Source organism: Eubacterium sp. LMAG:50, assembly GCF_008680265.1.
Classification (GTDB): domain Bacteria; phylum Bacillota; class Clostridia; order Lachnospirales; family Lachnospiraceae; genus Eubacterium_U; species Eubacterium_U album.
In genome coordinates this window covers 672501-1454178 of record NZ_NALP01000007.1, presented here as the reverse complement: position 1 = coordinate 1454178, position 781678 = coordinate 672501, and the positions used below count along the sequence as shown (strand labels likewise).

Annotated in this window: 654 protein-coding genes, 11 tRNA genes, 1 rRNA gene, 13 pseudogenes and 5 riboswitches (1 of these 684 running past the window's edge); of the genes and pseudogenes, 86 read left to right on the top strand and 593 right to left on the bottom strand. The window is 32.8% G+C overall.

Annotation, left to right across the window (positions count from 1 at the left end; translation table 11 throughout):
• Positions 1-1210, top strand: a 1210-nt coding sequence (locus tag CCC31_RS11650; protein ID WP_290851705.1) for an N-acetylmuramoyl-L-alanine amidase, incomplete at its 5' end; no start/stop codon positions are given.
• Between the two features lie 342 nt (positions 1211-1552).
• Here CCC31_RS11650 and CCC31_RS11645 read toward each other — a convergent pair.
• Positions 1553-1624, bottom strand: a tRNA-Glu gene (locus CCC31_RS11645).
• Positions 1625-2089: 465 nt separating this feature from the next.
• Here CCC31_RS11645 and CCC31_RS11640 point away from each other — a divergent pair.
• The gene (locus CCC31_RS11640; RefSeq protein WP_022088479.1) at positions 2090-2509 is read left to right on the top strand and encodes a CBS domain-containing protein; all 420 of its coding nucleotides are present in this window, start codon (positions 2090-2092) and stop codon (positions 2507-2509) included.
• A gap of 177 nt (positions 2510-2686) precedes the next feature.
• On the opposite strand, the gene CCC31_RS11635 is transcribed toward CCC31_RS11640, so the two are convergent.
• The 37 genes from CCC31_RS11635 to CCC31_RS11455 all read right to left on the bottom strand — a co-directional run bounded on the left by CCC31_RS11635 (position 2687) and on the right by CCC31_RS11455 (position 45802).
• Complete coding sequence (locus CCC31_RS11635) at positions 2687-4042, bottom strand: ATP-binding protein (protein ID WP_118565554.1); 1356 nt, start codon at positions 4040-4042, stop codon at positions 2687-2689.
• 4 nt (positions 4043-4046) lie between these two features.
• Positions 4047-4718 carry a response regulator transcription factor gene (locus CCC31_RS11630; protein ID WP_022088477.1) on the bottom strand — a complete coding sequence of 224 codons (672 nt, stop codon included), beginning with the start codon at positions 4716-4718 and terminating at the stop codon, positions 4047-4049.
• A gap of 103 nt (positions 4719-4821) precedes the next feature.
• Entirely contained in the window at positions 4822-6585 is a 1764-nt protein-coding gene (locus CCC31_RS11625) for a Na/Pi cotransporter family protein (protein ID WP_118565555.1), read from the bottom strand.
• Positions 6586-6746: 161 nt separating this feature from the next.
• Complete coding sequence (locus CCC31_RS11620; RefSeq protein ID WP_147365045.1) at positions 6747-6980, bottom strand: hypothetical protein; 234 nt, start codon at positions 6978-6980, stop codon at positions 6747-6749.
• Positions 6981-7036: 56 nt separating this feature from the next.
• A complete protein-coding gene (phoU, locus tag CCC31_RS11615) occupies positions 7037-7675 on the bottom strand; it encodes a phosphate signaling complex protein PhoU (protein WP_290851701.1) in 639 nt (212 codons plus the stop codon).
• Between the two features lie 101 nt (positions 7676-7776).
• Positions 7777-8529, bottom strand: coding sequence for a phosphate ABC transporter ATP-binding protein PstB (gene pstB, locus CCC31_RS11610; protein WP_022088473.1), 753 nt, complete (start codon positions 8527-8529; stop codon positions 7777-7779).
• 58 nt (positions 8530-8587) lie between these two features.
• Positions 8588-9493 carry a phosphate ABC transporter permease PstA gene (gene pstA / locus CCC31_RS11605; RefSeq protein ID WP_022088472.1) on the bottom strand — a complete coding sequence of 302 codons (906 nt, stop codon included), beginning with the start codon at positions 9491-9493 and terminating at the stop codon, positions 8588-8590.
• A 16-nt stretch (positions 9494-9509) separates the two neighbouring features.
• Positions 9510-10403 (bottom strand): phosphate ABC transporter permease subunit PstC, encoded by an 894-nt coding sequence (gene pstC / locus CCC31_RS11600; RefSeq protein WP_290851698.1) that lies wholly within the window; start codon positions 10401-10403, stop codon positions 9510-9512.
• Between the two features lie 102 nt (positions 10404-10505).
• Positions 10506-11423, bottom strand: a complete 918-nt coding sequence (locus CCC31_RS11595; protein ID WP_022088470.1) for a substrate-binding domain-containing protein — start codon at positions 11421-11423, stop codon at positions 10506-10508.
• A 407-nt stretch (positions 11424-11830) separates the two neighbouring features.
• A complete protein-coding gene (gene fsa, locus CCC31_RS11590; protein WP_117909857.1) occupies positions 11831-12484 on the bottom strand; it encodes a fructose-6-phosphate aldolase in 654 nt (217 codons plus the stop codon).
• A gap of 104 nt (positions 12485-12588) precedes the next feature.
• Positions 12589-13731 (bottom strand): 1-deoxy-D-xylulose-5-phosphate reductoisomerase, encoded by a 1143-nt coding sequence (locus tag CCC31_RS11585; RefSeq protein WP_290851696.1) that lies wholly within the window; start codon positions 13729-13731, stop codon positions 12589-12591.
• 282 nt (positions 13732-14013) lie between these two features.
• Entirely contained in the window at positions 14014-14700 is a 687-nt protein-coding gene (locus CCC31_RS11580) for a triose-phosphate isomerase (protein ID WP_117909805.1), read from the bottom strand.
• A 12-nt stretch (positions 14701-14712) separates the two neighbouring features.
• Positions 14713-15234 carry a YjbQ family protein gene (locus CCC31_RS11575; RefSeq protein ID WP_117909804.1) on the bottom strand — a complete coding sequence of 174 codons (522 nt, stop codon included), beginning with the start codon at positions 15232-15234 and terminating at the stop codon, positions 14713-14715.
• Between the two features lie 37 nt (positions 15235-15271).
• Positions 15272-16147, bottom strand: a complete 876-nt coding sequence (locus CCC31_RS11570) for a class II fructose-bisphosphate aldolase (RefSeq protein ID WP_117909803.1) — start codon at positions 16145-16147, stop codon at positions 15272-15274.
• Positions 16148-16228: 81 nt separating this feature from the next.
• A complete protein-coding gene (locus CCC31_RS11565; protein WP_243003028.1) occupies positions 16229-16636 on the bottom strand; it encodes a hypothetical protein in 408 nt (135 codons plus the stop codon).
• 147 nt (positions 16637-16783) lie between these two features.
• Positions 16784-18139 carry a PTS transporter subunit IIC gene (locus CCC31_RS11560; protein WP_290851695.1) on the bottom strand — a complete coding sequence of 452 codons (1356 nt, stop codon included), beginning with the start codon at positions 18137-18139 and terminating at the stop codon, positions 16784-16786.
• A 65-nt stretch (positions 18140-18204) separates the two neighbouring features.
• The gene (locus tag CCC31_RS11555) at positions 18205-18489 is read right to left on the bottom strand and encodes a PTS sugar transporter subunit IIB (protein ID WP_117909800.1); all 285 of its coding nucleotides are present in this window, start codon (positions 18487-18489) and stop codon (positions 18205-18207) included.
• Positions 18490-18541: 52 nt separating this feature from the next.
• Positions 18542-19009 (bottom strand): PTS sugar transporter subunit IIA, encoded by a 468-nt coding sequence (locus CCC31_RS11550; protein ID WP_290851694.1) that lies wholly within the window; start codon positions 19007-19009, stop codon positions 18542-18544.
• A 14-nt stretch (positions 19010-19023) separates the two neighbouring features.
• Positions 19024-21054: a BglG family transcription antiterminator gene (locus tag CCC31_RS11545; protein WP_118565558.1), complete on the bottom strand. Its 2031-nt coding sequence runs from the start codon at positions 21052-21054 to the stop codon at positions 19024-19026.
• A gap of 282 nt (positions 21055-21336) precedes the next feature.
• Positions 21337-25764 (bottom strand): PolC-type DNA polymerase III, encoded by a 4428-nt coding sequence (locus tag CCC31_RS11540; protein WP_117909797.1) that lies wholly within the window; start codon positions 25762-25764, stop codon positions 21337-21339.
• Between the two features lie 3 nt (positions 25765-25767).
• A complete protein-coding gene (gene ispG, locus CCC31_RS11535) occupies positions 25768-26826 on the bottom strand; it encodes a flavodoxin-dependent (E)-4-hydroxy-3-methylbut-2-enyl-diphosphate synthase (protein WP_118565560.1) in 1059 nt (352 codons plus the stop codon).
• A gap of 81 nt (positions 26827-26907) precedes the next feature.
• Complete coding sequence (gene rseP / locus CCC31_RS11530; protein WP_118565561.1) at positions 26908-28206, bottom strand: RIP metalloprotease RseP; 1299 nt, start codon at positions 28204-28206, stop codon at positions 26908-26910.
• 125 nt (positions 28207-28331) lie between these two features.
• Positions 28332-29159, bottom strand: coding sequence for a phosphatidate cytidylyltransferase (locus CCC31_RS11525; RefSeq protein WP_290851688.1), 828 nt, complete (start codon positions 29157-29159; stop codon positions 28332-28334).
• Between the two features lie 2 nt (positions 29160-29161).
• A complete protein-coding gene (locus tag CCC31_RS11520) occupies positions 29162-29896 on the bottom strand; it encodes an isoprenyl transferase (protein WP_022088464.1) in 735 nt (244 codons plus the stop codon).
• 120 nt (positions 29897-30016) lie between these two features.
• The gene (gene frr / locus CCC31_RS11515; RefSeq protein WP_118565563.1) at positions 30017-30571 is read right to left on the bottom strand and encodes a ribosome recycling factor; all 555 of its coding nucleotides are present in this window, start codon (positions 30569-30571) and stop codon (positions 30017-30019) included.
• A 24-nt stretch (positions 30572-30595) separates the two neighbouring features.
• A complete protein-coding gene (gene pyrH / locus CCC31_RS11510) occupies positions 30596-31294 on the bottom strand; it encodes a UMP kinase (protein WP_118565564.1) in 699 nt (232 codons plus the stop codon).
• A 228-nt stretch (positions 31295-31522) separates the two neighbouring features.
• The gene (locus CCC31_RS11505; RefSeq protein ID WP_290851685.1) at positions 31523-32962 is read right to left on the bottom strand and encodes a sodium:alanine symporter family protein; all 1440 of its coding nucleotides are present in this window, start codon (positions 32960-32962) and stop codon (positions 31523-31525) included.
• Positions 32963-33087: riboswitch (glycine riboswitch) on the bottom strand.
• Positions 33088-33231: 144 nt separating this feature from the next.
• Positions 33232-33972 carry a LytTR family transcriptional regulator DNA-binding domain-containing protein gene (locus CCC31_RS11500; protein ID WP_118565565.1) on the bottom strand — a complete coding sequence of 247 codons (741 nt, stop codon included), beginning with the start codon at positions 33970-33972 and terminating at the stop codon, positions 33232-33234.
• Between the two features lie 189 nt (positions 33973-34161).
• The gene (locus tag CCC31_RS11495) at positions 34162-34521 is read right to left on the bottom strand and encodes a helix-turn-helix transcriptional regulator (protein ID WP_022088459.1); all 360 of its coding nucleotides are present in this window, start codon (positions 34519-34521) and stop codon (positions 34162-34164) included.
• A 416-nt stretch (positions 34522-34937) separates the two neighbouring features.
• A complete protein-coding gene (gene eno, locus CCC31_RS11490; protein WP_346432179.1) occupies positions 34938-36236 on the bottom strand; it encodes a phosphopyruvate hydratase in 1299 nt (432 codons plus the stop codon).
• Positions 36237-36591: 355 nt separating this feature from the next.
• A complete protein-coding gene (locus CCC31_RS11485) occupies positions 36592-37206 on the bottom strand; it encodes a YesL family protein (protein WP_118565568.1) in 615 nt (204 codons plus the stop codon).
• A gap of 12 nt (positions 37207-37218) precedes the next feature.
• Positions 37219-38247 (bottom strand): LacI family DNA-binding transcriptional regulator, encoded by a 1029-nt coding sequence (locus tag CCC31_RS11480; protein ID WP_118565569.1) that lies wholly within the window; start codon positions 38245-38247, stop codon positions 37219-37221.
• Positions 38248-38368: 121 nt separating this feature from the next.
• Positions 38369-39859: a 4-alpha-glucanotransferase gene (malQ, locus tag CCC31_RS11475; protein ID WP_118565570.1), complete on the bottom strand. Its 1491-nt coding sequence runs from the start codon at positions 39857-39859 to the stop codon at positions 38369-38371.
• Positions 39860-39879: 20 nt separating this feature from the next.
• Positions 39880-40806, bottom strand: coding sequence for a carbohydrate ABC transporter permease (locus tag CCC31_RS11470; protein WP_336305939.1), 927 nt, complete (start codon positions 40804-40806; stop codon positions 39880-39882).
• The gene (locus CCC31_RS11465; RefSeq protein ID WP_167553901.1) at positions 40806-41732 is read right to left on the bottom strand and encodes a sugar ABC transporter permease; all 927 of its coding nucleotides are present in this window, start codon (positions 41730-41732) and stop codon (positions 40806-40808) included. Before CCC31_RS11465 ends, CCC31_RS11470 begins: the two co-directional genes overlap by 1 nt.
• 137 nt (positions 41733-41869) lie before the next feature.
• Positions 41870-43159 (bottom strand): ABC transporter substrate-binding protein, encoded by a 1290-nt coding sequence (locus CCC31_RS11460; protein ID WP_022087934.1) that lies wholly within the window; start codon positions 43157-43159, stop codon positions 41870-41872.
• Between the two features lie 390 nt (positions 43160-43549).
• Complete coding sequence (locus CCC31_RS11455) at positions 43550-45802, bottom strand: glycogen/starch/alpha-glucan phosphorylase (protein ID WP_290851677.1); 2253 nt, start codon at positions 45800-45802, stop codon at positions 43550-43552.
• Between the two features lie 130 nt (positions 45803-45932).
• Here CCC31_RS11455 and CCC31_RS11450 point away from each other — a divergent pair, with 130 nt between their 5' ends.
• Positions 45933-46814, top strand: coding sequence for an AraC family transcriptional regulator (locus CCC31_RS11450; RefSeq protein WP_290851675.1), 882 nt, complete (start codon positions 45933-45935; stop codon positions 46812-46814).
• A 5-nt stretch (positions 46815-46819) separates the two neighbouring features.
• Here the strand turns inward: CCC31_RS11450 and CCC31_RS11445 are convergent, their stop codons facing one another.
• Positions 46820-47710 carry an AraC family transcriptional regulator gene (locus CCC31_RS11445; protein WP_022087931.1) on the bottom strand — a complete coding sequence of 297 codons (891 nt, stop codon included), beginning with the start codon at positions 47708-47710 and terminating at the stop codon, positions 46820-46822.
• Between the two features lie 196 nt (positions 47711-47906).
• Between CCC31_RS11445 and CCC31_RS11440 the strand changes: the two genes are divergently transcribed.
• Positions 47907-49580, top strand: coding sequence for an alpha-glucosidase (locus CCC31_RS11440; protein ID WP_290851673.1), 1674 nt, complete (start codon positions 47907-47909; stop codon positions 49578-49580).
• A gap of 157 nt (positions 49581-49737) precedes the next feature.
• Here the strand turns inward: CCC31_RS11440 and CCC31_RS11435 are convergent, their stop codons facing one another.
• From CCC31_RS11435 to CCC31_RS11415, 5 genes are all read right to left on the bottom strand, one after another.
• Positions 49738-51819, bottom strand: a complete 2082-nt coding sequence (locus CCC31_RS11435; protein WP_290851671.1) for a heavy metal translocating P-type ATPase — start codon at positions 51817-51819, stop codon at positions 49738-49740.
• 142 nt (positions 51820-51961) lie between these two features.
• Positions 51962-52273 carry a DUF6110 family protein gene (locus CCC31_RS11430; RefSeq protein WP_022087928.1) on the bottom strand — a complete coding sequence of 104 codons (312 nt, stop codon included), beginning with the start codon at positions 52271-52273 and terminating at the stop codon, positions 51962-51964.
• A gap of 319 nt (positions 52274-52592) precedes the next feature.
• Positions 52593-54458 (bottom strand): heavy metal translocating P-type ATPase, encoded by a 1866-nt coding sequence (locus CCC31_RS11425; protein ID WP_290851669.1) that lies wholly within the window; start codon positions 54456-54458, stop codon positions 52593-52595.
• Positions 54459-54592: 134 nt separating this feature from the next.
• Positions 54593-54811: a cation transporter gene (locus CCC31_RS11420; protein ID WP_290851667.1), complete on the bottom strand. Its 219-nt coding sequence runs from the start codon at positions 54809-54811 to the stop codon at positions 54593-54595.
• Positions 54812-54858: 47 nt separating this feature from the next.
• On the bottom strand, positions 54859-55221 hold the full coding sequence (locus CCC31_RS11415; RefSeq protein ID WP_022087925.1) for a metalloregulator ArsR/SmtB family transcription factor: 363 nt from the start codon (positions 55219-55221) through the stop codon (positions 54859-54861).
• A 399-nt stretch (positions 55222-55620) separates the two neighbouring features.
• On the opposite strand from CCC31_RS11415, the gene trkA reads away from it, so the two are divergent.
• Complete coding sequence (gene trkA, locus CCC31_RS11410) at positions 55621-56979, top strand: Trk system potassium transporter TrkA (protein WP_022087924.1); 1359 nt, start codon at positions 55621-55623, stop codon at positions 56977-56979.
• 9 nt (positions 56980-56988) lie between these two features.
• Positions 56989-58428, top strand: a complete 1440-nt coding sequence (locus CCC31_RS11405) for a TrkH family potassium uptake protein (RefSeq protein ID WP_022087923.1) — start codon at positions 56989-56991, stop codon at positions 58426-58428.
• Positions 58429-58607: 179 nt separating this feature from the next.
• On the opposite strand, the gene CCC31_RS11400 is transcribed toward CCC31_RS11405, so the two are convergent.
• A complete protein-coding gene (locus CCC31_RS11400) occupies positions 58608-58850 on the bottom strand; it encodes a DUF3006 domain-containing protein (RefSeq protein ID WP_147339812.1) in 243 nt (80 codons plus the stop codon).
• A 346-nt stretch (positions 58851-59196) separates the two neighbouring features.
• Here CCC31_RS11400 and CCC31_RS11395 point away from each other — a divergent pair, with 346 nt between their 5' ends.
• Complete coding sequence (locus CCC31_RS11395; protein WP_290851664.1) at positions 59197-60057, top strand: patatin-like phospholipase family protein; 861 nt, start codon at positions 59197-59199, stop codon at positions 60055-60057.
• 801 nt (positions 60058-60858) lie between these two features.
• Here the strand turns inward: CCC31_RS11395 and CCC31_RS11390 are convergent.
• The 8 genes from CCC31_RS11390 to CCC31_RS11355 all read right to left on the bottom strand — a co-directional run bounded on the left by CCC31_RS11390 (position 60859) and on the right by CCC31_RS11355 (position 69070).
• Complete coding sequence (locus CCC31_RS11390; RefSeq protein WP_290851662.1) at positions 60859-62142, bottom strand: GHKL domain-containing protein; 1284 nt, start codon at positions 62140-62142, stop codon at positions 60859-60861.
• Positions 62142-62822, bottom strand: a complete 681-nt coding sequence (locus CCC31_RS11385; RefSeq protein WP_022087919.1) for a LytTR family DNA-binding domain-containing protein — start codon at positions 62820-62822, stop codon at positions 62142-62144. Before CCC31_RS11385 ends, CCC31_RS11390 begins: the two co-directional genes overlap by 1 nt.
• Positions 62823-63132: 310 nt before the next feature.
• The gene (locus CCC31_RS11380) at positions 63133-63390 is read right to left on the bottom strand and encodes a heavy-metal-associated domain-containing protein (protein ID WP_022087918.1); all 258 of its coding nucleotides are present in this window, start codon (positions 63388-63390) and stop codon (positions 63133-63135) included.
• Between the two features lie 451 nt (positions 63391-63841).
• On the bottom strand, positions 63842-64642 hold the full coding sequence (locus CCC31_RS11375) for an ATP-binding cassette domain-containing protein (protein WP_290851658.1): 801 nt from the start codon (positions 64640-64642) through the stop codon (positions 63842-63844).
• Positions 64642-65577: an ABC transporter permease gene (locus tag CCC31_RS11370; protein WP_022087916.1), complete on the bottom strand. Its 936-nt coding sequence runs from the start codon at positions 65575-65577 to the stop codon at positions 64642-64644. The genes CCC31_RS11375 and CCC31_RS11370 overlap by 1 nt, the downstream gene beginning before the upstream one ends.
• Positions 65578-65589: 12 nt before the next feature.
• Positions 65590-66606, bottom strand: coding sequence for an ABC transporter substrate-binding protein (locus CCC31_RS11365; protein WP_118565577.1), 1017 nt, complete (start codon positions 66604-66606; stop codon positions 65590-65592).
• Positions 66607-67236: 630 nt separating this feature from the next.
• Complete coding sequence (locus tag CCC31_RS11360; protein ID WP_290851654.1) at positions 67237-67962, bottom strand: hypothetical protein; 726 nt, start codon at positions 67960-67962, stop codon at positions 67237-67239.
• A gap of 25 nt (positions 67963-67987) precedes the next feature.
• The gene (locus tag CCC31_RS11355; RefSeq protein WP_260978313.1) at positions 67988-69070 is read right to left on the bottom strand and encodes an iron-containing alcohol dehydrogenase family protein; all 1083 of its coding nucleotides are present in this window, start codon (positions 69068-69070) and stop codon (positions 67988-67990) included.
• 250 nt (positions 69071-69320) lie between these two features.
• On the opposite strand from CCC31_RS11355, the gene CCC31_RS11350 reads away from it, so the two are divergent.
• Positions 69321-70262, top strand: coding sequence for an AEC family transporter (locus CCC31_RS11350; protein WP_147586013.1), 942 nt, complete (start codon positions 69321-69323; stop codon positions 70260-70262).
• 217 nt (positions 70263-70479) lie between these two features.
• Here the strand turns inward: CCC31_RS11350 and CCC31_RS11345 are convergent, their stop codons facing one another.
• Together CCC31_RS11345 and CCC31_RS11340 are read right to left on the bottom strand one after the other, a co-directional pair.
• Complete coding sequence (locus CCC31_RS11345; RefSeq protein WP_022087911.1) at positions 70480-70893, bottom strand: EamA family transporter; 414 nt, start codon at positions 70891-70893, stop codon at positions 70480-70482.
• 12 nt (positions 70894-70905) lie between these two features.
• A complete protein-coding gene (locus tag CCC31_RS11340; protein ID WP_290851650.1) occupies positions 70906-71817 on the bottom strand; it encodes an SEC-C metal-binding domain-containing protein in 912 nt (303 codons plus the stop codon).
• Between the two features lie 490 nt (positions 71818-72307).
• On the opposite strand from CCC31_RS11340, the gene CCC31_RS11335 reads away from it, so the two are divergent.
• On the top strand, positions 72308-72886 hold the full coding sequence (locus tag CCC31_RS11335; protein ID WP_260978314.1) for an accessory gene regulator B family protein: 579 nt from the start codon (positions 72308-72310) through the stop codon (positions 72884-72886).
• Between the two features lie 299 nt (positions 72887-73185).
• Here CCC31_RS11335 and CCC31_RS11330 read toward each other — a convergent pair whose 3' ends face one another.
• The 10 genes from CCC31_RS11330 to CCC31_RS11285 form a co-directional block, all read right to left on the bottom strand.
• Positions 73186-74415, bottom strand: coding sequence for a GHKL domain-containing protein (locus CCC31_RS11330; protein WP_260978315.1), 1230 nt, complete (start codon positions 74413-74415; stop codon positions 73186-73188).
• 118 nt (positions 74416-74533) lie between these two features.
• A complete protein-coding gene (locus tag CCC31_RS11325; RefSeq protein ID WP_022087906.1) occupies positions 74534-75268 on the bottom strand; it encodes a LytTR family transcriptional regulator DNA-binding domain-containing protein in 735 nt (244 codons plus the stop codon).
• Positions 75269-75461: 193 nt separating this feature from the next.
• Entirely contained in the window at positions 75462-77345 is a 1884-nt protein-coding gene (locus CCC31_RS11320; protein ID WP_118565582.1) for an ABC transporter ATP-binding protein, read from the bottom strand.
• Entirely contained in the window at positions 77339-79228 is a 1890-nt protein-coding gene (locus tag CCC31_RS11315) for an ABC transporter ATP-binding protein (protein ID WP_118565583.1), read from the bottom strand. The genes CCC31_RS11320 and CCC31_RS11315 overlap by 7 nt, the downstream gene beginning before the upstream one ends.
• Positions 79229-79426: 198 nt before the next feature.
• Positions 79427-80686 carry a GHKL domain-containing protein gene (locus CCC31_RS11310; protein ID WP_118565584.1) on the bottom strand — a complete coding sequence of 420 codons (1260 nt, stop codon included), beginning with the start codon at positions 80684-80686 and terminating at the stop codon, positions 79427-79429.
• Entirely contained in the window at positions 80683-81390 is a 708-nt protein-coding gene (locus tag CCC31_RS11305) for a LytTR family DNA-binding domain-containing protein (RefSeq protein WP_022087902.1), read from the bottom strand. Before CCC31_RS11305 ends, CCC31_RS11310 begins: the two co-directional genes overlap by 4 nt.
• A gap of 551 nt (positions 81391-81941) precedes the next feature.
• Positions 81942-82067: a hypothetical protein gene (locus tag CCC31_RS11300; protein ID WP_260978319.1), complete on the bottom strand. Its 126-nt coding sequence runs from the start codon at positions 82065-82067 to the stop codon at positions 81942-81944.
• Positions 82057-82266, bottom strand: a complete 210-nt coding sequence (locus CCC31_RS11295) for a hypothetical protein (protein ID WP_117909737.1) — start codon at positions 82264-82266, stop codon at positions 82057-82059. The genes CCC31_RS11300 and CCC31_RS11295 overlap by 11 nt, the downstream gene beginning before the upstream one ends.
• A 35-nt stretch (positions 82267-82301) precedes the next feature.
• Positions 82302-82433 carry a hypothetical protein gene (locus tag CCC31_RS11290; RefSeq protein ID WP_278286568.1) on the bottom strand — a complete coding sequence of 44 codons (132 nt, stop codon included), beginning with the start codon at positions 82431-82433 and terminating at the stop codon, positions 82302-82304.
• Positions 82434-82587: 154 nt separating this feature from the next.
• Entirely contained in the window at positions 82588-82878 is a 291-nt protein-coding gene (locus CCC31_RS11285; protein ID WP_290851642.1) for a TetR-like C-terminal domain-containing protein, read from the bottom strand.
• Between the two features lie 290 nt (positions 82879-83168).
• On the opposite strand from CCC31_RS11285, the gene CCC31_RS11280 reads away from it, so the two are divergent.
• Complete coding sequence (locus tag CCC31_RS11280; protein ID WP_290851640.1) at positions 83169-84542, top strand: sodium-dependent transporter; 1374 nt, start codon at positions 83169-83171, stop codon at positions 84540-84542.
• 442 nt (positions 84543-84984) lie between these two features.
• On the opposite strand, the gene CCC31_RS11275 is transcribed toward CCC31_RS11280, so the two are convergent.
• The 5 genes from CCC31_RS11275 to CCC31_RS11255 all read right to left on the bottom strand — a co-directional run bounded on the left by CCC31_RS11275 (position 84985) and on the right by CCC31_RS11255 (position 88672).
• Entirely contained in the window at positions 84985-85242 is a 258-nt protein-coding gene (locus CCC31_RS11275; protein ID WP_117909733.1) for an HPr family phosphocarrier protein, read from the bottom strand.
• Between the two features lie 16 nt (positions 85243-85258).
• A complete protein-coding gene (locus CCC31_RS11270; protein WP_243003026.1) occupies positions 85259-85564 on the bottom strand; it encodes a PTS sugar transporter subunit IIB in 306 nt (101 codons plus the stop codon).
• An 82-nt stretch (positions 85565-85646) separates the two neighbouring features.
• Positions 85647-86963 carry a PTS transporter subunit EIIC gene (locus CCC31_RS11265; RefSeq protein WP_117909731.1) on the bottom strand — a complete coding sequence of 439 codons (1317 nt, stop codon included), beginning with the start codon at positions 86961-86963 and terminating at the stop codon, positions 85647-85649.
• Positions 86950-88359, bottom strand: a complete 1410-nt coding sequence (locus CCC31_RS11260) for a glycoside hydrolase family 1 protein (protein WP_117909729.1) — start codon at positions 88357-88359, stop codon at positions 86950-86952. The genes CCC31_RS11265 and CCC31_RS11260 overlap by 14 nt, the downstream gene beginning before the upstream one ends.
• A complete protein-coding gene (locus CCC31_RS11255; protein WP_117909728.1) occupies positions 88352-88672 on the bottom strand; it encodes a PTS lactose/cellobiose transporter subunit IIA in 321 nt (106 codons plus the stop codon). Before CCC31_RS11255 ends, CCC31_RS11260 begins: the two co-directional genes overlap by 8 nt.
• 165 nt (positions 88673-88837) lie before the next feature.
• Between CCC31_RS11255 and CCC31_RS11250 the strand changes: the two genes are divergently transcribed.
• The gene (locus CCC31_RS11250; protein WP_117909726.1) at positions 88838-90733 is read left to right on the top strand and encodes a PTS sugar transporter subunit IIA; all 1896 of its coding nucleotides are present in this window, start codon (positions 88838-88840) and stop codon (positions 90731-90733) included.
• Between the two features lie 825 nt (positions 90734-91558).
• Here the strand turns inward: CCC31_RS11250 and CCC31_RS11245 are convergent.
• The 4 genes and pseudogenes from CCC31_RS11245 to CCC31_RS12725 all read right to left on the bottom strand — a co-directional run.
• Positions 91559-94009, bottom strand: a complete 2451-nt coding sequence (locus tag CCC31_RS11245) for a metallophosphoesterase (RefSeq protein WP_118565586.1) — start codon at positions 94007-94009, stop codon at positions 91559-91561.
• Positions 94010-94251: 242 nt separating this feature from the next.
• Positions 94252-94920 carry a hypothetical protein gene (locus tag CCC31_RS12735; RefSeq protein WP_347497661.1) on the bottom strand — a complete coding sequence of 223 codons (669 nt, stop codon included), beginning with the start codon at positions 94918-94920 and terminating at the stop codon, positions 94252-94254.
• A gap of 6 nt (positions 94921-94926) precedes the next feature.
• Entirely contained in the window at positions 94927-95142 is a 216-nt protein-coding gene (locus tag CCC31_RS12730; RefSeq protein WP_363348463.1) for a hypothetical protein, read from the bottom strand.
• A gap of 30 nt (positions 95143-95172) precedes the next feature.
• Positions 95173-95352: pseudogene (locus CCC31_RS12725) on the bottom strand (5-methyltetrahydropteroyltriglutamate--homocysteine methyltransferase); the annotation flags it as partial.
• A gap of 253 nt (positions 95353-95605) precedes the next feature.
• Here CCC31_RS12725 and CCC31_RS11235 point away from each other — a divergent pair.
• A complete protein-coding gene (locus CCC31_RS11235; RefSeq protein WP_290851634.1) occupies positions 95606-96382 on the top strand; it encodes a sulfite exporter TauE/SafE family protein in 777 nt (258 codons plus the stop codon).
• A gap of 164 nt (positions 96383-96546) precedes the next feature.
• Here the strand turns inward: CCC31_RS11235 and CCC31_RS11230 are convergent, their stop codons facing one another.
• The 20 genes and pseudogenes from CCC31_RS11230 to CCC31_RS11135 all read right to left on the bottom strand — a co-directional run.
• Entirely contained in the window at positions 96547-97794 is a 1248-nt protein-coding gene (locus CCC31_RS11230) for a DUF438 domain-containing protein (RefSeq protein WP_117909717.1), read from the bottom strand.
• Positions 97795-97977: 183 nt separating this feature from the next.
• Complete coding sequence (locus tag CCC31_RS11225) at positions 97978-99315, bottom strand: M18 family aminopeptidase (RefSeq protein ID WP_118565588.1); 1338 nt, start codon at positions 99313-99315, stop codon at positions 97978-97980.
• A gap of 119 nt (positions 99316-99434) precedes the next feature.
• Positions 99435-99584, bottom strand: coding sequence for a hypothetical protein (locus tag CCC31_RS11220; RefSeq protein WP_158574521.1), 150 nt, complete (start codon positions 99582-99584; stop codon positions 99435-99437).
• 232 nt (positions 99585-99816) lie between these two features.
• Positions 99817-101214, bottom strand: coding sequence for a sodium-dependent transporter (locus CCC31_RS11215; protein ID WP_118565589.1), 1398 nt, complete (start codon positions 101212-101214; stop codon positions 99817-99819).
• Positions 101215-101323: 109 nt separating this feature from the next.
• A complete protein-coding gene (gene bioB / locus CCC31_RS11210) occupies positions 101324-102301 on the bottom strand; it encodes a biotin synthase BioB (protein ID WP_346432183.1) in 978 nt (325 codons plus the stop codon).
• A 251-nt stretch (positions 102302-102552) separates the two neighbouring features.
• Positions 102553-103080 carry a nitroreductase gene (locus CCC31_RS11205; RefSeq protein ID WP_290851631.1) on the bottom strand — a complete coding sequence of 176 codons (528 nt, stop codon included), beginning with the start codon at positions 103078-103080 and terminating at the stop codon, positions 102553-102555.
• 249 nt (positions 103081-103329) lie between these two features.
• Complete coding sequence (locus tag CCC31_RS11200) at positions 103330-108534, bottom strand: glycosyl hydrolase family 18 protein (RefSeq protein ID WP_290851630.1); 5205 nt, start codon at positions 108532-108534, stop codon at positions 103330-103332.
• A gap of 217 nt (positions 108535-108751) precedes the next feature.
• Positions 108752-109174 (bottom strand): GNAT family N-acetyltransferase, encoded by a 423-nt coding sequence (locus CCC31_RS11195; RefSeq protein ID WP_290851629.1) that lies wholly within the window; start codon positions 109172-109174, stop codon positions 108752-108754.
• A gap of 59 nt (positions 109175-109233) precedes the next feature.
• Positions 109234-109722, bottom strand: coding sequence for an NUDIX domain-containing protein (locus tag CCC31_RS11190; RefSeq protein WP_290851627.1), 489 nt, complete (start codon positions 109720-109722; stop codon positions 109234-109236).
• Between the two features lie 149 nt (positions 109723-109871).
• Positions 109872-110306 carry an NUDIX domain-containing protein gene (locus CCC31_RS11185; RefSeq protein ID WP_290851626.1) on the bottom strand — a complete coding sequence of 145 codons (435 nt, stop codon included), beginning with the start codon at positions 110304-110306 and terminating at the stop codon, positions 109872-109874.
• A complete protein-coding gene (locus CCC31_RS11180; RefSeq protein ID WP_290851624.1) occupies positions 110303-110947 on the bottom strand; it encodes a zinc dependent phospholipase C family protein in 645 nt (214 codons plus the stop codon). Before CCC31_RS11180 ends, CCC31_RS11185 begins: the two co-directional genes overlap by 4 nt.
• A 54-nt stretch (positions 110948-111001) precedes the next feature.
• Positions 111002-111439, bottom strand: coding sequence for a GNAT family N-acetyltransferase (locus CCC31_RS11175; RefSeq protein ID WP_290851622.1), 438 nt, complete (start codon positions 111437-111439; stop codon positions 111002-111004).
• Between the two features lie 85 nt (positions 111440-111524).
• Positions 111525-111809, bottom strand: coding sequence for an ElyC/SanA/YdcF family protein (locus CCC31_RS11170; RefSeq protein ID WP_147586068.1), 285 nt, complete (start codon positions 111807-111809; stop codon positions 111525-111527).
• 35 nt (positions 111810-111844) lie between these two features.
• Positions 111845-112267: an N-acetyltransferase gene (locus CCC31_RS11165; RefSeq protein WP_290851621.1), complete on the bottom strand. Its 423-nt coding sequence runs from the start codon at positions 112265-112267 to the stop codon at positions 111845-111847.
• Positions 112268-112356: 89 nt separating this feature from the next.
• Positions 112357-112470: pseudogene (locus tag CCC31_RS11160) on the bottom strand (DJ-1 family protein); the annotation flags it as partial.
• Positions 112471-112686: 216 nt separating this feature from the next.
• Positions 112687-114354: a hypothetical protein gene (locus CCC31_RS11155; protein WP_290851619.1), complete on the bottom strand. Its 1668-nt coding sequence runs from the start codon at positions 114352-114354 to the stop codon at positions 112687-112689.
• 277 nt (positions 114355-114631) lie between these two features.
• Positions 114632-115234: a Type 1 glutamine amidotransferase-like domain-containing protein gene (locus tag CCC31_RS11150; protein ID WP_290851617.1), complete on the bottom strand. Its 603-nt coding sequence runs from the start codon at positions 115232-115234 to the stop codon at positions 114632-114634.
• 223 nt (positions 115235-115457) lie between these two features.
• Positions 115458-115880: pseudogene (locus CCC31_RS11145) on the bottom strand (dihydrofolate reductase); the annotation flags it as partial.
• A 57-nt stretch (positions 115881-115937) separates the two neighbouring features.
• A complete protein-coding gene (locus CCC31_RS11140; RefSeq protein WP_290851615.1) occupies positions 115938-116435 on the bottom strand; it encodes an NUDIX hydrolase in 498 nt (165 codons plus the stop codon).
• A 68-nt stretch (positions 116436-116503) separates the two neighbouring features.
• A pseudogene (locus CCC31_RS11135) lies at positions 116504-116812 on the bottom strand (GNAT family N-acetyltransferase); the annotation flags it as partial.
• Between the two features lie 319 nt (positions 116813-117131).
• Between CCC31_RS11135 and CCC31_RS11130 the strand changes: the two are divergent.
• Together CCC31_RS11130 and CCC31_RS11125 are read left to right on the top strand one after the other, a co-directional pair.
• A complete protein-coding gene (locus CCC31_RS11130; protein WP_290851614.1) occupies positions 117132-117617 on the top strand; it encodes a sigma-70 family RNA polymerase sigma factor in 486 nt (161 codons plus the stop codon).
• The gene (locus tag CCC31_RS11125) at positions 117607-118680 is read left to right on the top strand and encodes a DUF4179 domain-containing protein (protein ID WP_290851611.1); all 1074 of its coding nucleotides are present in this window, start codon (positions 117607-117609) and stop codon (positions 118678-118680) included. The genes CCC31_RS11130 and CCC31_RS11125 overlap by 11 nt, the downstream gene beginning before the upstream one ends.
• A gap of 168 nt (positions 118681-118848) precedes the next feature.
• On the opposite strand, the gene CCC31_RS11120 is transcribed toward CCC31_RS11125, so the two are convergent.
• The 10 genes from CCC31_RS11120 to CCC31_RS11075 form a co-directional block, all read right to left on the bottom strand.
• The gene (locus CCC31_RS11120; RefSeq protein ID WP_022088047.1) at positions 118849-119472 is read right to left on the bottom strand and encodes a flavin reductase; all 624 of its coding nucleotides are present in this window, start codon (positions 119470-119472) and stop codon (positions 118849-118851) included.
• A 35-nt stretch (positions 119473-119507) separates the two neighbouring features.
• Positions 119508-119699 carry a hypothetical protein gene (locus CCC31_RS11115; protein ID WP_290851608.1) on the bottom strand — a complete coding sequence of 64 codons (192 nt, stop codon included), beginning with the start codon at positions 119697-119699 and terminating at the stop codon, positions 119508-119510.
• A complete protein-coding gene (locus tag CCC31_RS11110; protein ID WP_290851606.1) occupies positions 119678-120181 on the bottom strand; it encodes an Rpn family recombination-promoting nuclease/putative transposase in 504 nt (167 codons plus the stop codon). The genes CCC31_RS11115 and CCC31_RS11110 overlap by 22 nt, the downstream gene beginning before the upstream one ends.
• Before the next feature lie 359 nt (positions 120182-120540).
• Complete coding sequence (locus tag CCC31_RS11105; protein ID WP_290851604.1) at positions 120541-120720, bottom strand: hypothetical protein; 180 nt, start codon at positions 120718-120720, stop codon at positions 120541-120543.
• Between the two features lie 105 nt (positions 120721-120825).
• Positions 120826-121578 carry a S1 RNA-binding domain-containing protein gene (locus CCC31_RS11100; RefSeq protein WP_290851602.1) on the bottom strand — a complete coding sequence of 251 codons (753 nt, stop codon included), beginning with the start codon at positions 121576-121578 and terminating at the stop codon, positions 120826-120828.
• 596 nt (positions 121579-122174) lie between these two features.
• Entirely contained in the window at positions 122175-122885 is a 711-nt protein-coding gene (locus CCC31_RS11095; protein WP_290851600.1) for a DUF6796 family protein, read from the bottom strand.
• 353 nt (positions 122886-123238) lie between these two features.
• Positions 123239-124597: an AAA family ATPase gene (locus tag CCC31_RS11090; protein WP_290851598.1), complete on the bottom strand. Its 1359-nt coding sequence runs from the start codon at positions 124595-124597 to the stop codon at positions 123239-123241.
• 528 nt (positions 124598-125125) lie between these two features.
• On the bottom strand, positions 125126-125455 hold the full coding sequence (locus CCC31_RS11085) for a DUF4186 family protein (RefSeq protein WP_290851596.1): 330 nt from the start codon (positions 125453-125455) through the stop codon (positions 125126-125128).
• Positions 125452-125607, bottom strand: a complete 156-nt coding sequence (locus tag CCC31_RS11080) for a DUF6548 family protein (RefSeq protein WP_290851594.1) — start codon at positions 125605-125607, stop codon at positions 125452-125454. The genes CCC31_RS11085 and CCC31_RS11080 overlap by 4 nt, the downstream gene beginning before the upstream one ends.
• 39 nt (positions 125608-125646) lie before the next feature.
• Positions 125647-126285, bottom strand: a complete 639-nt coding sequence (locus CCC31_RS11075) for a GDSL-type esterase/lipase family protein (protein ID WP_290851593.1) — start codon at positions 126283-126285, stop codon at positions 125647-125649.
• A 476-nt stretch (positions 126286-126761) separates the two neighbouring features.
• Between CCC31_RS11075 and CCC31_RS11070 the strand changes: the two genes are divergently transcribed.
• Complete coding sequence (locus CCC31_RS11070; RefSeq protein ID WP_290851591.1) at positions 126762-127676, top strand: hypothetical protein; 915 nt, start codon at positions 126762-126764, stop codon at positions 127674-127676.
• A gap of 135 nt (positions 127677-127811) precedes the next feature.
• Here CCC31_RS11070 and CCC31_RS11065 read toward each other — a convergent pair.
• The 11 genes and pseudogenes from CCC31_RS11065 to CCC31_RS11015 form a co-directional block, all read right to left on the bottom strand.
• Positions 127812-131007, bottom strand: a pseudogene (locus tag CCC31_RS11065) (type I restriction endonuclease subunit R).
• 11 nt (positions 131008-131018) lie between these two features.
• Positions 131019-132254 (bottom strand): FRG domain-containing protein, encoded by a 1236-nt coding sequence (locus CCC31_RS11060; protein WP_290851589.1) that lies wholly within the window; start codon positions 132252-132254, stop codon positions 131019-131021.
• A 202-nt stretch (positions 132255-132456) separates the two neighbouring features.
• Positions 132457-133569 (bottom strand): restriction endonuclease subunit S, encoded by a 1113-nt coding sequence (locus CCC31_RS11055; RefSeq protein ID WP_290851587.1) that lies wholly within the window; start codon positions 133567-133569, stop codon positions 132457-132459.
• Positions 133570-133581: 12 nt separating this feature from the next.
• Positions 133582-134565, bottom strand: coding sequence for a site-specific tyrosine recombinase/integron integrase (xerA, locus tag CCC31_RS11050; RefSeq protein ID WP_290851585.1), 984 nt, complete (start codon positions 134563-134565; stop codon positions 133582-133584).
• A gap of 87 nt (positions 134566-134652) precedes the next feature.
• Positions 134653-135258, bottom strand: a complete 606-nt coding sequence (fic, locus tag CCC31_RS11045; RefSeq protein ID WP_290851583.1) for a protein adenylyltransferase Fic — start codon at positions 135256-135258, stop codon at positions 134653-134655.
• Positions 135259-136024: 766 nt separating this feature from the next.
• Positions 136025-136723 (bottom strand): restriction endonuclease subunit S, encoded by a 699-nt coding sequence (locus CCC31_RS11040; RefSeq protein ID WP_290851581.1) that lies wholly within the window; start codon positions 136721-136723, stop codon positions 136025-136027.
• Positions 136713-138242 (bottom strand): class I SAM-dependent DNA methyltransferase, encoded by a 1530-nt coding sequence (locus tag CCC31_RS11035; RefSeq protein WP_290851579.1) that lies wholly within the window; start codon positions 138240-138242, stop codon positions 136713-136715. The genes CCC31_RS11040 and CCC31_RS11035 overlap by 11 nt, the downstream gene beginning before the upstream one ends.
• A 19-nt stretch (positions 138243-138261) precedes the next feature.
• Positions 138262-138411 carry a helix-turn-helix domain-containing protein gene (locus CCC31_RS11030; protein ID WP_290851577.1) on the bottom strand — a complete coding sequence of 50 codons (150 nt, stop codon included), beginning with the start codon at positions 138409-138411 and terminating at the stop codon, positions 138262-138264.
• A 266-nt stretch (positions 138412-138677) separates the two neighbouring features.
• A complete protein-coding gene (locus tag CCC31_RS11025) occupies positions 138678-140162 on the bottom strand; it encodes an RNA-binding domain-containing protein (RefSeq protein ID WP_290851575.1) in 1485 nt (494 codons plus the stop codon).
• A 148-nt stretch (positions 140163-140310) separates the two neighbouring features.
• Positions 140311-140538 (bottom strand): helix-turn-helix transcriptional regulator, encoded by a 228-nt coding sequence (locus tag CCC31_RS11020; protein WP_118379303.1) that lies wholly within the window; start codon positions 140536-140538, stop codon positions 140311-140313.
• Positions 140539-140965: 427 nt separating this feature from the next.
• The gene (locus tag CCC31_RS11015; RefSeq protein WP_117910478.1) at positions 140966-141199 is read right to left on the bottom strand and encodes a hypothetical protein; all 234 of its coding nucleotides are present in this window, start codon (positions 141197-141199) and stop codon (positions 140966-140968) included.
• Between the two features lie 348 nt (positions 141200-141547).
• On the opposite strand from CCC31_RS11015, the gene CCC31_RS11010 reads away from it, so the two are divergent.
• Complete coding sequence (locus tag CCC31_RS11010; RefSeq protein ID WP_290851569.1) at positions 141548-143704, top strand: CAP domain-containing protein; 2157 nt, start codon at positions 141548-141550, stop codon at positions 143702-143704.
• Between the two features lie 234 nt (positions 143705-143938).
• On the opposite strand, the gene CCC31_RS11005 is transcribed toward CCC31_RS11010, so the two are convergent.
• From CCC31_RS11005 to CCC31_RS10960, 10 genes are all read right to left on the bottom strand, one after another.
• Positions 143939-144169 carry a hypothetical protein gene (locus tag CCC31_RS11005; RefSeq protein ID WP_290851566.1) on the bottom strand — a complete coding sequence of 77 codons (231 nt, stop codon included), beginning with the start codon at positions 144167-144169 and terminating at the stop codon, positions 143939-143941.
• A 145-nt stretch (positions 144170-144314) separates the two neighbouring features.
• Positions 144315-145130: a class I SAM-dependent methyltransferase gene (locus tag CCC31_RS11000; RefSeq protein WP_290851564.1), complete on the bottom strand. Its 816-nt coding sequence runs from the start codon at positions 145128-145130 to the stop codon at positions 144315-144317.
• Positions 145131-145189: 59 nt separating this feature from the next.
• Positions 145190-145516: a GNAT family N-acetyltransferase gene (locus CCC31_RS10995; RefSeq protein WP_290851562.1), complete on the bottom strand. Its 327-nt coding sequence runs from the start codon at positions 145514-145516 to the stop codon at positions 145190-145192.
• 64 nt (positions 145517-145580) lie between these two features.
• Entirely contained in the window at positions 145581-146195 is a 615-nt protein-coding gene (locus CCC31_RS10990) for an alpha/beta hydrolase (RefSeq protein WP_290851560.1), read from the bottom strand.
• Positions 146196-146272: 77 nt separating this feature from the next.
• The gene (locus CCC31_RS10985) at positions 146273-146857 is read right to left on the bottom strand and encodes an N-acetyltransferase (protein WP_290851558.1); all 585 of its coding nucleotides are present in this window, start codon (positions 146855-146857) and stop codon (positions 146273-146275) included.
• 49 nt (positions 146858-146906) lie between these two features.
• Entirely contained in the window at positions 146907-147395 is a 489-nt protein-coding gene (locus CCC31_RS10980) for a hypothetical protein (protein WP_117890483.1), read from the bottom strand.
• A 113-nt stretch (positions 147396-147508) separates the two neighbouring features.
• Positions 147509-148111, bottom strand: a complete 603-nt coding sequence (locus tag CCC31_RS10975) for a Type 1 glutamine amidotransferase-like domain-containing protein (protein WP_290851550.1) — start codon at positions 148109-148111, stop codon at positions 147509-147511.
• Positions 148112-148169: 58 nt separating this feature from the next.
• On the bottom strand, positions 148170-149129 hold the full coding sequence (locus tag CCC31_RS10970) for a sortase (RefSeq protein ID WP_290851548.1): 960 nt from the start codon (positions 149127-149129) through the stop codon (positions 148170-148172).
• Between the two features lie 9 nt (positions 149130-149138).
• The gene (locus CCC31_RS10965) at positions 149139-149546 is read right to left on the bottom strand and encodes a SpaA isopeptide-forming pilin-related protein (protein ID WP_117910484.1); all 408 of its coding nucleotides are present in this window, start codon (positions 149544-149546) and stop codon (positions 149139-149141) included.
• A gap of 235 nt (positions 149547-149781) precedes the next feature.
• A complete protein-coding gene (locus CCC31_RS10960) occupies positions 149782-150078 on the bottom strand; it encodes a helix-turn-helix transcriptional regulator (RefSeq protein ID WP_290851544.1) in 297 nt (98 codons plus the stop codon).
• Positions 150079-150362: 284 nt separating this feature from the next.
• On the opposite strand from CCC31_RS10960, the gene CCC31_RS10955 reads away from it, so the two are divergent.
• Positions 150363-151283: a tyrosine-type recombinase/integrase gene (locus CCC31_RS10955; RefSeq protein WP_290851542.1), complete on the top strand. Its 921-nt coding sequence runs from the start codon at positions 150363-150365 to the stop codon at positions 151281-151283.
• A gap of 82 nt (positions 151284-151365) precedes the next feature.
• On the opposite strand, the gene CCC31_RS10950 is transcribed toward CCC31_RS10955, so the two are convergent.
• Both CCC31_RS10950 and CCC31_RS10945 read right to left on the bottom strand, forming a co-directional pair.
• A complete protein-coding gene (locus tag CCC31_RS10950; protein ID WP_290851540.1) occupies positions 151366-151887 on the bottom strand; it encodes a hypothetical protein in 522 nt (173 codons plus the stop codon).
• A 36-nt stretch (positions 151888-151923) separates the two neighbouring features.
• Entirely contained in the window at positions 151924-152103 is a 180-nt protein-coding gene (locus CCC31_RS10945) for a hypothetical protein (protein WP_290851538.1), read from the bottom strand.
• Positions 152104-152342: 239 nt separating this feature from the next.
• Between CCC31_RS10945 and CCC31_RS10940 the strand changes: the two genes are divergently transcribed.
• From CCC31_RS10940 to CCC31_RS10925, 4 genes are read left to right on the top strand one after another with little or no spacing between them, the layout of a single operon-like run.
• Positions 152343-153422, top strand: a complete 1080-nt coding sequence (locus CCC31_RS10940) for a glycosyltransferase (protein WP_290851536.1) — start codon at positions 152343-152345, stop codon at positions 153420-153422.
• A complete protein-coding gene (locus CCC31_RS10935) occupies positions 153422-154066 on the top strand; it encodes a hypothetical protein (protein ID WP_290851534.1) in 645 nt (214 codons plus the stop codon). Before CCC31_RS10940 ends, CCC31_RS10935 begins: the two co-directional genes overlap by 1 nt.
• A 19-nt stretch (positions 154067-154085) precedes the next feature.
• Positions 154086-154316 carry a hypothetical protein gene (locus CCC31_RS10930; RefSeq protein ID WP_290851532.1) on the top strand — a complete coding sequence of 77 codons (231 nt, stop codon included), beginning with the start codon at positions 154086-154088 and terminating at the stop codon, positions 154314-154316.
• Complete coding sequence (locus CCC31_RS10925) at positions 154258-154590, top strand: hypothetical protein (protein WP_290851530.1); 333 nt, start codon at positions 154258-154260, stop codon at positions 154588-154590. Before CCC31_RS10930 ends, CCC31_RS10925 begins: the two co-directional genes overlap by 59 nt.
• 126 nt (positions 154591-154716) lie before the next feature.
• Here the strand turns inward: CCC31_RS10925 and CCC31_RS10920 are convergent, their stop codons facing one another.
• Positions 154717-157947, bottom strand: a complete 3231-nt coding sequence (locus CCC31_RS10920; RefSeq protein WP_290851528.1) for a hypothetical protein — start codon at positions 157945-157947, stop codon at positions 154717-154719.
• 290 nt (positions 157948-158237) lie between these two features.
• Between CCC31_RS10920 and CCC31_RS12720 the strand changes: the two genes are divergently transcribed.
• A complete protein-coding gene (locus CCC31_RS12720; RefSeq protein WP_363348423.1) occupies positions 158238-158822 on the top strand; it encodes an accessory gene regulator B family protein in 585 nt (194 codons plus the stop codon).
• A 539-nt stretch (positions 158823-159361) separates the two neighbouring features.
• Here the strand turns inward: CCC31_RS12720 and CCC31_RS10915 are convergent.
• The 7 genes and pseudogenes from CCC31_RS10915 to CCC31_RS10885 all read right to left on the bottom strand — a co-directional run bounded on the left by CCC31_RS10915 (position 159362) and on the right by CCC31_RS10885 (position 166607).
• A complete protein-coding gene (locus CCC31_RS10915) occupies positions 159362-160594 on the bottom strand; it encodes a site-specific integrase (protein ID WP_290851526.1) in 1233 nt (410 codons plus the stop codon).
• A 105-nt stretch (positions 160595-160699) separates the two neighbouring features.
• On the bottom strand, positions 160700-160897 hold the full coding sequence (locus CCC31_RS10910; protein ID WP_260978568.1) for a hypothetical protein: 198 nt from the start codon (positions 160895-160897) through the stop codon (positions 160700-160702).
• A complete protein-coding gene (locus CCC31_RS10905; RefSeq protein ID WP_260978567.1) occupies positions 160851-161231 on the bottom strand; it encodes a helix-turn-helix domain-containing protein in 381 nt (126 codons plus the stop codon). The genes CCC31_RS10910 and CCC31_RS10905 overlap by 47 nt, the downstream gene beginning before the upstream one ends.
• A gap of 579 nt (positions 161232-161810) precedes the next feature.
• On the bottom strand, positions 161811-162716 hold the full coding sequence (locus CCC31_RS10900) for an Abi family protein (protein WP_290851523.1): 906 nt from the start codon (positions 162714-162716) through the stop codon (positions 161811-161813).
• 1117 nt (positions 162717-163833) lie between these two features.
• Positions 163834-165468 (bottom strand): annotated as a pseudogene (locus tag CCC31_RS10895) (type I restriction enzyme endonuclease domain-containing protein); the annotation flags it as partial.
• 133 nt (positions 165469-165601) lie between these two features.
• The gene (locus CCC31_RS10890; RefSeq protein ID WP_290851521.1) at positions 165602-165976 is read right to left on the bottom strand and encodes a hypothetical protein; all 375 of its coding nucleotides are present in this window, start codon (positions 165974-165976) and stop codon (positions 165602-165604) included.
• Positions 165977-166154: 178 nt separating this feature from the next.
• Complete coding sequence (locus CCC31_RS10885) at positions 166155-166607, bottom strand: hypothetical protein (protein WP_260978564.1); 453 nt, start codon at positions 166605-166607, stop codon at positions 166155-166157.
• Positions 166608-168090: 1483 nt separating this feature from the next.
• On the opposite strand from CCC31_RS10885, the gene CCC31_RS10880 reads away from it, so the two are divergent.
• The gene (locus CCC31_RS10880) at positions 168091-169233 is read left to right on the top strand and encodes an IS110 family transposase (RefSeq protein WP_363348417.1); all 1143 of its coding nucleotides are present in this window, start codon (positions 168091-168093) and stop codon (positions 169231-169233) included.
• 204 nt (positions 169234-169437) lie between these two features.
• Here CCC31_RS10880 and CCC31_RS10875 read toward each other — a convergent pair whose 3' ends face one another.
• Entirely contained in the window at positions 169438-172962 is a 3525-nt protein-coding gene (locus CCC31_RS10875) for a M64 family metallopeptidase (protein ID WP_290851519.1), read from the bottom strand.
• Between the two features lie 277 nt (positions 172963-173239).
• On the opposite strand from CCC31_RS10875, the gene CCC31_RS10870 reads away from it, so the two are divergent.
• Positions 173240-174424 (top strand): ISL3 family transposase, encoded by a 1185-nt coding sequence (locus tag CCC31_RS10870; RefSeq protein WP_290851517.1) that lies wholly within the window; start codon positions 173240-173242, stop codon positions 174422-174424.
• Positions 174425-174570: 146 nt separating this feature from the next.
• Here CCC31_RS10870 and tsf read toward each other — a convergent pair whose 3' ends face one another.
• From tsf to mtaB, 16 genes are all read right to left on the bottom strand, one after another.
• Complete coding sequence (tsf, locus tag CCC31_RS10865) at positions 174571-175665, bottom strand: translation elongation factor Ts (protein WP_117909910.1); 1095 nt, start codon at positions 175663-175665, stop codon at positions 174571-174573.
• Between the two features lie 31 nt (positions 175666-175696).
• On the bottom strand, positions 175697-176422 hold the full coding sequence (gene rpsB / locus CCC31_RS10860; protein WP_117909909.1) for a 30S ribosomal protein S2: 726 nt from the start codon (positions 176420-176422) through the stop codon (positions 175697-175699).
• Positions 176423-176567: 145 nt separating this feature from the next.
• Entirely contained in the window at positions 176568-177260 is a 693-nt protein-coding gene (locus CCC31_RS10855; protein WP_260978561.1) for an MBL fold metallo-hydrolase, read from the bottom strand.
• A 10-nt stretch (positions 177261-177270) separates the two neighbouring features.
• Positions 177271-177639 carry a VOC family protein gene (locus tag CCC31_RS10850; protein ID WP_117909907.1) on the bottom strand — a complete coding sequence of 123 codons (369 nt, stop codon included), beginning with the start codon at positions 177637-177639 and terminating at the stop codon, positions 177271-177273.
• The gene (topA, locus tag CCC31_RS10845) at positions 177640-179724 is read right to left on the bottom strand and encodes a type I DNA topoisomerase (RefSeq protein ID WP_290851513.1); all 2085 of its coding nucleotides are present in this window, start codon (positions 179722-179724) and stop codon (positions 177640-177642) included. It abuts the gene before it with no gap.
• 27 nt (positions 179725-179751) lie between these two features.
• Positions 179752-180843 (bottom strand): DNA-processing protein DprA, encoded by a 1092-nt coding sequence (gene dprA / locus CCC31_RS10840; RefSeq protein ID WP_290851511.1) that lies wholly within the window; start codon positions 180841-180843, stop codon positions 179752-179754.
• A gap of 19 nt (positions 180844-180862) precedes the next feature.
• On the bottom strand, positions 180863-182389 hold the full coding sequence (locus tag CCC31_RS10835) for a YifB family Mg chelatase-like AAA ATPase (RefSeq protein ID WP_022089221.1): 1527 nt from the start codon (positions 182387-182389) through the stop codon (positions 180863-180865).
• A 41-nt stretch (positions 182390-182430) separates the two neighbouring features.
• Entirely contained in the window at positions 182431-183063 is a 633-nt protein-coding gene (gene sigK / locus CCC31_RS10830) for an RNA polymerase sporulation sigma factor SigK (RefSeq protein WP_022089222.1), read from the bottom strand.
• Between the two features lie 77 nt (positions 183064-183140).
• Positions 183141-184376, bottom strand: a complete 1236-nt coding sequence (locus CCC31_RS10825; RefSeq protein WP_022089223.1) for a U32 family peptidase — start codon at positions 184374-184376, stop codon at positions 183141-183143.
• Positions 184377-184378: 2 nt separating this feature from the next.
• Positions 184379-185026 (bottom strand): O-methyltransferase, encoded by a 648-nt coding sequence (locus CCC31_RS10820; protein ID WP_022089224.1) that lies wholly within the window; start codon positions 185024-185026, stop codon positions 184379-184381.
• Between the two features lie 11 nt (positions 185027-185037).
• Positions 185038-185430, bottom strand: a complete 393-nt coding sequence (locus tag CCC31_RS10815) for a hypothetical protein (protein ID WP_022089225.1) — start codon at positions 185428-185430, stop codon at positions 185038-185040.
• A gap of 14 nt (positions 185431-185444) precedes the next feature.
• A complete protein-coding gene (locus tag CCC31_RS10810) occupies positions 185445-187106 on the bottom strand; it encodes a ribonuclease J (protein ID WP_022089226.1) in 1662 nt (553 codons plus the stop codon).
• Between the two features lie 38 nt (positions 187107-187144).
• On the bottom strand, positions 187145-187396 hold the full coding sequence (locus CCC31_RS10805; RefSeq protein ID WP_022089227.1) for a DUF1292 domain-containing protein: 252 nt from the start codon (positions 187394-187396) through the stop codon (positions 187145-187147).
• Positions 187397-187735: 339 nt separating this feature from the next.
• Positions 187736-188155: a Holliday junction resolvase RuvX gene (ruvX, locus tag CCC31_RS10800; protein ID WP_022089228.1), complete on the bottom strand. Its 420-nt coding sequence runs from the start codon at positions 188153-188155 to the stop codon at positions 187736-187738.
• 131 nt (positions 188156-188286) lie between these two features.
• The gene (locus CCC31_RS10795) at positions 188287-188547 is read right to left on the bottom strand and encodes an IreB family regulatory phosphoprotein (protein ID WP_022089229.1); all 261 of its coding nucleotides are present in this window, start codon (positions 188545-188547) and stop codon (positions 188287-188289) included.
• 59 nt (positions 188548-188606) lie between these two features.
• Entirely contained in the window at positions 188607-189947 is a 1341-nt protein-coding gene (gene mtaB, locus CCC31_RS10790) for a tRNA (N(6)-L-threonylcarbamoyladenosine(37)-C(2))-methylthiotransferase MtaB (protein ID WP_290851503.1), read from the bottom strand.
• Positions 189948-190063: 116 nt separating this feature from the next.
• Here mtaB and CCC31_RS10785 point away from each other — a divergent pair, with 116 nt between their 5' ends.
• Complete coding sequence (locus CCC31_RS10785; RefSeq protein ID WP_022089231.1) at positions 190064-190294, top strand: HPr family phosphocarrier protein; 231 nt, start codon at positions 190064-190066, stop codon at positions 190292-190294.
• Between the two features lie 62 nt (positions 190295-190356).
• Here CCC31_RS10785 and thiI read toward each other — a convergent pair whose 3' ends face one another.
• The 14 genes from thiI to CCC31_RS10715 all read right to left on the bottom strand — a co-directional run bounded on the left by thiI (position 190357) and on the right by CCC31_RS10715 (position 207693).
• A complete protein-coding gene (gene thiI, locus CCC31_RS10780) occupies positions 190357-191541 on the bottom strand; it encodes a tRNA uracil 4-sulfurtransferase ThiI (protein WP_290851501.1) in 1185 nt (394 codons plus the stop codon).
• A gap of 12 nt (positions 191542-191553) precedes the next feature.
• On the bottom strand, positions 191554-192708 hold the full coding sequence (locus tag CCC31_RS10775) for a cysteine desulfurase family protein (RefSeq protein WP_290851499.1): 1155 nt from the start codon (positions 192706-192708) through the stop codon (positions 191554-191556).
• 9 nt (positions 192709-192717) lie between these two features.
• A complete protein-coding gene (locus tag CCC31_RS10770; protein ID WP_290851497.1) occupies positions 192718-193455 on the bottom strand; it encodes a 16S rRNA (uracil(1498)-N(3))-methyltransferase in 738 nt (245 codons plus the stop codon).
• Between the two features lie 14 nt (positions 193456-193469).
• A complete protein-coding gene (gene prmA, locus CCC31_RS10765; RefSeq protein ID WP_290851495.1) occupies positions 193470-194432 on the bottom strand; it encodes a 50S ribosomal protein L11 methyltransferase in 963 nt (320 codons plus the stop codon).
• A gap of 256 nt (positions 194433-194688) precedes the next feature.
• Positions 194689-195576 carry a fibronectin type III domain-containing protein gene (locus CCC31_RS10760; protein ID WP_022089236.1) on the bottom strand — a complete coding sequence of 296 codons (888 nt, stop codon included), beginning with the start codon at positions 195574-195576 and terminating at the stop codon, positions 194689-194691.
• Between the two features lie 356 nt (positions 195577-195932).
• Positions 195933-197084 (bottom strand): molecular chaperone DnaJ, encoded by a 1152-nt coding sequence (gene dnaJ / locus CCC31_RS10755; RefSeq protein WP_022089237.1) that lies wholly within the window; start codon positions 197082-197084, stop codon positions 195933-195935.
• Positions 197085-197266: 182 nt separating this feature from the next.
• Positions 197267-199150 carry a molecular chaperone DnaK gene (dnaK, locus tag CCC31_RS10750; protein WP_022089238.1) on the bottom strand — a complete coding sequence of 628 codons (1884 nt, stop codon included), beginning with the start codon at positions 199148-199150 and terminating at the stop codon, positions 197267-197269.
• Between the two features lie 86 nt (positions 199151-199236).
• Entirely contained in the window at positions 199237-199878 is a 642-nt protein-coding gene (gene grpE / locus CCC31_RS10745; protein ID WP_022089239.1) for a nucleotide exchange factor GrpE, read from the bottom strand.
• 13 nt (positions 199879-199891) lie between these two features.
• The gene (gene hrcA / locus CCC31_RS10740; RefSeq protein ID WP_022089240.1) at positions 199892-200932 is read right to left on the bottom strand and encodes a heat-inducible transcriptional repressor HrcA; all 1041 of its coding nucleotides are present in this window, start codon (positions 200930-200932) and stop codon (positions 199892-199894) included.
• A 468-nt stretch (positions 200933-201400) separates the two neighbouring features.
• Positions 201401-202759: a radical SAM family heme chaperone HemW gene (gene hemW / locus CCC31_RS10735; RefSeq protein WP_290851489.1), complete on the bottom strand. Its 1359-nt coding sequence runs from the start codon at positions 202757-202759 to the stop codon at positions 201401-201403.
• A 59-nt stretch (positions 202760-202818) separates the two neighbouring features.
• On the bottom strand, positions 202819-204633 hold the full coding sequence (gene lepA, locus CCC31_RS10730; RefSeq protein ID WP_290851487.1) for a translation elongation factor 4: 1815 nt from the start codon (positions 204631-204633) through the stop codon (positions 202819-202821).
• A 412-nt stretch (positions 204634-205045) separates the two neighbouring features.
• Positions 205046-206017 carry a Gfo/Idh/MocA family oxidoreductase gene (locus CCC31_RS10725; protein WP_117909893.1) on the bottom strand — a complete coding sequence of 324 codons (972 nt, stop codon included), beginning with the start codon at positions 206015-206017 and terminating at the stop codon, positions 205046-205048.
• A gap of 62 nt (positions 206018-206079) precedes the next feature.
• On the bottom strand, positions 206080-206736 hold the full coding sequence (rpiA, locus tag CCC31_RS10720) for a ribose 5-phosphate isomerase A (protein ID WP_290851484.1): 657 nt from the start codon (positions 206734-206736) through the stop codon (positions 206080-206082).
• A gap of 105 nt (positions 206737-206841) precedes the next feature.
• Entirely contained in the window at positions 206842-207693 is an 852-nt protein-coding gene (locus CCC31_RS10715; protein WP_290851482.1) for a MurR/RpiR family transcriptional regulator, read from the bottom strand.
• A 364-nt stretch (positions 207694-208057) separates the two neighbouring features.
• Between CCC31_RS10715 and CCC31_RS10710 the strand changes: the two genes are divergently transcribed.
• Positions 208058-208738: an HAD family phosphatase gene (locus tag CCC31_RS10710; protein ID WP_290851480.1), complete on the top strand. Its 681-nt coding sequence runs from the start codon at positions 208058-208060 to the stop codon at positions 208736-208738.
• 250 nt (positions 208739-208988) lie between these two features.
• Here the strand turns inward: CCC31_RS10710 and trpS are convergent, their stop codons facing one another.
• The 8 genes from trpS to CCC31_RS10670 form a co-directional block, all read right to left on the bottom strand.
• Complete coding sequence (gene trpS, locus CCC31_RS10705) at positions 208989-210071, bottom strand: tryptophan--tRNA ligase (protein WP_022089247.1); 1083 nt, start codon at positions 210069-210071, stop codon at positions 208989-208991.
• A 132-nt stretch (positions 210072-210203) separates the two neighbouring features.
• Entirely contained in the window at positions 210204-211112 is a 909-nt protein-coding gene (locus CCC31_RS10700; RefSeq protein ID WP_158562659.1) for a DMT family transporter, read from the bottom strand.
• A gap of 74 nt (positions 211113-211186) precedes the next feature.
• A complete protein-coding gene (locus tag CCC31_RS10695; protein ID WP_117909888.1) occupies positions 211187-212446 on the bottom strand; it encodes a hypothetical protein in 1260 nt (419 codons plus the stop codon).
• 20 nt (positions 212447-212466) lie between these two features.
• The gene (locus CCC31_RS10690) at positions 212467-212877 is read right to left on the bottom strand and encodes a PTS fructose transporter subunit IIA (protein ID WP_117909887.1); all 411 of its coding nucleotides are present in this window, start codon (positions 212875-212877) and stop codon (positions 212467-212469) included.
• Between the two features lie 100 nt (positions 212878-212977).
• Positions 212978-213784, bottom strand: coding sequence for a PTS system mannose/fructose/sorbose family transporter subunit IID (locus tag CCC31_RS10685; RefSeq protein ID WP_243003034.1), 807 nt, complete (start codon positions 213782-213784; stop codon positions 212978-212980).
• Entirely contained in the window at positions 213771-214544 is a 774-nt protein-coding gene (locus tag CCC31_RS10680) for a PTS sugar transporter subunit IIC (protein ID WP_117909886.1), read from the bottom strand. Before CCC31_RS10680 ends, CCC31_RS10685 begins: the two co-directional genes overlap by 14 nt.
• Before the next feature lie 21 nt (positions 214545-214565).
• Positions 214566-215045, bottom strand: a complete 480-nt coding sequence (locus tag CCC31_RS10675) for a PTS sugar transporter subunit IIB (RefSeq protein ID WP_117909885.1) — start codon at positions 215043-215045, stop codon at positions 214566-214568.
• Positions 215046-215095: 50 nt separating this feature from the next.
• Positions 215096-215920: a Cof-type HAD-IIB family hydrolase gene (locus tag CCC31_RS10670; RefSeq protein ID WP_117909884.1), complete on the bottom strand. Its 825-nt coding sequence runs from the start codon at positions 215918-215920 to the stop codon at positions 215096-215098.
• Between the two features lie 367 nt (positions 215921-216287).
• On the opposite strand from CCC31_RS10670, the gene CCC31_RS10665 reads away from it, so the two are divergent.
• The 5 genes from CCC31_RS10665 to dut all read left to right on the top strand — a co-directional run bounded on the left by CCC31_RS10665 (position 216288) and on the right by dut (position 221596).
• On the top strand, positions 216288-217298 hold the full coding sequence (locus CCC31_RS10665) for a PucR family transcriptional regulator (protein WP_117909883.1): 1011 nt from the start codon (positions 216288-216290) through the stop codon (positions 217296-217298).
• Between the two features lie 190 nt (positions 217299-217488).
• Positions 217489-217974: an acyl-CoA thioesterase gene (locus CCC31_RS10660; protein ID WP_022089248.1), complete on the top strand. Its 486-nt coding sequence runs from the start codon at positions 217489-217491 to the stop codon at positions 217972-217974.
• Positions 217975-218372: 398 nt separating this feature from the next.
• Positions 218373-220499, top strand: coding sequence for an anaerobic ribonucleoside-triphosphate reductase (nrdD, locus tag CCC31_RS10655; RefSeq protein WP_117909944.1), 2127 nt, complete (start codon positions 218373-218375; stop codon positions 220497-220499).
• An 86-nt stretch (positions 220500-220585) separates the two neighbouring features.
• Positions 220586-221128, top strand: coding sequence for an anaerobic ribonucleoside-triphosphate reductase activating protein (nrdG, locus tag CCC31_RS10650; protein WP_022089061.1), 543 nt, complete (start codon positions 220586-220588; stop codon positions 221126-221128).
• Positions 221129-221152: 24 nt separating this feature from the next.
• Positions 221153-221596, top strand: a complete 444-nt coding sequence (gene dut, locus CCC31_RS10645) for a dUTP diphosphatase (protein ID WP_022089060.1) — start codon at positions 221153-221155, stop codon at positions 221594-221596.
• A gap of 63 nt (positions 221597-221659) precedes the next feature.
• On the opposite strand, the gene spoIIP is transcribed toward dut, so the two are convergent.
• Both spoIIP and gpr read right to left on the bottom strand, forming a co-directional pair.
• Positions 221660-222937 (bottom strand): stage II sporulation protein P, encoded by a 1278-nt coding sequence (gene spoIIP / locus CCC31_RS10640; protein ID WP_178515917.1) that lies wholly within the window; start codon positions 222935-222937, stop codon positions 221660-221662.
• A gap of 80 nt (positions 222938-223017) precedes the next feature.
• Complete coding sequence (gene gpr / locus CCC31_RS10635) at positions 223018-223947, bottom strand: GPR endopeptidase (RefSeq protein ID WP_117909881.1); 930 nt, start codon at positions 223945-223947, stop codon at positions 223018-223020.
• A 213-nt stretch (positions 223948-224160) separates the two neighbouring features.
• On the opposite strand from gpr, the gene rpsT reads away from it, so the two are divergent.
• A complete protein-coding gene (rpsT, locus tag CCC31_RS10630) occupies positions 224161-224424 on the top strand; it encodes a 30S ribosomal protein S20 (protein ID WP_022089057.1) in 264 nt (87 codons plus the stop codon).
• Between the two features lie 166 nt (positions 224425-224590).
• Here rpsT and CCC31_RS10625 read toward each other — a convergent pair whose 3' ends face one another.
• The 10 genes from CCC31_RS10625 to CCC31_RS10580 form a co-directional block, all read right to left on the bottom strand.
• Positions 224591-229978 carry a discoidin domain-containing protein gene (locus CCC31_RS10625; RefSeq protein ID WP_290851472.1) on the bottom strand — a complete coding sequence of 1796 codons (5388 nt, stop codon included), beginning with the start codon at positions 229976-229978 and terminating at the stop codon, positions 224591-224593.
• 96 nt (positions 229979-230074) lie between these two features.
• Positions 230075-230800 carry a glucosamine-6-phosphate deaminase gene (gene nagB, locus CCC31_RS10620; RefSeq protein WP_117909879.1) on the bottom strand — a complete coding sequence of 242 codons (726 nt, stop codon included), beginning with the start codon at positions 230798-230800 and terminating at the stop codon, positions 230075-230077.
• Between the two features lie 7 nt (positions 230801-230807).
• The gene (locus tag CCC31_RS10615) at positions 230808-231677 is read right to left on the bottom strand and encodes an HAD family hydrolase (protein ID WP_118565239.1); all 870 of its coding nucleotides are present in this window, start codon (positions 231675-231677) and stop codon (positions 230808-230810) included.
• Positions 231661-233985, bottom strand: coding sequence for a glycosyl hydrolase family 65 protein (locus CCC31_RS10610; protein WP_118565238.1), 2325 nt, complete (start codon positions 233983-233985; stop codon positions 231661-231663). Before CCC31_RS10610 ends, CCC31_RS10615 begins: the two co-directional genes overlap by 17 nt.
• A gap of 18 nt (positions 233986-234003) precedes the next feature.
• A complete protein-coding gene (locus CCC31_RS10605) occupies positions 234004-234876 on the bottom strand; it encodes a carbohydrate ABC transporter permease (RefSeq protein WP_117909876.1) in 873 nt (290 codons plus the stop codon).
• A gap of 1 nt (position 234877) precedes the next feature.
• On the bottom strand, positions 234878-235762 hold the full coding sequence (locus CCC31_RS10600) for a sugar ABC transporter permease (RefSeq protein WP_117909875.1): 885 nt from the start codon (positions 235760-235762) through the stop codon (positions 234878-234880).
• Between the two features lie 70 nt (positions 235763-235832).
• Positions 235833-237158, bottom strand: a complete 1326-nt coding sequence (locus CCC31_RS10595; protein ID WP_117909874.1) for an extracellular solute-binding protein — start codon at positions 237156-237158, stop codon at positions 235833-235835.
• Between the two features lie 308 nt (positions 237159-237466).
• Positions 237467-238663: an MFS transporter gene (locus CCC31_RS10590; RefSeq protein ID WP_022088516.1), complete on the bottom strand. Its 1197-nt coding sequence runs from the start codon at positions 238661-238663 to the stop codon at positions 237467-237469.
• A gap of 432 nt (positions 238664-239095) precedes the next feature.
• Entirely contained in the window at positions 239096-239254 is a 159-nt protein-coding gene (locus tag CCC31_RS10585; RefSeq protein WP_022088517.1) for a hypothetical protein, read from the bottom strand.
• 10 nt (positions 239255-239264) lie between these two features.
• Positions 239265-241013 (bottom strand): discoidin domain-containing protein, encoded by a 1749-nt coding sequence (locus CCC31_RS10580; RefSeq protein ID WP_290851465.1) that lies wholly within the window; start codon positions 241011-241013, stop codon positions 239265-239267.
• 234 nt (positions 241014-241247) lie between these two features.
• Here CCC31_RS10580 and CCC31_RS10575 point away from each other — a divergent pair, with 234 nt between their 5' ends.
• From CCC31_RS10575 to fucO, 3 genes are all read left to right on the top strand, one after another.
• Positions 241248-243002, top strand: coding sequence for a histidine kinase (locus CCC31_RS10575; protein WP_290851464.1), 1755 nt, complete (start codon positions 241248-241250; stop codon positions 243000-243002).
• 15 nt (positions 243003-243017) lie between these two features.
• Positions 243018-244526 carry a response regulator gene (locus CCC31_RS10570; protein WP_117909870.1) on the top strand — a complete coding sequence of 503 codons (1509 nt, stop codon included), beginning with the start codon at positions 243018-243020 and terminating at the stop codon, positions 244524-244526.
• A gap of 176 nt (positions 244527-244702) precedes the next feature.
• Complete coding sequence (gene fucO, locus CCC31_RS10565; protein ID WP_290851462.1) at positions 244703-245848, top strand: lactaldehyde reductase; 1146 nt, start codon at positions 244703-244705, stop codon at positions 245846-245848.
• Positions 245849-246024: 176 nt separating this feature from the next.
• Here the strand turns inward: fucO and holA are convergent, their stop codons facing one another.
• The 13 genes from holA to argC form a co-directional block, all read right to left on the bottom strand.
• Positions 246025-247023 (bottom strand): DNA polymerase III subunit delta, encoded by a 999-nt coding sequence (gene holA / locus CCC31_RS10560; RefSeq protein WP_290851459.1) that lies wholly within the window; start codon positions 247021-247023, stop codon positions 246025-246027.
• A 116-nt stretch (positions 247024-247139) separates the two neighbouring features.
• The gene (locus CCC31_RS10555) at positions 247140-248054 is read right to left on the bottom strand and encodes a nucleotidyl transferase AbiEii/AbiGii toxin family protein (RefSeq protein ID WP_290851457.1); all 915 of its coding nucleotides are present in this window, start codon (positions 248052-248054) and stop codon (positions 247140-247142) included.
• Positions 248041-248664, bottom strand: coding sequence for a DUF6088 family protein (locus tag CCC31_RS10550; RefSeq protein ID WP_147586163.1), 624 nt, complete (start codon positions 248662-248664; stop codon positions 248041-248043). The genes CCC31_RS10555 and CCC31_RS10550 overlap by 14 nt, the downstream gene beginning before the upstream one ends.
• Before the next feature lie 82 nt (positions 248665-248746).
• Positions 248747-251119 carry a DNA internalization-related competence protein ComEC/Rec2 gene (locus tag CCC31_RS10545; protein ID WP_290851454.1) on the bottom strand — a complete coding sequence of 791 codons (2373 nt, stop codon included), beginning with the start codon at positions 251117-251119 and terminating at the stop codon, positions 248747-248749.
• 50 nt (positions 251120-251169) lie between these two features.
• A complete protein-coding gene (locus CCC31_RS10540; RefSeq protein WP_290851452.1) occupies positions 251170-252093 on the bottom strand; it encodes a GerMN domain-containing protein in 924 nt (307 codons plus the stop codon).
• Between the two features lie 25 nt (positions 252094-252118).
• Positions 252119-253576, bottom strand: coding sequence for a HAMP domain-containing sensor histidine kinase (locus CCC31_RS10535; RefSeq protein WP_290851450.1), 1458 nt, complete (start codon positions 253574-253576; stop codon positions 252119-252121).
• A gap of 4 nt (positions 253577-253580) precedes the next feature.
• Positions 253581-254267: a response regulator transcription factor gene (locus tag CCC31_RS10530; protein WP_117909865.1), complete on the bottom strand. Its 687-nt coding sequence runs from the start codon at positions 254265-254267 to the stop codon at positions 253581-253583.
• Positions 254268-254281: 14 nt separating this feature from the next.
• Positions 254282-254884 carry a helix-hairpin-helix domain-containing protein gene (locus CCC31_RS10525; protein ID WP_022089371.1) on the bottom strand — a complete coding sequence of 201 codons (603 nt, stop codon included), beginning with the start codon at positions 254882-254884 and terminating at the stop codon, positions 254282-254284.
• A 130-nt stretch (positions 254885-255014) separates the two neighbouring features.
• Complete coding sequence (locus CCC31_RS10520; protein WP_290851447.1) at positions 255015-255443, bottom strand: DMT family transporter; 429 nt, start codon at positions 255441-255443, stop codon at positions 255015-255017.
• A gap of 45 nt (positions 255444-255488) precedes the next feature.
• The gene (locus CCC31_RS10515) at positions 255489-256673 is read right to left on the bottom strand and encodes an aspartate aminotransferase family protein (RefSeq protein ID WP_178515927.1); all 1185 of its coding nucleotides are present in this window, start codon (positions 256671-256673) and stop codon (positions 255489-255491) included.
• A gap of 93 nt (positions 256674-256766) precedes the next feature.
• Positions 256767-257681 (bottom strand): acetylglutamate kinase, encoded by a 915-nt coding sequence (gene argB / locus CCC31_RS10510; protein WP_117909864.1) that lies wholly within the window; start codon positions 257679-257681, stop codon positions 256767-256769.
• A gap of 51 nt (positions 257682-257732) precedes the next feature.
• Complete coding sequence (gene argJ, locus CCC31_RS10505) at positions 257733-258953, bottom strand: bifunctional glutamate N-acetyltransferase/amino-acid acetyltransferase ArgJ (protein WP_290851442.1); 1221 nt, start codon at positions 258951-258953, stop codon at positions 257733-257735.
• 258 nt (positions 258954-259211) lie between these two features.
• Entirely contained in the window at positions 259212-260252 is a 1041-nt protein-coding gene (gene argC, locus CCC31_RS10500; protein ID WP_022089376.1) for an N-acetyl-gamma-glutamyl-phosphate reductase, read from the bottom strand.
• 316 nt (positions 260253-260568) lie between these two features.
• Between argC and CCC31_RS10495 the strand changes: the two genes are divergently transcribed.
• From CCC31_RS10495 to CCC31_RS10485, 3 genes are all read left to right on the top strand, one after another.
• Positions 260569-261795, top strand: a complete 1227-nt coding sequence (locus tag CCC31_RS10495) for an argininosuccinate synthase (protein WP_290851439.1) — start codon at positions 260569-260571, stop codon at positions 261793-261795.
• A gap of 187 nt (positions 261796-261982) precedes the next feature.
• Positions 261983-262447, top strand: coding sequence for a GtrA family protein (locus CCC31_RS10490; RefSeq protein ID WP_022089378.1), 465 nt, complete (start codon positions 261983-261985; stop codon positions 262445-262447).
• Positions 262448-262521: 74 nt separating this feature from the next.
• A complete protein-coding gene (locus CCC31_RS10485) occupies positions 262522-265320 on the top strand; it encodes a YfhO family protein (RefSeq protein ID WP_118565234.1) in 2799 nt (932 codons plus the stop codon).
• 276 nt (positions 265321-265596) lie between these two features.
• Here CCC31_RS10485 and CCC31_RS10480 read toward each other — a convergent pair whose 3' ends face one another.
• The 7 genes from CCC31_RS10480 to CCC31_RS10450 form a co-directional block, all read right to left on the bottom strand.
• Positions 265597-266622 (bottom strand): peptidylprolyl isomerase, encoded by a 1026-nt coding sequence (locus CCC31_RS10480; RefSeq protein ID WP_022089380.1) that lies wholly within the window; start codon positions 266620-266622, stop codon positions 265597-265599.
• A gap of 21 nt (positions 266623-266643) precedes the next feature.
• Positions 266644-267420 carry a Cof-type HAD-IIB family hydrolase gene (locus CCC31_RS10475; protein WP_022089381.1) on the bottom strand — a complete coding sequence of 259 codons (777 nt, stop codon included), beginning with the start codon at positions 267418-267420 and terminating at the stop codon, positions 266644-266646.
• 45 nt (positions 267421-267465) lie between these two features.
• Positions 267466-270090, bottom strand: coding sequence for an Ig-like domain-containing protein (locus tag CCC31_RS10470; RefSeq protein ID WP_290851435.1), 2625 nt, complete (start codon positions 270088-270090; stop codon positions 267466-267468).
• 30 nt (positions 270091-270120) lie between these two features.
• On the bottom strand, positions 270121-272523 hold the full coding sequence (locus CCC31_RS10465) for a DNA topoisomerase (ATP-hydrolyzing) (RefSeq protein WP_022089383.1): 2403 nt from the start codon (positions 272521-272523) through the stop codon (positions 270121-270123).
• 96 nt (positions 272524-272619) lie between these two features.
• Positions 272620-274530 carry a DNA gyrase subunit B gene (locus CCC31_RS10460; RefSeq protein ID WP_022089384.1) on the bottom strand — a complete coding sequence of 637 codons (1911 nt, stop codon included), beginning with the start codon at positions 274528-274530 and terminating at the stop codon, positions 272620-272622.
• 14 nt (positions 274531-274544) lie between these two features.
• Entirely contained in the window at positions 274545-275198 is a 654-nt protein-coding gene (locus CCC31_RS10455) for a histidine phosphatase family protein (protein ID WP_260978538.1), read from the bottom strand.
• Positions 275199-275406: 208 nt separating this feature from the next.
• On the bottom strand, positions 275407-275817 hold the full coding sequence (locus CCC31_RS10450; protein ID WP_022089386.1) for a GNAT family N-acetyltransferase: 411 nt from the start codon (positions 275815-275817) through the stop codon (positions 275407-275409).
• A 206-nt stretch (positions 275818-276023) separates the two neighbouring features.
• On the opposite strand from CCC31_RS10450, the gene CCC31_RS10445 reads away from it, so the two are divergent.
• Complete coding sequence (locus CCC31_RS10445; protein ID WP_022089387.1) at positions 276024-276740, top strand: Pr6Pr family membrane protein; 717 nt, start codon at positions 276024-276026, stop codon at positions 276738-276740.
• Positions 276741-276949: 209 nt separating this feature from the next.
• Here CCC31_RS10445 and CCC31_RS10440 read toward each other — a convergent pair whose 3' ends face one another.
• From CCC31_RS10440 to CCC31_RS10425, 4 genes are all read right to left on the bottom strand, one after another.
• Complete coding sequence (locus tag CCC31_RS10440; RefSeq protein WP_290851428.1) at positions 276950-277531, bottom strand: manganese efflux pump; 582 nt, start codon at positions 277529-277531, stop codon at positions 276950-276952.
• A 123-nt stretch (positions 277532-277654) separates the two neighbouring features.
• Positions 277655-280042 (bottom strand): hypothetical protein, encoded by a 2388-nt coding sequence (locus CCC31_RS10435; RefSeq protein ID WP_290851426.1) that lies wholly within the window; start codon positions 280040-280042, stop codon positions 277655-277657.
• Positions 280043-280052: 10 nt separating this feature from the next.
• Complete coding sequence (locus CCC31_RS10430) at positions 280053-282143, bottom strand: MMPL family transporter (protein ID WP_290851424.1); 2091 nt, start codon at positions 282141-282143, stop codon at positions 280053-280055.
• Between the two features lie 171 nt (positions 282144-282314).
• Positions 282315-282872: a TetR/AcrR family transcriptional regulator C-terminal domain-containing protein gene (locus tag CCC31_RS10425; RefSeq protein ID WP_290851422.1), complete on the bottom strand. Its 558-nt coding sequence runs from the start codon at positions 282870-282872 to the stop codon at positions 282315-282317.
• Between the two features lie 162 nt (positions 282873-283034).
• On the opposite strand from CCC31_RS10425, the gene CCC31_RS10420 reads away from it, so the two are divergent.
• Positions 283035-283511, top strand: coding sequence for an S-ribosylhomocysteine lyase (locus tag CCC31_RS10420; protein WP_022089392.1), 477 nt, complete (start codon positions 283035-283037; stop codon positions 283509-283511).
• A gap of 63 nt (positions 283512-283574) precedes the next feature.
• Here the strand turns inward: CCC31_RS10420 and CCC31_RS10415 are convergent, their stop codons facing one another.
• The 4 genes from CCC31_RS10415 to CCC31_RS10400 form a co-directional block, all read right to left on the bottom strand.
• Positions 283575-284123 carry a histidine phosphatase family protein gene (locus CCC31_RS10415; protein WP_022089393.1) on the bottom strand — a complete coding sequence of 183 codons (549 nt, stop codon included), beginning with the start codon at positions 284121-284123 and terminating at the stop codon, positions 283575-283577.
• A gap of 14 nt (positions 284124-284137) precedes the next feature.
• Positions 284138-285529, bottom strand: coding sequence for an MATE family efflux transporter (locus tag CCC31_RS10410; protein ID WP_117910013.1), 1392 nt, complete (start codon positions 285527-285529; stop codon positions 284138-284140).
• Positions 285530-285643: 114 nt separating this feature from the next.
• Complete coding sequence (locus tag CCC31_RS10405) at positions 285644-286378, bottom strand: TraX family protein (RefSeq protein WP_290851419.1); 735 nt, start codon at positions 286376-286378, stop codon at positions 285644-285646.
• A 90-nt stretch (positions 286379-286468) separates the two neighbouring features.
• Positions 286469-288289: an alpha-amylase family glycosyl hydrolase gene (locus CCC31_RS10400; protein WP_290851417.1), complete on the bottom strand. Its 1821-nt coding sequence runs from the start codon at positions 288287-288289 to the stop codon at positions 286469-286471.
• 320 nt (positions 288290-288609) lie between these two features.
• On the opposite strand from CCC31_RS10400, the gene CCC31_RS10395 reads away from it, so the two are divergent.
• The gene (locus tag CCC31_RS10395; protein WP_022089397.1) at positions 288610-290244 is read left to right on the top strand and encodes an ATP-binding cassette domain-containing protein; all 1635 of its coding nucleotides are present in this window, start codon (positions 288610-288612) and stop codon (positions 290242-290244) included.
• A 72-nt stretch (positions 290245-290316) separates the two neighbouring features.
• The gene (locus CCC31_RS10390; protein WP_117910010.1) at positions 290317-291231 is read left to right on the top strand and encodes an alpha/beta hydrolase; all 915 of its coding nucleotides are present in this window, start codon (positions 290317-290319) and stop codon (positions 291229-291231) included.
• Positions 291232-291312: 81 nt separating this feature from the next.
• On the opposite strand, the gene CCC31_RS10385 is transcribed toward CCC31_RS10390, so the two are convergent.
• The 12 genes from CCC31_RS10385 to CCC31_RS10330 all read right to left on the bottom strand — a co-directional run bounded on the left by CCC31_RS10385 (position 291313) and on the right by CCC31_RS10330 (position 303630).
• Complete coding sequence (locus CCC31_RS10385) at positions 291313-292125, bottom strand: alpha/beta hydrolase (RefSeq protein WP_290851414.1); 813 nt, start codon at positions 292123-292125, stop codon at positions 291313-291315.
• Positions 292126-292183: 58 nt separating this feature from the next.
• The gene (locus CCC31_RS10380) at positions 292184-293311 is read right to left on the bottom strand and encodes a bifunctional chorismate mutase/prephenate dehydratase (RefSeq protein WP_290851412.1); all 1128 of its coding nucleotides are present in this window, start codon (positions 293309-293311) and stop codon (positions 292184-292186) included.
• A gap of 23 nt (positions 293312-293334) precedes the next feature.
• A complete protein-coding gene (gene folK / locus CCC31_RS10375) occupies positions 293335-294207 on the bottom strand; it encodes a 2-amino-4-hydroxy-6-hydroxymethyldihydropteridine diphosphokinase (protein ID WP_117910009.1) in 873 nt (290 codons plus the stop codon).
• A gap of 130 nt (positions 294208-294337) precedes the next feature.
• Entirely contained in the window at positions 294338-295147 is an 810-nt protein-coding gene (gene folP / locus CCC31_RS10370) for a dihydropteroate synthase (protein ID WP_290851410.1), read from the bottom strand.
• Complete coding sequence (gene folE, locus CCC31_RS10365; protein ID WP_022089406.1) at positions 295138-295698, bottom strand: GTP cyclohydrolase I FolE; 561 nt, start codon at positions 295696-295698, stop codon at positions 295138-295140. The genes folP and folE overlap by 10 nt, the downstream gene beginning before the upstream one ends.
• Positions 295699-295718: 20 nt before the next feature.
• Positions 295719-297017: a folylpolyglutamate synthase/dihydrofolate synthase family protein gene (locus CCC31_RS10360; protein WP_290851407.1), complete on the bottom strand. Its 1299-nt coding sequence runs from the start codon at positions 297015-297017 to the stop codon at positions 295719-295721.
• A gap of 213 nt (positions 297018-297230) precedes the next feature.
• Positions 297231-297764: an SH3 domain-containing protein gene (locus CCC31_RS10355; protein ID WP_147586214.1), complete on the bottom strand. Its 534-nt coding sequence runs from the start codon at positions 297762-297764 to the stop codon at positions 297231-297233.
• A gap of 30 nt (positions 297765-297794) precedes the next feature.
• On the bottom strand, positions 297795-298097 hold the full coding sequence (locus CCC31_RS10350; protein ID WP_022089409.1) for a DUF1292 domain-containing protein: 303 nt from the start codon (positions 298095-298097) through the stop codon (positions 297795-297797).
• Positions 298098-298149: 52 nt separating this feature from the next.
• On the bottom strand, positions 298150-299988 hold the full coding sequence (locus tag CCC31_RS10345; RefSeq protein ID WP_290851404.1) for an ATP-dependent helicase: 1839 nt from the start codon (positions 299986-299988) through the stop codon (positions 298150-298152).
• Between the two features lie 260 nt (positions 299989-300248).
• Positions 300249-301709: a glutamate--tRNA ligase gene (gene gltX, locus CCC31_RS10340; RefSeq protein ID WP_022089411.1), complete on the bottom strand. Its 1461-nt coding sequence runs from the start codon at positions 301707-301709 to the stop codon at positions 300249-300251.
• 217 nt (positions 301710-301926) lie between these two features.
• Positions 301927-302496: an AAA family ATPase gene (locus tag CCC31_RS10335; protein ID WP_022089412.1), complete on the bottom strand. Its 570-nt coding sequence runs from the start codon at positions 302494-302496 to the stop codon at positions 301927-301929.
• Positions 302497-303213: 717 nt separating this feature from the next.
• Positions 303214-303630 carry a hypothetical protein gene (locus CCC31_RS10330; protein WP_022089413.1) on the bottom strand — a complete coding sequence of 139 codons (417 nt, stop codon included), beginning with the start codon at positions 303628-303630 and terminating at the stop codon, positions 303214-303216.
• A gap of 750 nt (positions 303631-304380) precedes the next feature.
• On the opposite strand from CCC31_RS10330, the gene CCC31_RS10325 reads away from it, so the two are divergent.
• On the top strand, positions 304381-305538 hold the full coding sequence (locus tag CCC31_RS10325) for a helix-turn-helix transcriptional regulator (protein ID WP_290851401.1): 1158 nt from the start codon (positions 304381-304383) through the stop codon (positions 305536-305538).
• Between the two features lie 246 nt (positions 305539-305784).
• Here CCC31_RS10325 and CCC31_RS10320 read toward each other — a convergent pair whose 3' ends face one another.
• The 53 genes from CCC31_RS10320 to CCC31_RS10060 form a co-directional block, all read right to left on the bottom strand.
• Positions 305785-306039 (bottom strand): tyrosine-type recombinase/integrase, encoded by a 255-nt coding sequence (locus CCC31_RS10320; RefSeq protein WP_158574495.1) that lies wholly within the window; start codon positions 306037-306039, stop codon positions 305785-305787.
• Between the two features lie 170 nt (positions 306040-306209).
• Positions 306210-307970: a hypothetical protein gene (locus tag CCC31_RS10315; RefSeq protein WP_290851398.1), complete on the bottom strand. Its 1761-nt coding sequence runs from the start codon at positions 307968-307970 to the stop codon at positions 306210-306212.
• A 331-nt stretch (positions 307971-308301) separates the two neighbouring features.
• Positions 308302-308373: transfer RNA gene (locus CCC31_RS10310), tRNA-Gly, on the bottom strand.
• Positions 308374-308517: 144 nt separating this feature from the next.
• Positions 308518-308835, bottom strand: coding sequence for a hypothetical protein (locus tag CCC31_RS10305; RefSeq protein WP_290851396.1), 318 nt, complete (start codon positions 308833-308835; stop codon positions 308518-308520).
• 140 nt (positions 308836-308975) lie between these two features.
• On the bottom strand, positions 308976-309098 hold the full coding sequence (locus tag CCC31_RS10300) for a hypothetical protein (protein ID WP_290851394.1): 123 nt from the start codon (positions 309096-309098) through the stop codon (positions 308976-308978).
• Positions 309099-309519: 421 nt separating this feature from the next.
• A tRNA-Gly gene (locus tag CCC31_RS10295) sits at positions 309520-309591 on the bottom strand.
• A gap of 275 nt (positions 309592-309866) precedes the next feature.
• Positions 309867-310916, bottom strand: a complete 1050-nt coding sequence (locus tag CCC31_RS10290) for an IS30 family transposase (RefSeq protein WP_290851392.1) — start codon at positions 310914-310916, stop codon at positions 309867-309869.
• Positions 310917-310971: 55 nt separating this feature from the next.
• Positions 310972-311343, bottom strand: a complete 372-nt coding sequence (locus CCC31_RS10285; RefSeq protein WP_178514794.1) for a hypothetical protein — start codon at positions 311341-311343, stop codon at positions 310972-310974.
• A 100-nt stretch (positions 311344-311443) separates the two neighbouring features.
• Positions 311444-312427: a ParB N-terminal domain-containing protein gene (locus tag CCC31_RS10280; protein WP_290851390.1), complete on the bottom strand. Its 984-nt coding sequence runs from the start codon at positions 312425-312427 to the stop codon at positions 311444-311446.
• Between the two features lie 51 nt (positions 312428-312478).
• Positions 312479-313294, bottom strand: a complete 816-nt coding sequence (locus tag CCC31_RS10275; protein ID WP_178514798.1) for an AAA family ATPase — start codon at positions 313292-313294, stop codon at positions 312479-312481.
• 113 nt (positions 313295-313407) lie between these two features.
• On the bottom strand, positions 313408-316380 hold the full coding sequence (gene mobP2 / locus CCC31_RS10270) for a MobP2 family relaxase (protein WP_290851386.1): 2973 nt from the start codon (positions 316378-316380) through the stop codon (positions 313408-313410).
• Between the two features lie 331 nt (positions 316381-316711).
• Complete coding sequence (gene srtB / locus CCC31_RS10265; protein ID WP_290851384.1) at positions 316712-317452, bottom strand: class B sortase; 741 nt, start codon at positions 317450-317452, stop codon at positions 316712-316714.
• 20 nt (positions 317453-317472) lie between these two features.
• Entirely contained in the window at positions 317473-317883 is a 411-nt protein-coding gene (locus CCC31_RS10260; RefSeq protein ID WP_178514804.1) for a hypothetical protein, read from the bottom strand.
• A 44-nt stretch (positions 317884-317927) separates the two neighbouring features.
• Positions 317928-318179: a hypothetical protein gene (locus tag CCC31_RS10255; protein WP_178514806.1), complete on the bottom strand. Its 252-nt coding sequence runs from the start codon at positions 318177-318179 to the stop codon at positions 317928-317930.
• Between the two features lie 364 nt (positions 318180-318543).
• A complete protein-coding gene (locus CCC31_RS10250) occupies positions 318544-318810 on the bottom strand; it encodes a type II toxin-antitoxin system RelE/ParE family toxin (RefSeq protein ID WP_290851381.1) in 267 nt (88 codons plus the stop codon).
• On the bottom strand, positions 318811-319068 hold the full coding sequence (locus CCC31_RS10245) for an AbrB/MazE/SpoVT family DNA-binding domain-containing protein (RefSeq protein WP_290851379.1): 258 nt from the start codon (positions 319066-319068) through the stop codon (positions 318811-318813).
• Positions 319069-319282: 214 nt separating this feature from the next.
• Positions 319283-319486, bottom strand: a complete 204-nt coding sequence (locus tag CCC31_RS10240) for a hypothetical protein (RefSeq protein WP_290851377.1) — start codon at positions 319484-319486, stop codon at positions 319283-319285.
• Between the two features lie 9 nt (positions 319487-319495).
• Positions 319496-319735: a hypothetical protein gene (locus CCC31_RS10235; protein WP_290851376.1), complete on the bottom strand. Its 240-nt coding sequence runs from the start codon at positions 319733-319735 to the stop codon at positions 319496-319498.
• Positions 319736-320280: 545 nt separating this feature from the next.
• The gene (locus tag CCC31_RS10230; protein WP_290851374.1) at positions 320281-320739 is read right to left on the bottom strand and encodes a JAB domain-containing protein; all 459 of its coding nucleotides are present in this window, start codon (positions 320737-320739) and stop codon (positions 320281-320283) included.
• On the bottom strand, positions 320732-320998 hold the full coding sequence (locus CCC31_RS10225) for a hypothetical protein (protein ID WP_290851372.1): 267 nt from the start codon (positions 320996-320998) through the stop codon (positions 320732-320734). Before CCC31_RS10225 ends, CCC31_RS10230 begins: the two co-directional genes overlap by 8 nt.
• 66 nt (positions 320999-321064) lie before the next feature.
• Positions 321065-321949: a DUF5688 family protein gene (locus tag CCC31_RS10220; protein ID WP_290851370.1), complete on the bottom strand. Its 885-nt coding sequence runs from the start codon at positions 321947-321949 to the stop codon at positions 321065-321067.
• Between the two features lie 60 nt (positions 321950-322009).
• Positions 322010-322294: a hypothetical protein gene (locus tag CCC31_RS10215; protein ID WP_290851368.1), complete on the bottom strand. Its 285-nt coding sequence runs from the start codon at positions 322292-322294 to the stop codon at positions 322010-322012.
• Positions 322295-322972: 678 nt separating this feature from the next.
• On the bottom strand, positions 322973-323623 hold the full coding sequence (locus CCC31_RS10210) for a recombinase family protein (protein WP_290851366.1): 651 nt from the start codon (positions 323621-323623) through the stop codon (positions 322973-322975).
• A 796-nt stretch (positions 323624-324419) separates the two neighbouring features.
• The gene (locus tag CCC31_RS10205; RefSeq protein ID WP_178515529.1) at positions 324420-325307 is read right to left on the bottom strand and encodes a hypothetical protein; all 888 of its coding nucleotides are present in this window, start codon (positions 325305-325307) and stop codon (positions 324420-324422) included.
• 418 nt (positions 325308-325725) lie between these two features.
• Positions 325726-326028, bottom strand: coding sequence for a hypothetical protein (locus CCC31_RS10200; RefSeq protein ID WP_178515528.1), 303 nt, complete (start codon positions 326026-326028; stop codon positions 325726-325728).
• Entirely contained in the window at positions 326015-326674 is a 660-nt protein-coding gene (locus tag CCC31_RS10195) for a hypothetical protein (protein WP_256278786.1), read from the bottom strand. The genes CCC31_RS10200 and CCC31_RS10195 overlap by 14 nt, the downstream gene beginning before the upstream one ends.
• A gap of 11 nt (positions 326675-326685) precedes the next feature.
• Positions 326686-329382 (bottom strand): zincin-like metallopeptidase domain-containing protein, encoded by a 2697-nt coding sequence (locus CCC31_RS10190; protein WP_290851363.1) that lies wholly within the window; start codon positions 329380-329382, stop codon positions 326686-326688.
• Positions 329372-329521 carry a hypothetical protein gene (locus CCC31_RS10185; protein ID WP_256278788.1) on the bottom strand — a complete coding sequence of 50 codons (150 nt, stop codon included), beginning with the start codon at positions 329519-329521 and terminating at the stop codon, positions 329372-329374. The genes CCC31_RS10190 and CCC31_RS10185 overlap by 11 nt, the downstream gene beginning before the upstream one ends.
• Before the next feature lie 11 nt (positions 329522-329532).
• Positions 329533-330618, bottom strand: a complete 1086-nt coding sequence (locus CCC31_RS10180) for a hypothetical protein (RefSeq protein WP_290851359.1) — start codon at positions 330616-330618, stop codon at positions 329533-329535.
• Positions 330619-330634: 16 nt separating this feature from the next.
• Positions 330635-331564: a DUF3991 and TOPRIM domain-containing protein gene (locus tag CCC31_RS10175; protein ID WP_290851357.1), complete on the bottom strand. Its 930-nt coding sequence runs from the start codon at positions 331562-331564 to the stop codon at positions 330635-330637.
• Complete coding sequence (locus CCC31_RS10170; protein ID WP_290851355.1) at positions 331561-332364, bottom strand: hypothetical protein; 804 nt, start codon at positions 332362-332364, stop codon at positions 331561-331563. The genes CCC31_RS10175 and CCC31_RS10170 overlap by 4 nt, the downstream gene beginning before the upstream one ends.
• Positions 332348-332662, bottom strand: coding sequence for a hypothetical protein (locus CCC31_RS10165; RefSeq protein ID WP_290851353.1), 315 nt, complete (start codon positions 332660-332662; stop codon positions 332348-332350). The genes CCC31_RS10170 and CCC31_RS10165 overlap by 17 nt, the downstream gene beginning before the upstream one ends.
• A gap of 11 nt (positions 332663-332673) precedes the next feature.
• The gene (locus tag CCC31_RS10160) at positions 332674-333192 is read right to left on the bottom strand and encodes a hypothetical protein (RefSeq protein ID WP_290851351.1); all 519 of its coding nucleotides are present in this window, start codon (positions 333190-333192) and stop codon (positions 332674-332676) included.
• Between the two features lie 17 nt (positions 333193-333209).
• Positions 333210-334457 (bottom strand): lysozyme family protein, encoded by a 1248-nt coding sequence (locus CCC31_RS10155; protein WP_290851349.1) that lies wholly within the window; start codon positions 334455-334457, stop codon positions 333210-333212.
• An 11-nt stretch (positions 334458-334468) separates the two neighbouring features.
• Entirely contained in the window at positions 334469-336388 is a 1920-nt protein-coding gene (locus CCC31_RS10150) for a hypothetical protein (protein ID WP_290851347.1), read from the bottom strand.
• An 11-nt stretch (positions 336389-336399) separates the two neighbouring features.
• Positions 336400-336969: a hypothetical protein gene (locus tag CCC31_RS10145; protein ID WP_290851346.1), complete on the bottom strand. Its 570-nt coding sequence runs from the start codon at positions 336967-336969 to the stop codon at positions 336400-336402.
• A complete protein-coding gene (locus CCC31_RS10140; protein WP_290851345.1) occupies positions 336956-337276 on the bottom strand; it encodes a DUF5592 family protein in 321 nt (106 codons plus the stop codon). Before CCC31_RS10140 ends, CCC31_RS10145 begins: the two co-directional genes overlap by 14 nt.
• A gap of 11 nt (positions 337277-337287) precedes the next feature.
• Positions 337288-339333: a pLS20_p028 family conjugation system transmembrane protein gene (locus tag CCC31_RS10135; RefSeq protein WP_290851343.1), complete on the bottom strand. Its 2046-nt coding sequence runs from the start codon at positions 339331-339333 to the stop codon at positions 337288-337290.
• Positions 339326-341677 (bottom strand): type IV secretory system conjugative DNA transfer family protein, encoded by a 2352-nt coding sequence (locus tag CCC31_RS10130; protein WP_290851341.1) that lies wholly within the window; start codon positions 341675-341677, stop codon positions 339326-339328. Before CCC31_RS10130 ends, CCC31_RS10135 begins: the two co-directional genes overlap by 8 nt.
• A gap of 68 nt (positions 341678-341745) precedes the next feature.
• Positions 341746-341973, bottom strand: a complete 228-nt coding sequence (locus CCC31_RS10125) for a hypothetical protein (protein WP_178515485.1) — start codon at positions 341971-341973, stop codon at positions 341746-341748.
• Between the two features lie 129 nt (positions 341974-342102).
• Complete coding sequence (locus CCC31_RS10120; RefSeq protein ID WP_290851338.1) at positions 342103-343047, bottom strand: hypothetical protein; 945 nt, start codon at positions 343045-343047, stop codon at positions 342103-342105.
• Between the two features lie 76 nt (positions 343048-343123).
• Positions 343124-347389 carry a SpaA isopeptide-forming pilin-related protein gene (locus tag CCC31_RS10115; protein ID WP_290851336.1) on the bottom strand — a complete coding sequence of 1422 codons (4266 nt, stop codon included), beginning with the start codon at positions 347387-347389 and terminating at the stop codon, positions 343124-343126.
• A gap of 126 nt (positions 347390-347515) precedes the next feature.
• Positions 347516-348691: a CAP domain-containing protein gene (locus tag CCC31_RS10110; RefSeq protein WP_290851334.1), complete on the bottom strand. Its 1176-nt coding sequence runs from the start codon at positions 348689-348691 to the stop codon at positions 347516-347518.
• A gap of 569 nt (positions 348692-349260) precedes the next feature.
• A complete protein-coding gene (locus CCC31_RS10105) occupies positions 349261-349449 on the bottom strand; it encodes a hypothetical protein (protein ID WP_178515475.1) in 189 nt (62 codons plus the stop codon).
• Between the two features lie 32 nt (positions 349450-349481).
• Positions 349482-349610: a hypothetical protein gene (locus CCC31_RS10100; RefSeq protein ID WP_290851331.1), complete on the bottom strand. Its 129-nt coding sequence runs from the start codon at positions 349608-349610 to the stop codon at positions 349482-349484.
• A 14-nt stretch (positions 349611-349624) separates the two neighbouring features.
• Positions 349625-349876 carry a hypothetical protein gene (locus tag CCC31_RS10095; protein WP_290851330.1) on the bottom strand — a complete coding sequence of 84 codons (252 nt, stop codon included), beginning with the start codon at positions 349874-349876 and terminating at the stop codon, positions 349625-349627.
• Positions 349877-349897: 21 nt separating this feature from the next.
• The gene (locus tag CCC31_RS10090; RefSeq protein ID WP_278407327.1) at positions 349898-350122 is read right to left on the bottom strand and encodes a hypothetical protein; all 225 of its coding nucleotides are present in this window, start codon (positions 350120-350122) and stop codon (positions 349898-349900) included.
• Positions 350123-350146: 24 nt separating this feature from the next.
• Complete coding sequence (locus CCC31_RS10085) at positions 350147-350566, bottom strand: hypothetical protein (RefSeq protein ID WP_290851326.1); 420 nt, start codon at positions 350564-350566, stop codon at positions 350147-350149.
• A 209-nt stretch (positions 350567-350775) separates the two neighbouring features.
• Positions 350776-351003: a hypothetical protein gene (locus CCC31_RS10080; protein ID WP_290851324.1), complete on the bottom strand. Its 228-nt coding sequence runs from the start codon at positions 351001-351003 to the stop codon at positions 350776-350778.
• A gap of 164 nt (positions 351004-351167) precedes the next feature.
• On the bottom strand, positions 351168-351827 hold the full coding sequence (locus tag CCC31_RS10075; protein ID WP_243003043.1) for an HAD family phosphatase: 660 nt from the start codon (positions 351825-351827) through the stop codon (positions 351168-351170).
• A gap of 7 nt (positions 351828-351834) precedes the next feature.
• Positions 351835-353619 carry an oligoendopeptidase F gene (gene pepF, locus CCC31_RS10070; protein ID WP_290851321.1) on the bottom strand — a complete coding sequence of 595 codons (1785 nt, stop codon included), beginning with the start codon at positions 353617-353619 and terminating at the stop codon, positions 351835-351837.
• Positions 353620-353717: 98 nt separating this feature from the next.
• On the bottom strand, positions 353718-354665 hold the full coding sequence (locus tag CCC31_RS10065; RefSeq protein ID WP_290851319.1) for an AEC family transporter: 948 nt from the start codon (positions 354663-354665) through the stop codon (positions 353718-353720).
• 123 nt (positions 354666-354788) lie between these two features.
• Entirely contained in the window at positions 354789-355646 is an 858-nt protein-coding gene (locus tag CCC31_RS10060) for a deoxyribonuclease IV (protein ID WP_290851317.1), read from the bottom strand.
• Positions 355647-355816: 170 nt separating this feature from the next.
• On the opposite strand from CCC31_RS10060, the gene CCC31_RS10055 reads away from it, so the two are divergent.
• On the top strand, positions 355817-356578 hold the full coding sequence (locus CCC31_RS10055) for a GNAT family N-acetyltransferase (RefSeq protein ID WP_022087992.1): 762 nt from the start codon (positions 355817-355819) through the stop codon (positions 356576-356578).
• A 143-nt stretch (positions 356579-356721) separates the two neighbouring features.
• Here CCC31_RS10055 and lepB read toward each other — a convergent pair whose 3' ends face one another.
• The 5 genes from lepB to mnmA (CCC31_RS10030) all read right to left on the bottom strand — a co-directional run bounded on the left by lepB (position 356722) and on the right by mnmA (CCC31_RS10030) (position 366883).
• Positions 356722-357456: a signal peptidase I gene (lepB, locus tag CCC31_RS10050; protein WP_290851315.1), complete on the bottom strand. Its 735-nt coding sequence runs from the start codon at positions 357454-357456 to the stop codon at positions 356722-356724.
• Positions 357457-357657: 201 nt separating this feature from the next.
• Positions 357658-359142, bottom strand: a complete 1485-nt coding sequence (locus CCC31_RS10045; protein WP_290851313.1) for a glutamate synthase subunit beta — start codon at positions 359140-359142, stop codon at positions 357658-357660.
• Positions 359143-359375: 233 nt separating this feature from the next.
• Positions 359376-363923 carry a glutamate synthase large subunit gene (gltB, locus tag CCC31_RS10040; protein ID WP_290851311.1) on the bottom strand — a complete coding sequence of 1516 codons (4548 nt, stop codon included), beginning with the start codon at positions 363921-363923 and terminating at the stop codon, positions 359376-359378.
• Between the two features lie 322 nt (positions 363924-364245).
• Complete coding sequence (gene rpoD, locus CCC31_RS10035; RefSeq protein WP_243003041.1) at positions 364246-365508, bottom strand: RNA polymerase sigma factor RpoD; 1263 nt, start codon at positions 365506-365508, stop codon at positions 364246-364248.
• A gap of 313 nt (positions 365509-365821) precedes the next feature.
• Positions 365822-366883, bottom strand: a complete 1062-nt coding sequence (gene mnmA, locus CCC31_RS10030) for a tRNA 2-thiouridine(34) synthase MnmA (RefSeq protein ID WP_290851308.1) — start codon at positions 366881-366883, stop codon at positions 365822-365824.
• 180 nt (positions 366884-367063) lie between these two features.
• Here mnmA (CCC31_RS10030) and CCC31_RS10025 point away from each other — a divergent pair, with 180 nt between their 5' ends.
• Complete coding sequence (locus CCC31_RS10025) at positions 367064-367603, top strand: TetR-like C-terminal domain-containing protein (RefSeq protein WP_290851306.1); 540 nt, start codon at positions 367064-367066, stop codon at positions 367601-367603.
• Between the two features lie 251 nt (positions 367604-367854).
• Here CCC31_RS10025 and CCC31_RS10020 read toward each other — a convergent pair whose 3' ends face one another.
• The 3 genes from CCC31_RS10020 to CCC31_RS10010 all read right to left on the bottom strand — a co-directional run bounded on the left by CCC31_RS10020 (position 367855) and on the right by CCC31_RS10010 (position 371092).
• The gene (locus CCC31_RS10020; RefSeq protein ID WP_022087984.1) at positions 367855-368211 is read right to left on the bottom strand and encodes a hypothetical protein; all 357 of its coding nucleotides are present in this window, start codon (positions 368209-368211) and stop codon (positions 367855-367857) included.
• A gap of 63 nt (positions 368212-368274) precedes the next feature.
• Complete coding sequence (locus CCC31_RS10015; RefSeq protein ID WP_022087983.1) at positions 368275-370068, bottom strand: Na/Pi cotransporter family protein; 1794 nt, start codon at positions 370066-370068, stop codon at positions 368275-368277.
• A gap of 226 nt (positions 370069-370294) precedes the next feature.
• A complete protein-coding gene (locus tag CCC31_RS10010) occupies positions 370295-371092 on the bottom strand; it encodes a Cof-type HAD-IIB family hydrolase (protein WP_158574493.1) in 798 nt (265 codons plus the stop codon).
• A 141-nt stretch (positions 371093-371233) separates the two neighbouring features.
• Here CCC31_RS10010 and CCC31_RS10005 point away from each other — a divergent pair, with 141 nt between their 5' ends.
• Positions 371234-371839 carry a Maf family protein gene (locus tag CCC31_RS10005; RefSeq protein ID WP_290851301.1) on the top strand — a complete coding sequence of 202 codons (606 nt, stop codon included), beginning with the start codon at positions 371234-371236 and terminating at the stop codon, positions 371837-371839.
• 90 nt (positions 371840-371929) lie between these two features.
• Here the strand turns inward: CCC31_RS10005 and nagA are convergent, their stop codons facing one another.
• The 9 genes from nagA to CCC31_RS09960 all read right to left on the bottom strand — a co-directional run bounded on the left by nagA (position 371930) and on the right by CCC31_RS09960 (position 384039).
• Positions 371930-373165 carry an N-acetylglucosamine-6-phosphate deacetylase gene (nagA, locus tag CCC31_RS10000; protein ID WP_290851299.1) on the bottom strand — a complete coding sequence of 412 codons (1236 nt, stop codon included), beginning with the start codon at positions 373163-373165 and terminating at the stop codon, positions 371930-371932.
• A 132-nt stretch (positions 373166-373297) separates the two neighbouring features.
• Positions 373298-374005 (bottom strand): glucosamine-6-phosphate deaminase, encoded by a 708-nt coding sequence (gene nagB, locus CCC31_RS09995; RefSeq protein WP_022087979.1) that lies wholly within the window; start codon positions 374003-374005, stop codon positions 373298-373300.
• Positions 374006-374854: a response regulator gene (locus tag CCC31_RS09990; RefSeq protein WP_022087978.1), complete on the bottom strand. Its 849-nt coding sequence runs from the start codon at positions 374852-374854 to the stop codon at positions 374006-374008.
• Between the two features lie 15 nt (positions 374855-374869).
• Positions 374870-375727 carry a carbohydrate ABC transporter permease gene (locus CCC31_RS09985; RefSeq protein WP_022087977.1) on the bottom strand — a complete coding sequence of 286 codons (858 nt, stop codon included), beginning with the start codon at positions 375725-375727 and terminating at the stop codon, positions 374870-374872.
• Between the two features lie 14 nt (positions 375728-375741).
• Complete coding sequence (locus CCC31_RS09980) at positions 375742-376638, bottom strand: sugar ABC transporter permease (protein ID WP_022087976.1); 897 nt, start codon at positions 376636-376638, stop codon at positions 375742-375744.
• A gap of 79 nt (positions 376639-376717) precedes the next feature.
• Positions 376718-378031 (bottom strand): extracellular solute-binding protein, encoded by a 1314-nt coding sequence (locus tag CCC31_RS09975; protein ID WP_022087975.1) that lies wholly within the window; start codon positions 378029-378031, stop codon positions 376718-376720.
• Between the two features lie 252 nt (positions 378032-378283).
• The gene (locus tag CCC31_RS09970; RefSeq protein ID WP_022087974.1) at positions 378284-380080 is read right to left on the bottom strand and encodes a histidine kinase; all 1797 of its coding nucleotides are present in this window, start codon (positions 380078-380080) and stop codon (positions 378284-378286) included.
• 124 nt (positions 380081-380204) lie between these two features.
• Positions 380205-381620 (bottom strand): phosphoglucomutase/phosphomannomutase family protein, encoded by a 1416-nt coding sequence (locus CCC31_RS09965; protein WP_022087973.1) that lies wholly within the window; start codon positions 381618-381620, stop codon positions 380205-380207.
• A gap of 25 nt (positions 381621-381645) precedes the next feature.
• On the bottom strand, positions 381646-384039 hold the full coding sequence (locus CCC31_RS09960; RefSeq protein ID WP_290851294.1) for an amylo-alpha-1,6-glucosidase: 2394 nt from the start codon (positions 384037-384039) through the stop codon (positions 381646-381648).
• A 358-nt stretch (positions 384040-384397) separates the two neighbouring features.
• On the opposite strand from CCC31_RS09960, the gene CCC31_RS09955 reads away from it, so the two are divergent.
• Entirely contained in the window at positions 384398-384772 is a 375-nt protein-coding gene (locus CCC31_RS09955) for a hypothetical protein (protein WP_022087971.1), read from the top strand.
• 218 nt (positions 384773-384990) lie between these two features.
• Here the strand turns inward: CCC31_RS09955 and CCC31_RS09950 are convergent, their stop codons facing one another.
• The 13 genes and pseudogenes from CCC31_RS09950 to CCC31_RS09890 form a co-directional block, all read right to left on the bottom strand.
• The gene (locus CCC31_RS09950; RefSeq protein WP_117909984.1) at positions 384991-386592 is read right to left on the bottom strand and encodes an MBL fold metallo-hydrolase; all 1602 of its coding nucleotides are present in this window, start codon (positions 386590-386592) and stop codon (positions 384991-384993) included.
• A gap of 110 nt (positions 386593-386702) precedes the next feature.
• Positions 386703-392132 carry a carboxypeptidase-like regulatory domain-containing protein gene (locus CCC31_RS09945; RefSeq protein ID WP_290851291.1) on the bottom strand — a complete coding sequence of 1810 codons (5430 nt, stop codon included), beginning with the start codon at positions 392130-392132 and terminating at the stop codon, positions 386703-386705.
• 627 nt (positions 392133-392759) lie between these two features.
• Complete coding sequence (locus CCC31_RS09940; protein ID WP_290851289.1) at positions 392760-397010, bottom strand: cadherin-like beta sandwich domain-containing protein; 4251 nt, start codon at positions 397008-397010, stop codon at positions 392760-392762.
• Between the two features lie 84 nt (positions 397011-397094).
• Positions 397095-399221, bottom strand: a complete 2127-nt coding sequence (locus CCC31_RS09935; RefSeq protein WP_290851287.1) for a transglutaminase-like domain-containing protein — start codon at positions 399219-399221, stop codon at positions 397095-397097.
• On the bottom strand, positions 399218-400321 hold the full coding sequence (locus CCC31_RS09930) for a DUF58 domain-containing protein (RefSeq protein WP_290851285.1): 1104 nt from the start codon (positions 400319-400321) through the stop codon (positions 399218-399220). The genes CCC31_RS09935 and CCC31_RS09930 overlap by 4 nt, the downstream gene beginning before the upstream one ends.
• Positions 400314-401237 (bottom strand): MoxR family ATPase, encoded by a 924-nt coding sequence (locus CCC31_RS09925; RefSeq protein ID WP_290851283.1) that lies wholly within the window; start codon positions 401235-401237, stop codon positions 400314-400316. The genes CCC31_RS09930 and CCC31_RS09925 overlap by 8 nt, the downstream gene beginning before the upstream one ends.
• Before the next feature lie 32 nt (positions 401238-401269).
• Positions 401270-403264 carry a DUF4430 domain-containing protein gene (locus tag CCC31_RS09920; RefSeq protein ID WP_290851281.1) on the bottom strand — a complete coding sequence of 665 codons (1995 nt, stop codon included), beginning with the start codon at positions 403262-403264 and terminating at the stop codon, positions 401270-401272.
• Between the two features lie 69 nt (positions 403265-403333).
• Positions 403334-403520, bottom strand: a riboswitch (cobalamin riboswitch).
• A gap of 619 nt (positions 403521-404139) precedes the next feature.
• Positions 404140-404616 carry a GNAT family N-acetyltransferase gene (locus CCC31_RS09915; protein WP_346432189.1) on the bottom strand — a complete coding sequence of 159 codons (477 nt, stop codon included), beginning with the start codon at positions 404614-404616 and terminating at the stop codon, positions 404140-404142.
• Positions 404617-404811: 195 nt separating this feature from the next.
• Positions 404812-405330 carry a GNAT family N-acetyltransferase gene (locus CCC31_RS09910; protein WP_118565203.1) on the bottom strand — a complete coding sequence of 173 codons (519 nt, stop codon included), beginning with the start codon at positions 405328-405330 and terminating at the stop codon, positions 404812-404814.
• Positions 405331-405532: 202 nt separating this feature from the next.
• Positions 405533-405757: pseudogene (locus tag CCC31_RS09905) on the bottom strand (PoNe immunity protein domain-containing protein).
• A 276-nt stretch (positions 405758-406033) separates the two neighbouring features.
• On the bottom strand, positions 406034-407317 hold the full coding sequence (locus CCC31_RS09900) for a sensor histidine kinase (protein WP_022088549.1): 1284 nt from the start codon (positions 407315-407317) through the stop codon (positions 406034-406036).
• Complete coding sequence (locus CCC31_RS09895; protein ID WP_290851278.1) at positions 407314-408039, bottom strand: LytTR family DNA-binding domain-containing protein; 726 nt, start codon at positions 408037-408039, stop codon at positions 407314-407316. The genes CCC31_RS09900 and CCC31_RS09895 overlap by 4 nt, the downstream gene beginning before the upstream one ends.
• Before the next feature lie 17 nt (positions 408040-408056).
• Positions 408057-408185, bottom strand: coding sequence for a hypothetical protein (locus CCC31_RS09890; RefSeq protein ID WP_279218234.1), 129 nt, complete (start codon positions 408183-408185; stop codon positions 408057-408059).
• Between the two features lie 83 nt (positions 408186-408268).
• Positions 408269-408352, top strand: a riboswitch (ZMP/ZTP riboswitch).
• Positions 408353-408480: 128 nt separating this feature from the next.
• Here CCC31_RS09890 and CCC31_RS09885 point away from each other — a divergent pair.
• Both CCC31_RS09885 and CCC31_RS09880 read left to right on the top strand, forming a co-directional pair.
• Positions 408481-409194: an IMP cyclohydrolase gene (locus tag CCC31_RS09885; RefSeq protein ID WP_290851274.1), complete on the top strand. Its 714-nt coding sequence runs from the start codon at positions 408481-408483 to the stop codon at positions 409192-409194.
• 21 nt (positions 409195-409215) lie between these two features.
• Positions 409216-410391: a phosphoribosylaminoimidazolecarboxamide formyltransferase gene (locus CCC31_RS09880; RefSeq protein ID WP_118565198.1), complete on the top strand. Its 1176-nt coding sequence runs from the start codon at positions 409216-409218 to the stop codon at positions 410389-410391.
• A 185-nt stretch (positions 410392-410576) separates the two neighbouring features.
• Here CCC31_RS09880 and CCC31_RS09875 read toward each other — a convergent pair whose 3' ends face one another.
• From CCC31_RS09875 to CCC31_RS09860, 4 genes are all read right to left on the bottom strand, one after another.
• On the bottom strand, positions 410577-410930 hold the full coding sequence (locus CCC31_RS09875) for a hypothetical protein (RefSeq protein WP_022088545.1): 354 nt from the start codon (positions 410928-410930) through the stop codon (positions 410577-410579).
• A 103-nt stretch (positions 410931-411033) separates the two neighbouring features.
• Positions 411034-411109: riboswitch (cyclic di-GMP riboswitch) on the bottom strand.
• A 110-nt stretch (positions 411110-411219) separates the two neighbouring features.
• Complete coding sequence (locus CCC31_RS09870; protein ID WP_022088544.1) at positions 411220-412278, bottom strand: iron-containing alcohol dehydrogenase family protein; 1059 nt, start codon at positions 412276-412278, stop codon at positions 411220-411222.
• A 113-nt stretch (positions 412279-412391) separates the two neighbouring features.
• The gene (locus tag CCC31_RS09865; protein WP_290851271.1) at positions 412392-413408 is read right to left on the bottom strand and encodes a GDSL-type esterase/lipase family protein; all 1017 of its coding nucleotides are present in this window, start codon (positions 413406-413408) and stop codon (positions 412392-412394) included.
• A gap of 35 nt (positions 413409-413443) precedes the next feature.
• Positions 413444-413740 (bottom strand): Dabb family protein, encoded by a 297-nt coding sequence (locus CCC31_RS09860; protein WP_022088542.1) that lies wholly within the window; start codon positions 413738-413740, stop codon positions 413444-413446.
• Between the two features lie 378 nt (positions 413741-414118).
• Between CCC31_RS09860 and CCC31_RS09855 the strand changes: the two genes are divergently transcribed.
• Positions 414119-414937 (top strand): MoxR family ATPase, encoded by an 819-nt coding sequence (locus tag CCC31_RS09855; protein ID WP_260978482.1) that lies wholly within the window; start codon positions 414119-414121, stop codon positions 414935-414937.
• A gap of 10 nt (positions 414938-414947) precedes the next feature.
• Complete coding sequence (locus CCC31_RS09850) at positions 414948-416156, top strand: VWA domain-containing protein (protein ID WP_022088540.1); 1209 nt, start codon at positions 414948-414950, stop codon at positions 416154-416156.
• A gap of 239 nt (positions 416157-416395) precedes the next feature.
• Here CCC31_RS09850 and bsh read toward each other — a convergent pair whose 3' ends face one another.
• The 5 genes and pseudogenes from bsh to CCC31_RS09825 all read right to left on the bottom strand — a co-directional run bounded on the left by bsh (position 416396) and on the right by CCC31_RS09825 (position 421028).
• On the bottom strand, positions 416396-417370 hold the full coding sequence (gene bsh, locus CCC31_RS09845) for a choloylglycine hydrolase (RefSeq protein WP_290851266.1): 975 nt from the start codon (positions 417368-417370) through the stop codon (positions 416396-416398).
• Between the two features lie 102 nt (positions 417371-417472).
• Positions 417473-417784: pseudogene (locus CCC31_RS09840) on the bottom strand (GNAT family N-acetyltransferase); the annotation flags it as partial.
• Between the two features lie 161 nt (positions 417785-417945).
• Positions 417946-418542, bottom strand: a complete 597-nt coding sequence (locus tag CCC31_RS09835; RefSeq protein WP_363348287.1) for a hypothetical protein — start codon at positions 418540-418542, stop codon at positions 417946-417948.
• Positions 418543-418750: 208 nt separating this feature from the next.
• Positions 418751-419890 carry a fibronectin type III domain-containing protein gene (locus tag CCC31_RS09830; protein WP_290851264.1) on the bottom strand — a complete coding sequence of 380 codons (1140 nt, stop codon included), beginning with the start codon at positions 419888-419890 and terminating at the stop codon, positions 418751-418753.
• Between the two features lie 145 nt (positions 419891-420035).
• Complete coding sequence (locus tag CCC31_RS09825) at positions 420036-421028, bottom strand: DUF3878 family protein (protein ID WP_290851262.1); 993 nt, start codon at positions 421026-421028, stop codon at positions 420036-420038.
• A 376-nt stretch (positions 421029-421404) separates the two neighbouring features.
• Here CCC31_RS09825 and CCC31_RS09820 point away from each other — a divergent pair, with 376 nt between their 5' ends.
• Positions 421405-421878 carry a pyridoxamine 5'-phosphate oxidase family protein gene (locus CCC31_RS09820; RefSeq protein WP_117909949.1) on the top strand — a complete coding sequence of 158 codons (474 nt, stop codon included), beginning with the start codon at positions 421405-421407 and terminating at the stop codon, positions 421876-421878.
• A gap of 316 nt (positions 421879-422194) precedes the next feature.
• On the opposite strand, the gene CCC31_RS09815 is transcribed toward CCC31_RS09820, so the two are convergent.
• From CCC31_RS09815 to CCC31_RS09685, 27 genes are all read right to left on the bottom strand, one after another.
• Entirely contained in the window at positions 422195-422674 is a 480-nt protein-coding gene (locus CCC31_RS09815) for a gamma carbonic anhydrase family protein (RefSeq protein ID WP_290851259.1), read from the bottom strand.
• Between the two features lie 202 nt (positions 422675-422876).
• Positions 422877-423719, bottom strand: coding sequence for a YitT family protein (locus CCC31_RS09810; RefSeq protein WP_290851257.1), 843 nt, complete (start codon positions 423717-423719; stop codon positions 422877-422879).
• Between the two features lie 69 nt (positions 423720-423788).
• A complete protein-coding gene (locus CCC31_RS09805; RefSeq protein ID WP_290851255.1) occupies positions 423789-424061 on the bottom strand; it encodes a hypothetical protein in 273 nt (90 codons plus the stop codon).
• A gap of 145 nt (positions 424062-424206) precedes the next feature.
• A complete protein-coding gene (locus CCC31_RS09800) occupies positions 424207-425283 on the bottom strand; it encodes a hypothetical protein (protein ID WP_290851253.1) in 1077 nt (358 codons plus the stop codon).
• Positions 425284-425367: 84 nt separating this feature from the next.
• Positions 425368-426570, bottom strand: a complete 1203-nt coding sequence (locus tag CCC31_RS09795) for a hypothetical protein (RefSeq protein WP_290851251.1) — start codon at positions 426568-426570, stop codon at positions 425368-425370.
• Positions 426571-426597: 27 nt separating this feature from the next.
• Entirely contained in the window at positions 426598-427461 is an 864-nt protein-coding gene (locus tag CCC31_RS09790; RefSeq protein WP_118565190.1) for an ABC transporter ATP-binding protein, read from the bottom strand.
• Entirely contained in the window at positions 427448-428188 is a 741-nt protein-coding gene (locus tag CCC31_RS09785; RefSeq protein WP_290851249.1) for a hypothetical protein, read from the bottom strand. The genes CCC31_RS09790 and CCC31_RS09785 overlap by 14 nt, the downstream gene beginning before the upstream one ends.
• Positions 428189-428190: 2 nt before the next feature.
• Positions 428191-428745 (bottom strand): RNA polymerase sigma factor, encoded by a 555-nt coding sequence (locus CCC31_RS09780; RefSeq protein ID WP_290851247.1) that lies wholly within the window; start codon positions 428743-428745, stop codon positions 428191-428193.
• A gap of 305 nt (positions 428746-429050) precedes the next feature.
• On the bottom strand, positions 429051-431183 hold the full coding sequence (locus tag CCC31_RS09775) for a leucine-rich repeat protein (RefSeq protein WP_290851245.1): 2133 nt from the start codon (positions 431181-431183) through the stop codon (positions 429051-429053).
• The gene (locus CCC31_RS09770) at positions 431170-431403 is read right to left on the bottom strand and encodes a helix-turn-helix transcriptional regulator (protein ID WP_363348532.1); all 234 of its coding nucleotides are present in this window, start codon (positions 431401-431403) and stop codon (positions 431170-431172) included. Before CCC31_RS09770 ends, CCC31_RS09775 begins: the two co-directional genes overlap by 14 nt.
• A 232-nt stretch (positions 431404-431635) precedes the next feature.
• Entirely contained in the window at positions 431636-432238 is a 603-nt protein-coding gene (locus tag CCC31_RS09765; protein ID WP_022088524.1) for a class I SAM-dependent methyltransferase, read from the bottom strand.
• 72 nt (positions 432239-432310) lie between these two features.
• On the bottom strand, positions 432311-433534 hold the full coding sequence (locus CCC31_RS09760) for an N-acetylmuramoyl-L-alanine amidase (RefSeq protein WP_290851242.1): 1224 nt from the start codon (positions 433532-433534) through the stop codon (positions 432311-432313).
• Between the two features lie 159 nt (positions 433535-433693).
• On the bottom strand, positions 433694-435085 hold the full coding sequence (locus CCC31_RS09755; protein ID WP_290851240.1) for a M14 family metallocarboxypeptidase: 1392 nt from the start codon (positions 435083-435085) through the stop codon (positions 433694-433696).
• 234 nt (positions 435086-435319) lie between these two features.
• Positions 435320-436408 (bottom strand): PDDEXK nuclease domain-containing protein, encoded by a 1089-nt coding sequence (locus CCC31_RS09750; protein ID WP_290851238.1) that lies wholly within the window; start codon positions 436406-436408, stop codon positions 435320-435322.
• 70 nt (positions 436409-436478) lie between these two features.
• On the bottom strand, positions 436479-437231 hold the full coding sequence (locus CCC31_RS09745; RefSeq protein WP_290851236.1) for a class I SAM-dependent methyltransferase: 753 nt from the start codon (positions 437229-437231) through the stop codon (positions 436479-436481).
• Positions 437232-437508: 277 nt separating this feature from the next.
• Positions 437509-437967, bottom strand: coding sequence for an NUDIX pyrophosphatase (locus tag CCC31_RS09740; protein ID WP_290851234.1), 459 nt, complete (start codon positions 437965-437967; stop codon positions 437509-437511).
• A gap of 28 nt (positions 437968-437995) precedes the next feature.
• Positions 437996-438439: a GNAT family N-acetyltransferase gene (locus CCC31_RS09735; RefSeq protein ID WP_290851232.1), complete on the bottom strand. Its 444-nt coding sequence runs from the start codon at positions 438437-438439 to the stop codon at positions 437996-437998.
• Between the two features lie 52 nt (positions 438440-438491).
• Positions 438492-438839 carry an inorganic pyrophosphatase gene (locus CCC31_RS09730; protein WP_118030781.1) on the bottom strand — a complete coding sequence of 116 codons (348 nt, stop codon included), beginning with the start codon at positions 438837-438839 and terminating at the stop codon, positions 438492-438494.
• A gap of 20 nt (positions 438840-438859) precedes the next feature.
• On the bottom strand, positions 438860-439165 hold the full coding sequence (locus CCC31_RS09725; RefSeq protein ID WP_290851229.1) for a hypothetical protein: 306 nt from the start codon (positions 439163-439165) through the stop codon (positions 438860-438862).
• Positions 439166-439290: 125 nt separating this feature from the next.
• Positions 439291-440220, bottom strand: coding sequence for a RhuM family protein (gene rhuM, locus CCC31_RS09720; protein WP_290851227.1), 930 nt, complete (start codon positions 440218-440220; stop codon positions 439291-439293).
• Between the two features lie 104 nt (positions 440221-440324).
• A complete protein-coding gene (locus tag CCC31_RS09715; RefSeq protein WP_290851225.1) occupies positions 440325-441359 on the bottom strand; it encodes an NUDIX domain-containing protein in 1035 nt (344 codons plus the stop codon).
• A 25-nt stretch (positions 441360-441384) separates the two neighbouring features.
• A complete protein-coding gene (locus CCC31_RS09710) occupies positions 441385-441897 on the bottom strand; it encodes an NUDIX domain-containing protein (RefSeq protein WP_290851223.1) in 513 nt (170 codons plus the stop codon).
• A gap of 74 nt (positions 441898-441971) precedes the next feature.
• Positions 441972-442724: a radical SAM protein gene (locus CCC31_RS09705; protein WP_118435980.1), complete on the bottom strand. Its 753-nt coding sequence runs from the start codon at positions 442722-442724 to the stop codon at positions 441972-441974.
• A gap of 126 nt (positions 442725-442850) precedes the next feature.
• Positions 442851-443204 (bottom strand): NUDIX domain-containing protein, encoded by a 354-nt coding sequence (locus tag CCC31_RS09700; protein WP_158573357.1) that lies wholly within the window; start codon positions 443202-443204, stop codon positions 442851-442853.
• Between the two features lie 742 nt (positions 443205-443946).
• The gene (ppdK, locus tag CCC31_RS09695; RefSeq protein WP_118565173.1) at positions 443947-446574 is read right to left on the bottom strand and encodes a pyruvate, phosphate dikinase; all 2628 of its coding nucleotides are present in this window, start codon (positions 446572-446574) and stop codon (positions 443947-443949) included.
• Positions 446575-446802: 228 nt separating this feature from the next.
• Positions 446803-447762, bottom strand: a complete 960-nt coding sequence (locus CCC31_RS09690; RefSeq protein ID WP_022088019.1) for a LacI family DNA-binding transcriptional regulator — start codon at positions 447760-447762, stop codon at positions 446803-446805.
• A gap of 97 nt (positions 447763-447859) precedes the next feature.
• Positions 447860-448261, bottom strand: a complete 402-nt coding sequence (locus tag CCC31_RS09685; protein ID WP_260978470.1) for a hypothetical protein — start codon at positions 448259-448261, stop codon at positions 447860-447862.
• A 243-nt stretch (positions 448262-448504) separates the two neighbouring features.
• Here CCC31_RS09685 and CCC31_RS09680 point away from each other — a divergent pair, with 243 nt between their 5' ends.
• Positions 448505-449110 (top strand): YdcF family protein, encoded by a 606-nt coding sequence (locus CCC31_RS09680; protein ID WP_022088017.1) that lies wholly within the window; start codon positions 448505-448507, stop codon positions 449108-449110.
• A 276-nt stretch (positions 449111-449386) separates the two neighbouring features.
• Here the strand turns inward: CCC31_RS09680 and CCC31_RS09675 are convergent, their stop codons facing one another.
• The 6 genes from CCC31_RS09675 to CCC31_RS09650 all read right to left on the bottom strand — a co-directional run bounded on the left by CCC31_RS09675 (position 449387) and on the right by CCC31_RS09650 (position 457967).
• On the bottom strand, positions 449387-450718 hold the full coding sequence (locus CCC31_RS09675) for a leucine-rich repeat domain-containing protein (protein ID WP_022088016.1): 1332 nt from the start codon (positions 450716-450718) through the stop codon (positions 449387-449389).
• A gap of 261 nt (positions 450719-450979) precedes the next feature.
• A complete protein-coding gene (locus CCC31_RS09670) occupies positions 450980-452377 on the bottom strand; it encodes a glycine--tRNA ligase (protein WP_022088015.1) in 1398 nt (465 codons plus the stop codon).
• 82 nt (positions 452378-452459) lie between these two features.
• Entirely contained in the window at positions 452460-453095 is a 636-nt protein-coding gene (locus CCC31_RS09665) for a hypothetical protein (RefSeq protein ID WP_022088014.1), read from the bottom strand.
• A 49-nt stretch (positions 453096-453144) separates the two neighbouring features.
• Positions 453145-453888 (bottom strand): DNA repair protein RecO, encoded by a 744-nt coding sequence (recO, locus tag CCC31_RS09660; RefSeq protein ID WP_290851213.1) that lies wholly within the window; start codon positions 453886-453888, stop codon positions 453145-453147.
• Positions 453889-454017: 129 nt separating this feature from the next.
• Positions 454018-454926, bottom strand: a complete 909-nt coding sequence (gene era, locus CCC31_RS09655; RefSeq protein ID WP_022088012.1) for a GTPase Era — start codon at positions 454924-454926, stop codon at positions 454018-454020.
• A gap of 92 nt (positions 454927-455018) precedes the next feature.
• Complete coding sequence (locus tag CCC31_RS09650) at positions 455019-457967, bottom strand: insulinase family protein (protein ID WP_290851210.1); 2949 nt, start codon at positions 457965-457967, stop codon at positions 455019-455021.
• A 314-nt stretch (positions 457968-458281) separates the two neighbouring features.
• On the opposite strand from CCC31_RS09650, the gene CCC31_RS09645 reads away from it, so the two are divergent.
• Positions 458282-459253, top strand: coding sequence for a biotin--[acetyl-CoA-carboxylase] ligase (locus CCC31_RS09645; protein ID WP_290851208.1), 972 nt, complete (start codon positions 458282-458284; stop codon positions 459251-459253).
• A 212-nt stretch (positions 459254-459465) separates the two neighbouring features.
• Here the strand turns inward: CCC31_RS09645 and CCC31_RS09640 are convergent, their stop codons facing one another.
• The 12 genes from CCC31_RS09640 to add form a co-directional block, all read right to left on the bottom strand.
• Complete coding sequence (locus CCC31_RS09640; protein ID WP_260978463.1) at positions 459466-460329, bottom strand: DegV family protein; 864 nt, start codon at positions 460327-460329, stop codon at positions 459466-459468.
• A gap of 127 nt (positions 460330-460456) precedes the next feature.
• The gene (locus CCC31_RS09635; RefSeq protein WP_260978462.1) at positions 460457-460822 is read right to left on the bottom strand and encodes a hypothetical protein; all 366 of its coding nucleotides are present in this window, start codon (positions 460820-460822) and stop codon (positions 460457-460459) included.
• Positions 460823-460891: 69 nt separating this feature from the next.
• Positions 460892-463573 (bottom strand): hypothetical protein, encoded by a 2682-nt coding sequence (locus CCC31_RS09630; protein WP_290851205.1) that lies wholly within the window; start codon positions 463571-463573, stop codon positions 460892-460894.
• On the bottom strand, positions 463570-463914 hold the full coding sequence (locus CCC31_RS09625) for a hypothetical protein (protein WP_260978460.1): 345 nt from the start codon (positions 463912-463914) through the stop codon (positions 463570-463572). Before CCC31_RS09625 ends, CCC31_RS09630 begins: the two co-directional genes overlap by 4 nt.
• A gap of 62 nt (positions 463915-463976) precedes the next feature.
• On the bottom strand, positions 463977-464381 hold the full coding sequence (locus CCC31_RS09620; RefSeq protein WP_117910555.1) for a hypothetical protein: 405 nt from the start codon (positions 464379-464381) through the stop codon (positions 463977-463979).
• A 3-nt stretch (positions 464382-464384) separates the two neighbouring features.
• Positions 464385-464525 (bottom strand): hypothetical protein, encoded by a 141-nt coding sequence (locus CCC31_RS09615; RefSeq protein ID WP_022088004.1) that lies wholly within the window; start codon positions 464523-464525, stop codon positions 464385-464387.
• A gap of 230 nt (positions 464526-464755) precedes the next feature.
• Entirely contained in the window at positions 464756-466060 is a 1305-nt protein-coding gene (locus CCC31_RS09610) for a hypothetical protein (protein WP_022088002.1), read from the bottom strand.
• A 7-nt stretch (positions 466061-466067) separates the two neighbouring features.
• Positions 466068-467084 carry an ATPase, T2SS/T4P/T4SS family gene (locus CCC31_RS09605; RefSeq protein WP_022088001.1) on the bottom strand — a complete coding sequence of 339 codons (1017 nt, stop codon included), beginning with the start codon at positions 467082-467084 and terminating at the stop codon, positions 466068-466070.
• 23 nt (positions 467085-467107) lie between these two features.
• Complete coding sequence (locus tag CCC31_RS09600; RefSeq protein WP_022088000.1) at positions 467108-467281, bottom strand: hypothetical protein; 174 nt, start codon at positions 467279-467281, stop codon at positions 467108-467110.
• Between the two features lie 484 nt (positions 467282-467765).
• Positions 467766-472664 (bottom strand): glycosyl hydrolase family 18 protein, encoded by a 4899-nt coding sequence (locus CCC31_RS09595; RefSeq protein ID WP_290851198.1) that lies wholly within the window; start codon positions 472662-472664, stop codon positions 467766-467768.
• A 463-nt stretch (positions 472665-473127) separates the two neighbouring features.
• Positions 473128-474027, bottom strand: coding sequence for a hypothetical protein (locus tag CCC31_RS09590; protein WP_022088080.1), 900 nt, complete (start codon positions 474025-474027; stop codon positions 473128-473130).
• Entirely contained in the window at positions 474027-475019 is a 993-nt protein-coding gene (gene add / locus CCC31_RS09585) for an adenosine deaminase (protein ID WP_290851196.1), read from the bottom strand. The genes CCC31_RS09590 and add overlap by 1 nt, the downstream gene beginning before the upstream one ends.
• Before the next feature lie 340 nt (positions 475020-475359).
• Here add and CCC31_RS09580 point away from each other — a divergent pair, with 340 nt between their 5' ends.
• The gene (locus CCC31_RS09580; protein WP_290851194.1) at positions 475360-478131 is read left to right on the top strand and encodes an ABC transporter ATP-binding protein/permease; all 2772 of its coding nucleotides are present in this window, start codon (positions 475360-475362) and stop codon (positions 478129-478131) included.
• 99 nt (positions 478132-478230) lie between these two features.
• Here the strand turns inward: CCC31_RS09580 and CCC31_RS09575 are convergent, their stop codons facing one another.
• The 38 genes and pseudogenes from CCC31_RS09575 to CCC31_RS09390 form a co-directional block, all read right to left on the bottom strand.
• Positions 478231-479364: a DHHW family protein gene (locus tag CCC31_RS09575; RefSeq protein ID WP_290851192.1), complete on the bottom strand. Its 1134-nt coding sequence runs from the start codon at positions 479362-479364 to the stop codon at positions 478231-478233.
• A gap of 104 nt (positions 479365-479468) precedes the next feature.
• Positions 479469-480881, bottom strand: coding sequence for an MBOAT family protein (locus tag CCC31_RS09570; protein ID WP_290851190.1), 1413 nt, complete (start codon positions 480879-480881; stop codon positions 479469-479471).
• A gap of 14 nt (positions 480882-480895) precedes the next feature.
• Positions 480896-481390, bottom strand: coding sequence for a DUF4358 domain-containing protein (locus tag CCC31_RS09565; protein WP_022088085.1), 495 nt, complete (start codon positions 481388-481390; stop codon positions 480896-480898).
• A 98-nt stretch (positions 481391-481488) separates the two neighbouring features.
• On the bottom strand, positions 481489-482679 hold the full coding sequence (locus tag CCC31_RS09560) for a transglutaminase-like domain-containing protein (protein WP_290851188.1): 1191 nt from the start codon (positions 482677-482679) through the stop codon (positions 481489-481491).
• Positions 482680-483239: 560 nt separating this feature from the next.
• Positions 483240-483461, bottom strand: coding sequence for a hypothetical protein (locus tag CCC31_RS09555; RefSeq protein ID WP_290851186.1), 222 nt, complete (start codon positions 483459-483461; stop codon positions 483240-483242).
• 40 nt (positions 483462-483501) lie between these two features.
• The gene (locus CCC31_RS09550) at positions 483502-483834 is read right to left on the bottom strand and encodes a cupin domain-containing protein (RefSeq protein WP_117910713.1); all 333 of its coding nucleotides are present in this window, start codon (positions 483832-483834) and stop codon (positions 483502-483504) included.
• Positions 483835-483896: 62 nt separating this feature from the next.
• Positions 483897-485303, bottom strand: coding sequence for a phosphoribosyltransferase family protein (locus CCC31_RS09545; RefSeq protein ID WP_022088088.1), 1407 nt, complete (start codon positions 485301-485303; stop codon positions 483897-483899).
• A gap of 255 nt (positions 485304-485558) precedes the next feature.
• Positions 485559-485645: pseudogene (locus tag CCC31_RS12715) on the bottom strand (hydrolase); the annotation flags it as partial.
• Between the two features lie 66 nt (positions 485646-485711).
• Positions 485712-486869: an ATP-binding protein gene (locus CCC31_RS09535; RefSeq protein WP_290851183.1), complete on the bottom strand. Its 1158-nt coding sequence runs from the start codon at positions 486867-486869 to the stop codon at positions 485712-485714.
• 15 nt (positions 486870-486884) lie between these two features.
• Entirely contained in the window at positions 486885-487646 is a 762-nt protein-coding gene (locus CCC31_RS09530) for a tRNA threonylcarbamoyladenosine dehydratase (protein WP_022088091.1), read from the bottom strand.
• A gap of 283 nt (positions 487647-487929) precedes the next feature.
• Positions 487930-489309, bottom strand: coding sequence for an aminopeptidase (locus tag CCC31_RS09525; RefSeq protein WP_022088092.1), 1380 nt, complete (start codon positions 489307-489309; stop codon positions 487930-487932).
• Positions 489310-489601: 292 nt separating this feature from the next.
• Positions 489602-491638 (bottom strand): ABC transporter permease, encoded by a 2037-nt coding sequence (locus tag CCC31_RS09520; RefSeq protein ID WP_147586314.1) that lies wholly within the window; start codon positions 491636-491638, stop codon positions 489602-489604.
• Positions 491628-492395, bottom strand: coding sequence for an ABC transporter ATP-binding protein (locus CCC31_RS09515; protein WP_022088094.1), 768 nt, complete (start codon positions 492393-492395; stop codon positions 491628-491630). The genes CCC31_RS09520 and CCC31_RS09515 overlap by 11 nt, the downstream gene beginning before the upstream one ends.
• A gap of 122 nt (positions 492396-492517) precedes the next feature.
• Entirely contained in the window at positions 492518-493531 is a 1014-nt protein-coding gene (locus tag CCC31_RS09510) for a sensor histidine kinase (RefSeq protein WP_290851178.1), read from the bottom strand.
• Positions 493528-494196, bottom strand: coding sequence for a response regulator transcription factor (locus tag CCC31_RS09505; RefSeq protein WP_290851176.1), 669 nt, complete (start codon positions 494194-494196; stop codon positions 493528-493530). Before CCC31_RS09505 ends, CCC31_RS09510 begins: the two co-directional genes overlap by 4 nt.
• Before the next feature lie 271 nt (positions 494197-494467).
• The gene (locus CCC31_RS09500) at positions 494468-496900 is read right to left on the bottom strand and encodes a cation-translocating P-type ATPase (RefSeq protein WP_022088098.1); all 2433 of its coding nucleotides are present in this window, start codon (positions 496898-496900) and stop codon (positions 494468-494470) included.
• Positions 496901-497193: 293 nt separating this feature from the next.
• Positions 497194-497421: a histidine kinase dimerization/phospho-acceptor domain-containing protein gene (locus CCC31_RS09495; RefSeq protein WP_118565658.1), complete on the bottom strand. Its 228-nt coding sequence runs from the start codon at positions 497419-497421 to the stop codon at positions 497194-497196.
• 300 nt (positions 497422-497721) lie between these two features.
• Positions 497722-498342: a methylated-DNA--[protein]-cysteine S-methyltransferase gene (locus tag CCC31_RS09490; protein ID WP_118565657.1), complete on the bottom strand. Its 621-nt coding sequence runs from the start codon at positions 498340-498342 to the stop codon at positions 497722-497724.
• Between the two features lie 107 nt (positions 498343-498449).
• Positions 498450-499031 carry a DUF6553 family protein gene (locus CCC31_RS09485; protein ID WP_290851173.1) on the bottom strand — a complete coding sequence of 194 codons (582 nt, stop codon included), beginning with the start codon at positions 499029-499031 and terminating at the stop codon, positions 498450-498452.
• 5 nt (positions 499032-499036) lie between these two features.
• On the bottom strand, positions 499037-500065 hold the full coding sequence (locus tag CCC31_RS09480) for a galactose ABC transporter substrate-binding protein (RefSeq protein WP_022088102.1): 1029 nt from the start codon (positions 500063-500065) through the stop codon (positions 499037-499039).
• The gene (locus CCC31_RS09475) at positions 500058-501026 is read right to left on the bottom strand and encodes a substrate-binding domain-containing protein (RefSeq protein WP_022088103.1); all 969 of its coding nucleotides are present in this window, start codon (positions 501024-501026) and stop codon (positions 500058-500060) included. Before CCC31_RS09475 ends, CCC31_RS09480 begins: the two co-directional genes overlap by 8 nt.
• Positions 501013-502902: a sensor histidine kinase gene (locus CCC31_RS09470; RefSeq protein WP_117910730.1), complete on the bottom strand. Its 1890-nt coding sequence runs from the start codon at positions 502900-502902 to the stop codon at positions 501013-501015. Before CCC31_RS09470 ends, CCC31_RS09475 begins: the two co-directional genes overlap by 14 nt.
• Positions 502903-502986: 84 nt before the next feature.
• On the bottom strand, positions 502987-504591 hold the full coding sequence (locus CCC31_RS09465) for a response regulator (protein WP_022088105.1): 1605 nt from the start codon (positions 504589-504591) through the stop codon (positions 502987-502989).
• A 315-nt stretch (positions 504592-504906) separates the two neighbouring features.
• On the bottom strand, positions 504907-506559 hold the full coding sequence (locus tag CCC31_RS09460) for a branched-chain amino acid ABC transporter permease (RefSeq protein ID WP_022088106.1): 1653 nt from the start codon (positions 506557-506559) through the stop codon (positions 504907-504909).
• A gap of 18 nt (positions 506560-506577) precedes the next feature.
• A complete protein-coding gene (locus CCC31_RS09455; RefSeq protein WP_022088107.1) occupies positions 506578-508086 on the bottom strand; it encodes a sugar ABC transporter ATP-binding protein in 1509 nt (502 codons plus the stop codon).
• Positions 508087-508166: 80 nt separating this feature from the next.
• Entirely contained in the window at positions 508167-509441 is a 1275-nt protein-coding gene (locus CCC31_RS09450; RefSeq protein WP_290851167.1) for a substrate-binding domain-containing protein, read from the bottom strand.
• Positions 509442-509745: 304 nt separating this feature from the next.
• On the bottom strand, positions 509746-509967 hold the full coding sequence (locus CCC31_RS09445; RefSeq protein WP_290851165.1) for a hypothetical protein: 222 nt from the start codon (positions 509965-509967) through the stop codon (positions 509746-509748).
• 104 nt (positions 509968-510071) lie between these two features.
• Positions 510072-511178, bottom strand: coding sequence for a HigA family addiction module antitoxin (locus CCC31_RS09440; protein ID WP_290851163.1), 1107 nt, complete (start codon positions 511176-511178; stop codon positions 510072-510074).
• A gap of 173 nt (positions 511179-511351) precedes the next feature.
• Positions 511352-511804 carry an 8-oxo-dGTP diphosphatase gene (locus tag CCC31_RS09435; RefSeq protein ID WP_117910090.1) on the bottom strand — a complete coding sequence of 151 codons (453 nt, stop codon included), beginning with the start codon at positions 511802-511804 and terminating at the stop codon, positions 511352-511354.
• A gap of 510 nt (positions 511805-512314) precedes the next feature.
• Entirely contained in the window at positions 512315-512932 is a 618-nt protein-coding gene (locus CCC31_RS09430) for an ATP-binding protein (RefSeq protein WP_290851161.1), read from the bottom strand.
• A gap of 183 nt (positions 512933-513115) precedes the next feature.
• Positions 513116-513307 (bottom strand): ATP-binding protein, encoded by a 192-nt coding sequence (locus CCC31_RS09425; protein ID WP_243003049.1) that lies wholly within the window; start codon positions 513305-513307, stop codon positions 513116-513118.
• Positions 513308-513405: 98 nt separating this feature from the next.
• Positions 513406-514458: a Fic family protein gene (locus CCC31_RS09420; RefSeq protein WP_117910089.1), complete on the bottom strand. Its 1053-nt coding sequence runs from the start codon at positions 514456-514458 to the stop codon at positions 513406-513408.
• A 148-nt stretch (positions 514459-514606) separates the two neighbouring features.
• Entirely contained in the window at positions 514607-514957 is a 351-nt protein-coding gene (locus CCC31_RS09415; protein WP_117910088.1) for an arsenate reductase family protein, read from the bottom strand.
• A 177-nt stretch (positions 514958-515134) separates the two neighbouring features.
• Positions 515135-515911: a protein-ADP-ribose hydrolase gene (locus CCC31_RS09410; RefSeq protein WP_260978869.1), complete on the bottom strand. Its 777-nt coding sequence runs from the start codon at positions 515909-515911 to the stop codon at positions 515135-515137.
• Positions 515908-516852 (bottom strand): Sir2 silent information regulator family NAD-dependent deacetylase, encoded by a 945-nt coding sequence (locus tag CCC31_RS09405; RefSeq protein ID WP_290851156.1) that lies wholly within the window; start codon positions 516850-516852, stop codon positions 515908-515910. The genes CCC31_RS09410 and CCC31_RS09405 overlap by 4 nt, the downstream gene beginning before the upstream one ends.
• 3 nt (positions 516853-516855) lie before the next feature.
• A complete protein-coding gene (locus tag CCC31_RS09400) occupies positions 516856-517464 on the bottom strand; it encodes a 4Fe-4S binding protein (RefSeq protein WP_290851154.1) in 609 nt (202 codons plus the stop codon).
• A gap of 42 nt (positions 517465-517506) precedes the next feature.
• Positions 517507-517902 (bottom strand): pyridoxamine 5'-phosphate oxidase family protein, encoded by a 396-nt coding sequence (locus tag CCC31_RS09395; RefSeq protein WP_118565649.1) that lies wholly within the window; start codon positions 517900-517902, stop codon positions 517507-517509.
• A gap of 180 nt (positions 517903-518082) precedes the next feature.
• On the bottom strand, positions 518083-518517 hold the full coding sequence (locus tag CCC31_RS09390) for an Rrf2 family transcriptional regulator (RefSeq protein WP_290851151.1): 435 nt from the start codon (positions 518515-518517) through the stop codon (positions 518083-518085).
• 324 nt (positions 518518-518841) lie between these two features.
• Between CCC31_RS09390 and CCC31_RS09385 the strand changes: the two genes are divergently transcribed.
• Both CCC31_RS09385 and CCC31_RS09380 read left to right on the top strand, forming a co-directional pair.
• A complete protein-coding gene (locus CCC31_RS09385) occupies positions 518842-519858 on the top strand; it encodes a CAP domain-containing protein (protein WP_290851149.1) in 1017 nt (338 codons plus the stop codon).
• Between the two features lie 738 nt (positions 519859-520596).
• Positions 520597-520998 (top strand): Ig-like domain-containing protein, encoded by a 402-nt coding sequence (locus CCC31_RS09380; protein ID WP_290851147.1) that lies wholly within the window; start codon positions 520597-520599, stop codon positions 520996-520998.
• 351 nt (positions 520999-521349) lie between these two features.
• Here the strand turns inward: CCC31_RS09380 and CCC31_RS09375 are convergent, their stop codons facing one another.
• The 37 genes and pseudogenes from CCC31_RS09375 to pcrA all read right to left on the bottom strand — a co-directional run bounded on the left by CCC31_RS09375 (position 521350) and on the right by pcrA (position 554947).
• Complete coding sequence (locus CCC31_RS09375; RefSeq protein WP_290851145.1) at positions 521350-522972, bottom strand: sigma-70 family RNA polymerase sigma factor; 1623 nt, start codon at positions 522970-522972, stop codon at positions 521350-521352.
• Positions 522973-523257: 285 nt separating this feature from the next.
• A complete protein-coding gene (argS, locus tag CCC31_RS09370; protein ID WP_290851143.1) occupies positions 523258-524958 on the bottom strand; it encodes an arginine--tRNA ligase in 1701 nt (566 codons plus the stop codon).
• Between the two features lie 516 nt (positions 524959-525474).
• Positions 525475-525842 (bottom strand): annotated as a pseudogene (gene rhuM / locus CCC31_RS09365) (RhuM family protein); the annotation flags it as partial.
• A 1131-nt stretch (positions 525843-526973) separates the two neighbouring features.
• A complete protein-coding gene (locus tag CCC31_RS09360; protein ID WP_363348228.1) occupies positions 526974-527138 on the bottom strand; it encodes a hypothetical protein in 165 nt (54 codons plus the stop codon).
• 82 nt (positions 527139-527220) lie between these two features.
• Positions 527221-527406: pseudogene (rhuM, locus tag CCC31_RS09355) on the bottom strand (RhuM family protein); the annotation flags it as partial.
• A 739-nt stretch (positions 527407-528145) separates the two neighbouring features.
• On the bottom strand, positions 528146-528556 hold the full coding sequence (locus tag CCC31_RS09345; protein ID WP_290851141.1) for a GNAT family N-acetyltransferase: 411 nt from the start codon (positions 528554-528556) through the stop codon (positions 528146-528148).
• A 198-nt stretch (positions 528557-528754) separates the two neighbouring features.
• Positions 528755-528994 carry a DUF6061 family protein gene (locus tag CCC31_RS09340; protein WP_178922531.1) on the bottom strand — a complete coding sequence of 80 codons (240 nt, stop codon included), beginning with the start codon at positions 528992-528994 and terminating at the stop codon, positions 528755-528757.
• A 324-nt stretch (positions 528995-529318) separates the two neighbouring features.
• A complete protein-coding gene (locus tag CCC31_RS09335) occupies positions 529319-531763 on the bottom strand; it encodes an FtsX-like permease family protein (protein WP_290851137.1) in 2445 nt (814 codons plus the stop codon).
• Positions 531760-532434 carry an ABC transporter ATP-binding protein gene (locus CCC31_RS09330; protein WP_006426335.1) on the bottom strand — a complete coding sequence of 225 codons (675 nt, stop codon included), beginning with the start codon at positions 532432-532434 and terminating at the stop codon, positions 531760-531762. The genes CCC31_RS09335 and CCC31_RS09330 overlap by 4 nt, the downstream gene beginning before the upstream one ends.
• Positions 532435-532606: 172 nt before the next feature.
• A pseudogene (locus CCC31_RS09325) lies at positions 532607-533871 on the bottom strand (HAMP domain-containing sensor histidine kinase).
• Entirely contained in the window at positions 533847-534536 is a 690-nt protein-coding gene (locus CCC31_RS09320; protein ID WP_118565645.1) for a response regulator transcription factor, read from the bottom strand. Before CCC31_RS09320 ends, CCC31_RS09325 begins: the two are co-directional and overlap by 25 nt.
• 33 nt (positions 534537-534569) lie before the next feature.
• On the bottom strand, positions 534570-534719 hold the full coding sequence (locus tag CCC31_RS09315; RefSeq protein ID WP_158574525.1) for a hypothetical protein: 150 nt from the start codon (positions 534717-534719) through the stop codon (positions 534570-534572).
• Between the two features lie 133 nt (positions 534720-534852).
• A complete protein-coding gene (locus CCC31_RS09310; protein WP_118565644.1) occupies positions 534853-535728 on the bottom strand; it encodes a DUF2971 domain-containing protein in 876 nt (291 codons plus the stop codon).
• 39 nt (positions 535729-535767) lie between these two features.
• Complete coding sequence (locus CCC31_RS09305) at positions 535768-537144, bottom strand: hypothetical protein (protein WP_118565643.1); 1377 nt, start codon at positions 537142-537144, stop codon at positions 535768-535770.
• 2 nt (positions 537145-537146) lie between these two features.
• Entirely contained in the window at positions 537147-537437 is a 291-nt protein-coding gene (locus CCC31_RS09300) for a hypothetical protein (protein WP_118565642.1), read from the bottom strand.
• Between the two features lie 10 nt (positions 537438-537447).
• Positions 537448-537993, bottom strand: a complete 546-nt coding sequence (locus CCC31_RS09295; protein WP_118391183.1) for a hypothetical protein — start codon at positions 537991-537993, stop codon at positions 537448-537450.
• Between the two features lie 4 nt (positions 537994-537997).
• A complete protein-coding gene (locus CCC31_RS09290) occupies positions 537998-538468 on the bottom strand; it encodes a helix-turn-helix transcriptional regulator (RefSeq protein WP_118565641.1) in 471 nt (156 codons plus the stop codon).
• A gap of 137 nt (positions 538469-538605) precedes the next feature.
• The gene (locus tag CCC31_RS09285; protein WP_199663688.1) at positions 538606-539133 is read right to left on the bottom strand and encodes a hypothetical protein; all 528 of its coding nucleotides are present in this window, start codon (positions 539131-539133) and stop codon (positions 538606-538608) included.
• 94 nt (positions 539134-539227) lie between these two features.
• Positions 539228-540241, bottom strand: coding sequence for a DUF4238 domain-containing protein (locus CCC31_RS09280; protein ID WP_290851065.1), 1014 nt, complete (start codon positions 540239-540241; stop codon positions 539228-539230).
• A gap of 53 nt (positions 540242-540294) precedes the next feature.
• Positions 540295-540627 carry a recombinase family protein gene (locus CCC31_RS09275; RefSeq protein ID WP_118565639.1) on the bottom strand — a complete coding sequence of 111 codons (333 nt, stop codon included), beginning with the start codon at positions 540625-540627 and terminating at the stop codon, positions 540295-540297.
• Between the two features lie 273 nt (positions 540628-540900).
• A complete protein-coding gene (locus CCC31_RS09270) occupies positions 540901-541926 on the bottom strand; it encodes an FRG domain-containing protein (protein WP_118565638.1) in 1026 nt (341 codons plus the stop codon).
• A 24-nt stretch (positions 541927-541950) separates the two neighbouring features.
• On the bottom strand, positions 541951-543750 hold the full coding sequence (locus tag CCC31_RS09265) for a recombinase family protein (RefSeq protein ID WP_363348210.1): 1800 nt from the start codon (positions 543748-543750) through the stop codon (positions 541951-541953).
• An 82-nt stretch (positions 543751-543832) separates the two neighbouring features.
• Positions 543833-544363, bottom strand: coding sequence for a hypothetical protein (locus tag CCC31_RS09260; protein ID WP_243053249.1), 531 nt, complete (start codon positions 544361-544363; stop codon positions 543833-543835).
• Positions 544350-544697, bottom strand: coding sequence for a helix-turn-helix transcriptional regulator (locus CCC31_RS09255; RefSeq protein WP_243053248.1), 348 nt, complete (start codon positions 544695-544697; stop codon positions 544350-544352). Before CCC31_RS09255 ends, CCC31_RS09260 begins: the two co-directional genes overlap by 14 nt.
• A 42-nt stretch (positions 544698-544739) precedes the next feature.
• Positions 544740-544946, bottom strand: a complete 207-nt coding sequence (locus CCC31_RS09250) for a hypothetical protein (RefSeq protein WP_118565637.1) — start codon at positions 544944-544946, stop codon at positions 544740-544742.
• Positions 544933-545406 carry an ATP-binding protein gene (locus tag CCC31_RS09245; protein WP_118565636.1) on the bottom strand — a complete coding sequence of 158 codons (474 nt, stop codon included), beginning with the start codon at positions 545404-545406 and terminating at the stop codon, positions 544933-544935. The genes CCC31_RS09250 and CCC31_RS09245 overlap by 14 nt, the downstream gene beginning before the upstream one ends.
• Before the next feature lie 6 nt (positions 545407-545412).
• The gene (locus CCC31_RS09240) at positions 545413-545769 is read right to left on the bottom strand and encodes a hypothetical protein (protein WP_118565635.1); all 357 of its coding nucleotides are present in this window, start codon (positions 545767-545769) and stop codon (positions 545413-545415) included.
• Positions 545770-545771: 2 nt separating this feature from the next.
• Positions 545772-546272: a replication initiator protein A gene (locus tag CCC31_RS09235; RefSeq protein WP_118565634.1), complete on the bottom strand. Its 501-nt coding sequence runs from the start codon at positions 546270-546272 to the stop codon at positions 545772-545774.
• 539 nt (positions 546273-546811) lie between these two features.
• Entirely contained in the window at positions 546812-547249 is a 438-nt protein-coding gene (locus CCC31_RS09230; protein ID WP_158574524.1) for a DUF4274 domain-containing protein, read from the bottom strand.
• 14 nt (positions 547250-547263) lie between these two features.
• Positions 547264-547764 (bottom strand): AHH domain-containing protein, encoded by a 501-nt coding sequence (locus tag CCC31_RS09225; protein WP_158574523.1) that lies wholly within the window; start codon positions 547762-547764, stop codon positions 547264-547266.
• On the bottom strand, positions 547757-548314 hold the full coding sequence (locus CCC31_RS09220) for a DUF4417 domain-containing protein (protein ID WP_118565631.1): 558 nt from the start codon (positions 548312-548314) through the stop codon (positions 547757-547759). Before CCC31_RS09220 ends, CCC31_RS09225 begins: the two co-directional genes overlap by 8 nt.
• Before the next feature lie 159 nt (positions 548315-548473).
• Positions 548474-548659: a hypothetical protein gene (locus CCC31_RS09215; protein ID WP_118565630.1), complete on the bottom strand. Its 186-nt coding sequence runs from the start codon at positions 548657-548659 to the stop codon at positions 548474-548476.
• A 219-nt stretch (positions 548660-548878) separates the two neighbouring features.
• Complete coding sequence (locus CCC31_RS09210) at positions 548879-549430, bottom strand: Bsp6I family type II restriction endonuclease (RefSeq protein WP_118565629.1); 552 nt, start codon at positions 549428-549430, stop codon at positions 548879-548881.
• Positions 549430-550341, bottom strand: a complete 912-nt coding sequence (locus CCC31_RS09205) for a hypothetical protein (protein ID WP_118565628.1) — start codon at positions 550339-550341, stop codon at positions 549430-549432. The genes CCC31_RS09210 and CCC31_RS09205 overlap by 1 nt, the downstream gene beginning before the upstream one ends.
• Positions 550342-550383: 42 nt before the next feature.
• On the bottom strand, positions 550384-552045 hold the full coding sequence (gene rlmD / locus CCC31_RS09200) for a 23S rRNA (uracil(1939)-C(5))-methyltransferase RlmD (protein ID WP_290851051.1): 1662 nt from the start codon (positions 552043-552045) through the stop codon (positions 550384-550386).
• A 334-nt stretch (positions 552046-552379) separates the two neighbouring features.
• Entirely contained in the window at positions 552380-552622 is a 243-nt protein-coding gene (locus CCC31_RS09195) for a hypothetical protein (RefSeq protein ID WP_022088953.1), read from the bottom strand.
• A gap of 66 nt (positions 552623-552688) precedes the next feature.
• Complete coding sequence (gene pcrA / locus CCC31_RS09190) at positions 552689-554947, bottom strand: DNA helicase PcrA (protein WP_290851048.1); 2259 nt, start codon at positions 554945-554947, stop codon at positions 552689-552691.
• 174 nt (positions 554948-555121) lie between these two features.
• On the opposite strand from pcrA, the gene CCC31_RS09185 reads away from it, so the two are divergent.
• Positions 555122-555748: a DUF1836 domain-containing protein gene (locus CCC31_RS09185; RefSeq protein ID WP_260978890.1), complete on the top strand. Its 627-nt coding sequence runs from the start codon at positions 555122-555124 to the stop codon at positions 555746-555748.
• Between the two features lie 171 nt (positions 555749-555919).
• Here the strand turns inward: CCC31_RS09185 and CCC31_RS09180 are convergent, their stop codons facing one another.
• The 5 genes from CCC31_RS09180 to CCC31_RS09160 form a co-directional block, all read right to left on the bottom strand.
• Positions 555920-556213, bottom strand: coding sequence for a YerC/YecD family TrpR-related protein (locus CCC31_RS09180; RefSeq protein WP_022088956.1), 294 nt, complete (start codon positions 556211-556213; stop codon positions 555920-555922).
• Positions 556214-556288: 75 nt separating this feature from the next.
• Positions 556289-558115 (bottom strand): family 16 glycosylhydrolase, encoded by a 1827-nt coding sequence (locus CCC31_RS09175; protein WP_260978891.1) that lies wholly within the window; start codon positions 558113-558115, stop codon positions 556289-556291.
• A gap of 195 nt (positions 558116-558310) precedes the next feature.
• Positions 558311-559180 carry an Hsp33 family molecular chaperone HslO gene (gene hslO / locus CCC31_RS09170; RefSeq protein ID WP_022088958.1) on the bottom strand — a complete coding sequence of 290 codons (870 nt, stop codon included), beginning with the start codon at positions 559178-559180 and terminating at the stop codon, positions 558311-558313.
• A 57-nt stretch (positions 559181-559237) separates the two neighbouring features.
• Entirely contained in the window at positions 559238-559981 is a 744-nt protein-coding gene (locus tag CCC31_RS09165) for a class I SAM-dependent methyltransferase (protein WP_290851045.1), read from the bottom strand.
• A 203-nt stretch (positions 559982-560184) separates the two neighbouring features.
• Positions 560185-560697: an SEC-C metal-binding domain-containing protein gene (locus tag CCC31_RS09160; RefSeq protein WP_022088960.1), complete on the bottom strand. Its 513-nt coding sequence runs from the start codon at positions 560695-560697 to the stop codon at positions 560185-560187.
• A gap of 263 nt (positions 560698-560960) precedes the next feature.
• Here CCC31_RS09160 and CCC31_RS09155 point away from each other — a divergent pair, with 263 nt between their 5' ends.
• Entirely contained in the window at positions 560961-561149 is a 189-nt protein-coding gene (locus CCC31_RS09155) for a hypothetical protein (protein ID WP_260978893.1), read from the top strand.
• Positions 561150-561436: 287 nt separating this feature from the next.
• Here the strand turns inward: CCC31_RS09155 and CCC31_RS09150 are convergent, their stop codons facing one another.
• Complete coding sequence (locus CCC31_RS09150) at positions 561437-562711, bottom strand: adenylosuccinate synthase (protein ID WP_022088962.1); 1275 nt, start codon at positions 562709-562711, stop codon at positions 561437-561439.
• Positions 562712-563022: 311 nt separating this feature from the next.
• Between CCC31_RS09150 and CCC31_RS09145 the strand changes: the two genes are divergently transcribed.
• Positions 563023-563706: a TIGR00266 family protein gene (locus tag CCC31_RS09145; protein WP_022088963.1), complete on the top strand. Its 684-nt coding sequence runs from the start codon at positions 563023-563025 to the stop codon at positions 563704-563706.
• A 224-nt stretch (positions 563707-563930) separates the two neighbouring features.
• On the opposite strand, the gene CCC31_RS09140 is transcribed toward CCC31_RS09145, so the two are convergent.
• The 5 genes from CCC31_RS09140 to thiS all read right to left on the bottom strand — a co-directional run bounded on the left by CCC31_RS09140 (position 563931) and on the right by thiS (position 567571).
• Positions 563931-564347 carry a PH domain-containing protein gene (locus tag CCC31_RS09140; RefSeq protein ID WP_022088964.1) on the bottom strand — a complete coding sequence of 139 codons (417 nt, stop codon included), beginning with the start codon at positions 564345-564347 and terminating at the stop codon, positions 563931-563933.
• A 124-nt stretch (positions 564348-564471) separates the two neighbouring features.
• Positions 564472-565095: a thiamine phosphate synthase gene (locus CCC31_RS09135; RefSeq protein ID WP_290851041.1), complete on the bottom strand. Its 624-nt coding sequence runs from the start codon at positions 565093-565095 to the stop codon at positions 564472-564474.
• 130 nt (positions 565096-565225) lie between these two features.
• Positions 565226-566362, bottom strand: a complete 1137-nt coding sequence (gene thiH, locus CCC31_RS09130) for a 2-iminoacetate synthase ThiH (RefSeq protein ID WP_347497671.1) — start codon at positions 566360-566362, stop codon at positions 565226-565228.
• A 106-nt stretch (positions 566363-566468) separates the two neighbouring features.
• Positions 566469-567239: a thiazole synthase gene (locus CCC31_RS09125; RefSeq protein ID WP_147586667.1), complete on the bottom strand. Its 771-nt coding sequence runs from the start codon at positions 567237-567239 to the stop codon at positions 566469-566471.
• Between the two features lie 137 nt (positions 567240-567376).
• Entirely contained in the window at positions 567377-567571 is a 195-nt protein-coding gene (thiS, locus tag CCC31_RS09120) for a sulfur carrier protein ThiS (protein ID WP_290851037.1), read from the bottom strand.
• A 522-nt stretch (positions 567572-568093) separates the two neighbouring features.
• Here thiS and CCC31_RS09115 point away from each other — a divergent pair.
• Both CCC31_RS09115 and gltA read left to right on the top strand, forming a co-directional pair.
• A complete protein-coding gene (locus CCC31_RS09115) occupies positions 568094-568939 on the top strand; it encodes a sulfide/dihydroorotate dehydrogenase-like FAD/NAD-binding protein (RefSeq protein WP_147586665.1) in 846 nt (281 codons plus the stop codon).
• Complete coding sequence (gene gltA, locus CCC31_RS09110; protein WP_022088970.1) at positions 568939-570327, top strand: NADPH-dependent glutamate synthase; 1389 nt, start codon at positions 568939-568941, stop codon at positions 570325-570327. The genes CCC31_RS09115 and gltA overlap by 1 nt, the downstream gene beginning before the upstream one ends.
• Positions 570328-570510: 183 nt before the next feature.
• Here gltA and CCC31_RS09105 read toward each other — a convergent pair whose 3' ends face one another.
• Together CCC31_RS09105 and glpK are read right to left on the bottom strand one after the other, a co-directional pair.
• Positions 570511-571443: a glycosyltransferase family 2 protein gene (locus CCC31_RS09105; protein WP_117910031.1), complete on the bottom strand. Its 933-nt coding sequence runs from the start codon at positions 571441-571443 to the stop codon at positions 570511-570513.
• Positions 571444-571564: 121 nt separating this feature from the next.
• Positions 571565-573058 carry a glycerol kinase GlpK gene (gene glpK, locus CCC31_RS09100; protein WP_290851033.1) on the bottom strand — a complete coding sequence of 498 codons (1494 nt, stop codon included), beginning with the start codon at positions 573056-573058 and terminating at the stop codon, positions 571565-571567.
• A gap of 487 nt (positions 573059-573545) precedes the next feature.
• Here glpK and CCC31_RS09095 point away from each other — a divergent pair, with 487 nt between their 5' ends.
• Together CCC31_RS09095 and CCC31_RS09090 are read left to right on the top strand one after the other, a co-directional pair.
• On the top strand, positions 573546-573926 hold the full coding sequence (locus CCC31_RS09095; RefSeq protein ID WP_290851031.1) for a transcriptional repressor: 381 nt from the start codon (positions 573546-573548) through the stop codon (positions 573924-573926).
• A 42-nt stretch (positions 573927-573968) separates the two neighbouring features.
• Entirely contained in the window at positions 573969-574514 is a 546-nt protein-coding gene (locus tag CCC31_RS09090) for an NADH peroxidase (protein ID WP_022088974.1), read from the top strand.
• A gap of 865 nt (positions 574515-575379) precedes the next feature.
• Here the strand turns inward: CCC31_RS09090 and CCC31_RS09085 are convergent.
• Positions 575380-576678, bottom strand: coding sequence for a leucine-rich repeat domain-containing protein (locus CCC31_RS09085; protein WP_290851029.1), 1299 nt, complete (start codon positions 576676-576678; stop codon positions 575380-575382).
• A 236-nt stretch (positions 576679-576914) separates the two neighbouring features.
• Between CCC31_RS09085 and CCC31_RS09080 the strand changes: the two genes are divergently transcribed.
• Positions 576915-580685 (top strand): glycosyl hydrolase family 28-related protein, encoded by a 3771-nt coding sequence (locus tag CCC31_RS09080; protein ID WP_290851027.1) that lies wholly within the window; start codon positions 576915-576917, stop codon positions 580683-580685.
• A gap of 272 nt (positions 580686-580957) precedes the next feature.
• Here CCC31_RS09080 and CCC31_RS09075 read toward each other — a convergent pair whose 3' ends face one another.
• From CCC31_RS09075 to CCC31_RS08920, 32 genes are all read right to left on the bottom strand, one after another.
• Positions 580958-581596, bottom strand: coding sequence for an SdpI family protein (locus CCC31_RS09075; protein ID WP_290851025.1), 639 nt, complete (start codon positions 581594-581596; stop codon positions 580958-580960).
• A 172-nt stretch (positions 581597-581768) separates the two neighbouring features.
• Positions 581769-582077, bottom strand: coding sequence for an autorepressor SdpR family transcription factor (locus tag CCC31_RS09070; RefSeq protein ID WP_118565615.1), 309 nt, complete (start codon positions 582075-582077; stop codon positions 581769-581771).
• Positions 582078-582448: 371 nt separating this feature from the next.
• A complete protein-coding gene (locus tag CCC31_RS09065; RefSeq protein ID WP_290851022.1) occupies positions 582449-583249 on the bottom strand; it encodes a M23 family metallopeptidase in 801 nt (266 codons plus the stop codon).
• A gap of 91 nt (positions 583250-583340) precedes the next feature.
• Entirely contained in the window at positions 583341-584363 is a 1023-nt protein-coding gene (locus CCC31_RS09060; RefSeq protein ID WP_290851020.1) for a SpoIID/LytB domain-containing protein, read from the bottom strand.
• Positions 584364-584549: 186 nt separating this feature from the next.
• Positions 584550-585383 carry an Rpn family recombination-promoting nuclease/putative transposase gene (locus CCC31_RS09055; RefSeq protein ID WP_290851018.1) on the bottom strand — a complete coding sequence of 278 codons (834 nt, stop codon included), beginning with the start codon at positions 585381-585383 and terminating at the stop codon, positions 584550-584552.
• A gap of 333 nt (positions 585384-585716) precedes the next feature.
• The gene (locus CCC31_RS09050; protein ID WP_290851016.1) at positions 585717-588188 is read right to left on the bottom strand and encodes a glycogen/starch/alpha-glucan phosphorylase; all 2472 of its coding nucleotides are present in this window, start codon (positions 588186-588188) and stop codon (positions 585717-585719) included.
• 118 nt (positions 588189-588306) lie between these two features.
• Positions 588307-591465: an isoleucine--tRNA ligase gene (gene ileS / locus CCC31_RS09045; protein WP_022088983.1), complete on the bottom strand. Its 3159-nt coding sequence runs from the start codon at positions 591463-591465 to the stop codon at positions 588307-588309.
• A 509-nt stretch (positions 591466-591974) separates the two neighbouring features.
• The gene (locus tag CCC31_RS09040) at positions 591975-594725 is read right to left on the bottom strand and encodes a CotH kinase family protein (RefSeq protein ID WP_290851013.1); all 2751 of its coding nucleotides are present in this window, start codon (positions 594723-594725) and stop codon (positions 591975-591977) included.
• A 234-nt stretch (positions 594726-594959) separates the two neighbouring features.
• On the bottom strand, positions 594960-598274 hold the full coding sequence (locus CCC31_RS09035; protein ID WP_290851011.1) for a family 16 glycosylhydrolase: 3315 nt from the start codon (positions 598272-598274) through the stop codon (positions 594960-594962).
• A 494-nt stretch (positions 598275-598768) separates the two neighbouring features.
• On the bottom strand, positions 598769-599344 hold the full coding sequence (locus tag CCC31_RS09030; RefSeq protein ID WP_022088252.1) for a hypothetical protein: 576 nt from the start codon (positions 599342-599344) through the stop codon (positions 598769-598771).
• 24 nt (positions 599345-599368) lie between these two features.
• Positions 599369-600232 (bottom strand): hypothetical protein, encoded by an 864-nt coding sequence (locus CCC31_RS09025; RefSeq protein WP_290851008.1) that lies wholly within the window; start codon positions 600230-600232, stop codon positions 599369-599371.
• Between the two features lie 344 nt (positions 600233-600576).
• Positions 600577-601422 carry a MetQ/NlpA family ABC transporter substrate-binding protein gene (locus tag CCC31_RS09020; protein WP_290851007.1) on the bottom strand — a complete coding sequence of 282 codons (846 nt, stop codon included), beginning with the start codon at positions 601420-601422 and terminating at the stop codon, positions 600577-600579.
• A gap of 103 nt (positions 601423-601525) precedes the next feature.
• On the bottom strand, positions 601526-602185 hold the full coding sequence (locus CCC31_RS09015) for a methionine ABC transporter permease (protein WP_178515413.1): 660 nt from the start codon (positions 602183-602185) through the stop codon (positions 601526-601528).
• The gene (locus CCC31_RS09010) at positions 602175-603206 is read right to left on the bottom strand and encodes an ATP-binding cassette domain-containing protein (RefSeq protein WP_022088256.1); all 1032 of its coding nucleotides are present in this window, start codon (positions 603204-603206) and stop codon (positions 602175-602177) included. The genes CCC31_RS09015 and CCC31_RS09010 overlap by 11 nt, the downstream gene beginning before the upstream one ends.
• 270 nt (positions 603207-603476) lie before the next feature.
• Positions 603477-604388: a LysR family transcriptional regulator gene (locus tag CCC31_RS09005; RefSeq protein ID WP_117910613.1), complete on the bottom strand. Its 912-nt coding sequence runs from the start codon at positions 604386-604388 to the stop codon at positions 603477-603479.
• A 252-nt stretch (positions 604389-604640) separates the two neighbouring features.
• On the bottom strand, positions 604641-607667 hold the full coding sequence (locus CCC31_RS09000; RefSeq protein WP_290851002.1) for a discoidin domain-containing protein: 3027 nt from the start codon (positions 607665-607667) through the stop codon (positions 604641-604643).
• A gap of 302 nt (positions 607668-607969) precedes the next feature.
• Positions 607970-609487 (bottom strand): hypothetical protein, encoded by a 1518-nt coding sequence (locus tag CCC31_RS08995; protein WP_290851000.1) that lies wholly within the window; start codon positions 609485-609487, stop codon positions 607970-607972.
• 357 nt (positions 609488-609844) lie between these two features.
• Positions 609845-610750 carry a glycosyl hydrolase family 17 protein gene (locus CCC31_RS08990; protein ID WP_290850998.1) on the bottom strand — a complete coding sequence of 302 codons (906 nt, stop codon included), beginning with the start codon at positions 610748-610750 and terminating at the stop codon, positions 609845-609847.
• A 193-nt stretch (positions 610751-610943) separates the two neighbouring features.
• Positions 610944-613640, bottom strand: a complete 2697-nt coding sequence (locus tag CCC31_RS08985; RefSeq protein ID WP_290850996.1) for a cellobiose phosphorylase — start codon at positions 613638-613640, stop codon at positions 610944-610946.
• A gap of 178 nt (positions 613641-613818) precedes the next feature.
• Positions 613819-616998 (bottom strand): cellobiose phosphorylase, encoded by a 3180-nt coding sequence (locus CCC31_RS08980; protein WP_290850994.1) that lies wholly within the window; start codon positions 616996-616998, stop codon positions 613819-613821.
• A gap of 61 nt (positions 616999-617059) precedes the next feature.
• The gene (locus tag CCC31_RS08975; RefSeq protein ID WP_022088818.1) at positions 617060-618064 is read right to left on the bottom strand and encodes a LacI family DNA-binding transcriptional regulator; all 1005 of its coding nucleotides are present in this window, start codon (positions 618062-618064) and stop codon (positions 617060-617062) included.
• A 67-nt stretch (positions 618065-618131) separates the two neighbouring features.
• Complete coding sequence (locus CCC31_RS08970; RefSeq protein WP_290850992.1) at positions 618132-619493, bottom strand: family 16 glycosylhydrolase; 1362 nt, start codon at positions 619491-619493, stop codon at positions 618132-618134.
• 9 nt (positions 619494-619502) lie between these two features.
• On the bottom strand, positions 619503-620519 hold the full coding sequence (locus CCC31_RS08965) for a glycoside hydrolase family 16 protein (RefSeq protein ID WP_022088816.1): 1017 nt from the start codon (positions 620517-620519) through the stop codon (positions 619503-619505).
• Between the two features lie 2 nt (positions 620520-620521).
• On the bottom strand, positions 620522-621475 hold the full coding sequence (locus CCC31_RS08960) for a carbohydrate ABC transporter permease (protein WP_022088815.1): 954 nt from the start codon (positions 621473-621475) through the stop codon (positions 620522-620524).
• Positions 621465-622949, bottom strand: coding sequence for a sugar ABC transporter permease (locus CCC31_RS08955; RefSeq protein ID WP_022088814.1), 1485 nt, complete (start codon positions 622947-622949; stop codon positions 621465-621467). The genes CCC31_RS08960 and CCC31_RS08955 overlap by 11 nt, the downstream gene beginning before the upstream one ends.
• A complete protein-coding gene (locus CCC31_RS08950; RefSeq protein WP_290850988.1) occupies positions 622949-625444 on the bottom strand; it encodes a DUF5696 domain-containing protein in 2496 nt (831 codons plus the stop codon). Before CCC31_RS08950 ends, CCC31_RS08955 begins: the two co-directional genes overlap by 1 nt.
• A complete protein-coding gene (locus CCC31_RS08945) occupies positions 625428-627500 on the bottom strand; it encodes a YIP1 family protein (RefSeq protein ID WP_022088812.1) in 2073 nt (690 codons plus the stop codon). The genes CCC31_RS08950 and CCC31_RS08945 overlap by 17 nt, the downstream gene beginning before the upstream one ends.
• 13 nt (positions 627501-627513) lie before the next feature.
• Positions 627514-628383, bottom strand: a complete 870-nt coding sequence (locus CCC31_RS08940; protein ID WP_022088811.1) for a carbohydrate ABC transporter permease — start codon at positions 628381-628383, stop codon at positions 627514-627516.
• Between the two features lie 17 nt (positions 628384-628400).
• Entirely contained in the window at positions 628401-629330 is a 930-nt protein-coding gene (locus tag CCC31_RS08935; protein ID WP_022088810.1) for a sugar ABC transporter permease, read from the bottom strand.
• A 3-nt stretch (positions 629331-629333) separates the two neighbouring features.
• A complete protein-coding gene (locus tag CCC31_RS08930) occupies positions 629334-632423 on the bottom strand; it encodes an extracellular solute-binding protein (protein ID WP_117910606.1) in 3090 nt (1029 codons plus the stop codon).
• A gap of 76 nt (positions 632424-632499) precedes the next feature.
• Positions 632500-634161: a hypothetical protein gene (locus CCC31_RS08925; RefSeq protein WP_117910605.1), complete on the bottom strand. Its 1662-nt coding sequence runs from the start codon at positions 634159-634161 to the stop codon at positions 632500-632502.
• A gap of 945 nt (positions 634162-635106) precedes the next feature.
• Positions 635107-635895 (bottom strand): hypothetical protein, encoded by a 789-nt coding sequence (locus CCC31_RS08920; RefSeq protein WP_147586640.1) that lies wholly within the window; start codon positions 635893-635895, stop codon positions 635107-635109.
• A gap of 509 nt (positions 635896-636404) precedes the next feature.
• Between CCC31_RS08920 and CCC31_RS08915 the strand changes: the two genes are divergently transcribed.
• Complete coding sequence (locus CCC31_RS08915; RefSeq protein WP_290850982.1) at positions 636405-637127, top strand: lysophospholipid acyltransferase family protein; 723 nt, start codon at positions 636405-636407, stop codon at positions 637125-637127.
• Between the two features lie 92 nt (positions 637128-637219).
• Positions 637220-637657: a hypothetical protein gene (locus CCC31_RS08910; RefSeq protein ID WP_022088805.1), complete on the top strand. Its 438-nt coding sequence runs from the start codon at positions 637220-637222 to the stop codon at positions 637655-637657.
• 195 nt (positions 637658-637852) lie between these two features.
• Here the strand turns inward: CCC31_RS08910 and CCC31_RS08905 are convergent, their stop codons facing one another.
• Complete coding sequence (locus CCC31_RS08905; RefSeq protein WP_022088804.1) at positions 637853-638278, bottom strand: DUF1934 domain-containing protein; 426 nt, start codon at positions 638276-638278, stop codon at positions 637853-637855.
• Between the two features lie 284 nt (positions 638279-638562).
• Between CCC31_RS08905 and spoIIR the strand changes: the two genes are divergently transcribed.
• Entirely contained in the window at positions 638563-639183 is a 621-nt protein-coding gene (spoIIR, locus tag CCC31_RS08900; RefSeq protein WP_290850979.1) for a stage II sporulation protein R, read from the top strand.
• A gap of 17 nt (positions 639184-639200) precedes the next feature.
• Here spoIIR and ispE read toward each other — a convergent pair whose 3' ends face one another.
• The 8 genes from ispE to CCC31_RS08860 form a co-directional block, all read right to left on the bottom strand.
• A complete protein-coding gene (gene ispE / locus CCC31_RS08895; RefSeq protein WP_290850977.1) occupies positions 639201-640070 on the bottom strand; it encodes a 4-(cytidine 5'-diphospho)-2-C-methyl-D-erythritol kinase in 870 nt (289 codons plus the stop codon).
• 150 nt (positions 640071-640220) lie between these two features.
• Positions 640221-641780, bottom strand: a complete 1560-nt coding sequence (locus CCC31_RS08890; protein ID WP_260978915.1) for an SPOCS domain-containing protein — start codon at positions 641778-641780, stop codon at positions 640221-640223.
• Positions 641781-641797: 17 nt separating this feature from the next.
• Positions 641798-642211: a protease complex subunit PrcB family protein gene (locus CCC31_RS08885; protein ID WP_147586635.1), complete on the bottom strand. Its 414-nt coding sequence runs from the start codon at positions 642209-642211 to the stop codon at positions 641798-641800.
• A gap of 102 nt (positions 642212-642313) precedes the next feature.
• Positions 642314-644047, bottom strand: a complete 1734-nt coding sequence (locus CCC31_RS08880; protein ID WP_022088799.1) for a phospho-sugar mutase — start codon at positions 644045-644047, stop codon at positions 642314-642316.
• A gap of 102 nt (positions 644048-644149) precedes the next feature.
• Positions 644150-645148 (bottom strand): hypothetical protein, encoded by a 999-nt coding sequence (locus tag CCC31_RS08875; protein ID WP_147586633.1) that lies wholly within the window; start codon positions 645146-645148, stop codon positions 644150-644152.
• A gap of 249 nt (positions 645149-645397) precedes the next feature.
• Entirely contained in the window at positions 645398-646756 is a 1359-nt protein-coding gene (locus tag CCC31_RS08870) for a CCA tRNA nucleotidyltransferase (RefSeq protein ID WP_022088797.1), read from the bottom strand.
• A gap of 10 nt (positions 646757-646766) precedes the next feature.
• Complete coding sequence (locus tag CCC31_RS08865) at positions 646767-647795, bottom strand: AI-2E family transporter (protein ID WP_290850973.1); 1029 nt, start codon at positions 647793-647795, stop codon at positions 646767-646769.
• Between the two features lie 59 nt (positions 647796-647854).
• Positions 647855-649306 (bottom strand): PLP-dependent aminotransferase family protein, encoded by a 1452-nt coding sequence (locus CCC31_RS08860; protein WP_118565931.1) that lies wholly within the window; start codon positions 649304-649306, stop codon positions 647855-647857.
• Positions 649307-649415: 109 nt separating this feature from the next.
• Between CCC31_RS08860 and CCC31_RS08855 the strand changes: the two genes are divergently transcribed.
• The gene (locus CCC31_RS08855) at positions 649416-650261 is read left to right on the top strand and encodes a pyridoxamine kinase (protein ID WP_117910599.1); all 846 of its coding nucleotides are present in this window, start codon (positions 649416-649418) and stop codon (positions 650259-650261) included.
• A gap of 116 nt (positions 650262-650377) precedes the next feature.
• On the opposite strand, the gene CCC31_RS08850 is transcribed toward CCC31_RS08855, so the two are convergent.
• The 10 genes from CCC31_RS08850 to CCC31_RS08805 form a co-directional block, all read right to left on the bottom strand.
• Positions 650378-650545: a FeoB-associated Cys-rich membrane protein gene (locus CCC31_RS08850; RefSeq protein WP_022088793.1), complete on the bottom strand. Its 168-nt coding sequence runs from the start codon at positions 650543-650545 to the stop codon at positions 650378-650380.
• 153 nt (positions 650546-650698) lie between these two features.
• The gene (locus CCC31_RS08845) at positions 650699-651286 is read right to left on the bottom strand and encodes a cytidylate kinase-like family protein (RefSeq protein ID WP_290850967.1); all 588 of its coding nucleotides are present in this window, start codon (positions 651284-651286) and stop codon (positions 650699-650701) included.
• Between the two features lie 549 nt (positions 651287-651835).
• Positions 651836-652861, bottom strand: a complete 1026-nt coding sequence (ilvC, locus tag CCC31_RS08840; protein WP_290850965.1) for a ketol-acid reductoisomerase — start codon at positions 652859-652861, stop codon at positions 651836-651838.
• A 225-nt stretch (positions 652862-653086) separates the two neighbouring features.
• Positions 653087-653788, bottom strand: coding sequence for a FadR/GntR family transcriptional regulator (locus CCC31_RS08835; RefSeq protein WP_022088421.1), 702 nt, complete (start codon positions 653786-653788; stop codon positions 653087-653089).
• 186 nt (positions 653789-653974) lie between these two features.
• Positions 653975-655162 (bottom strand): methionine adenosyltransferase, encoded by a 1188-nt coding sequence (gene metK, locus CCC31_RS08830; RefSeq protein ID WP_147586568.1) that lies wholly within the window; start codon positions 655160-655162, stop codon positions 653975-653977.
• Positions 655163-655276: 114 nt separating this feature from the next.
• A riboswitch (SAM riboswitch) is annotated at positions 655277-655373 on the bottom strand.
• 197 nt (positions 655374-655570) lie between these two features.
• Positions 655571-656035: a ribose 5-phosphate isomerase B gene (gene rpiB, locus CCC31_RS08825; protein ID WP_022088423.1), complete on the bottom strand. Its 465-nt coding sequence runs from the start codon at positions 656033-656035 to the stop codon at positions 655571-655573.
• 233 nt (positions 656036-656268) lie between these two features.
• Entirely contained in the window at positions 656269-657135 is an 867-nt protein-coding gene (locus tag CCC31_RS08820) for an ABC transporter ATP-binding protein (RefSeq protein WP_022088424.1), read from the bottom strand.
• Between the two features lie 14 nt (positions 657136-657149).
• Entirely contained in the window at positions 657150-659273 is a 2124-nt protein-coding gene (locus tag CCC31_RS08815; RefSeq protein ID WP_290850960.1) for a hypothetical protein, read from the bottom strand.
• Positions 659270-660583: a hypothetical protein gene (locus CCC31_RS08810; protein WP_290850958.1), complete on the bottom strand. Its 1314-nt coding sequence runs from the start codon at positions 660581-660583 to the stop codon at positions 659270-659272. The genes CCC31_RS08815 and CCC31_RS08810 overlap by 4 nt, the downstream gene beginning before the upstream one ends.
• Positions 660580-662277 carry a hypothetical protein gene (locus CCC31_RS08805; RefSeq protein ID WP_290850956.1) on the bottom strand — a complete coding sequence of 566 codons (1698 nt, stop codon included), beginning with the start codon at positions 662275-662277 and terminating at the stop codon, positions 660580-660582. Before CCC31_RS08805 ends, CCC31_RS08810 begins: the two co-directional genes overlap by 4 nt.
• 479 nt (positions 662278-662756) lie before the next feature.
• On the opposite strand from CCC31_RS08805, the gene CCC31_RS08800 reads away from it, so the two are divergent.
• Positions 662757-664064 carry a GHKL domain-containing protein gene (locus tag CCC31_RS08800; protein WP_022088429.1) on the top strand — a complete coding sequence of 436 codons (1308 nt, stop codon included), beginning with the start codon at positions 662757-662759 and terminating at the stop codon, positions 664062-664064.
• Between the two features lie 89 nt (positions 664065-664153).
• Positions 664154-664861, top strand: coding sequence for a LytTR family DNA-binding domain-containing protein (locus CCC31_RS08795; RefSeq protein WP_290850953.1), 708 nt, complete (start codon positions 664154-664156; stop codon positions 664859-664861).
• Between the two features lie 231 nt (positions 664862-665092).
• On the opposite strand, the gene CCC31_RS08790 is transcribed toward CCC31_RS08795, so the two are convergent.
• From CCC31_RS08790 to CCC31_RS08770, 5 genes are all read right to left on the bottom strand, one after another.
• The gene (locus CCC31_RS08790; protein WP_260979044.1) at positions 665093-665515 is read right to left on the bottom strand and encodes a flavodoxin; all 423 of its coding nucleotides are present in this window, start codon (positions 665513-665515) and stop codon (positions 665093-665095) included.
• Between the two features lie 134 nt (positions 665516-665649).
• Complete coding sequence (locus tag CCC31_RS08785; RefSeq protein ID WP_290850950.1) at positions 665650-666231, bottom strand: DUF3793 family protein; 582 nt, start codon at positions 666229-666231, stop codon at positions 665650-665652.
• A gap of 395 nt (positions 666232-666626) precedes the next feature.
• A complete protein-coding gene (pyk, locus tag CCC31_RS08780) occupies positions 666627-668039 on the bottom strand; it encodes a pyruvate kinase (RefSeq protein WP_290850948.1) in 1413 nt (470 codons plus the stop codon).
• 393 nt (positions 668040-668432) lie between these two features.
• Positions 668433-669038: a DUF4352 domain-containing protein gene (locus CCC31_RS08775; protein ID WP_290850946.1), complete on the bottom strand. Its 606-nt coding sequence runs from the start codon at positions 669036-669038 to the stop codon at positions 668433-668435.
• Between the two features lie 367 nt (positions 669039-669405).
• Positions 669406-670485: a serine/threonine-protein kinase gene (locus CCC31_RS08770; RefSeq protein ID WP_290850944.1), complete on the bottom strand. Its 1080-nt coding sequence runs from the start codon at positions 670483-670485 to the stop codon at positions 669406-669408.
• A gap of 87 nt (positions 670486-670572) precedes the next feature.
• Between CCC31_RS08770 and CCC31_RS08765 the strand changes: the two genes are divergently transcribed.
• A complete protein-coding gene (locus CCC31_RS08765; protein ID WP_022088436.1) occupies positions 670573-671025 on the top strand; it encodes a hypothetical protein in 453 nt (150 codons plus the stop codon).
• A 127-nt stretch (positions 671026-671152) separates the two neighbouring features.
• Here CCC31_RS08765 and cysK read toward each other — a convergent pair whose 3' ends face one another.
• From cysK to CCC31_RS08680, 17 genes are all read right to left on the bottom strand, one after another.
• Complete coding sequence (cysK, locus tag CCC31_RS08760) at positions 671153-672082, bottom strand: cysteine synthase A (RefSeq protein WP_290850941.1); 930 nt, start codon at positions 672080-672082, stop codon at positions 671153-671155.
• Between the two features lie 230 nt (positions 672083-672312).
• Positions 672313-673620, bottom strand: coding sequence for an O-acetylhomoserine aminocarboxypropyltransferase/cysteine synthase family protein (locus CCC31_RS08755; RefSeq protein ID WP_022088438.1), 1308 nt, complete (start codon positions 673618-673620; stop codon positions 672313-672315).
• Positions 673621-674023: 403 nt separating this feature from the next.
• A complete protein-coding gene (locus CCC31_RS08750) occupies positions 674024-674248 on the bottom strand; it encodes a hypothetical protein (RefSeq protein ID WP_022088439.1) in 225 nt (74 codons plus the stop codon).
• A gap of 30 nt (positions 674249-674278) precedes the next feature.
• On the bottom strand, positions 674279-675352 hold the full coding sequence (mnmA, locus tag CCC31_RS08745; protein ID WP_022088440.1) for a tRNA 2-thiouridine(34) synthase MnmA: 1074 nt from the start codon (positions 675350-675352) through the stop codon (positions 674279-674281).
• Positions 675353-675565: 213 nt separating this feature from the next.
• Positions 675566-676003 carry a Fe-S cluster assembly scaffold protein NifU gene (gene nifU, locus CCC31_RS08740; protein WP_022088441.1) on the bottom strand — a complete coding sequence of 146 codons (438 nt, stop codon included), beginning with the start codon at positions 676001-676003 and terminating at the stop codon, positions 675566-675568.
• A 31-nt stretch (positions 676004-676034) separates the two neighbouring features.
• A complete protein-coding gene (gene nifS / locus CCC31_RS08735) occupies positions 676035-677216 on the bottom strand; it encodes a cysteine desulfurase NifS (protein ID WP_290850937.1) in 1182 nt (393 codons plus the stop codon).
• Between the two features lie 416 nt (positions 677217-677632).
• Complete coding sequence (locus CCC31_RS08730; protein WP_260979036.1) at positions 677633-678166, bottom strand: hypothetical protein; 534 nt, start codon at positions 678164-678166, stop codon at positions 677633-677635.
• 204 nt (positions 678167-678370) lie between these two features.
• Positions 678371-679255, bottom strand: a complete 885-nt coding sequence (locus CCC31_RS08725; RefSeq protein ID WP_290850934.1) for an Rpn family recombination-promoting nuclease/putative transposase — start codon at positions 679253-679255, stop codon at positions 678371-678373.
• A gap of 218 nt (positions 679256-679473) precedes the next feature.
• On the bottom strand, positions 679474-679998 hold the full coding sequence (locus CCC31_RS08720) for a hypothetical protein (RefSeq protein ID WP_260979034.1): 525 nt from the start codon (positions 679996-679998) through the stop codon (positions 679474-679476).
• Entirely contained in the window at positions 679998-682040 is a 2043-nt protein-coding gene (locus tag CCC31_RS08715; protein WP_290850932.1) for an AAA family ATPase, read from the bottom strand. Before CCC31_RS08715 ends, CCC31_RS08720 begins: the two co-directional genes overlap by 1 nt.
• Positions 682037-682210: a hypothetical protein gene (locus CCC31_RS08710; protein WP_260979032.1), complete on the bottom strand. Its 174-nt coding sequence runs from the start codon at positions 682208-682210 to the stop codon at positions 682037-682039. The genes CCC31_RS08715 and CCC31_RS08710 overlap by 4 nt, the downstream gene beginning before the upstream one ends.
• Positions 682203-684371, bottom strand: coding sequence for a DEAD/DEAH box helicase family protein (locus tag CCC31_RS08705; protein WP_290850930.1), 2169 nt, complete (start codon positions 684369-684371; stop codon positions 682203-682205). Before CCC31_RS08705 ends, CCC31_RS08710 begins: the two co-directional genes overlap by 8 nt.
• Positions 684371-685525, bottom strand: coding sequence for an aminotransferase class V-fold PLP-dependent enzyme (locus CCC31_RS08700; RefSeq protein WP_290850928.1), 1155 nt, complete (start codon positions 685523-685525; stop codon positions 684371-684373). The genes CCC31_RS08705 and CCC31_RS08700 overlap by 1 nt, the downstream gene beginning before the upstream one ends.
• Positions 685522-689121, bottom strand: a complete 3600-nt coding sequence (locus CCC31_RS08695) for a hypothetical protein (RefSeq protein WP_290850926.1) — start codon at positions 689119-689121, stop codon at positions 685522-685524. The genes CCC31_RS08700 and CCC31_RS08695 overlap by 4 nt, the downstream gene beginning before the upstream one ends.
• Before the next feature lie 24 nt (positions 689122-689145).
• A complete protein-coding gene (locus tag CCC31_RS08690) occupies positions 689146-690006 on the bottom strand; it encodes a DUF4007 family protein (protein WP_290850924.1) in 861 nt (286 codons plus the stop codon).
• Positions 690007-690010: 4 nt separating this feature from the next.
• Positions 690011-691726, bottom strand: a complete 1716-nt coding sequence (locus tag CCC31_RS08685; protein ID WP_199522704.1) for a phosphoadenosine phosphosulfate reductase family protein — start codon at positions 691724-691726, stop codon at positions 690011-690013.
• A gap of 70 nt (positions 691727-691796) precedes the next feature.
• Positions 691797-692000: a transcriptional regulator gene (locus CCC31_RS08680; RefSeq protein ID WP_022088450.1), complete on the bottom strand. Its 204-nt coding sequence runs from the start codon at positions 691998-692000 to the stop codon at positions 691797-691799.
• Positions 692001-692155: 155 nt separating this feature from the next.
• Here CCC31_RS08680 and CCC31_RS08675 point away from each other — a divergent pair, with 155 nt between their 5' ends.
• On the top strand, positions 692156-692482 hold the full coding sequence (locus CCC31_RS08675; protein ID WP_117910773.1) for a helix-turn-helix domain-containing protein: 327 nt from the start codon (positions 692156-692158) through the stop codon (positions 692480-692482).
• Positions 692483-692657: 175 nt separating this feature from the next.
• Here the strand turns inward: CCC31_RS08675 and CCC31_RS08670 are convergent, their stop codons facing one another.
• The 29 genes from CCC31_RS08670 to CCC31_RS08530 all read right to left on the bottom strand — a co-directional run bounded on the left by CCC31_RS08670 (position 692658) and on the right by CCC31_RS08530 (position 723421).
• On the bottom strand, positions 692658-693101 hold the full coding sequence (locus tag CCC31_RS08670) for an Rrf2 family transcriptional regulator (RefSeq protein ID WP_117910260.1): 444 nt from the start codon (positions 693099-693101) through the stop codon (positions 692658-692660).
• A gap of 518 nt (positions 693102-693619) precedes the next feature.
• Positions 693620-694450 (bottom strand): carbohydrate ABC transporter permease, encoded by an 831-nt coding sequence (locus CCC31_RS08665; protein ID WP_290850920.1) that lies wholly within the window; start codon positions 694448-694450, stop codon positions 693620-693622.
• A 9-nt stretch (positions 694451-694459) separates the two neighbouring features.
• Entirely contained in the window at positions 694460-695344 is an 885-nt protein-coding gene (locus CCC31_RS08660) for a sugar ABC transporter permease (RefSeq protein ID WP_022088454.1), read from the bottom strand.
• A gap of 20 nt (positions 695345-695364) precedes the next feature.
• Positions 695365-696678 carry an extracellular solute-binding protein gene (locus CCC31_RS08655; protein ID WP_260979027.1) on the bottom strand — a complete coding sequence of 438 codons (1314 nt, stop codon included), beginning with the start codon at positions 696676-696678 and terminating at the stop codon, positions 695365-695367.
• A gap of 119 nt (positions 696679-696797) precedes the next feature.
• The gene (locus CCC31_RS08650) at positions 696798-698348 is read right to left on the bottom strand and encodes a response regulator (protein WP_290850917.1); all 1551 of its coding nucleotides are present in this window, start codon (positions 698346-698348) and stop codon (positions 696798-696800) included.
• A 92-nt stretch (positions 698349-698440) separates the two neighbouring features.
• The gene (locus CCC31_RS08645) at positions 698441-700195 is read right to left on the bottom strand and encodes a histidine kinase (protein ID WP_290850915.1); all 1755 of its coding nucleotides are present in this window, start codon (positions 700193-700195) and stop codon (positions 698441-698443) included.
• A 433-nt stretch (positions 700196-700628) separates the two neighbouring features.
• Positions 700629-700712, bottom strand: a tRNA-Leu gene (locus tag CCC31_RS08640).
• A gap of 19 nt (positions 700713-700731) precedes the next feature.
• Positions 700732-700813, bottom strand: a tRNA-Tyr gene (locus tag CCC31_RS08635).
• Positions 700814-701037: 224 nt separating this feature from the next.
• Positions 701038-703062, bottom strand: a complete 2025-nt coding sequence (locus tag CCC31_RS08630) for a glycoside hydrolase family 13 protein (RefSeq protein WP_117910266.1) — start codon at positions 703060-703062, stop codon at positions 701038-701040.
• 455 nt (positions 703063-703517) lie between these two features.
• Positions 703518-705326, bottom strand: a complete 1809-nt coding sequence (gene ftsH, locus CCC31_RS08625; RefSeq protein ID WP_022088890.1) for an ATP-dependent zinc metalloprotease FtsH — start codon at positions 705324-705326, stop codon at positions 703518-703520.
• Between the two features lie 94 nt (positions 705327-705420).
• Positions 705421-705942, bottom strand: coding sequence for a hypoxanthine phosphoribosyltransferase (gene hpt / locus CCC31_RS08620; protein ID WP_022088891.1), 522 nt, complete (start codon positions 705940-705942; stop codon positions 705421-705423).
• A 20-nt stretch (positions 705943-705962) separates the two neighbouring features.
• On the bottom strand, positions 705963-707408 hold the full coding sequence (tilS, locus tag CCC31_RS08615) for a tRNA lysidine(34) synthetase TilS (RefSeq protein WP_022088892.1): 1446 nt from the start codon (positions 707406-707408) through the stop codon (positions 705963-705965).
• A 62-nt stretch (positions 707409-707470) separates the two neighbouring features.
• Positions 707471-709174 (bottom strand): SpoIIE family protein phosphatase, encoded by a 1704-nt coding sequence (locus CCC31_RS08610; RefSeq protein WP_290850909.1) that lies wholly within the window; start codon positions 709172-709174, stop codon positions 707471-707473.
• Positions 709175-709664: 490 nt separating this feature from the next.
• Positions 709665-710033, bottom strand: a complete 369-nt coding sequence (locus tag CCC31_RS08605) for a septum formation initiator family protein (protein WP_022088894.1) — start codon at positions 710031-710033, stop codon at positions 709665-709667.
• Positions 710000-710467 carry a spore cortex biosynthesis protein YabQ gene (yabQ, locus tag CCC31_RS08600; protein ID WP_290850907.1) on the bottom strand — a complete coding sequence of 156 codons (468 nt, stop codon included), beginning with the start codon at positions 710465-710467 and terminating at the stop codon, positions 710000-710002. The genes CCC31_RS08605 and yabQ overlap by 34 nt, the downstream gene beginning before the upstream one ends.
• Entirely contained in the window at positions 710464-710748 is a 285-nt protein-coding gene (gene yabP, locus CCC31_RS08595; protein ID WP_243003062.1) for a sporulation protein YabP, read from the bottom strand. Before yabP ends, yabQ begins: the two co-directional genes overlap by 4 nt.
• Before the next feature lie 210 nt (positions 710749-710958).
• Positions 710959-711201, bottom strand: a complete 243-nt coding sequence (locus tag CCC31_RS08590) for an RNA-binding S4 domain-containing protein (RefSeq protein WP_022088897.1) — start codon at positions 711199-711201, stop codon at positions 710959-710961.
• A 234-nt stretch (positions 711202-711435) separates the two neighbouring features.
• Positions 711436-711708 carry an HU family DNA-binding protein gene (locus tag CCC31_RS08585; RefSeq protein WP_022088898.1) on the bottom strand — a complete coding sequence of 91 codons (273 nt, stop codon included), beginning with the start codon at positions 711706-711708 and terminating at the stop codon, positions 711436-711438.
• Between the two features lie 265 nt (positions 711709-711973).
• Positions 711974-712522, bottom strand: coding sequence for a stage V sporulation protein T (spoVT, locus tag CCC31_RS08580; RefSeq protein ID WP_022088899.1), 549 nt, complete (start codon positions 712520-712522; stop codon positions 711974-711976).
• A gap of 130 nt (positions 712523-712652) precedes the next feature.
• Positions 712653-712946 carry a hypothetical protein gene (locus tag CCC31_RS08575; protein ID WP_022088900.1) on the bottom strand — a complete coding sequence of 98 codons (294 nt, stop codon included), beginning with the start codon at positions 712944-712946 and terminating at the stop codon, positions 712653-712655.
• A gap of 171 nt (positions 712947-713117) precedes the next feature.
• Positions 713118-713615, bottom strand: coding sequence for an SseB family protein (locus tag CCC31_RS08570; RefSeq protein ID WP_118565701.1), 498 nt, complete (start codon positions 713613-713615; stop codon positions 713118-713120).
• Positions 713616-713699: 84 nt separating this feature from the next.
• Positions 713700-714482, bottom strand: a complete 783-nt coding sequence (locus CCC31_RS08565; RefSeq protein ID WP_022088902.1) for a glycosyltransferase — start codon at positions 714480-714482, stop codon at positions 713700-713702.
• 157 nt (positions 714483-714639) lie between these two features.
• Positions 714640-715611, bottom strand: a complete 972-nt coding sequence (locus CCC31_RS08560; RefSeq protein WP_118565702.1) for a glycosyltransferase family 2 protein — start codon at positions 715609-715611, stop codon at positions 714640-714642.
• A 56-nt stretch (positions 715612-715667) separates the two neighbouring features.
• Complete coding sequence (locus CCC31_RS08555) at positions 715668-717560, bottom strand: DUF2142 domain-containing protein (RefSeq protein ID WP_158574530.1); 1893 nt, start codon at positions 717558-717560, stop codon at positions 715668-715670.
• On the bottom strand, positions 717538-718272 hold the full coding sequence (locus tag CCC31_RS08550) for a hypothetical protein (protein ID WP_178516288.1): 735 nt from the start codon (positions 718270-718272) through the stop codon (positions 717538-717540). Before CCC31_RS08550 ends, CCC31_RS08555 begins: the two co-directional genes overlap by 23 nt.
• 2 nt (positions 718273-718274) lie before the next feature.
• A complete protein-coding gene (locus CCC31_RS08545; RefSeq protein WP_022088906.1) occupies positions 718275-719486 on the bottom strand; it encodes an mORN motif protein in 1212 nt (403 codons plus the stop codon).
• Positions 719487-719590: 104 nt separating this feature from the next.
• The gene (locus CCC31_RS08540) at positions 719591-721216 is read right to left on the bottom strand and encodes a glycosyltransferase (RefSeq protein WP_290850898.1); all 1626 of its coding nucleotides are present in this window, start codon (positions 721214-721216) and stop codon (positions 719591-719593) included.
• Between the two features lie 255 nt (positions 721217-721471).
• Entirely contained in the window at positions 721472-722401 is a 930-nt protein-coding gene (locus tag CCC31_RS08535) for a glycosyltransferase (RefSeq protein ID WP_290850897.1), read from the bottom strand.
• 12 nt (positions 722402-722413) lie between these two features.
• The gene (locus CCC31_RS08530) at positions 722414-723421 is read right to left on the bottom strand and encodes a LacI family DNA-binding transcriptional regulator (protein WP_022088909.1); all 1008 of its coding nucleotides are present in this window, start codon (positions 723419-723421) and stop codon (positions 722414-722416) included.
• Positions 723422-723799: 378 nt separating this feature from the next.
• Here CCC31_RS08530 and CCC31_RS08525 point away from each other — a divergent pair, with 378 nt between their 5' ends.
• The 3 genes from CCC31_RS08525 (at position 723800) to galT (ending at position 727652) form a co-directional block, all read left to right on the top strand.
• Positions 723800-725077, top strand: a complete 1278-nt coding sequence (locus CCC31_RS08525) for a galactokinase family protein (RefSeq protein WP_290850896.1) — start codon at positions 723800-723802, stop codon at positions 725075-725077.
• Positions 725074-726063 carry a UDP-glucose 4-epimerase GalE gene (galE, locus tag CCC31_RS08520; RefSeq protein ID WP_022088911.1) on the top strand — a complete coding sequence of 330 codons (990 nt, stop codon included), beginning with the start codon at positions 725074-725076 and terminating at the stop codon, positions 726061-726063. Before CCC31_RS08525 ends, galE begins: the two co-directional genes overlap by 4 nt.
• Before the next feature lie 98 nt (positions 726064-726161).
• On the top strand, positions 726162-727652 hold the full coding sequence (gene galT, locus CCC31_RS08515; RefSeq protein WP_290850895.1) for a UDP-glucose--hexose-1-phosphate uridylyltransferase: 1491 nt from the start codon (positions 726162-726164) through the stop codon (positions 727650-727652).
• A 64-nt stretch (positions 727653-727716) separates the two neighbouring features.
• On the opposite strand, the gene CCC31_RS08510 is transcribed toward galT, so the two are convergent.
• The 9 genes from CCC31_RS08510 to CCC31_RS08470 all read right to left on the bottom strand — a co-directional run bounded on the left by CCC31_RS08510 (position 727717) and on the right by CCC31_RS08470 (position 742247).
• Entirely contained in the window at positions 727717-728766 is a 1050-nt protein-coding gene (locus CCC31_RS08510; protein WP_290850894.1) for an aldose epimerase family protein, read from the bottom strand.
• 312 nt (positions 728767-729078) lie between these two features.
• Positions 729079-731373: an EAL domain-containing protein gene (locus tag CCC31_RS08505; protein ID WP_290850893.1), complete on the bottom strand. Its 2295-nt coding sequence runs from the start codon at positions 731371-731373 to the stop codon at positions 729079-729081.
• 86 nt (positions 731374-731459) lie between these two features.
• Positions 731460-732113 (bottom strand): DUF624 domain-containing protein, encoded by a 654-nt coding sequence (locus CCC31_RS08500; protein ID WP_117910281.1) that lies wholly within the window; start codon positions 732111-732113, stop codon positions 731460-731462.
• A gap of 95 nt (positions 732114-732208) precedes the next feature.
• The gene (locus CCC31_RS08495) at positions 732209-734995 is read right to left on the bottom strand and encodes an SMC family ATPase (RefSeq protein WP_290850891.1); all 2787 of its coding nucleotides are present in this window, start codon (positions 734993-734995) and stop codon (positions 732209-732211) included.
• A complete protein-coding gene (locus CCC31_RS08490) occupies positions 734982-736127 on the bottom strand; it encodes an exonuclease SbcCD subunit D (protein WP_290850889.1) in 1146 nt (381 codons plus the stop codon). Before CCC31_RS08490 ends, CCC31_RS08495 begins: the two co-directional genes overlap by 14 nt.
• Positions 736128-736311: 184 nt before the next feature.
• On the bottom strand, positions 736312-737307 hold the full coding sequence (argF, locus tag CCC31_RS08485; protein WP_290850887.1) for an ornithine carbamoyltransferase: 996 nt from the start codon (positions 737305-737307) through the stop codon (positions 736312-736314).
• A gap of 28 nt (positions 737308-737335) precedes the next feature.
• Complete coding sequence (locus CCC31_RS08480) at positions 737336-738403, bottom strand: hypothetical protein (RefSeq protein WP_290850885.1); 1068 nt, start codon at positions 738401-738403, stop codon at positions 737336-737338.
• A gap of 321 nt (positions 738404-738724) precedes the next feature.
• A complete protein-coding gene (locus CCC31_RS08475) occupies positions 738725-739855 on the bottom strand; it encodes a glycosyl hydrolase family 18 protein (protein WP_147586615.1) in 1131 nt (376 codons plus the stop codon).
• Between the two features lie 364 nt (positions 739856-740219).
• Positions 740220-742247 carry a sodium-translocating pyrophosphatase gene (locus CCC31_RS08470; RefSeq protein ID WP_117910287.1) on the bottom strand — a complete coding sequence of 676 codons (2028 nt, stop codon included), beginning with the start codon at positions 742245-742247 and terminating at the stop codon, positions 740220-740222.
• A 527-nt stretch (positions 742248-742774) separates the two neighbouring features.
• On the opposite strand from CCC31_RS08470, the gene CCC31_RS08465 reads away from it, so the two are divergent.
• Entirely contained in the window at positions 742775-743224 is a 450-nt protein-coding gene (locus CCC31_RS08465; protein WP_022088922.1) for an Lrp/AsnC family transcriptional regulator, read from the top strand.
• Between the two features lie 222 nt (positions 743225-743446).
• Here the strand turns inward: CCC31_RS08465 and CCC31_RS08460 are convergent, their stop codons facing one another.
• Entirely contained in the window at positions 743447-744733 is a 1287-nt protein-coding gene (locus CCC31_RS08460) for a glycosyltransferase (protein ID WP_022088923.1), read from the bottom strand.
• Between the two features lie 43 nt (positions 744734-744776).
• Positions 744777-745913 carry a hypothetical protein gene (locus CCC31_RS08455; RefSeq protein WP_117910289.1) on the bottom strand — a complete coding sequence of 379 codons (1137 nt, stop codon included), beginning with the start codon at positions 745911-745913 and terminating at the stop codon, positions 744777-744779.
• Between the two features lie 654 nt (positions 745914-746567).
• Here CCC31_RS08455 and CCC31_RS08450 point away from each other — a divergent pair.
• From CCC31_RS08450 to rfbC, 5 genes are all read left to right on the top strand, one after another.
• The gene (locus CCC31_RS08450; protein WP_022088925.1) at positions 746568-747749 is read left to right on the top strand and encodes a methyltransferase domain-containing protein; all 1182 of its coding nucleotides are present in this window, start codon (positions 746568-746570) and stop codon (positions 747747-747749) included.
• Positions 747750-748293: 544 nt separating this feature from the next.
• Positions 748294-749190, top strand: coding sequence for a glucose-1-phosphate thymidylyltransferase RfbA (gene rfbA / locus CCC31_RS08445; protein WP_118565716.1), 897 nt, complete (start codon positions 748294-748296; stop codon positions 749188-749190).
• A 110-nt stretch (positions 749191-749300) separates the two neighbouring features.
• Complete coding sequence (rfbB, locus tag CCC31_RS08440; protein WP_022088927.1) at positions 749301-750320, top strand: dTDP-glucose 4,6-dehydratase; 1020 nt, start codon at positions 749301-749303, stop codon at positions 750318-750320.
• A 199-nt stretch (positions 750321-750519) separates the two neighbouring features.
• Positions 750520-751416 carry a dTDP-4-dehydrorhamnose reductase gene (gene rfbD, locus CCC31_RS08435; RefSeq protein WP_022088928.1) on the top strand — a complete coding sequence of 299 codons (897 nt, stop codon included), beginning with the start codon at positions 750520-750522 and terminating at the stop codon, positions 751414-751416.
• Positions 751417-751452: 36 nt separating this feature from the next.
• Positions 751453-752061, top strand: coding sequence for a dTDP-4-dehydrorhamnose 3,5-epimerase (rfbC, locus tag CCC31_RS08430; RefSeq protein ID WP_022088929.1), 609 nt, complete (start codon positions 751453-751455; stop codon positions 752059-752061).
• Positions 752062-752157: 96 nt separating this feature from the next.
• Here the strand turns inward: rfbC and CCC31_RS08425 are convergent, their stop codons facing one another.
• The 6 genes from CCC31_RS08425 to CCC31_RS08400 all read right to left on the bottom strand — a co-directional run bounded on the left by CCC31_RS08425 (position 752158) and on the right by CCC31_RS08400 (position 757599).
• Positions 752158-752676, bottom strand: coding sequence for a hypothetical protein (locus CCC31_RS08425; protein ID WP_022088930.1), 519 nt, complete (start codon positions 752674-752676; stop codon positions 752158-752160).
• 15 nt (positions 752677-752691) lie between these two features.
• Complete coding sequence (locus tag CCC31_RS08420; protein ID WP_118565719.1) at positions 752692-753795, bottom strand: ATP-binding protein; 1104 nt, start codon at positions 753793-753795, stop codon at positions 752692-752694.
• A gap of 290 nt (positions 753796-754085) precedes the next feature.
• Positions 754086-755327: a nucleotidyltransferase family protein gene (locus CCC31_RS08415; protein WP_290850873.1), complete on the bottom strand. Its 1242-nt coding sequence runs from the start codon at positions 755325-755327 to the stop codon at positions 754086-754088.
• A 169-nt stretch (positions 755328-755496) separates the two neighbouring features.
• A complete protein-coding gene (locus CCC31_RS08410) occupies positions 755497-756186 on the bottom strand; it encodes a hypothetical protein (RefSeq protein ID WP_290850871.1) in 690 nt (229 codons plus the stop codon).
• An 18-nt stretch (positions 756187-756204) separates the two neighbouring features.
• Positions 756205-756429, bottom strand: a complete 225-nt coding sequence (locus CCC31_RS08405; protein WP_290850869.1) for a hypothetical protein — start codon at positions 756427-756429, stop codon at positions 756205-756207.
• A gap of 207 nt (positions 756430-756636) precedes the next feature.
• A complete protein-coding gene (locus CCC31_RS08400; RefSeq protein ID WP_290850867.1) occupies positions 756637-757599 on the bottom strand; it encodes a hypothetical protein in 963 nt (320 codons plus the stop codon).
• Between the two features lie 419 nt (positions 757600-758018).
• Between CCC31_RS08400 and CCC31_RS12710 the strand changes: the two genes are divergently transcribed.
• Positions 758019-758318: an HNH endonuclease gene (locus CCC31_RS12710; protein ID WP_363348103.1), complete on the top strand. Its 300-nt coding sequence runs from the start codon at positions 758019-758021 to the stop codon at positions 758316-758318.
• A 98-nt stretch (positions 758319-758416) separates the two neighbouring features.
• Here CCC31_RS12710 and CCC31_RS08395 read toward each other — a convergent pair whose 3' ends face one another.
• From CCC31_RS08395 to CCC31_RS08330, 14 genes are all read right to left on the bottom strand, one after another.
• On the bottom strand, positions 758417-759034 hold the full coding sequence (locus CCC31_RS08395; protein WP_290850865.1) for a VanZ family protein: 618 nt from the start codon (positions 759032-759034) through the stop codon (positions 758417-758419).
• Positions 759035-759095: 61 nt separating this feature from the next.
• A complete protein-coding gene (locus tag CCC31_RS08390; protein WP_290850863.1) occupies positions 759096-760097 on the bottom strand; it encodes an acyltransferase in 1002 nt (333 codons plus the stop codon).
• Entirely contained in the window at positions 760085-761218 is a 1134-nt protein-coding gene (gene glf, locus CCC31_RS08385) for a UDP-galactopyranose mutase (RefSeq protein ID WP_290850861.1), read from the bottom strand. Before glf ends, CCC31_RS08390 begins: the two co-directional genes overlap by 13 nt.
• Before the next feature lies 1 nt (position 761219).
• Entirely contained in the window at positions 761220-762629 is a 1410-nt protein-coding gene (locus CCC31_RS08380; protein ID WP_290850858.1) for a polysaccharide biosynthesis C-terminal domain-containing protein, read from the bottom strand.
• Between the two features lie 5 nt (positions 762630-762634).
• On the bottom strand, positions 762635-763864 hold the full coding sequence (locus CCC31_RS08375) for a Coenzyme F420 hydrogenase/dehydrogenase, beta subunit C-terminal domain (protein WP_290850856.1): 1230 nt from the start codon (positions 763862-763864) through the stop codon (positions 762635-762637).
• Positions 763857-764984 (bottom strand): polysaccharide pyruvyl transferase family protein, encoded by a 1128-nt coding sequence (locus tag CCC31_RS08370; protein WP_290850854.1) that lies wholly within the window; start codon positions 764982-764984, stop codon positions 763857-763859. Before CCC31_RS08370 ends, CCC31_RS08375 begins: the two co-directional genes overlap by 8 nt.
• Positions 764969-766153 (bottom strand): O-antigen ligase family protein, encoded by a 1185-nt coding sequence (locus tag CCC31_RS08365; RefSeq protein WP_290850852.1) that lies wholly within the window; start codon positions 766151-766153, stop codon positions 764969-764971. Before CCC31_RS08365 ends, CCC31_RS08370 begins: the two co-directional genes overlap by 16 nt.
• Positions 766143-766946, bottom strand: coding sequence for a DUF4422 domain-containing protein (locus CCC31_RS08360; RefSeq protein WP_290850850.1), 804 nt, complete (start codon positions 766944-766946; stop codon positions 766143-766145). The genes CCC31_RS08365 and CCC31_RS08360 overlap by 11 nt, the downstream gene beginning before the upstream one ends.
• Positions 766947-766965: 19 nt before the next feature.
• A complete protein-coding gene (locus CCC31_RS08355; RefSeq protein WP_290850848.1) occupies positions 766966-768117 on the bottom strand; it encodes a glycosyltransferase in 1152 nt (383 codons plus the stop codon).
• Between the two features lie 2 nt (positions 768118-768119).
• Positions 768120-769295 carry a radical SAM protein gene (locus CCC31_RS08350; RefSeq protein ID WP_290850846.1) on the bottom strand — a complete coding sequence of 392 codons (1176 nt, stop codon included), beginning with the start codon at positions 769293-769295 and terminating at the stop codon, positions 768120-768122.
• A 23-nt stretch (positions 769296-769318) separates the two neighbouring features.
• Positions 769319-770518, bottom strand: coding sequence for a glycosyltransferase family 4 protein (locus tag CCC31_RS08345; protein WP_290850844.1), 1200 nt, complete (start codon positions 770516-770518; stop codon positions 769319-769321).
• Positions 770519-770538: 20 nt separating this feature from the next.
• Positions 770539-771513 carry an acyltransferase gene (locus tag CCC31_RS08340; protein ID WP_290850842.1) on the bottom strand — a complete coding sequence of 325 codons (975 nt, stop codon included), beginning with the start codon at positions 771511-771513 and terminating at the stop codon, positions 770539-770541.
• Between the two features lie 3 nt (positions 771514-771516).
• Positions 771517-772647, bottom strand: a complete 1131-nt coding sequence (locus tag CCC31_RS08335; RefSeq protein WP_290850840.1) for a glycosyltransferase family 4 protein — start codon at positions 772645-772647, stop codon at positions 771517-771519.
• A gap of 181 nt (positions 772648-772828) precedes the next feature.
• Positions 772829-774286, bottom strand: coding sequence for a sugar transferase (locus CCC31_RS08330; RefSeq protein WP_290850838.1), 1458 nt, complete (start codon positions 774284-774286; stop codon positions 772829-772831).
• 719 nt (positions 774287-775005) lie between these two features.
• Here CCC31_RS08330 and CCC31_RS08325 point away from each other — a divergent pair.
• From CCC31_RS08325 to CCC31_RS08315, 3 genes are all read left to right on the top strand, one after another.
• Entirely contained in the window at positions 775006-775410 is a 405-nt protein-coding gene (locus CCC31_RS08325; RefSeq protein ID WP_117910315.1) for a hypothetical protein, read from the top strand.
• Between the two features lie 160 nt (positions 775411-775570).
• Positions 775571-776650 carry a DUF5685 family protein gene (locus CCC31_RS08320; RefSeq protein ID WP_290850835.1) on the top strand — a complete coding sequence of 360 codons (1080 nt, stop codon included), beginning with the start codon at positions 775571-775573 and terminating at the stop codon, positions 776648-776650.
• A 103-nt stretch (positions 776651-776753) separates the two neighbouring features.
• Positions 776754-777581, top strand: coding sequence for a J domain-containing protein (locus CCC31_RS08315; RefSeq protein ID WP_290850833.1), 828 nt, complete (start codon positions 776754-776756; stop codon positions 777579-777581).
• 228 nt (positions 777582-777809) lie between these two features.
• Here CCC31_RS08315 and CCC31_RS08310 read toward each other — a convergent pair.
• The 8 genes and pseudogenes from CCC31_RS08310 to CCC31_RS08275 form a co-directional block, all read right to left on the bottom strand.
• Positions 777810-778562: pseudogene (locus tag CCC31_RS08310) on the bottom strand (Rpn family recombination-promoting nuclease/putative transposase); the annotation flags it as partial.
• 179 nt (positions 778563-778741) lie between these two features.
• A tRNA-Phe gene (locus tag CCC31_RS08305) sits at positions 778742-778814 on the bottom strand.
• Between the two features lie 8 nt (positions 778815-778822).
• Positions 778823-778896 (bottom strand) — tRNA-Met (locus CCC31_RS08300).
• A 20-nt stretch (positions 778897-778916) separates the two neighbouring features.
• Positions 778917-778998 (bottom strand) — tRNA-Tyr (locus tag CCC31_RS08295).
• Positions 778999-779043: 45 nt separating this feature from the next.
• Positions 779044-779116, bottom strand: a tRNA-Thr gene (locus CCC31_RS08290).
• Positions 779117-779171: 55 nt separating this feature from the next.
• Positions 779172-779244: transfer RNA gene (locus tag CCC31_RS08285), tRNA-Val, on the bottom strand.
• A 76-nt stretch (positions 779245-779320) separates the two neighbouring features.
• Positions 779321-779394, bottom strand: a tRNA-Asp gene (locus tag CCC31_RS08280).
• Positions 779395-779473: 79 nt separating this feature from the next.
• Positions 779474-781678: ribosomal RNA gene (locus CCC31_RS08275) — 23S ribosomal RNA — on the bottom strand (it continues 683 nt past the right edge of the window).

Below are 781678 nucleotides of genomic sequence, written 5' to 3'. Positions count from 1 at the left end.
TCATTGGAAGGTACATATTATAATGAAAAGGATTTTAAAACACACACTAATTTTATCAATGCTTACATGCACTTTAACATTTTCTACAAATACAAAGGCTTCTGTTGCAGATACTTCTTTAAATGAAAGTACTACAAATGAAGTCACTACAACCTACAACTTATCAGAAACTTCTTTAAGTAACGATACTAAGACCGTTTCTTTACCTTCAGATAAATCTGATTATATTAAATCTGACTTATCGCCTTTAACTTCTAAGGTCATAGTTCTTGATCCCGGTCATTGCAAAAAGCATATCGGTGCCCGTGGATATGGACTTAAAGAAGAAGATATTGTACTTGATATTTCTAAAGCATGCAAAAACAAATTAGACAATTATGGTGACATTACAGTTTATACGACAAGAACAACCAATAATTGTCTCTCTACCCTCGGACTTGGAGACTGCCTTACAGCAAGAAACAGATATTCAAAAAGACTTAATGCTGATTTTTTAATAAGTCTTCATATCAATGCTAATGAAAATAAAAATAAAACCGGTGCTTTAATGCTTGCAGCATATGACTCCGGTTATAATAAAAGAATTCATTTACAAACTACCTCATTTGGTAAAATTGCCTTAAAGAACTTACATTCCTTAGGATTAAAAAAACGTGGTTTTTGGATGCGAAAATACAAAGGTTTGCATTACAAAAACGGGTCTAGAATGGATTATTATTCTATTGTCAGAAATGGTGTTTTATACAATATTCCAAGTGTTATTATTGAGCACGGATATATCACAAATAAATCTGACTGCAAAAAATATTTTAATACAGTAGCTAAAAGATACCTTCTTGGTAAAAAGGATGCCGATTCCATCATTTCATATTTTGGACTAAATAAAGAAATAATTTCCGGTAAATTTGTAAAAGACGGTAAGGATACATATTATTTAACAGGCGACAACAACATCGTAACCGGTTGGGTTAAATACTCCGGTAAATGGTATTATTTTGACACTGTTACCGGAAAAATGAAAACAGGTTTTTTAACTGTAGATAACAGGAAATTTTACTTAAGCCCTTCTACCGGAGAAATGTGTACAGGTTGGATTACCGTTAAAGGAGCAAAATATCTTGCAACAGGAAATGGGTCTTTAGTAACAAATACATATTTTAATGATGGGATAAAAACTTATAAATTTAACGCTTCCGGCAAGAAGATGTAAGTTTTTCATTTATTCTTTTTATATGCCTATAATGAATTTTATATATTTTTCATTTTTAGAATTATTGTTTTTTTATCGCCTATATTAAAATTATAAATAGTATGGCATATTATGACTTACAGATATTATTAATTATAGATAGTGGATTTTTTTATGGAGTTACTACAATTAAAATATTTTAAAGATGCCGCTGAACTTGAGAATTTTCCTTAATTGCTAAGAAAAATATGGTTCCTCACCCCTCTATAAGTTACGCAGTAAAGAACTTTGAATACTTCGTTCCATAAGTAAAATCTTATCTCATACAAAAAAATCACAGAAATAATTCTGTGATTCTACAAGCAGCCTGTACGGGAATTGAACCCGTGATTCCGCCTTGAGAGGGCGGCGTCTTAACCTCTTGACCAACAGGCCTAAAAAATATTACTGTACTATTATAACAAGAACCGTCAAATTTGCAAGCACTTTTATTATTTACACTTTTATTATTTACACTCTTCTTTTTCCTAACTTTATCTTTAATAATCTTTCATAAAATTATCAAACTTTCTTTTAATTTTGTACACATTCTTCAATTATCATAAAATCATAAAATCGAAACACTCTTAAACAAAATTTTGTTTGTGATACATGTCTGGTTTGACGAAAGTGCATTTGACGCCGTCGGTTCAAATATTTAGTGCATAGGCTGAATGAAACCGCAGGTTTCAAAGTCTGTCTGTGTGCTGAATATTTAGAACTGCTACGAGCGGCAAGCAGCGCGAGCGTTCTTTTGTCGAACCAGACATGTATCACAACAGAAATTTTATAATTGTTTCGCAATTTTAGTTTTTGAATAATTGAGAAAGGGTTGCAGAATATCTGCATAGTATAAATTATATGAACGTTTTAATGTTATTAAAAAATAAATCAGAGGTTTCCTACATATATGACACATTTACATTTGAACAGGGATTAGAAGCTATGAAGGAACATGGTTATACCGCTATTCCGGTTTTATCAAAGGATGAAAAATATGTAGGTTGTGTTAGCGTTAGTGACTTTTTATGGAGTCTTGTTGACTATATGAACAATAAGGTAAAAAGTGAAAAACCTTATTTGGTTAAAGATATAATAAAGAAAAATTATAATCCGGCAGTTCGCGTAGATGTGAAAATGGATGAGCTGTTAAATCGCTCAATGAGCCAGAATTTTATTCCTGTTACAGATGACAGAGATTATTTTATTGGCATCGTAACAAGACAGGACATAATCAGAAGTTTTGTTGGTTCAACACAACCTTCTGAAAGCAATGCATAAAATGACTATTATCTTAAATTTGTGAACACATTTTTCAACTTTTCTTTGTGTTCAAATTTTTTTCATACTTTTTTTTCTTATAAAAGGCTTATAATACAAAAGTATTCGATTCTTCTATATTATAAGCCTTTTCATTTACATTTCTTTATACTTTTATTCTAACCATCGTTCATCCGGCTACCGGATTTTATTATTGATTAAGCCTTTTTTTTGTGATGGTTGGAAGATTACTGTTATATGAGTTCCCTTTCCTTCGGTACTCTCGAGTTCAAGCTGTGCATTATGTTTTATCAAAATATGCTTAACTATTGCTAGTCCAAGTCCTGTTCCACCTGTTGATTTTGACCTGCTCTTATCAACTCTGTAAAATCTTTCAAATATTCGTTTCTGATTTTCCTTTGAAATTCCTATTCCGGTATCTAGTACCTCAAGATTTACTCTATCTAATATTTTATTAACACGTACAGTGGCACTTCCACCCTCTCTGTTATATCTGATAGCATTACTCAGAAGATTATACACTAATTCTTCCATCATCATCTTATTAGCAGTTATATTACATGGTGTTCCTTCAAATTTTAAATTGACTCCATGATCTTTAGCATTAAATTTAAGCATTTCCACACAATTTTTTGCAATGTCGTATATATTTACTGTTTCCATTGCAACTTTGCTTTCTGACGAATCAAGTTCAGACAATTCTATGATGTCATTTATAAGTGTTAGAAGTCTTTGAGAACTTTTGTGTATTTCTCCTGCAAATCTTATAGTATCTTCCTGTGTTGCCATTCCATTTTCAATTAATTCCGAATATCCTGAAATGGATGTAAGAGGAGTCTTTAATTCATGCGATACGTTCGCTGTAAATTCCTGCCGCACATGAGAATTTTTTACTATATCCTCATGTTGTTTCTTTATTGTATCGATAAAAGGCTGTATCTCTTTATATGTTTTTATATCTTTTATTTCATCAATATTATTAGCAAGTTCTTCTACCGGTTTTACAATACTTTTTGTAATATAATGAGTAATAATTCCAACAGAAAAAAGCATTAATATTATGATTCCTAAAATAAGCGGAAGCACTTTTATAAAAATATTCCACACACTACTAGCTTCTTTTGCAATTCTTAAAACCTGTCCATCATCCAAAAGTACTGCATAATAATATGTGCTCTTATTAAGAGTTGAAGATTTTCTAACATCTGAGCCCTCACCATTTTTGAGCGCCGATTCTATTTCAGGTCTGTCTTTATGATTATCCATTTCAATATCATTTGCTTCATTATCATAAACAACAGTTCCATCTGCATCTATTATTGTTATTCGCAAATCTTCGTTTTTGAGATTTAATTTTTCCTCATTAGACGCATTAAACACCCCTGCACTTCTAAGTACATGGGTGTATGCTTTCATGTCATTTCTCATTTCCTGTACAAACAATTCATAAAATGTTCCTACAGACAAACTCATAGTTAATATAATAGCAATAAATGAAACTATAATAAATTGCATATTTATTTTTTTCTTCATTACATTACTCCATCCTATATCCTACATTTCTTACCGTCTTAATTCTATTTCCTGCCTCTTTAAGTTTGTGTCTTAAAGTTTTTATATGCATGTCTAATGTTCTTGATTCACCTTCGTAATCTGTTCCCCATACGTCTGCCATTATTGTATCTCTATGTAATACAATTCCTGCATTAATCATAAGTAATTTTAATAGTTCAAATTCTTTGTATGTAAGTTCACAAGGCTCATCATTTACATAAACAGCTCTTTTTTCAGTATCCATAAACACATTACCTATAGATATCATTTTTTCTTCCTGCAGATTTCTGCTTCTTCTAAGAAGTGCCTTTACCCTTGATATAAGTTCCATTACTCCAAATGGTTTGGTTATATAATCATCTGCTCCCATATCAAGTCCTTTTACTTTATCTATTTCTGTTGTTTTAGCTGTAACCATGATGATTGGCACTCTCATGGTATCCGGTCTTTTTCTTAATTTTTTTACTATTTCAAGACCATCTTCATCCGGAAGCATCACATCTAACAACACAAGGTCCGGAAGTTTCTCGTACAGCCTTTTGTAAAAATCTCCGGCACATTCAAATCCCTCTACAGCGTAATCTATGTTTTTTAATGCAAACATTTCTATTTCCTGTATGTTTTTATCATCTTCAACAATATATATTAAAGCCATATCTTCCTCCTTGTGTTTATCATAAAACTATTTCTGTCTAATCTGCATACTAATATTATGCTCATTTTTTATTCACATAACATAACTAAAGCATATCATATTCTTAGTTTAAATAGTACTTTTCTTTATATTCCTGATATAATTTTTTAAACTGTGTATCATCATGTTTAACATTATCTAAATATTCATGTGTTCCATATTCATCTTCTCTTACCTGCAACATACATACTGCTACATTTGAGCAATGATCTGCAACTCTTTCGTAATTAGTAATTGTATCTTCGAGAATTAAACCAATATCTATTGTACATTCTCCATTTTGTAATCGTTTAACATGATTTTTCTTTATCTTAGAATTAAGTCTGTCTATTACTTCTTCAAGTGGCTCTACCCTTACAGCCTCATCCAAATTATCTGCCGTAAACACATCTACAGTCATATTCATAATCTCTTTAAGGGCATCTCCATACACCTGAAGTTCCTTTGAGGCAACATATGAGAATTTCAATCCTTTACTGTGCATATCTTCTGCCTTTTTACTTATATTAATCGCATAATCTGCGATTCTTTCAAAATCCCCAATTACATGAAGCATAATTGATACTGTCTGGCTATCATTTAAGGATAACTGCTTACTGCTTAATTTTACTAAATATGTTCCAAGCTGATCCTCATACTGGTCAATTTTATTTTCCAGTTTTACTACATCTTCAGCTGTTTTTTTATCATAATTTTCAAACAGACTCATTGCCTTAAATAAAGCATCTCTTGACAATGAAGCCATTTTCTTTGTAACGCTTACACTTTGTACTACAGCAAATGCAGGTTTTTCAAGAAAACGAGCATCAAGCATTTCTAATGTTTTATCTTCTGCAATATCTTCTGATTCTTTTTCATCTCTTACCGTAAGTGTTGCAAGCTTAACAAGAACCTTACCAAAAGGTAAAAGCAATATTGTTGCACCTACATTAAATAAACTATGAACTATTGCTATTCCTGCTGCATTTGTTGCATCACCTAAAAATGAGAAATGCATAAATCCATTTACAAGGTAAAATACAATCATAAATACTGTAGTTCCAATTACATTAAAATATAAATGTACAAAAGCTGCTCTCTTTGCGTTTTTCTTAGCACCTATACTTGAAATCAATGCTGTAACACATGTTCCTATATTCTGTCCCATTATAATCGGTATTGCAACTCCATATGATACAAATCCCGTAGCACATAATGCCTGTAAAATTCCTACTGATGCCGATGAACTCTGAATCACCGCTGTAAGAACTGCACCTGCCAACATACCAAGTATTGGATTAGAAAACATAGTAAGAATATTTGTAAATTCAGGAACATTCGCCAATGGTTTTACTGCTGCGCTCATTGTTTCCATTCCAAACATTAAAACGGCAAATCCAAGAAGAATTGTTCCAATATCATGTTTCTTTTCACTTTTTGTAAATAATAAAAATACAATACCTATAACAGCTAATATTGGTGAAAATGATGACGGTTTCAACATTTTAATCCAAAAATTATCACTTTGAATTCCTGACAAACTAAGAATCCATGATGTTACCGTTGTTCCTATATTTGCACCCATAATAATTCCAACCGCCTGCGTCAGTTTCATTATTCCCGAGTTAACAAAGCCTACCACCATAACAGTTGTAGCTGATGAACTTTGAATTACTCCTGTTACTGCAGCACCTAAAATAACGCCTTTTATAGGTGTTGATGTAAGTTTTTCCAATATTTTTTCTAATTTTCCACCTGCTGTCTTAGCAAGTCCATCCCCCATAACATTCATTCCATAAAGAAATAACGCTAATCCTCCAATAAGGGACAATACATTGAAAATATCCATAAATTTCCTCCTGTGCTTTTCCTAAAGCCTTACTGCCAATTATATATGTTAAACTACTTAGGCTTTATGTCTTATGTTTTTATTTACATTCTTTTTACATTTGCATTGTATTTTAGTGGTGTAAAGTCAGAGGGATATTTATGTAAAATCTATGTAAAATTTCAATCTTTACGATATAAATATATTGTTCCACCAAATAATCCGCAAAATGTTGTCGGATATCCTATAATAATTGTCATTATCTGCCAGGAAATCTTACCTGTTATAAAAAATGGAACTGTTATAACAGACATTCCAATTAACCATGTCACTACACTTAATACTAAAAACATCTTATATGTACTAATATTTTTTCCCTTTGTAATTTTATCGGCTATTAAATAAATGCTATTCATAATACACTCCATTCCGCCTATTTCATCCTTTGGCTTAAACTGTAATTTAATGTTTTTTATCTTTTTCCTGTAATTGAATAAATTACCCATTCGGATATATTTGTTGCATGGTCGCCTATTCTCTCTAAATATTTTGCTACCATTAATAAATCTGCCATTTGTTCTCCATCTTCATCATCATCTTTTATGGCAACAATCAGGGCTTTTTTTACTTCGTCAAATAATCCATCAATTATATCATCATGATTTATTACCGCTTTAGCTTTCTCAATATCCTTGTTAACATATGACTCTATACTTTGGACAAGCATTATCATTGTTTCTTTTGCCATTTTCTCAATCTTTTCTAATTTACATCTATATGGCTTATCTGCCATCATTATTGTTATTTCTGAAATATCTGCTGCATGGTCACCTATTCTTTCCATATCGGTAACCATTTTTAAAGCTGATGAAACCGTACGTAAATCACTTGCTACCGGTTGCTGGCTTAGTAAAATTTTCATGCACATGTTTTCTATATTCTTTTCCATTTCGTCAATTTCAGCATCATATTCAATCGCTTTCTTTGCTGTTTCAACATCCTGTCTTACTAATGCAGAAATCGCATTCTCTATAGATTTTTCAATCATTGCCCCCATTTCAATCATATTGTTGTTTAAGTTTTCCAACTGTTTCATATATTTATCTCTCATTTTCATCCAACCTCTCTTTCCATTGATAACATTCATATGCCTTGTAGAACATTTGCTCTTTTAATATATATTCGATATATAACGACCAACGTGTTATAAAATCAGCCAAATCTTCCTGTAATGTACTCTTCTGTCTTTTTATTTTTAGGCATTGAGAATAGTTTTTCTGTATTATCATATTCAATTACTTCTCCAAGTAAAAAGAAGGCTGTATTATCTGAAATTCTTGTTGCCTGTTGCATATTATGAGTTACCATAATAATTGTATATTTATCTTTAAGCTCTAATGCTAAATCTTCAATCTTTGATGTAGAAATAGGATCAAGTGCTGATGTAGGTTCATCCATTAAAATAACTTCCGGTTCAACTGCTAATGCCCTTGCAATACATAATCTTTGTTGCTGTCCACCAGATAATCCTAAAGCTGATTTTTTCAATCTGTCTTTTAATTCATCCCAAATTGCAGCCTGTCTCAATGACTTTTCTACTATTTCATCTAATTTACTTTTTGAATGGATTCCATGTGTTCTTGGTCCATAAGCTATATTGTCATACACACTCATTGGGAATGGATTTGGATTCTGAAATACCATTCCTACTCTTTTTCTCAAAAGATTTACATCCATATTTCCATATATATCTTCACCATCTAACTTTATATCACCTGTTATTTTGCATCCTTCAACTAAATCATTCATTCTGTTTAATGTCTTAAGGAAAGTTGATTTTCCGCATCCTGAAGGTCCGATGAATGCTGTAATCTGTTTTTCAGGTATTTCCATATTTACATTTTTTAGGGCATGATATTCGCCATAATATAAATTCAAATTTTTTACATCAAATTTACTACTCATTTCTTTCTCCTTTAAATTCATTCGGAATTCTTTTCATTTTTTTTATTATTATTTAGCTTTATTTTTCTCCGCCACTTGCCTTTTCAAATTTCTTTGCAATAAGTCCTGATGCTCCATTTATAAGAAGTACCATAATTAAAAGTACTACTGCTGTAGCATATGTCTGGTCTGTATGTAATCCTTCTCTTGAAAGGCTGTACATATGAACTGCTAAAGTTCTTCCTGATTCAAATAAACCTCCTGCTACCTTTGTAGCTGCACCTGCCGTATAAATTAAAGCTGCTGTTTCACCTACAATTCTACCTATTGCAAGAATAACTCCTGACAGAATTCCGGGAATGGCTGACGGTAAAACTACCTTAAATACTGTTCTTAACTTTCCTGCTCCAAGTCCGAAACTTCCTTCTCTATATGAATCCGGCACAGACATTAATGCTTCTTCTGTTGTTCTTAATATTACAGGAAGTACCATAATCGCTAATGTACATGCACCTGCCATTAATGAAAGTTTCCATTTAAGAGTTGAAACAAAGAATAATGCTCCAAATAAGCCATATACAATAGAAGGAATTCCTGTTAATGTTTCTGCTGTTATTCGCATAATTCCAACAAGTTTATTTCCTCTTTTTGCATATTCCACAAGATATATTGCTGAAAATATTCCAATTGGTGCTGAAAAAAGAAGTGACAACAATGTCATTGATATAGTATTTATAATCGCCGGCATCATTGATACATTTTCTGAATTATATTCCCATGCAAATAAATCAGGTGTAAGGTTTGGTATACCTTTAATTAATATATAGCAAACTATAAAACCTAAGCATAATGTTGTTGCTAGTGCTGCTAATCCAACTAATAATAACAATATAAAGGAGCCCGGTTTTCTTTTATAACTTTTTAATCTCTGTAAAAAGGAAACTTTATTTATTCCTTTTATTTGTGATAATTTGTCATTATTCATAATCTACTTTACTCCTTTAATATTGATGTTTTTCTTTATTTTTTATAATTGAAAACAGGAGATTGATTATAAGAATAAATACAAACAGAACAACACCTGTTGCTATAAGTGCCTCTCTATGTAATCCCGCAGCATATCCCATTTCCATTACTATATTTGTTGTTAACGTTCTAACACCTTTTAACATACCCTCCGGCATTCTTGGCTGATTTCCTGCAACCATAATTACTGCCATTGTTTCTCCTATTGCTCTTCCTACTCCTAATATAATCGCTGCCAAAATTCCTGATTTTGCTGCCGGAACAACAGTAAGGAAAACACTTCTTTCATGAGTTGCACCAAGTGCTAATGCTCCCTGATAATATTTATCCGGCACTGCTCTTATTGAAGATTCAGATACCGAAATAATTGTAGGTAAAATCATCATTCCAAGTAAAATGCTTGCTGTAAGCATGCTAAGTCCATCGCCACCAAAATTATCTCTTACCATTGGCACCAAAACCACCAGACCAAAGAATCCATAAATTACTGATGGAATTCCAGCCATGAGTTCAATTCCCGGTTTAAGTATTTTGTACAAAGGCTTTGGACAAAATCTTGCTAAAAATATAGCTGTTAAAAGTCCAATTGGTACACCTATAATCAATGCTCCGGCTGTAACGTATATACTTCCTACAATCATTGGTAAAATACCATATATGTTATTCGTCGGACGCCATTGTGTACCAAATATAAATTTAGTAAATCCAATTTCTTTTATTGCCGGTATTCCATTTGCAAATAAGAATATGCAAATCAAAGCTACCGCTGCAATTGACACACAGGCTGCAATTAAAAATATTATTTCCATAAATACTTCTTTAAATTTCTTCCAACCTTTATTTGCTCCTACATTATTATTTTCCTGCATTTCTTTTCCTCATATATTTCTAAAGCCCGACTTACCAGTTAATACGTTGTCAGCCAGGCTTTAATCTTTTTCTGATTTTTACCAGATTATATCTTTATGTTATTATTTAACATCTGCCCAAGTTGTAACTGCACCTGTAAAAATATCTTTAATCTGATCTACTGTTAAGTCATCAATTGTGTTGTTATTATTAACAATTACTGCAATACCGTCTTTTGCAATTGCTGTTGCCTTAACTCCTTTTTCTTCATCCTTTAAATCTCTTGATGCCATTCCGATATCACATGTTCCTTCAATTGCTGAATTAACACCTGTTGTAGAATCACTTTCCTGAATTTCAATTGATGCATTTGAGTTAACTTTGGCATAAGCTTCTTTTAATTTTTCCATTACAGGAGTTACTGATGAAGAACCGGCTACTACGATGCTTCCTTTTACTTTGGATGATGTAAAACTTCCTGTATTTTCTACTTCGATATAACCATTGTCTGAAATAATTTTCTGTCCATCTTCACTCATAATATAGTTAATGAAATCCTGTGCTACTTCACTTACGCTATCACCTGTTACGATGTTAAATGGTCTTGCAAGTGTATATGTACCTGCATTAATGTTATCTGCTGTAGCTTCAACTCCACCTACTTTAACTGCCTTAACTGTGTCATTTAATGAACCAAGTGAAGCATAACCGATTGCGTAATCATTTCCTGACACCGTTGTCATCATTACTTCTGTGCTGTTTGTAATGCTTGCATCTAATGTTGTGTTATCAACCTTATTTCCATCTGCATCTTTTTCTTCAACACCTGTTAATTCAATGAAAGCTCCTCTTGTACCAGAACCATCTTCTCTTGAAACAACTGAAATATCTTTAGATGTATCAAATCCTGTTTCTGAACTTGCGCTTTTATTTGTTCCTGCATTATCAGAATTCTTTGCGTCTGAATTTGTAGAACCACAACCTGTCATTGTTCCCATAACTAATGCTGCACTAAGTGCTAAAACTGCTAATTTTCTCATTTCTTAATTCCTCCATAATCTGACGATTTATTTCATCGCTCTAATTTACATTTTCTTTTATTTAGTTTAAAAATAATTAACTAAATATGCGCATTTGTTAATTCTTCTTAATCATAAATGCCCAATGTAAAATCCATAACCATCTCTAAGTAAAAAATACGTAAAGTTCGATTGTAACGAGCCACGCAAATAAAAAAAGACCAACGCCACGTTTCAAGCTTGCTTGAAAATTGGTGTTGGTCTTTCTTTATTTATGCGGCGACAGCCGTAACGAAAAAGATGCGTAGCATCTTTGAGTTGCGCTCGTTACAATCGAACTTAATCGAACTTTTCTTTTTTATCCGCGACAGCCGTAACGAAAAAGATGCGTAGCATCTTTGAGTTCGGCTCGTTACAATCGAACTTTCTTATTCTCCGAATACGGCTTTATAATCAGCCTGAAACTTTGCTATTCCCTGATCTGTTAAAGGATGTTTTGTCATTGTCTCAATTACCTTATAAGGAACTGTAGCAATATCAGCTCCTGCTAATGCACAATCCGTAACATGAATTGGATTTCGTACAGATGCAGCTATAATTTCAGTTTCATATCCGTAAATATCAAAAATTTCTGCTATTGTTCTTATTAAATCAATTCCCGGCTGATTAATATCATCAAGTCTTCCTAGGAATGGTGATACATATGATGCACCTGCCTCAGCTGCAAGTATTGCCTGATTTGCTGAAAAAATCAAAGTAACATTTGTTTTAATTCCTTCTTTTGAAAGTACCTTGACAGCCTTCAAGCCCTCGACAGTCATTGGAATCTTTACAACCATATTCGGATGAATTGAAGCTATTTCTCTTCCTTCTGCAATCATACCCTCTGCATCAGTTGTTGTTGCTTTAACTTCACCGCTTATAGGTCCATCTACAATAGTAGTAATTTCTTTAATAACTTCGTTAAAATTTCTTCCCTCTTTAGCAATCAATGATGGGTTTGTAGTTACACCACAAATAACTCCCATATCATTTGCCTTTCTGATATCATCTACGTTTGCTGTGTCAATAAAAAACTTCATAATGTTATTTGTATGAGACTTTTCATATATCTCATACTCTCCTTTCTTCATCCCATTATCCCAAATCTGTTTATTTTCAACCTACAATACGCAAATTAATTATGTTACCATCTTTTATCAACTATTTCATCCACCCATTGTTCAATATCCAATATCTGTTGTACCGTCGGATTATGAATAGTCTGATGATAACTCATACAATATTCAATAATTTCCGTAATTTCCAAAAAACTTATCTGTCGGTTTAAAAACATTGCAACTGCTTTTTCATTTGCTGCATTAAGAACCGTAGGCATAGAACCTCCTATCTTTCCTGCTCTATATGCAAGTGATAAACCTTTAAATTTTTCAAAGTCCGGGTCTTCAAATGTAATTTGGGCTATTTTTCCAAAATCTGCTCTTTCTCCGGCAAGATATCTTCTCTCCGGATAATAAATTGCATATTGAATTGGTAATTTCATATCAGGTAAACCTAATTGAGCCATAACAGCACCATCCCTAAACTGTACCATAGAATGAATAATACTCTGAGGTTGAATAACTATCTGAACATCATCGACATCTACATCAAATAACCATTTTGCCTCTAATACCTCTAATCCTTTATTTACCATAGTTGCTGAATCTATTGTAATCTTTGGACCCATTTTCCAATTTGGATGTTTCAAAGCATCTTCAACAGTAACATCTTTCAGTTTAGCTTTGTCTACCGTTCTAAACGGTCCACCTGAAGCTGTTAATATTATCTTATCAATCTCTTTATGATTTTCTCCATTAATTGACTGGAAAATTGCACTATGTTCACTATCAACCGGTAATATTTTCACATTATGTTTCTTTGCTAAATCCATTACCAAATGTCCTGCTGTAACAAGTGTTTCCTTATTAGCCAATGCAATATCTTTTCCGGCTTTTATACATTCTAATGTAGGTACTATTCCTATCATTCCCACAAAAGCCGTTACAACTAATTCAGCCTTATCATATGTTGCTGCCTCAATTAAGCCATCCATTCCTGTTACAATCTTTATATTTTTATCTGCAACAGCAATCTTTAATTGTTCAGCCGCCTTTTCTTCATAAACACATACAATTTCAGGATTAAATTCTCTAATTTGTTCTTCAAGTTTCTTTATATTTTTCTTAGCTGCAATTGCAACTACTTTTAAATCATTATTAGTTCTTACAATTTCCAGTGTCTGAGTTCCCACTGAACCAGTAGACCCCAATATTGAAATATTCTTCATGATACTCCATTCTGTCTCCTTCATTTAAGGAAACATCATTATATATTCTTTCTCTATTATTTCTTAATCTCTTATATTTATCTTTTATTTTATTATTTAAAAGTATAATTTTTGTAAAATTAAGCAAAATCTAAGACAAGAATATCACATTTTTTGTAAAAAATAAAGTAGTTGCCCCTCAAACCAGATGTTAAGTATATAATTTATGCAAAAAGGTAGGGAGTAATAAAAATTATTTAGTATTACTCCCCAAATTATGAAAGACTAGTTATGTCAATGTGGCTATTTCTCTTTTTTAGCTTTAACGATTGCCTCAGCCATTTCATGTACTCTCTGTGCCGGAGATGGTGCATTTAAAATACCTGATGTAGCACCTGTTCCATCTGCTCCAAGTTTTACTACATTATAGCAATCATCTGCTGTGCTTACTCCTGATGCAATCATTACTAATACATTAGGATTAACCTCGTGAAGACCCTTTACTGTTTCAATAGTATATGAGTCATCTGCTACCTTTCCTGTTCCAATCAAATCTGTTGGTTCTGCTAATACTATATCAGGATCCATACATGCAACTGCCTTTGCCTCAACTGTTGAATCTGCACAAACTATTGTAATCATTCCTAATTCTTTTGCTCTTTTAATTGTTGCATATAAATCTGAAACTGTTTTAGGATTTTCAGCATGATTTAAAAATACTGCCTCTGCTCCTGCTTCCTTTAATGATTCAGGAAGTACATGTCCCATTCCTCTTCCAGGAGTCAAAGGATCCATTGATTGAGCACACACAATAAGATTTTCTGTATTTTCCTTTATTAATCTTATGTCAGCATATGGGCATGTAAAATAAATCTGAAGTCCTGTTTCTTTTGCAGTTTTATCTGCTGCCTTTGCTAATTCCAAACTTTTTTCACCATATAAATATGACTTTGGATTAACAATCAAAAAAGGGGATTCTGCTTTTGCCATTTTACTCTCCTCCTATTCTCCTATAACAATAATTTTACATTTTCTTGTTCTTTCTCTTGTTCTGTCAAAATCTACAAAATAAACATATCCCGTAGGTCCTACACCCAATTTTCCATCATCAACTTCCAATGTGGCACTTGAACCAACAAGTGTAGATCTTAAATGGGCATCTCCATTAAATAAGGCTGTTCTATCACCATTTGGTAAATATGTAGCTGCATCAGGCCATGATTCAACAGCTTTATAATGTTCTTCACCAGGATAATTATACTGATCTGCATTTACATGATCAGGTATGATTTTCTTTAATACATCATTCAAATCTTCCTGTAAAAATTCATCTCCTGCTTCATTGTAATCATGTACAAATTCTTCAAAAAATACTGAGCATGTTGTATGTGGTGAAATTGCTACACAAATTCCATTCTTTATTCCACTTTTCTCTATTGCTTCTCTAACCTGTGGTGTAATATTTACATATGTTGGTGTACCACCGTGTGATTTTAACATAATTGTTTCTTTATATACTGCCATCTATACTCTCCTTTTCATAAAATTAAGTAGTAGTTAATTATTTTATTTTCTGAAATACCTTTATTGCACGCTTTACATCCTCTTTAATTGCTTCTGTTGCAACTAATGACATTGAGTCATAGAACAATGGCTTACTATCATCCTGCCAATATTCCTTTGATGCTTTTCCACCTGCTGTATTCATATATGTATAGTAATTAACTTTACAAATTCCATTTTCAATAGCTACAGCATAATCCTCATCTGATACTCCTGAACCACCATGCATAACCAATGGAATGTTTGTTGCTTCTCTAAGTCTTGCAACTCTAGGTAAATCCAATTTTGGTTCAGTCAGATATACTCCGTGTGTCGTACCAAATGCAACTGCAAGGCAATCTACATTTGTCATTTCAACAAACTTCTTTGCTACTTCAGGATCTGTATATATGTTATCTAAGTCTTCATAATCATCAGTGCTATCAGCTCCTGCTCCTTCACCCTGTACGACTTTTGATGTGAAAATATGTCCCAATTCAGCTTCAACACTTGCTCCAACTGCATGTGCAATTTTAACTATTTCTGCTGTTTCTGCTGCATTTTCTTCAAAACTTTTAGCTGATGCATCATACATAACGGATGTAAAGCCTAATTTTAAAGCCTGAACACATCTATCAAAACTTGAACCATGGTCTAAATGTAATGCAACAGGAACTTTCGCCCTTTCAGCATAATACTTCATAACCGGTCCTATCTCTTCTAAATCAATTAAATCATCATGGCTTTGTGCATGCTGTAATATAACAGGTGAATTAAGTTCTTCCGCCGCCTGAATAATTCCTCTGATTGCTTCTAGTGTTGTACCGTTAAAAGCTCCAACTGCCTTATGTTCTACTTTCGCTTCATCAAGTAATTCTTTTAATGTTACCAGCATTACTATCCCTCCTATCAATCCTATGGATTAAATAAAATAATCTATTTTAATTACATTGTTTTCAAATTTACTATATACTAATTAATTTTTAACTAATTTCTTACTGATTTTCTTCTGTTTTTCCAGTTCTTTTTTCTGAGCTAATCTTTCTCTACCTTCTTTTCTTGCTCTGGTAACAACAGAATCCGGATTAACTTTTTCATCTAAATCATAAAAATAATCTACTATTTCATCCTGTTCTTCAAATTCAGATACTCTAATCCAATATCTTCCTTTTAAAATCCCACCTTTATTTATATTCATATATATTGATGTATTTCCTGCAACCATTCTCATTGAGAAATTTGTCATTTCACTTATCTTATAAGTATGTTCCTGTTTGTATGCACGAAAAGTTACACTGTCTTTTCCCAATTCAAATTCATACGGATTACTTAAAGATATAAATTCATTCCACACATTATATACACAAATGATTAATATAAACATCAACAAACCACTAAATCCGGTCATCACCTGCCTGATTAGGCAATAAAGCCCAATCAGGAGTGTGAATAACCCCGGTAAAGTATGTTGAATGAAATAGTGTGATTTATTATACACATAACTTTTCATATATACATTTACCTTTCATTTTTATTTTTCTTCAGCATGAGCTGCTTTAATAATACGCTGTCTGTTTAAGAAAGCTAATGCAAGTGCTACAATTCCCACAACCACTAATGCTATAATGCTTAAGTTACCTGCTCTGTAAATAAGCCATGTAAGTGGGTTTGCACCATCACAAATTGATGAAATCTTTGTAACACCATCATATGTAGCTGCATCTACTGTATGAGCTACAGATGTAGTAACTGCTGCAAGGTCAGTTGAAATATATAAACCACCGATTAATGCAACAATACCTGTTATAATTGCACGGAATCCATTACCACCAACTAATGGTACAATTAATACGAACATATATGGTAATACTGATAAGTCAGTCATTGGAAGTACTGTGTTTCCAGGAAGAATAACTGCAAGGAATACAGCAATCGGTACAAGAATAAGTGATACTGTTAATGTAACAGGATGTCCTACACCTACTGCTGAGTCAAGTCCAATATAAATCTTTCCTCTGTTTGAGAATCTCTTTGAAATAAATCCCTGAGCTGCTTCTGAAATTGGCATAAGACCTTCCATAAGTAATGCAGCCATTTTTGGAATAAGTACTAATGCAGCACCTAAGTAAATACCACATGTTAAAATGTCTTTTAATGGATATCCTGCTAATACTCCGATAACAAGACCTAATACTGTACCAATAATAATTGGTTCACCAAATACACCGAATTTCTTCTGTAATTTTTCAATATTAATATCGATCTTGTTAACTCCCGGAATCTTATCGATAATCCAGTTAACTACGATTGCAAATGGAACAAAGGCTGCTGTAAATCCATGAGGAAGTGAAACGCCCGGCATTCCTAAAACTTCTTCTGCCTTTGGTGCTGTGTAGTCAGCAATTACAAATACTATAATAATATTAATAACAGCTGCTATAATACCATATGCAAGGTTATCTGTTACAATAGCAACTAATGAACCTGTAAATGCGAAATGCCAATAGTTCCAAATATCAACGTCGATTGTCTGAGTTGTATTTGTAAGTAACATAATAATGTTAACAATTAAACCAATTGGAATAATTATAAGACCAATTGTTGTACCCATAGCAATCGCTGCTGCTGCAGGCCAACCTACATCTACAGTTGTAAGTGATAAATGGAATCTGTCGGCCATTTCCTGAACTGCCGGTGCTAAATAAGTACCAATAAGTCCTACTGCAAGGTTAAGTCCAATGAAACCTACACCTACTGTTAATCCACCTCTAAGGGCTTTACCAAACTTTGCTCCTAAAATAACACCAAAAATTGTTAAAATAATTGGCATCATTACGCTTGCACCTAAACCATTAATGTAACTAAAAAAATCAATAATATATTGCATGCTTTTTCTCCCTTCTTAATCTCATTTGAAAATAATTTCAAATATTTTCTTACGTGTTACTTTTTCTACTTTTTCATCTGTTCTTCTACATCACTGAACAATTTGTCAACTCCGATACCTGTCAATAATGGAAGTCCAGGTATTACAGGACAAGGAATGTTTCCACCAACTACTGTTGTAGCAATGGCAAAGTCAGCATTTTTTGCTTTTTCTGCAAGTTCAGATACCTGACACTGTTCAATCTGGTATTTTCCTGCATATCCGTGCTCATTAAGATACTGAGATACCTTCTGGTTTGCAACTGTTGATGTTGCTACTCCTGATCCACATGCGATAACTATTCTTTTCATATCTGTTTCTCCTTTCATATAATTATTTGCCTTTTGGCAATTTATTAAGTTCCTACCCCTCTACAAGAGTGGTCATAACTTCATTAATTTTGTCCATGTCCTGTGCCATAATCTCTTTTAATGTATCTTGATTCTGGCATACGGTTATTAATTTCTGGAGCATATCCATTTGATCTTCTTTATGTTTAATTGAAAGCATAAACAATATTGAAACATCAGTTGTTTCTCCCTCCATTCCCATTACATTAAATGTTACGGGTTTGTCTAAAATTCCAAGACAAATTGCTGCATCATTTACATATTCAGGATCTGTATGTGGAATTGCCACACTTATTTCTCCAACCGGAAGACCTGTAGGATAAACTTCTTCTCTTTTTAGGATTGCCTCAGGAAAACTATCCTTTACATATCCTTCCTCCTGTAATGCTGAAGCCATCTGTGTTAAAACTTCTTTGTCATTTTCACCTGATAAAGTAACTGCTAAATAATGTTTTTCTTTATTGCTTGTTATCTTTTTCATCTTTCTCTCTCCTTTTACTTTTTTTCAAAACTCTTTATCATATCTAAAACTGATTGTTCATTAGGAAGTTCATCAAACTTCCTGATATTATTTTCGTCTCCAAAAATCATCATCATGTCATATATTGCCTGATTAATGCTTTCAGCATCCTTAATACTCATTCCTATTACATATCTTACCGGATCGTTAAATTCACTTCCGAATTCTATTCCTTTTTTTAGTCTTACAAATGAGGCTGCCTCTTTTATAACTCCCTTACTACTATCAGCATGTGGAAGTGCCATTCCCTTGCATACTACAATATATGCTCCATGTTTTTTTACATTGTTAACCATTTCATCAATATACTGACCTGTTACAGTTCCTGAATCACGGAGTAACTGTCCTGCACATTTTATTGCCTCTTCCCAATCTTTAGCCGGATAATCAAGAACAATTCTATCTGTTGAAAGTAATTGATAAAATGCTCCTTGTATGTCCTTGCCGGTATTCTCATTTATATCTTTTATATTAGGCAATTCCATTTCTTCTTTATTCTGTCCCTTAAGTTCAAATACTTTTTGTTGAATATTCAGTATATCCTTGTCATCTAGCATTGGACTTCTTATGACTACACTCGGTAAAACTGCATCCGGTAAAGGAATTGTTGAAATAATCATCTTAGCTCCCGATTGTTCTATTTCCTTCATATTATGATGTGACGATACACTGACAATTTCTATAATATCATCAAGTATTTTTAACTTTGCCAACATAAATTGAACTGTTCCTCTTCCTGTTGCACAAACAAGTGCTACCGGAATTTTTTTATTTTTATTGTTTTCAACTTTTTCTTTTTCAATTACTGATGCAAAATACAAAACAAGAAATAATACCTCATCTTCCGAAAATTTCTTTCCTATAAATCCTTCCAGTTTTTCTAATTCCTTATGTACAATCTTCAGTATTTCAGGATAATCGTTTATAATTGCTTCTTTGAACGGATTTACTAAAACTTCTCCATTCATAACTCTGTAGACAGCCGATTTCATATGAGCAACCATCAAATCATACAATCCAAAATCAAGATAAAAATCTATTCCTAATTTTCCTGATATCGAATGAATTGCTTCTGCAATCATTACCTTTATATCCAAAGAATTTGCACTGTTTCTTTCACCCTTAAGATATCTCTTTCTTCTCAGGCACTTAGTAAACATAAGTATTTCTTCTTCTGTTATTCTGATGTCATATTTTACTCCTATTTTATTGAGCACCGATTTACTAAATGGATACTTTGAACTAATTTCAATTTCTTCTCTTCCACTCTCTTCAAAAGAAGTAAGATATTTCTCCCGACTCATTCTGTTTACCATTATTACCAATTCAACAATAGCTTCATAAAATGAGTAATCTTCTAATATAACTCCTGTATCTTCCTCTTCCTCTAAAAGAATACTTTTCAAATAATCAAAACTCTGTGCATAATCAACTTGTTTCAAAAGTAGATTCCAATAAATATTAAGCATATATCCGTTTTGATAATATTCTTCACTGTTAATTTCCAATAACTTCAAAATATTCTCACGAATCTGTGATTCTGATGCTTCAATTGTATAACCCACATGAGCTTTGGCTTTTAAATTCATATCCCTGTCTTCAAACCATATTTTCAATTCCTGTAAATCACTTAAAATTGTATTTCTACTTACACCAATTTCTTTTTTTAATTTATCAACAGTTATGTATTCTCTTCCATTAAGAAGTATCAATGCCAAAACAGTGTGTCTTTCATTTTTAGTCATTGTATATGAATAAAAATCATAATTTGTAATAAATTTTTCAAATTCTTTTATATTGATTTGTCTCTTATTTTCTAGCTCTAATTCTCCCTCAGAATTTTCGGAAATAACCGGCAATCCTGCTTTTTGCAAGTCATCATTTATTCCCTTAATATCCAGTCGTATGGAGCGTTCCTGAACATTATATTTTTCTTTAAATTCTGATATGTTCAGTTTTTCATTCCAAATTAATTCGTTTAATATTTTATTGCCTCTTCGGTTCATATTCTCACCTTTTCCCCTTCGACTTAATTTAATTATAATTTGTTTATTTTTATTTTGAAGTCCAACTTTGCACAGATTTTTTTCATCAAATTGTACTATTTATTATTATTATCCAACATTTTTTTGTATTTTTCTACCAAATTCTTTTATTTATCGGTGTTGAAACGTTTCTATTTTTTTCATATTATTTCATTATTTATCAACCTGTAAATATTGATTTTTACACAAAAAAAAACATGCAGCTATACAAAAATATTTTTGTATAACTACATGCTTAATATTTTATAAATCAAATATAGATAACTGATTTCCTTCAGGCATTCCATCAAGCAAACCTAGGTCTGACATTGTTTCCACAACTGTCTTACTTACTTTTGCCCTTTCTCTCAAATCATCTTTTGAAAGGAATTTTCCATCTTTTGCTGCCGCTTCAAGCATTTCTGCAGCTTTATCTCCCATTCCTTCTATTGCACTAAATGACGGCATTACCTTTCCATCAATAACCTGAAACTCTTTTGCTTTTGCTCTGTAAAGGTCAATTGGTTCAAATTCATATCCTCTTGCATACATTTCCTGTACTACTTTTAAATCCCCAATTGTATCTTCATCTTTTTTACTTGTTTCATTATTCTCTTTCTTACGCATAAGATTGTCCAGATAATACTCGCAACGTTCCTTACCCTGACACATTAGTTCATAGTTAAATGCCTTTGCTCTTATGGCAAAATAAGCTGCATAATATGCCTGTGGGTAATAAACTTTATAATATGCAACTCGAAGAGCCATCATAACGTAAGCTGCTGCATGGGCTTTCGGGAACATGTATTTAATCTTTTTACATGACCATATATACCAATCAGGCACACCATTATCAATCATAATCTGCTCATTTTCAGGAGTAAGTCCCTTACCTTTTCTTACAGCTTCCATTATCTTAAAGCTAATACCCGGGTCAATTCCTTTGTCAATAAGATAAGTCATAATATCATCTCGAGTACAAATTGCTGTTGAAATAGTACATTTGCCCTGTGCAATTAACTCCTGAGCATTTCCAACCCATACGTCCGTACCATGTGACAATCCCGAACACCTAATCAAATCGGCTATTGTTTTTGGCTTTGCATCAACATACATTTGAATAACAAAATCTGTTCCCATTTCAGGAAGACCCAGCGTCCCGATAGGACATCCTCTTATCTGTTCAGATGTTACTCCTAATGCTTCCGGGCTTTCAAATAAAGACATAAGCTTCGGATCATCAAACGGAATCTCTACAGCATTCGTTCCTGTTAACTTTTCAAGTCTTCTAATCATTGTCGGATCATCGTGTCCGAGAATATCAAGCTTAAGAAGGTTAGCATCTATGGCATGATATTCAAAATGAGTTGTAAGCGTATCTGTCGTCATATCATTTGCAGGTTTTTGGATTGGTGTAAATTCATATATTTCCTTATCTCTTGGGACAATAACAATACCACCCGGATGCTGTCCTGTACTCTTTCTTATACCGGTACATCCTCTTGCTATTCTGTCGATTTCAACATAACGCTTATGTATATCATGCTCTTCAAAATAATTCTTTACATAACCAAACGCTGTTTTATCAGCCACACCTGTAATAGTACCTGCTCTAAAGGTATGTCCCTTTCCAAACATAACCTCAGTATATGCATGTGCATTTGCCTGATATTCACCTGAAAAGTTTAAGTCGATATCAGGCTCCTTATCACCATTAAATCCAAGGAAAGTTTCAAATGGCGTATCAATTCCATCCTTATGAAGAGGTGCTCCACATCTTGGACATTTTTTATCCGGCAAATCCCAGCCTACACCACCATTTAATGAACGTATTTCTTCAGAATCAAATTCCGAATACTGACAGTTAAGACAGTAATAATGTGGTTTAAGCGGATTTACTTCCGTAATTCCTGACATAGTTGCCGCAAATGATGAACCTACGGAACCTCTTGAACCTACCAGATATCCGTCTTCATTTGATTTTAAAACCAAACGTCTTGCCATTATATACATAACCGCATAGCCGTTACCAATAATAGAATCCAATTCTTTTTCAAGTCTGTCGTGAACTACTTTTGGCACAGGGTCACCATATATTTCTTTCGCTCTTGCATGACACGAATTTCTAAGTTCCTCTTCTGAATTATCAAGCACCGGTGGACATTTATCCGGATGGATTGGTGAAATATCCTCAATCATATCACTAATCTTTGCCGGATTTGTTATAACAATTTCTTCCGCTAAATCACTATCAAGATAACTAAATTCATTAAGCATTTCATCAGTTGTTCTTAAATAAAGCGGTGGCTGTTCATCTGCATCTTTAAATCCGTTACCATACTGAATAATTCTTCTGTACATTTCATCTTCAGGATCAAGGAAATGTACGTCACATGTAGCAACCGTAAGTTTTCCGAGTTTCTTTCCAAGTTCAATTATCTTTTTATTTATATTAATTAAATCTTCATTTGAATTGAGAAGTCTCTTATCATCCTTTTCAGGGTCACCTGTCTTAACCATAAACTGGTTATTTCCAAGAGGCTGCACTTCAAAATAATCATAGAAATCAGCTATTCGCATAATTTCCTGCTGACTATGTTCATGTAATATTGCCTGATATAATTCTCCTGCTTCACAGGCACTACCAATAATCAATCCTTCTTTATATTTCAAATAGTCACTTTTATGAATTCTTGGTTTACCATTTGCAAATGTATCTATATGAGAAATAGATATAAGCCTATACAAATTTACTCTTCCTATATTATTTTGCACTAATATGATTGCATGATGCGCTTTTGCCTTCTTCATTGCATTTTCAGACATTTTTCCGGCTTCGTTAGCCTTGTCTAAATCATGAATATCTTTTTCTTCAAGCAAATCACACATTTTTAAGAAAATGTGAGCCGTACATTCAGCATCATCAACAGCTCTATGATGATTTTCCAAGGAAACACCTAATGCCTTTGCAACATTATCAAGTTTATATCGACCTAGTCCTATTATAAGGAATCTTGCCATTAACAATGTATCCACAACTGTAAAATCACATGGTAATCCCTGCCGTTTTGCATTTGCCGAAATAAAGCTCATGTCAAAATCTGCATTGTGTGCAACCATAATTGCGCCTTCGCAAAATTCTAAGAACTTTGGAAGTACTTCTTCAATTTCAGGAGCATGGATTACCATATTATCATTTATACCTGTAAGTTTTTCTATTCTAAAAGGAATCGGTACTTTAGGATTTACAAAAGTACTAAACCTGTCCACAATCTGACCATTTTCAACTTTTACTGCGCCTATTTCAATTATTTTATCAAGAGATGGAATAAAACCGGTTGTTTCGATATCAAATACTACATATCTGTCTTTAAGGCTTTGTCCTCTTGGATTTGTTATCATATCCTTCAAATCATCTACAAGATATGCTTCAACACCATATATTACTTTAAAGTCAAATTCTTTTCCCTGCTTTTTACACATACTCTTGATATCGCAATATTCATGCCATGCATCAGGGAAGCCCTGAACAACACCGTGGTCAGTAATTGCAATTGCTTTGTGACCCCAGTCATAAGCCCTTCTGACAATTTTTCTTACATCACTTACACCGTCCATATCGCTCATTTTTGTATGGCAGTGTAATTCAATTCTCTTATCAACTGCTGTGTCATGTCTTATTTCAACAAAATTTGATATAAGCTTCATTCCAAAGATGTGTCCAACATTTACTTCCTTATCATATGGATCATAAGCTGCTCTACCTTTAATTCTTACAAATTTGCCTTTACCTACACGACTTTTAAAATCTGCCAAAACCTCTGTATTATCTAAGAACAATTTAACCATTACACTGTCTGTAAAATCAGTTACAGATAAAGAAACAATAATCTTTCCTTTTCTTGTTTCTCTTTCATCCATATTAAATATCTGTCCCTTAATAACTACTTCACCTGAGTCATCAAATAATTCTGCAATTTTAGTTTCTTCATCAAATTCGAAATCTCTACCATATACGACATCAGGGTTATCCGAGCGGGTTGATTTTACAATCTTAGGTCTTTCAGGTGTTTCCTGTGCCTTTTCTTCCTGTTTTTCAGGCTTATTGCTCTTATTTCTGCTCATTAAGATTTCAACTTCATTTCTAAGTTTCTTTTCTTTCTGTTCTTTAAATTTGTCCTTTTGTGCTTCAACTTTCTTAATTACAACTTTTAGCGGAATATTAAAACGAATATTGTAAATATTCTCAATTGTATTTTTTATGACATTCATACGTTCCTCTGTCATAAGATGCGTTTCAAGTTCCATCTCTAAAGCTGAATCGGACAGGAACTGAAATTGTGCCTTTTTATACATTGTCGCTATCAGCGCACTTTTTTGGGAAAGTTCTGTATAAATACTATCCTTATATATGTCAAATAAATTTTTTGGAGTATATTGTTGTGATAAACTGTAATGCTCCATTATCTGAACGGATATTTTCTTTCCCATCTTTAATTGTCTGCATAATTCATTTTCTACAGATAAAATAGCAGGCTTATTAATAAGCCTGCTGCTTTCTATATAAATACGCAATTTTGTTCTGTCTCTGTTAGCAGTAATTCTTGTAACTTCAACCTGTTCAAATATTTCTGTTAATTCACTATTAAGTTTTACATCTGGAAATACTTCAAAAAAAGTTTTTCTTTCCATATATTACTCACTCCAATTTTTCAATTCGTATTCTAATGCTTTAAGTAATTCTTCTTCAGGAACCTTTTTAATTATTTCACCTTTTTTCATAAGGATACCGACACCATTTCCGCCTGCTATTCCCAAATCTGCTTCTTTAGCTTCTCCCGGTCCGTTTACAACACATCCCATAACAGCTACTTTAATATCAAGATTCTGGTATTTTTCCACTAATTTTTCTACTTTTGTTGCAAGTCCTATTAAGTCAATCTGTGTTCTTCCACAAGTAGGGCATGAAACTACAGAAATTCCTCCCTGCTTTAATCCTAAAGTCTTTAAAATTAAATTAGCACTTCTTATCTCTTCAACAGGATCTCCTGTAAGAGAAACTCTTATAGTATCTCCTATTCCCTGACTCAAAATAAGTCCTAATCCAATTGCAGACTTAATGTTTCCTGATGTAACTGTTCCTGATTCAGTTATACCAACATGTAGTGGATATTTAGTTTTATCAGCAATCAGTTCATGAGCTTTTACACACATTAAAACATCTGATGATTTAATGCTTATAACAAGATTATCATAGCCTAAATCTTCTATTATTTTAACTTTATCAAGTGCACTCTCCACAATTCCTTCTGCTGTCACTCTTCCATATTTTTCTAATATATGTTTTTCTAATGAGCCGCTGTTAACACCGACACGGATAGGGATATTTCTTTCCTTAGCCACATCTACTACAGCTTTAACTCTATCTAAGCTGCCGATGTTTCCCGGATTAATTCTTATCTTATCTGCACCATTTTCCATTGCTGCTATTGCAAGTCTATAATCAAAATGAATATCTGCAACTAATGGAATGGATATTTGTTTTTTTATTTCCTTCAAAGCCTTAGCAGCTTCCATTGTTGGAACTGCACATCTTATAATATCGCATCCTGCAACAGTTAACTCTTTAATCTGCTTTACAGTTGCCTCTACATCTTCTGTTTTAGTATTCGTCATTGACTGAATAAGGATTGGATTTCCTCCTCCAATTACCTTATCACCTATTTTTATCACTTTTGTACAATCTCTATACATATTCAGACTCCTAATTTTTATTGCAAATCAGATGCATTTTACAAATTTATAAAAAATTTCATTCACATTACTTGCAGTTACTTACAATAGTTTTCTAACATCGTTAAAGATTAAGAATAGCATTAATACCATCAATAATGCAAATCCAATGAAATGTACCATTCCTTCCTTATCTCTTGATACAGGTTTTCCCTTAATAACTTCAATAATGCAAAATACAAGTCTTCCACCATCTAATGCCGGCAAAGGTAAAAGATTCATCACACCTAAGTTTGCACTCAACATTATAGCCATATTGATGAGACTTAAAAGTGCCATGTATGCACCTTCTGATTTACTTGCTTTATAAGTATCACCAATTGCACTTACAATTCCCACCGGTCCTGATACTTCATTTGCTGAAACCTTTCCGGTAACGAGCATCTTTAAACTCTTTAATACTGTATTAATCTGGTATTTTACTTCTACAAAACTATATTTTAAAGTTCTTCCAAATGACATTCTCTTTCTTGCAAGATTGTACTCAAAACCTTTTGAATAAACCGTCTGATACTGAGGTGTCATCTTAAGTTCCTTAGTCTTTCCATTTCTATTAACCGTTATCGTAACTGTATTATCACCAAATGGATTTTCTTCAATATATTTTTGTAACTCATCACCTGATTTAATTTCTGTTCCATCAACAGCAACCACTACATCTCCCGGCTGAGCTCCTGCTTCATCCATTGCACTGCCGGCTGTTACATTTCCTATAGTCGCCTCTGTATCACCGGCATTATATGACATACCAACCATATATTTCTTTACTTCTTCCGGCTTATAAGAAATTCTCTGTTTTTTTCCATCTCTTATGAATGTAAGTTTTACATTATCCGAACCTAAAGGATTAACAAAATCTTCTAAATACAATTCTCTACCGATACTTACTCCTGTACCATTATATTTAGTAATTATATCTCCTTTTCTAAGCCCTGCTTCATAAGCAGGTGATGACTTATCCACTGCCGTTACATAAGATTTATCTGTTCCAATTGCTGCTATAACAATGACTGATAAAACAAATGCAAGAATAAAGTTAAAGAAAGGTCCTGCAAAAACTACTGCCATTCTTGCCCACACCGACTTTGAATTAAATGAACCTTCTACAACTGTATCTTCATCTTCTCCTAACATGGCACATGAGCCACCAAATGGAAGACATTTAATTGAATACTTTGTTCCACCTTTTTCAAAACTACAAATTCTTGGTCCCATTCCAATGGAGAATTCATTTACTACTATTCCATTTTTCTTTGCTACAATGAAATGTCCAAATTCATGTATTAATACTAATACGCTGAAAATTATTAATGCTATTATAATACTGATAATATTTGACATACTGTCATTCCCACCTATTCTACAATTATTTTTATTTTACCTGCACCATAAAATTATCATAAATGATATTTTATCTAATGTATATGTTGTAATTGTTAACATTTAAGTTTTTTCATATTAAAATTTTAGAAGAAATTTATTAAGAGCCATACTATAGGTGCAACAAATATTACGCTGTCAAACCTATCCATTATGCCACCATGTCCCGGTATAAGTGTACCATAATCCTTAATATCATGATTTCTCTTTATTGCTGATGCAGCTAAATCTCCTGTCATTGCAATAAGACTTCCTGCTGCACATACGATTGGATATGCTATTCTAGGGTCTAAATATCTCATTTCTATATTATTCTGAAATACTGTTGCATATATAAATCCTAATACAGCTGCTCCAAGTATTCCACCTACAGCACCTTCTATAGATTTCTTTGGGCTTAACACCGGTGCCATTTTATGCTTTCCAAATGCTACACCAAATACATACGCACATGTATCACTTCCCCATGAGCATAAGAATATCAACCATACATTATATGCACCATTATTACCCATTCTTACCAAATAAACAAAAGATAACATAACTGCTACATATATTGTTCCAAAAATTGCTGCCATTACCTGTTCAGTCTTGCATTTTGGAAATTCAAAAACATAAATAGCCATGCATGCAATAAGTAATGCAACTATTAAAAATGGAACATATGTCATCATATCAAAACGAAGCATTGTATAATAAATAATTACTGCAATATATGATAATATTCCGGTAGCATATTTTTCAATACCAAACACTCTGTTCATTTCATATAAACCAATTAAGGAAACAATTCCAACTGTAACAAGTAAAATATCATTTCCTAAAATAATGGTTATAAGTGCAATTATTACCAAAATTATTCCGCTAAAAAGTCTTTCATAAAAAGATTTATTCATAAATTTACTGATTACCATCTTTAGTTCTCCTCAACTTTTCCAAATCTTCTGTCTCTTTCATTATACTTTGCTATAGCTTTTTTTAATTCCTCTTTATTAAAATCAGGCCATAAAACATCTGTAAAATAAAATTCTGTATATGCAAGCTGCCATAAAAGATAATTTGACAATCTTAACTCTCCACTTGTTCTGATTAATAAATCAGGGTCAGGAATATCGTGAGTATCTAAAAAACCGTTAAACATATCTTCTGTAATATCTTCCGGAGCAATTTTGCCTTCAGCACATTCTCTAGATATTTTTCTGATTCCTCTTACAATTTCATCTCTTGCTCCATAATTAAGTGCAATGATAAATGTAATACCTGTATTATTTTTTGAACACTCTTCTAATTCTTCTATTTTTTCAACAATCTCAGGTTCTAATCTGCTTCTTTCACCTATAACTCTTACTCTCATATTGTTGCTGTTTGCTCTTTTAATACAGTCTTTTAAATAATTTTTGAGAAGTTTCATTAAAGCTGCAACTTCATCATCAGGTCTGTTCCAGTTTTCTGTTGAAAATGCATATACAGTCAAATACTTAACGCCTAAATCATATGCGTCTTCTATTATTTTTTCTACTGTCTTTGCTCCTGCCACATGTCCTGCATTTCTAGGTAAAAATCTCTTTTTTGCCCATCTTCCATTGCCATCCATAATAATGGCAATATGATTAGGTATATTCATTCCTGTTAAATCTATACTCTCTGCCATACTTCCTCCGGTTTCTGTATACATTCTAAAATGGCTTTTGCACAGAATCAATTTTTATTCTTTGCAAAAGCCACTTATTAATACGAAATTGTTTTTGCTGAGGATTTATTAACATTTCTATTATACTGTTAATATTTCCTTTGATTTTTCTTCTACTGCTGCATCAATCTTTGCAACATATTTATCTGTAGATTTCTGAACATCATCCTGATATTCCTTAATTTCATCTTCTGAAATTCCATCTTCTTTTCCTTTTTTCTTAATTGCATCCATTGCATCTCTTCTAATATTTCTAACTGCAACTTTTGCATTTTCACCTTTTTTCTTAACATCCTTTACAAGTTCTTTTCTTCTTTCTTCTGTTAATTCAGGGAAAACAAGTCTAATCATCTTTCCATCATTAGTTGGTGTTAATCCTAAATCAGACATTAAAAGTGCTTTTTCAATATCTTTCAAAATAGATGCTTCCCAAGGCTGAATTACAATCATTCTTGCTTCAGGCACTGATATATTGCCAACCTGCTGAAGTGGTGTTGGTGAACCGTAATAATCAACTGTAATCTTATCTAAAATATGTGGATTAGCACGTCCAGCTCTAATAGATGTGTATTCACCATATAAATTGTCTAATGACTTTTCCATCTTATCTTCATATGTCATAATTAATTCTTCCATGTTAAAACTCCTTCATTCTATAAATTATTCTACTGTAATTTTTGTTCCTATTTTCTCGCCTGTTGCTGCCTTAATAATGCTATTTTCTTCATTCAATCCGAATAAAAGCATTGGCATTTTATTTTCCATTGCCAAAACACTTGCTGCAAGATCAATTACTCCAAGTCTGTCATCTACAATCTTACTTATTGGTAATTCATCATATTTCTTAGCATCCGGGTTAACAGCAGGATCACTATCATACACACCGTCAATTGCTTTAGCTCCTAAAATACAATCTGCTTCAATTTCAATGGCTCTTAAAACCATTGTCATATCTGTTGAAAAATATGGATGACCTGTTCCTCCGGCGAAGAAACAAACCTTACCTGCCTTTAATCCATTAACAGCTTCATCCTTTGAAAATAATTTAGTCCATGTTCCGCATGTAAATGGTGTAAATACATCTGTGTCCATTCCTTCTGTTCTGAATATTTCTGACACATACATACAGTTCATAATTGTGGCAAGCATACCGATTCCATCTGCCTTAGGTCTGTCAATCTTTTCGCTTGTACGACCTCTCCAGAAATTCCCTCCACCTATAACTATTCCAACTTCTATATTCTTATCTACAAGTTGCTTAACCTGCTTAGCAACTGCAACACAAGTTGCCTCATCAAATCCGGTTTTCTTATTGCCGGCTAAAGCTTCACCGCTAAGTTTAAGTAACACTCTCTTCATTGTTTATTCCTCTTTTTTTTATTATTATTTCGTATGTTTATCTGTATCATTCCACAAAATGGGCGCACTAATACAAAATCTGTAACTAGAATACCATAGTTAGTAAAAAAATTCAATTATACCTTTGTTGTAAAACGCCTAAAAGGCAGACTGAATCATCAAAATTCAGACTGCCTTTTATTTTTCATTTTATTATTTTATAATTTCTAAAATATTTATCCAATATTTCTATTTATTATTCTGTTTCTTTTTTTCATCAAAATAATCTTTTGTTTCTTTTGCAACTATACCACTTAATACAAACAATGCAATAATATTTGGAATGGCCATAAGTCCATTAAATATATCTGCAATTGTCCATACTGCCTTAACAGTCATATATGGTCCGATAAATACTGCTAAAATGTATAACCATCTATAAACCTTTACAGCAGTTTTACTTTTATTTGATAAATATTCCAAACATCTTTCACCATAGTAATCCCATCCAAGAATAGTTGTGAATGCAAAGAATACTAAACATACCATTAATATGAATGCTGAAACTTCTGCTGGGAGAAAACTTAATCCTTTCTGGAAAGCATATGTCGTAACCTGAACACCTTCAAGTCCAACAACTTTGTATGCACCCATCATTACAATTGAAAGACCTGTTAATGTACAAACAATAATTGTATCTATGAAAGTACCTGTCATTGTTACAAGTCCCTGACGAACAGGATCTTTTGTCTTTGCTGCAGCTGCTGCTATAGGTGCTGAACCAAGACCTGCTTCATTTGAGAAAATACCTCTTGCTATACCTTTTTGCATTGAAATTGCTATAGATGCAAATACACCACCTGCTACTGCCTTTACGCCAAATGCATATTCAACTATTATCGCTATTGCTCCAGGTAATTTTGTAATATTAGTTACAATTAAAACTAATACTGCAACAATATATAAAACAGCCATAAATGGTACAATTACCTGTGATACATTAGCAATTCTCTTAATACCACCAATTACAACCAATCCTACACAGATAGCTAAAATAAAAGCTGTGATTACAATAGCAATTGAATAATCATTTCCTAGAATACTAATTGTATTTTCTTTATTAGGGTCAAAGAATGACTGGACCGCTGATGCAATTCCGTTAACCTGTGTAAATGTTCCGATACCAAATAAACCTACACATGCTCCAAAGAATGCAAATATTTTCGCAAGCCATTTCCATTTATGTCCCATACCATTTTCTATGTAATAGAATGGTCCACCAAGTACATGACCTTCTTCATCAATCGTTCTATAGCGTACTGCTAAAAATCCTTCTGAATATTTTGTTGCCATTCCAAAGAAAGCAGCTACCCACATCCAAAATAACGCCCCCGGTCCACCTACTGCAGTACCAAGTGCTGTACATCCAATAGCTGTTGCTACACCTACAATGTTACCTGTACCAATTGTTGCTGATAATGCTGTACATAGTGCTCCAAAACTACTAACTTCCCCGTGTCCTTCTTCTTCGTTCTTAAACATATACTTAAGTGCCTTAGGCAAATGCACTATCTGTAATAGTCTTAACCGAAAAGTAAGGTAGATGCCTGCTGCAAGAATCAACACAATAAGTGGGATTCCCCAAACTAAATCATCTACCTTAACTAAAAAATCCGTAAAATTGCTCATAATATTCCTCCTGTCCTTTTGCCTGAGAGATTAGTGATGCTTCTAAAAGTTTAAATATCACCTTACACCTTCGGCGTCTGTATAACTGTTTACCTCAGCTATCAGAACTCTCCAGTTGTCACCCTTAATCTTATCTTTTGTGACACTATCATATTTATTTTAGTAAGGTAAAGCGATAAAATCAAGCACTTTTTTTATAACTTTTTATGTCATTTCGTTTTTTCTATGATTTTCCCGACCCATCTTTATTATTTTATATGTAATTTAACTTACCTGATAACTTTATATATATCTAAGTTAAATAAAATATTTAATTCATTGATATCCTGTATAAATTGCTTTTTAATACTACTTCCAATTTCTATCTTTTTATCAAATTCCTTGATTTCAATTATTCCTTCATCACTAATATTTACTATATGAGCTGCATTTACTATACCATTTCTGCTACACCGTACAAAATCTTTACAACCTAATCGCTCTATAATACTGTCACATGTTTTATACCCTATGTTTGTAACCGTATCATTACTATATATCTTAACCTGTCTGTTGCTGTTTTCTATATATTTTATTTCGGATTTATTAAAAAAATAAATAACACCATTGTGCTTAAATTTAACTTTGTCACTCTTTCTTTTTACAAATTTATAATTATTTAGTTTCTTCAATATTTCTTTTAGTCCTTCCATGTCATATGGTTTTTTCATAAAAGCATAGCATCTGACAATTTCATATGCTTGAAAAATAAGTTTCTCATTATCAGCCATAATAACAACCGGAATAAATCTATACGCCCTCTGTTTTCTTACATCTTTCGCAAATTCAAAACTATCGTTATTTGAATTTATTTCAATAATAAACAAATCAACATCATTATTAATTATAACTGAATTTGCCTCTTTTTGCGTTTTAACTGATAATATACAAATATCACTATTTACTTCATTTACCACCATACTTACTTTTTTCAGGCTTTCATCACTTACCCAAATTAAAATCTTTTTCATTCATTTCTCCTATACATAAAAACACAACATCATATTCATTCTACGAATAATGACATTGTGTTATATATATTTCTTCTTTCGTATTTTATAAATTATTCCCTATAATTTATAACTAAGCAAAACCTTCTCCACATAAACACATTTAAAATATTTTGCTAAATATATTAACTTTTTCGTACTATCCTTATTTTAATTATCACATATTTTATTCTTATATTTTTTTATTCTCTGTTCAAAACCTTCTTCAGCCTGATATTTCTTTATTCTCTGTTCAAAACCTTCCAATTCATTTCTAAGTAATACATCTACATCCAAACATTTATCCATATCACTTTGTACATTTCCACATATAATAAAACTTGCTGAAATATCAAATTTATTTTCTAATTCATATAGTATTTCAATCGGAATGTTTACCTTTCCAACCTCTATTCTTCTATAAGCTTCCGTATTCATATGTAATTCTTTTGCCAACTGTGCCTGTGACATTTGTAACCATTCTCTTACAATTCGCAATCTTTTCTTACTTTCAGTCTGTATATTCGTCACTCATACCTCCTATTTGTAATTAGGATTTTACATTTATTTCCAATTTTACTTTTTTATGACAATTTTCACTAGTGTATATTTTGTTTGGTACTATGCACTTTTGTTTGGTTACAAATCAAAGACCTAACTTTATATTCCTATTTTGTTGTGTAATTTGATAAGAACATTTATTTTGCCACTTTTTAATCAAATTTTTTTACATAATAGGATTTCTATGAAATTTTCTATATTAAAAAATCCCTTTCAGGCATCTTCCATGCCTAAAAAGGATTCCTATTATTCATTGTATAAAATATTCATATATTTTTAATACAATAAAGCTATACAATTATGCCTAAGGTAAAAGCCCTGACTTTAATGCTCATACAGGCTTAGACCTTTTACCTCTGACATCATACGATATGTTTAATTTTTAATTATTTTACGTTAAATGCTCTGTTTCCAGGATATACAGCACTTGTTCCAAGTTCTTCTTCGATTCTTAAAAGCTGATTATATTTAGCAACACGTTCACTTCTGCTAGGAGCACCTGTCTTAATCTGACATGTATTAAGTGCAACTGCAAGGTCAGCAATTGTAGTGTCTGCTGTTTCACCTGAACGATGTGATGAAATAGCTGTGTAGCCTGCTTTATGAGCCATCTTAATTGCTTCTAATGTTTCTGAAACCGAACCAATCTGATTTAATTTGATAAGGATTGCATTACCAGCTCCCATCTCAATACCTTTTGCAAGTCTTTCAGTATTAGTAACAAATAAGTCATCACCTACTAACTGAACTTTGTCACCAAGTCTGTCTGTAAGCTTCTTCCAACCTTCCCAGTCTTCTTCATCAAGACCGTCTTCAATTGAAATGATAGGATATTTTTCACATAACTTAGCCCAATGTTCAATAAGTTCTTCTGCAGTGTATTCTGTTCCTGCCTTTGGAAGTTTATAATATCCTTTTCCTTTTTCGCTCTTCCATTCTGATGATGCCGCATCCATTGCAATCTTGAAATCTTTACCAGGTTCATATCCTGCTTTCTTTACAGCTTCAAGGATAGTTTCAATAGCTTCTTCATCAGATTTAAGTGCAGGTGCAAATCCGCCTTCATCACCAACTGATGTTGCTAATCCTTTTTCTTTTAAAATTCCTGCTAAAGCGTGGAAAACTTCAGAACACCATCTTAAACATTCCTTAAATGATGGTGCTCCAACAGGCATAATCATAAATTCCTGTACATCTAATCCCGATGATAAAGCATGGCATCCACCATTTACAATATTCATCATAGGTACAGGTAATCTGTTTCCTGAAATTCCGCCTAAGAATCTATAAAGAGGAATATCTAAGGCAATTGAAGCTGCCCTTGCTGTTGCAATCGATACTGCAAGAATAGCATTTGCCCCTAATTTTGTTTTTCCTTTTGTACCGTCTGCATCAATCATAGCCTTATCTACAGCATAAATATTTGATGCATCCATTCCTGTAATTGTATCATTTATAATTGTATTAATATTTTCTACGGCTTTCTGTACACCTTTTCCTAAATATCTATTTTTATCACCATCTCTAAGTTCTAATGCTTCAAACTCACCTGTTGATGCTCCACTTGGTGCCGTTCCTCTTCCAATTGTACCATCTGCTAAATATACTTCTGCTTCTACTGTTGGATTTCCTCTTGAATCCAATATTTCTCTTCCAATTATTTTTTCAATCTGCAAATAATTCACTATCCGCATCTCCTTTCTGTTGACTAGGACTCTATACCGAAAGGTAGCTATCCTTTCGGTTAGTATTTCTAAAAGAGTCCAAATGATTTATTTGTTGAAGTTAGTTATTTCTAACTATAATCATACTATACTAACTCAATGATAATTTCAAGTAATTTTTGACTTTAACAAGAATTTATTTTTGCTTTCTATTCTTCTCTCCCAAATAATTGCAAAAAAAATCCGCCCCTGATGATATTTCTATCAGTGACAGATTTTTTTCTTTATCATATATAATGTTAACACCCAAACATTAACTTTACATTTTTTAGTCGAACATTTATAATCATCCTCGACTTAAGTATTAAATATTTGTTTACATATATTTTTTGAAAATAAAATTTAAAATATATGAGTTTAAATACGCCAACAAAGCAAATCCGGCAAATAGCATAATATAAATAATACTTACGGCATCTTTACCTAAAAATATAATTAAAATAACCGGAAGTAACGTTATACAAAGTATCAATAAAGTCCATGGAAAATGCCCGATACCCATAAGCAATGCATTTTTCAAAGTAATTTTAATTGTATTTTCAAAAGTACTTTGCAATGCCATTGCGTAAAGAAACACAAACAGTATTGCAAGCGCAAATCCAAGAAACAGTCCTTTCAATGCTGTAACTACTATCCCTTCCTTTAAACTATTCACTATGTATAAATCAAGTGTAGGAATTATTGACAACATCAATAAAATCAGCCACATTGCAGTTGACTGTTTAAAATTTTCTTTAAATAACTTAAAATAAGTTCTTACTATGTATCCTTCTCTATTATCTGCCATCTTCTTAGTAACACCAAAAAGTGCCGTCGTCGATGCTCCAATAGTAAATATTGGCAACGAACAAAGTACAAACAATAAATTCAAAATTACCAAATCAGCTATTGCTGAAACTATTTCATAAAATTTGCCATCAATTCCAAACACCTATAGTTCTCCTTAAATTTCTTTTACAGAATCTCTCTCAAGCAATTCTGCTTCAAAGATTAATTGTTTCTTTTCGTTATTTCCATTTATCTGTTCCATTAATAAATCTATTGATGATTTTACCATTTGTTCACAAGGCTGTTTCATTGTTGATAATGACGGTTGAAAATACTTTGACATTTCAATTCCATCAAACCCTAAAACAGAGTAATCATCAGGTATTGATTTACCCTCTTCAGATATTGCCTTGTATGCTCCAAAAGCTGTTAAATCTGATATTGCATATAATGCAGTAAATTCTTCTTTTGACTTTAACAATTCTTTTGTTACTTCATATCCATTTGCTACTGTATATTCAGGAATATCATCTTTCATGTATCTGATTAAGTTATCATTTATGTCTATGCCATTATCTTTTAATGCTCTCATATAGCCTCTTAATCTAAGTCCACCTACAGCCTGGTCATTATTTTTTCCTGAAATCATTGCTATTTTTTTGTGCCCTTTTTTGCACAAATAATCAACCGCCCTATAACTTTCTTTCTCATCGTCTATAGATACTGACGAGCAGTTTCTCTTTGGTGCCATCATATTTACTGCTACAGTGCATAATACATATGGAACACCTATTTCCTCTAATCTTGTATCCAAATAATCCATTTGACCTCCAAGAAAAATAAGTCCCTTTAATCTTTTTTCTTTTGCTAACTGAACTGCAACACTAACATCATCCTGATCTTCACCTACTGCATGTAACAGAAATGTATATTCTAATTTTTTCAATTCTTCTTCAAATATTTTTAACATTCCCTGAAAGAACTGGTTATCAATTCCCTTTATAAGTAATGCTATTGTATTTGAGTCTGTCATTTTTAAATTTCTCGCACTATTGTTAGGAACATAATTACATTCTTTTATAACTTTTAAAATTCTCTTCCTGGTTTCCTGATTAATACCTGGGTCATCATTAATTGCTCGAGAGACAGTGCTAATTCCAACTCCACATATTTTTGCTATGTCTTTAATAGTTAAATTTGCCATGTCTTTCCCCTTTCATTCTACATTTACTAAATTTTTCACGGTTTAGTATTTTATCACAAACATTCTGTTTATGCAAAAAGCTACGAAAAGAATATATCCATCGTAGCTTTTATATGCTATGTTAATCTCTGCCATAAAGAACTGTTAATTCTTTAATTGCATTTGTTAACTTTTTAGTAATCTGAGTAGATTTCATGCGCCACATCCAATTATTTCCTAACGTAGACGGAGTATTCATTCTTGCTTTGTTATCTAAATGCAGATAATCCTGCATAGGAATAATACATGTATTAGCAGTAGATGCCTGTGCCATTCTTATTATTTCATCCACAAGTTTTGTTTTGTTCTCTACCGTTCTTCCTATGTATTTCTGAATCATTTCTATCTCTTCTGATTCAATGCTGTCTAGCCATCCTTTTAAGGTTTCATTATCGTGAGTTCCTGTATAAACCACACAATTTTTATCATAATTATACGGTAAATAATCCTTAGGTCCTGATGAATCTCTGCTATCAAAAGCAAATTCTAAAACTTTCATATTTGGAAAACCTGAGTCTTTAACCAACTGTCTTACTGTATCAGTTATGTATCCTAAATCTTCTGCTATTATATTTACATCACCAAGACAATATTTAATTGCATTAAATAAGTCAATCCCAGGTCCCTTTTCCCAATGTCCGTTTGTTGCATCTTCATCCTCAGCTGGAATTGAATAATACTCATCAAACCCTCTAAAATGATCAATCCTTACAACATCGTATAGTTTGACACTTCTTTCTATACGCTTTATCCACCAATCATAATTTGTTTGCTTATGATAATCCCATCTGTATAATGGATTTCCCCATAATTGTCCTGTTGCTGAAAATCCATCAGGAGGACATCCTGCAACTGCAACCGGTTTTCCATTTTCATCCATTTGAAATAATTCAGGATGTGCCCATACATCAGCACTGTCATAAGCCACATATATTGGAATATCTCCAATAATCTTTATGCCATTTTCGTTAGCATACTTTTTTAATTTATACCATTGCCTGTAAAACTCATATTGAATGAATTTATAAAATTCAATTTCATCCTTTAATTCATTCTGATAATATTCCATTGAATATTCCCATCTGAGTTTTATATCTTCAGCCCATTTATCAAAGCTTTGACCATTAAATCTGTCTTTTATGGCCATAAACATTGCATAATCATTTAACCAATAACAATTCTCGCTTTTAAATTTGTCAAAATCTTCTTTTTCACTTATATTGCTCTTTTTATAAGCCTTCTTTAAAAGTTTAAATCTACCGTTATACAATTTTTCATAGTTAACTTTGTCTATTCTGTTACCAAAGTCCACCTTATCACATTCTTCCTCAGTTAACAGTCCTTCTTCAATCAATTCCTCTAAACTGATAAAATAAGGATTTCCTGCATAAGTAGAAAATGACTGATAAGGTGAATCTCCATAACTGGTTGGACCTATAGGCAATATTTGCCAATATTTCTGATGGGCATTTTTCAAAAAATCTACAAACCTATATGCTTCTTTTGAAAAACTTCCAATACCATATTTTCCCGGCAAACTGGAAATCGGTAATAAAATTCCACTAGCCCTCATAGTTCCTCCTTAAATATCATTTAACCTTTTACTGCTCCTGCAGCCACACCTTTTATAATATGCTTCTGACATGTCAGATAGAATATAATAACAGGTATAATACTTAATATAATAAGTGCCATTATAGCTCCTAAATCAACTGAACCATAACTTCCCTGTAAGTACTGGATATGAATAGGAATTGTTCTATATTTATCTAAGTCAAGAACTAAATATGGAAGTAAGTAATCATTCCAAATCCACATTATTTCAAGAATTCCAACTGATATAAGCGTTGGCTTTAACATTGGGATAATGACAATAAAAAATGTTCTTATTGGTCCACATCCATCAATTGCTGCTGCTTCTTCAATTTCAAGCGGTAAACCTTTTATAAATCCTGTAAACATAAATACTGCCATTCCTGCTCCAAATCCCAAATATATAATTGGAATTGACCAAGGTGTGTTAAGTCCCAATGAATCTGCTGTATTTGACAATGTGAACATTACCATCTGGAATGGTACTACCATTGAAAATACAAACAAGTAATATACTATCTTACAAACCATGCTGTCAACTCTTGCTATGTACCATGCTGCCATTGATGTACAAATCAAAATCAACGCTGTTGATAAAACTGTAATTACAAAACTATATAATACCGATTTAAAAAACGGATAATTTCCAAATGTAAAACCTTTGATATAGTTTGCCCAACCTACTAACGCCTCACCAGTAGGCCATGCAAATGTGTCTGTTTTTACAAAGGTGTTAGCTTTGAAAGAGTTCATTAACACAATAAATATAGGACTAACATAAACTAAAGTTACAATTGTCATTATTGCAGTCAACAGTTTTCCATGTTTTAATGGAATTTCACTTGTCTCTTTCATTTTTTTCTTTTTCGGTGTAGCTTTCACTGTAGAATCTTTAATTGTTGAATTCACTGTTTTCTCATTGTTCATTACTGCTGCACCTCCTTAGATCTTGTTGCCTTAAGCTGGATAATTGATATACCTGCAACTAAGATAAAGAATATAACGGCTTTCGCCTGGGCAACTCCCTTACCTGTAAGAGACTGTCCGTAAAATGTGTTGTAAATGTTAAGCGCCAACATTTCTGTTGTCTTTATAACTGAACCATCCTTTAACTGTTCAAACGGCTGTCCGTTTGTTAAAGCTAAGTTCTGATCAAAAAGTTTAAATCCATTTGTTATTGTTAAGAATAAACAAATTGTAATTGATGGCATAATATTTGGGATTGTAACTCTTGTCAATGTCTGCCATTTTGTTGCTCCATCAATTTTTGCTGCTTCAATTAATTCTCCCGGAACTGCCTGCAAACCTGCAATATATATAATCATCATATATCCTACCTGTTGCCAGCACATAAGAATAATTAATCCCCAAAAGCCATATCTTGTTTCCATAAGAATTGAAGTATTAATTTTTCCTAAAACGCCATTAAAAATCATACTCCAAATATAACCAAGAACAATACCACCTATAAGGTTAGGCATAAAAAATGCTGTTCTGAATAAGTTTGCTCCCTTAATCCCCAATGTTAATAAATATGCTATTAAGAAAGCTAACACATTTATTATAAATAGGGATACTATTGCATACAAAGCTGTATACCAAAATGCATGTATAAATGACGCATCATTAAATGCATCCATATAATTTCTAAAACCTACAAAAGAAGCATCACCTATTGTAACAAATTCACAAAATGATAAATAAATACCTCTCAAGAAAGGATATATAAATCCAATGCAAAATGCTAAAAATGTAGGTGCTAAAAATAGAAGAAAGCATCTTTGAATAGGTTTGCGAAGAAGTTTAGAATTTACAGATGTTCCACCATTATGTTTTTTCTTTTTTCCTTTCACTTCAATCTCCTCCTAATTCTTATTCAAAATAGAATTTTCAATATTTTTCTATTTTTTAATAAAGGGGCAGACACTGCCTGCCCCACAATGTGTTAATAATTTAATTATGATTTTATACTTATCAATCTAAAACCTTATTACTTATTAGCTGCTTTATACTGAGTAGCCCATCCCTGAACAAATGCTGTCTTAACATCATCCCATGATCCACCTGCATCATATTTGTTCATTGCTGCTACAAGGCTTGCTCTCCATTCATCTACGTTTGGTGTGTAGTTAAATGTCCAGTCTACGTTGTAATTTCCTGCTTCAAGTAAATCATTTGCATTCTTTAAGAATACGTTACCACTGTCTGCTGCTTTCTTGTAAGGAATAGCACCGAACTGTTCTGCCATAACTTTTGTTCCTTCATCAGATGTTACTAACCAGTTCATGAAATCAAGTGTTGCTTTCTGATCTTTTTCTGAAGCTTTTGCATTAACTGCCCAACAGTTTTCTGTTCCTGAGCAAAGACCAGCTTTTTCTTCTCCTTCAACTCCACAGTAAATTGGAATCATCTGCATATCATCATCTGAAATTGACTTTTTCAATTTATCATATTCCCATGTACCATTCTGGAAGAATACTGCTTCTCCATTCTTAAATTCTGCTTCAGCATCATATCCACCTGTTGCTAAAGAATTCTTGTCATATTTACTATTGTTAATATATAAATCCCATACATTTTTGTAATTATCTAAATATGTTCCTTTGATTTCTGAAGGAGCTTCTGTCCATCCTTCATCTCTTCCTTCATAGAATAAAGGCATATTTGCTAAATGTCCTGTAAATCTCCAAGATGATGAATCATCCATGCCTGATGATGTAAATGCATCAAATCCAAGTTTATCAGCTCTCTTATGAATATCTTCTGCAACTGATTTTAATGAAGCAAAATCTTTAATATCTGTTACTTCATAACCTGCTTCCTTAAGCAACTTCTTGTTTACGATAATTCCATAACTTTCATAACAGTAACCAATTGAGCAAACCTTTCCATCTGCATCTGTTAAGTTAAATGCATCTGTACTTAATTCTTTGTAAACATCTGTATCTTTAAGATCGATGCAATAATCATCCCATGTCTTTACTGCTGCCTGATTTCCAACTACGAATAATGTTGGGGCTGCTGATTTTCCCATTTCAGATGTCAATGTTGAATTGTAATTTCCTGAAGCAGCTGTAACTACTTTTACTTTAACTCCTTTTTCTTTTTCATAAGTCTTAGCTATATCCTGTAAAGCTTCATCTGCTTCAGGTTTGAAGTTTAACCAGTAAACTGATCCTTTAGCACTTGACTTATCACTGCTTGAACTGTTTCCACATCCTGCAAATAAACCTGCTACCATTGTTGCGCATAATGCTACACTAAATAATTTTCTACGCATATTTCTTTCTCCTTTTCAAATAAAAAATAACTAAAGGTCTCCGTTGTTTCCTTCTCAAAGTTTTTTATTTAACTTCACATTGGAAACGTTTCCCATAGCTTGATACTAGCACTTTTCGGAAACGTTTTCAATGGTATTCTGACCATTTTCGGTCTTTTCAGCCTTTTAGCTAATTTTTCACGTATTTTTTGTGCATTTTTCACATCCATTGCAACGTTTTTATATCTTTTTTATACATTTACCACAGTTTTTTTTTGTATTTTGCACTCTTGTTAAACACTTTCTTTTTGCCATTTTGCTGTCTATTTTTCTGACAAATACGCAATAAAAAAGTACCATAAAAAAGTTTTATAGCCAACCATTTTACGGTACTTTTATTTCTATATATTTTTATAATTTCCAAATATCTCTGTTATACTCTTCAATTGTTCTATCTGATGAAAAATATCCGGCTTTTGCAATATTAACAAGCATCTTTTTTGCCCATTCTTTTCTATTTTCATAATCAGCATAAGCCTGTTCTCTTGTCTTTACATAAGCATCAAAGTCAGGGAATGTCATAAACCAGTCTTTCCATATAAGTTCATGAGAAAGTCTTTCTAATCTTTCCTTGTCACCTATTGCCATTAATTCATTACCTGTTATAAAATCTACAGCTTCTTTTATTTGTGCATTATCATTATAATACTGTGCTGCGTTATAACTTCCGTTTGCATATCTTTCTACAACAGTTTCACTTAAATCGCCAAAAATATAGATGTTATCATCGCCTACAAGTTCATGTATTTCTACATTTGCACCATCTTCAGTTCCTAGTGTAACTGCTCCATTAAGCATAAACTTCATATTGCCTGTACCACTTGCTTCTTTTGATGCAAGTGAAATCTGTTCAGAAATATCACATGCCGGAATTAATTTTTCTGCCCATGTAACATTATAATTCTCAACCATAACTACATTAAGATATGGATTAACCTCAGGGTCATTGTTTATTAGTTCCTGCAAGCAAAGAATAAGGTGTATAATATCCTGTGCAATGATATATGCCGGAGCTGCTTTTGCTCCGAAAAATACTGTTATTGGAGTTGTTGGCTTTTTACCTGCTTTAATTTCCAAATACTTGTGAATCACATATAAAGCATTTAACTGTTGACGTTTATATTCGTGAAGTCTTTTAATCTGAATATCAAATATTGAATTTTCATTAATTGAAATATTCTGTCTATCACGTAATACATTTTTCAATTCCATTTTCTTAGTGTCTTTTATTTCAAGTATTTTATTTAACACTTCTTCATTATCTTTATATTCTAAAAGTTTCTCTAATTGTGTAGCATCCTTTTTATATCCGTCTCCTATAAGTGATATGATAAGTTCTGTAAGCTGCGGATTACTATGAAGTAGCCATCTTCTAAAAGTAATTCCGTTAGTTTTATTATTGAACTTTTCCGGATAAATCTTATAAAAGTTATTTAATTCAATATTTTTTAAAATCTCTGTATGAAGTGAAGCAACACCATTAACACTTGAAGAATAATGAATATCTATATGAGCCATATGAACTCTTTCTTCTCTGTCAATAATGTAAACTGAGCTGTCATCATATTTTCTTCTTACCTTATCATCCAATACTTCAATAATTGGCATAAGCTGAGGTACTGCCTTTTTCAAATAAGAAATAGGCCACTTTTCCAAAGCCTCTGCAAGAATTGTATGATTTGTATATGCACATGACTTAGTAACTGCTTCTATCGCGTCGTCCATTTCTAATCCACGTTCTACCAACAAACGAATAAGTTCAGGAATAACCATTGTTGGATGTGTATCGTTTATCTGGATTACAGCATAGTCTGATAAATCATAAAGTTTGCACCCTTTTTCAATACATTCATCTAAAATAAGTTGCGCCGCACTTGATACCATAAAATACTGCTGATAAATTCTTAAAATTCTACCTGCATCATCACTATCATCAGGATAAAGGAATAACGTAAGATTCTTTTCTATATCTTCTTTATTAAAATTAATTCCGTCTTCTACAATGTTTTCATCAACACTTTCAATATCAAATAAATGAAGCTTATTTGTTGTGCTGTTATATCCTGTAACATCAATATCATACATTCTTGAAGTAACAGTCATTCCTTTAAATTTAACCTTATATGTTACATCTGTCTTATTTAACCAGCTTTTCTTAGTAAGCCATGGATCGGGTACTGTAGTCTGGGCATTATTTTTAAATATCTGCTTAAACAAGCCAAAATGATAATTTAATCCTACTCCATCCCCGTTAAGGCCTAATGTTGCTATTGAATCTAAAAAGCATGCCGCAAGTCTTCCAAGCCCACCATTTCCAAGAGACGGCTCTTTTTCAAATTCTTCTATTTCACATAGATTTTTCCCATTATCTGCAAGTTCTTTTTTTACATCATCATAAATTCCAAGATTTATAAGATTATTTGATAACAATTTTCCTATAAGAAATTCCGCTGAAATATAATATAGTTTCTTCTTAGAATTTTTATGTTGTTTACTTTCAGCCATATTTTTGACTAAAGTAAGCAATGAATAATAAATCTCTTCGTTTGTACATTCTGAAATTGATTTATTATATTCTGTTTTAATAATTTCCGAAAGTTGCATTTTTGTACCTCCTAAAATATTATGGTTTTATTTTTGTGTTTATATTATAATATTGTCATCTTATAATTTATTGCATTATTCTTTCGATTATTTGCACAATACTATCCTTTTTTTATTTTGGAGGTTATTTATGAATAAAGATCAATACAAGATATATCACGAAACTAAAACTCATACACCGGACGATTTTCCATACAACACATATCTCTGTTCTATTCCTTTAGATTTCAAATCTGTTAATTTGCATTGGCATAATGAAGTTGAAATTATAGTAATAAAGAAAGGTTGCGGAATAGTTAATGTTAATTTAGTATCATACTCAGTTGAAGCCGGAAATATAATTTTTGTATTTCCAGGTCAATTGCATTCAATAAGTCAGAATGAAGATAATATTATGGAATATGAAAATATATTATTTAAATCAGGTCTTCTTAAATCTTCAGGATATGATTTATGTAATGATAAATTTGTTCAGTCCTTACTTTCAGGGAGTTTAAATATATATCCTGTTATTAATGATTGTTTTGAATATTATAAGCCTGTTATTACCCAAATTAATGAAATTGACAGATTATGTGATTTTCGTCCATATGCATATCAGTTATCAGTCAAATCTCATCTGTTCCAAATATTTTATATTTTAATTTCAAGCTGTGGCTTAAACGAAGTTAAACCCATCAGCAAAAAGTCTCTTGATAAGGTAAAGTCTATTCTGACTTATATTGCAGATAATTTTCAAAGTAATATTACTATAGAGGAAATTGCAGGTCATTGCTTTTACAGTAAATCCTATTTCATGAAATTTTTTAAGGAAACTATGGGTATGAGTTTTATACAATATCTTAATGATTATCGTTTAGAAGTTGCAGCTAAATTATTAACCACAACTTCTGATGATATTATTGATATCTCTGTTAATACCGGATTTGAGAATTTATCTTATTTTAACAGATGCTTTAAGAAAAAATACGGCACTACTCCGGGAAGATATAGAAAAACCATCAATTCTTAAATATTTTAACTATATTTTTTCAAATCATTTATAAAAGAAAGAGGTGTCATGCGATACTTTTTCTTAAATGCCCTATGAAAATATGAAAGATTGTGAAATCCTACAGATAATGAAACTTCCATTATTGATGAGTTTCCCTTTTCAAATAGTTCGACTGCTTTTTCAAGTCGCAAATTATTAATGTATTCAACACAAGTCATATTCATATGTTTTTTAAAAAATCGCATAAAATGATAATCACTAAAATAACAAAGTTTAGCTAATTGTGACACGGTAATTGTTTCAGAATAATGAAGTTCAATATAATCAAGTACATTTTTTATCTTGTCCGACACCTTTTCTGTCTCCGGCACCGCTACCTTTTTACTATATTGAAGCAATAAGAATATTGTTTGTAAAAATAATGATTTCAATGCAAGTTCATAACCAATTATTGATTCGTCATATGTTGTATTAATCTGATTAAATATTTTTCTAAGAGATACATATGCCGGATGATTTGGTTTTATAACGTATGGCATGGAAAACTCCTGATTCATAATAGGCGCAAGATACCTTGTCGAGCATATATCTGTAGAATTTCCTCCTAAAAATTTCAGGTGAAATACATATGTTTCAGAACTTACTTTTTTATTATTTCCTAATGTTATTGAATGTAAAAACAATGGAGGAACAAATAAAATATCTCCTTCTTCTACTTCATATTCAACTAAATCAATCTTATATATACATTTTCCACTTGTAATCAACGTAAGTTCCGCCTCTTCGTGCCAATGGTTAGTTACTCCCATGTATTCTGAAGAAAGATTTGTTATATATTTTTGTACAGGAAAAAAACTTTCTCCATGTTTAGCATCTTCTTTTTGATCTATCGCAAGTGTATGTACCTTTTTCAAATTTATTACCTCTTATCATTACTTCATATATTTTATTTTCAATAGCAGTATTGTGTTATATATTGTTAAAATACTGCAAGATAATTTCATTTTTTATTTTTATAATAGCAGTATAATACATATATTTCAATGTATTTACATTATATGAGTGAAAGAATTTACTAAGCATCAGTTTTAGTAAAAATGAGGTATTTATATGAATAAAAAATGGTGGCATGATAAGGTTGCTTATCAGATTTATCCTAAAAGTTTTCTTGATACTAATGGGGATGGAATTGGTGATTTAAAAGGTATAATATCTAAACTGGATTATTTAAAAGAATTAGGAATTGACATTATATGGCTTTCTCCTATTTACAAGTCACCTTTTATTGATCAGGGCTATGATATTTCTGACTATTATTCTATTGCCAAAGAATTCGGAACTATGGAAGATTTTGATGAATTACTTTCTGAAGCAAAAAAACGTAATATGTACATTATAATGGATTTAGTTATAAATCACTGTTCTGATCAACATGAATGGTTTAGGAAAGCTTTAGCTGACCCTGATGGCGAATACGCTGATTATTTCTATTTCAGAGAAGGCAAAAATGGTAATCCACCTAGCAATTATCGTTCATATTTTGGTGGTAGTTGTTGGGAACCTGTACCTGGAACTGATAAATATTATTTACATATGTTTGCAAAAGAACAGCCCGATTTAAATTGGGAAAATCCAATTCTAAGACAAAAACTTTTTGATATGGTAAACTGGTGGCTTGAAAAAGGTCTTGCCGGGTTTAGAATTGATGCAATTATGAATATCAAAAAAGACCTTGATTTTCCTGATTTTGGACCTGACGGTCCTGATGGCTTGTCAGGATGTTGGCGCATGATAGAGAGTGTTGATGGAATAGGCGAATTGTTAGACGACTTAAAGAAAAACACGTTTGAGAAATATGAAGCATTTACTGTTGCCGAAGCTTTTAATTTAAACAAATCTGAACTTAATAAGTTTATTGGCGAAAACGGATATTTCTCAACTATTTTTGATTTCAGTGCGCAGTGCCTTAGTGACGGTAAGCATGGTTGGTATGATTCACCTGACATCACTTTTAAGAAGTGGCGTGAAACCATCATTAACTCACAACTTGATGTCCAAAAGGTTGGATTTGAAGCAAATATTATAGAAAACCATGACGAACCTCGTGGAGTATCAAGATTTTTACCTGAATATGCCAGAAACGCTGATGGTACAAAAATGCTAGGGACAATAAGTGTTTTGCTTCGTGGAATTCCATTTATTTATCAGGGGCAGGAAATTGGAATGCAAAATGCCATTTGGAAAAGCATTGATGAATTTAACGACATAAACACAATAGACCAATATTACATTGCAAGAAAAGCCGGACTTAATAACAAAGACGCGTTAGCTGCTTGCTGTAAAATGAGCCGTGACAATGCAAGAACACCTATGCAGTGGAGTTCTTGTAATAATGCAGGCTTTACAAGTGGTACACCTTGGTTAAAAGTAAATTCAAATTATAAACTAATTAATGTTGAAAACCAGGAAAAAAATCCTGACTCTGTGCTTAACTACTACAAAAAATTAGTGTCAGTGCGCAAATCTCCTGAATATATAGAAACATTTACTTACGGCGAATTTATTCCTGCATATGAAAACACTGAAACAGTTATGGCTTATTATCGTGTATTTAATAACAAACGTATACTTGTTATTTCCAATTTTGGTAATACATCCGTAAATATACCTCTTGAATATAGCGTAAAACATATAATTCTTTCAAACAAAAACCGAAACGCTCTTCCGATTACCTCTATTAAACTTGAAAGTTGTGAGGTTCTTGTTTTAGAATGCGATAATTAAAAAGGATTGGCTTTATATAAATTTTCTTAAATGTCATAATTAGGGGCTCTAAACTTTACTTAGTTGTAAAATTTAGAGCCTTTAAATTTTTACATTTAATTAAATCTTATATACCAATCCTCTTTTTTATACATTTAATATTGTATATTTATTCTTTCTAATCATCCAATAAATTCTGCATACTACGCAAGCTTATTAATAAAGTTGATGTATTATGCAAAAGTGCTGCTAATGTAGGCTGAATAATTCCTGCCACTCCAAGAACAATTAATCCTGTGTTAAATATTGCTATATCTTTGTAGTTTTTATGAATTTTCTTCATTAGTCCATTACTAATTGCTTTTAATGTTACGATTTCATATAAACTGTCAGCACCTATTGTAACATCAGCAATTTCTCTTGCAATTTGAGCGCCATCACTTATTGCAATTCCTACATCTGCCGCTGATAACGCCGGTGAATCATTTACACCATCACCTATCATTATAACTTTTCGGCCAAGTGACTTTTCCTTTTCTACAAATTTAGCTTTGTCTTCCGGAAGTACTTCTGAATAATATTCATCAACACCAACACGTTTTGCTATAACTGAAGCTGTTCTTTCACTATCACCTGTCATCATAACGACCTTACTTAATCCTGCTTTTTTCAACGAATTAATTACTGCTTCTGCTTCATCCCTTAATGGGTCTTCTATGCAAATTACGCCTGCAAGTTCATTTTCAATTGCAAGGTACAGATGAGAACACTGTAATGGCAAATTATTAAACTTTTCTTCCATTCCTTTTGGAACCACACATTTTTCATCTTCAAACACAAAATGCGAACTTCCTATAATTGTTTTTCTTCCGTTATAAAACGTAGAAATACCATGAGCAACTATATATTCAACTTTTGTATGTTCTTCTTCATGTTCAAGGCCTTTCTTTGCTGCTGCATCTACAACAGCCTTAGCCATAGAATGTGGAAAATGTTCTTCTAAGCACGCTGCAATTTTTAACAATTCATCCTGAGACTGTCCGTTGAATGAAATAACATCTACAACTGTAGGTTGTGCCTTTGTAAGTGTGCCTGTTTTATCAAACACAATACTGTCTGCTTCTGCTATTGCTTCAAGATATTTACCACCCTTTACGGTTATGTTATAAATACTTGCCTCTCTAATTGCTGACAAAACAGATATCGGCATAGCAAGTTTTAATGCACATGAAAAGTCAACCATGAGCACTGACAAAGCTCTTGTAACATTTCTTGTTATAAGCCACGTTATACCTGTTCCAAGCAAAGTGTATGGAACAAGTCTGTCTGCCAAATGTTCTGCTTTTCCTTCTACCTGTGACTTGAGTTTTTCCGACTCTTCAATCATTGATACAATTTTATCAAATCTTCCTGAGCCACTTACCTCTTTAACACAAATTGTAAGTTCCCCTTCTTCAACAACTGTTCCTGCATATACTGAACTATCTTTTTCCTTTTGTACCGGAAGTGATTCTCCTGTCATAGATGCCTGATTTACCATGGCATCTCCATCTGTAACCGTGCCATCAAAAGGAATAACATTTCCCATATGTACTACAACTTTATCCCCTGCTTTTATCTGATTTGAATCAACAAGAACTTCTTTTCCATCACTGCCAACAAGCCATACTTTATCAATGTTAAGTGACATGCTTCTTGCTAAATCATCAACAGATTTCTTGTGAGTCCACTCTTCAAGAATTTCACCTATTCCAAGTAAAAACATTACTGAACCTGCTGTTTCCATATCTCCTCTAAGCATAGAAACTGTTATTGCCGTTGCATCTAATACCGGTACTTCAATTTTTCCTTTGAGAAGAGTCTGTATTCCATGTTTAATATATTTTGTTGATTTAACAACTGATATGGCTGCTCTTATTGGATATGGGATAAATAATTTTGAACTATATCTAAGAACTACTTTATTTATAAGTTTTTCTTTGTATTTTTCATTTAATTCTCTACCCGAATTTTCAAGAAATATCTTTGGGACTTCAACATTCTCATAAGAAAATGTTTTAATCATTTTAATAACTTCTTCTCTATCTCCCTGATAACATACAGTCACATCACCTGTTCTGTTTTGAACATTTACATGAGTAATATTCTTTCCCATAGAAAAATAATATTGCAATATATCCGCCTGTTCATATGACATTCTTTTTTGAGTGACATGAAAACGTATACGGCCTTTTATTTCATGCATAATTTTAACTTTCATTATTGTGCCTCCATACAACTATAAAAAGCAACTCAAGCAGTTATTCCCTGCCCTCGCTGCTTTCATAGTACCTATTTCGATATAAAGTTATTTTTATCTGCATTTATGTAATTTAATAAGTTATAAACTATTAACTTCAAATTTACTCTGCATCTTCTGTTGTATCTTCAACTACATCTTCAAATTCATCTTCAATATTTTCTGCTTCCTCTGCTGCAGCTCTTTCTTCATTAATCTGCTGAGCTTCTGCATAAATATCTTCTGCATTTTCCTGAATTGTTGTAGCTGTCTTCATAACACAATCTTTAGCTCTAAGAGCTGCTGCTGTACAGTTTGTATATACTTTTTTAGCATCCTTACTTCCTAAAACTTTTACACCTGCTGTTCCAAATAATACACCTGCTGCAAAAATTCCTGTTTTCTTAATATCAATTTTCTTTAATATGTCTAACATTTTTCTCCTCCTAATTCTACTGCTACCTTAAGACTTCAAAACTATTGTAAAACTTATTAAAATTTAGCAATCCATTTTATTGCCCTATTATGCAAAGCATTACTAAAATGTTTCAATCATCTATCTGTAGTTATTTGTTTCTAACTCATTTTATAGCACACTTGTTTTTTTGTGTCAATAAATGGCACTAAATTATTAATCACAAATTTGCACCATGTTATTCCTGTATAATTTTTGTATACTTATTTGTTTATATATTATCTTTAAACTCAAAAAACATGGTCAATTTTAAACTGGCCATGTTTTTCATTTTATTCATCTATTCTTCTTTCAATGTTCGCATTGAGTTAAGTATTGCTATTACTGATACTCCAACGTCTGCAAATACTGCTTCCCACATATTTGCAACGCCAAAAGCTCCTAATATAAGTACTAACGCTTTAACTCCTAATGCAAATACAATGTTTTGTTTTACAATCGAGAGTGTTTTTCTTGATATTTTTACAACTGAAGCAATTTTTGTAACATCATCATCCATTAATACAACGTCCGCTGCTTCAATTGCCGCATCACTTCCCATACTTCCCATTGCAATACCTATGTCAGCTCTTGTGAGTACAGGAGCATCGTTAATTCCATCACCAACAAATGCTACTTTATCCTTTTCGTTCTTTTGTTCAAGAAGTTTTTCTACACGGTCTACTTTGTCTGCCGGCAACAATTGTGCATGATATTCATCAATTCCAAGTTCATTTGCCACCTTCTCAACTATTTCCTTCTGGTCTCCGCTAAGCATTACTGTCTTTCTAACACCCACATGCTTCATATCAGCAATAGCTTCTTTAGCGCCCTCTTTTATTTCATCAGAAATTACTAGTGAGCCTGCAAATTTGCCATCAATCGCTACATAAATTATTGTCCCAATTGCATCACATTTTTCATAGGAAATGTTTTGTTTATTCATCAGTTTTTCATTGCCAACAAAAACATCTTTTCCTGCAAACTGTGCATGTATTCCATGCCCTGCAATTTCTTCAACATTCTGAAGTTTTGATGTATCTATTTTTTCTCCATATGCATTTTTAATAGACTCAGCAATAGGATGTGTCGAATACGATTCACTATATGCTGCTACTTCCAACAATTCCTTTTCACTACATCCGACTGCATTTATCCCTGATACTTTAAACTCACCTTTAGTTAGAGTTCCTGTCTTGTCAAATACTATTGTTGACATTTCTGCCAATGCTTCTAAATAATTGCTTCCCTTTACAAGTATTCCAATTCTAGAAGCAGCTCCAATTCCACCGAAAAATCCCAACGGAACTGATATAACTAAAGCACATGGACATGAGATTACAAGGAATATACAAGCCCTCTGAATCCAATCCCCCCACTGTCCACCACAAAACAAAGGCGGTATTATTGCCAAAGCAACTGCACCAATAGTAACTACAGGTGTATAATACTTTGCAAATCTTGTAATAAAGTTTTCAACTCGAGCTTTCTTACTACTTGCATTTTCTACTAACTCAAGAATCTTAGCTACTGTAGAATCATCAAATTCCTTTGTAGTTTTTACTTTTAAGGTAGTACTTCCGTTAACACATCCACTTATAATTTCATCGCCTACGCTAACCTTTCTTGGAACAGATTCCCCTGTTAAGGCTGCAGTGTCAACAAATGACTCTCCTTCAATAACAACTCCGTCAAGTGGTACTTTTTCTCCCGGTTTAATTACTATAATACTTCCTACCTCTACATCATCCGGGTCAACCTGTTCTAATCCGTTTTCAGTTTCAATATTTGCATATTCCGGGCAAATATCCATCATATCTGAAATTGACTTTCTTGATTTACCAACAGCATATGCCTGGAATAATTCGCCTACCTGGTAAAACAGCATAACTGCTACTGCTTCTGAATATTCACCAACTCCAAATGCACCAAATGTAGCAATCATCATCAAAAAGTTTTCATCAAACACCTGTCCATGACTTATATTTCTAAATGCCTTAAACACAATGTCATATCCAATAATAATGTATGGTACAAGATAAATAACAAATAATATCCATTTATTTATATCATCAAACTTTCCTGTTTTATCTAATACAAGAAGAACTACAAATAAAATTAATGTTGCTATTATTCGTCCTAACATCTTTTTTTGCTTTTCACTCATAACATGCTCCATTCTTCCGTATTTATTTTACGGATGTATAATCAAAAACTGTCTTTTCTAATTTCTATTTATAAAGCCGGTAACTTTCTTTGACTTATGCATTGAAAATCTGCCGGCTTTATAACTATGGACAATTATAATAAAATCTTGCAGTCAGGTTCTACCTTTGCACAAACCTTTACTACTTCTTTCATAATGTCATCAAATCTTGCATCGTCTGCATCAACCATCATCTTCTGTGTCATAAAGCTTACAGATGCATCATTTACTCCATCAATTTTCTTAATTGAATCTTCCATCTTTGCTGCACAATTTGCACAATCCAAATCCTGTAATTTAAATTTCTTCTTCATAATTAACATCCTTTCCACTAAAATGTTTTAGTATTAACTTTCTAAATTTATTTTTCTTCTATATGTTCAATTCCCTGAGAAATTATCGTTCTTACATGCCCATCTGCCAATGAATAGAAAATTGATTTACCTTCTCTTCTATTCTTAATTAGCTTAGCCTGCTTTAAAATTCTCAACTGATGAGATACCGCTGACTGAGTCATATTCAAAGTTTCTGCCAAATCACATACACATACTTCTGATTCAAATAATACAAAAAGTATACGAATTCTTGTAGAATCGCCAAATACTTTAAATAACTCTGCCAAATCATATAATTCATCCTCATCAGGCATATTATCATTAACGATTTTCAACAAGTCTTCATGAGTCTTACATTCATCGCAACATTCTACATTGTGATTTATCATTCTAATTCCACCTTCCTCCAAACATATGAATAATTGTTCATATGTTTATAGTATATTTTTTTTTCATTTCTGTCAACATATTTTTTTCTTTAATGCTATTAAATAATCTACTATATTAATATTGATTTTCTGCTCACTCCCGTTATTTTCACAATAGTTCTTTTCTTTCCTTTTCAGTCGATTTTTTTGTTTATCTAATATCCTATACTTTCCAATCTAACTATGTTATAATCTTTGACGCAAGGAACTTATAATTATTCAAACTAATTATAGGTTTCTTGTATTAAGTTTAAACATTTTTGTTGATAGTTTTAAACTAATATTAAGAAAGGATTTTAAATACAAGTCATTGTCTAATCTTTGATTTGTGTCTTGTTTTTACAAGGTTTGGTACGGAAAATGAATATAATCATAGTTGGCTGTGGTAAAGTTGGAAAAAATCTGGCTGCACAGTTGAGCAAAGAGGATAATAGTATCTGCGTTGTTGACATTGATGGAAATGTTGTTCACAAGTTAGCTGACACTTATGATGTTATGGGAATTATCGGTAACGGTGCAAGTTATAGCGTTTTACAGGAAGCCGGTCTTGAATATGCTGATTTATTAATCGCTGTAACTAAGTCTGACGAAGTAAATCTTTTATGCTGCATGATTGCAAAAAAAGGAAGCAACTGTAACACAATTGCCAGAGTCAGAAATCCTATATATAACAAAGAACGTCATTTTCTTCAGGAAGAATTAGGATTATCCATGATTATTAATCCTGAATTTATTTCAGCAACTGAAATTTCACGTATTTTGTGTTTTCCAAATGCAATTGATGTTGATCTATTTTCAAAAGGACGAGCTGAAATGATTCGTTTTAGAATTCCTAAGGATTCTGTTCTTGATAATGTACATATAAAAGATTTATCATCCCGTATATTTGCAGGTGTTCTTATATGTGCTATTGAAAGGGATAATGAAGTAACAATCCCAACAGGTGATTTTGTTTTAAAATCAGGAGATGTTGTATCAATGATGTCTTCTAGACAGACAACCATTGACTTCTTCCATTTTATTAATTTCCATACTCACGAAGTTAAAAATGCGATGATTGTTGGTGGTGGAAAAATTGCTGTATATTTAGCACAAATGCTTTTGAAGTTAAAGATTTCAGTAAAAATAATCGAACATGACCCTGCACGTTGCCAGGAATTGTGTGAAATGCTACCTAATGCTACTATCATTTGCGGTGACGGAACAGACAATACTCTTCTTATTGAAGAGCGAATTGATCAGACTGATGCATTAGTTACATTAACTAATTATGATGAAGAAAATATACTTCTTGCTTTATTTGCTCAAAAGAGAGTAAAAACTAAAGTTGTGTCAAAAATAAATCGTTCACAGTTAACTGAAGTGGTTCATAATTTAAATTTAGACAGTGTTATTTATCCTAAAAATCTTTGTACTGAACGAATTTTACAATATGTACGTGCAAAGCAAAATGCCATTGGAAGTAATATCGTTACTCTATATAGATTATGTGACGATAAGGTTGAAGCTTTGGAATTTAACATTGCCGAGAAATCAAAACTGACAGGTGTTCCTTTGAAAGACCTTAATATAAAAAAGGGTGTATTAATTTGTTGTATAACCCGTGATGATAAATTAATTATTCCGGGTGGAGATGATGTAATTGCTCCTGGTGACTCAATGATTATAGTTACAACTCTTTTAGGCTTAAAAGACGCTAGGGATATTTTGGAGGATTAACATAAAGTCATGAATTATTCAATTATACGATATATTTTAGGAATTGTATTAAAACTTGAAGGCATATTAATGTGTCTGCCTTTGATTGTGGGCATAATTTATTCTGAAAAATCAGCATACTCTTATGTAATTACCATTGCTATGTGTCTGATTATTGGTACTATTCTTAGTCACAAGAAACCAAAAGATACAGAATTTTATGCAACAGAAGGTTACATAACAGTTTCATTAAGCTGGGTAATTTTAAGTATATTTGGTTGTCTTCCATTTGTTATAAGTGGAGAGATACCTTCAATGGTAGACGCCTTATTTGAAACCATCTCCGGTTTCACAACTACAGGAGCAAGTATTTTATCTGATGTTGAATCTTTATCCTATTGTAATAATATGTGGAGATGCTTTACGCATTGGATTGGTGGTATGGGAGTTCTGGTTTTTATACTTGCGATTCTCCCAATGCGTGGTGGACAGCGAATGTATCTTATGAAAGCAGAGAGTCCCGGACCTTCTGTTGAAAAACTTGTACCAAAAGTTAGAAATACTGCAATGATTTTATATGGGATATATACTGTTATGACTTTTATTGAAGTACTACTTCTTCTTATATCAGGTATGCCGTTATTTGATGCTTTAACTACATCTTTTGGTACTGCCGGTACAGGTGGATTTGGAATAAAAAATGACAGTATAACCGGATATAACTCATCGATTCAGATTATAGTAACTGTTTTTATGATATTATTTGGTTTAAACTTTAATATATACTATCTTATTTTATGTAAAAAATTTAAACAGGCACTACATTCTGAAGAATTAAAAGCTTACCTTTTAGTAATTTTTGCAACTATAGGAATTATTACTTTTAATATTCGTAGTTTTTTCCCAACTATAGGTGAAGCATTAAAACATGCGGCATTCCAGGTTGGTTCAATTATTACTACAACAGGATTTTCGACCACAAATTTTGATTTATGGCCACAAGTATCCAAAACAATTCTTATTATGCTAATGTTTATGGGTGCCTGTGCCGGAAGTACAGGTGGTGGTATTAAGGTTTCACGACTTTTAATATTAATCAAAACATTAAAAAAAGAATTATTTACTATTGTTCATCCTCGCGGAGTCAAAAAAATAACTATGGACAAACGACCTATTGAACATGAAACAGTACGTTTAACAAATATTTTTATGGTTGCATACATATTTATTTTGGCATTTTCAATTTTACTTATCGGCATTGATAATTTAGACTTCACAACTAATTTCACAGCCGTAGCTGCCACATTAAATAATATTGGTCCCGGATTAGAACTTGTTGGACCTACCCGTAATTTTGGAATATTTTCTGATTTTTCAAAATTTATTTTAATGTTTGATATGTTAGCCGGACGACTTGAAATTTTCCCTATGTTAATGCTTTTTGCACCAATTTCGTGGAAAAGACAATAGTTCGAAATGTATGTTTTAAAATAAATTGAATTTGCAGTTAAACATTCATAGAACGTATAAGTATTACGTTTAATATCCTTATACAAAACAGGCACTACATACTGAACAGACCCCCAAAAAGTTAAAATTCCAGTTATAACTTTTTAGAGTCGGCTCACTTGCAGTGCCTGTTTTTATTATCAACTGTATATCGACGGTTCAACAATAACTTTTTCTTCTTTTTCATTCATTTTTTCCATACGATGTTTTCTAAGAAATTCTTCATCTGTGTCCATAGAATATTTTCCCGTTATTCCCTTCTTTATTACATTTCCTTCTGTTGCTTCTTCCGGAATCTTCTTTTTCTGAATAACGTACTCTTTTCCATTCGTGTCTTCACAAACTACCATTGCGTCCTCAAATCTCATTATTATCAGCTTCACTTTTTAGTCCGTCCCTTCCTGCATTTCAAAACACAATGATTAGAATTACCTTTGTGTTTTGCAACATCTATACTATAAATTTACCTATTAATTGTAAATATCTTATAGAATAAATTACTATTGCATAAATTAAATCTCGACATTTTACAATTAATTATAGTAAGTATACTATTTTTTATATTCATTTTCAAGAACGGCATAATCAGGAACAATATGTTTATTAGCATTTTTACTTTTAATAATATAAATTTTTTCTCTTTTCAAAAATTATAATAAACATTACATTTCAGTTCTTTTTTGCTTTTTTAAACATATATTTAATTTATACTTAGTATAAGGATTTAAAATGGATTACGGATTAGCTTTATCTGGTGGTGGTGCAAGAGGAAGTGCTCACATCGGAATTTTAATGGCTCTCGCTGAAGAAAATATGTTGCCCTCTTCAATCGCAGGAACGAGTGCCGGAAGTATTATCGCAGGCTTATATGCTGCAAATATTTCTATTGATACCATGCAAAAAATTGCCCAGATTTTAACTTCTCACCCAACTACTATATTAGACCCGGATATTATTGGAATGCTTTTATTTTTTCCTCAATTTTTAACTTGTCGCAAGCAGCATTTAACGGGGTTATTAAAAGGGCATAAACTTAATAACTTTCTTTGCTCTTATACTGATGGTAAAGATATTTCTGACTTAACTACTCCCCTTATAATTCCTACCGTGGATTTAATTTCCAGTAATACAATTGCATTTACTAATTCTGAAATAAAATATCCTACCGAAAACGTCATTTGGAAAAAGAGTGGAAAACTATGTGACATAATTACTGCAAGTTGCTCTGTTCCCGGAATATTTCGTCCTGTCAAAATGAGCAAGTACTACCTGGTTGATGGTGGTGTAACCCACAACCTTCCGGTAAATCTTTTAATGTCCACAGGCGTTGATAAAATTATTGCTGTTGACATTGGTGTAGATTATAAAACTCCTCACAACAATTCTATTACTGAAATTCTCTCTCACTCTTTTTCTATTATGTCTTACAATTTGAAAACATGTCTTTCTCAGGGAGAACGCCTTTTACTTGAACCTTCACTTGATAAAAATGCTGGTCTTTTAACTTTTAATATGATTAATGATTGTATAAAAGCCGGATATGTTTATGGTAAAAAGATGATTCCTAAAATTAAAGATGCCTTGAAATAACCTTGTTATACGCACGGCTTCGCCGTACATAACACTTCGAATCTGCTTCGCTTCTTCTTAGTGATTATGCATTCGCCAACTCTTACTCTTTATCTTTTTTTGTTATACCCATGGCTTCGCCATGTAATCACTTCGAATCCGCTTCGCTTCTTCTCAGTGATTATGCATTTGCCAAATACTTTCAGCTTTTTTTGCAAGCAAAAAGCTGAAAGTATTTGGCTCATTGCGTATAACAAAAAAGCCTTTCAAATAGATTACTCTACTTGAAAGGCTTCTTTAGTGAACAGGTCGTTCCACTTGTAATTCCCCAATTACATTATTATTTTGTATACACCTCATACGGAAAACCTGTCTCTTATTAGTCCCAATACATATATTTCCAAATGCTACACTCAACGTGTACCTTCTAATTGTTAATTATTTGTTGACGATTGAAATTAATGTTTTCAAATCGTATCTGTTAAACTCATTCTATTTGAAGAAAAATTTAATTATTCTCCAAATTGTATCCATTGCACATGTATCAATAAACATATCTTTTACCTCTTCCAAACTTACTTGTTTGTTTCTTTCTGAATTTAATTGTATCTAATATTTCTTTTAACTGCAATCCATATGTTCTTAACGCAGTTTTTTTGTTCTTAACGTAGTAAAATCTGTTACGAGCGTAAGTTTTCTGTTCTTAACTTAATCATTTTCTTTCCTAACACATCTACTTCTACATAACCTTCTTACTATCTTTAATTAATCATTAACTTACTTTATCCGCTAACCTTTATATTCACGACCCGTTCAATAAAATTAAATTAGCATTTCTAACAAAAATCTGCCATCAACATATTTGATTTGCATTGTGCCGTTATATTTATCCACTACCCTCCTTATGTTTGAAATACCATATCCATGGTTCTTTTTGTCCTTCTTTGATGTATTTATATTTTTCACATCCACCGGCTGTGATGTATTTTCTATTTTTAAAATTATTCTCTTTTTGTGGTTCTGAATTGTTATTCCTAATTCTTTCTTTCCTTCAAATCGACTAAAAGCCTCTTTAACATTATCCAATGAATTTGCCAGAATAATACATAAATCAGTTTGTTCTATTCCTACTGACTGTGGAAATTTTCCAAGAATCTGAATTTTAACATCATCACCATTTTCCTGTTTGATTGCCTGTACTTCGCCATTAATAATGTAATCCGCAACCACATTTCCTGTCTTATACGTAAAATGTACATCTTTTCTATTTATTAGTTCATTTACATAGTCTCTTGCCTGCTCAACATCATTTTCATTTAACAATGCTGATATTGCATTATAATGCTTATTAACATCATGCCTGAAAGCCCTTAATTCACTATCTTCCGTTATAAGTCTCTCATAATAATTTTTTTGGTATTTCATACACTCTTCATTCAAATCATTAATTTCCATTAAGATTTTTCTTGAGTTTACTACATACACAAACATAACACTCATTGCAATTATTATGACTAAAAATATAACTGCTACAATCATTGCCATTCTTTGAATGCTCAATGTCATTTCACCTAAATAAGCCCCCTGAATACATGCAACTACAATTCCTAAAGTTCCCATTACAGCGATAACAAAAATAAGTTCTTTAATCTTTATATTCCTTATTACCTCAGCAATATCTTTTCTTCGTTTATACAAAAATATTGCTGCCATAAAAATTACTATAACTCCTATGCAATTACCATAGATATAAATTTTTCGTTCATAATCAGCATAATCATTTCCAAGTGAAGTAATTCCAACCAATATCAGCCAAACCATTAAATCTATAAGCGATACTAAAACAAACTCTATAATGAATCCTCTTATAATAGTCTGTATTTTTTCATCAAACAGCACTAAAAGAATTACTATCTGAAATAAAATTTCTGCCGTTACGGTAGGCTTGTTTACATTAACCAAATAAACCGCCGTTAAGCCTAATACAGGTATTATTGCATATCTTAATTTACTCTTTCGCAAATTAAATCCCATAACGCCAAGTGGAAATACTATGTATTTAATGAAGCTTAAAAATGTGCTTAACACCTTTAATCCATAAATCATTAGCAAAACCTCGCATTCTCTATACAGAAGCTGGTGTATTTTTTCTCAACAGACGCTTTTAATCTGCTGCTGATTTGAAGAACTGTTCCTCCATGCATATACACTTTACCATTCTTCATTTCTTCCACCTGTTCCATGTTAACCAGACATCCTCTGAAAATCTTTATAAATCCTACAGTTTCCAATCTGTCCTCTAAGGCTTTCATACTTTCTCTCAGTAAAAATTCCTGTCCGTCTGTAAGATACAAATTGCAATAAATATGCTCTGATTTAATGTATTCAATATTTCTACTGTCTATGCCTTCTATAAGAACCGTTCCTCTTACTATCTTTAAAGCTCTCTCTAAAACTACCGGTAACTGATCTTCTATGTATTTCTTTGTAACAAATCCAATAACATTTACTCCAAATGCCTGTGCCATCATTTCTTCATGGCTGGTTGCAAAAATAATTACTGTATTACTCTTTGCATTCTCTAATTTTTCTTTTACTGCAATACCACCGACCATAGGCATTTCGATATCAAGTATCAAAATATCTATGTTCTGATCAGTAATTTCCTGTCCGTCTTTATATTTTTTTATAATTGTTTCTTCGTTGTATTTCTTCGTGACGTCTTTACATACTCTCTCTATTCTTTCCCTCATTATATTATCGTCGTCACATATTCCTATAAACATATTTCATTTCTCCTAAATAAAAATCGTCTATATTTCATCTGTTTGTATCATTTTTATTTTTCGTATCTATAATGCATACACAATGCCAATTGCATCTTGCGACCCATCATTATTTTATTAAAATACCCTACTATATATTTTAATATAAATACAAATATCTTCAACTGTTTTTTATCGACTTTTCCGATTACTTATTACTTTTTCCTACTTTTTTAATCTATCAAAATAAAATCTTTATATAAATATGTTGTTTCTATAAAAAATACCTAAAAAAACACTTTTTTGTGTAATTTCAGGTATCTCTGATTTATTATTTTCTTCCAAATAATGAAAACTTCTTTTTTTCATATGGTTGTGTTTCTATCGACAATACTTTATATCCCGTATCATCAATAGCTTTCTTTACAGCCTCTTCATCTATCTTGTCTTCTGAAATAATTTCCGTTATTCCCTTACCGTGAGAAGATGTTACTTTTTTTAATGGTACTGCTTTTCTTACAGCCTCATTAACATGACTTTCACACATTCCACACATCATTCCATCTACTTTTACAACTGTTTTATACATAATTATGCCTCTTTCTCATACCCTATAGGGGTATAGTTTTTTTTCATTCCATACTATATCGCTATGATTATATATTGTCAAGTAAATGTAGATAATCCTTATTATTGTCTACCTTCTTCTTTCAAATATGCCTTTTCAAAAGAAACAGCCGTCAGGGATTTCTCTCCGGCGGCCATTCTCAATTTTTATTTTTGTTATTTATTTGCATGATTTACTAATTACTGATAAAAAATCATCTATGCTCTTGCTTTCGTTTGATACACTCTGAATTTCACTTTCAATACTTGTCTTAAATGCAGATGGTCCGCGGTCATTTATTGGTGTTCCTGATACTAATGATGTTGAGAATCTAAATTTGTTACATTAACCACTATCAAAAAGAACTAAATCCCTACAAAGCCTATAAATACAGGCTTTGTAGGGATTCATTTTTTTATTCGAATTCTTATTGCTAACTTAACAATATCCTATCATTGTCAAATTCTTTTTGTTTCTTCATGGAATACATCTTAATCATATCTTCCATTGTCATATTTTTTCTTTCTTCTCCTGACAAATCAAGAAGTATTTCTCCTGAATCAAGCATAATTGTTCTTGTTCCTGTTGTTAATGACTGCTTCATATTATGCGTAATCATCATTGTCGTTATTTTATTTTCACTGACAATTGTCTTTGTGATATCCATAACTTTCTGCGCTGTTGCAGGATCAAGTGCTGCCGTATGTTCATCTAAAAGTAATAGTTTAGGAATCGATAAGGTACACATCATAAGTGTTACAACCTGCCTTTGTCCTCCTGAAAGCAAACCTATTTTTGTTTTCATTCTATCTTCAATTCCCATATTATAACGGGCAAGATTTTCCCTAAAAAATTCAACTTTCTTTTTTGTAATCGCTCTCGCAAATGGATTTGAGCCCTTAGATGCTCTTGAATATGCCAAAGCAAGATTTTCTTCTATTGTCATATTAGGAGCCGTTCCCTTCATCGGATCCTGAAATACTCTTCCAATAACCTTTGCTCTTGAATGTTCACTGTCATAAGTTATGTCTTTCCCATCAAGCAAAATATGACCTGAATCAACCATAAAACTACCACATATAGCATTGAACAATGTACTTTTACCGGCTCCGTTTGAGCCTACAATTGTTACAAATTCGCCATCTTCTAACTTAAGGCTCATATTGTTAATTGCTACATGCTCATTTACTGTCCCTTTTTCAAATGTCTTTGAAATATTCTGAATATCTAACATTATTTCGCCGCCTTTCTCTGTTTTGTCTCTGCAATTTTCTGTTTTATTGCAGGAACCGCCAGTGTAATTGCTACGATTAATGCACATGTAAATTTCATAAGATTACTGCTCAAATCTCCAAATAAATTTTCTCTAATTACAAATGCAACAATTATTTTGTAAACAATTGAACCTACAACTGCTGAAATCATTCCAATAGTTGCTCCTCTTTTTCCAAATACGGCTTCACCTATAATAACTGCAGCCAAGCCATATATAAGTGTTCCATTTGCTGTATTTATATCTGCATATCCAACACTTTGTGATGCCATTGCTCCTGCAAGTCCTATTAAGGCATTTGCAAGCATAAGTCCTATAATCTTTGTTCTGTCAACATTAATTGAAGATGCTCTGACCATATCAGGATTATCTCCTGTAGCTCGTATACAAAGTCCAATATGTGTCTTAAAGAACCATATTATTAATGATAAAACTACGATTACAATTATCAAACTAACTACTGATTTTACAACACTTGTTTCAAATTGTCCTCGAATTGCAAATATCTCTTTTACTTTTTCAAATATAGTAATCTTGTTATAACTTAAGTTCGTTGTTGCACCTTTTTCCGTAAGGGAATAACATACAAGATTTATCGAGTACAATCCACTCATTGTTATTATTCCCGCAAGTACAGGATGTACCTGCAACTTAGTCTGCAATAAACCTGTAATTGCTCCTGCTACTGCTCCTGCCACAATTCCTGCAAATAATGCAAGAATAGGGTGTCCGTTTAATGCAACTAATACTGAAATAACTGCTCCGAATCCAAAACTTCCTTCTGTTGTCAAATCAGGTATATCTAATATTCTAAGTGATATATATATTCCCATTGCCAACAATCCATAAATCAGGCAATCCGGAATGTTTGATATATAATACTGTAATTCAATCATCTTTGTTCCTCTTTAGTTCTCAATTAACTTAACTTCATAATCTGTTTTAATGTTATCTTCGCTAATTCCTAATACTTCCATTGTAGCTTTGTTAACTGTGCAATAATCAATTCCTACAACCTGTGCCGGAATATCTTCAACTTTCTTTCCATTTACATAGTCCATTGCAATATCAACTGTTTTCTTACCAATTCCCTTATCATCAATTGCTAATGTTGCAAAACAGCCTGAAACAACTGTTGTTGCTGATGAACAATATGTTGGAATTTTCTTTTCTTTGCAAATATCTGTTAATGTACTAATTCCGTCCTGAATAATTGAATCATTTGGAATAAATATCATATCTACACCTTCTGCTACTAATGCATTTGTTGCAGATTCTACATCATTTGATGTTGGTGCTGTTTTTTCAACATATTCAACGCTTGTTTTGTCTAAATATTCTTCACACTGCTTTGCTGTGTTTGTTGCATTATCCTCATTTCCGCTATAAATGATACCAACCTTCTTTGCCGGTGTTACTGACTGAGCAAAATCAATAATGTCTGATACAGGAATTGCATTAGATGTTCCTGTTGCATTCTTATCCGGTTTATCCATGTCTGTAATTACTCCTGCTGCTACAGGTGCTGATACAGCACAGAAAAATACAGGTGTATCTGTTTCTGTATTAACCATAGCCTGTGTAGGAGGTGTGGCAATAGTAAATACCATATCATATGTTCCATCTGTCATATTTGTCACAATTGTTGTAAGTGCTGTTGAATCGCCTGCTGCACATTTATATTCTATCTGTGAATCCTCATATCCCTGTGCTTTTAATTCATCAATAATACCATCTCTCATATCTGTAAAAGCTCCATTTTCAATCATTGAAACTACACCAACTTTTACTTTTCCATCTCCATTAGTGTCCTTTGAATCAGTCTTTCCTGAACTGTTGCTTCCGTTTCCTCCGCATCCTGTAAATGCTGTTGCTACCATTCCTACTGTTAATAAAACGCTCAAAACTTTCTTCATCTTTCTCATCTTTTTTCTCCTTTTCTTCACTTTGAGTTTTTTAACAATCTGGATAACCTCTAGAGTATTTATTGCATAAAAAAATCCTTAACAATAACACTTAACAAAATGTTATCATCAAGGACGAAAATACTAAAATAATATTCCGCGGTGCCACCTTGATTCGTAAGATAAATCTCTTACCCACTCAACGAGTACTATCATACTCTGTGCAACTAACGTATGCCTTCACGTCACAGAATACTAACAAATAGATTGCTTTGTTCTGTGCCCTCTGCGGTCCATTTATGTGAGCTGCGTTCTGCAAGGATTCCACCAGCCCTTGCTCTCTGTAAGTGCACGATTCACTTTTACCTCCGCATCAACGGTTTTAATGGTCATCTATATCGTTGTTTTGAATTATAACGCTATAAAAAATACAAGTCAATTATTTTTTTATATTTTTGCCGCCTAAAATTTTACACTAACTTATATTTTCTATACGTTTAAATTTTTGCCGTAAAGCAAAATTTATTTCTACTTAAAATTTGTGATAGTGGATTTTAGGCTTACATTATTTTCAAATAAAAATTAAGCATATACTAAAAGATGCCGAAACTATTGAGTGCTACGCACCACAATTCCGGCATCTTTTTTTAATTACTTAACGAATTTATTATCTATATCTTTTACAGATTTTACTTTTTTGTACTTCTGCTCTTTTGCTGCTTTTTCTTTAATTTTATCTAACTCTTTGTTCCACGCTTTTGTACCCGACTCATTGTTTACATCCGTACCTGACTTCTTAACATAAGCATTTTCCAATGATTCAACGTACTTTTGAATTGGCAACTGCTTCTGATATACTTCTTTTTCATAAGCCCAATACTCATCTTCTGAATCAAACTGTGCTATCACTTTTTTTACATCATCGGCATTCTCAGCTTCATCTGACATTTTCTTCAAATCAGCAATATAATTATCCACTTCTTCATCTGTAACATCAAAACCTGCTTTTATTGCCTTAACATACATTGCATTAAATTCTTCCATATATTTTACAGCTTCTTTTTCTGCCGTCTTCTCACTTTCTCCCTTAAGCATATAAAAAGCCTTTGAAACTTCTATTTCCCTTTTAGTTATTAAAATATCTTTCCCACACTCAAATATTTCATCTGATGCAGAATATGTTTGTGCTGCCGGTCCGTCAGTTGCAATTCTAAATTTACCTTTACTTCCTGATGTTTCATTTTTGCTGTCATCACTTAAAATTTTACCCCATTGTGACATTACATCATTACCACCAAGTGCAGTCTTTATTGGAAAATAAGCTATAACTCCTGCAACAGCTACACATAATGCAATAATACTGATTTTCTTTTTCATAAAACCACCTCCAAAGTTCTTCCTACTATTTCATTTTTTCTAATTTGCCCATTGAGCAGGCAACCATTTCTTTTGTAATTTTATAAGGATTATGCTCTATATCTTTCATGGCAACTGCATTTTCAGCCAATTCTTCTAACTTGTCCTTTCCAAATTCTAAATCTGCAAGGCATGTTGGAAGACCTACATCTTTACTAAACTTATACACTTTTTCAAAGTCTTCTTCATTCTTATCTACAAGCAGCAAATTTAATACACCATAACTTACTACTTCTCCGTGCAAATGATTCTTTTCTATGTGTGGATATGCCGTAAGAGAATAAAATATTGCATGGGCAAGTCCTGTGTTGTAATCAATTATATGCTCCGCTGTCAAAAATATAGATGCAATACCTGTTGAAACTATAATTGCTAATACAACCTGTTCATAGGCATATGAAACTTCCTGCGCATTATTTGATTCCATTGCTTCTTTTCCATATCGAAGAACAGGTTCATAACACATTTTACTTACATCTACACCCATCTGTGTATAGTGATTTAATTCTTCTCCTCTTGAAGACATTGTACTTTCAAAGTACTTTGCCATAGTATCACCCATTCCTGCCCACATATATCTTGAAGGGGAATGTACTAAAATATCCGTATCAATAAATGCATGTACCGGTGGTGCCTGAAAGAAAAACGGTTCTTTAAATCTTCCATCAGGATAGTACATAATGGAAACACTTGTGCAGGCAGAACAGTTTGACGCTATTGTTGGGAATGAAAATACAGGTTTACCACATTTTACCCCAAGACATTTTCCAGTATCTGTTGATTTTCCTCCACCAATTGAGAAAATCATATCTGCTTGTTTTACCAAATCATTTTCCATTAATTTTTCTACATTTTCGTAAGTTGCTTCTCCACCATACCAGATAAAATCTAATATTTCTAATTTTGATTCTTTGCAGGCTGCTATTATTTTATCCTTTGCGGCTGCAATTGCTTTATGCCCACCTATAGCAATAACCTTTGTACCATATGGCTCACAAATTTCAGGTATTTTATTATATACTTTATCTCCAATTGAATAACTTGGAAGATGCATACTGTAATTTTCCATTTATTTTTTATGTTTCCTTTGCTAAAGTAAAATTAATATTATAGGTAAAGGCAGATTATAAATAGCTCTGTGAATATTCCTAAGTCATTCACAAAATGAGCATCAATACTTTATGCTTTTGCCCTATCATATAAAGTATATCACAAATCCGAGAATTTTTTCACTTAATAAAAACATTGCTTATTTAACGTTTTAGCGATAATATTTTTAATGACTATCTACACATTTACAAATTCCGGAGGTTTTTCAAATGATAAATATATCCGTTCTTTTTAATCAGCTCATTATGCTTTTTTTAATTATATGTACCGGATATCTTGCATATAAATTACAATATTTTGACGAACTTACTAATAAGAAATTAAATAAACTGGTTGTAAATATAACCCTACCCATGACAACAATAGATTCTGTTTTGTCTATGGCACAACGTCCTAAAGGTTCAACTGTGTTATTCGTATTTATTGCTTCAATTGTTTTATACGCAGTATTACCTATTATCAGTTTTATAATAATTAAATTAATTAAAATGCCTTTCAATACACAAGGCATATATACTTTTATGCTAACTTTTTCAAATGTAGGATTTATGGGTTTTCCTGTTATTCAGGCTGCATTTGGCTCTGAGCAGGGAACTACCGCTGTATTTTATGCAGCCATTCTCAACATTATATTTACCTGTTGTACATTTACTTATGGAGTAGTTTTAATAGGATATGGGACTGCGAAAAAGATGGCCTTTACATTAAAAAACATATTATCACCAGGTATAATATGCTCTTTGCTTTCCATTGTAATTTATGCATTAGACATAAGTTTTCCTATTCCTATAACAAATGCAATATCAATACTTGGTAATCTGACCTCACCACTTGCAATGATGTTAATTGGTTCAACGTTAGCATCTATGAAAATAGGTGAAATATTTAAAGATAAAAGAGTTTACTTATTTACATTTGTCAAGCTAATTATTATTCCACTAATTTGTTATCCATTATTTCAACTATTCATTAAAGATACTTTAGTTAGAAATGTCTTTTTTATTGAATCACTAATGCCTGTAGCAAATACAGCACTTATATTTGCCACAGAATATGATTTAGACAAAAAATTAACTTCAAGAACTATTTTTTTAACAACACTTTTATCTCTATTTACAATCCCTGCATTTTTATATTTATTTGCAGTTTAATCTATTTTATAATATAGAATCTTCTAATTATTTTGTGTTTGGTGTCTTTACAAAAAAATCAGAAGCAATATTGCGTTTATTAAATTCACAATATTACTTCTGATTTTTTTACTAAAAGTGTATTTTATATTTATAAATTTTTATAAAACTGTTGTTCGTTATAGTTAATATAAACTTATTTGGTATATTAAACTGCTTATTCTATATCTTATATTCTCTAAATAACCATGAACAAAGTTCCTGACGTGATAAGTATGCATCCTATAATTGATTTTGATGTAAAATCTTCATGCAAAAATACAAAAGCCATAATCAAAGTTATCACTACACTTAATTTGTCTATTGGAACTACCTTTGACGCATCTCCCATCTGTAATGCTTTATAGTAGCACAACCATGAAGCTCCTGTGGCCAGCCCTGACAAAATCAAAAATATCCAACTTTTCTTTCCTATTTCCGTAATTCCCGATTGATTATTAGTCAGAAATACCATTGCCCATGCCATAATTAAAACTACCAGAGTTCTTATGGCTGTAGCCAGATTAGAATTAACTCCATCTATTCCAACTTTAGCAAGTATAGATGTTAAAGCTGCAAATACAGATGACAAAATTGCAAATACCAACCACATTGTCATTCACCTCTATCTTCCGCAACAATATTTATATTTCTTTCCACTTCCGCAAGGGCATTTATCATTAGGATAAACTTTCTTTGTCTTAACAACCGGCTGATTAACTAATCTTTTGCCCATATTGTCAAATGTCCAAGGAATTGAATCATCTATTCTGGTAGGATTAGAAATTACCTTTCTTGCTGCTTTATTTTCGCCGGTGTTTTCTTTAACTACAGAACTTACTAATTCAACATTAGAAGGGCCATTAGGAAGTTCTCCATAAACACCTATTGTATTTATTTCCTCAACAGTTGGAATATAATATTTACTTTCATCTTTTATAGAATTATCTTCTGAATCAGACAATCTCTTATGAGATACAACGTTATCATTAACTTCAAATTCATTATATACTTCCGGTATACTTTCAATTCTGTTAATTAACTCTTCTGTGCTTTCATTATAATTAATTCCATCTTTCATAATCTGCATAAGCAAATCTATCGAAATCTTTCCATATAATACACACATTGTTCTCAAACTGCTTAATAAGAAACTGGTCACTTTACGTTTCTCATTAAACTCTTTATTTTCTATTTTTTCAAGTACTGCCTGAACTTCTACCGGCACTACTATTTCACCATTATTCATTCCGCCTAAATAACCGGCTGCATATAATTTTTCATATAAAGCATTGTTAGACTTTCCACCTTCAGTTGAAGTAATTTCTTTTTTAACCGCTTCAATTTCTTCATTTGTAAGATATTGGAAATATTTTTCTACTTCTTCGTCATTCAACATATGTTCTACAATTTTATCAATCAATTGTTCTTTATTAAGTGTTGAATAACCTCTTATCTTTTTCTGCTTAGCAATGTCTTTTAATTCATTTTTGAGAAAATCATTAAAAATTTCTTTTAAAGCTGTACCTTTTTTCATTAATTTAAATCCTCTCTTCTAAACGTTTAATATTTCCCTAGTTCGCGTTGATAAGCTCTTATATTATCTGCTATTTTCAACTCTAAGAACGCTTGTTTGCCGATAAAAGTATAGCAAACTCAATTATTTTTTTCAATTGTTTTATTAAATTGAAGGTTATCATTCATATAAACCATTAGTTAATTTTTCAAATTTTATATTTCCTATTTCTAAATTTTATACTTATTTGATTTTTAATTCGTCAAATATTGAGTATGTATCACCAATATTTCTTTTAAATTATATGTTTTTTTACTAAAAAACGCACATTTTTTCATATTATCAGCAATTTTCTGTATTTTTTCATTTAAACAACATACCTTTTACTTTTTTTCTTTAATTCGACAAATATCTTTCTATACTCTACACATCTTTGGGTGTGGTTTTAGTGTGAATTTATTTCATTACTATTCCTGCCGTAAATCTTATGGCAGAAGAATGGAGAATTAATATGCAAAGTCTTATCGATGAATTAAAAGATGAATACGGCTACAGCAGTTATGATATAGCAATGGTAAAATATGTACTTACAAGCATCTTTTATGAATTTTCAAAACTTATTATTTTCGGTATATTTTTTGGATTTTTAGGTTATTTTAAATCATTCTTAGTTTCTTTGATTTTGCTTTTATTTTTAAGAATTAACATCGGTGGAATTCATTGTAAACATTATATTACATGTTTTTTATTAACATTTGTCGTTTTATTTTCTTCAATTATACTACTTCCCAAACTTTTATTTGTAGCACCTATATTAATAATTTCCATATGTACAATATGTATGATTATCAATTATAAAATAGGTCCAATAGCATCACCGTTCAGACCTTCGCCTGACAGTATTTTGATTAAGAAATGTCGAAATACCGGATTTGTTATAATTTTTATTTTTATTATTTTTGTTAGCTTTTTCCATGAATTCAGCTTATTTGCTACATACTTTCAAGTTGGATTCTGGACTATTGTGTTACATACAGCGCAATTATTTATTGCTAAAATCTCAAAAAAGGAGGAATGTGCTAATGCGTAAATTCAAACTTTCTACTTTAAACACACTTTGTACATTGTGTTTAGCATTATCATGGGGTTTTAAATTTTCAAAAGTTAGCTTTTGTTTCTTTGGGGAACCTAAACTTCCTCGCAAAGAAGACTTTGAATAATTAACCTTCATAATCTTTTACTCCAAAAAATCTGCCTTCATTGACACACCCGACAGTCTGTATGACCGTCATTACAATGAAAGGCAGATTTTTATTTGTTGATTATTACGATGTAGACACAAAATTATTATGTTGTGGCAAAAGGCCTCAACTTTGATGCCTATGGAATTTATTTTTCAATTATTACTGAAAACTTTATTGTATTTCCAATTTTAGTCATTATGTTTTCTACTAAAATATCAAACTTATATTTATCCTGATATTCTTTTATTTTGTTAAGACCAATTCCTCTATCTTCACCTTTTGTAGAATATCCTTTTTCAAACATCTTAATTATCTCATCCTCCGTACAATATGTATAAGGATTTGAGACCTCAACTATTACTTTCTTTTCAGTTTCAGCTATTTTAATTGTAATGTTTTCTTTTTTTTCACAGTCATTATTGCCCTTTACACTTCCTTCATTTCCACACTCATTATTATCTCTTATATTTTCCCAGTTATTTTGTGTAGTTTTATTTGAAAGAATTGCATCTCTTGCATTATCTATTAATATTCCAAGAATTTCTATGAAATCATAAACTGATATGTATTTAAATTCTCCAGTGCATAAATTTACATCATACGTTGTTTCTACACCCATATTTTCAGTTTCTTTTAATTTGCCAAATAAAAATCCTGCGATAATAGGTTCATTAATTCTATATAAAATACTATTATACTTATTTTCTTCAGAGATTCTGTTCTTATATTCATTCTTTCGCTGTTTTATCTTTTCATTGTTTTCTTCATTTTCCAGAGCTGATAAAGCAAGCAAATGATTATTAAAATCGTGCTGATTTTTACGTACAACATCTATCAGACTTTTAAAGGAATCATTATATATTCTAGTCATTTCTAACTGCTTTTGCTTTAATTTAACTTCGTAAGTTGACTGCTGCCATCTATAGATGGCAAATATTACTATAACAAACAATAATCCTCCTGTAAGATATGCATCTGTCATAATAAAATTGTCTTTTTTGAACTTATAAAGATAATATGCAAGAATTAATCCATTTACTAATATACACACCATCCCCCTCTTTTCTTTATCAACAATTATATTGTGTAATATCTTATATAATTTTGATTTCTGTGAAAAGAATACAAATATCAGAACAGCTATGTTTATAAACAATGCCATAAAATTTTCATTTTTAATGAACTTATAAATAAGAAGACTTGCAGGTATGTACATTATCATTTGCGTAACTGATACAATGAGCATTGTCAACATGCAGTTATAAACAGAATTTACAATACTGTCACCAAACTGAAGCATCGAATAAATAATGAAAAACAAATACATTATTAACATTGTCTCTTTAAAAAGCACTTCTTCATTAACTAAATACATATAAATTATCTCTAAACTTATAAAACTTAATGTATAAATGGAAATTATATTTTTTCGACCATATAAGTTATGTATGCATATTATTACAGATATTATTTCAAAAAAATAAATTAAAATCTCACTCATTTTTCAACCTGCTCATAAATTCTTTTTTTAATCTAGGGCCTATTTCAAGTTCTCCATAATTATTTATAAGTTTAATATATCTGTTAACTGAGTCTATACTTAAAATATAGTTCATATTTACAACAACATGTTTATTACATTGTGCAAAATTGTTATCTCCTAACTCCTGAATAATACTCTTACATGACGCATATGGTGCCTTATGTACTCCATCTGTGCAATGATATTCTATGTACCTGTTTCTGTTCTCTACATATACAATATCTTTTGTCTGAAGTGAGAACAAAATTCCGTCTCTTTTATAATATATTATCTTCGATTCTTCCTTCGGAGTTTCAAATTCTAATACTTCTTTAACTGTATCCATAAGTTCATTGATGTCATAAGATTTTTCAAAGTAGCGATAACAGTGCAAATAACTGTATGAATGTAACTTAGGGTCTTCTAAAGATGATGTGATTATAATTGGTGTAAATTTGTATTCAGGTATGGTTCGTATTCTTTCAACGAATTTAATTCCTGACACATCTCCTAAAGCATTTGTATCAAGAATTATATCCACTATAAATACGCTTATATTTTCTTCTAACGCATATTTATATGCCTGCGCACTATCTTTTGCCTTGTAAACATTTATGTCGGTAATATTTGATAATTTGCTACAAATCATATCCATGTATTGTTCACTATCTTCTATAACCAGAATATTTTTCTTCTGCACTGTCATTGATTATTTTCCTCTTCTTTTAGGTTTTTACTCATATTGGTTCTGTAAAATTCAGCTTATTTATCAATGATACTATGGATGTGTGCGTTTTTTCAAGTTACAATAATTTTTTATTTTTCTTTTTTAATAAAATACTTGCTCTTATTCCAATATGGCTATCTATAACTCCGATACTACTTAAATCCTGTAGCAATTAATTCTGGTAGTGTTTAGCCTGAGTATTGTACATATTAAAATAAAATCCGTTTGTATTTTCCATTAATTTGTCATGACTTCCGTCCTCAATTATTGTACCACCATCAAAAACTATTATTCTGTCGCAAAATCTACAGGATGAAAGTCTATGGGATATATAAACTGCGGTTTTTCCACCAACAAGCTTATCAAAGTTGTTATAGACTTCAAATTCAGCGATTGGATCTAAGGCTGCTGTAGGTTCGTCAAGTACTACTACCGGTGCATCCTTATACAATGCCCTGACAATTGCAAGCTTCTGAGCCTGACCACCTGATGGTTCAACTCCTGACTCATCAAACATTTTATAAAGGTTTGTATTTTGCTTATTTTCCAAAGAATTAATCCAACCGTCAATCTCTACTATTTTGCACAGTTCATTAATCTTATTTTCAACATTAGAATATTTATTCTGTCCCATATCGCCATTGGCATATTCTTTCTGTCCTATATCGCCATTGGCATATTTATTCTGTCCCATATCAATATTATCCTTTATGGAAAATGCCATAAGCCTGTAATCCTGAAAAACTACTGAAAGTAAATCTAAATATTTAGAGTATTCTATATCATTTATATTTACTCCATTTACAAGAATTTCTCCTTCTGTAACTTCATATAATCTGCAAAGAAGTTTTATGAAAGTTGTCTTTCCTGCACCATTTTTTCCTACTATTGAAAGATGTTCTCCCGGATGTATTGATGTATTTATGTTTTTTAAAATATAAACATCTGTATTAGGATATTTAAAACTTACATTTTTAAATTCTATAGATACACCATCATTAACATTTGGAACTTCTGCATTTTTACTTTTCTCATATTTTATATCAATTTCAGCTTTTTCAATATAATCAAGATAATATTTTAGAATTGATGCTGTATACTTTAATCCCATTAATCCTCTTGAAATATTATAAAGTGCTTCCGTAAACTTAATAACTGCCTGTGTAAGGCTGCTAAAATCTCCGATTGTAATCTTTCCTGTTAATGTATTTACACCAAGAATAATATAAACTGCTATATTACAAATCTCCGTTGATGTTATTGAAATTTTTTCATTATTCCATATTTTTTTCATGCTTCTTTTTGAAAGATTATATTGCTTAGTACTTTGTTCCTTCTGGTTATCAATAATCATATTATCTGCATTATAAATTCTAATATCCTTGGCATACTCACCTGTTGTAAGTTCATCCAGATAATAATCAACAACACGGTCTATTTCCATTGCTTCAGAGAAATAATTTTCCTTTAATTTTGTTGTTTTCATTGTCATATATGTATTAATAACGAAACTTAAAAATACAGGAATAAGTAACCATACTGAGCAATTAACAACTATATACATAACCCCTGCAAGCACTAATATATTACTTATAAGTCCTACGATTCCGTCTGTAAGTCCCTGTATAAGGTTAGTTTGTTCAAATGCGCGGCCCGCTTTATTTACACTGTCTAGCATTTCAGAATTTTCAGTATACTCAAACTTCATTTGCATAGTATTAAAACTTATTTCCATTTGAAGCATTCTGTCAAAACGGTCATTACAATAATTCTGCTTCTCATTTGCAAACTTTCCTACTACTGCATAAAGATAAGTTCCAATGCAGATAAAAGCTACCCAGAAAATTATCATACCAATGTTTCTGTTCTGCTCATATACGATTTCATTAATTAAATATTTTGAGCCGATAATAGAAACAAAAGGTCCTGCTGTGTTAACTATAACTGACAACAAAATATAAAAGTAATAGATTGGAAGCTTTTTCCATGCAAACTTTGCAAAATATCCGGTGCAAAAAGCTATGTCTTTAATTCCACTAAATAATTTTTTTAGCATGTTACTCCCTCCTTCTCACTTTTGTAATACTGTGCCTGAATCTGAAACATATCACTATATTTTCCGCCAGTTTTCATTAATTCATCATGTGTTCCCTCTTCAATAATTTTTCCATCCTCAAACATAACTATTTTGTCACAAAATCTTGTACTTGAAAGTCTGTGTGAAATGAAAATTGCAGTCTTTCCCTTTACCATTTCATTAAATTCCTGATACATCTTATCTTCTGCAAGTGCATCAAGTGCTGCCGTAGGTTCATCAAGTACAAGTACATCCCTGTCACTGTACAATGCTCTTGCCATAGCAAGTCTTTGTCTTTCTCCACCGGAAAGATCCACTCCGTCAGGATCAATAATTCTAAGAAGTTTTGTGTCGATTTTGTTTTCGTACCTGTTAATCTTCTCATCTAAATCACTTCTTTTTAATGTTTCCATAACCTTGTCTCTATCAGTTTCATTATCAGATTTCATTGAAATGTTCTGCCATACAGGGAAAGCAAATATTTCTATATTCTGAAATACCGGAGCAAAGATATTAAAATATGATTCTCTGTCAAACTGTTTTATATCAACTCCATTAAGTAAAATTCTTCCCTCTGTTGGTTCATATAGTCTCATAAGAAGCTTTGTGAGAGTAGTTTTTCCTGCACCGTTTATTCCTACTATTGCAAGCTTACTTTCTGCCTCTATTGTGAGGTTAAGATTTTTAAGAATAAATTTATCATGTCCCGGATATTTAAATGAGACATTTTCAAATTTAAATTCGTATTTTTCTAATTTGATATTCTTTATTGTTCCCTCACCCTTTTGATAGTCAGGTATATCCTCTGTCCAATCCATAAATGTTCTAAAATCATCTAACTGCATTCTGTTCATATTCATCCACACAAGATTGCAAAACAGATCAGTCATGGCTGTTGAAAATGCAGCCACTAATCCAATATATAAAACAAAATTAGAAATACTCATGCCCCTAAACATAATCATGTAAATAAGCACTGAATATAGCAATACATTTTGAATTAACCTAAGCATACTCATTTTTGCTTCACACATAATCCACTTACTGTGATGTTTTTTGCAGGCAGCATAATATATTGTGTTAATGTCATTCCACATATTCTGTATAAACTCCTGCATTTTAAACAGTCTTATGTCCTTAGCGTACTTAAAGTCTCTTGCTGTATTTGAAAAATAACTATTTTTTCTATAATTAGATGCCATAGCATCTCTAAATTCTGTCTTGCTCCACTCCATTGTTGAATCTAAAATTTTATAGATAAAAAACGAAAGTGTAATTATAACAAGTACAAGCACCGGATTAACTAAAGCTATGGCAAAGCCGGAAATAAATACCATGGTAAGATTGGCAATTATGTTCTGCCCTCTCATGCAATATCCATGAATTCCCTGATATGTATACAATGCCTGTTTTGATCTTTGAGTTAAATCAAGGAAATCCGGATTTTCCATATTTTTAAAATCCGTTGTAAATGATTTTCTAAGATATTTTGAAACTATACCTTTGTACACGTTTTCCCACTGATATTCGCAAATATAACTAGCCTTATAGGCAATAAGATTAAGTATAAGAGTTGCCACTCCCACTATTACCATCACCTTAATCATTACGTCTGTACTAACCTTTTGCTCTACCAATGCTAAAGCAATTTTTGGTATATAAATTCCAATAAGATTGTATAATGAGATTAATATTCCACCGGCAATAACCGCTATAATAAATATTCTGCTAAAACTCCACGTCAGCTTAACTGCAAACATGAAATTATTAAGCATTCCATGCTTAGTTGACTGAATTCCTTTTTGTTCCCTATCATGGGATGCAGAAAAGAAATTTTTAAACCTCTCCAATATTTTATTCATAACCTCTCCTTTTTTGTTTTCAGAATATAATTTTCCAGTAATTATTTTGCTTCAGATTTTTCTATCATACCTTAAATTTTTTCTTTTTTTGCCACAATGTAATCATTTGTGTTTTATATGTAATCATTTGTAAAATATTTTTCGCATTTACAAATATCAATATAATAATTGCCCGATTGCCATTTTTATTAACAATTCTTATATTCCATACAAACTTACAGCTACTTCAAATTCTTCTCCTTTATCAATAAATTCTACATACCCACCATATTTTTTTACAATATTCTCTATACTTGATACTCCAATTCCATGATTATGCCCATCATGTTTACTAGTTTGTTTTATATTCACTAACTCCTTTATCTTGCTGTTGCAGATTTTTATAAACATTGTATTCTTCTTATAAATTATGTCTATTTTAATCCATCTGTCTTCCATATTAATTTTTTTGCAAGATTCTATTGCATTATCTAATATATTTCCTAACAGGATTCCTGCATCTTTATAATCAAGATTAACGGATTTTGGTACTTTAATGTTTACATATGTCTTTATTTTCAAATTTTCTGCCAGGCACATCTTGTGATTTATTATCGTATTTATAACTATATTAGATGTATATAATTTTTTGTTACTCGCATCTAACTCATTAATGATTTTATATATTTCTTTTGAAATCTCATTATTCTTTTGTGCCTCTGAGCATATCGCTAATAGCATATTTTTCAAATCATGCTTAATTCTTCGTATCTCTTTATTACTTTTTTCCACTTCATTATAATATTGTTCTTTTGCCTGTGCCTCTTGTAACAACATTTCCTTTTCATAATTATCCGATAATGTTTCTGTTACTTTAACAAACATTTTAAACATTAAAACATTACTCGAAATTGTCATAACTATTATCATTAAACACATTATAATAACCGGATTATTCTTACTGTTTTGAATAATATTCATAGTTATACAACATATACAAACACATGTAAGTGGAATAATAACCAGATATTTACTTATATCAAAAGACAATTTAGGGAATTTTATTTTCCTAACTTTACAAATTGCATAAACTATTAAAAAGCGGATAATTTCGCAGATAAAAGAACTTCCATAGTAACGGATAAAATATGGAATTGCCTGTCCTAAAAAATTCAAAACAAAAAATCCTATCAGTTCCGCTACAATTCCAAATCCTATGTACAAAACCGGTAGAATTATATGATACGAAATACTATATGAAAATGAGCAACTATATAGATAAATCATCAATATACATAAAATCAGATTTGCATTTGGATTGTGAAACTGATTTACAACACTAATCCAAATTATGCATCCACAAAAAAGAATCGTACAATATTTCTTTTTCATAGTTCTTTTTTCACTAAAACTCTTAAAATATTTGAAAATAATCAAATAATCAATTATATTTATTATTAAATCATAAATTAAATTCATACCTGCCCCCTTAAATAATTCAAGTGTTTTTTCTTAATTTCTTTTCTATAATCTCTGCTTACATATAGCATCCTGTCATCTTGCAAAATTACATTTTCTCCTATAATCCCTTCGATTTTTGAAAGATTTACAATCAACGATTTATTTAACATTCCAAACATTTCATCATCTAATTGTGACCATATTTCTTTCAATGTCATATTACATTGATATTTTTTATCATCAATTGTATATATCCATACTTTTCTACCATCTTTTTCTAAATAACAAATATCTGAAAATGCAATGTTGTAATTATTTTTTTTGTAAGAAAATACAAAGCTCCTTCTCTTTATTTCTAAATAGTTCTTTGTTTTCTCTAATGTATTTTTTATTTTTTCGAAGGTTAACGGTTTTTGTATAAAGTCAAATGTTACGGTTTCAAACACATCAAACACATATTGCGAATGACTGGTCATAAAAATAATTAAAGAATCAACATTTTTCTCTCGAAGTTTTTTTGCAAAATCTATCCCTGACATTTCTTTCATTTCAATATCTAATATAAACACATCAAAATTAACATTATTTTCTGTTATGTATTTCTGTAATTCTTCCGCACAAAAAAACACCTCATATTCCAATGATTTATCGTGAATAATTTGAAGAAATTCTTCAATCTGTTCAATAATCACCCTATCATCATCACAAATTGCAATATTCATTTTCTGACCTTCTCTTTCTTAATTAGTAGGGATTTTGTAATTATATCATAATTCAATTTCAAAAGCATCTTTATTTGGGCTTAGGTAAACTCGTGCAACTTGCCCTATATTTAACTTATTTTTAAATTTGTAGGGCTTTTAAAATGCTTTGAGCTTAGTTCCACATATTTATGTACTTAGGAAATTTTATTTTAAACGTATAAACTATTTCCAATTATCCCCTATTGTTTAAATATTACGAAATTGTTACAATTCATCTTGTAATTGGCCAGTACAAATCTAAAATAAGGAGGACGAAACTATGTGTTTTAAATTCAATAGCTGTTCCGAGTTATTTAATGCTCTTTGCAATTTTTTTAAATTCGGTTGTTAGTTAGTAAAAGGTAATATTTATCATTTATAAATTACCTATACAATTGCAATATGGCTAAAATGAAAAAGCCCTTTTCATTTTAGCCATATTTTTTAACCATATAAATTCTATTCCTCTGTTTTTTCTACTGCAGCAATTGCTTGAGAAAATTGTCCTACTCCTACGCTGTTTATCTTTTCTAAAATTTAATCACAACATTAAATGCTTCGTCTGACTTTGATGCCTTTTCTATTGCTTCGTCAAGTTTTTCTAACGGATATTCATCCGTGATAATTGATTCAATATCCCATCGTTTACTTTTCATTATTTGCTATATTGCATGTTTCAAATCCAAGTTTTTTTGCAATATTCAATCTGAAATCTGATAAATCTGCTATTATAACTTGATCTAATCCAAAATATTTTAGCGTAATTGCAGCTGCAATTCCAATTGTTCCACATCCAAATACAATTGCTTTTTCTCCTTTTTGTGGTTGTGAACGTCTTGCAGCTCTGCATCCCACTGTAAAAGGCTCAATTAAACTTGCTTCCCTGTCACTTATTTCAGCCGGTATAAATGCTTTAACTTTGCCTCCGGTACTAAAATATACTCTGAAAAGCCGCCTATTGTTCCTGCTCTCTTTGTATCATTTTTTACAAATCTTGGATACAGATATACTCTCTTTTCCAAGATAAATTCCTGCTTTCATAAAATTCTTCTCCAAATATTCATTACTGCTTATTATAATAATTTAAATTTGACCATAATATTAAATTGTTTTGTAATTACTAAATTTAACTAATATTAATATTTTTAACACTGCAAGATTACATTAAATACTTTATTAATTAGATGTATTTACACATTTTAAAATTATGTCACATATATGTTCTTCTGACATTTTGCAATCATTTTGTAGCCATTCTTTTACAACAGCAATCATTCCATTTATGTAAAATGCTGTAATATATGTTTTTTCTTCATTTGAAATACTATACATATCCATTGCCGGACTAAAAATGTGTTTAAACATTTTTTTATAAATCGGGTAATTTACTCCCATGCATGCCAATCCTATTATGCCAATTATTATTCCCAAAATAAACATCAGGTTTCCATTGCCTATTACCTTCATTGACAGACACATCCCTATTCCTGTAATTAATGCTTATAAAATACCAAAAGTATAAGTAAATATCGTTGCCGGCATTTTTGCCTTTCTGTCAAGTTTTCTTAATGCCACCACTTTTGATGTATCCTTTGGTGCATATTCATTTGATTTCTAACTGTTTTTACTCTTTGTTTCATAGCGATTTATTTTACTCTTCTGTCAGACGATTTTATTCTACTCTTATTGTGTTTTTTTCTGCTCTATGTTACACTTTTTATACTTGCGATTAAAAAGTATATGAGAGGTAAAAAATTATGAAAAAACACAATAATAAAAGGAGTTCTTTTTCCGGAAAGCTGGGATTTGTATTATCTGCTGCCGGAGCTTCTGTAGGTCTTGGAAACATATGGCGATTTCCGTATTTAGCTGCTAAATATGGCGGCGGGATGTTCTTATTAGTATATATCATTCTTGCCCTGACATTTGGATATACAATGATTGTTGCTGAAACATCTATTGGACGTATGACTAAGAAAAGTCCTGTGGGTGCTTTTAAATTTTTTGGCAACTCTAAGTTTGCATCTTTAGGCGGATGGATTAACGCTATTATTCCTATTCTCATTGTTCCATATTATTCTGTAATTGGTGGATGGGTTATTAAATATTTAGTTGAATATATAATTGGCGGCAGCAAATTATTAGCGGGTGATGACTATTTTACTAATTTTATTACAGGTGGTTTTTCCGCTGAAATCTGCTTTATAATATTTACATTTATTACTTTAGCCATTATTTATGCCGGAGTTAGAAATGGTATTGAACGTGTATCAAAATTTATGATGCCTATTTTAATTGTTTTATCAATTATAATTACAATTTATTCTGTGACACGACCTGGTGCTTTAGCCGGAGTAAAATATTTCCTTATTCCTAATTTTGAGAATTTTTCATGGATGACTGTTGTTGCTGCAATGGGACAGATGTTTTATTCTTTATCAATTGCTATGGGAATTTTAATTACATTCGGCTCATACATGAAGAAGGATTTATCAATCGAAGATTCTACTAAAAATGTAGAAATATTTGATACCGCTATTGCGATTATGGCTGGCTTAATGATTATCCCTGCAGTATTTGCTTTCTCTGGTGGTGACCCTGATGCCTTAAATGCAGGTCCTTCATTAATGTTCATCACTATTCCTAAAATGTTTGAAAGCATGGGACTTAGCACGGTTGTTGGAATTTTATTCTTTACATTAGTTTTATTTGCAGCACTTACGAGTTCAATAGCCTTAACTGAAAGTGCTGTTTCAACTTTTCAAGATGAATTTGGATGGGGCAGAAAGAAAGCTACTTTCATTCTTGGTGGAATAATGCTTGTTCTAGGAAGTTTATCAGCTCTTGGTTATGGACCTTTAGCCTGTGTAAAAATCATTGGAATGCAATTTTTAGATTTCTTTGACTTTTTAACAAACTCTGTAATGATGCCAATTGCAGCATTTGCCATATGTATACTCGTTTCAAAGGTAATTGGTCTTAATAAGATTGAGGAAGAGGTTCTTAACGGCGAGGGAAAATTTCGCAGAAAGAAAATTTTTAATTTTATGATTAAATATCTTTGTCCTATATTTGCAACAATTATTCTTCTTAGTTCAATCGCAAATGCATTTGGATTGATTACAATATAAAAAAGGGATACTATATTATTGAAAAAGTAATTAGTTTATATGCTACTTTTTCATGTAAAAATTTTCAAAAAATAACTGCCATGCCTCAAAAGACTCTGACAGTTGATGTAAAATTAATGTATGAACTCAAACATTAACTTACAGAAAATTTATAATTTAAATCAGTGCAACTAAATATAACATAGAAGAAAACAGTAACAAAGAATCAGACTAAACGTCGTATAAATTTAATAAGCCGCTAATAACGGCTTATTAAATTACACCATAAAAAGTGACAGAAAAGATTAAAACTTCAATAGAAACCTCAAAAAATGCATAAATGAAACTGTCACTTCACGAATTTTCATTCGTTAAAGCGACAGCCCCTCTAAATAAGAAAGATAAAATAAATATATTTAAGGCCAAATTATCCTTCATATATTATCAAACCATATTATTTAATTTATAGTTTTTCTTCTATATATTTTTTTATAGTCTTTAATGATTTTTTTTCATTATCTCCATTAATTAATATTGATATTTTCTGACCATATTTAGCACATAAACCTACAACTTCAGTTATATTTTTTATATTTGCTATCTTTCCATCTTTGTTTATATACACTTCAATTGCATACTCGCTTGCAATGTTTGCTAATTCTGCGGCTGGTCGTGCATGTAATCCATCTATGCAACTTATTATATGGTCAATTTGAATCATATTTGCCTCCTTAACATTATATTTCCTTTAATGCCTCATCCAAAACTTTTTTTGCATTCATCATTCCAAAATCCTGAGCAGCAATTGCCATTACCGGAATTCCTTCTGCCTGTTTTTTTATGTCATCTAATGCAAATCTTATTTGTGGTCCAAGAAGTATAACACTTGTTCCTTCAAGATTATCACCTAACTCTACCATTGGGATAGCATCTACACTGGCATCTAACCCTCTTGTTTTTGCTTCCTGCTCAAGTTTCATTTTCATAATCCCGGTACTCATACCTGCATTACATACTAACAAAATCTTCATATTAATCTTCATTCCTTTCTCGTTGTTTGGGCACAAATAGTAATGAAAAATTTTATTTTTCAACCTATTATCCTACGATGTAAAATTATCTATTTTATGCCTGCGTGCTCTCTTCCATCACTTCTTCTTTTATTTTCTGTTTTTCATATATTTTGAAGAATGGGAAGTATATAATTATGTCAATTACAATTAAAGCACAAATTAAAATTAATGCTTTAATATCCATAGTATCAATAAGTCCACCTATTGGACAAAACATATTCCAACTTGCATATGCAAAAGTTTTTGCTACAATTCCCGTATTCATTGCTATATATGTAATTACACCATTTAACGGCATAACCAATATGAAAGGCAACATCATTGTTGAATTGTACATAAGTGGCAAACCAAAAATCAACGGTTCATTAATGTTAAATAATGAAGGAATAATAGCTATTTTTCCTATTGTCTTAAGTTGTTTTGATTTACTGAACAATGTTAAAATAGCAAGTCCAAGTGTTGCACCACTACCTCCAATAGCCATAAATGTCCACCAAAATGGCTCAGTAACAATATACGGAAGTGCTACTGCTGCTGTACCAGCTGCAAAGGCAGCCTGATTAGCTGTAAAATTATTCATTAAGAATGTATCCAACGGACCTGTTATTACTGTATCATGAATACCAAACCACCAGAAAATCATAACTATTAATGCTAATATAACAACTCCCCAAATACTGTCAACCATATTAACTATAGGTGTCATAATAAGTTGCATTATTGCCGGAATTCCTACTCCCGTAAAGTTTAATAATACTGCGTCAACTGTTGCAACTGCTACCAAAACAATCACTATTGGAACAAGGTTTCCTATCGATTCGGCAAGTGCAGGTGGAACTCCACCACCTTCCAAATTGATGTATCCAACCTTTCTGTCAGATAAAAATCTGTATAATTCAAAAGATACAATTGTTACTAATATTGCAACAAATAAACCTTTTCCATCCAGATAATCAAAAACTAACGTTCCCTCTTTGTTCATAGTTGCTGTTATCATAAATGACGCAACTGAAACTGCAACTGTAACCCATGATTTGTCCATCTTATAATGTTTGCCTAAATTAATTGCTAATCCAATTGATGTCCACAATGCAATCAGAGACATTGTTACCGAATAAACATACCCCAGTGCTGGACTTGTAAACGATGCAATATTTGCCCATCCGTGCATAATAGCCTTAAGCACACCTGAATCCATTGTTGTATAATCCATTGGCGGTGATATAATAATAAGAGCAAAACTTCCTATAGTGAATAGTGGAATTAAAGCTAGGAATGTGTTTTGCAAAGCTTGAAGATATTTCTGTCTTGCCAATTTATTTGCAAGTGGAGATATCTTCTTTTCAATCCAATTACTAAATTTTTCCATTGTAACTTCCTCCTTTTTCTTTTATAAATTCTTTATACCAATGATAACTGTCTTTCGGTATTCTCTTGCAGTTATCATCAAAGTCTATATAAACTAAACCATAACGTTTCTTATAACCGTTAATCCAACTGTAAACGTCCATTGTTGACCATACAAAATATCCTCTACAGTCACAACCTTCAACTATAGCTTTTTTAATCCAATCTACATATCCCTGTAGAAAATTAATTCTATACTGATCATGTATTTTTTCACCTTCAACTATGTCATACTCTCCCAAACCATTTTCCGTAATAATAATTGGTGTATCAGGATATAATTCCTTAAATTCCATCAACATATCATATACTGATTTAGGATATATTTCTGTTCCCCAAGGTGTTTTCTTCGTATTTGGATCATCATCCAGCGCACACCAGTCTTTTATTTCCATTTCCTCATTTTTTGATGAGTCTCCTGTATTATTCACCTCCATTACAGTTTCTCTTCCTGTACAAGGTTTAACCAAAAATCTGCAATATGCATTCACACCAAGATAATCTACTGTTCCTGCCTTAAATATTTCTTTGTCTTCTTCTTTCATATATGACAAATCATAACCTAACTCTGTTAAATGTTCTATATATTCATCAGGATAATATCCCTTTATGCATGTATCATTAACTGACGTGTTAAAAAATATATTTGCAAGCTTTTTCGCCTTCCTATATTCTTCATTATCCTTTAATATTTCAATTGGATAGCTATCACTTACAAGTCCTATCATTCCCTTATATCCCATATTTTTATATGCTTTAACAGCTCTTGCGCTAGCTAACATTAAATGATACATAGCTTTCCACCGTCTCTCAAGATTCTTTACATTAGGAGGATAATTTCCAAAACCATAACAGCAAAGTGTTTCGTAATTTGGTTCATTTATTGTTGCCCAATAATTTACTTTGTCTCCAAATTCCTTAAAGCAAACCTTTACATATTCTTCATACGCATCAACTGTTGCCCTGTTTTCCCATCCACCATTTTCAAATAAGGATTGTGGTAAGTCATAATGATATAATGTTACTAACGGTTCTACATTATATTTTTTACATGTGTCAATTAATCTATTATAAAAATCAATACCTTCTCTACTGATTTTTCCTACACCATCCGGTATTATTCTTGTCCACGCAATGGAGAATCTATATGCATTCTGATTTCCATCTGCTATCATTTTTATATCTTCTTCATATCTATGATAATGATCACATGCTACATCTCCTGTTACAGGATTTATATTGTTTTTTTCACTATGACAAAAAGTGTCCCAATTGGACATTCCTTTGCCACCTTCTTTCCATCCTCCCTCACATTGATAAGCTGCTGTAGCACTTCCCCACAAGAATTTTCTATCCATTAATTTTCTCCCTGTACAATGTTATAAATTCTTTTGCAACACGTTCATACATTATTGTCGTCATTAAATGATCCTGTGCATGAACTAACATTATGCTATATTCAATATCCTTTCCCTGAGCCTCCTTTGCCAGCAATTCTGTCTGAGCGTTATGAGCGTTAGTTAACTCACTTTCTCCTTTTTTTATTAGCTCATCAGCTTCATCAAACTCTCCATTTCTTGCTTTTTCCACTGCCTTAAAAAAAGATGAAAACGCATCTCCGGCATAGCTTATAAGTTGAAAAGCTACCATTTGTGCTTCTTCTCTATTCATATTTTTTTCTCCTTTCGTTTCTTTATGCTGCTATTATATTTCACTTGATTTGCGATTACAAATCGACTTTTGCGGTATACACCGCATTGAAGTATTTGCCTGTACTTTATCAATATTGTATAATTTAATTACTTTTATAACGTATTTTTTATTAAGGAGATTGTTATGAACAGATTCACTAAGCGGCAAAAAAAAATAATTAAAGAAATCAGTAGTTCTAATGATTATATAACAGGGAAATCACTAAGTTTGATTTTAAATGTTTCTTTAAGAACTATTCAATCTGAAGTTGCTGAAATAAATAAAGTCCTACCGTTAATTTTATCAACTAACAGAGGATATTCTCTTGATTACAATATGTATAAAGCATTAACTTTCCAGCTATCTGAAGATGAACAAAATTTGGAACATATAATTTTGAAAAAAGTATTTTTTCACACGCCTCATTATAATATTGATGACCTGGCGGATTCTCTATATATTAGCACTACTACCTTGGAAAAATACTTTAAAACAATAAATAAAACTTTAGAAAATTTTGATTTAAAAATATCAAGAAACAACAACACTGTTTTTGTTGTTGGCAACGAATTAAATAAGCGCAAATACTTAAACAAAATTATTTTTGATGAAATTAATCCGGCTTTTAACAGTATTGACAATCTGACCAATTATTTTGAAGGCATCGATGTTGATAAAATAAAGATAATTATTCTAAACTCAATAAATAAATATGACTACTATATTGATAATGCTTACTATAACAATTTAATTGTAAACATTACTATAGCATTATACAGAATGCGTACGGATCATTATGTTTCACAACCGATTAATAATATATCCGACCATTCTGATAATATAGAATCGAAAATTGCAAACGAAATTTGTACTCAGTATTCAGCACATTGCAATATTGCTCCTACAAAAGATGATATTTTTTATATTTCATCATTATTAGAGGGAATAATAAAACCTATAAACCAAAATCATCTGATAAGTTCTAAAGATATCTTGTCGGAAGATTTTATAGAAGATATCCGAGAGATTTTATTAAATGTATTTTCTTATTACATGTTAGAAATTAATTTTGATGAGTATCTTTATAGTTTTGCTCTACATATACATGGTTTAATTAAAAGAGCTAACAGTATTCAGTCATCAGGAAACGATTTTCTCTATAATATAAAGAAAAATTGTCCTTTTATATATGATGTATCTGTTAATATTGCTCAAAAACTAAATAAAAAATACAACATTCATATTGCTGATTCTGAAATCGGATACATAAGCATACATATTGGATATCTTATTGAATCATCTAACACTGATTCTGATAAAGTTTCTATTTTGCTTTTATGTCATGATTACCACCATATTGACTCTAATATTGAAAAAAAACTTTTAGATAATTATGACAATTTTATAACACTAAAATTATTTAACACTAATAACAGTTCTACTTTAATTGATGCATACTCTGATTTGATTATAACTACACAACCTTTAAATCTCATTGGAAAAGAAGTTATTGTGGTATCACCATTTTTTACTATGATGGATCAAATAAACATAGATAATGCCATTCATAAATGTTTAGAAAACAAGCAAAAAATTAAAAGAAACAATATGTTATCATCATTTTTTGATAAAAAGCTTTTCTTTAAATCAAACAATTTTAGCAATAAGGAAGATGTTATTAAGTTTTTGGGACAAAATGTTATAGATTATGGTTTGTGTAAAGATGGTTTTATTGAATCTGTTTTAGAACGTGAACAATTATCTTCAACATGTTTTTTTGACACCTTTGCAATTCCACATGCTTTAGACATGAACGCTACCCATACTATGATTTGTGTTCTTACTAGTGAAAATGGCATTAAATGGGACGAACATACTATTCATATTGTTTTAATGTTAGCCGTCCAACAAAATGACAGGAAAAAATTCATGGAATTATATAATGGTATAGTCCAGACATTAGAAAAGCCTGAAAAAGTTAACAAACTTGTATCAGCTGACAGTCTAATGTTCTTTCTTGAACAATTGTTAGAAAAATAAAATTATGAATGTCAAACATAACTTATGAGATTTAAATACATAAGATTGAGGCTGTTCATACCTCGGATATGCTTCCTTCTAAATAGACAAGTGAAAAATCACTTAATATTTAGAAGGGAGCATTTTCTATGTTAAAATCCACAATCAGTCCATAAGATAATCTTGATTCTATTCATATAATTAAATCTGTAAAGAAAGTATGACTCATATGGCCAATAGACTAGAAATTACACTAACTTCTATTTAGCAATGGATAACTATTTACAACAATTCTAGTGAAGATGAATTTTACGTATCTACATATAAACATTACCCAAAATAATTAAAAGAGCAAGCTGTATTGAATTATCTTTCAGACAATCAAGGAAGGAAATAGAATTTATGGATATTCCATTAATGCACTATGCAACCTTGGAAAAGTAAGTTGAGCTTCCTATTATAAATGACTTAATAGGAAAATCCCGGCTACTGAAACTAAAAACATATTAAGCCGTGAATTTTCTGCCTATACACCAAATAAAAATAGTTAACTGCTGTTACAGAATTTAAGTATTATATTTGAACTGAAAAATATAATGTGTACTTGAGTGCAATACTCGATTTATATGACAGAAAAATTGTTGCTTACGTAGTCAGAGACAGCAATAAAAGATTACAAAGAAATTTAGGAATATTAACACTTATTGAAAACACAAAAACTATTTAAAAGTAGAATAAAAACATCCAGCAGGAATATCCTGCTGGATAGAAAAATTTTTTATTGTTTTAATTGTCTACTTAACATGAAGCAATTCACCCATTAATAGCATCCTTTTTTTATTGAAATTATTTAACTATTTTGATTAATATCTTTGACCATTTTCCTGTTTTTTTGCCATTTATTGCTCTAACCCTAATGTAGTAATTCCTGATTTTAAGTTTCTTTAATACATATACTTTTTTACTTGTCATATATGTAGTTGTTTTTGATTTTTTGAACTTCTTATTTGCTGAAATACTTACCTCGTATTTTTTAACATTCTTACTCTTTGTCCAGCTTATTTTTATTGAACGTTTTTTTACTTGCTTTACTTTAAGATCTTTTACCTTTGCAGGTACTTTTTCTTTAATTATATCTGTTGTCTTTAAAGTTTCATTATTTGTTGTTTCGGCATTAGCTGTCGTATTGATACCTTCAATTTTTGTTGCAGGTTCTGTTGCTGACTCATTTTCTTTTGTTGCAGGTTCTGTCGTCGACTCATTTTCTTTTATTGAATGATTCTTAGGCAAAACCTCAAATTCAATTTTAGCATCAGGGTTTACGTAATTTATGCTTCCCGTATCCTGTAAATCTGAAATTGTGTCAGTTGATTCATCTACTGTTACTGTCTTAACCTTTATACTTTCATCTGTTACTGTAATAACATCATATACAGGCATTCCCGGTGTTCCAGTAATTTCTGCATATCCCGGAATTGTGCTGTTAGCTGAATCCTGTTTTGATGCACAGCCACCGCACTCAAGATAAACTGTTCCGTTTTTATCTTCTACTCCATTTTTTAAAGCTTTTGTTCTAATGTATGAGTGGTCATGACCGAATAATACTAATTCTACATTGTATTTGTCAAAAACAGGTGTAAATGCTTCTGAAACATCTCCTGCAATTCCTGCTCCGCCATATGGTCCTCTGTGTATTGCTGCGATAATATATTTCTGTTTTGTTTTTGACATATCATCTGCTGCCCACTTAGCCTGTGACTTTAAGCCTTCACCCTTACATTCTGAATTCAAAACTACGAAATGTACTTTTCCGTAATCGAAAGAATAAACTGTTCCCGGTGTCACACCTTCTTCTGTACATTCATTTGGAACTGAAAAATGTTCTCTAAAAGCCCATGCATCATATGAAGATGTCTGTTCATGATTGCCTACTACCGGAATATATGCTGTACTTCCAAACATTCCCTGAGACTTTCCTATAAACCATCTCCATTCATCTTCAAAATAATTTGTATCTACAAGATCTCCTGTTTCCATAATAAATACAGGGTTATATGTATTTGCTATTTTTGTAACTGCTTTCTGGAAAATATCATATCCCGACTCTGTTTTAGACTGACTGTCTGATGCTCTTACAAAAGTAAAATCATCAGATAAACTTCCTGTTGTAAATGAATAAACCTCTGATTTTACATCTCCACATACTGCCTGATAATAATATTTTGTATTCTTTGAAAGTTCTGTTGCCTCTGCTCTAAACACACTTGCACTTTCCTTGTGGTTTAAAGCTTTTGTAGCATTAAATTTCTTAGCATTTGTCATATTTTCATTTACAGATACATTTACATAGCCTTCTGAAAAACTAGCCGGCATTTGCCATGTAAACTTTCTGGTACTTTCAACATTGTTGCCAAAAGTATTTGTTAATACGTTAATTTCACTACTGCTTAATGATGTAGTTTCCTTAAATTCCGGCATTGGTGTTGCGTACCATGCACCATCTGCTGTTGTTCTTGGTCTTGCCCACTGAAGATAATCAGCATCTGTTGCATTATATTCAATTATTACAAAGTCACCATCATCTTCACCAATTGCATTACAGTCAGTATCCTGAAAATCAATTCTTCTAACAGCCTTCTTAGTTGACTGACTGTCTGTTGCATAACCTTCAAAAGCAAAAGCCTTTTCGCTTTCCATTGAATCATTGCCATGAACACCTACAAGGTCAACATATCCTTCTTTTAACGGTTTCTTCGATGTGTTATCAAAAATATTATTATCTGTTAAAAGCTGTTGATTGCTCATTAATGTAACTGCTACACCTTTGCCATTAATTATAATATCATCCCACTGCATGTCACCTGTAGGAACCTGAAAATTAGCCGGTGTAGTGTTATCCTTATACTTCTTAGTTCTTATTAAATAAGATGAATGTGCCGGAATACTTCCATTAAGATCAAGCTTATGCCATCCCGGATCATTCTTGTCATCGCCTGTAGCACCTTCATACTGAACAGACCATGTGGATAAGTCTACCTCTGAATCTGTAGGATTGTATAATTCAATAAAACCATGCGAACCTGCACCCTTATTATTTCCGCCACCATACACCTGGTTAATAATTACATGATTTACTGCTACATTATAATTTCCTGCCCCGTCATATGGAGTTCCTGCTTCAACAGTTGCCGCATTAATTTGATTTACACTATTATTTAATGGCATTCCATTTAATCCTGATGCCACAATACCGGCAATAAGAACTGCCCCTATTGCTTTACTTGTATTTTTTCTCATAATTTCCTCTCACTTTTCTAAACTTAATTTACGTGTACTCACATATAATAATTCGTAATATTAAAGCCTCTGTATACTTTATGTCAAAGTTACGTAAAAAATAAAAAAGTGAAATTAAAGTCATTAAAAATATCTGAATATTAAAAAAATGCAAAAAATATATAGAAAACAATACACTTATCCAAATAACAAAAAGAAACCAGAAGCTCCCCATAAAGGTTAGCTTATGGTTACATATTCAACTATCCCCAAACTTCTTTAGCTATTTCTTTAACAAGCTTAAGCTTTGCCCACTGCTCTTCTTCTGTAAGCTTGTTTCCGATCTCGCATGATGCGAATCCGCACTGAGGACTTAAGTAAAGTCTGTCTAATGGAATATATTTTTCTGCTTCGTGTATTCTCTTTATTACTTCTTCCTTGTTTTCTAACTTAGGTGACTTAGTTGTAATTAAGCCAAGGACTACCTTCTTGTCCCCTGAAACCTTGGCAAGTGGTTCAAAGCCGCCTGAACGTTCGTCATCAAATTCAAGATAATATGCATTGACATTTTCTTCGCCGAACAATATATCTGCTACCGGATCATATGCTCCGCTGTTAGCATATGTTGAATGGAAGTTTCCACGACATACATGTGTGTTAATTACTATGTCCTTAGGTGCATTTGCGATAACCTTATTATTTATATCCTTGTGTGCTTTCTGGATTTCAATTAATCCTGACTGTGTTGTTCCGTATGCAAGATGTCCTGACTTATCTGCCATCATTTCCCATGTACAATCATCTAACTTAATGTTTCTGCATCCTGCTTCATACAAGTCATTAATAACCATGCCGTATGCTTTTACAATATCGTCTGCTAATTCCTTATCTGTAGCATAATATTTTAATGTGTGTTCTCTGCTAAATGGCATTGTAAACTATGCTAAAAACTGTGCAGGTGATGGAATAGTTTGCTTTGCTATAGTATTTTCATCTTCAAACTGTTTCACGAATTTGAAATGTTCAACAAAAGGATGCTCTCCTTTTATGCCAACTTTTCCTACTAAATATGTGTCGTCGGCCATTGCGTCTTCACCGTGGAAAGGTAAGCCTGTCTTAGTTGGTGTGTTTCCCACTCCGTCGAATCCCCACATAAAATCAAGATGCCATGTTGCACGTCTGAATTCTCCATCTGTAATTACGTTATATCCTAAATTTTTAGTTTTTATAATTAACTCTGTTATGCTTTCATCCTCAACCTTTTTCAGTTCTTCGTACCCTATATTTCCATTGTCGAACTGTTTTCTTGCTTCCTTAAGCTTCTCCGGTCTTAAGAAACTTCCTACAAAGTTGGTTCTAGATATTCATTGACCCATTAAACAAAATTAAAGTTTTTCATCCCTCTATTTTACGTCTCTGTATAACGGTAACATTTTTTGTAGCATTTTTCCATATATTTTCACAGCTTACTGTAACATTTTTTATATCTATATATTTACATATATTTATGTAACTGTATTTACATATATTTCTGTAACCTGTTTGTTTTCACAATACGTATCTGTTATAATATTTTCCAGTTTCATTATACTTAATGCTTAAAGGAGGACTTTTACAATGTCTTTATTTATTACAATACTAGTTACTTTTTTTGCTGGAATGGGTGCCGGACTTGGTACAGGATTTGCCGGAATGAGCGCCGCCGCAGTTATCAGTCCTATGTTAATCACTTTTCTTGGTATGGACCCTTATATGGCGGTAGGTATAGCACTTTCATCAGATGTTCTTGCCAGTGCTATCTCTGCTTACACTTATGGGAAAAACAAGAATCTTGACATTAAAAATGGTATTATTATGATGGTCAGTGTTCTTGCATTTACAGTTGTCGGAAGCTATGTTTCCAGTCTTGTTCCTTCAACTACAATGGGTGGATTTTCAGTATTTATGACTTTTATTCTGGGTATTAAATTTATCGTAAAACCTGTTATGACAACTAAGGAAGCTATGGAAAATGTATCTGCAAAAAAACGTGCCATCCAGTCAGTTATATGTGGCGTTTTAATTGGATTTATATGTGGTTTCATCGGTGCAGGAGGTGGCATGATGATGTTACTTATACTAACATCTGTTCTTGGCTATGAATTAAAAACTGCAGTCGGAACAAGTGTATTTATTATGGCCTTCACTGCATTTACAGGTGCTGCATCTCATTTTGCCATAGGTGGCGTACCTGATGTGAAAGTTTGGATTTTATGTATTATTTTCACTTTACTGTGGGCAAGAATTGCCGCCGTTTTTGCAAATAAAGCAACACCTAAAACCTTAAATCGTGCAACAGGTATTATACTTGTAGTTCTTGGAATTGTTGTTATGGGATTTTCTATGTTTGCATAACCACAAAACTGGAAATATTATATTTAAAAATACAGATAAACTTTTGTTATTAAAATTTATCTGTATTTTTTATTTCATTATGACTAAAATTTTCTTAGCCTTAATCTTAAATAATTTTCTAAATTTTCAATATTATCATAACCATAAATTTTATTTAATTTTTGTTACAATTTGAAATGTTCCTTTACAAATTCCATATCCTGAACCAACTCTACTGTTCCTAAATAATCTTTTTTTTCATTTCTTACTGCCATATAGGTCACTAACATTGTTCTTCCATTCTTTTCCATCCATACCGGTACCTTGTCCATATTTCCACTTTTAAATTCTTCTATAATTCTTCTCACCTGTTTTTCTACTTTTGGAGGATGACATGAAAACACTTCCCTTCCAATAGCCATTTCCGGTCGCTTAAATACCTTAGGGCCTTCATTAAAATATCTGTTTATATTTTCTGTATCTACAAATGTTATTTCAAGTGGAATTGTATTAAGCATAGCTGCAAGCTGTTCTACTGTCATTGTTCCTCCAGCCATCACTATTTCATCTTCTTTTACTTTCCTGTCTTCTACTATTTTTTTCTTTTTAGTAATATATGCCTTTTCTGCTTCTTCCCAAATCACATTTTCTACATCCAGACATTTTTCATAATCCTTTGAGTCTATATATATGTCATACCACTCTGTTTCCGTAAAATTTAATGCACAATTAGGAAAAAGTATATTTGCCTCTTTATATATCATTTCTTTTATTCGAATTAAAACCGCTTTAAATCTCTCTTTCCATTCGTTATCCTGTTCATCTGCATTGTATAATTTTGTTATTTCATCCCTGATTTCATCATCTACCGTCCACATTACATCCGATGGTCCACTAATATCATACTTAACTTTTAAATGGGGATACAGCAAATCTCCCTTCTTTGCATAATGAATTGCTATCTGTCTTAGATTAGTTAATAATTCTTTCTCAATATTTCCATCATTTGCAACACCCATACATCTTTCAACTAGCTGTTCAATTTTTTCATTTTCACGGGTAAATGTATATAATGGATGTCCCGAAATACTAATTAGTTTTTTGGTTGCAGCCATCCTTTTTTCTTTAACAGACTGATTTGCAGCTTTTTCTGCATTTAAAATTCTTTCTTCTGTAGTTTTTCCATGGAATAATGCAGAATGTACATCACATAACTTTTGAACCTCTTCTAAAGGCGTTCCTTCTTTTAACAGCCTTTGTTCCGCTAACATAATTTCAGACGCGTCAACCTCTTTAAATTCTTTTACAAAATCAGCACGTACACTTTCGAGGTTGTCTTTATTTTTAAGTCTTTTTAAATACTCTTTAATTTTTTCTATTACATCTTCTCTAGTCAACTTATCACCACTTCTACTAATATTTAATTTATCCATTTCTTAATTCCTTCCCAATATATATTCTATATTAGTTTTTTTATTTTTAAATATAATATACATATATTGACCGATATTGCGAAAAATGTCCTTACATCAGTTTTTTTCTGATATAAAGACACCTTAATTTTACTATAATTATTTATACCATTCTTTTCGTCTGGTTGAAAGATATGGAACTTTCTATTTTAAACTAATCTCTCCATTTTCGCCTGTTATAATAGCTGTCTCATAAAATTTCTTCACAGCCTTTATCATTAATTCTGTATCTTTTATTCCTGCCGTCTCGTATGGCGAATGCATTGCAAGCTGTGCAAGTCCTATATCTACTGTATTAAGTGATATATGACTGTTTGAAATATTTCCAAGAGTTGAGCCACCCGGAATATCTGAACGATTTACATATGACTGAACAGGCACTTCCGCTTTTTTGCAAATTTCCTTAAATATTGCTGCCGATACTGCATCAGTTGTATATTTTTGATTTGCATTATATTTAATAACAATTCCTTTATTCATATATGGTCTGTTTGTTGGGTCAGCTTTTTCCTTATAATTAGGATGTACCGCATGAGCGTTATCTGCTGAAAGCATAAATGATGATGCACACGCTCTTACAAAATCTTCATTGTCTTTTCCCTTACACATTGAAATTCGTGAAAGTACATCTGCAAGAAATGATGAATCAGCTCCCTGTTTCGTAGTACTTCCAACTTCCTCGTTGTCAAAAACAGCACATACATTTACACTTTCTTTATTTGTCTCTTTGCTTTTAATCAATGCATTTATGCAACTATACGCACACATTACGTCATCTAGTCTTGGAGCTGATATAAATTCATTATCTGCTCCCCAAATTGTCCCCAATTCTCTATTGTACACAAATAAATCTGTACTTATAATAGTTTCTGCATCTGTACCCGCTTCTTTGGCAATTATTTCTTTAAATTTATCCTTTGAATAGATTTCACCAAATAAAGGTATCATATCTTTTTGTGGATTATATTTTATTCCGTTATTGGCATCTCTGTTCATATGAATTGCAAGATTTGGTATAACACACAAATCCCTATCTACATTTATAAGAACAGGCTTAAGGGTATTTCTATCCTTTATAATAACACGTCCTGCCACGGAAAGTGGTCTGTCAAGCCAAGGTGCCATCAACATTCCACCGTACTTTTCTACATTTAATGTTACATAATTACTGTCTTCTATCATCTCAGGATTTTCTTTAATTTTAAATGCCGGTGAATCACTATGTGCAGCTGATATCTGAAAATTATAAAAATCTTCATTCTCAGGCATACGAAATGCGATTATTGACGAATCATTTCTTGTTACATAGTATTTTCCATTCGTTTTTAACTTCCACTTATCTCTTTCATTTAATTTGGTAAATCCTGATTTTTCAAGCATCTGCGAAAAATTATTTACTACATGAAATGCTGTAGGGCTTTTCTTTATAAACGCCATTAATTCTTTTGATGTATTTCTATAATTACTTTTATTTTCTGCCATGTTGTCTCCTTTTTTTATTAACTCGTTGTATTTTTATTATTATATTTTTTTAATTTCACTATTCTCAAATAAATTGTTTGCGTTTTTATTAATGTCAACTCTTTCCTTAAAATTACATTCTAACCTCTACTCAAAATTTTTAATAAACTGTCCACAATATTATATAATGCCTGTATAAGCTGTGCAAACATAACAGGTGTAGCTAGTTTAAATAATATTTTACTAATCTTTTCCTGTCCAAGAAATTCTGTTGTATCTGTTGCATTCATAATTTTTTCTCGTTGTAATTGTTCCAAATCAGCTCCATTTTAGACTTCTGAAAAAGGGTTGTCAACAAACTTATTTGCTCCTAAAACAAACTTAAAATTAATTTTAAATAAAAATGGATTAATTAAAGCCTCGTTTTTTCTTCACAAAAAACTCGCCTTTATAAATATGGCCTTGCCCTATACAAAAAAACAGAAACTCTTAAACTATCAGAGTCTCTGTTCTTTAGAATCTTTATTTCGTAATCATATTTAGTAGTCCTGTTGACTGCAGGAATAAAATAATCATAATTAATGGCATTATATATTTTATCATAACATTATATAATTTTTTACGTGAGAACTTTTCTCCATTTAACTCCATTTCCTCTGCAATCCATGACGGCTTCATTATCCAACCGATAAGTATCGCTGATAATAATGAAATAAATGGCATAAGGAAACTATTACTAATATAATCCATAATATCTAAAAGCTGTCCTGTGCTTCCATTTGGTAACTTAACTTCTACATAGAAAATGCTATATCCTAAAGCGATAACTGCTGTTGCAATTAAATAAATAACAGATAGAATTCCTGTAGTTTTCTTTCTGTCTACATGGAAAATTTCCATACAATTTGCAACGATTGATTCTAACACGGAAATACATGAAGTTAATGCCGCAAATCCTGCTAATACAAAGAAAATAAGTCCTACAATTCTTCCTGCAAATCCCATTCTATAAAATACATTTGGAAGTGATACAAACATAAGTCCCGGCCCTGCTGACATTCCATCAAGACCTGAGAAAACAAATACTGCAGGAATAATCATCATACCGGCTAAGAAAGCTACCGCCGTATCCATAATTTCAATCTGAGATACTGCTTTATTTAAATTAACATCTTTCTTAACATATGAACCATATGTAATCATAATACCCATTGATACACTTAATGAGAAGAATAACTGACTCATTGCATCTAATGAAATCTGTAAAAATTTATGTACGGTAATACCTGACATATCAGGTTTCAAATAAACCTTTAATCCCTGAAGACCTGTTCTAACTGTTCCATCATCTAAAGTTGTTTTTAAAGTTAATGAGAAAATTGCTATTCCGATTACTAAAATTAAAAGTACCGGCATAATGAATTTAGAAACTCTCTCAATACCTTTTTCAACTCCATTATAAACAATAATAACTGTTAAAAGAATAAAAATAATTCCAAACCATACTGAAGAAGACGATGAAATAAAGTTCGTAAAATAATTGTCCGCTACTGCATCTTTTCCTGAACCGAAAATATAAATAGTCATATACTTAAGAATCCATCCTCCGATTACAGCATAATAAGTCATAATTAATACCGGAACCAAAAATGTAATAACCCCTAAAAACTTCCACTTCTTTCTCATTGACTGATATGCATATATCGCACTCTTTCCTGTCTTACGACCAATTGCAATATCAGTTGTTAATAATGTAAAACCTACTGTCAATACAAGCACCAAATATATGATAAGGAAAAGTCCCCCACCATCTTTTGCCGCTAAATATGGGAATCTCCAAAGATTTCCTACACCTACAGCACTTCCTGCCGCAGCGAGTACAAATCCTATCTGCCCACTAAACCCGTTTTTTTGTTTCATAATTGTTACCTCATAAATTTTATTTTTACTTAATTAAATTAAGTTGCTGTATTTAAAGGTAACATATTTTTAAACATTTAACAACATATAACGTCTTCGATTTAATATATTATTTATTTTTCCAATATTCCGGTGTAACATCACGCTTTAAACTTTTCAACATTTCCCTATCACTTCGGATTGTTGCGCATGCTACAGTTGTAAGCATATCGCCCGTGATACTTGCCGATGCCCCTGATTCAAATGCTATCTCCCCATCGTTTGTAAGCAATGCTCTTCCGGCCGCTAAACGAATATTTGCTTCCGGATTAATATAACGAAAAAATGCTATTGTTCTTAATATTTCATTTTCTGTAAGCATTGGAAGATTCTCAAGTGGTGTTCCCTTTATTGGCATAAGCGCATTTATTGGAATTGAATCAATTTCAAGTTCAGCAAGACTAATCGCCATATCTAACCTGTCTTCCCATGTTTCTCCCATTCCGATAATTCCACCCGAACATGCACACATTCCTTCTGCCTTTACCTTTTTCAACGTTTCTATCTTCTGTTCATAAGTATGTGTTGTGCAAATATTAGGAAAATTACGTTTTGATGTTTCTATATTATGATGATAGCTTGTGACACCTGCCATATGAAGTCTATGTAACTGCTCCTCATTTAAAAATCCCATCGATGCACACAAATCAATTTTGCACTGTGACTTCATCGTCTCATATGCATGAATCGCTTTGTCAAATTCTTCTCCTGTCAAAGCTCTGCCGGCTGTTACAATCGAAAAACGATCTACTCCTTCTCTCTCATTCAGCTTACATGCTTCTAATATTTTTTCTGTTGGAAGAAAATCATACATTTCACAACTTGTATGATAATGTGCAGACTGTGCACAGTATTTGCAATCCTCAGGACATCTTCCACTTCTTCCATTAATTATTGAGCACAAATCCACTTTATCCCCTATAAAATATTCACGTATTGTATCTGCTCCCTTACAAAGTTCCTCTAAATCGCAATTTAAAAAGACAGACAAATCATCTTCTCTTGATATTCGTCTGCCTTTTATAATCTCCTGTGCCAAATCTAACATATTCATCTTTTAATCTCCTCCTTTAATCTGTATAGCCCCATCCCTTCTGTCAGCGGCTATTAGTCGGAAACAGTTATAGAAAATGAACTTCGTTCATTTTGTTTCCTCCTTTATCATCAAAATTCGTTTAACTTATTACATATTACATTAAAAGAGTCTTTATTGTCAACTACGCTTTAATTGTTAGTTGACAATTATTTTATGCTATTTGACCTATTATTATATGTTGTGTATTAATTTAGTACTTTGCTTTATTTAATATAAAATACTCTATTTACTTTTCGCTTTGCCGCTTTCGGTGTTTCTCCATCTGCATAACCTAAAGCACAGTGTCCTATGCCTACGTATTCTCCTGAAATACCTAATGATTTAAGAAGTTCTTTTCCCCACTCAGTTTCAAATTCTTCTTTTGCACGATGAATCCAACAACTTCCAATACCTAAATCATGTGCTGCTAACATAAGATTACCCATTACAAGACTTCCATCATAAATTCCTGTTGGCCAGTCCTTTCTTGCTAAAACAATTAACATTGCAGGTGCTCCATAAAATGGATCAAATCCTTCTTCCCAGCCACCGATTTTTCTGTTCATTTCAGCTATTTCATCTCTTAATTCTTTTTTTGTCACCTGAATAATTATCGTGTTCTGAGTTCCCTTTCCACTAGCTGCATATAATCCTGCCTCGATAATCTGGTCAAGAATTTCCTGCGGAACCATGTCCGCCTTATACTTACGAATACTTCTTCTTTCCTTCATTTCTTTTAATACTTCGCTCATTTTTATTCCTCTTCTACTCTTTTCCATTTCATAATATTAACTTCTTTTTATGTATAAAATATGATTTCCACTTTTTATTTTAACACTTCTTTTAAGAAAAAAGCAAAGACTACGATATACTTTATTAATTCAGTATACATCACAGTCTTCATATATTTCTTTATTTTATACCATGTAACATATAATTATTAATAAACTTTTTAATTAAAAAGAGCCTGCACTCATAAGAATACAGACTCTTTGCTTTATTTATTTTTTCATTTTAATTTTTCGCTTAGACCATTTACCATAATAAGTTATTCCATTTACAACCTTATATGCTCTTACTCTAATATAGTACTTTTTGTTAGCTTTAAGTTTTTTAATTGTAAATTTAGCTTTCTTATATTTTTTAGTCTTTGCTTTCTTAAATTTCTTTGATTTTGATATCTTTATCTGATATCCATTTACACCTTTTGCAGCTCTAAGTTTGATTTTTGCTTTTTTAGCGCTTCTCTTCTTAATTGCTTTTTTAATTTTTACTTTAGGTACTTTTACATTACCTACTGAAGAGTTTGTTGTTACATTGCCATTATCTTTTTTCACCGCATTTGTAGTTGTTGTGCCTTCATTTTTTCCGTTTCCGGTTGTTGTAACCTGCTGTGGCTCTGTTGTTACAAAATTTGTTATTTCATCATTCTTAGTTGTAGCCTCAGATACCTTTGTTGTTGTCTCTGCCACCTTAGTTGTTGTTTCAGGTGTCTTTGTTGTTGTTTCAGGTGCCTTTGTTGTTGTTTCAGGTGCCTTTGTTGTTGTCTCTGCTACCTTAGTTGTTGTTTCAGGTGTCTTTGTTGTTTCTTCAGGTGCCTTTGTTGTTATCTCTGCCACCTTTGTTGTTTCAGGTGTCTTTGTTGTCTCTTCTCCTGAAAGACTATCAAGGAATCTACCATTGCTCTGTGCAAATGAGTTCTTATTCTGTGATGAATCCCAGTTAATTGACCATGTCATAATTCCTCTTAATCCAGGATGTGCATTGTTTAATTCTGTGAATGCACTCTGTAATGTTTCATTTGAAACCTGTCCGCTTCCTGCAGCACTTGCTGATGAAGGCACACCTATTACTACCTGATCAGGTCTAAGTGGTGCAAAATACTTTTCTGCTGTCTGTGACTTTGTATAATAGTTATTTACATAGAAACCGTTTAATAACATGTTGCACATTGCAACAATTCCTTCTTTTGTTCCCATGTTGTATGACTGATTATCTGTTGCAATCATTGGTGATGAATTGTAAAGCTGTACATGTACATATGTTGTTTCATTTCTAAGTGCATTTATCATTGGAAGATATACACCTGCTCTTGCATCACAGTACTGATTTATTCCACCATAGAACTGATATCCTAACTGTACGTAGAATGTTTCAGGTGCCCATGAGAGAATGAAGTCATCTCCATAACTGTTTACAATTGTTCTTATTGCATTAATCATGTTAACAATCTTTGGTGATGTTGGATTGTTAATGTCTGTATCTTTTCCACTTTCAAACTGAACTGATGACTGTTCAAGGTCAATGTCTATTCCATCAAATCCGTATTCATCTACAATTGATTTGATATCGCTTACAAACTGGTTAACTGCACTCTGTGATGTCAATGAGAAATATCCCTCATATCCACCTATTGAAAGTACAATCTTTTTACCTTGTGCCTGTAATGCTTTCACATCATTTTTGAAATCTGCCTTTGTGTAGTCTGCTGTAAGTCCTGAAATATTGAATTTCATTTTTCCGTCTGTACTTCCTGCACTTACAGGTTCTGCAAATGATATATTTATTACATCCCAGTTTTTATCTACATCTCTTAACTTAATGAAAGGATTTCCTGAATTATCCCATGTATGGTAATAGCCAATTAAAAGTCTTGATGCCAAATCACTTGTTGCTGTGCCCGGTTTAGTTGTTTCTGCAACTTTTGTTGTTTCAGATGTTTCTAATCCTTCTATTGTTACCTCTATTGTCTGTCCTTCTGTTTCATATCCATTTAAATTGGCTGTAACCTTTATAATATGTTTGCCATTTGTTGTAAATGTATATGATGTTGCTGTTGCTAAAGCAAATGTTTCAACATATTTTCCATCAGCATATACTCTATATGTCTGTCCACTTTCCATCTGCTCATTTGTCTGACCCCAAACAAATGATACTGTTCCGCCATCCTGACTCTGCTTTGCTAAGCCAATTACTTCTGTTGGCCTTGCCTCTGTCTGAGAAGATGAAGTTGTTTCTGCTTTTGTTGTAGCTTCTGTCTTTGTTGTTTCTTCTTTTTTTGTTGTAACTTCTGTTTTAGTTGTAGATGTTTCTTTTGTTGGCTGTTCATGTTTTTCCAATGAATCCATAAGTGAATCCATTGATTTAGCCCATGCATAATCATTTGTAGCATCCCAGTTAATTGACCAAGTCATTACACCTCTAAATGTTGGGTAAGCTTTCGGTGCTGTAAAACTTCCTGATGATGTTCCATTTACAAGTGATGTTACTGCTGTAGAAATAACATCTGTTGACACATATCCACTTGAAGCTGCTTTCGGTGTTGACGGCAATCCTAATGCTACCTGATCAGCTCTTAAACCATTTTCCAATAATAATGTTGCAAGTGATGTCAGAAAATCTGCATTTCCAACCTGTGCATTAAATCCGTTATAACCATTCATTCCACCTGTATTGTAGAACTGTGGATAACAAATTGTAAGAATATCCCTAATCTTGTATGCCAGTCTATAATATGCAGATGTTACTGCTGTTCCGTTTGGATTTGTATCCTGAAAATATAATGTTTCAGGTGCCATAGTGATAATAAAATCATCTCCAAAATGAGACTGCACTTTTCTAAGTGCCTCAGCTATGTAATCAGTTCCTGATACCGCACTTCCTTCAAAGTCAATATCTACACCTTCAAATCCATATTCTTCTATCATTGAAATAAGGCTTGTTGCAAACTGATTTGCTGATTCTTCATTTGTTATATAAGTTGTTCCTTCTGCTCCACCTACTGAAATAATTACATGCTGACCTTTAGCCTTAGCATCTTTTATGTCCTGAATAAACTGAGCCTTTGTATATCCTCCTAATGCAGTAGATAAATCTTTGTCAAGTTCAAATGTAACCTTTCCGGCTGTTGTTGATGAATTTGCAAAAGCCACACAAATCATATCGTAGTATGATGGAACATCTGAAAGTTTAAGTGCAGTTGATCCATTGAGAAAGTTATGCCAATATCCTGTTACCATATGCTCAGGCAATTTAGAATTAACTGTATAATTATTCTGAGTTGTTTCTTCTGTTCCTGATGCGTTTGTTGTTTCTTCTATTCCCGCAACTAAGTCAGTTCTTTCTTTCCATAAAGTTACTGCTACTGTAGGAGACCATCCGGAATTGGAATTGTGTTCATATGTACATTCATACACTTTATCCTGATATTGAACCAAATCACCTATTTTATAGTGAACGTTATCCGGTGACCACACAGGATATACACCTGTCGCTGTTTTCTTAGTTGTTGTCTCAGGTGCCTTTGTTGTTTCCGGTTTCTTAGTTGTTGTTTCCGAAGCTTTTGTTGTCTCCTGTTTCTTTGTTGTAGTTACATCCTGTTCTTTTGTTGTATTCTGAACTGTTGTTCCTTCTGAACCACCATTTCCATATACTAAATTAGTAGAAAGGATTTCTCCTCCTGAAACAGCTCTCTGCCTTAATACTATTCCTTTAATGTTTCCTGTACTTGCTGTTCCTTTTCCTGATTTTAATGTAAATGTTAATGATGCTCCCGGTTCTAATGTCTTTGAGCTCCATTCCGGTGGTGTCACTACTGTCTTTCCGTCTTCACTTGTAATTGTTCCGCCTGCACTCCAGTCTCCTGATAATGTCTCTCCATTTTGTGTCTCTATCGCTATTGACGGATAACTTAATGTCTTTCCAAAGTATTCTGCCCATGGCATTACTGATATGTCCTTTGCTCCTCCAGGCATTGTAATCTTTGGATTTGTATTTTTTACTGTTATTGTGTATGTATCTCCTGATGCTGTTACTGTTGTTTCAACACCGTCATTTCCAGGAATTATTATGTTCTGCTTTGGTAATGCTTCTGATCCATAAAGTGATTCCTTCATTGTCTTTGTGATTGAGTTTGTGCTGTCAAGTGATGCCATCCATGAAATGAGTCCGCCCAAATGTTTCTCTCTTACATATTTTCCTTTTTCTGCTACTGATTCTTCCGTGTCACATGTGAAGAACATTCCTGTTGATTCACTGTAGAAGTAGTTTGCCTTTGCCACATCATCCCAGTACTTTGTAAGGTTATACTTGCTTATTAATGAATCTATGTCTCCATATGCATATGTTACTCCGTTTTCTCCTGTTGCATCTGCATATAATCCCGGATTCTTTGGATCTCTTCCGGTGTCCTTCTTTACTTCCTTCCAGCCTCTTGTATATGGTGCAACACCAACTACAATCTTTGAATAATCAATGCCATCTCCATATTTATTTTCCAAATATTTAATACATGAATCTACAGAAAGTGCTGCATCCCCTCCGTCATATGCAGGGTTTGTATAAAGTGCTGTCTGATGAGCCGTGAATCCACCCCATGCACCGTTTAAGTCATATGTCATCATGTTTGCAAAATCAACTATTTTTAATACTTTGTCGTATTCGATTGCTGACATCATTGTTGGTGATGCTGACATTGCCACTGATAATTCATAGTGCTTTCCATCTGTCTTTCCGTAGCTGTCCAATGAATTTCTGATTTCCTGTAACAGTAATGTGAAATTCTTTGTGTCTGCTGCTGAGCCTTTGCATCCCTTGTCTATTGCCACTCCGTTTCCTTCAGGATCAGGATCTCTGTCTGCTGTTGGGTATTCCCAGTCGATGTCTACAAAGTCATATCCATAGCAGTGAACAAACTTTGCCACATTGTTTGCGAAATTCTTTCTTGTCTTGTCTGATGATGCAAGTTTTGGGAAATCTCCTGATCTTGTCCATCCTCCAACTGAAATACCTATTTTCATGTTTGGATATTTCTGTCTTAAGAGTACCATTGCTCCCAATACACCTGCGTACTTGTTATCGCTTCCAACTGAGTATCCAACGTTTGGATTCTGATAATCTGCCCATGTGTCTGTTGTGATTAAGTCTCCATTTGCATCTGCATCCATAAATGCAAAATTCAAATGTGTTATTAAACTTCCGTCAATCTTGTCAGGTGTAAAGTTTTTCTGTCCTGAATAAATTGACCAGTCACCGTAATACATTACGTTACGATACTTAGCAGTTGTTGCTGCCTTAACACTTGTACTTACTCTCTGTGGTAAAACTACACACCCCAAAGCCATTGAAAGTACTAAAACAAATGTTAACACGTAACTGCAAACTCTGCCAAATAACGAGTTTCTCTTTGTGAAATAGTAAAGACTCATTTTCTTACCTCCTCAATACATTTTTGTCTCCTATTTGTTACCCATTTACATAGTAAAATTCAACTTTCACATTTTCTTCACAAGTTTATCATTTTGTATTTTTAAAGAAGAGTGTGTTTTTTTTATACAGGTGTCTATTTTTTACAAAAAACAAATCCATACAATTTTTGCCAATTATATACAATAAAAAATCACCCAATTTTTTCTCTTTTAGAATTTATTTCTTATATATAATCTTTCTCAACGCCGGGCCACAATACTCATGTGGAACAAGTTTAAATCCTTGTTTTATATAAAATTGTTCCTTTCCAACTTCTGCCAACAATTGTACACTTACACGACTTCCCTCACACATATTTTTTTCAATATACTCTAAAATTGAGTTCATGATTGTTGTACCTATCTTTCTACCCTGATATTCAGTTCTGACAACAATATCCACAATAGTAAAATATATGCCGTCACCAACAACTCTGCCCATTCCTATTGCATTATCATTATAAAAAATTACAATTGAATAATATGAATTTTCTAAGGCTTTTTCCGCCTGTTCTTTACTCCAATTATTCCATCCTACAGATTCTCTAAGTGTATAATATGTTTCATAATTCAGTTGATTTTCTTTTATTATATATTCCATTACTACTCCGTTATCTTATATTCCTTTACTCTCGTATGTTCACTACATAATATAATCAATTACAAATCTAGTTTTTTAACAATCTCCAACGTTCTGCTTGAGGCTAGCTCATTCCCATCCAATTTAAACATTGTTTCCTTGTCTACCCATTTGTAACCAATTGTTTCTCCTTCATGTAAAACAATCGAGTCCTTTTCAAAATCCGCCTCACACAAATATACTACATAAAATGAATGGTGGTCATGACAAACAGCACGCCCAATCTCCTTCATTTCACCGCTTAAGCCGGTTTCTTCTTTTAATTCTCTAACTGCTGCTTCTAACTCATCCTCTCCTTGTAACGCGGAACCTCCTGCAGTCAATTCCCATTTTCCGCCGTGATGTTTTCTAAAATCACGTTGCATTAGTAAATATGAGCCATCTGTATGCTTTACTACTATTTCACTTACAAGATGATACGCTCCATCAGGAATGGATTCGCCTCGAATCAATGTCTTATTTTCTATTTTATTAAAATTCTTATTGTATGCATCCCATAGTTCTGCCATTGTAGAACCTCCTTAATTTTAATTGTTTACATTACCCACTACAATTCAATAGGATATATTTCAATAAAAAAATGTTCTGCCACTATCTGTGTTTCAGGATGTGATTTTGCAATATCCAAATTGGAGTCCTACATATATTTGCTCTGCTCTTATAGATAACCTCTTTTCTTTGCTTCGCTAATTAACTTAGGTTGAATCAAAGGATATGTCCACTGACGTATTAAGTCATCGCTTAAAACTATCTTCTCGATTTCACTATGTATCTCCTCAAAAGAAAAAATCTCTGCTGCATAAAGCATTCCAAAAGATTCTTTTGCTGCATTTTCATTTACACACGTTTTTCCTTTTACTGAATATACACAAACTGGTTTTATGTTAAAATCTACAGCTCCTGTTTCTTCTTTTAATTCTCTTACTGCAGTATCTTCAATTTTCTCACCGGTTTCTCTGTGTCCTCCCGGTACTTCAAATGTATCTCTTTCTTTATGCTTGCAAAATACCCATTTACCATTAGATTTTGAAATAATAACAGCAAACTCAAGTAAAGAATCATCTACATCATCATAAAAATTTACTTCAATCATCTCTTCCCTCTTTTCCATTTATAATCTTTTGCTACCAGAATAGATTTATCTCTTTTTACTGCTCTCAATTCTTCCAGCATCACAGGCACATATTCTTCTATAAATTGGTCTAGCATATTTTCCGTTATGAAAACTGTTTCACCCTGAGTTTTATCTGAAAAATCTCCTGCAAAATCTTTCAAGAATCCTTCTATTCTAAACTCTGCAATTTCCATAATTTTTTCTGAATCAAGGTTAATTTTTTCCTGCAAAATATTTTGACAATTGAATTTACTAACTATATAAGAATTTAAAATATGATAATCGTTGTGTAGCATTGAAATTTCTTTCTGACTTTTCGTTATTCTAAACTCATCCCTATGTATAAATTGTCTGTAAAAAACGTCTTCAACCAAATGCATATAATAGCCAAGATACAAGCTATCTTCATTAATCTGCCTGTCAAACTTCTCCCTAAATAAGTTAAAATCAAAATATGTTGTTTCTTCTGTTCTATTGGCAAAATGAGTTTTGTCTCTGTCTTTCAAATTCATATATGCATCAGGCATTATGCTTCCCAATAGAAATCTTTTCTTGTTTTTTAGTTCAATTTCTTCTGAAAAAATCTCCCCTAATAAATAATGTATTAATCTTTGTGCCATCTTTTTCTCCTTATACTGCACTTGATAACCACCTATCATCAAAATACTAATAGATTAAAGTTCTTTTCTCATAATACTATCTTCAATTTCAACATAACCATTCTTCGGATAAAACTTCCATGACTCAAACCATTGCTCTTTAGGTTTACCTAAGTGTACAAGCGTAGCAGTTTTTCCATTTTTCTTAGCGTATTCTTCTGCGGTAGTCAAAAGTTTAGTTCCTATGCCGTTGTGTTTTTGATTACATTTCACAAACAAACGATGAATATAACATTCATTGGAATTATCAATCATTCTCACACCCACACTTCCAATAACTCTGTCATTTTCATCTATGGCAATCCAAAACATTCCGCCCTTATCCTTATAACTTTTTTGGATATCTAACAAATCTTCATTCAGTCCCGGAACTCTTCCCAATGCATCTTTTGCTTCCAATATCATAAAAATAAGGTCATCTCTATACTTTTCTTCAAATGTAATTATTTTCATACTGTCTAACTAACCTGCACTTTCTTAATTGCTTCATTTGTCTTTCTTTTTTAATCTAACAACACTTTTATAAATACTCTATTTTTTATATAATTTCGAAATCGTCAATTTTGCCCTGTTTAACATAATCTATTATCTTCTCTACTTCCCCTATCGCTCTAACTCGTCCTTTTTCATTCGTAAACCAGGTTGTTCTTCTTGTAGAATTATCTTCACCAGGCAAAGAAACTATATTAACACCATCATCTCTAAAAACTCTTTCTGCTATCATAATACTTCGTCTCATATGAAAAGAAGATGTCACGATTGCAATTTTTATACAAGTTTTAAGCATATTATTTTTAATCATTAATTCTCGAGATAATTTCATAATATGAAAAGCAAGTATGTCCTTCCAACCTTCTACTATTTCTTCCAACTCATAAGAAGTTCCTTTTCATTTGTATCATTATCAATACTTTCCGCCTGAACCACAAAATTTTCTCTTTGATAAAATGAAATTGCTTTGTAGTTTTTTTGGTACACACTTAAATGCATTTCATCTTTTAATTTCTTAACATAATTCAATAACTGTTTTCCTATACCTTTTGACCGCATATTCTTTTCAACAAAAATTCCTTCTATATAATCTTTGTTTAATCCTATAAAGCCATTTATTTTTCCTAAATTTTCATATACATATATTTCCGCCTGAGGAAGTATATCCTTAACCATTTCAAAATTATCCATCCAATATTTTTCTGGAATAAAGCTATGTACTTCTACATTTGAATCAAACCATATTTGCATAATTGATGGTAAATCATTTTCTCTGAATTTTCTAATCATATAAAGCCCTCATGTTTATAAAAGTATGTTTTTTATTTATGTCCCATTGTCACTCTTACTTCATATGTTTTTTCTTTACCTATTAACATTTATAATAATGTAAACGCCACCTTAGGCGCTGTTTGAGGACAATACGACGTTATAATATTTTCATCAACTACAACTGGATTATTTTCAACAATCACTCCATATTCAGCCAATTCAATTATATCCCTTATCTAGCCATATAAAATCACCTTCAAACTATATTTTTTCAATTATAGCTTGAAGGTGATTATTTTTAAAGTTACTATTAAATTTAATAGTGACTGTGATATCGGATGGAAAGGTGACCACATTGAAATCTGCCATATCGACAACTATGAAACTCTTAATGGAAATAAATTTGTTATTTAATTTCATTTTGCGGTTAAATAGTATTATTTTTTTGTCTTTACCTTTATCGTCTTGGACCAAATTCCACCAATTTTCTTATATCCTTTTAGAGTGGATACGTCAGTTGTAATACTATATCTTATGTAGTAAGTTGTGTTAGGCTTTAGCTTTTTAATTGCCCTAAGTCCACCACCCTTTTTATCCCATACAGTTTTAGCATTCTTAAATGATTTATTTGTTGAATATTGAACAATATCAACAGGTATCAGCATTTTTTCAAAGGATATCTGTTTTTTCTTTATATTAAGACGCTTCTTTTTCATCTTTGGTGGTCTGTTGTCCAACGAAAGAACTATCTGTGTAGCTTCTGTTGCTCCTGTTTTATAATTTGCTGCAATATTCACCAGAATAGTATTTCTGTTATTTTTAAAATAAGATCTGTTTACAGTAATTGATGTTTTCTTATAATCGGTCTTTTTAAAGAAAGCTTTCGAGTTTTTCCCTATACCGGTATATGTAATGTTATAACCTGTACATCCAGAAGACTTCGACCATGACAATACATATTGATTATTTTTTACATTGCTTACTAAAAGATTTTTTACTTTAGTTTTATTTTCAACCAGCTCTACATCTGTCAGATATTGTGTTCTAACATAAGCTCTTTCACTGTTAAACCATACCGTGGTCCAATTTGAATCACTTTCATTTGGCAACGTTTCTATCTCTGCATCTGCCTGAAGAAGTCCTACAACATTGTCATCATTCGACTCATCCTTTGATTTTCTAACACCAATTTCCTTTAATGTTTTCAAGTTATAAACTTTTTTCATTACAGCGCCCTCTGGCACTTCTGTTCCATTTTTGTAAAGGTTTATGTACTTACTTTTTACATAATAGTAACCATATCCGTTCATTAGATAGTTGGTACTGTTGTCCCCCTGGAATATAACTTTGTAATACAAATCATCTGTATCTGATGTATTAGAATAAAGTCTTCTCGTAGTAACTATATATATTTTCTGATTTATTCCTACTCTATATACATCACCACTATCTGCTGTTCCTGGTATTGGACTAATACCAATAAACCCACATGTTACCTTTCCGTCAGCAACCTTTGTAATGTTTGTGCCTTCTGGTATACGGTTATATTCTTTGTCAAGATCAATCCAGACATTGTTTCTGGATGTTCTATAAAATCCAGGTGGATGTGAAGCTTGTAATAAATATTGGGCACACATAACCGGTGCTCCTGTAAAACTTTTATATCCATTACTCCAAAAAGTAACAGTATTCTTATCATATTCTACTACCTGTAAATTAGCTGTTTCACTTTCCAGATACGCACCGTTAATCCATGTGAAATTTCGATATCCTATAACACTTGAATACAGCACCTTTAAATTTTCAATATTGTCCTGTGGCAGATACTTAGGATCTACTGTTTTACCCTGAATCTTTGTTCCTGCAGGTACTACATCCATGGCAATATGATTTTTCCAATGTGCCACATTGTCAGGACCAACCAGATATGCCCTACCTATTACTTTTATATTTGGACATGCCTGATTAATAAATTCTGTATGATATCTTGACACATCTCCCAGTGCATAGACAGACTCTCTCATACATCTCATTCCAATAAGAAAAACTGCAAAAAACAGAAAGCCACCAATCATCATCTTAAAATGCCTTTTGATTTTGCTCATACACATCTCCTTTCTCTATTTTATTTTTGTGTTCCGTTCACTAATGTCTTACATCTCATAATGCATAAACATTGTCTCCTTGTCTAATAACTATTAGATCACTTTTATGCTACTTTTTCATTAATATTTTCTACATCAGGAATGCTATCTTTTGTGGTTTCAATAATTTTACAAAAATTGTCCATTAAATGTGACAGCCATTTATCTTCATATCGTGCTTCTGTAATATCATTTGTTTCTATATTAATAAATATCCTTATAAACTGGAATTTTCAAATTAGTCTTTGCAAATAACCTTTGAACCTTCACCATCAATTACAATTCCCTGCCGGTTGTTAATTGGGCATAGATTCAAATCCGAAAACTCAGTCATTATTTTCTCGGTAACTTTCTTAAATGGTGCTGTAAGATAATGCGGAAGAACATAGAAATCAATCAAATCAAGCCCTGCATCATCTTCTTGGGAGTAGTCCTCCGGCTTTTCATCCATTTGCTCGATATATTGGATGCTTGGAGCGCATATAATCGCACCTGCCGATTCACCAATCATCAGTTTTTCCTTTGCCAATTCTTTCTTCAACAGCTCATCCGTTCCCGTTTTACGGAGCTGGTCTATAAGGAAAAAAGAATTTCCGCCGGTAAAATATATCACATCCGCATCTTCAAAAACAGACTGTATCGTTGAATAAGCCTCCGTTGAAATATCAATTTCAGTTACGATTGCTCCCAACTTTTTGAATAATTTTCGAGCCGAACCGACATAACCGGTGTAGCCTTCACGCAGCGAAGCTGTTGGAATAAATGCGACTTTCTTATTTTCAATTTCTTCCTTTATCAGACTTCCTACACTTGAAAAATGCGAACATAAAAATAGTTTCATCAATATTCTCCTTTATAAACTCCGATTTATCCATTTCCCTATTTTATTTCTCTCACAATAATACATTGCAGTTTCTAAATTTCCATATTTAATATTTTCCATCTCTTCTAACATTTTAAAATTTACCCGTCTAATTCCTTATTATCGTTAATAAAACTGGAAATTACTATTGCTTATTCTTTCTTCTATAAATTTTTCTTACAAACAGTTCATTATTTTCAGATGTTTCTACAATAGATATATTAAAATTATTGTCATCAAATTCTGGGAAAAAGACATCCCCTTGCTCTACATTTATATTAATCTCAGTAATGTACATTACGTCCACTAGTGGTATGGCTTCTTTGTATACTCCATAGCCACCGGCTATATATACATCTTTTCCTTTTGCAAATTCTATAGCCTCTTTTACACTAGATGCTGTATGAAGATTTTCACCTATATATTTTTTAGTATTCGAAATAACTATCGTTTCTCTATTTGGAAGCGGGCGACCAATTTCATCGTATGAATTTCGTCCCATTATTACAACATTTCCTGTTGTAAGTTCCTTGAATTGTTTTTGTTCTCCCTTTATTTTCCACGGAATTTTTCCATTTTTTCCAATAACATTATTTTTTGAACGGGCTACTATTAAACCTATCATATAAATTTTCTCCTTATATAAAAGTTTTTACGAGACTAATTTCTCTGGTTTACCTTTTCAATATAATAATCCAGTTTTTGTTTCATCCGTAATTATATGCTCTATTCCTGAATGTTCCTTACTAAGATATCCCTTTAGAAAAGTTGGAAATGCTTTGTATTTATCCAAATCTTTTATTGGTATCCAATGCATTGTTTCTCTTACTCCCTGGCTATAACTATCACTATTAAGCTGTTTTGTTCCTCTAGGCTTCATCAAATAGTACATTGATATTTCATGGCAATCCATTCCTTTTAAAGTTCCCTGATTTTCATTGAAGAAATTTTCGTGAATAACTGCAAGGCGTTCAATTTCATATTCTACACCTGTTTCCTCAAGCACTTCTCTTTTTACTGCCTGCTCAGATGTTTCTCCAACATGAACTCCACCACCGATTGAGTAATAATAATCGTCTATTTCATTTCCTGCAAATAGCACACAACCTTCTTCAATTATTATTGCTGCTGCACGATATCTAAACCATTTATTTTCTCTTGTAAATCCACAATCCTGCATATTCTTTCTCCTCTAATCTTATAATTGTGTATAGTTTTTGATTTGACAAAATACTTATAAACATAACTTTATAGATTCAACAGATATAGTATGCTATCCCTGTCCGGATAGGAATATGGTACTGGTAGTTCTTCTGAATTAATTCTTTTAAAACCAGCTTTTTCATAAAACCTATGTGAGATATGAGCAACCGCAGGTGTATCCAAAATTATATGCTCAATACCTTTGCTGTTAGCATACTTCAAAAGTTCATTGTATAATGAAAGTCCTACTTTCTGTGAACGAAACGCCTTCTCTACAAAAAATTTTTTCAAAACAGTACAATTTTTCTCCTTCAACATGAGTCCGATTGTACCAATTACTCTGTCATCGGATAAAGCAACCCAAAATTATCCTTTACAAACCGACATTCTACTATTTATTCCAAATCATAAGATTTTCTTTTAATTTTCTAATCGTATAAAGCCATAATGTTTATATAAGTATGATTTTTATTTTACATAATATATTACCATCGCTCACTTTCAATAGCAATTTATTTCCCTAGTAATCTTCTTTTTCGCGTAAAATATATGTGTTATATTATTTAAGCTTAAGTTTTATTATTTAACTATTATTTAAATTTTCTATTATTTAAAAATTGACCATTACCGCTTCCCGACTGTATATAAGGTGAAAGGAGAAACAATTCAAATTATGAGTACTCAGCAATTCGAAGAGAAATACTACAAGTACAAGGATCTTCTTTTCAGAATAATCTTCACATATGTAAAAAATCCAAATGACGCTGAAGATATTTTGCAGGAAGTTTTTACAAAACTTTATTGTAGTAACAAAGCTTTTGAAACAGATGAACATGAAAAAAGATGGCTCATTAGAATTTCAATTAATCTCTCCAAAAATCACCTGAAATTATTTTGGAATAAGAAACGAGATATTTTTAATCACGAAAATATACCTGAACATTCTTTTTCTTTTGAACAAAATGATTTATTGCAAATGGTTCTGAATCTGCCTGATAAATGTAAAGCTCCAATGTATCTTCATTATTACGAGGGTTACTCATGCAGGCAAATTGGTGAAATACTTGGCTGTAAAGAATCAGCAATTAAAATGAGATTAAAAAAAGGACGTGAGCTCTTAAAAATGAATTTAGAGGAGGATAAACAGTATGGATGTTAATGAATATAAAAAAGTATATGATGAAATTAAAACATCTGATAAAATCGACAACAAAATATTAAATTCTGTTAAGGATACAAAAAAGAAACATTCTTATCCGCGATTACTTAAAGTTGCTTCTATTGCACTAGCCTGTATTTTATTATCAAATGGCAGTGTTTATGCAATTAACTATATTTTACATATGGATTCACACGTTAAAAATAAGGTTATTAAAACTACAGAGAAAGAAACACATGAACAATATCTTATTAAAAACGGATATGACACTATTTATACTGATTCAAATTTAAAAAACATTAAGTGTGAAGATAAAGGTATTTCCGTCGAACTTGTGGAAACTGTAGCTGACAATAATATTGCATACGTTTATTTTAAGGTTGATTATGGAAAATGGAAAAAAACTGTAGAAGATATGGGCTATGATTTGGTTGATGTCTTTATGGACGTTGATTTTTATTGTACAAAATCTAATGGTAAACAAGTTGGTTTGTCGTGGGCAACAGGATATGCTAATCATTATAAATCAGATGATACAAGTTACACTTATGGTTTTGATGTTGATAATGAACGTGATTTAGATTTTGAAAATATTACTATGGAAATAAAATCTTTTTACGCTACAGGTCATACAGTTTATTCTGAAGATGAAACTTTTGTAAATGGCAATTGGAAAATATCATGGGATTTAAAACATGGTACTGAAGAACTCAGAAAAACATTTAATAGGGAAATTGATTTAGGCGAAAAATATAATAACAAAAAGGTTTATATTAATGAAATAATTATCACACCTATTGAATACACAATCTACTATTCATACCATAAAGGTGAAAAAAACACTTTACCACTGATAGATGTAATAGATGAACTTAATACCGGTATTGCAACATTAAATATTAAAGGTAAAGAAATCTCGCCTAAGGTTATTTCTCAGATTGATTCTGTGGAAAATGGTGGCAAGCGTTCTAAATACACTGTATTCACCGGAGTTATTGGAAATCTCAATGATATTAATTCTGTAACACTTCCGGGTAATAATACCTTTGACATGACTGAATAAAATAAATACTGTTTAGTTTTTTATACACAAAAGCAAAAAGTAAAGTTTTATGCACAAGTTCTTACCCTATATAATAAAATAAGCATATTTTAACGTCAGTTAGAATATGCTTATTTTTATTCTTCTCGCAATTTTATATTATGCTACCACAAAATCAACATCTTTCTATCAAGCGTAAATTGGTTCAAAATCATCTGCGCCATGTCCACAAACCGGGCATACATAATCTTTAGGCAACTCACTTCCTTCATATACATAATTGCAGATTTTACATCTCCAGCCTACTATTTTTCTTCCGTTACTTTCATCATCCTTTTTAGGCTTTGGTTTTATTTCATTTTGATATTGTGCATAAGTCAATGGTTCTTTTTCACTTAAAACTTTTGCATCTGTAACTTCTGCAATAAACAAAGTGTGTGTTCCAAGGTCATGCTTTTCAACAACCTTACCACTTATAACTGCACATGACTGCCATCCAAGATAAGGAATTCCTTCATTATCAGTTGGTGGTGTAATATTTGAGAACTTGTTCACATCTCTTCCTGATTGGAAACCAAAATGCTTTATAGACTCAAACGTACAATCACTATCTAAAATGCTAACTGCTAAAATTCCGCTCTTTTTAATTAATTCACATGTATAATTACTGTTAAGCACCGACACGGCTATTCTAACCGGATTATTAGCCACCTGAATACATGTATTTGTAATACATCCATTAACCACATCCCCTGCCTTAGTGGATACCATAAATACACCATAAGTCAAGTTATAAATTGCCTTCTTATCCATATTAATTCCTCCAAATTTTATTTATGTTCACTGTTCTATTTAGTTATTCTGTATTTTCTCATTAGTGCCTTCTGGTATTCCTCATCATTTACTGCTTTTTCAAGTTCTTCATATTTATTTTCTGATATTAGCATTTTTATCAGCTTACTCATATCGTCTATTCCTTCTTTTCTTCCTTCTTCCTTTCCATTCTTATACTGCTGATTTAATTCCATCTGATATGACATATACTCTCGCCTCCATTGGTCATTTCTTTTGGCTTCAAACACTTTCTGATCAATTTCTTAGCAAGTTTGCTTTCCGGTTCTTTGCCATCGAAATAATCTAATAATAATTTCAACTCTTTGCTTATGCCGCTTCTATCTCCCTTGGTATTTAAGAAAATTTTATGTGTTCCGTCATTTAATTTTAATTCCGGCTTATTAATACATATATTTTCAAATTCATACATACTTTTATTGCTTTCAAAAAAATCAAAAGTGCAAATAAAAATTACATAACTTGTATTAAGTATATCATATGCTTCACCTTTTTCAATCAGGTTTAAATCAATAATATCCTGATAATATCGTGATCTTTTAGGTAGTTCTTCATATTTTGTCGTTTGCATTTCTAAGTTAAAAACCATATTTTCATCATCTTCAACATATATGTCCAGTCTTACTCCCTTTGACCCCAATGAAATTTGAATTGTATCCTCATAATCCAAATATTTTATCTCTCAAATTTTAATATTTAATATCTGTTCCAACATTGTCTTACATAAATCTTTATTAGACATTACTTTTGCAAACATAAATGAATCCGTAATATCCAATTCCTCATACTTTTTCATCAATTAATAACCCTCCATTAGCTCATTATATTTTTCACATACAATAAACGATGTTATACAAATTGTCAACTTTTTGTTTGTGCTACATCTCAATATGGTTATTTCTTTAATCCTACATTTTTTCTCCACATCATAATAAAAGGCGTTCTATGAAGCTATTACACCATAGAACGCCTTTTATTAACTTTTTAATCGTCTAATATATATATCAATTAACATTACTACCTATATCCCTATAATTGGTTAATCATAATATTCATATGATATTTTTTCCCTATAACTGTTAGTACACAAACCGCTACAATAAAAATAATTGAAATTAGTCCATGACTTCCCATATAATTGGTACCGGCTGAACTTGAGAACTCTCCAACATTTGCCTGTGCTTCCTTGCTGGACAAGAAATCATCCATCGATAAATAATAAGCTCTTTATTTGTGAGAATAAATAATTTGTGCGTTTTTGTTTCTAAATCCATTTTCAGACAAATATTACCGTATCAATTTCAAAATTGAAATTTAATCTAATTTCAATCCACTAAGTAAACTTCCTAAAGAAGTTCCAATACTTTCCACTTCCTGCATGTTGTTTTTTATTTTCTCTTCTTCCTGAATTCTTTTTTCTTCCAACAAATCTTTAATACTTAAACTTATCTTTCCGCCATCATTTTTAATGACTTTTGCCTTCACAATCTGTCCTACTTCCAGAGCTTCTTTTGGAGATTTAATATGATCCATGGAAATCTGTGAAATATGCACCAAACCTGTCACATCGTTTCCTAAGTCTACAAAAGCACCATATGGCTGAATAGATTCTACTTTTCCTTCAACAACAGAACCAACCTCTATCTTTGAAACAGCCATCTCTCGCTGCGCCTTTCTGGCAGCTGCACTTTCTTCACGAAGAATTTCTCTGGCTGATAAAACGAGTTTGTTTTTTTCCATATCCGCTTCAATAACACGAACTCTAATATCTCTGCCTAACCAATCATTTGTATCTTCCACATGATTAATATCTAATCTGCTAACCGGGATAAATCCTCGCACACCTTCCACTAAAGCAATCACACCTTTATTTACGATTCCAGAAATCGTAACCGACAGAATAGTTCCTGCCTCCTTATATTCATTAATCTTTTCCCATGCCAACAAAGTATCTGTATCATACTCTCCATTTCCCATATGTGCATAAGACTCTTCTAGTGCCTGTCCTAAATCTTCCATTCTTTCTATTTCATTTTCTGCTACATTGTCCATTGTTTTTTCTTCCATTGTGCCTCTCCTTATCACAAATTTTTATTTATCTGGAGTCATTGTATCATATTCTCATATAAGGTGCAAAAAGTGTGTACCACAGGAGTTTTTTTCTGTAAGCTAAAGCATTCTTTATCTCACCGGCATAGTAAAACGAAAACAGCTATCCCATTCCTTTTCAAGAGCCTGAAAAAGATATGTAATTTCTTTGCTCTCATTCTTTTCTACTATCTGTTTCACTGTTCTGTTCCTCACTTTCCTTTGATCTTTTGTAAAATAAAAATGCCCTCTTAAACTTCCGGCACAAAACCGAAATTTAATAAGGCATTTATTTTATTGTTGTTGGTTATTGATCAATTTCCTTGACACAATTATTTTATCAAAGGTGTGAAGGGATGTCGAATTCAAATATGGTCATTATTGTTAATCCATATTTTTCCATAAAATAATAATTTATCGGATTAGCATATCAATTGTGTCTTCTACAATATCAACAAAAAATCCTCAATAATTAATTTTTTATCAATGGCAATATAACAAAAACCAATTATATCAATGGCTTTATCCCGACTTTTCGTGTAAACCACCCAATCAGTCTCTGTGCAAATTTTAAATTAACTATTACAATAACATGTTTCTCCTCCCTTACACAGTATTATATATGTTGCTAAAAACATTAACATATGTCCCATACTCTCAAATGCAACTGAAATGTCATTGCACCATACAACCGGTATGCGTTTCATAATTTCACATAAAATCAATCCTCCCAACGGTTGAAAACATACCATCCATCTTGGCAATGCAAATCGTCTGGTAACAATTAAATAAATTATTACAATCGACATTCCAACATCCATAATTAAGTAATAAACCATAAATGGTATAATTATGTACATTCCAACCTGATTTGTTATTTCTGCAGCCTGTTCAAATGTATTTTTCTGTCCATAAACCACCTTGAAAATAATTGGCAATAAGCAACACATAACATGAATAAAAAATACAGCTATTAATCCTGCTGCCGAACTTATTTGAAACAAACGGTTCATTCCTAAAGCATACCCCTGTGGTTTTCTTTTACATGCATCTTCTACTATTTTTCTTAACTTCATAAGTCCAATCCAATATAAAGGCATTGCCACTGCGGCCAAAAGTATTGATACCTCAAATCTCCACATAGACATTTTAGGCCAATTTGAATTAACGAATGCACCAATTTCTTCATTGCCACTTCCTTTTACATCCAAAAGCCAATCACCAATCATAAATAATACCATTGAAACTATTCCTAATACTATTGCTCTCCTATTCTTTTTTCCCATTTTTTCTCCTCTTTCTGTAACCAATTTTAGAAGAAAATTGATTACCTGCCTGCAGCCGGTTATCTTTCCTGATGAAAGTCTCCAAATCCATCAGTAGTACAAATTACGACATGCTTTTAAATGACGTTTGCGTTAGGTTAGTCATATCTAACTTCTTTATATTAGTCGAAAACACATTGTTTGTCAAACAATTCTAATAACTTGCTCAGAAAGATAAAGATTTTCGCTATTAATAGTTTGATATATACATATATCCAAAGAAATGCTTTTTTATATTGTCTTTTATCCTTATTATACAACAAAAGACTCAAGGTCAACCTCAAGTCTTATTGTCAAGTGTGTATGTCTAATTTTTATATATTTATCGTCATATATGGAGGAATGCATATAATTCCATCTTTCACGATTAAATTTCTTGGATGAATAATATAACTTTCCCCTATGCGCTTCTTGTATTTTTCTCTGAAATTATTTAATGAAGTTGTTTTATATTGCTTTCCTGACTTCACTTCGATTGGAAACATCTTATATTTTAATCTGCTGTTATTTGAAATGATAAAATCTATTTCCATATCATTTCGATGCTTATTTTCATTATAGTGTGTATAAAAATATAACTTATGTCCATTTGCCACCAGCATCTGGGCTATTGCGTTTTCATAAAGCATCCCTTCATTTATCTGCAATTTACCCGCCAATATCTGTTTATACACTTCATCTTCAAGTAATTCATTCTCATCAAATGTATGGCTTACCAAAAGCCCGGTATCTCCCATATAACACTTTACATAGCTTCTTGTCTCGTTTAATGATAAACCCACATTAGGATTATTACACAAAAAACACTCATTAGATATCATAGAATCCGACAGCCAGAAAAATGTTTCTTCATACTGATCTGCATAACTACCATCTTGTAGTTTTTTGAATACCACTCTTTTTTCATGCTGTGAAAGGAATCCCGGAATCTGGTCATAAATTGCAAGTACCTTACTTCTATACTTTGCATCTATTTTCATAATATCTTCCCGATACAATTTGAGAATGTCTCTTTTTTCTTTATCCGCTTCTGTAAAATCTTTTTTACCTTCAATAAATGCTACTACTGGCATGGGCATCCCACCAACAAGTATATACTGTTGAAACAAAAGCATTGCCTTGTTATGCATACTTCTTTCCAAAGGTTCTCTTTTTTCAAAGCATTTTTTTATATATTCAACCAGCAACTCTTCCTCTAATGCTATTGCAAATTCTTCAAAATCCAATGGATACATATTAATATGTCTTTCTTCTGATGGTATCACGATATTTTTTACATTTTCCCTGATTGATATCAATGAGCCAGTCTCAATATAGTCATATCTTCCATCTGCCACTAAATATTTTATCGCAGCTCTTGCCTGTGGAAACATCTGTACCTCATCAAAAATAATAAGAGAGTTTCTCTCTGTCAATTTTGTTCCAAAATGCGTCTGTAACAACATAAAAAATGTATCCAAATCATTCAGATATCTCTTAAAATACATTTCGACTTCCTTATCTTTTTTAGCAAAGTCAATAAGAAGATAACTTTCGTATTCGCTTTTTCCAAATTCTTCGCAGATGGTAGACTTTCCAATACGTCTGGCGCCTTCTATCAGTAAAGCTTTTTTCCCCCGACATTCACTTTTCCATTCCAGTAGTTTTTTATATATTTTTCTTTTTAACATCATTGTTCCTCCAGATTATGCGCATATATGCAAGTTCTTAATTTTATGATTACACGCACATTGTACTCAATTTTATGATTATACGCAAGTATTATAGCCATATTTTTTATGATTATACGCACTTTCTATATAATTATCTCAATTATTATGAAAAAGGCTTTCTGCTTCAAATTTATTTTTCTTGCACTTATGGTAGCTATGTGCTATCTCTTGTATGTTTTGTAAATCCATATATATGCTCCTAATCCAATTTGTGCAGACGTTCTGCACAAATTACTTTTATTTATCTGAGTGATTACAAGTGTCCGATAGGTGATCCTTAATCGGATACTACTGGTCACTATTGGATATTTTTCGGATACACTGTATCCAGTAAGTATCCAATAAGCAGTTAACTGTATCCAGCAACTTATTTTTTAGTCTCACTTAACCTCATTCAATACATATTTAGTCCCTGGTCCACTTCTAATTCTCCTTAATATTGCATTTTGAATCATCTTATCCAATAACCTGCGTGCACCAGCTCGTGTTTTATATTCTCCTTAATTTATTTAGCAAATTTTCAGACCATTCGTCACATTCATCTAAGTTATTATCCATAAGCCACTTGTCTTCTACTGAGATGATTTTTTTTTCATTATTTTCATTTACAAGCGTAACTGTCACCTTTGGCTTTTCACTTTCAGAACGTTCTTCACATCCATAATCACCATCAAATATATGCTTAATTTTCCACATTTTTTTCTCCATTCCTTTTTCATTTATGTAATCAATATACTTTTGTTTTAAATGAAAACTACTGCGAAATTTTGAATTATTAAGTCTGCTAAATAGTTTTTTGTACCATTCTTCCTTTGTCATTTCTGAACTCCATTTATACAACTTCTTCTAATTATTAACTGCATATATTCATTTACATACTGCGTAATTCCTTGATTGCTTCCTAGTAAATCTTTGCATAAATTATCTAATTTTTTGTATTCTTCAAAAAATGTAATTTCAATATTATTCATATTTTATGCTCCTATATTTGATTAATATAAAATAAACGATTAATTCAAATAGGATTTTACTACTTCAAAAACATTCAAATATCCATTTGCATACATATGCACACCGTCAATTGCATACTCTGGTTTTTGCTCTCCCTTTTCATTAACGAGTCCTTCATTGCAGTCAATATAATGGCATTCATATTTATTTGCGATTTCTTTCAAATGCTCATTGCACATTCGAATATTTTCAGTAGTTCTAAGCTTCATCCATTGAATTGCCTCTTCTGTATGCCAAGGCAAATGTAAATTTGCAGGATAAAATGCCATTATATAAATTTCTGCATTAAGAATTCTATCTTTTGCAGTTTCAATAATTTTGCAAAAATTATCCATCAGATGTGACATCCATTTATCTCCATATCGAGATTCCGTAATATCATTTGTTCCTATATTGATAAATATCTTTGATGGTTCAAGGTCTAAAAGCAATGTATTAATGTTCTCCAAAAACTCATCTGTATTCAATCCACCAACGCCTCGATTATAAATTACCTCATCAAATCCTTTGCTTCTTGCAATTTCACAAATAGGAAACTGTTCCATCAGTGATGAACCTGTAAAAAGAATTTTTCCCTTTAATATGTTCTGATTTAAATAATCAAAATTTTTAATTTTTATCATCTGCTCATTATTCATTGTAATACCCTCTCTTTTTATATTGAATTTCCTTCTATCAACTAAGCCGGCAAATTATATTGTTATATTTGTCTGTATGAATTTAGATTTATTTTCACTAATGTCTATAATACTATCATATTTCTTTTCCAACAACTACACTTCTCTAGTCTTACCTTTAAATCTAAATGTAATTATTCTCAACTCTATTATACCATATCCGGTGAGGAGTTATTTGTTTTTAAGTAACAAAAAATGTCGTATTTATGCGGTGCGTGGCGTTTCGCAAACGCCTAATTATATCAAAGGTGTGAGGGGATGTCGAATTCCAGTGTGGTTGAAATCTAAGAAATTGGACCATATTGAAATTTTGAGCAATCCACCATATATTATTGATTTTTATTTTAGCAATCCATTATAATAGTAGTTAAATTTTAACAATATGTCCTATTTTCAATTTTTATAGTATTTATTGTATTTTAAGGAGGATTTTTATTATGTATAAGTATTACACTAATATCTCAATTGACGATTCAATAGAAAACACTCGCCCACTTTGCTTTCAAATAATTCTAAAAGATAATATTTATTTTGAAATAGGTGAATGCTATTTTACTATAAAAAAAAATCATGATCATAACTATATAATTTCCGATGAAATTTCTATATATTGTTTTTTAGCAAAAGATGATATCAAAAAAGCAACTGAAAAAATCTCTCGTGCTTTAGATTTTTTTATCTATTTGACCGGCCTACCATTTTATACCGAATTCACAATTTTTCAAACAAATTCTAATACAATTCCTATAGTTGATGTAAATAAAAGCCCCCAAAAAATAGCCAAATTGAAAATTTATAATAAGTCATTTAATAAAGTCAATAAAAAACGTCCTTTATTAGACAATATGTTACATTTATACTCTTCTGCAATTAAATTTCATTATCTTTTTGATATTAAAAATTGTGGAGATGCTTTTTTTATTTTCTTTAAAATATTAGAAAATATATCAATAGATGATTTTTCAATTAATTATAAAAGTAAAAATAAGAGAAATTTAATATCCATAAATAGTATAAACAAAATATTATATAAACATTACAAAATAAAAATACCCGCAATTAAAGCAACTGAGTTAAGTTCTTTTCTATCTAATCAGTTATTTGAGAAAGTTTCAAACGAAATTTTTTATAAAATTCTATTATTTTTTTCTCACTATAAGATAGATGTTGACACAGTACTTATTTCTCAAATCGTGACTATCAGAAATAAAATAGCACATGGTGATTCGATTCAATTTGAAGATTACCAAAAAGAATATAGCTACCGACAAAAATTATGTAATAAAGCAATATCCCTTAAATTTTTTTCAGGTCTTGATCCTAAATTAAATTCGCGTATAAAAGTTATATAATAATTTACACGCTTTATTCAATACCCAAACAAAGTGCCAGGATTTCTAAATTCTAAGCACTTTGTTTTTAATTATCCATATTTAATTTTTCAAATTAAATTATATTTATTATACACACTAACTCTATTTCTTTAATTAATACGAATATTCTGTCTCCTCAGCAACCTTTTTGAAACTTTCACTAACGTTTATATATTTTGATTTTTCCTGGGAATTAACAATATTAACATTAGACTCCATATCATTATTATCTGTCCACAACTCGCATTGAGTCATAACAGTCTGCACTGCATCATCCATTCCTTCTGGTGGATATTTATGCTTCTTAAGCAGTTTTTTAATCATCATTCTCATTCGAGCCCTGGCTGAATCCCTTTTCTGCCAGTCGATTGTGCGATTTTTTCTCAACGTATCTGCAAGTTCTTTTGTTATAGCAATCAATTCCTCATTTTCATAAAAATCTTTTATTGCCTGTGGTTTTGTAAGTGCATCATAGAATGCCAATTCATCCGCAGTTAATCCAAGCTTTTCTCCTTCTTTTTGTGCTGCTGCAATCTGCTTTGCAAGATTTAAAAGTTCTTCTATTACCTGCTCATTTGTAAGCATTCCATTTAGATACCTGTTCATAGCTTCCTGTATTAATTCGCTAAATTTCTCTGATTTAACCACATTAGTTCTCCTATATATACGAACCTGCTCCGCAATCAATTTTTTCAATAATTCTACTGCAAGATTTTTCTCCTTCATCTTTGAAACTTCCTCTAGAAATTTAGGATCAAATAGAGAAAAATTCTGTGAAACATCAGAAAACAGATTTATTACACCCTCACTTTTAATGCTCGCCTTTAATAATTCGTTAATTCTCGCATTCATTTCCGGCAACGAAATTTTCTTTCCATGTCCTTGATTCATAAGTCGCATTACTAAAACTCTAACTGATTCGAAAAAGGCAGCCTCAACACGTAATGATTCTTCAACCATTGAAGAGCAAAGAGATAATGCCTGTCTTAAAAGCAATGCTTCTTTCAAGAATTCTGTTCTATCTTCTTCTTTATGTATATCAACAATAAAGTTTACTCCTCCACTGATTGTTCTTGATCTTTCCAAATCAGTACCTGACATAAATTTAGAATAGTCATAACCATAAAAGATATCTTGACATATAGAAAGTTTTTCAAGGAATTTTGGATATGCAACTTTTGCAACGTCAGTATCACCATAATTTTTCTTATCTCTTGATGTATAATCATTCATAGCCTCTTTTAAAGCAGACGCAATGCCAACATAATCAACTACAAGTCCACCTTCTTTATCTTTAAAAACACGATTAACACGTGCTATTGCCTGCATAAGATTATATCCCTTCATCGGTTTATATACGTACATTGTTGCCAGAGAAGGGACATCAAATCCTGTAAGCCACATATCAACTACTATAGCTATCTTAAGTTGGCTACTATTATCCTTAAACTTCTTTGCCATTTCGTCCTTATGACGTTTATTTCCAATTATTTCTTTCCATTCTTCTGGATCTTTATTGCTGTCCGTCATGACAACACCAACTTTTTCAGTCCAATCAGGGCGTAATTCGAGAATCTTTTTATATATTTTCATAGCAATTGATCTTGAATATGCAACAATCATTGCTTTACCTGTAAGAAGATTTTCTCTATTATTCTCGTAATGATCCAAAATATCTTCTACAAGTGAATTAATTGTCTTATCATTTCCAAGAATAGCTCCATCTGTCCTAACTGCTTCTTACTTTTTTGAACTACTTCTGCATCTGCATTTTCTGCCATCAAATCATATTCTGCATCTATTAATTTAAGTGTATTTTCATCAAGTTTTAACTTTATAACTCTACTTTCATAATATACTGGTCTTGTTGCACCATCTTCTACAGCTTGTGTCATATCATAGATATCTATATAATCACCAAATACTTCTCTTGTACTACGGTCCTTCATAGATATGGGGTGTACCAGTAAATCCTACATATGTAGCATTTGGGAGACAATTTCTAATAATTCGTGCTGTTCCTGTAACTATCTTAGCCTCTTTATCTCCATCCTCATTCTCAATAATCTTGACTTTTTCTTTAAGTCCATACTGTCCTCTATGTGCCTCATCAGCCATGACAATAATATTTCTTCTTTCTGATAACGGTTCCTCAGACTCCTCAAATTTTTGCATAGTAGTAAAAATAATTCCATTAGCTTTTTCTTCCGTCAAGCCAGTCTTTTAATCCAATATCGTCTTTAGTAGAATTAGCTCCGAGTTTTCTACATGTAGCATGAACCGGCACCTGTCGTAAAAATGAGCTGCACTTTGCAAACTGTCCAAAAAGCTGGTCATCCAAATCATTTCTGTCTGTAATTACAAACTATTGTAGGGCTGTCTAATGCTTCCTGTAATAAATGTGCATAAAACACCATAGACAATGACTTACCAGACCCTTGGTGTATGCCAGAAAACACCGCCTTTACCATCTGTAATTGTTGCTTTTTTTGCCATTTCAACAGCTTTTTTTCACGGCAAAATACTGATGATATCCTGCAAGAATCTTGTACTTCTTTAGCCCCTCATCAGAAAAACAAATAAAGTTCTTAATAATATCAATGAGCCTTTCTCTATCAAACATTCCCTCAAAGAAAGTGTCAAATTGGGGCATACTGAGTATTTTTCATAATTACCGTCTTTGGTTTTCCACTCCATAAAACGATCTTCACCAGATGTAATTGTTCCAGCTTTAGAAGTTAGCTGATCACTTATTACACTAATGCAATTATAGATAAACATTGAAGGAATCTCATGAACATAATTTCGTATCTGTGCGTATCCTTCTGATGCATCAGTTTCTTCTCTTGAAGGTGATTTTAATTCAATAAGTACAACCGGTATTCCCATTAATAAATAAAATAATATCCGGTCTTTTATTACTGTTTTCAATAAATGTCCATTGATTTGCTACAATAAAAGAGTTATTGTCCACATTTTTATAATCTACTAAATATGCAAGTGATGAACACTGTTCGCCGTCTACAGTGTATCTTACCGGTACTCCGTGCTGAAGGTAATCCATAAACACTTCATTCTTCTGAACTACATCTCCATTTTCATAATTTTGTATCTTGTACATAGCATCAGAAATAGCCTCCTCTGGAAGAGAGGAATTTAACCTATGAATATATTCATTTAGCACATCACTATATAACGGACTATAAAAGTCTCGTTCTATATCCGGACCATATACGTGCTGATATCCCATGTTTTCAAACAATTCTATTATTGAATTTTCGTAATCTGCTTCTGTAAATGTTGTGGACATATGTATCACCTCTACTCTTTGTTATGTATAATTTTATCGATTATTCTTTTTGCTATTTTATCTGCTTCTGATTTTTTATAACCATTATTTTTTAATTTTTTGCATATTTGTATTTTTATTCTACTTATTACAGAGTCTCTTTTCATCCAATCTACTTCTTGATTATCTAAGAAAATCTGTTCAATTTCTTTTGATATTTCATTTTCTATATTTTCTTCATTCATCACTTTTTTCAATATGTCTGAATTATATTTGCTAACGTTCTCTTCTATATTTGCTGATTCTTTAGTAACATTTTGAAACTTTTCAAAATAAGAAACCGATCTTCTTAAATGTTCATTATGCCTTCGAATATACTTAAGTTGATATTCCAACTCTGGAAATAAATGTGCCTCATTTACATTGCAATTTTCTAGTTCTTGCCTTATTTGCTCTTTATTATAATCACTTATATAAAAGAATTTTTTTTCAAATTCATCCCTTAAGTTTGCCTCTGACTTAGTTATTATAGCATCTTTCAAACTATTACCTCTATTTGAAATAGTTAACTTACCTGGTAATAAAAATGCACCGCTCTGTCTAATTAATCTATCATTGTTCATAATTGGTAACACTGTACACACACTCTGGCAAATATGTATAAATTCACTCATCCCATTCTCTTCTAACCAGTTCTTCTTTTTATCAATACTTATTATCCCATCTTCATATAGTTTAATAATAATTTCTTCCAATGTGCAATCGTTATTCATATTATAGCTAGCCATTTTTGAAAGAATTCGTACATCTAGATCATTATACTTTAATGGCATATTATCCTCTTTAAAATAGACCATACCTTGTGGTGAAACCTTCTCGGGACTTTTGTTTTCCCTATCTCTATATTCCTCTTTCTCATAATGCTCACACGCAAAATATAATGCTACTAATGGATTTGTTGTTATGTCTAGTAATCTAGTACACATTCCATAATGCTGATACTTCTCCATAATTTCAAAACTTTCACTAAGATTGTAAAATTCGCTTGGGACCTGTCTCAGTGGTTCTGTCATCAAATTATGTTCTATGCTTAACATTTGGTCTCTAAATATGCTTGGCCTTATATCCCAATAATCTACAGCTTGTCCTCTAAAAAATAATTGAGCATTAGGATCTTTTTTATTTTGATTTAAAATACTTATCTCTTTCATAAATTCATCAACAGACGTAATTTCTATTCCATCTGTTGTATCCAACTGCATATGCATTTTTATTACCTCCAAAATGTAGCAAAAAACTTTTTATGAAAATAAACAATAATTTACCGCCTCATCCGTGCAACGCACGGATAGCTGCGAAGCAGCGTAGACAGATACCGAAGCCAGACGGATGCTTGCATACGGATGACAAGGTGTCTGACAGAGACGGTAACGAGGAAACTGCGAAGCAGTTTTCGAGTCTATTAGAGGCTTAGAGTTTGATGTCTGAGACATCAAGCTCGCCGGACATTAGCTTTGGTAAAAGAGTATCACGAAGTGAAGCTAATCTTGTATTTTCTTCTTTGTGATGTCCTATTTTTTCAAAAATTGGTGTAACAATTGATGTGTAACTATGTACTTCTTCAATATCTAAATTTGATACGGACATAGAAGCAATGTGTTGAGGGTAAATGTGCGGTTGAGCCGAACCCGTTTGAGCATCGAATATTTCTTTTTGACGTTTTTTTAGAAGCACATACCAAAAATAAACATCATCTGTCATTGAACTGTCAATATAAGATGAGTCGGACGACCAAATAGGGATATTCCATAAGCTTACATATCCTGCATTAGCACCTGATGCTGAAATTGCAAGTACAGGCGATTGAGTATTTGCAACATTGTGATAGGTAGAGGGTTCTAATCCTCCGGCAATTACAGGTACATCGCCAAAAATCGCATTTTTAGAAAGCAAACTTTTTCCACGCTTGGGCGTAATGTAGTCACCAATGGCACAAGAACCATTTGAAATATTAGGGAACATATTATCAAATATTGCCTGAGCTTGCTGTTCTAAATTATTGTTTATCGAAGTATTCTCATCAATCTTTTCTTCAATGCTTGATAATATACTTACAATTCTCTTTTGAACATCTTTATCCGGCAAAAGCACTTTCATTGGAGCAAGCTCAGATGAAAATGTTATTTGAGGAAATGTACCGGAACGAGTTTCAGCCAAGTGCTGTAATTCAGCAATCACATAATTAGATTTGAGCAAAGCAAAAAGGTATTCTGGCAACACTTTGTCGTTGTGTCGTAAAACCATAAGTTTGGTAGAAGCTATATAATTTGAAGTGTTTTCAAAATCAATATACGCAAATCTTTTGTTGGCTGGACGTATTTCTGAATACAGAATATCCTCTCTCTTAAATGTCTTTTTAAACTGACCTTTAAGATTTTTATTCACAACCGCTTCGTGATTTAGGACTTTTCCCTCCAAAACATCTGAGGTGTTGACAAGAACAACATATTCATCATTTCCTTTATAAGTATCTGAAATTGTACTGCACAAATCGCCTATTGAACATTCAATCCATTCAACCATATCCATTTTCTCCTATCCTATATATTTCCTATGAGCAATTTTTACATTGCTCTGCTTAACCATTGCGTACTGCAATGTCGTATCTATTTTCCTATGCCCCAAGAGCTGTTGTAACTGCTCAATCGGCATTCCTTTATCTATAGCCACAGTTGCAAGAGTACGCCTAAATTTATGTGGATGAACTTTATTCAATCCTAACTTTTTCCCAAATTCTCGAAGTCTTGCTTCTATTCCACCAATCTTTAACCTTTCATGGGGTAATTTGAGTGATACAAACAGCGCTGGATTATTATCATTTCTGCTTTCAAGATAATTCTGCAAATGTATCTTTGTTCTTGCGTCGAAATAAACAACTCTTTCCTTGCTCCCCTTACCAAACACGATACATTCTCTTTCATTAAAATCTATATCATTTCGATTAAGCAATACCATTTCACCAACACGCATACCCGTTGAAGCAAGCATATCAATTATTGCCAAGTCCCTTAATTCAGTGCAATTATCTCTCATTATTTCTAAAGTTTCATCCGAATATGTTTCTTTAATATTTGTTCCAGTCTTTACTTTGTGTATACGTCTAACCGGATTCTTTAATATATAATCTTCATCTTCCAGCCAAGAAAAGAAACTGGAAAGTATACGCCTAATATTGTCTATTGTAACTTTGCTTAAGCCTTTCTTTTGTTGATGTTCTGTAAGATATCCTCTTATATCATCTGTCATAATATATTTAACATTTTTATTTATTGTTTTTATCATCGTTGTTATTGTTGCTTCATAGTATTTAAGTGACTTTTCTGAACATCCTTCGATGCGCTTAGCAGCCAAAAAAAGTTCTACAAAATCTTGTTCAGCTTCTTTCGCTTCCACTGTACTCGATGTTATTTCATAATTTGTAAAAGTTGATTGTAATATCTCCTGTAATCGCTTGCTCTGTGCATTATTCAAATACGGAAGCATTCCCTGAATAATGTCTGTAATTAAATTTTGTTTCATAGTCAATTCTCCTTTGTAATTATTTTAAGAGAACGACTTGCAACGGCAGTTCTTTTTATTTCTCCTGCCGTTGATAGGAGTATATGCCTATAAATCTTCAGCTTTGTATACAATATAGCCTTCATAATAATAACTATGATCTATGCCCTTCATGTACACTTCTCTATCATCGATCTTATCCGTTAACGCCTGCTTCAATATATACTTAATTTCAATATCTTTAATCGGACTTCTTTCCATTGCCAAAAGGTAATCTTCCTTATCTACAACACTCCAATCAATAACATTGTTCAATTCTCTTTTCAGAATCAAATCAAGCCATATTCTGGTACTACGACCGTTGCCCTCTCGAAATGGATGGGCAATATTCATTTCCACATACTTTTCAATAATTTCGTCAAATGTAGACTGTGGCATTTTTTCTACATTTTCAATTGCTGTCTGCAAATACATAACAGGTGCAAATCGAAAATTTCCTTTTGACATATTTACTGTTCTAACTTTTCCAGAAAAATCATATATATCACCAAACAAATATCTATGAATTGCTGAAAGCATCTCAAATGTTCCTGCTTTATAATTATCTAAATATCCATTTTCAAATAATTCAACTGCTCTTTTCTTGCTTATCTTTTCTTCTATTCTCGCAAGTTCTGCGGAATCTTTGATATTCAGTTTATTTTCTAATGCCATGTTTTTTCCTTTCCAAATGCAACATTTATACTTCTTAATAGAGAACTTTATATTTGAAGTACTTTAGCCAACAATGCACTTTCTGTTATATTTTCACTTATAGTAAATAAAAAATCTAAACTTGTATTAATAATTTTTCTTAACTTACAACTCATAATATCATCTCCATTTTCTTTGTATTTATTTTTAATAAAAATAACTGCTAAAATGGCTACAAGTAACAAAATAACAATTAATACACTACGCTCCTGCACTGCAAGCTAAAGCACTTCAACAATTGTAAACAATAATTTTAGCGATTTAAAGGTCAATGTAAGAGACATCAAGTTCGCCGGACATTAACTTGGGCAACAAAGCATCTCGATATCAGTAAGTCGTGAATTTTCCGCTTCAAGCGCTTCCTGCTGTTGGAAGATGGGGGTACAAAAGGCATTGAACTCTTCGATAGTTTCGTTATCAGGAATTACAACAGGGACAGATTTCATCCCTGCACCAGATATTTCCTTAAAAGTTGAACCCGAAGCCATTCCCTCAATGGTCGGCAATAAAAATTTCAGAAGATAATACATAAATGCTGTACCAACATTTTCGTTTGGAACTACTGATTTGATCCTGATTAGTAGTCACCTCATTGGCTGCAATGCAATATACCAATAGGTGCTCTGGAACTAAACAGAACTGTTCCAATTGGCATTTTGGTTGCACTACTCTTGGAAAATCCTAATTCTGAAATATCAATTTCACCATGAGAGACAATTTTGACTTATTAAGAGATAAATCCTTTGGAGTGATCCATGCTATACCATGCTCGAGTAATATTCTTGCTTTGTTTTGGATGGAGTTCCACCTGCAACAACAGTTCCAAGTCAGAAAGTACACCATCATTCCATGTTGGATTAGCATTCTTAACAAATAAAGAATGGAAAAGTGCTTCTGCTTGCTGTTCTAAATTATTGTTTATTTTATTGTTAAGTTGTATTTTTTTGTCTAAATCACTTAATAGATAGCCTATTTTCTTTTGAGATTCAAAATCTGGTACATCTACCTCTATTTCATCAAATGTGCTACGTGTTATTGTATCAAATACAGAACCATGCGTGTTTTTCTTCAAAGGTCTTATGTTGTATTTTATTAAGTAGTACAAAAAATCTTCATCCACAATCCGTTTTTTTGCTCTTAAGCCATAGCATGACTGATTAAAAGCCATTGGGTAAGGAATAGTTGCTATTTCTCCTACTGTTCCTCTTGCTGAAATAATAATATCTCCTTTATCAAGCAATTTCGTAGACGAATTCATTAACCCAAGTTCAGTTATGTGTTTTTCAGTTTCATAAACATATCTATTATCATTACCAAAATCCTTGACAGATAGCCAAGGAATATCTCCATTCCAATAATCTGGATTAGATGTTTTAGGTGTTCCTCCTCCAATTAAATCCATGATTTCTGACAACTTATATTTCATACCCAATCGCCCCCAATTTCTTTCTTATCTCATCTTCCAATTCATGGGACTTTGCAAACATATCAGACAACTCTGACGTAAGTCTTCCCATCTTTTCTTCAAATGGTTCACCATCGTCTTCCTGCTCTTCAATACCTACATATCTACCTGGCGTAAGAATATAATCCTGCTTTGCAATATCTTCAGTTGTTGCTATAGCACAAAATCCTTTTTTTTCTTCCAATGTGCCGTTCTGAAATGCTTCAAATGTATCCGCAAGTATTTTTATGTCATTATCTTCAGGATCAACTGTTCCATCTGATAAATCTCTATGTTTTCTGTCAACCATATGTCCCATATTTCGAGCATCTATAAATAAAGTTTTACCTTTTTGTTTTTTATTATTAGAAATAAACCACAATGTAACTGGAATTGTCACACTATAAAAAAGTTGTGTAGGCATTGCAATAATTCCTTCAATTTTGTCATCTTCGATTATATTTTTACGTATTTCTCCTTCTCCACTTGTCTGTGTTGATAATGCACCATTAGCAAGAACAAGTCCTATCTTTCCGTTTGGTGCAAGATGGTGTATCATGTGCTGAATCCAAGCATAGTTGGCATTTCCAGCTGGTGGTAATCCATACTTCCAACGTGGATCTTCTATAAGTCTTTCCTGATTCCACGGATGATAGTTAAAAGGTGGATTAGCAAGTATAAAATCTGCTTTTAATGTTTTATGCCAATCATTTGTAAATGTATCTGCCTGATATGAACCTAGATTTGCATCTATTCCCCTGATTGCCATATTCATTTTTGCCATTTTCCATGTATCTGCATTGGCCTCCTGACCATATACAGATATCGCTCCTCTTTTTCCATTATGAGCCTTAATAAACTTTGCACTCTGAACAAACATGCCTCCTGAACCACAACATGGATCATATACTCGGCAATTTTCATATGGCTTTAATATTTCAACTAATGTTTTTACAATACTAGAAGGTGTATAAAATTCTCCACCGCTCGCGCCTTCTTTTTCTGCAAACTGTGCAATACAATATTCATAAGTTCTTCCTAATAAATCCTCATTAATCTCTGTATCTGACATATCAATACTATTAGTAAATATATCAACTACATCTCCCAATACTCTTTTATCTAAATCCGGGCTTGCATAATTCTTAGGAAGAACATCTTTTAGAGTCTTATTATCTGCCTCTATTGCCTTCATTGCATTATCAATAACTATTCCAATCTCTTCTTTGTGCGCTGCCTCTGCTATCGTTGACCACCTAGCTTCCTCTGGAACAAAAAATACATTTTCCATTGTATATGCATCTATATCATCTTCAAATCCATCACCTTCATCTACAAGTTCTCTATATCTTTTATCAAAAGCCGCTGATATATATCTTAAGAAAATTAAGCCAATAATTACCTTTCTGTATTCTGCTGCTGGAATATGTCCCCATAATACACATGCTGCATCCCATATTTGTTTTTCAAATCCTATATTTGCATTATTCTTATCTGCCACTTTTAATCCTCGCTTTCGTCTATTTCTCAATCTCCACAATATCATCGAAACCACAATTCAACTCTAAACATATTCTTGCTAATATATCTAACAATACTTGCTGATCATTGTTTAGCTTTGTAAATTTACTTGGTGCTATCTTTGTTTTAATTGTCCGATAGGTGGTCATTACTGGTCACTTATCGAGCACTAGTAACCATTTACTGGTCACTTACAAATAAGAATAACCAGTGAGTGACCACTATATCTAAGTTATCAACCACCAATTCATCTGTGTTTTGATACGCTACTATTGTCTATTTGCATGTTTAAACCAACTCCTATGTTTAAGTCTTTCTTGCGATAACATTCACAATATAACATAGGATTTTTTCATTGAAATCCTCACCATTTACACTTACACTATTCTCCCCAGCATAGCTGGGTATCAGACTTTCATTCAGAGATTGTATAAATAGTATTTGTATTCTCTCCTACTTTTTTAATCTTCCCAGAATTCATTAACTTCTCTAACAAATTTCTTGCTCCTGTTCTAGACTTATAATTACATAAATCCATAACTTTCTTCGTTGAAATACTTCCATTCTGTCTGATATAATCCAATATCTTTTCTTCTTTCGACATTGGCTTCGGTTCCGCTTGGTCTGTATTTTCATTTCTAATATCAGCAGCACCCGGAATATAAACAACCTGTCCTACTTCCAGTTTTAATGTCACTCTATCTGAGCGCTCTGAAAAATCAAACTCTGGCTTCTTCCAGTTCTGCTCTTTCCATGCAGTCATAATCTTATCAACACCACTTCCGGCACGCTCACCTACATTGACAAAGCCAAACATCTTAAGGATATTGGGATTTCGTGGATCACTATTGCCACCTGCGTAAAATTCCTCTTTTGTCACTCGGATTGTTCCTGGATTTGATATGGTAAGTTCTTTTCCTTTTTTAACAACAAGGATTCCGCGTCTGCCGTAATAATTGGCATGTGCCAGAGCATTTGCTAAAGCCTCCTCTAAGGCATCATGAACATCCACTCTGTCTACACGATATCCATCTCTGCGGTTGGCAAATGGAACTGCCACTTCATCATCCATTCGTGTACGTACCTTGCAGAAGAAATCATATATATTTCCACTCCAATCACCTTCATTAGAATGTGTACGGAACAACCAACGAATTACTTTATCATCACATTCTTCCCGATAATCCAAAAAGTAATTAGGAAAAATCTCTGTAATGTGATATGCTTCTCCAAAGAACAGAAGTCCTGCTATCGTTGGAGATAATGAACCTTTCTTATTCTTCGACACTGCTCTCAATTTCATCAGAAACTCATCATTCTCTAATGCATTCCAAGGATGTCCACTATGAAGCTGCTCAAATATAATACGATAACCTTTAATCGTATCCTGATTCAGCACATCTAATCCCATTTCATCAATCACTTCAATGTCTCCTGACACATCTCTCTGATCCGCAAACATTGCTCTTACTGCTTCCTCTGTGCATAGGAAATCGCCCTCATAATCTCTTTTATATGTGCCCTTCATCGGATTCGTTCCGATATATACCGGCTTATCATGTCTATCTGCCGCAGGAATATCAATTCTAAGAATCTTCTTATCTCCTACAGTAACCAGATTAACATGATGATTCAACAGGATATTCTTTGACACCTTGTTTCTATCATTCAGTGTACTCCAGAAATCCTTCTGATACTTGATGATTTGCTTTTCCGTCAAACCTTCCACAGTAAATGAATCTCTATGTTCTTTTATTCCAAGAAGAATAGTTCCACCATTGGTATTCGCAAAGGAAGAATATGTTTCCCATATACTTTCCGGAAGTCCACCGGTTGCCAGCTTGCATTCTCGATCATAATCTTCTTTAAGATTTAATTCTTCTAAAATATTATCTTTCAATCGTCAAACCTCCTGCTTATATCTTTATTAATTCAATTTCTTTCAAAACTTAAACTTGCAATTCTTTATCATTAACAACACTTCTATATGCTTTTTCATACCAGTATTTGTAGCCAAAGCAAGTTTGACGTTAATCCTGTGCTATATTTTATAATTCATCCTTTCCACCATCTTTATTCTTTTCATAGTGGATAAGATCTCCAAAATCACAATCTAATTCATCACAAATTTTTTCCAGAATATTCATAGATACCTTCTCACCCTTTGTCATTTTGGCAACTGTACTACTACTTATACCGAGATTATTTGTCAAATCAATCTTCTTCATATTTTTATCAATCAATAGTTTCCATAATCCATTATATGATACTGACATATGCGCTACCTCTTCATTAAATCCACTACTTTACCAGTGTTTTTTTATTCGAATTCTTTTTTGTCCAATTAGATATTTAACTATAGTTATTTTACCATATATACATCATTCTATCAATTTTAATTTGAAAGATTCACTTCGAGAAGTCAAACATTTTTTTTGTGTTTTTTGTTTTTCTATTTGATATTTTTATGATTTTTTTTATTCCCACTCTTGACAAAGAGCCAAAAAAATCCCTTAAACATACTAAATACAGTACATTTAAGGGATTTTCTCCTCTATATGTGGTTTTTAAACCCGTCATAAAATAAAATATTTTTTTGTAATATCAAGTTATGATAACTTACGATTTATTTCATCTGAAGTGATAACTTTTTTATTATTCTCCTTCAATGCAGTAAGAAATACTATATATAATTTTTTCTGCTCATCCACAGTTAAAAATCGCCTTTGTTTGGAATCTGTTTTTTCTGGAAGAATAATCCTTTACCTTTGTATTTTTATTAAACTCTTCTGTATTATTACCTATATTTTCCTGTGAATTATTCACTGTTGTCGCTTCTCCTACATCTGTAATATTATCGTTTGATTTTCCATTACTACTGCATCCACTAATAGTTATGGCTAGCAATACCACAATTATAACTGCCCACTTTGTCACTTATCGACACTCCTTAAACCAATATTCAATCTCTAATTAATAGTTTCTGCCGATTTTATTATAGAAAAATTATGGTCCTTTAAGAAGTCTCTCTTAATTATGCAGTTTTAACCTTTTAGTTATGAGGTTTCACATAAAAATCAGGGTGTCAAGACACAAAAATGTCATATACAATCGCAAAAAAATGTAATAAAATATAATTATATAAATTACCCGATAATTTATGAATTTTATATATCGGAAAAGTCTTTTTCCCTTAACAATATTTTATTTATGGAAAGGAACGATGAATATATGAAAAAAACATCTTTAAAATTACTGCTATTTTCCTTTGTTATGAGTTTACTTATGATAATTCCTACAAAGGTAAATGCAGAAGAAATCATTCCGGTCAATATATCTGTAAAGTATGGCCAGACAGAAGCCCGAAGAATCTTAGATATGATTAATGAACTGAGAACCAGTCCTACTGACGCATGGGCTTGGGATAAAACTGATACAAAACAAGAGGCATATTCCGGTTTAAAAGAACTTGTCTACGACTATGATTTAGAGCGACTTGCAATGAAGCGTGCAGCAGAAATTGCATTATCCTACGATCACACCCGCCCAAATGGTCAAGGTCCTTTTACTATTTATACTGAAGAAAGTATTACTACATGGTATGCAGGCGAGAACATTGCAGCAGGTAGTACTAACTTTTATTCTTCTGCAGAAGTAGTAAATAGAGGATGGCGTGAAGATACTGAACCTTATGCCGGTCAGGGGCACCGCAGAAATATGTTAAGTTATGATTTTAATTGCGTTGGTGTTGGTCATGTAACTTACAATGGCTATGACTACTGGGTAGAGGAATTTGCATACAGACCTTCTGTTAATACAACAGAAACACCGGCAAATGACAGCTGGCAAACTGTTACTGTTTCAGTAACTCAAAGCTGGCTTAAGAGTTTCAAGCCAATTTTTGACCAGGATTCATATATTCTTCAATTAGGAGAAACAGTAACTCCAAATATTACACCTGTAATTTATCTTGAAAATAGTTGGGGAGCTATTGGAACTGTGCTGGATACTCCAACCATTTCCATTGATGATCCTTCCATTGCCACCTATAGTGATGGAAAGATTATAGGTCTTAAAGAAGGTACCACCACGCTACGAGCAACACTATACGGATTGCCATCAACAACTTCAGCAACAATAATCGTACATGACTGTGATAATCATTGGAATCATGGAGTAATTACAAAGGTTCCAACCTGTATAAGGGAAGGCGAAAAGAAATTCACCTGCACTATTTGTAATAATACAAAAATTGAAAAAATTGACGTAGATGCAACAAATCATCTCCACTCTGAAATTCGAAATCAAAAGGAAGCTTCCTGCAAAGAGGAAGGATATTCCGGTGATAAATATTGCCCTGACTGTGGAACTAAACTTTCATCAGGCAATACTATTGCAAAAACAGAAACTCATAGCTGGAATAAGGGAGTAATCACTAAAAATCCTACATGTGCAGAGGAAGGCATAAAGACCTATACTTGTATCATTTGTAGTAAAACAAAAACAGAAAACATTGCAAAAACAACAGAACATCTTCATACCGAAATGCGTAATAAAAAGGCTGCTACCTGTGGCGAAACCGGTTATACCGGCGATACATATTGTACTGATTGTGGCACTAAAGTTTCATTCGGTAAGACCATTGCAAAATTAACTACTCATACTTGGGATGAAGGAAAGGTCACAACAGAACCTACTTGTACAGCGAAAGGTGTTCGAACATTTACTTGTATTATATGTGCAAAAACCAAAACTGCGAGCATTGCAGCAACAGGACATCAGCATACTGAAATCCGCAGGAAAAAAGACGCAACCTGCGGCGAAGATGGTTATACAGGAGATACATATTGTACTGATTGTGGAAAGAGACTGGCATATGGTCAAACCATAAAAAAAACCGGCAACCATACTTGGGATGACGGAAAAGTCACAAAAGAGCCTACATGTACAGCAAACGGCGTAACAACTTTTACCTGCATTGTATGTGAAAAAACAAAAACAAGAAGCATAAAAGCACCAGGACATAGTTACGGAGAATATGTAGTTGTAAAAGAACCTACAACCACAGAAAACGGATTAAAATCCAAGACTTGCAGTGCTTGTGGAAAAGTATATTCTGTAACACTTGCAAAAATTTCTTCTTCTAAGACAACTACAAAAACTCCAACGACTTCGTCTCAGGATGCACAGACAAGCAAAATTACTACTAAAAAGATTAAGTTAAACTGTAAGAAACTGACTTTGAAAAAAGGCAAAACTTTTAAATTTAAAGTTACTCTAACACCGATAAATAGTCGTGACAGAATCACTTACGTAACCTCAAACAAAAAAGTTGTCAAAGTCTACAGAAACGGTAGAATCAAAGCCTTGAAAAAAGGAAAGGCTAAGATTACAGTAATTTCAGGTACGAAAAAATTTGTCTGCAAAGTAACAGTAAAATAAAAGGCTTTATAATAAAAGCAAATTAAAAAGTCAATTATTTTTTGAGACTTTGATGATCTAATGATATATTTAATAAAATATAATTTTTCAATATATCATTACTAAAAAATCCTTTATGATATACAAGGCTTGCAAACCTGTATACATAAAGGATTTTTTGTACCATTACAATCAAATATCTTTTTACCCGAAATCTCTTAGTTACTATTTTGACATTGAATTATATGTTATTTTTTATAATTTTTCCATTACCATCTGATATTCTCTGCCATTTAACCGTATTATTTTTGTAATGTCTCTTTTGTTTGAGCTCATGTGTCCACCTTCTTTCTGCAAAATAATGTAGACTGGGTCTTTTGCAAGATACGCATTTGTATATACAAATGCATTCTTGTTAGGAAGAATCCTAAAACCTCTGTATCTCGCCTGCCGGCTCGGTCCGTGCTCCTGTTTACGCAGGGTCATCCACCGTATGGCAGCACCCCTAAACCATTTTATTTATCTGGTCTTTACTTCCTCTGCTATCCTTATGTCTTTATCTATCTTGAAATTTAAAAATTCCAGTTTTAACATCAGACGTGTGGTTTTACATTCACGTATAAAGACTCTTTCACATGCTTTGTTCGTCCTTTTCAAATATCAGAATCTTCTGCGTAACCTTTTTTGCAATCGGTAATAACGCCAAAAGTCTGTATGAAGATGAAAATAACTCCATGCCACGAAGAATATTATCATCTTTTATTTTATGATACCCTGTTGTCATATTCCCAAGGTCTTCAAAATGATCTGCACCGAAGACAAATTTTGAGCCTGTTTGCTGTATGGATTTTTCTATTCCTTCTTTCTTTACCCATGCCTTTGCCAGACATTCCATAAGAATACAGGCATTATCAAAGTTGTCCTTTATTATTTTTAATATCTTACCGTTTTCTTCTGCTGTCAGATACATTGATAATCCTTCAATGATAAAAAGCATTTTCCCCCGCACTTTTACTTCTTTTGACCATGCAGGGTCAAGTGCAGAAATTCCTATCGTAGAAACACGTCCTGATTCCTCGAAAATCTGATTGCGGATTGCTATCGTTTCTGGCAGGTCCAGATTGTACCAGGTGATTTTACCATTATCCATGCGATAAAATCTCGTATCCAGACCACAGGCAATATTAACCACCGTACAATCAGGATTTTTCTCTATAAAATTCTTTACTAATTCATCAAAAACTACCGTTCTAGCAATTACCCCTTTCCCCATCGTAGAATCCCTAGCCGCTGTAGAAAAATCATAATCAATTTTGTCGACTAATTCTACCGCCTTTGCATCATAGAATTTATTATGTTTACTTTTGGAATATTGGGCTCTGGCATAAAAGCTCTGGAGCATTGTCTCAGCACTGCCACTGATAGTAGGTTTTATTCTTTCACTCATACATTTACCTTTTTTGCAATATAATTAGTTAGTTTCAACTAACTTGATTATAACACATTTTATGAAAATAAACAATTCAAATTGACGTGTCTTGGAGACAAATTGACGTGTCTTGGAGATAGCCCCATAAACTTCTTAAACTGAAATCTGTCCAAGTAGCCGGATTCATCAATATCACCGAAACCAACGATTTCATTATTCTCAACTGTAACTACCATATGATGTTTCAGGAATGATTCATCCCATTCTTTTAAATCCACTGTTCCGGTTGCCCAGACATTTAATTGTTCTTTTGTATAATCTTTTGCATTTACACTATGAATAGTATGATAAAACAATTCAGCCAAATACCCACAGTCAGAAGTTGTGTACTTTCTAAGTTGCATTTTATCCTCACAAATACCGATTTCTCAATCTCAAAAATTGGAATTTGCGTTACAGAAATTCCTTTCAAAAATCATAAATTATGTGTGCAAGTTCCTTTGGATTATCAACATTAACCTCATGGGAAGAATCTTTAACTATTTTGAATTCACTTTTTCTTATACTCTGACTAATTTGTTTAGCACTTTTCATATTCGCTTTATCTTTACTTCCGCACAATATTAGGCTTTTGCAATTAATTTTATCCAAACCGTTTTTTATATTGTGATTGCTCATTGAGTTTACTAAAGTAATAAAATCTTTTTTTGAACAGCCCATATCATTAAATTGTAAGTCTGGCATGAAGTGAAATATCATACTTTGTATTTTGAAAAGAACTTTGGGTATATCATAAGGAGTTCCAATGATAATAATAGAGTTTACTTTTTCTGGATACTTTTTTACATAATCCAATGCCAATATTCCACCTAATGAAAGTCCACATAAATTAAGTTTTCCTTCCTGATTGTTACAGAAATCAGAGAAAGAAGAAAATATGTTTTGATAATCATTGCTATTGCCACTTGACATTTTAAAAAGTGCAGGACAAAGAACATCTATATTATCTATCTCTAAAAATTTGATGGTTTCATTCCAACTTTTATGATTTTGCCCTAGCCCATGAATTAAAATATTCTTCATAATGCTCCACCTTTACAACTTAGAATTATCATCTTAGTTCATCCAACATTTGAAACATTTCATTTCCACTATCCATATTAATTTTTATTATACGCCATCGTATACAGTGAAATGCCATTTTTCAATTTTTTCTCGCCACATAGTTCCATTCCACATCGAGTATATTGTTTTACTTTTAACGGCGTATCAGTATCCAGAATACAGGGAATATCCTTTGTGTCCGCCTCGGCAAAAGGTTGCTCCAAAATCTTGCGCATATATCCTTTCCCCTGAAATTCTCGCAGGACAACAACCATGGATACTGCAATATAGTCATGCTCTTTTTTGAAAATCTTCGCATACTGTTCGTCTCCGCTTTGTGCCATAGCTATCAGTGCCTTAAGCGGTAACTCGCATAAAAGTCGCTTGATCATATGTAAGGTCGGACCCATTGAAGGTTTTGCCCTCTTACTCCAATAAGCAAGATATCCCTCTCCTATTTCCGATGTGGTATACAGAGTTCCTGCTCTGTAAAACCATTCCGTCATAATCTCAAAGCCTTTTATTGTTTGCTCTCTTGTGAGCATCGTAACAGTTCCGGCTTTTTCATCAGCAAATGCCTCACCGATTCTTCTGCCAATGTCTGCAATTTCTTTCCTTGATTTATTTTCCACTTTTATCATGGATATTCCTCCACCAATTCCGATTTCTCAGTTTCAAAAATTGGAATTGTCATATTTTACTGATCAATACCACGATTCCGGCTACCACAAGTGCCACAAGCATGTATACCACTGTAGCCGCTCCTCGTTTTATCAGTACTGTCTTCCAGGACTTAACATAAGAAACATCTTCCATACCTTCTATATGCCAGATTTTGCTGTGCCCTACCCATAATCTGTCAATCACAATCCCATCAAACCAGTTCATAATTACAAGAAAAAGAAAGGATTGAAAATATGCTGTTTTAAAATCCGTAACATGATTCCAAATGGAAATAATCAGAATCAGAGCTACAAATATGATGACACAAAACGGAATCATAAACCACTTTGATTTTTTCATAACCGTTTCTTTATTGGCAATTCCGCGTTTTTCTGCTTCTTCTATATATTCTTTTGGATAAAAGTATAAGCAATTAAGCCCATCGTTCTTTACTGCACATTTTATCAGCATAACATACAATAAACAATACAATACGTTCTGTAACAACAATAACATGATTCATTCCTCCTACAACTTCCGATTTTTCAATCTCAAAAATTGGAAGTTGCGCGTTTCTACAAGCGATGCGGAATGTGAATGCATCGCATAGATAAACTGGAATTTTCAAATTAGTCTTTGCAAATAACCTTTGAACCTTCACCATCAATTACAATTCCCTGCCGGTTGTTAATTGGGCATAGATTCAAATCCGAAAACTCAGTCATTATTTTCTCGGTAACTTTCTTAAATGGTGCTGTAAGATAATGCGGAAGAACATAGAAATCAATCAAATCAAGCCCTGCATCATCTTCTTGGGAGCAGTCCTCCGGCTTTTCATCCATTTGCTCGATATATTGGATGCTTGGAGCGCATATAATCGCACCTGCCGATTCACCAATCATCAGTTTTTCCTTTGCCAATTCTTTCTTCAACAGCTCATCCGTTCCCGTTTTACGGAGCTGGTCTATAAGGAAAAAAGAATTTCCGCCGGTAAAATATATCACATCCGCATCTTCAAAAACAGACTGTATCGTTGAATAAGCCTCCGTTGAAATATCAATTTCAGTTACGATTGCTCCCAACTTTTTGAATAATTTTCGAGCCGAACCGACATAACCGGTGTAGCCTTCACGCAGCGAAGCTGTTGGAATAAATGCGACTTTCTTATTTTCAATTTCTTCCTTTATCAGACTTCCTACACTTGAAAAATGCGAACATAAAAATAGTTTCATCAATATTCTCCTTTATAAACTCCGATTTGTATTTTACTTAATATTACGATTTATTATATCATATTTCCTTCCCCACCACCACAATTCTCCAGTCATCCCCTTTTCCATTATCATAGGTAGACAACATCAGCATCTGCTCTCCATACTTAGGTTTTTCTCTTATGTTACAGAAACTATGCTTCAACACCTTCTCCACAAATTCACCATAACCCTTCTCATCCCTTGCCATTACAAACTTCCAATATTCAAACTCCCTTACGTTCACACTCATAACAGCAAACACTTCATATTCTCTTTTTTGATTTGTTGTAAAATATATTTTTTTATGTTTGTCAAAAAACTTCTTCTCCTTATACTGTTCCAGTGCTCCAAACATTTTTCCACCGTTTATGTTATGACCATAGATAATTATATTATCAGATTTCTTTAAGTCACAGTAAGCACTTAAGTATGGTGTTCCATAAAAGCTATAGTTCTTATTAAAGTCATGGCTTAAGTAATAATCCGGATTATCCCTTGTCTGCATTACAGGATAACTTATTGTTGTTTCAGGCACTTCCAAATATCCAATGCATTCCTTGTTTTCTCCCTTAAGTTTTCCCACGTTTATTGACTTATCCTTTGCTCTCACGCATGCAAAACATCCAAGTGCCATTAATAATGAGATAAGTGAAATCATCATTCCTGCAGTCTTTCCCTTGATGCCTGTCTGTGGTGTATCTGGTACTTCAGGTATTCTTTCATCAACCACTGTAAGCTTCTGAAGCTTTCCTGTGTCTTTTATCCTGATTTTCTTATCTTTTGCAACCTTGTAATGCTTTGGTGCGCTTACTTCCTTAAAGGTATATGTTTCTCCTGCCTTTAAAATTCCTTCAATGAGTTCAGCATTCTTGCCGGTTGTAAATTCATGAACCTTTCTGCCCTTGCTGTCATACACCTTGTACTTTGCACCGCAAAGCTGTTTCTTTGTGTCTGATGCAGTCTTGTTAAACTGAACCTTTATTGTGTCATCCATCATGCTTACCTTCTAGACCTTGCCATTATCTGCCACGGTAAACTCAACGCTTGCTGCAGTTGCATAACCGTCTCTTGGTTGTTTTTCTGTTAAAACATATGTCTTACCAACGGCATACTTTCCTTCAATCACATGGCTTTCTTCCGTTGAAACCCATTCATCCATTACAACTCCTGTATCCTTATCAGTTACCTGCATGTGACATCCTGAAAGTTCCCTTCCGTTTGTAATGTCCTTCTTTGAAAATTCAACCTTTGTTGTGTCATCATACATTACCACATTATTGTCTGGTAGCTCATTTGATATTCCCTTGTTCTTGATTATCACCCTCGTCTTTCCATTTGCACTGTCGCTTTCAATGATCTCAAATGTAATGTCATCTGCAGTTACAAAACCATCAGATGGTCTTGTTTCAGTCAATGTGTATTCCCTGTTCTTTAGAAGTCCATATATTCAAATCTTTTATTGACTTAATGAATATCACTCCATTAACGGCTTCTTTACGATTAAAAATTTTTAACATAAATATTTCCTTCTTTCATAAGTATTTCGACTAACAAATGTGCACGTTTCTTAATCACAATATAACTGTACTTGATTTTTTTTTACTTTTTATGTGGTTACTTACGTATTCACTACGTATCATATGCGTAGTCTAAATACCTTGAATTATGTTATATAAGAATTTTTTAATTATTTCTCGTTCTTCCTTTTTTACCTTAATCGATAAATTATTCTCCCTTTGTCCTAAAATCACATAGTCTAGCGAAACATTTAGTTTTTCAGCTATTTCTACAAAAGTATCTATACTCGTACTATGTGCCCCGGATTCAATACCACTATAAGTTCTTACCGAAATACCTATATCATCTGCAAGGCTTTCCTGCGTATATCCCTTCTGTTTTCTTAGTTCTTTAATCCTTCTGCTGCTTTCTTTTACATTGTAAATCATATGTTTTCTCTCTTTTCTGATTTATACCAGATAAATTTTTATTATTTGCTACAAAAATGTTCTTCATAAATTCTATATTAATATTCGTACATTTTCTTCCTAACCAAATTGGGAAAACAAAGTTTATTTTCTTAATTGCATATAGACTTTATTTTTTTTATTTAAATTTTATTTTTGAATACAACATGCTTTTTAATATTTAAACAACCAATAAATAGAAATCAATTTGTAAAAGATATAAGATGTATATTACTAAATTTAATTTACAAAGGAGACTTATTATTATGAACAATTTACAGACACACATTGAAGAATATTTAAAATATTGTGAAATTCAAAAAAGACTGGATGCAAAAACGCTAAAGGCTTATAAAATAGATTTAGCACAATTTATGAGAGAAATTAATACTGAAAATTTTATCGATATTACACCTTCTATGCTTGAGAATTTCATAGCTAATCTACACACACAATATAAACCTAAAACCGTCAAGCGCAAAATTGCATCTATCAAAGCCTTATTTCATTATTTCGAATATCGTGATTTAATCGAGAAAAATCCATTCAACAAACTTCAGATTAAATTTAGAGAAGCAATAACATTACCTAAAATAATTCCCTTGAACTATATCGAAGCAATTTTATCTACTATATATGATTACAAAGGTTCTGCAAAAACTAAATTTCAGCAAAGAAATGCCTTACGTGATGTGGCTGCCATTGAACTCCTATTTGCTACAGGTATGAGAATATCTGAACTTTGCTCTCTTGGTATTAATGACATTAACTTAGATAACGGAACAATTTTAATTTTGGGAAAAGGCTCTAAAGAACGAATGTTACAAATAGGAAATGTCGAAGTTATTAATATTTTAAAAGAATATCACGCAGATTTTTTGCATGAATGTAAAAAATGTGGGCATTTTTTTGCCAATCAATCAGGTAATCCACTCTCAGACCAAACTGTTCGAAGAATGATAAATAAGTATACTGAACTTGCATCAGTAAATCTACACATAACACCACATATGTTTCGTCATACATTTGCAACAAGTCTTTTAGAGGCAGATGTAGATATTAGATACATTCAAAAAATGCTTGGACATAGCTCTATTAATATAACGGAAATATATACACATGTTGCAACGGCAAGGCAGCGAGATATATTGAGTACAAAACATCCAAGAAATAAATTTTTCCTATAGCAGAAAAATGCAGCAAACCTCTCTAAGAGATATTGCTGCATTTTTTATCTATGTGACCCATTTTTAATGTACTCATTTTTCATTATTTGCCATACAGCTCTCTCCCATATTCATATGTTATAGTTTCACCATTTTCCAACACATAAGTTAAACATTCTACAAAAGTCCCAAACGAATCATATGTATTTAATATTAACTCAAATAATGATACCATATCAACACATGTATTAGGTACAATATTTTGTGATTTCTCATTTGAGTCCTTTTCCTTTTGCCATTGCTTATCATTGTTCATTGGTGCATTATAGAATTGATAGTCACTGCGACTAGTAAATGAATATCTTGCGAAATCAAAATTAGCATTTACGCGTTTCAATTCCGAAATAATATTATCAACATCTTTTAATGATTTATCTAATACAAAATTTAAATTTTCTTTTCTTAATTCCTTTTTTAATTTGTCATAATACTCACAAATATCATGTTTTTTATATTTACCTTTTTGTTCAAAAATAATATCTAAAGCTAGTAAACTACCTTTTAACCACAACTCCAATCCATGCCATATGGAAAACATAATCGGGAAAATCAAAATATCAGCCACACTATTTTGATTTTTATTTTCGAGAATAGTATATAATTAAACTAATGCATTTCCTAAATACCCTTTTCCTAACTGATAATTATCACAAACAACCTGACTTTTATTATTTTTATCGTTCGCTCCCATACCATTATCAAATCTCCAATTCATAAATGCATATTTTCCTTGATTAACATAGTCTATGCAATCTCTTTCCCCATAAAATATCCTCTTCATAACACTTACCTCATTCGTTTTATAAATTGTAATTTATACCTTTTGTAATACATTCTGCTACAACCTTATCTTATTTTGAAGTATACCATATATCTAAATATAAGTAAGTGAAAATATTTTTAAACTACTACTTACCAATAATTATTTGCAATTACTAAAACAAAGAAACAAATAGATGAAAGATAATAGCTGATTATCGACGAATTATTATGTAAAAACATAAAAGGAGGAATATTGAGATGAAATATAGCATTATAGTCGCAATAGATAATAATTTTGCACTTACCAGTAATTTTATTGAAATTTTACTTGCTTCTACAAAATTAGGACAAAATAATGAATTAGTAATCATATTAGATGGTTGCAATAATATTCAAACTATAAATTATTTAGATTCCTTATCGGAAAGAAATTTGCCTATTAAAGTTTTGCGTAATGATTCGAAAAAAGGATACGGTATTGCTAATAATATCGCAGTTGATAATAGTAAAGGCGATATTTTAGTTTTTATTAATAGTGATGTCTTTCCATTAAAGGGAAGTATAGATAAACTTGTAACTTTTTTATCAGAAAACCGTGAAACTGTAGGAGCAGCACAGGGACTTCTTATTTATCCACAAGATAATAAGGTTCAAAGTACAGGACATTTATTTCTTGAATTACAAAACAATCATATATATCAGGGAAGTTCTATCCATAATCCAGTTATTGAAAAACGTGCTAAAAGACAGGCTATAACAACAGCTTTTTGCGCTATAACAAGAGAAGTATTCCTAAAAAACGGAAAATTCAACGAATATTATTACAATGCTTATGAAGGATTTGAATTAACACTCAAAATAACCTTATCAGGTTTAAAATGTATGTACTATCCACAGGCAAAAGCTTATCATATTTGTGGTGGTACGCGTGATTCAATGGATATATCAGAAACACAACAAAGCAAATATTTCATACAAAATTGGGGAGACAAAATAGTTACTGATATAGATCAATATATTGCACCACAGCTAAATAACTTTCATCTAAAAAGGATGTATACAGTTATTATTCTTAGTCAACTGAAAGGTTGGGAAACAATTTTAAATAAATTACAATTAAATGTTAACGGGTATATAACTCTTCCCTGTTATGGTAACATTGATTTATATCAATTATTTCCATACTCTTTTTTAGATTTTGGTGGTAATTATTTGTTTATTGTTGATTCAATTAAAAACATCTCACGAAATTGTAATTGGATAGAAAATCGTAAGAGATATCATGACATTGTTATGGATTCACATGGAAATATGATAGATATGAGAGAATTAATTTAATGAAAGTACATTTGTTCAAAAATCAGAACCCCCTTTATTATAACCTTAATAAATGGAATAAATCAGAATGTCCACTTTTGCTTATAACTGGTCTCTCTGGTTCCGGAAAGACGTCATATGCAAAAAAAATAGCAAAGAAGAATAATGCCATATTTATGTCTTTTGATGTTTTAAAGTTCTATACTGAAGCACCAAAAGAAAGCCAGACAATTTTAAAATTATTTTTAAAAAAATATCCCAAAATAAAAAAGTTAGTAACTATACAATGGACTAAAACGGACGCAACATTTAGCAATGACATCCTATACAATTATTTTTGTAACACTTTTTTTGATTTTTTGATGGCATATGGTATAAAGCAAAATAAAACAATTGTATTAGAAGGAATACAATTGTTTATGCGTTTGCATCCCTCTAAAAGTGTTGGATTACCTCTTATAATTATGAGAAGTAGCAGTCTTCAGTCTTGTGTTAACAAAGCTAAACGTGACCATATATTGAGGAAAAAAAGAGCAAAGGGAATAAAGTATATTTGTCTTTTTGCTAAAGATTTATATATTTATCAAATTAAACAACTTTTTGTCTTAAACAAGTATATTTATTATCAAGAGACTTTATTTAAAAATTGTCACATAATACAATGAATTGTAGGGAGGTAACAATATGATTTGCAATGTTATTTCTAATATAATTGGAATAATCGGAGTTGTACTTACGATAGGGTCAATTATTTATAATATAAAAGAGGCGAAGAAACGTCGTTCAATAACCTGGACTGACATAAACGCTGCAGCAAATAATCTTGCAAAAGATTTAAAAAAGAAATATAAACCTGATGTTATATGTTATATATATACCCAATATAAAAAGTGGTATTTTAGTCCAATTTATTAAGGATTACTTTGACGAATATATACCAGTTATAGTAGAACAAGCCATTCAGAAAAGTTCTACTCCAGATAAAGCAGATAAAAAAAGAATTGAGGAATTGGAAAAGAACATCAAAGACATTGATAATTATTGGAAGGTAGATACAAATAAGTGGTCTGCATATGTACCTAAATCATTACTAAAATATAAAAATGATAAAATACTGATTTTAGATAATTTAGTATTGACGGGTGATTTTATTAAAACAATCACCCGTACTCTTAAAAGCAATGCATAGGAAATATAAATGCAGCGTGTATTGGTGTCACTAAAGCTGCTATTGAAGATAATACCGCTCCAGAATTTTATTAGAAAGAATTACAATATGACAATATTTATATGCCATAGAACAAATAATTATGACTTACCAAAATCTCGATTCTAATACATAAATATTTTTAGAATATTTTTTACCAAATTGAAACCATTCTATATATTGAATGGTTTCAATATTTTTCAAATTGTGCTTTAATGGTTTTTTATATGATTCACCGGCAGCACTAACATATTCTAAATTATCCGAAAGACATTTTTTCGCCAATTCTATTTCTTTTTGAGAAGCATAAATATATGCTATTAAATTGTTATATAAAAATTTTTCACGATTTTGCAAAACCATATAATTTTCCATTCTACATTCTTCAATCATTTCAATAATTTCTTGAGAAAATGATTGAGATAAAATGCACTTATCTTTGCTAATATCTAATGAGTTATTTACTCTGCTATAATCTATTATTTTACAAGCGCAATATTTCATAATTGCTTTAATATATTCGGCCACATAATTATTATCTTTCAGTTTGTCTACTATGGTTTTAAATGAAGTATAATCGGGAGTACTCCCTATTATATTAGCGTTAACAATTCTATCAATCTGACAGATTAGATATCTGCGTACATATATATCCTTATACTTTTTAAATGTTTTATTAGCAATATTAAAAATCCTATATGATAACTTAGGGTTTCGTGCCATATTGCCACGTGCATAATCCATTATTATCGTTGCTATTTCAGCATCATAATTTAAGCCATATAAATCAGAGAATTTTTTCAAACCAGCAAGACCATCTCTGTATGTTTTCTGTGCTAATTTAAATTCATCCTGTAACAACAAAGTAACCATACGTCGATTAAAACATGCTTCATATGCTTTTCTGAATCTTCCCAACATATCTTTTGTTAGATTATTCATAAACATATTTTCTAAATCAAACTGATACATTTTAGAATCTTCAATAATTCCTTTCAAATCCATGCCCCAAAATTTTTGATTTAACAGAGAAATCTGTGCCTCATATTTCTCAAAACTTCCCATTGATTCATTTTTAACAATTTTCTGCAAAATTTCCGCTACACGATATTTATTGTCACAATGTACAAGACAATCAGCATACAAATAAACGTAGTATTTGTCTTTCTTTGTTAACTTCTCTTTTTTTGAAATGTTATTATAGAATAATTCTGCAAAAACAATAGCTGTTCCATATTGTGAACTGTTAATATATTTTAACATTAGTTCTTGAATTGTTTTATTATAATAGTTAAAAAATCTTTTTCCACATTTACAAATAATAGAAAGTAAATAATTTGTGTCAAAATCCGGAGTATTTGACTCTAATAAATATTTAAAAAAATCTCCGGTTTTTCTATTAAACTCTTTTCCACTTCTTAATTTTTTATAGTTTTCTATCAGATAATCATGAAAAGGAACAATAATATTTTTTCCAATTACTTTTATACAGTTGTTTTCTTTAAGTTTTCTTAAATCATTTTTCAAATCATTATTATTGAAAAAAGGATATTTATATAAAATTCTTCTATTAATCCCTTTTCTAAAAAAATATATAATATCCAGAAGATAATATTGTTCTTTTAAATCTTTAAATTTTTCCTGAAATATTAATTCGTTATCGAATAATTTTATGTAATAATCTAGTAATTCTGTATTACTTATCTCAGATTTTGTTTCAAATAAATGTTTACAATTTGATAAAACTTCATTAAGAATTAATAAGTTCGAAGGCAACTCTCTCACAATAGTTTCGGATATATCCTTGTCTTTTAAGTTAAATGTTGTGGATAAAGTTCCCTTAATGTCCTTAGAACTTAGTTTATCTAGTTCAAATTTATTGCTTATATTGTTTGATATAAATTTTTCCAAACTAGTATCTTTAAATTCATTTTTTCGACTGGAAAATATAAATATATTATTATTTTCTGAATGCAATTGTTGTTTAACTAAAATTTTTAAGAATTTACTTTGACTTCCATCCAGAAATTGAACATCATCTAATAATAAAATTCTGAAATGCTTATTCTTTTTTGAATTAATAAATATAGAATTTCTCTTTTTTACCAATTCCATAATTGTAGCCTTTGCCAAATTTGCGTCAAAACAACCGTTTAATATATCATCTAATATCTTCGTATCAAAGCTATTTTGAACATTATATGTTAAGCAAAATTTTTTGAGATTAGCAAGGCTATAATTCCAAAATAAATTTCCATATTGGATAAAAATGACAATTCTACATAATAATAAGTAATTAATATTGCTGTTTGAATTTTTTTCGAATGTAACAAGCGTAATATCATTATCTAAACAATAATTATGAGATATCTTATTTAAAATATAACTTTTTCCCATTCCACTATTGCCATATATAGATATAAAATAATTACCTATACTATAGTCGAAATTATCAATTAGGCTTTTTATTTTCCACATTATATTTAATTGCTTATAAAAGACAATATCCAACTGATTATTTCTTTTAATTATAATTTTTTGTGTAACATAGAAATAGGAGTTGTTTTCAGTTTTTAATTCAATATTAACAGTATTTCTATACTCTCTTTTAGCTTTGACCATAAAAGACACGATATTAAGACCAGGTTTTATTTCGAATTTATTTGGATTATCATAATATTCATTTTCCAATATAGAAAGAGGAGAATCTTTTTCCAAACATAATTGTCCTTCACTCGTTTGGGTAGCAAAAATTAGGCAATTTAATATAAATGTGTCATCAACAATCATATTACTTTTTTTGTAATTTGGTTTAAAATCTAATGATATGGGTTCAAAAAAAGAAACTTTTCTTATCTCCAATATTTGTTCATTTGAAATAGTTGATACGTTTAGCTCTTCATCAAAATAGTGCTTATATCTTTCCGCATTAAGGGTTAACCAGTTTGACAGTTGTGCTTCCAATACAAAAGAAAGTTTTATTCCTTTCATTTTAGCCCCTAAGTACATTCGTTCAATTAATGGTTCAGGGATATTACCATTTGTAACAAAAATAATTAATTCAACTTTTCCATCTATTAAACCAGATAAAATTGTCGGATCTAAATCTTTCCGTGTCAAACTGGTATTTTTATCCTTTTTATATTTTGCTTCTCCCCAAATATTAAGTAATTCGTTTTCTAAAGTATGAAAATCTCGATTTCCATCTCTAGTTCTTGCAGTAGGTTTCCATTTATAATCTGAATAGTATTTGCTTACATATTCTAATGCCATATCTTCAAACTTTTCAGCAGCTTTATTTCTTTTAAATTTTTCATATAAAATTTCCCAATCAATCATTAAAATTTCTCCATATATAAATGATATTGTATAAGAACAAATAATAGATAATCAGCTATTATCCATCATTAATATAATACTACACATTTCAGCAATTTACACCCAATTTTTTTACAAATAACTTTTACATTTTTCATTTTATACTTTTTTCTTCTAAAAAGACATTTTTCTCTCTATTAATATACATTTTTCTTATTTTTTTACCAAAAAATCAACTTTCTGAAAAAAATCTAATATTCTCCCATACACCATATATGATATAGTCAATAACTTACAAAGGACTATTTACTATGGATAAAATCAGACAAGCCTTAAAAACAACATATAACTATTCAGATTATGAATTGGAATTAGTAAAGTATACATTACTTTCCATTGCATCTGAATTTAGCAAGATACTATTGCTATATATTTTTTACATTATTATTGGTAAAGTTTTAAGTTTTACCGTATTTATATTTTTATTATCATTAATTAGATTTAACAGTGGTGGCTTTCATTGTAAACATTATACAACCTGTTTGCTGTTAACTTTCGTGATATCTTATCTGGCAGTAGTTATCCTTCCACAATTGATAACTCCGGATATCTTATTTATTCAAATTATTACTATTGTCTGTATCATAATTAACTATTACATTGGTCCAATAGTTTCACCTCTTAGACCATCTCCAAATGGCGTATTGTTAAAACACTGTCAGAACAATAGTTTTCTTATTATATTTGCTTTTTTTATAATAGTTAGCATTTTCAATAGCCATAGCATAATATATCAATATTTAATTATTGGCTTTTGGACTATCATATTACACACATGTCAAATGATGTTTGCTAAAATTCTAATGTTCAAAGGAGGTCGTAAAAATGTTTCGTAAAAAATTAAGTTTATCTTGTATGAACAAAATCTGTTGTTCATGCCTTGTATTAATGTCATTTATTCATTTTTCAGGTGTAAGTTTTCTGCTTTTTGGCGAAAGAAATTTTCCCACACCAATAGAACACTAATGCCAGTTTTCCACTTTGTGTACTACCACTCCAGCCGCGCTTTACTTCGAATCCGCTCCCTACGGTCGCTTCTTCTCAGTAGAGGGCTGCGCCCTATAAATAAAAGAAAGAGACCATCCTCGCTTATGCAAGCATAACGATTATGGTCTCTTTCTTTTATTTGCACGGCTTTAGCCTAACTATTTCATCTGTTTTGCAACCTTAGTTGTAGGTTGTTTTTATAATCTGATAAGTTATGATATCTTTTAACAAATAATCTTGTTAAATAATCTATATTAACACACTTTATTTTGTCATATAGAACATATTAATTTTTTTCATAAACCAAAATTAATATTATTTTTTCAAATTTATTTTTTTATTGTACTTCTTAATTATAACATATTATTAATGTTTTTGGTTCGCTTTTTTAATTTTGGTTTACTAATTCTTTCGCATTTACATCTAATGTAAACTTTGCCAACTCCGATTCTTTCATCTCTCCCATAACTTCTGTATATATGTCAATGGTTGTTGAATACGTTGCATGCCCCATTACAGACTGTACAACTTTTGGATTAATTCCAGCTTCAAAGCATCTGGTGCAAAATGTTCGTCTCAATGCATGTGGACTTACCGGTTCCATATATTCCGGAGATTTGTTTTCCTTCACTGCCCTTGAACCTTCTTCAAGGTTATACGCCTTAACAGACTTATTGATAACCTTTTGAGCATTATGCCTTATCATTGGACTTCCCATTGAAGTGGTAAATACTAAATCTGTAAATTCTCCTTCACCGCTTCGATATCTGTCTCCCAAATTTTCCTTTGTCTGGTCCTGCTGTTTTTTCTGAACAAGCAACTGCTCCTCCACATCACCCATAAAAGGAATATCCCTTACTGAATTCTGTGTCTTTGTTGGTGACATTCTCATTAATTTCTCTCCATATTCATAATTGCAAGTCAATGCTCTTTGAACATGAATTACTTTATTTTTGAAATCAATGTCACCCCATCTTAATCCTCCTACCTCCGAAACTCGAAGTCCCGTCTGAAGCATAATTTTTATCATTGGATAAAAATAAGATTGATTTGTTCTTACTGACTCTAAAAAATCATTCTGCTCCTTAACAGTTAAAAATCTTCTTTTGCTTGTAGTTCGTTTCCAGGGTACTATAATGTCAAAGCAAGGATTTTCCTGTATGTATCTGTTATTCTTGGCCGATTCCAAACACTCCCTGACACGTCCAAGAGCTTCCCTAAGTGTAGATGGTGCTTTTCCTTCATCACTTAACTCTTTTAAGGTTTTCTGTATGTGAATGTTTCTAATATCCGCCAAATACATGTCACCAATCTTTTTTCCAAAAGTGGACTTATATTTGTTTCTCATTGGATAAATCGAATTCCTGCATATGCATGGTTCCTTATACGTGGTAAACCACTTGTCAAACCATTCATCCAGTGTAATCCTTGCACCTTCCAGATATGGATTATCCATACACTTTATCTTAAATTCAAACTCCAGCATTACTTCCGTCAGATTTTTTCCTGACACTCTTATTGTTCTTCCATGAATCATCTTTCTGGCTTCATATGTGCCACCAGCTAATCTTCTCACATACTTTGGAAGTTCTTCTGTAGTTTTCTTTACTGTCTTACTCATATCTTTTAATCCTCCTAAAAAGATGAGTCGATATTCGTAAAACAATTTCACAAGAAAATTATAGCAAACTTCGCATATCGACTCAATCAAAATATTATTTACTTTTTACCTTTTTGCCTCTTTAATAAGCCACTCATCTAAAAGCTTTTTTACAACATAACTTCGATTTCCAATATGTATCACAAAATCGTGTTCATGCTTCTTTAAAAAAGCTCTTGCATTTGTTTTTCCAATACGCAAATATGAGCAAACCTCATCAAGATTCATTACTGCAGACTGCTCTTCGTTTTGCATGTCTGTCATTGTTTCCACCTCCTGCAAATACATCTAAACTGTCTATTACAGAAATAAATGTTCTTATTAACTGTTCACTTGTTTCCACTGGCAATGATTTTAACTTGTCAATCATTACCACCATTCTCTGTGAGCTAATTCCAAGAATTGTATTTGGATCGGTATTATATAAATCTGCGAATTTACAAAGCATTTCCACTGTAAGGTTTCTGCTACCTCTTTCCAGCTGCATTATGTGTGATTCGCTTTTATCAACAATGTCACTGACCTCTCCTGCTGATAATTTATTTTCTATTCTTAGCTGTCTTAAATTAACTCCTGTTTCAATTTTGTCATATTTCATCTTGCTACCTTCTTTTTAATAATATTTATTATAAATGGTAACTTACATCTACATAGTCATCACGTCTGAATGTCTATGGGCTTTGTGATTATCACAACCGAGAAACGCCTTATCAAAACTCTTACCCGATAGTTGTTTCTTTTTATCTGACCGTCGCCAGTATAAATCTGCCTCGCTATAATACTACTCTAACCACAAAGCCTGCATTAATCACGGCGCAGTGCAGATTAAAAACCAAATATATGGTAGAAACTTTTTCTATGCATTTGTAAGTTAAGCCTTGGGTTGGTACCTCAATGACTATGCACTTATTTTAAGATTTTTGTGAGGGTAATTAAATCGAGGATAATACGAAAAGAGGTATGAAAATAGTACGAACAAACTAACTACTTCTGATTGTTTATTAAATAATGTATATACTTTAAATTTTTTAGTAGCAACACTTTAATAATATCTTTTTAACGAGTCCACCATAATTGATTATTTTTTGTGAATACCAAATCTGATATAAACTTTTCAAAAGGAATTATAATTTACATTAAAAAAGACAGATTTTTTAATCTGTCTTATAAATAAATATTATTTTACTAATTGTACATACCAATCTTGTGGAAAACCTATATGCTTTAACGATATATCATGCTCATATTCTTCCACAATTGAGTTTAATTCAACCAAAAATGAATTATTCCACTCATCTTTGTCTGGATACAGCAACTTTAAAACCAATATTTGTGAAAATAATTTTCTATTTCCAGATAATTCCATTTCCTTTGGTATTTTAGGCAATGCTGGAAAAGACCAATAATATAATCTTGAATAATGAGCACATCTGTTTCTTAACTCCGTAATACATCTTAACCAACTTTTTAAACATGACACAGAGGTTTCATATAACGCTTTTGCTATATGCTTCTGATCTACTGATAGCATATCAGCATAAAAGTACGATAACATTCCCATTGAAAAGAACTCAACTATAACCCATATAGGAAACTTTCCGTTATATTTTTCATTATGATGTTTAACAACCAATGTTCTCTTATTTTCTTCAATACATACCTGAATCAAATTCTTAAATTTTTCATCGTTATGCTTTTCATTATATATGTCTGCATTCATATAGCCTAAAGCACCATGGTTATGTCCACTGTAATAAGCTAACTGCGTTCTCAAATATAATTCAATTTTTTCTATACAATTAAATAATACGCCTCTTAATCTGCTATCAAATTCGTAAATTCTTTTAATTCTCTGAAAATTTATATCCGAAAAGTATTTTCCATCTCTTTTTCTAAATGGAAGAAAATAAGCCGCTACACGATAATAATTTGCCTGTTTTAGAAATTCAATACATGACTCTTCATCGTCTATTATAAAACCTTTTTCTTTAATAATTTTCATCTGTTCATCAAATGTTTTCGGTGACTTAATCAACTGATTATCATTTTCCACATTCTCTAATTTTTCTTCAATTGTATCCACAATTATTTATCCCTAAAATAAAATGTCTCCCCATGGGACACATCACTTACGTGAGAGGTGTGGGGAGTCCTGTTGATATTATAATATGCTATTTAAAGGAAAATATCAACCATTTTTTCAATTCTTTTACTAATACTTCAGTAATATAATACCTTCTGTTTCCACAAATCTGTATTTATAATATCTTTTAAATTAAAAATTTTAAAAAAGCCCTAATTAAAAATCTACTTTCCTTATCAACATTTTAATCAAGGTTAATATTAACAACACGCATACCAATGAGTCTATTTGTATCCATCTTCTAACCTCTTTCTTAAGAATAAAATCATAAGCTTATATATCATCTGAAAAATCAGAAGCTAGTTTCACTTTACTGTCAACATCATATCCTTTTTTACCTATAAAGAAATTCTTAAATATATTATAATTCCTCTACCAATTCTATCCATGTAGAATACCTTTTTATTACATTTTTTCGTTGTAGTACATCCAAAACATCGTTTATCTTGTTTTCGTTTAAAATACATTTTCCCTCATCAGCGTATTTACACAAATACTTATCTTCATTACATACACCTAGGTTTTTCTTAATTTCATCTATTAAATTATTAATCAAAATTATTTTACTCTTCTTATTCATTTCTTTTATGTATGCATATATACATACTTCTTCCGGTTCTAATTCAAATTTAAAAGTGTTCATAAATTTCAACACATCTGAAACTATTCCTAACGGTGTAAATTTATTTGCAAGTAAAAGAAGCAATTCTAATGTTTTCTTTTTTATGTTGATACAATAGTAACTAGTCTCTTTTATAGGAATCATATATCCAATATATTTGGTACTATTTCTTTCACTCCCGAAAGAAACTATTTTTTTAAAATATTTGTCATCAACACAATTATTGTATTGATTGAGTACTGAAAAAATTTTATTTGCGTCATTTTGTGAAAAGCCATGCTTCTGTATTTCATAAATTATTTCATCCTCACTTAATTTATCTGCATAACCGTCACTCTCATCTGCAACTAATAATTCTTCTGTAGCATTGTCCGTAGCATATTTTTTTACTTTCTTAGCCTTTTCATTTTTATCATTTTCTCTTTCCATATCATTATTATCGGCCCATAATTCACACTGAGTCATAACCGTCTGAACAGTATCATCCATACCTTCCGGTGGATATTTATGTTTCTTAAGCAGACGTTTAATCATCATTCTCATTTTTGCACTTGCTGAATCCCTTTTTTGCCAATCGATTGTTCTGTTTTTTCGTAATGTATCCGCTAATTCTTTTGTAATAGCAATCAACTCTTCATTTTCATAAAAATCTTTGATGGCTTGTGTTTTAGTCAACGCGTCATAAAATGCTAATTCATCTGCTGTTAAGCCTAACTTCTCCCGTTCTTTACTTGCTGATGTAATCTGTTTAGCAAGATTAAGAAGTTCTTCAATTACCTGCTCATTTGTAAGCATTCCGTTGAGATACCTATTCATAACATTCTGTATAATCTCGCTAAATTTTTCAAATTTAACTACATTTGTTCTTCTGTATACATACACCTGTTCTGCTATAAGTTTCTTCAACAATTCTACAGCAAGATTTTTTTCCTTCATTTTAGATATTTCTTCTAAGAATTTAGGATCAAAAAGTGAAAAGTTTTGAGATACATCTGAAAATAAATTAATAACTCCATCACTTTTAATGCTTGCTTTTAATAATTCATTTATTCTTGCATTCATTTCTGGAAGAGAAATCTTCTTTCCCTGTCCTTGATTCATTAATCTTGTCACAAGTACTCTAACTGATTCAAAAAACACTGCTTCAACACGTAACGACTGTTCTACCATAGATGAGCAAAGCGATAACGACTGTTTCAAGAGTAATGCTTCTTTTAAAAAGTCTGTTTTTTCTTCCTCTTTTCCTATATCGACTATAAAGTTTACACCACCACTTATTGCTTTTGACCTTTCTAAATCTGTTCCTGTAATAAATTTAGAATAATCATAGTTGTGAAAAAAATCCTGACATATGGATAGTTTTTCCAAAAACTTAGGATATGCCACTTTTGCAACATCAGTGTCCCCATAATTCTTCTTGTCTCTAGTAGTATAATCATTCATTGCTTCCTTAAGAGCTGATGCAATACCTACGTAATCAACTACAAGTCCACCTTCTTTATCTTCAAAAACACGGTTAACCCTTGCTATTTCCTGCATAAGGTTATATCCTTTCATTGGTTTATAAACATACATAGTTGCCAATGAAGGCACATCAAATCCTGTTAACCACATATCAACTACTATTGCGATTTTGAATGGGCTATCGTTATCTTTAAATTTTTTTGCCATTTCTTCTTTGTGACGTTTATTGCCAATGATTTCTTTCCATTCTTCCGGATCTTTATTACTGTCAGTCATAATTACTCCTACTTTTTCATTCCAAGTAGGGCGTAGCTCTAATATTCTCTTATATATTTTCATTGCAATAGAACGTGAATATGCAACAATAATTGCTTTTCCTGTAAGAATATTTGCTCTGTTATTTTCATAATGATCCAAAATATCACAAACAAGAGAGTCTATAGTCTTGTCATTTCCAAGAATTGCTTCCATCTGTCCCAATTGCTTTTTACTTTTTTGAACAACTTCCGGATCTGCGTTAATTGCCATAAGATCATATTCTTTGTCAATTAATTTAAGAGTTTTTTCGTCAAGTTTTAAATTAATAACTCTACTTTCATAATAAATTATCGGTAGTCCCCTTTCTATAATCATATTAATGTGTATCTATATCTTAATAATTTTTTATTATGACTGTCCCATCATAAATTTAACAACTTTTCCATTTTTAACTTTAAATATGCAACATGTAGCACTATCATCACCTGGTTGATAGTAAAATTTCAACAATCTCATTGCTTCTTTTTTTTGAGATTTTCTTTTTTCCACCTGGAATCCCCCAGCCATCCATATATTTACACTTCTTCGATAATACAAATGTTCTCTTTCGCGATTTTATTGTTTTTCCTGTTGGCTCGCTTTTTCCATATTCAAAAGTTCCATATGTTATTATCTTATTGCCCTTTATTTCAAATTTTTTAATATAAATATTATAACCCTTAGATTTTTTTCCTCGTAATACTGTATAATAATAACCGCTCTTCTTAACTGTCTTTGCATTTACATCTCTTTCTGAAACCATAAACACAGAAATTACTAGTACTATGCTCAATATAAAACTTAATGTTCTCTTCATATGATTGCCTCCTTACCTATCAAACCTTTAGTTATTTGTTCATTAAACACAATCTAATTTTAAATTGTTATTTATCATTCTTTTTACTGACACTCCTGTTTTATAACATAAGTAAATACTTCCGGAATTTCATTGTTTTCTATAATCTCGTTTCCAAAATTTTCCGCCATAGACCATTCTATAATACTTTTCCCATCGATTTGTTTTCCACCAAGCTTTTTAACAATTCGAATTGACGCTGCATTTTTAGGCATAGCGTGCCACAAAACAGCATCAATTTTTTCTGTGACAGTAAGTATTCACACAATAACTTTGCAACCTCGTATCCATATCCGTTATTTCTATATTTGGATTCTATTGCTATATCAATACTTGGCATATCTTTTTCAAATTCATAATTAATGTAACCACAGCTTCTTTTGTCATTACTATTTTTAATAGCAAATCTGACTATTCTGTCTGAATCTGTCCTAATCATTCCACTCATTGTTCTCCAAAGTTCTTCAGACGTGGAAAACAGTTCTGCAAAATTGAATGCAATTTTGAATACTTTTAAATACTCATCTCGATTTTCGCTGTTTAATGAACACAGTTCCACATTATCTCCTACTATGCAATTATCATTCTGCACAACATCCCTCCTTTTATTATTTTTTATTTTCTAAAATTTTTATTCCCGATTTCTATTGAATGTCATATATTCACTTCAATTTTGTTCTTCCACTCACATTTATTATATCATGATATAAACCTAAAAAAACAAGATTATTTTTCACTAACCTAGTGTTTTATTTATTTTTCTAGTATTCTCTATACTTTTCTATTTTAGCCAAATTCTTTTAAACCAATATGTACCACACAATTATATTTTCTTCTATATGGTACACATATCCAGCTTGCTATCACTCAACTTACCCACTTTTGTACCATATATGGTTATTTTCATATATATGGTACAGATTTCTTCTTATTTAAGCCAGACAAAATCTCTATCTGTACCATATAAGAAAATTTCATCTACTATGGTACAAATATCCTCTTCTTTAATTAATTTCTCGCACCAGTGGTGCGAGTCTTATATTTTTATCTTTTAAATAGTACAATATTTTTTATTTAGACATTAATTCGTACATCCTAATTTTTGAACTGCTATAAAATATTTTATTAATAGAACGTTGTTCTCTTATTCGCATACATTTTTATTTCATTATTTTAATATTTAATAAATATTTCATAGCAATCTAATTTAGTTATTAACAAAGAATTAAGCAAACTCTTCTTTTAAAGTTGGTCCATTTTATCTGGACTAACTTTGGACCAAATTCGGTCCAACTTTTGTGATTAGTTATGATATTATGCGATAAGTTGTGTATTCTCATTGGACAAGAAAATTTTTATTTAAGTACCTAATTAATAATCGCCAAGCCCATCTAATTGATTTTCTTCGCAAATCAATTAACACGCGACATTCGTAGAATGCCGCATAACAAAAAAAAGAGAGCATCCTCTCGCCCATGTAAACATGGCTCGTGGGTGTTCTTCAACTATATCGCCCCTCTAATTGATTTCTTTCACAAATCAATTAGCACGCGTCATTCGTAGAATGACGCATAACAAATAAAGGGAGAGGTTCTCATTTTGCTCTGTTTCACTCTTATGGTGGAACAACTAAAATGCTTTCACTTTTCATAAGACACCTCCATTTTTGCAATAAAAAATGCCCTATTGAAAAACAGTCAGTTCTTAAACTACTGTTCTCAATAAGGCATTTATTTATTTTTGATTTAAAGTTTTAAGGCCTGTTGCTCTCAAACTTTATGGTTATATTTTACTATTGCGGTGTGTCGATGTCGAATTCTATCGTGGATGGGATTTAGGATAATAAACCATATTGTGGTTTAAATTATTTGGTTGATGTGCAAAAAGGAAAGGTTGGGACACGGGGTCCCAACCTATTTCTACTACAACTGACTTCTTAACCTATGCTATTTTTGGATTTTTTATAATTCTGCTCAACCACTTTTCGTGTATGGAAAGAAGTTCTTTATTGATAATTTTTATCCATTTATTCGTAAATCTCTATTCATCTTCCTCCTCGAATATCCAATATAATTGTGTGGCAGTTCAGTCAACGGCTTCTCGACAACGACTGCCTTGATGTCTGTATGGAATCCACAGGAAAATACCGGATTCCTGTCTTTAATATTCTGGAAGATGAAATCAATGTTGTCATTGCCAATCCCAAATGGGTAAAGGCTGTAAAAGGCAACAAAGATGATACCAAAGATTCTAAATGGATTGGAGACTTGTTCCGTCTTGGGCTTGTCAAAGGCAGTTATATTCCTTGCAAGGCAGTCCGTATTCTGAGGGAATACACCCGCTATCGTTACAAGCTCGTTTCCTGTCGTTCAAGTGAAAAGAATAGATATCAGAATGCTCTTACTGTTTGTAATGTTGCATTAGATTCTGTTGTTTCCGATATCTTTGGGAAGTCATCCACGTCCATTATTGACTATCTGCTTGATCAATCGGGGACATCCATTAACCACGAAGAAATCGCATCTAAACTTCTTAGAAACCTCAAATCCAAAGAAGATGCTGTTATAGAATCCGTCGAAGGATATCAGATGACTGATACCCAAAAATACCGTATGCGTCTTGTTCGCGCACACATGGATTATATCACAGTCGAAATCAATGATGTTGATAAAATGATAGAAAATATGATTTCTTCTAATCCTGATTTTGAAAATGCTGTCCGGTTCCTCTGTACCATTCCGGGTGTCAAACGTGATAGTGCAATCACTATCATCTCCGAAATCGGTACGGATATGTCTCAGTTCTCGGGTTCCAAACGTTTATGTTGCTGGGCTGGTTTAACACCTGACAGCAATGAATCTGCTGGTAAGAAGAAATCTGTCTGGATTACGCGTGCTGGTGTCTACCTCAAGCCTGCATTAGTACAATGTGCTCATGCAGCCGTAAAATCTGACAAATCTCCTTACTACAAAAAGAAATATGAAGCTCTAGTTAAACGTCGTGGCAAGAAAAGAGCCATTATCGCTATTGCCCGTATGATTCTTACTGCCATCTACCAGATGCTGTCTACCGGTGAGGAGTGGAATCCGAGCAATCTTTATAAAATCGATATGCCTGTAGCTCTTGTTGAAAAACAAAAGGCAAAAGCTATCAGACAGTCAAAGAAGCTATTACAACGTGAAGGAACACTTCCACCTGATAAGCCATTAGCTTCTTAATCTATTTTTTTAACTCTATAACACTTCAAAAAAGTTGCCTGCCTTAGACAGCTTATTCAAGTGCGCCAATTTATGGCTTGTTTCTACTTTCTTTCACACTATCTCCCTCTTAATAAACTTATTAGAGGCTACCTTTTCGCAGAATACAAGACATACATGACATGTCCAACTCTTGAAAAGCTAGCCTCTTTAATTACTTTTTAATTATTTAATTTTAAGTTTCTTCTTAAACAACTTAATGGCTTTCTTATTTCCTTTAAGTTTAGTCTTCTTAGACTTAATATTTTTCTTTGCTTTCTTGCTAAATGCATTCTTCTTTACAGTCTTAAGTTTGTCACCTTTGAATGTAATCTTCTTAATCTTGTTATCTCCTATAAATGCCTTAGAACTTATTGTCTTAACTGCTTTTCCAATTACTACTGTTTCAAGTTTTGAGCAGTTCTTAAATGCATTTTTTCCGATAACAGTTACCTTGTTACCTATTGTAAGCTTCTCAAGGGCCTTGCAGCCGGCAAACGCATTGTTACCAATTGTTGTTACATTTAATCTATATCCCTTACAATCTGCTCTGTCCTGAATTGTAACTTTCTTTATTTTATTCTTTTTAGCAGCTACTACACCAATAACCTTTGATTGTCCCACTGTTGCAGTATCAATTGATGTAATCTGGTATATTAAATTTCCTGCCGTATATGTCATTCCAACGTATACGCCGTAGCTATTGGTATGGCTGCTGCCTGTTGCGGGGATCGTTGCGGTTTCAAGAACCTTCTTGCAGACGGTGCATTCCTTATGCTTAGCGCCTTCTGCGGTTTCGGTAGCTGCCGTGTCAATGATCCACTCGCTGGTGCTGTGAGCCGCTTCGTCATTTTTGTCGTGGCAACGAGAACATTCATGCCAGTGGTTAGTATCATCAGACTTCCATTCTGTGCCTGCGGTATGTCCGGGAGCCGGAATCTTCACACTGGTTTTATCGGTAATTTCTACCGATCCTGTTGCATCTGCGAACCACTTGTCACAGCCATCGCAGGTGTAGTATGCGGAATTGCCCGCAGTAGTGCAGGTGGCAGCTTTCGCAGCAACCAAAGTCAGATTGTGAGTGTGTTCTTCGTTTTTATTTTTGTAATAATATGTAACAACCGTTCCGTCCGAAACAATAGGCTTATTCAAGCCGTCAACCTTTATAAATTCATAATCATAAAGTGTTTTTGCCGGTGTTAAATCAAGCTTTGTGCCGTATGGCACGGTAAATGTTCCGCCGGCAGTGTTTGGAATTTCAGAGCCGTCCTCAAATTTATACTGAATTGAAACGGTTGTGTAGCGCTGTGTTTCCGTATTGTCGTCTGCAAGCACATTTCCGTTTTCATCGAGCACCTGAAATGCCACGGTATCGCCGCTCTTAAGCTGTGCATCAGACGGAATTTGATAAATAAGCGAGCAACTCTTTAAGCCTGAATTAAAGTCGCTTTTGATGTGATCCAAAGCACCGAGCGGCCAGAAATTTGCCTTATCATTCCAAACAGGAATGTCAAAGGTTTGTACTGTTTGAAGCGGATTCCCCGATGAATCGGTCGCAACGCTTCCGTCGGAGTGCTTAATCCACATTTTGAATTTTAATTGTCGTGCATTTTTATCTGAAATGTTTTGAATAACAGTTCTAAGCTCGATTTTTTTACCGTTCATATTAGTATTAAATCTGCTTTTGCTGTTGCCGCTCAAAAGTCGGTCATTGCGATTATATGTGTAATTATAATATGAACTTGTTTCAAGGTCGGTAAAATCAGACGGCTTTGAATAAGCGCCCGTATATTCCTTAACCTCGGGAGTTGCAACATAAAGGTCTACATCCTTAACAAGCTGAGACATTCGCTTGAAGCCCTGCAAACGGCAAACCTCACAGAATTGATAGTTTGTGTCTCTCATTATGCACTCATAACTTGAAACAAGCATTTTTGAGCCGTAAGCATTGCGGCAAGTATATGTGTTTCTAAAACCTAAAAGCTGTCGCCATTTTATCTTTTCCGGGTCTTCAACCGAGGAAAGATTGAGTGATTTAAGTTCCTTATCGTCAAGCAAATATCCGTTACTGTATTCATCACCGAGACCGAGCAAACCGTGTCCAAACTCGTGTGCAAAAGTTTTTGACGCACGATAACTGTCTGATGGCGAAATGAAATAATGGAAGCCGTATTCACGGTTATTATAAGCACCGCCGAAATCTGATTTTGTGTTTACAACCATAGCGAACTGAGCAATATAATCGTGAACATAATAATAAGGCTCATATTCCGAACCGGACGGAATTGTGTTTGGATCACACTTTTTTTTGATATGAGCATCGTGAATTTTCTCGATAAATTCAGGACCGATACATCTCTCAAAAATATGATTTTTCCACTGACTTCCGTGGAGATTATTAGAAATAACAGGCGAATTATATTTGTCGACTATAACATCAAAGAAGGTGCTTCCACCATTGTCAAAAGTCGATTCGGAAGCTGTGCAAAGAGCGTAAACATTGAATCTGTCGGCATAACTGCGATACGGTTCATATTTCATAGCGTCCTGCCAAAGTCGTTTGACATCATTGATGAATTTGCCCTGCTGACTTTTTGTGTATCCCTCGCCGCAAACGACAACAACCATATTTTCCGTGTCGCTGCGTGTTTTTTGGATGGTATAAACAGGGATGGTAGGATTAGAATATTTTCCGTCATTTGAATACCACGGGCCGAGGGTGAGCTGAATGCTTTGCTCGGTGCTGACATTCCAATCGGGATTTGCGTCCTCGGCAGGTTCCGAAATTGTATAATCATCCTCTTGCTTATTTGGAGCAGAGCCGATATAAGGACTGCTTTGTGAGCCGCTGCCGGAAGTTGTAACAAAATATTCGGAATCGAGATAAAATGCAGGTCTTACGCCCAAATCGGAATACCACGGAGCATAACGACCGACCTGACCCGATGAACTGATATAACGCATATCGTGATTGCAATCGGTAACAGGAGTGCGAAGCCAATAAGGCCAAGCCATACCGTCATTATTATACGCAACATAATAACCTTTGAGATTTTTCCACACGGCATTAGCCTGCTTTACATCAAGAAGAAAAACCTTTTCGGTTGTAGTTTCAAAATATGAACTGTCGTAGTTTGCCACCGCTTCCGAAATATCGGTGTAGTATAACAAATCCGAATTTGCGTCTCCATCAACTATGCCCTTGTTGTATTCGGGATGAGAAACGAGAGAACGCTGGGTAACGGTTTTCATTGCCGCAATTTCAGATTTTGAAAAAGCGTTGAGAAAACCCGCTTTTTCGTTGTACGCTCCCACACCGCTTACATATCCGTCTTTCGGAGGGTTGCCACAAAGCCAATCGACTTTGCCTTCAGCTGCGGTCGAATTTAACCAAGAACGCATATTGCTGTCTTTCCAATAGTTAGAACCGTAATCATCACGCTTATAGCTTCTGCTGTGTGATTTTGAATTGCTGTTGTCATTTGTTTTGGCATCATATGCAAGGGTGTCAACAATTTTGTCTGCAAGCATAAGCGGTCCGTTATTGTCAATGCTTACACATCGCCAAAGAATTGAGGCATTATTATACGCGCCCATTTTAACATAGTCGCCAACCTTAATATCGGGCTTTGATGCCGCCTGAATGGTCATCGGCAAAACGGAAATTGCCATGCACAATGCCAAGAATATTGCGGTTATTTTTTTCGTCATTAAGGAACCTCCTTTATAAGCTATATATTTGCTTTTATTATATTGTAAGGTGTTATATGGGTCAATGAAAATCCAATTAAATTTTTGTTAATTTTACAGCCGACACATTTAATATTACACGAAGAAGAAAATCTTATTAAATAGGTTCTATACTTTACTTGGGGGGTAAGGTATAGTTCCTTTTTTATCTTTTGTGATATTTCTACAAAAAAGTAGGCATAGATAAAATAATCTCTTATAATAGAATCACCACAAAACCACAAAGGAGATTATTACTATGCCTAACAATGATTATATTTCAAATATACTGGAAATAAAAGACCTTTTTATCACAAATATCGATTATACATCAAAAGAAAACCATATTTACTTCATATTAAAGCGTAAAGACTGTGTCTGTCCTCACTGTAAAGCCATAACCAACAAAGTTCATGACTACAGGACTTCCATTATTAAAGACAGCCCCATTATGGGAAAAAGTACTTTCCTTCATTATAGAAAACGGCGATACCACTGTGATTCATGTGACAGACATTTTACGGAACCTTTTTCGCTTCTTCCTAAGAACTGTCGCCTTACCACCCGTTTATGTTTTGAAGCAATACACTTGCTAAAGAGTTCTCTTAATGTTTCAAATGTCGCCTCTCAGCTGGGGATATCCGTTTCCTCTATTTTCAGGCGGCTCAAAGACATCAAACATCAGAAACCGAAAACGCTTCCTTTAGTACTTTCAATCGACGAGTTTAAGGGTAATTCGGGTGGAAATAAATATCATTCCATTCTGACAGCACCAAAAGAGCATAAAGTTTTTGACATTCTTCCTTCCAGAACCCAATACAGGCTTGAAGAATACTTAAGAGACTTTCCCAACCGTAAGGATGTTCGTTACTTTGTTATGGATATGTACAAGGTTTATAAGGATATTGCACAGAGGCTGTTGCCTAACGCAACCATTGTTATTGATAAATTTCATGTGGTTAAACAGGTAACCGGTGCTACCGAAAGAGTACGAATTAGAATTCAAAAACAGATGCATCCTTCAAAGAGAAAATATTTCAAACGAAGCCGTAAATTAATTCTCGCCCATAAGGATAAGTTAAATGAAGAAAATCTTGAGGCTCTTGAAGTAATGTTACAACAATCAAACGATCTAGCTCAGGCTTATTATTTAAAAGAACTTTTTTATGACTTTATGAACTCTAAAAGCAGTACTGAAGCCAAACTCAAACTTCGTAAATTTATTAATGCTGCCTCTGTCAGTGAACTGGATGAATTCAATTCAGTACTTATTACACTTGCCAATTGGGCGAAATACATACTCAACAGTTTTGATTGCCCATATACAAACGGATATACAGAAGGAATGAATAATAAGATTAAAGTAATTAAGCGAAATGCTTATGGATATAGGAATTTTGAAAATTTCAGAAACAAAATAATGTTATCATGTGATACTATATAAAAATCGTGTGTGATTACAAATCACACACGATATATAAGAGATTACCCCCATGCTTGACAAAGAGCCATAAAAAGAAGAACACCCTCTCGCCCATGTAAACATGGCTCGTGGATGTTCTTCTTTTTATTTGCACGGCTTTAGCCTGACTATTTCATCTGTTTTGCAACTTCAGCTGCGAAATCTTCTTCTTTCTTTTCGATACCTTCGCCTGTTTCAAATCTGATGAAGCTCTTAAGTGCAACTGGAGCACCAACTTCTTTTGAAACTTCTGCTAAGTATGCTTTTACTGTCTGCTTTCCGTCTGCAGCCATAACGTATGTCTGATCAAGAAGACATACTTCTTTTAACTGCTTAGAAATACGTCCTTCAACTAAACCGTTGAAGATCTTGTTAGCACAGATTTCTTCCTTCTTGCTCATTGAAATAGCTGCTAATGAAGCAATAGCTTCTTTTGAAAGGAAGTTGAATAAGTACTTGTCGTTCTGTTTTTCTTCTAAGATTGCTTTGTCTTCAGCGCTTAATGCATCTGTGCTTAATGCTTCAGCAAAGATATCTTTCTGAATTGGCTTTGGAAGTGATGCTACATCATTTAAAGCACTATCAATTGTGATTTCTCTCATCTTAGCAAGTTCATCATCTGAGATGTCTTCTCTGCTAATATACTGTGGACTCATAGCTGCGATCTGCATAGCGATAGTCTTCATTGATGCTTCAACAGTTTCGTTAGCCTGTGCATCAGCTTCTACTAATACACCAATCTTTCCACCAGCGTGGATGTATGATACAACAACACCGTCAGATACGATTTTCTTAAATCTTCTGATGTTCATGTTTTCACCAATAACAGCAATCTGTGATGTTAATTCGTCTTTTACAGTCTTTGATGTGTCAAGAGCCCATGGTTCAGCGTATAAAGCTTCAACGTCAGCTGCATCTGAGTTAACGATCTGCTTAACTACGTTAGCTACGAATGTCTGGAACTTTTCGTTTTTAGCTACGAAGTCAGTTTCTGAGTTTACTTCTACGATTGCTGCTTTTCCATCTTCAACTAATGTTGCAACAACACCTTCAGCTGCGATTCTACCTGATTTCTTTACTGCAGTAGCTTCGCCTTTCTTTCTTAATACTTCGATAGCTGCTTCCTGATTACCATCAGTTTCAACTAAAGCTTTCTTACAAGCCATAATTCCAGCGCCTGTTAATTCTCTTAACTCTTTTACCATTGCTGCTGTAATATCCATTACTATATCCTCCTATTTAGAAAAAATTTAATTATTCTGCTTCTGTTTCAGCTACTTCTTCAGCTACCATTTCTTCACCCTGGTTAGCTTCGATAACAGCATCTGCCATCTTAGCAACGATGAGTTTAACAGCTCTGATAGCATCGTCATTACCTGGAATAACGTAATCTAATTCTTCAGGATCGCAGTTTGTATCAGCGATACCGATTAATTTGATTCCAAGTGCATGAGCTTCCTGAATACAAATTCTTTCCTTCTTAGGATCTACTACGAAAATAGCGTCTGGGATTCTCTTCATATCCTTGATACCGCCAAGGTTCTTTTCAAGCTTATCCCATTCTTTCTTAATTTCGATAACTTCTTTCTTAGGAAGAACATCAAATGTTCCATCTTCTGCCATCTGTTCGATGTCTTTTAATCTCTTAATTCTTGACTGAATTGTCTTGAAGTTAGTAAGCATTCCGCCTAACCATCTTTCATTTACATAGTACATTCCACAACGTTCAGCTTCTGTCTTAACAGCTTCCTGAGCCTGTTTCTTTGTACCAACAAAAAGAATTGTACCACCATCAGCTGCGATATCAGCCATAGCCTTATAAGCTTCATCAACTTTACCTACTGACTTCTGTAAATCGATAATGTAGATACCATTTCTTTCTGTGTAAATGTATGGAGCCATCTTAGGGTTCCATCTTCTTGTCTGATGTCCGAAATGAACACCTGCTTCTAATAACTGTTTCATTGAAATAACGCTCATTTTTTTACCTCCATTTGGTTTTAATCTTCCGTCTGAATCCAATTCATCGGACAACCCCGAGCATGGGCACCGGTCCGATTTCATCAAACGTGTTTACTCTAACTTAGACATCTTATCATAAGTCATTTTATAATTCAAGCACTTTTTATTTACAAAAAACTGCCTTACTCACTATGTTTTCTCCACCATACTCATTTTTATATCTGTCTATTATTTCAGGTTCTCCCCAAAAATGCATAGGATAAATTTCATTTGCTCCAACATTTTTTATAAAATAGTCCATTCCCATATAATAGGCTTCTTCCTGTCTTGGATCAAGCGGTACGAAAGCAATATCTATCTTTCTTCCCTTCATGCTATCAATCTCTCTTTTAAAATTAACTTCCATATTTCGGTTCCAGGATTTTGGTTCTCCATCCCAGTGCCACCAGTTCAAATCACCTGCATGATATATTGTTCCATCTTTTTCACTTACTATAAAAGCCACGCCCTCATCTGTTGATTTCAATGTTTCAACAACTATATCATCTATCTTGTATTTTTCATGAGCCTGAACTCTTATTATATTAAGTTGCTCAACCATTTTTGACAGCACAGCATTTTTCTTTATTTTCTTAACAACATCGTAAGATAAAATATATGTTACATTATCATGCTTAGTTGCTATATCAAATATTATTTTACTAAAATGATCATCATGAATATGGCTTACCATTACGTAAATTTTCTTGTCCGATTTTATGGCTTTATCTATGTTTCCACCAATATAGTCAAACAAATATATATAATTTCTGCTTTCAACCATAAAACCACTATGTTTTAAATACGTAACCTTCATTCATTTACCTCTATTTTGCTGGAACAATTTCTAACCAATATCCATCAGGGTCTTCAATAAAATAAATTCCCATTTCTTTATTTTCAAAACAAATGCATTCCATTTCTTCATGAAGTTTATGAGCTGCTTCCATATCATCTGTTTCAAATGCAAGATGGAATTCACAATCTCCAAGATTATAATTTCCTTCCCACTCTTTTAACCATGTTAATTCCAATTCAAAATCTGCTTCTTCGTTTGACATATAGACAATTATATATGAGCCGTCTTTTGCTTCTTTTCTGCGTGATTCTTTTAATCCTAAAGCTTTTGAATAAAATTCCATTGATTTATCTAAGTCAACTACATTGTAGTTTTCATGAACCATTTTAAATTTCATCTATTTTACTTCCTCTTTTTTCTTCAAATCTGTAACATATCCACATGTCGCGTCTGCGCATACTAACTTGTTTCCTTTTTCAAGCATATATCCACCGCACTCAGGACATTTTTCTGTAGAAGGTTTCTGCCATGACATAAAATCACATTCAGGATTGTCGATACATCCATAGTATCTTCTTCCCTTCTGTGTTTTCTTAAGAATAATTTCCTTTCCACATTTAGGGCAAGGGATTCCTGTCTTTTCAAGATATGGTTTTGTATTTCTACACTCCGGAAATCCCGGACATGCAAGGAACTTACCGTGCGGTCCGTATTTGATAACCATTCTTCTTCCACATTCTTCGCATATTTCGTCTGATTCTTCATCAGCAATTGTAATCTTTTCTAATTTCTTTTCAGCACTCTTTACGGCAGCATCTAAATCAGGATAGAAGTTTCTTATAACTGTCTTCCATTCTACTTTTCCTTCTTCCACCATATCTAAAAGTGATTCAACATTTGCAGTAAAGTTCAAATCTACAATTGCGCTAAATGCTGTCTTCATTACATTGTTAACCGCTTCTCCAAGTTCTGTTACATAAAGATTCTTCTTTTCCTTTGTAACATATCTTCTTGCAATAATTGTTGTAATTGTTGGAGCATAAGTACTTGGACGTCCAATTCCCTGTTCTTCTAATGCCTTAACAAGTACAGCTTCTGTAAAATGAGCAGGCGGCTGTGTAAAATGTTGATTTTCATTAAATTCAACTAATGACAATTCTGATTCTTTTGTAAGTTTTGCAATTACATTATCCGTTGTTACTTTTTCGCTGTCACTATCTGTATAAACCTGCATAAATCCCTGGAAGTTAAGCTTTGAAGTTGAAGCATTAAAAATGTATTTGTCTGCTGCAACTTTTACTGATGTAGTCTCATATACGGCACTTGCCATTCTACTTGCTACAAATCTCTTCCATATTAACTGATACAATCTGAATAAGTCTCTGCTAAGCTGTTCTTTAACCTCAGCAGGTGTAATATTTACATCTGTAGGTCTTATTGCCTCGTGAGCATCCTGTATCTTTTTATTAGATTTACCTGTATTAACTTCTTTTGTTATATTTTCAGCACCATATGTCTTGTCTATAAATTCTCTAACCTGAGTTTCTGCTGTATCTGAAATTCTTGTAGAATCAGTACGAAGGTAAGTAATCAAACCTATTGTTCCTCTTCCCTTAATATCCACACCTTCATACAACTGCTGTGCAAGTCTCATGGTTTTTTGAGTTGAAAAATTCAAAGTCTTTGAAGCTTCCTGCTGCAATGTACTTGTTATGAACGGAACCGGGCTCTTTCTTGAACGGCTTCCCTTCTTTACATCCTTTACTGTAAATTCAGCATTCTGCAATTCTTTTACAATACCATCAAGCTGTTCTTTTCCGGTAATTTCCATCTTTCCATTTCCATCTCCGTAAAACTCAACTGTTAATGGTTTCCTTTCTCCTTTTACATTTAAAGTTGCATTCATATCCCAATATTCCTTAGGAATAAATGAATTTATTTCTTCTTCTCTGTCGCATAACATACGAAGTGCAACAGACTGTACTCTACCTGCACTTAATCCTCTTTTTATCTTAGCCCATAACAGCGGACTAATCATATATCCTACCATTCTGTCTAAAACTCTTCTTGCCTGCTGTGCGTCAACACGATTCATATCAATATCTCTAGGCTGTTTTAAAGATGCCTTTACTGCCGGCTTTGTAATTTCATTAAATGTTATTCTTGCTGTTTTTTTCATGTCAAGTTTCAATGCTGTTGCCAAATGCCATGAAATTGCCTCTCCTTCACGGTCAGGGTCAGTTGCAAGATATACTTTATCTGCTTTTTTAACCTGTCTTCTTAATTCTGCAAGTTTTCCACCTTTACCTCTGATGGTTATATATTTTGGTTCATAATCGTGTTCGATATCTATTCCGAGCGTACTTTTAGGTAAGTCTCTAATATGACCATTTGAAGCTACTACTTCATAATTAGCTCCTAAAAATTTTTTAATTGTTTTAACTTTCGCCGGTGATTCCACTATAACTAAATACTTCGCCATAATTACCCCTTTATATTTTTATTTATGTCACACTACAACCCTTGCATAATAATTTTCCATTGGTTGTTCTACCATTCCATCTAGTTGTAACTGTAACAATATTTCTGATAAACGTTCATATTCAATGCCGGTTTTCTCTATCAATTCTGAGATGTTAATCGGCTGTAAACCTAACTCAATATACACCAAGGAAAAATCTTTTTCAAGTAAATTTTCTTGAGACGTTATTTTTGAAGCCCTATTTTTTTCTTCTATATGCAATTCTTCAAGTATATCTTTTGCCGATGTTAATACCCCTGCACCAACCTTTAAAAGCCTATTACAACCGCCACTTAAAGCGTCTCCAACTCTCCCCGGAAGTGCGTAAATATCTTTGCCCTGTTCTAATGCCCATTCCACAGTTATTAGCGAACCGCTTTTTTCTTTTGCCTCGATTACTGCTACTATATCCGCCAATCCACTTATTATTCTGTTTCTCTGCGGAAAATGCCAATTAAGAGGTTTGCTTCCCGGTGGATATTCTGAAATTATCCCACCATATTCTATAATATTTTCATAAAGTTCAATATTTTCTATCGGATACACAATATCAACTCCACATCCAACAATTGCAAAAGTTTTTTCTCCTCCTTCAATTGCTCCTAATTGACTGTATGTATCAATTCCTCTTGCCATTCCACTAATTATCTGCACTCCATTTTCACTCAGTTCTTTAGCTATACTTTTCGCCATATTTCTTCCATAATTACTGCACGCTCTTGCCCCAACCATTGCAACTGTTTTTTTATCATTATCAGGTAGACTCCCTTTGTAAAAAAGGAAATATGGCTTATGGTCAAATATCCTTAATTTATCTGGAAATTCGTCGTCTTTAATTGTGACAAATTTTATATTATTCTTCTCTAATTCATCATAAAATCTGTTTTTGTCAAATTCAGTCTTTGCCTTAAGAATTGTCTCAACATCTTTCTTTGTAATATCTGTCATATTTAGTAATTTTTTCTCACTTGAATGATACAATTCTTCTATTCCATTTACACCTTTTAACAGTCTGTTTAACTTCGTATATTGTATATCTTTTACAGTTGAAATCCTTGCAAAATAATCTCTTTCTTCCATATATATAGTATCCCCCTTTTTACTTCATCCAAGCCGGAGTTCTAAATGTCAAAGCCTTTGATATATCGCCCTTTGAAACATTTTTTCTCTCGTCCAAATCTGCTATCGTTCTTGCTACTTTTAATACCTTTCCATACGCCCTCATGCTCAATTTAAATTTATTAAAAATCTGTTCCATAAGTTCTTCTTCAGGCTTATTTAATTTACAAAATTCTTTAATATTTCTGCCATCTAACTGTCCATTGTAAGACACTGTTTCATTCTTATATCTTTCCCTTTGAATTTGTGCTGCTGCAATAACCCTTTCTTTCATCTTTTCTGAAGTTTTTTCACTTTTTTTAATATCCTTATACTCTACTCTGTTTAAATACACACATAAATCAAATCTATCTAATATAGGTCCACTTATTTTTGACAAATACTTATTAACCTCCCTTTGTGTACAGCTACATCTGTTTCTATCAGGATAATATCCACACTTACACGGATTCATTGATGCTATAAGTATCACATCTGCAGGAAATTCATAGCTTCCACTATTTCTTGAAAGCACAATTTTTTTGTCCTCTAATGGTTGCCTTAATGCTTCAATAACATTTCTCGAAAATTCAGGAAATTCGTCTAAATATAATACTCCACCATGAGCAAGGGTAACCTGTCCTACTTTTGGTTTCATTCCGCCGCCCGTCATTCCCGTTACCGTTGTAGTATGATGCGGACTGCAAAATGGTCTTTTATCCACTAGTCTTCCATCTAATTTCCCTGCTATACTATGAATCTTTGATATTTGTATTCTCTCTTCAAATGTCATATCAGGAAGTATTGTAGGAATAGTCCTTGCTATTACAGTTTTTCCGGCGCCCGGTGGTCCAACCATAAGCATATTGTGTCTTCCTGCTGCTGCAATCATCGCTCCTATTTTTCCCTGCTCCTGTCCGCAAATGTCTGCAAAATCATAACTTTCCTCTATTTCTTCCTGAATCTTCTTTTCTTCAAAATTAGCTTTTTGCCTTAATATTTCCTCGCTCAACTCATCAGGATTCATATCTAACACATACACTAATTCTGCAAGATTTTTCACTCCTATTATCTCTATCCCTTCAATGGCTACACACTCTCCATAATTTTCTTCAGGAATGATGCATACTTTAATTTCCTTTGACACTGCCATTAAAACCATAGGTAATATTCCATTAACCTTTATCACATCTCCATTTAAACTTAATTCTCCCGCAATCATAAATTTACTGACATCCTGTTTTACTATATCAAGTGCTTTAAGAATCGACGCAGATATTGGCAAATCAAAATAAGTTCCTGATTTTCTTATATTCGCAGGAGCCAAATTTATCGTTATTCTTCTTGGCGGAATCATAAATCCCGAATTCTTTATTGCGGTTCTTACCCTCTCTCTTGACTCTTTTATTTCTGACGATAAAAGGCCTACCATATCAAATGATGGCAAGCCACTACATACATCTGTTTCAACACAAATCGGTAAAACTTCCGTTCCCGTAATTGCACAACAATTAACTTTACTAACCATATACCCTCCAAACATTCCGTTATTATTTAGGTTATAAGTTATCACATTTTATATGAATAGTCAATTGTCGATTTTATTTTTTCTAATGCTCTCTTTTCAATACGACTTACATAGCTCCTTGAAATGTTTAAATCCATACCAATTATTTTCTGCGTCTCGCTCTCCCTCCCGTTCATTCCATATCGTCGTTCTATTATTTCTCTTTCCCGTTTGGTCAGTTTATTTTCTACAATATCCCTAATCATTTCTACATTTTCCTGTCTTTCCATATTACTTATTACGTCCTCATTATCTGACTCAACAACATCTATAAGACATATTGTATTTCCTTCTTTATCTGTTCCTATTGGTTCATTTAGCGATACGTCCCTGCTTCTTTTTTTCTCATTTCTAAACATCATTAGCATTTCATTTTCAATGCATTTTGCCGCATAGGTTCCTAAACGGTTTCCCTTATTTATATCAAATGAATTTATTGCCTTTATAAGGCCTATTATTCCAATAGAAATTAAATCTTCATTATCTCTCTCACCCGAATATTTTTTTGCCACATGTGCAACAAGGCGTAAATTACTCTCTATTAATATATCCTTCGCCAGCTTATCTCCCTGTGCATATCTTTCCAGATATTTTTTCTCTTCCTTTGGTGTCAAAGGCTCTTTAAATGTCTTCAAAAAAAGGCACCTCGTCACATGCTTTATACATTTTATGCACAAATCACATAACGGGTGCCTGTCACTTCCTATTTATTTTACGCTGTTACAACATCTTTTTTTCTAAGAATATCTCCTAGTTCTAATTCAATTCCTAAATCAATAAATAACTTCTGTTGTGGATGTGGACAACTTTCCATTTCGTTTCCTTCTTCATCCTGAATTGAAATTACTTTAACTTCAATGTCTCTTCCGTCTTTTTTCATAACCTCAATTGTATCTCCAACGCAGAATTTATTTTTCTGTGTTATTGTGTATTTATGTTCCCCAACCTTTTCTCCGACAAGTCCAAGATAAACATAATTTCTTTCATACACATTTTTATCGTATATCTGTGTTGTTTCATCTGGTTTTCCAAAGAAAAATCCGGTTGTATACTGTCTGAATGTACACTGTGAAATCAACTCCCTGTACTTATCAAGGTTTGCATAATACTTGTCAGGGCTTTCTAAATAATCATCAATTGCCATTCTGTATGTTCTTGCAACCGTACCTACATAAAGGGCAGTTTTCATTCTTCCTTCTATTTTAAAACTATCGATTCCGGCATCTATAAGTTCAGGAATATGCTCTATCATGCACAAATCTTTCGAGTTAAAAATATATGTTCCACGTTCATTTTCATAAACAGGCATATACTGTCCTTCTCTTGATTCTTCCATAACGGCATATTTCCATCTGCATGGATGAGTGCATGCGCCTTTATTTGCATCACGCCCTGCCATAAAACTTGATAAAAGACATCTTCCTGAATAAGAAATACACATTGCGCCATGAACAAATGTTTCGATTTCCATGTCATCAGGAATATGTTCTCTTATTTCTTTTATTTCCTTCATTGATAATTCTCTTGCAGTTACAACTCTCTTAGCTCCAAGATTGTACCAGAAATTATATGTTCCATAATTTGTATTATTAGCCTGAGTGCTGATATGAATTTCAGTATCCGGAAGCATTTCTTTGGCAATTGTAAATATTGCAGGGTCAGCGATTATAAGTGCATCCATATTTACTGTTTTTAAATCTTCAAAATAAGCTCTTACAGGCTCTAAATCTGCATTGTGGGCAAGTATATTTGCAGTAACATATACTTTCACATTATGTTCATGTGCAAATTTTACACCTTCCCGCATTTCTTCTAATGAAAAGTTTTTCGCTTTTGCTCTAAGTCCAAATACTTCTCCACCAATATATACGGCATCTGCCCCATATTTTACTGCTGTTTTTAAAACTTCCAGACTGCTTGCCGGAATTAATAATTCTACATTTCTCATATTTATCTCTTCTTTACACTTATTGTTATTCCATCTCCAATTGGAACGATGGATGTTTCTAACTGTTCATTATTTTTTACTTCATACATATATTCCCGCATTCGTTTATGAATTGTTCTGTCTCTTCTTCTTACAACATATTTAGATTCTATCAAATCACCTTCCTGAAGAACATTGTCAGTAATCAGAACTCCTCCTGTTTTCATTAATCTTAAAACATGCGGAAGAAAATTAATATACTGAGCCTTTGCCGCATCCATAAATACAAAGTCAAAGCTATCATCTTTTAGTGTAGGCATAATTTCCAACGCATCTCCTTCTAAAAGAGTAATCACATTTTCTTTTCCTGCTTTTTTTATATTTTCTTTTGCGATAGGAATTCTTTTTTCATAATTTTCTATTGTAGTAATTTTTCCATCTTCATCTAAACATTCACTAATTAAAATGGCTGAGTACCCAACTGCAGTACCCAGCTCTAATATTCTTTTAGGTTTTTTTATTGCCAGAATAACTCTTAAGAAACTTTCCATTTCTTTTCTGATAATCGGCACATTGTCCTTATGAGCCTCTATTTCTATCTGCTCTAAAACCTGACTATTATTTTTTTCCAACGAATGCATATATGATACAATTCTTTCATTTACTATCATATCAACCTCTCTTATTCCGTTGTTGTCTCTTCTTCATCAGTTTTACCTTCACTTTTGATAACTTTTAATATTTCTTCGCCATTATCAGAAGTATTGAAAGTATATGTTCCCGGCTTTACAACCTTTACTTCATATATAAATGACTGAACCCATAATACTTTATCATCATTTATAATTCCGTATTCTTCTAATGTCTTTGCAAAATCTTTTATTGATGTGTTCTTAGTTACTTCAATTGTCATATCCATCCCAGGTGCAGGTGCTGCTCCCTTGTCTGTGAATAACTGTCTGCCAAATACAAAAGCTGCTGCTGCAAAATAGTAAATGACAACAAACATCACCAAATACTTTAATACTTTACTCATAACTCTTGCAAAGCCTTCTGATGTTTTTCGCCTAACCATAAGCTCCTCCCGGATTATTCAACTTCCATGATTATTGGAAGAATCATTGGATTTCTCTTCATCTTCTTCCATAAATATTCACCTAAACTATCTTTTACAACCATTTTAATTTTACCCCAGTCAACTGAGTTTTTACTTAAACAGTTGTCTAATGCTTCTGCCACAACTTCCTTTGCTTCGTCAATAAGATTTTCTGACTCTCTTACATATACGAAACCTCTTGTTACAATATCAGGTCCTGCAAGTAACTGATTTGTATATTTTTGCAAAGTAAGTACCACAATTATAATTCCGTTTTCAGCAAGATTCTGTCTGTCTCTAAGAACGATGTTACCTACATCACCTACTCCAAGACCATCAACTAATACGGAACCTGCAGGGACTTTTCCTGTAATCTTTGCATCATTTTCATCAATACTTAAAACATCCCCTGATTTCATAATAAATACATTTTCTTTAGGAATTCCTAATTTCTGAACTAACTGTCCATGAACCATTAAATGTCTGTATTCACCATGTACAGGTATTGCATATTTAGGTTTTAACAGAGAATATATTAATTTAATTTCTTCCTGACACGCATGCCCTGAAACATGTGTATCCTGGAAAATAACCTCTGCCCCCTTCATATATAATTCATTAATTACTTTACTTACGGCTTTTTCATTTCCAGGGATAGGTGTTGAACTAAACACAATAGTATCTCCCGGTTTAATACTTACTTTTCTATGAAGTGATGCTGCCATTCTTGAAAGGGCTGCCATTGATTCTCCCTGACTTCCTGTTGTAATAAGTACCAACTGGTCATCAGTATAATTTTTCATTTCTTCAATATTAATCAATGTATTATCAGGTATCTTTAAATATTCCAATTCTTTTGCAACTGAAATAATATTAACCATACTTCTTCCTTCTACTACAACTTTTCTGTTGTATTTGTCAGCTGAATTGATAATCTGCTGAACTCTGTCTACATTTGATGCAAATGTAGCAATAATAATTCTTGTCTTAGGATGTTCTGAAAAAATGTGGTCAAATGTTGCACCAACCGTACTTTCTGAAGGTGTAAATCCAGGTCTTAATACGTTTGTACTGTCACACATAACTGCCAATACGCCTTTTTTTCCTAATTCACTAAATCTTGCTAAATCAATTGCATCACCAAATACAGGTGTATAATCTACCTTAAAGTCACCTGTATGAACAATAACACCAACAGGTGTATGAATGGCAAATGCTGCCGCATCAGCTATACTATGGTTTGTCTTAATAAATTCAACTCTGAATTTACCTGCGTTTATGTTCTGACCATATTTAACTACTTTTCTTTTAACTATATCTTTGATCTGATGTTCTTCAAGCTTTCCTTCTATAATTCCCATTGTAAGTTTTGTTGCATACAATGGTGCACTGATTTCTTTTAAAACATATGGTAACGCACCAATATGATCTTCATGTCCATGTGTTATAAAAAATCCTTTTATCTTGTCCTTATTTTCTCTTAAATAAGTAATGTCCGGTATTACTAAATCTATTCCAAGCATATCATCATCCGGAAATGACAATCCGCAATCGACTACTATTATGCCATCTTCATATTCAAAAGCTGTCATATTCATTCCAATCTGCTCTAAACCGCCTAATGGAATTATTTTCAACTTTCCAGTCTCGCTCATTAATATTTCCCTCCTATATTTCTCCGTTCATATTCGTATTATACTAAATCTACATCTTCTAATAGTTCTGAAAAAATCTTTCCGATATATCCTACTTCATCTTCATCTAAAACTACTTCATAAACAGCTTCTTCACTACTATCATCTGATGTGTCCTTAAAAATATATGCTATCTCTTCATCTTCTTTTTCAACAAGAATATATTTTATATTATTTACTTTTGTTTCTAATAAAACTGTGAATTCTTCATTTTCACCCTGCTCATTTTTGAAAATTATCTTTCCATCCATTTGACTATATCTCCTCCTGAAAAATATGTAATGCCCCCGCCCTTCGGTCGGCGGCTATTCGTCGGAAACATTTATAGAAAATGAACTTCGTTCATTTTGTTTCCTCCTATTACTTTTCTATACTAACTTTGGTATCTGCAAAGTACTTAATTAGGCATTTATAATTATTATTTATAATTATAAACATTCCTATCCTTCACGAAATAATACCTTCATTTTTTAATTAATCTAACTATTTATCTGCGTACATTCCATCAAATTAATGATTTTTTCCTGACAGTTAATAAAAATATCTATACATAGTCTGTTATGAAAAGTCATATTCCTACCATATAACTTTTAACGATGCGAATTAAGATAATCCTCTAGAATAATTGTGGCAGCAATCTGGTCAACATATTTGTATCTGTCTTCCCTTTTTATTCCTGCTTCATTCATTATTTCATATGCTTCAACCGTTGTTAATCGTTCGTCCTGAAAAATAATCTCCACTCCGCTTCTACGTGTAAGCATATCTGCAAATTCTTTTGTCTTTTCAACTCTTTCACCTGAACTTCCATCCATATTTACAGGTAATCCTAATACTATTAATTCAACATCATTTTCTTTAATAATTGTCTCTATTCTTGAAAGAGTCTTTCTTAATTTATTAGGTGATTCTCTTCTCACTATTTCCATGCCCTGTGCAGTCATCCCTAACGGATCTGTAATTGCAACTCCTACTGTCTTTGAGCCAAAATCAAGTCCTAATATTCTCATTATAACATTTCTCCTTTAAGCATACAGAATAAGCCCTGCCAAACCGTGGGCTCGCAAGCGCAGTCGCATTTCCGGGCTTTTGCTACAAAAAAGAGTTTCTTCAATGAAACTCCCATTTGTATAGCCGTTGCTTATTTTAATTTGTTGTTGATATAATACTTAACTGTTTCTTCAATTAATTCATCGCGTTCTACTTTCATAATAAGGCTTCTGGCATTATTATGACTTGTAATGTATGTAGGATCTCCGGACATAATATAACCTACAATCTGGTTAACCGGATTGTATCCTTTTTCTGCTAACGCCTGATATACTCTTTCTAAAATTTCTTCAACGCCTAACTTCTGTTCCTGTGGAACTTTGAAGTATTGTGTGTTTCCTAAATTACTCATCTTATCCCGTCCTTTTGCCCTTTTGGCATTTTCCATGTACCTTTATACTAATATAAAACTTATATTGTGGCAAGCATTATTTCCTTGCCCACACCTTTTTTTTCAATATTTTCACAATTTAAACACTCATTTGCGAATCCAATTAATGAAACGTTTTTAACGTCTCCTGATATGTCTTTGTCACTCTTCATTATAACCTTAATATATTCTTTTGTGTGACCTACCCAATAATTTTCTCCTGCTACATTAATTATTTCTTCAAACAATACGCTTACCTTTTTTCCTATAAATTTTCTTCTATATTCCATTGTAAGCTTTTCGCCAACTTTAATCAAATCCTCGCTTCTTTCTGTCTTTACAGGCTCTGGAATCTGATTTTCCATTTTTGCAGCAACAGTACCATCTCGTTTTGAATATTTAAATACATGCAATTCTGAAAATCTTACTTTTTTTACAAATTCTCTTGAGATTTCATAATCTTCCTGCGTTTCACCTGGGAATCCAACGATTACATCCGTTGTAAATGCCGGATTGTCAAAATATTTTCTTAAAAGTTCGCATTTTTCAAAATATTCGTCAGATGTATAATGTCTATTCATTCTTTTTAATGTATTATCACATCCACTCTGCATTGACAAATGAAAATGCGGACATATTTTCTCAACTTTTGCTAATCGTTTTGCAAAATCCTCCGTCACGATATTTGGCTCAAGAGAACCTAATCTTATTCTTTCAACACCTTCAATTCCTGCAATCATTTCAACAACATCTATTAATTTATTTTCATTATTGCCATATGAACTTAAATGAATACCTGTAAGTACGATTTCTTTAAATCCTTTTTGTGCAAGTTCTGTAACTTCCTGTTTTATATTGTCAAATTCCCTACTTCTGATTCTTCCTCTTGCATAAGGAATTATACAATATGAACAGAACTGATTACATCCATCCTGAATTTTTATATAAGCTCTGGTGTGTTCTGTTACGGTTGCCAGCTCTAACTCTTCATATTCATTTGTAGCATTTATATCAATTACATTTTTATTATATTTGTTATCATCAAAATATTTTTGAAGTTCTTCAACTATATCTTTTTTCTTATTATTTCCAATAAGAATGTCAACAGACAAATCTTCTAACAATTTTTCTGTTGCTGTCTGAACATAACATCCTGCTGCAACTACTACTGCATCTTCATTCATTTTCTTAGCTTTATGAAGCATTTGTCTCGATTTTCTATCTGCCATATTTGTAACTGAACATGTATTTATAATATACACATCGGCCTTTTCATTAAATGGTACAATTTCGTAACCGGCATCTTCCAGCTTTTGTGCCATTGCCTCAGTCTCATATGCATTTACTTTACATCCTAAATTATGTAATGCTACTTTTAACATTTTTACAAACTCCAAACAATTTTTTTGATTAAATTTTGTATACTTTTATCATTGCCCTATTATCAGCCTCGTGTTAATATTGACGTATAAAAATATATTTAAGAGAGGTATTTATTATGAAAACAGTTACAATCAGCTTAAATTCAATTGATAAAGTAAAAGCTTTCGTAAATGACATAACAAAATTTGATTCTGATTTTGATTTAGTATCAGGTCGTTATGTAATTGATGCAAAGTCAATTATGGGAATTTTCAGTCTTGATCTTTCTAAACCAATTGACTTAAACATCCATAGCGAAGATGACGTTAACGCTATTTTAGATGTTTTAAAGCCATATCTTGTATAATTGATATTGCTAAAAAAGCAGGCAGGTTTGCCTGCTTTTTTATTACCCTCTTTTTTATTTAATTAGTCTCTTCTTATCTCGATTAATTCTGCAGTTTCAACTGCTTCCTTAAACATTCTGTCAATTTCTTCTTCCAAATGTGTTTCTGATCTTTTAATAATATTAATATTTGGTTTAGTAACCGGATGTTTAGCAACAAATGTTGTACAACAATCCTCATATGGAAGGATAGATGTTTCATATGTTCCAATCTTTAATGAAATATCTACTATTTCCTGCTTATCAAATGCAATTACAGGTCTGAATACCGGCATAGTACATACTTCATTTGTAGCTGCAAGGCTTTGCATTGTCTGACTTGCAACCTGTCCTATACTTTCTCCTGTTATAAGTCCTAATGAGCCTTCTTTATTTGCAAAATACTCTGCAATTCTCATCATGTATCTTCTCATAATGATAGTTAACTCATCATGTGGACATTTGTCATAAATATACATCTGTATATCTGTAAAATTAACTACATATAAATTCATTGGTCCTGTATACTTTGATATGATTTTTGCCAAATCGACAACTTTCTGTTTTGCTCTTTCAGATGTGTATGGTGGTGCATGGAAATATACTGCATCAATATGCACTCCACGTTTTGCAACCATATATCCTGCAACAGGGCTATCAATTCCTCCTGATAATAAAAGCATACCATTTCCGGCTGTTCCAACAGGCATTCCACCCGGTCCCGGAATTATCTTTGAATAAATATTAATTTTATTTCTTATCTCGATATTAATTACAATATCAGGATTATGAACATCCACCTTCATTTCAGGGAATGCATCTAAAATTACGCCTCCCATTTCCATGTTAATTTCCATGGAATCCATTGGATAATTCTTTCTGCTTCTTCTGGCTGCAACCTTAAATGTAAGATTTTTATCTTCATAGTTATGTTCGATATGTTTTATTACATGTTTAGCTAAATCTTCAAATCCATTGTCCTCTATCTGCATCATTGGGCAAATGCCTACAATACCAAACACATATTGTAATGCTTCAATTGCTTCATCCATATCGCAGTCAGATTCTGTAGTAACATAAATTCTTCCTGCTTCTTTTGTTACAATAAACTCTCCATCTACACGTTTCAATGCAATCTTTGCCTGTTTAACAAGGGCATTTTCAAACAAATATCTGTTTTTTCCCTTTATGCCAATCTCGGCATATTTAATCAAAAGTGATTGTGTCATTTTACTCTCCTTCTATCTTCTAACGTATTTTCTTAGCATAGGTAACAAGCTGTTTAACTGTTCCCCACAATATTCTATTTCTTTAATAGTATTTAATGTGCTAAAGCTAAATCTTACAGTTGATTCTAACAAATCTTTATCTATGTTCATAGCTTTTAAAGTAGCACTTACTGCCGGTCTGTTAGATGAGCATGCTGAGCCGGCTGATATATAAATTCCTCTTTCTTCTAACGCATGAAGAAGTACTTCACTTCTTACGCCTTTAAAACTTGCACTTACAATATGCGGTGCACCTTGTTTTCCTTTCTGACTGTTTACAGTAACATCTTCCATTTCATTTAAAATATCAATAAGTCTGTCTTTTAAGGAAATAAGTTTGTCCACCTTTTCATCAAAATTTTCATAAGCTGCTCTTGCCGCTTCACCAATTCCTGCAATACCAGGCACATTCTCTGTACCTGAACGCATTCCTTTTTGCTGTCCGCCACCAAATATAATTGGTGATATTTTTGTTTTGTCTTTTATATATATAAATCCTGAACCTTTTGGTCCATGAATTTTGTGTCCGCTTACAGTAAGAATATCTATATTTAGCTTTTTAGGTTTTATGTCTAACTTGCCAAATGCCTGAATAGCATCAACATGGAATACAACATCTTTTTTTACTGACTTAATATATTTTCCAATTTCTTCAATAGGTTCTATTGCACCTACTTCATTATTTACAAACATAACAGAAACAAGAATTGTATTTTCATTCATAGCATTTTTAAGGCTTTCCATAGCTACAATGCCTTTGTTATCTACAGGTAGATATACAATCTCAAATCCCTGTTCTTCTAAGTATTTCATCGTTGCCGCAACAGAAGAATGTTCAATTTTTGTAGTTATTATTCTATTTCCTGCTCTTTTATTTGCCTTAGTGCTTCCTATTATTGCAAGGTTATTCGACTCTGTGCCACCTGATGTAAAATATATTTCTTTCGGGTCTGTTTTTAATATTTTTGATATATTTTCCTTGGCCTGCTTAATATATTTTTCAGCATTTACACCTACCATATGCATAGATGATGGATTTCCATAATCCTGCGTCATAACTTTTACAACTATATCTTTTACATTTTCTGTCACTACTGTTGTGGCTGAATTATCAAAATACGCTTCCATTTTTGCTCCTTATTCTTCCATCATAAACATAATTACTGACATAATAGCCATGCCTGCCGTTTCAGTTCTTAAAATTCTTTTCCCCAAAGTTATTGGAGTTCCATTTTCCTCCATAACGGCATTTACTTCCTCTTTAGCAAATCCTCCCTCAGGTCCTATGAAAATTCCAACAGATGTGTCTTTTTTTAAGCCTCTAATGATATTTCTTGTCTTTTCCATATCATCTGCTTCTTCATACGGCATTATAATCATGTCTAATTCTTTAGCCATATCGATTGCCTGTTTAAATGTGCAGACATCATTTACTCTAGGAATTATTCCTCTTTTACTTTGTTTTGCTGCACTTTCTGAAATGGCATTCCATCTTTTCACTTTATTGGCTGCCTTTTTTGCATCTAACTTTACTATTGACCTTTTTGTACTTACCGGCACAATTCCATAAACTCCAAGTTCTACCATTTTCTGTATTACTGTTTCCATTTTATCGCCTTTAGGCAATCCCTGAAACAAATATACTTTTATAGGCAATTCTCTTCCCGGTCCGTTTATATCTAATATTTTTGCTTCAACTTTTTCATCATCCATATTTAAAATACTGCAGACATATTCCTTATCATTTCCATCGCTAATAAGGATTTCTTCTCCGATTTTCATACGAAGAACATTTTTTATATGATTAACATCACTACCTGTAACTAAAATAGTATCTTCTAATATATTTTCGGCATTAACAAAAAATCTATACATTCTATACCACTCTTTTAATCTGAAATCTTCTGTGCCATAATTGCACGCCAGTCACCTTGATTTACTGTTTCCATAAATTTTAATTTGTGATTTTTCTTTATGGCATCAACTACATCTTCTTCTTTCATGTAAATAATCCCTGATGAAATAAATATTCCACCTTTCTTTAAGAATTTATCTACGATTGCTGATATTGGAATAATTACATCTGCTAATATATTTGCAACAACTACATCATATTTATTAAATCCGACTTTTTTCTGTAATTCTTCATCATCTATAATATTTCCATCATACAAATCAATGTCATCCATCGCAATATGATTTACCTGGAAATTTTCTTTTGATGCAGTAATTGCAGCCGGATCAATGTCAGTCATTGCCATTTTACCTGCCTCTAATTTTTTTGCAACTATAGACAAGATACCGCTTCCACATCCTAAATCAAGTACTGTATCACCAGGTTTTACATATTTTATTAGCTGATTGATGCAAAGTTGAGTTGTTTCATGTTTTCCTGTTCCAAATGCAGTCCCGGGATCAATTTCAATCATCTTCATATCTTTATGAGCTTCATCAATTTCTTCCCATGTAGGTTTAATATAAAATTCTCCTACAGTAAAAGCTTTAAAAAACTGTTTCCAATTATTAACCCAGTCAATGTCTTCTGTTATATCTTTTTCTATTGTTCCCTCTCCAACATTTATAAATAATGATGCTTCTTTTAATTTTTCTCTAACTTTATGAAGTAATGCTTCATCGTCATTATCTTCCTCTGTATAAAAACTTATATATGCTGTTCCATCATCTTTAGGAAGTGTTGGAAGATAATCTATAAACATTGCCTTCTTGTCCTCTTCTGATAAAGGCACATTGTCTTCTATCTGTATTCCATCTATACCAAGTTCAATCATCAAACCACTTATATAATCTATAGCTTCTGTTGTTGTTTTTAACGTATATTTATTCCATTTCATAAATAAAATCCTCTCTTAAACCACAAAACATCATTTTATTATAAACGCTAAAACTTTTTAATGCAACCTTTCATAAATATCCCTTTCAGCCTTTTCACTTTTTATTTCTCCATAAACTGTATGTCACAAAGTGGAACATACATCGCCGGGCACGCCAATATAAAAGAAACCTTATAAAAAGGAATTCTTCCTAATTATAAGGTTTCTCTCGTTTATTTATTATTGCAATTCAAACAGTTTATATATGTAGCTTTAATTATTTAACCTTAACTACTTTCTTAGCACTCCATTCTTTGCTCTGCTTTCCATTCTTGTTTACAACAGCAACTCTAACGTAGTATTTCTTTCCACTTGTAAGATTCTTTAATGTTGCATTTGTCTTAGCCGTAACAACTTTCTTTGCACCAGCCATACTGCTCTTTGTTGAATACTGTACAACATATTTCTTTGCTACTGCACTCTTGTTAATAGTAACCTTAGCTACGCCTTTCTTAGCTCTTACTTTCTTAATTGTTGTAGCAACCTGTTTTACTGAAATGTTAGAACATTTTACAGATGATGAAAATGTAGGATCTCCATCCTTTGGTAATGTAACTAAACCATTGTAAAGACCTGCTAACTGTTCATCTTCTCTGTCACCCATTTCTCCGCCAACGCCAAAGTATAATGAAAGATGTCCACTATAATTCTTAGCCAAAGTAAAATCTAATGTTACTGTCTGTTCTTTATCCTGCTGTAACTGTACCCACTTAAATGCTAATGGAGCCTTATCAGGTTCGTATGCATTAGGATCATCTCCTTCAACCTTAACAAGAACCCATTTATCTAAATTAGTTGCTTTAAGTTTACAACTTACTGTATATGACTGGCCTTTCTGGTACTTAAGGTTTTCATTCTTAATCTGAGCTCCCCAGATTCCACCCCAGCCAATTGAATCCATATCGGCTGTCCAAGATGACTTAGAATTTTCTGTCAAAGCTCCTTCTGCTCCTTCAGCCCATCCTGATGAAGCACCAAAGTAACTGTCCCATTCATTCTTAATTAATTCTGTTTTAGCTGCCTGAGTTGGTACTGCAGGTACTACTGCGATAGCCATTGCTGCTGCCATTGCTAATGTGGCGATTTTCTTTAAATTCTTTCTCATTTCAATTTTCCTCCTGAACTTTATAACTATTATACAGTCAGTATAGTTAAAAACGTTTCAAAAGTCAACATATTTTATTATAAACCGCTTATTTTTTTGCTTGTTTTTGTACAATTTGACTATTAGTGATTACTCTCATTGGTTTTATTGTTCACAAAAACTTTTTTTTGCAATTTTTTCTTGTTTTATTGTTACTTAATTTAATATATACATTACTTATTTCTTCTTTATTTATTTAAATGATTGTTTTAATATTTTCTAACTTATAAAATTTTTTTCAAATTTTTAATATATAAAAATACGGATATAAAAGCAATTTTACTTTTATATCCGCAATATTTCTTTTTTCTAATCTCTTAATCTAGTTTAAATTTATCTTTAAAGCTCTTTTTCTTTGGCTTTTCATCTTCACTTTGGTTTAGTGTATTTCCTGATATTTTGTCTAACTGTTTAATTAACTCTTTTTGTTCATGAGTCAATTTTTCAGGTACTCTTACAATCAAAGTTGTATATTGATCACCACGAACCGCTTTATTTCTAATACTTGGAACACCTTTTCCTTTTAATCTGATTCTTGTTCCTGTCTGTGTTCCCGGTTTTATGTTAAACAATACATCTCCATCTACAGTGTTAACTCTTACATCTCCTCCTATTGCTGCCTGTGCAAATGAGATTGATGTATTTGTATATAAATCCATTCCATTTCTTTGGAAGTTTGGATTGCCTATAATTCTAACCTGTACTAATAAGTCTCCTCTTGGTCCGCCATTTCTTCCAGGTTCACCTTTTTCTCTGATTCTTACACTCTGTCCGTCATCAATACCTGCCGGAATTGTAACTGCAATCTTTTTAAGACTTGAAGTATATCCTGTACCGTGACATGTTGTACATTTATCCTTTATAACCTTACCTGTTCCGTTACATTCAGGACATGTTGTAATATTCTGCATTGTTCCAAAGAAGCTCTGCTGTGTTGTAACTACCTGACCTCTACCTCCGCATCGGCTACATGTTTCAGGTTGTGTTCCAGGCTTTGCACCTGTTCCATGACATGTTGTACATTCATCTTTAAGATTAAGACTTAATTCCTTTTCGCATCCAAATACAGCTTCTTCAAATGTTATTCTGACTGAAGCACGAATATCTGCTCCTCTCATAGGACCATTGCTGTTTCTTGAACTACGTCTGCCTCCGCCAAATATATCTCCGAATATGTCTCCAAATATATCTCCAAAGTCTGCAGAATTAAAATCAAATCCTCCGGCTCCTGCTCCTGCGCTTCCATCAAATGCTGCATGACCAAATTGATCATACTGACGTCTCTTATCAGCATCACTAAGTACAGCATATGCCTCTGATGCTTCTTTAAACTTCGCCGCAGCTTCTTCCCCAGGATTTACGTCCGGGTGATATTTCTTAGCCAATTTTCTATATGCACTTTTTATTGTGGCTTCATCAGCATTTTTATCAACGCCTAATACCTCATAATAATCTCTTTTTTCCGCCATTTTTATCACCTTTCATATTAGTATGAATAAATAATCTGCAAATAAAACACGGATGTCATACCCTAGTCCTATTTTCATTATTTTTATATTAGTATAAATAACTTGTAAAACCCGTCCGGGCTAAACCCGGACGGGATACATTCTATCATATTCTATAACCCAGTGCTATATGTGTATTCAGATTATACTTCCTTGTAGTCACCATCAACTACATCATCTGCTCCAGCTCCTGCATTAGGATCCTGGTAAGCTCCCTGTGCTCCCATATCAGGACCTGCTCCCTGTGCTCCAGCCTGTGCCTGAGCCTGTTCATACATCTTTGAGAATACTTTCTGTGAGCTTTCCATTAATTTTTCTTTTCCATTCTTTAAGCTTTCAATCTGAGCATCTGTGATGTTCTGGTCATCTGTAATTTCAGCAATTACAGCCTTTAATGCATCGATGTCAGCCTGAACTGCTGCCTTATCATTTGCATCAATCTTATCACCAACTTCATTCAAAGCATTTTCTGTCTGGAATACCATTGAATCAGCTTCATTCTTAGCATCAATGCCTTCCTTACGTTTCTTATCCTGTGCTTCAAATTCAGCAGCTTCTTTTACAGCCTTATCGATATCTTCATCAGACATATTTGAACCTGCTGTAATTGTAATGTGCTGTTCTTTTCCTGTTCCTAAATCCTTAGCTGAAACATTTACGATACCATTTGCATCAATATCAAATGTAACTTCAATCTGTGGAACACCTCTCTTTGCTGGTGGGATTCCATCAAGTCTGAACTGTCCAAGGCTCTTGTTATCTCTTGCGAACTGTCTTTCACCCTGTACTACGTTGATATCAACGGCTGTCTGGTTATCTGTTGCTGTTGAGAATGTCTGGCTCTTCTTTGTAGGAATTGTTGTATTTCTTTCAATTAATCTTGTTGCGATACCACCCATTGTTTCAATTGATAATGAAAGTGGAGTAACATCAAGAAGTAAGATTTCGCCTGCGCCTGCATCACCTGCAAGTTTACCACCCTGAATTGATGCACCGATTGCTACACATTCATCAGGATTCAAACTCTTAGATGGTTCATGACCTGTAAGCTGTTTAACCTTATCCTGTACTGCAGGGATTCTTGTTGAACCACCAACTAATAATACCTTTCCAAGTTCAGCTGCTGTAATTCCGGCATCTCTTAATGCATTCTGTACAGGAACTGCTGTTCTTTCAACTAATGCTCTTGTTAATTCATCAAATTTAGCTCTTGTAAGAGTTAAATCAAAATGCTGTGGTCCTTCAGCTGTTACTGTAATGTAAGGGATGTTAATGTTTGTCTGTGTTGCTGAAGAAAGTTCCTTCTTAGCTTTTTCTGCTGCTTCTTTAATTCTCTGAAGTGCCATCTTATCTGTTGTAAGGTCTACACCTGTCTTTGTCTTGAAGTCAGAAATCATATAATTTGTAATTGCTTCATCAAAGTCATCACCACCAAGTCTGTTATCACCTGAAGTTGATAATACTTCGATTACACCATCACCAATTTCGATAATAGATACATCAAATGTACCACCACCTAAATCGTATACCATAATCTTCTGTTCTTTTTCATTATCAAGACCATAAGCTAATGCTGCAGCTGTTGGCTCGTTGATAATTCTCTTTACATCAAGTCCTGCAATCTTACCTGCATCTTTTGTTGCCTGTCTCTGTGCATCATTGAAGTAAGCAGGTACTGTAATAACAGCTTCTGATACCTTTTCACCTAAGTAAGCTTCAGCATCACCTTTTAACTTCTGAAGAATCATTGCTGAAATTTCCTGTGGTGTATATTTCTTATCATCAATTGCTACTTTGTAATCTGTTCCCATATGTCTCTTAATTGAAGAGATTGTCTTGTCAGCGTTTGTAACTGCCTGACGTTTAGCTGTTTCACCAACTAATCTTTCACCTGATTTTGCAAATGCTACTACTGATGGAGTTGTTCTAACACCTTCTGCATTTGTAATAACTGTAGGTTTTCCACCTTCCATAACTGCTACACATGAATTTGTAGTTCCTAAGTCAATACCAATAATCTTTCCCATGATATATTTCCTCCTAAATTGATAATTTTCTTATTTCTCGGTTTTCCGAGTTCAAATATATGTTAAATAATTTCTTATTTGTAAAATTAATTAGCTACCTTAACCATGCTATGTCTTATAACACTGTCTCTATATTTATAGCCTTTCTGGAATTCCTCAACAACAACATTTTCTTCTAATTCGTCATTGTCTTCATGCATTACTGCATTGTGTAATTCCGGATCAAACTGTTGGCCTTTAGCTTCAATGACTGTAACTCCCATTTCTTCAAATGCTGTCATCAACTGCTTATATATTAAATTCATTCCCTGACCTGTTGGTGATTTTTGTTCTTCTTCTGATAATGCTGCGATACCTCTTTCAAAGTTATCCACAATCGGAAGAAGTTTTTCAATAATTGATCTTGCACCAACTTCAAACATTGCTGATTTTTCTTTTTCGCTACGGTTTCTATAGTTTTGGAATTCAGCCATAAGTCTTTGATGTTTATCAGTTAACTCTTCTATCTGCTGGTCTTTCTTATCTTTCTTTCCAAATATTTTTTTCTTTTCTTTTTTGTCTGAAGAATTTTTATCTTCTGCTTCTTTTTTGTCTTTATCTTCTTTAGTATCTTCTGTTGTTTCTTTTTCAGTTTCTACTGTTTCATTTGTATCTTCTACTGTTTCTTCTTCAGTTTCAGATTTTTCTACCTTTTCTTCTTCAGGCATATCGTTAATATTCTTTTCCATTGGACCTTCCTTTCTATTCGTCTTCCTTCTTGAAAGCATCGCTTAACTGGCCCTTAACTGTTCTTAATGTCTCTACAACTTTCTCATAATCCATTCGCTTCGGACCTATAACTCCGATGGTACCTTTAATGCCATCTTCTAATTCATAAGTTGCTGTTACAACACTACAATCCTTCATTCCTTCTACCGGAGTTTCTTCACCGATATAAACCTGAATTCCTGTTTCATTATCATTTACCAAATTGGTTAATGGCTTCTTTTCTTCAAATGTTGAAAGCAACAAACTTGCATTCTCGTTACTGCTTAATTCAGGATACTTCAAAATATTCGTTGCACCTGATGTATAAATCTTCATCTGTGCTTCTGATGCAATGGCTTCTGTAATTGCCTGTAACACATCTGTTACTAATTCTTTATGTTCACCTGCATTAGATGTAAGTGTTGAAATAACAGCTATGTTAATCTGCTCAACTGCTAATCCTGCAAGACTTGTATTGAGTGCCACATTAAGTCTCAAAACCATTTCTTCATTAATCTGATCTTTAACTTTTATAATCTTGTTTACTACTCTGTTTCTTCCCGAAACAACAATACATAAAATCTGATTGTCATCCATAAGTGACAGCTGAATGAATTTTATCTTATCTTCGTTATCCCTTGATGTTGAAATCATTGTTGCATAATTAGTATTGGTTGCAAGCATCTTCGCCATATTCTGAAGAAGGGTTTCAACCTTATCAACCTTTTCAAATAAAAGGTTTTCTCTTTCAGTTACTTTCTTTTCTCTGTTGTCTAATTCCTGAACTTTTTCTTTCATTAAATCGTCAACATAAAGTCTGTAACCTTTATCTGTAGGAATTCGTCCTGCTGATGTATGAGGCTGAACTATATATCCCATCTCTTCTAAGTCAGCCATCTCATTACGAATGGTTGCTGAACTTAAGTTAAGATCTGTATACTTAGAAATGGTTCTTGAACCAACGGGCTCGCCTGTTTCCAAATAGTTACGAATGACTGCCTGTAATATTTTTACTTTTCTCTCTGTCAGTTCCATATTCCATCTCCTTTCTACTTTATTAGCACTCGTTAGTTTTGAGTGCTAACATCTTTCATAAATTAAAATAGCACCCACCATATTATTTGTCAACATTTTTGCAAAAAAAATTATAGAAACTTTTGTAAATAATTTGTGAACATAGAAAAATAGCACAAACCTTAAGGATGTATATAATATCGAAAGAACGCTTTCGCTGCTTGCAATTAAAAATGTATATAATATCGAAAGAACGCTTTCGCTGCTTGCAATTAAAAATGTATATAATATCGAAAGAACGCTTTCGCTGCTTGCCACTCGTAGCAGTTCTAATGTTCCACCATATGGTCTGACATTAGAACCTTCGGTTCTAGTCATTCCATATGATGGAACATTGAACCGACGGCGGCAAATGCTCTTTCGGTATTATATACATCTATCTGGTTTGTGCTATGATTTTTATTAGTATTAAATAGAATATTTTCCATATTATAATAAAAACTCTGATAATACTACATTGCTTACATCAATTCCTCTTTCGGTAAGTTTTATATTGTCGTTTTCGGTTTTCAATAATTTCTCCTGTGTGAGTTTTTCTAAGACATTACCGTATACGTTTTCTATCTTCTTATTAAATAATGTTTCAAATTTAGTTTTGTTTACTCCTTCCATCATTCTAAGGCCTAAAAACATAAATTCTTCCATCTGATCATTTTTAGAGAGTCTTTCAATGTTTTTATGAATTGAACCTAATCTATTATAATCAGTATCAAAGTCTGTATCATTATCACTTTTCTTTCGATAAATTTTTTCTTCGAATACAGATTCATCTTCTCTTGATTGTTGATTATTATTTTCAAATTCATAATCATCTTCATCTTCAAATAAATAATCCATCATTTCTTCACTTCCATATTGAAAAGCTGTCATTTCATCCATATTATCTTCGCAATTGTATATTTCATTTATGAAAGCAATGTACTTATTTAAATCTGAAATATTATTATATCGTTCATTTTCTAATAAAGAAGCTGCTCCTGTTCCAAAGCCAATATAATTTTTTCTCTGCCAATATCCTACATTATGTCTGCATTCCATGCCTTCTTTACTATAATTTGATATTTCATATCTGTGATATCCATTTTCTTCTAAGATATTCTTTGTCATGTAATACATTTCACGCTCAGTATCTTCATCAGGAAGTATATCCTTTCCCTGCAATGCTGCTTCATTTACCCTGTCATACATTATCGTGCCTTCTTCTACTATAAGGCTATACGCCGATATGTGCTCTGGATTCAAGGCAACTACCTTTTCTAGAGTTTCTTTATATGATGAAATCGTTTGTCCCGGAAGTGCACTCATTAAGTCAATGTTAATATTGTCAAATCCACATTCCCTTGCTATTCGATAATTATCCAAAAACTCCTGCCATGTGTGTATTCTTCCAATGCTTTTTAATTCATCATCATTTGCTGACTGAAGTCCTATGCTTAATCTGTTCACTCCGGTTTTCTTGTAAACTTCTAATTTTTCTCTTGTCAAAGTGCCCGGATTACATTCTATCGTTATTTCTGTATTTTCATTTATATTTGCATATTTTTTTACTGCATTCATTATGCATTCAAATAAATGTGATTCCAATATAGAAGGGGTTCCTCCTCCAAAAAAGATTGAATCTACTTCATATCCATTCAAAATATTTTTTGACAATTCAATTTCTTTTATTAACGCATCCACATACTCCTCTTTAGTTTTGCAATCTGCCCTGTCGGAGAGAAAATCACAATAATCACATTTTTTTACGCAAAACGGAATATGGATATATATTTCTAAATGTTTGCTCATTTTTACCTCTCTTTTCAACTAATAAGGTCCCTCTGCCTGCTGCAAAGAGACCTTTTATATTAATCTTCGTCCAATTTGAGTACTGCCATAAATGCTTCCTGTGGTATTTCAACGTTACCAACCTGACGCATTCTCTTCTTTCCTTCTTTCTGTTTTTCAAGAAGTTTTTTCTTACGTGAAATATCGCCACCATAACATTTAGCTAAAACATCTTTTCGCATTGCCTTAACTGTTTCTCTCGCAATTACTTTACTTCCAACTGCTGCCTGAATTGGAATTTCAAATAACTGACGTGGTATTTCATTTTTAAGTTTCTCGCACATTTTTCTGCCTCGTTCATATGCTGTAACATCCGGAACTATAAATGAAAGTGCATCCACTTCTTCCTTATTAATAAGAATATCAAGTTTAACTAACTTAGCTGCTTCATATCCTTTCAATTCATAATCAAATGACGCATATCCTCTTGAGCGGGATTTAAGTGCATCAAAGAAATCATATATTATTTCATTTAACGGAATATCGTATTCGAGTAATGCTCTTGAACCTTCTACATATTCCATTCCTATATATGTTCCTCTTCTTTGCTGACATAATTCCATAATAGCACCGATAAATTCAGTTGTTACCATTATTTCCGCATGAACAATAGGTTCTTCCATATGCTCAATTTCACTTGGGTCAGGCAAATTAGAAGGATTTGTAAGTTCTATAACACTTCCATCATTTTTATATATTTTGTAAATAACACTAGGTGCAGTTGTAACTAAATCAAGATTGTACTCACGCTCAAGTCTTTCCTGTACAATTTCCAAATGAAGCAATCCTAAAAATCCGCATCTGAAGCCAAATCCTAATGCAAGTGATGTTTCAGGTTCATACTGCAAAGCTGCATCATTTAACTGTAATTTTTCAAGAGCATCTCTTAAATCAGGATATTTTGCTCCATCTGCCGGATAAAGTCCACAGTAAACCATAGGATTAACTTTTTTGTATCCGGGAAGTGGTTCTGCACAAGGATTATCTGCATTAGTAATAGTGTCACCTACTCGCGTATCTTTTACGTTTTTGATGCTGGCTGTAATATATCCAACCATGCCTGCACTAAGTTCATCACATGGAATAAACTGTCCTGCTCCAAAATATCCTACTTCAACTACATTTGCTGTTGCTCCCGTAGCCATCATTTTTATATTCATACCTGCTTTTACAACACCATGTTTTAAACGGCAAAAAACAATAACTCCCTTATACACATCATATAAGCTGTCAAATATTAATGCCTGAAGTGGTGCGTCAACATCTCCCTGTGGTGCCGGTATTTTTTCCACTATCTGTTCTAATACTTCTTCTATATTTAATCCTGTTTTTGCTGAAATAAGTGGTGCATCATGAGCTTCAAGTCCGATCACATCTTCTATTTCATTTATAACTCTTTCAGGATCTGCACTAGGCAAATCTATCTTGTTGATAACAGGGAATACTTCCAAGTCATGATCAAGTGCCATATAAACATTTGCCAAAGTCTGTGCTTCTACACCCTGTGCTGCATCGACAACAAGGATTGCACCATCACATGCTGCAAGGCTTCGTGATACTTCATAGTTAAAATCGACATGTCCCGGTGTATCGATAAGGTTAAAAATGTATTCTTCTCCATCTTTTGCCTTATATACCGTTCTTACTGCCTGTGACTTAATCGTTATTCCACGTTCTCTCTCTAGTTCCATATTATCAAGAACCTGTGCCTGCATTTCTCTGCTTGTTAACAATCCTGTTTTTTCAATAATTCTATCTGCCAAAGTTGACTTTCCATGGTCAATATGGGCAATAATGCAAAAGTTTCTTATTTTACTCTGATCAATGTGAGCCACTGTTGTTCCTCCATATTGTTTTATATTAGTTTCTTGTTTGATTATGTTCTATTTTAAATATAATGCATACTTTTCCATACTATCGCTCATTATAGCATATTATAAAACTATTTTCCATCGTGTTCTTTCAGATAAACTATGTAATGAGGTTGGTAATTTTGAGTCAAGATATATATACGAAACACATGACGAATATGTTGTTCTTCATTTAGTTTCCCAGAACAACGGGATTACTTTTATTCCTGATAAATTTTATATGTCGAGACCTTACAATAATTTAAAAGCCACCTCATGCAACAATAGTATTCTTTAACGTAGAAAAGGTAAATAATCAAATATCTACTAAAAAAATATACTATCATAAGCATATAGTGGCTTTTAATCTATAACTTGTGGCATTACATAATTTTACTTATTCAAAATCGTAAACCATTCCCCACTGATTTCTAACTGAAGTAAGAGTTTCCATTACATCTCTTACGATCTGAAGATTTTCCTGTCCTGAATTATTATTAATATATTCTTCCATATCCATAACTTCATATTGAAGTGCTTTTTTCGTATCACCTTCGTCTATAACCTCAGTATGTCCGTCAGCAGTATATGTAATTGTTGCTTTTTGAGCTCTTGGATATTCATCTATCTGTATATATCCCTTTTCTCCTGAAATAACACCTCTTTTTGGTTGTTTTGCTCTCATTGTAAGTGCAATAACAGACATTTGCCCATCATTATTTTTTAAAATAATTCCACTTGTTTCATCAACTCCTGTTTCAAAATAATTTGCAGTAGTAAGAACAACATTTGGCTTACTTTCCATAAAATATCTGGCAAATGATACTGCATATACTCCTATATCAAGCAATGCCCCACCTGCTAATGATTTTGAGAAAAATCTGTTATTCACATCATATTCCTTGCAACTTCCAAAATTAACCTGCACCATTTTTACCTTTCCAATTTCACCATCTTCTATCATTTTCTTTATCTTCTTATATAAAGGCATGTGAAGAAGTGTCACGCCATCACATATAACTAAATTATTTTTCTTTGCCACCTTGACGCATTCTTCTAACTGTCTGCTGTTTACCGTAATTGCCTTTTCACAAAATACATGCTTTCCTGCCTTTAATGATTTAAGCATCATTTCATAATGCATATTGTGTGGAGTCGCAATGTATACTATATGAATATTCTTATCTGATAGCATTTCATCTAAATCATTATATGCATGTTCTATTTTATATTCTTTGGCAAAATTTTCAGCCTTCTCAAGCGAGCTTCCACACACTCCATAAACAGTTCCATGTACTGCCCACAAAGCCTCTGCCATTTCACTGCCAATCCATCCTGTACCAACTATTCCCCAGTTTAAATTACTCATGATTATCCTCCTAACTTAATATCCACATTTTTCAAATTGCTTTTGTATAACACCACAATCTTTTAATCTATTACACGAATGCCACTTCCTCCTGCAATTAATGCTTTTGACACTATATTATAAAATAATGATGTTTCTACTATGCCTGTTATGTGCTTTAATTTTTCATCTAATACTTTTACATCCTGCCCTTTTTCAAAGTACGCATTCATAAGATAGTTTCCGTCATCACTTAATAAAGTTCCCATTTTCATTTCTGTTGAACGTTCTTCTACTTTTGCTCCCATTTCTTCTAATTTAGATTTAACATATTCTTTTGCACTTTTTATTACTTCCACTGCAACTGCATGTTCAAATGTTAACTCATCTGAATATTTTTCTTCATCCGCTAATATCACATAATCTTTTGCCATAACAGCTACTATTTTTTCTCTTGTAAAAATTCCGCCATCAGTCTTTAACGCATTAAGATTTTTGTCAATCTCATTGCATCCGTCAAACGCAATATCAATTTGCTTAACAAATTCTAATGGTAATACTTCTATTCCTGCTTTGACACATAAATTCATTGTATCTTCGCTAGGTGTAACTGCTTTAACTTTCTTATTTCCATTTTTTAGTTCTTCAATAAGAAAAGCTATTGTTCTTCCTCCACCAAGTCCTATAACCATTCCATCTTTAATCATTTCATAAGCTGCTTTTGCACATTTTTGTTTCATTTTATAATTCCTCCTGTTAATATGTATTGCCCCCTCCCTTCGGTCGGCGGCTATTCGTCGGAAACATTTATAGAAAATGAACTTCGTTCATTTTGTTTCCTCCTCTTATAATTTTTCATCTGCCATAAGATTTTCACATTTGCTTAATCTTTCATAACTTTTCTGCTGTCCTACTGTTAAAAACAAATATAGAATTTCTATAATTGTTGTTGCTGATACTCTTGAGAAATAAAACTCATTTAAGAATAATTTTTCTCTGGTAGCCGTCTGTATATGATAGTCTACCGTCTTTGCAATAGTCGAATCGGGATTATTTGTAATGCCAATGGTTGTTGCTCCATTTTCCTTTGCGGCCTCAACCATTTTCTGAACCTGCTTCGACTCTCCTGTGTTAGAAATTGCAATTAACACATCTTGTTCTTTTAAAGTCATAGAAAATGATAATTGAGTTTCCCATATGCTTCCTGCCATGGAGCGGATTCCAATTTCATTAAACTTATATGCGCCGTCTAAAGCTACAGGGATCGTATTTCCTACTGCAACAAACTGTACAATTCCCGCATTCTGTATACTTTCAAGAATCTTATCAAATTCTTTTGTATTTATTAACGAAATGGTCTGCTTCATTTCTTCTATTTTATTTGCCAAAATATTTTGTAATGACTGTCCGATATCTTCTCTTGTAATATCATTAGAAACCGGTATGTTGTCATCACCTTCAACAATTTCTCTAGCCAGTGCAATCTTTAAATGGTGAAATCCGTCCACGTCACACTTTTTACAAAATCGTGAAACACTTGCTACACTTGTTCCACTATTCTTAGCTAATTCTGAAATTGTCATATTTACAACTTCTTTATAATTGTTAAGTATGTAATTTCCTATCTTTTTTTCCTGTTCAAAAAACGAGTCATATAATCTGTTTATATTTTCAATTACCGAAATATTTTTTTTCATCTTATTTCCTTCCGCGAAAATCATTTTCATATCTTTATAATACATAATAATTATTTTCACGTCAATGTATTTTATAAAAATTATTTTCTTGATTTCTTTTCTTATGAAAGATTTATTTTCCTACCACGTTTATTAATTTTTGTAAGACTAAAATCCACTTTGCCCACTTTAAAATGGGAATAATTTTTTCACTTCACATTTATTAATTTTTTAATAAATATTTTGACCTAATTAAATTTTTATTTTATGATTTATTTTAGATGTGATGAAAGTATCATAATATGCCTCAGAACTTGTAACCTCTATGCCTTTATCACTATCATTTAAGTATTCAATTATTTTTATTATGAATTGGAGATTATATATGATTATTTGTAAAAATAGAGAACTAAAAGCCAAAACTAAACTTGTTATTTTTGATATGGACGGACTGATTTTTGATACGGAAAAGTTGTTTATGGAAACTCAGGCTCCTATATTAGAAAAATACGGTTATAAACAAAGAAAAGAAAATTATGTAAAAACATTAGGTATTGCCGGAGAGACTCTCAAACGTACTCTTTATGATATTTACGGTTCTGATTATCCTGATGAGATAATCTCTAACGAGACCCGAAAACAGGTGAATTATATAATTGAAAAAAACGGAGTTCAGATTAAGCCCGGAATAAAAGAGCTTTTGCAGGCTCTATTTGCCGCAAATATTCCATGTGTAGTTGCTTCATCCACTAAAACTGAAATTGTATTAAAATATTTAAAACGTGCAGAAATTGATAAATATTTTAGTTTCGTTATTGGTGGTGACAAAGTTAACGAATCTAAACCAAACCCTGAAATTTTTCTTAAAGCATGGAAATCAGTGGATGTTCCCTTAAAAGCTGCTCTTATATTGGAGGATTCTGAAAATGGTTTATTAGCTTCAAAGAATGCAAATATTCCTTCTATTTGCATACCTGACTTAAAATATCCTGAACCTGAGTACGAATCCATTCCTGCATATATTGTAGAAACGGGATTAGATGTTATTGATATTTTGGGAATTTAAATGAGTTTTATTTTTGTAAATTAATTAACTTTTTTTATTTTTGAGTTTTAAATAACTTTACTTGGAGAATTTGACCAACTTTATTGTTAAACTTTAAATAACTTTTATTTCGGAGAATTTAAACAACTTTATAACTCAGATATGAAATTTTTATTCACTTTAATTTAAAACAAAAACCACATCTTTACCTATTTTCTTTTAGTTAACTTTAAAAATAGTATATCTGATGTGGTTTTTATATTTCTAAATCTTATTTATATTTTTTAATCTGTTCACTTAAAAATTCAGGATCTTCAAAATAATCAATCTTCATTGCATGTTTAACTTCGCTTAAAGTCTGTGCTGCTCTTTCCTGTGCAACTTCTGTTCCTTTTTTAAGGATTTCGTATACACCTTCGATGTCTTTTTCGTATTCTTTTCTACGTGCTCTGATTGGAGAAAGCTCTTCCTGGATAACATTGTTAAGGAACTTCTTAACCTTAACATCCCCAAGTCCACCTCTCTGATAATGAGCTTTTAATTCATCAAGGTTTGCATATTCAGGAAGATATTCTGCAAAATGTCCTTCATTTGAAAATGCATCCAAATATGTGAATACTGTATTTCCTTCAATCTTACCCGGATCTTCGATACGGATATGATCAGGGTCTGTAAACATAGACATTACTTTCTTCTTAACTTCCTTCTCATCTTCTGAAAGATAGATACAATTTCCAAGAGACTTACTCATCTTAGCCTTTCCATCAATTCCCGGAAGTCTTAAGCATGCCTTATTGTCAGGAAGGAGAATCTGTGGTTCTACAAGTGTCTCCCCGTATACTGAGTTAAACTTGTGAACAATCTCTCTTGTCTGTTCAAGCATAGGCATCTGGTCCTCTCCTACAGGAACTGTTGTTGCCTTAAATGCTGTAATATCTGAAGCCTGACTGATTGGATATGTGAAAAATCCAGTAGGAATACTTGTTTCGAAATTACGCATCTGAATTTCTGATTTTACAGTAGGATTTCTCTGCAATCTAGATACTGTAACCAAATTCATATAATAAAATGTTAATTCTGTTAATTCTGTAACTGCTGACTGTACAAATATATTAGACTTAGCAGGATCAATTCCTACTGACAAATAATCAAGTGCAACTTCCATGATATTGTCTCTAATCTTTGCCGGATTATCTGCATTATCAGTTAATGCCTGTGCATCTGCAATCATAATAAAAATATCATCAAATTCACCTGAGTTCTGTAACTCTACTCGTCTTTTTAATGAACCTACATAATGTCCTACATGAAGTTTTCCTGTTGGACGGTCACCTGTTAAAATAATTTTTCCCATAACTACTATTTCCTATCTTCTATATCATTTTAATTTTATAAATTACTGTTTTTCCTCAAACACTAACATTTTCACATTATACCACAAATACTCTTTATGGGAAAGTTTCTAAAATATATTTCATACTGTGTTTCAAAAATACCTATTTTTTCTTTCAATATTTATTTTTTTCTTTTCTTTGACAGGCAAAACAACTAGGATTGTTGAAAAAAGAATTAAAAATATTCCCATTCCAAGTTTCCATGTCATTTCCTCTTTAAAAACAATCAATCCAATTATTACTCCTGTCAATGGTTCAAATGTACTCAGCAATGATGCAGTTAACGCACCACATAAAAAAGCACCTTTTTGAAATAATACCAATGCTATAACTGTTGCAAAAAATGCCAAACATATTTCTGCTAAAAATTCCTGCATGCTTCCTATAAATCTGAGTTTTCCAATAAATGCAGAAAATATTCCTGTCTCTATAGCAGCAAAAAAGCATAACCAAAAAGATATTAACATTACAGATTCACCCTTTAATTTAGATTTTTCCAATAATATAACATATAGTGAATATACTATTCCTGAAATTACAGCTAAAGCCATTCCTTTTACTCCAGCCTGCTTTTCCGGAGAATATAACATTATTATTCCCACTACGCACACTATAGCACACAAAACCTGTTTTTTTTCCATATTTGTTTTAAAAACTATAGCCATAATAATCATAACAGAAATAGGATAAGTAAAATGCAATGACGTTGCCAATCCTGAGTCTATGTAATTGTATGAAATATATAATAAAATTGGGGTAACTCCATATAAAATAGATAATCCCAATATTTTAATTAATTTGTCTTTACTTAACAGTATTTTTTTATTATAGAATCCTTTTATGATTATTGCCATAAATATACTCGCCCATAAAAATCTCCAAAATACAACCGAATAAGCATTACTACCACTTTTATACGCCATTTTTGTTAAAAAAGGCATTGTTCCAAAAAGAATTGCCGACGCAATTATATAGAGTTGTCCTTTCCAACTTTTTAACATTTTTTCCCTCTCTAACATAAAATATTAGACTCCGAAGTTTTCTATTTCTCCGGAGTCCATACACACAAAACTACTTACTTATATCTTTTCTTAATTAATTCAACCAAATCCTCCGTTATTTTTTCTGGTTCTCCCTGTCTAAATTTAGTGCTTCTTCCTTCATAGCATGTTTCGTATTCCTCTGACCTAACCATATATCCAACCATTCCATTTGTATATCCCCATATTATACAATATTTGGCTTTACTGGCTGCTTTTATTTGCAATCCGAAACATGAAAACAATTCAGCAGGTATCTGACATATCTCCAAATCTCCCAATCTTATTATCGATGCATCAAATTCATTTTTTACGTGTTTTTCATTATACTGTTGTTTTAAAAAAGTTAAACCACTTATTAATAGCTTTCTCTGATCAAAGTCTTTTTCAATTTTTAACTTTGCCACATCCTCACTTATTTCTTTTTTCAAATTTTCCATAGTGTCATTACTTTTGTCGAATTCGTCTAAATAATGATACTTATCTATTTTGATATCAGAAAATAATACCGGTTTATAGTCTCCTGCCATTCTCAATTGTGCAATTATTGCATCCCCTAATCTTTTAATCTCATCAAATCCAGCTTTTTTTCTATATTGTCTGTTTCCCATATCGCCACTTGCTCCTTGCATCATAAGTGGCGAAACACCCCATTCTTTCTCTATTGTCCTACTTAAATATCCAATAATGTCTGTTGTCAATTCAACACTCATTGGATCATTTACAGTTGCGTGACACGCTATGTTAAAACACCCTGCCACAATATTACCATTTTTATCAACAAACTTAATTTCTAATATATTTTTATCTTCAATACCTCCCTTGCCGTTTCGATTTCCATATAAACCATCGATAACTGTATTTCTAACGTAAGGTGTAACCTGTGTAAATCCTTTATTAAAGCACTCACTAACTGCTTCTTCAAACTTTTTGACTAAAAATTCCCTATATCCCGGAACAACTTTTACTTCATCCATTCCAAATGCATTTTCTTCTAATGTTTCAGGACCTGTATGGGTGTGAATTGTACCTATTATTATATTCTCATATGGTACATTGTACATCTTCTGTACAGATTTTCTCATAGTATCCGCTAATCTAAAATCTATTTCTATTATATCTATTTCTCCCCATACCATTAACTTGTTATTAATTTTGAATACTATTACAGTACACTCAAAACAATCATGAACTTTATTTGTTTTTTCGCTTCTCAAAGGATTTCCACTTACGAAGCATGGTAAGTAAGGTCCTGTGGGTGTGATTTTAACTGTACTTGTTGATACTAAAATCATAATAATTTCCTTTCTTAATTTTATTCATCTTCTTCATTCGCATCCGAACTTATTTCATTCACAAATTGTATTGTTTCTCTTGCTAATTTAACAGAGTTTGATAACTGCTCTTTGTTTATACATTCTTCAGGTAGTAACACAAGTTCCATTGCAAGAGGTGCATTTATACCTGTAATCAAAAATATATTTTCATTAACGTATGGGATAAATTTTTGATTTACACTTCCTGCTAAGACATCTGTCATTACAACGACCTTATCTTCTTTTGAAAATTTATCAAAGACTTTTTTAATTTCCTCTTCAATATTATAATTTTCCGTTACATAAGCCGAAATAGCATATACGTTTTCATTTACGGATGTTAAAAATTCTACTGTTTCCTTTAACCCATCTGCCATTCTATAATGTGATGCAAAAATATATCTAACCATAATTCCTCTCTCAACCTAAAAAATATTATCTTTTTCTAAAGGAAATTTCCCACAAAGAAATATACCTATTTCAATGTGTAGAAATTTCCCATTAGATATGTTATGCCAACAGTCCAGTTGCAGCACCTATACACCCAATAACTAATAAGCCTAAAATTATATATGTCAATTTAACGCCTTTTTTCAGCAATTTATAAACCACTACTGTTAAAGCCAACGGTAACATACAAGGTAATATTGCATCTAAAATATCTGTTTGTATATTCATAGACACATCTCCGTACTTAAACTTTAGCCCTGTTGTCATTGTTACTACACTTGGAATCATTGCTCCTACTACAAACAATCCTAAAATCGAAGCACATTCAGTAAAAGCATTTAACTTATTACCTATTGCTGAAATAAAGCTTGCTCCTAACTTATATCCATAATTCCACCACGATAGTCTCCAAATATAGAACACAACATATAATGTACACCATATAATTAATCCTATAGGGTTACCTTTAGTTCCCATATAACCGGCTATAGAACCAAATATTGTAGGTAATAATATCCATCCTAAAGAATCACCTACTCCAGCTAAAGGTCCCATTAGTCCTACTTTAAGTGACTGAACTGCATCCAAAGCCTCAAGTCCGTCTTTATCTTCCATTGCTAATCCAGCACCTAAAAGCAATCCATGAAAATATGGCATTGTATTATAATACTTAAACTGATTCATCATTGCCTTCTGATAATCATCATCATCAGGATAAATTTTTCTTAGTGCCTTTGCCTCTGCAAATGCTACTGCACCTCCAAGCTGTGTTTCATAATTAAACAGATTTACATTAATCCATGATCTTAATGCACAACGTCTTAAATCTTTTTTAGTCAATACTGGTGTTCTATCACTCATCTTCATCGAACCCTCCTTCCACAGAAACTGTTTCAGTTGTCGAAACAGCCTGTCTCTTGTAATACTCGTATGCTACTGCTGCACCTACAATAGCCACAGGCAATACACTCAAATTCATATATGCAACCAGCACAAAGCCAATTGCTACAAAGCCTATGTATTTCTTCGTAGGCATATATGTAAGTAACATTCCAATACCAATAACAGGTAACATTCCACATGCTATTGTTAATCCCCCTGTAAACCATTTTGGCATTGAATTAACTATAAAATCTGTTACATTTTCACCAAACGCTAAAATAATAAGTGTTGGTAAAGCTGCACTTAAGAAAAATAAAACAGGTCCTAAGTAAAGAATCCTCTCCATTTTTTTAAATTTATTTTCCATACAATATTTCTGTGCTTTTCTCACAACAAATCCATTAAGAATTTTTGCAATTACATCCATTTGCACTCCTAATGCTCCAGCTGCTATACCTACTGCAATTCCCACTGACATATCCTGCCCCGTGTGAATTGTAAGTGCAGTTGCAACTACCGCTGCCATTCCATAATTAGGAACACTTGAGCCACCAATTGCTGCCACACCAAGTGACATCAACTGTATACTTGCGCCAACTATCAAAGCAGTCTTCGGATCACCCATAACAGCACCTACCAGCACTGCATAAAACATATAATTGTCTGTTATAATCTGAGGACCATAGTTGTCTAAATACTGTAATCCTGCTATTACTGCCGCTGCGATTACAAATCCTATTGCCATTGTTTTTTCCTCCTACTTTCTTTATATTAATTTTTCCAACGGTTCAGGTTTATCATTTGGAACATACTGAACTAAAACTCTCGTGCCTTTTTCCATGATTTTTTTAAAGACAGATTCATCCTTTTTTTTCACATAAGCCCTTTTACTTACTTTTATACTTTCTGTATTTTCAGGCACTTCTGTTCCACCTAAAATTAGCGTTCCAATCTCATTTCCGTCCTCAATCAAATCTAAAATTATCTGCGGATCATTACATACAACAAAGACTTTCTGCCCATTGTATTTACCATTTTTAAAATTGGTATATGCAGTTTCTCTATTGATAATTGATAAAGAAACCCCCGACGGTTTTCCTATTCGCATTGCCTCCTTTAGCATTGGCGTATTAGCCGTTTTGTCATCAATTACCATAACTCTGTTTGCACCGGACTTTGGTGTCCACTGAGAAGCTACTATTCCATGTAACAATCTGTTGTCTAATCTTGCTAATGAAATTCCCATAATTTTCTCCTTTCCTGCTTTTAGTTTTTTTATTTTTAAATACATTCGTATCAACGAATTTCTCTATAAATATCCATAAGAAACTTTCCTACACCATCATTATTATTTTCTGTAATAACATACTTTGCACACTTTTTAACCTCATCTAAAGCATTTCCCATTGCCACTGGAATTCCTGCATAATTAAGCATTGATATGTCACTTTCGCTATCTCCAATTGCAACTACGCTTTTCCTATTAATTCCCAACTGTTCACATAACCACCCTAAAGCTATACCCTTACTAGTTTTTTTTGAACATGCTTCAACAGCCAATATGTTAGACTGCATAATTATTATTTTCTTATACTTATTCTTCAACCTCTTAATTTTTTTCACATCGCCAGGGCTGTTAAGTAATGTTCCTATTTTTTCAGGAATAATATTTTTCTCCATTATAATATCTATCAAACTTTCTTCATTCACACCTGATACTTCAAAAAATTCAGCAAACGTATTCAGTAAAAAATTTGTTATATTTTTTGTTGAATAATAAATTTTTTCGTTACTTACAAAATATGTAAATATTTGATATCTTTCCAATTCTTTTATTAAATCAATTGATTCAAATAAATCCATTGAAACTACTCTTAGATTTTTCTGTTTAACGCAATCTTTTATAATTCCACCATTCTCTCCAATAAAATATCTGATTCCAATTGGTTCAAGTTTCTTCTGAACAATATCATCATTTGACATCCTTCCGGATGTTGGCACAATGTATATACCTTTACTTATAATTTTCTCCATAACACGCATACTTTCAGGGGAAATCTTTTTGTTGTCATTTAATAGCGTGCCATCTAAATCTAATGCTATTAATTCTATTTTCTGCATGCAACCTCCTTATAATATGTTTTCACCTTCTTTTTAGTATATTCAAATATTAACACACAATTTCTGCATTTTATAGCATATAAAGCATAATATCATACTTTATTTTTGTGCTTACAGCACAATTTTATTGTGTTATAATGTATAATTATGAATACATTTTCGTGTATTAATCTGGCAAATCCGATTTTCTTCCCTAATGATTTAAAGGCAAAAAAGTCATAAAGTCTTTATCATAAAAAGAAATATATCTGATAATTAGGTTCTTTTATAACAATACCAAACTTAAAGACATATCATAAACTGCTATTTTATGCAGATTATGATATGTCACAAGCGCCTAATAAATACTTAAAAAGGAGATATTATCATGTCACTGACACTTGAATATTTTTATCAAAAAACAAGCACCAAATATAATTTAAAATTATTGACTACTTCTGTGAATCTTAATAAAGAAATAACTTGGGTATACCTTTTAGACGATATAAATAACAGTTCTTTTGTAAGAGGTGGAGAACTAATTATCACAACCGGTCTAACTACTAAATGCACTCAGAAACTAGACCATCTAATAAACGCGGCTTACATCAAAGGTTCCTGTGGTTTACTAATCAATACTGGTATGTATATTAAAGATGTTCCCTCTCGAATAATCGAATTTGGGGAAAAAAATAATTTTCCTATTTTTTCAATGCCATGGGACACTCATATAGCTGATATAATGCAGGAATATTGTAACGAAATTATTTCCGAGCAAAAAGTTGTTTTGCAAAAAAACAGTGTATTTCTAAGAAGTATTTTACGTTCTTCTTTAAAAGAAGATATACAGATTCTTAATCAATTCATAGGCTTTAGAGTTGTTGCCAGTAAAATACCTTTAACCATTCTACATTTTGCACAAATTGAACTTGATAATATTCATTATTATATTTGTTCCACTAATAGCATTATTTCTACCGATTGTAATATAGGCTTAAGTAATCATATTGAATCAATTGATTCAATGTACCAATACTATATGCAAGCCTATAAGGCTTTAAAAGTTTCATTTATAAAAGGACAAAATCTAATGCATTTTTCTGACATTGGACTTTACGACATATCTCTTTCTATTGATGACAAGTATGTTTGTGAATATGCCCATAAACTGCTTTCACCATTAAATGATAGTGAACTCTTAAATACTTTTCGTGTATATCTAGAATGTAATGGAAGCGTTAATTTAGTTGCTAATAAACTTTTTGTTCACAGAAATACAATTAATTATCGCATTCATCAGATAAAGGAGCAGTTATGCTTAGATTTAGACATACCTGAAAACAGATTAAAATATCTTCTTGCACTCTACATATGCGATTGTGATAATATTAACTTTTAATAATTATCTGCATAATTGAAATTTAACCTGAATTATTCGCAGAACAGACAGTATCTGAACTGACAATTGAACCATGAATATGAAAATTAATCCTTGCAGCCACTTTTACGGCATAGTCACGAATAATTCAGTATTAACAGTATTAACAATATTAATGATTAATTAACTATACAAAGGAGCGTGTTTATATATGAATAGAAAAAATATTAATGGAAAAACAGTTTCTTTTTCAAGGACTGAGCAGGTACATGTAATAAAGCCATGTGATTTAAATGGTGGCGGTCGTTTATTTGGTGGAGCATTACTTTCCATGCTTGATGAAATTGCCGGAATTGTTGCAAAGCGCCATTCCGGTTGCAATAATGTAACAACTGCTGCAATCGACCATTTAGACTTTAAAGATGGAGCCTATGTAAATGATTTGCTGGTAATTATCGGTTATGTAACATATACCGGAAACACTTCAATGGAAGTTCGCATAGATACTTATGTTGAAAATAATGAAGGAATGCGTCACCCTATTAACAGAGCTTTCTTTGTAATGGTTGCAATGGGCGCTAATAACAGACCAACAAAAGTTCCACCGCTTATCATTGAAAATGAATTTCAGCAGGCCGAGTGGGACTGTGCCCTTAAACGAAAAGAAAACCGAATCAAGATGAAGAATGATTTTTAATTTCATTCACATATGCAATATATTTTTCTCTTTAAATTTATAATTGCATTCAAATAAAATATATTTCACTTAATTAAATTAATTTATTTTTCACTTGACAATTTTTTATTTTCTGTTCCATCCCATTATTAAAGGCTCTCTTTTCTCAAACACTATATATTGTGTTTTTGTTTTTTAATTTTCGCAATATTTTGTAGACATTCGTTTAGCTTAGTGCTATAATCTAATGTATGCGAAAGAGTTAAACACCTTACTTGATTATCATAGTTTAACACATCGCTTTTTTATTGCCTAAAAACACAATGTATTTAATTGTGTTTAATATAGAACAGCATTATTATCGTATTTTTAATGCTGTATACATGATATATGAAAAGAAAGAAGGAACGAAAAAAATGATAAGTGTTATTAAACGTGACGGTCATAGAGCTACTTATGATCGTAACAAAATTGTATCAGCTATTCAGAAGGCGAACACAGAAGTCGACCAGGAAGAAAGAATTAGTGAGGAACAGATTTATAATATATTAGCTTCTATTGAAAACCGTGGTTTTGATGAGATGGCAGTTGAAGATATTCAGGATATTATTGAGCAGAAGCTTATGGCCGAGAAGAAATTTGTTCTTGCAAAAACATACATCATTTATCGTTATACAAGAGAACTTGTTAGAAAAGCCAATACTACTGATGATTCTATTCTTGCATTAATTGGTAATACTAATAAGGATGTTATGGAAGAGAATTCAAATAAGAATGCTGTAGTTGCATCAACTCAGCGTGACTTAATTGCCGGTGAAGTTTCAAGGGATTTAACAAGAAGAGTTTTACTTCCTGAAAAGATTTCTAAAGCTCACGATGAAGGAATTCTTCATTTCCATGATTCAGACTATTATTTGCAACCTATTTTTAACTGCTGCTTAATCAATATAGGAGATATGCTTGATAACGGAACTGTTATCAACGGAAAATTAATTGAAAGTCCTAAGAGTTTTCAGGTTGCATGTACTGTAATGACTCAGATTATTGCAAGCGTTGCAAGCAGTCAGTACGGTGGACAGTCTGTAGACATTAAGCATTTAGGAAAATATCTCCGTAAAAGCCGTGAAAAATATACAAGAAATTATCTTTCAAAATATGGAGATAAGGTTGACCCTGAGACATTAGAATCATTTGTAAATGACAGACTTTATGATGAATTAAAGTCAGGTGTTCAGACAATCCAGTATCAGATTAATACTTTAATGACAACTAACGGTCAGTCACCATTTGTTACTCTTTTCTTAAACATCGATGAAAATGATGAATATGTAGATGAAGTAGCAATGATTGTTGAAGAGATTTTAAGACAGCGTTATGAGGGAATTAAAAATGAACAGGGTGTTTACGTTACTCCTGCTTTCCCTAAACTTATATATGTTTTAGATGAACATAACTGCTTAAAGGGTGGCAAATACGACTACATTACTAAGATGGCTGTTAAATGTTCTTCTAAGAGAATGTATCCTGACTATATTTCAGCTAAGAAAATGCGTGAAAATTACGAAGGACAGGTATTCTCATGTATGGGTTGCCGTTCTTTCCTTTCTCCTTGGAAAGATGAAAATGGTAATTACAAATGGGAAGGTCGTTTCAATCAGGGTGTTGTAAGTATTAACCTTCCACAGATTGGTATTATTTCAGGACAGGATGAAGAAAAATTCTGGCCACTTCTTGAAGAGAGATTATCTCTTTGCTTTGAAGCACTTATGTGCAGACATCACGCATTAGAAGGTACACTTTCTAACGTCAGCCCAATTCATTGGCAGTATGGTGCTATTGCAAGACTTGGTAAAAATGAACCTATTGATAAATTATTACACGATGGTTATTCAACTATTTCTCTTGGTTACATTGGTTTATATGAAGTAACTAAATTAGTTAAAGGAGTTAGCCATACAGACCCTAAGGGACTTGATTTTGCATTGCGTGTTATGAAACGTTTAAGAGCTGCTTGTGATTCATGGAAAGAAAACACAGGTATTGCATTTGGTTTATACGGAACACCTGCTGAATCATTATGTTATAGATTTGCAAGAATTGATAAAGAAAAATTTGGCGATATCAAGGATGTTACAGATAAGGGTTATTATACTAATTCTTACCATGTTGATGTTCGTGAAAAGATTGATGCTTTCAGCAAATTTACTTTTGAAAGTCAGTTCCAGTCTATTTCTTCAGGTGGTGCTATTTCATATGTTGAAATACCTAACATGCGTAACAACCTTGAAGCTCTTGAAGAATTAGTTAAATTTATATACGATAACATACAGTACGCTGAATTTAACACTAAATCAGATTATTGTCATGTATGCGGATATGACGGAGAAATTATTATCAATGATGATGGCGAATGGGAATGCCCACAGTGTCACAACAAAGATCATTCTAAGATGAATGTAACAAGAAGAACTTGCGGTTATTTAGGTGAGAACTTCTGGAATGTTGGTAAGACAAAAGAAATTAAAGCACGAGTTTTACATTTATAGTAACATATATTTCCTACAGGGCCTTTGCAATTAATTTGGCGAAGGCCCATTTTAATGTATTATTTCAATAAATTTGGAGGTTGCTTATGAATTACGCAGATATTAAGCGTTATGATGTTGCTAACGGTCCCGGAGTAAGAGTTTCCGTGTTTGTTAGTGGCTGTACTCACAGATGTCCCGGTTGTTTTAACGAAGAAGCTTGGGACTTTAACTTTGGAAAACCTTTTACACAGGAAACAATTGATTATATAATAGATTTGCTTAAACCTGATTTCTACAAAGGTATTACGTTTCTTGGTGGTGAACCTTTAGAACACGTAAATCAGCAGGGGCTTCTTCCTCTTGCGAGAAAGATTCGTGAAGTATATCCTGAAAAATCAATTTGGTGTTTTACAGGATATGATTTTGAAAAAGATGTACTCGGTCGAATGATTAATGAATGGCCTGAAACTAAAGAACTTCTTTCTTACATAGATGTTTTAGTTGATGGTGAATTTATCGAAGCTCAAAAAGACTTATCTTTAGTATTTAAAGGTTCAGCTAATCAAAGACATATATTAGTTCAGGAATCAATGAAATCCGGCTCTCTTGTATTATGGGAAAAACCGGAATATATTACTAACTTTTAATATTCATTATGAAAGGATTTAACTATGACAGCAAATATTAATATTAAGAAACTTAAAGATTCAGCAGTCATTCCAACATACGGCTCTGAATGGGCTGCCGGAGCTGATTTGTATGCATGCCTTGATACACCGGCAACAATTCTTCCAGGAAATACTGTTTTCATTCCAACAGGTATCGCTCTTGAAATTCCTGTAGGTTATGCAGGACTTATTTATGCCCGCAGTGGTCTTTCCTGCAAACAAGGTTTGGCTCCTGCAAACAAAGTAGGTGTTATTGACGCTGACTATCGTGGTGAAATTATTGTTGCTCTTCATAATCATGGTGATTCTGCAAAAACTGTAGAACCCGGCGATAGAATTGCTCAAATGGTCATCACTCCATTTTTAACAGCTAACTTTATCGAAACAGATGAATTAAATGATACTGTTCGTGGTGAAGGTGGTTTTGGTTCCAGCGGAAAAAACTAAATAAAATAACGCTAAGTTATATGGCATCTTCAATTTTTATACAAAAATCGAAGATGCCATTCTTTATTCTCCCCGCATTACTTTATCTATCAGTACAGCAAGAGGTTCTGCTGCATTTACGGCCTCCTGATATGTATTTGTCTGAGCGCCAATTTCAATAAGCATACACTGTCTGCACACTCCAAGGTTATATTCATATGCATTAATGTAATTTCGTCGTGTAAAATCAGGATAATAAGCTTCCGCAGCTAATTTCATCTGGAGCGTAAGTGCTAGATTTTCAAATAAATAATCATTATGCAAATAGCTTATATCTCCACTTTCCTTAAATCTTGACATTCCATTTAAAAACATTATTTTAGCTGTTGGTTTTCCATTTATTTCTGTCACAAGATGGGTATTGTCATTTACGCCATCCCTATGTATATCCAACACCAAAGATATTGAAGGATTGTCTTTTAATATCTTTTTTACACCTTTTTCAGACTGGGTATAGGCTTCATTTCTATCAAGTACGCCATTTACAATATCATATGTTGTTTTATCGTGGATTACATTGTATCCAAATTGTTTTGATAATACTTTTTCCAATCTGTTTCCCACACCTATGATGGTTGTATTTTTATCCTCTGAATTACTATTTGAAAATGTCTCCATGGAATGTGTATGATAAATTAATATCTGAGGCTTTTTATTATTTCCTTTTATTTTAAATTTTTCGCTTAACGCCTTATCAAGTGGCATATCACTTTCTCTTATTGTAGTAGCTGCTGTAACAGTGTAAAATCTTTCAATGACTTTTTTAAACGAGCCTAAATTATCCTTTGTATATTTTGTGCCTGTCATTTTAGGTATTGGAACTAATTCTTTCTTCGCTTCTTCTACTTTTGTCTGTGGTTGTGTAGTTGTCTCTTCCACGGTTTCTAGTTGCGTCGTTTCCGGTCGTTCAGTTGCATTAACTTTATCATAAATTAACTGCACAACCTGTTTATATCCCGGGTCATTTGTATCATAAGAATATTCACTTCCATTTATATACTCTGTTACTACCGATTCTAAAATTTGTTTCTTCATTTCTTCTGACAAATCACCATGATTCTCCATATATATCATATACTGCGTTAATATGCTTGTATTTTCAATAATTTCTCCCACAAGAAAATTGGCTGTCTGCACGGCAGCCTCATTAATATTTCCTTTTGCTTTGTCTTTAACAATTGTATTAATGCATTTACTTGCTATATATATACTCAATACTATAATCAGTACTGACACAATTACCTGAAATGTCTTTTCTTTTACATTTAATCGCCATCCGTTTACATGTATTCCCTGCTGCACGCTATCACCTCAACATTTTGCATTGATTAGCAGTATAATGGTAAAAACCTTTATCCACACAATCATTATATGCAGCATGTTTATAATCTATTTATTGAATTTGCAATTATGGTACTTAGATTGTCTACAATTTCATCGACGTCTTTCGGCGTAACAAACATCTGTCCTATATCCTCTGTCATAATTTCTGCAAATAACTGATATTTTTCTTCAACAGTAAAATCCTCAAACACTTTTTGAAGACAGTTATTTTCCATATTCTGCGACAATAGATATATCAACTTATCCATCGTATCATTAACAATCGTAACACTATGCACAACCATAGGAACACCTATTGCTATTACTGTGCATCCAAGATTTTCCCTATTTAACCCCTCTCTATTATTTCCTATTCCTGAACCCGGTATAATTCCTGTGTCAGTAAGCTGAATTGTAGTTGTAACACGTGAAATATTTCGTGCCGCAAGTGAATCAATCGCTATTATCAAATCAGGCTTCATTTCATCTACTATACCCTTTACTATTGAGAATGTTTCCATTCCTGTCTGTGCAAGGACTCCCGGTGAAATACAATATATGTTTTTTCTTATTTGAACTAATGAGGCAGTTCTTGGTCCTATTGCATCAGGTGTAGCCTGAGCATTTCCTAATCCTACTATTAAAATAGCTTCAGGTCTTTTGTCTTTTCCGATATTTGCGTTAATTAAATGTCCTATATTTTTCAATAATTCGTCTGAAATTTTTTTCTGGTTATATTTATCATCTTCTTTGGCATACTTTGTTTCTATAGTAATATAATGCCCTTTTGGCTTTCCCATGACTTTAGCACCTTTTTCAGTTTTAATATTTACAAGAGTTGTTGTCATTTTAAGTTCATCATTATACTTTTTCTTTAACTCAACTCCATCTATCTCAACATTATCTTTAAATTTTTCACGTTCTTCTAAAGCTAAATCTGTATATATATCCACTCTATCTTCTCTATTTTTAAATCCTTTAAACTTCATATTATTCACCTTCACATTTTTTATTTATTTTGTGCAAATAATTGTAATTTATTATTCAAAAATATATTGACATTACATGCTCAATATCATAGAATACTAGTTGATGTCTGTGTCATACGTCCGCAAATCCAATGGCACAGATGGTGAAACTATTTAATTCCTAATCTCTCTCAAGGGAATTAAGAAACTTATTATTTCACGGAGGTGGACACGATGGCTAACATTAAGTCAGCAAAGAAAAGAATTCTTGTTAATCAGACAAGATATGAAAGAAACAAATCAGTTAAATCTGCAATCAAGACAGCTACTAAGAAAGTAGAAGCTGCTGTAGCTAACAAAGACAAAGAAACAGCTCAGGCAGAATTAATTAAGGCAATCAAGCTTATTGAAACAGCTGGTTCAAAGGGAGTATTCCACAAGAACAACGTTGCCAGAAAAGTTTCAAGATTAACAAAAGCAGTTAACTCAATTGCTTAATTATTAATAAAAAGAAGCTGTGGCTCTATTTATTAGAGTTACAGCTTCTTTTTTAATTCATACTTTTTTTACTTTCTTATACAACAAAGCTGCCTCTTTAATGAGACAGCTCTGTATTTATTAATATTTTTTAATTAACTATTATCAGGTTTTGTAATTATTAGTTCTATTTACTTCTAATTTTTCTAACCTTACTGTATTTTCCGTATACTTTCTTTCCGTTTACAATTACATATGCACGTACTTTTATATAGTATACTTTGTTACTCTTAATCTTTGTAAGAACTTTCTTAGTCTTGTTATTCTTCTTTACGTTAACTTTTGAAGCTTTCTTAAATTTCTTATTTGTTGCGTAACGAATTTCATAACCTTTTGCTTTCTTGTTCTTCTTCCATGTTACAGTAACTTTTGTCTTCTTAGCAGAAATTTTAACTTTCTTAACTTTTGCAGGTGATTTTACAGATGAACCATCAGTTAATGTTCCTGTTGTTACTTCCTGGTTTGATGAACCTGTTGTAGTAACATCCGGTTTCTTAGTAGTTGTTTCTTCTGTCTTTTTAGTTGTAGTTTCTTCTACCTTAGTTATTGTAGATTCTTCTACGTTACCTGTAGTTGTTTCTTCTACATCACCTGTAGTTGTTTCTTCTACATCACCTGTAGTTGTTTCTTCCGGTGTTGTTGTTTCTTCTTCTTTTGCCTTTGAGCCTAAAACTTCTATTTCTGCAAGACCAACTGCTGTTGTTGAATCTGAAACTTTATCTACAACAAATTTAATATTTTTAACAACTTTTTCTTCACCTAAATTGATAATCTTAACAGAACCATCATTTGGAAGTTCTCCAACTTCAATTCTTGTTCCATCATCTAATTCTAAATGTGATGCTGTTATCTGATCATCTGTGTTTGGTCTGTCATAAAGTTTAATTGTTGAAACTTTGTACTCTTCATTGAAAGCAAGATTTAACCAAGCTCCTGCTCCTTCGTTCTTTGTTACCCATTCAGCCCATGGGAATCTTGTATGAAGATTTGCAAGTCCTGTTGCATAACCATCTGCAATACCATCAACTGCCTTAACTGCACTCTGGTCATCCCATCTGCTGTCACTACTGTTTTCACTTGATGCAGTAATGTCTGCAAATAATCCAATACTATTTGTTTCATGTTTATAGAATACTTCGTTAACCTTTGAGAATGAAGCAATCCAGTTGTAGTATTCTGTTGTATACTCACGAAGTGCCTTATCCTTTAAGTTATACTTAAATGGTCCCTGACGCATGCTGTATGGAGTTAATACGTTTTCTCTTTCGCTCCAGTTAAGCATTGTCTTTTCTTCAAGACCATCAAGGTGCTGCCAAGCTCCTAAATATGTGTTAAGTTCTTTGCCCCAACCGTAGTTACCCTGATCTTTAGGATATACTTCATCAGTCATATGGCTATGGATAATAGCTTCGTGAACTGTTGGCTGGAATTTATCGTTTTCCTTCTGGATATTCTTAATAGCTTCATTACCGAATAATCCAAAGTATGCATGGTCATAATGCATATCGTATCTTGATGTCATATAAACATCTGTTGGGTTAACACTCTTCATTACACTTTCAAGGTCTGCTAAGAAGTTAGCACGTGTGTATGAAGCATGTTCTCCTGTCATAAGATAATGATAATCATTTCTTACACTTTCATCACCATATGTTTTTGTTACACCATTTCTTGAAGATATAACTTTATTATCATCTGCAATGAAAATATTATATACAAAACTGTCTGTAAATGCTGTTGTGTACTGTCCAACACCCATACCACCGTTATCTGCATAGCCTAAGAAGTACAAGTGATCTGTTGGTACACCGATTGTATTTAATGCATTTACTGTATCTCTGATTCTTAATTTACCATGGTCTACACCACTGTAATCTCCGTTTGTTGCATATACAACGTAAACTTCGTCGCCATTTGCAACAGCTCTGTTCATAACACCACCTGCCATTAACATTTCATCATCTTCGTGAGGTGCCATTACTAAGATTCTCTTATGATGTTTAACTTTTGCGTCAACACCGTCAAAGTGTACTTCTGAAACTTTTGCAGTCATACCCTTTTCGAACTGGAACTTAATTCCTGTAATTTCGTCTTTTGATGCTGATACAACTTTTCCTGAATCTTTTGAATCACATGAACCTGCTTCAACCCATCCTTCAGATGTGTTAACCAATACTTTGTATGGTGCAGCTTCGCCTTCAAAATCAACGCTGAAGTTTTCAATATTGTATTCTCTGTCTAAACCGATTGTTAATGATGGATTTTCATCATCAGCATCAGGTGTCCATGTTGTGTTTGCATCTCTATCTGTAACATTTTCTCCATCCTTAGATGATGAAACTGTTACCGGCTGGCTGTATGCCAAGTCAATATCAATGTTCTGTCCTTTTTCAGTAAGAACAATCTTGTTTTCTTCTTCAGGATTGATTACTTCTTCACCTAAAACTTTTACTTCACCAATTGCAGGCCAAACTGCTACTCTTGACTCTTTGTGAAGTGGTAACTGTGTTAATGTTACACGAACATATTGGTATTTGTTATTTGCATATTCTGCTGCAATCTTACCATACTGTTCCTTTGAGAAATCAGTGTTAGCTGTATTATCCCATAACATATCCCAGCTACTCTTATCATTTGAACCTTCTACCTTATACTGCCATGCCTGACCGTAAGCCGGTGTTGTTGCCGCCTGAGCATCTTCAAGTGTAGGAAGTACTTCATGTTCAAATACTAAGTCAAATGCCTGAATCTGCTGAGCCTTACCAAGGTCAACCATCCACCAAGCACCTTCTTTTTCTGAATCTCCGTCGCCTACCCAAAGTGTTCCGTCGTTTCCGTCAATTGCATTTGCAGGATCTCTACTTACTGTTGAAGCTGTTGCTTCTCCATCAAGTGCAAAGTTAGTAAGTTCTTTTGGTCTGTATACGTTAAACTCTGCTACTGCAGGCCATGCATCTTCAATAGTATCTCCAAATGTAAATCTAACATATGAGTATTTCTTTTCTGTTATAGATTCATCTAAAGTTACTTTCTGTGTAGATGCAACTTCTTCATTTGCTGTCTGATCCCAGATAACATCCCAGTTAGTCTTGTCTGTTGAAGCTTCTACTTTATATTTCCATGCTGATTTAGCTTTATCACCACCGAAAGTAACATCTAATTTTTCGATATTATAACTTCCGTCTAAATCTACAACAAAGTTTGCTCTGTCTTCTGTAACTGTATCACCCTGATTTGACCAACCATTTGAAATCCACATTGTTGTTTCATCACCATCCACAATGTTTGATCCTACGCATCCAGGATCCCAATCACTCTGAGATGATGTAGTTACAGTCTTATCAAGTGAAATATTAGTTTCTGTATCTGAAATTCTTTTCTTCTTTGATAAAACAATGTTATCAAACTTAACCTGATCTACACCATTATCTGACTTAATCACGATGTATGTTGCAGGAACCTGTTTCTTAAAGTTAGTTGTAAATGTCTGCTTCTTGCCTGTTACCGTAAATGTCTCGCTTTCTTCTCCTGCTTCAACCTTTACAGTAGCTGTTCCTTTAGCACAATATGCTTCAAAACTTGTTAAAGCATACTTGTCAGGAATAGCTATTTTGTTAGCCTGTTCTTCATTAGTATATGAAGTAGCCCATAATTTACCGTCTGTTACGTTCCAACCACGGTTACCGAAGTCACAGTTAGAATATACACCTGTTAATGCTCCGTTATTGCAATCATCAAAATCTAATAAAATCTTTCCTTCACCAAGGTCTTCTTTAATACCACTGTTGTAGCTGTTATCAGCACCAATGTTTGGCTTAACAAATGATTTTACTTCGTTTCCGTAGAAATCCTGTCCGCCATTGTCGATAACTGAAATACCCTGGTCAATAACTGTTGCTCCATCTTTAAGTTTGTATCCGTCAACAGTACCATAAGTAATCTTAAATTCGCCGTTAACGTCTTCAACTGTTGCGCTTGTTCCTTCTTCTAACTTAACATAGTCGCTCTTAACTGCTACCCTGGCATTTTCATCGTCAGCTCTTCTATTGTTAAGATTTGCTCCACCGTAAGCATTGTTATTTACAACACCCATATAACGTGAATCCCAAGCCTGTGCCTTATTTACTCCGTTGTCATCTATCTTTTGAGCTTCTGTTATAATGACATTATTTCTAATTTTAAATCTATCAGTAGAAGTTACTGCTGTTGTATCATCCCAGCTACGTGTAATAGATCCATCATGGTCTGCATCCATATAAATCAAGTTGTTATATGCATCCAAGCTTCCATTACCGCCCTGACATAATGTTAATACAGCACCACCGCCATAACGGTTTGTACCATATCCATCATTAACACTGATGTTATATCTGTAGTATGTCTGATATGATGTTCCTAATGCACATTCAAAGAATGAACCTGATGGATTGTCATGTGTATAGTTGTACTGAACATAATTTAAGTCTGCATAAACGTCAGCGTCAAATGCCTGTGAATCTTCCTTATCACCGGAAGCTCCTGAACCAAACACTTCGTTGTACTGGCAGATTGTTTTCTGACCATGTTCCCACCAAATAGGAACGTTTCCGTTAGGACCACTGTTACATCCATTTGCAACATTATATTCAATAAGTGCATTTTCATAATCTGATGGACAAATAGCTGCGTTACCTACGTTTTCGCAGTAATTGCTACGAATTACAAGATTTTTACTTCTATATGTTCCACCGCCACCTTCAGTAATTCCACTTTCATCAGGGAATGTTGAGCTTCCCCATGTTGAAATAAAGTTAATACCGTAATGGTTTACATTTTTTACATAGTTTCCTTCTACAGTAATGTCTTCCCAATTAGTAGCTTTCTTGTTACCACGGATAGCATATACAATACCACCACGACCGATACCTGCCTGCTGACCGATTGGAATAGAAATTACGTCATGAACGTATGTATTCTTTACATTAATTTCATGAAGTGTTCCTGCATCCTGTCCCATAATCAAGATACCATATTTCTTAATATGATCATCTTTAGTTTTTGTATGGTTTGTTACTTCAATAGATGTGATTTCCCAGTATTCCTGATTATAGAAATATACTGCTGTGTTAAATACACGATTCTCTAAATCATCACCTTTGTCTCCACACCAGCTATCACCATTGATAACAGGTCTGCCGTCTTTAACGTCACCATATGCGTCAATTGTAATAGGGTTTCCTTTTTCACCTGAACCCTTTGGACTTAAAAGACCGCTCCATGAGCAACCTCTTTTAAATCTAAGCTTATCACCCGGCTTGAAAGTAGTTGCATTAACTTTTTCAAGTGACTTCCAGGCTTTTGTTTCACTAGTACCGTCATTATCGTCATTTCCATTTTCGGAATCAACATAATAACTTACACCTGTTGCCTTTGCACTATTTTCTGTATCTGCTGCCGCAAATGTCACATTGCCCATAACTGTTGTAACAACTAAAGCAAGTGAAAGAAAAAGTGCCAACAAACGATTTCTCTTCATATCTTTTCTCCTTTGTTTATAACATTTTCCCACAACAAAAGTTGCAGGTGTTCCACGTTGTTAAATAAAAATCCGTTCACTATATGCGCGGACAAATTATAAATACTTTGCAGCATCCTTATCTACAATTACCGTAAGATTGTTATGTAACTGTAAAATAGATGCCGGAATTTTTGGAGTTACAGGTCCAAAGAATGCATCTTTTACAATCTGTGCTTTCTTTTCGCCATTTGCAATCAGTAAAATTCGTTTAGATTGCATTATTGATTTAATACCCATAGAAAAAGCTTTTTCAGGAACTTTTTCTCCTTCATGGAATAGTCTTGAGTTTGCATCGATTGTACTTTGTGTAAGTTCAACACAATGTGTTGTCTTTTCAAATGATTCGCCCGGTTCATTAAATCCGATATGACCATTTAATCCGATTCCCAATAACTGCATATCGATTCCGCCTACACTCTTTATGACATTCTCGTATCTTTCGCATTCAGCATCATCATCTATTGCCATTCCATTTGGTAAATGAGTATTTTCTTTTTTGATATTAATTCTGTCAAACAAATATTTGTTCATAAAATATCTGTAGCTCTGTTCATGTTCTGCAGGTAATCCTTTATATTCATCAAGATTAACTGTTCTTGCTTCTGAGAAATCAATATCTCCTTTTTCATACCAGTCAACTAACTGATTATATGTTCCAATAGGTGTCTCGCCTGTTGCCAGTCCAATTACAGCATTAGACTTCATTATTATCTGTGCAGATAAATAATTTGCAGCCTTTCTGCTCATGTCATTATAATCTTTAGCTATAATAATCTTCATTGTGAAATTACCTCTTTCCCTGTTCTATTAAAAAATTAACAAATGTGCTAACTCCACCACCAAGTACTTCTACATTTTCAGGTCTGCTTCCTTCAAGTGAAGATACATCGTAGAAATCACCATTTTTTGTTTTTTCTGTCTTCATAAAGCTATCACTTCCAAATAGTCCGTCTTCAATTCCCACATACTCATCACCCCAGTATGAACATTCCTCAGCTTTAATTCCTTCTGACTCAAATTTACTTAAAATAGTATTAACATTGTCGCTCTTACATGAAATTCCTACTTCTAAATATTTTGCATCACATGTTGCTGAAACCTTTGTTCCAAATCTTTCTCCAATTTCTTCTGAAATTGAAACCATCTGCTTTAAGCCACCATTTATTCCATGCTCACTTAAGATATTCTTTACTCTTGACATTTCATCTTCCTGCATAAACAATTGGTCTCCACGTTCGTCATTAACCATTAAATCTATTTTGCAGTAATTAGGTCTTGAGAAAACAATATCTGTTTCTAAGTTATATTTTTCTAATAACTCTCTGTGAACCTGATAACAAATATCATGAATAGTAAGTAAGCCATTTTTATCCGGGATGCAGTCGGCAAACACTACCGGTTTGCCGTCAACCATTTCATAGTTATATGCACCTCGTCCAAGTCCTAAGTAAAGATTTGAAGCTTCTTCTTTTGTAAAATGTTCATGAAGTTTTCCCTTTGCAATCTTGTCATAAGTTGTTCCACTTACAATAACAAGCTTTACTCCCTGCTGTAGCAACGGTTTCATCGCTGCTACAACTTCTTCTACAGGGGCCTGTCTTGACATAACTGCTGTTCCATCCCAGTCAAAAAATATTGCTTTATATTTCTTGGACATATTTATCTCCTTCCTTACTTAGAACTATCTTTTCTCCTAAACTTTCATATGAAAGTTCGCAATCATTAAGAAGTGTATATTCTACCTCTCTTTCAGCAACCTTTATATTAAGATTACTTCCTTTGTACTGAAGGCAGAATTCATATGACTTCCACTGACTTGGTAACTTAGGATTAATCTGAAGATATCCTGCATTTGATCTTACTCCTGCAAATCCAAATACAATTCCCTGCCATGTTCCTGCCATATTTGCTGCATGAATACCTGCATAAAAATTGTTGTGAATATCATCTAAATCCATACGCGCTGACTGTGAGAAATATTTATAAGCTTCATCATCATATCCAATCTGGCTTGCTAAGATTCCAAAAATACATGTTGATAAAGATGAATGATGAAGTGTTACTGTCTGATAAAAATCATAATTTCTCTTTAATTCTTCATTTGTAAAATAATTGCTATGAAGTAACATTCCTAAAATTGCATCAGCCTGTTTTGCCATCTTCTGTCTATAAACAAACAATGGATGATAATTTTCATAAAGCAAATGTCTCTTTTCTTCAGGAATCTTTGACTCATCCCAAGGTTTTCTCATTAAAAATCCATCATCCTGAGGATAAATCTGCATTTTTTCATCATATGGGAAATACATATTTTCAATGATTCTATCCCAGTAATCAATTTCTTCTTCCTTAAAATCTATCTTTTTAACTAATGCATCATAAGCATCTTTATCAATTTCTTTCATTTTTTCAAGTGCCCATTTAGCATCTCTTATATTTTCCCTTGCCATAAGGTTTGTATAGAAATTGTTATCAACTATAGCATTATATTCATCTGGTCCTGTTACTGCACAAATGCAATACTTGTTATCCTTACATTCTGCAAAGCATCCTACATCAGCCCAAACTCTTGCTGTTTCAACAAGAACTTCTGCTGCTTCATCTACTAAGAACTCATCATCTCCTGTAATATCAAGATAAAGTTTAAAAGCGTAAGCTATGTCTGCATTAACATGATACTGTGCCGTTCCAAGTGGGAAGTAAGTAGAAGCTTCTTCTCCATTTATTGTTCTCCATGGATATAACGCACCTTTTTCATGACCAAGTATTTTTGCGCGGTCTCTTGCCTGATTCAATGTGTCATATCTGTAATTGAGCAGCTGTTTTGCTAACTCTGATTCTGTATAAATGAACACCGGAAGCACATACATTTCTGTATCCCAGAAATAATGTCCCTCATAGCCTTCACCACTAAGTCCCTTTGCTCCCATGCCTGTTCTGCCATCACGACCTGCAGACTGCATTATGTGAAACAAATTGAATCTTATTCCCTGCTGAAGTGCCTCATCACCTTCAACCTTTATATCCGCTTTACTCCAAAATTCGTCCATATGTTTCTTCTGAAGTTTCTCCATTTCATCATATCCAAGATCCATTGCCTTCTTAAGCTCATCCTTAATGAAGTCAATCATCTTGTCTTCTGCGATATCAAAATCACAAGTATATCCAATCATTTTTTCAAATACATATGTTTTACCTTCCTCCACTGATAATTCATATGTAAGTGATGCGTCCTCTTCTAAAACTTCGCTGTTTTTTATTACACCTTCACATTTTGTAAGACTACCGCATGCCATTGACAATCCACTGTGAATTACTTTTCCTTTATGAAGTAAATAATTATCTTCTGCTTTTAACTCTTTAACTGCTAAATGCTTTCCATATGGACCATAGTCAATTAATGGATTTGTTTTTCTTGTATGGTTTTCTACTCCTGCTTCTAAATATGTAGTAAGTTCTATTTTTCCACTAAAATTAACAGGAGTTAATTTTATCTGAATCGCCATAATGTTCTTCTTTTCTAAAGAAACAAGTCTTCTAAATTCAGCTACAACTTTTTTACCATTAGGTGATTTCCATGTAACATTTCTTACTACAACTCCATCTTTCATTAAAAGCTTACGATTGTAATTAATTATTTCACCCTGATTTAAATCAAACACATCTCCATCAATAACAATCTTTGTTTTCTTAAGATTTGGCAAATTCAATAATGACTGACTTTTTTCAGGAAATCCGAAATTCCATTCGCCATACATAATATGTTCGCTCTCGTAAAATCCGTTAATGAAATTTCCTTCAAGACCTTCATCTACCGTAAATGGATATCCCTCATCAAAGGTTCCTCTTGTTCCTATATATCCATTAGAAAGAGCAAATGTAGTCTCATTTCTATAGTTCCACTCTTTTAAGAATTTTTCTTCTGTAATTACCCATTCTTCGATAGGATATGTATTTGCACCCATGCTGCAATCTCCTTTCTCTTATCCTTTTACTGCTCCTGCTGTCAAACTTTCCATTACCTGTTTCTGTAATATGATAAAGAATATAATTGTTGGTAATACCGTAATTACTACTGCCGCAAAAAGTGCAGAATAGTTATTTGCAAATGTTCCTAAATAATAGTTAAGTGCTATAGGTACTGTTCTTGCCGTATCACCACTTGTAAGCATTAATGCGAAGTAGAATTCATTCCATGTATTGATAAACTGTAACATTGCGATTGTTGCAAGTCCCGGTTTAGCTAATGGTAAAACTACCTTTGTAAATGTCTGAATAAATGTAGCTCCATCAATATACGCTGATTCTTCTAATGCTAAAGGTATTGTTTTGTAATAACTTGTCATAACGAAGAATGACATTGGAATACCCATAGCTGCATAAACAATAATTAATCCAAGCTTTGTATCATACAATCCGACTGTCTTAAAGATTGAGAACAATGGCTGTGAAATTGCCTGTGCAGGAAGCATTAATGATGCTGAAATCATAAGAACCAAAATTGTTTTTAATTTAAAATTATATCTTGCTGTTACATATGCACACATTGCAACTACGCATAATGTAACTAATACGCTGACACCTACTACAATTACACTGTTTAAGAAATATTTCTGAATAGGTGCATATTTAAATGCATCTGCATAGTTTTTAAAATTAAAGCTCTTTGGCAATGACAATGCTGATGCATTGATTTCTGCATAAGTTTTAAATGAACTTAATGCTGCCCAAATAATAGGTCCAATTGAAATAGCTACTATTATTAATAAGAAAATATATTTCGCAATGCCTGCGATTACTCTAATAGCAAGAGGCTGTTTTTTTAAAGTTCTTGGTACGTTAATTGTTTCTGACATTTTATACCTCCTCTATTTCTTTCTTCTGATTAAACAATCTCTGAATTAATATAACTAATACAAGTCCTAAGATAATCTGAATTACACCTACTGCATTAGCTTTACCATAGTTATTTTCAAGTGTTATGATTTTATATAAATACATTGGAAGATTAAGAGTTGAGTTTCCAGGGCCTCCTCGTGTTGTCATGTAAATGATATCGAACTGAGAAACCATTGCTACTGATGCTAAAATTACACATGTTCCAAATGCATTTTTCATCATTGGAATTGTAATGTATCTGTCAGCCTGTCCTGCTGTAGCTCCATCAACCTGAGCTGCTTCATATATTTCAGGGCTTATAGCTCCCATTTCACCTAAGAATATAAGCATATTAAATCCTGAGTAGAAAACCCATGTAGCTGTTACTGTCCAGAAAGCATATTTTGAATTTCCGAAAAGGTTAACAACCTGCATAGTATCAATACCTAATTTTTCATATAACATTTTTACTACACCGAATGTAGGGTTTAAAAGCAATGAGTACATAACTGCTGTTGCTGCTGTTGGAATAATGTTAGGAATTACATATGCAACTCTTGCAAATTTCCATCCCTTTGGCTTTCTTCTTAAAATAAGAGCCATTATAAATCCCATAAGTACATGTAATGTTGACTGAATTACTACCCATTTTAATGTATTTATGATAGATACTCTAAAATCCGGGTCTGCAAATATTGTCTTGAAATTATCTAATCCTAAAAATGTTGGCGACTGAGTCAATGTATAATTACAAAACGAAGTTGCCATAACCATTATGAATGGAATAGCATACACTATGCAAAATAGGATTACACAAGGCAATGCAAATAAAAATATCCATCCTCTCTTGTTTTTTGTAGACATATTTTATACTTCCTTTCAAAAAAATAGTGTTGCACTAACTTTTATTAGTGCAACACTTGATTGTTAAGAATTAATCATTTTTCTGCGCTGCATCTGTAAGCTTCTTACAAAATCCTTTTGCATCTAAGCTGCCACTTGCAAGTTCAGGTAACTGATTTGAAAATTCATCGATTACATTCTGATACCAGTAAGCCTGATTCTGACCATATGTATATGTTGCTTTTGACTGAATATCTAATACTTCTGCCATTAACGGATCAGATTCCTTTAAGCTTTCAGGTACTTCAATGTTACTTGATACAGGCTGTAATCCTGCCATTTCCAATGCCTTTAACTGATTTTCAGCTGTTGTCTCAAACTTAAGGAATGCTACTGCTGCTTTAATCTTTTCAGGGTCTTTTGCACCTACCATGTCACCAGGTGTTGGAACACTTTCCATTCCGTTTCCTGGAAGAAGCATGATACCAACTTTGTCATAGAATCCTTCAGGTGCTTTGTCTTCGCTCTTGAAATCAGGAATCATCCATGGTCCGTTAGGAAGCATTGCTACTTCACCGTTAAAGAAGTGAGTTGCCATTGTGTCATATTTTCCGCCTAAAGCATCTGCTGTTGTGTAGTTCTTTAACATCTTCTGAAGTTCTGCTGTTGCTTTTTCAACTACAGGTACATTGTAATCTGTTGGATACTGAGTATTCATAAATGTGTTTCCTTCATCTCCTGCAGTTCCGATTAAAGCACTGTACCAAAGATTTGATAACCAACCTAAGTCTGCACTATCCATACTTACAGGTGTGATACCTTTTGATTTTAATGTGTCACAAGCTTCATAGAATTCATCCCATGTGCTATAAGCTACATCAGGAGCTTCGATTCCTGCTTTTTTGAATAAATCTTTGTTATAGTAGATATATGAAATTTCCTTTGATACAGGAATTCCATATACCTTACCTTCATATGAGTTGAATTCAAGATCCTGTTCACTAAACATTGCTTTCCATTCCGGATCATCATCTAAATATGATGTTATATCCTGAACCTTTCCTGATTCAGCAGCTAAAGCCGTAATGTTGTTACCACCGTTTAATACGATGTCAGGAAGATCACCACTTGAGATTAATAATTTAATCTTCTGGTTGTAAGAATCTGTTGTAGGAATTTCTTCAAATTTAAATTCTACGTTCTTACCTTCTTCTGTCTTCTGGAATGCATCAAATAAATATTCATAATAATCTGCTGCATAATCAGTACCTACATGGTAGTTAATTACATTCAATACTACCTTTCCATCATCGCTCTTTGTGTCGTTCTTGCTTGACTTTCCGTCTGAGCCACAGCCTGTCATAAGACCAGCTACCATTGTCAAGCACATGAGTGCACATAACATTTTCTTTCTCATATCTTAACTTCCTCCTTAAAGTTGTTTTGTTTATGTTCACATTATATTGTTTTATTGCAAATATCTGAATAGAATATTTTTACATAAACTTGTGTTTTTTTTACATTATATATAGTAAAAAATCACATACTACCGTGTTGTTTATTTAATTTTTTATACATTTTAGACAATACCATTAATAAATTTACTTTTTATTTATTGTAAATATTAAATATAAGGAGAATAAGTGTAAAATTGTTAGATAATTTGGCAAATTATGTAAAAATTTACGGATGAAACCTGCTATTTTAGATTTCATCCGTAACTATTTAAATCTTACTCTTAAGTTTGTTCATCTTTTCCGACATTATAAACATAACTAAAGTAATTAACATAATATATATTGGAAATAGTGCGATTGTTATGTACTGGGATATTATTCCGAACAAAGCCGGCATAATAATAACTCCCATATATGCAAATGCCATCTGTATTCCTATAATTGCCTGCGAATTTTCTTTTCCAAAATTATCAGGCGTAGCATGTATTACTGATGGATATATTGGAGCACATCCAAATCCGACAAAGCCCAGACCTATTAGAGGAAATATTTCTTTTAACATTTTGTAACTTGAAAATAACTGATTTGCCGGAATTAGCAAAAATACAACTCCTATTAAAATTCCGCATATTCCAAGTCTGATCATTTTTTTATCGCCAAATTTGTCTGCTATAAAGCCACTCAAAAATCTGCCACCCGTAATTCCAATATAAAACAATCCAACAAAACTTGCTGCTGTATGGTTGCTTAACCCTCTGTTTATTACAAAATAACTTGATGCCCATAATCCTGTCGTCTGTTCTACCGCACAGTAGCAAAAAAACGCTATCAAAACAAAAGCTACACCTTTTATTTTAAATATTTCTTTTAATTTCTTTGGTTCTTTCTTTTCAGTTATGCTTTCTTCATTTTTTTCCTGATTTATTTTCCATAACGGTAATGCCGCAAATAAAACAATAGTTAGAACAAGCTGTATTACTGATATTGCCAAATATCCTCCACGCCATCCCTTTCCAAGTGACATTGCTACACCCATTACATACGGTCCAACAGCTGCTCCAATTCCCCAGAAACAGTGTAACCAGCTCATATGTCTTGACGCGAAATGAAGAGCAACATAATTGTTAAGCGCTGCATCTATTGCTCCTGCTCCCAATCCATAAGGAATCGCAAGGAAGCATAACATATAAAAGTTTCCGGAAACTGAAAATCCAAATAATGCAACAGCTGTTAAAAGTGTACTTACTGCCGAAATCATTCCCGTTCCAAACTTATATATTATCTTTTCAGAAAATAAACTTGAAATAACCGTTCCACAGGAAATTAACATTGAAATAATTCCCTCCATTGACAGCTGCGCCCCTAAATCCAAATGCATTTGCGGCCAAGCTGAACCTAAAAGTGAATCCGGCAATCCAAGACTAATAAATGCCAAATAAATAAGCGCTAATAATAATGTAACCATATTCTTTCCTCTCTTTTATATTCATTTAAATTAACATTTTATATAAATATTAGTATTCAAGAATTTAATTTCTTTAATTTACTTATAATAATTAATTATTTACTTTCTTTTATGCTAATACTAATTAATACTCTCATTTTCAATTTCCCATTGCTATAGTGTATCAGTTTTCCTCTATTTTATATATATTTTTTTACAAAAAAATACCTCCTTTCAGACTATGGTTTTACCCAAATTATCAAAAGGAGATATTCTTTGAATTTTCACGGTTGCCCGTTATCGTCTGTAATCTGATTTATTTTCATTATTAACAAACCTGATGACATGACATTTATTTAGTTGAAATTTGCATTTAGGTCTACAGCCATATGCCTATTTTGAAAATTATATAAAGCATATGACTTCAAGACCCGGGAAATGAGAAAGCGACTTTTAATATAAACCTGTCCAACCACTGTTTCCATTATTTATATCTATTACATGATCTAATCCATTCAAAAAATCATCATCACTAACACCGCTTGTTGTTATTACATCTTTTGTATCAAATTCTATTATTTCCATTTTAGGATATTCATATTTTCTCTTCATGTATTTCTCCTTACTGTGCCTGATTAGCATTGTACTTTGTTGCCCAACCTTCTATCATAGCTTTTATAGTCTCTCCAAGTCTATTAAGTTCAGCCTGTCCGCCCTCGCTTTGTGTCATGTTATACGCAACCTGTGCAACTGATCTTGTATCACTCATATTGTCAGAATAAACTGTTGTAGTTGTTCCATCTTTATAAGTAATTGTTACATATGCATTTGCAATAAAACCTCTTGCAAAATTTTCTTCTTTAATATTTACAACTGAGCCACAGTAAGTATTTGTTTTTGCACTTTCGTTTTCTCCATACCAACCATTATTTGCAATATCTAATTTTGTATAGTTACTTTCTTTTTCTAATACGTTACCATTTTTTTCATATAAATCTTTTGTAGTTATAAGCATTCCTTCCTTTATAGCTTTCTGCTCATTAACCGCTTTATAATTATCGCTTGTAACTGTTGTCTGGAATCTCATTCCATAAGGATCTGCCGTTCTGATTCCTGCACCATTTGCAATTGATAAGTTTAATGTATTTACAGCTTCCAAATTAATATTGTCTTTTACTGTTAATCCATCACCTTTTTTGTACATTTCTTCATTATAATAATAACCGTATGTAGCATCTCCATTAACTGTATATGTATCTCCATATGCCGCTTCTGTAGTTGAATCTCCTTCTGTTACAGTATAAACCGGTGAATAAATGTTAAATTCGTACATTGCTGCCCATACCTGTGCAGTACTAGATTGATGCAAAGGCATTCTATTTATTGTAAATCTCACATATTGATATTCATTATCTTTATCTTCACATTCACCGGACTGACTTCTACTCCAATTTTCATTGTCATCGTTCTCATTATTATTCCACAGCATAGTCCATGTGCTCTGATCATTAGAACCTTCTATAACATATTTCCATGTCTGACCATACTGACTTTCACTATCTGATGTATCAGCCTTGGCCTCTTCTAATGTTGGATACGCATCTTTTTGGAATAAAACATTGAATCCCTCTATTTTTCTAGTTTTTCCTAAATCAACTATTATGTACTGACCATTTCCATTTCCATTTCCGCCCCATCTTGATGAAGTGTTTCCATCGGTAACATTTGTAGCCGGAAATCCACCAGCCTCATTACCGCTTCCTCCGTCACTATAATATCCTTTCGCCGAGCATCCTTTTGCAACATTTGTCACTTTAGAATCACTAATTTTAACACCATAAGCACAAAATTCTCTCATTGCAGTCCAAACAAGCGTACCTGAAATATTAGTTATTTTTATTCTTAATTTATTATATACGTTTTCTCCGTATTCCGTGTTTTTTCCTGTTAAAGATTTACTGTTATCAGAATTGTTACTATTGTCCCATAACATATCCCAATTACTTTCATCATCCGTTCCTTCAACTGTATATCCCCACTCTCCGTCGTCTCTTGAGGCTTCAAATACAATCTTAAAATCTGATATTTTATAATATGCTCCTAAATCAATTGTTATTGTTCCTGTAATTCTGCCACCTGCTATCCATAAATTATTTTCATTTCCATCTACAATGTCAGATAAGCTTCCACTAGATACTCCCATATCCGAAGTAACTGTTTTTCCATAAGTCACACACTCATTTCCGGAAAATGTACTTACTTCGCATGTAGTTGTATCGTCTCCCTTAACAGCTGCATAATCACCCATACCAACTGTTGACACGGTCATTATTGCTGCAAGAGACATTGCCAATAATTTCAATTTTTTCATCTTTCCATCTCCATTCTTTATATGATAATGCAATTATATCGGAGTTATTTTTCAGTTTTAATGTAATATTTTTACAAATACTTTGAATTTTTTTACCATTTTTAGACATTTTTTACAATTTCTTTGTATACTTTAATATTTTTGATATAATGTTTATAGCATTCTAAAGTAATTCTTTAAAAATAATTACTTTAAGGTACGGAACTATAAAATAACATCATTCGAGGACAAGGCATGGCAAAAGGATTTTTACATAAAAAAAGGAAACTAAGAACACAGGTTACCATATTAATTACAGTTACTATTGCATTTGCTTTAGTTATTAGTGGTGCATTATTTTGCTATAAGACTATTAATGAACTTCAAAAAAGTTTTAAAGAACAGATTTTTCAGGAAAGCCGCTCTACAATTAGTGCCATATCAACTAATATAGATACTATCGATTCAATATATCGTATATTAATTTCAAACACCAGCGTATATGATTGGTTAGAGAACAATTATGCTGACTCAACTAATTCGGTTACTACTGCAAAACAGATAACTTCTTCCCTTATCATGAATAATTTGTGGGAAAAAAGTTATCTTGAATCAGTTTATATTTATAACAAACGCGGAAAGCAGGTTCATGTTTCAAAAAATGAAACAAATTCTTCATTAATTATGAATAGAAGGATTTACAATTCTCTTACATCTCCTTCTCCTTCACTTTCATTTAGAACCTTTAATGATTCAAACTGCATTTATTTTATAAAGACAATATACAGTTCAAATAATGGTCAGCAGATTGGCGATATTCTTATTTCAATTAACATTAATGAATGGATGTTCTCCCTTAGTCAATATGTTTCTAACGATTGGCGTATATTTATATACAATGATGATTTAGAAGTTATGTCGGGTTTTAAATATAATGCTGAATCAACTAAATTATCATCAATACATAAACAGATTAATGCAATTGATGCATTGAAAATATCCTCTGTTAAATTTGATTCTGACGATTACTTTGTTTTGTCAAATGAAATGGAGTCTATTAACATCAACGCTGCTGTACTTGCCCCTGTCAGTCAGATAGAACATCAGATTTACAATATTCTTTTGCCATATATTATTGCAATCATATCAATTATAATTATTGTTTTAATATTTGCATTTGGAATAAGCAGACTAATCACACAGCCTATTTCCTTAATGATTAATTATGTAAATCGAATTGCGCAGGGAGATTACTCAGGAAATATAAACGGGCTTGAAAAATACGAAGAATTTTATTCTCTCCAATTATCAGTTAACAATATGTTGGATGAGATTCATTCCTTCCACGAAGATATTACGGAACAAAAGTTATTGTTAAAGGATTCTGAAATACGTGCATTGCAATCTCAGATTAATCCTCACTTTCTCTTTAATGTACTTAATGCTATTGCATGGAAAGCTGAGATGTCTGATAACAATGAAATTTATGATATGACGATTGCTCTTGGAGAATTATTAAAAGCAACTGTAAAATCTAAAAATGACTTTGCAATACCTCTTTCAGAAGAATTAAAATATGTCAAATTTTACAGTTACTTACAAAGAATTAGATTTGAAGACCGAATAAGCATCAACTTTCATATTGATGCAGGTCTTGATTCATATAAAGTTCCTGTATTTTGTATACAGACACTTGTTGAAAATGCTTATGTTCATGGTCTTGAACCAAAAGAAAGTTCAGGTGAACTAAACATTTACTTATACGAAAAATATGAATATCTTCATATTTCAATTGAAGATAATGGTATTGGATTTAATGAAATCCCTGATTTTAATAACCAGGCACCTTCATCTGAAGAATCAGGTACATCTAAAGGGCATACCCACGTTGGTCTTCGTAACCTAAATCGGAGATTAATATTAATGTATGGTCCTGAATGTGCCTTACATATTGAAAGTACTCCTATGGTAAAGACAGCTATTTCATTTAAAATTCCATGTGAAAAATAAGAAAGGTGTGATAGTATGATTTTTCACTTATTAATAGTAGACGATGAATCTATATTTAGAAAAGGCCTCTCTGAATATATAAATTGGGAGACATATGATTGTGTTGTTTCGGCAACAGCAAAGAACGGAACAGAGGCTATTGAAATAATCGAAAGTACTCCTATTGACATTGTAATAACTGATGTAAGAATGCCTTCTCTTGATGGTATCGGACTTGCTAAATACATTTATGAAAATCACCCTGAAATATCTGTTATCATACTTTCAGGATATTCAGAATTTGAATATGCACGTTCTGCAATTCAGTATAATGTTGCAGAATACCTGTTAAAACCGGCTGCAAAAACAGATGTAATAAATGCAGTTCAAAATGTTGCGAAAAAACTAATTGAATCTAAATCTTCTATTAGTAAAAGTGAGCAGGCATTTCTTAAGGATCAATTTTTTCAGGAACTTACAGACCACGTTGTACCTGATGATTCCTTAAACAAGCTATCGGACTTTGATATTAATTTAAACAATTATTATGTAGCTGCATTTCAATTACCGGACGATATGTCAATGGTTGGAACGTTAAAAGATATAATAATCGACAACAAGCTTAACAGTTATTGCTTTAGATATAACAATCTTATTATAAATGTATATTTTGATTATGAAAATGAAGATACATCAGCAATAATTGATAACTGCAACACAATCGTTTCTTCATTTAAAAAGTTTACATCATTAAATGTAAATGCGGGTATAAGCGGTTATCATCACAGTGCACGTGATTTTTCAACAGCTGTTTCAGAGGCAATATTAGCGTTATCATTAAATTTTTATTCCTCTGCCCATGTTGTTGAATTCTCCAGTGATTACGTTGCAGGTAAAGAAACCTTTTCTGCGGATATTAATTTACTGCTACACGATTTTGAAAACTCAGTTATACAGTTAGATTTTAAATCTGCTTCAGATATTTTAGGCTCTATATTTAATAAACTTGAAAACAATTTTTCTGATGAAAATACTGTTAGAAGCATCTGCACTCAAATTTATCTTATTTGCTATAGAGTAATGCTTAAAAGTAATACTCTTCCTACAGAAGATGAATATATAAATAAAATAAATTCAGTTTCAGATTTCTTCCAGTTAAAAGAAACTGTCAGAAATCTTATAGATGATGTAAAAAAACAATTAACCCAGTCCTCTAAAAAATATAGTTCTTTCATAGAGGAAACAATTATATACATCAAAGAACATATTGCTGACGATTTGTCACTTGAGCTTATCGCACAAAATGTTCACACTAATGAATCCTATTTAAGCAGAACTTTCAAAAAAGAATGTGGTCATTCAATTGTAAGTTACATTACAATGCTTAGAATCAGTATGGCTAAGGATTTCTTAGCAAATACAAACCTTAAAACATTTGAAATATCTGATAAAATAGGAATTCATGACCCTGCATATTTTTCTGTTATTTTTAAGAAGAATACAGGTCTTAGCCCGAAGGACTATAGGAATCAATTCGTAAGATAATTATTAATACTTTAAGAACTAACATGTTATGTTATTAACATTAGTTATATATTAAGATGTCAGCGTCAAAAGGTTCAAGCCCACATGCGTTTGCTCATAAGTAGGTAAAAGACCTTAGAGCTCACCCTGACATCATATTAATTAACTTTTACAAAATATTGAAAGGAGATTTTAACATGGCAAACAGAATAATGTTAAACGAAACATCTTATCACGGTTCAGGTGCAATTAATGAAATTGCAACAGAAGCAAAGGTACACGGATTCAAAAAGGCTTTTGTATGTTCTGACCCTGACTTAATCAAATTCAACGTTACATCTAAGGTTACAGATATCTTAGATAAAAATGAGCTGGCTTATGAAATATATTCAGATATCAAAGCCAACCCAACAATCGAGAATGTCCAACATGGCGTTCAGGCTTTTAAAGATTCAGGTGCTGATTATATTATTGCAATTGGCGGTGGTTCTTCAATGGATACAGCAAAAGCAATCGGAATAATTATTGCAAATCCTGAATTTGAAGATGTAAGAAGTCTTGAAGGCGTAGCACCAACTAAGAAGCCTTGCGTTCCAATTATTGCAGTACCTACTACTGCCGGAACAGCTGCTGAAGTTACAATTAATTATGTTATTACTGACATTGAAAGAAAGCGTAAATTTGTATGCGTTGACCCACACGACATGCCAATTATTGCAATCGTTGACCCTGACATGATGTCTTCAATGCCAAAAGGTCTTACAGCTTCCACAGGTATGGACGCTCTTACTCATGCCATTGAAGGTTACACAACAAAGGCTGCCTGGGAAATGACAGATATGTTCCACTTAAAAGCTATTGAAATAATTAGCAAATCTCTTAGAGGTGCAGTTGAAAATACTAAAGAAGGTCGTGAAGGAATGGCCCTTGGTCAGTATATTGCCGGAATGGGTTTTTCAAATGTAGGTCTTGGAATTGCTCACTCAATGGCTCATACTTTAGGTGCTGTTTATGACACTCCTCATGGTGTTGCATGTGCCATGATGCTTCCTATCGTTATGGAATACAATCAAGAATGCACAGGTGAAAAATATCGTGAAATTGCCCGTGCAATGGGTGTTAAGGGTGTTGATGAAATGTCAGTTGATGAATATAGAAAAGCAGCAATTGATGCTGTTAAACAATTATCGGCTGATGTTGGAATTCCTTCAAAGCTTGATGCAATCAAAGAAGATGATTTACCTTTCCTTGCTGAATCTGCTGCTGCAGATGCTTGCGCACCTGGAAATCCTAAAGATGCAAGTGTTGATGACTTTATAGAATTATTCAGAAAAATTATGTAAGAATATTTGAGAGTGTGAAATACTCTCTGTAAATCCGTATTTCTATTTAGTTTTATAAAACAAAATAAAAGTCGAAGCTTATTTCAAAAAGTTTCGGCTTTTATTCATATTATATACTCAGTCACAAGAAAGAGCATTGTGTTTTGATTTTAATCACTAACTCAATGCTCTTTTTGTTAAATTCGTTTCTTTTTTTCTTCTTTTTTACTATATTTAATAAGCAGCATTTCTACGCCGATATTTTCATCCATAGCACCTCTTTTTATAAGTTGCTCTGTTTTTATACTTTCTGCTAAGCCATCCTTAAGTTCTCTCATCTGAAAATTTTTTGCCTGCTGTATACTTTTGCCGGCTATAAACGCCTGGACTCCCATTGCTTTTGCCACATCATTTTTACCCATACCCTGATTTGACAAATCCTTTGCCTGAAGCATAAGATTAAATTGTCTTGTAATCATATATAAAATACGCATTGGTGGTTCTTTGGCCGCTATGAGCTCATAGTATGAATCAAGAGTCTTTTTCTGATTTTTTGTAGAAATGGCATCAATCATGTCAAATATTTTAACAGACATCTGAGTTATGCACACTGCATCTATTGCCTCTTTATCAACTACATCTGATTTCATACAATAACAGATTAACTTTTCTATTTCAGTAGATAAGGTTTCCATATCCGTTCCTACTTTTTGAAGCAAATACATCATATTTGCTTTTGTTATGCGCTTTCCTGCATTTGCAAACAATCTGGCAGCCCACACACTCAAATCTCCCTCTGTCTGGCTTGTCATTTCACAAATATATCCATTTGCTTTTACTGCTTTATATAATTTACTTCTCTTATCTACATTGCTTTCTACAAATAACATAATCGTGCTTTCAGGTATGGACTTAACATATTCTGCTAATTCATCTCCACCTGACTTAAACATTTCAGTATCTTCAAGCACAACTAACCTATATTCTGCCATAAATGGCATTGTTTCAGCTACATCGATAATTTCTTTTACATTCAGGCCTTTTCCTTCATAAAAATTAGAATTCATAGTATCTCCACCATTTATCGCCTGAATAAGCTGCTTTTTATAATTTTTTACAAGATACTCTTCTTCGCCGCATAATAGATATGCTCTTTTGAAATTTCTTGTCTTTATGTCTTCTGATAATGTTTTCATTGTTCTTTTCTTATATCCTCATTACTTATTAAGTGTATAAATAATTTTAACACAGAAATTTGTTCCGTTCATCTGTTTTATTTTTAAAAGTTATTGTTTATGATATATAATCTTAATTATTTGAACTTTTCAATTATATCTGCAATTTTCTTCATTTGCTTAATAGTATTATTATAAGCCACATAATCATCCAAAAAATAACTAGTAATTGTTTGATAATCTGCTTTATAAAAATCATTGTCACAAAATTCTCTAATAGTTTTGGGTATATTAACTTCATCTTTGGCTGATACGCAGTTTTTTATTTCCTTCCTATGTTCTCTTATTTCATTATAAAGCTCCTCAAACTCTTTATCAAAATCAATATATTTTGTTAATTTATAAATATCATATAAATGTCTAGAATATCTCTTAGATTTCTTTTGTATATAATAATCACATAATGCAAAAATTTTATCTATATAAGTTCTCTCAATCGCCTGCAATTTCATATCAAATTTATCAACAAAAAATTTCTTTGCCAAATCTGCTCTATTATTTTTAACAAAATAATCACCTATATAATTTCCTATAGTTATTTTATTTGTTGGAAACGCATATGAACTCAATGCGGTTTCAACTTTTACATAAGACAACATAAAATCACCTTCTACCCCTAAGATTGATTTATAAGTAAAATAATATGCATTATAATCCCTATCACTTTGCAATTCATTCCAATTAGATATTGGCATATGTAACTTTTCACTTATTTCTCTCATTATACAATTTTTCAATTTTTTCCTTCTTGCTTCTCCAATATGTTCATCAAATGTAATGTCTATATCTTCTGAAAATCTGTTAATAATTTTATAACCTTTTGAAAGAGATGTTCCCCCTTTAAATACAATATTCGACATTTTTTCAGATAAAAATCTTAAAATCATAGTTACATAATAATCTTTTTCTATTACAATTGCTGCCTTACCAGTATAGTTTGCAACTTGCTCTATTGTTTCTTTAAATACTTGCTTATCCTCATGTAGATACATATTTCACCTCCGTATCATAAATAGCTTTATAAATTTTCAAAGGATAATATCTTAGCAGTCTATCAACCTGTTTTTTTGTTATTTTGTGTTCTTTCGCAAACTCAGTTAAAACTTCACCACAAACTTTAGGATCTTCTTCTACTGCTTGATCCATCTCTTTTAAACAATCTAATAATTGAAGCACGTATACATTATCTTCTGTTACTTCTATAGTTGGTCTTCTAATAATATATTTTCTATTTTTTATACTTATCTCCCTTACCTGAGCGGGTGCATAATTACTTGTTATTTCTTCTTTTAACGGGACTTGCATTGATAATCCTATACGATTCGCAAGTGTATATCCTGAATAAAACCCAACTCTTTTTCCTCTTCTATATATATATTTATGCAATGCTACTGTTTCTGATGAAAGAGTTGTCTTTTCTCCTAACAAATTAATCTTTGGCATATAATATGTTCCTGCTTCAAATCTGCATATTATTCCATCGTCTGTTAATTTTTTTAAATGATACCTAATATTCTCCTGTGTCATTCCATCAATACATAAATCTGTTAAAAAAATAGGTTCTCCTTTTTCATAATTTTTTATTAAATATTCTAACATCATATAGCCCTCACTTTCAATAAGTAAAAATACATTTTACTTATTGTTAGTATATTCTCAAAATACTCCTCTGTCAAATGAAATCTCACTCCATCCTAAAGTCAATCTCGCCAATTAAATCTGTTCGCAATATTTCTGTATTATGCATATTTAATCTATCTATGGTTTCTATATGAGGATGTCCATAGCTATTTCCTTCACCGCACGAAATAACGCTATATTTAGGTTCAATTTTACTTAGCATATTTTCTGATGAAGAAAATCTGGAACCATGATGCGGAACCTTTAATACTGTATAATTTTGTGCCAAATCATTTTCAATATTTTTTTCTACTTCATTACTAATATCGCCAGTCAAAAGCATAGAAAAAGTTTTATATTTCACATCAAGTACGATACTGTTATCGTTTCTATCATCCATTTGATTTTTAACGTCAGGATTAATGCATTTTACTTTTAACTCTCCTACTTTTATTAAATCACCTTTTTTCAAATATATAATTTTTGTACTCATCTTCTTAGCCATTTTTTCTAATTCTATATATTCATCATCCTTAATATAGAGATTTGGCAGCACCAGATTTTTAACTTTTATTCCTCCATTTTTTGACTGAGCCAACAATTCTTTTACACCACTTACATGGTCATTATCAAGATGGCTGATTATTGCATAATCAATCGCCCTTATTCCTTTGTATTTAATAAACGGAATTATTCTGTACTTCCCTACATTTTTAACATCACTGCTTCCTCCGTCAACAGTTATAAAAGCATCATGTGTCCGAATCGCAATTCCATCTCCCTGCCCTACATCAAGAAAATTAACTTCAATTCCTGTAAATATATGCACAAATAAACTTATCGTTATTATTATGAAACTTCCAAAAACAAATATAATTTTTTTAATGAAAATTTTTCTCTTTTTTGCTTTCTTACTCTTTTTGCTTTCGACAATTTGCCCTGTTTTTGGTATTATCTTTTTACTCTCCTTATCCTCACTTTTCTTTAGATATATTTTCATTCCTATGCACATGCCTGCAATCGTACAATAATAAATTATAACCACAAATATATTGGGTTTGCCACATATCATATTATAAAATGGAATATGCTCTACTATCGTGCATAACAAACCATACATCTTTATAATCAGACACGCCGGCAAAATAGTTATCTTTCCAATAATTACAAACAAATATGAAGAATATAGTCCCACAAATCCACTCGCTATAACGATTCCCATTAATGGAACAATAATTAAATTTAGTAGTACTGAATACATTGGTATCTGATAATAATTCCAGGCTATAATAGGGTTCATAACAATAGTGATGCACAAGCTAAATCCAAATGCACTCCACCTTTTTCCTTTTATATCCATAAATTTTTCTGTTATTTTCCATACAAAATTCGCTCCTATTATTGCCGCAAATGACATTTGAAATCCACTGTTTATTATTACCATCGGATTACTGCATACAATAAGTAAAAATGCTAACGCTATCGCATTTATCCTATCATTTTTTCGTCCCAAAACTTCGCCGGCAATATTCATTATAAACATAATTGTTGCCCTTACTGTCGCCACCCCGAATCCGGTCATCATTGAAAATAACAAGATAATTGAAATTGAAAAAAACGCTGCCGGTATAAATTTAAGTTTCTTTCTAATTAATGAATACACAAACAAGCCGATTAATGAAATGTGTAACCCGGAAATTGCCAAAATATGTGAAATTCCATTCATTTGATATAGTGACTTAATATCGTCATTAATATCATTCTTATTACCAAGCAAAATTCCCTGTATAATCCCTCCGTTTTCCAGGTTACATATCTTAAAAACACCTATGTTATTATCATTGCAAATCTTTTTAAGTTGCCTTGTATAACTTTTCTTCAAATCATATAATCTCTGTTTTATAAGGTTTGTCTCATTAGAAGTTATCTCTACACTGCAATTTGCTATTTCTCCATATATTCCAAGAGACTGATAGTATTTGTCTGAATCAAAATTTCCTTTGTTTCGTGCTTTGTCAAATCTATTAATTATGCCTCTGCATTTAACATTGTTGCCAATAGATACAGATAACTCTTCTTTCGTTTCAAAAATCAAATTTACATCCTTTATTTTTTTCAAATTTCTTTTATTATTTCCTGCTAAATTCTCTATCGTTGTTTTTATTTTGTATCTAAATCCATATTTTGTGTCTGTTATCTGTAAAATTTCTCCATTAACAACGATTGTTTGTCCATTTATCTCATCTATTGATTTCTTTTTAGAAAGTTCTCCCTCAGTAATCAAATATCCAACAACCATAAAGCATAAGCTTAATATCATTAACATTACCTTTTCAATCTTTTGCTCCCTATTTTTAAATAGTAGTAAAATAAATGAAAGCAAAACAAGCAGCACTGTTACAAATAACAATGCTGCCTGTGCATATATAGCTATCACCTCTCCAAGTACAAAAGCCAATGTTATTGTTAATATTGGTCTTTTAATAGCTATTCTCCTTCTTTTGTTTCATTTTCAATATAATCTAAATTTCTAATGAAAGCGTTGTCTAACTTCACTCCTTTAAAACTTACATTTGTATTTCCATTTACCATCATCTGAACTTTGTGAACATAGTTAAGTTCTGATAAAGAATTTACTATGGAATATATTGCAAGTTCAGGAGAACCAACTATCTGTTCTGTCAAAAAATTTGAATCGAAATTTACATAACAGATATTATCAGTAGTCATAACGCTGATTAACTTTATATCTTTTGAAAAAATTCTATTGTATCCCTTTTCATCCGGACCTTCTATTAGTCTCTTTACAATAAATTCTTCTTTAGATTCTTCTCCTGTATAATTTTCCATAACATCACATTCTTTTAAATTAGAACTATCTTCATTTCCGTAATAGAGAATAAATCTTGTTGAAAATACAATGTTATTATCACTACCATAATTATCCACAAAATCAGTGGCCTGCATATTTCCTATAATAGTTCCATCTCTTCTTGTCAACGCACTGTCATTAACGGTAAATGCAACATAATCTACAGACTCAATCTGAGTTAAAGTAAGAACTACTGCTGCTCTTATTAACACTTCTTCATCCTTGCTGATTTCAAGATATTCCTCACTAAAATCCAATGTTAAAATTCCATCCAAAAGATTGTAACTGTTTACAATTACTTTTTTAGGAATGGCTTTACCGGTTAACTTCTTTATCATTTCATCTACCTGTTCTAAGGTATCTGAACTCTTTGTTTTATATTGTTCATTTTCAAGTTTATCTTTGTCCCGGCTAACATAAAAAATATGATTCCCATCATATTTTTTTGTGCTGCTATTTTTTGCTTTTCCACATCCTACCGCTGTAACCATAAGTACACACACAAGAATGCTGCATATTATTTTCTTATATCTGTTCATTTTATTAAACACCACGTTTCAATCTTTATTGTTCAATATACTTTAATGGAATACGAACTGTAAATGTAGTTCCTTCTCCCTCTTTACTATGAACTTTAATTGTACCTTTATGAAGCAATATAATATTTTTAGTTATTGACAAACCAAGTCCTGTGCCACCTGTTTCTCTTGCTCTTGCCTTATCAACTCTGAAAAATCTTTCAAAAATATGCTCCTGCTGGTCATCTTCAATTCCAATTCCTGAGTCTGCAACTTTGAGATAGAAATACTGATGATCTGCATTTAGCGATACTCTTACCCATCCGTCAGTCACATTATATTTAATGGCATTTTCAACTAAATTAGTTACAACCATGTTAAATTTGACTTCATCTACATCTGCCATTACAGGTCTGAAACTTTCAAGCACAACTTCAATATTTTTTACTTCTGCTATAGGTCTTAATCTCTTTAAAGTACTTTCAACAAGTTCATTAATATTTACTGTTGAAATATTAATTTTATCATTTCCACTGTCCATTCTTACCAGATTAAGCAAATCTGTTATTATATCATTTTCACGGTCAATTTCTTTTGCTATATCCGTCAAAAATTCCTGATACAATTCTTCCGGCACATTTTCCTGACCTACTAAAGAATCCGCAAGAACCTTCATTGAAGTTATTGGTGTCTTTAATTCATGGGATACATTTGAAACAAATTGCTGTCTTGACTCATCCTGCTTAGCAATTATTTCAACCATCTGGTTAAATTCCCTGATTATGTTTTTAACTTCCGTCTCACCTTTTTCTTCAATATTCGCCTTCAAATTTCCGTTTGAAATACGTTCAATAGACTCTTCTATACTCTTAATAGGCTTAACTAATATTCTTGAACAAATCCATGACATTATCAATGCAAATACTCCCAAGAGTAAATCAATAACAACTATGTAGTTAAGTATTGTGTAATAAAATTCCTTAAATGCTGTTGTTGAATATCTTGTATACATTGCTCCAAGTATTTTAGTCTGACTGTTACCATTTACATCTGTAGCAGTAGATATTATGGGCAGTACATATTCAACATATTCCTGCTCCTCATAATAATTATATACTTCATCACCTGTCATTGCCTTTATAACACTTGAAGAAATATTTGTTTTTCCTTCGTCTGAATTATATGTGTCCTTTATTATAATATAGTCACTATTTATAACTTCAACTCTTCCTTCAAATCCTGTAGCAAGTTGCGACATTTCTGCCTCAGCAATTTCAGAATCCTGGTTGTCCATATAATTTTCGCTTAATATACAGTTTCTAAGTATATAATTTTGTGTTTTAAATTTTTCAAATCTTTGTTTTGAATAGTTATTGACCGCCATCTTTCCAATTAAAAAATTCGATACAATAACCGGTATTATAATCGCAATAAATGTTATTACAAATACTTTAAATCTCATACTTGTAATAACATTTATAAATTTATCTACTATCTTCTTCATTTATTTAACCCTGGAAAAAGTATCCCATTCCCCATTTTGTATGTACGTACTGTGGCTGGGCAGGATTTTTTTCTATTTTTTCTCTTAATCTTCTAACATGAACATCTACTGTTCTTGCATCTCCCGGGAAATGAGTTCCCCATACCAATCTTAACAATTCATCTCTGCTGTAAACTTTTCCAACATTTGTCGCTAAAAGTCCTAACAAATCAAATTCTTTTGACGTTACATTTATTTCTTTTCCTTCGATAAATAATCTCTTATCTTCTAAATCTAGCTTCATATCACCACTTACAATAACCTTTGGCTTTTCCACAGCCTTAGGTGCCTTCTTCGTATTTCTTCGGTTTATTGCTTTGATTCTGGCCTTAACTTCTAAAATATTAAAAGGTTTTGTGATATAATCATCTGCACCGTATTCAAGTCCTAATATTTTGTCCATATCATCGCCTTTAGCCGTAAGCATAATTATTGGAACATCTGAAAATTCACGCACCTGTTGGCACACTTCATACCCGTCAAATATCGGAAGCATTAAATCAAGTAAAACCATATCATATATATTCTCTCTGATTTTCTCTATAGCTTCTCCACCATCATATGCACAATCAACATCCATTCCGTCCTGTTCAAGACTAAATTTGATTCCTTTAACAATTAATTTCTCATCATCTACCACTAAAACCTTCATTTATACCTCTTCTTCTAATTTACAGTTATATCATTTTGTATATTTTCAAAAGTAGAATCTCCAATTCCTGACACATTCTTTATGTCTTCTATTGTCTGAAACTTTCCATTCTTCTCCCTGTATTCTATTATAGCCTTAGCCCTTGTTTCACCTACTCCTGAAAGACTCTGTAGTTCTTCAGGTGTCGCTGTATTAATATTTATCAAAGCATTATCACTATCTGTATTCTGCACAATATCAGTGTCCTGCTCCTGACTTTTCTTATATTCTTTCTTAGACAATATATGAATCTGTTGTCCATCATATACTGTCTCTGCAAGATTTAAATATTCTTTCTGGGCATTTTTTGTCATGCCCCCTGCTAACTCTATTGCCTGATATAATCTTGCTTCATTTTCTAATTTATAAACACCCGGGCTTTCAACTTCTCCACTTAAATATACATAAATATGATTTTTATTTTCTGTATATTCATAACTCTCTTCAATTGTTTCTTCGTTAATCATTATTTCCTTAGAATCATCACATCCCGTTAAAATAATACCTGCACATATCATCAACACTACAATGCTTACATTCTTTGTAAAATAACTTAATTTATTTAATATTCTGTACATTTTTCCTCCTTTTTACGGAGTTTCCCTTAAACGTACACAATAATAATACCTAATAAAATTTCAAATCGCAATATCCAAATACCTGATTTTATTGATTTTATTTAATATTAATCTACTTTATATGCTAACTTTATTTTTTAAATATAAATATACCCACAACGGCTAAAACAACTCCCACTAATTTACTCCACTCAAAAGGTACCTTTTCCACTCCAAATATTCCAAAAACTTCTATCAGATATGCAACAACAATCTGGGAAATAACAATTATCAGTACAGCCTGCGCCGGTCCAAGATTATCCATACTTTTAATTACTGTCCATGTAATTACTGCCCCTATAATTCCACCAAGAAGCATATATTTATGTTCTACATTAAATATTGCAGTCATACTTTCTCTGCCTGTTACAAACCATGCAATTATGCAGACAATTAAAGCTGTAAACTGTACCCAGCTGTTTGCGACCCACATACTTGAACTTTCCGTTACTTTCGTATTAAAAACTCCCTGAATACTCATTAGAGCTCCTGAAATTAATGCAATAATAAAACCCCACATAATACTTTCCTCCCTTTTGAAGTATTATGTGAGGTTTTGAAATTTTTATACTAATGACTTTCTTAATATTTCTATCATTTCATCAACATTTTCTTTTGTTATCGTAAGTGGTGGTACCATTCTTAATACATCGCTTCCGGCTGAAATTACTAATAAACCATTTTCAATAGCCTTATTAACTGTATCTCCTACAGGTGTTGTAAGGACAAGTCCCTGCATAAATCCTTTTCCTCTTCTTGCAGTTACATTGTCAAAATCTTTAACTATTTCATCCAATTTTTCTTCCAAATATGGAGCAACTTCATTTACATTTTCTACGATTTTTTCTTCTTTAAATAAATCAAATACCGTAGAAACTGCTGCAGTAGCTAATGGATTTCCACCATATGTAGTTCCGTGATCTCCCGGTACTAACGAGTTACATGTTTTTTCTCCTGCAACAAATGCTCCAACAGGAACACCACAACCTAATGCTTTTGCTACTGTAACGATGTCCGGTTTTATTCCATAATGTTCATAAGCAAACATTTTGCCTGTTCGTCCCATTCCACACTGAATTTCATCACAAATCATTATTATATCATTTTCATCACAAAGCTTTCTTATTCCTTTGATAAATTCTTCATCTGCAGGATATATTCCACCTTCGCCCTGAAGTGTTTCTAAAACAATCGCGCATGTTTTATCAGTTATTAATGACTCAACGCTTTCAAGATTGTTGTACTCAGCAAATTTTATTCCATCAATCATAGGTCCAAATGGTTCCTGATAATGTGCATTTCCTGTAACTGCCAACGCTCCTAATGTTCTTCCGTGAAAAGAATGGTTCATAGCTATAATTTCATGATTTGCATGACCGTCCCTGTCATACGCATATCTTTTAGCCATTTTTATAGCACCTTCAATTGCCTCTGTTCCACTATTTGTGAAAAACACTTTTTTAAGACCTGTTGCCTCAACAACTTTTTGTGCTGCTTCAATTGCCGGTACATTGTAATATAAATTAGAAGTGTGTATTACCTTGTCAATCTGCGCTTTCAATGCATCATTATATTTTTTATTATTATATCCTAATGCAAATACAGCAATTCCTGCTGCAAAGTCCAAATATTTCTTTCCATTTACATCATACAAATATACTCCGTCGCCTTTTTCTATTACAATTTTAAATCTGTTGTATGTATGTACTAAAAATTGCTCTGCTTTATCCATATATTCCTGAGCTGTCATTTCATTTCTCCTTGTATAAATATATTGCCACATCCTTTGATTGTTGGCTAATTATAGGAAATATTTATAGAAAAACTCTCTTCATTTTGTTTTCTATTCATTCCCAAATTTTTCCTGGTCATCTGCTAAAATAGCTGTTCCGATACCTTTATTTGTAAATATTTCAAGTAATAAGCAGTGTGGAATTCTTCCATCTAAAATATGTACTCGTGAAACGCCATTGTTAATAGCATTTATACAGTTATTAATCTTAGGAAGCATTCCTCCCTGAATAGTTCCATCCTCAATCAAATTTTTTGCTTCAGATACTGTCATTTCAGAAATAACTGTATTTGGATCATCCTTATCCATATAAACACCTTCTGTATCTGTAAGGAATGCCAATTTTTCTGCATTTACTGCTTCTGCGATTGCACTTGCAGCATCATCAGCATTAATATTATATCCGTGGAAATCTTCATCCAATCCTATCGGACATACAATAGGAAGGAAATCCTTTTCTATCAAATCTAAAAGGATATCCGGATTTACCTTTGTTACTTCTCCTACATATCCAATATCTTCACCCTGTGAATATTTCTTTTTAACATTAAGCATGCCACCGTCTTTACCACTTATTCCGATTGCTTTTACGCCAAGCTGTTCCACAATCTGAACAAGTTGTTTATTTACTTTATTAAGGACCATTTCCGCAACTTCTAATGTATCTTCATCTGTTACTCTTAATCCGTTTATGAATTTTGGCTCCATTCCAAGCTTATTAACAAAACCGCTTATTGCTTTACCTCCACCATGAACGATGATTGGCTTAAATCCTACTAATTTCAAAAGAGTAATATCCTGTATTACACTCTGCATAAAGTTTTCATCAAGCATAGCACTTCCGCCGTATTTAATAACAATAATTTTTCTGCTAAATCTCTGAATATAAGGTAACGCTTCAATTAATACATTTCCTTTTTCAATCCATTTTTCCATCTCAAGTTCTTTTGATCCCTTCATAATCATGGCCTGCCTATCCTTCTTTCTCTATTCCTTTTTTTATTATTAATTGCTTTTTTAACTTCTGTAATCTGCATTAATTGATACATATTCATGAGTCAAATCACATCCCCATGCTGTTGCTTCACAATCTCCCATTTTCACATCAGCAATTGTTGTAACTTCAGGCTCTGACAAAATCTTTGTAGCCATCTTTTCACTGTAATCTGTTGCTCTACCATTTTCAACTATTTTTAATTTTCCAACTTTGCTTTCAAAATAAATATCTACACTATCAGGATTAAATTTAGCTGTTGAATATCCCATTGCACATAAGATTCTTCCCCAGTTTGCATCATGTCCGTAAATTGCTGCTTTTACAAGACTTGATGTAACTACAGATTTCGCTAATGTAACTGCCTGTTCTTTTGATTCGCAGTTAATCATTTTTACTTCTAAAAGAGCTGTTGCCCCTTCACCGTCTCCTGCAATCTTCTTTGATAAAGTTACTGTTACTTCATGTAATGCTTCTACAAATTTATAATAGTCTTTGTTCCTTTCAGTAATCTTTTTATTTTCTGCTAATCCATTTGCAAGTAATAATACTGTATCATTTGTGGATGTATCTCCATCTACAGAAATCATGTTAAATGTATCTTTTATATCATTACTTAATGCTTCATATAATAAATCTTTTGAAATGTTAACATCGGTTGTAATAAATCCTAACATTGTACACATATTTGGATGAATCATTCCTGATCCTTTACACATACCACCAATTGTAACCTTCTTGCCACCTATCATTAATTCAACTGCTACTTCTTTTGGTACTGTATCTGTTGTCATTATTGCTTCCGCTGCCAAATGTCCACCTTCTAAACTTGCATCTAATGTAGGTACGAGCATTCCTATTCCGTTTACAATTTTATCCATAGGAAGCTGAGCTCCTATTACACCTGTAGATGCAACTAATACGCTTTCCTTGTTAATCCCAAGCATTGCTGCTGTTTCCTGTGCCATTTCTTCACAGTATTTCATGCCTTCTTCACCTGTGCATGCGTTAGCTACTCCGCTGTTACATACAACTGCCTGTGAAAATTCGTTTTCATATATCATTTTCTGATCCCATTTTACGGGAGCTGCTTTTACCTGATTTGTTGTAAATGTTCCTGCTGCTGTACAAGGTACAACACTGTATATCATTGCCATGTCTTTTTTATCTTTTTTTATTCCTGCGTTTAAGCCCATTGCTGAAAAGCCCTGTGGTGCTGTTACGCCGCCTTTTATTTTCTTCATTATATTGCCTCCAATTAACAAGCTGGCTTGCCCTTTTGATTATCCATATTCAGCTCGATTTCAGTTGCTTTGCAACTTTCATCTCGCTGTGTTTACATTTGTGATTCCCTGACTTTCGCCATTCTTTTCACATCGTCCCTTCGTTCCGATGTGCAACACGGCTTTCGCCGTGTCTTACTAAATATGCAAAACATTTTTTCTGCAAGCTAGCTTGCCCAAATTGTTTTGCATATTTAGTAGAATGGCGATGCGCTGTACCTATGGGAACATAGGTACTTGTTGTAAGCCTTCGTTTTCAGGTAATCCAAATATTATATTCATGTTTTGGACTGCCTGGCCTGCTGCTCCTTTTATGAGGTTGTCAAGGGCTCCCATCATTATGATTCGTCCTGTTCTTTCATCTATTTTGAAGCTTACATCTACATAATTGCTTCCTTCTACCCATCTTGTTTCAGGTGGTGTTTCGTTTTCTAATACTCTTATAAACTGTTCTTTTTTATAATATTTATCGTAAACTGCTTTTACTTCTTCATATGTAACTTCTTTTTTGAGATTTGCGTATGCAGTTACTAATATTCCTCTCTGCATTGGTACTAAGTGTGGTGTGAAGTTTATAAGCACTTCTTCGCCTGCAGCATATCCTAACTGCTCTTCTATTTCAGGTGTGTGTCTGTGTGTTCCTACACCATAAGCTTTTATGTTTTCATTTACTTCGCAAAATAAGTTTGGAACTTTTGCTCCTCTTCCTGCTCCTGACGTTCCTGATTTAGCATCTATAATAATTGATTTTGGATCAATTAATCCTTCTTTTACCATAGGATATATTGACAAAATGCTACATGTAGTGTAACATCCCGGATTTGCAATCAATCTTGCTCCCTTTGTCTTTTCCCTATTTATTTCACATAATCCATAAACAGCTTCATCTATAAATTCAGGACTTTTGTGTTCTATCTTGTACCATTTTTCATAAGTAGCAACATCCTTAATTCGGAAGTCTGCACTTAAATCTATAATCTTTACCTTATTTAATATTTCTTCATTAACTAATGATGAACATAATCCCTGTGGTGTTGCCGTAAATATTACATCTACTTTATCTGCCAACTCTTCTATATTGTCATCCAGACATTTTTCATCAACTATCTCAAACATATTCGCAAATACGTCTGCATATTTCTTATCTATATAGCTTCTTGAGCCATACCATACAACCTCTGCATCTTTATGCTGCTGAAGCAATCTTACTATTTCTACTCCCGCATATCCTGTAGCACCTATGATTCCTACTTTTATCATAACAGCCTCCTCTATTTATTCGGTAAAAAACTAACTAAATTCTATAATTACCTATTTAATTGCCGTAACTTTTATTTTAATCCTTTCCTTTATATATGTCAAAGATTGGTTACTGTAATCCTATCTTTTCTTATTAAAGATATAAATTTATTAATTTCTCTTTCTTTTGTCCGTGGTTCAGTATACATCTTTTATGTATATTATGCAATATATTCTTTAAATTTTGCATAAAACAGCTCATTTTTAATTTTATCTTGCATTTTATACATCATTGTTGTATAGTATCAGATAGTAAAAATATTAATGGAGGAATCACATGAAAGAGAAAGTTGTTTTAGCATACTCAGGTGGACTTGATACTACTGCTATCATCCCTTGGTTAAAAGAAAATTATAATTATGATGTAGTTTGCTGTTGTGTAGACTGTGGACAGGGTGAAGAATTAGATGGTCTTGAAGAAAGAGCCAAATATTCAGGTGCTACTAAATTATATATAGAAGACATTACAGATGAATTTTGCGATGACTATATTGTTCCTTGCGTTCAGGCTGACGCCGTATATGAAAACAAGTACTTATTAGGTACTTCAATGGCTCGTCCGGGCATTGCAAAGAGATTAGTTGAAATTGCAAGAAAAGAAGGTGCTGTTGCTATTTGCCACGGTGCTACAGGTAAAGGTAATGACCAGATTCGTTTCGAGCTTAGTATCAAAGCTTTAGCTCCTGACATTAAGATTATTGCTCCTTGGAGAGATGATAAGTGGAAAATGGATTCTCGTGAAGCTGAAATTGAATATTGTAAAGCTCATGGAATTGACCTTCCATTTGGTACAGATCAAAGTTACAGCCGTGACAGAAACTTATGGCACATCAGCCATGAAGGCTTAGAATTAGAAGATCCTGCAAATGAGCCAAACTATGAACATCTTTTAGTTTTAGGTGTTTCTCCTGAAAAGGCACCTGATGAACCTGAATATGTTACAATGACATTTGAAAAGGGTGTTCCTACTTCAGTTAACGGAAAGCATATGAAAGTTTCTGACATCATTCGTGAATTAAACCGTCTTGGTGGAAAGCACGGAATTGGAATTATCGATATCGTTGAAAATCGTGTAGTTGGTATGAAATCACGTGGTGTTTATGAAACTCCAGGTGGAACAATTCTTATGGAAGCTCACAGACAGCTTGAAGAATTAGTTCTTGACCGTGCTACAATGGAAACAAAGAAAGATATGGGCAACAAGTTAGCTCAGATTGTATACGAAGGAAAATGGTTTACTCCTCTTCGTGAAGCAGTTCAGGCATTTGTTGAATCAACTCAGGAATATGTTACAGGTGAAGTTAAATTCAAACTTTACAAAGGAAACATTATTAAAGCCGGAACAACTTCTCCATATTCATTATATAATGAAAGTCTTGCATCATTTACAACAGGTGATTTATATGACCATCATGACGCTGACGGATTTATTACTTTATTTGGCTTACCATTAAAAGTAAGAGCTATGAAAATGCAGGAATTAGAAAAAAATAACAATAAATAATTAATTAAAATTTAAAAGCCTGACAATAGATTGATTGTCAGGCTTTTTGTCTTTCCTTTTTTTACATTTTATAGTAAAATGGTCTTTGTGTTTAACTATTATTATTGTTAGTTATTACGGTGATTTTATTACTTTTTACCAATCACCCGATTTTACAGATAAAAGATAATAAAAAGGATAATAAATTATGAAAGTAAAAGATTCAATTATTGTTATCCGCAAGGCTATTTTGTGCCATATAAAAAATCCCGAAATAAGGCAGTTTCTATATGGTCTTTTAAGTTATGAAATGATATCATACGTCTTTTTTGGCGTATTTACAGCTATTATAGATTATTGTGTTTATGCATTTTTGTCTGTTCTTGGAATAAACGTTATGTTTTCAAATGCATTGTCATGGTTGTGTGCCGTGATATTTTCATTCTCGACTAACAGACGATGGGTTTTTAAAATGGGTTTTGATAATATTAAGGATGTTTTACATTCCTTTAATAAATTTGTGTGTGCAAGATTTGCCACCCTTATCATGACTGAAGTAATGTTATTAATAGCACAGTTTGCGGCTTTCAATATATATCGTACTAAGATATTTGCCATGGTTTTAACGGTAATTATCAATTACATAATAAGTAAATTATTTATTTTTAAGTAAAGCGGACTTATATTTATATCGGTTCGTGTTTACATTAATATATAATGAATTGAGGATGTTTAAGGAGAATAAAAATGAACAAGAAAAATTTTTCAATCTCAAAATGGTTCGATGAAAACAAGTTATATTTGCTTGCTTTTATTTTGCCTGTAATTTCAATGTTATTTGTTTACTACTTTAAGGATGTCTATCCTTTTGGAGACCAAATGTACCTTCGTAGTGACTGTTATCATCAGTATGCACCTTACTTAGATATTTTAAAAGAAAAATTATCTTCCGGTGGCAGCCTTCTTTATACCTGGGAAATTGGTGGTGGTATGAACTTTGTAGCTCTTGCGGCTTACTATCTTGCAAGTCCGTTCAATCTCTTAGTTTTATTTTTACCGGGAACAATTTCAGATGCAGTAAGTTTCTTTATTATTGCTAAAATGGGACTTGCCGGTTTTTCAGCTGCATACTATCTTTCAAAAAGATTTGGTAATAAAGACTTAAGCGTTGTGATATTTAGTATGCTTTATGCTTTATCAGCATATTTTGCAGCTTTTAGTTGGAACATTATGTGGCTTGACTGTATGTTCCTTCTTCCATTTATTATGCTTGGACTTGAAAGACTTGTTAATGAAGGAAAATGTAAAATGTACTGCATTTCTCTTGCTTTAACAATTTTTTCTAATTACTATATAGCAATTATGTTATGTATTTACAGTGTTTTATACTTCATTTACTTATCATTAGTTCGTAATTTTGATGAAGAAATAAATAAAGTTAAATCTCACCTTATTGCAATTAAAGATTTTGCTTTATATTCATTATTAGCAGGTGGACTTGCAGCATGCGTTGTTCTTCCTGAATATTTTAACCTTTTAACAACAAAATCTGCTGACTCAAGTTTTCCTGAAAAACTTGAAGAATATTTTTCAGTATTATATATGTTATTCAGATCGTTATTTGCAATTCCGGTTGCAGATTTAAAGTATCCACATGACCCTAATATCTACTGTTCTATCATAGTATTTATTTTGGTTCCATTATTTGTAATCTGCAAAAAAATTAATATCAAAGAGCGAATTGGCAAAACAGCTTTAGCTTTAATTTTCCTTTTAAGCTTTAGTTTTAATATTCCAAACTACATATGGCATGGATTCCATTTTCCAAACAGCCTTCCATGTAGAGAATCATTTATTTACATTTTTCTTATTGTAACTATGGCATATGAAGCATTTTTACATATAAGAGAAATAAATGGAAAACATTTAGCCGCTACTTTTGCAGGCTCTGCTTTATTAATTCTTGTATTAGAAGAATTGTTCAAGAATGCTGACTTTTTCAGTGATTTAGTAATAACAACAGACATTACAAAAATAATTTACACAAGTTTATTATTCCTTGTTATTTACGTTGTACTTATTGCATTGTATAAATATCATGAGAACAAATCATTTATAATTTCCTATTTAATTGGATCTATTATTTTCATAGAATTGATACTTAATTTTACTATTACAGGTATTCCAAGTACTTCTAACAGGGATGCTTATGTTGAAAGTAACGAAGCCTTCAAGCAGTTAAATGAAGCTGCAAAGAAAGACGCTGACGCTGATGGAGTTAAGTTCTATAGAAGTGAACAGTTATCACATAGAACACGTAATGATGGAGCATTGTTCAAATACAATAGTATTTCTACTTTCTCATCTGTATCATCCGCAGCTATTCAGGATTACTTTACTTCTATCGGATTACAGACATCATTTAACGCTTATTCATCATATGGAATTACTCCACTTACAGCAGCTTTATTCTCATTAAGATATGAATACTCTACCGGTGATACTTCTTTCCCTTCAGAAAGTTCACTTTTATCATCAGCAAGTTATATGGCTGATGGAAATAATCAGACAACACTTAATATTTATAAATATGAAAAGAGTCTTCCTCTTGGATTTGTAATTAATTCAAGTACAATGTCTGAATGGGATTTATCAGGTAGTGACCCATTTACAATTCAAAACAGTTTTGTAACTACAGCTATTAGCGGTGGCAGTACAATATTCCATAAAATTCAGTCAGATAGTACAGCTTCATTTACTGCAGAATTTGCTACAAGCGACGGAACAGATAACAATATTCCATCTGTTACTCCTTCAAGCCTGGATGTATATTTCTACTGTCCTACATCTGCTGAAACATTAAATGCAAATATTACTACACCTGATGGTGTTTCAACTTCACAATCTTTCTCATCAACACAGCAGAATTATATCTGCCACATTGGTACTGTTGAGAAAGGAAGTGCAATTACAATTACAGCCGGAGACGGTTCTGCAATTTCTGAATGTTATGGATATGCTTTTGACAGTGATGCATGGGCTGTTGATTACGAATTATTAAATTCTCAACCATACACTATTGAATCATTTAAAGATACAAAAATTGAAGGTTCTGTAACTGCTGCTTCAAGCGGATTGCTTTACACTTCTATTCCATATGACAAAGGTTGGTCAGTATACGTTGACGGGAACAAAGTAAAACCTATTGCTATATGTTCCGGCTCATTAATGGGTGCTTATGTATCGCAGGGAACACACTCCGTTACATTTAAATATACACCTAGTGGATTTGTTTACGGAATACTTATTTCACTTGTATCATTGTTAATTCTTTTAGCTCTTATATTTAAGAAAAAATTAATTGCATTAATAAAGAAAGAAGCTATAAACGGCAATGGCAGCAAGAGCAAAAAAGATAATGCCAAAAGTAATAATTCTAAAATTAAAAATGAAAGTATAAATACAAATAGTAATAAAAATAAACAGAAAGAAATAACTTCTGAAAACAATGCTACAGATAATAATCCTAAAGCTTCTGAGCATTAATCAAATAAAAGATTTATGAATTAGAATTAATAATAAGCATAGATATGAATATATACTAATACGAATATATATCAATGTATTATATTTCATTCATAACAATAAAAAAAAAGAACTGAAAATGATATTTTGTCTGCTTGACATTAACGTATCATTTTCAGTTCTTTTTTTTTATTATTAAATTAAATATATGTTGGGTCAAAAACCCCAGTTTGGATACTTACGGATTTTTTGTGTCATGTACACTCACAATCCCAATCTTAAATAATTCAAATTATATTATTCAGCTGCAATAGTATCAAACACATCCATTATATTTGTGCTAACCATATTTTCTCCATCAGGAAGTGCTATATCATCCCATGCAGATGTATTAAAATCACTCTTTACGTCGCTAATATAATTGTCATATACCTTACTAAATGCAGAATTCTTAGTACTTTCAATAATTGCACTCTTATTCTGTGCTGTCTCATCTTTTAAATAACTGTTTTCACAATATACCAGATATAATCCGTCATCCTGAGTAATTATTGAACTCATTTCTTCATTTGCTAAATCAAATGCGGCAATTTCATAATCCTGTGTTGCCTCATTTTTCTTTATTGTTTTTGTTACTAATTCATCATCACTATACTGCTTTGCTTCTTTTGCAAATGTCTGATATCCACCATTAACAAGACTTATTACTTCCTCTAACTGTTTAGTTGCTTTATTTGTTTTCGTCTTTGTAGTATCGATATGAATATACTGAACTTTAATTACTCTGGCTTCTTCATCGCTTATCTCTTCTCCTACATTAGCTGTCAATGTATTATAAGCTTTCTTTGCCTTGTAATAATTTGTAAATAATGTTTCAACTGTCTCTTCTGTTGCCGTTGTATAATCCTTTTCTTCATCTGTAAGACTATTATAATACTCTTTTGCTGCTGCAGCTATTGAAGTCTTTTCTGCATCATCTATTGTTACATTATTCTTATCAGCTAAAGCTGCCATTGTGTATGTGATTGATATATCATTCTTTACTTCGTCTTTTACAAAATCACCAAGTGTAGTCTTCTCAAGTTTCTGGCTCCAGTCAACAATTCCTCCAAAGTCATTTTTGTATTTATTTGCACTGTTAAGTATTATTAATTTTGCTTCCGACACCGAGCATATTAATTTGTCTACTACAAATGCCTCATCACTTTTAAGTCCAAACAAATCTCCAACTACAGGAGTATCGCTTTTTAAACCACATCCACTAAGAACTGTTGTTGCCATTACCATACTAATGCCTAAGGCAATAACTTTTTTCTTTATCATAACTGATACCCTACCTTTCAATTACATTCTCAAAATATCTTCTAATATAGAGTCAACATCAGGAGTTATATGCTTTGCACACTTTCTTATATCTGAAGGAGAATGTTGCATTGCATAACTATAATAAGAACGTTCAAACATTTCAACATCATTATAATTATCTCCAAATGTTACTGTATCTTCTGAAGTAACTTCGAATATATGCTGTACAACTGCAAGTGCATTTCCCTTATTCACATATTCATCAGTTAAATCTACCCAATTATTGCCTGATATGGCGATTTTTATTTTATCACCCCATCTGTCAACTATTGATTCATAAAATTCCTCTGTAAGTCCATATTTTGCATATATGGAGATTTTTGTAATAGGTTCTTTAACTTCCTTAAAGTCCTTTACATTTTCTGTGGAAAATCCATGCTCTGCAAGATATCTTGTAAAATCAGTATCATATGTGCTTACATAAGATCCTGTTTCTCCTGCTAAAAGAACTCTGCAGTCTCTTTTCTTCTGCATTTCATTCATTATTGTTACGCTAAGCATTTTATCTATAGGTGTCTTACATAAGACTTTCCCCTGATACATAACAACTCCACCATTATTAGTGATATAAATAATGTCATTTTTTATCTTTCCAAAAAGGGGTCTGATAGCATCATAGTCTCTCCCTGATGCTACCGCAAACAAAACTCCTTTTTCCTTTAATTCACCCAAAAGAGACAATGTTTTCTCACTTATTCTTGTCTCCCCTGGTTTTATTAATGTTCCATCTACATCGCTTACAACTAACTTTATCATTGTTTTCTCTTTCAATTCCTTTTAATTTATTACTACATATTACTGCTATTTGCTCAAAGATACAACCTTAGAATATTTTCCATATACTTTTTTCCCATAAACTACCTTGTAACTTCTTACTTTGTAATAATATGTATAGCCGGAAACTGCTTTACCATCAGTAAATTTTACAACAGTATTTTTCTTTGTTGTTCTTACTCTTCTATATTTTAACTGGATGTTTGACTTTTTGTATACCTGATATCCTGTAACCCATTTATCTCTCTTCCATCTTACTACAGCACTATTTCCCTGCAACGCCATTGCGGATACAAATTTTACCCTCTTTGGAACTACTTTTGCAGATGCTGCTGCTGAGAATGATGATTTATGTGTTTTTCCACCACTAACAGTATAAGTTCTTATTTTGTAGCTATATGTGTTTCCTGTAACAAGTTTTTTATCTTTATATGATGTTACGGAAGCCGACAATTTAGCAATCTTTTTATATTTGCCTGCACTGTTTCTTCTGTAAATAATATATCCACTTACATTTGTTGCCGCATTCCATGTCAGTTTAATTGTGTTCTGATTATATGAAGCAACAGACTTAAAGCCAATCTGACCTGAAATAACAGTTATCAATGCCGTTGCTGTCTTTTTACCATTGTTAGTAGTAACTGTAATTGTTGCTGTTCCCGGAGCTACTGCTGTTACCACTCCCTTTTTAACTTTAGCTACAGCCGTGTTATCTGATTTCCATTTTACATTTTTATTAGTAGCATCCTCAGGAATCACCGTTGCTTTTAAAGTATATGTTTTTCCCACTCTTAAAGTCTTCTTTGTTTTGTTAAGTTTTACTCCTGTTACCGGACGTATAACTTTAATTTCACAAGTACCTACAGCTCCACCTATAGCTGTTGCAGTCGCAGATATTGTGGCTTTTCCTACTCCAACACCTTTTACTTTTCCTGTTTTTGAAACTTTAGCTACTGACGTGTTACTTGAAGTCCATGTTACTGTCTTATCCGGTGCATCAGTAGGATATACTGTTGCATTTAATTTTACTTTCTTACCTACACCAATTGTTGCCTTTGTCTTATCTAATACACATCCTTTTGTGAATACTTGTATTGTATATGTTGCAAAATTACCACTTACTGCAAATGCTCTTATTGTAGTTGTTCCATCACCTAAAGCGGTAATATTTCCTGCATCATCAACTGTTGCTACAGCAGGATTGTCTGAACGGTAAATTACTTTTTCATTAGGATTTGATGTAGTTGCCTTAGCACTTACTGTTGTACCTGTAATCAAATTATTTTCAACTTCAGGTGTAACATATTCTGTTGAAACATATCCTGTATAAGAAACTCCGTTTTTTACTACATCAACTTTGGTCCAATATGGATTACTTAACCAGCTTACTGAATACTTTCTGTCTGTAAGCACGTTTTCTTTTATTGTAACGACATCATCTTTACTTAATTTAGTTAATGAACTATATCCGGTACTTGGGCCCTGTCTAAGATTTACATTTGATGTAATAACACCTGTCTTATCTCCTGATTTGCCCATTGTAACAGTTGTATTATCTCCAGGCATATTGTTGTATACAGGAATTATAAAATGACGCTGATTACTTTTAATTCCCAATGTATCATAAGCTTTTGCTGTAGTTCCTGTCTCTGATGCACAGCCAAATATATTTGTCATGTACTGATGTTTATATGTATTTTTAGCTGTTACATTAAACTTCTGCAAATATGTTGTATTCTGTCCTACATTGATATACTTTTCAGCTATATATTGTGCTCCACCTATTATTGAAGCTCCCGGAGTATTCCAAGGTGTACCATATCCATTCTTTGCGTTTGAAGCCCATTTTAAACCGTTTAAAATGGGCTGTGAACTTGTACTTGCACCTATATTATAGAAATTATAAATTCCTTTATATGATGTTGAATAATTTCCGGATACACTTCCACTTGCTCCCATTCCTGCATAAATTCCGTTTCTACCTGAACCTACTTCCTGTAATATTTTTGAAGCAATATAATATGCACTTGCACCTGAAGTCTGAGCCGCCTGCAATATCTTTGATGAATAGCTTTCTGCCGTTGGAATATATGTTCCATTTGCATCAAGGTAAGCTATATTTGTATTAGCCATAAATGAACCTGTAAGTATTGCCTCAACGCCTGCCTGTGTCTGATTAGCTGCATCATATGCTAAATTTTCAAACATAAAAACATATGTATCGTTAAGAAAATTTCTTGGATCCATAAAGTATGCTACTGCATTTTTAGAAGCTGTTACCCATGTACTTCCATCTTTTGCAATATATTTTCCTGTAGCTGTATTATAGTCACCTGAAGCATTGCTCTGTAAAAACTCTGAATAGTTTGTATGTGTAAGACTTCTGTCATTAGATGCTTCATTATCTACTGCTGTTCCAAAATCAATTCCTGTATTAAAAGGCTGAAATGTCCAGTTAGGATATGTTGCATGTAACTGTCTTAAATACGGCTTGTAACTTTCCGGAAATCCACTTATGCTCGCCTCAAATGTTGCGTCATCTGCTTTGACTTCCGTAACTCCACTAAACTGTATGCTACTTACGATAATTGCAATTGCTAAAATTGTAACCTGTATATTCTTTGCTATTTTTGTAAAAATTTTACTTTTCAAGTGTATCCCTCTTTTCTCCTAAGTCCTTATTTATATTCGGACTTTAACACCTTTCGTATCTCTTCTTCCTGTTTTAAGTTTTCTAAGTTCAACTTTCTTTCCCTTGTATTCAACAACATCATTGTCTCCTACATCTAACAGATAAACATTACTTACACAATCATCTGCATTTAATTTAATTCCTCTTACACCAACTGCAGTTTTCTTCTTTTCAGGAATCTCCTTAAGTGGAAATCTTAAAAATACCCCATTTTCCGTCTGAAGAACTAATATTTCCCTTGTATACTGAAGTTCTGTATTATTTCCTGCACTATCCATTTGCGAAGGTGTATCAAAATTCATTTCTAACTGAACATCATCCATAGGCATAAATTCGTCATCTGAACCTCCTGTTAATGCAATCGGCATTTCATACTCTTCATCCTCGACAGGCTTTGAAGTAATTCTTGTAATCTGAACTCCTACAAGACTGTCATCTTCCCCAAGCTTTGTAGCTGCAATTGTATTTCTTGTTGTCTCAAATTCACTGCCATCAACAAGCTTCATCATACCTTTTTTAGTAGTAAACAATAATTTCTTATCTTTAATCATTGAAGCACTAAATAATGCCACAATGCTTTCTCCTGCACTACTGTAATTTCCAAGATTATCTATTGGAACACCTTTATCCCTAAATTTTTTAATCGGCATTTTTATTATCTTTATCTGATGCATGTTTCCATTGTCTGTAAAAATGCACACCTTGTCTGTATTCATGCAATTAAAATAATATTTGTTTTCTTTAATTACCGCTTCTCTGTTTCTGTCAAATGTGGCCTGGTCAATTAATTTGGCATAACCAAATTTATCCATTACAAATACTACTTCCTGCTCAATTATCTTATTATCATCAAATACAGCTTCTTTTCCATCTTCAATAACAGTTCTTCTTGGCTGACCATATTCTTTCTTGATTGCAAGCAAATCTTTCTTAATTACTTTTGTCATGGAACGTCTGCTGTGAAGAATATCCTCGTATTTAGCAATTTTATTTACTAAATCTTCATATTCTTTCTGCAATGCAAGAACTTCTAAACCTATTAATTTAGCAAGTCTTAAATCAAGAATTGCCTGTGCCTGCTTTTCTGTAAAATTAAGATTAGCTGCTAACAGTTCTGATTCAGGATTCTTAAATTTAATGCCTTCAGTATTTCCATTTACAAGACACTCCTTTGCCTGTTTTAACTGCTGACTTCCTCTGATAATTTCAATAATCAAATCAATAATATTTGTTGCTCTTATAAGACCTTCTTTTATTTCTTTTTGTTCTAAAGCCTTATTAAGCATTGTTGTATATTTTCTAGTAGTTATTTCATACTGAAAATCCACATTATACTTAATTATTGATTTAAGCCCCATAACTTCCGGTCTTCCATCAGCTATGGCAAGCATATTTACACCAAATGTATCTTCAAGCCTTGTCTTTTTATATAGCATATTTGTAAGTTTTTCTACATCTGCTCCTTTTTTAAGTTCAAGTACTATTCTTATACCATTTTTATCTGATGCATTTGAAATATCAACAATATCATTTGTTTTTTTATTTTCCACAAGTGAAATAACGTCTGATATAAATTTACTAATATTAGCACCTATCATTGTGTAAGGAATTTCTGTTATTACAAGCTTGTCTTTCTCTTTTCCTTTACCTTTTTCAAATTCAAGCTTTCCACGTAATTTTAATTTACCGTTTCCTGTCTTATAAATGTCTGCCAACTCGGATTTGTTGGCTACAATTCCTCCTGTTGGGAAATCCGGTCCCGGCATTATTTCCAGTAATTCTTCTGTTGAAATGTCATTATTCTCCATATATGCGATAACTGCATCTATTACTTCACCTAAATTATGAGTAGGTATATTTGTTGCCATACCAACGGCAATACCTTCTGCTCCGTTAACTAAAATGTTAGGAACTTTTACCGGAAGAACTACAGGTTCTTTTTCCATTTCATCGAAGTTAGGCATGAAATCAACAACATCTTTATCTAAGTCTGCTAAATATACATCCTGTGTAAATTTCTTTAATTTTGCTTCCGTATAACGCATTGCGGCAGCTCCGTCTCCTTCAATTGAGCCGAAGTTTCCGTGCCCGTCTACTAAAGCCATTCCCTTTTTAAAATCCTGAGACATTACAACTAATGTTTCATAAATTGAGCTGTCACCATGTGGATGATATTTACCCATTGCTTCACCAACTATACGTGCTGATTTACGATGTGGTTTATCATAGTTAAGTCCTAACTGTTCCATGGCGTACAAAACTCTTCTCTGTACCGGCTTAAGTCCATCTCTTGCGTCAGGAAGTGCTCTGGCACAAATTACGCTCATAGCATAATCTATGTATGATTTTTGCATTACCTCAGAATATTCTGTTTTCACTATCTGTTCTGACATATGTTACTCCTATATAATATGTATTGTCCCTCTCTACGATGGGGTTGGTAATCGGAAACATCTATAGAAAATAAATTCATTTTGTTTCCTAAATGCTTATATATCTAATTCTGCATCTGTCGCATGTTCGTAAATGAAGTCCCTTCTAGGTCCTACGTTATTTCCCATAAGCATTTCTGTTACTTCTGATGCTAATCTTGCATCTTCTATTTCTACCTGCTTCAAAATTCTCGTTTCAGGATTAAGTGTAGTTTCCCACAACTGGTCTGCATCCATTTCTCCTAAGCCTTTATATCTTTGAAGCGTAAATCCTTTATGATCTTTTCTGTATTTTTCTAAAGCCTTGTCATCATATAAATACTGACCTTTTCCCTTTTTAGGTACAACCTTATATAATGGCGGTGTTGCTAAATAAACATGTCCATGCGTAATTAATTCAGGCATAAATCTATAGAAAAATGTTAATAACAATGTATCGATATGAGCTCCGTCAACATCGGCATCCGTCATTAAAATAATCTTGTTAAACTTTAATTTTTCTATATCAAAATCATTTCCATAACCTTCTGAAAATCCACATCCAAATGCATTAATCATTGTCTTAATTTCTGCATTTGCAAGAACTTTGTCGATAGAAGCTTTCTCAACATTTAAGATTTTTCCTCTTATAGGTAAAATTGCCTGTGTTCTACGCTTTCTTGCGCTTTTTGCTGAGCCACCGGCAGAATCTCCTTCGACAATAAATATCTCACATTCTTCTGCTTTTCTGCTTTCACAGTTAGCAAGTTTTCCATTACTGTCTATTGAAAACTTTGTCTTTGTAAGCATATTTGTTTTTGTTTTTTCTTCCTGCTTACGGATTTTTGCTGATTTTTCAGCACATGCAATAACATTTTTAAGCACTTCAACATTTCTGTCAAAATACAATACCAATTCTTCACCTGTAATTTCAGCAGCAACTTTTCCGGCATCAGGATTATCTAATTTTGTCTTTGTCTGTCCTTCAAATCTTGGTTCAGGGTGCTTAACTGCCACAACTGCCGTCATACCGTTTCTAACGTCTGCCCCTGTAAAATTAGCATCCTTTTCCTTTAATATTCCTAATTCCCTTGCATACTGATTTATTACCATTGTAAATTTTGATTTAAATCCTGTAAGATGTGTTCCACCTTCCTGTGTGTAAATATTGTTACAAAATCCTAAAATATTTTCAGAAAATTCATTTACAAACTGAAATGCTACTTCCATTTCAATCCCATCAACAGTCTTTTTGAAATAAATTACATCATGAACCTTTTCTTTTTCTTTATTTAATTCTGCAACATACGCACAAATTCCATCAGGCTCATGGTAAGTAATTACTTCTTCTTCTGCAACTCTTTTATTTTCAAATATAATTGTAAGATTTGGATTTAAATATGCTGTTTCATGTAATCTGCTTTTAATTGCATCTGCTTTAAAATAAGTTTTTTCAAATATTTCGCCATCCGGGTAAAACTGTACTGTTGAACCTGTGTCATTTTTTCTACATGTTCCTACTTCTTTCAAAGGATACATTATTTTCCCACGCTCATATCTTTGATTATAAACTTTTCCGTCTCTTTTAACATTTACCTCTAACCATACTGAAAGCGCATTTACAACTGATGCACCAACACCATGGAGACCACCGGAAATCTTATAACCTCCGTCTCCAAACTTTCCTCCGGCATGAAGTACTGTAAATACTACTTCAACTGCAGGACGCCCTGTCTTATCATTTATATCAACCGGAATGCCTCGACCATTATCACTAATAGTAGCACTACCGTCTTTTTCCAATGTTACTTTTATTTCATTACAATATCCTGCTAAATGTTCATCAACTGAGTTGTCAACAATTTCATAAATCAAATGATTAAGCCCTTTTGTTCCAACACTTCCTATGTACATTCCGGGTCTTCTTCTAACCGCTTCTAACCCTTCTAATACTGCAATACTATTACCGTCGTAATTACTTTTTGCCATTACTAACTCCTTGATTACTTATTTGGATTCAAAAATCCATTGCCAAAATGTTTTCTTAATAATCTGTCTTCATCTTCAAAATGAGCATAATCGTTAAGTCTCTCGATATGATATGTTCCCAAATCTTTATCATACATAATCTCAGATATACTACAATTTTCAAGTTGTCTGCCAAATGTAAGCCACTTAGCATAATCAGCCTTAACTATGCCTGTAAGTAATGCCCTTATAGCACCTCCATGAGTTACTACCACTACATTTTCATAATCTTTATGTGCTATCTCATCTATCGCTTCAAAAACTCTGTTAAATACCATTTCACAATTTTCACCACCAGGATATGCCATATCCTTTTCCATCTTTGAACGCTCTGCGAGAAAATCCTTATATCTTTCTTTAAGGACACTGTTTTCAAGTCCTGTTAAATCACCAAACTCTGCTTCCCTTAATCTTTCATCAACAAATCTTGGTTTCTTAACATATTCATTTATTATATCTGCTGTTTCCTTCGCTCTAATTAAATTGCTTGAATACACAACTTCAATTCCATATTTAGCTAAACGCTTTCCTACTGAGTGCGCCTGCTCTCTACCTTCATCGGACAATTCCACATCAACATTACATAATTTACTGTTCTGTCTTCCATGTCTAATTAAATAAATATTCATATCACACCTGCCTTATCTAAATCTTTCCTTTTTTCTACATATGTATGATACCTTCAGATTGCTTCGTGCTTCACACTCTCGCAATCTGACCAACATTCGCATATCGTGGGATTTCATTCCACTTTTATGCTCATGTTGGGACGGGTCATGAATTCCATAAACCACATTTGAGCAAGCTCATGTGGTTTATGGAATTATAACCTTGGTATCACAGGTATTGAATCATTCCAGGACCTAATTTGTCCGTTGGTCTTTCTATAAATCCACATTTTTTATAAAAATGTTCTCTTCCCTTTGCACACATTAAATCAAACATCATTTCCGTACCGGGAATCTTTAATTCTAAAACAAATTCTTTTATATTTTGTAATAGTCTGTATCCTATACCACTTCCCTGATATTCCGGTACTACAATCAGATCCTGTACATAACATATAACTGCTCCATCTCCCACGACTCTTCCCATTCCTACCGGTTTGCCATTTTCATATGCAACAACTGTATATAAACTGTTTTCCAATGCTTTTTCAGCCTGTTCTTTAGTCAATGGTTTCCATTTAACTTTTCCCCTTAACATCAAATATGTATCTACATCTAAAACATTTTCTTTAAGTACCATCTTGTTCCTCTATTCAATCACATATTCTGCCCACTTTAACTAATACATTATACTTTATCTGCCAATTCACTTCAAGAAATTTTATTTTTTGCTTTGTTTTTGCTTTATTTTCATGATTATTATTTTTCATTTTGCCCACACTATTTTTATGCAGATTATTTTGTAAACCCATTTTGTAGATTATTTTTGTGGAGGTAATTACAGATATGAAAAACAGATATGCTTTTATAAATTCTTTTAGTTTTTCCCTGATTTTCAAATTATTCGTTTTAGGAATAGCATCATTTTCTTTATATTTACATATTGATATTGATGATTTACCAAATACATTTAGATTTTTTGGATACTTTACCGTACTTTCTAATTTATTCTGTTTTATTATATTACTTTTAAATATTATCAAAATGATTTATAACCGTATTTCTTTTTCGGAAAAATATACTGCTTTAAAAGAATACTCACATTTTTTTGTTTTATTTAAAGGAATGAGCCTTATGTCAATAATCTTAACATTTTTCATATTTCACTATATGGTTGCTAATTACAAATATCCTCTGCTTATAAATAACATCTTAAATCTTCCTATAAAAGATTTATTCGCTCATTATCTGCTTCCGCTTTTTTATGTTATAGACTGGCTTCTTTTCGCCCCTAAGGGATTGCAGAAATTAAATGCTCCCTTCATCTGGGCTTTATATCCTTTTGTTTATCTTATTTTTACATTTGTAAGACTCTATCAGGTGCCTGCGTCTTCATATTTTCATTTAAATGAGGCTCCTTATTTTTTTCTTGATATAAATAAACTTGGATATGAGCGGGTAACAATTTTTTCAATAATTATACTTTTTATTATTTTGTCTATTGGATATTTGATTATCGGAATCGAAAAAATTATGTGTATACTTCAAAATCGAAAGTTATAATCCGGCTTTCACTTATTTTGCACGCAAACAAATACCAGGCTGTGAATGTAATTCGCAGACTTGTTATTAACTTGAGTTACCCCCCATTCTTGACAAAGAACAAAAAATAGTGCTTCACTTTTCCAGCAAAGCACTATTTTTATACTTTTTTTCTGAAAGTCGGTTTTCATACCACTTTCGGTTTTCTTATTAAGTTTATTTTTCAATTTCTAACCTAATACAAAGCATCTGATTGCCATGTCAATTCCAACGATAATCAACAATGCTCCACCTGCTATATAAGCCTTTGTTTTTTGTTCAAATCCTGCTCTGTATCCTGTATACATTCCTGCATATGAAGCAACCCATGTTACAACCACTACTAAAATTCCTAAATTCAAAGGATTCGTATTACAAAGTCCTGCTGCAATACCTGTAGTTATTGTATATCCTCCAATTACCACCAATGGAAGAATGTATTTTTTTAATTCCATTTTCTCTTCTAATTTTTCATTGATTATATCATTCTTTAGTGCCTTAATAATTAACCTTATTCCTAGCAATACAAATATAGCAATTGCCAAAATGTGTCCAATAACTACTTCGTCGGCTGTTGTTACTATGTTAATTAAAAGTCTTGAAATTATATATCCTACTCCAAGCATTACAAGCTGAAGCAACGAAAGAATTACTCCAATTATAGTAAGTCTGCTTTTTTTAATATTTGCCACCATGGAGCCATTACACTCCATGATTGCAAATACTTCAAAGGATATACCAAATATAATCATTACATTTTCAATCCAAGTCACACAACCCCTCCCTTTTATCTGCTTTAATTTGAGGTTGAATATCAATTGATTTTATATCAATTTATTTTCACAACTAACTAAACCTAATGTTATTCACATAACATATTATGTGCTTTATTTTTATTATTTATCAGCTGAAACTCCATCAGTCTTAATAATGAACTTAACGTTGCTGTTTACTCCATCTGCTGTCTTAGTAAATGTTGTATAATCCTGAGCTGCTCTTGAAGTTGCGTTTATTCTGTTAACTAACTTCTTAACATCTCCGTTGTATGATGAAATAAGTTTCTGAATTGCTTCATCATTGAATTCTTTCATTCCATCTTTAAGTTCATTTGCACCATCATCTAACTTACTTACGCCATCACTAACAGTTGTTGTTGCTTCATTTAACTGTTTTGCACCTTTGTTAAGAGTATCATTGTTTGCAACTAATTTGTCACTACCTGTTTTTAACTTCTTAACACCTGACTTTAATGTTGGCATGCTATCATTTAATGTTCCTACACCTGTGTAAAGTGGAGAAATAGCTTTTTCATATAAAGTTTCAATTCCTGAATCTAATGATTTTGCACCATCTTTTAAGTCTGAGCTTCCTGATACAACTGATGATAAACCTGATTTAATCTGGCTTGCACCTTCAGATACTGATTTTGCTCCGGCTGCTAACTGCTTTGTGCTGCTTGCTACGCTTGTCATTGTAGTATCCAATGTATTTACACCTGTTGCAGCTTTTCCGGCTCCTGTTGCCAATTCTTTAGCACCATCCTGTAATTCTTTTAAATCTTCTTTCTTAGCTGAAACATTGTCTGCTACTTCATCCATAACTTTCAATGAAGCTACAGCTTCTGATAAAGAATTAACATTTTCTGTTGTTTTTGTAAGAACCTTTGCTGCACTCTTTGCATCTGTAACACCATAAGCATCAAGTCCTGTATAAGTATCTGCTGCAATTGCTGTAAGAATTGCAGTCTGAAGTTTCTTAGCATCTTTTAATGCTTTGTCAGCCTCATCGTATGACTTAACTCCGGCTTTAGCTAATTTTGTATAAATTCCTTTTTCCTGCTCTGCGATTGTGTTTCCAAGTCCGTTAATTGTGTCAGCTACTTCATCAACACCTGCGCTTACTTTCAATGCTCCATTCTTCAAATCTGTCATTGAAGTATTTAATATTGAAACCTGACCTGCAATTGTTGTTACACCATTGCTTAATGTTTCCATGTTAGTGCTTACAGTATTACTTCCTGTAGCTAATGTATCTGCACCTGTTGATAACTTATTAACACCTTCATTTAATGTCTTACTTCCATCTGCAAGTGCTTTAGCACCACCACGGATTGTCTTTGAATTTTCTTTTGTTCCAAAGTTTGTATAAATAGCATCTACAGCTTTTTTAACTGACTTCATGCCTTTTACAAGTTTTCCTGAAGATTTATATAATGTATTAATTCCTGAACTTACCTGACTTACACCGCCTGTATATGTTGCAATACCATTTTTAAGTGTAACCATTCCTGACTTAAATTCAGGCATATTGTTATTTAATGTATCAAGTCCTTCAGCTAAATCACTTGAACCATCCTGCAATTTTCCAGCTGCATCATCGATTTCATCAACTTTTTCATCTAAATCTGATAAGTCAATATCGCTAATGTCAAATCCTTCATTACATAAAGCAACTGTCATTGTCATATCGAGACTGAAGTTTTCAACATCTGCTGTCATTTCTACATAATCAGGAATTTCAACTTCATCATCACTTAAATCAAGATTGTCTTTCATTCCAGGCATTGCCATACCAACTACAATCTGATTCTTACCATCAGAAATTACCTTACCATTCTTAACATCTACATTCTGGAAATCATCATTTAATATCATTCCTGAAACTGCGATAAACGGTACATAAATTTCTTCTTCTGCTCCATTTACGTCTGCTTTAACTTTTTCGTTATTTGTGTAATCAAATCTTACAGTAACTTTTCCACTCTTTCCGGCGATTTCATCTGCTGTCATTTCTTTTCCGTCTAAATAATATGTTATTTTAACATTAACAGGAGTTTCTTTTTCTGTAGTTCCCTGATAATAAATATCATTTCCTTTTGCTTCCCATTTGATGTTTTCGCCATCTTTTGTAAATGTTTCATCTCCATTTACATTCTTAATATCTTTCAAATCAGATTTATCTACAATAACATCTTCTCCTGCTGCATTTTTCAAATGATCACTTACGATTGTGCTTGTAGCTTTACCTGTGTTATCAGCAATTACATATACTGTTTCATCTTTGCCTATTTCTTTTTCTGAAACTGAGATAACATTATCAATTGCATCTTCTAACTCGCTCTTGTCATCACTATTTACATCTGTCTGAGTTTCTTCTGTAGAAACATCCTCCGGATTTGCAAATGTTGTATATCCATATGTTGATGCACCTGCAACAACAACTGTCATTGCACATGCGATTGTTCTTATTATAAACTTCTTACTAATTAAATTTGATTTTCTCATAGCGAACCTCCTACTTATTTGAAACTAACTCTTTGTTAATGAAACCTTTACTTGTTTTAATTATTAATTTATCAAATATCATAAATAATGATGGTAAAACAAATATAACTACTATCATACTTATGATTGCTCCTCTTGCCATTAAGTTACATAATGAACTAATCATATCGATATTAGAATACATACCTACACCGAATGTAGCTGCGAAGAAACTTAAAGCACTAACTATAATTGACTGCATGGATTCTGTAAGTGCCTTTGTAATGGCTTCCTTCTTACCTAATCCTGAGTATCTTCCATTCTTATACTTTGTTGTCATAAGAATTGCATAGTCAACTGTTGCACCTAACTGAATTGTACCAATTACGATTGATGCAATGAATGGCAATGTTGTTCCTGTGTAATACGAAATACCCATATTCATACAAATAGCTGCCTCAATAACTGCTACCAAAATGAATGGTAATGAAATTGATTTAAATACGAATAATATAATTACAAATACCATTGCAATTGAAAGCGCGTTAACTACTTTAAAATCGGTATCTGTTGTTTCAATTAAGTCTTTAGTACAAGGTGCTTCACCTATTAACATTCCATGCTTGTCATAACTCTTTATTATTTTTTCCAACTGAATACACTGTTCATTTACTTCATCTGAAGCCACCGCATATTCAGAACTAATTAATAAAAGTTCATATTTATCATTAATCAAATCTTCTGAGAGATTCTTCGGAATGATATCTCTTGGTATTGACGGACTTAATATTGAATCAATACCTAATACTGTTTTAACTCCATCTAAGTCTTTCATCTGATTAATCATCTTATTTGCATCTGCCTGTGAAAGACTGCTGTCTACCATTGCGATATGAGTTGCACCCATTGCATACTGTTCATCCATCTTAGTATTTGCTGTAATACTTGGAAGTGTCTTTGGTAATGAACCGACTAAATCGTAGTATACTTTGTTGTTCTTGTAACCAAATGCTGCAGGTACTAATAATATTAAGAAAATAATTATGCAAATAGTTCTTCTCTTAATAACTGTTTTACCAATTCTACCTACATCAGGGATAATTGGTTTATGTCTTGTCTTCTGAACAAATTTATCAAAGATTAAAAGCATTGATGGTAAAATTGTTACACATCCAATTACACCGAATACTACACCTTTTGCCATTACCACACCAAGGTCTAAACCTAATGTAAATGTCATAAAGCATAATGCAATAAATCCGGCAATTGTTGTTATTGAACTTCCTGTTACTGAAGCAAGTGTTTCACTAATTGCATTTGCCATAGCCGTATTATGATCATCCGGCGTTTTTTCACACTGTGCTTCATAACTGTGCCATAGGAAAATTGAGTAGTCCATTGTAACAGCCAACTGAAGTACTGCTGTTAACGCTTCTGTTAAATATGACATTTCACCTTGAATGAAATTTGTACCAAGGTTATAAACAATTGCCATACCAATTCCAAGTAAGAAGAATAATGGTGCTGCTGCTGAATCCATTGTTAACTGTAAAATTATAAGTGAAAGGATTGCTGCGATAATTACATAAATTGGAATTTCATGCATTACCAAATCTTTAATATCTGTAACTACAGACGACATACCACTTATATAACAATCTTTAGATGCAACTTTTCTTAATTCTTTTACTGCATCCATTGTTTCATCTGAAGACATTGATGAATCATATAAAACAATCATTAATGTGCTGTCAGCATCTTTATTATTGAAAAATTCCCGGATATCATTTGGAAGAACATCCATTGGAACTGTAAGGCCTGCAATTGAGTCATACCAGATAACTGATTTTACATGTTCAACTTTCTCCATGTCCTTTCTCATTGCTGATATATCTTTTTCATCCATTCCTTCAACTACACATAAAGAAAAGGCTCCTGTTCCAAATTCATCTAACAGAATATCCTGTCCTTTCATAGTTTCCATATCCTGTGGTAAATAGGATAAAATATCGTAATTAATTCTTGTTGTTATAAAACCAAATGCAGAAGGTATTAATAAAAGTAAACTGATAACAAATATCAATACTCTGTATTTAACAACTTTTTGTCCGAATTTTTTCATTCTTATCACTTCACCTTTCTTATTTTTCTGCACTCAGTATAAAAAAAAAGACCGAATACTTAAATATTCAATCTTTTTTCCATGTCTTTTTTAAATATACAAATCCATTAATTTGTATATTTGTTTTATTCAACTATAATGCCATTGTATTTTTCACATGACACTTTTTACTTAAAAGAAATCTGTCATCTGTTTAGTCATCATATATTCATAAGCTGCTGCAATTTCCCTTGGTGGAATATTCATTCCTGACTTTATCCATTCTATAACAATATAACACATTGACTGTGCGTAAAACTGTGCAACCCTCTCATACGTAATCCACGGATGAGCCTTATCCATCTTAGGTCCCTTTTTCTCCATAATTGCAAGTAGTATCTGTCTTACACAATCCTCTGCAATGCTCTGCAATGAATTCTGTCCTTCTAACTTTACTGCATTCATATAAAAAGGCTTGTCCTTTTCTAATGATGTAAACATTAAAACAACCGCTTCATTAAACATACCATTCTCAATTAACGGAGCTGCCGGCCTTATAATCTGCTCCATAACTATCCATTCTATCAGTTCATATTTATCTTGAAAATGATTATAAAATGTTGGTCTGATTACTCCTGCTTTATCCGTAATATCTTTTATGGTTATTTTTTCGATAGGATGTCTACTTGCAAGTTCCTTGAAACTTTCTGCCAACGCTAAATCAATTGCCTGCCTTCCCTGTCCTGTCATATTTTCCTCCTAGTGTTTCACACGCATTCTCTGTTCACTCTCTCCATAATATTCACAACTATGGCTTAGTATAACACGTTTCCACTTTTTTTCAACCTGTGTTATAATTATAAAGATAGTAAAATTATACGATTTAATCATATATTTACGGAGGATTTTAAAATGAATAAAATAACAAGTTTTACAATAAACCACCTGAAATTATTACCGGGTGTCTACGTTTCAAGAAAAGATAAAGTAGGCGATAATGTTCTTACAACATTTGACCTTAGAATTACCCGTCCAAATTATGAACCTGTTATGAATACTGCCGAAATTCATACAATAGAACATCTTGGTGCAACTTACCTTAGAAACAACTTTGAGTGGGGTGATAAAACTATATATTTTGGACCAATGGGATGTAGAACAGGTTTCTATATGATTCTTGCCGGAGACCTCACTTCTAATGATGTATTGCAGCTTGTAAAAGATATGTTCCTATTTATAAAGAACTATGAAGGCGATATTCCGGGTGCAAGTGCAAAAGACTGTGGAAATTATCTTGATTTAAATTTATATATGGCTAAATTTATTGCTGCAAAATATTATGACATTTTATCAAATATTACTCCTGAGCAATTAGTTTATCCTGAATAAAATATATTGTTATATATAACAAAGACCCTCTTACCTTATTTAATAAGAGGGTCTTTACTATTACTATTTTAATTTCATTAATTTACAATTTTCTATACCTGCATCCCAAAACTTGCTTAAAGGAAGGTTTCTAATCTGACACACAATACTTGAATTCATTGCTCCATGCCCTACAATAAGAACATCTTTTCCTTCATTTAAATCAGGCATAACAACTTCTTTAAGGAATTCTCCTGTTCGTTTAAACAACTCATAAAATGTTTCGCCTTCCTTAACTCCTTTGTATTTTTCAGGTTCTTTAAAAAATGTACGAATAGGACTATCTGTCGCTTTCGCCGGATTTTCCATTCCTTCATATATTCCAAAGCTCATCTCTCTTAATCTCTCATCATATATAATAGGAACATTTCTTCCTTCAAGAACTAATTTAGCTGTTTCTTTCGCTCTTACTAAAGGTGAACAATAACATACATCAAAATTAATATCTTTATATTTTTCCCCGGCAATTTTTGCCATCTGTCTTCCTTCTTCATTTAATGGTATATCTGTTCTTCCCTGAAGTTTATGTAATTCATTCCATTCAGTTTTTCCATGTCGCATTATGTAAAGCATTTTTGCCTCCTAAACTATGCTCTTCCTTCCGGTAATTTCTTTATGATTGTATTATAAATCCTTATTAAAAATGTAAGTGATACTGCCAACGAAATAATTTCTGCAATTGGGAATGACCACCATACTGCATGTAATCCGCCTACTTTTGCAAGAATATATGCTGCCGGTACTAAAACAAATAACTGACGCATAATAGAAACTATCATACTAAATACCGCTTTTCCTAAAGCCTGAAATACTGTTCCCGCAACGATACAGAACCATGCAATTAAGAAATGAATTCCTATTATTCTAAGTGCCGGTATACCAATTTCTAACAGCTGTTGTGAAGAATTAAACATTCCAAGAAGTACCTGTGGTATTGCTTCAAATGCTATAAATCCAACAAACGTCAGACAAAATGCTACTGCCATACTTAATTTAATGGTATGAATCATACGTTTTCTCTGCTTTGCTCCATAATTATAAGCAATAATAGGTGTAATTCCGTTGTTCAATCCAAATACAGGCATAAAGAAGAAACTCTGTAATTTGAAGTAAACACCAAAAACAGCCGTTGCCGTCGATGAAAATTCTATTAAAATGCGGTTCATGCAATATGTCATAATTGAACCTATTGACTGCATAATAATAGATGGAACACCTACTGCATATATTGTTCCAATAATTTTTAAGTCCGGTTTAAATCCTTTAAAGCTTAATTTAACATCATGATTATATTTATGATTACATGCGGCTGCCACAATTCCTGCAACACACTGTCCAATAACTGTCGCAATCGCCGCACCTGTAACACCCATTTTTGGTGCCCCAAATAAACCGAATATTAAAATAGGGTCTAAAATAATATTAGTTACTGCACCTGTAAGCTGTGATGTCATGCTGAAAATAGTTCTTCCTGTTGATGTTAATAAACGTTCAAAGAAAAACTGTGTAAATAACCCAAATGAGAAAATCATAACTGTACTCAAATATTCAATTCCCATTTCCATTATTTCAACATCTGCATTGCCAATCTGACTTAAATAAAAAGGTTTAACAACACTAAATCCTAAAATCAAGAATAAAATATAACTTAAAATATATAATACTGCTGCATTTGCCGCCGTGTCATTTGCCTTTTTAAAATTCTTTTCTCCCAATGACTTTGATAATAAAGCGTTCATACCAACTCCGGTACCTGCTCCCACTGCAATTAACAATGTCTGTAATGGAAACGCTAACGAAACTGCTGTCAACGCATTTTCTGACAATTTGGCAACAAATATACTATCCACAATATTGTACAATGCTTGAACAAGCATTGATACCATCATAGGCAATGACATATTAAAAATCAGTTTACCTACAGGCATTGTTCCCATTTTATTTTCTTCTTTTACTTCTGTTGCTATTTCCTGACTCATTTTTCCTCCAAGCTGCTATCTCATGATCATTAAAATATTAAGTATATAACAATCTATAATAATTCTAGTTTAATAATTTTTTAGTTCCAATCGAGTACTATAACACAAACCTTTTTAATAGACAACTATTTTAATTACAGCCAGTACAAACAAGTGAACCGGATAGAAAAGGTAGAAAAACCATTTCCATTTATATTTTCCTCTTTTTCCATTATAAAAGGCAATAGGAATAACACTTAAACTTCCAAGCCATTGAATACCCAAAGAATAAAATCCCATATTAAATACCATATTTCCAATTGCTTTTCCTATATGATATTCTCTAAATGTATAGAAAAAGAATATAAGTAAAATTCCTGTATAACTGTATGTAACCTTTAGTATATATGCAAGTCCCATGGCTCCAAATACGGCAATTAACTGGGTAATCCAGTTTAATGTACCAAAACTAAATACTTTTAATAAGATTTTTGGATATATTATTCTGAACATTGATATACTATATAAAATCCATATCATTACATAGCCTAATAATAATGTAACCATTACGCTCTGTCCTGACAGACTTATAAAATGTCCGTGTATCATATCATAAGGCACTTCCGAAATTATGGAGAATAATACTAACATATACAGATGCTTTTTCTTATTTTCTGTATGGTAAAATCCTTCAACCAGCAAAAAACAGTAAATAGGAAAACTCAGCCTTCCAATACTTCTCATTACCATATATAAACTACTACCTTGCGCTAAAAAAGCCATAGCAATATGGTCAATAAGCATAGTCACTACAGCTATAATTTTTAAGGTAAATGAGGATAGTCCATATTTGTCCAAATCAATATACATCCTCATTCCTTTTTTATTTAATTCTTGAAAATTCATAGATTATGTATAAGCCAATTACACTAAATTGTAATTGGCTTTTCCTTTCCAATATTATTTTGCAATTAAAATTGCCACGCTCCTTGGTTGGGCAGTAAATGTTCTGTCACCATCATAAACTGTATTTGAGTCAGTTGTGCATAATAATTGCCATTTTTTCTTTTTTCTTGCTGATGGGATTCCAAATTCCTGTGGTTCCCAATGCATATTATAGGCTAGATACACATCTGCCTCTTCGTTTCTTCCTGCCTCCATGGCATATGCTCCGCAATACATAGCAGAAAAATGTCTGTTAATATGTGCGAAATCCGGATACCACGCTTTACTTCCATGATATGACATATCAGGAAGTCCGTATGATTTATAATCCATTAGTCTTAATTCTTCAGGCATATGTAAAATCTTATGTTCTTTTCTAAACTTTATCAGTGCCTTTGTATATACAAATATTTCTTTTGCACACGCATTAGTATTCCAATTTGTCCAGGAAATTTCATTATCAAGGCAATACGGATTGTTATTTCCCTTCTGTGAATTACACATCTCATCACCTGCATAAATCATAGGCACTCCCTGACTAAGTAATACTAAGGCTAAAGCATTTTTCATCTGCTTCTTTCTAAGGTCCATAACTTTTTTCTTACGGGTCTCACCTTCAAATCCACAATTCCAACTGTAATTATAAACAGCTCCATCCTTATTATTTTCACCATTGTCTTCGTTATATTTTCTATCATACGAAACCATGTCAAATAACGTAAACGTATTATGATTTGCCACATAATTTACATATGCTGCTCCCGGTGGATTTGCTTTTATCTTATATGAAATGGTATTAAGCATATCTTCATCCCCTTTAAGGAATCTTCTTGCTGAAACCATAAAATCGTCATTAAAATTAGCAAGATTCTTTATTTCCGGTCTGTCATTGTAAAAATCTGTATCTGTAGCGAAACTATATGTAAATATCTTTGTATCTGATAACAAATTATCTGTCTGAATCATCTTCATAACCGCAGGCTCACAATTTGCATGAATTCCATCTATATGGTAACTCATAACCCAATAATGAAGGCAATCTAAAATTAGTGTTGGATTCGTTCCTTCCGGGAAGAAAAATTCCATTGAAACTTCTATTCCGTTCTTATGAAGTTCCTTTACCATATATTTAAATTCATCTACTTCACCGCCTGATTTATTAGCATAAGCGTAAGAAGCCTTTGGAGAAAAAATATATCCATCGGTATATCCCCAATAATTTAATTTTTCATTAGGAATACTAAAGCTGCCTTTCATTGACGTCGGCTGTTTTTCAACATATACTTCATTAAATTCATATGCCGGCATAAGTTCTATCATTGTAATTCCAAGTTCCTTTAAATACGGAATCTTATCTACAATTCCAAGATATGTTCCCGGATGCTTTGACTTTGCACTCTTATGCTTTGTAAACCCTCTTACATGCAAACGATATATTATTGTTTCATCGAACGGATAATGCAAAGGTCCGTCACCTTCCCAATCATAATCATCATCTATAATTGTTCCTCTTAAATTTTGTGGCTGTACTCCCCATTCTTTCTTTCCTGATAATGATTTCGCATACACATCTGTCACAATCTCACCATCTACAAGAAAATTATAATCATATTTTCTATAATCCAAACCTTCTACTGACATTGCATGAACATTGCCTATAACCTGAGAAGCCTCAAATGATAATTGTTCTTCTTTTCCTGTCTCTCTGTCATAAAGAATCACTTTACACTGACTTGTATTCTTTGCGGTAATTGCAAAATTAACTTTATTTCCAATTACGCTTGCCCCCATTATTAAAGGGTTTCCTCTTGTGATTTTTATATTAGTTATATCCATGCTGCCTCCTTGATTTGCTGACCATTTTTATCATAAAAATCTGTAAGTAAACTTAAGCTTTTGTTGTTTACGCAATACATTATTGCTTATTACAGACCCTAATACAAATGTAATTATATCATAGTAAAAATATAAGAGAAACCTTGAATTTAATTTTACATCCTTATAATTTTATTTTTCATTGTCACAATTGCTATTTTTCAAAATTTTATTTTCCTATTTATATGTATTTTTCACCGTTGCTTTAATACATAAAAACTGATATACTCTAATTTACGGAAAATTTTTGAGTATTATAAATTCATGAGAGGTAATATTAAATGATAAGTACAAGTAATGTTTCATTGAGATTTGGCAAGAAAGCCTTATTTGAAGACGTAAATATTAAATTTACACCGGGTAACTGTTACGGATTAATTGGTGCTAACGGTGCCGGTAAATCAACATTTTTAAAAATTCTCACAGGTGAACTTGAGCCAACAAGCGGTGAAGTTATTATAACTCCGGGTGAGCGTCTTTCATTCTTAAAGCAGGATCACTTCCAGTATGATGAATATACTGTTCTTGATACTGTTATTATGGGTAACCAGAGATTATACGAAATTATGAAAGAAAAAGATGCCATTTATGCAAAGCCTGATTTTAGTGATGAAGATGGAATCCGTGCTTCAGAATTAGAAGGTGAGTTTGCAGAAATGAACGGATGGGAAGCTGAAAGTGATGCCGCTACTCTTTTAAATGGTTTAGGTGTAGATACAGAATACCATTACAGCACAATGAAAGATTTAAACGGTAATTTAAAGGTTAAAGTATTACTTGCCCAGGCATTATTTGGTAACCCTGATATTCTTCTTCTTGACGAACCTACAAACCACTTAGACTTAGATGCTATCGGATGGTTAGAAGAATTCTTAATCAATTTTGACAACACAGTTATTGTTGTATCTCATGACAGATACTTTTTAAATAAAGTCTGCACTCAGATTGCAGACATTGATTATGCTAAGATTCAGCTTTATGCCGGAAACTATGATTTCTGGTATGAATCAAGTCAGTTAATCGTTAAGCAGATGAAAGAAGCTAACAGAAAGAAAGAAGAAAAAATCAAAGAATTGCAGGACTTCATTCAGCGATTCAGTGCTAATGCTTCTAAATCAAAACAGGCAACATCAAGAAAACGTGCTTTGGAAAAAATCGAACTTGACGACATTAAACCATCAAGCCGTAAATATCCATATATTGATTTCCGTCCTGCCCGTGAAATTGGAAATGAAGTATTAACTGTAGAACATTTATCAAAGACAATTGATGGTGTTAAAGTATTAGACGACATCTCATTTGTAGTTGGACATGAAGACAAAATCGCTTTTGTAGGTTCTAACGGACTTGCTAAAACAACATTATTCCAGATTTTAGCAGGCGAAATGGAACCTGATGAAGGTTCATATAAATGGGGAATTACGACTTCACAGTCATATTTCCCTAAGGACAACACAAAAGATTTCGATTGTGACGACATTATTGTTGACTGGTTAACACAGTATTCTGAGATTAAAGATCCTACATATGTAAGAGGATTCCTTGGAAGAATGTTATTTGCCGGCGAAGACGGTGTTAAGAAAGTTAGAGTTTTATCCGGTGGTGAAAAGGTTAGAGTTATGTTATCAAAGCTTATGATTTCAGGTGCTAATGTTTTAATTATTGACGAACCTACTGACCATTTAGACATGGAAAGTATTACAGCACTTAACAACGGATTAATCAAATTCCCTGGCGTATTATTATTCTCTTCAAGAGATCATCAGGTAGTTCAGACAACAGCTAACCGTATCATTGAAATTGTAAACGGTAAATTAATCGATAAAGTTACTACTTATGATGAATATCTTGAAAATGACGAAATGGCAAGAAAGCGTACTGTATATACAATGGACGGTCAGGATTCTGATAACTAATTTAGTATTACTACGATATATTGTTAAATATCATTTTCATTACAATTCATATTACTTTTATGATGTAATAGAATGGAGAATATTATGAGACCTGCAACTATAATGTTGCCTCCCGGAGATATGGAGGCAATAGGAATTATAGAATTTGTTCACGGTATGTGTGAACACCGTAATCGTTACAACCATGTACTTAAATATTTCAGTGATAAAGGATTTATCTGTGCAATTGCAGATATTAAAGGACACGGAGAAAATGTTCTTACTCCTGACGACTATGGATATTTTGGCGAAGATGGTTACAAGGGACTTATTCAGGATATTGACGACTATACTACATTTTTAAAAAGAGAATACCCTAATCTTCCATTAATTTTAATTGGTCACAGTATGGGTTCTCTTCTTGTAAGAGGTTACATTAAGAAACATTCAGAGAAAATTGATGCTTTAGTTGTATGTGGTTCACCATCTGAAAATTCATTTACAGAATTAGGTAAAATTCTGATTCGCGTTATGGAGGTTTTTGTTGGCAACAGATACAGAAGTCCTTTTATTTCAAGGATGTTAAACGGACCATTTGAAAAACCATTTAAAAAAGATGGAATTAAAAACGCCTGGTTATGCAGTGACCTTTATGAGGTTGACAAATATAACAAAGACGAAAGATGTGGATTTGATTTCACACTAAACGGCTACTACTCATTATTTTCTTTAATGCAGTATGTCTACAATAAAGATGGCTATAAAAATAAAAACCGTGATTTAGAAATAATGTTTATCTCCGGTGATGATGATCCTTGCAAAATTAACGATAAAAAATTTAAAGAATCCGTACTTCTTTTAAAGAAAAGAGGATTCCAGAATACTTTTTCAAATACCTATCCCGGTATGAGACATGAATTATTTAATGAACCGGGTAGAGAAGAAGTTTTTGATGATATTTTAAAATTTATAGAAATTAAACTTGGAATTGAAACTTCAAGAGAATAAATATAAAACCTCCTGTGATATTAAGATGTATCACAGGAGGTTTTATATTATTTTAATTACTTTTTTACCTCATTCAACTATTTATATATTCCTTATCCATGCATTTGCCAAATCCATCCAGCATTCACATTCCTTTACTACTCCATATCCGTCAGAACTCATTGTAAGTTCTCCTGCTGTTCCGATTCCATGCGCTCCGCCTGCAAACACATGTAATTCTGTAGGTATATTATGCTGTCTTAATGCTGTTGCAAACATTAATGAATTTTCTACTGGTACTGTCTCATCATCAAAGCAATGCCATATAAAAGTCTGTGGAGTATCATTGTTCACATATTTTTCCATGGACATTTTATAATTAAGTTCATCAAATCTGTCTCCTAAAAGGTTTTCTATTGATTCCTTATGTCCATATTTACCTGATGATATAACCGGATAACACAAAATCTGTGCATTAGGTCTGCATACTTCATTTCCATTTGCCCTGTTATTTGTAAACTGTGCTTTATTCCATGAATTTCCATAACTTGCAACCAAATGACCACCCGCTGAAAATCCACAGGTAATTATCTTATCTGCATCTATGTAATATTTGTCAGCATTTTCCCTAAAATACTTAACAGTTGCTGCTAACTGTAACAATGCTGTTGGATAAACTGCCGGTTTTACCGAATATCTTAATACTGCAGCATGATATCCCATAGCCATGAATTTTAAAGCAATTCCTTCAGCTTCTCTATCAGACGTCATCTCATAACCGCCACCCGGACATATAATAATCAATGGTCTTAATCTTCCATCATACAATTCTTCTGAATTGCCAATCATATATGTAGTTATCTCAGCTGTTGGATGATGCTCCCCTATCTTTACACTAATCTTTTTGTGTATCATATTCTTTCCTTTCCCTTTGAAAATTCAAAGTATTTTCATCCGTCATAAAATTATATTTCTAATAATTTCCTAAAATCTGCATATTTAACGCCTCCGCATTAATACCACTTAAAGCATTAACAACTCCCGGCTGGTCTGATTTTCCTTCAAATTCAACGTAAAATCTGTATTCCCATTTCTTTCCCGGAACCGGTCTTGATTCAATTCTTGTCATATTCAAATCATTATAAATAATATGTGAAAGCATTGTATACAATGAACCACTTTCATGCGGCATTTCAAAACTTATACATATATTATTTGCTTCACGTCTTGCAATCTTTCTACGGCTTACTATTATGAACTTTGTTGTATTTATACTGCTTTGATTTACATCTTCAGCTAAAACTTCTAATCCATATAGCTTAGCTGCATTTTTGCTTGCAATACATGCCCTTGTATTATCTTTTTCCTGAGATATAATCTGTGCCGCAATTGCAGTATTAGCACAATTTACTTTATTCCATCCGTATTCATCAATAAATTTGCTACTTTGCATTAACGCCTGTGGATGAGAATAAACTTCTTTAATTGTTTCTAAAGTTGTTCCTTTTACCGCACTTAAACAGTGGCTGATTTTTACATCAAATGAATCAACTATATAATTTTCAAATTCAACCAGTAAATCATATACATCTGTTACAATTCCTGCTGTTGAATTTTCAAATGGAAGTACAGCATAATCTGCAACTCCATCTCTTACTTCTTTCATTGCCTGTTTAAAAGTAAGTACATTGTGGTATGTAGCATTGTCACCAAAATAACTCATAGCTGCCTGCTGACTGTACGCTCCGTCAATTCCCTGATATACCACCTTAGCATTTTCCATCGGAAGTTTGCTTATTATATCAAATCCAATATCATTATTTATTCCTTCTTCTGTCAAAAGCTTATACTGAAGTTTTCTACTCATTGACATTATCTGTTCAAATAATTCTTCAATGCTATGAGCATAAAATTCATCTGAAGCCATTGATTTAAGAACTGCTATTTTTTCCAACTCTCTTTTTCTATCTAATACAGGCTTTCCTGTATAAAGTTTATACTCTGCAACTTCCTTGCAAAGTTCCATTCTCTCTTCAAATAATTCTATAATCTGTTTATCTACGCGATCAATCTCGCCTCTTGTTTCTTTAAGATCTAACATAATAGTACCTGCTTCTCTATGATTTATTTTCTCATTGCACAGCCCTGACATCCTGCACATCCCGAATTAACATTTTCTGACTGTCCTCTTAATTCATCTAAAAGCTGTTCTGCTGTCTTTTTACTTATTGGATTTATTGCATATGGCGCAATCTGTACTAATGGTTCTAACACAAATTCCCTTTTATGCATTTCTCTATGTGGAATAAACAAATTGCTGTCTGCAACTATTTCATCATCATATAAAACAATGTCCACATCTAATGTTCTTGGTCCCCAGTGAATTTCTCTTGTTCTATTAGCTGCTGCCTCGATAGCATTAACAGCCTTCAATAATTCCTGTGGAGAATATAATGTTTCAATTTCAACACATCCGTTTAAGAAATCATCCTGTTCTACCGGACCATAAGGCTTTGTCTGTATAAACTTGGAAATTGCTCCTACTTTGCAGTTTTCATCATCATATAGCATATCTACAGCCTGATTAAGATATCCCTCTTTATCACCTATATTTGAGCCTATGCTAAGATATGCCTTATGCCACTCTCTGCTCACACTTACAGCCACATTTCCAAATGGTAATTTAATAGGGGCATTTGGCTTATTTATAGTAAAATCTACTTTTCTTATTTTCGGAAATTCTTTTAATAATGCCCTTGTTGTCTGCTCAGCAACTGCCTCAATTAAATCAAATCTGTTTTCAGTTAAAAACTTATTTATAAATTTACATGCTTTTGCATAATTAACCGTATCCTCTAAATCATCGCTGAGTCCCGGTGTCATTACATCTGTATACAGATTAGCATCTACATAAAATTTCTGACCATCTCTCTTTTCTTCTTCATTACATCCATGATATGCGAATATCTCAAGTTGCTCTATTCTAATAATGTCCATAAATACTCCATTAATATATTTAAAATTAGATTAATCTTCTATAATAATAGTGACATAAATATAATGCCGGGATCAAAAACCTCAACTTTGATGTCACTTTATTTCTTATTCATTTACATTAAATATTATCTTATCTTTGATTGCAAATAGCCTGAGCCATCAAAAGTGCCTGATAATTATCTCTTACATCATGTACTCTGAATATTCTGCAACCTCTTTCATATCCGATAACAGTTGTAGCACATGTTCCAACACTTCTTTCAGGTGCAGGAATATCTAATGTAAGACCGATAACTGATTTTCTTGAAGTTCCAAGAAGCACAGGGAATCCAAGATTTACTACCTTGTCACATTCATTAATAATCTGAAGATTATGTTCGTATGTTTTACCAAAACCTACTCCCGGATCAAGCACTATCTGGCTGTCATTTACACCGTTTCTTCTTCCTATATCAACACTTTCTTTTAAGTCATTTAATAAATCTTCAACGTAATTATCATATTCTGCTTTAGGTCTGTTATGCATTACACATGCTGCAACATCTGTTCCTGCTATTGATTTTGCTACTTCCTCATCATATTTAAAGCCCCATATATCATTAATCATATCTATTCCGGCCTTTACACCTGCTTTAGCAACATTTCCTTTATAAGTATCAAGAGATACTGCTATATCAAAATTATTTTTTATTGCTTCAATAATAGGTACAGTTCTTTCTATTTCCTCTTCGTCACTTATCTTTGTGTATCCCGGTCTTGTAGATTCTCCACCTACATCTATTATCTTTGCACCATCTCTAATCATCTCTGCTGTATGCTTTAAAGCTTTGTCTATTGAATTAAATTTACCACCATCTGAAAATGAATCAGGTGTTACATTTAAAATTCCCATAATAACAGGTTCGTTGTCTAAATCAAAATAATATTTTCCTATTTGCATTGTAAAACTCCCATAATTTCTCTTTTCAATTCTTTATCTGCATTAAATTCACCTCTTGAAGCAATTGTAATGGTTTTGCTTCCCGGCTTTTTTATTCCTCTTGCTGACATACACATATGCTCAGCTTCAACTAAAACTAATACACCCTTTGCATCCAAATATTCCATAAGAGCATCTGCTATCTGATTAGTCATCTGTTCCTGAATCTGAAGTCGTCTTGCATACACTTCGACAGTTCTTGCAAGTTTGCTTATTCCTACCACTTTTCCATTTGGAATATACGCTATATGTGCCTTACCGTAAAACGGCATTAAATGGTGTTCGCAAGTTGAATAGAATGTAATGTCTTTTTCAATAACAACATCACTATTATCACACGAAAATGTTCTTGCTAAATGTTCCCCGGGATCCTGATTCATCCCTGAAAGCAGTTCCTCATACATACGTGCCACACGGTTTGGAGTATCCACTAACCCTTCTCTTGTTACATCTTCTCCAATACCCTCTAACAATAATGTAATCGCCTGCTCAATTTTTTTCTTGTCAAACATGTCAATCTCTCCTTCCGGCTTTAACTGTTTGCGTCATTAATAATATTTTTCAAATCACCTAAGTACGATAAGGAACCAAAAGCAAGTATCATATCTATTTCATTATTTCTGTACAATTTTTCTGCTTCCTTTACTGCTTCTTCTAATGTTGGTTCAAATATCACATTCTTATTAGAATCGGCAACCGCCAAAGCTAACGCTTTACCATTAAGTGCTCTTTTATTATCTGGCGTAATTGTAAAAATCTTTTTGGCTAAACCTGCTACAATTTTTATTTCCTTACTGTAGTCCTTATCCGCCAACACTCCCATTATAAAGGCTATTCTTTTATTTGTAAAATACATTTCTATAGATTCTTTAAGCTTAACTGCCGCTCCAGGATTATGAGCACCATCAATTACAATAAGCGGAGACTCATTTATTATCTCCATTCTTCCAGGCCATTTTGCATTCTTCATTCCTTCTATTATATTTTCATCCGAAATATTATACCCTTTATTTCTTAAGACTTCTAACGTTTCAATAGCTGTACAGGCATTAATTAACTGATATGCTCCCATCATTGATATTTTAATAGACAGTTTTGTATCATTTGCCGTTACATAGTCAAATGAAGTTATATACCCATCTATCTTTATGTTGTAAGGTTCATTTGCTACAACAACTTTGCTATTTTTAATTTCTGCCTTAGACTTTATAACATTTATTATGCTTTCATCCTGATTTGCCACTACTACATCACTGTTTTCTTTAATTATTCCAGATTTAACCCTGGCAATCTCTTCTATAGTTTCTCCTAAAAACTGCATATGATCCAGACTAATCGATGTTATAACACTGCATAATGCTTCCTTTTCCACATTGGTTGCGTCTGTCTCTCCACCCATACCTGTTTCTATCAAAACTATGTCACAAGGCTTGTTTGAAAAATATAAATAAGCCAACGCTGTTTCAACCTCAAACGATGTAGGGTGGTGCTTTCCTTTTCTTACCATTCTTTCACAAGCCATATTTACCGTTGTTATATATTTTGCAAATTCTTCTTCAGTTATATTTTTCCCATCAAACTGAATTATTTCTCTATACTCAAATACTGCCGGAGAAGCATATCTGCCAACATGATACCCTGCCTGTAAAAGCACATTCTGTACAAATGTAAAAACTGAACCTTTTCCGTTTGTTCCCGCAACATGAACTATTTTCACTTTATCCTGAGGATTTCCAAGTTCACCAAGCAGTGTTTTTATAGTATCTAATCCTAATATGCTTCCATATTTTGTAGTTTCTTCAACAAATTTTCTTGCTTCACTATAATTCATAATCTTCTCTCTTTTATATCTAATCTTATTCTATATTTTGCATTTTTCATAATAAAGGTTTCATAACAAAAATTACATTTTCTATACAATAAAAGTTGCAGCAAATATGCTGCAACCTTTATTATATCATATGATGTTGGGGTCAAAAGGTGTTCTGCCCCTATGATACACGGATTTCTTCGCACTTCGTGTTCCCGAAATCCTAAATACATTCTAAGGTGTAGAAGTTGTTTCTACTGCACTTGTAGTCTCTGCAACTGTGCCTGACTCTCCAGCCTGCTGTGTCGTCTGACTTTCATCAGCCTTAAGATACTCAGCTTTAAGATAGCCCTGCTTGTCACCATACTGTACCTGATACCATTCTCCTTCGTTATTTAAAACTGTAACAGCTTTTCCTGAAGGTACCTGTGTTATAATCTCAGCTTCTGTGCTGGCTGACTGTCTCAAATTTAATGTATCTGTAGTGTACATTGTAAGTACCGCCTGTGTTGTTTCTTCAACAGTAGTTGGTTCCTGAGTTGTTGTCTCTACCACAGGTGTTGTAGTAGGTACTTCATTCTTTTTCTTACTTCCTCCGGAAGCAATCTTTGAGATAATTATTATCAGAACAATTAAAACAACTAAAGCTATGCCACCAATCATAAAAATCTGATTTCTCTTTCTGATTTGTTCTTCTCTGGCCTGCTCAGCTCTTTTCTTTCTTTCTAAAATTCTCTGCTGTATCTCATCATCATAAGTTCTTGGCATATTAACTCTGCCTCCTTTTTAAGATGCAATTTATTCTTCTGCATCCTCTTCTTCTGCATAAATCTGTTCAAATACTTCTGCTACCATTTCATATTCTTCATCATCAGGTATAGATTCAATTGAAGGTGTTCCTTCTTCATCTTCATAATGACGATAAAATTCTACTGAAAAATCTGGCTTATCTTCTTCATAATCATCAGATACTGCTACATAATCCTGACCTTCAATCTCAAAAATGCCAATTACTTTGTAATCTACTTCTGAGCCATCATCAAATTCTATTGTTACATACATATCCATGTCATCTTCATCATCTTCAAACTGTTTTCCCATAGTTCACCTCTATTAATTATATTTTTAATACCACTACTTTATCAAAAACCGCCTAAAATTGCAATGCTTCTCCCACAAACTGCGACATTTGCATTGTATTTCCAAGATTTTGCCGCATTCCAAAAATGTGCAGTTTTTTCTTTGTTCTTGTCATTGCAACATAAAATAATCTTCTTTCTTCTTCAACTTCATCCTGTTTTATCGCCCTTGCTGAAGGAATAAGGCCCTGATTTGCATCAACTATAAAAACCACCTCAAACTCAAGCCCCTTAGCACTATGCATTGTAATTATATTTACTCCCTCACACTCTTTTGCCGTCTCATTATCAATTGCATGTTTCATCCATGCTTCAACTGTTTCATATTTCTGAGCATCATACTGAATTATATTTATTATATCAGATAATTTTGAAAATTTTATGCCTTTTTCTTTTGAATACTGTTGCAAATATTTTTCATAATTGCATCCGTTCTTTATATACAAAACGCAGGCTGCCGGATTCATTCTTCTTATCATTTTAAAATGAAACTCTAAGTTTCTTATGTTATTCATTATCTCGTCATTATGCCCATATATCTTTTTCAGATTATAAAAATTCATATTATTGTCATTCATAACCTGTCTGCTTATATACCTCACAGGCTTATTCATAATTCTTACTAAATCTTCATTTTCACAAATAGGTTTATTCAAATCTGAATAGGCACATCTTACATACGATAATATATCTTTTCCCACCGAATTATCGTATATGCTTTGTTTTTTCTTCTTTACGCTGGAATTAATCCTATAATCCGAAAACACATTTTTTATTGAAGGAATCTGGCTGTTATTTCTTACAAGTATTGCAATGTTTTTTAATTCAATTCCTGCCTTTTGATATTGATTTATTTTCTTTGCTATATATTCAAATTCTTCTTTTTGATTGTAAAATATCCTCACATCAGGTTTATTTATATCTTTAAATTTTTTATTTGCAATAATTTTTTTACTAAATCTTTCTTTATTATTTTCAATGAGACTTAACGACATCTGTAAAACTTCCTCCGGACATCTGTAATTGATGTTTAACAAAATTTCTTTACAATCAGGAAAATCCTTCTTAAAATCAAACATCAGCCTTGGTACAGAACCCCTGAATCCATAAATTGCCTGGTCATCATCCCCTACTATAAAAACATTATTTCTCGGAGTTATTAACATTTTTATATTTTCATACTGCATTTTATTAATATCCTGAAACTCATCTATTAATACATATCTATATTTATCCCGCCATTTTTGTAATGCTTTTTCATCATTTTTAAATATTTCATTACATATAATTACCATGTCATCAAAGTCTATATTATTATTTTCTCTCAATTCACAATTATACTCAGCATAAATCCTGTCAAATTCTTCCTTTTTGCACACTAATGATTCGTATTCATCTAAAGGTATTCCATTCCCCTTTACTTTGCTTATTTCTCCGATTATACATCTTGTAAACTCCATCAAATCATTAGTCTGTACTTTTAATCTGGCAACTATCTCCTTGATAATATCTGCCTTATTCTGCTCTGTTAATATCGAACACTTTCTTCCATTACTATCTTGTATAATCCTATAAAATATACTGTGAAATGTTCCAAACGAAACAGGATAAGTTATTATTTCGTTTCTATTACTATCAGATTCATTCATCAGATTCGTAAATCTTTCCTGCATTTCTACTGCTGCTGCCTTCGTAAATGTAACTACAAGAATATTATCAGGACTTACTCCTTCCTCTATAAGTTTCTTTGTTCTTCTGGTAATTACCGTTGTTTTTCCACTGCCAGGACCCGCTAACACTAATGCAGGCCCATCAATATGATTTATTGCCTCTAACTGACTTTCATTAAACATATGTCACCTTTCGCGGCATCTCTCTTTTTAGATGGTATCATATTGTATATATTCTTTCAACAGTAATTTTGCCTACTTATTTTTTGCCGAACTAAAATCCATATCCAAAAAAGCTACTATCACACCATGCGGTAATGATAATAACTTTTTATTAGTTTTCGACTTTTTTATATTTTAGTATATGCTTTATTATAATAGTCTCATTTGGCCATAAAATATGGGCACACCGCCTCAAAGCGATATACCCATATTTTTATATACTATGCTTTTAACATTTCAATTCCTTTTTTAATTCTTGCTAAGGATTCTTCCTTACCAATAACTTCCATTATTTCAAAAGCTCCGGCAGGTGTCATCTGCTTTCCTGACACTGCTGTTCTAAGTGGCCATAAAGCCTGACCATTCTTGCATTCCTTCTTAGCAATATATTCAAATACTACATCATGAAGATTCTGTACTGAATAATCGTCTGTAGCTTCTAATATTGGTAATAATTCCTCTAATACTTCTAATGAATTTTCAGAATTTGTTTTCATCTTCTTATGTGTGTACATAGCCACATCATATTCAGGTAATTCTTCAAAGAAATCAACCATTTCAGGAATTTCAGGGAACACTTCAATTCTTGTTTTTACCATATCAAGAATCTTCTTTAAATCGTAATCCTTTGTAATTACTTTCTTTATATATGGCATTGCAAGTTCATAATACTTGTCATTATCCATCGCCTTAATATATTCACCGTTCATCCATTTTAATTTAACAATGTCAAATACAGATGGTGATTTATTTACCTTATGATAATCGAATTCTTTAATCAATTCATCTAATGTAAAGATTTCCTTGTTATCTTCAGGGCTCCATCCAAGAAGTGCTATATAATTAACAATTGCCTCTGAAACAAATCCCTGCTCAAGTAAATCTTCATATGAAGAATGTCCGCTTCTCTTGCTTAACTTCTTGTGATTTTCATCTGTAATTAATGGCAAATGAACGTACTTTGGTGATTCCCATCCAAATGCATCATATATTCTCTGATACTTTGGTGATGATGAAATATATTCATTTCCTCTTACTACATGTGTAATCTCCTGAAGATGATCATCAATTACATTTGCAAAGTTATATGTTGGATATCCGTCAGACTTAATTAAAATTATGTCATCTAATTCCTTATTTTCAACTGTTATTTCACCATAAATTTCATCAACAAAAGTTGTTGTTCCTTCTGTTGGCATATTGAATCTGATAACATATGGCTTTCCTGCTGCAAGATTAGCCTCTACTTCTTCTTTTGATAATGAAAGGCAATGCTTGTCATAAACTGTAATTTCCTTATCAGCACCTTCTTCTACCTTTGTCTTTAAAGATTCAAGTCTTTCCTTGTCACAGAAACAATAATATGCATCTCCCTGCTCAATAAGCTGCTTAGCATACTTAAGATAAATTCCTGATGCCTGACGCTCACTCTGAATATAAGGACCATATCCCTTATCTTTATCAGGTCCTTCATCGTGTATAAGACCTGTAGATTCCAATGTTCTATAAATGATGTCTACAGCACCTTCAACATAACGTTCACGGTCTGTATCCTCAATTCTTAAAATAAAATCGCCACCTTCATGTTTTGCGATTAAAAATTCATACAATGCTGTTCTTAAATTTCCTACATGCATTCTGCCTGTTGGGCTTGGTGCAAATCTTGTTCTAACCTTTGACATTTTCTTTCTCCTCGATTTAAGTATCTCTTTTTACACACTAATTTTATTATAGTTTATTTTTTATAGGTTGTCTATTGATTCGTATGACAGGTTAAAGATTTTTCTATTCCTTTATTTATCATATTTTACGTCAAAAAAGATGTCATTACACTCTAAGCTAAAAGCTATCTATGTAATAACATCCTTTTTATCTTTTCTAATTCTTAATATTCTGCAATTATAAATTATTGAAATAATCTACTGCATTCTTTAATGATTCCTTAAATGAGTTATCAGATGAATTGTCAAATTCAAATAAATTCTTAATTCCCTGTGGGATTGAGAAATCAAGTTTCTTAACATATTCATCCCAATGCTCTAATTTCCATGTATCTCTGTCTGAATCTCTCTGAATCATTCTCTGACGACAAACTTCTACGTCACATTTAACCCAAACAACAACTAATTCAGCACCACGTTTTAATAACTGCTGTCTTAAGTTTTCCATATATTCAGGCTGTCTTACTTCTCTTGTAAATGGAGCATTGATAAATACTGTATCATTGTACTCTAATGCTTCATATGCAACTTCCATTATTGCATCATATTCATAATCTCTAATATTTTCTTCAAAGAAATCTGAACTTCTGTTATATTCTTGATTAGCAACTACAAATATCTGTTTTGATAATACAATTAATGTATCCTTATCAAGATATACACAATTAGGCATTGCCTTAGCTAATTTTCTTGTTACAAATGTCTTACCACATGCTGGTGGTGATGTTACCAGAATTAATTTCTTCATAATGATTACAACCTCTTTCTAACATATTATCTTTATTGTAAAATATAGAATTTTCTTTCCTAAAAAAAATCGTTACAAAAAACCCGATTTTCAAATTATTTTACCACTTCTATTCTTTATTAGTCAATAGGAATAGCATAAGAAAGTCGCTCTAATTATTTACTTTATTTTTGTTTAATTTTACTAAATACTATTATGGTGAACTTTTTTGATTCTATCAAGTACTATTATGGTGAGTTTTTTATTTTTACTAATAGCACTATGGGAATCTTTTTTATAGAATAAACACTTTTTTCAAATTGATTCTACATCAGAAACAGGAAATGGCATCTTAGATGCCTCTAAGATGCCATAAAATTGAAAGGGTTTAGATTATTATATTACCTAAAAATCTAATACTTCTTTAGTTTAATAATTAAAAACGTTTTTTGCAATATTCTTTAAAAATATTATTTTTTTTGTGAATTTTTTCTATGTTTCATCTATTTCTTTATACATAATGCACATTTTTTAGGTCGTTTTTGTGAATTTTCAAAGCTTTTTCTCCTATTTTTACTATTTAACCAATAAAAAAAGGATAAAAATGTTTTTATCCCTTTTTTATCATTATATTTAATTGCAATTGAAGAAAATCCTTTCTTATTTTTTTACTGTTATATTTAATTATAATTAAGAAATTTTTCTTCTCACTTTATTATTATATTGTTATATTTTACTTTAGCTATAGAACTTCTCTTCTTCTTTTTTGTTTCCTGATTCAACTTTGATGTTGTTTTCATCCATCTTAATCTTTGGAATTACAATAGGTGGCATACCTGCTGTTGTCAGTACTGACATTGTTAATGCTCTCATATGTGGATACATTTCATCGTATGCTTTCTTATGTACTTCTTTCTTTTCCATTTCTCCTTCAATATCAAAGCTTGCTCTTACGCTTATTTTGAAATTAAAATCATTTGGTGCATTCTTATTCATCATATCTACTACACAAGTTGCGATACAATGTTTCATATCCTGTGTATATTTAACATTGAAAGATGCTCTCTGTTCAATATCTAACTTTACCTGTCCCTGTAATTCATTTGACATGTCGATTTCATTTACCTGAATGCCTCTAAAAACTAATTCGCCCATTATTCTGTCTCCTTTGCGTCTTTTATTTTATGATATATAATGGTTAATTAACCAATACCTTCATATATCTAAATCGTTACATGACTAGTCGTTCTTACCGACGTCGCCGTTAGTTGCTATTATATCAGATTACATTTTTGATTTCCATAAAATCACACCAACTTTACACGACTTTGTATGACTATACAAAAATACTTAAATTAAATTATCACTTTATACAATAAAAGAGAGCAATTACTGCTCCCTTTTACCTCCCGTTACACTATATAATATTTAAACCCTCTCCTGATTTTCCTTGATGGAAAATCTATATCCGAACAGATAAATAATCTGCTCCCTTTCAATTTTATATTAATTATAATACTTTTTTTCACCGAATAATTAAAGTTCTCATTTTTTATTTTTAGTACACTATTTTATATGTTGAGTGTTTATTTAACTGGTTTTGCGCCATGGTGGTAGTATTTTGACTTATATATTACACTTTCATCGCTTGAAGCGTGTTTTTGCTATACACCGTCAATATAGTCACACCTTTTACTATCTTTCATTCAGTATTAATAATTTAACTATTCTAAAGATTTTGCTAAATTAATAACAAGCTATGTTATACTTTTTTAACAACACCCCTGCTCTTTTTAACTCAACGCAAAATTGAATTCATGTAATAGAGCATTGTTTGTGTAGTCAAATGTTCAATGATATATTTTAATCACGGTACCGATAATCAATTAGGAGGATGCCAGATTATTGGCTAAAAATTTTATGGAATCAATAGGAAATAATATAAAAAGAATACGTAAACAATTAGGTTTAACACAAGAAGAACTTGCTATGCATGTAGGAGTAACACCACAGGCGGTAAGCAGATGGGAAAACGGAACCGGAATGCCGGATATTTCTTTAGTTGTACCACTTGCAAAAACTCTTCGTGTTTCTACGAACTCACTTTTTGGCATTAATGAAGAAAAATATGACAGTCAAATCTATATTAATCTTAAGAGAAACATCGAAAAAATTGAAGCAGATGCAGAAAGCAACGAGGAAGCTGCATTGGCAAAATGCCAGTTCATGTTAAAGAAGATCTACGAAGATCCTGATAATTATATTTATTCAGTTTATTTCGTAGAGCAGGTTGCAAATTTAAGCCGTTTTGTTCACTATAATCATTTTGCGGAAGATAAATGGTCTGAATTTAGGGAACTTGCAATTAAATATGGTTCAAATGCAATAAGATTTACAGATGATAGAGAATGGAATGAAAGAGCTCATTTCGCACTCGCCTGGATTTATATTCATGATGGAAATTATGCATATGCCAGGGAGCATATCGAACAGCTTCCAACAATAAAATCGAATCGTCTGCAGGAAAGCATACTCGCTCAAATTACTTTATTTGAAAATGGATTTGAAGAAATGAGTAAAGTTTTAACTGTTAATCTTCAAAATTTTGTCAGAGCAATTAACAAAGAGAATTTATATGCAGTACAAAGTTTTGCTTGGGGAAATCCTAAGAAAGCTGTTGAGCATGGCAAATATTCTCTTTCATTAATGGAAACTTTTTGCCAGAAAAAAGAAATGAAATCATATTGTCGAGGCTTTATGAGAGATATTTATAAGTTTATTATTTTTGCAGAAATTCGATTAGACAATATCGATGAGGCAAAAAAATATTTAGATGAATTAAAAGAACAAATGAAAAGCATGTATGAATATCATCAGGAAGTTCTTGCATCAGAGACTGAACGTGCCAAATACAATGACCGTGCAATAGGTTATATGGAATCTTATACAAAAGAATTTATGGCACAACAATTGCAGGAAATCATTGACTTTGTAATCGGTTGCAATATGGATAATAATGGTGAAAAATTTGCTAATGTAATAAAAAGCAACAAAAATAACTAGACTTTACCTTTTATTAAGATAACCCGTGCGGGTTCGAGACACGCCATAAAAAAAAAGCGCGAGACGGGTTGCGGGTGTCCGGTGGACACCTCTGCGTAGCAGAAGCAACGACCGAGCCGGTAGGCGAGACATCGAACCCTAAAGTGAATTGTTCAGAGCCCCCATAAATAAAGGGGTTCTGGCAATTTATCCCGATAAATAAGGTTACTTTTAATTACTTTTAAGTTACCTTGTAGTTACTGTTAGCTAAATAGATAAGGCTTTAATGACTGCTTTATCGGTGTCTGACGCTTCATTAGTGTCAAATGTATAATTTCTTAAAGTTGTTTCTTCGTCGGAGTGTACCATGATTTCACGAACTGTGTTAATATTGATACCTGAATCAATCAGAGTAGAACATACAGTTTTTCTTATCTTATGAACAGACCGATATTTAATATTTCTGTCAATAATGTTAAATTCTTCATCAGAAGCCAAATCAAAAATTTCTCGTAATATCAATGCCATACTGCCAAAGGCTTTAGAGGTTAATTGATAGTCTATAATTTTTGAATAAGCCCAATCCTTGAGGTAACGTTTTGTCATATGGCTGTTTGTCTATTTCCAAGCATTAAAAAAAGAAGAGAAAACCGGATTTTGGCTTTCCCTTCTATTTTTAACTGTTTATAATTTTATTTTTTTATCTCAACCTGCTTTGGCTTTGACCATTTGCCCTGATAAGTTTTCTCTCCTTTGACAACAATGGCTTTTGCTCTTGCATACAATTTTTTAGCCTTTATAAACTTGCTATTTGATACACTATATGTCAATTTCTTAGTTGTTTTTGTCACTATTGTCTTTTTAAACTTCTTATCTTTTGCAATCTGTACTTTGTACTTGGTTGCGCCTTTAACTCTCTTCAATGTAAGACTTATTTTCTTAGCATTTTTCTTTTTAATTGCTTTTTTAACAACTGCCTTTCCAACATTTACAGATGATTTTTCTGTAGTCTGACTTGGTTGTTTTTTAGTCGTTGTTTGTGCATTTGTATTTGACTCCTGTGGCTTTGTAGTTTCTACTGCTGATGTTGTCTCTGTTTTCTCAGTTGTAGTTTCTATTTCAGGTGTTGTCTCAACTGATGGTGTTGTCTCTGTTTTCTCAGTTGTAGTTTCTATTTCAGGTGTTGTCTCAACTGATGGTGTTGTCTCAACTGATGGAGTTGTCTCAACTACTGGTGTTGTTTCATTTTCTGCAGTAGTTGTTGGATTTGTAGTTGGTTCCTTGTATTCTGAATATGCAGGATCTGCAAGTTCTGCAGGTGTTTTTCCTGAGAGTCCAGGGTCTGCCTTAATTGACACAGTTTTCTTTAATCCAAATGATTCTACATTGTTACTTGTATACTGTGATCTTACTTCTACTTCATATGTACCTGTCGCAAGTCTGTTTTCATAGTAACTTGCCACTTTTCCATTGATTCCTACCTTGATACAAACACCATCTACAAAAAGATTCAATCTCTGACCTGTTAAATCTGCCACATCAGACCATGCGATAGTAAATCCATAGTCTATACCTTCTGTTAAAATTGAAAGTCCAAGTGGTAAATTTGGCTGATTTGGTTTGTCAAATGACTGTGCATTATCTATAATCTTACCTTTAACAGTAACCTTTGATGGCTGACCAAATGATGTTGCCGCCAAAGCTGACTCTCTGCCTTCTGCATCCACTGCTGATAAATATGCCAGATATTCACCTGCCGATACACTTTCCAATATAGAATATGAACTGGTAATTCCATCTACATATACACGTCTGTAAGGTGTACCTGTCTTTGCATCAAATAAATATAAATTGTAACCTACAACTGATGAATCTGCTGATGGAATACTTGCTTCTGATGATGGTGCCCATGCAACACCTAATTTATTGTCTGCCTGCGCCGGATTGTCAGCAGGAACTTCCGGATTTCCTGTAATATAACTTAATCCCGCCGGTGTTTTTGGACCTATGCAATTAACAGGATATGTGTAATTAAGAGTTGCTCCTGTTACTGTAAAACTAACTGTTTCTGATAATTCTCCTTCTCCCATGCTGTTTACATTTGCGGCCTTTGCTGTATATGAACCTGCTGAAAGTCCACCTACTACACCGCCTTTTGTAGCATTGCCAATCTTTGTAACTTGCTTTCCATCCTTGTAAATATAAATAACTGTTGATGTAACTGTTGGATCATATCCAGCTACATTTGCTGGGTCATCGGCTCCTGCCCATGCAAACATAATTGCATTTTCAATTGTATCCGAACCACTTTTGCTATTAGCAACAAGTCCTATTACTTTCTTAGGTGGTAATGATGTTGCTGCACTTACATTGCTTGTTGGATAGTATGTAATCGAAGATACTATCATTGCAATGGCACAAATAATTGCACCAAATTTCTTTAACCCTTTCATTTCTTAACCTCTCTTTCATTTGATTAAATATTCATTGCAATTATACACTTTTAAAGAGTTATTTGTTAGTATCCTAATTTTATATATGGGATTATTTTTTTAGGAAAGTGTTTTAATTTTAAGATTTTCCATATATATGTACAAACACAAAAAACTCCTAAAAATGTTAAAAAAAGCGCGAGACGGGTTGCGGTCATCCGGTGGATGACTCTGCGAAGCAGAAGCAACGACCGAGCCGGCAGGCGAGACATCGAACCCGCGCGGGTTCGATACACGTCGTGGGAACAAAATAACAAAAGAGGTATCCATTGGATACCTCTTAAAAAATAAAAGCGCGAGACGGGGATCGAACCCGCGACCCCCTCCTTGGCAAGGAGGTGCTCCACCACTGAGCCACTCGCGCAAATCTTACGTGTGCGTCACACGCAAGAAATAATATACTATACTCTTTATATTTTGTAAAGTCCTTTTTTATTTTTTTCGATAGTGCCCCACTAATATCTTTTAAGATGTCATCAGTAATCATCACTCCTTAGAATTCTCTAATTTACTTCTTAAATTTATATTTTCCTTTTCCATAACCAGATACCGGTTCAATAATATCCGCCTGCACCAAATTGGAAATAAGTTTTGAAGCACCTGAACTTTTCATCTCAAGAAGTTCCATAACTGCACTTCTTCCAAAAACTTCATCAAAACCAAACCTATCAAAAAGTCTATGGATATGAACTGTCGTTTTTATCGAGAAATCGCTGCTTTTTTCGGAAAGTATATTTTCAATATTCACCTTTTCGTCTTGAATGTCCACTTTTTTATTTTCAATGTCCACTTTTGCATTTCCAATGTCCACTTTTTCTTCATTCAAAAGTCCACTTATATGAAGATTTCGATTATGAAGTTCTTTTTTCTCGTTCAAAAGCAAGTTTCTGGGAAACGCTTCCAAATATTCTGTTGTTTCGTGAATACCTTTTTGCAGGTTCGTATAGTTTGCACGAACGAGTGCATTTATTTAGATGTTTTGAGTCCGTCCAGCGCCTGAAGTCCGATTGCCGTACTCCAAGCATAACCTTTATAAGCTTTATCCGGTTCAGACTCCCTCAAATATTCCTTAAACGGGTCTTTTTCCATATCTACTACCTCGCTTCATAGCTTTTATAATTCAATCTTACCTATTTGTACCTTCTTTATCGGGTGTTTATTACTATTTTGCATTTCTCCTATACAACTTTTCTTAGGTCTGACAAATATATTTCATAACGATATTGCTTGTCAGTAAAATCATTTTTAATCTTCGTCACACTTATCCGTTTAATATTATAATTATATATTGAATTTTCAAACGTTTCAAGATTTCAACCACTAACTGTCAGTATAGTTATTTATCGTTACTCAAAAAGCGAGACGGGTTGTTGGTGTCCGGTGGACACCTCTGCGAAGCAGAAGCAACGACTGAGCCGGCAGGCGAGACATCGAACCCGCACGGGTTCGATACACGTCGCGGAACAAAATAACAAAAGAGGTATCCATTGGATACCTCTTAAAAAATAAAAGCGCGAGACGGGGATCGAACCCGCGACCCCCTCCTTGGCAAGGAGGTGCTCCACCACTGAGCCACTCGCGCGCATTAAATGCAAGAGTTACTATACTATAAGACTCAGCTGTTGTCAACTATTTTTTAATTTTCTCAACTTTTTTGCCAAAGTCAATAATAAATGCAAATATTTTTTTTAGAACTTTTTTGTATGCATTTTCTGCTTTTTCTAAATAAAAATTTCGTCATTATATAGCTATTGCTTTTTGAATATATAAAAAAAGACCAAACTCCACCCTTGGACTTTTTAATTGAATTTTACTTTTCTATAAAGGGTGACAAAATTGTCTCCTAACAGTTATTGACTACGGGCTTATGTTTATTTCCATATTATAAAGTTCATCAGGCGTAAGCCATCCTAAAATTTTTCTAGGATAGTCATTCATCCATTTCTGAACTTCTTTAATTGCATTCTTGGATACGTTATCAAAGTTTGTACCTTTTGGGAAAAAGCGTCTTATCATTCGATTTTGATTTTCATTGCTTCCACGTTCGCAACTTCTGTATGCATGACAGTAATATATCTTTGTTCTGGGAATCTTTTTGTTTCGCCTGCTTTTCTCCATTCCTTCCCAATCAGAAAATTCTGTTCCATTGTCTACAGTAATTGTCTTGAATGTTTCCCTGAACTTCCTTTCTCCCATGTCTCTTTCCAGTCTGTTCAATGTTTTTACAACTTCTTGCGATGTATGATTATCTACTCTTCTGATTATTTCCTTTCTCGTCTTTCTCTCCGTCAAAACAAGTAATGTTTTTGAGCCTTCGCCTTGCGGGCCAACCACTGAATCCATTTCCCAATGTCCTACTTCTTCCCGGTTGTCTATTTTCTCTGGCCTTTCCTCAATGCTTGTACCTTTGGGATATCGCTTTTGGATTTGTTGTTTTTTTCGTTTTACCTTTTTCTTTTTTCTATAAGGGCAATCAGCCAATACTATGTTTGGAAACATATTTGCTTTAATATAGTTATATATTGTAGTAGTACATACATTAGTATTAAAGTCCAATTTGTCTCGTATGATTTCCTGTCGTATTGCGGCAGGTGAATATTTGTAATCCAATATCATCATTTCAACGTACTCGATATATTCAATGTCATCTTGCAGAATCCTTTTTCTACCACATTTCTTCTTATTAACTTCATGTGCGATTTGCCCCAAATCGTAACTGTATATTTCCTTATCCTTCCAATCACTTCCTGATATTTTTGTTGTCTTACCTCTTTTTAATTCTCTGTATATTGTAGTAAAATGGCATCCTACATGCTCTGCTATTTCCTTTACGGACATCTTCAAGTTATGATAAGCCTCAATTTTAATTCGTTGTTCTCTTGTAAGTTGCTTAAAATTTTTTCGCATATGTATCCCCTCATAAACATTAAGGGCTACATTTCTGTAGCCCTGTCAAATCATATTATTTTTTCTTGTAAACAAAACCTGTATCATCTATCGTAATCATCATTGCGCTATACTCTAATAACGCCTGATATAATGCTGCAGAAAAATTAGAGCCTTGCGACCATGCTATGTCTTCCAATTCTTTCTTCTGGTCAATGTCAATGTAACTGGTTATAAGAGCACTTCTTGATATGTAATTTGGTTCTCCTCTTGGTATCATTACTCTTTTATCAATTACCCTGTCACCACTAAGAAAATATCTTACTGCTTTTCTAATAAATACAACCTTGGTTATTTCTTCTCTCTCTATTAAAAACTCCATTATGTTTTTTAAATCTTGCGTAATATAGCTTGAAAATGCTACAGCATTTTTTCTCATTCTTGCCATCGTATATCCTTTCCAAGCAGGGGGACAACTTTGTCACCCTATATTCTTAATTTTTTAGGGGACAAAATTGTCACCCACATTTTTTACTTTCTATATTTTATTATTTGTTAAGAATATTTGCAAGTTTTTTAATCAGCTTTGTGTATTCCCTTTCCTGCTTCTCTGTAAAATAGATTTTCTTATTCTTAATATTCTCCAATAATTCTTCAACATCTGAATTAACCTTGTCTGTGTATTCTTCCTTTGGTTCTTCCTTTTTAAAGGTATCAACATCTATTGGAGCTATCTTCTGTGACCTTGCAGCCTCTGCCAGACTGTCCTGCTCTCTAGGTGTTAGAATATCAACTGCTCTTTCTGCAACACCAATGCTTATTTCATCATCTAATACAGAATTAATCAAATTTGCAGTTGCATTGTTTTCAACCTTGTTGTATCTCTGTATTTGGCCTTGTGACATTCCGGTTGTTCTTGCCAATATGTCTCTTGTCTTTTCTCCCTTGATTTGAATATCCTTATCTTCCATGTTGATTGTGTCTACACCATTTGCTCTTAATTCATCAATGATTCTCTTCCATGCCTGAACCTCAATGTATCTGTCTGCATCAGTATATTTTCTAGCTTCCTTGTTAGTTGTAATTAAAGCATACTGTTCCTTGGCCTCATCCGACAAAGGTAATTTTATTTTATCCAAATCCTTTATGGTACATGGTATCAATGTATCTTCATTCCATTCCGGAACAGTTGGATCCTCTATCAGTTTGTCTATTGCTGTTATTCTTCTCTCTCCACCTAAAAGCATGTATTCATTATCATTTATTTTCTTTACATTAAGAGGTGAAGCAATTCCATAAATCCTTATTGATTCTGCCAGCGAATCTATGTCCTTGATACTGTAATTGTTTTTTGAATTTTTCCTTATTTTATTTCTATCGAGATTAACTATTCTCATTTTGATAACATCCTTTGATGCATCATTAAGAAGACCTTCTCCAAGTCTTAGCTTTTTTTCGCCCTCCACTGCATCAACCTTTAATCCTTTTCCGTCTTCATTTCCTCTTATGGAATTAACACTGAATTTTCCCATTTTGTCTCCTTTCCCTTTTAGGGGACAACTTTGTCCCCTTGTCTCATTAAGCTATTTTCTATTTAAAATGTATTCTGTAAGTTCTATGTAATCCTTTGTAGCCTTGCACTTGTTTTTTCCATTATCATAAGCCAGCAACGGAATCTGCATAAGGCTGCCTTCCTCAATGTTCTTGTTTGTTGCTATTGAAATAGGAATGATGTATTCGCCAAAAGAATCATTAAGCAATTCATACACTGCCTTTGACACATTCTTTCTTCCATTCCACTGTGTGAAAAACATTCCACCTACCTTTAATTCCGGATTACTTTCTCTAACAACATCAACTATGCTCATAATGATTGCCACTCCTAGAAGCGAACCTCCATCACATTTAAGCGGAATATAAATTTCATCAGCCGCTACCAATCCGTTAATGTTAATGATTGATAATGATGGGCTGGTGTCGATTATGCAATAATCATATTCGTCTTCAACTTTCTTTAAATGTCTTTTAAGTTTAAACTGTTGAGGTGAAATAACATCTCCCTTAATTCTTTCTTCTGCCTCCGACAACGTTAAACAACTTTGAATAATGTCTAAGTTTTCATAATCTGTATGTAAGATACAATCATGTATATCTACATTTCTATCCAGTAGCAATGTCTCTATGTTTTTTGCCGTATTCTCCATTCCACCTTTATATATCTTATTGAAAATGCTTACAAAGTCCACATTGCTGAACATCATTGTTGTATTCATCTGTGGGTCCGTATCCACCACCAATACTTTTTTATTATATCTTGTCGCAAGCATATGTGCAACTGATGTTACCGAAGCAGTCTTTCCTACGCCACCCTTGTTATTTATAAATGCAATTGTTTTCATTTTTTCGTCTTCCTTTCTATATATTGTCTTGACAATATAATTATATTTCTTTGACCATATATTGTCAAGTCTTTCTTATAAATTTAGGGGACAATTTTGTCCCCCTTGTATTTCTACATTCCTCTTTCAATGCTTTCCTCAACAAGTTTTTCGTGTTCCTTCTCATTCTGCCTCTTTTGCCATTCCTCTTTCAATGCTTTCTTTAGTGCTCTGGTAGCATTGGATAATATCATTGCTTTTCTGTGTCCTAATCTGAAACTTGCATTTTGCCCATCATTCATTTTTTTCAAAAAATCCGATGCATATTCATTTCCATTTTCTGCAGCTCTTTCAATCCATTGCCGTCCTAATGTTTTATCTTGTCTTACTGCTTCTCCTTTCAGATAAGTAATTCCAAGCATGAACGCAGCCGTGTCATTGCCTGCCCCGGCTGAGCGTTCCATGCATTCAATTCCCTTGTTTGGATTATAGAGCTGACCTTCCGTATCAAGATACATTCTACCCAAGTAATAATCTGAGTATGGTTTAATGCTTTCATTTTCGCATTTTAAAAATTGTTGCTCTGAATTTGGATAGTCCTTTTTGTCATAATAAATTTTTCCAAGTTGGTAAGCAGCATATTCATTATTCTGCTCCGATGCCCTGCCAAACCAATACATGGATTTTTCTTCATCCCTTTCAATGTACTTTCCATCATTGTATATTTTTCCAATCTGATACTGTGCAAATGAATTTCCCTCTTCTGCAGACTTCTCCATGTACATTATTCCCTTTTCAGGATTAAACATTTCCTCGTTTTCATTTAAATATATTTTCCCCAACTTGTACCATGCATACTTATTGTCTGCCATTGATAGATGCTCAACTGCTTCTCTGATGTTTCCACCATCAATTTTTAACTTTCCAAGCTTATAAGCTGCATATCCATTTCCTTCTTTTTCTGCCATCCTGTACCACTTTTCAGCTTCCAGTTTATCTTTCATTCCATACTCATTATCACTGTATACGTTTCCCAATACATACATTGCCATGTCACTTTTTCCGACTGTTGCAGCTTCCTTTAGATATTCCAACGCTTTAGGTAACATTTCAACGTTCTTTTCTTCAAGATAAATTTTTGCCAGTTTGTTCATTGCATACACATTTTTTGCTTCTGCAGATTTTTCTAAATATTCCTTTCCCTTTTCGTTATTCTGTTCTGTTCCCTGACCATTCAAGTACATCATTCCAATTCTGTACTCCAAGTTATCATCAGGATTTTTTCTCTCCATTTCTGAAAATTGAATGAATGCACTGTCATATAATTCTTCCTTTTTTTCGAGGGGGACAAAATTGTCCCCTAAATTTACCTCATCATTTTCTATCATGCTGGCTGCCTTATAGGCTGCATATCCGTTATTTTCAGAAACCGATTTAAAGTCACTAAACGCTCCCTGAAAATCCTTATCCATACCCTGACCATAATATTTCATTTTTCCAAGCATGTATCTTGAATAATCATTTTCAGATAATTCAAATCGCTGCTTTGCCAGTTCATAATTCTGTTCTGTTCCCTGACCATAATAATGCATTTTTCCCAATCTGTAATTTACGTAACTTGATTTTTTGTCTTCACTTGAACAATTTTTTAATTGAACTTCAAAGCCCCTGAATGCTCTTTGGTAATAATGCTCTGCTGTTTTTGCATTTATCTTTGTTCCAATTCCCTTTTTATAAACATCTCCTAACTCATATGTAGCAAGAATGTTTCCTTTACCATGTTCTTCCAACAGAAGCATTGTTGCTGTTTCATAATCAGGATTTTTTTGATGTATCAGTCTTCTTGCCTTTTTATATTTTTTGCTCCATTCATAATAGGAATCCTCCACATCTGCTTCCGGCTCTATGAAGTCATCCACATCAACATCATTCATTTCATTTTCATCACCATAAATTTCTGTTGAATAAACTTTATCAATTAACTCTTTTTCATCATCTGTATCTAAGGGGACAAAATTGTCCCCTAGTTTTTCCTCTGCGTTTTTTAGTTCATTATCATACTTTTTTATTTCCTTAAGAATTGCATTTCCCAGTCTTGTATACAAATCCTTCATCTTGTTTTTACCGTAATCTTTCTTACTGTCACCGTAAGCCTGCTTATATACTTCTTCCTGCGTGTTTATTCTTTCTCTCAATTCCTTAAATTCATCTGAATGATACTTTTCCAAATAATTTGTGCTTATGTTATCAATGTCTGCTTGCAACCTTGCCATTATCGGATTGTTATAGTTCCACAAGTTCCTGTTACAGTCAGGCATTTTTTGATACAGGTCCTCAAACAGTTTTACAAGTTCTTCATCCTGTACAAGCGGATGCTCACTCTTCTGTTTCACTATGCTGTCCCTGATTATTTGGTTAATCTTTATGTTATTCTCTTTGTCATTTACTAATTCATTAACAACATAACTCTTACATTTTTCTATGCTCTTCGGCTTAAACCTTCCTTTATATTCCATCTTGGTTAGTGGCTTTCCATTTTCATCCAAAATTGGTTTTCTGATTCTTTTTCCATTTTGATATGCATATTCGTACTGTGTGTATTCCTTCTTCTCCCTCATTGGAACAGGCTCGACAGTTGCAATGTGAATGTGGATGTTGTCAGTATTAAAATGAATTGCCCCCGACCAGACTGCATTATCCAACTTTTCCGCTTCAAGCATTCTGTTAACTCCGCCTCTTGCAACTTCCTTTAATTTTGCCTCATCTATTGCATCATCATTTTCACTTATTATTCCATTTTGTTTTAGCCAACGATTGTCAAAGGATATTACTGTTTGCCACATTACTGACTCATTTTTTTGTGCCTGTTCAAATATTTCCTTTAGCTGCATTTTTTCGCTTTCCGTCAGATTATCTTTTTCCGATGTAAACAATCCACTGGTCTTTTCTGGATTGCCCATGTAATCCTGATACAGATTATATTTTGCGGTGTTCTTATTTCTTACTGCCTCACTCCTATTAATGTAATCAATATATCCTTGGAACCGGTTGTCATTAGGTCTGCAAAATTCAGTCACCACCACAACTCCTGCCTTAATTTTTCCCATTTTTCCTCCTTAAATTTTTAGGGGACAAAATTGTCCCCTTGTATTCTTAATTTTTAGGGGACAAAATTGTCACCCTATATTCTTAATTTTTAGGGGACAAAATTGTCACCCTATATTCTTAATTTTTTAGGGGACAAAATTGTCACCCTATATTCTTAATTTTTTAGGGGACAAAATTGTCACCCTATATTCTTAATTTTTTAGGGGACAAAATTGTCACCCTATATTCTTAATTTTTTAGGGGACAAAATTGTCACCCTGTATTCTTAATTTTTTAGGGGACAAAATTGTCACCCTGTATTCTTAATTTTTTAGGAGACAAAATTGTCACCTAAATTAACTTACACACAATTACCATTCTGCTGTTTTTATTTGTGTTGTCACACGTTGATAATGTAAGCAGCTTGTCTTTCAACGAAATCTTTTCTCCTGTGTCATAAAGTTTTATTTTTTCAAGTTGCTTTATATATTTTTTCTTTTTATTCTTCCAGATGTTAACATTGTAATATTCAAATGAATTTTTCTTGTTTACATCTGAAACAAAAGCATAAACAACTATATACTTTCTATTGTCATTTAAAGTGTTGAAGCTAACATATTTATGAGTGTCATAAAAATTTTTGTCTTTGTATTTTATTAAGTCAGAAAACATCGTTTCATTATTCATATGATGTCCGTATATTACTGTATTAAATGCAGCAATATCTGTTGTACAATTTTCTCCGATAAAAGGTGTTCCATAAATGGAGTATTCCTTTTCAAAATTTCTCATTAGGTAATAATCAAATTGCTTTGTTGTTTTCATCACCGGATAATTAATTTTTGTATCCTTTATTTTTATCCATCCTACAAAATCACTGTTCTCTCTATATAATTTCAGATATTTATTTTGAACCGTCTTTCCTTTTACATCTGTCTTTCCATTTACTTTTTTGTTTATCTTGTTCTCCACGTTATCAAAAAGTTCTTTTTGTTTATAAGCTTCATAATAGTAATTTACAATTTTAACCCCACTAAAAAGAAATGTTGCAGATAATATAATGACTATGAATTTGTTTATAACTCTTTTCATTTTTCCTACCTTTTCTTAATTTATTTCCCCGAATTGTCACTTTGCTTTCTTTTTCTCTCATCACTCTTCTGTTTAAAGTATGCTATCTTATCTTTTATGTTTTTCTGTGACTGCTCCACAACAACATTAGGTGCAAGCTCCGCAGATATGAGTGCATCGGCCTTGAACATGTGAAGCAGCGTATTTATTGCATCCAATATGACTATACTATTTTGTTCAGCCGTCTTGGTTGCCCATTTAAGTCTTTCGCTCTTCATATAACTTTCCTCGAACTCCTTTACCACGGACTTTGCAATATCATCGGTTAAACTTTCCGACTGCAACAAGAAGCTTATTGCTGCACTATCACTTTTTAATCCATACTTTAATTTCATGTCCTGCAGTTTTTCGTATTCCTTTTCATCAAAATATATATTTTTCCTTATTGCCATTCTTTCTTCCTTTCACTTTATATTCTAGGGGACAAAATTGTCCCCTAATATTTATCCCTTATGTTTTCAAGTAGCATGCTGTTTTCTCTTATCACATCATTTGCCTGCTCCAATCTGTCTGCCACTGCATCAACAAGATTTGAATATCTGTTTTCAATTTCATTTAAATCCTTCATTACCGCAATCTGTGCAATCTGATTTTTAAGATATTCATTTCTGCTGATGCCTTTCTTTTTAGCCAGCTCATCTATTTTCTTAATTGCCACCGGGTCCACATCCCTTATTGATATGTTCATTCATTTCACCTCATTTTTCCTTTTTATATTGTCATTCAGATATAGATATATATTATATCTCACAAGATATTTTTGCAACACTTTTGGTGCAAAATTTGCTTAATACACACCTTTTAGGTTGTACAAAAGTGTGTATTAAGGGGCATAAGTAATATCACGGAAACGTTAGGCACTGCCTAACTATCAACGCAGTTGATATCAGTTTCCCCTTATGCTCTTTTTTCACTGGCTGTCCGCACTGCTTCGTGAAAACCTAGCTGAAAAATCGGCGGCTACGCCGTCCCCCCTTAAAAGAAAAAATTTAATAATTCGGGCAAAAAAAAGTACCACATTTCTGTGATACTTTCCTCCTGCTGGCACCATTTTAAAATTTTTTAAGAATGTCATGATGTCCTATGTCAACAATCATGACTATTTCATCATTTTCATAATACCATATTACTCTTATGTCCATGTTCACACTGAACTCAAACAAGTCTTCCGTTCCCTGAATGCGTTTTGTTCTAAGCGATGGGTGAAATGGATTTTCAACAAATATTTTTAACTTCTTTTTAAATTGTGCCCGTTCCTTATCTGATAATTTCTTAAAGTTTTTTTCAAACCTTGGTGTATATGTTATTCTAAAAGCCATTTATTCCTCCAACTTATCAAACAATGCATCCAGATTGTCAAATACAGGTTGCTCCCCTGCCTTTAATTTTTCCTTAACATCATCAATTTCATTTTTTAGCTCGTTCAGGTAATTTTTCGGATATACCGTAACTGGCATTATATAAATCATTCCGTCTTTTTCCATAATGTTCAGTTTATCTCCTTCAGCCAATCCCAGCTTTGTAACTATTTCCTTTGGAATTGTTATTTGTGATTTCTGTCTTAATTCTGTCAACATGTTAATACCTCCATTTCAAACAATAAGATTTTCTTACTTTCTTACTTTTATTATATTCACATGTTTCATTTTTATCAATGCTTATCGGATTTATTCCAAAAGCCTTATTGCAACTTGCATAATCATCCATATGTACATTGTAAATATTACTGTTAACTGAATGTTTCCCTTTAATTCCTTTTTTCTTTGTTCTCTTGTCATATCTGTTTTCTCCTTAAACTACTTGTTTTATGATGTCGCTAATCATTGCCGTTCCTGAATCACCTGCAACATTTGCTATTTTTATACCTCCACATTCAAATGTTGCCGTTACTGTTTCCGTTGATTTGTCGTAATACAATTTTTTTAATTTTCTTAAATTTCTTGTTTCCCTTAGTGTATCTGTAAGTAAGTCGCATACTTTTTGTAAATCTTCCATTCCTGCCACCTATATCCTTTCCAATCTATCTGTTATGTTGCTAAAATGGTATTCTCTACCAGTCATCACGTTTTCAAAGTGTACACTTGGAGCAAAGTGGCTAAATGGTTTAAATTCCTTGTTCCATGTTATTCCTAACTTTCCATTTTCCTCATGCACATTAAAAACTTTTCCATGTACCATTGTCTTAATCACCTTGTTATTGCTATCAAATATTTGAACCTTTACCTTGCTATTTTTTCTAATCATTTTCTTTACCTCCGGTTTTAAAATTTAAAATTTGTTTCTGGCATGTTTGGGATTGGGTGCTTCCCTTTGTTAGTTGATATTAAGTTTTCATGCTAAATCTCCTTCTTTCTTTAAATTAAATTTGTTTCTGTATATGTTGGTTTTTGGTTTGCTTGCACATTAAAAAAATCATTGTGAAAATTTCTCGCAAGGGCGTGCATCGCACGTGCAATTTACCCTTGCAGAACATTTTTTCAATGATTTAATGGTGCAAAAAAAGCAAACCTTCCAACATATCAGGAAACATAATTTAAAGAATGACCTGGGATGCATGAAAACGAAAATATCAACGTCCGTTTCCAATAACGTGGTGAGATAAGGAATAAACACAATGGCCGTCCCTACGGTTGGGGGTTCGGCAACTGATTTGTTTGTATAACAGATTCTGCACAAAACGCAACGTGTGAAGTGCGAATCTGGATGTAAACAAATCAGGCGGGGAGGGACGGCCCATAAAAAAGAAAAAGAGCATATCAAAATTTGATATCTCTGTTTCTTTTTTATTTTCATATTCTCTTTTCTTCTGCATACGAAAAATAACCATTGCCTATTATGATAAAATCAACAAGCTGAATTTTCATAAGCTTTCCTGCCTCACTTATCTTCGATGCAGCAACATCATCATCTTTTGATGGGGTAGTGTCATGTGAAGGATGATTGTGAGCAATTACTATGTTCACTGCTCCACATATCAATGCTCTTTGAAAAATCTCTCTGGGATTCAAAATACATGCGTTCACTGAACCATGACCTAATTCAAATACTCCCAGCGGATTACATTTTGCATCAAATGCAAGCATGTATACATATTCCTCTGCTTTTTTATCAAGCCTGAAACATTCATTAAGAAGCTTTACTATTTTCTCCGGGCTGTTCAGCCTTTCGTCCGGACATTCATAAGAGCTTTCTTCTACCATTAACGGATGTTTAAGTTCGTCCAATTCCATTTCATATTTTCTAAGCATACTTTTCCTCCCATTCTTCCAATGCACTTTCAATTGCATAATGTTCATTCTCATCATCAACATCTTCCTGAAGTATTTCATATGCTCTACCGGCCACAAATTCAATCTTTTCATCGGGCCAGTTGCAATTATTGTTTCCAACATATTCAAGCATGCATTGTCTTTCAAAAAAGTTGTGTATGGCAACAATCTGCTTATCACAAAGAATTAGTTCATTGCCACTAATTCTGCAGTTCTTTAAATTCAGCTTAAACTCCATGATTTTTCTCCTTTCCTGAAAGCAGGAGAGAAGCAAAGCTTTTCTCCCTCTTTCAGTTTAATTATTCTACATAATGCTTAACTCACCTTTTGAATACTTGTATACATTGTATGTAAGTCTGTCTTCTGGTGAAACTTGATTGTCATTAACCTCTCTAACCATTTCTCTAAGTTCTTCTGATTCCATCTTTCCATAAGGAACAGCAATACATTCGTGTATGCTTGATGGAAGAATGATAAAATCACCACCGATAAGATAAGATACCGCATTAAGTATTCTTGTACTTAAAATTGAAGCAGCTCCGAATATCTTATGTGAATTTGTTATTACATACATTTCAACGTCCCCTGACATGTCAGGTGCTTCTTCTACCGGGATATCCAGTATTTCACAAATTACTTTTTCCATACTAGATACAACGTAGTCGTTTTCTATGTTTCTTATGGCACTATTAAGAAGTTCTGTCTGTTCAATGCCTGCTCTTGCTAATTCTTCTTTTCTTAATGTTATGCTTGCAGTAGCATCTGCCGATGAAGCTTCTGAAACATCTATGTAAAATAAAATCAACATGTCAAGATAATGTTTATAAGCTATATTCATTTTCTTAATTTCACCTATATTTTCATCTGAAACAACTCTTAATCTTACATTTTCCAAGATATAATCTCGACTGCATAACGTTTTAACATCAAGCTTTTTGTCTTTGTTTTCTTCATATATCCTTTCCAAGAACTCAATTACTTTGTCATCGTCATACCAAATATCTTCCATACACTCCTTATAAACTGTTGGACACATTTTGTACTTATTATTATCGGACAAAATTGTAATTCCAAACTTGTTACCATTATTTTTAAAAGCTTCCTTAACTTCTAGGTGAAATTCCTTTTCCTCTAACTTTTCATTAAGTTCCTCTACTCTCTTAATCATTTCTTCTTTTAAAGTATTCATGTTATTATCCTTTCCGCCCTTTGGGCTTAAAATTTATTTTTATAAATTAAAAGAGCCTACTTAGGCGTAGACTCTATATTTACTCCAACTTACGTTTACAACCGTTCCAAGAATGGATGTAAGAACATCTCCCCATGTCGGGTTAGTCCCTTTAAGTTCTTTAACAGCTTTCTGTTTTAACAGCCAGCTCATGAGTGTTCTTGTTTGGTACTTCTTTGAAGTATCAAAGCTATACATTACTTCCTGAGGGTAATGTCTGTTTCTGTCGAAGATGTCTTCAACATTTGTACAATACAATGTTATGACTTTGTCATTAATGGAATAAGAATTAAACTCAACTAACATATTAAGCTCCTTCCGCCACTGTGTAGTTTTATTTTTAGTGGCTACTTATGATTGAAAATTTATAAGTTTCAAGGCTTGTTTCCCTTCTGATGATATTTAATTGTCAATGTGCCTTTATCGTCTTGCGATGGCATCAAAAAACTGCAGGTTCTGCGTACTGCAAGGACGTGCTTGCACGTACATTTTATCCTTGCAGTAATATGGCAGGTTCTGCAGTAATATGGCATCAAGCAAGACAGGCACATTGATAATTTCATCAGATGGAAACTGCCGGAACTTAAATTTTAATAAGTAGCCACTAAAATTGCCTATACAGTGGCGGGGTGCGACTTTCAACAAGCTAAAGCCCCCGGTGATTCGGGGGTTGGGGGGGTGAGAAAAATAAAAAAAGTCCGACACCTCGGACTTTTCTCTGCTTTCCATAAAAGATATTAAGCAAGGCTTAATATCCACATCTTTTCATAATGCCCTGGGAGACGGGCAGGGCTGTCAGCGTAGCTGACTGGGTAGGAATGGTACCTAAATAAAATCCTTCTTCTTCCAAACTTTTCTTGCGAAAATAAAATTTCAAAAAGTTGTCAAAAAAAATCTTGCTACCAGTTTGCTAAAAAACTCTAAAAATACTTACAAAACTTCAAAAGAAAAAAGGTGACAAAATTGTCACCCTGAAAATCATGCTTAATCCTTCTTGGCTTCATCAAGCTTTTTCTTTACATTTTCCTCTAAATTTTCAACATTATTACATAATTCAAAATATTTAATCAATCTTTTTTTCTTTGCTCTCTGCAATGTTGACTTGCTAATTCCTGTCATGTTGCTTACCTCCTTATAACTATGATTTTCCAATAATTTCAATGCTAATTCGATTTGTTCCTCTCCAAATTTCAAAGGTCTTCCATCCTTAAAATTGGGATTGTTCCTCTTGGCTGCATTTTTACCTTCCTGAGTTCGTTCAATGATCATGTCTCTTTCAAATTCTGCAAATGCTAACATCACGTTCGTAATCAAACGACCTGTCGGACTGTTATCCATACATCCCATGTTTAAAACATTGACAACCACGTCATCATTTTGAAGTTTTTTAATAAGTTCAGACCCTTCAATTACTGATCGAGCAATTCTATCAAGCTTGGTAACAATTAATTCATCTCCTGAAGATATTAAGGAAAGCAACTCTTCCAACTGTGGCCGCCTTGTGGTTTTCCCGGAATACTCATCCATGAATATCTTCTCAGCTCCTGCAGCATTCAATTTTTCAATCTGCGCCTCTAAAGAATTACCATCTGCAGCCTGCCAATGTGTGCTCACTCTCGCATAGCCATATTTCATAAAAATCACCTCAAATGTTACAAAACTGTTCATTTATTTATGAACATAACTTATGAATATACTTTAACACTTTGACAAATATATGTCAAATGTCAAATGTTACTTTTGTATTACAAAAAAATAAAGTATTCAAAACTCAACAGTTCTGAACACTTTATTAATCAATATAATTCTATTCCACCATTAAATAATGTAGGTTCTACCATATTGCGCCTCCACTTATTACATTCCTGCTTAAATTGTATAGGTGATACGATTTAAGTAAATTTCATTTTTTCTTTTAAGGGAAGTTCCCTTAAAAAAAGAAAAACGTAAAATGTACACCTTTAAATTATATTCTTCCATGACAAGTTTAGGATAGCGTTAGCTATCTTGCGTTGCTCCGTGGCCGAAGGACACATTTAAATGAGCAACGCTACCTTATTTGCTAAAAGGATATATAAATAGAAAAAATAAAAAAGAAAGAATATATATAGAAAACTTTCAGCCTCTCACAAATCCCCTTATTATAAGGGATTCCTACAAAGACATCCTGCAGTAATTTTGACTAGAAAAATAAGTAGTAATCATATTATTTTGACCATATAGTAAAAAACATACATAAATTTAGACTGACTTAATGTAAAAAAAACAAGAAAAAAGTCAGCTTTTTTAGATTTTTTCTGAATTTCATCTTATTTTTGAAAATATTGTGTATTCCTTCTTCTACCGAAATAATTTATGATTTTTTTAATGCATGACAAATAAACCTGACCTGCAGGCTTTAGATTATATTTACGAAATTAAGATATGCATTTTAAAAAAGTGCCAATTCACTTCTCACTATTTTATGTATGTACTTTGCATTAAGTACTCTGTTCTTTGGTTCTGTTTCCTTACGTGCACAAGACATGATTATCTTTGTGATCAGCAGCTTAATGTCACGTCCATGTAGTTCTGCTAATTTATCATACTGTGACATTAAATAAGCTGTATCCTTGATGTCTCTTGTGCTTGCCTTCTTTATTTTCATATGTCTTACAAGTCCCTGAATGTAATTTTCCTGAACATTATTACGTTGATTTGAACTGTAGTCCTTTTCAAACTTTTCATGCAAATATGTAATGTAGCATATTCCCTTTTGAACTCCGATTGCAAAAAAGTTTTTTAAAGTATGCATGTATGAACGAACTACACGCTTGCTCACGCCAAGCATTGCTGAATACTGTCCTAAAAACTCCTTGGCTTTTCTTTTATATGATTGAGTGTTTTCGTTTGTTAAATGTGCAAACCAAAACAACAGAAACTTTTCATTAGCTTTCAACGAAGCATATTCCTTGCTTCTGAATAATTTACGCTGCAGGGATACATAGCCTTCTCTTTCTGCTCCTTCATAGGAAAAATCGTTATCTGTGATGGTAACATTGTAATCAATGCTTCTGCCAAATATCTTATGTTTTGCTACCGGATTAACTGTATATTCAGGAACTCCCGCTTCATATGTTATTACTTTCTTTTCAGCCAACCCCCTTAGGGCATTATAAAAACTCTGCTTTGACATTTTTGTAGTCTGACAGACTGCTTTATTATGAACACCAAATACTTTTCCTGAATTGTCCTGTCGTCTGATCATGTATTCAAACAACTTCCATTCACATTCTGTTAAGTTTGTTAATTTTGTTAAAATTTTGTTTTTTATCTTCATTATATTTCTCCTCTTATAAGTTCTTCTAATTAATTAGTTGGAGCCAATTGACAATATATTTCTTTTAACATATAATGAAAATTGACTAGGTTAGACTAGGTTAGACTAGGTTAGACTAGGTTAGACTAGGTTAGACTAGGCTAGGTTAGGCTAGGTTAGGTTAGGTTAATTAATTAGTTAGTTAGTTATGCTAACCGTCATATCAATTCATTATGCATAAAATATAAATTTGTTTACTTATAAAGATTTTATATTTTCATTTGTTGGTTTATCCCTCTAGTAAGCTTTTTATATTTTCGTTTGTTCCATGAATTGTTTGATTTATCCCCACGTCAATTGTTTTTCCCAAAAACAATTGACAACATTTTTTTAACATTATATTTAGAAAAAGCATCTGCAGGGTGCTTTTTTTATTTTCTTAAAATCCAAGATAACCTTTTAATTCCTTAATTACAGCCATTCCCTGATGAATGAGTTCATTTCTTGTTTCAGGATATATAATTGCTGTTAATCCAATGACTGCAAGAATAAATATTATGATTCCAACAACAAGCTTAATAACGTTTCCGGTTGTTCTTACAAAAAACTTAACAGTATTGTCTTTTTCAACAATTAAAACATCTTCCGGAGTTTCATATTTTTCTCTTAATTTCTTCTGCTTTTCTTCTCTGTCGTATTCATCTCTTATGTCATTAACTAAACCTTTTTTAAACTTTGCCATTTTCCTTATTATCAGCTAACGTTTCCGTCTGCTTACTCATTCTTTCCCTTTCTCTTTGATTTCTTAACTGTCTCACTCTTTTCTTGTTGTCAAAATCAATTATTTTTTCGATGTCCTCCTCATGTTCCTCCCAAAATAACATCTTGTTTTCCGTATTAATGTAGGATATGAGGTACTTATATTTTTCCTTAATTTCATCAAGACGTCTCTTGACAAATTTTGCCAGGGAAATTTCATCGATGAATTTTCTTTCCCTTCCCTTATAAAACAGATTGAAGCACATTACTTCTTTTGTATCTATCATTGTTGTTACGGCCTGACCTGATACGTTTAGCAGATATGCCACTTGCTTTAAGCTTAGATAATCTACAGTGTTTAACTTTATCTGTATGTTTTTCTCAACATTATTCCAGTAATCAAGTCTTTCTTCCTCGGACAAATTAAGGTACTTATAAACTCTGTTATATCTTGATATCTGTTTATAAAAGATGTCTTCCACCGATGATGCATCAATTAGAAGTTTCTCTTTTCCTTTTGTTATTTTTGTAGCCCTAAGTCTTCCTTTTTCACACATATGTTGTATTTCCCGCATTGTTTTTTGTAAAAGAAAAGCTGCCTGCACTGAATATATATACTCTTCTTTCATTTAAATCCTCCTTACAATTCTATTTCCATTCTTCTGTTCATCCCCCTTGCTTTTGTATTAGTTTTAGTACCGGTATTCTTGAAAAAATCCATGACATTTTGTTCCGGTGCTTTCATTTCAGGTTGCTTCATGTTGCTAATTAACTCATGCTGTGTAAGTAACATGTCCTTATTGATTACTTCCATGTTATCCGTGGTTGTTCTGAACTCTTTTGGTATTCCTTTGCTGTTTTCAAATTCATAAACATCCTTTACCTTGTCTGTAAAGATTCTGAACTGTTCATCTTTCTTAAAGGCACTTGCAACTTCATCTGAAAATGCCTTTCCTGACATTTGTTTTATAATGCCGCCTTTTCCTTCTCCAAGTGTAATGCCATCCGAATATTCCTTCCCATTCAGGATAAGTTTAAACTTGTTAGTCTTTGGAGTAATGTATTTCTGCTCTTCCGGATTTTTTATGTTATCAATCTTCTCCTGCGTCTTATATCTGTCCCAAAGATATTTATTTCCCTGTGTGTATTCTCTGTCGATTTCTCTCGAAATAAAATCATATTCGCTTATCGTATAATACTTTCCAGTTTCAAATCCGGGTGTTTCAACCTGCTCACATTTGACAAGATTAACCTTGCTATTTTCACATGCATTTTTTAACACGTTTTCATTCACAAAAAACTTGGAACTCTTATAATTTTGAAATTCTCTCGGATTATCTACCTGATCCAATGCGAACATTCCAGATGCTATTGTAATCTGTTCATTTATGAGCTGTTCTGCCAATCCTTCCGATATTTCCACTAGTTCTCTTTCATTCCATAAGTTAGGCAGTTCCTTCAGGTTTCTATACTCCTCATTGGTTTTTGCATACAATCCTGAAAGAAGATTTTTTGTGTACGCTGGATTAAAAATGTTGCATGAATTATCTATGTCCTGTGTATGATTCATGATAACTTCACCAATGCTTAATCCTTCATTAAAATATTTCTCAGCCTCTTTTCCTATGGCCATGCTGTCATTTTTTATGTATTCAGGAATGCTTTCATCATTCATGAACATGTCAAGTGCACGTTCCTGCCCTTTCATGGCCATTCTAAATCTTGCAGCTTCCGCACCGGTTAACTGAATGTTTTCTGCGTCCCTAACCACCTCTTTTTCATTACTCTTTCCAGCGTTAATTTTTTCATAAAAATCTATTGCATCATTAACTATTTCATTAACATTTTCATGATTGTAGGTTTTGTATTTAATCTCATTCCTTTGAAGCATGTCCTTAATTTCATTGTCTTTTTCAATGCTTTCTGTAAGATTGTGAATACGTCCCTCTTCTTCAAAGTTTGAGACATCCCCCTCCATAAAAAAAGAATAATTAATGTATTCTTCCTGCAGTTCATTTACAAGCGATTCATATTCAGGTGTTAACTGCTTGTTGTAAATTGTGTTTAACATCACCGGAGAATCAGTCACTATAAAATCAACCTGATCATATAGCCTATCCATTCTTCTTGTCTGTTCCTTTAAAATTTCATATTGGTGTTCCGGAGATCCATCCAACATTTCCATGTCCTTTTCATAAACAAGTTCCTTAGCATATTCCTGAACATATTCAGCATTGTAGCCTTCCTTTTTCAGGGCGGCTGTAATTTCCATGCATGCTGTAGACTTGCCAGCTCCTGGCCCACCATAACCGTTTATTACTATCGGCTCTTTATTTTGTGATACCTCCTCAATGTATTCTCTGTGCAAAGCAACATATGTATCCATGCTTTTAATGAAAGACGCATCTTTTGACATTTCAGGTTTTTCTAATCCAAATTCGCCCTTTTCTATTAGATAGTCTGAAATTTTTTCTGCATCCTTAATGGCTGCAAATAATTCATTAGGACTGTTTTCTAAAACACTTATCCAATCCTGAACATATGCTTCATGATTTTCCATATATTGATTTTGTTGATAATCAATACCAACTACTTGCGCTGCAAATGCTGATGCTATTTCCGCCCTTAATTCTTCTCTTGCATATTCAGGGCTTCCAAACACCCCTGTCATATCTCTATTAAGTCTGCTTATATGACCTGTTGCATGTCCTGCTTCATGAAGCAGTGTTGCCATGTAATCATATTCAGTCTCAAATCTGTTCATTTCAGGTAATGTTATTCTGTCACGACTTGGGTTATAAAATGCCTTGTCCCCACCTTCCGAAAAATCAACATTCATGTTTTTTAGTAGGGTGTCTCTTTTCTGTAAAAGTTCTTCTGTGTTTAACTCGTATGTTTTTTCCTCATATTTTGGAATGCCATCTATCTGCTCGCCATTAAATACCGTATACACATTGGATATTGGTTTTACTCTATTCTTGAAATCTTCAAGTGTTAACTCATCAGATAACTGTTTTGCTTCCCTTTGAGTAAGTTTTCTTTTTTCCTCTGTGTCATATAAGGACCAAAATTCCACTCTTGTTCCTTTTGAACCGGGCTTTATTTTCCAGCCTTGTGTCTGTGCTTGCTTAAAGGTACACCATCTTGGATCATCAAATTCTCTGGCAAACTGATTATATGAAAGCCATAATGAATTAGCTCCGTGATAAGCCGTATTTGTTACCGCATTGTAAGGACGTTCCGTAGCACTCCAACTTCTGTGCCATGGAATGGTGTCTTTTTTAAGACAGTCAATAAAACTGTTAATCATTTCCTCACGCATTCTGTTAAGCTTCATCCGTACCACCACCTTCTAACTCATCCCACTCATGAATTACTTCTTCATCAGGCTTTTCGAACTCAAATTCATCCGGGATGTCAATGTCTGCCCCAAGTTGTTCCATTAATTTCATAAATTTTTCTGTTCTGCTATCCATTGTCTTCCTCCTTATTTTTTTCTTTTTCTGAAAAATCCTGATTTCTTTTCCTTTTTCTCTTCGCTCTTGTTTTCTATTGGAATCATTTTCTTATAAATTTCTGAATTTCCAAAAGTAAAAGGATCCTTTGATTCATCTGCGAAAAATGTCTTGTCTGCCTTGTCTTCCATTAATTCCTTAATGTCCTTTTTTTCAGTTTCCGCAGTAAAATTGAATACATAAAATACATCGTTATAAAAATTGCTCTTGATTAGTTCATATGTCTTTTCAAATTCATCAGGCTTGCTTCCAACAACGAATATCTGTATGTCCTTTTCAAGAAATGAGACTTTGTTAAAATCATGTTCGCTATAAACGCCATAATCATATACTATGTATTCATAATCCTTGTCCTGTACTTCCTTTAATCTTTCTGCCTTGTAATACATGTCAACATTCTGATACTCTGTAAGTCCTTCCATCTCATCATATTGTGAATCCTCGTAAAACTCCCTGACTGCCTTTACAAATCCGTGATTATTCATCTCAAAATAAGCTGCTTTATATCCGTTAAATTTAAGATACTTAACAATCTGTAATGCCTGCGTTGTTGTTCCCATTCTTCTTACTGCTCCGGCAACTCCTATCGTTTTTACCTTTTCTTTTTTTGTTATTTCTTCTGCATTATCTTCATCCTCACCCTCAAAATATATTCCCAGACTTTCATAACCCCACTGCTCATAAAAACCGTTTATGCAGTTGGTTAGGTCTTTCTTCTTGTCACTGAGCATTTCTGAAAATATGTAATTACGTATTCCTCTTGAATACAATCCTGATAGAAGTTCAGACTTTGGAGAAAATGCTACAGCGTATATGATTATCTTTGTATTTACAGCTTCCTTTACTTTCATTAATGAATCTATGATTACATCTGCATCATCTGCATACTGCTCCACATCAACTACAAGATATTCACAATTTTCCTTATAGTTCATTATCTCCGGTATTTGATTTACTATGTGAATGTCTGTGTCTATGTATTCAACCGCCTGGTCAAACTTAGCTGCAACATCTTCACAAAAATATCCTTTTTCCTTACTTCCCACAAAAATAATCATTGCCTTTTCCTCCGTTTCATTTATTTCTCATCTGCAGAACATCGTTCCAATCCTTGCCGTATTTTTTTGGCGGCAATTTCCATTTTCTCACCACGTCAGGATAATTTTCCTTAACGAATGAACACATAAGCTGTGCGCATGGGATTCCGCCCTGATTGTCATTTGTCTTGTCATTGTCAGTCGCAATTACGATTTTTTTAATGTTTCCCCTATCAAGATAAGTCTTAATTGCTTCCCATTTTCCAACGCCACCAAGGGCTAAATAATTATATTTTTCATTACTGTCAACAAGACTCATGATGCTCATTGCATCAATGACAGATTCTGTCACCACCAACACATTGCTCTCATTATCAACATAAAAGCATTTGGCATAATCGCATCCTGCAACATCACCATAGAACGGCTTAAATGTGTTCGTACCTCTTCTGCAGGCGAACACCGGAACCATTCCATTGTTGACATCATATCCAACAAAGACACAATTTCCATTTTTATCCTGATACAACATTTTGTTATCAACAAAAAACTGTACTACATCCGACTTTATGTTCCTTGTCTTAATGAGATAGGCATACACCTTTCTCATGTTTGCATCCTTTCCCGGAAGTTTCAGTGTTTTATCAGAAATTCTTTTTTCCTTTCTGACCTGACAATGACTGTCCCTTGGGATGTTTCCCTCAAACTGCTTAATAACTTCGTAAAAACTCATGTTACAGAATTTCATGGCAAAATCTATTATTGAACCCATCTCTCCTATGCATTTTCCATAACCTGAAATGGAATTTTGCCAATACACGTTTTTATGAGTATCTATGATTATTGAATCATGTTCCTTTAAACTGTAATACTTACCCTTTCTTACAGGCGTAAAACCTATTGAAGATGCATAATCCACAATACTTATGTTTTCTTTTATCCAATCAAATTTTTCCTTGCTTGTCATAGTCCCAAATCGCTTTTTTCCTTATTTTTCATGTCAATACGTTTATTTATTTCATCAATGTCAGCCATCAGCTCCTGTATGTCTTTCTGCTTTGATGTAATTGTCGAATTAGCTTCTGCAATCAATGAATCACTTTCAGTCTTTTCCTTATCTGTCTGATATATCTTTTCCTTGTTTATACGTTCAATTTCCTTCTGAACCTCTGCTATTTCATTGTTAAGCTTGTCAATCTGTTTATTATCTGCCTCAACTTCCTTTTGCATGTTTGATATTTCAATGTTAAATTTCTGTGCCATGTAGCCGTTTCTATCCATGCTCTTTAACTCTGCCACTTTTTCAACATCAACAACGTTCGTATAGAGCTTTAGTCTGTCTCCAGAGACATCAGGCATTTCCATTCTTAATGACACATCACTCCATCTTTTTGGAATGCCTGATATTCTTAAGATAATCCAATCATCTTCCTCAATCATCACATCGCATTTCAACTTGTTACCCTTTAAGTCCATGGCAGAAAACTTATATTTGTTTATGCCATCATATGACTTGTTTGCAACATCAAGGTCAATTTCCATTAATTGCTGTGTTTCGGAATACTGCCATCTGTTAATAGTCACCTCTCTGTCTTCCCACGAATTGGTAACTCCTATCTTTGTAAGATATGATGCATCTGCAGATGTTGGCATCCAATAGGTAGAACTAAAGAAAAACACGTATCCTCCCACAAAAAAGAAAATGATAATGAAAAATCTTATGGCATCCTTGTTTCTTTTCATGCTTATTCTATCTTTCAATTTCAATGCTTGCTCCTTTAATTCTTGAATTAAGTTTGTCCTTATACAGTGCTTCAACCAACTCTTCATCAACCAGTTCCTTGTTAAGATTCCATACACGTATTCCTTTTATCTGTGCTTCTTCCAATACTTTATTTAATTTGTCTTTATTGATGCTGTCCTTATCAATGACATAGACACCTGTTGCATCATCAATGGACTTAACTCTTGTTATGTACTCTCCTAATCTTTTATCCCAAAGTCCCTTGTAAAAACCTTCCATTTTATCGTTGCAGCATAAGTATGCTCTTCTGTTATTTTTCATTTGGTCTCCTTTCACGCAAGTCTTGTAGTCCATTGCTTTGTATTCTTGTCATAAGTTACATAAAAATATAGTGCCCTGCTTTTTTCAAACTTAAGATAATATGTCATTTCAACAATGCCGTCATTGGTATTAATCTGAACATCGCCTGCATAATCGGCATACTTGGCATTTCCATATCCGTATCCGTTAACAAATGCCTGTACTGCATTTTTCAGCCCGTCAACGTCATTTTCAACCAGTGCCATTACATCATCACTTGGAAGTTTTATTTCCATGTTCTGCATTTCAAGATGTTCTTCCCTGTACTCATCAACCGTTACATTCTCGGCTGTTGTTTCCTCGATTGTTGTTATTTCCTCATAACTTGTACTTTCAGGAATATCATGCGTTGTAATTTCCGCACTTTCGACCGTTGTGGTCACTTCCTTATCTGTATCTTTTTTATTAAACAATGGATGTAAAAAATAATAGCCTGCAATGAATATTGCTATACAAATCATTGCTATTCCAAGTACTTTTCTTTTATCCATGAATCTCCTTTCCATCATCACGGCTTTTCCGTGTATGAGAAATGCATCGTGTCTTTTTTACCTGACCAATCGCCTCCCCAATAGAAGCCATGTGATTTCCATATTTTGATTACCTTTTTCGTGACACTAAACTTATTTTCTCCAGGCTTGTAACCACCATATCCATTAGACACATCAACGTTGGTGTTATAAAAGCAAGGGTTATCATTCCAGTTAATGTCAATTGCAAGTCCATATGAATGTTGTGATATGGTACCTGTACCGCTTATGTTCTTCCAAACGTAAGCTGCAGTCTGTGAAGCCTTTATTCTAAACTTAATCTTGTACATGTCCTCAAATACTGCCTTAAACTCTTCTGCAAGCTTCTTGTGTACAGTTAATGTCATTGTCGTGCTCTTTCCCTTTTCGTCATGTATTTTGACTGTTATTGGTACGAGATATTTTGAAACTTCTGACTGATTTTTTGGAACTGCAGCACCTTCCCATATGAATTTTTGCTTGTCTTCATATTTGACCTTTGCAGCATCCCCGCCTTTTACTGAAACTCCATCACTGCCATCTGCAGAGTAGTATCTTAATACGTGTGATACGTAATAAGCGTCTCCGTAAGCATATGGACCAAGTATGTCTGCAGAGCTTCCAGTTCTTTTTTTTGCAACGCCTCCATTAAGCTGTGCACTCATTTTCTTCTGATATGCAAGGGCATTGCTTTGTGTCCACTTTCCTATGTTTTGAACCTGTTCCTTTGTTGTGTCCCTTCCAAATCCTGATGTGTCATTAATGTATGTAATGTAACCGGAGCCATAATTATAAGCCTGCAGTGCAATTTTTATGTGTTCCAAGTCCTGCGGTGATGATACTTTTATCTTTTCATGATTAAGAAGATTGCAAATGACCTTTACACCATGTTCAATGGATGTTTTTCTGTCTATTGAGTTTGGAGCTTTTCCAAGGCTTTCGGAACATTGAAAAATGTCTTCTCCGTTTCCTCCTGATTCCTGCTGTACAAGTGCCAGGACAAGGTAAACATATTTTTCCTTTCCATACTTCCTTAACTCCTTTTCAATCTCATCCTTAAGTGCAAGAACTGTTGGAGATAACGGCGAATTTTCATAAACAAATTCATTATCCGTATTGTTTTGTTCTTCTTCTCCTCCACCTGAAAGTACGGCTGCAAGACTTGATATCACACTTCCAAGAATTACTACAGTTACCAAAAAAAGCACACATAGGGTTGTTACAGTAGCAATTATTTTTTTCTTCATGTATACCTCTCTTAAAGTCCTCCTGAAAACAGCATGTCCTCATCTTTTGTCAGATGTACCTTAAATTCAATGTTCTTGTCACCACTGATTAACAAAATACATTGTCCTATTTCAAGCTTTGGTATTTTCTCAATCTGTGTTCCTGTTAACTCTCCATCAAAAATCTGATATAACAGTTTTTTTGCGTTTGAACTTTGTCTGAAAACAAATTTATACTGTGTAAGTTCAAATATATTTTTAAGTTTGTTTACTGCATCACTGTCAGAACCTTCAGGAACGTAGTCAGCTGCTCGCTGTGAGGCTAATCCAATTCCGCCAAAGTATTTTCTCGCTTCTCTCAAATAAACAGATACAAGATCAAGTGCATGCGTTTTCTTTGCATTTAGCCATCTGTGACTTTCATCTATGAGAATTAAGAATCTTGTGATGTCCCACAACTTGATTTTTCCTTCCCGTAACATGTTAAGCATTAACTTTCCATTAGTTACGCAGTTATCCCAGCACAATGATATTATGTTGATGATCATTGCATCAAAGACCTCATCCTTAAGCTCCTTAAGTGTTGAAATGTCAAAGGTTACTATCTGTTCATCAAGAATGTTATCAATTGATGTATGACCGTCAAAAAGAGTTCCATACGTATCAACTATGTTCTTAATTACCTTACGTATCTTATCCCTTAATAAAAGTGTCTTAGCGACAACCTGTTCTTCAAGGTGAGAATATTTTTCATTCTGCATTACTTCCATGCTTTCTGTAAGGAAGTTTAAGTAATCAGTAAATGTTGGATAGCTTGCTGCAGGTAATCCGGTACACTGAATGTTTCGTCTGTCATCTGACCATAATCCAAAGCTTGAATACAACTGTTTTAACACATCCTCAAACTCTGCTATTTCCTCTGCATCAACGCTTCCACCGACCAAAAACTTATAAAATGTACTAACCTTTGATATATGACGGGTGAATGATATGTTTTCATCATCACCGGCTTTCAGGATTTCTAATGGATTTAAGATACCCTCGCTTCCATCAAGCTTAATTACCTTTCCACCCAATGTTTTTGTCAATATTGTAAATTCTCCTGATATGTCAAAAGTTCTTACGTAATTTCCTTTTATGGCATTGCTCTTAAACTGTTTTTTTAATAGTGTTGACTTACCTGAACCCATTTCTCCGATTGCCAAAAAGTTATAATACAATCTTGTGGAAGTTTTTTGAAAAATATCAAGTAATACGTTTCCGCCACAAGGTGTTGTTCCCAAAAATTCCCCGGTTTCATCATCAAGACTTGAAAAATGAAATGGATCACCATGAGCAACACCAGTTGCAGTAAGTGATTGGCCCTTTGGGAAAAACATTTCTTCCTTTTGTTTTTTATAAGACCTTGTCATTGACTTGTACTCTGATTTGCTCTCATTCAAATATATGGTTGTTAAAAATCCTGAATCAGTTTCCAACTTATCCATTATGTTCTTAATCTTTTTTTCAAGTGATTCAAAACTTCTGTCGGCAAGAAAAATTCTTATGTGCACCAGCTTTATTACCTCGTTGTATGATTTTATTTCATCATACATTCTCTTCATTTCATCAAGTCTTTTGTCTGCATCATAGAGTTCAGCAAAATCCCTTGCTCCAATTCTTCTTCCTACCTGCTCCTTCATTGACTTGTTTAGATTTTTCTTAACTTCTGACATGTTATCTGTTGAAATGTCAACCAACGCAACTGTTCCGTTTATGTTACAAACCTTTGCCATCCAGTATGTATCAATATTCTCAGGAAACTTGTAAATGTGAATGCATCCTTCATATCCTGAACCGGTGGTAATGTATTTAACATCCTTAAATGTAATGCCTCCTGCAGGCTTAATTTCATTTAACAGGTTCATGTCTCTCTCTGGCTTTTTTGTTCTCTTTTCTTTTTTTGCTATCATGTTAATTTCTCCTAATTAAGTAAAAAGCATTTATTGTTCATACGTTCCAAAATCTGTATCTTCTTATTTTTGTCAATTTCACTTAACAGTTCATTTCTGCCTTTTCCCAAAACATTGAACATTAAGTCTCTGTTTTTCTTTATGTCAGCTTCCTTTTTCCCAAAGATCATGTAGTAATATTCCCTTACCATGTCGTTTTTCTCAATCCATACAAGTTCATCAAGACTTCTCTGTAAAAATTTCTTGTAGATTTCATTTGAGGTGTTTTGTATCTTGTGTCTGAAATATTCCTGCTGTTTACCTGTTCTGCAGGGAAAGTTCATTGCCACTATTTTTATGTCGTCTGCATACATCTTGTAAAGCTTTATGTAGCGCATGATGTCATATTCTATGTCATCATTGGATGCACTTACCAAATCCTTTGTGTTAATCTGAATAATGTCCATGTATGTCTTGTCCTTTTTTATGAAGCATTTCAGTTTGTCATCATAAAAATAAATGTCAATGATGTCCTTTACCGTGTCTGATACATGTATCTTATTTTCTTTATTATTTTTATTGGTAGTTTTAGTTTTCTTCATTGGCGTCCTTTCTGTCATCTTCCACAACAATATCCTTATAAACCCTATAGTCACGTCTTAAGAACAATACTATGCTTTGGTAATTTCTTCTCTGCTTGTTGCTATGGCTTTTCATCGTAAGCCACAATGCGCATATTATATTAAACGCATAGTAAGGTATTCTTAAAGCTGATGACACTATTGTTCCAAGCATTGCACTGACGGTAAAATATATTAAAATGAAAAACAAGTCATACAAGTAAATGTTGCCGGCAACCTTTGTTTCACTTTTGGTTTCATCCATTGCTATAAACTTAAAATTATCCATGTTCACCTCTCTTATTTGTTCTTAAGAACATCCTTCTTTAATTTTTGAGCTGCATTGCTTTCCGAAGCTTTTTTATTTGAACTTTTTGCTCCTCCGTTTGATGGCATTCCTGAATTGTGACTTATTCCGGCATTTCCCTTAGTGCCTGTTCCATGATTATTTGCTCCGGTTTTTCCAAAGTTATCTCCTGCCCTTGAAGTAAAGCCTGAATTTGCTCCTGCCTTTCCATACTTGCCTGCCAAATCAGATTTTGAGGAAAGAACTCCTCTTTCACCGTTTCCGTTAAAGGTTGATGTGGCATTTTCCATGTCAAGTTCCTTATCCATCCTGCTTGTCTTGTCAATCATTGAACCACCGTCACCTAATGGATTAACTCCGTTTAATGCATCTGCTTTTGCATTGTCAGGATTCATTCCGTTAATTCCCGCATCATCCATTGCTCTCTTGTTGCCTGCAACATCCGCATTTTCATCAAGTGAACCTTTACCGTCCTCACTTACATAAGAACCATTGCCAGCCTCACCATTTTCATTCTGTGTAACATCTTCGTTAGCCTCATTAAACTGTGTTCCTTCATCGTTTTTCTGTTCATTTCTGTTTTCATTCTGTTCATTATTATCATTAAATGCTTTCGCCGCACCTGCTCCGGCACCTGCGCCCATTGCTCCGTTTAATGCATCTACATTTGCATTCTTACTTCCATTTCTTACAGCTCCTCCAATTGTCTTACCAAACTTGCCTGCACCTTTTGCAACTCCTGATGCAATGTGTCCTGCGCCTCTTGCTGCTCCTGCCATCATTCCACCTGCATAATATGCACTCATTACCTTCTGCATGCCATCAGACAGTCCGGCATCCAATCCGGTTATTCTCTGTACAAGATTTGGTCCGTCAATTACGGCAAAGGCAATAAAAAGTAAAAACATTCCCTTAGTAAAGCCGTTCCAGTTTTTTCCTGATATGTATTCTATTGCAATCATGTATAACCTTACTGACACAAGGGATAATACTATGATGATGTAACTGTCCTTTATTCCATCCAAAATCTTAATGGTTTTTTGCCCGTTGGTTAAATTGGGAGAATAAAGCATTGCCAATATTTCTGAAAAAACAACCTCGTAAAGAGTTCTAACTACCTTGTATGAAAAGAACAAATATATGATTGCAATACTGATTATTTCAAGATATGATTCCAACCAATCTATTTCATATCTGTAGTAGTATGTATTAAGTAAATCAGTCCAAGCCACACCATCGTAGCATTCAGATATGGTGGACTTAACCTTGCCATCTGCTGTCGGAATGTCAGTCTTATAGTTTTCCACAATATCCTTACTTTCATCCTTAACATCATCAGGGTTTACGATTTCATTTATTTTTAACGCTTTCCATATTTTTTTATTCATAGGTGTTCCTGCATTTGCATATTTAACACCATCAGCATTCTTACTTCCAAGATTTTTAAGCCCTGCAACAGAATCAATGTATTTAAGATCATGTACATTATTCCCCAGTGTTTCATACACTGTGTTAGTGGTTGTTGTTCCCAATATTTCATTTCTTATACCCTTAGTTAAAAGAGTGTTCATCTGACTTACCATCCATGTCATGGACGTAACCACAAGTATGGCCACACATATGTTAGTGGCAATCTTTGGATTTTTATCCGAATTAAAAACAAGATTAATTCCAAGCCAGCCAATGGCCGCACATAACAGCGCAACCCATACAACCTGCCAGTCTGATATGAAATCCTGAACAGGCTGATACTTTGTAAAGTCAATCATTCCAAAGGATTTTTCAAAAAGCCCTGATGCGCCATCCGCAATGACCACAAGGAATGATAGTACTCCACATCCAAGTGATCTGAATGCATTAGAAACCAAATCGTTTTGCTTAAACAGGTCACTGTAATCGGTATATATCTTAATTAGCTCCTCGTCTGAATAACCTGCAGCCATTATTGTTTTTCCCGCAAAAAGAAAAAACATTAATGTAAAAAATCCTGCACATAATATAATTCTTTTTCTTTTTTTTCCTTTATGGGGTTTATTCATTATCTGCCTCACTTCCTATCTTAATTAGAGATAAAACTGCATCTCTTTCATCCTTTTTATCTACCTTCCTGTAAATTAGATCCGTCAGTTTTGACAGCTCCGTATTTTCGTTTATTTCTCTAAGTTCTTCTTCATTTAATACCCTTTCCAATGCGTTCATGACTGCCTTTGCATTAGAAAGATTCTTTATCATGGGATTTTCCTTATCATTTTCCATGATATTGTGTGTAAGCCATGCCATTGATATTTCATAGTCCCACACCCGCTCCTTAAGGTTAATGTGGCTTCTGTCTGCTGTGTTAATTTCATATAAGTCTATGTCTCCCGGATTTGGAAATGTTTCAGTTAAGTATTCATACCTGTACTTAAATCGCTTTCCTGATTCCTCGGAATTAAATATCGGTGTTGGTTCAACTCTGTTTCCATTTAAATCCTTTCTGCTCATTACACGCTTGACCACACATTCACCCTCATTAAGTCGCATCAACTGGTTCTTGTTAAGTAACGGCTTTTCCTGTGTGTTTTCCATGAAATGCTTGTGGGTTGAAAGCTTCTCACCTGTTCTTTGTAAGTCAACTATTGTTTCATTTCCCAAGTCTTCCGAAAAGGTCTGTGCAGTATCTCCATCACTTGTAAGAATGTATATCTGATTACCGCAGTTTCCCTTAATTGTCTTATATCCTTCTCCATATTTTTTTTCAAACTGTGAATAAGACTGTATGTAGAAATCATAACTAATGTTACGTCCAAGGTTCATTGTGATATTGGTTTCAAGTCCTTCTATTGCCGGCATATTACCTGCCTCATCAAGAATGAACTTAACAAGTCTCTTGCACTTTCCACTCTTTTCCCTGCTTGCTCTTTTAGATAAGACAAGTGAAAGCTGACGGACAAATACTGTTGATAAAAAATGTTTTGAATTATCGTAATCAGGAAGTCCAAGGAATACTGCCACCGGCTTATCTCCATAACCTATTTCTTCCAAATCAAAACTGCTCTCTGCAGTCATCTTTGCCATGCTCTCATAAGTAAATGTTGTAAGTCTTGAAAGCATAACCGAAAACACCGAACTCTTAGGCTTGTCTCCGGCAATTTCAATTGCAGCATACTTAAGTTTTGCCCTGTCAAGCTGTGGACGTCTTGAAAAGTACATGTCAAGCGCCGTTATGTCCGGATTTTCCGGATTACGAATCCTTGCAAGCTCTGTAAATGTGTTTATTATTGAATACATGTTTATTTTCTTTACGTTTTCATAAGTTTTTTCATATCCTGCATCTTCCGGTAAGTACATGACTGCAGGATTTAATATAATGTCTGATTTTTCCTTTTTATTTAGTTTTTCCTCATATAATTTATCTGCTTTTTTCTTTAAATCATCATCAAGTCCGTCATATGCTGCTCTTTTTTTAGTCCATATCTTATATCTTCTGTCGTTATCCATTTCATCCATTCTCAAACAATCTTCCAAATGGGCCAATATGAGAGCTGCAAGAAGTGATGAAGATGCATCATTCCAAAATCTGTCCGTGTTAGTTGGTTCGTCAGGATTAAATATTGAAAATGCAAATGCCTGGGCAAGTAATTCAGCACTTTCATAATCTCCCTTGACCGCCAACCTAACTATGACTGTCAACGGATTAAATCCCATAGAATGCATCGGATCGTCAAAATTTAAAAGATATACCTTATATCCTCTTTTTTCCAAAGTTTTTTTGGAACTTTTATATAATTCAAGCTTCATGTCATTTATGACCATTGATGCCTTTTTTTCTGCTCTTGAATATACATCTATTGAAGGGAATACATACATTTCCCCCTTACCTGAACGTGTAATACCAATGACAAGATTGTTAACAGGTGATGTATCTATGTATAACTTATCCTTAATTCTTGAAACTATCGTTCCACCATATCCCGGAAAGCTTTCGTTCTTTTCCGGTATTTCCAAAAATTGTGCCTTGATTTCTTCATCCGTGGTCCAGCGTTCATTACCTTTTTGACCAATGTTAAAATATTCTTCTGACCACGCCATTTTCATTTTGTACGCTGTATAAATATCCAAAAATACTAAAAAAACAATTAGAATGATTATCAGCGGGAAATATATTCCACCGTATTCCTTAAAATTTGTAATGTTTGGTAACACATTAAAAAGACCTATGTATTTTCCCGGATTATCCAAATCCTTAATCATGTCAGGAATGGCAATTAATGAATTAACCACGTAATTCAAAATCATGAAAAAGAATATGTCAATTCCAACAATTATTGCCACTATAAATCTTGTATCACTTAAATATCTTTCTATTTGCATTACTCTTTTGGGATTTTTTTTCTTTTTCATAATTCCTCCTGACCTTTTAATTTTCTTCTGCCACTTTCATGGCAGAAGAATGTATTTTTTCATCTAAATTAAAATGAAATCTTTCCAAATATCCAGTTACCAATGTATATGCATCCTGCAAATATTATTGTTCCAATGATTACTCCACCCCAGTGACTTTTAGCAAATTCCTTTGTCTTTTCACTTGGTATTGCCATTGCGATTCCGATTATTGCCAATCCAATAACCGGAAGAAGCCATGCATAAGGTGTACATGCACTCAATAAATTTTTTATGTTTTCTGCAAATTTATCCATTTATAAATTCCTCTTTCTCTTCTTTGTTTTAGTTAATGCCATTTAACAAAAGTTTTTTCGTGATATATATTAATTGACATATAAAAAATGTTATCAGTTGCCATGCATAAATGTTTTACATTTACGCTGTTACTTTTTCTTAATTATATTTTTTTGTTTTATTTCATTACCTTTCTTAAAAAAGACAATGAATAATATTCCCACAAAAGAAATTTCAAGAATCATTACTCCGATGCTAATGAGAACTTCCTTGACCGTTTTTTTAGATTCAGGAACTTTTTCATAGTAAGCTGTTTTTTTAATGTCATATGTAGTCCCGGTCTTAATCTGTACTGTTCCCTCATATGTAAGTTTGTAAGTTATTATGTCCTCTGTTTCATCATCTGAATAGCCTTCATAATTAACCCTGTAATGTGGCACTTTTTTCTTAACTTCCACCCGGAGTTTTCTTGTGTAAATGCCATTCTTTTTGTGTGCCGAACCCTTCCAATAAGTATCACCAATTTTATAGTTACTCTTATCCACGTTAATGCTTTTTAGAATTTCATCATCATATCCCTTTAATGGATTTTTGGATTTTCCATCAATTTCATGTCCATTCCATTCATAGTAATCCTTGTCTGATGATGTAAATGTAAAGTCTATCCAACTGCTTTGCCAGCTTGCAGCCTTTTCCTTTACCATGTTCTTTTTCTTGCATTTTGCCGTGGCTCCATTTGCGCTAAATACTCTTGTTGTCGGTGCACTCAAAGCCTCATTCTTGGAATCGAACGAAAGATAACCCGTCACCTTTCTACCATTTTTCTTTTTGACTGTTCTAACGCTGTTTTCCACATTTTTAAGCTTATAAGTAATGTCATTTTTCTTAATCTTCTTTTTAGGTGAATATGTCTTGCTTCTTGTTTCCTTGTTAATCGTTAAAGTCTTAATTTCGTTGTTAAAATTATCTTCCTGATTAACAATCTCGTATGTTTCATCTAGGAATTTGTACTTAATTCCATCCTTGCTAAACTGTTTTTCATTCTCTCTTTTTTCATTCTTATCATTGCTCTTATATGTTTCAATCTTAGTCACCGTCTCGGTCTCCGCAAAAACGGAAACCGAAAACGACAACATAAACAAAAGTGAAAAAAAAGATATAATCCTTAATTTAGTTTGCTTCTTCATTTTTTTTACGTATCTTGTATCTTGAAATTACAATTCCCACAAAAGAAAGAAGGAATAATGTAATCCAGAATAGCGGATTACTAAAATCACCAGTCTGTGGTGACTTTGCTCCTGAATCTCTCCAGTTTGGCGTATTAGGTGTTGCATCACCACTTCTTTCATCAGATACCTTTATTATCTGAACCTTGCCTGTATCTTTAACCTTAAATTTAAATGCGGGGTTTATCTTCCAGCCATCCGGTGCCTTTGTTTCTTCAACTTCATAAGTCTTGCCTGCAATCAGCTTGCCGTATAACTTGGCTATTCCTTCTTTATTAGTCTTAATTGTTGCTACTTTTTTACCGTCAAGCTTAAATGTGAACTCTGCATCTTTCAGCTTTTTATTCTTGTCTTTCTTGTCAGTTTTTAGAACTTCAACCTTAATAGTGTCATCCTTCATTCTGACTTTCTGAATCTCTCCTGTGTCACTTACGGTAAACTTAATGCTTTTCGCTGTTGCATAACCATCTTTTGGTCTTGTTTCAGTAAACTTATAAGTCTTTCCTGCAACAAGCTTTCCATCAATTACGTGCGGTTTCTTTGTTGATATCCATTTTTCAATGACATTGCCGTTTTCATCGATAATCTTTAAGTCACATCCCGGAAGCTCCCTGCTTCCTGTAATTGCAGTTTTTGAAAAGCTTACCTTTGTTGTGTCATCCTTCATGATTACCTTGTTTTCAGGCTGAACGCTTTCATTTCCGTCATTTCCAATCACTGTCACTACAGTTGTGGCTTCTCCGTTAACATTTCCCTCCGTAAGCTTAAACTTAATGCTTTCTGCTGAAACAAAACCGTCTGCCGGTCTTGTTTCAGTCATCTGATAAGTCTTGTTCTGAAGCAATCCGTTAACAACAAGATTTCCATTGAGCATTTCAGCTCTTAAGTTTCTATAACCAAGTTCATATGCCTTGTCAGTAATCTTTATTGAATCAGCATTTCCACTAATCCATGAAATTATTTCATTGCCTGCTTCATCCGTAATCTTAAGTGATGCTCCTGCAAGTTCTGTATTATCTGTAAGTTTTACCTTTGACAGGTTGACTTCTGTAGCCTTATTAAGTTTCTTTGCCTCTGCCTTGATTTTTACGGTTTTTGCATCCTTGTATTCCAAGTGAATGTCTACAGGTGTCTTGTCAATGTAGTAACTGTTTGAAATTTTGTCTTCTACAAAGTAATAATCACCGCTATTAAGACCTGTCTTGTCTTCTGCCTTGTTGTATCCCTCACTCATAATTGGAAGATCCGTATTGATGGCAGCCTTACCATTCTTGTCTGTTTTTACTGTTGTTACGAGTTCATCTGCCTTAAGAAGCAATTCACCATCAGCATTATAAATGTCATTCTTTGTGTAAAAATTAAATACTGTGTCTGCCACTCCAAGGTCTGCTGTCATGTCCTTCTTGTTAATTTCAACATCAGCCTTTGCTCTTTCATTCTTAATGTTAAGATTGCCTTCCTTGTCTGTGTCTTTTGTTGAATTGCTAACAACATCTGTCTTTGCATCATTCCACTTAAATTCAATGTCCCATGTATTCTTGTCAGGAATTACATAACCATAAAGTGTTTCTTCTTCCTTCACTGTATACTTACCAAGTGGAAGATATATAGTTACTGCTCCGGTTTCATCATCAACTGTTGAAGTTGTGATGTCGCTGCACTGCTTTGTAAATTCTGCTCCGTTTCCGGTTGTTACCGTTGCCACCTTTTCGCCCTTATCAAACCAGTTTGTTCCCTGATTATCCTGCGTTACTATGTCCTCTGCAGCATAAATTGTAAATTTCTGTCCTTTCAAATAATCTGTCTTAAATACAAACTTATTGTTTTCAGGATTTGAAACATCCTTGTTAAAGCTCTTTAATACTTCACCTGTTTTAGTAAGTGTTAGTTTTCCCTTTGCTTCCTTATTTACATAATGTACTGTCACAAGTGCGTGACTGTTGCCTTCTGAATCAGTCCATGATGTATAATTTGGATTGCCACTTCCAATTGTTACGTCAATAAATTCATCCTTAATGACAAGCCCTGATGCACTGTCAATTTCGTAAATCTTGTACTGTCCGCTTTTAAGAGCCTTGACTGTCATTATTTCTCCGGATTCATCTGTAACGAATGTGTCAATGTCTACAAGCTTGTTTCCATTTGAATACTGTTGTACAACCTTTGTCTCGCTTCCATCCTTGTTAACCTTGTAAATCTGATACTTTGTGTTTGCCTTAAGTACTGTCTTGTCTGTGTCTCCATCCTTTTTAACAACCTTTAAGTATGCCTCAAATGGTTTGTTGTTATAGAGATATGTATATGTTTTGTAATTAAGTCCCTCACTTGTGATGTCCTTACCAATTTCAATGATTTGGTCATCAATCTTTTCAGTGTCCTTTGCACCTGTCTTTGTCTGATGAAGCACGTACGTACCATAAGCCAAAGCTGATGCAGTCTTTGCACTTCCCTTTTTATCAATTGTAAGTGTTGAATGCTCGTCATCCTTGCACTTGTCATAGCTTCCATTTGATCTAAGATAAATTTGGAACTCTGCTCCCTCTTCAAAATCTGCAGGTCCTGTAGAACCGTCAGATGACATCTTGTACACTTCAAAGAATCCCTTTTTCTCACTTTCGTAAGAATCCTCAATAACTGCCTTTGCCTTGTATTCAACATCGAACTGTGAACCATCCACCTTAATCTGATGAACTGTCGGATCAAGGAAAAATCCAACAGGCGCCTGAATTTCCTTCAGGTAAACCGTGTCCTTTGTTCTTATGTAATCAGTTTCAAGTGTTCCATTCTTGATTGTGTAATCAGATGCTGCCTTTGCATTTCCGTTTGCATCATAAACTGTTGTAACCGGATTTGTGCATGCTGCATCAGTGTACATTCTGTAAACTGCTCCGTCAACAGACACATCTCCATGAGCTGTATTATCAGACGTGTTTTCAACTTTTTTATTTACAACAATAGTTGCCTTCTTGTACTTATTTACAATTCCAAGTTTTGTTGCCTTACCATAATCTGCATAAGTTTTATCTGCTGTTTCTGGCCATGAACCGTTAACCTTAGTCCAGCTTCCTGCAGATTCGATTGTGATTATCTTTCCATTTGCATACTCGGAATTGACAAGCATGTCATCACTTCCGGCACCAACTTCCTTGACTGCATATTGATTGCTGATTTTCTTCATCTGTGCATCAAGGTCATCCTTTACCAGCTTTTCAGCCCCCGCTTTTGTAAGGTCAGATGAATAATTTATGTTTTTGTCATCCATCTTATTCTTAATGTCTTTTTTATCATCAGCAGTCATTGATTCCAAATCAGAAGCCTTTACATATCCGTAATTCTTACTCTGTATCTGATAATTAAACTTATATGTTATTCTTCCGCTTGAATCCGTCTCAGCTACAGAGCTAAACACGCTTTCTCCATCTGCATCTCCGGTTTCGGCATCTCCCCAGCCGTTAACCTTGTAGTCATACAGTTCCTTGTAGTTCTGTGCCGTAACTTCAAACGGAACCTGTGATACCGGGTTACCGTCTTCATCTGTCTTATCAATGGTAATTCTCTGACGATAAACCAAGGTGTCATTGATTTTTTCGTATTTGTATTCAGGCTGATTTCCTGATTCAATTTCCATTAAAACCTGTCTGTACTCTCCGCTTCCGCCATATTTCCATATCTTAATCTTGCAGGAAACAGTAGCTGATATCTTAAAGATTTCATCGTATAAAGCCGCAGCACTCTTGCTGTCATAGTATCCGGTATTTTTTCTTACCTGACTTATTACATTAGTAAGATTTTTTTCAGAAGTCTGTCCTTCTTCACAAGCCCACATGAGTGCCTGTGCATAAACCCATGCCTTCGTAGCTTCTTTTTTTGTTACTGAATACCAGTGACCAATCTTTGCCTCCAAGGCCTTTTTTTCATTTTTACTGTTGCTTGAATATGTAGCATCACTGCTTTCATAGACATCGCCTGCATGGCATGCCTTTCCCAAATCCAAGCAGAACACCGGGGTTCCTTCGACTTCGGTCTGATACCATGTGCCGCTTTCTGACTTACTGCCAATCTTCACTGTTCCCAGTGTCCCCAGATTAGACAGTGTTGCGTTCTTTGTTTCTGCCTTGACTGTAACTGAACCCATTGGAATTAAACCTATGACCATTATTACTGCCAATAAAGCAGACAACAATCTGTTTAAGAGTTTCTTCTTTTTCACTTTTAATAACCTCCTGTGTTTTTATTTATGTCATATATCCAAAGATATTTAACATCTGTTTTAACTTAATGTATAAAAAAACAGTCCATACATTTACGTATGAACTGTCTTTATTAATTATTTTATTTACATTACTTCATTGAAAAGATAATCATAATCTGAATAATCTGAAAAATCTGAACACCATTTTGTCATATGATTTTTTTTAAAATCATATACTCTATACACTGCTATAGCTCCTGTATTATAATCTTCATTTACCATATTTTTATAATGCCTTTTACTATTTTTCCAACTTGCTACTACTGTTTTTGGTGTTTTAAATGCCCCTGCCACATTTTCTGCTAACATATCTAATTTCCAATACTTATCTTCTTTTAATTTATTATCTTTAACTTTATATTTAGTAAATATTGACTTTATATCTCTATCCAATCCCTTATGAGTTAACCCATCTTTTGTTGCCATCATGTATGCTCTAAGAGATGCTATTTCATATATTCTGTCGCTCCACTTTAATGGTTTTGCACCAACTTTAACTCGCATATCGTTTTGAATGACAAATGCATCTTCCGATGCCCATTTACTGAAAAATCCTTTTGTCTTTCCATTTTTGTATATCTTGGTATACATATTCTTTGTTGTAAAACTCAAAACATCTGAATACTTTCCATATTCATTTCCATTTTTTGTTTTCTTATATGCTCTTACTTTTATTTTAACCTTTTCACCTTCAAGCATATTTGTAAGAGTATAAGTTGGTTTTTTGACTGTCTTAATTTTGGTCCAGCAACCTTTAGCATTTTCGTATCTGTATACCTCATAGCCCTTTGCATTCTTTACCTTGCTCCATATAAGCTTGATTCCATACTGATACTTAATCTTGCCCCAATTTGGCTTACCATTCTTCTTGATTGACTTAACACCCTTATAATAAGAATACTTTGTTTTTTTCTTAAGCTTCTTTACTTTTTGCATCGTGATCTTATCTGCAACCTTAGTTTCAACCTGTTTTGTGGTTGTTTCCGGTTCTTTTATGTTGTTCAGGATGATTTTCCCGGTAGACTTATTTTCTACCTTTAACAAGTTTCCATCCTTATCGAAGTAAGCAATTGTTCCTGCTTCTGATGATATGATCTTGTAGCTTCCATCTTTCATCGAAGTCTGTTTGGTCCAAACTGAAACCTCAACCTTGTTTCCATTTAAGTCTATAGTTGTTTCTGCCTTTACCTGACAGCTTAGCATCAATCCTACTGCAAATGTAAAAGCAATTCCTGCCATTACGTGTTTTAACCTTTTCATGTAATCCCTCCTCTTCATTATCGGTTGAAAATTCAAATCGTTGTGTTATAATGAACTTAAACAGAGAACTGAAAGCTGGGTGAAAACCTAGCCGTCGGTTGATTGTTTGGTTACAAAAAGTAACGTCCCACATCATTGCCAGACAGGGGCGTTATTTTTTTGCATTAATGATAGCTAATACAAGTGTAATAACAGTGCAAAGCATAATTACAAAGTTGAATAAATCTCCATATGTAACCATTGGCATCAGCTCCCTTCATATGTATTCCGGCAGCCGATATATCGCCCCTTCAGTTCCCCGTCTAAGTTCACTATTGTTTCAATTTGAATTTTAATAATTTCTGTTATCCAATTATAATATATTTTGTAGTCAAATAATAGGTAAAGATTTCAGTAATTAAACAATTCATACGTATTCTGTTTTCAATGTGCGTTTCATATTATTTTTTTCTTTTTTTCTTTTTCTTCTTTTTGAGGACACTGTAATCTATCGTGTATTCAAGTTTACCTTCAATCATTGCCTCATATAGTTCCTTTGCTGTCATCTTCTCGTTTTCCATTTCAGCCTCCTATTTTAGTGACATCTGTGCCTTCATCGCACTGTATTTCTTATCTTCCGTAAAACCTAAAATAAGTTCTCTCTGATAGTCATAAGAACTTATTCCAATGGCTTCACATATGTCCTTAGCCTTATATCCGTTTTTTCTCATGTCCTCGATTATTACTCTCTGTTCGTATGATATTCTTGCTCTTGGCATATATGTCGCCTCCTTTAAATTTATTTATATAATCAGCACCTTAACAACATCATTCTTAATATGATAATGAATATCATTAATGTTGCAATTACCATCGTTAAAGTAACTACCATTACCGGCACACATTTTCTTTTTAGTTCCCTGAACTGTTCTTCGCTCATTCTTTATTCCCTTTTCAAACTTCCTTACTGTTACTTTCTTTATTCATAGTATCTATGTGAAAAATTAATTTTTTCGCCATTCTGTACAAAGCGTAAACAATCAAAAATGTAATGAAATATCCAAATGTGCTATGTATCAGCATTGCGGTCTCTTCGGAATCAGTATCATAAAAAAGAAATAATATGAATACCATTCCACACGTCCACATGAAAATATTCAATACAACTTTTAAAACTTTCATTGCTTTATTAATTTTGTTTTTCATATGTATTACCTCTATTCATTTCTACCACCATTCTCCTTTGTCGTTGTAGTGCCACCAGTTACCACTATCATACTCAATACAAAGATTTCCGTCTTTATCAATCCAGACCTTTTGTATCTCTCCCTCTTTCCAATCTTCAAAGACTTGCTTGTGATTCTGATAACATTCCGTTGCTCTCTGCTCCATGAGAGAACGGAGCTTCTTAAATTCTTCTACTGTCTTTGTACCCTTGATTACTGTATTCATCGAAAAACCTCTCTTTCTAATCTTTTAAATATTTTTAATAACTTCTTCCGGTATAGAAGCAAATTGGTATATATCATATAAAGGTGCTTTTAGATTTCGACCATAAGCTCTAAACTCATATTGACCAACTACATCAATGACTTTCTTCTTTTCCAGCTTCTTTACCTGATTATGAGTTATTCCAAACATATCCTGATAAGCTTTACTTGTTACACCAATTTTGTATCTATTTGCTAGCTCTTTATAGGTAACTCCATTACTAACTAACAACTCCACAAGCTGCTCCTTTGTTGATGTAGCTTTAGTTTGAATATTTCTTGCCTTACATTCATCAACCAAATCTTGTCTATACACCAAACTCCTAATTCCATCATTTCTAACTATTTGTATTTTTATATATTCCTCAATTGATAGGTCGCTGTCAAAATACTTAATTTTTCTCATTTCTGTCACCACTCAAATTAGGGGACAAAGTTGTCACCCTGTCTTTCCTCATCCTTTTTAACTTCTGTTGCTATCCTGAACTGTTTAGAATTTGTACAGTTTTTTTCGCTTAATTGCAAAAAAAATAAATGCAAACAGTACTATTTCTAGTACTATTTGCATTTAATTATAATCTTCACGTTTTCTCAACTTTTTCGACTTTTTTATTCTTATCTCGTCATTTCACTTATCTGTGCAAACAAATCCAAATCTTCCTGTTTTATCTTTACATTTGTAGTTAAATTCTGTCCGTCAGGGTAAGTAATTTTAACTTCAATTATAGTGTCAGGTGTTATTCCTTTTGCATTTGCTGCATTCAAAAACGGTACTAATCTTGGGTGATTATTTGAAAACTTCTGCCAAGCTCCTTTTATTTTAAACAATGCTGCCGGATTCATATTCTACCTCCTATATAATATGTATTGCCCCCGCCTTTCGGTCGACGGCTATTCGTCGAAAACATTTATAGAAAATGAACTTCGTTCATTTTGTTTCCTATTTTTACTATTACTATTGTTCTTAATCATTATTTTAACTATTTAAATTAGTTTCATATTCTATTTTACAAAAAATTTATAAAACTATCTATGTAATAATCACATTCTTTTAATATTTCTTTTTCATCTTCTTTTGAGCGTTCCTCATATACTGCTGCTGTCTTAAAGCCGCCTTTTTTTGCTCCAAGAATTCCTGCAAGTATATCTTCATACACAACCGTATCGCATGGATTTGTGCCAAGCCTTCTGGCCGCCTCCAAATACACATCAGGATGGGATTTGCCTTTGTTCACTTCCTTTACCATTACAACTGCATCTATGAATTTATTTAAGCCTGTACGTTCTAATGTCTTTTCAAATAAAACTTTATCTGATGAAGTGGCAATGGCTATCTTTACGCCTTGATTGTGCAATTTTTCAACGTACTCATACGCTCCCTGTTTGCAAATTACATCATAAGCATATTTATCTTTTGCCATTTCAAACCATTCATTTACAATGTCGTCTATATCTTCACTTAACCCAAATCGGTCTATTGTGTATCTTGCCGTGCGATGTGCATCCATATGTGCTATTGCTTTTGTATAATCGTCAGGCACTTCAAATCCCCTTTTACCTAAGAAATCTAAATCTACCTGATTCCATACCCACATTGAGTCAAATAAAGTTCCATCCAGGTCAAATATAGCGCCCTGCATGTCTAATCTGAATTTTTCTTTGTTCATAAATCTCCTAATTTGTTATTTTCTGAAGTTCCTCTAATAAATTTCCAAATAATTCAAGTGCTGTCTCTATCGGTTCTGAGCTTGTCATGTCAACGCCCGCTATCTTTAACAACTCAATCGGATCCTGTGAACTTCCGCCTGTAAGGAATTTCATGTAATCCTCAACTGCCGGCTTTCCTTCCTCTAATATACGCTTTGATAACGCAATTGCTGCTGATAACCCTGTCGCATACTGATATACATAAAATGGATTGTAAAAATGTGGAATCCTTGCCCATTCAAGTTCAATTTCCTTATCTATTACAATGTCATCTCCAAAATATTCTTTATTAAGATTGTAATATATTCCACAAAGTCTGTCTGCTGTTACACCCTCACCATTTTGTACCATGCTATGGGCAATTTTTTCAAATTCAGCAAACATTGTCTGTCTATATAATGTTCCCTTAAACTGTTCAAGAAAATGATTTATCAAATAAGTTTTTTCTTCTTCATCTTCAGTAATTTTAAGCAAATGCTGTATAAGAAGCGATTCGTTACATGTTGATGCAACTTCTGCCACGAAAATCTTATATCCGGCATTTACATACGGCTGATTTGCGTCTGAATAATAAGAATGTATAGCATGTCCCATTTCATGTGCCAAAGTAAATACATGATCTAATGTTCCATGATAATTCATAAGAACATATGGATGTGTTCCGTAAGCGCCCCATGAATAAGCTCCACTTCTTTTGCCTTCATTTTCATACACGTCAATCCATCTGTTGTCAAATCCTTCTTCTAATACTTTAATATATTCTTCTCCCATAGGAGCTAAGCCTTCTAACACGATATCCTTTGCTGCCTCAAATGAATATTTTGTATCCGGTGCCTTAGCAATCGGAGTATACAAATCATACATATGAAGTTCTGAAACATCCAAAATCTTTTTTCTAAGAGATACATACTTATGCATCTTATCCATATTTTTGTGAACTGTTTCTATTAAATTATCATACACACTTTCAGGAATATTGCTTCCATACAGATACATTTCTCTTGCTGATGAAAAGTTTCTAACCTGTGCATAAAAATTTGCCTGATCCAAATTTGCTGCAAATGTAGCAGCTAATGTATTTCTCATCTTACCATAAGTTTCATATACACCTTCAAATGCTGCTTTTCTCACTTCCCTGTCCACACTTTCCAACAATGGCACAAAATTTCCGTGGGTAATTTCTATCTCTTCCCCTTCCCCCGTTGTAATTGAAGGGAATTTAATATCAGCTCCGTTGTACATTGAAAAAATATTTTCCGCTGCATTTGCCATCTGTCTGCTTTTTGCAAGGATTGTCTCTGTCTTTTTATCAAGAGTATGATTTTTACCTCTTAAAATTTCACTAATGTATCTCTTATAAGTTTCAAGTTCAGGATTTTCATTAAAAAATACATTTATTTTTTCTGTTGTTATTTCTAATATTTCAGGTTCAGCAAATGCACTTGCGCCACTCATCTCCACCATTAATTTCTGTGCTCTGGCAGCAAATTCCTGATACATGCTGTTTGCCATATCCTGATGATATCTCATATTTGCATAAACATATAAACGCTCCATTAGCAAATTTGTTTCATCATTGAATTTAAGATATTCAAGAAGACTGTCTGCACTTTCTCCTAGTGTGCCTTCAAAATCTTCATACTGAAAAATCATTCTCTGGAGTCTTCCAAATTCCTCCTCCCAGAAATCATCACTTTCAAACATATCTTCAAGACACCATGTATCTTCTACTTTTTGCTCTATTCTCTTCATATTCTGTTCCTCCTAAAATATTTATTGCCTCTTCTTTAAGTCGGCAGCTAATCATCAGAAACCTTTATAAAAATAAACTTTGTTCATTGTGTTTTCTTCTACAAATATCCTAATGTACGCAATACAAAAACAATTAATGTTATTGTAAATGCTGACATCATAGTAGTTATTACTACCATACTGCTTGTAAGAGTTCCATCACACTTCATATTTTTTGCCATTATGTAACAACTTGGCGTTGTTGGTGAACCTAACATTATTACTAATGCCATTAACTTAGCATCTCTGTAACCAAGCCACACTGCAACAGGTAAAAATACAGCAGCCATAATTACAAGTTTTATGGCTGAACCTGTAACTGCCGGTCCCATTTTCTTTAATGCATTTGAAAATTCAAATGAGCCGCCAATCGCAAGCAAAGCTAAAGGTGTTGCCATTTTTGCTATATTCCCAATAGTATTATCTATCATAAGTGGGAAATCTACTCTGAAAATTGAAAGCAGCAATCCTACTACAATACCTATAATAATTGGATTTGTAGCAATACCTTTTATTGTATTTTTGACAGGTGAGCCTTCAATTTCTTCTCTTCTTGGGCTTTCTATTGTAAGCACTATTACAGAATATATGTTATAAAGAGGAACTGCCCCAATAATCATAAGCGGAACCATTCCTGTGTCACCATACATATTTAATACAAATGCCGTTCCAAGCACTGCCGCACTTCCCCTAAATGAACCCTGCACGAATTCCGGAACAAGACTTTTATCTTTTAGGAATGCTTTTGCAAGCGCCCATGTTGCGAAAAAACATAGTGATGTCACTATCATGCAATACAAAATATATTTGCCATCAAATTCCTGTCTAAAATCTGTATTCATTAAATCCTGTATCAAAAGGCATGGCAATGTAACTTTAAAGTTTATTTTATTTGCGACCTTTATAAATTCAGGTGTTATCCAGCCAATTTTTTTCAAAACATATCCTACTACAATTACCAAAAATACAGGAACTGTAGCGTTGAGGCTGTATATCAAATTACTCATTATTTTGTCTCCTTAGTAATCATTTAAGCATTTATGATGAATGGCTGTTATCGTAAGATGTATAGTTGCCTTTGATTTACCTATCATCATATTATCAATCTTATTTATGATAAAAATATGAAATCACTTGCGAAGCATCGCTATTTCTTCCTTGTATGGAGGATATGAGTTCTTACTGTCATTTTCATCTTTAATATATGGAGTTTCCAAAATTTTAGGAACACTCTCAAATTCAGGCAAATGAACTATTTTGTGCAATGTTTCAAAGCCAATACAACCTTTGCCGATATTTTCATGTCTGTCTTTACCTGCTCCAAGTTCATTTTTGCTGTCATTTATATGAAATACCGCAATCTGGTCTGTTCCGATTATCTTGTCAAATTTTTCTAAAGTCGCACTTAAATCATTTACCAAATCATATCCACTGTCATTTACATGGCATGTATCAAAGCACACTCTTAATTTATCATTGTATTTTACGCCATCATAAATTCTTGCAAGTTCTTCAAAATTTCTTCCGATTTCACTGCCCTTTCCTGCCATTGTTTCAAGTGCAATATTTATCTTAGTATCACTCGTAAGTACTTCATTTAAACCTTCGATAATTTTGTTAATTCCTGCGTCTACTCCTGCTCCAACGTGAGAACCCGGATGAAGCACCATGCTTTTTGCCCTCATCGCCTGTGCTCTTTCAATCTCTTTTGCGAGAAACTCTACAGCTAATTCATAAGTTTCAGGTTTAACTGTATTTGCCAGATTAATAATATACGGTGCGTGAATTACCACTTCATCTATTCCATGTTCATCCATATATTCCCAGGCTTTATCAATATTTAATTCACTTATTTCTTTTCTTCTTGTATTTTGCGGAGCACCTGTGTAAGCCATAAACACATTTGCACCATATGAAGCTGCTTCCTTTGCAGAACCAAGCATCATTTCTTTACCATTCATTCCAACATGGGATCCAATACGTATCATTTTACTTTCCTCTCATTTTTAATCAGTCCATTTGATATTTTACTACAAACATTCATACTTGACCACATCTGTAATATATTTAATCTCCATTACTTCCAATATTTTATCTCTAAAATTCTCCAAAATGTGATACAATAGTTTTATTGGAAACAGTTGTTGGGAGGATTTTTATGGGTTTAACAATTGAAAAAACTGTCCGTTCTGACCATATGGATGTACTAAAAAATATTGTATCCATTTGTTGTCAGAATGATTCGAAAAAATATTCCTTTTTTTACGAGGAGGATGACTCTTATTTATTTGGTCACCCGGGATTTTTTTATTTTAGTGATGACAGCAATAATATATTAGGATTTATTTGTCTTTCCGGAATCGACAGGCAAAACTTTGATGTATGTGGTTTTGTTCTGCCTGCCTATCGTAACAACGGAATTTTTTCTCAATTATTAACTGCTGTTAAAGAAGAATATAAAAATATCAATCTTTCATTTCCGCTTCCTGCTCATTGCAAAAATGCAGCTGAAGTTTTGAGAAAAAATAATTTCAGATACTCAGATACAGAATGTAAAATGTCTTTAAATTTGAAAAATTTAATCATTTATCCTTCTGAATTTGACATAGATATAACAGAATCAGGTAAAGGTGCGCAACAATGTGCATTTTTTAAAGACGACTTTTTTGTCGGTTCATGCTCAATAACTTTAATAAATGATTCCTATTGTATTTTAAGTGAAGTTGAAATTATAAAAAAATATCGTGGACTTGGACTTGGTGCACACTTAATTAACTGTCTGTTAGGTTATTTAGACGAAATAAATATTGACAAAATAATTCTTCACGTTACTAAAAGTAATATACCTGCATTCCGCCTTTATCAGTCGATGGGATTTGTTGTCGATTCAAGTCTTGATTACTATTGTCTTAATTTATAATAAAATAAGAAAGCAAGCTTAGTTTTCCCCATTTTTTGAGGAATAAAAAGAGCTTCGTATTTGTATCACTTTCAATTTTCAGATTTTACATCTGTTTTAAACTGATACATACGAAACTCTTTTTATTATTTTTCTGTATTTTTCTAATTATATTCCGCTGATTCTAAAGCATGCATATGATTAAATGGGAAATAAACGCACATTGCTTTTGCAATTATTTTCTCTTTCTTTACATAAGTGTTATTCCAGTATCTTGCATCATTTGAAATATTTCTATTATCCCCCATTAAGAAATAACTTCCCTCCGGCACATTGTATTCGTTCTTTCCATCAGGAAGATTACTTGCATCATTTCCTACTGTCCATTCCTCAGGCAAATAATCTTCTTCTAATGGTTCTTCTGAATCATTTATGTAAATTTTTCCTTCTTTAATTACAACCTTATCACCAGGCAAACCGATTACTCTCTTTACAAATAACTGACTTTCATCATCCGGGAATTTAAAAATTACAATATCTCCACGCTTTATGTCGCCTGTTTTATATGCCAGTCTGTTACCAAGCATTCTATCTTTAGTCATAATTGTTGTTTCCATTGAACCACTTGGTACATTTGCATTAATTATTACAAAATTATTTACTAAAAATGCAATTACAACTGCCGCAATAAATATTCTAATCCAACTGAAAACTTCTTTCTTCAAGTCAAATGGTTCTAATTCTTCTAGTTTTCTTTTTATCTTTTTCTTTTCTTTCTTAGTCAAATTCGGGTCATTTAACTGTTCCTGATACTTTGCCCTCTCCAATTCTTTTTTCTTCAGTTCTTCTGCCTTCTTAGCCTCTTTCTCAGTCATATTTTCATTTATATTTTCACTCATGTCATTTCCTTTCCGAAGAAAAAAGTTATTTTCTCTTCCCCTAAATTCTTATTCATTATATCCACAAAAACAATGATGTGCAAGACTTCCTCCTTTAACTCTTTGTAAACTTGCATTAAGTTTTTGTGAACTTGAATATTTCTTATTAACATTTGTGAAAAATTTACATAAAAATAGGGCTGCTTTTTGCAACCCTATTTTTTATAAATTCGTATATCCCATAAGACTTTTATCAACAGCCTTTGCTGCTTCACGGCCTTCATGAATTGCCCATACAACTAATGACTGGCCTCTATGCATATCTCCTGCAGTAAATACTTTTTCAACATTTGTCTGATAACTTTCAGGTGCTGTCTTAACATTTGTTCTTTCATTTACAGCAACACCAAATGCCTTTGTTACGTAATCCTGACTACCGAGAAATCCTGCTGCTATTAATACGAGCTGAGCCTTTACTTCGTACTCACTTCCCGGTATCTCCACCATGTTAAATCTTCCCGTCTTTTCATCTTTCTTTGACTCTAATTTAACTAAAATAACTTTTTCAAGATTTCCATTTTTGTCTTTCTTAAATTCTTTGACTGTTGTCTGGTAAACTCTTGGGTCATGTCCAAATACAGCAATTGCTTCTTCCTGACCATAATCTGTCTTGCAGACTTTTGGCCATTCAGGCCATGGGTTATTTGCTGCTCTTTCATCCGGTGCTTTTGGCATCATTTCTAACTGTAATACACTTTTTGCTCCGTGACGGATACATGTACCTACGCAGTCATTTCCTGTATCACCACCACCGATGACAATTACATCTTTACCTTTTGCAGAAATAAAGGTTCCTTCTTTAAGTCCGTTATCAAGCAAACTCTTTGTTGTTGATTTTAAGAAATCTACTGCAAAATAAATTCCATTTGCATCTCTTCCTGTAGCCTTAATATCTCTTGGATTTGTAGCTCCGCACGCAAGAATTACCCTGTCATATTCTTTTAATATCATATCTGCCTTTATATCTTTTCCAATATCTTTACCTGTTACAAATTCAACGCCTTCTTCTTTCATAATATTGATTTTTCTATCAATAATATGCTTTTCAAGTTTCATATTTGGAATTCCATACATAAGTAATCCACCAACTCTGTCTGCACGTTCAAATACTGTAACATTATGTCCACGTTTATTAAGCTGGTCGGCTGCTGCAAGTCCCGAAGGGCCTGAACCGATAACCGCAACCTTTTTTCCTGTTCTCATTGATGGAGCTTTTGCTGCCGCAAAGCCCTTAGCATATGCATTTTCAATAATTGTATTTTCATTTGCTCTACATGAAACCGGATTTCCATTCAATCCACAGGTACATGCCTTTTCACATAAAGCAGGACATACTCTTGATGTAAATTCAGGAAAATTGTTTGTTTTGTGCAAACGATTATAAGCCTGTTCCATATTTCCATGATATAAAAGGTCATTCCATTCAGGTATAAGGTTATTTAGGGGACAACCTGATGCCATGCCTGCTAACATCTTACCTGACTGACAAAACGGAACTCCGCAATCCATACATCTGGCAGCCTGGCATCTTTGTTTTTCAAATGATAATGGTTCATGAAATTCATTAAAGTTTTTTATTCTTTCTTTTGGTGAATAAGCCGGTGCATCTTCACGTTCATATTCTAAAAATCCTGTTGGTTTTCCCATTTTTCTTTCTCCTCTTCATTTAAATTTCTTCCATACATGCAGTTCGATTCCGCAGCCTTCGCTGCTTCATCTCACTCGCTTTGCTTTCCTACCTCTAACCGATAGGACATGCAGTTCGATTCCGCAGCCTTCGCTGCTTCATCTCACTCGCTTTGCTACGCAAATAATAAATAATTACTTCCTTCGGCAGTACGTAAACGTCCTGCCGGCGTAGTAATTATTTATTGCTTGTCCTATCTTGTTGCCGCATAAAATGCTTCGATTTGTGCCTGTTCCGGATTTAATCCTTTTTCTTCCATTTTTGCAATGGCATTTAATATCTTCTTATAATCGTAAGGAATGATTTTCTTGAATTTTGGAAGATATTCTTCAAAGTTTTCAAGTATTTCTTTTCCTCGTACTGAGTTTGTATATTTAACATGTTCTTCAAGCGTTTTCTTTAATTCCTGAACATCATATTTATTTGACAACTCTTCTGTAGATACTAACTCTTTATTTGTTTTCATATATAAATCGTTGTTTTCATCAAGTACATAAGCAACACCGCCGCTCATACCTGCTGCGAAGTTCTTACCTACTTTACCGATAATTACTACACGTCCGCCTGTCATGTATTCACATCCGTGTTCTCCAACACCTTCTACAACTGCTGTAGCACCTGAATTTCTTACACAGAAACGTTCTCCTGCTACACCGTTTATATATGCACTTCCACTTGTAGCACCATATAAAGCAACATTACCGATAATGATATTTTCATCCTGTTTAAACTTAGATTCCTTAGGTGGTTTAACAACAATCTTTCCACCTGATAACCCTTTACCAAGATAATCATTGCTATCACCTGTAAGTTCTATGGTTAATCCTTTAGGAATAAATGCACCAAAGCTCTGTCCACCGGCACCGTTACATTTTACAACGTACATATCGTCATCTAATGTATCGTTATATTTCTTTGTAATTTCTGAACCGAATATTGTACCAAATGATCTGTCTAAGTTATTTACATCAACTTCAACACTTGCTGCCTTTTTAGCATCTAAAGCCTTGCCTAATTTTTTCAATAATACAGTTACGTCTTTTGTCTGGTCTAACTTAAAGTCATATACATTTTTCTTGTTGTACTGAACTCTTTCATTTGCAAAATCAGCATTGATTATCTTATCAAGATTTACTTCAGGTGCATGACCTGCTGTAACATTTTCTTTTACCTTTAATAAATCAGCTCTACCAACTAATTCATCTACTGTTCTAACGCCAAGTTTTGCCATGTATTCTCTTAATTCCTGAGCTATAAACTTCATAAAGTTTACCACATATTCAGGTTTTCCTTTGAATCTCTTTCTAAGTTCAGGATTCTGTGTTGCCACACCAACAGGACATGTATCAAGGTTGCATACCCTCATCATTACGCATCCCATTGTTACTAATGGGGCTGTCGCAAATCCGTATTCTTCTGCACCAAGCATTGCAGCAATTGCTACATCACGTCCACTCATTAACTTACCATCTGTTTCAACAATAACTTTATTTCTTAGACCATTTGCAATCAATGTCTGATGTGCTTCTGCTAATCCAAGTTCCCAAGGAAGACCTGCATTGTAAATTGAATTTCCCGGAGCTGCACCTGTACCACCATCAAATCCTGAAATAAGAATTACCTGCGCTCCTGCTTTTGCAACACCTGCTGCTACAGTACCAACACCTGCTTCTGAAACTAATTTAACTGAAATTCTTGAATCTCTGTTTGCATTTTTCAAATCATAAATCAACTGTGCCAAATCCTCAATTGAATAAATATCATGATGAGGTGGTGGTGAAATTAAGCTTACACCCGGTGTTGAATATCTTGTTTTTGCAATCCAAGGATAAACTTTCTTTCCAGGCAAGTGTCCACCTTCACCAGGTTTAGCACCCTGTGCCATTTTAATCTGAATTTCTTCTGCACTTACAAGATATCTTGATGTAACACCAAAACGTCCTGAAGCAACCTGCTTAATCTTTGAACATTTGTTAAGTCCGTCTTTTCCAACAACTAAACGTTCAGGAGCTTCTCCACCTTCACCTGAATTTGATTTTCCGCCAATCATATTCATTGCAATTGCCATTGTTTCATGTGCTTCCTGAGAAATTGAACCATATGACATTGCTCCTGTCTTAAATCTCTTTACAATTGAATCAACACTTTCTACTTCATCAATTGGGATTCCACCATTTTCAGGATATTTAAAGTCAATTAATCCTCTTAAATGTACCGGACTCATTTCCTCGTCAATCATATGCGTATACTGTTTAAATAAATCATAGTTTCCTGTCCATGTTGCCATTTGAAGAGTATGAATTGTCTGTGGATTATATTTATGCTCTTCTTTTCCACTTCTTAATTTATGAGAGCCTGAACTTTCAAGAGTAAGGTCGACATCAAGTCCTAATGGATCAAATGCTTTTGAATGAAGTTCTTCAACATTTTCTTCAATATCACGCATTGTGATACCCTCTACTCTGCTTACAGTTCCTGTAAAATATTTATCAATTACTTCACTACTAATTCCGATTGCTTCAAAAATCTGTGATCCCTGATATGACTGAATTGTTGAAATACCCATCTTAGATGCTATCTTAACTATTCCATGAAGTATCGCATCGTTATAATCATCAATTGCTGCGTATGGGTCTTTATCAATCATATTTTCATCAACCATCTGTTTGATTGTATCATGTGCCAAATAAGGATTGATTGCACTTGCACCATAACCAAGTAATGTTGCAAAATGATGTACGTCTCTTGGTTCACCACTTTCAAGAATAAGTGAAAGTGTTGTTCTTTTCTTTGTTTTTACAAGATGCTGATGTACTGCTGATACAGCTAAAAGTGCCGGTATCTGTACATGATATTCATCTACACCTCTGTCTGAAAGTATTATGATATTTGCTCCATCCTTATGCGCTTTATCTACATCTACGAATACCTGTTCAATAGCTTTCTCTAATGCAATTCCTTTGTAATATACGATTGGAACCTTTGCAGCCTTAAATCCATCTACATTCATATTTTCAATCTTAAGTAAATCTGTACTTGTAAGAATTGGATTATGAATTTTTAATACCTTACAGTTTTCAGGTTTTTCTTCTAAGATATTTCCGTCTTTACCTATATAAACAGAAGTTGATGTAACTATTTCTTCTCTGATTGCATCAATAGGTGGATTTGTTACCTGAGCAAATAACTGCTTAAAGTAATTGTATAATGGATTCTTTGCTTCACTAAGTACTGCTATTGGTGTATCTTTACCCATTGCACTAATTCCTTCTGCTCCGTTATTTGCCATTGGAATTATCTTCTTTAAGTCTTCATAAGTGTATCCAAAGTTTTTCTGTAATCTCTGTCTTTCTTCCTTTGTATATGATTCAACTTTTTTATTTGGAATCTTTATATCTTTCAAATATACAAGATTGTTATTTAACCATTCACCATATGGTTTTCTTGTTGCATATTCTTCTTTTAATTCATCATCATCAATTAATTTTCCATTTACAGTATCTACAAGAAGCATACGTCCCGGACGAAGTCTATCTTTTACTACTATTTTTGCAGGGTCAATTTCAAGAACACCTACTTCTGATGAAAGAATCAACTGGTCATCATCTGTAATATAATATCTTGATGGTCTTAGTCCGTTTCTATCAAGGATTGCTCCCATGTAATCTCCATCTGAGAAAAGGATAGATGCCGGTCCATCCCATGGTTCCATCATTGTTGCATAATACTGATAGAAGTCTTTTTTGCTCTGTGAAATTGTGTTGTTATTTTCCCATGGTTCAGGAATACACATCATTACTGCAAGAGGCAAATCTACTCCATTCATTACTAAGAATTCTAATGTATTATCAAGCATTGCTGAGTCAGAACCATTTGTATCTACTACAGGCATAACTTTCTGAATAGAATTTTTCATATATTCACTATCCATTGATTCTTCTCTTGCAAGCATGTTATCTGCATTTCCACGAATTGTATTTATTTCTCCATTATGAACAATAAATCTATTTGGATGAGCTCTCTTCCAACTTGGATTTGTGTTAGTTGAGAATCTTGAATGAACCATTGCTATAGCTGATTCAAAATCTTTACTCTGTAAATCATCAAAAAACATTCTAAGTTCTCCAACTAAGAACATACCTTTGTATACTATTGTTCTACTTGACATTGAAACTGTATATGTTCCAACACTGCTGTGTGAAAATACTCTTCTTACAATGTATAATTTTCTATCAAAAGGTAATCCTTTTTCTACATCTTCAGGTTTCTTTATGAAGCACTGCATAATGTATGGCATGCATTCAACTGCCTTAGTTCCTAAAATTTCAGGATGTGTTGGTACTTCTCTCCATCCTAAGAATTCAAGTCCTTCTTTCTCAACTATTATTTCAAGCATTTTCATTTCACGCTTACGGACAAGTTCGTCCTGAGACATAAAGAACATTCCAACTCCGTATTCTCTTTCATTTCCAATGTCAAATCCTAAATTTTTTGTAGCTTTCTTAAAGAACTTATGTGAAATCTGTAACAAAATACCAACTCCGTCACCAGTCTTTCCTTCTGCGTCCTTACCTGCTCTATGCTCAAGATTTTCTACTATCTTTAAAGCATTTTCTACTGTTTCATGAGATTTGATACCTTTAATGTTTACAACTGCACCAATACCACAGTTATCATGTTCAAATCTTTCATCGTATAAGCCATCTTTTTTTGCTTTCTCAAATAATTCGTTTTGATTCATCGTATCCCTCCTGATAGTTAGAATATAAAAAAGGTACAAAGGACTGCCTCAGTTGCATAGCAACACTGAAGTACGCCTTTGTACCTTTATGCTTACTTTTTTATTTACTTAATTTTATAAACTATTTTTATGACAAAATCAAGTAAAATTAAGTAAAAAATACATATTTTTTTATTTTTTTTACTTTCTCTATTTTAAGTATGTGCCTTAACTTAGTTTGTCTTAACTAATTTAACCATTTGGTTTACTTTAGAAAGCCTTTTATAAAAAAATTCTTCCATGCAAAAATGCTTTTCTTTATGCACGGAAGAATTTTTATTTATTAACTATTAAGGAAATCCTTAATCTTCTTACTTCTAACAGGATTTCTTAACTTTCTTAATGCCTTAGCTTCAATCTGTCTGATACGCTCTCTTGTAACATTGAATTCCTTTCCAACTTCTTCAAGAGTTCTTGGATGTCCGTCTCTTAAGCCAAATCTTAAGATAATAACTTCCTTTTCACGTTCTTTCAAATCTTCAAGTAATACATCAATGTGTTCTCTAAGCATAACTGATTCAATGTTAGCTTCCGGAGTAACTGTATTGTTGTCTGCAACAAAATCTCCTAAGTTAGAATCATCTTCTTCACCGATAGGTGTTTCTAATGATGCAGGCTCTCTTGCTATCTGCATTATCTCTAAAACTTTTTCTTCTGTTATATCTAATGCATTGGCTAATTCCTGAGTTGATGGCTCGTAACCTAACTCTAAAGTTAATTTACGCTGCATCTTTGACATTCTGTTAATTGTCTCAACCATATGAACAGGTACACGGATTGTTCTTGCGTGGTCTGCAAGTGCTCTTGTTACAGACTGTCTAATCCACCATGTAGCATATGTACTCAGCTTATATCCTTTTTCGTAATCAAATTTTTCAACACCTTTTATGAGTCCTAAATTGCCCTCCTGTACTAAATCAAGGAAACTCATACCTCTTCCTGTGTATCTCTTAGCAATACTAACAACAAGACGTAAATTAGCTTCTATTAATTTGTCTTTAGCAACAGGATCGCCTTCTGATTTACGTTTGGCAAGTTCAAGTTCTTCTTCTGCAGTTAACAATGGAACTGTACCTATTTCTTTTAAGTACATTCTAACAGGGTCTTCTGTTCCGACACCTTCAAGTAAACCAACATTATCTAATTCAACAATTTCTTCTTCATCTTCAAAATCGTCATCTGTAGGTTCTAAATCAATAGGGCCTTCTGCTGCAAGTGTCAAATCTGCTTCTGTTGGTTCTGCATCAGATGCAGTTTCTTCTGCATTATCCACCTCTTCATTATCAGTATCATCTACCGCTTCCACATCAGTTTTCACACTTGTCTTCTTTGTTAATTTCTTTGTTTCTGACTTTCCGTCTGAATCACCTGTTTTAATTGTCAATCCATTTTCAATTATATACTCGGCAATAGCATCTTTACGTTCGCCTGTAAGTGGCATCCCCTGAAACATGTTATCAACATCAGCAGTTGTAACCACTCCACCATTCTTCTTGCCAAGTTCTACTAATTCTGTCAGTTTTTCTGTAAAGTCTTTCTTCTTCACTACAGCAATCCCTTTCTTTGAATTTGAATAACTCCGACTAATCATGAACTCATAAATATATAAAAACTCTCTTCGTCGAGATAGACCTATCCACATTAAGTGTTGGTTATTCAACTTACAATTATACGCATATGTTTAAAATCCGTCAACATTATTTTTAAATATTTTGTAAAAAAATACGCAAATTTGTATCAATGAGTAGATATTGCATAATTACTGTCTACTTATTATGAATATTTGGTAGGATTATTGGAATGCGTAGCACGGAACAATCCGTAAACATCAAAGTTGGTGCTTTTGATTCCAACATATTTTATTCTGAAATAATTTCTCCTCCGCAAAGTACATATCCATCCTGATACACAACTAAAGATTGTCCCGGGGTCACTGCTCTTTGAGGTTTGTCAAATTCACAATACAATTTTTCATCTTCCATCCACACAGTACAGTCTGCCCCTTCATGGTTATATCTTATTTTCGCAAATGCTCTTTGTTTTCCACTAATACTTTCCTTTGCCATCATATTAACATTGTGCGCAACTACTATCTTTTTAAACAGGGATTCATTGTCGCATACCACAATCTGATTCTTATTGGCATTGATTTCACAAACATACATATTTTTATTTTGCAATTTCAAACCTTTTCGCTGTCCGACTGTATAAAAAATAATTCCTTTATGTTTTCCAACAACTTCTCCATCCATTGTCACAATATCTCCCGGTATTGCCCTTTTTCCTGTTTCTTTGTATATAAAATTTGCATATTTTCCATCGGGAATAAAGCACATATCCTGACTGTCTTTTTTATGTGCAACAGGAATTCCTACTCTTTCAGCAATCTTTCGCACTTCATCTTTTTCATAGATGCCAAGAGGCATAATTGTATGTTCTAACTGTTCCTGAGTCAGTAAATGTAATGCATATGTCTGGTCTTTTTTTGCCGTTTTTGAATTTTTAATTGCATACCTTCCATTTTCTAATTTTTCTATCTTTGCATAATGACCTGTTGCAATATAATCCGCTCCTAAATTTCCTGCCTTTTCCCTTAAAGCCTGCCATTTTACATATCTGTTGCATACCACACAAGGATTAGGTGTCTTTCCGTCATTATAAGTTTTAACAAAATATTCTATAACATTTTTATGAAATTCTTCATTAAAATTAAGCACATAATGAGGAATACCCAAATACGCCGCCACTTTCCTTGCGTCTTCCACTTCTGCTATTCCTGTTTCTCCACTTTCAGGAATATCTTTCTGCCACACCTGCATTGTAACGCCAATTACATTGTAACCCTGTTTCTTTAATAAATATGCCGTAACCGATGAGTCAACTCCCCCTGATAACCCTACTACAACTGTTTTATTTTTCATTTTTGACCTCTTAAATATTTCTTATTTTTATAGACATCATGTTGTCTTTTTTCTTATCCTCTATTATAATATTTTTGTAAATAACTTCAAGTAAAGGAAAGGCCATTATACCATATGTAATGACTAATATTATGCATGAATATTAAAATAGATAAACGTAGTCAGCGCACAAGGGAAGCTTTGAAGAAAACGCTTGCGCAAATGATGATAAAACAGAATATTAATGATATTACAATTAAAAATCTTGTTGTTCTTGCAAATATAAACCGTTCAACTTTTTATCTGCATTATACGGATATATTTGACCTATTACAAGAAATGGAAAACGACATTATTTCCCAGATTCAGAAGGTACTTGATTCCTATCCTTCATTATCGAGAGCTCAAAGTTACAGTTTTGTAACTGACCTGATTTCTGTTTTTGAAGCAAACAGAGATTCATTAAAAGCTTTAATGGGATATCACGGCGATGCATTTTTTATACAACGTATGGAAGACGTAATCGAAAGTAAGGTAAGAAAACAGATTAATCTTATATATTGTTTTAACAAATCAATCGCCCCTGAATATGTTTATTCGTTTTTAAGAAGCGGTTGTATTGGAATGCTTAAAACATGGATTTTTTCTGATTGCATTACACCACCTGAAGAAATGGCTGTATTTGTATACAACACAGTCCATGATATTATCACAAGACTCATAGAAGATTCTTCTAAGTAATATATGAAAAATTTTTGATAAACATAAAAAATGAACACAAATTCGTTATCACTAAACGTAACTTATTTGTGTTCATCTTTTTTATCTTTTTATCGCAATCAGTTCTTCATCATCTTCTCTGTTGGTATCAGAAAATTCACTTATAAAACCATAAATATAATTTTCTTAAATACACTGAGGCCTAATTAATTTTTCCTTCAAATCATAATTTATTTTTCACCCCGTATATCCCCACAATTAACTAAAATAATTTAATTTACATCATCAGCCGGTACAATTGGTGACCATCCATCATCCTGTCCCGGATATTCTTCTGAGTCGCCACTTACCTGTTCATCTGCTGTATTTTCGTTATTACCTTCGTTATCAGCTGCATTGCCATCTTCTATCATGTCTACTGAATCCCAATAATTCGTTTCGCCTTCAGCTGATTCGTTATCCATTGAATTGTTGTCATCTGCCTCATCTGTCTGATAATTAGTTGTTGTCACTTCCATCTTATTCTCAGCATCTTTTCCGGTGCCTGAAGGATGTAACACAACAATCAAAACTACTGCTAAAATAACTGCCACAATTCCTACTATAATTATACTTTTTTTCTTTGACATAAATACCACCCCTTAGTACAGATAGTTTAATTTAAACATCATCCATACCATATGTCAATATTATTATTCATTTTCAATTTTATCTACATACTGAGACTTGTAATATAAGTAAAGTCCCTTATATTCCTCACTATGTTTGTCCATCATATGTCCATGCATATCATCTAAATGCAATTCTTTATTTACCCTCTTAGTAATATGCAAAGCTATATTTTCACAGTGGCTGGCAATTCTCTCAAAATTAGTAAGTAAATCTAATAAAGTAATACCTGCTTCTATGCTACATTGTCCGTTTTCCAATCTTGAAATATGATTGTCTTTTATCATATTTTTTAATCTTGAAATTATCTTAACCATTGGCTCTACTCTGATAACTGATATTTCATCATCTTCTTTAAATGCCTGGAATGTTGTATTAATAATAGATTCTATTGCATCTACTAAGACCTCAACTTCTTTTAACCCCTTATCAGAAAAATGAGCTTTTCTTTCATTCATTTCTTCCATAAGGAATGAAATATTTATACAGTGATCACCTATTCTTTCCAAATCTCCAACTGAATTTAATAATTCAGATACGACTCTTTTTCCATCTCCATGAAGCTGTTTTGCATCTATCTTTAAAATGTATGAACTTAAAACGCTTTCACATTTATCAATAAAGTCTTCATTTTTTCTTGCTTCATCTAATAACTTAATATCAAAATGTTTAATGAGCTCGCATGCAATCTTATAGTTATTTGATATTGCATCCGTCATTGCCCACATAACTTCTTTACTCTGCTTTAAAGCTACTGTAGGTGTTTTTAATAACATTGGATCAAGTGTTCCAAGTTCTTTATCCATAAGAGACTCTTCTTCATTTCCAACAATCTTTCCTGTCAAATCACCTACTTTATCTGCAAATGGAAGTAAAACTAAACTTGTAACAAGGTTAAATCCTACATGGATAATAGCAATCTTACTTCTGTTTACAGTTTCTCCAAATATTGCTAAACCAAATGCTTCTTTACATACACAGAATATAACCATAAATGAAAATGCACCTATAATATTAAACAATAAATAGCTAAGAGAAACTCTTTTTGCTTTTTTATTTGCACCGATTCCACCTAAAATAATAGCAACACATTTACCAATGTTCTGACCGATAATAATAGGAATTGCAGTTCCATATGTTACTACTCCTGTAGCGGAAAGTGCCTGTAAAATACCTACTGAAGCAGATGAGCTCTGAATAATTGCCGTAAGTACCATACCTATTAAAAATGCAAGTAATGGATTACTTATTGTTCCAAACATATGCTCAATAGCTGCTGTAATCTGTGCATTACTGCTAAACACAGATTCCATTGTTGTCATACCTGTAAAAAGTATGCCAAGACCAACTAAAATTCCCGCTGTATCTTTTAATTTCTTTTTCTTAGAGAAAAGAATAATAAAAGCACCTACAACCAATAACACGCATGCTAAATATTTAGGCTTAACTAATTTTAAAATTAAAAGATTATCACCAACATCTCCTAAACTTAAAATAATAGCTGTCGCTGTACTACCAACATTGGCACCAAATACTACCGGAATAGCCTGTCCTAATTTCATAATTCCGGCATTTACAAATCCGATAAGCATAAGTGTAGTTGCCGCTGAGCTCTGAATAATGGCAGTTACCCCTGTTCCAAGGCCCCAACCTTTAATCTGTCCTGTTCTTTTGCTCTTTCCTGTTGTCAGCTTTTCCAAAATCTTTTCAAGACTTCCACCTGCTAACTTTTCAAGAGATGAACCCATAAGACTCATTCCATACAAAAACAGTCCTACGCCACCAAGTAACTCTAATACTAAAAGTACATAGTCCATAATTACTTTCTCCTTGCACACTATGTATTGCCCCCTCCCTTTGGTCGGTGGCTAATCGTCGGAAACACTTATATATAATGAACTTTGTCCATTTTGTTTCCTATGGAAAATAGATATTTTACTTCATTTTTTCTTATTTTTTCCTTGATTTTTACATATAATTTACATATCCATAGTCCATAATAACGAATACACATACTTTTTTCAATAAAAATTTTAATGTTATTTAAAGTTGTGAAATTATCTTTGCTATAGCATCCTCAGTGTTTGCAACTGTAATTCTGTCAGCCTTTTCTTTCAATTCTTTTACTGCATTACCTACTGCATATCCAATATCAGAACATTCAATCATATTTATATCATTTTCATTATCTCCAATTCCGATTGTAGTATGAATAGTATTTCCATTTTCTTTTCCTAAATGTTCTTTCAAATATTTTATTGCAATTCCTTTTCCACTGTCTATCGACTGCATTTCTATTCCTTCGGGCCAGCTTAAATCAAATCTGAATTTATCCCCAAATCTTATTTTTAACTGCTCCTGCAATTTTTTTGTTACATCAGCAGGTTGAATAAACAGATTTTTATATAAATAATCCGGAAGCTTTGTTATATATTCTTCCAAACTATTTTCATCATACTTATGTTCTGCCGGCTTATAACCTACACTTTCATATATGTTTCCACTTGTCCATATTTCCCATATTTGTGGCCATTCTTCATTTACATATCTTAAAACTTTAGCAAAACGCTCTTTCTCCATTTTCCATGAATTTAACATTTTCTCTGCGTTAATATCATAGAGTACCGCACCATTTAAGGATACTATTGGTGCATTAACCTTAAATTTATCTTTAAAATTATTTGCAAAATGAGGAAATCTGCCTGTAGCTAATGTAAATAATCCACCCTCTTCTTCAAAATATTTAATAGCCTCTGCATTTGCATCTGATACTTTTCCTTCATTGTCTGTCAATGTTCCATCGCAATCCGTGCAAATAAGATATCCCTTAAATTTATTCATATGTTTCTCTCCATAATTAAATTTTATTAACATTTTTGTAAGTTTTGTTTACACTATGATGTTAACATATAACTATATTTATTTACACTATTTTGTTGTATACTCTATTATGAATTTAAATATTTAGGAGAATTAATTGATATGAATATTACAAATACAGATATTATTTTGGCATCTAAATCGCCAAGACGTATGGAACTAATGAAGCAGGCAGGGTATGACTTTAAAATTGTTACTTCTGACACTCCTGAAATCACAACTAAAACTGCTCCTTTTGACGTTTCCATGGAACTTTCATCTATCAAAGCTTTTGGCGTTGCAAATTCCCTTTCTTTATTGGAGAACGACACTTTAATTATTGGAGCTGATACTGTCGTCTTTTGCGATGATGAAATCATGGGAAAACCATCTGATTATGATGATGCATTTCGTATGTTAAAGAAATTACAGAATAAAACGCATCAGGTTTATACAGGCGTAACCTTACTTCATTACACATCCGGAAATTCATCTCCGAAAGTTAAATTTTTTTATGAAAAAACAGATGTACATGTATGCCCTATGACTGACGATGAAATAAACAGTTATATTAATACAAAAGATTCTTTTGATAAAGCCGGAGCATATGGAATTCAGGGACCATTTGCAATTCATATTGAGAAAATAAATGGCGATTACAACAACGTAGTAGGTCTTCCTATTTCGCGCTTATATCATGAAATCAATAATTTTTCAGACTTGTGTTAACTTGTTCAACTGATATGTACCCAGAATTCCGGACATTTTTGTCCGGTAAAGAAGGTACATACAGTTTGTGAAGAGTTCTTATTATACTTATTATAAAACCTGATTTATTGAAAAGTCTTCATTAACCAATACAAATCCCGGTTTTTTGCCTATTTCTATAGTTCCAAATTCATCAAGAACTCCTATTGCCTTTGCCGGATTATAAGTTGCTGCTTTAATCGCATCTGCTATAGGGATTCCAAATTCTATGGCCTTAACCATACAGTCGTAAACATTTGTTACGCTTCCTGCCAATTCTCCTGTAACAAGTCTTGCCTCATTTCCTTTCTTTATAACAACCTGACCACCTAACTCCGATTCACCATCAGGCATTCCACAGGCTCTCATGCTATCACTTATAAGTATCACTCTGTCACTTCCAAACATTGAAAATGTTGCTCTTACAACTGAAGGATGAATATGTACGCCATCGCAAATCAATTCTGCTGTAACATTTTTGGCATCCCTTGCTGCACCTACAACGCCCGGATTTCTATGATTTAATCCTGTCATTGCATTATATAAATGTGTTGCATGTTTTGCTCCGCTTTCATATGCCAATGTTGCTTCATCATAATTTGCCATTGTATGTCCTACTGAGAATCTGACTTTATCGTGTAATTTTGAAATACACTCTATAGCGCCTTCTCTTTCAGGTGCTATTGTTACAAGCTTTACCATATTACCTGATTCGTCAATAAGTTCTTGTAACATCTCTGCGTCCGGTTTCTGAACATATTCAGGATTCTGAGCTCCTACCCTGTCCGGAGATATAAATGGGCCTTCAAGATTTATCCCTACGAGCTTTGCCTTTAATTTTTCTGAAGTATTTACCTGTTCATTATTTTTTTCCAAAGACTTAGTATTCATTTGAATATCCTTATATTCTTTTGCATTTCTGCAAATTTCCATAAGACGTTGTTTTGGCAATGTCATTGTTGCCGGACAAATGGCAGCTATTCCATGCTCTTTTTCATATTCTGCCATTTTTTCTACAGCTTCAAGTGTTGCATCACAAAAATCACTGCCAACACATCCGTGAAAATGGATGTCTACAAGCCCCGGAATTACCATTAAGCCATTAGCATCGATAATTCTAGTGTAATTATTATCTGATTTATTGTTATTTGCATCTGTACTACCACTAATATCACTTGAATTATTTGTACTGTCACCATTATTTCCAAAATATATAATATCCTTAATTTCACCTTTATCTAATATTATATCTGCCTTTTCAAATGTAAAATTCTTTGTAAAAACCTTACCATTCTTTATAATTTCCATAAAACCCTCACTTTTGCTTTTCTATAAAATTAATCCTTTATTAACACAAAGCAATTACCAAAATACGAAATTTAACCGAAAGTTTAAATAAAGTTATTTTAGTAATTGCTTTTACTTGTTTTAGTATTCTACTTATTTACACATAATTACAGTTACATCGTTATGTAACTGTAATACTGATGCCGGTACTTTTGGAGTTACCGGTCCAAAGAAGGCTTTTTTAGCTATCTCTGCCTTACCTTCACCACTTACTACAACAACAATCTTTTTAGCCTGCATTATGGCTTTAATTCCCATTGTATAAGCTTCCTTAGGTACTTCATCGATAGTATCAAAGAATCTTGAATTTGCCTTAACAGTACTTTCTGTCAATTTAACGCAATGAGTTTCTTTTTCAAATGCTTCACCTGGTTCGTTAAATCCGATATGTCCATTATTTCCAAGACCTAAAAGTTGTAAATCAACCCCTCCTGATTCTCTTATTATTCTATTATAATCTGAGCATGCTTTATCAGAATCCATTTCCAAACCATCAGGCACATATGTATTCTTTTTATCAATATTGATACGATCAAACAAATGCTTGTTCATAAAATATCTATAACTCTGTTCATTATCAGGAGCAATTCCTTTATATTCATCTAAATTAATTGTAGTAACATTAGAAAAGTCTAAATCACCTTTCTCGTACCAGCGAATCAACTGTTCGTAAGTTCCTATTGGTGTAGAACCCGTTGCCAACCCAATGACACTATTTGGCTTAATTATTATCTGAGCTGAAATAATATTTGCTGCAGTTCTGCTCATATGATAATAATCCTGTGTTTCTATAACACGCATTTATTTTCCTTTCCCTCCATAATTTCTGTAATCCGATGGAGATTTTCCTACATAACTTTTGAATATACGGCAAAAGTGTGTTACATCCTGAAAACCTACGCGTTCAGATACATCCTGAATCTTATAATTTTTATTCTCTAACAAATCTTTCGCCTTATCTATTCTTATTGTGTTAACTATTTCAAAAAATCCTCTTCCTGTGTACTGATTAAGTAACTTACTTAAATGCCAGCTACTTATAAAACATTGTTCAGCCACATCTAAAAGACTTAATTTCAATTTGTAATGTTCATATATAAATTTCAATGCGTTTTTAAGTATAAAATTGTTAGCATCAGTACATTTTAATCTATCCTTTTCAGGAGTATCACATTCAGGATGATTTTTTATAAATGTTTCATATATATAATTCTCTTCTTCATCTGAACGGCTCCATATAGAATCAATTTCTGCATTGCTGCTATCATTTCCCTTCTGCTTAAGATTGTTAGTCATTGCACTTATTGCTTCTTCTAACTCATCTATCTTTGACGGTTTTAATAAAAATCTTGTCACTCCAAGCTTTATAGCCTGCTGTGCATATTCAAAATTTCTAAATCCTGTCAATAAACACACTTCAATATCGGGATACTCAGACTTAATTGCTGCAACCATTGCAAGTCCGTCCATATTATTCATTGATATATCTGAAATTAAAATGTCAGGTTTTATTTTTCTCATAAGTTCTAAACCTGCTAATCCATTGCTGGCTGTACCAGCAATTTCACAATTCCAATTTGCCCATTCAATTCCTAATTTAAGCCCCTCTACTATAATCGGCTCGTCATCCACGATAATTACTTTATACATAAAACTCTCTCCTTATTATCCCTTAACAGCACCTACTGTCATACCTTTAATAATGTATTTCTGTAATGCCATATATACTACTAAAATAGGTATTACAATCAAAGTTACTGATGTGAACAGCATACCATAATTTACACCTTCTTTTGAAGCAATATTATTAAGAAGAATTGTAATTGCCCAGTTATCTTTTGTTCTAAGGAAGAACATCTGAGTAAACAAATCATTGTAGCTCCAAAGGAAACTAAAAATTCCAACTGTTACAAATGATGGCTTTGATAGCGGCATGATTATTCTAAAATAAATCTGGAATATATTACAGCCTTCCATATACGCTGCCTCTTCCAGTTCCACCGGAAGCCCTCTCATGTAACTTCTGAGTACTATTATAGCAAATGACATATTTCCTGCAATCTGCGGAAGTATAACTGATAACAAATTTAATGAAACATGTGGTGTGTTTACAATTCCCCAACCTGTCATCATTCTTAATACAGGAATGATGGTGGAGTAGATAGGGAACATCATTCCTGCATAAAGTAAGGCATCCAAAATTCCCTTGCCCGGGAACTTATACCTCGTTAATATATAAGCTGCCATTCCGGAGAATAGAATAACAACTACTGCAACAGTACCAGATATAATAAAACTGTTCCTGTATGCATTCAAAATGTCATAGTTGGCAAATACTGCTTTATAATTATCTAATGAGAACAGTTTACCAACAGGCAATGCAAATGAATTATTGTATATTGCCTTTTTATTTTTAAACGAATTCATGATGGACCATAGCAGAGGGAAAATTGTCGTAAGAGCCCAAACAATAAGAATTGTATATACAAATACCAAAGATATTTTAAAATTTTTCTTCTTCATGTCTTTTCTCCCTTCTATACATCATAATCGTCATTTGTCTTAAATATTTGATTTACTACAACTGACAATACTACACCTATTATTACAATAACAACTGCTATTGCCGAACTGTAGTCAACATCTACATATACTTTTGAGTACATGTATGTTCCTGTTAACCATGTATTTGACATACCATTTACAAACATTGTCCATGGTAAATCGAATACTTTTAAAGCTCCTGTTACTGCTAATACTACGCATGTACAAATACTATTTCTTAATAATGGAAGCGTTACATATCTAACCTGCTGAAGCTTTGAAGCTCCATCAATTTCTGCTGCTTCATATAAATCTTCCGGTATTCCGCTTAATCCCGTAAGTAAAATTATGAAATAAAATCCAACATATTGCCATATAACCGGAACAAGCATTGTAAACATCGGATGTGTTGCCTTCCAGTCAATCAATTCATTTTTACCTGCATCCAAAACACCAATAAGCTGTAGAAGCTGATTTATCATTCCTTTATCATAAAGGAAAACTAAGTTAAACAATAAGCCAAGGGCTGTTGCTGAAATAACAATTGGGAAAAAATATACTACTCTGAAAAATCCTGCACCTTTCTTTATATTGCTTACTAACAATGAAAGAACAATAGCCAGTCCTACTTCTCCAACAATTGTTGCTATAATCATAATTCCTGTATTTTTCAAGGCTATTAACATTTTCGGATCCTTGAAAATTTCAAGATAATTTTTGTAAAACGGAGCATTCCATTTGTCAGCTGCCGTCCCCATATACTTTATATGTTGAAAACTGTTAATTATGTTTTGTATGAATGGGTAGTAAAGAAATATCAACATAAAAACAAATGCCGGTATTAAGAAAAATGCAATATATTTTTTGTTTTGGTATATTTTTGCACCCATATTATATCTCCTTATTTTTTTAAAGCCGGAAGGTTTTTGTTCCTTCCGGCTCTAATTTCTACTTGATTATTTTAATAATTTATTCACCAGAATTAATTGTTAATGCTTCATCTACAGCTGCTGCAACTTTTGTGTTACCCTGAACAATATCTGCCATACCTGCAAAAATAGGATCTTTTGCTGCTGTTGATAAACTATCCTGTACAGCTGGAGAAATTCCAGTTGCTCCTGCACATAATTCTACACCTGCATTTGCAAGACTTGACATTGAATCAGCGTCAACTGTTGCACCATTCTTTAATGCTGTTGCTGAGCTTCCTGCAAATTTTGATACCATTTCATCACTTGTCATGTATTCAATGAAATCTACAGCTGCTGCACGTTTTTCAGGATCATCCCAGCATTTCTTTGTAATATAGTAACCACTTGAAAGACCACCGATAAGGTCTGTTGACTTACGATTTCCTTTTCCAGGAACGTATGTAACTGTGTAATTATCAATATCATCTACTGCTTCTTCAATACCACCAACTTTCCATGAACCATCAATTAAGAAAGCTGCTTTATCAGATGTAAATAACTCAAATGTTTCACTATCTGATGCTGTTAATGTATTGTCTGGGAAATATCCTTTTTCATAAAGGTCTTTGATATCATTGATACCATTTACCCAAGCTTTACCATATTCATCATCTGCTGATTTAGGTAATGTACTATGTGTAGCTACATCCTGGAAGTTGAAAATTGTGTATTCAAACCAATAATGTGGAATTTCCTGTAATGAAGCTGCTATTGGTGTGTAACCTGCTTTCTTTATTGTTTCACACATTGTCATAAATTCATCCCAAGTTGTATCTGCTGTTGGAGCTTCAACTCCTGCTTCTTTAAGTACATCCTTGTTTACAAATAATCCTTCCCAGTATCCATTAACCGGTACTGAATAATTCTTTCCATCTACAGGTGATGCTCCAAGCATGTCATCTTTCATATTTGATGCATAATCAGGATATTCCTGTCTGATTTCATCAATTGAAACTACCTTACCCTGTTCAACGAACTGGTTTGAATCAACTCCGTTGAAGAAGAATAATACATCCGGTTCTGAACCTGTTTCAAAGTCTGTAATAACTCTTGATTTAAATGTTTCATCAGATGTTGCTGAACTATCTTCAATCTTGTTTCCTGTTTCTTTAGTCCATGCAGCACAGGCATCTTTATAATTTCCTGCATTTGTGTCTTCACCTGCATATGTTGTTGTAACCTTTAATGTTACCTTTCCTGAATCTGCTTTGTCTTTGTTGTCGCTGCTGCTTGCGGCATCTCCATTGCTTCCGCATCCAACCATGGATACTGCCATAAGTCCTGCGAGCATAAGTGCTAATGGTTTTCTCATATAACTCCTCCAATCCATTCACTGATACCTTTTCTTTTTTCCTTATAACCATATGCTTTTTTTATTTGGTTATAAGTTTTTTCCGTATCTATTATTTATTACATGTATTATTCTATTCGAATTGCACAAAAAAGTTAATGATTTTGCTTGTTTATTTGTTGAATATAGTTGTTCATTTTTGTATAAAATATTTAATCTTTTTGCAAAAATTTGTATTTTATTGTTTTCAATTTAAAAATTTTGCTATTATTGTCAATTTTCCATTTTGAACCTATCTATTTTCAGTTTACTTTCAGTAAGATTGTCATCAATGTTTTCTATAGATAAACCACTGTTTTCACCATATAAAAGCTTAAGTCTCATGTTTACATTTCTAATTCCGATATTATGTACATTCTCTTCCAGTTTCTGATCCGAAAGTAATATTTCTATCTTCGCTTTATCAGCCTCAGTCATATTTCCATTATTATGAACAACTATATACAAGTTATTGTAATCTGCATATATTTTCAGGCTTCCTATAATATTCCCCTCTTTATCTCCTCCATGCTCTACAGCATTTTCTACAATTGGCTGTACTATAAGTCTTGGAATCTTTAAATTAAGTAAATTTTCATCCACATCTTTATCAAAATGGAATCGGCTTCCAAATCTCTGATGAATGATATACAAATAAGCATCTACGTACTTAAGTTCCTCTTCAATAGTGATGAATTTTTCTTTTTTTCTATTCATTGTCGCTTCCATCATTACTCCAAGAGATTCAATCATTCCACTTACATCATGATTTCCACTCATTCTGGCCTTCCAGTTAATAATCTCCAATGTATTATTTAGAAAATGTGGATTAATCTGTGACTGCAACGCTTGCATATTTGCATCTCTTAATGCTACTTCTTCTGCATATATTCGATTAAAAGATTCTTCAAGTCCTAATGACATATGGTTAAATGTATCTATTAGTTTTCCAAATTCTTTATTTCCTTCAAATGCAGGTAAAGTTATTCCATATTCTCCTTCTTCAATCTTTTCAGACATTTCCATCAAATCTGAAATTGGTTTATTGATATTTCTGTAAAAATAATAAAATGTTAACGCTGCCAATAAAATTGTAATCAAAATGATTAATACATATATATATACATACGTAAACGATTCATTAAGTACTTCCATTCGATTTAATTTAACAATATATGTAAACTGCTGATTATTGCATCTTGTGTACAGATTTACAGTATAATTGTTACTATCATAATTGCTTTCTGTTTCTGTAACTTCTCCATAATTTCTTTTATTATTATCAGCATAAATTTTGAATTTTTCATTATTTATATCATTTTCATAATCAGGTTCACATACCATATCTCCATCTAGAAATATAGCCCCATTTTCTCTCCACACTACATTATCCATGCTTTTAAACATATTTGATTTATTTATTTCCATAACAATAATTGCATAAGGATTGTAATCACTTGTAACCAGATTTCTAACTAAATACAGATGTTCTCCTATCTCTATAAATTTAGTATTAGTTCCCATTCTTTGAGCTACTGACTTTATCTGTGTCATAGCATTATTTTTAAAATCTGAAATACTTGCATAAGTCGCTCCCGCAACATTGCTATACGTATAATATTCCATTGTTGTTTTTTCTTTAAATACAACAATTGTGCTTGAAATCATTGAATTATATTTGTACTTTTCACTAAGATAACTAGATATTTCTCTGTACATTACCGCTTCATTTTTATCTTTTAGGAATTGTAAATAACTTGTTCTTATGACATTGTCATATGAAGCCTGCTTTGATTCCTGTATTACTTTTTCTATATTACTGTTGCAGTTTTCTGCAGCATTTTCCATAGATGTAACTACTGTATTTCTTACCTGATTAGAAGTTTTTGAAGCTGACGAGAAAAAAAGAACAACCGACAATGCTCCAAACGGTACTACAAGGCATATTACCAGCAGTCGAATCATCCCAAAGGTCAGATTTGCCTTTTTCCTTTCTTTATTTAGTGCATTATATCTGTTGTTCTTTTTCATTATTAGTCTCCCTTCAACTTTTACTATTATTTCTGTCGGGAAACTTATTTATTATTCTGTTACTAATATTATATAAATAATTATTATGTAAATGACTTATTAAACTTATGTTACTCCAAAATTACTACTTTAATCCTAAGAATTTCTCATATATTTCACAAACTTCAATAGCCTGTTCTTTTGTTGGCATTTCACAGAAAATACGAATCAACGGTTCTGTTCCTGAGAATCTGCCAATTACCCATCCTCCGTTTTCAAAATAAACTTTGCTTCCATCCATATACGAAACATGCTGAATCTTATATGGTAATTCCGGAATCTGTTTATCTTCCATTAATATTTTGTGAATTTCTTCTTTCTTTTCTTTTGTAAATTTGTAGTCACGCTCTTCCATATAAATAGCTCCGCATTCAGCTTCAATGTCTTTATATATTTCAGATAACTTTCTTCCTGTAACTGCTATCATTTCTATAAGTAACATTGCTGCGTAAATACCATCTTTACCATTAATATGTCCACGTACTGTAAGTCCTCCGGAAGATTCCCCGCCAATAACTGCATTTTCTTCAGTCATTTTTGCTGATATATACTTAAAACCTACCGGAACTTCGTAACAAGTTTCCCCAAACTTATTTGCTACCTTATCAAGCATATGTGTTGTAGCTACGTTTCTAACTACTGCACCATGCCATCCTTTATATTTTACAAGATAATAATATAATAACACAAGAATGTCATTTGGATGAAGAAATCTTCCTGTATCATCAATAACTCCAATTCTGTCCGCATCTCCATCTGTAGCAATTCCTATGTCAAATCCATAATCAATTACTCTTGTCATAAGACCTCTAAGAGTTGATGCACTTGGTGATGGAAGCTTTCCACCAAATAAGGTATCATGTCTGTCATGTATTGTTTCTACATCACATCTTGCCGTAAGCAGTAATGTTTTTAAAGGTATTTCAGAAACTCCATACATCGGGTCTAAAGCAACTCTAAGACCTGCATTTCTGATTTTCTGCATATCTACAGCATTAATTATATTATCTAAGTATTCATTTAAAGGATAAATTTCTTTAATCAACTCTTTGCTTACTGCCTCATCATAATCCATTTCTTCTATAGAATCCACATCTATTTTTGAAGCGTAGTCTTCTATTTCTTTTGTCTGATTTTCATCAGCATCTCTGCCACCATAAGTAAATACTTTTACACCATTGTAAATAGCCGGATTATGGCTTGCTGTTACCATCATTCCATATGGCATTTCATGTTTTTCTACATAGAACATAATAAGAGGAGTAGGCGCTGATTTGTTAACGAGCAATGTTGTAATTTCCTGTGCTGCAAATACCTGTCCCATCCATCTCATAGCTTCTTTTGACAAAAATCTCTTGTCATAACCAATTATCATTCCTTTATCAGTCTTGCCTTCTGCTTTCATTTTGTTGCACATAGCCTGAGCTAATAATTGAATGTTTTTCTTAGTAAATTCATCTCCTATGACTGCTCTCCAGCCGCCTGTTCCAAATTTAATCATGTAATCCTCCTCATTATACCTTATGCTACCCCATGGTGATTTCAACCAGATTATGGCTTCCTTTTTCCATAACCGGAATAAAATCTACTATTTCCCCATTTAATTTTATTTCTTTAACTCCTTTATTAACCTTATTAGGGTTAACTACATTTATATCGTACTCCGCGCCTCTCCATACACGGTGAACTTTAAATTTATCCCATTCCTTTGGAATGCATGGATCAATATTTAATTTATCAAAATCAGGTCTGATTCCAAGCATATATCTTGTTGCTGAGAAATATGACCATCCTCCACTTCCTGTCATAAACGGATGTCTTGCTCTTCCGTATGCAGTATGGTCTTTTCCCATGATAAACTGGCAATAAGAATATGGTTCTGCTTCTCTGATTTCAATCATGTCATTCTGATTGTATGGACATAATGAATTATAATATTCCATTGCCCTGTTGCCTCTTCCAAGTACACATTCTGCTGCCCATGCCCATGGGTTTGGATGTGAGAATATCGCACCATTTTCCTTGACACCCGGATATACTCTTGTGATAAATCCTATATCATCATCAGGAACTGTATACGATGGAGCATTTAACATTATTCCATATGGTGTTGCCAAATATTCTTTTACACTGTCCATAGCCTTAATGCCTTTTTCTTCCGATGCCGCCCCCGACAATACTGCCCAGGCATTTGACTCTAAATGAACTTTACCTTCTTTATCTGTACTTGTTCCAATTTTCTTTCCGTTTTTGGTTATTCCTCTTATAAACCAATCTTTATCCCACAATTCATTATTACATACATCTTTTACATGCATGGCCATTTCCTTATATTTCTTAACATCATCATCTCTTCCAAGATACTGTGCTAATTCTATAAAATTGTTTATTGCCCAATAATGTAAAAATGATACTAAAGCACTTTCTCCTCCGCCAAGATTTAAGCAGTCATTCCAATCTGCCCTAAGTCCTAAGCAAATTCCTGTTGCTCCTACTTCTTTTGCTGAAAAATCTAATATTCTCATCATATGTTCATATACAGTACCTTCTCCCTTATCTGCATATGGAACAATCTGATCAGCAAATTCGATTTCTCCTGTTTCTTTTATATATTCCACAATAGATGGTATAAGCCATAAAGCATCATCTGAGCATGCATCTTCAATACCATGTATTATATCTGACTTATTAATTCCCGGAATTACTGTAGGTGATTTAAAAGGTTTCTTATCATCCTTTTTCTTTTCAAACCATTCCGGTTGGAATAAATGTAATCCATATCCTTTTGAAACTAATCCATTAAGAAGCTGTACTATTCTCTGTTTACACTTTTCCGGATTAGAATGCGGTATAGTCATTGAATCCTGCGCCGTATCTCTATATCCTAATCCCGTTCTTCCACCTACTTCGATGAAAGATGCAAATCTTGAAAACATTACATTAACTTCTGACTGATATAAATTCCATATATTAATCATTGTGTTCATTGCTTCACTTGGAGTTTCAATTGTTAATTTATTAATTTTATCATCCCAATACTTTTCCAAATCTTTGTATGCTTTGTCCACATTTGTAAAATCGCTATACTTTTCTCTTATTCTTCTGCCTTCTGTGTCATCGCCTTCACCTAACATAAAGATAAGTCTGACTTTTTCGCCCGGTTGTATTACAATATTTTTCTGTAAAGAACCGCAGTGATTATTTCCTTTTTCAAATGAACCTGTACATTGTCCATTTATTACTGCCTGTGGATTATCTTCCGTATGATATAAACCCAGGAACTTGTCTCTGAGGCAATCGAAGCCATCTGGAGAAAAATTTGAAGTAAAATACTGATAACCAAATTCTTCATAGAATAAGTCATACAATATAATTCCATCCTTATATGAGGAACCCGCACAATACAAACTCATCTGAAAATTCTGATTATCTATCATAATATGATGGAAGGAAAATTCACAATAAGAAAAAATACTTAAGTTCCTAGGTTTATTGTCTGTATTTTCAATAACTACATCCCAAAGTTCAACATCATCTTCTATTGGAACGCAAAGTTTCTGACTTGCTTTTAATTTATCATATTCGCATTCATAAACAGAATATGATAATCCATGTCTGCACTTATACTTAGCTTTATCAAGTGGCTTTCCTACCGGCTGCCATGAAATGCTAAAGTAATCACCATTATCATTGTCTCTTACATACACATAATGTCCCGGTCTGTCCATTGGCACTGAATTGCCTCTAAACCTTGTTACTCTATGATACTCAGGTGTTTTATAAAACATATAACCACCTGCCGTATGATTAACTACCACACATGTATCTTTCACACCTAAATAATTCGTCCATGATGTAGGAAGATCCACTCTGTCTATTACATACTCTCTTTTTTCATTATCAAAATGTCCGTATCTCATAATCCTCTCCCTGCCTATTTTCTTAGTTAAAATAATGATAGCAAATATAATCTCTTTTTTGAATGAACGTACTTGTTATTACTTTTCTCTTTTTGTCAGATTTGTTTTTATTTTTTGTTATTTGGAACAAATAAATACAAATCAGCAATAATTTACGGATTAATCAATCTATTACATTTGTCATAAATATTATTTGATAGCAGAGTCAAAAAACCACAACTTTAATTCTTACGGATTGTTTCAGTAAATTGTAGATTCATTATGAAAATAAAGAAAATCAATTTAATTTTAGACTTTATTTATGTTTGTTTAGGTGTAAAATATACATATAAATAAACATCAAAGTTGGGAGGTTTATATGAGAGAACGATTACAGGAATTTTTGGACCATATGGAAATGGTCACATCAAAAGAATTGTCAGACAATGAACGTGAAGCAGTTTTTAACGATTTTATGAAACAGATTCAGTTTTTCCAAAATGAAAGACTTATTCATTTAATCGTAACAGTTACATTTGCAATTATTGCAATTTTTACAACTTTGGCAAATTATGTTCTCCAAAGTATATGTGTGTTTGTATTTTTGCTTGCAATATACATTCTTCTTTTATTTTACATAAGACATTATTTCTTTCTCGAAAGAGGAGTACAAAAGCTTTACCTCTACTATGATAAACTTGTCAAAAACACTTATTATAGTGATGATGTGAAGAAAAAATGCAGTTTAGTTTAAAAATAGCGTACTATTTTCAAATAAAATAATTATCGACTTTTTTCGACTATAATTAATTTGTAATGTTAAAATCAAAAAGCCACTTTTAGAAAAACAATGTTTTTCTAATCATGTAAAAATACCAAATTGGGATGTTTTACAAAAAAAGGCTACCACTTTACGTAATTTGTAAAGTGGTAGCTTTTTTAATTAATAGCTTTTAACTTAATAATAAAATTTTATCTATCCCATTTATCACAAAGTGCCTGTACCTGGTCAGCAAATTTTGCAAGGTCTTTATTTGCACCGCCTTCATTACGTTTAATAACTGCAAGAAGTCTCTGCCCTGCAGCAAGTAATCTTTCGTATACAGTAGATGGTTTTCTCTGTTTTGAAGAGTTGCTTTGTATTCTGATTGGAACTCCTTCTTTTATTAATTCACCTGTTGCCAGGTCAAACTGTGTTCCACTGTAAGGAGCATATGCATCATATCCATGTTCATCTCTTAAAAGTTTTGCAAAAATATCACATACCTCATCTTCACCATGAACTACAAAGACTTTCTGTGGTCTTTTCTTCATAGCTTCGAGCCATTTTACTAACTCTTTCTGATCTCCATGACCGCTTATACCTTTTAAGGATTCTATTCTTGCCTTAACAGCTATTTCTTCACCAAAAAGTTTTACTGTTGTTGCTCCTTCAAGTATTGCTCTTCCTAACGTACCGACTGCCTGATAACCTACAAATAATATTGTAGAGTTCTCTCTCCACAGATTATGCTTCAAGTGGTGTCGTATTCTTCCGGCTTCACACATACCTGATGCAGACAATATAACTTTTGGCATATTATTCTGGTTAATAGCAACAGATTCATTACTTGTAACTGAAACCTTTAATCCATCGAACTTCAACGGGTTAACTCCCATGTTAATTAATTCCATTGTTTCTTCATCAAAGCAATCAATTACGTTATTATTAAATACATTTGTTGCCTCTATGGCAAGCGGACTATCTACATACACTTCAAAATTAGGATAGTTCTTAACCATATTATCTCTTTTAATAATACGGAGGAAATATAGCATTTCCTGAGTTCTGCCTACGGCAAATGACGGGATAACTACATTTCCACCTCTTGCAAATGTTTCGTTTAATATTCTCGCCAGAGCTTTTACATAATCAGGTCTTTCTTCATGGAATCTGTCACCATATGTAGATTCTATTAAGACATAATCAGCTCCATCCATTGTCTTAGGATCTTTAATTATTGGTTTATTAATATTACCAATATCTCCTGAGAAAATTATCGTCTTAGACACATCACCTTCAGTAACTTTTACCTCGATGCTTGATGAACCAAGCAAATGTCCTGCATCTACAAACTTAATCTGGAATTCATCACATACACTCACAGTTTCATCATAGTTTACCGGAACCATTAATTCACAGGCAGCTACTGCATCTGCCATCGTATAGATTGGTTCATATTCTTCCTTACCGGCTCTCTTTGCCTTTCTGCTTTTCCATTCAGCTTCAAATTCCTGGATATGTGCACTATCACGAAGCATTATGTTACATAATTCGCAAGTTGCTTTCGTTGCAAATACCTGTCCTTTAAAGCCTCTCTTTACCATAAGCGGAATTAATCCTGAATGGTCAATGTGGGCATGAGTTAAAAATATGTAATCTATATCTCCTGCTGCCACCGGCAACTCCTGATTTACATAAATATCCTTTCCCTGTTCCATACCACAATCTACAATAGCTTTTTTATCCCCAACCTGTAAATAGTGGCAACTTCCTGTAACCTCATGGTCTGCTCCAAGAAATGTTATAATCATAAAATCATCCCCTTTATATTAAATTTTAATCCGAACTAATTAATATTTTTATTATATCATTTTATGATTACAGGGTCAAAAATATAAAACGATTTTATTGCTTTATTTTTTTATTTTTTGTTTTTAATCTTCTTTACTTTGCTCCAATTGCCATATACTTTTTTACCATTAACAACTTCATATGCTCTTGCTTTAACATAATAAGTTTTATTTGGTTTAAGTTTTCTTACAACTACATTAACCTTCTTAGAAGTTATCTTAATAACTTTCTTTCCGGCAAATTTGTTATTTCTAGCAACTAAAACTTCATAGCCTTTTGCTTTCTTAACTTTTCTTAACTTAATTGCTACTTTCTTAGCTGATTTTTTCTTTACTGTCTTTTTAATTTTTACTGTCTTAACTGCCTTTGTTGTAGCTTTAGTTGTTGTAGTTACATTTTCTGTTGTTGTCTGATTTGCAGTAGTAGAAACATTTGTTGTGTCTTTTGCAGTTGTGCTTTCTGTTGTTAAATCTTTTGTTATGCCTTCTTTAACTGCTTCTGTTGTTATTTCAGTTGTTGTTTCCTCTTCAATTTCAACTTCAACTGTATAACCATCGGTTTCAAATCCATTAAGTTCTGAAGTAATCTTAATTGTATGCTTTCCTGTTTTGTCAAATGTATATGTTACAGTTGTTGCTGCAGGATATTTGTTGTATAACTCTCCATCAACATATACATTGTAAATCTGTCCTAATCTTATCTGTTCTAAGCTCTGCTGCCACATAACTGATACTTCATTTTTATTCTGTTTTGCAATTGCAACACCTTTTACTTCTAATGGTTTTGCCCACTCTACATTAATTGTTGCCTGCTGCATTAATATTGGAGTGTTGTCTTTATCATCAACATATGCTGTAACAATATATTTTCCTGCCTTATCAATGTTTACTGTTGCATTACCATTTTCGTCAGTAACTGCTCCATCGATTGGTGTAACTTCACCTGTTTTAACATCAACAATTCCAATCTTTGCACCTTTAACAGCATGTGTACTTGCATCAATGACTGACTGTTCACATGCACCATACCATGCATAATTATATCCGCTTACTGATACATTAAATGTTTTATCTGTTGTTGTGCTGTCTGTATCAAGCTTAATTGTTGATAAATCATCTGAATATCCTGCATCCTGAAGGAAATAGAAATCAACTACATCATTGTCTGCTGTTTTAGCCTGGTCTACTGTATATCCTGTGTAATATCCATTTACTAATTCATCATTATGTGGATATTTTCCATTAATTGAATACATAAATGTTGAAGCATCTTTTCCAAATGTCTTTGAAACAAATGTACCATACTGGCTTGTACTAAAATCAATGTAATCTTTTGCTGTTGAAGTTGTGAATTTATCTCCGTATACATATTCATGTGCTGCAACGAGAACATCGAGAGCTGATACTCCATCTTTTACTGCATCTGTATAGCCATATCTTTCAGCTAAATATCCATTAACTTCTACTGTCTTTGAAGCTACGATAAATTTGTTATTAGCCTGAGCATTTACCGTAACATTTACATTTTCATTTTCTAATATGCACTTATCAAAGTTTTCATTAGAAATATCTGAAATTGCATTTATTTTTTCTTCTGTAGTCTTACTGTTATCCATAAGTAACTGTGCATACTTAGAAGTAATTTCTACAATTTCATTTTTAGCATCTTCGCTACAATCATTTAACTCTTTTCCTGTTGCATATTTGTAAAGTACTTCATTGCAATCATCTGATGCATAGCTATCTGTTACTGTTGCATATGTAGCATTTACTTTACCGCATACAACTTTATCTTTTGAAACACCGTAACAGTTTGTTACTTTTCCTCTTGTTATTGAACCAATTATTGAGCCTAATGTATCACCTGTTGCAGCACTTGAAACTGTTCCAAGAGAGATACAGTTATTTACTGATGAATCTACAGAACCATTTGCATAACCAACAATTCCACCAATCATTAAACCTGTTTTGCTTTCAATATTTGCTGTATTGATACAATTTTTAACAACTGCACTTGTTGTAATTTCACTTGCGATTCCACCTGCATAACCTGCTGTTGAAATAACATTTCCTTCATTTACACAATTTTCAACTGTGCCATTTGTATTACCTACAATACCACCTGTGTATCTGTTTCCTGAAATAGTTCCTTTGTTCTTTGAGTTTTTAATTACTGTTCCTTTTGTATATCCACAAATACCACCAATGTAACTCCAGTTTCCTTTTACGTAGTCTTTAATTTCAACATTTACATCTGCTGTTACATTATTAATTTCTGTATTTGAAGCATATCCTACAATACCACCTGTATTTGCGTTTATTACACTCATTGTAGATAGAGCTGTAATTGCAACATCACCTTCTACTGTAAGATTTTTTAATTTTGCACCATTTGTATATGCAAATAATCCACCATAAACTGTTGATGCATTAATTGCTGTTTTATCAATTCTTAAGTTGTATATCTTATGATTATCACCATCAAATGTTCCACCGTAATATACATATGCAGAACTTGAAGTATAATAACTAATCTGTGGGAAATTGTATCCTGCAAGATCAATATCCTTTGTTAATTTTGCATTTAATGCTGATGTTGTCTTTGCTGTTGATGAATTTACTTCATTAGCAAACCATGCAAGTTCTGAACCTGTTCCAATTAAATATGTACCTTCTTCATCCATCTGTGGTTCTGTGAATGTTTTTCCATCCCATGCATTTTCATCAGCTTTCTTTAACACAATAGTTATTGTTGTTTTCCCGTCAGTTACCTCTGTCTTTGAACCTAAAGTAAATGTTCCATATTTTGCTACATATCCCGGTGCACTAATGCTGTAACTATATTTTGCATATCCAAGAGCACTGAAATCTTCAACTGTTTCGTTTGTATTTTTATTTACTACAGATAAGTCATAGTCTTTAATTTCATTTCCCTGTTCATCTGTTACATTAACATTAACTCCATAAGTTACCTTTCTATTTACAGGAATAGAGAAATCTGAAATTGTTGAATGCTGTCCTGTAACAATTACTGCGTTAAAGCATGTTCCAACACCTGCATCTGTTAATGTATACATATACTTCCATGCATCTGCATAGCTGTACATTGACTGTAAGTTAATGTATCCGTTTGAAATTGTATAATCTGTCTGTTCCTGTCCATCTTCAAATGTTAAATCAGAAGGTATTGTAACTTCTAATGAACCACTATCAGCAACCTGATACTGTGAAATCTGACCTGTTAACTTAGTACCATCCGGTGTATTTCCTACTATCTGTAATACTACCGGATTGAAAATACCTGAAACCTTTGGAATCGATCTGTAAAGCCCGTCAAATATTATTTTAACCTTATCTCCCGGCATAATTTTTTCTCCGGGATTTGACATGTTTTCATAATTCATCTGAACTTTAGCAGCTCTTACAACCTGATATCCTACAGAACCATTCTTTGATGTAACTTTTATAATGTTATTTCCTTCTTTAAGGTTTACATCATATGTTCCATTTTCATTTGATTCAACTGCTGTTCCATCTTCAAAACTACTATGTAAGTCATCTGTTGTTTTTACCGGAATAACTTCAACTTTATCAATTCCACTTGAAGCATATGGTGCAATGTTCATACTTCCTTCTTTTCCATTAAAGAAGAATGTGTCATAATTCCAGCACCAGTCTTTTCCATTTACATTTTTTACTCCTATATCAGAAATGTCTGATTTTTCATTTCCGACATGGATTATTGCTATACCTGTTCTCTTTGGAGATATTGCAGGGTAAAATCCTCCGCTTGATGTACCATCAACATCTATAGCATTATAGGTAACTGCAATTACGGCTGTTCCTGCTTTAACACCTTTAATATCTAACCAGTTTCCTTTTCCGTTAGTTCTATTATCTTCTACTTCTTCTATATCAATATTATCTGCACCTGATAAAATTTCATAATTAAAATCAGGTTCAATCATTATATTTCCTGCATCACTATTAATAATTTCCCATACTCTGTAAGCTCTGAGTCTGAATGTTTCATCAACGTCAATGTTCTTAACATTCTTATCACTTACATTCATAATTAAGTTTGCTTCATCTCTTGTTAATACTCTGCTGTCTAAGCCACTGAAATCATGACTTGTAACATCTTTTCTATCCAAATCAACTGAAAATGTTGCTGATTGTTCGCTTCCAAGGCTCATATATCCTGCCTTAGTTACATATCCATCTTTAGATACACGATATGAATAATTTCCATTTGACTTTGGAACATAGAAATACCATGTTACTGTTCCATCTGAATTAGTTTTTTGCTTATAACTTTCAATTTCTTTATCCCTAAAGTTGTTCATCTGGAAATATACCTGTGCTTTCGCTTCATCAGGTACTGTAATAGCTGATGTAATTCTTGAAACAACTGAAGGTGACCATGAAAATGTTGAATAACCTTTTTGTACTGTACCGTTAATTCCATATCCATAAGTAAGATCATATTCTTCTGCTATGTCTTTATTTGGATATGCAAAATAATTGTAAAGGCATGCATTTCCCTGAGCTACAAGCATATATGGATAGTATGTAATGCCTGCATTTACATATGGTGTACCAGGTGTAGCTGTACAACTATAATAAGGGCAAACAACTTCTGTAGTATACTGGTCCGCTGTTAAATAATTATTTCCGTCATACTTTGTTCTTGAACTTACATTTGTACATCTGATATATACTGATTTTGAATCATATCCTGACTGAGTTACATTAGATGACATTGGAACGTTAACGCACATACCGCCTAATGGATTTGTATACTCTTGTGTACTTTCATCATATCCAAATGCTCTGTATGAATATGTTCCACCATTTAATGAAGCTGTGTATACTCTATATTGTCCACTTGAATCAAGATTTCCACCTTCAAGTTTAATTTCTTCTGATTCATCAAATTCATCGTAACCTGTTTCTTCATTCTGTCCTAATGTCTTATACAATTTTATTTCAGGATTCTTATTTGCCCCTTCATTATCTCTTCCAACATAAAATGTCATGTCATATGTTGTTTCTTCAGGGTCCTGTACAGTTAAATAAACTGTATAAGTTGCTTCTGAAAGTAAGCCTGTTGTTTTACAATATGCTTTCCAGCTATACTTATATTTTCCCGGAGTGCTTTCTGTTACTGCATATTCCGGAAGACTGCTTGCAAAGCCGATAGTGATTTCTTCATATTTTGAAGGTTCTGACCATGTTTTGCTTTCTTCATCGTAAACACTTCTGCTTACATAATAAAGCATTCCATGTTTTTCGCTGTCAGTGAATTTGTCCCCTAAATATGGCTTATATCCATTATAGATATAAGTTGTCTCATTCACTTCTTCCTTTACACCATCGCTTAATGTAATGCATGGTGCTTTTTCTTCTGCTCTTGCAATTGTGACATCATTAAGTGTCATACCGGCAATCATTGTTATTGCCAATAAAAATGCAAGCATTTTCTTTCCCACTTGTTTCATCTCTTCTCTCCTTTGTTTTTTTAGTCCCATATTTTTGCTGTGAGACTTGCCATAATTAGTGAAAGTAAAACTTACCTGATAGCTCAAACATCATCCATATTTTATTTATCGCCTGCTCTGTTTTTACTTTTTTGCCGAAACATAATTATATATATCAAACACGTTGTTTTTCTTATTTTGCTGCACCGTTTATTGTAAATAAAAAAGTAAAACTCGCCTAATGGCTCAAACATTACTTTTTTATTTACCACCCGCTTTTTTTCACTTTTTGATAAAAACATAATTATATATATCAAACACGTTGTTTTTCTTATTTTGCTGCGCCGTTTATTGTAAATAAAAAAGTAAAACTCGCCTGATGGCTCAAACATTACTTTTTTATTTACACTATGCTCGCAAAATTGCGAAAAACTTCCTATCGTTTGCTACATATAATTATGTTCCATCAAAAAGTCACAAATATTAGCAACGATAAATAAATAACTTTGTATCAGTAATGGTAATTTTTATTTCATTAACTATGGCAAATTTCACAATTTAAACCAAAAGTTATACTTTTATACATCTTCGCCATAGCTGCAAATTCCATGCACGTGTAATCTGCAGTTATGGCTACTTATGTATAATTTAACGTTTTATAGATTTTACGGCTGAATATTTTCCGTATATCTTCTTTTTGTCTACTGTTCTGAAACCTCTGATTTTGTAATAATACTTTTTGTTTCTTTTTACTTTTCTGTCTATATATGTTGTCTTCTTATTCGAAGTTATTGTTTTTATTATTTTGAATTTTTTACTCTTTCCTTCTTTTCTGTAGACAACATATCCACTAAAGTTTTTATTTCTGTTCCATTTTATTTTTAAGTATTTTTTGCCCTGTTTTTTTACCTTAAGTCCTTTTGCTTTTTCAAGTTCTGATTTTGTCTGTACAATGGATTCATTTCCTAAAATTACCCCATCTGCCTTATTTGAAATTCTGATAAAAGGAATAATTTTATATTGATATGTACTACCAACTATTGCCTGTGTATCTTCGTATCCTGTTTCTTTAAAGTTTGCAATTTCCTTATATTCCCCTGTTTTATTATCTAACTTATAAAGCAGGTATCCGTCTGCATAACTTAAGTTATTCCAACTTAAATTTATTTTCTGGAATCCTTTATTGTTTCCGGTAAATCCAAGTGAATTTGAATCCAAATATTCTTTTGCAATTCTTCTGAATACATTTTCAGCATCAATTAACTTTTGGTAGTTAGTTACAAATTTTTCAAGTGAACTATCAAGCTGGTCATATGCATTTCTTGCATCAATTATTACCTGCTTTGAATCAAGAGTTATAACATCACCTATACCGTTTATTTTATTTACGACATCTGCCGCTTTTTCTTCACCTTCTTTGTCTGTAACGGTAATGTTTACAGTGTCTATTAATGGATCAAATTTGCCGTAAGTAGAAAGTTCATCATTATAAAGTACATAATTAAATGAAACTTCCACATCAGACATCACTGACGTCAGTGCTCTATCATCAACAGTTACATATTTAGTAACATTTCTTGTTTTTCCATTTGAATAAAAAGCTGTAACTTCCATTCCGCTAGGGTCAAATTTTTCGCCTGATTTATATTCAAGTTTATCCGGCTGTTTTGTTACCTGTATTTTTGTTATTTTGCTTCCAAGTGCCATCATGTATGCTGAGTCGTTTTTAAAATACATTGTTCCATAATCATCCGAAATCAAACTGCAGATTGCATAATTTGCCTGAGCACCTTTTGGTGAAAACAAAACGTTATAATCATTTTCATCCTCGTACTCACTATCTCTTGTAATTATTGCTTTGGTCTGTCCCGGTTTATCTTTAAGTACTCTTATTTTTCCCGGCTCATAATTATCTATAAAATATACATATGTATATCCGTCTTCTGACTCATATCCTGTCGTTGCAAGACCACTTGTCTGAGGATAGCCTCTTGTGCTTAAGTTATATGCAACACTCATATCATCCAGATTTACAACTGCAATATGATGTCCTGAATTAACTCCGAACTGTTCTTTTCCTTTAACTCCAACATAAGCCCTTTTATTGCAAATAACAGGAGTTGAAGTGCTTGAACTTCCCATATCAAGTTTTTTCACTTCTTCAATTGTTCCATCTGAATCAATTTTTGCTGAACAGAAATCTCCACCTTTTGATGTGAAATAAAATCTTTCTGTTTCTTTATCAAAACTAACGCTACACCTAATATCGCCTCTTACATCATCATATCTTGATATAAGATTGCCTGTTAACGAATCAAGAACTATCAATGAACCTTTACCTTCTTCATCCGCTTTCGCTCCATCATCTGTTCCTACTACAAGATATTTGTCACATACATAACTTCCTGCCCAGTAAAATCCACCTTTTGATGTATATGTCCAGCTCGCTGTCTTTTTTTCTGTTTTGTCATTTACATCTTCATCTGTAACTGACAAACAAACATAATTTGCATTTCCTGTCTCACCATTCCAAAATCCTGTATAAATATATCCGTTGTGATAGGTAATCGGTGAATTTGGCTGACCATATAATGGGTCTTCATAAACCCATAAGGATTCTAATGTATCTGCATTAAATGCCTGTATTGCTCCACTTGCAAGTGCAACAAATATCATTCCGTCTGCATATGTTGGAGGTGTAATATTAAAAGCTGAGGTTCTTATCATGTTTCCACTTTTAATTACTTTTCCTGTTATGGTATCTACCTTTACAATCGATGTCGCTGTAGTATATACCAAATCATCTCCAACAAGAATCGGCGAACTTGGTGCCCCGCTTCCAAATCCCGTACCAACTTTTTCTGCCCAATAGAGCATAGAATTTGTATAGTCAGTAGGTGTTAATGCTTTTGTCACACCATTATTTTCATCATTGCCTCTGAAATTACTCCATATAGAAGTAATTCCTTTATTTATTGCATTATTAACATCAGCTTCTTTTAGTGTTGCATCTATATTAGTATTTGCTCCTGCAACAAAGCTTCCACTTACAGATTTATATCCGTATTTAGTAACGACATAAGTATATTTTTCACCTTCAAGCAAATTTTCTGCCATAAACTGCGTATCAACAACATTTTTACTTGCTATAATTTCTCCATCACTATTTTTTATCTGAATAATACTTCCGTTCGTTAATTTAAAATCTGTATTAGCAAGATTTGTTTTTGCAATTTTAATTATGTAAGTCGAATAACTGCACTCATCTTTTTTAGCACTAATCTTTATTCCATCTATTTCTGTGCTAATATCAATCTTACTGTTTCCATCAACAGGTTCGTCATTTACATATATGTTGTAATTTTCATCATATGGAACTATCTGTGTTTCTATCTTTTCCAAATTTTTCGGAATGCTTATTTCATATTCGTAAGTATCCCTGTTGAATTCAGGTTGTATGGAAATATTTCTGCCTGTTTTTTTATTTGCAAATGTAATACCTTTTAATGTTGTCTGTCTTTTTATATTGAATGTGTATTTTTCTACAACTTTGCTATAAGCTGCTGTTAATACAAATTTATTATCAACAGTTCCTTTTTCAATGATTTTTCCCAGTTTCTTTCCCAGTTCATCATTTCCACTGATAATTATTTCTTTGCTTTCACCATTTGTATCCGTATAGTTAGCTTTAATTTCTGTTCCATCAGGTACACTTTCTTCTAATCCCACCTTTACGCATACTGAATCTTCATAATCGGGAACCGTAATTGTATATTCTTTTGTATTTGCATCAAATGGTGCATCAAACTTATAAGATTTTGAATTATCTGAAATGCCATTACTTATTTCAATGTTTTTTATTAATCTGCCGTCATATTCTCCGGGATGATTTTCTGTTGTTTCTTCTGATACGTTTTCTCCGGAAACATTGATTACTGCAATTGGTGGTGCAACGCATGCATTTCCTGAACTCAATTTATAATTTTCATAAGTTGATGTTGATGAAACATAATAAGTTCCGGGTTTATCAAATGTTAATGTTATCTGTCCATTATCGTCAGTTTCCTGACTTAATTCTTTCCAATTATCATTGTTATAATCCGACACCGCCTGCAAAGCATTACAGTACACTACTTTTTCACCAGGCATTGCTTCACCTACGAAAGATGAATTACCATCATTTGCTGCATTTGTTGCAGTTCCCCTCATTGTCAAAGTTATGTTTTCATTTGTATGTATGTCAAAAATTCCGGGATTTGTACACTTTGTGCTTTCACTTGTAAAAAATGAAAATGCACCCGTGTGATAGAAATCCCAATCAGAAAACATTGCCACATCGATTTCCATTCCATCTTCAAGCAAAATGTAGTCAGATGTTGACCCCCATCCTGCTGCCTGAAGTGGATATTCGTGATCAACATAATACATTAAGTTTTCATCATGTCCCCAAAATCTTGTCATATATAAACTTGTTGCAGAACCGGAAATACTCATTGCATCCTGTAATCTGTCATTTACTACAAATTTTTCTCCGTTTCCAAGATAATACTTTTCAAGCATTTTAATGAAAAGATGAAGTAATGTCGGTCTTTCTACAATTTTATCACTATTGTATCTTCCACCTTCTTCAAATGAATCTGCTTCATATCTGTAGTAATCCTCCATACCATATTCAGCTAAGTCAAAATAACTTATAGTCACAGGAATATGGCACAAAACAGTTTCATTATCATCATTTCCCGTTACAAATTTTCCATCTTCACTCAATGTAAAATAAACTGTAACGGTACCTTTCTCTTCTGTTTCTCCATATACAGTAATTAGACTTCCACAATTAGCAAAACATGTGGTTATTACAATTATTAAACTTAAAATCCATCCATAAATTCTTTTTTTCATTTCGTTCTCACTCATTTTACTTTATATGTTTTTTCATAAACTATTTGCTACTATCTTATATTTCTCTTATTTTGCATTTAAACATTATTTAAGGCTTCCATATTTATAAACAAATTTCCATTTGAATTTCTGCCATTTGCTAAGTTTCAGGAAAATATCTTTTCTAACATTTTCACAGTAATATTTCATTTGATTTACCTGCTCTTTAGTACAGGTCTGATTGCTATATCTTGCCTTTTGATATAATGTCATCATTTCCAAATATCCTTCTTCACACTCACTCTCATAAGCCTTTAGAAATTCTTCATATTTTTCTAAATTCTTAAATCTATTTGTTTTATCAATGATAAAGTATGCATTCATAAGATATGAAAATAAACTCATTATTGCCTTATTTGCATTGGCATTGTTGTTATCCTGTTTTATATTTTTTCTGATAAAATACAATCTTACTTCATATACAGCAGCCGCAATAATTACAATTGCTAATAAACTGCAAATAATCCATATCAGGTAATTTAATTCAGATTCATTTTTATCATTATCATCCTTTTTTTCTTTTTCAGGTTCTTCACCATTATAATTATCTCTGTCTATTTCCTGACTAATCTGCCTGTTATCATTTGTTTCATTCTCCAAGCCCGATGTAAAGCTGTCATTCGTTCCCATCAAATCCATATATGATTTAATAGTTTCAAATGGAATCCATCCAACACCATCCTGATAATATTCTGCCCAACAATGAAAATTATTCTTAGGTATGTTAATAGTGCTGTTATCATCAGCATCTTTCACATCATCCTGCGTAATAAGATATCCTTCAACATACCTTGCCGGTATTCCAAAGTATCTGAACATTAAAACTGTTGCCGTAGCATAATCTTTATCATTTCCTGATTTGCTAACTTCCATAAATTCATTTAAAAAATTTCCATAATCATTTATCCCCTGAAACTTTTTACTATATTTAATATTTTTATTTAAATAATTTAGTATCTCTGATTTCGCGTAACTGTATGAATCATGATTATCATTATCTTTTTTCAAATATGTACCAAGTATTTCCTTTTGCTTTACTGTCAAATCCAAATATGTTTTATATACAAATTCATTATAGTAATTTTCGTTTTTTAAATACTTTGTCGGCTTATCTCCATTATTTTTAAGATTTTCCACAATATCTGAATAATTAGTCACTATGTTATCTGACACATCAAGTTCATATTTTCTTGTGCCATATAAGCCTTTTGACAGAAGCTTTTCATCTCCTATTTCATCTTTATCTGTTAACCCATCATTATCTGAAACATATTCATATGGTGAATAAATGTATTTAGAAGATGCCCCTAAAACATTAATAGTCATCTTGTTTATATCAATTTCACTATTGCCCTCGCTTTTTGCATTAAACAATTGTGTCTGCCCATAAAAATTTTCTTTATGTAACCAGAAGAATAAATCTGCATACTTGTACATTTTCTTTTTATCTGTTTCATTCCAACCGTTTTGCGAAAAATCTCCTGCCACTAAGCCTTTCAAATAATAAGACTGTGGCTTTGACATTTTTACTTTCAATGCAATCTTATTTTTCTCTAAATATCTCAAATCATCTGTTTTATGATTTATATTTTGGTTTAAGTTTTCCAACATCTTATCTGTATTAGTCTCATATGATATTGGAACACATAAAATGCTAATAACAAGCATTGAAAAGACTATTAATACTTTGCTTTTATTATTTTGTTCAAATGCACTGCTTAATCTTTTTTTATTTAGGCAAATTATATTTGCAAATATTAAAACTGCTGCCATAAGGCAACTTTTTTTACCACCAAACATTCCCTGAATAACTACTGTGACTATTATTCCAATTGCAAATACTGCCTGATTTTCATATTTAATTGCAATATATAAAACAATTGCAATTAAAGCTAATAGTCCTATTAAAAGCAAATCCATTTTAAAGTCAGGATTTAATATGTACTTTTGAGTAATCATTCCATATTTTTTTCCGATTAAATCAGAAATATCATTTAAAATAACTTTCATATTTAATCCAAATGCCGTTATCCTAAACTCTGTCACTTTAAATACAAATCCTGTTATTCCAACCAGAACAATTAATTCCATAATCAAAGCCATCAAAATATCTGTTGATTTTTTATCTTCTTTATTCAGTTTTCTTAAATCAACAGTATTTTGATTTTTCATATTTTAATTGCCCTTCTTTGTTTTAAGTTGTGCGAATTTAATTCATCATCTACAGTAAGCCACGTAACGCCTTTTGCCGCTATATTATGTACATCAGATTTTGTTTCTGCCACTATAACCGTATGTGCTTTTTCAAATGACATTTTTGCTATATAATTCTCATATTCTGATGTCTTGTTTAAGCATTTTCCTGCTGCTAATACTTTAGGTAATCTGCTTACTAAATCCTGTTCACTTCTTATGTTATATGAAATATATTTTTCTTTATCTTCCTGCCACCATCCTATAGTATGAGGAATATTTTCGTTAAAAAGATTCCTACTTAATGATATGAACATTTCTGCTAAAGCATCCGCCATTTCATATTTGGAATTTTCAAATCGGTTGTCAAAAATTAATATGATTGAATCTTCTGCCTCTTTAGCCATTTTTTTAACCATTGGATTTTCATATTTACCTGTTAATTTCCAATGGATATTTTTAATGTTATCTCCAATCTGATATTCCTTAATATCAAATACCTCTCCTGAAACTCCTGCTACATTCTCCATAAATTGCCATGTATCTGACGCTTCCTTTGCATTTGAATTTCCAAGTTCAATGTCCTGTGTAATGGTATATGGCATAACATATATCTGCTGACTTTCATTAAAATTTTTCTTAATAGACGCTATTCCCCAAATATCAAATATCTCGATATTTTTCAGTTCTACCTTTATGCATCCACAATATTTAGATTCAAGTTCAAGTGGCATTTCACTTTTCTTTGTTATACCAAGGAACAAATTCTCTTTAACTTTCTTTGTCTCGCCTGTAAGTATGTTCTTTATTTCAAAATTAAGAACCATCTCATTTAATGGAACAGGGTATTTATTGTTTACTATTATTTTTCCTGTAACATTTTTGCCCTTATCCACTACATTTGTGAATTTAAGCTCTACATTTAAATTCGTAGTTGCTAATTTTGCATAGGCAAATGTAAGTATTCCTGTCAAAATCATAATTATAGGAATTATTAAAAATAATTTCTGCCGCCACACTACTGCTGATATCAGAAATAATAACAGCAGTAAAAAAAATCCTAAGCTCTTTCTATTCATTTTCTACACTTTCTATTATTTCTTTCATTATTTCGTCAATGTTTACTTCATTAATCATTGACCTTGATTCCACGATTATACGGTGACTGCATACGTCTTTAAAAATATATTGAACATCCTGTGGCACTACATAATCTCTTCCACCAAGCATCGCTTTTGCCTTCGCCATTTTGCAAATTGCCAATGCTCCTCTAGGGCTGATTCCTAATTTTATGAGTTCATGTTCTCTCGTTTTTTCTACAAGCTTACTTATATATTCATAAATTTCATCTGACACATAAATATTCCCCGCCAATTCCTGCAGGTTTATTAATTCATTTTTATTAATAACATGCTTTACTTTGTCTAACGGATTCTCATGATGTCTGTCTTTCATAATTTCTATCAGATTATTCATATCCGGATATCCCATATTAAGTCTAATCATAAATCTGTCTAACTGAGAATTTGGAAGACTTTGTGTTCCAATCCATCCTGTAGGATTTTGAGTTGCAATTACAACAAATGGTTTTTCCACTGTTCTTGTAACTCCATCTACCGTTATCTTTCCTTCTTCCATTACTTCAAGTAACGCAGATTGGGTTTTGCTTGAAGCTCTGTTAATTTCATCTGCAAGCAATAGATTTGTCATTGCACACCCTTCCATATATTGAAATTCGCCACTATTTTTGTTATATACCGAAAATCCTGTTATATCTGATGGAACACTATCGGGTGTAAACTGCATTCTCTTATAATCAAGTCCTAATACTTTACTAAAAGTTAATGCCAATGTAGTTTTTCCTACTCCCGGCACATCTTCTAATAAAATATGTCCTCCGGCTAATATCGCCATTAATACTTTTTCTATGATTTCATCTTTACCTATTACAACCTTTTTAACTTCTGAAACAATATCTTCTATTTTTTTATTCATCTTTAATACCTTTCTTTTGAAAGCCTAGTCGTTTAATATGTAACACTATATTTATCTTTGATACCATAAGAACCGCTTGACGGATTATATCCTCCAATATCCTTTCCATATGCCAAAGTGTATCTAATCTTTATATCATCACCATCTTTTGGCTTATATTCCGACATTCCGTATTCTTTATATTCATCATTAACACTGTACGCCCAACCTGAACCCTGACAGAAATCAAGTTGTCCTAAGCTATCCATGTCATATATGTACTCTCCGGTTGAAGGGTCTATATTAAACTGAAGTCCATCCTCAATGATTTCATCTTTTAATTTCTCATCAATCATCCAGCCTCTTAAAATTCCCGGTCTTGATATAGTTTCAAGATAAAATCCTTTATCCACTGTTCCGCTGTTTGTATATGAGAATCCGCTTTTCTCTATAGCACGTTCAAATATATCTGCTGCGTTATCTCCATAATAAATATCTACTGTTTTAGGTCTTAATAGGACTCCTAAATGAATAACCTTCGCATCGATGCTTACTGTTGCCGTACCAATAACGGTTCCTTCATCTATATATGTACATTTTAATTTGTAACTATATTCCTTATACCTTCCATCGCTGTCTGTTATCTTAACTTCAAGGCTATTGTCTCCATTTTGCAAATTAAGCAAATATCCAACATAATTAGCAGACCATCTGTACTGAATTTTCTTTCCATTTAATTTAACTTCAATTCCGTCATAATAAATTTTATTTTTCTTATAGTCCATTGCCCCAATGTATAAGGTAAAACTCTCGCCCTTAACCTCCATTCCATCAGTGACATTTATATATGAAATAACCGGTTCAGTATCTTTTGTAGCCAACGGAACATATTTAATTGTAAAGGTTTTATTCAAGGATACATTTCCTGAATCTGTTGCCTTAAGTCTAATGGTGTTATTACCAATTTTTAAACCGGAAGTATATGCTCCTTCATTTCCTGTAATTATGTTTCCATTAACAATTACAGATAATTTCGCCTTATCTGTTCCATTTCTTATAACTGCCTGAAATTCAATATTTTCTGCATTAACTGTTTTATTTTCCAAATCGGTTTCAATTCCAAAACCATCCTCATATTCAAGAGTTATTTCATACTTTTTTGTAATCGAATATTTATCATATTCAGCTTTTGCGACTATTGTGTTTTTTCCTTTTTTTAAAATTACAGAATATTTGCCATCTTTTCCCGTTATATTTTTACCATTTAACGATACCTTTACATCTGCATCATTTTCACCCATTTTTGCCTGCAAATTAAATTTGAAAAACGGATTGTTTACAGTCTGGTCCTTCAAATCTGTTGATATAAATAAATTGCCTGTATCTACATTTACCGTATATTTTTTCTTTGCAATAATTTCACGACCGTCATCTCTTCTATAATTAACCACTATTTCTATAGTATTGGTTCCTTCCTTAAGAATAACTCTGCCATCAAAATTATTTATCTGCTCATCATTCACATACACTAACTGTTGTTCTACCGTAAGACTTTCAACTAAATGTGTAATCGTAAATGCATATTCATATGTAGAAATTGTTTCTCCATCTATAATTGAAGTTGTAAAATATAGGGTTTCTGTTTTTTGATTTACTTTATCCACAAAAGATTTACCTTTGATTTTATTGGATTTTCCTTCATCTGCGGATTTTTTTCCATTTCCTGATTTGTTAGAAGTGCTTTTAAGACTTATATTTTCATTGCCATTTCCATCTGTTTCATTATTAGTCTCTTTGCTGTTGTCATTACTGTCATTATTTTCTTGATTATCTTCGTTATCTGAATTTTGCAAATTAGAATAGTCATTAAATTCATCTACCTGCAAATCATCATTTTCATACACTTTAGATGCCTTTGCCTCATTATTCATTGGGTTTACCGGTGTATCCCCCTTGTGATACCGAATACCCCACGTTCCTATGATTAAAGCCATGGCAGTAAGTATAACTATTATTCTATTAATAATCCGTTTATTATTTTTCACCATAGCCTCTCCTAATTTTTCTCTTTAAAAAATGGCAACAAAAAAAAACACATCCTCCTCACCCGGAAAATATATTTAAACCGCATATATGGCAGGTCTCCTGACTCAGCTTCATCCTCGAAAGCGCCTTCCCAGTTTCCCAGTGGCATATTGCTTTCTTGTCTGCATTACAGTAGTGGTGACTGCTTCGGATTCTAACCGAATTCCCTATTAATCGACACGAATATAATTCTGTCGAACCATATACTGATATGAAATTTAAATCGTATTAATGATAGCATTATTATTTATATAATGCAATTCTTTTGTATTGTTAATTAGCAAAAGAGTGACTATTTCGGTCACTCTTCTACTCTTAATATACCATATAGTCTATAATTGAACCTTTGTAGTTTGCTTTATACACATATACATAATTGGTCACTTTGTTATTTTTATACTTTACCTCTGTTCCTTCAAATGGTCTAAATTATTAACTATAGTGTCGTGCTTGAACATCTAATTTAATTTTGTGACTTTCATTTCCACATAATTAAAATCAGAAATAAAAGTATACTTTCCTTTTCCTTTAACTTCTTTAACAAAACCTATTTTTTTTAATTTTTTCATAACATTCCTAGCCGTTGAAGTTGAACATTTCAATACTCTCTATCTCAGGAGCACCAAATATCTGATTAGTTTCAATTTCTTCATATATTTTTAATATGTTTTTTCGTTGGTTCATTATAATTCTGACTCTCAATAGCAAACTTTATATTTTGAAAAGACAACTTTTTACTCTCAATAGTTAACTTTTCAGACAAATAGGCATCTTTTTCAACGTTGAAATTATAAATGACTGCGTGCAACACAAAAGCTTTTGTATGATAAACTGAAAGCTATTGGTGGATATACATTCTGGTCATATTGGGTTCTCCATCTCCCTGTACCATGCACAAAAATTCCCAACCGTATCTTTCATAGAAACTGGTATGGTCTGTAATCAAATAGACAGGTGTTATGTTTTTTGATTTTAAATCTTCTACAACCATATTAAGCAGATGTCCTGAGATGCCCTGACATCTATATTCCTCTTCTGTGTAGACTGCACAAACATTCGGAGTGAGATCTTTTCGAGCATGGAAATCGTTCTCGATTACTCCCAGCCCACCTACAATTTTATTTTCATCCAAGCAAATATACCAACCATATTCTGTTTTCTTATTCAGATAAGCTTCCATACATTCAAGATAAGCTTCTGTTGGAACTCCCCATTTACTGTGAAACCATTCGGCTGCACAATTTTTTAGTTCTGGCTTTTCTCTTAAAGAAATATACGTGTAATTTTTCATTTTTTCACCATAATCCTTTTTCAAATTTCTTTATCTCTACAAATTTTTATCTATATATTTAAAATAAGGTTTCTTATTAACCTCTGTACTATGTTCCAAATACCATTTAACACTATCTCTCAATCCGTCTTCTAATGATATGGTTTCTGGGTATATTTTGTTTTGACATGATACATTCTTTTGCAAAGTCTATAGCCTCTTTTACACTAATTCTACAACTTACATTTTATTCAAATCAATCCAAAATCTTTGTTCCATAACACCATCAACTACAACTTCGTTTTCTAGTATTCCTCCATTGTTTTCAATACTTTTAGCCGAGCCAATATTTCCTTTATCACAAACCATCAGAACTTTATTTATTCCTAGCTTTCTACACTCGTCCAAAGCCAACGATATCATTTTTGTTGCAATCCCTTTTCTTCTCTCTGATGGACGAACACCATCTCCTATGTGTCCACCATTTAATAACAACTTTTCGTTTAAATAATGCCTAATATTTACAGCACCTACAACAATGTTTCGTTCTTCATCTAAGCAAAAAAATGTTGAATCAGGAACTAAGCCATCACTTGTATCTTTTACCTCCAGATTGTTACAATAGTAATCAAAATCGCTGTAATCTAAACGACCAATTACATAGGGTATAATTTCTTCGCCAGTATTATTCCACTCATCCAACATATCTACGATTTGATTACGATACTTGTTTGTTGCTTTTATTAACTTAAGTTTCACAATAATACCTCCGGCACTAATCCTTTGTTATTAGAATTTATATATCTCCTCTATAATGCACCAATTCCGCTTTGTATATCAAATTTATTTTCTCACATTATATCATCTTCATCTTCTAAATTCCATTTTTCATCTTGGTATTCCCCCTATTTTGATTATTAAATTAATTATTTCTTTACCAATCTTCTCATTATAGATTTTCCTATTTGTAATGTAGCAAATCGTATGGATAGTATTTCATATCTTTTAATTCATAATCATCTAATTTAAGTATTTTAGCTATAGCCCCTGCTTCAAAGCTCCACTATCCATAATAACAGTTAGTGCTTAAGTTGTGCGTATTATGCCAAAAGGCTTGTATATGTTCTCTATACCAGAATCTTTTGACATATTCTTTGAGTTTTTCCACCTTGTCTTCACTGTTTATATTAGTTTCATATTATCCAGATTTCTTCTAAAAAATGAAGCCGGATTAAACTGTACTTCCTACAATCCATCCAGCTTCTTATATATGAATCTCAATTTTTTCCCCCTATTTATTAGAGTCAGATATATTTTACCAAAAAAATGCTTCAAAACATTTTTTTGCGTAACTTGTATCATTTTTTGCGTAACTTGTCATTTTTTGCCAGGGGGAAGACAAATTTTTGTGTTTTTATATATTATGTGATGTCGAATTTTGTCGAATATAAAATAGTTTTGGCTATACATTTAGCAATAATGCTGTAGCTTCAACCTCTTTTTCTTTAAACTCAAGTTCAAATTCTCCCTGATATTTTTCTACTATACGCTTTATACTTTTCAAACCAATTCCGTGGTATTCTTTATCTTTCTTAGTTGTTTGTAATTCATTATTTTTATTTCCATCATAAGAATTTTTTACTTTTATTATTATAAATTTCTTCTGTGGTTTTATTACAATACTTACGTTTCCATTTTCGACTTTTTCAGCAGCTTCAATTGCATTATCTAGGAGATTTCCAATTATATTTGTAAAATCAATTTCATCAACAATACATTTATCAGGAATGTTTCCATCTGCATAAAAATTAATTCCCTTATGCTCTGCCGAGTTTTTCTTTGTTGCTAAAACAGCATCAATAACTTTATTTCCTGTCATTGCGTAATGTGTCTTTATTCCTAGTTGTTGTATTTCATTATTTAAATATTTTTTTATCTCCGCTGTACTTTCCTCTTCAACAAGCTGTGCCAATGTAATAATATTATTTTTATAATTATGAATACTTTCTCTCCACAAATCAAATGCTCTCTCTGTGTCTTCAAGTGATTTGCTAAGCATTCTATTTTGCATTTCAACTAATTCTATGTTTTTCTGTTTTTCATAACTGTCGGCCAGTTTAAGTATGAAATACAAAAGAAGCACTCCCAATATCATATCTGCCACAAAAAATATAGTGCTTATTAATGCAACATTTGAATCCTGCTGTTTTAATCCTAAATATATAATTGAAAAATTTGATGCGAAAATAAAGAATGCAACACATCCTATAATTGCTGCATATTTTCCTGAAATAATCCTTCTTTTGCTAACAATTTTATCAATAATCATTATTACCAGAACTAAAAGTACTTTGCTAATTACCATACATACATATCTTGTAGGACTTTTATCTTCAATAGAAGATTGATTTGTCAGGAATAAGGTTACATATACAACTACAAACTCTACTGCTGTTATGATTACACCATATAAAAATACCAATAATATGGCGAACTTCTGTTTTTGTCTGTATATAACCCATTGAATGATAATATACATAATCATAAAAGAAAATGATAAAATAAATGAAACCGTCTTTATGGTATTTAAACCTGTTATTATCGCTGCCCCTATCAAAGAATACAAAAATATTTTCTTTCTGTATTCATCATTTTTTTCGCCTATAAATATTCCACAAAATATACAACACATTAATGTGTCAATAAAACTCCCCAAATACTCTACTACCCAATAAAAAGCTATCATACTTTCTCTCTCCAATACTTTAATAATGTCTTTTTAACATCACTCATCCTCGTTCTGCTAACCGGCAGTTTTTCGTTATTATCCAGTGTGATTTCAACTTTAGAAAACTCACTTACATATTTAATATTTACTGCACATCCACTATAGATTTGAATGAAGTTATTATCATCCAGTTCCTCTAAAAAATTTTTTAAACTTTTTCCAATATACATTACTCTTCCATCATACATGCATATTTTTAATTTTCTTTTATCCACTTCTATATGCATTATTTCAGAGTTTTTTATTTTTTTATTTCCTTCATCTGTTTTAATTATTGTATATTTATCATCTTTATCCTTTAAAAGTTCAAAAACATCTTCTAATACCTGAGGCAGTTCCTCATCTAACCGTGTCTTTCTAATATATCTAAATGGTTGATATTGTATGGCATCAAACACCATCTCATCATGTGCCGATACAAATATTAGAGTAATGTTTAATTTTCTTTTTCTAATTTCATTCGCAATCTGTAACCCTGATATATGAGGCATATCGATGTCTAACAGTATAACATCTATGCTTTCTTTTTCTTCACAGATTTCATTTAGCAAAATATTACCATCCGTATAAATAAATATCTCAGTATTGTATTTCATATTCTTTGATATTTTTATGATTTTTGTCTTCATATTATCAATAAATATTTTATTGTCATCGCATATTGCAATATTAATATTCATTATATTTACCTTCTCCGTTAATCTTTATCTTTATTTGTATTTTTCATTATATCATAATTCGTAGCTTTGCTGCTTCCGTGTCTATCATTATCGCAATTTGCCGTTCGCTGTAAAGCTACAAGTAGCTTTTCGCTCTCCCCGCTCATTATATCACATATTCTAATCGATTTTGTTTCAATTTTCTTTCTAAAGGTGTTGAAATTCTTTATCAAATGGTTTATTCTAAATTTAGATTCCATACGACTGGCGGATAAGTGAGAGCACTCACAGGGAGTATGGAGATGTATCGAAGCCGACCGCCTGGGCAACCATTTAGGTTTCCCAGGTGGTTTTTTTATACCCATTTGGCAGGATTTGCGTATGCTATGTCTTATAAGGCACCTTGCTTACCTTTCTATATTTGGAAACCAAAGAAAAAATTTTTTATAAAGGAGAAACACTATGCAGATGTTATCACTTGAAAATGAATTAAAAGAAAATGCGTACCCTGGAAGAGGAATCGTAATCGGTAAAACTCCTAATGGCAAATACGCAGTAACAGCTTATTTCATCATGGGAAGAAGCGAAAACAGCAGAAACAGAGTTTTTGTCGAAGATGGCGAAGGAATCCGTACTCAGGCATTTGACCCTTCTAAATTAGTAGACCCAAGTCTTATTATCTATGCTCCTGTTCGTGTTCTTGGTAACAAAACTATCGTTACAAATGGTGACCAGACAGATACTGTTTACGAATTAATGGATAAAGGTCAGACTTTTGAACAGTCATTAAGAACAAGAGAATTTGAACCTGACGGTCCTAACTATACTCCTAGAATTTCAGGAATTATGCAGGTTGAAGACGGTTCTTATAACTATGCAATGTCTATTTTAAAGAGCAACAACGGTAACCCTGATGCATGCAACAGATACACATTTACATATGAAAATCCGGTAAATGGTGAAGGTCATTTTATTCACACATATATGCATGATGGAAATCCACTTCCGAGTTTTGAAGGCGAACCTAAACTCGTTGCAATTAAAGATGATATGAACGAATTTACAGATATGCTTTGGAACAGTTTAAATAAAGATAACAAAGTTTCTTTATTTGTAAGATATATCGATATTGAAACAGGAAAATACGAAACTAAGATTATTAACAAGAATAAATAATTTAAAGATTGGAGATTTATAATGAAAGAATTAGAATTAAAATATGGTTGTAATCCAAATCAGAAACCATCAAGAATATTTATGAATGAAGGTGAACTTCCTATCGAAGTTCTTAACGGAAAACCGGGATACATCAATTTCCTTGATGCTTTCAATGGTTGGCAGTTAGTTAGAGAATTAAAGAAAGCTACAGGACTTCCTGCTGCTACTTCTTTTAAGCATGTATCACCTGCCGGAGCTGCTGTTGGTCTTCCTTTAAGTGAAATCGAATCAAAGATTTACTGGGTTGATGATTTAGGAGAATTATCACCACTTGCCAGCGCTTATGCAAGAGCCAGAGGTGCTGATAGAATGTCTTCATATGGTGACTTCATTGCTCTTTCTGATGTTTGTGATGTTTCTACAGCAGCAATCATTAAGAGAGAATTCTCAGATGGAATTATCGCTCCGGGTTATGAACCTGAAGCTTTAGAAATGTTAAAAGGAAAGAAAAAAGGAAGTTACGCGATTATTCAGATTGACCCTGATTATGAACCTGCTCCAATTGAACATAAAGAAGTATTTGGTGTTACATTTGAACAGGGACGTAACGACTTAAATATTGATGAACATTTCTTTGACAATATTGTTACTGAAAACAAAGACCTTCCTGAAAAAGCTAAAATTGACATGGCAATTGCTATGATTACATTAAAATATACTCAGTCTAACTCAGTATGTTTCGTTAAAAACGGTCAGGCAATAGGTGTAGGTGCAGGACAGCAGTCAAGAATTCACTGTGTAAGATTAGCCGGACAGAAGGCTGATAACTGGTTACTTCGTCAGGCACCACAGGTACTTAACCTTCCATTTATTGAAGGTATGAAACGTGCTAACAGAGATAATGCAATCGACCTTTACATTGGTGAAGATTATATGGATGTTCTTGCAGATGGTAAATGGGAAAGTATCTTCACAGAAAAACCACCTGTATTTACAAAAGAAGAAAAACAGGCATGGTTAGCTCAGGCTTCAGATATTACACTTGGTTCTGATGCATTCTTCCCATTCGATGACAATATCGAAAGAGCTGCTAAGAGCGGTGTTAAATATGTTGCACAGCCTGGTGGTTCAATTCGTGATCAGGATGTCATCGATGCTTGTAACAGACATAATATGGTAATGAGCTTTACAGGAATCCGTTTATTCCATCACTAAAATTATTATTTCTGTAATGAAATTTAACTACGGATTGCTATTATTTAATTATTAAATTTTGTAATTTGAATAAATCATTTCAACTAAATAAATATATAAAAGCAAAGAAATCCGGCAGCACCAAACCGTCTGCCGGATTTCTTTGTTTAATAAAAAATATAAAGATAAGATGACCTGTCCACTTTTTATTTTTTATCATTAGTAGATAACGCTTTAATAACTTTGTCATAATCCACTGAAACCACCTCAAGAAGTTCATTTACCTTCTCCATTCTTCTTTTCTTTAGAGAATCGACTAATGGAATAATATGATTATACAATTGGTTTAAACTTAAGTTACCTGTAATCCCCTTCAATGCATTCGCTGCCTGAAAAGCCTGTTCTGCGTCTCCTTTGCTAATTGCTTCACACATTATGTCGTAGTTTACATCCTTTGGGAATGTAAACAAAAATCTTTCATACAAATCCTCCTTGTCATTAAATCTTCTTATTCCATCGTTAACATCAATTCCCGCTTGTGTTAACAACTCTTTATTCATTTTTCCTCCTTTAGAATAAGATGTTCAATATACTTTGCTTTTTACGAATAAAGCTAGACTGTTGTACAAAAAAAGTCTTGGGCACAGCACACCAAGACTAATAAAGTGCAACTGGCTGCCATTTTAAAGGCCCTATAGCTTTGCGTCACAGGTTTTCACCTGCTTTGCTAAATATATTTACTATATTTATAGTATATCGCTTTTTTTGATATATACAATGCGATTTACAATTTGTTTACAGTTTTCGTGAATTTGTCTATACAAATTCACGTTTACTATAAAAATTTCTTTAAATATGAAATACCTTTTTCAATCTTTCATCTTCATATAATACCTTCTTTGCCAAATCTCTATATTCTTTTTCATGTAAATAAGTATGTCTGTGAGGCTTTATTGAAGGTGCCATATCTATTGCCTTTTCATAGTCTTTGATATCCAAGTCTAATTTCTCAACAAAATTCCAAAATCCCGTATCGGTAAATATTGTATTTACTCTCTTATATCTGTGATTCTGAACAACGCTCATTAGATAAGTTGCAATGCCAACCTGGACTCCGTGTAATTGTGGTACAGGAAGCATTTTATCAAGAGCATGTGAAATCAAATGTTCACTTCCACTTGTAGGTGCACTTCCTCCTGCAATTTCATTTGCGATTCCACTCATTGCAAGCGAGTCTAACAACTCTTTTAAGAACAAATCATCTTTAATACTTTCAAACGGTGTTCTTACAAAACTATTTACAGCCTTTTTTGCAATCATCATTGCAAAATCATTTAACTCTGTATAACCTTTTTGATCTTCATACACCCAGTCATAAAGTGCCGTAATTTTTGATACCATATCTCCAATTCCTGAATAAATAAATTTTTCAGGAGCACTTTTTATTATCTGTGTGTCGGCAACAATTCCATATGCCATTCTTGCCGGAACCGATGTACGTCTTCCATTAACAAGAAGTGATGCACTGGCACTTGAAAAGCCATCACTGGATGCTGAAGTAGGCACGCTTATAAATGGTAATTTTCTAAGATATGCGGCATATTTTGCACCGTCAATAACTTTACCACCACCAATACCTACTACAACCTGTGCTTTAGAATCAATATCAAATGCAATCCCTATCAATTCTTCTATTTTAATTGAATCCATTTCTCTGTAGCCAAGCACATTGACTCCTGCATCTTTAAGTGACTTCATTACTGTTTCACCAAACATGTCTATTAAATCATTTCCAAAATATATTACGGCATTAGACATTCCACTCGATTTAATATAAGTACCAAGATTTTCTAATGTTCCTTTTCCGACTTTCAAAATTGTAGGTATTGCTATATGACTACCACCCATTATTGTGACTCCTTTGATTAACTTAATATTATTTATGCCGGGAACATTAATCTAAAACCTATCCAATATATAATGATTTCAAATATTTCCCGGCATAATAAATTTTATATTTTCTATAAATTATTCTTTGACCAATCCATCAGGCTCTTTGAAAAATTAATTGTTGCTGTTGATGTCCAATGGCATCCGTCACCGCCATCACATGATGATTTCAAATATCCTTTTCCATCATCAAACAAACCTGTGTAATCATAATAATATACATTATCTGTTGCTGCTGCCAAATCTGAGTACGCTTTATTAAATTTCAAACGCTGTGATTTCTTTGGCACATTTGCAGTACTTCTTTTGCCCGTTGGTGCTATTGGAAGAAGGACTATCTGTACATTTTTATTTTTCTTTTTAAGTTTATTTATCATCGTTTTAAAATTGTTGATTGTAGGAGTTGTATTGTCAGTACCTGATTCATTCATTCCTATTAAAAAATATACTCTGTCAGGATTATATGATGCAACTTTTTCTATACCTGTAGCACTTTTTCCATTAACTTTAAATTTCTTTGAATTTATAAATCCTGAACTACTTACACCTACACTACTTATAAAATGTGTTCCCTTTGGATACTGATTCTTTGCCCAAAGTTCAATTCCTTCAACATAGCATTCTCCTGCAACTACAATACTTAAATCTTTAGTTGCAGCCTTTACATATTTAGCCTTTGAAAGACTGCTTTCTCCCATGCTTCCGGCAACTGTTCTTACAGCCTGCACTTTATAGTAGTATTTTTGACCGCCTACTGTATTTGTATCCACGTAATTTCTGGCAGTTGTTGATGTAAGAAGGCTATAAGTTCCACCCTTTGTTGTAGCTCTGTATACTTTGTAACTATTCGCTTTTTTTACACGATTCCATTTAATCTTAACTTGTTTTTCAGTTTTATTCTTTACTTTAACTGTCGGAGCATTTAAAATTATGCTCTGATTTTTTTCGTGATTTTTTACAGTTTCAGCCTTAACATTTTTTACACATGAATATTTTTGAATTTCATTGTCAAATGAACTCATTTCACACATTCCTGCCAAAATAAGTGCTATTGTGCATGCCCATGTAAAAGTAATAAATTTTTTCATAATTATAATCCACCTTTCTGATAAAATAGCAATGTCTAAAAATCCATACTAAGTCTTGTTTCAACATTAGGTCTTACATATGTGTTTGCAACATGCTGATGTTTTGGATGTGTCTGATATGCCTTCAATGCATCCTCATTTTCAAATTCACTATCCATCATTATATCAGCAGATGAAGATGGCAAATATTCTATTCGGATGTTCATTTTTAACAATCCGTCAATCTGTCCTTCTAATGCTTCTAAATTTTCCTTTATATCTTTCTTCGCCTGTACCTTTTCTTCTTCTGTTAATGTTTCCTTTAACTTCCATAAAATAATATGCTTTACCATTTCATGCCTCCTAAAATTTATTCTTTCCACACCATTGTAACCGACCTAAATAGTTTTTTCAATTGTTGTAGACATTCATATTTTCATTATGGTACTATAACTTTTGAAAACGATAAATTTATTATTAAGAATTAATTAAAATTTAAGGTCAATATCATTACATTTTTAATCTGACAAAATTTAGCAAAATTGCATTTGTCGTCGCTGGTTCAAATCGACATATATGTAGTTTGAATGAAACCATCGTTTAAAATTCAAACTACATGTTGAAGATTTAGAACTGTTGCGAGTGACAAGTTGCACAAGCGTAATTCTGTTAATTTTGTCAGATTGAAATATAAATGAAATTATACTTATTTACGGAAAGGATATTTTAATATGGCAGCAGAAACAAAATTTACCGGAACTGATACTTATGTAGCATCTGACGACTTATTAGCAGCAGTTGAGGTTGCAACAAAGCTTCAAAAGCCTTTGTTAGTTAAGGGAGAACCGGGAACAGGTAAAACTATGCTTGCTGAGGCAGTTGCTAAAGCTCTTGACAAAGAATTATTAATTTGGAACATAAAATCTACAACTAAAGCTCAGGACGGTTTATATATTTACGATACGATTCAAAGATTATACGACAGCCAGTTTGGTGTAGATGGTGTGGATGATATCAGCAGATATATCAAACTTGGGAAACTTGGAGAAGCATTCAAAAAAGATGAACAGGTTATTTTATTAATTGACGAAATAGATAAGGCTGATTTGGAGTTTCCTAACGATCTTCTTTGGGAACTTGATAAAATGGAATTTTATATTAATGAAACTAAAGAAACTGTTAAGGCAAAAATCCGTCCTATAGTTATCATTACTTCAAATGCTGAAAAGGAACTTCCTGACGCATTTTTACGTCGTTGTATTTTCCACTATATTTCATTTCCAAATGCAGATTTAATGAGACAGATTGTTAATGCTCATTTTGAAAATTTAGAAGAACATTTGCTTGAGCAGGCAATGAAAACATTTTACTGGATTAGAAGTATTAGAGATGTTAGAAAGAAACCTAGCACATCTGAATTTATAGATTGGATTAGAGCTCTTATGATTGGTGGCGTTGACCCTGATTCTATTGAGAAAACACTTCCATATCTTGGTGTTTTAATTAAGAAGGATGAAGATTTAGAAACAATAAAACAGATGAGCTTATAGGAGGAAATTTATGTTTACTGACTTTTTCTATGTATTGAAAAATCACGGATTAAACATTTCTACCACCGAATGGCTTATGCTTATGGACGCACTTGATAAAGATTTGGCCCATTCAAATTTTACTGATTTTTATTATCTTTGCCGTACAATTTTAGTTAAAAGCGAAGGTGATTATGACAAATTTGATATTGCCTTTCAGGAATATTTTAATGATATAAAAGATAATTCTTTTGATATGAGTAAAATTGATGCATGGCTGCACAATGATGTTGAAACGGGCAAGAAAACTGACCCAAGCAAATATATAGACAAGCGTACCGAGCGTGAAGCCAAGGAAGTTCATCGTAAATTTGAGGAACGACTTGGTGAACAGAAAACTGAGCATCACGGTGGAACTTACTGGATTGGTATGGGCGGTGGCTCTGAATTTGGTAAAAGAGGTCACGTAGCTGGTGGTATTCAGTTAGGAAATGAAGCCGGAATGAAAACTGCTTTCACTGTTATGGGCGAAAGACGTTATAAAGATTTCAGACGTGATACAAAACTTACAATGCGACAGTTTCAGGTTGCTTTCCGTGAACTTCGCCAATATTCAAGAAAACTTGATTTGCCAAAAACTGAACTTGATATCGACGGAACAATTAATTCAACCTGTAATCAGGGTGGTTATTTAAAATTAGAATTTCAACAACCAAGAAAAAATACTGTAAAGCTTATGCTTTTATTTGACAGTGGTGGTTCGATGTATCCTTATAGTTCTTTGTGTAACGAGCTTTTTCAGGCTGTGCATAAAGCTAATCATTTTAAGGATGTAAAAACTTTTTACTTCCACAATTGTATTTATGCTAAATTATATAAAACACCTGAATGCGCAAGTGGTGACTGGATAGATACTACATGGGCATTTAGAAATTATGATAAGGATTATAAAGTAATTATTGTTGGCGATGCAGGTATGGCACCTGAAGAATTCAAAGATAAAAACGGTAATTACAGTGGTCCAAACGGTGGACTTTCAGGTAAGGAATGGATTGAACTTTTTAAGAAAAAATATCCACACAGCATTTGGTTAAATCCTTCATATCACTATGGAGATTTGAACAATATGTACTGGATGGAATCTGAAAGAGTAATTCGCGAAAACATCGACATGTTTCCTTTAACTGTTGATGGACTTAAGCGTGGAATAAAAACACTTATGTATGATAAGAAGAAATAAAGGCTCGTGGAGCTGGTGACCGGTCTTTGATTTATATGTCGGACTTGATTTACGGATAATATTAAATCAATCAATTTTCATCCGTAATATATTTTAGTAATTTAATTATTTTGAATTCTACAATTAAATTATGTAAACCAAATTACGGATAATTTTTCAATTTGAAATATTATCCGTAATTTTATTTTTACTTTAAATTTATACTGAACCTATGGGCGTGGGCACATACACTTCATCTGTTAATTCTGCATTTTTATCTGCTGTCCCTGTATTAAAGGATATCTCACAAGGCTTTCTCCTTTAAGATTTTCCTTATGCATATCAACTGCAGTAATCTGATTATTTTCATAAGTAGTGTAATAGTAAATTCCCTTTGTCGCATTGCAGCATGAAGTATAAATTGTTATTTCGTATTTACCCTCATCTACTTCACAACATCCTCTTTGTTGTTCAACTGAACCTAAAATATGAAAGAACTGACTAACACTCTCATTTTCCGTTTCCCCTGATTTGGAATTCATTTTTGTAAACGCTACTCTTACAAATCTTGACCCTGAAGACAAATCTCCCGGCATTCCAATTGCACCCATTCCTCTGCTATATGAATTAAGTTGCAAATTATCTGAGAAACTGTTAGTCGGTTGTTTTGATGATAAATGCATGTAATTGTTAAGTTGAAACATCTGCTGTTCAAATGGTGGATTATTAGTCAATACCCCTACCGGATTGTCATATACATGTAATCCCGATTCAGTTGATTCAACTGTTATTGCTTCATTTGCATCTGCTATAATCCAGTGAAGACTTGCCGCCGGCAATTGCTCGCTAAACTGAGTTCCTACTAAATTCATTTCACTTAATACTTTTCGTGCCTCTTTTACTGATTCACATTGTCTAAGTATCCATGGTATAAATTCGTATTGTGCTACATTTTTAGTGTCAGATTTTACTTCACTGTACACAGCATTTCCTACGAAATTGAGTCCTGCCATTCCTAATCCTTTTTCATTTATCGCATCATAATATAAAGGATAATCATTTACAACAAATGCCATTCCAATAATTGCATAATTATTTTTTGCCTCAATTCCATGTCTGAATTTCAATTTATAGTTTCTTGGTGTAATCGTAACTTCCTCATTATAAGAAAATTCGTAATCAAGTGTTCTGCCAAAATAAAAATCTTTTGTCTTATATGTTGCTGCTGTACACATATAATTTCCTCCATTTTCTACTTATAATATTTAATTTGTAAAATAGGTAAGTTTAATTTTAGGATGTTCCACTGCTTGGAGCCAGTAATGGTTCAAAAATTATTACACTTCAATATAATATGGACATATGTCTTCATATTTCCCATTTTTCAATCTGAATCCATTAGGTATTATACCCAATTGTTTAAATCCAACACGTTCGTATAAATGTCTTGCATGTACATTTGTTGCCACTACAGCATTAAACTGAAGCACTTTATAGCCATTATCGTAAGCTTTTAAAATGCAGTCTTTTACTAGTTTTTCTCCAATATGCAATCCTCTGCTTTTTGATGATACTGTGTAACTTGCGTTACAGATATGTCCGCATCTTCCTACATTATTTGGATGCAGAATGTATAAGCCTAAAATTTTTTTTCATCATTCAATTCTTCCATTCATAAAAAACCCCTACATATCTGCCAATATGTAGGGTGATTCTGCCATCATTAATTATTATTTTTATGCTCATCCCAATTTGTAAAACCTATATCGATTTTATCATACTTTATTGCTCAGTTCCAGTATTTTTCTCCCTATTGCAACACCTGAACCGAAAACGCTGTTGTCTGTGGTGGAATGCTTGCCGTCTGGAAATTTGCATGATTTATTCTAACTAATTGTCCCGGTCTTAAGTTTCGTAATCTGATTCTGTTTCCTTCTCTGTCTGTTATAACTGTATTATTATTTACGATAAATCTCGTTTGTGAATTAATATCATTTCTATTTCCCGTATAAAAAGAGCTGTTCTCCAAATCTATAGATGCAATTCTGTCTATTGTTACTGAGCTAACCGATTGCTGACTTCTTCCCTGTACAATAATTAAAAATGCATTTGCCTGTGGTGGAATACTTCTTGTCATAGCACCTGAAAAAATTGCATTAATCCACATACCTTCCTGTATGCAACAAGTACATAAATTTTGTCCTCTAAAGTTAATAATTTTTGTATTTCTATTTATATTTAATCTGACCTGCTGCCTATTGTTTCTTCCCATTGATTTATCATTATATGAAACTACAATGTAGCCTCCCGCAGTATTAAAACATACCGATTCTTCAACAAACCCATTATCTATTCTCATTATATTTCCTAATTGAAACATAAGTCCATTTACATTACTATCCACCATAAACCTCATATTATATTTCTGATAATATTTATTATATGTTTAATTAAGATAAAAGTGTTGAAATGAGATTTACTGCACATAACAAAAAATGTAGATATTGGTTACCATTCATACTAAGACCTGAATTACACCATATTGGGCAATGAATACAAAAAAGAGACGCTGAACTAATCTTTTTAGCTCAACGTCCCTTTTTTATTAAGTAAAATTATTTAATTGTAACTTTCTTCTTTGCTGAGTATGGACTGTAAATCTTCTTGCCATTGTTTTCAAAGTAACTTCTTACTCTTACATAATATGTTTTCTTTGCTTTTAATTTCTTAATTTTGATTGATGTCTTCTTTGTTGTCTTAACCTTTGCAGCTTTCATGTTCTTCTTTAATGAATACTGAACTTCATATTTTTTTGCTCTGCTTGATTTCTTAAACTTTACAACCATAGCTTTCTTCTTAGGTGTTACTTTTGTAACTTTAACCTGTGAAGGTGACATAATATCAGCTACAACAGAGAAATCTTTTACTTCGATTGTACCACTCATGTTGTTTTCATCTTCATATTCTCTTAATAATGCACCGAATGCAAATTTAACACCTACTGTAGGATTTTTAACTCCACTCTGGTATTCTGACTTAAGTGATGGAATCATAAATGATGCTGTTACTGTAACCCATCCGTCATCTGCTGTATTCTTGCTATCAAGTGCGATAAATGATGAGAAATCTTTGTTGATGTTAGCATCGCCTGTTGTAAGAACACTTGCGCCACCAATTGTTGCTGTTAAATTTGTTAAATCTAATGCAGCACCATCTTTATCATTATTATCAAATACTTTGAAGTGAACATGTTTAACATAGTTATATTTTCCTGTTCCTTCATTATAAGCTGTACCATCAGCTCTTTCTACTGTCTTTGTAAGTTCATTTGATAATGTACTCTTAATCTTGAATGAAAGATTGTAATATCTTCCTCTTTCAACGTTCATAATCTGAGTTGCTGTAACTCCCCATGGATTAGACTGTGTAACTTTTCCTGTGAATGGATTCCAGTTAGCACTCCATCCTGTACTTACAACATTCATTGTAAATGATGAAGCTGTCTTAGCTGTTAAAGATGCATTTTCACCATAACTCTTGTAAGCATTAGCTGTGTTCATGTAACTCTGACCATCTTTAATTAACTTGTCTTCCCATTCACCATTGTCTTCTCTTGTATGAAGAGAATATGATGTCCATTCATTCTGTGATACGTTAGTTCCCTGTGCAACTGCTGCTGATGTAACTCCTGCTGCACCAATAATCATTGTTGCTGACATAGCTACTGCAGTAATCTGTTTAAATAACTTTCTCATTTTTCTTCTCCTTTTCAATTTGTTACTCTAATCATATATCGAAAACGTTTTTATTTCAATAAAAGAATGCAATTTTGTTGTTAAAATTTTCTTAATTTTATCTGAAAAATATTATTTGATTGTTAAATTTGAATAAATAACCTATTTACACAATTCTTCTTAATTCGACCTTTCGATTTAACACTCCTTTTTTCCAAATCATCAAATATACTTTAAATTCTATTGAGTCTTTTACCTCAACAAAAGGTTCTTCAGTAATGACGGATGCCTCAATTCCATCTTTACTTAACTCTTCCTTTAACTGTTCTGCTTTCTTTATATATTTTTCTAATTTTTCATTTTCTTTTCCAAAATTTCTCACAGGATAATTTTCCGACGCTTTCACAAATATATTTACCAAATAATCAACCAATTCTTTGTGAGAATTTCTATGTAACATAGAAGCTATAATTTTTGCGACACATTTTTCAGGATGATTTTTATAAAATTTCAGCATCCTTTGCATTTTTCTGTCTCTAGTCAATTCTGCCATATCATACATTACCTGAATTGCTTCATTTGACGGAGTCCATGGATCGTCTTTTGGAACAATATATTTTTGTGGCACTGACGGATAGCAGCAATAATTTAAAGGTGGAAAATCCGACAAATGTGCTAATTTTAATTCTTGATTATTGCAATACTCTTCTCCTAAATATTCCCTTTTGTCCCGCACTATTGCAATCTTATATTCAATATTTCTTAAATATTCGTATCCTTTCACCCAAAAATGTCCGATTTTTCCGTAGTTGTATAAATGATTTTCCATGTACATTTTTTGAAAAAATATTGAAAATACTGATTCATTCTGATGTACTACCATAACATATTCTTTTTCATTTCCGGTTAGTGAAGCTGTAACACTACCTTCAAATTTACTATCATATGTGCCTGTTAGTCTTGCATTGTCAAATACAATAAAGCTTTCTACTGCATCATTCATTATGTATATCAGTCTGATTTTTCCATTCTCAGGCTTGTCTGATACAAGTTCAAATTGACCTGATTCTAGCAGTCTTTCTAAATTATATAAAGCCTCAAGTTCTTCCTGTTCATATTCTGTATTTTCATTTGTAACATCTATGCTTTGATTTTCCATTGTTTTTCTCCAAATTTATTATTAATCTCTTTTTATGATTATCATTCTTACGAATTTTTATAAAATAAAACTAGTTTAATTTATCTTTATAATAACTTTTTATATACGATACCTGTGCGTAGCACGGACCAATCCATAGGCATCAAAGTTGGTAGCTTTTGCCCGGACATCTTATATACTTATTTATTATACAGTATTGTCTGTACAATTTTTATATCTTTTATGTAATATCTTAATATAAAATTAATGGTTTATTATTTATCATAAATGCATAAAGCAACTTAAATATATGTTTTATATTTTCACACCATGTTATAAAATATATATACAATTTATTTTTTCTAATTATACAAATGAAAGGACTTAAGTGATTTTTATGAGAAGAAAAGACCGTGAAATAACAGATTTTAATGAAATAATCGAAATAATCCGCAAGTGTGACTGTTGCAGACTTGCCTTTAATGATAAGGATTTTCCTTATATTGTACCTCTTAATTTTGGATTACATGTTGATGGCGATAAAGTCGAACTATATTTCCATTGTGCTAAGGAAGGAACTAAATTGGATTTAATCAGACAAGATAACAGAGCCACATTTGAAATGGATTGTGGTCACAGATTTATAATGTATGAAGAAAGAATGTCTTGTACTATGGGATATGAAAGTGTCATTGGCCACGGAACCATTGAATTTGTACCGGATGAAGATAAATTTGATGCATTAAAAATTCTTATGGCTCAGTATCACGAAGAAGATTTCAAATTTAATACAGATATGATGAAAGTTACTACTGTCTTTAAACTTGTTGTTTCTGATATGACAGGTAAAAGAAGAAATAACGTTCACTAAAATATAAAATATTATGATGGGCAGGATTATGGAAGTGCACAGCACGGAACAATCCACAGGCATCAAAGTTGAGAGACTTTTGCCCCGACATCATATCAAATAACAACGATTAACTAAAAAAGAAATCCATATGTTAACAGGTATCACTCTAAAATTGCACTCCTTGTTAGTAATTAAAATCTGATACCATGCTACATTGGATTTCTTTTTTATGTTTTAAATATTTTTATTTCTTTTCTTTTTTCTCTTCCTCTCGGGCAAGTTCAGCAGAACTTGTAATTCCTAATTTATTTTCCAGAGCCATATCGTCTGCCTCCTACTTTTCATTTTTCATTAATTCCACATACTCTTTTGCATTTTCTTTATTTGCTTTTATTTCCTCTTCTGTAAGATTTCGTATTATTTTTGCAGGATTTCCAAAAGCCATTGAATTATCAGGGATTACCATCTTACCAGTTACCAATGACCCTGCTCCTATTATACAATTTTTCCCAACTTTCGCACCATTTAACAAAATACTTCCCATTCCTATTACGGTATTATCTCCTACTGTGCAGCCATGAACAATTGCATTATGTCCAATTGTAACCCCATTTCCTATTGTAAGTGCAAATCCGTTTCCTGTATGTAAAGTACAATTGTCCTGCACGTTTGTATTATCTCCAATTGTAATTCCTTCCATATCTCCACGAACCACTGCATTGTACCAAATTCCTACGTTTTCGCCTATGTTTACATTTCCAATAACTTGTGCTCCCGGTGCTAAAAATATATCTTTATCACTATCAATTTTCATTTTTATTTCCTCTTTTCTATGAATTTAATAATAACATAAAACATTAAGGAATACAAAAACCCCTGTATAAATAGTCAATATTTTCTGACTATTTATACAGGGATTTCTTCTTTATTAGTAGAATAATTAACGTATTTTTTCTAAGTTTGATGAACCAGAGTATGTATCAATCTATTATTATCTTTGCATTTGCGACTTAAATTTATACCGAATGGAATCCTTTACCGATTATTTCACTTGTATTTGAGATTAATAGAAAAGCACCTGGTGAATTCTCTTTTATAAAATTTCTAAGTTTAACAGCCTGTGAAGGGCTCAAAACCGTAAGAATAATATATTTATTATTTCCTGTAAATGCACCCTTAGCATTTACTAAAGTGGCTCCACGGCCTAATTCTTTCTCTATAAATTTACATATTTCCTTAGGTTCTGAACAGACAACATGAAAATACTTTGAACGATTCAAACTTTCAATGAAATTATCAATAAGTGCAGAACGCATAATTAAACCAAGCAAAGAGTAAAGTCCTGTCTTAACATCAAATACGAAAAATGCACTAAGAGTACATAAGATATCGGAAATCATAAGACCTCGACCAACATCCACACTTGTATATTTTTTAAGAATCATAGCTATAACATCAGTCCCACCACTTGAAGCACCAATATTAAAAAGAACAGCTGATCCTAAAGCGGGTAATAAAATAGCAAAAACAAGTTCAAGTAAAGGCTCATTAGTTAGAGGATGACTCATAGGATAAACACGTTCTAAAACTGATAATGTAACAGACAAAAGAATTGTGCTATAAGCAGTCTTTGCCGCAAATGTTTTACCTAAAATAATCCACCCGATAATAAGCAATAAAATGTTGGCAATAAATGAAAAATCACTGGCTGAAAGAGGAGTGAATTTTGCAATTGTAACTGCCAAGCCTGTAATACCACCAAAAGTAAAATTGTTGGCAAATTTAAAGAAATAAATACCTGCAGCCATAATTAATGTACTAACTGTAAGTAAAGAAAAATTTTTTAAATTTGATTTCATAATTTCGTCCTCTATGTATATATTTTTAAGGAAATTCTAACGTTATGTATATATAAAGTCAACGAGCATTTAATGCATATTAAAATAATTCGAGCCTCTGCAGGCATCTCCTGCAGTTGGCATTAAAAGCCTTACTTTACTAAAATCATACTTTTCATTTTTTAACTTGACAATCATTTGTCCAACATTTAAAATTGCCGGATAACACATATCATTATTTACATACATTAACCCAATATCTGTTATACCTTCCTCATTTTCAAGAATTATCGGATGATAATTTTTAGAATAAAAAGCATATTTGAGCAATGGAAAATGTGCATCCAGCATTGATGGAATCATAAGAATATATTTTTTCGTTAAATTTTGTTTCGTCTATTTTATAAATGAAATCATCCCCTCTTCTAAAAACTCAATGCTCCATGTTATTCGATATCTACATCCTCCGCGTCTAAAAGTTCTTCTTTACTAATACCTAGATTATTCATCACACGTAATCTTTTCTGCAAAATCTCTTATAAGCAACACTAAATAAAATACTTACAATACAGGTTTGCACCAAAATACTAATCCAATCATAAGCTTTAAACGAAGTAAATAAATGATTTTCCATAAACCATGAACCACAATCCTTCCAACTTGAAGCCAAATTAAATGATAACAACAAATCAAGCCATGTATTTGTAGAAAATTGTAATATATTTAACAATCCTAACATTGTAATTACAACGATAATTATACTTATGTAACTATTGTTAGTTACTAATTGAATGGCACTACTTAAAACACTGATAAGTAATATCAGCACTGTTGCGTAGCATATTGTGAATAAAAGATATTTTGCATAACTCATTTTCGCATAAGTAATGAATGGATATGTAAGAATTCCTCTCGATTCCATAGCCATTGCCGATGATAATGAGGTATTCCAAAGTCCTTTATAAGAAATATTTGCGAAATAATATCCTAGAGTTCCTATCATCAAAATACCATTAATAACACTCCCGGCAATCATTGCACTTATCATTTTACTGTTCTGAATTGTTCGTCCCTTTTTGGTCGCATATACTATTCCTGTCGTATTGTTTATCCTTTCATAATCCATTAAAAATAATGTGCATATGCTTATTACAACAGCCATTTCCAGCAATAGTTTTTTAAATATGTTGTAATAAAGCAACTTATGTAATCTATATACCTGACCCGGATAAGTTAATTGTGTACTTTCTCCATCATTTTTTATTTCTTCTACTCTTTTTTCTAATTTTTTATAACAGTTGTCTATAAACAGTTTATACTTTCCACTTGGATTGTAATCATACAAATCCATTTTAGTATTTTTTACAATCTGCATATTAAAATCATCATATATTGAAACAACAGAATTCAGATATTCCTTATCAATTTTATTATCTAAAATATACTGATGTGTAAGTTTCATATCCTTTTTATATTCACTAATCTGCGTTTCGATGTTAAGAATATTAATAGTAAGAAAAAATAACATTAATATCCACACAACTGGATTTTTCATTATTTTTTTTATTTCATATTTTATCAGCAAATTACCACTTCCTTTTTCATCTATTAACAAATTTTTATACTTAAATTTTACTTATTAATAAATAGTTATCTTTTAATCTGCTTATTAACAAATAACTACATCTTTTTTCTTTTCATATTTTGCTAACGCTACTGCAATAATCAAACCAATAATTGTAAAACTTACGCAAATCAATATAGGGCGGTAAACATCGTAAGTTATTTTCATTTTGTTTTCTATTATCAAATATCCATACATTACTTTATTGAAAATGATTGCAATAATAACCGTAAACGGAATGGCACATGCAAAACCGACCACGTAATTAAGCGATATTTTTGATATAAAAAAATACAACATTATGAGTGACATTATTGCAAATATATATAACAACAGATTTAGGCAAATATATGTACCAAATTTCAAATCATACCATGAATTAACTCTTGCAGTGCAATATATAGGACAATCCAAATATTTTCCAACTCCTCTAATTATCAAATATACATAAAATATAATTATATGTGCTATTCCAACTAAAACGGTAGTAATAACGGTAGCTGTTATTCTGGTGTTAACCAAATTTCTTCCATGTTTTGTAGTATAAAATAATGTATTCACATTTCTTATTCTTTCCCGTATCTGATAAGGTATTATCAATAAAGCAGAACATATTAACATTAGCAAACCAATCAAAGGTAAATCACTTTTTACACATTCAGCTGCATCTTCTGATAGAAGCGACGTGTAATCTCTTGTATATAGTTTTTCCATTCTTTCAAGAAATTTAGGATTCAGCTTATTTACTTCCCCTGTATGTCGTCTTACATTTTCTGTTATATTACTCTCTGCATTTTCCCTACTAAGCCCTGCAAACTGTAAACGTGTTTCCCATTCCTGCCAGTAATCCACCTCCTGAATCAGAAATGTTTCTTCAGCATAGCTGCCAAATGAAATGTCATCTAATTTTTCTTTGACCTTATCATCCAGTCCTTCTTCTGAGCGCATTGATTTGTAATCTTTATAGTTAGTTATACCTGCATTTTTCAATACTTCATCCCCTGCAATATACTTGTCAACTTTTTCAATATATTCTTGTTTTATTTCTTCTAACTTATTTCTTTTACTAACCGGTAATTTTGTTCCGTATTCTTTCATTAATATGGTGCATAGTTTATCTTCTGCCCCCATATTAGATGTAGCAAAATAATTAGTGCTTAAAAACATATTGTAAAATAATGCTGTTAGTACAAAGATTACAAGCACGATTTTTATATTAAATATCTTTTTTAACTCAAATTTAATCATATTTTTCTCCTATTAACCATTATTATGTTAATTGTAATTAACTAAAAATACATCTTCCAAATTTGGTGAAACACTTACCTTATTATCATTATCCGTTCCATCATCTGCCTCGTCAAACACTCTTATTGTCATAAATCCTTTTTCCTGTCTTGCTGACAAAACAATATACTTTTCTTCCATCTTTTCATATTCTTTGTCACTTACCTGCATCTCAAATACCTTTCCTGATAACTCGTTACAAATATTTGCTACGGAATCCATTTTGTAAATATGCTTATCTCTTATAAGAATTACCTGATTTGCAATTGATTCAATATCTGACACAATATGGGTAGATAGTATGACTATTCTATCTTTTGACAATACTGAAATTATATTTCTAAATCTTACCCTTTCTTTTGGGTCCAATCCTGCTGTTGGCTCGTCCAAAATCAATATCTTAGGGTCATTTAACATTGCCTGTGCAATGCCAACTCTCTGAATCATTCCACCTGAAAATTTTCTCATTTTCTTGTCAGCATTTTCTGACAATCCTACCATTTCTAACAAATAATCAATTTTTTCTGCTGTTTCTTTTTTAGGTACTCCCTTTAAAGCTGCCAAATATGAAAGATACTGCTTTGGAGTATTATTTTTGTAATATCCAAAATCCTGTGGCAAATAACCAAGCAATTCCCTATACGCCGCTCCCATTGTTTTTATATTTACTCCATCATATAAAATTTCACCCTCAGTAGGATTAAGCAAAGTTGTTATCATCTTTATAATGGTCGTCTTTCCTGCTCCATTTGGTGCTAACAGTGCATATAATCCATTATCCATGTTTAAACTTATATTTTCTACTGCCGTAAATTTTCCAAAATTTTTCGATACATTATTAAGCGTAAGCATTTTCTTTTTCCACCTTTCTTAAATAAGCTATAAATATTCCAAAACTAATAGCTGCAATTGCAACACAAACAACAGTAGGCACTGTATTTAGCATTGTATTTATAATTAATGAATTATATTTTGATATTCCTGTCGTTCCCACTATCCATGCTATGCATAAAAAAACTATATTGTAATAATTATTAAACCTGTCATACAGCCATAGTGATACTACAGAAAAAATAAATGACGTAGCAAAAGCAATAATGACTATTTTTAACTGATATTTAACATCAGTTATAATTAACAGCATTGCCTCATTGATGACGATTGCTAATATACTCACATACAACATTCTAAGTGTAACAATATAACTTTGTGAGTATTTCAATGTGCGTTTAAGTTCTACTATTGCAGACTGTTCTTCATTCCACATTGATAGTGCAAAAAATGACACATTAATAACAGGAAACATTATTATTATCATGTATTCAGGACTTATATAATCATTTATTGAAAATGAAACATATCCTAAAGATATTGCAAACAAATATATAGCAAGTGACATTAATACAAGTAATTTTGACTGATAGAATATAACATTTATTCCCGGTCCTAAGAATAGATTTTTTAGCCTTGTAATCAATGGCTCTTCCTCTTTTTTAGTCGCATCAAGTATAAAATTTATACTGTTTTGTTTTTCGATTTGTGTAGGGTACTCAATATCAAATTTATATTTATTTTCCATAATTACGCTAACTCCTTTTTCAACATTTTAATCATCGTATAATAACGCGTTTTAACCGTGTTTTCTGAAATACCTAATTCCTTAGAAATTTCTTTAAATGATAACTCCTCAAATATTTTCATTTGGAATATCCTAATCCACTCATTGTTATATCCGGATAAAAGTATCATCACATCCTGAATCATTTTTTCATTTGTCATTTTATTAATAATCATTTCTTCCTGATTATCATTCGTCCCGATGTAATCTGTTTCTACCGGACCGGCTTCTAATAATTTTTGTTTATAAAATCTGCTCCGATAAAAATCTGTTATTTTATTTGAGGCCAACCTGTAAAGCCATGTTCTAAAAGAAGCTTTCTTCTCATCATAGCTATGTAATCCATTTAATACTGCTATAAAAATGTCCTGCGTCATGTCCATCGCTAACTCTTTTTCCTGAAGTTGTTTATAAGCATAAACATAAATTTCGTCATAATATCTGCTGACTAGTTCATTTGCTGAGTTTCTGTCATTTTTCTTTTTTATCTCTCTAATAAGCCTATAATCTGAATGCATTCTTTTTCTCCTGTAATTTGTATTACATTATTATATACGAAAATAAATTGAAAATAGTTTTAAGATTTATTATATTGGAAGAATTTCTTATTTAATCCCTCTTTTTCTACTTATAATTAACTTTATGATAATTAAGATATTAAAATTAAAATCAGACAGATAACCTAGATTAGATATATTTAATAAATGATTTAGATATTTATTATCTAAAAAGATATTACAAACTCAAAATGCCACTTGATTTTATTTCAATCAAGTGGCATTTTATCTGGACACTCCTAATTTTGACATCATGAGTTCCTGTATTACTTACATTTAATGCTTTTTACTTTACTCCATTTTGTGTATTTTTTCTTTCCTTTTGTTATGTTATATGCTCTTACTCTTACAAAATATTTCTTACCGGCTTTAAGTTTTTTAATCTGCATTGAATGCTTATTTGTTTTCACAATTTTTTTATTCTTTGTGAATTTCTTATTCATTGCGTATTGTATCTGATAGCCTTTGGCATTAGACACTTTATTCCATTTAACTGTTATTGTCTTTTTCTTTTTAGATGATAATTTTATGTTAATTTTTGCTTTCGCAATTTTAGTTTTTTTCTTAGTTTGATTCGTTTTATCTGCGTTTTTATTCACAATCTTGCATTGTATTCCATTTGCTTTAGCATACTGTGCTGCATATGAATTTTCAGTTGTATATATTGTAACTGAAATAACCGGTTTTCCACTGCCAATCCAGAAATATCCTGTTTCGAAACAACTTTTTCCTATGCTATTAACGCTTGCAGGAATTGTTATTTTTTTCAAATTTCTGCAACCATAAAATGCTTCATCCCCTATCTTCTGTAAACCTTTGCCAATTTCAACTTCTTCTAAATTATCAAAACTTTTAAATTCATTATCCGGAATGCTTGTTATTCCTGACTTAATTACAATTTTCTTTACTTTGTTCCTTATATTTGTCCATGTGTTGTCAGATGATGAATAACTAAATCCTCTACTTGTTGATGAAACCGGATATCTATAATGAACTTTTGTATCAATATCTATCGCACCTGAACCTGATATTGTTAATGTTCCATTTGAAGACTCAAAATCCCATGTTGCATTTTGTCCTGCTACACGATATATTTTTTTATCCATCTTTCCACTATTAATATCTATAGAATAAAAATCAACCATATTTGAACTTGATGCATAATATATAATCTTTGAACCATCTACAATAGGATGACAATCTGAAATTGGTGCTGATGCCGTAAATTCCTGACTAATTTTATTACCATTTCCATCTACAAAAATATAATGTAAAATAGATGACTCTAATAAATCTTCTGTCCCTGCAGTCTGACTTTTTCCATATTCTTCCCATGAAATCATAAACTTGTTATCATTTATTTTTGTTATTTGAGTTCCAATAAAACAACTTCCATCATCTTTATAGTTAGTCATCCATTTTATCTGTGTATTTTCTTCATCAAATTCATTCTGTGAAGTAACTGTAAGATAAATATTATGTGCTGTATTCGTATTTACAACTTCATATTGACTTTGATCTATAGATGTTCCCAAACACAAAACATTATCTGCCGAAACAGCTAAATCATCTACACTTGCATAACATGATATAGCCCATGCGGATGTATGCTCACCACCATATTCAAGTAATGGAATTGATTCTGCTCTTAATGAATCAGCATTGTATTTTGTAAGTTTAGTATATCTTGAACCTTCACTTTGTTCTAAAACATACAAATTTGAATTCTTCTCAACTATGTATTGTGCAAAAGAATGCCACAAATCGCTTTTAACTATCTGACCCGTCATTGTATTTTCATCCACGCTAATCATTAAAAATCCCTGATGTCCCTGCTTATACATTGGATCTACATAACCCTGATGCCCTGTTACAACAAATAATTTCCCATTGCATTCTGTCATTTCAACACACCCATAGTCAAATGGATACCTTACTTCTCCACCAAATAAATTGCTGTTTCCTGTAATTGATGCTGCTCCAATTCTGTTCCAATCTTTATCATATTTTATTACACGAATTACCTCTGCAGTATCTGATTCATCAGTGTTGCTTACTCCTTCAACCAAATAATATCCATTATTTCCTGCATAAAATCCACCCCACATCGGCAATTCCATGTTTATATTTTTTCTGCTCTGTATATTAAAATTCTTGTCATAATATTCTATTCCAATGTTTTCTTCATTATAAAAAACACGCATATATCCATTCGCCAAATTAACCAGCTGTGACTTCTTTCTTAATGAAACGTTCAAATTATCATATGCTGTCGGAATTAGTCCGTTATCTGCTTTAACCTCTTTCTTTGACACAATTCCATATGAACAACTTAACGATATTGTTAATACTGTTGCTACAAGTTTATTTAAAAAATTTTTCATTTTATTTTGTTTCATTTATAACCTCCTGAATATTTCTATAAGGAACATCCGTAAATAATTCCCTTAATTCATCTGCTACACCTAAAGCTGTTGCTATCTTTATAAGACTTATTAGCGATATCTGTCCTGTTGCTTCAAATCTTTTTATTGAGCCATAACTAACTCCACTCATATTTGCAAGTTTTTCCTGAGAAATAGAACGTCTTTTTCTTACATTTCTTAATCTATCTGCAATTTTTTTTCCAATAAGAGAAACAAACGGGTAAAGCCAGAGCTGATGCAGTACTGGTTACTCCTGAAAATATATATGGAATAGAAATAAAAAGTGATGCCGATACCTATACACGGTTAGCTAAACAGGTTAAATATTATAATTTATATATTAAAATTAACCCCAAAAGTTTAATTTCATATTTAAAAATTACAATATTTATACAGAAACTTATTTTCAATCACATAATTATCGCCTACATAATTTCAAAAATCATAATCCGTTCTCTACTATCATTTCCGTCAAATAAATCTCTGCAATCAATCTCATCATAATACATTAATTCGTCTACCGTCATTAAATACGAAATATATTCATCTGATGGATAATAAAAAAACAGTTGTATCGTTCTTATATTTTCATAATAAGAATCTAGTATCTGTGCAATTACTTTTTGCAAGATTTCTACAGAAAATGGGTTAAAGAAATAAATCTTATCCACACTTTCAAGTACTTCAAATTTCTCTGCATTTGCAAGTTCAATTATGACTTTATTAGATGACACTGCAGTTTCTTTATTTGTCATTGCCTTTTCATAAATACGCTCATCGTACTCAATTCCAATTGATTTGCATTTTGTCTGATATGCCATAAAATAATCAACTCTTCCTTTGCCGCATCCATAATCAATCAATGTATTATTTTTACGTATAAGCCCACTGTTGGCAAGACGCTCTAGCACTGAATACGGCGTTGGCTCATAAGGATATCTATATTGGTCTGCTTTTGAATCATCTCTTCCTGTGGTGCGAATCTTAAGAAGTTTGTCCCACCTTATTTCGTTTTTGTCTTGTTTCATAATTTATCGCAAAAATGCATATCTCCTATCTTACACTTTCCATTTTTTGACCTATTAATATCAGTAACTCAATTACTTATTCACCTTATTCATTCCCTTAACAATTCCTACGGCAATTGTTTCTAATGTCTTATTTGAATGATTACTACTCTTATCTCCCACTTCTAAATCTACAGAAGGTATTGTAGAATAGGAAGTTTGAGTCAAATCAATTCCCATTACACCATTCCCATGTATTTTAACTCCGGCATTTTTCATTCCCAATACGAGATTTTTTCCTAATTTGTTATGTTTTTTCCAATTTTTAGAAACCGGATACATATTTTTATATGACTGATTATCTGGAACACCAATATAAAAAGCCCCTTTATTTGATGAAGTCGAATCATAATGAAGTGCAATATGATAATCTGCGCAGTTATTTGCATATACAGTTCTTCCTATATTGTCTATCTGAGCATCTTCGCCTTCCCTAACCATTAAAACATTATATCCTGCTTTTAAAAGTTTCTGCTTAACTATCATTGCCAAATTTAATGTAGCCTTTGCTTCAGGTGTCCCGTCATTTAAAGTAGTTCCACCATTAATTGATGTAGCTCTTATTGCTCCCTGTGCAGTACTTCCGCCGGTTACCTTGGCGCTACCGTCAGGATGGCATAAAGTCTTAACACTTTCACCACCTTTAGTTCCATGTCCTGCATTTATGCAAACAGTTTTGTTCTTAACCTTTGATGCACTTGAAAAATATAAAGCAGCTGAATCTGTATGTATTTTTGAATAACTTGCAAATTCCCATTTAGAATTCCACGAAATTATTTCAGCACAGCTACTCCAGTCTGAATAATATTTATTTCTACCCTTCTTTGCATATCCTCTGACTCTTACATAGTAATTTTTCTTACTATTTAATTTAGCAAGTTTTGTAGAATTTTTATTTTGACCTTTTATCGTTTTAATTTTTGAGTTTACAAAATTTTGGTCTGTAGAATATTGAATCTGATATCCATTAGCCTTACTATTTTTAGTCCACGAAACTGTAACATTTCCTGACTTTCCTGATAATATATTAATATTGCTTTGCTTAAGGGAATAATTTTTAACTTCCGGCAAGACTTTACTTTTATCTTCTTTTACGGCCTCTGTATTACCTGTAGAAATTTCTTCTGCTTCTACTATAGAATTAAATGTAATATTACCCGGCATTTTAAGTCCGTTATTATTAATTTCTGCAAATACAACTGTTGTTACTATAATCAGTCCTGATGCAATTATTTTTTTTATTGTATTTCTATTCATATGCTACCACCTTTCTTACTTACTCTGATAGATATTTATTAAGTGCAAATAAATTTAGCGGGGAATTTTTCTCAAATCAAATTAACCCATTTATTGTTTAACCTCTTATATTTTTTCAGAAAAGGCGAAATCCTAAAGAATCCGGACTTCGCCTTTTTATTATAAATACATTTTTACAACCGCTACTAATACATCTTTATTTGTCTTATATATTTTCTTATACATGCTATTTTTTACAGGTGCCGGTGTTAATCCTGTTTCTAATGTACAATTTAGTATATTTCTGGCATCAAGATAATCACTGAATGTTCCATAATGAGTCTGCCCACTTATTATGTGAGTATAATGTGTCATGGAATAAAGCATATTGCTAAGCTTTGTGTGATTAAGATGATACATAACTTCACCTGCCTGATGATAACAAATTACTACATCAGGTTTAACTTTCTCTACTACCGATACCTGTGCCTTGGTTTCCGGTTCAGATATAGGTGTTTTACCGGCATACTGCTTATGTCCTGGTGTTTTTGCACCACCTCTGTCGAAACCTTCTGCGTAATTTCTATTTATATCTATACCTCTGGCATTTGCTTTCCATATCTTGAAATCAACTCCATCTGCTATTTTATAAAGATTACTACGCAGCTTAGCATTTCTTATTTTTTTAGGTCCATACTGACTGATTGTTACTCCGTCCGGATTTACCATTGGCATAATTACTAATTTAACATTATTAAAGATTGTACTATATTTTTTTCCTTTATATTTTTTCGTATCATATCCTCTGCAATAATCTTCAATAACTTTCATCATAAATTTAGTATTCATATACTCTCTTGCATGCACGGATGTTTCTACATAAACCGTTTTCTTTGCTTTAGCATTCCCCAATGTAACATAGTATAAATTTCTTTTATCCAAACTTTTTCCTGCAATATCAACTTTTAATATTGAACCGTATGCTTTCTCTAATTTCTTTAAATCTACTTTCATATCTGAGTATGAATATTTTTTATCTGATGTATTTACTATTTTTTTAGCATTACATTTGTAGGTAATATATTTCGTTTCAACTAATAATTCCTGATTTCCCACTTTAATTAATGAATATCCATTATTACATTCTTTATAAACATAATAACGAACACCTTTTTCAACTTCTGTCACTTTCTCTAATTTCAAATTATATGCAGAAACATTCTTCTTTACGTAGCCACCTTTTTTCACGTTTTTTCCTGTTGTGTCCACATCCGGTTTAGTTGTCGGCTGTACAGTTGTTGTTTCTTCTGCTTTTGTTGTAGTTGTTTCCGGTATTGTTGTTGTTTCCTGCGGCGTAGTTGTTTCCGGTATTACTGTTGTTTCCTGAGGCATAGTCGTTTCCGGTATCGTTGTTGTTTCCTGAGGCATAGTCGTTTCCGGTATCGTTGTTGCTTCTTGTACTGTTGTTTCCGGTATTGTTATTTCTCCCATAGTTTCAGCTTTTATCTCTGTCAAGTTAATTCCCATTGCAATTATTGCAATTAACATTAGTGTCTTTAGCGTTTTTTTCATATGTTTTTCCTTTCAATTTTTCGTTCCAGTTTGTACATAAACATTATACTACAAAATGCCTGTTTATTTAATTACTAGAATTCTATTTTTGTAGAAAAATACATCTTCTATGGTTTATTATTTAGAAATAATAAAAAAATAGTTAGGGCACGGGGTCCCAACCTGATAATAACCTTTTCAAATATACATTTGCAAAATATAGTAACTCATTAGTATTTCTATACTTTAATAAAACTACTCGTCATTTTCCTGTTGTTGCAAATAAAACATTGTTTTCTGATTTTCAATCTCTGCTCTTAATTCTTCCTCTGTTGGTAAGTATAACTTATATTTTGATGCAAAAAGCTGTTCATTACCATGAAGAATAGAATACTTTGCAATATCCTCATCTGTATCAGAACAGAGTACAATTCCAATTGTAGGATTGTCTCCTTCACTGCGTTTAAGTTCGTCATACATCCGAATATACATATCCATCTGACCTACATCCTGATGTGTAATTTTCTGCGTTTTCAAATCTATTAGTACAAAACATTTGAGAATATAGTTATAGAAAACAAGATCAATATAATAATCCTGCTTTTCTGTATGAATATGTTGCTGTCTTGCCACAAAAGCATACCCTTTCCCTAATTCCATCAAAAACTTCTGTAAATTAGACAAAATGCTATTTTCTAAATCACTTTCAGTAAAATCTGTATTTGAAGCCATACCTAAAAATTCTGCAATAACCGGATTTTTTATAAATTCTAACTTATCATTCTGATATTTCTTGGTTAGTTCATTCATTTCATTTTCTACAAGATCCTTCTTTTGAGTCTGAAGCATACGGTAATAGTACTGTGAAGAAACATTACGTTGTAATGTTCTAACACTCCATGCTTGTTGAAGCGCTTCTTTCTCATACCATTCACGTGCCTTTTCATCTTTTACTTGTAATAAAATGCGATAATGTGTCCATGATAATATCGGTTGAGATTTTCCACTCGCTGAGTGGAAAATCTCTGGATAAGTTTTATAAAATGAATAAAAATTGTATAGATTCGTTTTTGTAAAACCTTTTCCATACTCTATTGATAATTCCTTAGATAATTTCTTTATTATCTTTGCTCCATACTCTGCCCGCTTTTCACCATGCAATTCCTCACTGGCGATTCGATAGCCCATCATCCAATTTCTCTGTACCAGAGTCATATTAACTGCCTGATATGCAGCTTTCTGTGAGGATTCAATAATATGTCGCATGTCTTTTAATATATCATCTGTCTCAATAAAATTATCCATAATACTATTTTGACCAGTGTTTATTAGTTTATTCTCCATATGTATTATTCTCCTTTGCCACTTCTTGATACTGATTTTTTTCTGCAATAGTGCCTTAACCATTTTATCTCTATCCTTTTTTTGCTACAAAAGTAACTACACTTGTTTTCAATTCACATATTCCACTATCTCTCGGAATATCATATTGCTGATCCACCACAGTAGATTTTAATACTGTCCATTCACTAAAAGCTTTTTTAAAAATCCTTTGCATTTCTTCTGTAGGTAAGCATACTTCAAATTGTGGAAGTATTTCATTTCCTGTTTTCTTGTCAAACTCTTTTATATTAGAATTTACAACTAAACATACAATACCATTTTTGCGGATGCCATGTTCTATTTCCCGCAATTTATTAACAAAGGTTTCTTTTGAATCTACGTGTTCCAAAGATGATACCGCCATTACTAAATCATAATTTCTTTCTTTAATTTGATAATCATCAATCGATTTAACTATTCCACATATATTTGATGTAACACCATATTCATCAGCATTAACATAAAGTTTTTCGATAGCTAAATCCAGTATATCCACACAATCTATTTTACACAACCTATCATAATAATGTCGAGCAATACATATGCAATTTCTTCCTACTCCACAACCTAAATCCAAGACATTAATTTCTTCGTATTTATCAAACAGAGGAATCAAATCTACTACTGTTTTTATTGGTCTTATTAGCCAACTACCCTCTTTATATAGTTCGGCATTAGAATATATTTCTATATGTGATTTTCTTTCGTTTTTACGTATTTCTTTTAATCTCATTTCTTCCATTTTTCTTTTGTATCTTTTATTTTTACTCCACTGATTTATCACTTTTTTGATCTCCGTTATGAGCTGTTCTTTATTAGTAATATAATAAATATATTTTGATGCAAAATATTACTTGTCAATCCTTCTAAAGCATATTCGCAACCACTGAATCTTTATCAGTGCAAAGAATAATACCAGTTGGCTTATTAGATTCTTCGTCATTTACTATTTGCCAATAGCCCTAATTTTCAGCCTATATTTCAAAATCTGGAGCTTATGACCAGCTTATAACTGTAACGCACTACAATTTTGTTGTATGTAAATCATAATATAAATATTCTTAATTAAATGTTCCTAATTTAATTTTACTATCTAATTCCCATAACGCAGTTTTATTACTATCGTACCTAAGTCTTTTTAATGCAGTATTGTAATCAACCCATTCATATTCTGTATGCTCTTGAGACAATTCCAAAATTGTTGTATCCATCCTAACAGCAAATGTATATTCAGGAATAACCAAACAATTTTCACCCCATATTTTTCTTGCTTCTTTAAAACAGTATGTTGGTATGCTATTTTGTGTATCAAGTACAGAATAATTACAATCCATACCTATGTTTGCTTCTTCATATGCCTCTCGTTTTGCAGATATTATTATAGTTTCATCCTCATCTTCTCCACCACCTGCTATAAATTGCCATACTTTCATATCATTTCTTTTAAATATGCAATATTTCACATTGCCATTTTCAATATGATATGGAATGACTAATACCTGATATTTTGCTCTTGCCAATATATGTTCACCTCCTATAAACTGGAAGTTATATATGCCTTTGCAAATATACCATATCTATTAACTGTACACCGCCCTCATAAATTGGGTGGTTATAATTGTCTGTAAAGAAATTTGGAATACTGTGAGAACGAACAAATCCACATTTTTCATAAAATGGTATTGTCAGTGGACTATCACCAGTTCCAACTTGCAAAATAGAATATTCTTTTTCATATTTATTGGCAAGAAAATCAATCATTACTTTGCCATATCCCATTCTATGATATTTCGGTTCAACCGCTATATTCTTGATTTCAAGTATTCCATTACCTTCATCGGTGACAACACATTCAGCTTTTACATCATTATCTTCAATCACATACATAGTTCCTTTTTCAAGATAGCAATCAACCATGCTCTCTTGTTCATCAGCTAATAACAACAATGATATAAACTGCTTTTTATTTTCGTTAACTTCTCGAATTTTCATACAACTTGTAACTCCATCAATTTCCATCCATTTTAATTCATCAAACTTGAAATTATCGTCTTATCAATATGCCTTTCATATATTCTGTTTCGTTATGTGTCTGATACACAATCTGTTTTTCTTCTTCTGTGCATCCTATCAATATCTTTATTTCCGAATCTCGTTTCATTAAATCAACAATACACATTATAGCATCTATCTTCTTTTCTCCAGAACCAATCCAAACATCAATACCTGCCCCATCCATTGATGAAGTATTTTTTAAATATCCATAATCAACCTTATATATAAAATCGGGATATTTCGGATGTGCAGTTCCTTTTGGTCTATCTATAACAATTTCCGAATTATCTACTAATGAATCCAACGCTCTCCAAAAATCATTATTAAAAGTATTCATATATCCTCCACCAATTTATATCATTCTATGCTATACTCTGAATGAAATATAATTTCTTTTCCCTTACTTTTAGCAAACTCTATTTCTTTTGAAACCTGATTGCCAATATATCCTTGAATATCAACAACATAAATAGCATCCGAGAGTTCAACTTTCCTAAAATGCGCATTTTTGAGAAAACTTCTCTCCTTTTCCGAAATCTCCAAATTATCCGTATTATATACGCATTGTAAAACATTTAAATCATGTTTCGTTTCTAACAAAAATGCTATTCTTTGCATTTCTTTCTCAAATTTCATGCTTGCACATATTGTAACTGTCTTCATAACTTACCTCGATAATTCCGAATTTATCTACATCTTAATCAAAACAAGACTTGGTTATCAATTGTTTTGCTTTATATGATATTTTGTAGACATCTAATCTAAAAACAGCAACTGCTTCGAGTTATCTACATTGCCAAGAAATTCATAACTAACTTTACCATTATCTCTTTCTCCCCTGCTCTGGATTCTGCAATCATAAGTGTAATTGCCACCAATGCCCCATCACTGATAATTTTTACTCCATCTTTATAAAGAGCATTGTTGCGTGCTAAAAATTCGAGGAAAAGAGATGCAGCTATTCTCTTACACCCATCAGCATAAGGATGGTCCTTTATTATAAAGTAAAGTAAATTTGCAGCTTTTTCTTCCAATGACGGATACACATCTCCTCCAAACACATTTTGATAAACAGCTGCTAATATTCCTTCAACCTTACCCTTCTCTTTCTCAACGCCGAATACATCTGTTTTAAATGAATCTTCCATTTCATCAACCATCCTTCGACATTCTTCATAAGTAATTCTATAAATCGGTTCATTTCCCTCAGGTTTTTGTAAAGACTGGTGATCATATTGATCCAAAAGAAGCAAAGCTTCAGTGTATTGATTTACTGCCTTTAATATTTCTTTTTCCTCCAAATCTAAGGAATATGCTAACATTTTTGTCTGAATATTAACCGTTTTTTGAAGTGCAAACATCCTTTTTTCGTTTATTGCATATCCTTCCATTATGTATTGTTTCAACACACCATTAGCCCAACGTCTAAACGCAATACCTTTTTTTGAATTAACTCTATATCCTACTGACAATATCATATCAAGGTTGTATATTTTTGGTTTTCTGCCTCCGGTACTTTTGTCGGAAAAACCGACAGAAGTATCATCCAGCTCACCTGACTTCAAAATATTAGATATATGTTCACTTACTGTTGCATGACTAACTCCAAACAATGTTTCTATCTGTTTTTGAGTAAGCCATACCGTTTCCTGTTCCGGATTTATTTGAACCTCTATGTTAACATTACCGTCATTAAATAATACGATTTCATTTGTCATTATATATAATATCCTTCTTCTAGCTTATTATTTATTAAATAAAATATTTTCGTTATACTTATTACTATAACTGTCTATTAAAATTCTAATTTAGTAATTCTTATCTAAATATCAATTATTTCTTTTGCACGATGCAACACCGGCAATTCTCTATTGGCTATAAGTTTCCCTAATCTTGTATTTGACCTATATTCATACTCTCTAATAGCTTCTTCATAAGATAATTTCAATGTTGATAAGTGAAAATTATTTATTTCATCTTCTGTCAGTTCTTTTTCACCAAAGGATTCAACTTTGCACAAAAAATAGTTATTAATATTATGTCTATGAATCAGATTATAATAATCGCTTACAACTCCGATTTTGCAGATTACATCTACTTTTACACCCAATTCTTCTTTAAGTTCTCTTTTTATTGCATCCTGCAATTCTTCTCCTTCTTCAACACCTCCACCTGCTGTTTCTATAATTGTTGCTTGTCCGAAATCATCATTTCTTTCGGCTCTTACAAAATAAAAATTTCCATCCTCATCATACACTATTGCCCTGGCAATATTTCTGTTATGATCAATATATTCCATTTGCCATTGGTCATCCTGCAACTCTATATTAAGTTCCGTAGTATGAATTGTAATATTCTTATTTACATTCTTTTTCAATTTCATCAAGTATTTTTCCTTATCTTCTCTGCAAGTAAATCTAATTATTGTTTTATATTTGTATCGCTCTAATATTTTTTCTATTTCAGGCAATGTATCTTTTCTAAAATCCATAATCCATTTTTGAAAATCAGGGTCCAATTTTGTTTCTATCCACGGAATGTCATCGCGCTTTATACCAATTCTTGATTTAACTCCTTCTAAGCAATCTTTAGTTTCATAGTCGAAGAAAAAAATCGTGTCCGCAGCTTTTATTCTTTGCTCAATAGTTGATATATAATTTCCATCAAGAATCCATTCTGATTGACTTATTATTCGATCTACCGCGCTAATCAATTCTCCCCTACTAATATGCGTTTTATCTTTCTTCCAATATATATTATCCATATGAAAAAGTTCTATTTGCAAAATTTCTGACAAATGTTTTGCAAAATAAGTTTTCCCGCTTCCCGGACATCCGATTATAATTATTTGTTTCAATTTTTTTACTCCGTGTTATGTATAATTATTTAACAAGCATATCGCTAATAAATTTTATTTTACTGTCTTTATTTTCAAAAGTACTAAAATGGTGCTTACCATCAAATTCCAACATATCACAAACTCTTTTCTTTATATCAGGAACAGTAATTTTTTCTTTTGCAATGTTTGGAGTAAACCATCCTACTTCAATACTTTCATCTGATACATTTTCATTTCCATCTATATATTTACAAATAAATGTCAAATTCACAACAGGTGGTAAAATCATTCCTTCAAGAGGACCATATCCATCTTTAGTATTCAATCTATGATATATACCAACAAACTTTTCCGGCTCGGCAACAATGCCACTTTCCTCAAATATTTCTCTTTTTAAGCCACTCATTATATCCTCTCCCTGTTCTACCACTCCGCCAGGGATTTCCCATCCTCTACGTTTTGATTTAATCAATAAAACTTCATCGCCTTTATATACTAATCCTGCAACAGATATAAAATGTAAAGGTAAGTTTCTTGTTTTTAACCATTCGTCCATCGCTTCTCTCCTTTTCCGCCTCTTGATACTAAATTTGTTTTACTATTTCTTGAAAAAAGAAATGTATCTTTATACTAAACTTTGTATTCCTCAATTATCTCCATAATTGATTTTTCATAAATATTCCCATTCAACACATCCCCATTTTCTGAAAAACTAATTGTTCTAACATCTATTGGATTCTCCTCATATGGATTTATATATTCCTTGTTCTTATCGAAGTAATCACTTAGATATTTCACTGCATTTCCATTTGGAAAAATAACATTTCCTTTTGCCTGTGGAATATTTAAATCCTCAAATTCAGAAATAATTTTCTTTGTCTTTTTGTTATATTCATTATCATCTTCTTTGCTCACAAGCCAAGCAGGATTTAATTTAATTTCTACACCACTCTCTTTTATGCACATTGCAAAATATTTCACTATATCAAGCGGTATAGTCTCTTGATGAAATGAATCAACAGATAATAACACTTTTTGAACTCCGCTATATGACAACATTTGCGCCACTTCTCTTACTCTTTCTTTGTCTTTAGAAAAAAATCCGTTAGTGATTATTGCCCTATCCTTTATGTTCATTTCTTTAGCAGTTTTATGAATGTTGCAAACCACTTCCGGATATATCAAAGGTTCTCCTCCAAAAGTCATTAAAGATTTAATATCATAGTTATTACATATATCAATAACTGCTTGCACTGCTATGTCTCCATCTATGTGTTTTCCACTTGATTTATGTTCTCCCTCTGAACAATGTATGCATCTTCCTGTGCATGCCATTGTTACAACAAACTCTATTCTGTTTAAATTTTCTAAATACTTGTTCATTCTTTTTTACCTCATTTGCTAATAGCCATAATTTTCAGCCTATATTTCAAAATCTGGAGCTTATGACAAGCTTACAACTGTAACACACTACAATTTTGTTGTATTTAAATCATAATATGAATATTCTTAATTTAATGTTCCTAATTTAATTTTACTATCTAATTCCCATAACGCAGTTTTATTACTATCATATCTAAGTCTTTTTAATGCAGTTTTATAATCAACCCATTCATATTTTGTATGCTCTTGAGACAATTCCAAAATTGTTGTATCCATCCTAGCAGCAAATGTATATTCAGGAATAACTAAACAATTTTCACCCCATATTTTTCTTGCTTCTTTAAAACAGTATGTTGGTATGCTATTTTGTGTATCAAGTACAGAATATTTACAATCCATACCTATGTTTGCTTCTTCATATGCCTCTCGTTTTGCAGATATTATTATAGTTTCATCCTCATCTTCTCCACCACCTGCTATAAATTACCATACTTTCATATCATTTCTTTTAAATATGCAATATTTTACATTGCCATTTTCAATATGATATGAAATGACTAATACCTGATATTTTGCTCTTGCCAATACATGTTAGTCTCCCTAAATTTTAATTTATCATCTACCCAATTTTCTATTTTATACACAGTGCCATTAGTGTTTTATCACGCCATACTCGTGTTATTATATTTCGCTCAACATTTATACAGCTTAATTCTACCATATCTATAACCAAATTGATATTTCATTATTTTATCAATCACAAAATTTCAGTTCAAATTATTTAGAGTATTGGTGTCCAATTAACATCTCCTCAAAGCAGATGCACCCGTCAATCCAATATTTGAGATATAGAGGTTTTAGGGTGCGGTCATCCAGTGGATGACCCTGCGTAAGCAGGAGCATGGACCGAGCCGGTAGGCGAGACTTCCCCTAACAAGAATGTATTTGTATATACAAATGCGTATCTTGCAAAAGATCTACTCCCATTTTCTTAATCTACTTTTGACAACCTGGATTTAATATTTTTTCTTATTTTTTCCTCTAACAGATACGAGATACGCTATGCATATCTCGTATCTGATTAGCGGTCGGCAAATGTTCATTCATGCAAGCCTGATGACCACTTGCCTCGTCGCTATAACAAAAAAACTCCTGCACACCATTTCCGGTATACAGGAGTTCATTATTTTAAGTAATTACATTCTTTTCACTTATCAGTGTATTACTTGTTAGCGATAGCTGCCTGAGCTGCTGCTAATCTAGCGATAGGTACACGGAATGGTGAACATGATACATAATCAAGACCAATCTTATGGCAGAATTCTACTGAAGATGGATCTCCACCGTGTTCTCCACAGATACCTACGTGAAGGTTAGGGTTAACTGGCTTACCAAGCTTGATAGCCATTTCCATTAACTTACCAACACCAACCTGATCTAACTTAGCAAATGGATCATTTTCAAAGATCTTAGCATCATAGTAAGCATCTAAGAACTTACCAGCATCATCTCTTGAGAATCCGTATGTCATCTGTGTTAAATCGTTTGTACCGAAGCAGAAGAAGTCTGCCTGCTTAGCGATTTCGTCAGCTGTAAGAGCTGCTCTAGGGATTTCGATCATTGTACCTACCTGATATTCAAGTTCAACACCTGCTGCTGCGATTTCAGCATCAGCTGTAGCTACTACGATATCCTTAACATATTTTAATTCCTTAGCATCACATGATAATGGAATCATGATTTCCGGCTTAACTGTCCAATCACTATGTTTCTTCTGAACATTAATTGCTGCACGGATAACAGCCTTAGTCTGCATCTTAGCAATTTCAGGATATGTTACAGCAAGACGAAGTCCTCTGTGTCCCATCATAGGGTTGAATTCGTGAAGTGAAGAAATGATTGTCTTGATTTCTTCTACTGTCTTACCCTGTGCATCTGCAAGTTTCTTAATATCTTCTTCTTCAGTTGGAACGAACTCATGAAGAGGTGGATCTAAGAATCTGATTGTAACTGGGTTACCTTCAAGTGCTTCGTAAAGTGCTTCGAAGTCTCCCTGCTGATATGGAAGAATCTTTTCAAGAGCTGCTTCTCTTTCTTCTACTGTATCAGAACAGATCATTTCTCTGAATGCTGCAATTCTGTCTTCTTCGAAGAACATATGCTCTGTACGGCAAAGACCGATACCTTCTGCACCAAGTTCTCTAGCTTTCTTAGCATCAGCTGGTGTATCAGCATTTGTTCTAACCTTAAGTGTTCTATATTTATCAGCCCATCCCATGATACGTCCAAATGTACCAGCGATCTTAGCATCAACTGTAGGAATAATTCCATCATAGATGTTACCTGTTGAACCATCGATTGAGATGAAATCTCCTTCATGATATTCTTTTCCAGCTAAAGTGAATTTCTTGTTTTCTTCGTCCATAGCGATGTCGCCACAACCAGATACACAGCATGTACCCATACCACGAGCAACTACGGCAGCGTGTGATGTCATACCACCACGAACTGTTAAGATACCCTGTGATGCCTTCATACCTGTGATATCTTCTGGAGATGTTTCAAGACGTACAAGTACAACCTTTTCTCCTCTTGCATTCCATTCAACAGCATCATCAGCTGTGAATACAACCTTACCACAAGCAGCTCCTGGAGAAGCTCCAAGTCCCTTACCAGCTGGTGTAGCAGCCTTAAGAGCAGCAGCATCAAACTGTGGGTGAAGTAATGTATCTAAGTTTCTAGGATCGATCATAGCTACAGCTTCTTCTTCTGTTCTCATGCCTTCATCAACAAGGTCACAAGCAATCTGTAAAGCAGCCTGAGCTGTTCTCTTACCATTTCTTGTCTGTAACATGTAAAGTTTTCTGTTTTCAACAGTAAATTCCATATCCTGCATGTCTCTGTAATGGTTTTCAAGTGTTTCACAAACCTTTACAAATTCTTCAAATGCTTCTGGGAATTCCTGTTCCATCTGAGCGATTGGCATTGGTGTTCTAACACCGGCAACAACGTCTTCACCCTGAGCATTCTTTAAGAATTCACCCATAAGCTTCTTTTCACCTGTTGCTGGATCTCTTGTAAATGCAACACCTGTACCACAATCATCACCCATGTTACCAAATGCCATTGACTGTACGTTAACAGCTGTTCCCCATGAATAAGGGATATCGTTGTCACGACGGTAAACGTTAGCACGTGGGTTATCCCATGATCTAAATACGGCTTTGATAGCTCCCATTAACTGTTCCTTAGGATCATCTGGGAAGTCTTCTCCGATTTTTTCTTTATATTCAGCCTTGAACTGTGCTGCTAATTCCTTTAAGTCATCAGCTGTAAGTTCAACGTCCTGCTTAACACCTCTGTCAGCTTTCATCTTGTCGATAAGTTCTTCAAAATACTTCTTACCAACTTCCATAACTACGTCAGAATACATCTGGATGAATCTTCTGTAGCAGTCCCATGCCCAACGGGCATTTCCTGACTTTTCAGCAATTGCGTTAACTACTGTTTCGTTAAGACCAAGGTTAAGAATTGTATCCATCATACCTGGCATAGAAGCTCTAGCTCCTGAACGAACAGAAACAAGTAATGGATTTTCCTTATCACCGAATTTCTTTCCTGTGATTTCTTCCATCTTTACGATATACTCGTTAATCTGTCCCTGAATTTCTTCGTTAATTTCTCTACCGTCCTCATAGTACTGAGTACAAGCTTCTGTTGTAATAGTGAATCCCTGAGGTACTGGAAGTCCTAAACCTGTCATTTCTGCAAGGTTAGCACCTTTTCCACCAAGAAGTTCACGCATGTTTGCGTTACCTTCGCTAAAAAGGTATACCCATTTGTTTGCCATTAATTTTTCCTCCTAAAACTTTAGTATTTATTTTATGAGTTGTGGAGAATGGCTCTCTTTAACCAACTCATATTTTCTAATATCGGTATTTTTGCGCACAAAAATTGGGCAAAAATCCCTATAAAACATTATAACATAAGGCATTTGATAGTCAAGTTCATTTGCCATATGTTACCACAAAAAATCACTAAAACTCATCAAATCTTACTAAACTTCATACGACACACATTATTTTGTTGATCCATTAATATTCAAAATTGGTTTAATAAATTTTTCGGTTTCTGAATAGTCATTATTTCGCAATATATTGACAATACATTCTGCCAAAGCTATTCCTGATGCATATACAGGTTGTTCTACCGTTGTGATATGAGGTGTTACTAATTTTTCATATCCTAATCCATCAAATCCTGTAACGCCAAGTTCATTAGGAACATTTATTTCCATCTTAACGGCACATCTCATTACTCCAAGTGCTAAAGCATCACTGGCACAAACTATCGCATCAACATCTGCATTTTTCAAAATTCTTGAAGCTGCCAAATATCCATCGTCTTCATTATTACACACTCTCATTATTCCCGATTGTGGTATATCCATATGGTAATCTCTCATACAATCCATATATCCATTTAATCTGTCCTGCGTGTATTTTTCTTCACTTCTTATTCCAATATTTGCAATTTTCTTATAACCGCGTTTAAGAAGATGTTCTGTGGCCATATATCCACCTTTATAATTGTCTATGTCAATCCAATTATTCTTGTAACTGCTATTTCCAAATACAATTACAGGCTTATCCTTAAACCACTTCATCACTTCATCTTCTTCACGCTCAGTCATACCCATGGCTATTACACCATCACATTTAACTTTTTTGTAATCATGTCTACATATCTGCATTGAATAACCTTCAAGTCCTAACTTTTCTCCGATTCCTGAAATTGCTCTTAGTGTAAAAGGATGCAGAGGGTCAATTCCATTTGCAATATATACACATATAATGTTTGTTTTGTTTGTCTGCAAAAGTCTGGCAACCTGATTAGGTTCATATCCCATTTCGTCTACTGCCTTTTTTACTTTCTCATAAGTTGATGGTTTTAATTTTTCCGGTTCATTGAGAAAGCGTGAAACGGTCATTGTCGATACACCTGTAGCTTTTGCAATGTCTTTAATTGTTATTGCCATTGTTCTCTCCTAATTGTTTTCTAATTAATTCGTTCATTTGATAATGTTATCGATAACACTATTTTATCATATTATCTAATTTATTGTAGATATAAATTTATTGAATCGATTTAATAGTTAACCCTGACAATAGCTTTTCTTTTACTTCATTAACTGTTATGGATTCATCATTATAAAAACAGGTAATCTCCAATACTAATTCCTGATATCTTGCCTGTCCCAAGCCTATCTTCATATTATTTTCCTGTGCAATGTTTCGCAAATTTGAAATCATATCAGACGTTTCCTGATCTGTAAGGTCAGATGTGTCAATTACAGCTTCATATTTTACCGAATATCTGAATGTTTCCTGCTCGGTTGTTTCCTCTGTAGTTGTCTGCCTGACTGTCATTTTTACTTCTGTTTCCGTTGGCTTTGCTTCTTTTTGTTCTTTTTCGCATCCGGCAAATACCAATGTAACACCAAGCACACAAAGTATTACGGCTACTTTCTTTCTCATTAGTTGCACTCCTTTCTGTTTTCTTTCGTTCCATTATTTTGTTTTTATTTAACTATAATATTATCATTTTTCAAATTTATTTTCATTACAATTTATTCAAATTGTCAATGGTTCGAATACAATTTGTCGTTTACTCTTTTTATATAATCAATATTACATTTTTCACTTCATTTCATATACTATATTAAGGGAATATTTACATATAAACTTTGATGTTTCTCTCATAGATTTGGAGGATTATTCATGAACATTTCCGATTTACAATATAAAGATATTTCCAGGGATTTAATAAATTCAATGCTTTTTGAAAATATAGAATATTCAGACACCAATTCGGATATGGGAATCGTTATGGGTAGCTATAGTGCTGTTAAATATCGTGTGCCAAGGGCTGTGGCTTTGTATAATAAAGGACTTGTTAAAAATTTTATTTTTTCCGGTGGCAAAATGCTTACTGACTCTGGAATTTATCAGGAGGCTGATCTCATGAAAATATATGCTGTAAAAGCAGGAATACCTTCTTTAAATATTTACACAGCATATAATTCCACTTCAACAATTGATAGTTTAGAAAATGCTTATAGAATTATTAAAAGTCAGGAAAATTATCCATCTCTCAAGATTGCTTTAATTACCACCACATTCCACATGAAAAGATGCCTTTTATTAGTTGACAAAATGTTTTCTAAAGATATAAATATCATTCCATGCCCAGTTAATGACTCTTTCACAACTAAAGAAAACTGGTATAAAACTCCTGCCGGATATGAAAGAGCAATCGGTGAAATTTTTGGAATAATAGATTATGCAAATAAGGGCTACATTAATAATTTTAACATAACATTGTAATTTATTATGATGCCAGGGTCAAAAGGTCTTTCACACACATGAGCTTGCTCATAAGTGGGTGAAAGACCTTGGGACCCGCCTCAATATGAGCATAAAAGCGGGATAATTCCCGCGATATGCGAATATTGGGTAGGATTGTGATAGTGCGCAGCACGGAACAATCCGTAGGCATCATATTTTATCTTATTTTTTGTTTTTTGTTACTTTTTATTATGTTTTAGCTTATTACGCTTTTATACTTATTATGTTTTATTGTTTCTTCTACTTCATAGTCTGTTATTCGTAATATAAAACTAATGTTTTTGTTGACCATTTCCCATAGATTTTTTTCTTTTTACCTACTTTATAAGGTCTTACCATTACAGTACCTGCTGTCCATGTTCCATCTTCTTCTATTCCATTCGTGATGCCCATTTTATTTACATCATTTTTTGAAACTGCTTTAGTAAACACATTCTTTTTGGTCGTAAATGTTTTTTTGTATTTTGCACTTTTGAACTTAACTTCATATCCTGTAGCTCCATTTACTTTTGCAAATCTTATTGTGTATTTCTTTTTGCGCAACTTTGCAAATTCAATTGATGTACCCGCCTTTTTCAGACCTTTTGAATATGTAATACTCGAATTTCTAGAAAATACTTTCTCTCCCATTTTTGGTTTTGTATCAAAAGCAAATTTCTTTAATGTTGAGTTTGCAAACGCTTTGTCTCCAATATATGCTAATTTTTTATTTGAAACAAATGATGCAAGGTCATATGTTCTATAAAAAGCCTGTTCACCTATATTTTTAACATTTTCACCTAATTTTACACTTTTAACTGATTTTTTTCTAAAAGCCCCTGCATCAATTTCTTCTACTGTACCAGCAATAACAACTTTGTCATTTGTTCCTATGTAATAATTCAATTTTGTTTTGTCTGCTGACAATATACATCCTTTATCAAAAGTAGATTTTGTATTGTCCTGTGCAATTATCACTTTATATATTGGTGAATTTTTAAATATCATACCAAGTTTTGTTGCAGTTCCATGCAAAATTACACTGTTAATATCGTCCGTATTGCTTTCAACGATTCCATTTTCAAAACCATCAATATCTCCCATAAATTCAATGTTTTTAATAGTTGCAAATGCATTTTGCTCGATAGTCTTTACATTTGCAGGTATTATTGTTGTTTCTTCGCCCCAAACAAATCCGAATGCTTTTCTTTTTATTGTTTGGACATCTTTTCCAATCTTTATAGATTCTACACTTAAGGTTGAAAACGCATTTTCGCCAACACATGTGATTCCATCTTCGATTGTTATGCTTTTTACAGAATCATAATTGCCAAGTATTTCCATATCATCCCACATTGCACCTGTTCCTGAAACTACAATTGTTTTCGCGTCTTTGTCATATGTATACGTTGCATTGTCACCACATTTTCCGGTTAACACATTTTTAGATGCCTCAACGTTCTTCGTTGTTTCCTGATTTTGTGTTGCCTGTTGATTTTGTGTTGTTTCTGCTGCATACACATTAACACTTTTGGTTGCAACAGGTCCCATAACTGCTGTTGCCATAGCTAAGGCTACTGCCCCTGATAATAATACTTTTGATTTCATAATAGATACCCTCCTTAAAAATCTTTGTTTTCTTTATTGTCTTATACTTATTAAACGAAGAGGTCATATTTTTTATTGCATTTATTTTTTAATTATAAGTTAAGTTTTCACTTTTTAGCAAAGAATAAAAAATAACAGAGCTAAAATCCAATATGAATTTCAACTCTGTTATTATTTAAAATCATATTTTATATCCATTAAGGATAATTGTTTTTAAATATGTCTTACATACTTTTGCATGTTATATGCTGACAATTCCAATTAAAATGCCATCTTTTCTTCAAAGTATGCTTTTAAATCTTCAATCTTGATTCTTTCCTGTTTCATAGTGTCACGGTCACGAACTGTAACTGCTCCATCTTCTTCTGAATCAAAATCATAAGTAACACACCAAGGTGTTCCGATTTCATCCTGACGACGATATCTCTTACCGATTGCTCCTCTGTCATCATATTCACAGTTATATAATTTGCTAAGTTCTGCAAATACCTTTTCTGCACCTTCATTTAACTTCTTTGATAATGGAAGTACACCGATCTTAACAGGTGCGATAGCCGGATGGAAATGCATAACTGTTCTCATATCCGGTTTTTCTTCTGTTCCGATATTTTCTTCATCATATGCTGCACAAAGGAATGCAAGTGTTACTCTGTCAGCACCAAGTGATGGTTCAATAACATATGGAACATATCTTTCTTTCTTTTCATCATCAAAATATGATAAATCCTGCTTTGATAATTCCTGATGCTGAGTTAAATCGTAATCAGTTCTATCAGCGATTCCCCAAAGTTCGCCCCATCCAAACGGGAATAAGAATTCAATATCTGTTGTTCCCTTTGAGTAGAAACATAATTCTTCAGGTGAATGATCTCTTAATCTAATTTCATCTTCTTTAATTCCAAGACTTAATAACCAGTCACGGCAGAATCCTCTCCAATACTGGAACCATTCTAAGTCTGTTCCCGGTTCGCAGAAGAATTCAAGTTCCATCTGTTCAAATTCTCTTGTTCTGAATGTGAAGTTACCAGGTGTAATTTCATTTCTAAATGATTTACCAACCTGACCGATACCAAATGGAATCTTCTTTCTTGAAGTTCTCTGTACATTCTTAAAGTTTACAAAAATACCCTGTGCAGTTTCAGGTCTTAAATATACTGTATTTTTAGCATCTTCAGTTACACCCTGGAATGTCTTAAACATAAGATTAAATTCACGAATTTCTGTAAAATTGTGCTTACCACATGTTGGACATGCAATGTTCTTTTCTTCTATGTAGTTAGCCATTTCTTCATGTGACCATGCATCAACAGAACCTTCTATTGTAATTCCATTTTCTTCCATATAATCTTCAATAAGTTTATCTGCTCTAAATCTTTCATGACATTCTTTACAATCCATAAGAGGGTCTGAGAATCCACCAAGATGTCCTGATGCAACCCAAGTCTGAGGGTTCATTAAAATAGCACAGTCAACACCTACATTATATGGGTTTTCCTGAATAAATTTCTTCCACCATGCTTTTTTAACATTATTCTTTAATTCTACACCAAGGTTACCATAATCCCATGTATTCGCAAGTCCACCATAAATTTCTGAACCCGGATATACAAATCCTCTGCTTTTTGCAACTGCAACGATTTTTTCCATTGTCTTTTCCATGATACTTCTCCACCTTTTATTTTTTATGATGCCGGGTTAGGAAATACTAAGTAATCCATAAGGCATCTTTTTATTATCATTATTATTTTAATGTATATACAATATAGCTTATTCCGTCATCAGTTTTCGCTGTTTCTACCACGCCATCACTGATTTTACAGTTTTCGCTCACATACTTTACTGTTCCTTCAATCTGGACTTTCATCTGTTCATTAACAATCAAAATATTATCATCTAAATCACTAATCTTGTCTTCTGACACTGATTTTTTCTTATTGTCAGGGGCATAAAATTTCCCCTTAATTTCACAATCTTCATTGTCACTTATGTCACCTATATAGAAAGTTCCTTTATCAGGATTGTTATATTTTAAAATATATGTTCCAAAGTCTGTAGTTGATGCAAATTCCATAATCATAGTCGCAACATCTTTCTTTACATCCATTGACTTTAAAGAAAGTGCATCTTTTCCTGATGCATCACTATCTGAATTAAACTCATCGACTTCATTTTCAACAGTACTCTTAAGTTCCTTCTTGTCATAATAATCTTTATCGAATGACTCTGCTACTCCGTACTGTACTTTACCATCTTTTGAAATATGAATTGCTGTCTGGCCTTTTTCTAAAGCAATATCTCCAACTTTATTGTCACACCCGACAAATGTAAGAGCTATTGTCATAACCATAAGCAATGATATAATTTTTTTCTTAAGCATATCCGCTCCTCCTCGCAATACCTAATTTTACATTGTATACTCATTATTTTCAATAACTAATTTCCAGAAATTCCAGAGTTTTGAATTGTTTTTCTATGTGTTCTTTCAAATAACTTTCCATAATTCCATTTATTTCCTGCCATACCTCATCCTTTACATTAAATGTATATAATTTGTTAAGTGGAGATGAAATTATGTATTGAAGCGCATACACTGCCGATTGTGATACTAATTTATCTTTTGACAAATTTCCATGACATTTAGAACAAATCATGCCATTCTTTCTCAAATCAAAATAATCCAGTTCACTATTATTGCCACAATTTACACAGGTAAACACATTTGGATATTCCCCGTTTATCACAAGCGATTTAAGTTCATATATATTTTTCACCAATTTGTCAGGAATAGAATCATTTTGCAGTGCTTTAAGTGAAAGATAGATTAATTTTAATGTCTCTGTTCCATCTATATTTTCCCTTCCATAGTAGTCCGCCATTTCAAGAAAATACATTCCCATATACATTTTATTAATGTCGGTCATTTCACCGCCAAAATATTCTGTCACTTTTACATTTGTTATAGTGTATGAATTTCTTCCACGATACATGGTAAATTCGCCAAAGCTCATAGGCTGCGTTCCCGAAAGGAACTGGCTTGTAGGTCGTCTTGCCCCTCTTGCAAAAGCCGTTATCTTTCCAAATTGTTTTGTAAGAAGCACAACTCTTTTATCATATTCACCCATCGGCATTGCTGACATTACAATTCCCATAGCCGTTACCGTTTCAACCATAGTCGTGCCTCTCCTTTCTTAACTCAAATCTCTAAATATTTAATAAATGCTAAAAGCCGTATAGACACGGCTTTAATAGCAAAAATTTATTACATCAAAAAAATTTTCTTATATTTAAAAAATTGTATCTTACTGCTGCTTTTCATTATATCCGTAGTTCTTCAATAACAAATCGCTGTCTCTCCATTCTTTTCTAACCTTTACCCATAATTGAAGATTAACTTTCATTTCTAGCATCTGTTCTATTTCATATCTTGCATTGCTTCCAATCTTTTTAAGCATACTACCCTGTTTTCCGATAATTATGCCTTTATGAGAATCTCTTTCGCATATAATTGTTGCTTCTATATCAGTAATTTTGCCGTTTTTTCTTTCTTTCATTTTTTCAATTGTAACAGCTATTCCATGCGGAATTTCTTCATTTAGAGCATGCAATGCCTTTTCTCTTATAATTTCAGCCACAATCTGACGCATTGGCTGGTCAGTTACTGTGTCTTCATCATAATACTGAGGTCCCTGTGGCAGATATTTAAAAATAGATTCTACTATTTCATCAGCATTTTTATCTCTCAATGCTGATGCAGGAATTATTTCTGCAAAATCAAGAATTTTTCTGTACGCATCAATAAATACCAAAATTTCTTCTTTTTTAACAGTATCTATTTTATTAATTACAAGAATTACAGGTACATTTATGTCTTTAAGCTGTTCGGCAATATGCTGTTCACCTGCCCCAATAAATGTACTAGGTTCAACAAGCCACAAAATAACATCTACTTCTTTTAATGTTTTTTCAGCCACATTTACCATATATTCACCTAATTTATTTTTTGCCTTATGAATACCCGGTGTATCAAGAAATATAATTTGTCCTTGATCACATGTATATACTGTCTGAATCTTATTTCTCGTTGTCTGCGGCTTATTTGATGTAATAGCAATTTTCTGTCCTATTATTTTGTTCATTAATGTAGATTTTCCAACATTCGGTCTTCCTATTAATGCAACAAATCCTGATTTGTACTCTTTATTTTCCATTTGTTCTCCATTTCCAAACTTTTGTTTTATACTTTATTTACATTCTATCATCTGATTTGCATTTATTTTTCATTTATATTTGTATTTATTTTTTAATTTTTATTTTCAAATAAATTGTAGATATTTTTAAACATATCTTTGTTTTCTTCTATTCTTCCTTCGTTTCCAATAACGCAAACATAATATTCTTTAAGTGCATCTGCAACAAGGCTTCCACAGTTTCTGATTGCATTTGTTGTAGTACTTAACACCTGACTTCTTTCTTTTTTAAGATTTTCAAAAGTATTATGGTTAAAATACAATGTTAACAATCTTCCACCTTCGCTACACGGTGTGCGTGGCTGGTCGTATTCACTTATAGTTCCGATAATAAATTTGCGCATATCTCTGTCACCGACATTAAAATTATTGATGTAATCCACAACATTTTCATAGATTTCATTTGTTTCTTTTAATTTAGGGTCTCTGTAAGATGTAAACATTGCAACACCCTGTTTTGTAAAGAAGTTGCTACAGCCATACGCGCCACCTTTTACTCTTACGTTATTCCACAAATATTCATAAACTAAAATAGTTTTAAGTACTGATAAAGTTCCTGTATATGGATATTTGTCTGTATCAAATTGTCCTGCTCTTACTACATATTGCACCTGACTTGATGTTTTAAATCCTTCATTTAATACATTCTTTGCAAATTTTTCCACTTTATCGCTACTCAATATACTACTGTCAGGTTCTTTGTCATATAATGAATCTGTCATATCTTCCACTAATCCAGGTAAACTGTCATATTCATCATCCTTGCATACATAACTGATAACAAGATTTTCTTTTCTAAAAACATACTCTGTAAGCAATTTTAATTTTGCTGCTACTTCCTCTTTTACATTTTCAAAATTGTTGGCTATATCTTCAATAAATTTGTAAAATGTAATTCCAGCATAATTTTCCCTTCTATACATCGTCTCTGAGAAATATGAGCCTGCTCTAAGTGCTGCAGCAGAATCTCCACTTTCCATAAGTGTATTCTGAAGTCTTGCTTTTATTTCATCGATAATTTCTTTTAATCTCTTATAGTCATCAAATTTTGTAGTAAGCATAACTTCTTTTGCAATTTCAAATGCCTTATCCATTCTGCTTATCATCGACTTAAAATTAACTTCAACTCGATGTTCGAACTTATTCTTTTCAATTGCATCCGGATATAATGTTGCATCAACATATATTCCACCAATATTTTTATTTATTTCATTTGCAAGCTGAGTGTAATTATAACTTTCCGTATTCATATATCCTGCAGTATTTTTCAGCAAACCAATATATGGTAAAAGTTCTGTAGGTATATTTTTACAGTCAAATGACAATATTGCATAACCTATTCCGTTAGTAAAGCAGTCATAATAAACCGTAGGTATTCCATTAATTTCTCTTATCTGAGACTTTATATTTCTTGGTTCAGGGTCAATATCACTTATTTCCAACATCGGTATCTTCTTTAAATCTTCTTCAGGTGATGGTTCTTCCTGATACTTCTTTAATGCCTTTGTGTCTGCAACTAACTTATCAATTTCACTCTTTGAAAGAGTTGCCTTTTTTGCAGTTAACTTGTCCGCTAATTCTTTTTCAGTTTCTGCTACAAGACCCTTTTTAGGCTTAAGCACTACTGTTGATTCAATTTTGCTGTTCAATACATACTTTTCAATTAAATTTTCAAAGTAATCTGTTTCAACCATTTTCTTTAAAAATGCATATGTTTCATTGCATTCTACATATATAAATGGCTGATTTTCATCATAAATCCAGCTTTCATACATCTGAAGGCCAATCATTAATCCTCTTGGCCAACGTCCGAAATCACTTTCACGATATTTAAATTCCAAATTATTAATTGTAGCAATAAGGCTTTCTTTTTCGATACCATTTTGTACTATTTCTTCTAATCCACTTTTTATTATTGACTTGAATTTATCCTTATCTTCATAATTTGCATATTTAGCTACTATAGACCAATATGGTTGTAAAATTCCTGACTCATATGTGCTTTCTACGTTCTTTCCTATGCCTGCATCTATAATCTTTTGTTTTAAAACTGCACCCGGCATTGTCATAAGTACATAATCAAGTACCTGGAACGCCAACACTTCTTCTTTATTAAGTGTTGTGTCTAAAACTACATTCCATGACAAAATAGTATTGTCTTCTTCTGATTCACCATCTGATATAGGGTAGTAACTTTCAACCTCTGCCGGTTTATCAAATGGTTTCTGCATTTTTATTTCAGAATCTATTTCTAATGTATCATATTTGCTCAAATATTCCTTATCTATAAAACGTAGTTTTTCTTCCATATCCATATCTCCATACAAATATATAAAGCTATTTGACGGATGATAATATTTTCTGTGAAAATCCAAATATTCCTCGTAAGTTAAATCAGGTATTGATATCGGATCTCCACCTGACTCAAAACCGTATGTTGTATCCGGAAAAAGCGAATGCAATACCTGTCTGTCAAGAACTCCTGCTACTGATGAAAATGCTCCCTTCATTTCGTTATAAACTACACCATTTATTTTCAACTCATCTTCCGGTGATTCTAATTCGTAATGCCATCCTTCCTGCTTAAAAATCTCCTGATGATTATATATTTGTGGATTAAATACTGCATCCAAATAAACATCCATTATATTTTGAAAATCTTTTTCATTACAACTTGCAAGCGGATACACAGTCTTGTCCGGATATGTCATTGCATTTAAAAATGTATTAAGTGACCCCTTTACGAGTTCGATAAATGGGTCTTTCACCGGGAATTTATCTGAGCCACAAAGAACTGTATGTTCAATTATATGCGGTACTCCTGTATCATCATTTACCGGTGTTCTAAAACCAATATTAAAAACTTTATTATTGTCATCATTTGATAATAATGCAATTCTTGCTCCTGTCTTTTTGTGCTTTAATAAATAAGCCTGTGAATTCAAGTCTTCCATATAATATTGTTTTATAATTTCATATTCTTTGATATCTTTTACTGCCATTAATTTTTCCTTTCCATAATATTTTTCTTTTTTAAGATGTTCGGTCAAAAATATCTTATGAATTATCACTCGCTATTCGCTCCAACGTAAATCTGTCATCATTTTATACTATTCACCTTATTATCTTAATATATTATCAACTTCAACTAAAAATCTATTCAACTGATATACTCGTTCTATATTCTAACACATTTAAATTTTTTCTTCATTAACAATAAATCATTTTATCTGATTTTAATTTTTGTTTTATTTCGGACCTCATTTGATATTTTATTCATATTTGTTATACTTATAGAAGCATTAGGAGGAATATTATGAGCGTTAAAGATGAAGTTTTACATATGCTTGAAGCAAATAAAGGAAGTTATTTTTCAGGAGCTACTCTTGCAAAAGAATTAAATGTTAGTAGAAATTCTATTTGGAAGGCAATCAAATCTTTAGAAAATGAAGGGTACAAGATTTCAGCTACTACAAATAAAGGTTATTGTCTTGAACAATCAAATGATATTTTAAGTAAGCACAGTATTGGTGAATTCTTAAAATATCCTTTAGATATCCACGTGTATGACACAATTTCTTCAACTAATACTGTTTTAAAAGAAATGGCTGAAGATGGAGCAACAGAAGGGACTGTTCTTGTAGCCAGTGAGCAGACTTTAGGTCGTGGTCGTATGGGAAGAAAATTTGTTTCACCTGCCGATACAGGAATTTATTTTAGTATACTACTTCGTCCTGATATTCCTGCCAGTGATTCACTTTTTTTAACTACAAGCGCAGCAGTTGCAGTTGCTAAGGCAATTGAAGATGTTTCCGATAAAAAGGCAAAAATAAAATGGGTCAACGATGTTTTTGTAGATAACAAAAAAGTATGTGGAATATTAACTGAAGCTACTTTTAATATGGAAACAGGCAAACTTAACTATGCAATTGTCGGAATTGGTATTAATGTTTGTTTTCCTGAAGGTGGATTTCCTGAAGAAATCAACAAAGTCGCTACGGCTATATTTGACAAAGAAAGCGATTCCATTAACAAGCGTAGCAAATTATTAGCTCATGTCTTAAATTACTTTATGGACTTTTATAATTCATTTGAATCTAAGAGTTACCTTAAAGAATACATTGACCGCTCTATATTATTAGGAAAAAATATTACTGTTATTGACAAAGATGGTAACAAGACTGCCAAGGCAATTTCAATTGACGATGAATGTCATCTTCTTGTCAGATTTGAAGACGGAACTGAAAAACTGCTTTCATCCGGAGAAGTAAGTATAAAATTGGATTAATTTCACACATATTTAAAATATCTGATTCATAATATATATGTTTATTTTAGATTTGTTAATTATACACTAACAGCCAGACTTCCAAAAAGTCTGGCTGTTAGTGTATAGTATACAATATATATGCAATACCAAAGTCATAAAATCTGGTACAGATTCTTTTTGTAATTTTCATCTCTGTATTTATCTTGGTATCACTTCAATTAATAAATTTTTTATTTATTTTCTCCTATAAAGAACAAACCAACTGTTCCTGGTCCTGCATGAGTTCCAATCGTAGGACTTAGCATTCCTATGATTACTTTTTCTACTCCACATTCTTCTTTTATTTTATCAGCTACTTTATTGGCATCTTCTATACAATCACCATGTACAATAAAGGCTACTTTATTTTCATAACCTGCGCCTTCTTTTTTCATGGAATCAACCAGACTCTGTAATGCTTTCTTTCTTCCACGAACATTCTGGAATGGTTTTAATTCTCCTTCATTTGTTACATGAAGTACAGGTTTTACATGTATTAAAGTTCCTACAACTGCAGTTGTTTTTGACACTCTTCCACCTCTATGTAAATGGAATAAATCATCTACAGTAAAGTAATGGCACATATGATTTAAATTTTCTTCAATCCAGGTCTTTACTTCTTCTAAACTTTTACCTTCTTTTTTCATATTTGCTGCTTTATATACTAAAAGCCCCTGACCTAAAGATGCAGCCTTTGAATCAATAACAACAATATTACTATCCGGAAATTCTTCTTTTAAGTCCTCTGCTGCAATTCGTGCTGAATTATAACTAACACTTAATGCAGATGAAAATGCAATGTGCAATATGTCTTTTCCCTGATTCAAAATACTTCTAAACATCTCTGTTGCATATTCCGGATTGCATCCCATCGTTGTAGGCATCGCACCTTTTCTCATAAGCTCAAAAAATTCATGCGGTTCAATATTTTTTTCATCTCCGTATATCACTCCGTCTATACTATAATATAAAGGGAGGCAAGGAATATCATATTCCTGTAAGATTTCTTGTGGCAAATCACTTGCTGAATCTGTTACAATAACATAATCTCTCATATTATCTACATTCCTTTCAACCTAACAAAATGTCATTTATTTTCGTTATTATCATATCATTGTAACATTTCTATTTCTACAACTCTGAAAAGGAAAATGTTTATTATCTCTTTTATTGCAACTTATTTTATCCATAAATTGCAGCTTTTCTTATAGTAATATTTTTTTCTTTTCCCACTACATTTGTATATTTTTCTGTAACTATTATATCCAACATTCCTTCTTTGTAATCAACAGACATGACTTCTATTTCATAATCTGATGTGCCACTGACATTATATGCAATATTATTCATACAAAAATTTATCATATCATCATTACTGTTAATTTCTTTATTCTTACCACAACTTGCTTTTACTGTCTGTTTTACAGCTGTTGCTACTGCTCTGTTTAACTCAGTTTCTTTTGAACTTTTTTCTTCCAACGCCATAATAGTCATACTTACAATCATAACTGATACAATTAATCCAATCACTATTGAAATTTGCTTCATCTGTTTTCCTCATAATTTTATAGTAGTAGTTTTTATACCCTCTCCAAGGTTCCTGTAATTATTTAGCCATCATCTGTTTTTCTTAATTTCATTCACCATTTCTTTTGACATTTTATATTTTTTCATTCCCTGTCCTTCCTTTTTATTAAGACTTTCTTCCAGTTTATTTTTTAATGTAAGATTCCATTTAGAATTTTTATTTAACGTATCCATATATTCCTTTGAAATAAATCTAGTCGTATGATTATATTCATTATTATTTATAATATACACACCAAATTTCTTTTCTGCATAAGAACTATCATCTCCGGCATTTGAACAAACTGTCACTATAAATTCTGCAATAGACTCTGTATTTATAAACTTCTCAGTTAGTACGATATCTGAGTTATTTATATCTTCAAATTCTTTATTCTTACCTCTTTCATAATAGTTTTTACCAGTTACGTCAGTTATCTTTTGTATATATAGAGGATATTTTGTACTTGAATACGCATCATCATTAACTGTTACTTTCTTTACTAATTCGTTCATATCTAATTTTATATTTTGATTAACTACGTAATATCTGTCAGTAGCATTTATAAATAAATTTATAACTTTTTCTTTTTCCCATTGGGCATAAAGTACCCTGTCTCCATTTGCATATAATATTCCACCAGGTTTTAAAGTTGCTCCATTGCCGTCACTTTGGAAATTCCAATGTTTATTTTCTACTGTATGATATCCATTTCTTCTGACTGTAACACCACTTATTATTATGTCTTCCTGCCAAAATTTAATCTGATTTTCAGGCATTCCTGAAACATGTTCAGAAGTATTTTTATTAAATGTAACGTCATATTTTTCGCTTATTATTATTTCATTATCTACATAAGCTTTAACAAATTTCGTAGGTCGCAAAATTTTGTTCCCACTTATATTTCGTACCAAAAATTTTTTTACACAATTTTGGTTATTTAATTCTGCAACTGCATCGCCTATATAATATAATTCCTTCTGTGCATCTGTACTATATTCAACCTGTGCAATTATTGTTCCCGGGTCAGTTAATGTTGTCCTTATAACTGCCACATATCCGCTAGGCTTTAGCAATCTGTCTATTATTGATATGTATGTCTGTCTGGTAAGATATACTTCATTGCTTTCATCTACACTTGCTATACTAAACATTTGAAACTTTCCTCTTACATACACACCCATTCCGTTTTTAGCACAATTATTTTGATATATGTTATTGTCCGTCAGTAAAAAGTTAGCTTTTTCACTTATATATACACCCCCGCCATTATTGTATGCATAATTATTATTTATGTAACTTCCCATCCACATATGAACCGTAGCTGTATTGCCAATATAAAGTCCTCCTCCGTTTCGTGAAGAATTGTTATTTATTGAGGTATTTCTCATCAAAACAGAAGAATCCGTGCATATTCCACCACCTTTATCAACAGTTCCATTTTCACCTATTATACTATTATAAAGTTTTACAGCTCCGCCGTTTATATCCTCTACATTCATACCTATATATATTCCACCTGCATTATCATAACTTGAATTGTTAAATACATTTATAGATTCAATAGTTATTTTAGAATCTTCTCCACAAGCTATTCCGCCTCCTAAATTTCCGGATATATTTCCTATAATCCTTGCATTATATATAACGGTGCATCCTCCATATCCATACCCTACACCACCATTACATCTTACTCCACCACCACTTCCTCTTGATTCGTTTCCACTAATTGTCGGTGCAGTACTGCCTGACCCAAGAATAAGACCTGCCTGATATCCTGAGAATACGCCTCCGGCACTGGCTCCGGCATCATTGCCATATATCCATCCATCATTTATATTTACAATTGTTCCTAATCCTGTTCCAAATATGCCTCCACCTTCCTCACCTGATTTGTTATTATGTATTATTCCGGCAGTCATTAATAAAAGCGAAGAACCACCTATGTAAATTCCTCCGCCTTCTTCTAATGCTTCATTTTCAAAAATTTCACCATCATATATCCTTAATTCTGAATAATTTCCAACATATACTCCACCACCCTGACTTAGAGTAAAACATTTATATATTTGTGCTCCGGGCCATATATTGCACACTCCGCCTTTAATGGTAATTCCTCCGCCTTTTACTCCATCACAGTCATGAATAATTCCATATACATTCAATGTTCCTGTGCTTCTAACCGCTCCTGCTTCCGTCTCGCCATTATAATTAGTAACATTTTTTACTACACATGCATTTCCAATCGTTCCTGTTGAACTGTCATCAACTTTTATAAACCCTTTTGTTGCAAAAGAAATTTGATTCTTTTTTCCATCAAGATATAACTTATATCCACCCATTCCATCGCCAAAATGAACTTCCGCTCCATCTGAGATTTTAAAACAATATTTATCTGATTTATTTACATCATCGCCTATGTCTTTACTTCTACTAATAGTTCTTTCACCACCTGATGAATAAAGCATATATCTTCCTTGAGTTACTTTTATTCCATCTTTAATTTTTATATTACCAACTATCGCAATATATACTAAACTTGTCTTTTTGTTATTACTAAATATATTTTTTAATTTACTTTCTGTTTGCACAAGATAAGGGTTACTTTTACTTCCATTTTCTGTAGTCGCGCCATAAACATTGTTTTGCAAAAGAACCATACAGCAAAAAGCAAGCACAACGCATACTTTAAAAATATTTTTCCCTATTACTCCACTCCATTTTTCAATCATCTTGCATACCCCTCTATCACAACTTTTTTACTCTTGTTTTCTCCAAACATTTGATAAATTGGAAACGTTATATTATATTCCATGCTCACATAACAACTCGGTTCATTCTCTGATAAAGAATTATCTTCCGTAACCAACATATATCCTTTTTCACCGGCTTCTTCTTTGCATTGCTTAATAACTTGTGCATTACAATTACTATCCTCTATTCGATTAACTGCTACATTATAAAAATCTCTCGCTTTTACATTTTGATTTTCCGTGCTTATATACGACGAAAAAACTATACAGGCTATTGTTACTACTATAACTATAGAAAACATTTCTATTGCCAGTTTCATCTTTTCCCTCCTCTAATTTAACATTGACTTTTTATTTCCAGGCCAATCTGTATTACCATTGCTTATTCCACTACAACATTCATATTCCTAATACTTTTAATGCCACTTTCACCTCTTACAATACATTTAATGTTATATACACCTCTGTGAAACACATCTACATCTCCATATATTTTCAATTTATCTGTTATATCTTTTCCATCATAATCCCTTGCACTAATTTGATTTGTCACATCAAAACTTTTATCTAAATATGTAACATATATAACATCGTCACCTACAATAATAGGGCATTTCTTTTTGTATTCTTCCGAAAACTCTCTGTTAGTATTACTTCCTTCACAGTTGTATGCAGGCATTATTTTTTTAATACTTGTGTTTGTTATAATGCTAATAAGTGCAACAATAATTACACCAATTACCGCATATTGAATAGTTTGTCCATGTTCGCTTAAAAATACTTCCATGCGTTATCCTCCTACCAGTTTTGTAAAAAAATCTACATTCATTCCCGCTGCAGTATACATAATTGCAATAGACAAAATTATTAATATTACCGAAATAATTCCACTTATAATTATCTCGCCATGTTCTTCTAATAAATTCTCCATTCTCTACCTTCCTTTTATCCCAAATTACTCTATTCTTCCATTTGTTCTTTTTATAATATAAGGTTCGACTTTTACTATTTTTATAAATCAAAAACTTATTTTCATATTATTTTTACTCTCATAAAACTATGTAACCTGCTGTAACATATGGTAAAATCCCGCAACAATGAATAAAAATAATATTCCATAAATCAAAGTCTGACCTAATTCAGATAATAATAATTTCATTTTCATCCTCCATTCATTACATTTCCCAATGCGGACGTAAATACTAAAATCATAAGCACCATATCAATAATTATCTTTACAACTCCTACCATCATTGGTCCTGCTGACAAAGTCCCTGCTAATCCAATTCTGTCTTTATTTTTCATTTCTTCCGCCTGCTTTAACATCTTATTATTTCTATCTATAATTGCATTTGTCTGCTTATAAGTTTCTTCTTTACTTAACTCATTTATGCAATAAAACATTTTTAATGATGACTGTATTTCAGGCATATCGAGTTCTTGAAGAAAATTATCATAAGGTTCTATCCCTATTGGATATTCTTCAAAATCAATTAATAAATGTCGTATTGGTCTTTTTAAAATATATGGTGCATCATCATATGAATTTTCTATTGAAGACTGTACTGTCTGCTGTTGCAAATTCAACGCTACCTGCCTTAACCAATCAGGAAATACTTTCGATATTTCCCGTCTCATTCTCTTTTTGACTTTATTAATTGACAACTTGTCCATAAATTTTATTTTTTCATTCTGGCTTTTCATAATTAAGTCATAATACTTATCTACCATTTCAGGATTAAGAAAACTCTCCTCTTTCAACCAGTCAATATTTAGTTTCTTATAAACAAAAATATAAATGACAAGCATTATCAAAATAATAATCATCGAACTTATCTGATATACTATATTTCCTGTAAATGAATATTCTTTTGGTATAAGATAAGCCATAAATCCACATGTTAATAGTGTAGCTCCAATTGATATAAGAACGTTTCTTCTTATCCTATCTATATCTCTTCTAAAAAGTTCCGTTCTATCACTCCACTCTTTTATATCGCTAAGAATAATATTTATATATTCTTCAAATTCTCCACCTTGTTTTTCTATTTTTATAATAAATTCATGAAGTGAAATAAGTCTTTTACAATAATATTCTTCTTCGAGAATTTTAAGTGCCTGCTCATAAATATCTTCATTCATTTTAGAATCAATATTTACAATAACTTCTTCAATTATTTCCTTCATCTCACCATCACTTATTTTTTGTGCATCTATAAGAGATGGTCTGATTTTTCCACTTTTCTTAAACGAATAGCACATCTGCTCCATATAGCTTATTAAGTCTTCAAATTTTTTCTTATAATAGCTTTTCTTTTTTTCTTCTTTATATAGCATAGGCATAAGTAACGTTGTTATTACACCTATAGCAATCACTATTGGAAGTTCTAACTTATACGCAAATGCTATTCCTACAACTATAGCTATAATACATATGTATTTTCTAAAATATTTTACTTTTTTCATTTATCTCCTAATTTTCACTTTTCTTAAAAGGATCTGTAATACCTGCCATTCTGAATTTTCTCATCAATTCAGGTGGAAGTTTTCTACATAATATTCTTCCATCTTCATATATCATTGTCTTTTCATTTCTATCCTCATATCTTGACAAACAAATAATTTGTGTTATTTTTCTCGAAATTTTCTCTCCCTGTTTTACTACCGACTGCAATTGTATTCCAATATCAATAAACGAATAAACATCATTTTCATAAACTGACTGTCCCATGTTTCTTAAGCGATCGGGTATTTTACCTGCATCATCCAAGTGAATTGTCGTTATACAATGTACTCCTGCCGAAATATTTTCCAAAAGATACTTAACTTCCTCTCCTCTTGCCTCCGCAAGCAAAACCCATGTTGGTAATTGTCGTTTACTTGCCTTTAGTGCATCAGCATATCCAAAATTATCACTTACCTTAATTTCCACACAATCTTTCTGCGGATTAATTGACGAATATCTTAATTCAAGATTATCCTCAATTGTATACACCCTTTCATAGTCCGGAATATAACTTGTTAAATATTTTACATATTCTGTTTTACCCACTCCCGGTAACCCTCCAACAATCACAGTGCAGTGTGCCTTGATGGCGTTTTCCATAAAAATATCCAATACTTCCGGACAATAATCACTTTCTAAAATACTTTCCCTGCTTATTCTTCTTACAGCAGGAGTTTTTCTAATACTTATACTGATTCCTGTATTTGTAACTGAATCATGCAAAATCGAAATTCTTAAATTTTCAGTTTCCGCTTCTAATAATGGATTGTTTTGATTAAATTGAACATTCATTAAATTACTTATTTTTGTATAAAACTGTTGTATAAACAATTCATCTAACGTAAATCCCTCAATCTTATACCTTCCCTTATTTAAATCATTCACCCATAATTCACGACTATAATTGATGTCCGTAATGTTATCGTCATAAATAAATGGTAATAACTTTCCAAATGCCCTATCCGGCAATGACAATTTTCTCAACTGTATTCCCCTTTCGCCTATAATTAACTAATCTTTCCTGCTACACTGTTAAAAGTTACAGAACCTGCATAACTGTTTACAATTCCCTTAATCGCATCTGATATAATCGGTCCCACAACATAAGCAACACCCACTAACAGCAAAATGCATACTGCAATGAAAATTGTTTTACCATGTTCCTGTAAAAAAATGTCCATAATTTACCTCCTATACTTTATTCCAAATAATCACATATTATACGCTTCGGGTAAGAACTACACAGCTATGTTTCTTCCTAAGCGCGATGATAAAAGCCTTATAACTACTAATTATTATTTATTCAACACTCTTTTCATCGTTCATTTTTTGATACATATTGTGTGCCATGTTATTATACATATATTATGTTGTTTGTTCGGTACTCAGAATAATATCACATTTTAGTTATGTAGTCAATTATATTTTATATATTTTTCAAATTTTCTATATAAACATTATTTTAAATTATTACTTTTTATAATCGGCATATTAAATCTATTATCTGGTTTCTTTTTAAAGCATGATTTGTACAATATTTTCTTTTTTTAATTAGCATTAAGAAATCAGCCATAAAAATCGAAAAAGCCGTCTAAGTGATTTCTCACTTAAACGGCTTACTTTAAACCCCAATATTTTATAGCTCCCCAGCTACATTTAATACCTTTATTTTGTTTTTGGTAATGTATCTATTGCCTTATCCATTGCGCTTCCCCAAGCGTATCCATTAGATGCATCCCAGTTAATTGACCATGTCATTACACCTCTTAATGAAGGATATGTCTTAGGCGGCATAAAGCTTCCACCACTTGCCATTCCTTTTGTTAAACAATTAAGAGCTGATGTTAATGTATTTGTAGATACAAGACCACTTCCTGCAGCCGGTGCTGATGATGGAACACCAATTCCGACCTGATCTGGTCTTAATCCGTTTTCAATAAGCAATGTTGCAAGTGATGTAAGGAAATCAACTGAACCACAGCTATAAACTCCTCCACCGTATCCAACCATGCTACCTGAATTGTAATACTGCATATTAACTACTGTTAAAATATCTTTAATATCTAATGCTAACTTAAAGTAATTAGATGTTGGACTCTGCATATAATATGTTTCAGGTGCCATTGTAATAATAAATTCGTCGCCGAAATGGTTATGAACCTTTCTAAGTGCTCCTGCAATATATTCCGTTCCTGCTACTGCTCCACCTTCAAGGTCAATGTCTACACCTTCAAATCCAAACTGTTCAATTACTTTAATTAAACTGTTTGCAAAATTATCTGCTGCTGCCTGACTTGTAATATAAATTGTACCTTCAGCACCACCAATAGAAAGAATTACATGCTGATTTCTTTCCTTTAATGTCTTAATATCCTGAATGAACTGTGCATCTGTATATCCACCAACTGCCTTGCTTAAGTCTCCATTTACACTAAAAGTTACTTCTCCAGGTGTTGATGTTGAATCTGCAAATGAAACACAAATTAAATCATAGTATGATGGTACTTCACTTAACTTTAAGTTTGCAGCTCCATTTGTAAAGTTATGCCAATATCCTGTAACAATATGTTCAGGTAAACTCTTGTTAACTGTATAGTTATTATCCTGAGTTGTTTCTTCTTCTTTTGATGTTGTTACTTCCTGAGCTTTTGTTGTTACTTCAGGTGTCTTTGTTGTTTCCACAGGCTTTGTTGTTGCCGCCGGTTTTGTTGTTGTTCCGTCTGTCAATCTCCAAACGCCCCACTGGCCACATGTTTCAGGGTTATCACCATTTGTCCACCACTGAGCTTCATAAACATTTCCGTTATAAGACACTTTATCACCTTTTACATAAACTTTTCCATTTACCCATTCAGGATAGCCTGAAGCAGCCTTAGTTGTTTCTTCACTTTTAGCTGTTGTTGCTTCTGTCTCAGGTGCTTTTGTTGTCTCTACTGTCTTTGTTGTTGTCTCTGTCTGACCTTTTACATCTACTACAGTTTCTGTCTTTTCTGACTCTTTTCCATTATAAGTTGTTGTTACCGCAACTGTATGTCTTCCAGCTGTATAACCTGTATATGTGTATGAGCCACATGCTACTGCATTTGATACTAATTTTCCATCAATGTAAACATTATATAAATCAATTGTGCCTCTGCCCCATACAACTGTAATTGAGTTATTTGCTGTTGAAGTTACTACTAATCCAAATGGTTTATCTAAAACTATTTCCTGTTTAGTTGTTGTCTCAACTGTCTTTGTTGTTGTCTCTGGCGCCTTTGTTGTTGGCTGTGTTACTGTTGCATCACCAACATATTTCCAAACACCCCACTGGCCACATGTTTCCGGATTATCTCCAAGTGTCCACCATTTTGCCTGATATACTTTTCCATTATATATAACTCTGTTTCCACCTGTGTAAATTGTATCTTTATTCCACTGTGGATATTCTGAATCAATTGTTGTTTCAGGTGTCTTAGTTGTTGTTTCTGGTGCCTTTGTTGTTTCTGGTGCCTTTGTTGTTATCTCTGCCACCTTTGTTGTTTCTGGTGCCTTTGTTGTTATCTCTGGTGTCTTTGTTGTTTCTTCTCCTGAAAGACTATCAAGGAATCTACCATTACTCTGTGCAAATAAGTTCTTATTCTGTGATGAATCCCAGTTAATTGACCATGTCATAATTCCTCTTAATCCAGGATGTGCATTGTTTAATTCTGTAAATGCACTCTGTAATGTTTCATTTGAAACCTGTCCGCTTCCTGCAGCACTTGCTGATGAAGGCACACCTATTACTACCTGATCAGGTCTAAGTGGTGCAAAATACTTTTCTGCTGTCTGTGACTTTGTATAATAGTTATTTACATAGAAACCGTTTAATAACATGTTGCACATTGCAACAATTCCTTCTTTTGTTCCCATGTTGTATGACTGATTATCTGTTGCAATCATTGGTGATGAATTGTAAAGCTGTACATGTACATATGTTGTTTCATTTCTAAGTGCATTTATCATTGGAAGATATACACCTGCTCTTGCATCACAGTACTGATTTATTCCACCATAGAACTGATATCCTAACTGTACGTAGAATGTTTCAGGTGCCCATGAGAGAATGAAGTCATCTCCATAACTGTTTACAATTGTTCTTATTGCATTAATCATGTTAACAATCTTTGGTGATGTTGGATTGTTAATGTCTGTATCTTTTCCACTTTCAAACTGAACTGATGACTGTTCAAGGTCAATGTCTATTCCATCAAATCCGTATTCATCTACAATTGATTTGATATCGCTTACAAACTGGTTAACTGCACTCTGTGATGTCAATGAGAAATATCCCTCATATCCACCTATTGAAAGTACAATCTTTTTACCTTGTGCCTGTAATGCTTTCACATCATTTTTGAAATCTGCCTTTGTGTAGTCTGCTGTAAGTCCTGAAATATCAAATTTCATTTTTCCGTCTGTACTTCCTGCACTTACAGGTTCTGCAAATGATATATTTATTACATCCCAGTTTTTATCTACATCTCTTAACTTAATGAAAGGATTTCCTGAATTATCCCATGTATGGTAATAACCTATTAATAATCTTGAATTCAATCCCTGTATTGGTTTATGAGATGAAGTTGTTTCCGGTACCTTTGTTGTTGTCTCTGCTACTTTAGTTGTTGTCTCAGGTGCCTTTGTTGTTTCTGGTTTCTTAGTTGTTGTTTCCGAAGCTTTTGTTGTCTCCTGTTTCTTTGTTGTAGTTACATCCTGTTCTTTTGTTGTATTCTGAACTGTTGTTCCTTCTGAAACACCATTTCCATATACTAAATTAGTAGAAAGGATTTCTCCTCCTGAAACAGCTCTCTGTCTTAATACTATTCCTTTAATGTTTCCTATACTTGCTGTTCCTTTTCCAGATTTTAATGTAAATGTTAATGATGCTCCGGGCTCCAATGTCTTTGAGCTCCATTCCGGTGGTGTCACTACTGTCTTTCCGTTTTCACTTGTAATTGTTCCGCCTGCACTCCAGTCTCCTGATAATGTCTCTCCATTTTGTGTCTCTATCGCTATTGACGGATAACTTAATGTCTTTCCAAAGTATTCTGCCCATGGCATTACTGATATGTCCTTTGCTCCGCCCGGCATTGTTACCTTTTCGTTTGTGTTCTTTATTGTTATTGCGTATGTATCTCCTGATGCTGTTACTGTTGTTTCAACACCGTCATTTCCAGGAATTATTATGTTCTGCTTTGGTAATGCTTCTGATCCATAAAGTGATTCCTTCATTGTCTTTGTGATTGAGTTTGTGCTGTCAAGTGATGCCATCCATGAAATGAGTCCGCCCAAATGTTTCTCTCTTACATATTTTCCTTTTTCTGCTACTGATTCTTCCGTGTCACATGTGAAGAACATTCCTGTTGATTCACTGTAGAAGTAGTTTGCCTTTGCCACATCATCCCAGTACTTTGTAAGGTTATACTTGCTTATTAATGAATCTATGTCTCCGTATGCATATGTTACTCCGTTTTCTCCTGTTGCGTCTGCATATAAGCCCGGATTCTTTGGATCTCTTCCGGTGTCCTTCTTTACTTCCTTCCAGCCTCTTGTATATGGTGCCACTCCCACTACTATCTTTGAGTAATCTATGTCATCTCCATATTTATTTTCAAGATATTTTATGCATGAATCTACTGAAAGTGATGCATCCCCTCCGTCATATGCAGGGTTTGTGTATAATGCTGTCTGGTGAGCCGTGAATCCTCCCCATGCACCGTTTAAGTCATATGTCATCATGTTTGCAAAATCTACTATGTTTAACACCTTGTCATATTCGATTGCTGACATCATTTTTGGTGATGCTGACATTGCCACTGATAATTCATAGTGCTTTCCATCTGTCTTTCCATAGCTGTCCAATGAATTTCTGATTTCCTGTAACAATAATGTGAAATTCTTTGTGTCTGCTGCTGAGCCTTTGCATCCCTTGTCTATTGCCACTCCGTTTCCTTCAGGATCCGGATCTCTGTCTGCTGTTGGGTATTCCCAGTCGATGTCTACAAAGTCATATCCATAGCAGTGAACAAACTTTGCCACATTGTTTGCGAAATTCTTTCTTGTCTTGTCTGATGCTGCAAGTTTTGGAAAATCTCCTGATCTTGTCCATCCTCCAACTGAAATACCTATTTTCATGTTTGGATATTTCTGTCTCAAGAGTACCATTGCTCCTAACACACCTGCATATTTATTATCACTTCCAACTGAGTATCCAACGTTTGGATTCTGATAATCTGCCCATGTGTCTGTTGTGATTAAGTCTCCATTTGCATCTGCATCCATAAATGCAAAATTCAAATGTGTTATTAAACTTCCGTCAATCTTGTCAGGTGTAAAGTTTTTCTGTCCTGAATAAATTGACCAGTCACCGTAATACATTACGTTACGATACTTAGCAGTTGTTGCTGCCTTAACACTTGTACTTACTCTCTGTGGTAAAACTACACACCCCAAAGCCATTGAAAGTACTAAAACAAATGTTAACACGTAACTGCAAACTCTGCCAAATAACGAGTTTCTCTTTGTGAAATAGTAAAGACTCATTTTCTTACCTCCTCAATACATTTTTGTCTCCTATTTGTTACCCATTTACATAGTAAAATTCAGCTTTCACATTTTCTTCACAAGTTTATCATTTTGTATTTTCAAAGAAGAGTGTGTTTTTTTTATGCGGGTGTCTATTTTTTATAAAAAACAAATCCATACAATTTTTGCCAATTATGTACAATAAAAAATCACCCAATTTTTTCTCTTTTAGAATTTATTTTTATACATTTTCCACAATTTTTTAGTTGTTTATATATTTTCTTAGTCGAGCGATACATTATTTAATGTAACTATGAACAAATTTGTTACTCCATAAAAAAAGATGCTGTTTCGATAGCAAATTAAATTTGCTATCGAAACAGCATCTTATATTAAATATTATATATATTACCAACGGTCAAAAGGTATAAGCCCACATAAGTTTACTCATAAGTGTGTGAAAGACCTTTGGCATGCCCCTTTATTCACCTGAAATTATCCATGGTGCAGGCTGTGCAACAAATACACTGTCCTTATCTGTCTTTGAAACAGATATCTGCATTACTTCAGACAAATTAACTCCATGTTTCTTGAATAAATATGGAATATCTGAAAGTATATCAAGCTCTAAAGTATATATTATAATTTTCATGTCTGGATTTATCTTTTTAAGTGTTACAATATCCTGCTCAATTGTATCCTTTTGTGCAACTAGAAAAGCAAGTCTTGGAACCGGCTTATCCTTTAATGCTTCTTCTGTTAAATCCGATACTATTTCCACATTATGTACTCCAAATTTTGCTGCATTTTCTTCCATTGATGCAAGTGAACCTTTATCTCTTTCAACAGCAATTACCACACCTTCATATGCAACCATTGATGCTTCTATTACAATACTTTCACCACTGGCAATAAGCACTGTATCCCTTACATCCATTTCTAACTTATTCATAATTACGGAGCGGATTTCGTGTCCAACATATTTTACACTACCTGTTGAAAAGTTTTCATTTTTCATTCCAAATATCATAGACTCACGTGTATTTTCATTTACTACAAAAATAACTGTAGGTCCACTTATATTTACATCCATGAGTTCAAATACTTTACAGTGTTTCATTTCACCCGGCTCATATCCTTGTCCGTAATACATTTCATAATCGCCGTATCCTGCTTCCCATAATTTATAAAGCATATTTTCATTTGTTTCATCAGCAAAAATCAAAACTCTCTTATGAGTTGCTATTGTTGCCAATACATTTCTTCTTTTGCTGCATGTATTTAACAACTTAATTTTTTCCGGACTTATCTGCAACATATCTGCAATATATCCCATCCAATCCAACATCTGCTTGCTGGAAAATTCTACTTTTTCTGCCATTATTGTACCTCCATTAGTTGTTTTTTAATCTTATTTTTAGCAAATGAATATCTTACTGCATTTGCATAAATTTCACTTTCTTCATTATCCGTAATGTCAAATTTATTTCTTATTAAGTTCATCTCATGCCCCATGTCCGTTCCACATATTGCCATATCATCTGTATTAATTGTAACAGGAATTCCTAATTTCATAAACTCTCTTATCGGAAAATCTTCAATCTTTTCAATTGCTTTTGTCTGCAAATTACTTGTAGGACACATTTCCAAACATATTTTTTTCTCTGAAAGTGCTTTCATAAGTGCCAAATTCTCTACACTTCTTACTCCATGTCCTATTCTTTTTGCGCCAAATTCAACTGCTTTTTTTACACTTTCTGCGCCATCGGCCTCCCCTGCATGTATAGTAAATGGTACATTTAATTCGTTTGCAAGTTTAAAAACATCAATAAATTGTTCTGTCTTATATAATGCCTCAGCTCCTGCTAAATCCAGTGCAACTACTCCGTAATCTTTATTGCTTTCTTCATTTATCAAATACTCTTTTGCAAGTTTAACTGTTTCCAAATTCTGTTCTCTATTATCAGCCATTCTCATGCAACATAAAATAAGATTACATTTCAAATCAGACTTCTTTAATCCATCCAAAGCACTTTCAATAACTTCCCTCATAGTCAAACCTTTATCCATATGAAGTTGTGGTGCAAATCTTATTTCCGCGTATACTACATCTTGTCTTTTTATATTTTCCTGAACCAAATAAACAGCTCTCGCTATTCCTTCTTTTGTCTGCAGTAAACTACAAGGTAATTTAAAGCATTCCAAAAACTCATTTAAACTTCTACAATCCTTAGAAACCATAAGAGCTTTTTCTAATTCACGTTCGTCTTTATATGGAAGTTTTATTTTCTGCAATGCTGCCAAATCTTTTGCTATATCAGGCGTAATTGCTCCATCTAAATGAAGATGCAACTCAATATATCTTTTTTCCATATCCGCACCTATCCTTTAATATATAATGCCCCTCCCTTTTGTCAGTGGCTGTTTAGCGTAAACACTTATTAAAATGAACTTCATTCATTTTGTTTCCTCTTTTCTTTAATTATACTCCTAAATAATTATTTGTTAACAAAATATTGTTATTTTATTTATAAACTATAGTTATGATATTATTGGGTTTTGTATAAGAAAATTTATTATTTTTTGGCGGGCATAAATTTTAAAGAATACTCTTATATAGACATAACATATTTATAGGATTTTAGCTTTGTCTTTTTTATAATTGATATATATAAATTACCCATACATCTACTTAAAAATCTTAGGAGGATTTATGCTGCAAATTAAAAATATTTCAAAAAAATATACAACCGGTGATTTTGTGCAAACTGCCCTCAATAATGTGAGTTTGAATTTTCGTGACAATGAATTCGTTGCAATCTTAGGGCCTAGCGGTTCCGGTAAAACTACATTACTTAATATCGTTGGAGGTCTTGACCGATATGATACCGGAGATTTGATTATAAATGGAATTTCCACAAAAAAATACAAAGATAAAGACTGGGATTCTTACCGAAATCATACTATAGGATTTGTATTTCAAAGTTACAATCTTATACCTCATCAATCCATTTTATCAAATGTTGAATTGGCGCTTACAATTTCAGGGATTTCAAAAAAAGAACGCAAGGAAAGAGCTAAGCAGGCTCTTACGGATGTGGGGCTTGGTGAACAGATTCACAAACGTCCAAATCAGCTTTCAGGTGGTCAGATGCAACGTGTTGCAATCGCCAGAGCTTTAGTTAATAATCCTGATATTTTACTTGCTGATGAGCCTACGGGAGCATTAGACAGTGACACAAGCGTTCAGGTTATGGAACTTTTAAAGGAAGTTGCTAAAGACAAACTTGTCATTATGGTTACTCATAACCCTGAACTTGCAAATCTCTATGCAAACAGAATTGTCAGAGTAAAAGACGGTCATATATTAGATGATTCTAATCCATTTGAACTTAATGACAAAAAAATAGCTCCGCCCGAGCATAAAAATATGGGTAAATCGTCAATGTCGTTCTTGACTTCTCTTGCCCTTAGTTTTAATAATTTAAAAACCAAGAAAGGGAGAACTTTTTTAACTGCATTTGCAGGCTCAATAGGAATTATTGGAATTGCATTAATATTATCGCTTTCAACAGGTGTCAATCAATACATCACTGATATTCAAAAGGATACCATGACTTCATATCCAATAACCATAGAGCAAAAAACCTTTGACCTTTCCAGCATGATGAATGCCGGCGAACATGCTTCTAAAAAGAAAGTTAATCATAAATTAAATGCTGTTTTTTCAAATGGAACAGATATTATGATGACAAGTAAAATGGCAACAAGTATTAGCGAAAATAATTTGACTGAATTTAAAAAATATCTTGATAATAAGGACAGTGAAATCAACAATTATGTTGGTGAAAACGGAATAGTCTATTCTTATGATGTTCCATTTTCTGTATTTTCTTATGATTCAGACAATACTCTTGTAAATACTAATGGAAGCACATTTTCAAATTCTAATTCTAATACAAGTTCAATTGCCCAGATGAATGACAGTATGTCAGTCTCAATGAATGCGGATATGAGCACTTCTATGAGCACCGATATGATGACAGGAAATATGAATGGCAGTCCATTTGCTGAAATGTTATCCGGCAAAAATGATGAACTCGTAAGTAATGTCATAAAAGATAATTATAAAGTTGTATATGGTGACTGGCCTAAAGCTTATGATGAAGTTGTTCTTGTTTTAGATAAAAATAATGAAGTATCACTTACTACTCTTTATTATCTTGGGCTTTTACCATCAAAAGATTATAAAGATATTTTAAAGCAAATTAATAAAGGGGAAGAAGTCAATCCGGAAACTTCCAAGATATCATATGAAGACATATGTAATCACAACTTTTATTTAATTGCGGATAGCGACCTTTATCAGAAAAATAAATCTGATTTATTTAAATATATTGGCAATGACAATAATAAAGTTGAAGAATTACTAAAATCAGGTATTACTTTGAAAGTTTCAGGTATCATCCGACAGACTTCAGATGACTCATCTAATATTCAAATATCAGGAAGTGTTGGCTACACTAAGGCTCTTACTAATTATTTAATTAATTATGGAAATAAAAGTGATATTGTTAAAGCTCAAAAAAATAGTCCTGACGTAAATGTATTAAACGGTTTACATTTTAATCCGGACAATGACAGTATAAAAATTGATGATGCCAAAACTTATTTGTCAAACCTTTCTACATCAGACAAAGCAAATATGTGGAAATCCATGGCAATGACTGCATATGCTGATTCTCCTGAGCAGATTCAAATGCTTGATTCAATGACTGAAACCCAGTTAGCTGCCATGCTTGATTCATATTTAGAGAATCCTAAAGATGAAGAAATGCTTTCTATATATGATAACTATATAGATGTTGGAAGCTATGATGATAATATGAAAAATTTTGGATACGTAAGCCTTGGCGCTCCTTCATCAATTAGCATTTATGCTGATACATTTGAAGATAAGGATTCAATATCTGATTGTATTGACAAGTATAATAAAGATGTAAAGGACGATAAGGATAAAATAACATATACTGATTACGTTGCTTTACTTATGTCAAGTATCACTACAATTATTAATGTAATAACTTATGTATTAATTGCTTTCGTTGCAGTTTCTCTTATAGTTTCATCTATTATGATTGGTATTATAACTTATATATCTGTACTTGAAAGAACAAAAGAGATTGGTATTCTTCGTGCAATTGGTGCATCAAAGAAAAATATTTCTCAGGTATTTAATGCTGAAACATTTATTATAGGACTATTCTCCGGAATGATAGGTATAGGAATAACCTGTCTTCTACTGCTTCCTATAAATGCAATTATTCATGCAGTTACAGACTCAACTAATGTAAATGCATTTTTACCTGTTCAAAGTGGAATTATATTAATTGTTTTAAGTGTTATTTTAACGTTGATTGGCGGATTTATTCCTGCTAAAAAGGCAGCAAAGAAAGACCCTGTTGCAGCGTTGAGAAGTGAATAAATTAATTCTTAAAATATCTGTGATTTATATATATGATAAACACTTTTATACTAAAGCCCGGGGCGTTGTCCACACTCCGGGCTTTAAGTATATTTCAAACTAAAACATCATCTTTACCAAATTCTTATCTTTCATAAAATTGCTCATTTCATATAAAACAAGCACATCTGTTATATTATTAGATTGTACAATACTTTGAAGATTTCCACTAAAATATCTGTAATCCACAATTGTAATTGTCTTATAATCTTTTAATAAAAATGGTGTAAAACTATTTGCATATGAATCTTTTATTATTAACAAATTTTTATCGTTATTTGCCTCATTGTTTTCAATACTAACTACACCATAATTTCCACCAAAGAATACCTGGTATTTATCTTTTTCTTTTAATTTATCTATATGGTAAATTTCTGATTTTTTACCATTAATCATCACATTACATTGGGGAATATTTTCTGCTATTTCTATCGAATCGCCTTTTTTCTTTTTATCAAGAACCTTTGAATATAATGTTCCATAAAATTTATCTGTCACATTTTTCATTTTCAAATTTTCATAAGGTTCACTTTCAATTCCCTCCACTTTACAAAATTCATTATAAGCAATAAATGCACCTTTAGTTGTCCAATGGTGGTCTGTCTTATAATAAATATAATCTTTCGATAATTTCTTCAATGCATCATATGTATTTACGATTTGAGTATTATTGTCTGCATTGTTTGTAAATTCCTTTTCTGCTATTTTTTCATAATAATTATAGTCGTAAACATCTGCATGTTTTGGTAATTTATCAGTTAATATATTTCCGGAACCAGGAATTAACATTACATAACTTTTAAGTTCTTTATTTTTATTAAAAAATGTATTTATGTATCTTATATTATTTTTCAGCTGTTCTTCACTCACATCTTCATTTGTTATTTTTTCAAGATAATAACCATCTTTTCCAATGTAAGCTCCTTCTATATCCTTAATTCCCGTTAACTCTTTAGCCACGCTCCTTAAAGTAATCAATTTTTCTCTTTCAGGAATCTGGTCACTAATAAAATTTTCTAATGACTTTTGAAAATCAGTATTTTCTATATTGCTTAAACTAATTTGGGGTCTTTCCTCTAAATATCTGTTTTCATTCTCCGAAAAGCTTCTATCCTTTGTGGCAAAAATCTCTATTCCCGTTCCGGCAAGAATAAGTACCATCACAATGACAAATATACAATTTATTTTTCTCATATTTTCACCTTTTAATGTTCTTCTAACAAGACTTACATATTAATACTAATTTTTTCTTATAGTATAAACACATATCTCTATTAAAAATATACTTACCCTTTCCTTTAAAATCTAAAATATAAAAACGGGTTATATGAATCTCCTACTAAAAATGCAACACATATAAAGAACAGAATTAAACATGCCACATTACTTACAATTAATTTAACATTATTTGAAACATTCATTTTAATTGCAACCTGACCTACAATATATTTTGGTAATTTTGTGCTTGCTATAGCTGCAATTATTAAAATAACTGCGTATGATCCTATATAATATAAAGACATTTCTCCAAGAAACGGAGTTTTAATTCCAAACATTGCCTTAAAGAATGTACCCATTTCTGACATGTCAGTACATGCAAATATAACCCAGCCACATACTATTAAAATCAATGAATAGATATGTTTTAAAATATTTGGGCATTTATTTAACACTTTTTTTAACACAAATTTTTCCAAAACTAAAATTATAAAGAAATATAATCCCCAACAGACAAAATTCCAACCTGCACCATGCCATAATCCTGTTAAGAACCAAACTATAAATAAGTTAAATATCTGTCTTGGAACTCCTTTTTTATTTCCACCAAGTGGTATGTACAAATATTCTCTAAACCATGTTCCAAGAGTCATATGCCACCTGCGCCAAAACTCAGTAATGCTTTTTGACTCATATGGATAGTTGAAATTTTCAGGAAATTTAAATCCAAACATTTGCCCTAAGCCAATTGCCATATCCGAATACCCTGAAAAATCAAAATAAATTTGAAAAGTATATGCGATAGCTCCTACCCATGCCATTGATGTAGTGATTGAAGACATTGCCGATATTTCGTCCCATAAATTTCCGACCTGATTTGCTACGAGTATTTTCTTAGAAAGTCCAACAATAAATCTTCTAAAACCATTTGCTATGTCATCTATATTTTCATTTCGTCTGGCTATCTGATTTTCAACATCACTATATCTTACAATCGGTCCTGCTATCAATTGCGGGAACATGCTCACATACATTCCAAAATTTATTATATTGTGCTGAACTTTAACTTTTCCAAGATAAACATCTATTGTATAAGATAATGTTTGAAATGTATAAAATGATATACCTATCGGAAGGGCTATCTGCAATAATGATACAGATGCACCAAATAAATTATTTATATTTGTAATTACAAAATCCGTATATTTGAAAAATGCCAGTATTCCCAAATTTACAACTACTGACATTATAATTACAATTTTACAGATTTTTTCATTATGCTTTTTTCTAAATGTTTCTATCAACATTCCATTACAATAGTCAAATGCCGTTGAAAAAATCATTATTCCAACATATATCGGTTCACCCCATGCATAAAAAATAAGGCTGAATACAAATAGTACTGTATTTCTTAGCTTTCCAGGGCATATATAATATACTGCCAATACGATAGGCAAAAATAAAAACAAAAAAACTCCGCTGCTAAATACCATATATTTTTCCTTTTTTATTTAAAGCTATCTTCAAATGCTTTCTTTATTTCACTTGCATTATCACTTACAATTAAAACAGCATAATCATCTTTAACAAATATCTGTGCATCATTTGCTCTGTCTACCTGTGTTGGGTCATAACTTTTGTAAAATGCAATTCTGTCCTTAATATGTTTTTCAAGGCTCTTTTTTGCTTCATCTACGTCTTTGCTGTTTTTAACTCTGATAACAGCAACCTCTTCAGCCGTTCCTTCCTGTGCATAATCTAAAAAATATTTGTCAACCTTACTGTAATCCATATCCGAAAGATACGCAAATAAATCTTTTGTATTATCTGAATCAGAATTTACTGCTAACATTGTTGGCATATCTGTGTCTGCTGCCATCATTGTTTTTTCAAGTTTAGTCATATCTATTTTATTATTGTTATTTCCACATCCAACCAACTGAATTGCAAATACACACACTAATGCAATGTTAAATATTTTTTTAATAAACTTATTTTTCATATTAATATTTCCAAGGTGCCATTACAGCACCTTGGACTCCTCTCATTAAAATCTTTTATGTTACCAGAATCAAAAGACCTAAGTTCACATAAGTTTTCTTATTCAGCTGCTCCTGATTCGCTTTCATCAGCTGCTCCTTCATTTAAGCTTTCATTCTCTATTGCTTCATCTGATGAACCAATTGTTCTTGAATTACTTGTTATGTCTCCTAAATCTTCGTCTTCCATTCCTGACATTTCTGCAAAATCACTAAAAGCTTTATCTACAGCTTTGTTAATCTTCTCAGTAACCTTATCTGATAAATTATCCATAGCTGATGTATCGTTATAAGATGAGATATATACAGCCATTACTTTATCGCCATTGTCTGCATCAATCAAATTAGCTGATAAATTATAACTATCTGTAACATAATTTGAAATCGACTGTACAATTGCATTTATTATGCTGACTTTTTCACCATCTACATCCTGCCCTAAATTATAAGCGAGAAAATATTTCTTATCTTCGATTGCTTTTTTTATTTTCTTTGGAAGTTTATATACATCATCTAATTTTTCATTATTCACTACTGCGTAGTTATATTTTGTTCCTGTTGCTGCCGGGAAGAAATCTGTATTCCATTCATAATTGTCACTACATTCTTTATCATTCATATTAAAATGTGAATAATTTGGACTTCCTGCATCTGAATAAATATCTGTATGATACCATTCACCATCAAGTTTTACTTCATCCCATGAATGGATTCTGTCAGTTGTATGTACTACCTTACATTCAATATCCATCATCTGCATAAATAATCTGAAAGTTGTTGCATATCCTACACAAACCGCTGTTTTAGATTTTAAAACACCATTTGGAGTTGCTGCGTTCTGACCTGATGTTGGAATAACAGACATCATTCCTGAATCATTTTTTATATTTTTTACCATCCAATTGTACACAGCAAGTTCTTTTTCATAATCTGACATTCCATCTGTTATTATTTCATCAAGAACTTTCTTAGCCATATCAAGAGTATCTTTATCTTCCTTGCTTAAAGAATTTTCTCTTCCTTCTTTATATGCATCAGAAATATTTTTTGTTGATTTAATTGTGTATTCGTCAGCAATAACAACATCATCTTCCTGTGCCACATCCTCATCTTTTGCAAGGGTACTGTCAACACTTGTCTTTAATCCACTGACTTTATTAAACATTACAGCACTTAATGTAATACTTGCTCCCATTCCTACTACCAGTACAGCTAAAATACACCATACTGCAATCCATTTTTTCTTTTCCATGATTTACTCCTTTTTTGTAATCTGAATTTTAGATAACGCGGTAAAAACTCTAAAGTCTCAATGCTTCTTTTTATTTATAATCACATTATATTATTGTAATGGTGCATATATTGTTATGAAATTTTTTAATTTTTTCTTAAGTACCTATAACAATGATATTACTTATATTGCATATTTTTTATACATTAGTTACGTGAATAATTGATTTTTATACAAGAGTTACGTGAGTAAATAGATTTTAATAAAAAAAGAAATATGATATGATTTCAAAGTAAACGGCTCTAAACTTTATATTATGAAAAGTTTAGAGCCGTTTATTTTATCAATTACTTTTAATCACTGCAAATTACTTATCTGTTTTATATTTTTTGTTTGTTTTTTTATTATACTCACTGCATTTTCATATAACCAATGTATTCCCAAAGGCATTGCCACTCCGGCAACATACTATATAAAACCAAAACGGACTTATAATCCAGGCTCTTGACAAATCAATTGACTGGTCTTTTTTTACAATTAATATATAAATCAATATTGCTATAACAAATGAGTCAATAATGCTAATATATAGTGTTCAAACTTAGACAGAACGAAGCAAAATAGGCACATTGAGAAAAAAACACCGGAATAAACCAAAATGCCAATAAAAACATCCCCGGACTCGCAAAGCCAAAACCATTTATCATAATTGTAAGAATATCTCCTAAATTCATATACTTTGACTGCGACATTCCTATTCCATTCATTATATCTATTAAAGAGTTTCTCTGTGTATCTTTCATTTTTCTCCTAAAAGTAGAAATATCAATCTAATGTCTTAAACTAAAAAATAACTACTAAAAGCATCTTAAACTGTTCCTTACCATAAACTGCATGTGGATGTTTTGCAGGCATTACAATTGATTCACCTTCATGAAGTTCATATTTTTTTCCATCAATTGTTATTTCTCCAACTCCATCAAGGCATGTTACAAATGCATCTCCGCCTGATTCATGAGTACTAATTTCTTCACCTTTGTCAAAAGAAAATAATGTAACACTTACAGCATCATTCTGTGCAAGAGTCTTGCTGACTACCTGTCCATCCTGATAGGATACCTGTTCTTTTAAAGTTAAAACCTCTGCTTTATTAATATTTTTAATTAACTGTTCCATATAATTTACCTCTTATATTATGCTACTGCTTATTATTTGCATTTGCATAAAAAATATTAATATTATTCTTTTCCATCCCAGCAATATGTACATAATTTACATTTATCTATTCCTACTGAATCTAACATATCATCTAATCTGTTAAATTTTAATGATGTGAAGTTAAGTTCTTTTCTGATTTCTTCAACCATACATTCATATTTTTCAGAATCCGGATTAGCATATTCTTCTAAAACTTCATCTGTTACATTTCCATTTTCAAGTCTCTCTATAACTCTTCTTGTAATTAATTCCATTTCTGATGATGAACGTGAGAAATTCAAATATTTACAGCCATATAATAATGGTGGGCATGCAGGTCTTATATGAACTTCCTTAGCACCACTCTCATATAAAAATTCTGTTGTTTCTCTAAGCTGTGTTCCTCTTACAATTGAGTCATCAATTAATAAAAGGCTTTTATCTTTAATTAATTCTTCTACTGCTAACAATTTCATTTTTGCAATTAAATTTCTCTTACTCTGAATTGTTGGCATGAATGATCGAGGCCATGTTGGTGTGTATTTGATAAATGGTCTTGAAAATGGGATTCCTGATTCATTTGCATAACCAACAGCATGTGCAATACCTGAATCTGGTACACCTGCTACAATATCAGGCTTAACATTATCTCTCTGTGCCATCTTCATTCCACAGTTATATCTCATCTGTTCTACACTTACACCTTCATATGAACTTGCCGGATAACCATAGTATACCCATAAAAATGTACAGATTTTCATATCATCACCTGGTTTTTGAAGAGTTATGCAATTGTTTTCTGTCATAACTACAATTTCTCCAGGACCTAATTCTTTATAATCTGTATATCCTAAATTTTTATAAGCAAACTTTTCAAATGACGCACAAAATGCACCTTCTTTTCTTCCGATTACAATCGGTGTTCTTCCGTATTTATCTCTTGCAGCATAAATTCCTGCATGGTTCATAAGTAAGATTGACAATGAACCGTCTATTTTTTCAAGTGCATAATTCATTCCTTCAATAAGGTTATCTTTTTGATTTATAAGTGCGGCAACAAGCTCTGTAGCATTAATTTCTCCACCACTCATCTCCTGAAAATGTGAATGACCTTTGTCAAATAACATCTTTGTAAGTTCATCCATATTGTTAATCTTACTAACTGTTGTAAGTGCATATGTACCATGATGTGAACGTACAATTAATGGCTGTGGTTCATAATCTGAAATACAACCAATTCCGTATTTTCCCTTCATCGTCTGTATGTCTTTATCAAATTTTGTACGAAAAGGAGAATTTTCAATATTATGAATTGAACGGTTGAATCCATCTTCTCCATAAACTGCCATTCCACCACGTCTTGTTCCTAAATGTGAATGATAATCAATTCCAAAAAACAAGTCAAAAACGCTATCTTCTTTAGATGCCACTCCAAAAAATCCACCCATTAGTTATTACCTCGTATTCTATAATATATTTTACTTTTGTTTATCACCGTCTGCATTTTTAGACGGGATTCTAATCTCAACCAATATATTTTAGCAGAAAAGTTTATAAGGTTCTACTGTTTTGTAGCATAAATAGTAATTTTAATAAACAGTTTTGAAATATTTCCAACCAAGCATTTTTACTATTTATGGTCTGAATGTTTTTAATGCTTCTATTGTCTGTGTTATCAAATCATCCAATGTCCAACCAAGCATATCTGCTCCACGCTCTCTCATTATTTCCTGTTCTTTTATGCAATGTTCCTCCGGATACATTTCAAAATCGAAATCATGTAAAATGCCGTTCCTACAAATAAGTAACTGCACATTATTGGAATTGATTTTATGAAAGCTGTTTCTATTTTCTTCTTATTCATCCTTTTTTTCTCCGTTGTTTTTCGGGAGATCATATGTATCTAAGAAATGATGTTTAACACCATCTTTTTTATATGCAACAACCGTATCTAAATTTACATTTTCTATACTCTTAAAAATATTTCCTTCTACATATGGATTTGTCTGCTTCAATGTTTTTATAAGTTCTTTAATTTCAACTCTCTTAGATCTGTTTTCTTCATTATTGCAGGTAGTACATGTATCGGTAAATTTGCATGCACACTGGATGAATCTTAAATTATTATAATCTCTCCACGCCTTAATATCATCTTCTCTTACAAGATATAATGGTCTGATTAATTCCATTCCCTCAAAATTTGTACTATAAAGTTTTGGCATCATTGTCTGAATCTGTGAGCCATAAAGCATTCCCATAAGAATTGTTTCTATTACATCGTCATAATGATGTCCTAAAGCAATCTTATTACAGCCTAATTCCTGAGCAAAATGATATAAATGTCCTCTTCTCATTCTTGCACACAAATAACATGGTGATTTTTCCACATTAAAAACTGACTCAAATATATCTGATTCAAATATATGAATAGGTATGTTTAACTTTCTTGCATTCTCCTCTATGACTTTTCTGTTAGCCGGGCTGTATCCCGGATCCATAACTAAAAATTTAACATCAAATTTAAATTTATTATGAAGTTTTAATTCCTGAAAAAGTTTAGCCATAAGCATTGAGTCTTTTCCACCTGAAATACATACCGCTATTCTGTCTCCCTCTTTTACAAGTTCATACTGATTAATTGCTTTTGTAAATTTGCACCAGATTTTTTTCTTAAACTTCTTACGAAGGCTTTGCTCAACATCTTTGCTTATATCCTCTGCTTCCTGCTGTTTCATCATATCTAAAAGCCATGCAACATACCCACCTTCAAGGCTTTCAGCATCATATCCTTTTTCCACAAGATTTTCTGCTACCTCTATACTATTTTGTCCTCTGCTGCAGCAAATAATTAATTTTTTTGATTTATCAACTAATTCACTATTTTCTATTTTGTCTGCCTGAATAACTATTGCTCCAGGAATTTCTCCGTGTGCAATCTCTGATTCATTTCTCATATCTATTAACTGATATTCATCTTCGTTCATGGATTTTAACTGTTCTATTGAAACACTCATATATAATCTCCCATATTACCTTTGTATCTGTGCCAAATCTTTTAATACTTCTCCTGCGATAATTAATCCCACAACTGAAGGAACAAATGCTACACTTCCCGGAATGTCTCTTTTTTCCGTGCATTTGTGCTTAGCTCCAGGTGGGCAAATGCAGTGAGTTTTACAACTTATTGCCATATCTTCAATTGGTCTCTTTGGCATTTCTTCTGAATAAACTACCTTTAACTTCTTAACTCCGCGCTTCTTTAATTCACGACGCATAACTTTAGCCAATGGACAGACTTTTGTCTTGTAAATGTCTGCAACCCTAAACATTGTAGGGTCTAATTTATTTCCTGCTCCCATTGAACTTATAATAGGTATATTTAATTCTTTAGCTTTCATTACCAAAGAAATCTTTGCCGTAACAGTATCTACCGCATCTACAATATAATCATATTTGTCAAACGGAAATTCATCTGCATTTTCAGGAAGGAAGAAACAATTGTGTATCTGTACTTCTGCGTCAGGATTAATCTCTAAAATTCTTTCCTTCATAACTTCAGTTTTATATTTACCTACAGTCTTTCTTGTAGCAATAATCTGTCTGTTTAAATTAGTAAGGCAGACTTTATCATCATCTATAAGGTCAAAATGCATAACTCCACTACGTACAAGTGCTTCACATACATAGCCACCGACACCACCTATACCGAATATTGCTACTCTCTTATTTGCCAATGTTTCCATCGCTTCTTTTCCAAATAAAAGTTCTGTTCTTGAAAACTGATTTAACATATTTTATCTCTCTATCTTTCTATTGTATTTTCTCATTTATTCAATAAGAAATTCATTTCTTTTTTCCTACTGTTATAATAGGATTATTATAAAATTGCATAATATTTTTGTCAACGAATAATAAGCTGCGGTCTTATATGTCTAAATCATAAAACCACAGCTTATTATTGTACTATAAAATTGGTAATTGTTATATAAAAACCTGTATTTGAATTTTCAAATAAATTTCATCAAAGTAAGGGGTTTTTGCTCCTAACATCTTTAAATATAAACAACTTTATTTCTATGCGTCCTTTAAAAATGCTTTGTAGCATCTGTATGCTTCATATACATCTGCCTTGTTTGTTACTTCCCATGGGGCATGCATACTTAATACTGCCACACCACTGTCAATAACTTCCATTCCATATAATGCCATAATATAAGCGATTGTTCCGCCACCGCCTGCATCAACTTTTCCAAGTTCCGCCATCTGGAAATTAACACCATTATCATCCATAATCTTTCGCAAATCAGCTAAATATTCTGCATTTGCATCATTAGAACCTGATTTTCCGCCTCGTCCTGTGAATTTGTTAAATACAACACCTTTGCCCATAAATGATGAGCTGTTTTTCTGGAATACGTCTGCGTATAAAGGATCAAATGCAGCATTTACATCAGATGATAACATTCTGCTGTTTGCAAGGCATCTTTTAAGTTTAATTTCACTATATTCTCCTGTTAAATTAAGAAGTTCAGCTACTGTGTTTTCAAAGAATCTTGACTGCATACCTGTTGCACCAACACTTCCGATTTCTTCTTTATCTACTAAAAGGCAGCATGATGTTTTATCTACGCTTTCCATGTCAAGCATTGCAATTAAAGATGTAAATGCACAAACTCTATCATCCTGACCGTATGACATAATCATACTTCTGTCAAATCCCATTTCTCTTGCTCTGCCTGCAGGCACTACTTCAAGTTCAGCTGACATGAAATCTTCTTCTTCCATTTCATACTGTTCTTCTAAAATCTTTAAAACGCCTTTCTTTGTTGCTTCCTTCTCTTCATCATTTAAAGGAATTGTTCCAATTAATATATCAAGATTTTCACCTTCAACTACCTTAGCAGCTTTCTTTTCCATCTGGGCAGATGCAAGATGAATAAGTAAATCTGTTACACAAAATACAGGGTCTTCCGGTTTTTCTCCTATATTTACATCAATTGTTGTTCCATCTTTTTTTACAATAACACCATGTATTGCTAAAGGAAGTGTAACCCACTGATATTTTTTAATTCCACCATAATAGTGAGTATCTAAATATGCCATTCCTTCTTTTTCATATAAAGGATTCTGCTTTATGTCCATTCTTGGAGAATCCACATGAGCACCTAAAATATTCATTCCTTTTTCAAGTGGCTTATTTCCTATGTTAAATAAAGCAACTGTCTTATTCATGCATACAGCATAAATTTTATCGCCCGGCTGTAAAGTTTTATTTTCTTCCATCGCCTTTTCAATACTTATATATCCTTTTTCTTCTACTCTTCTTACTGTGTCTTTTACACATTCTCTCTCAGTTTTACACTCTGACAAAAAATTAATGTAATCTGCATTTAACTGCTGTAATTCTTTCATCTGTGCTTCATCATATGTCTTCCATGCATTTTTTCTTTCCATATTGCTCATTCCTTTCCAAATCTATGTTCAAGACTTTTAAATCTTTTTCTATTTTTATTCTGCCACCATTTTAGAAGAATTATTTATACAAGTCAATATAAAGCACTATCCCCTTTTTTATAATTAACATTATTTCAGCGATATATTATTAAAAAAAATATATTCAAAAGTCATAACTCTTTTATAAATAATAATAGGAGGGCGTTGTTTTAGCGACGTCCTCCTTTATTTTATAAAAACAAAATATCAAATATGTGTATGAAATAATATTTATATATTAAACAAACACCAATTATTCCTTTATTATATTTTTACTGCAGAAATATGATATTAAGAAATATCCACCATATATTACAAGTAAAATTATTGCTGTCATACCAATTGATGGTCCAATCATTTTCGTTCCAATAAAATCAAGTATTTGTTTTGAAAACATCATTCCAAATATCGAATGAACAATTGCAAGTGCTAATGGGAATATGAAAAACAAAGCTGTCTGTCTGAACAATGCCTTATTAATCTGTTTCTCATCTGCACCAAGTTTTCTAATCATTCTAAATCTTTCCACATTATCTGCACTTTCTGATAATTCTTTCAAAGCCAGAATTGCTGCACCTGATATCAGAAGAATAACTCCAATGTAAAGACCTATAAATGCACCTATTGCTCCAATACCAACTGCACTGTCTATAATATTATTTTTAGTATTAACCATTGGTACCATATAATTCCATCTAGTCTCATCATAAATCTTTTCTACTTTCTGTTCAAATTTTTCTACTTCTTTCTTATCATCCATAGAATAGTTAGCTGCAATAAATTCTCTTATTTTATGATTTTCATCAACTATGCCATCAGGAACAATTATTATTCCTGTATTTGAAGGATTTCCTGACATTTCTATAAAACCTTCTTGGCATTCCTTGTATTTTGGTATTAATTCATTACCAAATACATTAATTTTCACTCCTGCCTTTAACGATTTATTTCTTAATTTTATCATTGGACTATAGTCACATAAAACAATATACTCATCATCATTTAATTCAATAGTATCTTTTCCGTAAAATCTTGCAAGTCTGTTATAATCGCTAACTTTTACAATGTTCTCCGGTACCTCAAGCATTGTCGGAGAATCATCCTTTTCATCATTGTTTCCTAATGTGTCATTCAATGTAACATTTTCTGACTGATAAATATATAAATCTACATATTCCTTTAAATATGGTTCAATATTATAACCGTTTTCCTCAAAAAACTGAAAAATACTCTTATTAGAACTTTCAACTTCCTTCTTACCATATCCGTCTTCTTTGCTTAAATTTACAACTTTATTAAAGTTAATATCAGCCGGTACTCCCTGCTTTAAACTATCATTTAATGAATTCCTAATAGATAACCCACTTGAGAGTACACAAATTGTAATAAATAACATTAAACTTATTATTGTCATTGAAAATACATTCGTATTTACCCTGCTGCTCATTTGTCTGAAAGTAAATGTATTTAATCCTTTATAATAAATTCCTTTCATTGATGAAACAACTTTAAGTAATAATCCCGAAACTGACCAGAAAAATAGAAATGTACCAACACATCCCATTACAATATAAATTGCTAACTGTTTTCCGTTTGTTATTTTACTGTATCCTGCAGTAACGTTATAATATGCTATTATAAGCATTACAATAGAAATGGCGAAAATAATTCCACAGATAATAGGATTTTTTAATTTAATTTTCTCAGTCTTTCTATTACCCTGAAATAAATCAATTAATTTGCATTTATTAATACTAAAAGTATTAAATATAATTACAATTACATATATCAATACAAAATTTAAAATGGTCTTTATACAAGCCTGACTTGAAAATACAAATTGATATTTTGACATGTCAGCCTGGAACATACTTGCTACCAGAAAACTTGTAAACTGAGAAGCTCCTATTCCAATAATTATTCCGACTACTAATGAAATAATTCCGATAATTAATGTTTCAAAGAATAGAATCAACGAAACTTTTCTCTTTCCCATTCCTAATACCAGATAAAGGCCAAACTCTTTATTACGCCTCTTCATTAAAAATCTGCTTGCGTAAATTACAAGAAATCCTAATACACATGCAATGAACACACTAACCCATGACATAATCTGTGTTAATAATTTGACTATTTCCCTTGTGTCATTTGAAATTTTTAACATTGCCGACTGTGTTTCTATTGCATTAAATATATAAAATATTGCAACACCTAATATCAAAGTAAAAAAATAGATTGCATAGTCTTTCATACTTTTTTTAATGTTTTGAAATGATAATTTATAGAGCATCGCTTAAGTCACCTCCTAACAAAGTAACTACATCGATAATCTTATCGAAAAATTCCTTTCTTGTATCATCACCTCTATTTAATTCATTGAAGATTTTTCCATCTTTTATAAATATTACTCTTGATGCATAACTTGCTGTAAATGAATCATGAGTTACCATTAAAATTGTAGCTTTATAATATTTATTTAAGTGCGAAAATCTTTCAAGTAACATCTTTGCTGACTTTGAGTCTAATGCTCCTGTTGGTTCATCAGCTAATATTAATTCAGGATTTGTAACAAGTGCTCTTGATGAAGCAACTCTTTGTTTCTGACCTCCTGACATCTGGTATGGGTACTTATTTAAAACTTCTTCTATTCCAAGTTGTGTTGCAACTTTTTTTACTGCTTCGTCAATCTTTGTTGCGGGTACATTCTGGATTGATAATGACAAAGCAATATTTTCATAAGCTGTTAATGTATCAAGTAAATTAAAGTCCTGAAAAATAAATCCTAACTTTTCTCTTCTAAATTTATTTAACTTGTTGCCTTTTAAGTTTGTTATGTCTTCACCGCCTACAAATATATGTCCGCTTGTCACCTTATCAATTGTAGAAATACAGTTAAGTAAAGTTGTTTTTCCACTTCCTGAAGCTCCCATTATGGCAACAAATTCTCCTTCATCCACGTCAAATGAAATATTGTCTATTGCTTTTGTAAGATTTAATTTGTTTCCGTAATATTTTTCTATTTGTTCGATTCTTAATATGCTTTCCATATTTAAATCTCCTTTCACATTTTTTATACTGACATAATTTTATATGAAAAACACATATTAGTCGTTTTTTTAATATTACATAACATTACAATTTTGTAATGTTACCATTTTAAATTATTTTCCTAAACCACCGTGTCAAAATAATCATTCTTTCCAAATGTTATTCTGACTTCAGTGTATTTTCCTTCCTCCGATTCAATATCTATTTTATGTCCAAGCTGCTCGCACAGTCCTTTCGCAATATAGAGACCCATTCCTGTTGATTTTGCATATTTTCTTCCATTTTCTCCTGTAAATGACTTGTTAAATACACGTGATAAATCTCTTTTTGGTATTCCAATTCCATTGTCTAGGATATGCAGTACAACTCCCTCTTCACTTTTTTCACTATATATTTTTAATTCTTTTTCGCCATGGTCTTTCATGTATTTAAATGAATTACTCATTATCTGATTGATTATAAATTCCATCCATTTGTTATCTGTAACTACTTCGTTTTCGACATCGTTGGCAGAAAAATTTATTCCATTTTCAAGAATCAGGTCTTTATTTTTCATTGCCACATTTTTTATTAAAGACTGTAACGAAACTTTTGTAAATTTATAATCTTCTTTTGCATTTTCCGACCTAACAAAATAAAGGACCTGTTCCGTATAGTCATCAATTCTTTTAATTTGTTCTACGTATTTTTTATCCATTTTGTCATTATGACACATGAGTCTAAGACTTGCTATTGGAAGTTTGACCTCATGAACCCACATTTCCACGTAGTCCTTAAAATCATTAACACTGTTTTCATAAATTTTAACATTTTCTATCATTGATTTATTTATATCCTGCAAAACCTGATAATGAATTTTGCCCTCATAAAAATCCGGTTTCCTGATGGTTTCACATATAAAGTACTTTTTATCAAGCCCATCCGTATTCTTTATAAGTTCATCATAATATTTCTTTTTTCTAAAAAAATCCCATAATATAGAAAATGTAAATGCAAATAGCCATAGCGTTACATACATTACTATGGCTTCAAATTTTATTTTAAATATGGAAAATATCAAAAATGTAATTAACAAAAATGCTATCCATATTACTATTGATATTTTATTGTCTTTTATATATTTGCCAAACTTCATGTTAAACAATACCCCTGTTTTTTTCTTGTTTCTATTACATCTTCGTATCCTATCTCTGTCAGTTTTCCCCTTAATCTGCTAATATTTACAGTAAGTGCATTATCATTTACAAATTCATTGTTATCCCACAAATCAGTCATTAACTCATCTCTAGATACAATACGGTTTCTATTATTAAGAAGCATCTGGAAAATAATCATTTCATTCTTTGTAAGAACCAGCTCCTGCCCATTTCTGCTTATTGTTCCTTTACTAAAATTTACCTGAGCATCTTTGTAATTTGCAATATTTTTTCCACTGTCCGCTCTCTTTAATATGGCTGCAATTCTTAACAACAAAATTGTTGGGTTGTATGGCTTTGTTATGTAATCATCTGCTCCATAACTCATAGACAGGACTTCATCTGTTTCACCTGTTCTGCTTGTAACCATAATAATTGGAACATCCGATGTTTTTCTTATTTCACGAAGCAGCATTTCTCCATTTATTCCCGGAATATTTATATCTAGCAATAATAAGTCTGAATTTTTCTCTAATATATCATTCTTCGCATTATCAAATTGCTCTAAATACTCTGCTTCATAACCTTCATTTGTCAGAAGCTCTGTTAGCTCCCGGCAAATAGTTTTTTCGTCTTCTATAATTAATATTTTTTTCTTTGACATTTTTACCCCTTATTTATTTTAAATAATTCTTTGCCGATTCAGTAACCGCACCTGCTGTATGAAAACCGGAATGACACACCATTATCGGTCCAGCAATATCAAATATATCCATATTTTACTCCTAACCATATACTAACATTTTTGTTTATTATATACCCTCATATCTAATAAATACAGTATTTTACCTCTTATTTTATATAGGTTATTATAGTTTACACATAAAAATAATACTGAGCTAACATTAAGCAGCTCAGTATTCGTACCTTTAGTTTTATAGCATTTTTTCTTTTTTTCTTTTTTCTATTCTTCTTGTTATTCTTTTTCCAATCTTTTCAATTATCATTGTTCCATATCTCATCATTGGTTCAGTAACAATTGCAAATACAACAAACAGCATAATGCATTTTGTTGACATTCCTCTAATTGCAAATAAATCACCTAAATATATGCTGCACAATAATAGTCCGATTATGCTTCCTCCCCATACGCACCAGCGAAGTGTGTTCATAGGTTTACTTATATTGTATAAAATCATAAATCCAACTATCGATAAAAGCATAGTGCATGCTGTAGATATATCCGTCTCGTTTACTTCAAATACCTGTCCAAATACAACCAGTGCTCCAACCACCAACACATCTGTAATTCCCGCCGGAAGTGCCTTTATTAAGACATTCGTCAGGAAACTACCCTGTATAATGTTTTTATTCGGTTGCAATGCTAAGAAGAATGCCGGAATTCCTATTGTAAACATACTGATAAGCGAAACCTGCGATGGCTCTAACGGATAATTTATCATAAAGCACACTGAAAACAGTGACAACAAAAATGAAAATATATTCTTTACTAAAAATAAACTTGCTGAACGCTCTATATTGTTTACAACTCTTCTTCCTTCTAATACAACTGAAGGCATTGATGCAAAATTTGAATCAAGCAATACTAATTGAGATGCCTGTGCTGCCGCATCACTACCTGATGCCATAGCCACAGAGCAATCCGCATCTTTTAATGCAAGCACATCGTTTACACCATCCCCTGTCATTGCAACAGTTCTTCCTGCTTTCTTTAGTGCCTGCACGAACTGTCTTTTCTGGTTTGGTGTAACTCGTCCAAATACTGTATATCTAAGCACTGCTTCCTGAATGTCTTCTTCACTCTCAAGCGTTGTTGCGTCTATATATTTTTCAGCATTTTCAATTCCTGCCTGTTGTGCTACCTGCGACACTGTAATAGGATTATCACCGGAAATTACTTTTATTTCAACACCCTGATTCGCAAAATAATTAAATGTTTCAGGTGCCTCTTCTCTTATTGGATTTGACAAAAATACAAGAGCAATAGGTACAACCTTTTCTGTCAGTTCTTTTCCATTTATTTCGCCATCATATTTTCCAAATACAAGTACTCTATATCCTTCACTACTGTAATTTTCTATTTCTTCTTTATATTTTTCATAGTCATCTCTAAGGACAAATTCCGGTGCGCCTAAAACATAATTTGCATCATCAAATGCTGCACCTGAATATTTAAATTCTGACGAAAATGAACTTATTGATACTGCCTTTTTTCCTGATGGAGAATTAAAATAATTCTTAATTGCTTCCATAGTTATATTATCACTTGACATTCCTGCCGCAAAATCACTAAGCATTTCTTTAATAGATGGCATATTTTCTTTATCATATCCGTCCATTGGAACTGTACCGTTAACTTCCATTGTATTTTCAGTTATAGTTCCTGTCTTATCTACACACAAAACATTTACCCTTGCTAAAGTTTCAATGCACTTCATATCATGCACAAGAACTTTTTTCGATGCAAGTCGCATTACACTTACAACTAATGCCACGCTTGCAAGCAAATACAAACCTTCCGGAATCATTCCTATAACTGCAGCTACCATAGAAGTAATGCTCTTGCTAAATGATGCTTTCGCAAATATAAACTGCTGTCCAAAAAGCAATACTCCAATCGGTATAATTATAATACCTACAACTCCTACTAATTTGTCTAAAACACGAATCATTTCTGACTGTTCTTCGTGGTTCATTGCCTTTGCTTCTAATGTAAGTTTTGATATATAGGAATCTTCGCCTACTCTATCAAGTCTTGCATAACACTCTCCTGAAACAACAAAGCTTCCTGACATTAATAGATCCCCCGGTTTCTTTGTTATTTCATCAGATTCACCTGTAAGTAATGATTCATTTGCTGAGACCTCACCTTCAACTACGATGGCATCAGCACATATCTGATTGCCTGCCTTAAAAAGTACAATATCATCAAGAACAAGTTCTTCTGCAGGAATCTCCCATTTTTGTCCGTCACGAACAACTACTGCCTTTGGTGCATTTAATACCGAAAGCTTGTCCAAAGTATTTTTTGCTCTTATTTCCTGAAAAATACCAATGCATGTATTAGCAATGATAACCGGTAAAAATGTAAGATTTCTAAAAGAACCTGCCACAATTAATAATACAGCAAGTACCGCAAATACTAAGTTAAAATACGTAAATACATTACTTTGTATTATTTCCTGTACAGATTTTGATGGTGGATCAACCGGTTCATTTGTCCAGCCATTTCTAGTATATTCTTCAACCTGTTGTCTGTTTAATCCATTATTAACGTCAGCCATGTATCTGTTAGTTTGCACACGTTCACGATGTTCTTTATTTTTTCTAAATTCTTTATCCTTCATATACGCTCCTAGATTATAATGCCATGTTCTAAAAATCTAAGCCCACATATATCTATTCATAAGTGGGCGAATGACTTTTGACGGATTGTAAGAGTTCGTAACACAGAACAATCCGTAAGCATCAAAGTCGTGTTTTTAACCTCGATATCATTTTATAACAATATTTTACCAATTTTTTTAGTTAATATCGTAAAGAATTTATTAAAATTATGTTACTTTTTTTAAATAATATGGTTGTAAGACTTAATATAGAATTATTAATGTAATAAAATTAATATAAACTACTACTTTTTTTACAGTGGCAATAGATACTTTCTTAATAAAAACTGTGATAAATTTTCTGCCTTATTCAAATATTCATCAACAAGATTTGGATTAACTTTATGAGCTTTCGCAAGACTTAACATACCTATAATTCCATTCATAGGAGTTCTTATTTCATAAGACATATTTGATAAGAAGTCTGTCTTTGCCTGACTTTCTTTTTCTGCACTTTTAAGTTTCTCATTAATCTTCTGCAATTCTTCATGATAAGATGTAATATCTTTAAATTTTAAATAAGAAATTTTTATATCTAATTCTTTGATTTTTTTGCTGAAGATTTTTATACACTTTCAATTTCTGAAGATTATTTATTTATCTTGATTTGACTTATAATTATACTGAACCTATGGGACGAATACGGTGCCCCGACCGCCTTTGCAGAAAGTATGAAGATAAAAATATTCCATACTCTTTTATCCCTTATATTCAATACTTTTTTTAATCTCCATTTTCCATACTTTTATAAATGCCCATATACCTATACTACTTTAAATACCCTATATTCCATACTTCTTTAAATCAACTTTTCCATTTACTACTTCAACCCCATCGGCTTCAAGTAATTTTGCCTGAGCTCCTTTTCCACCAAAAGCAAACTCTCCTGCCAATTCTCCTTTAGAATTAACTACACGAAAACATGGAATATTATCCGGGTCCGGATTTTTATGAAGTGCATTTCCAACTGCTCTTGCCATTTTAGGTTCGCCTGCCATTTCTGCAATTCTTCCGTAAGTTGCCACATGACCTTTTGGGATTTTCTTAACCGCCTCATAAATTCTTTTTGTCGGGCTGTCTGTGATAATATCATAACTTTCAGATATCATTCTCTTTATTTCTTTTTCGGGAACAGTTCCATCAAGAATTATTGTACTCCAATGTTCTTTATTTTGATGATATCCGGGAATTACAGATTTATAGGTTTCTCTCCAAAAATCTCTCCATTCAGGGTTAACTTTTATATTTAAGTTGATAAATCCATCTCTTTCATATATCCATAAAAATGCCTTCTTGCTTTTCTTTACTCTTACAAGCTGCCAATTAGTATCTCTAAATGGTGTTTCTACATATGTATCTTTAAATGTCAAACCAAATTCTACTGCTTCCTGTCTTGTTCTCAATATCTTTTTCCTCTTTATGATTAATCTTAAACTCTTTTTTTCTTGTAGCTTCATTTTTATTTGCTATTTAACACTATAAAATTTTATATTATTCCACACTTTCAAAATTATTTCGTAAGAAAATGTTCTCTGTTAGGATACTTTTCTCTGTACGCTACCAATGCGGCTTTTTGCAAAATAGAAAATTCTTTATCTAAATTAAATGCATGTGGAGTGGAAAATGCAATCGCACTTATTTGTTCAGCGATTTTTTTTGCTATTCCTTCATCTGATAACTGTCCCATTCCAAAAACTGCTGACGTAAATCCTCTTCCATTTTTACTTACTTCTATAAATTTAAAAAATACATTTTTAAGTTCCAAAAACAAAATTTCACGCTTTTCATCCTGTATTTCATCTGAATTCAATAAACATAAGCCATTAATTATTTCATACAACTGCTTTCTTTTGCTTCCACTAATATCTACAGAATTACCATCAGATAAATATTTCATTTCCATGAGGTATCCAACAAATTTATCTTTTTTAGGTTTCCTTTTTCCATATCTTGCAATCCATAATTTTTCTCTAAATGAATCAAGTTCACTATTATCTTTATTATCATTTAATATTCTAAGTCTGTTGTCTGCATTTGTTTCATTATAAAATTCTTCTATCCATGTATTCTGCATATTTCCGTTTTTCTCCATATTTATTATCTACTTATAAAATCATCTACATTATTAATATCAACTTTTTTATATTGGGATACATAATATTTCCCACTATCCAAGTTGTGTTTTTTCAAATCATTTCCTTTAAAAATATCCACAACTAATTTTGCTATTTCCATAGACTGGTCTTCCTTATCGTTGTACACAGTCCCCTGCATTTGACCTTCTTTTACTGCAATTAATGCATCATTAAGTCCATCTATTCCACATATAATAGGCCATTCATCCTCGCCATAACCTGATTTTTTATAAGCTTCCACTGCACCAATCGCCATCTCATCATTATTTGAAATAATCATTTCTATATTGTTGCCATACTGATCTATTAGCTGTGTCGTTCTATTTTCTGCCTGTCCTCTGTTCCAATCAGCAAATTGGTAACTAAGTTTTTCTAAATTAATTCCATTATTAATAATTGTTTTTACTGAACAGTCTGTTCTGCTTATTGCATCCTGATGCCCGGCCTCACCCTCTAGCAAAACATATTGTATTTTTCCATCATTATTTTTATCTACATTTTTATTCGCTTTTATATAATCTGCTGCAATCTGTCCCTGCATTACTCCTGACTGTTCTGCATCACACCCAACATAATATAATTTGTTCCATTGCATCAAATCCTCTTTTACCGGTTCTCTGTTAAAGAAAATAATTGGAATATTATTCTGTCTTGCCAGTTTAATAATTTTACCCGGAGCTGTTCTGTCAACTAAATTAACACACATTATATCGCAACCTGCATCAATCATTTCCTCAACAACTTCATCCTGATCACGCTGACTATCATCTCCATTTTTTTCAGACACTATTATTCTAAAATTATCATTTTCCATTGACTTTAGATTATCTTTAAGTTCCTGTGTCATTGCATTTATGAATGGATCATCCTGCGTGTATGTTACAACACCTACCCTAAGTGTTTCATTAAAATTTTTTTCTTTTTTCTGACATCCTGTAAAATTGTAAATCAATACAAATGCCATTATTAAACTAACAATTCTTTTATTCATAAGAATACAAAAACCTTTCTATTTCATTAGAAAATAAATCATTTTGATAAAGTTCTTTTGAATCAACATCATAGCCTTTCATGGTGTAAAATGAATTATTAATTTTCTTACTTATTTCTTTTACACTATTGTATCCAATCTCATATCCATCAGGAATAATAAGACATTTTACATTGCCATGCTGAAGCAAATTTAATGATTTCATACTATTTCCAATACCATATATCTGCGCTCCGTTATATATTCCATTATCACTTTTTTCGCCTAAGTCATCTAAAGAATAATTATCCATAATAACTAAATAATCTACTTTATCCTTGCCATTTACAACATCACAAATATCCTGCTCCGTTTTACCATTATATGTCCAACCTATATCTATGTTAGTCCCTTCTATGGCATCACAAAATCCTTTATATTTGTCAATGGTTTCTTCTTTCGCATACTGGGCAAAAACAATGCCTGCTTTCTTATTTTCTTTTTCGCCTGAATCTGCTATCAGTCTTTTTCCTATCTCATATCCGATATTGTAGTGATTAGGTTTTATTACCGGATAGCCTGATTCACCACCATTCCCACTCATAAAAACATCTTCTGTAATTAACATGAATGGTATTTTGCCGCATACATTTTTTAATTGTGTTCTCGTATCGCTTCCTGGTGCAGGGCAAATAATAAACCCATCTATATTATTTTGCTTCTGCTCATTTATTAATTCGATTTCATCTTCTACTTCCTCAATATCATCTGTGTTACATATTATTAAATGTATTTCATTTGCCTTAGCTGAATCTTTTAGTCCTTTAATAAGTGCCTCCCAATTTTTATCTCCTGAATTTGGTATAATTACTGCCACTTTTTTTTCAGGAGTATTCTGGTCAAATATTTTAGTAATAAAAAATATTGCCATAACACAAAGTAATATTTCTGCAATAAGAAAGGCTATTTTATTTTTTTTCATTTTCAACCTTCCTTTCTACATTTTGTTTTTCTAAATTTGTGAGATTACTTTCATTATATGGAATTGCAGGTATATGAATTGTAACCTTTGTTCCTTCGTCAGCTTCACTTTCTACACTTAATCCATATTCATTGCCAAACATTAGCTTAATTCTTGAATGAACGTTTATGACACCAACTCCTGAACCATGTTTAGGTGTTTTATTATTATCCTTAAGAATATTTTCAACCTCTTCTTCTCTCATTCCCATTCCATTATCTTCAACGGTTATAAAGATTTCATTATCTATCTTTTTACCTCTGACAATTATTTCACCGTCATCATCTATATCCATATTTCCTACACCATAATATATAGCATTCTCTAACAATGGCTGAATAACAAGTTTCACAATACAATAGTCATTAATTTCATCATCTATTTCAAATCTGATTTTAAATCGTTCTTTATATCTTGCCATCTGTATATTCATATAGCTTCTGCTGTGTTGTATTTCATCAGATATTTTTATGATTGTTCTTCCTTTAGACAAACTTATACGCAATAACTTAGCAAGTTCTGATATCATAAACACAGCTTCTTTATTTTTATTTGCCTCAACCATCCATGTAATTGATTCGAGCGTATTGTATAAGAAATGCGGATTAATCTGACTTTGCAATGCATCCATTTCGCTTTTTCTTAGTTCAGTCTGCTGCCTGATTATTTCCTGCATTAACTCTTCTATCTGTTCATATGATTTTCGCACTGAATATCCTAAATGTCTTATTTCCGATGAACCACCTATATAAATATCATTTTTTCCACCTGCTTCATACGCCTTAACAGATTCATTCAGGTTAAGTATTGGTCTTGATATTTTTCTTGATATAATTCTGTTTACCTCAAGAAGCATCATCACTAAAATAATTACAGTCGTAATTATATAATACCTGAATTGCTTTATACTCACTGTCTGTACCTTGTCCGGAATTACACCTACTACCTTCCATCCTGTGTATGAAATACTGCTTATTATATAATTATTTTTATGTCCATTAAACTCTAATTCATGTATTCCTTCTTCACATTTTGCCATTTTATTATTATTTTCCTTAAAAATACCCCTGTCTATCTCAGTTATTCTAGGATGATAGATAATTTGTCCATCTGAATCGCATAAATAATAATAAATTCCATTTGAATCTTTATTGATTCTATCTAAAGTTTCTTCAATGATTGAATATTTCATATCCACCAGTAGTACTCCACTTACCGGCTTTTCCCCATCATTTACATCCACCGAACGGCTCAGCGACACAACCCGATAATATTTATAAGCACCATCTTCAAACAGATTCTGTATATGAGGAATAGAAAAATGAATATTTTCAATTTCACTTTTAGCCATACTAAACCAACTCTGACTTTTAACATCAACATTATCTTTTTCAGATGCTATAGGCTCTGATGCTATCAGATTTCCGGAATTGTCATATAGTGCCATACTTTGAATCTTATCTGAATTAATTTCATACAATAAACTAAACTGTCTGTTAAACTCCTGACTCGAAACATCATATTGCTGAACTATATTGTAATTTGCAGCATTTGAAATCTGTCTTATATTTAATAAGTCAGAGTCCATTTTATCTACTATACTGTCTATAATTCCCTGTGTACTTGATATTAAAGTTTCTTTATTTGAAATTTTAAATCTATTATAAATAAGCATTCCCATAACAATAGTTGTCACTATTGTTAACGTTGTAAAGACCGCCATGATAATAGATTGAATGTCTAATCTAATAAATTCGCCACGGTGAAACCAGCTTCGAAATCTTTTTATTTTTACATTTTTGCTTTCTTTTTTTTTAACTTTATTCAATCTTCCCATATTCCCTGTATATATTATGATGTTTGGGGCAAAAGCCCCGATTTTGATGACTACGGATTGTTTCATGCTACACGTTGTTTTATATTATTTATTTAATCTCTCATTTCTGTACTTTGATGGAGATACTCCGAATTTCTTCTTAAACACATAGCTAAAATAATTTGCATCTAAATATCCTACCTGCTCAGCTATTTTATAGCTTTTTTCATTTGTATCAAGTATCAATCCGGCTGCGATATCCATTCTGTAATCTGTAAGATATGTAACAAATGATTTACCTACTTCTTTCTTAAATACAGATGAAAAGTAAGAATTTGATACTCCCATTATAGAGCATACTTTATCCAGTGATAAATCAGGTTCCATATACCTGTCTGTTACTATATTTTGTGCATCATTAACCAAACTTCTGGATTTACTGTTTCGAACACTTTTTAATTTTTCACTTACTCCTAATGAACATTTAATAAGCCAGTTTTTCAAAGTGCTTTCGTCCATCTGAGGCACCCTTTCGTAAGGATTATTTATATCTCCTAAAAAGTCATTAAAATCTATAAAATTATTGGCACAAAATCTATAAAATGCCCCTACCATTTCCATAATCACTAAATTATACTGACTTACAGTATTTGCATTTTTATGTAATTTTTCAATTTCTTTACTAACCGCATCTTCTATTGATTTGTTGTCTCCTAAATATATCGCTTTAAACAAATCATGCATTTTAGAATCTTCTGACTGTAAAGTCATGTTCTGCTCGTTAGGTGCAATTTCTTCAATATTAATTGCCCTGTTTGTTCCATATAAAACTCTGTATGATACTGCTTCTCTTGCTCCTTCATAAGAATTGTTTATGTTTAATATGTTATCACATACTCTTCCTATACCTGCTGTAACAACAGCACCAATAACTCTGTTAACCCATTTGCAGAATTTATCACAAATATCCGTAAACTCTACCATTTTTTCTTTAGAGCTTAATTCAACAATTAGTACTGTATTCCCCAAATAAATAAATTCTTTGCAATTAAATTTTTTCGCAATTCTTTCCTTTATTTCTCTTTCTACAGACATTGATAATAGCAAGGGTTCCATATTTTCAGGAACATGATGTGTAGATGTATGGAAAACCACACAACAATAGAACGGGCCCTTTAAATCTATTTTATAGGAATCGACAAATTTTACATATTCTTCTTCATCAACTCTTCCTTCAATCAACGAAACAAACAAATTTGTCTGAAGAATTGGGAGTACATCATTAAAATAATTTTCAAGTTTTTGAACATTTAATTTTTCTTCTCTTTCCAAATCTAGTGAGTTTTTTACTCTCTTTAAACATTCAGTTAATTCGTCAGAATTTATCGGTTTTAACATATATTCTTCAACTTCAAGATGAACTGCCTCTTTTGCATATTCAAATTCGTCAAATCCGGTAAATATAATTATGTGAATATTTCTATAATCATCATTAAGCCTTTTGGACAACTCAAGTCCATCCATATATGGCATTTTAATATCTGTAATAACAACATCCGGTTGAGTTTTTTCGACAAGTTCTAATGCCTTTACTCCATTTGTTGCACTTCCGACAACTTCAAAGCCTAACTCATTCCACGCTATTTTTTGTTCAATAACATCAATAACTTCTGCCTCATCGTCAACCAGGATAACTTTATATTTATCCATAATACTTTCCTTATCTCACTCTAAATTTAATGCAATATTTTTCTCAGGCAATCTTCATATATTTAATAGAAAATCGACCTCTTTTAATTTTATTTTTTTCTTTTATCTTTTGTCAATTTATTATAACAAATAATCTATTCTAATAAAATATTTTATATAAAAGTCAACATTTTTGTTACGACAAAAGCCGTTCCCATTATCCTATAGATAATCAGAACGACTTTTTGAACGTATGATTAAAATATTTATTAACATGTCAGGATTGTGGGAGTTTGTATTATAAGAAACAATCCGTATGACATATTTTTCATTATTTTATTTCTTCTGTACATACTTGAGACAGTCAAGAGTAACTGCTGCAAGAATGATGATACCTTCGAAAATGAACTGAAGGTTTGTATCAATACCAAGGATTGTAAGTGAGTATGTAAGAGATGTAAATATAAGAACACCTGTTACAACACCTGAAATCTTACCAATACCACCTGTAAATGAAACACCACCTACTACGCAGGCTGCGATAGCATCCATATCCCATCCTTGTCCATAAGCTGCACTACCTGAACCAACCATTCTGTTACATTCAAGCCATGAACCAAATCCATAAAGGATACCTGCAAGAATGAAAGCTCCCATTGTTACTTTGAATACTGAAATACCTGAAACTGCTGCTGCTTCCGGGTTTCCACCTACTGCGAATAAATTCTTTCCAAAAGTTGTCTTATTCCAAATGAACCAAACAACTGCTATTGCAACTATTGCCCATAAAATAATTGTTGGGAATCCTCCAATCTGAGGAATAAATATATTTGGAATTGCTGCATCGATTGCACCAAATGAAACACCCTTTGTTGCGTAAGTTACAAGACCAAATATAATAAGCATGTTGGCCATAGTTGATATGAACGGATGCATTTTGAACTTAGCCATAAAGAATCCGGCTATCATTGCAAAACATGTTGTAAGGATTATACAAACAACTAAAGCTAAAATTGCTCTTGCGCTCGGAGCCATATTTGAAAAATCAAATATATGTCCAAATACGCCACCTGTGTTTATGCCGTTATGCATTATGATTGTTGATGCAACCATACCCATACCAACCATACGACCAACCGAGAGGTCAGTTCCTGTCAAAAGGATTAAGCCTGCAACACCGAGGGCAAGGAACATTCTAGGTGATGCCTGCTGTAAAATGTTAAGTATATTTGTGTATGTAAGGAGTTGAGTATTTTTAACAACCGGAGTAATTGCGCATAACCCAATAAATATCAAAATGATAACAATATACAAACCATTTTTATATAGGAACTGTGACAAGTTGAAAGTATATTTATAATTTTCAATTCGCTGCTCTGTTTTCTGAGCAAATGTATATTTTGATGTACGCAATAAATCAATTAAATGATACTTATGCATAAATGCATCATGTTTTCTATCTTTAATTTCCTGACACTTTGACTCGTGAGTCATTTTTGAATCATACAATTTATTTTTATATACATATTTTTCATCTTTAATTTCATCTGAATCAGACAATTTGCTTAAAGCATTTTCATGTTCTGTCTTCAATTCAGCGCAAGTCTTTTCATACTTGTTTTTTTCATCAATTTTTTCGCTTTCACAACTAGCTACTACTCTATTGTAATATTGGCTGTTGTAATTCTTTGAAAGATAATCTTCAGCCTGGGCAATAAGTTTTGATACCTTATCTTTATTTGAATTTTCAACTGCTTTTGCCTGTTCTAAAGCCTTCTTATCACTTTCAATAATTTTTGCTTTTTCTTCTTTAGTTAAATTTTTATTTTCTTTTACGATAGCAATATGATTCTTTAAACTTCTGACTTTATCAGAACCATCTGCGCGTAATTCGTCAATCTGACTTTGTATTTTACCTACATATTCATCTATCGGCTTAAGAAGTTTTTCTTCTTCCTCAGCTGAAAGAATAACGCCTTTTTCTGCCATATCAAATACTCCTCTCTTCTACAAATATTTAGCACTAAGTCTTAATAATTCTTCCTGATTTGTTTCTTTTGTATTAACTATTCCTGCAAGATGTCCGTTAGACATAACACCAATACGATTTGTAATTCCTAAAATCTCAGGCATTTCAGATGAAACAACTATTATTGTTTTTCCCTGCTTTGCCATGTTAATTATCAGTTCATAAATTTCGTATTTTGCACCAACATCAATACCTCTTGTAGGGTCATCCATCATAAATACATTTGGTGAACGTTCAAGCCATTTACCAAATATGGCTTTCTGCTGATTTCCTCCTGAAAGATTTGAAATCATATCATCAGGTCCCATACATTTAGTATGCATTACCTTTATTTCTTCTGCAGTTGCACGAACCATATCATCCTTTGACAATGCAATGCCTCTCTTGTAATGGTTCATATTTGCAATCGTTGTATTAAATGTAATGTCACCCTTAAGGAAAAGACCATTCGCTTTTCTTTCTTCTGTTATCAAAGCAAATCCATGATCCATGGCATCTTTAGGCGATGAAAAATTCATTATCTTTCCATCATAAATTACATTACCGGCTGCTCTTGTTCTCATACCAAATATAGTTTCAAGGAGTTCTGTTCGACCGGCTCCTACTAATCCATAAAATCCAAATATTTCACCTTTTCTTATGTCAAATGAAATATTTTGAAGTTTCGGTGCATACTTAGTAGACAAGTTTTCAACTGAGAAAATTACTTCTCCCGGTTCATTATCTACAGGTGGGAATCTGTTATCAAGAGAACGACCAACCATTGCTGATATAAGTTCATTCATGTTTGTATCTTTACTGTCCTTTGTCATTACCAGACTTCCATCTCGTAAAACTGAAATTTGATCACATATTTCAAATATTTCATCCATCTTATGTGAAATATATATTAATGAAATTCCCTGACTCTTTAACTGTCTCATCATTTTAAACAGCTTTTCTACTTCAGGTGCTGTTAATGATGATGTTGGTTCGTCAAGTACTATTACTTTTGAGTTATATGATATAGCCTTTGCAATTTCACACATCTGTCTCTGTGATACAGACATTTTCTTCATTGGCTGTGTCATATTAACTGTAATTCCTAATTTTCTAAATAAATCGGAAGCTTCTTTTTTCATTCTACCTTCGTCAACCACGCCTAATGAGTTCTTAGGATATCTGCCTAAAAACAGGTTGTCAACAACGCTTCTTTCGAGACACTGATTAAGTTCCTGATGAACCATAGCAACTCCATTTTCAAGTGCGTCTTTAGGTCCGGAAAAATTAACTTCCCTGCCATCTAATATTATAGTTCCTTCGTCCTTTTGGTAAGTTCCGAAGAGACACTTCATCATTGTCGATTTGCCTGCTCCATTTTCACCCATAAGGCCCATTATTGATCCCGGTTTAACATTTAAATTAATATGTTTCAGAACCTTATTTCGGCCGAATGATTTACTCATGCCATTAATCGACAAGATGTATTCATTCTTATCTTCCACCATATCTACACTTCCTCTTTCTTTTTTAAAGAAGGGAGGCTTTATCTGCCACCCTTCTTATTAAATTATCCAAACTTACAATTCTATTTTGAAAGAATTGATGTATATGAAGCTGCATTATCTGTTTTAACCATGTTAATTGCAAATGCGTCATATTCGCTTGGGTTACCTAAACGGTTAGTAATATTTGATTCTGTCTGTCCGTCACCACCGATGTAATCTACTTTAAGGTTAAGAAGATCATCGTATTTTTCAAGTAATGGCTGATATGTTGAACTAAGGAAGTTATCTGATGCATTGTAAATGTTAAGCCATACTTTCTTTTCTGCGCTCTTGCCTGAATCAAGCTGATTTGAAACTTTGTCATAAATCTTTGTTGAATCTGTAAAGTCTTTATAGTTATCTGCTGTTACAGCAACGTTTAATGCGTAATATGATCTTTCTTCTTCACTGTATCTGTAATCTTCATCCTTTGTGAGGCAGTTACCTGCATCATCAGGTGTTCCTATACCTGTATCAATATCTACACCATCAAGTGCGTTACGAAGAACTCTAAGTGTAAGATATGCCTGAACATCTGCATGCTGTGAAATTGTTCCGCCGTATCCTTCTGCTATAGCTGCTACTGCATCACTATTTGCATCGTATCCAAATGTTGGAACCTTGTTATCTTTAGCCCATGCATTAAACATTGACATTCCCATACCATCGTTATTTGAAACAACTACATCAATCTGCTTTCCGAATGAAGCTGTCCATGTTCCAATTGCATTTCCTGCTGTTGCTGCATCCCATGTTGCTCCTGCTGAGTTCTTCATTTCCTGTGATGCTAATTCTCTGATTGTGTATGTCTTTCCGTTAACCTCTAAAGTTGCATCCTTTACAGCCTTTGATGTTCCATCAACATTTGTTCCTGCTGGTGATGAATCAACGCTTCCATCTTTTTCAACTGCTGTTCCAAGTGCTGAACGAACACCACATGTACGAGCGATTGAATCGTTATGTCCGATATCTCCGATTGCAAGAACATAACCGATTACTCCATCTCCGTTTCTATCAATTTTATCGATGTTCTTCTTAATGTAATCAAGTACCATCTGTCCCTGAAGTTCTGCACCCTGGTTAGCATCAAATCCTACATAATATGTATCTTTGTTGAAATTAAGTGCTGTTGTATCAAGTTCACCTGTTGAGCTGTTTGATGGCTGACGGTTAAACCAACATAATGGTTTATCCTTATTTGCCACTGAACTAGCTGAACCTGAGCCACCTGAACTTCCGCCAGATGTTCCACAACCTACCATTGATACTCCGAGCACTGCGGCTACTAAAACTGTTAATAATTTTGACTTTCTCATTAAACATTCCTCCTATTTGTTAATATTGTCGTTTTTTTTCCTGTCTCATTGACTAAATTTATTATAAATTTTATAGTCCCTAAAAAAAATAGAATATTTTTAGATAAAATATCAAAATTTTACTGTTTTTTAATGATTTTTATAGATATTTTTACTAAAATCGTTTTTATTGTTGATGTGGATTTTATGTTACTTAGCTTTCGACCAAAACATCTTTATATAATAAAAATAGCATATCAGAAACACATCTCATTTGTTTATATCTCTGATACACTACTTCTATTTCGTTATTAAATTAATTTTCCTATTTTATTCTATTCCTACCCATTTTCTTAGCTTTACCTTCAAGTTTTCTTCTCATCTGTTCCGCATATTTCCAAGATTCCTCTACACTCATCCCATCTTTCTGCCATGCTTTTACTACTGTGTCTACCTCATAAATATCCATCATTGTAACATCTTTAAGGTCTTTTTCACATTTTTTGATATTTTCATTCGCTACCATATTTTCAATAAATTTACACAAAAAAGAAACGGTCTACAATCCTCTAAGCGTTAACTTACGGACTTTTCCGTTTCTTTTTTATTTATTCTCAGAATTAGAAAACTTTAATTTTCATTCCTACAGAATTATGCTGTATATTTAGTTTCGATAATATATTTTTCTTTTAATTTTGAGCATCCATTTTGTGGTATTATTCCATCATGTTGCATTCTGCCTGCTACAATTCCCGGATGTATCCCTATTTTTTTAGCAAATTCAACTATCTCATTATCTGATGTATATTTTGAAGGTGAAAACTTCTTATAATCTGACGGAGAAATCAAATAATCAGTTGCAAATTCATCCGCTTCTTTTTCTAATTTATTATTAATGTCAATCATTTCTTCCATAGTACTACTTATAAATACCGTTTTTATTTTCTGTTGAAGTACATGTTTTATTTCATGAAACAATGAAAACCAAAACTTATCCGCATCCAACCCTCTATTATTCATTGCCAGCACTACTCTCTCATCGTTTATCCATTTTACTGCGCCGTTTACACCTGCATTTTTAAGATGTGGCAATAGTACAAAAGCCACACCACAATCTGCAAAAATTTCTTTCATTCTAGGCAAAAACTCTTCTGGTTTCTGAACTGTCATACTTCTAAGTTCCGGCAAATATCTTTTTAATTTCTGTGCATCATACGGACTGGTATTTATATTTTTTGATATATTTATTGCGGTTTGAATCCACGCTCTGGAATTAATAATATTTTTTTCATTATTGCAGGACGTACTCGTTCTAAAATTAACTAAAAAATCCGGTTGCAACATGATTCTTAAATCTGAAACTCTAAAAAATCTACATAAATTAGCTACTTTGTCATTTACATTTCTAGTAATAGGTAAATCAACTACATCAACAAAATATCTATAATCTATCTCTTTTACAATCTTAGTTTGCTCATCATAATCTTTCGCCTGCTGCATTTCAATAAGCTTTCTATCATAAGTATTTTGTAAATTCTGCCATACTTCTACACTTGTTCCCATCATAACTGATAGTTTCTTTGCTAAATCATTTGATATATTAGCCTGACCGTTAATCAATTTGCTTAATGTTTTAGCTGTTGTTCCCATTCTTTTAGCAAATTCAGCCTGACTAACTTCCATATCCTCGATAATGTCAGCAATATAATAGCCTGGGTGAAATGCCACTATATCTTTGTATTTTTTCACATTACTCATAATGGTTAGACACCTCCGTTACTTTTACAATTTTAATTATTTTACATTGAGATAAGATATCGCCTTCCGTGATTTCCTGTCCTTCATTATCACAAGGAATCATAGTAACCCTATATCTGGTATTGCCTAATCTTATACTCCATTCATCTTTTCTATTACCTTTTAGGTAATTTTTATTTCAACTCATGTCTCCACTCGCCGTCTTCAACCACATAGTGAAATTCACTGATATCATCTTGAAGAAAAACTTTCAGCATGTCGTCCATATCGCTTGCCATTTTTTCTTTCTTCATTTGCTCTAAAGGCATCCATTTTACTTCACCTTCATCTGATGATTTTAAGGTTCCGCTGAATTTATTTGTTTTATAAAATACAACTATGTATCTAGAACCGTCTTCTCTCGGCCAATCTTTTGTCCCACAAATTCTTGGATTTTCTATTTTTAATCCTGTTTCTTCATATACTTCGCGTATAACAGAATCTACAAATGATTCTCCTTTTTCAACGTGACCACCGGGGAATGTCAAGCCTCCCCAATTTTCATCTATCTTATCCTGTACAAGTACATTTCCTTTGTCATCATATACCATGCACATATTTGTTAGCGTTACCTGTTCTGTTCTCATTTTGACGCTCCTATTCCTTATGCTTTGTTACATTTATGTTAAAATACGGTTATCATAACTTCATAATTCTTTATTTCTATAATATCATATAAATACATCTTTCCATAATTTGACCATCTTATCAACAGTGATTCATAAAACATATTGTATCTTTCTATTTTTCCTGTAATATTTTCCTGTTTTTATAAATTTCTTCAAGATTATTTTAGTCCAAAATGTCCGTTTCTTCAAAATTATTTCTCTGCATTATGTCCGTTTCTTCAAGATTTTTATAATTTTTTAAGCAGCCATATCCTTTTGTTACACAATTAAAAATACCTCCTATCCGCTTACTGTATTTGCTAATAAATACAAATAAACATATAGAAGGTATTTTCTAAACACTTTATGAACAAATTTAATTCGGCATAATTACTATGCTAGTATGCATTTAATCGAAATTTATTTTTCCTGAATTTCTTTTCCACTCATACGCTCTATTTCTATTTCAAAAAACTGCACTAATTTTTGTTACTTAATTATATATTTCGTACCTCTTCCTTTACCTTCGTCCGTTACAATTCCCTTTTGAATCAAATCTTTCAATATCTGTATTGTCTTTGATTCGCCAAATGAAACATACGGCGCAATTTCGCTAATCGATTTAAGAACTGTCCTACTTAAAATTTTATATACTGTTCTTTCATCTTCCGTCAAATTCATGTTTTCTTCAAAAACGGGAAGCATAATCTTAATTGTATTTTCTGACACTTCAAAATCCGGCTTTCTTAATCCTGCTTCATATAGTTGCTTTATTCTTGTAATTCCGGTTCCAAAAATCTCAACAAAACCAAGTATATAAAATACATTTGCAAGATTTCTATTTCTTAAAACGGAAAGTTTACCTGACAAATATTCTTCTTCCGTTATCCCTGATGGCAATCCACCCGGAGAAATAATCTCTATTCTATCATCAAACATCAATACTCTGATTTGGGACTCCACATCCCATACTCTATGAATTAGTGCATTTGCAATTGCTTCTCTAAAAGCTGCTTCCGGAATTCTTTCTACGTTTTTTCGTTCTGCCCCTTGTATCACTTCATATCTATAGTAATCTCTGAATACATCCAGTGTCTTATCATACACATCTAAAACAGATATATTATCAAACGTTGCTCTTTTTTGAATAATACTGATATTTTGACCGAACTTAACAATATCAATTCCAGGAAAATGTGATTTATATAAATACGGCTTTTGGACTCCGCCTTTTACTGTAAGCTTTATTGTATTATCGCTTTGTATTTCGAGTGTATAGTCCGGTTGAGGCTAAATGCTATCATTAATTTTATTTTCTATATCCAAACAGGATTGCCTTACATTAGGCATCCCCTTAACATTACCGTTATCGTCTATCCCGAAAAAAATCTCGCCTCCATCATAATTTGAAAAAGCACTTACAGTTTTTAAAAATGTATTTGTAATTGTTTCTTTAAATTCTAATTTTTTTGTTTCATGCATACTACTTGTATCCTTTCCATTTTTATTTATTATATGTAAAAACGCACGAAAAATTAAACATAAAAAAATACGTTTTATTTTTCGTGCGTTTTTGATTGTTATTCAAAGTCACTGCGTACATAAAATGTAGCTCTTCCGTTTCCTTTTTTTATAAGAACCCCTTCTTCTACTAATTGTTTTAAAGCTAACTCTACTGATTTTTTTCCTATAGAAGGGCATAACTCAACAACGTCACTCTTAGTTATTTTTCCTATTTTATTATATATTGCACGTCTGACAATTTCTTTTGCAGGAATTTTTTCACTTACAAGTTCTACTCTTTCCTCAAAATCTCTGTATGAAGCAAGAATAATCCTTAACATATATTTCACAAAAGACGTTACATCTTCCTTATTTTCATGCCAACCATCTTGACAATTTTCTAATGCTTTATAATATAAATCTTTATTCTTTGCAATCTTATTTTCAATAGAAATATATTTACCTACAACATATCCACTTCTATATAAAAGAAGCGCTGTAAGCAAACGGCTCATTCTTCCATTTCCATCACTAAATGGATGTATACAAAGAAAATCATGTATAAAAATAGGAATAAGCAAGATTGAATCCAACTCTTCGCTATCAATCATTTTGTTGTAATTCTCACAAATATCGTCTATTGCAGACGGCGTTTCATATGGTGCAAGCGGTGTGAAAAGCACGTACTCTTTTCCTTTTTCATCAGTAGCAGCAATAACATTTTGTGATACCTTAAAATGACCACCAATATTTTTTTCCGTATATTTATATAAATCACGATGTAACTGCAAAATATAATTTGCTCTTATTGGAATGTACTCATAATTCTCATGAATCGTGTTCAGGACATCTCTATATCCAAGAATTTCTTCCTCATCACGATTTTTCGGAGTTGTCTTTTCCTCACATAACTGCCTTAATCTTGTACTTGTAGTTCGTATTCCTTCAATTGCATTCGATGCCTCTGTACTCTGTCGCTTTGCTATTTCAATAAGTTTATCTAACTCTTCCGGTTTCTGCTTAAGATATATTTCCTGTCTTCCCTTATATTCATGAATCTGTGCAACAAGTGAAATTATTTCACTATCCCATTTTTTTTCTTTCAACGATGAATAATCAAATTTTCTCATAATCCATCTCCTAATTTGTTATTTATCTCCTAAATTATATTGCATTTTAGGAGATAATTCAATTATTAGGACATAAAATCCTTATATATAGCATTCCTTTTTTTAGAAAGTATATTCTATTTTTAGAATAATACATAATCACATATTCCTATTTAATTGCCTCGCTCCATTCATTTTCCTTGAAACCTGTTAACACTATATTTTCTCCAACTATAAGCGGACGCTTCATAAGCATGCCATTAGTTGCCAATAATTGTAACTGCTCATCTTCACTCATTGTAGGCAACTTATCTTTAAGTTTCATCTCTTTATATAATAATCCGCTGGTATTAAAAAATCTTTTAATTGGCAAACCACTTTTATTAAACCATTCTTTTAATTCATCATATGTTGGATTGTTTTCCACTATATGACGCTCTGTGTATTCCACATTATGTTCGTCCAACCACTTTTTAGCCTTTTTGCAAGTTGAACATTTTGGATAACATATAAATAACATTTTTTCACCATCCTTTATTAATTTCTTTTAAATATTCTATAAATTTCTTAACTGCAAAATTCAATATTTTTCTATCCTTCATTGCCAATGTAATCTAGCTTATTTTGCCGATTTTATTATGAATGTCTGCATAATTTATAAAAATGGCACTATATAAACCGGCATTCCAACAGATACCTATAACAAGTGACTGTATATTTCTAAATCTTCGTTCTTAAATACATTAAATATTACCTTTTTGATTCTGTCATCTTTTTTCAAAAATTGCATTACTGTTTCCGTAGCAATTTCAGCAGCCCTCTGCTGTGGGAATCTAAAGACTCCTGTGGACAAACAACAAAATGCTATTGATTCCACACCTGTATCAGCAGCAAGTTTTAAACATTCTTTATAACAACTTGCAAGCAAATTTTCATCTTCTTGGGTAACTTTCCATTGTATAATAGGTCCCACTGTGTGAAGAACATATTTTGCCGGAAGGTTGTATCCTGATGTAATCTTTGCTTTTCCAGTTTCCTCTTCATGCCCCTGCTTTGTCATAATCTCATGCATTTTCAAACGAAGTTCTACTCCTGCATAAGTATGAATAAAATTATCAATACAGGCATGCATAGGTGAAAAGCATCCAAGCATCTGTGAGTTGCAAGCATTTACGATTGCGTCACATTTCAAAGTAGTAATATCTCCCTGCCAGATATATAATCTTGAATCGGATTTCACAGGTGTAAGAGTTGCAACATCTGTGATACCACGCTCTATATTTCTTTCAGTAAGATACTCATCCTGTATTTCCAAAAATTCATGACTTATTGGTCTTGGTGGTCTAACATTCATAAGTGAGCGCAACAGATTCTCCTGTCCCTGCTTATCCGCGGGAATACTCTGTCTACCAAACCTTATTTCTTCTTTTAAAAGATACTTAATCAAATATTCTCTTCGCTCATTCTGGTTCATAATACCTGTCCCCTTATATCTGTAATTGCCTTTGCCATATCACCGCCGATACCGATTGCGCGCTTTCCGAAACTTTCCGGTACGACTGCTTCATCCATATTCAGACGAATCAGGCTATAAAATGGGTTCTCCCGCACCATCTTTTCAAAAGGAAAGCGTATGATGATTGGTGTATTAAATCCAACTCCAAGTTCCAGGAGCACGACTTTTTTGTCTTTATTCTGCTCCAGAAAATCAGCATATCTGTCAGCTGCCTCATGCCACGCTTCATCTTCGACAAAATAGTTATCGCAACGGAGGTTCATAGCCATATTTCCACCACACACCGGGCATTTTGGTACAAGTTCTGATGGAATTAGACAGTCTTTTCTTGCTTCATCCATCTTTCTAAACAGTTCTTCCGCATCATATGTCTTTGAATGACACTCTCTCTGGCATTGTATTTTACCATAATCTCCCTGTGTTGCAAATATTCTGTTTTCATCAAACCCCGCTTTATAAAACTGGTAATCTACATTAGTTGTTAGTACAAAATATTCTTTATTCTTTACAATATCATAGAGTTCTTTATAAAGTGGTAATGCCGGAGGAGCAAAGCGGTTCATCAATGCATGTTTTGACCAGTATCCCCACTTTGCCTCCTCAGACGGATATGGATAAAATCCTGCTGCATACATGTCTGTCATATAGTGCCCACCGTATTTTTTTATAAATTCTGCAAAATTGTCCGTAAACCTTTTACCGCCATACTGAATTCCTGCCGCTGTAGATGCTCCGGCTCCTGCTCCGATTATAACACACTCTGCATTTCTTATATATTTTGCCGCCATACCAATCTGGTCTTCATATGCATTCTTTTGAAATACATAATCCCTTGCCGGAGTACTACATAAAAAATTTCTCCAGTCAACATGTCCTTTTCTGATTTTCTTAAAAAACATAGCTTAACCTCTTTTCTCAATGCACTGCTTTGGACATATTTCTGCACATCTTCCGCAATGCAGACAATGATTCTGGTTGATTACAACCGGAACAGATGACATATCAATACACTTTTGTGGGCATACAGAATAACACAGTTTACATCCGATACAGTCTTTTCCAACAAAATAACCTGTCTGAAACGCTTCGACTTTCCCGATTGTTATAGTATCCCTCACAATATTAGATAGATTTCTGATATCAAAATATTCACCCTGTGCTTCATACAACTGAAATACTTCGATTGCTTCTTTCGTATCTCCGGGGTAAATTTTCTTCATATAAGGATTTCTCTCAAACATAATATCAAGATTCTTTTTCCCGATATTCTTTATTTTTCCACGAAGGGATACTGCTATTTTATCCTTTGTTGCAGATATTGCCACATACTGCTGATCCATCAGTTGGTCATAAAATGCTTTTCCCTTTGCCGTGAGGAAATATACACCTTCTTCATCATAGTACATCATATCTATGATTCTTGTCTGAGGGTGTCCATCCAAACTTATTGTAGCTACTGTTGTTGAGTGGATTTCATCCACCAGAAGTTTGAGATAATCCATTTTTGTCATTTCAAAGTCTTTCCTTTCAATTTTCCTGTTGATTGTCTATTGTTAGAATTCATAAGGTGTATTTCCTGAAAAATCAGCAATCACACCATGAGGATTTTCAAGATAGAACACCTCAAAAATTGGATTATCCGCTGTCTGATACTGTCCCTTAACGATAGGATTGTTCATGCATCCTTCCTTTACGCTCATGTTATTCTCAAATACTGCTTTGCCATGAAGACGAATCCATGCATATTCAGGAGAAGAAACAGAAACTTCTATCTCAGGATTTTCCTGCATATCCTTGTAAACATCCTTTGTGTTATTGGTACAGAACCAAAGCTTTCCATCCTGCTCGAAACAAAACATGAATGGACGACATTTTGCCTTTCCATCTCTTCCAACTGTTGCTAAATACTGAACCGGGTTTTTCTGTAAAAATTCTACTACTTTCTGCATTTTATAGTACCTCCTTAAATTATATAAGTTGTTGTAACATTTATTGTTACATCTTACAAGTGTACTATAGCATTTATTTGTTGTAACGTCAATAGTTACATCAAACATTTTTTAACTTTTCTCATTACAACAGATATTCAAGCAAAAAAGCTCCGGAAATCACATCCGAAGCCTTATCTTCTATTCTTTTTCTGTATATACTGCAATATCTTTTTTCACATCAGCAAGTGTCATTTCTGAAAGTTTCTCTTCCATAGTTCTTTGCACCTCTAACAGTCTCTTATCAAGAACATGATGAATATTTTTTCCTACAGGACATTTCTGATTTGGTTTCTCATGAAAATGAAACAATTGTTCATCCGGTGCACATTCTACAGCCTTATACACATCAAGAAATGTAATCTGTTCAAGCGGTCTGGTAATCGTCACTCCACCAGTCCCTCTTGCAACTTCAATAAGACCGGCAGTCTTTAACTGCTGCAATATTTTACGGACAATAACCGGATTGGTTCCAATACTGGTTGCCATAAAATCACTTGTCATCTTCTGGTCTGAAAATGTATCTATACAGGCAAACATATGGATTGCCATTGTAAATCTGCTGGAAATCTGCATTATCAACACCTCACTTTGACAGTAATCATATCAAAAAGTAGATGTAATTTCAATGATTACATTATTTTTGCTGAGCACATATGAAATTTCACAGAAAATAGCACAAATTGTTTTTACAAAGCTTATATAATGTGCAAAATATCATATACCGCCGGGCAAATTTGTAATAAAATATATTTATATAAGCCCAAACGTGAAACGATGAATTTTATACAGAGGAAAGTCTTTTTCTTCAACAATATTTTATTTATGGAAAGGAACGGTGAATATATGAAAAAAACATCTTTAAAATTACTGCTATTTAGCTTTTGTATGAGTTTTATTATGATAATTCCTACAAATGTAAATGCAGAAGAAATCATTCCGGTCAATATATCTGTAAAGTATGGCCAGACAGAAGCCCGAAGAATCTTAGATATGATTAATGAACTGAGAACTAGTCCTACTGACGCATGGGCTTGGGATAAGACTGATACCAAACAAGTTGCATATCCCGGTTTAAAAGAACTTGTCTATGACTATGATTTAGAGCGACTTGCAATGAAACGTGCAGCAGAAATTGCACTATCCTACGACCACACCCGCCCAAATGGTCAAAGTCCTTTTACTATTTATACTGAAGAAAATATAACCAGACGGGATACAGGTGAGAATATTGCAGTAGCAAGTCCTAATGTTTATTCTAAGGCAGAAGCAGTAAATAACGGATGGCGTGAAGATAACGAACCTTATGCCGGTCAGGGGCACCGTAGAAATATGTTAGATTATAAATTTACCTGCGTTGGAGTTGGTCATGTTACTTACAACGGCTATGACTACTGGGTGGAAGAATTTGCCTCCAGACCTTCCATTAATACAACAGAAACACCGGCAAATGACAGTGAACAAACTGTTACTGTTTCAGTAACTAAAAGTTGGATTACAAATTATAAGACATCTTTTGACCAAGATTCATATGTTCTTAGATTAGGAGAAACATTAACTCCAAATATTACACCTATAATTTCTCTTATAAATCAATTTGGACCAATCGGAACCGTGTTAGATACTCCAACCGTTTCCATTAATGACCCTTCTATTGCCACCTATAGTAATGGAAAGATTACAGGTCTTAAAGAAGGTACCACCACGTTAACCACATCACTGTACGGATTGCCATCAACAACTTCGGCAACAATAATCGTACATGACTGTGATAATCATTGGAATCAGGGAGTAATTACAAAAGTTCCAACCTGTATAGTGGAAGGCGAAAAAACTTATACCTGCGCTATTTGTAATAATACAAAAATTGAAAAAATTGGCATAGATGCAACAAATCACCTCCACTCTGAAATTTGAAATCAAAAGGAAGCTTCCTGCAAAGAGGAAGGATATTCCGGTGATAAATATTGCCCTGACTGTGGAACTAAACTTTCATCAGGCAATACTATTGCAAAAACAGAAAATCATAGTTGGAATAACGGAGTAATCACTAAAGAACCTACATGTGCAGAGACAGGCGTAAAAACTTATACTTGTGGAATTTGTAATAAAACAAGAACTGAAAACATTGCAAAAACAACAGAACATCTTCATACTGAAATTCGTAATAAAAAAGCTGCTACCTGTGGTGAAACCGGTTATACAGGAGATACATATTGTACTGATTGCGGAACAAAAATTTCATCCGGTAAGACCATTGCAAAATTAACTACTCATACTTGGGATGAAGGAAAGGTCACAACAGAACCTACCTGTACAGCGAAAGGTGTTCGAACATTTACTTGTAGTATATGTGGCAAAACCAAAACTGCGAGCATTGCAGCAACAGGACATCAGCATACTGAAATCCGCAATAAAAAAGACGCAACCTGCGGCGAAGATGGTTATACAGGAGATACATATTGTACTGATTGTGGAAAGAGACTGGCATATGGTCAAACCATAAAAAAAACCGGCAACCATACTTGGGATGACGGAAAGACTACAACCGAACCTACCTGTACAATAAACGGCATAACAACTTTTACCTGTAGTGTATGTGGCAAAACAAAAACAAGAAGCATAAAAGCAGCAGGACATAGTTATGGAGAATATGTGGTTGTAAAAGAGTCGACATCCACAGAAAAAGGACTGAAATCTAAAACCTGTAGCGTATGTGGAAAAGTATATTCTGTGACATTGGCAAAAACCGATTCTTCTAATGCAAATATAAAAAATACGACAAATTCAGAACAAAATACACAGACAAATCAGTATACCACTAAAAAGATTAAACTAAACCGCAGAAAACTGACTTTGAAAAGAGGCAAGAGTTTTAAATTAAAGGTTACTTTAACACCGATAAACAGTCGTGACAATATTACTTACGTAACTTCAAACAAAAAAGTTGTCAAAGTCTACAGAAATGGCAGAATCAAAGCTCTGAAAAAAGGTAAAGCTAATATTACAGTAATTTCAGGTAATAAGAAAGTTATCTGTAGAGTAACGGTCAAATAAAGACTATACAACAAAGGGCACTCAAATAATTAGTCAACTTTTGGTGCTTTAACGCCCTAATTATATATTTAATAAATATAATTTTAAAAGAATGATTAACAAAAAATCCTTTATGAAATACAAGTTTTACAAAAACTGTATCCATAAAGGATTTTTTGCTATTATCATCAAATATATTTACTACGCATAACTCTCTTATCCATCTTTATTCCGACCCAATATTGAATCATCTTATACCTCCCTTGTATGTTCATACTAATCCAAAAGTTATATTTTCTCTATAAAAAATCATTTACATCCCACAATTTTGCTATGTCAAAAGTATTTTACATATTGTAAAATGACGATTTATCAGCAATCTATTGCTACCACAGTAAATACTGCTTTTTTCTGCTTTTGTGTCAATGGCTTCAACATCCCCACTTCAAGCATTCTTTCAACTATATAAGGAATAAATTCTCCCCATGTAAATGCGTTACTGTTATTGTATCTAACTAATTTTTCCAAATGCTCCGGATACTTTGACTTATTTACCTCATAAAGTCTTTCATCCACTTTTTTCCCTTCTTCAAATATAAATTTTGGAATCTGTATATGATTTGCTACAAAATTGTTTATGACAGTTACTAAATTTCCATCTTTTACATTTATTACTGTAACCTGATTTTCTCCATCAACAACATATCCCTTTGCTGATAGATTGGAAAAACTACTTACACTTATTTTTTCTTTATCACAACCATTTGATAAATATGAATACAAGTCTTCCCAATCTTCCTGTGTATTACTTCTCCAGTCTATTTTTCTATCGCTATATATACAATTATACTGCTTACTTTGGAGCACCTGTTTATTATCTCTCCATACCTGATCATACATATAACCACAACCTGCATATTTATCATCTGGCTTCTGCCTAACACAATCATCTGTTACAGTTGCATACGCAATAAAATTCCCTCCGTCCGGTCTTTTTACTGCAAGTTCTTCCCAATTTTCCCAATCGTTTCCGAAAGAACTTAGCGCCATCATTACCAAATTGTATTTCAGATAATTTTTGTCATTATTAGGGCATATCATTCCCCAATTGTCCTCTGCTTTATCAAATTTTTCAAATAGGTCCTTGAAGAATTTTTCACATAAAAATTTTGCAACTTCTTTTTTAATATTTGCCTCTTCTGAAAAATCTTCTCTGCTATCTGTTATGTACATATTTGTCAGGTATTTAGGATTTTTTGAGCTGTCAACCTGATCAATATATCCCCATTCCACAAGTTTTCGTAATTCTCCTTCAATATAGGCAATAGGCACTTCCAACTCCTTTGAAATATCAGTTATTGTCTTTGCCTGATAATAACAACTCCATGCAATATTCTGTTTAAGCCTTGAATCAAACATATCCTTTGTATCACCGTTTTTCCCCGGGCTTCCACCATGTCCCATATTAATAAAATATATAGGATTTACACTTAAATTACTGTTTTTAACCATATCAATTTTCTCCTTTAATCCACTTCTGATGTCAGATAAATGCCATTTTACGGTTCCAACAGAAATATTAAGTTTCTTTGCAATATCCATTACTGACATTTCCTTATAGTATTTCATATATGTAATTACTCTTTGTCTGTTGGATAACATCCCAATTTCTTTTCTCAGTTTTTTGTATGTTTCTCCATTTTCAATATTATCAAAGCCGCTCTCAGTTACCGGATATTCTATTTTTAGAATGTCTATGTGTTTATTTGAAATTTCATTATCAACAAATCTTGCATATACATTGCTCGCTATTCTATATACATATCCTTCTATATTTACAATATTATCTGTCTTAAGAAATGATTTATATATCTCAAGCATAATATTCGAAGCAAGTTCTTCAGCATCCGCAATGTTTCTCATTTTAGACATCGCAAATCCAAATATCTTCTGCTGGTATTCAACTATTAATTTGTCTGCATCTATCTTATTCACTATCTACCTCCGTGATAAACAAATGTGCACTTTTTGTTTTCATCTATATAGTGTATTAAATGTTAAAATAGGTTTGGTATAAATTTTTATTAATTCATCTAATCATATATATACTTTACCCCCTCTTCTTTCAATGTATTTTGATACATCCATTTATCCTTTTGGTTATTTTATCACAGTATTCTCACCTTGACACTATTACACAAAACATATCGCAATGAGCAAATCTCTGTGCTATAATAAATTGTTCTTAGTCTAAACTATGTAAATGTCAATATACATCTTCTACATTTCTTCCGGACATTCCATTCCAAGAAGACTACACGCTTCGTTAATAATTTTCTGAACCAAATTAACAAGATTCAATCTTGCAAATTTTATCATCTCATTTTCTTCTTGAAGTATGGTACATTCGTGGTAAAACCTATTAAAAGACGAAGCAACTGAAATTATATACCTCGCTACTATTGAAGGCTCATAACGATATGCTGCATTTTTAATTGCTTCCTCGTATCCGGATAAAACCTTAATCAGTTCAAATGTAACATCATCAGTAAGTGCATCATAACATATGTTGCTATTTTCAATTTCTACGTTATTCTTTCGTAATATGCTTTTAGCACGAGCATAAGTATATTGAACATAGGGACCTGTACTTCCCTCAAAACTTAACACATCATCCCATGAAAACTCTACATTCTTAATGCGTTGGTTAAACAAATCATGGAATATTACAGCTCCAATTCCTATCATCTTGGCTATTATTTCTTTATTATTCAGCTTTGGATTCTTTTCTTCTATAGATTCCGTAGCACGTTTAACTGCCTCTTTTAATATATCTTCAGCATATATTATATTTCCACTTCGTGTAGATAACTTTGCTCCTTCCAAGCTTACAAGACCGTACGGCACATGCACTAGATTTGTGTACCACCTATACCCCATCAACTCAATTGCCTTAAATACCTGTTTGAAATGGAGACTCTGTTCAAGTCCTGTTACATATAAACATTTATCAAAATCGTATTTTTCTTTACGATATAAAACTGCACATATATCACGTGAATGATAAATTGAGCCGCCATCCTTTTTAGTAATCATACAAGGAGGCATATCATATTCTGATAAGTCAATCACATTAGCTCCCTGACTTTCTATTAACAAATTTTTCTCCTTCAGCTGCTTCACTAATGTAGGAACCATACTTCGATAATAGCTTTCACCTAGATAAGTATCAAAGGAAATACCAAGCATATTGTATACTCTTTCAAACTCTACCATACTGATTTCTTTGAACCATTCCCATATTGACAAAGCTTCCTGATTACCTTGCTCCATCTTTACAAACCATTCACGTGCCTCATCCATTAGTTTTGGATTTTTTTCTGCCTCACTGTTAAATTTAACATAAATATCTAGTAATTCATCAATTCCTTTTTTCTCAACTGCTTCTTTACTACTCCATTTTTTATATGCTACAATAAGCTTTCCAAACTGCGTTCCCCAATCTCCCAAATGATTAATCCTTATTACTTTGTACCCTAGCTTATCATAAATTTTATACAAAGAGTTCCCTATAACTGTTGTACGTAAATGTCCTACATGGAAATTCTTGGCTATATTTGGTGAAGAGTAATCAATACATATTGTCTTATCTAAGCCAATCTTTTCTACACCCAAATTATCTTTTTTCAGAGTGTTAAATACCATTTCCACATACTTTTCACGATTTACAAATAAATTACAATATCCATTAACAGCCTCTATTGAAGATAATCCCAACTCCTCTTTATCTTTTTCCAAATTCTCTTTCACCTCATTAGCAATTACTAAAGGATTCTTGTGCATTAATTTAGCAAATGAAAAACACGGAATTGCATAATCTCCCATTTTGTTATCAGGTGGAGTCTCTATCAAATCTAATATTGCTTTCCAATCCTGCACTTTAACTACTTCTGCTACAACTTTACTAATTTTCTCTTTCATTTAACTTTTCTCCCTTCTTATTTTATAAAATGATAAAAAAAGAACCGCACCCGATTATCACACCTGATAAATCAAATACGGTTCTGCATATGATACTAATTAACAGCACCGCACGACAACAAGACATACGTTCTTGCAGTCATGCGATTTACAATAACTACAAGAACTTATGTCTTCTCTGTCTACGTCTTAAACTGTTAATTAATAAATGTTTCATTGTTTTTAAATCCTCTCTAAAGATGATTATATAATATATAACAAATTTTAAATGATGTCAATAAATAATGTACAATTGGATTTTCTATAACAAAAATAGAATTTCTGCATGCCCATCATGTGGCGAAACATCTATCCATTTCTTATCCTCTGTTTCTACAATTGCATGTGATTCTGCTTGTTGTAAATCCATAATCATACCTCTATCTATCTTATGTTCCAAAGAATACTGTCAATTTTCTTAATACTTGATATTCCTTTATAATTAGGTAATACACGGTCAAATTCACTAATACATTCTTTTCCTTCTGGAATATCTGCCCAAGTTGTTAATCCCATATGTTCTTTTGTGTGATTGGCTCTTCTACAATCAGCTCTGATGCAATATGTCCATGCACTGCATAATGCATTTTATTTTGAACAGTTGCATAGAATCTCTTAATTATTGCAGAATTTTTATCGTAATCAACGGCTGTAGCATACAGATCTGTTATCTTCTAATAAAACTTTCTTTCGCTTGCACGAATTTCACGAATGTACTCTAACTGCTCATCACAATACCTTTCGGTCAGATATGTTCCGCGTTTTAAACGTTCATCATCTATGACCCAGCCTTTGATGGTATAGTCCTTCACAGATCAATGACTTACAGGATTATATCGCACAGCAGACTAGCCCCTCACTGAATTTGATGAATCACTAGTACGCCGCTGAATCAAACAAATCACCATCTGGGATGACCACATCACCATCGAACTGAAATTAGGTGTTAGTATCGATGCTGATGTAAAAGTCTATAGGCGCATGAAACTCTCCTGACCATGATGATGGGAGGCTCTTCTAATTTATCCTTATTTATTTCCACCTCTATGATATGGTGCTTTATCTTTCCATACCACACCGTTTTTTGTATGATAGCGCTGTTTATGTCTTGATACATCATTTTCGCATGGCAAATTTCTGCTCGCTTTTCCTATGATTTCAGTAACCTTTTCAATTATATTTGAAAGTTTCGCTTCTTATATCTTTGTAGATCTACTTCTAACGTCTTTACCTCTTATTGATGAAATAGCCTTTACTGTTACTTCAATTACAACACTAGCTATTTCAATAGACTCAACTGGATGTTCGACAATGAATCTTTCGGCAATTTTTAGACCACTTATAAAAATGTTTTTCTTTTTAGGCGACGGTGTCACTTTGGGTTCAACAGACTCATTCCAAACTTTTGGCTCGCCTTGAACGCAAAAAAAACATAGATACCCTAAGTGCATTAAGATACTATGGTTATGAATCTCTATATGATTATTCTATATATTTCCATTAGATATAAAAATAGCATGACCGTACAGCCATGCTAATATCATTTAATCAAATATATACCACAATATTAAGCAATTGTAAGGCGAAAACGCTGACAACTCTATGTCAACAAATGGGCAGACTTCTAGTGCAAACTAAAAATCTCCCTGCAATATTTATTTTGCAATTTTTTCGATTACAATTAACTTAAACAAACAAAAATCTCCTAAAATTTTTTTCTTTATTATACATACTCACTTATTATTGGTCAAGTAATAAACTTCTATTATTTTTATTATGTCTATTACTTGGGCAGAAAATTTTTCATAACAATTTATAATTGCATTTGTCATTGTTTGCATTCTGAAATATTTATTTTCTTTTCTTTTTCAAGACATTTACTCCCGGATAATATGTAATGCCCCCGCCATTCGGTCGTCGGCTATTCGTCGGAAATATTTATAGAAAATGAACTTCGTTCATTTTGTTTCCTCCTACTATTTTGGTAAAATCAAAGTAGAATTTTTCAACATTGTGGCAATAACCGGGGCATATTTAGATATTCCATAATCTTTAACAATACTGGTTATTCTAGCCCCTACATCCTTTGATGAAGCACCACATAAGAAAACTCTTTCATAAGGAGTTCCATAATCCAACAATTTTGTATTTTTCGTTTTTTATCAGTTCAGTAGAACCGCTGCCTCCAACTTATACGTTCTTCTTAAAAAAGATGTAGAAAGCTTTGATGGTATAGTCCTTTGCAATCTGATTTACCCATTTACGAAATTGTACTGCACGCTCAGAATTTACCTTAAAACCAACTGCAATAATCATTTGAAGATTATAATTCTTGGTATCACGTGTAACCTGACGGGACCCCTTTACTTATCGACTTAATAGTGCCACCGTCTTAACGGTACTTTCGTTGTCCCAATCCACACCCAATACATTTCTGCCATTCATATATATCGGAAATTTAAACCGGAGACCTTTTAATATTCTGCCATCCTTTTGCTCTTCCTCATAGATAAACACATCCGACAGGAAGTTCTTCAAAAATGTCTTCTTTTCCAGATCCGTAAATTTATCATACAGCTTATCAAAGAATAAAAGGAACTGGTAAACATTATCTTCTGAGATTTTGTCCTGCCTGATATTATATAGTCTTTTTTCGACTTCTTCCATGACATTCTCAATATCCGTGATTTCATCATATAATTTATCTAGCCGTTCCTGCATGTCATTATATTTTTTGTCATAATTCTTATCCGATACGGATAGATGATCCATCTGGTCAGCAAGCCTGTCCGGATTATCCGGTATCGTCAGACAACACGGATTTGCAACGGTGCAGGATTTCTACACAGCATTCTATACCGCCCAGCATGCCACAGAAGCATATCAGAAAGAATGCGACAAATGGGAAGAAGCCTACGGCGAGAAAGCCTCTCAAAAAACAGAAACCATGCACGAAAAGATACAACGATATAAAGAAAAGGCTGATAAGCAGAATGCCAGTCAACCTTATCGAAGCAGAGATAAAGGGGCGAGATGATCGCCCCCTTCCAAATGAATAGCCTTATCCATACACATAGGACAAGGCTATTTTAAATACATAGTATGCGTAAACCTGAAATTTGTCTCCTACTCTCAAATTATACATTAGCTAAAAATATATTGAAAATGCTCTACATTCCATATCGGTATCCATTGTAAAACCAAGAGACTTATAAAACTGAATTGTCTTTTCAGTGTTCTCTGTTAGCAAATGCTTTTGATAAACATGTTTATACTCTTGCAATATTTGCTTCAATAATGCAGTACCTATTCCTTGTCTCTGATACTCTGGAAATATTAATATATCTTGTATAAATACAACGGAATGACCATCACCAACAACTCTAATAATACCCAAGAGTTTTTCGTTTTCATATGCACCAAGTATTCTTAATGAATTTGCATACGCATCTTCTAACATCTTCGGATTATCGGTGTAATTAATCCATCCTACACTCTTATAGAGATTTAATATTTCTTCTTCATTATAGTTTTTATATTCTTTAATTGAAAATTCCATTTTATTTCCTCCGTAATAATATATAAAGTTAAGAATTTCCAAATTTTAAAAGTATAATAACACCATCTCAACACCTCTTCGTAAACTTCAAATTTTCACTTTCTATTGTACCACGCACACTCCTTGTATTCCACTTATATTTTTCTGAAGTTTTTTATAAAAGGCGGACTGCCATTTCATAGCAATCCGCCCATAAAATTACCACACTTCCAGACTATCCTCCGCATCAATCCACATCTGCATAGTTCCGTCAAGATAAAGTCTTGCATATTCAAGTGGATTATCTATTGCAAGGGCATTCAAAGCACACTCTGAATTAGGAGTAGTTTCTAATCCTTCCTCTGCCTTTGCACAATCAATCCGAAGAATATATCCGGCATAAGTGCATATATCAATGCTGTTATGGTAAATGTTGTAATCTGCATATATTATATTCATTCAATCAATCCTCTTTTCTGTAAAATCAAAAAAGCATTTCAATCAGTTCACACAGTCCATTTATATTATGTTATAATGTGTTATGTGATTTTGCTTCCCTTATTTTTGCCCTTGCGAGGGTTCATAATGCCTTGTGAAACGATATAACACAAGGGAATACCTAACGGAAAGCTCACCTACAGAAAAGTTAGTATTTATAAGGGTTTGCCGAGAGTTTAATAATAAATTATAACAGGTAACAGAACCCTTAAATTATGTGCTTGCACAATTGGAAATTATCTATTTCTCCTCTTCGTTAAGACCTAGTTCATTACATATTACTTGCTATCCCTGATACCTTATTCTTTCAACCAGCGTTTCCTTTTTCAGATTACTGCTTAAAACGAGGGAAAGCACAATCTGCAAAAGACCGACCAGCAAAATCATAGCAAGAATTGGTGTAATTGGAACATGATAGACATTCATTCCAAATATCCCATTATGCTTTGCATAGGTAAAGAGCACGTAGCCAAGTGGCAGACCAACGACAAGTGCTACACATATGGTGCCAACCGTAAAAATCAGTCCCTGTAACTGCAGACATAAATTTAATTGTTTATTTGTCATACCCACAGCCTGTAATACACCATATTCCTGCTTTTTTGTCGTAATATTCATGATCATGGTGTTTGCCATATTCATAAAACCGATGAATCCTACAACCGCCATAAACAGATAACAGCCAAGCTTCATCGTGCGAGCTGAGAATTCTGCAGATTGTAACTGCGCATGATAAGTATCCATTTTTATATGCGAAGTATTAGAAATCAATGTATTCAGATTTTGCTCCACAGATGCCACATCTTTTTTGTCACAGTCCACCCACAGATAGCCATAGGCTGTTCCTCTCGGATTCATGGAACGGTATACGCCTTCCGGAATGACAAGGTAAGTGTCCGCACTTACAAAGGATCCTGCAATCTTTCCCTGATAGGTATAGGTTCCACTTCCATTCTCAAAGTCAAATGCAATGGATTCACCCGGAGCATATCCATCTTGTTCCATCCACATCGACCAACCAAAGAAAATTTCACCATTCTTTACCGCCTGATCATAGTCCATAGAGCCAATATCCCCGTCCTGGCGCATAAAATCAAAATCCTTTTTACTCACAACAGCAGCCAGAAATCTTGTTCCGTTCAGATTTACAGAGACAATCTCTCTCGTCATGACATCTGTCACTCCCGGAATGCTTTTGATTTCTTCAATCAGCGAATCATTCAATGGATCATCCGTCAGAATCGTATCCAGATTATTCTCCGGATATCTTTCATCATACTCAGCAGCATAGTCAAGCTGCAGTTCAAATTGTCCATGATTAACGGAAAGACGTGCTTCATGCTCCGTGTCAATATTTCCCACATAATTAGAAATAATCACAAACAATGCGCAGGAAAGCCCCAGTGTGAGGATGGTACCAATGGTTCTTTTTTGGTTACCCATTACATTTGCCATTGCCATAGAAAACACGGTGACATTTTTTCTGCCATTTCGTTTTCCTTTTTTGTGTGTTTCTGCATTTTCTAAATACCGTGTTGCTTCGATAGGTGAAATCCGTGAAACAATTTTCATTGGTTTACGCAGTGCCAAAGCAACGGTAAGAAATGATACGAAAATACATAGAAGCATAACAGGAAGGGAAAACAGTGACACCTGCTGATTTTGGACTCCCATAGAGTCAGTTCCGGTTGATACAAGATTCCCCTGTTCTACCAGCCAGTTAAAACCGCATTTTGCAATCAGAAAGCCCAGAAGCAATCCAACCGGTATTGAAAAAATTGTCAAAAAAACGCCCTCTCTGAAGATCAGTTGTTTCATCTGCTTTTTTGTTGCTCCCAGAGCCTTGATTTTTCCATACTCCTGTATCTTGTTGGCAATACCGACCTGAAAAATATTATAAATGACCACAACAGAGAAAAGTACAATTGCAAGAATCAAACCCCCGCATACCGCAATCGTTTCATAACTCGGCTGCAAGACCCATTGCAAATAGAGATCATTGACTATAACGTTTTTTTCTTCGATCCCACAAGCTGCTGCAATCTGCTTTATAACCGAATCAATATTATTCATAGATACATTTGCAGAATCATTTAAAGTAAAATAAATATTATACTGTCTGTCATTCTCTGCGACGTGCTCATCATAAAACTCCTGTGACCCGAAAGCAACATAAGATGCCTCGATGGTATACTCATCCCGATCATATAGGATTCCGCTGACAACAAATTCCTCCGGCTTATATTCTGACTGCATCCCTGCGCGGTAATCCAGTGTAACCGTATCTCCGATCTTTACATCACCATACCCCATTGCACGAAAAAATGCTCTTCCTGCGGCAATTTCCTGCATTTTTTCCGGATACTTTCCTTCCTTCAACTCATATTCTTTATTATAAGGAAGCATTTTTCTTGCAGTCTCATCCATGCAGACAAACCCGCCTTTTTCATTGCCTTTTATGATACCTTCGGTGCACATAGTGCCTGTAGCATCTATTTCCGCACGGCGGTTTACTTCTTTTAACTGCGATCCGTCTGCGGAAACAAACAGACCATAATTGCTTCCATATGATCCTGCCGCCTGACTTTTCTGTAAATGAATTACTCCATTTCCCACAGTACTGATGATAACAAGCAGCATCGTAGCCAGACAGATTGCCATCATGATCAGTATACTTCTTGTCCTGTTCCTTTTGTCATTGCTATATGCAATCCTGCTTATTGTCTTCATCTGAAATCCACCACCTGTCCGTCCTCAATCACTAGAATACGGTCAGCGACCTGTGCAATTTCGTCATCATGGGTAATCATTACAATTGTCTGTCCATATTTTTTTGCTGTCATCTTAAGCAGAGCGATTACCTCATCACTAGTCTTAGAATCAAGATTGCCTGTCGGCTCATCCGCAAATATAATTTCCGGACGATTCACCAGTGCTCTTGCAATTGCTACTCTCTGCTGCTGTCCTCCGGATAACTGATTTGGCAGATTATAAATCCGGTTTTCAATCCCCAGAGTTGCAATAATATCATTTACATACGCTTCATCCACTTTTCTTCCATCCAGCCCAAGTGGCAGTACAATATTTTCCCAGACATTAACAGATGAAACCAGATTAAATGCCTGAAAAACAAATCCGATTTTTCTTCTGCGGAAAACAGCAAGGGCATCTTCCTTCATCCTGTATAAATCTTTCCCTGCTAAAGTAACACTGCCTTTTGTCGGGGTGTCTAGCCCTCCAAGCATATGAAGTAATGTACTTTTACCGGAACCTGACTTTCCAACAATTGCGACAAATTCTCCCTGCTCAATCTGAATGTCCACCTGATTGACCGCTTTGACCTGATTCTCACCTGCGCCATAAAACTTACAAAGCTGCTTGGTTTCTAATATCACACTCATGTGTTGCCTCCTTTTCAATTCTGTAAAGCGTACCTTTTCAGCACACTTTCTTTGCCTGTTTATATATCATTTTTCAACCTACATGCTGATTGTAGCAATATAATCTTTCATTTCACTTTCAAAAATTGGGCAGAAATCTTACAGAATTGTAAGATTTCTGCCCAATTAAAATTTAACCAACATATGGTAATTGAATCACAAACGTGCTTCCTTTTTTCTTTTTGCCGGAGATTACCGTGATCATACCTCCGTGTTTTTCGATAATTTCTCTCGATAGAAAAAGTCCGATTCCCGTGCCACTCTCTTCCCTGACCTCCCTGGAACCTCCTCTGTAAAATCGTTGAAAAATTTTGTGATACTCATTCTGCGGAATACCGATTCCCTGATCCTCAATTTCCATTCTTACAAGATCGTTTCTTTTTTGTAACCGGATAAATATTTTTGAACCACCCGGACTGTACTTGATTGCATTATCCAAAACGTTGATCACAGCTTCACCAAGCCACCTTTTATCCTGCACAACCATGCATGTTTCCAGCTCTTTTGCATAGTCAAAAACGAATTCAATTTCTTTCTCATCCGCTTTTGGATAAGTACGGTTCACAGCAGATATGACAGTATCCATAAGCGAAGTTTTTTCTTATTAATCTGAATCAGTCCGGTTTCCATCTTGGATATTTCAAGAAGCGACTGCAATAATGTCTCCAGTCCATCCAGAGCACTCCGACAACGAATACGAAACTCCTCCTGTTCTGTGGCACTTAAGTCATTCTGCATCAGCACACTAAAACATGTATCCAAAGCTGCAACTGGTGTCTTTAACTGGTGAGAGATATCAGAAACCATTTCTTTCGTGCTCTCTTTTTCTTCCCGTGCTTCTTCCTTTAGCAACTGAATATGATGTCCGATTGCTTCAAGCTGGTCATTCAATTTTTCCAGTTCAGCGTGATTTTCCGTTTTAAGTAAATCATCAAATTTATTTTCACGGAATCTGATCAGAATTTCTTCTAACTGGTCTAAAATTTTCTGATGACACGCATCTTCTGTCTTCTTCCAATAAAATAAAATAATCAAAAGAAGCACGCATATCACAGTGCTTACAGCACCGGTCACCATAACCTGATGCCGGAATTGCAAATAAAACACATTCCCTTTATTTCCCCAGTATCCATATTGCTCCAATAATCGCCTTCCCTGTTCGTTGGTTTCAATATCCTTATCCTTAAGCAATTCCGAAACAGCATCCAGCCCGGAAAATTTTTCCTTTGCTGCAATTTCTGTCATAAGATTCATTTTATATTTATAATCTTCATAAAACACATACGTGGTAAAGCAATTTAATATTGCAAACAATAATATGACAGGTAATACCAAGGAGAGCACTACTGTAATCTTCTTGCGATATCTCTTTGTCACTGCCTTACCTCCTGATTCCATATATACCCAAGACCTCTGATATTCTTTATATAGACCGGTGCAGCCGGATTGTCTTCGATTTTCTCACGGAGTCTTCTGATATTGACAGCGATTGTATTTTCATCCACAAAATCCCCTTCCAGCTCAAACACATTTTCCAATATTTGTGTTTTTGAAAGAATCTGTTTCGGATTCTGAAGAAAAAAAGTCAGCATTTTCAACTCCGTTTTTGTCAGACTAATTTCACGACTCTTTATCAGGACTTTCATTTCTCCTGCGATAAATACGATATCTCCCGAAATCATCTTTCCGGCTTCCGTTTTCTCCTGTCTGCGGCGGAAATGTGCTTCTATTTTCAAAAGAAGTACCGAAAGACTAAACGGCTTTGTAATATAATCATCTGCCCCTGCTTCATATCCCATGACCTGATCCATCTCCTGATCTAGTGCTGTAAGACAAATAATGTATGTATTATAATTGCATCTCATCCACCTTACAAATTCCAGTCCATTTCCATCCGGAAGATTCACATCACAAATGGTAACATCCACATTATTATCACTTGCAATTCTTTTCGCTTTTTTCACTGATTCTGCTGAAAAAACCTCATATCCGGATTTTTTCAGTGAGAATGTAATTCCACGATTTAAATTTTCATCATCTTCAACCACGAGTATACCTGGCATAGCATATGCACCTCTCTTTATTAACTATTCATCTTAAAATGCTTCAATTCCGGCATTACGTTCAGCCACATACTTCTTTATCTCATCATATGTTGCCTTAGTCTCTGCAGATGTTATATACACATCATCAAGTTCAATCGTGACATTAATGTAATCATCCGGCTTTTGTTTCAGTTTGGACAAAAGAACACCAGTCTACACATGCATTGAAACTTTAGTTCGCATTAACATTCGCGCACAATTTGGTGTTTCTATAGTTTTTTGCACCCCTATATGTAAATCACAAAAAGTTGCACCATTCCGGCGGACAAAATAATTATATTATTATATCTTGAGCACGTAAAGTCTTAATACAATTATTAGATGCATATTCCTCAACTCTTTTTCTAAAATCTTTATTTCTATCTATATTTCTTCCCATAATTACCGCTTTAGGCTTTATAGCAAAATCAAAGCATTGTCCTTTTTCATTATCTTTTAATGAAGCATTGTCGTAAAATAGTCGCCACTCAGCTTCACTACTATAAGGCACTTTATCCTTTGTTAAACATGATAAAAGAAATTTCAGATGCTCAGGTTCTGGATCGTCACCATTATTATATTCATGGGATGTAAACTTAATATCGTATTGATTCTTTCTATCATCAACATACCTTACCGGATAAAATTTCAAATTCTTAGGTAAATTTATAAAAATCTCTCTTAAATTATACACTAAACATATACCTTCTGAATTCTTAGCATACTCATCCCACATTTTTTCACTGTATTGTTCACTAAAACATGAAACTAAGGCTTGATCTTGTATTTTCTTTTTTAATTCTATAAATTCCGGTCTAATCTCTATGGCCTCCATAACAGAGTTATAAAAATCTTTATTTACTAAACTTGCAAGCTTTTTATATTTATCAGGCTTCATTTCAACCATAAAATATCTACATAAGTCTTCTATGTCAAAAAGTATCTCACAATCGCCATTATCTTCATAAATTGATGGTCTACATAAGAATATTCTTTTTGATTCTAATGTATCAATTTCATATGTCTTGGGTGGTCTAAATCTAAACAACACACCATCATTCGCATGGATATCTATTATTTCCGTAACATATCTAAAAGCCTTATCTCCATCTCTTTCTACAAATCCTGCAACAACTGCCTGTTCGCGTCTTCGTAATTCTCCTCTTGTCAAATTATAGCCCCCTTCACCTTGCTAAAGCAATTCTATTTTTTATTCAAATACCACGTAATAATCTTTTAAAAAATCATTAAAAGACTCACTAATTTCTGATTCAAGTTCCTTCCAGCTATCCTCTAGCTTGCCGCTAACATATGCCTCTCTTGCAAAAGGCTTTTCAACAATGGCCCACTTAAGCTGCTTATATGAATATTTTGCAAAAGCAATCCATTGAGTATAATTTATTGCCAATGGATCCTTAGTAAAATATACTTTTCCAGCGTTTATTGCTGTTGCACCGGAATGTGCTATAAAAAGCATTGTTGCCAATTTCGGATGTTTTTCCCTATTCAAAGAAAATGGAATGGAGTCACGTATACTCTTCCCCTCGTTTATTCTCTTAATCGCATAAGATATTCTGACAATCACTTCTGTTATCATTACAGGAATTGACATTGAACAGAAATGAATAAAGTCATATCCTTCATAGTACATACCCTGTACAATTTCAGCAACAGTCTGCTCATACTCTCCAATACTACCAAACTGAAATAGATTAAACACTCCCATTAAAGGGGCTGGCAATCCCATTGAAGTAGTAATATCTGATTTAAAATGAACTAGCTGTTTTGCCAATGCTGCAAAGATATTGCTTTCTTTTCTATCAGCATAGTTTTCCATAACCTGCGATACGAATTTTCCAGTCTTATCAATAGTTGTCATTCTTCCCGTTAGTATATCAAACACTCCAACTACAAAACCCAATAACGGATCATGGCCAAGAGAAAGTAGTCTATGATAATAAGCTGATAAACCTTCAACACGAATTGTTGTATTTCTATTATCTTGCGCGTCAAAGGGAACCTTACTCTCTTTAGAATTAGCCAATTTTTCCATTTCGTCTGCTGGAAAAGCCTCATCAAATTTCTTTCTAATAAAGTTTGAAAGGGTACCGGCTTCTAAGCCTTCTGGACCTTTTTGTGGAATTCCAACCATAAGAATATCAACTGCTGCGCCAACAATACCTGCAATTGCGCTTATAGCAATATCTGTCTTATCAAGTTTATGTATCTGATTATATTCTTTATTTAACTGTTGAATTGCAAGCTCATTGCTTTTTAATTCAGCCTCAGTAAATATTGATTCAAGCTCACATGAGCCACCGACAACAGACTCTGCTTCTGCACAAAGATTCTCCCAGGAAGGTAAAACCATTACTTTTTTAGGTGCCTCTACAACAGTACTTTGCTTAGCTGCTTTACTAGGATCCAGACCTCTTTTCCTCAAAAAAGTCTCCATTGCCTCTATTTCTGCATCTGTTTCATTACGAGTACTTCGACTCTCCGCCAATAGTTCCTTAAGTTGATCATCTTGATATTTCAGAACATTATTCATCTTTTGTTCTTCTTCAGAATACTTATATTTTCCCATAACTATTCCTCCATTTCAGCTTGAATTTCTGCCCAGAGCCTGTCCCTATACTCACGACGCTCCTTTTCATTTTTCAGTTCATTTATTTGAGCTTGATGCTTTTTTAAAGCCTCCTGATATAGTTTATTCTTCTCTCTTTCTTGTTTAAGTTTTCTACTGGTAAAGAAATCTTTTATGCCAATCCCAATAGTTGTAAGTCCAAGGCCAATTGCAGCTATCAACCAAAAATTATCAGAGCCTTGTCCTGCTAATTCTTGATTAGGATCAACATTACTTATTTCGTAATCTGACATAAAACACCTCCTATGCTACACCTAAATCATGCTGTAAGTCTTCAACTGCCCTCTGCAATAAAATATTAAGACTTTTCAAGTAATCCAGTCTCTCCTTATCAGCATTAACTTCTTCCTTTAATGCTTTAATAATAGCCTCATGCTGCCTCAATGCTTCCTGATATAATCTTTCCTTTTCCTGCTTCAACTGTTTATTTTTCAAGTGTGAAGCAACACCTACTCCGCCGGCTGCTAGTACAACTGCTGGAGCTGCCAAAACAAAAACTCCTGCAACCATTCCTCCACCGACAATACTACCTGCTGCGGCTAATCCAGATGTTATTCCTGCTGCTGAAAGTCCGACTGTACCAAGTCCATATAACGCAGCAAAAGAACCTATTCCACCGATACCTGCACCCAATGCACCTGAAAGAACCTCCGGGATAGCACTCTCCTTTATTGTTCTCTTCTTATCATTTAAAGCAGCCGCAGCTTCGTTTACAACATTAACAACTGATTGTAACGAATCAACTGATTGAAAGTTCATGTCTTTTTTCTTTTTAATATATTCTCCCATATAGCTACTCCTTTTCTTTTAAGATTTTTGCCAGCCAGCCTCCTGCAACTGCAGCGCCAACTGCAACGACTGGATTTACCATTGCGACCGCTAATCCCATTGCGCCTGCAGCTCCCATCAGCTCTTTAGATACCGCTTTTCTAGAAGTTGTTCCTGCAAGAATTGATGGTGTAAGCATATTCGCCTTTGCCAACAATTCCTCTTTATCCTTCTCATTATAATTCTCAGGGTTGTCTACAAACACTTCTAATATGCACCCCAGCATTTCTGTTTCTTCTGGTGCCTTTGCCATCTCTGCTTCGATTACTGCTCTCATAGCAATATACTGAGTTTTATTTAGCTTATTTCTTTTTGCCTCAAGATTATTAATTGTCTGTCTTGTAACACCGATCTTTTCGCCAAACTCCTCAGCAGTCCACCCAGCGGCGCGTCTTATCAATAATAAATTATCCTGTAATCTTTCTATTTCATTCATATTGGCACCTCCTTATGTTTATATATTATACATTGACAAATATTTTGTCAAAAAGAAACTTTTTTTATTTTGTAAAACAAAAAAGCCGGTAAGCAAACCACTCTCGGTTCACCTATCGGCCATTTAACTCTACTCCCTTATTCCGTTTCTACTTCAAACTCTGTTCCATCATAAAACTTTATCTGAAGCCTGCCATCTTCAAACACTGTTATGTGGTCCATTACCGCCAGCATAAGCTCTAGATTGAACTCATTTATTGTCCCTGCTGCCGCGTGCTGCATTACCAACCTAGTCTTATATCTTAAAAGAACATCATCACCTTTAATACTGTCTTGCCAACTTTCCTGGTAATTAGTCTGCTTCTCCACTATCTCATTCCAGCTCATAACAAATAGCTTCTTGAAAGTCTCATCCGTAACATACCTGTTGCTGCAAATCTTGTGTCCATTTGTTTTATTGCATGAACCGCAGCGCCATTTAGTTATTGCCGTACCAGCTCTCGTGGTGTACTTAACTCTGGAATAAGTGCTGCCGCAGACAATCTTGACATCACTAAGCTGTGACTGGGTAGACCTTATCTGTCCGTTCACACCTTTAAGAGCATTCTGAAGCTTGGTGGTATCCCCACCAATTTCTACTGTAATTCCCTGTATTCTGCTTGCCACACCGCTCACCTCCTCCTAAATTTTGACATAAAAAATGCTCGGATTTCTCCGAGCAAGAAAAAGCACCAACCCACTTAAGGATTGATGCTCTCAACTAAATATCAATATTCTTTTCCTTCAAACTTAATCTTACTTTATCCGCATTTGCATAGCCAAAAAACTGATTCGCATAATCTAGTAACAATGAATTCAAAAAGATGACATCTCTTTTTACTAACTGTTTAATTTTATACTGATACACCATCACACCAGATTTTAAAAATTTATTTGTAGGTGGTTCTATCGTATCTTCACTCCCAAATCCCAAACACGCAGATAAAGTTGAGGCATGTGGCGGATATATTATCCTTGTACCTGAACCCTTTAAGTGCTGTTTATATGCAGGACTCATTGTAATTATTGCCATATTTCTTGATAAAGGAAATATCCCATAATCTTGCGGTGATACCATTTGAAGCAACATAGCATCTTCAAACCGACCACTTTGCATTAGTGCGTTCATCTTTCTTACACCAATAGGCCCCATATATGCAGCCCACCCTCTATCAGTAATAATTAAATCCTCTTTACTATTGTTTGTTCTTACAAATACATTATACGAAAAAACAACATCTCTCACATAATTAAAAAGATTAATGTTCTCGCCCTTATTTGCTATCCTAACTAACTCTTCCTTATTTTGACATTCTAAAATCTTATTCATGTTTTCGTAGAAATCACCACTGATTATATTCTTAAACGGGTCATTCTCAAAAATAAATCCATCTCTTTTTAAGGTCTTATACCAGAGATTATGCTCCATATTTTCATCCTTAACTCTTAAAGTCGTAATAATTAAGTACTTCTTTATTGTTAATAAGTCCTCTGATGTTAAAGCAATATTGTAGTTTTCTTTAAGAATTTTGTTGTTCAATATATTAGCAAACTGAACCTCTATCTTGTGACATAAGTCTTTCTCAATATTCTCAGGATAATACCCTTTTTCGGAAAATACTGATTTGGTACTCCTGGACTCTATATTTCCTGAACTCAAATCATAATACTGGATTTTTTCGTCTTCACAAAAATGTCTCAAAATGAGTTGAGGAATAAAATGGCTATTAACCATATAATCACCGCCTTACTGATTTGAGTATAACATATTATTAATAATTATTACCATTAAAACTTGTCGAAATCCTCCTGCGTTGCAAGTTCTGCATATTTATACTCATCGTTCCTGCTCTCTGCGTAATACTGCAATTTCTTTAATGTCTCCTGCTTATTTCTGCCAAGCCTGTCTACCTCAGTAATAATCAACTCGTCACCAGTTCTTAATACATCCTCTTTTAATACCTGATATCTTGGACGATTAAAATTCTTTCCTGTCTGCTGATCAGTAAATATCTTTTCCAGTTCCAGATTGTTATGCTCACAATAGGCTGTAATCTCCTTGATACCTCTGTCTAAATGCTGTTCTCTTGTACTTGTTCTGTGATAACCATATCTCTTCATGATTATTTGCTCCTTCCTTAGTCCTGAAATGTGTACTTTTTGAAACTACAAAAAAAGGACTGCTAAACAGTCCCGAAATGTATGGACATCTCTTTACGAAACGTTCCAGTATTTTTGTATACTTTTTGGCACCACCTCCTTAAAAATGGGTATAAAAAAAGAAGGTGTATTTCAACCTTCCCTTCTAATAACATTTAAATATAAAATTAACATAGCTTTAAGTCAGTTTTTTTAATAAATAAATCACCCTCAATGTCTACTAATTTAATATACTTATAATTCATAATCAGCATCAAAATTTCCATTTATCAATCTTTGTGTTCCAAAAATGTATTTATTTTTTATATACTCCGCAGTATATTCCATTTCTGGAAACAAATAACTTTTGCTTATCCCTATATTAGACAATTGTCTTAAAATATCTTTCTTTACTTTTTTAGGAATGATAACTTCTGTAAAATTCATTTGATATTGTTGTTTCGATAAACGTTTCAATGTTGGATGTAATTTAAAGATAGATTTTTCACTTCCGTAGTGCTTCTTATAATACTCTTCTCCCTCTAAAATTATATATGCAGCTTCTTCATCTGATATACAAGTATCCTTTTCTACATCAACTATGCTATTCGCAAAAAGCATAAAAACAGAACTTTGTCTTTTTTCTCTTTCTGTAATATAACTTGGGGTTTTGAAAAACAAAGAATTTGGTACATATACCATTCCTAAATATGTATACAAATTACCTGGGTTCTCTTCCAACCAACTCAATAAAAAACTTTGGTCATGGGCTTTATATATCAAATCTCTATATTCATCCAACCCATCATATAGATTTTTTCTTGGCAAAGCAACTATCACTTTTCCATCTTTTTCCTTTTGCTGAATATCACTACACGAAAAATATAGCGACACTAGGGGATTTGACGTAAAATCTAACAATCTTGTAGGTAAACCATAATGTTGCATTTTGGCAATTATTTCAAAATCATCTTTTACATCAAATTCCGAGGGATATGCTTTTTTAAATTCTTCAATCATAACAGGCTCATAAAACTCTAAGTCATTAACAGCTAAACTAGGCAATAATTCCCATTCACTATTTGAAACGCCTCTATAATAAAATTCTTTAAACACTGCATTCCTGTCTTTTTCTTTTTCATTTTGCAAGATATCTATGATTTTGAGATAATCATAAATATTATCTATTTCAAAATTATTATTTTTCTTATTATAAAATGGTTTCATTTTATCTTTTTTTAATTTTTCCACATAATCTTTCAAATATACTGATATTTCCATTATTACCTCTTATCTTATTGCCATTTATATCTCATTAAAGTATCTCAACGCATCCTTAATATACTCCACCTTTTCCTGCGGACATTGCTTCACTTCTGGATTCTCTTTCTTGGACTTATTATAGTTCTCGACCATATCCAGTCCACACATCCGCTTAACCTGTGCAATGTAAGAAGTATGCACATTCACACCATACTTGTTCTTCACATATTCCTTAATCTTCGGATATGTAGCTTTTTCTTCTGGTGTATAATTACTCTCTTCCTCAGGCTCCATTGTAACCTCAATCTTAGGGGTATCTTTTTTGAGGGATAATTTAACAACCGTTTCAACGGTATTACCTTTTTCCCACAAGAGCCGCCTTACCTCTTGACCATCCCGATATATTGGGAAATTAAACTCTATCGACTTCAAAGGCTGCTCTGACTCCCCATTTGGATATATCTGAATTTCTTTTATAAGATAAGTAATAAGGCTTTTCTTTTCCTCGTCACTTATTATATCATAGAGCTTTCCGAAATTCAGCATAAGCTTGTAAATATTGTCCAGAGTGATTGTTTCCATTTCGATAGAACTTTTTCTCAGCTTTGCATCTTCAATCCGTTCTTCCAACTCTACAATCGTATCATACAAGGCATCAAGTCTTAAAGTCATGTCGTGGATTTTCCTTTCTCTGAAACGAGCATCAATAGGCAGATTATCAATCTCTCGTTCCAGACGGGCTTTATTCAAATCTACTTCTTTCAGCTTACTCTCGTAATTGGCAAGTTCCTTATCAATAGCTGTTGTATCGGTCTGTACGCCAATACGCTTTTCAATCTCTTTTGCAAAATACTTATCGCTTACCAATTCCTTAATAGCTTCAATTACAAGTGGCTCAATATCTGTTTTTCTTAGCGATGCTTTATAATCACAATGATGTCCTCGCTCCTGCTTATTTCTACCACAAATATAATAGTAAACCTCTTTGTATGTGCCGTCTTTATTTGTCCAAGCGTGTTTGTTCGTATACATTAAACTTCCACAAAGGGGACACTTTAATATCCCCGTCAAAAGGTGTGACCTATCCTTACCGATTTTGGATGGCTGTTTAATTCCTGTTGCCATACGCTTTGCGTGAACCTTTTGCCACAATTTCTCGCTGATAATTCCTTCATGTTGTCCATCTTCCAGAATGTAATCCTCTGCATGAACCTGCTTATATTCATTTTTTGTACCTTTTACCTTTTCTCGTGTTCTTCTGCCATAAGCAATCTTTCCACAATAAACAGGATTGTCTAATATCAACCGTATAAAATGACTGCTCCAAGTTTCCAATGTGCCGTTCTGACGAGGTATCTTCTTTATACCTTGAAGATTAAGATATTTTGCTACTCCGCCAAGTACTATATCAGAATTAGCAAATTTATCAAATATAATTCTGATTGCTTCAGCTTCCGTTTCTTCTATCAAGAGCTGATTGTCTTTCAGATAATATCCGTATGGTGCAAATCCACCATTCCACCCACCTTGTCGTGCTTTTTCTCTCCGTCCATTCATTGTCTGTTCAATGATATTTTCTCTTTCTATTTCTGCAACCGCAGACAAAACAGAGATTAAAAGTTTTCCACTTTTTATGTCCTCAATCATCTGATTGAATCCCATTCTTCCCTCAATGGACTTCCCTGACTTTCCTGCATCTTCATATTCTCCTGCAATCTTAAAATCATTAAATTCAGCATAATTTTTCATTTTATTTTTCTGAGCTTCCAATGAATAACCATCTATCTGCATAACTGTAGAAACACGAGTATATATATAAACCTTTGTTTTTTTATTATTCACAATTTTTCTCCTTGACATTTTCACTAATAAATAGTACCCTTTGTATTAAGAAATGGGTTTTTATACCGTACGTGCTGACTTGTCAGTAGCTAAGCGGGTTGCTCGTTTCTTTTTTTGTTTTTATAACATCGTACAAATATTTCTTACCGTTGGCATCATGTCTAACTATCAGGAAGACATGAAAAACATTATACCTTTCTATTTCTCCATTCTCATCAAATACCGGTAAAGCAAAACGTGAATCAAATCTATACCAGCCATTAGCCGCATCAATTTTATGCTTATCCTTTTTATTAATTATAAATTTAGAGTCTGTAGCAATTTCTATCATTTCCCCAATACCTTGTGAAGCATTAGCCTTTGCCTTGGCATTTGTTCCTTTTAACCCATATGTATCATTTGAACCAGTATATTCATCCGGCAAATCAGCTCCAATGTATATGACATCTCCTGTTTCAAGTATTATATAAAATTCACCAACTGATTCTTTCAAATATTCCTTGACATCATCCCAATTAATAGAACGTTTGCCCTTAAATTTAATATCATTAATCAAAACAATATCTTTTCCATTTAAATCCTTAATTACGCTTATGTTCTTATTTTTCTCCATTCATTTCCCCTAATCTTTTCATGTATTTTAATAAACGCATCTGCTGACTTTTAGATAACTTATGGTAATCTTCCAAAATCTTATGATCCTCAACATTTTTATAATCAATATCCTCTGATAAATTTTCTTTAAACGTTTCTGAACCTGTAAGTAATTCTTCTACAGAAACCCCCAAAGCCTCACTAATAACCAATAACTTATCAGAAGCCGGATTCGACTTCTTGGTATTCCAATCGCTAATTGTACTGATTGTTATCCCGGTTCTCCTTGAGAGTTCTCTTTGACTCATTTTCTGTTCCTTCATTATTTCAAAAATTCTTTCACTTATTATCATATTTGACTCCATTTTATGCACGTTTTTACGTTCATATTAATACTAGCTAACATAATAGTCAATATCAATGTGTCTCTTTTTTTGTAATAACTCTATAGATATATACTTTTTATATATTTTTCTAACAGTAATTATTGATGTGCTATTTTTTCCTCTTAAATCTTTTTCTAAATTTTCGGCATACTTTTCTATAATTTCACTAAGAAACTTGGATAATCCACACCATATATCGTCTTTACTCTTTTCCATTTGACCCGCCTCCATTCCAAAAGATTTCAGCACACGTTTCATTATGTTTCTTTGACATTATTTCTCTAATGTTATAATTAGGAATATCTACAGGAATACAAACATTTCTTATTCGACTATTGATACGTCTTCTATTAAAATTTTCATCATTTTCTTTTTTATCTATGTCTGTATTGGTTGTTATAATTAATGGCTTTCCCTCACTCACTCTTTCATCGATAACCCAATAAATATTTTCCAGTGTATATTCTGTGTTTCTTTCTGTACCAACATCATCAATAATTAACAAATCATATTTATTAAGACTTTTAACATATTTTGTTTTATCACTTGCACTGAAAATGTCATTGGTTATTTCAATAAAGCTTGTAAATTTTACTTTTACTCCCTTTTCAATTAGAGCATTTGCAATGGCACTTGCCATGTATGATTTACCTGTTCCAACATTTCCAATCAACATTAACCCTCAGTTATGTTCATACATTTTCTCCCAATTTGCGACATAATCTTTTGCAACATACATCTTGGCATTAAGACCATTGTATTTCTCAAAAGTTTGTTTCCACATACTCTTATGATTAAAGCATTCATACTTTGCCTTTATAATCAGATTTTTTCTTTCTTCTTCAATTCTTCTCTTTTCCTCTTCTTCCTCTCTTTTTTCTTCACATTTGCATCTGCATGGAACCATATTCCCTGTAATTTTGTTTTTTGTGTAAATAATTTTTTCTCCACAGTACGGACAATGCTCACACTTTGTTGTACCATCCTGTATATCGTCCATAACTTTTGTTACTATTTTATTTAACTTACTATTTGCCATTGTTATAACCTTCCTTCTTTTTCGTATTTACTTAAATATTTATTAGTTTCTTTTTTAATACTTTTATTAGTATTAAAACTACTTAATGGGTTGTCTTCAGAGTTCTTTGGTACTCCACTAATATCTTCTTTAGTAGTTTCATAAACCTTTTTTGCATTCAGTCTTACATTCTCTTTTTTATCCGGGAATTTTACATAAATATGATTTGCCATTCCGTTATGGACTTTTTTTCTTTCAATTAAATCCAACACTTCCAACTCACTTAGTGCACCATATATCACAGGTTCCGTCCTACCTATGTATTTTGCTAATGCTCTTACCGGATAAATTACATATACATTCCCATTTTCATCCTTTAGTCCGTTTTTCCTTGATAAAAAAGTTCTACCCAATAATGTTGTGTATACGAGTTTTGCTATTGGCGAAACCTTCATTTTTGACAAAAATCTTGGACATGGGTCATAGTTTTCTATTTTTGTTTCCCTTTTTATATATTGATTCACTCTCTCACACCTTCCTTTCGACAATAAAAAAAGCCTTATCCATAAACAGCTAGTCTTTTGAACTACTGTTTATAATAAGGCTTTTATTATTAAATTTTATATTAATTCATCAGCTTTCAACCCATTTGAACTTCTAAAAAATATTTTAGTACTAAAAAAATCTTTTGTCGAATTCTATCTTGGTCGAATTTCATTATTTTATATCATATATGATTGTTTTTCTAAGTATTTAAATGTACTTATATGTAATTAAATATGGCAACAAATGAGGTGTGATGTCTTTTGCAAGATACGCATTTGTATATACAATTGCATCTTGTTAGGAATTCTCCTAAAACCTTTTACCAAAAGTTTACACCGTAAAACAACAGTTTTTTCATAATTATTACTTAATCCTTGGGACTTCGGGTCCCAGGGTTGTCCTTTTTTCTTTGATTCTTAACTAATATTTATCGTGTGTCCTTTCTGCGTTTTTATACATTAACCTAGATATATTGTGACAAATATCTTTGATTATCTTTGTTTTAAAACACTATTAATTATAAATCAATATTGCAATCTATTCCGCTATGGTTTTCTAAAAAAATTGTTTCTTTATCATCTATTACTTTTTTTAGCTTGAATACCTGTATTTTTGTAAGCGGAACCTGAAAAGCTATATCCTTGTTGACAAAACTTTTCATTATTATTTTTGAATGCAAATTTTCAATAAATATCTTCCATTCTTCCATATTTGTATCCACTGTTTTTTCCATTAAATATTTAAATCCATCAGCTGCATAAAAAATATATAATGCTGTACTCATTGAACAATTAGAATTATTAATTATTATGTTTGGTATTTCAAAACCATTAGACCAATTGTAATTATACGCATACAACTGTAAATCTTCTGCATCGCTACATTTCATTAAATAATCCATTGTTCCCTGTATGTCTTTATTATAAATTAATTCTGATATTAATTCTTTTTTCACCTTGCTACATCCTTTCATTTTAGTTTTTCCATTTGTTTATTCCATAATTCTATTGTCGCTCCTTCAGATGAATAGAGTGGTAAACCTTTCTCCTGCAACTTTTTCAAATTATGCTGTAACCTTAGTACTTTTCGTTGAATAGAAACATAACTTCCTTCTGTCCCTATCTTATCTAATTCTTGCCTAACAAACTGTGAATAGACAGAATGATATCCTCTATGCCTTGATTTAACACTGATATCTTTACTTGGAACTCGTAAAAATATACCATTACTCGCATCATCTGGATCCATTCCAATTTTTTGAATCACCGGATGATTTTTAATATCAGATGGGATAATATGTTGTGCCTGATATCCCGACCATTTTGTTTCTTTTGATACATTCATCTCAGCTAACATATTTTTTCCAAGTGTTAATGATTTTCCTCCTGTAACAACTCCATCTTTGCCTGGAATAATACGTGTTTCCACAACAGCTATGCCGTCAAAAAGTCCACTATATCCTTTACTCATTTGACTCACCTCCAGCATAAAACCTTGCAGTTTTGCTTTGATAAGTCACTATACGAATCCCTTTTTCCCTAAGTCTATCAAAACAAGCATAATTTGATGAGCCATAAACAAGAATTACTTTGGGCTTTAATATGAATACCATTTCATCCAACCATGTCTCAAATGTAGAACGGTAGTACAATTTTTTTACATCACTTGCAACCGTTCCTATCGCCAAAATACTATTCTGTGATATTCCATCAAAACAATATTCCCAGCTATCAACCAAATCACCACGAACATTATTTATAACCTGTTTTCCACATAATTTCCCATACCAATATCCAAATGCTCTCATACGATATGTATTCCATCGTTTCAAAGGATCTGGAAAATCATAATATGTTAAAAAATCAGGTGTAATAATTCCTGCGAAATGCTTTAATATTTTATATGCTTGCTTGTTTCGGAACCAAATTCCACATGTTGAATCAAACTTATAATCATCTTCATAAAAACAAACAAATACATCTCTAACAAAAGCTTTGTTACCTTTTCTTTGTTCCTCCAACTTTTCATAGTGGTACTACAATAATATTATTAACATAAGTGACAAATCAATTTTTTCAAACATCCAATTCGTAGCATATTAGAATTTATTTATATCATAAAAAAAGCAACAGCTGTACTTTGTTACCAATTTTTCTCGAATCTTAATCGTCTATTAAAACTAGCTAAACCTCTTGTCAATATTTCCATAGTATGTAGCCAAAATAACATTTATTTCATCAACATCCGCTTTGACTTCAATATGGTATTTTGTATCAGAAAGTTCGAACACAATCACCGCTGTATCAAATAGAGATAACTTTTTTAACAAAAGCAGTATATTAATCTGTTTTATCATATTGAGCATTTAATCTTCTCTGTAACTCCGATTTTATTCTAAATGTCATCGCTAAATTTGCCTTTTCTCAGTCAATTATAAACTTCTTTCCATCCATATCCGTCCCCCCAACGCATTCCTTTATTAGTAACCTTGTTATTAACTGAAGACAAATGTAACTCATACATTTCTATTTCATCCTTTTTACATTCACAATCATATTAAATCTCTATATATAAACAATTATCACTAAAACAACGAGAACTCCCTTTTCTCTCTATATATTCCGCGCTCAATTAGTTCCTTAATAACACTAATACGTGGTCTAACTCCTCGTCTATCATACATATATCTACCAAAATGTTCTGATTCTTCAAGTATCATTTGAATATCAATATCATAAACTTCAAAATAACAATCTTTCGGTGATTCATTATAAAATTTCACAAAAATCAATCTATCCCATTTAATTACCGATGAGAAACTTGAAAAATCGGTTCGTCCTGTTGCATACTTTATTTCAATACGATTACTTCCTTCTGGAGCATTAGGATCAAAGCAGTCAAAGCCAAGACGCATGTCATCAATTTTCCAATATCCCATCTTATATGCTACTAGTGCCTCTACAAATTCTGGTGGTAAAATACTTGGTCTACCACCTATTTTCTTTATTTTTTCATTCAAATTCATCCAGTCAGAAAACAACTTTTGTAATAGGAAAATATCCTCTTTTTCATATTGAATTATATTTACAGGGATTTCTCTTTCAGGAATCTCTAAAAACTTCTCTTTTCTTATCATTATACTTCCTCCTTATCTGAAGATATAAACAATAAAATGCACAATAATTCTAAATATCTCTGTATAACATCTTGATATTTATTATACGTTTCTTGCAAACAATTTATCTTTGTACATGTTATAACCAAAACAAACTCTGTAGAATCATCAACTATCAGTGGTATTGCCAATATAGAGTGATACTGTCTATTTTCATTTAACTCAACAAATGGGACATCTGGTCTTCTATTATTTATATCACCACAATAAATAACTCTTTTTTCACAAAATGCCGTTCCAACCAAGGACTCTTTATCTAACCTCAACTTATTTATCGTCCCAGGTGAATGTTTAGTAGACACTAAAATCGAACATAAGTCTTGCCTATCTTTTCGAAAAATGCTTGTATTCATTTTTGCCGTTTTTGAAAATACATCATCTCTGAAAATATATTCTATTTCTGAGATTAATGTTTGTAATTCTGTATTTTCACATTTTTCGTTATTCTTTAACGAATATAATATCTTTCTATTAACTGAATTTGTATTTATGTAATATTCACACTTATTTTTGAATAGTTCCAACTCTTGTTCTAATCTTTCAATTTCTTGCTCTATGTCATCCCTTTCGTGCTCTACATCTGATATTCTTTCCTTTAAAAATTCCATAGATTTAATCAATTCTTCTTTTTCTTTCTTTAAATCATCTATTCCTAAATTTTCAATCTTTTCATCATAGTACTCTTCTTGTTTTTTAATCTTTCTATTTAAACTAATAATAATCACAACAAAAACAGAAACAATTAGAGCAAATACTATACCTATGACTAAATGTATATTGTCTTTTTGAAAAGCATATAATATTCCATTGGCAATCATCTGAATAACTAAAACACCTATTCCACCAAAAACATCTGTTTTTTTTATATCCATATTTCCTCCTTGTGTGATGTGAACTTTCATTTACAACCGTCTTTATATTTTAAATCTTCCAAAATGTTTCAGTGCATCCCTAATTGCCTTTTCCTTCTCTATCGGACACTGAGGCTGTCTACTTCCTTCCGACTTTGGCAGATTATAATTTTCTCCAACCTCTATCCCACATTTCCTTTTTATCTGTGAAATATATAGATTCGAAACCTTCAAACCATATATCTTAAGCACATAATTCTTAATCTCCTCATAAGTTGCTTTACTTTCAGCAGATGTTACATCTATTTCATCCATATCCACCGTTACTTCGATATTATCCTTTGCATCAGAAAGTTTGGACAACAGCGCCACCGTCTCCACATGCACGGTCTGCGGGAACATATCTACCGCACAAGCTTTTTCAACCTTGTATCCATGCTCCTGCAAAATTACTAAATCCCTTGCAAGACTCGTTGGCTTACAGCTAATATATACAATTCTGTCTACGCCGAAATCAATTATCTTTTGTAAAGCCTTTGGATGAATACCATCTCTTGGTGGGTCAAGAACTATTAAATCCGGCTTGTCCTTGATATCATCAATAACTTTTAGCACATCCCCTGCAATAAATTCACAGTTGTTAAGTCCGTTTAATTCAGCATTTTCTTTTGCAGCTTCTACCGCCTCTGCAACAATTTCAACCCCTACAACTTTTTTTGCAACAGGAGCAAGAATCTGTGCAATTGTTCCTGTACCGCTGTAAAGGTCAAATATCATTTTATCATTAGTGCTTCCAACATACTCTCTTGCCTTTGAATAAAGGACTTCAGCCCCTAAAGAATTTGTCTGGAAAAATGAAAATGTTGAAATCTTAAATCTAAGTCCCAATAATTCTTCATAAATTACATCTTCACCATAAAGTACTCTTGTCTCATCACTTTGAACCACATCAGCCAGACCATCATTTATAATCTGGAGTACACCTTTAAGTTCGCACTCTAAATCAAGTTTACATAACTTATCAATTAAAATATTATAATCTGCCGCTGCCTCGCCGTTTGCATCCGATGTTGTAACAATACTCATTATAATCTGATTTGTTTTTACACCACGTCTAATAACCAAATGTCTAAGGTATCCTTCGTGTCTCATTTTATGATAAAATTTTACATTTCTTTCTGCAAAATGTTCTAATACACAAGTCAAAATTTTGTTGTAATCTTTATTTACAATTTTACATTCCTTTGCCGTAACAATATCGTGGAAACTGTCTCTTTTATGTAATCCCAATGCCAAAGGGCCATCTTTATATTCATCTCCAAATGAAAATTCCATCTTATTTCTGTATTCCCACTGAACAGGGCTTTTGAGGATTCCTTCAAATTCATAATCTTTATTTGTAATTACTCCATCTAAAATATTCTTAACCATTTCTTTTTTCAAATTAGTCTGATTTTCATAATCCATTGTCTGGTAAGAACATCCGCCACAATCCGCAAAATGTGGGCAAAGTGGTTCTGCATTTTCAAGTGGTGACTTTTCAAGCACTTCTTTTAAACGTCCAACACATTTGCCTGAACGCTTCTTTGAAACTACAAAACTTACTTTTTGGCCCGGAATAGTTCTTTTAACTAAAGCTACACCTTTCTCACCACAATCTACTGTTCCTTTATTTGGAAAATCTATTTTCTCTACCACTCCCTGGTATTCCATTCCTTTTTTCATTTATTTATCCTCTATCTGCTAATATTTTAATGATGCCAGGGGCACAATATGAGCATAAAAGTGGGATAATTCCCACGATATGCGAATATTGGATAGGATTGTGAGAGTGCATAGCACGGAACAATCCGTAGGCATCAAAATCACTACTTTTAATCTCACATGAGCTTAATCATAATTTGGTTCTTTTGCCCCGACATCATTACAAAATAAGTCCACATACACAATTCGGCCAAATGCTATACATTCCAATTGTTATATGTGGACTTAACTTATTCATCGGTTATTGTTTAAAAAACAAATCTACATGACCTGCCATTCACTATGGCGTAACGATTTATTCTTCCACAAAATCACTTTCATCTTCTTCGTCGTCTTCAAATAAATCATCGAAATCATCTTCAAAATCATCATAATAATCTTCTGTAATTTTATTGTAAATTGCATAAGCTACTCCGGCAATTGCTGCCACTACTGCAAGCACTCCAAGTACGATCCCAACTATCTTAACTACGTCAGACTTCTTTTCTTCTTTGCCGATAATCTTGCCAATCTTAACTCCCTTGATTAATTCGTCCATATCCGTACTCCTTTCACTACAAGTTATATTTCATAAGAATAGTATATCATTTTAGTGCTGTTTTTACTACAGTTTTTTAAGTTTTGCAAATGAAGCCATCATAATTTTCTGACCTGCTTTGTCAAATGCTACCGTAACCTGATAATCTTTCGGACCATCCTCAATATTAAGCACTGTTCCTTCACCAAACTTAATATGTTTAACTCTGTCTCCAATTACATAATCAACCGGCTGTTTTGTAATTGTAAATGATTTACCAAATGCAGGTTTTGTGCTAGGTTCACCATACGAAGATTTCATAAATGGTTTATTTCTAAATGCATTCTGACTTGCTCTGCTTGCATTTCCAAATTCTTCTTTCTTTGGAATCTGTCCTGCTGCGACTCTGTCTGTTACATTTTTACTATTAATAAGCTGTGTTGGTATTTCCTTTATAAATCGTGAAATAATATTATATCTTGTTTCTCCATGAACCATACGTCTCTTTGCATAACTAATTACAAGATTTTCCTTTGCTCTTGTAATTGCAACATAACACAGACGTCTTTCTTCTTCAATTTCACTTTGGTCTTCGGCACAAATTGCTGAAATTCCCGGAAATAATCCTTCTTCCATTCCACATAAAAATACATTAGGAAATTCAAGTCCCTTTGCACTATGTATGGTCATAAGGACAACATAGTCACTATCCTCATCAAGACTATCTATGTCCGCTACCAAAGCAACGTCTTCAAGAAATCCTGCCAAATCCGGATTTTCTGTTGTTGATTCATATTCTACAACCTTACTTATCAATTCTTCTATGTTCTCGATTCTTGCCTTGCTTTCGTCTGTATTTTCCAAAACAAGTTCTGTCACATATCCTGTATCTTCAATAATCTTATCTACTAATTCTTTTATTGAATGCTCCTGACTGTACTCTCTTAATTCTTCAATAAAATCAGTAAATTTCTTAATCTTTGCTGAAGCTCTGCTAAGTTCAGGATTCATATATGCAAGTTCTAACGCATTATACAAATTAATGTTATGGTCAACTGCATATGCCTGCGCCTTTCCAATAGAAGTAGCTCCGATTCCTCTCTTTGGAACATTAATAATTCTTGCTACAGCAATATCATCCGTAGAATTATTTACTGTTTTCAAATAGCACAAAATGTCTTTAATTTCTTTACGCTGATAGAAATTCTGTCCGCCGATAATCTTATAAGGAACATTTGCCAAAAGAAGTTTTTCTTCTAATGTTCTTGACTGAGCATTAGTTCTATATAGGCATGCAAAATCACTGTATTTATAGTTTCCTGCATTCACTTTTTTTCTAATTTCTTTCGCAACCATGTTAGCTTCATCATAAGCATCTTCCGCCTGATACAAATCAATCTGCGTTCCTTCTTCATTGTCACTCCACAATGTTTTGTCTTTTCTTCCCTGATTGTTTGCAATTACTCCATTTGCGGCAGCTAAAATATTCTTTGTAGAACGGTAATTCTGCTCTAACTTGATAACACGTGCATTTTCAAAATATTTTTCAAATGAGAGAATATTTGTAATATTCGCTCCTCTAAACTTATAAATAGATTGGTCATCATCACCTACAACACACAAATTTCTATATTTTGATGCAAGAAGGCGAATCAACTGAAACTGTGCTGTATTTGTATCCTGATACTCATCTACCATAATGTATTTAAATCTTTCCTGATAATAATCCAGCACATCTGGAAATTTCTTAAATAATTCTACTGTTTTTACAATTAAATCATCAAAATCTAAAGCATTATTTTTCTTAAGCTGAACCTGATATTCAAGATAAATCTTAGCAACTGTATTTTCTCTCAAATCACCTTTTGTTATCTCTATTGCACGTTCAGGACTTATGAGTTCATCTTTATAAGAAGAAATCTTTCCTGCCACAGCTCTTTCTTTGTAAAATTTAGAATCTAAATTCATTCTTTTTACAATATCTTTTATCAGACTCTTCTGGTCATCTGCATCGTAAATTGTAAATCTATTATCATATCCTAAAAATTCAATATGTCTTCTCAAAATTCGTACACATGTAGAATGGAATGTACTTACCCATATCTGATCAGCACCAAATCCAACTATGTTGTTAATTCTTTCACGCATTTCTGATGCAGCCTTATTTGTAAAAGTGATTGCCATAATATTCCATGGCGAAACACCCTTTTCTTCTATAAGATAAGCTGCTCTATGTGTAAGCACTCTAGTCTTTCCACTTCCTGCACCGGCAAGAATAAGTAACGGTCCTTCCGTGTGAAATACCGCCATCTGTTGCATATCATTTAATGTATCATATCTGCTCATAAATATACCTTTTTCCTTATTTTTATATTCCACTTAGGCAAACTTTTATATACTTCTGCTATCATATCATATTTTCTAAAAAAATCGAACATATTTTCTGCTATTTGTAATAAATTTTATTTGTAGTTTTCATTACTATGTATTATAATATTTTTTGTACATAAGGAGGTATATATGGAAAGTGATAAAATAATCGAGTCTATATTAAACGATTTTAATTCATTTAACATAGACGATATACCAAACATTGATTTATATATGGACCAGGTGACAACCTATTTAAATAATAAATTTGAGGGAAGCAAACGTAACGACGACGACAAGCTCTTAACAAAAACCATGATTAATAATTATGCTAAAAGTCGTTTATTACCACCTCCCGAAAAGAAAAAATATTCCAAAGACCATTTAATTCTTTTAATGATGATATTTTATCTTAAAAATATCATTTCAATTAATGATATTGATACGGCCTTGTCCCCATTAATTAAAGATTATTTTAATGATGGAAATAATAGTCTTGAAGAAATTTTTAAATTATTCATTCAATATATGAAAGATACTGACGATAATCAGTCGATTATTGATGCGTACGTAAAATCCAATGAGTATTTTTCAAATTTGGATAATGAAGATAATAAAGAATATTTGCAGACACTTACACTAATTGCGACTTTGACTTACGAATGCCTTTCAAGAAAAATGATTATCGAAAAGTTGATTGACTCTCTTCCAAAGGAGGAAAACTCAAAAGATAAATCTGACAAAAATAAGAGTGATAAGAATAAAACTGATAAATAGTAGAATTTAGTGTAACTGTATTTTAAAAGCCTTAAATTTTGTTTCTAATTCAAAATTTAAGGCTTTTAATTTGTATAAGGTAAGACCTTATTTATGAAACTGAATTTTCAAAAAGCGAAGTGTTAATTACTTTAATATTAAATACTATCTTCTAATCCAGAATGCTCAAAGCTAATCATCATATTTGGCTCTCTTTAATACCATATCATAACCATCATTACCATAATTAAGAGATCTGTTAACTCTGCTGATTGTAGCTGTTGATGCCCCTGTATCTTCTGAAATTTCCAAATAAGTCTTTCCTTCTCTAAGCATCTTAGCTACTTCAAATCTCTGTGATATAGACAATAATTCATTTATAGTACATACATCTTCAAAAAATGTATAACATTCTTCCTTTGTTTCCAATGATAATATAGCTGCAAATAAATGATCTACTTCCTTTGTTCTAACTGACTTACTCATAAATTGCCTCCTGTGTTATCTTTTCTCTTTCACATTTTAGCACTCTAAAGTCTGAAAGTCCAGTCATTTCTTATATTATTTAACTCTTACTTTTTTACTCTTGCTCCATTTTCCGTAAATTTTCTTTCCATCCTGTTTTATGTAAGCTCTGACCTTAAAATAATATTTTTTATTTGAGCTAAGTTTTTTAAAGTTATAAATATTCTTTTTTATCTGCTTTGTGTTATAGCCATAATATTTTTTATTTGTACTATATTTGATAACATAGCCTGTAACATTAGTCTGCTTTTTAATAATTATTTTTACGCTTCTCTTCTTTTTGCTCTTTGCACTAATTATTTTAGTTTTACTATTCTGAATCTGCTGTATAGAAATGTTATCAATATTATTTACATCAGAAACATTGTTAGTTATGTCTGTGTTATTTATATTACTGTTATTTGTTTCATTATTACCGGCATTTCCATTATTAGTTGTGCTGTTGTTCCCACTATTTCCATTATTAGTTGTGCTGTTGTTCCCACTATTTCCATTATTAGTTGTCGTTTCTGCATAACTTGGGTCAGGAATTACTGCCGTTGTTGAAAATGATAAATTCGTTATTTTTGCAATAAAACTTCCATTCTGAGCCATTGGATCCCCATCACTTCTTCCAAATCCAAATTTCAAATCAAGCTTTCCTGCATAATCACTTGGTATGCTCACTTTTTTCTCATAGTTATATGGCTGGTTTTTTACCAATGTAATGTATTCTCCACTAATTGACTCTTCATCGTCTCCTGCAATTTTTACAAATACTTTTTTGCTTTCAGTTGAAACTAATGTACATTTTAATACGTAATCATTTCCGGCATAGTATTTTAATCCTTCTATATTCGCCTGAGCACTCCACTGACTATCACCTTGTATTATTCCTGCATCTGTTACATTTATAGTAACCCCATCAGTTACCTTAGCTCCATTACCAATTACATTTCCATAAGTTCCACACCATGTTTGTCCAAAGAATGAAGTCCATGCACCTGTATATTCACCTATTGCATCCTGGTTAACTGTAATTGTTGGACCTGTATATTTTGTTGATTCCTTCTCAGGCTTCTGATAAACCCTTACCCAGTCAACTTCCATTGTTGCAGGAAAACCATTTTGATTAATATTATATCCTGGGAGTTGTCCACCTACAGCAAGATTTAATATAATAAATTGAGCTTTTCTAAATTCCTCCATTTCAGACTGTGTTGAAATGGTATATCTTTCATATACATATCCATCAACATAAAATGCAGCACTATTCTCATCCCACTCCATTCCATATGTGTGCCATTGGGTTCTATCGCCTACATCATATGTTTTTCCTTTTGTATCAGCCTGACTATTTTTATATGACCAATGAAGATTTGCAAATACCGTATTATTATCATTTATTGCTTCCATAATGTCCATTTCACCACATTTAGGCCATCCTACAGAACTATAATTTGCCCCGAGTGTCCAAAAAGCCGGCCAAATTCCTGAAAATCTTGGAAGTTTCATTCTAGCTTCAATTTTTCCATATTTAAATTCCTGTTTTCCTTTAGAATTAATTCTTCCTGAAGTATAACTTTTACCACCATAGTTTTCTTTTCTGGCAGTAATCTTTAATGTGCCATCACTAACCTGAATATTGTTTGTACGGTCAACATAATACTGAAGTTCATTATTTCCTCCACCATTACCGTTAACTTCTACATTCCAATTATTTCTATTAAGCTCTGTACCATCAAATTCATCACTCCACACCAACTGGTATTCTCCGTCGGCCTTTACATCTTTTGTACTTTCGTTTCCAACAATATACATTCCACTGAACGCAATTGTTGCAGCGCACAATGACGCCATACATTTTCTAAACCACTTTCTCATATTTCTTTTCTCCTAAATCATTTTCTCTTTTTATGATATATGTATATTTAAACAAATGAAAACGTTTTTTACAATATTTTTTGTTAATTTTCACCTATTTTCTTACAAATTTGTTTACTTATATAAATAAAGACCTAATATTTACAATTTTACTTTTGCAAACAATAGGTCATAATTTATTTACTAAAAACTTTTTTACAGTAATTTTTTTAATTCTTCAACACTAAAATTATAATTTGTGTTACAGAAATGACAATTCACTTCAATGTCCTTACCCTCATTAATCATATCTTTAATTTCAGCCTTGTTAATTCCCATTAATGCCTTTGTAACTCTCTCTTTACTGCAGTTGCAATAAAACTGCGTTGGCACCTTATCCGTTATTTCTACGCCTAAATCTCCTAATACAAATTCTAAGATATCTTCCGGTGTCATTCCCTTTTCAAGCATATCTGTTACTGAAGTTATCTTTGCTATTTTTTCTTCCAATGCAGATATTACTTCTTCTTCAGCAAATGGCATAAGCTGTACTATAAATCCTCCTGCCTGCTTTACTGTGTTATTTTTTTCCATCAGAACACCTAACGCTACTGCTGAAGGAACCTGTTCTGATGTAGCAAAATAATATGTTAAATCTTCTGCGACTTCACTTGTACCAAGCGGCACCTGACTTGAATACGGTTCCTTTAATCCCATATCTTTAATTACAGTTAATGTTCCATAACCAATTGCAGCTCCTACATCTAATTTTCCTGCATAATTTGCAGGAATGATTACATTCGGATTTCCTACATATCCTTTTACATTTCCATGAGAATCAGCTGTTACCGTAACTCCATTTATCGGTCCATCACCTTTCATCATAAGTGTAAGGATGTCATTATCACCTTTCATCATAACACCCATCATCGCTCCTCCTGTAAGAAGTCTTCCAAGAGCTGCTGTTGCAACGGGACTCGTATTATGATGCTGTCTTGCTGTTTCTACTATATTTCTTGATGTAATTGCAAATGCTCTAATCTGATTATCAGCCGCCATTGCTCTTACAATATAATCTTCGCTCATTTAATTTCTCCTTTATTTTTATTTCTATATTTCATTTCCTCGATTGTTTTTCTATTTTTACTTATTTGCTCTGGCAATCACATAAACCCTTTCCTGATTATCATTTGCCAGATTTTTAGTAAATGCCTCATACGCCGTTATATATTCAAGTCCTGCTTCCTCTAAAGCCTGACGTATTTCTTCTAAATAATAAGCTTTTTCATAATGATTTTCCGTAAATTTGTCATATCTGCCATCTTCACCCTGAACAAATATTGACAAATTATATTCATTTATGCGCTCTTCTTCATAAAATGTATTTTCCCAAATAAAGCTACAGTCTTCTCTGTCTTCCGCTATTACTGACTCTCCAATCTGTTCAAACTTTCCAACAGTATTTAAGTCAAATATGAAAATTCCTCCCGGGTCTAAATAATTTCTTACGAGTTTAAATGTTTCTACAACATCTTCATATTCAGTAAGATAATTTAGCGAATCGCAAATGCTTACAACTGCAGCAACTGTTCCATATAATTCAAATCCCCTCATATCCTGAAGCAAATACAATATAGATGTATCGTCACCTCTTTTTTCCATCGCTATATTAAGCATTTCCTGAGAGTTGTCTACTCCAATCATGTCATAACCATTATTTGCAAGAATCTCTGTTATATTTCCTGTGCCACAACCAAGGTCTAATACAATTCCCTCCTTCACTTCATATTCATTTAATAATTCTATTAAATATTTGCCCCATTCCTCATATGGAATATTATCCATTAATTCATCATAAACTGCGGCAAATCCGGTATAAGCATCCATATTTTTCTCCTAAAACTATAACATTCTTTTGACTAAAACCATAATAGTTTACCTTAAAGCTAATATAAAAATATACAATGTCACCACACGCATAGCAGGTGGTTTATAGTTCTAAAACAATCACACGCTGCGTGATTGTCTTACTCAGACTAAAGTCCATAATAAACTAAAGCGGCCAAGCTAACAGCCGGACCGCCCTATAATTATCTTCCACAACAGAATTTGTATTTCTTTCCACTTCCACATGGGCATGGATCATTACGTCCAATCTTCTTTTCCTTAACGATTGTTCCTGACTTTTTCTGTTCTCTATATAATTCCTTCTGTCTTTCTGGTGTAAGAATGTCATTCCATTCTTCTAAGCCGTATAACCAATCTGCCTTAGCTTCAACCATGTTCTTGTATAATAATTCAGGATCATATTCAAGACTTACTTCTGTATCTTCTTCAAATGTATCAATTGGGTTAGATACCTTTAAGCTGTCATTAATTCCATCTAAAAATCCTACCATTGTAAGTACTTCCATATTGTACTTATCAGCAAGTTCTTTAATAGTTCCTTTTACTACAACATCTTTGTTTCCAAGAATATCTTTGTAAACTTCTTTTTCCTGAACAAAATATGCATCCCAAAATGCATCAAACTGCTGCTGCGTCTGATTCTGATTGTAAGCAATCTCTCTCCAAGTTTCTAATAAGTACTTTTTCTCTGCCATTACGCAAATTCCTCCATAACTTAACTTTCATTATAATTTAATATCTGTAATTACATTTTTAATTGATTTGCGTAAACAAACTACGCATACTTTAGATATTATACGAATAAATGTTAATAATTGCAATAAAACTTTTTATTAGATTTTTCTTATTAAATAATATTTTTGTTACTTTTATGCTTTTATTTTCTAATTTATTATTCTATAATACAAAAAGTATTTGTATATAAAGAAATAATATTACTTCTTAAAGGAGCATTCTTATGGATAAAATTAAAAAAATTTTGGTTTTTGCTACAATTGGAATTCTTGCTGTTTTAATTATTGCCTGTCTTGTTTTTGCGATAATGGGAAACAATTCAGCATTTATGGCCTGTGCATGGAGCATCGTTGTTCTTCCATGTTTGATATACGCTATTTTACTGATAGCTAAGGTTTTAGGTAGGAAATAGTTACATTTAGATGGAGACTGGCAATTCTATTATTATGCGTAAGAATTTAGACTTGTTTTTTCGGATATTTTTATTCTCCAACTTGGGCATCATAGATAGGCAATGTGCCATCTGTACTCATAGACCTTCGGTCTATTTCGTCAGTGGCTTCGCCTTCTTAATCTCTTTCTCTTTTTATGATATATACAGATAGGCAATGAGCCACATACAAAAATAGAGAGAGATACTCTCTTGTGAGTAAACTCACATCGTGTATCTCTCTCTCTTTTTGTGCGATGGCTCATTGCCTATCTGTATATGATTTCATGTCTTCCAGGTCCGTTTGATACCATTGTGATTGGTACTTCTAATTCTTTTTCTATAAATTCAATGTATTTACGGCAGTTTTCCGGAAGCTTGTCATATTCTGTAATTCCTCTGATTTCTTCTTTCCATCCAGGAAGTACTTTATAAACAGGTTTTGCTTTTGCAAGCTTTGCTGTTACAGGGAAGTCTCTTGTAACTTCTCCATCTATTTCATATCCTACACATACTGGAATTTCATCTAAATATCCAAGTACGTCTAATACTGTAAGTGCAACTTCTGTAGCACCCTGCATTCTACATCCGTATCTTGAAGCAACTGCATCAAACCATCCCATTCTTCTTGGACGACCTGTTGTAGCTCCAAATTCGCCACCGTCACCACCACGGCGTCTAAGTTCATCTGCTTCATCTCCAAATATTTCACTTACGAATTCACCTGCTCCTACTGCACTTGAATATGCCTTAACAACAGTAATAATATCTTTAATTTCATATGGTGGAATACCTGCTCCAATTGCACCGTATGCTGCAAGTGTTGAAGAAGATGTAACCATTGGGTAAATACCAAAATCAGGATCTTTTAATGAACCTAACTGTCCTTCTAAAAGAACTGTTTTGCCTTCTTTTAATGCATTGCTGATAAATAATGATGTATCAGCAACATATGGTTCAACGATATCTCTGTATTCATGTAATGTCTTTAATAATTCTTCAGGGTCAATTAATGGCTTGTGATACATATGTTCAAGCATAACATTTTTCATTTCTGCTACTCTGTATACTTTTTCCTTTAAAATGTCATCATCAAACAATTCTGAAACCTGAAAACCAATCTTTGCATATTTATCTGAATAAAATGGAGCAATACCTGACTTTGTTGAGCCAAATGACTTTCCTCCAAGTCTTTCCTCTTCGTATGCATCAAAATCAATATGATATGGCATAAGAATCTGTGCTCTGTCTGAAACAAGAATGTGTGGTTTTGGAACACCCTTTGAAACTATTTCATCTATTTCTTTCTGAAGGTATGGAATATTGAGTGCAACACCATTACCGATAATACATGTTGTATGCTGATAAAATACACCTGATGGAAGTAAATGTAGTGCAAATTTTCCATAGTCATTGATAATTGTATGACCTGCATTGCTTCCTCCCTGGAATCTAACAATTATATCAGACTTTTCACCAAGCATGTCTGTAATTTTACCTTTACCTTCATCGCCCCAGTTGGCACCTACTATTGCTCTTACCATTTAGTATCCTCCTAAACTTTGTACCTGGTAAATAACTGTTTACCTATATTAGCCAAACTCCTAAAATATGGTTTACATAACTAAAACCCATGGTTTGACCACATACATTATACTATCTAACTGCAAAAAATGCTAGTAAATGTTTATAAACCTTATAAATTTCTTAATCTGCATCCGTTTCTTACATATTATCGGTAAGTATATGCTATAATACTTTTAAATGTCAGATAAGATTTTACAAATATCTAGCACATAACAGTTCATATATTAAAAAGAAATACAAAATATAAACATATATAAGGAGGATTTTTATGAATTACCGTATTGAGGGAGATACACTCCCAGTTGTAATTATGAACTTGGAAGCCGGTGAAAGCATTATTACCGAAGGTGGTGGAATGTCATGGATGTCACCAAACATGTTAATGGAAACAACTACTAATGGTGGAATTGGAAAAGTACTTGGAAGAGCATTTTCAGGAGATACCTTATTTCAAAATATTTACACAGCCCAAGGTGGTCCCGGTGAAATTGCTGTTGCTTCATGTTTTCCGGGTTCTATTAAAGCATTTGAAATAACTCCAGGCAATGCAATGATCTTACAAAAATCTGCATTCTTAGCTTCATCACGTGGAGTTGAACTTTCTATGCATTTTAGGAAAAAATTAGGTTCAGGTTTATTTGGTGGTGAAGGCTTCATCATGCAAAAGGTTGCAGGCAACGGAATTGTATTTGCAGAATTTGATGGTCATGTTGTTGAATATAATCTTGAAGCAGGTCAACAAATTGTTGTAGACACAGGACATCTTGCAGCTATGTCTGAAAGCTGTCAGATGGATATTAAGACTGTTCCGGGCGTAAAGAACATCTTATTTGGTGGCGAAGGAATTTTCAATACATATATTACAGGTCCTGGAAGAGTATGGCTTCAGACAATGCCTATTTCAAATATGGCATCTACACTTGCCCAGTACATCCCAACATCTTCAAAATAATTTTTGTTTAAATTAAAAATATAAACATAAAAGCACCTACCTTTTACAACTATAGTGTATTATGCAAATTCAAATCTAAAATTTGAAATTGTTTCACGTTTGTTGAAGGATAGGTGCTTTTTATTTATAATTCATTATCTCTAGATTGAATTTTACAAAATAATTTTAACTTTCTTGATTTTATATGACTATGATTTCTCATTATTCAACTTCATGTCATCATATTAATTCTGTAAATCCATGTCATCATCCATTGAATCATTGAAAAATTCATTTCCTCTGATACGTTTTTTATCTCTCTGTTCATCTACATTATCAGAAAGCAAATCTCTTACCTTTACAGCCTCCTTTATAGGTCCAACAATAAAATTAGTTGCTGATTTATCAGCTGAATCACAGAACAATTTGCCAACTCCAAACATTCTTTCCCAAAGACTTGCCTTATATGTAATGTCTGTAATTCTGTAAAGCATGATTTCATCTTCTTTAATGTTTAAAAATCCGCTTTTAATAATAAGTCTCGTATCTGTAAGTGTATATTTTGTAAATGAAATTGGAAGTCCAAATATTGTTCTTTTCTTATCTGACCACAATTCCTTTTCTGCGCTTCTTCGTCCGTTTTCTTCTATTACTCTGCTCATAATAAAACCCTCATTTCTATCTTTGTTATTAATTACTCATTTTATTTTAATAAAATTTCTGTAATATGTAAACTAATTATCTTCTGATAGTCTTTCTCATTTTTTTAATCAACTGGCAAAATCTTTATTCCATATCTTCTAATTTCAGTTTCATCATTCCTGACATTATACATCCGCCTGCTGCCCCACAATCTGTAATTAACTTTATTTGTTCATCTGACAGCTTAATTCCCCCAATTGCATAGACCGGAATGTTTACCGCTTGACACACTTCTTTTAAAAATTCTAATCCTCTTGGTGGAACACCTTTTTTGCAATCTGTTGCAAATATATGTCCTGCACTTATGTATGTCGCACCTAGATTTTGTGCTTCAATTGCTTCCTCTACCGAATGAACCGAAGTCCCTATTATTTTAAATCCTGATAAGCATTTCTGATTTTCTCTAAGTTTAAAAAGAGGCAGATGGATTGCATCACACTCTAACTTTTTTGCCACATTAGGATAAAAATGTAATATGCACTTAACATTATTTTTTTTGCAAATATCAAGTATCTCATTTGCAAGAGTCATATACTCATCCTCCGGCAAATCTTTTTCTCTCAAAATTATAACTTTTGGATGAAATTTGCATACTATTTCTACCTGCCTGGCTAATGACTTTTCGCTTAAATGTCTGTTTGTAACGCATATAACTTTATCATTTATATATCCGTTTTCTTTGATTTTATTTTCATATGTGTCACTCATAAACTTCACCTACCACAAAAATAAACTCTCTTAACCTCCACTTGTTATACATAACAAATTTTGTGTGTTATGCATAATAAGCATTTATAAACTTTCTTACTTTTCTATAATAGCTCATAAACTCCATCTGCTATACATAAATATAGTCACTCATTACAGGTTGCATTCCGACCTTTAATAAATCGTTATAGATTTCATCAACTGAACGTCCGTCAGAGATTTCAAACTGATCATCACCTTTATCTTCAATATCCTTTGCATGGCTACCAATTCCTGTACTTACACCAGCTGATATTTTAGTTGCGGCTATCTGAACAAGATTATCTCTGACTCTTGCACATTCTCTTGTTGATACTGTTATGCTTGCAAATGGCATAAATAATCTGTATGCACATACAACCTGTAAAAGCTGTGTTTCGTGAACATCCATTGGATTAATCCTATCATTATTTATAATCGGGCGCAGTCTCGGACATGAAAATGCAATTTCTGCATGCGGATATTTTCTCTGTAAAAGATATGCATGATATCCTGTAGCAAATGCATCTTTTCTAAAGTCATCAAGTCCTAAAAGTGCACCAAATCCAACACCTCTCATGCCACCTTTTAATGCTCTCTCCTGTGCATTCACTCTATATGGGAAAATTCTCTTATGCCCCGCTAAATGCAAAGTTTCATATTTGTCTGAATTATAAGTTTCCTGAAATACCGTAACATAATCTGCACCGCATTCATGTAAATATGCATACTCGTCTGAATTTACAGGATAAATTTCAAGGCCAATTACCTTAAAATATTTTCTTGCAATTTTGCAGGCATTTCCAATATATTCAACTGTTGATTTTGCACGGCTCTCCCCTGTTAAAATCAAAATTTCCTGAAGTCCTGTATCAGCGATTGCCTTCATTTCCCTATCTATTTCTTCATCATTAAGGCAAGCTCGTTTTATTTTATTGTGGCAGTTAAATCCGCAGTAAATACAGTAATTTTCACAATAATTTGCAATATAAATTGGTGTAAACATATAAGTGCTGTTTCCAAAATGTTTTCTTGTTTCTATCTGTGCTGCCTTGGCTATCTCTTCAATAAATGGAAGCGCTGCCGGTGATAGTAACGCCTTAAAATCCTCAACACTTCTTTCTGTATTGTTAAGTGCTCTCTTTACATCATATTCTGTATATTTGTCATAGTCATAATTGTTCATTTCACTAACTACTTTATTCATTATCTCTGAACCTATGTTTTCCATTCCCGGCAAATATTCCATATGATTAATTCTGTTTTTCTTCTGGTCTTCTAAAATCTGTTCGCTTAAAATACTCTCATTTACATGATTGTTATTCTGTTCATTTTTCATTTTTTAAAGCCTCCTGTTAATCATGCAAAAATCCTGTTAATGGTGATGATGCACTTGCACCTTTTTCTATAGTCTGTCCAAGTCCGGCTAGATATGCACTTCTTCCGGCCTCAATTGCTTTCTTAAATGCTTCAGCCATAACTTCCACGTCTCCTGAAGTAGCAATTGCCGTATTTGCCATTACAGCAGTAGCTCCCATTTCCATTGCCTCACACGCCTGTGAAGGTCGTCCAATTCCTGCATCTACAATAATTGGCAAATCAATTTCATCTATAAGTATCTGGATAAACTCTTTTGTTGCAAGTCCTTTATTTGAACCAATTGGAGCTCCTAATGGCATTATGCAGGCTGCCCCTGCTTCTTTTAACGCCCTTGCTGCATTCAAATCAGGATACATATATGGCATAACAACAAATCCTTCTTTTGCTAAAATTTCTGTTGCTTTAATCGTCTCATAGTTATCCGGAAGCAAGTATTTAGAATCATGAACTACTTCTAATTTAACAAAATTGCCACATCCCATTTCTCTTGCCAGACGTGCAATTCTTACTGCTTCATTTGCATTCCTTGCTCCTGATGTGTTAGGTAATAATGTAACATTGTCCGGAATATAATCCAAAATATTTGCCATTCCACCTTCATTTGCACGGCGAAGCGCTAATGTAACAATCTGTGTCTGTGCTTTTTCAATACATGCTTTAACTAAATCAAGAGAAAATTTTCCTGATCCTAAAATAAAACGAGATTCAAACTCATGTCCTCCAATTGAATATGTATCCTTATTCATAATGTTCCTCCTTTAACACTGCTTCTAAATCAAAATCTTAACTCTACAATATTCTTAAAATAAATGTTGCAATTACCTATCGCTATAATTTTTCCTGCTTAATTAAGCAGATTAGCCTGACATATTATATTTTCAAATCAGCCTCCACCCATAAAAGTTAGGATTTCAAGGCAGTCATCGTCTTTTAAGTATGTTTTTTCATACATATTTTTTGGCAAAATTTTTTCATTTAATTCAACAACTATATGCGTCTGAACATATCCGTTTTTTTCTAAATACTCGCTTATTGTAGTTGATTTATTCAAAACAAAATCTTTTCCATTTATCTTCATTATTTTCCTCCTTCCATATCACTAGCCAAATAAAAAAGGAGTCCACAAAGAAACTACACCCGTGGTGGTGTACCCCTTCATGAACTCCTGTTCAATCTCAACTGTACAATATTTAAATTTAAATTATTTTAATTTAATGATGTCAAAATTGTATGAATGCTTTGTATATTATCTCCTACAAGCCACACTTTTTTCTAACATCATTTACTGTTCTTAAGTCTTGACTTTATTTAATCTATTTTAGACTCGTCTTAAAGTATAAAATACATAAATTTAATTGTCAACATGCTTTATTGGCTTAAAATTGTTGCTTATACTAAATCTATTTTTTCAAAAGCAATTTTTTTGACAAATTACATAATTGATATAATTTTAACTTTCTATTTTTGCTCAATAACAGGATTTTTATACAATTCTTTCTATATTTATGCAGTTTTTGGAATTGCGTACTTTTTCCTACTATGGTATACTAGTGAAGATTTTAAGTAGAATATAAATATTTATTATGTTAAGGAGTTTACTATGTACAAAATTTTAAGAAGAAAACAGCTTAACGATACAGTTGTACTTTTAGAAATAGAAGCACCTTTTATCGCTAAAAAAGCAAAAGCTGGTCAGTTTATTATTCTTCGTATTGATGAATATGGTGAAAGAATGCCTCTTACAATCGCAGATACAGACCCTGAAAAAGGTTCTGTAACAATCATTTTCCAGATTGTAGGTCAGACAACAATGATTCTTTCTAAGTTAAATGAAGGAGACGCTTTATTAGATTTTGTTGGGCCATTAGGTGCAGCAACAGAATTAGACGGAGTAAAGAAAGCCTGCGTTATCGGTGGTGGTGTTGGATGTGCCATCGCTTACCCATCAGCTAAAGCTTTATTTAAAAATGGTGCTAAGGTTGATGTTATCGCCGGATTTAGAAATAAAGATATCGTTATTCTTGAAGATGAATTCAAGGATGTTTGCGACAATTTATATATAACAACTGATGATGGTTCTTATGGCGAACAGGGATTTGTAACAAACAAATTACAGAGCCTTATCGATGCCGGAAATGACTATGATTTAGTTATCGCCATCGGACCTGTTCCTATGATGAAATTCGTTGCAAAGGTAACAGAACCATACAATATTAAAACTTTAGTTTCATTAAACCCTATTATGATTGATGGAACAGGTATGTGTGGTGGATGTCGTGTTACTGTAGATGGAAAAATTAAATTTGCATGTGTAGACGGTCCTGACTTTGACGGACATAAAGTTGATTTTGATGAATTAATGAAACGTAATTCTACATATAAAGAAAAAGAAGCTCACGACAAAGAACATTGTCGTATGTATAAAATGGCTGGAGGTGACAAATAATGGCAAATATGTCTTTAACAAAAGTTCCTATGCCTGAGCAGGAACCAAATGTAAGAAATAAGAATTTTGAAGAAGTTGCCATGGGATATACTCCTGAAATGGCTATTGAAGAAGCAACAAGATGTTTAAATTGTAAGCACAAACCATGTGTAAACGGTTGTCCTGTAAATGTTAGAATTCCTGAATTCGTTGAACAGGTAGCTGCCGGAGAATTTGAAAAAGCTTATGAAATCATTACAAGCACAAATGGACTTCCTGCTGTATGCGGTCGTGTATGTCCACAGGAATCACAGTGTGAAGGAAATTGTGTTCGTGGTATAAAGGGTGAACCTGTAGCAATAGGACGTTTGGAAAGATTCTGTGCTGATTACCATATGGCAAACAGCCTTGCTGCACCTGAAAAACCTGTTAGCAACGGAAGAAAAGTTGCTGTTATCGGTGCCGGTCCTTCAGGACTTACATGTGCCGGAGATTTAGCTAAGAAAGGTTATCAGGTTACTATATTTGAAGCATTCCACAAAGCCGGTGGTGTTTTAGTTTACGGTATCCCTGAATTCAGACTTCCAAAGGCTATCGTTCAGAAGGAAGTTGATAACCTTGCTGCTCTTGGTGTTGACATTGAGACAAATATGGTTGTAGGTAAGGTTCTTTCAATCGATGAAATTTTTGATATGGGCTATGAAGCATGTTTCGTAGGTTCAGGTGCCGGACTTCCATCATTTATGGGAATCGAAGGCGAAGCTTTAATCGGTGTTTATTCAGCAAATGAATACTTAACACGTGCTAACCTTATGAAAGCTTACTTACCTGAATATGATACACCTATTATTAAGAGCAAAAATGTTGCTGTTGTAGGTGGTGGTAATGTTGCTATGGATGCTGCAAGAACTGCAAAGCGTCTTGGTGCTGAAAATGTATACGTAGTTTACCGTCGTGGTATGGAAGAAATGCCTGCACGTAAGGAAGAAGTTCATCATGCAATTGAAGAAGGAATCATCTTCAAGAACTTAAATAATCCTGTAAAACTTATCGGTGATGAAAATGGTCGTGTTTCTAAAATGGAATGCGTTAAAATGGAACTTGGTGAGCCTGATGCTTCAGGAAGAAGACGTCCTATCGAAGTTGAAGGAAGTAATTTTGAACTTGATGTTGATACAGTTATCATGTCAATCGGTACTTCACCAAACCCATTAATCAGAACAACTACTGAAGGTTTGGAAGCAAATAAGCGTGGATGTTTAGTTGTAAACGAAGAAACTCTTCAGACAACACGTGAAGGAATCTACGCAGGTGGAGATGCTGTTACAGGTGCTGCTACTGTTATCCTTGCTATGGGTGCAGGAAAACAGGCTGCTGAAAGCATTGATGCTTACTTACAGAATAAATAATTAATTAATATATAATAAAATGCCAGGGTGTGTTTAAATGCGTAGCGTATGACAATCCGTAGGCATCAAAGTCAAGGATTTTTGACCCCGACTATATAAAAAAGACCTGCTCAATTTAATATACATTTATAATCTTAAATGTATATTAAATTGAACAGGTCTTTTTATAACTTATGCCATCAGTTATTTTTCATTATTATCATCTGTTGTTTTTGCCACAATATAACGAGGTCTCATCTTTACTTCCTCATAAATCTTTGAAATATAGAAACCAATTACACCTAAACTCATCATCAAAATACTACCTATAATAAGTAAAAGTAAAATAACTGTTGTAAATCCTTCTAATGATTTTCCACTAAAATATTTCACTAATGAAAAAATTCCAAAAATAATAGAGAACGCAAATAAAAACATCCCACAACCTGTAACTATCTGCATAGGTGCAACTGTAAATGACGTAATATTGTTAATTGCATATTTAAAAAGAGATTTAAATGACCATTTAGATACTCCGGCTTCTCTTTCCTGCACATCAAATTCCACATATGTAGTTTTAAATCCAACCCATGATGACAATGCTCTGAAAAATATCTGTCTTTCAGGTAAAGCAATAAACGCATCAACAACCTGTCTGTCTAACAGTTTAAAATCTGATGCCCTTGACATATCAATCTTTGTTGCATCACTTATAATTTTATAAAATGTCTTTGCAAACAATTTATGAATTGCACTTTCTTTTCCTCTTGTCGCCTTTACTCCTTCAACAACCTGAAATCCCTGTTTCCAAAGTTTATACATTTCCACTAAAGTTTCAGGTGGATGCTGCAAATCGCAATCCATAACTGCGCAACAATCACCATGAGCAAATTCAAGCCCCGCAAATACTGCTCCTTCTTTTCCAAAATTTCTTGAGAAGCAAATTCCTTTAACTTTTGGATTAGCCTTACTTGCTATTTCAATTTCTTCCCATGTATTATCTTTTGAGCCATCATTTACAAATACTATTTCATAATCTATATTATTTTCCTCTAAAATAGTTGATACAACATTTGCTGTTTTATGAAGCATCGCTCCCTCATTGTATGCCGGAATTACCACCGATAAAATACTCATTTTTTTAGTTTCTCCTTGTAGTCCAATTATTTTTAATACTGCATTAGTAAATACTTATCATCTTAATTGCTTTATTATTTATTTTAAATCTTCATATAGTCAGAAAACTTTCGTTTTTAACTTATTCTTCACTATAGAAAATGGCACATTTGACAGCTTTATGCCACCCTTTTACCATTCTTTCTACCTTTTTTTTATCCATATCAGGCTCAAATGTTTTTTCAATTCCCATATTGGCTTTTATTTCTTCCTTGCTTGCCCAATACCCTGTTGCAAGTCCTGCAAGATATGCTGCACCTAAACCTGTAGTTTCAATTACATTTGGGCGTGCTACATTTGTCTGCAATATATTTGACTGGAATTGCATAAGAAGGTTATTTGCGCAAGCTCCTCCGTCTACTTTTAACGAATTAATTGAAGTATCTGAATCACTTTCCATTGCCTTTACCAAATCATATGTCTGATATGCCAATGACTCAAGTGTTGCCCTTACAAAATGTTCTCTGCTTGTTCCTCTTGTAAGTCCTACAACCATTCCACGGGCATTCTGCTTCCAATATGGAGCGCCCAAACCTGTAAAAGCAGGTACAACATAAACTCCATTTGTATCTTCAACTTTAGAAGCCATATCCTCACTCTCCAGTGCACTTTCCACAAGTTTCATTTCATCACGAAGCCACTGAATCGCTGCTCCCGCTACAAAAACACTACCTTCAAGTGCATACTCAACTTTTGCATCGGTTGATGCTGCTATTGTTGTAATAAGCCCATTTTGCGATTCAACAGGTGTGTTTCCTGTATTCATCAATAAAAAGCATCCTGTTCCATATGTATTTTTAACATCGCCTTTTTCAAAACATCCCTGTCCAAACAGCGCTGCCTGCTGGTCTCCTGCCACTCCTGTAATCGGAATATTATTTCCAAGTATATCCTTACTTGCATAACCAAATATTCCGCTTGAAGGTTTAACCTCTGGAAGCATTTGCTTTGGTATGTTTAACAATTCAAGCAATTCATTATCCCATTTCAATTCCTTAATGTTAAATAACATTGTTCTTGAAGCATTTGTATAATCTGTTACATGAACACTTCCACCACTTAATTTCCATATAAGCCATGTATCAATAGTTCCAAATACAAGTTCTCCCGCTTCCGCTCTCTTTCTCACTCCGGGAACATTGTCTAAAATCCATTTAATCTTTGTCCCTGAGAAATAAGCATCGGGAATCAATCCTGTCTTTTTCTTTATCAAATCACTCTTTCCCTGTTTTTCCAAATCATCAATAATATCAGCAGTTCTTCTACACTGCCATACAATCGCATTATACACCGGTTTTCCTGTATTCCTGTCCCACACAATTGTAGTTTCTCGCTGATTAGTGATTCCTATTGCTTCTATATTATTGCCACTAACTCCAGCCATATTCATTACTTTTCTTATTGAAAGTAACTGTGTCAGCCAAATTTCTTCCGGATCATGTTCAACCCAGCCGGGTTTTGGGAATATTTGTGTAAATTCCTGATTTGCCTGAGCTATTATTTCACCTTTTTTATTAAACAAAATGCATCTTGAACTTGTAGTTCCCTGATCAAGTGCCATAATGTATTTTTCCATATGTAACTTCGCGTAACCACAAATACTCATCGCACAGAAATATCTGAATTACGCTCCTCCTTCATTATTTATCACGTTCTAAAACTTATATATAATTGTATCATATTTTATTAAGATGAAATATTAATATTTTCTTTTTATATTGTAAATTTATTCTTTATAAATGCAAGAATTCATGCTTGCATTGCAAATGATTTTTCGTCTTTCATTTACTACGTTTCCTCCATTTTTCAATTCACAATTGTTAAATGTTTTATTATAACAGAGTCAAAATGTCTAAATCCACATGAACATAAGTTGGCAAAAATTCTTAGGCACGTCCCGATACGCTCATTAAAGGCGATTGCTTTTTACCCCGATGTCATATTTCCCTAACATAATAGCTAAATATTTTATCATAATTTTTAAAATAAGTGTTGACAAATTAGGATTCATTAGGTATTATAATATCAGTAATCATTACTATTATTGTTATGGAGGATAGCAAATGATCAAGTATAGCAAGCAACGTGAGTTGATTAGAGAAAACTTATTAAGCCGATATGATCATCCTACAGCAGACGATGTGTATGCAAGTGTTAAACTAATACTTCCTAACATTAGTCTTGGAACTGTATATCGCAATCTTTCATTTCTGGTTGAACAGGGTGAAGTCCTTTCATTAAAATTAGGCGATGGCAAGGAACATTTTGACGGTCACACAGACCCTCACTACCACTTCATCTGCACAGAATGCGGTAAGGTTGAAGATATATTTATGGAAGAGTTACAGATAAATAAGATAGCTCAAGATCATTTTGACGGAATAATAAAAGGTCACCAAACTTACTACTACGGCATTTGTCCTAAGTGCAATAAGAAAGATTAGTAAGTCACTAAAAAATAATTATATATAATGGAGGAATTAAAAATGGCAAAATTTGTATGTTCAGTATGTGGTTATGTACATGAAGGAGATTCAGCACCTGAAAAGTGTCCAGTATGTGGTGTAGGTGCAGATAAGTTTAACAAAGTTGAAGAAGGCGAAAAAGAATGGGCTGCAGAACACGTTGTAGGTGTAGCTCAGGGAGTAAGCGAAGATATTCTTGCTGACTTAAGAGCAAACTTTGAAGGTGAATGCTCAGAAGTTGGAATGTACCTTGCAATGGCAAGAGTTGCTCATAGAGAAGGATATCCTGAAATCGGTTTATACTGGGAAAAAGCTGCTTATGAAGAAGCTGAACACGCTGCTAAATTCGCAGAATTACTCGGTGAAGTTGTAACAGACAGTACAAAGAAAAACCTTGAAATGAGAGTTGAAGCTGAACATGGTGCAACAGCTGGAAAATTTGACCTCGCAAAGAGAGCAAAAGCTGCAAACCTCGATGCAATCCATGACACAGTACATGAAATGGCAAGAGACGAAGCAAGACACGGCAAAGCATTCGAAGGCTTATTAAAGAGATACTTTGGCTAATTACGAGCAACGTTAAAATAAATAGCTTACACCTGGGAGTTTACTCACAAAGGTGTAAGCTATTTTATTTTAATGTTGTGACAATCTCCAGCGAGAAGTAGTGAAGCGGATTCGAGCTGGATGTTGCTCGTAATTTATACGACAGCCGTCCATGAAATAGCCCGCAGGGCTATGAATGGTGCTCGGCTTTTTTAATGTTGTGACAATCTCCAGCGAGAAGTAGCGAAGCGTATTCGAGCTGGATGTTGCTCGTAATTTATACGACAGCCCTCCATGAAATAGCCCGCAGGGCTATGAATGGTGCTCGGCTTTTTTTAATATTGCGACATAAACTGCTCGTAATTTACCATTGAATTATTTATATAAATTTGATACTATAGATATAGAAAAAGGTACTACCGATAGACGGTTAGTCACAAATATTTTAGTTAAAAAAGTAACCAAACCATTTGCAGACGGCGGTTACTTTTTTAAGTTATTTATATATTCTATAAGTATGGTAACTATAATCGAAATAATCATCAACACTATGTATAAAATCTCAAAATCACTCATTAAGTAAATCCCTCCTTTCCCAGATTTCTTCCTATGAAGATTTCCATGTAATCAGAGGATTTAGTCCCTCTTCTGAAGGACTAACCGCCTACCGTTTCTAGGTAGTACCCAAAGATATCATATCAAATCCGCTAAATTGTTGCAACAAATTGTTTGTGCATCAGCTTAATTTCATTATTTATTTACAAAATTCATTAATATAAAAATATGAAAAATTACTACCGATAGATATTTCGCCCTCAATAATTTTATTTAGAATAAAATGTGCATAAATAATGATGTATCTATTACTTCAACTTAATAAAAACTCCTACTCCTCTATCTCCTCGAACTTTAATCCATATTCTATGGCATAGGCCTCTACAAGAGAACCTTTAACTCCAATAATTGTACATTCAAGAGGTATTGGCTCTTCATCCCTAGAATAATTAGGATTTTTAATCCATGCATCTTTCAGTATATCTACTTCTCCCGCATAAACAGTTACACTTTCTAAGAAAGTACATCCGGCAAAAGCTCTCATTCCTATTTTTTCTAAAGTTTCCGGTAAAACAATATTTTTCAAACTTGAGCAATTTTCAAATGAAAGAAATCCAATTGCTCTTGTTTTCTTTCCTAAAGTAACGCTTTCTAAATTTTTACAATTCATAAACGTTTTAGAAAGAATAGCTGTAACTTTATCAGGAATAACAATATTTGTAATTCCACTTCCATTAAATGCACTGCTATCAATTTCTTCTAAATCATCAGGTAACTGTATACTAGTTAAGGAACTGCAACCCATAAATGTCTCTTCACCTATAGTTTCTACACCTGATGGCACATTAACACTATCTAGCTCATAACAATTTTTAAATGCTCTATCACCTATTCCTGTAACACTTTCCGGTAAAACAACTGTCTTTAAATTATCACATCCTTCAAAAGCTGATCTTCTGACAATCTGAATACCATATGAAACTACGACTTTCTCTACATCCATATTGTCCATAAATGCGTCAGAATCAATCAACCACACTTTCACGCCATTAAGTTCATTAGGAACAGTTATTTCTTTATCACTTCCATGATAACCTTCTATTGCATATCTTCCATCTAAATCCATCACTATCCATTTCCCTATGGTAATGTTATTGTTCGTTTCTTCTTCATTATCTGTCCCGTTATCAGATGGCTTTTTCGTTGTAATTTCTTCTTTTACCGGTTCTTTAGTAGTAGTTTCTTTAGTAATAGATTCTTTAGTAGTAGTCTCATTTACAATTGTATCTTTATTATCATTCTTAATAACATCTTTATTTGTCACCTTTTCATTAACTATAATCTTGCATTTTAATACTTTCTTCCCAAATTTAGCATAAATTACAGTTCTACCTTTCTTTACTGCCTTAACCTTTCCTTTTTTAGTAACTACGGCTACCTTTTTATTCTTACTGCTCCACTTAATCTTAGACTTTGTTCCCTTAACCTTTAAAAATATGCTGTCACCTTCATACATAGCTACACTTTTCTTAGTAAGCTTTACCTTAGTGGCTGCGTCAACAGTTACAAATACTGCACATAAGCTAATAATCATTGCAGTTAAAACAACTAAAATTTTTTTCTTGTTCATATACCCTCCATTAATTAATACATTTTTAGTTCCGATTAATTTTAACATAACAATATCGTCTTTGCAACATTTAGTATATGTGACATTCCTTATTTATATTGCAACTTTTATTTTTCTGATAACTTGACTAAATTTAATTTATTTTTCTTGTATCATTGTCTAAAAGCATTTATAATTTTATTGGGGTAAGAAATAGGTTCAATAGAACCATAATAAAAGTATTGGAGGTAGTACATATGTACAAATTTTTGCGTGCAACATTATGGACTGTTGTCTTAATATTGTTTGGCTCTACAGTGGCTTTCTGTGCCACTACAGACTTTGGCAATGTAGGTGAACCATCTTATAAACTTGTTCACACTCTAGATTCGTCAGAGGTATTCGTGGCAACATATGATGTAACCGATTACGGTGCCGTTGCCGACGGACAGACAGACAACACAAATGTTTTTCAAGAACTTCTAAACAAAGTTGGAGATTTAGGAGGCGGTATTGTATATGTTCCAAGCGGGCGTTATGCAATAAAAGGCGCTCTTTCCATTCCTAAAGGAGTTACACTTCGTGGTGACTGGCAAAAGCCTAGTCGAAATAACAGTGCTCCAATTGGGACATTCCTTATGGCCTATACAGGACGAAATGGAAATGAACGCACAACACCATTTGTTGAAATGGCTCCTGAAACAGGAATTATGGATTTAACAATATGGTATCCTGAACAGGACCCGAATAACATTACTCCATATTCACCAACTATTCGTTATGGATTCAACAATTATTTTGGAAATGAATATTGTAATACAAAAAATGTCACTTTATTAAACTCATATATTGGCGTTTTATTTAACTATGATAACGGTGGTGCTTCACCGGTAATTAACGGACTTTATGGAACTACATTATGTAAAGCTATAGAAATTGATAAAATAGCCGATGTTGGAAGAATTGAAAATGTAAACTTATCACCTGACTACTGGAAGAATTCAGGTGTTGCAAATGCCCCAACTACAACTTCTTTCAACGATTACATGTACAACAATTCAATCGGTATCGTAATGAGACGTAACGATTGGTCATACACATGTAACATTAATATTAATGGTTATAATATCGGATACGATACAGAAAAAACTTTATCAACTGATGACAATGCTACACCAAACGGCCATCACTATAACTTTGATTTATCCGAATGTAAAACAGGTATTCAGATTAATGCAACTAACTCTGTAGGTATTTTATTTGACGAGATAAATATTTATAATTGTGAAAACGGAATCGTGCTTGGCGAAAACACATCAGATGCAGCACAATTTACAAAAACAACAGTAGACGTATCTAAATATGCTATACAAATCCCTGATACTTCAAGTACAAAACTTACATTTAATTCATCAAAAGTATCAAGAGGTCGTGTTGCAATTAACAGTGGAACATTTGTTGCAAATAATACAACATTTAGCAACAGTACTCCGCAGATTTATTATGGTACTTCAGGTCGTGGTAACATAACAGAATGTGCATTTACTAAAGGTCAAAAAATCACAAATAAATCTGTTTATGAATCTACTTTAAGCGATAGTACGGCAGTAACCGGTGAAGTTTCAGATTTCACTAAAGTAGAATATGACCCACATACACCTGCAAGAACAGTTTTATATAACGCCACTGTTTCGCCATATAATGCCACTACAGATTCAAATGATAACACTTCTGCTATTCAGAAAGCATTAAATCAGGCTTCTAATGATGGTGGTGGAATTGTATTTTTACCTAGTGGCAAATACAAAGTTCGTGGTCATTTGACAATTCCATCAAACGTTGAGCTTCGTGGCGCAGTTGATTTATGGAGCGTTCCTCATGGTTCAGGCACAATACTTGAAGCATATGAGAATAGAAACAATCCGGATGGTGATTCTTTTATTCAGCTAAAGGCTGACAGTGGTATCCGTGGCATTGTAGTCGACTATCCTGAACAGGTATTTTCAGGAAGCGCAGACTGGCTTCCGGCAAAGTACCCTTACACAATTCAGGGACAGGGAGCTAATGTTTATGTAATTGATTCAGGCGTTCGAGCTGCTTATAAAGCATTAGACTTATTTACATATAAATGCGACAACCACTATGTTGATTTTTTAGGTGGTCACGCCTTTGATACAGGTGTGAGAGTAGGTGGAAATTCAGTTGACGGAAAACTTTATAACCTTATGTTTAACGTAATTGTTTATGCCTGCGGAAATGAAAGTAAATTTGGAAGCTTTAGTAATATGCCAAATGGCGTTTCTAACGCGCCTTTGTATTCATATGGACTTGAGCATTTAGATTTTCTTATTTTAGGAGATTGCGATAACGAAACATTATACAATGATTTCCACTATGGTTCATACCGTGGAACTTTATTACAAAATGATGGTAACGGTGGTCCTTCCGGTAGAAGTATGGGATTAGGTGTTGATGGTTCAACAAGAGCTGTTTACTGGGCATCCGGTGTTACTAAGAGCTTTAACTTTGATAACTCGCAGATTGTTTCCATTGGAGATAACAATCCAAAGACAGCTTATTTCTATTCAGAAGAAAACAGCAATTTTAAATCGACATTTAATAACTGCGATTTCTGGGGACAACCACAACGCGGACTAATTTTAAACTCAGGTAATTTGACATTATACGGCGCTCATTTTAATAATCCGGGACAGCAGACATTAGCAAGTGTATCAAATGCATCTTTAAATATTCTTGCCAGTGTTTCTAACCAAAATGGTAGTGCATTTGTTGATTCGGGAAGTGAAAAAAATATTTCAATATCAGGTTCTATTCTTAATAATAGAAATAATAATGCCGACTCATTTAAAGTATTTGACAGCAATATGGGACTTGGTTCAACAGTATCTTCATCCGGTGCTCTTGCTCAGGTTTCAGGACGTGATACATGGAAAGCTACAGCCTCTAACAACAATTATAATGCCAAAAATGCTTTAGATGGAAATGCTGCAACAAGATGGGATACAAGTGGTTCTCAGACTCCCGGACAGTGGTTTATGGTTGATTTTGGAAAAACATTAACATACAACACCATTATTTGTGATGTTGGCTCAAGCACATCAAGCGATTCTCCTGCAGCTTATGAAATATATGTATCTTCTAATGGAACAGACTGGGGAAATGCAATCGCAAGTGGTACAACTACTAACGGAATTATTAAAGTAAATGTTCAAAATTCAAGATATGTCAGAGTTGTTCAGACCGGTTCAAAATCTAACTACTGGTCAATTCATGAATTTTATGTATTAAATGCTGCCGCAAATAATGACCTTATTTCAGATGAAGATGAGAGTAAAACACCAGAAGAAACTACTACAGAAGAGACTACTAAACCTCAGGAAACTACTACTGTAGAACCAACTACTAAGCCTGAAGAAACTACTACTGTTGAACCAACTACTAAGCCTGAGGAAACTACTACCGTAGAACTAAAAGGCGAATTCATTAGTAGCGATGTAAAAGTTATAGGCTATCAGATTAGTGCTGTACTTAGAGGTTCAAGAGTACTTTATTCATCTGAATCTACTATAAAAGGGCAAGAAGTTGTTTCATCCGGTTTAATTTATGGATTTGCTAATGGACCAATAACTAAAGATGATGTTGTTCTTAATTCAAGCAACAAATACATAGCTTCATATGAAGCTACATCAAAGGGTATCATCGCTAATTATAATGGCGATTCAGCAACTGCAATTTACTATGCCCGCACAATGACACATAACGGCTATGGTGCTGCAAGATATAATGCAAAATATTATGTACGTGCATACTCAGTTCTTGAAAACGGAGCTATTGCTTACAGCGAAGTGTATGACTTCTCATTATATAGCATTGCTGATACATTATACCAGAATAACTTAATGCCTACTTATGACGGACATCAATATTTATTCTACAATATATTGACTGTTGTAGACCCTGATTATAAAGAAATTCCTTATAAATGGAATAACACTATCAGCAAATAATTAATATATAAATATTTTATGTATGTAATACCACATCTTATAGTGGCAAATAAAAAAGTGTGTAGATTATAATTTACCAATTTTAATCATTAGATTTATTAATCTAAATTTAAGATTTGAACTTAAAACCTACACACTTTTTATTATGTTATATTCAAATAGCTAAAATCACAATTTACTCGCACAGAAGCGTTTTTCGATGTATAATTCCATTCCCGCCATAATATAAAATAAATCATTGTATTAATTTAACGATATGTAATATCATAGCACTAAGCATTTTTCTTTTTATACAAAGCATATGAATACGCTGCCGGTACACATACCATTATGATTATAAGTGCAATCATTAACCCTTCTCCAACTTTTCCTAAAAAAGCGCTTACTGAAAAAAGTATTCCACATATTATCCACAACACACCTGCCATTCTATGAGTTTTATTCCAGTTATCTACATCATTCAAAGTCCATGGCAATTTTATTCCAACAGTATAATTCTGTCTGCATTTAGGAAGATAATTTCCTAATACTATAATTAAAATTCCTACTAAAAATATCCAGGTTTTTGTCTCTGGAAGTACTACCCCTAATGATGGAGCAAAACTTACTATTGATATAATAATAGATGTAACAGGTGCTGTCCATTTTCCAATACCTACAGCAATTTTATTTGTTCCTTCACTTTTGGGGTCATTATTTATTCCTATATGTACAAATAAATTAATTAGCAGCATAATTATAGGTAATCCAAAACAAACAAAAGCTTTAGAACTATAATCATCTACATTTCCTTTCATATCAAAATGTGTTGGAAGCTGCTCCGGTAATCTACTATATAAAATTGCTCCAACAATCATTGGTAAAACACATACTATAGATGTAATTATTAATTGTTTTTTGTTCTTTGTCATCTTTAATTTCCTCCTGAATAATATATATTGCCCGCCCTTTAGTCGGTAGCTAATTGACGGAAACATTTAAAAAAAATGAACTTCGTTCATTTTGTTTCCTCCTAAATAATATGTATTGTCCACGCCCTTCGGACGACGGCTAATTAACGGAAACATTTATAGAAAATAAACTTTATTCTTTTTGTTTTTTATCCTTTTTAGCTTCCTCACTTTTAGATTCCGCTCCTCCAAATTGTGAAAGCCACAATATCATCTCTTCCATAACTGAAGTGTTAAGCTGATAATATACAAAGTTTTTTTCTTTCATCTCAAATACTAATCCCGCTTTTTTCAACTGATTCAAATGATAAGACATTGTTGCTCCGGTCAAATCAAAATATTCTCCTATCTCTCCTGCCGACATAGTTTTATCTCTTAACAGAACAAGGATGTCTCTTCTAACCGGGTCTGACAAAGCCTTAAATGTTTCATGAAATCCCATTTATTCTGCCCCTTTCTTATTCTATTTAGATAAAATTCTAATTAGAACTTTATCTAAATAGAATGTATCACTAAACATATAAAAAAGCAATATCTATTTAGATTTTTTTCTAAATAGATATTGCTTAGAATAAAGAACCTTACAGTTCTAATCTATTTAAAGCAACAGGCTGCTAAAGTTATTGAACGATTGCTCGTCGTAAAAAAGCCTTATTGCTTGTTGTAAATAGATTACCAATGCCAACACATTTAACACTTATTACAATGTATGCAAATCTCTTCTGTTTGTGATTTAACAAGAATTATTTTTTGATTTTACACTTAATATTTCCATGCCCACATATTACAACATACCCGATGCTTCAAATTAAATTAATCCTGATAATCCATATATTTGAGAGGGTCTTTTGGTTTATTTTTCTTTGTTACCTGGAAATATAAATTATCTCCTTCTTTTTCATAACTTGATGTTGGTTTATTTACATAGCCTATTACACTACCTGCTTCTACAGTCTGTCCAACCTCATACTGTGGGTTTATTATCTGTCCATAAGTTGCAAAATAGTCATTTCCCATAGCAACTTTCATATAAACTCCATATTCATCATTTTGTCCTAATTCAGTTACCACACCCTTTGCCGCTGCTTTTACTTCGGCACCTTCTTTACTTTGGATGGCTATCGCAGGACTGCATTTGTACTCATCAAGAGTTGAAAAGTAAACTGTATTTTCCATATTATATTCAAGTAAAATATTTCCTTCTACAGGCCAGAGCAATTTACTGTTTTTATTGAATTTTAAATTGCTTACAACTGCTGCTGCCTCTGAAGAAAGTCCATACATATTATCTTTTTCATCCATATTTGATGCTGTATTTTCCTCTACAACCTTAGCAGTTGTAGGTTCTTCATTTACAACTTTAGTTTCTCCTTCATAACTTGAAGCTTCTTCCTCTGCCATACTTATTCTGTCGCCTTCTGTTGTAACTTCTTTACCTAAAGCATTCTGAGCAGCTTCAATATTTTCTGAATCTACTGTTGTCTCAACCTTTGCAATTTTTTTTACATTAATTGTCTTTTCGTCTTTTTTCTGACCAATATAATAAGTACCCGCCGCAACCATGGTAAGTGCAACAAAGCACACCACTAATGAGGCCATAAATTTTTTGTCCATAAAACTATCGCATGTCATATTTTATAAAATAATCCATGCTCTCCTTTCTTTAACTTTGTTATAGTTAAAGTATGGACCAAAATATTATTTTCTATTCAGCTATCGTCACATCATAAAATTTTTTTAATATTTCTTCGTATCCCATTCCCTGCTCTCCATATTTTTCAGCCTGATTCATGCTTAATCCAAATCCATGCCCTTTTCCTTTAGTAGTTATTTTTATTTTGTCATCTATGTACTCTAACGTGATATTTGAACTATCTACATTTAAAGCATTCGCAAAATCTTCACCCGATATACCGGTTTCAAATATTTTTACAGACACAGCATATTCACTACTATCCTTTGCTATATTCGTATTTTCTATCATTTCATTTACCGTTATGTTTTTTAAATCGATTTCATTCTTTTCATTATCGTAAATTATAATTTTAGCTTTTTCCATTTTATCCGCTAATTCAGCCATTGTAAAATAACGTTCCATTTTGTAATCACTATTGTTATAGTCATCCTCACATACACCTGCTAACAAATAGCCATATTTTTCTCCTAATACTTCTAATCCGTTTCTTGTCATTCCTCCACTTATTTCATGATATAACGGAAGAATTATTTCTCCCTTATTTTTCATTACCATCAGTGCTGTTTCATTCATTACTTTATCAATTATCTGCATTTTACTTTTAAATTGCTCATTATTACTACTTCCCACAATATTTTTCACTACATCTAATGCACTTTTTTTACCTTTTAATTTTTTTTCATCTTTGCACACTTTAATCATTTTTTCATATGACATATAAGGAAGTCCTAATTCATCCGCTTCAATTTCCTTCTTATTTTTCATCATGTAAGCTATATACGTTCTGTCTACAACTGCCTGCGCTTTAATTGTTTCTATATTATTTTCCAAACTCATTTGTGCAAATAAGACACATGGAATAAATTGTTCCACATCCATTTTTGTTTTATAACCATTTCCATCTATAACAATATATTTATTAAATTTTTTGCCATCATCCTGTTTTGCTCCTGTCCCCTTTATATAAATCAATAATCCTATCAAAGTTATTAATACAAATATAGCTCCAACAAATTTTTTATTAACTTTCATATATACTTTCAACCAAAGTTATTATTATATTGTATGCCTTTTTATTATCTATAATTCAACTTATATTTTTTATCATACACTAATCATTTTTTAAATACAGGTAAAAAAATACCACCTAATCTTTCGACTGAGTGGTATCTACTTTAAATAATATTTTTGTGGATATGATTCTTTTTTTCTACTCCATTATATAATGTCATATTCTTTCATAAGTTTATTCTGGTACTCAATATCCTGGGCTGATTTTTCTAAGTCATCGTATCTTTTTTCTGACAGCAAAATTTTATTAAGTCTGTTAATATTTTTCTGAGTTTCAATTTTACCTTCACTTTGACCTAATGCCCTTCCTTTTTCTTCTCCAGCCTTCAGACCCTCTCTATATTTTAGATTCATTTCCATCTGTAATGACATATACTCTCGCCTCCATCTCTCATTTTTTCTGGCTGCGATTACCTTTCTGTCTATCCTTCTCGTAAGTTCACTTTCAGGTTCGCTGCCGTCAAAATATTCCAATAATGATTTCAGTTCCTTATTTATGTCACTTTTATCGCCTTTTGTGTTTAGAAATATCTTATGCGTTCCATCATTTAACTTGATTTCACTATCTTCCAGGCATACATTTTCAAACTCGTAAACACTTCTTCCTTTTTCAAAAAAATCAAATGTACAGATAAATATGACATAACTTTCCTTAAGTATATCATATGATTCGCCTTTTTCAATCATGTTTAAATCTATTATTCCCTGATAATATCTTGATCTTTTTGGTAATTCTTTATAAGTTGTCGTCTGCATTTCGAGATTGAATACTGTGTTGTTGTCATCCTCAACATATATGTCGAGTCTTATCCCTTTTGACTTCGCTGTCATCTGTATTGTTTCTTCATAATCAACATATACAATATCCCTTATTTTTATGTTTAATATATTTTCCAACAGTGGTTTGCACAATTCTTTTTCACTCATGACTTTCGCAAAAATGAATGGGTCTGTTATGTCTAATTCTTCGTACTTCTTCAATAATCTCCTCCTTGACGCTTTATTTTAATAGAACTTATATTTATTACAGTTTCATCACAATCTCACATTGTATATGTTTTTTCATATATTATACATATGTTTAGTGATATGTCAAGATGTTTAATTAAATATAATACAAAGCAAAAAAATGCTATTACATCTGATTTCTCAAAATGTAATAGCATTTTTATATATTATAATTTACCCTTTAGACAATTGTAATTGTCTTCTATTTTTTCATATAAGCATAAAATCATAAAACTTTACACTTTCATATTTTATATACATAAGATATATGTAAATGTAAATGTAAATCTATATTTACATCATATCCTACATATCTACTTTCACTTTTTCAAGATGCCAGATATCATCTACATATTCCTGAATTGTTCTGTCAGATGTAAATTTACCAACATGAGCAACGTTAAGCATTGCCTTCTTAACCCAGCCTTCCTGATCTTTATAAGCTTCTTCTACTCTCTTCTGAGCTTCAGCATAAGATCTGAAATCCTTTAAGATGAAATATCTGTCTGCTTTATCTGTTGACTGTGTATTCAACAATGAATTGTAAATATCTCTAAATCTTTCAGGATCATCAGGTGAATAGAATCCATTGATTAACTGCATTAATACTTTTCTGATATCCATATCTTCATTGAATATCTGCATTGGATCATAACCACCATTATTTTCATAATTGATTACTTCATCACTTGATAAACCAAATATAAATGCATTATCAATTCCAACCTCTTCAACGATTTCAACATTAGCACCATCCATTGTTCCAAGAGTTAAAGCACCATTTAACATAAATTTCATATTACCTGTTCCTGATGCTTCCTTAGATGCTGTAGAAATCTGTTCTGAAACATCTGCTGCCGCAAAAATAATTTCTGCATTTGATACACGATAGTTTTCGATAAATACAACCTTAATCTTTCCATTGATTGATGCATCATTGTTAATAACATCAGCAACACTGTTGATTAACTTAATTGTAAGTTTTGCAATCTTATATCCTGCTGCTGCCTTAGCACCAAATATAAATGTTCTTGGATAGAAATCCATATCCGGATGTTCTTTAATCTGGTTATATAAGTACATAACATGTAAAATATTAAGTAACTGACGTTTATATTCATGAAGTCTCTTAACCTGAACGTCAAATATTGAACGTGGGTCTACATCAATACCATTATGTTCTTTAATGTATTTAGCAAGACGAACCTTGTTCTGATATTTAATATTTGCAAATTCAGCCTGAGCTTTCTTATCATCTGCATAAACTTCAATTCCCTGAATCTTAGGTAAATCAGTAATCCAGTCATCTCCTACTTTTCCTGTTACCCATTCTGCTAACAATGGATTTCCGTGAAGCAAGAATCTTCTCTGTGTAATGCCATTTGTCTTGTTGTTAAACTTCTCTGGGAACATTTCATAGAAATCTCTAAGTTCCTGTTTTTCAAGAATTTCTGTATGAAGTTTTGCAACACCGTTAACTGAAAATCCTGCACAAATAGCTAAGTTAGCCATCTTAACCTGACCATCATAAATAATAGCCATCTTTTCAATCTTTCTATGATCTCCAGGGTATTTATTTTCAATGTCTATAATGAATCTTCTGTTGATTTCTTCAATAATCTGATAACATCTTGGAAGTAATCTTGAGAATAATTCAATTGGCCATTTTTCAAGTGCTTCACTCATAATTGTGTGGTTAGTGTAAGCACAGCACTTAGATGTAATTGCCCATGCTTCATCCCATTCTAATAAATATTCATCCATTAATAATCTCATAAGTTCTGCAACTGTAAGTGTAGGATGAGTATCGTTCATCTGGAATACTACCTTTTCAGGAAGCTTGCTTAAATCATCATGTTTTGTCAAATATTTCTTGATTGCTGTCTGTAAGCTTGCTGAAATAAAGAAATACTGCTGTTTTAATCTTAATTCTTTACCTGCATAATGATTATCATTTGGATAAAGAACTTCAGTGATTGTCTTAGCAAGATTTTCCTGTTCAACAGCTGCCATATATGCACCTTTGTCAAATTCATCTAAATTAAAATGTACAATTGGTTCTGCATCCCAGATTCTAAGTGTATTAACTACGTTGTTTCCATAACCTACGATAGGCATATCATAAGGAATTGCACGAACTGCCTGATATCCCTCCTGGATAAAGTAGTTTCTTCCGTCTCTGTGTTCAACTCTTACGAATCCGCCAAATTTTACTTCGCAGGCATATTCTTCTCTCTTTATTTCTAATGGATTAACATGTCTTAACCAATCTTCTGGAATTTCCTTCTGATATCCATTTTCAATCTTCTGCTGGAACATACCATATTTGTATCTTATACCACAACCGTAAGCCGGATATCCTAATGTAGCTAAACTGTCAAGGAAGCAGGCTGCAAGACGACCAAGACCACCATTTCCAAGTGCTGCATCAGGTTCCTGATCTTCAATTACGTTTAAGTCTAAACCAAGTTCTTCGATAGCTTCTTTGATTTCATTTCTACTTGATAAATTGATAATCATATTTCCCAATGCTCTTCCCATAAGGAATTCCATTGATAAATAATATACTGTTTTAGCATCAGCCTTTTCATATGCTTTCTGTGTAGCAATCCACTGATCAATAACGATATCTTTTACTGCATATGCAACTGCTACAAACTTATGTCTGTCTGACACTTCTTCCAGAGTTTTTCTGTAAAGCATCTTAGCTTCATCACGGACTTTTTTCTTAAATTCTTCTTTAAAGATTTCAGCCTCTGTCTTCACTGTTTTTGCCATTTAGTTTTCCTCCATAATTATTTACGGTACTTTTCTTATCTTAAGTATTAAGTGACGAATAGAATATTATCCGTCACTTTACAAAGCTATCTGTTAGTATATTTATTCGGGTTAAGTATTACTGCACTTTTTCTACACCAAGAGTAACTTTCTCACCGTTAATATTCCACTCTTTCGAGTACCCTTCGATTTTATCAAAAACGATTTCATTTGCCAACACTTCAGCCTTAATTTCGTCTAAATTGTCAGTAACTACTTTAATAATTGAATCGTTTTTAGAAACATTAACTACGATTTTATCCATGACCTCAAATCCGGCTTCTTTTCTCATAGTCTGAATCTTACTGATTATTTCTCTTACAAAACCTTCTTCAATTAATTCAGGTGATAAATTAGTGTCTAACACTACAGTAATATTGTTGTCACTTTCTGATACATATCCTTCAACCTGAGCTGTATCAATTAATAAATCATCTTTTTCAAGAACAACTTCTGTTCCATCGAAATCAAATTTTAATGCGCCTTCAGCATTTAACTGTGCCATTGCTTTATTTCCATCTAATTCAGCAAGTGCAGCCTTAATCTTTCCTAATACTTTTCCATATTTAGGTCCAACTGTCTTAAGCTGTGGTTTAAATGAATATGAAGTAAATGCACTTACATCATCTGTAAATTCAACAGTCTTAACATTTAATTCATCTTCAATGATTTCTTTGTAGAATTCAGATAAATCAAATTCTGCCTTAACCATCATCTTTCCGATAGGCTGTCTGTTCTTAATACCTGATGCATTTCTACATGCTCTACCCATTACTACAACTTCAAGAACATTTTCCATGTTTTCTTCTAATTCTTTATCAATGAAAGCTTCATTAACTTCAGGGAAGTCACATAAATGAATACTTTCAGGTGCTGTTGCATCTACATTCTTAACGATATTCTGATAAATATCTTCTGTCATAAATGGAATCATAGGTGCTGCTGCCTTTGATACAGTTACAAGTGCTGTATATAATGTCATGTATGCATTAATCTTATCCTGTGGCATATCTTTCGCCCAGAAACGTTCTCTTGAACGTCTTACATACCAGTTACTCATATCATCTACAAAATCATCTAATGCTCTTGCAGCTTCAGGGATTCTGTAATTTGCAAGATTATCATCAACTGATTTAACCATAGTGTTAAGCTTTGATAATAACCATTTATCCATAACACTTAACTTATCATAATTAAGTGTGTATTTTGTTGGGTCAAACTGGTCAATTTCAGCATATAAAACATAGAAAGCATATGTGTTCCAAAGTGTTCCCATGAATTTACGCTGTCCTTCCTGAACCGCTTTTCCATGGAAACGGTTTGGAAGCCATGGTGCTGAGTTAGTATAGAAATACCATCTTATTGCATCTGCTCCATACTGTCCTAATGCTTCGAATGGATCAACTGCATTTCCCTTTGACTTACTCATCTTCTGACCATTTTCATCCTGTACATGACCAAGTACAATTACGTTCTTATACGGTGCCTTATCAAATAATAATGTTGATTCAGCCATTAATGAATAGAACCATCCTCTTGTCTGGTCTACAGCTTCTGAGATGAAATCTGCAGGGAACTGCTGTTCAAATAAGTCCTTATTTTCAAATGGATAATGATGCTGTGCAAATGGCATTGCTCCTGAATCGAACCAGCAGTCAATAACTTCCGGTACTCTCTTCATTGTGCCACCACATTTTTTACATTTGAATGTAACTTCATCAATATATGGTCTGTGTAATTCTACTTTTGCATCATCAGGATTTCCACTTCTTTCTGCTAATTCTGCACGGCTGCCAATTGATTCCTGACATCCGCAATCGCAGCATTCCCAGATATTAAGCGGTGTACCCCAATAACGGTTTCTTGAAATACCCCAATCCTGTACATTTTCAAGCCAGTTTCCAAAACGTCCTTCACCTATTGATTTTGGAATCCAGTTTACTGTATTGTTATTTGCAACAAGCTTATCCTTAACTTCTGTCATCTTGATAAACCATGATTCTCTTGCATAGTAAATTAATGGTGTATCACATCTCCAGCAGTGTGGATAATCATGTTCAAACTTAGGTGCGTCGAATAACTGTCCTCTCTTATCAAGGTCAACTAATACCTTAGGGTCAGCATCCTTAACAAATAATCCTGCATAAGGTGTATCGTCTGTAAGCTGTCCTTTATCATTTACAAGCTGTACAAATGGAAGGTCATATTTACGTCCTACATTAGCATCGTCTTCACCAAATGCCGGTGCGATATGAACGATACCTGTACCATCGCTCATAGTAACGTATGTGTCACATGTTACAAAGAAACCTTTCTTTCTCTGCTTATCAGCAATAGCTTTTGCACAATCATATAATGGTTCATATTCTTTATTTTCAAGGTCTGCACCCTTCATTGTTTCTAATACTTCATAAGCCTTTTCATCTTCTGTAGCAAGCTTACCTAATACTGTGTCTAGTAATGCTTCTGCCATATAGTAAGTATATCCGTCAGCAGCCTTTACTTTACAATATGTGTCGTTAGGGTTAACACAAAGAGCTACGTTTGATGGAAGAGTCCAAGGTGTTGTTGTCCATGCAAGGAAATAAGCATCTTCTCCAACAACCTTAAATCTAACGATTGCTGAACGCTCTTTTACTGACTTATATCCCTGTGCAACTTCCTGTGATGAAAGAGGTGTTCCACATCTAGGGCAATAAGGTACAATCTTAAATCCTTTGTATAATAACTTCTTATCCCAAATATTCTTAAGAGCCCACCATTCAGATTCAATGAAATTGTCATCATAAGTTACATATGGGTTATCCATATCAGCCCAGAAACCAACTGTTCCTGAGAAATCTTCCCACATTCCTTTATATTTCCATACAGATTCCTTACATTTCTTGATGAAAGGTTCCATACCATATTCTTCAATCTGTTCTTTTCCATTTAATCCTAATAACTTTTCTACTTCAAGTTCTACAGGAAGTCCATGAGTATCCCATCCTGCTTTTCTTGGAACCATATATCCCTTCATTGTTCTGTATCTTGGGATCATATCTTTAATAACACGTGTTAAAACGTGTCCGATATGTGGCTTTCCATTAGCTGTTGGAGGTCCGTCATAAAAAGTATATGTTGGTCCCTGCTTTCTGCTTTCCATACTTTTTTCAAAAATGTCATTGTCTTTCCAGAATTTTTCTGTTTTCTTTTCTCTTTCTACAAAGTCGAGATTTGGTGATACTTTGTTGTACATATTCTTACTCCTTTACTAAGTATTAAATAAGTTTCTTAAAATTTTGCTGATAAAATAGAAAAGACATCCGCCCATAAAGGACGAATGTCTGTTATTCGTTTAACCACCTTTACAGCATACTTAAGTTTCCTTGCATATGTGTTCCCTGTAACGGAGGAAATCCGTCAACTCCTACTTAAATAACTTCCGTCAAATTAAGTCAGTCGTTATTCAGTCATTCATTCGGGTTGAAACTCCGGAGTGATATTCATATACCAGTTACTTGTATCCGGCTTCCACCATCCCGGACTCTCTATTACTTTTACTACTATATTACTGTCTCCATCAAAGTCTTTATCATATTGCGAACAAATTCGCTTTCTATGTCTCTTGACACTTACATTATATTATAGTATCGCATTTATTAATTTGTCAATTATAAAATTATTGATATCAAGTTAACTACTTAAATTTATTTAGCACTAAATATAATCATTTTAAATTTATCACATTTATATTTTATCATAACTTTAATTTGCCTGCGATGGCTTAACTATTCCGTTTCCCCATCCATATTCAACTTCCTTATAATTGTTATTTACAATCTTTAAAATTTTGTTGAACAAATAGTTGTGTGCTATAACTGTATTCATCTTAGAACCCTGATATAAATCATCTGCTATATTATACATAGAGAAAGATTTTATGTCACCATAAGCTATTGTTCCATCTTCTAAAATTGCATAAGGTCTTACATAATATGTCATACTATATCCCTGTGCTGAAAAATCAGATATATTCATTGTTCTTGCATAATATGATGCTGTCTGTGAATCTCCATAAACCTTGTCTAATTTGCCCTTTGCAGTTGCTGCACAATTATATACATATTTATTATCGCTGTTTATAATCATATCATTTACAGAAATAGGATTTTTTTCTGTAACTACTCCATAAATAACTCCGACTTCACTTACTTTAATATTCTCAATTGCATTCTCTACAGAATAAATACTTCTAATACCTATTGCACCATCAACGCCACCAAAACATGTACTCATCTGATTTCCTTCAATCTTTAAGGAATCTGTTAATATTGGAGCCTTAATATTATATACGGCAACTTCATATATAGAATATCCATATGTTAAGTTTCTGGCTGTTCCCGTAATTCGTATGTATCTTGCTGTCTTTCCATTATTAAATACAATCTCATCCAAACGATTATTTTCTGAAGCAGCATCTCTTATGTCAGCAGCTGTAGTATAATTGTTGCCATCTGTAGAAAGTTCAATAATGTAATCCCTTGCATTAGCTGCTTCCCAATTAATTGCTACTTTTTTCAAGCCGGAATATACCTGACCTAAATCAACAACTATGTTCTGAGGATCTTTATATTCACTTCCCCATCTTGTCCCCATATTTCCATCAACAATATTTTTAGCTGAATTCTGTCCTGATGACGCAACGACATTTTCATTTCCTGTTATGATATTCTTATATGCAACCGAATCTATTTTAATATCAGTGTCATACTTATAATTTCCATTAACCTGAGTGCTTGAATATTCATAATCCTTTTCACCAAGATAATACTCTTTAGACCATTTTACTTTTAACCATTCAACACGATTTTCAAGCCAATCTCTTAAATAATTAACAGCTGCATCAAATGATGCCCATCCGATATTTGCATAACTATATCCGTCTGCTGAATCTTTTACTGTTTCACTCCATCCGGCTCCGCCATTTTCAACGGCAGTGTAATTTCTTCTGTAAGAATTTCCATATTCTTTAAGAAGTGTATTTATCTCACTATTATCCCCACTATATAATGCAGTGATATCATCCATTTTTTCATAAAATCTATTTACTACTTTTAATTTAAATTCTTTTATGGATGTTAATTTATCAAACCATTTCATATCAGTTGCTTTCCAATATTTATAGTCTGTAGCTGCATCTCCATAGCAATGAGGGGCTACATTTCCACTTGAAAGGTCAAAATCCCATGCCGGTCCTGCGTATATTTTATAATTTTCATCACCTGTCTTTTTTGTAATGTAAAATCTTGTTGAACTGTACGAGATGTCCTGATTCTTAAATATTTCACTTACAAGATAAAAATTAACAAATGACTCTACATCAATATATTTTTCTACTTTTGAAAAATCACCTGTTGCAAGGGCATCTTCAAAACCATTGAGTATTTTTAAAGTGCTTTCTTTCTTTTTTTGTATTGCCGCAGTGTCTTCCGGTGTATCGGAATCAAACATATCTCCTCTTTCAGGGGAACCTATGTTAAATCTCTGTTCATATCTTGTTGTAATAAGATAATCTACACCTTCTTCATCTTTTTCATTGTTCTCTAACTCAATTAAAATATCATCACTTTCCGGATTTTCCGAATCAATATTAACTCTGTCCGTACCGGCTTCAACGGATTCAACTAAAAGATAATTTCCAATATATCGGCCGTTTAAATATAAGTCAACAAATCTTGACTGTGATGTAAATGGAATTCCAAATGCTGTATTTAAATCCAGTGCAAGTTTGTTTCTTATTAAAGATTTATCAAATGCATTTGCAAGAAGGCTCCATTTCTTTGCTCCTGCTCCGGTACCGTCAAATGCAGAGCTTAAGCCGAACAAATCTTTCTTTTTGTTAAATGTAATATTATATGCTTTTTTGTCTGATAACGCAGTTGAATTTCCACGCACCTTAATTGTTGTTTTATTTGTAGCATCAACAATATCTTTATACTTTCCCTGATTATCTATTGCTGTAATTGATGCTGTCAATTTTCCCATGTCTTTATTAATTTTTAAGGCGTCTACATTTTTATCCGTTTCAATATAAATCTGGGCAATATCATCATCTCCTGATGAGTTTTCTTTATCAACTATAACTCCTTCTGATTTGTCAGATTCCGTACCATCTGCGTAAACAGCTGTAAGGTAAAATGTATGCTCACCATTTGAATATTTGCTCAATTGCTTATTTGTTAAATATTCACCACTGCTCTTTACTGATTTCACAGCAGTTGTTTCGTTATCGATGTATACTTTATATGATGTTGCATTTTCTACTGAATCGAATTTCAGCACATAAATTCCCGTATACTTTCCATAATTAATAACCTTAAAGTTTGTTGGAGCCTTGGTTGATGTTGACTCCTCAGTTTCATCTGCCCTGGCAATGTAATTGAAATTAACTCCCGATATCATTATAACCATTGCAAGAACTATTGCGAATACCTTTCTTAATTTTTTTTGATTCATAAAATCTGTTATCTCCTTAAATAATTCCCTTTTTCATCAAATCTCTTACTAAATATTTTATCTAATAAAAATGTTTTTCACAATAATAAGCTCATATGGGAAATAATTTTTATAGAGTTATTTTATCTCTGTGAATCATTGCACACAAAAAGCACATTACATTAGCGGCTTCTTTACACTAACGCAACATGCTTTTTTTATATCATAGTTATTTTTCTAATATTCTGATTTTAATTATTTAGTCTTAACTGATGTTTTTCCTGACCATTTTCCATATACCTTTTCATCATTTGAAACAGCATACCCTCTTACTCTTATATAATATTTTTTGTTACTCTTTAATTTTTTCAAAACAACTGTTGTCTTTGCTACATTAATTGTCTTTGTTGTCTTTTTTGTAAACTTCTTACTTGTTGAATACTGAACAATATATCCTTTGGCATTTGTTACTCTTTTTAAGGTTATCTTAATTTTCTTTTTTAATGATTTCTTTTTAGTAATCTTTGCCTTTCCAACAGTTAAAATATTTTTATCAGCTGTCGGTTGTATAGTTGACTGATTTGCTCCGTCATTATTTGTTGCTTCTGTAACTTTTATTGTCTGTTCCTGTTTATTAGTAGTCTGCTCAGGCTTCTTTGTAGTTGTTTCTGCAATCTTAGTTGTTGTCTCAGGCGTTTTTGTTGTCTGTTCCTGTTTATTTGTAGTCTGCTCAGGCTTCTTTGTAGTTGTTTCTGCAATCTTAGTTGTTGTCTCAGGCGTTTTTGTTGTCTGTTCCTGTTTATTTGTAGTCTGCTCAGGCTTCTTTGTAGTTGTTTCTGCAATCTTAGTTGTTGTCTCAGGCGTTTTTGTTGTCTGTTCCTGTTTATTTGTAGTCTGCTCAGGCTTCTTTGTAGTTGTTTCTGCAATCTTAGTTGTTGTCTCAGGCGTTTTTGTTGTCTGTTCCTGTTTATTTGTAGTCTGCTCAGGCTTCTTTGTAGTTGTTTCTGCAATCTTAGTTGTTGTCTCAGGCGTTTTTGTTGTCTGTTCCTGTTTATTTGTAGTCTGCTCAGGCTTCTTTGTAGTTGTTTCTGCAATCTTAGTTGTTGTCTCAGGTGCTTTTGTTGTTATCTCACCTTTTCCTGTAACATTAACTGTACCTGAAATTTTGTCTGATTCGATACCATCCTTTATCGTACACACCTCTACTGTATGGCTTCCTACTGAATATCCTTCAAATCTATATTCTGCACATCCTACAGCTTCTTTTACTTTTACTCCATCTATATAGATATTGTATAAATTTCCAACTACATTTCCCCATACTACAGAAATAGTATTATCACTTGGACAATTTACCACCAAACCAAATGGTTTTTCAGGTTTATTACCACTAGTAGTTGTTGTTTCTGCAATTTTTGTAGTCGTTTCAGAAACCTTTGTTGTCTCCGGTGCTTTTGTTGTTATCTCACCTTTTCCTGTAACATTAACTGTACCTGAAATTTTGTCTGATTCGATACCATCCTTTATCGTACACACCTCTACTGTATGGCTTCCTACTGAATATCCTTCAAATCTATATTCTGCACATCCTACAGCTTCTTTTACTTTTACTCCATCTATATAGATATTGTATAAATTTCCAACTACATTTCCCCATACTATAGAAATAGTATTATCACTTGGACAATTTACCACCAAGCCAAATGGTGTTTCCGGTTTATTACCACTAGCAGTTGTTGTTTCTGCAATTTTTGTAGTCGTTTCAGAAACCTTTGTTGTCTCCGGTGCTTTTGTTGTTATCTCACCTTTTCCTGTAACATTAACTGTACCTGAAATTTTGTCTGATTCGATACCATCCTTTATCGTACACACCTCTACTGTATGACTTCCTACTGAATATCCTTCAAATCTATATTCTGCACATCCTACAGCTTCTTTTACTTTTACTCCATCTATATAAATATTGTATAAATTTCCAACCACATTTCCCCATACTACAGAAATAGTATTATCACTTGGACAATTTACCACCAAACCAAATGGTGTTTCCGGTTTATTACCACTAGCAGTTGTTGTTTCTGCAATTTTTGTAGTCGTTTCAGAAACCTTTGTTGTCTCCGGCACTTTTGTTGTTATTTCTCCCGAGCTATCTGAAATAGTAAAATCTGTTACTTTTAAAGTCGTCCCTGCAGCTACTTTTCCAAGTGCAAATATAAGCTCTGCGTTTCCTTTTTCTGATGTTATAGTTCCTGCAAATATGTTTTTGCCATTTGTTAAAGTCTTTCTTTGTAATTCAATTCCATCCGTATCATTTTTAAGCAGAACTTCTGCACCTGCCTTATCAGACTCTATTGAAATGGAATAATTATATGTTTTCCCTGCATTAAGGCTAAGTGCATTTGTCTTTAGTTGTGCTCCCCATTCTTTGCTTGTATTGTTATTGCTTCCAATATAAACTTCCAAATCATTTAAATCTGTTCCGCCCTTATAATAGCCTGATGTGCCTGTCCAAGAGCCTGCGAACAAATAATTCCACTGCCCTATATTATGCATATTACCATCATTATTAATTGAAGTCATACTTGAAAATCTGTTAGTTGTAGTTTCAGGCTGAGCAATGCCTTCTTTTTTATTCTTAATTGAAAATGAAGCATCATTTCCCTGAAAAACTCTTACATAATCAACATACATTGTAGCATTTGTAAAATTTGCACTTACAGTCTGATTCAAAGTAAATGGTGAACTATTGCTTCCTAATGCCAAATTTAAAATAATAAAATGGTCTCTCTGAAACTCATCCATTTGTTCACTTGAAATATTCATTGTCTGATAGCAAATACCATCAACATACCATTTCATACAATCCTCATACCATTCAATTGCATATGTATGCCAATTTTCAATTGTATCTATTGCTCCAAAACTTTTTGTTGTCTCACTACCCGCATAAACATGTTCATAATTAGTTGTACTTGGATTCCAATGTAGTGTACCAATTACCTGCGTTTCTGCATTTCTATGTTCCATAATATCAATTTCACCGCATGACGGCCATGGTGATGCACCATATGCGCCATTCCAATTATTACCACTCGCATTATAATTTTGACCTAACATCCAGAATGCCGGCCATACACCACTCTGGCTTCCATTTTCAACACGAAGCTTTGTTTCTATTCTTCCAAATTTACAATATTGTTTATTCTGAGTCTGAATACGTCCTGATGTATATTCACTTCCCTCTTTCTGTGCCTTTATTGCAAGTGCTCTTCCGTCACTCGAACCCGAATCAGAAGATAAATCTGCAATGTAAACGTTATTCGTGCTATCCGTATAGCGCTGTAATTCATTATTTCCCCATCCATTGCTACCATGTCCAATATCATAATTCCATACACTTGTATCCGGTGCCTGACCAACAGTCTGATTAAATTCATCACTCCACACTAATTTCCATGAATTTGAACCCTGATTTGAATTAACTGATGCATCTGCATTAGAAGGTGTAAATACAATCCCTGATGTAACTAAAGCAACAGCTGTTATAAATGCAATTCCTTTTTTAAACATATTAAATAATCCTTTCTTTTTCATTTGTAAATTGTATAAACCATTTTAATTTTACCACTAAACCATTTAAAATAAAGTATCTTTATTTTATAAAAGCTACATTTTTTATAGCAACGAGCCACGTTCTAAAACAAAACCCCTCTGGTGTAAGCTTGCTTACAAACCAGAGGGGTTTTGTTTTAGAATATGGCGACTGCCTAAACGAAATAGATGCGCAGCATCTATGAGTTGGCTCGTTGCTATCTTATTTTCTATCTTGAAATGTGACACTGCCTAAACGAAATAGATGCGCAGCATCTATGAGTTGGCTCGTTGCTATGTTGCTTTTCGTTTTCTAATACGACACTGCCTAAACGAGTTTGTCATTTTTAAATAAAAAAGGTTCATTGAAATTTTGTTTAGTCTCTCAAAAGTCAGACTTAAAAATCTAACTTTTCGTAAGCTATACAATTCATTGAACCTTTTTATTTTTTTATTTTGTTTTATTTGTTTCTCTATTTTACTTTCTTTATTTTGGACCATTTTCCATAAAGATTTACACCATTTTCTTTTCTATATCCTCGAACTTTTACATAATAAATTTTTTTATTTTTTATGTTTTTAATTGTAAAATTAATTTTATTTATATTTAAAGTTCTTGTTGCTTTCGCCTTAAATTTCTTTGATGTTGATATTTTTATCTGATATCCATTAACACCCTTTAAGACTTTAAGCTTAATCGATATTTTATTTGATGCTTTCTTTTTTATTTTTTTAATTTTGGCTCTTTTAATAGTTGCATTAACACATTTCTCATCAGATATAACAACTGTTGTTACATTAGTTTCTTCTTTTTGCTGTGTCGTTACTTTTTGTGTTGTCTTTTCTGTTTCTTTCTGTGTATCTGATTCATAATTAAGTGCTGTTGTTGTAAATTCATTCTGCCATGGGAAAGTTCCTTCATCACCATTCTTTTCTGTTTTAACTATTTCCCCGGCTCTTGCATTTGCAGAATACAACAATCCGCTTCCCATTATCACTGCCATAGCCAATAAAACCCATACATATGTTTTTTTACTAATATTACTCATGTCTTTCACCACTTAAAAGTCTGATTATTTATTCTTAACTTTCTTTACCTTACTCCATTTTCCATATACTTTCTTTCCATCTACAATCACATATGTTCTTGCCTTAACAAAATACTTCTTACCGGCTTTCAATTTTTTAACAACTGCCTTTGCCTTTTTTGTGTTTATTGTAACAGTTGTTTTCTTTTTAAATTTTTTGTTTAAAGAAACCTTTATCTGATAACCATTTACTCCTGCAACTCTTTTAAGTTTAACTGTTGCTTTTTTTGCTGATTTTTTCTTAATTGCTTTTTTGATTACAGGTGCTGTCTGATTATTTACTGTATACACAGTTGCTCCGCCAATTGTAGTCTCTGTTGCTGTTGATGTAGAAATTGCAGAAGTTCCACCTACACTTGTTGGCTGTGCATTTGAGTTATTATTTGTTGTTACATTCTGTGTTGTTGTTTCCGATGCCTTTGTTGTTTCAGGCGCTTTTGTTGTTGTCGTCTCTGGTACTGTTGTTGTTTCCTGTGCCTTTGTTGTCGTCTCAGGCGCTTTTGTTGTTGTTTCAGGCGCTTTTGTTGTCGTCTCTTGATGAGATGTTGTAAAAATATCTTCTCCCCAATTATCGCCATTTCCTTTTGTTGTAGCATCTATAGTTGTCGTCTCAGGTGCAGTTGTTGTGAATTCATCATTCCATGGGAATGTTCCTTCATCTCCATTGTTTTCTGTCTCACCTGCATAAAATTCTGCCTCCCAAGGAAGTGTCCCCTGGTCTCCATTAACTTCAGATGTAGTTCCCTCTGCATATGTAACCTTATGTCCAAATCCACACATTACTGTTCCAACTAATGCAGTTGAACAAATTACCGCCATAACTTTTTTCCATGCGATTTTTGAAATCATTATTAATACCTCTCTTCTTCCATATAATTACTTTTTATTCTAACATTTATCAATTTATTATTCAATGAAATATTACTTTGTAAATACTATTCTATGAGTTGTTTTGCTTATTTTGTGAGTTGCCGATTGCATACATATGTTAGTTTATAGTTTGTTGTTTTTAGGATAATTTGTAGATATCTGTTATTTTGTAAATTATAAATGCAAAAAATAAAATAGGTAAAGGATTTAATTATTAAACAAATCAATATCTAATCCTCTACCTACTTTATTTTATTAAAAGTATAACTCTAAATTTCTGATTATATCTTCATATGACACCATATCATTCTAAGATTATATGATTATTCTCCATCATATGCTATAACAGCCCCCTGATATTTTTCTTCAATAAACTGTTTAATTTCATCTGATTTCAAAACATCAACCAATGCTTTAATCTTTTCGCTGTCTTCATTTCCTTCTTTTACAGCAATTACGTTTACGTATGTTTTAGCTGCTTCTGAATCTGATTTTTCATAAGCTAAAGCATCCTTACTTACTGTGTAATTTGCTTCAAGTGCGTAATTTCCGTTTAATACTACAAATGCTGTTTCATCAACAACTCTTGGTACCTGTGCTGCTTCTAATTCTACAATTTCTACATTGTATGGATTTTCAACAATATCATTTACTGTAGCCTTTATTCCTGCACTATCTTTTAATTTTATTATTCCGTTATCCTGTAATAATAAAAGTGCTCTTGCTTCATTTGTTGTGTCATTAGGTACTGCAATTTTATCGCCTTTAGCAATATCCTTTAAATCTTTTTTTGTTCCCGGATAAATTCCAAATGGTTCATAATGAATCTTTCCTGCAATTGCAAGATGTGTTCCTTTTTCTTCATTGAACTGCTCTAAATAAGGAATATGCTGAAAATAGTTTGCATCAAATTCTCCACTTTCTACTACGTTATTTGGCTGAACATAATCATCAAATACTTTTACCTCTAATGTGTAACCCTTCTTTTCAAGCAAAGACTTTGCCTCTTCTAGAATCTCTGCGTGAGGTGTTGCTGAAGCTGCAACTGTTATCTTTTTATCATCACTTGCCTTTGCTGAATCTTTACTATCACTCTTTGCTCCGCATCCTGTTAATGCTCCTACTGCTAAAATTCCTGTTAATACTACTGCTAAAATTTTCTTTCTCATATTTCTTTCCTCTTCTTTCCTTTTTATTTTCAAGTTATTAATATTTTTTGTTTTAAAATTTGTTTATATTAATTAATTTTGCAAAATTATTTAAGTTATTAATTTATTTTCTTTTATCAAGTCTTGATGCAACTACCATTCCTACTGACTGAAATACCTGTACAAGAACTACAAGTAACACAACTGTTACAATCATTATTGCTGAATCATATCTATAATATCCATATCTAATTGCGATATCACCTAGGCCTCCGCCTCCGACTGTTCCTGCCATAGCCGAATAGCCAAGAATTGTTCCTATTGCAATTGTTGCTCCTGTTATAAGTGATGTTCTTGATTCTAAAATCATCACCTTGACAACTATGGTAAAATCATTTGCTCCCATAGCTCTTGCCGCTTCTATAACTCCATAATCTACTTCCTTTAATGAAGATTCAACCATTCGGGCTATAAATGGGATTGCTGCTACTACCAACGGTACAACTGTTGCCGACGAGCCATAACTCTGTCCCACAATTAATTTTGTTAATGGAATTACTAAAATCAACAAAATAAGAAATGGAATACTTCTTACAATATTAGCTAATATGTCTAATACTTTATATGCAACTCTATTTGGTTTAAGCCCATCTTTGTCAAATACTGCTAACAACACCCCCATCGGCAGTCCAAATAAATATCCAACGGCTGTAGACAACAATGTCATATAAAGCGTTTCCAATATTCCATTCAAAATCATATTGTTTACTTCACTACTCCACATAATTGTCCACCTCCTCTATCTCTAAACCTCTTTCTATCAAATATTCTTTCATCTTTTCTACATTATTGCTATCTTCCTGAAATCCTAATATCATTTCTCCTTTAGCAACTCCACCAACATTTTTAGTATTGGCTTTGAGAATATTTACCGGTTCATTAAATTGTAAAATCATATTTGCAATTACAGGTTCAAATGATGAATTCTCTGAAAATACAATTCTTACATTCTTCCCTTTGCTGATTTTTGCTGCCACCTTTCCTGTATTTTCAATATCATTTCCCAAATCTCTGCTAATAAGTTCTCTCGCTACATCTGATTTAGGGTGTGTAAATATTTCTGATACTTTTCCATCCTCAACAACTTCCCCTGACTTCATAATTGCTACATGCGAACAAATCTCTCTGACTACTGACATCTGATGTGTAATAATTACAATCGTTATTCCAAATTTCTGATTTATCTCTTTTAGCAAATCAAGTATTGACGCTGTTGTCTGCGGATCTAAAGCACTTGTTGCTTCATCACAAAGAAGAATTTTAGGATTTGATGCCAACGCTCTTGCAATTGCAACTCTCTGTTTTTGTCCTCCTGAAAGCTGAGCCGGATATGCTTTTGCCTTATCACTAAGTCCTACAATTTCAAGTAATTCTTTTGCTCTTTTTCTAGCCTCTGTCTTTTTCTTCCCATGTATATAAAGTGGAAAGCATATATTTTCAAGAACACTCTTTTGCATAAGCAAATTAAAATGTTGAAATATCATTCCGATATCTTCTCTTTGCTTTCTAAGTTCTTTCTTAGAAAAACTACCAAGTTCTTTTCCTTTAATAAAAATTTTTCCCTCTGTTGGTTCTTCCAAATAATTAATACATCTTACTAATGTACTTTTTCCTGCACCGGACATACCAATGATTCCATATATATCTCCCTGCTCTATTGATAAATTTACATTTTTCAAAGCCTGAACATTTCCATCTTTTGTAGAATATGTTTTACTTACATTTTGAATTAATATTTCTGACATGCCCTCACCTCATTTCCATTTTCAATCTAATCAGCATATATACATTTTTCTGTATCTAATCAACTTGTTTTATTAATATAATTAAATTAGCACTTTCTATGTACTTTTTTAACTTTATTAAGTTATTATATATTGTGACTTAATTTTCTTTGTTTCAATTGTTTTATTCCTTATGTTTTCAAAGTATAGCACCTTAGTAGAAATTGTGCTAATCGAAAAAAAATACAGCTTGTTATAGGTTTTGTCTATAGCAAGCTGTATTTAAGCATGTTATTCTAATGCTTTATCTTTAAATTTACTTATTTCTTCCAAATATTTCCTTCCCAAAGGACTTACCGTTACTCCTTTTCTTACGATATAGCCTATAGTCATTATTTCATCCGACTTTAACTTTACCGCACAATACTCTTCTCCATTTAATTCCTCACAGATAATTCCTGAGCATAATGTATATCCATTAAGCCCAACCATAAGATTAAGAAATGTTGCTCTGTCATTCGCCTTAATAAGCCTTTTATAACTATAAGTACTTAATACTTCTTCTGCAAAATAAAACGAATTATTTTTTCCCTGGTCAAATGATAAGCATGGATATTCTTCAAGTTCTTCAAGCGTAACCTCTTTTTTATTTGCCAATGGATGATTTTTCCACAAATATGCATATATATGACACTTTAATATTTCATGAAATTCAACACCTGATTCCTTAAAAAGCTTAGTTAACACTTTTTTATTAAAATCATTTATATATAAAATACCGATTTCACTTTTGAAATTTTTTACATCTTCAATTACATCATAAGTTTTCGTTTCATGAACTTCAAACTCGTATTCATCCATACCAAACTGCTTTACCATTTCCACAAATGCACTTACTGCAAATGTGTAATGTTGCATTGATACACTGAATTTTTTCTTTGATTCTTTTTTATCAATATACTTATTTTCTATTAAATTGTATTGTTCAACTACCTGTCTGGCGTATCCAATAAATTCCTCTCCCTCAGGAGTAACTGATATTCCTCTATTAGTTCTTCTGAATATTTCTATTCCGGCTTCTTCTTCTAATTCTTTAATAGCCGCAGAAAGACTCGGCTGTGATATGAACAGATTTCTAGCCGCTTCATTCATTGAGTCTGAATTAGCAACTGTTATTGCATATCTTAACTGTGTTAAAGTCATAACTCCTCCTAATTTGTCGAACTCCTTTTTTCGCCAACTATATTTTAGCATACTTAATCACAATGATTCTATACAAATATTATAACTTTTCGCTTTTATCTCTTGGTTATAAAATATCCTAGCTACTTTTCTCCATATGCTACATTGCTAAATTACCTATATGATAAACTTTAAAGTGTAATTTTTTAAAATAATAAAGCTACCGGCATAAACTGTGCCGATAGCTTTATAGATTTATGAAATATTTAGAAATTAATTGTTTTTAACTTTAACAACTTTACTCCATTTACCATATACTTTGCTTCCACTTACTTTCTTGTAAGCTCTTGCTTTTACGAAATATGTCTTGTTAGCTTTTAATTTCTTAACTGTTACTTTAACGCTCTTAGCATTAACTGTAACTGTTGTCTTCTTATCAAATTTCTTGCTTGTTGATACCTTAACCTGATATCCTGCTGCTCCATTTACCTTCTTAAGTTCAATTGAAGCTTTCTTTGCTGATTTCTTCTTTGTAGCTTTCTTAATAGCTGCTTTCTTAACTGTAACTCTTGAAGGAGCTGCTGCTGTTGTTGCTGCTGTTGTTGCTGTTGGTGTTGGTACTGCTGTTGGTGCTGCTGTTGGTGCTGCTGTTGTTGGTACTGCTGTTGTTGTTTCAGGAGCCTTTGTTGTTTCAGGAATATCTTCAATTACACCTTCTGCTGTAATTTCTGTATCTTCCTTGATTTCAATCTTGTATGTTCCATCTTCTGCTACAACTACTTCTACACCATTAGCTTTAACAACCGGCTTACTATCCTTTGTATATCCTGCTGCTAATTCAAGCTTAACTGTATACTCTGTTCCGTATACAACACTTGCTTCATCTTCTGTTGTTAATGTATATCCTGTTCCATTTGTTAATGTAACATTTAACTTTCTACCTGTTCCAACTTCTACTTCTGCATCTTCAGATGTATTGTAATTCTTGCTGTCAGCATATCTTACAAAATACTTTCCTGCTTTTACATTTGCAATTTCTGTTCCTGTAACTGCTGTATATTCTTCTTCACCTTCAGCTCTATATTCCATTTCATCTGTAACGCCTGTAATCTTACCATCAGCATTTTCTTCTAATGTAGATGCAACTGATTCAATTCCTTCAGGTGCAGTTCTGTCTGCTTTAGTAATTTCAAATTTAACTGTCTTTGTTGTTGCCTTAGCTTTGTTATCATCACTCCAGTAATAATTGTCAGCATCTTTTAATGTAAGTTCAACATCATATGTTCCTACATCAACTCCACCTTCATTCTTTGTTACTGTGTAATCATCTGTATCTTCAATATCTGCTACAACTGTTTCACCTGTATATGTCTTACTTTCAATTACAGGTGCATCAACTGGAGTTTTTGTTGTATAAACTTTAGCATCATCAACTGTTACATTTAAGCCTACACCGATTTCATTAATTACATAACCCCATCCGTTGCTACCGCCTGAAAGAGAAACTTTAACATATCTTACTCCGGCTTCTGCGTAATCCTTTAAATCTAAATCAATGATATTTAAATCTGCTGTTCCTGCGTTGTCTTTTTTGCATGTGTAACCAGTACTTTCTGCTACTGTTGTATATTTTTCTCCATCTAATGAGAATTCAACCTTTGTATCAGATGCATATGTTCTTGGATTAGAATATGCTAAAACTAATTTTTCAAACTGTGAAGGAATATATGAATTTCCTAAATCAAGAACAACACTTGCTTCCTGACCTCCTGCTGTTCTGATTGCAACGTCACTACCTTCACCGCTTGCAATACTTCCATCAATTGCTACTCCGGCATTATCAATAGTATATTCATCATTATAATATGATGAAACTTCTGTTATCTTAGCCTCCGGATTATTCTTAATATTCGCAATATTATTTGCTCCTGTAACTAATTCAGAGATATCTGTAACTTTTACTGTTTCTGTTGCTTCAATCGCATCTGAAACATCCATATCATCACATACGGCTCTTGCTGTAATTGTATATTCACCTGCATCAACACCTGTTTTTGTGTATGACTTTCCGGCTTCAACATTATCACCAATTACCTTGTCACCTGCATATACCATATATTTATATCCTGCTTCAACCTGACCTTCTGCTGCTTCAACAGAATATGTAATAGAATTGTATGCATCAGATGTTGCTGTAACTCCTGCAGGAGCAGATGCCTTTTCCATTTCTACAGGTCCCTGTGGATTTTCTGAGAATACAGCAATTTCTGTAATCTGTGTTCCCCAGTTAACTGCCTGATTTACATTTATTCTTACTTTTCTAACATTTCCCTTAAGGCTGTCTTTATCAAGTACCTTAGCGACCATGTACTGAGAGCCATCTTTTTGGTCTATAGATGCTCCTGCCGGGTATTCTGTTACAGATGCAACTGTCTTAAATATTGTATCACCAAACTGAATATCAAATCCGTTTGCCGGATATAATTCCCCCCGACCATTTCTAAACCATACTACTACTTCATCAATACTTGAAGCTGCATATGACTCTCCTAAATCTACTTCAAAATATCCCGGTGTTGTAACACCAACATAATTGCCATTCCACTTATACCAAATACCATCTGTAAGTGTTGTTGAATCATTGTTTCCCTCTTTATAATTACTTACTGATGATGATTTCTGATATGCAAGGTTTCTGTCTGTTGTAAGCCATCTTACTTCATCACTAACCGTTACCTCTTCAATAGTAACATCTGTTACAGTAAATGTCTGTCCAGCCTTAACTACGCCACTAAGATCTTTAGTAACCTTAATCTGTCCGTTTTCATCAGCTATTGCCATTTCTTCCCATGAATTTTCTGTTCCATCAACTGTATACTTAATATTATATTTATAGAACTTTCCACCTTCTAAATTACCAAAAACCTTTTCAAGCTGTAGTCCCCAAGCCTGAGCTGCAGTATTTATAACATATACAGATACTGTATTCTGTCCATCAGCTCCATCTTTAGCTGCTGCTGAAACTCCTGACCATGAATTGCCTGAATACAGATTCCATTCTGAACCATCTACATCATTCTTGTCTCCAACTTTGTAGATTAAATTCTCTCCCAATGGATTCCATCCTTCATTAAGTAAGGTATATCCTTCAGGAACAGCTTCTTCTCCATCCAATAAAGCAATTCCATATTGATCTGCCGCACTAACATTCTTTACCTGATAGCCTGTAGCGCTTGTAACAACCATTGCTGCCGCAAGACCATATGAGCAGGCTAACTTAATTCCTTTCCTAATTTTCATTTTATTGTCTCCCTTCATAATGTGCTACACATTTATTATGTGCCCCAATGTTGTTTTAAATTTTATCATAATTATGTGCACATTTCAACAATATCACAGTTTAAAAAACATTTTTATTGTGCACATTGCACAATATATTTTGCTACTACTTATTTTTTGTTTTATTGTATAAAATACACAATTAGTGAAAGATTTATCAGTATTTTTCTCTGTTTTATTATATTTTTTCCACAAATAAAAATAGTTCAAAAAAAAGGAGAGTAGTAAAAACTACTCTCCTAAATTAGTTTGGTTGTATTAAATTACTTGTTAGCTATTTTTATTACTTTACTCCATTTACCATATACTTTGCTTCCACTTACTTTCTTGTAAGCTCTTGCTTTTACGTAATATGTCTTGTTAGCTTTTAATTTCTTAACTGTTACTTTTACGCTCTTTGCATTAACTGTAACTGTTGTCTTCTTAGCAAATTTCTTGCTTGTTGATACCTTAACCTGATATCCTGCTACTCCACTTACTTTCTTAAGTACAATTGAAGCTTTCTTTGCTGATTTCTTCTTTGTAGCTTTCTTAATAGCAACTTTCTTAACTGTTACTTTTGCTGGTGCTACTGTTGTAGCAGGAGCTGTTGTTGTTGGTGCTACTGTTGTAGTTGTTGCTGTTTTTGCAGTTGTTGTTTCAGCTGGCTTTGTTTCTGTCGGTTCTGTTACTTCCGGCTGTGTTTCAGCTGGCTTTGTTTCTGTTGGTTCTGTTACTTCCGGCTGTGTTTCAGCTGGTTTTGTTTCTGTTGGTTCTGTCTCTCCATCCTTTGTAAATGTCATAGTAAATGTCAACTGTGAATTTGCAACTGCATTTCCTAAATTCATAAAGATTGTAGGATAATCAGCCTTTGAAACATAATCTAAATTTAATTCATGTGTTCCTTCTTCAAATGTAACATTATTATCTTTTCCGTTTACCTGAAGGTTAGCTCCAAATGTAGCTGTAGAAGTATAAGCAACTTTAACTTTATAATTTACTCCATCTCCACTTGCTTCTAATGGTCCAAATACCTGTTTATCTGCAGGAACTTTTGCCTGTGTATTCCAGTCTCCACCGCCTGCTTCTAAAAATTTAAAGTCAGCTGTTACGGCATTCTTTGTTGCTGTTCCCTTATATTTCATGCTTCCAACAGTAAACACCTGCCATGGCAAAGATGTTGTCCACTGGCTCTTTGATGATGAATAATAACCTTCTTCATCTGTCTGCTGTGCTGTTGTTGTTTCTATTTCAGTAGCTTCTGTGCATGTAATTCCACCAAAATCAAGTACTGTTCCAGATGGCATGCCACTCAAATCAAGTGCCATAACTCTTGATTCTGAAGTAGCCTTAAACTGAAGTGCAACTTCATTCTCACCCTCTTTAATTTCTAGTCCTACTTTTGCCACATCAGGGTTTTCAACTTTATATATAAGTTTACCTGCCTTAGATGAATTAAATTTTAATTTCAAATCATATGTAGTGTCTTTTGTTAATCCTGTAACAGTGTGCTTAGCCTGCAATTTCCAACTTCCTAAATTGCCATCTGATGAAATAATCTTTAAACTTAAATCATCAACCTTACTTCCGGCATAAGCCATTTCTCCTGTATTTGATCCCCATTTACCTGCATATAAAGTCCAATCACCTACAGTTGTGTTCTTCTCATTTTCAAGTGTTGTGTAATCACTCTCTTCATATGCACTTACCTGCAACACCTGATAAGCAGATACGCTTGAAAATACCATTGCTGTTGCACACGCATATGCCAATACCTTTCTTGAAATCTTATTAAATTTCATTTTATTCTCCTTTCAATATCCTGGTTATAAAAACCTTTTTATTACATATTTCATTCTAGCACATTGTTTTATGCATTACAACCAATAATATTGTAATTTTCACAATTTAATTAGTATAATTGCACGGCATATTTGATTTTATCTGTTTCGTTTTTTGTAAAATACTATTGAAACATTTTCATATTTACATTTTATTTTCAAATAATACTATAACATTTCTAATTATATCGATTAAAAAAATCATTTATAAAATTTTTTTATAAAATAAACTCCGGCATCACTATAAATGTGCAAAATTTCCTTTAAATTAAAAATCTCTCTAACTGCTTTTCAGTAAGAGAGATTTTAATTTATTTTTTATTTTTGCATTACTAACTTTGGTGTTCTGTCCACTCTGAATATTCCCCAGTTCTTCTCTGCTTCATTTGGCCTGTTGCCACCTTTCCAAGGTTCATCAAAAGCTTCAAACATATAAGATATTATTTTTTCTTTGTCTGACCAATCCCAGAATTCTTCATAATATCTCTTCTGATTTTCTTCATTTGCCTGACCTTCCTTCATCTGAGAAAAATCAGCACAATCAGTCGCCCAGCCTACTTCTGAAAAGATAACAGGCTTATCAGGATATAAATCACATATCTTCTTATACCATTCTTTGTTGACTGCCAATGCTTCTTCTACTGTATTTCCATACCAAAGAGGGTATGAATGTACGCTTATAATATCAAGATATTTGGCAAGTTCCTGAAGTTTTACCCATTCAAATGCACCTTCATTAAATGTTACAGGCAAATTTGTTTCTGCTTTTAATCTTTTTGCAAAAGATATTAATCTTTCTACCGGAACATTATTAGCTCCCCACTCAGGAGTATTTTCATTTCCTATAGAAACTGCGTTTATTATGTCACTATTTTCATTTGCAATTCTTATAAGATTATCAATTCGTCTGTCATTAAATTCTGCCCTTTTAGCTAATTCTTCATCAGTATAGACTTCTTTGACCCACGAGCATCCCGGATTATTAACTTCTGAAATCAGTTCAGGTCCGAGCATTACCTTGATTCGCATTCCGCAATCTCTAATAACCTGACATGTCATTTCCGCATATACAACCGGCGAATACATTCTTATATATTTAAATCCTTCATTTTCAATTATTCTTAAATCTTCCTTTATCTCATCGTATGTTGGATACGTTTCATTTAATGGGCTTTGATTTTCTCTGTACCCTGAATAGCATATTGCTCTTCCCCATTCAAACATTTTCTCTTTTCCTTTCAACTTCCTGATTTTATTTTACAAAACAATAGTGGAAATTAGCATTTCTTTATTATCATCTCCGTATGTCTCTGTTAGCATTTTATCAATATAGCGGAGAACCCATAGATTCCCCGCTATGCTTTAATCTTTAAATTTACTTCAGTTTTAATATTCAAATCAAAAAAATATAAACTTTCTATTGTAATACAACCACAATATCAGCCTTATCACCAAATTTGTCTACATCTTCTTTTGCAATCGTATCTGTTTCGCCGTATCTTTGTCCGTCAATATAAATAACTGCAACTTTATAATCGCCTGCGTCTTTACACATGCCATTCTTATAAGTTACATGTATATTTGTACCTCTAAACATACAACTTACTGAAGCTTCTCCATTTTCAAACTGTTTAGCTAAAAGCTTTGGTTTAAATTTAAGCGCTCCGATTTCACCTTTTACTCCATACATTTCATTTAAAACTGTAAGAAGCATCCAGCTTGCAGCCCCTGTAAGGTAATGGTACATTCCTCTTCCACGCTGACTGATATATTCAGGTACTCCCGGATATATTCCACTTACTTTATAGTCATTACAATGTTTAAACAGAGTATTTATAACCTGATATCCTTCTTTTGCAAATCCTCTCTGATATAATGCATTTGCATACATTGTTGCCATGTGACAGAATACTGCTCCATTTTCTTTATGACCATATGCGAATCCAAAAAGTCTTCCAAGATCAGTTTTTACTTCTTTAAAATCAGTGTTCAATCTATATCCACCAACTTTTTCATCATAAAGATATTTATCTGCTGCTGCAGTAATGTCTTTTATCTGTTCTTTAGTTGCTGTTCCTGCCATAATTGTAAACACCTGAGCTGTAATCATCATTCTTACACCGGATTCAAAATCACCATCGACAGCATTTCCATGATTGTCATAGTAACCATTAAACCATGAGTAACCATCTTTACTCTTAATCCATTCTGTATTTCTGATATGCTCTGCTATCCACTGTGACATTCTATTAAGTATTGTACAAAGCTCTGTACATTTTACATTTACTTTTTCACCACTTACACTATGCTTTACCTGTTCACAGTAGCTGTATAACACTTCATGTTTTTCGTCTATACTATCATAAACTGTTGGATCAACATTTAATAATAAAAGCATTTCTTTAGCTAATTCGACAGTTTCATTTCCTGTCATGTCAGCATAACTCTTTATAAGTTTTGCCATATTTCCAAGATTTCCACCATAAAGTGCTGTAAATGCTACACTTTCGCCTCTCTCATCAGCCATATCAAGACCATCGTTCCAGTCAGCCCCTCTAAGTCTAATATGATTATGTTCACCTACATCATAGAAAGATGTCAAATGTTGCATAAGCATATGTTCAAGTACTGTTCCTTCATATACTTCTCCATCATTTGTTAACTGCTTATTTCCCTGTGCATCATTCCACTCTAAGTCTTTCTGTTCACCACGGCAAACCTGTGGATCCTTAAAATATGCATTTTTCTCTGTTAAAAATTCTATATCACCACTTTGTTCAATGTATAACTCCGTTGTCAGATATGGCCATGCGCCATGATCCATCCATACTCTTGTGATATTATTTCTATCAGCAATAAATTCGCCCTGCTTAGAACCAATAATTGTTGCATTTGTTCCATCTAATCTGACTCCACCAAAATTATCAATTAACATGCCACGAACTTTAGCCGGTTCCATAATTAAGAGTGCAAGGCAATCCTGCCATAAATCTCTCCATCCTCTTCCACCTTTTCCATAATCATGGTGTGGTAAGAATGAACATCCATAAATTCTTCTTAGCATCGGTTGGAAGTTTACCCAATGCATCCAATTGTCAAATTCCTTGTCTGCTGAACTATAACTTACATTTATTTTTTTCTGCCAGAATTCCTTTGTTTCCTCTAAATATTTATCAAATTCTTCCACAGATAAATACTTTTTACTTAGTTCATTTATATCATTCATTGATTCGCCGTAACCTAAAGCTACTACGAAAGTTCTTGACTGCTTTGGCATTAATGTTACTTTTTCAAACTGCATCGCTGCTACAGTTTCATAACCGTCAACTTCTTCTCCTTCCTTGTATGGTAATGGCATGTTTTTCATCACATAATATGGATTTTCAAAATTTCCGCCATTTCCTATGAATTCTTCTGTAACAGGGCAGAAACTTTCAGGATTAACCATTTTCTCAAATCCTGTCATTTTAGCTAATGTCGCATAATAAACTTTATTAAGATTATGACCTCTTTCGTCAAATGTTAATGTAGGATTAATTACTACACCGTCTTTTATTGTGTATGTTCTATGTAATAATGATGTAACGTGTCTATGGTCACGAATGTTTGACGCAGAACGTGCATACATAGGTATTGCTACTGTAGGTGTAAATTCTACTTCTCCCTCTGTATTGTTAGTAATTACAATCTTAGTAAGTTCTACTTTATCATCAGTAGAAGGTACAAATGATGTAATTTTAGCTGACAATCCAAATTCATCTGATTTTCTTTCTATTTCATGCCACATAATACCTGCAGTTAATTTCACATCATCTTTTTTATCTGTAAACAACTGTGCCTGTTGCATTGCAGATCTACCTGTAACAGACCATGCTCCTTTTCCTTCAACATAAACCCAGAAATTTCTGCTTGATTTGTTATTATGTAAATTTTCACTACTTACAGGCTCTAACAAAAATGTATTCTGATCTAACTTAATGTCACCACCTAAATCAGGAGTAATTGCACTCATCATTCCTGCTTCATTTGCAAGTGGAAAATACATATAACTTGTTAAATCAGGATTGTCCAGTGTAAATGTACCTTTTTTATCTATATATTTAAGACTTCCCATTTCTTCTCCTCTTTCTAATATACTCAAGTAAGCGTTCGCAAAAACCACAGCCCGTATCCTTTGTATGTCTTTATAAGTGTGTAAAATGTTAATTTTTTATAAAAATTTGCGTTTTTTGCAATCACTATTCACACAAAAGGCGGACACCCTCCTGGATCTCCGCCTATTCATTTAGCAACTATTTAAAATAAACAGTAATCTTGTCTACTTTTCCATCACGTACAGCTTCTGCTAATTCGCCTGTAATCTTATTTTCAGTAGAAACTACTTTTCCGTCTATTTCTACTTTATCAACTACTGCTGCATCAGCACCATATGTATCTTTTCCTGTGTTGTTTACATATGTTACATCACAAGTTGATAATAATCTGAATGTAGCCTTTCCTTCATCAAATAACCATTTTGCAAGCTTTGGTGTGAAGTTAAGTACTAATTCTCCATTTTCATATGTAAATACTTTTCCACCTGTAAACATTTCAATCCACATTGAAATCATTTCTGTTGTAGAACCTGAAAGTCTTGCAACAAAACCTCTTCCGTGAATGTCTTCATTTGGATTTGCACTTGATGCGATAAATGATGAATTTTCAAGAATACTTCTTCCATACATATTTGGATCTAAGAATGGAACTAACGCTCTTGTTACTGTTTCGTAGAATTCATCATATAATCCCGCTTTAATCATTGCCAACATATATTTATATTCCATGTGAAGGAATACATTTTCTCTTTCCTGCCATCCTGGTGTAAATGCACGGCAACGTCCATTTTCCATTGAGCATTCTTCGATTGAAGCTGATGTCTTATACATTCCAAGTTTGCTATCGTAAATATCTGTCTTTTTAACATTATTAAACATTTCACGTGCTGTGTCTGTATCAACATATCCCATCATTCTTGCAGGTCCTTCAAGGAAGGCTGGAAGTGGAACTGCCTTAAAGCCTTTAACTTTAGCTTTCTGTAATCCATAATGACTCATTACAGGATTTCCATCAGCATCTACAACTGGTTCAAAGTCAGTTACTTCATGTGTAAAGTATGTAGGAACTACGCCTTCACCAATTTCAACTGCTTTTGCAATGCCTTTTTCAATCTTAGCTTCAAATGCTTTGAAGATTTCAACTATTTCAGATTTAGCAAGAGCTGTTTCTTCTCCACTAAAGTAAAGTTTAATTGTTTCTCTATAATTTTCTCTGATTGTTGCAACTGCATCCCAATATTCAAAATCGTTAAGTTCGCCTGCATTTGCCTTATCTAATGTAGCCTTAACATCTCTTAAATACTTAGCAATTTCAGCAGGCATTACGATTTTGCCTTCGCCTTCGAAATTGTCAATGATGAAGTTTACAAGTCTCTTTAATTCAAATGTTTCAGGTGTACCTGAACCAAATAATCCAGGAAGTCCGTTCATGGCATCATTCCATCCCGGTTTTCCACCTTCCATTTCAACACCCATTCCGTCAACATCAAGCTGAGCGAATTTGCTAAGTGCTAAAATAATCATCTTAACTGATAATGTTGTCATATATGGCTTCTGGTCTTTTGTCTGTAACCAGTTTGTAGCCCATTTATTAAATCCAGGTCTTGCAAGTTTTTCTTCATCTTCAACTTCCATACCATACTGACGTACAGCACCTTTGTTGTTAATTACGTATTTTTCATCACGTGGTACAACTGTTGCTACACTGTCATAGAATTTATATGTTTTGTCTTCGAATAAGAACTCATCAATCTTATCTGGGAAAATGCTTAAGTAGTTGTCTACTAAATCCATATTGTAATCCCAGTGATCACTCCAATAACCTTCAGCAAATCCTGCTTCAATGTTCTGATTACAGTTATTTAAAATATTTGCAATGAATTCTCCATCATCAATCTTAAGTTCTAACTGAAGTTTTGCAATTGTGTTTGAAATCTGTCCCGGTGTAAATTTACCTGCAACAATTTCCTTAATTGCTGTAGCATCACCGTTAATTGATTCTTCAACATAAGCCTGAACTTCATCTTCTTTTCCTTCAATTACATTGAAAAGACTTGGTCTTACTTCAAGTGGATTGTATCCATCTGCCTGAATAAGACTAAAGAATGTCTTAACATTGAAGTCACCAACGTCCTTCTTGAAGAATACATCATTTCTTCTGTTCTGAGATACATCTCTGAAGTTACCATTACCCTGTGAATAATATTCAGCAGCGATTGAGAAAAAGTTGTAATCTCTTTCAGGGTCACCATGTTTTCTACTGAACAAGTGAATTACTGACTTATTTCCATCTTTGTTTAATACATATGGATATCCACCTCTTAAGAAGTTATCTAAGTAACACTGTTCTACATACTGGTCAAATATTCCGGCTGCTGTCTTTGTCTTAATATCTGAAGTGAAGCTATCTGCTAATTCTTCTGCTTCTTCAAATTTCTTATCTAAATAACCAGGTACTGTGAAATCTGCAAGTTTAGCATTAATCTGTTCAACTGAACCTGCAAAACCAATCATTGTTGAGAATGAGAAGTCTTCCCCGGCTTTAATTTCTGCCTTAAATGGAGTAAATCCACAAGGTACTTTATTAGCAAAACACTGTTTCTTTGCTAATACTTTATCAATTCCACCTTCTACAAAATTAACAGGTTTCATAAGAGATAAGTCATAACCATAAACTGTATCTACATCATAGATTACATCCTGTAATTCATTATCCTTAATTGTTAAATAGTAGTAACCACCTTCAACGTCTGATACTTCAGCTGAATCCTTTGTTGAAGCTCTAAGTGTATAATATGGAACTTTGTTTTCAAGGTTCTTAATGTCTGCCCAGCTTTTAAATAAGTTAGACATTTCCTTAAATTCACCATTTGCAATTCCGTATGTAATAATCTTTGGAAGACCATCTACGATTTCGATGTTCTTAACCTTATCTCCTGTATTCTTAACAGAAACCTGTCTTACAAGAGCTCCGATACTTTCATTTGGAAGTACATAGTAATTTACTGTAACCTCAATACCATATTTAGTATTATTTTCAATAATCTTGAAACTGTTTTTATTCATTCTGATTGAACGTTTTGCATCATCTTCATACTGGAAAAATGGTTCATAGTACTGTCCATCAATTTTTAAGAATGTTCTAAAACCTTTTACCTGTGTGTTTTCAAATGCTGTATTAGCTGAGTTAAATTCCATAATGGCATTTCCCTTGTTGCCAATACCAAAACTATTCATTCCCTGTCCTCTGTTAGTGTAGAATGTCCACATTGGAATTCCTTTAACACCTGCAAGACCTGGCAAAAAGCTTGAAAAAGCCGGCATTCTATCATAATCATCTATAACAAAAGTCTTACCTTCAAGTCTGTAGTTACTCATTTTATTACTCCTTTTTTTATCATTATATTTATCTTTATGCTTACGCTAATAATTTTCTTTTTTATCTTTCTTTTGCTCTACCACATGAGCTTCTATAAACCATTTTTGGTGATAATTTAGTTACTGTTCCATTCTTATCATCATCTGATTTGAGCAATCTGAAAAGCTCATTTGCGCTTACACTACCCATTTCTGCAATTGGGCTGTGTACTGTTGTAAGAGGTACTCCATAATAAGGACTAATTGTACTGTCATCATATCCGATAACACTTACATCTTCAGGTACTCTCACACCGATATCCTGAAATGCCTGAATAACGCCCCATGCCATTTCATCATTTGCACAGAACATAGCATCTGGGATATCAATTCCTTTTGATAACAGTGATCTCATTTCACTGTACGCAAGTGATTCCTCATAATATCCTCTGACTTCTAATTCCTTATCGATTGGGAGATTGTTCTTTTCCATCATCTCCGCATATCCGGCATAACGATGTTCATCGTCACCGCTTTCGTTACCATGCATGTAACCGATTCTCTTATGACCAAGTTTAATCAAATGGTCAACTGCCATAGATGCTCCTAATTTGTCATCTACAAATACTCCTGAAATATTTTTTCCCTTACAATTTCTATCAATAAATACCATTGGAATATTAACTGTTGCAATTCGCTTTACATAATCGCCTGTTAAATCTTCATGATAAATTATTGCTCCTGCTACGCCTGATGCAATTATCATACGATATATTTCATCCGGTGAGTTGTCATTACTTACATATATGTTTAATAAGTAATCGTTTAATTTGCATTGCAAATGAATTGCCTGTGTTAAAACCTTATAGAAATCTCCCTGTAAACTTGTTACAAATAATCCTATTGTATTCTTTCTATTAGATTTTAATAACTTTGCATTCATATTAGGGATATAATGCAATTTTTCAACCGCCTCTAATACTTTCTGTTTTGTATCTTCACTTACGATGTCAGCATTGTTAAATACATTAGAAACCGTAGATATTGCAACTCCTGCTTCTCTAGCAACATCTTTAATTGTAACCATGTTATTCCCTCCTAAGGTTTTATTATATCTGTCACCCGCCACTTAACGGGTGACAGTCAATTTTATCTTACTGATATACTCTTACATAGTCAACATAATAGTAGTCTTCATATGTCTGAATATTTCCATTTGTTCCTGTTAATGTCCATCCATCTGTTGTAACTGTTCCTGCAGCGTTACCACCGATTGCACAGTTAAGAATGAAGAAGAATGAATGATCAAATACCCAAGCTTCATTGAAAATACTTGCACTGAATTTTGAAGGATCATATACACCAACTACTCTTCCATCTACCATGAATGTGATTGAATTTTCATTCCATTCTGCTGTATATGTATGGAAATCTGCTGCTGCAGTAGCCTGTGTAAGACCTGTGTCATAATTCTTATTTCCATGAGATGTTGACTGGTTATTAAAATATGGGCAATGGATTGTCTGTGGAACTCCACCGTTCATTGCTTCTAAAATATCAATTTCACCACATAATGGCCATGTTTTTGTATCATTGTTTGCTCCAAGCATCCATCCTGCTGACCAAGTACCTTTTGCTTTAGATGCCTTTGCTCTTATTTCCATTCTACCATAAGTAAATTCTCTTTTACCTTTAGTATTAATTCTTGTTGATGAGCAATATACAGGTTTCTTAGCAACTAAATCATATTCCATTCTAGGAATAATTACTAAACAACCATTTTCAAATTTAATGTTCTTTCCTTCTGTATAATCCTGAAATTCTTCATTACCCCATCCATTTGCTCCTGTTTCATATTTCCATGAATTGAGGTCTAAACTGTTTCCATTAAATTCATCTGACCAAGTCAACTTCCAAGTTTTTACGCTTGCAACATTTGAATATTCGCTACTAGCAATTGCTTTTTTGCCTGCTTTAGCATAAGCTTTTACTTTATAGTAATATGTTGCACCACCGGCTACATTCTTAATTGTAGTTTTTGTTTTTTTACCTTTTTTTACTGTAGCAACCTTCTTAAATCCCTTGTTCTTATTTGTTGATTTGTAGATATAATAACCTGTTGCTCCTTTTACTTTCTTCCAAGATACAGTAACGTTTGAAGCTGTTTCTGTACTTGAAGCAATGCTAGCCTTAACACCTTTTACCTTAGTTGGTGTAACAGTAACCTTAACTGTTGCTGTTCCGGCACTTGATGATAATTTAATTTTTGCAATACCGGCTTTTTTACCTTTTACTGAACCTTTGCTGTTAACTGAAGCAACTTTGCTATTGCTTGTAGAGTATTTAACTCCCTTTGCTAATGTAGCGATACCATATGATTCGCCTATTGAAATAGTTGTCTTTTTGCCTGTCAAAACCTTGATAGCTGCATCTGTTTGAGTTGGCATAACACCAATTATAGAAACAACCATTAATAATGATAAAACAACTGATGTGATTTTTTTCATTGCTTTCATTTGCGCCTCCTATTTTTCTTTTTCTGCCAAAGCGCTTATAACGTCGCTTTGATATACACGAACATAATCTACCTGCATCTGCTGTGGAAGGCATTCATCATCTGTTCCTGAACTTCCACCCCAGCTTCCGCCGTAAGCTATATTCATTATAAGATGAAATTCCTTATCAAAAGGCCATTCATCTTTTGTTACATTTTTACTATTTCCAACATATTCATCGGGATCGTAAGTAAATATTGTTTCACCATCCACGGTAAATATTAATTTGTCCGGTAGCCATTCGAATCCATATGTATGAAATTCTTCACTAACACCCTCGACTTTTTTTGCCCAACCTTTATTAGAGCCATCCAATCCATTGTATTTTTGACAATGCACATTTGAATGAATAATATTTTGCAAATATCCAACATGTTCCATTATGTCAATTTCTCCTGACATAGGCCATCCACCATATTCAGTAGTACTTGATGGAAGCATCCATATCGCGGGCCATGTTCCTTTTCCTTTAGGTAATTTTGCTTTAATTTCAAATTTACCATATCGGAAATCAGCTTTTCCTTTTGTTTTAATTCGGGCTGACGTATACATATCTTTCCCGAATTCATCCTGTTCTTTTCTAAGTTCGATTGTAAGCTTACCATCTTTTACCCAGGCATTTCCTTTGTCTGTGTATTTTTGCAGTTCGCCATTTCCCCAACCGCCTTGGCCTTTACCTATATCGTAAGTCCATTTGCTTTCATCAGGGAGTCCTTCATAATCAAACTCATCTGACCATACAAGTTTGTAATTCAAATTGCTATAGTCATAATCAAATCCATCTGCTTTGACATAATAATCAGCCGGTTTTGTTTCACCGTAATCATCATATCTGTCCGGAATACTATTTGCTATTCTTTCTTTGACTGTCTGAGTCTCTGTTTTATCTTTCGTATTATTTGTTTGGCTTTTATCAGAAGACTGGCAGGCCACCACAGCAAAAGCTGTGGCGAATATCATACATATTGCTGTCAGTTTTCGTTTCATTTTTATTCTCCTGTAATACCTGCGTTTTCAATACCTTCAATAAACTGTCTCTGTACGAGTGCATATAACAATAACAATGGAGCTATTGAAATTAATGTTGCCGCCATCTTACTTGCTTCATTTACACTACCTACATCGCTAGTTGTAAGATTGTTATCAAATAATGTTAACTGATTTGGTACCAACTCAATTGAATTACGCATCAATGTACTTGTTGAATATGTTTCATTCCAGTTAAATACGAATGCGAACATAAATACTACAAGAATTGTTGAAAGTGATAATCTGATTGCTACATGATAGAATACCTTTAATGCTCCGGCACCATCAATCATAGCTGCTTCATCTAATGATTTTGGAATCATATTGAAGAAGTTATAGAAAATCAAAATCAAAATTGTTGAATATGTTCCCTGTCCTAAAATAGACATTAAAAGCTGTGGAATGATAGTTCCTATTAATTTAACACCGATTGCAGTATTTAATGAATCTAACATGATAATTCTAGGTACTGTAAGGAGTGGTACCGGAAGGATAAATGCTAATACTATCATTCCAAACCATAATCCTTTACCTTTAAATGAATATCTTGATAAAGCAAATCCTGTTGTAGCAGAAACAATAGTCTGACCAAGTGCAAACAATGCTGAAACCCAAATTGAGTTAATCAATGAATGACTTACATCCAAAGTATTTGCTGCTTCTTTAAAGTTGCTTAATGTAAAATGCTTTGCAATCCATGTAATTGATGGATCAATCAAATCCTTAGCTGACATGATTGATTTTGATATCATTTCAAATATCGGCTCTAAGTATACAAATCCTATACAAATAAGAAGGAAATATATAGCAATTTTAGAAATAACATGAACAGCTTTTAATTTCTTTAATTTTGCAAAACTAAACTTATTCATTTTAGTCAAATCAATAACTGATTGATCATTTTTACTTGCCATATTTCTTTGCCTCCTTCTTTGCATATCTGTTTTGTTTCTTTAATCTCTTCATCTGCTGTTTTTCAAGTTTAGCCAATTTCTTTTCCTGTCTCTTTCTGTCTTTAATGTCTTTTGGCTTTCTTTCCTTAAATAACAATAAAACAAATCCTACAATTATTAATACGATTATACTGTAAATCCATGCATATGTTGCTGCATATCCTAAACCACTCGCCGTATCACCGGTCTGTTCAAGAATCAAGGTGTATACAGGGTTGATAGCTTCGTAAGTACCTAACTGAATTACTGTGAAGATTGTAATAATCATTCCAATCTGTCTTAACATTGGAATTGTAATCTTCCACATTATCTGCCAAGCATTAGCTGAGTCAATCTTAGCTGCTTCATAAATACTTACATTAATTTTCTGCAAACCGTTAATAAACAAAACGATTGGGATACCAGTAAACCATAAAATTATTGATAACTGATCAAATACCTGAGCAAGTGTTGTTGCTAATGGTGCTGAGTAACTCTGAATCATCTGCATAATGAAGATGTTTGAGTACTGATCAGCCGCATCAACTGCACCACTTACTTTCTGTGTAGCTTCTGCTGCCGCATTCTGTACATCAAGTAACTGTGACATTACAGGACCTGACATAATAATTACGGGCAGGAAGTAAATTGTTCTAAGTAATCCCTTACCTGTCTTAATCTTATTAAGAAGATACGCAATGATAAATGATAATACAACTACAATGAATGTATATGGAATTATCATCTTCAAATAACTAAGTAACGCTGGTAAGAAATCTGAGTTCTTAATAAACGCTGTTATATAGTTATTAATTCCTGCAAACTTAAGTACATAACCTGTTGCTGCTTTCTTAACGTTCATAAAACTCAAGAAAATAGTTGCAACAAACGGGAATAATGTAAAAAGTAAAAATCCTACAATCCAAGGTGCCATAAAAGCATATCCATATTTATTCTGTCTATGCTGATATGTCTGCATTTTCTTTTTGCCTTTTTCCTTTGGCTGTACTTTCTTTTGTTTAGTTTCTTTTTTATTTACGGCTTTTGCTTCTTCCTTTGCAGCTTTTTCTGCAGCCTTTAATGCTGCCTTTTCTGCTCTGGCTTCTGCTTTGCTCATTTTTTCTTCTTTTTCAATCTTAGCCAGTTTTTCTTCTATTATGGAATCACCACGGACAGGTTCTTCTTCCGGCTGAGATTTTTCTTCTTCTTTTTCTTTAGCTTCTTCCTCTTCTTCGTCTCTAAGACTTTTCATCTGAGCTCGAAGACTTGAACTTTGGGCTTTCTGTGGTTGAGTTATTTCTACAGATGCAATTTCTTCATCTGTAACAACACTTTCAACTTTTTCATCTTTCTCTGCTACAGTGTTTTCCACTGTAGCAGTTGTCTGTGTATCTACTGTTTCTGTCTTTGCTTCTTCAATATCTGAAGGTGTTACAATCTTATTTTCGTCTGCCATTAATTTACACCTCCTTCAATTACTGTTGCACTCTGAGCAGGAACTGATTCACCATTTATTGTTACTTCTTCATCTGTATAGTTGATGATTACTGTCTTTTCTCCATCATTTGATGTGTACTCATTAGCAATTACACCATCATCTAATACTTTTCTTCCAATCCATTCGCATCCCTTAACCTTTGATAACACATCATTTACTGTTGTGTAAATTGTATTAATCAAATCTTCATACTGATCGAACTCTGTTGAGTAGTAATCACACGATGTTGTTGATGCAAGTAAGTATGAAGGCTGCTGTGTTAACACGAATGATGGTGAAATATTATAATCAATCATCTTCAACATGTCAGCCTGTGAATAGAATGAGAAATTTGAATATGGTGCGTATACTTCCATTGTTCCATTTAATACCATCTGTAAGAAAGGAACTGAATCAGTTTCATATACATACTGAGACGTTCCTACAGGTGACTGTAAGTAACGGTCTGTATATTTCCATAAGTACTGATTTGGGCTATCCATATTAACTGTTGCCCCATTCTTCTTAATTTTTTCAAATGCCTTTTCATATAAGCTAATTGCCTGTGTAACAGTTGTTGTAGGTCCTGTACTGCTATGTGAACTTAATAATGTATTTGAGATACCTTTAACTGTTATTGAATTATTGTAATCACTAATTCTTTCGTATAAACTTGTTAACCAGTTTGCTGACTTTGTAGGTAATGCAAAACTAAAGTCAGTTACAGGTGAGTTTTCAGGCAATACTTTTGATTTATCTACTGTTAAATACTGAGTATTTAAATGCTTAGTTGCATTTCCATAGTAGTTAATCATCTTACTGTTAATTGATACGAAATCTCTTGAGAATGAAATATCAATTCCCTTGTCGCTAAATTCTTTCATAAGTTCTTTGAATTTGCCTTTTTTACCAATGTCCTTTGAGAACTTCCAATCACTTGGCTTTGCTAATGTTTCACCATTTTTCTGCCATCCCATAAGACCTGAATTAATATTTGTTATTCCATCTCCAATTAACTTATCTAAAATTTTCTTAACATCATCTGTTGTTGTTACGGCCACTTCCTGTGTTCCAAATACACCTTTTTTAGAATCTGACATTAAGAAATCGATTCTCATTGGGATATCTCCCTCTTCATCTTCCTTAACTGTCAATATTCCTTCTTCGATAAGATGTTCTCTGTATGCTTTTGCCATTCCTGTATAATCAGCTGCAGGTTCGCCGTTACTTCCATCTCCGTAAAGGAAATCGTATGTCATATCAATATCAAATTCATTTGCCTTATCCTGAGTCTTACGATAAGCATCACCTGCCTGGTTTGTAACCTGATAGAATTCTGTATTGTAAGAGAATTTAGGATATGCATATGTATATCTGATTTTGTTCTTGTCCGTAGATGATGGAGTTGCAATAATTGTCATAAATTCATCGCCACTATCTGCATATGCAACAAACGCTGACTGAGTTCCATCACCTTGTGAAACGCCAAATACAGGCATTACCGGATCTTCAAGTGGAACTGAATCATCAAGTGCACTGTAGTAATACATATAACTTGATAAATCACTTCCATAAACATCTCCTGTGTAATCACTGAACTTTGATGTATTTTCTGCGAATCTGATTAAACTTCCACTTCCATCAGGTACAAATACATAACCAGGTGTTAAATATTTTTTTTGAAGGTCTGTCCAATCTTTTTCTTTTTCATTATATACAGTTTGTACACCACCACTTGCTCCTAAGAAAGGAGTAATTGATATTGATGAAAGTTTCTTAATACCCTTACCTGAAATTCCATCGTAAGGAATATTGTAATTGATGCTTCCGTCATCACCTAAAGTAATCATAACTTCAACACCAATTTCAGCTTTATCAAATACAGCATTTAATTTCCACTGTTTTCCATTAGAACCACTTACTTCTTCAAGTGATGAATCACCATCTTTATCATCATATGATGCTGAAGCGTATGTAGTTGTTGTCATACTTTCTCCGCTTCCTTTGAAACATTCAATTGAAATTAATGAATTAGCAATTCCAGTGTACTGTTCATTCATTGATTCTTCAATTGGAGTATTGGCAATTTCTCTAACCTGAACTTTAGTCATTTTCCATTTTTCTGCTAGTCTTTCAACTGTATAATGGCCTTCACCATTTACTGCATCTTTAGCATCTTCAACCTGCTTTTTAAACGGAACGTCTAAACCTGTTTTCCAGACATATCCTGTTGCCTTATCTTCAATAGCAAATATATCTCTGTCTTCTCTATAATAATATGCAACCTTATCAGACTCATATATTTTTTCAAAAGCTGAAGAAACACTCATTGCTGACTTTGATCTTTCAGGTGCCTTTCTTGTATCTCTGTTTGTATTAAGATAGGAACCATTTACTGCAACTCCTGCTGAAAGGACTGTTATGAGAGATGCTGATATTATTTTATTTATAACTTTTTTATTTACCTGTAACATTTCTTATAATCTCCTTTCCTATTGTAATTAAGAAGCCTGATAACTGTTCCCACATGATAATTACGATAAGTACTACGATTGCTGCAATGAGCATAAATACAAATGTAATAATCAAACTTACTACTGTTTCTTTAAAACTGTAATCATGTACAGTTGATAATCCCTGGAATACCAGTACTAATGACCAGCCGATACCAACAATTAAGATTACTGTAAGAATGAATGCTTCATTATATGTCAAACCATAAGACATAACAATTACTGCTATCATTGATATTAAAGCAGGAATTGCACCATATGCAGGAATCATATAAACCTGCTTAAATGTTCCATCACCATCTGTAATTGATGTAACAAGATAGTTACAAATAACAAATAAAATTACGATTGCGAAGAAACCGATTACTACTGCGCTGATATCCATATCTTCAATATCTGTGTACTGATAAATAAATCCTTTGCTTGTCTTATAAATCATATAAACAATAAAGAATACTATGTATATAATACTTGCAGCGATAACTGAACCATTCTTTCCTACACGGATATCATAATATCTGTCAATTGGGTGTTTACATATCTTAAATGCATATCCTAACTCTCCAATTACAGGCACTTCTTTTAACTTCTTACCGAGGGCTCTCTTTTTCTTCTTTAATACTTTCTTTCTGTCAATTAAAACAATCAATACTTTTACAACAATAAGAATAAAGATGATAAGCATTACCCACCATAAATTGTTCTGAATTACTTCATTACGAACTTCCCAGAATGCATTTGAATAATCGTTTCTGTTTCCGGCAATTTCAAAATGTTCCATTGCGTCTGAATATTCTTCTGCATTGTAATATGCTTTACCTACACCATTGTGTGCAAGTACTGACATCTGGTTTAATCGAAGAACTGTTGACCAGTCTTCAAGTGATGCTGCATATTCACCATTTTCATATTCATCTAAGGCTTTATAAATTGTCTTAGCATAATCTGTTGGAATAAATGACTGTAAATATCCTTTATCTCCATCTGCTGTCCAAATATTATAATTATTATCTGTAGCAATTGTTGTAAGTGATGAGAATAAACCTGAAATATCAAGGTTCTTTACATTTGCGCCAAAATCAAAAATCAATTCTCCTGATTTTGTGTAAACTGTAATATATCCTGTAGTATCACTTGCATAAATTATTCCTCTGTCATCAACTGAAACATCTGTCAAACTTGCATGTGCCGCAACAGCGTTTTGGAACATGTTTCCACCGTTTGTACTATGTTTCTTTAATAAGTCATCACCTTTTCCCATACTTGTTGTATAAACAGTACCTGTCTCATCAACATAAATATTAGAAAATGTAGGTGGTGCTGTGTTTAACAGTGCAGATTTTTCTTCCTGCTCTTTTGTATAAATAGCTTTCAAGAATGCCTGCTGTGGTGTCAATCTTGTTTTATTTGATGTAAAATATCCAAGAAATTCACCTGTATAACTCAACTGAATTATACCTGTATTAACACCTTCTGACACGATAAAGATGTTTCCACCTTTATCAACTGCCACTTTACTTGGTTCGTAGTTTGTGTCACCAAATATTGGAGCTGTTGGAGTTTCAAATGCTGTCAAGTAATTGTAATTTGAATCAAATTTGAAAACAGCTTTTTCTCCGCCATCAGCAACATAAAGTGTTCCATCATCTGTACGGAATATACCCTTAGGAGTTGTAAATCCTTTGAAATCTGTTCCCTTGTAAATATCATCATCACCTGAGATTATATGTAAAACCTTCTCTGAATTTAAATCGTATATTACAATTCTTGTATTTCCTGTATCGCAGATGTACATAATATTGTTTTCATCAATTATTATGTCTGAAGGATTTTTCAATCCTAAATTAGTAATTGTTCTATCTGGCAAGTAAGCATCCTGTGTTCTTACACGCTCATTGTTATCATCCAAAGTGTATGTATAACTTGTAGCCTGGGATGCACTAACCGGAAGAACTGTCATTATCATCATCATTAATGCCATTATAAACACTAATGGTTTCTTCATATTTCTCTTCATCTTCCGGTCCTCCTTACTTAATACCTGAATGGCTCATAGTGTTCATAACCTGAGACTGCATACAGATAAAGATAATCAAGTTAGGTACAAACAATATCATCGAAGCTGCTGCTGAAATACCAGCCGCTGCAACTACGTTATTAACACTGATAGAGTTTACATAGTAGTTTAATGTTCTCAATGTTTCATTTGTAATGTAGTTGTTTGATGATTCTACGTTGTTCCATACTGCCTGGAATGTAAGCACAATAGATGTAGCCAAAGCAGGTCTTGTTAATGGAATAATAACTTTTCTTAAAATAGTAATATCTCCTGCGCCATCAACTACGGCTGCTTCTATTAAAGCATCAGGTATACCATCAACGAACTGCTTAACTAAGAACAAACCTACCGGCATTGCAATCAAAGGCAAAATATGTGCAAGCCATGTATTGTAAATTCCTAATTTAACAATAATAATAAATCTTGGAATGGCAACAGCTGTCATTACGAACATAAGGGCTGCCTGGTTGATTTCCCATAAAGCACCTTTAATCTTAAATTTCTTTTTTGAGAATACATATGCTGCCATTATTGTAATAATTACATTCAAGATTACTGTAAGAACTGTTACAATAAGTGAGTTCAAAAAGTATCTTGACATTGGAATACCTGTAGCTCCTGCTAAGTTAAACAGATTCTTAAAGTTATCCAATGTTGGATTGTGAACAAAAATTGTTGGTGGGAATCTAAACAATTCACCTAAAGGCTTAAACGCCTGACATATTATAAAAATTACAGGGAGTATCATAAATATTGACAATGGAAATGCAATAATGTGGAATTTTATTTGCCCTGTTGAAAATCTTGTTGGGTTAATTCTATTACCTTGAAAATTTGCCATTCTATTTCTCCTCCCTTTTAAAATTCATCTTTTTCAGTAAACAACTTATTTGCTACCTGGCTACAAATCCATACTAAAGCAAGTAATGCTACTGAGATTGCAGCTGCATAACCCATTTCATAACGTAAGAATGCATAATCATCAATATGGTTAGCAATTAACTGTCCTGAATAATCCGGTGTTGGGTTGGCACCTGCTAAAGCAACACCAATCCATCCCATGTTAAACGCATTTACAATCGCCATAACCGCACCGAATAACATCTGTGGTTTCATTGATGGGACTGTAATGTAAATGATTTCCTGTGCTCTGTTCTTTATACCATCCACATAAGCTGCTTCGTATAATTCCTGATCGATATTTAAAATACCTGAAAGCATTGATAAGAATCCAATACCCATTGATGACCATAATGATACGAAAATCATAATCGGCATAAAGTAATCTGATGAAATCAACCATTGAATTGGCTGATCAATTATTCCAAATTTCTGTAAATATGCATTAGCTAAACCCGTCTGATCACCAGAGAAGATTGTCTTCCAAATTACTGTAATCAAAACCTGACCTACCATTGAAGGTGTGTACATAGCCAAAGCATATACTGTTCTGATTCTTGGTGTTACCTGAGCAAGTAACCAAGCCATTAAGAAAGATAATATATATCCTCCAATACCTACTACAATAGCGTACAATACAGTATTAGGTAATACATACTTCATAAATACTTCATCACCCGTGAGCAATGTTATATAGTTATGTAATCCCGCAAACTTTGGAGCGTTAATTACATCAAAATATGTAAATGACAATCCCATAGCTATTATAATAGGAAGTAAAATAAATGTTATAAATAAAAGTGCATATGGAAGGAAAAGTAAAAAGATTTTAAATCCTTCGCCAGATGCGTGTTTTTTATGATTGCGCTCTGCTATTGTTTTAGCCATCTTTTACTCCTCCTTTTCCGGTGCTGCCGCATCCTGATTTTCTTTAATCCAATCGTAACCCTGAAGTTTGAATTTCTTAACCATCACTTCATCTTCATCGTAGTATCCAAGTTCCTGCATCTTACGAATAATTTCTCTGTTTACATCAACCTTTGCTTCATCGACTGCAACCTGTGCCGCTGTTCCATCGAATACCATTGTTGTCCATATATTTGAAATTGTTCTTTCAAGTAAGTACTGACCCGGTGTTCTTGTTACATCAGTTACATAATTCATCTGATTTAAAATAACCTGCTTATCAGCTTCATCCATTGGGTTAGCTTTTAAAGCTTCAATATTTGCTGAAAGCCAGAAATATGTCTTACCGTATGTAGAACGAAGTGTGTTTGTATATTCAACCTGAACATCCTGACTTGTCCACCATTTAAGGAATTTCCAAGCCTGTTCCTTCTTATTAGACGATTTAAATATAGAAGCGCCTGAACCATTTGCTACGAATGTTCTGTCTACATATTCATTTCCATTTTCATCAGTTCTCTTTGTTCCGATATATGGAGCAATATCCCACTGTCCTTCTAATTCCTGTGCACCATTGTTAATCAATGTGTAATCTTCCATACCAATAATACCAATTGGCAATGTAGAATATCTAAATGAATTAAAGAAGTTCTGTACTGATGTATCAAGTGAGTATTTTGTAAATAAGTCTCCTAATACCTGTAATCCTTTAACTGATTCTTTTGTATCAATACCTGTTGTTACAATTCCATCTTCATTCTGCTTGTAAAGCTGTCCGCCATTCTGAAGAATCATTGGAGCTGTCTGATAGAACCACTTGTAACCTGTTGTACCAAGAGAAATATTATGATAGAAATTCATACCATATCTCTGAAGTGTAGGTAATATTTCAATTAAGTCATCCCATGTATCAGGAACCTGAATTCCTAAGTTGTCAAATATATCTGTTCTATATGCAATAACGTTGAAATCTGTTCTTTCAGGAATAGCATAAACTCCTTCATTATATACATATGAAACAAAACTTCCTGTTGGGAATCTCTTTGACACTGACCAGAAATCATCAAACTGTGTCATATCATATAAAGCACCACGGCTTGATAAGTCAAATGGCACGTAAGAAGCAAGTCCTAATACCATATCAGGTGTCTTATCAGCTGCAATAGCTAATGTAAGTTTATTTACATCAGGCATTGTTGCAATCTTAACTTTAATTCCTGTCTGTGGTGTAAACTGTGTATCAGCCATCTTCTGAAGTAAATCTACGTGAGTAATAGCACCGTTGTACCAAATCGTAAGTACGTCGTCTCCTGCCTGTTCAATATCTGTAGAATACTTAGATGAAGTAAATGTATTCATCAATGACTTTATTCCAACCCAGAGTGATCCACCAACCGAAGAGTTATTTGCTCCTAACTGGCTCTTATCACCATAAACATAAATTCTATCAAGTGTAATGCTGTTAGCTACAACTTCTGTTGTAAAGTTACTCATTGATTTTAATATTGAGTTTTCAGCTCCGGTTAAATCAGTTTTATGTAAAGCAATTTCATCCGGATATTTTGAAATATTCTTGATGAAAACTTCTGCCTGATCTAAATAAGTAAGAACTGCACCATCATTACCACCATCTGAATAATCCTGAAGCAAAAATCTTATATGCTGAATTAACGTTTCGTACGCATCAAGATAATCCTTAATCTCAGGAATGTATTTAGTCATTTTCCATTTTCTGTTTTTATCAATATTTGTACCTGTAATCTTTGTGATTTCAAGTTCAAAATCTGTCAAATGCTGTTCAATAAGTAAAGCATCTCTATACGCTTCCATAACAGGCTGGTTTTCCTGTTTAATCGTAATTGTATGTTCACCTTCTGTTAAATAGATTTCATAAGGAGTTCCTTCTTCATCAGCGAGTGTAAGGTTGTCCCAACCTGATGCTACATATGGAAACTGATAATTTTCTAATTCAGTAAATGGGACTTTTCCATCTATTTTAATTGTTTCAAAAGAACTGAATTCTTTCTTTTCATTTTTATAATGGAAGGCCAAGTTATAATTTCCTGTCTTAGCTACATTGAACTTATATGTAACTTCTGCACCTGCTTCTGACCATCCTAATGTATTTAATTTTTCATAATCGATGTTAAATCTTGTAAGTGATGAATTTGTGCTTGTTCCATAAATAGCACTTGTTGTATTTTTTGTATCATAATATACTGCGTCAATCTGAACATCTTCATCTGAGATATGTTTTTCATTGCTATGACTCTTAGCATAATCTTCGTATGAATCTGTGTCATCTTCTGCAGCTGCAGCAACTAAATCTCCAACTGCCAAGCCGCCTGATGAAACATTTTCGATTTCGATTGTATTTACGCCTTCTTCTAAATAGAAGCATAAAGGAGTTGTTGATGTATATGTATTATTATAAAGAGGAGATTCTAAATTCCAGTCTTTAACAACTTCCTGGCTTGGAGCCATTTCATCATTGTGACTGTCTAACGGAAATGTTTTAACTCCATCTTTATCAACTTCAACATCTTTATCTTTCCATGTAAGCGGTAAACTTATTGTATTCATTTCATTATACTTCTGTTCACCATCAATTTTAACGCTTACTGTGTAATTAGACATTGTGCTTCCTACTGAAGTGTAATCCAAATACAAATAGTACAATCCGCTCTTTTCAACTGAAATGTCATATTGAGCTACATCCTGATAATCTAATTCTTTCATCGGATTACTATTTTCTTTAACTTCTTCAGAAACATTTTCATTGTTTTTGTTCTGCTGATAATATTCTTCAGTTGATATTCCACCATTTACTGATGCAATATGTTTTCCTTCGCCTGTACTCAGAGAACTGTCAGCAATGAAATCTGTGTAATACTTTTCTGGTTGTGTGCCATCTTCTATATATGCATTGTTTAAAGTATCAAACGCCTTTTGTACTTCAGTAGCACTTGGATCTTTAACATATGTACCGGAGTTGCCAAGCGCAAACTTATATGCAAATATCGCTGCAACAATGACACATACAGCAACCAATCCGCTAATAATCTTTTTTTTCATTGTTGTCCTTTCTTTCTTGTTACAAAAGCGGAACTGCCCAAGTGAGTAGTTCCGCAATGATGTTAACAATCAGCTTTTATTTAAAATCAGCATCTGTGAATCCATAATATTCCTTTAAAGATTCCTTCAACTGTTCTGTAGCTGCTTCTAAATCTTTATTCATAGCTGTATTCCAGTCAGCCAATCTAGATTTTACATTGTCAACCCAGTCAGGGTCTGTCTGCCATGCGCCTGCTACATTTTCATCCCACATGTTTTCCCATTCATATAAACAGCTCTGTTTTTCACCATTTTCTGTAATTGATACCGGAGTTGTCTTATCTGAGTAATCCCATGTCTGTCCTTCTTTATATAAACGAACAACTTCTGCAAATCCAGGGAATTTTTCTGTATCTTTGTAAACTGCATGTGAATCGATTGAATACCAGATATCCATCTGTTCATCATATGCATCTCCAGTTACTACTGGGAATGTATCGTTCATAGCAGGTTTATATGATGTACCCTGAACCCATTCCTGATCTGCAATTGCCTGCTTAGCTTCTGTGCTTCCAGTCCAGTATGTTGCAAATGTGTAAGCAACTAATAACTGTTGTTTTTCTGAATCACTCCATTCAGCATTCTTATCATCTAACGCATAATTGTGTACACAGATTGGGTCAACTACTGTTCCTACTGTATTATCACAATATTCTGTAGATGGTCTTGGATAAATATCAAAGTCATCTGCCTGTACAACACCAAGTGTGCTCTTTGCATTAGGATCTGCTGCACTAGCAAGATACCAAGGATCATTTGAATCTGTTAATAATCTATTGTTACAGAAGTAATACCAGCTGTACTGACCACATTCCTTAGCAATTTCTTCTGAAAGATTTCCTGCACCTTCAGCAACGTCAACTGTTGTTTCAGCCCATTCAGGTACATATGTAAGCAAGTCTTTAACTGCATCTGAGTTAACATTAACTGTTCCATTCTCTAAGATGCTCTTATTAATATCTTCTGTCCCTGTTTCAATTAAACGTACAGGAGTGCTCTTGTCGCCCCAGAATGTTTCACAATCTGCTGACTTGATAAAATCTGTATATTCATCAATATCCCAATCAATATCAGGAACATCGATATTGTTTTCTGTTGCGAGTGATTTATTAACCCAAATACCCCAAGGAATTGAGTATGATGGCAATGCGCCCTGGAATCCCCAATAGTTCATTGTTGCCATAAGTGATTCATTGTATGCTTTGTATGAACTTTCATCTTTGTAAACTGATAAATCTGCAACTAAACCTTTCTTAATGTCATTAGGAACATCTGTTGATGCCCAAATATCAGGATATTTACCATGGTCTACTTTAAAGTTTTCAATTTCCTGATCCCATGTGTTTGTTCCGGCCTGGTTAGGATCACCTGATTTAGCAAAAAGGTTAATCTTTACATTAGGATATGTTTCATTAAACTTCTTAGCTACTGCATAAACTGCTGCAACGTTCTGTGCTTTAATGTCATCCTTTGTCCAATCCATATGTCCTATATCTTCATAATACTGACCATCACCTGACCATACCATGATTGATATGTCACCTTCTGCATCTTTGTTGAGGCCTGTGCTCATGTCTGCAGTATTATCTCCCTTAGAAGAACCGCCTCCATTTTTCTTATCGCCACAACCTGTAAAACCTGTAGCTCCTAAAACTACGCAAAGTGATAAAGCTAATGCTTTGCGGCTAAATTTTCTCATTATAACTTCCTCCTTCAAAAAATTTAAAAATTTCACCTACATTAGAATTCACATCGTGATTTCCTAATTCATATTCTAGCACACATATATGTACAAATCAACATAAAAAAACGATTTTACAAATCGTATTCTTGTATATTTTATACATTTTTGTTATTTCTCATTTTCCCAAACTTGTATACTTTGTTATTTAAAACCGTTTCATTTCTTTGTTAAATCATTCACAATTACTATATATAGACATTTTTTGTTGTATTTTTGCGATATTTGGTGGTAAAACCCTTTATTTATGCCACTTTCAGCCTTTTATTGTTTGTTATTATTTATTATTGTTTGTTATACACAATGAGCCAGACATATAAAATTTTATGTTTACATAAAATTTTATATATTTGGCGAATGTATAATCACCGAAAAGTAGCGTAGCGGATTTGAGGTGGTTATTCATGACGCAGTCATGTGTATAACAAACTTTTTTTTATTTACAACGAATATATAATCACCGAAAAGTAGCGCAGCGGATTTGAGGTGGTTATTCATGACGCAGTCATGTGTATAACAAACTTTTTTTATTTACAACGAATGTATAATCACCGAAAAGTAGCGCAGCGGATTTGAGGTGGTTATTCATGACGCAGTCATGTGTATAACAAACTTTTTTTTATTTACAACGAATGTATAATCACCGAAAAGTAGCGTAGCGGATTTGAGGTGGTTATTCATGACGCAGTCATGTGTATAACAAACTTTTTTTTATTTACAACGAATGTATAATCACCGAAAAGTAGCGCAGCGGATTTGAGGTGGTTATTCATGACGCAGTCATGTGTATAACAAACTTTTTTTATTCGTCTCATTGTGTATAACAAAAAAAGATAGAGCAAAACCGCATTTGCAAATTTTGCTCTATCTTTTTATTAAATATTAAATTCAATTAATTTTTAATTAAGCTTCTTTTCTCTTCTTTGAAAAGATAACAACTACTGAAGCTGCTGCAATTGCAACACCTGCGCAAGCGATAGGTGCGAAATCACCTGTTGCTACTGCAGAAGTATCTGTTGAATCTGTTACGCTTGTGCTTGCTGTATCTGTTGAAGCACTTGTTGTATCTGTGCTGTCTGCTGACGCATTATCATTTGATGCTGTATCTGTGCTTGCTGCCTTAGTTGCTGCAAGTGAGTAACCTGTACATTTAAGCTCTGTAGCGTATGTAGCATCACCATCATTTGGTTTTGTCTTTGAATACTGGTAAATAGCTCCCTTTGCTTGATCTGTTCCCTCAGCTCTGTCACCAAAATCACCACCGATACCAAAGTAAATTGAATCAGCATCTACTTTAGCCTTGAAAGTAACATCATACTTTGTTGTCTTTCCAGCCTTTAACTGAATCCAATCACCATATGCAATATCATCACCTGTTGCAATCTTGATAAATACCCATTTATCACACTTGCTTGATGTCATATTAAACTTAAGCTGATATTCATCGCCTTTTTTAATCTTAAGGTTCTGCTGGAATACCTGACCTCCCCAGCATCCGCCCCAACCGATAGCGTCCATGTTAGCTGTCCAGCTTGTATCTGTTGAGCTCTTTAATTCACCATATGCTCCTTCATACCATCCTTCGTTCTGTCCGAAATAGCTTCCCCAGCTAGCGGCAAAACATGATGTTGTCATAGCAACTGTAAGTGCCATTGCTGCTACAGCTGCTGCAAATTTCTTTACTAACTTCATTTTAATCTCCTCCTATTTCATAGTGCGAAATGACTATTTCGCAAGTTAACCATAGTATATCACGCGCAATTTTAATATTCAATAAATAAAACCGTTTTTATGGGTGTTTTATACATATTCGCCAACTTTTCTCCCTTTACAATGTATATTATTACTAGTAAATTTGTTATTTTGATATAGTTTTCTCTTATTTATATTTAAATTGCATATTTTTCAACGCATTTTTTGTAAATCAATCTTTTTTCTTTTCTTATTTTAATATTGTCTTTTCTATCTTATTAGTATATTTGTGTAAACCTAAAATCCACTTCATCTGTTCAAAGTGGCTTTCAGTTTTTCACTTCACGTAATATATTCGTTTTATTATCAAATATAGTGTATATTGATTTTTTCATTCTTTCCACTTACAATAATAAAAGGCATTTTTTTAATTGTAATATTCCAACTAAATATATTTGCGACTACAATTATACGAATGCAATAATGATATAAGGAGAATACTAAATAATATGATACGACTTATTATTTTAGCCATCTTTTTGGTAATTTATTTAATCGTTTCTCTGCCATTTATGTTGGTTGAATTAATCATTCAGCAGTTTAACATGAATCTTAGAAGCGTAATTTGTTTAAAATGGGTACAATTTGGATTTTGGATTGTAATGAAAATTAGCGGTGTTAAAACTGAAGTTAAAGGATTAGAAAACATTCCCGATGATACTTCTGTTTTATTTGCATCAAACCACAAAAGTTACTTTGACATTGTTACTACATATCAATATATGAAACGCCCTACAGGTTACATTGCTAAAGCTGAAATGAAAAAAATTCCATTATTAAGCTGGATTATGTACTTTGTTAACTGTCTTTTTCTCGACAGAGAAAATCCACGTAAAGGCCTAAAGACAATTCAAAAAGGTACTGACTATTTACAAAACGGTGTTTCAATGTTCATCTGTCCTGAAGGAACACGTTCAAAAACTAACGAAATGCTTCCTTTTAAAGAGGGTAGTTTAAAAATGGCCATTAAAGCTAAAAAACCTATCGTTCCTGTTGGAATTATTAATTCGGCGGCAATTTTTGAAGAACATTTTCCAAAAATAAAACCGGGCACTGTAAAAATCATTTTTGGAAAGCCAATTGAAACAAAGGATTTAAGCAGACCTGAACAACGTGAACTTACTTCACATGTTCAGGAATGTGTAGCTAGACTTCTTGATGAAAATAAATAGATTCTTTAATTTACAACATATTTTTATATTATGTTGTAAATTTTTGTTTTAAATGCTAAAATATTGAAAGAATTTTATATAGGAGGTAAGTAATGAAGGCACTTACAATAACACTTATCGTAATAATTGCCGTTTTACTTGTTGCTTTCGTTGTTTTATATTTCTTAGGAAGAAAAGCGGAAAAGAAGCAGGCTGAACAGCAGAAAACTTTAGAAGCAAATGCTCAGACAGTTAATTTATTAGTAATCGATAAAAAGAAACTAAAATTAAAGGAAGCCGGACTTCCAAGTATCGTTGTTGAACAGACACCTAAATACATGAGAAGAGCTAAACTTCCAATCGTAAAAGTAAAAGCCGGTCCTAAGGTTATGAACCTTATTTGCGACGGAAAGATTTTTGACCAGATTCTTCCTAAGCAGGAAATCAAAGCTACTGTAAGCGGAATTTACATCACTAACTTTAAGAGAATCCGTGGTCCTGTATATGAACCACCTAAGAAAAAAGGTCTCTTTGGTAAGAAAAAGAAATAACAACTATAATAAAAAACAGATTATGTTGTCACAAGTTACAAAAGCAAATGATTAAATGTTGCTTTATGCAAACTGTATTATGACATCATAATCTGTTTTTTATTCGTTTTTCAAGGATAGACGAAACCTAGCACTTTTCTCGATTTTTAAATCATGAGTAAAATCTAGCACTTTTCTATATTAGTTTCTAAATTTTTATTTTACTTTATTTTCAACTTTAATAACTATATTATTTGTTGAAACACTGCTTCCATTAATAAACAATTCATATTTAACTGTTGCTTCAATAACTTCATCTGATTCATCAAGCATCACAGCATCTGTTTTTGTTTCCATAAGGAATTCACCAAACATCGTACTGTAAATTGATTGATAAGACTTTTCTTCCTGAAAGCATAATTTTGAACTAATGCCTCCTCGTTTTGTAACTTCTACATATTCCGAAGTTATCTTTATCATATTTTTAATTGTCTTACCACTTTCTTCATCAATTTCATCATAAAGCAAATAATGTTTTCCATTTTTAAGATAATACTTTCCAGGTGTAATAACCTCTACATCTTCGTCGGTGTCTTCGGTAACTCTTAATCCTTTTATTGAAATAATTACTTCTTCATTCATAGTTTTTATTTATCTCTTTCTATTTTTTGTTCTTTATTTATCAAATATGTATATTTTTTTCTTTTTTGGGAACTCTCTATATAAATAATATTGTTGCAATAAATTACATTGTGGATTAACACATATCATTTATTCTAACAGTCCGCAACCCCACTTAGATTTAAATTATTTTACACATAATTATTTTTTACTTTGCACATAGTTATTTATTTTTTATTTGGCACATAATTATTTATTTTTTTACTTTGCACATAGTTATTTATTTTTTATAGAGGAGTATTTACATGTTACATATAAATAAATTTTTTGTTTCTGTTATATTTGTTGTTTCTTTTTTCGCTCTTGCAATTATGCATAATTCAAAATCATATAAGGTACAAAATGACCTTAGCAATTGTGTTATCCGTTTCCATGTTAAGGCAAATAGTGATACCATTCCAGACCAAAATTTAAAATTAAAAGTCAAAGACAATGTTGTCGGCTATATGAATCAGCATTCTTCTGAATTCACTTCTTTAGAAGATGCCAAACAATTCATTGCCTCTCACGATAAAGATTTAAAGGAAATAGCTAACACTGTCATAAAAAATAATGGCTATGATTACGCTATCTCTTCCTCATTTGGCTTAGATGATTTCCCGGTAAAAAAATACGGTGATATGTCATTTCCTTCCGGAACTTATCTTTCTTATACAATGTATATAGGAAGCGGAGAAGGTCATAACTGGTGGTGCGTTCTTTATCCACCTTTATGCTTTGTTGATGCATCTTCCGGTATTCTTCCCGAATCATCGAAAGAAATTATCAAAGAAAATATCTCCGAGGAAGATTATAGTTATATTTCAGAAGACAACACTGTTTTCCGCTTCAAATATTTAACGTTTTTAAATAAATTATTTAAATAAATTCCGTAAGATAAAGCTTAAATAAATTTTGTAAGATAAAGCTGACTCACAAACTCTTTTCCTGATAATGCATCCATTGATTGTTTAGCTTTCTCTTCATCATCATATATACCAAAGACTGTAGGTCCGCTTCCACTCATTAATGCATTGACTGCTCCATTTGATTTCAAAATATCCTTAACCTTCTGAATAATTGGATATTCAGGAATTGTTACATCTTCCATTACATTTGCAATCTTTTCACACATTCCGTATAAATCACCTGCTTTTATAGATTCGATTATTCCATCTATGTCAGGATGATTTTCTATCTGCGCCGGGCGTATATGGCTGTAAACAAATTTTGTTGAAACAAATGCGTCCGGCTTTGCAATTATCACATAACACTTTGGCGGTGTAGGTAAATCTGTCAATATTTCACCTATGCCCTGCGCTCTTTTTGTTCCACCTACTATGCAATAAGGCACATCCGCTCCAAGCTTTACACCGTATTCCTGTAACTGTTCATCTGTAAGCCCTAATTGAAATAACTGATTCACACCTCTTAATACAGCTGCACAATCAGCACTTCCTCCTGCCATTCCTCCTGCTATAGGTATTCTCTTATTTATATGAATTTTAACTTTTGATTTTATATCATAAGCTTCCATTAATACTTTTGCAGCCATAAAAGCTAGGTTTCCTTTATCATTTGGCAAAATATCTGCATCAGTGCTTACTTCTATTTCATAAGTTTGCGTGCCATCTTCCCTTGATATTATTACATCATCATACACACCTACTGTCTGCATAATCATATCCAAATCATGGTAACCATCTTCTCTTTTTCTTATAACGTCAAGTCCTATGTTTATTTTTCCATAAGCTTTTAATTCAATTTTATCCATATTCTGTACTTAACCTTTCAAACAATCAAATACGCTTCTACTTACGCCATATCAGTATACTAATTTCTTTTACTCATTACAAGTTTACTTAGGCAAAAGCATTCTCCATATATTCCATTAAAGATTTTTGTAAACAAAAGTATCCTACTTTTACTCATTACAGGTTTTCGTAAGCAAAAGTCTTTCTCCCTCTTTTATTCTGGAGTTTTCCAACTTGTTTACATTAATTATCTGTGTCATTGTTGTAAAATTAGATTTTGCAATATTCCACAGAGTATCATCTCTCTGAACTATATAACCAACTAAATCCGGAACTTCATTTAACATTTCACTATCATACTCTTTTACTTCAACTTCATTTATAACCTGCATATCACATTTTTTGAACACGATAGCTTCAAGTGCAACTACGGCTTTAACTTCAATTTCACTGCTGTTTACCATATTTGTATTTACCTGTTCTACGCGCCATTTAACATAGTATGAATCATCTTTACTTATGCCGTCTGCATCAATTCTGTGTTCAAATTCCCAGCTGTCTTCTTTTGCACAAACAGGTCTCTTGTCATCTGAAGAAATGTACATTATACATGCTTTCATTTTTCCTTTAGCCACGATTCCGTTATCAACAATTTCAATATTGTCTATTTTCAAATCTGCTGTACTGCTGCAAATCTGCAAAGCATTTCCTTTAGACTGATCAAGTTCAATTTTCTTTACTGTTTTTGTTCTGGATGCATTCTTCACAAGCAATTTTTTATAGCATACGTCTTTTAATTTTGTCTGTACATTTTTAGTTGGTGAATATATATCCATTAAAATTTCAGTTTTATTTTCCTTATAAAGTTTTATCTCTAATTGCAAAACTGCGTCTATCGAAAGTTCCCTATTTTCTCCCTCTTCATTTTCATTTAAATGTATTTTTCCATCCTGTAGCGTCACATTTATAAATGAAATTAAATCTTCTGTAGCTTCACTCATTTCCAAATTATCCTTAAAATCTACGGTCGTTTCTATCCACTGATTAGGCATATCTGCTTCCTCTGGCAAATACATAATAAACACATACATTTCACCGGATACATTTATCATTCCATCATTTACTCTTGATGTCACATTTTTAAGTTTCAACTCTTTCCATACTATTCTATCTGCTGCCGGCTTAACTCCCGGTATATACACGCTTTCTTTTATGCGTATGTTTTCAGTTTGTTCAGCAACTACGGACATTGTTTCTACCGTATCATTTAATACTTCCATCCCTCTACTGTTTTCCATCTTATCCGGAAATTCTATGCTTTCAAGCCCTTCTGACACAGCTGAAATCAAAATTTCTGCCCTTAATGCAAATTTTCTAGAGTTATATAGTTTCACATTTGAACTATCAACTTCCATTTTCACATCAACAATACTATTTTCATCTGTGTTTCCAATTCTTAATGTTTCCTCAAATGGAATTTCTCCCTCTATTCCATACACCATATCTGAATCATTTGTATAATACAAAATATTGTAATTTATGTATCCATTTAATATGACCTGGTCAGTTTCGGGTGTAACTTTATCCAATTGAATTTCTGTTTTTTCCCTTACAATATTGTAAATTTCCGGAAAAACCTCTGATACATTCACTTCTTCATTTACATACATTTTGTTAGCAGCCTGCCCTGCCTTATTTCTCAAATATACATTATTTTTAACTAATTCCATATGCCCTCCCATTATTTTTATTCTGCGAATATTATATTTTTATTCGTGGATTCTATTTTTATTACTATGTACGGAAATGTTTCTGATTGTATATTTGAATATTCTTTAGGACCTTTAAATTTAGTTTGTACATATATTGAATTTGTTGTTTCATATAGTTTCTTTAAAATAATTGAGTAACCCTGATAATCCTGCTTTCCATATCCTATAAGAATATATGTGTATTCAGGATCAGTATAGGCCAATTTAAATTCCGAGCCTTTCTTTTCATCTATTACTTTCTTTACTTCCTGTGGTATTTCATTTTCAGGAACAATTGTGTATTCAACATCCTTCGTTTTTTCGCTGCTTATTTTTTCTATTTTACAGGAGCATAAGCAAATGCCCACCAAAATAACAGTAAATGCTAAAACCATTCTACATTTTGCCATAAAAAAAGCACCACAATAATTCTTATTAAGAATATATTATAGTGCTTTTATTTTTATAACATAAATTAGTCTTTACAAATAAATATTAGTTATATTTACGGCTTAAAGCATTGAGTTAACCATATCGAGTAAATATTTGCCTAGCTTATCAAGTTTCTCCTGTGCATCTTCAAAACTTGTACCCTTTACACCGTAATAGAATTTCAACTTAGGTTCTGTTCCTGATGGACGGATACATACCCATACATCATCTTCTAAATCATAGTAAAGTACGTTTGACTTAGGTAAACCTGTCTTAGTTGTTTTTCCTGTTACCATATCTTTAATTACATCTTCTCTGTAATCTCTTGCTGAAAGAATCTTAAGTCCGTCAAATTCTGTTGGAACGTCTTTTCTTAATTTTTCAAGAGTATTCTGAATCTTTTCAATTCCTTCTTTACCCTTTAATGTTAATGACTGTACTCCATCCATGCAATATCCATATCTTTCGTACATTTCAATCATCTTATCCCATAATGACATTCCTTTTGACTTATAATAAGCTGCTGCTTCGCAAAGTGCCATTGATGCAACTACTGCGTCTTTATCTCTTGCATGAGTTCCGATTAAGCAACCATAGCTTTCTTCAAATCCAAAACAGTAATGTCCTTTTCCTGTTGTTTCAAATTTAAGAATCTGTTCTCCGATGTACTTAAATCCTGTAAGTACTTCGATAAGATTTACTCCATAATATTTTGCAATTCCATTTGCAAGATTTGTTGTAACAATAGTCTTAATTAAAGCTCCATCTTCAGGTAATGTTCCATTTTCCTTCATCTGGCTAAGTTCATATTCTGCTAATAAGCATCCTGACATATTTCCTGTAAGTACATGATATTCTCCTGGTTTATCACCTTTTACATATACTCCAAGTCTGTCTGCATCAGGGTCTGTAGCTAAAAGTAAATCTGCTCCTACTTCATCACCGATTTTCTTTGCAAGCGCAAAGCATTCATCAGCTTCAGGGTTAGGGTAACTTACTGTTGGGAAATTACCATCAGGTAATTCCTGTTCTTTTACTACGTATACGTTTTCAAATCCTAATTCTTTTAACACACGTCTTACCGGAATATTTCCTGTTCCGTGGAGTGGTGTATAAACAATCTTGATATCTTTTTGCATTTCATCTATGCATTTCTGATTCTTTACCTGTTTCTTTAATTCTGCAATGTAAGGATCATCTACATTTGCACCAATCTGTATGTATAAACCATCAGCAATTGCCTTTTCTTTATCCATTGTCTTACATGCTGAATAATCCGCAACTGCCTTAACCTCACTCATAATTCCTGTGTCATGAGGTGGTGTAATCTGTGCTCCATCTTCCCAGTAAACTTTATATCCGTTATATTCTGCCGGATTATGGCTTGCTGTCACATTAATACCTGCTGTACATCCTAAATATCTAACTGCAAATGATAATTCAGGTGTTGGTCTGAGACTTTCAAAAACGTAAGCCTTAATTCCATTTGCACAAAGACATAAAGCTGCCTCATCTGCAAATTCAGGTGACATATTTCTTGAATCATAAGCAATTGCAACTCCCTTGCTTCCCTGTCCCATCTTATTGATGTAATTTGCAAGTCCCTGAGTTGCCTTTCTGACAACATAAATATTCATTCGGTTTGTGCCGGCTCCAATAACTCCCCTAAGCCCTGCAGTACCAAATTCTAAATCCATATAAAATCTGTCTTCAATTTCCTTTTCGTCATCTTTAATAGCCTGAAGTTCTGCCTTCGTAGCTTCATCAAAATATGGATTATTAAGCCATTCGTTATATATATCTTTATAGCTCATGATTTCTCCTCCTACTTCCTCAATCTCTTCCTACAAAGTTCGAACTTATTATAATACAAAGATACCATAAAATAAATAACAATTTAGATAAAAAAATATTTTTTATTCCCATTTTTTCTTAAGTTGTGCTATAAATTGCTGTCTTTTTTCCTCCTGAAATTGAAATTGTTTTAGTTTCTCCTGATTTTTATCTGAACTCCATGCTTTATTTGAATTAAAATAGTAATTTATAATTTTCCAAAACTTTTCCGGATACACAAAAAAACTCCATAATACACGAATTTTTTCTTTGGTCAGATTTACCTGCAAAGAATATGTATCCATGACTTCCCATGCAAGTTCTTCATCCCATTCATTTTTTTCCATTATCTTTCTTAAATATCCGTAAAAGTCATATAATTGCAATCCATATCCAAATTTTTTCATATTAATAACAATCGTTTTTCCATCTTCAAATAGAACGCTGTGATGATTAAACACTCCATGGCATACTGATTTATTAGCTATAGCCTCTTTATATAACTGCTCATATGAACTATTTTTCAGTTCCCATATTCCCTGCTCACCCTGCCTGTAATATTTGCCAATTTCCACCTGAAGGTCAAGCTCAAATTTAGACTTATTTTTCCTTTTATTAATATAATTTCTTACTTTTATTATTTCCCTATTATGTCTTTCATAGACGTTTATTATATTATCAATATTATGTAAACCATATTCATCATTCCATAAATCGTAGGTATTTTCGGTTATGCTATGGAACTTTCCTAAATTACTAACAGATTTCATTATATCTGTCTTTAGTGATATATCACACTCTCTGGCATTAAACCATTTTTTTAGGATATACGTATATCCGTCTATGCTGACCGACACATACTTGCCTTCCTTATTTGGAATAGGATAATCGCAGCACAACCCATTTTTCTCCAAATACGTACCTATCAAATTATGGGTTCCTCCCTTTTTTTCGCCATCATTATATTCCTGCAAAATATATATGTCTTTTTCCGTGACGCACCCATAATTTCCCTTTGTTCTAAATATCTCCTTTAGATTAATTTCATACTGCTCTAATACAGTTAACGATTTTTCATTCATACAGCCACCTCTCAATACCATATTCTGTTTATCTGGGACTTTTTCTTTTTGTTTCAGATAGTTTCAGCTTTTTTATACTATGATATTTTTGGTTGCGATATTCCTAAGTATTAAATTCTTCGGAAGATATTTTAATTTTTGGTAGCAAATTTTTTCGTTGTCAAAACTTTATTCGCTCTATTTTTATACATTAAATTCTAAGACGGTTGCAATGCAAATCCAGAATATGGAGCTGGAAAATTTTTCTTTTTATGCATTAAATTTTAAGACTAATTCTCGTAATTTTTCATTTTCATTTAACTGTGGATTTTCTAATACCATGTCTAATAGTCTGTCAAATATATCTCCAATCTTTGGTCCCGGCTTTACACCCATTTCTATCATTTCTTTTCCGGTTATATTTAATTCTGCTGAACAGGTACACTGTTCTTCATCTACTATTTTGTTAAATGTTTCTACAACATATAAATAATCATCATAACCTTTTTCACGTCCATATTCGCTTTTTCCTGCAAAATCTGCATTTACAAGTTGTAAATACAATGGATATATGTCTTTTCCTATTTTATGCACACTTCTCCTTACCTTTTCTTCACTTCGTCCATGCTCCACAGGGCGATCATCGTGGCAGGCAACAAGTCTTTTTACCAGTCCAATCGTCTTGTTATCCATTTTCAATCTGCGCATTATTTTATTTGCCTTTTCCACGCCTGCTATAGCATGTCCTTTAAAATGGCTTCTCGTATCAAATGTATGTACATCCGGTTTCGCAACATCATGAAGCAATGCTGCAAATCTCATAACTCTTGTTTTTTCAACATTTTCCATTACTTTGATTGTATGTTCTCCAACATTGTACATATGATATGGAGTATCCTGTTTGCATTCCATCATTGCATCAAACTCAGGCAATACAACCTTTGTAATTCCTAAATTATATGCTTCAATTAATTTGTCAGGATTATCTGAGAGAATAAGTTTTTCTAATTCAGCACAAATTCTCTCTGCACTTATTTTTTCAAGAGTCGGTGCAAGTTTTTTTATTGCTTTCTCAGTTTTCTCCTCAATCTCAAATCCAAGCTGTGCTGAAAATCTTACTGCTCTAAGCATTCTTAAAGCATCTTCCGTAAATCTTTCTTCAGGATCATTTACACATTTAATAACCTTTCGTTGCAAATCACCTATTCCGTCAAATGCATCCACAACTCCGTATTTTGAATTATACGCCATGGCATTTATTGTGAAATCTCTTCGCTTTAAATCCTCAATCAGATTTGTTGTAAATTCAACTGACTCCGGATGTCTACTATCCTTATATTCCCCATCAATTCTGTATGTGGTAACCTCATAGCCTATATGTTTTAACATTACAGTTACCGTGCCATGCTGTAATCCCGTATCGAGAGTTCTTCTAAAAATTTCTTTTACTTTCTGTGGAAGCGCTGACGTTGTTATATCCCAATCTTTTGGTTCTCTCCCAAGTATTGTATCTCTTACACATCCGCCTACCGCAAATGCCTCATATCCGTTTTCTTCCAATTTTTTTATTATAAAATCCACATCTTTTGGAATATTCATTTTTATATCATTATTACATTTATATTTCATTTATACACCTTCATTCTGTCATTTGTTGTATTATCATATAAGCTATCGGTCCTAAAAATACTCCCAATAGTCCAAATATTTCATATCCAATATATATACATACAAGGCTGGTAAGAGGTCCTATTCCTGCATTATCACCTATAAGCTTAGGTTCTAAAATTTCTCTTACAAAATAGCATATTATATAAACAACAGCTATTACAAGCCCTTTTCTTACATTTCCAATTATAAAATAACCAACTGCCCACGGTATCATTATAATTCCAAGCCCAATCAAAGGAAGTGCATCTAACAGTCCCACTACAATTCCAAGTATTAAAAAATATGGATTTTTAATCAGTGCAAATCCAATACTGCACAATGTACTTGTTATAAGCATGATAACTAACTGTGCTTTTATATATGCTCTGAATATTATAGACATTTTACTTTTTATTTTGCTAAGCTCATTATAGAAAAATAGCCCTTTTATTTTTTCTTTTATATCGCTTTTTTCCACTACATAAAAATATGCCGCCATTACTGCAACTATAATCGCTGCTATAATTTCCACTGATACAATCACAACGGATTTAGAGTTTGACATTATTTTAACAAACACATTTTTCTTTGCTACTTTTGATACTTCATCCATTCCATCGCACATTGTCTGATACAAAAGTCCGTTATTTATCATTAATCGCTTTTCCGTGTTACAGCAAATTTCTTTTATACCACAGTCTAAATCATTTTGAAATTTAGGCCAGCTTACGACCAAATTTTGTACCTGTCCTAATAACTTGTTTATAATTAACGCTAGCAGTACAAAAATTAAAATTACTATTACTACAAGTGAAAATATTGCCGCTACCTTATAATGGAACTGCAATTTTCTATTCAAAAAATCTGATAGTCTGCACACTAACTCTCCTAAAAAATATGCTAACACAAAAGGCCAGAACAGCGGCAGCAAATATTTTATCACCAGTATAACGCCTAATGAAACCGCAAATAATTTTATGCATTTTCTTATATTTTCATTTTGTAGCAACTCTTTCATACAAAACCTCACATATTCATACTATTTTCAGTATGAACATTTATGAGCTTTTTAAACTATTACGTATCTTTTTCTGCTGTAAATTTTAAGGCCTGTTCTATTATTTTAAGAGCTTCAACCATTTTACTTTCTTCTACTTCTGAATAGTTAATTATAAATTTATGGCTGAATTCTTTTCTAAATTTTTCATTAATAACTTCATCATCATATTGATAACAATAATCTGTCAGGCACGAAATGTTAATAAGTTTATCTTTTAAATACTTTTTAAAGTTTTCATCATCAATATTCTTTTTTATTCTCAAGATAAAATGAAGTCCTGAGTTTTCTTCTTCAATGGAAATCTGTGGATATATCGAAGAATTTCTTATTGCCGTAATAATTTTATTTCTGCTGTCTTTATAATAATTTCTCATTCGGTTAATATGTCTCTCATAGTAACCACCTTTTATAAATTCTGCCAGAGTATATTGTTCAAAGCTTGAAACCGTACTCGAATAAAAATCTAATTTTTTTGTATATTTATCCATTAATTCAAATGGCAACACCATATATGCGATTCTAATTGATGGTGCAAGTGTCTTTGAAAAAGTATTCATATAAATTACTTTTTGATTTTTATCTATACTTGCCATTGTAGGTATTGGTTTTCCTGAAAATCGAAACTCACTGTCATAATCATCTTCTATAATATATCTTTCTCCCATATTTGCCCACTCTAAAAGCTGATGTCTTCTTGCCGCAGGCATTACCTTTCCTGTAGGGAAATGATGGTTTGGTGAAATATGAACTATATTTGCATCGCTTTTTTCTAATTCATCTATACTTATTCCCTGATTATCCATAGGCAAATGTATAGTTCTTACACCATTGCTTTCATATACCATGCTTATCTTTCGATATCCGGGATTTTCAGTGGCAATTACTGAATCTCTTCCTAAAAGCTGAACTATAAGTCCATACAAATATTCTGTTCCGGCACCAACAATTATCTGATCCGCCAATACAGTCAGTCCTCTGAACTCACGTAAATGCTTTGCTATCGCACTTCTTAATTCCCATATCCCATTCCTTGATGGTGTCATAAGAAATGAGTTTTCCTCATCTAAAAGTTTCTGCCTCATTATTTTTGACCATGTAGCAAACGGAAAACTGTCATACCTTACATGATTTGAATTAAAATCAACTATCCACTTTACTTTCTCGGGCTTATTAATTTTGTATTCACTAACATTTTCTGTTACTTCCTGATTTTCAGATATCTGATTTGTAATCTCATTTGCAAAATATCCTTTTTTCTCAACTGCGCGAATATACCCTTCTACTAAAAGCTGTGCATAGGCATTTTCTACGGTTATTACGCTTATATCATGATTTTTTGCCATATTTCTTTTTGAAGGTAGCTTCTCATCTGTTTTTATTTTTCCCGATACTATGTCATCCTTTATACATTTGTACAAATATTCGTACAATGTGAGCGTTCCTCTTTCATTTAAATTATATGTCAGCATCTTTTCCCCTATCTGGTGTTTTAAATAATACAAATTTAGGTCTTTTCAATAATACCATAAGTGGATTATAATGTAGAAAATTGCTTTTGTAAACGGAGGAAAATATTCTATGAAAAGAATTATGACTATACAGGATATCTCTTGCATTGGGAAATGCTCTCTGACTGTTGCCTTACCCATAATTTCTGCTATGGGCGTGGAAACTGCCATTGTTCCTACTGCGGTCTTATCCACGCATACTAATTTTTCAAATTTCACATTTAGGGATTTGACTGAAGATATGCCTTCGATTAAAGATGTATGGGTTAAAGAAGGTTTTAAATTTGATGCCATTTACACAGGATATATCGGAACGCTTGAACAAATTGACATTGTTTCTGATTATTTTAAAACATTTAATAATCCGCATGGTTATATCATTGTAGACCCGGCAATGGCTGATAATGGGAAGTTATACACAGGCTTTGACATGGCATTTGCTAAAAAAATGACTACTCTTTGCTCTGATGCAGATATTATTCTTCCGAATATATCAGAAGCCGCATTTATTACTAACACTCCATATCCCGGGGAAGACGCCTCTGTAGATGAAATTAAAGCTATGTTACTTAAACTTGCTAATCTAGGTCCGAAAATTGCAGTTATAACAGGTGTACATATTGAACCTAATCGTTTCGGATATATTGGATACAATACTGAAAGTCAAACTTTTTTCAGTTATTCTACCAAGGAAATTGCGATTAAATCCCATGGGACCGGAGATGTTTTTGCTAGCACAGTTACCGGTGCATTGATGAATGATTTTTCTATTGAAGACTCATTAAAAATTGCCGCCGATTACACCTGTAAATGTATTGAAAACACTTATAACGATAAAAATGCTGTAACATACGGAGTTAATTTTGAAGCAGAAATTCCATACCTTTTAGAACTGGTTGGGAAATCAGTTTCATAAACAAATTCTTATAATATTACAGTACACAACAAAAACTCTCCTTTAAGCATAGGATTAATTTTCGCCTATTCGCTTTTAAAAGAGAGTTTTTTTATTCTTATAAGGAAATATATTTTTTACTGTCCACCATGGCTACAACCGCTACATCCGCTACAACCACTGCATCCGCTACAGGTTTTACCATTTTTCTTGTCTTTTCTCATCGACCATACTATAAGAGCTACTATTGCTATTAAAATAATAGCTACAACAATTGTTCCGATATTTTCTACTATAAACGGCATTCTAATCACTTCCTTTAAATAATACTAACGAAAAAGGCTTAATCGGGAAAATTAAGCCTTTCTCAGTTCTAATTATACATAATGGCTTGTTAGTTCTACCTAACTGTAAGTTAGTTTATACTAACTAGAACCAAATGTCAATAGTTTTTAGTATTATTTTACAAGTTCTTCGATAATATCTACGCACTTATCAATTCCAAGTGTTCCTGTATTTAAAGAAATGTCGTAATTATCACATACACCCCAATCCTGGTCTGTGTAATATTTGTAATTTATTTTACGCTTTTTATCTTTTTCTCTTAAACGTTTCTCAGGTGATTTATCTGTCTCACCATATTCCTTAACAATACGCTCTGCTTTGAATTTTTCATCTGCGTGAATAAATACGTTGAAGCAGTCATCTCTGTCTTTCAAAATAAAATCGGCACATCTTCCTACTATAACACAAGGTCCCTTATCTGCTAAATCTAAAATTATCTTTCTCTGAGCATTCCATACATAATCATTTATAGATATTCCGTTCACATCTCTTCCTACAAATGCATATGAAAAAATACTCTTAGTTGGTGAATGTTCTCCCTGTTCCTTAATAAACTCCTGTGAAAATCCTGTTTCTTCATGTACTTTCTCAATTATTTCCCCATCATAAAAAGGAATATTAAGTCTCTCTGCAAGTTTTCTTCCTACTGTTCTTCCGCCGCTACCAAATTCTCTACTAATTGTGATAATATTCTTTTTCATAAGCCACGTCCTCCTCGTTTATTTGATATATAAATTATATCACAATTTCGCATTTTTTGTTCAATTAATCATTACAAAATCATGCAAAAAACTGAAACTATACCGCTTGATTTTTGTATTTTTGTTATGCACACGGCTTCGCCTTGTATAACACTTCGAATCCGCTTCGCTTCTTCTCAGTGATTATACATTCGCCAAATTTTTTCAGTTTTTTTTGCCAGCAAAAAACTGAAACTATACCGCTTGATTTTTGTATTTTTGTTATGCACACGGCTTCGCCTTGTATAACACTTCGAATCCGCTTCGCTTCTTCTCAGTGATTATACATTCGCCAAATTTTTTCAGTTTTTTTTGCCAGCAAAAAACTGAAAAAACTTGGCTCATTGTGCATAACAAAAGAGCGACAACCGTAAATTTTAAAATTTACAATCATCGCTCAGTTACATATATCATGGAGTCATTGCGACTCTGTCAGGGGACAGCTGTCTGCCCCGAGCAAATTCTATGTAATTATATAATCTCAATTCAGTCCGACATTCTAAATCAATCTTAGTTATTGATTAACTTGTCTTCTTCATTATTCCAGCTGTAAAGTTTTCTGATTTCCTGTCCAACTTTTTCTGATGGATGTTCTGAAGCTAACTTTCTCATAGCCTTGAAATGTACCTGACGTCCTGCTGGTGACATATCAAGTAAGAATTCTTTTGCGAATGTTCCGTCCTGAATGTCGCTAAGTACTTTCTTCATTGCTTTCTTTGTTTCTGCTGTAACAATCTTTGGTCCTGTTACATAATCACCATATTCTGCTGTATTTGATATTGAATATCTCATTCCTGCAAATCCTGACTGGTAAATTAAGTCTACGATAAGCTTCATTTCATGGATACATTCAAAGTATGCGTTTCTTGGATCATATCCTGCTTCGCATAATGTTTCAAATCCTGCCTGCATTAATGCACAAACACCACCGCAAAGTACTGCCTGTTCTCCGAATAAGTCTGTCTCTGTTTCTGTTCTGAATGTTGTTTCAAGAACTCCGGCTCTTGCTCCACCAATTCCTAATGCATATGCTAAAGCCATATCTAATGCCTTACCTGTTGCATCCTGTTCTACTGCTACTAAACATGGTGTTCCTTTTCCTGCCTGATATTCTGAACGTACTGTATGTCCCGGTGCCTTAGGAGCGATCATTGTAACATCTACATCCTTAGGTGGTACAATACATCCGTAATGAATGTTAAATCCGTGTGCAAACATAAGCATGTTTCCTGCTTCAAGGTTTGGTTCGATGTCTTTCTTGTACATATCAGCCTGTAATTCATCATTAATAAGAATCATGATGATGTCAGCTTTCTTTGCTGCTTCTGCTGCTGTATATACCTTAAATCCCTGCTTTTCAGCCTTAGCCCATGACTTGCTTCCTTCATATAAACCAATGATGACATCGCATCCTGATTCCTTTAAGTTTAATGCATGTGCATGTCCCTGGCTACCATAACCGATGATTGCGATTGTCTTTCCATCTAATAATGAAAGGTTACAATCTTCCTGATAAAATATTCTTGCTGTTTCCATAATATTTTATGCCTCCTATTTAATTAATCTCATTTATAAAAATGTTTATTTTTTTCTTATAGTTTTGTATTATATCGCTCGCGTTGTCTTATGTCAATAGTGTTGTCTGTTTTCTTCATAAAAATTTTTATGCAAAATTTTTATGTCTGTCTTGTAAATCTAAATTCTCCCCCCAATTTATTACGCTTTTACAATAATGGTACTGCCTTCTTTTAAATCATTTAGTTAAGCCTTGTTATTACCCTGATTTTTATTTATTTCTAACTGGTCAATAGCATGCATGATATGCACCCGCATTGCACTTCTGGCGCCTTCTGCATTTCTATTTTTCATAAATTCCATAATCATTCTATGCTCTGATATAACCTGCTCTACAGGAATATGCTCTGTTTCATACAAATAAACACCTTTTTCAATTGACTGATGCAGTACAGGCTCTAGTTGATTTATAAATTCATTATGAGTTGCATTTGCAATGGAGCAGTGGAACATCATTTCTTTATGTGTATAATCTATGCCTTTTAAAAGCAGTTCTTCTATTTCTTTACCTATGGCAAATATTCTTTCTAGTTCTCTATCTGATGCCCTTATGGTCGCATAATATGCTATCTCCGGTTCAAATATAAGACGCATTTCATAAAGGTCATCTATATCAACCTTTGCTGAAGCCGTATCTTCAAGACCTGCTACCATTTTAGGAGTGTAATCTTCTCTTATAAATGTTCCTTTTCCCCTCTTTATTTCCAATACATTTCTTGCTACTAAAATACGTATTGCTTCTCTTAAGGTAATTCTACTTACTCCAAGTTCTTCAGATAACTGAAGTTCATTTGGAAGTTTATCACCGGGATTATATTTTTTTTCAACTTTTATCATCGACATTATTGTCTCTGCAACATCATCCGATAATCTTTTATTTTTTCCCATAATAATCTCCATTCAAAAAACCACATAGCCATATTGTTTTTTGGCCATGTGGTTTATAATTCAAAATATAATATACAGGTTCAAAAACACCTAAATTATAGTTATGTTTTTATTTCGATATAATTTAATCCCTTTGCCTTATCAGGTCTCAAGTTGGGGGTCTTTGACCCCAACATCTTAACATATCTATAAGTATTTCTTTAATACATCAACTTTGTCTAATTTTTCCCATGGAAGGTCAAGATCAGTACGTCCAAAGTGACCATAAGCTGCTGTCTGCTTGTAAATCGGTCTTCTCAAATCTAACATTTTGATAATTCCTGCCGGTCTTAAATCAAAGTTTTCTCTAATGATATCTACTAACTTATCATCATGAATCTTTCCTGTTCCAAATGTATCAACCATTATTGAAGTTGGCTGTGCAACACCAATTGCGTATGATAACTGAATTTCGCATTTTTCAGCAATTCCTGCTGCTACAATATTTTTAGCTACATATCTTGCTGCATAAGCTGCTGAACGGTCTACCTTTGTGCAGTCCTTACCTGAGAAAGCTCCGCCGCCGTGACGTGCATATCCACCATAAGTATCAACAATGATTTTTCTTCCTGTAAGTCCGCTGTCACCATGTGGTCCACCGATTACAAAACGTCCTGTAGGATTGATAAAATATTTTGTATCCTCGTCTAACATTTCCTTAGGAAGTACCGGTTCAAATACATATTTCTTTATGTCTTCATGAATCTGTTCCTGTGTAACATCAGGATCATGCTGTGTTGATAATACTACTGCTTCAATTCTTACAGGCTTATCATTTTCGTCATATTCTACTGTTACCTGACTCTTTCCGTCCGGTCTAAGATATGCTAACACTCCATCTTTTCTTACTTTTGTAAGCTGTTTTGTTAATTTGTGAGCTAATGAAATTGGAAGTGGCATTAATTCTTCTGTTTCATTTGATGCGAAACCAAACATCATACCCTGATCTCCTGCACCAATTGCTTCAATTTCTTCATCACTCATCTTGTTTTCTTTTGCTTCTAATGCTTTATCAACACCCATTGCGATATCTGTTGACTGTTCATCTAATGCAACTATAACACCACATGTATCTGCATCAAAGCCATATTTTGCTCTGTCGTATCCAATCTCTCTTACTGTATCTCTAACTATTTTCTGAATATCAACATAACCTTTCGTTGTAATTTCACCCATAACTAAAACAAGACCTGTTGTAATTGATGTTTCGCATGCTACACGGCTCATAGGGTCCTGTCTCATTAACTCATCCAATATTGCATCTGAAATCTGGTCACAGATTTTATCAGGATGTCCTTCGGTTACTGATTCTGATGTAAATAATCTCTTCTCCATCATCGTTCTCCTTTTCTTAAACTTTATCTAATTTATCTTTTAGCAGATTTATCCAAAATTTCATAAAAGAAAATCCACTGTTTTAAACAGTGGATTTGAAATCAAGGTTTTCAAATCTTATTGATCGATTGCTCGCTCAGGTGGGCACCTTCCATATAGGGGTTGCCGTGGCATCACAGATCCTTGTATCTCCGCCAACTCTGAATAAGATAAATTAATCATTTTATTTAACTAACAAAAGTAGAATAATACATTCATTTCTTTCCGTCAACCATTATTTTATGAACGCCATATAAATTCCATATAAAATATGAACCATTTTTTTAATAATCTATATATAAAATTGCACTTCTTAACCGGTATCTACATATATATTATAAAATATTATTCCACTTTATTTCACAAATATTATTTGCTGTATTTTTCTTCTATTTCTGTAATCATCTTTACTCTGTTCTCATGTCTGCCACCTTCAAATTCAGCTCCAAAAAATTCGTCAAGAATCATTTTGGCCAACTCATCTCCTACTACTCTTGCGCCAAATGCAATTATATTAGCATCGTTATGCATTTTTGTAAGTTTAGCTGAATATGGGTCACTACATACTGCTGCTCTAACACCCGGAACTTTATTAGCAGCCATTGAAATACCGATTCCTGTTCCACACATTAAAACGCCGTAATCTACTTCGCCATTTACAACTGCTTCGCCAACTTCCATTCCCTTCTTAGGGTAATCGCATTTAATGATTTCTCCATTTTCATCATAATTAGTACCGTAATCTACACATTCATAGCCTTTTTCTTTCATATAAGCTATCATCTTATCTTTTAAATCTACTGCTGCATGATCGCATCCAAAACCAATCTTCATAATTTGTACCAACCTTTTCTCTTTATGTTTACTAAATTTATAAGTTTTATTCTACCATAAGTACGTTTTATCATAAGTATTCTGTGTGACTGTTACCAAAATTTTGTAGTCTAATTCTAATTAGCTGATTCTTACTTATTAATCCTTTACTTATTCAAATGAAACCTTTTTAATAATACATCATATTCAGTTATTTTCAATCATTTTGGCAAATATTTGCTAAAAATACATGTCTATCTGTCTCCAAATATATGCAAATATAAATCTTCTAATGTTGGTGAAGCCTTTTTTGCATTGTCCACATCCGGAATCCCATCACATAAAAAACGCACCCTAATCTTTGCATATTCTTTTGACAAACTTGTAACTGTATATTTGTTCATAATTGAATTTACATCCTGTTCATTGATTTCTGCTTCATATACAACATCTTCAATACCTTTTAACAGATTTTCAGGAGTATCTTTTTTTCTAAGTATTCCGTTATCTAAAATTAATACTTCTTTTGCGATAAATTCAATATCTGAAACAACATGAGTTGCAATAATTACAATCTTATTAAACCCAATCTGAGATATCAGATTTCTGATTCTAATTCTCTCCTTTGGGTCAAGTCCTGCCGTTGGCTCATCTAAAATAAGAATCTTTGGGTCATTTAATATAGCCTGTGCAATTAATGCTCTTTGTTTCATGCCCCCTGAAAAGGATTTTAATTTTTTATTTTTAACATCATACAAATTAACAAATTTAAGAACTTCTTCTATTCGTTTTTTTGCCTCTGTTTTTTTTAATCCTTTTAATCCTGCAATATAATCAAGAAATTCTGCTACGGTAAAGCTATCATATACTCCCTGTTGCTGTGGCATGTATCCTATAAGATTTCTATAATCTTTGCCCATGCTTATTGTTTCTTTTCCATTATATAAAATTTCTCCACTGCTTCTGTCTATGGCATCTACTAAAATATTCATAAATGTAGATTTACCTGCACCATTAGGTCCTAATAAACCATATATTCCTTCTGTAAATTTACACGAGAATTTATTTAGTGCTTTTTTGTCACCATACTTTTTCGAAAGATTATTTATTTCTAAAATCATAGTTTATCCCTTTTCTATAAAATTTTTCTTTTAGTATAGTTCTTAAGATTTTTAAAATTCATAATAAAAACTGCTACTATAATAATTGCTAAATTAATCCATTCCACTACAGTTGCTTTTGTAAAATAATCGCTCATGTTTACTACCGGAATAAACATAATCTTATTCATAAATTCAACTCCCAGCATATATAGCACAACCGGCATAACTATAATTCCCATAGATATTACTACATTTTTGATGTAATCAGGAGAAAAATCCGATATTCCCACTACAAGCAAACCTAGTAAAATTATACCCATGCATTTACACAAATAAATTAAAATCAAAGCTGCAAGAATTGATATATGTAATGGAAAATGTTGCAACTGTGATAGACTCTGTGCAGGTGCCGCAAATCCGTTTGGCTTATATGCTTTTAACAAAATAACAAGCCACGGAATAGTTTCAATACACCATAAAACAACCGAAATTAAGATTGCGTTTAAATATTTATTTCTAATTAATTTGCTTCTTCCATAATATGTAGTATCCAAAAGTTTCTGCATTTCTTTCTGCCTGTCATAAGTAAATATTGGCACTACACAAAATACTGCAATGATAAATAAAATCAGGAAACTAATATCCTTATCGTATATTGTTACATCACCAAATATGTAACCGAATACTAAATCATTGGTAAACCAGCCTTCAATATTCTGCTTTTCCTTCAGTTCTTTAAGATAATCATTTTTCTCCTGAACTTTTTGGAAATCATCGTATGGCATCATCTGTGCATTATATTCCTGACTTGCCATAACATATACCTGATTATCAACCTCACCATTTATGTATTTTTCCGTAAGTTCGTCATATCCTGCCTGAATCTCATCATATCTTTTCTGTTCAGTATCAAGATACTCCTGACTCTTTTTATCCGGAACTCCATATACTTTTGAAATATAATTTGCATAGCATTTATCATGATAATCCATTTTAGTATTATCATTGCTCAAAAAATATCCCTGAATCACAACAAGTATTATTACAAAGAAAGCAACTTTATTAACTGCAAATATTTTCTTTTTCTCATAACTAAGTATTCCTTTTGATTTTATGCCTATGTTTTTCTGTCCTTTAGCAATTCTTAAATGCGGAAACTTTATTACTCTTTTCGTTGTAAACGAATACATTGCAAAGACTATTGATGCCGACAGATAAACTGCCATTATTATTAATGTCCACTTAAACAATTCAAAAGGATGTTGTAAAATATTTATATTTATGTATTTTGCCATAAACGATTTAGTATTTAATAAGGTAACAGGGCTTAACATTTTAAATACAGCCGTACTCATATTCCACTCAATACTATTAGTTATAAGTAATGAAACTGCCGTGCTTATAAGAATTATCCCATAAGTAACCGTTTCATTTTTTACAAGCGATATTATTCCTATAACTACAATTCCTATAATGCAGACAGCTATCCATTTAACCATGAAATATATAATCATATACTGCCATATCTGCATTGGCAGGGCAAATTCATAAAATCCACGCACTGACTGAATCGGTACATTCATTCCGCTAAGTCCATACTTAATATATAACTGAACAAATTTAATTCCATATACAATTATTATTGCAATTGCTGACGTTATGGATAATGCCACCATCTTGTTCACAATTAAATTCAACCGTCCGTTCCTGCAGGATTTTAATAAATCTAACATTCCTTTTTTTATTTCCTGACTTACTAATATAAGTGCAATCTGAACGACCATTACAAAAAGTATTATGTCCGTAAGTCCGAATTCTGTTATCTTCTCAATCACCCTATAGTTACCATATACCGGTTTCACATTTTTTACGGCTTCATATGCCTTAACCGTTCTTTTAGCATTGCTTAATTGAAATTTATTGTTTTTAGAAAACAATACAATGCTTTGCATATTTGTGCCATCCTCTTTTATCTTAATAAGATATTTACCGTAATTGTCAATCTTATTCTTCTGTAACTTATCCTGTGCAGCAATCTGTTCCTTCGTTTCTATTTCTGCCCTCGTTTCATAAAGAACATTAACTATACACAAACTTATTAATAACGCTATAATTATTTTAGAGAATACTATTTTCTTTAATTCTTTTATTATCATTTCTTTATTTTTAACCCAATCATCTCTCCTTGTGAAAATGACGATACAGAACTATTATTATCTGATTCGTCATCCACAAAATCACTCAAATACCCATACAGATATTTATTGCCTGCTGCCTGTAACGCCAATATTTTTTTATCCATATCATAATCAGGCTTTATATCTGTCCATTTATGTTTGTCCGTATCATAGCATCTGTATTCCGGAGGGATACTCTTATCTTCTGCATCCGGAGCCCCAAGTTCTTTATCTTTATCATACTGTGTTTTTACAATATATATTTTATTATTTACATATGAATATGACATACGATATGCATTATCCAACTCCTTACTTGTGCCTTTCTTCTTATCATATTCATATAAAGTGAATTGTTCACCATAGCACGTTAAATAGTAATAATAATTTTTATTAATTCCTATTAAATAAAAATCATAAAATCCCTTTACATCCTCCATTCCTTCATAGGTCATGTTATAATTGAAATCCATTTTTTCAACATCACCATTTTTTATATCTACACAATAATAATCACTATGTTCGTCAAATTTTTCTATTTCTTCTGCATAAGGGTTAGCACATGAAGTAAGCCATTCTGTATATTTACTCCATGTTTTGAACTCGGAATCATATACATTTTTATTCTGATATCTAATTCCAAGATATATCCTGTTTCCACTCTTCGCCTTTGAAAAACATGATATGTTAGCTTTGTTTCCAAAGTCAGTCAATTTTTTCTGTTCCCCTGTTTTTATATCGACTTCATATAATTCCGATGTCTCAGAAGCAACCATGACCATTCCATTATCATCGGCCTCACCATCTTCACTAGAATAACTTGTAAGATAGATTTTACCGTCAATAAACAAAGCTTCCTGATTATCTGTAGAAAAATCTAAAGTTGCAATTTTCTTTTTATTACTTCCATCAACATTACTTTTGTAAAGTGTAGTTCCACCTACATCTAAAAAATAATAAAGGTCATTTTCATATATGAATGCATACGCCACTTTTCCCTCCATTATTGCATTACAAGTAATTTGTTCCCCGGCAACATATTCATGATTACAATTTGCAAGTCCGCATGCAACAACAGTCGAATCTGTCTTTGGATTGTACACTTTAATACACGAATATCCTGTACTCATATCATATCCGGAAAGAGTTACCATATCCTCACCATAAGATGCATCTGGTTTTATCACTTCCACCGTACTAACCTTTTCATTTGTCTGTGCCTTCTCATTTCCACAGCCTGTTATAAATAACGACAATAGACCGACCATTAAAAAAATGTATTTTCTCATTTGCTCAACCCCTTATTCATTTCTAATCTTTGTTTATTTATTTCCGATACTATTTCATCTGCTCCGGCCTCTTTTAGTTTTCTGTCAAAATCATTCCAAGCCTCTTCAAAACTTCCATATTCATCGCTAAATAACTTCGGAACATCATTAACTTCTCCCAAAAACTCTCTTTCTATCTTTCGAATTGCTACTACTTTCTCTTTATAAGCTGATAAATCAAAATAATAACCTTCTATGCCTATATCTATTTTTGCATCTTTCATAGATTCTTTTGCCAATTGTCGGTCCTTATCATCTGTATCATTTATAAGATACTGATTCGCCATATTACCTGCTCCATCTGATGTATACAAATCTGTGATTTTGGGAGTATAACTCTTTACTTCATATCCGGCAGACTCTGTTCCATTCACCATTATGTCTGACAGTATCTTATCACTACATATTGTAGCCATTGCTTCTAGAGCTTTCTCTTTGTTATTAGATTTACTACATACTCCATTAATCGTTGACCATCCTCCGATATCTGTTGTATATCTTTTTATCATAGGTACAGCCTCCATATTCTGACTGGCATCCCAACGTGTATGGAAATCCATTGTTTTCTTTCCTGCTGTTGTCATGCAACTGCTTTCTAAAAAACTATTAACAGTCACATCACCCAAAATGTCTGTTGTACTATAGTAATATTTTTTGTCTTTTATACCGTTAATACAGCTATATCCCTGCTGATACATTTCATATAGCGCTTCATAATCTTTTCTTACTTTTTTGCTATCAGTAATCGTTATGACATTTTCATCATTAGTATTTGCATCTACGCCTACGCACTCTAACCAAAATACCGGAGCGCTGTCATAATTATCAAAATAAAAATTAGGTTCTATAAAGTTTAATTCATATTGATTCAAATAACTCGTTGTAATACTATATTTATAATCACTTTCCCAACCTTTTAATTTATTTAATACAGGAATAATATCACTTAGAGATTTTCCCTCAACATCACTTTTTTTAATTCCATATTTATCAGCCACATCTTTGTTGTATATGTAATAATTTGTTTCGCTTGAAAAAACATTTGTCTTAAATCCATAAAATGTTCCATTGTAAAGACTTAGATTATACAATCCTGACGGATATGCCTTTGTGAGTTTTTGATATGCATCTGTATTGCTGTATTTATCCAAATCTTCATATATGCCATTAAAAACCATTTTCTGACTTGAATTGTCTGTTACATCATTACATCCTACCGATGTTATTATGTCTGGTGGATTATCTCCATTAATCACATCAAGTACATATTCTAATGTCATATTTTCTAATGCCACAGGCATAAAATAAATAACATAATCCGCACCATTTTCCACCAAATAATCATTCACTGCAACCATCTGTTCATCCGAATATCTATGCTCAGCTTTGCCATTCCATACTTGTGGTTCAGCATACATATAGCTTAAAATTGTCTTATCCGGATATCTTTCCTCAAGAAATTCCTTAGACAATTCAATATGTTCATCTGCATTCTCATTTTGTAATGAAGTTTCTTCCTTAGCAGATATTACTGTTTCTTTTTGTGTTGCATTCAGAAAATCTCTTGCACTGTCGTTTTCTGTATTATTATTGTTACATCCTGAGAGTATTATTGCTGAAGATAACAGCAATATTTTTAGACATTTACTTCTCATCTTGCACCCCCTGTTATAAGATATCAATATTATTCTTCCCTTTAATACATTATACTGCATAAAATTGTTTTGCGGTATTTTATTTTAAGTATATAGAGGTGTATCAGCTCAATATGTCGTTGCTAATGCCCTAGTTTTATTATTTTGAAACACTGTACTTCCTCCACATACATTCGCAGCTGAAACACTACATACATTAGACACTAAAAGTGTAGTCGCTGTTAATAAACATATAATTTTTTTCTTCATTAATTCCTATCTCCTTTCGTAATTTTGTCAACTCAATATTAATATTTTACTAACATTATATAGCTTCAATGATTGTAAATAATATAACTAAATATATTTTCTTTTTCCATATTTTTTGCATGAAACGACAAAAAACTATTGTTTTTGGTCATTTCATTTTGTTTTTTTTTATTTTATTGTATACTATTTGTAAATTATTTATAAATTATGCAATGCAAGGGGGTTATATTATGAAAACAACATTACTATATTTATTTATTTATATTATAGAAGCTTTAATATTATGGTCATACTCATCTAATTTATTTCACTCAAGATACTCTAAAAAAATAGAGTTTATAGGTTTGTTTACTGGATACGGATTTCTGTTTTTACTTGCATTCATAAAAGTCGTTTGGATTAATTTACTTTTTTTTCTGCTTATTAATTTTATTTTTTTTATTATATTTTATAAACTTAAATGGAACCTTTGTCTTCTACATTCTATGGTTTTAGCCTGTCTTATGAGTCTTAGCGAACTGACAATCACAGGATTATTCTCGCAGTTTAATAGCGTTGTACTTTATAACAGTTATGATTTTTTATTGCTAGTTATTCTTACCATTTTTAGCAAAATTTTTTACTATATAGGAATTAGAATTATTATTACGTTAATGCATGGTATAATAAGCGAGAACGGACATATTAATAGAGCAACAATCCTGCTTAATATAATACCTCTAATTTCACTTTATATTATTTTAATAATGACTGCTGGGATTTTAAGTACAAAAGTACCATCAGGTTTTAAGCCTTTATTATCATCCTGTGCAATTTTGTTATTTGTTATAAATATATTGGTTATGTATATTTACTATTATACACAGCAAAAATCTCATGAACTTATAAACCTTCAAATTCAATTACAAAAAGAATATGATATGGCAGAATACTACAAAACTTTATTCAAACAAGATGAAAGTCAGAAAATCCTGATTCACGATATTCGAAAGCATTTTATGTCCATTGCAAACTTAAATGAACAAAATGAGCAGGATAAGATTCGGCAATATCTTGATACTATTTTAAATTCATCTGATTTGCAGACTTCGGTTCACATTTCTGATAACGAATTGTTAAATTACATTATATGTCACTATATACAATTATGTAAAAACAAAAATATTAACTTAAAAGTTGATGTTCGAAAAAAAATGCTCCAACATTTGGACTATTCTGAGCTTACAGCTTTGTTTTGCAATCTGTTAGACAACGCCATAGAAGCATGTATTAATATTCAGGATTCCTATATTGATTTAAGCATCACTTCAAATGAAATTAATCATATAACTATAATTAATATCGTTAACACCTGTAATACTATTCCGACTTTTAATAAATCCGGAATGCCTATTTCAAACAAAAATAACAAATTAAAGCATGGCTTTGGATTAAAAAGTGTAGAACGAATTATTAATAAATATAACGGAAATATAAAAATGTATTTTAACAATAAAAAAATGACCTTTCATACAGTCATAACTATGGAAGACTGCTAACACATAAGAATATAAAATTATTGAATTATATTTAATTCTTATTGTATAATTATTAACAACATTCAAATTTATAAGAAGGGGAATTTACAATGCGAATTTTAATTTGTGATGATGACTTAGAAATGTCTATGCAACTCAAAGAGATTTTACAATGCTTTTTTAGCACAAGTTCTTTAAATATACCTGAGATTACAATTTATAATAATGGTACTGATTTACTTTTAGATTCCGGTGAAAAAGATATTGTCTTTTTAGACATAGAATTACCTGATGTAAGTGGTATCTACGTTGGCAATGAGCTAAAAAAAACAAATTCAAATACCATTATATTTATTGTAACTTCTTATTCCCAATATTTAGATGATGCAATGCGTTTTCATGTATTCCGATATCTTTCAAAGCCTCTGGATAAGCAAAGAATTTTTAGTAATATGAAAGACGCAATAAACTTATACACTTCTTCCGTTACAAAAATTCCAATAGAAACGAAAACTGAAGTATTTACAGTATTAACATCCGACATTGTTTGTATCGAAGCACAGGGAAGAAAAATAACTATTCATACTACCACTGGAGATTACGACTCTATACATAACATGCACTATTGGACAGATACTTTAAATATGCCATGTTTTTTTACTTCACATAGAAGTTTTATTGTTAATTTAAGATACGTTTCTAACTTTGATCATTCGCTAATATATTTGTATGGCAATAAAATACGTGCTTATTTAACAAAAAGAAAATACACACAGTTTAAAGATGCATACATGCTATATTTAGAAAGCACACGATAATTTATTGTTTTGCTTTTTTACACAAAAATATAGTTTTATAAACTTGTCATATATAAATAAAACGCCGGCAAATTTTCTTTGCCGGCACTCTTATTATGTTAGTAGAATTTATTATGATTTTGCTTTACTATTCTCCATTTTTAGGAGTAGCTATCAAATTATCAAGCGAATTGCTTTCTTAGGCTAATTTACATTTAAAATTATTTTTTGTATATAATTTCGCTTTTTAAATTATACTAATGCTGCTCCAAGAGCTTTACATGCTGCAAGGGCTTCTTCATCAGGCATTTCATTAGCAATTACACTATCTGTTGCAAGTTTAATTCCTGATGCTGCACAGTCAGCTTCCCAATTTTCCATCCATTCGCCTGTTCCCCAACCGTATGAGCCAAATAATGCTACTTTCTTTCCCAGTAATTCAGGTTTGCACTCATCAAACATTGGTGCAAATTCGCTTTCTTCCAAAACTTCGTCTCCCATGGCAGGGCATCCAAATGCAATTCCATCATACTCTTTTACTTTAGCTGCGCCAAAATCTGCTGCTGCAATTAATTCGGCTTCTGCACCTGCTTCTTTTATTCCTTCAACTACAGCTGTTGCCATTGTTGATGTATTACCTGTTCCTGTCCAAAATACTACTGCGATTTTACTCATTTGTTAAAATCCTCCTTATTTATATTTGCTTATGATTATTCATAAGTTTTTTATTATATGATATTATTTTCAGAATATAACTGACTAATTATTATGTGCTACGTATTATAACTAATCTGCCTACTTATATTCATTTAAGCTGCAACTGTTAATTGCATAACACTACGCCCACTAATCCAAAGATTCATATAAATATCTCTGCATTTTTTATATTTACGAAATGTCTTTGTTGCCTCTTCTTCATTGCAATATACTTTCCAATAACCTGTACATTTGCAATTGCACCCATGATTTTCAATAAAGCCTTTTACATCACCTATTGGATATCCTAAAAATATTCCTATCTCATGTGGAAACTGATTTAACTTTTCAAATTTCTTCTTTAACTGGAGTATTATGTTTTCGCAATTAACGCCTCCGACAATTTCATTGTCATAAATCAAATATCCATGATTTAATAAGAAACTTCTTATTTCATCCCTGTTTAATATTTTTTCCAAATCTGCTCTTCTGTAAACATATATAAGGGCTTTATTCACTCCCACGTTTTCTGACAAAATGTCAAATGTAATACCTTTTCTCTTCATTTTTGAATTCCAATAAGTCACTCTTACATGAAGCTCTTTTAGTGATTTATATGTATATGTAAATAGGCTTGCTGCCTTAATAGACGCTAACGTTGGAGAACAATGCTCTATTAACTCCTGTTCAAACATATTGCCTACCTCCCAAACATTTTAATTCCTGCCTTTAGTTAGTTGCAGCTAACCTGTAGGTCAAAAAAATTACGGGCTTTATCAGTCATAAGTCGTGTTTCATTGGAGGTAGAAACTTACTTATGACCTAAACACTTTCGTGTTGCATTATGCCCGATTTTATAGGTGCAGTTAGTTGTTAAAACTTTGCGTTAGTCTTAACTAACTACAATATACTTTACATTCTTTTGTTTGTCAATATAAATTTATAGAAATAATCTTTTTAGTAACAATTAATCTAATTAAACATACAATGCAATGTCTAAAAAAGAACTGCAAATAAAAGTATTCACAATTATTCGCAGTTCCTCTTTAATTTAAATTTTTCTAATTATTCATCTTTCAAAATCAGCTAATTAAATTCTTTCAACTTTAATTAAGTTTGTATTACCTGATGTGCCATTTGTATATCCACCTGTAATTACGATTCTGTCATCTTTTTCTAAGCCAAGTACTTCTTTAGCTGTTTTCTTAGCTGTGTAGAATAAAACTTCTGTAGAATCAAATTCTTCTACCATAATAGGTGTTACACCCCATGATAAAGCTAATTTTCTCCATGTCTTCTCATTTGTTGTAAGACCTACAATATCAACCGGTGAACGGAATCTTGAAATCATTCTTGCTGTCATACCTGATAATGTACATACAGCAATTCCTTTTGCCTTAATATCAATGGCCATACCACATGTTGCATGTGAAATAGCATCTATTTCATTTCTAATCTGGAAATCAAAATTTCTAAATCTCTTATCATAATGGATACTCTGTTCTGTTCTTTCAGCAATCTTAGCCATTACTTCTACAGCTTTTACCGGGTATTTTCCTGCTGCAGTTTCTCCTGATAACATAATTGCACTTGTTCCATCGTAAACAGCATTAGCAACGTCTGATATTTCAGCTCTTGTAGGTCTGATATTTGTAATCATTGACTCTAACATTTCTGTTGCTGTAATAACTCGTTTACCAAGCATACGACACTTAGTAATCAAATGCTTCTGAATTGCCGGAAGCTCTTCGTATGCAATTTCAACACCCATGTCACCACGGCCAATCATAATGCCTTCACAGGCTTCGCAAATTTCTTCAATATTATCTACACCTGCCTGATTTTCAATTTTTGCAATGAGGTCGATATCTTCACCGTCATTTTCTTTCAAAAACTGCTTAACATCTAATAAGTCCTGCTTCTGTGATACAAATGAGCATGCAATGTAAGCAACTTCGTTTTTAATTCCGAATAAAATATCCTGTTTATCCTGTTCGCTTAAATATTTCTGCTTTAATACTTTATTAGGAAAACTCATGCTCTTTCTATCTGATAAAACTCCACCTACTGTAACTTCAGTAATAATGTTGTTTCCTTTAATTTCTTTTACGGCAAATTCCATTAAACCATTATTTAATAAAATTCTGTCCCCTGCATTTAAATCCTTGTTCAAATTCTTATAAGATACAGAGACTATTGTCTGGTCGCCTTCTACTTCATCAGTTGTAAAAGTAAATGGGTCTCCAGCCTTTAATTCAATCTTTCCGTCTTTAAATGTTCTAATTCTATATTCTGGTCCCTTTGTATCTAACATAACCGCTATAGGAAGATTTAATTTTGTTCTAACTTTTTTAATTATATCAATTTTTTTCTGCTGTTCTTCGTGTGTGCCATGTGAAAAATTGAGACGCGCAACGTTCATTCCTGCTTTACACATGTCTGTAATGATTTTCTCGTCTGTAGATGCCGGTCCTATTGTACATACAATCTTTGTTTTACGCATTATTCTTCTCCTTATACGCTTAATTTACTTAATTTGAATTTCCAAAACCAAGGATAGATATTTGAGAAATTATATTTGAAATATTATACCAAATACATATTACCTAACCCCATTTATAATACAAATATCCTTTATTTATTTCAACTGTTTTTTCCTATTTAAAGAAAAATACACTTTTTGGCATTAAATACTTTATTTTTGAAACTAAAAAGGAAAAAATCCTTTAAGTATAGGTTGTGCCATTTTAGAAAAATTATCCATTTTCTAAGCACATCACCTTAACTTAAAGGATTTTATGTTTTTGCAAATATTTTATTGTCGAGGTATATTCAACTGATATGCAATCTATTGTTTAATTTGCTCCCATTTTTTATATTATCCGTATTTGCATTTTTATTTCACTTGCTGATATACAAAAATCATCTTATCAGATGTAAGGAAATTTATATCATATTCTATCTTTATTTCTTTTGCATCTTTAGGTACTTCAAAAAATATCTTTCCTTTTGTTTTTCTTCCCTTTGAAAGAGTTGCATCTAAACTTTCCTGATCAAAATCATAATATGATTTGCAATCATATCCATCTGCATAACACGAAAAATCACCTGTAGAAATGTATTCATTATCATCTGATATATTTTCAAATTCAAATGTAGCATATATTATTTTGTTTCCCTTTGCCGGTTCTGAATATTCACTATAATCAGTAAATTCACCACAATCCAAAAAAGAGACTTTCAAACTTTTAGTTTCAACTACATCACCTTTTGCAAACTCAGTCTGTACTGACTCTTCCTGTTTATCATTTTTAGAATCAGCATCGCCTTTATTTTCATCATTAGAATCTTTTTTGTCATCTGTCTGCGACACTTTTTTAGGATTTGAATCAGTTCCTGATTTATCTGAATCTTCTGAGTTTCCCCCTGCTGCTACAATTATAAGTACTACAATCACTATCGCTGCTATCCACCATTTTTTCTTCTTTTTCTCGCCTGCCATAATTTTCCTGGTATGATGTATTTAAATTTAAACACACCTATACTCTCCTCCTTCTAAAATGTTATATTTAACCGGATTAATTTTTGAAATCAAAATTTATTTCGTAAATACTGAAAATATAATCAATAAACTTATGACTACTTTAAGTTTCTGAAATCAATTTTTTTGCAAATCCGTGTCTAATTTACAACTATTTTATAAGATTTGTGGAAATATTTGGTATGCTGTCAGCATACAATTATTAAATTGTAAATTTGCATTAATTTATTAAATTTCGTGGATAGTTTTATATGTATATTTAATTGCAATTTGCAAACTAAGCAAACAAAACTAAGCTTAAAGTGACCTTACATTTATAACTTACAATTTATATAATTATCAATGCAACAACTATTAATAATACGAGAATTGTAACCGGATAAATTGCAAATCCAATCAATCTTATCAACATATTTTTTTCTTTTACAATCGGAAGTCTGTCTCTTATTCCTCTCCAATTAAAGTAAATTGCTACTGTAACTAATTCTGTTATCAGCATAATTATCCTGAACACTATATCTTCTTTTGTCTTAACAACCGGATTAGAACTACTTGACTCCATCGCCATTGCAAGACTAATCATACTTGCATATCCTGCCAATGCAATTAACATATTAGCAATCTTTCCGCCTCTAAATCCAGGTGGTAAAAATGACTGTTTTATTTTTTCATCAGTTTCATTACACTGAAGACTAATTCTTTCGCCCAATTTATTATTTAATGCCTGCTCTAACTTTTCTATATTTTTATACCTTTTTCCCGGGTCTATAGATGTACATTTATCTATTATTCTTTTAAGCCTCTTTGTTTCTTTATCAGGATACTCATCAAGCATAAGTATATTTTTCATTAGCATCCCTATAGAATAAATATCTGACCTGCAATCCGTCTGTGCAAAACCACACTGTTCAGGTGATGCATATCCTTGTGTTCCCATTATTACTGTATCAACACTTTGCTTTTCGTCATATTCCCTTGAAATGTTAAAATCTACAAGATATACGACATCATCATTTGAAACCATAATATTTGTTGGTTTTATGTCTCTATGAATAATCGGCGGATTCATATTATGTAACTGTTTTAAAATATTACACAACTGTTCCATGATTTTTTTTACTGTTTCCACATCAGTTTTATTATATTTTTTGTCCAAAGTCAGTCCATGTATATATTCTTCTATAATAATAAGTTCTTTCTCATCTTCTATAATTTCATATACTTTTGGAATTCCTTTGATTTGCCTGTTTTTCAAAATTTTATATATTTCTATATTATAATTTTTCAAAGTCTTTTTAATGTATATTCCATCGTTTACAGTATTTTTTACTAATTTCACATTTTCATGTTTTCCCATATCGGACAGTTCTTCGTAAATTGACAAAATATATTTTTCTCTGTTAGTCATATTGATTTCCCTTTACATTTTTAATAAACTGATGTAGTTAATATTATACACTATTTTTGATTATCACAAAAGAAAGGACGTTTTAATTTGAACAAATCAGACATAAAAAATTTATCAGAGAAACCTACTGATGATCTTTTAAAGATATTAAAATCTGCTAACAATCAAAAGGATTTAAAATCATATATTTCATCAAATTTAGATGAAGAACTGAGCCTTGACGAATATTTGGGAAATAAACTTACTGAGAAAGGGATTTCTAAAAGCCAGGCAATTAAGAATTCAAATCTCGATAGAACTTATGGTTATGAAATTTTTAAAGGTCAAAAGGTTATCGGACGTGAAAAACTAATCGCACTTTGCATTGGAATAGGTCTGAATCTTACTGAAACGCAGCGTGCTCTCACTATTGGCAAACAAAAAATCTTATATGCAAAGGATGCAAGAGATTCTATAATTATTTTTTCCATCAATAATAATTACTCAATCATGGAAACAAATGAATTATTGTTTGAAGAGAATTTTGAACCTATAAAATAATAGTTACAGAAACGGTTCTAAACTTTACTCAAGACCTGATAAATAGCGCAGAAAGCAATATAATACACAAAACTCTCAACCTGTTACGGCTGAGAGTCTTTGTGTTGTTATTATATATACATAATTCCTACTGGAATAATGGAGTTGAATAGTATCTATCACCACTATCAGGTAATAGAACTACAACATTCTTTCCTTTGTATTCAGGACGTTTTGCTACCTGAACTGCTGCATAAAGTGCTGCTCCTGATGAAATACCTACTAATACACCTTCTTTAGCTGCAATTTTCTTTCCATATTCAAATGCAACTTCATTTGGTACTGCAATAATTTCATCATATACTTTTGTATTCAATGTATTTGGTACAAATCCTGCTCCAATACCCTGAATCTTATGTGGTCCTGATTCACCTTTAGATAAAACAGGTGATGTTTCAGGTTCTACAGCGATTACCTTAACGTTAGGATTCTGTTTCTTTAAATATTCGCCTACACCTGTAATTGTTCCGCCTGTACCTACACCTGCAACAAATACATCTACGTTTCCATCTGTGTCTTCCCAGATTTCAGGTCCTGTTGTTTTTCTATGTGCTTCAGGGTTAGCCTGATTTTCAAACTGTGCCGGAATAAAGCTGTTTTCGATTTCTTCTGCTAATTCATTTGCCTTAGCTATAGCACCTTTCATTCCCTTAGCGCCATCTGTAAGAACAATCTCAGCTCCATATGCTTTAATAATGTTACGTCTTTCAATACTCATTGTCTCAGGCATTACGATAATGCTCTTATATCCTTTAGTTGTTGCAATTGCAGCTAAGCCGATACCTGTATTACCTGATGTTGGTTCAATAATTGTTGAACCTGGTTTTAATTTTCCTGTACGTTCAGCGTCTTCAATCATTTCTTTTGCAATTCTATCCTTTACGCTTCCTGCCGGATTGAAGTATTCAAGTTTTGCTAAAATCTTTGCTTCAACACCTTCAGTTTCTTCAATCTGTGTAAATTCAACTAATGGTGTATTTCCAACTAATTCTAAAGTTCCCTTATATATCTTTCCCATAATAATCCTTCTTTCTTTTCTTGCGGGTTCCGTTGTCTTTTTACGCTTAATGCGGGTTTTGCGGGTTCCGTTTTATTTTTATTACAAATTTTATTATACTACAATATTTTTCAATTCATATATTATATTATATATATTGGTATCAAAATTCTCCAACTTTGATGCCTCCGGATTGTTCCGTGCTACGCACTCCCACAATCCTACCCAATATTTGCATATCGCGGGTATCATTATTTCACTGCTTTAAATGCTTCTTCTAAATCTTCAATAATATCATCAATATTTTCTGTACCGATTGATAATCTGATTGTGTTTGGTTTGATTCCTGAACCTAAAAGTTCTTCTTCTGTCATTTGTGAATGAGTTGTTGATGCAGGATGAATAACTAATGATTTAACATCTGCTACATTTGCCAACAATGAGAATAATTCAAGATTATCAATGAAATCTTTTGCCTTCTGTGCATCACCTTTAATTTCAAATGTAAAGATTGAACCACCACCGTTAGGAAAGTATTTCTTGTAAAGTGCCTGCTGTTCAGGGTCCTTTGATACTGATGGATGATTTACATTTTCAACCTGTGGATGATTATTCAAATATTCTACAACCTTTAATGCATTCTGAACATGTCTTTCAACTCTAAGTGATAATGTTTCTAATCCCTGTAAGAAAATGAATGCATGAAATGGTGAAATTGTTGCACCTGTATCACGAAGTAAAATAGCTCTGATTTTTGTTACAAATGCTGCAGGTCCTACTGCCTTTGTAAAGCTTACACCATGATAACTTGGATTTGGTTCAACTAATGAAGCGAACTTTCCTGTTGCTTCCCAATCAAATTTACCACTATCAACGATTACACCACCGATTGTTGTTCCATGTCCGCCGATGAATTTTGTTGCTGAATGAACAACGATGTCTGCACCATATTCAATTGGTCTTACAAGATATGGTGTTGCAAATGTATTATCGATTACTAATGGAATCTTATGTGCATGTGCAATATTTGCAATCTTTTCAATATCTACTACGTCTGAATTTGGATTTCCAAGTGTTTCAATAAATACAGCCTTTGTGTTTTCCTTAATTGCTGATTCAATTTCTTCATAATTAAATGGATCAACAAATGTTGTTGTAATTCCGTATGATGGAAGTGTGTGTGCTAAAAGGTTGTATGTACCACCGTAAATGTTCTTTGCTGCAACGATGTGGTCACCGTTCTGTGCAAGGTTTTCAATTGTATATGAAATTGCTGCTGAACCTGATGCAACTGCTAATGCTGCTACACCACCTTCAAGTGCTGCAATCCTCTGTTCAAAAACATCTTCTGTAGGATTTGTAAGTCTTCCGTAAATATTTCCTGCATCTGTTAATCCAAATCTTGCCGCTGCATGGTCGCAATTTTTAAATACATATGATGATGTCTGATAAATTGGAACTGCTCTTGCATCTGTAACCGGATCCGGATTTTCCTGTCCTACGTGTAACTGTAATGTTTCAAATTTTAAATTTCTTTCTGCTCTTGTTTTCTTTGCCATAATGTTTACTCCTTATCTTTCCTTAAGTATTAATTATGTATACTACTTCCCAAATAATTTTCTCTACTTAATAACAACAACACATTCGATCATCTTTTGGAATATAGTATGTTCCTTGTACAAAACTTACCATGTTTTATCCTCGCTTTCAATTTCATAGTTTTCATAGTAGAACGCTATGATTTATCAACTGATGCTATAATATCCTACTTTTCATAGTATGTCAATAGGAATTAAGGTTTTTTTTAAATTCTTTTTATATAAAATTAATTACGGATGACTCTCAAATTTTGAAAATCATCCGTAATTATACTTTTTCATTTTAAATTTTATTCATTTTGCTATAAATTTTTACGGATAACTCTGCGATACGCACTATGTTTCCGTAATATTCCACTATCGCTTACTCATCAATTGCATCTGTATTTGGAATGTCTACACATTCAGGATTCTTTACTGTTCCTTTTGCCCATGCGCTTCCAACATCACAACGACCATGATGATGAACTTCTCTTACTTCACCGTCTTTTACGCCATCAGATACATTTAAATTAATTCTGCTTGTCCCTGCTGCTACTTTTCCATCTAACATATTAATAATATTTTCAATATCTTTTTCGCTTGCCATATTTTTTTCCTCCAAATAAAATCTTTCACTTTACTTAATTACTCCACCGCAATACACATAATCATCCATGTAAAATACTGCTGCCTGTCCCGGCGTTACAGCTCTTTGCGGCTCGTCAAATGTGCATTTAATTGTATTTTGATCTATTGCTTCAACAACACATGGTGCTCCTTTATGAGAGTATCGAATTTTTCCAACAAGTCTTACCGGTTCGTTTATTGATTCAACTGCCATATAATTTACATTCTCCACAATCACTTCTTTTGTAAATAATGCATCATTTTCACATAAAACGATTTCGTTTGTGTCCGCTTTGATTTCTTTTACAAACATTGGCTTACCAAATGTTACACCAAGTCCTTTTCTCTGTCCTATGGTGTAATGCGTTATTCCTTTATGTTTACCTACAACTTCGCCATCTTCTAATATAAAATTCCCGGGCATACATTTAGTATCTGACTCTTCTTCTATAAACGAAGCATAATCATGGTCCGGCACAAAGCAAATATCCTGGCTGTCAGGTTTGCTTGCCACTTCCAAACCAACCTTCTCTGCTATTTTTCTAATTTCATCTTTTGTGTATTCTCCCACAGGCATTAACGTATGAGCTAACTGTTCTTGAGTTAAATTGTATAAAGCATATGTCTGGTCTTTTTCGACTGTTACTGAATTTCTTATTGTATATCTGCCATTTTCCAATTTTATAATTCTTGCATAATGACCTGTTGCGATATAATCTGCCCCTATTTCCATGGAGCGCTTTAAAAGCGACTCCCACTTTACATAACGGTTGCAGGCAATACATGGATTTGGTGTTCTTCCATGCAAATATTCATCTACAAAATAATCTATAACATACTTTTTAAAATCAGTTTTAAAATTCATTACATAATATGGAATATCAAGTCTGAAAGCTACCCTTCTTGCATCGTCAACTGCTGACCAGCCACAACATCCACCTTCATGTTCCATTGTTATATTATCTTCATCCTGCCATATCTGCATTGTTGCTCCCATAACATCATATCCCTGCTCTTTAAGCAAATATGCTGCCACCGATGAATCAACACCGCCAGACATACCAACGACTACTTTTTCTGCCATAAAACTCTTATCGTTCCTTTCATTTTAAAATTACAAAAATTTTATTTTTCTTTTTTAGATATACTTTTTATATCCACATCATTTTATCATTATAAATGAAAAAAAGCGAGAGGTTAGTGAAGTAAACTATAAAGTTAACATCTTTTAACAACTATAATTTACAAAATCCTCTCACTTTTATAAATCCCAGGGTCCTATTTCAATTTTTGTAGTTTAATATTCTTCTTCCTCTTCTTTTTCACTGATGTCATTAACCGGCTTTTCAAGACCTTCAATCTTAATATTATGCTTTTCTGCATAATCCCATAATGCTGCGTGAATTGCCTCTTCTGCTAACAATGAACAATGTACTTTTACAGGTGGAAGTCCGTCTAACGCTTCCATAACTGCTTTGTTTGTTACCTCCAAAGCCTGCTGTATTGTTTTTCCTTTTACAAGCTCAGTTGCCATACTACTAGTTGCAACTGCTGCTCCACATCCAAATGTCTTAAACTTAACATCCTGAATTATTCCATTATCATCAATATCTAAATACATTCTCATGATATCGCCACATTTAGCATTTCCAACTGTACCAACACCACTTGCGTTTTCTATTTCGCCGACGTTTCTTGGATTCATAAAATGATCCATAACTTTTTCACTGTACATAGTTTATCCTCCTTCTTTGAAATTTAAAATATTATTTATGTTTTGCTACGTAATCTGCATACAATGGTGACATTGCTCTTAATCTTTCTATAATCTGTTTCAAATTATCAATTACAAAATCTATTTCTTCTTTTGTGTTTTCCTCACTAATTGTAAGTCTGATTGAACCATGTGCAATTTCGTGTGGAAGACCAATAGCAAGTAATACATGTGAAGGGTCTAATGAACCTGATGTGCAGGCTGAACCACTTGATGCACATACGCCCTTTTGGTCTAATAATATTAACATTGATTCACCTTCTATGAATCTGAAACAGAAATTCATATTATTAGGAAGACGTTTTTTTCTGTCTCCGTTTAATCTTGTAAATGGAATTTCATTTAAAATTCTATCAATTGCATAATCTCTTAATTTTGTTTCGTACTCACTTCTTTCTTTAAGTGTGTCTCTTGCAATTTCAGTTGCTTTCTTTATTCCGACAATTCCAGGTACATTTAGTGTTCCGGCTCTTCTCTTTCTTTCCTGAGCTCCGCCATGAATAAATGAACCGATCTTTACACCTGTTCTGATGTATAAAAATCCTATTCCTTTAGGGCCATTAAATTTGTGACCACTAACACTTAGCATATCAATATTTGCTTCATCTACATCAATTGCAATATGTCCGTAAGCCTGTACAGCGTCTGTATGGAATAAAATTCCGTGTTCTTTTGCAATTGCACCAATTTCTTTTATTGGTTCGATTGTACCAATTTCATTATTTGCTGTCATAATTGATATTAAAATAGTGTTCGGTCTGATTGATGCCTTTAACTGCTCTAAATCAACAATACCATTTTCATCTACATCAAGATATGTTACTTCAAACCCTCTTCTTTCAAGATATTCGCATGTATGAAGAATTGCATGATGCTCAATTTTTGATGTAATAATATGTTTTCCTTTATTTGCATAAGCTTCTGCTGTTGCTTTTAATGCCCAGTTGTCAGATTCACTTCCACCTGCAGTAAAATAAATTTCCTGCGGTTTTGCATTTATAAAATCAGAAATTGTAACTCTTGCCTGATCTACAACCTTCTTAGCGTCATTTACAAATGAATACACAGAAGATGGATTTCCATACTGTTCCAAAAAATATGGTTTCATTTCTTCAAATACTTCAGGCAACACTCTTGTAGTTGCTGCATTATCCATGTATATGGTCTTGTTCATAACAGATACCTTACCTTTCCACAAACTTAAATCTATTGTTTTATTGTATATATTCCTAGTAAATTGATATGATTTACACTATGCATTATAACACGTTAATTCCTATTGTCAAGGTATGATTTGTAATACCTGGCATAGGTATATAAATTTTGGTTTCAAAGCGTGTTTGCAGCAATTGTTAAAATTGAATATCTCACGAAATATATTTTATTCTCAATATTGCTTTTTCTTATAACGCACAATGCCAGAGTCAAAAGCCCGAAACTGCAATGTTCTTATTCAACACTAGTTTACGGCTTAGCGACTCTGGCATTAAATATATTTCTTATTATTTGTAAGTTTTAATTAAAATAAGCACTGTTTTTAATAGTCTTATGCATAATGATATCTTCTCTTCTATTTCTTAATTCATCATATTATGCAATGTAATAATACACATATTCACCTACTTCACCTTCACGTTTTACATAAATCATATCGCCTTCTTTTATAGTATTAAAATCTGAACGATTATTTACAATAATAACGTCTTCTATTAATCCTTCATCTGTTTCACACATAACAAACCATTTTTTCTGTCTGATTATTGTAAGATTCTCCACAAATAATTTGCTCTTAACTCTTAGTTTTAAAATTGGAGTCTTATCAGGTCTATATTCCATATCCTGCCAAAAATCAAGCAATGCCCATGATGAAATATTAAACACGAAGAAAATAGCTATTCCCCATATGATAGCCACCCTGTAGTAATCTCTAACGGAATACATCCATGGTGATACACGGGATGCTATTATTTCAAATATAACTCCAATAATTACTAACACAAATGAGATTATCATCCTCTTTGTCCAAATTTTTTTGTTCTTCTTCTCATAATGTGTCAAAATGTCATCCTGTTCCTTTTCGTCTGCCAAATGAAAGTTCTGCTGTCTGATATAAATTAGTTTCATAGAAACCCCTCCTTTGCAAACCCGTACCAATATTTTTTTACTTCATTGTCCCCCATTATTTTAATTTCTGATATACTACTATATCTGTTTTTTATTTGCAATATAAATTTTATTCATTATATTTACTATTTTATTTTGCATAAAAAATTTTTTCATCAAAAAATACCAGCAATAAATTAATATTACCGGCATTTTTGATTTCTGCTATTTTGAAATCTCTTGCATTATCTTCTCTACATCATATTTAGGCTCAGTATTTTCAGCTATGTCTCTTATGTTAGCAATAGAATCAACACTCTCCTCCAACTGTTTAGCTATCTGTTCACAACTTTCACCTTTGATTAATTTCTTGCAAACCAATGTTACTAAAAATTCCTGTAAACCTTCTTGTTTGCCTTCTTCTCTGCCTTCTTCTCTGCCTTCTTTCATTCCTTCTTCACGTGCCAACTCTTTCTCATCCTCAAGCCATTCACTTAAACGCATATACTCGCTCCTCCATTCTGTACTTGATTTTATTCGTTCCACTTCTGATTTTAATATAGCAGAAAAAGGATCAGCAGTAAACTGGCTCCTGACCGCTTTAAGAAAAAGTTTACAATCCTCACTAACGTCTCCGATTTGTCCTTTCGTGTTCATAAAAATTGTTGTTCTTCCTTCATTTAAAGCCAATCCGCGAACCTCTTCACACTTACTTGTGAAAGTATACTTATATTGTTTCTCTCCAAACAAATCAAAATCGCATATAAATATCACATATGTATTATTCAAATTCTTATATCTACATCCTCTTTCAAGTAAATCTAAATCAATCATATCAGGATAATACCTACTTCTTTTCTTCAGATTGTCTTTACTTAAATTCTGCATTTCCACGCTGTATACGGCATCGTCGCCTTTAATATATGCATCTAGCCTTATTCCCTTAGCATCATTTCTTATTGCTATAGTTTTCTCATAGTCTACATATTTAATTTTTAAAACCTCTATGCCAATTATTTCAGTTAATATCTTTCTGCATAATTCTTCATTTAACATTACCTTCTGAAAAATAAAATTATCTGAAAGCCCTAATTGTTCCCACTTCTGCAACTATACTCCCTTCAAACTCCGGCCAAATTTTTAATTTTAGTTAGAATATTCTATATTCAAAGTGTAACATTATTTGCAGGTTTGCGCAATATAAACATTATGTGATATTTCTGGAGTAAGTGACCAATATGTTGCATTAAACTTCCAATAAAATTATTGCATCTATTCTCTAACTCTTCTCTACACTCCTCTTCATTATTAACACTTATTCTTTCACTCTACATCGCTTCACCTTGCATATCATCATTAAACAGTGCCATTATATTTGCTACTCTTGCGTCTACAAATTCATCATCTTCTTTTGTGGAACGCAATACAAGCTTATTATATAGGTACTCTATACCGCCTCTCGCATATGAATTAAATAACTCCATATCTTCCTTGTATCTATATTCGCTTTTGTCATTTGTATCAAATGCAATTCTTGCTTTCTCTTCCGGCGTCATATTTCTGCTATCGTCAATTAGCAAAATAACCTGCATAATAGTTTTAAACCTGTCATACTCTCCTGCAATCTGTTTTAATTGAACTGTTCTTTTATCATCTGTTTCAAAATCATCAGCTCTTTTATTACCTGTTCTAAGTCCAATTATGGCACCCACAGCATATAAATCTACAAGTCTCTTAAATCTGCTATGATCCTCAATTTTTCCCTGTACCCACATTGCATCAACATATTTAGCATATCTTCCGTGTAATACAAAATCTTCATTTTTAAAATAGTCATACTTTTTTTCTTCCATTATTTTACCCCTCCATTTCCAACTATAGTTGAACTTACATCAGAATATTCTCTTTCTACCCTGTAGCAATAATCATCTAATGTATATTTATCAAGGCCTGATGCCTCCCAATCCTTATCAAGCATAAATATAATTACCTGTTCAGCAAATTCCGGCAATTTTCTTGAAATAAGTCCTATATTTTGAGTTCCTAATTTTGAAAATGGTGCATCGAGAACCAAAGGAAGACTTAACACTGATTCTTTTTCTTCCTGATTGCTCTTTTCTCTCTTTGCCAATTCCAAAATGCTAACTATATATACAAAATTAATTGCTGTAACTTCTCCTTCTGAAAGGTTCCTTTCCTCTCCTCCTGCTTTGTAATACATATGCATCTTATAATCGTCCTCTAATTTTGCATACTTTTCATTGCTGTTAAACATTTTTTCATAATTATCACTAATAAGGGCGTTTAATTCTTCCAAAGTTTTACTTTTTCTGGCTTTCACATTGTAATCTGCTTTTTCAAATAATGCTTCTGCATATGCGATGGCTCTATATACAACTGCATTTTCTCTATCCTGCTTTGCTATTCCATCTAACTGTTTTGTTAGGCTATCTTTTTCTTTTTGTAAATTTTCCAAATGATAATTATATGAATTTATTGTTGTTTCACACTCATTGCATCTATTCTTAAAATTCCTATACTTTCTTCTCACATCCTCAAGATTTAGTTTTCTGTCAATCTTTCGCTCCAGATTTTCTATATTTCTTTCTATTTCTTCGACATCATCCTGTGTATCTTCATAGTTCCTACATTTTTCTCTAATTTCTGAAACTAACTCTGAATTATCGTGCTTCCAATTAGCAAGTTTTAACTTTAATGATTTAGCCGGGCCTCCAATCTTATTTGGATATACATCCTGTCTCAACTTAATCATAGTTTCATAATGCGAGCTACCTTCTTCTAGTTTTTCACCACATAGGCATACCCCATTGTTAAGAAGCCAGTCTATAGTATCTGAAGTAACTCCCGGGATATCTTTTCCTTCAATGTCAACTTCATTTAATATTACTTCAATTCTTGGAAGTAATTCACTTGTAAAAAATTTATCTGACTTACTAAGCAAATTTATAATATCTGCATAATATCTTCTGGCATGCCCTTTTTCATTTATTAGATTTTTTTCATTGCTTTTCAATTCCTTCTGCTGTTGTTCCATACTGCTGTTTTCATTAAGGATTTCATCTAATTCTTCAGCTTTCTGTCTTGCCATTTCAAGATCATTAGTTTTGTTTTCAATTGCTTCTTTAGTTTCCCATATTTTTTTGTCTATCTCTTTTATTGCATACTCTGTCTTTCTAAATTCATCCGTAGATCCTTTTACACTTCTTCTTAATTTAGTTAACACACTTGTCCTGTATTCGGAATTTCCATTTTTTAAATGTTCTGTCATCTTAAGAATTGACGAAATACCTAAAATAATATTTATTGATTTTTCTATATCTTCTGATTTGTTTTTAGTCTGGCTCCATCTTTCACCATCGAAGAATAAATAATTCGATAATTTTTCAGGGAACATCTCTTCTATAGTTTTCTGTACACATCCTGACGGATGATTCTTATCACGATTACCGGCATTACTTATAAGCCCTCCACCATTCACACTCATATCCAAAAATGGAGTTATATTTACAGGTAAAACTGTTAAATCTCCCGGATCATCATATACTTTTCTAAACTTTTGAGTTCTTATAAATTCATAAGTTTTATCCCCGTCCTCAACAACAAGTTCGACTTTTACATCCGCAATCTCATTCTGTCTAAGGGACGCAATAACCTCATTATTTAAAAGTGTAATTTCTTTTACATCATCCACATAATTAGTTTTATTTACATTTCCATATAATACCCATCTAAACGCCTGAGCAATTGTCGTTTTTCCAAATGTATTATCACCTAATATAATTGTTACATTCTTTTCCGGATTACATGAAAAATTTAATTCATTATCTCCCTTATATCTCATAAAATTATGTAATTTAATCTTTCTAAATCTCATACCGTTCCCTCCATATCCTTACGTGCTTTTTTCATAATTTTTGTACAAATCCAATCAACCATTTGCTTATCACTATATTCATTACTTCGTACATTTCTTGTTTCCATTTTACGTATTTCATCAAACATTTCCTTAACTACCTGTTTCTCAACCTGATTTTTTTCATCCATCGTAATACTCCTCCATTTTTTCTATTTCTTCGTCGATATCAAAAAATACACTATATGAATTCATAATATCTGCCATAAGACTTTCACCTACTATTCTGTTGTCAGCTAACTTTGCAAATTCATTAATTCTGTACAGTTCTCCAATTATAATTGACCTATCCCTTTCAAAATCGTCGTAAGCCACATCCGTCAATTTTCTTGGTAAAGTTACAAAATCATAAATTTCTGCATATTCTTTATTTGAACTTTTTCGCAAAAGCCTTCCTCTTCTTTGAATAAATTCCTTTGGATTTCTTGAACTACTCATAATAAATGCAGTCTTAATTCCCGGAATATTTACGCCTTCATCTAAGCATTTAATAGCCGTAATTACCTGATATAAACCATTTTGAAAATATTTTTTTATCTCCTGACGTTCATATAAGTCTTCTTCTGCCGTAAACCTATGAGCCCTCATTCCTAATGATTTGTTTATCATTTCCGTAACACCATCTATCTGTCTTACCAAATCAACAGTTTCTTTGTCTTCATCTTCATTTTCCATTGATGTCGCTCCACAATAGACCAAAATACTGTCTTCATTCTTATACTTTTCCATCAATTCCATTAATTTTTTTGGCTTGTTTCTTGCACCCGCCAACAATCTTGACCTTTTGAAAACTAATAATTTTCCCTCCTCCGATATTTTTACTTTTCCTTCTTCTTCGACAACAAACTTCCTTATCTTTTCCGTAAGATATGAATATTTGTCCAATTCATCTTCATCCAAAAATACCGGTATAGGATAATATTTATATTTACATAAGGCACCTTCTTTTATCGCTCTTTCCAAATCGTAAACTATGCACTCATCTCCAAAATAATCAAAAATCTTCTGAGTCCCTTTTTTATCCATATGTCGTTTTATTGTTGCTGATAAAGCAATTCTATATTTAATATTTTCAGGCAACATATTTGACAATCTAACCGAGCCAAAATTATGTGCTTCATCAATTATCAAAAGTACATTTTGTTCTTCATTTAATCTATGTATAATATTTTGTATTTTTTCACTTGCAAAAGTATCATTTGTAGTTATACATACAAATGGTTTCCCATTATTTCTAAATCGCTTATATGCCTTTACTAAATTTAAATCCCATTTTTTATCTGATGACTTTGAATGAGCTATTATAGGATTGCATGCCCAGTTAACTACATCTTCCTCCCATTGTCCGACCAAATGTATATATGGGCATACAATAAACACTGCCAGTTTTTCATCCACCTTTTCAGCCAAATGTGCCATACAGGCTAAAGCAGTAAATGATTTTCCCGATCCTGTTGACATTGAAAATATTCCTTTATATCCCTGTTGTTCCCATCCGTTTATTGCTTCAATCTGATAATCCCTCAGTTTGACATTATCAGGGATTTTAAATATTTTCTCAGGTTTTATAAAATCATGATAATCAAACTGTTTCTTGTCTGTATCATAATCAACTTTATCTTTTTTAAATTGTTTTAACCTTTCTATAATGACTTTTGGAAATGGAATTATGCACAATTTTTTTGTGCAGTCATTCCACATTCTATCAAAATCCTGTTCTATATTTTCTACGCCATCCTTTTGACTTTCGTCCTTCCAGCTGCAAAATGTATATACCGATTCAAAATTATCATTAAATGCATTCTCTGATTCATTAAGCGAACCTGTAAATCCTATTCTATTCCCAAATTCATCTTCAAATATTGCTAATTTCTCATGATATAAACTTATTCCGTTCTCATTTTCCATAAATGCAATTTTTAAATCCAGCATTCCACTTGCAATCATAGTTGCAACAAGATTCAATCTTTCTTCTTCAAAATAATCTATAGGTGATTTAATACTAATCTGCAAAGCCTCTGTAAAAGCTTCATCTCTTGTTTTGTATCCTAAATTAATGGCCTCTATATCATCTTCTGAAAGTCTCGGTGAGCAAATAAGTTCCACCTTTCCATTATTTTGTGCCATTGCAAATAAACCTATTGAAATATTTGAAAGAGCAGATGTTGAGAAAAACCCTACTGACCTTTTATAAATCACACTTTTTTCCAGTACCGGTATTAAAAAATCCTTTGGTATATCATTTTCATCACTTCTATACCTAACCTGTATTTTTAAATCTCTAAAACTCATTATTCCTCACCAATTTCCTCCACTGCCATAATCAGCCTGTCCACATCATCTTTCGTGGTATATCTTCCAAGACTTGCCCTAACCACACCTACATAATCTGTGTCTGCCAAATATTCATGTACAAGTGGTGCACAATGATACCCTGTTCTAACGGCAATGCTGTAATCTTCATCAAGAATCATTCCTACATCTGACGCTTTATAACCTTTTATATTAAATGCCACAATTCCTACATGTGCATCTTTAGGTGGCAAATACATAACTACATTTCTATTTTTATTTAATTCAGAAATAAGATAATCCGTGAGTCCCTTCTCGTGTTTAAAATAATCTACACTTTCTTCTTTAATAACATCTGCTGCAGCATTTAGTCCTGCAACTGCAACTATATTTGGACTCGATGGTTCAAACATTCCCGGAATTGATGACGGCATATTCAAATTGAGTGAATCACTACCTGTTCCTCCTGCAATAAAAGGATTAATTTTTTCTCCTTTTCTCATATAAAATCCACCTATTCCAAATGGTCCGTACATATTTTTATGACCCGCAAACACAACAAAATCCGCCTGCATATTAATCAAATCTATATCAATTAATCCTAGCGATTGTGAAGCATCTATAATCACTTTACAATTGTATTTTTTTGCAATTTTCACAATCTGTTTTACCGGTAAAATATATCCTGTAACATTACTTATATGTGTTATAAACAACTTTGTCGGATTATTAACAGAAAATAAATATTCCATTTTTTCCAAATCAATTGTCATATTTTCTCTAATAACAGGTAATTGCTTAATTTCAAATTTATTTTCATCCTGGGCTTTTTTGAGCGGTCTCATTACTGCATTATGCTCAAATGGAGAAACAAAACATATGTCATTTTCACTCCAGTCAAGACCACCTATAATCATGTTAAGTGCAATTGTTGCTGAAGGTGCAAATATAACATCAGCTACCTGTTCTCCATTAACAAGACTTAGCATTTTTGTCCTTGTTTCATCTATTAAACCTGTAGCTTTCTTAGCCAAATCATACGAGCCTCGTCCGGCATTTACAGCCAGATTTCTATTTACATCATCCATTGCCTGATATACTTTTTCAGGTTTAGGAAATGTCGTTGCCCCATTATCCAAATAAGTTAATTTCATTTGCTTAATAAATCCTCCAATGCCTTTGCAAGTACCGAAACTTTTTGATTAAGTTCCAACGTATCCCCAAATTCTTCTAATGCTTCTTCAATAGCATTTTGTAAAAAGTAACTTGTGCTGTCGTCATCATCAGTCTCATAAAATCTTTCTATCTTATTTCCACCATTTTCAATATAAATTCTGTTTTCGCCTGAGCCTGATTCATTATTTTCCTTTACTGCCTCAACGCTCGCCTTTACTCTCGCCAATTCATCCATAAATTGTTCAAAAGAATCATTCTTCCAGTCATTTATATAAATTCCGGAAATTATCTTGCACACTCTAGATACGATTTCTAATTCGTCATTAGTTTTTAGCTGTCCGATATAAGTCATAAAACCTGTTATATTTTCTGCAAAAATATGTGACTTTGCTTTTTCACTTTGCTCTACATACCATGTTTTTAGACATTCACCAAGACTGTCATTTGCTTTCTCGCCAAAAACCTTCTTTATATCCGTTGCAGTTTTTATTTTTGTAAAATACAGATTTTCACTCATGCATTTCTTTATTTTTAAAACTTCATGTGTGCATTTTTCATATGCATTATCATCAATATTTCCACAAATTGCTTCCGGTATTTTTTCAAATAATACTTCTCTTGGATTTAACTCTATCCCTTTAAAAATCTTTCTGAATTTCTTTATTTTTTCAAATGTTTCCTCTTCTATATATCCATTTTCTTTTTTATTGAAAATTTGTTTTGTAAATGTAAGAGTATATTGGTCTATTGACCTATACCATCTGTGCATGCTTTCAACAATATTGCTTAATCTCTGCATTTTAGACTGTTTCTTTTTCTTTATTTCCTCAGTAATAAAGTTTTCTTCTAAAAAATTGAGATACTTTTCCTTTTCCATATTTTCTTTTTCAATGAATAGGAAATATTCTTCCGGTTTCTCATTTATGTTATTTAGTATTTCGCTTGATATATCTACTTCTTTGTCTCGAAGATAAATAATTGGTGTATCCTGTAAACCTACAATTTCATTTGCAAGAAAAATAGGTATTACTCCCTTTCTTACACCAAATTTTTCTCCCATTATTTTTGAATACAACTCATCAAAAGATGTTTTTTTACCGGCACATTTACCTATAAAATCTCTTATCTCTTTTAAAATTTTCTCGCATCCTGCCTCATATTCATTATTGTCCATTATCCCTGTATGAACTAATGTTGCCCTGAAAATAGTTGATTCTGAACTTGTCCCTTTTTCAAATCCCGATAAGTCTTCTTCTCCAAGAATAGCATCAATTATCTGATTTCTTGCTTTTTTAATCTGCGCTGAAACATTCTGTCTGTTTATCAGCTCGTTATTAATTTTAGGAGCATTTTCGTAATACGAAGAACATATATCGCTTAAAAATCTGTTAAAATTTTTTTCTGATTCAAATTTTAATTTTTCACTATCACGTCCACTGTAAAAGCAAATATCATTTCCATTTTCAGGCATATAAAGACTTTCAAGTTCTCCATTAATTTCAAAAATTAAATCATCTCTATATAATTCGAGTTCCTGTTGTAAAACTTTATTTTCATCTATAAAATTCTTATCTTTAAGCAATGCCTTTACGGCTTTTAATTTTCTGATGCTTTGCTGCTGTCCAAATGCTTTTTTAGGATAAATTACTACTATTCTTTCATCCTTAAGCTTATCTGTATGCGCCTTTACTTCATTTGCATCATTTTCTTTTAACATTACAATACATACAATTAATCCGTCAGCTTTATATGTATCAAACAAATAGTTTGAATTCTTTACACTAAGAAACTGTTCCTGTGTCATATACACATATTTAAAGAAACGTGTCATAGTGTATTCCCTGTTATATTTTTTAGGAAGTACATATTCTAATTCAGAAATATTTGCAAACTCTTCTGCCCAATTTAAGCTTAATGACTGCTTTTCAATCATCTGGTTCATATACTTATCCAAATTAATTCCAATATTATTTTTGAAAGTATATATTCCAAGTTTATTACGGTATTTTACAATTTCCTTGTTTTCTAATTTCTGCAAATATCCTGTAAAATCCTCTTTACTAAGTCCTGTAGCCAGACGAATTTCTTCTTTTTTTACCGGTACCTCTTCATTTTTATTAATCATATGAAGTATGGCTATAGCCTTAATTACTTTTTCCTCACCTAAAGATTCTGCCTTAGTCAAAGCATAATCTGCCTTTAGCCACTCATTGTGAATATTTGTAAGTGAAATACTTTCCTTAAATAAATTTTTAAAATAATCATAAATTACATCTACTGAAAGCAATTCATCTGCTCCGTTTTCAATTAAATTGACAAGGCTTCCCTTTTCGTCATTTGCCAAAAAAGTAAAAATGCTTCGCTCGTTTTGGGCTACTTTTTCACTTATATTAAGTAACGCATACGCTGTTATAGGCAACATTGGGAATGCTCCCTTTACAACTATCTGCTGATAGTCGCTAAATTTAAACATACTTTGAAAACATGGTATTTTATAAGATTCTTTAATAATTTCACTATTATTTTCCTCTTTTAGCCATGTTTTATATTCTGTTCCTTTTTTCTTAATTACATGTTGCAAAAGTTCATAATTATTCTGAGCTGATACAATAAATCTTATTTCCTTTAATCTGCCTTCTACACCTTTAAATGCATTAATCATATCCTGAGGCAATGCATTTCCATACTCTTTTATACTTTTATGGGCAACAAATGTAATATGTATCTGTTGTTCTTTTGAATTATTTGCCAATTCACACATATCCTGAAGTATCTTCATATCATAGGCAAATGTTTCCCTTTCATGCCCTTCTATATATTTGCTGAATTCATCAAAAATAATATAAATGCCACCATATCCATGCTCTTTAAGTGCAATGCTTATTTCTCTATACAGTGTCATTGCATTGTCCTGAACCATCGGTCTGAATTCACTTCCTGCCGTCAATTCAGGGTATACTTTCTTAAAAATTTCTAACCCATTACGATTCATTGACTTAAGGCTTTTTTCTAATTCCTTAACGTTAGTTTCATAACCTGTTAAAATATTCTCAAATTCCTTATAGACTTTTTTATATTTATTTTTCCAATTTTCAATCACTTCAACAGCTTTGCTGTAATCACTATCAGGAGCAATGTCAATCAAATCATTTTTCTTTAAAGCCTCCATTAATCCAAGTACAAACCCATGATTTAAATCCCTGTCCGTTCCTGAAATAATAACTGGCAAAAATGGCTTATATTCTTTATGAATAAGTCTTGCGTTATTGGCTGTCACATCTGATATTTTTTCTATTTTATTTAAAAGTTTTTCTGTTGTTTTATCTTCTGATTCTTTAAGAATAGCCAATAAAACCAACAATAAATGTGATTTGCCTTTTCCATATGGTCCAATAAGGATATTTGCCTTTTCTTTATTATTAATAACGTTCTCAAGAAATCCATTTAATATATTTATTGATGAACGTGTAGGTATATAACTGTTGAGTTTTTTTCTATTGTCTATATCCAGTTGTAAGTTTATTGAATTCTGAAATTTCTTGTCTATTTCAATAAAATCCTTTAATTGGCTCATATTATGCTCCTTCACAGTTTATCTTTAATTTTTCTCGTAATATTTTTCTACTATTTCATTTAATGGAATATTTTTCTTCAAATAAACCATATCAAGTCCTGCCGTTCTATTTACTGTTATGTAATTTAAAGTCGCAAGATTATCTAAATACTCATTTAATGCAATTCTTTTCAAATTCAAAACCCTGCCCGGGGACAATGGTGCATTTAACAATTCATCTATTCCAACAGAATCTTTGGATTTTTCTTCAAAATATTTCATCAATGCATATAAAAATACTTCGTTTATCAATACTTCTCTATCAGGCTGTGTTTTAAAATATCTATCCCTATCCTTCTTTATTAATCCTAATTTTGCAAATGGAGATATTTTCTTTTCTTCCGGATCATAATCTTCTATTCTTTCTTTCACATACATATTTAAAAGAACCGAAATATCATCTCTTAATGAACGCTCTGATATTTTCTTTCCTTCAGCTAATATTTGCATTTTTCCAAGAATAATATACTCAATTTCCTCTTTAGTGAATTCATCCATATTCGTCTCATTAAAAAATAAATACCATGTTGTTGCCATATCCTTATTAAATACAAGATTTATATGGTAAATCCACAATGCAAAACTATCCTCTAAATATTCGTCATTATTTTTTATTATCTTTGCAATATCAGTTAACTTTGCTCCGTTTTTAGGCGATTCCTCGATAAATTTCCCCGCTTTAAGCCAGTATCTGATAGCTTTCGCCATATTGCTTCCAACTCCTAAAGCATCTGCTCCATAGTTCTCAGAAAAAACTTTTCCATTGTCACTTACCGCTTTTAACCCTTTATCAAGCCAACCTTCACGTATTGTAAATGTTTCATGTCCTTTAAGTTTTATTGTCATATTTTTATCCTTTTTTCGTTGCTAATACTTTTCGCATATAACATCCTGCCGTATAATGATTAACGCATTCAGCACATCTTACACATTTATCATCCAAAATCTTATAATCAAGATTACCTTCCTTATCTTCTTTAATAACAATTGCATTATGCTTGCATATACTCTCACACGCCCTGCATCCCATACACATTTGATATTTAGTAATCTGACATTTAACTTTGTCTTCTGCTGCCTTAACACTTGCAGCTCCATCTATTTTGTAATCGATTATCGTTACTTTTAACGTTGTACTTCCAATTCTTCCCTGAAGTTTAAGCACTAGTCTTCCATCTTTTCTCGTAACATAAACTTCTCCAAGTCGTTTATTTCCAAATTCAAAATTTAGATATCCAAATGGTTTAAACAATTCATACAATTGTTCTGAAATCGGTCTTTGCAGTTCATAATTAAATGCATTTTCTTCCAATGCACATGGTTCAAAAGAAACTGCTGTCTTTTTTGCATAATCTACGCCATTTCCACCCTGACGTGCTTTCCATTTGCCATCATCTACATATACTTCAGGGTCCGGTTTTCCAATCTGTTTTGCAAAATCAATTAGCATCTGCCTAAACCTTTCCGACTGCTGTGGCATATGAATTTTTGACAAAAATTCTGACCATCCACTGTTATTTGGACAGCACCAGCATCCTACTCTTGCATATCCCAATCTGTACGCATAATTAAAATCTATTTTTGTTGTAAGCATATACAACCAGACATCAAAATCCATCCAGTCTATAATTGGGGATATTGTTATTTGCTTTGTAATTTTAGAGCCTTCTGTTTCTCTTTCGTATTTACTTCTACTGGCAGACTCACTTCGTCTTATTCCATAAAATGTTATTATTTTGTTTTTATTTCTAAATAAAGTCTTTATCTTTCTTTGTATCGCACCGGTTTTAAATATTGTGCAGCACCATCTCATTACTCTGCTTGGTGGTCCCACTAATTTACATAGTTCTTCAAAATCCTTATCCTTGTTTCTCGAAGATAAAACCGGAGTTTGGGGATGTTCTTTTTTAAACCTATCAACATATCTCATTGTTTCCGGAAATTCTAATGTAGTATCTCCAAATATGTGTAATATCTTTGGCTCACTTAACGCCCTCATAACTATATCTGATGTAACTGTGGAATCTTTTCCCCCTGAGAAAGATACAAACATATCTTTTGCCGTGTAATCTTTTGTAGAATTTTTAATGTAATCCACTGCTTCTCTTACAATGAATTCGTATCTGCTTCTGTTCGCCTGAACAAATTTATCTGCATATTGTTCAAAATATTCATAACTTATATTTTTTGATGCTTCTTCATATTTACTTCTAATATCATCAACATCTTTATTTTTTAATTCTTTAACTGAAAATTTAATTCGTTTACCATTAATTAAATATTTATTCCCGGAACAGTTCCATACTGAATCCTTCTCATATGTCCCAGGAATTTTATCTAATAAAATCTCTAAAAGCAGTCTTTCTTCCGGGAATACCGGTCTTATATCTGTTGTTATTCTTGTCCCTTTTCCACTACAACATTCACACTCACTTTGAAATAGCGGAACCTTGCAATTATCACACCAGTAAATGTCTGATTTTTCTAATTCAGTTCTTTCTCCACACACCGGACATGTGCTGCTTTTTGTCTTTATATTGTCATTTCTACATACGTATTTAAGCACTTTATCACCTATCTCATATCCCTTGGGTTAGTTAAATGCAGATTTGCTCTTATTTTCTTATCTGCAAATGTTATCTCATATCTTTCGGGTCCAAATGCAGATAGGAACATAGTTCTAAGAATTCACCTGCGCTAAAATCCGCATTATTATCTATGAATTCTGACATATGTATCCCTGTATCTTTTTCTATCTGGGCAACTGAAATTTTATTACGTTTTATATACTCAACTATATTTTCAGATACCCTGCTATTACTTTTCTTTTGATTATTCATTCGATACCACCATTCTCGTTTCCCAAGAAAATTTTACTAATATCTACATTATATTCTTTGTTTAAGAGAATTGCAATGAAGTTTTTTCTTTGTAAAAGAGAATTTGTTGACGTAAATTTTTTCTTACTATATTATTGAAAAGAGAGGTAAATAAGATGAAGAATGCAAAGATTTCTGAAGTATTAAAAAATTATAGAAAGTTAAACAAATTGAGTGTGCGTGATGTATCAGGTATACTCAAAGAAAAATCTTTAAACGTTGCCGAAAAGACCATATATGGCTGGGAAAGCGGTCAAACTCAACCTAATGCTGATACCTTGCTTATGTTATGCGAAATTTATAATATTGAAAATATTTTAGGCACTTTTGGATACACGGATGAAGAACCTATTAATCTTACAAGTCACGAAGTAAAATTAATAAAACAATACAGAAACCATCCTGAAATTCAGGATGCTGTTAATAAATTATTAGACGTGTAATTTTATTATAATAAAAAAGTCGGAGCATTTATACCTGCCTCCAATTGTTAAATTAACTAATGGAATCGGTACAAACGCTCCGGTTTTTTAACCGAATTATTATGAATCACATATATAAAGAGCAGACGCTTTTCATCTGCTCCACTTATTTTATGTTGTATTTATTTAATTTAGATTAAATACAATAGTCATTTGTTTGATTTTCTTCTAACTGCCACTGAACTAAATCTGCCAATGTAATATTATCAACTACATCTTTTACTGCATCATTTATCTTCTGCCATACTCTAACAGTTGCGCATCCTGTCATTCTTTCACATGGTTCTGCATCATCTTCCACACATGCAACAGGAGCTAATGAGCCTTCTGTTAATCTTAAAATCATTCCTACTGTATATTCTTCCGGTTTTTTCTTTAATAAATATCCACCCTGAGGTCCTCTTGTACTTCTTACATAGCCGGCTTTATTTAAAACTGAAATAATCTGTTCCAAATATTTATCAGATATTTCCTGTCTCTTTGCAATATCTTTTATACTTACCGGTGTATTTCCCTCCGAATGTTCTGCAATATCAAGCATTAATCTCAATGCATATCTTCCCTTTGTAGAAATTTTCATTATATTTACATCTCCTATTAGTTTTCATTATTTAACAGATGCCTAAATTTATAATATAAATTTATTTTGCGTAATCGTTAATTAAAATTGCAACAATTATAACGTCAAATACTTCTCAGGCATCTTTTGTCTTCAATAATATAAATATATTATAGAACATAATTCATACTTTTTCAATAGGAATTAAGAAGTATTTAGTGTTTTATCTTTTAAGCAACCTTCTAACAGCCTCCAAATCTACTCTTTTTATACCCATAAAGAAACTACCGCTTCACAAATCTACATTTGTAAAGCGGTAGTACCATAAAAAAGAAAACTATTAGTAATAATTGACATAACAATTATTAATGATAACCTATATAATTAATTGGTATGATAAACAAACTATTGAGAGTTCTAGTTGATATGTTTATCAATACTAATTATATAACATTGTGTTAATAAGATATCTTACGGATTGTTTTGTGTAATACACTTTCACAATACCTGCATCCATAAAATTATTTGGATAAATTAATTTATCCTTTTACTGCACCTACTACCAAACTTTCCTGTACCTGCTTACTTAAGAAGAAGTAGATAATAATTGTTGGCAATGTTGCAATTACCATACCTGCTCCAATTAATCCCCATTCTGTCGAATACTGTCCGGCAAGTGACATAATACCTACAGGAAGTGTTCTGAACTCATCACTGTCAACAAATGTATTTGCTAACATCAATTCATTCCATGTTCCTAAGAATGTAAATATTGAAGCTGTTGCAATGGCTGATTTAACCATTGGGAATATGATTTGTATAAAACATTTAAAAATTCCGCATCCATCAATATAAGCCGCTTCTTCCATTTCTCTTGGAATTCCTTTATAGAAACCTACCAGAATCATTATACTCATAGGAAGCGCTCCGGCAATGTAAGGAATTAACAATCCTAAATATCCACCTTTAAGTCCCAGTCTATCTAAAATCTGAAACAATGGTAACAATGCTGCCTGCGCTGGTATCATAATTCCAATCATAAATAACCCATATACAAGGTTTCTTAATTTCCATATCATTCTTGAAATGGCATATGCTGCCATTGATGAAATTATTCCTGCTGCTACTACCGTAACCACTGAATAAAATACTGAATTAAGGAAATATCTGATTAAATTTGATGAGCTCAATGCTGTCACATAATTATCCCATCTCCATACATGAGGAAGTCCAATTACATTTTCACCAAATATTTCCGTGTTGCTTTTTAACGAAAATGTTATAAGCCAATATAGTGGAAACAACTGAGTTAAAGCAATTAATAATAAGACAGCAAATTTTATTGCTCCCATAATTTTTTTCTTTTTCATTGTGCCCTCCTATACTGCTGAAACATTCTGCTCTGCTTTTTTAAATATTCTGTTAACTATAAATGTAAATATGAGACACTCTATTACTATAAAGAACGCCTGTGCACTTCCATATCCATACAAACCTTTTCTAAATAAATTATTGTACATTAGCGTAGCGGGAACTTCACTTATGTGGTTTGGACCTCCACCTGTCATAACATAAACAAGGTCAAAGGCTCTTAATGATCCGGTTATTGCAAATATTACACATGTTTTTATTACCGGAACAAGTAAAGGTAATGTAATTTTCATATGAACCTGCAACGTTGACGCTCCATCTATCTGAGCTGCTTCATAATAGTCTGTCGAAATAGACTTTATACCTGCATAAAAAATAATCATGTGATATCCTATGTACTGCCATATAGATGGAATCAAAACTGTCATAAAAGCATCTTTTGTAAGCCAGGAATGCTCATATTTAGGATTGAAGTATCTGACTACGGTGTTAATTACACCGTAGTCATTATTAAACATTTTAAGCCACAACTGTCCTATAACCATACTTGATATTACAACCGGAATAAAATAAACCGTTCTAAAAAATCCGTCACCTTTTACTCCTCTTGATAATACCAAAGCTAAAATTAATGATATAGGTAACTGAATAAATACTGATGCCACTACAAGAATCAAAGAGTTCTTTACTGCAAGTGGGAAATATCTGTCTTCAGTAAACAATTGTATGTAGTTTTTTATACCAATAAAGGTTTTTGTTCCAATTCCATTGTATTCAAAAAAACTGTAAATTCCTGACGTAACTAATGGAATCAAGGTAAATCCTAAAAACAATAGTAGCGCCGGTAATATAAATATTAATATGTATTTCTTATTTCCAAGCATTTTTTCCATAACACTACCTGCCTCACTTATTATTTACCGTTAATAGCTGCCTTATGTTCATCTATAAATGCATCAATGTCTGCGCCATCTGCAAATAATGTCTGAACCTGTTCATTATGTACTGCTGCCGGTTCTGATTCTAATGATGTATCCCAAGCAAGTACACCCTGTTTTCCTTCTGCTAATAAATCTTTAATCTGGATAAATAATGGGTTTAAGTTGCTTTCATCTGCAGGAGTTGTCCATCCACTGAATCCTGATCCTGTTTCATATGAAGCTACGCCCATTTTTTCATTAATGTAAATACAGAACTTAGCTGCTTCTTCTTTGTATTTAGTGTTATTGTTAACCCAGAATGATTCAACGAATCCACCACAGTAATCTGTTGCTTCACCTTTTCCATCTGCGATTGTTGGAATCTTTAATGCTACTACTTCTTCAGGTTTAATTGTTGCTGCATCGTCTGTGTATACATTGTTTGCAAACCAGCTTCCCATAAGTCTCATAGCTGCTTTTCCATTTTCAAATGCTGCATTTGCGTCATCATTTCCCTGTTCTAAAGGATTGTCCCCAAATGCTCCCATTTCATATAAATCACTTACTTTCTGTGCTGCTTTCTTGAATCCTTCATCTCCGAATTCTTTCTTTCCTGATAACATTTCGTTAACGCCTGTTGCACCTACTTCTCTTAAAGCTAATGCCTGATATACGAATGCTGCATTCCATCCGTCTTTAGCACCTGCTGCCATTGGTGTAACACCATCTAATTTCTTTAATTTCTTAACTGCATCTACTAATTCATCGTATGTAGTTGGTAATGTAGCTCCTGCCTTGTCAAACATTGTCTTGTTACAGAATAATGTCATATACCATGAAAACATTGGTACTGAATATAATTTTCCATCAAATTCAAATGCTGATGTTGAACCTTCTAAAATCTTTGACTTAACATCATCAGTTACATAGTCATCTAATGCCATAACTTTTCCTGCATCAACTAACTTCTTTGCTGTACCTGCACCCCACCAATAGAATACGTCGATTCCTTTTGCGTCTCCGGCAAATTCAGCGTTAATCTTTGTCTTGTAAGCTTCTGTATCCAAAGTTTCTGTCTTAATCTTAACACCTGAATTTTCTTTTTCGTAAGCTTTAACTGCCTCTTCATATTTGCCCTTAAGTTCATTAGTATCATTTGACCACTGATGCCATACATTTAATGTAATTGTACCGTCGTCATTTTTAGCATCGCTGCTACCACCTTTGCTACCACATCCTGCCATTGAGAATGCCATTGTTGAAGCTAAAGTAAGCGCCAACACTTTCTTAAATAAATTTTTTCTCATTATAAATCCTCCTCAATTTATTTGATATTCAAAGTATACTTAATCAGATTCTCTATCTCAATTTAATATTTTGACTAAAAAAGGTTAAAAATTTTACTATAAATTTTTAACCTTTTTTATTAACATCTGTATTCTTTTACTGTCTTTCCTGTCTGCTTTTTAAAGCAAATGCAGAAATAATGTGAATCTTTAAACCCAACTTTTTCCGCAACTTCATACACTTTTAAATCAGTCTGCTTAAGAATTTTTTTACTTGCCTCTATTCTCTTTTCAGATACATATTCTATAAAACTGACTCCGTACGTCTTCTTAAACTCCCTACTTAGATAACTTTCATTTATATATAAATCCGTCGCCGCTTTCTTTAATGAAAGTTCTGAATTGTATAAATTTCTATTAACATACTCTAAAGCATCTTCTATAACATTTTTATTACGTTTAGATTTTTTTTGATTATGATATTCATAAACAATTTTAATATATCCTTTGGCACATTCTAAGGCATCTGTAACACTTCTAATCGCTCTTACATCCTTAAAAACGTCCTCTTCATTTATTAACTGATACAAATTTGCTCCATATTTGTTAAGTGTAGCTCCCGCTCTTAATATAATTGTCATAGTCATCAGTTTCAAATATTCCTCGTCAGCTATCCTGCCTTTTTTTATCACTTCAATATAACCTTCAATATACTTTAGCACCTCTTCTTCCCTGCAATTATTTATAGCTTCCGCAAATTTATCCCAGTCAAGTTCTATTTTAGAATTATTTTGCTTCATAACCTCCTGGTATTCAGAATATGTAACCACTCTGTTTCTTCCAAGCAAAACTGAAACTCCAAGCGCCTTATCTGCCTGACCATATGCCGATGCAATGCCACAAAATCCTATATTTTCACCACTTATTCCGATGGTTGCGGTTATTCCAATCTTATTTAATTTTTTATGCAATGCTTCTGCATAATTAATGCATTCATCCAAATCTTTATTTACAACATAAATTATTATATTATGCATAAAATGAACAAACGAAATCATATTGTCGTTATTTTGATTTTGAACTAACTCATAAACTTTTTTATAATTTTCCTCTTCCTGATTATCTTTAATTTTTACATCTATGCATACACAACCATCAAGAAGTTCTTTGCAGTTATATGTATCCATTTTTTTCACTGCTTCTTCTTCATCTATTCTATTTTCAACAAGCCTTAAAAGAAAACTTTCTTTTAGTATGTCATAATTATTCTCCATGCTTTCTTTTAATTTAGCCACCTCTGTAGCCTCTTTGTTTCTCTGGTTAATCTCCTCTTTTAATTTAGCCATCACTTCACTTATTTCTTTTATGTTAATTGGCTTTAAAAGAAATTCGTCAACACCTAAATTGATAGCTTTTCTTGCATATTCAAATTCCCTGAATCCTGTTACAATTACAACCCTGCATTTAGGATGTGCTTTCAATAGTGCTTCAGTAAATTGTAGGCCATCCATTCCCGGCATATTAATATCAGTCACCACAATATCCACCTCATGATAATTTATATATTCCAATGCCTCTTTTCCGGACGCTGCTTCCCCTACAATCTTAAAACCATTTTCTTCCCATTTATATCCTTTGCGAATTAAAACCCTCTCTAATTTTTCATCATCCACCAACAATACATTTAACATAATTATTTCTCCGATTTTTTGCTTAATTTAATGTATTTCCACTTTACATTTATACTATTTTGTCTGATTGTACATTTACACTATTGCAAATCTTACTCTGATTTTATCTTACCTACAGTAACAATTATTTCTGTTCCAACACCTATTTCACTCTGAATTATCATTGGATTCTCTATTTCATCCATTAACTTTATTCTCTGTATTAAGCTATAAAGTCCAAATCCCGATTTTCCAGTAACAGATTTACCTTCCATTATTTCCTGTATTCTTTCTTCACTCATCCCAACCCCATCGTCAGATACAATAAATATTATTTCATCATCCTGTTCAAATACTTTTATATTTACAGTTCCTTCTTCTCCATTTAGTCCGTGATGTACTGCATTTTCCACTAAAGGTTGAAGTAAAAGTTTAAGAACTTTCTCTTTTTTTACCGATTCTTCTATTTCATAATTAACTTTTATCTGATTGTCGTATCTCATGTTTAATATTGTAATGTAACTTTCGATACTACTTATTTCATCCTCAACTTTTATATAATCAAGTCCACTGTTTAGACTGTTTCGATAAAAATTTCCTAACGCCTGCGTCATCTGGAAACATTTTTCATTTTCCTCCATTAATGCTAATGCTGAAACCGCATCTAAAGTGTTATATAAAAAGTGCGGATTTATCTGCGCCTGTATTATGTCTAACTTGCCTTTTGCAATAATTCTTTCTTCATCCTTTATTTTTCTCATTAAAGATTTAACAGACAAAATCATATGGTTAAATACTTTTTTAAGGCTTGTGATTTCATTAGCATTATCTTCAACAGGCATTGTCACAAATTCACCGTTTTCAACTATTTTCATATGTTTTTCTACTTTTGCAAGTGGTTTAAATATGAGATATGTAAGTAACATTGAGCATATAAATACAAATGCAACATTTAAACACATAATTATCACTATCACTGTCGAATAATATGGAGCTAAAGATGTAATGTTATCCAATGAAAATACTCCGATAAGTTTCCAATCCTGTATTCCTATATCCTGACTTACAACAACACTTTTTCCGTCTTTATTATTTACTTCCATGTACTCCTTAGACATATTTTTTGCAATTTTTGTATACTTTTTAAAATCACGCTTTTTGTCTTGAGGCTCAATAATATAATTTCCTTTCGAATCAACTATGTAGAACTGATTCTTGTAATAATTACTAACCTGATTAAAATAGTCCTGCAATACTGAATCATCAAATGTTATTAGAAGTGTAGCCAAAGGTTTATAATCTTTCTTATCTACAATCTGTCTTACATAGCACAGATAATCATTAGGTGAATAATATTCTATTGTTCCATCGCTTCCGTTATAGAAAAATCCATTTCCATTTGCTTCCTGCATTTCCTTATACCAATTTGTATCCTGAATTTGCTTATTTATTTTTTTTGGTGGTCTCTTATAAGAATTATAACAATTATTATATTTATCAAATATATATACTCCGGAAATGTATTCTCCGGATAATATCATATTAAACAAACTCTTTGTTATGTTTTTTTGATAATTTAAATTAATATTCTCTGAATTTATTTGTCTTAAAGAATCCTGTACGATATCGTCAAAATATATCTGTGTTGAAAATTGAGTTACATTATCAAAAATAAGCGCTAAATTACCCTGAAGTGCATTAACTGTCTGCACTCCTGCCTTACCAACTTCAATTTTCGTATATCTTCCGTTTACAGCTGAAATTAATGTAAACGTCATTATAAATGACAATAAAAGAACCGCAATATAAGTCAGAATAATCTGCGTTCTTATCTTTGCGTTTTTCCATTTTTTTAATAATTTATACACTTTTCTCTCCACCATACATTATATTACAATTTTCTTTAAAAATTGTTTATGAACTTCATCTGTCATTTTTTAGTACTTATAATTTTTTATATTATTTATGCTGTTTCACTCATATACATAAACATACTTTATAAACCTATAACTGCAAATTAACTTATATAAAGTTCATGAACATTTCCATGTCCAATATAACAAATACCCTCCTTTTATAGTAAATGATTAGGGCCAAAATGTAAATATTTACTATTTTTTATTGTAAAACAAAAATGCCTGCAACCTCTTTTTCTATAAAGGATTGCAGACAATATAATTTCCATCTCGCTGATGCGGCATTCGCCGCATCAAAAAAAGAACAGATTCTTTCTGAAAACTAGCTTTCTAAAGAACCTGTTCTTTTTTTGTGTATGTGAACTCATTGCTTCGCACATATGTATGCCGGCGACCGGAATCGAACCGGTACGATATTGCTACCACAGGATTTTAAGTCCTGCGCGTCTGCCAGTTCCGCCACGCCGGCGAACCCGTTGAATAAATAATGGGCAGAGAAGGATTCGAACCTTCGAAGGCGTTGCCAGCAGATTTACAGTCTGTCCCCTTTGGCCACTCGGGAATCTGCCCATTTGTTTCCAACAATAAATATTTATACCATAATTTTTTTATTTACGCAACCATTTTTTCTACTAAATCAAGCTAAATCAGGCACCATCAAATACTACATAATTGACATCCTTTTTTCCAAGTCAAATACTTGTCTATATTATGAAATTGGCTATTTATACATTAAGAGAGGAATTTAACAATGGTGAAACTTTCATCTATATATTGTGGGTTATTACACACATCTATTTTGTTCTATAAACTACCGCGCTACATGCAGGAATGGTAACTGCTATATCACCATTTTCTACCATTACCGGAATTCGACCCACATTATACAATTCCTCAGATGTTTCCATTAATCGTTCCATTACGTTTCCATTTGGAATGTTTAACTGCCAAACAGGAATTTTCACATTGATTTCATGGTCTGATGTATTGATAGCTGTTACTGTGCCATTTAATGCATCAAATCGTCCATAACTTAAATAATTGTTGCCCCAGTCTAATTGCTTGTAAGAACCTTTCTTCAATTCATCGCAATGATTGTGTATAAAAATCATATCTCTGTAAAATTCGATTAATTCAAAATCTTCTTTGCCCCAAGGATATGTTCTTCGGTTGTCCGGATCTGTCCATCCACACACGCCGGCTTCATCCCCATAATACAATGTTGGTGCTCCCGGCAGAGTCATCTGCATTACGACTCCCTGTTTAAATATGGCTTTCTTTACATTTTCATTTGCCGCTTCTGCTCCTGCAGTTGCAATTCTTCCAGCCATACCGTTTGTTCTTGTCATAAATCTTGAATGATCATGATTTGACAATTCATTCATTGCCACTAATAACGACTGATTCTGGAATTGCGCCATATGATATTTCATTGCATCATTAAAGCTGTGGGCATTTCCCTTAAGTTCCGGCTTTACATTGTCAGAATGTTTATCAACACCTGTTAAAAACCAGCTTACAGGATCCATGAACGCATCATAATTCATTACCGTATCCCATTGGTCGCCCTTTAGCCATTCTCCCGCTTCGCCATAATGTTCTGCTAAAATAATTGCATCCTTATTTGCTTCCTTAACTGCCTTTCGGAATTTACGCCAGAATTCATGATTAAATTCACCACTATGTCCCAAATCAGCTGCAACATCTAATCTCCATCCATCAACATTATAAGGAGGTGAAACCCACTTTTTTGCAATGTCTAAAATATACTGTTGCAACTTTTCACTATCTTCATAATTAAGTTTTGGCAAAGTATCAAATCCCCACCATCCTTCATATGTTGAATTGTGAGGCCACTGACCGCCATTAAATTTAAAAAAAGAATTATATGGGCTGTCCTGAGAAATATATGCACCTTTCTCATAGCCATTCTCTTCTCTATAAATTTCCTCGTAATCCATCCATTTGTTAAAAGAGCCACAATGGTTAAATACGCCGTCAATAATCACTTTAATTCCACGTTTATGAGCCTCTTCTACTAATTCAATAAACAATTCGTTACTTGCTTCAAGATTTTTCTTATTTGTAACTCTTGAAATGTATTTTGTTGCCTTTGAATTATCTGTCTCTCCATCTTTTAATACATCCCCCTCATCAACAACTATTTTTCCAAAATGAGGGTCTATATAATCATAGTCCTGTGTGTCATACTTATGGTTTGAAGGAGATACGAACAACGGATTAAAATAAATAGCCTTTACGCCTAATTTTTCCAAATAATCCATCTTATCTATAACTCCCTGTAAATCACCACCATAAAACTGTCTGGTATCGTCTGCTGCCGGATTTTCATACCAGTCTTCAATTTTTTCTACGCCTTTTCCAATATACGCATATTCATTTGTTTCAACATCGTTTGTTTTATCTCCGTTGCAAAAACGTTCTACATATATCTGGTACATAACTGCACCTTTTGCCCAATCCGGTGTATTAAATCCGGGTGTTATTGAAAAGTCATAAACATCTGAGTAGCTTGTATCAGCTCCTGCTATATTGTAAAACAGGATTTCATTTCCATCTATCTCAAATCTATATCTATAACATCTGTTTTCAAGGTGAATTCTTACAGTATAATACTCAAATATTTCATCCTGATAACATGATGTCATTTGAATTCTTTCATTATCAATAATTATATATACTTCATTTGCCATTCTATGGCCTACGCGAAGTATAAAGCTATATTTATCTGTCTGTTTATTGTATCTGCAAAACTGTTCTGTTCCGTCATGAAAAATAGAATTTCTATTATGGTTCATATTGTTCTCCTAAATATAAAACTATATAAAATTTCCTAAAAAAAAATCAGGAAATAAACATTACTTTTCAACTATCTGTTTGTAACTGTCATATATATTATTTCATATATTATTCAATATCTTATTCCAAACCTACTCACTAAATTATATTACATATTTGCATAAATTGGTGCTATTTATTTTTATACAAACAAAAAGGACAGCTGCTACTGCTGTCCTTTTCGGAGAAGGTATTCGTTTTTTCTTTGGGGTGTAGCAAAAAAAACTATATAATGTATTGGGGGGTTTTACAATAATTATTATAGCATAAAATCAACTGTTGTAAAGCGTTTTGTTACCGATAACAACACTTTTTATCTTTTGCACAATTTATTATTGTTTATTATTGTTTTTTATTAGTATTTTACACAATTTCTTGTTTTTTAAAACATTTTTATTAGTCATTATTACTTTTGTTAAAAAATACTTTCGAATTCCTGTTGGTTTATCTTCTCTTTTTCGATCAACATTTGAGCACATTTTTGTAATTGTTCCATATGATCTTCGATAATTTTTTTAGCATCTTTGTAACATGTATCAATGATATTTTTTACTTCTTCATCAATTACTGATGCTGTATGTTCTGCATATCCTTTTGACTGTGCTAAATCACGTCCAATAAATACTTCTTCAGAATCATTATCATAATTTATTAAACCTAATCTGTCAGAAAATCCATATTTTGTAACCATTGCCTTAGCCATTGCAGTTGCCTGTTTAATATCTTGAGATGCTCCTGTTGTAATATCATCAAGAATTATTTCTTCTGCAATTCTTCCACCAAGGCTTACCATTATTTCCTGAATCATATGTCCTTTTGTATCAAACATTTCATCTTTTTCAGGTAATGGCATTGTATAACCTGCTGCTCCTGCTCCTGTTGGAATAACTGAAACCGTATGAACAGGTCCTACGTCAGGCAATACATGGAATAAAATTGCATGGCCTGCTTCGTGATAAGCTGTAATACGTTTCTCTTTGTCAGAAATAATTTTACTCTTCTTTTCTTTTCCAACCCCAACTTTAATAAGTGCTTTATCAATATCTTCCTGAATAATAAATGCTCTGTCAGATTTTGCTGCAATAATAGCCGCTTCATTTAAGAGGTTTTCCAAATCAGCTCCTGTAAATCCTGATGTAATCTGTGCGATTTTTTTCAAATCAACATCCTCGCCTAACGGCTTATTCTTTGCATGAACTTCAAGTATTCCCTTTCTGCCTACAACATCAGGTCTTCCTACTAATACTTTTCTGTCAAATCGTCCCGGTCTTAAAATAGCCGGATCAAGAATATCTACTCTGTTAGTAGCTGCCATAACAATGATACCTTCATTAACACCAAATCCGTCCATTTCTACAAGCATCTGGTTTAATGTCTGTTCACGTTCATCATGGCCACCACCCATTCCTGTTCCCCTTCGTCTGGCAACAGCATCGATTTCATCGATAAATATAATACATGGTGCATTTTTCTTTGCTTCCGCAAATAAATCTCTTACTCTGGAAGCACCTACGCCTACAAACATTTCCACAAAATCAGAACCTGAAATTGTAAAGAAAGGCACCTTAGCTTCACCTGCAACAGCTTTTGCTAATAATGTCTTACCTGTTCCCGGAGGGCCTTCTAATAAAACACCCTTTGGAATTCTTGCTCCTAAATCTATATATTTTTTAGGATTCCTTAGGAAATCTACAATTTCTTCAAGTTCTTCTTTTTCTTCAATAAGACCTGCGACATTTGAGAAATTAATATTCTTAACATCAAGTACAAGTCTTGCGCGGCTCTTACCAAAGTTAGCCATTTTTGCATTGCCTGCATTGGCACTACCATTCATAACCATAATAATAACAATTACAACACCTGCCATTAATAGCACCTGTATAATTGATATCATCAATGAATTATCACCTGCAACATCAGTAACTGTAGGCTTAACATCTGTATCTATTTCATCTATATCACTAATTACTTTATTTACATCTGTTACATATACTACTTTTCTTGATTTATCCTTTGATAAAACAACAACAATACTTCCTGATGGTACCTCATTATTTTGTCTGATTGTAACTTCTGATACATTTCCAGCCTTTAAATCAGTAATAAAATCATTATATTTATAATCACTGTCTTTCGTTGAAAATATTGAAAATGCATACATACCTACAATCATTAATGCTATAACTATAAAGTAAATTCTAAATCCTCTTGAACTATTCTTCAATTTTTCACCTCCTATGGTAGTATTTTGTATCGCTGTCAGTAAAATTTCACGCATCCGTCATCTTAATCGGAGGCAAATTTTTTTGAATATTAAATTACTCTTCAACAACGCCTACAAAAGGTAAGTCTCTGTACTTCTGGTCGTAGTCAAGCCCATAGCCTACTACAAATTTATCTTCTATTTCAAACCCTGTATAATCAACATGAACATCTACTTCTCTTCTTGATGGTTTATCAAGAAGTGTTGTTACTGCAATGCTTGCAGGCTTTCTTTCTTTTAACAACGGTATTAACTTGTTTAATGTATTGCCTGAATCAATGATATCTTCAACAACAATTACATTTAATCCTTCTATGTCATGATCCAAATCTTTTTTGATTTTAATATCACCTGTACTTACAGTACCTGAGCCATAACTTGATACACTCATAAAATCAAGAGTTACCGGTATTGATATTCTCTTTGCTAATTCGCATGTATAAAAAACGCTTCCTTTTAGGATACAGATAAGACGAACAGATTTTCCCTTATAATCTTCGCTAATCTGCTTTGCAATCTCTCTAACTCTTTTATCAATTTGTTCTTCACTAATCATTTCCTCGATATGACTTGCCATTTTCTTCTCTCCTTTGTTTTTTAATTATAAAATTCAATCTTAATTATGTTTCTAGTATTACTGTTGACTTTATAGTAACTACTCATTCTATATCCGACTATCCACACTATATGATTTCCATCGGCCAATAGTAATACTTTATCTCTGTCTTCTTTAGGAATTTTTTCATTGATAAAATATTCTTTCAGTTTCTTTTTACTTCCGAAATCATTTACTACAAGGTAATCACCCTCTTTACGATTCCGTAAGGTTAACGAACCTATTTTATCACAATCAATCCATTTAGTATACAGTAATTCCTGTATATCATCTACTGAAAATCCGTTGTTTTCGAAGTCTATTTTAAATTTTCCATTGTACGGATTCTCGTTTATAAGTTCATTATTTACAATAATTGGAATCTCCTTAATTTTTTCAATTTTTATATCGGATAAATCCGAAAGTAGAATTCCCTTATACTTTTTTATTGCTTTGATATTATAAGGCAAATTAACTGACTTTGACACTTCAAGCTTTGCCAAATTTATAATACTTTCAACGTGCGCCGCCGTTACATCTTTTAATTTTCCTGCTTTTTTCTCAATTCCTTTTCTGACAATCCTTTTTGCTATAGCCGGATGAATTTCAAAAGCCTTTAATGAGATGAATATTCCTTCTTCATTTTCGTCTACATATTCATCATATGTCTTATTTGTTTCAATCTCTAAATAATCTTCTATTTCTCCTAACATTTTTCCGGCATTTACAATATTATATTCAGCTTTTTTATTTATATTTTCTTTTATATACGGAATCAATTCTAATCTAAGCTTATTTCTGCTATATTCTGTCTCAAAATTTGTTTTATCTGTCCTATATGATATATGATTTTCTTCAAGATATTTTTCAATCTCTTTTCTTGATACACAAAGCAGTGGCCTTACAATGTTATCACGCTGCATAGGGATACCCGAAATTCCTTTTATTCCGGTTCCTCTAAAAAGGTTAAACAAAATAGTTTCACTATTATCATTCAAATTATGTGCCACCGATATTTTATTTGCATTATATTTCTCCTGCACTTTTGCAAAACATTCATATCTGCAGACTCTTCCTGCCTCCTCCTCTGACATTCCTCTGGCTATTGCCTCTTTTTTAGCATCTATGTGAAAAATTTCATACGGAATATGCTCTTTGTCACAAATTTTTCTAACATATTCCATATCTCCATCTGCTTCTTTGCCTCTGATATGATGATGTACATGAACCACTACAAGTTTTAAATTAATAAATTTGCTTATTTCTTTTAGTACATATAGCATACAAATGGAATCAGCGCCTCCGGATACTCCCAGAACGACGCTGTCTCCATTTTGCAGCATATTGTTTTCTTTAATAAAATTCAATACTTTTTTTATCATATTTTTAATATACTGTATGCTTATTCTAAAGTCAAACAACCCGGTTAAATCGTTTAATATTTTCATCTATCTGTTACTTTGATTGTCATAAAATACCTTAAATCAATAATTTATGTGATACTCTTTGTTTAATGCTTTCGCCATATTCCTGTCACAAGAACCGTCATATCATCTTTTGGCACTCCACCCGACAGTTTTATCGCCTCATTCATAATAATAAGTGCCATTTCTTTTGGATTATTACTCTCTATATCCATTATCACATTTGCCATCTCCTTTTCTTTATCATCGCACTGCAATGATTCCACTATTCCATCTGAAATCATTATTACAAAATCACCGTCATACAATTTTTTAGTTATAGTCTCAACATCCACCTCATTTAAAACTCCTATTGGTAAAGATGTTGACTTTATACATTCTACCCAGTTCCCTCTTTTTATAAACGTGCATGCAGCACCTGACTTCAAAAATCTACATGTTCCCGAATATAGATCAATCATTCCCATGTCGACCGTAGTAGAAATATCCCATCCGCTTTTTGTCAGCAAAACCGAATTAATAAGCCTTAATATTGTATTTTCATTCAGTCCACTGTCCATAAACTGTTCCAATAAATCAATTATGATTCCACTATACTCATTTGCAACACTTCCTGAGCCCATACCATCGCATATGCTCATAAATGTCTGCCCTTTATCTAACACAAGATACGTAAAATTATCCCCTGAAACCTGTTCATTTCTTTTAACTGTTTTTGCACTCCCCTGTAATGTGTGAAAATTCACCTCCTCTAACAACTGAAATTTTCCATATTCTAATGGTATATTTCCATATTCTAAGTTTACCATTCTCATCTTTTTGCCAACCACCCGACTTATTATATCCGTCATCATTCTAACCGTAGCTTTTGCCCTCTTCTTCTTTTTGGCATAAAACTCTACTTCTATATATTCTTTTTCATTTTTCACCACCCTTATTTTCTTTGCATATATTTTTTTCTCTCTGAATTTTCGTTGTATTTTTTCTGCCATTCTGTCTGTAAGTAAATCTTCACTAATTGCCGGTCTCAAAAATTTTTCCACGATTTTACTTACTTCATTGAATTGTGATGCCATGGCTTCCCTCGTTTCCACCATTTTGCTAAACCACAAATAATTAAGCCTTGCCCTTTCCATATACTGTATTTCACTATTCGCACATCCGCTACACACACACTCATTTATATGATTTTCCAAATATTCGTTTTGAAAATTTTCATTATACTCACTGTTTATATACTGCATTTTAGAAGCTATTCCCTTAAAAGCTTTCGCCGTTTTTAACACCTGCTCCGCATCTACATTTTGCATACCATCATCTATTGGCGATAATTTTTTCTGAACCATAAATTTATTTATTCCATATGCAAATATTATGGTTGTTGACCAGTTAAGCATTATTATCGGAATATATGTAAGCATTTTAAATGCACTCCAATGAAGCGACGCCATATTATTCATATAAAAATCTGCTCCCTCCATAACAACCATTGTCATAACCGAAATTCCTGCCAAAATAAACGGATTTGGATTCTTTGCCCATTTCTTATATAAATTAATACACACATATGTCATCAAAATTATCATTGTATACTTGCACATTGGCAAAAATCCCTGATAAAAATATATTCCCCCTGCCATAACCGGTGCTATCACTACTCCAAATACGGGCAATATGTTTCCCGCACTATACCATGCCAAAGCTATCGGATTACAGCCAAAAAATGTAATTCCTGTTACTGCCCAGGATATCATAAGTAAAAATAATGGTTTCAATACCTTTTGCGTCATTAATCAATCCTCCATTTTTTTATTGACAACAGTATATCGGATGTCAATATCCAAAATTGTCGAATCATAACCTTATGTTCCTTAGACTTTTTGACATTTTTTCCTTTTAAACTTTTATAGACCGCCTTGGTCAAAAGGTCTAAGTTCACATGAATTTGTTCATAAGCGGGTTAAAGCCAAATTCATATAAACATCAAGTATATTATACAAACATGAGCTTACTCATAAGTAAATAAAAGACTTTTTAATCTGTCCAAATACGAGCAAAAAAAAGAAGCTGACCTTTAAAGTAAATGCAAAAAGTTAAATTATCTTATAACTATTAATTCCATATACTTTTAAAATCAGTTTCTTTTTTAATTATATAGAAAATAAATCTCTTAAAAAATTAATTTTTTATTATATTAATATAAACATCTTTAAAATTGGTTTCTTTTGTATTTAGGAAAATTTACTTCGTAAATCGCTTTCTTACTTATTTCCTATAGCTTTAGTCTTCTGGCTTAAAGATTACTTCATCCGGATACACTAATCCCATCTTTCTTGCCATTTCTTCTATATATTCGTCTGTCTTAACGTAGTCTTCTTTTTCTTTTAATTCATCTGATAATTCTAATTGGTCATTATATTCCTGCGTAAGTTCTTTTTTCTGTTTCTTTAAATCTGATAACGTTCCATATGCATTAAATGTCTGTACAAGTAAAATAGCACATAACATAATAACTACAAGGCTTATTCCAACTATCATGCCTCTGTTATCGTTTTTTTTCTTACTCTTACTTACTCTGCTCACTCTGGAAGTAGCAGTGCTTTTCCTTGGTTTTCTTACCTGTTGTCCGTTTTGCTGTCTGCGTTGCATGCTTTCCTGTGGTTTTCTTTTTTCCGACATCTACTCACCTTATTTCCTTTTGCAAACTTTTCTTCTATTTTCGTCTTTCTTAGTTTAATTCGTTTCCCTGCTTTTTTCAATGGTTTTAATAAAGTTCTAATTATCTTTTCCAAAACTTTCGAAATTTTCAACACTAATTTTCTTCCTACTATTATTTCATAAACTGCCATTGCCAAAAGCATTCCAAATATAGGATACCATCTTAAATTTCCGTAATTTTTTTTAATCAACATACTAAAAAATATGTAAGCTACACATATCCAATATATAAAATCTTCAATAACCACTCTAATAAAATGTGGTTTAATAAGATTTCTTATTATCCTTATAGCATCGTATACAATTGCAAATATTATTCCGCAATACAGTGAAGTAAAAAGCAAAATAAGTTCATCTTTAATCATTTAAACATCCTTTTAAGCATGCTTTCTTTTTTTCTTTTATATGATGAGATTTCAGAATATTCCATGCTGTCCACAGTTCCTTCAATCTCTAATTCCCCTTTTTCTATACTTAACCTATTTACTTTTAAATCCTCACCTTTAATAGTCAGAATTCCCATTGTCGTTTCAAGTAATACCTCTTTTGTATCAAAAGAAATAACATCCTCGACCCCTGTAATCTCCATTGATTTCCTGTTAAGCATCATAAGTTTATGAGCTTTGGAAATATTATCATTCTCCACTAAATCACCCACATAGCTATACTTACATAAATATATGAAACTCTTTTTTTATTTATACTAACTAAAAAAACAATCCGTAGGTATCAAAGCTAGAGCTTTTGACCCAAACATCTAAGTTTATATTTCTATCAAATATTTTCTGTATGGGCTAATTTAGGCACTCTTTTATTAGATGCATTAGTACATTTATATTTGTATACTATCTTAAATTTATGTCAAATCTTTGTACATTTCTGTAGCTTCTTCTTTTTTTACAGTTTCATTCAAATTTAATACCTGAACTTTAACCGTTCTCTGTCCAAATTGAATTTCAATTACATCGTTAATCTTAACATCGTAAGAAGCTTTTACAGGTTTTCCATTTACTATTACTCTTCCTGCATCACAAGCTTCATTAGCTACTGTTCTTCTTTTAATAATTCTTGATACTTTTAAGTATTTATCTATTCTCATGTTTCCTCCTGATTTTGTTGTTAATTAGATATCCTTTTTTCTGCTATTATATTCATTAACCGGATATCTTTTCTGTTTTGCACAATTACATTATTAATTACAAATCTTATATTTTATTGTAAATTTAATTATTTTATAATTTATTTCTAAACTTCCTGATTAAAAAGTAGTATAAAATAAAGGGCTTTTGATAACAAAAGCCCTTAAAATCACTTATATATTTACTCTTTTAAATTAGTTAAGAGCTTCTTTTAAAGCCTTACCTGCTTTGAACTTAGGTACATTAGCTGCAGCAATTGTGATCTTTTCCTTTGTTGCAGGGTTGATACCTTCACGAGCTGGTCTCTTAGAAACTTCAAAGTTACCAAATCCGATTAACTGTACTTTTTCACCCTTCTTCATTTCTTCTGTTACAACGTCTGTAAAAGCCTTAACAGCCTTTGCTGCGTCTGTCTTTGATAATCCTGCTTCTTCAGCTACTGCTGCGATAAATTCTGTCTTGTTCATGTTTATATCCTCCTAAAAATTAGTTCAGAAACTACTTTAATTTCATGTGTTCCTGTAATATACGTTTTCCTCGCGTACTTCAATAAACTTTATACATCATTTACCCTTACTTTGTCAAGGTAATTTGCTTATTTTAAGGGGATTTCAGCCAAATTTTATGTGCATTTTTCATAAAACAATTTTTTTATTTTTTTCGAACTTTTACGACTTATTTTTTTTAGCACAAAATTTTGTCATTTTAATTGTATTTTTTACCCGTTTAAATTTAAGACTCCATTTGCTTTCCTAAAAAATTTGCTGCAACTGCCGCTAACTTTTGTTCAGTTACCGATATTGGATTCTTTATGTCTTTTCCAATTATTGCAACCGCACCAACTGCATCTCCTTCACAGATAATCGGATATATTACTTCACCCATAGATGGTTCTTCACCTTCCTCAATGATAGCTATCCCCTTTTTTAAACTATTATGAGTTGTAAAGACTTCACGTTCATCTATTAAGTTTTCTACATCCTTACTTATCTTCTTTCCTATGTTTTCTTTTTTAGCTCCACCTGATGCAGCAACAACCTGATCCCTGTCGCAAATCATAATCATTTGGCCTGATGTCTGCCCTAACGCTTCCGCATATTGTTTTGCAAAATTGTCAAGTTCTCCAATTGGTGAATATTTTTTTAAAATGACCTCACCATCTCTATTTGTAAAAATCTCTAAAGGATCGCCTTCCCTTATTCTTAAAGTTCTTCTGATTTCCTTTGGAACAACAACTCTCCCCAATTCATCGATTCTTCGTACGATACCTGTCGCTTTCATGTTATTATCCTCCATAACTAATCTTTTAAAGAATTTAATTTTTTCTTTAATGTAATTAAATCCTATTTTGCTAAATTTAAGTTATGGAGTTAGTATGTGGAAAACTTAAGATAATATTCTTAATTTTACTCTAACCCTGTAAGCCTGCTGACTGACGAATCATATCTTCAACTACAATATCGTAAATTTCTCCAATTGAGTTACAATATTCTAAAACTTTCCAAGGCTCATTTGTATGGAAATGAATTTTAATCAAATCTTCATCTCCTACTGCGATAAGACAGTTACCTTCAAAATGTTCTGTTATGTACTCTGATATCTCATCCTCATCTAAATCTTTATCTCTTCTGTCAATCAAAAGCTGTGTATCATAACGATATGCAAACTGATCTTCTTCTACATCAATACTATTAATTTCTGACATAATTATCACCTCTTAAATTTTGTTATATTTATAATTCTTTAAAATTATGACGTTGTGGTCAAAAGTCCCTTACTTTGATGACTACAGATTGTTCATACTGCACACTCCTATAATCCTACTCCTTTATGAGCAAGCTTATGTGGGCTTAAGCCTTTTGAACCTGGCATCATATTATTTTCCAATAATAATACTTATCAATCTCTTATCAAGCATTATTGTTTTGTTCCACGGATTAATTATAATTCCACTTATTCCATCTGTTTTTAAGGCTGTCACAAATAAGCTGTCAATGTCACTCATAAAAGTAGACATTACACTACCGCTTCCTTTAACTTCCTCATCAAAACTTGTAAACGCCATCCACCACATTCTTCCATCATCTGTCTTAATTGCCTGAATATTCAAATTCCCATCTGCTTTAGGTGGCTCAACCGCAATAATTAATCTGCCTTTTTCCTTCATTCTTCTTCGGATAACTGTTAAAGTATGAGCTAACATTTCCTGAGTGCTTTCCTGCTGCAATGCTGCAATCGCATTTTCAATCTTAATATTATCCTTTAAGCCCTCATCTTTCATATTATCCGAATTTAAATCTGTTCTCACATTTTCTAAATTATCCTGTGAACCATTCAAATCATCCGGCAAATTATTTTTTATCTTTTTACTCATTTATATTATAACCTCAATGAATCACATAATTAAAATCCTAACAATATACTAACGTTTTCATTGAACCTTCCACTCTTTAATAAATTACATATTGTTAGAATCCTGACCTTTAGCATAAAATTTTACTAATATCTTAACAATAAATTTAGGCCAGAATTTTGAAAACATAACTTCATCTTCATCGCTTCTCTTATTATCGGCAATAATGGCTGATGTTTCTGAATCTTCATGTATTCTATGTGCCACTAATGGCTTTTTGCAATAAATAAAGCTTCCTTTAAGTTTAGAAAGTTTCTCCCATGCCTGCCAGTCTTCATTGCTTCTAAATCCAACTTCAAAAATAGGATTTGGCAAATTTGCTCTGACATATCCTACTGAAGGGCAACAAATAGGTGATCCAAATGATAATATTCTTCTTCTTACAAATCTGCTGTTAAAAAACAATCTTGTCTTTAATGGTATAAGCATGATTCTTTTAACTTTAAGTAATTTGTTTTCTTTAACATATTCACCATTTCTAAGTTCCCAGTAATCTGTAAAGAAAATCAAAGGATGTTTGCTTCTTTCAAATTCCTTTAATAAAGTTTCTGTATACTCTGGAAAATATACATCATCCTGATGTGCAATTGTCACATAAGGAGTATCAATCTGTTTATATCCGAAATTCCAGTCTTGGACAATTCCTCCCTGACCTTCGTTTACTATCAGTTCTATATTGTGTTTTTTTGCCATATCAGCAATATACTCATTAGGTGTTGAAGTAACCATTTTAATTGTACTTTTTACTGTCTGTTTTTCTAATGACTGTATGCATTCCTCTAAAAAAGGACTTTCTTTGTATGCACATATTACAAATGAATGTTTCATCTTTCTTCTCCTAAAAACTCTGTTGTTATTTACTAAGTTTTTTTGCTCTGCTATTGTTTATTATTTTGGTTTACCAAACTATATCATTGCTTATTATTCACGATTACTAAACTTTAACATTGTTTGTTCCCATTTTTTTAATTCTGTTGCTCTCTATTTATACAATCTTTTTATATAGCATCATTATACATATTACTATGCTCTTTGGCATTTTGCAAAATATAGTTACAATTAGTCTTATTAAAGCTGTTTCACCTTTAGGCTTTCCAAGTCCCACATAAGGATTTTTCTTATAATCAGGAATCTTCCCGGATAACCAGTTAAAATATTCTGTATACGCTTTTGACATTTCTTTTTTAGTACTCTGTTTACATATAAAGGTCAAATTCCAGATAACATATTTTATAACAAAATACTCAAACATTTTAGGCTTCATATATTTTTGATTTTTATTTCTCTCTATTAACCCTTCAAGAAAAGGAATTGGAGAATTTGCCACTTTTTTCTGAGTTGTATTTGAAACCGACTCATCTCTGTAAATCCAATTATAACCCACATAATCTGTTGTTATGATTTTGTCACTTTCGCCGTAAGCTGTAACATTAAAATATGAATCCTCTCCCATTTTATAATCGCCAAATTTAAGATTATGTTCTCTGACAAATTGCGTTTTCATAATACGTCCCCAAGGACTTATCATTCTAAACTTTGCCCATTCATCTTTTGTGAGAACCATTTCATCTAAAACTTTTCCTCCAGGAGTAATTCGCCTGTATCCACCAATTACCATATCAGCATCAGTTTCCAAAATTCTGCTTAGCAGCATTTCTATACAGTCTTCTTTCATGGAATCATCATTATCCATAAACATCAGATATTCACCTGTGGCAAATTCGATTCCTCTGTTTCTTGTATAAGCTATTCCATGATTTTCCTGTGTAAGAACAATTAAATTATTATATTCTTTTGCAAGCTCGTTTAATATTTCTAGCGTTGAATCCTTTGAGCCATCATTAACAACTATAATTTCTATATTTTTATATGTCTGCCTTTGCAGTGACAAAATACAATCCTTTATATATTTTTCACTGTTATATGCAGGTATTACAATTGATACTTTTTTATCCATTTCCTAAACCTCTCAAAAAGGCTTTACAAAATCAGATTTTGTAAAAGCCTTTCCTTTTATGCTAGCTTTTGAACAATTAATACCGCCAAAAGTCCATATGCAGTTATAAATGTCATGATTCCGGTAAGCAATCGGGCGTAACCTGTTTTTGTTACATTAATACATAATTTCCCGTTATATGCAGCTACTATAGCCAGCCACAATATTGGAAGATAATATCTGGCCTGTACACCTACTATAGCCTTCTGACCTACAGGTGTAAATGCAAGATACATTGCTGTCCATATCAATACAACAATAATAAAGATAAGTCCCCAAACACCTAATTTTGTTTTTACATTAAGAGGCTTTTCTTCTTTATTTTTGCAAATTAAAATCATAATAAGTGCCATTATTACATAAGCAAATTTATCCGGTCCTACGACTGTTCCACCATAATTCATAAGCATTAAATTACCAATTGTATATGGGTCTCTTGTCTCAGCTGAAATACCAAAGTTTTCAAAACTAAATATACTTGATAACAATTCTTTTGCATAATTAAATGGCTGTCCAATAATGTTTCCAATCTGACTTCCTGAGTTTGTATCTCCACCTCTGATATCCACAGTTGCCGTAACATCCGGTGAAATCATACTTGCTATTGTTGGCAACACAAATGTTGTAAGCATCCATCCACATACAGCCAATATTCCAAGTTTAAACCAGATTACACTCTTTTTACTTGAAAATTTCCTATTAGGAATAAATAGTGCAAGCATAACTAATGGTGCATAAACCATCTTAGATAAACTTCCCACTGTAATTGCAACCATTCCGGCTACTAATAACTTTGTATTTATCTTTTCTTCATCACTAATAATTTCATTTATCAGCAATACAACTCCAAGTGAAACAAAGCATAAAACAAAGCCATCATATGTTATAGAACTTGCCTGTAAAATACTTGTAGGCATTAATGCTATACAAACAAGTGCATATTTACATACTTTTGTCATCTTTATTGCAATCACCATAACAACAAGATATACAATTAAGTTCATAAATTTAATAAGCATCAGCATATTAGAAAAGCTTAAATGTAGTGCTCTTGCAATTTTTGCTCCAAGAATCTGAGGTATATATGCTACTGCAGTATAATTTGTTGCAACTGCCTTATTTGTTCTTGAAATTACTTTTTTATCATTAGCATTCATGTATTGGTCTACGAGATTTTTTTCCTCCAAAGTGTTATATGCAGGAATTCCTACTTTTTCCTCATACTTAACAACTGCACTCGTGTTATCTACTAAATCTCCGTAGGCATTTTCATATACGGCCTTAAAATGTGTTTCTTCATCCCATGTAAACGGTGTTGCGCCTGTAGAATAAATTAATGATACTCCGATTAAAAAACCTGATACAACGAAGAACAGCTCTATTCTTTTTCTAAGAATATCCTTACATAAAATAATCATTGCAAGCATCACAAGTACTGAAAATATAAAGCACATTCTATATTTGTTAGGTGTAAATGAATTTTTAATCTTAACTGCTTTTATACAGTCCACGTATTCTTTAGGAACATCAATTTTAATCTTGTTTCCGTATTCCCCTACAGAAGTCACCCCTGTTTTTAATTCAGGATACAATATGTCATTATATCCTTTTTTATTTTCTTTTCCATAAGACGATACAGTAGTAACTTCAAAACTGTAATGGATTATTTTATTTTCTTCTGATAATCCATATATCTGTACCTTTCCTATGTAAGTAGTCTTTTTTAACTTAACTTCAATTGAGTTATTTTTAACTGTAAAATTAGTAAAAGTTGTATCTTTAAGTCCATATCTTATACTCTTAAAATTAAAGCCAAAAAATTCGATTACAAACGTTAATACAACAATTAGAAATAATACAATTGCATACGCTAAAGGCTTCGGTATTTTATTTGTTATTCTTTTTACCATTAGACCCTCCATTGGCATTTGCTTTCATTTTAAGAAAATTAACTGTAATTCCTATAAAGGCAATCAATACTAATCCCCACAAAAAATCTGTAGAAATTTTCTTTCTTCCTTCAACTACAATACATAAAATATTTCCACTTATCTGCATATCATCATCATATGATGCTAAATTTTCAATTTTATCCTGTCTGTTACCATAAATAACAAGTTCACTGTCCTGTGGAATATTTTTGCCTTTCACAACAATTTTTAAAGAATCAGCACTAATTTTTAAATCGTGACATTCTATGTTTGAATATGCAACTGAGCTGTCTGAAGATTCTTCAGCATAATATAATGTTAACATGATATCCTGAACTTCTAACTCTTTTTCGCCTAGAACTTTTCCTGATTCATTATCATAAAACTTTATGGAAATAATTCCATTGTTTCTTTTTTCCTGCGTATATTTTTCTCTTAAATCTTTTATCTTAAGAGAAATGCTTTTAAGGTTGCTAACCTTCTTGTCTACAACTATGGAATATTCCCTGTCATTAGAAATACGTCCAACCGTATACTCTGTATCTTCGTTTGTATTTGCCGCTATTGTAGATTTGCCTACATCAAAAACCCTTCCGGTAACAGCCATAAATAAAATGTAGACAACCAATGCAATCCCTAAAATTATAATACTAAGATTTTTATTATATTTATTAAGCATACTTTTACCCATTATTATTTATTCTCTATAACATTTTTAGCATTAATATAAGGATATACCTCATATCTATACTCAATATCATCGTCATCTACCAGTCCAATATCATCTACGTTTTTAATATATTCTTCTTTGTAAATGCCGTAATATTTACCTTCAATTGTAATTTCATCATTTATAGCTGGAAGCACTTTTGTCTTTTTGTTATATTTAAAATTAACATAATAAAACTGTTTGTCCCCAACTTCTAACTTTATAGTAGCCGTATTTTTCTTATTGTTAAGTTCTATATAATTAACTTTTCCATTGACTTTTGCTTTCATTCCGGCATAGCCATATGGATTCTTTGCAACATCTTCATATGTATACGAAGGATTTAACGGATTAAATTCTCCTGCATTTACGTCGTAACTGTAAACAACTTCTACATATGGCAATGTACCTGTGTACTGATTATACTTTGTACTCTTATCGTCATTAAAATGTGTATACATATCAGTTTTTAATAAATATCCATAAACCTGAACTTTATCTCCGACTTTATATGTCTGTGAAATAGACTGTCTGCCATTAAATACTTTCATGTTTTTGCATTTGCAAACATAAATTTTTCCATCAGAATCCTTAATTGTTATATATGCATTTATTTTAGCTTCATAAACAGACTCCACCGTACCTGTAGCTTTTATCATTTTTCCAACATAATTATCAGGATAATATATTAACTGTGAGTATTTTACGTCCTTTACCTGCGAAATTAGTTTTTTAATTGGAACCTGTTCATAATTCCAATCGTAATCAGTTAACGTTCCCTTACTGTCATAATACTTAATGGCACCATTTGGAATCCCTGAATTATAATTCATAACATTATATGTTCCATCAGCAAATGTTTTTGTAATTTCTCCGTCAAATCGATTCTCAACCATGTCGCCTTCTTCTATGCTACCATCACTATATGTAATCGTACATTTTCCATCAAGGCTTCCATCTTTCCACGTTCCTTCAACCTTAGAAACTATATCACCGTCTACTTCAATTACGCCCTTTCCTTCAGGATTTCCATTATTAAGTTTCCCTGTATAACTCCCTGTATACTTGTTACCAAAAAGCGTTATTCCACTTGTAATAGTTCCGTTAGAAGTGTTTTTTTCATTTGAGCATCCTGCAAAAACAGCAGCTGTCATTCCCACTGCAAATATTGCAACAAGCAACTTATGCTTACTCATATTTTCCTCCTATAATCTGTATTGCACCATCTATTTGGTCAGTGGCCATTCATCAGAAACTTTTATCAAAATGAACTTTGCTCATTTTGTTTCCACTTTATAATCTACTTAAACATAAACTTTCCATTACTTTGTACTAAATTAGCATTGTAATATTTGTTTTCTTTCTTTAATTTATCTTCCCAGACCTTTTTGAACTCTTTCTGAGATTTTTCATCATTATAGTTAAGATTGTCTGCTAATTTTACGTGAACATCAGTATTTAAAATAACATCATAACCTGCTTCATCTATTTTAAAGCAAACATCTAAATCTCTATATGGGAAACTAAATTTTTCATTTATTCCACCAACTTCTTTAATTACGTTAGTTCTAAACATTGCCAATTTTAAAGACACACCCATAACATTCTGAGGTCCGTCTGCTCTATGACAATATCCTCTAAAAATTGAAGGCAAATGATAAAACAGACTTGATACAGTTGCATTACTGTCATAATTAAGTCCACAGCTTTCAATTTTCTTATTTTTATTAAGGCATTTTACACCTGTTATTCCAACATGTTTCCACTGACAGTATTTAAGTAATTCTTCTACCCAATTGTCTGTCATAGGAATAGCATCATTATCTGCGACCACAACGTATTCAGTCTTAACTGCTTCCATTTCTTTTGAAAGCTGACCTTTTACAACTTTATATTCAATATGAAGATTTGACATTTCTCTCTGTTTTTTCTTCATTTCATTAATCTGTTTTTCATCATTAGCTAAAACAGTTACGCTATAATCACCTTTTAAATCATAATCAATTTTATAAAATCCTAAATCTTTAGTAAGCGCCGGAGTTCCGTCTTCTCCGATTTCTGTCAAATATTTTTTAATTGCTTTATTTCCATTTTCAAAAGCATATAATTTACTGTTTGGATTTGCTGCTGTTGAATCAGGATGAATTCTCCAATGATATAAAATTTTTGGTACATGCTTTATGTCAGCTCCTGCACCGTTACATCTTAATACGAATTCAAAATCCTGAGCCCCATCAAATTCCTGATTTAATCCACCGACTTTATCTAACAATTCTCTTGAAAACATTAAAAAGTGGCAGATATAATTTGTATGTCTTAAAAATTCTTCGTTTAAATCCGGTTTAAATGCCGGATTAATTAGCTTTCCTGTATCTGCTACGATTTTATCTTCATCTGAATAAACCATATCAGGAATTTTATCATGTGCATTAAGTTCCTTAACCATTTCATATAATGCATTTGGTGTAAGCAAATCATCATGGTCTAACAATGCTATATATTCTCCCTTAGCATTATCAAATCCTTCATTTGTATTATTTGAAATTCCATCATTCTTACTTAATTTTATATAGCTGATTCTCTCATCTTTATATTCATTTAATGTATCTTTAACAATTGTTGTGTTACTTCCGTCTGCGATACATAATTCAAGATTTGAATATGTCTGTTCTAATACACTGTCAACAAGCTGTCTGAGAAAAACAGGTGCAGTCTCATATGCAGGCACTACAATACTTACTAACGGTGCATATTCAAACTTCATTTTTCTTTGTTCGTTTAACTCATCTTCTCCAGGTAAAAATTTTTCTATATTATTTTGATAATATCTGTCTCTTTTCTTCGTATCAAACCACTCCATAAATCTAAGAGTGAAATCGTGTAAACCATACTGTTTAAAGAGATCAATACCATTCTTTAAATTCATTTCCAATTCTTCCTTTCATTTCACAGACATTCATCTGTTAGTTATCCTGCCAAAGTTTCTTGGGCATTCCTATTCAATCGACAACTGATTAATCATACACTAATATGGAAAAAATAACAACTTTATTAAAATATATGCCTTAATTTTGCTTAACTTATCAATATAAACTTAATATTGATTTATATAAGTCAACAATCAAATTTTCACAAACGGACTTAATATACCTGTATCATTCTAAGCCCGTTCTAAATCATTTTAAGCTCGTCCCAAAACGAATAAAATTCTTAAGGCAATATCTCCCGGCACTCTTGAACGCAGTGCATGTGGATAAAATATTTTTCTAATCTGTGTTATAAGACCATTTTTCTTTATAAATAATGCCATTTTCTTCTTTTGTTCATTTGACAATCTATCCTCAAACACTTTTGCAAAATAGATAAGGTTCTGTTTTGCTTCAACGCTTGCAGGGCCAAACACTTCCTTTTGGAAGAATCCTTTTAACAGACCTATTGTATTAGAATCCTCAGCTGTAACAGCTTCCGTATGTCTTAAATGCGAAGCCGTAAAACGCTTATCATAAATCGTATCACCAAAACATACACAACATCTGATGAGCCATCTGTCATGCATTTCTATTCCGGGGTCTACATCTAAAATAAATTGTTTACATGCTTCATGATTAAATACAAGCAAAAATCCTGATGCAGGAGTACAGTATAAAACATCTGTTAAACCAATGTTTTCTTTTTGCTCCGGCGAGTGACGGATAAAGCTTCCATCACTCATGTAATAATCATATGCTGAAAAATAAACCAAAGGTTTATTTGTATCTTTTTTCTTCTCAAGTTCTTCAACCGCCCATTTAATTTTATCAGGGTACCATACGTCATCCTGATCGCAAAATGCATAATATTCTGCCGGTTCACATTCTCTTGCTATCTGGTAAAATGATTTCGGAGGTCGTAAATTAACTCCATTATTTTCTAAAAGAATTATCCTCTTACCTGATTTATTGCTTTCGATATAATTTTTAATAAATTCAACTGTATTATCTGTAGAGCAGTCATCTCTTACATATATATCAATATTTTCATAAGTCTGTTCAATAAGACTGTCCAATTGAGTTTTCAAAAATTTTTCGCCGTTATACGTTGCCAGCAAAATGTTTACTTTCGGTTGACTCATGTCAATTCTCCTTTATTCATTTATCGCCATGCAGGAATCTCTTACAACCAAATGACATGGTAATTTTACTTTAATTGTTGTCTTGATTGCTAAATTTGATGCTGCAAATAAGGAATTTACACCATACTGACCCATTTCATATGCAGGTGCATGAAGTGTCGTAAGTGCAGGTGCCGTATATCTTGTCATTTCCAAATCATCAAATCCAATCAATGAAATATCTTCTGGAATATTAAGATCATGCTCTCTAATTGCCTTCATTGCACCAAATGCAATCTGGTCACTTGCAGCAAACACCGCTGTAGGCAACTGTTTTTTTTCTAGAATTTCATTCATCATTTGATATCCTGATTCCATGGAATATCTTCCTTCTATAAGATATTTATTGTAATCTATCTCATTTTTCTCACAGAATTTAATAAATGCTTTTTTTCTATAATCTTCATATACTACATTATCATTCTCTTCGCCCAGAAATTCTCTACCACCTAAAAACGCAATTTCTTTATGGCCTAATTCTATAAGATATGTAAGTGCCTCATTAACTGCCATTTCAAAATCAAGTGAAAATGTAGTTGCCTTATAATCATGGAATGACATATCCAAAAAGACTATATTCTTTGTAATGCTCATAAATTTTTCGACTTCTTCGTTGCTAAATTTACCAATACAAATAATTCCGTCAGCATCTTCAATTTGTTCTAAATAGTTGGGATTTGACTTGAAAGTTCTCACAACATTAATGCAGTTCTTAACACAAAAATCCTCTATTCCTCTTCTTACCTTAAGATAATAATTATCCTTTGCTTCCTGTTGTTCAGAAAACCATTGAATAATTCCCAATGTAAAAATAGCTTTAGACATTTTCTTACTCTTGTTGTACTTAAGTTCCTTTGCTGCATTAATAACTTTTTTCTTAGTTTCAAGCGATGTACTCAAAGTAGGATCCTCATTCAAAATTCTTGATACTGTTGAGGGGCTTACCTGAGCTAATTTCGCCACATCTTTGATTGTAGCCATACTCTATACCACCTTTATCTTATTTATGTCCCTAGTCACTTTTTCCTTAGTAACTCCGCCATTTTTTTAATGACGCCGCTTCAAGTATAACATCTTTTTTTAATTAAAGATATGATTTATTGTGATTTTCTACTATTTTACTGTTATTTATTTAGTGGTAAACACGGAAATCAAATAAGTTTACTAAATTATATTGTATTTTAGTAAACAAAAGTTTATATTTAAATTAGCAAAAGTATTCTAACAAATTAGCAATTAATATCAGCAATTAGATTATAGATTAATTTGCTTTAATTAGAGCCACTCATTCTGATTACTTATAAATATTGTTTATTTCTGAATACTACAAATCGGATTATTTTTTAACGGAGGATTTAAATGAATATTAACGAATTAAAATCATTATTTGGCAAAAATGAATTTGACTCACTTTTAATGGATATTTACGAGGATTCATCTTTAATTGGATACCAGAACAACAGATACATTAAGGCTTTAGATAAATTTGAAAGTCTTTTCGGTGAAGGAGAGGTTGAAATCTATAGTGCTCCAGGAAGAACTGAAGTAGGCGGTAACCATACTGACCACCAGCACGGACAGGTTCTTGCTGCATCTATTAACTTAGATGCCATTTCTATCACACAAAAAACTGATGACGGAATTATTTCTTTAGTATCTGAAGGATATGACCTTATTACAATTGATACTGCAAATACAGAACTTATTGAAGAAGAAAAAGGCACAACAGTTGCGCTTATTAAAGGTGTTGTTAATGAATTTAAAAACCGTGGATACAAAGTCGGTGGATTTAAAGCATACATTACAAGTGACGTATTAGTTGGTGCAGGTCTATCTTCATCTGCTGCATTTGAAGCTGTTATCGGAACAATTCTTTCAGGATTGTATAATGATATGAAAATTTCTTCAGTAGAAATTGCCATTATAAGTCAGTATGCAGAAAACGTTTATTTTGGAAAACCTTGTGGATTAATGGATCAGATGGCATGCTCCGTTGGTGGATTTGTTAACATCGATTTTATTGACCCTGCTAATCCTGTTGTAAACAAAATTGATTTTGATATTACAAACGAAGGATATAGTTTATGTATTGTTGATACAAAGGGTAGCCATGCAGATTTAACTGACGATTATGCTTTAATTCCTACTGAAATGAAAGAAGTTGCCAAAGTATTTGACAAAGAAGTTCTTGGAGACGTAAATCCTGATGAATTTTTCAGTAACATACCTAAGGCATTGGCTGGAGCTTCTTCGAGAGGAGTTCTTCGAGCATATCATTTCTTTACTGAAAATAAACGTGTATCAGTTGAAGTTAATGCTTTAAAAGAAAATAATTTCCACAAATTCCTTGATACAGTTAAGGAATCCGGAAATTCATCATATAAATTTTTGCAGAATATTTATGCAAATAAGGAACCTTTAAATCAGCCTGTAAGCATCGCCCTTGCTGCCAGCGAATATATCCTCGGTGATAATGGCGTATGTCGTGTTCATGGTGGTGGATTTGCCGGAACCATTCAGGCATTTGTAAAAAACGAGGCCGTACCTGAATATAAGAAATTTATTGAATCTATATTTGGCACAGACTCATGTCACATTTTAAAAATACGTAAATATGGAGGTATGAAGGTACAATGAGTATTTTAGTATTAGGCGGAGCCGGATATATCGGTTCTCACACGGTTTATGAACTTATTGACAGAGGTGAAGATGTTGTCGTAGTTGATAATTTACAAACAGGATTTAAAGCAGCTGTTCATCCCAAAGCAAGATTCTATGAAGGTGATATAAGAGACAAAGCTTTCTTAGATGATTTATTTACAAAAGAAAAAATTGACGGAGTTATTCATTTTGCTGCCAACTCTCAGGTTGGAGAAAGTATGAAAGTTCCTCTCAAATACTATGATAACAATTTATACGGAACAATGGTTCTTTTAGAAAGCATGGTTGAACATGGAATTGATAAAATTGTATTTTCTTCTACTGCTGCAACATATGGAGAACCTGAAAGAATTCCAATTTTAGAAAGTGACAGAACTGAACCTACAAATACATATGGTGAAACAAAGCTTTCTATGGAAAAAATGATGAAATGGACAAGTAAAGCCCACAATTTACGTTATGTAGCATTAAGGTATTTTAATGCATGCGGTGCTCATATCAGTGGAAAAATTGGAGAAGCCCATAATCCTGAAACTCATTTGATTCCACTTGTACTTCAGGTTCCACTTGGAAAACGTCCTTATATTTCTATATTTGGAAATGATTACGATACAAAAGACGGCACATGTGTACGTGATTATATTCATGTTACTGATTTGGCACAGGCACATATCCTTGCTCTTAAATATTTGGCTGAAGGAAATGACAGTGATGTATTTAATCTTGGAAATGGAATTGGATTTACGGTAAACGAAATAATTGAAAGTGCAAGAAAAGTTACAGGTTTAGACATTCCTGCTAAATACGAAGCTCGCCGTGCCGGTGATCCTTCAAAGCTTATTGCTTCAAGTGAAAAAGCTAAGACTGTTTTAGGATGGAAGCCTGAATATCCTGATGTTGAAAAAATTATTGAGACTGCATGGAAATGGCATAAATCTCATCCAAACGGATATGAAGATTAAAATTCCTACTATGTGTTAACAGGCAATTTAACTGTTCTTAGCATTATATCTTAAAACTTATATTTATTCATAAATATAAAGTTTAGAAAGGTTGTTATATGTTAGATTTATATATAAAAAAATTAGTTAATTATGGAATTAACACAGGCTTAATACCTGAATGTGAAAGAATTTATTCTACTAATTTGCTCCTCGAAGTATTTGGAAAAGATGATTATACAGATTTGGCTGTTGATGACAAAGAAGAAAACCTTGGCGATATTCTCGCTGCTCTTTGTGATGAAGCCGTAAAATTAGGAATAATTGAAGACAGCGTAACTTACAGAGATTTATTTGACACAAAATTAATGAACTGCATTATGCCACGTCCTTCACAGGTTCAAGAAAATTTCTGGAAGGAATATGCTAAATCTCCTGAAGATGCCACTAAATTTTACTATGATTTTTCTCAAAACAGCAATTATATCCGTCGCGACAGAATAAAAAAAGATATGAAATGGGTTGTACCTTCTGAGTACGGAGATATTGATATAACTATCAATCTTTCAAAGCCTGAAAAAGACCCTAAAGCTATTGCTGCTGCCAAAAACAGCACAAGTGTATCATATCCTAAATGCCAGCTTTGTATGGAAAACGAAGGTTATGCAGGTCGCATTAACCACCCTGCAAGAGAAAACCACCGTATAATCCCTATAAAGATAAATGATTGTGACTGGGGATTTCAATACTCTCCTTATGTTTACTACAATGAACATTGTATTGTATTTTCAGGCACACACACACCTATGAAGATAGAAAAGGCAACATTTATCAAGTTATTCGATTTTATCAAATTAATGCCTCACTACTTCTTAGGTTCAAATGCCGACCTTCCAATTGTAGGTGGTTCAATTTTAACTCATGATCATTTTCAGGGCGGACATTATACATTCGCAATGGCAAAAGCTGATTCAATCAAGACTTTTAAAGTTAAAGATTATGAAGATGTAGATTGTTCAATTCTTCATTGGCCACTTTCAGTAATCAGATTGAAATCAAAAGACAGCAACCGATTAGTAGAATTAGGTTCTCATATTTTAAATAAATGGAGAAACTATACTGATGAGGATGCATTTATATATGCAAATACAGATGGTGAACCACACAACACAATTACACCAATTGCCCGTTTTAGGGATGGCATGTATGAGCTTGATTTGGCTTTACGAAATAATATTACTACAAAGGAACATCCTCTTGGTGTTTATCATCCTCATGAAAAGCTTCATCATATTAAGAAAGAAAATATCGGTCTTATTGAAGTAATGGGTCTTGCAGTTTTACCTTCAAGACTTAAAGGTGAAATACAAACATTAGCTGATTATATCGTAAATAAAAAAGATATACGAAGCAATGAATCTATTTCTAAGCATGCTGACTGGGTTGATGAATTTCTTCCAAAATATAATGACATTACATCTGAAAATGTTATGAACATTCTTGAATCAGAAATTGGAAAAGTATTTGTAAAAGTTCTCGAAGACGCTGGTGTTTACAAGTGTACACCTGAAGGTCTTGAAGCTTTCACAAGATTTATCGATACATTATAAAGCTTTCAAATTTTCTTTTAATATACGAGGCGCCTGCAGTTTTACTGCAGACGCCTCACCCTTTTTATAAAAACTTTAACTTTATATTCATATTATATTCTTCATCAGGTTTTAAAATTGCCGACTCAAATTTATCATTATTGATATTATCCGGTACATACTGCGGTTCAAGACAAAATGCATGTCGTCTGTTATACACTGCTCCATTTTTTCCTGATTCATCTGATACAAAATTAGCTGTATAAAGTTGTAATCCCGGTGTATCTGTATAAAGTTCCATCTTAATTCCTGACTTATCTCCGATGGCTTTTGCCGCCAGTCTTAATTCATGAGCATTTTCATTTATCATAAAATTATGGTCATATCCCGTTCCAAATTTTAACTGTTCATCTTCAACATCAATATCTCTCCCAATTGATTTCATTTCCGTAAAATCCATTGGTGTACCTTTTACGCTTCTAATTTCACCTGAAGGAATAGAATTGTTTGTGGCAAATGGAGTAAAATAATCACCATTTATCATTAATTTCTGCTCATATACTTCGCCTGAATCATGGCCATTTAAATTGTAGTATGAGTGATTTGTAAAATTAGCAATTGTAGTTTTATCCGTTGTTCCTTTATAATTTAAAATTAATTCATTGTCCTCTGTAAGTATGTATGTAAGATTCACTTTTAAATTTCCCGGAAATCCCTGCTCCATATCTTTACTTAATATTTCAAATGAAATCTTATCATTTACATTCTCATCATAAATTGCTTTCCACATTTTTAGTGCTGTACAATTTGAACCACTATGAAGATTATTACCATTGTCACCATCATTGCTTTCCAAATTGTATTCAACTCCATCAATTATGCACCTTGCACCTTTGATTCTATTGGCATTTCTACCTACATTTGCTCCAAAAAAAGCTGATGCGCCCTGATACGGGTCAACATTATCATAGCCTAAAACTATATCCGTGTCTTTTCCATCTTTATCCGGCACAATTAATGAAACTAGAGTTGCACCATAATCGCATACTTTAACTTTCATTCCATTGCTATTTTCAAGAGTAAATAAATGTGTTTGTTCCCCATTTTTTGTTTTTCCAAATTCATTAATCTTCATCTGAATCTCCTTATTCTTGTAATTTTAAAGTAATTACGGACGTGAGGAATATTACCCTTCCTGAAAGGACGCTCGCGCTGCTTGTCGCTCGTAGCAGTTCTAAACATTCAGCACACAGACCGGCTTTGAAACCTACAGTTTCAGCCGGACTATGCGCCGAATATTTGAACCGACGGCGCCAAATGCCCTTTCATCAAGTATAATATTCCTCACTATTTAATTGCCTGTTCTTCTTTCAAATTTTCTTACATTCTTAGAGATTTCCCTACTCTTTTACTTATTTAAAACTTTAATGTTCGTTGTAATTTTCTTTTATCTTTTAAAATTTCCCTGCTTCATATTCTTTACAAACTCAGGATATTCTTCTGTCGGCATAGGCTTTGCATATAAATATCCCTGAATATACGAACACCCATACTGCTTTAACTTTTCAGCCTGTTCAACTGTTTCAACACCCTCTGCAACAACTTCCATATTAAGTTCTTTTGCCATGGCAAGAATCATTTTGATAATTGTATCTGCTCTTGCAGGATCCTGTGTTTGTGATACAAACCTCATATCCATCTTTATAATGTTAACCGGAATATCTTTTAAGGCATTAAGAGATGAATATCCACTTCCAAAATCATCCATTTCTACAATAAATCCAAACATTTGAAGTTTTTTTATTACATTTACATTTTTCTCTAAATCAAGAGTAAATGCACTTTCAGTAATTTCAAGTCTAAGCTTATTTTTATCAATTCCGTACTTTTCGATAAGATTTGTAAACACTTTATATAAATCTATAATGTAAAAATCCTTCATTGAAATATTTACTGCAATATAGTCATCTCTGCCTTCCTCTTTCCACTGTTTAAGAATCTGGCATACTTTCTCCCACACATACATATCAAGTTCTGTAATCAAGCCATTTTGTTCAAAGAACTCTATAAAATCTCCAGGTGGAATTAATCCTAATTTTCTGTGTTCCCATCTCACAAGAGCCTCTGCTCCTTTTACCAATCCATCTTCGCATCTGACCTGGGGTTGAAGATAAACTTTAAAATCTTCATTTTCTATGGCACTTGTAAGTTCTTCTTTATACATATGCTCTTTTAAAATTTTATTTCTAAGATTATCATTATAAACTGCTGCAACACAATTTCCATTATTCTTTATAGAGTCAAGCGCCATTCTTGCCCTATCGCACATAGTTCCAACATCAACTTTAGAATCATAATCTACTTCATAAATTCCATATCTGATATGAACAGTACATGTGATGTTGTTATAAGTAACCTTTATATTTCTTTTCTTCTCAAGGTCTTTTATTACCAAATCACTCTTAGGACATAATGTAATAAAATTATCACTTTCCACTCTCGCATATACCCTTTTATCAGAGCACTGCGCTAAACAGTTTTCTGAAATCTGCTTAAGAATGGCATCACCCATTTTTCTTCCAAACATATCGTTTACGATTTTAAATCTTGATATGTTAAATATCATAATTGCAAATTTATCATCCGGGTATTTATTTGTTATCTCATTTACTTTTTCATAGAACCTCTTCATATTGTACAGTCCTGTAAGTTCATCATGAGTTTCCAAATATCTCATAACAGAATTAACGATTGTTATTTCCGTTATATCTTCAAATACAAAGTATTTTGCATATGCTATATTATCATTTTCACATAATTCGCCATATTTACACTGAAAATAAAGTTTCTTATCTTCATGCATAATACTTATTTTTTTGTGATAAGTTTTCTCTAACGCGGCAGGTGTATATAAATTATATGCTTTACAAAATTCCTCAAGCGAACACTTTTGTGTGCATTTATCAAATAATCTTTCCGCTTCTTTATTATAGGCAATTATGCTATCATCTGTGCCGAATACTACCATCGGCAGTTCTGATTCCTCAGCAATTTTCTGCAGTGCCCTGTTCTTAACAACTTTATGACTATATTGAAATGTTATTTCATAAACAAATGCACCTAATATACCATAAAACAATAATGATACATTCTCCCACAATCTAAGCTGAAACATTACAATATTAATGCAGGACACAATTATCATGCATGTTAATATCTGCATATATTTCACCTTATAAATACGTGGCGAATTTAATATACGGTATATGAAGCACAATATAAAAACTGCGACAAATACATATGTAATAAATATGTGTGCATCATATCCCAAATTATAAAGCCATGCAGCCACACCACTTTTATTCATCCTTACATTCTCAATTCTAATAATTGAATGTATAAACATATTTATAGTATCCACAATTGTAAATACAAACACAGCTCTTTTAATATATTTGAAGCATTCAAATGCTTTACCTAACCCTGTATATTCAAATGCATATTCTATTAATGCCAATATCATCCATGTAAAGCATGCATAAAATGGCCATATAAGAATGCTATCTATAAAATTCGAACCAATACCCTGCATTATAATTCCGAGTATTACTGCAACAAGATTACTCTCCACAAATAATGCAATGCTTTTTCCTGTCCTATTTTTATGTATTAAACTTAATTTAAGATACCTTACATCCATTACCCCCAATAAGATATATGGAATAATCATGTATTTCCCCATTCAAATTCTCCCTTTGTAAATTAATAGTTTCAATTTACTCTCACCCGTATTTATTTTACCACATTACTCTATATAAACATACACTTTTAATCTAATTCCTGTACCATATTACTTTCACTATTCTCTTCATCTCTTGCATCAATTATTTTAGCAAATATCTTTTGATATACTTTTGCATGGCAAAATCCTGATATTAATGGGAATAAAATAAATAACGCCGGAATCTTAAAAGCAAATATGAATATTGCTACATCAATTATAATAAGTAAAATTGACTGAAGAAAATGTCTTGTTGAAAATATTAATGAAATCATTAAAGTCCTCTTAACAGTATCATAAAATTTTGCGATATATGGGAATACAAAATTAATCGTCATTGTATAAATAATGAGTACTAACAAATAAAATGGTAATGCATAAAACAATTTGCTTCCTACTTTAGATGAGTTAAATACAATATAAAGACTTGTACAAACTAATCCTCCGATTGTTCCCATTATAAGCCATACAATTGTTGATATTTTAAAATTCTCCTTAAAAGCCTTAAAGAAACTTCTTACCACATATGACTCCTCACCAACAACTAATTTCATCATTACTGAGTAAAATGCTGTTGTAGATGCGCCAACTGTAATTATTGGCAAAGAACAAATTACCCACAATATTGCCAAAACCATTACATCTGCAAATCCATCTAAAAATGTCATTAATTTTCCTTCACTGTCAAATATATTTTTCACTATTTTTACCTTTGTGTATTATTACACACCTTTCGTTTTAAATTTGTCACTAATTTTAATAGTCAATCTGAATTCCCTATCAACACAATTTACATTTAATTTATTATTTCAAGTTTGCTTCCTTTCTCTTTGTCTTTCGTAACCACAATCTGCCTGTCAATTCTGGTCTTAAGTTCTGATACATGCGATATAATCCCTACAAGTCTTCCTACATCTGTAATCGAACTTAATGCCCTCATTGCACTTTCAAGCGATTCTCCATCCAATGATCCAAATCCCTCATCTACAAATAATGTATCAATCTTTATTCCTCCGGACTTAGCCTGGATTTCGTCAGACAAACCTAATGCCATCGACAAAGAAGCTTTAAATGATTCTCCACCTGAAAGAGTTTTTATATCCCTTTCACTTCCACTATAATAATCGATAACATTTAACTCTAATCCGCTCTTGCTTACCTTATTGTCAGCTTCACGCTTTCTCTTCAACTCATACTGACCTGAAGTCATATCCCTGAAATGGCTGTTTGCCTTGACTATAATTCTATCAAACATTTCCATTTGGACATAGGTTTCTAAAGTAATTCTTGACTTCGAAGAAAGAGTTCCATTGCATGTATCCGCCAGACTGCCAACAACCTGCAGCTTATCTTCTACTTCCACGGCTTCATCCATACACTTCTCAATTCTTTCATTTGCAAATTTATTCATATCCAGTCGTGAATGAACTTCTTTTTCACTCTTTCCAAGTTCCTTTTCCATACTTTGAAGCTGCTTCTTTTCTTCCTTTAATTCATCCAAATCTTCAACCTTTGAATTTTTAAATTGATTTTTCAAAGCCGCTATCGCATTTTCAAGCCCGGATTTTCTTTCCTTTGCTTCTTCATAGTTATCTCTTGCCTTTTCAAATAACTTAATAAGCCTGTTTCTTTTATCCTGCAAACTGCTGATATATTCCTCTGCTTCTTTCAGACTTGAGTATTTAAGTTTAGACTGAAGTTCTTCTATTCTGATATTTGCATTTGCAATATTAGTATTTTCTTCAATTATTTTATTTGAAATTTCCACAATTTCTGTTTTTTTACTTTCAAGTTCGTTCTTTAGTTTAGGCAAATTTTCTTCAATTGTTTTCTTCTCTTCTTTAAAATCTGACAATTCTTTAGCTTTAACATTTAAGTTCTTTATATCATCGTTTAACTTCTTTGTATTTTCTTCTAAAATATTAAAGCTATTCTCATCTATGCTTTCAGCAAATTCATTTGGATTTTCATTTACTACATCATCTATTCTTTCTTTCAACGAATCGATTTCTGTAATTTTCGCCCTCAAATTACCTGAAATTTCACTTCTTTTCTCTTCCTTTTTCTGTCTAAGATTTTTAGCATTTTTCAAATCTTTCTCAGACGGAATTTCATCTTTAACCTCAGTTATATGAGGATGACTTGTCGAACCACAAACAGGACAAGGTTCTCCCTCTTTCAGATTTTGTCCAAGCATACCAGCCTGCGCATCCATGTACTTAGCCATAAGACTTTCATAATTTTGTGATGCGTTATTATACTCATTAACGCTTTCCACATATTTTTCCTTTAAAGACTTATGCTCATCTTTGACTTCAACATATTTTTTAAACAATTTTTTCAAATTAGAATAAAGATTTATCTTATCCTCAACACTCTTAATGCTGCTCTGGCATTTTTCAAATTCAACTTCGCATTCTTTTATTTCTTCAAGCCTTTTTTCAGAAATCAAAATACTATTTTCAATATTTTCTACATCGCCTTTAATTTTAGTTTCTTTATTTTTTAATTTTATTAAATTTTCCTGTCTGTTATGTAAACTTTCAAGTTCTTTAGTTAGTTCATTGTAGCTTTCAAGTTTTTGTTTTTCTATCTCGATTTCAGTTGAAAGCTTTTCGCGTTCTCTTTCCGTCTCTTTTTGCAAATTATAATTTTCTAAGAGTTTCGGCATAACTTCTAATACTTTAGCAAGTTCATTTTCATTATTTTCAATGTTTTTCATACCTGCTAAAACATTTACTGTTTTACCAATTGTCTCATTAATTTTTTCAAGATTCTTATTAACTTCTTTTTTATTTTTTTCTAAAGTTTTTAACAAATCTTTGTCTTTATTAATAAGTTCTAAAATAAAATTATTAATATCTTCTGTCTTCCAAAATGTGTTGTCATCAATAATCTGTTTTAATTTTTCTTTATCATTTTCATCATTGCCACACTGAACACTTGCAATGTAATTTTTGATTGACTTCTCAATATCCTGATACTTAAACTTAAGTTCATTCTTTTTTCTTTTTAATTTTTCCTGTAAATCAAGATATTCATTTGTATTAAATATCTTTCTTAAAATTTTACTACGTTCATCAGTTCCCGTAAGCAGAACTTTCATAAAATCTCCCTGTGCAATCATGGCAATCTGAGAGAATTGTCCTCTATCTAGTCCTATAATTTCTGTAACTGCATCATTTACATTCTTTTTATTTATAATTGGTTCTCTGTCCTTAGTTAGAAAATATAATTCTGCTTCTTCTTTCTGGGCAACCATTTTATCCCCACGCTTTGCCTTACGCATATACTCAGGAACTCTTCTGATTTTATATTTTTCATCTCTATATTCAAATTCTAATTCAACATAGCTTTCCGTTTCATCATCAGCATATTTGCTTCTAAGAGATTTCACTTCTCTTACCTGTCCGCTTGCCTCTCCATAAAGAGCATATGAAATTGCATCAAATATAGTCGTCTTTCCGGCTCCTGTATCACCTGTAATCAAATACAATCCGCTTTCACCTAATAATGTAAAATCAACTACGGTTTTGTCTGCATAAGGTCCAAAACCACACATAACTAATTTAATTGGTCTCATGGCTTTCCTCCCTTGCTTCTCCTAAAATTTCCAACAGGTAATTCCTTTGCTTTTCTGACATTTTCCGTCCATTCTGTTTTTCAAAAAATTCCTCAAAATAATCCAATGGAGATTTAGTCTCTCCTGTTTCAACATTATCAACAACAGAATATGAACGTGTTCGCGTATTGTCATATTCCATGCTCATCAGATTTGGATAAATGCTTTTTAATTTTCCTATTGCATTCAAAATATCATCTTCATCTGTAAGCACTGCTCTGTAATAGTCTTCTTTTTTTAATTCTTTGTAAAACTCTTCACTTGTTATTTTGCTGAACTTTCCTTTAATTGTCTTTAAATCATGTAACGGCTTTACGGGAATTTCTTTAATTTCTATATTTCCTTTTTCTTTTAAATCAACAATCGTCATTGACTTATTATGTTTTTCTTCTGAGAATGAATACTTAAGCAATGTTCCTGCATAACGTGCACTTTCCCTGCCCATTTGCTGAGCTCTATGAATGTGTCCTAACGCAACATAATCAAATGCTTCATAATTTTCAACGCTAACATTATCAAGTCCGCCAACTGAAACTTCTTCTGATTCGCTTCTCATCGCACCTGTAACAAACTGGTGTGACACAATCACATTTCTCTTTGTTTCATCAATTTTTTCCTGACTTAGAACGTACTCTAATGCGTCATCATAGTCTTTAATTTCAGCCTCTTTATAAATATTTTTTACCGTTGCCGGCTTTATGAATGGCAATAAATAAACATTTATTTTACCATAGTCATCTTCTAATTCTATTTTTTGCAAATTGCCATTATACACTCTCGACATATAAACCTTTGCCACAGACAGTATATCTGAACCAAATCCTATTCTCTCAGCACTGTCATGATTTCCGCTTATTACAAAAATCGGCAAATTGATAGACACGAGTCTTGTCAACATTTCGTCAAATAACTTAACTGCCTCCGCAGACGGAACCGGCTTATCGTAAATATCCCCCGCCATAATAATTCCATCTATCTTTTCATTTTCTATTACATTATAAACCTGTTCAAAAACAAATTTTTGATCCTCTATCATGGAAAATCCATTTACTCTTTTCCCAATATGCAAATCCGCAAGATGTAAAAATCTCATTCACTTCTCCATTCTAATATCTTGTTTTTTAATTATTATCACTTTAACTTATGTATCTCTAATTTATTAATCAAATATGCAATTCTATTATTTATAAACAACTCGAGCAGGTTATCCCACTCGAGTTGTTACATTTGCCATAATTGTGCTGTTAAATTTTTATATTTTTTCAGTCACATTCTTACTAAAATTCTGCACCAAGTGTAGCAGCCATTACAGCCTTTATTGTATGCATTCTGTTTTCAGCTTCATCAAATACTACTGAATGTTCTGATTCAAATACTTCATCTGTAACTTCCATTTCTGTAAGTCCGAATTTTTCATAAATCTGTTTGCCAATCTTTGTATCTAAATCATGAAAAGCCGGAAGGCAATGCATAAATACAACATCCTTATCAGCATTGTTAATTAAATCCATTGTCACTCTGTATGGAAGTAAGTCATTGATACGTTCTTCCCATACTTCATCAGGTTCGCCCATTGAAACCCATACATCAGTATAGATTGCATTTGCATCCTTAGTTGCAACCATAGGGTCTTCAACAAATTCTAAAGTTGCTCCTGTTTCTTTAGCAACTGCCTGACATTCATCAATAAGTTCCTGTGCCGGCCAATACTTTTTTGGAGCACATGCTACAAAATGCATTCCCATTTTTGCACATCCGACCATGAGCGAATTTCCCATGTTATAACGTGCATCGCCCATATATACAAATTTAAGGCCTTCTAATTTTCCAAACTTTTCCTTTAATGTAAGAAAGTCTGCTAAAATCTGTGTTGGATGAAATTCGTTTGTAAGTCCATTCCATACAGGTACTCCTGCATATTCTGACAACTGTTCAACTATTTCCTGTTCAAATCCTCTATATTCGATACCATCAAACATTCTTCCTAATACTCTTGCAGTATCTTTAATGCTTTCTTTCTTACCAATCTGTGAACCTGTTGGGTCTAAATATGTAACTCCCATTCCTAAATCATGAGCTGCAACTTCAAAAGAGCATCTTGTTCTTGTACTTGTTTTTTCAAATATAATTGCTATATTCTTTCCTTTTAATACGTCAACGAGCTCTCCGCCTTTCTTTTTTGCCTTTAACTGCGCTGCCAAATCAATAAATTCCCCAATCTGTTTTGGTGTAAAATCCAATAATTTTAAAAATGACTGTCCTTTAATGTTCATGTTCTCCTCCTAATGTTATGTCTTTGTATTATTTTTTACTAAGCTTATTTCCAAAGTCAGCAAGTCTTTCTCTAACACTAATTGTTGAGCCACTGACTCTAAGTTTAGGAAAGGCCTTAACCTGCCTCTTTCCTAACTTCTGTGCTTTCAAAAGCATAACTGCATATTTAGCTTCCATTTCTATTTTTTGTTTCTTTAATTCAACAATGCTTGTCTCATATGCACTCGCAATTTTCTCACGGCTGTTAACTGTTGCTTCTGCAATTTTTTCACGACTACTTGCTGTTGCTTCTGCAATCTTTTCGCGACTACTTGCTGTTGCTTCTGCAATTTTTTCACGACTACTTGCTGTTGCTTCTGCAATCTTTTCACGACTACTTGCTGTTGCTTCTGCAATCTTTTCGCGACTACTTGCTGTTGCTTCTGCAATTTTTTCACGACTACTTGCCGTCGCTTCTGCAAGTTTTTCCTTGCCTTCTTCTGTTTTTTCAGAAACAGTAATTGCTGAATTTCCAACCACATCTTTAAGCTGATCTCCAATATCTTTAAGGCCGTCAGCAATTTTTTCAAGCTGTCCAAGACTCTTCTTAAATCCTACAATTTCCTTAACAGTTACAATTATATCAATAATAAATGCTATCGCAAATATTACTAACAAAGCATATATTACCATAAGCGGAATCTTACTTACAACACCATAAATCATTGGATGAATCATGTTAACCATAATCATACTTCCAAGACCCCACATTATGCTAAACTCCAGGCAAATATAACCGCCTATATTAAATCTATTTTCTGAATAATCCCACCATCTCATACGGAATATTTTATCCAAAATCCAACCGGTAAATAATTCTAGCACTGAACAAATTACCACACCACCTATAAATAACACAATCGCATTATCCTTAAGTGGTTCTAGTGCATATAGGATTCCAACCATCCCAACTCCATAAATCGGGCAAACAGGTCCATTCAAAAATCCTCTGTTTACTACTTTTCCCCTTGTAATTGCAACAAACGAAACTTCGACGCACCATCCAAGAAAAGCATAAATAAAAAAGAATACCAGACAATTAATAAACACATTCATATTTTTAAACTACATTTCCTTTCTGCTACAATTATTTACGAATACTATTCCTTATATTAAATAACAATCAAACTATTCTGTTGTCTACATTAAATAAGGAATTAACTATTCCGCTTCTTAATATCATTATTAAGAATATAATAAATTTCACTAATAAAGAAGATTATACTACGTATTAATATCTGTAGCAAACAAAAAAGACTACTATTTTAGTTTTGAGCATTAACAAAAATAATAGCCTTCTTTTTACTTTATAAAATTGTAATAATATCCTTATTTCATCCGTAATTGCTTATCATCCTCATTTTATACTTACCACCCTTATTTTACCTCAAACTTACTTTCAACAAGCAGCCAGTTTGCCCTAAACAATCTCATTATCTGCCAATAAGCTGCCCCCCTAAGATTGTATTCATCAATTAAATTTAATTTTGCATTTATGCTCCTTACATCTTCAAACCATACCTCATGTATTTCATTTCCGATTGTGTAATTAAAAAATGGAGTTTGTGCCACATCATCATATTGTACTGTAGCGCCATTATTAATTGCTAGTTGAATTGCCTCAACATTTCCAATTGTCTTAGCTTTAGTCACACCTTTTTCATATGGCAAAGTCCAATCATAGCCGTAGTTTGGTATTCCCATATCGATTTTTGCCACAGGAATTTGTGAAAGTGCATATTCAATTACCTGTCTGACTTTATTAATAGGCGCCACCGCCATCGGTGAACTATAAGTATAACCCCATTCGTATGTCATCAAAAGGACTGAATTTGCGGCAGCACCAAGTCCACCATAATCTTTTCCTTCATATAGCAAACCTTTCTGGTCAGATGACGTCTTTGGTGCAAGTGCCACTGACACCCAAATTCCATACTCATTCATTCGTCTTGTACATTCTGCGACAAAACTTGTGAAGGCATCTCTGTCTTCTTTATAAATATATTCAAAATCTATATCAAGCCCTGCAAAGCCCTTTTCATTCATTAAATAAATCAAATTGCCTATCAGGTTTTCAATTGCCTGCTCATTATTAACTAGAGCTGTAATCAAATTATTGCTAAATACTCCATTTTCATCAAATGGAGTAAGCGTAAGTACAGGCTTGGTATCATTTTCATAGGCTTCATTTATCATCCACTGGTCATCTAAAGCCGGAGACACAACTTCCCCTTCCTTAGTAAATCCATACGAAAAAATATATAATCCTGACAAATACGGCAAAGTTACTCTCAACACATAATTACTTATAAAAGGATACGCATAACCATTTATTACTCTTCTTGTTCTATACTGATTTGGTCGAAATTCAACTAAAAGAGCCTGCCCAACTGCTAATTTATACGGATAAATAAGCTGATTTGCAAATATTATTTCTTCTACCGGTGTTCCAAATTTATTTGCAATGCTATCAACTGTATCCAGTGGTTCCACAACATATATCTGCATACGGTACCTCTTTCTAAATTCCACTTATACTAATTTATGTTGTTTAGTATATTTGTGCCACTTTCTATTAAAGCGCAGATGAAACATCGTAATATATAAAATATGTTTTAATGCCTGTGTCACTTTCTACAAGTTGCAAACTGCCATTTAATTTTCTATATATTAGGTATAAACTCTTAGGAGAAATGGATATTTTATTTTGTTTCACATGTCTAAGCCCTAAAAAACAGAGGATGCGAAGTTATAAACTCGCATCCTCTGTTTTTTCGTAATACTAAAGTTATAAGATTTGTTTTTCCATATAGGAAATAATGTATTGTTAAAACTAATAATAGTTTGTAACCATATTTTAATTTTATTGTCTTTAGAATAAGATTCCGCCGTACTGAGCTATTACTGCTGCAAATACAAGTGAAACAATTGTCATTAATTTGATTAAGATATTGATTGATGGTCCTGATGTATCCTTGAATGGATCACCTACTGTATCACCAACAACTGCTGCCTTATGAGCATCGCTTCCTTTTCCGCCTGCGAAACCACCTTCGATATACTTCTTAGCGTTATCCCAAGCACCACCTGCGTTTGCCATGAAGATAGCCATCATAACACCACTTACAAGTGCACCTGCAAGCATACCACCAAGAGCTTCTACACCGAGTACGAATCCGATTAATAATGGAGCAACTACTGCCATAACACCAGGAATAATCATTTCATGTAAAGCTGCCTGTGTTGAAATACCAACACATGTCTTGTAGTCAGGTTTTTCTGTTCCTTTAAGGATTCCCGGTTTTTCTTTGAACTGACGACGAACTTCTTCAATCATCTTGTTAGCTGCCTTACCGACTGAAGACATTGTTAAAGCAGAGAACATAAATGGAAGCATGCCACCGATGAATAAACCTGCAACTACAGGAGCATCAAGGATGTTGATTCCTTCTTTTGTAATGCCTGCTGTTTCAGCAAATGAAACAAATAATGATAATGCTGTAAGAGCTGCTGAACCGATGGCAAAACCTTTACCAATTGCTGCTGTTGTGTTACCAACTGCATCTAATTTATCTGTAATATCTCTAACACTTTCATCAAGTTCTGACATTTCTGCAATACCACCTGCATTATCAGCGATTGGGCCATAAGCATCAACTGCGATTGTCATACCTGTTGTTGAAAGCATACCAACTGCTGCAAGAGCGATACCATACATTCCAGCAAAATGGAAAGCAACTAAAATACCGATTGCAACGATGATGATAGGAATAAATGTTGATTTCATACCAACTGATAAACCGCTGATAATATTTGTTGCTGAACCTGTCTGAGAGCTTTCAGCGATTTCTTTAACACTCTTATATTTTTCTGAAGTATACATTTCTGTAACTTTACCAATAATAGTACCAACGATAAGACCTGAAATAATTGCGATAAATGCATCGAATCCACCGAAAAATACTTTGCTTAAAATTGCTGATGCAATAATAACTAAAACTGTAGCTGTATATTCACCTGCATTTAAAGCCTTCTGAGGATCAGAACCTTCTTTACCTCTAACAAAGAAAGTTGCGATTACAGAAGCAAGAATACCGATTGCTGCAATAACAAGTGGGAAAAGAGCTGTCATAAATGATGTAGCATCTCCCAATGTTGTAACAATACCTAATGTAACTGCTGAAACTAAAGCACCAACATAACTTTCAAATAAGTCAGCACCCATACCTGCAACGTCACCTACATTGTCACCTACGTTATCAGCGATAACGGCCGGGTTTCTTGGATCATCTTCAGGAATACCTGCTTCAACTTTACCAACAAGGTCAGCACCAACGTCTGCTGCCTTTGTATAGATACCACCACCAACTCTTGCAAAAAGAGCGATTGAAGAAGCACCTAAACTAAATCCTGTAAGAATACTAACTGAATCTGAAGTAATTCCTGTTGTAGCATTAAGTACGATGAAAATAACGCTAAGACCTACAATACCAAGACCTACAACACAAAGACCCATAACTGCACCACCTGAGAACGCAATTGAAAGAGCCTTATTCATACCACTTTCCTTAGCTGCATTTGCAGTTCTAACATTTGCCTTAGTAGCAACTGTCATTCCAAAATAACCTGCTAAAGTTGAGAAAGCTGCTCCAACTAAGAAACAAACGGCTGTAAGCCAGCTAACTCCAAAACCAATAACTATAAAAAGCACTGCCGCAAAAATAACTAAAACCTTATATTCTGAATATAAAAATGCTTTAGCACCTTCTGCAATGGCGTCTGAAATTTCTACCATTCTTTCATTTCCAGGTTTAGCTTTTCCAATAACTACTGCTTTGTATGTTGCAAAAATTAAAGCAATAATACCTGCTATTGGAGCTAAATAAACCAAATTCTCCATTTCCAATTTCCTCCTGTTTTCAAATTTTTCTTTTAATAATTTTGAGGCTAATAAAGTTCATTGTTTCCAACATTTAACAAAATTAACTATATCGCATTTTTACTTGTTTTATTAAACTTATATGCATTTTTTATTTAAGAAAATAAACTTTATTTCAAATCCCCATTAATATTTCAATAGATTATCATTTTATTTCAAACTTATCAAGTATTTTGTTAATTTTTTCACAATAAATTTTTCACTAATAAAAGTGCAAAAGTTTTTTTGAACCTTTTCTTTCTTAATTAAATATGTTTTATTTCCATCATAAATTTTTACTTAAAAAAGTTTTTCAATTTGTTTTATTTTAAGTTATTTTTTATTAGATCTTTTTTTATGAACTTTTTCTTCCTTTTTTCTTTATTTAGTAAATTTTCCTTTGTAATTTTTATAAAGTGTGTGTTATAATATCTGTGTTAAAATAAAGTTTAAACTTAACTTTATTAATAACAGACTGAAAAATAATACGAAATTAAAGGAGAACTACTATGAGACATGAACTTGATCACATTGATGAACAAATCATCCGACTACTTCACGAAAATGCCCGTACCCCCCTTAAGGCAATAGCCAGTCAGGTGTTTCTTTCATCCCCCGCAGTCTCTGCAAGAATTGAACGTCTTGAGAAAGCCGGAATTATAACAGGCTACAATGCAATAATCAATCCTGCTGAATTAGGATATCATATTAAGGCATTTATTAATTTGGAAGTAAAACCGGGACAGAAGAAAGACTTCTACCCATACATAAAGAGCTGTGATAACGTTATTGAATGTAATTGCGTAACAGGAGAATACGCAATGCTTATTGAAGTAATGTTTAAAAGCACTGAAGAACTTGACCATTTTATCGGCGAACTTCAGAAGTTTGGAAGCACAAAGACTCAGATTGTTTTTTCAACATCTGTACCTCACAGAGGAATTCCTCTTTCAGACTAATTTTTAATACTAATCGCTATAGAATGATAATATAAAAGCTTAGATGCTTTAGATTTTTTAATAGTAATATGAGATTTAGTTATTATGAATCTCCAAAAAATACGGCTGAATTTTATTTTGAAATTCAGCCGTATTTTTTAATTACATTTCAGAAATCCTGCTTTAGTCTCGAATTACAGAGATCCTATTCTAATCACACATTTCAGAAATCCCACTTTAGTCTCATAGTTCATAAATTTTATTTATCTTCTTTAGATTATCAATAATATCATATCCATTTCTTAAAATTATATTGCAATTATGCTCTGATAGATGCCTACGGCTTTCTATCTGATTATTTGTGCTTATAATTCTTTTATCTTCATTAAATATAAAATTCATAATCTCACACGCCCATGCACGTACCGGTTTTTTTAATGATAAAAATTGCACTGTATCCGTAACATTAATCTTTTCGCTTAAAACATCTGATGCAAATATTTTAACGCCACTTGCCTGTGCCGCCAAAAGTGCTGTTGTCAATGCTGTCTTTTTCCATGGAGCCAGAATAATATCTGATGCCGATAAAGCTTTATCAAGGTTTTCCATAGATCCAAGAAAATACAACCTTTCTTCAAATCCATATCTCGAAGCATACTTTTTAAAGAATTTGATTTCATTTATTTCCTTCTTATTATCTTCATTACCTATAAATAAAAGACATGCATTTTTAACTTCTCTTAATTCACGAAATATTTCTATAGAAAATTCCTGATTAAATTGGTCACTTATATTTCCAATATGCAAAAAAACAATCTGGTTGTCATCTATTCCAAGAGAACTTCTAAACTCTTTTGCAGTATCTAAATTAAACTCATATTCAATTACATCAACTGCCTTATTCACAGAAACAATTTCCTCTTTATTTTCATTCGGCACCATTATGCCTTCATTACCTTCATCGATTTCATTTGTCACTGCTGCATTTGTGTTAACATGGTCTACTCCGGATATTTCCCGATTAACACTTTTACTTCCATTATTATCCAAATTAATTTCATTCGTATCAGCATTCTTTTTACCGGATGCAGCTGTATTATCCGATTGATTGTTATTTCCTGTTGTGACTATGTGTGTGATTTCATCATTTTTATTATTTTTTCTATTATGAGCGACGTCATTTTCACTACAGTTAATAATCCTTACCGGTATTTCATTTTCTTTTGCCACAGCTAAAGCGACCATTCCATTTTTCAAAAAAGAATGTACAACATCGTATTTATTTCTTTTCTGGATGAATTCTGCAAATTTAGTTTTAAATTTTCTATCGGAAGTACTCGCACATAAACAAAATACATTGCATCCTTCATTGCTAAACTGCTTCTCCATACTTCCTAATTGATTTGCTGCAACTAATATATCAAAATGGAATTTATTCCTATCCATATTTTTGACATAACTTAATACAGTGGAATTTAGGGCACAAAATTCCATCCTATCTAATAATAGTAAAATATTCTTATCTCCCATTATTTTCTCCTTTTCATAATTTGTAATTAATTTTTCAACCCAATTAGTCTAATCTACTATTTAAATAAGAAACAATTGCTATCCAATCTAAATATTTGTATGCATAAATGCTAAACTTTTCTGCCGCATTTGTACTATAAGAACTGATTATGCCAATCAAATAACATAAATACACAAAATCAGTATCTTTATCTATGTACTGTGACAATAATTTTTTATATTTGTCATACACGGCAATCGTCTTGTCGCCATCATTCTGCAAACCGTATAAAGACATTTTGGTTAAATAATGAAATGCATCTACGTATTCAGGCATCTCATAATGCGCATACTCAAAGTCATACATGCACACTTCTTTTTTGCTATTATAATAAATGTTCCAAGGCGAAAAATCACCGTGACTAACCGCATAATAATCCTCTGTTTCTTTAAGCTGGTTTTCTATAATTCTAATTGAATGCTGTAATATCATTCCCTCATTTTTCGGGAACTTTGTCTTTATTTCGGATTTTAATTTCTGAATTAATCTATATAAATCTGTCTCCTCATATTTACATAATATCTTTGTTTTGTCCATAATGTCTTTAAGACACTTCATATGCCTATCATCAAATTCAAGTTTAACTTTTTCTGAAAGTTTCTTCTCGCTTTTTTGTGCAAAAATATGCAAATCCCCAATAATAGACGCATCTATTATTTCAGGAATGTTTGCAACTTCTTTTTCATGCAAAAAGTCAATCATATCTATCTCGTGCTTCATCACATTAATAACTTCAGAAGAATTAGAAATTCTCAAATAGCACAATATCTTCTCATTCGTAAAAATCTGTAGCGTAACTTTTTGGTTTAATTCAGACGAAATATCTCCCATATAAGCTGCAACATAATAATTTTCCGTTCCAACTAATCCGTCTATATATTCTTTTAACTGTGGCTGTAACAATAAGTTAACTGTCTCAACTCCCATTTTGCGAAGCGCAAATCCAACATCCTTTACCGTTAAAATTAAATCTCTTCTTTTCTGATCCTTCTTAGAATAAGGCTGACACATTTCAATCGCCAATTTCAATTTATCTGCCGGAAGAATCCATGTATTTTCGTTCTGATTAAAAACGAGGTACCTTCCACCTCCATCATCAGATGCAAATATACAATTTAATAATTGTTTATACCCGAACATCTCTACATCCCTCTTTTCAACAAATTTTCCGTAATTTTTCCCTGCATAATTGCCGTATTTGTTATTTTCATACTATCAGTCATAAATTTGTTACTTTATGCCATACTGCAAATCATAAAATTATTTTATTTGCCTTTCCTATAAATTTATATTTTAGTTTTTCATTTTGTTCTTAAATTCAAATTTAATATTACTTTAGTTTTCTTTTTAATCCTTTTTATTTTTTTAATCCGTTTCTAAATTTTTTCTATAATTTTATCTCATTTTGTAATCTGACCTAAATAATTCATTTGGTCGTTTTTATAATTTTATCCTTTCCTTAAATTTTATTTTTCCTATCTGTACTCTCAATACAGACTTAGAAAATTAACACGTTAAATAATACTTTAATTATACTATTTTAAAGGTATTATATCAAATATTAATAAGCACAATTTTTACGTTGCACCATTGTACAATATGGCCTTTTTTACTAATTAAATTTTGATGTGAATTTTGCTTTATAATGCTATGCAATATGTCGTTATACCAATTATATTTTGATGTGGATTTTGTTTTGTACTGCTGTGTAATATGGCGTTTTTTTACTAATTGTGTTACGATTACACAAGATTAAATTTTTGATAACACATATGGTAACGAGAGGATTTTGTTATGCAGAAAGATGATTTATATTCATCAGGGGAATTTGCCAAAATGGCACATGTTTCCGTGAGAACAATACGTTATTACGATAAACAGAATATTTTAAAACCAACTTATATAACTGATTACGGAGCAAGATTTTATTCTCATGAGGATTTGGTTAGATTACAGCAAATCCTTTTGCTCAAATACCTTGGTTTTTCTTTGGATGACATTAGAGAAATCACAATCGACGACAGTAATTCGCAAATGCTTCTCAATTCATTGAATATGCAGCTTAAACTTGTTCAGGATAGAATTGAGCAAATGCAAATGGTTGAAAAGGCGATTAAAGACACAACAGCCGCCTTAACAAAGGAACATCATGTTGACTGGAGCCAGATGTTAGAGCTTATTCATTTGACAAATGCAGAAAATTCCATAAAAACACAGTATCAGAATGCTTCTAATATTTCTGCCAGAATTAATTTGCATAATCTATACTCTCATAATGAGCAGCATTGGTTTAACTGGCTTTATGACAATTACGATATTCAACCGGGCATAAAGGTTTTGGAAATTGGTTGCGGAAGCGGAGCCCTTTGGACCCAAAACATGGACAAAGTGCCTGCTGACATTAACATTTATCTTTCTGATATTTCTCAGGGAATGATTCGTGATACCAGACGTGCCATCGGACTTGCTGACACACGATTTTCTTTTGGAACATTTGACTGCGAAAATATTCCATATAAAGATGAAGAATTTGACCTTGTAATTGCTAATCATGTGCTTTTCTACTGTGAAAATATTGATACTGCTCTCTCTGAAGTCAACAGAGTTCTAAAGAAAGGCGGTCGTTTCATATGTAGCACTTACGGAAATAAGCATATGTGTGAGATTGACAAACTTGTCAAATCTTTTGACAACCGTATAAATTTGTCATCAAATAAACTTTATGAAAAATTTGGTCTTGATAATGGTGAAGATTTTCTTAAACTTCATTTTAACTCTATTCAAATGAAGCCTTATGAAGATTACCTTGAGGTTGACCAGGCTGAGCCATTGATGGAATATATTTTGTCCTGTCACGGAAACCAGAATGAATATATTCTCAGCAAATATCAGGAATTCAAAGATTTTGTCGAGCAGAGAACAAAAACACCTTTCCATATCACTAAAGAAGCCGGAATATTTGTTTGCGTGAAATAAATGATGGCATTTAGCAAAAACAAAAATAAGTTAGGGTACAACTCTGTACCCTAAAGTTAACTTAAGGTTTTACAAGGGTACAACTTTGTACCCCTAAGCATAAAATTTCTTTTCCTTAATTATGAAATCTGATATAAGACTCAATAAAATGTAAAAGATAACTGTTACTTATGGTATAAGTGAACAATCTTAGCAAATAATAGCTTCAAGAATCTAAAATATCGCACCATATGTATCAAATTTGCATAAAATAGTGCAATTAAATATGAATTTTTTATTAAATTTCAAAAAAATTGAAAAAAATACTTGAAGGTGACGTTACGTCACCTTTTATTATATACTTAACATTTGAGTCAGACAGTTTTATTGCTTTCAAAGTAGAATGTTTTATGATATTTAAAATCGTGCGAACTAATATTGTTGAATTGATAAATTTTATCAACTAATATTGTTGCAAAAATCGTGCAACCGGATATTGCTACGATAATTTTATCATCATCAAATTCTACTTAAGCAAAATTTGATTAAACAAAGGAGATATACTATGAAAGGTATTATTTTAGCAGGTGGTTCAGGCACACGTCTTTACCCTCTCACAATGGTAACTTCTAAACAGTTACTTCCTATTTATGACAAACCTATGATTTATTATCCAATGTCAGTTTTAATGAATGCAGGCATTCGTGATATTTTAATCATTTCTACACCACAGGATACTCCTCGTTTCCAGGAATTACTTGGCGACGGACATCAGTTTGGTGTTAACCTTTCTTATAAGGTTCAGCCTAGCCCGGACGGACTTGCTCAGGCATTTGTAATCGGTGAAGAATTTATTGGTGATGATTGTGTTGCCATGGTTCTTGGTGATAACATTTTTGCAGGTCACGGACTTAAGAAGCGTTTAAAAGCTGCTGTTGAAAATGCAGAAAGTGGAAAAGGTGCAACAGTATTTGGTTACTATGTTGACGATCCTGAAAGATTTGGTATCGTAGAATTTGACAAAGAAGGTAAGGCTATTTCTATAGAAGAAAAGCCTGCACAGCCAAAGAGTAACTACTGCGTTACAGGTCTTTATTTCTATGATAATAAGGTTGTTGAATATGCTAAAAACCTTAAGCCAAGTGCTAGAGGTGAATTAGAAATCACTGATTTGAACAGAATCTACTTAGAAAACAACGAATTAAATGTTGAACTTTTAGGACAAGGATTCACTTGGTTAGATACAGGAACACATGAAAGTCTTGTTGAAGCAACTAACTTTGTTAAGACTGTTGAAACACATCAGCATAGAAAAATTGCATGTCTTGAAGAAATCGCTTACCTTAACGGATGGATTTCAAGAGAAGACGTTCTTAAAGTTTATGAAATATTAAAGAAAAATCAGTATGGCCAGTATTTAAAAGATGTACTTGATGAAAAATACATGGACGTACTTCACTAATTAAAACTTTGTTTTCTTTGAAAACTTAGTTTGATAAACAGGGTATTTCCCTAAGCAATAACATTCATGTTATTAGAAAAAGAAAATTTACACAATTAAGGAGAATTATTATGAACATTATCGTAACCGGCGGTGCCGGATTTATCGGAAGTAACTTTGTATTCCATATGTTAAACACATATCCGGACTACCGTATTATTTGTCTTGACTGCCTCACATACGCAGGAAATCTTTCAACACTTGCTCCAGTTATGGACAATCCAAATTTCCGTTTTGTAAAAGAAGACATCACAGATAGAGAAGCTGTATATAAATTATTTGAAGAAGAACATCCGGACATCGTTGTTAACTTTGCTGCAGAAAGCCATGTTGACCGTTCAATCGAAAACCCTGAAGTATTCTTAAACACAAATATTTTAGGAACTGCAGTTCTTATGGATGCTTGTAGAAAATACGGCATCAAGCGTTATCATCAGGTATCAACTGATGAAGTTTATGGTGATTTACCACTTGACAGACCTGACTTATTCTTCACTGAAGAAACACCAATTCACACAAGTAGCCCATACAGTTCATCAAAAGCTGCTGCTGACTTATTAGTATTAGCATATCACAGAACATATGGACTTCCTGTAACAATCAGCAGATGTTCAAATAACTACGGACCATATCATTTCCCAGAGAAATTGATTCCACTTATGATTGCTAATGCATTAAATGACAAACCACTTCCAGTATATGGCAAGGGCGAAAACGTTCGTGACTGGTTATATGTAGAAGATCACTGCCGTGCAATCGACTTAATTATCCACAAAGGTAGAGTTGGTGAAGTTTACAATGTTGGTGGTCACAATGAAATGACAAACATCGATATCGTTAAGATTATTTGTAAAGAATTAGGCAAACCAGAAAGCCTTATCACATATGTAGCTGATAGAAAGGGACACGATATGCGTTACGCTATCGACCCAACAAAGATTCACAACGAACTTGGATGGTTACCTGAAACAAAATTTGCTGATGGTATCAAGAAGACAATTCAGTGGTATCTTGACAACAAAGAATGGTGGGAAACTATCATTTCCGGAGAATATCAGAATTATTATGAAAAAATGTATGGCAACAGATAATATGTCTGCCTAAATGAAAATCCTGTTTTCTTCCCTGGAAACAGGATTTTTCATAATTCAATGGTATACACTAAAATATATGTAATTTTAAAATCACAAGATGCCCGGGGCAAAAGGTCTTTTACCCACTTATAAGCAAGCTTATGTGGTCTTAAACCTTTTACCACTGGCATTGTTACAATATCAAAAAGGAGTAAATATGAAAGTTCTCGTAACAGGAGTTAAAGGTCAATTAGGATTTGACGTAGTAAATGAATTAAAAGAGAAAAATATTGAAGCAGTTGGTGTTGATATCGAAGAAATGGATATCACAGACAAGGCTTCTGTAGACAAAGTCATCAAAGAAGTTAATCCTGACGCAGTAATTCACTGTGCTGCATGGACAGCCGTTGACGCTGCTGAAGATGAAGATAAGCAGGAAAAAGTTAAACTTGTAAACGTAAACGGAACACAGAATATCGCTGATGTTTGTAAGGAACTTGATATAAAAATGATGTACATTTCAACTGATTATGTGTTTAACGGAGAAGGAACAGAACCTTGGCAGCCTGATTGCAAAGACTATGCACCTCAAAACGTTTACGGTCAGACAAAACTCGATGGCGAATTAGCTGTCGCAAATACATTAGACAAATATTTTATCGTAAGAATCGCATGGGTATTTGGTAAAAACGGAAATAACTTTATCAAGACAATGCTTAAAGTTGGCAAGAATCATGACCAGTTAAAGGTTGTTTCAGACCAGATAGGAACTCCAACTTACACATTTGACCTTGCTAAATTATTAGTATCTATGATTGTTACTGACAAATATGGATACTATCATGCAACAAACGAAGGTGGCTACATCAGTTGGTGGGATTTCACAAAAGAAATCTTCAAACAGGCTACTGAAATGGGTTATGACAGATACAGTGAAAAAAACATTACTGTTACACCTGTCACAACTGCTGAATACGGCGTTTCAAAAGCAAAACGTCCATTTAACAGCCGTCTCGACAAGAGCAAATTAGTTGAAAATGGATTCACTCCACTTCCAACATGGCAGGATGCTGTTAGAAGATATTTAAAAGAACTTGATATTGAAAGTTTGTAAAAATCAAAATATTTTATAAATAAGGAGTAAACAAAAATGGGACAGATTAAAGTTGAAAAAAATGCAGGTGGAATCAAAGGATTATGCGTTATCGAACCAACAGTACACGGTGATGCAAGAGGCTATTTTATGGAAACATACAACCAGAAAGATATGCAGGAAGCAGGACTTGACATGGTATTTGTACAGGATAATCAGTCAAGCTCTACTAAGGGTGTTCTCCGTGGTCTTCATTTCCAGAAAGAATTTCCACAGGGCAAATTAGTTAGAGTTGTAAAGGGTAGCGTATTTGATGTAGCTGTTGACTTAAGAAGCGATTCAGAAACATACGGTAAATGGTTTGGTGTTGAACTTACTGAGGAAAACAAGAAACAGTTCTACATTCCAGAAGGATTTGCTCATGGTTTCTTAGTACTTTCAGACCTTGCTGAATTCTGCTACAAATGTACAGACTTCTATCATCCTGGTGATGAAGGTGGACTTGCTTGGAATGATCCTGAAATTGGAATCAAATGGCCACAGCTTGTTGGCGAATATAAAGGAACTGCAAGCGGCGAAGGCTATAAGTTAGAAGACGGAACAGCACTCAACCTTAGCGATAAAGATCAGTTATGGGTAGGCTTAAAGGATACATTTAAGTTTTAATTAGATATGCACTCTTCAAGGTGTATGATTAAAGCAGGGCTGGCACTTGTGCCAGCCCTGCTTTGGTTTTTTAATTATTATTAATCCATTAAATTCTTATTTTTTTACCTTCTTTATTTTACTTGAGTCATTTCCATATTTTTCATATGAGTTTTTAGGTAATTTATTCCAAAATTTTAATATGTTAAATCCACATACTTGCAATCTTTTCCCCAAATTTGTGCAACTAATTAATTCTCTTTTGTATTCTTTTAAACTATTACTTTTTGTAATTTCTATAACATTTTTTACATTGCATGCACCAACAAGCTCATCCTCTAAATTGTTAACCTGTGGTATGCAAATAACATCTTTAATTGCACTCTGTTTTTTTAAGAACTTAACATTGTAATCTAAAATATCTATATTCGTTTCAACATCTGTATCATATACTAGTACTACGGTAGTTCCACTTTTTAAAGGTCTTATTCTTGCAATAGAAAATTTGTTTTGTATTACATTAAATTTTTCCACTTTTCCACTTTCAATACAACCTATCTCCTGTTTCAACGCATTTACTATTTTTTTATCATCTTCACCCTCTACATAATATTGGTATATTCCATTTTTTCTCATCCCGCACCACCCTAACTATAAATCAGCAATTTCATATATTCTATTTAATTCCGGAGCAGTACAAAACAAATCATTTTCAACAGCATTTTTCAGCGAATCTGTATTCCTTTTTAAATACTTAGACGCACTAATACATTTTATTGTTGTTTCATCATCTGACATATCCTTTTTCAAAAATGAATAGGCATGTTTTGGTAACTGCATATCTAAAATATCAGAATTGTGGGTTGTGAAAAACAACTGTTTTCTTCCTTTAAGCTTATCTATTATAATCGATAAACATGCCTTCTCAATGTCACTATTAACAAATGAAAATAACTCATCACAATAATATAAATCATGCATATTACATATAAGTGATGTTATTATATAAGATATTTCAAGTCCAGCTTTAGTCCCACTTGACATTACATTACTATTTTCAATTCTTCCATCTTTGATTATTACAGAACAATTCTCCCAAATAATTGCATATGTGTTTTCAACTTCATTTACCTTTACTACTTCTTTTACTGATGGATCTAACGTTTTTAATATTTGTTCTAAAATAAATATATATTTATCATTTTCTTCAATAGTTTTATATTTTTTTTCCTCTATTACATCTATTGGATACGAAAAACTCCAACCATTTGTATTTATCTTATCATATGTTGTACAACTACAATTTTTCTCATTAAGTTTATTTGCGCACATTTCATAATTATCTTTAATTAAAATAGGAGTATAATATATTTTAATGTCCACTTCATCCTCACTATAATCATCTTTTTCTTTTGGCAATACCTTCATTTCAAATCTATAAAGAATATTGGTATCTGTAACAAAATCAATTGAAATTTTTGCTTCTTTTTTTTCATCAGAAATTCTATCTGTAAATCTTCTAAATCCACCATCATTTAAATAATTTGTAAACAACATAAGCAATCGTCCTAATGATGTTTTCCCAGTGGCATTTCCACCCATAATTATATTTACTTTCTTATATCTAAAATTAGGTCTTTCCTCTAAAAATTCCTCTTCTATTGTTGAATCTACTATTTTCTTTGGATAAGACATATTCATATGAAAATTTTTAAAAGCATAAAAATTATCAACTTTAATATCCATAATAATCATAGCTCGTTCTCCTTTGTTTATTTGTTCGTGTTTTATGAAGTAATACTCTTCCATTTATTATACCTCTTTTTGTTTTATTTTCAAGCATGTATAATTTTATACTTTGTGTACTAAAAAACAAATAAGTTTTAGATGTATATTTTAAATGTTTTTATATTAATCCATATATAACGTCGAACTTTGACAAACCAACACTCAATTGAATTTATAGTATACTTTTTAGTCTTCTAATAAATGACATCATTTTACTAAGATAATTTGCAGTAACTTAATATTCTTCCTTACCTCAACTACTTCTTAAAAACTTCCCGAAGCTCACCCGCGACTTTTTTTCTTCGTGTAAATGGCATTTTGCCGATTCTATAAATGTACAAGAATGGGATTGCCCATTTATGCTTGTAAAAAAATGGGAAAAATTCCTCGATTGTATCCATTGAAGGGAAAAGTCTGCGGAATATGTATTTTGCTTTATCGGATGCTTTCTTCTTCTCACCCTTAGTATACCCCATCTTGTGGGCCACACTATTTTCCAAATTTCCGTATGTTCCGGCGTCAAGAATATATGACAACATATCATGTTCTTTATCATCAAATGAATTCCACCACTTTCTGTCTTCCAAATTTTCATCAAACATTTTAAAGGCAATACTTCTAAATGTCTGCTCGAAATCGTAAGCATCAAGTTTCTTCAACTGCTCTTCAATGTAGTCAAAATCCAACTTTTCCTGCAAATTACTAACATACAAATATACGTCCAAAACAGTTCTCAAACCCATCCCACTATTAAGAAAATGCTTATATGTATGCACTATAAAATAAACATAAAAATCATTATCAGAAAAATAAAACTGATTTGAAGTATTATTACTCTCATTATTAGCAGCTGTTTCTCTGTTTTCATTAGTATCTTTTATTAAGATTGACTTAACATCTTTATAATATTCATACCACTTAGGTCTTTCCTTTGAGCTTACCAACTGTCTGTGCATTTCAAAATTATAAGCAGGTGGTTTCAAATACTCATCATCATATCCTTTATTATAATCATCAGATTTATATCCTCTTGCAGTCATAAACTCATAAACTTCTTTAGAATATTTATTGTCAAATAAAATATCATTATCAGCCATTTCCCTAAGTTCCGGAGCCGGATAATATTTTCTTATAACCATTCCTTTAAGAAGCATGTACCAAATATTATTTTTCTCGAAAAAATCCTGAATTGCTTCACGCTCTACATCCATAAGCACACTTTTGTAAATAAGCTGATTTTTCTCCTTTAACCAACGTTTCCAAATATCACTATCAGATTCAAATCCCAACTTTTCCATTGCCTGTGCCATAATTGAAACAAGATTATGTTTCTTTGCAATATAATAAATTCTTCCTATATATATTTTCTGAGAATTTTCTTCATTTGCCACATCTATAATATTTTCATTAAAAAAATCTTTGTCAATTATCTTATTGTTAACAAAATCTCCAAGGATTTTTATCACCATATAATAAGTTTTCAAATTTATATTTGCCATCACAATTTATCTCTTTCAATTTTTTATTTTAATACAATTATAAAATATTTCTTAAATTATATTTTATTATACTATGCCAAGCAAAATTTTCAGCCATGTAATTGCATCCACACTCTAATACTTTGTTTCTGTAATTTCTTAATATAAATGGCTTTTAGATGCTCCTAAATTATTCTATCTTACTTAATTTTCTAAATACCTCATCCACATCACATTCCGATGGATTATCACCTATTGCATCACATATTTTCCGAACAAATGAAATGTCTTCTCCCATAAACTCTGCAATCTGTTCCGCTGTTATTCCTGCTGACAAATTTCTGCATATCAGCGAAACTTTTGTCTTCATTTTTCCATCTTTCACGCCCTCTTCATAATAATCCTCTTTCAGATGATTCATGGTTCTGGCCTCGTCATATTCCATTCTAAGCATGTCTGCCACCTCCGACTTATGCTCCAGCAGAAAATCCTTTAAAACATCATGTAAAAGGCAATACTCTATCGCTTCCTCTATCGCCATATCCAAATCGCATCCCTTCTGCCGGAATTCTCTTATCTTTGCTACCATTGTAGCATATTCCTGCAGAATTTTGCACTTGTTCATCAAATCTTTATTGTGGCCGTCGTTTATATTGTAAACCGTTGCAGTCCACTCATACTCACCTTCACTACACGGCATTATAAATGAATCCGAAAGTCGTAATATTTCCTTCTCTGCCCGACTTTCTATCCCGTTATAAAATACAACATACTGCGGCGTTGGTAGTCTAATCATCTTTCTGCGATATACATCTAAATCCTGCTCATAAATAAGCTTGTTATAAAGCTCCGCCGTATACCTGAATCCTCTCAGCGGCATGTTGTAGCTCCACGTGCTTTAATGTTCATAAACCGCAATCCTGTTATCAATTATGCACGACACATCATTCTTCATCTTCATGTAAAACACGTCATCTAACGTATTGATTTCCAAATCATCAGGATTTGTGTAATTAGTGTCATTCAGCGCATTAAATAATTCTAACAAATTTTCCTTATACTTTTCGTATCCAAATATCATTCGAAATACTCTGTCCTTGTATTTCATGTTAGCTCCTGCCATAAAACCTCCCTGAGTAAATGCCTTAGTTAAAGTCATATAATGTATGTAAAACGTTTTATGGGATTATTATAGCAGATAAGCATCCACATTGCAATTAATACAATATATGATGTTATACTTGTAGTTTATCTTAACAGTTACCAAATTTAAAGGCACCATCTTTTTGATGATGCCTTTATAACCATTACTCTCAATAAAAATTTTATATTATTCCATAAGTTTTCTAACTACCTCATCCACATCACATTCCGATGGATTGTCACCTATTGCATCACATACTTTCCGAACAAATGAAATGTCTTCTCCCATAAACTCTGCAATCTGTTCCGCTGTTATTCCTGCTGACAAATTTCTGCATATCAGTGATACCTTTGTCTTCATTTCTCCAATAACTTTTCCTCGCTTTTCTCCAATAATTTCACCCTCTTCCCTTCCGATTTCCTGGCCTTTTTCAAGGTATGATTCCAATGTTTTTGCTTCATCGTATTCCATTCTAAGCATGTCCGTCACCTCCGACTTATGCTCCAGCAGAAATTCCTTCAAAACTTCATGCGTAAGGCAGTACTCTATTGCCTCTTCTATGGATAAATCCAAATCAAGTCCCTTCTGCTGAAATTCTCTTATCTTTGCTACCATTGTAGCATATTCCTGCAGAATTTTGCACTTGTTCATTAACTCTTTATTGTGTCCGTCATTTATGTTGTAAATCGTTGCAGTCCACTCATATTCACCTTTCCTGCTCGGTACAATAAATGCATCCGACAGCCTTAGTACTTCCTTGTCCGGGCGCTTCTGCTTCCCATTGTAAAATACGACGTATTGTGGCGTTGGCAGCTTTATAACCTTTGGACTATATAAATTCCATTTTCTTTCATTTATAAGCTTGTTATAAAGCTCCGCCGTATACCTGAATCCTCTCAGCGGCATGTTATAGCTCCACGTGCTTTGATGTTCGTAAACCGCAATTCTGTTATCAATGATGCACGACACATCATTCTTCATCTTCATGTAAAACACGTCATCTAACGTATTGATTTCCAAATCATCAGGATTTGTGTAATTAGTGTCATTCAGTGCATTAAATAATTCCAGCAAATTTTCCTTATACTTTTCGTATCCAAATATCATTCGAAATACTCTGTCCTTGTATTTCATGTTAGCTCCTGCCATAAAGCCTCCCTGAGTAAACGCCTTAGCTAAAGTCATATAATGTATGTAAAACGTTTTATGGGGTTATTATAGCAGATAAATATCCACATTGCAATTAATACATTATGTGATGTTTTTTCTCATGCCTTTATTTTTCTCTACTTAATTCTATACACTATATATATTTACTTTCTTTTGTTGTCAAATATCGTTTTTCCTCATTATCCTACGCTTCTATTTTTCCACACTCAACAACCAAATCATTTTAACAGCGCACCAAATATTTATAAGCATATAAAAGAACACCAAAGGAAAATCCCCAAAGAGGCTATTGGACAAATGAAAGAGGTCTTTCCACCTTCATTCCTTTACCAACACAAACAGAAATTATAGCATTATTAAATCACTTCAATCTAGAAGGTATTAAATACAATGACGGTATGCCTGATTTTGGTCCATGTAGTATCGCTACTGTACAACTAGAAGATATGTCAATAATTCGATACATAAATTTTTCCAAATGCGATAAGCTATGTGCAGATCACTTTAACTCAATTAACTATTTAAATTGTTCTTCATGGACAAAAGCCTCTGTAAAACAATATAGAAAATCTCATTCATTAAGCTGGCATGAAGGGAATGATAGAATAACCTGCGATTTAGTTCCTTCTAAAATCAATTTATTCTTTTTACATCTAGGTGGTATAGCTGAATGTAAGCGTGCAAATACTCATACATAAATGTTTTATATTAAAAATGTTTAAACTAAAAAACCCGATTGGCATAACTCCCACCAAGGAAATCATCACCAATCGGGCTATATAACAGGAACACCTAACTATTCGTTCCCATGTCTAACCTTATAAATTATGTAATACGCAAATCCACCAATAGTTCCACCTAAAGTATTGTAAACCAAATCCGATATCTGGAAAGTTCCAAGATGAAACAGCAGCTGCGAAAATTCAATGGCAAATGAAAAAATACCAACTGTCTTTATTGCCACCCACAGGGTCTTTTTAAGTCCCGGCTTGTCCCCAAGAAGTTCTTTTCTAAATACCCATAAAAGCAGAACTGCAAATGGGATAAATAATATGAGGTTTTCGATTGCCTCTGTAGTTAAATTACCATCGGCGTCATATAAACCCCAGCCACCCATAACGTCGCTTAATGGGTCGAACCAAATATCTCTATTCAAAATCGTTCTAAACAGAATCATTGTAGAATAAAACACCAAAAGGAAAGCCCTTCTAAATGTAGAGCTTTCCTTAAAATTCTTAAACCATGTTCCAAAAATATTTTTAATCAGGCTTCTCTTCTTCCAGCCGTGTTCCTTTGCATAAAGAAAAACAAACATGGAAACAAAAGCCATTAGCACTGCCGCACCAAAAGGTTGATAAAGTGCTGTTAGCACATTTTTTATAATATTTGTAATAATTTCTATTATTCTATTCATAATATTCTTACCATTTATAAGTAATCCTTAATTACCATACCCCTTCCTAATGCTTAAGTTTTTATTCCATTATCATATATCTTAAGTATTTAATTTTCTTTATACATAACGTAACTATAATTGATATTATAATTGTCAAAACTGTAATAAAGCACTTATCGCCAATAGATATTATCTCACTAATACTAATACGATATATTTTATTAATTACTCTTAGAACAAATGGATGTAAAATCCATATTCCAGTACTGCAAGATATAATATTATAAAACCTACTGTAAAGCTTTAATGTTCTTTTTGTTACCAATAGAAAAATAGCTATCGTTCCATAAATAACTGGAAGTGAACAATACATTGACGATGCCCACTGGACACATAATGCTTTTGATACTACCAATGAAAGTATTAACGAAAATATAAACACTGTAATAAGTACCCCTCCTCTTTGATTCATGCTCTTTGTGATTTTTGTGTTATGTATCTTCCTTAACCATACTCCAATAAAAAAGTAACCTCCATTAGTTATTATTCTAAAGCATGGAAATATTACATCTCTAATTTCCACTCCATAAATAATTCTTACAACTAAATTTATGGCAAACGCAATTGTCAATATAATACTCATATATAAAATAAACAACTTTGAAGAACAAACATTATTTATATTAAAGTTGCAACATTTTCTAATTGTTGCTACTAAATAATAAATAACACATAATCCCAATAAAAACCATAAATGAAATAACAATCCCTTACCACTAATTATTCCAATCGTTAAATCTATAAATGCTATTTTATGTTCCAATATTGAAATTATTATGCCTAAACTTAGCACCCACACTCCTACAAATTTAATGTATTTCCATGCTTTTCTATTTGCATACTTAAAATCAATCTCTCTGTCCGCCAAAAGCCATCCATTGACAAGCAAAAACAAAGGTATTCCATATTCCCCTGTCAAATATAATGCCTGTTGGATTCCATCCCCTGGCTCTATTCCATGCAAAAATACTATAAAAATACATGCAAAAAATTTTACAGCATCAATCTCTAAATATTGCATCCCAATTCCCTCTCACACATATCCAAAGCTGCATCAATAACTCCATCCATATCATAATACTTATATTCACCTAATCTTCCACCGAAAATTACTTTTTTTTCTAATTTAGCTTTTTCTCTATACTTATTATATAAAGCACTATTATTTTCATCATTAACTGGATAATATGGTTCATCACCAGGTTTCCATTCACTACTATATTCACGACTTATTATTGTCTTAGGCAAATCATTTCCATTCTCATCCTTGCCAAATTCAAACCATTTATGTTCTATAATACGTGTCCAAGGTGTTTCCTTATCCGTATAGTTAACTGCTGCATTCCCCTGAAAATTTGGAATATCCAATAATTCATTTTCAAAACGTACCGATCTATATTCTAAACATCCAAGTTCATATTCAAAATAAGCATCTACTGGTCCTGTATATATAACCTTATCTGCCATTTCATTAAATTTTTTCTTATTCTCCAAATAGTCCGTATTTAATTCAACCTCTACATCCCCTAATATATTTTCAATTAGCTTAGTATATCCACCTACTGGGATTCCCTGATACAGTGCATTGAAATAATTATTATCAAATGTATACCTAACTGGTAATCTTTTAATTATAAATTTAGGAAGTTCTCTACACTCTCTGCCCCACTGTTTCTCTGTGTATCCTTTTATTAATTTTTCATATATATCGCGTCCAACCAAAGATATTGCCTGTTCTTCCAAATTTTGTGGTTCACCTATAACTTCTTTTCGCTGACTAGCAATTTTGTTTTTTGCTTCTTCTGGTGTTATAACTCCCCACATTTTATTAAAAGTATACATATTAAATGGTAATGAATACAGCTCCCCCTTATAATTTGCAACTGGACTATTTGTAAATCTATTAAATTCCGCAAACTTTGTTATATATCTCCACACTCTTTTATTGTTTGTATGAAATATATGTGCACCATACTTGTGAACAATGATTCCTTCCACTTTTTCTGTATAAACATTTCCACCTACATTAGCACGCTTCTCAATAATTTTTACTTTCTTTCCTCTTTTTCTAGCCTCATGTGCAAATATAGCTCCATAAAGTCCTGAACCTACTATTATGTAATCATATTTCTTCTTTTCCATATTAATTTTCTCCTAATATTTTCTTTTTAATTATTCTAATCATATTTTCTAAAATTTCTTTGTTAATAGCTACCGATATAATAATAGCAATCATCAACATTAAAATAGTTTCATACAAGTTTATAAAACATATTATAACCGTGAATGCAATGTTGACTAACATTATAATACAAAATGTTTTCCATTTTATACTAATGTTAAAATATTTTTTTGTGTCTTTTATTCTAATAATCCACACTATTATATTTCCACAAACAGTTGATATACAAGCCGCCCAAATTCCAATAAACGGAATCAATATTAAATTTATCAAAAAGTTTACAATTGCACCAACTATGGTTGTTTTCATTGCATTTTTTGTATCTTTTGCGCTAATATATCCTGTTCCATAAAAACTTGAAAATGATGAAAATATCGCCCCTAAATATAAGATGCCTACATACTTGTACGAACTTAAATAACTTTCATCCATAAATAAAACTATAACAACTTTAGATAACGGAATTAATATTGCCACAATGCAACATGCAACTTTCATATAACTATTAAACACTTTCGTATAATATGTATCCCTTGTATCACTATCATACTCTAAAACTGCTTGCTCCTGCCATGCTTGATAAAATAATGTATGCAAAATAGTTACTATTGAAGGGAACTTATTTGCTAAAGAGTAAATTCCCGTCACTGCAGCTCCTGACATTGCTGTAAGCATCAGTCTGTCAGAAGTATTCATTACCCACCAGCTAATATTATTAGGAACCAGCATAATTGAATATGCTAACATAGATAATGCTAATTTTTTATTAAATCGAATTTCTTTTATATCTATACAATCCCTTAGCATTAATACAAGATATATTGTATCAACCAGGTATGCTATAGCCATAGACCATAGCATACCTTTAACTCCCATACGAAACATCACTACTAATATTACATTTAGTGATAACATAATTAACGTATATATAATTCCTGAAACAGCAAATACTTTATTCTTTTTTTCACCCCTAGCCATAAATTGAAAACTGTTTTGAAAAGCAGAAAAAGTCAATAACAAAATGAATAATTCCTTATATTTCCATTTAATTAAAGTACAAACACTCCATACTACTATATCTGCAATAAATATAAAAACAGTCAATAAAGTTAAACCTGTTCCAACTATATCGCCATGTTTATCTTCTGATTTTAATAACCATCTAAGCAGCCCCTCATGTATTGCCAGTACACACATAGGTGCTAATAAGTTTAACACAGATATGATTGTGTCATACGTTCCAAACTCTGCCGTTGTTAAATAAAATGTATATAGCGGTACTATAAGAAAAGTTAATACTTTAGAGCCAAAACTACTTATTGTATAAATTATAGTATTTTTTACTAATTTTAATTCTCGACTTTCACCCATTGCTATTATTTTCCCTTCAACATATCTTTTCTTTCAACAATGAAGCTCATAACTTTTGTAGGCAAAATTACGGACAATATACTCTTTATTTTTTTATTTCTATAATATTTCTTATTGTTTTGTCTGACTGCATAATCAAACCCTTTTTCATCCATCACCTTAAAAAAGTAATTTCTTCCGTTTGGACATAAATTTGGTTTTGAAAATGCCCTATTATAAGGTACGGCTTCGTCAGGATTAATCTTTTCTATATATAAGTCATTTTTTAAAAACGAAATTGTTTGTCTAGCTTTCTCTGTGTTTACCAATAACACCGAAACACCTTCTCTTAATTGTTCTTCATTAACTTTATTTTTCTGTATTCCCCAAAAATCTGCTACTGTATAATCAGAAACTCTTTCTTGTCCACAATAGTGACAATTATAGCAACTTTTTCTCAAAAAAATATTACTATTAAATCCAACAAAAAAAGTATCTAAAAGCTTATCCTGTATTTCACTAGTTCCATCTTCAAAAAATAATTTCATTCTTGTTCCATTTCCTGATTGCCAGCCATCCTCTCCTTCTTTTACTCTAAAGCAAAATTTAACAATCTTTTTTCTGTACTGTTTTTCTCTCTCTTTAATATATGTCATAACAGTCTTTTTACTTGCAACACCATGGCAAAGTACATCCATAGTGTATAGATATTTACTTTTTCCAATTTCCCCTAAATACGAATATAACGCTGCCACCTGACATGCTGTCCCCGTAAACAATACTAATTTTTCCTCTTTGATTAATTTCTTAACCCTTTCGAATACTTGTTGTGTTTTACTCTGATAGTATTTGCTTAATCTCAAATTGTCTATCTCATCCACATTAAAAATCACATTGTGAAACAAATCTCCAGACTCGGAATCTAATTCTACACCTATAACAGCCCCTTGCCTTTGTAATATATACTCTGCCAAAGCTGAAAACACTCCACCTGATGAACTTTTTTTCAATACTTCGACATCCTTGTTCCATGCCATATAAAAATCCGCATCGTACTTTTTATGTTTTTTATTTTGTGGACATTTTTTTTTGCATAAATTACAATCTATACATTCACTTTCTTTAATTGCTGGATATATGAAGCCCTCATCGTTTTCAATCATCTCAATACATTTTTGGGGGCACACAACTGCACAAACACCACATCCAACACACTCTTCTCTTACACAAATTTCTTTCTTTTGCATTTTATTCATATTTCAACGCCTTTTTTAAAAATTCAATTGACTCTTTTCTATATATATCAAGTTTTTTCCATACATCCTGAAAATTTATCTCTTCTTTTTCATAAAGTATACTATCTACATCTGAAATTATTCTTTTTTCCAACTCTAATTTTAACAGAATACCCTTAATTCTATTATCTGTACTTTCTTTTTCTTGCAATGTATAAAAATTTGTACCAAGATTAACAGAAAACAGTGTACCGTGGTATGAATTTGTAATAACTAACTCTGCCCCCTTTATCCATCCCAAAAATTCTTTTGGTCCAGCATCAATCGCATTTATTACTCCCTTAGAATATGTAAAACATGAAAGTGGCGTTATTACAACTAATACACAACCTTTTCTTTTTGCCATTTTCTGAAGCTTGGGCATAATTTTACGCGTCTTTTTTACTCCTTCTAATGCATAATATAAAATATATTTTTTATTTATCATTTTTTCCGGAATCGTTCCAATTTTACTGCTCCATTCCTCAGAATTTAACAACAATGTAGGATCTAATACTTCGTTACTTTCAATACCAAAAAGACTTTTAAATCTATCACAAGACGCCTTCTCTCGAAAGCTAATTTTATCAAATTTTTTTACTTTATCCACGATATATGTAAGTTCTTCATCTTTCATATTTACAATAGAAGATGCATATGACACTTTCTTTTTATTTGTGAAGCATAATAAATACGGATACATATACTTCCATTCACTCTCTTCCAATTCATTTGAATGTTTATTCCAAATTTGATCACTTCCACTAACAAAAATATCAAACATTCCGTCTGCTTCATCTACTTCTTCTGGTTCATTAAATTCCTTTGTTAAATTCAGTTCTTCTATAAATTGTTCAAATCTATTTTTTCTTGTAATATACTTTCCAATTTGCGGTAAATGAAGTAAATCTTTCAAAAATGCTTTTAATCCATTATTTAAGTGTATCATACTGTAGTACTTAATTTGTGACTTCATTCTATAATTTACTATTTCTACACTGTATCCTATTTTTTCAATTGATTCTTGTGTAGCATATGCTTGAAGCACCGAACCGAAATTATACGCTGAATGGTATGTAATTACTCCTATTTTTGTTTCCATCCATATTTCTCCTTTTCAATTTTATTTTCCCAAAATAATGAAATTCCAAACAATATAAACGGATATGATGCACTTGCGCAAATATACGTATAAAACATATTGAAGAAAGCGTTAAAAAACCATATAAAAATGGCTATAATTTTTATAAACCTTGGTAACTTTAAATTTGAAACACATTTCTTAAACATTAACCTAAACATCAATATATAACTTGCCAAACCAATATATCCATAGCACAATAAAATGTTAATATAATCATTATGAGCCCATATACGATTATGAATTGCTTTATTGTTAATATCATATACGAACCTATATCCATATCCTAATATTTGATTAATGATATTTCCTGAAAAAAAAGCCTTAATATCTGCTAGCCAAAATAATGATCTACCACTCGTAAATTTAACCAGTGGATCTTGATAGTATTCTGTTGATGAAACTGTAAGTGAACTGTCTATTTTATCCATAATACTTGAATTTAAAATAATAGCTAAAAACACTACAGCTATTGGAATCAATGATACCCAAAAAAATCTTCTTGATGGTGTAATAATATAATACATTGCTACACAAATAGCTAGTCCTACAGCAAGATATGTTCTTGACCCTCCCGAAAATATACAAAACATAGGTATGATGGCATATACTATATTTATTCTTTTTTTAGTTATCAATATCATAACTATTCCTAAAATAAACGTGGCCGCCGTAGCACTTCTAAAAACATTCCCTGTAAAAGAGAAAAAATATCCATCTTCATAAGAACTTTTCAAAAATATAGAAATGAAAACGAAAAAATCCCACGCTATAACAATCCCTTTTAAATAATTGTAATTGCTTTTTAAATAACGCTTGATAAATTCGTACCCAGATATTACATAATCCGAGAATAATATAAAGAATAACAAATAAAAAATATCGTTTTCATTATCCAAAGGACCCTCTGTAAAGATAAAAGCTGCTACATATGAAATAGAAAACAACATTAATATTGAAATTTCATATGTTGTCTTCTTTTTTTTAAAAGCAATAAAAGCCAACGATAAAATTAATACAAAAAATAAAATTCTATTTATAATTGGAATTATCCCCTGAAATAAAGTTGTAATCGGCAACAACATAACAACATCCATCACAACTCTATTAAAATTAATATTACCCCTCATTCTTTTCTCCTATAGCATCGATCATAGCTAAAAAATGCAATGGCATTTTCAGATGTTTCTCTAAACGAGTTCTTATTTTATATCTTACTCTTGATCCTAATTGCACTGTCGGCAATTCTTTATATTTAATATTATTATGGACTAACCACACATTCATTAATCTCTCAGACAAGAAGCCATATACTCTTGATTGATACATATCATAGTCTGAAATATTTTCATTTTTTTCTAATTCTAATAATAAACCTAACAACCAATTTGCATAATCATTAAAAATATTTTTCTTAGCAATGATCATATTATACGGAAATAGATAGTTTTTGCTCATTGCTATTTCAAATGCTTCTAAATATTCTGGACACTTGTATGAAATCACGTCTTTTAAAAGTTCTAAATCTTTTGCATAATGATGTTTTTTGTAATGATTACGAATATTTCCACATGAAAAATACATTCTATCACTAACTATACAATCATATTTTTCCAATATCTTTCTAATATCTGATTCTTTGTAAAAATTCTCTTCTTTTTCGCTCCATACATTATGCGTAAAAAATCTTCTATAATGAACTATCCCTTTAATGTCATCTTCACAATTGTGAGCTACCCAATATACTCCTGTTAGCTCACAAAAATTTGCATTCTTTTTCGAGATATTTTTTCCCTCATCATCATATAGATATCCATTTTTTTTGTTATTTTGCTTATATGCTCCCACATATAACCATTTGTAAAAATTTGATATTTTAGGTCTATTCTCTATATATTTATGGGTAATTACATATATTGACATATCTCTATTCTCCTTATATTTATTTCCTCTTTATTAAATTCGTATATATTTCTTTCATTGCCTCTTTTGATTTTAACTCATCAAATTTTTTTGCCATCTTTTTGCATTTTTTACTCATTTCTTTATATTCGTCTTCCTGCATATTTGCTATTCTATCAATAGCATTTGCAAACTCTTTTTCTTTTGTGGGATTACATAAATACCCCGTTTCTCCATTTACAACATACTCTCTAATTCCCTGAACATCGGCACCAACAACTGGAACTCCAGAAGCTAACGCTTCCAATCCAGCCATTCCCAATCCCTCTCTCAAAGATGGTAAAACTGCGATATCCGCACAAGCATTTATTTGTGGAATATCTGACCTATGTCCCAGTAATTTAACTCGCACATTTAGCCTCTCTGCCAGTTTTTCTAACTGTTTATCCAATGTTGAGTCCACAACAGCTCGGCCACATATAAAAAATACATACTTATTCTTATCTGGTAACATCGATAATGCTTTAATAATTATTTTTTGATTTTTTCTTTCTGAAAGCTCACCGACTGCTAAAACTAACTTATCTTTTTGTGATACTCCTAATTTTTTTCTATATTCATCTCTATCAATTTTTATTTTTTCAAATCTTTCCGTTTTTAATCCTACCCCTGGAATTAAAAATACATTTTTGCAATGCATTTTTTTTGCATTATTGTAGTCTTCATGATTTATTGTTATAATCACATCACTAAGCTTGGACATAACATTTTCCACACTATGATACACAAACCATTCTTTTTTTGTTGAACGATCAGTAAACGTGAATCCATGCGTTGTGTAGATTACTTTAGTACCCTTTCTTCTGTACTTTTTTGCTGCTGTACGAACTATCATGCCAACTATCGGTGTATGACAATGTATAATATCATATTTTTGTTTTAATACTTCCCTTAATTGCTTGTACGCTTTCCAATTTTCGCTGTTTATTGGTTGCTTAGTGTTAAAATCAACTTGATAATATTTTATATTCTTCTTTTTCAAAATAAGATTTTCAATTGCTTCTTTCCCATCAGCCATACGTCCATTCATTGCAACATCAACTTGATAACCCATTTTTTGTAAAACTTCTATATCGTTCCATAAAAAATTTAAAAATCCTGCCAAATTTACTACTATTAATGCTTTTTTCATTTTTATTCTCCTAGTTGTTTTGCAATATCTGCATCAACTATTTCTTCACCGCTCTTATCTTTAAGCTGTTCTCTTGAAGCATCGCTTAATCCGTCATTAATTGTCGCGCACATATCACAAGTACTGCATTTATCCAATTCCTCTTTAGTTACCTTTCCATCTCTGTAGTCACGTACAATTTTATTTTCATACATGCTATATGGATGTTTACTAAACAATGCTTTAAACTTATGTTTAAGTACCCAGAATCCAGGTTTCCAAATATACTTATGCATTGCAGGAGAAACTGAACCTATCATCCAACAATCTCTATCACAGCAACGAACCTTTGCTCTAACCTGTTCTGCTTCTGGACTATTCCATAATTCATCCCAACTCTGATTATTTAAGTTACCCATCACTTCTTTATCTTTTGTTCCGTTACATGGCATTACATCTCCGTATGGATCAATAAAGAATGTGTCAAAACTCATATCACAAGGAAGTAATCTCTTCTGTCCATAAATATAATTAATAAGTCCGTGATTGAAATAAGCTCTCATCCATTTCTTAGGACTCTTTGATCTAAGTAATTCATTAATTAAGTCTTCGAAATTTTTAGCAACCATTGGACGATCTTTGATTATATTTTTTGCTTCTACAAAATAGAAACTGTTATGTAATGAAGCTGTTGCAAATTCCATACCCATTTCATCAGAAATCTTATAAAGCGGTACTAAGTCAGGTGCATTTTTGTCCTGAACTGTCATTCCAAAACCAACATCCTTCATTCCCATTTCACGTAATTTCTTAAGTGTTGTATAGCCTTTGTTATATCCGTCATCTAATCCACGGATTTCATTATTTGTCTGTTCAAGACCTTCAATAGAAATACGGATTCCAATATTAGGAAATTCCTTACATAAATCAACAATTCTATCTGTAAAGAATCCATTAGTTGAAATAACGATTCTATCACTCTTCTTATATAATTCTCTAACAATGTCCTTCAAGTCTGTACGTATAAAAGGTTCTCCACCTGTTATATTTGTAAAGTACATCTTCGGTAATTTCTTAATTGTTTCAATTGAAATTTCTTCTTCCGGTTTTGATGGTGCCTTATATCTGTTACACATTGAACAACGTGCGTTACATCTATATGTTACGATAACTGTACCATTTAATTTTTTCTCTGCCATTACGTTCTCTCCCTTTTTCCCTTTTATTCGTATATCTTAATCAATTTATTACAATATTTCTCAATAGTATCAAAGCTAATATTTTTACAGTTTTCACTGTATTTATCTAGCTTTTCTTTGTTATTCCATAGTTCTTCAATTTTATTTTTCAAATCTTCTCCATTGCCACTTTCAAACAACTCTCCAGTACTACCTACAGATATGAGCTCAGGAATCCCTCCAATGTTGGCGCCAAGAACCGGTGTACCATACATCTGGCTTTCCATTACTGAAAACGGACAATTCTCATACCATTCTGATGGATATATAGAAAATCTTGCTTCTCTTATAAGTTTTTCAAGAGCTTCTCCCTTTTGAAAGCCTAAATTTTTAATATTGCTAATTCCATTAATCTCTTCTTCCAAAGGACCTGTTCCCGCAAATATAAACTGAATGTTCGGAAGTTTCTTACAAACATTTATAAGTGTTCCTATTCCTTTTTCTTCTGAAAATCTTCCGAAGTAAAGAACATAATCTTTCTTCTCTACTTCTTTCCATTCAACTTTATCTATAAAATTGTGAAGTGCAATAGTCTTTCTTGCGAACAAAGGATTTGAATCCATTTTTGTCTTCATAAATTCACTACAGCATATCATAGAATCAATATACTTATATGTTCCCTTTATTTTCCAAAACATAGCCTCCATTGTTCCAACTGCTGATTTTGCTGTACTACCATGAATACACTTACCTTTAAAGCAATTCATAAAATGTCCGCCTAAACACTTTTCACAATTTTCGTGTGTATTTGGATTGTTGCACATATGATTTGGGCAAACCAGATTATAATCGTGTGCTGTAAACACAATCTTGCATTTATGCCCTGTCCGTTTTGACCATTTCTTTATTTCTAATATAACACTCGGTGTTATCTGATATGTAAAGTTGTTTAAATGAACTACATCTGGCTGAAAGTCATCAAGAACAAGTCTTATTTTCTTTCTTGCCTCGCTAGAATATATAGTTTTAATTGGATACGTCAATTTAGAAAGTTTTGAACCTCCATGAAAGTCCATATCAGATGTATAGGCTTCTGCATGATTTCCAACGCATCTTCCTTCATGTTCCATTCCAAAGTATTGTACTTCGTGTCCCTGCCTTTCTAAATACTCACCTAATTTGAATATATATGTTTCTGAACCTCCATTTGGATACAAAAACTTATTTACCATTAAAATCTTCATATTTTATTCCTTATATTTTTTTACTTTATTTTACTTTCTACAACTTCAAACACTTTTCTGACTATAATTGCAAATATAATCGCTCCTATTAAAGTTAATATTACTGTAATAAAATATTGAATCCATCCATTTCCAAATATATTAGTAATCTTCATTTTTTGTAATATTCTAAACACCATCATATGGCATAAATATATCTCCATACTTATTCCACTTAAGAATTTAGCTATCTTATTGTCCAATACTTTTACATTTGAAGTAATCGCATATAATAGCATCACTACTGAAACTAATAGACACATAAACACATTACCATTCAGCAGATAATATACAACAATAGTAATACTCATAACACTTAATATTTGCCATGCTTTTATTTTTGATATTTCATTTCTATATAAATAAACTAATCCTCCAGCTATAAAGAAACATGCACTATAAAGGATATTTGTTCTGTTTATCTCAAAATAATTTGAACCTATTAAATTATATATCACACTAATTCCGAAAGCTATCCAAGCTCTCTTTTTATTCTGTATTAAAACACAATAAAAAGGAAAACATATGTAAAAGACAAATATCAGTCCTAAAAACCAACCAACTCCAATAACAGAAATATTACCTGCGTTTGGCAAAAAACCAAACATTAATGTCAAATCTGCAAAGGCTTCATATAAAGATTCAATCGAAGGTGACATAATTAAATCTACAAAAACTAATAGTGCAAAAAATGGCAATATTTTTTTAAATCTTTTTACATAAAATTTTTCTAATGTTATTTCGTTTTTTAATATTTTTTCATAATATCCACAGCACATTCCAAAAGCCGAAATCACCATAAACAAAAATACAAAATTAGTAAATGATGGAATAATTTTATTATAAATATATCCACCTATTTCATAGTTATTATTTGCTCCCATATGCATCATAACGATACCAATTGCTGCAATAGCTCTTAAGCCATCTATCGCACCATAATGTTTCTTTTCCATATTCTATCCTCTATACAACTCCATCGTTTTATCAACAACATCATCCCAACTGTATTTTTCACAGATGAAATCTGCTGCTGCTTTTTTATATCCAGCCACCATCTCAGGCTTGTCGCAAGCCTCCTGCAGTCTCTCTTTTAATTGTTCTACATTTGACTTTTCAAATATAAGCGCCTTATCTTCAACTACAGATGCACATTCATCTATATCCGATACAAGGCAACAGTTTCCATAGCTCATTGCTTCAAGCAGACTAAGTGGCATTCCTTCCAGATCACTTGGCAAAGTGTATACATACGCATTACTATACAACTCATCCAGTTCCTCGCCCTGAACAAATCCTGTAAATATTATTCTGTCATCGTCCTTTGCCATTTCTTTAATTTCATTTGCAAATGCATCCGTATCTGAACTTCCGCCGGCTATTACAAGTTTCTTTTTCGTATCTACTTTTTTAAATGCTTCTACAAGATATCTTAATCCCTTTTCCGGCACCAGTCTTCCCAGATATAATATATAGTCATCTTTTTCAAGTCCATATTTATATCGTATGATATCTGCCTTTCTTACAACTGGTCTATTCACTCCGTTCGGAATAAATCTTGTTTCCCTTCCATACTTTTCTCTAAAATAATCCTGTACGCCCTTACTTAACACTATTATTTCATCAGCATGTTTTACTGCACATTTTTCGCCCATCATTATGTATGTACTTGCAAGTTTTCCCCATTTTGCTCTTTGGTGGTCAAGTCCGTGAATTGTTGCCACGCATCTTTTCCCAAATAATTTAGGTAGCCATAACATGGCACAAGGACCCTCTGCATGAAAATGTACTACATCGTATTTGCCAAATGCAGCGCATACTCCTCCCGTCACAGAAGCAGTCATAGCAGCTAGTCCTTTCTTATCTAATGTAGGAACTGTTTTTAATCTGATTCCCTTATATTCTTTTTTATTTTTTTCATCGAATTCTTTTCCACTTACATGATGCCCGGCACGGTTAAGACATGTAACCTCATTGCCTCTTTCCACCATTCTGGTAGCCAATTCCTCAACTACTATTTCGACTCCGCCTTCTCTTGACGGTATTCTTTTATGACCAAGCATTGCTATTCGCAACTGTCCATTTTTCATATTATCTGTTTCTCATTTCTCTTATTTTTATTATCGGTATCCTACCTATTATTCCATATAGTGCCAGGCATCGCCCGGCACCACATTTCACTTATCTCATCATTTTTATCAGCTAAGTTTATTTAGCCAAATAATTTTCACATAGTTATTTTCGTTTGTACTTAAACCTTATCAAATCATTTTATACTGACCCTTTTCTGGCAATTACCACAAGAAAAGTCTTAAGTATAATCTTTATATCCAGTCCAAAGCTCCAGTTCATTATGTACTCATTATCAAGTTTTACTATTTCTTCAAAGTCCGTCATATCGCTTCGACCGCTTATCTGCCACATTCCTGTAAGTCCCGGTTTTGTTGCAAGACGGCTCTTGTGATGCGCTTCGTACTGTTCGTATTCATCCATTGTTGGCGGACGTGTTCCCACTAGACTCATGTCGCCCTTTAATATACTGTAAAAATTCGGAAATTCATCTATTGATGTAGCCCTAAGGAAATGACCAAGTCCTTTCTTTGTGCCATCTTTTCCGCTTCCTATAATTCTAGGGTCTGCGTCCATTTTAAACATAAGTCCGTCCATCTTGTTCTGTTCCATAAGTTCTTTTTTGCGTTCTTCTGCATCTGAATACATTGAACGGAATTTGTAGAACTTAAATGGTTTTCCATTTTTCCCTGCTCTTAACTGGCAGAAAAATATTGGTCCGTTAGGGTCTGCAATCTTAATCGCAGGCGCTACAAATATAAACAATATTCCTGTAACAAGGCACCCTACAAGTCCTGCGCATATATCAAGTGCTCTCTTTGCAAATGCTCCAACCGGTGACACCTGATTTATACTTGTCGTTACAACTGCTACCTCGTTAATTGTTTCAAATCCTGCATTTGGCAAAGCGTGTGTAAGAAATTCTACATTTATATGAACCTTAATTCCCATATTCAAAAATCCATATGCCATGCCTTCTACGACGAAACTGTTTACTCCGCTTACTCTGATAAATACGTCATTTATGACATTTGCCCTCGCATATTCGTATACGGAATTAGCATCGGCAACTACAGGTATTCCTTCTATTTCATCTATGTCTGATTCTTTAATGTCCATCACATCTGTCAATGCGATTCCCACTATCTCAAATCTCTTGTCCGGTCCGTTGCTTATCTTGTTGATAGTGTCTGTCGCCATATCTGATGATACAACAAGCAGCATATTTTCCTTAGCATTATCATAATTCTTACGTACTGCATAAAATTTCTTAAATGCTATATGGCTTATGTACATTAGTATTGTGTCCATCGCAAAGAATATTAATATTACTATTCTCGACACGTTATTCGCCTGGTGTATCAAAAACAAATATACAAATAACACTGCCATTATTATTGCGTTATGATACACTACGTCCTTCATTTCTTTCAGATATCCTCGTCTTAATATTCCTGAATATCCGTTTCTAAAAAACGCTACACAAAAGTGTATCAGCGTTAATGATATTGTTACATTTCTATATAGGGAAGTGTTGTACATATGCCCAGACCCTGAATATATCAGTGTAGCTAGAAAGAACGCTACATTAATGCATATAACATCTACTATTATGAAATCAAAATGCTTTGTCCACTTATTACTTGTTCCGTTGTACACTCTCTATCCTCCCCCTTTGTATTTTCTCTAGTTTGCTTTATATATTAGTTAGGCGAATGATTTTATTACTTATTTACTTAATGAATATTTACACTATCATTATTTGATGTATAATCTTCTTGTTTATTATCCAATAAACAATCACTTTATTTACCGTTTGGTGAATAATATTCATATTTTTATTAAATTATCTATATAATTTTCATTCTTACAACTTGTTTTATTTTTCGTTCAATATGTAAATTTGTTGCTTTTTTTTGACACAATTCTCTATTATTATATCATCTACGACTTTCTTTGTACATTGATTTTGTTAGTTTTATCAATATTTTCTGCTTTTCTTATGGAAAAGTTACAATAAAAATATTTTTATTATATATTTACTATATATGTATTTTAGTTCATTTTAAAAATTCCCCATAATATTTATGCTATTTTCTATCTTTTTTATACTATTTGCGTTGTTTTGTTTTTACCTTTTATCTGTTTGTTTATAATATACACCAATTTTTTTCAGTTTTTTTCGCATACTGACCTTTCTTGTATTTTTCTTTTGTCTATTTTGTTAACATTTGTAACGGATTTGTTAATTCTCTTTATATTACCTTGTTTTTATTTTTCATTAGGGTTAATATTTCTTATAAGTAAGGGGCAAAGTTTTAAGGTTTTATGATAGACTTTAGAACTTTTCTTATTTTTATATGGAAGGAGTCTTAGATTTGCGTGAAAAATTAGCGAAGTTAATGTACGGGAGGTATGGAGTAGATCAACTTGGCAGAGCAATGCTTATTTTCGCACTGGTTTTATGCGTGCTTTCGTTATTTGTCCCAAGACGTTTGTCCGGGATTATTTATTATATTTCACTTATTTTAATTATTTTGATGTATATAAGAATGTTTTCAAAAAATATTCAGAAGCGCTACCAGGAGAACAACAAATATTTAAGTTTAAAAGCTTCCTTCTTAAGAAAATTTCAGCGTGAAAAAGAAATTTTCAGCCAAAGAAGATTTTATCATTTTTACAGATGTCCACGTTGCAGACAACGTATTCGTATTCCTCGTGGCAAAGGCCGCATCGAAATCCGTTGTCCAAAATGCTCACAGACATTTATTAAAAAAAGTTAATTTATCAGATGCATAAATAGTCTGCAACTGATTATATAATTTAACAACATGCGTAAGAATTTCCTTTTAAGAGGGCATTAAGTATTTACGACTGATTGTGTGATTTAACTTAGAGCCGATTTGATTTGTGGTTCTTTACTTATTTTGTCTGGAGGACTCTATGTTTGGATATGTAGTTGTAAACAAACCCGAACTCAAATTTAGGGAATTTGATGTCTATCGGGCGTATTATTGTGGCCTATGCCACTCACTTAGTAAGCGACACGGTCTGTCAGGGCAATTAACCCTGTCCTATGACATGACCTTTTTAGTTATCCTTCTTTCTTCGCTTTACGAGCCGGAGCACAACGTCACTTCAAAACGTTGCGTTGTGCACCCTCTAAGGCGTCAGAACATCATTTCCTCAGAATTTACGGATTATGTTGCTGACATGAACGTCATCCTTTCTTATTTCAAATGTCTGGATGACTGGCACGATGACAGAAGCGTTCTTAAGCTTGCTTATTCAAAATTATTAAAAAAAGGGTCAATTGGGAAAAATTTAAATAATGTACATGCCACTTCTGATTCAACTGACGATGGTTCAGTTGCAGCTACTCAGCCAAGCGCTGTTGACGATGGTTCAGTTGCAGCTACTCAGTCAAGCGCTGTTGACGATGGTTCAGTTACAGCTACTCAGTCAAGTGCTGTTAACGATGGTTCAGTTACAGCTACTCAGCCAAATTCTGACAGTAACAATCAGAATTCTTATTTTACTGACGATTCCGGGCATTTGCATATTTCTCCTGATTATTCCTATAAAAATAAAATCGAAGCTATTTCATCTTTGTTGGACGAACTCGGTACCCGCGAAAAAATGAATGAAACCAACGTTGATGTGGTAGCCGGTTTATTTGGCCGAATAATGCAAATCCTATTCGTGCCTTTTGACGATATTTACGCCAAAGGTCTTGGTCGCATGGGCTTTTACCTTGGGAAATTTATATACATTATGGATGCATTTGACGATGTTGAGGAAGATGTCAAAAAGGGTCGTTACAATGTTTTTTCAAATTGTTATACTGACCCGGATTTTGAAACTCATGTCAAAGATATGCTTACAATGATGATGGCTGAGTGTTCCGATGCTTTCGAAATGCTCCCCGCTGTTGACAACGCTGATATTCTTCGTAATATTTTGTATTCCGGAGTTTGGAATTCCTATGAACGGCGTGTTTCAAAAAATTTAGAAAACAAATAATTTTTTATTGTGATGTTTTAATTTTTCAGAATTAATTTTTATTAACAATATTCTATCGCATTATAACATAATCACAGCAAAAATTTAGAAAGAGAATAGATATATGAATCCTTATGATGTTTTAGGGGTTAGACCAGATGCCTCTGAAGATGAAATTAAAAAAGCATACAAGGCTCTAAGCCGCAAATACCACCCTGATGCAAACATTAACAATCCTAACAAGGAACAGGCTGAAGAGAAATTCAAGCAGGTTCAACAGGCATATAGTCAGATTATGGATGCACGCAAGCATGGTGCAAATGGCTATGGTGGTTCTTCTTATGGCAGTGGAACTTATGGCGGCTATGGTAATTATGGCGGCTACGGTTCTGGTTCCGGTGGCTATGGTAATTCAGGCAGTTATGGATCTGGAAATTCCGGTGGCTATAATTCCGGCGGTTTCGGCGATTGGGACTTTGGTGGATTTGATTTTGGAGGTTTCGGCAATTTTGGTGGCTTTGGTACAGGCTACGGTGGTGCAGGTAATTATGGCAACTCTTCAAATATGTCAGAAGACGAGATGCATATGCGTGCTGCAGCTAACTATATTAATAACCAACATTATGCCGAGGCACTTAATGTATTAAATACAATTTCCAACAAAAATGCTACATGGTATTATTATAGTGCTATCGCAAATAAAGGCGTAGGCAACAATGTCCAGGCTCTTGAGCACGCCCGCATGGCATCTTCAATGGAGCCTAATAATGCTACTTACCGGCAACTTGTCCACACATTCGAAAGTGGTGGCAGCTGGTACACTTCTCGTCAAAGCAGTTATGGTGGAATGCCTACAATTATTTGCAGTAACCCACTCTTAGCCTGCTGTCTTGCAAATCTTTGTTGCAATGCTTGTTGCGCAGGTTGTGGTGGTGGATACACTTACCGATAAAATAAATTACAATTTAATTTATTAATAAAAAGAACTCAAAGTTTGAAAATTATTAATAACTTTCAGGCTTTAAGTTCTTTTTTATTAATAGATATTTTATTATGCTTTATTTTTTAATATCTATTATTATGCTTTATTGATATCTATTATCATTCTTTTTAATATCAATTATCACTTATTTATATCATCTTTTATTCATATCAACATTAACTTTATTGTTATATTGAACTAGTCTATAATCTTATATTCCTTCATCAGTTTATTCTGGTACTCAATATCCTGAGCTGATTTTTCTAAGTCATCATATCTTTTTTCTTTTAAAAGTATTTTAATTAATTTATTTGTATTCTCCTGACCTTTTTCTTCTCCAGCCTTCATTCCGTCCTTCAGACCCTCTCTATACTTTAGATTCATCTCCATCTGTAATGACATATACTCTCGCCTCCATCTCTCATTTTTTCTGGCTGCGATTACCTTTCTGTCTATCCTTCTCGTAAGTTCACTTTCAGGTTCGCTGCCGTCAAAATATTCCAATAATGATTTCAGTTCCTCATTTATGTCACTTTTATCGCCTTTTGTGTTTAGAAATATCTTATGCGTTCCGTCATTTAACTTGATTTCACTATCTTCCAGGCATACATTTTCAAACTCGTAAACACTTCTTCCTTTTTCAAAAAAATCAAATGTACAGATAAATATGACATAACTTTCCTTAAGTATATCATATGATTCGCCTTTTTCAATCATGTTTAAATCTATTATTCCCTGATAATATCTTGATCTTTTCGGTAATTCTTTATAAGTTGTTGTCTGCATTTCGAGATTAAATACTGTGTTGTCGTCATCCTCAACATATATGTCGAGTCTTATATCTTTTGACTTCGCTGTCATCTGTATTATTTCTTCATAATCAACATATACAATATCCCTTATTTTTATGTTTAATATATTTTCTAACAGTGGTTTACACAATTCTTTTTCACATAAAACTCGCCTTTATAAACACGGACTTGCCCTATATAATAAAAAAAGAAGCATTTCTGCTTCCTTATCTGTCATTCATGTTTATTCTGTTACGGTTTTTGCCGTTTTTAAATTTATCTGTCATTCCTGCGTCTTTTCTGTCTTGTCCCTCTCTCTTTTGCTTCGGACATAGTTAGTGCCCAGTTCCGGAATCGAACCAGAGACACGAGGATTTTCAGTCCTCTGCTCTACCAACTGAGCTAACTGGGCATAAAAAATTGCGGGGACAGGATTTGAACCTGCGACCTCCGGGTTATGAGCCCGACGAGCTTCCAGACTGCTCTACCCCGCGCTGTTTCTTCTTTTTTTTAATGGGCAGAGAAGGATTCGAACCTTCGAAGGCGTTGCCAGCAGATTTACAGTCTGTCCCCTTTGGCCACTCGGGAATCTGCCCATTCTTTTAAGGTAAGCCTGACTTCATTTATCATTGCTTACTTAAAGCCGATGAACGGACTCGAACCGTTAACCTGCTGATTACAAATCAGCTGCTCTGCCAATTGAGCCACATCGGCATATTCTGTTTTATCAACAAGCTTTCCTGCTTATTTTCTTTTTACCTCTCGGTAGTGGGACCTACAGGGCTCGAACCTGTGACCCCCTGCTTGTAAGGCAGGTGCTCTCCCAGCTGAGCTAAGATCCCATGTTTCATTATACAAAAATAGAGGTCGAGAAAGCCGGCTTTTGCTTTCAACCTCCTCTTTCTCTTCTTTTATTGACGACCCGGATGGGGTTCGAACCCACGACCTCCGCCGTGACAGGGCGGCGCTCTAACCAGCTGAGCCACCGGGCCATTGTACATTCAAAACTGCACACCAACTAATCTTCCAATCTCTTCTTCCTTGGATAACCTTTCCTCAAATTCCTTCCTTATGGTTAAGCCCTCGACCTATTAGTATCAGTCAGCTACACGTGTTACCACGCTTCCACCTCTGACCTATCAACCTTGTAGTCTTCAAGGGGTCTTACTACTTACGTATGGGATATCTCATCTTGAGGGGGGCTTCACGCTTAGATGCCTTCAGCGTTTATCCCTTCCAAACTTGGCTACTCTGCCATGCATTTGGTAATGCAACAGATACACCAGAGGTTCGTCCATCCCGGTCCTCTCGTACTAAGGACAGCTCCTCTCAAATATCCTACGCCCACGCCGGATAGGGACCGAACTGTCTCACGACGTTCTGAACCCAGCTCGCGTACCGCTTTAATGGGCGAACAGCCCAACCCTTGGGACCTACTACAGCCCCAGGATGCGATGAGCCGACATCGAGGTGCCAAACCACTCCGTCGATGTGAACTCTTGGGAGTGATAAGCCTGTTATCCCCAGGGTAGCTTTTATCCGTTGAGCGATGGCAATCCCACTTTATACCACCGGATCACTAAGTCCTACTTTCGTACCTGCTCCACCCGTCGGTGTCGCAGTCAAGCTCCCTTATGCCTTTGCACTCTGCGAATGGTTTCCGACCATTCTGAGGGAACCTTTGAGCGCCTCCGATACCCTTTCGGAGGCGACCGCCCCAGTCAAACTCCCCACCTGACATTGTCCACCAGCCGGTTCACGGCTGTATGTTAGAAACCCAATACTGCAAGGGTGGTATCCCAAGGGCGACTCCTCGCAAACTGGCGTTCACGTCTCCTAGTCTCCCACCTATCCTGTACATGCAATATCGAATCCCAGTATCAAGCTAGAGTAAAGCTCCATGGGGTCTTTCCGTCCTGGCGCAGGTAACCAGCATCTTCACTGGTACTTCAATTTCACCGGATGCATTGTCGAGACAGTGCCCAAATCATTACGCCTTTCGTGCGGGTCGGAACTTACCCGACAAGGAATTTCGCTACCTTAGGACCGTTATAGTTACGGCCGCCGTTTACTGGGGCTTAAATTCAAAGCTTCGCTTATGCTAACCTCTCCTCTTAACCTTCCAGCACCGGGCAGGCGTCAGCCCATATACATCACCTTTCGGTTTCGCATAGACCTGTGTTTTTGCTAAACAGTTGCTTGGGCCAATTCTCTGCGGCCTGATTTCTCAGGCACCCCTTATCCCGAAGTTACGGGGTCATTTTGCCGAGTTCCTTAACAATGCTTCTTCCGTCGGCCTTAGGATTCTCTCCTCATCTACCTGTGTCGGTTTACGGTACGGGTACAATGTACACTATAGCGGCTTTTCTCGACAGCCAGCTCACCAGCTTCGCTACTTTTATTTCGCTCCGCATCACGTCTTCAGATTGAACAGCGGATTTGCCTACTGTTCTCCTACCTCGCTTGCACCGGCTTTTCCATTTCCGGCTCTGGCTCTCTGTCTGTGTCCCCACAGTTCTGATACATTGTAGTACAGGAATCTCAACCTGTTATCCATCGACTACGTCTTTCGACCTCGCCTTAGGCCCCGACTTACCCAGGGCAGATCAGCTTTACCCTGGAAACCTTAGATATTCGGCCGTGAGGATTCTCACCTCACTCTCGCTACTCATTCCGGCATTCTCTCTTCTTATCCCTCCACTGCTCCTTTCGGTACAGCTTCGTCGAGCTAAGAATGCTCCTCTACCAATGACTATGTCATTCCTCAGCTTCGGTGTTGTGTTTTAGCCCCGGACATTTTCGGCGCAGGACCTCTCGACTAGTGAGCTATTACGCACTCTTTGAATGTATGGCTGCTTCTGAGCCAACATCCTAGTTGTCTTCGAAATCCCACATCCTTTTCCACTTAACACTCACTTTGGGACCTTAGCTGGAGGTCTGGGCTGTTTCCCTTTTGACTACCCAACTTATCTCGTGCAGTCTGACTCCCAATCATCATCTTTACGGCATTCGGAGTTTGATAATCTTCGGTAAGCTTTGACGCCCCCTAGGATATTCAGTGCTCTACCTCCGCAAGACTAAATTGAGGCTAGCCCTAAAGCTATTTCGAGGAGAACCAGCTATCTCCGGGTTCGATTGGAATTTCTCCGCTATCCACACCTCATCACCACCCTTTTCAACGGATGTGTGTTCGGACCTCCATTGCCTTTTACGGCAACTTCATCCTGGACATGGATAGGTCACCCGGTTTCGGGTCTACTCTCACTGACTTTTCGC

What these genes read in the sequence shown, in the direction of transcription:
- CCC31_RS11640 (WP_022088479.1), top strand. Translation starts at nt 2,090, where the DNA reads ATGAACGTTTTAATGTTATTAAAAAATAAATCAGAGGTTTCCTACATA.
- CCC31_RS11635 (WP_118565554.1), bottom strand. Translation starts at nt 4,042, where the DNA reads ATGAAGAAAAAAATAAATATGCAATTTATTATAGTTTCATTTATTGCT.
- CCC31_RS11630 (WP_022088477.1), bottom strand. Translation starts at nt 4,718, where the DNA reads ATGGCTTTAATATATATTGTTGAAGATGATAAAAACATACAGGAAATA.
- CCC31_RS11625 (WP_118565555.1), bottom strand. Translation starts at nt 6,585, where the DNA reads ATGGATATTTTCAATGTATTGTCCCTTATTGGAGGATTAGCGTTATTT.
- CCC31_RS11620 (WP_147365045.1), bottom strand. Translation starts at nt 6,980, where the DNA reads ATGAATAGCATTTATTTAATAGCCGATAAAATTACAAAGGGAAAAAAT.
- phoU (WP_290851701.1), bottom strand. Translation starts at nt 7,675, where the DNA reads ATGAGAGATAAATATATGAAACAGTTGGAAAACTTAAACAACAATATG.
- pstB (WP_022088473.1), bottom strand. Translation starts at nt 8,529, where the DNA reads ATGAGTAGTAAATTTGATGTAAAAAATTTGAATTTATATTATGGCGAA.
- pstA (WP_022088472.1), bottom strand. Translation starts at nt 9,493, where the DNA reads ATGAATAATGACAAATTATCACAAATAAAAGGAATAAATAAAGTTTCC.
- pstC (WP_290851698.1), bottom strand. Translation starts at nt 10,403, where the DNA reads ATGCAGGAAAATAATAATGTAGGAGCAAATAAAGGTTGGAAGAAATTT.
- CCC31_RS11595 (WP_022088470.1), bottom strand. Translation starts at nt 11,423, where the DNA reads ATGAGAAAATTAGCAGTTTTAGCACTTAGTGCAGCATTAGTTATGGGA.
- fsa (WP_117909857.1), bottom strand. Translation starts at nt 12,484, where the DNA reads ATGAAGTTTTTTATTGACACAGCAAACGTAGATGATATCAGAAAGGCA.
- CCC31_RS11585 (WP_290851696.1), bottom strand. Translation starts at nt 13,731, where the DNA reads ATGAAGAATATTTCAATATTGGGGTCTACTGGTTCAGTGGGAACTCAG.
- CCC31_RS11580 (WP_117909805.1), bottom strand. Translation starts at nt 14,700, where the DNA reads ATGGCAAAAGCAGAATCCCCTTTTTTGATTGTTAATCCAAAGTCATAT.
- CCC31_RS11575 (WP_117909804.1), bottom strand. Translation starts at nt 15,234, where the DNA reads ATGGCAGTATATAAAGAAACAATTATGTTAAAATCACACGGTGGTACA.
- CCC31_RS11570 (WP_117909803.1), bottom strand. Translation starts at nt 16,147, where the DNA reads ATGCTGGTAACATTAAAAGAATTACTTGATGAAGCGAAAGTAGAACAT.
- CCC31_RS11565 (WP_243003028.1), bottom strand. Translation starts at nt 16,636, where the DNA reads ATGTTTATATTAATCATTTGTGTATATAATGTGTGGAATGAATTTATA.
- CCC31_RS11560 (WP_290851695.1), bottom strand. Translation starts at nt 18,139, where the DNA reads ATGCAATATATTATTGATTTTTTTAGTTACATTAATGGTTTAGGTGCA.
- CCC31_RS11555 (WP_117909800.1), bottom strand. Translation starts at nt 18,489, where the DNA reads ATGAAAAGAATAGTTATCGCATGTGGATCAGGAGTAGCAACATCAACA.
- CCC31_RS11550 (WP_290851694.1), bottom strand. Translation starts at nt 19,009, where the DNA reads ATGAAAAAGATAACAAGCAATAAAGAAAAACATTATTTAGCAGTTACT.
- CCC31_RS11545 (WP_118565558.1), bottom strand. Translation starts at nt 21,054, where the DNA reads ATGAACCGAAGAGGCAATAAAATATTAAACGAATTAATTTGGAATGAA.
- CCC31_RS11540 (WP_117909797.1), bottom strand. Translation starts at nt 25,764, where the DNA reads ATGGAAAGAAAAACTTTTTTTGAAGTATTTCCAGATGTAAAACTTAAT.
- ispG (WP_118565560.1), bottom strand. Translation starts at nt 26,826, where the DNA reads ATGTATAGAGATTGTACAAAAGTGATAAAAATAGGTGATAAGGTAATT.
- rseP (WP_118565561.1), bottom strand. Translation starts at nt 28,206, where the DNA reads ATGTCAAATATTATCAGTATTATAATAGCATTAATAATTTTCAGCGTA.
- CCC31_RS11525 (WP_290851688.1), bottom strand. Translation starts at nt 29,159, where the DNA reads ATGGTAATCAGTAAATTTATGAATAAATCTTTTTATGAAAGACTTTTT.
- CCC31_RS11520 (WP_022088464.1), bottom strand. Translation starts at nt 29,896, where the DNA reads ATGGCAGAGAGTATAGATTTAACAGGAATGAATATACCTAATCATATT.
- frr (WP_118565563.1), bottom strand. Translation starts at nt 30,571, where the DNA reads ATGGAAGAATTAATTATGACATATGAAGATAAGATGGAAAAGTCATTA.
- pyrH (WP_118565564.1), bottom strand. Translation starts at nt 31,294, where the DNA reads ATGAAGAGAGTGTTACTTAAACTTAGCGGTGAAGCTTTAGCCGGCAAT.
- CCC31_RS11505 (WP_290851685.1), bottom strand. Translation starts at nt 32,962, where the DNA reads ATGAGCAATTTTACGGATTTTTTAGTTAAGGTAGATGATTTAGTTTGG.
- CCC31_RS11500 (WP_118565565.1), bottom strand. Translation starts at nt 33,972, where the DNA reads ATGAAAAAGATTTTAATTTGGGTAAGTGATGAAAGCCTGAAAAAAGTA.
- CCC31_RS11480 (WP_118565569.1), bottom strand. Translation starts at nt 38,247, where the DNA reads ATGGCAAATTTAACTATTAAAGACATAGCAAAAATATGTGGAGTTGGA.
- malQ (WP_118565570.1), bottom strand. Translation starts at nt 39,859, where the DNA reads ATGAGGGCTAGTGGAATTTTATTACCGATTTCCAGTTTGCCGGGAAAA.
- CCC31_RS11470 (WP_336305939.1), bottom strand. Translation starts at nt 40,806, where the DNA reads ATGAACAATGAGAAAACAGTGAATTCAACAATTAAAGATTCTACAGTG.
- CCC31_RS11460 (WP_022087934.1), bottom strand. Translation starts at nt 43,159, where the DNA reads ATGCGTAGAAAATTATTTAGTGTAGCATTATGCGCAACAATGGTAGCA.
- CCC31_RS11455 (WP_290851677.1), bottom strand. Translation starts at nt 45,802, where the DNA reads ATGCAACTTTCGGAAATTATTAAAACAGAATATAATAAATCAATTTCA.
- CCC31_RS11450 (WP_290851675.1), top strand. Translation starts at nt 45,933, where the DNA reads ATGAATAAAGATCAATACAAGATATATCACGAAACTAAAACTCATACA.
- CCC31_RS11440 (WP_290851673.1), top strand. Translation starts at nt 47,907, where the DNA reads ATGAATAAAAAATGGTGGCATGATAAGGTTGCTTATCAGATTTATCCT.
- CCC31_RS11435 (WP_290851671.1), bottom strand. Translation starts at nt 51,819, where the DNA reads ATGAAAGTTAAAATTATGCATGAAATAAAAGGCCGTATACGTTTTCAT.
- CCC31_RS11430 (WP_022087928.1), bottom strand. Translation starts at nt 52,273, where the DNA reads ATGTTAGACATATTAAAGAAAATTGATATTAAGAAAACAGGAATTTTT.
- CCC31_RS11425 (WP_290851669.1), bottom strand. Translation starts at nt 54,458, where the DNA reads ATGAGTGAAAAGCAAAAAAAGATGTTAGGACGAATAATAGCAACATTA.
- CCC31_RS11420 (WP_290851667.1), bottom strand. Translation starts at nt 54,811, where the DNA reads ATGAAGAAGAAATTTAAATTACAGGATTTGGATTGTGCAAATTGTGCA.
- CCC31_RS11415 (WP_022087925.1), bottom strand. Translation starts at nt 55,221, where the DNA reads ATGATAAATCACAATGTAGAATGTTGCGATGAATGTAAGACTCATGAA.
- trkA (WP_022087924.1), top strand. Translation starts at nt 55,621, where the DNA reads ATGAATATAATCATAGTTGGCTGTGGTAAAGTTGGAAAAAATCTGGCT.
- CCC31_RS11405 (WP_022087923.1), top strand. Translation starts at nt 56,989, where the DNA reads ATGAATTATTCAATTATACGATATATTTTAGGAATTGTATTAAAACTT.
- CCC31_RS11395 (WP_290851664.1), top strand. Translation starts at nt 59,197, where the DNA reads ATGGATTACGGATTAGCTTTATCTGGTGGTGGTGCAAGAGGAAGTGCT.
- CCC31_RS11390 (WP_290851662.1), bottom strand. Translation starts at nt 62,142, where the DNA reads ATGATTTATGGATTAAAGGTGTTAAGCACATTTTTAAGCTTCATTAAA.
- CCC31_RS11385 (WP_022087919.1), bottom strand. Translation starts at nt 62,822, where the DNA reads ATGTTTATAGGAATATGTGACGACGATAATATAATGAGGGAAAGAATA.
- CCC31_RS11380 (WP_022087918.1), bottom strand. Translation starts at nt 63,390, where the DNA reads ATGTATAAAACAGTTGTAAAAGTAGATGGAATGATGTGTGGAATGTGT.
- CCC31_RS11375 (WP_290851658.1), bottom strand. Translation starts at nt 64,642, where the DNA reads ATGTTAGATATTCAGAATATTTCAAAGACATTTGAAAAAGGGACAGTA.
- CCC31_RS11370 (WP_022087916.1), bottom strand. Translation starts at nt 65,577, where the DNA reads ATGATTGAATTACAGTATTATATATCAAACATTCCGGATTGCCTGATT.
- CCC31_RS11365 (WP_118565577.1), bottom strand. Translation starts at nt 66,606, where the DNA reads ATGAGAAAGATGAAGAAAGTTTTGAGCGTTTTATTAACAGTAGGAATG.
- CCC31_RS11360 (WP_290851654.1), bottom strand. Translation starts at nt 67,962, where the DNA reads ATGAAAAAGAAAATCAGTATTATTGCATTATGTGTAGCTGTTGCAGGA.
- CCC31_RS11355 (WP_260978313.1), bottom strand. Translation starts at nt 69,070, where the DNA reads ATGGAAAATTACAGTATGCATCTTCCAAGTTATTCAATTGGAGATAAA.
- CCC31_RS11350 (WP_147586013.1), top strand. Translation starts at nt 69,321, where the DNA reads ATGATAAATATATCCGTTCTTTTTAATCAGCTCATTATGCTTTTTTTA.
- CCC31_RS11345 (WP_022087911.1), bottom strand. Translation starts at nt 70,893, where the DNA reads ATGTGGTTGGTATTTGCAATTTTGTCATCTGTATTTGCAGCTTTAACA.
- CCC31_RS11340 (WP_290851650.1), bottom strand. Translation starts at nt 71,817, where the DNA reads ATGAAAAAAGGTACAGCTTTAAAAGAAATTTTTAATGATTTTCTCAAA.
- CCC31_RS11335 (WP_260978314.1), top strand. Translation starts at nt 72,308, where the DNA reads ATGCAAAGTCTTATCGATGAATTAAAAGATGAATACGGCTACAGCAGT.
- CCC31_RS11330 (WP_260978315.1), bottom strand. Translation starts at nt 74,415, where the DNA reads ATGTATTTAGTTAATGAAGAAGTGCTTTTTAAAGAGACAATGTTAATA.
- CCC31_RS11325 (WP_022087906.1), bottom strand. Translation starts at nt 75,268, where the DNA reads ATGACAGTGCAGAAGAAAAATATTCTGGTTATAGAAGATAGTGAACAA.
- CCC31_RS11320 (WP_118565582.1), bottom strand. Translation starts at nt 77,345, where the DNA reads ATGCTAAAAAAATTATTTAGTGGAATTAAAGACATAGCTTTTTGCACC.
- CCC31_RS11315 (WP_118565583.1), bottom strand. Translation starts at nt 79,228, where the DNA reads ATGAATAAAATATTGGAGAGGTTTAAAAATTTCTTTTCTGCATCCCAT.
- CCC31_RS11310 (WP_118565584.1), bottom strand. Translation starts at nt 80,686, where the DNA reads ATGAATTTAATTTATGATTTAATAATAAATATAATTGATTATTTGATT.
- CCC31_RS11305 (WP_022087902.1), bottom strand. Translation starts at nt 81,390, where the DNA reads ATGAATATTGCAATTTGTGATGATGATAGGGTGATTATTGAACAGATT.
- CCC31_RS11300 (WP_260978319.1), bottom strand. Translation starts at nt 82,067, where the DNA reads ATGAAAAGTAAACGATGGGATATTGAATCAATTATCACGGATGAATAT.
- CCC31_RS11285 (WP_290851642.1), bottom strand. Translation starts at nt 82,878, where the DNA reads ATGAAGGTAATAGGCAATGGAAACCTGATGTTTATTTTGGGAATAATA.
- CCC31_RS11280 (WP_290851640.1), top strand. Translation starts at nt 83,169, where the DNA reads ATGAAAAAACACAATAATAAAAGGAGTTCTTTTTCCGGAAAGCTGGGA.
- CCC31_RS11275 (WP_117909733.1), bottom strand. Translation starts at nt 85,242, where the DNA reads ATGATTCAAATTGACCATATAATAAGTTGCATAGATGGATTACATGCA.
- CCC31_RS11270 (WP_243003026.1), bottom strand. Translation starts at nt 85,564, where the DNA reads ATGAAGATTAATATGAAGATTTTGTTAGTATGTAATGCAGGTATGAGT.
- CCC31_RS11265 (WP_117909731.1), bottom strand. Translation starts at nt 86,963, where the DNA reads ATGGAAAAATTTAGTAATTGGATTGAAAAGAAGATATCTCCACTTGCA.
- CCC31_RS11260 (WP_117909729.1), bottom strand. Translation starts at nt 88,359, where the DNA reads ATGGATAGAAAATTCTTGTGGGGAAGTGCTACAGCAGCTTATCAATGT.
- CCC31_RS11255 (WP_117909728.1), bottom strand. Translation starts at nt 88,672, where the DNA reads ATGAATAGAGAAGAAGCACAAATGGTAGCTTTTCAACTTATAAGCTAT.
- CCC31_RS11250 (WP_117909726.1), top strand. Translation starts at nt 88,838, where the DNA reads ATGAACAGATTCACTAAGCGGCAAAAAAAAATAATTAAAGAAATCAGT.
- CCC31_RS11245 (WP_118565586.1), bottom strand. Translation starts at nt 94,009, where the DNA reads ATGAGAAAAAATACAAGTAAAGCAATAGGGGCAGTTCTTATTGCCGGT.
- CCC31_RS12735 (WP_347497661.1), bottom strand. Translation starts at nt 94,920, where the DNA reads ATGCCATTTAGCAGAGAACACACATTAAAATATTATGCTACAGATAAG.
- CCC31_RS12730 (WP_363348463.1), bottom strand. Translation starts at nt 95,142, where the DNA reads ATGTGGGGATTCGACGGAGTGGGAAACACACCAACTAAGACAGGCTTA.
- CCC31_RS11235 (WP_290851634.1), top strand. Translation starts at nt 95,606, where the DNA reads ATGTCTTTATTTATTACAATACTAGTTACTTTTTTTGCTGGAATGGGT.
- CCC31_RS11230 (WP_117909717.1), bottom strand. Translation starts at nt 97,794, where the DNA reads ATGGATAAATTAAATATTAGTAGAAGTGGTGATAAGTTGACTAGAGAA.
- CCC31_RS11225 (WP_118565588.1), bottom strand. Translation starts at nt 99,315, where the DNA reads ATGGCAGAAAATAAAAGTAATTATAGAAATACATCAAAAGAATTAATG.
- CCC31_RS11220 (WP_158574521.1), bottom strand. Translation starts at nt 99,584, where the DNA reads ATGAATGCAACAGATACAACAGAATTTCTTGGACAGGAAAAGATTAGT.
- CCC31_RS11215 (WP_118565589.1), bottom strand. Translation starts at nt 101,214, where the DNA reads ATGAAACAAAAAAACGGGTTTAGTGGGCAGATAGGATTTGTACTCGCT.
- bioB (WP_346432183.1), bottom strand. Translation starts at nt 102,301, where the DNA reads ATGTTAGATTTGGCACAGGAGATTATAAAAGGCAGACGAATATCAAGA.
- CCC31_RS11205 (WP_290851631.1), bottom strand. Translation starts at nt 103,080, where the DNA reads ATGAGCGAAGTATTAAAAGAAATGAAGGAAAGAAGAAGTATTCGTAAG.
- CCC31_RS11200 (WP_290851630.1), bottom strand. Translation starts at nt 108,534, where the DNA reads ATGAGTCTTTACTATTTCACAAAGAGAAACTCGTTATTTGGCAGAGTT.
- CCC31_RS11195 (WP_290851629.1), bottom strand. Translation starts at nt 109,174, where the DNA reads ATGGAATATATAATAAAAGAAAATCAACTGAATTATGAAACATATTAT.
- CCC31_RS11190 (WP_290851627.1), bottom strand. Translation starts at nt 109,722, where the DNA reads ATGGCAGAACTATGGGATGCATACAATAAGAATTTTAATAAAATAGAA.
- CCC31_RS11185 (WP_290851626.1), bottom strand. Translation starts at nt 110,306, where the DNA reads ATGATTGAAGTAAATTTTTATGATGATGTAGATGATTCTTTACTTGAG.
- CCC31_RS11180 (WP_290851624.1), bottom strand. Translation starts at nt 110,947, where the DNA reads ATGGCACAAAGATTAATACATTATTTATTAGGGGAGATTTTTTCAGAA.
- CCC31_RS11175 (WP_290851622.1), bottom strand. Translation starts at nt 111,439, where the DNA reads ATGAAAATAATTACATTTGAAGAAAAGTATAGAGATGACCTTATTTTT.
- CCC31_RS11170 (WP_147586068.1), bottom strand. Translation starts at nt 111,809, where the DNA reads ATGAAATTATCTCGAGAATTAATGATTAAAAATAATATGCTTAAAACT.
- CCC31_RS11165 (WP_290851621.1), bottom strand. Translation starts at nt 112,267, where the DNA reads ATGATTAGAAAATTCAGAGAAAATGATTTACCATCAATTATGCAAATA.
- CCC31_RS11155 (WP_290851619.1), bottom strand. Translation starts at nt 114,354, where the DNA reads ATGAGCAAAATCAAAAGGCATTTTAAGATGATGATTGGTGGCTTTCTG.
- CCC31_RS11150 (WP_290851617.1), bottom strand. Translation starts at nt 115,234, where the DNA reads ATGAAACTATTTTTATGTTCGCATTTTTCAAGTGTAGGAAGTCTGATA.
- CCC31_RS11140 (WP_290851615.1), bottom strand. Translation starts at nt 116,435, where the DNA reads ATGCAGGATTGTGGATTTACAAGAGAAAATAAATGGTTTAGATATCGT.
- CCC31_RS11130 (WP_290851614.1), top strand. Translation starts at nt 117,132, where the DNA reads ATGAGTACTCAGCAATTCGAAGAGAAATACTACAAGTACAAGGATCTT.
- CCC31_RS11125 (WP_290851611.1), top strand. Translation starts at nt 117,607, where the DNA reads ATGGATGTTAATGAATATAAAAAAGTATATGATGAAATTAAAACATCT.
- CCC31_RS11120 (WP_022088047.1), bottom strand. Translation starts at nt 119,472, where the DNA reads ATGGATAAGAAGGCAATTTATAACTTGACTTATGGTGTATTTATGGTA.
- CCC31_RS11115 (WP_290851608.1), bottom strand. Translation starts at nt 119,699, where the DNA reads ATGTCATATCAGATGGAATTAAATCAGCAGTATAAGAATGGAAAGGAA.
- CCC31_RS11105 (WP_290851604.1), bottom strand. Translation starts at nt 120,720, where the DNA reads ATGGATGATTTCTTGTCCAGCAAGGAAGCACAGGCAAATGTTGGAGAG.
- CCC31_RS11100 (WP_290851602.1), bottom strand. Translation starts at nt 121,578, where the DNA reads ATGGAAGAAAAAACAATGGACAATGTAGCAGAAAATGAAATAGAAAGA.
- CCC31_RS11095 (WP_290851600.1), bottom strand. Translation starts at nt 122,885, where the DNA reads ATGGGAAAAAAGAATAGGAGAGCAATAGTATTAGGAATAGTTTCAATG.
- CCC31_RS11090 (WP_290851598.1), bottom strand. Translation starts at nt 124,597, where the DNA reads ATGATGTTAAAAAGAAAAATATATAAAAAACTACTGGAATGGAAAAGT.
- CCC31_RS11085 (WP_290851596.1), bottom strand. Translation starts at nt 125,455, where the DNA reads ATGACAAAGGAAGAATGGTACAAAAAACTATTTAGCAGACTTAATAAT.
- CCC31_RS11080 (WP_290851594.1), bottom strand. Translation starts at nt 125,607, where the DNA reads ATGAATAATATTGAAATTACATTTTTTGAAGAATACAAAAAATTAGAT.
- CCC31_RS11075 (WP_290851593.1), bottom strand. Translation starts at nt 126,285, where the DNA reads ATGAATAATGAGCAGATGATAAAAATTAAAAATTTTGATTATTTAAAT.
- CCC31_RS11070 (WP_290851591.1), top strand. Translation starts at nt 126,762, where the DNA reads ATGTATAAGTATTACACTAATATCTCAATTGACGATTCAATAGAAAAC.
- CCC31_RS11060 (WP_290851589.1), bottom strand. Translation starts at nt 132,254, where the DNA reads ATGCATATGCAGTTGGATACAACAGATGGAATAGAAATTACGTCTGTT.
- CCC31_RS11055 (WP_290851587.1), bottom strand. Translation starts at nt 133,569, where the DNA reads ATGGTTGAATGGATTGAATGTTCAATAGGCGATTTGTGCAGTACAATT.
- xerA (WP_290851585.1), bottom strand. Translation starts at nt 134,565, where the DNA reads ATGAAACAAAATTTAATTACAGACATTATTCAGGGAATGCTTCCGTAT.
- fic (WP_290851583.1), bottom strand. Translation starts at nt 135,258, where the DNA reads ATGGCATTAGAAAATAAACTGAATATCAAAGATTCCGCAGAACTTGCG.
- CCC31_RS11040 (WP_290851581.1), bottom strand. Translation starts at nt 136,723, where the DNA reads ATGAAATATAAGTTGTCAGAAATCATGGATTTAATTGGAGGAGGAACA.
- CCC31_RS11030 (WP_290851577.1), bottom strand. Translation starts at nt 138,411, where the DNA reads ATGACCACCTATCGGACAATTAAAACAAAGATAGCACCAAGTAAATTT.
- CCC31_RS11020 (WP_118379303.1), bottom strand. Translation starts at nt 140,538, where the DNA reads ATGTCAGTATCATATAATGGATTATGGAAACTATTGATTGATAAAAAT.
- CCC31_RS11010 (WP_290851569.1), top strand. Translation starts at nt 141,548, where the DNA reads ATGATAATTCCTACAAAGGTAAATGCAGAAGAAATCATTCCGGTCAAT.
- CCC31_RS11005 (WP_290851566.1), bottom strand. Translation starts at nt 144,169, where the DNA reads ATGACCCTGCGTAAACAGGAGCACGGACCGAGCCGGCAGGCGAGATAC.
- CCC31_RS11000 (WP_290851564.1), bottom strand. Translation starts at nt 145,130, where the DNA reads ATGAGTGAAAGAATAAAACCTACTATCAGTGGCAGTGCTGAGACAATG.
- CCC31_RS10995 (WP_290851562.1), bottom strand. Translation starts at nt 145,516, where the DNA reads ATGCAACTTAGAAAGTACACAACTTCTGACTGTGGGTATTTGGCTGAA.
- CCC31_RS10990 (WP_290851560.1), bottom strand. Translation starts at nt 146,195, where the DNA reads ATGAAGAATATTTTAATTCATGGGCTAGGGCAAAATCATAAAAGTTGG.
- CCC31_RS10985 (WP_290851558.1), bottom strand. Translation starts at nt 146,857, where the DNA reads ATGATAAAAGTGGAAAATAAATCAAGGAAAGAAATTGCAGACATTGGC.
- CCC31_RS10980 (WP_117890483.1), bottom strand. Translation starts at nt 147,395, where the DNA reads ATGTTATTGTTGTTACAGAACGTATTGTATTGTTTATTGTATGTTATG.
- CCC31_RS10975 (WP_290851550.1), bottom strand. Translation starts at nt 148,111, where the DNA reads ATGAAACTATTTTTATGTTCGCATTTTTCAAGTGTAGGAAGTCTGATA.
- CCC31_RS10970 (WP_290851548.1), bottom strand. Translation starts at nt 149,129, where the DNA reads ATGATGGATGACACAATAAAGGTTCAGTTTAACAAGACTGCATCAGAC.
- CCC31_RS10960 (WP_290851544.1), bottom strand. Translation starts at nt 150,078, where the DNA reads ATGATTTACAATGTAAAAGAAAGCAGCAGAAGGATTAAAGAACTAAGA.
- CCC31_RS10955 (WP_290851542.1), top strand. Translation starts at nt 150,363, where the DNA reads ATGAACAATTTACAGACACACATTGAAGAATATTTAAAATATTGTGAA.
- CCC31_RS10945 (WP_290851538.1), bottom strand. Translation starts at nt 152,103, where the DNA reads ATGAAGAGGATATTTTATGGGGAAAGAGATTGCATAGACTATGTTAAT.
- CCC31_RS10940 (WP_290851536.1), top strand. Translation starts at nt 152,343, where the DNA reads ATGAAATATAGCATTATAGTCGCAATAGATAATAATTTTGCACTTACC.
- CCC31_RS10935 (WP_290851534.1), top strand. Translation starts at nt 153,422, where the DNA reads ATGAAAGTACATTTGTTCAAAAATCAGAACCCCCTTTATTATAACCTT.
- CCC31_RS10930 (WP_290851532.1), top strand. Translation starts at nt 154,086, where the DNA reads ATGATTTGCAATGTTATTTCTAATATAATTGGAATAATCGGAGTTGTA.
- CCC31_RS10925 (WP_290851530.1), top strand. Translation starts at nt 154,258, where the DNA reads ATGTTATATGTTATATATATACCCAATATAAAAAGTGGTATTTTAGTC.
- CCC31_RS10920 (WP_290851528.1), bottom strand. Translation starts at nt 157,947, where the DNA reads ATGATTGATTGGGAAATTTTATATGAAAAATTTAAAAGAAATAAAGCT.
- CCC31_RS12720 (WP_363348423.1), top strand. Translation starts at nt 158,238, where the DNA reads ATGGATAAAATCAGACAAGCCTTAAAAACAACATATAACTATTCAGAT.
- CCC31_RS10915 (WP_290851526.1), bottom strand. Translation starts at nt 160,594, where the DNA reads ATGAGTAAGACAGTAAAGAAAACTACAGAAGAACTTCCAAAGTATGTG.
- CCC31_RS10910 (WP_260978568.1), bottom strand. Translation starts at nt 160,897, where the DNA reads ATGACAGACATGCAAAACGAAGAGCAGTCTGCAGTAATGAATCTTGAT.
- CCC31_RS10905 (WP_260978567.1), bottom strand. Translation starts at nt 161,231, where the DNA reads ATGAAATATGACAAAATTGAAACAGGAGTTAATTTAAGACAGCTAAGA.
- CCC31_RS10890 (WP_290851521.1), bottom strand. Translation starts at nt 165,976, where the DNA reads ATGAAGAGAACATTAAGTTTTATATTGAGCATAGTACTAGTAATTTCT.
- CCC31_RS10875 (WP_290851519.1), bottom strand. Translation starts at nt 172,962, where the DNA reads ATGACGAAAAAAATAACCGCAATATTCTTGGCATTGTGCATGGCAATT.
- CCC31_RS10870 (WP_290851517.1), top strand. Translation starts at nt 173,240, where the DNA reads ATGCCTAACAATGATTATATTTCAAATATACTGGAAATAAAAGACCTT.
- tsf (WP_117909910.1), bottom strand. Translation starts at nt 175,665, where the DNA reads ATGGATATTACAGCAGCAATGGTAAAAGAGTTAAGAGAATTAACAGGC.
- rpsB (WP_117909909.1), bottom strand. Translation starts at nt 176,422, where the DNA reads ATGAGCGTTATTTCAATGAAACAGTTATTAGAAGCAGGTGTTCATTTC.
- CCC31_RS10855 (WP_260978561.1), bottom strand. Translation starts at nt 177,260, where the DNA reads ATGAAGGTTACGTATTTAAAACATAGTGGTTTTATGGTTGAAAGCAGA.
- CCC31_RS10850 (WP_117909907.1), bottom strand. Translation starts at nt 177,639, where the DNA reads ATGAAATTTAAAATGGTTCATGAAAACTACAATGTAGTTGACTTAGAT.
- topA (WP_290851513.1), bottom strand. Translation starts at nt 179,724, where the DNA reads ATGGCGAAGTATTTAGTTATAGTGGAATCACCGGCGAAAGTTAAAACA.
- dprA (WP_290851511.1), bottom strand. Translation starts at nt 180,843, where the DNA reads ATGGAAGAAAGAGATTATTTTGCAAGGATTTCAACTGTAAAAGATATA.
- CCC31_RS10835 (WP_022089221.1), bottom strand. Translation starts at nt 182,389, where the DNA reads ATGGTTAGTAAAGTTAATTGTTGTGCAATTACGGGAACGGAAGTTTTA.
- CCC31_RS10825 (WP_022089223.1), bottom strand. Translation starts at nt 184,376, where the DNA reads ATGAGAAATGTAGAATTATTAATTCCGGCAAGCAGTCTGGAAGTTTTA.
- CCC31_RS10820 (WP_022089224.1), bottom strand. Translation starts at nt 185,026, where the DNA reads ATGATAGTAAATGAAAGAATTGTATCATATATGCATTCGTTGGAAAAA.
- CCC31_RS10815 (WP_022089225.1), bottom strand. Translation starts at nt 185,430, where the DNA reads ATGGTTAGGCGAAAAACATCAGAAGGCTTTGCAAGAGTTATGAGTAAA.
- CCC31_RS10810 (WP_022089226.1), bottom strand. Translation starts at nt 187,106, where the DNA reads ATGAGCGAGACTGGAAAGTTGAAAATAATTCCATTAGGCGGTTTAGAG.
- CCC31_RS10805 (WP_022089227.1), bottom strand. Translation starts at nt 187,396, where the DNA reads ATGGATGGAAAGATAATTTTCAAAAATGAGCAGGGTGAAAATGAAGAA.
- ruvX (WP_022089228.1), bottom strand. Translation starts at nt 188,155, where the DNA reads ATGAGAATATTAGGACTTGATTTTGGCTCAAAGACAGTAGGAGTTGCA.
- CCC31_RS10795 (WP_022089229.1), bottom strand. Translation starts at nt 188,547, where the DNA reads ATGAGTAATTTAGGAAACACACAATACTTCAAAGTTCCACAGGAACAG.
- mtaB (WP_290851503.1), bottom strand. Translation starts at nt 189,947, where the DNA reads ATGTTAAAAGTAGCATTACATAATTTAGGATGTAAAGTAAATGCATAT.
- CCC31_RS10785 (WP_022089231.1), top strand. Translation starts at nt 190,064, where the DNA reads ATGAAAACAGTTACAATCAGCTTAAATTCAATTGATAAAGTAAAAGCT.
- thiI (WP_290851501.1), bottom strand. Translation starts at nt 191,541, where the DNA reads ATGACACAATCACTTTTGATTAAATATGCCGAGATTGGCATAAAGGGA.
- CCC31_RS10775 (WP_290851499.1), bottom strand. Translation starts at nt 192,708, where the DNA reads ATGGAAGCGTATTTTGATAATTCAGCCACAACAGTAGTGACAGAAAAT.
- CCC31_RS10770 (WP_290851497.1), bottom strand. Translation starts at nt 193,455, where the DNA reads ATGTATAGATTTTTTGTTAATGCCGAAAATATATTAGAAGATACTATT.
- prmA (WP_290851495.1), bottom strand. Translation starts at nt 194,432, where the DNA reads ATGAAATGGAATAAATATACGTTAAAAACAACAACAGAAGCTATAGAT.
- CCC31_RS10760 (WP_022089236.1), bottom strand. Translation starts at nt 195,576, where the DNA reads ATGAGAAAGAATTTAAAGAAAATCGCCACATTAGCAATGGCAGCAGCA.
- dnaJ (WP_022089237.1), bottom strand. Translation starts at nt 197,084, where the DNA reads ATGGCGGAAAAAAGAGATTATTATGAGGTATTAGGCGTTGATAAAAAT.
- dnaK (WP_022089238.1), bottom strand. Translation starts at nt 199,150, where the DNA reads ATGGGAAAGATTATTGGTATTGACTTAGGAACTACAAATTCATGTGTA.
- grpE (WP_022089239.1), bottom strand. Translation starts at nt 199,878, where the DNA reads ATGGAAAAGAATATTAACGATATGCCTGAAGAAGAAAAGGTAGAAAAA.
- hrcA (WP_022089240.1), bottom strand. Translation starts at nt 200,932, where the DNA reads ATGGAACTGACAGAGAGAAAAGTAAAAATATTACAGGCAGTCATTCGT.
- hemW (WP_290851489.1), bottom strand. Translation starts at nt 202,759, where the DNA reads ATGAGCAAACATTTAGAAATATATATCCATATTCCGTTTTGCGTAAAA.
- CCC31_RS10725 (WP_117909893.1), bottom strand. Translation starts at nt 206,017, where the DNA reads ATGAGTAATTTAAACTGGGGAATAGTTGGTACAGGATGGATTGGCAGT.
- rpiA (WP_290851484.1), bottom strand. Translation starts at nt 206,736, where the DNA reads ATGAAACAAAAATGTGCAAAAGCAGCTTATGAAATGATTAAAGATGGA.
- CCC31_RS10715 (WP_290851482.1), bottom strand. Translation starts at nt 207,693, where the DNA reads ATGAAAAAAAATATTTCGGTAATTGAAAATATAAACAGATTATATGAC.
- CCC31_RS10710 (WP_290851480.1), top strand. Translation starts at nt 208,058, where the DNA reads ATGATTATTTGTAAAAATAGAGAACTAAAAGCCAAAACTAAACTTGTT.
- trpS (WP_022089247.1), bottom strand. Translation starts at nt 210,071, where the DNA reads ATGGGAAAAATTATTTTAACAGGTGACCGTCCAACAGGAAAACTTCAT.
- CCC31_RS10700 (WP_158562659.1), bottom strand. Translation starts at nt 211,112, where the DNA reads ATGTTAAAAAGTTGGAAAGGACAACTCTATATAATTGCGTCGGCAATT.
- CCC31_RS10695 (WP_117909888.1), bottom strand. Translation starts at nt 212,446, where the DNA reads ATGATTTTAGTATCAACAAGTACAGTTAAAATCACACCCACAGGACCT.
- CCC31_RS10690 (WP_117909887.1), bottom strand. Translation starts at nt 212,877, where the DNA reads ATGGTTAGATATATTTTTGCATCACATTATAGAATGGCAGATGGGTTA.
- CCC31_RS10685 (WP_243003034.1), bottom strand. Translation starts at nt 213,784, where the DNA reads ATGAAGATGAGTGATAGAACACCAGTATTGACTAAAAAAGATTTAAGA.
- CCC31_RS10680 (WP_117909886.1), bottom strand. Translation starts at nt 214,544, where the DNA reads ATGGCAATAGGATTTGTAATCGCAGCGGCAGTAATAGCAGGATTACAG.
- CCC31_RS10675 (WP_117909885.1), bottom strand. Translation starts at nt 215,045, where the DNA reads ATGGGAATTTCATTAGCAAGATTAGACAACAGATTGTTACATGGAATA.
- CCC31_RS10670 (WP_117909884.1), bottom strand. Translation starts at nt 215,920, where the DNA reads ATGCAGAAAATAGAATTAATAGCATTAGATTTAGATGGCACGCTATTA.
- CCC31_RS10665 (WP_117909883.1), top strand. Translation starts at nt 216,288, where the DNA reads ATGTCACTGACACTTGAATATTTTTATCAAAAAACAAGCACCAAATAT.
- CCC31_RS10660 (WP_022089248.1), top strand. Translation starts at nt 217,489, where the DNA reads ATGAATAGAAAAAATATTAATGGAAAAACAGTTTCTTTTTCAAGGACT.
- nrdG (WP_022089061.1), top strand. Translation starts at nt 220,586, where the DNA reads ATGAATTACGCAGATATTAAGCGTTATGATGTTGCTAACGGTCCCGGA.
- dut (WP_022089060.1), top strand. Translation starts at nt 221,153, where the DNA reads ATGACAGCAAATATTAATATTAAGAAACTTAAAGATTCAGCAGTCATT.
- gpr (WP_117909881.1), bottom strand. Translation starts at nt 223,947, where the DNA reads ATGAAGTTTAAAGGATTTAAAAATAGAGAAGATAGAGTGGATATATAT.
- rpsT (WP_022089057.1), top strand. Translation starts at nt 224,161, where the DNA reads ATGGCTAACATTAAGTCAGCAAAGAAAAGAATTCTTGTTAATCAGACA.
- CCC31_RS10625 (WP_290851472.1), bottom strand. Translation starts at nt 229,978, where the DNA reads ATGAAGAGAAATCGTTTGTTGGCACTTTTTCTTTCACTTGCTTTAGTT.
- nagB (WP_117909879.1), bottom strand. Translation starts at nt 230,800, where the DNA reads ATGAAGATTATTATAGCTAAAGATTATAATGACATGAGCAGAAAGGCT.
- CCC31_RS10615 (WP_118565239.1), bottom strand. Translation starts at nt 231,677, where the DNA reads ATGTCCAAGAAATATAAAGCAATATTTTTTGACTGGGATGGAACAGCA.
- CCC31_RS10610 (WP_118565238.1), bottom strand. Translation starts at nt 233,985, where the DNA reads ATGGGTGCAAATACATATCCTATCGAAGAATGGGTAATTACAGAAGAA.
- CCC31_RS10605 (WP_117909876.1), bottom strand. Translation starts at nt 234,876, where the DNA reads ATGTCAGAAACAATTAACGTACCAAGAACTTTAAAAAAACAGCCTCTT.
- CCC31_RS10600 (WP_117909875.1), bottom strand. Translation starts at nt 235,762, where the DNA reads ATGTCTACAAAAAACAAGAGAGGATGGATATTTTTATTTGCATTGCCT.
- CCC31_RS10595 (WP_117909874.1), bottom strand. Translation starts at nt 237,158, where the DNA reads ATGAGAAAGAAAATGTTATGTGCACTCATGTGCTTGACAATGGTAGCT.
- CCC31_RS10590 (WP_022088516.1), bottom strand. Translation starts at nt 238,663, where the DNA reads ATGGTTACATTATTATTAGCGCTTATTTATTTGGCATTTATTAGTCTT.
- CCC31_RS10585 (WP_022088517.1), bottom strand. Translation starts at nt 239,254, where the DNA reads ATGAAGAGAAAATATGAATATCCTAAAATGGAAATAATAGAATTTGAT.
- CCC31_RS10580 (WP_290851465.1), bottom strand. Translation starts at nt 241,013, where the DNA reads ATGAAAAAATTGAAATTATTGGCAATGTCTCTTGCAGCAATAATGACC.
- CCC31_RS10575 (WP_290851464.1), top strand. Translation starts at nt 241,248, where the DNA reads ATGGCAAAAGGATTTTTACATAAAAAAAGGAAACTAAGAACACAGGTT.
- CCC31_RS10570 (WP_117909870.1), top strand. Translation starts at nt 243,018, where the DNA reads ATGATTTTTCACTTATTAATAGTAGACGATGAATCTATATTTAGAAAA.
- fucO (WP_290851462.1), top strand. Translation starts at nt 244,703, where the DNA reads ATGGCAAACAGAATAATGTTAAACGAAACATCTTATCACGGTTCAGGT.
- holA (WP_290851459.1), bottom strand. Translation starts at nt 247,023, where the DNA reads ATGAAAACATTATCAGAAGACATAAAGACAAGAAATTTCAAAAGAGCA.
- CCC31_RS10555 (WP_290851457.1), bottom strand. Translation starts at nt 248,054, where the DNA reads ATGTATCTACATGAGGATAAGCAAGTATTTAAAGAAACAATAGAGCAA.
- CCC31_RS10550 (WP_147586163.1), bottom strand. Translation starts at nt 248,664, where the DNA reads ATGATGTTAGAATATTTAATAAAAAATTATGAAAAAGGAGAACCTATT.
- CCC31_RS10540 (WP_290851452.1), bottom strand. Translation starts at nt 252,093, where the DNA reads ATGAACAGATATAAGAAAATAATATGCAGCATTCTTGTGTGTGTACTT.
- CCC31_RS10535 (WP_290851450.1), bottom strand. Translation starts at nt 253,576, where the DNA reads ATGAAGAAGATAGTAGATAAATTTATAAATGTTATTACAAGTATGAGA.
- CCC31_RS10530 (WP_117909865.1), bottom strand. Translation starts at nt 254,267, where the DNA reads ATGAAGGTTTTAGTGGTAGATGATGAGAAATTAATTGTTAAAGGAATC.
- CCC31_RS10525 (WP_022089371.1), bottom strand. Translation starts at nt 254,884, where the DNA reads ATGTACAGAATATTAAATAAATTAAGTTATTTTACAAAGAATGTAAGC.
- CCC31_RS10520 (WP_290851447.1), bottom strand. Translation starts at nt 255,443, where the DNA reads ATGTGGGGTTTTATTATTGCATTAATTTCAGGAGCTCTAATGAGTATT.
- CCC31_RS10515 (WP_178515927.1), bottom strand. Translation starts at nt 256,673, where the DNA reads ATGACAGCTCAGGAATATATGGATAAAGCAGAGCAATTTTTAGTACAT.
- argB (WP_117909864.1), bottom strand. Translation starts at nt 257,681, where the DNA reads ATGATTATGAAGGGATCAAAAGAACTTGAGATGGAAAAATGGATTGAA.
- argJ (WP_290851442.1), bottom strand. Translation starts at nt 258,953, where the DNA reads ATGAAGAAAATAAAAGGCGGCGTAACAGCACCACAGGGCTTTTCAGCA.
- argC (WP_022089376.1), bottom strand. Translation starts at nt 260,252, where the DNA reads ATGATAAAAGTAGGAATCATAGGTGCTACAGGATATGCGGGAGTAGAA.
- CCC31_RS10495 (WP_290851439.1), top strand. Translation starts at nt 260,569, where the DNA reads ATGAAAGAGAAAGTTGTTTTAGCATACTCAGGTGGACTTGATACTACT.
- CCC31_RS10490 (WP_022089378.1), top strand. Translation starts at nt 261,983, where the DNA reads ATGAAAGTAAAAGATTCAATTATTGTTATCCGCAAGGCTATTTTGTGC.
- CCC31_RS10485 (WP_118565234.1), top strand. Translation starts at nt 262,522, where the DNA reads ATGAACAAGAAAAATTTTTCAATCTCAAAATGGTTCGATGAAAACAAG.
- CCC31_RS10480 (WP_022089380.1), bottom strand. Translation starts at nt 266,622, where the DNA reads ATGATAAAGAAAAAAGTTATTGCCTTAGGCATTAGTATGGTAATGGCA.
- CCC31_RS10475 (WP_022089381.1), bottom strand. Translation starts at nt 267,420, where the DNA reads ATGATAAAGTTAGTTGTAAGCGATGTAGATGGAACATTAATAAAACCA.
- CCC31_RS10465 (WP_022089383.1), bottom strand. Translation starts at nt 272,523, where the DNA reads ATGTCAGAACAGATAGTGAAAACAGAATATTCTGAGGTAATGCAAAAA.
- CCC31_RS10460 (WP_022089384.1), bottom strand. Translation starts at nt 274,530, where the DNA reads ATGGCAAAAAGTAATTACGACGGTAATAGTATTGCAGTATTAGAAGGG.
- CCC31_RS10455 (WP_260978538.1), bottom strand. Translation starts at nt 275,198, where the DNA reads ATGAATATTTATTTAATTAGACATGGAAGACAGAACAGTAAATTATGT.
- CCC31_RS10450 (WP_022089386.1), bottom strand. Translation starts at nt 275,817, where the DNA reads ATGGTACTTAAAGAAAATGTTTTAGATGTAGATACATATTTGATGTTA.
- CCC31_RS10445 (WP_022089387.1), top strand. Translation starts at nt 276,024, where the DNA reads ATGAAAAACAGATATGCTTTTATAAATTCTTTTAGTTTTTCCCTGATT.
- CCC31_RS10435 (WP_290851426.1), bottom strand. Translation starts at nt 280,042, where the DNA reads ATGAGAAAATCAAATTTAATTAGTAAGAAGTTTATAATAAGAACAATC.
- CCC31_RS10430 (WP_290851424.1), bottom strand. Translation starts at nt 282,143, where the DNA reads ATGAAAAAATTCGGACAAAAAGTTGTTAAATACAGAGTATTGATATTT.
- CCC31_RS10425 (WP_290851422.1), bottom strand. Translation starts at nt 282,872, where the DNA reads ATGACAGGACAGGGAAGGCAGGCAATTGATTTAGCGTTGGCAGAAAGT.
- CCC31_RS10420 (WP_022089392.1), top strand. Translation starts at nt 283,035, where the DNA reads ATGAATAAAATAACAAGTTTTACAATAAACCACCTGAAATTATTACCG.
- CCC31_RS10415 (WP_022089393.1), bottom strand. Translation starts at nt 284,123, where the DNA reads ATGCTTTACATAATGCGACATGGAAAAACTGAATGGAATGAATTACAT.
- CCC31_RS10410 (WP_117910013.1), bottom strand. Translation starts at nt 285,529, where the DNA reads ATGAGTCAGGAAATAGCAACAGAAGTAAAAGAAGAAAATAAAATGGGA.
- CCC31_RS10405 (WP_290851419.1), bottom strand. Translation starts at nt 286,378, where the DNA reads ATGTATATTGATTTGGACAAATATGGACTATCCTCATTTACCTTAAAA.
- CCC31_RS10400 (WP_290851417.1), bottom strand. Translation starts at nt 288,289, where the DNA reads ATGGATATAACTAATATAAAAATCACAAGAGGAAACCCTTTAATAATG.
- CCC31_RS10395 (WP_022089397.1), top strand. Translation starts at nt 288,610, where the DNA reads ATGATAAGTACAAGTAATGTTTCATTGAGATTTGGCAAGAAAGCCTTA.
- CCC31_RS10390 (WP_117910010.1), top strand. Translation starts at nt 290,317, where the DNA reads ATGGAGAATATTATGAGACCTGCAACTATAATGTTGCCTCCCGGAGAT.
- CCC31_RS10385 (WP_290851414.1), bottom strand. Translation starts at nt 292,125, where the DNA reads ATGATACACAAAAAGATTAGTGTAAAGATAGGGGAGCATCATCCAACA.
- CCC31_RS10380 (WP_290851412.1), bottom strand. Translation starts at nt 293,311, where the DNA reads ATGTTAGATCTTAAAGAAACAAGAGGCGAGATTGATCGCGTAGATAAA.
- folK (WP_117910009.1), bottom strand. Translation starts at nt 294,207, where the DNA reads ATGGACATTATTAGAATAGAGCAACTTGAGATATTCGCATATCATGGA.
- folP (WP_290851410.1), bottom strand. Translation starts at nt 295,147, where the DNA reads ATGCAAATAGGAAAATATTATTTTGATTTAGACAACGAACCTGTTATT.
- folE (WP_022089406.1), bottom strand. Translation starts at nt 295,698, where the DNA reads ATGTTTGACAAGAAAAAAATTGAGCAGGCGATTACATTATTGTTAGAG.
- CCC31_RS10360 (WP_290851407.1), bottom strand. Translation starts at nt 297,017, where the DNA reads ATGAATTATAGTGAAGCAAGAAAATTTGTTGAAGAAACTACAAAATAT.
- CCC31_RS10355 (WP_147586214.1), bottom strand. Translation starts at nt 297,764, where the DNA reads ATGCCAAGAACTTATGATGATGAGATACAGCAGAGAATTTTAGAAAGA.
- CCC31_RS10350 (WP_022089409.1), bottom strand. Translation starts at nt 298,097, where the DNA reads ATGGGAAAACAGTTTGAAGATGATGAAGATGACATGGATATGTATGTA.
- CCC31_RS10345 (WP_290851404.1), bottom strand. Translation starts at nt 299,988, where the DNA reads ATGTTTAATGAAAGTCAGTTAGAGGCAATAAATCATATTGATGGGCCT.
- gltX (WP_022089411.1), bottom strand. Translation starts at nt 301,709, where the DNA reads ATGTCAAAGGTTAGAACAAGATTTGCACCAAGCCCAACAGGCAGAATG.
- CCC31_RS10335 (WP_022089412.1), bottom strand. Translation starts at nt 302,496, where the DNA reads ATGAAGAAATTAATTCTGGTAACATCACCACCAGCATGTGGTAAGACA.
- CCC31_RS10330 (WP_022089413.1), bottom strand. Translation starts at nt 303,630, where the DNA reads ATGGGCGAATTAGTTTTTAGAGGCATTCAGGTAAATGAAATCGACATG.
- CCC31_RS10315 (WP_290851398.1), bottom strand. Translation starts at nt 307,970, where the DNA reads ATGAAAGGGTTAAAGAAATTTGGTGCAATTATTTGTGCCATTGCAATG.
- CCC31_RS10300 (WP_290851394.1), bottom strand. Translation starts at nt 309,098, where the DNA reads ATGGAAAAAGACCCGTTTAAGGAATATTTGAGGGAGTCTGAACCGGAT.
- CCC31_RS10290 (WP_290851392.1), bottom strand. Translation starts at nt 310,916, where the DNA reads ATGCGAAAAAATTTTAAGCAACTTACAAGAGAACAACGAATTAAAATT.
- CCC31_RS10285 (WP_178514794.1), bottom strand. Translation starts at nt 311,343, where the DNA reads ATGGCAAGAATGAGAAAAAATGCTGTAGCATTTTCAAGCTATATTACG.
- CCC31_RS10280 (WP_290851390.1), bottom strand. Translation starts at nt 312,427, where the DNA reads ATGGGAAAATTCAGTGTTAATTCCATAAGAGGAAATGAAGACGGAAAA.
- CCC31_RS10275 (WP_178514798.1), bottom strand. Translation starts at nt 313,294, where the DNA reads ATGAAAACAATTGCATTTATAAATAACAAGGGTGGCGTAGGAAAGACT.
- mobP2 (WP_290851386.1), bottom strand. Translation starts at nt 316,380, where the DNA reads ATGGGAAAAATTAAGGCAGGAGTTGTGGTGGTGACTGAATTTTGCAGA.
- srtB (WP_290851384.1), bottom strand. Translation starts at nt 317,452, where the DNA reads ATGAAAAGAGTTATAAACAAATTCATAGTCATTATATTATCTGCAACA.
- CCC31_RS10260 (WP_178514804.1), bottom strand. Translation starts at nt 317,883, where the DNA reads ATGGCAATAAGGAAAAATATATATTTTGATGAAAAGGAATACGAAAAA.
- CCC31_RS10255 (WP_178514806.1), bottom strand. Translation starts at nt 318,179, where the DNA reads ATGAACATATCAATAAGGGATGTGGACCCGGTGGCAATTAAGAAAATA.
- CCC31_RS10250 (WP_290851381.1), bottom strand. Translation starts at nt 318,810, where the DNA reads ATGGCTTTTAGAATAACATATACACCAAGGTTTGAAAAAAACTTTAAG.
- CCC31_RS10245 (WP_290851379.1), bottom strand. Translation starts at nt 319,068, where the DNA reads ATGTTGACAGAATTAAGACAGAAATCACAAATAACAATTCCAAAGGAA.
- CCC31_RS10240 (WP_290851377.1), bottom strand. Translation starts at nt 319,486, where the DNA reads ATGGAAGATTTACAAAAAGTATGCGACTTACTTACAGATACACTAAGG.
- CCC31_RS10235 (WP_290851376.1), bottom strand. Translation starts at nt 319,735, where the DNA reads ATGATTAGAAAAAATAGCAAGGTAAAGGTTCAAATATTTGATAGCAAT.
- CCC31_RS10230 (WP_290851374.1), bottom strand. Translation starts at nt 320,739, where the DNA reads ATGCTTAGAAAATATGAAATGGAATTGGACGAACTTAAACATCCGTTA.
- CCC31_RS10225 (WP_290851372.1), bottom strand. Translation starts at nt 320,998, where the DNA reads ATGGAGTTTAAGCTGAATTTAAAGAACTGCAGAATTAGTGGCAATGAA.
- CCC31_RS10220 (WP_290851370.1), bottom strand. Translation starts at nt 321,949, where the DNA reads ATGAATACTTTAAAAGAAGAAATGATTAAGAGAGTAGAGGAACTTAAT.
- CCC31_RS10215 (WP_290851368.1), bottom strand. Translation starts at nt 322,294, where the DNA reads ATGTTAGTTGAGTTTAATTCTTATTCCATTAATGACAAAGTCATAACA.
- CCC31_RS10210 (WP_290851366.1), bottom strand. Translation starts at nt 323,623, where the DNA reads ATGAAATATGGCTATGCGAGAGTGAGCACACATTGGCAGGCTGCAGAT.
- CCC31_RS10205 (WP_178515529.1), bottom strand. Translation starts at nt 325,307, where the DNA reads ATGAAGATAAAAAACAAAATTTTAACAAAATTAACAAACTTAACAGAA.
- CCC31_RS10200 (WP_178515528.1), bottom strand. Translation starts at nt 326,028, where the DNA reads ATGGCAAAGTTTAAAAAAGGTTTAGTTAATGACATAAGAGATGAATAC.
- CCC31_RS10195 (WP_256278786.1), bottom strand. Translation starts at nt 326,674, where the DNA reads ATGAAAGAAGAGTATATATATTCAGTGCAGGCAGCTTTTCTTTTACAA.
- CCC31_RS10190 (WP_290851363.1), bottom strand. Translation starts at nt 329,382, where the DNA reads ATGAAGCTTAACAGAATGCGTGAGGAAATGATTAACAGTTTTATTGAC.
- CCC31_RS10185 (WP_256278788.1), bottom strand. Translation starts at nt 329,521, where the DNA reads ATGGATAGCAGAACAGAAAAATTTATGAAATTAATGGAACAACTTGGG.
- CCC31_RS10180 (WP_290851359.1), bottom strand. Translation starts at nt 330,618, where the DNA reads ATGATTATTTTTGTGGGAAGTAAGGAAAAAGGATATTTTTGTGAAGAT.
- CCC31_RS10175 (WP_290851357.1), bottom strand. Translation starts at nt 331,564, where the DNA reads ATGACAAGCAAGGAAAAATTTGATTGGATAAAAGAAAACATAAGTATT.
- CCC31_RS10165 (WP_290851353.1), bottom strand. Translation starts at nt 332,662, where the DNA reads ATGAAAAATAACAGAAGAGCATACTTATGCTGCAACGATAAAATGGAA.
- CCC31_RS10160 (WP_290851351.1), bottom strand. Translation starts at nt 333,192, where the DNA reads ATGGATAAAAGAAAAGTACTTGGAATAGCAATGATTTGTATAGCAATA.
- CCC31_RS10155 (WP_290851349.1), bottom strand. Translation starts at nt 334,457, where the DNA reads ATGAAGAAAAAAATAATTGCTACTGTAACAACCCTATGTGTGCTTTTT.
- CCC31_RS10150 (WP_290851347.1), bottom strand. Translation starts at nt 336,388, where the DNA reads ATGATAGCAAAAAAAGAAAAGAGAACAAAAAAGCCAGAGAGAGACATG.
- CCC31_RS10145 (WP_290851346.1), bottom strand. Translation starts at nt 336,969, where the DNA reads ATGAAGAAAACTAAAACTACCAATAAAAATAATAAAGAAAATAAGATA.
- CCC31_RS10140 (WP_290851345.1), bottom strand. Translation starts at nt 337,276, where the DNA reads ATGGATAATTTTAAGTTTATAGCAATGGATGAAACCAAAAGTGAAACA.
- CCC31_RS10135 (WP_290851343.1), bottom strand. Translation starts at nt 339,333, where the DNA reads ATGAATAAACCCCATAAAGGAAAAAAAAGAAAAAGAATTATATTATGT.
- CCC31_RS10130 (WP_290851341.1), bottom strand. Translation starts at nt 341,677, where the DNA reads ATGAAAAAGAAAAAAAATCCCAAAAGAGTAATGCAAATAGAAAGATAT.
- CCC31_RS10125 (WP_178515485.1), bottom strand. Translation starts at nt 341,973, where the DNA reads ATGGATAAATTTGCAGAAAACATAAAAAATTTATTGAGTGCATGTACA.
- CCC31_RS10110 (WP_290851334.1), bottom strand. Translation starts at nt 348,691, where the DNA reads ATGAAAAGGTTAAAACACGTAATGGCAGGAATTGCTTTTACATTTGCA.
- CCC31_RS10105 (WP_178515475.1), bottom strand. Translation starts at nt 349,449, where the DNA reads ATGCCAAGAGCAAGAATATCATACGAACAGAGAGTAATAATCGAGGAC.
- CCC31_RS10100 (WP_290851331.1), bottom strand. Translation starts at nt 349,610, where the DNA reads ATGAGCGAAGAACAGTTCAGGGAACTAAAAAGAAAATGTGTGCCGGTA.
- CCC31_RS10095 (WP_290851330.1), bottom strand. Translation starts at nt 349,876, where the DNA reads ATGAAAAACAAAATTAATAAAGCAATGAAAGTTTTAAAAGTTGTATTG.
- CCC31_RS10090 (WP_278407327.1), bottom strand. Translation starts at nt 350,122, where the DNA reads ATGAATACAGTAATCAAGGGTACAAAGACAGTAGAAGAATTTAAGAAG.
- CCC31_RS10085 (WP_290851326.1), bottom strand. Translation starts at nt 350,566, where the DNA reads ATGAGAAAAATTAAGTATTTTGACAGCGACCTATCAATTGAGGAATAT.
- CCC31_RS10080 (WP_290851324.1), bottom strand. Translation starts at nt 351,003, where the DNA reads ATGAATCCGGCAGCATTGTTTAAAATAAAAGGAGCTTGGCAGAAGTTT.
- CCC31_RS10075 (WP_243003043.1), bottom strand. Translation starts at nt 351,827, where the DNA reads ATGAACAAAGAAAAATTCAGATTAGACATGCAGGGCGCTATATTTGAC.
- pepF (WP_290851321.1), bottom strand. Translation starts at nt 353,619, where the DNA reads ATGAAGAGAATAGAGCAAAAAGTAGAAGATACATGGTGTCTTGAAGAT.
- CCC31_RS10065 (WP_290851319.1), bottom strand. Translation starts at nt 354,665, where the DNA reads ATGAGTAATTTGATATACAGCCTCAACGCTACAGTTCCTGTATTTTTG.
- CCC31_RS10060 (WP_290851317.1), bottom strand. Translation starts at nt 355,646, where the DNA reads ATGATACGTATTGGATCCCATGTTGGAATGAATGGTAAAGAAATGATG.
- CCC31_RS10055 (WP_022087992.1), top strand. Translation starts at nt 355,817, where the DNA reads ATGGGTTTAACAATTGAAAAAACTGTCCGTTCTGACCATATGGATGTA.
- lepB (WP_290851315.1), bottom strand. Translation starts at nt 357,456, where the DNA reads ATGAGTGAAAATATAAATGAAAATATGACTGAGAAAGAGGCTAAGAAG.
- CCC31_RS10045 (WP_290851313.1), bottom strand. Translation starts at nt 359,142, where the DNA reads ATGGGAAAACCAACAGGATTTTTAGAATATGAACGTGAAGATGCACCG.
- gltB (WP_290851311.1), bottom strand. Translation starts at nt 363,923, where the DNA reads ATGAATCAAAACGAATTATTTGAGAAAGCAAAAAAAGATGGCTTATAC.
- mnmA (WP_290851308.1), bottom strand. Translation starts at nt 366,883, where the DNA reads ATGAAAAATAAAACAGTTGTAGTAGGGTTATCAGGGGGAGTTGACTCA.
- CCC31_RS10020 (WP_022087984.1), bottom strand. Translation starts at nt 368,211, where the DNA reads ATGTCAAAGAAAAAAAGTATAATTATAGTAGGAATTGTGGCAGTTATT.
- CCC31_RS10015 (WP_022087983.1), bottom strand. Translation starts at nt 370,068, where the DNA reads ATGGACTATGTACTTTTAGTATTAGAGTTACTTGGTGGCGTAGGACTG.
- CCC31_RS10010 (WP_158574493.1), bottom strand. Translation starts at nt 371,092, where the DNA reads ATGAATAAATTTAAGGGATATCTTATTTGCACGGATTGCGATGGAACA.
- CCC31_RS10005 (WP_290851301.1), top strand. Translation starts at nt 371,234, where the DNA reads ATGAATATTACAAATACAGATATTATTTTGGCATCTAAATCGCCAAGA.
- nagA (WP_290851299.1), bottom strand. Translation starts at nt 373,165, where the DNA reads ATGGAAATTATAAAGAATGGTAAGGTTTTTACAAAGAATTTTACATTT.
- nagB (WP_022087979.1), bottom strand. Translation starts at nt 374,005, where the DNA reads ATGCGTGTTATAGAAACACAGGATTATTATCATATGAGCAGAACTGCA.
- CCC31_RS09990 (WP_022087978.1), bottom strand. Translation starts at nt 374,854, where the DNA reads ATGTATAAAGTAATTATCGTGGATGACGAGCCGATTATAGTAGAGGGG.
- CCC31_RS09985 (WP_022087977.1), bottom strand. Translation starts at nt 375,727, where the DNA reads ATGAAGAAGAAAAATTTTAAAATATCTTTGGTATTTGTATATACAATT.
- CCC31_RS09980 (WP_022087976.1), bottom strand. Translation starts at nt 376,638, where the DNA reads ATGGGTGCAAAAATATACCAAAACAAAAAATATATTGCATTTTTCTTA.
- CCC31_RS09975 (WP_022087975.1), bottom strand. Translation starts at nt 378,031, where the DNA reads ATGAGAAAACCATTAGCACTTATGCTCGCAGGACTTATGGCAGTATCC.
- CCC31_RS09970 (WP_022087974.1), bottom strand. Translation starts at nt 380,080, where the DNA reads ATGAAAAAGAACAACAGATATAATGCACTAAATAAAGAAAGGAAAAAG.
- CCC31_RS09965 (WP_022087973.1), bottom strand. Translation starts at nt 381,620, where the DNA reads ATGATTAAATTTGGAACAGGCGGCTGGAGAGCAGTCATAGGAGATGAA.
- CCC31_RS09960 (WP_290851294.1), bottom strand. Translation starts at nt 384,039, where the DNA reads ATGAGATACGGACATTTTGATAATGAAAAAAGAGAGTATGTAATAGAC.
- CCC31_RS09955 (WP_022087971.1), top strand. Translation starts at nt 384,398, where the DNA reads ATGAGAGAACGATTACAGGAATTTTTGGACCATATGGAAATGGTCACA.
- CCC31_RS09950 (WP_117909984.1), bottom strand. Translation starts at nt 386,592, where the DNA reads ATGATTATAACATTTCTTGGAGCAGACCATGAGGTTACAGGAAGTTGC.
- CCC31_RS09945 (WP_290851291.1), bottom strand. Translation starts at nt 392,132, where the DNA reads ATGAAACAAGTGGGAAAGAAAATGCTTGCATTTTTATTGGCAATAACA.
- CCC31_RS09940 (WP_290851289.1), bottom strand. Translation starts at nt 397,010, where the DNA reads ATGAAAAAAAGAATTTATGGATGGATTTTAAGTTTAATAATTGTAATA.
- CCC31_RS09935 (WP_290851287.1), bottom strand. Translation starts at nt 399,221, where the DNA reads ATGAAAAATCAAAATACTGTTGATTTAAGAAAACTGAATAAAGAAGAT.
- CCC31_RS09930 (WP_290851285.1), bottom strand. Translation starts at nt 400,321, where the DNA reads ATGAATAGAAAGAGCTTAGGATTTTTTTTACTGCTGTTATTATTTCTG.
- CCC31_RS09925 (WP_290851283.1), bottom strand. Translation starts at nt 401,237, where the DNA reads ATGAATAAAAAAATAGAAGATATTGTTTCAGAAGTTAAAAAGGTTGTA.
- CCC31_RS09920 (WP_290851281.1), bottom strand. Translation starts at nt 403,264, where the DNA reads ATGGTGAAAAATAATAAACGGATTATTAATAGAATAATAGTTATACTT.
- CCC31_RS09900 (WP_022088549.1), bottom strand. Translation starts at nt 407,317, where the DNA reads ATGATAGCTTTTTATTGGGTAGTAGAGTATTTGGGGAGTTTTATTGAC.
- CCC31_RS09895 (WP_290851278.1), bottom strand. Translation starts at nt 408,039, where the DNA reads ATGAATATTAATATTGCAATATGCGATGACAATAAAATATTTATTGAT.
- CCC31_RS09890 (WP_279218234.1), bottom strand. Translation starts at nt 408,185, where the DNA reads ATGAGCGGGGAGAGCGAAAAGCTACTTGTAGCTTTACAGCGAACGGCA.
- CCC31_RS09885 (WP_290851274.1), top strand. Translation starts at nt 408,481, where the DNA reads ATGCAGATGTTATCACTTGAAAATGAATTAAAAGAAAATGCGTACCCT.
- CCC31_RS09880 (WP_118565198.1), top strand. Translation starts at nt 409,216, where the DNA reads ATGAAAGAATTAGAATTAAAATATGGTTGTAATCCAAATCAGAAACCA.
- CCC31_RS09875 (WP_022088545.1), bottom strand. Translation starts at nt 410,930, where the DNA reads ATGAATAAAGAGTTGTTAACACAAGCGGGAATTGATGTTAACGATGGA.
- CCC31_RS09870 (WP_022088544.1), bottom strand. Translation starts at nt 412,278, where the DNA reads ATGGGTGGTAGTCATATAGCAATACCTACAATTTTGAAAGTCGGAAAA.
- CCC31_RS09865 (WP_290851271.1), bottom strand. Translation starts at nt 413,408, where the DNA reads ATGAAAAAATTTATTACTTTTACATGGGCATGCACAATAGCACTTATT.
- CCC31_RS09860 (WP_022088542.1), bottom strand. Translation starts at nt 413,740, where the DNA reads ATGGTAAAGCATATTATTTTATGGAAGTTAAAGGAAACATTAACAGAA.
- CCC31_RS09855 (WP_260978482.1), top strand. Translation starts at nt 414,119, where the DNA reads ATGGCAGCAGAAACAAAATTTACCGGAACTGATACTTATGTAGCATCT.
- CCC31_RS09850 (WP_022088540.1), top strand. Translation starts at nt 414,948, where the DNA reads ATGTTTACTGACTTTTTCTATGTATTGAAAAATCACGGATTAAACATT.
- bsh (WP_290851266.1), bottom strand. Translation starts at nt 417,370, where the DNA reads ATGTGTACAGCAGCAACATATAAGACAAAAGATTTTTATTTTGGCAGA.
- CCC31_RS09835 (WP_363348287.1), bottom strand. Translation starts at nt 418,542, where the DNA reads ATGGTGGATAGTAATGTAAATGGACTTATGTTTCAATTAGGAAATATA.
- CCC31_RS09830 (WP_290851264.1), bottom strand. Translation starts at nt 419,890, where the DNA reads ATGAGAAAGTTATTTAAACAGATTACTGCAGTAGCTATGTCAGCAACA.
- CCC31_RS09825 (WP_290851262.1), bottom strand. Translation starts at nt 421,028, where the DNA reads ATGGAAAATCAAAGCATAGATGTTACAAATGAAAATACAGAATATGAA.
- CCC31_RS09820 (WP_117909949.1), top strand. Translation starts at nt 421,405, where the DNA reads ATGAGAAGAAAAGACCGTGAAATAACAGATTTTAATGAAATAATCGAA.
- CCC31_RS09815 (WP_290851259.1), bottom strand. Translation starts at nt 422,674, where the DNA reads ATGAAAATTGATAGTGATAAAGATATATTTTTAGCACCGGGAGCACAA.
- CCC31_RS09810 (WP_290851257.1), bottom strand. Translation starts at nt 423,719, where the DNA reads ATGAAATCAAATTTAAAAAATTTTTCTTTACTTACAGTTAGTACATTA.
- CCC31_RS09805 (WP_290851255.1), bottom strand. Translation starts at nt 424,061, where the DNA reads ATGATTCCATCAATGCTGGATGCACATTTTCCATTGCTCAAATATGCT.
- CCC31_RS09795 (WP_290851251.1), bottom strand. Translation starts at nt 426,570, where the DNA reads ATGATTAAATTTGAGTTAAAAAAGATATTTAATATAAAAATCGTGCTT.
- CCC31_RS09790 (WP_118565190.1), bottom strand. Translation starts at nt 427,461, where the DNA reads ATGCTTACGCTTAATAATGTATCGAAAAATTTTGGAAAATTTACGGCA.
- CCC31_RS09785 (WP_290851249.1), bottom strand. Translation starts at nt 428,188, where the DNA reads ATGGAAAATAAATATAAATTTGATATTGAGTACCCTACACAAATCGAA.
- CCC31_RS09780 (WP_290851247.1), bottom strand. Translation starts at nt 428,745, where the DNA reads ATGCATTCAGATTATAGGCTTATTAGAGAGATAAAAAAGAAAAATGAC.
- CCC31_RS09775 (WP_290851245.1), bottom strand. Translation starts at nt 431,183, where the DNA reads ATGAAACAAAATAAAATGAAAAATTTTTTAAATAAACTTGTAGCAACA.
- CCC31_RS09765 (WP_022088524.1), bottom strand. Translation starts at nt 432,238, where the DNA reads ATGAAACAAGACAAAAACGAAATAAGGTGGGACAAACTTCTTAAGATT.
- CCC31_RS09760 (WP_290851242.1), bottom strand. Translation starts at nt 433,534, where the DNA reads ATGAATAGAAATACAATAAAAAAAATAATTGCATCAGGACTGATTATA.
- CCC31_RS09755 (WP_290851240.1), bottom strand. Translation starts at nt 435,085, where the DNA reads ATGAAAAAAACGCTAAAGACACTAATGTTAATTGCAATAATTGCAATG.
- CCC31_RS09750 (WP_290851238.1), bottom strand. Translation starts at nt 436,408, where the DNA reads ATGGAGAATAAACTAATAAACACTGGTCAAAATAGTATTATGGATAAT.
- CCC31_RS09735 (WP_290851232.1), bottom strand. Translation starts at nt 438,439, where the DNA reads ATGAAAATTCGAGAAGTTAACGAAAATAAAAAGCAGTTTATATCATTG.
- CCC31_RS09730 (WP_118030781.1), bottom strand. Translation starts at nt 438,839, where the DNA reads ATGAATACTTTTAATAATGATTTTTGGAGAGCGTTGGATTCATTAGTA.
- CCC31_RS09725 (WP_290851229.1), bottom strand. Translation starts at nt 439,165, where the DNA reads ATGAAGACAGTTACAATATGTGCAAGCATGAAATTTGAGAAAGAAATG.
- rhuM (WP_290851227.1), bottom strand. Translation starts at nt 440,220, where the DNA reads ATGACAAATGAAATCGTATTATTTAATGACGGTAATGTTAACATAGAG.
- CCC31_RS09710 (WP_290851223.1), bottom strand. Translation starts at nt 441,897, where the DNA reads ATGGACGAATGGTTAAAAACAAGAAACTTACCTTTACATTTTATATCT.
- CCC31_RS09705 (WP_118435980.1), bottom strand. Translation starts at nt 442,724, where the DNA reads ATGAACAAGTATTTAGAAAATTTAAACAGAATAGAGTTTGTTGTAACA.
- ppdK (WP_118565173.1), bottom strand. Translation starts at nt 446,574, where the DNA reads ATGGCAAACAAATGGGTATACCTTTTTAGCGAAGGTAACGCAAACATG.
- CCC31_RS09690 (WP_022088019.1), bottom strand. Translation starts at nt 447,762, where the DNA reads ATGGCAATAACAATTAAAGACATTGCAAAAGCTACAGGTGTATCGACA.
- CCC31_RS09685 (WP_260978470.1), bottom strand. Translation starts at nt 448,261, where the DNA reads ATGAGAAAGAAAGTAGCCGTAATACTTTGTGTGCTTGGTGTTACATTG.
- CCC31_RS09680 (WP_022088017.1), top strand. Translation starts at nt 448,505, where the DNA reads ATGAACATTTCCGATTTACAATATAAAGATATTTCCAGGGATTTAATA.
- CCC31_RS09675 (WP_022088016.1), bottom strand. Translation starts at nt 450,718, where the DNA reads ATGAAATCAAAAGTATTATTATCAGGGGCAGTAGCCTTAGCTATGGCA.
- CCC31_RS09670 (WP_022088015.1), bottom strand. Translation starts at nt 452,377, where the DNA reads ATGGAAAAGACAATGGAAAAAATCGTTGCAGTTGCAAAAAGCAGAGGA.
- CCC31_RS09665 (WP_022088014.1), bottom strand. Translation starts at nt 453,095, where the DNA reads ATGCTTAAGAAAAAAATTATATCATTGCTTATGGTTATGACAATAGCT.
- recO (WP_290851213.1), bottom strand. Translation starts at nt 453,888, where the DNA reads ATGGTTGAAACGGTAACGGCTATGGGAATTGTAATGTCAGCAATGCCG.
- era (WP_022088012.1), bottom strand. Translation starts at nt 454,926, where the DNA reads ATGGAAAATAAAGAGTACAAATCAGGATTTGTTGCATTAATAGGAAGA.
- CCC31_RS09650 (WP_290851210.1), bottom strand. Translation starts at nt 457,967, where the DNA reads ATGGCAGTAAAAGATATCAAAGAATATGAAATTATAAAACAATATTAT.
- CCC31_RS09645 (WP_290851208.1), top strand. Translation starts at nt 458,282, where the DNA reads ATGAGCGTTAAAGATGAAGTTTTACATATGCTTGAAGCAAATAAAGGA.
- CCC31_RS09640 (WP_260978463.1), bottom strand. Translation starts at nt 460,329, where the DNA reads ATGAGAGATTATGTTATTGTAACAGATTCAGCAAGTGATTTGCCACAA.
- CCC31_RS09635 (WP_260978462.1), bottom strand. Translation starts at nt 460,822, where the DNA reads ATGAAGCAAATTTCAATAGTGATTGGATTAATTGTATCAGTTATGATT.
- CCC31_RS09630 (WP_290851205.1), bottom strand. Translation starts at nt 463,573, where the DNA reads ATGATTGAAAAATGGAGTGGAGTAATAGGGAAAAATATTTTTAAAGTA.
- CCC31_RS09625 (WP_260978460.1), bottom strand. Translation starts at nt 463,914, where the DNA reads ATGAAACTGGCAATAGAAATGTTTTCTATAGTTATAGTAGTAACAATA.
- CCC31_RS09620 (WP_117910555.1), bottom strand. Translation starts at nt 464,381, where the DNA reads ATGGAAGTATTTTTAAGCGAACATGGACAAACTATTCAATATGCGGTA.
- CCC31_RS09615 (WP_022088004.1), bottom strand. Translation starts at nt 464,525, where the DNA reads ATGGAGAATTTATTAGAAGAACATGGCGAGATAATTATAAGTGGAATT.
- CCC31_RS09610 (WP_022088002.1), bottom strand. Translation starts at nt 466,060, where the DNA reads ATGAAAAAAGTAAAATATTTTAGAAAATACATATGTATTATAGCTATA.
- CCC31_RS09600 (WP_022088000.1), bottom strand. Translation starts at nt 467,281, where the DNA reads ATGGACATTTTTTTACAGGAACATGGTAAAACAATTTTCATTGCAGTA.
- CCC31_RS09595 (WP_290851198.1), bottom strand. Translation starts at nt 472,664, where the DNA reads ATGAGTCTTTACTATTTCACAAAGAGAAACTCGTTATTTGGCAGAGTT.
- CCC31_RS09590 (WP_022088080.1), bottom strand. Translation starts at nt 474,027, where the DNA reads ATGGCAGAAAAAGTAGAATTTTCCAGCAAGCAGATGTTGGATTGGATG.
- add (WP_290851196.1), bottom strand. Translation starts at nt 475,019, where the DNA reads ATGGAAAAAAGATATATTGAGTTGCATCTTCATTTAGATGGAGCAATT.
- CCC31_RS09580 (WP_290851194.1), top strand. Translation starts at nt 475,360, where the DNA reads ATGCTGCAAATTAAAAATATTTCAAAAAAATATACAACCGGTGATTTT.
- CCC31_RS09575 (WP_290851192.1), bottom strand. Translation starts at nt 479,364, where the DNA reads ATGAGAAAAATAAATTGTATATTTGTCATTGTGATGGTACTTATTCTT.
- CCC31_RS09570 (WP_290851190.1), bottom strand. Translation starts at nt 480,881, where the DNA reads ATGGTATTTAGCAGCGGAGTTTTTTTGTTTTTATTTTTGCCTATCGTA.
- CCC31_RS09565 (WP_022088085.1), bottom strand. Translation starts at nt 481,390, where the DNA reads ATGAAAAATAAGTTTATTAAAAAAATATTTAACATTGCATTAGTGTGT.
- CCC31_RS09560 (WP_290851188.1), bottom strand. Translation starts at nt 482,679, where the DNA reads ATGGAAAAGAAAAAATGGATTGCAGTATGGTGTATTTTAGCTGTACTG.
- CCC31_RS09555 (WP_290851186.1), bottom strand. Translation starts at nt 483,461, where the DNA reads ATGAAAGATACACAGAGAAACTCTTTAATAGATATAATGAATGGAATA.
- CCC31_RS09550 (WP_117910713.1), bottom strand. Translation starts at nt 483,834, where the DNA reads ATGGAACAGTTAATTAAAAATATTAATAAAGCAGAGGTTTTAACTTTA.
- CCC31_RS09545 (WP_022088088.1), bottom strand. Translation starts at nt 485,303, where the DNA reads ATGGGTGGATTTTTTGGAGTGGCATCTAAAGAAGATAGCGTTTTTGAC.
- CCC31_RS09535 (WP_290851183.1), bottom strand. Translation starts at nt 486,869, where the DNA reads ATGAGTGTTTCAATAGAACAGTTAAAATCCATGAACGAAGATGAATAT.
- CCC31_RS09530 (WP_022088091.1), bottom strand. Translation starts at nt 487,646, where the DNA reads ATGTTAAATCAGTTTTCAAGAACAGAACTTTTATTTGGAAAAGAAGCG.
- CCC31_RS09525 (WP_022088092.1), bottom strand. Translation starts at nt 489,309, where the DNA reads ATGGAAAGAAAAAATGCATGGAAGACATATGATGAAGCACAGATGAAA.
- CCC31_RS09520 (WP_147586314.1), bottom strand. Translation starts at nt 491,638, where the DNA reads ATGCTCTATAAATTATCATTTCAAAACATTAAAAAAAGTATGAAAGAC.
- CCC31_RS09515 (WP_022088094.1), bottom strand. Translation starts at nt 492,395, where the DNA reads ATGGAAAGCATATTAAGAATCGAACAAATAGAAAAATATTACGGAAAC.
- CCC31_RS09510 (WP_290851178.1), bottom strand. Translation starts at nt 493,531, where the DNA reads ATGAAGTTTGGCAAATATATAAAAGACAATAAAATATCAATAGTAATA.
- CCC31_RS09505 (WP_290851176.1), bottom strand. Translation starts at nt 494,196, where the DNA reads ATGTCAAAGAAAAAAATATTAATTATAGAAGACGAAAAAACTATTTGC.
- CCC31_RS09500 (WP_022088098.1), bottom strand. Translation starts at nt 496,900, where the DNA reads ATGAAGGATAAAGAATTTAGAAAAAATAAAGAACATCGTGAACGTGTG.
- CCC31_RS09485 (WP_290851173.1), bottom strand. Translation starts at nt 499,031, where the DNA reads ATGGAGAAAAACGGAAATATGCAGAATACATGGATAGAAGAATTTTAT.
- CCC31_RS09480 (WP_022088102.1), bottom strand. Translation starts at nt 500,065, where the DNA reads ATGAATAAAAGAATTGTTAGTTTAATAATGGCATTTGTATTGATTTAC.
- CCC31_RS09475 (WP_022088103.1), bottom strand. Translation starts at nt 501,026, where the DNA reads ATGAAAAAAAATAAAATAGCCTTTCTTATTGCAGAAATATTACTTTGT.
- CCC31_RS09470 (WP_117910730.1), bottom strand. Translation starts at nt 502,902, where the DNA reads ATGGGAAGATTGAATAAAGTTAAAAAAAAAGAAAGCAAAAATGTAAAA.
- CCC31_RS09465 (WP_022088105.1), bottom strand. Translation starts at nt 504,591, where the DNA reads ATGGATAAATATAAAGTTATCCTGGTTGACGATGAGGCAGAAGTTATT.
- CCC31_RS09460 (WP_022088106.1), bottom strand. Translation starts at nt 506,559, where the DNA reads ATGGCAGAAAAAGGCGTTATTCTTTCAGCTGAGGAAGAAGAAAAACTT.
- CCC31_RS09455 (WP_022088107.1), bottom strand. Translation starts at nt 508,086, where the DNA reads ATGGTGGAAGATAAGAATGAATACATCTTGTCGATTAATGGCATGAGT.
- CCC31_RS09450 (WP_290851167.1), bottom strand. Translation starts at nt 509,441, where the DNA reads ATGAGAAAGTCAAAATTATTAACAGTTTTAGTAGCCGCAGTGCTCGGA.
- CCC31_RS09440 (WP_290851163.1), bottom strand. Translation starts at nt 511,178, where the DNA reads ATGAGTAATGTGAAAAAATACAAAGATATAGTGGCATTTCACCCAGGC.
- CCC31_RS09435 (WP_117910090.1), bottom strand. Translation starts at nt 511,804, where the DNA reads ATGAGAACAGAACAGGTAACGCTAACAAATATGTGCATGGTATATGAT.
- CCC31_RS09425 (WP_243003049.1), bottom strand. Translation starts at nt 513,307, where the DNA reads ATGCATGAAACAAAAAAATTAGAATTTAAAGAAACAATTACAAATACA.
- CCC31_RS09420 (WP_117910089.1), bottom strand. Translation starts at nt 514,458, where the DNA reads ATGAGAAAATTTGATTATTCATCGTTGAAAGAAAAAAAATGGGATAGT.
- CCC31_RS09415 (WP_117910088.1), bottom strand. Translation starts at nt 514,957, where the DNA reads ATGTTATTTATATGTTATCCAAAATGTTCAACTTGCAAAAAGGCTAAA.
- CCC31_RS09410 (WP_260978869.1), bottom strand. Translation starts at nt 515,911, where the DNA reads ATGAACCAGAATGAGCGAAGAGAATATTTGATTAAGTATCTTTTAAAA.
- CCC31_RS09405 (WP_290851156.1), bottom strand. Translation starts at nt 516,852, where the DNA reads ATGTTTTTTAAGAAAATCAGAAAAGGACATGTTGACTGGAGAAATTTT.
- CCC31_RS09400 (WP_290851154.1), bottom strand. Translation starts at nt 517,464, where the DNA reads ATGACAAAAATGGATTATCTCAAACTTCTGGTGGATGAAATCCACTCA.
- CCC31_RS09395 (WP_118565649.1), bottom strand. Translation starts at nt 517,902, where the DNA reads ATGCAGAAAGTAGTAGAATTTTTACAGAAAAACCCGGTTCAGTATTTA.
- CCC31_RS09390 (WP_290851151.1), bottom strand. Translation starts at nt 518,517, where the DNA reads ATGCAGATTTCCAGCAGATTTACAATGGCAATCCATATGTTTGCCTGT.
- CCC31_RS09385 (WP_290851149.1), top strand. Translation starts at nt 518,842, where the DNA reads ATGATAATTCCTACAAATGTAAATGCAGAAGAAATCATTCCGGTCAAT.
- argS (WP_290851143.1), bottom strand. Translation starts at nt 524,958, where the DNA reads ATGAAAGAGAAAATTAGTAAAGTTGTAGCAGAAGTAGTTAAAGTGCAG.
- CCC31_RS09345 (WP_290851141.1), bottom strand. Translation starts at nt 528,556, where the DNA reads ATGGAATTTTCAATTAAAGAATATAAAAACTATAATGAAGAAGAAATA.
- CCC31_RS09340 (WP_178922531.1), bottom strand. Translation starts at nt 528,994, where the DNA reads ATGAATATAATATATGCAGATTACAACATTTACCATAACAGCATTGAT.
- CCC31_RS09335 (WP_290851137.1), bottom strand. Translation starts at nt 531,763, where the DNA reads ATGAAGACAATAAGCAGGATTGCATATAGCAATGACAAAAGGAACAGG.
- CCC31_RS09330 (WP_006426335.1), bottom strand. Translation starts at nt 532,434, where the DNA reads ATGAGTGTGATATTAGAAACCAAGCAGCTTTGTAAGTTTTATGGCGCA.
- CCC31_RS09320 (WP_118565645.1), bottom strand. Translation starts at nt 534,536, where the DNA reads ATGCCAGGTATACTCGTGGTTGAAGATGATGAAAATTTAAATCGTGGA.
- CCC31_RS09305 (WP_118565643.1), bottom strand. Translation starts at nt 537,144, where the DNA reads ATGGGAAAATATAAGTATTCTGAAGAAGAACAAAAGATGAATAATGTT.
- CCC31_RS09300 (WP_118565642.1), bottom strand. Translation starts at nt 537,437, where the DNA reads ATGTCAGATTACGAAATAAGTAATGTTGATCCTAATCAAGAATTAGCA.
- CCC31_RS09295 (WP_118391183.1), bottom strand. Translation starts at nt 537,993, where the DNA reads ATGGGAGAATATATTAAAAAGAAAAAAGACATGAACTTTCAATCAGTT.
- CCC31_RS09290 (WP_118565641.1), bottom strand. Translation starts at nt 538,468, where the DNA reads ATGAATGAAATAGAAAGATTACAGGATAATTTATTATTGATAAGACGC.
- CCC31_RS09280 (WP_290851065.1), bottom strand. Translation starts at nt 540,241, where the DNA reads ATGGTTAATAGCCATTTTATTCCTCAACTCATTTTGAGACATTTTTGT.
- CCC31_RS09275 (WP_118565639.1), bottom strand. Translation starts at nt 540,627, where the DNA reads ATGAAGAGATATGGTTATCACAGAACAAGTACAAGAGAACAGCATTTA.
- CCC31_RS09270 (WP_118565638.1), bottom strand. Translation starts at nt 541,926, where the DNA reads ATGGAAATATCAGTATATTTGAAAGATTATGTGGAAAAATTAAAAAAA.
- CCC31_RS09260 (WP_243053249.1), bottom strand. Translation starts at nt 544,363, where the DNA reads ATGGAGAAAAATAAGAACATAAGCGTAATTAAGGATTTAAATGGAAAA.
- CCC31_RS09255 (WP_243053248.1), bottom strand. Translation starts at nt 544,697, where the DNA reads ATGATAATAAGTGAAAGAATTTTTGAAATAATGAAGGAACAGAAAATG.
- CCC31_RS09250 (WP_118565637.1), bottom strand. Translation starts at nt 544,946, where the DNA reads ATGGAAAAGAGTAAAGACGATATATGGTGTGGATTATCCAAGTTTCTT.
- CCC31_RS09245 (WP_118565636.1), bottom strand. Translation starts at nt 545,406, where the DNA reads ATGTTGATTGGAAATGTTGGAACAGGTAAATCATACATGGCAAGTGCC.
- CCC31_RS09240 (WP_118565635.1), bottom strand. Translation starts at nt 545,769, where the DNA reads ATGGCAAATAGTAAGTTAAATAAAATAGTAACAAAAGTTATGGACGAT.
- CCC31_RS09225 (WP_158574523.1), bottom strand. Translation starts at nt 547,764, where the DNA reads ATGAGTAAAGGATATAGTGGACTTTTTGACGGCATAGCTGTTGTGGAA.
- CCC31_RS09215 (WP_118565630.1), bottom strand. Translation starts at nt 548,659, where the DNA reads ATGCTCAATATGATAAAACAGATTAATATACTGCTTTTGTTAAAAAAG.
- CCC31_RS09210 (WP_118565629.1), bottom strand. Translation starts at nt 549,430, where the DNA reads ATGATAAGAAAAGAGAAGTTTTTAGAGATTCCTGAAAGAGAAATCCCT.
- CCC31_RS09205 (WP_118565628.1), bottom strand. Translation starts at nt 550,341, where the DNA reads ATGGATATAAAAAAAACAGATGTTTTTGGTGGAATAGGTGTTTTAGTT.
- rlmD (WP_290851051.1), bottom strand. Translation starts at nt 552,045, where the DNA reads ATGAAAAAAGGAATGGAATACCAGGGAGTGGTAGAGAAAATAGATTTT.
- CCC31_RS09195 (WP_022088953.1), bottom strand. Translation starts at nt 552,622, where the DNA reads ATGGACGAATTAATCAAGGGAGTTAAGATTGGCAAGATTATCGGCAAA.
- pcrA (WP_290851048.1), bottom strand. Translation starts at nt 554,947, where the DNA reads ATGAGCAGATATGATACATTAAATGATATGCAACAGATGGCGGTATTT.
- CCC31_RS09185 (WP_260978890.1), top strand. Translation starts at nt 555,122, where the DNA reads ATGGAAAGTGATAAAATAATCGAGTCTATATTAAACGATTTTAATTCA.
- CCC31_RS09180 (WP_022088956.1), bottom strand. Translation starts at nt 556,213, where the DNA reads ATGAGTAAGTCAGTTAGAACAAAGGAAGTAGATCATTTATTTGCAGCT.
- CCC31_RS09175 (WP_260978891.1), bottom strand. Translation starts at nt 558,115, where the DNA reads ATGAGAAAGTGGTTTAGAAAATGTATGGCGTCATTGTGCGCTGCAACA.
- hslO (WP_022088958.1), bottom strand. Translation starts at nt 559,180, where the DNA reads ATGAGCGAAGATTATATTGTAAGAGCAATGGCGGCTGATAATCAGATT.
- CCC31_RS09165 (WP_290851045.1), bottom strand. Translation starts at nt 559,981, where the DNA reads ATGGATGCTTATACCGGATTTGCCGCAGTTTATGATGAATTAATGGAT.
- CCC31_RS09160 (WP_022088960.1), bottom strand. Translation starts at nt 560,697, where the DNA reads ATGGCAGAGAAAAAGTACTTATTAGAAACTTGGAGAGAGATTGCTTAC.
- CCC31_RS09155 (WP_260978893.1), top strand. Translation starts at nt 560,961, where the DNA reads ATGGATAAAATTAAAAAAATTTTGGTTTTTGCTACAATTGGAATTCTT.
- CCC31_RS09150 (WP_022088962.1), bottom strand. Translation starts at nt 562,711, where the DNA reads ATGGTAAGAGCAATAGTAGGTGCCAACTGGGGCGATGAAGGTAAAGGT.
- CCC31_RS09145 (WP_022088963.1), top strand. Translation starts at nt 563,023, where the DNA reads ATGAATTACCGTATTGAGGGAGATACACTCCCAGTTGTAATTATGAAC.
- CCC31_RS09140 (WP_022088964.1), bottom strand. Translation starts at nt 564,347, where the DNA reads ATGAGCAGAGTAATAGAAGAAAACGGACGAAGAAGCGCAGAAAAGGAA.
- CCC31_RS09135 (WP_290851041.1), bottom strand. Translation starts at nt 565,095, where the DNA reads ATGAGTGACACATATGAAAATAAAATCAAAGAAAACGGATATATAAAT.
- thiH (WP_347497671.1), bottom strand. Translation starts at nt 566,362, where the DNA reads ATGGAATATTTGCCGGGAATGGAAAACATAGGTTCAGAGATAATGAAT.
- CCC31_RS09125 (WP_147586667.1), bottom strand. Translation starts at nt 567,239, where the DNA reads ATGAATAAGGATACATATTCAATTGGAGGACATGAGTTTGAATCTCGT.
- thiS (WP_290851037.1), bottom strand. Translation starts at nt 567,571, where the DNA reads ATGAAGATAAATGGAAAAGATTTTGTTTTGAATAAATCAACTACAATA.
- CCC31_RS09115 (WP_147586665.1), top strand. Translation starts at nt 568,094, where the DNA reads ATGTACAAAATTTTAAGAAGAAAACAGCTTAACGATACAGTTGTACTT.
- gltA (WP_022088970.1), top strand. Translation starts at nt 568,939, where the DNA reads ATGGCAAATATGTCTTTAACAAAAGTTCCTATGCCTGAGCAGGAACCA.
- CCC31_RS09105 (WP_117910031.1), bottom strand. Translation starts at nt 571,443, where the DNA reads ATGAGTATTTTATCGGTGGTAATTCCGGCATACAATGAGGGAGCGATG.
- glpK (WP_290851033.1), bottom strand. Translation starts at nt 573,058, where the DNA reads ATGGAAAAATACATTATGGCACTTGATCAGGGAACTACAAGTTCAAGA.
- CCC31_RS09095 (WP_290851031.1), top strand. Translation starts at nt 573,546, where the DNA reads ATGATCAAGTATAGCAAGCAACGTGAGTTGATTAGAGAAAACTTATTA.
- CCC31_RS09090 (WP_022088974.1), top strand. Translation starts at nt 573,969, where the DNA reads ATGGCAAAATTTGTATGTTCAGTATGTGGTTATGTACATGAAGGAGAT.
- CCC31_RS09085 (WP_290851029.1), bottom strand. Translation starts at nt 576,678, where the DNA reads ATGAACAAGAAAAAAATTTTAGTTGTTTTAACTGCAATGATTATTAGC.
- CCC31_RS09080 (WP_290851027.1), top strand. Translation starts at nt 576,915, where the DNA reads ATGTACAAATTTTTGCGTGCAACATTATGGACTGTTGTCTTAATATTG.
- CCC31_RS09075 (WP_290851025.1), bottom strand. Translation starts at nt 581,596, where the DNA reads ATGACAAAGAACAAAAAACAATTAATAATTACATCTATAGTATGTGTT.
- CCC31_RS09070 (WP_118565615.1), bottom strand. Translation starts at nt 582,077, where the DNA reads ATGGGATTTCATGAAACATTTAAGGCTTTGTCAGACCCGGTTAGAAGA.
- CCC31_RS09065 (WP_290851022.1), bottom strand. Translation starts at nt 583,249, where the DNA reads ATGGACAAAAAATTTATGGCCTCATTAGTGGTGTGCTTTGTTGCACTT.
- CCC31_RS09060 (WP_290851020.1), bottom strand. Translation starts at nt 584,363, where the DNA reads ATGAAAGTTAATAAAAAATTTGTTGGAGCTATATTTGTATTAATAACT.
- CCC31_RS09050 (WP_290851016.1), bottom strand. Translation starts at nt 588,188, where the DNA reads ATGGCAAAAACAGTGAAGACAGAGGCTGAAATCTTTAAAGAAGAATTT.
- ileS (WP_022088983.1), bottom strand. Translation starts at nt 591,465, where the DNA reads ATGTACAACAAAGTATCACCAAATCTCGACTTTGTAGAAAGAGAAAAG.
- CCC31_RS09040 (WP_290851013.1), bottom strand. Translation starts at nt 594,725, where the DNA reads ATGAATCAAAAAAAATTAAGAAAGGTATTCGCAATAGTTCTTGCAATG.
- CCC31_RS09035 (WP_290851011.1), bottom strand. Translation starts at nt 598,274, where the DNA reads ATGTTTAAAAAAGGAATTGCATTTATAACAGCTGTTGCTTTAGTTACA.
- CCC31_RS09030 (WP_022088252.1), bottom strand. Translation starts at nt 599,344, where the DNA reads ATGAGTAATATTAGTAAAAAAACATATGTATGGGTTTTATTGGCTATG.
- CCC31_RS09025 (WP_290851008.1), bottom strand. Translation starts at nt 600,232, where the DNA reads ATGATTTCAAAAATCGCATGGAAAAAAGTTATGGCGGTAATTTGTTCA.
- CCC31_RS09020 (WP_290851007.1), bottom strand. Translation starts at nt 601,422, where the DNA reads ATGAGAAAGAAAATTTTAGCAGTAGTATTAACAGGAATTTTAGCAGTA.
- CCC31_RS09015 (WP_178515413.1), bottom strand. Translation starts at nt 602,185, where the DNA reads ATGTGGAGTAGTGAAGTAAACAATATGATTTTGAATGGAATATTGGAA.
- CCC31_RS09010 (WP_022088256.1), bottom strand. Translation starts at nt 603,206, where the DNA reads ATGTCAGAAATATTAATTCAAAATGTAAGTAAAACATATTCTACAAAA.
- CCC31_RS09005 (WP_117910613.1), bottom strand. Translation starts at nt 604,388, where the DNA reads ATGACTTTAACACAGTTAAGATATGCAATAACAGTTGCTAATTCAGAC.
- CCC31_RS09000 (WP_290851002.1), bottom strand. Translation starts at nt 607,667, where the DNA reads ATGAAAATTAGGAAAGGAATTAAGTTAGCCTGCTCATATGGTCTTGCG.
- CCC31_RS08995 (WP_290851000.1), bottom strand. Translation starts at nt 609,487, where the DNA reads ATGAAATTTAATAAGATTTCAAGAAAGGTATTGGCATATGCGTGTGCA.
- CCC31_RS08990 (WP_290850998.1), bottom strand. Translation starts at nt 610,750, where the DNA reads ATGTTTGAATGGGGAAGAGCAATATGCTATTCAGGGTACAGAGAAAAT.
- CCC31_RS08985 (WP_290850996.1), bottom strand. Translation starts at nt 613,640, where the DNA reads ATGGGAAGTCTTAAATATATAGATAAAAAAGGTACATTTACACTGGAC.
- CCC31_RS08980 (WP_290850994.1), bottom strand. Translation starts at nt 616,998, where the DNA reads ATGAGTAACTACAGACTTGAAGGTAAGACTTTTGTTATAGATGATTAT.
- CCC31_RS08975 (WP_022088818.1), bottom strand. Translation starts at nt 618,064, where the DNA reads ATGGTTACAATTAAAGATGTTGCTAGAGAAGCAGGAGTTGCAATATCT.
- CCC31_RS08970 (WP_290850992.1), bottom strand. Translation starts at nt 619,493, where the DNA reads ATGAAAGCAATGAAAAAAATCACATCAGTTGTTTTATCATTATTAATG.
- CCC31_RS08965 (WP_022088816.1), bottom strand. Translation starts at nt 620,519, where the DNA reads ATGAAACGAAAACTGACAGCAATATGTATGATATTCGCCACAGCTTTT.
- CCC31_RS08960 (WP_022088815.1), bottom strand. Translation starts at nt 621,475, where the DNA reads ATGGCAAGTAAAAATGATCAATCAGTTATTGATTTGACTAAAATGAAT.
- CCC31_RS08955 (WP_022088814.1), bottom strand. Translation starts at nt 622,949, where the DNA reads ATGGCAGACGAAAATAAGATTGTAACACCTTCAGATATTGAAGAAGCA.
- CCC31_RS08950 (WP_290850988.1), bottom strand. Translation starts at nt 625,444, where the DNA reads ATGTTACAGGTAAATAAAAAAGTTATAAATAAAATAATATCAGCATCT.
- CCC31_RS08945 (WP_022088812.1), bottom strand. Translation starts at nt 627,500, where the DNA reads ATGAAGAGAAATATGAAGAAACCATTAGTGTTTATAATGGCATTAATG.
- CCC31_RS08940 (WP_022088811.1), bottom strand. Translation starts at nt 628,383, where the DNA reads ATGGCAAATTTTCAAGGTAATAGAATTAACCCAACAAGATTTTCAACA.
- CCC31_RS08935 (WP_022088810.1), bottom strand. Translation starts at nt 629,330, where the DNA reads ATGGCTAAAACAATAGCAGAGCGCAATCATAAAAAACACGCATCTGGC.
- CCC31_RS08930 (WP_117910606.1), bottom strand. Translation starts at nt 632,423, where the DNA reads ATGAAAAAAAAGATTATTAGCGGATTGGTTGCTGTATGTGTCATTGTT.
- CCC31_RS08925 (WP_117910605.1), bottom strand. Translation starts at nt 634,161, where the DNA reads ATGAGAAAATTTAGCCGCAAAGCATTAGCTTTATCACTTTGCGTAGTT.
- CCC31_RS08920 (WP_147586640.1), bottom strand. Translation starts at nt 635,895, where the DNA reads ATGAAGTTAGTAAAGAAATTTGCAGCAGCTGTAGCAGCAATGGCACTT.
- CCC31_RS08915 (WP_290850982.1), top strand. Translation starts at nt 636,405, where the DNA reads ATGATACGACTTATTATTTTAGCCATCTTTTTGGTAATTTATTTAATC.
- CCC31_RS08910 (WP_022088805.1), top strand. Translation starts at nt 637,220, where the DNA reads ATGAAGGCACTTACAATAACACTTATCGTAATAATTGCCGTTTTACTT.
- CCC31_RS08905 (WP_022088804.1), bottom strand. Translation starts at nt 638,278, where the DNA reads ATGAATGAAGAAGTAATTATTTCAATAAAAGGATTAAGAGTTACCGAA.
- spoIIR (WP_290850979.1), top strand. Translation starts at nt 638,563, where the DNA reads ATGTTACATATAAATAAATTTTTTGTTTCTGTTATATTTGTTGTTTCT.
- ispE (WP_290850977.1), bottom strand. Translation starts at nt 640,070, where the DNA reads ATGGATAAAATTGAATTAAAAGCTTATGGAAAAATAAACATAGGACTT.
- CCC31_RS08890 (WP_260978915.1), bottom strand. Translation starts at nt 641,780, where the DNA reads ATGGAATTAGTTAAAAATAATGTATATTTGAGAAATAAGGCAGGGCAG.
- CCC31_RS08885 (WP_147586635.1), bottom strand. Translation starts at nt 642,211, where the DNA reads ATGGCAAAATGTAGAATGGTTTTAGCATTTACTGTTATTTTGGTGGGC.
- CCC31_RS08880 (WP_022088799.1), bottom strand. Translation starts at nt 644,047, where the DNA reads ATGAGCTATAAAGATATATATAACGAATGGCTTAATAATCCATATTTT.
- CCC31_RS08875 (WP_147586633.1), bottom strand. Translation starts at nt 645,148, where the DNA reads ATGAATGAAAAATCGTTAACTGTATTAGAGCAGTATGAAATTAATCTA.
- CCC31_RS08870 (WP_022088797.1), bottom strand. Translation starts at nt 646,756, where the DNA reads ATGAAATATAAATGTAATAATGATATAAAAATGAATATTCCAAAAGAT.
- CCC31_RS08865 (WP_290850973.1), bottom strand. Translation starts at nt 647,795, where the DNA reads ATGAAAGAGTTGCTACAAAATGAAAATATAAGAAAATGCATAAAATTA.
- CCC31_RS08860 (WP_118565931.1), bottom strand. Translation starts at nt 649,306, where the DNA reads ATGCTGACATATAATTTAAATGAAAGAGGAACGCTCACATTGTACGAA.
- CCC31_RS08855 (WP_117910599.1), top strand. Translation starts at nt 649,416, where the DNA reads ATGAAAAGAATTATGACTATACAGGATATCTCTTGCATTGGGAAATGC.
- CCC31_RS08850 (WP_022088793.1), bottom strand. Translation starts at nt 650,545, where the DNA reads ATGCCGTTTATAGTAGAAAATATCGGAACAATTGTTGTAGCTATTATT.
- CCC31_RS08845 (WP_290850967.1), bottom strand. Translation starts at nt 651,286, where the DNA reads ATGAAAAAGAATATTATCACAATTAGTAGAGAATTTGGTAGCGGCGGA.
- ilvC (WP_290850965.1), bottom strand. Translation starts at nt 652,861, where the DNA reads ATGGAAACAGCAAGAATATTTTATCAGGAAGATTGTAACCTTTCATTA.
- CCC31_RS08835 (WP_022088421.1), bottom strand. Translation starts at nt 653,788, where the DNA reads ATGGGAAAAAATAAAAGATTATCGGATGATGTTGCAGAGACAATAATG.
- metK (WP_147586568.1), bottom strand. Translation starts at nt 655,162, where the DNA reads ATGGAGAAGAGATTATTTACATCAGAATCAGTAACCGAAGGACATCCT.
- rpiB (WP_022088423.1), bottom strand. Translation starts at nt 656,035, where the DNA reads ATGAAGATTGGTTTTGGATGCGATCATGCAGCAGTAGATTTAAAAGAT.
- CCC31_RS08820 (WP_022088424.1), bottom strand. Translation starts at nt 657,135, where the DNA reads ATGATTTTAGAAATAAATAATCTTTCGAAAAAGTATGGTGACAAAAAA.
- CCC31_RS08815 (WP_290850960.1), bottom strand. Translation starts at nt 659,273, where the DNA reads ATGATAATAAAAGAATTAAAGAAAATAGTATTCTCTAAAATAATTATA.
- CCC31_RS08810 (WP_290850958.1), bottom strand. Translation starts at nt 660,583, where the DNA reads ATGAGAAAATACATTTTTTTAATGGTCGGTCTATTGTCGTTATTTATA.
- CCC31_RS08805 (WP_290850956.1), bottom strand. Translation starts at nt 662,277, where the DNA reads ATGAGAAGTAAATGTCTAAAAATATTGCTGTTATCTTCAGCAATAATA.
- CCC31_RS08800 (WP_022088429.1), top strand. Translation starts at nt 662,757, where the DNA reads ATGAAAACAACATTACTATATTTATTTATTTATATTATAGAAGCTTTA.
- CCC31_RS08795 (WP_290850953.1), top strand. Translation starts at nt 664,154, where the DNA reads ATGCGAATTTTAATTTGTGATGATGACTTAGAAATGTCTATGCAACTC.
- CCC31_RS08790 (WP_260979044.1), bottom strand. Translation starts at nt 665,515, where the DNA reads ATGAGTAAAATCGCAGTAGTATTTTGGACAGGAACAGGTAATACATCA.
- CCC31_RS08785 (WP_290850950.1), bottom strand. Translation starts at nt 666,231, where the DNA reads ATGTTTGAACAGGAGTTAATAGAGCATTGTTCTCCAACGTTAGCGTCT.
- pyk (WP_290850948.1), bottom strand. Translation starts at nt 668,039, where the DNA reads ATGCGTAAAACAAAGATTGTATGTACAATAGGACCGGCATCTACAGAC.
- CCC31_RS08775 (WP_290850946.1), bottom strand. Translation starts at nt 669,038, where the DNA reads ATGGCAGGCGAGAAAAAGAAGAAAAAATGGTGGATAGCAGCGATAGTG.
- CCC31_RS08770 (WP_290850944.1), bottom strand. Translation starts at nt 670,485, where the DNA reads ATGACTAACAGAGAAAAATATATTTTGTCAATTTACGAAGAACTGTCC.
- cysK (WP_290850941.1), bottom strand. Translation starts at nt 672,082, where the DNA reads ATGGGAAAGATATATAAGGGAACTTTAGAATTAGTTGGAAATACACCA.
- CCC31_RS08755 (WP_022088438.1), bottom strand. Translation starts at nt 673,620, where the DNA reads ATGGCAAAGAAAACAAGAGCAGAAAGAAATTTAAAATTTGAAACATTA.
- CCC31_RS08750 (WP_022088439.1), bottom strand. Translation starts at nt 674,248, where the DNA reads ATGGCAAGCGAAAAAGATATTGAAAATATTATTAATATGTTAGATGGA.
- mnmA (WP_022088440.1), bottom strand. Translation starts at nt 675,352, where the DNA reads ATGGCAGAAAAAGTAGTCGTTGGTATGTCTGGCGGTGTTGATTCATCG.
- nifU (WP_022088441.1), bottom strand. Translation starts at nt 676,003, where the DNA reads ATGTACAGTGAAAAAGTTATGGATCATTTTATGAATCCAAGAAACGTC.
- nifS (WP_290850937.1), bottom strand. Translation starts at nt 677,216, where the DNA reads ATGAACAAGACCATATACATGGATAATGCAGCAACTACAAGAGTGTTG.
- CCC31_RS08730 (WP_260979036.1), bottom strand. Translation starts at nt 678,166, where the DNA reads ATGAAACTAATTTATATCAGACAGCAGAACTTTCATTTGGCAGACGAA.
- CCC31_RS08720 (WP_260979034.1), bottom strand. Translation starts at nt 679,998, where the DNA reads ATGGAAGAAAAAAAGTATGACTATTTTAAAAATGAAGATTTTGTATTA.
- CCC31_RS08715 (WP_290850932.1), bottom strand. Translation starts at nt 682,040, where the DNA reads ATGAGATTTAGAAAGATTAAATTACATAATTTTATGAGATATAAGGGA.
- CCC31_RS08710 (WP_260979032.1), bottom strand. Translation starts at nt 682,210, where the DNA reads ATGGATGAAAAAAATCAGGTTGAGAAACAGGTAGTTAAGGAAATGTTT.
- CCC31_RS08705 (WP_290850930.1), bottom strand. Translation starts at nt 684,371, where the DNA reads ATGAGTTTTAGAGATTTAAAAATACAGGTTAGGTATAGAAGTGATGAA.
- CCC31_RS08700 (WP_290850928.1), bottom strand. Translation starts at nt 685,525, where the DNA reads ATGAAATTAACTTATTTGGATAATGGGGCAACGACATTTCCTAAACCT.
- CCC31_RS08695 (WP_290850926.1), bottom strand. Translation starts at nt 689,121, where the DNA reads ATGAGCCAATTAAAGGATTTTATTGAAATAGACAAGAAATTTCAGAAT.
- CCC31_RS08690 (WP_290850924.1), bottom strand. Translation starts at nt 690,006, where the DNA reads ATGACAATAAAACTTAAAGGACATGAAACATTTACAATACGTGAAGGT.
- CCC31_RS08680 (WP_022088450.1), bottom strand. Translation starts at nt 692,000, where the DNA reads ATGAATAATCAAAAGAAAAGTAATAGCAGGGTATCTGAAAATATAGTT.
- CCC31_RS08675 (WP_117910773.1), top strand. Translation starts at nt 692,156, where the DNA reads ATGAAGAATGCAAAGATTTCTGAAGTATTAAAAAATTATAGAAAGTTA.
- CCC31_RS08670 (WP_117910260.1), bottom strand. Translation starts at nt 693,101, where the DNA reads ATGAAAATTTCTACAAAGGGAAGATATGCATTGAGATTAATGCTTGAT.
- CCC31_RS08665 (WP_290850920.1), bottom strand. Translation starts at nt 694,450, where the DNA reads ATGAAAAAGAAAAAAATTATGGGAGCAATAAAATTTGCTGTCTTATTA.
- CCC31_RS08660 (WP_022088454.1), bottom strand. Translation starts at nt 695,344, where the DNA reads ATGGAAAAAATGCTTGGAAATAAGAAATACATATTAATATTTATATTA.
- CCC31_RS08655 (WP_260979027.1), bottom strand. Translation starts at nt 696,678, where the DNA reads ATGAGAAAAAATTTATTTAAGAAAGTGTTGGCGCTTACTTTAGCTTCA.
- CCC31_RS08650 (WP_290850917.1), bottom strand. Translation starts at nt 698,348, where the DNA reads ATGTTAAATGTATTGTTGGTGGATGATGAAAAATTAGAGAGGGTTTTA.
- CCC31_RS08630 (WP_117910266.1), bottom strand. Translation starts at nt 703,062, where the DNA reads ATGAACCATAATAGAAATTCTATTTTTCATGACGGAACAGAACAGTTT.
- hpt (WP_022088891.1), bottom strand. Translation starts at nt 705,942, where the DNA reads ATGGCAAGTCATATCGAGGAAATGATTAGTGAAGAACAAATTGATAAA.
- tilS (WP_022088892.1), bottom strand. Translation starts at nt 707,408, where the DNA reads ATGAAAATATTAAACGATTTAACCGGGTTGTTTGACTTTAGAATAAGC.
- CCC31_RS08610 (WP_290850909.1), bottom strand. Translation starts at nt 709,174, where the DNA reads ATGACGCAAAAGGTATTGAAACCATTATTTTTACTTATGATATCCTGG.
- CCC31_RS08605 (WP_022088894.1), bottom strand. Translation starts at nt 710,033, where the DNA reads ATGCAACGCAGACAGCAAAACGGACAACAGGTAAGAAAACCAAGGAAA.
- yabQ (WP_290850907.1), bottom strand. Translation starts at nt 710,467, where the DNA reads ATGATTAAAGATGAACTTATTTTGCTTTTTACTTCACTGTATTGCGGA.
- CCC31_RS08590 (WP_022088897.1), bottom strand. Translation starts at nt 711,201, where the DNA reads ATGAGAATAGATAAATACTTAAAAGTATCAAGAATTATTAAAAGAAGA.
- CCC31_RS08585 (WP_022088898.1), bottom strand. Translation starts at nt 711,708, where the DNA reads ATGAACAAGACAGAATTTATCGCAGCAGTAGCTGAAGAAGCAGGATTA.
- spoVT (WP_022088899.1), bottom strand. Translation starts at nt 712,522, where the DNA reads ATGAAAGCGACAGGTATCGTACGAAGAATCGATGAATTGGGGAGAGTT.
- CCC31_RS08575 (WP_022088900.1), bottom strand. Translation starts at nt 712,946, where the DNA reads ATGTCAGAAATTAATAGTATTGATGTAGAAGAAGATCAGTTTGCATAT.
- CCC31_RS08570 (WP_118565701.1), bottom strand. Translation starts at nt 713,615, where the DNA reads ATGAGTAAAAAGATAAAAAATAATTTGCCGGATGATTTGAATGGTTCA.
- CCC31_RS08565 (WP_022088902.1), bottom strand. Translation starts at nt 714,482, where the DNA reads ATGAAACATTCATTTGTAATATGTGCATACAAAGAAAGTCCTTTTTTA.
- CCC31_RS08560 (WP_118565702.1), bottom strand. Translation starts at nt 715,611, where the DNA reads ATGGATAAAAAAGTATCAATTGTAATACCTGCATATAACAGTGAAAAA.
- CCC31_RS08555 (WP_158574530.1), bottom strand. Translation starts at nt 717,560, where the DNA reads ATGGTAAAAAGAATAACAAATAAAATACCGAAGCCTTTAGCGTATGCA.
- CCC31_RS08550 (WP_178516288.1), bottom strand. Translation starts at nt 718,272, where the DNA reads ATGGGTAAAAGTATGCTTAATAAATATAATAAAAATCTTAGTATTATA.
- CCC31_RS08545 (WP_022088906.1), bottom strand. Translation starts at nt 719,486, where the DNA reads ATGAGTAAGCATAAGTTGCTTGTTGCAATATTTGCAGTGGGAATGACA.
- CCC31_RS08540 (WP_290850898.1), bottom strand. Translation starts at nt 721,216, where the DNA reads ATGAATTTAAAGAATGGTATTGATCTCTTTAAACAGTATGGTTTACAC.
- CCC31_RS08535 (WP_290850897.1), bottom strand. Translation starts at nt 722,401, where the DNA reads ATGAGTCAACCGAAAGTAAACATTTTGCTGGCAACGTATAACGGCGAA.
- CCC31_RS08530 (WP_022088909.1), bottom strand. Translation starts at nt 723,421, where the DNA reads ATGGCTACAATCAAAGATGTGGCGAAATTAGCTCAGGTAAGCCCCTCA.
- CCC31_RS08525 (WP_290850896.1), top strand. Translation starts at nt 723,800, where the DNA reads ATGAATATTAACGAATTAAAATCATTATTTGGCAAAAATGAATTTGAC.
- galE (WP_022088911.1), top strand. Translation starts at nt 725,074, where the DNA reads ATGAGTATTTTAGTATTAGGCGGAGCCGGATATATCGGTTCTCACACG.
- galT (WP_290850895.1), top strand. Translation starts at nt 726,162, where the DNA reads ATGTTAGATTTATATATAAAAAAATTAGTTAATTATGGAATTAACACA.
- CCC31_RS08510 (WP_290850894.1), bottom strand. Translation starts at nt 728,766, where the DNA reads ATGAAGATTAATGAATTTGGAAAAACAAAAAATGGGGAACAAACACAT.
- CCC31_RS08505 (WP_290850893.1), bottom strand. Translation starts at nt 731,373, where the DNA reads ATGGGGAAATACATGATTATTCCATATATCTTATTGGGGGTAATGGAT.
- CCC31_RS08495 (WP_290850891.1), bottom strand. Translation starts at nt 734,995, where the DNA reads ATGAGACCAATTAAATTAGTTATGTGTGGTTTTGGACCTTATGCAGAC.
- CCC31_RS08490 (WP_290850889.1), bottom strand. Translation starts at nt 736,127, where the DNA reads ATGAGATTTTTACATCTTGCGGATTTGCATATTGGGAAAAGAGTAAAT.
- argF (WP_290850887.1), bottom strand. Translation starts at nt 737,307, where the DNA reads ATGAACATTAAAGGACAGTCATTTTTAAAATTATTGGATTTTACACCA.
- CCC31_RS08480 (WP_290850885.1), bottom strand. Translation starts at nt 738,403, where the DNA reads ATGAATGTGTTTATTAATTGTCTGGTATTCTTTTTTATTTATGCTTTT.
- CCC31_RS08475 (WP_147586615.1), bottom strand. Translation starts at nt 739,855, where the DNA reads ATGCAGATATATGTTGTGGAACCACTGGATACAGTTGATAGCATTGCA.
- CCC31_RS08470 (WP_117910287.1), bottom strand. Translation starts at nt 742,247, where the DNA reads ATGGAGAATTTGGTTTATTTAGCTCCAATAGCAGGTATTATTGCTTTA.
- CCC31_RS08465 (WP_022088922.1), top strand. Translation starts at nt 742,775, where the DNA reads ATGAGACATGAACTTGATCACATTGATGAACAAATCATCCGACTACTT.
- CCC31_RS08460 (WP_022088923.1), bottom strand. Translation starts at nt 744,733, where the DNA reads ATGGGAGATAAGAATATTTTACTATTATTAGATAGGATGGAATTTTGT.
- CCC31_RS08455 (WP_117910289.1), bottom strand. Translation starts at nt 745,913, where the DNA reads ATGTTCGGGTATAAACAATTATTAAATTGTATATTTGCATCTGATGAT.
- CCC31_RS08450 (WP_022088925.1), top strand. Translation starts at nt 746,568, where the DNA reads ATGCAGAAAGATGATTTATATTCATCAGGGGAATTTGCCAAAATGGCA.
- rfbA (WP_118565716.1), top strand. Translation starts at nt 748,294, where the DNA reads ATGAAAGGTATTATTTTAGCAGGTGGTTCAGGCACACGTCTTTACCCT.
- rfbB (WP_022088927.1), top strand. Translation starts at nt 749,301, where the DNA reads ATGAACATTATCGTAACCGGCGGTGCCGGATTTATCGGAAGTAACTTT.
- rfbD (WP_022088928.1), top strand. Translation starts at nt 750,520, where the DNA reads ATGAAAGTTCTCGTAACAGGAGTTAAAGGTCAATTAGGATTTGACGTA.
- rfbC (WP_022088929.1), top strand. Translation starts at nt 751,453, where the DNA reads ATGGGACAGATTAAAGTTGAAAAAAATGCAGGTGGAATCAAAGGATTA.
- CCC31_RS08425 (WP_022088930.1), bottom strand. Translation starts at nt 752,676, where the DNA reads ATGAGAAAAAATGGAATATACCAATATTATGTAGAGGGTGAAGATGAT.
- CCC31_RS08420 (WP_118565719.1), bottom strand. Translation starts at nt 753,795, where the DNA reads ATGATTATTATGGATATTAAAGTTGATAATTTTTATGCTTTTAAAAAT.
- CCC31_RS08415 (WP_290850873.1), bottom strand. Translation starts at nt 755,327, where the DNA reads ATGGCAAATATAAATTTGAAAACTTATTATATGGTGATAAAAATCCTT.
- CCC31_RS08410 (WP_290850871.1), bottom strand. Translation starts at nt 756,186, where the DNA reads ATGCCGCTGAGAGGATTCAGGTATACGGCGGAGCTTTATAACAAGCTT.
- CCC31_RS08405 (WP_290850869.1), bottom strand. Translation starts at nt 756,429, where the DNA reads ATGGCAGGAGCTAACATGAAATACAAGGACAGAGTATTTCGAATGATA.
- CCC31_RS08400 (WP_290850867.1), bottom strand. Translation starts at nt 757,599, where the DNA reads ATGGCAGGAGCTAACATGAAATACAAGGACAGAGTATTTCGAATGATA.
- CCC31_RS12710 (WP_363348103.1), top strand. Translation starts at nt 758,019, where the DNA reads ATGCCTGATTTTGGTCCATGTAGTATCGCTACTGTACAACTAGAAGAT.
- CCC31_RS08395 (WP_290850865.1), bottom strand. Translation starts at nt 759,034, where the DNA reads ATGAATAGAATAATAGAAATTATTACAAATATTATAAAAAATGTGCTA.
- CCC31_RS08390 (WP_290850863.1), bottom strand. Translation starts at nt 760,097, where the DNA reads ATGCAATATTTAGAGATTGATGCTGTAAAATTTTTTGCATGTATTTTT.
- glf (WP_290850861.1), bottom strand. Translation starts at nt 761,218, where the DNA reads ATGGAAAAGAAGAAATATGATTACATAATAGTAGGTTCAGGACTTTAT.
- CCC31_RS08380 (WP_290850858.1), bottom strand. Translation starts at nt 762,629, where the DNA reads ATGGGTGAAAGTCGAGAATTAAAATTAGTAAAAAATACTATAATTTAT.
- CCC31_RS08375 (WP_290850856.1), bottom strand. Translation starts at nt 763,864, where the DNA reads ATGAATAAAATGCAAAAGAAAGAAATTTGTGTAAGAGAAGAGTGTGTT.
- CCC31_RS08370 (WP_290850854.1), bottom strand. Translation starts at nt 764,984, where the DNA reads ATGGAAACAAAAATAGGAGTAATTACATACCATTCAGCGTATAATTTC.
- CCC31_RS08365 (WP_290850852.1), bottom strand. Translation starts at nt 766,153, where the DNA reads ATGAGGGGTAATATTAATTTTAATAGAGTTGTGATGGATGTTGTTATG.
- CCC31_RS08360 (WP_290850850.1), bottom strand. Translation starts at nt 766,946, where the DNA reads ATGTCAATATATGTAATTACCCATAAATATATAGAGAATAGACCTAAA.
- CCC31_RS08355 (WP_290850848.1), bottom strand. Translation starts at nt 768,117, where the DNA reads ATGAAAAAAGCATTAATAGTAGTAAATTTGGCAGGATTTTTAAATTTT.
- CCC31_RS08350 (WP_290850846.1), bottom strand. Translation starts at nt 769,295, where the DNA reads ATGGCAGAGAAAAAATTAAATGGTACAGTTATCGTAACATATAGATGT.
- CCC31_RS08345 (WP_290850844.1), bottom strand. Translation starts at nt 770,518, where the DNA reads ATGAAGATTTTAATGGTAAATAAGTTTTTGTATCCAAATGGAGGTTCA.
- CCC31_RS08340 (WP_290850842.1), bottom strand. Translation starts at nt 771,513, where the DNA reads ATGGAAAAGAAACATTATGGTGCGATAGATGGCTTAAGAGCTATTGCA.
- CCC31_RS08335 (WP_290850840.1), bottom strand. Translation starts at nt 772,647, where the DNA reads ATGAAAAATGGACAGTTGCGAATAGCAATGCTTGGTCATAAAAGAATA.
- CCC31_RS08320 (WP_290850835.1), top strand. Translation starts at nt 775,571, where the DNA reads ATGTTTGGATATGTAGTTGTAAACAAACCCGAACTCAAATTTAGGGAA.
- CCC31_RS08315 (WP_290850833.1), top strand. Translation starts at nt 776,754, where the DNA reads ATGAATCCTTATGATGTTTTAGGGGTTAGACCAGATGCCTCTGAAGAT.